Source organism: Undibacterium sp. 5I1 (genome assembly GCF_034314085.1).
In the GTDB taxonomy this organism is placed as follows: Bacteria; Pseudomonadota; Gammaproteobacteria; order Burkholderiales; family Burkholderiaceae_D; genus Undibacterium.
In genome coordinates, this window is the sequence record NZ_JAVIWI010000001.1 from 3229433 (window position 1) to 4152178 (window position 922746).

The 922746-nt window shown below is 47.4% G+C and carries 774 protein-coding genes, 5 tRNA genes, 3 rRNA genes and 6 pseudogenes (2 of these 788 only partly in view); 361 read left to right on the forward strand and 427 right to left on the reverse strand.

What is annotated here, in order from left to right:
• The 8 genes from rsmB to RGU72_RS14285 form a co-directional block, all read left to right on the forward strand.
• A protein-coding gene (gene rsmB, locus RGU72_RS14250) for a 16S rRNA (cytosine(967)-C(5))-methyltransferase RsmB (protein ID WP_322120354.1) crosses the window boundary here: on the forward strand, positions 1–1200 show its 3' portion. It extends 525 nt beyond the left edge of the window; only the last 1200 of its 1725 coding nucleotides appear in the window; the start codon falls outside the window, past its left edge; it ends in the stop codon at positions 1198–1200.
• A 113-nt stretch (positions 1201–1313) separates the two neighbouring features.
• The gene (locus RGU72_RS14255) at positions 1314–1922 is read left to right on the forward strand and encodes a DUF4390 domain-containing protein (protein ID WP_322120355.1); all 609 of its coding nucleotides are present in this window, start codon (positions 1314–1316) and stop codon (positions 1920–1922) included.
• Positions 1919–4273 carry a sensor histidine kinase gene (locus RGU72_RS14260; RefSeq protein ID WP_322120356.1) on the forward strand — a complete coding sequence of 785 codons (2355 nt, stop codon included), beginning with the start codon at positions 1919–1921 and terminating at the stop codon, positions 4271–4273. The genes RGU72_RS14255 and RGU72_RS14260 overlap by 4 nt, the downstream gene beginning before the upstream one ends.
• 84 nt (positions 4274–4357) lie before the next feature.
• A complete protein-coding gene (locus RGU72_RS14265) occupies positions 4358–5119 on the forward strand; it encodes a response regulator (protein ID WP_322120357.1) in 762 nt (253 codons plus the stop codon).
• A 6-nt stretch (positions 5120–5125) separates the two neighbouring features.
• Positions 5126–5596: a GTPase gene (locus RGU72_RS14270; protein WP_322120358.1), complete on the forward strand. Its 471-nt coding sequence runs from the start codon at positions 5126–5128 to the stop codon at positions 5594–5596.
• A 393-nt stretch (positions 5597–5989) separates the two neighbouring features.
• Entirely contained in the window at positions 5990–6247 is a 258-nt protein-coding gene (locus tag RGU72_RS14275; protein WP_322120359.1) for a DUF3567 domain-containing protein, read from the forward strand.
• 244 nt (positions 6248–6491) lie between these two features.
• Positions 6492–7475 (forward strand): xanthine dehydrogenase accessory protein XdhC, encoded by a 984-nt coding sequence (gene xdhC / locus RGU72_RS14280; RefSeq protein ID WP_322120360.1) that lies wholly within the window; start codon positions 6492–6494, stop codon positions 7473–7475.
• Positions 7472–8500 (forward strand): adenosine deaminase, encoded by a 1029-nt coding sequence (locus RGU72_RS14285; RefSeq protein WP_322120361.1) that lies wholly within the window; start codon positions 7472–7474, stop codon positions 8498–8500. The genes xdhC and RGU72_RS14285 overlap by 4 nt, the downstream gene beginning before the upstream one ends.
• Positions 8501–9224: 724 nt before the next feature.
• On the opposite strand, the gene RGU72_RS14290 is transcribed toward RGU72_RS14285, so the two are convergent.
• From RGU72_RS14290 to RGU72_RS14310, 5 genes are all read right to left on the reverse strand, one after another.
• On the reverse strand, positions 9225–10247 hold the full coding sequence (locus tag RGU72_RS14290) for an ABC transporter ATP-binding protein (protein ID WP_322120362.1): 1023 nt from the start codon (positions 10245–10247) through the stop codon (positions 9225–9227).
• Positions 10244–11254 carry an ABC transporter ATP-binding protein gene (locus tag RGU72_RS14295; RefSeq protein ID WP_322120363.1) on the reverse strand — a complete coding sequence of 337 codons (1011 nt, stop codon included), beginning with the start codon at positions 11252–11254 and terminating at the stop codon, positions 10244–10246. The genes RGU72_RS14290 and RGU72_RS14295 overlap by 4 nt, the downstream gene beginning before the upstream one ends.
• A 9-nt stretch (positions 11255–11263) precedes the next feature.
• The gene (locus tag RGU72_RS14300) at positions 11264–12181 is read right to left on the reverse strand and encodes an ABC transporter permease (protein WP_322120364.1); all 918 of its coding nucleotides are present in this window, start codon (positions 12179–12181) and stop codon (positions 11264–11266) included.
• Positions 12178–13155: an ABC transporter permease gene (locus tag RGU72_RS14305; protein ID WP_322120365.1), complete on the reverse strand. Its 978-nt coding sequence runs from the start codon at positions 13153–13155 to the stop codon at positions 12178–12180. Before RGU72_RS14305 ends, RGU72_RS14300 begins: the two co-directional genes overlap by 4 nt.
• 222 nt (positions 13156–13377) lie before the next feature.
• Positions 13378–14982 carry an ABC transporter substrate-binding protein gene (locus RGU72_RS14310; RefSeq protein ID WP_416200128.1) on the reverse strand — a complete coding sequence of 535 codons (1605 nt, stop codon included), beginning with the start codon at positions 14980–14982 and terminating at the stop codon, positions 13378–13380.
• Positions 14983–15334: 352 nt separating this feature from the next.
• Between RGU72_RS14310 and RGU72_RS14315 the strand changes: the two genes are divergently transcribed.
• Positions 15335–16534 carry a M20 aminoacylase family protein gene (locus tag RGU72_RS14315; RefSeq protein ID WP_322120366.1) on the forward strand — a complete coding sequence of 400 codons (1200 nt, stop codon included), beginning with the start codon at positions 15335–15337 and terminating at the stop codon, positions 16532–16534.
• A gap of 62 nt (positions 16535–16596) precedes the next feature.
• Entirely contained in the window at positions 16597–17175 is a 579-nt protein-coding gene (locus RGU72_RS14320; RefSeq protein ID WP_322120367.1) for an ATP-dependent Clp protease proteolytic subunit, read from the forward strand.
• A 229-nt stretch (positions 17176–17404) separates the two neighbouring features.
• On the opposite strand, the gene RGU72_RS14325 is transcribed toward RGU72_RS14320, so the two are convergent.
• The 12 genes from RGU72_RS14325 to RGU72_RS14380 form a co-directional block, all read right to left on the reverse strand.
• Complete coding sequence (locus RGU72_RS14325) at positions 17405–19144, reverse strand: methyl-accepting chemotaxis protein (RefSeq protein ID WP_322120368.1); 1740 nt, start codon at positions 19142–19144, stop codon at positions 17405–17407.
• 288 nt (positions 19145–19432) lie between these two features.
• Positions 19433–21037 carry a methyl-accepting chemotaxis protein gene (locus RGU72_RS14330; protein WP_322120369.1) on the reverse strand — a complete coding sequence of 535 codons (1605 nt, stop codon included), beginning with the start codon at positions 21035–21037 and terminating at the stop codon, positions 19433–19435.
• Between the two features lie 290 nt (positions 21038–21327).
• The gene (locus RGU72_RS14335) at positions 21328–21744 is read right to left on the reverse strand and encodes a substrate-binding domain-containing protein (protein ID WP_322120370.1); all 417 of its coding nucleotides are present in this window, start codon (positions 21742–21744) and stop codon (positions 21328–21330) included.
• Positions 21745–21753: 9 nt separating this feature from the next.
• Positions 21754–22959, reverse strand: coding sequence for a porin (locus tag RGU72_RS14340; RefSeq protein WP_322120371.1), 1206 nt, complete (start codon positions 22957–22959; stop codon positions 21754–21756).
• A 215-nt stretch (positions 22960–23174) separates the two neighbouring features.
• Positions 23175–23585, reverse strand: a complete 411-nt coding sequence (locus tag RGU72_RS14345) for a hypothetical protein (protein ID WP_322120372.1) — start codon at positions 23583–23585, stop codon at positions 23175–23177.
• Between the two features lie 10 nt (positions 23586–23595).
• The gene (locus tag RGU72_RS14350; RefSeq protein WP_322120373.1) at positions 23596–24801 is read right to left on the reverse strand and encodes a porin; all 1206 of its coding nucleotides are present in this window, start codon (positions 24799–24801) and stop codon (positions 23596–23598) included.
• 412 nt (positions 24802–25213) lie between these two features.
• Positions 25214–26248, reverse strand: a complete 1035-nt coding sequence (locus RGU72_RS14355) for a TonB family protein (RefSeq protein ID WP_322120374.1) — start codon at positions 26246–26248, stop codon at positions 25214–25216.
• A 307-nt stretch (positions 26249–26555) separates the two neighbouring features.
• Positions 26556–28793, reverse strand: a complete 2238-nt coding sequence (locus tag RGU72_RS14360; protein ID WP_322120375.1) for a TonB-dependent receptor — start codon at positions 28791–28793, stop codon at positions 26556–26558.
• A 196-nt stretch (positions 28794–28989) separates the two neighbouring features.
• Positions 28990–30447 (reverse strand): metallophosphoesterase, encoded by a 1458-nt coding sequence (locus RGU72_RS14365; protein ID WP_322120376.1) that lies wholly within the window; start codon positions 30445–30447, stop codon positions 28990–28992.
• A gap of 280 nt (positions 30448–30727) precedes the next feature.
• Positions 30728–31081, reverse strand: coding sequence for an energy transducer TonB (locus RGU72_RS14370; protein WP_322120377.1), 354 nt, complete (start codon positions 31079–31081; stop codon positions 30728–30730).
• 637 nt (positions 31082–31718) lie between these two features.
• The gene (locus RGU72_RS14375) at positions 31719–32204 is read right to left on the reverse strand and encodes a methylated-DNA--[protein]-cysteine S-methyltransferase (protein ID WP_322120378.1); all 486 of its coding nucleotides are present in this window, start codon (positions 32202–32204) and stop codon (positions 31719–31721) included.
• A 129-nt stretch (positions 32205–32333) separates the two neighbouring features.
• Entirely contained in the window at positions 32334–33848 is a 1515-nt protein-coding gene (locus tag RGU72_RS14380; protein WP_322120379.1) for an AlkA N-terminal domain-containing protein, read from the reverse strand.
• A 307-nt stretch (positions 33849–34155) separates the two neighbouring features.
• Between RGU72_RS14380 and RGU72_RS14385 the strand changes: the two genes are divergently transcribed.
• Entirely contained in the window at positions 34156–35358 is a 1203-nt protein-coding gene (locus tag RGU72_RS14385; protein WP_322120380.1) for a pyridoxal phosphate-dependent aminotransferase, read from the forward strand.
• 143 nt (positions 35359–35501) lie between these two features.
• Here the strand turns inward: RGU72_RS14385 and RGU72_RS14390 are convergent, their stop codons facing one another.
• On the reverse strand, positions 35502–36200 hold the full coding sequence (locus RGU72_RS14390) for a hypothetical protein (protein ID WP_322120381.1): 699 nt from the start codon (positions 36198–36200) through the stop codon (positions 35502–35504).
• 233 nt (positions 36201–36433) lie between these two features.
• Positions 36434–36781, reverse strand: coding sequence for a hypothetical protein (locus RGU72_RS14395; RefSeq protein ID WP_322120382.1), 348 nt, complete (start codon positions 36779–36781; stop codon positions 36434–36436).
• Between the two features lie 527 nt (positions 36782–37308).
• On the opposite strand from RGU72_RS14395, the gene RGU72_RS14400 reads away from it, so the two are divergent.
• From RGU72_RS14400 to RGU72_RS14410, 3 genes are all read left to right on the forward strand, one after another.
• Positions 37309–40914 carry an indolepyruvate ferredoxin oxidoreductase family protein gene (locus RGU72_RS14400; protein ID WP_322120383.1) on the forward strand — a complete coding sequence of 1202 codons (3606 nt, stop codon included), beginning with the start codon at positions 37309–37311 and terminating at the stop codon, positions 40912–40914.
• A gap of 386 nt (positions 40915–41300) precedes the next feature.
• Positions 41301–42629 carry a guanine deaminase gene (gene guaD / locus RGU72_RS14405; protein ID WP_322120384.1) on the forward strand — a complete coding sequence of 443 codons (1329 nt, stop codon included), beginning with the start codon at positions 41301–41303 and terminating at the stop codon, positions 42627–42629.
• 530 nt (positions 42630–43159) lie between these two features.
• Entirely contained in the window at positions 43160–44176 is a 1017-nt protein-coding gene (locus RGU72_RS14410) for an LLM class flavin-dependent oxidoreductase (RefSeq protein ID WP_416200129.1), read from the forward strand.
• Positions 44177–44194: 18 nt separating this feature from the next.
• Here the strand turns inward: RGU72_RS14410 and RGU72_RS14415 are convergent, their stop codons facing one another.
• On the reverse strand, positions 44195–45670 hold the full coding sequence (locus RGU72_RS14415) for a HAMP domain-containing sensor histidine kinase (protein WP_322120385.1): 1476 nt from the start codon (positions 45668–45670) through the stop codon (positions 44195–44197).
• A complete protein-coding gene (locus RGU72_RS14420) occupies positions 45667–46452 on the reverse strand; it encodes a response regulator transcription factor (protein WP_322120386.1) in 786 nt (261 codons plus the stop codon). Before RGU72_RS14420 ends, RGU72_RS14415 begins: the two co-directional genes overlap by 4 nt.
• Positions 46453–46790: 338 nt before the next feature.
• On the opposite strand from RGU72_RS14420, the gene RGU72_RS14425 reads away from it, so the two are divergent.
• Complete coding sequence (locus RGU72_RS14425) at positions 46791–47975, forward strand: hypothetical protein (protein ID WP_322120387.1); 1185 nt, start codon at positions 46791–46793, stop codon at positions 47973–47975.
• 407 nt (positions 47976–48382) lie between these two features.
• On the forward strand, positions 48383–49843 hold the full coding sequence (locus tag RGU72_RS14430) for a hypothetical protein (RefSeq protein ID WP_322120388.1): 1461 nt from the start codon (positions 48383–48385) through the stop codon (positions 49841–49843).
• 141 nt (positions 49844–49984) lie between these two features.
• On the opposite strand, the gene RGU72_RS14435 is transcribed toward RGU72_RS14430, so the two are convergent.
• The 17 genes from RGU72_RS14435 to RGU72_RS14515 all read right to left on the reverse strand — a co-directional run bounded on the left by RGU72_RS14435 (position 49985) and on the right by RGU72_RS14515 (position 69242).
• Positions 49985–50920, reverse strand: a complete 936-nt coding sequence (locus RGU72_RS14435) for an alpha/beta hydrolase (protein WP_322120389.1) — start codon at positions 50918–50920, stop codon at positions 49985–49987.
• A 188-nt stretch (positions 50921–51108) separates the two neighbouring features.
• Positions 51109–52050 carry an MBL fold metallo-hydrolase gene (locus tag RGU72_RS14440; RefSeq protein WP_322121649.1) on the reverse strand — a complete coding sequence of 314 codons (942 nt, stop codon included), beginning with the start codon at positions 52048–52050 and terminating at the stop codon, positions 51109–51111.
• Positions 52051–52152: 102 nt separating this feature from the next.
• Entirely contained in the window at positions 52153–52392 is a 240-nt protein-coding gene (locus RGU72_RS14445; protein ID WP_322120390.1) for a DUF1289 domain-containing protein, read from the reverse strand.
• 7 nt (positions 52393–52399) lie between these two features.
• Positions 52400–52897 carry a YbaK/EbsC family protein gene (locus tag RGU72_RS14450; protein WP_322120391.1) on the reverse strand — a complete coding sequence of 166 codons (498 nt, stop codon included), beginning with the start codon at positions 52895–52897 and terminating at the stop codon, positions 52400–52402.
• Between the two features lie 134 nt (positions 52898–53031).
• A complete protein-coding gene (locus tag RGU72_RS14455) occupies positions 53032–53379 on the reverse strand; it encodes a PilZ domain-containing protein (RefSeq protein WP_322120392.1) in 348 nt (115 codons plus the stop codon).
• Between the two features lie 223 nt (positions 53380–53602).
• On the reverse strand, positions 53603–54958 hold the full coding sequence (locus RGU72_RS14460; RefSeq protein WP_416200130.1) for a TIGR03862 family flavoprotein: 1356 nt from the start codon (positions 54956–54958) through the stop codon (positions 53603–53605).
• Between the two features lie 172 nt (positions 54959–55130).
• Positions 55131–56246, reverse strand: coding sequence for a substrate-binding domain-containing protein (locus RGU72_RS14465; RefSeq protein WP_322120393.1), 1116 nt, complete (start codon positions 56244–56246; stop codon positions 55131–55133).
• A gap of 353 nt (positions 56247–56599) precedes the next feature.
• Positions 56600–57430 carry a head GIN domain-containing protein gene (locus RGU72_RS14470; RefSeq protein WP_322120394.1) on the reverse strand — a complete coding sequence of 277 codons (831 nt, stop codon included), beginning with the start codon at positions 57428–57430 and terminating at the stop codon, positions 56600–56602.
• Between the two features lie 71 nt (positions 57431–57501).
• Positions 57502–58389 carry a DUF1700 domain-containing protein gene (locus RGU72_RS14475; protein ID WP_322120395.1) on the reverse strand — a complete coding sequence of 296 codons (888 nt, stop codon included), beginning with the start codon at positions 58387–58389 and terminating at the stop codon, positions 57502–57504.
• A gap of 469 nt (positions 58390–58858) precedes the next feature.
• Positions 58859–60439, reverse strand: coding sequence for a glycerol-3-phosphate dehydrogenase (gene glpD / locus RGU72_RS14480; RefSeq protein WP_322120396.1), 1581 nt, complete (start codon positions 60437–60439; stop codon positions 58859–58861).
• Between the two features lie 54 nt (positions 60440–60493).
• Positions 60494–62158 (reverse strand): GGDEF domain-containing protein, encoded by a 1665-nt coding sequence (locus tag RGU72_RS14485; protein ID WP_322120397.1) that lies wholly within the window; start codon positions 62156–62158, stop codon positions 60494–60496.
• 3 nt (positions 62159–62161) lie between these two features.
• Entirely contained in the window at positions 62162–62764 is a 603-nt protein-coding gene (locus tag RGU72_RS14490) for a hypothetical protein (protein ID WP_322120398.1), read from the reverse strand.
• 172 nt (positions 62765–62936) lie between these two features.
• Positions 62937–64160, reverse strand: a complete 1224-nt coding sequence (locus tag RGU72_RS14495; protein ID WP_322120399.1) for an ABC transporter permease — start codon at positions 64158–64160, stop codon at positions 62937–62939.
• Positions 64157–65038: an ABC transporter ATP-binding protein gene (locus tag RGU72_RS14500; protein WP_322120400.1), complete on the reverse strand. Its 882-nt coding sequence runs from the start codon at positions 65036–65038 to the stop codon at positions 64157–64159. Before RGU72_RS14500 ends, RGU72_RS14495 begins: the two co-directional genes overlap by 4 nt.
• A gap of 14 nt (positions 65039–65052) precedes the next feature.
• Positions 65053–66321: an efflux RND transporter periplasmic adaptor subunit gene (locus RGU72_RS14505; protein WP_322120401.1), complete on the reverse strand. Its 1269-nt coding sequence runs from the start codon at positions 66319–66321 to the stop codon at positions 65053–65055.
• A 424-nt stretch (positions 66322–66745) separates the two neighbouring features.
• Positions 66746–68320 carry a hypothetical protein gene (locus RGU72_RS14510; RefSeq protein ID WP_322120402.1) on the reverse strand — a complete coding sequence of 525 codons (1575 nt, stop codon included), beginning with the start codon at positions 68318–68320 and terminating at the stop codon, positions 66746–66748.
• A gap of 118 nt (positions 68321–68438) precedes the next feature.
• Positions 68439–69242 carry an ABC transporter ATP-binding protein gene (locus RGU72_RS14515; protein ID WP_322120403.1) on the reverse strand — a complete coding sequence of 268 codons (804 nt, stop codon included), beginning with the start codon at positions 69240–69242 and terminating at the stop codon, positions 68439–68441.
• 248 nt (positions 69243–69490) lie between these two features.
• Between RGU72_RS14515 and RGU72_RS14520 the strand changes: the two genes are divergently transcribed.
• The 5 genes from RGU72_RS14520 (at position 69491) to RGU72_RS14540 (ending at position 75114) form a co-directional block, all read left to right on the forward strand.
• Positions 69491–69889 (forward strand): GntR family transcriptional regulator, encoded by a 399-nt coding sequence (locus RGU72_RS14520; RefSeq protein ID WP_322120404.1) that lies wholly within the window; start codon positions 69491–69493, stop codon positions 69887–69889.
• Positions 69886–70764, forward strand: coding sequence for an ABC transporter ATP-binding protein (locus tag RGU72_RS14525; protein WP_322120405.1), 879 nt, complete (start codon positions 69886–69888; stop codon positions 70762–70764). The genes RGU72_RS14520 and RGU72_RS14525 overlap by 4 nt, the downstream gene beginning before the upstream one ends.
• On the forward strand, positions 70761–72173 hold the full coding sequence (locus RGU72_RS14530) for a hypothetical protein (RefSeq protein ID WP_322120406.1): 1413 nt from the start codon (positions 70761–70763) through the stop codon (positions 72171–72173). Before RGU72_RS14525 ends, RGU72_RS14530 begins: the two co-directional genes overlap by 4 nt.
• A 140-nt stretch (positions 72174–72313) precedes the next feature.
• On the forward strand, positions 72314–74905 hold the full coding sequence (locus RGU72_RS14535; RefSeq protein WP_322120407.1) for a pitrilysin family protein: 2592 nt from the start codon (positions 72314–72316) through the stop codon (positions 74903–74905).
• Complete coding sequence (locus tag RGU72_RS14540; RefSeq protein ID WP_322120408.1) at positions 74863–75114, forward strand: hypothetical protein; 252 nt, start codon at positions 74863–74865, stop codon at positions 75112–75114. Before RGU72_RS14535 ends, RGU72_RS14540 begins: the two co-directional genes overlap by 43 nt.
• 783 nt (positions 75115–75897) lie before the next feature.
• Here the strand turns inward: RGU72_RS14540 and RGU72_RS14545 are convergent.
• The 19 genes from RGU72_RS14545 to RGU72_RS14635 all read right to left on the reverse strand — a co-directional run bounded on the left by RGU72_RS14545 (position 75898) and on the right by RGU72_RS14635 (position 97149).
• Positions 75898–76812: a hydroxymethylglutaryl-CoA lyase gene (locus RGU72_RS14545; RefSeq protein ID WP_322120409.1), complete on the reverse strand. Its 915-nt coding sequence runs from the start codon at positions 76810–76812 to the stop codon at positions 75898–75900.
• A gap of 1 nt (position 76813) precedes the next feature.
• Positions 76814–77743, reverse strand: coding sequence for a glyoxylate/hydroxypyruvate reductase A (locus RGU72_RS14550; RefSeq protein WP_322120410.1), 930 nt, complete (start codon positions 77741–77743; stop codon positions 76814–76816).
• Between the two features lie 65 nt (positions 77744–77808).
• Positions 77809–79824, reverse strand: a complete 2016-nt coding sequence (locus RGU72_RS14555; protein WP_322120411.1) for an acetyl/propionyl/methylcrotonyl-CoA carboxylase subunit alpha — start codon at positions 79822–79824, stop codon at positions 77809–77811.
• 121 nt (positions 79825–79945) lie between these two features.
• Positions 79946–80974, reverse strand: a complete 1029-nt coding sequence (gene bioB / locus RGU72_RS14560; RefSeq protein ID WP_322120412.1) for a biotin synthase BioB — start codon at positions 80972–80974, stop codon at positions 79946–79948.
• Positions 80975–81105: 131 nt separating this feature from the next.
• Positions 81106–81807 carry a dethiobiotin synthase gene (gene bioD, locus RGU72_RS14565; protein ID WP_322120413.1) on the reverse strand — a complete coding sequence of 234 codons (702 nt, stop codon included), beginning with the start codon at positions 81805–81807 and terminating at the stop codon, positions 81106–81108.
• Positions 81804–82994 carry an 8-amino-7-oxononanoate synthase gene (gene bioF, locus RGU72_RS14570; protein WP_322120414.1) on the reverse strand — a complete coding sequence of 397 codons (1191 nt, stop codon included), beginning with the start codon at positions 82992–82994 and terminating at the stop codon, positions 81804–81806. Before bioF ends, bioD begins: the two co-directional genes overlap by 4 nt.
• The gene (bioA, locus tag RGU72_RS14575; RefSeq protein ID WP_322120415.1) at positions 82991–84436 is read right to left on the reverse strand and encodes an adenosylmethionine--8-amino-7-oxononanoate transaminase; all 1446 of its coding nucleotides are present in this window, start codon (positions 84434–84436) and stop codon (positions 82991–82993) included. The genes bioF and bioA overlap by 4 nt, the downstream gene beginning before the upstream one ends.
• Positions 84437–84691: 255 nt before the next feature.
• Positions 84692–85225 (reverse strand): DUF1569 domain-containing protein, encoded by a 534-nt coding sequence (locus RGU72_RS14580; RefSeq protein ID WP_322120416.1) that lies wholly within the window; start codon positions 85223–85225, stop codon positions 84692–84694.
• Positions 85222–86001: an enoyl-CoA hydratase/isomerase family protein gene (locus RGU72_RS14585; RefSeq protein WP_322120417.1), complete on the reverse strand. Its 780-nt coding sequence runs from the start codon at positions 85999–86001 to the stop codon at positions 85222–85224. The genes RGU72_RS14580 and RGU72_RS14585 overlap by 4 nt, the downstream gene beginning before the upstream one ends.
• A 10-nt stretch (positions 86002–86011) precedes the next feature.
• A complete protein-coding gene (locus tag RGU72_RS14590; RefSeq protein ID WP_322120418.1) occupies positions 86012–86941 on the reverse strand; it encodes a dienelactone hydrolase family protein in 930 nt (309 codons plus the stop codon).
• Between the two features lie 29 nt (positions 86942–86970).
• A complete protein-coding gene (locus tag RGU72_RS14595) occupies positions 86971–88593 on the reverse strand; it encodes a carboxyl transferase domain-containing protein (protein ID WP_322120419.1) in 1623 nt (540 codons plus the stop codon).
• Complete coding sequence (locus RGU72_RS14600) at positions 88590–89003, reverse strand: YchJ family protein (protein ID WP_323491791.1); 414 nt, start codon at positions 89001–89003, stop codon at positions 88590–88592. Before RGU72_RS14600 ends, RGU72_RS14595 begins: the two co-directional genes overlap by 4 nt.
• Positions 89004–89095: 92 nt before the next feature.
• On the reverse strand, positions 89096–90232 hold the full coding sequence (locus RGU72_RS14605) for an acyl-CoA dehydrogenase family protein (RefSeq protein WP_322120421.1): 1137 nt from the start codon (positions 90230–90232) through the stop codon (positions 89096–89098).
• Positions 90233–90290: 58 nt separating this feature from the next.
• A complete protein-coding gene (locus RGU72_RS14610; RefSeq protein ID WP_322120422.1) occupies positions 90291–90959 on the reverse strand; it encodes an SDR family oxidoreductase in 669 nt (222 codons plus the stop codon).
• A 60-nt stretch (positions 90960–91019) separates the two neighbouring features.
• A complete protein-coding gene (locus tag RGU72_RS14615; RefSeq protein WP_322120423.1) occupies positions 91020–92201 on the reverse strand; it encodes an acetyl-CoA C-acetyltransferase in 1182 nt (393 codons plus the stop codon).
• A 49-nt stretch (positions 92202–92250) separates the two neighbouring features.
• On the reverse strand, positions 92251–94065 hold the full coding sequence (gene aceK, locus RGU72_RS14620; RefSeq protein ID WP_322120424.1) for a bifunctional isocitrate dehydrogenase kinase/phosphatase: 1815 nt from the start codon (positions 94063–94065) through the stop codon (positions 92251–92253).
• A gap of 96 nt (positions 94066–94161) precedes the next feature.
• Positions 94162–95130, reverse strand: coding sequence for a pyridoxal-phosphate dependent enzyme (locus RGU72_RS14625; protein WP_322120425.1), 969 nt, complete (start codon positions 95128–95130; stop codon positions 94162–94164).
• 281 nt (positions 95131–95411) lie between these two features.
• Positions 95412–96596, reverse strand: a complete 1185-nt coding sequence (locus RGU72_RS14630; protein WP_322120426.1) for an isovaleryl-CoA dehydrogenase — start codon at positions 96594–96596, stop codon at positions 95412–95414.
• A gap of 154 nt (positions 96597–96750) precedes the next feature.
• Complete coding sequence (locus RGU72_RS14635) at positions 96751–97149, reverse strand: MerR family DNA-binding transcriptional regulator (protein WP_322120427.1); 399 nt, start codon at positions 97147–97149, stop codon at positions 96751–96753.
• Positions 97150–97543: 394 nt separating this feature from the next.
• On the opposite strand from RGU72_RS14635, the gene RGU72_RS14640 reads away from it, so the two are divergent.
• From RGU72_RS14640 to RGU72_RS14660, 5 genes are all read left to right on the forward strand, one after another.
• Complete coding sequence (locus RGU72_RS14640; RefSeq protein ID WP_322120428.1) at positions 97544–98614, forward strand: MBL fold metallo-hydrolase; 1071 nt, start codon at positions 97544–97546, stop codon at positions 98612–98614.
• Positions 98615–98839: 225 nt separating this feature from the next.
• Positions 98840–99751: a DMT family transporter gene (locus RGU72_RS14645; RefSeq protein ID WP_322120429.1), complete on the forward strand. Its 912-nt coding sequence runs from the start codon at positions 98840–98842 to the stop codon at positions 99749–99751.
• 389 nt (positions 99752–100140) lie between these two features.
• Positions 100141–102282 (forward strand): PAS-domain containing protein, encoded by a 2142-nt coding sequence (locus RGU72_RS14650; protein WP_322120430.1) that lies wholly within the window; start codon positions 100141–100143, stop codon positions 102280–102282.
• A gap of 131 nt (positions 102283–102413) precedes the next feature.
• Complete coding sequence (locus RGU72_RS14655) at positions 102414–102818, forward strand: DUF3224 domain-containing protein (protein WP_322120431.1); 405 nt, start codon at positions 102414–102416, stop codon at positions 102816–102818.
• Between the two features lie 71 nt (positions 102819–102889).
• The gene (locus RGU72_RS14660) at positions 102890–103186 is read left to right on the forward strand and encodes a hypothetical protein (RefSeq protein WP_322120432.1); all 297 of its coding nucleotides are present in this window, start codon (positions 102890–102892) and stop codon (positions 103184–103186) included.
• A 397-nt stretch (positions 103187–103583) separates the two neighbouring features.
• Here RGU72_RS14660 and RGU72_RS14665 read toward each other — a convergent pair whose 3' ends face one another.
• From RGU72_RS14665 to RGU72_RS14695, 7 genes are all read right to left on the reverse strand, one after another.
• A complete protein-coding gene (locus RGU72_RS14665) occupies positions 103584–105908 on the reverse strand; it encodes a TonB-dependent receptor (protein ID WP_322120433.1) in 2325 nt (774 codons plus the stop codon).
• A gap of 766 nt (positions 105909–106674) precedes the next feature.
• Positions 106675–107541 (reverse strand): helical backbone metal receptor, encoded by an 867-nt coding sequence (locus RGU72_RS14670; protein WP_322120434.1) that lies wholly within the window; start codon positions 107539–107541, stop codon positions 106675–106677.
• A gap of 115 nt (positions 107542–107656) precedes the next feature.
• The gene (locus tag RGU72_RS14675; protein WP_322120435.1) at positions 107657–108436 is read right to left on the reverse strand and encodes an SDR family oxidoreductase; all 780 of its coding nucleotides are present in this window, start codon (positions 108434–108436) and stop codon (positions 107657–107659) included.
• A 63-nt stretch (positions 108437–108499) separates the two neighbouring features.
• Positions 108500–109264, reverse strand: coding sequence for a thiol:disulfide interchange protein DsbA/DsbL (locus RGU72_RS14680; protein WP_322120436.1), 765 nt, complete (start codon positions 109262–109264; stop codon positions 108500–108502).
• A 55-nt stretch (positions 109265–109319) separates the two neighbouring features.
• A complete protein-coding gene (locus RGU72_RS14685) occupies positions 109320–110024 on the reverse strand; it encodes an SPOR domain-containing protein (protein ID WP_322120437.1) in 705 nt (234 codons plus the stop codon).
• Between the two features lie 171 nt (positions 110025–110195).
• Positions 110196–111908: an arginine--tRNA ligase gene (gene argS / locus RGU72_RS14690; RefSeq protein WP_322120438.1), complete on the reverse strand. Its 1713-nt coding sequence runs from the start codon at positions 111906–111908 to the stop codon at positions 110196–110198.
• 446 nt (positions 111909–112354) lie between these two features.
• On the reverse strand, positions 112355–112918 hold the full coding sequence (locus RGU72_RS14695; RefSeq protein ID WP_322120439.1) for a DUF6622 family protein: 564 nt from the start codon (positions 112916–112918) through the stop codon (positions 112355–112357).
• Positions 112919–113052: 134 nt separating this feature from the next.
• Here RGU72_RS14695 and RGU72_RS14700 point away from each other — a divergent pair, with 134 nt between their 5' ends.
• Positions 113053–113964 (forward strand): recombination-associated protein RdgC, encoded by a 912-nt coding sequence (locus tag RGU72_RS14700; RefSeq protein WP_322120440.1) that lies wholly within the window; start codon positions 113053–113055, stop codon positions 113962–113964.
• 223 nt (positions 113965–114187) lie between these two features.
• Here RGU72_RS14700 and RGU72_RS14705 read toward each other — a convergent pair.
• From RGU72_RS14705 to RGU72_RS14755, 11 genes are all read right to left on the reverse strand, one after another.
• Positions 114188–114264 (reverse strand) — tRNA-Asp (locus RGU72_RS14705).
• Positions 114265–114300: 36 nt separating this feature from the next.
• Positions 114301–114376: transfer RNA gene (locus RGU72_RS14710), tRNA-Val, on the reverse strand.
• A 229-nt stretch (positions 114377–114605) separates the two neighbouring features.
• Positions 114606–114718, reverse strand: a 5S ribosomal RNA gene (rrf, locus tag RGU72_RS14715).
• A gap of 229 nt (positions 114719–114947) precedes the next feature.
• A 23S ribosomal RNA gene (locus RGU72_RS14720) occupies positions 114948–117823 on the reverse strand.
• Positions 117824–118236: 413 nt separating this feature from the next.
• Positions 118237–118312 (reverse strand) — tRNA-Ala (locus RGU72_RS14725).
• 52 nt (positions 118313–118364) lie between these two features.
• Positions 118365–118441 (reverse strand) — tRNA-Ile (locus RGU72_RS14730).
• Between the two features lie 124 nt (positions 118442–118565).
• A 16S ribosomal RNA gene (locus RGU72_RS14735) occupies positions 118566–120094 on the reverse strand.
• Together the 16S, 23S and 5S rRNA genes with 4 tRNA genes alongside form the textbook arrangement of a ribosomal RNA operon.
• Positions 120095–120834: 740 nt before the next feature.
• A complete protein-coding gene (locus RGU72_RS14740; protein WP_322120441.1) occupies positions 120835–123438 on the reverse strand; it encodes a DNA topoisomerase III in 2604 nt (867 codons plus the stop codon).
• Between the two features lie 284 nt (positions 123439–123722).
• Positions 123723–124199 (reverse strand): DUF494 domain-containing protein, encoded by a 477-nt coding sequence (locus RGU72_RS14745; RefSeq protein ID WP_322120442.1) that lies wholly within the window; start codon positions 124197–124199, stop codon positions 123723–123725.
• 223 nt (positions 124200–124422) lie between these two features.
• Positions 124423–125610: a DNA-processing protein DprA gene (gene dprA, locus RGU72_RS14750; protein ID WP_322121651.1), complete on the reverse strand. Its 1188-nt coding sequence runs from the start codon at positions 125608–125610 to the stop codon at positions 124423–124425.
• A gap of 55 nt (positions 125611–125665) precedes the next feature.
• A complete protein-coding gene (locus tag RGU72_RS14755; protein WP_322120443.1) occupies positions 125666–126772 on the reverse strand; it encodes a LysM peptidoglycan-binding domain-containing protein in 1107 nt (368 codons plus the stop codon).
• Positions 126773–126923: 151 nt separating this feature from the next.
• Between RGU72_RS14755 and def the strand changes: the two genes are divergently transcribed.
• Both def and fmt read left to right on the forward strand, forming a co-directional pair.
• Entirely contained in the window at positions 126924–127463 is a 540-nt protein-coding gene (gene def / locus RGU72_RS14760; protein WP_322120444.1) for a peptide deformylase, read from the forward strand.
• Positions 127463–128437: a methionyl-tRNA formyltransferase gene (gene fmt / locus RGU72_RS14765; RefSeq protein ID WP_322120445.1), complete on the forward strand. Its 975-nt coding sequence runs from the start codon at positions 127463–127465 to the stop codon at positions 128435–128437. Before def ends, fmt begins: the two co-directional genes overlap by 1 nt.
• Before the next feature lie 359 nt (positions 128438–128796).
• Here the strand turns inward: fmt and RGU72_RS14770 are convergent, their stop codons facing one another.
• The 3 genes from RGU72_RS14770 to nhaR form a co-directional block, all read right to left on the reverse strand.
• On the reverse strand, positions 128797–130518 hold the full coding sequence (locus RGU72_RS14770) for a diguanylate cyclase (protein WP_322120446.1): 1722 nt from the start codon (positions 130516–130518) through the stop codon (positions 128797–128799).
• A 71-nt stretch (positions 130519–130589) separates the two neighbouring features.
• Entirely contained in the window at positions 130590–131903 is a 1314-nt protein-coding gene (locus tag RGU72_RS14775) for an ABC transporter substrate-binding protein (RefSeq protein WP_322120447.1), read from the reverse strand.
• A gap of 153 nt (positions 131904–132056) precedes the next feature.
• Positions 132057–132956, reverse strand: a complete 900-nt coding sequence (nhaR, locus tag RGU72_RS14780) for a transcriptional activator NhaR (RefSeq protein WP_322120448.1) — start codon at positions 132954–132956, stop codon at positions 132057–132059.
• A gap of 303 nt (positions 132957–133259) precedes the next feature.
• Between nhaR and RGU72_RS14785 the strand changes: the two genes are divergently transcribed.
• Positions 133260–133946, forward strand: a complete 687-nt coding sequence (locus tag RGU72_RS14785) for a Bax inhibitor-1/YccA family protein (RefSeq protein WP_322120449.1) — start codon at positions 133260–133262, stop codon at positions 133944–133946.
• A gap of 132 nt (positions 133947–134078) precedes the next feature.
• Positions 134079–135032 carry a TerC family protein gene (locus RGU72_RS14790; RefSeq protein ID WP_322120450.1) on the forward strand — a complete coding sequence of 318 codons (954 nt, stop codon included), beginning with the start codon at positions 134079–134081 and terminating at the stop codon, positions 135030–135032.
• A 328-nt stretch (positions 135033–135360) separates the two neighbouring features.
• Here RGU72_RS14790 and RGU72_RS14795 read toward each other — a convergent pair whose 3' ends face one another.
• Positions 135361–136176 (reverse strand): NF038132 family protein, encoded by an 816-nt coding sequence (locus RGU72_RS14795; RefSeq protein WP_322120451.1) that lies wholly within the window; start codon positions 136174–136176, stop codon positions 135361–135363.
• Positions 136177–136612: 436 nt separating this feature from the next.
• Here RGU72_RS14795 and metH point away from each other — a divergent pair, with 436 nt between their 5' ends.
• Entirely contained in the window at positions 136613–140398 is a 3786-nt protein-coding gene (gene metH, locus RGU72_RS14800; RefSeq protein WP_322120452.1) for a methionine synthase, read from the forward strand.
• Positions 140399–140485: 87 nt separating this feature from the next.
• A complete protein-coding gene (locus tag RGU72_RS14805; protein ID WP_322120453.1) occupies positions 140486–141154 on the forward strand; it encodes a hypothetical protein in 669 nt (222 codons plus the stop codon).
• Positions 141155–141237: 83 nt separating this feature from the next.
• Here RGU72_RS14805 and RGU72_RS14810 read toward each other — a convergent pair whose 3' ends face one another.
• Entirely contained in the window at positions 141238–142710 is a 1473-nt protein-coding gene (locus RGU72_RS14810) for a peptide MFS transporter (protein ID WP_322120454.1), read from the reverse strand.
• 478 nt (positions 142711–143188) lie between these two features.
• On the opposite strand from RGU72_RS14810, the gene RGU72_RS14815 reads away from it, so the two are divergent.
• The 4 genes from RGU72_RS14815 to RGU72_RS14830 all read left to right on the forward strand — a co-directional run bounded on the left by RGU72_RS14815 (position 143189) and on the right by RGU72_RS14830 (position 148773).
• Positions 143189–145681, forward strand: coding sequence for an alpha/beta hydrolase family protein (locus RGU72_RS14815; protein WP_322120455.1), 2493 nt, complete (start codon positions 143189–143191; stop codon positions 145679–145681).
• A gap of 257 nt (positions 145682–145938) precedes the next feature.
• A complete protein-coding gene (locus RGU72_RS14820) occupies positions 145939–146448 on the forward strand; it encodes an ANTAR domain-containing response regulator (protein WP_322120456.1) in 510 nt (169 codons plus the stop codon).
• Between the two features lie 118 nt (positions 146449–146566).
• Positions 146567–147943 (forward strand): sensor histidine kinase, encoded by a 1377-nt coding sequence (locus tag RGU72_RS14825; protein ID WP_322120457.1) that lies wholly within the window; start codon positions 146567–146569, stop codon positions 147941–147943.
• A 71-nt stretch (positions 147944–148014) separates the two neighbouring features.
• Positions 148015–148773 (forward strand): LytTR family DNA-binding domain-containing protein, encoded by a 759-nt coding sequence (locus RGU72_RS14830; protein WP_322120458.1) that lies wholly within the window; start codon positions 148015–148017, stop codon positions 148771–148773.
• Positions 148774–149052: 279 nt separating this feature from the next.
• Here RGU72_RS14830 and RGU72_RS14835 read toward each other — a convergent pair whose 3' ends face one another.
• The 3 genes from RGU72_RS14835 to RGU72_RS14845 all read right to left on the reverse strand — a co-directional run bounded on the left by RGU72_RS14835 (position 149053) and on the right by RGU72_RS14845 (position 154888).
• Complete coding sequence (locus RGU72_RS14835) at positions 149053–151452, reverse strand: EAL and GGDEF domain-containing protein (RefSeq protein ID WP_322120459.1); 2400 nt, start codon at positions 151450–151452, stop codon at positions 149053–149055.
• Positions 151453–151462: 10 nt separating this feature from the next.
• Positions 151463–152755: an HD-GYP domain-containing protein gene (locus RGU72_RS14840; protein WP_322120460.1), complete on the reverse strand. Its 1293-nt coding sequence runs from the start codon at positions 152753–152755 to the stop codon at positions 151463–151465.
• A gap of 459 nt (positions 152756–153214) precedes the next feature.
• On the reverse strand, positions 153215–154888 hold the full coding sequence (locus tag RGU72_RS14845) for an acid phosphatase (RefSeq protein WP_322120461.1): 1674 nt from the start codon (positions 154886–154888) through the stop codon (positions 153215–153217).
• Between the two features lie 491 nt (positions 154889–155379).
• On the opposite strand from RGU72_RS14845, the gene RGU72_RS14850 reads away from it, so the two are divergent.
• Positions 155380–157104 carry a methyl-accepting chemotaxis protein gene (locus RGU72_RS14850; RefSeq protein ID WP_322120462.1) on the forward strand — a complete coding sequence of 575 codons (1725 nt, stop codon included), beginning with the start codon at positions 155380–155382 and terminating at the stop codon, positions 157102–157104.
• Between the two features lie 122 nt (positions 157105–157226).
• Here RGU72_RS14850 and RGU72_RS14855 read toward each other — a convergent pair whose 3' ends face one another.
• The gene (locus RGU72_RS14855; protein WP_322120463.1) at positions 157227–159623 is read right to left on the reverse strand and encodes a DEAD/DEAH box helicase; all 2397 of its coding nucleotides are present in this window, start codon (positions 159621–159623) and stop codon (positions 157227–157229) included.
• Positions 159624–160287: 664 nt separating this feature from the next.
• Between RGU72_RS14855 and RGU72_RS14860 the strand changes: the two genes are divergently transcribed.
• The 4 genes from RGU72_RS14860 to RGU72_RS14875 all read left to right on the forward strand — a co-directional run bounded on the left by RGU72_RS14860 (position 160288) and on the right by RGU72_RS14875 (position 165665).
• The gene (locus RGU72_RS14860) at positions 160288–160665 is read left to right on the forward strand and encodes a flagellar protein FlaG (protein WP_322120464.1); all 378 of its coding nucleotides are present in this window, start codon (positions 160288–160290) and stop codon (positions 160663–160665) included.
• A 376-nt stretch (positions 160666–161041) separates the two neighbouring features.
• A complete protein-coding gene (locus RGU72_RS14865) occupies positions 161042–162565 on the forward strand; it encodes a pyridoxal phosphate-dependent decarboxylase family protein (protein WP_322120465.1) in 1524 nt (507 codons plus the stop codon).
• A 45-nt stretch (positions 162566–162610) separates the two neighbouring features.
• The gene (locus tag RGU72_RS14870) at positions 162611–163882 is read left to right on the forward strand and encodes a RimK family alpha-L-glutamate ligase (protein ID WP_322120466.1); all 1272 of its coding nucleotides are present in this window, start codon (positions 162611–162613) and stop codon (positions 163880–163882) included.
• 31 nt (positions 163883–163913) lie between these two features.
• Positions 163914–165665: a hypothetical protein gene (locus RGU72_RS14875; RefSeq protein WP_322120467.1), complete on the forward strand. Its 1752-nt coding sequence runs from the start codon at positions 163914–163916 to the stop codon at positions 165663–165665.
• 175 nt (positions 165666–165840) lie between these two features.
• Here RGU72_RS14875 and RGU72_RS14880 read toward each other — a convergent pair whose 3' ends face one another.
• The 3 genes from RGU72_RS14880 to RGU72_RS14890 form a co-directional block, all read right to left on the reverse strand.
• Positions 165841–166779 (reverse strand): transglutaminase family protein, encoded by a 939-nt coding sequence (locus RGU72_RS14880; RefSeq protein WP_322120468.1) that lies wholly within the window; start codon positions 166777–166779, stop codon positions 165841–165843.
• A complete protein-coding gene (locus tag RGU72_RS14885) occupies positions 166776–169499 on the reverse strand; it encodes a circularly permuted type 2 ATP-grasp protein (protein WP_322120469.1) in 2724 nt (907 codons plus the stop codon). The genes RGU72_RS14880 and RGU72_RS14885 overlap by 4 nt, the downstream gene beginning before the upstream one ends.
• Positions 169500–169959: 460 nt before the next feature.
• A complete protein-coding gene (locus RGU72_RS14890; protein WP_322120470.1) occupies positions 169960–173523 on the reverse strand; it encodes a transglutaminase family protein in 3564 nt (1187 codons plus the stop codon).
• Positions 173524–174040: 517 nt separating this feature from the next.
• Here RGU72_RS14890 and RGU72_RS14895 point away from each other — a divergent pair.
• Positions 174041–175210 carry a hypothetical protein gene (locus RGU72_RS14895; RefSeq protein ID WP_322120471.1) on the forward strand — a complete coding sequence of 390 codons (1170 nt, stop codon included), beginning with the start codon at positions 174041–174043 and terminating at the stop codon, positions 175208–175210.
• Positions 175211–175286: 76 nt separating this feature from the next.
• On the opposite strand, the gene RGU72_RS14900 is transcribed toward RGU72_RS14895, so the two are convergent.
• Positions 175287–177020, reverse strand: coding sequence for an alkaline phosphatase D family protein (locus tag RGU72_RS14900; protein WP_322120472.1), 1734 nt, complete (start codon positions 177018–177020; stop codon positions 175287–175289).
• A gap of 350 nt (positions 177021–177370) precedes the next feature.
• Here RGU72_RS14900 and RGU72_RS14905 point away from each other — a divergent pair, with 350 nt between their 5' ends.
• Both RGU72_RS14905 and RGU72_RS14910 read left to right on the forward strand, forming a co-directional pair.
• Positions 177371–178117: an acetoacetate decarboxylase gene (locus tag RGU72_RS14905; RefSeq protein WP_322120473.1), complete on the forward strand. Its 747-nt coding sequence runs from the start codon at positions 177371–177373 to the stop codon at positions 178115–178117.
• Between the two features lie 10 nt (positions 178118–178127).
• A complete protein-coding gene (locus RGU72_RS14910; RefSeq protein ID WP_322120474.1) occupies positions 178128–178910 on the forward strand; it encodes a 3-hydroxybutyrate dehydrogenase in 783 nt (260 codons plus the stop codon).
• Between the two features lie 423 nt (positions 178911–179333).
• On the opposite strand, the gene RGU72_RS14915 is transcribed toward RGU72_RS14910, so the two are convergent.
• Positions 179334–180356 carry a MerR family transcriptional regulator gene (locus tag RGU72_RS14915; protein ID WP_322120475.1) on the reverse strand — a complete coding sequence of 341 codons (1023 nt, stop codon included), beginning with the start codon at positions 180354–180356 and terminating at the stop codon, positions 179334–179336.
• A 341-nt stretch (positions 180357–180697) separates the two neighbouring features.
• Between RGU72_RS14915 and RGU72_RS14920 the strand changes: the two genes are divergently transcribed.
• From RGU72_RS14920 to RGU72_RS14935, 4 genes are all read left to right on the forward strand, one after another.
• Entirely contained in the window at positions 180698–181009 is a 312-nt protein-coding gene (locus tag RGU72_RS14920; protein WP_322120476.1) for a high-potential iron-sulfur protein, read from the forward strand.
• 151 nt (positions 181010–181160) lie between these two features.
• On the forward strand, positions 181161–181865 hold the full coding sequence (locus RGU72_RS14925) for an SDR family NAD(P)-dependent oxidoreductase (protein WP_322120477.1): 705 nt from the start codon (positions 181161–181163) through the stop codon (positions 181863–181865).
• A gap of 426 nt (positions 181866–182291) precedes the next feature.
• Positions 182292–182849 carry a fasciclin domain-containing protein gene (locus RGU72_RS14930; RefSeq protein WP_416200131.1) on the forward strand — a complete coding sequence of 186 codons (558 nt, stop codon included), beginning with the start codon at positions 182292–182294 and terminating at the stop codon, positions 182847–182849.
• A gap of 291 nt (positions 182850–183140) precedes the next feature.
• Positions 183141–183617 carry a hypothetical protein gene (locus RGU72_RS14935; RefSeq protein ID WP_322120478.1) on the forward strand — a complete coding sequence of 159 codons (477 nt, stop codon included), beginning with the start codon at positions 183141–183143 and terminating at the stop codon, positions 183615–183617.
• Positions 183618–183891: 274 nt separating this feature from the next.
• Here the strand turns inward: RGU72_RS14935 and RGU72_RS14940 are convergent, their stop codons facing one another.
• The 3 genes from RGU72_RS14940 to RGU72_RS14950 all read right to left on the reverse strand — a co-directional run bounded on the left by RGU72_RS14940 (position 183892) and on the right by RGU72_RS14950 (position 185715).
• A complete protein-coding gene (locus RGU72_RS14940; protein WP_322120479.1) occupies positions 183892–184233 on the reverse strand; it encodes a hypothetical protein in 342 nt (113 codons plus the stop codon).
• Positions 184234–184587: 354 nt separating this feature from the next.
• Positions 184588–184965: a hypothetical protein gene (locus tag RGU72_RS14945; protein ID WP_322120480.1), complete on the reverse strand. Its 378-nt coding sequence runs from the start codon at positions 184963–184965 to the stop codon at positions 184588–184590.
• A gap of 201 nt (positions 184966–185166) precedes the next feature.
• Positions 185167–185715 carry a thymidine kinase gene (locus RGU72_RS14950; protein WP_322120481.1) on the reverse strand — a complete coding sequence of 183 codons (549 nt, stop codon included), beginning with the start codon at positions 185713–185715 and terminating at the stop codon, positions 185167–185169.
• 309 nt (positions 185716–186024) lie between these two features.
• On the opposite strand from RGU72_RS14950, the gene RGU72_RS14955 reads away from it, so the two are divergent.
• Positions 186025–186486, forward strand: coding sequence for an Hsp20 family protein (locus tag RGU72_RS14955; protein ID WP_322120482.1), 462 nt, complete (start codon positions 186025–186027; stop codon positions 186484–186486).
• A 118-nt stretch (positions 186487–186604) separates the two neighbouring features.
• Here RGU72_RS14955 and RGU72_RS14960 read toward each other — a convergent pair whose 3' ends face one another.
• The gene (locus RGU72_RS14960; RefSeq protein WP_322120483.1) at positions 186605–187741 is read right to left on the reverse strand and encodes an alpha-hydroxy acid oxidase; all 1137 of its coding nucleotides are present in this window, start codon (positions 187739–187741) and stop codon (positions 186605–186607) included.
• 121 nt (positions 187742–187862) lie between these two features.
• Positions 187863–188768, reverse strand: a complete 906-nt coding sequence (locus RGU72_RS14965) for a LysR family transcriptional regulator (protein WP_322120484.1) — start codon at positions 188766–188768, stop codon at positions 187863–187865.
• A 138-nt stretch (positions 188769–188906) separates the two neighbouring features.
• On the opposite strand from RGU72_RS14965, the gene hmgA reads away from it, so the two are divergent.
• On the forward strand, positions 188907–190247 hold the full coding sequence (hmgA, locus tag RGU72_RS14970) for a homogentisate 1,2-dioxygenase (protein ID WP_322120485.1): 1341 nt from the start codon (positions 188907–188909) through the stop codon (positions 190245–190247).
• A 24-nt stretch (positions 190248–190271) separates the two neighbouring features.
• Positions 190272–191609, forward strand: a complete 1338-nt coding sequence (gene fahA, locus RGU72_RS14975; RefSeq protein WP_322120486.1) for a fumarylacetoacetase — start codon at positions 190272–190274, stop codon at positions 191607–191609.
• A gap of 136 nt (positions 191610–191745) precedes the next feature.
• Here the strand turns inward: fahA and RGU72_RS14980 are convergent, their stop codons facing one another.
• Complete coding sequence (locus tag RGU72_RS14980; protein ID WP_322120487.1) at positions 191746–192279, reverse strand: cysteine hydrolase family protein; 534 nt, start codon at positions 192277–192279, stop codon at positions 191746–191748.
• A 524-nt stretch (positions 192280–192803) separates the two neighbouring features.
• Between RGU72_RS14980 and RGU72_RS14985 the strand changes: the two genes are divergently transcribed.
• From RGU72_RS14985 to RGU72_RS15005, 5 genes are all read left to right on the forward strand, one after another.
• Positions 192804–193673: an EAL domain-containing protein gene (locus tag RGU72_RS14985; RefSeq protein ID WP_322120488.1), complete on the forward strand. Its 870-nt coding sequence runs from the start codon at positions 192804–192806 to the stop codon at positions 193671–193673.
• Between the two features lie 145 nt (positions 193674–193818).
• Positions 193819–194688: a sulfate ABC transporter permease subunit CysT gene (gene cysT / locus RGU72_RS14990; RefSeq protein ID WP_322120489.1), complete on the forward strand. Its 870-nt coding sequence runs from the start codon at positions 193819–193821 to the stop codon at positions 194686–194688.
• The gene (gene cysW / locus RGU72_RS14995) at positions 194688–195608 is read left to right on the forward strand and encodes a sulfate ABC transporter permease subunit CysW (RefSeq protein ID WP_322120490.1); all 921 of its coding nucleotides are present in this window, start codon (positions 194688–194690) and stop codon (positions 195606–195608) included. Before cysT ends, cysW begins: the two co-directional genes overlap by 1 nt.
• A gap of 39 nt (positions 195609–195647) precedes the next feature.
• Complete coding sequence (locus RGU72_RS15000) at positions 195648–196718, forward strand: sulfate ABC transporter ATP-binding protein (protein WP_322120491.1); 1071 nt, start codon at positions 195648–195650, stop codon at positions 196716–196718.
• Between the two features lie 19 nt (positions 196719–196737).
• Positions 196738–197730 carry a CysB family HTH-type transcriptional regulator gene (locus tag RGU72_RS15005; RefSeq protein ID WP_322120492.1) on the forward strand — a complete coding sequence of 331 codons (993 nt, stop codon included), beginning with the start codon at positions 196738–196740 and terminating at the stop codon, positions 197728–197730.
• 30 nt (positions 197731–197760) lie between these two features.
• Here RGU72_RS15005 and RGU72_RS15010 read toward each other — a convergent pair whose 3' ends face one another.
• From RGU72_RS15010 to RGU72_RS15020, 3 genes are read right to left on the reverse strand one after another with little or no spacing between them, the layout of a single operon-like run.
• The gene (locus RGU72_RS15010) at positions 197761–198510 is read right to left on the reverse strand and encodes an ABC transporter ATP-binding protein (protein WP_322120493.1); all 750 of its coding nucleotides are present in this window, start codon (positions 198508–198510) and stop codon (positions 197761–197763) included.
• Between the two features lies 1 nt (position 198511).
• Positions 198512–199753, reverse strand: coding sequence for an ABC transporter permease (locus RGU72_RS15015; protein ID WP_322120494.1), 1242 nt, complete (start codon positions 199751–199753; stop codon positions 198512–198514).
• Positions 199754–199763: 10 nt separating this feature from the next.
• Positions 199764–201059 (reverse strand): efflux RND transporter periplasmic adaptor subunit, encoded by a 1296-nt coding sequence (locus tag RGU72_RS15020; protein WP_322120495.1) that lies wholly within the window; start codon positions 201057–201059, stop codon positions 199764–199766.
• Positions 201060–201629: 570 nt separating this feature from the next.
• On the opposite strand from RGU72_RS15020, the gene RGU72_RS15025 reads away from it, so the two are divergent.
• The 6 genes from RGU72_RS15025 (at position 201630) to RGU72_RS15050 (ending at position 208790) form a co-directional block, all read left to right on the forward strand.
• Positions 201630–203327, forward strand: a complete 1698-nt coding sequence (locus RGU72_RS15025) for a methyl-accepting chemotaxis protein (protein ID WP_322120496.1) — start codon at positions 201630–201632, stop codon at positions 203325–203327.
• A 581-nt stretch (positions 203328–203908) separates the two neighbouring features.
• The gene (locus RGU72_RS15030) at positions 203909–204565 is read left to right on the forward strand and encodes a PepSY-associated TM helix domain-containing protein (RefSeq protein WP_322121653.1); all 657 of its coding nucleotides are present in this window, start codon (positions 203909–203911) and stop codon (positions 204563–204565) included.
• A 123-nt stretch (positions 204566–204688) separates the two neighbouring features.
• Complete coding sequence (locus tag RGU72_RS15035; protein ID WP_322120497.1) at positions 204689–205201, forward strand: DUF2271 domain-containing protein; 513 nt, start codon at positions 204689–204691, stop codon at positions 205199–205201.
• Between the two features lie 112 nt (positions 205202–205313).
• Complete coding sequence (locus RGU72_RS15040) at positions 205314–206132, forward strand: DUF4198 domain-containing protein (RefSeq protein WP_322120498.1); 819 nt, start codon at positions 205314–205316, stop codon at positions 206130–206132.
• Between the two features lie 73 nt (positions 206133–206205).
• A complete protein-coding gene (locus tag RGU72_RS15045; protein ID WP_322120499.1) occupies positions 206206–207240 on the forward strand; it encodes an FAD:protein FMN transferase in 1035 nt (344 codons plus the stop codon).
• Entirely contained in the window at positions 207237–208790 is a 1554-nt protein-coding gene (locus RGU72_RS15050) for a sulfite reductase subunit alpha (RefSeq protein ID WP_322120500.1), read from the forward strand. The genes RGU72_RS15045 and RGU72_RS15050 overlap by 4 nt, the downstream gene beginning before the upstream one ends.
• A gap of 246 nt (positions 208791–209036) precedes the next feature.
• On the opposite strand, the gene RGU72_RS15055 is transcribed toward RGU72_RS15050, so the two are convergent.
• Both RGU72_RS15055 and RGU72_RS15060 read right to left on the reverse strand, forming a co-directional pair.
• Positions 209037–209252 (reverse strand): DUF3820 family protein, encoded by a 216-nt coding sequence (locus RGU72_RS15055; RefSeq protein WP_322120501.1) that lies wholly within the window; start codon positions 209250–209252, stop codon positions 209037–209039.
• Position 209253: 1 nt separating this feature from the next.
• Entirely contained in the window at positions 209254–209766 is a 513-nt protein-coding gene (locus tag RGU72_RS15060; protein ID WP_322120502.1) for a GNAT family N-acetyltransferase, read from the reverse strand.
• A gap of 347 nt (positions 209767–210113) precedes the next feature.
• Here RGU72_RS15060 and RGU72_RS15065 point away from each other — a divergent pair, with 347 nt between their 5' ends.
• Positions 210114–212339 carry a M3 family metallopeptidase gene (locus tag RGU72_RS15065; protein ID WP_322120503.1) on the forward strand — a complete coding sequence of 742 codons (2226 nt, stop codon included), beginning with the start codon at positions 210114–210116 and terminating at the stop codon, positions 212337–212339.
• 420 nt (positions 212340–212759) lie between these two features.
• On the opposite strand, the gene RGU72_RS15070 is transcribed toward RGU72_RS15065, so the two are convergent.
• Positions 212760–213107 (reverse strand): energy transducer TonB, encoded by a 348-nt coding sequence (locus RGU72_RS15070; protein WP_322120504.1) that lies wholly within the window; start codon positions 213105–213107, stop codon positions 212760–212762.
• A 156-nt stretch (positions 213108–213263) separates the two neighbouring features.
• A complete protein-coding gene (locus tag RGU72_RS15075) occupies positions 213264–215045 on the reverse strand; it encodes a methyl-accepting chemotaxis protein (RefSeq protein ID WP_322120505.1) in 1782 nt (593 codons plus the stop codon).
• A 580-nt stretch (positions 215046–215625) separates the two neighbouring features.
• On the opposite strand from RGU72_RS15075, the gene xdhA reads away from it, so the two are divergent.
• From xdhA to RGU72_RS15110, 7 genes are all read left to right on the forward strand, one after another.
• Positions 215626–217143 carry a xanthine dehydrogenase small subunit gene (xdhA, locus tag RGU72_RS15080; RefSeq protein ID WP_322120506.1) on the forward strand — a complete coding sequence of 506 codons (1518 nt, stop codon included), beginning with the start codon at positions 215626–215628 and terminating at the stop codon, positions 217141–217143.
• A complete protein-coding gene (gene xdhB / locus RGU72_RS15085) occupies positions 217140–219497 on the forward strand; it encodes a xanthine dehydrogenase molybdopterin binding subunit (protein WP_322120507.1) in 2358 nt (785 codons plus the stop codon). Before xdhA ends, xdhB begins: the two co-directional genes overlap by 4 nt.
• Positions 219498–220160: 663 nt before the next feature.
• Positions 220161–223439: a fused isobutyryl-CoA mutase/GTPase IcmF gene (icmF, locus tag RGU72_RS15090; RefSeq protein WP_322120508.1), complete on the forward strand. Its 3279-nt coding sequence runs from the start codon at positions 220161–220163 to the stop codon at positions 223437–223439.
• Between the two features lie 263 nt (positions 223440–223702).
• Positions 223703–224080 (forward strand): DUF4087 domain-containing protein, encoded by a 378-nt coding sequence (locus tag RGU72_RS15095; RefSeq protein WP_322120509.1) that lies wholly within the window; start codon positions 223703–223705, stop codon positions 224078–224080.
• A 168-nt stretch (positions 224081–224248) separates the two neighbouring features.
• Entirely contained in the window at positions 224249–224665 is a 417-nt protein-coding gene (locus RGU72_RS15100) for a DUF1801 domain-containing protein (RefSeq protein WP_322120510.1), read from the forward strand.
• A gap of 277 nt (positions 224666–224942) precedes the next feature.
• Positions 224943–225368 carry a hypothetical protein gene (locus RGU72_RS15105; RefSeq protein ID WP_322120511.1) on the forward strand — a complete coding sequence of 142 codons (426 nt, stop codon included), beginning with the start codon at positions 224943–224945 and terminating at the stop codon, positions 225366–225368.
• Positions 225369–225426: 58 nt separating this feature from the next.
• The gene (locus tag RGU72_RS15110) at positions 225427–225936 is read left to right on the forward strand and encodes a TspO/MBR family protein (RefSeq protein WP_322120512.1); all 510 of its coding nucleotides are present in this window, start codon (positions 225427–225429) and stop codon (positions 225934–225936) included.
• Between the two features lie 39 nt (positions 225937–225975).
• Here the strand turns inward: RGU72_RS15110 and RGU72_RS15115 are convergent, their stop codons facing one another.
• Positions 225976–226728: an energy transducer TonB gene (locus RGU72_RS15115; protein WP_322120513.1), complete on the reverse strand. Its 753-nt coding sequence runs from the start codon at positions 226726–226728 to the stop codon at positions 225976–225978.
• A 596-nt stretch (positions 226729–227324) separates the two neighbouring features.
• Between RGU72_RS15115 and RGU72_RS15120 the strand changes: the two genes are divergently transcribed.
• Positions 227325–228584 (forward strand): tetratricopeptide repeat protein, encoded by a 1260-nt coding sequence (locus RGU72_RS15120; RefSeq protein ID WP_322120514.1) that lies wholly within the window; start codon positions 227325–227327, stop codon positions 228582–228584.
• A 93-nt stretch (positions 228585–228677) separates the two neighbouring features.
• Here RGU72_RS15120 and RGU72_RS15125 read toward each other — a convergent pair whose 3' ends face one another.
• Both RGU72_RS15125 and RGU72_RS15130 read right to left on the reverse strand, forming a co-directional pair.
• Positions 228678–229175, reverse strand: a complete 498-nt coding sequence (locus RGU72_RS15125) for an RDD family protein (protein ID WP_322120515.1) — start codon at positions 229173–229175, stop codon at positions 228678–228680.
• 193 nt (positions 229176–229368) lie between these two features.
• The gene (locus RGU72_RS15130) at positions 229369–229674 is read right to left on the reverse strand and encodes a DUF4148 domain-containing protein (RefSeq protein WP_322120516.1); all 306 of its coding nucleotides are present in this window, start codon (positions 229672–229674) and stop codon (positions 229369–229371) included.
• A gap of 345 nt (positions 229675–230019) precedes the next feature.
• Between RGU72_RS15130 and RGU72_RS15135 the strand changes: the two genes are divergently transcribed.
• The 5 genes from RGU72_RS15135 to RGU72_RS15155 all read left to right on the forward strand — a co-directional run bounded on the left by RGU72_RS15135 (position 230020) and on the right by RGU72_RS15155 (position 235303).
• Positions 230020–230589, forward strand: a complete 570-nt coding sequence (locus RGU72_RS15135) for a sigma-70 family RNA polymerase sigma factor (protein WP_322121654.1) — start codon at positions 230020–230022, stop codon at positions 230587–230589.
• The gene (locus tag RGU72_RS15140; RefSeq protein WP_322120517.1) at positions 230586–231302 is read left to right on the forward strand and encodes an anti-sigma factor domain-containing protein; all 717 of its coding nucleotides are present in this window, start codon (positions 230586–230588) and stop codon (positions 231300–231302) included. The genes RGU72_RS15135 and RGU72_RS15140 overlap by 4 nt, the downstream gene beginning before the upstream one ends.
• 229 nt (positions 231303–231531) lie before the next feature.
• Positions 231532–232902 carry a bifunctional UDP-N-acetylglucosamine diphosphorylase/glucosamine-1-phosphate N-acetyltransferase GlmU gene (gene glmU / locus RGU72_RS15145; RefSeq protein ID WP_322120518.1) on the forward strand — a complete coding sequence of 457 codons (1371 nt, stop codon included), beginning with the start codon at positions 231532–231534 and terminating at the stop codon, positions 232900–232902.
• 289 nt (positions 232903–233191) lie between these two features.
• Positions 233192–233839: a tetratricopeptide repeat protein gene (locus tag RGU72_RS15150; protein WP_322120519.1), complete on the forward strand. Its 648-nt coding sequence runs from the start codon at positions 233192–233194 to the stop codon at positions 233837–233839.
• Between the two features lie 396 nt (positions 233840–234235).
• Positions 234236–235303, forward strand: coding sequence for a porin (locus tag RGU72_RS15155; protein ID WP_322120520.1), 1068 nt, complete (start codon positions 234236–234238; stop codon positions 235301–235303).
• A 95-nt stretch (positions 235304–235398) separates the two neighbouring features.
• Here the strand turns inward: RGU72_RS15155 and RGU72_RS15160 are convergent, their stop codons facing one another.
• The 4 genes from RGU72_RS15160 to RGU72_RS15175 form a co-directional block, all read right to left on the reverse strand.
• Entirely contained in the window at positions 235399–235692 is a 294-nt protein-coding gene (locus RGU72_RS15160) for a YciI family protein (protein WP_322120521.1), read from the reverse strand.
• Between the two features lie 187 nt (positions 235693–235879).
• Positions 235880–236716, reverse strand: a complete 837-nt coding sequence (locus RGU72_RS15165; RefSeq protein ID WP_322120522.1) for an SDR family oxidoreductase — start codon at positions 236714–236716, stop codon at positions 235880–235882.
• A complete protein-coding gene (locus RGU72_RS15170) occupies positions 236713–237468 on the reverse strand; it encodes a class II aldolase/adducin family protein (RefSeq protein ID WP_322121655.1) in 756 nt (251 codons plus the stop codon). Before RGU72_RS15170 ends, RGU72_RS15165 begins: the two co-directional genes overlap by 4 nt.
• Positions 237469–237525: 57 nt before the next feature.
• Positions 237526–238104: an HD domain-containing protein gene (locus RGU72_RS15175; protein WP_322120523.1), complete on the reverse strand. Its 579-nt coding sequence runs from the start codon at positions 238102–238104 to the stop codon at positions 237526–237528.
• Between the two features lie 135 nt (positions 238105–238239).
• On the opposite strand from RGU72_RS15175, the gene RGU72_RS15180 reads away from it, so the two are divergent.
• Both RGU72_RS15180 and RGU72_RS15185 read left to right on the forward strand, forming a co-directional pair.
• Complete coding sequence (locus RGU72_RS15180) at positions 238240–238917, forward strand: Crp/Fnr family transcriptional regulator (protein WP_322120524.1); 678 nt, start codon at positions 238240–238242, stop codon at positions 238915–238917.
• Positions 238918–239353: 436 nt separating this feature from the next.
• Positions 239354–240184 carry a transporter substrate-binding domain-containing protein gene (locus tag RGU72_RS15185; RefSeq protein WP_322120525.1) on the forward strand — a complete coding sequence of 277 codons (831 nt, stop codon included), beginning with the start codon at positions 239354–239356 and terminating at the stop codon, positions 240182–240184.
• A gap of 58 nt (positions 240185–240242) precedes the next feature.
• Here the strand turns inward: RGU72_RS15185 and RGU72_RS15190 are convergent, their stop codons facing one another.
• Complete coding sequence (locus RGU72_RS15190; RefSeq protein ID WP_416200132.1) at positions 240243–240704, reverse strand: Lrp/AsnC family transcriptional regulator; 462 nt, start codon at positions 240702–240704, stop codon at positions 240243–240245.
• A 299-nt stretch (positions 240705–241003) separates the two neighbouring features.
• Between RGU72_RS15190 and glmS the strand changes: the two genes are divergently transcribed.
• Both glmS and RGU72_RS15200 read left to right on the forward strand, forming a co-directional pair.
• Entirely contained in the window at positions 241004–242833 is a 1830-nt protein-coding gene (gene glmS, locus RGU72_RS15195; protein WP_322120526.1) for a glutamine--fructose-6-phosphate transaminase (isomerizing), read from the forward strand.
• A gap of 302 nt (positions 242834–243135) precedes the next feature.
• On the forward strand, positions 243136–243666 hold the full coding sequence (locus RGU72_RS15200) for a hypothetical protein (protein WP_322120527.1): 531 nt from the start codon (positions 243136–243138) through the stop codon (positions 243664–243666).
• Positions 243667–243964: 298 nt separating this feature from the next.
• Here RGU72_RS15200 and RGU72_RS15205 read toward each other — a convergent pair whose 3' ends face one another.
• Positions 243965–244579, reverse strand: coding sequence for a TetR/AcrR family transcriptional regulator (locus RGU72_RS15205; protein ID WP_322120528.1), 615 nt, complete (start codon positions 244577–244579; stop codon positions 243965–243967).
• A 92-nt stretch (positions 244580–244671) separates the two neighbouring features.
• Here RGU72_RS15205 and RGU72_RS15210 point away from each other — a divergent pair, with 92 nt between their 5' ends.
• Positions 244672–245778, forward strand: a complete 1107-nt coding sequence (locus RGU72_RS15210) for an aldo/keto reductase (RefSeq protein WP_322120529.1) — start codon at positions 244672–244674, stop codon at positions 245776–245778.
• Between the two features lie 643 nt (positions 245779–246421).
• Here the strand turns inward: RGU72_RS15210 and RGU72_RS15215 are convergent.
• From RGU72_RS15215 to RGU72_RS15225, 3 genes are all read right to left on the reverse strand, one after another.
• A complete protein-coding gene (locus RGU72_RS15215; RefSeq protein WP_322120530.1) occupies positions 246422–247660 on the reverse strand; it encodes a multidrug effflux MFS transporter in 1239 nt (412 codons plus the stop codon).
• Between the two features lie 9 nt (positions 247661–247669).
• Positions 247670–248302: a glutathione S-transferase family protein gene (locus RGU72_RS15220; protein WP_322120531.1), complete on the reverse strand. Its 633-nt coding sequence runs from the start codon at positions 248300–248302 to the stop codon at positions 247670–247672.
• Between the two features lie 83 nt (positions 248303–248385).
• A complete protein-coding gene (locus RGU72_RS15225) occupies positions 248386–249135 on the reverse strand; it encodes a glucose 1-dehydrogenase (protein ID WP_322120532.1) in 750 nt (249 codons plus the stop codon).
• Between the two features lie 200 nt (positions 249136–249335).
• On the opposite strand from RGU72_RS15225, the gene RGU72_RS15230 reads away from it, so the two are divergent.
• Positions 249336–250238: a LysR family transcriptional regulator gene (locus RGU72_RS15230; protein ID WP_322120533.1), complete on the forward strand. Its 903-nt coding sequence runs from the start codon at positions 249336–249338 to the stop codon at positions 250236–250238.
• A 99-nt stretch (positions 250239–250337) separates the two neighbouring features.
• Here RGU72_RS15230 and RGU72_RS15235 read toward each other — a convergent pair whose 3' ends face one another.
• The 5 genes from RGU72_RS15235 to RGU72_RS15255 form a co-directional block, all read right to left on the reverse strand.
• On the reverse strand, positions 250338–250703 hold the full coding sequence (locus tag RGU72_RS15235) for a hypothetical protein (RefSeq protein ID WP_322120534.1): 366 nt from the start codon (positions 250701–250703) through the stop codon (positions 250338–250340).
• 15 nt (positions 250704–250718) lie between these two features.
• Positions 250719–251078 (reverse strand): helix-turn-helix domain-containing protein, encoded by a 360-nt coding sequence (locus tag RGU72_RS15240; protein WP_322120535.1) that lies wholly within the window; start codon positions 251076–251078, stop codon positions 250719–250721.
• Positions 251056–251970, reverse strand: a complete 915-nt coding sequence (locus RGU72_RS15245; protein WP_322120536.1) for a CPBP family intramembrane glutamic endopeptidase — start codon at positions 251968–251970, stop codon at positions 251056–251058. Before RGU72_RS15245 ends, RGU72_RS15240 begins: the two co-directional genes overlap by 23 nt.
• 494 nt (positions 251971–252464) lie before the next feature.
• Positions 252465–253310 (reverse strand): pirin family protein, encoded by an 846-nt coding sequence (locus tag RGU72_RS15250; RefSeq protein WP_322120537.1) that lies wholly within the window; start codon positions 253308–253310, stop codon positions 252465–252467.
• 23 nt (positions 253311–253333) lie between these two features.
• Complete coding sequence (locus RGU72_RS15255) at positions 253334–254062, reverse strand: isochorismatase family protein (RefSeq protein WP_322120538.1); 729 nt, start codon at positions 254060–254062, stop codon at positions 253334–253336.
• A 111-nt stretch (positions 254063–254173) separates the two neighbouring features.
• Between RGU72_RS15255 and RGU72_RS15260 the strand changes: the two genes are divergently transcribed.
• Positions 254174–255079, forward strand: coding sequence for a LysR family transcriptional regulator (locus tag RGU72_RS15260; protein ID WP_322120539.1), 906 nt, complete (start codon positions 254174–254176; stop codon positions 255077–255079).
• 479 nt (positions 255080–255558) lie between these two features.
• Here RGU72_RS15260 and RGU72_RS15265 read toward each other — a convergent pair whose 3' ends face one another.
• The 4 genes from RGU72_RS15265 to RGU72_RS15280 all read right to left on the reverse strand — a co-directional run bounded on the left by RGU72_RS15265 (position 255559) and on the right by RGU72_RS15280 (position 260663).
• Entirely contained in the window at positions 255559–256620 is a 1062-nt protein-coding gene (locus RGU72_RS15265; RefSeq protein WP_322120540.1) for a phospholipase A, read from the reverse strand.
• A gap of 552 nt (positions 256621–257172) precedes the next feature.
• On the reverse strand, positions 257173–257364 hold the full coding sequence (locus tag RGU72_RS15270; protein ID WP_322120541.1) for a Thivi_2564 family membrane protein: 192 nt from the start codon (positions 257362–257364) through the stop codon (positions 257173–257175).
• A gap of 139 nt (positions 257365–257503) precedes the next feature.
• The gene (locus RGU72_RS15275) at positions 257504–257809 is read right to left on the reverse strand and encodes a collagen-like protein (protein WP_322120542.1); all 306 of its coding nucleotides are present in this window, start codon (positions 257807–257809) and stop codon (positions 257504–257506) included.
• 562 nt (positions 257810–258371) lie between these two features.
• Entirely contained in the window at positions 258372–260663 is a 2292-nt protein-coding gene (locus RGU72_RS15280) for an ATP-binding protein (protein WP_322120543.1), read from the reverse strand.
• A 431-nt stretch (positions 260664–261094) separates the two neighbouring features.
• Between RGU72_RS15280 and RGU72_RS15285 the strand changes: the two genes are divergently transcribed.
• The 4 genes from RGU72_RS15285 (at position 261095) to RGU72_RS15300 (ending at position 263284) form a co-directional block, all read left to right on the forward strand.
• The gene (locus RGU72_RS15285) at positions 261095–261385 is read left to right on the forward strand and encodes a DUF427 domain-containing protein (protein WP_322120544.1); all 291 of its coding nucleotides are present in this window, start codon (positions 261095–261097) and stop codon (positions 261383–261385) included.
• A gap of 139 nt (positions 261386–261524) precedes the next feature.
• Entirely contained in the window at positions 261525–261854 is a 330-nt protein-coding gene (locus tag RGU72_RS15290) for a YbjQ family protein (protein ID WP_322120545.1), read from the forward strand.
• 14 nt (positions 261855–261868) lie between these two features.
• Entirely contained in the window at positions 261869–262171 is a 303-nt protein-coding gene (locus RGU72_RS15295) for a hypothetical protein (protein WP_322120546.1), read from the forward strand.
• Positions 262172–262846: 675 nt separating this feature from the next.
• Positions 262847–263284 carry a hypothetical protein gene (locus RGU72_RS15300; protein ID WP_322120547.1) on the forward strand — a complete coding sequence of 146 codons (438 nt, stop codon included), beginning with the start codon at positions 262847–262849 and terminating at the stop codon, positions 263282–263284.
• Positions 263285–263461: 177 nt separating this feature from the next.
• Here RGU72_RS15300 and RGU72_RS15305 read toward each other — a convergent pair whose 3' ends face one another.
• The 5 genes from RGU72_RS15305 to RGU72_RS15325 form a co-directional block, all read right to left on the reverse strand.
• Positions 263462–264100 carry a YigZ family protein gene (locus tag RGU72_RS15305; RefSeq protein WP_322120548.1) on the reverse strand — a complete coding sequence of 213 codons (639 nt, stop codon included), beginning with the start codon at positions 264098–264100 and terminating at the stop codon, positions 263462–263464.
• A 75-nt stretch (positions 264101–264175) separates the two neighbouring features.
• Positions 264176–264862 carry a Fe2+-dependent dioxygenase gene (locus tag RGU72_RS15310; protein WP_322120549.1) on the reverse strand — a complete coding sequence of 229 codons (687 nt, stop codon included), beginning with the start codon at positions 264860–264862 and terminating at the stop codon, positions 264176–264178.
• A gap of 154 nt (positions 264863–265016) precedes the next feature.
• Complete coding sequence (locus RGU72_RS15315) at positions 265017–267218, reverse strand: TonB-dependent siderophore receptor (RefSeq protein ID WP_322120550.1); 2202 nt, start codon at positions 267216–267218, stop codon at positions 265017–265019.
• Between the two features lie 289 nt (positions 267219–267507).
• Positions 267508–267936 carry a flagellar basal body-associated FliL family protein gene (locus tag RGU72_RS15320; RefSeq protein WP_322120551.1) on the reverse strand — a complete coding sequence of 143 codons (429 nt, stop codon included), beginning with the start codon at positions 267934–267936 and terminating at the stop codon, positions 267508–267510.
• Between the two features lie 274 nt (positions 267937–268210).
• Entirely contained in the window at positions 268211–269725 is a 1515-nt protein-coding gene (locus RGU72_RS15325; RefSeq protein WP_322120552.1) for a methyl-accepting chemotaxis protein, read from the reverse strand.
• A gap of 128 nt (positions 269726–269853) precedes the next feature.
• Between RGU72_RS15325 and RGU72_RS15330 the strand changes: the two genes are divergently transcribed.
• Positions 269854–270972, forward strand: coding sequence for a transposase (locus tag RGU72_RS15330; RefSeq protein WP_322117783.1), 1119 nt, complete (start codon positions 269854–269856; stop codon positions 270970–270972).
• A gap of 612 nt (positions 270973–271584) precedes the next feature.
• Here the strand turns inward: RGU72_RS15330 and ettA are convergent.
• From ettA to RGU72_RS15360, 6 genes are all read right to left on the reverse strand, one after another.
• On the reverse strand, positions 271585–273252 hold the full coding sequence (gene ettA, locus RGU72_RS15335) for an energy-dependent translational throttle protein EttA (protein WP_322120553.1): 1668 nt from the start codon (positions 273250–273252) through the stop codon (positions 271585–271587).
• A gap of 326 nt (positions 273253–273578) precedes the next feature.
• Positions 273579–274229, reverse strand: a complete 651-nt coding sequence (locus tag RGU72_RS15340; protein WP_322120554.1) for a methylamine utilization protein — start codon at positions 274227–274229, stop codon at positions 273579–273581.
• Between the two features lie 18 nt (positions 274230–274247).
• Positions 274248–274718, reverse strand: coding sequence for a group 1 truncated hemoglobin (locus RGU72_RS15345; RefSeq protein WP_322120555.1), 471 nt, complete (start codon positions 274716–274718; stop codon positions 274248–274250).
• Positions 274719–274793: 75 nt separating this feature from the next.
• The gene (locus RGU72_RS15350; protein WP_322121657.1) at positions 274794–275615 is read right to left on the reverse strand and encodes a DUF3034 family protein; all 822 of its coding nucleotides are present in this window, start codon (positions 275613–275615) and stop codon (positions 274794–274796) included.
• A 296-nt stretch (positions 275616–275911) separates the two neighbouring features.
• Positions 275912–276388, reverse strand: coding sequence for a group 1 truncated hemoglobin (locus RGU72_RS15355; protein WP_322120556.1), 477 nt, complete (start codon positions 276386–276388; stop codon positions 275912–275914).
• Positions 276389–276410: 22 nt separating this feature from the next.
• The gene (locus RGU72_RS15360) at positions 276411–277220 is read right to left on the reverse strand and encodes a DUF3034 family protein (protein ID WP_322121658.1); all 810 of its coding nucleotides are present in this window, start codon (positions 277218–277220) and stop codon (positions 276411–276413) included.
• 407 nt (positions 277221–277627) lie between these two features.
• On the opposite strand from RGU72_RS15360, the gene RGU72_RS15365 reads away from it, so the two are divergent.
• Entirely contained in the window at positions 277628–279364 is a 1737-nt protein-coding gene (locus RGU72_RS15365) for a diguanylate cyclase (protein ID WP_322120557.1), read from the forward strand.
• A 227-nt stretch (positions 279365–279591) separates the two neighbouring features.
• Here RGU72_RS15365 and RGU72_RS15370 read toward each other — a convergent pair whose 3' ends face one another.
• The gene (locus tag RGU72_RS15370; protein WP_322120558.1) at positions 279592–281979 is read right to left on the reverse strand and encodes a putative bifunctional diguanylate cyclase/phosphodiesterase; all 2388 of its coding nucleotides are present in this window, start codon (positions 281977–281979) and stop codon (positions 279592–279594) included.
• Between the two features lie 143 nt (positions 281980–282122).
• Complete coding sequence (locus RGU72_RS15375) at positions 282123–282740, reverse strand: methylamine utilization protein (RefSeq protein WP_322120559.1); 618 nt, start codon at positions 282738–282740, stop codon at positions 282123–282125.
• Between the two features lie 446 nt (positions 282741–283186).
• Here RGU72_RS15375 and RGU72_RS15380 point away from each other — a divergent pair, with 446 nt between their 5' ends.
• Positions 283187–284206, forward strand: a complete 1020-nt coding sequence (locus tag RGU72_RS15380; protein WP_322120560.1) for a GGDEF domain-containing protein — start codon at positions 283187–283189, stop codon at positions 284204–284206.
• A gap of 3 nt (positions 284207–284209) precedes the next feature.
• Here RGU72_RS15380 and yedA read toward each other — a convergent pair whose 3' ends face one another.
• From yedA to RGU72_RS15410, 6 genes are all read right to left on the reverse strand, one after another.
• A complete protein-coding gene (gene yedA / locus RGU72_RS15385; protein ID WP_322120561.1) occupies positions 284210–285106 on the reverse strand; it encodes a drug/metabolite exporter YedA in 897 nt (298 codons plus the stop codon).
• A 231-nt stretch (positions 285107–285337) separates the two neighbouring features.
• On the reverse strand, positions 285338–288427 hold the full coding sequence (locus RGU72_RS15390) for a TonB-dependent receptor (protein ID WP_322120562.1): 3090 nt from the start codon (positions 288425–288427) through the stop codon (positions 285338–285340).
• Between the two features lie 765 nt (positions 288428–289192).
• Positions 289193–292027, reverse strand: a complete 2835-nt coding sequence (locus RGU72_RS15395; RefSeq protein WP_322120563.1) for a TonB-dependent receptor domain-containing protein — start codon at positions 292025–292027, stop codon at positions 289193–289195.
• Positions 292028–292344: 317 nt separating this feature from the next.
• Complete coding sequence (locus RGU72_RS15400) at positions 292345–293619, reverse strand: aspartyl/asparaginyl beta-hydroxylase domain-containing protein (protein WP_322120564.1); 1275 nt, start codon at positions 293617–293619, stop codon at positions 292345–292347.
• Positions 293620–293736: 117 nt separating this feature from the next.
• On the reverse strand, positions 293737–296628 hold the full coding sequence (locus tag RGU72_RS15405; RefSeq protein WP_322120565.1) for a TonB-dependent receptor domain-containing protein: 2892 nt from the start codon (positions 296626–296628) through the stop codon (positions 293737–293739).
• A gap of 567 nt (positions 296629–297195) precedes the next feature.
• Complete coding sequence (locus RGU72_RS15410) at positions 297196–298332, reverse strand: alpha-D-ribose 1-methylphosphonate 5-triphosphate diphosphatase (RefSeq protein WP_322120566.1); 1137 nt, start codon at positions 298330–298332, stop codon at positions 297196–297198.
• 74 nt (positions 298333–298406) lie between these two features.
• Between RGU72_RS15410 and RGU72_RS15415 the strand changes: the two genes are divergently transcribed.
• Entirely contained in the window at positions 298407–299135 is a 729-nt protein-coding gene (locus RGU72_RS15415; protein WP_322120567.1) for a DUF1045 domain-containing protein, read from the forward strand.
• Between the two features lie 8 nt (positions 299136–299143).
• Here the strand turns inward: RGU72_RS15415 and RGU72_RS15420 are convergent, their stop codons facing one another.
• On the reverse strand, positions 299144–300067 hold the full coding sequence (locus tag RGU72_RS15420) for a LysR family transcriptional regulator (RefSeq protein ID WP_322120568.1): 924 nt from the start codon (positions 300065–300067) through the stop codon (positions 299144–299146).
• 277 nt (positions 300068–300344) lie between these two features.
• Here RGU72_RS15420 and RGU72_RS15425 point away from each other — a divergent pair, with 277 nt between their 5' ends.
• The 3 genes from RGU72_RS15425 to RGU72_RS15435 all read left to right on the forward strand — a co-directional run bounded on the left by RGU72_RS15425 (position 300345) and on the right by RGU72_RS15435 (position 306635).
• Positions 300345–300623: a DUF4148 domain-containing protein gene (locus RGU72_RS15425; RefSeq protein ID WP_322120569.1), complete on the forward strand. Its 279-nt coding sequence runs from the start codon at positions 300345–300347 to the stop codon at positions 300621–300623.
• Between the two features lie 464 nt (positions 300624–301087).
• Positions 301088–303121, forward strand: coding sequence for an NADPH-dependent 2,4-dienoyl-CoA reductase (locus tag RGU72_RS15430; protein WP_322120570.1), 2034 nt, complete (start codon positions 301088–301090; stop codon positions 303119–303121).
• A gap of 844 nt (positions 303122–303965) precedes the next feature.
• Entirely contained in the window at positions 303966–306635 is a 2670-nt protein-coding gene (locus tag RGU72_RS15435; protein WP_322120571.1) for a TonB-dependent receptor, read from the forward strand.
• A gap of 142 nt (positions 306636–306777) precedes the next feature.
• Here RGU72_RS15435 and RGU72_RS15440 read toward each other — a convergent pair whose 3' ends face one another.
• From RGU72_RS15440 to rpmH, 7 genes are all read right to left on the reverse strand, one after another.
• Positions 306778–307716, reverse strand: coding sequence for a LysR family transcriptional regulator (locus RGU72_RS15440; protein WP_322120572.1), 939 nt, complete (start codon positions 307714–307716; stop codon positions 306778–306780).
• 27 nt (positions 307717–307743) lie between these two features.
• A complete protein-coding gene (locus tag RGU72_RS15445; protein ID WP_322120573.1) occupies positions 307744–308514 on the reverse strand; it encodes a class II glutamine amidotransferase in 771 nt (256 codons plus the stop codon).
• Positions 308515–308813: 299 nt separating this feature from the next.
• On the reverse strand, positions 308814–310292 hold the full coding sequence (locus RGU72_RS15450; protein WP_322120574.1) for a tRNA modification GTPase: 1479 nt from the start codon (positions 310290–310292) through the stop codon (positions 308814–308816).
• A 163-nt stretch (positions 310293–310455) separates the two neighbouring features.
• The gene (gene yidC / locus RGU72_RS15455; RefSeq protein WP_322120575.1) at positions 310456–312141 is read right to left on the reverse strand and encodes a membrane protein insertase YidC; all 1686 of its coding nucleotides are present in this window, start codon (positions 312139–312141) and stop codon (positions 310456–310458) included.
• Positions 312142–312148: 7 nt separating this feature from the next.
• A complete protein-coding gene (gene yidD / locus RGU72_RS15460; RefSeq protein ID WP_322120576.1) occupies positions 312149–312511 on the reverse strand; it encodes a membrane protein insertion efficiency factor YidD in 363 nt (120 codons plus the stop codon).
• Positions 312512–312521: 10 nt separating this feature from the next.
• A complete protein-coding gene (locus tag RGU72_RS15465) occupies positions 312522–312923 on the reverse strand; it encodes a ribonuclease P protein component (protein WP_322120577.1) in 402 nt (133 codons plus the stop codon).
• A gap of 72 nt (positions 312924–312995) precedes the next feature.
• Complete coding sequence (gene rpmH, locus RGU72_RS15470) at positions 312996–313130, reverse strand: 50S ribosomal protein L34 (RefSeq protein ID WP_061535510.1); 135 nt, start codon at positions 313128–313130, stop codon at positions 312996–312998.
• 623 nt (positions 313131–313753) lie between these two features.
• Here rpmH and dnaA point away from each other — a divergent pair.
• The 4 genes from dnaA (at position 313754) to RGU72_RS15490 (ending at position 320480) form a co-directional block, all read left to right on the forward strand.
• Positions 313754–315148, forward strand: a complete 1395-nt coding sequence (gene dnaA, locus RGU72_RS15475) for a chromosomal replication initiator protein DnaA (RefSeq protein ID WP_322120578.1) — start codon at positions 313754–313756, stop codon at positions 315146–315148.
• Between the two features lie 317 nt (positions 315149–315465).
• A complete protein-coding gene (gene dnaN, locus RGU72_RS15480; RefSeq protein ID WP_322120579.1) occupies positions 315466–316572 on the forward strand; it encodes a DNA polymerase III subunit beta in 1107 nt (368 codons plus the stop codon).
• Between the two features lie 330 nt (positions 316573–316902).
• Positions 316903–319398 carry a DNA topoisomerase (ATP-hydrolyzing) subunit B gene (gyrB, locus tag RGU72_RS15485; RefSeq protein WP_322120580.1) on the forward strand — a complete coding sequence of 832 codons (2496 nt, stop codon included), beginning with the start codon at positions 316903–316905 and terminating at the stop codon, positions 319396–319398.
• A 380-nt stretch (positions 319399–319778) separates the two neighbouring features.
• Positions 319779–320480 carry a DUF3334 family protein gene (locus RGU72_RS15490; protein WP_322120581.1) on the forward strand — a complete coding sequence of 234 codons (702 nt, stop codon included), beginning with the start codon at positions 319779–319781 and terminating at the stop codon, positions 320478–320480.
• Positions 320481–320538: 58 nt separating this feature from the next.
• On the opposite strand, the gene RGU72_RS15495 is transcribed toward RGU72_RS15490, so the two are convergent.
• From RGU72_RS15495 to RGU72_RS15505, 3 genes are all read right to left on the reverse strand, one after another.
• Positions 320539–321918 carry a hypothetical protein gene (locus RGU72_RS15495; protein WP_322120582.1) on the reverse strand — a complete coding sequence of 460 codons (1380 nt, stop codon included), beginning with the start codon at positions 321916–321918 and terminating at the stop codon, positions 320539–320541.
• Positions 321915–323282: an McrB family protein gene (locus RGU72_RS15500; protein ID WP_322120583.1), complete on the reverse strand. Its 1368-nt coding sequence runs from the start codon at positions 323280–323282 to the stop codon at positions 321915–321917. Before RGU72_RS15500 ends, RGU72_RS15495 begins: the two co-directional genes overlap by 4 nt.
• A 95-nt stretch (positions 323283–323377) precedes the next feature.
• Positions 323378–323596, reverse strand: coding sequence for a helix-turn-helix transcriptional regulator (locus tag RGU72_RS15505; RefSeq protein WP_322120584.1), 219 nt, complete (start codon positions 323594–323596; stop codon positions 323378–323380).
• 398 nt (positions 323597–323994) lie between these two features.
• Between RGU72_RS15505 and RGU72_RS15510 the strand changes: the two genes are divergently transcribed.
• Together RGU72_RS15510 and RGU72_RS15515 are read left to right on the forward strand one after the other, a co-directional pair.
• Positions 323995–325116, forward strand: coding sequence for an HAF repeat-containing protein (locus RGU72_RS15510; protein ID WP_322120585.1), 1122 nt, complete (start codon positions 323995–323997; stop codon positions 325114–325116).
• Positions 325117–325279: 163 nt separating this feature from the next.
• On the forward strand, positions 325280–326098 hold the full coding sequence (locus RGU72_RS15515; protein WP_322120586.1) for a tRNA-uridine aminocarboxypropyltransferase: 819 nt from the start codon (positions 325280–325282) through the stop codon (positions 326096–326098).
• 222 nt (positions 326099–326320) lie between these two features.
• Here the strand turns inward: RGU72_RS15515 and RGU72_RS15520 are convergent, their stop codons facing one another.
• A complete protein-coding gene (locus tag RGU72_RS15520; RefSeq protein ID WP_322120587.1) occupies positions 326321–326569 on the reverse strand; it encodes a DUF3297 family protein in 249 nt (82 codons plus the stop codon).
• A 37-nt stretch (positions 326570–326606) separates the two neighbouring features.
• On the opposite strand from RGU72_RS15520, the gene RGU72_RS15525 reads away from it, so the two are divergent.
• From RGU72_RS15525 to RGU72_RS15535, 3 genes are all read left to right on the forward strand, one after another.
• Positions 326607–326762 (forward strand): hypothetical protein, encoded by a 156-nt coding sequence (locus RGU72_RS15525; protein ID WP_322120588.1) that lies wholly within the window; start codon positions 326607–326609, stop codon positions 326760–326762.
• A gap of 650 nt (positions 326763–327412) precedes the next feature.
• The gene (locus RGU72_RS15530; RefSeq protein ID WP_322120589.1) at positions 327413–328255 is read left to right on the forward strand and encodes a hypothetical protein; all 843 of its coding nucleotides are present in this window, start codon (positions 327413–327415) and stop codon (positions 328253–328255) included.
• A gap of 194 nt (positions 328256–328449) precedes the next feature.
• The gene (locus RGU72_RS15535; protein ID WP_322120590.1) at positions 328450–328689 is read left to right on the forward strand and encodes a hypothetical protein; all 240 of its coding nucleotides are present in this window, start codon (positions 328450–328452) and stop codon (positions 328687–328689) included.
• Positions 328690–328949: 260 nt separating this feature from the next.
• Here the strand turns inward: RGU72_RS15535 and RGU72_RS15540 are convergent, their stop codons facing one another.
• The 4 genes from RGU72_RS15540 to RGU72_RS15555 are packed head-to-tail and all read right to left on the reverse strand — an operon-like array spanning position 328950 to position 333843.
• Positions 328950–330014, reverse strand: coding sequence for a bifunctional nicotinamide-nucleotide adenylyltransferase/Nudix hydroxylase (locus RGU72_RS15540; RefSeq protein ID WP_322120591.1), 1065 nt, complete (start codon positions 330012–330014; stop codon positions 328950–328952).
• Positions 330015–330019: 5 nt separating this feature from the next.
• The gene (locus tag RGU72_RS15545; RefSeq protein ID WP_322120592.1) at positions 330020–331723 is read right to left on the reverse strand and encodes an NAD+ synthase; all 1704 of its coding nucleotides are present in this window, start codon (positions 331721–331723) and stop codon (positions 330020–330022) included.
• An 18-nt stretch (positions 331724–331741) separates the two neighbouring features.
• A complete protein-coding gene (pncB, locus tag RGU72_RS15550; RefSeq protein WP_322120593.1) occupies positions 331742–332932 on the reverse strand; it encodes a nicotinate phosphoribosyltransferase in 1191 nt (396 codons plus the stop codon).
• A 41-nt stretch (positions 332933–332973) separates the two neighbouring features.
• Positions 332974–333843, reverse strand: coding sequence for a cysteine hydrolase (locus tag RGU72_RS15555; RefSeq protein WP_322120594.1), 870 nt, complete (start codon positions 333841–333843; stop codon positions 332974–332976).
• Positions 333844–334043: 200 nt separating this feature from the next.
• Here RGU72_RS15555 and RGU72_RS15560 point away from each other — a divergent pair, with 200 nt between their 5' ends.
• Positions 334044–334709 (forward strand): NUDIX hydrolase, encoded by a 666-nt coding sequence (locus RGU72_RS15560; protein ID WP_322120595.1) that lies wholly within the window; start codon positions 334044–334046, stop codon positions 334707–334709.
• A gap of 404 nt (positions 334710–335113) precedes the next feature.
• On the opposite strand, the gene RGU72_RS15565 is transcribed toward RGU72_RS15560, so the two are convergent.
• From RGU72_RS15565 to RGU72_RS15580, 4 genes are all read right to left on the reverse strand, one after another.
• Positions 335114–335464, reverse strand: a complete 351-nt coding sequence (locus RGU72_RS15565; protein ID WP_322120596.1) for a BON domain-containing protein — start codon at positions 335462–335464, stop codon at positions 335114–335116.
• A 229-nt stretch (positions 335465–335693) separates the two neighbouring features.
• Positions 335694–337082, reverse strand: a complete 1389-nt coding sequence (locus RGU72_RS15570) for a sigma 54-interacting transcriptional regulator (protein ID WP_322120597.1) — start codon at positions 337080–337082, stop codon at positions 335694–335696.
• 80 nt (positions 337083–337162) lie between these two features.
• Positions 337163–337801: a hypothetical protein gene (locus RGU72_RS15575; RefSeq protein WP_322120598.1), complete on the reverse strand. Its 639-nt coding sequence runs from the start codon at positions 337799–337801 to the stop codon at positions 337163–337165.
• A complete protein-coding gene (locus RGU72_RS15580) occupies positions 337791–339281 on the reverse strand; it encodes a HAMP domain-containing sensor histidine kinase (RefSeq protein ID WP_322120599.1) in 1491 nt (496 codons plus the stop codon). Before RGU72_RS15580 ends, RGU72_RS15575 begins: the two co-directional genes overlap by 11 nt.
• Before the next feature lie 184 nt (positions 339282–339465).
• Between RGU72_RS15580 and RGU72_RS15585 the strand changes: the two genes are divergently transcribed.
• Positions 339466–340152, forward strand: a complete 687-nt coding sequence (locus tag RGU72_RS15585; RefSeq protein ID WP_322120600.1) for a hypothetical protein — start codon at positions 339466–339468, stop codon at positions 340150–340152.
• A gap of 99 nt (positions 340153–340251) precedes the next feature.
• Here the strand turns inward: RGU72_RS15585 and RGU72_RS15590 are convergent, their stop codons facing one another.
• From RGU72_RS15590 to RGU72_RS15600, 3 genes are all read right to left on the reverse strand, one after another.
• Positions 340252–341136, reverse strand: coding sequence for a transporter substrate-binding domain-containing protein (locus RGU72_RS15590; RefSeq protein WP_322120601.1), 885 nt, complete (start codon positions 341134–341136; stop codon positions 340252–340254).
• Between the two features lie 326 nt (positions 341137–341462).
• Positions 341463–342623: a porin gene (locus RGU72_RS15595; protein ID WP_322120602.1), complete on the reverse strand. Its 1161-nt coding sequence runs from the start codon at positions 342621–342623 to the stop codon at positions 341463–341465.
• A 288-nt stretch (positions 342624–342911) separates the two neighbouring features.
• Positions 342912–343163: a hypothetical protein gene (locus RGU72_RS15600; protein ID WP_322120603.1), complete on the reverse strand. Its 252-nt coding sequence runs from the start codon at positions 343161–343163 to the stop codon at positions 342912–342914.
• 326 nt (positions 343164–343489) lie between these two features.
• Here RGU72_RS15600 and RGU72_RS15605 point away from each other — a divergent pair, with 326 nt between their 5' ends.
• Both RGU72_RS15605 and RGU72_RS15610 read left to right on the forward strand, forming a co-directional pair.
• Positions 343490–343882: an MAPEG family protein gene (locus RGU72_RS15605; protein WP_322120604.1), complete on the forward strand. Its 393-nt coding sequence runs from the start codon at positions 343490–343492 to the stop codon at positions 343880–343882.
• 74 nt (positions 343883–343956) lie between these two features.
• Positions 343957–344436, forward strand: a complete 480-nt coding sequence (locus RGU72_RS15610; protein WP_322120605.1) for a low molecular weight protein-tyrosine-phosphatase — start codon at positions 343957–343959, stop codon at positions 344434–344436.
• An 18-nt stretch (positions 344437–344454) separates the two neighbouring features.
• Here RGU72_RS15610 and RGU72_RS15615 read toward each other — a convergent pair whose 3' ends face one another.
• Together RGU72_RS15615 and RGU72_RS15620 are read right to left on the reverse strand one after the other, a co-directional pair.
• Complete coding sequence (locus tag RGU72_RS15615; RefSeq protein WP_322120606.1) at positions 344455–345003, reverse strand: DUF2812 domain-containing protein; 549 nt, start codon at positions 345001–345003, stop codon at positions 344455–344457.
• Entirely contained in the window at positions 345000–345341 is a 342-nt protein-coding gene (locus tag RGU72_RS15620) for a PadR family transcriptional regulator (RefSeq protein ID WP_322120607.1), read from the reverse strand. The genes RGU72_RS15615 and RGU72_RS15620 overlap by 4 nt, the downstream gene beginning before the upstream one ends.
• 221 nt (positions 345342–345562) lie before the next feature.
• On the opposite strand from RGU72_RS15620, the gene RGU72_RS15625 reads away from it, so the two are divergent.
• Positions 345563–346378: a hypothetical protein gene (locus RGU72_RS15625; protein ID WP_322120608.1), complete on the forward strand. Its 816-nt coding sequence runs from the start codon at positions 345563–345565 to the stop codon at positions 346376–346378.
• Positions 346379–346601: 223 nt separating this feature from the next.
• Here RGU72_RS15625 and RGU72_RS15630 read toward each other — a convergent pair whose 3' ends face one another.
• From RGU72_RS15630 to RGU72_RS15645, 4 genes are all read right to left on the reverse strand, one after another.
• A complete protein-coding gene (locus RGU72_RS15630; RefSeq protein WP_322120609.1) occupies positions 346602–347210 on the reverse strand; it encodes a GNAT family N-acetyltransferase in 609 nt (202 codons plus the stop codon).
• A gap of 262 nt (positions 347211–347472) precedes the next feature.
• Positions 347473–347823 carry a hypothetical protein gene (locus RGU72_RS15635; RefSeq protein ID WP_322120610.1) on the reverse strand — a complete coding sequence of 117 codons (351 nt, stop codon included), beginning with the start codon at positions 347821–347823 and terminating at the stop codon, positions 347473–347475.
• 548 nt (positions 347824–348371) lie between these two features.
• Positions 348372–348920, reverse strand: a complete 549-nt coding sequence (locus RGU72_RS15640; RefSeq protein WP_322120611.1) for a DUF7010 family protein — start codon at positions 348918–348920, stop codon at positions 348372–348374.
• A 318-nt stretch (positions 348921–349238) separates the two neighbouring features.
• Positions 349239–350075, reverse strand: a complete 837-nt coding sequence (locus tag RGU72_RS15645) for a helix-turn-helix domain-containing protein (protein WP_322120612.1) — start codon at positions 350073–350075, stop codon at positions 349239–349241.
• Between the two features lie 111 nt (positions 350076–350186).
• On the opposite strand from RGU72_RS15645, the gene RGU72_RS15650 reads away from it, so the two are divergent.
• Positions 350187–350699 (forward strand): DUF3224 domain-containing protein, encoded by a 513-nt coding sequence (locus RGU72_RS15650; protein WP_322120613.1) that lies wholly within the window; start codon positions 350187–350189, stop codon positions 350697–350699.
• 68 nt (positions 350700–350767) lie between these two features.
• Here the strand turns inward: RGU72_RS15650 and RGU72_RS15655 are convergent, their stop codons facing one another.
• From RGU72_RS15655 to RGU72_RS15755, 21 genes are all read right to left on the reverse strand, one after another.
• Entirely contained in the window at positions 350768–352831 is a 2064-nt protein-coding gene (locus tag RGU72_RS15655; protein WP_322120614.1) for a primosomal protein N', read from the reverse strand.
• Positions 352832–353257: 426 nt separating this feature from the next.
• On the reverse strand, positions 353258–354349 hold the full coding sequence (gene hemE, locus RGU72_RS15660; protein ID WP_322120615.1) for a uroporphyrinogen decarboxylase: 1092 nt from the start codon (positions 354347–354349) through the stop codon (positions 353258–353260).
• Positions 354350–354729: 380 nt separating this feature from the next.
• Positions 354730–355542 (reverse strand): SGNH/GDSL hydrolase family protein, encoded by an 813-nt coding sequence (locus RGU72_RS15665; RefSeq protein WP_322120616.1) that lies wholly within the window; start codon positions 355540–355542, stop codon positions 354730–354732.
• Positions 355543–355548: 6 nt separating this feature from the next.
• Complete coding sequence (locus RGU72_RS15670; protein WP_322120617.1) at positions 355549–356373, reverse strand: PPK2 family polyphosphate kinase; 825 nt, start codon at positions 356371–356373, stop codon at positions 355549–355551.
• 64 nt (positions 356374–356437) lie between these two features.
• The gene (locus tag RGU72_RS15675) at positions 356438–356857 is read right to left on the reverse strand and encodes a CoA-binding protein (protein WP_322120618.1); all 420 of its coding nucleotides are present in this window, start codon (positions 356855–356857) and stop codon (positions 356438–356440) included.
• A 387-nt stretch (positions 356858–357244) separates the two neighbouring features.
• Positions 357245–357667 (reverse strand): F0F1 ATP synthase subunit epsilon, encoded by a 423-nt coding sequence (locus RGU72_RS15680; protein ID WP_322120619.1) that lies wholly within the window; start codon positions 357665–357667, stop codon positions 357245–357247.
• Between the two features lie 134 nt (positions 357668–357801).
• Positions 357802–359208, reverse strand: a complete 1407-nt coding sequence (gene atpD / locus RGU72_RS15685; RefSeq protein ID WP_322120620.1) for a F0F1 ATP synthase subunit beta — start codon at positions 359206–359208, stop codon at positions 357802–357804.
• Between the two features lie 29 nt (positions 359209–359237).
• Positions 359238–360107 carry a F0F1 ATP synthase subunit gamma gene (gene atpG / locus RGU72_RS15690; protein WP_322120621.1) on the reverse strand — a complete coding sequence of 290 codons (870 nt, stop codon included), beginning with the start codon at positions 360105–360107 and terminating at the stop codon, positions 359238–359240.
• Between the two features lie 30 nt (positions 360108–360137).
• Entirely contained in the window at positions 360138–361679 is a 1542-nt protein-coding gene (atpA, locus tag RGU72_RS15695) for a F0F1 ATP synthase subunit alpha (protein WP_322120622.1), read from the reverse strand.
• A 39-nt stretch (positions 361680–361718) separates the two neighbouring features.
• The gene (locus tag RGU72_RS15700) at positions 361719–362252 is read right to left on the reverse strand and encodes a F0F1 ATP synthase subunit delta (protein WP_322120623.1); all 534 of its coding nucleotides are present in this window, start codon (positions 362250–362252) and stop codon (positions 361719–361721) included.
• 2 nt (positions 362253–362254) lie between these two features.
• Complete coding sequence (locus RGU72_RS15705; RefSeq protein ID WP_322120624.1) at positions 362255–362725, reverse strand: F0F1 ATP synthase subunit B; 471 nt, start codon at positions 362723–362725, stop codon at positions 362255–362257.
• Positions 362726–362789: 64 nt separating this feature from the next.
• Complete coding sequence (gene atpE / locus RGU72_RS15710) at positions 362790–363032, reverse strand: F0F1 ATP synthase subunit C (RefSeq protein WP_110254369.1); 243 nt, start codon at positions 363030–363032, stop codon at positions 362790–362792.
• An 84-nt stretch (positions 363033–363116) separates the two neighbouring features.
• Positions 363117–363947, reverse strand: a complete 831-nt coding sequence (atpB, locus tag RGU72_RS15715) for a F0F1 ATP synthase subunit A (RefSeq protein ID WP_322120625.1) — start codon at positions 363945–363947, stop codon at positions 363117–363119.
• A 2-nt stretch (positions 363948–363949) separates the two neighbouring features.
• Positions 363950–364288, reverse strand: coding sequence for an ATP synthase subunit I (locus RGU72_RS15720; RefSeq protein ID WP_322120626.1), 339 nt, complete (start codon positions 364286–364288; stop codon positions 363950–363952).
• A 160-nt stretch (positions 364289–364448) separates the two neighbouring features.
• Positions 364449–365006, reverse strand: a complete 558-nt coding sequence (locus RGU72_RS15725; protein WP_322120627.1) for an alpha/beta hydrolase — start codon at positions 365004–365006, stop codon at positions 364449–364451.
• Positions 365007–365021: 15 nt separating this feature from the next.
• On the reverse strand, positions 365022–365915 hold the full coding sequence (locus tag RGU72_RS15730) for a ParB/RepB/Spo0J family partition protein (protein WP_322120628.1): 894 nt from the start codon (positions 365913–365915) through the stop codon (positions 365022–365024).
• Positions 365915–366718, reverse strand: a complete 804-nt coding sequence (locus tag RGU72_RS15735; protein WP_322120629.1) for an AAA family ATPase — start codon at positions 366716–366718, stop codon at positions 365915–365917. The genes RGU72_RS15730 and RGU72_RS15735 overlap by 1 nt, the downstream gene beginning before the upstream one ends.
• A 281-nt stretch (positions 366719–366999) precedes the next feature.
• On the reverse strand, positions 367000–367644 hold the full coding sequence (gene rsmG, locus RGU72_RS15740; RefSeq protein ID WP_322120630.1) for a 16S rRNA (guanine(527)-N(7))-methyltransferase RsmG: 645 nt from the start codon (positions 367642–367644) through the stop codon (positions 367000–367002).
• The gene (gene mnmG, locus RGU72_RS15745; protein WP_322120631.1) at positions 367641–369593 is read right to left on the reverse strand and encodes a tRNA uridine-5-carboxymethylaminomethyl(34) synthesis enzyme MnmG; all 1953 of its coding nucleotides are present in this window, start codon (positions 369591–369593) and stop codon (positions 367641–367643) included. Before mnmG ends, rsmG begins: the two co-directional genes overlap by 4 nt.
• 159 nt (positions 369594–369752) lie before the next feature.
• A complete protein-coding gene (locus tag RGU72_RS15750; protein ID WP_322120632.1) occupies positions 369753–370688 on the reverse strand; it encodes a hypothetical protein in 936 nt (311 codons plus the stop codon).
• 112 nt (positions 370689–370800) lie between these two features.
• Complete coding sequence (locus RGU72_RS15755; RefSeq protein WP_322120633.1) at positions 370801–371562, reverse strand: sulfite exporter TauE/SafE family protein; 762 nt, start codon at positions 371560–371562, stop codon at positions 370801–370803.
• A 191-nt stretch (positions 371563–371753) separates the two neighbouring features.
• Between RGU72_RS15755 and RGU72_RS15760 the strand changes: the two genes are divergently transcribed.
• A complete protein-coding gene (locus tag RGU72_RS15760) occupies positions 371754–372911 on the forward strand; it encodes an iron-containing alcohol dehydrogenase (protein ID WP_322120634.1) in 1158 nt (385 codons plus the stop codon).
• A 91-nt stretch (positions 372912–373002) separates the two neighbouring features.
• Here RGU72_RS15760 and RGU72_RS15765 read toward each other — a convergent pair whose 3' ends face one another.
• The 9 genes from RGU72_RS15765 to RGU72_RS15805 form a co-directional block, all read right to left on the reverse strand.
• Positions 373003–373326 carry an AzlD domain-containing protein gene (locus RGU72_RS15765; protein WP_322120635.1) on the reverse strand — a complete coding sequence of 108 codons (324 nt, stop codon included), beginning with the start codon at positions 373324–373326 and terminating at the stop codon, positions 373003–373005.
• The gene (locus tag RGU72_RS15770) at positions 373323–374060 is read right to left on the reverse strand and encodes an AzlC family ABC transporter permease (protein ID WP_322120636.1); all 738 of its coding nucleotides are present in this window, start codon (positions 374058–374060) and stop codon (positions 373323–373325) included. Before RGU72_RS15770 ends, RGU72_RS15765 begins: the two co-directional genes overlap by 4 nt.
• 314 nt (positions 374061–374374) lie before the next feature.
• Positions 374375–375355 (reverse strand): branched-chain amino acid ABC transporter permease, encoded by a 981-nt coding sequence (locus RGU72_RS15775; protein WP_322120637.1) that lies wholly within the window; start codon positions 375353–375355, stop codon positions 374375–374377.
• 19 nt (positions 375356–375374) lie between these two features.
• A complete protein-coding gene (locus RGU72_RS15780) occupies positions 375375–376259 on the reverse strand; it encodes a branched-chain amino acid ABC transporter permease (protein WP_322120638.1) in 885 nt (294 codons plus the stop codon).
• Positions 376260–376365: 106 nt separating this feature from the next.
• Complete coding sequence (locus tag RGU72_RS15785) at positions 376366–377577, reverse strand: ABC transporter substrate-binding protein (protein WP_322120639.1); 1212 nt, start codon at positions 377575–377577, stop codon at positions 376366–376368.
• Between the two features lie 136 nt (positions 377578–377713).
• Positions 377714–378475, reverse strand: a complete 762-nt coding sequence (locus tag RGU72_RS15790) for an ABC transporter ATP-binding protein (RefSeq protein WP_322120640.1) — start codon at positions 378473–378475, stop codon at positions 377714–377716.
• Positions 378472–379269, reverse strand: coding sequence for an ABC transporter ATP-binding protein (locus tag RGU72_RS15795; RefSeq protein WP_322120641.1), 798 nt, complete (start codon positions 379267–379269; stop codon positions 378472–378474). Before RGU72_RS15795 ends, RGU72_RS15790 begins: the two co-directional genes overlap by 4 nt.
• A gap of 247 nt (positions 379270–379516) precedes the next feature.
• The gene (locus RGU72_RS15800) at positions 379517–381154 is read right to left on the reverse strand and encodes a GMC family oxidoreductase (protein ID WP_322120642.1); all 1638 of its coding nucleotides are present in this window, start codon (positions 381152–381154) and stop codon (positions 379517–379519) included.
• Positions 381155–381351: 197 nt separating this feature from the next.
• The gene (locus tag RGU72_RS15805; RefSeq protein WP_322120643.1) at positions 381352–382884 is read right to left on the reverse strand and encodes a CoA-acylating methylmalonate-semialdehyde dehydrogenase; all 1533 of its coding nucleotides are present in this window, start codon (positions 382882–382884) and stop codon (positions 381352–381354) included.
• A 225-nt stretch (positions 382885–383109) separates the two neighbouring features.
• Between RGU72_RS15805 and RGU72_RS15810 the strand changes: the two genes are divergently transcribed.
• From RGU72_RS15810 to RGU72_RS15840, 7 genes are all read left to right on the forward strand, one after another.
• Positions 383110–384000 carry a LysR family transcriptional regulator gene (locus tag RGU72_RS15810; protein ID WP_322120644.1) on the forward strand — a complete coding sequence of 297 codons (891 nt, stop codon included), beginning with the start codon at positions 383110–383112 and terminating at the stop codon, positions 383998–384000.
• 386 nt (positions 384001–384386) lie between these two features.
• Positions 384387–385169, forward strand: a complete 783-nt coding sequence (locus RGU72_RS15815; protein ID WP_322120645.1) for an ABC transporter substrate-binding protein — start codon at positions 384387–384389, stop codon at positions 385167–385169.
• Positions 385169–385456, forward strand: coding sequence for a hypothetical protein (locus tag RGU72_RS15820; protein ID WP_322120646.1), 288 nt, complete (start codon positions 385169–385171; stop codon positions 385454–385456). Before RGU72_RS15815 ends, RGU72_RS15820 begins: the two co-directional genes overlap by 1 nt.
• 78 nt (positions 385457–385534) lie before the next feature.
• The gene (locus RGU72_RS15825; protein ID WP_322120647.1) at positions 385535–385996 is read left to right on the forward strand and encodes an FKBP-type peptidyl-prolyl cis-trans isomerase; all 462 of its coding nucleotides are present in this window, start codon (positions 385535–385537) and stop codon (positions 385994–385996) included.
• 31 nt (positions 385997–386027) lie between these two features.
• A complete protein-coding gene (locus RGU72_RS15830) occupies positions 386028–386543 on the forward strand; it encodes a M48 family metallopeptidase (protein WP_322120648.1) in 516 nt (171 codons plus the stop codon).
• A 5-nt stretch (positions 386544–386548) separates the two neighbouring features.
• Positions 386549–386866 carry an antibiotic biosynthesis monooxygenase gene (locus RGU72_RS15835; protein ID WP_322121659.1) on the forward strand — a complete coding sequence of 106 codons (318 nt, stop codon included), beginning with the start codon at positions 386549–386551 and terminating at the stop codon, positions 386864–386866.
• Between the two features lie 120 nt (positions 386867–386986).
• A complete protein-coding gene (locus RGU72_RS15840; RefSeq protein WP_322120649.1) occupies positions 386987–387736 on the forward strand; it encodes a hypothetical protein in 750 nt (249 codons plus the stop codon).
• A gap of 25 nt (positions 387737–387761) precedes the next feature.
• Here RGU72_RS15840 and RGU72_RS15845 read toward each other — a convergent pair whose 3' ends face one another.
• Positions 387762–388094, reverse strand: coding sequence for a low molecular weight protein tyrosine phosphatase family protein (locus RGU72_RS15845; RefSeq protein ID WP_322120650.1), 333 nt, complete (start codon positions 388092–388094; stop codon positions 387762–387764).
• A gap of 29 nt (positions 388095–388123) precedes the next feature.
• Complete coding sequence (locus RGU72_RS15850) at positions 388124–388990, reverse strand: alpha/beta hydrolase family protein (protein ID WP_322120651.1); 867 nt, start codon at positions 388988–388990, stop codon at positions 388124–388126.
• A gap of 390 nt (positions 388991–389380) precedes the next feature.
• Here RGU72_RS15850 and glpK point away from each other — a divergent pair, with 390 nt between their 5' ends.
• A complete protein-coding gene (glpK, locus tag RGU72_RS15855) occupies positions 389381–390859 on the forward strand; it encodes a glycerol kinase GlpK (protein WP_322121660.1) in 1479 nt (492 codons plus the stop codon).
• Positions 390860–390979: 120 nt separating this feature from the next.
• Here glpK and RGU72_RS15860 read toward each other — a convergent pair whose 3' ends face one another.
• Positions 390980–391633, reverse strand: a complete 654-nt coding sequence (locus RGU72_RS15860; protein WP_322120652.1) for a glycine zipper 2TM domain-containing protein — start codon at positions 391631–391633, stop codon at positions 390980–390982.
• Between the two features lie 201 nt (positions 391634–391834).
• On the opposite strand from RGU72_RS15860, the gene RGU72_RS15865 reads away from it, so the two are divergent.
• The 5 genes from RGU72_RS15865 to RGU72_RS15885 all read left to right on the forward strand — a co-directional run bounded on the left by RGU72_RS15865 (position 391835) and on the right by RGU72_RS15885 (position 398016).
• The gene (locus RGU72_RS15865) at positions 391835–392401 is read left to right on the forward strand and encodes an SRPBCC family protein (protein ID WP_322120653.1); all 567 of its coding nucleotides are present in this window, start codon (positions 391835–391837) and stop codon (positions 392399–392401) included.
• Positions 392402–392494: 93 nt separating this feature from the next.
• On the forward strand, positions 392495–393613 hold the full coding sequence (locus tag RGU72_RS15870) for a GNAT family N-acetyltransferase (protein WP_322120654.1): 1119 nt from the start codon (positions 392495–392497) through the stop codon (positions 393611–393613).
• A gap of 321 nt (positions 393614–393934) precedes the next feature.
• Complete coding sequence (locus RGU72_RS15875; RefSeq protein ID WP_322120655.1) at positions 393935–395161, forward strand: DUF3419 family protein; 1227 nt, start codon at positions 393935–393937, stop codon at positions 395159–395161.
• Positions 395162–395221: 60 nt separating this feature from the next.
• Positions 395222–396391 (forward strand): hypothetical protein, encoded by a 1170-nt coding sequence (locus tag RGU72_RS15880; protein WP_322120656.1) that lies wholly within the window; start codon positions 395222–395224, stop codon positions 396389–396391.
• 1025 nt (positions 396392–397416) lie between these two features.
• The gene (locus RGU72_RS15885) at positions 397417–398016 is read left to right on the forward strand and encodes a DUF2059 domain-containing protein (RefSeq protein ID WP_322120657.1); all 600 of its coding nucleotides are present in this window, start codon (positions 397417–397419) and stop codon (positions 398014–398016) included.
• Between the two features lie 73 nt (positions 398017–398089).
• Here RGU72_RS15885 and putA read toward each other — a convergent pair whose 3' ends face one another.
• Positions 398090–401740 (reverse strand): trifunctional transcriptional regulator/proline dehydrogenase/L-glutamate gamma-semialdehyde dehydrogenase, encoded by a 3651-nt coding sequence (putA, locus tag RGU72_RS15890; protein WP_322120658.1) that lies wholly within the window; start codon positions 401738–401740, stop codon positions 398090–398092.
• A gap of 161 nt (positions 401741–401901) precedes the next feature.
• Here putA and RGU72_RS15895 point away from each other — a divergent pair, with 161 nt between their 5' ends.
• The 4 genes from RGU72_RS15895 to RGU72_RS15910 all read left to right on the forward strand — a co-directional run bounded on the left by RGU72_RS15895 (position 401902) and on the right by RGU72_RS15910 (position 404377).
• Positions 401902–402360 (forward strand): Lrp/AsnC ligand binding domain-containing protein, encoded by a 459-nt coding sequence (locus tag RGU72_RS15895; protein WP_322120659.1) that lies wholly within the window; start codon positions 401902–401904, stop codon positions 402358–402360.
• Between the two features lie 303 nt (positions 402361–402663).
• Complete coding sequence (gstA, locus tag RGU72_RS15900) at positions 402664–403269, forward strand: glutathione transferase GstA (RefSeq protein ID WP_322120660.1); 606 nt, start codon at positions 402664–402666, stop codon at positions 403267–403269.
• A gap of 212 nt (positions 403270–403481) precedes the next feature.
• Positions 403482–403829: a DUF6404 family protein gene (locus RGU72_RS15905; RefSeq protein WP_322120661.1), complete on the forward strand. Its 348-nt coding sequence runs from the start codon at positions 403482–403484 to the stop codon at positions 403827–403829.
• A gap of 110 nt (positions 403830–403939) precedes the next feature.
• Positions 403940–404377, forward strand: a complete 438-nt coding sequence (locus RGU72_RS15910; protein ID WP_322120662.1) for a GNAT family N-acetyltransferase — start codon at positions 403940–403942, stop codon at positions 404375–404377.
• Between the two features lie 141 nt (positions 404378–404518).
• On the opposite strand, the gene cynS is transcribed toward RGU72_RS15910, so the two are convergent.
• The 6 genes from cynS to RGU72_RS15940 form a co-directional block, all read right to left on the reverse strand.
• Positions 404519–404962 (reverse strand): cyanase, encoded by a 444-nt coding sequence (cynS, locus tag RGU72_RS15915; RefSeq protein WP_322120663.1) that lies wholly within the window; start codon positions 404960–404962, stop codon positions 404519–404521.
• A 70-nt stretch (positions 404963–405032) separates the two neighbouring features.
• Positions 405033–405998, reverse strand: coding sequence for an ABC transporter ATP-binding protein (locus tag RGU72_RS15920; protein ID WP_322120664.1), 966 nt, complete (start codon positions 405996–405998; stop codon positions 405033–405035).
• Positions 405999–406000: 2 nt separating this feature from the next.
• The gene (gene ntrB / locus RGU72_RS15925) at positions 406001–406897 is read right to left on the reverse strand and encodes a nitrate ABC transporter permease (protein ID WP_322120665.1); all 897 of its coding nucleotides are present in this window, start codon (positions 406895–406897) and stop codon (positions 406001–406003) included.
• Between the two features lie 5 nt (positions 406898–406902).
• Positions 406903–408276, reverse strand: a complete 1374-nt coding sequence (locus RGU72_RS15930) for a CmpA/NrtA family ABC transporter substrate-binding protein (RefSeq protein ID WP_322120666.1) — start codon at positions 408274–408276, stop codon at positions 406903–406905.
• Positions 408277–408849: 573 nt separating this feature from the next.
• Entirely contained in the window at positions 408850–409485 is a 636-nt protein-coding gene (locus RGU72_RS15935; protein ID WP_322120667.1) for a response regulator transcription factor, read from the reverse strand.
• Positions 409482–410678, reverse strand: a complete 1197-nt coding sequence (locus tag RGU72_RS15940) for a PAS domain-containing protein (protein ID WP_322120668.1) — start codon at positions 410676–410678, stop codon at positions 409482–409484. The genes RGU72_RS15935 and RGU72_RS15940 overlap by 4 nt, the downstream gene beginning before the upstream one ends.
• Before the next feature lie 267 nt (positions 410679–410945).
• On the opposite strand from RGU72_RS15940, the gene RGU72_RS15945 reads away from it, so the two are divergent.
• Complete coding sequence (locus tag RGU72_RS15945) at positions 410946–411443, forward strand: cupin domain-containing protein (protein ID WP_322120669.1); 498 nt, start codon at positions 410946–410948, stop codon at positions 411441–411443.
• A gap of 270 nt (positions 411444–411713) precedes the next feature.
• On the opposite strand, the gene RGU72_RS15950 is transcribed toward RGU72_RS15945, so the two are convergent.
• On the reverse strand, positions 411714–411932 hold the full coding sequence (locus RGU72_RS15950; RefSeq protein ID WP_322120670.1) for a SlyX family protein: 219 nt from the start codon (positions 411930–411932) through the stop codon (positions 411714–411716).
• 245 nt (positions 411933–412177) lie between these two features.
• Between RGU72_RS15950 and RGU72_RS15955 the strand changes: the two genes are divergently transcribed.
• A complete protein-coding gene (locus RGU72_RS15955; protein WP_322120671.1) occupies positions 412178–413617 on the forward strand; it encodes a glycoside hydrolase family 18 protein in 1440 nt (479 codons plus the stop codon).
• Between the two features lie 38 nt (positions 413618–413655).
• Here the strand turns inward: RGU72_RS15955 and RGU72_RS15960 are convergent, their stop codons facing one another.
• Positions 413656–414675 carry an alpha/beta hydrolase gene (locus tag RGU72_RS15960; protein ID WP_322120672.1) on the reverse strand — a complete coding sequence of 340 codons (1020 nt, stop codon included), beginning with the start codon at positions 414673–414675 and terminating at the stop codon, positions 413656–413658.
• 100 nt (positions 414676–414775) lie between these two features.
• On the opposite strand from RGU72_RS15960, the gene RGU72_RS15965 reads away from it, so the two are divergent.
• Positions 414776–416068, forward strand: a complete 1293-nt coding sequence (locus RGU72_RS15965; RefSeq protein ID WP_322120673.1) for an HDOD domain-containing protein — start codon at positions 414776–414778, stop codon at positions 416066–416068.
• Between the two features lie 179 nt (positions 416069–416247).
• Here RGU72_RS15965 and RGU72_RS15970 read toward each other — a convergent pair whose 3' ends face one another.
• A complete protein-coding gene (locus RGU72_RS15970) occupies positions 416248–416580 on the reverse strand; it encodes a hypothetical protein (protein ID WP_322120674.1) in 333 nt (110 codons plus the stop codon).
• A 368-nt stretch (positions 416581–416948) separates the two neighbouring features.
• On the opposite strand from RGU72_RS15970, the gene RGU72_RS15975 reads away from it, so the two are divergent.
• Positions 416949–418514 (forward strand): B12-binding domain-containing radical SAM protein, encoded by a 1566-nt coding sequence (locus tag RGU72_RS15975; protein WP_322120675.1) that lies wholly within the window; start codon positions 416949–416951, stop codon positions 418512–418514.
• Between the two features lie 281 nt (positions 418515–418795).
• Here the strand turns inward: RGU72_RS15975 and RGU72_RS15980 are convergent, their stop codons facing one another.
• Both RGU72_RS15980 and RGU72_RS15985 read right to left on the reverse strand, forming a co-directional pair.
• The gene (locus tag RGU72_RS15980; protein ID WP_322120676.1) at positions 418796–421216 is read right to left on the reverse strand and encodes an ATP-binding protein; all 2421 of its coding nucleotides are present in this window, start codon (positions 421214–421216) and stop codon (positions 418796–418798) included.
• 12 nt (positions 421217–421228) lie between these two features.
• A complete protein-coding gene (locus tag RGU72_RS15985; RefSeq protein WP_322120677.1) occupies positions 421229–422218 on the reverse strand; it encodes a substrate-binding domain-containing protein in 990 nt (329 codons plus the stop codon).
• A 463-nt stretch (positions 422219–422681) separates the two neighbouring features.
• On the opposite strand from RGU72_RS15985, the gene RGU72_RS15990 reads away from it, so the two are divergent.
• The 4 genes from RGU72_RS15990 to RGU72_RS16005 all read left to right on the forward strand — a co-directional run bounded on the left by RGU72_RS15990 (position 422682) and on the right by RGU72_RS16005 (position 425826).
• The gene (locus tag RGU72_RS15990) at positions 422682–423242 is read left to right on the forward strand and encodes a phasin family protein (protein WP_322120678.1); all 561 of its coding nucleotides are present in this window, start codon (positions 422682–422684) and stop codon (positions 423240–423242) included.
• A gap of 255 nt (positions 423243–423497) precedes the next feature.
• Positions 423498–424673: an acetyl-CoA C-acetyltransferase gene (locus tag RGU72_RS15995; protein WP_322120679.1), complete on the forward strand. Its 1176-nt coding sequence runs from the start codon at positions 423498–423500 to the stop codon at positions 424671–424673.
• A gap of 207 nt (positions 424674–424880) precedes the next feature.
• Positions 424881–425528: a hypothetical protein gene (locus tag RGU72_RS16000; RefSeq protein ID WP_322120680.1), complete on the forward strand. Its 648-nt coding sequence runs from the start codon at positions 424881–424883 to the stop codon at positions 425526–425528.
• On the forward strand, positions 425512–425826 hold the full coding sequence (locus RGU72_RS16005) for a hypothetical protein (protein ID WP_322120681.1): 315 nt from the start codon (positions 425512–425514) through the stop codon (positions 425824–425826). The genes RGU72_RS16000 and RGU72_RS16005 overlap by 17 nt, the downstream gene beginning before the upstream one ends.
• Before the next feature lie 80 nt (positions 425827–425906).
• Here RGU72_RS16005 and RGU72_RS16010 read toward each other — a convergent pair whose 3' ends face one another.
• The 3 genes from RGU72_RS16010 to RGU72_RS16020 form a co-directional block, all read right to left on the reverse strand.
• The gene (locus RGU72_RS16010; RefSeq protein WP_322120682.1) at positions 425907–426611 is read right to left on the reverse strand and encodes a riboflavin synthase subunit alpha; all 705 of its coding nucleotides are present in this window, start codon (positions 426609–426611) and stop codon (positions 425907–425909) included.
• A 135-nt stretch (positions 426612–426746) separates the two neighbouring features.
• Positions 426747–428726 carry a sensor histidine kinase gene (locus tag RGU72_RS16015; protein ID WP_322120683.1) on the reverse strand — a complete coding sequence of 660 codons (1980 nt, stop codon included), beginning with the start codon at positions 428724–428726 and terminating at the stop codon, positions 426747–426749.
• A gap of 880 nt (positions 428727–429606) precedes the next feature.
• Positions 429607–430584: a LysR family transcriptional regulator gene (locus tag RGU72_RS16020; protein WP_322120684.1), complete on the reverse strand. Its 978-nt coding sequence runs from the start codon at positions 430582–430584 to the stop codon at positions 429607–429609.
• A gap of 229 nt (positions 430585–430813) precedes the next feature.
• On the opposite strand from RGU72_RS16020, the gene RGU72_RS16025 reads away from it, so the two are divergent.
• Together RGU72_RS16025 and RGU72_RS16030 are read left to right on the forward strand one after the other, a co-directional pair.
• Positions 430814–431131, forward strand: coding sequence for a hypothetical protein (locus RGU72_RS16025; protein ID WP_322120685.1), 318 nt, complete (start codon positions 430814–430816; stop codon positions 431129–431131).
• A 15-nt stretch (positions 431132–431146) separates the two neighbouring features.
• On the forward strand, positions 431147–431434 hold the full coding sequence (locus tag RGU72_RS16030) for a DUF2798 domain-containing protein (RefSeq protein WP_322120686.1): 288 nt from the start codon (positions 431147–431149) through the stop codon (positions 431432–431434).
• A 197-nt stretch (positions 431435–431631) separates the two neighbouring features.
• Here the strand turns inward: RGU72_RS16030 and RGU72_RS16035 are convergent, their stop codons facing one another.
• The 3 genes from RGU72_RS16035 to RGU72_RS16045 all read right to left on the reverse strand — a co-directional run bounded on the left by RGU72_RS16035 (position 431632) and on the right by RGU72_RS16045 (position 435251).
• Entirely contained in the window at positions 431632–432819 is a 1188-nt protein-coding gene (locus RGU72_RS16035) for a methyl-accepting chemotaxis protein (RefSeq protein WP_322120687.1), read from the reverse strand.
• Positions 432816–433217 carry an MCP four helix bundle domain-containing protein gene (locus tag RGU72_RS16040; RefSeq protein WP_322120688.1) on the reverse strand — a complete coding sequence of 134 codons (402 nt, stop codon included), beginning with the start codon at positions 433215–433217 and terminating at the stop codon, positions 432816–432818. Before RGU72_RS16040 ends, RGU72_RS16035 begins: the two co-directional genes overlap by 4 nt.
• Before the next feature lie 177 nt (positions 433218–433394).
• Complete coding sequence (locus RGU72_RS16045) at positions 433395–435251, reverse strand: phosphoenolpyruvate carboxykinase (GTP) (RefSeq protein WP_322121661.1); 1857 nt, start codon at positions 435249–435251, stop codon at positions 433395–433397.
• A 414-nt stretch (positions 435252–435665) separates the two neighbouring features.
• On the opposite strand from RGU72_RS16045, the gene RGU72_RS16050 reads away from it, so the two are divergent.
• The 3 genes from RGU72_RS16050 (at position 435666) to RGU72_RS16060 (ending at position 437955) form a co-directional block, all read left to right on the forward strand.
• Complete coding sequence (locus tag RGU72_RS16050; protein WP_322120689.1) at positions 435666–436640, forward strand: D-2-hydroxyacid dehydrogenase family protein; 975 nt, start codon at positions 435666–435668, stop codon at positions 436638–436640.
• Positions 436641–436936: 296 nt separating this feature from the next.
• Positions 436937–437332 (forward strand): hypothetical protein, encoded by a 396-nt coding sequence (locus tag RGU72_RS16055; RefSeq protein ID WP_322120690.1) that lies wholly within the window; start codon positions 436937–436939, stop codon positions 437330–437332.
• 275 nt (positions 437333–437607) lie between these two features.
• The gene (locus RGU72_RS16060; RefSeq protein WP_322120691.1) at positions 437608–437955 is read left to right on the forward strand and encodes a hypothetical protein; all 348 of its coding nucleotides are present in this window, start codon (positions 437608–437610) and stop codon (positions 437953–437955) included.
• Between the two features lie 109 nt (positions 437956–438064).
• Here RGU72_RS16060 and RGU72_RS16065 read toward each other — a convergent pair whose 3' ends face one another.
• The 3 genes from RGU72_RS16065 to RGU72_RS16075 all read right to left on the reverse strand — a co-directional run bounded on the left by RGU72_RS16065 (position 438065) and on the right by RGU72_RS16075 (position 443203).
• Positions 438065–439468: a M28 family metallopeptidase gene (locus RGU72_RS16065; protein WP_322120692.1), complete on the reverse strand. Its 1404-nt coding sequence runs from the start codon at positions 439466–439468 to the stop codon at positions 438065–438067.
• 489 nt (positions 439469–439957) lie between these two features.
• The gene (locus tag RGU72_RS16070; protein WP_322121662.1) at positions 439958–440893 is read right to left on the reverse strand and encodes an MBL fold metallo-hydrolase; all 936 of its coding nucleotides are present in this window, start codon (positions 440891–440893) and stop codon (positions 439958–439960) included.
• A gap of 657 nt (positions 440894–441550) precedes the next feature.
• A complete protein-coding gene (locus tag RGU72_RS16075; RefSeq protein WP_322120693.1) occupies positions 441551–443203 on the reverse strand; it encodes a methyl-accepting chemotaxis protein in 1653 nt (550 codons plus the stop codon).
• Between the two features lie 555 nt (positions 443204–443758).
• Here RGU72_RS16075 and RGU72_RS16080 point away from each other — a divergent pair.
• Complete coding sequence (locus RGU72_RS16080) at positions 443759–444223, forward strand: PaaI family thioesterase (protein WP_322120694.1); 465 nt, start codon at positions 443759–443761, stop codon at positions 444221–444223.
• Complete coding sequence (locus RGU72_RS16085) at positions 444220–444753, forward strand: PaaI family thioesterase (protein WP_322120695.1); 534 nt, start codon at positions 444220–444222, stop codon at positions 444751–444753. Before RGU72_RS16080 ends, RGU72_RS16085 begins: the two co-directional genes overlap by 4 nt.
• 157 nt (positions 444754–444910) lie before the next feature.
• Here RGU72_RS16085 and RGU72_RS16090 read toward each other — a convergent pair whose 3' ends face one another.
• The 3 genes from RGU72_RS16090 to RGU72_RS16100 all read right to left on the reverse strand — a co-directional run bounded on the left by RGU72_RS16090 (position 444911) and on the right by RGU72_RS16100 (position 447668).
• Positions 444911–445453: a DUF2867 domain-containing protein gene (locus RGU72_RS16090; RefSeq protein ID WP_322120696.1), complete on the reverse strand. Its 543-nt coding sequence runs from the start codon at positions 445451–445453 to the stop codon at positions 444911–444913.
• Positions 445454–445527: 74 nt separating this feature from the next.
• On the reverse strand, positions 445528–446943 hold the full coding sequence (locus tag RGU72_RS16095) for an AarF/ABC1/UbiB kinase family protein (RefSeq protein ID WP_322120697.1): 1416 nt from the start codon (positions 446941–446943) through the stop codon (positions 445528–445530).
• Positions 446943–447668 carry a TetR/AcrR family transcriptional regulator gene (locus RGU72_RS16100; RefSeq protein ID WP_322120698.1) on the reverse strand — a complete coding sequence of 242 codons (726 nt, stop codon included), beginning with the start codon at positions 447666–447668 and terminating at the stop codon, positions 446943–446945. The genes RGU72_RS16095 and RGU72_RS16100 overlap by 1 nt, the downstream gene beginning before the upstream one ends.
• A 410-nt stretch (positions 447669–448078) precedes the next feature.
• Here RGU72_RS16100 and RGU72_RS16105 point away from each other — a divergent pair, with 410 nt between their 5' ends.
• The 5 genes and pseudogenes from RGU72_RS16105 to RGU72_RS16125 all read left to right on the forward strand — a co-directional run bounded on the left by RGU72_RS16105 (position 448079) and on the right by RGU72_RS16125 (position 453430).
• Positions 448079–449080: a type II secretion system F family protein gene (locus RGU72_RS16105; RefSeq protein ID WP_322120699.1), complete on the forward strand. Its 1002-nt coding sequence runs from the start codon at positions 448079–448081 to the stop codon at positions 449078–449080.
• Positions 449081–449183: 103 nt separating this feature from the next.
• A complete protein-coding gene (gene creB, locus RGU72_RS16110; protein ID WP_322120700.1) occupies positions 449184–449903 on the forward strand; it encodes a two-component system response regulator CreB in 720 nt (239 codons plus the stop codon).
• The gene (gene creC / locus RGU72_RS16115) at positions 449900–451330 is read left to right on the forward strand and encodes a two-component system sensor histidine kinase CreC (protein WP_322120701.1); all 1431 of its coding nucleotides are present in this window, start codon (positions 449900–449902) and stop codon (positions 451328–451330) included. Before creB ends, creC begins: the two co-directional genes overlap by 4 nt.
• A 183-nt stretch (positions 451331–451513) precedes the next feature.
• Positions 451514–452905: pseudogene (creD, locus tag RGU72_RS16120) on the forward strand (cell envelope integrity protein CreD).
• Between the two features lie 126 nt (positions 452906–453031).
• Entirely contained in the window at positions 453032–453430 is a 399-nt protein-coding gene (locus RGU72_RS16125) for a hypothetical protein (RefSeq protein WP_322120702.1), read from the forward strand.
• A gap of 95 nt (positions 453431–453525) precedes the next feature.
• Here RGU72_RS16125 and RGU72_RS16130 read toward each other — a convergent pair whose 3' ends face one another.
• The 4 genes from RGU72_RS16130 to RGU72_RS16145 form a co-directional block, all read right to left on the reverse strand.
• Positions 453526–455175: a M28 family peptidase gene (locus RGU72_RS16130; protein WP_322120703.1), complete on the reverse strand. Its 1650-nt coding sequence runs from the start codon at positions 455173–455175 to the stop codon at positions 453526–453528.
• Positions 455176–455270: 95 nt separating this feature from the next.
• A complete protein-coding gene (locus RGU72_RS16135) occupies positions 455271–455585 on the reverse strand; it encodes a metal-sensing transcriptional repressor (RefSeq protein ID WP_322120704.1) in 315 nt (104 codons plus the stop codon).
• 743 nt (positions 455586–456328) lie between these two features.
• The gene (locus RGU72_RS16140; protein ID WP_322120705.1) at positions 456329–456769 is read right to left on the reverse strand and encodes a GNAT family N-acetyltransferase; all 441 of its coding nucleotides are present in this window, start codon (positions 456767–456769) and stop codon (positions 456329–456331) included.
• Positions 456770–457484: 715 nt separating this feature from the next.
• A complete protein-coding gene (locus RGU72_RS16145; RefSeq protein ID WP_322120706.1) occupies positions 457485–458603 on the reverse strand; it encodes a GNAT family N-acetyltransferase in 1119 nt (372 codons plus the stop codon).
• A 319-nt stretch (positions 458604–458922) separates the two neighbouring features.
• Between RGU72_RS16145 and RGU72_RS16150 the strand changes: the two genes are divergently transcribed.
• Positions 458923–460152, forward strand: coding sequence for a GIN domain-containing protein (locus tag RGU72_RS16150; RefSeq protein ID WP_322120707.1), 1230 nt, complete (start codon positions 458923–458925; stop codon positions 460150–460152).
• A gap of 97 nt (positions 460153–460249) precedes the next feature.
• On the opposite strand, the gene RGU72_RS16155 is transcribed toward RGU72_RS16150, so the two are convergent.
• Together RGU72_RS16155 and RGU72_RS16160 are read right to left on the reverse strand one after the other, a co-directional pair.
• Positions 460250–460645, reverse strand: a complete 396-nt coding sequence (locus RGU72_RS16155) for a hypothetical protein (protein WP_322120708.1) — start codon at positions 460643–460645, stop codon at positions 460250–460252.
• A 358-nt stretch (positions 460646–461003) separates the two neighbouring features.
• Entirely contained in the window at positions 461004–462473 is a 1470-nt protein-coding gene (locus tag RGU72_RS16160) for a nitrilase-related carbon-nitrogen hydrolase (protein WP_322120709.1), read from the reverse strand.
• A 161-nt stretch (positions 462474–462634) separates the two neighbouring features.
• Here RGU72_RS16160 and RGU72_RS16165 point away from each other — a divergent pair, with 161 nt between their 5' ends.
• On the forward strand, positions 462635–463534 hold the full coding sequence (locus RGU72_RS16165) for a DNA ligase (protein ID WP_322120710.1): 900 nt from the start codon (positions 462635–462637) through the stop codon (positions 463532–463534).
• 205 nt (positions 463535–463739) lie between these two features.
• Here RGU72_RS16165 and RGU72_RS16170 read toward each other — a convergent pair whose 3' ends face one another.
• From RGU72_RS16170 to RGU72_RS16190, 5 genes are all read right to left on the reverse strand, one after another.
• Entirely contained in the window at positions 463740–465011 is a 1272-nt protein-coding gene (locus RGU72_RS16170) for an acyltransferase family protein (protein WP_322120711.1), read from the reverse strand.
• 326 nt (positions 465012–465337) lie between these two features.
• Complete coding sequence (locus RGU72_RS16175; RefSeq protein ID WP_322120712.1) at positions 465338–466105, reverse strand: LytR/AlgR family response regulator transcription factor; 768 nt, start codon at positions 466103–466105, stop codon at positions 465338–465340.
• The gene (locus RGU72_RS16180) at positions 466093–467214 is read right to left on the reverse strand and encodes a sensor histidine kinase (RefSeq protein ID WP_322120713.1); all 1122 of its coding nucleotides are present in this window, start codon (positions 467212–467214) and stop codon (positions 466093–466095) included. Before RGU72_RS16180 ends, RGU72_RS16175 begins: the two co-directional genes overlap by 13 nt.
• A gap of 179 nt (positions 467215–467393) precedes the next feature.
• The gene (locus RGU72_RS16185) at positions 467394–467870 is read right to left on the reverse strand and encodes an RICIN domain-containing protein (RefSeq protein ID WP_322120714.1); all 477 of its coding nucleotides are present in this window, start codon (positions 467868–467870) and stop codon (positions 467394–467396) included.
• A 469-nt stretch (positions 467871–468339) separates the two neighbouring features.
• Positions 468340–469116 (reverse strand): L-asparaginase, encoded by a 777-nt coding sequence (locus RGU72_RS16190; RefSeq protein WP_322120715.1) that lies wholly within the window; start codon positions 469114–469116, stop codon positions 468340–468342.
• Between the two features lie 188 nt (positions 469117–469304).
• On the opposite strand from RGU72_RS16190, the gene RGU72_RS16195 reads away from it, so the two are divergent.
• The 4 genes from RGU72_RS16195 (at position 469305) to RGU72_RS16210 (ending at position 471861) form a co-directional block, all read left to right on the forward strand.
• Positions 469305–469790, forward strand: coding sequence for an asparaginase domain-containing protein (locus RGU72_RS16195; protein WP_322120716.1), 486 nt, complete (start codon positions 469305–469307; stop codon positions 469788–469790).
• 24 nt (positions 469791–469814) lie between these two features.
• Positions 469815–470357 (forward strand): hypothetical protein, encoded by a 543-nt coding sequence (locus RGU72_RS16200; RefSeq protein WP_322120717.1) that lies wholly within the window; start codon positions 469815–469817, stop codon positions 470355–470357.
• 56 nt (positions 470358–470413) lie between these two features.
• On the forward strand, positions 470414–470866 hold the full coding sequence (locus tag RGU72_RS16205) for a GNAT family N-acetyltransferase (RefSeq protein WP_322120718.1): 453 nt from the start codon (positions 470414–470416) through the stop codon (positions 470864–470866).
• 101 nt (positions 470867–470967) lie between these two features.
• Complete coding sequence (locus RGU72_RS16210) at positions 470968–471861, forward strand: Dyp-type peroxidase (protein WP_322120719.1); 894 nt, start codon at positions 470968–470970, stop codon at positions 471859–471861.
• 32 nt (positions 471862–471893) lie between these two features.
• Here the strand turns inward: RGU72_RS16210 and RGU72_RS16215 are convergent, their stop codons facing one another.
• Complete coding sequence (locus tag RGU72_RS16215; RefSeq protein ID WP_322120720.1) at positions 471894–472295, reverse strand: XRE family transcriptional regulator; 402 nt, start codon at positions 472293–472295, stop codon at positions 471894–471896.
• A 99-nt stretch (positions 472296–472394) separates the two neighbouring features.
• On the opposite strand from RGU72_RS16215, the gene RGU72_RS16220 reads away from it, so the two are divergent.
• The 3 genes from RGU72_RS16220 (at position 472395) to RGU72_RS16230 (ending at position 477934) form a co-directional block, all read left to right on the forward strand.
• Positions 472395–474461, forward strand: a complete 2067-nt coding sequence (locus RGU72_RS16220; RefSeq protein ID WP_322120721.1) for a site-specific DNA-methyltransferase — start codon at positions 472395–472397, stop codon at positions 474459–474461.
• Entirely contained in the window at positions 474458–477403 is a 2946-nt protein-coding gene (locus RGU72_RS16225; RefSeq protein WP_322120722.1) for a DEAD/DEAH box helicase family protein, read from the forward strand. The genes RGU72_RS16220 and RGU72_RS16225 overlap by 4 nt, the downstream gene beginning before the upstream one ends.
• A 363-nt stretch (positions 477404–477766) precedes the next feature.
• On the forward strand, positions 477767–477934 hold the full coding sequence (locus RGU72_RS16230) for a hypothetical protein (RefSeq protein ID WP_322120723.1): 168 nt from the start codon (positions 477767–477769) through the stop codon (positions 477932–477934).
• 215 nt (positions 477935–478149) lie between these two features.
• On the opposite strand, the gene RGU72_RS16235 is transcribed toward RGU72_RS16230, so the two are convergent.
• From RGU72_RS16235 to RGU72_RS16250, 4 genes are all read right to left on the reverse strand, one after another.
• A complete protein-coding gene (locus RGU72_RS16235) occupies positions 478150–478569 on the reverse strand; it encodes a hypothetical protein (protein WP_322120724.1) in 420 nt (139 codons plus the stop codon).
• Complete coding sequence (locus tag RGU72_RS16240) at positions 478520–479176, reverse strand: nucleotidyltransferase domain-containing protein (protein WP_322120725.1); 657 nt, start codon at positions 479174–479176, stop codon at positions 478520–478522. The genes RGU72_RS16235 and RGU72_RS16240 overlap by 50 nt, the downstream gene beginning before the upstream one ends.
• Positions 479177–479433: 257 nt before the next feature.
• Positions 479434–480588 carry an HDOD domain-containing protein gene (locus tag RGU72_RS16245; protein WP_322120726.1) on the reverse strand — a complete coding sequence of 385 codons (1155 nt, stop codon included), beginning with the start codon at positions 480586–480588 and terminating at the stop codon, positions 479434–479436.
• 117 nt (positions 480589–480705) lie between these two features.
• Entirely contained in the window at positions 480706–483681 is a 2976-nt protein-coding gene (locus RGU72_RS16250) for an EAL domain-containing protein (protein WP_322120727.1), read from the reverse strand.
• Positions 483682–483992: 311 nt separating this feature from the next.
• On the opposite strand from RGU72_RS16250, the gene RGU72_RS16255 reads away from it, so the two are divergent.
• Entirely contained in the window at positions 483993–484844 is an 852-nt protein-coding gene (locus tag RGU72_RS16255; protein ID WP_322120728.1) for a D-hexose-6-phosphate mutarotase, read from the forward strand.
• Between the two features lie 268 nt (positions 484845–485112).
• On the forward strand, positions 485113–487965 hold the full coding sequence (locus RGU72_RS16260; protein ID WP_322120729.1) for a pitrilysin family protein: 2853 nt from the start codon (positions 485113–485115) through the stop codon (positions 487963–487965).
• 141 nt (positions 487966–488106) lie between these two features.
• Here RGU72_RS16260 and RGU72_RS16265 read toward each other — a convergent pair whose 3' ends face one another.
• The 3 genes from RGU72_RS16265 to RGU72_RS16275 all read right to left on the reverse strand — a co-directional run bounded on the left by RGU72_RS16265 (position 488107) and on the right by RGU72_RS16275 (position 491185).
• Positions 488107–489153: an MBL fold metallo-hydrolase gene (locus RGU72_RS16265; RefSeq protein WP_322120730.1), complete on the reverse strand. Its 1047-nt coding sequence runs from the start codon at positions 489151–489153 to the stop codon at positions 488107–488109.
• Between the two features lie 90 nt (positions 489154–489243).
• Entirely contained in the window at positions 489244–489993 is a 750-nt protein-coding gene (locus RGU72_RS16270; protein WP_322120731.1) for a hypothetical protein, read from the reverse strand.
• Between the two features lie 73 nt (positions 489994–490066).
• Positions 490067–491185, reverse strand: a complete 1119-nt coding sequence (locus tag RGU72_RS16275; protein ID WP_322120732.1) for a zinc-binding alcohol dehydrogenase family protein — start codon at positions 491183–491185, stop codon at positions 490067–490069.
• 149 nt (positions 491186–491334) lie between these two features.
• On the opposite strand from RGU72_RS16275, the gene RGU72_RS16280 reads away from it, so the two are divergent.
• The gene (locus tag RGU72_RS16280) at positions 491335–492267 is read left to right on the forward strand and encodes an AraC family transcriptional regulator (RefSeq protein WP_322120733.1); all 933 of its coding nucleotides are present in this window, start codon (positions 491335–491337) and stop codon (positions 492265–492267) included.
• A gap of 40 nt (positions 492268–492307) precedes the next feature.
• Here RGU72_RS16280 and nikR read toward each other — a convergent pair whose 3' ends face one another.
• The gene (gene nikR / locus RGU72_RS16285) at positions 492308–492763 is read right to left on the reverse strand and encodes a nickel-responsive transcriptional regulator NikR (RefSeq protein WP_322120734.1); all 456 of its coding nucleotides are present in this window, start codon (positions 492761–492763) and stop codon (positions 492308–492310) included.
• Between the two features lie 49 nt (positions 492764–492812).
• Positions 492813–494906, reverse strand: coding sequence for a TonB-dependent receptor (locus tag RGU72_RS16290; RefSeq protein ID WP_322120735.1), 2094 nt, complete (start codon positions 494904–494906; stop codon positions 492813–492815).
• Between the two features lie 399 nt (positions 494907–495305).
• Between RGU72_RS16290 and RGU72_RS16295 the strand changes: the two genes are divergently transcribed.
• Positions 495306–496289, forward strand: coding sequence for a hypothetical protein (locus RGU72_RS16295; protein ID WP_322120736.1), 984 nt, complete (start codon positions 495306–495308; stop codon positions 496287–496289).
• 25 nt (positions 496290–496314) lie between these two features.
• Here RGU72_RS16295 and RGU72_RS16300 read toward each other — a convergent pair whose 3' ends face one another.
• The 4 genes from RGU72_RS16300 to RGU72_RS16315 all read right to left on the reverse strand — a co-directional run bounded on the left by RGU72_RS16300 (position 496315) and on the right by RGU72_RS16315 (position 499746).
• Positions 496315–497055 (reverse strand): LytTR family DNA-binding domain-containing protein, encoded by a 741-nt coding sequence (locus tag RGU72_RS16300; protein WP_322120737.1) that lies wholly within the window; start codon positions 497053–497055, stop codon positions 496315–496317.
• 10 nt (positions 497056–497065) lie between these two features.
• A complete protein-coding gene (locus tag RGU72_RS16305) occupies positions 497066–498190 on the reverse strand; it encodes a sensor histidine kinase (RefSeq protein ID WP_322120738.1) in 1125 nt (374 codons plus the stop codon).
• The gene (locus RGU72_RS16310; protein WP_322120739.1) at positions 498187–498801 is read right to left on the reverse strand and encodes a hypothetical protein; all 615 of its coding nucleotides are present in this window, start codon (positions 498799–498801) and stop codon (positions 498187–498189) included. Before RGU72_RS16310 ends, RGU72_RS16305 begins: the two co-directional genes overlap by 4 nt.
• A gap of 177 nt (positions 498802–498978) precedes the next feature.
• Positions 498979–499746: an ABC transporter substrate-binding protein gene (locus tag RGU72_RS16315; RefSeq protein WP_322120740.1), complete on the reverse strand. Its 768-nt coding sequence runs from the start codon at positions 499744–499746 to the stop codon at positions 498979–498981.
• A gap of 150 nt (positions 499747–499896) precedes the next feature.
• Here RGU72_RS16315 and RGU72_RS16320 point away from each other — a divergent pair, with 150 nt between their 5' ends.
• On the forward strand, positions 499897–500910 hold the full coding sequence (locus RGU72_RS16320) for a transporter (protein ID WP_322120741.1): 1014 nt from the start codon (positions 499897–499899) through the stop codon (positions 500908–500910).
• Positions 500911–501112: 202 nt separating this feature from the next.
• Here the strand turns inward: RGU72_RS16320 and RGU72_RS16325 are convergent, their stop codons facing one another.
• The 3 genes from RGU72_RS16325 to RGU72_RS16335 form a co-directional block, all read right to left on the reverse strand.
• The gene (locus tag RGU72_RS16325; protein WP_322121663.1) at positions 501113–502705 is read right to left on the reverse strand and encodes a GMC family oxidoreductase; all 1593 of its coding nucleotides are present in this window, start codon (positions 502703–502705) and stop codon (positions 501113–501115) included.
• A gap of 167 nt (positions 502706–502872) precedes the next feature.
• Positions 502873–505317 carry a PAS domain-containing protein gene (locus RGU72_RS16330; RefSeq protein WP_322120742.1) on the reverse strand — a complete coding sequence of 815 codons (2445 nt, stop codon included), beginning with the start codon at positions 505315–505317 and terminating at the stop codon, positions 502873–502875.
• A 120-nt stretch (positions 505318–505437) separates the two neighbouring features.
• Positions 505438–505899 carry a thioredoxin family protein gene (locus RGU72_RS16335; protein ID WP_322120743.1) on the reverse strand — a complete coding sequence of 154 codons (462 nt, stop codon included), beginning with the start codon at positions 505897–505899 and terminating at the stop codon, positions 505438–505440.
• A gap of 413 nt (positions 505900–506312) precedes the next feature.
• Here RGU72_RS16335 and dinB point away from each other — a divergent pair, with 413 nt between their 5' ends.
• Entirely contained in the window at positions 506313–507389 is a 1077-nt protein-coding gene (dinB, locus tag RGU72_RS16340; RefSeq protein ID WP_322120744.1) for a DNA polymerase IV, read from the forward strand.
• A gap of 43 nt (positions 507390–507432) precedes the next feature.
• Here dinB and RGU72_RS16345 read toward each other — a convergent pair whose 3' ends face one another.
• Positions 507433–508335 carry a S41 family peptidase gene (locus tag RGU72_RS16345; protein WP_322120745.1) on the reverse strand — a complete coding sequence of 301 codons (903 nt, stop codon included), beginning with the start codon at positions 508333–508335 and terminating at the stop codon, positions 507433–507435.
• A gap of 2 nt (positions 508336–508337) precedes the next feature.
• Positions 508338–509738: a hypothetical protein gene (locus RGU72_RS16350; RefSeq protein WP_322120746.1), complete on the reverse strand. Its 1401-nt coding sequence runs from the start codon at positions 509736–509738 to the stop codon at positions 508338–508340.
• A gap of 586 nt (positions 509739–510324) precedes the next feature.
• Here RGU72_RS16350 and RGU72_RS16355 point away from each other — a divergent pair.
• Positions 510325–510537 carry a cold-shock protein gene (locus RGU72_RS16355; protein WP_322120747.1) on the forward strand — a complete coding sequence of 71 codons (213 nt, stop codon included), beginning with the start codon at positions 510325–510327 and terminating at the stop codon, positions 510535–510537.
• On the opposite strand, the gene RGU72_RS16360 is transcribed toward RGU72_RS16355, so the two are convergent.
• From RGU72_RS16360 to RGU72_RS16375, 4 genes are all read right to left on the reverse strand, one after another.
• Positions 510534–510839, reverse strand: a complete 306-nt coding sequence (locus RGU72_RS16360) for a hypothetical protein (RefSeq protein ID WP_322120748.1) — start codon at positions 510837–510839, stop codon at positions 510534–510536. The genes RGU72_RS16355 and RGU72_RS16360 overlap by 4 nt on opposite strands.
• 384 nt (positions 510840–511223) lie before the next feature.
• On the reverse strand, positions 511224–512177 hold the full coding sequence (locus RGU72_RS16365; protein ID WP_322120749.1) for an alpha/beta hydrolase: 954 nt from the start codon (positions 512175–512177) through the stop codon (positions 511224–511226).
• 101 nt (positions 512178–512278) lie between these two features.
• Positions 512279–512842: a GNAT family N-acetyltransferase gene (locus tag RGU72_RS16370; protein WP_322120750.1), complete on the reverse strand. Its 564-nt coding sequence runs from the start codon at positions 512840–512842 to the stop codon at positions 512279–512281.
• 143 nt (positions 512843–512985) lie between these two features.
• On the reverse strand, positions 512986–514644 hold the full coding sequence (locus RGU72_RS16375; RefSeq protein ID WP_322120751.1) for a long-chain fatty acid--CoA ligase: 1659 nt from the start codon (positions 514642–514644) through the stop codon (positions 512986–512988).
• A 299-nt stretch (positions 514645–514943) separates the two neighbouring features.
• Between RGU72_RS16375 and RGU72_RS16380 the strand changes: the two genes are divergently transcribed.
• On the forward strand, positions 514944–516320 hold the full coding sequence (locus RGU72_RS16380; RefSeq protein WP_322120752.1) for a hypothetical protein: 1377 nt from the start codon (positions 514944–514946) through the stop codon (positions 516318–516320).
• A 105-nt stretch (positions 516321–516425) separates the two neighbouring features.
• On the opposite strand, the gene RGU72_RS16385 is transcribed toward RGU72_RS16380, so the two are convergent.
• Positions 516426–516878 carry a DUF2721 domain-containing protein gene (locus RGU72_RS16385; protein WP_322121664.1) on the reverse strand — a complete coding sequence of 151 codons (453 nt, stop codon included), beginning with the start codon at positions 516876–516878 and terminating at the stop codon, positions 516426–516428.
• A gap of 268 nt (positions 516879–517146) precedes the next feature.
• On the opposite strand from RGU72_RS16385, the gene RGU72_RS16390 reads away from it, so the two are divergent.
• The gene (locus tag RGU72_RS16390) at positions 517147–519135 is read left to right on the forward strand and encodes a phosphatase PAP2 family protein (RefSeq protein ID WP_322120753.1); all 1989 of its coding nucleotides are present in this window, start codon (positions 517147–517149) and stop codon (positions 519133–519135) included.
• 16 nt (positions 519136–519151) lie between these two features.
• Here RGU72_RS16390 and RGU72_RS16395 read toward each other — a convergent pair whose 3' ends face one another.
• A complete protein-coding gene (locus RGU72_RS16395; RefSeq protein ID WP_322120754.1) occupies positions 519152–519298 on the reverse strand; it encodes a hypothetical protein in 147 nt (48 codons plus the stop codon).
• A 186-nt stretch (positions 519299–519484) separates the two neighbouring features.
• On the opposite strand from RGU72_RS16395, the gene ygiD reads away from it, so the two are divergent.
• Positions 519485–520210, forward strand: coding sequence for a 4,5-DOPA dioxygenase extradiol (gene ygiD / locus RGU72_RS16400; protein WP_322120755.1), 726 nt, complete (start codon positions 519485–519487; stop codon positions 520208–520210).
• Positions 520211–520584: 374 nt separating this feature from the next.
• On the opposite strand, the gene RGU72_RS16405 is transcribed toward ygiD, so the two are convergent.
• Together RGU72_RS16405 and RGU72_RS16410 are read right to left on the reverse strand one after the other, a co-directional pair.
• Positions 520585–521931: an ATP-binding protein gene (locus RGU72_RS16405; RefSeq protein WP_322120756.1), complete on the reverse strand. Its 1347-nt coding sequence runs from the start codon at positions 521929–521931 to the stop codon at positions 520585–520587.
• Positions 521928–522656, reverse strand: coding sequence for a response regulator (locus tag RGU72_RS16410; protein ID WP_322120757.1), 729 nt, complete (start codon positions 522654–522656; stop codon positions 521928–521930). Before RGU72_RS16410 ends, RGU72_RS16405 begins: the two co-directional genes overlap by 4 nt.
• A 296-nt stretch (positions 522657–522952) precedes the next feature.
• On the opposite strand from RGU72_RS16410, the gene RGU72_RS16415 reads away from it, so the two are divergent.
• Complete coding sequence (locus RGU72_RS16415) at positions 522953–523570, forward strand: Spy/CpxP family protein refolding chaperone (protein ID WP_322120758.1); 618 nt, start codon at positions 522953–522955, stop codon at positions 523568–523570.
• Between the two features lie 181 nt (positions 523571–523751).
• Here the strand turns inward: RGU72_RS16415 and RGU72_RS16420 are convergent, their stop codons facing one another.
• A complete protein-coding gene (locus RGU72_RS16420) occupies positions 523752–525065 on the reverse strand; it encodes an Hsp70 family protein (RefSeq protein WP_322120759.1) in 1314 nt (437 codons plus the stop codon).
• 209 nt (positions 525066–525274) lie between these two features.
• Complete coding sequence (locus RGU72_RS16425) at positions 525275–526582, reverse strand: hemolysin family protein (protein ID WP_322120760.1); 1308 nt, start codon at positions 526580–526582, stop codon at positions 525275–525277.
• Between the two features lie 89 nt (positions 526583–526671).
• Here RGU72_RS16425 and RGU72_RS16430 point away from each other — a divergent pair, with 89 nt between their 5' ends.
• Positions 526672–527961, forward strand: coding sequence for a TCR/Tet family MFS transporter (locus tag RGU72_RS16430; protein ID WP_322120761.1), 1290 nt, complete (start codon positions 526672–526674; stop codon positions 527959–527961).
• 321 nt (positions 527962–528282) lie between these two features.
• Entirely contained in the window at positions 528283–529458 is a 1176-nt protein-coding gene (locus RGU72_RS16435) for a GGDEF domain-containing protein (RefSeq protein ID WP_322120762.1), read from the forward strand.
• A 111-nt stretch (positions 529459–529569) separates the two neighbouring features.
• Here the strand turns inward: RGU72_RS16435 and RGU72_RS16440 are convergent, their stop codons facing one another.
• On the reverse strand, positions 529570–530907 hold the full coding sequence (locus RGU72_RS16440) for a dicarboxylate/amino acid:cation symporter (RefSeq protein ID WP_322121665.1): 1338 nt from the start codon (positions 530905–530907) through the stop codon (positions 529570–529572).
• 193 nt (positions 530908–531100) lie between these two features.
• The gene (locus RGU72_RS16445) at positions 531101–532627 is read right to left on the reverse strand and encodes a PLP-dependent aminotransferase family protein (RefSeq protein ID WP_322120763.1); all 1527 of its coding nucleotides are present in this window, start codon (positions 532625–532627) and stop codon (positions 531101–531103) included.
• A 186-nt stretch (positions 532628–532813) separates the two neighbouring features.
• On the opposite strand from RGU72_RS16445, the gene RGU72_RS16450 reads away from it, so the two are divergent.
• Positions 532814–533140 (forward strand): hypothetical protein, encoded by a 327-nt coding sequence (locus tag RGU72_RS16450; protein ID WP_322120764.1) that lies wholly within the window; start codon positions 532814–532816, stop codon positions 533138–533140.
• A 121-nt stretch (positions 533141–533261) separates the two neighbouring features.
• Positions 533262–533531, forward strand: coding sequence for a DUF2164 domain-containing protein (locus RGU72_RS16455; RefSeq protein WP_322120765.1), 270 nt, complete (start codon positions 533262–533264; stop codon positions 533529–533531).
• 16 nt (positions 533532–533547) lie between these two features.
• Here RGU72_RS16455 and RGU72_RS16460 read toward each other — a convergent pair whose 3' ends face one another.
• From RGU72_RS16460 to RGU72_RS16480, 5 genes are all read right to left on the reverse strand, one after another.
• A complete protein-coding gene (locus tag RGU72_RS16460; protein WP_322120766.1) occupies positions 533548–534507 on the reverse strand; it encodes an AraC family transcriptional regulator in 960 nt (319 codons plus the stop codon).
• A 63-nt stretch (positions 534508–534570) separates the two neighbouring features.
• Positions 534571–535446, reverse strand: a complete 876-nt coding sequence (locus RGU72_RS16465) for a hypothetical protein (RefSeq protein WP_322120767.1) — start codon at positions 535444–535446, stop codon at positions 534571–534573.
• 129 nt (positions 535447–535575) lie between these two features.
• Positions 535576–536157, reverse strand: a complete 582-nt coding sequence (locus RGU72_RS16470; RefSeq protein WP_322121666.1) for a chromate transporter — start codon at positions 536155–536157, stop codon at positions 535576–535578.
• 89 nt (positions 536158–536246) lie between these two features.
• Positions 536247–536822: a chromate transporter gene (locus tag RGU72_RS16475; RefSeq protein ID WP_322120768.1), complete on the reverse strand. Its 576-nt coding sequence runs from the start codon at positions 536820–536822 to the stop codon at positions 536247–536249.
• A gap of 318 nt (positions 536823–537140) precedes the next feature.
• A complete protein-coding gene (locus RGU72_RS16480) occupies positions 537141–537665 on the reverse strand; it encodes a phage regulatory CII family protein (protein ID WP_322120769.1) in 525 nt (174 codons plus the stop codon).
• 132 nt (positions 537666–537797) lie between these two features.
• On the opposite strand from RGU72_RS16480, the gene RGU72_RS16485 reads away from it, so the two are divergent.
• From RGU72_RS16485 to RGU72_RS16495, 3 genes are all read left to right on the forward strand, one after another.
• A complete protein-coding gene (locus RGU72_RS16485) occupies positions 537798–538736 on the forward strand; it encodes a hypothetical protein (RefSeq protein WP_322120770.1) in 939 nt (312 codons plus the stop codon).
• Positions 538737–538744: 8 nt separating this feature from the next.
• Positions 538745–539590, forward strand: a complete 846-nt coding sequence (locus tag RGU72_RS16490; RefSeq protein WP_322120771.1) for a DUF2491 family protein — start codon at positions 538745–538747, stop codon at positions 539588–539590.
• Positions 539591–539717: 127 nt separating this feature from the next.
• Complete coding sequence (locus RGU72_RS16495) at positions 539718–540497, forward strand: hypothetical protein (RefSeq protein WP_322120772.1); 780 nt, start codon at positions 539718–539720, stop codon at positions 540495–540497.
• Between the two features lie 103 nt (positions 540498–540600).
• Here the strand turns inward: RGU72_RS16495 and RGU72_RS16500 are convergent, their stop codons facing one another.
• From RGU72_RS16500 to RGU72_RS16550, 11 genes are all read right to left on the reverse strand, one after another.
• On the reverse strand, positions 540601–541515 hold the full coding sequence (locus RGU72_RS16500) for a DMT family transporter (RefSeq protein WP_322120773.1): 915 nt from the start codon (positions 541513–541515) through the stop codon (positions 540601–540603).
• A 181-nt stretch (positions 541516–541696) separates the two neighbouring features.
• Positions 541697–542503, reverse strand: coding sequence for a peptidase MA family metallohydrolase (locus RGU72_RS16505; RefSeq protein WP_322120774.1), 807 nt, complete (start codon positions 542501–542503; stop codon positions 541697–541699).
• A complete protein-coding gene (locus RGU72_RS16510) occupies positions 542500–542658 on the reverse strand; it encodes a hypothetical protein (protein ID WP_322120775.1) in 159 nt (52 codons plus the stop codon). Before RGU72_RS16510 ends, RGU72_RS16505 begins: the two co-directional genes overlap by 4 nt.
• Before the next feature lie 279 nt (positions 542659–542937).
• On the reverse strand, positions 542938–543657 hold the full coding sequence (locus RGU72_RS16515; RefSeq protein WP_322120776.1) for a LytR/AlgR family response regulator transcription factor: 720 nt from the start codon (positions 543655–543657) through the stop codon (positions 542938–542940).
• A complete protein-coding gene (locus tag RGU72_RS16520; RefSeq protein ID WP_322120777.1) occupies positions 543654–544775 on the reverse strand; it encodes a sensor histidine kinase in 1122 nt (373 codons plus the stop codon). Before RGU72_RS16520 ends, RGU72_RS16515 begins: the two co-directional genes overlap by 4 nt.
• Positions 544776–544792: 17 nt before the next feature.
• Positions 544793–545779, reverse strand: coding sequence for an alpha/beta hydrolase (locus tag RGU72_RS16525; protein ID WP_322120778.1), 987 nt, complete (start codon positions 545777–545779; stop codon positions 544793–544795).
• A gap of 70 nt (positions 545780–545849) precedes the next feature.
• Entirely contained in the window at positions 545850–546779 is a 930-nt protein-coding gene (locus RGU72_RS16530; RefSeq protein ID WP_416200133.1) for a methylglyoxal synthase, read from the reverse strand.
• Between the two features lie 222 nt (positions 546780–547001).
• Positions 547002–548300 (reverse strand): GGDEF domain-containing phosphodiesterase, encoded by a 1299-nt coding sequence (locus tag RGU72_RS16535; RefSeq protein ID WP_322120779.1) that lies wholly within the window; start codon positions 548298–548300, stop codon positions 547002–547004.
• 139 nt (positions 548301–548439) lie between these two features.
• Positions 548440–550176, reverse strand: a complete 1737-nt coding sequence (locus RGU72_RS16540; RefSeq protein ID WP_322120780.1) for an HD-GYP domain-containing protein — start codon at positions 550174–550176, stop codon at positions 548440–548442.
• Positions 550177–550432: 256 nt separating this feature from the next.
• A complete protein-coding gene (locus tag RGU72_RS16545) occupies positions 550433–552493 on the reverse strand; it encodes a CocE/NonD family hydrolase (RefSeq protein WP_322120781.1) in 2061 nt (686 codons plus the stop codon).
• Between the two features lie 142 nt (positions 552494–552635).
• The gene (locus RGU72_RS16550; RefSeq protein ID WP_322120782.1) at positions 552636–553292 is read right to left on the reverse strand and encodes a GGDEF domain-containing protein; all 657 of its coding nucleotides are present in this window, start codon (positions 553290–553292) and stop codon (positions 552636–552638) included.
• A gap of 111 nt (positions 553293–553403) precedes the next feature.
• Here RGU72_RS16550 and RGU72_RS16555 point away from each other — a divergent pair, with 111 nt between their 5' ends.
• Positions 553404–554324, forward strand: coding sequence for a 1-aminocyclopropane-1-carboxylate deaminase/D-cysteine desulfhydrase (locus tag RGU72_RS16555; RefSeq protein ID WP_322120783.1), 921 nt, complete (start codon positions 553404–553406; stop codon positions 554322–554324).
• 121 nt (positions 554325–554445) lie between these two features.
• Positions 554446–555792, forward strand: a complete 1347-nt coding sequence (locus RGU72_RS16560; protein ID WP_322120784.1) for a glycosyltransferase — start codon at positions 554446–554448, stop codon at positions 555790–555792.
• A gap of 32 nt (positions 555793–555824) precedes the next feature.
• On the opposite strand, the gene RGU72_RS16565 is transcribed toward RGU72_RS16560, so the two are convergent.
• Positions 555825–556190: a hypothetical protein gene (locus RGU72_RS16565; protein WP_322120785.1), complete on the reverse strand. Its 366-nt coding sequence runs from the start codon at positions 556188–556190 to the stop codon at positions 555825–555827.
• A gap of 253 nt (positions 556191–556443) precedes the next feature.
• Between RGU72_RS16565 and RGU72_RS16570 the strand changes: the two genes are divergently transcribed.
• From RGU72_RS16570 to RGU72_RS16580, 4 genes are all read left to right on the forward strand, one after another.
• Positions 556444–556881 carry a DUF4399 domain-containing protein gene (locus RGU72_RS16570; RefSeq protein WP_322120786.1) on the forward strand — a complete coding sequence of 146 codons (438 nt, stop codon included), beginning with the start codon at positions 556444–556446 and terminating at the stop codon, positions 556879–556881.
• Between the two features lie 429 nt (positions 556882–557310).
• Positions 557311–558477, forward strand: coding sequence for a hypothetical protein (locus tag RGU72_RS16575; protein WP_322120787.1), 1167 nt, complete (start codon positions 557311–557313; stop codon positions 558475–558477).
• 115 nt (positions 558478–558592) lie between these two features.
• The gene (locus tag RGU72_RS21440; RefSeq protein WP_369124351.1) at positions 558593–558649 is read left to right on the forward strand and encodes a hypothetical protein; all 57 of its coding nucleotides are present in this window, start codon (positions 558593–558595) and stop codon (positions 558647–558649) included.
• Positions 558650–558897: 248 nt separating this feature from the next.
• Positions 558898–560130, forward strand: a complete 1233-nt coding sequence (locus tag RGU72_RS16580; RefSeq protein ID WP_369124392.1) for a sensor histidine kinase — start codon at positions 558898–558900, stop codon at positions 560128–560130.
• Positions 560131–560173: 43 nt separating this feature from the next.
• Here the strand turns inward: RGU72_RS16580 and RGU72_RS16585 are convergent, their stop codons facing one another.
• Positions 560174–560947 (reverse strand): transporter substrate-binding domain-containing protein, encoded by a 774-nt coding sequence (locus RGU72_RS16585; protein ID WP_322120789.1) that lies wholly within the window; start codon positions 560945–560947, stop codon positions 560174–560176.
• Between the two features lie 217 nt (positions 560948–561164).
• Positions 561165–562505 (reverse strand): chloride channel protein, encoded by a 1341-nt coding sequence (locus tag RGU72_RS16590; RefSeq protein ID WP_322120790.1) that lies wholly within the window; start codon positions 562503–562505, stop codon positions 561165–561167.
• Positions 562506–562641: 136 nt separating this feature from the next.
• Between RGU72_RS16590 and RGU72_RS16595 the strand changes: the two genes are divergently transcribed.
• From RGU72_RS16595 to RGU72_RS16605, 3 genes are all read left to right on the forward strand, one after another.
• Entirely contained in the window at positions 562642–563217 is a 576-nt protein-coding gene (locus RGU72_RS16595; protein WP_322120791.1) for a MarR family winged helix-turn-helix transcriptional regulator, read from the forward strand.
• Between the two features lie 164 nt (positions 563218–563381).
• Positions 563382–564005: a DUF3106 domain-containing protein gene (locus RGU72_RS16600; RefSeq protein ID WP_322120792.1), complete on the forward strand. Its 624-nt coding sequence runs from the start codon at positions 563382–563384 to the stop codon at positions 564003–564005.
• A gap of 642 nt (positions 564006–564647) precedes the next feature.
• Positions 564648–565940, forward strand: coding sequence for an MFS transporter (locus tag RGU72_RS16605; protein ID WP_322120793.1), 1293 nt, complete (start codon positions 564648–564650; stop codon positions 565938–565940).
• A gap of 59 nt (positions 565941–565999) precedes the next feature.
• Here RGU72_RS16605 and RGU72_RS16610 read toward each other — a convergent pair whose 3' ends face one another.
• From RGU72_RS16610 to ltaE, 5 genes are all read right to left on the reverse strand, one after another.
• Positions 566000–566566, reverse strand: a complete 567-nt coding sequence (locus tag RGU72_RS16610; protein WP_322120794.1) for a TetR/AcrR family transcriptional regulator — start codon at positions 566564–566566, stop codon at positions 566000–566002.
• Between the two features lie 501 nt (positions 566567–567067).
• Positions 567068–567142, reverse strand: a tRNA-Arg gene (locus RGU72_RS16615).
• Between the two features lie 624 nt (positions 567143–567766).
• Positions 567767–570052 carry an ATP-dependent DNA helicase gene (locus RGU72_RS16620; RefSeq protein WP_322120795.1) on the reverse strand — a complete coding sequence of 762 codons (2286 nt, stop codon included), beginning with the start codon at positions 570050–570052 and terminating at the stop codon, positions 567767–567769.
• The gene (locus RGU72_RS16625) at positions 570049–571710 is read right to left on the reverse strand and encodes a VRR-NUC domain-containing protein (protein ID WP_322120796.1); all 1662 of its coding nucleotides are present in this window, start codon (positions 571708–571710) and stop codon (positions 570049–570051) included. The genes RGU72_RS16620 and RGU72_RS16625 overlap by 4 nt, the downstream gene beginning before the upstream one ends.
• Positions 571711–572203: 493 nt before the next feature.
• The gene (ltaE, locus tag RGU72_RS16630; RefSeq protein ID WP_322120797.1) at positions 572204–573277 is read right to left on the reverse strand and encodes a low-specificity L-threonine aldolase; all 1074 of its coding nucleotides are present in this window, start codon (positions 573275–573277) and stop codon (positions 572204–572206) included.
• Between the two features lie 306 nt (positions 573278–573583).
• On the opposite strand from ltaE, the gene RGU72_RS16635 reads away from it, so the two are divergent.
• The 5 genes from RGU72_RS16635 to RGU72_RS16655 all read left to right on the forward strand — a co-directional run bounded on the left by RGU72_RS16635 (position 573584) and on the right by RGU72_RS16655 (position 577539).
• Positions 573584–574033, forward strand: coding sequence for a CHRD domain-containing protein (locus RGU72_RS16635; RefSeq protein WP_322120798.1), 450 nt, complete (start codon positions 573584–573586; stop codon positions 574031–574033).
• A 491-nt stretch (positions 574034–574524) separates the two neighbouring features.
• Positions 574525–575205 carry a cupin domain-containing protein gene (locus tag RGU72_RS16640; protein ID WP_322120799.1) on the forward strand — a complete coding sequence of 227 codons (681 nt, stop codon included), beginning with the start codon at positions 574525–574527 and terminating at the stop codon, positions 575203–575205.
• A gap of 178 nt (positions 575206–575383) precedes the next feature.
• The gene (gene yghU / locus RGU72_RS16645; protein ID WP_322120800.1) at positions 575384–576259 is read left to right on the forward strand and encodes a glutathione-dependent disulfide-bond oxidoreductase; all 876 of its coding nucleotides are present in this window, start codon (positions 575384–575386) and stop codon (positions 576257–576259) included.
• A gap of 33 nt (positions 576260–576292) precedes the next feature.
• On the forward strand, positions 576293–576925 hold the full coding sequence (locus RGU72_RS16650; RefSeq protein WP_322120801.1) for a glutathione S-transferase: 633 nt from the start codon (positions 576293–576295) through the stop codon (positions 576923–576925).
• Between the two features lie 350 nt (positions 576926–577275).
• Complete coding sequence (locus RGU72_RS16655; RefSeq protein WP_322120802.1) at positions 577276–577539, forward strand: hypothetical protein; 264 nt, start codon at positions 577276–577278, stop codon at positions 577537–577539.
• Between the two features lie 203 nt (positions 577540–577742).
• Here RGU72_RS16655 and RGU72_RS16660 read toward each other — a convergent pair whose 3' ends face one another.
• From RGU72_RS16660 to RGU72_RS16690, 7 genes are all read right to left on the reverse strand, one after another.
• A complete protein-coding gene (locus RGU72_RS16660) occupies positions 577743–578462 on the reverse strand; it encodes a sulfate/molybdate ABC transporter ATP-binding protein (RefSeq protein ID WP_322120803.1) in 720 nt (239 codons plus the stop codon).
• Positions 578463–578479: 17 nt separating this feature from the next.
• On the reverse strand, positions 578480–579154 hold the full coding sequence (modB, locus tag RGU72_RS16665) for a molybdate ABC transporter permease subunit (RefSeq protein WP_322120804.1): 675 nt from the start codon (positions 579152–579154) through the stop codon (positions 578480–578482).
• 32 nt (positions 579155–579186) lie between these two features.
• The gene (gene modA, locus RGU72_RS16670; RefSeq protein WP_322120805.1) at positions 579187–579945 is read right to left on the reverse strand and encodes a molybdate ABC transporter substrate-binding protein; all 759 of its coding nucleotides are present in this window, start codon (positions 579943–579945) and stop codon (positions 579187–579189) included.
• 110 nt (positions 579946–580055) lie between these two features.
• Positions 580056–580415, reverse strand: a complete 360-nt coding sequence (locus RGU72_RS16675) for a winged helix-turn-helix domain-containing protein (RefSeq protein ID WP_322120806.1) — start codon at positions 580413–580415, stop codon at positions 580056–580058.
• 284 nt (positions 580416–580699) lie between these two features.
• Entirely contained in the window at positions 580700–582142 is a 1443-nt protein-coding gene (locus RGU72_RS16680; protein WP_322120807.1) for a coniferyl aldehyde dehydrogenase, read from the reverse strand.
• A 722-nt stretch (positions 582143–582864) separates the two neighbouring features.
• On the reverse strand, positions 582865–583719 hold the full coding sequence (locus tag RGU72_RS16685; RefSeq protein WP_322120808.1) for an NAD(P)-dependent oxidoreductase: 855 nt from the start codon (positions 583717–583719) through the stop codon (positions 582865–582867).
• Between the two features lie 234 nt (positions 583720–583953).
• Positions 583954–584151, reverse strand: a complete 198-nt coding sequence (locus RGU72_RS16690) for a YqaE/Pmp3 family membrane protein (RefSeq protein WP_322120809.1) — start codon at positions 584149–584151, stop codon at positions 583954–583956.
• A 658-nt stretch (positions 584152–584809) separates the two neighbouring features.
• Between RGU72_RS16690 and RGU72_RS16695 the strand changes: the two genes are divergently transcribed.
• Both RGU72_RS16695 and RGU72_RS16700 read left to right on the forward strand, forming a co-directional pair.
• Positions 584810–585370: a c-type cytochrome gene (locus RGU72_RS16695; protein ID WP_322120810.1), complete on the forward strand. Its 561-nt coding sequence runs from the start codon at positions 584810–584812 to the stop codon at positions 585368–585370.
• Between the two features lie 33 nt (positions 585371–585403).
• A complete protein-coding gene (locus RGU72_RS16700; protein ID WP_322120811.1) occupies positions 585404–585562 on the forward strand; it encodes a hypothetical protein in 159 nt (52 codons plus the stop codon).
• Between the two features lie 13 nt (positions 585563–585575).
• On the opposite strand, the gene RGU72_RS16705 is transcribed toward RGU72_RS16700, so the two are convergent.
• Positions 585576–586817 carry a transposase gene (locus tag RGU72_RS16705; RefSeq protein WP_322120812.1) on the reverse strand — a complete coding sequence of 414 codons (1242 nt, stop codon included), beginning with the start codon at positions 586815–586817 and terminating at the stop codon, positions 585576–585578.
• A 21-nt stretch (positions 586818–586838) separates the two neighbouring features.
• Between RGU72_RS16705 and tnpA the strand changes: the two are divergent.
• Positions 586839–587254 (forward strand): annotated as a pseudogene (gene tnpA / locus RGU72_RS16710) (IS200/IS605 family transposase).
• A gap of 76 nt (positions 587255–587330) precedes the next feature.
• Here the strand turns inward: tnpA and RGU72_RS16715 are convergent.
• Positions 587331–588989, reverse strand: coding sequence for an ABC transporter ATP-binding protein (locus tag RGU72_RS16715; RefSeq protein WP_322120813.1), 1659 nt, complete (start codon positions 588987–588989; stop codon positions 587331–587333).
• Positions 588990–589204: 215 nt separating this feature from the next.
• Positions 589205–590479, reverse strand: a complete 1275-nt coding sequence (locus tag RGU72_RS16720) for a glycerate kinase (protein ID WP_322120814.1) — start codon at positions 590477–590479, stop codon at positions 589205–589207.
• A gap of 137 nt (positions 590480–590616) precedes the next feature.
• Between RGU72_RS16720 and RGU72_RS16725 the strand changes: the two genes are divergently transcribed.
• On the forward strand, positions 590617–591807 hold the full coding sequence (locus RGU72_RS16725; protein WP_322120815.1) for a serine hydrolase domain-containing protein: 1191 nt from the start codon (positions 590617–590619) through the stop codon (positions 591805–591807).
• A gap of 294 nt (positions 591808–592101) precedes the next feature.
• Here RGU72_RS16725 and RGU72_RS16730 read toward each other — a convergent pair whose 3' ends face one another.
• Positions 592102–594663, reverse strand: a complete 2562-nt coding sequence (locus tag RGU72_RS16730) for a DEAD/DEAH box helicase (protein ID WP_322120816.1) — start codon at positions 594661–594663, stop codon at positions 592102–592104.
• A 236-nt stretch (positions 594664–594899) separates the two neighbouring features.
• Between RGU72_RS16730 and RGU72_RS16735 the strand changes: the two genes are divergently transcribed.
• A complete protein-coding gene (locus RGU72_RS16735; RefSeq protein WP_322120817.1) occupies positions 594900–596165 on the forward strand; it encodes an efflux RND transporter periplasmic adaptor subunit in 1266 nt (421 codons plus the stop codon).
• Positions 596166–596167: 2 nt separating this feature from the next.
• Entirely contained in the window at positions 596168–599407 is a 3240-nt protein-coding gene (locus RGU72_RS16740; protein WP_322120818.1) for an efflux RND transporter permease subunit, read from the forward strand.
• Between the two features lie 129 nt (positions 599408–599536).
• Here the strand turns inward: RGU72_RS16740 and RGU72_RS16745 are convergent, their stop codons facing one another.
• Both RGU72_RS16745 and RGU72_RS16750 read right to left on the reverse strand, forming a co-directional pair.
• Complete coding sequence (locus RGU72_RS16745) at positions 599537–600391, reverse strand: enoyl-CoA hydratase-related protein (protein ID WP_322120819.1); 855 nt, start codon at positions 600389–600391, stop codon at positions 599537–599539.
• 30 nt (positions 600392–600421) lie between these two features.
• The gene (locus RGU72_RS16750) at positions 600422–601075 is read right to left on the reverse strand and encodes a TetR/AcrR family transcriptional regulator (RefSeq protein ID WP_322120820.1); all 654 of its coding nucleotides are present in this window, start codon (positions 601073–601075) and stop codon (positions 600422–600424) included.
• A 158-nt stretch (positions 601076–601233) separates the two neighbouring features.
• Here RGU72_RS16750 and RGU72_RS16755 point away from each other — a divergent pair, with 158 nt between their 5' ends.
• The 3 genes from RGU72_RS16755 (at position 601234) to RGU72_RS16765 (ending at position 604418) form a co-directional block, all read left to right on the forward strand.
• Positions 601234–602208, forward strand: a complete 975-nt coding sequence (locus RGU72_RS16755; protein WP_322120821.1) for a nitronate monooxygenase family protein — start codon at positions 601234–601236, stop codon at positions 602206–602208.
• Positions 602209–602706: 498 nt separating this feature from the next.
• A complete protein-coding gene (locus RGU72_RS16760; protein WP_322120822.1) occupies positions 602707–603828 on the forward strand; it encodes a carbonic anhydrase family protein in 1122 nt (373 codons plus the stop codon).
• A gap of 365 nt (positions 603829–604193) precedes the next feature.
• Positions 604194–604418 (forward strand): hypothetical protein, encoded by a 225-nt coding sequence (locus RGU72_RS16765; RefSeq protein WP_322121708.1) that lies wholly within the window; start codon positions 604194–604196, stop codon positions 604416–604418.
• A gap of 89 nt (positions 604419–604507) precedes the next feature.
• On the opposite strand, the gene RGU72_RS16770 is transcribed toward RGU72_RS16765, so the two are convergent.
• The 7 genes from RGU72_RS16770 to RGU72_RS16800 all read right to left on the reverse strand — a co-directional run bounded on the left by RGU72_RS16770 (position 604508) and on the right by RGU72_RS16800 (position 613287).
• On the reverse strand, positions 604508–605770 hold the full coding sequence (locus tag RGU72_RS16770) for a phenylacetate--CoA ligase family protein (protein ID WP_322120823.1): 1263 nt from the start codon (positions 605768–605770) through the stop codon (positions 604508–604510).
• A gap of 52 nt (positions 605771–605822) precedes the next feature.
• Complete coding sequence (locus RGU72_RS16775) at positions 605823–606671, reverse strand: ABC transporter ATP-binding protein (RefSeq protein WP_322120824.1); 849 nt, start codon at positions 606669–606671, stop codon at positions 605823–605825.
• Between the two features lie 110 nt (positions 606672–606781).
• Positions 606782–608092 carry an ABC transporter substrate-binding protein gene (locus tag RGU72_RS16780; RefSeq protein ID WP_322120825.1) on the reverse strand — a complete coding sequence of 437 codons (1311 nt, stop codon included), beginning with the start codon at positions 608090–608092 and terminating at the stop codon, positions 606782–606784.
• Between the two features lie 96 nt (positions 608093–608188).
• Entirely contained in the window at positions 608189–609247 is a 1059-nt protein-coding gene (locus RGU72_RS16785) for a branched-chain amino acid ABC transporter permease (RefSeq protein WP_322120826.1), read from the reverse strand.
• A 304-nt stretch (positions 609248–609551) separates the two neighbouring features.
• On the reverse strand, positions 609552–610448 hold the full coding sequence (locus RGU72_RS16790; RefSeq protein ID WP_322121668.1) for a branched-chain amino acid ABC transporter permease: 897 nt from the start codon (positions 610446–610448) through the stop codon (positions 609552–609554).
• Between the two features lie 20 nt (positions 610449–610468).
• Positions 610469–611302, reverse strand: a complete 834-nt coding sequence (locus RGU72_RS16795) for an ABC transporter ATP-binding protein (protein ID WP_416200134.1) — start codon at positions 611300–611302, stop codon at positions 610469–610471.
• 17 nt (positions 611303–611319) lie between these two features.
• The gene (locus tag RGU72_RS16800; RefSeq protein ID WP_416200135.1) at positions 611320–613287 is read right to left on the reverse strand and encodes an AMP-dependent synthetase/ligase; all 1968 of its coding nucleotides are present in this window, start codon (positions 613285–613287) and stop codon (positions 611320–611322) included.
• Positions 613288–613738: 451 nt separating this feature from the next.
• Here RGU72_RS16800 and RGU72_RS16805 point away from each other — a divergent pair, with 451 nt between their 5' ends.
• Positions 613739–614392 (forward strand): Crp/Fnr family transcriptional regulator, encoded by a 654-nt coding sequence (locus RGU72_RS16805; protein ID WP_322121671.1) that lies wholly within the window; start codon positions 613739–613741, stop codon positions 614390–614392.
• Complete coding sequence (locus RGU72_RS16810) at positions 614389–615228, forward strand: Rossmann-like and DUF2520 domain-containing protein (RefSeq protein WP_322120827.1); 840 nt, start codon at positions 614389–614391, stop codon at positions 615226–615228. The genes RGU72_RS16805 and RGU72_RS16810 overlap by 4 nt, the downstream gene beginning before the upstream one ends.
• On the opposite strand, the gene RGU72_RS16815 is transcribed toward RGU72_RS16810, so the two are convergent.
• The gene (locus RGU72_RS16815) at positions 615213–616748 is read right to left on the reverse strand and encodes a sensor domain-containing diguanylate cyclase (RefSeq protein ID WP_322120828.1); all 1536 of its coding nucleotides are present in this window, start codon (positions 616746–616748) and stop codon (positions 615213–615215) included. The two genes, RGU72_RS16810 and RGU72_RS16815, sit on opposite strands and share 16 nt — an antisense overlap.
• Before the next feature lie 267 nt (positions 616749–617015).
• Positions 617016–617558 carry a glycine zipper 2TM domain-containing protein gene (locus tag RGU72_RS16820; protein WP_322120829.1) on the reverse strand — a complete coding sequence of 181 codons (543 nt, stop codon included), beginning with the start codon at positions 617556–617558 and terminating at the stop codon, positions 617016–617018.
• Between the two features lie 214 nt (positions 617559–617772).
• On the opposite strand from RGU72_RS16820, the gene RGU72_RS16825 reads away from it, so the two are divergent.
• From RGU72_RS16825 to ptsP, 8 genes are all read left to right on the forward strand, one after another.
• On the forward strand, positions 617773–618171 hold the full coding sequence (locus RGU72_RS16825; RefSeq protein WP_322120830.1) for an MAPEG family protein: 399 nt from the start codon (positions 617773–617775) through the stop codon (positions 618169–618171).
• An 18-nt stretch (positions 618172–618189) separates the two neighbouring features.
• Complete coding sequence (locus tag RGU72_RS16830; RefSeq protein WP_322120831.1) at positions 618190–619200, forward strand: AI-2E family transporter; 1011 nt, start codon at positions 618190–618192, stop codon at positions 619198–619200.
• 57 nt (positions 619201–619257) lie between these two features.
• The gene (locus RGU72_RS16835; protein ID WP_322120832.1) at positions 619258–619557 is read left to right on the forward strand and encodes an antibiotic biosynthesis monooxygenase family protein; all 300 of its coding nucleotides are present in this window, start codon (positions 619258–619260) and stop codon (positions 619555–619557) included.
• Between the two features lie 377 nt (positions 619558–619934).
• Complete coding sequence (gene gshA / locus RGU72_RS16840) at positions 619935–621233, forward strand: glutamate--cysteine ligase (RefSeq protein WP_322120833.1); 1299 nt, start codon at positions 619935–619937, stop codon at positions 621231–621233.
• Positions 621234–621350: 117 nt separating this feature from the next.
• Positions 621351–622289: a glutathione synthase gene (gene gshB, locus RGU72_RS16845; protein ID WP_322120834.1), complete on the forward strand. Its 939-nt coding sequence runs from the start codon at positions 621351–621353 to the stop codon at positions 622287–622289.
• 94 nt (positions 622290–622383) lie between these two features.
• Positions 622384–622791 carry a PTS fructose transporter subunit IIA gene (locus RGU72_RS16850; protein ID WP_322120835.1) on the forward strand — a complete coding sequence of 136 codons (408 nt, stop codon included), beginning with the start codon at positions 622384–622386 and terminating at the stop codon, positions 622789–622791.
• Between the two features lie 122 nt (positions 622792–622913).
• Positions 622914–623183: an HPr family phosphocarrier protein gene (locus RGU72_RS16855; RefSeq protein WP_322120836.1), complete on the forward strand. Its 270-nt coding sequence runs from the start codon at positions 622914–622916 to the stop codon at positions 623181–623183.
• A gap of 90 nt (positions 623184–623273) precedes the next feature.
• Positions 623274–625025 carry a phosphoenolpyruvate--protein phosphotransferase gene (gene ptsP / locus RGU72_RS16860; protein ID WP_322120837.1) on the forward strand — a complete coding sequence of 584 codons (1752 nt, stop codon included), beginning with the start codon at positions 623274–623276 and terminating at the stop codon, positions 625023–625025.
• Positions 625026–625107: 82 nt separating this feature from the next.
• Here ptsP and RGU72_RS16865 read toward each other — a convergent pair whose 3' ends face one another.
• Genes RGU72_RS16865 through RGU72_RS16875 form a run of 3 tightly spaced genes read right to left on the reverse strand, consistent with a single transcriptional unit; the run spans position 625108 to position 627487 of the window.
• Positions 625108–625812, reverse strand: coding sequence for a c-type cytochrome (locus tag RGU72_RS16865; protein WP_322120838.1), 705 nt, complete (start codon positions 625810–625812; stop codon positions 625108–625110).
• Entirely contained in the window at positions 625813–627144 is a 1332-nt protein-coding gene (locus RGU72_RS16870) for a cytochrome C (RefSeq protein WP_322120839.1), read from the reverse strand.
• A 37-nt stretch (positions 627145–627181) separates the two neighbouring features.
• Positions 627182–627487 (reverse strand): high-potential iron-sulfur protein, encoded by a 306-nt coding sequence (locus RGU72_RS16875; protein ID WP_322120840.1) that lies wholly within the window; start codon positions 627485–627487, stop codon positions 627182–627184.
• A gap of 875 nt (positions 627488–628362) precedes the next feature.
• Here RGU72_RS16875 and metX point away from each other — a divergent pair.
• The 6 genes from metX (at position 628363) to RGU72_RS16905 (ending at position 637619) form a co-directional block, all read left to right on the forward strand.
• The gene (gene metX, locus RGU72_RS16880; protein WP_322120841.1) at positions 628363–629562 is read left to right on the forward strand and encodes a homoserine O-succinyltransferase MetX; all 1200 of its coding nucleotides are present in this window, start codon (positions 628363–628365) and stop codon (positions 629560–629562) included.
• Positions 629559–630161: a methionine biosynthesis protein MetW gene (gene metW / locus RGU72_RS16885; RefSeq protein WP_322120842.1), complete on the forward strand. Its 603-nt coding sequence runs from the start codon at positions 629559–629561 to the stop codon at positions 630159–630161. The genes metX and metW overlap by 4 nt, the downstream gene beginning before the upstream one ends.
• Positions 630162–630311: 150 nt before the next feature.
• A complete protein-coding gene (locus RGU72_RS16890) occupies positions 630312–631652 on the forward strand; it encodes an AmpG family muropeptide MFS transporter (protein WP_322120843.1) in 1341 nt (446 codons plus the stop codon).
• Between the two features lie 127 nt (positions 631653–631779).
• Positions 631780–632655, forward strand: a complete 876-nt coding sequence (locus RGU72_RS16895) for a M48 family metallopeptidase (RefSeq protein ID WP_322120844.1) — start codon at positions 631780–631782, stop codon at positions 632653–632655.
• 729 nt (positions 632656–633384) lie between these two features.
• Complete coding sequence (locus RGU72_RS16900) at positions 633385–635760, forward strand: TonB-dependent receptor (protein WP_322120845.1); 2376 nt, start codon at positions 633385–633387, stop codon at positions 635758–635760.
• A 122-nt stretch (positions 635761–635882) separates the two neighbouring features.
• Complete coding sequence (locus RGU72_RS16905) at positions 635883–637619, forward strand: bifunctional metallophosphatase/5'-nucleotidase (RefSeq protein ID WP_322120846.1); 1737 nt, start codon at positions 635883–635885, stop codon at positions 637617–637619.
• A gap of 137 nt (positions 637620–637756) precedes the next feature.
• Here the strand turns inward: RGU72_RS16905 and RGU72_RS16910 are convergent, their stop codons facing one another.
• Complete coding sequence (locus RGU72_RS16910; protein WP_322120847.1) at positions 637757–638530, reverse strand: exodeoxyribonuclease III; 774 nt, start codon at positions 638528–638530, stop codon at positions 637757–637759.
• 311 nt (positions 638531–638841) lie between these two features.
• On the opposite strand from RGU72_RS16910, the gene pyrE reads away from it, so the two are divergent.
• Positions 638842–639507, forward strand: a complete 666-nt coding sequence (gene pyrE / locus RGU72_RS16915) for an orotate phosphoribosyltransferase (RefSeq protein WP_322120848.1) — start codon at positions 638842–638844, stop codon at positions 639505–639507.
• Here the strand turns inward: pyrE and RGU72_RS16920 are convergent.
• From RGU72_RS16920 to RGU72_RS16940, 5 genes are all read right to left on the reverse strand, one after another.
• Positions 639504–640577, reverse strand: a complete 1074-nt coding sequence (locus tag RGU72_RS16920) for a glycosyltransferase (RefSeq protein WP_322120849.1) — start codon at positions 640575–640577, stop codon at positions 639504–639506. The genes pyrE and RGU72_RS16920 overlap by 4 nt on opposite strands.
• A 62-nt stretch (positions 640578–640639) precedes the next feature.
• Entirely contained in the window at positions 640640–641749 is a 1110-nt protein-coding gene (gene wecB, locus RGU72_RS16925) for a non-hydrolyzing UDP-N-acetylglucosamine 2-epimerase (protein WP_322120850.1), read from the reverse strand.
• 73 nt (positions 641750–641822) lie between these two features.
• Complete coding sequence (locus RGU72_RS16930; protein WP_322120851.1) at positions 641823–647159, reverse strand: glycosyltransferase; 5337 nt, start codon at positions 647157–647159, stop codon at positions 641823–641825.
• Positions 647156–648421: an ABC transporter ATP-binding protein gene (locus RGU72_RS16935; RefSeq protein WP_322120852.1), complete on the reverse strand. Its 1266-nt coding sequence runs from the start codon at positions 648419–648421 to the stop codon at positions 647156–647158. The genes RGU72_RS16930 and RGU72_RS16935 overlap by 4 nt, the downstream gene beginning before the upstream one ends.
• Positions 648411–649253, reverse strand: coding sequence for an ABC transporter permease (locus RGU72_RS16940; RefSeq protein ID WP_322120853.1), 843 nt, complete (start codon positions 649251–649253; stop codon positions 648411–648413). The genes RGU72_RS16935 and RGU72_RS16940 overlap by 11 nt, the downstream gene beginning before the upstream one ends.
• Positions 649254–649689: 436 nt before the next feature.
• On the opposite strand from RGU72_RS16940, the gene RGU72_RS16945 reads away from it, so the two are divergent.
• The 23 genes and pseudogenes from RGU72_RS16945 (at position 649690) to RGU72_RS17055 (ending at position 672749) form a co-directional block, all read left to right on the forward strand.
• Positions 649690–650118, forward strand: coding sequence for a hypothetical protein (locus tag RGU72_RS16945; RefSeq protein WP_322120854.1), 429 nt, complete (start codon positions 649690–649692; stop codon positions 650116–650118).
• A gap of 431 nt (positions 650119–650549) precedes the next feature.
• The gene (locus RGU72_RS16950) at positions 650550–651014 is read left to right on the forward strand and encodes a thiosulfate oxidation carrier protein SoxY (protein WP_322120855.1); all 465 of its coding nucleotides are present in this window, start codon (positions 650550–650552) and stop codon (positions 651012–651014) included.
• 4 nt (positions 651015–651018) lie between these two features.
• Positions 651019–651327, forward strand: a complete 309-nt coding sequence (locus tag RGU72_RS16955; RefSeq protein WP_322120856.1) for a thiosulfate oxidation carrier complex protein SoxZ — start codon at positions 651019–651021, stop codon at positions 651325–651327.
• 13 nt (positions 651328–651340) lie between these two features.
• Positions 651341–653062, forward strand: coding sequence for a GspE/PulE family protein (locus RGU72_RS16960; protein ID WP_322120857.1), 1722 nt, complete (start codon positions 651341–651343; stop codon positions 653060–653062).
• Positions 653062–654264 carry a type II secretion system F family protein gene (locus RGU72_RS16965; protein WP_322120858.1) on the forward strand — a complete coding sequence of 401 codons (1203 nt, stop codon included), beginning with the start codon at positions 653062–653064 and terminating at the stop codon, positions 654262–654264. The genes RGU72_RS16960 and RGU72_RS16965 overlap by 1 nt, the downstream gene beginning before the upstream one ends.
• 54 nt (positions 654265–654318) lie before the next feature.
• Positions 654319–654777, forward strand: coding sequence for a type II secretion system major pseudopilin GspG (gspG, locus tag RGU72_RS16970; protein WP_322120859.1), 459 nt, complete (start codon positions 654319–654321; stop codon positions 654775–654777).
• The gene (locus RGU72_RS16975; RefSeq protein WP_322120860.1) at positions 654758–655198 is read left to right on the forward strand and encodes a type II secretion system protein; all 441 of its coding nucleotides are present in this window, start codon (positions 654758–654760) and stop codon (positions 655196–655198) included. The genes gspG and RGU72_RS16975 overlap by 20 nt, the downstream gene beginning before the upstream one ends.
• Entirely contained in the window at positions 655191–655613 is a 423-nt protein-coding gene (locus RGU72_RS16980; protein WP_322120861.1) for a PulJ/GspJ family protein, read from the forward strand. Before RGU72_RS16975 ends, RGU72_RS16980 begins: the two co-directional genes overlap by 8 nt.
• Complete coding sequence (locus tag RGU72_RS16985) at positions 655591–656217, forward strand: type II secretion system protein (RefSeq protein WP_322120862.1); 627 nt, start codon at positions 655591–655593, stop codon at positions 656215–656217. Before RGU72_RS16980 ends, RGU72_RS16985 begins: the two co-directional genes overlap by 23 nt.
• Positions 656214–657221 (forward strand): type II secretion system protein GspK, encoded by a 1008-nt coding sequence (locus tag RGU72_RS16990; RefSeq protein WP_322120863.1) that lies wholly within the window; start codon positions 656214–656216, stop codon positions 657219–657221. Before RGU72_RS16985 ends, RGU72_RS16990 begins: the two co-directional genes overlap by 4 nt.
• Before the next feature lie 121 nt (positions 657222–657342).
• On the forward strand, positions 657343–658284 hold the full coding sequence (locus RGU72_RS16995; protein WP_322120864.1) for a hypothetical protein: 942 nt from the start codon (positions 657343–657345) through the stop codon (positions 658282–658284).
• Positions 658277–658945, forward strand: a complete 669-nt coding sequence (locus RGU72_RS17000) for a hypothetical protein (RefSeq protein WP_322120865.1) — start codon at positions 658277–658279, stop codon at positions 658943–658945. The genes RGU72_RS16995 and RGU72_RS17000 overlap by 8 nt, the downstream gene beginning before the upstream one ends.
• Positions 658946–658947: 2 nt before the next feature.
• On the forward strand, positions 658948–659400 hold the full coding sequence (locus RGU72_RS17005; RefSeq protein ID WP_322120866.1) for a hypothetical protein: 453 nt from the start codon (positions 658948–658950) through the stop codon (positions 659398–659400).
• 48 nt (positions 659401–659448) lie between these two features.
• Complete coding sequence (locus RGU72_RS17010; RefSeq protein WP_322120867.1) at positions 659449–661839, forward strand: secretin N-terminal domain-containing protein; 2391 nt, start codon at positions 659449–659451, stop codon at positions 661837–661839.
• 250 nt (positions 661840–662089) lie between these two features.
• Entirely contained in the window at positions 662090–663646 is a 1557-nt protein-coding gene (locus RGU72_RS17015; RefSeq protein WP_322120868.1) for a hypothetical protein, read from the forward strand.
• 95 nt (positions 663647–663741) lie between these two features.
• Positions 663742–664755, forward strand: coding sequence for a glycosyltransferase (locus tag RGU72_RS17020; RefSeq protein ID WP_322120869.1), 1014 nt, complete (start codon positions 663742–663744; stop codon positions 664753–664755).
• Positions 664748–665107 carry a GtrA family protein gene (locus RGU72_RS17025; protein ID WP_322120870.1) on the forward strand — a complete coding sequence of 120 codons (360 nt, stop codon included), beginning with the start codon at positions 664748–664750 and terminating at the stop codon, positions 665105–665107. The genes RGU72_RS17020 and RGU72_RS17025 overlap by 8 nt, the downstream gene beginning before the upstream one ends.
• Positions 665092–667617: a hypothetical protein gene (locus tag RGU72_RS17030; protein WP_322120871.1), complete on the forward strand. Its 2526-nt coding sequence runs from the start codon at positions 665092–665094 to the stop codon at positions 667615–667617. Before RGU72_RS17025 ends, RGU72_RS17030 begins: the two co-directional genes overlap by 16 nt.
• A gap of 275 nt (positions 667618–667892) precedes the next feature.
• Positions 667893–668984, forward strand: coding sequence for an acyltransferase (locus RGU72_RS17035; RefSeq protein ID WP_322120872.1), 1092 nt, complete (start codon positions 667893–667895; stop codon positions 668982–668984).
• Positions 668985–669048: 64 nt separating this feature from the next.
• On the forward strand, positions 669049–669213 hold the full coding sequence (locus RGU72_RS17040) for a hypothetical protein (protein ID WP_322120873.1): 165 nt from the start codon (positions 669049–669051) through the stop codon (positions 669211–669213).
• 439 nt (positions 669214–669652) lie between these two features.
• Positions 669653–670354 (forward strand): annotated as a pseudogene (locus tag RGU72_RS17045) (IS5 family transposase).
• 132 nt (positions 670355–670486) lie between these two features.
• Positions 670487–671641, forward strand: a complete 1155-nt coding sequence (locus RGU72_RS17050; protein ID WP_322120874.1) for an SGNH/GDSL hydrolase family protein — start codon at positions 670487–670489, stop codon at positions 671639–671641.
• Positions 671642–671663: 22 nt separating this feature from the next.
• Positions 671664–672749 carry an acyltransferase gene (locus tag RGU72_RS17055; RefSeq protein ID WP_322120875.1) on the forward strand — a complete coding sequence of 362 codons (1086 nt, stop codon included), beginning with the start codon at positions 671664–671666 and terminating at the stop codon, positions 672747–672749.
• A gap of 57 nt (positions 672750–672806) precedes the next feature.
• Here the strand turns inward: RGU72_RS17055 and RGU72_RS17060 are convergent, their stop codons facing one another.
• A complete protein-coding gene (locus RGU72_RS17060) occupies positions 672807–673373 on the reverse strand; it encodes an acyltransferase (RefSeq protein WP_322120876.1) in 567 nt (188 codons plus the stop codon).
• Between the two features lie 699 nt (positions 673374–674072).
• Between RGU72_RS17060 and RGU72_RS17065 the strand changes: the two genes are divergently transcribed.
• Positions 674073–674984, forward strand: coding sequence for an integrase domain-containing protein (locus tag RGU72_RS17065; RefSeq protein ID WP_322120877.1), 912 nt, complete (start codon positions 674073–674075; stop codon positions 674982–674984).
• The gene (locus RGU72_RS17070) at positions 674977–675198 is read left to right on the forward strand and encodes a hypothetical protein (RefSeq protein ID WP_322120878.1); all 222 of its coding nucleotides are present in this window, start codon (positions 674977–674979) and stop codon (positions 675196–675198) included. Before RGU72_RS17065 ends, RGU72_RS17070 begins: the two co-directional genes overlap by 8 nt.
• Before the next feature lie 126 nt (positions 675199–675324).
• Here RGU72_RS17070 and gatB read toward each other — a convergent pair whose 3' ends face one another.
• The 4 genes from gatB to gatC all read right to left on the reverse strand — a co-directional run bounded on the left by gatB (position 675325) and on the right by gatC (position 679295).
• Positions 675325–676809: an Asp-tRNA(Asn)/Glu-tRNA(Gln) amidotransferase subunit GatB gene (gatB, locus tag RGU72_RS17075; protein WP_322120879.1), complete on the reverse strand. Its 1485-nt coding sequence runs from the start codon at positions 676807–676809 to the stop codon at positions 675325–675327.
• Positions 676810–676906: 97 nt separating this feature from the next.
• On the reverse strand, positions 676907–677476 hold the full coding sequence (locus RGU72_RS17080; protein WP_322120880.1) for a hypothetical protein: 570 nt from the start codon (positions 677474–677476) through the stop codon (positions 676907–676909).
• Positions 677473–678927: an Asp-tRNA(Asn)/Glu-tRNA(Gln) amidotransferase subunit GatA gene (gene gatA, locus RGU72_RS17085; protein WP_322120881.1), complete on the reverse strand. Its 1455-nt coding sequence runs from the start codon at positions 678925–678927 to the stop codon at positions 677473–677475. The genes RGU72_RS17080 and gatA overlap by 4 nt, the downstream gene beginning before the upstream one ends.
• 65 nt (positions 678928–678992) lie before the next feature.
• Positions 678993–679295, reverse strand: coding sequence for an Asp-tRNA(Asn)/Glu-tRNA(Gln) amidotransferase subunit GatC (gene gatC, locus RGU72_RS17090; RefSeq protein ID WP_322120882.1), 303 nt, complete (start codon positions 679293–679295; stop codon positions 678993–678995).
• A 488-nt stretch (positions 679296–679783) separates the two neighbouring features.
• Between gatC and RGU72_RS17095 the strand changes: the two are divergent.
• The 6 genes and pseudogenes from RGU72_RS17095 to RGU72_RS17120 all read left to right on the forward strand — a co-directional run bounded on the left by RGU72_RS17095 (position 679784) and on the right by RGU72_RS17120 (position 686760).
• Positions 679784–680826: pseudogene (locus RGU72_RS17095) on the forward strand (rod shape-determining protein).
• A 37-nt stretch (positions 680827–680863) separates the two neighbouring features.
• Positions 680864–681955: a rod shape-determining protein MreC gene (gene mreC, locus RGU72_RS17100; protein WP_322120883.1), complete on the forward strand. Its 1092-nt coding sequence runs from the start codon at positions 680864–680866 to the stop codon at positions 681953–681955.
• Positions 681952–682470, forward strand: a complete 519-nt coding sequence (gene mreD / locus RGU72_RS17105; protein ID WP_322120884.1) for a rod shape-determining protein MreD — start codon at positions 681952–681954, stop codon at positions 682468–682470. The genes mreC and mreD overlap by 4 nt, the downstream gene beginning before the upstream one ends.
• A gap of 29 nt (positions 682471–682499) precedes the next feature.
• Positions 682500–684482 carry a penicillin-binding protein 2 gene (gene mrdA / locus RGU72_RS17110; RefSeq protein ID WP_322120885.1) on the forward strand — a complete coding sequence of 661 codons (1983 nt, stop codon included), beginning with the start codon at positions 682500–682502 and terminating at the stop codon, positions 684480–684482.
• 2 nt (positions 684483–684484) lie between these two features.
• Positions 684485–685594: a rod shape-determining protein RodA gene (gene rodA, locus RGU72_RS17115; protein WP_322120886.1), complete on the forward strand. Its 1110-nt coding sequence runs from the start codon at positions 684485–684487 to the stop codon at positions 685592–685594.
• A 92-nt stretch (positions 685595–685686) separates the two neighbouring features.
• Positions 685687–686760 (forward strand): septal ring lytic transglycosylase RlpA family protein, encoded by a 1074-nt coding sequence (locus tag RGU72_RS17120; RefSeq protein WP_322120887.1) that lies wholly within the window; start codon positions 685687–685689, stop codon positions 686758–686760.
• Positions 686761–686793: 33 nt separating this feature from the next.
• On the opposite strand, the gene rsmI is transcribed toward RGU72_RS17120, so the two are convergent.
• On the reverse strand, positions 686794–687672 hold the full coding sequence (gene rsmI, locus RGU72_RS17125) for a 16S rRNA (cytidine(1402)-2'-O)-methyltransferase (RefSeq protein WP_322121672.1): 879 nt from the start codon (positions 687670–687672) through the stop codon (positions 686794–686796).
• A gap of 180 nt (positions 687673–687852) precedes the next feature.
• Here rsmI and RGU72_RS17130 point away from each other — a divergent pair, with 180 nt between their 5' ends.
• The 5 genes from RGU72_RS17130 to RGU72_RS17150 all read left to right on the forward strand — a co-directional run bounded on the left by RGU72_RS17130 (position 687853) and on the right by RGU72_RS17150 (position 692356).
• Entirely contained in the window at positions 687853–688239 is a 387-nt protein-coding gene (locus tag RGU72_RS17130; protein ID WP_322120888.1) for a YraN family protein, read from the forward strand.
• Positions 688240–688272: 33 nt separating this feature from the next.
• Positions 688273–688869: a phosphoheptose isomerase gene (locus RGU72_RS17135; RefSeq protein WP_322120889.1), complete on the forward strand. Its 597-nt coding sequence runs from the start codon at positions 688273–688275 to the stop codon at positions 688867–688869.
• Positions 688862–689545 carry a BON domain-containing protein gene (locus RGU72_RS17140; RefSeq protein WP_322120890.1) on the forward strand — a complete coding sequence of 228 codons (684 nt, stop codon included), beginning with the start codon at positions 688862–688864 and terminating at the stop codon, positions 689543–689545. Before RGU72_RS17135 ends, RGU72_RS17140 begins: the two co-directional genes overlap by 8 nt.
• Positions 689546–689658: 113 nt before the next feature.
• On the forward strand, positions 689659–690243 hold the full coding sequence (locus RGU72_RS17145) for a LemA family protein (RefSeq protein ID WP_322120891.1): 585 nt from the start codon (positions 689659–689661) through the stop codon (positions 690241–690243).
• A gap of 25 nt (positions 690244–690268) precedes the next feature.
• A complete protein-coding gene (locus RGU72_RS17150; RefSeq protein ID WP_322120892.1) occupies positions 690269–692356 on the forward strand; it encodes a M48 family metallopeptidase in 2088 nt (695 codons plus the stop codon).
• Positions 692357–692613: 257 nt separating this feature from the next.
• Here RGU72_RS17150 and RGU72_RS17155 read toward each other — a convergent pair whose 3' ends face one another.
• From RGU72_RS17155 to RGU72_RS17175, 5 genes are all read right to left on the reverse strand, one after another.
• The gene (locus tag RGU72_RS17155) at positions 692614–693039 is read right to left on the reverse strand and encodes a BLUF domain-containing protein (RefSeq protein WP_322120893.1); all 426 of its coding nucleotides are present in this window, start codon (positions 693037–693039) and stop codon (positions 692614–692616) included.
• A gap of 111 nt (positions 693040–693150) precedes the next feature.
• Positions 693151–693864 (reverse strand): GTP cyclohydrolase I, encoded by a 714-nt coding sequence (gene folE, locus RGU72_RS17160; protein WP_322120894.1) that lies wholly within the window; start codon positions 693862–693864, stop codon positions 693151–693153.
• A 72-nt stretch (positions 693865–693936) separates the two neighbouring features.
• Positions 693937–694158, reverse strand: coding sequence for a cysteine-rich CWC family protein (locus RGU72_RS17165; protein ID WP_322120895.1), 222 nt, complete (start codon positions 694156–694158; stop codon positions 693937–693939).
• A complete protein-coding gene (locus tag RGU72_RS17170; protein WP_322120896.1) occupies positions 694155–694367 on the reverse strand; it encodes a zf-HC2 domain-containing protein in 213 nt (70 codons plus the stop codon). Before RGU72_RS17170 ends, RGU72_RS17165 begins: the two co-directional genes overlap by 4 nt.
• A 181-nt stretch (positions 694368–694548) precedes the next feature.
• Positions 694549–695118, reverse strand: a complete 570-nt coding sequence (locus tag RGU72_RS17175; protein ID WP_322120897.1) for a sigma-70 family RNA polymerase sigma factor — start codon at positions 695116–695118, stop codon at positions 694549–694551.
• A gap of 146 nt (positions 695119–695264) precedes the next feature.
• On the opposite strand from RGU72_RS17175, the gene argB reads away from it, so the two are divergent.
• The 3 genes from argB (at position 695265) to slmA (ending at position 697616) form a co-directional block, all read left to right on the forward strand.
• Positions 695265–696188 (forward strand): acetylglutamate kinase, encoded by a 924-nt coding sequence (argB, locus tag RGU72_RS17180; RefSeq protein WP_322120898.1) that lies wholly within the window; start codon positions 695265–695267, stop codon positions 696186–696188.
• Between the two features lie 102 nt (positions 696189–696290).
• Entirely contained in the window at positions 696291–697028 is a 738-nt protein-coding gene (locus RGU72_RS17185) for a pyrimidine 5'-nucleotidase (RefSeq protein WP_322120899.1), read from the forward strand.
• Between the two features lie 12 nt (positions 697029–697040).
• A complete protein-coding gene (gene slmA / locus RGU72_RS17190) occupies positions 697041–697616 on the forward strand; it encodes a nucleoid occlusion factor SlmA (protein WP_322120900.1) in 576 nt (191 codons plus the stop codon).
• Here the strand turns inward: slmA and RGU72_RS17195 are convergent.
• Positions 697561–698889 (reverse strand): GGDEF domain-containing protein, encoded by a 1329-nt coding sequence (locus RGU72_RS17195; protein WP_322120901.1) that lies wholly within the window; start codon positions 698887–698889, stop codon positions 697561–697563. The genes slmA and RGU72_RS17195 overlap by 56 nt on opposite strands.
• 199 nt (positions 698890–699088) lie before the next feature.
• On the opposite strand from RGU72_RS17195, the gene RGU72_RS17200 reads away from it, so the two are divergent.
• Positions 699089–701053: a bifunctional anthranilate synthase component I family protein/class IV aminotransferase gene (locus RGU72_RS17200; RefSeq protein WP_322120902.1), complete on the forward strand. Its 1965-nt coding sequence runs from the start codon at positions 699089–699091 to the stop codon at positions 701051–701053.
• 8 nt (positions 701054–701061) lie between these two features.
• Here RGU72_RS17200 and RGU72_RS17205 read toward each other — a convergent pair whose 3' ends face one another.
• The 3 genes from RGU72_RS17205 to RGU72_RS17215 form a co-directional block, all read right to left on the reverse strand.
• Positions 701062–701919: a DNA-binding domain-containing protein gene (locus RGU72_RS17205; protein ID WP_322120903.1), complete on the reverse strand. Its 858-nt coding sequence runs from the start codon at positions 701917–701919 to the stop codon at positions 701062–701064.
• Positions 701916–702806: a DUF692 domain-containing protein gene (locus RGU72_RS17210; protein WP_322120904.1), complete on the reverse strand. Its 891-nt coding sequence runs from the start codon at positions 702804–702806 to the stop codon at positions 701916–701918. The genes RGU72_RS17205 and RGU72_RS17210 overlap by 4 nt, the downstream gene beginning before the upstream one ends.
• Positions 702807–702890: 84 nt before the next feature.
• Positions 702891–703157, reverse strand: coding sequence for a hypothetical protein (locus RGU72_RS17215; protein WP_322120905.1), 267 nt, complete (start codon positions 703155–703157; stop codon positions 702891–702893).
• Between the two features lie 688 nt (positions 703158–703845).
• Here RGU72_RS17215 and RGU72_RS17220 point away from each other — a divergent pair.
• A complete protein-coding gene (locus RGU72_RS17220) occupies positions 703846–705423 on the forward strand; it encodes a methyl-accepting chemotaxis protein (protein WP_322120906.1) in 1578 nt (525 codons plus the stop codon).
• Between the two features lie 265 nt (positions 705424–705688).
• Here the strand turns inward: RGU72_RS17220 and RGU72_RS17225 are convergent, their stop codons facing one another.
• The 4 genes from RGU72_RS17225 to RGU72_RS17240 all read right to left on the reverse strand — a co-directional run bounded on the left by RGU72_RS17225 (position 705689) and on the right by RGU72_RS17240 (position 710131).
• On the reverse strand, positions 705689–706867 hold the full coding sequence (locus tag RGU72_RS17225) for a HupE/UreJ family protein (RefSeq protein ID WP_322120907.1): 1179 nt from the start codon (positions 706865–706867) through the stop codon (positions 705689–705691).
• On the reverse strand, positions 706864–708057 hold the full coding sequence (locus tag RGU72_RS17230; RefSeq protein ID WP_322120908.1) for a hypothetical protein: 1194 nt from the start codon (positions 708055–708057) through the stop codon (positions 706864–706866). Before RGU72_RS17230 ends, RGU72_RS17225 begins: the two co-directional genes overlap by 4 nt.
• A gap of 233 nt (positions 708058–708290) precedes the next feature.
• The gene (locus RGU72_RS17235) at positions 708291–708545 is read right to left on the reverse strand and encodes a hypothetical protein (RefSeq protein WP_322120909.1); all 255 of its coding nucleotides are present in this window, start codon (positions 708543–708545) and stop codon (positions 708291–708293) included.
• 74 nt (positions 708546–708619) lie between these two features.
• Positions 708620–710131, reverse strand: a complete 1512-nt coding sequence (locus RGU72_RS17240) for a DUF4331 domain-containing protein (protein WP_322120910.1) — start codon at positions 710129–710131, stop codon at positions 708620–708622.
• Between the two features lie 978 nt (positions 710132–711109).
• Between RGU72_RS17240 and RGU72_RS17245 the strand changes: the two genes are divergently transcribed.
• A complete protein-coding gene (locus tag RGU72_RS17245; protein ID WP_322120911.1) occupies positions 711110–712846 on the forward strand; it encodes a methyl-accepting chemotaxis protein in 1737 nt (578 codons plus the stop codon).
• 152 nt (positions 712847–712998) lie between these two features.
• Here RGU72_RS17245 and RGU72_RS17250 read toward each other — a convergent pair.
• A pseudogene (locus RGU72_RS17250) lies at positions 712999–713388 on the reverse strand (BMP family ABC transporter substrate-binding protein); the annotation flags it as partial.
• An 874-nt stretch (positions 713389–714262) separates the two neighbouring features.
• Between RGU72_RS17250 and RGU72_RS17255 the strand changes: the two are divergent.
• On the forward strand, positions 714263–715930 hold the full coding sequence (locus RGU72_RS17255) for a PAS domain-containing methyl-accepting chemotaxis protein (RefSeq protein WP_322120912.1): 1668 nt from the start codon (positions 714263–714265) through the stop codon (positions 715928–715930).
• 319 nt (positions 715931–716249) lie between these two features.
• On the opposite strand, the gene RGU72_RS17260 is transcribed toward RGU72_RS17255, so the two are convergent.
• The gene (locus tag RGU72_RS17260) at positions 716250–717329 is read right to left on the reverse strand and encodes a BMP family ABC transporter substrate-binding protein (protein ID WP_416200136.1); all 1080 of its coding nucleotides are present in this window, start codon (positions 717327–717329) and stop codon (positions 716250–716252) included.
• A 186-nt stretch (positions 717330–717515) separates the two neighbouring features.
• Positions 717516–718355 (reverse strand): outer envelope protein, encoded by an 840-nt coding sequence (locus RGU72_RS17265; protein WP_322120913.1) that lies wholly within the window; start codon positions 718353–718355, stop codon positions 717516–717518.
• A 628-nt stretch (positions 718356–718983) separates the two neighbouring features.
• Between RGU72_RS17265 and RGU72_RS17270 the strand changes: the two genes are divergently transcribed.
• The 5 genes from RGU72_RS17270 to RGU72_RS17290 all read left to right on the forward strand — a co-directional run bounded on the left by RGU72_RS17270 (position 718984) and on the right by RGU72_RS17290 (position 725757).
• On the forward strand, positions 718984–720654 hold the full coding sequence (locus RGU72_RS17270) for an ABC transporter ATP-binding protein (protein ID WP_322120914.1): 1671 nt from the start codon (positions 718984–718986) through the stop codon (positions 720652–720654).
• Between the two features lies 1 nt (position 720655).
• Entirely contained in the window at positions 720656–721774 is a 1119-nt protein-coding gene (locus RGU72_RS17275; RefSeq protein ID WP_416200166.1) for an ABC transporter permease, read from the forward strand.
• Positions 721771–722700, forward strand: coding sequence for an ABC transporter permease (locus RGU72_RS17280; RefSeq protein WP_322120916.1), 930 nt, complete (start codon positions 721771–721773; stop codon positions 722698–722700). Before RGU72_RS17275 ends, RGU72_RS17280 begins: the two co-directional genes overlap by 4 nt.
• A gap of 51 nt (positions 722701–722751) precedes the next feature.
• Positions 722752–724113: an 8-oxoguanine deaminase gene (locus tag RGU72_RS17285; protein ID WP_322120917.1), complete on the forward strand. Its 1362-nt coding sequence runs from the start codon at positions 722752–722754 to the stop codon at positions 724111–724113.
• 387 nt (positions 724114–724500) lie between these two features.
• Positions 724501–725757: a hypothetical protein gene (locus RGU72_RS17290; protein WP_322120918.1), complete on the forward strand. Its 1257-nt coding sequence runs from the start codon at positions 724501–724503 to the stop codon at positions 725755–725757.
• 173 nt (positions 725758–725930) lie between these two features.
• Here the strand turns inward: RGU72_RS17290 and RGU72_RS17295 are convergent, their stop codons facing one another.
• The 8 genes from RGU72_RS17295 to RGU72_RS17330 all read right to left on the reverse strand — a co-directional run bounded on the left by RGU72_RS17295 (position 725931) and on the right by RGU72_RS17330 (position 731274).
• The gene (locus tag RGU72_RS17295) at positions 725931–726944 is read right to left on the reverse strand and encodes a TonB-dependent receptor (RefSeq protein WP_322120919.1); all 1014 of its coding nucleotides are present in this window, start codon (positions 726942–726944) and stop codon (positions 725931–725933) included.
• Between the two features lie 22 nt (positions 726945–726966).
• On the reverse strand, positions 726967–727161 hold the full coding sequence (locus tag RGU72_RS17300) for a hypothetical protein (RefSeq protein WP_322120920.1): 195 nt from the start codon (positions 727159–727161) through the stop codon (positions 726967–726969).
• 44 nt (positions 727162–727205) lie between these two features.
• A complete protein-coding gene (locus RGU72_RS17305; RefSeq protein ID WP_322120921.1) occupies positions 727206–727619 on the reverse strand; it encodes a copper chaperone PCu(A)C in 414 nt (137 codons plus the stop codon).
• A gap of 63 nt (positions 727620–727682) precedes the next feature.
• The gene (locus RGU72_RS17310; protein WP_322120922.1) at positions 727683–728309 is read right to left on the reverse strand and encodes an SCO family protein; all 627 of its coding nucleotides are present in this window, start codon (positions 728307–728309) and stop codon (positions 727683–727685) included.
• Positions 728310–728313: 4 nt separating this feature from the next.
• Positions 728314–728523, reverse strand: a complete 210-nt coding sequence (locus RGU72_RS17315) for a hypothetical protein (RefSeq protein WP_322120923.1) — start codon at positions 728521–728523, stop codon at positions 728314–728316.
• Positions 728524–728792: 269 nt separating this feature from the next.
• Positions 728793–729200 (reverse strand): DUF2946 domain-containing protein, encoded by a 408-nt coding sequence (locus tag RGU72_RS17320; RefSeq protein ID WP_322120924.1) that lies wholly within the window; start codon positions 729198–729200, stop codon positions 728793–728795.
• A 156-nt stretch (positions 729201–729356) separates the two neighbouring features.
• Positions 729357–729626 carry a hypothetical protein gene (locus RGU72_RS17325; RefSeq protein WP_322120925.1) on the reverse strand — a complete coding sequence of 90 codons (270 nt, stop codon included), beginning with the start codon at positions 729624–729626 and terminating at the stop codon, positions 729357–729359.
• 595 nt (positions 729627–730221) lie between these two features.
• On the reverse strand, positions 730222–731274 hold the full coding sequence (locus RGU72_RS17330) for a sensor domain-containing diguanylate cyclase (RefSeq protein WP_322120926.1): 1053 nt from the start codon (positions 731272–731274) through the stop codon (positions 730222–730224).
• Between the two features lie 476 nt (positions 731275–731750).
• On the opposite strand from RGU72_RS17330, the gene RGU72_RS17335 reads away from it, so the two are divergent.
• The 5 genes from RGU72_RS17335 to RGU72_RS17355 all read left to right on the forward strand — a co-directional run bounded on the left by RGU72_RS17335 (position 731751) and on the right by RGU72_RS17355 (position 737120).
• On the forward strand, positions 731751–732251 hold the full coding sequence (locus RGU72_RS17335) for a chemotaxis protein CheW (RefSeq protein WP_322120927.1): 501 nt from the start codon (positions 731751–731753) through the stop codon (positions 732249–732251).
• A gap of 50 nt (positions 732252–732301) precedes the next feature.
• Positions 732302–734023 carry a methyl-accepting chemotaxis protein gene (locus tag RGU72_RS17340; RefSeq protein WP_322120928.1) on the forward strand — a complete coding sequence of 574 codons (1722 nt, stop codon included), beginning with the start codon at positions 732302–732304 and terminating at the stop codon, positions 734021–734023.
• Between the two features lie 148 nt (positions 734024–734171).
• Complete coding sequence (locus RGU72_RS17345; protein ID WP_322120929.1) at positions 734172–735575, forward strand: EAL and GGDEF domain-containing protein; 1404 nt, start codon at positions 734172–734174, stop codon at positions 735573–735575.
• Positions 735576–735686: 111 nt separating this feature from the next.
• Entirely contained in the window at positions 735687–736628 is a 942-nt protein-coding gene (locus tag RGU72_RS17350) for an AraC family transcriptional regulator (RefSeq protein ID WP_322120930.1), read from the forward strand.
• A 132-nt stretch (positions 736629–736760) separates the two neighbouring features.
• Positions 736761–737120, forward strand: a complete 360-nt coding sequence (locus RGU72_RS17355) for a carboxymuconolactone decarboxylase family protein (protein WP_322120931.1) — start codon at positions 736761–736763, stop codon at positions 737118–737120.
• A 75-nt stretch (positions 737121–737195) separates the two neighbouring features.
• On the opposite strand, the gene RGU72_RS17360 is transcribed toward RGU72_RS17355, so the two are convergent.
• Positions 737196–738002: a HesA/MoeB/ThiF family protein gene (locus tag RGU72_RS17360; RefSeq protein ID WP_322120932.1), complete on the reverse strand. Its 807-nt coding sequence runs from the start codon at positions 738000–738002 to the stop codon at positions 737196–737198.
• A 790-nt stretch (positions 738003–738792) separates the two neighbouring features.
• Here RGU72_RS17360 and RGU72_RS17365 point away from each other — a divergent pair.
• A complete protein-coding gene (locus RGU72_RS17365; RefSeq protein WP_322120933.1) occupies positions 738793–739464 on the forward strand; it encodes a hypothetical protein in 672 nt (223 codons plus the stop codon).
• 471 nt (positions 739465–739935) lie between these two features.
• On the opposite strand, the gene RGU72_RS17370 is transcribed toward RGU72_RS17365, so the two are convergent.
• From RGU72_RS17370 to gpmA, 3 genes are all read right to left on the reverse strand, one after another.
• The gene (locus RGU72_RS17370) at positions 739936–741399 is read right to left on the reverse strand and encodes a S41 family peptidase (protein ID WP_322120934.1); all 1464 of its coding nucleotides are present in this window, start codon (positions 741397–741399) and stop codon (positions 739936–739938) included.
• A gap of 15 nt (positions 741400–741414) precedes the next feature.
• Positions 741415–742743: a murein hydrolase activator EnvC family protein gene (locus tag RGU72_RS17375; RefSeq protein WP_416200167.1), complete on the reverse strand. Its 1329-nt coding sequence runs from the start codon at positions 742741–742743 to the stop codon at positions 741415–741417.
• A gap of 120 nt (positions 742744–742863) precedes the next feature.
• Entirely contained in the window at positions 742864–743610 is a 747-nt protein-coding gene (gene gpmA / locus RGU72_RS17380) for a 2,3-diphosphoglycerate-dependent phosphoglycerate mutase (protein ID WP_322120936.1), read from the reverse strand.
• A 385-nt stretch (positions 743611–743995) separates the two neighbouring features.
• Between gpmA and RGU72_RS17385 the strand changes: the two genes are divergently transcribed.
• The 5 genes from RGU72_RS17385 (at position 743996) to RGU72_RS17405 (ending at position 747270) form a co-directional block, all read left to right on the forward strand.
• On the forward strand, positions 743996–744397 hold the full coding sequence (locus RGU72_RS17385) for a rhodanese-like domain-containing protein (protein ID WP_322120937.1): 402 nt from the start codon (positions 743996–743998) through the stop codon (positions 744395–744397).
• Positions 744398–744482: 85 nt separating this feature from the next.
• On the forward strand, positions 744483–744746 hold the full coding sequence (gene grxC, locus RGU72_RS17390; RefSeq protein WP_322120938.1) for a glutaredoxin 3: 264 nt from the start codon (positions 744483–744485) through the stop codon (positions 744744–744746).
• A 307-nt stretch (positions 744747–745053) separates the two neighbouring features.
• Positions 745054–745545, forward strand: coding sequence for a protein-export chaperone SecB (gene secB, locus RGU72_RS17395; protein ID WP_322120939.1), 492 nt, complete (start codon positions 745054–745056; stop codon positions 745543–745545).
• Between the two features lie 108 nt (positions 745546–745653).
• On the forward strand, positions 745654–746100 hold the full coding sequence (locus RGU72_RS17400; RefSeq protein ID WP_322120940.1) for an SH3 domain-containing protein: 447 nt from the start codon (positions 745654–745656) through the stop codon (positions 746098–746100).
• 171 nt (positions 746101–746271) lie between these two features.
• Entirely contained in the window at positions 746272–747270 is a 999-nt protein-coding gene (locus tag RGU72_RS17405; protein WP_322120941.1) for an NAD(P)H-dependent glycerol-3-phosphate dehydrogenase, read from the forward strand.
• 31 nt (positions 747271–747301) lie between these two features.
• Here RGU72_RS17405 and RGU72_RS17410 read toward each other — a convergent pair whose 3' ends face one another.
• The 12 genes from RGU72_RS17410 to RGU72_RS17465 form a co-directional block, all read right to left on the reverse strand.
• Entirely contained in the window at positions 747302–747523 is a 222-nt protein-coding gene (locus RGU72_RS17410) for a hypothetical protein (protein ID WP_322120942.1), read from the reverse strand.
• Positions 747524–747574: 51 nt separating this feature from the next.
• Positions 747575–747769, reverse strand: coding sequence for a hypothetical protein (locus RGU72_RS17415; RefSeq protein WP_322120943.1), 195 nt, complete (start codon positions 747767–747769; stop codon positions 747575–747577).
• 196 nt (positions 747770–747965) lie between these two features.
• Positions 747966–749348 carry an ATP-dependent protease ATPase subunit HslU gene (gene hslU / locus RGU72_RS17420; protein WP_322120944.1) on the reverse strand — a complete coding sequence of 461 codons (1383 nt, stop codon included), beginning with the start codon at positions 749346–749348 and terminating at the stop codon, positions 747966–747968.
• A gap of 13 nt (positions 749349–749361) precedes the next feature.
• The gene (gene hslV / locus RGU72_RS17425) at positions 749362–749898 is read right to left on the reverse strand and encodes an ATP-dependent protease subunit HslV (protein ID WP_322120945.1); all 537 of its coding nucleotides are present in this window, start codon (positions 749896–749898) and stop codon (positions 749362–749364) included.
• 206 nt (positions 749899–750104) lie between these two features.
• Positions 750105–751511 carry an STAS domain-containing protein gene (locus RGU72_RS17430; protein ID WP_322120946.1) on the reverse strand — a complete coding sequence of 469 codons (1407 nt, stop codon included), beginning with the start codon at positions 751509–751511 and terminating at the stop codon, positions 750105–750107.
• 627 nt (positions 751512–752138) lie between these two features.
• Positions 752139–752543, reverse strand: coding sequence for an RNA polymerase-binding protein DksA (dksA, locus tag RGU72_RS17435; RefSeq protein ID WP_322121674.1), 405 nt, complete (start codon positions 752541–752543; stop codon positions 752139–752141).
• A 219-nt stretch (positions 752544–752762) separates the two neighbouring features.
• Positions 752763–753821: a GTP-binding protein gene (locus RGU72_RS17440; protein WP_322120947.1), complete on the reverse strand. Its 1059-nt coding sequence runs from the start codon at positions 753819–753821 to the stop codon at positions 752763–752765.
• A gap of 23 nt (positions 753822–753844) precedes the next feature.
• Positions 753845–754378 carry a Fur family transcriptional regulator gene (locus tag RGU72_RS17445; protein ID WP_322120948.1) on the reverse strand — a complete coding sequence of 178 codons (534 nt, stop codon included), beginning with the start codon at positions 754376–754378 and terminating at the stop codon, positions 753845–753847.
• A gap of 548 nt (positions 754379–754926) precedes the next feature.
• Positions 754927–755853, reverse strand: coding sequence for a tyrosine recombinase XerC (gene xerC / locus RGU72_RS17450; RefSeq protein ID WP_322120949.1), 927 nt, complete (start codon positions 755851–755853; stop codon positions 754927–754929).
• 256 nt (positions 755854–756109) lie between these two features.
• Positions 756110–756775, reverse strand: a complete 666-nt coding sequence (locus tag RGU72_RS17455) for a DUF484 family protein (RefSeq protein WP_322120950.1) — start codon at positions 756773–756775, stop codon at positions 756110–756112.
• Positions 756776–756942: 167 nt separating this feature from the next.
• Positions 756943–757794 (reverse strand): diaminopimelate epimerase, encoded by an 852-nt coding sequence (gene dapF, locus RGU72_RS17460; protein ID WP_322120951.1) that lies wholly within the window; start codon positions 757792–757794, stop codon positions 756943–756945.
• Positions 757795–758229: 435 nt separating this feature from the next.
• Complete coding sequence (locus tag RGU72_RS17465) at positions 758230–759867, reverse strand: methyl-accepting chemotaxis protein (RefSeq protein ID WP_322120952.1); 1638 nt, start codon at positions 759865–759867, stop codon at positions 758230–758232.
• A 575-nt stretch (positions 759868–760442) separates the two neighbouring features.
• Between RGU72_RS17465 and RGU72_RS17470 the strand changes: the two genes are divergently transcribed.
• Complete coding sequence (locus RGU72_RS17470) at positions 760443–764018, forward strand: indolepyruvate ferredoxin oxidoreductase family protein (protein ID WP_322120953.1); 3576 nt, start codon at positions 760443–760445, stop codon at positions 764016–764018.
• 384 nt (positions 764019–764402) lie between these two features.
• Here the strand turns inward: RGU72_RS17470 and RGU72_RS17475 are convergent, their stop codons facing one another.
• Positions 764403–764534: an AbrB/MazE/SpoVT family DNA-binding domain-containing protein gene (locus RGU72_RS17475; protein ID WP_322120954.1), complete on the reverse strand. Its 132-nt coding sequence runs from the start codon at positions 764532–764534 to the stop codon at positions 764403–764405.
• A 119-nt stretch (positions 764535–764653) separates the two neighbouring features.
• On the opposite strand from RGU72_RS17475, the gene RGU72_RS17480 reads away from it, so the two are divergent.
• The 4 genes from RGU72_RS17480 to RGU72_RS17495 all read left to right on the forward strand — a co-directional run bounded on the left by RGU72_RS17480 (position 764654) and on the right by RGU72_RS17495 (position 768454).
• Positions 764654–765775: an ABC transporter substrate-binding protein gene (locus RGU72_RS17480; protein ID WP_322120955.1), complete on the forward strand. Its 1122-nt coding sequence runs from the start codon at positions 764654–764656 to the stop codon at positions 765773–765775.
• Between the two features lie 486 nt (positions 765776–766261).
• A complete protein-coding gene (locus RGU72_RS17485) occupies positions 766262–767773 on the forward strand; it encodes an oligopeptide:H+ symporter (RefSeq protein WP_322120956.1) in 1512 nt (503 codons plus the stop codon).
• A gap of 55 nt (positions 767774–767828) precedes the next feature.
• The gene (locus RGU72_RS17490) at positions 767829–768212 is read left to right on the forward strand and encodes a DUF423 domain-containing protein (protein ID WP_322120957.1); all 384 of its coding nucleotides are present in this window, start codon (positions 767829–767831) and stop codon (positions 768210–768212) included.
• 23 nt (positions 768213–768235) lie between these two features.
• Positions 768236–768454, forward strand: coding sequence for a hypothetical protein (locus RGU72_RS17495; protein ID WP_322120958.1), 219 nt, complete (start codon positions 768236–768238; stop codon positions 768452–768454).
• 227 nt (positions 768455–768681) lie between these two features.
• Here the strand turns inward: RGU72_RS17495 and RGU72_RS17500 are convergent, their stop codons facing one another.
• The 5 genes from RGU72_RS17500 to queC form a co-directional block, all read right to left on the reverse strand.
• Complete coding sequence (locus tag RGU72_RS17500) at positions 768682–769038, reverse strand: hypothetical protein (protein ID WP_322120959.1); 357 nt, start codon at positions 769036–769038, stop codon at positions 768682–768684.
• 26 nt (positions 769039–769064) lie between these two features.
• Complete coding sequence (locus tag RGU72_RS17505) at positions 769065–769481, reverse strand: hypothetical protein (protein ID WP_322120960.1); 417 nt, start codon at positions 769479–769481, stop codon at positions 769065–769067.
• A 150-nt stretch (positions 769482–769631) separates the two neighbouring features.
• Positions 769632–771191, reverse strand: a complete 1560-nt coding sequence (locus RGU72_RS17510) for a bifunctional serine/threonine-protein kinase/universal stress protein (protein WP_322120961.1) — start codon at positions 771189–771191, stop codon at positions 769632–769634.
• 55 nt (positions 771192–771246) lie between these two features.
• Complete coding sequence (locus RGU72_RS17515; protein ID WP_322120962.1) at positions 771247–771990, reverse strand: metallophosphoesterase family protein; 744 nt, start codon at positions 771988–771990, stop codon at positions 771247–771249.
• A 443-nt stretch (positions 771991–772433) separates the two neighbouring features.
• Entirely contained in the window at positions 772434–773144 is a 711-nt protein-coding gene (queC, locus tag RGU72_RS17520) for a 7-cyano-7-deazaguanine synthase QueC (protein WP_322120963.1), read from the reverse strand.
• 281 nt (positions 773145–773425) lie between these two features.
• Here queC and RGU72_RS17525 point away from each other — a divergent pair, with 281 nt between their 5' ends.
• Entirely contained in the window at positions 773426–774766 is a 1341-nt protein-coding gene (locus RGU72_RS17525) for a lipopolysaccharide biosynthesis protein (protein ID WP_322120964.1), read from the forward strand.
• Positions 774767–774789: 23 nt separating this feature from the next.
• Here RGU72_RS17525 and RGU72_RS17530 read toward each other — a convergent pair whose 3' ends face one another.
• The 6 genes from RGU72_RS17530 to RGU72_RS17555 form a co-directional block, all read right to left on the reverse strand.
• A complete protein-coding gene (locus tag RGU72_RS17530) occupies positions 774790–776778 on the reverse strand; it encodes an alpha/beta fold hydrolase (protein ID WP_322120965.1) in 1989 nt (662 codons plus the stop codon).
• Entirely contained in the window at positions 776775–779414 is a 2640-nt protein-coding gene (locus tag RGU72_RS17535) for a glycoside hydrolase family 2 protein (RefSeq protein WP_322120966.1), read from the reverse strand. The genes RGU72_RS17530 and RGU72_RS17535 overlap by 4 nt, the downstream gene beginning before the upstream one ends.
• A complete protein-coding gene (locus RGU72_RS17540; protein ID WP_322120967.1) occupies positions 779414–780421 on the reverse strand; it encodes a DUF1839 family protein in 1008 nt (335 codons plus the stop codon). Before RGU72_RS17540 ends, RGU72_RS17535 begins: the two co-directional genes overlap by 1 nt.
• Before the next feature lie 50 nt (positions 780422–780471).
• Positions 780472–781383 (reverse strand): amino acid--[acyl-carrier-protein] ligase, encoded by a 912-nt coding sequence (locus RGU72_RS17545; RefSeq protein WP_322120968.1) that lies wholly within the window; start codon positions 781381–781383, stop codon positions 780472–780474.
• A 54-nt stretch (positions 781384–781437) separates the two neighbouring features.
• Positions 781438–782631 (reverse strand): acyl-CoA dehydrogenase family protein, encoded by a 1194-nt coding sequence (locus tag RGU72_RS17550; RefSeq protein ID WP_322120969.1) that lies wholly within the window; start codon positions 782629–782631, stop codon positions 781438–781440.
• A gap of 116 nt (positions 782632–782747) precedes the next feature.
• On the reverse strand, positions 782748–782987 hold the full coding sequence (locus tag RGU72_RS17555) for an acyl carrier protein (RefSeq protein ID WP_322120970.1): 240 nt from the start codon (positions 782985–782987) through the stop codon (positions 782748–782750).
• 427 nt (positions 782988–783414) lie between these two features.
• Between RGU72_RS17555 and RGU72_RS17560 the strand changes: the two genes are divergently transcribed.
• The 3 genes from RGU72_RS17560 (at position 783415) to RGU72_RS17570 (ending at position 786983) form a co-directional block, all read left to right on the forward strand.
• The gene (locus tag RGU72_RS17560) at positions 783415–784290 is read left to right on the forward strand and encodes an ABC transporter ATP-binding protein (RefSeq protein ID WP_322120971.1); all 876 of its coding nucleotides are present in this window, start codon (positions 783415–783417) and stop codon (positions 784288–784290) included.
• Positions 784287–785855: a hypothetical protein gene (locus tag RGU72_RS17565; RefSeq protein ID WP_322120972.1), complete on the forward strand. Its 1569-nt coding sequence runs from the start codon at positions 784287–784289 to the stop codon at positions 785853–785855. Before RGU72_RS17560 ends, RGU72_RS17565 begins: the two co-directional genes overlap by 4 nt.
• Before the next feature lie 282 nt (positions 785856–786137).
• Positions 786138–786983, forward strand: coding sequence for a substrate-binding periplasmic protein (locus tag RGU72_RS17570; protein WP_322120973.1), 846 nt, complete (start codon positions 786138–786140; stop codon positions 786981–786983).
• A 48-nt stretch (positions 786984–787031) separates the two neighbouring features.
• Here RGU72_RS17570 and RGU72_RS17575 read toward each other — a convergent pair whose 3' ends face one another.
• Together RGU72_RS17575 and RGU72_RS17580 are read right to left on the reverse strand one after the other, a co-directional pair.
• Positions 787032–787841, reverse strand: a complete 810-nt coding sequence (locus tag RGU72_RS17575) for a DUF3108 domain-containing protein (protein WP_322120974.1) — start codon at positions 787839–787841, stop codon at positions 787032–787034.
• 11 nt (positions 787842–787852) lie between these two features.
• A complete protein-coding gene (locus tag RGU72_RS17580) occupies positions 787853–789109 on the reverse strand; it encodes a DUF3108 domain-containing protein (protein ID WP_322120975.1) in 1257 nt (418 codons plus the stop codon).
• A gap of 262 nt (positions 789110–789371) precedes the next feature.
• Between RGU72_RS17580 and RGU72_RS17585 the strand changes: the two genes are divergently transcribed.
• Complete coding sequence (locus tag RGU72_RS17585) at positions 789372–790763, forward strand: branched-chain amino acid ABC transporter substrate-binding protein (RefSeq protein WP_322120976.1); 1392 nt, start codon at positions 789372–789374, stop codon at positions 790761–790763.
• Between the two features lie 136 nt (positions 790764–790899).
• Complete coding sequence (locus RGU72_RS17590) at positions 790900–791796, forward strand: PhaM family polyhydroxyalkanoate granule multifunctional regulatory protein (protein WP_322120977.1); 897 nt, start codon at positions 790900–790902, stop codon at positions 791794–791796.
• A 202-nt stretch (positions 791797–791998) separates the two neighbouring features.
• On the opposite strand, the gene RGU72_RS17595 is transcribed toward RGU72_RS17590, so the two are convergent.
• From RGU72_RS17595 to RGU72_RS17630, 8 genes are all read right to left on the reverse strand, one after another.
• Positions 791999–792505, reverse strand: a complete 507-nt coding sequence (locus RGU72_RS17595) for a nuclear transport factor 2 family protein (RefSeq protein ID WP_322120978.1) — start codon at positions 792503–792505, stop codon at positions 791999–792001.
• Positions 792502–793269 (reverse strand): SDR family NAD(P)-dependent oxidoreductase, encoded by a 768-nt coding sequence (locus RGU72_RS17600; protein ID WP_322120979.1) that lies wholly within the window; start codon positions 793267–793269, stop codon positions 792502–792504. Before RGU72_RS17600 ends, RGU72_RS17595 begins: the two co-directional genes overlap by 4 nt.
• Positions 793266–793844 (reverse strand): DUF3833 domain-containing protein, encoded by a 579-nt coding sequence (locus tag RGU72_RS17605; RefSeq protein ID WP_322120980.1) that lies wholly within the window; start codon positions 793842–793844, stop codon positions 793266–793268. The genes RGU72_RS17600 and RGU72_RS17605 overlap by 4 nt, the downstream gene beginning before the upstream one ends.
• A gap of 108 nt (positions 793845–793952) precedes the next feature.
• Positions 793953–794546 carry a chalcone isomerase family protein gene (locus RGU72_RS17610; protein ID WP_322120981.1) on the reverse strand — a complete coding sequence of 198 codons (594 nt, stop codon included), beginning with the start codon at positions 794544–794546 and terminating at the stop codon, positions 793953–793955.
• Positions 794543–795781: a cyclopropane-fatty-acyl-phospholipid synthase family protein gene (locus RGU72_RS17615; protein ID WP_322120982.1), complete on the reverse strand. Its 1239-nt coding sequence runs from the start codon at positions 795779–795781 to the stop codon at positions 794543–794545. Before RGU72_RS17615 ends, RGU72_RS17610 begins: the two co-directional genes overlap by 4 nt.
• Entirely contained in the window at positions 795778–796590 is an 813-nt protein-coding gene (locus tag RGU72_RS17620; protein WP_322120983.1) for a DUF1365 domain-containing protein, read from the reverse strand. Before RGU72_RS17620 ends, RGU72_RS17615 begins: the two co-directional genes overlap by 4 nt.
• A gap of 3 nt (positions 796591–796593) precedes the next feature.
• On the reverse strand, positions 796594–797904 hold the full coding sequence (locus RGU72_RS17625) for an NAD(P)/FAD-dependent oxidoreductase (RefSeq protein ID WP_322120984.1): 1311 nt from the start codon (positions 797902–797904) through the stop codon (positions 796594–796596).
• A gap of 300 nt (positions 797905–798204) precedes the next feature.
• A complete protein-coding gene (locus tag RGU72_RS17630; protein WP_322120985.1) occupies positions 798205–798789 on the reverse strand; it encodes a glutathione peroxidase in 585 nt (194 codons plus the stop codon).
• 264 nt (positions 798790–799053) lie between these two features.
• Between RGU72_RS17630 and RGU72_RS17635 the strand changes: the two genes are divergently transcribed.
• Entirely contained in the window at positions 799054–799935 is an 882-nt protein-coding gene (locus RGU72_RS17635; RefSeq protein WP_322120986.1) for a ferritin-like domain-containing protein, read from the forward strand.
• A 295-nt stretch (positions 799936–800230) separates the two neighbouring features.
• The gene (gene rfaE2, locus RGU72_RS17640; RefSeq protein WP_322120987.1) at positions 800231–800710 is read left to right on the forward strand and encodes a D-glycero-beta-D-manno-heptose 1-phosphate adenylyltransferase; all 480 of its coding nucleotides are present in this window, start codon (positions 800231–800233) and stop codon (positions 800708–800710) included.
• Positions 800711–800849: 139 nt separating this feature from the next.
• Here rfaE2 and RGU72_RS17645 read toward each other — a convergent pair whose 3' ends face one another.
• The 3 genes from RGU72_RS17645 to RGU72_RS17655 all read right to left on the reverse strand — a co-directional run bounded on the left by RGU72_RS17645 (position 800850) and on the right by RGU72_RS17655 (position 805587).
• On the reverse strand, positions 800850–803666 hold the full coding sequence (locus tag RGU72_RS17645; protein WP_322120988.1) for an EAL domain-containing protein: 2817 nt from the start codon (positions 803664–803666) through the stop codon (positions 800850–800852).
• Positions 803667–804206: 540 nt separating this feature from the next.
• Complete coding sequence (gene trmL / locus RGU72_RS17650) at positions 804207–804677, reverse strand: tRNA (uridine(34)/cytosine(34)/5-carboxymethylaminomethyluridine(34)-2'-O)-methyltransferase TrmL (protein WP_322120989.1); 471 nt, start codon at positions 804675–804677, stop codon at positions 804207–804209.
• A 61-nt stretch (positions 804678–804738) separates the two neighbouring features.
• Entirely contained in the window at positions 804739–805587 is an 849-nt protein-coding gene (locus RGU72_RS17655) for a ComF family protein (RefSeq protein ID WP_322120990.1), read from the reverse strand.
• Between the two features lie 64 nt (positions 805588–805651).
• On the opposite strand from RGU72_RS17655, the gene RGU72_RS17660 reads away from it, so the two are divergent.
• From RGU72_RS17660 to RGU72_RS17690, 7 genes are all read left to right on the forward strand, one after another.
• A complete protein-coding gene (locus RGU72_RS17660) occupies positions 805652–806560 on the forward strand; it encodes a methyltransferase domain-containing protein (RefSeq protein ID WP_322120991.1) in 909 nt (302 codons plus the stop codon).
• Between the two features lie 303 nt (positions 806561–806863).
• Entirely contained in the window at positions 806864–808039 is a 1176-nt protein-coding gene (coxB, locus tag RGU72_RS17665; RefSeq protein ID WP_322120992.1) for a cytochrome c oxidase subunit II, read from the forward strand.
• Between the two features lie 26 nt (positions 808040–808065).
• Complete coding sequence (gene ctaD / locus RGU72_RS17670; protein WP_322120993.1) at positions 808066–809664, forward strand: cytochrome c oxidase subunit I; 1599 nt, start codon at positions 808066–808068, stop codon at positions 809662–809664.
• Positions 809665–809701: 37 nt separating this feature from the next.
• Positions 809702–809809 carry a cytochrome oxidase small assembly protein gene (locus tag RGU72_RS17675; protein ID WP_322121675.1) on the forward strand — a complete coding sequence of 36 codons (108 nt, stop codon included), beginning with the start codon at positions 809702–809704 and terminating at the stop codon, positions 809807–809809.
• 9 nt (positions 809810–809818) lie between these two features.
• A complete protein-coding gene (locus RGU72_RS17680; protein ID WP_322120994.1) occupies positions 809819–810409 on the forward strand; it encodes a cytochrome c oxidase assembly protein in 591 nt (196 codons plus the stop codon).
• A gap of 12 nt (positions 810410–810421) precedes the next feature.
• Complete coding sequence (locus RGU72_RS17685) at positions 810422–810637, forward strand: DUF2970 domain-containing protein (protein ID WP_322120995.1); 216 nt, start codon at positions 810422–810424, stop codon at positions 810635–810637.
• Positions 810638–810677: 40 nt separating this feature from the next.
• Positions 810678–811538, forward strand: a complete 861-nt coding sequence (locus RGU72_RS17690) for a cytochrome c oxidase subunit 3 (RefSeq protein WP_322120996.1) — start codon at positions 810678–810680, stop codon at positions 811536–811538.
• Between the two features lie 84 nt (positions 811539–811622).
• Here the strand turns inward: RGU72_RS17690 and RGU72_RS17695 are convergent, their stop codons facing one another.
• Complete coding sequence (locus RGU72_RS17695) at positions 811623–811823, reverse strand: twin transmembrane helix small protein (RefSeq protein WP_322120997.1); 201 nt, start codon at positions 811821–811823, stop codon at positions 811623–811625.
• 62 nt (positions 811824–811885) lie between these two features.
• On the opposite strand from RGU72_RS17695, the gene RGU72_RS17700 reads away from it, so the two are divergent.
• From RGU72_RS17700 to RGU72_RS17720, 5 genes are read left to right on the forward strand one after another with little or no spacing between them, the layout of a single operon-like run.
• Positions 811886–812599, forward strand: coding sequence for an SURF1 family protein (locus RGU72_RS17700; protein WP_322120998.1), 714 nt, complete (start codon positions 811886–811888; stop codon positions 812597–812599).
• A 55-nt stretch (positions 812600–812654) separates the two neighbouring features.
• On the forward strand, positions 812655–813173 hold the full coding sequence (locus RGU72_RS17705) for a cytochrome C oxidase subunit I (protein ID WP_322121676.1): 519 nt from the start codon (positions 812655–812657) through the stop codon (positions 813171–813173).
• Between the two features lie 8 nt (positions 813174–813181).
• A complete protein-coding gene (locus RGU72_RS17710) occupies positions 813182–814273 on the forward strand; it encodes a COX15/CtaA family protein (RefSeq protein WP_322120999.1) in 1092 nt (363 codons plus the stop codon).
• Between the two features lie 57 nt (positions 814274–814330).
• Positions 814331–815215, forward strand: coding sequence for a heme o synthase (cyoE, locus tag RGU72_RS17715; protein ID WP_322121000.1), 885 nt, complete (start codon positions 814331–814333; stop codon positions 815213–815215).
• A 5-nt stretch (positions 815216–815220) separates the two neighbouring features.
• A complete protein-coding gene (locus RGU72_RS17720) occupies positions 815221–815793 on the forward strand; it encodes an SCO family protein (protein WP_322121001.1) in 573 nt (190 codons plus the stop codon).
• 104 nt (positions 815794–815897) lie between these two features.
• Here RGU72_RS17720 and rpoH read toward each other — a convergent pair whose 3' ends face one another.
• From rpoH to ftsY, 4 genes are all read right to left on the reverse strand, one after another.
• On the reverse strand, positions 815898–816794 hold the full coding sequence (rpoH, locus tag RGU72_RS17725) for an RNA polymerase sigma factor RpoH (RefSeq protein ID WP_322121002.1): 897 nt from the start codon (positions 816792–816794) through the stop codon (positions 815898–815900).
• A gap of 230 nt (positions 816795–817024) precedes the next feature.
• A complete protein-coding gene (locus tag RGU72_RS17730; protein ID WP_322121003.1) occupies positions 817025–817939 on the reverse strand; it encodes a cell division protein FtsX in 915 nt (304 codons plus the stop codon).
• Positions 817940–817992: 53 nt separating this feature from the next.
• Complete coding sequence (locus RGU72_RS17735; protein WP_322121004.1) at positions 817993–818670, reverse strand: cell division ATP-binding protein FtsE; 678 nt, start codon at positions 818668–818670, stop codon at positions 817993–817995.
• A gap of 58 nt (positions 818671–818728) precedes the next feature.
• Positions 818729–819793: a signal recognition particle-docking protein FtsY gene (gene ftsY, locus RGU72_RS17740; protein ID WP_322121005.1), complete on the reverse strand. Its 1065-nt coding sequence runs from the start codon at positions 819791–819793 to the stop codon at positions 818729–818731.
• A gap of 445 nt (positions 819794–820238) precedes the next feature.
• Between ftsY and rsmD the strand changes: the two genes are divergently transcribed.
• Genes rsmD through RGU72_RS17755 form a run of 3 tightly spaced genes read left to right on the forward strand, consistent with a single transcriptional unit; the run spans position 820239 to position 821801 of the window.
• Positions 820239–820907 carry a 16S rRNA (guanine(966)-N(2))-methyltransferase RsmD gene (gene rsmD, locus RGU72_RS17745; RefSeq protein ID WP_322121006.1) on the forward strand — a complete coding sequence of 223 codons (669 nt, stop codon included), beginning with the start codon at positions 820239–820241 and terminating at the stop codon, positions 820905–820907.
• A 44-nt stretch (positions 820908–820951) separates the two neighbouring features.
• The gene (coaD, locus tag RGU72_RS17750) at positions 820952–821497 is read left to right on the forward strand and encodes a pantetheine-phosphate adenylyltransferase (protein ID WP_322121007.1); all 546 of its coding nucleotides are present in this window, start codon (positions 820952–820954) and stop codon (positions 821495–821497) included.
• A 43-nt stretch (positions 821498–821540) separates the two neighbouring features.
• The gene (locus tag RGU72_RS17755; RefSeq protein ID WP_322121008.1) at positions 821541–821801 is read left to right on the forward strand and encodes a YfhL family 4Fe-4S dicluster ferredoxin; all 261 of its coding nucleotides are present in this window, start codon (positions 821541–821543) and stop codon (positions 821799–821801) included.
• Between the two features lie 95 nt (positions 821802–821896).
• Here the strand turns inward: RGU72_RS17755 and RGU72_RS17760 are convergent, their stop codons facing one another.
• The 3 genes from RGU72_RS17760 to RGU72_RS17770 all read right to left on the reverse strand — a co-directional run bounded on the left by RGU72_RS17760 (position 821897) and on the right by RGU72_RS17770 (position 825238).
• Positions 821897–823045: a DUF484 family protein gene (locus tag RGU72_RS17760; protein WP_322121009.1), complete on the reverse strand. Its 1149-nt coding sequence runs from the start codon at positions 823043–823045 to the stop codon at positions 821897–821899.
• A 44-nt stretch (positions 823046–823089) separates the two neighbouring features.
• A complete protein-coding gene (locus RGU72_RS17765) occupies positions 823090–823965 on the reverse strand; it encodes an MOSC domain-containing protein (RefSeq protein WP_322121010.1) in 876 nt (291 codons plus the stop codon).
• 250 nt (positions 823966–824215) lie between these two features.
• Positions 824216–825238, reverse strand: coding sequence for a GlxA family transcriptional regulator (locus RGU72_RS17770; RefSeq protein ID WP_323492356.1), 1023 nt, complete (start codon positions 825236–825238; stop codon positions 824216–824218).
• A 119-nt stretch (positions 825239–825357) separates the two neighbouring features.
• On the opposite strand from RGU72_RS17770, the gene RGU72_RS17775 reads away from it, so the two are divergent.
• Positions 825358–826008, forward strand: a complete 651-nt coding sequence (locus RGU72_RS17775; RefSeq protein WP_322121012.1) for an isochorismatase family protein — start codon at positions 825358–825360, stop codon at positions 826006–826008.
• Positions 826009–826145: 137 nt separating this feature from the next.
• On the opposite strand, the gene ychF is transcribed toward RGU72_RS17775, so the two are convergent.
• Positions 826146–827237 (reverse strand): redox-regulated ATPase YchF, encoded by a 1092-nt coding sequence (gene ychF, locus RGU72_RS17780; protein WP_322121013.1) that lies wholly within the window; start codon positions 827235–827237, stop codon positions 826146–826148.
• A gap of 256 nt (positions 827238–827493) precedes the next feature.
• On the opposite strand from ychF, the gene RGU72_RS17785 reads away from it, so the two are divergent.
• Positions 827494–827982, forward strand: coding sequence for a nuclear transport factor 2 family protein (locus RGU72_RS17785; RefSeq protein ID WP_322121014.1), 489 nt, complete (start codon positions 827494–827496; stop codon positions 827980–827982).
• Positions 827983–828107: 125 nt separating this feature from the next.
• On the opposite strand, the gene RGU72_RS17790 is transcribed toward RGU72_RS17785, so the two are convergent.
• Entirely contained in the window at positions 828108–829490 is a 1383-nt protein-coding gene (locus tag RGU72_RS17790) for an MATE family efflux transporter (RefSeq protein ID WP_322121015.1), read from the reverse strand.
• Between the two features lie 442 nt (positions 829491–829932).
• Between RGU72_RS17790 and RGU72_RS17795 the strand changes: the two genes are divergently transcribed.
• The 6 genes from RGU72_RS17795 (at position 829933) to RGU72_RS17820 (ending at position 833648) form a co-directional block, all read left to right on the forward strand.
• The gene (locus RGU72_RS17795) at positions 829933–830076 is read left to right on the forward strand and encodes a hypothetical protein (protein ID WP_322121016.1); all 144 of its coding nucleotides are present in this window, start codon (positions 829933–829935) and stop codon (positions 830074–830076) included.
• Positions 830077–830261: 185 nt separating this feature from the next.
• Positions 830262–831128 carry a hypothetical protein gene (locus RGU72_RS17800; RefSeq protein WP_322121017.1) on the forward strand — a complete coding sequence of 289 codons (867 nt, stop codon included), beginning with the start codon at positions 830262–830264 and terminating at the stop codon, positions 831126–831128.
• 428 nt (positions 831129–831556) lie between these two features.
• Positions 831557–832477, forward strand: a complete 921-nt coding sequence (locus RGU72_RS17805) for an SPFH domain-containing protein (protein ID WP_322121018.1) — start codon at positions 831557–831559, stop codon at positions 832475–832477.
• A 50-nt stretch (positions 832478–832527) separates the two neighbouring features.
• Positions 832528–832749 carry a hypothetical protein gene (locus tag RGU72_RS17810; RefSeq protein ID WP_322121019.1) on the forward strand — a complete coding sequence of 74 codons (222 nt, stop codon included), beginning with the start codon at positions 832528–832530 and terminating at the stop codon, positions 832747–832749.
• Between the two features lie 112 nt (positions 832750–832861).
• On the forward strand, positions 832862–833338 hold the full coding sequence (locus tag RGU72_RS17815; protein ID WP_322121020.1) for a hypothetical protein: 477 nt from the start codon (positions 832862–832864) through the stop codon (positions 833336–833338).
• Between the two features lie 94 nt (positions 833339–833432).
• The gene (locus RGU72_RS17820) at positions 833433–833648 is read left to right on the forward strand and encodes a hypothetical protein (protein ID WP_322121021.1); all 216 of its coding nucleotides are present in this window, start codon (positions 833433–833435) and stop codon (positions 833646–833648) included.
• A 42-nt stretch (positions 833649–833690) separates the two neighbouring features.
• Here the strand turns inward: RGU72_RS17820 and RGU72_RS17825 are convergent, their stop codons facing one another.
• From RGU72_RS17825 to uvrA, 3 genes are all read right to left on the reverse strand, one after another.
• Positions 833691–834788: a patatin-like phospholipase family protein gene (locus tag RGU72_RS17825; protein ID WP_322121022.1), complete on the reverse strand. Its 1098-nt coding sequence runs from the start codon at positions 834786–834788 to the stop codon at positions 833691–833693.
• A 10-nt stretch (positions 834789–834798) separates the two neighbouring features.
• Positions 834799–835374, reverse strand: coding sequence for an aminoacyl-tRNA hydrolase (pth, locus tag RGU72_RS17830; protein WP_322121023.1), 576 nt, complete (start codon positions 835372–835374; stop codon positions 834799–834801).
• A gap of 307 nt (positions 835375–835681) precedes the next feature.
• Entirely contained in the window at positions 835682–838633 is a 2952-nt protein-coding gene (gene uvrA, locus RGU72_RS17835) for an excinuclease ABC subunit UvrA (protein WP_322121024.1), read from the reverse strand.
• 343 nt (positions 838634–838976) lie between these two features.
• Here uvrA and ssb point away from each other — a divergent pair, with 343 nt between their 5' ends.
• Positions 838977–839465, forward strand: a complete 489-nt coding sequence (gene ssb, locus RGU72_RS17840; RefSeq protein ID WP_322121025.1) for a single-stranded DNA-binding protein — start codon at positions 838977–838979, stop codon at positions 839463–839465.
• A 330-nt stretch (positions 839466–839795) separates the two neighbouring features.
• Here ssb and istB read toward each other — a convergent pair whose 3' ends face one another.
• Together istB and istA are read right to left on the reverse strand one after the other, a co-directional pair.
• A complete protein-coding gene (istB, locus tag RGU72_RS17845; RefSeq protein WP_322121026.1) occupies positions 839796–840626 on the reverse strand; it encodes an IS21-like element helper ATPase IstB in 831 nt (276 codons plus the stop codon).
• On the reverse strand, positions 840619–842115 hold the full coding sequence (gene istA, locus RGU72_RS17850; protein WP_322118258.1) for an IS21 family transposase: 1497 nt from the start codon (positions 842113–842115) through the stop codon (positions 840619–840621). The genes istB and istA overlap by 8 nt, the downstream gene beginning before the upstream one ends.
• A 161-nt stretch (positions 842116–842276) precedes the next feature.
• Here istA and RGU72_RS17855 point away from each other — a divergent pair, with 161 nt between their 5' ends.
• The 3 genes from RGU72_RS17855 to RGU72_RS17865 all read left to right on the forward strand — a co-directional run bounded on the left by RGU72_RS17855 (position 842277) and on the right by RGU72_RS17865 (position 844766).
• A complete protein-coding gene (locus RGU72_RS17855; RefSeq protein WP_322121027.1) occupies positions 842277–842768 on the forward strand; it encodes a hypothetical protein in 492 nt (163 codons plus the stop codon).
• A gap of 1 nt (position 842769) precedes the next feature.
• On the forward strand, positions 842770–843894 hold the full coding sequence (locus tag RGU72_RS17860) for an N-6 DNA methylase (RefSeq protein ID WP_322121028.1): 1125 nt from the start codon (positions 842770–842772) through the stop codon (positions 843892–843894).
• A gap of 383 nt (positions 843895–844277) precedes the next feature.
• Positions 844278–844766: an HAD domain-containing protein gene (locus RGU72_RS17865; protein WP_322121029.1), complete on the forward strand. Its 489-nt coding sequence runs from the start codon at positions 844278–844280 to the stop codon at positions 844764–844766.
• Between the two features lie 1050 nt (positions 844767–845816).
• Here RGU72_RS17865 and RGU72_RS17875 read toward each other — a convergent pair.
• A complete protein-coding gene (locus RGU72_RS17875) occupies positions 845817–846674 on the reverse strand; it encodes a hypothetical protein (protein WP_322121030.1) in 858 nt (285 codons plus the stop codon).
• 684 nt (positions 846675–847358) lie between these two features.
• Complete coding sequence (locus tag RGU72_RS17880) at positions 847359–847931, reverse strand: TetR/AcrR family transcriptional regulator (RefSeq protein WP_322121031.1); 573 nt, start codon at positions 847929–847931, stop codon at positions 847359–847361.
• A 103-nt stretch (positions 847932–848034) separates the two neighbouring features.
• Here RGU72_RS17880 and RGU72_RS17885 point away from each other — a divergent pair, with 103 nt between their 5' ends.
• The 3 genes from RGU72_RS17885 to fdxA all read left to right on the forward strand — a co-directional run bounded on the left by RGU72_RS17885 (position 848035) and on the right by fdxA (position 851608).
• A complete protein-coding gene (locus RGU72_RS17885; protein ID WP_322121032.1) occupies positions 848035–850362 on the forward strand; it encodes a molybdopterin-dependent oxidoreductase in 2328 nt (775 codons plus the stop codon).
• 99 nt (positions 850363–850461) lie between these two features.
• Positions 850462–851250 carry a ferredoxin--NADP reductase gene (locus RGU72_RS17890; protein WP_322121033.1) on the forward strand — a complete coding sequence of 263 codons (789 nt, stop codon included), beginning with the start codon at positions 850462–850464 and terminating at the stop codon, positions 851248–851250.
• A 19-nt stretch (positions 851251–851269) separates the two neighbouring features.
• A complete protein-coding gene (gene fdxA / locus RGU72_RS17895) occupies positions 851270–851608 on the forward strand; it encodes a ferredoxin FdxA (RefSeq protein ID WP_322121034.1) in 339 nt (112 codons plus the stop codon).
• Positions 851609–851661: 53 nt separating this feature from the next.
• Here the strand turns inward: fdxA and RGU72_RS17900 are convergent, their stop codons facing one another.
• The 4 genes from RGU72_RS17900 to RGU72_RS17915 are packed head-to-tail and all read right to left on the reverse strand — an operon-like array spanning position 851662 to position 854957.
• On the reverse strand, positions 851662–853128 hold the full coding sequence (locus RGU72_RS17900) for a radical SAM protein (protein WP_322121035.1): 1467 nt from the start codon (positions 853126–853128) through the stop codon (positions 851662–851664).
• The gene (locus tag RGU72_RS17905; protein ID WP_322121036.1) at positions 853125–853967 is read right to left on the reverse strand and encodes a hypothetical protein; all 843 of its coding nucleotides are present in this window, start codon (positions 853965–853967) and stop codon (positions 853125–853127) included. The genes RGU72_RS17900 and RGU72_RS17905 overlap by 4 nt, the downstream gene beginning before the upstream one ends.
• A complete protein-coding gene (locus tag RGU72_RS17910) occupies positions 853948–854715 on the reverse strand; it encodes a prolipoprotein diacylglyceryl transferase (RefSeq protein ID WP_322121037.1) in 768 nt (255 codons plus the stop codon). The genes RGU72_RS17905 and RGU72_RS17910 overlap by 20 nt, the downstream gene beginning before the upstream one ends.
• A complete protein-coding gene (locus RGU72_RS17915; RefSeq protein WP_322121038.1) occupies positions 854712–854957 on the reverse strand; it encodes a hypothetical protein in 246 nt (81 codons plus the stop codon). Before RGU72_RS17915 ends, RGU72_RS17910 begins: the two co-directional genes overlap by 4 nt.
• Before the next feature lie 991 nt (positions 854958–855948).
• Between RGU72_RS17915 and RGU72_RS17920 the strand changes: the two genes are divergently transcribed.
• From RGU72_RS17920 to RGU72_RS17960, 9 genes are all read left to right on the forward strand, one after another.
• Positions 855949–857619 carry a DUF1302 domain-containing protein gene (locus tag RGU72_RS17920; protein WP_322121039.1) on the forward strand — a complete coding sequence of 557 codons (1671 nt, stop codon included), beginning with the start codon at positions 855949–855951 and terminating at the stop codon, positions 857617–857619.
• Between the two features lie 44 nt (positions 857620–857663).
• A complete protein-coding gene (locus RGU72_RS17925; protein WP_322121040.1) occupies positions 857664–859043 on the forward strand; it encodes a DUF1329 domain-containing protein in 1380 nt (459 codons plus the stop codon).
• A gap of 56 nt (positions 859044–859099) precedes the next feature.
• Positions 859100–860119 carry a WD40/YVTN/BNR-like repeat-containing protein gene (locus RGU72_RS17930; protein WP_322121041.1) on the forward strand — a complete coding sequence of 340 codons (1020 nt, stop codon included), beginning with the start codon at positions 859100–859102 and terminating at the stop codon, positions 860117–860119.
• Entirely contained in the window at positions 860116–862626 is a 2511-nt protein-coding gene (locus RGU72_RS17935) for an efflux RND transporter permease subunit (RefSeq protein ID WP_322121042.1), read from the forward strand. The genes RGU72_RS17930 and RGU72_RS17935 overlap by 4 nt, the downstream gene beginning before the upstream one ends.
• Before the next feature lie 124 nt (positions 862627–862750).
• Complete coding sequence (locus RGU72_RS17940; protein ID WP_322121043.1) at positions 862751–863755, forward strand: VOC family protein; 1005 nt, start codon at positions 862751–862753, stop codon at positions 863753–863755.
• A gap of 2 nt (positions 863756–863757) precedes the next feature.
• The gene (locus RGU72_RS17945) at positions 863758–864102 is read left to right on the forward strand and encodes a Rieske (2Fe-2S) protein (RefSeq protein ID WP_322121044.1); all 345 of its coding nucleotides are present in this window, start codon (positions 863758–863760) and stop codon (positions 864100–864102) included.
• Between the two features lie 49 nt (positions 864103–864151).
• Entirely contained in the window at positions 864152–865282 is a 1131-nt protein-coding gene (locus tag RGU72_RS17950; protein ID WP_322121045.1) for an FAD-dependent oxidoreductase, read from the forward strand.
• 153 nt (positions 865283–865435) lie between these two features.
• Positions 865436–866617, forward strand: a complete 1182-nt coding sequence (locus RGU72_RS17955; RefSeq protein WP_322121046.1) for an MFS transporter — start codon at positions 865436–865438, stop codon at positions 866615–866617.
• Between the two features lie 93 nt (positions 866618–866710).
• Complete coding sequence (locus RGU72_RS17960; RefSeq protein WP_322121047.1) at positions 866711–867490, forward strand: EthD domain-containing protein; 780 nt, start codon at positions 866711–866713, stop codon at positions 867488–867490.
• A 268-nt stretch (positions 867491–867758) separates the two neighbouring features.
• Here the strand turns inward: RGU72_RS17960 and RGU72_RS17965 are convergent, their stop codons facing one another.
• From RGU72_RS17965 to RGU72_RS17990, 6 genes and pseudogenes are all read right to left on the reverse strand, one after another.
• A complete protein-coding gene (locus tag RGU72_RS17965; RefSeq protein ID WP_322121048.1) occupies positions 867759–868724 on the reverse strand; it encodes an NAD-dependent epimerase/dehydratase family protein in 966 nt (321 codons plus the stop codon).
• A 35-nt stretch (positions 868725–868759) separates the two neighbouring features.
• Entirely contained in the window at positions 868760–869590 is an 831-nt protein-coding gene (locus RGU72_RS17970) for an SDR family oxidoreductase (RefSeq protein ID WP_322121049.1), read from the reverse strand.
• 1 nt (position 869591) lies between these two features.
• Positions 869592–870149, reverse strand: coding sequence for a cupin domain-containing protein (locus RGU72_RS17975; protein ID WP_322121050.1), 558 nt, complete (start codon positions 870147–870149; stop codon positions 869592–869594).
• Positions 870146–871321, reverse strand: a pseudogene (locus RGU72_RS17980) (alpha/beta hydrolase family protein). Before RGU72_RS17980 ends, RGU72_RS17975 begins: the two are co-directional and overlap by 4 nt.
• A 68-nt stretch (positions 871322–871389) precedes the next feature.
• A complete protein-coding gene (locus tag RGU72_RS17985) occupies positions 871390–872184 on the reverse strand; it encodes a cyclase family protein (protein ID WP_322121051.1) in 795 nt (264 codons plus the stop codon).
• 78 nt (positions 872185–872262) lie between these two features.
• Positions 872263–873252: a fumarylacetoacetate hydrolase family protein gene (locus RGU72_RS17990; protein WP_322121052.1), complete on the reverse strand. Its 990-nt coding sequence runs from the start codon at positions 873250–873252 to the stop codon at positions 872263–872265.
• A 136-nt stretch (positions 873253–873388) separates the two neighbouring features.
• On the opposite strand from RGU72_RS17990, the gene RGU72_RS17995 reads away from it, so the two are divergent.
• The 10 genes from RGU72_RS17995 (at position 873389) to RGU72_RS18040 (ending at position 886119) form a co-directional block, all read left to right on the forward strand.
• A complete protein-coding gene (locus tag RGU72_RS17995) occupies positions 873389–874309 on the forward strand; it encodes a LysR family transcriptional regulator (protein ID WP_322121053.1) in 921 nt (306 codons plus the stop codon).
• A 44-nt stretch (positions 874310–874353) separates the two neighbouring features.
• Positions 874354–874731 carry a hypothetical protein gene (locus tag RGU72_RS18000; protein WP_322121054.1) on the forward strand — a complete coding sequence of 126 codons (378 nt, stop codon included), beginning with the start codon at positions 874354–874356 and terminating at the stop codon, positions 874729–874731.
• A gap of 58 nt (positions 874732–874789) precedes the next feature.
• The gene (locus RGU72_RS18005; RefSeq protein WP_322121055.1) at positions 874790–875929 is read left to right on the forward strand and encodes a hypothetical protein; all 1140 of its coding nucleotides are present in this window, start codon (positions 874790–874792) and stop codon (positions 875927–875929) included.
• A gap of 490 nt (positions 875930–876419) precedes the next feature.
• A complete protein-coding gene (locus RGU72_RS18010) occupies positions 876420–877628 on the forward strand; it encodes a toxic anion resistance protein (RefSeq protein ID WP_322121056.1) in 1209 nt (402 codons plus the stop codon).
• 58 nt (positions 877629–877686) lie between these two features.
• Positions 877687–879000: a VWA domain-containing protein gene (locus RGU72_RS18015; protein ID WP_322121057.1), complete on the forward strand. Its 1314-nt coding sequence runs from the start codon at positions 877687–877689 to the stop codon at positions 878998–879000.
• Between the two features lie 59 nt (positions 879001–879059).
• The gene (locus tag RGU72_RS18020; RefSeq protein WP_322121058.1) at positions 879060–879848 is read left to right on the forward strand and encodes an FHA domain-containing protein; all 789 of its coding nucleotides are present in this window, start codon (positions 879060–879062) and stop codon (positions 879846–879848) included.
• Between the two features lie 324 nt (positions 879849–880172).
• The gene (locus RGU72_RS18025) at positions 880173–881573 is read left to right on the forward strand and encodes a hypothetical protein (RefSeq protein ID WP_322121059.1); all 1401 of its coding nucleotides are present in this window, start codon (positions 880173–880175) and stop codon (positions 881571–881573) included.
• Positions 881570–882781, forward strand: a complete 1212-nt coding sequence (locus tag RGU72_RS18030) for a hypothetical protein (RefSeq protein WP_322121060.1) — start codon at positions 881570–881572, stop codon at positions 882779–882781. Before RGU72_RS18025 ends, RGU72_RS18030 begins: the two co-directional genes overlap by 4 nt.
• Positions 882782–882862: 81 nt before the next feature.
• The gene (locus RGU72_RS18035; protein ID WP_322121061.1) at positions 882863–885085 is read left to right on the forward strand and encodes a tetratricopeptide repeat protein; all 2223 of its coding nucleotides are present in this window, start codon (positions 882863–882865) and stop codon (positions 885083–885085) included.
• A 50-nt stretch (positions 885086–885135) separates the two neighbouring features.
• A complete protein-coding gene (locus RGU72_RS18040; protein ID WP_322121062.1) occupies positions 885136–886119 on the forward strand; it encodes a PP2C family protein-serine/threonine phosphatase in 984 nt (327 codons plus the stop codon).
• A gap of 57 nt (positions 886120–886176) precedes the next feature.
• On the opposite strand, the gene RGU72_RS18045 is transcribed toward RGU72_RS18040, so the two are convergent.
• Positions 886177–887049, reverse strand: a complete 873-nt coding sequence (locus RGU72_RS18045) for a hypothetical protein (RefSeq protein ID WP_322121063.1) — start codon at positions 887047–887049, stop codon at positions 886177–886179.
• Between the two features lie 269 nt (positions 887050–887318).
• Positions 887319–888707: a S8 family serine peptidase gene (locus RGU72_RS18050; RefSeq protein ID WP_322121064.1), complete on the reverse strand. Its 1389-nt coding sequence runs from the start codon at positions 888705–888707 to the stop codon at positions 887319–887321.
• Positions 888708–888853: 146 nt separating this feature from the next.
• On the opposite strand from RGU72_RS18050, the gene RGU72_RS18055 reads away from it, so the two are divergent.
• From RGU72_RS18055 to RGU72_RS18065, 3 genes are all read left to right on the forward strand, one after another.
• A complete protein-coding gene (locus RGU72_RS18055) occupies positions 888854–889378 on the forward strand; it encodes an RNA polymerase sigma factor (RefSeq protein WP_322121065.1) in 525 nt (174 codons plus the stop codon).
• Positions 889379–889391: 13 nt separating this feature from the next.
• Positions 889392–890240, forward strand: coding sequence for a hypothetical protein (locus RGU72_RS18060; protein WP_322121066.1), 849 nt, complete (start codon positions 889392–889394; stop codon positions 890238–890240).
• Between the two features lie 372 nt (positions 890241–890612).
• Entirely contained in the window at positions 890613–892082 is a 1470-nt protein-coding gene (locus RGU72_RS18065) for a GAF domain-containing sensor histidine kinase (protein ID WP_322121067.1), read from the forward strand.
• Positions 892083–892165: 83 nt separating this feature from the next.
• Here the strand turns inward: RGU72_RS18065 and RGU72_RS18070 are convergent, their stop codons facing one another.
• Positions 892166–893002 carry a hypothetical protein gene (locus tag RGU72_RS18070; RefSeq protein ID WP_322121068.1) on the reverse strand — a complete coding sequence of 279 codons (837 nt, stop codon included), beginning with the start codon at positions 893000–893002 and terminating at the stop codon, positions 892166–892168.
• Positions 893003–893408: 406 nt separating this feature from the next.
• On the opposite strand from RGU72_RS18070, the gene RGU72_RS18075 reads away from it, so the two are divergent.
• A complete protein-coding gene (locus tag RGU72_RS18075; protein ID WP_322121069.1) occupies positions 893409–895757 on the forward strand; it encodes a TonB-dependent receptor in 2349 nt (782 codons plus the stop codon).
• Between the two features lie 107 nt (positions 895758–895864).
• Positions 895865–896968 carry a glycerophosphodiester phosphodiesterase gene (locus RGU72_RS18080; RefSeq protein ID WP_416200168.1) on the forward strand — a complete coding sequence of 368 codons (1104 nt, stop codon included), beginning with the start codon at positions 895865–895867 and terminating at the stop codon, positions 896966–896968.
• Between the two features lie 202 nt (positions 896969–897170).
• Here the strand turns inward: RGU72_RS18080 and RGU72_RS18085 are convergent, their stop codons facing one another.
• Positions 897171–899333: a carboxy terminal-processing peptidase gene (locus RGU72_RS18085; RefSeq protein WP_322121071.1), complete on the reverse strand. Its 2163-nt coding sequence runs from the start codon at positions 899331–899333 to the stop codon at positions 897171–897173.
• Between the two features lie 547 nt (positions 899334–899880).
• On the opposite strand from RGU72_RS18085, the gene RGU72_RS18090 reads away from it, so the two are divergent.
• The 20 genes from RGU72_RS18090 to hisC all read left to right on the forward strand — a co-directional run.
• Positions 899881–900579: a transposase gene (locus RGU72_RS18090; RefSeq protein ID WP_322121072.1), complete on the forward strand. Its 699-nt coding sequence runs from the start codon at positions 899881–899883 to the stop codon at positions 900577–900579.
• A 509-nt stretch (positions 900580–901088) separates the two neighbouring features.
• Positions 901089–905777: a glutamate synthase-related protein gene (locus RGU72_RS18095; protein ID WP_322121073.1), complete on the forward strand. Its 4689-nt coding sequence runs from the start codon at positions 901089–901091 to the stop codon at positions 905775–905777.
• Positions 905778–905901: 124 nt separating this feature from the next.
• Positions 905902–907365: a glutamate synthase subunit beta gene (locus RGU72_RS18100; RefSeq protein WP_322121074.1), complete on the forward strand. Its 1464-nt coding sequence runs from the start codon at positions 905902–905904 to the stop codon at positions 907363–907365.
• A 369-nt stretch (positions 907366–907734) separates the two neighbouring features.
• A complete protein-coding gene (locus tag RGU72_RS18105; protein WP_322121075.1) occupies positions 907735–909036 on the forward strand; it encodes a sensor histidine kinase in 1302 nt (433 codons plus the stop codon).
• Positions 909037–909043: 7 nt separating this feature from the next.
• The gene (locus RGU72_RS18110) at positions 909044–909484 is read left to right on the forward strand and encodes a response regulator (protein WP_322121076.1); all 441 of its coding nucleotides are present in this window, start codon (positions 909044–909046) and stop codon (positions 909482–909484) included.
• 25 nt (positions 909485–909509) lie between these two features.
• Positions 909510–911228, forward strand: coding sequence for a putative bifunctional diguanylate cyclase/phosphodiesterase (locus tag RGU72_RS18115; protein WP_322121077.1), 1719 nt, complete (start codon positions 909510–909512; stop codon positions 911226–911228).
• A 317-nt stretch (positions 911229–911545) separates the two neighbouring features.
• Entirely contained in the window at positions 911546–912379 is an 834-nt protein-coding gene (locus RGU72_RS18120; RefSeq protein ID WP_322121078.1) for an ABC transporter ATP-binding protein, read from the forward strand.
• Positions 912376–913143 carry a lipid asymmetry maintenance ABC transporter permease subunit MlaE gene (gene mlaE / locus RGU72_RS18125; protein ID WP_322121079.1) on the forward strand — a complete coding sequence of 256 codons (768 nt, stop codon included), beginning with the start codon at positions 912376–912378 and terminating at the stop codon, positions 913141–913143. The genes RGU72_RS18120 and mlaE overlap by 4 nt, the downstream gene beginning before the upstream one ends.
• 144 nt (positions 913144–913287) lie before the next feature.
• A complete protein-coding gene (gene mlaD, locus RGU72_RS18130) occupies positions 913288–913761 on the forward strand; it encodes an outer membrane lipid asymmetry maintenance protein MlaD (protein ID WP_322121080.1) in 474 nt (157 codons plus the stop codon).
• Entirely contained in the window at positions 913758–914534 is a 777-nt protein-coding gene (locus tag RGU72_RS18135; protein WP_416200137.1) for a VacJ family lipoprotein, read from the forward strand. The genes mlaD and RGU72_RS18135 overlap by 4 nt, the downstream gene beginning before the upstream one ends.
• Positions 914535–914644: 110 nt before the next feature.
• Complete coding sequence (locus tag RGU72_RS18140; protein ID WP_322121081.1) at positions 914645–915274, forward strand: ABC transporter substrate-binding protein; 630 nt, start codon at positions 914645–914647, stop codon at positions 915272–915274.
• Positions 915275–915356: 82 nt separating this feature from the next.
• A complete protein-coding gene (locus tag RGU72_RS18145; RefSeq protein WP_322121082.1) occupies positions 915357–915638 on the forward strand; it encodes an STAS domain-containing protein in 282 nt (93 codons plus the stop codon).
• Between the two features lie 227 nt (positions 915639–915865).
• The gene (locus RGU72_RS18150; RefSeq protein WP_322121083.1) at positions 915866–916771 is read left to right on the forward strand and encodes an ABC transporter ATP-binding protein; all 906 of its coding nucleotides are present in this window, start codon (positions 915866–915868) and stop codon (positions 916769–916771) included.
• Positions 916768–917523, forward strand: coding sequence for an ABC transporter permease (locus tag RGU72_RS18155; RefSeq protein WP_322121084.1), 756 nt, complete (start codon positions 916768–916770; stop codon positions 917521–917523). The genes RGU72_RS18150 and RGU72_RS18155 overlap by 4 nt, the downstream gene beginning before the upstream one ends.
• A gap of 23 nt (positions 917524–917546) precedes the next feature.
• Entirely contained in the window at positions 917547–917783 is a 237-nt protein-coding gene (locus tag RGU72_RS18160; RefSeq protein WP_322121085.1) for a BolA family protein, read from the forward strand.
• Positions 917783–919033, forward strand: a complete 1251-nt coding sequence (gene murA, locus RGU72_RS18165; RefSeq protein WP_322121086.1) for a UDP-N-acetylglucosamine 1-carboxyvinyltransferase — start codon at positions 917783–917785, stop codon at positions 919031–919033. The genes RGU72_RS18160 and murA overlap by 1 nt, the downstream gene beginning before the upstream one ends.
• Positions 919033–919680 carry an ATP phosphoribosyltransferase gene (gene hisG, locus RGU72_RS18170; RefSeq protein WP_322121087.1) on the forward strand — a complete coding sequence of 216 codons (648 nt, stop codon included), beginning with the start codon at positions 919033–919035 and terminating at the stop codon, positions 919678–919680. The genes murA and hisG overlap by 1 nt, the downstream gene beginning before the upstream one ends.
• Before the next feature lie 12 nt (positions 919681–919692).
• Positions 919693–921054, forward strand: a complete 1362-nt coding sequence (gene hisD, locus RGU72_RS18175; protein WP_322121088.1) for a histidinol dehydrogenase — start codon at positions 919693–919695, stop codon at positions 921052–921054.
• Positions 921055–921058: 4 nt separating this feature from the next.
• A complete protein-coding gene (locus RGU72_RS18180) occupies positions 921059–921832 on the forward strand; it encodes a site-specific DNA-methyltransferase (protein WP_322121089.1) in 774 nt (257 codons plus the stop codon).
• A gap of 138 nt (positions 921833–921970) precedes the next feature.
• Positions 921971–922746, forward strand: the 5' portion of a protein-coding gene (gene hisC, locus RGU72_RS18185; protein ID WP_322121090.1) for a histidinol-phosphate transaminase. The gene runs 304 nt beyond the window's last position; 776 of the gene's 1080 nt are visible here — the first part of the coding sequence; it begins with the start codon at positions 921971–921973; the stop codon falls past the right edge of the window.

Below are 922746 nucleotides of genomic sequence, written 5' to 3' on the forward strand. Positions count from 1 at the left end.
GTTGATGCCTTACTCACTTTGATGACAACTAAAGCACCGGAACCGGCACTGTTATACGGATTGCTGTGTTGTGCGTTGACTTTGCTGGTCAAAAACGAGGCGGAAGAAGATCAGGAACTGCCTTACGAAGCCTTCGTGGTGGTCGACCAAGCAGTTAATGCGGCGGCATCCAGTTCACACATGGCGCATGCCAAAAACATGGTCAACGCGATCTTGCGGCGCTTTCTGCGTGAGCAAGACAGTTTGCTGGCTACCGTGATCAAACAACCAGCGGCGCTGTGGAATTATCCACAATGGTGGATTGATCAATGCAAGGCGGCGTACCCCGATCAATGGCAAGCAATTTTGCGCACAGGTAATCAACATCCGCCGATGACGCTGCGGGTGAATCGTCGTCAGATCACGACTGAGGCGTATCTACTAACGCTGGCAAGCGAACACATAGAGGCAATCCAAATCGGACCGTATGCAGTGCGTCTGACAAAACCGGTGCCGGTGGCACAAATCCCTGGTTTTGAGCAAGGCTGGGTTTCAGTACAAGATGCAGGCGCACAATTAGCCGCAAGTTTGCTGGATGTACAAGACGGTATGCGAGTGCTAGATGCCTGCGCTGCTCCCGGCGGTAAGTCTTGCCATATTCTGGAAACAGCCAATGTCGATTTATTAGCCTTGGATGCAGACCCGCAACGCTTGGGGCGGATTGACGAAAATCTGGCGCGCTTGCAATTGTCAGCAGAGGTGAAAGAAGGCGATGCCAGCCGCTCTGGCTGGTGGGATAAACAAGGGTTTGACCGAATTTTGGCAGATATTCCTTGCACCGCATCCGGCGTGGTGCGCCGTCATCCGGATATCCGCTGGTTAAGGCGCAAGGCGGATGCAGTACAGTTATCGACCTTATCCGCCCGGATTTTAGACAATCTATGGCGCATGCTGAAACCGGAGGGCAAACTGCTGTTGGTCACTTGTTCTATCTGGCCGATGGAGTCTGAATTGCAGGCAGCAGCTTTTGCAAAACGTCATAACGCAATCCGTCTGGATGCACCTGGTCAACTTTTGCCGACCGCCATTCTGCCTAATCGGATAACTGCGCAGACAACGGAACAGACCGCCGAGCAAGCCACAGAATCAGACACAACGTCGGCTGAGAACAACGATCATGACGGTTTGTTCTACGCTTTGTTTCAAAAACCCGCCGCTTAGCACTTATTGCTAAAACTTAATAAAATTCAGAGCGACTTTCAAGCTATGATGCGAAAAACCGCACTCATACTTATCAGACAATCATGACCCTTGTTTCGCCTCATCATAATTTTATGATCAGACGCTCTATTCATTTACTAAACGGCCTGTTGGCCGGATGGTTGAACTTGCTGTTGATGCTGGCATTTGCCTGCGTTACTGCCTTAGCTGCACCAGCGGCCTTGGCCGCCGATGTTGAGGTGACCCTGGCAAAACTGGAAACCACCGAAGAAGGTTACCGAATTGCTACCGGTTTTGCTTTTGAGTTAAGTCACGGGCTGGAAGATGCGATCACCCGCGGCATACCGATGGTATTTACGACCGAGGTTGAGCTAAGCCGACCACGTTGGTACTGGTTTGACGAAAAAACCATACGCTCGTCTCAGACCGTCCGCATTGCCTACAACGTCTGGACACGTCAATATACCGCGGCAATCAATGGCGGTTTGCAGCAAAGTTTCAACTCTCTTGATGAAGCCATGGCCTTGGTATTGCGGCCAAGGCGCTGGATCGTCGTAGAACACGGCATTTTGACCAACGGCGCGGTGTATAACGTCGCTGTGCGCTTAAAGCTGGACCTGAACCAGCTACCGAAACCGTTTTTGATCAGCGCTTTAAATAATAGCGACTGGCGACTTGCGTCTGACTGGAAACAGTTCACCTTCAAGGCGGAAGAGAAGTGACACGTTTTCTCCGGTATGCCCTGATTATTGGCGGTGCTCTGATGAGCATCTTACTATTCTTTTTAACCACTGCATCCGAAAATTCTGCCAATTTTGAGCACTATTACGGCTGGTTGCTGGGCGCGAATGCAGTCATTGCTTTTGCGCTGTCGGTGTTAGTCATCACTCTTCTGTGGCGCCTGTTACGGCGGTACCGGACTAAGGAGTTTGGCTCGCGCCTGATGACGCGACTGGTGATGTTATTTGCGTTAGTGGGGATTTTGCCGGGCGCGGTGATTTACGTCGTGTCAGTGCAATTTGTGAGCCGGTCTATCGAATCCTGGTTTGATGTCAAAGTCGAGGCGGCGATTGAATCGGGCTTAAATCTGGGACGCAGTGCGCTCGAGTTCTCATTAGCCGATCTAGAATCCAAAGCCCAAAATATGTCCGGCCGCTTATCAGAACCATCTGAAATGAGTTTGTCTATCCGGTTGGGACGCTTACGAGAACAGCTGGATGTGCAAGACGCCACCATCGTAAACAGCAAAGGGCGCGTCATTGCTACCGCCTCTGCCAATATGGGACGACTGGTGCCAGACTTGCCAACCCCAGCGATGATACGGCAGGCGCGGGTATCGCATGCGTATGCCGCGACTGAGGGCAATTCTGAACCGGTCTCGTTTATTGACAATAGTGCCGCTAATGCCGGCGCCAGCCGCCCCGTTCTGCCAGCGGAGCCACGCGATCTGTTACGTTCGCGCGTCGTGATTGCCCTGCACTCCGCCACTGGCACCAACACAAGTGGTTTGTCTTTGCAAAATGAAGCAATTTATTTGCAATTAATCCATCCCGTACCTACCATGCTCGCCACGCATGCAGAAGCACTGCGCAATGCGTCGGCAGAATATCAAGTCCGCTCCTTAGGACGCGGCAGCTTGAAAACCATGTATATCTTTACCCTCACGCTGACTTTATTGCTGGCAATTTTTGCCGCAGTCACTAGCGCTTTTCTGATCTCAGGCGAGCTGGCGCGCCCTCTTCTGTTATTAGCCGAAGGTACCAAAGCGGTAGCAGAAGGTAATCTCTCACCACGCCCGATCATCACAACCTCGGATGAACTCGGCAGTCTGACGCAATCGTTTAACACGATGACTCGGCAGCTATTTGATGCGCGTGCCGCAGTGGAGAAAAACCGTAGCGAGTTAGAAAACGCCAAAGCCTATTTAGAATCCGTATTGGCTAACATGTCCGCCGGTGTAATGGTGCTTGATCAGCATGCCAATTTAGTCACCTGTAACGAATCAGTAGAGCGGATTTTGCAACGCAGTTTAGAGCATGACATCGGCAAGCCAATTAGCGAGATCGAAGGCATGAGCGGCTTCGCCGTGGCAGTCGATAAAGCATTCTCTGAGCAGCATGCACAATCCGCCGCCGGTGGCGAGGATGAAAACGCGCAGCATTGGCAGCAGCAAATCGAAATCCCACGACTGCAAACCAACAGAACAGAAAGCACAGCGCCTAATAATACTGAAGAACAAGGCATTACCTTATTGGCACGCGGCTCACATTTGCCGGTCTCTTCGGGCAACGGGTACGTAGTGGTATTTGATGACATCAGCAATATTATCTCGGCACAGCGCTCAATCGCCTGGGGCGAAGTGGCGCGAAGACTGGCGCATGAGATCAAAAATCCGCTGACACCGATCCAGTTATCTGCCGAACGTTTACAGATGAAGCTGCAAGACAAGCTGAGCGAAGCCGATGTTGCTATTCTTAAGAAAAGCACAACCACGATTGTCAATCAGGTAACCTCGATGAAGCGCATGGTGGATGATTTCCGCGATTACGCAAAAACACCGCCTGCCGTGCTGACACCGTTAAATCTGACCGCTTTAATTGATGAAGTACTGCATTTGTATATGGCTGGCGATGGGCGGGATGCGATCAAACTCAGGTTGGCCAGCAATCTTCCCTTAGTCATGGGTGACGCTACCCAGCTGCGCCAGGTAATCCACAATCTTTTACAAAACGCGCAAGATGCGGTTGCTGACAACGCCAAACCAGGCGCGATCCCGCAAATTGATGTGGTCGCGGAGCTAGTTCGTTACACCAGCGCCGACAAGGCGGAACGCGCTGCGGTGCGGCTGTCTATCATCGATAACGGGCCCGGTTTTTCTAGTAAAATTTTAGCGCGCGCCTTTGAGCCGTATGCCACTTCCAAACCACGCGGCACCGGTTTAGGCCTGGCGATGGTGAAAAAAATTATTGATGAACATGGCGGTAGAATTGATATTCAAAATCGTAGCGATACAAACGGTGCAAAAATATCGATTTTGCTGTTAAAGTTAGCACCGGATTCAAATGTCGTTTAATTTGATTTCCACTATTGCTATGTGCGATGGAACCCACCAGAGGAACACTGCATGGTAATGGACCAGAATTTAATAAGGTAATTTATGGCAAACATATTGGTCGTCGATGACGAAATGGGCATCCGGGAACTACTCTCGGAGATTTTAGGCGACGAGGGACACGTCGTTCAACTGGCAGAAAACGCCCAGCAAGCGCGCGAAGCAAGAGCGGCATCCCGCCCTGACTTGGTGTTGCTGGATATCTGGATGCCAGATACCGATGGCGTCACACTCCTCAAAGAATGGCAACGCGACGGTATGTTGACGATGCCCGTCATCATGATGTCTGGTCACGCCACCATCGACACTGCGGTCGAGGCCACTCGGATAGGCGCGCTGAACTTTTTAGAAAAACCCATCGCCCTGCAAAAACTGCTGAAAGCAGTTCAGCAAGGTCTGACGCGCACGCCAGAAGTAGCCCGTCCTGCGGCACCCGCTTTACGTGTCATCACTGGCGATTCGCTTGGCAACAGTGGTAACAGTGCTGGCAATAGCCTGAGTAACTCGAATAGCCTGACATCCAGTAGCTTCGCCTCCAGCGCGAGCAATTTTGATCAGCGCAATTTTACGACGGCGCAAAGTCCTCTACCGGCGGTGAATAATCAGTTTGCCAATCTGTCCTTTGATTTGCCGCTGAGAGAAGCACGCGATGCTTTTGAGCGTATTTATTTTGAATACCATCTCAACCGCGAAGGCGGCAGCATGACCCGCGTAGCAGAAAAAACAGGTTTAGAACGCACGCATCTGTATCGTAAATTAAAGCAACTTGGAGTGGAGTCAGTTAAATACGCCAAACGCGGCGAATAAAACTGCATGCAAGAACCTAACTTGCGCACGTTGCCCACATGTCCTACATCAGTCACGCTGGTCAGCGGCGGCAGTTATCAGCAAAGAGAGTCTGCGATTGCTGCCGCTGTACAAAAGATGCAAGTCCTTGCCGGTATCCATAGCGCCAATTCTTTCGGCGTCATACTGGAAGGCTTGCCCAGCGGTGAACTGGCACTCCAAGTCATCAACGATAGATTGTCTGATCCGGCAACAGCACCGCAGACAAAATTAACACCTGCACTACAAATACAACGCATCGCACCCGGCTGTATGTGTTGCATTGGCAACCTCGCCATGCGCGTCACACTCAATCGTCTGTTACGACAAAAACCGAATTATCTGTTTCTGGCACTAGGTAATCCAGAACATTTAACACAACTGCGTGACTTTTTATCACAAGCGCCGTATGTCGACTTGTTAAGATGCGATGCAGATATTATTTTAAGCTCTGGCTGACAAAATAAAGCTCAAAAATTCATATACTCCCCATCATTTTTACGAAAATAGCCATATTGTCCAATCATTATCTGGACAATAAAATATACTCCTACAGGTATAAATAAAATCATTTAATTGAGTCGGTCTCAATCATTCAATATTGAGCTATTTTCTTTAGCAAAGAATCCGCCTAAGTCCGAAAAAGCTAAAGCTCTGCGTTGCCCGGCCGTAACACTAATATGACAAAGATATAAAATTATTCCAGCAAGATGCAAAGTCAAAGGTAATATGAGGTGATAAGCTAAAGAAGGCAGTTGTAGAGGGGAGGCTTGAAATCTGTGCAGATCAGCACCATGTCCTTAGTAACAGAAATTGAAACCACCAACGATTTCCGACCAGAAAGGGTGCAAAATGAATCTCATCTACAACAGCGAGCAATACAGCGTCTTTGAATACGGCGCCGACACTGACCATGAAGCTTTGCGCTTTGGCGGTTATGAAATCACCGACAAATCGGTGCGTCGCGAATGGTTTATCGGCGGCCCGCTAGCAGCCAACTTCCGCAAAGATGTCCACGAATTAATCGCCAGCGAACCTAGCATTGAAGATATCGATGATTTTCTGGGCCAGTTCGATTCTTACATGAAGCAATCGGTACAACTGCACTAAGCACGCACTGTGCATATCAGTAAGTCAACTGTCGTAAAAGATCGCGATCTATTTGAATCACAGAAGCTCTACATGACCCTTGAGCACGCTCTGCGCTCAGGGTTATTCAATCATCTACCAGTGATGGCTTGCATACACTTAGCTGTATGCAATGAGATAGTAGAAATGCTATTGTCAGGCTTCATGCATTTTTGTCCTCACAAGTGCCAATAGGCGCTACTAAGCCTCACTAAACGCCTCCATCATGACCTCGTCCATTTCCCCGCTCGATTGGCTCAGTGGCTTGAAAAGTCTTAGTACCACGTCGTCAAATCAGCGTCATGCGGTATTAGTTACTATCACCGCGGCACTTGGCTCTACGCCCCGTGGCACAGGCACACGTATGTTGGTCACACCCACCACGCAATACAGCACGATCGGTGGCGGGCATCTGGAATGGAAAGCGCTGGCAATGGCGCACTTGTGGCTATCTGAAACCGTATTTAAAACAAGCTCACCACGTACTGAGAAACTGGCACTTGGCCCTAGTCTGGGGCAATGCTGCGGCGGCGCTGTGCAGATTCAGCTTGATCGCCTGGATCAATGGAGCGATGCAGAATTTATAACGCAGCTCAGTCATTTTCAGCAACAGCAACCAGTGTTACCGCAACTGATTTTGTTTGGTGCTGGTCATGTCGGTGCCGCCTTAGTGCAAGTTCTATCGCAAATTCCTTGCCGAATTTTGTGGGTAGACGAACGCGATCATTTGTTCCCGGCACAATTACCTGCTAACGTACAAACCGAAGCTACCGACACACCGGAAGCCGTCATCGCTCAGGCTGACGCTAGTACGTATTTTCTGGTGATGACGCATCATCACGGCTTAGATTTACGTTTGAGTGAACAAATTTTAAAAAGAGGCGACGCAGCGTGGTTTGGACTGATAGGCTCGCAGACCAAACGTGCCAGTTTTGAGCATCGATTAAAAGAGCGTGGCATTCCCGTCTTCGCATTACAAAGCATGATTTGCCCTATCGGCTTGCCAGGTATCACAGGCAAAGAACCAGGCGTGATTGCGGTTGCAGTTGCCGCACAATTATTGCAGTTATGGTCAACCATCCCTGCACTGCCAGCGAATCCGGTATTGAGTGCAAATGCAGCTAGAAACTCAGTTATAAACGCAGTTGCAAACTCAGTTACAAACATACCGACTAATCCATCTTCTATTTTGAGTACAGCAACGCTATGAGTAATCACTTACACGACTTTATTTGTGGCCTGCCGAAAGCCGAACTTCATTTGCATATTGAAGGCTCGCTTGAGCCAGAATTGATGTTCGCACTGGCGCAACGCAATGCGGTCAAACTGCCATACGCATCTGTAGAAGAGATCCGTGCTGCATACAACTTTAGTGACCTGCAATCGTTTCTCGATCTGTATTACGCTGGTGCTGCAGTGTTACAGACCGAGCAGGATTTTTATGATTTGACCATGGCCTACATCCAACGGGCATTGGCTGACAATGTGCGCCATGTCGAATTATTTTTTGATCCGCAAACGCATACCGCCAGAGGGATTGCCACTGAGGTCGTGTTCGCTGGTATTGCACGCGCCTTGCGCGAGGCCAAAGCAGAACATGATTTTTCCGGCAGTATGATTTTATGCTTCTTGCGCCATCTTAGTGAAGAAGACGCCTTCGCTACGCTGGATGCGGCCTTAGCGCTGCGTGATGCATATGCCGATCTGTGGAATGGCATCGGCCTTGATTCTTCAGAGGTTGGCAATCCACCAGAAAAATTTACCCGCGTATTCGCCAAATCATTAGAGCTAGGTTTCCGCCTGGTCGCACATGCAGGCGAAGAAGGCCCGCCAGCCTACATCCACAGCGCACTTGATGTCTTGCAAGTAGAACGCATTGACCACGGCGTCAGGGCGGAGGAAGACGCCGCGCTGATGCAGCGTTTGCAGCAAACACAAATGCCACTGACGGTCTGCCCTTTGTCTAATTTAAAACTCTGCGTAGTATCCGATTTGCGTCAGCACAATCTGGCGCGCATGTTGCGTGTGGGTCTGTGCATCACCATCAACTCCGACGATCCTGCGTATTTTGGTGGCTATATGAATACTAACTTCATCGCCACAGCCGACGCGCTGGAATTGACACGCGCCGAATTAATACAGTTAGCAAAAAACAGCTTCTGTGCTTCCTTCGCATCGCCGGAACAAAAGCAGGTGTGGCTAAACGAGTTAGATGAATATGTGCGTCTGCACTGATGTAAGCTGATCTGACGAAGCGGTTTGAACTTTTGGCATATGCGTGTAGCGACTCGACTAAGACCAACATAACCAATACAAGTTGCGGCTTGTTTGCTACAACCGCTTGCCGCCAAATTAATATACTCCCCATAAAATTTTAGCAATTAGGCTTGATGTCCAATCATTATTTGGATGTCTAAAATATACTTACAGCAGTATATTTTCAATCACAAATTATCGCGGCAAAACAACGTCATATCAGATCGCATAAATTCAGATGCCCCCAATTAAATTCGTAGTTAAATTTTAGGCAAAAAAAAGCCCGCAGAGTGTGCGGGCTGAAATCCAAACCTTTACGGTGTTGGAGGAGACAGGTGTAACTATATCGCAGTGCAGCAAATAAACAAAACATTATTTTTGCATATCAATCATTCACAAAGCGAATATCAAATTACCGAGTCTTCCCTCTAAATTTTCCCTCAAAATATTACGCAACATCAAAGCGAATTTACTTCCATAGGAAAGCCCGTCATTTTCTATGCGGAACAAACTACTATTGATTTCATAGGCAAAAAAAAGCCCGCGACCTTAAGGTTGCGGGCTGAAATCCAAACCTTTACGGTGTTGGAGGAGACAACTGAACTTTATCGCAGCGCAGCAAATAAGGCTGCTTTATTTTTCGTATACCAGTCATTTCCAAAACACATAATGTTCATTTGGAGCAACAAGTTAATAAGTAGAATTACCCACCGCTGGATTCATTTAAATGACATGCTGAAAAATGTTGCGGTGCTATCTCTCTGAGAGCGGGCTGTTCGACTGCGCAACGCGGCATGGCATGCGGACAGCGTGGATGAAAATAGCATCCAGCGGGTGGATTCAGTGGGGATGGAATTTCACCCTTAATGGCAAAAAATGTGGTTTTTTTCACCTCTAGCTTAGGTGCTGCGGCCATCAATGCTTGCGTATAAGGATGGTTGGCGTGTCCAAATATCTCTTCTGCAGGTGCCGACTCCACCACTTTGCCCAAATACATAATCACTACACGATCTGATAAATGGCGTACGACGCCAAGATCATGGCTAATAAACAAATAAGTCAGATTCAATTCCTGCCGCAGCTGCATGAACAAGTTCAGCACTTGCGCCTGAATCGACACATCTAACGCAGCGACGGCTTCATCACAGACCAAAAATTCGGGCTTCACGGCCAGCGCGCGGGCAATTCCTATCCGCGCACGCTGTCCGCCAGAAAACTGATGTGGAAAGCGTCGTAAAACAGCGGGATCTAAACCAACTCGCTGCAACAAATTTTCTACATAAGACTTTTGTTCAGAGCCTGAAATAATCTGATGTACAACAGGCGCTTCGCCAATAATGCCTTGCACTCGCATACGAGGATTCAGCGATGCATACGGATCTTGAAAAATCATTTGTATGCCAAGCTGTACCTTGCGCTGCGCAGCGCGATCCATTTGCTTGACTTCTTGTCCTCGCCACCAACGCGATCCCTCAGACAACGAATGCAAACCGACCGCCATGCGTCCTAGAGTCGATTTGCCACAACCAGATTCACCGACCAGACCAACCACCTCACCGGCTTGCACCACCAGATTCACTTGATCAACCGCGTGCACGGTCTGTTGCTGCATATTGGCACCAAACACATTGGCGATCTTGGCGGCGGTATCCAATGGTTTGACGAAACGTTTGCTGACATTGCGTAGCTCTAATATCGGTGTAGCGTCAGAGTGAATAATGCTCATGCGACTAACTCGCTCTCTGCGGGTATTGGGTGAAAACAACGCACAGCGCGACCATCGATCTCTGTTAAAGCTGGCACATTGGCACAATCGCTCTGCGCCTGACTACAACGCTCACGAAAAGCACAACCGACTGGCAAGTTTAATAAAGAGGGTGTCATTCCGGGAATCTGATGTAAAGCCTGACCACGCGGGTTGCGTGACGGCGCCGAGGCGATCAAGCCATAGGTATAAGGGTGACGTGGTTGGTTCAGCACTTGCTCCACCGTGCCGCTCTCAACAATCCGGCCAGCATACATTACGCTCACGGTATCGGCCAATCCGGCGATCACCGATAAGTCATGCGTGATCCAGATTAAGGAGGTACCGGATTCGCGGCAAAGTTTTTGCATCTCAAACAGAATTTGTCCTTGTATCGTCACGTCCAAGGCCGTTGTCGGCTCGTCGCAAATAATCAGATCAGGTTTATTCAGCAGAGCAATCGCAATCGCCACGCGTTGACGCATGCCGCCAGAAAATTGATGCGGATACGACATCAACCGCTCGTCCGGTGAAGGAATGCCTACCCGCACCAAAGCATCACGTGCCATTTCCATCGCAGCAGATTTACTTACTTTGTGATGGGCGAAAATGGCCTCGGTCATTTGCGTATCTATCCGCAATACCGGATTTAAAGTCATCATCGGATCTTGAAAAATCATCGCAATGCGGTCACCTCTTACCTGGCGCATTTGCTCTGCAGACATCGCCCGCAAGTCCTGACCTTTGAGTAAAATTTGACCACCCACGACTTTACCCGGCGCATCAATCAAACCCATGATGGAATAACCGGTCATCGATTTGCCCGAACCAGACTCCCCCACTAATCCCATAATTTGACCAGGCATCACCGAGAACGAGACATCATTCACTGCGGTTGCTATTCCTGCGCGGGTATGGAATTCGGTCGTCAATCCTTCGACAATCAGAGTAGGTTGCGTAGGTTGCGTTGCTTGTTTTAGTTCTGGCATCACGTCCTCTTATTGTGTCTGCAAACGCGGATTGAGCACATCGCGCAACTGATCGGCTACCAGGTTGATGGACACTACCGTCACTAATAAAGCGATGCCCGGGAAGAAACTGATCCAGTATTTACCCGACAGCAGATATTGGAAGCCATTTGCAATCAGCAATCCCAGTGAGGGTTCAGTGACTGGCAAACCCAAACCTAAAAAGGATAACGTCGCCTCTAGTGAAATCGCCGAAGCTACCTGCAATGCAGCGATCACAATCAACGGCGGTAAGCAATTAGGTAGCAGATGTCGCAAAATAATCCGGGCAGGTGACAAACCCAAGCCTATTGCAGCTTCCACATATTCCTTTTTGCGCTCCACCAAGGCTGCGCTCCTTGCGGTGCGGGCGTAGTAAGCCCATTGCACTGCGACCAGCGCGATGATGATTTTGCCCACGCCCTGCCCGCTCAGCGCCAGCAAAATCAAGGCAATCAAAATCGGAGGAAACGACAATTGGATATCGGCAATCCGCATAATTAACGATTCGATCTTGCCACCTGCATAGCCAGCGAACAGCCCCAACGTTAAGCCAATCACCAAAGCAATCACGGTACTGCTAACACCAACCATCACTGAAATACGTAAGCCGTAAATAATCGCAGAGAGCATGTCACGTCCCTGCTCATCAGTGCCCATCAGAAAACGTAATTTGCCATCGGCCGACATCTGACCAGGCTCTAGCCGCGAATCCATCACATCTAAATTGCTGAGATCGTAGGGATTTTGCGGCGATATCCAGGGGGCGAAAAGTGCTGCTAACAAAATCAAGACCAGCAACACTAAGCCTGCTGTAGCGATTTTGCTTTCAAAAAATTGACGGGTAAATCGCCGGAACGGCGTATCCGCTTTAAACGGCGCTGCTGGTTTTTGCAATGTCGTCGTCATGATTTGCTCTCAGAAAGTCGGACTCGTGGATCGAGCAAAGAATACAAAACATCTACCACCAGATTAATCAAAATAAACATCGTCACAATCAGCAGCAAATACGCCACGATGACTGGTCGATCCAATACGCGGATAGAATCAATAATCAGCTTACCCATGCCCGGCCAGGCGAACACCGATTCCGTCACAATCGCGAACGCAATAATCGAACCAAATTGCAAAGCAATCACGGTAATGATCGGTATTAAAATATTTTTGAGTACATGCACGCCAATGATGCGGCTATTTCGCAAACCCTTGGCACGTGCAAATTTGACATAGTCTTGCAACAGCGCTTCTTGCGCACCAGCGCGCGTCAGGCGTATGACCAATGCGACGTTAAACAAGGCCAGATTAAATGCGGGCATCAGTATATGTCGCAGACCGTCCCAACTTAAAAAACTTACGGGAATACCGAAGAGCAAACTGGTTTCGCCACGTCCACTGGAGGGCAACCAGCCTAACTGCACGGCAAACACCATAATCAGCATCAACCCTACCCAAAATGTAGGCAATGAAAAACCGAAAATGGAAACCGCCATAATCGTTTTTCCCGCTACGCCGTTGGGACGCAAACCCGCCCACAAACCAAGCGGTATGCCCATCACGACCGACAAAAAGATGGCGCAGACGGCGAGCTCCATCGTTGCTGGCATGCGTTCAAAAATCAGGGCAAGAGCGGGCGTAGAAAAAGCAAACGAGCGTCCCATATCACCGCTGAGTGCATTTTTTAAAAATATAAAATATTGCTCCACCATCGGTTTATCTAAACCAAATGCGGCAATGGTGCGGGCACGCTCTAGCTGATCGGCGTCTGGGCTAATCAATACATCAATCGGGTTACCGATTGCGTACACGCCGGCAAACACCAGCAGCGACATCACCAGTAAAACGATGACGCTTTGCATCAGACGTCGAATAATAAAAACCAACATGCTGCTTCCTGTTCCACTGTCAAAACTTACATCAATAGGAATTACGCAAAAACCAAAACCCCTCACCACAGAGACACAGAGGAAGAATAAATACCGAGAAAATCAATAGAACAGCAAAACCTGCCTTTCTCTTTTTTTGTTGTTCCTCTGTGTCTCTGTGTCTCTGTGCCTCTGTGGTGAGGGGTCTTGATGCTTTAGACACTTATCGATATTTAGGTCTGATTATTTGGCACTAAAATCGTAGGCATGAGTACGTTCGTCGGTACGGGGAATATAGGTAATATTCTTCTTCATCGCCCAGGTCGTCACCTGTTGATGAATCGGAATGATCTCGGCATCATTGATCACTAGCGCAGTAGCATCTTGCAATAACTTCAGGCGGACTTTATCGTCTACCGTGTTCATTGCCTTACCTAAGATTTCATTCACTTTAGGATTGCAATATTTGAGGTAGTTGTTACCGCCAAACCCTTTTTCAGGCTCATCACAGGCGGCAATCGCGCGTAAAGGGGAAGAGACTTCACCCGTCTGCGCGCCCCAGCCGAGCAAGCCGATTGAGTATTCGCGCTTAATTCCACGGGAGGCGTAGATCGACATTGGCATACCTTCTACCTTAGCTGCAATACCAATTTTTGACAGCATTTGGGCAATTGTTTGGGTAATTTTCTCATCATTGACATAACGATTATTCGGGGTCTGGATGGTGACACTAAAGCCGTTGGGATAACCAGCCTCGGTCAATAATTTTTTAGCCATATCTGGATCGTATTTCATGACTTTGAGTTCGGGATTATGCCCAAATAAAGTGATAGGAACCAAGTTGGCAGTCGGCTGTGACAGTCCTTCCATAACACGATCTTTAATCGCGTCACGATTGATCGCCATCGAAATCGCTTTACGGACACGGATATCTTTCAATGGATTTTTATCCATAGGCTTGCCATCTTTGTCCGTGATGAAAGGAGATTTATCGCGGGTACCGTCCAGATATAAATAGATCAGGCGGTGCGATACTTTTGACATCATGGTCAAATTGGTGTCGCTACGGATACGGGCAACATCGGGGGTGGGTACGTTCTCTAAGGCTTGCACATCACCCGCTAACAAAGCCGCAATACGGGTCGCACCGTTAGGAATAAAACGCAAAGTCACTTTGCTCCATTTACCGGCTTTTTTACCCCAATATCCATCGAAGCGGTCCATCTCAATCCTGTCATCCCGCAGGAACTTCACGAATTTATACGGACCTGTTCCGACCATCCCTTTGCCGCTAGAAAAATCGTCGCTGGTCAAACCTTGGGTCGCTTTTTTAGAGACAATATAAATCGCGGACAAATCTGGCAACATCAGTGGATAAGGCTCTTTAGTCGTCAGCCGAATCGTATAAGCATCAACAACCTTCTTGTTAATGATTGCCTTGGTGTAGACATCAAACTTGCCAGGGCTGCCAACGATATTTGCAGGACGATCCAATGACCAGATCACATCATCGGCCGTCATTTCAGAACCATCATGAAATTTAATGCCTTTACGCAGCTTTAACTCCCAAGTCAAGTTATTGACCAGCGTCCATGACTCCGCGAGGCCAGGAATAATATGGCTATCGGCATCCATGGTGACTAAAGTCTCAAACATATGGTCTGAGACATTGAGATTTGGAAAGACGTTATAAAAATGGGGGTCGAGCGACGTTGGTGGCGAACTCATCGCCAATTTAAATTCCTGCGCAAAGCTGATCGGCGACACCACGAGGAAAGCCGAGATACTTGCAGCTAACAACACGGTGCGTGGTTTGATTTTGCTCTTAATTTTATGCAACATCGACATCGACGACTCCTTTAAAATCGGTTGGGACAGTGCCAGCAATCAAACTATCAGGATGAAAAACCAACTCAATTCTGATTGAGGCAAAATGATTTACACTTGAACTTATTAATACTGTTTCTAAGCACTACTTTTTAAACCCGTTGATATCACTGACTTTTACAACAAGCATTGACGACAAGAACATAGTGCGATTGCTCCCCAACGAACCGACGACGGCGTGCGTTGCAAGATTAATTGCCAGTCTGCATTGTGCAACAACATACACTGCGCACTCTTTTGGCGCAACAAATTAGCAAGTATCCTGAGTGAACTCTTAGCGCTGCAATCACTCACTATTTGTCCGGAGAACATCATGCATTTGATTGACCCTATCCTTCAGTTTCATACCGAACTTCAACAAATCCGACGCGACATTCACGCGCATCCCGAGCTAAGTTTCGAAGAACACCGTACCTCAGACGTGGTCGCCCACAAGTTACAAGAATGGGGCATCCCTGTCATTCGTGGCCTTGGAACTACCGGCGTTGTCGGCATCATCAAAAACGGTACCAGCCAACGGGCCATCGGCTTGCGTGCCGACATTGATGCTTTACCCATGCAAGAATTTAATACCTTTCCTCACGCATCAAAAAACGAAGGCAAAATGCATGCCTGCGGCCATGATGGCCATACGGCGATGCTGTTGGGCGCAGCGCATTACTTGTCTCAACATCGGGAATTTGACGGAACGGTCTATGCCATCTTCCAACCGGCGGAAGAAGGTGGTGGTGGTGCTAAGCGCATGATGGATGATGGTTTGTTTGAACAATGTCCGATGGAAGCCGTATTTGGTATGCATAACTGGCCCGGTGCAGCAGCTGGCAGTTTCGGGGTCACTGCCGGACCGATGATGGCATCCTCCAACGAATTTGAAGTCACCATCAAAGGTAAAGGCGCGCATGCGGCGCAACCTCATAAGGGCATCGATCCTATTATGGTCGCTGTGCAAATTGCGCAGAGCTGGCAAACGATTATCACCCGCAACAAAAGTCCGCTGGATACTGCTGTGCTGTCCATTACCCAAATTCATGCCGGCAGCGCCACCAACGTCATACCCGATGAAGCCAGCTTAATCGGTACGGTACGCGGCTTTACCACATCGGTAGTTGATCTGCTGGAAAACCGGATGCGCGCGATTGCAGAACACACTGCCGCTGCATTTGACGCCTCGGTCGACTTTAACTTTAAACGCAACTATCCACCGCTGATCAATCATGCCAAAGAAACCGCCTTTGCAGTCGATGTGATGCGCTCCATCGTTGGGAACGACCGCGTCGATGCACAGGTAGAACCCACCATGGGCGCAGAAGATTTCGCGTTTATGTTGCAGGCCAAGCCTGGCTGCTATGTTTTCTTAGGGAATGGCGATGGCGAGCACCGCGATATTGGCCATGGCTTGGGGCCATGCAATCTACACAACCCCAGTTATGACTTTAACGATGATTTGCTACCAATCGGCGCAACTTATTGGGTCAGACTGGCAGAAGCCTACTTGAAAAATCCAAGCCCATAGCCATCTAACAAAAGTTATACAAAATTTTCCTCATTTCACCAATCCAACCAAGCGATAATATTATGGCCGACGAAAATAACAACGACAGCGCACCACGTAGCCCTTTTCTGGAAGAAAAAGCCTTTAAATCACGGACCGTGCTGGTGTTTGGCACGATCAACGATAAGATGGCAGCCGATGTGAGCAATCGCCTGATTGCGCTGGCGGCAGAGTCCAAAGAGCCGATCACAGTTCTCGTATCGTCGCCTGGTGGTCACGTGGAATCCGGCGATGTCATCCATGATATCGTCAAATTTATCGATGCTCCGGTCAATATGGTTGGCACGGGCTGGGTCGGCAGCGCCGCAGTGAATGTATTTTTGGCCGTGCCAAAAGAGCGTCGCTTCTGCTTGACTAATACCCGCTTCCTGATCCATCAACCAAGCGGCGGCGCTGGCGGACAAGCCAGTGACATCGCAATCCAGGCGCGTGAAATCGTCAAAGTTCGTGAACGTATTGCAGCATTGATTGCAAAAGAGTCAGGACAGTCGTTGGAGAGAGTCACCACCGACATCGACCGCGACTATTGGATGAATGCGTCTGAGGCCAGTGAATACGGCTTGGTATCGCGCATTATTGTCCAGCAAACTGAATTAAGTTAATTACCTGAAAATACATACTCCCACTATGTATATTTTATTGTCCATGTAATCTCTGGACAATATTGCGTTTTTAGTAAAAATTAGGGGGAGTATATTGTTTTGCAGATGTTTTTTTATGGTTAAGGTATCGCAATAGCACTACCTTAGCGTCTGGTGAGTTTCAGATTTTAGACATGCTTAAGAACCTGTCAGCTTGGTATTCAATACACCAGCTGGCAGGGGGTTTTTCTTAGAACTCTTCCCAATCATCCGTTTCTGCCGTGGCGACTTTAGACTTTGCTGCGCTAGAATTACCATTACGCGGAGCTGACATGACTGGCTTTGGAAGTACGCGGGTTGCAGGTTTGGGCTTGTTTGCCATAGGCGCTGAACGTGCAACGATGACAGCTGGTTTACCGGCTGAAGTCTGGTTGACGCTAGTTTGATCAAGTTTGAATACACTGACGACCTGACTCAATTTAGCGGCCTGATCCTGCAAGGATTTTGCTGCGGCAGCAGCCTCCTCTACCAATGCCGCATTCTGTTGCGTGACCTCATCCATTTGTGTGATGGCAGTATTGATCTGATTAATCCCTGAGTTTTGTTCTGCGCCCGCGGCAGTGATCTCGCTGATGATATCGCTGACCCGTCTAACGCTTTCAACCACCTCATTCATCGTATTGCCAGCCTGATCCACCAGTCGAGACCCCTGACCTACTTTTTCGACCGAATCATTGATCAATTCTTTAATCTCTTTTGCTGCGCTGGCAGAACGTTGGGCCAGATTACGCACTTCTGAAGCAACCACGGCAAATCCACGTCCCTGCTCACCCGCACGGGCAGCCTCAACCGCAGCATTCAATGCCAGAATATTCGTCTGAAAAGCGATGCTGTCGATCACACCGATAATATCGACGATTTTTTTCGATGAGGCATTAATCGACCCGATTGTGTCGACCACTTGTGAGACCACATCACCGCCTTTTATCGCTACCTGCGTGGCAGAAATTGAAAGCTGATTTGCTTGCCGTGCATTGTCACTGTTATGCCTGACCGTGGAGGTCAGCTCCTCCATGGAAGAGGCGGTTTCTTCCAATGAACTGGCCTGAGTTTCGGTGCGGTTGGATAAATCCATATTACCTTCCGCGATTTGCATCGACGCAGACGCAATTTGATCAGTTCCGTTACGGACTTCACTGACAACTTTCAGCAGACTTGCGTTCATTTCTTTGAGCGCCTGCAACAACATCCCAGTCTCATCCTTGCTGTTCACATTGATCTGGCTAGTCAGATCACCAGATGCTACCGTTTGCGCTACCTTGACTGCATACTGCAAAGGACTGGAGACAACGTGAGCAATCCAGTACGCCAAAGTCAGCCCTAACAAAATGCTTGCGGCAAGAACGCCAATAATCCACGAGCGCGAGCTCTTATATACCTCAGTACTATGTTGATAGGAGGCAGCGCCGCCCTCACTGTTAATCTTCACCAATTTGTCGACCATCGTGCGAATTTGGGTATTTAGCTTGGATGATTCATTACGCAAAATTGCGGTCGCATCCTTATTGTTACCATCATGCGCTAGGGTCGCCATTTTGTCTGAGAGTGCAAGATAGCTACTCATCAATTTCAGATACTCGTCGAACTCGGCTTTTTCTTCTGGCAGGCTGATCAAAACCTGATATTTTTTTTCATATTCTCTGAGCCCGGCAACGGCCTCTTTGACCCGTCCGGCATATTTATCAGCTTCTTCGGGACTCTCTGCAGAGACGACTTGCGCCTCTTGTGAGCGAATACGGGAGATACGCTCTTTAATACCCATCCCGGCATCGACGCTTGGCAACCAATTAGTACCAAGCTCCGTGGCGGTCTGGTTAACCTGCGCTAACTGATAGATAGAAAACACACCGAGAAAGCAGGTGAGCAATAGCAGGGTGATAAAGCCCACAAATAGTTTTGCCGAAATCTTCAAGTCATAAACCAATTTCACGGTAAGTCCTTCCAATGAAGTAAAAACGATGGGGAATTGCCAAACAAGATGCAGAAAAATACTGATGAATGAATATATGCGTAACGAGTAAGACGAACGAATGTTTGAATAATAAACGTATGGGTAATTATCAAAAATGTATCGCTTTGGACGCCTGAACAACGGTATTGATTCAATTTGCACGCAATTTGCATTCAATTTTTCAGGCATAAAAAATCCGCTTGAAACCAATCAAGCGGATGGGAGGAAACGAATTGATCTCAGTATTCTGACATCAGACCCGAGGATCTAATCCATTCCTATCGCCGTTGCCTGGTAGGCCTTTGTCTTAACAGCAGGACTAGCTGGTCGTGCTTTGCCGCCATATGCCGGTGCCACAGACGATAACTTGAATACATCGAGTGCTTGGGTCAGATGATCGGCTTGCTCTTCCAGCGACTCTGCAGCCGCAGCGGCCTGTTCTACCAAGGCGGAGTTTTGCTGAGTCATCTCATCCATTTGGCCAATAGCAACGCTGACCTCTTGTATGCCCGCACTTTGCTCTTGGCTGGCTGATGTAATCTCCGCCATGATGTCGCTGACGCGTTTAACCGAGGCAACGATCTCATCCATCGTATTACCAGCCTGATCCACCAATTGCGAACCGATATTAACTTTATCGACTGAATCACCGATCAATGTTTTGATTTCTTTAGCGGCGGCGGCACTTCTTTGCGCCAAATTACGCACCTCGGAGGCAACGACTGCAAAACCACGGCCTTGCTCACCGGCACGCGCGGCTTCTACCGCCGCGTTCAGTGCCAGAATATTCGTTTGAAAAGCGATACCATCAATTACCGCAATAATATCGACGATCTTTTTAGAGGACTGGTTAATCTCTGCCATGGTTGTTACCACCTGGCTCACCACATTACCACCTTTGACCGCCACACCGGAGGCGCTTTGTACCAACTGATTTGCCTGACGTGCATTGTCGGCATTTTGTTTTACGGTATCGGTTAATGTCTCCATCGAGCTTGCGGTTTCTTCCAGGCTGCTGGCTTGCGATTCGGTACGGCTGGATAAGTCTGCATTACCCGAAGCGATCTCTGAGCTAGCAACTTTAATGGTTTCTGCAGAAGTTTTAATATCTGCCACCATAGACTGCAAACGCACCTGCATTTCTTGCAGGGCAGATAGCAAACTCGTTCCATGTTCACCATCGATACTGATCTCCATACTCAAATCACCGGCGGCAACGGCAGCAGCGATTTCGCGGGCATATTCTGGCTCACCACCTAATTGCTGCCAGATCGTACGCACGACAAAGAAGGATACGACACCCAGAGAAACTGTCACCATCAGTGCAACCAGAATTGCGGTATAGAGCACATTGCGCACGTTATCGCCGCTTTTCTCAATACCCATGGTGAATTGACTTTGGGCAGTGTCTACGGTTTTGGTCAAATCAGCTTGTAAGATTTTTAACGCACTTTGCATGGTGCCAATCTCTGCTTGCGGATCACCCTGCTCAATTTCCAGCATAATCTTGGCGACCTTTAAGGCTGGTGCATAGTAGGCGTCAAACTCGCCGCTTAATTTATCAGCGAGTGCTTTTTGGCCAGGCACGTCACCTAATTTTTTGAGTTTTTCTTTGACTTTTTTGGCCGTCTCAGCGACCGCATCAATACGTTTTTTATCACCTTCAGATACCGCGTCCCTCAACATGTCTGTCAAACCCTGAACGTCTGAGGATAAAATTTTCGCGCGGTCGAGTACGGGATAGTCGACATCAGCAGTAGCTTTGATCGACGAAATCGCTAAGGTAGAAAAATATACACTGACTGCCAGACCAACACCGAAAATGACCGTGGCAATGACTGGTAAGGCCCATATTCTGCGTTTAATGCTCATGTCTTACGCCTTTATTTGCTGATAATTCAAATGAACGAAATCGTTGTTAAATACAAAATTTCTCTGCTACCAAACACGATACGTGTAAACCAAAAGATACAGGGAACTACCCCAGCTTGTTTTATCAAAATAATGAAAAATATTGTGTCTTCGCATTCGTTTTGCTCCTATCTTGGCTGAATGAGCATCAGCTTAACTTGCACTTAGATTGTTAATCGGTTTTTTTGACTCTCGCTGGGGTCAAGCATAAAAAGAAATCTCCTCTCAACTACATCGATTCACAACAGCCGTTAATTCGCGATCACTTTAACGGTCGCATCTACACTGGATTTTTCAATATAGCCGATGGCATTCATGTCAGATGCTACTGCTTTCTTCACCTCGGCGCTGGAGCCATATTCTTTAGGTAAAGTACCTTTGCCGGTGAAGACTAATTTTGACCAAATTGCCTTTACTTGGGAGGGCTCTTTATCAGCTACCTTTTTATAAAACTCTGCCCGTATGGCGGAGTTTTCAGGCTGATCTACCGGCGTAAAAGTAGTGGATTTACCGAGAAAATACTGCGCCACTTGTTCCGGCGTCATATTTGCTACCGGGTTTTTAGGATTGACCACGATCACGACATCTGCCATGGCTGGCAATGCTGTTGCGGTTAAAGTGAAGGTCAAACCCAAGGCCAAAAAAATACGGGGGGAAATTGTTTTCATGTCGCCTCCTTAAAATACAAAATCAATCGCAGCCGCGAATACATTTACAGGCCCTTGGAATGTTGGTTTGGCATTGATGAAAGTACCCGATCCATTTTCAGGGGAAAACCGATCAAACTGCAATTTCAGATCGGCAGATTTATTAAAGTCCCAACGCAGACCGATGCTATTACTGGTTTGTATCGGTGCCAGTGACGCAAATATATTAGCGCCCGCAGTCAATCCGGCCAAAGGCCCGGTAGTAGGTAAGCCAGCAACTGTTCTAGGACTGTCTTGCTTGACCGAAGCATGGGTAAAGTAAGGCGTAAATTTACCCATCCTGTAACCAAACATGGTGTACCAGGAGCTGGTATCAGGTAGCGACAAACTCTCTGATTTACGTTTGCCATATTCAGATTGCACCAGAATATTTTTCCAGTCGATCCCTAAACCGAGTGAAGTAAACGTGGCTTTGTTATCGTGAACCTTGATGCTATTAGCTTGTGAGACGAAGCCGAATTGGGTCAGTCCGCCAACCACTGCATTTAATGGCGCGGAGTCATCTACACTAAATTTGGTATATATGTGACCAAAGCGCACTGTAAAAGGTCCATTCTCTAGCAATAGATTCACACCGGCGATGGTATTAAATTTTGCGGTATAGGAATTACCTGCACTTTTTGTTTCGCTTTTTCCTAAAGCGACCTGGCTCGTGAACGTGTTTTCACCAAACGATGTCTGGTAAATTGCGTCAATACCATCCACACGCTCCAAATTAACCTGGCTATACATTTCTACCGGAGGACGTAAGTAGGTATTGGAATAGCCGACATTAAGATAATCGGAGATCATGTATACCGGCAAACCCATCCGGCCAACCCGAAAACTCAAATTATCAGAGGCTTTAAATTTAGCGAATGCCCAGCTCAATTCGGCTCCGAATTCATCAGTAATTTGTTTGCGTACTAAACCTTGAGCCGTCAGTGATAGCCAATCATTCATTTTGGCAGTAGCTTGAATACCAAAATTGGAATCAGGTCCTGTTTTAGCCGTCGTTTTGACTCCGGCTATCTGTATAACACGGGCGAATTCTGCGTCATCTGTGGAGGCGCGGGTTAAGGCTGCTGTGCCAAAACCGCTGATCGTAATCGTCGGGCCATCGGGTGTATCGGCGGCATAAGCTGTGGAGATTGCCATTGGCAATGCAAGCAGACTGAGATAAGGTTTGAATTTCATAAGCACCTCTTTTATATTGAATATCATGCATGTGAATACAACGGAAAATCATCAAAAAAATGAAATGAACCGCCAATACCAAAAACGCACAACAACAAACTAAATTGCAAATCTAAAGAGATTACGACTGAAGCTGAATTCGAAAATGAAATCAAAACTAAAGCGCTCTGTTATAAGAATATTTATTCACAACAGAGCGCGCACCTGAACAAGACTTATGGAAGACTGACGACTACTTTGACACTGGAATCAACCGCAGATTTTTCGATATAGCCAATCAAATTAGTATCAGCAGCAACGGCTTTTTTAACATCGCCACTTGAGCCGTATTCTTTTGGCAGAGTGCCTTTGCCAGTGAAGACTAATTTTGACCAAATTGATTTGACCTGAGATGGTTCTTTGTCCGCCACTTTTTTATAAAACTCCGAGCGAATTGCAGAACTTTCCGGCTGATCTACTGGTGTTAATTTAGCAGATTTACCTAGGAAAAATTGTGACACTTCATCTGCCGACATAGCAGAAGCTGCACTTTTTGCACTAACGATGGCAACAACTTCAGCCATTGCCGGAACTGCAAAAAATGTCAGGCTGGCGGCAGCAAGACTGGCTTGAATAATTTTTTTCATGTCGTCCCCCTTAAAATACAAAATCAATAGCAGCCGCAACGACATTCACGGGACCCTGGAATGTTGGCTTGGCGTTCACGAAGGTACCGGAGCCATTTTCTGGGGATAATCTGTCGAATTGTATTTTCAGATCTGCGGATTTGTTGAAGTCCCAACGTACACCAATACTATTACTGGTTTGTATCGGTGCCAGTGATGCAAATATGTTAGCGCCTGCCGTTAATCCTGCCAAAGGTCCTGTCGTTGGTAATCCTGCGACGGTTCTTGGGCTGTCTTGTTTGACAGAGCCATGAGTGAAATACGGTGTAAATTTGCCAAAACGGTAGCCAAACATCGTGTACCAGGAGGAGGTATCTGGTAACGAGACGCTTTCTGATTTACGTTTTCCGTATTCCGTTTGCACTAAAATATTTTTCCAGTCGACGGTGAGTCCGAGTGAAGTAAAAGTCGCTTTGTTGTCGTGAAGTTTGACGCTGTTGGCTTGAGATGTAAAACCAAATTGGTTTAAACCGCCGACCACGGCGTTTAAGGATGGGGAGTCATCAACGCTAAATTTTGTGTAGATGTGTCCGAAGCGAACGGTAAAAGGACCGTTCTCTAAGACCATGTTGAGTCCGGCAATGCTTTTAAATTTCGCCGTGTACGAGTTGCCACTGCCCTTTGTTTCACTTTGTCCAGCAGCGACCTGCGTTGTCAGCGTAGTGTCGCCAAAAGAGCTTTGATAAATCGCGTCAACTCCGTCGACATTTTCTAAGTTGACCTGACTGTACATTTCTACCGGTGGACGCAAATAGGTGCTGGCATAGCCCACGTTGAGGTAGTCAGAAATCATGTATACCGGAAGTCCCATACGACCTACGCGGACATTTAAATTGTCATTCACTTTGAATTTGGCGAATGCCCAGGCGAGTTCTCCGCCAAACTCGTCCGTGACGCGTTTGCGGACAAGACCTTGCGCTGTAAATGAGAGCCAGTCATTCATATTGGCGGTAGCTTGAATACCAAAATTGGAGTCAGGTCCTGTCTTAGCTGTCGTTTTGACCCCGCCTAATTGTAGAACACGGGCAAATTCTGCGTCGTCCGTGGAGGCGCGGGTTAAGGCTGCTGTGCCAAAACCGCTGATCGTAATAGTCGGGCCATCTGGTATATCGGCGGCATAGGCTGTGGAGATTGCCAGTGGCAATGCAAGCAGACCGAGGTAAGGCTTTAGTTTCATATAGTCCCTTTTAAGTAAAACGTAGTGGTAAATTACTCTCTCAAACAACCGGTGTTCATCTCTCGTGGTGAGAGACTTGAGTGATTTTGTATGATCTGAAATGCGCGGACAGATGGTCGAAACTGCTCAATAATTATTCGATTTATGTCCGGTTTGCGCTCAAGGGGCGCTAAGTCACCACAAAGCAACGAATTAGGGGTAATGCTCTATTTTTATTTGTACCCTAGCTTAGCCGATTGGTATTTTTTATCAAGCTTGAAAAATGATTGCGGGCAATTTCGCAACAAGAAAAAAATTTGCTCGCTGGGAATAAGATTTCCACTCTTTTTTAGTTTAGAGTGATTGGTTAGCTAGCTTTATTTTCTTTTCCGCTACCTGTCTTGCATCTTGTTTTTTCATCTAAGCGACCTCCTTAGTTAGCCTGCTTTAGACTGAACTCCAGTATTTTTGTCTGTGGGCTGGAGATTGGTGCGTATTTCCACTGCGAAGCAGCGGCGATAACTTCTTTATCAAATAATTTAGTTGGTTTAGATTTAATAATCTCGACCGCGCTTACCTTGCCATCTGTACCAATGTTGATACGGGCACTGACCAGACCTTCTGTCACGCCAGCCTGAGTTGCGGTGGCAGGAAATACAGGCTGCACGCTTGACAATAATTTGAGGGCACTTTGAAAACTCAATTCCACTATTTTTGTTTGCGGGCTGGTCAGCGGTGCGTATCTCCATTGCGATACTGCGGCAATCACTTCTTTATCGAACACTTTAGTCGGTCTGGCTTTGACAATCTCAACTTGCACTACTTTACCGTCGGTACCAATGCTGACGCGCGCAGTCACAGAGCCCTCAGTCACACCAGCCAACGTAGCGGTAACCGGGAATGTCGGCTGAACACTAGACAATAGTTTTGGCTGATTTTGCTCTGAATTATCTTGTGATTGTGCTTGCGCAGGCGTTGGCGCTGCAACTACTGCTGGCGCAGGTTTGGGTGATACCGTAGCCACCTGGAGCGGCGGTGTGTCCACCGGTTTTATTGCGGTGGTGGCTGGTGGGGTAGCTACAGCAACAGTTGTTTTTACCGGGTCATGTGCTACCGCTGCCGCCGGTGAAATTGTGGTCGTTTTGGCTGCAAGAGCTTTAGCATCCAAAGCTAATTTAGCCTCTTGCTCCAGCTTCGTATCTTTGGCGACTTTCGCTAATCTCGCCTCTTCAGCAAGTTGTGCAGGCGTTTTACTTGATGCCATTTCCATCCACTTGGTGACATCGGCAGTCTCCTCGGTATGGCGTATCGCATTTTTTACGATGCCGGTTGGCGCGGTCGCCGATGCGGCCGCCTGATCGGCTGATGCAGTCGCAGCAGAATTATCTGGTACTGGTTTTTTTTGGCAAGCTGAGACCAATACCACGACACCCGATAGTCCAAAAAGCAGATGAGAAAATGGTCTCATAATGTGTCCAATAAAAAGCTGATGAGCGATACCCTAGCCGATTATATTACGCTGAACACATCAAAATGTGGCGATCAAACTGCATTCCTGGTTGGTGTATTGGCAATAAAATTAAACCAGAGAACATTTTGCTAGGCAGTAACTCACCTACATATTCAACAGAATAGAAGTGAAAATAACGACCTGAATATTCTGTTAAATAAGCACATTAACATCAACGAAAATGCCAATAAAAAAGCTCTTCCGGCAGACACCACCGAAAGAGCTTTTTTAATTTCAGTCAAAAATTTGATACGTAATTTCAGTCTCAGAAATCTGCACTGAGCGATACAGCCCAGCTACGCTCTGGTTGAAATGTATATTGATCAAAAGCAGCACCTTTACTATTTACAGAAATAGACGTTGTATCTAATTTGTTCAACAGATTATTGATACCCACTTGTGCTCTGACGTTTTTAACCATGCCGCCAATATCTTTCCAGCGATAACCGACGGTCATATCTGCGGTTGTATAGCCGGCGATTTTATAGGCGGCCGGCTCTCCATCTTTGGCATATTGGGAACCGACCATTTTGGCAATCAGTGATCCATATAAACCGTTCGCTTTGTAGAGCAAACCCAAAGCCGATGTGGAGTCTGGGGCTTTAGCTACTTGCAATCCTGTGTCTTTGGCTTTAGCGCTATTCAATGATGCATTCGCGTGTACCGAGAAACCGCTACCCACATAGTAAGTCGCCGCCGCCTCTATACCCTTGTACACAACACCGCCCTGGTTGTAATACACCAGATCATTGCCTGTACCTGTGGAGGCAATTTTATTATTGAAGTCGATGTAATAAATATCTGCATCCAGTGTCAGATTTTGTGACTGATGCACCGTGCCTAACTGGTAGTTAGTCGAAGTCTGTGGCTTTGGTGTGCTGAGTAGCGGATTGTTCACATAGAACAAGGATAAATCTGGTACCAGAAAACCTTTAGCAACTTGTGCATAAGCTGACCACTCTTTATTGACGCTGTAATTCACCGTCAGAAATGGCAAGGTGGCTGTATAAGTCTGATCAGTCTGGGTAGCAATCCGCGTAGTCTGATTCACTGTCGCGTCCAGAGAACGTTGGAAATTGAGATACTTCAGTCCTGGCGTTACTGTCCATTGCGGCGCGACTGCCCATTCAAACTCAACAAATGGTTGGTATTGTTTCCATGATGAACGCTGATCATAAGATACTGATTTAGGCGCAGTTGTCTCTTTCGGATTTGGCAAACCCAGCGTCCAATCCAGATCGTAAGTGTGACGATTGGTGTTGGAGCTTTCTAACCAGATCCCGGCACGCAGCAAGCCTGCATTCAGTTGATTAGTCGCCTTAAAAATATCCCCAGTAACACGATAAGAATTGAGCTTGTTATAACCAGGTACATCTTTATTACCCGTGGCTGCTGCCTTGGTGCCGTTAGCAGTTGCGCCGCTTGCATCTTGGCCAGAATAGGTATCGTTGTTGTAAGCGTAGGTGTACAAAGTATTGTCGATACCCCAGCCAGCCAACTTGGATTGCACGCGGATATAGTCAAAATCCGTCGTTTTATTGTTGAAGTTATAACCGTAATAATTTTGGCTGGTAGGGTCATTATTTAGGGCATAGTTTTTTCCAAATTGAGCAACCTGACTCAGGGTGACGCCACCTTTATCAGGAACATAACTTTGAATCGTGTTGTAAGTTGAAAACACGGTCACTACGGTATCACTGCCAAATTTGCGTTGAGCTTTGAATTGATAATTTTCTTCCGTCACACCACTGTAGGTAAGATATCCATCCGTCGTCAGCTTTGATGCGTTGAACATGAAATTGGCGTCACCCAGACTAGCTAGCATGCCACTATCGATTTGCGCACCTAGCATCTTGGTATTCCAAGACCCAAAAGTCGCATACGGTGTGAAATGAAAATCGTGTGATAACTCTTTAGAAAATAAATTAATCGAGCCGCCAAAAGTAGCCTGCCCAAGATTACTAGCGTTGCCAGGACCTCGCTCGATCACCATACCGCCGATGATACGAGCCGGAAAATACGAGGTCGAATGATGGGTAGGATTATTGGTATCGCCGAATGGAATACCGTCATACGTCATATTGTATTCACCATCCTGAAAGCCACGTAATGTGACTTTAGTTTCTGCCAACCCAGGACCGTTTGGTGACGTTCCAGACCCAACGCTAGGTGCAATCCGTGCTACCGCATTAAAGTCCGCCAGTGGTGTGACGGCTTGCTCAATAAAGGTGGCAGAGATAACCGATTGTGGCTGTGTGGCTTTTAATGAACTCTGCACAGGTGCGCGATTGGCAACGCGAGAACCATTAATCACGACTTTATCTTTAATCGCATTGGCATCCAGCGCAGAACCTGACTCAACTATTGATGAAGCAGAATTTTCAGCAGTTTGCGCATTGGAATTGGCATGGGACGCCATCAATGCCACAGCGATCACGACCTGTGTTGATAGCAGCGAGCGATTAAATTTCTGTCGTGGATTATGGTTTTGTGTGCGATTCATCATATTGCCTTCCTAAATAATTCTCGGTGGGTAAAAATTCCACGAGTGTAGGAAAACGGTATGACGGCAGCATGAAACACAGATGACCATTTGATGACGCGACAACAAAATCTAAAACAAAAAAGCGAGACAAATAAATGTCTCGCTTTTTTCACAATGCCGCTAAAAAAAACCAATATCGATGTGACTGTTCTTCCTATTGCGCGGCAGCCTCACAAGTAGTTTTGCCATTTTTAAGCAAACAATTAGTCATCAACTTGCCGTCTTTATTCCAGGCTTGCATCTTCCAGCCCTGTACTTCACGCTCCATCGTCATAAAGCCAACGTCATTGGTATTGCTGAAATAATCCACCTCAGCACCCATAAATGGTGTCGCCGTAGCAGGACGTACATTAGGCATAGGAATGTCCAGCGACGAGCCGCCATTGCCAGTCACAAATTGCGTCGGGTGATCGGTTTTGAAGGTAATCGCCTCAAACAAATGTACATGGCCGGATAAAACGGCTTGTACATTGTCTGGGAACAGACGGGCAAAATGAATGTTTTGCATCAGATCTTGCAAGGCGGCGTTACCTGGTTTGAAATCAATCGCGCCACCTTTTTTCTTCTCCGGTGCAAACCCGAGTATAGGATGGTGGTCGACAAAAATATTGAAGCTAGCTTGCTTTGACAGTTGCTCTACCTGATTGAACTGGTTCATATACAAGGCATAAGCAGGGTCGGTTTTTGCCAAGACTTTATTCGGAACTTTGGCAGAATCGAATACGATCAGTTGCGCATCATCAGTCCCGATCTTACCCAAAGGCACGCCATACGGTGCGCTGTAGTCGCCGCTTAAATCATCTTGGGGCAGGTTACAATCACGCCCCACCAGCAAAGGGCGCGGGTCCATCAAGCGCCACCAGCCCTGGCCTGCGCGAACGCAGCTCTCATGATTGCCACGGACAAATACCCAAGGTGCAACACGCAATAAAGGTGCGGCTGGCGCAAAAAAATCGGCATTCCAGGTATCCCAGCCATAACCCCAAGGACTGCCGGCGCAATCCGCATTGCCGTCGGGGCAGCGATTTTCCCGGTAGTGATAATCGCCGACATGGATGACTAAATCGGGTTTAAATGTAGCAGCAGTTTTAATCACGTCATGGAATGCCCATTTGCTGACGTCATTACACGGTTGGTAATAATTATCCGTCTTCTTCATACGGCAACCGGTGTCACCGATTACGATAATTTTTTGCGGCGCGGCTTTAGGAAGTGGCAAATTTTGACCCGCAATACTGGCCGATTTGATCGCAGGGCTTAATGTCGCTTCGCACGTCAGGATAGGAAAATCAGAAGGCTTAGAATCCTCCGCACTACTGGCGGTTACACGTTGCGTCACAGTGCCCGCAGCGGCGCGCACCTGCATAATTTGCGTTGTGCCATCAATGATCATAGACGGGCAAACCGCGTCTTGCGTCACACTGCGCGCCACCGCTTGGCCGTTTTCACCCAACACTACCCACGAATACAGCACGCTACTTTTAGCGGCGGTGGATGATGAAGCCTGGTCTGGTGCCGATGTAGTTTTTACCGTGCTACAGGCGCTCAGCACCGCAAGCAGTGATAAAGCACTCAAACGCACCAGCGGCGACCGAAATTGATATAACGACATACATGGTCCTCAACAAATGATTAATTTTGCGAAAACCAGTAGCTTATGCCGAGATTGTTTCTGGTAGATGAAATATTTGAAATACAGGAAATAATGATGGTTTAAGTGTTTGAAAATAGACGTCCAATCATTCTGCGGCTTACAAGCCTAAAGTAGCCCAGAAGCCGCAGAATGATTGGACATCTAAATTTGACTTTTCAAACTTAGTTTGAAATTCAGTTTGAAATTCAGTTTCAAATTCAAATCAACCAATTCTTGCAATACGGACGAAACGCAAACCTTATTCCATCACCCACACGAACGAGATATTGCTCCAGTTTTTGGCGACTAACTGAGCGGTCGCTACCGGCTTAAAATTGCATTCTTTTACCGCATTCAGTGACGCATTATCCAGACTGCGATGTCCGCTAGACTGGACTACTTTGGCATCGACCACCTTGCCTGCGGCATCGGTTACAAACTGCAACTTGACCATGCCTTCTTCACTTTGGCTGAGTGATTTATCTGGATAAGCAGGCATTTCACAGTTCTTCGTATCGAAAGGACTTTTGATCTCTGCCGCGAATGTAGGAGCAGAAGCGACCGCCAGTAACAAGGCAGCAATGGCGTAGCAATGACGAGTAGTTGCAGACATAAAACCTCCGGGGAATGTGGTGAAATCAAATAAGAAGCAAATAAATGCGCGATAACAAAAGTAGATTTTTTAACGTTACATTTGCAGCAAAACCGCTCTTGGTGACTTCAATATACTGCAGTGCACAAATCTATAAAAATTGATTATTCGTATAGGAGATATTCGCAAAAACCATATTAGTTGCCGCGCATCAACATGGTGCAATGGCATATAGCCAGGCTGGGGGATTTTTCTCAGATGGTGTGCAAATGCTGGCTGCACCGCACTATTGGCGTGCTTTTTATCCGAGTTGGTGCAAGATAAAAAGTGAAAGTCGCAGAGTAAATATTGTTGGAGTGTGTGTGAATTACGCACAGATTGCGTAAAGCTGGCGCGCTAACAAGTCGGTCTTAAGTCGCTACTAACTAGACACTAAGTAGATACTAAATAGAGATAAGGAGTTTTTTGAGCGACTTAATAAAATCAAATAACTACTAAAGATAAATATACTCCCCTATTTTTTTGGTAAAAGCCCTTTATTGTCCAATCATTATATGGACAACTTAAATATACTTATAGGGAGTAATTTATTTTCAAGTTATGGATCCACCTGACTTACGGGCCATTCCATGAGGTTTTCATCAGTGCAAAATCTGCTTCACAGCAAAGAACGATGACCTTCTAGCGCCAGCAACCACTGCTTATTCTGCAAACCACCCGCATAACCCGTCAACGCGCCGGAGCTGGCGATCACTCGGTGGCAAGGGACAATAATCGACAGCGGATTGCGACCATTGGCAGCGCCTACCGCACGCACTGCGCCCGGGTTGTTGAGCTGTTGAGCGATCTCGCCGTAGCTCATGGTGCTGCCATAAGGAATGCTGCGTAAGATTTGCCACACCGCTTTTTGAAACGCCGTCCCAAGCGAATCAGCCAGCGGGATATCAAACATCTGGCGCTGTCCTGAAAAATACTCGTCCAGTTGCTGCGCGGCGAGTTGCAAGACCGGATGGCTGTCGTGCCTGATCCAGCCCTCACTGCCTTTAAAATGGCTATGCCGCTCAAAATACACGCCAGCCAAACCTTGTTCGGTCGCGGCTAACAAAATGGTCTTGAGCGGGCTATTGATTTGGGTATAAAACATGATGGTTCTCGGATCACTATAAAATTATTTGAAAGCTTGCATTAATTATCTGATTAGTAGCACCAGTAAAAGAGATCATGATTTTTCGATGGCTGCCAAGCGCATCAATCTGATCTGTGTAATCCGCTCTTATTTTCCCTCTTTACTTTCCTTACTCAGTGATTGCCATAACAGCAGTGCGGCATACGCGCGCCAGGGCGACCAGGCGTTTGCGCGCTGGTGCAACTGCTTCTCGGTCAGCCGGACTTCCGGCAATACAGCCGCGGCTTTTTGCAGTGCTAAATCACCCGCAGGGAAAGCGTCGGGGTGACGCAAAGCACGCAAGGCGATGTATTGAGCAGTCCATTCGCCGATGCCACCCACCGTTTTTAACTGGGTAACGACTTCATTAAAATTAAGTCCCAGTTGCCGTTGTAAGCCACCGTCAAGCGCGAATCGTGCGACGTTTTGGATAGTCGCGGCGCGGCTTTTTGGGACGCCAATCTGCGCGATGTCTTCCACCGATAAGTGCGCCAGTCTGGCGGGGCTAGGGAAGTGAAAACCGATGGCCGCAAACGGCGTGCTGGTCACCTCACCAAACCGCTGCACCAGTCGGCCAGAGACGGTGGTCGCGCCGGCGACGCTGACTTGCTGCCCAAGTACGGCGCGGATCGCCAGCTCAAACACATCAAACGCACCCGGAACCCGCAAACCCGGGGTGCGGTCTATTTGTGCCGCCAGCAAGGGATCATTTGCCAGATGCGATTGAATCACTACGGGATTCGCTTCCAGATCACAAAGCTGGCGCACCTTAGCGATTAAGGGCATCAGCACGGACGACAATGCGGGGGCAAGTTTTAAGGCGAGTTGCTGTTTGTCTGGCACATGGGTAATTTGCAGCCAGCCGGTTTTCCCCTCCAATTGCACAGTGCGGACATAAGAGGAAGACCCATTGTGATCCAATACCGCCTCCAGCCCCGGCATGGCGCGCCCGCGCAAATACCCCATCAACGCATCCCAGGCATAAGGCGGGCGATACGCCAGACGCAAGACCAAACCCTCACTCTCTTCTGACGCCGTGCGACGTATCGATCCGGGCGCCATTTTGTAACGACTGGCAAACAACGCATTAAAGCGCCGCACGCTGCCAAAGCCTGCGGCGTAAGCCACTTCTGCCATTGGCAAGTGAGTTTCTTGCAGCAGTTTTTTAGCGAATAAAAGCCGCTGCGTCTGCGCCAGTTCAACCGGCGTCACCCCAAACTGCTGTAACAACACGCGGCGTAATTGGCGCGAAGACAAACCGACTTGCAGCGCCAACGCTTCTATCCCGGCATCATTCAAGGCACCGGCGGCAATTCGCTGCCACACGGCATACGCCAGATTTTGTTGTAAAGCATAGGGCGCAAGCTCAGGACGACAGCGCAGACAAGGCCGGAAACCCGCTGCCTCTGCCGCCGCAGCGGTATCAAAAAAATGACAAGAAGATGCGCGTGGTGTTTTGACCCGGCAAACCGGACGACAATAAATGCCCGTGGTGCTGATACCGGCAAAAAATACGCCGTCAAAGCGACTGTCCTTGGCGGACAAAGCACGATAAAAATACTGGTCGCGTTCGGCAGTATCGTTAAACGTAGTAGAGAAATCGGATAAATTTATCGTGCTCATAGCAGCTTAAATTGTGATGACCAAGGCCATATCGGCATGCGATTTTTTCGCTTCTGAAGCCATCTTTATACGGCATCCGTCTGACTATTTCTAGCCATTTTCGGACAGATAAGCAAACCCAGCTTGATTGACTGCCATGACAAAAGAAGCAATCACACTCTGGCTGAGTTAGTACGCGCTGATAGCTCGCATCAGAAAGCATATAGAGTCTAGGTCGAACCCAAATCCACAAAGTTTGCGCTACACTCGAAGTGAGTATCGTCAACGCTCAAACCCTTTACCAACATCATCAATACAAAGGTCTGCCATGTTCTTGCCACAAGCCCGCCCTATCGTCCAGCAACTCGGTGCATCACAGATACGTGAAGTGGCAAATGCAGGCATAGGTATGACGGATGTTTTGCCTTTTTGGTTTGGCGAACCCGATCAGATGACGCCGCAATTTATCCGCGATGTGGCAAAACAGGCGCTGGATGCTGGCGATACTTTTTACACCCATAACTACGGTATTCCTGCATTGCGGCAAGCCATTGCAAGTTACCTGTCACGCTTGCATCAGCCCATCAGCATGGAACGTATTGCCGTGACTTCATCTGGCGTATCGGCCTTAATGCTGGTGGCGCAGACCATCTTGAATCCCGGCGAAAGAGTCGTCGCAGTCACACCGCTGTGGCCAAACTTAACCGAAATTCCCAAGATACTCGGTGCAAACATGGTCACTGTGCCTCTGCAATTTGGTTTGAGCTGGGAATTAGATTTGCCATTGCTGCTAAATGCTTTAACGCCCGATACCAAAATGCTGATGCTCAACTCACCGAATAATCCGACCGGCTGGGTCATGCCGCGTGATCAGCAAGAAATCGTCTTGGCACATTGTCGTCAACATGGCATCTGGATTTTGGCAGACGATGTGTATGAGCGTCTGGTGTACAACGATAGCAGTAGCGTCAGTGGAAGCGTCAGCAACGATCCATCGGCATTAGCATGCGCGCCCTCGTTTTTGGATATCGTCAGCCCAGAAGATAGGGTAATTTCTACCAATAGTTTTTCAAAATCCTGGCTCATGACGGGCTGGCGTCTAGGCTGGATCGTCGCACCATTAAGCGTGATGGCAGACCTCGGCAAGCTGATCGAATTTAATACTTCCTGCGCCCCCGGCTTCATCCAAACCGCTGCCATCGCCGCACTGGAACAAGGCGAACCCATCGTACAAAATACATTGATACGTTATCAGGCCGCGCGCGATTTTCTATATCAAAGTCTGAATGATTTACCCGGCATTACGACACCCAAACCCAAGGGTGCGATGTATTTATTTTTCCGTTTTGACGGCGCAACCGACACACTCAGTTTATGCAAACGTCTGGTGAAAGAAGCAGGGCTAGGGCTGGCACCCGGCAGCGCTTTTGGTAATGAAGGCGAAGGCTATGTGCGCTGGTGCTTTGCCAGCTCTTTAGACAAACTGGAGTTGGGTGTGCAACGTCTGCAAAGGTTTATGGAAAAAGGTTGAGCTCTTAGTCGGAGCGGCATCGAATTGCAGACAACATACGATATTCCTTTTTAAACACTAAACCAAAATCATATATATAAATCTGCTTCAAGTTCAGCACCTGCTTGGTTTTTGCCAGACATCGGCGACTTACTTACCATTGCTTATTCTTTGTTGGATGCTTCATGGAGGCGCGTCTGGTGAGAGCTTAATTCACGCATGATCGTACTAGGTACTGCAATCTCCAGATTAGCGAGTGCACGGATTTCGTCCGATGCGATACCGGTCAGTGCCGCATTGCGCAAAGATCTTGCCTCATCATCTTTTCCCAGTCCCTCTAAGACAGTCGCACCTAGTATCACGTCCCGCATAAAATTCATCAGCTCGGCAGCTAACCGCGGCGCCACAGAGATCGGCGGGAACAGGGGTAACTGAGCCGCCAACTGATTCAATTCCTTTAATCGAGGTAATGGGTCCGCAAGGTAGCGAGTCGCCAGAACAAAGTCCTCAGCCTCCACTATGGCGGGCAAAGCAAAAGAAGCTTCACGGTGTGCGAACGTCGGCTGGAGCGACAAGAGTTGCTTGAATAGCTCATATGTCGCACGGGTATAGTTGAGCGTTTCGTTCATATTCACGATGACCCCAAATCGTGAATGCGGGCAGGCGACTGCGCGAGTACCAAAGATATCGTCGCCATTAAGCAGGTAGACCACCTCTTCATCACGGGCGCTGACTAAGGCCTCATATGCTGGATGGTATTCTGCGCACAATTGACTCCATTCGAACATCGTGATGAAGTAGGACTCATCGGTGCCAGGAACGCTTTCCCTTATGCGGTCAAATACCCCTCTCAACAGTCGCATTGCGTCTTCGTAGAGTCCCTCCGACCTGGCCATAACGGCATCCTGCACGATAGATTCCATAGTTCCGACACCTTCCTGTTCAAAGTAAATTAACGATGAAGAACATCTTACTCAACTTAGTGGAGCATACGTTTCTCGCCAATTCCAGCGACATGCGAAATCACTCTCAGTTTTTTCAAGCAGCTGTAAGACCTACAAAACCTCGTACGCTCCCGGTCGCTAAGCATTGCGGCTCATTCCATCTTTGGCTTTCTCGTGTTACTACAAAACTGTTTGGCCGCAGCCTTATTTTTTGACTCAACTTGAAGCTCAAACTCACCGAGTTTTTCCATGACCGATTTACTTCGACGATATTTCTTTTTCAGTTCAGCGAGCTTTAGGTCGATACCTGTGCATGACTGACAGACAAACCAATTAATGTCAGCTTGCCGCTCTTCGTCGTAACCAGGTTCCCCGCGCCAATGGTCGCAAGATTCACGTGCGGTTAGAAAGGCGGTAACGTCCTTTGGAAATTCAGATATTGCCGCCCACCCCGACTGATGCATTGAACCAATCAGCAGAAAAATATGAATAAATTTCATATGTAGCCCTATGCTTGTCTTGGAGATCATTAGGTGAATTGAGACATAACAGTCTGGTACTGGCAAGTTTGTGACAACTTGCCAAGAGGATATTTATTAGGACTTACGCAAAAAACAAAACCCCTCACCACAGATTCACAGAGACGCGTAGGAATAACAAAGAAAGAGACAGGCAGGATTTCGCTGTTCTCCTGATTTTCTCTGTGTCTCTGTTGTGAGAGGTCTTGATGTTTTATATTAAGCCATCTGATTCCGTGTGGATAGCAGCGAGTAGCTTTCCGTTTTTGCGTAAGTCCTAAAACAGATTATTTTAATATATTAGCAATACCATTTTAATATTGGTGCGTAGTAATTCGACCCGGATTACAGTCGTGCTTTTGGCCAAATTCGCATAAAATGGTGGCAACCTCAGCCACCGCAATGAGAACCGATTTTTGATACCTCGCTATCGGTTCTGAGCAAACCTGTGTCTTACCGGATACCGCGCATGTTCTTTGCAATCTAAATCACAAATTTTGGAGTATCACATGTCATCTGACACCAGCTTGGAGTCTGCCGAACACTCTTCAGTGCAGCCGCTCGCCCTACCTTCTACACCAGCCGCACCAGCTACCATAGTAACAACGCCTCCTCAGTTGCACGACGTCAAACTTGACGATAAATACACATCCACTAGCGGCACCATTTTTCTGTCCGGCATTCAGGCATTAGTGCGCTTGCCGATGATACAAAAATTACGTGATCAGGCCGCAGGTTTGAATACAGCCGGATTTATTTCTGGCTATCGTGGTTCACCTTTAGGTGGTCTGGACGAAACCTTGTGGAAGACACAAAAATTACTGGATGCGAGCCACGTCAAGTTTGTGCCAGGCGTAAATGAAGATTTGGCAGCCACCGCAGTATGGGGTACCCAGACAGTCGATCTGATTGGCCCTGCAAAATACGATGGCGTGTTTGCCATGTGGTACGGCAAAGGCCCAGGCGTAGATCGTTGCGGCGACGTGTTTAAGCATATGAATCATGCTGGTACTGCACAATATGGCGGCGTCTTATTGGTGGCGGGTGATGATCATGGTGCTTACTCCTCAACTTTGCCGCATCAGTCTGATCATATTTTTTCTGCTTGCATGATCCCTATGTTGTACCCCTGCAATGTGCAGGAATATCTGGATTTAGGTTTGCATGCATGGGCTATGTCGCGCTTCTCTGGTTGCGCTGTGGGCTTTAAAGCCTTGGCTGATACTGTTGAGTCTAGTTCGTCCGCGGATGCTGATCCTTTCCGTCTCAAGATTACGATCCCAGAAGATTTTGTGATGCCCGAAGGTGGCTTGAATACGCGTTTGTCACTAGATACCTTGGGCATACAGGCACGTAAGCAAGAAGCCTTGATGCAAGACTACAAAATCTACGCAGCACTTGCCTACGCGCGCGCCAACAAACTCAATCACACAACGATTGATAGCCCTAACGCCAAGCTCGGTATTGTTGCCTCTGGCAAGTCCTACCTCGATGTGCTGGAGGCGATGGAAGAACTTGGCATTGATGAGAAATTCGCTGCCGAGATTGGTATCCGCCTTTATAAGGTTTCAATGCCGTGGCCGCTGGAGCCAGATGGTGTGCGGGAATTTGCACAAGGTTTGGATGAGATTCTGGTGGTAGAAGAAAAACGCCAGATGGTCGAGTATCAACTTAAAGAACAACTTTACAATTGGCGCGATGATGTGCGTCCGCGAGTGATCGGTAAGTTCGATGAAAAAGGCGAATGGGTACATCCACGTGGTGACTGGTTGCTGACGTCCAAAGCAGATTTTTCTGTCGCCCAAATTGCTCGCGTTATCGCGGCAAGGATTGCACGCTTCCACACTAGTGATTTGATTAAGGCACGCCTGGCGTTTTTAGAAGCAAAAGATGTGGTACTGAACAAGGATGTGAATACGCCTCCGCGTCCGGCATATTACTGCTCCGGTTGCCCGCACAATACGTCGACCAAAGTACCGGAAGGTAGTCTCGCGCTGGCAGGTATTGGTTGCCACGTCATGGCGACCGCCATTTATCCCGAATTTAATAAACTGACGACGCACATGGGTGGTGAAGGTGCTCCTTGGATTGGACAAGCTGCGTTTTCGACGTTGCCGCATGTATTTCAAAATCTGGGTGACGGCACATATTTCCACTCTGGTTATTTGGCGATCCGTGCTGCTGTGGCTGCCAAGGTCAATATCACGTACAAGATTTTGTATAACGACGCCGTTGCGATGACCGGCGGTCAACCAGTTGACGGCACGATCAGCGTCCACATGATGGCGCAGCAAATGGCGGCAGAAGGCGTAAAGCGGATTGCTCTGGTGACTGAAGATCTTTCCCGCTATACAGACCGCTCTGCATTACCCGATCTGGTGACGCTACATGATCGCAAAGATATGGATGCAGTTCAGCGTGAAATGCGTGAACTGACCGGTGCCAGCGTCTTGATCTACGACCAGACCTGCGCCGCGGAAAAGCGTCGTCGCCGCAAAAAGAAAGAGTTCCCCGATCCAAATCAGCGCATGTTTATCAATGAAGCGGTATGCGAAGGCTGCGGTGATTGCGGCGTGCAATCCAACTGCACTTCCATCATGCCGCTGGAAACTGAATTTGGCCGCAAACGCACGATTGATCAATCCTCCTGCAATAAAGATTATTCCTGCGTCAAAGGATTTTGCCCTAGTTTTGTCACGGTAGAGGGCGGCACCTTGCGCAAGTCTAAAACCGGGACAGCAAAAACCGACGACTTCGGCAGTTTGCCGGCTCCGGTTTTGCCGACCTGTGCTGTGCCGTACAACATTTTGCTGAATGGTATCGGCGGGACCGGTGTAATTACTATCGGTGCATTAATCGGCATGGCGGCGCATCTGGAAGGCAAGGGTGTGTCGGTATTAGACATGACAGGTATGTCGCAAAAAAATGGCTCTGTTACGTCACACATCCGCATTGCTGACAATGTTGCACGTTTGCGCGCACAACGGATTGCCACTGGTGAGGCTGATTTGATTTTGGGTTGCGATATGTTGACGGCCGGTGCCCATGATGCGATTTCTAAAATGCGCGCTGGTCGTACCCGTGCGGTGGTGAACACGCATGAACAACCGACCGGACCTTTCGCTAAAAATCCTGATTGGCAGTTCCCCGCTGAATCTGTCGAACAGCTCATTGCCGAAGCGGTCGGCAATCAGGTCGACTTTATTAATGCGACTAAATTAGCGACCGCATTGATGGGCGACTCCATCGCGACGAATTTATTTATGCTGGGCTTCGCTTACCAAAAAGGCGCTATTCCCGTATCTGAAGCTGCTTTAATGCGCGCAGTGGAATTGAACGGCGTTGCGATCGAATCCAATAAAAAAGCTTTTTTATGGGGACGTCGTGCCGCAGTGGATTTAGCTAAAGTAGAAAAAATTGCCATACCGACTTCACCTGTCGTCGTGCAAATGCCGCAAAGTCTGGATAGCGTAATCAAACGTCGTGTCGAGTATCTGACCGCCTACCAAAATGCCGCTTATGCACAGCAATATCAGGATTTGGTCAACCAGGTCCGCGTGGCAGAGGCTGCACTAGGCGCGGGGAATAAGTTAGCAACAGCGGTCGCCAAGTATGCATTTAAGTTGATGGCGTATAAGGACGAATACGAAGTAGCACGTTTGTACACCGACGGACAATTTACTGACAAACTCAAGCAGCAGTTTGAAGGCGATTTTTCCCTCAAGTTCAACTTAGCGCCGCCGCTATTTTCTAAAAAAGACGGACAAGGTCATTTGGTTAAAGCGCAGTATGGCTCCTGGGTATGGCAAGCCTTTAAATTAATGGCCAAGCTCAAGGGTTTGCGCGGCAGCAAACTGGATATCTTCGGCTACACAGAAGAGCGCAAATCCGAGCGCGCCCTGATCGTGAATTATAGCGATACGGTGTTAAGCCTGATTGCCAACTTAAACCAAGATAATCTGGACAAGGCAGTGCAAGTCGCCAATTTGCCCGAGAAAGTCCGTGGTTTTGGTCATGTCAAAGAAAAAGCCATGCAAACTTATTATGCTGAACAAGCTAACTTATTAAAGGCGTCAGCAAGTAAGAACTACGCAGAAATCATACACGCCGCTTAATGAGGAGTATCCAAGTTGCGGCATGGTTTTAGCTAATTTTATGGCTATACTTGATCTCGATTTTTGATCGCCCAATCATTCTGCGGCTTTCAACCTATTTTTGGCCTGGAAGCCGCAGAATAATTGGACTTTTAAAAAGGTATTCTAAAAATTCTTGAACCGAGATGCATTTCTAGCCGTTGTAGTCGTTGTCGCCGTTGTAGGGTGCGCCATGCGCACCGCAGCAAATCATAGCCAACCGCGAGGAACAGCAATGCAAAGAAAAGTAGGCCGATGCGCACGTCGTAGCCTACATTTTGTAGCTTTAGGCTGGCTAATTGAGAAAGTCTTTTTAGAAACTCGCTAAATCCTATCTCAACAAGACACTCGCAACACAGATATCGCTCATGACACAGCCAAGTAATCCAACCCAAGCCTACCGGGCTAGCCTGTTGCACTTTACAGATGATCCTTTGCATAACGAGCAAGCCACGCAATGGTATGAGGACGGTCTATTAATTGTTACTGATGGCCGAGTGCAGGCGGCGGGTGATTACGCTAAGCTCAAAGCCAGCTTGTCCGCCGACGTTGAAGTTCGTCACTTCCCAGGCAAAATCATCACGCCCGGGTTTATCGATAGCCATGTCCATTATCCACAAACCGACATCATCGCCTCGCCCGCACCGGGCTTGTTGCCTTGGCTGGAGCAATACACTTTTCCGGCCGAAAGACGCTTCCAGGATCCGCAACACGCCAGCGATGTCGCGGCGTTTTTTTTGGATGAACTAACGCGTTGCGGCACCACCACGGCGATGGTGTATTGCACGGTACATCCAGAGTCCGTCGATGCTTTTTTTGAGCAAAGCCAGGCACGCAATCTGCGCATGATCGCGGGCAAAGTGCTGATGGACAGAAACTGCCCCGACTTTCTGCAAGACACGGCAGAAAGTGGTGCACACGATACGGAGGCACTGATCAAAAAATGGCATAACAATGGTCGCCAACTCTATGCCATTACCCCACGTTTCGCCCCAACTTCAACACCGGCACAACTGCAACTGACCGGTGAATTAGCGCGAACATATCCAGATACATTTATCCAATCGCACGTGGCAGAAAATAAGGATGAATGCGCCTGGGCCAGATCACTCTTCCCGGAAGCACGCAGTTATCTGGACATCTACGATCGCTACGGATTGATGCGTCAGCGCGCCATGTACGGTCACTGCATCTGGCTGGACGACCAAGACCGCGCCCGCATGGCAGCAAGCCAATCTGCGGTAGCACTCTGCCCGACTTCTAATCTATTTTTGGGTAGCGGCTTATTCGATTTTAAACAAGCCGATGCAGCACGCGTGCCAATGGCACTGGCTACGGATGTGGGCGGCGGAACGACGTTCTCGATGCTACAAACCATGAACGAAACCTACAAGGTCGCCCGCATGGGCGGCAGCTATTTATCCGCTACCCGCATGTTTTATCTTGCAACGCTGGGCGGTGCACGCAGTATGCAACTGGAAGGTACCATCGGGAATTTTGCCGCCAATACCGAAGCCGATTTTATCGTCCTCGACCCGCAGGCAACTCCACTACTGGCACGCCGCAGCGCGCAAGCAAATAATCTTGAAGAGTTACTATTTGCAATGGCCTTGTTGGGAGATGATCGAAGCGTCGCGATGACATTTGTAGCTGGGCAGCGGGCTTATGCTGCGGTTTACAGTAGCCCAAAATACTAATGCGTTAAGGTAGTCCTGAGCGGGTGCTCCAGAGCGAATAACAAAGTCTTAAAAAACTTGAAAAAATGGATACTCCCCTATTTTTATAAAAAATATCGTCTATAGTCCATTTAATACATGGACTACTTAAATATACTAGATATGAGTATATTTAAGACATCTTCAATCAATATCCATTTTGGCGTTGAACAGAACATCGGCTAAAAGCACTTGCTGCCAAATATGTTTCACCGTTTTGCGTCATTCCGGCGTGCCTTTAGCCGGAATCCAGTGACGTCCGCGACCAGACCACCATCGTAGGTCGCTGGGTCCCAGCAAAAAACACGCTGGGATGACGTAGCTAAATAGTTTGAGGTTGTAACAATCGCCATATCGCTTATCTCACAAATACCGCAAACCCATTCGCCCCTGGCAAAACCGACTCCAGACAAAAGGACTACACTGTTTGCTCACGCCTTGAGCAAACTCAAGTCCTGCATAAGCCACCACTTGTCGCTTGTGTTTTCTGCTTTAGTACCAATTTGAATGCTATGAAACCTATCACACCTCTGTCGATTCTCGACCTTTCCCCCATCACCCAAGGGAGCGATGCTGCGCAGTCGTTCCGTAACTCGCTGGATTTGGCGCAGCATGGTGAGCGCTGGGGATTTAAGCGATATTGGCTGGCGGAACATCACGGCATGCCGGGGATTGCCAGCGCAGCGACGGCGGTATTGATCGGGCATGTGGCGGCGGGTACCTCGACCATTCGTGTCGGTGCAGGTGGAATTATGTTGCCGAATCATTCGCCCCTGGTGATTGCGGAGCAATTTGGGACTTTAGAATCGTTATTCCCTGGCCGGATTGATTTGGGTCTGGGACGTGCGCCGGGGTCTGATCAACTGACTGCGCGGGCTTTGCGGCGTAATTTGGGATCGGATGCGGATGAGTTCCCGCAAGATGTGGCGGAGCTGATGGATTATTTTTCTGCTGAACCACGGCAAGCGGTGCGAGCGGTACCCGGCACGGGTTTAAAAGTACCGGTCTGGATTTTAGGTTCCAGCCTATTTGGCGCGCAACTGGCAGCGGCGATGGGCTTGCCGTATGCATTTGCGTCCCACTTTGCGCCACAGCAAATGATGCAGGCGGTTGCGCTGTATCGCGCCAACTTCCGTCCGTCTGCGCAATTGGCAAAACCGTATGTCATGCTGGGTTTTAATGTATTTGCAGCGGACACCGATGAAGAGGCGCAGTTCCGTGCAACCTCGATGAAGCAGGCTTTTATTAATCTGCGTAGCGCTCGTCCAGCCAAGCTGCCGCCACCAGTAGAAAACTACAATAAGCTGATCGGTCCGCAAGAACATGCCTTACTCGATCAAATTCTGTCTTGCTCTGCGATCGGTGCGCCAGACACTGTGGCGCAAGGCATCCGCGATTTTATTGAGCGTACCGGTGCTGATGAGTTGATGATGACTTCACAGATTTTCGATCATCAGGCACGTTTGCGGTCGTATGAGATTGCGGCGAGCGTTTGCGGTTTGAACAAGCTGGATGCGGTGGCGGCTTAATCGAAACAACCAATCAACTTAACGCGCAGGGAAAGAAAAACTCAGACAAGTTCCCTTAGCGGCAGATACTTGCTGCAAATTGCGAATCGTAAAATGTCCGCCGTGTAGCTCAACGATGGTTTTAATAATCACCGATCCCAACCCAAGAGAAATCTCTGCCTTACCAGGAGCGATCAGCACACGCTGATCGCGGCGTTGTCCAAAACTGCGTATCACTTCTTCTGACATTCCGTCGCCATCATCTTGCACCGTAATCTCTATGCGATCTGCCTTACGGATAATGTGGGTACGCACGCTTGATCTTGCGTAGCGGGCGGCGTTCTCATAGACGTTATGAAATAGCCGGGATATCAGATAGGCGTCGCCGATGATGTGATAATCCTGCGCTGTCGTAGACACGGTGGCGGACGCTGCGGTGGACACTACGCCGGCAACTACAGCAGCACCCGCCGGGATGGCTTCCATCTCAAACAAAATGGTGCCGCCACGATTATGGTTACTGTTTTGGGCATTGCGCATTTCTATCGTAGCCAGTTCAAACAAATCGACGCTACTGGCTTGTTTGCGATAACGTGGCTCGTCAATATTGGCGATAAAAAACAGGTCGTCAATCAGCTTAGTGAAGTAATCAATCTCACTACTGACAACAGCAAAAAATTCAGCGCGTTCATCCTCACTCATATTCTCGCCATGCACCGAGAGCGTATCGATTGAAGTACGCAAACTGGTCAGCGGCGTGCGCAGATCATGACCTAGTTCTTGCAAGAGTTCGCGCCGGGTGCGTTCTATGGCTTGCAGTTGCGTGACCAGACGCTGAATCTCGTCTGCCATCTGATTAAAGTTCAACATCAGGCCACCCACAGCATCAAGCTTACCCGCTTTAAAACGTGCACTCAGATTGCCGGATTCCATTTGCTGTATCACTTGCTTTGCCTCGGATGAACGACCGCGCAAGTACAGCATGGTCATCAATAGCCCCAGCAAAATTGCGCCTATCAGCGTCGTGACAAACAACAAAGACATACTAAAAAATGTCCCGCGTGCGGCATTGCCAGGATTGCGCACCAGCAGATAGACCGGTTGGCTGGCACTTAGGCGAATGATCGCCGTAGCAGGACCGCCAGAAAAAAAGCGACCTCGCGTGATCAGCTCATGCACCTGCACTGGCTTGGCTCGTTGCAGCAATCCAAGCGGTGGGGCCGCATTGGTACTGCTGGCTACAATTTGATTCTCCGCGTTGATAACCCATAGCTCCAGCGGCATAGCAGGTGATTCACTCCGGTAGCGTTGTACTTGTGCAAGAGCATCTTGATATGCCAGACCAGAATTGGATTGCTGCTCTACGATTTGCGTAATAAACAGATAGACGCTGCGTTGCACTTCTTCTGTCGGACGACCTGTGATTTCGCGCAGCACGAGCACATAACCAGTACTGAGCACGCAGGCGAAAAAAATACTGATACCAAAAAATCGTAACCACAATGATCGGTTCATGCGGACTCCAGTTTGTAGCCGACGCCATAGATCGCGACGATACGCACATCGGACCCGGCATCTTTGAGTTTGCGTCTTAAATGGCTGAGGTGGGAATCAATCGTCCGGTCGTAGATCGAATGATCGATGTCCTTGTCATTGGCAGCGCTACTTTCCTGGAACTGATCCAGAATCTGCTCACGGGTAATCGCATCGCCCGCTGCACGGACTAGCAACAAGAGCACTTCATATTCTTTTTTACCTAGAGGAATAATAGTGCCATTAACACTAGCGGTACGCCGCTGCAAATCCATGCTAAGGCCACCGAACACCGCTAATACCCTGTCTTTTTGTCTTGTGTCAAACGGCTTTAGCAAACGCCGCATACGTGCTGCCAGCTCTAATAATCCACAAGGCTTGCGGATGTAATCATCAGCGCCCCCGTCTATGCCAGCTACCGCAGTTGCCTCATCGGTACGTGCTGAAAGTATTAAGATCGGCGTGTGTGGCTGAATGTGGGACAAATTATTAGACTTATAACTCTTCTGGCGATGACTTGTCTGGCTGGCGCGCAACTGGCGGCATAAGCTGATGCCGTCACCATCGGGCAATCCGACATCTAACATAATCAAATCAAACGGCGATGCCGGATGCTGTAGCGGGCGCTGCACCAAAATACTATTTGCCTCCGCGATGCTTGCAGCTAGCATCAGCTCAAAGCCCTCGTAACGCAAACCCATCATAAGCGTGCGTGCAATCATTGGATCGTCTTCAACTAGAAGCACTTGGTACGCAGAAGTCATAGGGGTTTGGCGATAAATTTAAAATGGGTAGCGCAACGACACGATAAAAAAGTCTTCAGGCCGTTTTGGTCAATTTTAAAGATCCAGGACTTACGCAAAATTGTCCCGGCAAGGCGTAGCGACGAAGATAGTACTTGAGTACAGCAAGGAGCTACAACGCAGCCGGGACGGTTTTGCGTAAGTCCCAAGATCATTTTGCCATAGCAAATAGACACAATACTGTTTCCACAAAAATTACAGAATTGATCAATACAATGCAAATCATGATGTGAGCATCTGTAGATCATATGGTGGTCATCTTGTGAATGCGATCTGGTAAATGTGACGGGGAGAATATGATGCGCCATTTTTTTGAAACTCATTCTGAGTCTGAAGCTGAATCTAGTGCTGAATATCGTGCCGTTCTTCATAACATTAACTGGAAGCGTCTGTTAGCCAGAACCACGCCGCTTGCCATTACGGCGACAAGTACCGTCTTGTTTTTAAGTGCGTGCGGCGGCGGTTCTGCTGACCCGACTGCAAGCACTGCACAAAACGCAGCTGCAGTATCCAGCGCCGGTACCAGTGACACGGTAAGCACACCCGATGCCTCAAGCGCGATATATAGCGCGGCTATCGCTGCGGCCCAAAAATCTGCCGCTACTGATCCTTTATGCGCGGTATCCAAACTAGGAGATTTTTATTGGGAAATCGGTAATAGCATCAGCGCCAAACCGATTGCTTCTGGTTCTCTGGGTACCGGTAGTGTGGTGGCATCGTCATATTTCAATATCGCTTCGGCATCAAAATGGATCTTTGGTGCGTATGTGGTAGAGAAAAAAGGCATAGAGTCCGTGCGCAATACCGTCTCGCTCAGCGATGGCTTACGATTTTTATCTGGTTACACCGGACTTAACGATACTGCCTGCGCTGGTACCGGTTCGGTCAACGCCTGTTTTATCGCCGGAATGAACGGCAATACCAGCCAACCCGACCCCACCACCGTCGGCAAGTTTGATTATGACGGTGGGCATGACCAAAAACTAGCCGCCATCGATCTGGGATTAGGCAACTTTACGGCAGCACAACTGACGGCCGAATACCAAAACACGCCGGGTTTGAGTAAGGGGTTCAATATGGCACCGCTGGATCCTTTAATGGCTGGAGGCATGATGGGCACGGCAACCGATTACGCTTTATTCCTACGCAAAATGATGAACCAGCAATTAGTAATCGGCAGCCACCTAGGCGAGAATGCAGTCTGTACTTTGCCAGGTAACTGTCCGGGCAAAGTAGCGTATTCGCCGATTGTCGCACTACAAGAACCATGGACCTATTCTTACAACCACTGGGTAGAATCGCAATACGGCAATGGCAGCATTGATGCATATTCCAGCCCAGGGAAATGGGGTTTCTATCCTTGGATTTCTAGCGATAAAAAATACTACGGCATCGTCTCCAGGCACGACACCAACCCAACTGCCTACGCCGTCTCGGTACTGTGCGGCAGACAAATCCGTAAGGCATTTTTAGGTGCGCTTTGAAAACTTTTGGTGAATCTTTGAGGGAATATTGAGTTCGTTTTTGAGCGCATTTTGAGAAATTTTAAAACCCGCAAGCTTATAATCTAAGCCGCTACCCAAGCTGGCAACGAAGCGTAAAAGATTGCATGAGTACGTTCTGATAATAAAATTCTCAGACGTATTTATGCAGTTTTGCATATACTCCCCATTATTTTTCATAAAAATAGCCCATTCCCCATTATTTACGTTGACACCTTTAATATACTTATAAGGAATATATTTTAAATAACTGAATGAAAAATCTAAGATTCAGTTAAAACTGATGGCAATTTGTCCAAAAAATAACCGTAGTAATCTTATCTATTTGTTGAGAAGATGGCGGCTCTCAGACACAATTCGGTTAAACGGACAACAGAAGAAGCTACTCTATGCCAACGACGACACCGCAAAATGCGCCTGCAATAACACCCTCCACTGGCATCAAAAAAATACTCCGCTGGCCTTTGCGCATCATCGGCGGACTACTTGGCCTGATAATTTTATTACTTACTATTTTTGTCCTACTCAATTTACGTGACTCGCAACTCACACCTGTAGCCCAAACTTTGTTGAAAGAACCGAGCTACCTGGTTCCTGATGAGCAAAATGGCTTCTTTATCCTGCGAGCGATGCAGGCCGACGCCAGCCTGGATGCGCTGACAACTGGTAAAAATAGTGTACATGCAGAAGAAACAAGTTACCGTGCAGACCCTGGTCATTTCGACCTTGGGCGCGTTGCGGATACGTACAAGAGAGCACCAAGTTTTGTATGGGATGGCCATGCGTGTAGTAATACACAACAAAATTGCGTTGCAGAGAACTTAATTCAGCGTGCCAATCGGACAGAACAAATCAATGCGAATGCGTTGTTGCTCCAACGTTATGCACAAATGCAAGCACTACAAGGCTATGAAGAACACATGATTCCTATAGGGGCTGCGGTGACGCCAGCTTATTCCTATTTAACCAAAGCGTCTGAGATGACGATTACTATGGCTGAGTTTGAGATTGCTGACGGGCATCTGCAAAACGGCATCGCAATACTACAAAAAAATGATCGCTATCTACGTTTATTGACGGAAAAAAGCGCCAGTCTTATCTCAAAAATGGTGACTTTGTCTATGCTGCGCAAGCAGGCCAGAACCATCAGCGAGCTAGTCAATAAGTATCCAAAATTAGCAAGCGACTATGGCGACTCATTCAGCGCATTAGTGCATCCGCTGACGCAAAGTGAATTGGATTTTTCCAGAGCATTGATGGCGGAAGCACGCTTCGTCAATTTTTTCTTAACCATCGATTATGCTCAAACTAGAGCCATCCAAGATCCAGCTGATTCGCAAATTGCCTTCAATGTTTGTGAGTATTTGTGTAAGCTTTTTTTTCAACCCAACGCGACTGTGAATGACATGGCAGCATATTGGCAAGCACGCATCGCCACCGCAAATCAGCCAGCGTCGCATTACACGCAGATACGGCAGACACTCATTGCACAAAAATCAAACCAGCAAGCTGTATTTAAGTACCTGCGCTATGCCTATAACCCAGTCGGCAAAATTCTGACGGATGTTGCTGCGCAAAATCCAGATACTTATCTGAGCTACATGGAGAAAAGTGCTGACATTGATGCCTACTTGCGGCTAGTCGGATTACAAATCAAGCTGCGCCAGAATAAGATTGCTGACAACGCAATTGCCGATTATGTGGCGCATGCGGCAGAACCTCTCCGCAGTCCTTATGATGGCTCTGCGATGATCTGGAATGCAAAAGAGAAACAGCTAGAATTTGTAGGAAGACAAAGCGCTTCAGGGAATTTTAATCCAGGCAAACGTTTTGTCATAAAGATGAGCTGAGCCGATAAGAAATTACCGTTAAATTTAAATAAAATCAATATACTCCCAATAATTTTTTATAAAAATTACATATGATCCAGTAAATTAAAAGAGGACTGAAATTTACTATATGGGTGTGCTTGTTTTAGTATAGCAAAAAATTCACTGAGCTGCGATTGTAGCAGGCTGACGTCCGGCGTCCGTCAACACAAATTGACTGACGGCATCCAAGGTTGGCGCCAAACCTCGCAATGGCCAGGACATGCTGCCGATCAGACTCACGTGGCTGGTCTTATCAAAATGAAATTCTTGCACCGGCACGCCTGCCGCACGTAATTTGTTAGCGAGTCCGGTAGTGTTACGGATGGGATTCACCAGTTTGTCATCCACTGGCGCGATCAATAAACTCGGTATCGAACTGGCGCTGACATGGTTAATCGGTTGAGAATCTACAGGCGTATCCGGATAAAAAAATACTGGCTTCGCTTCTTCATTAGTGATGGGAATAAAGTCATACGGCCCGGCCAAACCGATCCAGCCACGCAAGGCCGAAGGCTGCATACCGACCGCCGCCAACCAGCGCGGATCGAGCGCGATCATCGCCGCGTTGTAGGCGCCGGCGCTGTGCCCCATCACAAAAAGGCGCTTGGGATCACCGCCGTAACGCTGGATTTCTTTACTCACATAGGCCATGGCTAATGCGCCGTCTTGCAAAAATGCCGGATACCGGACTTGCGGATACAAACGGTAATCTGCCAACACACAAAGAATGCCGCGTGAGGTCAACGCTTCTGCCACGAATAGATAATCAGCACGCGAGCCCGAATTCCAGGTGCCACCATAAAAAAACACCACGACCGGCCACGAAGCCTTGGGCGTGCTATTGGCATTGCTAGACGATGCTGGGGGATTGGCGGTGGGCGTGTAAATATCCATCTTTTGCCGCGGGTCGGTGCCGTAAGCAATATCGGCAACTTTGCTATACGACGAGCTTGGCGTCAGTGCATTGATGGTACGTACCGGTGAACAGGCAGCGATAACGCCAAACAGAATTAGTACCGTCGCTATAGAAATAATGAGTTTTAGCCAAGCTGCCACAGTAGCTCCTAGAAGATGGGTATGACTTTATTCGCAGTAAAACCGCGTTTGGATTCAAATCAACGGCTTTGTTGAGTATTGCTGTTACTCCGGCAACTCTTAAAATACCTCATTCCTGCCTTCGCAGGAGCGACGAAGTGAGTATCAAATTGAGCCAGCATATTGAATTGCCGAATCAATCAATTATGTTAGCGGGTACTTGCCAGCACATCGTCCTGCAATCTGGCGACACCGGATTTAATTAAGTCAGCAAGCAAGGAGTTCATTAAGGGCTCTACAGCTTCATCAACGATCTGCGAAGACGCTCGCATGATGCGGTTTTGCGTCAGCGATTGCCGGATGGCGCTTACTGGTAATTGCTGCGTCTCTAATAACTGAAACGCGATCATCACCTTCAGGGCATTGCGGGCATTGCGTTTGGGATCAGCCGCCAGATAATCGAGCCTGCTGTGGGCACGCTCAAGCGCCTCAGCAACATCGGTAAAAGGCGCGCCGTGGCCTGGAACAACGATGCGTACCTCCAGCTCGCTAATCATCTGCAAGACCGCCGCTTGCTCGGCAAAACCGGACTCGCCTTCCAGTTCAGGAAAGATCACGCCAAAACCGTTTTGCCACAAGGCATCGGCGGAAATCAAAATTGCCTCGCTGGCGCAATACAGCATCAGCGAATGCGGATCATGACCGGGTGCCGCCAATACTTGCCATTGCAAACCAGCTAAAGTCATCTGCTGACCCGGCGACAAACTGGCATCAAAACTAAATTGCTGGCAACGTTGCCCGGTCGCCTTGTAGGTCAGGACATCTTCATCCCAAGCCGCAACCGCCGGCGCATCTGCCACCGGGATCAGCGTGCGGCAAGCATAAGTCTGTTGTAGGATGGCGTTACCACCACAATGATCTGAATGCAGGTGAGTATTGATCAGCAAATCTAATGGACGCCCTTGCAGCGCATGCTGAACCAGCGCCAGGGTTTGACCGGCATGCGTCAGATAACCGCTGTCAACCAATGCGGTCGTGTGTTCGTCTACCAAAAGAATATTGTTGGACGAGAGCCAGCCGCGTTCAAAGACTTGCATACCAGCGGGCAATTGCAGACCAACCGGACTTGCTGACGAGATGGATGAGGACATTGCTGGCTGAATATTCTGAGTATTAGTTGTGGCTGGCATGGAGCTTTTGTCTGAATGCGGTGGAATATTAATATTAGCTAAGGCCGTAAGTCCTCATCATTTCTAAGCAAACATCCGCTCCTTAACCTGTATCCAGATCTGGCGCTTAATGTCGTTGCTGGCGGTGCTCCAGCCAGTCAGTTCCGGTATGGTTCGAAAACATCCGGCACACCAGCCGTTGACCTGATCCATTTTGCAAATGCCGATACAAGGTGAGGGCACATCGCCGGTACTGTTTTCAGGATCGTAATCGTATAAAACGTTTTTGCTTGTGCCGCTGTTAAGATTATTTCCATTACTCATAAATTACTCATAAAGATGTTTTCAGTGCGATGTCTGCCAATGGCGCTTGGGTCATGGCGATTAATTGTGTTGGGGTGAGTTTAAAGACGGCATGCGGATGTCCGGCAGCCGCCCAGACCGCAGGGTATTGCATCAAGTCCTGATCAATCAAGACTAATGTCTTTTCCAGATGACCGATAGGGCAAACGCCACCGATGGCATAACCGATTTTTTCTTTTACAAACCTCGCATCGGCTTTGCCCAGTGCGCCGACAATCGCGGCAACTTTGTTCTCATCAACGCGGTTGCTGCCACTGGCAACGACCATCACGGCAGCATCATCCGACAAACGGCGGAATACAATCGACTTAGCGATTTCGGCAACACTGCAACCCAGACCTGCAGCCGCTTCTGCCGAGGTTTTGCCGCTGGCTGGCAGCATGACAATGGCTTGGTCGTGACCTAAATGTTGGAGTAAACCGGCAACGCGTTGTACGGTTTCGGGAAGAGCTTGATCTGTGGACATGAGCGTAAAGTTCAAACGGGACAGATCAATTTATAACATAAGCCGCACAAGGATGCTTGTGCGGGTGTAGCGATGTGATATTGCGAGGGGGCGCTTAAGAAAGGTTTGGTAGCAAGGAATCCAGCAAAATCTGCTTACTCCATCGTTACAGCGACTTTGCCACCCCAGCTATTGAGCAGAGCCTGATGTTGTGCAGGCACATCAAAATACTTCATACCGGCACGGTATTCACTGCCGCTTAAAATACTATAAAGACAAGTCGCTTTACAAATAACCTGCGTCCGTTGGGAGGCGTCACGCTGATCTGGCACTTCCATCATCATTTGATAAATTTGTCCGTCCTTTAATAAATGCGAACATTGCACCTGAATACCAGAACCAGAAAAATTAAGGATTTTGGAGGCCACAATATTACCGGGGGAAATCAGGATGGCAGAACGCCAGGACACATTAGAGCGAGGACTAGTGCGGGACTCATTCATGACAAAACACAGACTAGAAAAACAGAACTGAAATTGATTAGAAGTTGAAAGAAAAAATTCAAATTGACGTCTTGATTGTACCAAATTTTTCCATAGCGCAACTTAAATTTTATTGAGGACTTTTGCAAAATGGTACCTGCATGACATAGCTATCTGGATGCTACTTTAAGATTAAGCGTTAGGATGCCAATGCATGGATTTACGTAAGCCACAGTTCAGCTCATCAACTAAGCTTAGCTAAGCGATCAAGCACTCCCAAACCGGCCTGCCTGCCGCTGGCAAAACAGGCTGTTAATAAATATCCTCCGGTTGGTGCCTCCCAATCCAGCATCTCGCCTGCACAAAATACCCCGGGCAAATTCTGCAACATCAGCTTGTCGTTAAGGGCATCAAACATCACGCCACCTGCACTGCTGATGGCTTCATCAATTGGTCTTGCTGCATGCAAAGTGAGTGGCAGCGCTTTGATCGCTGCTGCTAGCGAGGCAGGTTGTTGGAATTGTTCTGCAGTCAGGCACTCTCGCAGCAAGCCGATCTTTAAGGGATCAAGCCCGACTTTGCTTTGTAAATGACTAGAGAGCGAGCGAGATCCTCGTGGATGCATTACCTCTTGGATGATGCGCTCTGCACTTTTACCGGGCGCAAGGTCCAGGTGCATTACGGCCTTGCCTTGGCTAGCGATACGCTTACGCAGCAGTGCTGATATAGCATAAATCAGGCTGCCTTCTACACCGCCTTCTGTCATGACAAATTGCCCTTGGCGTGCGAGTGGCGTGCCATCATCTTGAATAAAATGCGCAACTACCGTGATGAGCGCTTGGCCTGCAAAACGCTGACGAAAGTGTTCAGACCAGCCAATATCAAAACCACAATTGGCAGGCTGCAAAGGCGCAACGTCGATACCTCGCTGCTGTAAGGGAGTAACCCACGCACCATCTGACCCGAGGCGTGCCCAACTACCACCACCTAATGCCAATACAACGGCATCGGCTTGTACAGTTTGCTCGCCTTCTGGCGTACTAAAACGTAGTGCATCACCATCCCAGCCCAACCAACGATGCCGCATGTGAAAGCCAACGCCAGCAGCTCGCAACCGATGTAACCATGCACGTAAAAGCGGTGCAGCTTTCATATCGGTGGGAAAGACGCGACCAGAACTACCGACAAACGTCGTGACGCCCAGCGCCTCTGCCCAGGCTCTTAATTCGGTAGCTGCAAAACTCGCTAACATGCCAGCTAAATATTGTTGGCGATCTCCATAGCGCGCCAGAAAAGCGTCGCTAGATTCGGAGTGGGTGAGGTTCATCCCGCCTTTACCAGCGAGTAAAAACTTGCGCCCGACTGAGGGCATAGCATCATATACATCCACCTGCACATCCACCTGCACATCCACCTGCACATCCACCTGCACATCCGTCTGAACAGTAAGCTGCGTGGCATCGCTACTAATCGCTTGCGATACCGTTTCTGCCGCCATCAAACCTGCGGGACCACCGCCAATAATGACTACCTTATGCTTGGTGGTTTTTACACTAGTTTTTTTGCTTGCTTTTATGATTGTTTCTGCACCTGTCTGCATACTGCTTCCATCTTTTATGAATGGAGACATTGTAAAGGCTAAAAACCGCAAAACATGACAAACAAAGGGTCAATGGTTTCCCACTCACCCTTTGTTTGTCATGTTTTGGATTATTGATGTTTTCTGTGCGCTATCAATATCTACTTACTACTTCTAACTTATCAATATGAAATTATTTAGCCCAAATTTTTAAATACTGATTACGGTAATCGTTATCAGGATCAAACATATTCTTTGGTCCGCCGTCATACGCAATATTTTGATTGGTAACTAAATGTACAGGAGTGACATAGCCACTGGGTGCCACACCAGAAAAAGCACGATTCATTTCATCTACTAACTGCCAGCCATGCATGAACAGTGGTTCTGGTACGGTACCAATTTGTAATAAGTTACCCCGAATCCGCTTGAAAGCACTGTAAGAGCCATCACCAGCAGAAAGACCTATCACTTTGTTCGTACCCATCAGAGCAGAAATAGTTGGTTTTTCCATCAGATCAAAATACACGTCATTAACGCCAATAGCATGGGTCCATTTAGTCCCGAATTTTTTTTCTAAGTTCTCTACTACTTTGGACATTTTTGTATATGCCTCTGCTACCGGCACATCTTCAACGCTCAACAGGCGACAATTTTCGCACTGCTTAATCACCTCGACAATCGCATTGGATTTAGCAGCGGTGTAAGGGCTGGACATATCGGAGAAAACGACAATACCTGCCTTGCTGTTCGATTCCACCACACCATACAAAGCAGCAATTTGTGCTGCCTCTTTTGGGTTAGAGGTGATATTGGTAAACAAGCCTTCAGACGGTCCGCTCTTCACCATAGAATGCCACCCGACAACAGGTACTTTTGCTTTGGCAGCAGCGGCTAATCCCTTGGCCTGACTCGTTGCATCCACGCCCGCTAAAATAATGCCGTTCGGTGCCATATCCAGAGCCTGACTTACAATCGCCGCGCCTTGATTGCATCTGCCCCGACAATCGATATATAACAGTTCCCAGTCAGCACCTTTCACAGCCTCTTTAATCCCGTTGAAAACTCCAACGATACCTGGGTCACTTAAGTCGGCTGCGATAAAAACGATTTTTTTCTTCTTTTGCAGCTTAGGACCCTCTGCAGGTACTTCCCATGATTTAGTCAACCCCGCCGCTTTCGCCACTACTGCGTTAGCACGGCTAAGGAACAGCATAGGATTTTCCTGTGCATTGGCTGCACCAATCATACTGATGGAGCAAAACGCAACAAGCAACAAGGTCAAGCACTTACTTTGAATAGCAGTCATGATTCTGGATCGGTCAAGTTGAGTAAAAAACCGGCATGCCTGAAAGTGATCTGCAGACAGTCCGCACCGCTGATGAAACTTATTTTACAAATGCGGGTTGATTATTGCAGAAAATTGTCGTGTGTAAATAGAGTTTCACTACCAAGCGGTCACGGAAGAATATTAAACTGGATCATATCAACGAAACTGACTTTTATTCTTTGAAACTTATTTTTATCAGAATAAACTTTAATAATAAGTGGTTGCGGTGCGACAAAATCAGCGCTTTAGAGCAGATACAAAACTGCCCCGGCGAAGCAACCAAGAGCGGCAACTTAGCTAGGGCAGTTTTATGTCAGTCTGGAGTTAACAACTCATTGCCAGTTAACTTCTCCCGAGCCAGAGCTCTGTACTGTACGTTTAGTAGGATTGCCGTAAATTCTAGCGTCGCCGCTGCCGCTGAGACGTACTTTGACTTCTTGCGTTGCCGTGATCTTTGCGTCAGAAGAGCCACTGGCATTGAGTACCGCTAGATTTGCGCGTAAAGCCACGGCGTCGAGATTGCCCGACCCACTCATTTTTGCCGTCAGTAGTTTAGTTTGACCTTTTAGATTGATATTGCCAGACCCCATAGCGGTCAGTTCAATATTGTCACTGTTGGGCAAGACCAGATTGACATCGCCGCTGCCAACCGCATTGGCCAGTACTTGCTGATAATCGCCCTCAAACTGGAGGTTGCCAGAGCCACGCAAGATGGTTTCAAACTGTCTTCCATGAAAGCCTTTGATCATGGCATCACCACTACCCTGCATTTGCAATTTTTCTAGCGCAGGTAGCGCCATCTCTATACGCAAGGGCTGACGGATCACGATGAACATGCCACGGGTGCCGATATACAAAGTATTGCCTTCGATTCTGGTAGTCACGCGAGCCAACATATTAGGTTCGCCATGCACCATCAACTCAGGTACTGCCGCTTGTTTCAGCACCAGATCAATCGGCCCGTTCATCACGATATTGACGATGGAAGCATAAACAGGTCGCACCTCGCTATTGGCGGCAGATGATGTAACTGATGCGGCTGACGCAGCGGATATCACTATTGAGACAGATGCTGCATGCGCCCGCATTACGACCGCGCTTAAGCCAATTAAAACGATGGCGAGTAACAACATGCCTAGACCTGTTTTGATGATATTTCTCATGATTTTCTCCTGCAAATAAATAAACAAATAACGTGGGTGCAAAAATTAAAATGATGTTTTAGGCTGGGTTCTCAGGCAGTTGCGTGAGCAGGCAAGCGCAGCAGCGAAATATTCCATTGCAAGTAATTTTTGAAGCCGATGAAAGTGTATTTCGTCATAAAGAGACACAGCATGAATAAGGCAATACCACCGAGCAGAAGGCCAATACCTTGCATGACATGGTATCGATTCAAACCATTGTCAACATTGACTTGAATACCGCCTTGCTCACCCTTGCTTTCTATTGCGATGGTGGTTGCACCGAGAGTGTTGCTGGCTACAGCACTAGATGCGCTATTCGCTACAATGCTGGAGGCGCTATTGACTGGATTATTGGTAGTTGTTTTAGAACCGGTGGAAGACATCGGCTCCACAGAATCAGACGACGCGGTATCACCATCTTCAGTATTAATTCCGCCTGGCGTAATATCGACGGTGACATTTTTACGACCATGGAATTTGAGATCATGGTCATCCATGATCACCACATGATGGTTGTGCGACGGCATGTCAAATTTAAAATGTTCTACGCCGGACAGACCACCTGCTGCAATCGCAATGCCAGCAACATAGAAACTTAATGAAGTGACGTAGGCTGCCACGAGCATGCTGACATACACAATCGCCGGAATAATCATAAATAAGTTAAACACCATCACGCCTAACAGAGCCACCAGCAAAGCCGCCAGATTAGCCGGGCTAGCGCGATGCTTAAACGCATCCAGGCGCGCTTTACTGCGTTGTTGCGCAGCGACCAATTGTGGCGAAGGCAAACTGGCAGCAACTTGCTCTTCGCTGCGCCCCGCCATTAAAGCGTCAATAAATTTGCTCTCGTAAGCCCACATGGTTTCTTCCACTACCGCTGTAGGTAAGCCATCCAGCGATTGCTTGAGGGCATTCATATATTCTGATTTGTTCATTTTGTTCTCCTCTGATGCTCTGTGGGTAGTCATAACGGATTGCGTAGAGTGACTGTAAGCAATCACGCTGCATGGCGCTACCGGGATGCGACAGTACGCAAGATAGTGGGATCAGATTGCGAGAGACGGTGATAGTTGGCTGGACGAACCAATAGAAAACGGGCAGGTAGATTACCTAAGAGCTAGGCAACGACACTTTTCTATCGGGAGTAATCGCTGTTACCAATCACCCAATTTAATCTATCGCTAATCTCTTTTAAATAAATATACTTACCACAAGTATATTTTTACTATCAATATAATCATTAGACGATACGGGGAGCTTTAAATAAATAACAGGGAGTATATTAATCCAGGCTCTTACTTGGGCTGCCAGACGAACTTTTTACTGATTCTGTAGCTATGTATTGTGGTCGTATGCTTTTAGTCAAATCCTCAAAATGAGGTTTCAGTTAGCGTAAATCATGGCTTATTTGCTGGCGATCCAGGCATCCAACACGCTTGCTGTACCTGGCGGTACATGCAAACCCAACTTTGAGCGGCGCCATAAAATATCTTCGGCATTGCGTGCCCATTCGTGGTGGATCAGGTAGCTGACCTCTGCTGCGTACAAGCCAGGTGCGATTTCTTCGCCCATGTGCGCCAGAGCGTTAATGCCCTCTAGCAGATGCTTAATGCGGGTGCCGTAAGCGCGGGCGTAGCGTTTTAATAGCGGGCTTGGCATCCACGGATAATCGCGGCGTAGACGTTTAATAAAATCATCGAACTCCAATACAGCGCGGTTATCTGGCCGATCACCAAAAACATCGCCGCCGGGCAAGCAGGCATTTGCGGTCCAGGCGGGTTTGATAGCGCTGAATTTATCTCTACCTGATTGAGTGAGTGCAGATTTAGCGAGTGCAGGCGTGATTAAATTGATCGCTTCTTCTGCCAGCTTGCGAAAGGTCGTAATCTTGCCACCAAAGACGGTTAGTAGCGGTGCGGCGGAGTCCGACAATTCCAAATGATAATCGCGGGTAATTGCTTTGGCATCCACGCTGCCGTCATCGACTAATGGCCGCACACCAGAATAAGACCACAGTACGTCTTTGGGTTGAATTTCTTGCTTGAAATAGAGGCTACTCAGCTCACATAGATAATCAATTTCAGCCGCGTCGATCACCACTTTATTGATATCGCCCTGGTAGTTAATGTCGGTGGTGCCGATCAGAGTAAAGTCATTTTCATAGGGAATAACGAAAACGATGCGGCCATCAGGATGCTGAAAAATATACGCATACGGATGATCAAACATGCGCTTCACTACGATGTGACTGCCTTTGATTAAACGCAAAGTTCTGGCAGTCTGCTGCGGCAAAATAGCTTGCTGTAATTGTGCTGCCCACGAGCCAGTCGCATTGATCAGGCTAGCTGCGCAGACCTCGGTAATTTGATTGACAGCGGCAGCAGCACCGGATGTATCACGTAATTGCGCCAGCCATTTACCATCTTGCTGCACCACGGATTCGCAGCGCGTGTGGGTCATGATGGTGGCACCTTTTTCTGCCGCATCGATTGCATTTAATACGACCAGACGCGCATCATCTACCCAGCCATCTGAGTATTCAAAGCCACGACTTAAATTAGCTTGCAAAGCCTGACCAGCCAGATGTTTTTTTAAATTGATGGCGGTAGATCCGGGCAATAATTCGCGCCTTGCCAGATGATCATACAAAAATAAACCTGCCCTCAACATCCATGCAGGACGCAGGCCTTGCATGTGCGGCATCACAAAACGCAGGGGCGTGATGATATGCGGGGCGGAACGTAATAATACTTCGCGCTCAATCAGCGATTTTCTGACCAGGCCAAACTCATAATATTCCAGATAGCGCAGGCCACCGTGTATTAGTTTGGAGGAGGCAGATGAGGTGTGTGAAGCAAGATCATCTTTTTCGCACAGCACGACGGATAGTCCTCGGCCAGCAGCATCACGCGCAATGCCAGCACCATTAATACCACCGCCGATTACCAGCACATCACATTCGATTTTACGTACAGTTTGAGTCATGTTTTTTAGTCTACTAACGGCTTCAATAAGCTTGGATCAAAGTAAAAAAGATACTTATGCTTTTTCTACCCGATTACGGCCGTTGTCTTTGGCGCGATATAAGGCCGCATCAGCCCGAACCATCATGGCTTTTAAATCGTCGCCGTCTCTGATGTGCGTCACCCCAAAACTCATGGTGATATGCAAGCCTACGGCTACTGTGCTCCAGTCATAGGCTGCAATCACGTTGCGTATACGTTCGCAGGCTTCGACTGATTTTGCGGTGCGGTCAAATAATAAAGCGAACTCTTCCCCACCAATACGCGCAGCCATGTCGCCTGAGCGCAGACAAGATGAGATCAAGCGCCCAACCTGACGCAGTACCTCGTCACCGATCAAATGTGAGTAGCCATCGTTGACCTTTTTAAAGAAATCAATATCGGCCATTGCGAATGCGACATTGGTGATTGTGCCGGTTAAACGCGTCGCCATTTTTTCTTCCAGCGCACGCCGGTTTGGTAAGCCTGTTAAGGTATCTTCATTAACCTGCACCCGCAAGGTACGATTAAAATCTTCTAGCTGGTTGACCCGATTTTTATGGACTATTGCTTCTTGCTGCGCCCGCTCTAAATCCATTTTTGCCGCAAAAATCTGGGCGCTGACTTGCGCTCTTTGATCACGCGCTTTGAGTGTAATCGTATGGAATTCTTTATAGACTTTTAAGGCCGCCTCAAAATTCTGAACCATCTCATACGCATGCGAAAGAATTTTAAGCAAATCGGCCAGGTGCGGATAATTACCTAATCTCATCGCAAAATCACGGGCTTCTATCATCGATGCGACTGCTGCTTGCAGTTGCTGCATACGCAATTGTAAGGCGCCGATACGCACCTTGATATCGAGCTCTTCTTTAGCAAAGCCGTAGCCTGAAAATTGATCTAATCCATGACCTAACTCTTGCAGCGCGAGATCATATAAACCCCGCTCTTCCAACGCATGTGCCAGCGTTTCTGTCGCCAGCAACTGAGTTCTCACCATCTTATTAGTTTGCGCATGAACCAGCGATTGGCGCGTATATAAAATAGCGTCGTCCAGCATCTGTACGTCTGGCGATGCACCATCTTCGTTCTGTACTTCGTAATAAATAATCAGGCTGTCTGCCCAATTATTTTTAACCCTTGCCAGGCTATCCTGATCCTGATTTTTTTCACATAGAATATAAGCTTCTTTGTAGATGGTGAGGCTGCGCTCAAATTGTTGAGTAATCGTAAATATAAAGCCGAGGGTGATCAGTATTTGCGCGAATTTTTTTGGTCTGTCTACCTGCCGCTCTATAGCGATCGCTTTTTCTGCATATTGCAAAGCGCTATTGGTATCACCAAACGCAAGGAAGGTACGAGCTAAGCCATGTAGTACATCTGCTTTTAGCTCCAGGCTATTACTTTTTTCTGCGTACTCTAAGGCGATTTCAAAATCGCGGATACCAGATGGGTCATGCAAAATAATGCGACAGTTCCCGATTTTGCAATGTAACTCGCCTATGACTACTGCATCGGCTTTGAATTCGACACTGGCTTCTGCCAGAGCAATTGCTTTTAAAATCAGCGCGATGGTCTGCGCAGGCTCACTCTCTATCGTGGCATCAGTCTGTCGGGATAAGGTGGATAATTCGTTATCCAACTGCGCTTGTGAAGTGATTTGAGTAAGCAAATTATGTGCTCCCGTTTGTCGGAGTAGCATACGTCATACTGAGAAACCGCCTGCTTTGTTGAGTGGCTTTGTATTTGGACTGGCAATTGCGTTCGTAGTTCTGTCCGCATCTGTCTTAGTATTGATCTTAGCATTAGTTTTGGCATCGTAGGTACGCAACCAGGTCAATTGCAATACCCGCGCGTCGGTGCTGGCACGATGCCGAGATACATGCAACTCATCCTGTATGCGGTCTTTAGTCGCATGCCATAAAGCCTGCTGATCGTCGGTAATAATCTCGCGCAAATCTGCCAGTTTAAAACGCGGCACTCTGCCTGCCGCATCAAACAAACGCGCCATCCAGACATAATCCTGCGCCCAGCCATCGGTGTAGACCGTATGCCCATTTAAAAAACTATTGAGCTGATCAACCACATAATCCGGCGAGCGGCCACGCTCGACTAAAATCTCACGCGGGATGTGATGCACTTTGGCGGCCTCCACATCCCAGTGTTGCCAGTCGTCTTCCGGGCGAATCAGAGTACACCAGCCTTCACCATGTCGCCCGGAGAATCCGACCTCGATCGGATAACTGCCTTTGCCAAACCCAGAGGCTTCAAAATCAATAATGATAGGTACGGTCATCTGCACGGTCATTATTAATTGCTCCTGATGGTTATGGAACTTCTTTGGATTAGTTACGAATCACGCAAGCTAACTACTTAAAACGAGAAATAACGTTTTATTAATTTTGCGCTATTTTTATAACAATGCAAGTTCTATTCCTACTTTAGTTCTTACTTTATCGTACATATCATCAATCACCACTCTATTCGTAGCGTAAACAATCCACCGGCAACAGCAAAGACGCCCGGCGTGCCGGATAAAATCCAAAGAAAATTCCGACAAAACTGGCAAAACCACAAGCAACCAGCATTGCGCCAAAGCCGATTTCTACATCCAGCTTACCCGTCGAAGTAATGGCGGCGGCACCCGCACTTGCCAGCAAAATACCAAATACGCCGCCGACTAAACAAATCACTACCGCTTCCGTCAAAAACTGTAACAGCACGTCGCGCGGCTTGGCACCAATCGCCATCCGTATGCCAATCTCGCGGGTACGCTCAGTCACCGATACCAGCATGATGTTCATAATGCCAATACCGCCCACAATCAATGAAATCGCACCAATTGCGCCCAGCATGGCGGCCAGGCCTGCACTGATTTTGGCGCCGGTCTCTGCAATGGACGCCAAGTTATCAATTCGAAAATCATCTTCTTGTTCGGACTTAATATGATGGCGATCACGCAGCATGTCTTTAATATCTTGGTCGGCGTCCTTCAGTGATTTATCGTCTTTTGCCTGTACCACTACATAATGCACATTAGAGGGAAAAGGACTGCGCATCAAGGTTGCGCGGGCAGTTGTGATCGGGATCAAGACCATCTCGCCCAGATCACCGCCATCAAACATCCGTCCCTCGCCCTGCAATACGCCAACCACCTGAAACGGCACATTATCAATGCGGACAAACTGACCGAGTGGATTGGTTTTATAAAAAAACTGCTCGGCTAACTTTTTACCGATCACGACCATACGAGCTGCGCCGCGGATATCAGAATCACTAAAATAATTGCCCTGATCAACTTTCCAGTTACGCACCTTAAACATCTCTGGCGTGATCCCAAGTACCGCGCTGTTGGTATTGTCATTGCCAACCGCGATCTGAAAAAACCCTTGCAAAGCTGGAGCTGCGCCGTTCAGGCTAGGTAATTCATTGAGCGCCAGTGCATCATCTACAGATAAAGAAGGCGCTGTACCTGTGCGCGCCCGCACACCTTGAGTACGATTGGCACCCGGCGATACGATCATCAAATTACTACCCAATACCTCTAACTCTTTCGAGATAAATTTCTTAGCGCTTTCGCCTACAGCCAACATCATTACTACCGAGGTGATGCCGATGATGATACCCAGCATAGTCAGCGAGGTACGCAGCCGATTGGCATTCATGGAGCGGAATGCTTCAATAAAAACTTGAAGAAAATTCATAATCCGACTCCGCTCTGATCTTGTGACATATAGTTATTGGAAGCGGTTGCAGCCGCTTGTGTAGCCGCCTGTGAAGAAACCTGTGCATGCGCCTCGTGGCTTTGCGCTAGCTGTTGCAAACCCTCTACCGCCGGGCCATCGTATAAAACATGGCCATCTTTGAGGCGGACTAAACGTTTGCTATACGCGGCAATATCTGGCTCATGTGTCACCAGTAAAATCGTAATGCCGCGCTCGGCATTTAACTGCTGCAAAGAGCGCATGATCTCGACGCTGGTTTGAGTATCCAGATTACCGGTTGGCTCATCCGCTAGAATCAGCGGTGGATCAGCGACTAATGCGCGGGCAATTGCCACCCGTTGTTGCTGGCCACCAGAAAGTTGATTCGGCAAACGTTTTGCGTACTCTTTTAAGCCTACCCGCTCCAGTTCGACCAAGGCTTTTTTGTATGCTTTATCGCGTGATACACCGGCATAAATGAGCGGCAAGGCGACATTCTCTGCAACGCTCATCCTTTTAATCAGATTAAAACTCTGGAATACAAAACCGATTGTACGATTGCGTATCGTCGCTAATTCACTGCGTGACAAAGTTAACGTATCCACCCCATTTAAGCGGTAAGTACCGTTGGTCGCCTGGTCCAGACAACCAAAAATATTCATCAGCGTTGATTTGCCAGAACCCGATTGCCCCATCACGGCTAAAAAATCACCCTGCGGTACCAACAGATTGATCCCGAATAAAACCTGGGTCTCAATACCGCCGGAGAAGTAACTTTTAGTCACCTTACGGATATCGATCAGTGGCTGAGCCTCAGCTTGCGTCTGAGCTTGAGACTGAGCTACCGTTTGATTTATAGCCTTGCCTTTCGTATCCATTTTTGTGCTTACCATTAGTGCGATCCTGCATTGGCAATATCCAGTGATCTGATAATCACTTTATCGCCAGGCTTTAGATCGCCAGAAAGCACTTCGGTATAGCGAAAATTAGACAAACCAATTTTAATATCGACAGGCTTAGCTTTGTTTTTTTCATCAAGCACAAAAATTTTAAATGAGCGCGTCATCTCGCCCTTGCTACGGAAAGACACATCGTCCTCTGCTTCTGGGCGAGGCACAACAGATGCGCTGGCCGAGGCTGCGCTTGTCACTGCACTTGACCCAGCACCTGATTCTGCCGCTTTTTTCTCAGCCTCTTTCTTCAACTTCGCTTCTTTGGCGATCTCCTCATCACTCAATTTAAAACGTAGTGCAGCGGTGGGGATGCGCAATACGTTCTGGCGATTACCGACAACCAGACGCACCTGCGCCGTCATGCCTGGCTTTAATAATTCATCTTTGTTATCCACGTCCAAGACGACGTTATACGTCACTACATTTTGCTGGACATTGGCTGCAAGCCGGAACTGGCGCAAGCTCGCATCAAACTCACGGTCGGGGTAGGCATCCACCACAAAACGCGCCGCCTGGCCGTCTTTTAACGATCCCACATCGGCTTCAGACACATTGGTATCAATCTGCATTTTGGTCAGATCACGCGCAATCTGGAACAGGTTCGGTGTCTGGAAAGATGCCGCTACCGTTTGCCCCATATCGATCGTGCGCTTGATGATGACGCCATCAATCGGTGACCGGATCACGCTGTTATTAAAATCCGCCTGCACCCGATCCAGCTGCGCTCTGGCGAGTTTGATATTGGCATCGGCCACTTCTACCTCACGCTTCAACTGGTCTAACGATGCGCCAGAAATATAGCTCAGCGAAACCAGTTTTTGATTACGATCTAAGTTTGCCACCGCCAGCCGCTTGGACGATTCGGCCGATGCCAACGTGGCTTCGCTCTGTTTAATCTGGGCGTTAAAAATGGTCGGGTCCAGCTTCAATAACACTTGCCCTTTTTTAACCCTGTCGTTGAAATCGGCATTCAACTCCACCACAGTGCCAGATACTTGCGAACCCACGCTGATGAGCGCAACCGGATTGAGTGTGCCGCTGGCAGTTACAGTTTGGGTCAGGTTGCCTTTGTCGACGATGGCGGTCTTAAATTGTGGCTCCTCATCCTTACTGGCCTTTTGCTTTTTTTGGTAGTAGCTGGCTGCGGCGCCAGCAATAAGTAATATCACGACAGCGAGGATAAAACGTTTTTTAGTAAAAAATGTCATCACAAGATCAATCAAATAGAGTGGGTGGGCGACGAATTCACATCAAATTCACATCAAGAGCTACATAAAACCAATTGACCTTAGCAGTTACCTTTTTGCTCAGGAACATTCTTTTGTTATTCGGAAAAATTCCAGGAATAACATATACTCCCCATAAATTTTTATCAAATCGGCTAATTGTCTAGTTTTTCTCTGGACAACTTAAATATACCTACCGGGAGTATTTATATTAATACTTTAAATACCAAGCCATGCGAAGCGATGAATCCAACATCACAAGCAACGGTTAATTAACGGCCAATTAAGAAACAGCGTCGATTCTAAGCACGCTCTAAGCGTGTATGAGTGCGCTCAATTTGCAATCAATAGCAGAACTTATTTACAGCAATTTACTTCTGCCAGACACATGATCAATCCTGTCATCTCAATTCCCTTTGGTTCGCATCAGCCAAGCGGCACCAAGTACTAGCAAACCTATTGTTAGCGGTAGAAATCCCCACAGCCCAAATTGCATGCTGACATAAGTCGTAGCGGCCCAGGCGACTCCGCTGAAAAAGTCTAGCAAGCCTGCGACAAATCCAACTTTGCCACGCTTATTAAACTGCGCCCGCTGGCCAGGTTGCGCCAGCCATAAGTTCATCAACGCAGCACTGCTCATCGACAATAGCACCATGACCGTCAGCGATAAACCAAGCAATACATTGTTAAACGTCATCCAGCACAAAAACGGCAAAAGCAATACAAATACAGGCAACACTGCCGCACTCAATTTGGCATTGCGGATAACGTGATAATTCGCCGGCGCGGCGCGTAATAAGTCGGGCGCATCTTCTGCGGACACGATTACCCAAATTAAAGAAGCCGACAAAGAGCCGGAAATAAAAGTCAGCATGGCTGCCACTCCGGGTAGTACGGCACCGTTTTTAAAAGCAACGAAAAACATCGGCAACATGTACAGCAATTGCAGCAGCACTTGAGAGATCAATTGCGGATCACGTAAAATTAGGCGCCACTCTTTTACGACAACGCTGCGCCATAAACCAGAGCGGAACTGGAGTTTAATCGCGCTCGCGGTGCGCAGCTGTTTGCCCGCCGATGTACTTGCCATACCGCCCACTTGCTGTACACCTCGCACAAAAAACCGGTGTGTTAAATGTACCGTAATCAAAAAGCTAGCCAAGCCCAGACTCGCCATCATCAACATGCTTAAAGGCGAACCAAATAATGCGCGTGCTGGCAACCACAACCAACTTTGTGCGCCCATTAAAGCATCTGCTTTGAGTAAAGGCTGGAAAACGGCAAATACCCGCTGACGATAATCCTGGCTTAGATTATTAAATATCTGCGTCACCAAAAAGATGGATGCGCCAGTCAAAGCACCAATCAATTGTGCCACCGTCAAAGTGCGCCGCACACCTAGCCAGCGCACCAGCCCTAAGGTCAACAACATCGCAAACGACGATGCAATCACCGCCAGACTCAGCAATACCGGATAAATTCCCAGCCAGCGCGGCTGCCCCAATAGCAAACCCACATGCGCCACCGGCGTTAGTAACAGCAAGAATAGCGAAGCAACGCCCAACACCACCGCGATCAGCCTGACACTAAAAATAGAGCGGGAAGACAATGGCGACGACAGCAGCAAATCCAGATCAGCGCGCTCGAATAAAACCTTGACGCTACGGTTAAGGGCAAATGACAACATCAAGCTAAACACAACGGCCAGCAGCGCGCCTGCTCCCATGATGATCACAGCGGAAGGGTCGGCTTTGAGCGCAGGGACTTTGCGCATAATGCTCCACACGCCCAGATGCGCCAGAACAAACAGCAGGCTGAAACTGATTTTCCCCATGGTCGACACACCACGTCGCGCAGCTTTCACTTTGCCTGTTTTGCTGTCTGTCTGATTCGTTTTACCGCCACCCATGTCGTACACAAACATACGGCACTCATGCGCCAATAACCATAGTGCACTACCGACTTTAAATGGCAGCTTCATTTGAAATTGACTCCACATAAAGGATATTGGGAGTACCTAGCGATCATTGCCGTTAAAGCTGCGGCTGTGACTGTTGTTGTGACGATTGTTGCCGCTATCGTTGCGGCTAAAATCAACATCAGGCAGGCTCCGTCAATTGCAAGAACACCTCTTCCAAAGTGGCTGCTCGGCTAAATACACTATTCGCACCATTCGCACCATTCGCGTCAGTCACACCATTTACGCTATGGCTGGTCTGGCTACGCAATTCATCTAAAGTACCTTCGGCAATCAACTTACCGTTTTGGATAATCCCTATCCGTTCGGCCAGACGCTCCGCTACATCCAGAATATGCGTGGTCAAAATCACCGTACCACCCGCTTGCACGTGCTTGAGCAAAAGGTCTTTGACTTGCCTAGCAGCGGCTGCATCCAGACCAGTTAAAGGTTCATCAAGAATAATCAGTTCAGGCGCGTGGATCAGGGCTCCGGCGAGTGCCAGCTTTTGCTTCATCCCGCGCGAAAAACCCTCGGTCAATTCATCCGCATGCTTGCTCAGGTCTAACCACTCCAGCAACTCACGCGCCTTGCTCTCGGCATCCGCGGCAGACATGCCCCACAAGCCAGCGACAAACTCAAGATACTCAAACGGCTTGAGTTTGTTGTACAGCATGGGATCATCCGGCAGGTAGGCCAGCTTTTGCTTAGCAAGCGCGGGATTGTTGGCAAGATCAACGTCAAGGATTTTTACGCTACCAGAATCCGGCACCAGCAAACCCGCCACCATCCGCAAGGTCGTCGTCTTACCAGCACCATTTGGCCCCAGCAAAGCATATAACTCACCGCGTTTTACCTGAAGATTAAGCTGGTCAACCGCAGGCCGACCGTACTGTTTGCTGAGCTGTGTCAGCTCCAGCGCCAGACCAGAATTTTCTTGGTTCATTTTAGAAAAGTGAAATAGAAGTTAAATGACAATTAGTTTTCATTTTGTATTGGAACTAGCATTGATGTACAGCATTTTTTGTGGGCTGTGATCAAAATGGATCAAACTTATCAAGCGCCAGAGGCTCAGGTTCTGCTATCAATCAAATCGGATGCGCGTTCAAACAACCTAAAAATACTTGACGCGTAAAGAATTTACATATACTGTATTAGTTAAGTAATACAGTATTTAATTATCAAAGTGAGCTAATGAGCATCCATTCCACCAACTTGTTTTCAATTGCGACCGGTTCTGCAGAACCTATTTATCGCCAATTGATAGACCAGACTCGGCGCCTGGTAGCGGGAGGACAGCTAGCACCGGGCGATGTCTTGCCGTCGGTACGGGAAGTCGCTCAGGCGCTGGCGCTTAATCCTATGACCGTGTCCAAAGCCTACAACATGCTAGAAACCGAAGGCATATTGCAACGCAACAGAGGTAAAGGCATGTTAGTCGCAGAGGGCAATAAGACTGCGCGAAGCGCTACCGATCGCAGCAATTTGCTCAGGCCAACATTAGAGCGCGCTGCCTGTGAGGCAAGACAGTTAGAACTAGATAGCGACACAGCTATGGCACTTTTCAAAAAAATTCTCAAGGAAATAAAATGAGTCCAGCGATCGTAGACATCAGTAATATCCACAAATATTTCGGCACACAAGCGGTACTGCAATCGACCAACTGGAAAATTACACCAGGCAAAGTAATAGGCTTATTAGGCCGCAACGGCGCGGGCAAATCTACGCTGCTTGAATGCATGCTCGGCTTGCGAGAAATTGATCAGGGCGAAGTCAGATTATTTGGTGAATCAGTAAGCGACTTAAGCACTACGACGCGTGCCAAAATTGGTTATGTACCGCAAAAAAATGATTTATTTGAATGGCTGACGCCCTTGCAAATGCTGGACTATTTTCAAGCGCTCTACCCTCGCTGGAATACACAAAAAGTCAAAGATCTGATGGAGCGCTGGGGCGTCAACCCGGTGATGCAAAATAAAACAATAGGCAAATTATCCGCCGGTGAAAAACAACGCCTGTCAATTATCCGCGCACTGGCACATGATCCAGAATTATTGATCCTGGATGAGCCGGTATCAAGTTTAGATCCTGTGGGTCGAAGAGAATTTTTACGCGAACTGATTAATGGCGTGATTGACCAACATACGACGGTGATTTTTTCCACGCATATTTTGTCCGACCTTGAGCGTATCGCTTTGGACGTCGCGTTTTTAAAAGACGGAAAAATCAGTCTGCAATCGCCACTGGATAGCTTGCTGGAAACCGCCAGGCGCATCATTGGCAGCAGTGCTGACATTAACCAAATCAAGTTCGCTCATGAAATCCGCAGAGAACAAGACCGCAATGGTATGGTCAGTGTGGTCATACAAACCAGCGAGGAAGAAATCGCTGCGATCAGTAAATCAAACGCCAACTTACGGATTGAAACCATGAATCTGGAGGATTTATTTGTTGAGGTAACTAAGTGAACGCCTATAAACAGATACTGATGCAGGCGGTGTATGAGAGACGTAATCTGGGGTCATTAGGATTAACGTGGGCATTGCTGGTATCGACACCAGTAATCGGTTTATTTGCAGAAGTCACCTTACACAAGTGGCAGGACGTCGCTATGCTCTCCGCGATTCCACTTGGCTTTTTAGTGGCGCTGTGGTTCACCATGTTTTCACAAAGCGCACTTCGTCAAAACTCACCGACCAACGCACGCTTAGTGCCGCATTTAAGGAAAAAAATCATATGCCTTACTCTGTTGGTCTGGTTGTTTTCGTCGCTTATTTGCTCTTCGCTACTAGCAATTAAGATGCAACACTTTGGGCTGTGTTTTGCTCTTATCAGCCTGATTTTTATTAGCTTCTCGCTATTGATACGTTTTCAATCTGTAATGTTTGTGATGCTAGGGATAGTAGCGCTGTTTTTAGCTAGAAAATTTCCCAACATGAACCATGCGTTCAATTATTTTGACGAGCTAACTATTGTGCTGTTTATTCTTTGTCTTTCCATCGCGTTGGCCGCACTGACTTTATATCTTACCTACCCAAAAGGTGGCGACGCACACTGGGCCTGGCAAGAAACAAATCGTCGAGTTACTGAGGCTATGTCAGAGGGCCGGACTCCTTACAACGTAGAAGGCTTGTATAACTACTGGAATCGATTTGTACAACTAGGTTATAACGCATCTTTGAAAGAAGCCTGTACAAAAAAAACAAAGTCTAATACTTTGATTAAGTATGTTTTAGGATCAAGTATCAATTTGCCGACACTGGTTATATCGATCATTTTATCGCCGGCAGTTATTTTGATTTTCTACTTATTTTATGGCCATGGCGAAATGTCGATAGCTTTCACCGCTACTTTAGTCTTGTTTGCTGTGATGTTTCCTACAGTATTTTTTGCCCAAAATATAGCGATCTGGATTAACAAAACCGCGACGGAACAAGCGCTAGTTTTATTGTCACCAACTGCCCCTGCAAAAAATATCCTCAATCTATTTTTAGCAAAAAAGCTGCTAGCTCAATATCTGACAATTTGGAGCGTAGCTCTGGTCGTAAACTGCGCCGTGACAGCATTCTTAGGGGGCGACAGCAAACTTTATATCGATATTATCTCTATTGCCTGTGCTTTTCTGTTACCAGCGGGCTACTTGCTACGTGATTATTCCAGGCAAAGCTCCCCACATTTATCCTCAAATTTGACAGGGATCGTCATAGGTTTAATGTTAAGCATAGGCATTTTTTTTGCTATTCCACGACTTTTATTTTCTATCCCTTGGCCGGTTTTTGGTATTACTTGTTTGATTGCCTCCATCGTCATCACTACCCGCCAATGGCGCAAAATGATCGCGTCGCCAGTGGCCTTCCCCGCTGGCAGAATGGCATGAGCATCTAATTGATCATGCGCTCGTCTCTACTTGTTATTTAAATTACACTAGTGTAATGTCGCCTACTTTGTAACAAATTTTCATCGCCACATAATTTAATTCAAGATGTGGTCCAACCCTAAGCCCATCATGGAGAAACAATGCGCTTAAAACCTATCGTCCTGGCAATTGCCTTATCGTTTGCTGTAACAGGCCTGAGCATCGCTGCTGACACAACTACAGCAACCAGCGCAACAACTGATGCGCGGAGTAGCTCTGCCAAAGCTAGCCAGCTAAGCACGGTTGAAGGCATTACTGAATACCGCTTAACAAATGGCTTGCGCGTGTTGTTAGCACCGGATGCATCCAAACCAACTACCACGGTCAATATTACCTATCTGGTTGGCAGCCGTCATGAGAACTACGGTGAAACCGGTATGGCTCATTTGTTAGAACACATGGTTTTTAAAGGTACAACGACGCAAGGCAATATCATGCAAGAGTTAGGTCGACGCGGCATGAGCTTTAATGGCACCACGTTTATGGATCGCACTAATTACTTTGAGACTTTCCCCGCCTCCGATGAAAATCTAAGCTGGGCCTTGGGTATGGAAGCAGATCGCATGGTCAACAGTACGATCTTGCGCACGGAACTGGATAAAGAATTTTCTGTCGTCCGCAATGAAATGGAGATGGGTGAGAACAATCCCAATCGTGTATTGTGGAAACAGCTTACAGCAGTGACCTATGATTGGCATAACTACGGGCACAACACAATCGGCGCGCGTAGTGACGTAGAAAACGTCAAGATAGAAAACCTGCAAGCCTTTTATCGTAAATACTATCAACCGGATAATGCCGTATTGGTCGTCACAGGCAAGTTCAATATTGCCGCTACTTTGGCAATGATAGAAAGCAAATTCGGCGCCATCGCCAAACCAAGCCGCGTAATTGAACCGACTTACACCATGGATGCGCCACGCGATGGTGCACGTGAAATCACGGTCAACCGCATATCAGACACCCAACTTATCGCTGTCTTATACCCAACTGCAGCCGGAGCGCATCCTGATTCTGCAGCGATTGCCGCTTTGGGCGACATCTTGGGCAATACACCAAATGGCCGTTTGCACAAAGCGATGGTAGAGCAAAAAAAGGCCGTGAATACGTCGGCATGGGTACTCGATCTGGCAGAGCCGGGTTACATCATCTTTTGGAGTGAACTCTCAAAAACACAATCGATTCCAGAAGCGCGCAGACTATTGCTGGAGAATATCGAGAGTCTGAAAAAACATCCGATCACGGAAGCCGAATTAAAACGTGCTAAGTCAAGCATGCTCAACGACATTGATAAGACAATTAACGATGCACAGCGTCTGGCGATCCAATTATCGGAATCGATCGCCAAAGGAGATTGGCGTCTGTTCTTTATCAGCAGAGACCGTATAGAAGCTTTGACGGTCGCCGATGTACAACGTGCGGCTGAAAACTACTTCAAAGAAACCAACCGTACTTTTGGTCAATTTGTGCCAGTTAAAACAATTGACCGCACCGATATTCCAGTCACTCCCGATGTCAACAAGCTCGTTGCAGGTTACCAAGGGCGTGCCGCAGTTGCAGAAGGCGAAGCGTTTGACGTCAGCACGTCGAATATCGATAAGCGCACACAAAAGCTAAGCCTAAGCAATGGCATGAAGCTAGCGCTGATATCAAAGAAAACTCGTGCCAACGCGGTCTCTGGACAAATCGTGCTTGAATTTGGCGATGAGAAAAGCTTATTTGGTCAAACAGCCAATGCAGATCTTGCCGCCGATATGCTGATGTACGGTGCAGGCAAATTAAGCCGGGCAGAAATCGCTACGCAATTTGATGCACTTAAAGCCAAGGTACGCATCTCTGGCCAAGGGCAAAACCTGACTGTCCGCTTCGATACGATACGCAAAAATTTGCCAGAAGTCCTGGCATTGATACGTGACGTACTCAGATCGCCAACTTTTCCGGCAACCGAATTTGAACAACTGCGGAATGAGAATCTGACGCAAATTGAAGCCAGCAAAAATGAGCCAAATGCCGTTGGTGCAAAAGAACTTGCTCGCGCAATCAATCAATTTAAAAAGGGCGATATCCGTTATACCCCAACGTTTGAAGAATCTATTGCAGAATACAAAAATGCCAAGCTGCCTGAAGTAAAACGTTTTTATGAAACGATGTACGGTGCTAACCAGGCTCAAATGTCTTTGGTTGGTGATTTTGATGCCAAAGAAGTTGAGACTCAAATGCAAAGCTTGTTCGGTAACTGGAATAGCCGTGCTAAATTCACACGCTTAAGCAATCCAGCGCCAGAGGTAAAACCAGCGGCATACCAGTTGGAGACGGCCGACAAAGCGAATGCATTTTACGTAGCGACATTACCACTCAAAATACAAGATAACGCTCCGGACTACCCTGCCCTCAGCGTCATCAACAATATTCTTGGTGGTAGTACGCAATCTCGCCTGTTGGCGCGCTTGCGTCAAAAAGATGGACTCAGCTACGGTGCAGGTAGCCAGATCCAGGCGTCCAGCTTTGAATCTAGCGGTAGCGTCACTTTGTATGCTATTTACGCACCGCAAAATCTGGAAAAAATAAAGCTAGGTGTGAAAGAAGAACTCGAGCGTTTTGTACGCGATGGCATCACTGAACAGGAACTGGCCGATGCGAAAAAAGCATCATGCAACAACGCCAGACTAGTCGTGCGCAAGATGCCGCCTTAGTTGGCGCGCAAATCAATAATCTAAAAACTGGTCGCAACATGAGCTTCTACGCCGAGTCTGACGCTAACATACTAGCCCTGACCGTAGCCCAAGCTAACGCAGCCATCAAAAAATACATAGACCCAAGCATGTTCTTGCATGTCTATGCAGGCGACTTTGCAGGTGCCAGTAAAAAAGCTGCAGAATCTGCGGCAGCCGCAGCGAAGTAAACACGAGAGTAAATAGTTAGATTGCTGTATCAAAAACCACCTGCTAACAATAGGTGGTTTTTTTACAGCGGTCATTCGCCATGTCGTCTATATCGGACTTACGCAAAATTGTCCCTTGTCCTATTAAGACGTAACAACGAAGATAGTTTTGGTAGGGCTAGGCACTGCAAAGAAGCTGAGGCAGTTTTGAGTAAATCCTACTTAAAAGTAGCTTGCTAAACTCAATATCGACCGCTATATTTGTGCCACTAAAAATTTAAGTTATAGAAATGAACAATCAATCATCCATTTCCCAAGTATCAGTAAAACCACTTGAAGAGCGTCGCTGGTTTGTTGGATTGAGTCTATTCCTAGCCCTTGTTCTGATGGCGGGGTTATGGACATCAGCGGCGCTCCCGGTCAAGTTCTCCGCCGGGACTATATTTATACTCGCCTCAGCAGGCTTGTCAATGGGAGTGAACCGGCTGCTAGCTCTTATAATAATTAAAGTTTGGCCATCGTTTGGCACAGTTGGAGTCGCTTCTTAACTGCATTTTTTCTTCAGTAATCACAGCCAAATTAAGCCGAGCTAAATAAGGTATTCAGCACCTTACTTGAATTTGATGTTGCGGTTGGCTTGCGTTCCGCTTTGGCGCTGCCGCTTGTGCAGTCGCCTTCTTTTACTTACTTTTCTTGGCGAAGCAAGAAAAGTGAGTGGTCACTGGTCTACGGCTGGCAATCTAAGCAAACATCATAAATAGTTCAACAAAAAAAAAGCCCACGGTACATCATGCTATCGACCGTTTAACCAATCCTCTTTGCAGCAACAGCATTCCCGGCCCGACTAACCGCCTTCCGTCCCAGATGCCCGGAAATAAACTGCCCCGCATCCACCACCGCATTTAAATCAATCCCGGTGGCAATCCCCAGACCTTGCATCATAAACAGCACGTCCTCGGTCGCTACATTACCTGTCGCTCCTTTCGCATAAGGGCAGCCACCTAAACCCGCGACGGAGGAATGGAAGATCGAAATCCCAACTTCCAGACTGGCATAAATATTCGCTAGTGCCTGACCATAAGTGTCGTGAAAGTGTCCCGATAAACTATTTAGCGGAAAATCTTGCGCGACTAGTTGCATCACGTGCTGTACCTGGCGGGCAGTACCGACGCCGATGGTGTCGGCAATGTCGATTTCGTCGCAGCCCAGATCACGCAAGCGCTTGACGACATCGGCGACACTGGTAGGATCGACCTCGCCTTGGTACGGACAGCCAAAGGAACAACTGATACTGCCACGCAGGCGGATTTTATTTTTCTTGGCAGCTAGTGCGACATCGCGGAAGCGTTCTATTGACTCTGCAATCGAGCAATTGATATTCTTTTGTGCGAAGGCTTCGGACGCAGAGCTAAAGATGACGACCTCATCAGCACCGGCGGCGAGTGCGCCTTCAAAGCCTTTCATATTCGGGGTAAGTACCGAGTAAATCACGCCTGGTTTACGCTTGATGTTTGCCATGACTTCGCTTGAAGTCGCCATTTGCGGCACCCATTTGGGTGAGACGAAAGAGGCCGCCTCTATATTTCTGAAACCGGCATCTGTAAGGCGATTGACTAGCTCGATTTTGACATCGGCTGAAATGCTTTCTTTCTCATTTTGCAAACCATCACGTGGACCGACTTCGACGATTTTGACTTGCTTAGGTAAACTGCTAATCATATTAATATCCTCTGGATGGATCGACGATGCCAGTGACGGCCTTACCGTTTGCTAGCGCATTGATTTTATCTGCAATCTGTTTTGTACTTTCATCACGCAAGGTCATTGCCGCGATATGCGGTGTAATACTAATGCGAGACTCTGACCAGAAAGCATGTCCGGCAGGCAGTGGCTCGGTCTGGAACACATCTAATGTTGCACCGGCAATATGCTCTTCCCGTATCAAAGCCAATAAATCGTCTTCAACTAGATGGGCGCCGCGTGCAACATTAATAATGTAAGCACCCTTGGGCAATTTTTGTAAATTATTGCGGTTTAAAATATTGCGTGTATCGTCGGTCAGCGGCAAGATACAGACTACTACTTTGGATGTTTTTAAAAAAGCGTCGAGACCGTCTTGACCTGCATAACAAGTAACGCCTGCGATATTTTTTTGTGTACGGCTCCAGCCATTGATAGGAAAGCCGAAACCAGAAATCGCCTCTACAATCCGTTCACCCAAGACACCAAGTCCCATTACACCGACACTAAAATCTTGCTTCTCAAAGGGTGTTAGAAGTTGCCAGTGCTGTGCCTGTCTTTGCTGATCATAATGATCAAATCTGCGGTAGTAACGCAGTAAAGCATGGCTAACGTATTCTGCCATTTGTGTGCCCATACCGGCATCATCCAGACGAATAACGGGCACGCCTCTAGGTAGTGCATCACCCAACTGCAAAATCGCGTCAACACCGGCGCCGAGATTGAAAATCGCTTTTAAATCACTACGCCCTGCCAACATGGCGACTGGTGGCTTCCAAACAATCGCATAATCAGCGGCCGCAACATCACCGTCTTGCCAAACGCGGATATCACTATTTGGCAATGCACGGTTAAGGCTATTTAGCCATTGTTCTGGATTAATACCAGACGAGTAGAAGATTATTCTCATGTGAATTACGGTGGTCTCCCTGCTCCCTCTGGCGGGAGAGGAGTTCTAAAAATAAGCGCGGTTGACTAATCTTGTTTAAAGGTCAGTAATGGTGCGCCTTCAGTAACCTGATCTGCAACGGCATACAACACTTCCTCAACAACGCCGTCGTGCGGTGCCGCGATGGTGTGTTCCATCTTCATTGCCTCCATGATCAACAGTGCGTCGCCTTTTTTAACCTCTTGCCCGGCGCTAACCAGCACCGCGACGATCTTGCCTGGCATTGGTGCTGTTAGTCGTCCGCCTTCGCTTTCTGCCTCGCCTGCATGTGCCATTGGATCGGCGTAGTGTAATTGCGTGTGTTGATCTTGACTGAATATATTGAGCGTTTCGGCATTGCGTACTACGGTGCCGGTGATAGTTTGACCACCAAGCGTTTGATCACCAATCGTTAGGCTGAGTTGATGTCCCGTATGATTTGCTAACGTGACTTTTGCGCTAGCGCCGTTTACCGTGATTAACCAGGAATCTGCCAGATAACTGACAACAACTTCATGCGCACCATGCTCCTCCTCCAGCTTGATCGTACGCTGTAAAGTGCTGTTCATACGCCAGCCCTGATTGCTTTGCCATGGATCATTGCCGCCTATTTTTTCAGCTTGCAATAAGGATACGACCGCCAAAGCCAATACCGACATACTGGCTGGTACCACTGCCGGGAACAAGACCTCCTGATTGCGCTCAATTAAACCAGTATCCAGATCAGCGGTAGAAAATGCAGGACTGGTAATCAGACGCTGCAAGAAGGCGATATTCGAGGACAAGCCAACGATTTGATATTGTGCCAAGGCTTGCGACATACGTGCCAAAGCTTCGCTACGATCTTTGCCCCAGACGATTAACTTGGCGATCATCGGATCATAAAACGGTGAGATGCTGTCGCCTTCACGCACACCACTGTCAATACGGAAGGCCGCAGGCGCATTGACTACGCCACCTAACTCAAAATTAACAGCCGGTGGCGTCTGGTTATGCAGCAATGTACCGATGGACGGCAGGAAGCCTTTTTCTGGATTCTCTGCATACACACGCGCTTCTATCGCATGACCATTGATGCTAAGTTCTAACTGCGACATCGGCAAGGGCTGCCCGGCGGCGACACGCAATTGCCACTCAACTAAATCTGTACCGGTAATCATTTCGGTCACAGGATGTTCTACCTGCAAACGAGTATTCATTTCCATAAAGTAGAAAGAACCGTCTTGATTGGCTATGAATTCGACCGTACCTGCACCGACATAGCCTACCGCCTTTGCGGCAGCCACCGCAGCCTCACCCATAGCAGTGCGGCGCTCCGTGGTCATGCCCGGAGCCGGAGCCTCTTCTAATACTTTTTGATGGCGGCGTTGTACCGAACAATCACGCTCAAACAGATAAACGCAGTTGCCTTGTGTATCGGCAAAGACTTGTATCTCTATATGGCGCGGACGTTGCAGATATTTTTCTGCAAGTACTTTGTCATCACCAAACGAGTTAATCGCTTCCCGCTTACAAGAGGCGAGAGCTTCTTTAAAGTCGGCAGATTTTTCAATCACCCGCATACCTTTGCCACCACCACCAGCGCTGGCTTTGAGTAAGACTGGGTATCCGATACGGTCACCCTCTGTTTGCAAAAAATCAGCATCCTGATTGTCACCATGGTAGCCAGGTACCAGCGGTACATTGGCTTTTTCCATCAAAGATTTGGCGGCAGATTTACTACCCATCGCGCGGATTGCAGATGCTGGCGGACCGATAAAAACTAAGCCAGCTTTGGCGCAGGCATCGGCAAACTCACTGTTCTCTGATAAAAATCCATATCCCGGATGAATCGCCTGAGCACCAGTAGCCAGCGCAACTGCGATAATCTTGTCAGCACGCAGATAGCTCTCTTTAGCTGGAGCAGGTCCGATCAGGACTGCTTCATCGCAGACAGCAACATGTTTCGCATTCGCGTCTGCTTCTGAATATACAGCGACGGTTTTGATGCCCATGCGGCGTGCGGTAGCAGCAACACGGCAAGCGATTTCGCCACGGTTGGCGATCAGGATTTTTGTAAACATGGTTTGCTCTTTCAACAAAAATTCAAATCAAAAACTTCACGACAAAGACAAAAAATACAAAGGAAACACTCTGCTTTCTTGGCGAACATTTATCCTCTTTCGTCTTTGTCGCTCACAGTTTTTAGCGACAACTTCCAGCCTTTGCCTCAACTTTGCCACGGGTTTTCAAACCTAGCTTAGCGAGTAACACGCGGTCATCTTCTGCATCTGGATTTCCGGTCGTTAGTAATTTATCGCCGTAGAAAATCGAATTAGCGCCTGCCAGAAAACACATCGCTTGCACTGCTTCGCCCATCTGGCGACGACCAGCGGACAAGCGTACCCGCGCCTTTGGCATCGTGATGCGGGCAACGGCGATCGTACGCACAAACTCCAGCGGATCAAGCGGATCGAGTCCATGCAAAGGAGTGCCTTCGACTTGCACCAGATGATTGACCGGAACTGATTCTGGATAGGGATTGAGATTAGCTAATTGTGCGATCAAACCTGCACGTTGGCGACGTGATTCGCCCATACCGACAATGCCACCACAGCAGACTTTGAGGCCCGCAGTACGCACATGGCCTAGCGTATCTAAACGATCTTGATAGTCGCGGGTAGAAATTACATTGCTATAAAACTCTGGTGCAGTATCAAGATTATGGTTGTAATAATCGAGGCCAGCATCTTTTAGACGTTGTGCCTGTTCTTCTTTCAGCATGCCCAAAGTTGCGCAGGTTTCTAAGCCCATGGCTTTAACTTCACGCACCATGATTTCAACTTTTTCGATATCGCGGTCTTTGGGTGAGCGCCATGCTGCGCCCATACAGAAGCGGGTCGCGCCGTTTTCACGGGCGGCTTTGGCTGCATCTAAGACCTCGCGCACATCCAGCATTTTTTTCGCTTCAACACCAGTGTCATAACGTGCCGCTTGCGGGCAATAGCTACAATCTTCTTCGCAACCACCGGTCTTGATCGAAAGCAGTGTCGCCAATTCGACATCGCCCTCCGGAAAATTAGTGCGATGTGCCGTCTGTGCTTTAAACATCAGATCGTTAAACGGCAAATCAAACAAGGCCATCACATCGTCAAGAGGCCAAACCTCGGCTTCAATAGGCTTGACCGGCGTTTGGAAATTTAGAGGAGTAGCTGTCTGTTCTGTCTGTTGCATGGTGAAATCCTTCACATCAATTAATTCAATGAGTTACTAAGTTCTGTTGTCAATAGGCTTGGTTGTCAATAAAGTCCATTAACAATTCAGGACTTACGCAAAATTGTCCCGGTAAGGCAGTTGGGACGTTTTTACGTAAGTCCTGCAATTAAATCTAAATTCAAATAGCTGGCAGCGGCCTGTGCGCTTGGATCTGCCAGACTTGGGATAATCCCCAGCAAAGGTGCCGGCAATCTGTCCTTGAGAGCCTCTACGTTTTCTTCAAAATACGACATCTTAGCTTGTGTCGTGTTGGCAACCCATGCAACCAGCTTTAATCCACGCGCATTGATCGCCTCAGCAGTGAGCAATGCATGATTAATACAGCCTAAACGCATACCCACCACCATGATTACTGGCAGGGCAAATTGTTGCGCCATCTGCGCTGTATCAAAGGTCGCTGTCAGTGGTACACAAAAACCACCAACCCCCTCCACTATCACTGCATCGGATTGCTGTTGCAACTGGGTATAGCAAGTCTGGATATGCGTATCAGAAATACTGACATTTTCTTGCATAGCGACGATATGCGGTGCCGCCGCAGCTTGCATCAAATAAGGCGAGACTAAATCTGTACTCACCTTGATGCTGGAAGCCGCCTGCAACATATCCACATCATCGTTATGCCAGACGCCATCGATCAGGCTTGCACCAGCAGCGACTGGTTTCATACCGACAACTCGCAGGCCTCGCTGCGATAGGGCATATAACAAGGCGGCGCTGGTCAGCGTTTTACCGATTTCGGTATCGGTACCAGTAACAAAATAATCAGAGCGATTTTCTAAACGATTCATCGCGCAGCCTCCAGTTGATTCATCGCTGAAACCAGCTGTGCGACATCATCACTGGTATGCGAACCAGACAAGGTGATACGCAAACGCGCAGTACCCACCGGCACTGTCGGCGGACGGATTGCACCTACCCAGTATCCTTGGGCATACAAATCTGCGGCAATCCGCATGGTGCGGGCATTGTCACCAATCAGAATCGGTTGAATTGCCGTAGAAGACGCCATCAATTGCCACTGTTTTAGTTGCAAACCCTGCTGCATTTGTCTGATCAGATTCTGTACATTGGCTCTGCGTATCGCACCCTCCTCACCTTGTATCAGATCAAGGCTAGTTAACAAGGCATGCGCAATCGCGGGTGGTGCTGCCGTGGTGTAAATATAGGGCCGGGCTTTTTGCACCATCCAGTTAATCACCGTGGCATGGGCCGCAACAAACGCACCGGCGACACCGGCGGCCTTGCCCAAGGTTCCCATATAAACCAGATTCGGTGAACGCAAATTAAAATGTTCTAACGCACCACGACCATGGTCGCCCAAGACACCAAAGCCATGCGCATCATCAACCACTAACCAAGCATCGTATTGCTCGCATAAAGCGAGCAAAGCAGGTAACGGTGCAAGGTCACCATCCATAGAAAATACACTGTCAGTCACTACAATTTTAGTTGCTGCATTACTGGCACGCAGCAGGCTTTCTAAGGCAGCGACATCGCTATGCGGATACACCTTGACGGTGGCACGTGACAAACGCGCTCCGTCGATCAGCGAGGCATGATTCAATGCTTCAGAAAAAACGTCAGTGCTTGATTTTGATGCAGCAGCTAAGGCAGAAATCACTGCCAGATTTGCCATGTAACCGGTGCAAAAATAGAGCGCTTGCGCTTGCTCTAAATGCGGAGCAAGAAAACTGGCGAGTCTTTCCTCCAGCACTGCATGCGCACGCGAGTGGCCGCTGATCAGGTGGGATGCGCCGCTGCCTGCACCGTATAAAGCAACCCCTTCTTGCATTGCTGCGATGATTGCCGGATGGGCAGCAAACCCCAGATAATCATTACTACAAAAAGCCAGCATAGCCTTACCATCGACTTGGGTACGCGGTGCGCACATGGTGTCGGTGATGCGACGACGGCGTAGCAAACTTTGTGCGTCTAATGAAGTTAATTCCGTCTGCAGGTGGTCGAGTAATTTCATCGCGCCACCTTGATGACTTCTTCAAATACGGTCTGGATACGGGCCGCGACACCAGCGATTTCTTCATCGTCCAAAATATACGGCGGCATCAGATAAACGCTACGGCCAATAGGCCGCAACAACAGCTCATGCTGAAGTGCCGTAGTAAAAAACCGACGCGAAAAACTACTAGCCGCCGACACATCGTCTATGACTGCATCAAACGCCCAGATCATCCCTTGCTGCCGAAAATGCTGGACTTTGTCATGCTGAGCCAAAGGCTGAAGAGCCGCCGTAATCTTGGCTGCCTTGATCCGGTTTTGATTCAGTACATCGTCCGACTCAAAAATATCCAAGGTCGCCAACGCTGCACGACAAGCCAGCGGATTGCCCGTATAAGAATGCGAATGCAAAAAACCACGTGCTGTGTCACTGTGATAAAACCCTTGATAAATTTCATCCCGCGTCATCACTAAAGACAAAGGCAAATAGCCACCACTGATCCCTTTAGATAAACAAACAAAATCAGGCCAGATCTTTGGTAATGGATTTGCTTGTTGATGCGCTTGCTCATGTGCTTGTTCAAACGCGAAAAACGTACCGGTACGGCCGCATCCGACGGCAATTTCATCTGCAATTAAATGTACTTGGTACTGATCGCATAAGGTGCGCACCAATCGTAAATACTCTGGATCATGCATCGCCATGCCGGTGGCACATTGCACTAGCGGCTCCAAAATTACGGCAGCGATTTTCCCTGTATTTGCTTGCAGACAGCGCTCTAAATCTGCTGCGGCATGGCGCGCAACTTTGATAGCACCATCGGCGGCACTCTCACCGTCAAGCGCCTGGCGCGCATCCGGCGAGGCGACCACATGAGTATTATTGAGCAGGGGACCATAGGCATCGCGAAACAACTTTACATCCGTCACTGCCAATGCCCCCAAGGTCTCGCCGTGATAACTACCCTTGAGGCAGATAAATTCTTGTTTAGCGGTCTGCCCTGCGTTACGCCAAAAATGGAAACTCATCTTCAAAGCAATTTCTACCGCCGAGGCACCGTCTGAGGCATAAAAACAATGCCCCAACACACCACCTGTCAAAGCGGATAAACGCTCGGATAAACGAATCACAGGTTCATGGGTAAAACCTGCCAGCATCGCGTGCTCTAACTGATCAAGCTGATCTTTCAACGCGGCATTGATACGTGGATTGGCATGTCCAAATAGATTCACCCACCAAGAGCTGATGCCATCAAGATAGCGCTTGCCGTCGGTATCAAACAGCCAGGCACCGCGACCATGACTGACGGGAATCAGCGGCATAGACGTTTCATGATGTTGCATCTGGGTACACGGATGCCAGACACTTTGCAGGCTGCGCGCGACCCAGTCGGTTTTTTGATTCAAATTCAAACTGACTCCAAACTCTTCAACAGAAGATTCCTCAAAAGGAACGTCCATTACTTATGCGGCTTCTAGCAGGTTTATGCCCGGGAAGCCGCAGATTGATTGGACGTTCTATTTCAGGCAATTCTAAAAAACTTTAATCGAGATGCCAAACACAGTAACCGACGATTAAGGATTAAACATCAAGTAGGGTGCGCCATGCGCACCTTGAGTACCTGGCATCTCACCAGATGCACTCTTTTTATTCTTCGTTTGTTCATCAACGGTGCGCATGACGCACCCTACAGACCGTCTTACTACAAAGCTCCTCTAAGACTGAATTTCCTTAAGGTGATTTTCTATATGCATCACATGCGCGTTTGCAAACTCAGTCTTGCTTAATAAGCCGTAGGCAAAATGTGGCCGCAGTTCTCCTGTATAACTCTGAAACTCTTGCAACGCCTTGATCACCAGATCAATCGCCTCACCGACATTGCCGGTATCGGCAATCGCAGGTGCACCGGGAATCGGCTCAGTCAAATTGTGGCGCATCGCGCCGGCGACCGAGAATGCATAGAAGGCGGCACTACCGGCGGTGTGCTGAAACAACTCGGGCTTCATCTCGGGATAACCGGTCATCGAATACTGAATACTTTGCGCCAGATGCACGAACACTTTGTAAGGTGCCCAGCCAGTTTTTTGGACTAATTTGGTAGCCAGATCACGCGACTTCAACGCTTCTAACTGCGTTAGCATATTCGTGATCGAGGTAATTTCAACAGTCGATTTTCGGTAGCTTGCAAGACCAGCGGCAGCGACAGCAGTCAAGGCAACAGCACTGACTAACAATGTTCTCTTTTTCATAGCAGCCAGCCCGGTTTGCGTTTTTCTAAAAATGAGCGAACACCCTCACGTCCTTCGTCGGATGCGCGGATATGTGCAATACCCTCAACAGTTGCGGCGATCAATTCGCCCGTAAGTTCGCGGCTGACCACATTTTGTACCAGACGCTTTGCCTGCCTTACTGCGTTCGGACTATTCGACACCAGCGACTTAACGATCTCAGCGACCGTTTCATCAAGGGCGTCTGCACTCACCAGTTCATGCACAAACCCGATACGATGCGCTTCTGCTGCGCTGAACCTTTCAGCCGTGACGAAGTAACGTCGCGCTGCGCTCTCGCCCATCGCCTTAATCACATACGGAGAAATCGTCGCGGGAATCAAACCGAGTTTGACTTCACTTAAACAATAATTCGCCACATCTGCACTGACCGCGATATCGCAAGCAGCAACCAAACCCATGCCACCTGCGTAACAATCGCCTTGTACTTTGGCGACTACAGGTTGAGGGCAACAATAAATAGTCCGCAGCATTTCAGCCAGTTGACCTGCATCGGCGAGGTTTTCTTCGTGAGAATAATCCGCCATTTTTTTCATCCAATTTAAATCTGCGCCAGCACAAAAAGCGGAGCCATTCGCGGCCAGCACAATAGCACGGATGTGATCGTTAGCAGCCAAATCCCGGAAGGTCTGAGTTATCTCGGCGATCGACATTTCATTAAAGGCATTGCGGACTTCCGGGCGATTGAGTGTGACTGTCGCGACATAATCACTGATTGAAATTGTGAGCGTATCCATTACGTTTTTCCTATTTATTCGGTACTCTGACAAATCCATTTACATCCAGAAACTCACTTACAAGTGGCTCCCAAATTTTGATCCCTGCTGCAAACAAACTATGTCCATCTTTACCGAAAGACGGCAGTAATTTGTAGTCTGCTTTACCACCCGCTTTAACAAAAGCAGCATGCCATGCCCGGCTGTATGTTGGGCTAAAATACTGATCGTTTTCGGTATATATCCATAGCATGGGTGCTTTGCTTGTCTCGCCAAAACTGGCATACATTTTTTCTAACTTATAACCCTCACAAGGCTCGCCTGGGTGAGTTACCGGATCACCGCCAGAGCCACCTGCAAAATTAATCGCTGCAATCAGACCACTTGGATTTTTTGCTACTGTTGCGACCGTGCTATAGCCGCCAACCGACTGCCCTACAATTAGCACGAGACTTGAATCAACATAGCTTTGCTTTTTTGCGTAGGCCAATACTTCCAGAATTTCTGCACTTGCGGCCTCGGCCATCGGAGCATAATTTTTACGATTACAAGAACCGCTTTCTTCAGGGTCTGGACTGACTCCCATTTCGCCATAACCGATCCGGGTTGGCACAAATACAGCAAAGCCTCGTTGTACAAAATAGCGTACTTGTTGGGTATAGCGGAACCGTGGCGGCTCCGCGCGATTAGTCCCGCTACGACCATGATTTAAAATCAAAATCGGGAACGGGCCATCACCATCCGGCTTGAATTGTGTGATGACGACTTTGCCAGTAATCTGACGATTAAACATATCTCTGACTGCGATATCCATGCTGGTCACAGACTCGTTTAACTCTTTAGATAGCTTTAGCGCTGACGCTGAACTTGCTACGCCAGACGCGATTGGGGCAGACATATCTGGCTCGCCAGACTGAGCATATACAGACATACTCACCGTAGCAAGCAAGGTAAATTGCATTCGATTCAGACAAAGAGTCATCGCGGCACCTACATCCTAAACAAACCAAACTTCACATCCGGTATCGGCGCATTCAACGCTGCTGACAATCCCAATCCAAGCACCATACGCGTATCTGCCGGATCAATCACGCCGTCATCCCACAAGCGGGCGGAGGCGAAATAGGGGTGGCCCTGATGCTCATATTGGTCTTTGATCGGTTGCTTAAAGGCGTCCTCTTCTTCCGAAGTCCACGTGCCGCCTTTGGCTTCGATGCCGTCGCGCTTAACGGTCGCCAGTACGCTGGCTGCTTGTTCGCCGCCCATGACGGAGATACGTGCATTTGGCCACATCCACATAAAGCGCGGAGAGAAAGCGCGACCACACATGCCGTAGTTACCGGCACCAAAACTGCCGCCGATAATGACGGTAAATTTTGGTACATTGGCAGTGGCGACAGCGGTAACCATCTTTGCGCCGTTGCGGGCGATACCTTCGTTTTCATATTTGCGACCGACCATGAAGCCGGTGATATTTTGCAAAAATACTAGCGGGATTTTGCGCTGACAGCATAGCTCAATAAAATGCGTTCCCTTTAATGCAGATTCAGAAAACAGAATACCGTTGTTCGCAATAATACCTACCGGCATGCCGTGGATATGTGCAAAGCCGCAGACTAAGGTAGTGCCATAACGCGCCTTGAATTCATCGAAATGGCTACCATCGACTACACGCGCAATCACTTCACGCACATCAAATGGTTTGCGGGTATCTACCGGTATGACGCCATATAATTCTTGCGGGGGGAATTTCGGCTCTTCTACTTCTTTTAATACGACGCTAGCTGGCTTCTGACGATTTAAGTTAGAGACGATGGTGCGCGCCATTGATAGCGCATGAGTATCGTTTTGTGCCAGATGATCGACCACACCGGAAAGACGTGTGTGGACGTCACCGCCACCAAGATCTTCGGCGCTGACGACTTCACCGGTAGCGGCTTTGACTAGCGGTGGACCACCCAGAAAAATCGTCCCTTGATTTTTGACGATAATCGATTCGTCACTCATCGCCGGCACATAAGCGCCGCCAGCGGTACACGAGCCCATGACCACCGCGATTTGCGGTATACCTTTGGCCGACATGGTTGCCTGATTGAAGAAAATGCGACCGAAATGATCCCGATCAGGGAATACATCATCCTGATTTGGCAAGTTAGCGCCGCCACTGTCCACCAGATAAATACATGGCAAATTATTTTGCTCGGCAATTTCTTGTGCGCGCAGATGTTTTTTGACCGTCAACGGATAATAAGTCCCGCCCTTCACCGTCGCGTCGTTACAGACAATCACACATTCTTGCCCTGCTACGCGACCGATACCGGTAATTACACCGGCGGACGGAGCGGCGTCGGCACCGCTCTTTTCTTTGTACATATCGTAGGCGGCAAGTTGTGAGAACTCTAGAAATGGCGTACCTGCATCCAATAACATTTGCACCCGATCACGTGGCAACAACTTACCGCGTGCCAGATGTTTTTTGCGTGCTTCATCACCGCCACCGAGAGCGATCTTAGCTACTTTTTCTTTGAGGTCATCGACCACTCGCTGCATAGCAGCAGCGTTGGCTTTGAAGTCTTCGGAGCGGCTATTCAGTTTGGAATCTAAGGTCGTCATTTGTCTTTTCTCTTCTTATCGTCTTTGGTCGGAAAGCTACCATCTACATAAAACCATTTACCATCTTCTTGTAAAAAACGGCTTAGCTCATGCAGGCGATGTGCTCGCCCGCCAATTTTGTAACGTGCTACAAATTCTACTAACGCGCTGTCCGTCTTACCTGTATCAAGCGAGTAATTTTTAACTTCTAAACCCAACCATTGAGTTGGCTCATCATGCACGATTTTTTCTGCCGGACAAGTGCGAACATCCCAAGTCGCACGCAGATAAGCCTCATCTCCCAAGGTATAGGCGGTATAGCGGGAGCGCATCAAGACCTCTGCATTAGACGCGATAACGCTACCGCTTAAATAGGGGGCACAACACTGGCTAAACTGTTTTCCTGAATCACAGGGACACAACTTTGTCATACCGGTTTATTTGCTTTCACTATGTCTTTCAATTTTTTCTCTTCCGACCAAACAGCGGTTTATTCATTCTGCCGCTTGCGGGAGAGTGAACTTTAACCATGCGCTAACGCACGTCCAATCAGGATTTTTTGGATATCTGAAGTGCCTTCATAGATTTGGCAAACCCGCACATCACGGTAAATCCGCTCGACGGGAAAATCGCTGACGTAGCCATAACCACCGTGCACTTGTATCGCATCGGAGCAGACTTTTTCTGCCATTTCAGATGCAAACAATTTCGCCATTGCCGCCTCTTTCAGACAAGGCTTGCCTGCGTCTTTTAAACTGGCGGCATGCCAAATCAGTTGACGGGCAGCTTCGATCTGGGTCGCCATATCGGCCAGTTTGAACTGTACCGATTGATGATCAAAAATCGCTTTACCAAAACTGGTACGGTCTTTGGCATACGCCAGAGCAGCCTCAAATGCAGCGCGTGCCATACCCACTGATTGCGAGGCAATCCCGATACGTCCGCCCTCTAAACCGGATAAGGCAATTTTGTAACCCATGCCTTCTTCGCCAATCAAATTCTCAGCTGGAATACGACAATTTTCAAATAAAATTTGCGCCGTATCGGAAGAGTGCTGCCCCATTTTTTGTTCCAGACTGGCGACGATATAACCCGGTGTATTAGTTGGCACCCAAAAAGCGCTGATACCTTTTTTACCTGCAGCTTTGTCCGTAACTGCCATGACAATGGCGACGTCCGCATGTTTGCCACTGGTGATGAATTGCTTGACACCGTTCAATACGTATTCGTTGCCTTCTTTCTTCGCTGTAGTACGAAGATCGGCAGCATCGCTGCCTGCATGCGGCTCGGTCAGACAGAAAGCACCAAGCATCTTGCCACTGGCCAGCGGTCGCAGCCATTGCTCTTTTTGGGCATCGTTCGCATACATCATTGCGATGCTGCACACGGGACAATTGTTGACCGATACCACGGTAGAAGTTCCACCGTCACCGGCGGCAATTTCTTCCAGTACCAGCGCCAGAGACAGATAATCCATACCGGCACCGCCAAGCTCTTCCGGCACGGCGACACCATAAGCACCCATCTGCGCTAGTTCTTTTAATTCTGCGGCAGGGAAGTGGTGCTCTTTATCCCAACGCGCCGCGTTGGGCACTAATTTTTCCTGAGCAAAGGCGCGAATAGCATCGCGTATCATTTCGTGTTCTGGCGTTAATAACATGCTTAGTCTCGTGATTTTTATGGATTGCTAATGACTTACTAACTTATTTACCCGCTTGCTACCAGCTTATACCCGTGCCGTCGTAATTAAAGAACTGCCCATTATCTTTTGCGGTAAAAGCAGCCAGACTAGCGCGTATGCCGCTGGCACTTTGTTCCACCGTGATATCTGCACCAGCACCACCCATATCAGTTTGTACCCAACCTGGATGGAAGGCAACGCAGACAACATGTTTTGCTTCCAGCGAGACATCTTTTAACACTGAATTGAGAGCGGCTTTACTAGCGCGATACAACCATCCGCTGGAACTCTCACGCAAGCTGATTGATCCCATACGTGACGAAATCACTGCCAGCTTACCTTTGGTGTTTTCTACGAGAGGCAACACCATCGGTAAGATACGCATCGCAGCCAGAACGTTGGTATGCATGACCTCGTCAAAATGATTTTCATCCGGTGAAGTTAAGCCAGAAATACGTGGCCCGTAGACACCGGCATTCAAAATTGCGACATCAATTTTTTCGTCATCCAGCCGCCAGCCTAATCCCGCGCAATCGTTGAGATTGGTGACATCCAGCGGTAAAGCCTCACATCCCGCCGCTTGTAACGTCGCCAGATCTTCCGGTTTGCGAGCAGTGGCGATGACGCGCCACCCGGCAGCTTTGTATTGCTTTGCCAGTTCGTGGCCGATACCGCGAGAGGCACCGAGAATTAAGGCTGTTGGCATTATTTTTCCGAAGATAGAAGATAAAAATTGAGTTTGTTGATCGGGTGCGCTGAGTACTATTTAAACCAGCTCAATTGCCATCGCAGTACCTTCACCGCCGCCAATACATAGTGAAGCGACACCACGTTTTTTACCTTGTTTTTTCAACGCACCGATCAAAGTGATAATGATACGGGCACCTGATGCGCCAATAGGATGACCCAGTGCACAAGCACCGCCGTGAACATTAATCTTGTCATGAGAAATGCCGAGGTCTTTCATCGCCGCCATTGGCACTGCTGCGAAGGCTTCATTGATCTCAAATAAATCGACATCGGCAGTTGTCCAACCAATTTTTTTATACAGCTTTTCTATCGCGCCGATGGGTGCTGTGGTGAACCAACCTGGTTCTTGCGCATGGCTGGCGTGACCGAGGATTTTAGCGATCGGTGTCAAGCCGAGTTCTTTGGCTTTAGACTCACGCATCAAGACCAGTGCAGCGGCACCGTCGTTGATCGATGAAGAGGATGCAGCAGTGATCGTGCCGTCTTTTTTAAACGCTGGCTTTAATGCCGGAATTTTATCGAGCTTGGCTTTGAGCGGACCTTCATCTTTGTCGATAACGACATCACCACTGCGGCCAGATACCGTCACAGGAGCGATTTCCCATGCAAAAGAACCATCGGCAGTCGCTGCTTGTGCGCGCTTGACAGAGGCGATTGCAAACGCATCTTGCTCTTCGCGGCTGAACTGGTATTTGGCTGAGCAATCCTCGGCAAAAGTGCCCATTGATCTGCCTTTGTCGTATGCATCTTCCAGACCATCCAGCATCATGTGGTCGTACATCATGCCGTGACCGATACGATAACCGCCACGCGCTTTTGGAATCAGATACGGTGCGTTGGTCATCGATTCCATACCGCCGCTGACCATGACTTCATTGCTGCCCGCAAGAATGGAGTCAAACGCCATCATGGTTGCCTTCATCGCAGAGCCACACATTTTTGATAAGGTAACCGCACCGGTAGACATGGGCAAACCAGCAGCCAATGCAGCTTGGCGCGCTGGCGCCTGACCTTGACCTGCCATCAGACAGTTACCGAACAAAACTTCTTCAATCAGTTCTGGTTTAACACCAGAGCGCTCGACTGCCGCCTTGATCGCTACTGCACCTAATTGACTAGCGGTGACAGAAGAAAAATCGCCCTGAAATGCACCCATAGGTGTGCGTGCGGCGCCGACGATAACGATAGGATCATTCATGTGATATCTCCAAAAAATTGTTTGTAAAGATGAAGCGAACTTTTGTGAATTATTTTTGCGAACTCTGTGTTTTCAACTCATTTAACTGATGCAGTTGAGTTTGATGGCTGAAGCGTACTTCTTGCGGATAAGGGAAAACATCATCCACTTTGCCCGCCATAATGCGTAGCTTGCGCGTTTGCCAGTAATCTGCTGTCAGTAAATCGGCATGATGCTTCATAAAATACTGCCGCACCTTGGGGTTGCCCAATAAGAAAGGGCCGAACTGTTCTGGGAATACATCATTTTTTGCGACTGGATACCATGGCTCCGACGCCATCTCGTCTTCTTCATTACGCGCTTGCGGAATCACGCGAAAATTACAATCGCTAACGTATTCAATCTCATCATAATCATAGAACACGACACGGCTATGGCGCGTCACGCCAAAGTTTTTATACAGCATATCGCCAGGGAAAATGTTTGCCGCGACTAGCTCTTTAATGGCGTTGCCGTATTCAAAAATACCGTGCTCAATGGCCGCATCATCGCCGCTTTTCTCTGCTTCGCCCAAGAAAATATTTAAGGGCACCATCCGTCTTTCGATATACAGATGTTTGATGATGATTTCGTCGTCCTCTTCCTCTACGATGGAGGGCGCATATTGCTTGATTTCTGCCAGCAACTCTTCAGAAAAACGGGCTCGTGGAAACGCGACATCCGAGTATTCCAGCGTGTCTGCCATACGTCCAACGCGATCATGATTTTTGACCAGCTGGTATTTTTCTTTGATCAGCGCTTTGGTGGTTTCTTTCGGTGGCGGGAAGCTATCTTTTATCAGCTTGAACACATACGGGAACGACGGCAAAGCAAACACCAGCATCACTAGACCGCGGATACCGGGTGCGGCTTCGATGCGGTCTGAAGAGTATTTGAGGTGATGCAAAAAGTCACGGTAGAACAAATTTTTGCCATGCTTTTGTAAACCCAGTATCGTGTAAATTTCGCTACGCGGCTTCTTCGGCAAAATGCTGCGGATGAACTGCACATAGGCCGATGGCACCAGCATGTCCACCATGAAATAAGCACGGGTGAACGAGAACAAAATCGTGATCTGTATCGTGTCAAACAGAATGGTATCAAGCACCAATTCACCCTTACGATTGTGCAGAATCGGAATGATAAAAGGTGATTCTTTATTCCCGTTAATCCGTTTGCCGACGATGTAAGCTCCCTTATTGCGGAAGAACAAATTCGCCAGTACCTGGATCTGATGATTTGGCTCTAATTTATCGCTTTCTAGCAGCACTTTTAAACGCTCAGCGACGAACTCTACATCCCTGTCCAAATCCGCAAAACTGGCTTTGAGCTGGAAATTAGTGATGATACGTTTGAGTGTGTAATGCAAGCCATCTTTGGCGGGGTAATACACGCGATAAGTTGGTGGCGTGTCTTTGTTCTCGATGTATTCGGTAGAAACTGCAGGGCGTACAAAAATAAAATCATTATGGAAGTAATTCCGGTGCAGCATCTTGGTACAGACCGTATTGAAAAATGTCTCTGCCAGTTCCGGTTGCAAATGGTCGATCAGCAAACCCATGTAATGCAGCTTCACTTCGCGCCAGACCTGATCTGTCAGGTCCTCTTGCTCGTACTCGTCTTCCAGCGTTTGTACACATTCTTTCACGCGTTTGTCGTAATAGCCGATCCGTTCACGCGCTGCATTTTGTGCGGCCTTCCAGTTGCCGGTTTCAAAATCACTTTTTGCAGTCTGGCTGGAGGCGCGGAACAAACGGTAATGTTTGTCGAAGCCATCCATGATCGTACGCGCAATATCGAACGCGATCTGAGAGGACAACAATTTAGGGAAGGCGACTTGGGGCATAGTGTCTTAGTGTCGGGGCAATTTTGGTACGGATTTAGCTTCGGATTTAGCCTTAACAGCGGCGGCAGAATTCAAAAGTTTCATATTCGCTCTGGGTTACAAACTCGGCTGCAAACTAGACTGCAGTTTGATCAGGTTCGCCAAGTCTACCCCCATACCACCGCAGACGACGATCAAGGGTCGCTGATATTGCGCCAAGATCGCAAGCTCTTGATACGCTACGGCCAAAGCAGCGCCACAAGCAGGCTCCACCAAAGTACGCATATCGTCAGCAAAACTCAGGCACGCCTGTATCGCCTGTGCGTCGCTGACAGTGACCGCATGGATCTGATGGGTTTGAGTATGATCAAAAGCCTGCTGCGCTACCCGTCGCGCACCCAATGTGCTGGCAATGGAGGTAATCGCAGGCAAGGTCACCAGCTCATCCGCCTGCACTGCTGCATGTAACGATGCGGCGCCCTCAGTTTCTACTGCAATCACCGGAATATTCGCTGCGCCATTGCGTTGCAAACCCTGCACGATGCCGCTGAGTAAGCCACCACCGCCGACCGAGCAAATCACCACATCAAAATCATGTCCTGCCTGCACTACTTCATCAATGAGCGTGGCATTGCCATCCCAGATATCAGGGTGATCAAACGGCGGGATATACACTGCATTCGGGTCCTGGCACAGCTTAAGCGCGAGTTGATTTGCCTCGTCCCATTGCGTGCCTTCGACAATCAGTTCCGCACCGATTGCGCGAATTGCCTCACGCACATTCTCGGGTGTCGAGTGTGGGACGACGATGGTGGTGCGTACTGCCAGGGCGGCGCCCGCCACAGCAGCGGCAAATCCGGCGTTGCCGCCGGACGGACAAACCAGATGCGTCGCGCCATTGGCGACCGCGCGCTGGCACATCAAACCAATCCCGCGCAGCTTGAATGAGCCCGAAGGCTGCGTGTTTTCCATCTTCAGCCAGACTGCTTTACGTAACTGCGCCGACAACTTGCGATGCTGTAGCAATGGTGTCTGGATGTGTAGAGTAGCTGGCAAAGTAGTTAACATGGCAAGTGAGCTATTCATCGAAGCTGGTTGGCGAATGATTGAAGCATGAGAAAAAGACCGGATTATTGCGCTAACGTAAAAAGTTGATTCTGCAAAAGTATCGACATATTTTAATATACTCCCCAATATATTTTATAAATATGCCTTATTGTCCATTGATTCTAAGGACAACTTAAATATACCTACTGGGAGTATCTTTTAATTCGACATCAACACACTGGCAAAACCGGTACAAATACCCCATCCATCTTGCCAGCGCACATCTGCTTCCCCGCCTTATTTCAAGGACGGATAATCCCTTACTTCGTCTCTGCAAACAACTCTCGACCGATCAACATACGACGGATTTCGCTGGTGCCTGCGCCGATTTCATACAGCTTCGCATCACGCCATAAACGTCCGACGGGATATTCATTGATGTAACCGTTGCCGCCCAGAGTCTGAATCGCTTCGCCCGCCATCCAGGTGGCTTTTTCTGCGGAGTACAAAATCGCGCCAGCGGCATCTTTGCGCATCGCACGCACCGCCTCTGGTGTTTTGGCTCGGTCGCAGGCCTGACCAACGGCATACACATAGGCTTTGCAAGCCATCATGGTGGAATACATATCCGCCAGTTTGCCCTGCATTAACTGGAATTCGCCGATAGGCTGACCGAATTGTTTGCGGTCATGCACATACGGCACAACGGCATCCATACAGGCTTGCATGATTCCGAGCGGACCACCGGACAATACGGCGCGCTCAAAATCCAGACCTGACATCAATACGTTGACACCTTTGCCCAGACCGCCAAGGACGTTTTCTGCTGGCACTTCGCAATCTTGGAATACCAGCTCACCCGTGTGGGAGCCGCGCATGCCGAGTTTGTCGAGTTTTTGCGCGATGCTAAAACCTTTAAAACCTTTTTCGATCAGGAAAGCGGTCATGCCGCGTGGACCCGCCTCCAGATCATTCTTGGCGTACACCACCAACGTATCCGCATCGGGGCCATTCGTAATCCACATTTTGGTGCCATTCAATACCCAGCGATCGCCTTTAAAATCAGCACGTAATTTCATGCTGACGACGTCTGATCCTGCATTGGGTTCGGACATAGCCAATGCACCAATATGCTCACCAGAAATCAGTTTTGGAAGGTATTTAGCTTTTTGCTCAGGTGATCCGTTGCGATTGATCTGGTTGATACACAGATTAGAATGCGCGCCGTAAGACAAGCCGACGGAAGCAGAGGCGCGGGAAATTTCTTCCATCGCGATGATGTGCGCCAGATAACCCATATTGGCGCCGCCGTATTCTTCTGAAACGGTCATACCATGCACACCTAGATCGCCCAGTTTGCGCCATAAATCCATAGGGAACTGGTCACTGCGGTCAATCTCAGCCGCGCGCGGTGCGATTTCTGCCTCCGCAAATTGCTGGATTGCTTCACGCAAGGCGGCGATGTCTTCGCCATGATCAAACGTTAAACCTGGGAGATGCAGCATGTCGTCCTCACTTTTTTATGTTGAATGTGTTACCAGATAATGATTATCGCAGCGAAATTCTATACAAACTCGATGGAAATGCAGCCAAAAATCATACTTCAAATTGACGTTTACGTAAACGTCAATCATATTTCTAAAATGCAAACTGGTAGTTTTACTTATTCTCAGAATGAGCTGCCAGCGTCAACAAGCGATTGCTCTCTTCTTCATGTGCGCTGATTTCTGCCAGCATAACTTCAATATCTTCACGCTGTTGCTCCAAGGCAGCGCGATGGCGCGCTAAAACACTTAAAAAGCTTTGTAACTGCGGTGCTGTGTCCTTGGGTGAGCCGTACATATCGACCAGACTCTTGATGTCAGACAAGCTCAGACCGAGACGTTTGCCGCGCAGGGTTAGTTTGAGATGCGTCCTTTCGCGGGCGGTATAGACGCGGTTGCGTCCGCTGGGACCGTCCCGCGTGGGGCTGATCAGACCTTGATCTTCGTAAAAACGAATCGCCCGCGGGGTAATGTCAAATTCTCGTGCGAGGTCGGTAATTGTGTAGGTGGCCATGTTGATCAAGTCGGGAAATCAGAATAGTAGACAAAACATCGGACAAAACAGGAAAGCGGTTTTCTGGCTACAATCGCAGGCACTGCTTGCAAACGGCGACTGTACGTTGGTATTGCGCGCTGATATTGCAGGCAAATAATCGTCGCAAATAATTGTTGTAAGTAAGCTGCACATGAACGTTTGCATTCAGCTTGCATTTATGCTTGGTATTTACGCTCGGCATTTACGTTAACGTAAGCGTCAAACTGCCTGAAATCGCATTGTAGGATATTCCTTGGCGCATGTGTGCCGAAAAATAGGATTTCCCAGAATGCCCTCATGCTCGCCGACTGACCTTCAATTAAATGCAAAACGAACACAACAAGAAATCACATCACGAGACCAGAAAACCGCTATGAATCCTCTTGAACTGCAACTCGATTATCCGCTGGGCGACACCTTGCCCGACTTGGGCAAAACCATCGTCATCGCGCCGGGCGTGTTGTGGATCAGGATGGGCTTACCGTTTGCGCTGAACCATATCAATTTGTGGTTGATTGAAGATGATTACGAGGGCGAGCATGGCGTAGTGCAGGGCTGGACTGCGATTGACTGCGGCATCTCCAGCGAGCCGACGCGCGATGCATGGGAAGCCTTATTCAGTGATCCTGCACTCGGCCTGCGCGGTCTGCCGATTGTGCGGGTACTGGCAACGCATTGTCATCCCGATCATATTGGTCTGGCGGATTGGTTATGCCAACGCTGGCAAGCACCGCTGTGGATGACGGCGGGTGAGTACGCATTTGCCCGCATGATGTCGGCTAGCTTGCCGGGCGCCGATGGCAGCGCGATGTTTCCGCATTTTAAAAAACACGGTATGGTGTCGGAGATGCAAGAGCAGATTGCCGAGCGTAAAAGTTATTACACCACGCTAGTGCCAAGCGTGCCGACGGCATATCGGCGCATGCAAGAAGGCCGGGACGTGCGGATTGGCGGGCATGACTGGCAAATCATTACCGGCTTCGGCCATTCACCGGAGCATGCCTCGTTGTATTGCGCAGCGCTGAATCTGCTGATCTCCGGCGACATGGTGTTGCCACGTATCTCGACCAATGTGTCGGTGTTTGCGATTGAGCCGGAAGCCAATCCAGTGCAGCAATATCTGGATTCGCTGGCAAAATATGCATCCTTGCCGGACGACGTGTTAATACTCCCGTCGCATGGCAAACCTTTTCGCGGCTTGCATACCCGCATCCAGCAACTGAATGACCATCACCGCGACCGTCTGGCAGAAGTCGTCGCGGCCTGTGCGACCGAAAAATCCGCGGCAGATATCGTCCCTATCATGTTTCCACGCGCACTGGACGCACATCAACTGACGTTCGCCTTGGGTGAAGCGCTGGCGCATTTACATAAGTTGTGGTTCGATGGAGTACTGCGCCGCAACTTGGGTGCTGACGGAATTATGCGATTTGTCACTGCCTAACTGATAACTATACTAGGTAGGGGTAAGTTACATCAATGCCGTATTGTCCATATTTTATTTGGACAATACGACTAATTAAACCGATACTCCCCAAATTTTAAATAATCAAGCTGAAATTTAGCGAATCATCTGGCGGCGAACCTCATGCGGCATTAAGACCTTTTGCTACCTTGGTGAGCAACTCAGCACGACCCAACTTATCATCCTTCACATCCTCCTCTACTCATGCCTAACACCACGCATCCAGCGCCCGTCAGCACCTATAGCACTTATATCAAACTCGTCTTCGTCGCGTTGTTCTGGGGCGGCACTTTTATCGCTGGCAAAGTGGTGGTGCAACAAATCCCGCATCTGATTGTGGCGACCGGACGTTTCTTGGTTGCCAGCAGTTTGTTGCTGCTGATGGCGTGGCGTTTGGAAGGCGGCTTGCCCAAACTGACACGACAGCAAATGCATGCGACTTTTGCGCTGGGTGCGACTGGGATTTTTTTATATAACATTTGCTTTTTCTCCGCGCTGGAGCGCATGCCCGCTGGTCGCACCGCCTTGTTCGTGGCGCTCAATCCCATCATCACGGCGCTGGCGCTGGCGGCGTTTTTTGGTGAGCGTTTGGGCTTTAGAAAATGGCTGGGCATTGCCATTGCGTTTGTCGGTGCGGCCATCGTGATCACCCGCGGCGATCTGGCTGGCGCCTGGCATGACATCGCACAATCTGTCGGTGCGGGCGAATTATTTATGTTTACCGGCGTTTGCGCTTGGGCGGCTTACACTATCATCGGTCGCCATGCGCTCAAAGGTCTCAGCCCGATTGCCGCTACCGCTTACGCGGCGCTGTGGGGCTTGTTGTTGCTGGCATGTGGCGCGCTGTTTGAAATCCGCGACGTCAACTGGCAGCACTTTACCTGGCCCGCTGTGGCGGCGATTGCGTATCTGGGCGCCATCGGTACGGTGGTTGGTTTTGTCTGGTATTACGAAGGCGTAAAAACCATAGGTCCGGCGCGCACGGCGGTGTTTAATAATCTGGTGCCGGTATTTGGCATCAGCCTAAGCGCGCTCTTGCTGGGAGAGCCGGTTCTGGTGTCGATGGTGATTGGCGGTTTACTGGTGATTGCGGGCGTGTCACTGACCAATAAATAAATCGGTGACCAAATGATGCAAAACCAGCACAGATTTTTATACCCTTTTTACTCGCTCGTTTCCCGCACGGCCAAGATACTCCCCATTATTTTTCATAAAAACAGCCAATCGTCTATTTAATATATGGACAATCTAAATATACTCATAGCGGGTATATTTTTTATCTGCTCTGTATATCCAAATATCACGCATGCGATTTAAAAAATCGCTCTATTTTTTGTTGTCATTTTGTACTATTCTAAGCGCTAAGACTTCGCTTTCGCTGAGATCAAACGCAGCCACAAGCAAGCTGACGCAAAAAACAAAATAGGGAGTCGTATGCAACAGCGCCCGCACCACTCCGTTTGGCTAAGTCCGTATGCTGTTGCGGATCATTTGCGTGCCACGCGATGACGCCCGATAACAATTCTGGCGGGCAGATGTTTGGCGCTGCCAGCGTTTCTAAAGAGGCGATCTACCATGCGATGGTGGAGCAATCGCTAGACGGTTTGATCGTAATGGAAAATAACCAGCTAGTGGATTGCAATCCCAGTGCCGAGCGTCTGTATGGCGCGACCCGGGCGCAATTGATGTTTAAATCGCCAGTTGATTTCTCTGCGCCCTACCAGGCTGATGGTAGAGATTCCCCCAGTGCTGCCGAATTTTATGTGCGGCTGGCGGTAGCAGGTTATCCCCAACGCTTTGAGTGGATCGCCCGCAAATTGGACGGCACTTTATTCCCTACCGAATTGTGTATCAGTCGCTTGATTGACGGCGACATCATCAGAATCATTATCGTCGTGCGCGATCTGACAGAACGCCAACGCACCGAGCAAGAGTCCTTGCGCAGAAGCCGACAGCTGCAAATTTTGCTGGATAATTTTCCGGGCGGTGTCAGCTTGATGGATGACAGCGGTTATCTGGTGGCATGGAACCAGACCATGGTCAACATACTCGATCTGCCGCCAGCATTGATTGAACAAAGAATGCCGCATATTCAAGAGATTCTTCGCTTCAATATTGCGCGCGGTGAATTTAGCGAATTCGGCAACAACGATGCCCAGCGATTTCAGTACATTTTAGGTCTGCTTGAACGAAAAACACCATTTAGCTATGAGCGCACGCGCAGCGACGGCAGTATTCTTGAGGTACGTAGTTCACCGATCAGTAGCGGCGGCTTTGTCACTACCTGTGTCGATATCACCGCCAAACGTAGTATTCAATCCGAATATAAGCGCCAGTCACTGTTGCTACAAACGATATTAAGCAATATGCCGCAAGGTATCAGCGTGTTTGACCAAGACCTGCGCCTGCAAACCTGGAACCAAGGATTTTTAGACATCCTCGATTACGACCCGGCCAGTATTTATCGTGGTGTCCATTTTGCGGATTTGTTACGCATCATGGCCGAGCGTGGCGAATATGGCGACGGCAATATCGACGATTTAATCCAGCAACGTCTGGCCTTGGCGATGCGCTTTGAAGCCCACCAATTTGAGCGAGCCCGTCCTAACGGACATACGCATCTGGTGCAGGGCAATCCGATTTATGAAGACATCAATGTCGATATTCATGAGGATAAAAGCGAAAATAAAAACGATGGCAACGCAGATCGCAACCCGGGTCAAAAACTAAGTGGATTTATCACCACCTACACCGACATTACCAACCTCAAAGCCGCCGAGCTGGCGCTATCCAAAGCCAATGTCTTGTTAGAGCAAAATGTCGCTGATCGCACCAGCGAATTGCGCATCGCTTTAAATGATTTAATCCGTAGCGAAAAATTAGCCGCACTGGGTTCGCTGGTGGCTGGCGTGGCGCATGAGCTGAACACACCGATTGGCAATAGCTTGCTGATTTCTAGCACGCTCAAAGAACGTACAACAGAATTTACCGCCTTGTTAGAACAAGGCCAGATTAAACGCTCTTTGCTGATCAATTATCTGCAAGAAGCCGAGCAAGCATCGGCGCTGCTAGAGCGCGGCTTAAGCAGTGCGGCAGAATTAATCAGGAGTTTTAAACAAGTTGCAGTAGATCAGGCGAGTTCTAAGCGACGGCCTTTTAATCTGAAAAAAATCAGTCAAGATATCCTTGCAACAGTAATTATCAAAATCCAGCAAGCAGGCATACAAATGCAGTTGGATATTGCTGACGATATCGAGATGGATAGTTATCCGGGTCCGCTGGAACAAGTCATCAGCAATCTGATCGACAACGCCATCTTGCATGGCTTTGAGCAATTTACAAATCCAGAGAGCGGCACCATGCATTTATCCGCAAAACGACTTGACCAGGAGACGCTGGAAATCCGCTTTCAAGATAATGGTATTGGCATACCGGACGAGGATTTGTCGCGCATCTTTGACCCTTTTTTCACCACCAAACTAGGGCGCGGCGGCAGCGGACTTGGTTTGAATATTGTGTACAACATCGTGACCTCGCTGCTGGGCGGCAAAATCAGTGTAGAAAGTCATTATGGCCAGGGCGCATGCTTTATTTTGCATTTGCCGCTGGTCGCACCGACGGAAGATACTAAGCATAGCAAAGAGTAAAGTGGACTTCTGAAAATTCAAATCAGAGCCAACAAGCAAATCAATATAAGAATCAATTTTTGAAGCAATTTTTGAATCTATTTTTGAATCTATTTTTGCGTGAGCACAGAAATCAGCTACCAGGGAACATCATGACCACCAAAGCAACGGGCACATTTGAAGTCACTTTATCGGCACTGACATTACACCACGGCGAGGCCGTCGCGATGATGGGCAGGCGCTCAATTGATAAACAGTTTCAGGGCGATTTAGTCGGCGCAAGCCAAGGCGAAATGCTGAGTATCGGTACCGAGGTAAAAGGATCGGCGGCGTATGTCGCCATAGAATATGTCACCGGATCGTTGCACGGTCGCAGCGGCAGTTTTGCGCTCCAGCACAACGGCATCATGAATCGTGGCGCACCACAGTTATTAGTAACCGTGGTACCAGATTCTGGTACGGGGGAATTACGTGGCTTGACCGGCAAGCTGATGATTAATATCGCCGATGGGAAACATGCCTACGATTTTGATTACGACTTTGCTCAGGAAGATTAATCGTATCGACAGCTATTGCTATCGTTATTCGCAATGTTGCTGCATGCTCCAAAAATCGACATTTCCCCTTCATGCCTAAAAATCAAATTAAGCTATTCGTGGTGTATGCCATCTGCATGATGATGTTGATGTTATGGATTGAACACAGCACCAGATATCACGCCTTGCGGGAGCCACTCGGCGCACTATTTGGCGCTTGGCTGCCCATAGGCTTGTCGATATTTGGTATTCAGAACGGATGGGTGATTGGTAAGTTCTCTATCATTGATCGTGATAACAGCCCGATCAGCTTCTGGATCATTATTGCAGCTGGTTTTATGCTTGGTGTATTCCTGCTTTATCGTGGTGTGTCGGGGCTATTGCGTTGAGACAGTATTAATCCACGCAAGATGTTTTTGTAATTTGCTCATGTAATTTGGTTTTAATAGTTCGTTTTAACCCAGATTTTCCATTGGAACAGCGACAAGTGTGTCTTTGGAGGACTGGCTGGCTAGACGCGACGACGACGCAAGCTGCATCTTGCTAGGAGGAGCAACAACGCCAGGCAGTTCGCCAAAGGTGCCATTGTCGCTGTAGCGTTCCCACTCAAATCGCGGTGGTGCTATCCCTCTGAAGACCTCACGCCGTCTGCGTTTCTGCGAAGTGATAGCGGTCTAATGGAAAATCTGGGTTTAATAGGTCTGATATTGAGCCGCAATCGAAGTTTGATCTGGCAATGGTGCAAAAAAAAGGGAGCTTTCGCTCCCTTTTTTATTTCGTCATCAATTACATTTTTGCAGACAAGCTTAAGCCTACAGTCAACGGACGAACGCGGTAACCTTCGCTGACAAACTGGACATTAGGACGTTGAATTACCTTGTCGTTGTTCAGCAGATTTTTTGCAAACAAGGACAACTCCCACGTACCCCAAGTTGCGCCAACGCTGGCATCTACGGTGCTGTAAGCAGGGCGATCATAGTCAGGATCGGTGTGTACCAGACTACCGTGGCTACTGCCTACCCAATGTACCGCTGCACGAGCGAAGCCGTAAGTATCATTGGCAAGATCAAAGTTGTATTGACCTGTCAGGCTGGCATTGTATTTAGGTACGCCTTGAATAGCATCGCCAGAGACTGCACCGATAGATGGAATGTCGCTGGACAACTTGGCATCGGTGTAACCGCCGGAGAAGCCGATCAGGACGTTGGAACTTGGCTTGGCTTTAACTTCAAATTCAAAGCCATAGCTTTTTGCTTTGCCGACGTTGGTCTCAAAGTCGAAACCGCAACCTGGCAAGGACACGTCTTGTTGTAGCTTGTTCCAGTCAATGTAAAACGCGGCCAAATTAACAGATAAACGGTTGCCCATCAAACGCGATTTGCTACCGACTTCATAGCTCCATAATTTGTCTGGATCAAATGAGGTTGGTGCCGAAGTTAAGTTCAGATTTTTAAAGTCTGCGGCACAAACCGAGACTGGAATTGCGCGGTTTTGTCCACCCAAACGGAAGCCCTGGCTGGCACTGGCGTACAAATTATTATTAGGATCGACTTGCCATGTAATCGCAAATTTAGGGGTAGTTGCCTTGAAGTTGGAACTGGCATCCGAGTGCGCAGGTCCGCCGGCAAAGAAGAAGTCACCATCACGCGACAAGGAATCCGTCGCCCGCAAATAGCGAGCACCGACGGTAGCATGCAGCGTTGGGCTAAAGTAGTAATTAACCTCACCAAACAAGGCGGTCTGCTCTGTACGGTAATGACGTCCGCTGAAATAAGAGTTGTCACCTGGGAAGGAAGAACCTAACAAGTTAGGATCAGCGGGGTTCACGCCTGCATTAGCAAACGCCTTGTTGATGCCAAACACTGGCTCGTTATCCAACACATTGGTTTTTAAATTGGAATAAAACAAACCACCAATCCAGGTAAAGGGAGAAACCTTCGGATCATATGGTTTAGAAGTCAAACGTACCTCTTGCGAGAACTGACGAACCTGATTATTCAGATAGACGGCAGAAGGTAATGCGGCAACCGTATCACCCAGTCCGGCAGGTGCATTCGGCAAGCTGCTAATCAGGCCACCGATATAGCTACTGTTGACGACGGTGCCGTCTTGAGTGCGATCAAAGTCACGTTGAAATAAGCTTGATACCGATACCAGATCAGCAAAACCCATGTCGTAATTGATGGTCAGGCTAGGTACAGTCAACTTGTCGGTACCTGGTTCTCTGACGATTTTGTTGGTTTGATTGCCAGGCAACGACGTGTAGAAAGCATCGATGTCGGCGGTCTTTACTTCTTGGTAAAAGATCGCTGGCGTAATCGTCAACTCCTTGGTTGGCGACCACTTTAAAGCGATTCTGGCGACGGAACTTTCTTCCGAGTTAATGCCGGAAGCGACCACTTTGCCATTGGTAGGAGAAACCTGATCGACATAGCCGCTGTTACGCCCTTTTTGCAGGCCAATCCGCAATGCCATTTCATCTTTGATCAATGGCATATTGAATACGCCGTTGACGGTGTAATTGGTGCCGCCGCCTTTGGTGGAGGAGACTTCGCTATACAAATTGGCCTCACGCTCGTTAAAGATAGGCTGATTGGTGATGAACTTCAGCGTGCCACCCATGGAGCTGGCACCATACAAAGTACCTTGCGGGCCACGTAACACTTCGATGCGATCCAGATCAAACAGTTTTGGTTCGGCGCTACCCAAGCTGTACAGATTGCGCGTCGTCATCGACACGTCGTCCATATACACGCCAACGGTGGCCGAACCTGCGGCGGAGCTGACGCCGCGGATTTCAATATTGTTCAGACCAGCGCCGGAACCGCTGGCACCAGAGAAAGAGACGTTAGGAATCGCCCGGGTGACGTCGCCGATGTCGGTAATATGTTGCCCGACGATATCGTCGCCGCGGATGACTGAAATACTCAGCGGTACTTTGCTGGCATCTTCTTTACGCTTTTGGGCGGTTACTGTGACGGTATCAATTTGCTCAGTACGTTTTGCCGCACCAGCTGTGGCATCCGTCGTTGTTTGAGCATAAGCGGAACTTGCAAAAATGGAGGAAATCGCCGCCGCAAGGCAAGCTAGTTTGCCGTTATATGAGTGCATGTTTTAAGGCCTTATTTAAAAGTCTGGTTGAGTGTAGCTTTTGCTGAGCTAGTGATTAAATTTAAAAAGAAAGCTTGAAAATTGAAATCGACACTGGAATGTTGCGTGTCCGGCAAACCTAGCCGTCTTCAAGCCATCTTTATCTTGCAGGAATTGCTTAAGTTGTATAGCTGACTCAAAGGTAGCATGAAGTGCGGAGGCGGAAAAGGAAGCCAGCTGGCAGTGTGGTATTAATGGTATACATCGAATATCGATCAAAAATGCTTCACCATGGAGCAAAAAACAAATGCTTTAACCAATAAATACGTGGCGAAATTCTCCGTAAAAAAAATCCTCAATGTCATTGTTTATTCCATTTTTGTAGCCTACAAAACAATCGGATATTTATATACTCCCATTAAATTTGTCTAAAATTACCTTATTGACCAATAATTATATGGACAACTAAAATATACCCTCCTAGAGTATATTTAACTCATGCATCAATTTTGAATCTGAGATTTACCCGAAAAGGGAACCAGGCGAGAAAAAATGCGCGCTGTCTTTTCATTTTTATTTATCTGTATGACGAGGCACTTTTCTCGGGCAAGACAAGTTCCGCCTTAAGAGAGTGCGGGCATGCACTTACATCGCTCTTACGCAAATAGATAAATAGAGGTAATTGAGTAAAAATGGAGTTTGCAGGATGTAAAAATAAGATGTCTGAAGCACTCTTATAAACCAATTTATACATAAAACTCAGCTGCGCGCGAAACGCTTTGCCATGTTAAAGCGACCTTAAATATGCCAACCCAGCAATCGCGCGGCTGCCGTACCAGGACAGCATTTCGCCATCTACCAGCTGAACTGGTTTGCCGATTTGCTGCTCTAAAGCGTCAACATGGATTTCTGTAAACCGATAGGGTTCGGTCGAGAGCAAAACGCCGTCAATCTCGCTGGCTACTTGATCGCTCCACTCAAACCGGGGATAGCGCTCGGTGGACTGTGGATGCTGCCAGGTTTTCCAGCCGATCAGAGACAACATATTGGCAATATAAGTATCGCTGGACACCGTCATCCACGGGTCTTTCCAGATGCAATACAGCATGGTTTGTGGTAGTGCGATTTGCGCCGGCGGTGCTAGCTCAGTGTCGTGCTCAGTGTCGTGCTTAGTGTCGTGCTTAGTGTCAGGCTTGGTGTCAGGCTTGGTGTCAGGCTTGGTGTGGAGCTGAGCGTAGTTTTTTTCAAACTCGGCGCAGAGTTTTTCAGCGGCTGGTGCGACCTGAAAAATATCGCCAAGCAAACGATACAGGGCAAGATTGTCACGCGGTGTGATGGGATGGGTGACGACGATATGTGGAATAAATGCGGCAAGTTGATCAACGGTGGGCTTTTGGTTTTCATCGATGTTGACGATGAGATGGGTAGGCGCAAGGCGACGGATTTTCTCGATATTGACATCTTTAGTGCCACCGATTTTGGGGATGGTTTTGACAATATCTGCCGGATGAATACAAAAACCTGTACGACCGACCAGCCAGGGAGCCAGCCCCAGATCGCACAGCAATTCGGTAATTGACGGCACCAGACTAACGATGCGCGGATTGACATCAGCGGGGAGATGGGCCTGACCCGTAGCATCAATTAGCGGCATATTTACTATACTCCCCCGTTATTTCACAAAAAACTGCTTAATGCCCAATGATATTATGGACAATTAAAATATACTTATTAGGAGTATATTTCATTCAAATTCTACAAAGATGTCATCAGGATTCATTTGCACGCGGTTTTCTGCGTGCTTTGGCAAAAACACGATCATAAAGCCAATTAGGAAGCACGCGCATTAGCTTGGCAACTACGCCCATTTGCCAGGGGATAATCCGGTAAGAATCACCACGATCAATCGCAGCAACGGCTGACTTGGCAAAGGCCTCAACCGGCATTAAAAATGGCATAGGATAAGGGTTGTCACGTGTCATCGGGGTATCAATATAACCTGGTGCAATGGTCACCACTTTGATGCCGCTTGAGCGCAACTCGACGCGCAACGACTCGCAATAACTGATCACCGCCGCCTTGGAGGCGCTGTAGGCTTCAGCCCCCGGCAAGCCGCGTATGCCGGCGACACTGCCGATACCGACCAGACGGCAATCTTGCTGTTTGGCGTAGCCTTGCATCGACGCGATAAACGGCGCAAAGGTGGCGACGGTCGCAATTAGATTGGTCTCTATGACGCGAGCAAAGACCGGAATATCTTCGGCATGCTCAGTCAAAGTTCCGACAGAAATACCCGCATTCGCAACCACGACATTCACTTGACCGACCGCCTGAATAAAATCCGTAGCAGCCTTGGCCAGCGCAGCGTGATCGGTAACATCTAAAGGGTAAATTTGATGCTTGTCTGCGTTGGGCAAGCTTTGTCGTAATTGTTCCAATACGTCCTGACGGCGTGCGACCAAACCAAGCACCGCACCTTGCTCCGCAAAACTACGCGCCAGTGCTGCGCCGATACCGGAAGATGCGCCTGTGATAAATACTGTTTGCATATAAAAAAAGTCCGTCATTAACTGACGGACTTCCTTAAATTATTACCTACCCAAATCGGGAAATTATTTCTTTTTTGCAGCGTCTTTTGCCGCTGGTGCTGGCGTTACTTTACTTGCTGCCGGTGCTGCCGCAGCAGGTGCATTTTTGTCCTTCAAGACTTTATTAAACAAGAAATCCAGAACTTGAATACCGGCGACATTTTGTGCATCTTCAGTCACACGTCCCAAACCCTTTGCTGCCATTGCAGGGCCAGTCATATAACGACCATCGACTGCAAACATTGGCACGCTATCGATACGGTAAGCATCTTGCATCTGTGCTGAGCGATTGACTTTGCTTTGCACTGCGAACGAGTTATAAACGTCCATAAATTTTTGTTTATCCAGACCCGATTTCGTCACAAATTCCATAATATCGGCATCGCTTTGCAAGCGGTTACGCTCAATGTGGAGTGCAGCAAACGCCTTGGCATGGAATTCTTCTGTTTTACCCATGGCTTCTAAGGTGTAATACAGTTTTTGCTGCGTGACCAAGTCGTGAAAGTTGACATGGATACGTTTAAAAACAATATTGTCACCTTGCTTTTTTACCCATGCGGCGATCACTGGCTCTAATGCATTGCAATGCGGGCAGAAGTAGCCAAAGAATTCGATCACTTCTACTTTTTTCCCACCTTCGGCCGGCTGCGGGCGATCTAATACAGTGTATTCAACACCATTTTGTGGCATTGTGGGGCTTGCGCTAGCGGTCGCAGCGACAAAACCTAAGCCCAGACCAAACCCAATTACTAACAACATTTTTTGTGTCATTTGACGGATTGAACGCATCACTTTTCCTTTATATTATTCAAGAATATGTCTTGCTATTGCAACTGACTCAGAACTACTTAGCGGTACGGACCACTGCGACATCCACACTGTTTTCAGACAACTTTGCGCGCATTCGGTTCATTGTTTCGATCTGATTAAATGGACCAATCCGAACTCGATACAGCGTACCATTATCCGAGGGCTTTTCGCTGACACGAGCCTCAAAACCGATCAATGCCAGCTTGGCGCGGGCACTCTCTGCGTCGGCCTGATCACGGAATGCACCTGCTTGCAGATAGTAGACGTATTTGTCATCAACAGTATCGCCCGCTCTGGTGGCATCGGCTGGTTTAACTTCGGCCTTGTCTTGCGTGGCGATGGCTGGCTTGGCGATCTCGGCTGGCTTGCTGTCTACTTTAGCATCTGGAAGTTTGTTTCCGACAGCGTTGCCAGGCGTAGCCGCTACATTACTAACATTGGCAACAGCGTCCGGGGCTTTAGGAGCATCCACAGGTTTTACAAAATCCTTAGCCGCCTCTTTTACCGCGTCTTTATTCCCATACATAGGCTTATTGGGATCTTGCACTTGAGTCACTGGTATATCTGCGGCTTTCGCGCCTTTGTTGGTAAAAGGCGTGGAAGATTTGGTAATCAATAATGCGACGGCGACGGCGATTGCCAAGCCGATGACTAAACCGACGATCAGTCCTAGCAAGGTACCGCCATGCTGACGGACGGTTTTAATAGTTTGATAGCGATGATAAGAAAGCGATTTCATGCGTCTCCGATTTAATAGGTCTTAAATGACTTTATATTGACACTTAGATTGGTAGTTATGTTCAGACTTAAATTCCCACATAGACAAATATTATTTCAGCGTAGTGCATTGATCAATATTGATAGATATTGATAAAAATGCGCTGTCGCTGAAATAATTCACCGAAGCTCTCTACATTTTATTCGGCGCCGATACGCCAATCAAGGCGAGTCCGTTACGCAAGACCTGGCGGGTTGCCAGCATCAAAGCCAGACGTGCCATTTTGGTCGCTTCATCATCGACCAAAATCCGTTCGGCATTGTAATAGCTATGCAGCTCGCCTGCCAGATCGCGCAAATAGAAAGCGATCTGATGCGGCCCCAACTCGTCCAGCGCTTTTTGCAAGGCTTCTGGATATTCTGCCAGTTTTGCCAACAAGGCGGCTTCCCGTACGGCAGTAAGGGGTGACAAATCGACGTCTTTTAACTTCGCCAGCACATCTTCATCGCTGCTGTATTGCGCCAGCACGGAGCAAATCCGGGCATGGGCGTATTGCACGTAATACACAGGATTTTCATCTGAACTCGCTAAGGCGACGTCAACATCGAACACGAATTCGGTATCGGCCTTGCGCGAAATCAGGAAGAAGCGCACTGCGTCCCTACCTTTAACGACATCACCATTACCGGACCAATCAATCAGATCACGCACCGTGACATAGGAGCCTGCGCGCTTAGAGATTTTGACCTCGGCACCGTCCTTCATCACTGTGACCATTTTATGCAGCACATAGTCAGGATAGCCTAACGGTACGCCCACATTGGCAGCTTGCAAACCGCCGCGCACGCGAGCAATGGTGCCGTGATGGTCGCTGCCCATAATGTTGATCGCCTTCTGGAAACCACGTTGCCATTTGACGATGTGGTAAGCAACGTCAGGGACAAAATAAGTATAAGTCCCGTCAGACTTCTTCATGACGCGGTCTTTGTCGTCGCCGTATTCTGTGCTGCGCAACCATAAGGCGCCATCGAGTTCGTAGGTTTTGCCAGCTTTGATTAGGGCTTCTACTGCGGCTTCTACTTTCCCATCTTTATATAGGGAGGTTTCTAAGTAGTAGTTATTAAACTTCACGCCAAATGCGAGCAAATCCATATCCTGTTCGTTACGCAGGTAGGTCACGCTGAACTGGCGGATAGAATCGATATCGTCGACATTGCCAGTGGCAGTAACAGGTGCGCCATCGCTTGCAGAAACCGTCTTTTTCGCTAAAAAGTCGAGTGCGATCTCAGCAATATAATCGCCGTTATAAGCTGACTCTGGCCAACCTGCTTCACCCGGCTTGAAGCCTTTGGCGCGTGCTTGCACGGACAAAGCGAGGTTTGCAATTTGTACGCCGGCATCGTTGTAATAAAACTCCCGCGTGACGTCATAGCCTTGTGCCTCAAATAAGGCGGACATCGCGTCGCCCAACGCACCTTGGCGTCCATGACCGACATGCAAAGGTCCGGTTGGATTGGCAGAGACAAATTCGATGATGACTTTCTTACCTGCGCCTTGGTCACTTTTACCAAAATCTGCGGTTTGCTCTAATACCGTTTTGGCGATGGCTTGCTTAGCGGCGTCTGTCAGACGAATATTGATAAAGCCCGGACCAGCGATTTCGGCAGCGGCGATCAAGCTACTGGATTGCGCCATAATTGCGGCAACAATGGCCTGCGCCAGTTCACGTGGATTTTTTTTGAGCGGTTTGGCAATTTGCATTGCGATATTGCAAGCGATGTCGCCGTGCGAAGCGTCGCGCGGGCGTTCCAATACGATATTTGGCGTTAAATCGCTGCCAACCAACAAAGGCTGAACAGCGAGTTGGAATAGTTTGGAAATTTCTTGTTTTTGTTGAGCTAGCATAGTGTGCGCGCACCTCGCGTTAAGGCTGAGGTATAGGTAGGTGTGTATGTAAAGAGACAGCAAACATTATACTGTCTTGCACACTCAAAGTCCGTATTGGCGTTGGACGAGCTGGTGAAGAGCTAGCAGATACCCGTTGATTGAGGTCTGATTAGTCAGGACAGTTTTGCGTAAGTCCTGATTGGCGTCTGATTGATCGTCGATTGCCTGAGAAGACTTTACCTGATTTGGACTGGAAACTAGCTACATAATTAGTGCAACATGAAAAAGACGTTTAAATATACTCCTTACAGTATATTTAAACGTCCATATAATCGTTGGACATTTAAGCATATTTTCAAAAATATTGGGGTAGTATATTATTTCCCGCACGTTATTTGCATTCTTGCCTGACGGTTGCTTCAGTCAGATCGCGCACTACAAGCCTGACGGTCGCCACCTTATTTTTAAGCCAGAGATTGTGCTGATCGCTGGGCTGTAGGAGCATTTTCTTCTTTATAACGCTGAACAATGGCCAGCATCTTTCCCATAAATACACCGTTTAAGATGCCAAACAGTACACAACAAATTATGACAAACAGAGATTCTGTTTTCCAGTGCGTATCTATCGCCAACATCACATTCACGCAATATTTGATCATGAAAATAGCCATCATCAATGCTAAGGGCACCCAGCTTCCTGTCAGATGAACTTTTGATTCAGCCCGCATCACGCTGACTGTGGTGCTTTTGGATAATTTCCAGGTCAACGCGGTGACCAAAATATAGCTGAGGCCCCAGCTCACTAGCGCAAGGGGCCTGATACCAAAGTTACTCAGCATCCCTTGCAGCGACAAGCCAAGCATCACGATAGGAATAATGCAAATTGACTTCAGGCTAACGACGCGGTCCTTGCTGGCAATGACACCGCGATAAATTAAAAATCCCAGAATTGCCCAGACCCAGAGTGGCGTATGTGTGATGATTTGACTTAACATTTTATTTCTCCCAGTGATGTAGTGATGCTGCATGGTGACATTTCATCTTCTGCGTGCCGAATCATTTGCGACCAACGAACACCAGATGTCGTGAAACACTTCGGGAATGGTGTGAATGCACCTTACCTAACGTGTAAAATGGATTGTTTTACTAGCTGAGATTATTTATGTGGTTTAAGAACTTACAGATTTTTCGTCTTCCTAGTCCTTTGCAAATAGATGTAGAGGAACTGAATGCGCAACTTGCAAAACAAGCATTTTCGCAATGCGCTTCAGGCGACATGCAAAGCGAAGGTTGGGCATCTCCGCGCGACAATGATCTTTTAGTCCATAGCGTGGGTAGCCAATTGTTCTTACTGCTTGCGACGGAAAAGAAATTATTACCTTCCACGGTGATCAATCAAGTGACGAAAGCACGCGCTATTGAACTGGAAGAGCAGCAAGGATTTGCGCCAGGCCGCAAGGCAATGAAAGATTTAAAGGAGCGTGTAACAGAAGAATTGTTACCACGCGCCTTCGGTATCAAGCGCACAAGCTGGGTATGGATTGATCCTGACCACGGCTGGCTGGTGATTGATTCATCTAGCCCAAACAAGGCAGACGAAGTAATTAAACTTCTACTGAAATGCACCAGCAAATTACCGTTAGAGAGTTTGCGTGTAACAATGTCGCCTACGGCCGCGATGACAGATTGGCTAGTCGGCAATGAAGCGCCAAAAGGTTTCACCATAGATCAGGACACAGAATTAAGAGCGCATACCGAAGATAAGGCGACCGTCCGTTATGTTCGCCATACTCTGGATGCAGATGATGTACAGCGGCATATTGCGGCGGGTAAACAATGCACTAAGCTAGCATTGACCTGGAACGACCGGATCTCATTTGTACTGACAGAAACACTGGCGATTAAACGTATTAAACCGCTGGATATTCTGGATGAAGATACCGATAAACGTACCAGCAATGATGAGGAGCGTTTTGATGCCGACTTCATGCTAATGAGTGCCGAATTGGCTAGCATGCTGGACGATTTGGTATTCGCGCTTGGCGGGGAAATTTCTACTGCGATAGCAGCTTAAGATTAAAGTTAGTGCTAGTAGCACACCATTATTTCACTAGTTATGAAATTGACTCGATCAGCCATAACTCGGAGATATTGGTGCGCTAAACATAGTTTGGATATGATATTTTTATTCTGATGTATTTGTGCAGGTAAATAGAAACCATTTACGAGAAGCATTCACCAGAAATAGAAATACGGCCATAAAAAAAGACGAGCAATTTGCTCGTCTTTTTTTGTTCTGGCGGAGCGGACGGGGCTCGAACCCGCGACCCCCGGCGTGACAGGCCGGTATTCTAACCAACTGAACTACCACTCCGAAACTACTTAACCTTTGTACTACAAGCTTATCTGATGGTGGGTGCTGAGAGGCTCGAACTCCCGACCTACGCCTTGTAAGGGCGCCGCTCTACCAACTGAGCTAAGCACCCGATCTGCTTAATTCAGATAATCTTCATCGTTTGTCACCACGACTACAGAAGCAAGATTATACTGCTTCTACTATCCCACTGTCCAGATATTTTTCACATAATTTCCACTATTTACTGGGAACGTCTGTCATTTCTATCTGTACGCACTGGCTACTCATGAATTAAAGCAAAATTCTAAAAAGGCAAAAGCCCTTAACTCGGATGGAGTTAAGGGCTTTGCGGAATAAAAGCCTGACGATGACCTACTTTCACACTGGTTGCAGCACTATCATTGGCGCGGAGTCGTTTCACGGTCCTGTTCGGGATGGGAAGGGGTGGTACCGACTTGCTATGGTCATCAGGCATAACTTGTTGATCTGTTAAGTCACGCTATTCTGTGAGGGTCAACAAATCCAATTGGGAAGAAGCGCAGTAGAGTGTACGGGTTGAATCGCACTAATCAATGTTTTTTTCACAGCACGCCAGACCATGGCATGCTGTGGTGGTTGTGACTGTTGTCGAACAACTTACTGACGTAAGGTTCAGGCAAACACTTCACAAATACTTGTAACAGATAACCTGCTAAGGTTATAGGGACAAGCCTTACGGGCAATTAGTACTGGTTAGCTTAATGCATTACTGCACTTCCACACCCAGCCTATCAACGTCCTGGTCTCGAACGACCCTTTAAAGAGATCTAGTCTCTGGGAAGTCTCATCTTAAGGCGAGTTTCCCGCTTAGATGCTTTCAGCGGTTATCTCTTCCGAACATAGCTACTCGGCAATGCCACTGGCGTGACAACCGATACACCAGAGGTTCGTCCACTCCGGTCCTCTCGTACTAGGAGCAGCCCCCTTCAAACTTCCAACGCCCACGGCAGATAGGGACCAAACTGTCTCACGACGTTTTAAACCCAGCTCACGTACCACTTTAAATGGCGAACAGCCATACCCTTGGGACCGGCTACAGCCCCAGGATGTGATGAGCCGACATCGAGGTGCCAAACTCCCCCGTCGATATGAACTCTTGGGAGGAATCAGCCTGTTATCCCCAGAGTACCTTTTATCCGTTGAGCGATGGCCCTTCCATACAGAACCACCGGATCACTATGTCCTACTTTCGTACCTGCTCGACTTGTCAGTCTCGCAGTTAAGCACGCTTATGCCATTGCACTATCGTCACGATGTCCGACCGTAACTAGCGTACCTTCGAACTCCTCCGTTACACTTTGGGAGGAGACCGCCCCAGTCAAACTGCCTACCATGCACTGTCCCCGACCCGGATAACGGGCCAAGGTTAGAACCTCAAACAAACCAGGGTGGTATTTCAAGGTTGGCTCCACGAGAACTGGCGTCCCCGCTTCAAAGCCTCCCACCTATCCTACACAGATTGGTTCAAAGTCCAATGCAAAGCTACAGTAAAGGTTCATGGGGTCTTTCCGTCTAGCCGCGGGTAGATTGCATCATCACAAACATTTCAACTTCGCTGAGTCTCGGGAGGAGACAGTGTGGCCATCGTTACGCCATTCGTGCAGGTCGGAACTTACCCGACAAGGAATTTCGCTACCTTAGGACCGTTATAGTTACGGCCGCCGTTTACTGGGACTTCAATCAAGAGCTTGCACCCCATCATTTAATCTTCCAGCACCGGGCAGGCGTCACACCCTATACGTCCACTTTCGTGTTTGCAGAGTGCTGTGTTTTTATTAAACAGTCGCAGCCACCAGTTTATTGCAACCCTTTCATCCTTCCCCCGCAGGGGGGTCAAACTACAAGGGCGTACCTTATCCCGAAGTTACGGTACCAATTTGCCGAGTTCCTTCTCCCGAGTTCTCTCAAGCGCCTTAGAATACTCATCTCGCCCACCTGTGTCGGTTTGCGGTACGGTCTCGTATGACTGAAGCTTAGAGGCTTTTCTTGGAACCACTTCCGATCGCTTCATGAATTAATTCACTCGTCTCAACCCCTTGAATTACGCACCCGGATTTGCCTAAGTGCCTTCTACAAGTCAAGAACAGGCTCTTCCAACCGCCTGACGACCTTCTGTGATCCGTCCCCCCATCGCATCATACGACGGTGCAGGAATATTAACCTGCTTCCCATCAGCTACGCATCTCTGCCTCGCCTTAGGGGCCGACTCACCCTGCTCCGATGAACGTTGAACAGGAAACCTTGGGCTTACGGCGTGGAGGCTTTTCACCCCCATTATCGCTACTCATGTCAGCATTCGCACTTCTGATACCTCCAGCATCCTTTACAAGACACCTTCGCAGGCTTACAGAACGCTCTCCTACCATATATCCTAAGATATATCCGCAGCTTCGGTGTATCGCTTAGCCCCGTTACATCTTCCGCGCAGGACGACTCGATCAGTGAGCTATTACGCTTTCTTTAAAGGGTGGCTGCTTCTAAGCCAACCTCCTGACTGTTTTAGCCTTCCCACTTCGTTTTCCACTTAGCGATACTTTGGGACCTTAGCTGGCGGTCTGGGTTGTTTCCCTCTTGACGCCGGACGTTAGCACCCGACGTCTGTCTCCCAAGCTCGCACTCATCGGTATTCGGAGTTTGCAATGGGTTGGTAAGTCGCGATGACCCCCTAGCCATAACAGTGCTCTACCCCCGATGGTGATACTTGAGGCACTACCTAAATAGTTTTCGGAGAGAACCAGCTATTTCCAAGTTTGTTTAGCCTTTCACCCCTACCCACAGCTCATCCCCTAATTTTTCAACATTAGTGGGTTCGGTCCTCCAGTGCGTGTTACCGCACCTTCAACCTGGCCATGAGTAGATCACTTGGTTTCGGGTCTACACCCAGCGACTAATTTCGCCCTATTCGGACTCGATTTCTCTACGGCTTCCCTATGCGGTTAACCTTGCCACTGAATGTAAGTCGCTGACCCATTATACAAAAGGTACGCAGTCACGGAACAAGTCCGCTCCTACTGTTTGTATGCACACGGTTTCAGGATCTATTTCACTCCCCTTCCGGGGTTCTTTTCGCCTTTCCCTCACGGTACTGGTTCACTATCGGTCGATATCGAGTATTTAGCCTTGGAGGATGGTCCCCCCATGTTCAGACAGGATTTCTCGTGTCCCGCCCTACTTGTTGCAAGCCTAGTACCACAGATATGATTTCGTATAAGGGGCTATCACCCTCTATGGCCGGACTTTCCATTCCGTTCTACTATCAAGTCTGCTATCACTTGCGGCTGTTCCCATTTCGCTCGCCACTACTTTGGGAATCTCGGTTGATTTCTTTTCCTGTAGCTACTTAGATGTTTCAGTTCGCCACGTTCGCTTTGCAACACTATGTATTCATGTTGCAATGACCTTACGGCCGGGTTTCCCCATTCGGAAATCTGCGGATCAAAGCGTGTTTGCTCGCTCCCCGCAGCTTATCGCAAGCTACTACGTCCTTCATCGCCTGATATCGCCAAGGCATCCACCATGTGCACTTAGTCACTTGTCCCTATAACGTTAGCTTCTAGTGTCTGTGTTCATTACTGAACCCAGGTTCATCACTAAAAACCGGTTATAGTTCTTATTACTTATGAGTATTTCTTTAGCGTTTGCCGTATCTCAAGGAATTTGATTTTTTCTAAAACTCTGCTTTGCAGCAGTGCTTTTCAAACTCTTTGTAATACTATGTTTGTTCGATACAATCACAACCCTTCCATAATTTCCATTAACAACTGTCGTTGCTAACTTCTCTTTACAGAAATAATTTTGATTATTTCTACTTTACTTCTTCTCAATTGTTAAAGAACGGTAATACTGTCTTGCTTAATCTCTGTTGAAAGATCAAACCTAAATCGCTTGCCGCTATCGCTGTTGAGCGCGCTGCTTGACTTAGGTTTGTACTTTGCTTCAATGTTTCAATCTTGGTGGAGGTTAACGGGATCGAACCGTTCACCCCCTGCTTGCAAAGCAGGTGCTCTACCAGATGAGCTAAACCCCCGAAACTTGGATGTCTTCCTGCACTCACTTGCCTGCAACCTGCTCCACCAGTTTGGTGGGTCTGGTTGGGCTCGAACCAACGACCCCCGCGTTATCAACACGGTGCTCTAACCAACTGAGCTACAGACCCAGGTGCTTGCTCGATTCTCACGTGAGTGAGTTATACAGCTTGTCGCCAGTTTCCTGGCAACTTACCTTGTTCTTTACAGTAACAGTCAATAAGTGTGGACACTTAACTTTCAGCACAACTCTAGAAAGGAGGTGATCCAGCCGCACCTTCCGATACGGCTACCTTGTTACGACTTCACCCCAGTCACGAACCCTGCCGTGGTAATCGCCCTCCTTGCGGTTAAGCTAACTACTTCTGGCAGAACCCGCTCCCATGGTGTGACGGGCGGTGTGTACAAGACCCGGGAACGTATTCACCGCGACATGCTGATCCGCGATTACTAGCGATTCCAACTTCATGTAGTCGAGTTGCAGACTACAATCCGGACTACGATACACTTTCTGGGATTAGCTCCCCCTCGCGGGTTGGCGGCCCTCTGTATGTACCATTGTATGACGTGTGAAGCCCTACCCATAAGGGCCATGAGGACTTGACGTCATCCCCACCTTCCTCCGGTTTGTCACCGGCAGTCTCATTAGAGTGCCCTTTCGTAGCAACTAATGACAAGGGTTGCGCTCGTTGCGGGACTTAACCCAACATCTCACGACACGAGCTGACGACAGCCATGCAGCACCTGTGTAAAGGTTCTCTTTCGAGCACTCCCAAATCTCTTCGGGATTCCTTCCATGTCAAGGGTAGGTAAGGTTTTTCGCGTTGCATCGAATTAATCCACATCATCCACCGCTTGTGCGGGTCCCCGTCAATTCCTTTGAGTTTTAATCTTGCGACCGTACTCCCCAGGCGGTCTACTTCACGCGTTAGCTGCGTTACCAAGACAATTAAGTCCCGACAACTAGTAGACATCGTTTAGGGCGTGGACTACCAGGGTATCTAATCCTGTTTGCTCCCCACGCTTTCGTGCATGAGCGTCAGTGTTATCCCAGGGGGCTGCCTTCGCCATCGGTATTCCTCCACATATCTACGCATTTCACTGCTACACGTGGAATTCTACCCCCCTCTGACACACTCTAGCCATACAGTCTCAAATGCAGTTCCCAGGTTGAGCCCGGGGATTTCACATCTGACTTATATAACCGCCTGCGCACGCTTTACGCCCAGTAATTCCGATTAACGCTTGCACCCTACGTATTACCGCGGCTGCTGGCACGTAGTTAGCCGGTGCTTATTCTTCAGGTACCGTCATTAGTAGTCCGTATTAGGAACTACCGTTTCTTCCCTGACAAAAGAGCTTTACAACCCGAAGGCCTTCTTCACTCACGCGGCATTGCTGGATCAGGCTTGCGCCCATTGTCCAAAATTCCCCACTGCTGCCTCCCGTAGGAGTCTGGACCGTGTCTCAGTTCCAGTGTGGCTGGTCGTCCTCTCAGACCAGCTACTGATCGTCGCCTTGGTAGGCTTTTACCCTACCAACTAGCTAATCAGATATCGGCCACTCCATGAGCATGAGGTCTTGCGATCCCCCACTTTCAACCTGAGTTCGTATGCGGTATTAGCGTAACTTTCGCTACGTTATCCCCCACTCTAGGGTATGTTCCGATATATTACTCACCCGTTCGCCACTCGTCGCCAGGTTGCCCCGCGTTACCGTTCGACTTGCATGTGTAAGGCATGCCGCCAGCGTTCAATCTGAGCCAGGATCAAACTCTTCAGTTTAATCTCTGTTTTTGTTCATTGCTGAACTCTGTTCTTTCGAACAGTGTCGCTCACTCAAATAACTGACAGGCTATCTCTTGCGAGATATCCTATTTATTACTTTTGCGAACATTTGATATTTTTTAAGTATCATGATCTAATAAATTAAATCACGGTGCCTTCTATCAAGTGCCCACATTTATTGACTGTTAATTGTTAAAGATCTGTATTCTGTGTCGCTTTAAAAAGACTAGGATTCTTGCGAATCAACCACTCTTTTCTCTCTACTTTCTGACAAAGCGTTTTGTTTGTCAGCAGCAAAGAAGCAAGATTATGAACCACTTACCGCTTTCCGTCAATACCTATTTTGAAGCTTCTTTTTAAATCCCATCCGGTTTCTTCTACCTGATCTTGTTCAATTCTCTGCCTTCAAACTACCGTACTCACTTCTCGTGTTTCACTGTCTTTCTACCTCTATTTCCCCGCCTCTCGACGGGAGCCGAACTATAGCAAACATCCCCTCCCTTTGGCAAGTAGCTTCCTAATTATTTTCAGAAACAAGCCACGAAACAAATTAGGGCAAATAAATACTAAGTTCGATCCGCTCGACCAAATAAGTCTTTTGCTGTGAGCGCAAAGAACAATGAAAAGCGCGCACATAAAAAAATTTATGCGTGCGCGATACTTATCCTATGTATTGAGATTATTTAATAGTATGTAGAGAATAATCAAAAACACATATTTGGTTTATTTACGCTTTTTTAGGCAGCTTTCTTTTTATTTACAACTATTTTTCTTACTGCTTTTGTGGCTGTTTTCGCGATTTTTGCTGGTACTTTTACTGACGCACCTTCAGTATTGCTGGTCGCTTTTGCCTTAACAGGCACTTTAGCTTTGCGCTCTTCAAACTCAAAACTGACTTTGCCATCTTTGCCGCGCACCAAGAACGCCTTAAACGGACGACGAGTGCGCTGGGAAATAAAACCAGGTAGCAAATCAGTTTTACCGTCGTTTAATAGTTTTGCCATTTGCTCCGGTAAAATTTCTTGCTGCAAAATAATACGTCCGCTGCGGAAATCGCACGCCTTAGGTTTGGCAACGGTTTTTTCACAGGTATAAGATAAGCCCATTTCATACACATCGCTGCCACATTTAGGACAAGGTCCGAGAGCAGTTTGGCCAGTAAAATCAACAGGCTCAGCATTTTCATCATCCTGATTTTGACCGAAGTCAAATTCAAGCTTGAAGTTATTGTGTTCTTCATCACGTACAATTTTTAGGATCGCGGCGAATGGTCTGCCCATTTTTGAGCGAAATCCTTGCAAGGGACCAATTTCTCGCTTACTTAAAACCTCTTCTACCTCGGCGACCTCAAATTGACGGCTGCCAGGTGTTTTACTCATAGAGAACTCGCACTTGGTACAAGCAAAGCGGCGATAGTTTTCTTTAACTATGCCGCCACAATTCGGGCATGGTGTGTGCAGCGTGGCGTAGTCGCCGGGGATTGTATCGTTGTTATATTCCTTGGCGCGCTTGACGATCACTTGCGTCATTTGGGCAATTTCGCGCATGAATTCTTCGCGACTGATTTTACCGCGCTCCATTTGCGAGAGCTTGTATTCCCATTCACCTGTCAATTCTGGCGAAGTCAATTCATCAACACCAAGTCCGCGCAGCAGCGTCATTAGCTGAAACGCCTTGGCGGTCGGCATCATCTCACGGCCTTCGCGCAGTAAATATTTTTCGTTAATCAGCCCCTCGATAGTGGCAGCACGAGTAGCTGGCGTACCCAAACCTTTACCAGCCATTGCCTCACGCAAATCACCATCGTCAACCAATTTACCTGCACCCTCCATCGCCGACAACAACGTGGCTTCAGTGTAGCGAGCAGGTGGTTTAGTAACTAAGCCGTTAGCTGTGATTTTTTCTGTTTTGACTTTTTCACCCTTAGCAACAGCAACTAAATTGCCTTTATTTTCCGGGTCATTATCGTCTTGTGCCTCTTTGCCATAAATAGCTAACCAACCAGGGTTGGTCATGACCTTGCCTTCGGTCTTAAACTGATAGCCAGACACTTCTGTAATACGAGTCGTGACTTGGAATTCTGCCGCGGGGAAGAATACGGACATAAAGCGACGTGTCACTAAGTCATATAACTTTTGCTCTGGCTCGGACAAATTTTTTGGCGCTTGGCTAGTTGGAATAATCGCAAAGTGATCACTGATTTTGGCGTTATCAAATATCCGCTTATTCGGCTTGACCCAATTACTATTCAAGATCTGGGCGGCGAACTGGTAATAGTTATTGTTTTCCGAGACCGTTTCGAGCGTTTGCTTTACCGTATCTAAATAATCTTCCGGCAAGTGACGGGAATCAGTACGCGGGTATGTCAGCACCTTATGTTTTTCATACAGCGCTTGCGCTAATCCAAGTGTATTCTTGGCAGAGAAACCGAAACGAGAGTTCGCTTCACGCTGCAAGCTGGTCAAGTCGAATAATGCCGGCGCCATTTGTGTCGCTGGTTTAGATTCTTCACTAACATTGCCTTGTTTATTTCTGCAAGCAGCGACAATCGACTCTGCCGCTGCTTTGCTCCATAAACGCTCGGCTTTTTTCTCTGGGTCATGCTCATCTTTTTTGAATTGATGATCTAACCAGCGCCCTTCATAAATACCCGCGGCGCAAATAAATTCTGCACGGACTTCCCAAAAATCACGAGAAACAAACTTCTTAATTTTTTCTTCGCGCTCTACCACAATCGACAAGGTTGGCGTTTGTACGCGACCTACTGTGGTGAGATAAAAACCGCCCTCTTTAGAATTGAATGCCGTCATGGCGCGAGTGCCATTAATACCGATCAGCCAGTCAGCCTCAGAGCGGCAACGCGCGGCATCCGCCAGCGGCATCATGTCTTCATCTGTACGTAGCTTTTTAAAGCCATCGCGGATAGATGCTGGCGTCATAGATTGCAACCACAAACGACTTACTGGTTGTTTGGCTTTGGCATGCTGCGCAATCAAGCGGAAAATTAACTCTCCTTCACGACCCGCATCGCATGCGTTGATAAGAGCAGTAACATCTTTACGCTTGATGAGTTTATTCAACACCTTTAAGCGCGATTCGGTCTTGGCGATAGGATTCAGTGCGAAGTGCGGCGGGATCATCGGCAGGTGGGCGAAACTCCATTTGCCACGCTTAACATCATATTCTTCTGGTACTGTGATTTCTAGCAAATGGCCGACCGCCGATGACAATACATAATCGTCCGACTCAAAATAATCATCATGTTTAGTAAAGCCGCCCAAAGTTTTGGCGATGTCATTTGCGACTGAGGGCTTCTCGGCAATGATGAGGGTTTTGGTCATGGTGTTATTTCTCTATCGTTTCTTTGGCGTCTCTATATCAGAGACTGGCTGAATCGGTGCATGCTAAACAGATACTGATTAATCACTAAAGGGTAAAGTAAAAACTTAATTCGTCTCAATGCAGCGCAAGCCTAGCCTAAATTTGCTTGCGCCGCTGCAACAAGATAGCGCAAACCCATGCACACAAGGCATATTAAGCGCGAATAATAAACGTGATCGATGAAAAACTGCAATCGAGATATGTTTTTTACCACAAAACAAGCGATGACAGTGCTTTAGTGAACTTAGTGCAACAAGCGAGGTTCGCTCTCTTCGTCGGATAATAGCAATTCGTCAAACATGAGCATATCCGGTTCTTTGCCCTGACTCCAGAGCATCATCAGAACGATGACCTTGAGCTTATCCAAAGGAACAGGAGACTCGTTAATTGCCAGAGCACGCTCAATCACGATCTCCCGCTGTTGTGAGTTCATCAGGCCAGCGGATTCCAGAAATTGCAAAAAACCCATGGCTGGCGTACCCAAAACTGCAATTTCGCGCTCGGCGTAGATACGGAAACCCTTGGATGCGAGAACATCAGATTCGGTCTGCTTATCGATTTCGTTCGTTGTGTCGGCCAGAACGGTGAGCCAGTCCAGCGCTTCGGAAATTTCATCTTCTTCAAAGCCGACTGCGGAAAGTTTTTTAGCCAAAGCTACCGTGTCCGGACATGCGTCAGGGCGGTAGTAGGTTTCATAGAGGTATACAAGAATATCGAACATGCCGTTACTGTAGCCTCAAGGAGAATTCGAGACAAGTCCTGCGTTACTGCTTTTTTGCATCATCAATGATACAAAATCACTGCGAAACTTGCCTTATTATATATACTAGGTAGTAGTATTCTAACATATCCATGTATTACCTGTTCAATATGCCAGATTTTGACGATACTCCCCAATTTTTAATGGCTATTTTAGTTTTAGGAATTATAGAAGTTACGCAAAATTACCCCAGGCGTTTAATCATGGCGCCAGCGAGCTGCTCAATATGCCCGTCCAACTCTAATGATAATAATTGTGCGCTCAGGCTTCCCGCATCCATATCTACGCGCTCAGCCAGCATATCGATGTGCACGGGATCGTAGCCAATCGCAATTAATAATTCGCTGTCGGCGGCCGACACGCTGACATTTACATCGGCTCTTACTGCATTTTGTACGAAGTTTGGGGCAAGCGAATTAGCTAGCGACCGATCACGGCTACCGACACCGCTTGAAAATAGTGGCAAAAATCCCAACTCATCCAAAATATCCTGCGCGTTATCGACTAATTTTGCACCTTGCTTAATCAGTTGATGGCAGCCCTTAGCCAAAGGTGAATGAATCGAGCCAGGAATAGCAAATACATCACGCCCTTGTTCTGCCGCCATGCGCGCGGTGATCAATGAACCTGACTGCGCGGCTGCCTCAATGACTAATACCCCCTTTGCCAAGCCAGAAATAATCCGGTTACGGCGCGGAAAGTTAGAGGCAATCGCTGGCATGCCAAGCGCATATTCACTGACAATACAACCACCATCAGCAATCAAGTGCGCAAGGCTGCGATTGCGTGCCGGATAAACAATATCGGCGCCAGTACCAATCACAGCCACGGTCGATCCAGCGCCGCGCAGAGCGCCCTGATGCGCAGCGGCATCAATGCCTGCAGCCATGCCAGAACTAATTGTTAAACCAGCCTTGCTTAACGCTTCAGAAAATTGCTCGGCATTTAAGATGCCCTGCGTAGTTGCATTTCTGCTACCGACAACGGCAATGGTTGGCGCATCCAATAAAGCAGCACGGCCTTTGACATAAATCAAAATTGGCGGATCAGGGATGTCAAGCAAGGCACGCGGATAATTGGCATCGGCCAAGGTCATTACCTGATTACCAGGCGATGCGCACCAATTCTGGGTAAGATTGATTTGTTGTTGAAGTTGATCGGAAGGCGCCTGTAGTAAAGCCCGTGCAATTTTTTCCGATATAACTTGGGTCAGCGCAGAGAAGCTTGCTGCAAAAATCTGCGCTGGCAATCCAAATGCGGCCAACAGCTTACGGGCAGTTTCTGGCCCGACACCTGAGGTTTGCTCTAGCCGAAGCCAATCCTGCCAGTCCGTATCGTCAGCTAAGTCAGTCTTTTGCGTTGTTACAAACATGCTGTTATTTGTTGCTGTTTGCTGCTGCTTGATATTTGGGTCGTAGGTTGACAATTTATTCAGGTGAACTAGCAACATCACCCACAGCAACAGCGTCAGTGACATTCATGATCAAGCCATAAGAAATATTGTCGAAAACGCGAAAAACAAATAAAGAGCCATATCGCTCATCCGGTAAGCGGATCGCATTTTTGTTATCTGTTTTATCTTGTATAACCTTGCCATAGCGGGATAATTGCAAAACAGTACCTAGATTGAGACCTGCATTAGCGCCGCGATTGATGCTGACAATTTGGTTTTGTCCCGCCGTATTAACACCCCCGTAAATCGAAACAACACGTGCACTGACAGTCTGCTCGGGTGGATGTGGCATATAATTTAGAATCGGCATAGGCGGCACTGGCACCAGCCGGTCACCGACAGTCATTTCTTCTTTTGAATTACTGACGATAAAAGTATCCACACCATCCGCAGTCTTAGCAACACGATCCAACTTGACCGTCCCTAAGAATGCCGCCTCATAAGCAATTACCTTTTTAGTGTCTGGATCTTTTAGTGGTACGCCCGGCCGGAACACCTGGAAGGATGTGCCTCCCTTTAAGTCACCGCGTACATACGCTTTATCATTTTTTGCCATATTGACGCGCCCTTCTTGGGCAGCTACGATGCGCGGGGCGTTCAAAAGGGTCTTCTCTTCTACTATCAGGGGCTGCACCAGAAAAGGCTCAATTAGATTAGACGGGATCGACGTAATTGCATTCAAATCTAAAGATTCGCTGCGGATTTGAGGTTGCAGTTTTACAGAACCATTTGCCAAAGTACTGACCGAACCTGCACCACTAATTGGATTGCCTAAACGCAAACGGCCATTAACTCGGTCGAAATATACGATTTGGTTCGGATAAATCCAGTGGGGGTTACGAATCTCTTCACGATTCATGCCCCATACTTCTGGCCAGCACCAAGGATTATTTAAAAATGTGCCAGAAATTCCCCACAAAGTATCGCCTTTGATTACTTCATGCTTATCTGGCGCATCCGGCAAAAAGGTACATTTGCCAGTGCGAACTGTGCTGACAACATCCTGCGCTGCAACGGGTAAAGTGACTATCGCGGGGAAGGCAACTGCGAGAAGCAAGGCGATTGTGCTAAACTTTTTCATGAATGTTGTCCGATGCGTGGTGCTGGATGCTAGATGGTAAAGCAGATAGGCGAGTAACAACTTGCCAAAGTGAATCAAATTTTGCCTATAAATCATTGAAGTAGCAAGAAAAACCGCATTGCAACGCCCTTTCGTTGTTGTGAAAAGTCTTATGTCTATACTAAATATCCTCCGTTATCCTGATCCACGTTTGCATAAAGTGGCTAAACCCGTCAGCGTTTTTGATGAACGCCTGAAAAAACTTGCCGCCGATATGGCCGAGACCATGTATGACGCACCGGGCGTTGGCCTGGCGGCATCTCAAGTCGATGTGCACGAACAATTGGTGGTAATCGATACCTCCGAAACCAATAGCGATTTGCGCGTGTTCGTCAATCCAGAAATTATCTGGGCAAGTGCAGAGAAAAAAGTCTATGACGAGGGCTGTTTGTCAGTACCTGGTATTTATGATGGGGTTGAACGTCCGTCAGAAGTCAAAGTCCGCGCTTTGGATGTCGATGGAAAACCATTTGAAATCCACGCTGATGGCTTGTTGGCCGTTTGCATTCAGCATGAAATGGATCACCTCAAAGGCAAAGTATTTGTCGAGTATTTGTCACCACTCAAACGCAATCGCATCAAAACAAAAATGCTCAAAGAAGAGCGCGAAGAACAACGCACTGGTCGGAATCCATCGTCGAAAGCACGTTGATGCGCATCATTTTTGCCGGCACGCCCGAATTTGCCGCAATTGCACTACAAGCCATTCATACAGCAGGCTTTGAAATCCCATTAGTGTTGACCCAACCGGACCGTCCGGCGGGTCGTGGCATGCAATTGCACGCCTCCGCGGTCAAGCAGTTTGCCCTGCAGCATGGGATTGCGGTAGCGCAGCCGACTTCTTTGCGACTAGACGGTAAATATCCAGAAATCGCACAAGAAGCGCACGATCTGTTACGCAATACGCAGCACGATGTGATGGTGGTTGCCGCGTATGGTTTGATTTTGCCACGCTCGACTCTCAGCATCCCACCACTAGGCTGCATCAATATTCACGGGTCCCTTTTACCTCGCTGGCGCGGCGCTGCACCTATTCATCGCGCGATTGAAAGCGGTGATCGCGAGACCGGCATCACGATTATGCAGATGGAAGAAGGACTAGATACCGGGCCTATGCTGAGTATGCAAAGTATTGCCATCGCGACGGATGACAGCACCGGTAGTTTGCATGACAAACTGGCGCAACTTGGCGGCGAAATGATAGTACAAACGCTGCGGGCTTTAGAGGAAGTACAAGCGTCCATACAAACAACGGTGCAACCCGAACAAGGAGTCACTTATGCTGCCAAAATCAGTAAAGAAGAAGCTGCATTAGATTTCAATTTAGCCGCCGATGTTTTGGCGAGGAAAATCCGTGCCTTCAATCCCTTTCCCGGGGCACATGCCAATATGAATGGCAGTGTCATCAAAATTTGGCGTGCTGAAGCCGTTAAGCCATCATCCGGCACAGAAACCAGACCAGCGGGTCGAGTCATTGCCGCTAACGCGCATGAAGGTGTGGTGGTTGCCTGTGGCGAGCAATGCCTACGTTTGACCGAGCTACAAAAACCCGGCGGTAAGCGCTTGCCTGTTGCAGAATTTCTCAAGGGCTTTGTGATCGAAGTCGGCAGTCAATTCTCTCGCTAAAACTTTAGCTTAATTTTCTGCCGCGCTGCACCTGTTGCGTCTGCTGAATTGACGCTGATGTTTGAATCCGCGAATCTGTATTTGAACTTGCGTTTGAACCGGCAATGATGTTTACATTCCACCCGAGATCGGTATTGCGCTCAGCGACCTACCGGACTCACATTGCAATTATGATCGGCGTTTATTTCCGCCAAATATCTCTAAGATACATCTGCTTTTATTTAATATACTCCATACTGTATATTTTATTGTCCATATATTTATTGGACGATAAGGCACATAAGTACATATACTCCCGTTATTTTCATTAATTTACTGGGATTTTATTTGCAAAAAACGCTGCAGCAAAACCATTCAAATCATACCGCCCCAGCAGTATTTGATTCAGCCGAAACAACTCTATTACGACCAAGCGCCTTTGCGCTGTATAAAGCGTGATCAGCTCTGTCTACCAAAGCTTCGAGCAAGCGCCCTTCTTCTGGAATCAGTACTGCCACACCAATGCTTACCGTGACATAACCATAGTGCGAACTCGCGTGTGGCAAAGCGCTGCTGGCGATCGCCTCGCAAATCGTATTGGCTAATATCATCGCGCTGCTGAAATCAGTTTCTGCGGCAATCAGGACAAATTCTTCACCGCCATAGCGGGCCACCAAATCGCTGGCACGACGAGAATTGGACTTTAATATGTTCGATACTTTGCGCAGGCATTCATCACCAGCCAGATGACCATAATGATCGTTATATTTTTTAAACCAATCCACATCCAGCATCAGCAATGCAATTGGGTGTTTATTGCGCATAGCTCGCAGCCATTCGCTAGCGAGTACCTCATCAAAGCGACGACGGTTGGCAATACCCGTCAGCCCATCCGTTGCGCTGATGGCAGCGAGTTTACTGTTTGCCAGTTCCAGATCGCGGGTTCGCTCGTTGACGCGCTCTTCTAGCCGTTCATTATTTTCATGGACTTTACTTGCCATTTCATTGAACTTGGCAGAGAGCGCGGTGATCTCGTCTTTGCCTTCATAGGTCATGCGTATCTGATAGTTGCCAGTCTCGGTTTCTTTCATGATAGCGATTAGTTTTTTGAGCGGCATGGCGATACTGCGCGAGATCACCAGCGACAACAAAATCGCAAAGATAAAACACAGCAATCCGATCAAAATCATCTTATTTCTGACCGACTCAGCCTCTGCAATCAGGTTGTGCAAAGGGATCGTGCTGATAACGTACCAGCCCGTGTTCGGGATGCGGGAAAAAGCAGCAAGATAGGTGTTGCTGCCTTGATCGGCATAAGAGGTAAAGTTGGTGTCAATACCGTTTTTTAGACTTGCTGCAACCTGCTCCAGAAGTAGCGGCTCAATCACCATATTGATCGATTTATTCGACGAGGTAATTAACTCGCCATTTGTACCGTTCACTACGAAGGTATTGGCATTACTTCCCAAATCAACGTTATCAAAAATAGTCGAGAAATAAGAAGGCTTTATGCCCACGAATAAGGTACCCGCCAGATGATTATTGGCTTTGATATGCATAGTCCGCAGCATGACCACACTTTTTTGTCCGGCTGAAATACTGTAAGTGCACCAATACGGGCGACCATGCATGAATGGCGCTTTAGTGACGACGTCCACCACGCCTTTGCCCAACTGCGAAAATACTTGTGAATCGAGGATACGATTCTCGCGGTCCAAAAAATATTTTTGATTGATATAAGTGAAGGAACCGTATTTTTCTATTAAGGCTTTGGTTAGATCTGAGCGGGCAGTGATTTTAGCAGCCTCATCATCACCGTCATAATTGTCTAACGCATTTTGTACCCGGTCGGAGAGTACTAATTCTTCACTAGCAGTTTCTATTCTGCCCATTTGCAATTGGATATTCTTAGATACCTGCTTGACTATCTCCGTAGAAAATAACCTTGCCTTGTCTTGAATTGCCTTGCTTGATTCGAGATAAGAAATATAACCAGAAACAATCAAAGGTAATAACGACAGCAATATAAAAGAGATCGTCAGCCGATATCGGATTTCTATTTTTCTTAATCCTGATGAAAAAAAATCTAGTAGCGCGCGCATAGTAAACTAGCCATTTCTAGTAACGTTTTCTGTCGAAATTTAGCTTGTATTGACATGTAGGATTGCCTGATTCATTGATTATTTTTCTTGGCTTCATCTTTGACGGAGGCATCTAATGCGTAGGCTGCCTCCTGCGGTGTTTTCTTGCCAAACAATACACCTAACAACAAGGGATGCAAGATTTCTATTGTCTCTGCAGGTAAGGACGAATAATAAGGATTTGCTGTCAGCGGATACTGACTCACCTTGGCGATGTAATCCAGAATTTGCGGATCACTGACAATCTTGCCTTCAGTTTTCTTAAATGGAGAAATATTCTGGCGCTTATTCTGCTGAATAGCGTATCCCTTACCATTCATAAAATCTAAAAATTTCAGCGCCGCCTGCTTATTGGGTGTGTCGCATACGGCAAACCCCGTCTCATTGCCAATCACAGGTACCACGGTCTGATCAGCATCGTTCCAAGGCGGGATAAAAATCCCAGAGGTAAAGCCCTTGCCGTTCATTAATAACCCAGCCGCCCAGGTACCATGAAAAGCCATCGCTGTTTTACCCTCAGTAAATAGCTTAATGCCGTCGTCATAATTAGTATTCATGTAGCTGGGTTGGACATAACCACGATCGGCGACCAGCTTGATCCGTTCAAATATCTCCGCAACTTCTGGCGTATTCAAATCCAACATGCCGTGGGCGATTTTGTTTTTCCAGTCAGGATTTTTGGCGACGACATTATTTGCAAAGCCAAAACTAAACGGCCCGTTACCCAACATATTCGGGAACCCGCCATTCCACATGATAGGGATGAAACCCGCTTTTTTAAGGCGCTCGCAGACCTCTAAGAATTCTTCAAAATTACCCGGTGGTTTGCTGATGCCCGCTTTTGCAAACATCTCCCGGTTGTAGTACATCAAGGTCGCAGCGACGCCGCCAGAAATACCATAGTAGCGCCGTTTGGATGATGTCCAGTCAGGTTTTAATGAGTCCAGCATATTATTCCACGAGGTAGTCTCACCAAGGTCAATCAAAATTCCCTGATCTGCGAGTCTGGCAGCGTAGGCGTTAGGATTGATAGAAATAATATCGGGAAGATGATCTGCTGCGATTTTTGGTTTGAGATTTTCTTCCACAGAATCACCGATCATAAACTGCACATCGACTTTGATCGTTGGGTTTTCCTGGCTGAATTGATCGGCGATACGCTGCATTTCTTCTGGCCAATCAGGCGCCCAGATTAAAGCGGTAATAGTGGTTTGTGGCACTGGCTTGCTAGTAGCTACCGTTTGCTCCGCTGGCTTATTACATGCAACGCTAATGCAAACAAGCATAGCTAAAGGCAGTTGAACGAAGAGCGTCTTGGTGATGCCGTTATTTGCTGCTTTATGCATGTATTTTTCCGGCTTGGCTGTAGTATCTACAGCATCTATAAGATCAACAATTCAATGTCTATTGAAGCACAACTTTCCGACCAGAAGATACGACTCATTGGCGGAAAATCAGATAAAAGCGCACTACTTTCGAGACTGTTGTAAGCGCTTGTATTAAGAAACTTGATTCTGTTGGGTCGCTTGGGTAATCGCTAATACTGCCGGATGCGTCAATTTGCGTTGTACAGAAATCGCATAAAACTGCTCGCGAATCTCGTCAGTATGCCCCACCTGCTGCACATCGTATTGACGTATAACCATATCAGCAATGGCAGATGGCGCCGCAAAAAAACCGGCCCCCGCTTGACCGAAGGCGCTCATCAGAGCGCTATCATCAAATTCTCCGGCAATTCGCGGGTGTAGTTGCTTTTCGTTCAGCCAAAACATCAGTTTAGAACGTAAGGCAGAATCTTCTCCGGGCAATAAAATAGGCGCGCCCTGCAAACACGCAGGAAATGCCTCGCCATATTGCTGCGCCAGAGCAGCCGTCGCAAAAAAACTAATGCCACACTCTCCAAGCTGATGATTAAATCCACGTACATTGACCGTGGGTGGCATCGGGCTATCAGTAATCACAATATCGAGCTTGTGCAAAGCCAGCTCAGCAAGTAAGACATCGAGCTTGCCCTCGCGGCAATTGATCCGCAAAGTTTGCGGTAACGCTAAGGCAGGTTCTAACAAACGATAAGCAACGGCTTTAGCTACCGCATCTGACACGCCAACACGCAGTTGTAGCGTGCGCGCGGTTGGTCTGTGCTGCAATACTTCTTCCAGCTCTTGTCCCAAAGAAAAAATCTCTTCTGCGTAACCCAATACTAAGCGCCCCGCCTCGGTCAATTGCAAATTGCGACCTTGCTTCTTAAATAATTGCTCGCCTTGAATATCTTCAAACAAACTAATTTGACCGCTGATGGTTTGTGGTGTCAGGTTCAATTGCTCGCTAGCACGGGCAATACTGCCCGCTTTGGCAACGACCCAAAAATAATGCAGATGCTTGTAATTAAGGCTCGTCATCGTTGGCCGCACCCAATAAAAATTGAATAGATTTAGGACTTACGCAAAATTGTCCCAGCAAGGCACTGCGGCGGTTTTGCATAAATTTTAAGATTACAATATTTCTAAACACTTCGTTTTATACGAACTATTTATCAATTATATTCGACTTTTATTACTAATTGAGGCGCACTATACTTTGGTCACCTTGTATAAAAAGGCGAAAAACTTACTTTCTGACTGGCATTATCGCTTGGTTAGTATTGGCAATGTCCGAATAAATAAGTTTAGCTTTTAAGGTTTTCCACATTTTAGGAGAAAAGCATGAAAATTTTAGACCGTTCCGCCTTACGCAACGTGCAAACCGTGGATTACAGCGACAGCAATGTCGATGCTAGCCACAAAGTGTTACGCAACACTTATATGCTGCTTTCAATGACGCTGTTATTCAGCGCACTGACGGCCGCAGCCAGCATCGCTTTCGCCCTACCTAGCCCGGGCATGATTATTACGCTGGTTGGTTATTTTGGTCTGCTATTCCTAACTAATAAATTCCGAAATAGCGGCTTAGGCATCTTATTTGTCTTTGCACTGACAGGCTTCATGGGATTGACCATAGGACCAATCATCAGCCATTACCTCGGTATGGCAGGCGGTGCAGGGATTGTGATGAGCGCAATGGGGTTGACGGGCGCTATTTTTTTATCTTTGTCTGCGTATGTGCTGGTGAGCAAACGTGATTTTAGCTTTATGGGTGGCTTTTTGATGATCGGTATGCTGGTCGCTTTTGTGGCAAGTCTGGGCGCAATTTTCTTCCAAATCCCCGCATTGTCATTAACGATCTCTGCTGCGATGGTATTGCTCATGTCTGGCATGATTTTATTTGAAACTAGCAACATCATTCGCGGTGGCGAAACCAATTACATCATGGCTACAGTTAGCTTATACGTCACGATCCTTAACCTTTTCCTGAGTCTGTTGCAATTATTGGGTTTTATCGATAAAGAATAAAGTTCAGCTGGGGTGCGCATATTGCAAAAAACATCTTGCATAAAACCGTGTGCCCCAGCCAAACGTCACTCTGTATAGACCACACATAACCTATACCACTTCTTCTACCAAACCGGTTTAATAGGAAATTCAATGATTCACAGTATCGCGCAACCTTGGATGTGGGCAGTTTTTATTGCTTTCGTCTTGGGCATGCTTGTACTCGACGTAGTTGCCCTAGGCGGTTCGCGTTCACATAAAGTTAGCGTAAAAGAAGCTGCTATCTGGTCAGCTGTCTGGGTCAGCCTGGCCTTACTGTTTGACTTTGGCCTATGGATGTATTTGACGGACACTTTCGGGCGCGCTGTAGCAGATGCTAAAGCAATGGAATTTTTGGCAGGTTACGTTATTGAAAAATCCTTGTCCGTCGATAACGTATTCGTCTTTCTGCTGATTTTTGGTCACTTTGCTGTGCCGCTGCAATATCAGCGCAAAGTATTGTTATATGGCGTATTGGGTGCCATCGTCATGCGCATCGCGATGATCCTGGCTGGCACGTGGGTAGTCACACAATTTGCTTGGGTACTGTATTTGTTCGGTGTATTTTTGCTGGTTACGGGTTTCCGTATGTTGGTCGCAGCAGAAAAAGAACCTGATTTAAATGCAAACCCTGTCCTGCGCTTTTTGAAGAAATGGATACCATTTACTGAGGATTTCCGTAAAGAAAAGTTCAGCGTAGTAGAAAACGGCAAACGCGTTTTTACTCCATTACTGTTAGTCCTGATTTTAATCGAAGTATCCGACGTGATCTTTGCGGTTGATTCAATTCCAGCAATTTTTGCAGTTACTACCGATCCGTTTATCGTATTTACGTCTAATATTTTTGCGATTATGGGTCTACGTGCACTGTATTTCTTGTTGGCAGATATGGCGAACCGCTTCCACTTATTAAAATTTGGTCTCGCCTTTGTATTGATGTTCGTCGGTATAAAAATGCTCATCGTAGAGTGGATGCACATACCTACAGCTATCTCGTTATTGGTTATCGGCAGCATTCTGGCAAGTTCTATTGTAGCCAGCCTAGTTGCCACTCGCAGCAAAAACTAGTTTTACTTGTATCGATCCCTTTTGGGCGCATTACCGATTTTGGTGGTGCGCTCTTTTTTTATATAGAGTTCCTAGTCGAGCGACGACAAGTATGAAGTTGTCGCTGCAATGTTTATACTCAAATCAAGACGAGATTATTCATTTGAATGCGGCATACCGCTGTATTTCTAAGACGTAATAACGGTCTGATAGAAAATCTAGGTTTGATTAAACCGCTCTTCTCAGAAAATATAGACACAAAAAAAACCCACGATTTGCTTCGTGGGTTTTTTAATTTTAGCCAACTAACTACAATTAGCTTAACGCAGCTTAAATTACTTAATACGAATTATGATTTACGACGACGTATAAAACTCAAACCTGCCAGACCCAATCCAAGCAATGCGAGTGATGCTGGCTCAGGCACATTACCAGGGACATCTTCAATTGGCTTGCCACCGATAGTAATGCCATCAAATGCCAAACCTGTTTGATAAGCAGTGTCAACGTAATTAGCAGTACCAAATTCCAAATAATAATTACCTGCCGCTGCGACGTTATAAGTCGAAGATACCCAACCAGTGTAACCACAACCATTGCTGTAGCAAGTACCACTGCTGCTGCCCAAAGGCGCCCAAGAAGGTGCACCAGGAACAATTGTCACTACGCCTGGATTAATCGTTGCTGCAATACCTGGCATACCAAATCCTGGAACACTATTGCCGTTTGGTGTAGTTCTCGCTGTAAAAAGCAAAGCGATCTGGTTCAAGGAAGAGTCTAACAAACGAGCCCAAGCATAATCAGAAAAACCAGCGCCATCAGAAGTGACGAAGTCAAAACTGAAATTCAATGCGTCGCCAGCATTAGATGAAAACAAAGTACTGCGCAATGTAGAACCGTTAGTGCTGGAAGCACCAACTGCTGCCAATACATTTCCAGATACGCCACCGTTAGTAGAAACCCAGCCGTATTTGCTGCTGCCAACTGGCGACAAACCAACTACGCCATTTGCACCGGAAGTACTGCAACCACCAGTACATACCCAGCCTGATGGCAGACCACCGTCAAATATCGCAGCAGATGCATTACCTGCCACGGCGACAGCGCCCAGAGTCAATGCTATTGCCAAACTCAATTTTTTTGCAGATTTTTTTAAAATGTTCATTTTTTCCTCACATGTTATTGATGATTATGGTTGAAGCTGATTGTCAATAAAGCACTTATCATGCCAAATTGGGATCAAGCATTGAATCCTTTTAAATTCAATCACTTACAATAATATTTGTTGCAATAAAAACTATTAATCCCGGTGTGCGTAATATTTATCGACAAAAAATTAACGCTCAGGAATCAAAATGATGGCTCTGACATCCACTTTATTAAAATCGTATTAGCAAGTAACAAAAATGCATAAGGGAAACAAGCCAATCCTGCTCCAGACTAAATTTGTCGCACTCTCTTTATCGTATAATCTTTAACTTGCGCCGATTTGATACTCAGATTGCGGGCGCGTAATAAGTGCAGCTAAAAGGAACGCCCGGTCCCGCCTGCATTTTTTGTATGAGCTGATCGGGTTTTTTGTTTCATTAAGAGCATCTTCCATGACTACCGCAAAATCCACTCCCGCTACGAATCTCAACGCAAGTGCAACGACAGCTGTCAGCACAGAAGTACGTCTGCGCGCGTTGTTGAAAGAACGCATTCTGATTTTAGATGGTGCGATGGGGACGATGATTCAGCAATACAAATTGACTGAGGCGGATTACCGTGGAGAACGCTTTAAAGACTTCACGGGTCCGGAAGGTGTCAGAGAATTATTTGTCAAAGGCAATAACGAATTATTGTCACTTACCCAGCCGCATATTATTCAAGAAATTCACGAGCAATATCTCGCCGCCGGTGCCGATCTGATCGAGACCAATACCTTCGGCTCTACCACTGTCGCGCAAGATGATTACCACATGGCACATCTGGCTTACGAGATGAACGTTGCCGCCGCTAAAATTGCCCGTACTGCTTGCGCTAAATATTCAACCGCAGACAAGCCACGTTTTGTCGCAGGCGCCCTCGGCCCCACACCCAAGACGGCGTCGATCTCGCCAGATGTGAATGACCCTGCAGCGCGCAATGTGACCTTTGATCAGTTGGTTGCAGCTTATCTGGAACAAACCCGTGGTTTGGTCGCGGGTGGCGCAGATGTGCTGCTGGTTGAAACTATTTTTGATACCTTAAATTGCAAGGCCGCTTTATTTGCGATTGACCAGTATTTTGAAGAATCTGGTACCCGATTGCCGATCATGATTTCAGGCACTGTCACCGATGCATCAGGTCGTATTTTGTCCGGTCAAACCGTACCTGCGTTTTGGAACTCAGTACGCCATGCCAAGCCTTTAACGATAGGTTTGAACTGCGCATTAGGTGCGACCTTAATGCGCCCTTACGCCGAAGAGCTCTCTAAGATTGCAGACACTTTTGTGTGTATTTATCCCAACGCCGGTCTGCCCAATCCTATGAGTGACACCGGCTTTGACGAGCTACCTGCTGACACTTCTGCATTGCTAAAGGAATTTGCCGAGAGTGGCTTCATCAATATTGCTGGTGGCTGTTGCGGTACGACACCGCCACATATTAAAGCGATTGCAGAGTTGCTTAAGCCGATCACGCCGCGTCAAATCCCAGCAATTACCAACTGCATGCGGCTGTCTGGTCTGGAACCATTTACGATTGATCAGGATTCTCTGTTCGTCAACGTAGGTGAGCGCACCAACGTCACCGGATCAAAAGCATTTGCCCGTCTAATTCTGAACGAACAATACGACGAAGCCTTAGCGGTAGCGCGCCAACAAGTAGAAAACGGTGCGCAAGTCATCGACATCAATATGGACGAAGCGATGCTCGATTCGCTCGCGGCCATGACGCGCTTTTTAAACCTGATCGCCTCAGAACCGGATATTGCTCGCGTGCCTATCATGATCGACTCATCCAAATGGTCGGTGATTGAAGCAGGGCTGAAATGCGTCCAGGGCAAAGCCATCGTCAACTCGATTTCGATGAAAGAGGGCGAAGCCGAGTTTTTGCGACAAGCTACCTTATGTAAGCGATATGGTGCCGCCGTCATCGTCATGGCCTTTGATGAAAAAGGTCAGGCCGACACCTATGATCGCAAGATAGAAATCTGTGAACGTGCTTATCGGTTGTTAGTCGATACAATCGATTTTGATCCTTACGACATTATCTTTGACCCCAACATTTTTGCAGTCGCCACTGGTATTGAAGAGCACAATAATTACGCAGTCGATTTTATCAATGCGACGCGCTGGATACACCAAAATTTGCCCGGCGCCAAAATCAGTGGCGGTGTGTCCAATGTGAGTTTCTCTTTCCGCGGCAACGATCCGGCGCGTGAAGCGATTCATACCGTTTTCCTGTATCACGCAATCCAGGCAGGTATGACGATGGGTATCGTCAATGCAGGTATGGTTGGCGTATATAGCGAACTGGATGCTGAGTTGCGTGAGCGGGTAGAAGACGTGGTACTGAACCGTCGCGACGACTCGACCGAGCGCATGATTGAAATTGCAGCCACCCTCAAAGCAGGCGGCAAGAAAGAAGAAGCCACGCTGGAATGGCGTAGCGAGTCTGTAGAAAAACGCCTCTCGCATGCAATGGTGCACGGCATCACGCAATGGATAGTAGAAGATACGGAAGAAGCCCGTAAACAAATCATGGATGCTGGAGGACGACCAATTCAGGTGATCGAAGGTCCGTTGATGAGCGGCATGAATATCGTCGGCGACTTATTTGGCCAAGGCAAAATGTTTTTGCCACAGGTCGTTAAATCTGCCCGTGTTATGAAGCAAGCCGTTGCGCATTTAGTCCCGTATATTGAAGAAGAAAAAAAGCGGAGTGGCGACAACAAACCCCGCGGCAAAATTGTCATCGCCACCGTCAAAGGTGACGTCCACGACATTGGTAAAAATATCGTCACCGTGGTTTTGCAATGTAATAATTTTGAAGTCGTCAACATGGGCGTCATGGTGCCGTGCTCAGAAATTTTAGCTAAAGCCAAAGCAGAAAATGCCGACATCATCGGCCTCTCTGGCCTGATCACACCCTCACTGGAAGAGATGGCCTATGTCGCAAAAGAAATGCAACGCGACCCTCATTTCCGCATGCTAAAAATACCGCTGCTGATTGGCGGCGCAACCACCAGCCGCGCGCATACCGCAGTAAAAATTGCACCCAATTACGATGGCCCAGTGGTGTATGTGCCTGATGCTTCACGCTCAGTCTCGGTCGCGCAATCGCTGCTGACACCAGAGAGCCGCGATCAATATATGGACGATCTGGCTACCGATTACGAGCGTATTCGCGTACAGCACGCGAACAAAAAAGCTACGCCGATGGTCACGTTAAAACAAGCACGCGCCAATAAAATGAAGCTCAATTTTGTTGGTGCTAATGCGCCTGTCAAGCCGAAGTTTATTGGTCGCCGTATTTTTAAAAATTATGATCTGGCGACGATTGCGCAGTACATTGATTGGGGTCCGTTCTTCCAGACTTGGGATTTGGCAGGACCGTTCCCCGCAATTCTGACAGATGAAGTCGTAGGCGAAGCGGCCACCAAAGTATTTGCCGAAGGTCAGGCGATGTTGAAGAAAATCATCGATGGTCGCTGGCTGAGTGCTAATGGCGTGATCGCGCTGCTCCCTGCCAACACAGTGAATGATGACGACATCGAAATTTATACCGACGACAGCCGTACCCAAGTCGCACTGACTTACTACGGCACTCGTCAGCAAACAGAAAAACCTATCATCGATGGTGTGCAACGTCCTAACCAATGTCTGTCCGATTTTATTGCACCGAAGGACAGTGGTATTGCAGACTATATCGGCATGTTTGCCGTCACCGCTGGTTTGGGTATTGAGAAGTATGAAAAACGTTTTGAAGACGCCCATGACGACTACAGCAGCATTATGCTGAAGTCCTTGGCAGACCGTCTGGCAGAAGCCTTTGCTGAACATCTGCATGAACGTGTACGTAAAGATTTATGGGGCTATGCCAGTGATGAATCTTTATCCAATGCCGAGCTGATTAAAGAAACCTATAAAGGTATACGTCCGGCACCAGGTTATCCGGCCTGCCCTGAACATACAGTCAAAACTGAGATGTTCCGACAAATGCAATGCGAAGAAATCGATATGTATATCACCGAATCTTGGGCGATGATTCCGGGTGCGGCGGTATCCGGTTTTTACTTTGCACATCCAGAATCTAAATATTTTAATGTCGGTAAGATTGCGGATGACCAAGTACTGGATATGGCTGCGCGCCGTGGTGTGACGAAGGATGAAGTTGAACGATGGTTAGCGCCTAATCTGTGACGAGTTTTGTTTGTAAGATGATGTACACGATATAGCCAATGTAAATCCAAGCTTGTATGCGCTTTAGGCTTTTTAGGAATCCTTACGATGTTGATGAGTCGCCCGTCTTTACCGTATATCACGCTGCAAAAGGGAACCGACTTCTGGATACTCGATAATGCCTTGCCTGATCCAGATGCAGTACGCCAGCGGATTTTAACGCGCCATGACTGGCAATTGGGCTTCCCCCACACCAAAGAAACCTGGCCAGGTAAGCGTGTGCATGACGCGTTAACAGCAGAGGAAATGGCACCAATAGAGCAATGGGTTAAAACGGTGACGGGTAAAGATAAGATTTGGGTGACCACCGCACCGGATGGGCAAAAGCTGGATCACAATGTTGGGCAAATGGTCGGAGCGACTGAGAGCGGTGCACGGCCTCATACCGATAGTCGCGTCTTTTGCAGATACGCCGCCGTCATTTATCTGACACCGAATGCGCCCGAGGATGCAGGTACCAGCATATTCCGTCTACGTTATCCCGATGGCACTTTAAGCGGGAATATTTGCCCTCCACCACATCGCAATTTACTCGATGCGCTCAAGGTACGCTTTTTACCGCCACAAGCCTGGCAAGAAGATTGTCGCCTGAAAAATATTTATAACCGCATGGTCTTATACAAAGCCAATCTGGTGCACAGCGCGACTGCTTACTTTGGTAGTGAGGACAATGATAAGCGACTGACGACCGTATTTTTTTGGATGGCAGAGGATTAAAATTTTCGACCAGAATTTCAACTAATACAGTCATAAAAAAACCTCGTCACAGCGAGGTTTTTTTTATAGGTCATAACTAACAATCAACCTTTACCGTGCATTAATTTTTTCAATAACGGTGTAATTAATAATAAGACTATACCCGCGCCAATTGAGCTGGCTACTAAGAAGGAATACAAAGGGAAACCAGTATTTTTCAACAGCTCTTCCATGACACCCGCCAGGTAATTAGCAACTGCGTTAGCCAGATACCAAACGCCCATCATCATCGCGCCGACACGAGCAGGAGCAAGTTTAGTTACCATCGATAATCCCACTGGGGACAAGCACAACTCTCCTAAGGTGTGCAATGTGAACACCGCAACCAGCCACAAAGGACCAACTTGTCCAACGCGGTCAGCTTCGCTTTGTGCTATCGCCAGTACGACAAACCCCAAACCTAAAATGATCATACCAATCGCCATTTTCGCCGGTGTTGGAATCGCAAAACGAGATTGTCCAAGCTTGAACCATATTGCAGCAATAAAAGGCCCCATTAAAACAATGCCCAGAGGATTAATTGCCTGAAAATACGACGCTGGAATTTCCCAACCTAACAAGTGGCGATCCGTTTGTTTGTCAGCAAACAAGCTCATGGTTCCACCTGCTTGCTCAAAACCCATCCAGAAGAAGACCACAAAAAATCCCATGATCAAGATCGCAAAAATACGTTGCCATTCTTCTTTGTTTAAAGGCTCCTGAGTTTTCGCTTTGCCCGACAATTTGTTGCTAAACCACAGCCCGGCAATAATCGCTATAACAACCAATAATTTTGCTATCGCTGGCAAGCTATTCCAAACCGGACCAATCGCAGACCAAACCGCTAAAATCGCGAATACCAAAGGCACCATACCGCAAGCGATTAAAAGAATATGCATCCAATCAGCTTTATCTAAACGGGTTTTGTTACCGATGAAGCCAGCAGTTCCTAACTTGTCCTGACCATAAACAAACTGGGCTAAACCCAGACACATACCTACGCCAGCCGCTGCAAAACCATAATGCCAACCTACTTTTTCGCCCAAAGTACCTGCGATCAAGGGCGCTAAAAACGCACCGGTGTTTACACCCATATAAAAGAAAGTAAAACCACCATCACGGCGAGGATCATTTTCACGATACAAAGAACCGAGCAAGGTACCAATATTTGGTTTGAAGAAGCCATTACCAATAATTAATAAACCCAATGCCAGATGAAGCAAGGCGGGGAAAGCCATTGCAAAATGCCCGAGCGCCATCGTAAAGCCGCCAATCAAAATTGCTTTGCGGCGACCCAAATATCGATCTGCAAGATACCCGCCAATCAGCGGAGAAAGGTAAACCAAACCTGTATAAGTCGCATAGACAGCTAGTGCATCTGCTCTGCTATAGCCAACTGAATTTACCAAATAAATGACGAGCAAAGCGCGCATACCGTAGTAACTAAAACGTTCCCACATTTCCGTCAAAAACAGCATAGGTAGCGCAGCTGGTTGGCGTTCTTTTGCCACAGCGTCCGCAGTGATACTTGTTGTCAAGGTTTTCTCCTGGTTGTATCCATCAATATCTCCTCGTGGGAGTTTGCTTATTTTTTAAGCGAATTGTGTCAATTCGGCGGCTAGCTTACCATGTGCCTAGTCTGGCAAAGTCTGGCTAATGCCAGAACCGATATTTGTTTGCTGAAATTGCAGATAGACATTATTTTTTTCGGTATTTTGTATAAATCAATTCGTCTGGCGTTGTTTTATGTGTCATTTCTGTTTTGGTCAACTGTCAGCGCTAGACGCTTAATGGCGCGCTATTTGCGACGCTCTTTGATGTCACTATTACTTCAGCAGCGGTCATTTTCTTAAGATGCTATCAATCTCTGAGATTGCATAGCGATAGGGCTGACGGCATAATCAATCGCCATTGATCACAACAGAAAAAATCTACAGACAATTTCCTGACTGATTTTTTTGTTCTCGCCTCCTTTGTACGATCTTTTTTTAATCAGTCGTTTTATTAAAGGGCATCATGCGTACTACACCGATAAAAATCCTTGCTTCGCTGATGAGTCTGACTATGATGTCTGCTGTCAGCGCTGCCGAAAGTCCTGCCGTGAACAATACTTATCAAATGCCTGCGGCTGAATTGCAAGCTGTAGTCGACGCCCCGCGTGGACCATCTCTCCAAATGGGGCCGCAGCGTAAAGTGGCCTTGCTGGTGAGTTTGCCTGGTTTGCCATCTATCGCCGATGTGGCGCAACCCGAGCTTAAGCTGGCAGGTTTGCGTATTAACAGCAAAATGCGTGCTGCCAGCCGGTTTGAATTTGGTGACGGTATGTCGCTGCTTGACGTAGCGACGGGCAAAACCCGCAGCGTCACTGGCTTGCCTGCTAATCCGCGGATTGCGGATACTGCCTGGTCAGCAGACGAACGCTGGATTGCCTTTAGCCGCTGGAGCGATAGTGGTGTAGAACTGTGGTTGCTGGATGTAGAAAAAGCCAGCGCGCATCGCCTGATCAAAGAACCTTTAAATGCGGTTGCAGGTGGTGGTTTTACTTGGCTAAGTGGTTTGTCCTCGTTGACACCAAATACGCCGCAAAAACTGCTAGTGCGGGTCAATCCGTCCAAGCAAGCTGCAGCACCTGTAGCACCCACTGCGCCAACGGGGCCAAATGTGCAAGAAAGTCTGGGCGGTAAGGTCACACAAAACCGGACTTATCCCGACATGTTGAAATCTCCAGCCGACGCCGATATGCTGGATTGGCAATTGCAAAGCCAGCTCGCTATCGTCACGACCAAAGGCGAGCTGCAACGCATCGGCGTCGCCACGACTTTGCTAGCCGCGCAACCATCACCCGATGGTAAATACATCTTGGCGACGCAATTGCGCCGTCCGTATTCCAATATGTTGCCGATTTCCCGCTTTCCGCAATTGGTAGAAATGTGGGACATGCAAGGCAAGAAGCTAAAAACGATGACGGAGCGTCCATTGCGTGACCGTCTGCCGCCGGGCAATGATGCAGTAGCAACCGGACCACGCAGCTATGGCTGGCGTAGTGATCAACCTGCGACGTTATATTGGGCGGAAGCGCAAGATGATGGTGATCCGAATAAAGAGGCTGCAGTACGCGATACGGTTTTTCAGCAAGCGGCACCATTCGACGGGACAAATCCTGAAAGCGCTCCAAAAAAATTACTAGATCTTGCAAGCCGTTTTGCCGATGTGGAATGGGGGCGCGATGATCTGGCGCTGGTCACCGAATATTGGTGGAAGACCCGCGATGTCCACGTCTGGCGCGTCCAGCCAGGACAGACAGAGCAAACAAAACCTGAGCTGATCTTCTCGTACAAATCCGAAGACCGTTATGCCGACCCTGGTAATCCGTCCAAGCGCATTAACGATTTTGGCCGCTCGGTCTTACGCACTGCAGCTGATGGCAACACTTTATTCTTGCTGGGTACCGGGGCAAGCCCTGAAGGCGATCGTCCCTTCCTCGATACCTTTGATTTAACGACGAAGAAAACCACTCGCTTATGGCGCTCTGCCGCACCGTTTTATGAACAAGTGCTGACCGTATTAGATGACGCTGGCAAACATCTAATTACTAGCCGCGAAAGCGCCGACGAGCGGCCAAATTTTTATCTGCGCGATCTGAGTACGACTGCCGAACCACGCGCATTGACGCAGTTTCCGCACCCGACACCACAATTTAAAGGGGTGCAAAAACAGCAGATCAACTACAAGCGCGCCGATGGCGTGGCATTGTCGGCAACGCTGTATTTACCGCCTGGCTACGATCCTAAGCGCGATGGTCCGCGACCAATGCTGATGTGGGCATATCCGGAGGAATTTAAATCTGCGGCAGCGGCGGGGCAGGTCAAGGATTCTCCTTACAAGTTCAACCGGATTAGCTATTGGGGGCCGCAGGTCATGCTGGCACGCGGCTACACCGTGCTGGATCATCCTGCGATGCCGATTGTCGGCGAAGGCAAACAAGAGCCGAACGATACCTATCTGCCGCAACTGAAAATGGATGCCGAAGCCGCGGTAGATGAAGTTGTACGTCTGGGTGTGGCAGATCGTAGCAAAATTGCGATTGGCGGCCATAGTTACGGTGCATTTATGACCGCGAATTTGCTGGCGCATACCCGACTGTTCCGCGCTGGGATTGCGCGTTCTGGTGCTTATAACCGCAGCCTGACGCCATTTGGCTTCCAATCCGAAGACCGCAATTTCTGGGATGCGAAAGAGGTCTATCAGGCGATGGCACCATTTAATTTTGCAGACCAGATCAAAGACCCTATTCTGTTTATCCATGGCGAGCAGGACAATAATCCGGGTACATTCCCGATACAAAGTGAGCGCATGTATCAGGCATTGCAAGGTCTGGGCGCAGTGGCTAAATTGGTGACGCTGCCAAACGAGAGCCACGCTTATCGCGCCCGCGAATCGATTTTGCAAATGTTATATGAGCAGGATCAATGGCTGGATAAGTATGTGAAGAATGCCAAGTCCAATTAAGCCCACGCTCGGGAGCTACTAAAAATGCTTTAACCGAGATGCAGTTCCAGGCAAAATATAGCAATATCGGGGGAGTATCTATAATTTATAGTCGATTGTCCAAACAAAGTATGGACGATAGGGCTTAGAATTATGGTACTCCCATCTAGTATACAGAAGAAATATTTGACGGCAATATATCAACAATATTCTCTTGGCACAAAGCAGAGGTTTTCATTTATGCTACTTCTACTCCCTCATCTAAGCTAAAACTCTTTATGTTAAAAGCCGTCATCCTCGATAACCAGGCAGTTGCGCGTAACTTGCTCAGCTCCGTATTGACCACTGGCGGCCACGAAATCGTGGGGGACGGCAATACCAGTCCGGCGGTGTTAGCGCGGATAGTCAAACTCAAACCGCAAATCGTCTGCGTTGATATTGGCGAAACCAATCAAGAGGGCTTAACTCTGCTCGATACCTTGCGCTCAGAATTACCAAAAGCTTTAATTTTTCTGGTATCGGCAAAAATTGATGCGCCGACCTTGCAAGCAGCGCAAGAACGCGGCGTGCAAGGCTTTATTGTGAAGCCATTTAACTCAGTCGCGGTATTGGCATCGATCCGCAACACGATTATCAGGATCGCTAAGCAACAAGCTAGCAAGCCAACTGATGCTGCTGTCGATATTGCTTCCGATACTGCGTCCAACGCTGCTTCTGACGCCGTTACTAGTTCTGTTACTAGTCCTGTTCGTAATGCGGACTCTCAAGATAGTGCAAAAAAGGGATAGCACCTGTCGCGTTCGTCACAGCCCAGGATTAACTCATCCGGCTGAAACCCGTTTTGTCGCATTCTTCCCCATTTTTCTGGGTTAACCTTACAGTGCAGTCACTACGTAAGGATCTGCCATGACACCAACTCCATCCGCTTTACATCAGCGACAAATAGACCAACCGCTGCCGTCAGAAGTCTCGCTGCAAAGTGATACCTGGTTGACCCGCGCCCGTAACTATCCGGTTTTTTCCCGCACCTGGTACCGTTACCGCATGCAAGCTTGCTTCGGCGTGTTAATCCCCACCTTACTGTTTTGCGCTCTGATTGGCTTAATGATCAATTCAGATATGCGCAAGTTTTTAACAGCCGCAATACCGATTACGATTAGTTTTTTTAGCTTGCATCTGGTCGGTACTTTAGCCGCGGTCTGGGTCAGGCAACGCAACTACCGAGAGAGAAAAGAGGTAGTCCTATTAATTCTTGCCTTGTTGTTGGGCGCTGCTTTCAGCTACGGCGTCTTTAATGGCACACGCTACGCGACAAAATATGTTGCCTATGGCGATGGAAACATCACCATTTACCTCGATGCCAACGCAAAAATAGATACCGACAAAGAGCATCCTAAAAATAAACCTGCAAGTACATCTTCTGCTTTTTCTGCTGGCGTAAGCGATGGTGCGGCGGCTGGTGCGGCTGGTGCAACTACTGGCAAACCAAAAGATAGCAGCGATCGGATCAGCAATTCATCCACCATCATGGCTGGCGATATTGTGGGAAATTTAACCGCGGCTGGTTTTCTGATTTACGCAGGCGGCGGCGTTGATCTGTGGCTGTTCTTCCGCCAGCGCAAACGTCTGGTTGAAGCCTTGCGTTTGCAAGAACTGCGGCGCGAGCAAGAGGCACGTCGCGAGGCGGAGTTGCGCCTATCGGTTTTGGTAGCGCAAGTGGAACCGCACTTTTTGTTTAATACACTGGCCGGCGTGCGTTCAGCGATTCTGACGGAACCCGGCAGAGCCACCGCAATTGTGGATCATCTAGTCGATTATTTACGGGCGACTATTCCACAAATGCGTAACGACGGCAGCGCTGAGCAGGCACGCTTATCCAAACAACTAGAAGCCGTGCGGGCTTATCTGTCTTTGATGCAGGCGCGGATTCCACGCCTGAGTTTTTCGGTGGAGTCGGATGTGGTCGATGCTGCCTTACCGCCGCTGATGTTGATCTCTCTGGTCGAAAACGCGATCAAACACGGCATAGAGCCAAAGATAGGGCCAGCACATATTACGGTTACCGCAAAAGTGATAGCGCATGAGGATGACAAAGAATATTTAGAATTGTCCGTGGCCGATAACGGCGTCGGTTTTGGTGGCACCACATCGGGCAGCGGCATTGGTCTGGCCAATATTCAGGAGCGTTTGCAATCCATGTACGGCAAGCACGCCAGTCTCACACTCAAAGCTGGCCCCGAAGGCGGCGTGATCGCCAGTATTGTTTTACCTTTGTCCGCATAAGTTCTGACTATTCGCTGCACTCGACATCTCAACATCTCGCCATCATTCTATAGACGACTACGACTACGATTATGACCACCACCGCCATCATTGCCGACGACGAAGATTTACCCCGGAAAGAATTACACCGCATGCTGGCCGACCAGTGGCCAGAGTTGCGTATTCTTGCCGAATGCGAGCATGGCGCCGATGCGCTGGAAGCAATACAAGAGCATGCACCCGATATCGCATTCTTGGATATCCGTATGCCGGGCTTGAGCGGCCTCGATGTTGCCAACGCCGTCAAAGGGCGCTGCCATGCGGTGTTCACCACCGCATACGATAACCATGCCTTAGAAGCATTCTCAGCAGGTGCGATTGATTATTTGCTCAAGCCGATTTCACAATTGCGGTTACAAGAAGCGATTGATCGTTTAAAGCAGCGCTTCTCCAGCAAGCAAGCCATCCCCGATGTCAGCCAGTTGATGCTCGAGCTCGACAAACGCTTACGCACACCGGCTGCAGAACGGATACGCTGGATCAGCGCCAGCGTTGGCGATACGATCAAGATGTTCCCGGTGGAAAAAATTCTGTTCTTTAGTTCAGATGAAAAATACACCCGCGTGGTCAGCAGTGAGGACGAGGCGCATGTCCGTAAATCTCTTAAAGAAATCATCGACGGTCTAGACCCGGAATTATTCTGGCAGATTCATCGCAGCATCGTCATCCGCGCCGATGCCATCACCCGAGCACACCGTGACGAAATGGGCAAATTTACTGTGGAACTGCGCGGTTCCAAAGAGAAGCTCAAGGTCAGTCAAGCCTATGCATGGCGTTTTAAAGCGATGTGATTTTTTTACCTGGCCTTGCTAAATTTCGCTTAATTTTTCTGAACGCGACTAAAACTATAAGATTGTTTGGCGTATTTGATATACAACGTAATGTCAATACTCCTGATGAGTATTAATCCATTGTCTATAGAAAGTCTGGACGATACGGCGTATTTTATGAAAAATAGGAGGAGTATATTGATTAGTAAAGTGCGCCATGCACACCGTTTACCCTGTGCAGCACACTTGTCGACGTCGCGGTGCAGATGGCGTACCACTACCAGTTATACATCGCCAAGCTCAATTCCGCAAATACTTGGCCTCAAAATCATGTGAGGATAAGGCTGGCGAATATAAATAACCTTGTAGCTCATCGCAGTTCATAGTTTGTAAGAAATTGCGCTGATCTTCGGTTTCTACGCCTTCTGCGATCACTCTCAGTCTAAGCGCATGGGCTAGACTAATGATGGCGGTGACGATCGCGACATCGCTCTCGTCGTCCGGTAAATGCATGACAAATGAGCGGTCGATTTTGAGCTTGTTGATCGGAAAACGCTTCAGATAACTGAGACTGGAGTAGCCCGTACCAAAATCATCAATCGCCATCTTCACACCCAAATCAGCCAAAGACTGGAGCTTGACCAAGGCTTCTTCTGCATCCCGGATTAAGATCGATTCGGTCAGTTCCAGTTCTATCCGGTCCGGTGGCAAACCGGCTTCGTCCAGGATTCTTGCGACGTTTTCTACAAAATCACTTTGCTGGAATTGTAGCGCCGATACATTGACAGAAATCCGCATCTGCTGGTCGCCCAGGTTCCATAAAGCAGCTTGTTTAACGGCGGTGGTCAGCACCCAATTACCGATTGCAACGATGACGCCGGTTTCTTCTGCAATAGGAATAAACTGCGCCGGACTGACTTCGCCCAAGTCTTTATCATGCCAACGGATCAGTGCCTCCGCACCAAAGATTTTGCCGCTGTCCAGATTAACCAGGGGCTGGTAATACAGACGGAAAGTCTGGTGCTCTAGGGCCTGACGCATCGCATGATCGATTTTCATGCGGGACAGCAAACCGATGTTCATTTGCCGCTGATAAAAACGAAAATCCGAGCGCCCTCTTTCCTTCACATGGTACATGGCGCTGTCGGCGTTTTTGATCAGATCATCCATGTTGGTGCCATCATCAGGATATAGCGCGATGCCGATGCTGCAAGTGACGGAAAAATTCATCCCGTCCAGTGTGAACGGCGCGCTGAGCTCCTCCAGCACACGCCTGGCACAAATTTCTGCACCATTCGCGTCTGCCTGATGCAGCAGTAGCACAAACTCATCCCCACCAAGCCGCGACGCGGTGTCTACCTGGCGTATACATTTTTTCAGTCGCTCAGTCACATCGATCAAAACCCGGTCACCAAAGGGGTGCCCGAGCGAATCATTGATTTGTTTGAAGTGATCCAGATCCAAAAACAACAGCGCAAATGTACCGTTATTGCGGCTGGCTAGAGTGATCGATTGTTTGATGCGCTCTGCCAATAACAGACGATTGGGCAAACCCGTTAAGACATCCGAAAACGCTAACTCTTCTATGCGCTGTTTGGCAGTGTGAGTCTCGGTCCTGTCTTTGAAGAAGCCGATGTAATGCATGGTCGCGCCGCTCTCGTCTTGTACTCTGACCAGAGAGATCATACATAAATAGGCATGACCATTTTTACGGCGATTCCACAATTCACCCTCCCAAAACCCTTTGGTTTCCAGATTTTCTAATAATTGTTCGACTAAAACGGTATTGGTCTCTTCAGCAAAAAAATCACTCGGCGTTTTGCCTATCATCTCTTGTTCTGAGTAGCTGGTAAGCTGCTCAAAACTCGGGTTGGTCGTGATAATTTTTTGGTCGCTGTCAGTGATAAAAATCGCGTCAGTACTAGATTCAAACACTTTGGCCGCGAGTTGTAAGCGTGCCTCATCTGCCAGTCTTTGGGTAATGTCGCGGTAGGAATACACCCGGCCAATTGCGCGACCACGCGCATATTGCGGCAGAGTCACGCGCTCTAATATTTTGCCAGAACGCAGCACCAGCACGTCGGTCGCTTCCATCAATGGCGAGCGGTTGATGGCACCCAGTCGCTCGCCATAATGACTGGCATCAACCATGCATTTATCCAGCCAAGCATAAATTGCATTGTCATCACGCTGAGTCAATAGTTCTTCCGGCAGACTCCAGAGTTTGGCAAATAAATGATTGTAGCTGCGGATGCCGCCATCAAGATCTGTTACCAGAATACCGTCGGCGGTAGATTCTAATGTGGCACGCAATTCAGCGATGAGTTTTTCTAACTCGTTTTCTACCTGACGCTGATTGGTATGGTCACGGATTGCGACTACATAGATGGTGATATCCAGGCCGATATGCACTAAGCTTACCCGGCGCTCAACTTGCACCGTACTGCCGTCAGGGCGCTGCAATAAGGTTTCAGAAAATATATTGTCTGACAAGCCTGCGGCGGCGTCTTCCCAAAAGAATAAATCCTCTGGTGCAGCGGCCAGTTCTACCACTGGTTTGTCAATCAGGCTGCCGGTCTCTAAATGCAGTAGAGCGTGCGCCGAACGGTTGGCTGCGAGTATGCGTAACTGAATCGGATCGACCAATAAAACGGCCTCTAACATGCCTTCGATCAAGGCTTGCCACTGATGCGTTTTCATGACGCCGCTCTCATGATTCTGCACCTGCTTCCTCGAGCTCACGACCACGCTCAAAAAAGTAACATAGTCGTTTGCGTGGCGACAAATAATCGTAAGCGGCCTTAGGTAGTTGTAAGGGCTTGAGGCTGCGATGGATGCCCAGTTTTTTTTCTTTATCTAAATTAATCACTAAAGCATCGTCACGCGGGATCTCAGGATTATGGATCACCACCCGTGGCTTGATCGGACGCGCTGAATTGACCGACACGACCAGCGCAAAACGATCATCCGTCAACTGCACGACGGAGCCGGGCGGGTAGATACCCATCATGCGGATAAACGCGGTTAAAGTCGGGGCATGAAATTGGAATTTATTTTGAGTAAAAATATGCGAAAGCGCCTCATGCGGCGTAATCGCCAGCGCCGGATTGCCAGGGTTGCATAAATTATCGTAACGATTGACCAGCGCGACAATCCGCGCCAGTGGCGATATTTTGTCGGCAAGAATATGGCTAGGGTAACCGCTGCCATCCGCGAACTCATGATGTTGCGCGATTAATAGCGTCGCGTTAGTAGATAAACCTAATTTGCGACCGATTGTCACTCCATGTAGTACATGGTCTTGATATAACTGGCGTTCGGCATGGGTAAAATGATCCTCCGGCCAGCGCAGGCGGTCTGGTAATTCCATCTTGCCGATATCATGCAGTAGCGCACCAATGCCCAGCTCCAGCATGTCGGCTTTATCCAGATGCAAAGCCTTGCCTAACAACAGCGAGATGATGGTCACATTGATAGAATGCAGCGAGGTTCTTTCGCCCGCTTTTTCTGACAATAGCCGGATTGCCGCTTCGCCTTCACCCAGCACTTCACCCAGAAAACTACGCACCAGAGCCTCAGTATGTTCTCGCGCAAGATGGGGCTGCGCGTGGATAGTATCGGTGACATGTTTAAAAGTTTGCGATGCCTGTAAAAACTGTCGCTCACAGGCAACCAGACTGGATTGTTGGTTAGCGAGCAGATCACGCCTTTTACGGCTTTTGGCTAGCTTGCTGGAATCGGCTAACTCTTTGGCGCTAGGTTCTGGCGTTATTAGCTGATCGCTATGTGCGGTTTGAGGCAAACGTGGCTCGGGCGTACTTTTGGTAGGGGCATAACGAATGCGTTCCAGACCCAAGGAATGCAAAGTGGCAATTTGTTCATTACTCCGGATCTCAAAACTACTGACCGGAAAAGGGTGATCCATCCATCCAATATCGAGATAAACAAACATCCCGATTTTTAGTTCGGACAGGTCAATAAATTGTGTATGAATGTCAGTCATAAAGCGCCTCGCTAAATACCTTGATTCATGAGCTGTTTTTGTATAAATAATACTAGTAACACGGCATTTCTTAAAAATCCATCTTTTTCAACGTTTGTGTTAAGGAAACACAAAAAAGCAAAATACTTGTAGTTTTATTAGCAATAAAACTTTTCCAAGTGGAAAACAAATGAGTTCAAAGGCGTAAAGTAAAAAAACGATTTCGCCCACGTTCTGCGCCCCGGCATCATACATTTTTTGCCTGCACATCAGTCATCATTGAACTTACTCAGTCCCCTCATTATCAGCAACAATGTGCTCGTATGGCGCATTAATATATCCAAAATAAATTATATACTCATAGTGTGTATATTTTAAGTGCCCATATATTTACTGAATATTATGGAATTTTCTATAAAAATAATGGGGAGTATATAGAAACGATCTACTATTTAATCGCAAAAAAATCTCTGGGCACGCTTAGACAAAGCTAAGTGCGCCGGTTAAATCACCCGGTGGCAATGCGCCTCGCTCTGCAAACGCAATATTGCGTAGCTTCAAGCCTTCCAGCAAAGGCAAGTCATGCAAGCGCGTGATAAACCTCAGGATGGATGTCGTATCATAAAAGCTGTGATCAACATTTGCCTTCTTCACATAAGGTGAAACCAAGATCGCCGGAATGCGGGAACCTGGCCCCCAGCGATCACCTTTGGGTGGTGCGACGTGATCCCACCAGCCGCCGTTTTCATCAAAAGTAATGACTACCAGCATGTCTTTCCATTGCGGACTTTTTTTCAGATGCTCGATGACATTGGCAACATGCTGATCACCGGATTCAATATCCGAGTAACCCGCATGCATATTGAGATTACCTTGCGGTTTATAGAAAGTGACAGCAGGCAGTTTTCCGGCAATCACGTCGGCTAAAAATTTATTAGAAATGGGACTATCGCCTAAGCCACCGTCGCGCAGATGTTCTGCCCGTGAAGCGCTTCCCGGTGCGAATTGTTTAAAGTAATTGAATGGCTGATGGTGGTATTGGAAATTAGGTTTTTCTCCACCACCTTTATACTCCAGCGCAACTTGCCATGCGCCACCGTACCAGGCCCAGCTAACGCCTTTTTGTGACAGCAAATCACCAATGGTATTGTAAGTTTGTGGCGGCAAAGTACTCGGGTCTTGCGGATCAGCCACCGCCGTGTCACCGCCTGGCGCGGGTTTGATATAGCTAGGCTGGTACGGCGGCGCCATGGTGTTCACCGCGTAGCCGTCTGGCGTAATCGCACCATCGTTGACAAACTTTGGCCTGCCGTTTAAGGCGGACGCGGGACTATCTTTGTCCACCGCCAATCTGCTGCCGGTAATGCCATCTTCGGTGACGGCGATCTTCTTTTTGGCAGGCGTGTTGGGCGCATCAAAATATTCTGGGGTGCGACCAGAAATTAAGAATTGGTGGTTTAAATAAGAGCCACCAAATGCCGCCATAAAGAAGTTGTCGCACAAGGTATATTGCTGGGCGATTTTCCAGAGATCGAGATTTTTATGGGTCTCGCCATAATGTCCCATCGTCAAGCCGCCAGAATCTGCCCAGGCAACAAACTGGTCGTTTTTACCGCCATTGATTTGCATCTGGTTTTGGTAAAACAAATGCCACAGGTCGCGGGTGATCACTGATTCTGGCAGAGGTAAACCCTCCGCATCTTTTAAAGGGAATGGCGCGTTCGGCAAGCCGCTGATTTTGTCTTCTGCGATCAGGTATTGCTTGCCGCCCAGATTTTGCCCCCGCTGCACCATGCCACCCCAGACCTTGGGCAAACTTGGCAAAATCGAGCCGTCTCTGTCCTTTTGCGTAAAAGTCGCAGCAGGGACATCGGACAAAGCCTGACGTACCCCAGGGAAATTACCAAACAAATTATTGAAGCTACGATTCTCCAGATAAATCACGACCACATTTTTGATATGCGCCTTGAGTTTGGTATCCAGGGAACCTGCCACGATCCTGGTCGTTTTTTTGGTCACTGCATCGGCCATCATCGGAAGGCTGCCAACGACACCCGCCGCGGCCGCACCTTGCAATAAGCGCCGACGAGAAGGATCGGTGGGAAGATCGGTATGATCGGTCGCGGTCGCAGTTGAGGCGGGTTTGTCTGACATTTCTATTCCTGAGATTGATCGGTCAATGTTGTTGCAAAAATGAACTGAGAATGGTGTAGCGCTGAAGGCAGCAGGTGAAGAAAATTCTATGCAGCAATATAGCATTTTAGGATGATCAACGCAGCGATGTAAGCTGGCGAAATAAGTGATATCGGCTTATATAAATTGGTAGTGTTAGCAGGTTTTTGTTTGTCTAAACGCTGCGATTATATGAATTCCAACTATGCGATGACTGCGAGTAATGCACACACGATGGCTCACCAGATAATCGTTACCATTTATTACATAATAACCGTTAAATATTGCTGCTTACACCTAGGTTGCATTTTGGTATTAAGGCACACTGATTTGTAAGCGCCAGCTTGTTTTTACTTGCCTGGCGGTCACAATCATTTATATGATTGGACTAACGGGACTCTGCTATAACTAGATAAATCACAACCACAATCACCACCACCGCACTCAGATTTTTTATAGACATGGAGAAGAGCATGACGTTTTCAAATTTAAAAGTAGGTGCCCGGTTGGGACTAGGTTTTGGTTTGGTACTGTTGTTGCTCGCCATACTCACGATGGTAGGTTTGTCGCGTTTGTCCAGCTTGAATGACGATATCAACGCCACCAACGAGGAGCGTTTGCCGAAATTAATGACGGCGAATAATTGGATTTTCCGTTTGATGGAAACCGCGCGTCATACCCGCAATATGCTGATCCTTGAGGGACAAGACAAAATTAAGGTAGAAGTCGATGCCGTCATGGATGACAAGCGGGCGCGTAAAGAATATCTGGATCAATTGCAAAAAACTGTCACCGCCACGGATGAGAAGGCGATGCTGCAAACCGTGATCGAGACCCGTTTAGCTTATGTCCCGTCCGAGGATGACTTCTTAAAGCTAGTCAGCGCGGGCGATACCGCAGGAGCTAAAGAACTACTGTTAAAAAGCATGCGACCAGCGCAGGTAGCATATGTCGTCGCACTACAAAAATTTGTTGAATTTGAAAATAACAGCGTCATCAAAGCAGGCAAACAATCTATTGAGGATTATAAAAGTGGTCGCACGCTGATTATCAGTCTAGGCATACTCGCCTTGTTGTTAGGCGTTGCAGGCGCATGGTTTATTACCGTTAGTATTACCCGTCCACTGGCGGAAGCGGTGGGCATTGCCAAGCTGATTTCATCGAATGATCTGACGGGTCGTATAGATGTCGTTACGAAAGACGAAACAGGCCAACTACTACAAGCTTTAAAAGAAATGAATGCCAGCTTACAAAATATTGTCGGTCAGGTGCGGGCAGGTACAGAGTCGATTGCGACTGGCTCCAGCCAAATCGCATCGGGCAATCTGGATTTGTCTTCGCGCACAGAGCAGCAAGCCAGTTCGCTGGAAGAAACCGCATCTTCGATGGAAGAATTGACCTCGACCGTTAAACAAAATAGCGACAACGCAAGGCAAGCCAACGTGCTGGCCGTATCTGCCTCTGACGTGGCGGTGAAAGGGGGCGAGGTGGTGGCGAAAGTCGTTTCAACGATGGGGTCCATCAATGACTCCGCCAAGAAAATTGTCGACATCATCGGCGTGATTGACAGTATCGCTTTTCAGACGAATATTCTGGCCTTAAATGCCGCGGTGGAAGCCGCCAGAGCCGGCGAACAAGGGCGCGGCTTTGCGGTCGTCGCCAGCGAGGTGCGCAACCTGGCACAACGCTCAGCTGGTGCCGCTAAAGAAATCAAAACCTTGATCGGTGATTCCGTCGAGAAGATAGAAACCGGCAGCGTCCTGGTTAGTCAAGCCGGTACCACTATGGACGAGATCGTCGCCAGTGTTAAGCGGGTCACAGATATCATGGGCGAGATCACCTCCGCGGGGCAAGAGCAAGAGAGTGGTATTCAGCAGATCAACCAGGCCATCACTGAGATGGATACCGTTACCCAACAAAACGCGTCATTAGTAGAAGAAGCGGCGGCCGCAGCCGAAGCACTTCAAGATCAAGCTAGCAGTCTGGCGCAACTGGTGAGTGTGTTTAAACTGGACGGCATGCAAGCACAAAATACCAAACCCAAACTGGCTAACGTAGTACCAGCGAAAGCAGTGACAAGAGCGGCAACTCTAGCACCGAAGAAAGCATCGAATGTCACCAAGATCAGCAACCCTGCGAAAACCCGACAAGTCGCAAAAGAGCCCGCTGGCAAGGCAGATGATTGGGAAGAATTTTAACTTGATGTAGAGAATTTCAGAAACTGCGAGAATAGACCAAAGGCTAACGCGGCTCTTACTGAGTCTCGTTAGCTTTTTTTATAGGCATTAGAAGCGCGATTACTGTTTTTTACCGGAAGAATTTAGGCGAATTTCCCCGGCTTGCGTGGTGATTTGGGCGGTGCTTTGCCGCCATCTGCTACGCGTCTAGGGGCTGCACTTGATGACTTAAAAGCAGACTTAGATTCGGGTTTGGATTCAGATTTAAATCCTGACTTCGCAGCAGGTTTGTCTGCCGCATAAGCAGTTTTCTTTGCTGCCGGTTTTGGAAAAGTCTCTGGTCCGTCACCGCTTGCTTCGCTGATGTCTAACTGCTTGCCTGCGACCCACACAGTTTTCAGATGCTTTAAGATTTCTTTCGGCATGCCTTGTGGTAAATCGATCAGGCTGTAACTATCAAAAATATCGATACGACCGATCAGTTTGGCTTCTACCCCAGATTCATTGGCGATGGCACCGACGATATTGCTCGGTGTGACTGCATGCTCACGACCGACTTCAATACGATAGCTTTGCACGGGTAATTGCACTTTGGCCGGACGATCTTTTTTGGATTTGGCTGGACGATCCGCGGCATCACCAAAACGCTCGGCAAGATTCTCTTCTTTCTTGTCGGCATAGGCTGCGCGCTCGACGGCAGCGGTGAGTTTGCTGTCGGGTGTTGCGCGTGGCTTAGTTGGTTTTTCATACGCTGGTTTTTCGTATGCTGCATTTGCGCTGTTGCCACTATTACCGCCAACACCACGATCAGCACTGATGCGTAATTGCTGACCTGCGACGCGAACCGATTTTAAATGGTCTAACAAATCTTTCGGTAAATCTTCTGGCAAATCCAAGACACTGTAATCGTCATAGATTTCAATACGTCCGATATGTTTAGAATCGATATTCGCTTCGTTGGCAATCGCACCGACGATATTGCCGGGCTTTACGCCATGCGCATGGCCGACCTCAATACGGAAGGTTTTCATACCAGCATCGGCCGGACGTTCTACACGTTCTCTTGGCGCGAAACTTGGGCGTGCCGCTCTGTCGTTGCGGTCACCCCGGTCGCCTCTATCGCCTCTGTCGCCTCTGTCACCACGATCACTACGCTCAAATTGATTGGTGCGGCTTGCGCGTTCGTTGTTCCAGGTATCGTCGCTGGCTGGGCGCTTATTCTTATCGAGTAAAAGCGGTTCGTTACCACGAGCCATTTTTGCCAGCGCCGCTGCAATTTCTATCGCGGGGACATTATTTTCACGCTCGTAGTCTTCAATCACGGATTGGAATAAAGCCAAATCGCCGGAGGCCAGAGTCAGACTGATTTGTTCTTTAAAACGAGCAATCCGCACATCATTCACCGCCTGGATAGTCGGCAACTCTAATGGTGAAATTAACTGGCGGGTAGAACGCTCTATCGATTTCAACAAACCTTTTTCACGCGGGGTGATGAACAAAATTGCCTCACCGCTACGGCCTGCGCGACCAGTACGACCAATACGGTGGGTATAGCTTTCCGGATCATGTGGCACGTCGTAATTAATCACATGACTAATACGCTCTACGTCCAGACCACGGGCGGCAACGTCGGTGGCAACCAGGATATCGATCTTGCCATCTTTGAGTTGTTGAATCGTGCGTTCGCGTTGCTGTTGTTGTACGTCACCGTTGATTGCGGCAACCGAGAAGCCTCTTGCCTCCAGCTTGCTTGCCAATTCTTCCGTACCCAATTTGGTGCGCGAAAAAATGATCATGCCGTCAAAGGTTTCTGCCTCCAAAATACGGGTCAAGGCATCCAGCTTGTGCATGCCGCTAACCAGCCAATAGCGTTGGCGGATATTGTCGGCGGTACCGGTTTTTGCGGCGACGGTAATCTCTGCCGGATTGTCCAGATAAGTTTGGGCAATGCGCTTAATCGCGGATGGCATCGTGGCAGAGAATAAGGCCGTCTGACGAGTTTCTGGTGTCTCTTGCAAAATACGTTCTACGTCATCAATAAAACCCATGCGTAACATCTCATCGGCCTCATCCAATACCAAAGTTTTAAGCTTGGATAAATCCAGCGATCCCTTATCCAGATGATCAATCACGCGACCAGGTGTGCCAACTACCACATGCACGCCACGACGCAATGCGGACAATTGCGGGCCATAACTCTGGCCGCCATAAATTGGCAAGACATGGAAACCCGGAATATGCGTGGCATAACGCTGGAAGGCTTCTGCCACCTGAATCGCTAATTCGCGGGTCGGTGCCAGCACCAAAGCTTGTGGCGTCGTTTGCTTGATATCAATGCGCGACAAAATCGGCAACGCAAACGCTGCGGTTTTACCCGTACCTGTCTGTGCCTGACCCAATACATCACGATTTGCCAGCAGCGGCGGAATCGTCGCAGCCTGGATCGGTGATGGGGATTCGTAACCGACATCTTTTAAAGCGCGTAACAGCGGTTCGCTTAGATGCAAATCAGAAAATAAGGGGATTGGGGTATCGGACATAGTGCTCTCAGTTCTTATCAGGGCTAGCTCCGCGAATGCGCAGCCATATGAGGCGTAGTTTACTCTTTTGTGAGAGCGGCGGGGCTGAGTTTGTGTGGATGAGGGAGTATGGCTTGAATTGGTTTGAATTGATTTAAATAGATTTAGCCGATCAGATGGTCAACCAGTATGAGCAAATGTCAGCAAACATGACAAAAGTGCATGCACCTCTATTCTGCTACTGCAGCGTTTCCGTAACGCTGCTTTACGCTGGTGATTACACCAGAAATACTACTTGAACTCCTCCCTAAATTAATACTCCCCTTTTGTATATTTAAGTTGTCCATACATTTACAAGCACGTAAGCCGATTTTTTAAAAAATGACGGGGAGTATATTCATATCAGCATGGTAATCGATTTGTAAAATCACAAAATCAGATTGCAAACCCGAAAACTAGCACGCTAGATTCTGCACGGCATCGCTGAGTAGACAATATTTTGCTTAGACCTAAAAATAAGCTCAACTTTTCGGAAAACTGACCGATAAACCTAGTAATCCCTCATTCCATCCTAAGCTAGAAAATTGCGTTTTGTAGGGACGAAGTTGCATTGATGTAGCAAATGAAGTGGCGCATACAGCGGCACAAATCAGGTTTGTAGTATTTATTTAGTATTGGAAATGATATGAGTATCAGTCAAATAACAGGTAGCGGCAACGCCGTCTCCAGTGCGCCTGTGCCAGTGCTACAAACCGTTGCACCTGCTGCAAAATCTGCAAATGCCACGACTGTCGCCGCGACCAGCAGCACCGACAATCAAGCCGCCTCCACCGCGCCGGTCAGTAACGCGGAGCTGAAAAAATCGGTTGATGCGATTAATAACTTTATCAACTCTGACAATAGTGTCAATTTCAGTATTGATAATGACTCTGGAAAAGTCGTCATCAAGATCGTTGATTCTCAAACCAACACGGTATTACGACAAATTCCGTCAGTAGAAGTATTGGCAGTGGCAAAAGATCTGGCTAAATTGCAGGGACTCTTAATCAACGATAAAGCGTAAACCAGCGCTAAACATCCGCCCCCTCACAAACGCTAGGATCAACGCTAGCACCAACGCAAGCCTAAACCTTGTCGGCTAAACCTACAACACGAAACCGCCTACACTAAACAGCCTGCCACGCGCAGGCTGGTTCAAAAGCTGATTTGCACCTGGCAACAACTCTCCCACCATCCTCTTCTGCCGTATTTTCTGTTGATTTTTGATTTGAGCTTAGAAAAAGCACTTATTCTTTGCTTGGACTTTTCTATTTTGATTGATAATTAAATCTAGATTTCCATTGGAACAGCGCATGCCGTCTAAGTTTTTGCGAACTGGTAGCAGCCTAATGGAAAATCTGAGTTAAAACTAAGTTCCGACCTCACAACTGAGAAAAAGCATGCAAAAGATGTCTGCAGATTCGCTTGATCTACCCGATTCGCTTGACCCTGCTGATCCGCTTGCGTGGCAAGAATTCCGTTCGCAAGCGCACCGCATGCTGGACGATATTTTGGGTTATGCAGAGCACATCCGCGATCGCCCGGTCTGGCAGCCAATTCCAGCAGCGACGCGTGAGCAGTTTCGGCAAAACTTGCCGGTGCATGGCAGCGAACTGACCGATGTACACCAAACGTTTATGCAAAATGTACTGCCCTATGCAGTGGGCAATACGCATCCCGGCTTTATGGGTTGGGTACATGGTGGTGGCACACCGGTAGGAACGGTAGCAGAAATGTTAGCCGCCGGCCTTAACGCCAATCTCGGTGGCCGCGACCAGATACCGCTGGAAGTAGAACGCCAGGTTGTGCAGTGGATGCGCGAATTATTCAGCTTCCCAGATACCGCCAGCGGCTTATTTGTCACTGGTACCTCAATGGCAAATTTGATTGCGGTGCTCGTCGCCAGAACTGGTGTACTGGGCACGGAGATTCGTCATACGGGCATCGCTGCCAGCCCGAAACGTCTGGTTGCCTACACGTCTGCAGGGGCGCATGGTTGCATCGCGCAAGCCATGGATTTGTCTGGTCTTGGCATGAACGCTTTGCGACAAATACCGATGAACGCCGATTTTCAATGTGATATTGCCGCGCTAAAAACCGCCATTGCAGCTGATCGCCAGGCCGGATTCACTCCGTTTTTTATTGCTGGTACTGCAGGTACCGTCGATGTTGGTGCGGTGGATGATTTAGTAGCACTGGCCGATCTCGCACAAAGCGAAAATCTTTGGTTCCACGTCGATGGTGCCTATGGTGCGCTGGCGATGTTGGCCCCCGATATTGCTCCGCGATTGACGGGAATACAGCGCGCAGATTCGATCGCATTTGATTTCCACAAGTGGGGGCAAGTGCCGTATGACGCCGGTTTTATTCTGGTGCGTGACGGTGCGGCGCACTACGATACCTTCGCCACGCCAGCCAGTTATTTGCGACGCGAAGCCAAAGGCATGGCGGCAGGTTCGCCCTGGCCTTGTGATTTTGGTCCTGATTTATCACGTGGATTCAGGGCACTTAAAACCTGGTTCACGATTCAAGTGTACGGCGCAGAGCGACTAGGTCAGGTGATTTCTACCACCTGTAAATTAGCGCAGTATATGCGGCAGCAGATAGAAGCCAAGCCGGGGCTAGAACTACTAGCCCCGGTGTCGTTGAATATTGTTTGTTTTCGCTACCACGGTGCTAAGCTTGATCTCGATGTGGCAGACGGAAGTAATACCGACAAAAGTAATATTGATCAGATTAATGCGAAGATTGTCGTTGCCATCCAGGAGTCCGGCATTGCAGCGCCTTCCACCACCATCATCAACGGCCAACTGGCCATCCGCGCAGCGATTGTTAATCATCGCACTCGTGAAATAGATGTCGATGCACTCATCACAGCAGCGATACGGTTTGGTAACTCACTTGCAGCATCTAACGCGAATTAATACCACTAAATACTCTCTAATTTTGAATCAGATCAGCGAAAAATTATGACAACTCCCGACACAGACAACGCAGCAAATGGAGCTGGCGCACCGGCGCCACAAGAGGACAGCCAACATACATTTATCGGTCTGGCGCCGCTAATGCGATTAGCGTTTTCTGGCGTGGATTTAAAGCCTTTTGGCGCAGAGCTGATTGAGTATGCGACCAAGCATCCGAATGATGGCAATGTAATGATGGACCTGGCGACTTTGCTGCTCTTGATTGGTCATAGTGAACCAGCATTAGCAACCCAAATGGAGGCGCTAAAAATACAGCAACTGTATTCTGTGCCGACCACGGCTGTTCCAAAAATCCGTTTACTGGCACTGATGGCCGCAGGTGATTTAATGGCGAATACGCCGCTAGAATTTTTATTAGAAAACGCCGATATCGCGCTGGATTTACTCTACGTTGGCGATGGTATCCCTGCCCTGCCCGCCTTGCCTGAGCATGATGTGATGTTTGTCGCCGTGGGTGAGTCGGATGATAACCACGCGCTGTTAGAAGCATTAGAAGATATCGTCCAAGATTGGCCTCGACCTGTGCTGAACATGCCCGGACGGATTGCACATTTGGGGCGCGACAATGCCTGTGCCTTATTACAATCGGCAGACGGCGTTGTGATGCCAACCTCAGTGCGGATAGACCGCAAAACTCTACGTAAGATCGCCAATGAAGAACTGACCATCACCAGTCTGCTGTCCGATGGTGATTTCCCCATTATTGTGCGTCCAGTGGGATCGCATGCCGGTCAGGGCTTAGAAAAAATTACGTCTCCCAGCGCCATCGCCGATTATCTGATGGGCATGCTCAGCGATGAATTTTATATCGCTCGTTTTGTCGATTATCGCAGTGAGGATGGATTTTTTAGAAAATACAGAATCATGCTGATCGATGGTCAACCATTCATTTCTCACATGGGAATTTCTTCTCATTGGATGATCCATTATCTGAATGCAGGTATGGCGGATAGCCCGGAAAAACGGGCGGAAGAAGAACGCTTTATGGCCAGTTTTCAGTTTGATTTTGTGCCGCGTCATCAAGCTGCTTTTAGAGCGATTAGCGAGCGCATAGGTCTGGATTATGTCGGCATTGATTGCGGAGAAACCAGTGACGGACAGTTACTGATTTTTGAAGTGGATAGCGACATGATTGTGCACTCGATGGACCCGGTTGATTTGTATCCGTACAAACAGCCGCAGATGCAAAAATTGTTTACCGCGTTCCGGTCTATGGTTGCTAAAACTGCGGCGCTTGCGCCCCAGCAAAGTTCATGACCATCATGGATGCTAAATGAATACTCAATGAATGATTCCATCTATTGCCATTAAACCCAAGAATCTGGCAGCAGTTGCTGAACAGATTCTTGCACCTGCCAAGTTGCCACCAACCGAGCAACTTTTACGGGATGGCGGCGATGCGCGGATTGCAATCGCAGTGGGGCAAGATGAGGATGGTATGTCCAACAAATATGGCTGCCAATCGTTGCCCAATGATGCACTGCTGGCGTATGGCTCGTCGACTGCGTCGACTATTTCCACCCACGCTTTTGCAGCGGCAAATAGCTTAAGGCAACAACTGCTTGTGGCGTTAAATACTGAAACACCCCAGATTATTTACCAGCATGAACTTGATCGTGTACGGCAAGAATTAAATCACTTATGTGAGCTTGATAAAGTATCCGGTACCGATTTAATCTTTGCCGCTTCGGGCACCGATTTACATTTAATTGCAGCTCAGCTTGTTGCCCAACGAGCGCGGCAGAATAGAGAAACGAATAAAGAAAAGAATAAAGAAAAAAGCGAAGACCTGAGCAAAACAGCATCGCTGCTCGTAATCATGATGGAGGCGGAAGAAACCGGTAGCGGCGTACCGATGGCAGTTGCGGGCAGGCACTTTAGTAGCCGCTCTGCCTTGGGCGAATCGGTCACGGTCGGCACCAGTATTATTGCTAATGCTGTTACCGATGCTGTCGTTGAAACTGATGTTCAGATTGAAGTCGTCACGGTAGCCATCCGCTTGTCCGACGGCACACCGAGAGCCACCGACGAGGTGGATGCCGAGGTTGCGTCCTTCGCCAATAATGCCGTAACGCGCGGTCAACAAGTCTTATTGACCTTGGTTGATGTCACCAAAACCGGAATGATAGCGCCCTCGATTGCCTGCGCGCAGCAACTAAGCCACCGCTTACCTGATACGGTGACGGTGTTAGTGGATGCTTGCCAGTTCAGATTATCGAACGCGAGCTTGCATGGCTATTTGTCACATCATTTTATGGTGGCATTGACCGGCTCTAAATTTTTAACCGGGCCCACATTTTCTGGTGTGCTGATGATCCCACCAGATATCGCACAAAGCTTACGCCGAATCAGCATGCCGCCGGCCTTACAGCCATATTCTTGTCGCGCAGACTGGCCGCAGGATTGGGCAGCGGCAGATGCGTTGGCGCATGTGGCCAACTTTGGATTATTGCTGCGCTGGGAGGCGGCGCTGGAGGAGTTACGCGCATTTCGGGCGGTACCTGAGACAGCGATTGTCCAATTTTTAGAACAGTTCTCAGCGGCATTTGCAGACTATCTGGAGAAGCATCCGGAGCTGCAAAGTGTGCCAGTACCGCGATTGGACAGACAAGCGTTGAACGTTGAAGTAAGCTGGGATCAACAAAAGACTATTTTCCCTTTTTTGCTTTGTGCCTCTGCAACGCCGGATCATCGCGACCATCCAACACCATTGAGTCGGGAACAAACGATGCAGGTATACCGGCTGTTACTACCTGATTTGAGCGGGCGTTCTGATTTGGGATTTGGCGACGCGCCTGGTGGCGAATTTCTTGAAGAATTTGGTAAAGTAGTAGCATTGCGGTGCCAGCTGGGACAACCGGTTTTATGTGGTCAGCGGGCTGGATTACCCGTCAGTGCTTTGCGCCTGTGCGCCAGCGCCAGGTTGATTGTGGAAGCGACAGCCAATCAAGGCCAACAAGCATCACAGGTCATTGCGAAGGCATTGGCGGTTTTAGATAAAACAATCGTATTGATCCAGCATGTCAGCCAGCGGAGTTAAATCAGCTTGATTCAACGTCATTCCCGCCAAACACATAAGATGTACCAATCATATACTCCCCATTATTTTTTATAAATAATGCTGATTGTCCAATGATTACTTGGACGACCCATATATACATCCTACCAGTATAATAAAATATCGAGCTTAATCTGAGCAATGTGCTGAGCGTTCCTTACGCTGGCAAGGCTTCTGCAAATTCTTCGTTGAGCGGTATGACGGTGACATTGACTTGTAGTTCTTGACCGTTACCGCCCAGCACCAGACCGCGCATCGGTGTGACATCGCTAAAATCCCGCCCCCAGCCCAAGGTGATATGTTCGCGCTGAACCAGGCAGTGGTTGGTGGGATCGAAATCAATCCAGCCCAGTCCCGGGCAAAATAAAGATACCCAGGCATGCGATGCGTCGGCACCGATCAGTCTTGCTTGTCCGGCAGGCGGGTGCGTGAGAATGTAGCCACTGATGTAGCGGGCTGGCAAACCCAGACTGCGCAAACAACCGATCATTAAATGCGCAAAATCCTGGCATACGCCACGCCGCCATTCCAGCAATTCTTCTAAGGTTGTGGAGATCTCAGTAGCTTTGTCGTCGAACTCAAAATCGTCAAAAATACGCCGCGTTAAATCCATTGCCGCATCCAGCAATGGCCTGCCCGGGGTAAAACTGACGCGCGCATATTGCGCCAGCAAATCGCCACAACTGATATGCGGCGAGGCATATAAATAGCGGCAAATTTCTAAGGTTGCCGGGCTGCGGACTTGCAGCATCATGTCGCGTAAATGCTCCCACGCCATGGTGCCTCTGATCTGACTAAGATCGCGGCGCGGGCTGAGCGCAACTACAGATTCTGCATGTACCAGCAAGGTTTTATGCGGCACCGTAATTGTCACGTGACGGGTGCCGTTACCAAAATAATCAACACCATCGACCCCGTCATCTTCGCCTGGGTCCATCACGATCTGATGGAACTCTGTCTGTTGGTACGCAAAGTCCCGCGGTGTCATGTGCAAAAACTGCTGAGATAAGGTGACCAGGCTTGGGTAGGTGTAACGGGTCTCATGCACTACACGGTAGCGCACTGGGGCACTATTATTGTCGACTAAAGTATTCATGCTGCTTGGGACTTTGTTTGCTGATCGCCGGTGTAACTAAAAAATTGTGCGCTGATCTGTTCTGATATGGCTTCGCTGGCGATTTTGATGCGATATAAGAGGTCGATCAAATGCGCGTTACCACAATATAAATCCGTCTCTGGCACCAACGCGATTAATTCTTCTCTGATGGGTGCAAACTGTTCCGCACCACAGGGACCATATGTGACGGCTAATTTTCTGAGGCTTTTTAAAATTCCCTCTACCTGGTAAACAATAGAACGCGGATTGCTGTCATCCAGAACTAGCAAATCGAGTACAGGCAACCACTCCGGTTGCGACTGATAGCGGGCGTTGTAGCTGACGGTACTGTCTGACAATTCCAATACCCAGTCGAGATCGCCATTGACATCCATCACCAAGGCGCGTTGCAAAACGATGGTCTGAAATTGTAGGCGCTCCAGACGCCGGCCAACCGACATAAAGCGCCAGCCCAAATCACGGTTCATACCATCGAGGGCGAAACCGACCATGGTCATCGAGGTGGCTGCGGCGTCATCCAGTATGCTCATGACTTCGGCTTGGGATAGAGTTTGTCGAGTTTGTGGTGTCTGCGCTTCGGTACTGGTACGTTGCACCATACGGTTGAGTGCGCGCCAGTTATCGACGGATAAACGTTCACGCAATTTACTGGCGATGTCGTACAGTTGTTGCTGTTGTCGTGCCAAGCCGGTGGCGTTTGGCGAGACCACGCCGAGCAGCATTTCGGCTTCGATCTCAGCATCCGTTAACACCATGTCTGCGGTGGGTTTTAGTACCAGAGTTTGGTTTTGGTTTTGGTTTTGCGTTTGGTTTACATATTGGCTTTGCGACTGACCCTGACCTTGAGATTGGCTTTGTGCCTGACTTTTGTCTTGGTCTTGAGTCAGCGTTTGGCTCAGTGCGTGAACTACTGCGGGGGTGCCTCCCGGCGGCACTTCTTTGACTTTGACTGGCTTGAGATTAATCAGTTGAAACCATGCACACAAGGCTTTCACCGCAGGCCATTCTGCACCGCGATCCTCTAACAAAATATTGAATAAAAAATTCAGCGACACACGCGTCAGTCGAGCCACATTATCGCAACGCTCTGCATTACGACCAAACCAAAATAAGTTCTCGGCCATGCGGCTGGATAAATGTGTATCGTCACGAATCAGATCACGACTAGTGGTAGTGCGCTTTAATAAATGATGGGTATCGATATGGGCATTGGCCTGCACCCAAGTGTCTTTACTACTGCCACCGCGCTGCATGGCAATCACGCGCGCATCGGGGCCAGTTGCCACGCGGGTCAAACCGCCCGGCATGACAACATATCCCTTAGGTGTGGCGCAGGCATAGACCCGCAAGCCGACGGCGCTGGCGCTTAAGCTGTCTGGCGTGCCTAGCTTCCAGACCGGGGCTTGGGATAGTCGTACCAATTCTTGTGCTACATAATTTTTAGGATTGGCGCGCATTTTTGCGATAAATGCGGTCCGCGCTTCACCTTTCAGATCTTGTCCAAAGACAGGGAATTCACGCAACTGCGGGAAGCTCGGTTTGATCACCAGTTGGTCGAGTCTAGTGATGGCTTCTTCCAGCGCAGCAGGTTCACCACACCACCAGGTGGCGACCGATGGCATCTTGAGCGGCGCACCTAATAAATGTTCGCAAAGCGAGGGCAAAAAGCCGAGTAAGGCGCCTGATTCCAGCAAGTTAGAGCCCAAGCTATTGGCGATCAATACATTGCCACGGCGTGCGACTTCCGTGAGTCCGGCCACACCCAAGGCAGAATCGGTACGTAGTTCTAAAGGGTCGCAAAAATCATCATCGACCCGGCGCATAATCACATGCACCCTTTGCATGCCGGACAAAGTTTTAAGCCAGACCATGCCATTGCGCACGGTCAGATCGCTACCTTCTACCAGCGGCAAACCCAGATAGCGCGCCAGATAGGTTTGCTCATAATAAGTTTCGTTATACGGCCCCGGTGTGAGCAGCACAATCAGTGGCGGTTCGCTGTCGCGCAGAGGTGCAGCATTTGGGGTGTTGGCGGCGCACTGGCGTCCCCAATGGGCGAGACTGTCGCGCATGGTGCTAAAAAATCCTGCCAGATTTTGTACTTTCAGGTCCCGCAATAAATCAGGGAAAACCCGCGCCATCACGGCACGATTTTCTAAAGCATAACCGGCACCGGATGGCGCCTGGGTTCGGTCGCCCACCACCCACCAGCGGCCATTCGGCGCGCGGGCAATATCCACTGCATAAAAATGCAACGCAACGCCATCTCGATGACGCATGCCATGGCAAGGTCGTAAAAATCCGGCATGGCCATGAATTAATGCTGGCGGCAATAAACCTTGAGCGAGCAATTTTTGGTCGCCGTACACATCCAACAAAATGCGGTTGAGTAAAGTGGCGCGCTGGATAATTCCGGCCTCAATCCCGGCCCATTCGTCTTGCGGCAGTATCAGCGGAAGTGCGTTTAAGTCCCAAGGGCGTTGCATGCCTTTGGCATCGGCATAGACGTTGTAAGTGACACCGTTTTCGCGTACCTGACGCTGCACTGTTTCGATGCGCTGACGCATCATATCGGGCGGCTCTGCCGATAAACTATCCAGCAAAATTCGCCAATGCGCGCGCGGCTGGTGGGTACTATCCAGCATTTCATCAAAACTACCTTGTGCTACAGGATAGTTCGCAAGCAGTTGACTCGACATAAGACTAATGATTTCTTTCAGAGATCAAGCGCAGACGGTATTGATCTGTGCTTCCTTATTACTAAATTGCTTAATTACTGAATTACTTAGCTACTTAAATTACCTATTTGCTGATTTTGGCGAACGCTACTCACCATCTACCATCTGCAACGCATTCATTTTTTTGAATACGGGAGAACAAAAGTTGAGATGCCGGGGGCGCTGAAAATTACCTCTAAATTCTGCACGTAGCAATATACCCCCCCCAATTTTATTCAAAATGACCATATAGACCAATGATTACCTGGACAACTAAATATACTTACTATCAGTATTTAATTTAACTTTAGTCCAGGTTAACAAGTGCAGAAACATATTATGTTGTTGTTCGCCCTGATATCTTGTTTATTCCCTGCACTATTCAGCCAAGTCGGAGAACGTAGATTCGCTCTACTCTCTCCGACAGCGCTCCGGCTAGCCCTTAGTATACCTGCCAACGTAAATCCAGCGTCATTGGGAAGCTAGGATTGAGATCTTCTTTGTGGACAAACATCGGTCCCGGTGTATGCCCGTGCGACCAAAACCGCGCAAAACGGCGTGCCTCTGCGGCATTGGCATTCACCGGCGAACTGGATTCGCTGCGACCACCGGGGTGCGATACATGATAAGTACAGCCACCAATCGCACGACCGCTCCAGGTATCCACCAGATCAAACGTCAGCGGCGCCTGAATTTTGATTGTGGGATGCAATGCCGACCAAGGGCTCCAGGCACGGAAGCGGACGCCTGCAACGTATTCGCCCGGGATACCGGTCGGATGCAGCGGCAACATGCGACCGTTACAGGCAATCGTATGACGCCTAGCCGTTAAGCCGCGAACTAATAACTGCATCCGTTCGACGGAAGAATCTACATAACGAGCAGTGCCGCCGCCGGTCATTTCCTCGCCCAGCACATTCCAAGGCTCAATTGCCTGACGCAATTCCATCTCGACACCTTCGTACACCACGGTACCAAAACGCGGGAAGCGAAATTCAATAAACGGATCAAACCAATGCTCTTCAAACGCATAACCGGAAGCGCGCAAATCCTTCACGACATCACGGATGTCCTGCGCCACAAAATGCGGCAGCATCCAGCGATCATGCAAAGACGTTCCCCAATGAACCAGCTTGGCTTGATAAGGCTGACGCCAAAAACGTGCGACCAGTGCGCGCAGCAGCAGCATTTGTAGCAGGCTCATGCGCTCGTGCGGCGGCATTTCAAACGCGCGGAATTCGACCAAGCCTAAACGGCCGGTGGGACCATCGGGCGAATACAGTTTGTCGATAGAAAATTCGGAGCGATGCGTATTCCCGGTCAAATCCACCAGCAAATTACGCAGCAAGCGATCGACCATCCAAGGCTTATCGCCCGGATGCATGGTCGGCAGTACCTGATCCATTTGCTGGAAGGCGATTGCCAGCTCATACAAGTTGTCGTCACGCGCTTCATCCACCCGAGGCGCCTGACTGGTCGGACCGATAAACGTACCTGAAAATAAATACGACAAGGCAGGATGATTTTGCCAGTAGGTGATTAAACTCTTCAACAAATCTGGCCGACGCAACATCGGACTGTCTTCTGGGGTGGCACCGCCAAGCGTGGCGTGATTGCCACCGCCAGTGCCGGTGTGGCGACCATCGACCATAAATTTTTCTGTACCCAAACGCGTCAGACGCGCTTCTTGGTACAGCGTAGACATGTTGTAGACCAGCTCATTCCAGCTTGCGGCCGGATGAATATTGACTTCAATCACACCCGGATCGGGCGTCACGCTGAGTAATTTGATACGAGGGTCGCGTGGCGGCGGATAACCTTCAATCCAGAGTTTTAACTTCAGCTTGGCGGCGGTGTATTCGACCACATTGACCAAGGCCAGATAATCTTCTATCCGCTTTACCGGCGGCATAAAAATATGCAAACGGCCGTCACGTACCTGCACGCATAAAGCGGTGTGGATGACATCACGCGGCTCTGTCACAGATTTGTTTAAGCTCGCCGCTGGCGAAACTGGTTTGGCGGGTGTAGAAGAAGTGGCAGGAGATTTCCCCATTAAAGCAGCGACGGCGGCCGGCGTTGCTCCCGCCGAGGTTGCAGCCGCTACCACTGCGGCATGTGCTGCCATCGCGGCTGTCAGCGGTGCCGGGCTGGCACCGCTCGCGGCTGTTTTAGTTGAAGAAACAATTGTTGGCACTGATGGAGCAGGCTTGGTTTTGTCAGCAGCAACACTGGCATTTGTTGCACTATTAGCACCGTTGATGGTCACTGGTTTGTCGTCTTTGGCAGAAGGCAAAGGCGTGCGCGGGGAGAATGGATCTACATCAAATTCATGGATTTCTTTTTCTGGCTGCACCCAAGGTAATGCATTCAGCGGCAGGCGCAAACCCATCGGAGAATCACCATCGATCAGATATAAATGTTCGCGCTTAATTGGCCACGGCGAGGTACGCCAGGCAACCCCCAAAGAGATGCTCGGATCGGTGTCTTTTGGCTTTAGTGGCAATACATAACCAACCACCTCGCCAAGGCCGTGCTCCAGCAAACGCGCTAAGCGCCGACGTTCTTCTGGCGCTTTTAAATCAGCTTTCAGCGGATCTAAATTGACGGGCAAACCCTGTTCGCGCTGCGCCTGTTGCATCACATCTTCGTAGGCTGGGATCTGGCTACCCTCTGGCAGTGACAGCGCTTTAACCAGCGCCGTCATAAACAGATATGCTTCGGCATTGGTATACCCATCGGCTTTTTTCTCATCCGAGAATAAGCTGGCGTCCAGCCACATCGGCTGACCGTCAATCCGCCAATAAATATTTAAAGCCCAGCGCGGTAAAGGCTCACCCGGATACCATTTTCCCTGACCGTAGTGCAGCATGCCGCCAGGCGCGAAATGGTTTTTTAGCCTGTGCATCAGCTCGCCGGCCAATTCCCGTTTTTTATCACCATGCGCCAGCGTATTCCACTGAGCACCATCCATATCATCAATCGAGACAAAGGTTGGCTCGCCGCCTTGCGTCAGCCGTACATCTTGTCGTTTTAAATCTGCATCGACTTGCTGGCCGATCAGATCAATCGCCTTCCAGTCGGCGTCGGAATACGGCTTGGTCACGCGCGGATCTTCATGGATGCGGGTAATCGTCATCTCATGGTGGAAAGTCACTTCGGCCTTATCGGTAAAGCCCGTCACTGGTGCCGCAGAAGAGGGCAACGCCGTACACGCCAATGGAATATGCCCTTCACTGGCCAGCATGCCGGAGGTCGGATCTAAACCAATCCAGCCGGCACCCGGGATATACACTTCCGCCCACGCATGTAAATCGGTGAAATCGACGGTGGTACCGCTAGGGCCATCTAATGCCTCCTGATCAGCGGTAAGCTGGATTAAATAGCCCGATACAAAGCGCGCCGCTAAACCCATCTGACGCAAAATTTGCACCAATAACCAACCACTGTCACGGCAAGAACCGGAGCGATTGGTTAAGGTTTCTTCCGGCGTCTGTACGCCTGGCTCCATCCTGAGCAAATATCCGATATCGCCTTGCAAACGCTGATTGATGGCAACCAGAAAATCATTGGTCAGCAAATCTTTTTTCAGAATCGCAGTACGTGCGTCCTCCACCCATTTGGTCTGCAATTCACCCGGTTTTTCGGTCAGCAAATAAGGGCTAAGTTCTGCGCTCAATTGCGCAGGGTAGCTAAAAGGAAAATGCTCGGCGTATTTCTCCACAAAAAAGTCAAAAGGATTAATCACCGTCATATCGGCAACCAGATCGACAGTAAATTCCAGCACATCCGATTTTTCAGGAAAAACAAACCGACCGATGTAATTACCGTAGGGGTCTTGCTGCCAGTTGATGAAATGCTGTTCCGGCGCGACGGTCAGTGAGTAAGACAAAATTGGCGTACGTGCGTGAGGCGCTGGACGCAGGCGCACCTCATGCGGAGAAAGAGCAACCAGGCGGTCATAACGGTAGCTGGTTTTGTGATGCAATGCGACACGGATAGCCATTCGATATTGCCTTTCGATAAAGGTTAAAACAGCGCTAGAAAGCTGCGCCAAAACGCGTCAAAGTCGTTCTGTTTTCATAAAAGCAGGATTCATGCCCATATAAAACACGATAAAACTTAAAAAGGCTGCCTGTTTAACCCAGATTTTCCACTGGATCGCCAAATACACATTTGCCGCGATCCCAAAGGACAATCAAGCTTAAATTTGAATGATACGCCAGCGATGTGTCATTGGCACGACTGACGAGCGTTGCTCTAAAGCATGTGGCGGATAAAATACATGAAAAGAAACTTTTTGATAGCTTTTCAGCACTAACAGGTAGAGCACTAATCAAAAAAATGGGGAAGACATTATTTTTTGAACGGTGCACCTAGTTGCGTTTCTACGAAGTGATCGCGGTTCAATGGAAAATCTCGTTCAAATACGTGTATTTTCCAACGCCAGAATACGATATGCTTTAAATGAATCGAACAAGTTTATTCGGCAAAAATTTATACGACTTCTACCCTTATTCATCATGCGCCCTTTCCCATATAGGTTTTATTTATTATCCGCACTAACTTGCGTTGTTAGTGGCTGCGGCGGTGGCGGCTCTGCTACTACATCCGGATCTACTTCTGCTGTGGCTCCGGCGATACCGTTTTCTGTACCTGCGACGCTGGCTCAAAAAATGGGAAAGCCAACACAATTTTTGGTTGGGCTTGGCTCGGGCATGTCGACCACAGATATCAAAGCACAGTCAATCACACCCGATATTTATGATCAGTATTTGGTTGGCGTCGGTAATACCGCATGGCCTAGCTGGAATGTGCCTAGCGGTGCATATGTCGGTATCACGGCAACTAATGCAAAAAATATTGGTGCTGTGCCGATGTTTACTTTGTATCAGATGGCACAAAATGGAGATGGCAATTTATCTGGTTTGACGGATGCCAACTTTATGACGAAATATTGGGCGCAGACAAAATTACTGTTTACTGAATTAAAGAAATTTGATGGTCCAGCCTTGGTCAATTTAGAGCCCGATTTTTGGGGTTATGTGCAAAGCCAGGCGCCTGGTGGCGACCCGACCAAACTCTCGGCACAAGTGACAATTATGTCTGAATGCTCTGCACTGACAAATGACGCTGTTGGTATTGCTGGCTGCATGTTAACGCTTGCGCGTCTATATGCGCCAAAGGCGTTGGTCGGTTTTCCGGTATCGATCTTTGGTCGTAAAGAAGCGGATGTAGCGCAATTTATGACTAAGATAGGTGCAGCAAAAGCAGATTTCATTGTGGAACAAACGATAGACCGTGATGCGGGTTGCTATGAGGTGTTGCCATCGCCAAGCGAGTGCAATCATTCAACTGCGGCACTGTATTGGGACGAGTCGAATTTGACCTCGCCCAACTTCCATGACTACCTGAGTGGAGTCTCGATTATCCAGCAAGGTATCGGCGGCTTACCTGTGTTGTGGTGGCAAATGCCGATGGGCGTGCCTTCGGCTACACCTGGCGGTACGCCTGGGCATTACCGCGATAATCGTGTGCATTACATACTGACTCACCCGGCAGAATTTACCAAAGTTGGCGGCGTTGGTGTTGTATTTAGTGCAGGTGCTCCCAATCAGACGACGATCCTTACCGATGGCGGACAATTCCAGAATTTGTGGAAAGCGTATATCAAAACGCCGGCAGCGCTTTAGCTTTTAGATCGGCTAATCAGTGCAGGTGAAACAGCGTTGCTGCCACCTGCACTATTATACAATTTAAGCTGCCGTATTAACCCGCATAAGTCAGAGTATCGGTCGATGTAGTGTAAGTCGAGCTAGTGACCGAACTGACGTAAATATAATCCCCTTTTGCCACGTTCTGATTGACGGTAATCAACATATAACCACGGCGTGAGGTATCAATATAGTTGATGTCATCGACCAGCGCTTTGATCGTACCAGCCAAGGTGGCTGGCGGCACTACTGCTGGCGGGAAAACGCCCTCAAATCCTGATGAAGTCACCGACATCCCGGCAAACTCTGCGCCGACTTGCGTGCCATCCGGCAAAGTTAATTTATTAAACCAAGCGTTGTGACTATCGCCGGATAACACCAAAAACTTCTTATTCGCTGCTTTGAGTTTGTTGGCAGACGTGAACAGTGCATCGCGGGCGTTGGGATAGCCTTCCCAATTATCAAAATTGTAGGAAATTTTTGGATTTTTACTCAAATCCAGCAAATCCTTTTGCGCTTGAGTTTGCAATGCAACTGGCGTCGCTTTTGCTGTCAAATAAGCCGTCACAGATGCTGCACTCAGATTCGTCGACAGCACAGATGCGGGCAATTGAATACGGCCCATCACCGTTTGATTGCCCAGCACTTGCCAAGTCGCTTTGGATGCAGTCATTTGGGTGTCCAACCAAGCTTGCTGAGTTGCACCCATCAACTGCTTATTCTTGTTGAAGGCATACGGCAAAAACGCCGGATCAGCGATGTCACGACCAGATGCATCATTAGTTCGGTCTGGCTGGTGCTCACGACCGATGATGCGGGTATCCAGCATATGTAGCGACAATAAATTACCAAAATCAAATGAGCGATAGATCTTTAACAAATTGGTCGGATCCGGTGTACGGATGGGCATCCATTCGTGATAAACCTGGCTCGCTACAGCTTTGCGCGCCGCCCATGGTCCTTGCGTGACTGGGTCATGATTTTCTGCGCCATCCATATACGCGTTATTGGCAAACTCGTGGTCATCCCAAATCGCAATCATAGGCATGCGGGCATGCAGTGCTTTGACATACGGATCGGCTTTATGTAAGGCATGACGGGCACGATAATCGGCGAGGGTGACGACCTCATTCGCAGGTGCAGAAATACGCGCCGTAACCGCAGTGGCAGCCGGTGGATAAACGCCATCTTTGTATTCGTAAATATAGTCGCCTAGGTGCAAAGAAAATTGCGCGCCAGATGAGATTGCGGAGTCATACGCATTGAAATAACCGGCAGGATAATCACTGCAAGAGAATACGGCTAGCTTGACTTCTGACACGTTCCCGACAGGCAAAGTGCGGGTACGCCCAACTGCCGATACGCTGTTATTGGCGGCGATAAAACGGTAATAATATTCTGTGTTAGGGCTGAGTCCGGTCGCATCAACTTTTGCGGTAAAGCCCGTATCTTTTGTCGTGGTTGTTTTACCGGAAGAAACGATGGTAGAAAACGTCGCATCCGTCGCCACTTGCCATTGCAAATCCACCGATGCGTCGGTAGATACTTTTGCATAGGTCCATAAAATTACCCGGTCAGATAACGGATCGCCGCTGGCAATGCCGTAGTTGAATGATGCCTGCTCTAAATTAACATCCGCATTAGAGCCGCCGCAAGCAGTCAATACACCGCCAGAGGCGACTACTGCTGCGACGGATGACATTTTAATGACGAAGCCACGACGGCTCAGATTTTTTGGTGACTCTGTGTTTTGTATAAGCGCGTCTTGCGTTGGCTCGTTGGTTTTCATCTTGGGTATCTCCTCAAAGGAGGCCGATTTTATTCACCGCTTATGTCAACGGTATGACGTCCAATACAAATTATGCCCAAACTGAGCATCCACTCTATAAGTAACATTTGTAAAATTAATGAACTGGATAATATGTGCTCTGTCGTACAGATGTAGCATATGAAATCAGCTTATAGTGATGTCTTCAGTTGGTAGACAGGCTTGATAAATAGCCGCCAATTTGGTTAACGATTTGGCCGACAATTCTGCTGACGAATTAGCTAAATCCTCTATAGGTTTTGTACTCAGTTTTGTACTAATTTTTGTAACAGCGTACGCTCTCTTCACTTACCACATCAAGGATTACGTTTATGACCGAAGATGAAATCCGTCGCAATGCGTTTGCGATGCCATATAGCAATTCTGCTTTCCCGCCTGGACCGTATCGCTTTACTGACCGCGAATTTTTAATCATCACCTATCGGACTGATCCCGAGCTTTTACAAAAAGTGATTCCGGCGCCGCTAAAGATGACGGAACCTATCGTCAAATTTGAATTTATCAACATGCCAGACTCCACTGGCTTTGGTCATTATTGTGAATCTGGACAAGTCATCCCCGTCACGCTGGACGGTGTGGAAGGCGGCTACGTTCACAGCATGTATCTCAATGATCATCCTCCGATTGCGGCTGGCCGCGAGTTGTGGGGCTTTCCAAAAAAACTGGGCGAACCAGAATTAAAAGTCCATAAAGATACGCTGGTCGGCACGCTGGATTACAGTGATGTTCGTGTTGCAACCGGTACGATGGGATTTAAGCACACCAAACTGGATGTGGAGGCGGTCAAAAAATCGATGGCAGCGCCCAGCTTTTTGCTTAAAATTATTCCCCACGTGGACGGCACACCTCGCATCTGCGAACTGGTGCAATATAGCTTGACCGATATCATCATCAAAGGCGCTTGGGGCGGACCCGGCGCATTAGATTTAAGTCCGCATGCACTGGCGCCAGTGGCAGCGCTGCCAGTGCTGGAAATACTATCTGCTGTCCATATTCTGGCCGACCTGACGCTGCCGTATGGCACCGTCGCGTACGACTATTTGCAACAATCCAAATAAGGGAAATCTCATGTTACTCAAAGATAAAGTCGCTCTGATCACTGGCGCTGCCAGCGGTATCGGTAAAGAAATCGCCATGGAATACGCTAAGCAAGGCGCGAAGATTGTAATCGCCGATATGGCATTGGATGCCGCCACCGCGACCGCCAAAGAAATCGAACAAGCAGGCGGTACTGCAATGGCCGTGGCGATGAACGTCACTGACGAAGCGCAAGTGGACAAAGGCGTAGCAGATGCTGTCGCCGCTTATGGCAGCGTGGATATCTTGATCAGCAATGCGGGTATACAAATCATCAGCCCTATCGTAGATCTGAGTTTGGATAATTGGAAGAAACTGATCGCTATTCATCTTGATGGCGCTTTCCTCACCACCCGCGCTTGCATGCGCGCGATGATCGCCAGCGGTAAAGGTGGCTCAGTCATTTATATGGGCTCGGTCCACTCGCACGAGGCGTCACCGTTGAAAGCACCTTACGTTGCGGCTAAACATGGTCTGGTTGGTCTGGCAAAAGTCGTTGCTAAAGAAGGTGCGAAAAATAACATCCGCGCCAATGTCATTTGCCCGGGATTTGTACGCACGCCATTGGTCGATAAACAAATTCCAGAACAAGCCAAAGAACTGGGCATTACCGAGGAAGAAGTGATTAAAAACGTGATGCTGAAAGAAACCGTCGATGGCGAATTTACAACGGTACAAGACGTTGCACAAACCGCGATATTCCTCGCCGCATTTGGTTCCAATGCGCTGACAGGTCAATCCATTACCGTCAGCCACGGCTGGCATATGCAATAACTGGTTTGATCACTCGTTCATGTAGATGAACTGAGCGCATCCAGGATTGAATCTTAGATTAACTAATTGATCGACTAATTGATCGACTAATTGATCGACCAAGTAGTAGCCTGAATTATTAGCTGAATGGCTGGACTTATTTTTAGATTTTTTGCAGATTGATTGAAGGGAATCTGTCTGCGAAATTTCTTTAAATAAGTCCAACATTTAGTCTGGGCTTCAACTGATAAATCAACATACTTACCTATAGTATATTTTAATCGTCCAATTATTCTCTGGACAATCGGCTTATTTAAATAAAAATATCGGGGAGTATATTTTTTCTGCAAGAATATTTAAATGTGCTACGCCCGTTTTTCAACGTTAGTAAAACTTTACGCAAAAGCGACGCTGCACCTAATAGCTCACCGCTCAATTCAATACTCAACTCACAGTCTCTTCCGTCACCCTTTTCATGCTCGGCGGCAATTCCAAACCCTCCGCAATTGCCACTCTTACTAAGGCATTTTCTAAAATCGCTCTGGCGTGTCCGGCAGTTTGTTGCAGATCACGATGTAGAGCGGCATCATCGGCATTGCGGTTGGCGCACTCGGCGCTGTAACGCTCAAAGCTGCCCAAACTGGTGACCAGCTCAACTAAATGACGTGGGCATTCGCAGTACACCAAGTTGGTCGCATTGGCCAACTCAGATAAGGCATGCTCGTCGAATCTTGGAGGTGGCGGGTCACCCAGTTCATTCGCCGGAGCGACGATTTTTTCCTCCGTCTGCGGCAATTTCAGTAGAGCGCGGCAAAGCGATTCAATCTCAATCGCGTCTGAAGGTGCGCGTGCGACTTCATGCCCGACCGACCGCAGGCGCCGGATCACCGCGCTCGGTGCAAAACGGTATAAAACGATCGCCTGGCTGGCACCAAACATTTTCTTGATACCCGCTACCGTGTCGAAAGTCGCCTCATTTAACAGCGGCAACTCAATCACGATGACATCCGCTCGCACGTTCTGCAAATTGGTGGTGGCATCGACTACATTGACGGCGCGTCCCACAACTCTGAGCGCGTTATCCGATAAGGTTTCTTCAAACCGACGAGATGACACCAGTGGACCGATCAATCCAACCCGCAACTCACGGGCAAGCTCACCAGCGAGTCGTGGCGGCGCTTCTAATGTTCTGGCGGCACTACGCATCGCGATCAAAGCATCGGTCGGTAGTGCAGCAATGGAACCGATTGAGTGCCCCATATCAACCAGTTGCTTGATCAAAGTGAGGCGTTTAATTTCTGTTGACGAATACAAACGCTGACCACGTTCACTCAGACGCGGACCAACCACGCTGTAGCGGCGCTCCCACACCCGCAAGGTTTCAACCGGCACACCAGCCAAACGAGCCGCTATACCGCTGCGGTAAGTCGCCGCATGTGGGTCATTCATATTATTTTCGGACGCCATAATTTTCCCAGTTCACGTTGAATCTAACTTCAGACAAATACACAGTAAATACTGCAATTGACACATCAATGAACCGATATTATCACAGTATATCGATTCAAGTTCTGGACATAAATCGGATAACAGCCTAAATTAGTAATACAAACCCAGTTCAATAAAATAGAAGTTTTTATCTCCGACTGGTAACACGGTGCAACGTAACGCTCACTTGAATTATTTTTTGATGATAAATTAGCGCATCAATTGATTGCTCATACTTAGCTTGCTGCCTCATTTATCGACTGTTCAATTGATTGATTTACTCAGTTATACACTTTTAGTCCCTTTTTAAAGGAAATACTATGACAACCCGCCGGCAGTTCATATTTACCACCATCCCTTCCACTGCAATTTTGTTAGGCACTGCAAATATTGCGTCAGCTCAAGCAGTCCATTTGGAAGAAAGCGATCCTATCGCGACCGCACTCGGTTACAAAAACGATGCGAGTAAAATCGATGCCAAAAAATATCCCAATAAAGTCGCCAACAGCAATTGCGCTGGCTGCCAATTATTCCAAGGTAAAAGTACCGATGCGTGGGCTGTGTGCGGTGCAGTCGGTGGCAAGCAGGTAAATGCCAAAGGCTGGTGCAGTGCATGGAATAAAAAAGCCTGATTAAGCCAAGTGACGATAATCACTGACATGTGACATTAATGCGTTCGGGGATCAAGGTTTTACCAATTTTGATCTCCGAACGTTGATTTCTGAATGTTGATTTCTGAACGTTGATCAGATCAACGAAAAAAGTCACTACAGACCCAAAATAATGATGAATTCATTTCCACAAGACAGCGTTTGTGTGGTGATTGGTGCGACCGGCGGCATTGGCAGCGCACTCCTGTCTGCATTAGAAAACAACGGCACTTTTAAAACAGTTATTGGCCTTAGCCGTAGCAGTTTTCCTGCACTAAATTTACTGGAAGAATCTTCGATTGCAAGCTGCGCGGAATACATCGCAAGCGTTGGCGTACCGCGCTTAATTATTGATGCAACAGGACTCTTGCAACGCGATGGAATGCAACCAGAAAAAAGCTGGCGACAACTAGATCCTGCACACATGATGGAATCATTTGCAATCAATGCGATTGGTCCCGCTTTGTTGATGAAGCACATACTCCCTCTACTGCCGCGCGAAGGCAAATCGGTATTCGCCACGTTGTCAGCCAAGGTCGGTAGCATTGGCGATAATCACTTAGGTGGCTGGTATAGTTATCGCGCCTCTAAAGCTGCTTTAAATCAACTCGTGCACACCGCGGCGATAGAATTAAATCGACGCCAGCCCGAAGCAATTTGCGTCGCGCTGCATCCGGGCACGGTACAAACATCTTTGTCATCGCCATTCAGTAAAACGGGGCTGGAGGTGCAAACGCCTTCCACCGCGGCGACACGTCTGCTCACAGTAATTGATCAACTTATGCCAGAAAATTCTGGGCAGTTTTTAGACTATCGCGGTGATTTTTTACCCTGGTAAAACTGAGAAATTTTTATCAAAAATAGGCTAAAAAAATGCACTTAGATTTTGTTTTTACGAATATATTTTTCTCAGCTAATTAAGGACAACTAGCGCTCAAATATCATCACAAATTTACGCTCTTTTAATTGAGATTAATTTCAGTTAATTCAATATACTCCCTATCAATTTTATAAAAAACCCTTCACTGTCCAAATAATACGTGGACAATTAATATATACTCTCTACTAGTATATCCATCAATAGATAGGAAATTCAAATGGATATTTTCTATCTTCAATAAAAAAACGACTGATTTTTATTAGAGTAACGATGCCGTTTTTTATAGAGTTAAATCACTTATTTTTTTATTTCTTGAATCCGATTGATCCTTGCTCGCGTAAATGATTAGGCAATCATGCACAAGTAATTCTTCAGGAGATAGACATGCGTAAATTTAGCCCAGCAATTCTGTTCGTAGCATCCATGATGACGTTCGGTGCCAGCTATGCTGCTGACATGACCGTGATGGTCGGTGGTCAAAGTATGCTTCCAAGTAAAGACATCGTTGACAATGCCGTCAACTCCGCAGATCACACAACATTAGTCGCGGCTGTCAAAGCAGCCGGCCTGGTCGATACACTGAAAAGCAAAGGTCCTTTCACCGTATTTGCACCAACCAATGCAGCCTTCGCCAAACTACCGGCAGGCACAGTAGAAACATTGGTCAAGCCAGAGAACAAAGCAACACTGACAAAAATTTTGACCTACCATGTGGTGCCAGGTAAGTATGATTTTATGGCGCTCGAACGCGAGATCACCAAGCAGTCCGGTAAAGCAACTTTGCCAACGGCAAGCGGTGGTAAATTGATGTTCACCATGAACGGAAAACACAATATTGCAGTCATGGATGAAAGCGGCAACACAGCCAATATCAGCACGTATGACGTGTATCAATCTAATGGCGTAATCAATGTGATTGATACAGTTTTAATGCCAAAATAATTGGTCAAATGCTGCGCTGATTTTTGACGCATTTGTTATTAATTTAGAGATCCTAGTAGTCGAATTTATTGCTTAGCGACTACTATGTTGCTCTCCTATGGTGTGTAGCGCGAACCATTCGCAGTACACACCATTTGCATTTTTATTGCGCGTCTCTTGTACAAATGCATCTAGGACTGAACTTTATGCAGTCTATTCATCTAACATAACAGAAGCAGCAATCGTTATTAGGTCAACGGATGTGTTTGGGTAACGTTGTATAGATATTGCCGCAAGGCGTATGAGGTAGAAATGATGAAAAAATTTATACTAGCGATGTCAGTAACGTCCATCATCGCAGCAACCGGATCTGCGTTTGCTGCGGACATCGGCGTCTCCATCAACATCGCGCAGCCAGGTATGTACGGTCGCATTGATATAGGCAGCGTACCAGGCCCACAAGTCGTTTACAGCAGGCCAACAGTGATCTATGCAGCACCCGTAGGTGTCGTTAGAGAACCAATGTACTTATACGTACCACCTGGACATCAAAAAAATTGGCGTAAATATTGCGGCAACTATAATGCCTGCGGCCAGCCAGTCTATTTTGTGCAAGAACGTTGGTACCGCGATGTCTATGTGCCGCGCTACAGAGAACATGAACACGGAAGAGACTACCGCGATGATCGCAGAGACTTTGATAGGGATCATGACCGGGGTCACGGCAAAGGCAGAGATGACGATCATGGCCGAGGAGATGACCATGGCAGAGGTCATAAAGATAATTAATTTGAAATTAATTTAAATTTGATTTGATATCGCTGGTCGGACAATTAAATATAATTGTCCGACTTTTTATTGTGCGAATTGCAGGCATTAAAAATCCCCCACGGCACTCAACATGCGATGAGGGATTTTTAATTAATCAGACAAGTTAGACTGAACACATATCTGAAATGAACTAAACCTGAAACGAACCGGCCGGGCTTACGTAAAATTGCTCTGAGAAGAAGATCAACTTAGGATGCATGACGCCGCTGGGACGTCTTTGCGTAAGCCCTGATTAAAAAACTTCAGCAAGCTCTTTCGTGACGGATGCTAACTGGAACGCCTTTAAGGCTTTCAACGCATCAGGTACGGCTTTGATGACTTGATTACCGTTGATCAGTTCAGAGATGTGGTGCTCCAGCGCCGCTGTATCTCTGTCAAGCTTGAAATGAGCTGGTCTGTCGGTTTGCATGATGCTCCAGCGCGCAACTGGTGCGTTACCAGTTTTATTTAACAGGGAGCGATCTGTGAGCCATTTTTCAAATGATCGTGTCGATAAATTTGCATCGATCCAAACCAGATTGTTGGATGACGCTGTATTTTGTCCAGAAGAGCGGATTAATAATTCGTAGATCATTTGTAAGTACTCCCTATTTATCGGAGCATTTCTGTTACAGAAATGTCTTATCCTCGTAGCTAAAAGCGTTTATCTCCCCATCTTGGTTGACAAGAATTTGGATTTTTTTTGGAATTCTCTGTAAAAACCCATTTTTTATGTAGTTTTGGCCTTGATTTAAACTTTTTTTGCAATTTTATTTGGTAATAAAATGTTATTTATGTAAATAGCAGTCTAAATAATATAAATATATAAATAAAAAATCCGGCGTTTAAAGCGCCGGATTTTTGTTGTGGACTGAGTTAAAAAGTCGCGTCTAATGCAATTTATTTAACAAAGTACACTTAGTAAAATACAAATACATTCTTGAACTAATTACTGAGCTGGTTTTGGTTTTACATCCTCAGTTTTTACGTCTTTCGCTTTGGCATGAGTTTTATGCTTAGGCTCAGATTGTTTAACCTCAGTTTTCGCATCTAACTTCTCTTCCGACGCTGGCGTTATTTTTGCAATCGGAGCAGATGCAGCTGGTGTCGTTGCACTCGCTGTTTTGCTAATGATATGGGTAGCAGAAGAAGCCGTAGCAGCTTTGCCAACGACTGGTGCTGTGGTGGTAGAGGCAGCGACTGAAGCACTAGCACTAGCAGAGGCCGATGCAGATGGCGCTACAGGTTTCGCTGTCGTAGTTGTTTGGGCGAACGCTGTACCCATGACGAAAGTAGTAGCGACGAGTGTGGTGATCAGCTTGTTCATGATTAATCCTGTTCTTGAGTGTGTTTGCCTTTATCGGCTTTTATTTACTTCACGTAGTCAATCTACGTATCTCTCAAACGCCACTCGCTTAGTTTCTGTTGACAGGTAAAGTGTTGCGAATTGTTACTGCGTATTTTTATTTCCGTTTGTATTTTTACGTATTACAGGAAATCGCACAGGCGCTAAGCAGAAGAAAATTTCTCAAGAATAAAAGCATTTTCCGCATACATGTTGATACCGTTCATTGCCACCAATCGCTACTTGCTCACCCGCTTTAACACGCTTGCCATTGGCATCCAGACGAATATTCATAGTGGCTTTTTTCCCGCACGCACAGATATTTTTTAGCTCTTCAATATCGTCGGCAAGTGTCAATAAATAAGCCGATCCAGGAAATGGCTCGCCCATAAAATCACTACGCAAACCGTAGCAAATTACCGGTACGCCTTTGACTTGTGCGAGCTGATGCAACTGACGTACCTGAGCCGCTGTTAAAAATTGTGCTTCGTCTACCAACACACAATTGACTTGCGGGATGGCTTGTAAAAAGTCGTAGTCGGCATCAAATATCTCCGCATCACGCTGCGGGCCTAAACGTGATGTCACTTTGCCCTGACCGTAACGATGATCAATTGCCGCCGTGTACAGACGCACTTTTTGTCCTTGCTCTTCATAGTTATGAGCGACTTGTAGCATGGCAGTAGATTTACCTGCGTTCATTGCTGAATATCTGAAATAAAGTTTTGCCATAAAATTTTTTAATTAATTGTAATTCCAATGTCGGACGTGATTGTAAATCCATTCGTTCCGCTTCAGGCAATAGATAACCGAAGCATCAATTTACTCATTACAAAAATATGAAATAAATCAACGATAAAATTATTTAATAAAAATAATAAATCTGATTGAAAAATTTTTGAAAAAATAAAGTCTTGAAATTCTAAAACAGTGTGCCCATATCCGTATCAGCAAGTGCTCAACAGAGGCTTGCTAGCTTATTCAGCATGGAGCTGAAATAGTTTTTTTTCATATCGCTTACTTTTATTTCGAGGATATATCATGCGTAATTTTGACTTTGCCCCACTGTACCGTTCTGCCATTGGTTTTGACCGTTTAGCGCATTTATTTAATGAAGCGCAACGTACTGATGCAGCCCCCAGCTATCCACCTTACAACATAGAATTGATCGGCGAAGATAAATACCGCATCACGATGGCTGTCGCTGGTTTTGAGCGCTCTGAACTAGAGTTGGAAAGCGAATTAGACACCTTAAAAATTGTTGGTCGAAAACAGAAGGATGAGACCCAATCCACCTTCTTACACCGCGGTATTGCAGCGCGTGATTTTGAGCACCGTTTCCGCCTGGCAGATCACGTCAAAGTGATTGGTGCCAAACTAGATAATGGCTTATTGAATATAGAATTAGTTCGCGAAGTACCTGAAGTATATAAGCCAAGAAAAATTGCAATTGATGGCGATAACTTGCATATCGTCAAACAAGCGGAATTAGAAGCGGCTTAAAAGATCGGAGCGATATCACGAATTGATATCGCTCCGATTTATAACAAGACAATAGCAAAAATCGCTGCACAGATATTTTCTGTGTAGCGATTTTTCAGTAATCCGCCCTGTTAAATCTCTACAGCTGTGCCAGATTATGTCGCCCAACTTCACGAATATCTTTAGTACCTGTCAGTGCCATACTGACATCTAATTCTTTGTGCAAAATCTCCAGCATTTTAGTCACGCCTTGCTCACCCATCGCACCCAAGCCATATAAAAAGGCACGTCCAACCATGCTGCCTTTAGCGCCCAAAGCAGTGGCTTTTAAAATATCCTGACCAGTGCGAATGCCACCATCAAACCAGACTTCGGTTAAGTGTCCGACCGCATCCACAATAGCTGGCAATGCTTGTATGGACGACATTGCGCCATCTAATTGACGACCACCATGATTGCTGACGATGATCGCATCGGCACCGGCTGCGACGCCTAATTTAGCGTCTTCTACGTCCAAGATGCCTTTAAGAATTAACTTGCCACCCCATTCTTTTTTGATCCAGGCCACGTCATCCCAATTTAAGGTTGGATCAAATTGGCTTGCAGTCCATTGACTCAGCGTTAAAATCCCATCACCTCCTTTGACGTGTCCAACTAAATTGCCAAAGGTTTTACGACCAGTTAATGCGCGTAGTGCCCAGGCTGGTTTAGTTGCCAGATCAAGGATATTTGCCAGCGTCAGTTTTGGCGGAACTGACATGCCGTTGCGGATATCTTTATGTCGCTGACCCAAAATTTGCAAATCCAACGTCAGCACTAAAGCGGAACATTTTGCATTTTTTGCGCGCTGTATCATTTCTTTGACAAAGCCGCGGTCGCGCATGACATAGAGCTGAAACCAGAATGGTTTTGTAGTAACGCTCGCCACATCTTCAATCGAACAAATACTCATGGTGGAGAGCGTGAAAGGAATACCAAATTTTTCTGCTGCGATTGCGCCCAGCATCTCGCCATTAGCCCATTGCATGCCCGTCAACCCTGTCGGTGCAATCGCGACAGGCATGGCAACTTCTTGCCCTACCATCGTCGTGCGGGTAGAGCGCTGATCAACGTTGATGGCAACCCGCTGACGCAGCTTCAGTTTGGCCAGATCATCGGTATTCGCGCGATATGTACTCTCTGTGTACGAGCCACTATCGGCATAGTCGTAAAAGGCTTTCGGCACCCTTTTTTTTGCCAGTAAACGCAAGTCTTCTACGCAGGTGATGATGGGCATGGTGATTCTCCGTCACAATTAATTATAGACACAAAGTGTAGGGCAAAACTTTATGGCGATGGCAGAAAAGCTTTCAGTCCTGGGGTGAAGGATTTTCACCCCATTAGTTTGACAAGCTGACTTACTCAGCAAACTGCTCTGCAATAAACTGGCGCAACCATTGATTACCTTCGTCCTGGTTATAGCGGCGATGCCAGAACATATTCGTTTGTAAAGAGGGTAAGCGTAGCGGCGGGCGAACATACTTTAAATTGAACGGCGCTGCGGCACGCTCGGCCAGCTTTTGCGGCACCGTCACTAACAGATCGGTCGTGCTGACTATGTAAGGTACGGCCACAAAATGTGGCACGCAAAAATGTGCTGCGGCCTTAATGCCTGCCTTATCCAAGCTTTGATTAATCCTATCGTAAGGACTCTCTTGCGATGCCACGATCAAGTGTTGTGCTGCTAAAAAATCACTCAAGCTGATTTTGTCACCCGCTAAAGGATGGCTACTACGGAACATGCTGACATAATTTTGTTTAAACAGTCGGCGCTGGTAGAGTGCGCCAGAAATCGTATCAAATGCGCCAATTGCTAAATCAACCCGACCAGCCTCCATCTCGGACTTCAGATCAATACTGCTGGCGCGGACGGTAGAAAACTGTAATTGTGGTGCCAATAACTGACATCGCTCCACCAGCACAGGCATAAAATAAACCTCACCCACATCCGTCATCGCAATCGTAAATTGCCGTTTGCTGCTTGCGGGATCAAAACTCTCTTGTTGATTTAATGCCCGGCGAATATTTTCTAAAGCGCTAGCGATTGGCTCGGCAAAGCTGATGGCTAAGGGCGTGGGTTGCATCCCAAGCGCCGTACGGACAAATAATTCATCATCAAAAGTACGGCGCAGCCTTGCCAGCGCGTTACTAACAGCGGGTTGGGATAGTCCTAGCTTTTTTGCGACGGATGAAATTTGCCTGTCCTGAAATACTTCCTGAAAAATTACCAGTAAGTTCAGGTCTATGTCTTTCGGTTCTATCATTTAAAAATCGCTTAAAAAGTTTTCAACCATTATTGATTTTATGAATGTAGTACATTTTTGTATTTATGTCGCAGGTTTTGACTAGCTGGACTATATTGATGTCACATCAAAATTGCGCTTATTTCTATAGGAACTGTCATGCCCCACATTAAAGAACATTCCGCTGATTCTGCCTATTCTTCTGTCCAGCGCAGCTATCAAACCGGATTTGCGAATGAATTCGCTACCGAAGCCTTGCCTGGCGCATTGCCTAAAAATCAGAACTCACCACAGCAGTGTGCGTATGGCTTGTATGCCGAACAAATTTCTGGCACGGCATTTACCGCACCGCGCCATTCCAATCGCCGCTCATGGTTGTACCGGATCAGGCCAGCGGCAATGCATCAGCCCTTCGTACAAATTGATAATGGCGCGATGACCAATCAGTTTGATCAGGTACCATCGACACCCAATCAATTACGCTGGGATCCGTTGCCGATGCCGGATAAAGCAATTGATTTTATTGACTCGTGGATGACGATGGCGGGGAATGGCTCAGCGGACGCACAAAGCGGTTGTGCTATCCATTTGTACGCGGCGAATCTCGATATGAGTGATCGGTTTTTTTATGATGCTGATGCAGAGTTACTGATTATTCCGCAACAAGGTCGTTTGCACATTAAAACTGAACTCGGCGTCATCGATATTGAACCACAAGAAATCGCTGTCATCCCGCGTGGTATCCGGTTTCAAATCACGCTGCCGGAAGGTGCCGCGCGTGGCTTTGTTTGCGAGAACTTTGGCGCCACGTTTAAGCTACCGGATCTGGGCGTAATAGGCTCCAACGGCCTGGCAAACCCACGCGACTTTATGACTCCGCATGCGAGCTATGAAGACCGCGAAGGTGATTTTGAATTGCTGGCTAAGTTTAGTGGCAATTTGTGGTCTGCCAAAATCGGCCATTCGCCGCTGGATGTCGTTGCATGGCATGGTAATTTTGCGCCCTACAAATATGACTTGCGGCACTTTAATACCATCGGCTCTATCAGTTATGACCATCCCGATCCGTCGATTTTTTTAGTCTTGCAATCTGCCAGTGATACACCGGGCGTTGATACGATCGACTTTGTGATCTTTCCACCGCGCTGGCTAGCAGCAGAAAATACCTTCCGCCCGCCCTGGTTCCATCGTAATATCGCCAGCGAATTTATGGGCTTAATCCACGGCCAGTATGATGCTAAATCCGCAGGGTTCAGACCCGGTGGCGCTAGCTTGCATAATTGTATGAGTGGTCATGGCCCGGATGCTGGTACGTTTGACAAAGCCAGTAAGGCCGACACCAGCGCACCGCATAAGATCGCTGATACCATGGCCTTTATGATCGAGACTCGTACCATCATCAAACCGACGCGTGCGGCAATGACGTCTCCGCAATTGCAAGCCGATTACTACCAATGCTGGATGGGTATCAAGAAAAATTTCAATCCCAATCAAGCCTAACGATATCCAAATAGGAACCTCAATATGAGCAATCAAGCGACTCTGCAATTGAATGAAACCCACGATATTAACTTGCGTAGCTGGGTCACCTCTGCGAATGATATCAACAGCGATTTTCCGATACAAAATTTGCCTTATGGCGTATTCCGCAAGAAAGGGACTGCAGAAAATTTCCGTATCGGTGTCGCGATTGGTGATCAGATTTTGGATCTCGCAGCAGCATATGCGCTAGGCGTTTTTTCAACGTTAAAATCGACGGCATTTGATCAGGCGATCCGCAGTACTCACTTAAATGCCTTGATGGAATTAGGCAACGCGACCTGGACAACATTACGTCTGCAACTATCGCGAGCGCTGCGTGAAGGCATGTCGCAACAAGATTTATTGAAAAGTGCTTTAGTGCCGCAAGCAAATGCGGAATATGCTCTGCCTGCACACATCGGTGACTATACCGATTTTTTCACTTCCATCCATCATGCGACGGCTGTGGGTAAATTATTCCGTCCTGATAATCCACTGATGCCCAATTACAAATGGGTACCGATTGGCTACCATGGTCGTTCATCATCGGTTGTGATCTCTGGTCAGCAGTTCCGTCGCCCTGTCGGACAAACTATGCCACCGACGGCGACAACTCCGGTGTTTGGCGCAGCAAAGCGGATTGATTATGAAGCCGAGATTGGTATTTTTGTAGGGCAAGGTAATGCAATCGGCGATGCGGTAGCGATTGATGATGCAGAATCGCATGTGTTTGGTCTGTGTTTGCTCAACGATTGGTCGGCACGCGATATGCAAGCCTGGGAATACCAACCACTAGGACCTTTCCTAGCGAAGAATTTTGCCACCACGATTTCGCCTTGGGTCGTTACGCTAGAAGCTTTGGCACCCTATCGTTTGCAATGGCAACGTGACGCGGTAGATCCACAACCGCTACCGTATCTGGATTCTGCAGCGGTGCGCGAACAAGGTGCATTTGACGTGCAGATGGAAGTTTTGCTACAAACCAAATCTATGCGTGAGCAAGGCCTGCCTGCGCAGCGTTTATCGCTTTCTAACTTCCGTCATTCTTACTGGAGCGTTTCGCAATTAGTGGCGCATCACACCGTCAACGGTTGTAACCTGCGCGCTGGAGATTTACTCGGTTCAGGAACTCAATCAGGTCCTACACCGGAAGAAGCAGGATCGTTGTTGGAACTGAGTGTCGGCGGCAAACAGCCACTGATATTAAGCAATGGCGAGCAACGCACATTTATGGAAGATGGCGACTCCATCATCATGCGCGCCTGGACGGAAAAGTCAGGCTTGCCACGGATAGGTTTTGGGGAAGTTGAAGGGACTTTACTGCCTGCAAGACAATTTTAAACTGTGAACTGATTAAATAAAAAAAGCGTATGCAAATGAATTTTGCATGCGCTTTTTTTATCGATGTACTGACAGACCGTCGCTAAACCATAAACGCCTGACTCATCTTATATAACTTATCTAACTTATATCTTAGTTAGATCAGCACATCGCTCGCCGCAACGGCAACAGCGACTACCCCAAAGCTGTCTATATTGGTGAGGGTGCGGTTGTGATGCCGGATGATCTGCGCGGCAGTCAAAATCTCGCTATCTTCAGTGGTATGTGCATCCGCAACCAAGACCACAGGGTAAGTCAACGCCAATGCTCTGCGCACCGTGGTGTCAACACAAAATTCTGTCTGCATACCGCAAATAATCAGATTAGTTATCGCATGCTGTTTCAGCAAAGCATCTAACTCCGTCTGATGAAAAGAATCTGAAGCAGTCTTACGAAGCCGTAAGTCGCTTGGCTCAATATGAAGACCGTCCGCCAGTTGCCAAGCTTTGCTACCAAATGTCAGTAAACCTGATGATGACTCATGCTGGATAAAGATCACGAGCGCACCTGCATCTCGCACTTTTTTTGACACCATATTGACGTTGGCAATGACACGTTGCGATTCAAAAGTGGTGTACTTACCTTCGCATAAACCTTGCTGGACATCGATGATTAACAGTGCTGTTTTCATAGTTTGGAGTCAGTTTTCATTATGAGTAACTAAGCAAATACGTAATTTTATAGGATCGTATATGCGGCGTCATATTAGGTCGCTTACATAGACGATTAATTTTTATAAGCTTGTTTTGCGTAAATTGCCACTCTACCTAGTCCTTGGAGCAAATCCCAGATATCCACTGCGACATAGTGTAATTCTGCGCATATGCGCAAACCAACTATCCAACCGCGAAACGATTAGTTCTGATTTTTTGTAGTGTGTTTTATTCTGCAAGGCACAAACAGCAATAACCGATAACCGATAACCGATGGCATGCAATCAAAACTAGCATCGACGGTCGATATTGGTTGCAACGTCTTTATTAAAGTTTTACTGAGTGTTCTGGTAAAACCCATTTTCGCTAAATATATATACTCCCTATTAGTATATTTAATTGTCCATGTAATTCCTAGACGATAGAGCATATTTTAATAATTCAGTGGGGAGTATATTCAATATCAAGCGTATTTTTTACCGACATACGCATTGGAGTCAACATGACATCTCCTGCTTTACAACAATATTTGCGGCATTTACAGCTTGCCAATCCAGCTAACACTCACATCCGTCTGGATGCGCAAGGTCAGGCTTTGGGGCGATATTTTCATTCGACCTTGACGAGTACATTTCAGCCAGTTCGTGCTCATCTGGATCAGCACATCGTGGCTTATGATGGTTATGCCCGTAGTTATGCTGTTGATGGCGGGGGCTTACATATCTGGAAATTGCTTGACCACGCCGCTAATGATGATGAGTCGGTAGAGCTAGATCGCTTATGCCGGATTTTGCATACGATCAATTTTTACCAGCAAGCGTCATCGCAGGCAACGACATTGGATTTGTTTTTAAGCATCCACACCCGCTTGTTAACCGCGGTAGAAGGTAATCATGGCGCGGCGTTTCGGCGGATTCTTCATCTGCTGGAGTTGCCGCAGCAGCAGATCGTTTTGCAATTGCCACAAATTATTCCTAATCAACGCTGGATGCTGCAACACGTAGCAGACAATTACCGACGTAACGGTTTTAGGATAGGTGTGCATGCGAGCGATACCTTGCAGGCATTGGAGCTCATGGCAAAAATACGTCCCGATGTCATCAAGATTGATGTACGCCAGGTTGTCGCCAAGGACGCTGGGGCTGAGTCTGCACAACACGACTCATTGCGGACTTTATTGAAGCATGCAAATCAACTCGGTAGTCGCGTCATATTTAAGCGGATAGAGACAGATCAGCAGTTGCAATCATTGACACAGATTGTAGAAGAGCTGTCAGCCAACCAGACTTTGCCTTATTTCTTGCAGGGATTTTTGCTGGATACACCCAAGGCCAGCCTCGGCGTCGATAACGAGACTGCGAAAGCTGCTTGAGCAAAATACTTATATGACCGGTAACTTCCCGCAAAAAATCCTGCCCTTTATACGAAATTCGTCTATCAACATTCGAAAAAAATCGTTTTCTATATAACGAGCGAGTGCCATTATTGCCCCTCAACGGCTAAATAAGTAATAACGAATGGCATTCTCACTCACTCCTAAGCTGCAAAAACAGCGCAATGCTCCCAGCAGAGTTATCCCGGGTTTTCATCTGACCTTGGGATTTACTCTACTGTACCTCAGCCTGATTGTGTTGATCCCGCTGTCGGCGATTTTTTTAAAAACCTTCACCATGACCTGGGAGGCGTTTTGGAATACCGTCACGTCGGAGCGGGTGCTGGCGTCTTATCGCCTGACATTTGGTGCCTCGTTTTTAGCCGCGCTGATCAATGTGGTGTTTGGCGGGATCGTAGCCTGGGTGTTAGTGCGGTATAAATTCCCGGGCAAACGTCTGATTGATGCGCTGGTCGATTTGCCGTTTGCGCTGCCGACTGCGGTTGCCGGGATCACCTTGGCAACGCTGTATGCGCCCAATGGCTGGTTGGGAAAATATCTGGAACCACTAGGTATCAAAGTTGCGTTTACGCCGCTGGGTGTATTAGTGGCGCTGACGTTTATCGGTTTGCCTTTTGTGGTGCGCACCGTGCAACCGGTGTTGGAAGAAGCCGAAAAAGAATTAGAAGAAGCCGCCATTAGTCTGGGCGCCAGTCATTGGCAAACCTTTGTCAAAGTGATTTTGCCAACCATCTTGCCGGCTCTGCTAACAGGCTTTGCGCTGGCCTTTGCGCGGGCCACGGGTGAATACGGATCAGTGATTTTTATCGCCGGCAATATGCCTATGGTGTCCGAAATTACCCCGCTGTTTATGATCACAAAATTAGAGCAATACGATTATGCCGGTGCGACCGCCATTGCTGTCGTCATGCTGATGCTGTCCTTTAGCTTGCTACTAACGATCAATTTATTGCAATCCTGGAGCCGCAACCGTAACAAAAGTGAGCCTGCATAATGACCAGCACCCCGATTGCGTTTCCCCCGCCAGTTCAGACACCAATTCAGACTTCAGCACCACGTCGTATCGAACCGGCAATTAGTTTGTCCGCCACGCTAGAACCTTTATGGGTTCGTGCGCTGCTAATCATCACGGCGCTGACTTTTTTAACTGTGTTCTTGTTCATTCCGCTGGCAGCCGTATTTTTTGAAGCGTTTAAAAAAGGATGGGAAGTTTACCTTAAGGCCATCGTCGAACCGGATGCTTTGTCCGCCATCAAACTGACGTTGATTACCGCCGCCATTGCGGTACCGCTGAATCTGGTTTTTGGTGTCGCCGCTGCCTGGACGATTGCTAAATTTGAGTTCCGCGGCAAACAGTTTTTGCTGACCTTGATTGACTTACCGTTCTCGGTATCGCCTGTGATTTCTGGTTTGATTTATGTCTTGTTGTTTGGTGCGCAAGGCTGGCTTGGTCCATGGTTGCGGGAACACGACATCAAGATTTTATTCGCGGTGCCTGGCATCGTACTGGCGACTATTTTTGTGACCTTCCCTTTCATTGCGCGTGAGTTGATTCCCTTGATGGAGGCACAAGGTAGCGAGGAAGAAGAAGCTGCTTTGGTACTCGGTGCCTCTGGCTGGAAAACCTTCTGGCATGTGACCTTACCGAATATTAAGTGGGGCTTGTTATACGGCGTGATCTTATGTAACGCCCGCGCCATGGGTGAGTTTGGCGCGGTATCGGTGGTGTCTGGGCATATCCGTGGCGAGACTAATACCATGCCTTTGCAAGTCGAAATTCTCTATAACGAATACAACTTTACTGCGGCTTTTGCGGTGGCATCACTGCTCACTTTGCTGGCATTACTGACGCTGGCGCTGAAGTCGATTGTTGAATGGCGAACACGAGAAAATCAGGCGCTTCCGCAAGAGTAAATTAAGAAAATTTCAAGAGTAAGAATTCAGGAGCAAGTCATGAGTATCGCAGTTCAGCATTTACAAAAAAAATTCGGCAGTTTTACTGCGCTTAATGATGTGTCGCTAGAATTTCCTAGCGGTGAATTAACCGCACTCTTAGGTCCGTCTGGCTGCGGAAAAACTACGCTGTTACGCATCATCGCCGGACTGGAACATGCCGATGCAGGACAAGTTTTACTGGATGGTCAGGACGCCTCAGCCCAGCATGTGCGTGAACGCCAGGTTGGTTTTGTGTTCCAGCACTATGCGCTGTTTAAGCACATGACGATTTTTGAGAACATCGCGTTTGGCCTCCGGGTCAAGCCACGAGCCTTGCGCCCCTCGGACGCTGTGATTAAAGAGAAAGTGCATAAATTACTCGACTTGGTCCAGCTCGATTGGCTGGCAGATCGCTACCCACCGCAGTTATCTGGCGGGCAGCGGCAACGGATCGCGCTGGCGCGGGCGTTGGCAGTGGAACCACGCGTCTTGCTGCTGGATGAACCGTTTGGCGCGCTGGATGCCAAGGTACGTAAAGAGCTCCGCCGCTGGTTGCGGCGCTTGCATGATGATTTGCATGTCACCAGTATTTTTGTCACGCATGATCAGGAAGAAGCCTTGGAAGTCGCCGACAAAATCGTTGTAATGAATCAAGGTAAGGTGGAACAAATCGGCGCACCGGCAGCGGTCTACCAAAATCCGGCATCGCCTTTTGTGTACGGCTTTTTGGGGAATGTTAACTTGTTCCGTGGTCGTATCCATGAAGGTACTTTGGACGCTGGTGGCGTTGCTTTTGATGCGCCAGATCATGCAGCGACCCGTGACGCGACAGGTATTGGCTATGTCCGTCCGCACGAGCTGGAAATTGATCGCTATTCACCCGGTGCGGATGGTCTGGTGGTGCAATTACGCCGCGTACACAGCATAGGACCATTAGCGCAACTGGAACTGGAGCGTGACGACAATGGCGATTTGCTGGAGGCCATGATCTCTAGCGAGCGCTACAACCAGCTAAAACTCAAAGTCGGTGAAGTATTGGTAGTGAAGCCCAAACGATTGGCTGTCTTTGTCGATCAGACGTCTCTCTAATTTTTTTGCCAGACACATTATGAATTTCCAACAATTACGCTCTATCCGCGAAGCTGCCCGTTGCGGCTATAACCTGACTGAAGTGGCGAATGTTTTATTCACCTCGCAGCCCGGTGTGAGTCGCCAAATTCGAGAGCTAGAAGAAGAACTTGGCGTCGATATTTTCGAGCGTAACGGCAAACGCCTGACTGGCTTAACCGAACCGGGTAAAGGCATTTTGCATATTATCGAGCGTCTGTTGCTCGAAGCAGAAAATCTGAAGCAAGCTGGTGACGATTATTCCGATCAAACCAAAGGCACGCTGGCGATTGCGACCACGCATACGCAAGCACGTTACGTGCTGCCAAAAGTAGTGCAGGGATTTAGAAATAGTTTTCCCGATGTGCGCATCGCACTCCAGCAAAGTTCGCCAGAACATATTGCGGAATGGGTTTTATCGGGTAAGGCAGATATAGGGATTGCGACTGAAGGTCTGTCGCAGTTTAAAGATTTAGTCTCCTTCCCATGCTATCAATGGAACCACGTAATCGTTGTGCCAGACGGCCATCCGCTGCTGCGCAAAACTCAGGTCAGTCAGACACCGATCACGCTGGAAGATTTATCGAATTACCCATTAATCACCTACGACGTCGGCTTTACCGGGCGCGGTCACATCGACCAAGCATTTAAAGATGCAGGATTACGGACTGACATTGTGCTGACAGCGATGGACTCCGACGTGATTCAGCAATATGTTGCTCTGGGTTTAGGTGTGGGTCTGGTAGCAGAAATGGCGGTAGAAAAACAAACCGATGCTCATGGCAATGCGGGTAATGCAGGAAATATTGCCAACCGTTATAGCGCACTACAAGCGTTGCCAGCCAGTCATTTGTTTGCGCCAAACGTGACTCGACTTGCAGTACGACGCGGTGCCTATCTGCGTAGCTATATTCTGGATTTTATTTTGCAATTTGCACCCGAGTTAAAACGCGAACACATCCAGCTCGCAATCGCACCTGAGCAAGAATCATGAGCACTACCTGGTCTACGATAAGGATAGTCGCTAACCAGTAACCAGGCCGTCAATTACCTGTATTGTTTTGTCACAGCGGCTAGCCAGGTCAGGATTGTGGGTCACAAATAAAATAGTCGTTTTTTGTTCGTGATTAAAACGCCGTAATAAGTTAAAAACTTCATCAGCGCTTTTGGTATCGAGATTACCCGTCGGCTCATCCGCTAGCAGCAAAGCCGGATTCATCGCGAGCGCACGTGCTAATGCGACGCGTTGCTGCTGTCCTCCGCTTAGATTGCCCGCCAGATTATTTTGCCAGTTTGTCAGACCCACATCGCCGAGTAAAGCTGCTGCGCGCTCCTGCATTTGCTTGTTCAGAAATTCCTCCGCACCTAGCATCGGCATCATGACATTTTCGAGCGCAGTGAATGCGGTAATCAGATGATGATATTGAAAGACAAAACCAATATTGTGACCTCGCAAACGAGTCACCGCTTTGTCATCAAGTGCAGTCGTCTCTTCGCCACAGATCGCGATGGTTCCTGCTGACGGACGATCCAGTAGCCCGACGATATTGAGCAAGGTACTTTTGCCAGAACCGGAGGGTCCCATTACGGCACAAAATTCACCTTGATGTAAGGTGAGATCAATACCATGCAGTACTTCTGTCGCAATCGGGGTTCCTATATTGAATGTCTTTCGGACGCCACGTAGTTGTACAACGATGTCGCCAACTGGCAATTTTTCCGGGGAAGCAGGCAACTCCGGAAGGGGATTAGTCACGTTGGATGCAGAGGTCATATCAGCCACCGATTGCCACCACCGGGTCAAGACGAGCCGCTCTTAAAGCAGGGGCAAAAGCGGCGAGCAGTCCGGTCATCGTTGCCAATAATAATGCGGTAATGAATAAAGCCGGATCAAACTGTAGGGGGAATAAGGCCGTGCCGTCCGCATTTCGCGCGTACCGCTGCCACAACACCAAGGCCATAGCACCAATAGCGCAGCCTGCGACCGCACCGCCGAGACCAAGTACGCCGCCTTGCAATAAAAACACTCTGAGTATTTGTCCTTGAGAAATCCCCATGGCGCGCAGTATTCCGATCTCTCGTGACTTTTGAACCACCACGACAACCAGCACACTCGCAATCCCGAACGCGACCGACAAACCAACAAAAAACCGTATTGCCGTGTTGGCAGTAGTTTGCGCACTGACGGCGGCAAAAAATTGGGCACTGGTTTTAATCCAGCTGTCTGCCTCTACACCGGTCGCGGCAGTAATTTGTTGCGCAATCACTTCCGCAGCATAAACATCGCGCACAGTGACTTCAAGACTGGACACGCCGCCTGGTAAACCCAACAGGCTTTGCGCGGTATGTAATGCGATAAACGTATTGCGCTGATTTGCGCCTTTATTCCCCAAATCAAAAATCCCTGAAATTGTGAGCGTGCTGGTCGCACCACTCGCTGTCGAAATCAATAATTTATCCCCTACGTCGACGCCCAAGTCGCTGGCTAATTCTGTCCCGATCAGTATCTCTGTCCCTAAAATACTCGATTTTCCTCGTACTATTTTGTCATTGATATCCACTATCCGATAATACAAGTCAGGCTCGATCCCGCTGACCGTAATCGCATGACTGACGCTGCCGCGTACCACCAGAGCCGATCCGCCAGCGACAGGCGATACCACGAGGACATCGGGCATGGCACGTATCTGTGTTGCCACGGCTTGCCATTGATCAATCGACTTTATTCTTTGCAAGGGTGGTTGAATAATCGCGCCTTCGACTTCGGTATTCGCTGAAATTACAACTGGTCGTAACGGACGGGTGACTTCCTGCGGAGGTAATAGTTGAATATGGGCTTGTGCTGATAAAACACGCTTGATAAAGTTAGACTGCAAGCCGCTGAGCAAAGCGGACATAAACACAATTACGCCAACCCCGATAGCAACGCCTGCAATGATAAATACAGTCTGTAGCCGCCCCTCCCGTAAGAAGCGAATAGCAACAATCCATTCAAATGGAAGCCAGGCTGTTAACATCACTCGCTCCTCATTGTGCTACTGGCTTATTGGCTGAATTGGCTGGCAGACTCGCGGCTGAATTCGACACCGGGCTGCTCATCACCGTGCCGGATGCAATGACCCGTACCCGCGCGCCTGACTTGATCGTGCCAGGTGATGCAAGAACGAGGTCGCCCTCATCCACACCGCTGAGTACTTCAACCAATCCTCCGCTACGAAGACCGGTACTGACCGTACGTCGTATGGCATGGTGCTGCTCTACTCTCAACAAAGATGGAGGAGCTTTGTCACTTTCTAGTAAAGCGCTGACAGGAACTAATAACACATGAGGCCGGCGTGCGACTTCAATATCAACCGAGACCGTCATATCTTGTCTTAATACCTGAGGCGGATTCGATACATCGAGTTTGACTTCAACCGCTCCGGTCTGAACATTGATACTGGGATTGATATAGACCAATGCTGCCGGAAAAAGCAACTTAGGGTATGCATCTGCAGAAGCAATCGCTGTTTGATTCAAGACTAACAAGCGAAGATTTTTCTCATCAATTTGTACAACCAATTGTGCACGTCCATCTGGAGATAAGGTCATTAAGACTTTACCGGCCTGCACTACATCACCCACCTCAACCGCACGACTAATTAATATCCCACCCACAGGAGCAATGATTCTTGCGTATTTGACGCGCGCGCTCGCTGCATCTGCGTTGGCATTGGCACCGATCAGATTCGCTTCTGCCAAGGCAAAATCACTACCCGATGGACGTGTCGTTTCTAACTGCTTTTGCATAGTCCGTTGCTGCGCATCGGCAAGTTCAGCCGCCTTACGCACATCGTCCAGAGCAGCTGCTCCAATAAAGCCCTGCTGGAATAAATCCTGATTACGCTTCAATGTCGCTTTTGCATTATCCAGACTGACTTGTGCCTGACGCAAAGCCTGCTCGGCAACTGGCGCCTGAACCTCACGCAACTGACGGACACGGGTCTGCGCTTGTACTGAAGCAGATCGCGCTTGACGCTCATTTGCAAGCAACTCTGCCGTATCAAGCTCAATTAGGACTTCGCCCGCTTTTACCATTTGCCCTTCGATCACAGGCACTCTGACGACGGTGCCTGTGATTTGTGCTCCGATATCGACCCGGTGCGGGGTCTCGACATGGCCGCTGGCGACCACTGACTGAACAAAATCTCGCCGTACAACGCTGACTACGGAGACTTGTGGTCCACGCCACCAGATCGTCAAAAAGGCGAAAAACAAGCTGGCGACAATCAAGCCAGCCACTATTTTCCACTTGTACTTTAGGAAGACTGACTTGTCCAACATGACGATGCCTATCCGATCAGTTATTTGTCTTTGTGACACGCTGGTGCACTGGAACGATTGTGCGACTGCGATATCGGTTCATATCGTTTGAAGAGCTCATGCTATATCGCCAAAACGCTATTTCTTTGTGCATTAACGCGCTTAGTGTGGAGATTTAATCACGATCGTGAAGCTGACAAGCGCTCGGCATCTCGATTGAGAAGGTCATCTCGTCGTTAGCAACAATGCACGCAGCGTCAAACTAACTGATACGGAATAAGCGATGGCAGCAGATGCGGTCACGGTAACTTGTAAGACATCCGAAGTATGCATAAGTAACAACCCGTACTCATTGATACATATCAAACGAATGGGTTTTTTTATGGTTAACTATTTTTAGTGTTTGAATAACACCATAGACATAAAATATTGCAATTACACTCTGTTACATAGTTGTATTTTCAGGTAAAACATGACAGAGTTATAAAAGTTTTAATGTTATCAATATTCACGAATACGCTGTCCAAACCAATTTCGCAGTAAAGCCCAGCCAGATTTCCACAGCCCAGTTTCAAGCGAAAGAACTTATCCATGAAAAAATTTACGTCCCTAAGAAAGCAAGTGGGTCAGGCGGCAACAAAACTTCGGCAGGGTTTACATAGCAGTATCACGGTCGACGCGGGTCGTTCGGTTGATGTGATGGGCAAATTGACGCCAGCGTTAAAAAGCGGTTCGACTGATTTAAATCTGAACTTTGGATTGTTGGATAAATTTACTGCTGAAACTGGCGTGTCGGCTACGGTGTTCGTCAAAAGTGGCGACGACCTGATCAGGATTACGACTTCGATTAAAAAGCCCAACGGTGAGCGCCCATTGGGTACGACGTTAGACCGCGCGCATCCGGGTTATGCGCTGGTCATGTCGGGTAAATCTTACGTTGGTTACGCCTCATTATTTGGTAAGCCTTATATGACGCAATATGACCCGGTGCTGGATAGCAGCGGGCGATTGATTGCAGTTTTATTTGTCGGCATTGATGTCAGCGAAGTCCATCAAATGAGTGTCGCCAGCAAAGTGGCCTTGATGACGTTTGGCGTAATCACTTGCATTATGGGTTTATATGTCTGGATGTTTAGCTCAGCCGTAATCGCTGTCAGCGAGCAGCACGCGCCGGCGCTCACCGAGTTGCGTAACTGGTATCTGTTATTTGGTGTGCTGGCTTTAGCTGGTACGGCCTGGATCATTCATAAAGCAGTCAGCTACATGGTGAGTCGTGCTTTGATCCAGGCAACGAAGGTATCGCAGCAACTTGCCGCTGGCGATCTGACCAAACAATTGCATGTGGGACGCATGGATGAAATCGGTCAGTTAATGCAAGCCATCAATGGCGTCAGCCAAGGCTTGGCAGGCATCGTCAGTAATGTCCGGCAAGGCTCGGATCAGATCACGGTTGCCTCGCGCGAGATTGCTTCTGGCAATTCCGATCTGTCGTCACGCACAGAATCGCAAGCCAGTTCACTGGAAGAAACCGCGTCCTCGATGGAAGAATTAACCTCGACCGTTAAGCAAAATGCAGACAGCGCGCGGCAGGCTAATCAACTGGTGTTGTCGGCATCGGAGGTGGCAGGCAAAGGCGGACAAGTCGTAGCGCAAGTGGTTGAGACAATGGAATCAATCAAACAAAGTTCGCTCAAGATCACCGATATTATTTCTGTGATTGAGAGCATCGCTTTCCAAACCAATATCCTGGCATTGAACGCGGCGGTAGAGGCGGCCCGCGCGGGAGAACAGGGGCGCGGTTTTGCGGTAGTTGCGAATGAAGTCAGAAATCTGGCGCAACGCTCGTCATCCGCAGCGAAAGAAATTAAATCGCTGATCAACGACTCCGCAGATCAAGTCGATGCCGGCGGTGTGTTAGTCGCGAAAGCAGGCGAAACCATGACCGAGATCGTCAGTTCAGTTAAACGTGTTGCCGACATCATGAGCGAGATCACGTCCGCCAGCAGCGAACAAAGCACTGGCATAGAACAAGTCAACCAAGCCATTACTCAAATGGATGAAATGACGCAGCAAAATGCCGCGTTGGTAGAACAAGCTGCGGCGGCGGCAGCGAGTTTGCATGAACAGGCAGAAAAATTATCGCAAGTCGTGGTGGTCTTTAAACTTCTGGACGGACAAACTGTCAAAGCGCAAAAAGCGCAGAACACCGGAACGATCTCGGCGATCGAAAACCACAGTAACGCAAGATCGGCAAACACACGCGCTTTAGCAGCACCGCGTCGCAAATGAATGAGCGATTCAGGCTTTAACCCAGATTTTCCATTAGACCGCTACCACTTCGCAAAAAACGCAGACGGCGTGCGGTGTTTAGATGGATAGCACCACCGCGATTTGGGTGGGAGCGCTACAGCGACAAGTGTGCCTTTGGCGAACTGACTGGCGTTGTTCCAATGGAAAATCTGGGTTTAATTTGGCCTGAATCGAGCGTGACAATCCTCGGGCTGATCAAGTCACTGATATTTAGAAACAAGATACGGACAATATACAAGCAAGATAAAAAATATACTCATAGCCAGTATATTTAAATTGTCCATAGGATCATTGGATAATATGACATTTTAATAAAATAAATGGGGAGTATATTGAAAAGGTAAAAAATATCACCGATAAAAATAGAAGAATAAAAAACAGCAAACCTATTGCCTAAGTTCAGCCTTACTAGATATAATGAGAATTATTCGCATTTATAATATTGATTTGAATGGCAACGCACAAACATGACGGGCAACACCAGGACAAACGAACTCACTGACGAGTCCAAACAGCAGTCCAAGCAATCCACGAATTTAAGCAAGCCAATCACGCCGCTCATGCCAACAAGCAAATCGATCGCTGGCCAACAAAGCACGCGCGCTTTCTGGCTGCGGCATCTGCACCAATGGCATTGGATCAGCTCAGCATTATGTTTGATCGCCATGCTGATGTTTGCTACGACCGGCATCACGCTCAATCATTCCGCCCAAATTGAGGCGCATCCCCAAGTCACCAAAAAATCCGGTCAAATTCCTGCGGCGATACTGGCAACATTAAAACAAACTAAGCACAGCGCTAAAGACGGCAAAGACGCACAAGATCCCCTGCCCGACGATCTGAGGCAATGGCTGGATCAACAGCAGTCCATCAGCGTCGGCGATCAACCAGCTGAATGGTCGCCGGAGGAAGTGTACGTATCCTTGCCGCGCCCCGGCGGCGATGCCTGGCTACGTATTGCGCTGGACACAGGCGAGTTGGAATATGAAAAAACCCAGCGCGGCTGGATTGCCTATTTCAACGATTTACACAAAGGGCGCAATACCGGCAGTGCATGGAGTTGGTTTATCGACATCTTCGCAGTTGCCTGTCTGATTTTTTGTATCACCGGATTGTTTTTGCTCAAAATGCATGCAGGCAATCGCCCTATTACCTGGCCCATTGTCGGTTTAGGATTAGTGCTTCCGCTATTGTTGGCGATTCTGTTTATGCATTGATGTATTGATTTTGTTTTACTTACGCCAGCTCAGCCGCCAGCTAATTTACCTGCACAATCCGCTATATCTTCAATGAATAGCGATCATCGTTAACTGTATTTTATTTACCAAGAGGTTTTTTGTATGCGTAAGTTGCTCCCTTTTGCCATCACCAGTTTGTTGGGCAGTTCTGCCATGGCTGCTGATCTGACCGTTAAATTAGAAGTACCGCGCCTGAATGTGGCTGAGTATCACCGTCCGTATGTTGCGATGTGGATAGAAAAATCCGATCAGACTTTCGCTGGCAATCTGGCTGTTTGGTATGACTTAAAAAAGCGCGATAACGAAGGCCTCAAATACTTAAAAGATTTACGTCAATGGTGGCGTCGTAGCGGACGCGATTTGCAATTGCCAGTGGATGGTGTGAGTGGTGCAACCCGTGTCGTGGGTGAATACACGCTGAATTTTGCAGGCGACAAAGGTGCTTTAGCCAAACTGCCAGCTGGCGACTACCAGTTAGTGACAGAAGCAGCGCGTGAAGGTGGTGGGCGTGAAGTGGTCAAAGTACCTTTCCAATGGGGTGGTAAGACAGAACAAAATGCCAAAGCACAAGGTAGCAATGAGCTGGGCGCAATTGCACTCAACGTCAAACCTTAAGTGCTACGCTTTACTCTGAGTTGCAATCTCGGTGTGCATTTATTTAACACTGCATCTTAATTTGCATCTCGATTGATGCGCTACTTCACATTCAATATCTGCAAGGAATAGTATGAAACCCGCTACCAAAATCATCGCTTTATCACTAGCTTCACTCGCTCTCAGTTTGCCACTGGCGGCACAGGCGCATCGCGCTTTCTTATTGCCGACATCGACTATTACCGCAGGCAATGCGCCATGGGTCAGCATTGATGCAGCCGCGGCTACGGATGTCTTCTTCATGGATCATCAGCCGCTAAAGCTAGACAGCTTATTGATCACGGCACCGGATGGCAGCAACGCCAAAGAAGAAAACGCCAATACAGGCAAACTACGCAGCAGCTTTGATCTGCATCTGGAAAAAATCGGCACCTACAAAATAAGCTTGCTCAACAACGCGGTGTTTGCCAGCTACAAAGATAAAGGTGTACCAAAACGCTGGCGCGGCGCAGCAGAAAACATCAGCAAAGAAATCCCTGCAGATGCAGAAGATGTCGTCATCAGCCAGATGCAAGGCCGGATCGAAACCTTTGTCACCAACGGCAAGCCGAGCACAAAAGCATTAGAAGTCACCGGCAAAGGATTAGAAATGCAAGCGATTACGCATCCGAATGATCTGGTCGCCGGTGAGAACGCCAGTTTCCGTCTGGTATTAGATGGCAAACCCGCCGCCAATGTCAGTGTTAGCGTCATTCCGGGCGGCATTCGTTATCGCCAGAATTTAGGCGAACAAACCTTGACGACCGATGCAGATGGCAAGCTGACGATTACCTGGAAAACGGCTGGTATGTATTGGCTAGAAGCCTCGGTTAAAGATGACAAATCAACGGTCAAAGGCGCTAAAGAACGACGGGCAAATTATTCAGCGACACTGGAAGTTCTGCCGCAATAATCGAATGTTATTTTTAATTAGCGCATCAGTTTATAACTGAACTTCAACTGAACTTCAACTGAATTTCAACGGCATGACGCATGTCTTTATTCCTACCCACATGACAATGCCAGCGGCATTGTCTGTGGGTGCGTGCATAGAAGATTTTTCTGGTGCGACTATGGGCACCACATGGGCAGTCAAACTGGTACGCCCTCAACATAGCAGCGCAGCACAACTCCAGAATGGCATGCAACAAGAGCTAGATAAGGTAGTCGCGCAGATGAGTACCTGGCTGGCTGATTCTGATATCAGTCGCTTTAATCAGGCAGCAGCCGGGAGCTGGCATGTGCTGCCGCCAGAGTTTTTTAAAGTGCTGGATTATGGTTTATTTATCGCACAGCAGACAGCCGGCGCGTATGACCCTAGCATCGGACACTTAGTTAATCTTTGGGGTTTTGGTCCTGATAAAAATGCCGGACAAATTCCAAGTAAGGAAGTATTGGAGCAAGCACGACGACAATCCGGTTATCAAAAATTACAAGTCGATCGTCTGAAGCACAATGTGTATCAGACGGGTGGTTTGTCGATTGATTTATCTTCGATTGCCAAAGGCTTTGGCGTTGATCAGATAGCGCGATATTTAGAAGCGCAAGGCGTACTCAGTTATCTGGTCGAAGTTGGCGGAGAATTGCGTGGCTTGGGCACTAAACCGGACAACACACCTTGGTGGGTAGAGCTAGAACAAGTACAAACAGAAGCGCAAGCGCAAACGACTAGCACTGCCAGCATCGTTGCACTGCATGGATTGTCCATCGCCACATCAGGCGATTACCGTCGTTATTTTGACTACGAAGGACAACGTTTTTCCCACACCATTGATCCGCGTACAGGCTATCCGGTGACACATAATCTGGCTGCAGTCACCGTGCTGCATGCAGAATGTATGATCGCCGATGCGCTGGCCACCGCCATGACAGTCATGGGATTAGAACAAGGGATGGCGTATGCCAATCAACTACATGTTGCTGCTTTATTTGTTTGCAGAGATACGGCAACCAGGCACGACGATACGCCTGCCTTTACAGAACACATGAGCAAAGCCCTGATGGCGATGCTGGAAGAATGAATTCATATTTAAAAAAATTAGGCGCAAGTATTTTTTGGGTGACGAGTGTTTTGTTGCTCGCTGCGCTTAGTGTATGGACTGTCTGGACTATTTGGACTAGCCAATCTCAGCAATATCATCCGCTAAGTGCAGTAACACAGCGTAATCTGACGGCAGTTTTAGTCGTCATCGCCTATATACTTTTTTGCGCTGCCATCTTGCAGCGGCATCGCCGTCGCATCGCGATCGCCTCTGCAACTTTCGTGAGCAACATCAATACTACAGACGTAGCAAATAACGCAAAAAAAATACTCGTCGTGCATGCCAGCCAGACCGGTTATGCCGAACAACTGGCGCGTCAGACCGCGCAGAGTTTGCAAGCTGGCGGCATGGCGGTAGAGCTACTTTCTATCGCACAAATCGATGCGAGCCGACTACAACAAGCTGAACGTATTTTATTTGTCGTCAGCACCACGGGAGAAGGCGATGCGCCGGATAGCGCAGCCGGATTTGCACGCAAGTTGATGAGCCAAACTCTGCCAATCACACAATTACGCTACAGCATTCTGGCGCTGGGTGACCGCAACTACCAACACTATTGCGCTTTTGGACACAGGCTGGAGCATTGGTTACGGCATAACCATGCGGAAACTTTGTTTGATTTAATTGAGGTTGATAACAGCGACGAAGGCGCGCTACGGCACTGGCAACATCACCTTGGCGTACTTAGCGGCCATACCGAATTAGCCGACTGGACAGCACCTAGGTATAGCAACTGGATTTTGACTGAACGTCGGCTGTTAAATCCTGGCAGCGCAGGCAGTGCCGCCTTCCACATCACACTGCGCCCAGATCATGCAAGCGGCACCGAGCTGCCGCTATGGCAAGCGGGCGATATTGTAGAAATCGGTCCAGAGTACGCACCTGACGATACGACGCCAGCCACTGAACGCACCCCTCTACCGCACCGGGAATACTCCATTGCATCCATCCATAGTGATGGTCAAATCGAGTTATTGGTACGGCAGATGCAGCAAGCCAATGGCAAACTGGGTATCGGCTCTGGCTGGCTGACAGCGTACGCACAAGTCGGTGACAAGATTGCGGTACGTTTGCGTGAGAACCGCAGTTTTCACCCACCTACAGATGCGATGGCCGATAGACCGATGATACTCATTGGTAATGGCACTGGTCTGGCTGGCTTGCGCGCGCACATCAAACATCGCGCAAGCTTAGGATATTTGCGCAATTATTTATTTTTTGGCGAACGCAATCGTGCCTTTGACTACTTCCATCAAGAAGAAATAGAAGCGTGGAAAACTAAGGGTGTACTTCAAGAATGTCATCTGGCTTTTTCTCGTGACCAGGGACAGCGCGTGTATGTACAAGACCGGCTTTTGGAAAACGCAAACGCGATTCAACAATGGATTAAGGACGGTGCGGCAATCTATGTTTGTGGCAGTTTGGCTGGGATGGCGGTAGGTGTCGACCTGGCGCTGATCCAGATTTTAGGTGAAGATTGTTTAGCGCAATTAAAGGATGAGGGTCGTTATCGACGCGATGTGTATTGAACCCAGATTTTCCATTAGACCGCTACTACTTCGCAAAAAACGCAGACGGCGTGCGGTGTTCAGAGGGATAGCACCACCGCGATTTGAGTAGAAACGCTACAGCGACAATTGCACCTTTGGCGAACTGCCGGCGTTGTTGCTCCTTCTAGCAAGATGCAGCTTGCGTTGTCGTCGCGTCTAGCCAGTCAGTCCGCCAAAGGCACACTTGTCGCTGTTCCAATGGAAAATCTGGGTTGAAGATCTCGGTTATTTCGGTGGTCTCAAAGGATGGAGTAACTGACGCAGGTTGTTGTGATCCAGCTCGTACATCAAGGCGATCAGCGATCCCAACTCCCCTTTCGGAAACCCTTCGCGGGCAAACCAGCCCAAATAGTGTCCGGGCAGATCAGCCAGAACGCGACCCTTATATTTACCGTAAGGCATCGTGCGTGTGACGAGCAGTTGCAAATCTTCTGGACGCATACTACGACTTCGCCTTCTGCTCAAATTGATACAAGGTACAGTGCATCTCATCAATCCATTCCCGATGCACCGAGAACGCACCGTGGGTGTAATCGGCGATAAACTTTTTCCAGAATAAAGCCGCAGGACGATTGTCATCAATATGAAAAATCTGCCAGCGTCCGACAAACCGTGGCAATAACAAACCAAGCGCTTGCTTCGCAACACCTTTACCGCGAAAACGCCGGGTCACAAAAAAATACCCCATATTGTGATCAAGCTCCGGATAATTAACTTCATCATCCACGGTGACAAAACCAGCCACCTCGCCGTCTACCTTGATGATGAATCCTTGAGTAGTCGGCCGCGCCCAATACGTCGCTTTAGGACGGATCGTAAATAAGCCGTTTTGCCCCAATGACAAAGCGGGTGACAAAGGCAGCCACTCGCTGAAGTCATAGCTATAAAACTGCATCATATTTTCGATGCTGAGGTAGTCGGACGGTTGAGCCAGATGGAGTTCAATTATTGGCATGCTACCCCTGCTATTTTGTTTAACTAATTAGTTCTTGGATTATTACCGGACACTGATAGTGAAACAAGTACTTTTGCAGCCATGTTCTAGCGCACTGAAGATCAAACGCTTTTCCCTCACTCAATTTATACTCTCACTATGTATATTTTAATCGTCCATGTAATTGTTGGACAATAAGCGGTTTTTACAACAAATAACGGGGAGTATATTGTAAGGAATAAAAACTTTCACTTCATTTGCGCTGTTATAAGGGCACCCCGCTGATGCCCCAGATTAGCTGCTTAAAACCATCGCCTGATGCTATGATTTATATCCCACCACACCCTACTTTCATAGAAAAGAACCTCATGTCCAAATCTCTGTTCATGTTGCTCTGCTCCAGCCTGGCGATCCATACCAGCATGGCAGCAGATACGCCACCAACCCAGTCATCCGCATCTGCCTCAACACCTTCCACCTCAGCTGCGGATACAAAAACACTGTCATCCGGAGGTAGCACTTTGGCGCTTACCAGCGATGCCAATAATCCTTTTTTAGCCGCCAGTACGCTGGCGTATGAATTACCGGCTTTCGACAAAATAAAAAATGAGCATTACGCTCCTGCTTTTACCGAAGGCATGCTGCAACATACAGCTGAGATCAATGCAATTACGAACAATTCTGCCAAGCCGACGTTTGAGAATACCGTAGTTGCGATGGAACGTGCCGGCCAGACTCTGAAGCGCGTCTCCACCGTATTCTTCAGTATGGCGGGTGCCAATACTAACCCGACGATTGAAGCCTTATCGCGTGAGCTGGCTCCTAAGCTGGCGGCACATCGTGATGCGATTACCTTAAATGCCAAATTATTCCAGCGCATCAATGAAGTGTACGAGCAGCGTGCTCAACTCGCCCTGGACCCTGAATCGCGTCGCTTGCTGGAACGCTATTACACCGATTTTGTACGTGCTGGCGCTAAGTTGTCAGATGCCGACAAAGTCAAACTCAAATCACTGAATGCTCAACTGGCAAGTCTGGGCACGACCTTTAGCCAAAACGTGTTGAAAGAAACCAATGCGTCTGCTGTACTGGTAGATACCAAAGCAGAACTCAAAGGTTTAAGCGATAACGAGATCGCCAGTGCTGCCAGTGCGGCAAAAGCACGTGGTCTGGAAGGCAAATATCTGATTCCGTTAATGAACACGACTGGTCAGCCCTATGAAGCCAATCTGGTGAATCGTGCTATCCGCAAACGCCTGTATGACGCCTCGATCGAGCGTGGCAATCATGGCGGTGAATTTGATAATCGTCAGGTGGCGATTGATCTGGCGAAGTTACGTGCTGAACGCGCGCAGTTGTTAGGTTACCCAAATCATGCCGCGTATCAGTTGGAAGATGAGACCGCTAAAACTACGGATGCCGTGAATAAAATGCTGGGTGAATTGTCACCAGCCGCAGTCGCGAATGCAAAGAAAGAAGCCGCAGAAATGCAAAAGCTGATCGATGCTAAAAAAGGCGGCTTCAAACTTGCCGCATGGGATTGGGCGTTTTATAGCGAACAAGTGCGCAAAGCAAAATACAGTTTTGATGATAGCCAATTGCGCCCTTATTTTGAGCTGAGCAATGTGCTGGAAAATGGCGTGTTTTTTGCAGCGACCAAACTCTATGGCATTACCTTTAAAGAACGCAAAGACCTGCCGGTGTACAACCCGACAGTGCGCGTGTTTGAAGTATTTGATGCGGATGGCAAACCGATGGCGCTGTTTTTATCCGACATGTATGCTCGTGACAACAAGCGTGGTGGTGCATGGATGAATGCGTATGTCGAGCAATCTGGTTTATTCGGAACGCTACCGGTCGTTGCCAATCATCTCAACATCCCGCAACCACCAGCAGGTCAGCCGACTTTGTTGACTTATGACGAAGTACGCACGGCCTTCCATGAGTTTGGTCACGCTTTGCATGGCATGTTCTCCAACGTGCGTTATCCGCGCTTTTCAGGCACCAGCGTACCGCGAGATTTTGTCGAGTATCCATCCCAGGTGAATGAGATGTGGGCAGTCTGGCCAGAGGTTTTGAAAAACTATGCGCACCACTACAAAACTGGGGAAGAAATGCCACCAGAGTTGTTGGCGAAATTGAGTGCTACCGCCAAGTTTAATCAAGGCTTTACCACCACGGAATACATCGCGGCGTCCTTACTTGATCAACGCTGGCACCAACTGACGCCAGCGCAGGTGCCGACTGATGCGCTCGCATTTGAGGCGGCTGCGCTGAAGCAAGCTGGCGTTGATTTTGCACCAGTACCGCCACGTTATCGCAGCACCTACTTCTCGCATATTTTTGCCGGCGGCTATTCAGCTGGTTATTACGCCTATCTTTGGAGTGAAGTGCTGGACGCTGATACAGTGGAATGGTTTAAAGAAAACGGCGGCCTGACGCGCAAAAACGGTGACTGGTTCCGTCAACAACTGCTGTCACGCGGTGGTAGTGTAGATGCGCTGGATTCTTTCCGTAGCTTCCGCGGAAGGGATGCCAAGATAGATCCTTTACTGATCCGTCGTGGCTTGAAGGCTGAAGCTGGTAGTAAATAAAGCTTCATTGAGAACTTTACCGAGAACTTAACTGCAAACTTAGCTACGATTTAGCGACAAACTCAGCTGCAGATTTTTTGTAGTTTGAGTTCTGGTTCTGATTCAAATTGAAGCAAGATGGGATTACTCATTGTTCGGGCAATCCCCACTAGAACTAAACCTCGGACACATACGAGCTGGAGCAATAAAAAAGGGAGCCAATGGCTCCCTTTTTTATGTTCAAACCTACTTTAGACTGACTTAAAGTATCGCAACGAATGCTAAATACTCCCACATAGTATTTTAAGAGCGTCCAGAAGAAACTTGGACAATCGGGCTATTTAGCATAAAAACTAGGGGAGTATATGCTGCACTCGATATATAAAACAAATATCAAGCGAGCCACTTCTAGCTTATCTAGTGCTTAAATTTATCTTAGACTTATTCCAATTTCCAAACAAAATCTACCTTAGTCCAAACCTGATCTGGCTTACCGTCTTTGGTACCTGGTTTGAATTTACATTGGCTCAGCGCGGACAAAGCAGCTTTATCCAAACTCTTGGAACCGCTAGATTTTTCTACTTTTGATTCACTGACTTTACCATCCACAGCGACCAAAAATCCCATAGATACGGTGCCTGTTTCTTCATTCATCAAGGCAGCTTTTGGGTACTTTGGTGGATCGCAGGATTTGTTATCAATGGTTGGCGTTACATCTGCTGCAATAGCAGAACTAGCAACCGCTGCAAGTAGAACAGCGCTGGCAATGGCGGATAAACGTGCGTTCATAAACAGACTCTTCATTGTCAAAGTAAGATAAAAATTGTGCCACAAATAGTGTTATACGTCTCTAGCCAACAAGTTGCAAAGTTTGGCCAGATAAGAACTGATCAGCAAAACTATTAAAAGCTACGACCGCAACTACAGTCGCGGTCGCAGCTTAGATTAGAACTCTTCCCACTCGTCCGCACTCGCTGGGCTGCTACGCTGCGCTGCGTTGCTGCTGGCGCTGGTTTTGCTGGCGCTGCTGGTTGCTGCGCGCTTTGCCGTTGCTCTGGCAGAAGGTAAGGCTTTGACCATTGTTTTTGGTTTGGCTTTGATTGGTGAAACCTCGACCTTGCGAACTGGTGCTGGTACTTTAACAAAAGATTGTTCTAGCGCATTGAGTTTAAAGATGCTGACGACTTTTGCCAACTCTGCGGCTTGATCTTGCAGACTTTGCGCAGCAGCGGCGGCTTCTTCTACCAACGCGGCATTTTGTTGAGTCATGCTGTCCATCTCGATGATGGCGTGATTAACTTGCTCGATACCGACGCTTTGCTCTTGGCTGGCAGCACTGATTTCAGCAATGATGTAAGTTACGTGTTTCACGCTGGAGACGACTTCATCAATCGTGACACCCGCTTGCCCAACCAACTTACTACCGATTTCAACCTGCTCTACCGAGTTGCCAATCAGCGTTTTGATCTCTTTTGCAGCAGCAGCGCTGCGTTGTGCCAGGTTACGTACCTCTGCTGCAACGACGGCAAAGCCACGACCTTGTTCACCTGCACGTGCTGCTTCGACTGCTGCGTTCAAAGCCAAAATATTGGTCTGAAAAGCAATACCGTCGATGACGCTAATGATGTCAAAAATCTTTTTAGCGGAATCGCTGATTGATCCCATCGTATCAACCACCTGCGAAACCACAACACCGCCCTGACGTGCAACTTCCGATGCGGAGACCGCTAATTGATTCGCCTCACGCGCATTGTCTGCATTTTGCTTAACGGTGGTGGTCAACTCTTTCATTGACGAGGTAGTTTTTTCCAGAGAACTGGCTTGCTGTTCAGTGCGGGAAGACAAGTCAAGATTGCCGCTGGCGATTTCGCTGGAAGCGGTGGCGATCGTATCGGTACCGGTACGGACCTGACCAACAATGTTAACCAGGCTGTCACGCATGGTTTTCATTTCTGCGATCAGGCTGGTGGTGTCACTGCTATGGTTTTCAATCTCAACAGCCAAATCACCAGCGGCAATGCGGCTGGCGATATGTGCCGCATAATCAGGCTCACCACCCAATTGTTTGAGCAAACTGCGAGTGATCACAACACCGGCAAAAATCCCCGCCAGCAGTGCCAGGCCACCCAATGCAAGCATCAAGTTACGCGCAGCGGCAAAAGCAGACTGCGCATCTTGGGCGACTTGCACATTCAATTTATCTTCTAATACAACCAGCTCATCCAAAGCGTCTAACCACTTCTTCTGTACTGGACGAATTTTTTTGATCAGGGTAACGGTAGCTACCTCTGCATTGTTTGCCATACCCAATTCTTGGGCTTTAGCAGGCAATGCGGCAGAAGCGTTTTCTTGCTCCTTGAGTTTAGCCAGCATGGCTTTCTCTTCTGGCGTGGTGGAGGACTCTGCACCAAACATCGAAGCAAGCTTAGCTTCAGCTTCGGTGTATTTTTTAGACTGTTCTGCGATCTTGGCAATTTCTGGTGCCATATCATCAGCGTCGTTGAGCAAGGTCAAATTGCGCAGCGAGACCATGCGGTCATACACAATCGCCCGCATGTCGATGATCAGACGCGACTCGACGTTGTTGACGTTGACGATTTTTTCCAACCGGCTCTGGATTTGTGACATCCGGGTAATGCCAAGCGCGGTGATCGCAATCAGCAGGGCAAGCACTAATGCAAAACCCAGTCCCAAACGTTTACCAACCTTCATTTTTGTGAAGTTCATATTTCTGTCTGATTGAAGTAAGGAATTAAAAATCCACCTACTGGTTTAACAACTAGCTTGCTTTTTTCATTGCATAGCCGATTATAAAAACGAGAAGTGGTCATACAGCTTTTAATGCAAATGCGCGTTTTTAGTGCGTAGTACGTGATTAGTTTATGAATCAATTTTTTACAAGCAAGCATTGCGCCAAGCAAGAAAATTAAGCATATAGGGGGAAGAATATACGCTATTTTTTCCGTGTGGCAAGGTTTTTTCTGTAACTCGAATACATCTTTAAACTAGCATTTTTGACAATAAGATCAGAAAGTATTTCTATTTATTTATGTCATTAATGTGTCTTATTTTTAAGCAATTGAACTAATTACAGCGATTGAACAATACTACAAAATTTTCTTCGCTACGATTGATAATTTCTGCTGAAATGCTTGACGATTGATATTGCGCATCATCATTCTAGTATGGCAATTTAGTGCTTGAGTGATAATCTGTAACAAGAGAAAAAGCTACTTATCTATGTGCCATTCTGTGCCAAATTTGACAGCGAAGCAACAGTCCTCAAAAAATACTTGCCGGAGCATTCATGTCTGACCCCATTCGTTTCTACTATCGCGGCAAACAGCATCACATCACGGATGCATCCCCGACTCAAACTTTGCTGCAATATCTGCGTGAAGATTTGCATTGCACCGGCACCAAAGAAGGTTGCGCAGAAGGTGATTGCGGCGCATGTACGGTAGTGATTGGCGAACTGACACAAGATCCATCAAAGCGGGATGAACTACAGATGAAGTCGGTCAACGCTTGTCTGCAATTTTTACCGACACTGGACGGCAAAGCGGTTTTTACAGTTGAAGATTTAAAGACCGGCAATCAACTTCATCCCGTACAACAAGCAATGGTGGAATGTCATGGCGCGCAATGCGGCTTCTGCACGCCTGGTTTTGTGATGTCCTTATGGGATTTGTATTTGAAACAGACCGATAGCGACCTTCCGCTGCAACGCAAGCAAATTGACGAGGCCTTGTCCGGCAATCTGTGCCGCTGCACTGGCTATCGTCCGATTATCGATGCGGCACATAAGATGTGTGCCCTACCTAAGCAATCGTTCGATCAAGCCAATTTAATATCGGTATTGCGCAGCATGCAACGATCAGATTCGTTAGCCTATACACATCAAGGCCAACGCTTTGATGCACCGCGGACACTAGCAGAGCTGGCTAAGTTACGAGCCGCAAAACCAACTGCCTGTCTGCTGGCAGGTGCTACCGATGTCGGGCTGTGGGTGACCAAGCAATTGCGGGATCTGGGCGATATTATTTATCTCGGACAGGTCGCAGAACTTCATCAACTGTCTGTCGATACGGACATGCTGCATATCGGCGCCAGCGTGAGCCTGGATGATGCTTACCGTGCGGTCTGCCAGCATTATCCGCAACTTAATGACTTATGGCAGCGCTTTGCCTCATTGCCCATACGTTATGTTGGCACCTTGGGCGGCAACGTGGCCAACGGCTCGCCGATTGGGGATTCTATGCCCTGGCTGATCGCGCTGGGGGCGCAAGTCGTGCTGTATAGCGTGCATGGAGAGCGCACGCTAGCATTAGAAAATTTTTATCTGGCGTATCAGAAAAAAGATCTGCTGCCGGAAGAAATCGTCGCTGCGGTCAAGATCCCATTACCGTTACCGGTGGCACTCTCAACATCAAAGCGAATTTTCCGCACCTATAAATTAGCAAAGCGTTTTGATCAGGATATTTCTGCTGTATGCGCCGCATTCTCTGCGCAATTGGATGGCGACCAGCTAAGTCAGGTACGTATTGCCTTTGGCGGCATGGCAGCAACGCCAAAACGCGCAACTCATGCCGAAGCTGCTATGGAAAATCAGCCTTGGAATCAAGCTACAGTAGAAGCAGCCATGGCGGCGCTGGCGCTAGACTATGTGCCAATCTCCGACATGCGTGCCTCCGCCGCATATCGTATGAAAACAGCGCAGAATTTGCTGCGTCGCTTCTGGCTGGAAACCCGCACTGACGCTCCCTTGCCGGTCAATGCACTGGATGTCTTTGCGGCAAATACGCTGGAAGGAGCGTCAGCATGAAGCACGAAACGCAAATCCCTCCGTGGGCAGAAGTCGGTCGGGCTCATCCGCATGAATCGGCGATTTTGCATGTCTGCGGTACTGCAACGTATACCGATGATATTCCCGAATTGCGTGGCACCTTGCATGCCGGCCTAGGACTTTCGCAACGAGCCCATGCGAAGCTAATCAGCATCAACTTGGATGCCGTGAAAGCGGCTGAAGGCGTCGTTGCTGCCTATGTGGCCAGCGATTTTCCTGGCACCAACGACTGCGGCCCAATTCTGCATGACGATCCGATTTTGGCGGATGGCGCAGTCGAATATGTAGGCCAACCGATCTTTGTGGTCGTCGCCAGCAGCCATGATCTGGCGCGCAGAGCCGCGCGGAAAGCGCAGATCGTATACGAAGATTTGCCAGCGATTTTGACGCCGCAAGCGGCCAGAGAGGCGCAATCCTTTGTATTGCCACCGATGGCTTTACGCCGTGGTGATGCGCATCAAGCCTTGCTGAGTGCTCCATATAAAGTGCAGGGACAATTACAGGTCGGCGGACAAGAACAGTTTTATCTGGAAGGTCAAATTGCCTATGCGCTGCCAAAAGAAGATCAGAGCATGCACGTATACTGCTCCACTCAACATCCGAGCGAGATGCAACATGTGGTAGCACATGCGCTAGCGATTTCTGCGCATCAAGTACAAGTTGAATGTCGCCGCATGGGCGGCGGTTTTGGCGGTAAAGAGTCGCAATCCGCATTGTGGGCCGCCTGCGCTGCTTTGTGTGCCATGCAGTTGCAACGTCCGGTCAAATTGCGGGCTGATCGTGATGACGATATGATGGTGACCGGCAAACGCCACGAGTTTTATTACGAGTACGAAGTCGGCTACGATGCACACGGATTAATTCTGGCAGCCAAAATCGAGATGGTCTTACGAGCAGGTTTTTCTGCCGACTTATCTGGTCCAGTCGCAACCCGAGCGGTCTGTCATTTCGACAATACCTATTATTTGTCGGATGTCGAAATCATGGCGCTCTGCGGCAAAACGAATACTCAGTCGAATACGGCGTTCCGGGGTTTTGGCGGCCCGCAAGGTGCGTTGGCTATCGAATATGTCATCGACGACATCGCCCGTAACCTGGGTAAAGATGCGCTGGATATTCGCAAGCTCAACTTCTATGGTCGCAACGATACCGAAGGTCGCAATGTGACCCATTATGGACAAAAAATTGTCGATAACATTATTCACGAACTGGTTGCCGAGTTGGAAACAACGAGTGACTATCAACAGCGCCGTGCTGCGGTACAAGCATTCAATCGCTCCAGTCCGATACTCAAAAAAGGCTTGGCACTGACGCCACACAAATTCGGTATCGCCTTCAATGTTACGCATCTCAATCAGGCAGGCGCCTTGGTGCATGTGTACACCGATGGCACCATTCTGGTCAATCACGGCGGTACCGAGATGGGACAGGGTTTACATACCAAAGTAGCGCAAGTAGTGGCGCATGAATTGGGCGTGCCGCTATCGATGGTCAAAGTCACTGCAACCGATACCAGCAAAATCGCGAATACTTCTGCCACTGCCGCATCAACCGGTGCCGATCTGAACGGCAAAGCAGCACAAGACGCAGCACGCCAGATACGCGAGCGCCTGACGGTCTTCGCCATCAGCAAATTCGGGTCGTTGGAAAGTGCCGGATCAACTCAATTGCCGGCTGAATCGCCAGTTCAATTGCCAGTATTGTTTTCTGCGGGACAGGTGACTTGCAATGGCACCAGCGTGAGCTTTGCAGAGTTAGTGCAACAAGCTTATCTGGCGCGGGTGCAATTGTGGTCGGACGGTTTCTACGCGACACCGCATTTGCAATGGGATGGAAAAACCATGACTGGCAATCCCTTCTCTTATTACGCCTACGGTGCGGCGGTGTCTGAAGTCGTGATTGACACCTTGACTGGCGAGTGGAAATTGCTACGCGCCGATCTGTTATACGACGCCGGCAATTCTCTCAATCCGGCGATCGATATCGGTCAGGTAGAAGGTGCATTCATCCAGGGTATGGGCTGGCTGACCACGGAAGAATTATGCTGGGATGCCAAAGGTAAACTGACCACGCATGCACCGTCGACGTATAAGATTCCGGCGATCTCGGATTGTCCTGAGGATTTTCGCGTGGCGCTGTATAAAAACCAAAACGTGGCGGACAGTATCCATCGTTCCAAAGCCACTGGCGAGCCGCCGTTATTGCTACCGTTCTCTGTATTCTTCGCGATCCGCGACGCCATCGCCAGTGTCGCCGATTACCAGCGCAATCCACCATTGCAGGCACCAGCAACGAGCGAGGCAATTTTAAGAGCGGTGGAGGCTATTAGCTGATATTGGTTAATACTCGTTGAGATGAATAGACATTAGAATTGGACATCCAATCATTCTGTGCCTCCCAGCCCGATTTTGGCCTGGAAGGCGCAGAATGATTGGACATTTTTTACAGGTTTCTAAAAAATGTTCAATTAATCATTAACGCAAAAACGAAAAGCTACTTGCGACCATTTACATGGAATCAGACGGCTGGATACAAAATATCAAGACCTCTCACCCTAGAGGCGCAGAAGAAGAACGAAAATCTGCCTTTCTCCTCCTTGGTTGTTCCTCAGTTGCCGTCTATGAGTGTCACTATGGTGAGAGGTTTTGGTTTTGGTTTTGGTTTTGGTTTTTGCGTATGTCCTTATTAAATGAAGCGATAAAATCACACATGTCATTCCTGAATATCTTTATCAGGAGCGACGAGCAAATAAATAGTTCGTAGAGTTCTCTCTTCAATAAAGTTTGCTAATTGACGTCCCGCCAAATTTGGATAATCCTTTAGCCGTGATGTGGTAATGGAGTTTGCAGCTTTATGAACTTCCAATGTGAATTTTCAGATTGACGTTTACGTTAACGTCATATAACTTAGCTTATCCATTGAAACGTCTACAATTACCAAGAATATTTGTAGTCAAATCGATAAAACATACAAAAATCCTGACCGTTGAGGAAGACATGACCGACCTGTCCATCGCCCAAAAATTAACCGAATACAAACCTGCCAATAAGGTACGTTTTGTCACTGCCGCTTCTCTGTTCGATGGTCATGATGCCTCGATCAACATCATGCGCCGGATTTTGATGGCGAATGGTGCAGAGGTTATCCATCTTGGACACAACCGTTCGGTTGAAGAAATCGTTACTGCCGCTTTGCAGGAAGACGCACAGGGTATTGCTATCTCTAGCTACCAAGGTGGTCATGTTGAATATTTTAAATACATGATCGATTTGCTCAGGCAACGCGGCGGTGCGCATATCAAAGTATTTGGCGGTGGCGGTGGTGTGATCGTGCCGGACGAAATCGCCGATCTGCATGCTTATGGCGTCGCCCGCATTTTTAGTCCAGAAGATGGACAGCGCTTGGGTCTGGTCGGCATGATTCTGTCGATGATTCAGGCCTGCGATACGGATTTATCCGGTTACGCTCCGACGCAGATCGACAGTTTGCAAGGCGATGACATGGTCGCTAAACATCGTCCTCTGGCACAACTCATCACCGCATTAGAAAACGATCGCGTTACGTCTGAGTTGCGTCATGCGATTCAGACCGCGGCAGATAACATCAAGACACCAGCATTTGGTATTACTGGCACTGGTGGTGCGGGTAAATCCTCGTTGACGGATGAGTTGATACGCCGGATTCGTTTGGACCAAGATGATCAACTGAATATCGCTCTGATATCAATTGATCCTTCACGTCGTAAATCGGGCGGTGCTCTGCTGGGAGATCGTATCCGTATGAACGCGATTAGCCCTTGGGGTGGCAAGCTGAAGGTTTTTATGCGGTCGCTGGCGACACGCGAAGCTGGGTCTGAGATTTCACAAGCATTACCGGATGTGATCGCTGCTTGTAAGGTTGCTGGCTTTGATCTGATCATCGTTGAAACATCCGGTATCGGTCAGGGCGATGCCGCAATCGTGCCGCATGTGGATTTGAGTATGTATGTCATGACGCCTGAGTTTGGCGCTGCATCACAACTGGAAAAAATCGACATGCTGGACTTTGCTGATTTTGTCGCGATCAATAAGTTTGACCGCAAAGGTGCGCTAGATGCTTTGCGTGATGTTGCTAAGCAGTATCAGCGCAACCGTGAGCTGTGGACTAAAAAGCCGGAAGAAATGCCGGTGTATGGCACACAAGCGTCACGCTTCAATGACGATGGTGTTACTGCCTTATATCAAGGCATCTTACCTGCGCTGACTGAACGCGGACTGAAAGCTGTGCCGAGTAAGTTGGTGCCGGTGAACGCCAAATTTTCTAGCGGTAAAAACGTCATCGTGCCGCCTGCACGCAGCCGCTATCTGGCGGAGATCGCTGATACTGTCCGTCATTATCACAAACACACAGGCAAGCAAGTAGCAATCGCCCGCGAACGTCAGCAATTACAAGAAGCCAAACGCATGTTGGCTAAAGCGGGCAAAGTGGCTGACTTTGACGATCTGATTACCGAGCGTGATCATCATCTGGATGCCGAATCCAAAAAGCTGATCACCATGTGGCCAGATATGCAGGCCGCGTATGCCGGTGATGAATATGTGGTCAAAATTCGCGATAAAGAAATCCGTACACAGTTAGTGACCAGCACCTTGTCTGGCACAAAAATCCGCAAAGTTGCTTTGCCGCGATTTGTCGATCATGGCGAAATTTTGCGCTGGTTGATGTTAGAAAACGTACCTGGATCATTCCCGTTCACGGCGGGTGTTTTTGCTTTCAAACGCGAGGGGGAAGACCCAACCCGCATGTTTGCAGGAGAGGGCGATCCTTTCCGTACGAATAAGCGTTTCAAATTGGTATCACAAGGGATGCCCGCCAAGCGCCTCTCTACCGCCTTTGATTCTGTTACCTTGTACGGCGCTGACCCGGCGATCCGCCCAGATATTTACGGCAAAGTCGGTAACTCAGGCGTGTCCGTCGCCACCTTAGAAGACATGAAAGTCTTATACGACGGATTTGATTTATGTGATCCGGCAACCTCAGTGTCCATGACGATCAACGGTCCAGCACCAACGATTTTAGCTTTCTTTATGAACACCGCAATTGATCAGCAGATGGACAAATTCCGCTCCGATAATAAGCGCGAACCAACTGCAGATGAAGCCGCAAAAATCCGCGCCTGGGTGTTGATGAATGTGCGCGGCACGGTTCAGGCCGATATTCTGAAAGAAGATCAGGGACAAAATACCTGCATCTTCTCGACCGAGTTCTCGCTCAAAGTCATGGGCGATATCCAAGAGTATTTTGTACATCACCAAGTGCGCAACTTTTATTCGGTATCGATCTCCGGTTATCACATCGCAGAAGCCGGCGCCAATCCGATTTCTCAACTCGCCTTCACTATGTCGAATGGCTTTACTTTTGTGGAAGCCTATCTCGCACGTGGCATGCATATTGATGATTTCGCCGCTAACTTGTCGTTCTTCTTCAGCAACGGCATGGACCCCGAATACACAGTGCTTGGCCGCGTCGCACGTCGCATCTGGGCAGTTGCCATGCGCGACAAATACGGTGCGAATGATCGTAGCCAAAAACTGAAATACCATATCCAGACCAGCGGCCGCTCGTTGCATGCACAAGAAATTGACTTCAACGATATCCGCACTACGTTGCAAGCCTTGATTGCGATCTATGACAATTGCAACAGCCTGCATACCAATGCGTATGATGAAGCAATCACGACACCCACAGATGAATCAGTACGACGCGCTCTGGCGATCCAGCTGATCATCAACCGTGAATGGGGTTTAGCCAAAAATGAAAATCCTATTCAGGGCAGCTTCATCATCGAAGAGCTCACCGACTTAGTTGAAGAAGCCGTGATGCAAGAGTTTGAGCGTATCGCAGAACGTGGTGGCGTATTAGGCGCAATGGAAACCGGCTACCAACGCGGCAAGATCCAGGAAGAATCCATGCACTACGAACACCTGAAACATGACGGCACATTACCGATCATCGGTGTCAACACCTTCCGCAATCCTAAGCAAGGCGAGACACCACAAAAAATTGAGTTGGCTCGTTCTACCGACGAAGAAAAACAATCGCAACTCACCCGCCTGGCCGACTTCCATCAGCGCCACGCAAAAGACGCACCGCAGGCACTGGCGGCATTACAGCAAGCTGCTATCAATGATGAAAACGTCTTTGCCAAACTAATGGACGCAGCACGAGTTTGTTCATTGGGGCAAATTACTACGGCGTTGTTTGAGGTTGGTGGGCAGTACCGGCGGAATATGTAATTATTTAGTTTCGTCAATTAATAAAAATCCCGGTTTTATGCCGGGATTTTTATTAATCCGATAGGTGCGACTGCGATGCGCTCATCTCACCTGTAAAATGTAGCGTCCTTTTTGATGCATAGACAAGTAGCAAGCGAGGATCTATTTTAAAACTCTACATAATTAATATGACAGTCAAGGCGAACGACATGATATTTTTATGCCTTGTAGGGAGTCGCATTATGCGGCATGTCTGAGCTTTGGATTCGCCTTTCAATATTTGTATGCAAACATCAAAACAAGCACTCGTACTGCTACTCACAATGACATTCTTATTGACGGCCAGCGCTAGCGAGAATGCCGATACCGCGAAGCTACGATGTGGCTGGTTTCACAATCCCACGCCGCAGAACGCATCGCTGGTTGACCGCGAAGGCGAATGGCTTATTAGTACGCAAGGTGGCGCGCAAGCCGACGGTGATTGGCCAGAATTCGGGGCCTCGCAATGGGTCAAGACGAACAATAATTATGGCTATGGTTGCGCATGTATTAAGCTCATTGCCAACTCCGAGTCACATGAAGTATCCAAGATTATCTCAGCCAAAGCAAAGCCACTTAGTGCCTGTCGCAACGACCGCTCACTCAAGAAGCCTGTAGGCTAAATAAGCATGGAGCTTAGCGCCAGAGTCTGAATACTTGTTTAAATATCGGATGTAAATCTCAGGAATAATAGTGCTAAGAAGTACCAGGAATAAGTCTATATATATCAGTGCAGATCCCGTTAGCATTATCCAATTGCACGTATATGATTCAACCTAAAAAGGTAATCCATGGCTGAGAACAAAACGCAAGCGACTGCGGCCAGCGTGGAGGATTATCTTGCCGCAATTGAAGATGGCTGCAGGCGCAAGGATTGTGAAGATTTAAGCCAGCTGATGGCCAAAGCGACCAAACACAAACCGCAGATGTGGGGAGCCAGTATCGTCGGTTTTGGCAGCCATCACTATAAGTACGAGAGTGGCCGCGAAGGTGACTCATGCCTGACAGGTTTCTCGTCACGTAAGGGCGATATCAGTGTCTATATTTTAGCTAGCTTCCCCGATCATGACGAACTGCTAGCCAAACTGGGAAAGCACAAGACAGCAAAAGCCTGTTTGTACATCCGCAAGCTTAGCGATGTCGATCTTAAAGTCCTTGAGCAACTTATTATCGGTTCTGTCGCCGAGAGGAAACGCCGCTATCCATAAGTTCTGCTGCCGATTCAGTTATGTGTTTAGATGCATATTTAGCTGCTTATTCAGTGACAAATATCAAGCACTGACAACAAGTCTTTTTACAATAATAAATATACTCCATTACAGTATACTTAATCGTCCATATATTTAATGGTCATTAACCAATATTTGATAAAAATATGGGGGAGTATATTTAAATAGAACTTATTCATGGCTCATGGCATCACATGCTGGGCAATAAAGATTCTGCCGAAACCTGTAAGTAAACTTAATCGCTTTGGAGAAAACCATGAAGAATATCTTTGCTACTGCAATCATCGCTGCTGTATCGGTCACTCCTCTCGTTGCTCTCACCGCTCTGGCTGCGCAGGCGGAGGAGAAACTTTTCCGCTTGGAAGTCAAAAACCAAGCGGTAGAAAATGGTAAAACACTAGAAATGTTTTTTTTAGAAACTACACGAAACCCAGACAACTCTGAAGTCGAGGTCAGTCTCATTTCTGGCGGCTCGGTGTCGTCATCGATGTTCACCTTGCGTGGCATGTGCGGCCTGACACGTGAGCGTAACGAAAGTTATTTCAAGACAGAATCGCTGGGTGGTAAGCCCGCACGATACAAGGTCTTGTTCCCAAAAGTCGCGCCGCCAGAGAGTGTGCGACCATCTAAGTCCGAAGATAAAATCTGGTCACTTTCTGAATGCGCTATGTTGAAGTTTTAACCCAGATTTTCGAGACATATATTGCCACCCGGTTTTTTATTTTTACCATAGGTTGCTCATGCAAAAAACTAACTCTCTTTATCCCTTGAGTACGCAAATAACCGGCTTCATCGGCTGGTTTATCATCACCTTTGCCGCGGCTGCCATAGGCGCATTTGCATCGGCGCAGGCGGGGGCTTTTTATACGCAACTTGTGCGCCCTGTCTGGGCACCGCCCGCCTGGCTTTTTGGTCCGGTATGGACGCTGTTGTATTTGATGATGGCGATTGCAGTCTGGCTAGTCTGGCGTGCTTATGGGTTGCAGCGTGCTGGTGCTGCGCTGGGTATTTTTGTTGTGCAGCTTACGGCGAATGCACTGTGGACCTGGTTATTTTTTGTGTGGCACCAAGGAGCTTTAGCATTTGTGGAAATACTGCTGCTTTGGGTACTAATTGCTGGCACGATCATCGCCTTTTGGCGTTTGCATAAAGTAGCCGCTTTGCTGCTATTGCCTTATCTGGCGTGGGTCAGTTTTGCTTGCGGTCTGACTTATTCTACATGGACGCTTAACCCTAGCATTTTAGGCTGAACATCCAGATTTTGCTGCGAACGTTAAACGATGCTTGCCTCAATCTTCCAGTTTAAAATTAAATTCTAAAACTAAAGTTTGCGGCTTAGAGATAGGCGCATATTTCCACTGAGAGACGGCGGAAATAACTTCTGCATCAAACAGTCTTGCGGGTTTTGCTGAAAGAATTTCGACTTGAGAGACCTTGCCATCCGTATCAATGTGGACACGCGCTTTTACTACGCCGCTAGTGATACCGGATCGGGCAACCTTGTTAGGAAATTTGGGTTGCGTACTGGTTAATAATTTAAGAACCGTTTGCTCTGGTGCGGGGGTTGCGGCAGGCATTGGCGTTGGTGGAGGCGTAGTCTTTGGCGTGGCAGCAGCAACGACTGGTGCTGGTGCTGGTGCTGGTGCAACTGCGACCGGCTCGATCACTTTAGGTGCAACCGTCTGCGGCACAACTGCGGCAGGTTTTGATGTCTCGCGGGAATTCGCTGCGGATTTCTCTGCTAAGGCTTTTGCCTCTTGCGCCAGTTTTGCGTCTTTTGCTAACTTCTCTTCCTGAGCTATTTGCGCGGGCGTTTTGGTAGAGGCCATATCCATCCATTTGGTGACATCCGCTGTTCCACTGTGTTTGTAGGGGTTTTTGACCAGGCCGGTAGGCGCTGACGCTGCACTCTGTGGGACAGATGCCTCATTTGCTGGCTCTTCTGGCAGCGGTGTTTTCTGGCAGGCCGCAAGTAAGCTCGTTGTAAAAATGACGCTTAATGCCAAACCAAAAGATGGTTTTATTTTTTTGTGCACCAGCATTGGGTCTTCCCTCAGAGTAAAAATTAAATTTACAAAAAAATAAAACTGATCCGTTTTTGCTTATAAAAAATAATTGTGTATCGAAACACTTATCCAATGCTTATCACTGCTTGGTAGGTTTCACAGATAGCGCCAAATACTGAAGTAAAAAATATAAATAATAATTTGCCATGCTTTTATAGATAAGTCTATAAAGCAATATTCGATTCTCGCTTTTCTATGCAGGATCTGTGCCAAATACGCAATAAGTGTTATGCCGCGCCAATACGCCAACCAATACGAGCCTGGTCGTCTGCGCAAATAAGAAAAATGCACATTTTTGTAAATGTGCTTTGCTAGCTCAAATTTGTTAAAGGGGATATAAAATATCAAAGGAGGCGAATTTGTCATACAGCGATTTTTAAATCCAGCACAAACTGCGCTAAGTATCTAGTGAATGAACAAACCCACTGAACTGACAGATGGCGCTTCGCACTCAGATATAATGATTTGTACTATCAGAACCGTGCCTGATGCAGCATGTTCATTGCACGTTTAAAATATATTCCTCGGCGCCTTTAATTTAGCACTGTGAAACCTCTCTTTAATTTACGCACATGAAAAAGAATTCATCCCTTGTCTTGGCAAGCTTAGTTTTGGCTCTTGGCTATAACGCATTGCCGTTTGCCGCCTCCACTGCTTATGCAGAAACTGAAGCGGCGGCACCTGCTCCCGCAAAAACTGAAACCGTGCGTCCAGCAATGGGGAAACCGCTTAATGAAATTCAGGAGTTACTCGCTGCCAAACAGTATCCGCAAGCATTAGAAAAAATTAATGCTCTTGAATCTATTGAAAATAAAACACCATATGAAATATTTGCGATCGACCGTATGCGAGCAGTCGTTGCGTCAGGCACGAACAATACTGAATTATTAGCGACCTCCTTTGAAGGCATGCTGAAAAGTAATTTCCTTCAGGAGCCTGAAAAACTGCGCTTGATCGAAGCGATGGCAGGTACTTATTTCAACGAAAAGAAATATGATTTATCTAAGCAGTGGGCATTACGCTATTTAGCAAAAGATAGTACTAGCCAGGCAGTACATACTTTACTGGCACGTGCTATGTATCTGCAAAATGATTTTGCCGGCGCAGCGAAAGAGCTAAAGCAGTTACTAGCAGCGGATCAAGATGCTAAACGCACACCTAACAACGATAATTTGCGCCTGCTAGGTAATAGTTATCAACAACTTAAAGATGATGCTGGCTACATTGGTGTTTTAGAATTATTGGTTACGTATTATCCCAAAAAAGAGTACTGGGGCGACTTGATCTACCGTGTTGAACGCAAGCCAGGATTCTCTGATCGTTTGCGTCTGGATCTATATCGACTGTTACTCAAAACAAACAATATAGAAGATGGTCCGCAATTTGTTGAAATGGCAGAACTAGCACTTCTGGCGGGCTTGCCACTAGAGGCACAACAAGCGGTTGACGCGGGCTATGCGGCTAACATCTTAGGTCAAGGTAAAGACGCAGCCAAGCATAAACAATTACGTGACAAAGCAAACAAGCAAGCAGCAGACGATGCCAAAACCCTGGATGCAGGCGAAGCCGCAGCAAAATCATCCAAAAATGGCACTGGTATGGTCAACATGGGTTACAACTATGTAATCCGTGCGCAATACGACAAAGGTATTGCACTGATGAACGACGGTATTGCCAAAGGTGGCTTGAAAGCACCTGAAGAAGCTAAGCTACATTTAGGAATGGCATACCTACAGTCAGGCGACAAAGCGAAAGCTGCTGAGATTTTTAAAACCGTACAAGGTAACGATGGTTCTGCTGATATCGCTAGATTGTGGATGTTGATGAAGTAAAAATTTAGCTGCATCATGAAAAGGGGCGCTGTGAACAACGCCCCTTTTTTTGTTTAACAATATGAACTCGATTTGCCGTAAACAATACCGATATTACTTGCCATCAAAAACCACTTTTTGAATTCTATTTTTCCGCCGGACCACCACCGTCCCTGCTAATTTGTCATGCCAGCCTTGCTTGCGCGGATCAAAGGCGACCCAGAGCAAACCCAGTCCCAGCGGGATAGTCGACACGTAATAGCCAAGATAGCGAATAATCAATTGCGTTTTAGTCGGCTCTTTACCAGTTTTGGCATCCACAATCTTGGCAGAAATAGCATCTTTGCCTGGCGTTGACTGGCGCTTTATCCAAAACACAATCACCGCAATCGCTGGAAAAATCCAAGACATTAAAAAATCGGCAGGTCCCCGTGCCAACGAGAATGTATCGGCGCCAAGACCAGAACTTGTCGGACTGACATAGACCCAGCCATAAATTGCAATCAGGATCGGGTATATCACGACGGCTAAAAGTAAAGAATCAACTATACAAGCACCAACCCGCGCCCAAAATCCTACGTATTCCAACTCGTCAACCTCATCTTGTGGCATGGATATTCCTTGGCTAAGAACAAAAAAGCAGATATTCGGATAACAACTACGACATAGTATGCTGATATTAAGTTCGCATCTTAGTAAGCGTGCCGGATAGTTTCTCTCTTAAATAGTACCTTCACCTTAATCACCTTACGCAAAACAAAAAACGCCGTCACGAGGACGGCGTTCATGTCGGAGAAAAAACGACTTATTTGTTTTGAGAAATCTGTGTCGCTTCAACTACTGGGCGCTGTGTTTTTGCTGGTGCAAAAGACACATATGCTTCGCCGCCGACTGGCAAACCAGCAGCACGTGCCTGGCTCAGTTCTGCGACAACTTCTGCACGGGTTTTACCGTTGCTTACAGTGTCTGTCTTAGTTTTTGTCATACTTGGAATAGGGAAACTGACATACGCTTCGCCGCCAACTTGGTGATCCGCTGCGAAAGCAACAGAACCAGTTGTAACACCAGTAGCGATCAGGGCAACAGCAGCAATTAATTGTTTCGCGTTCATTTTAATTCTCCAAATAAGATAGATGGTTAGGTTGATGACTCTAGGCTTGGGATACATTGGATCTCTTCTGCCTCGGTAAGTCGCGCACTGTTTGTTTCTGTTGCTGCGGTGTCGTGCTCATCGATGCAGCAAGTCTATACAAGCCAGATCAATCAATAAAGGTGACTATAAGCAATAGATTGTTGCGAATAGAAGAATAATGCGATTCGACTGTGAAGAGTTTCTGCAAAATCATTTCCCTTATCGTATGATTTGGGCACTTATTCCAGAACGCGCTATTTCGCCTCGAAACACCTTGTAACAACAAGATACGAAACGGATATCCAATTGCAAAAAACATCCAAAATGGACGCTGGCCAGCTGCATATCTGGCTCGCCGGCGTCGCGCGAAAAGACGCAATTGCGTTTAGATCGCTTTATGATGCAACTTCTCCGAAACTGTTTGGCTTCGCGCTGCGTATATTAATTAAGCGCGAACTGGCGGAAGAAGTGTTGCAAGAGAGTTTTGTCAACATTTGGAACAATGCCGCCACTTATCAGGCCAGTTTGGCCGCGCCGATGACCTGGATGACGACCATTGTGCGTAACCGCGCTTTTGATCTGTTGCGCAGACTCGACCATGATGTAGAAATTGACGCGGATAACTTTGATATGGATGTCGTACACGCGCTAGAGAGCGGCGATCTCACCCCGATACAGTCACTGGAAATGACTCAGGATGCCAAAGCACTGGCGTCATGTATGTCACGTCTGGAAGGTTTGCATCGTCAGGCAATGGCGTTGGCGTTTTTTCACGATCTGTCACATAGCGAAGTAGCCGAACAAATGAAACTACCGATGGGCACTGTCAAGACCTGGATACGGCGCGGGCTGGATAAGCTACGCACCTGCCTTGGCAAAATGGAGATAGTATGAATATCCAAAATAAGCCCAACTTGCAGCAAAAACTAGCGGCTGAATACGTACTTGGTACCTTACGCGGCGGCGCACGTCGACGCTTTGAAGGCTGGCTCAACCGCGACGCACAATTACAGCAAGTGGTGCGCCAGTGGGAGGGCAATCTGCTACCAATGGCAGAATTTGCCAAAACTGCACAACCAGCCAATAGCGTCTGGCAAAGTCTGGAAAAACGTCTGGGACTGAATCAAAGTGCCGACCGTTGGGCGTTCTGGCGCAATCTGCGCGAAGACCTCGCTTTCTGGCGTGGCTTGGGCATGTTCTCCACTGCGATGGCACTGGTCATGGTATCCGTCTTGTTGAGCAAACAAGTCGATCAAACCCTGCCGCCAACCAATAGCTATGTAGCGACATTGTCCAATGACAAATCCGAACCGATAGCAGTGATCACAGGCGATATCAAACACAAGCAATTGATCGTGCATATCGTCAAAGCACAAAATATTGCGGCAGATAAAAGTTTAGAATTATGGGCTGTCAGCAAAGCCGGGACGGTTAAATCACTGGGACTGGTCGCAGACAATGGCAATATTACGCTGCCTATGCCCGACAATATGAACAGCGACAACGTGCCGCTGCTGGCGGTGACGCTGGAACCTAAAGGTGGTTCAGGCAATCCTGAGAAACCGACCGGACCGATTGTCTTTAAAGGAAACTGGTTACTGATTTAATTGTAGATGGATAGTTACCAATTAAACTGAAAAAGGAGCAAGTCGTCTTAGCGGCTTGCTCCTTTTTGTTTTGGGCTAGTGGTTTCAAATACGAAGAGCAAACTCTATAGCATGTGTTCAAGAAAGAAAAAGCATCCTGCTTTTTGATTACCTGACGCTAAGTCGTTTATATACCTAGGCACCCCATGATAAAATTTCAACATCAAAAAATCATCTAACAGGATTCTCCATGAACGTCGTTATTCTCGCTGCCGGTATGGGTAAACGTATGCAATCTGCTTTGCCTAAAGTCTTGCATCCACTGGCTGGCAAACCCTTGTTATCGCATGTGATTGATACGGCGCGCAGTCTTGCCACTGATGCTGGCACGCATAATATTTGCGTGATTTATGGTCATGGCGGCGATCAGGTACCGAGCTTGATTGGCGCACCCGATTTACAGTTTGCCAAACAAGAACCGCAGCTTGGCACCGGACATGCCGTGGCGCAGGCCTCACCGGTGCTGGATGAAAAAGTACCGACCCTAGTGTTGTATGGCGACGTACCGCTGACCACAAGCGCTAGTTTGCAGCGACTGATTGCGGCGGCGGGTAGCGATAAGCTGGCGATTTTGACGGCAGACATGGACGACCCGACAGGTCTTGGTCGCATCGTGCGGGAAGGTGGCAAGATTGTGCGTATCGTCGAGCAAAAAGATGCCAGCGAAGCCGAGAAAGCCATTACCGAAATCAATACCGGCATCATCATCGCGCCGACTGCACAGCTAAAACAATGGCTGACCACGCTATCGAACAACAACGCGCAAGGCGAATACTATCTAACCGATATCGTCGCGCGTGCAGTCGCAGATGGCGTACCCGTTGTGTCAGCACAACCCGACGCCGTGTGGGAAACCCTGGGCGTGAATAGCAAAGTGCAGCTGGCGGAATTAGAACGCATCTATCAGCGTAATCTGGCGCAAAAATTATTGGAGCAAGGTGTCACTTTGTTCGACCCGACCCGTATCGATATCCGTGGCAGCCTGACGTGCGGACGCGACGTGATGATTGATGTCGGCTGCGTGTTTGAAGGCAAAGTCACGCTGGAAGACGGCGTACAAATCGCAGCGCATTGTGTAATTAAAGATGCGCATATTGCGGCCGGTACGGTGATCAAACCGTTCTGCCATATTGAAGATGCGACAGTCGGCGCGCAATCGCAGATAGGCCCGTATGCGCGACTGCGCCCCGGTACGACGCTGGCAGAAGATGTCCATGTGGGTAATTTTGTCGAGATCAAAAATAGCCAGGTTGCCGCACATAGCAAGGCCAATCACCTTGCGTATATTGGCGATGCCACCATCGGCAGCCGCGTCAACATCGGTGCCGGTACGATCACCTGCAATTACGATGGCGTGAATAAATTCCGCACGATAATTGAGGACGATGCATTTATCGGTAGCGACAGCCAACTGGTCGCACCAGTCCGCGTCGGCAAAGGTGCAACGCTGGCTGCCGGCACCACGCTGACCAAAGACGCGCCAGAGGGTAAATTGACGATCTCACGTGCAAGACAAATCACGCTAGAGAACTGGCAGCGCCCGGTAAAAATCAAGAAGTAAATTACGCTGAAACCTGATTCAAAACCATATACTCCCCTCATAAATTGATAAATATGACCTATTGTCCAGACTTTCTCTGGACAATTGAAAATACTACCTAGGAGTATATTATTTAACCATAGTACAGTCCTGCTTTGATACTGCTGCAAAGCAGCCAGAAGTTGACAGCAGCAAGCCTGCGGATTATGGTGAATAGAATTGATTTTTCCCTGCAACTACGTATGCCGATAGCGAGCTTCCGATGAATGTTTTCCGCCCCCTTTTGCTCTGCGCTTTCATCCTGTCTGCCGTGTCTGCCCAACTGGCTAGGGCAGGTGATTTTGAAAATGGCGTTAGTTTTTATGAAGACCAAAACTACCCCGCTGCAGTTGCCGCATTTAGCAAAGCGGCAGAGCAAGGCAATGCGAATGCGCAATTCAATCTGGGTTTGATGTATGTCAATGGCGAAGGTGTGCAGCGTGATTACGCCAAAGCGATGTCGCTCTACCAGCAAGCCGCGCAGCAAGACAATGTGCGTGCACAAGTCAATTTGGGGCGTATGTATGCCAAAGGTCTGGGCGTGGTGCAAGACTATGCCAAGGCAATGCAATGGTATAAAAAAGCAGCGGAAGCAGGCTATGCCGATGCGCAATACAGTCTGGGCACGATGTTAGCTAGCGGGATTGGTACTCGCCAGGATTTTCGGCAAGCCAAATATTATTTACAGCTGGCAGCGGATCAGGGCAATGCCAGCGCCCAATACCAGCTTGGCTTGCTCTACCTCAAAGGGAATGGCGTGCCACAAAATAGTGTCGAGGCATATAAATGGTTTAGCCTGGCAGGTGAATACGACGCTGCCGCGATGTACCGCCAATATGCCGAGAAAAAAATGAGCCAAGCGCAAATCGACGAGGCCAAACAATTAGCCGCAGAATGGAAGCCAGAATCTGGCAAATAGGTTTGCACGACTCGACCTAAACTCAGCTCAACTGAACTGAACTGAACTAAAGCCAACTCAACATAGCCCAACTGAGTTGAGCCAAATCCAAACTGGTTCGCACTCGCTGCCGCTGACCCAAACGAAAAATGAACAAGAATAGCGACGGGCAATCCTTGTTGTTTTTCAACACGCTCCCGACAACTACCGACATTCAGGCGGGCATTGAAAGCCAATTGAAGGTTTACGATGCTACGATCGATCGTGACTGACGCATAGTTAGAGCATAAATAGAATGCGCAGTTATATGCTTGCTGAGACACCAGCGACAAAGACGGCAACGCCGTACCAATCGCCTGAGAAAAACAGAACGCCCAGCGAGTTCAGCAGCACTAACCACCATCGGGAGACAAGAAAATGCACACTAAAACAATCTGCAAGGCCGTCAGTATCGTCCTGCTGCCACTAGCCATCGCCAACTCAGCATCCGCACAAAGCAATGTGTCGGTATATGGCTTAATCGATGCCAATATTGGCTACACCAATAATTCTGACGCTAACAAAAATAGCGCGTTCAAACTCAATAGCGGCGGCATGAACACATCCCGCCTGGGCTTTCGGGGGAATGAAGATTTGGGTGGCGGATTAAAAGCCATCTGGCAATTGGAAGGCGGCGTCATTCTCGACACGGGCACATCAGACGGCGATCTGTTTGGGCGTCAGGCCAATGTCGGGTTGCAAGGCGATTTTGGCCGTATCGTTGCCGGGCGCTCTTACAGCACGACTTATGATTTTATTTTGCCCTTTGATCCGCTAGGCTACGCACCCCAATATTCTTGGGCGACCTCGGCTGGCGCTACCGGTGGCCGCAAAGACGGTATGTTGACGGGCACCTCCAACATGGTGAAATACCAATTTGATGGTAGCGGTTTTAAATTGGGCGCAACCTATGGGTTGGGTGAAGTCGCGGGCGACACATCGGCCAGCGCTAAATTATCACTCGCCGCCAGTATGAGCAGCGGGCCATTCTCAGCGGTTGCGGTGTATGACCAGGTAAATGGTGCACTCGCCGCCAATGGTGCGATTGATAAAGCCAAAACAATCCATCTTGCGGCGTCTTACGAAATCGATGCCGCGAAATTATTCCTCGCTTATCGCAACTACAAAAAGACACTGGCAACTGGCGCAACTGATTTACGTAGTGATCTGATTTGGGCAGGCCTTAATTATCAATTAACACCGTCGTGGATTTTGACAGGCGTGTACTACTATCAGGACATCAAAAACTTACCGGCAGGTGCCGATGCTGATCCAAGCCTGACCGTCGTGCGCGCCAGATATGCATTATCTAAACGCACCGACCTGTATGTCGCCGCAGCTTATGCCAAAGCGTCCAACAATAAATTAGTCGGGGTGTCACGTGATGACGCTGGATTTGCCAGCACCCAAAATGCAGCGACATTTGGGATTCAACACCGATTTTAATTATGTTAAAACTTAAAAACTTGAATAGCGGTTAAGTAAAAAAGCCAGACAGGATCTGCTGATCTGGTCTGGCTTTTTTAGTTTACATTAAAGTACTAACTCGCAGGTAGCAAACCCGCAAACATCTCCGCCGTCATCGACGGGACAAATTCAGTAATCTCAAAACTCGCTACATCACCGGTAAAAAACGGATCTTCCTGAACGATGGATTCGATCTTTGCGCGGTCCATGCTATTGGCTAAAATCACGCCGCCACTGCGTGGTACTTTGCGGCCAGCCAATACAAATACGCCGCTGTCGAAATAGCTTTTCAGATAGTCCCGATGCGGCGTCATGAGAGCATCGACTTCGGGAATGGATTTGGTATAGGTAATTGAGATGATGAACATTCGGTTTCCAAGTCTGGGCAATAGTGTGTGCTGAATAAAGTGGTTGCGCGCTACGTCACTAGCTTACGTAAAAACAAATTAGCTGTCTATCTGCCCAATAAAAAAGCCAGGCAAACTGTGATCTGCCTGGCTACTTATTTAGCAACAATATCAGCAACGATATCAGCAAAAAATTGACTTTCTATTTTTAATGCGGCCTGACCTCGTCCTTTAACGCCGCCATCGCCATCTTCTCGACCAGACCTGGTGCAATCAGTTTTAGCCAGCGTAGCAATTTGCCTTTGCCCGACATGACGACGTCGCGCTGTCTTTGCTCCATCCCTGAAATGATCAGACTGGCGCATTCTTCTACCGACATCGCATCGTCTTCCTTTAAGCCGCTGCTACCTGCTGCCACACCGGCTGCGTTATAGCCGCGATAACGGATTTGGGTGGCAACTACGCCCGGATAAGCGATGGTGACTGCGACGCCTGCGTTCTTAACTTCCAGACGTAAGCTTTCAAAAAAACCATTCATCGCAAATTTGCTGGTGCAATAGGCGGTACGTCCCGGAATGCCCATCAAGCCAGCCAGAGATGACACGGCGACGATATTGCCACGGCTTGCTTTGATATGCGGCAAAGCGGCGTGAGTACACCAGATGCTGCCCCACAGATTGATACGGAACAGTTCTTCATACCAGCCCAGATCGCTGACATCGGACAACAAGGCTTGCGCGGATTTGCCTGCGTTATTGATAAGCGCATCAATCCGGCCAAAGTGATCAACCGTGCGCTGTATCAGTTGCTGACATTGCGCCTGATCGCCGACATCGGTTTTTACCACTAGCGTTGCACTGCCGAGCTGCTGACATTCTGCCGCGACCGCATCCAACATAGCCTCATTGCGCGCAGCCAATACCAAGCCAAGTTTGCTGCCATAAGTTTTGGCAAGCTGCCTCGCCACTTCTGCACCGATGCCATCAGAGCTACCAGTAATGATGACGACTTTGGATGTGGAAGCTGACTTTGCAGCCCCGCTCATAACTTATAACTTTCATCCGTACGATCCAATTTACGGATCAATGATGGCCATACAAATGCACCGCCAAGACCGCCGGTTTGTACCCGCATGGCTTCTGCCACGCCTTTGACAATCAATGGATTGACTTGCGTCAACTCGCCACCTGCTTGTGCCGACAATTGAATCTGGCATGTCGCCTCAAAGGTGTACATGGAGAGGAAGGCATCAGCGATAGATTTACCAGCAACCAGCAAACCGTGATTGCGCAACATCAGGAAATTTGCTCTGCCCATATCGGCTTGCAAACGCGGTTTTTCTTCATCACGGAAAGCGACGCCTTCGTATTCGTGATACGCCAATGAAGCCAGTACAAAAGTCGATTGCTGCGAGATGGGCAGTACGCCGCATTTTTGCGCACTAACCGCCACACCGGCGCGGGTATGCGTGTGCAAGACGCATTGCACATCGTCACGCGCTTCATGCACGGCACTGTGGATGACAAAACCGGCAGGATTAACCGGGAAAGGTGAGTCAATAATTTTGTTGCATTGCTGATCGACTTTTACCAGCGAAGAGGCGTTGATTTCATCAAACATCAGGCCATAAGGATTGATCAGAAAATGATGTTCCGGGCCAGGGATACGGGCAGTGATATGAGTAAATACCAGATCGCTCCAGCCATACACGGCGACCAGACGGTAGCAAGCGGCAAGATCAACACGGAGCTGCCATTCTTCTGCGCTGACTTGATCTTTAATTGAGGGAATATGCATGTGTGTCATTTTGATCTCCTAATTTTATGATGGAATTTTAAAACGGTATTGCTACGTTTACTCTGTCAATGCCGCTTTGTAAATCGTGTTGCGTGGCTTGGCAAAAAAGCGCCTGAGCATGGGTTCAAATTCGCTGATGGGCAAGGTCTCTGCTGTGGCATCGAAGGCGGGATTATCGTACAGCTCGCAAAAACTAGCGGTATGTTCAAAATGAGGATGGGTACGAAATTGCTCGCGCATATCTTTGTCCATACCAATATGGTGGAAAAAATAGTGCCCCTGAAAAATCCCATGATGCTGCACCATCCACAGATTAGCATCACTGGCAAAGGGCTTGAGAATCGCCGCTGCTATATCAGGGTGATTAAACGATCCCAGAGTGTCGCCGATGTCATGCAACAAAGCGCAGACGACGTAATCTTCATCGCGCCCATCGCGCCAGGCGCGGGTAGCTGTTTGCAACGAGTGGGTGTAGCGGTCAATCGGAAAGCCACCGTAGTCGCCTTCCAGAATCTGCAAGTGCTTGATCACGCGATCCGACAAGCCTTTAGAAAACTGCATAAACTCGGCACCAATCACTTGCCAGTCTTGCTGTGTACTGTCCTGCATGCGGACGAAATTTGCACGGGTAGTCATTTGTCTCACTCCAGTTAATTTTTCTTTGGTGCCTACACCATACAACCAGGCTACACTGCAAACTGTCAAATTATTTACAATTGGAATTTAAGTCCCATTCACCGATAATCACAACAAAACCACCATCGAGCCAGCATGAACGCGCATCTTGATTTGTTACCGCAACTATCCAATAACCCATGGTTTGGCTCTTTGCCCTTGCGTGATCGCAAGAGCATGCTCAGCGCGGTCGAGCTGCTGCGCTTGCGCCCGGGTGAAATGCTGTTCCGCCAAGGCGATGCGCCGGGTGGGTTTTATGCCGTGCTGTCGGGCACGATCAAAATGTCGACCTTGAGCGAGGCGGGTAAAGAAGCAATTTTGGTGGTGCTGGAAAGCGGCACCTGGTTTGGCGAAATCTCCTTAATTGATCACCAGCCACGTACGCATGATGCAACCGCGATGGGGCCAACCGAGATTTTGGTACTGCCGCGCAGCGTGTTTGCGAGCTTAATGCAGCGGCCGGTTTTTGCTTTTGCGATTAGTAGTATGTTGGCAGCGAGAATCCGTTTGCTCTACGGCATAGTAGAAGACGCCACGCTGCGATCAACCCCGGCCCGCATCGCACGGCGATTATTACTGCTGGCGCACGGCGACGCGAGTATGGCAAAAGATGCGCGCCCCAAAGTAACGGTATCGCAAGAATCGCTGGCAATGATGCTGGGGATTACGCGGCAAACCCTGTCTAAAGAACTCAAATTATTAGTGCAACAAGGCGTCATCCAGCTTGGCTATCGCTGTATAGAAATTATCGCCGAAGATAAATTATCTAAATAAATATCAGCATAAAACGACACTCATGAGGGTTTATTGGACATGTGCCGGGTTGCGTGCTGATGTCGCATATTGGCATCAATAAGCTATCAATTTATTTCTTTACCTATCTGAATGGCGCTCTTGATTTAAATATACTCCTAATATGTATATATTGATCGTCCATATAATCATTGGACAATTGGCTTATTTTCATAAAAATAATGGGGAGTATATTGTTTTTATGGGGATCACGTCTTTTTAACAGTGCAAATATTTTAATCAATGCTTGTAGATACGTCTCGGTGTTGCGACAATTCAATTGCGGCACGAGCAGCGATAGCCTATGTTTATGGAGTGGTGTAGATGGCTGATAGCGATGGCTGACAGCACCCGCTATCAGCGTAGGTTTAAGCTGACTTAGTGGTGACTACAGTTCCCGACAAGGCAAGGCAATACATTGTTTGCACAAAACTACCGATTAAGTACCATTGCTGCCGCTGCTGTCATTGTTGCAATGGCTGCGGTCGCGCCAGATGCTGGTGCAAAATGCTCGCGGGAGATTAACGTCCCGGTATCTGCCACCGGACAAAGCGTCACCATCGTTGATGGCAATATCAGCGGCATTTATCCAGAGATTTTGCGCAGCTTTGGAAGCAAAGAAGCTTGTAGTTTTAACTTTAGCGATGTACCGAGGTCGCGCCTGGAAGTGCTGTTTAATACAGGAAAAGCCGATTTATTAATACCCGCCAGCAGAACACCTGCGAGGGATAAGTACGGAATATTTATACCGCTCGTCTTTAATCGAGCGACCATCATCTCCATCGACATCAACCGCCCTGTCATCAAAACTGCCCAGGAATTATTAGATCGTAAAGAACTCAAGGTCGTGCTAGTGCGCGGCTATGATTATGGCGACGCGTATCAAGCGCTGGTCAAAGAGTTAAACAAACAAGGTAGAGTCGTTCTGGAAGCAGACCCCGTATCGGTTGCCCGGATGTTAAAAGCCAACACGACCCATATCACGATCATGGCACCATCGATTTTTGTCGGTGCGATTAAAGATAATGACCGGGCGAAAGATATTTTAGATAAGCTCAGGTACGAACCGATAGAAGAGCTACCCTGGGGTGACAGCGGCGTGTATATCTCTAAATCTTCACTCAGCGAAGAAGACAAAGCGTCACTTAAAGATTTACTCCAGCGAGCAGAAAAATCCGGCGCAGTCTGGAAAAGTTTTCAAAATCATTATGACGCTGACATACTGAAAGAAAGTATTCGTCCGCGTTAGGTTTTAAACATAAACGGTAGGATTAAGCTATGGATTAAGCCTTGGCTTACACCGCCACTCAAATCTCAATCCGCGTTTCAAACTTACTCCGTAGCATAGAGAAAAAACTCCGCACATTCCGCACATTTGCCTGCCCCGCAAATAAACGGTGCGCTAGATTGTGGTACGCCGACATATCTGCCACCTGTATCACCAGCACAAAGTCTGGTCCTGGCGATACCCGATAACATTGCTGCACTGCTGGCTCTTCCGACACCAGTTTCTCAAACGCGAGTTGATGCTCGCTGGCCTGATGATCCAAGGTAATTTCTACAATCGCCGTCAAACCTGCACCAACTTTTTCGGGCGCTAAAATCGCTACTTGCTTAGCAATCACGCCCTCATCCAATAAGCGCTTAACGCGCCGCAAACAAGTCGGTGGCGACGCATGCACTAGCTCCGCCAAGGCCTGATTGCTGACCGACGCATCTCGCTGTAGCTGCTGCAAAATGCGTTTATCCAGTTCGTCCAGAGTCATCATACTTTTCACCAATGGAATTTAAATAAATAAATTTTATTTAAATGAAATTTAATTTCACTCAATAATCGCAATTGAATTTTAGTTCAAATCTAATTAAATATTGAAAGATAATTTCATTTGATCTGATTTACGATGACAAAATCCTGTGAAATTAGTAATTTTGCAATCTTATGTTTAATTGCGTTTTTGGGCTGAAGATTCTTACTAGCCTTACTAGCCTTATTAGCGTCGAATTTACTGGCCTTATTTATTCACTTTATTTTTTTATCGTTTTCTCAAATTTTTATTAAGAGGTTCTTATGTGCGGCATCGTCGGCGCTGTAGCGCAACGCAATATCACTCCCGTCCTGGTTGAAGGTCTTAAACGTCTGGAATATCGTGGCTACGATTCTTGCGGCGTCGCATTACATGTGGACGGACATCTGCAACGCTCACGCAGCACCGCCCGCGTGACGGAGTTGCAAGCGCAAATAGAACAAACAGGTTTAGCTGGTTTTACCGGTATCGCCCACACGCGCTGGGCAACGCATGGTGCGCCATCGTCATCCAATGCCCACCCGCATTTTTCTCCCGATGCTGAGAATTCACGGATTGCCTTAGTCCATAACGGCATTATTGAAAACCATGAAGAATTACGCGCAGAGCTCAGCGCAGTTGGTTATATATTTGAAAGCCAGACAGACACCGAAGTCATTGCCCACTTGGTCGATCATCTGTACAGCGGCGACTTATTTGAGACTGTACAAATCGCCGTCAAACGTTTGACTGGCGCATTTGCGATTGCCGTATTTTGCCGCGACGAACCGCACCGCGTAGTCGGTGCGCGCCAAGGCTCCCCATTAATCGTCGGGGTAGGTCAAGGAGAAAACTTTCTAGCCTCCGATGCAATGGCATTGGCGGGTACAACCGACCAGATTATTTATCTGGAAGAAGGCGACGTCGTTGATCTGCAACTACAAAAAGTCTGGATTGTAGATACCAATGGCAAGCAAGTACAACGCGAGGTCCGTACCGTGCATGCGCATACCGGTCAGGCAGAATTAGGTCCGTATCGTCATTACATGCAGAAAGAAATTTTCGAGCAACCACGCGCATTGGGCGACACCTTAGAAGGTGTCACAGCCATCATGCCAGAGCTGTTTGGCGACAAGGCGTACAAGGTTTTTAAACAAATCGATAACGTCTTAATCCTCGCCTGCGGCACCAGCTACTATGCAGGCTTGACCGCAAAATACTGGATAGAATCCATCGCCAAAGTCCCGGTCAATGTAGAAATCGCCAGCGAATATCGCTACCGCGATAGCGTACCCAACCCTAATAGCTTAGTCGTCACTATTTCACAAAGCGGAGAGACCGCCGACACCTTAGCAGCACTCAAGCATGCACGTAGTCTGGGGATGGAACACACGCTGACAATCTGCAACGTCAGCACCAGCGCCATGGTGCGCGAATGCGCTCTGGCTTATATCACCCGCGCCGGTGTAGAAGTCGGCGTCGCATCGACCAAAGCCTTCACAACACAATTGGCAGCGCTGTTCTTGTTGGCACTGACACTGGCGCAAAGCAAAGACAGGCTCAGCGATGAGCAAGAAGCCGAACACATCAAAGCCCTGCGCCACTTACCTGTAGCGATCACTGCGGTGCTGGCATTGGAGCCACAGATCATCGCCTGGTCAGAAGAGTTCGCCCGCAAAGAAAACGCCTTATTCTTAGGCCGCGGCATGCACTACCCAATCGCTTTGGAAGGCGCATTAAAGCTGAAAGAAATTTCCTACATCCATGCAGAGGCATACCCCGCAGGAGAACTCAAACACGGCCCGTTAGCCTTAGTGACCAAAGACATGCCGGTCGTCACAGTCGCACCAAAAGACGCGCTGCTAGAAAAATTAAAATCCAACATGCAAGAAGTCCGCGCCCGTGGCGGCGAGCTGTACGTCTTCGCCGACGCAGATTCCCGCATTGCCTCAAACGAAGGCGTACACGTCATCCGCTTGCCAGAACATTACGGCATGTTGTCACCGATCTTGCACACCGTGCCGCTGCAATTGCTGGCGTATCACACGGCGTTGGCGCGGGGGACGGATGTCGATAAGCCTCGGAATTTGGCTAAGAGTGTGACGGTGGAGTAAGTGGGTTTAGGATTTTTGAGTCGCAACAATGAAGTCGGCCGGAAGCCGAAAGCTGAGTGCAAACTAGTCTGACTGGCCGTATCGAATAAGCTCGTATATATTCCAGCCATACCGACCGCTATCGACCGATAGCGGTGCTTCCGACACATACGCGCCGACCACCATAACGTCGGCGGGGAATCTACTTTTCAATTTCTGGATAGAAGCCGATCGATTTATCTGAAGACTGCGGCGAAATCGACGTCTATCATCAGCGAGCACCTCCACGTACCCCTACAGCAAAGAGAAGAAAGAATCTGACCATGCCCGACGATATCGATGAAAAGTGGAAATCGTTTGCTGACCTACACAATTATTACCAGCGCCTGCGTGGTGCGGAAACGCATTGGTTTTTCGTGGAGGCCGAAAAGGCTTTGCGTCATGGTCTGCATATTGCAGCCGTACTGTCCTTTATCAACGGTATCGAAGCCAGTATCCGCACTAACATTCTTTACCAACAAGGTAAGTTTGACGAAGAGTCAATGAGCACAGTGGACATCATGAAAAACGCCTTGCTACGCGACGCTCAACTGATCGGATTGCGAGTCGAAATTTTAGCGTTTCCAGGCGAAGTTGATTTCGAAGAAAAGCTCAAGAGCAAGAAGAAGCCGGTCGAGCTCGTGAGGGTGCGAAACAACCTGTGCCACGGAAATGTGTTCGAATACTTCAAGAAAGTTCCTGATACTGGCGAGACTATTTTTACCTCGGAATGCTTACAAGATCTCGCTTTAATCCTTAAAGACATTAGCGAGAAATGGAGCAAGGAGATTGAGCGCTTCAAGGAATTGCAGTAATACTAAGGGATTGCTCACCATGACCGCTTTGAGCCGGAAGCTGTCGCACACTCCGACCGACTTTCTTGGATTTGGCGGTCTAGCAGAATCAACAACTTACCTCGTCGATTCCGATCGACTTTATTGTATCTAGTCAGACTTCCGATTTATTCCTCGTCATTAAAGTCGTTAGTTAGATCAAAATAAAAACGCCCAACTTGGTTCGTAAGTTGGGCACTAATCGCTTTAAATTTCTGAAGTAACCTGCTTGAATGGCTCCACTCAAAAGTATCTCAAAAAAATCACGCCGGGCCTATGTCTAAGTTGAGCCAAACTTTGGCCAGACCCGCATTGCCATCTCTCCAATATGCAATAATTTTTCACGCGTGGCTCCATCGCGAGCCAGTGTTGACATCCCTTGAATGACAGCCATTGTCATCGCCGCCAGCCCGTCTGCGTCCGTATTTACCGGCAACTGTTTTTGATCAATGGACTGCAAAATTTTTGTCCGAAGACGTTCTTCTACTTGGCGTCGAATCGCAGCTAACTCCAGCTTGACGTCGTTGGCGGCGTCCGAACAACTAATCGCTGAACTCGCCAATAAACAGCCTGGTGGCGTGGTCGTACCTGTAAACCCGATTGCAGAGACTCGAAGTAATTCTTGCGCTGCGTCATACGCTGAGACGGCTTGCTCGATAATCGTTTCAGAGGTTATCGGTCCTGACAAATACAGACCAACGGCGTCAAGGAAGAGCTTTTTTTTATCGCCAAACGCTGAATAGATACTTGAGGGCTTTACCTCTAACGCGCTCGTTATGTCGTTCAGCGATGTAGCCTCGTAGCCATGTTGCCAAAACAGGAGCATTACCTTTTGTAGGGCTTCATCGCGGTCAAAGGACAGCGGTCTCCCCTTCTTCTTAACTGTTTGATTCATATTTTTTAGTGGTCACTACAAAATTTATTGTACTTACTGGAAATCTGGTTTATCATTTTCCTATCAATCACTATGAAAGTAAAGATATGCCTATGACAGACTATCGTACCCTCGGACGCTCTGGTCTGGTTGTCAGTCCTTTTTGTCTTGGAACCATGACCTTCGGAACTACTCGTTGGGGCTCAGGAGAACCAGAATCACAAGCCATCTTCAACGCTTATATCGAAGCGGGTGGGAATTTCATTGATACTGCTGATGTGTACTCAAGCGGTCGTAGCGAAGAAATGTTGGGTAAATTCATTGAAGATGGGGCGTTACGTGACAGTATTGTTCTGGCAACCAAGTCGGGTTTTGCGGACGGTCACGGCCCTCATGCGGGCGGTAACGGGTCCAAACATATTCGTACCGCGCTGGAAGCCTCGCTGCGTAGACTACGCACAGATTATATCGACCTGCACTGGATTCATGTCTGGGACTCCGTCACTCCAGCAGAAGAACTATTGGAAACGATGGCTGCACTAGTTCGCGCTGGGAAAATACGGTATTGGGGCATTTCGAATACACCTGCCTGGTACATTTCTAAACTAGCGACGCTAGCCGTATCACGAGGTTTGCCTGGTCCAATCGCTTTGCAATATTTCTATTCTCTTGCCAATCGGGACATCGAAGACGAATTTGTACCGATGGCAGCGGAGTTCGGCATGAGTATCGTGCCATGGAGTCCGCTTGCTTTCGGCCTACTCACGGGAAAATACAACCGAGAGAGTGTTGAAAGTGCGGCACCGCGGGCCGCTGGACTACCACGTGAGGCAGCACAACAGGGAGAGAGACGCGCAGACGGTGATAAACGTTTGGATGGCGCAAATCCCTTTGGTGATTCGCTATTTACTGAGCGAAATTGGAAAATCTTAGACACGCTCAAAGCAGTTTCTGAGGAGACTGGTTACAGCCAAGCGAAGATTGCCCTGTCTTGGGTCACACACCAAACAGGTGTGGCGTCTACCCTGATGGGCGTTAGTCGAGTAGCGCAGATAATTGATAACGTGGCTGCGTTGGATATCGTGCTGTCAGCTGACCACCAAGCAGCATTGAATGCGATTAGCGCTCCTGACCAAAAAATGCTCTACAGCTTGTTCACGCCAGTATTGCGACAACACGCTGTATTTGGTGGGAGCACGGTGAGGCGGTTACACCCTTAACGGATAGGTATTGTTACGTCGATTATGCGGTCCCAAAACGACCGAATATCATGTGTGAAGCTAATACGATATTCCCCTCCACTCTAGTGGGTGAAGTCAAGTTAGGCAGCTTCAACATTTTTTGCCACTTTTGGGAACGCTTCGAATAAGCTCTATTAGCTCGTTAAGGATGCGCTTTAAAAATTGGCGTTGAGATTTGTTTTTGAACTTCCTCCCAGTCAAACTTAATCAACGCTTTTTCGAACGATTCAAGAAAATTGCCGAACTTACGATTAGGGTGGCTAGCTGGGTAACTAGTGACGCAGTCAAGGGAATATCGTCTACTAAAAACAGAGCTACATCTCAATATAATGCCAGCACCGATATATCGATTTACACATACTCATAGCTAGTATATTTAGATTGTCCATATAATATTTGGACAATAAGGCATTTTCCCTAAAAAATTGAGGGAGTATATCTATTACCTACGCTTACATGAACATTCGTGAGCAAGTTAATCTCCAGCTACAGACAATCAAACGAGATGTTGATGCGACCACATCTCTGAAGTTTGCCTGGTAGTTCTCAGCTTGCTTAAAAACAAAATCCTGCTACCCTAACCCACTACGCTTGCATACGAGGCAAACCCATTATCGCCAACTCAGACCTGCGCCGCAGTCCCTGTTTGGCGAGAGAATGTCGGTAGCCAAAACAGCAGTCCGGCAGCGCCAAGCATTAACTGAGCGATGGACAACGACAACATGGAGTTCTGAAGTACCGGTGCTAATAGCGCGGTGATCACGGCGGCGAGCATCACCATAGTAAAGGACAGCATAGATGCGACGACGCCTTTAATATCTGGAAACAGGTCTAGCACTTTTAACGTCAGACGCGGTGCTGCGAGTGACATGCCAAATGCGTAAAAGAAGATTGGCGTAACTGTCCATGGTAGCGCTGGTGGCATCGCGGCGTGGTAAAGCACGTTGGCGATGCCTGCGCTTAAGAGGATGGCAAACCCGATGCCAATCTGCGTTTGCATGCTGAGCTTTGTGCTGAGTCTGGCGGCCACCACCGAGCCCAGAAAAATACCGCCGACCATCGGCACAAACTGCCAGCCAAATTGGTTGGCACCAAGTCCCAGATGCACACCCAGAATGACCGGCGCTGCTGCGACGTATAAAAATAGGCCAGCGAAGTTAAACGCGATTGTGCCTGCCCCATATTGAAAACCGCTAGAGACGAATACCTTGGTATAACTGCGGATCAGGCTAGCGGGTGCTAAGGATTGGCGTAGTTCCTCCGGTAGTGTTTCGGGCAGGTAGCAAGCGCAGAACCATAGCAGTAGCACGCTATAAATCGTGAGGAAAGCAAAGACTGCGCGCCATTCAAATACGGTGACAATCCAACCGCCCAATACCGGCGCGAAGGCAGGAGAAATCGAAAATATCATGCTCACTAGCGACAACATGCGAGCGGCAGCGGCCCCTTCGTACAGGTCTCGTATCATTGCCTGACCCACCACCGTACCAGCACCGGCGGACACGCCTTGCAGAATCCGAAAGCCCGACAACCAGTGGATATCTGGTGCAAAGGTGCAACCCAACGAGGCCAGCGCGAACAGCACTAACGAGGCCAACACCACTTTGCGCCGCCCGAATGCATCCGACAAGGCACCGTGCCAGAGACTCATCAAGGCGAATGAAAAAAGATACGCCGTGAGCGTGTATTGCACCTGTACCGCGCCGACGTGCAAGCTCTGCTGAATGCTGGCAAACGCAGGTAAATAAGCATCGACCGAGAGTGGGCCAAGCAGCGCAAGACTACCTAGCAGAATCGCGATCGTGCGCTGGACAACTGGTCGGGTGACAGGCGCGTTGGAGACATTAGTGTGAGTAGACATCGCGATTCCTCAAATTGCTGGCACGGCCATACCGCGCTGTACTGCGGGGCGTTCGCCTATGGTGGTCATCCAGCATTTTAAGGCTGGTTTGCTGCTCATACGATCGCCCAGGACATCACCGAGAAAAGTCGTGGCAGTCACGACCCACGGATATGCCGAGATATCAGCGATACTGTACTCCTCACCGGCCAGAAAAGGGAACTCCGCCAGACGCTTATCCATCACAGTGAGCAAGCGATCGGCTTCGGCGATAAATCTTGCGCTGGCAATGGGTGATTTGGTTTTTGAGAATTTTTCAAAAAATCCTACTTGTCCCAACATCGGCCCCAAGCCGCCGACCTGCCAGTAAAGCCATTCCAGCGTCTTGTAACGCGCCGCACCAAAGGCAGGTAGAAAGCGGCCATATTTTTCAGCAAGATAAGTCAGAATCGCGCCACTCTCGAAGACAGAAATAGATCCTTCCTCGGTCTCATCGACCAGCGCTGGAATCTTGTTATTCGGCGAAATCATCAGGAAGGCAGGCGAAAACTGTTCGTTCTTACTCAGATTGACGGGTTGAACGCGATAGGAAATACCGAGCTCTTCAAGCAGGATAGAGACCTTGCGTCCGTTGGGTGTAAGCCAAGTATATAAAGTGATCATGGTGGTTTTTTCCAGAGTGAGCCAGGCGCTGCTAGGCTGCTGGGCAACTAGCGGCCTAGCAGCGCTTGGCGGACGCGATCTGCCTAAATCTGTGCCGTGCCACCATCGACAAATAGCTCGATGCCGTTAATGAAGCTGCTGTCATCAGAGGCCAAGAAGGTTGCAGCTTTGGCGACCTCGCTTGGCTGACCCAGACGACCGATTGGTACCATGGTTGCAAGTTGAGCCAGCAAGCCCTCTTGATGTTCGGACGGAACCAGACCTGCCAAACCTGGAGTGTGAACCGGACCAGGGCTGATGGCATTGACGCGGATATTACGTGGTTTTAATTCAATCAACCAAGTGCGGGCAAAGTTGCGCACGGCGGCTTTGCTAGCGCTATAGACGCTGAAGTTTTCTGTCCCTTTGACTGACGTGGTCGATGAAGTCAGGATGATCGATCCGCCATCTTTCAGCAGAGGCAAAGCCTTCTGTACGGTAAACAAAGTACCTTTGACGTTGGAATTGAAGATGCGGTCAAAGTGTTCTTCAGTCACTTCAGTGAGCGGCACCATATCGCCACCGCCCGCATTGGCAAACACGACGTCGAGGTGTCCGGCCTTGGCCTTGATCTCGGCGAACACGCGGTCAAGATCATTAAGGCTAGCAATATCGCCGCGAATGCCAGTCGCACTAGCGCCGATCAGAGCGACCGCCGCATCGAGTTCCGCCTGACGACGTCCTGTGATAAAAACCTTTGCGCCTTGTGCCGCAAAGTCTTGTGCCGACGCCAGGCCGATGCCTGTCGTTCCGCCAGTAACCAGTGCGATTTTACCTTCGAGTTTCTTGCTCATGATGTTGCTCCTTGTGGATTGAGTGAGGGCTTTTCAGCCCGGTCGTAATTGACGACGAGTGCACTTTACATCCGGCAGATTGTTGAATAAAGTAGCTAAATTTGAATACTTTATTCACATGAGTGAATAATCACATCAAAGTTCGAATCAATGTTCAAATCAACATCAAACCAATATTCCAATGAATCATCGGGAGCGACATGGATCAGCTATTGGCAATACGCGCATTTGCCCGCGTGGTAGAAGTCGGCACTTTTACGAAGGCGGCGGATTCACTAGAAATGCCAAAAGCCAGCTTGACCAAGCTGATACAGGCACTGGAGGCGCATTTGCGTGTCAAGCTGCTGCAGCGAACCACACGCAGCGTGTCGGTCACTACCGAAGGCCCCGCTTATTACGAAAAAACCATGCGGCTGCTGAAGGAGCTCGATGATGTTGACAATAGCTTTGGCGCAGTACAGAGCCGACCACGCGGACACCTGCGAATTGACATTGGCAGCTCGACCGCCAATCTCATCCTCGTTCCGGCGCTTCCGGAATTCTTTGCACGATACCCGGATATCCGTATCGATCTTGGGGTGAGTGACCGACATGTTGATCTGATCGGCGACAGCGTTGATTGCGTCATCCGTGGTGGTGTGCTGACCGACATGGCGCTCATCGGACGTGAAATAGGCAAAGTACCCATGGTCACCTGTGCCACACCAGCTTATCTTAAGCAGCACGGTATTCCAACTCATCCTGATCAACTAGAGAAAGACCATATCGTCGTGAGTTATCTCTCTCCACGCACCAGCCGGCCAGTTCCAATGATCTTTGCGCGGGCAGGGAAAAAAATGGAAGTGGTCGGCACCCGCACCGTTGGCGCCAACGAAAGCAACGCCCATTTGGCGGCAGGTCTTGCAGGATTGGGCGTAATCCAGACCTTCGTCTACACGGCAAAACCACATCTTGAGTCGGGCGCGCTAGTGCCGATATTGGAAAACTGGCAGCCGCCGCCCTATCCGTTTCATGTGGTGTACCCGCCCAACCGATATGTGAGCAACCGCCTGCGCGTATTCATCGACTGGATTGCGGATCGCTTCTCTGCGTTGGCATCTTAAATTACAGCGGTCTCGGAGTTTATTTGTTCGCTTTAATTCCCAAACAAGCACGCGCCTACGTCGCGTCTAATCGAATTGAAAAGTCGAGCGTCCTAGTCATTATTTATTTCTATTGTTGTTCACGGCAACGTTAATTTCATGTGCAAATTTCCTAGCATCTTTAACACCTAGAATTATTCGACTCCATTTATCGTGATCCAACTCAATCACAACACAGTGTGTTCCGCGAGTCCAAAATACAAATTGTGTATCGCCGCCTTTTCTGTAAGTTCCTGCTTGAATTAAACCAGGGAAACCAGTGCCGGGTGCGCGCATTCCAAGATTCATGCCGCGAAAACCGTCATCGTCCGTCGCTCCTCGAACATGCTCTAATCGAACTCGGACATTTTTCTGAAAAGACGCTATCTTTTCCCAAAAATTCAAATGAATAATCAGCTCTTCGTTGGTCAGTTCCAGCATAGGCATAGTCAAACTCCTTGTTTATTCCAAATTTTCGAGCAAGCGCTCACCGATGATCTTCGCCATTTCACTTTTGGATTTAGGCAAAGCCGCGCGACAAAGCTCGGCAATGGGATCATCTTCCGGAGCTAATTCTCGCAGGGCGATGATGAACAAATCGAGTGACTCGTTTTGTTTTAGCCATCCTGGAATCAATGCTCTTTGCAAAACCTTTTCAAATAAATTCCGTTTTGATCCAAAAGCTTTATACAGACTACCTCTTTGCAATCCTGTTGCTTCAAGTAAGTCATCAATTGAACAATCGTTATAACCTAACCGTCCAAACACTTCGGCAGCGAGGGCAATAACGTCTTCTTCTTCAAAGTTGCGTGGTCGGGCCATATTTTTTTGGGAAAAAGGAAAACAACGCGATGGAGAGAAGAACTGGAAAAATCCAGCCAGTCCAGCCAAGAACGGTCGCTTGCGTCATATCTAGCGTTTGTCCGGCGACGCCATACGCATAGATAAATCCGGCAGAAGCGTTAAATGCACCGTGTCCAAGGGCGGCGGCCCAAACCGAGCCAGAGCGTAACCGTATCCAACTCAACACAGATCCAAACGCAATACAAGATGCAGACATGCAAATAAGAGCGTGCCAACCAGGAATAGCACCATAGTTATATCCTAATAAAATCGCAGGCGCATGCCATAAGCCCCACACCACGCCAGAAATCAATAGCGCAGGAACGGTACCAAGCGGCATCAGCTTTGTTAACAACCAGCCACGCCACCCGATTTCTTCACCTAGTGCCGCGATCGCATTCAATGGCGCCGCGACTATGGCTTGCAGTATCAAAAGCAGAGCGACTGTATGTAGTGAAGGTAGTTTGGCTAATGCAGCTTCGTTTCCAGCAAATTTCGCGTTTAGCAACTCCTTGAGCCCAGATAAATTCTGAAGATCCAATTGATACACGCCAAACATCGATCCTATAAGCAATGAGCCCAAAGAAACAGCAACAGAAATGAATATCGCCAGCAAACAGAACTTCAGCGTTCGACCAATTGGACGCCATGAAGAAAGTCCCAAGCTTTCCATTAAGCTCACATTCGGCTCAGAAATCTTGCTCACGACCATCGCTGAAATCGCGGGAACTCCCATCATCATGATAAGCAATGCGGTTGCCAGCGGATTTTTTAGACCATCGTGTAGCCACAACGGCAACGCAACGAGCCAAGCCAGACCGAAGGACAGTAAGACAAAATACACAACTGGGCGGTGTTTAAATTTTTCCATGATTTAATAAGAATCGTTATGTACTAATCAGTCAACAATAACGATTCTAATAATTAGGAACTGATTAGTCAACAATAAATTGAAACGAATTTAATCCTGATTAAATTACTTAATCAGGATATTCGTAAAGTATTTCTGTTGAGCGGCGTAAGCGGTGGAATGAAAACTGAACTTAACTTTTGAAAAGTCGATTTTCTCAACAGTCTGCGTATCCATATAGCAAATGAATATATCAATAAAGTTCCGAGACTAGCATCACAGTTTTAATATACTTATGTCCAGTATATTTTTTGTGTCCATGTAAAAAAAGACAATACGGTAATTTAGAAAGTAATTAGAGGGAGTATGTTGATATATTACTCTTTCTGCGGATACCTATCAGCAATACAACTCCCTTCTATAACTAATAACCTAGGCGTTACTACGGCAATGTTTTATCCCACTTTACTTAGTCGCTCTTAATTTAGGTTTATTGATGATTGTATATTTCCGTTTTAAAACGACGATTTGGACATGCGGATTTGTACGCCAATCTCTTTGATTTTTTGTATCCCTTTTTCAAGTGCAGCCTCACTAGTGTGAACTGAACTTTGCCCTGATACCAGGCGGTGAACATGTTTCTTCGCGCTGCCCACTAGTATGCGTGAAGTGCCTAGAGTCGCTTTAAAATCAATCACGCCATCACCTTCAAAAAAAAGTAATTCTTTATCGCTAATGAGGTCTTGAGCTTGGGACAATCCCTCAAATGAGAATGCCCAGCTTACATCATGGCGTTGTGGCGGCGAGTAAGACCATGCCTCGCCCTCCTCAAGGGTAATCACAAAATAGTTCATGTCCTGATGCGATGGTATGTTGCTGGTTAAGTTGACTTGGTTTTGTTCAAGCTCGCCTAAAAACAATTGAATTGTGCCGCCGGGGATAAGACTGGTTGGCACTTCTTCAGGTGCGATATACATACCCTGCGAAGCACCCTCCTCAATCATCGGCGGCATCGGAACCCATAGCTGAAATCCAGTGACATGACCACTGCCCATCAACAGACCTTGATGCCATGCGCCACCGCCAGAATTCATCCACTCTAGGCCACCTGCTTTGAGTATTCCCTTCTGCCCGGTCGTATCTTGATACGAAACATCATAATCTGGCTGCCAGGTCAATGTTGCGATTCCAGAATGTGGATGCATCGGAAATCCAAAACCGGACTGAATTTCAGAATTGAAAAAATCAAGGAAGATAAAAGGTTTTAATTTTTCACCAAGATAGCCAGGGTCAATTAATCGCATGATGGGTCCATGACTACTGCCCTCAATCCGATCGCTGATCTTTTTATACTTTGCCATTTTCATCCTCCTTTATTCTTTCTTTACTTAGCGAGCTTAGAAATAATTTCTTCTAAATTAATCTTCATCGCTTTTTGTCCTTCTGGGGTGCCGAAGTTATTTACCAATTCTGTTTGCGCTTGATTGATCCCGCAAACAGTCACGCCCATATCGCGTAACCGATCAAATGTCAGTTGTTCAGACAGGGTGGTTAATGCACCGCAGGCATCAGCCACCAGCATGACGTTGTAACCTAAATGAAGTGCATCATGAGCTGCCCAAAAAGCGCATATGTCGGTAGTCAAACCAGCCAGAATAATATTTTTGCGATTGAGTTTTTTTACTGCCGCAGTCAATGCAGCATCATCCCAACAACTTAACTGACCACCACGCTTAAAACGCTTGGCGTAAGCATCTGGTGCCAACTGTTGCAAATCGTCGATGGTAGATCCAACCATCTCTTCCATGGTCGTCGTCAATATCAACGGCATACCGTATTCGACAGCCATTCTGGCCAACGCCCGCGTTGCTCCGATCACTTGATCTTTGGGCTGACTTTTGACCCAGTTGACGGTTCCTGATTGATGATCGACCAGCATGATAATGCTGCCATTGAGATTGAATCGTGAGTTCATTGCAGTTCCTTTTTTTTGAGGTGTATTTTTTTCTGTCGTTGCTGCCGCTGATGTTGGTGTGAGCAAGCTTGTTCCACCAATAGCGGCAATCGCGGTTGCGGCACTCGCCACAAAATTACGTCGGGTATTTGCTGTCATGTCTCGTTTCTCGCTCTTTGTTAAGGTAAAACAGAGACTATTCCAAACAAATTTGGAAATAAATAGCTAAGATAAGAAACACTATTGCAAATTTAGGAAACTGAGCAGGCTATGCAAATACTAGGAGATATCGCCTTGTTCGTCGAGGTTGTGAACGCGAAGAACTTTACCGAGGCATCAAAGAGAACCGGGGTCCCCGTATCAACCATATCAAGACGAATCTCAAATCTCGAAAAAACAATTGCTCTGAAACTCTTCAATAGAACAACACGCAAAGTCGAAGTGACCGAGGCAGGAAAAGCCTACTATGCCCGATGCGCTCACCTGATTGCGGAGGCTCAACTGGCGCATGAGGAAATCTCAGAAACCGTCAATACGCCGAAAGGAACACTCAGAATATCTTGCACGCCCGACTTTGCGACGGCGTTTTTGCCAGAGGTATTGATTGAGTATGCAGAGCAATATCCGGATGTGCAGATCGAACTCGATTTATCACACCGTAAAGTCGATTTAATCAGCGAAAATTTTGACGCCAGTCTGCGTTTTGGGCGTCTACCCAATTCCAACCTAATCGCAAGAAAAATCGCGTCATTGCCTCTGAGTCTGTATGCATCACAGCAGTATTTAAAATCATCGCCACCAATCAAGGTGCCGAATGATTTATCCAAGCATCATTGCATCCGTATGAACTCAGACGAGAATGGCTCCAATTGGACGCTTAATTCGATCAATAACCAGATTGATGAACCCATCATTGTTCCTGTTCACGGCAAATATTGCGTCAGTAGTTTTCTGTTTATTCGAAAGCTATTATTGAACCACGCTGGCATTGGTGTAATGGATGATCTGATTGTTAAAAACGATGTGTCCAAAGGCGATTTGGTGAAGGTCTTGCCGCTATGGCACTTGAGTCCGGTTGATTTAACTTTGCTGACACCTTCCAGGCTTTTACCCGCCCGGGTTCGACAATTTGCGGATCTGCTGAGAGATCGGCTAGCAATTATTCTTGACCGGTGACTTGTTGCTGTTTATATCTTCCTAAACGATAAACTCAACAGGCCATATAGCTCCGGCTAACGCAGTGTAATCGAAGGGATCAACAAGCCATACTGTCTAGCGGAATGGGCGAAAGTAGGACAGATTGAATTCACTTTAGGAATTACGCAAAATCGAACAACTACAAATTAAAAAAACAATTTAATAAAATATACACATAGTTAGTATATTTAGACTGTCCAAATAATCATTGGGCAAAAAAGAATATTTACGAAAAAATACGGGGAGTATATGGATTTCAAACTATTGAATCGATCACTCTCTCTGCGCAAATTCATCGACAAACTGACTCCAGCACATCAACCATGTCAAGTCTTGGACCGATACCTGATCAATCCAAGGTTTTTAAACAGGCTGCGATACTTATTAACGCTTAGCGGTGCCTAGCTTAGCGCTAGACTTTAAGTCAGAAAACCGCGTCATTTAGTTCGCCGCGACCATCAAAAATCCATAATAAAACCGCCACCTAAGGATTTTTGTGAATAGTTGTAATCAATCAGACTTTGGCCATAACCTGAGAATAGTTGAACATATCCTTTAAGGTTAGTCGTGATAGGAATCGCCCAGCCAGCCTGGATTGCGCCACGACCTGTAGCAAAATTACGCCGAGCGGTCAGAGAAAATTCTTGTCCACTTTTCTCGCGGTAAACTGCTCTGATGTCGCCATGTCCCATATAGTCGACAATATCGATATTATCGTTGTCGGACCTTGCGTTATCAAGACGGCGCCAGACCCGTGTGGTCAACGCAAAATTACCTCGCTCTACGCCTAGTTCTGCATAGACCCTGTTCCAACTACGCGATAAGGTAGCGGTTTGACCGTTCGATTGATGCATTAATCCAAAATTGACGTAGCGAATATCGAGTCCGGCGAAGTTTTTATTAACTGGTATCACCGCCATGATTTCTGGCTGATAATTGGTTTCGCGGAACGGACTTGATGCGCTACGGTTATATGCCTGCCAAAAACTTTGCTGGGTATAACCAAACCATAAATCAACCGGAGAGTTAGCGATATCTTCCGCCAGTTTCATCTTAAAACTCAATTGATATGTCAGCTCCACGTGCTGGGGTTTAACCCCGCCTGGCGTAAATTCTTTAAACGTCTGATCATTGGTTGCGTTGCTGTAATTCGCTAGCAACAAATAATTATCATGGTGCGGACGAAATACAAAACGTCCTCGCTTAGACGCTTCGTCCAGCTCCCAATTCTGGACCATATGAGATATCTCTGGTGCGGGTTCTACCACTTGTGCGGACTGCATGGGCTTATTACTCACGAGTGGTTGAACGGCTTCTGCCTTGGCTACTGCGGTATCGGCTTGCTCTGGCGTCGTTGCTTTGGCTAGCGCATCAAAGCAACTCAGCCGGGCACTCGCATCACCAAGTACAGAACAGCGCAGCATCTGTTGTTCAATTTCACCAGCATAAGCAAGCATAGGACTCATCGCCGGTGAGATGAATAACAAAGGGACGATTATTTTTTTTATTGAATTCGACATAGAGATTTTTGCAGGGTAATTAAATGAAAATAAAAATTGGAGATAAGATTTGAAGCAAGAAAAATACGAGGTGGAATACTCTATATCTTGCTTTTAAAACATAATTGCTTATAGAGCATGATAGCTCTTTAGCGTACAAAGTTATGTTCGCCACCGCACACATTGAACTCAGATTTTCCATAAGATCTCTACCGCTTCGCAAAAAACGCAGACGACATGCGGTGTTCAGAGGGATAGGCACCACCGTATTTTGGGTGGCAACACTACTGCGACAATTGACCCTTTGGCGAACTGCCTTGCGTTGTTACTCGTCCTGGCTTGACTTAAGTTTACTCGTAATTTTTACTCAACAGAAGTTGATACAGGCCGAATAGCCTGTTAGGTATGAATCGGGTTTACACAAAAAAATACCCAATAACGATAAAAGCGCAGAGAACACAGAGGACGTAATCCTCTGCATTCTCTGCGCTTTTGAATCCGCTTGAGTCTTCGAAGACGACAAACTGCCTTCACAGAACCGCTTTATGCTAAGGGATCAGGTAAAACAAAAAACTACCAGTGAATTTGCGGTAATCGAATACCGGGCACAATTCCGAATACCGACAAAATAATGATAATTAATAATATGATGAACAGCACGCGTACGATTTGACCTACCGGTGATGGGAGCGGCAACATTCCGACCAGCCACCAGATAAGTCCGAAGACGACAAGATAAACGATAAGGCTAATGATCATATTCATATATTCCAATCATATGGATAAAAAATGCGCAAATCCGACGTTCAATATTGTGTCTTGACCGAAGAAAATCGCATCGTGTTGAGAGTTAGCTGGCAGCAATTCAATCAGTACTGCCAACCTATTATTTTGAAAAAATTAATTACTTAGCAGGTACAACAATAATCGTCGGATCGGCTGGCTTGCCCGGCTCTCCAGTCTTACCTTTTGTACCGTCATTTCCAGGCATACCTTGATCACCCGTCGCGCCAGCAGCGCCTTGTGCGCCATCAGCACCAGCGGGGCCAGTTGCACCGACAGAGGCAGGGGCACCGGCTGCGCCAGTTGCTCCCGTTGCTCCAGCAGGGCCCGGAACAGCGACTGGGACGATAACTTGCGCTGGTTGGCGATCACAAGCCGTCATCGTTAAAAGACCTGCAAGGGCTAGCAATAAAATAGAAATTTTCATGATGAAACCTTAAGTTGACTTCGAAATATTAAAAAAAGGACTTACGTAAAATTGTCCCGGAACGACGCAACAACGACAGCACGTTTAGTAATTTGCTTAGTAAGAGCGGAGGGTGCAACGCATCTGGGGCAATTTTGCGTTAGCCCTAAAATCAGCGTAATGGCTGAAACTAAACAAGTGGTACAGTGATATGCGGTGATGCCTGATTGTGCCGAAGGATGCGCGCAAATATCCTGGCGTTCTGTACGCTGGCAAACATACGAAAAATTAGCGTTGTTTTATATTGATCAAACCGGTAATACAGTGTGCTGCCAAAATGAGATTTGCAATCAAGTAGTTAATTTTATAAGGTCAGTTTATAAGATTAATTTATATGATTAATTACGCGATCCAGTTTTGGTTTTCATGGATGATGATCAAACCCGCTACCAGCTGGTATGCGGGTTTTTTTATTTTTTTGAGGAGAGATGTATAAAAATATGGCTCTTAGCTCGATGCTATTTTTAGCGATAGAGAGTCAATAATTATTCTTTTCACTTAGTAAAATAACTAAGTATGAACATCAAGGATCAATGGAATTTTGTACAGACACCAAAGGCAATTCGAAGAAAAATTGGCTGCCAACATCCACCGTTGATGTAAATCCGATAGTACCGCCCATGTGTTCTATAATGGTTTTACAGATATTTAAACCCAGACCGGTACCGCCTTTTTTGCGAGTATTAGAATTATCGACCTGGCTAAATTTTTGAAAAATCTTATCGTGAAAATGAGCAGGAATACCGCAACCCTGATCACTCACGATAAGCTTAACAGTCTTGGTACCCTGTTCCACAGAGACGCGAACTTCGCCTCCTTCATGAGAAAATTTGACTGCATTCGATAACAAGTTGGTGAGCACTTGTGCAAAGCGGTCGCGGTCTACATTGACATCGACATCGCCGTAATTTCCAGTGCGTACAATCCTCACGCCGTATTGATCGGCATAAGAAATATTGGTACTGATAGTCTCTTGTATTAACTGATCCAGCTTAGCTAGTTTGAAATTGAATTCCATATTGCCAGAGGCAATTTTCTCCATATCAAGGATATCGTTAATCAAACGTAGTAAGCGATCTGTATTACGCATTGCTACTGTTGTCAGCTCTTTCGCTTTAGGCGGAATCTCGCCGGCAACACCGGCAGCAAGCAAACGCAAAGCACCATTGATTGAAGTTAAGGGTGTACGCAACTCATGGCTGACGGTTGAGACGAATTCGTTCTTCATCATCTCTACCCGCTTGCGGTCAGCAATATCAAAACTCATCGCATAAAATCCTTCTACAACACCCACATCATTCAATGCCGGTACGTAAATAGACTGGTAATAATAGACTCGATTATTGATGGTTCCTTCGGCTTCAAAACTGACACGTTCACCCACTAATACTTTTTGCACGTGGGTCGCCAGGCCTGCGTAAAATTTATTCCCGACGACCTCTCGCAAAGTCTTTCCTATCAGCTGCTCAGGTTTGACGCCAAACTCAGTAGTGACGAAAGCGCTCACAAATAGATAGCGCTCTTGCGTATCCATAAATGTGATGATGCTGGGAAGATTGTCGGTAATCGTCTGCAAGCGACTTTGCGCGCTGCGCTGACGTTGCAGGGACAATTCCAGCTCATTGGCTTTACACTCGATTTCGCGCGTGCGCTCAGCGACTGTCGATTCAAGACTCTCATTGACACGTTCGATCCCGGCCAGATACTGCCATTCTTTTTTGACCATATCGGCCAAAGTCACAGATAAAAGATGTGCCTCATGAAATCCATTGACGATGGGTATAGATTCCACCGTGCGATGCTGCCCGCGGCGCTCTATTGATGAACTTAATTGTATTAAAGAAGATGACAGACGACGCGCCATCAGTGCTGCAATAAACGCTAATATCAGCGCAAGTACGCCACCTAAATACAAAATTTCGTGTTCCAGATTACGCAATGCTGCCATGGCAAGATCTTTGCGCTGGCGTACTAAAATGCTCCATTTCAGTGCGGGATAATTTCGTTGGTTACCGGTGAGAGCATAACCTGTAAGATATTCTTGCCCATCCTCCCATTTTTCTTCAGTAGCCCCACTTTTGCCCGATCGCGATTGAGTCAAACTAGCAGATTTAATCTTCTTTTCCTCCATGCCACTGGGGCCAAGAATGACCGTACCATCCTCACGTACCACTAAAATCTCGGCGGAATATTGTTGGTTCACTGGTGATAATAAAGTCCGCGCCATTTCACGCGCCCAGCCCCAGCTTAAGTGGGCGCCGATAACTCCGCGATAGGCGCCATCGGATGAACGGATAGGGATAGATACATCCACAAAACGCCAGGGATCTGCGCTGTAGGGCATCTGCTTTTGTAGCAACAAAGCAGGATGGTAGTCACCGATATAAAGTCCTTTTTGGCCTTGTTGAAACCAAGGTCGCTGACTAACATCCGTACCCTCTAACAAACCCTTAGTCGCCGCGATGACTTTGCCATCAGGTGCTGCAAAACCGATCCAGGCATAAGATGGAAAAGTCGTTTGTAGTGTGTCGACGATGTTACGGATATCGCTTGGTTCTTTTGCGTCTTTAATTTGATTTAGTTGCGATAGCAGTTGTACATCGCCGACGGCTCTTTGCATGACTTGGTCTAGCTCATCGCGCATTTGCCAGGAGAGTTGCTGCAAGCGCTGTTCGGCCTGTTTTTGTGCGTAGTTATCAGCGAAATGGTCCACCAAAACTAACATCGACAGGACTGTGCACAATACAACGATGCTGACACCACTAGTCAATAAAGTGGCAAGTTTTGGCCGCGATGCCTGCTTCGATAAAAACATAGCTTGTTATCACCCAAAAGTAATACCGTAAATTGGCGGACTAACTTAGGAATGACGCAAAACCGACCCAGCCGCGTTGTAGCTCCTAACTGCACTAAAGTACTATCTTCGCCGCTACGCTTTGCTGGAACAATTTTGCGTCAATCCTATAACTAGAGTCTGTTAGTAATTTGTATATTCGTTAATCTAATTTTTGGATCGGGGGGATAAATAAATAGTCATTCACAGAATACCGTCTGGAAACATGATATTCAACTACTCGTCAAAAGACAATTAACAATCTTGCCATCTTGTAACTGAGTTTAGAGGCGCTATAGTGTATGCAGCAATATAGCTAATGAAACTCACTGGGAATGTCATTCAACGCCCGATACCGTGTTGAAGCGTAAGGCGTATGATACATTTTTCACTCAAAAGAAAGAGACCCGATCATGCCAAAAGCAATATGGAACGGAGCGATCATCGCTCAAGCGACGGACGAGGAAGTTCAGATTGTCGAGAACAATATCTATTTTCCGCCAAACAAAGTAAATGCTGAATACCTAAAAAATAGCGCCCATCATACTGTCTGCGGCTGGAAAGGCACGGCAGATTACTACAGCCTTGAGGTGGATGGAAAGATCAATGAGAACGCCGCCTGGCTGTATAGAACGCCAAAAGAAGCCGCCAAACAAATCGCTGGATTTATCGCCTTTTGGAAAGGCGTGAAAGTCACATCCTAGCGTATCGTTATCAAATTGGCACATACCAGATTAATGGTAAATCGGCAGTCATCAGATGGTAATTCCGTGCGTGAATTACCGTTTTAGAGAACTGTTTGGCAAGTTACAGTGCGGGCTCATCCACTAATAAAGGAACATCATGTTAATCACCACCACTGAAAATATCTCTGGCTACCGTGTGCTGGAAGTCAAAGGGCAAGTGTTCGGCGTGGTCGTCCGCAGTCGAGGATTAGGTGGCAACATCATGGCGGGATTGCGCTCCATTATCGGTGGTGAGATCACAGAATACACATCCTTGCTGGAGGAAGCGCGTCGCCACGCGGTTGATCGCATGGTAAAAAATGCGCGCCTGATGGGTGGCAATGCAATTGTGATGATGCGGTTTGATTCTTCCGAAATCGGTCAGACCATGAGTGAAATCGTGGCCTACGGCACAGCGGTCATTGTTGAGAAAACTGAAAAAAACTAGGGAGTGTTGACCTGATGTTACGCACCACATTATTATTCATCGGATCGTTAATGACGATCACAGGCTTGGTTTTTATATCGGCCGGCAACACGCATGCATGGCCACTCACCCTTTGGGGGACGATTTTGTTGGCGGCGCTGTTATTGGAAAAATGGCGCTATCGGCCAACCGCCACAATCACAGATTTAGATAAAGGTGAATGGCAAAAAACTGACGAAGAGTTTATCGATCCAGAGTCAGGTGCACTCACCCAAGTGTTCTACCAAGCTGCAACGGGGGAGCGACGCTATGTGCAAGTCAACGCAGCTGAGGGGTAAAGCTGTTTGCTATATCGGCGATATGGCTGGTTAGCTGGTCACTGTTCTGCCTTCAATTAGGGCGATTAAATGTGAATCTAGCCTAGGACTTACGCAAATCTTCACTGCGGTGTCGTTGCATCTGGCAGAGCAATTTTGCCTACATCATCGCTATTATTCCTAATCATCTGCGAGCAATAAACAACACAGCGCTAATACAGACTTATTGATTTTGCGCAAACTCAATACGGGTATTGCATGGAACAAGTGGTCATCAAGTGCCCGTCTAATTAATGCACACAGTCTCTTTTTTCAGCGATGCAAAGATCAGATAGTGACGATTTTTAATATACTCCCCTTTAATTCAATAAATAACATCGTATCGCCCAATTATTCTCAGCGTGTTTAAGATATACACTATTGAGTATATTAATTAAATATCCAGCGCAAAAACAATCAAGAATCAGAAAATATCTAATCCAAAGTTTTTTTGGACCAAATTTTATGCATACACAGCATAAATTTTCATATTAGCAAGAGTTTATCCACGAAAAAAATTCACCTGAAGGTGATCTAGCGAACATAAGAATTGACGCAAGCAGGATATAAAGAGCAACATCGCTTTGCAACATCAAGTAATGGCGTATCCGGTTTACATCTGTTTTATCCGATAACAATATCTAAGGAGCCTCAAAAATGAAAAAGCATCTCTCATTGTTTGTTTTACCATTGGCCTTTCCACTCATCATGCTGGCGAGCACGTCGTATGCACAAACCGCATCTGCTAGCGCATCGGCAAGTGTTGCTGCCGGCAAAACCAAAGCCGAAGTAAAAGAGGAAATCAAAGCTGCCAGAAAATCCGGCGAGCTGGATAAGAATCAAGATTTAGATCCGATCCCAACTAAAGCAGATAAAACCAGCGGCAAGACACGTGCTGAGGTCAAGGCAGAAGCCAAAACAGCGGTTAAATCTGGCACAGCGACTAAAAATCTGGACTTAGATCCTATTCCGAAGACAGATAAAAGCGCAGGCAAAACTCGTGCAGAAGTAAAAGCAGAAACTAAAGCAGCAGGCAAAGCTGGTGAGCTGAATACTAATCTGGACGTCCCAGCGACAGCACCAAAAACGAAATAAGTTGAACGTATGATTTGTTTTACTTAATTACGTTACTTAGTCACTTTGTCACCGGACTGAAGGGCGGCAAGTGATATTTGAAGACTACGCCTTCCACACTAACTAGCTTGGAAGGCGTACTTGTATTGGCGGACGTAATACGCGAGCTTCAAAAAAAAGAGCATATCAATCCGCCGGTTACGACAATGGCGGGCCTTCCGTCTGTATCGTCAAGGCACCGCGTAACAGATTCGCTGCCAGATGGTCAAAGTCGTCGCTTTGATTCTGTTTCATCTTTAAGCGTAGTTCAACGATGTCGCCATATGCAGCGCGGATGATGGTCACGCCGTGTTGCTCGCACAGTCGGCGCAACTGCGACTCATCAGCGAATGCTAGTTGATAGACGCGTTCGCACATCAGCTCGATCTGAATTAATTCTGCGGTTTTACATGCGTCTGAAATGGCTTGGCCATAGGCGCGGGTCAATCCGCCGGCACCTAGTTTGATACCGCCCCAGTAGCGCACGACTACTGCCAGAATATTGTGCAGTTGCTTGTGTACCAGCACGTTGTACATAGGTTTGGCGGCGGTACCCGAAGGTTCGCCGTCATCATCCAAACCAGAATCGCCATCGCAGACCAGTACCCAGCAAACATGCACGGCATTCGGATGTTCGGCATGTAAGTTCGCCAAAATTGCACGTGCTTCTGCGCGGCTAGTGACGGGGTAAAGCAGACCTAGAAAGCGACTTTTTTTAATCTCGATTGCGGCGCTGGCGAATGCGGCTAATTGATACATCCAGTAAATACATCCAGTTAGTATATTTGAGTTGTCCATATATTTACTGGACAATAGGCTGTTTTCTTGAAACAAATCGGGGAATATATAATTCTACTCAGGCTGAGAACTATTTTAAGTCTCGCTCCATTGTCTCATCAAGTTGTGATAACAGCCTACCAGTTTGACGCGCGCACCCTCGTCCGCCTGAGTTTGGTTGAGTGTCTGAATCGCGTTATCCATATCAAATAACAAGCTACGATGACCGTCGTCTTTGACCAGACTTTGTACCCAGAAAAAACAGGCGAGGCGCGTGCCACGGGTAATCGGTATGACTCTGTGCAAGCTAGTTGCGGGATACAGCACCATGTCTCCCGCCGCCAGTTTGACTGCATGCATACCGTAGGTGTCTTCTACCTGCAGCTCGCCGCCATCGTAGTCTTGCGGGTCAGCCAAAAACAGAGTGGCGGAAATATCAGTGCGTAGTTTTTTACCGGTATGTGGATGAATCCGCACGCTGCCATCAACATGCGCGCCAAAGGTCATACCCTCGCTGTAACGGTTAAACATCGGCGGATAAACGATATTAGGTAAAGCGGCGCTGATGAACAAAGGATTGCGCTCAAGCGCGCCGAGTATCAACCGTTGGCAATGATGTGCGACCTCGGATCGCTCATCAATTTGCTGGTTAAACTTGACCGCAGCACCTTGATAACCGGCTGTTACTCGTCCGTCGACCCAGGCATCACCAGCTTGGCTGAGTAACGTCCGTACGGCGTCTAACTGCGGAGTATCAAGAACGTTAGGAATATGAACCAGCATAGAGTTTTCTGCTAAGTTTGATTGGTTAGAATTTGAACATTGTCCGGCGCAATAGCAAAACCGGAGCAGCAATTATCTTGCAACTCCGGTTTGTTCGCTAGCGCTTAGTCACCACTTCATTACTGCAATACGATAGCTGCTGCTACTTTATGCATTACATCCGATAAGTGAATGAAATCATCGCAGCACGTGAGGTCCCCGGCACCGAACGACCGCCATCCGATGGGATCAGAGCGTCGTAATACATTTTGTCCGTCAGATTAAACACGTTTAAACGGAGTTCGTATTTAGGCTGTTTGTAAGCTGCTGTGGCATCCCAGCGTGTGTAACCACCGACACGGACTACGTTGGTGTTGCTGGCGAAACGTTCCGACATATAAACTGGACCACCGCCCACTTCCCAATGCGGCGCTGGCTCGTAAATGGTCCATGCGGTCAAGGTGTTTTTTGGGGTGTTAGCTGGTGTTTTGCCTAAGGTGCCATCCAATGCTGATGCGCCGACAATCTTGGCATCCAGGTAAGTGTAATTCAGCGCAAGTTGCAGCTCTTTGTTCACACGGCCAGTCGCACCGGCACGGAAACCATTGACCCGCACTGTGCCTTCTAGCTCATACACACCGGTGCTGATCAGACTGCGGGCATTTTCTTTCTGCACTTGGAACAGGGCAGAATTTAATGCCAGATTGCCGTCAGCTAAATCCCATTTTCCGCCCAATTCATACGAACGGTTTTTTTCCGGATCAAGATTTTGCTGACCAGTTGTGCCCGTCAATTGTTCCAGTGAAGGATTGAAGGAAGTACCGTAAGAAACATAGTAAGACTGGGTTTTGACTGGCGCCCAAATGCCGCCTAAACGCACACTGGTGAAACCAATCGCTTGCTTAGCGCCTGCCAGGGTTGTGCTACCAGTCGTATTGCTGGCATTGATAGAGTTGCTGATGCCAGCAGTGTAGCGGTCATAACGCAAGCCACCCGCGAGTTTAAACTCAGGGTTTAATTCTATCGTGTCATTGACGTAAGTCGCCACCGTATTAGCCGATCCGCCAGCGCGATTTCCCAGAGTACTTGGCACTGCCGCTGGTGAATCACCGTTATTCGGATTCAGCAAAGGGACGCAGGCAACGTAGCCCGCGGTGGTGCCGGCGGCATTCAGGTTTTTGCCATTGCATGTGCCGTTGCGATAAAAATTCTGATTGTCGTAACCGTCATGACCTAATTCCAATCCGGCCAAGAGATTATGCTTGAAGCCACCTGCTGTCAGATTGGCGACCAGTTCAGTCTGGTTAAAGAAAGAATAGTCTCGGATATCGCGGTCATGACTTTGCAGGCGCTCATACAAGCTAGACAGCGGCAAGCTACTGATGCCTGCTGGCGACAATACGGTAAAGCCATTCGCAGAAACGGTACCGATGGTGTTAGGTGCGGTTTCTCTCGCGCTAGTTTTGACGTAATTGAATTGCGTCTGATTACGTAATGTGACCTCTGACGATAGCTTATGAATGATGGTGCTATTAAGTGAGGCGATGTCGGAATCGGTACGGTCATCGTTATAGCCGTACGCCGTTTTGCGATCCACATTGACTGGTGCGCCGTTCAGCGGGCCAAGACCATAGTCTGGCATGTCGTGATTGTGTTGCAGCAAAGCGGACAAGGTGATTTCTGTCGCAGTGCCAATACCAAATTTGACCGATGGTGCAAAACCAAAGTCTTGCAATTTAGTCTGATCACGGGTGGTGGCATTGCCACTTTGCCCCATAGCTAATACGCGCACAGCAGACGTATCAGAGGTTGGTGTGTTGTAATCCACCGTGGCTCTGACCAAGCCATTGCTAGTCACTGATCCGCCGATTTCTGTTTGTTGCTTGAGGATAGGTTTTTTGGTCACTTGGTTAATCACACCGCCAGTTGAACCGCGCCCAAACAGCATGGAAGAAGGCCCCATCAAGACTTCGATCGAATCTAATGCGAACGTATCGCGATAGTATTGACCGCGGTCGCGGAATCCATCCAGATAGATATCAGTACGCGCTGAGAAACCGTTGAGGTTAACGTTATTGCCGATCTGGCCGCCTTCTGCACCGCCCAGAGTAATACCAGACACATTGCGTAAGGCATCTGCCAGGGAGTTGGCACCTTGCGATTGCATCAGAGCTTTGTTCACGACCGTGACGGATTGCGCGATGTCATGTGGATCAGCAGGTAATTTGCTGACGGACACTGCACCCGGCGCGAAATCATTTTTTGCGCCTTGGATGACGATTTCTGGCAAGGAAGAGCTGGTTTGTTGCGCCAATAAAGGCAGCGGGCTGGCGAACAGCGTCAATAATGCTGCTGCAATGGGCTTGCGGTGATTCATAGTGATTGCTTTCGGTACGAGGTTAGTGATGCATACCCCTACCGTCACTATATGGCTAGGCTTGGAGAGTTCAGCCTAGATTTTAATCTAAATGAGAATGCTTTTCAATACCATTCAACTTTGAGGAATTAAATACAGGTAAATCTGAAGCAATCTCACATCCTGCTTTCAGTTTTTATGACTTACGCAAAATTGTCCTAGCAGGGCATAGCGACGACAACCCTTTAGCACCTAATTTACAAAATACTGTCGCTGCAACGCAGTTGGGAGCCGTTTTGCAAGCACTGCTTTATTGAATAACAAAATTCTCAAAGAAAATATTGGTCACGCCGTCATGTTCTTTGACGTCCAGCGCTTTGTTGACCGTATCGCGGATTTCTTCTATTAACTCCTTTTTCCCTGCGGACGAGAGAATATCACCAGGCTCTTTGCCACTCAGACTCACTAAAATCACATGCCTTACTACTGGCAGATAGACTTTGATTTTTTCTGCAATTTCTGGATTAGCTAACTGAAGCGTCATGCTAACTTGCAGGTATTTTTCAGAAGTGGATAAATTCACGGTGAACGCTTCCAGCTTTGTCATATTGCCACCGCCACCGCCTTCTTTCGCCCCCGAATTGGCAAACGCCGCGCCCGATAACGTGCTACTCAGGCAAATTAAAATGATGCATAGCAAATTGAGCAGGAGATTTTTGTGGGGTCTTGGCAGCGTCATATGCAGCTCTTTTTATTAAAAACAGCGAGTTAAAAGTAGAAATAATGAGGAAGTAATGAAGAAGCAATGGGGAAAAAATGAGCGGAAAATCCATAAAAAAATGGATGAAAAGCATCCGTCCGTTTTGATTTTAATTCAGCGCAGGCAGACAAAGCCAAGAAATATGTCAACGATCGTCAATTTAAGCTAGATGTTTCACTGAAATTTGAACTGATCACCGATGCACTTGTTTTCCTACCCCACTAAGGAGGTCAAACAAGACGGCAATGTGCTGTCACCGGTCATTTGGCAACATTGGTACCCGGTGTTGTTGATTCGGCTTTGTTGAAATAGGACCACCAAGTGTTTGCGATTTCATTCCAGTTCTACTCAATTCCGAAATCAAGAACAGGTTCACGACACCGTCCAACTTTTCTGCCTGCTCTTGCATGCTTTCTGCGGCAGCGGCAGCCTGTTCAACCAAAGCAGAATTTTGTTGTGTGGTTTCCTCCATCGCATTAACAGACTGACTTGCCCGCTCTATCCCAATTCTCTGCTTTTCGGTAGAGCTGGCGATCTCATGCATGATTTCTGCTACTTGTTTGACACTGATGAGCATTTCTTTCATGGTTTTACCCGCTTCGTCGACTAAATTGCTACCCAAATCGACCTTTTCAACAGAGTCGGTGATCAGTGTCTTAATCTCCTTGGCTGCACTGGCGCTGCGCTGTGCGAGATTACGCACCTCGCTCGCAACAACGGCGAAGCCACGTCCCTGCTCACCAGCCCTGGCTGCTTCCACAGCGGCATTCAAGGCCAGGATATTCGTTTGGAAAGCAATCCCGTCAATCACGGCAATAATATCAACGATTTTTTTAGAGCTGTCTTTGATCGACCCCATAGTCTCGACCACTTTGCTGACAACGACATTTCCTTTGCTGGCAATGTTCGATGCGGAATTAGCTAGTTGGTTGGCATTCTGAGAGTTGTCGGCGTTATGTTTTACCAAGTCGGTCAATCCAATCATCGAACTGGCTGCTTCCTGTAACGCATTTGCCTGCACCTCTGTGCGTTGTGATAAATCAGAATTGCCACTAGCGATTTCTGTCGATGCGGTGATGATGGATTCCACGCCCTGTTTAACCGAATGCACCGCATCATGTAAGGTTCTAACCATGTTTTGCATGGCATAACCTGATGTGCTGATTGGATGTATGTCATTGTCGCGAAGATTAATATAACCGTTTGTGCCGGTTAAGACTCTCGTATAGTTCATCAAATCTGCTTCTTGAATACGTTCTTTGTGCATGTTGATCGAAATGTAAGACAGTACGGCAGCTTCGACGATTACATACGCTGCGTGCGTTAACAAAATCGCCAGACTCGGTTTAGTAAAGCACACTACTCCAACACCAATTTCCTGCAAATAATCAAAACTGAAGTGATGTAGCGCGACCACGGTGGCTGCGACCAATATGACCCGCCAGTCCGCGTAAATGAGTAAAAATGCCAAAAATGCAAAAATACCGAAATGAATTTCAGTCATTCCCATCGCCTGATGGATGTGCAGACCACAATAAATCATTATCGCTGCGCCGTTGAATAGCCGTGTCACCAGTTCTCCCGGCTTGGCATAAACCAAACCGGCGGCAGTCAACAACACCGGAACGCCAATAAAAAAAGTAAGCAGCCACGTGCCATGCCAATTGGCCAGCGCAAATGAAAAGATTTGCATCCCCGCCAGCACAGCGAATATCACTTTGTCTGATCGGGCGTAACTTGTGGAAAGATAATCGGCGGAGCTTGTCATAACAGGAGAGGTTCTTGCAAAACGAAACACCGGAGAGTAATTTTATTGCGAGAAGCGCAAAATAGATGAGAAAGGAGCGGCCATTTCTGGCAAGATGAAAGTGACTAAACAACCATCTGCGCTCCGCTATGAATCCTACACAACGCCTGCTGATAATGCAACGCTGGAATTTACTGCAACACGATTTGCTACCGGAGATAAAACAGCAATGCGGGTCACTGACGCCGAAGCTGGAAAAATTGATTCATGTACTAGACTGGGTGCGCATCGAAGAATTTGTGTCGGACCAATGGCAAGGGATAGGACGCAAACCGCATGACCGTGGTGCATTGGCCAGCGCCTTCATCGCCAAAGCTGTGTTGGGGCTCAATACAACAGCGGCCTTAATAGAACGATTGACGATGGATCGCAGTTTAAAACGGCTGTGCGGCTTTGAGATGTGGAAAGAAGTTCCGAATGAAGCCACTTTTTCGCGCGCCTTTGGCGAATTTGCCCAAGCCAAATTAGCGGAGAAAGTGCACGAAGCGCTGATCAAGAGTTATTTAGGCGACAGCCTCATTGGACACATCAGCCGTGACGGCACGGCGATTGCGGCGCGCGAGAAGCCGAAGAAACACATGAAAGTTGTTTCCGTAGAAAAGGCCCAAAAGCAGCGCCGTGGACGGCCAAAGAAAGGCGAGATAAGGCCGCCAAAGGAAGAGAAAGTGACCAAGATAGGCTGGCAGTTGACGCAAACTTTACCGAGCATCGTCAATGCTTTACCCAAAGAGTGTGACCGCGGCACTAAATGCAATGCGCAAGGTTATAAAGTGAGTTGGAACGGCTACAAGCTGCATATCGACACCGCTGACTGCGGCGTTGCCATCAGTGCGCTATTGACCAGCGCCTCGGTGCACGATAGTCAAACGGCGGTGCCGTTAGCAACGATGACGGCCGCACGAGTAACGAATTTGTACGATTTGATGGATGCAGCGTATTGCAGTGAAGAGTTAAGGGCACACAGCAAAAGTCTTGGCCACGTGCCATTAATTGATCACAACGCACGCGGCGGGGAGAAGAAACCGTTCGCCCCGCATGAACAACAGCGTTATAAAGAACGCACGCAAGCTGAACGTACCAATGGCAGGCTGAAAGACGAATTTGGTGGCACGACAGTACGGGTGCGTGGTAGCGAAAAAGTGATGTCGCATTTGATGTTTGGTTTATTGGTATTGACCGCAGATCAGTTGATGCGTTTATTTACGTAACAGCTTTGCTTTTAAAGAGTCGAAAAAAACAACGTTTCCCAACGTTCATAGGGGCAGTGATGGTCACATAGGGATTGACACGCCATAAAACGATAATCCGGCACAAATTCATGTCACATGTACCGCTTCAAACAAGAAAACCAATCGCAACAGTGGCCACACCCATGCTCGACTTTACTGGTTTGGGTATTTTGCAAGAAGCTCAGGATTTTTTCAATTAGGTTAAATGGCGAAGTAAGACTACACCCAATCCCTCATATCATCGGAAAATTTTCTTATGGCAACAAACTTAGAATTTTGGTTGTGCAAGTAGCAAGATGTGGTGCAGTTTGATCAAAAAACTGCACGCTGCTGGGGCAGGGGGAAATAATAAACGTCAAATAAACAAAAAAAAGATTAGAAATGCTTCGTCGATTTAAATGTTTAGTCGCTAGAGTGTAGTCAAGCCAAGTCGAGAATATGTCAATGATTGTTAAGTTAACTCAAAGAGTTACTAAAAAAACTGCACTTCAGCATGACGAGGCTAAGCAAAGCAGCCAGAGCGGTTTTGCTTAGCCCTATACGTATTGAATGTCGGGGGAGGGGCAAGCGCCCTCAACCGAACTCAATGCGTTACACCGACAAAGGTTTGTAACGTATCCGTTTTGGCTTGGCACCTTCTTCACCAAGACGTTTCTTTTTATCAGCTTCGTATTCCTGGTAATTACCGTCAAAGAAGCTGACTTGCGAATTGCCTTCAAACGCTAGAATATGCGTCGCAATGCGATCCAGAAACCAGCGGTCATGCGAGATCACCATGACGCTGCCAGCAAATTCTAGCAAGGCATCTTCCAGCGCGCGCAGCGTTTCTACGTCCAGATCATTGGACGGTTCATCCAGCAGCAAAACATTACCGCCTTGCAGCAGCGTCTTGGCCAGATGCAGACGACCGCGTTCACCGCCCGACAAATTGCCGACGATTTTTTGCTGGTCGCCACCTTTAAAGTTGAAGCGTCCGAGATAAGCGCGGGATGGCATTTCAAAACGACCGACTGTCAAAATGTCCGCACCGCCAGCGACGTCTTCAAACACAGTTTTGGTGTTGCCCAGATCTTCGCGGGACTGATCGACCAGCGAGATTTTGGCGGTCTGCCCCAGTACCACTTCGCCACTATCCGGTTGCTCTAAACCTTTAATCATTTTAAACAGCGTCGATTTACCAGCACCGTTAGGGCCGATGATGCCGACAATCGCGCCAGGTGGAATCTTAAAGCTGAGGTTGTCGATCAGCAGACGATCACCAAAGGCTTTGGAGACATTTTTAAATTCGATGACTTCGTTACCCAGACGCTCTGCGACCGGGATAAAAATCTCTTGAGTCTCGTTACGTTTTTGGTACTCGTGCTCGCTCATTTCATTGAAGCGCGCCAGACGTGCCTTGCTCTTGGCTTGACGTGCTTTAGGATTTTGGCGTGACCATTCCAGCTCTTTTTGCAAAGCACGTTGGCGGGCAGATTCGGTCGCTTCTTCTTGCTTTAAGCGGGTTTGCTTTTGGTCCAACCAAGAGGAGTAATTACCCTTCCATGGAATACCTGCGCCGCGATCCAGTTCCAGAATCCACTCAGCGGCATTATCCAAAAAGTAGCGATCATGGGTAATTGCCACCACTGTGCCAGGGAAACGCAATAAAAATTGCTCCAGCCAATCGACTGATTCTGCATCCAGATGGTTGGTTGGCTCATCGAGCAAGAGCATGTCGGGTTTGGATAGCAATAATTTGCACAGTGCGACACGACGTTTTTCACCGCCGGACAACACCGCTATCTTGGCATCCCATGGCGGCAGGCGTAATGCGTCGGCGGCCATTTCTAATTGCAGTTCAACATTGTCGCCGCTAGAAGTGGAGATGATGGCTTCTAGGCGTGCTTGCTCATTGGCGAGGGCATCGAAGTCGGCATCTGGCTCGGCATAGGCGGCATACACTTGCTCTAACTTAGCCTTGGCCTCGAATACTTCGCCAAGCGCGGATTCGACTGCTTCGCGCACAGTTTGCTCTGGGTCAAGCTGGGGTTCTTGCGGTAAATAGCCAATGTTCAGATTTGGCATCGGCACGGCTTCGCCCTGGATGTCCTTATCAATGCCCGCCATAATTTTAAGCAGTGAGGATTTTCCGGAGCCGTTCAGACCCAAGACGCCGATCTTGGCGCCAGGGAAAAACGAGAGCGAGATATCTTTAAGAATCTGGCGCTTAGGCGGCACGATCTTGCCGACGCGGTTCATGGTGTAGACGTAATTTGCCATTTTTTCGATTTTTTATGGATGAAGAAGATGGGTGCAAGGATACCGCAAGCCAGCGCAGATGGGGAGTCCTGGATGGGAGTTTGTTCGTGGACCACATTACAGGCGAAATCACGTCTTCACTGACGGACTTGATAGTAGGAGCGAGTAGCTGCTTAGCATTGGGATGAGTTGGCGTTACTTTGGAATTGCGTTCAAAGCCTCTTCAGCGACGGATTCCTCCATGCTTAATATTGCAAAGTAGGGGAGTATATTTAATTGTCCAAATATTTTCTCGGCAATAAGGCGATTTATGCCTATACACCCTATCAGTATATCTAGCCAGCCAATTACATTTTTGCTGGTTTTCTGGCGATAGGCACAAAATCAAACTGGAACTTCAGCAGTGTTGATTGGCCATTGATGGTGACGGTTTGCGTCAAAGGCGGCTTGATACTTCCCATATTCGGGTGCCAGGCCTTGATCTCGTATTGACCATTGGGCAGATTTTCTAATTTCAATACGCCGCTGTCGTCCGTCTTGGCAAAATAAGGTGTGTCGAGCACCAAGACATAGGCGCGCATCCAGTTGTGTAGCAAGCAGTACACCACAACAATGCCCGCTTTATCAAAAATCACGGGTGGTGGCGTCACGCCTTTGTCGTAGGTTTTGATTTCAAACTCTTTGGCGGGCGAGAAAGACTTAACGTGATGTTCCAGCTTGTCGTAATTGGGGAACTTGACTTGCGTGCCGACACGTATCGGTGTGACATAGGGCGCGAACTGCAAATCGCGCTGGGCAATCACCTCAGTCTCGGTTTTGCCAACTGGCGGCAAGGGCGCGCCGATCGGCGTCGCGTACACCACAACATCTGGCATTAAGGCGCCATTTTTATCCACCGCACTGGCGCTGATGGTGACGCTCCATACGCTGGACAGCAGGCCAAAGCTGCTGAGGAACAAACTGGCTTGTAGTAAGCGGATGACGGAATGACGGCGCATGGATTATCTCGGTTGAAATTACTTGGTGACGATGGGGCGTTGCATTGGTGCCAGTTTTGCTACCAGCTTATTAGAAACCGAAGAGGGGATGTTATTTTTTTCCATTGCGATTTGTAAGTCTTCTGCCAAGGCGTTGAACTGTGCATTATTGATATTCATCCCCTTGTGCGCTTCTTGCATCTCTTTACCGCTGTATTTGCATGGGCCGCCAGTCAGTGCGCAAAACTGTTCTGCCAACATTAAACCTAGGCGTTCCATATCAGTTTCTTTGAATGCGTCTTTGATGCGGTCGTCTGCTAAAACTATCGGCAAAAAATCAGCCACAATTTTATTGATGCCTTCTTTGCCACCCAAGCCTTGGTACACCGCGTCGGGCGTGGTCTGGGCGAATGCCGCTGTGCTAGTGGCGAAAGTAGCGATAGTAGCGCTAATGCCAAAGCTGAAGATAACAGCTGCTTTGACGAGCTTGGAGCTGAGACGTGTTTGCATGATCATGTCTTTCTAAAATAGGTCAGTTCTTGTATGTGTTTTAGCCTGTGCGCTGTGTTGCGCGATACAGCCAGATTAAAATCCGGCTTGCAGCGACAAATAGAAGCCACGCTGATTGGTCGGATTAAATACGGTGATATCGCCCAAAGTGGCATAGGCCGCAGTGATCGACACATTTTTAGTCGGGAAATAAGCCAGAAACACGTCGTAGTAATCTTTTTCGTTATCGACGCTGAGGTTACGTGGCTTCATCCGGTACTCTGCCCCCAAGGCTAATTTGCGGGTGATTAAATAAGCAGCAGAGCCTTCTAGCATAGGCTTGTACTTGTCTTCTTTATCACCGCCAAAACCGAGAATACCCATTTGGTTGGCTTTGGTCATCCGCAAGGCGCCGTTCAGCAGCAGGCTTTGTTCCAAAAACACTTTAGTGGCTGAAGCGTAGTAATCCACACCACGATCATCTTTGGCACCGAGTTGCTTGACATTGGTGACGCCCAACGCGCCAAGGCCGCCGATGCCGTTATTACGTTTGATCATCGCGCCGACGGCAATTTGTGGCATCCAGCTATCTTGGTCATACACAGCGTCACCTGCGACTTTGACTTTGATGCCAAGAATATCTTGCTGGATATTGAGCGAGTTGAGTGGTGCCAGGCTGCCGGTAAATTCTTGCTTAGCCAGGGACAATTCGACCCGGTCTGCGATACCAACGGCTACGCCATAGGTTTTGAGTCCGTAATCTTGGGTTTTAACTTGGGTGTAATGCACATTCGCACCATAGCTGTCGCGTGTGCCATAACCTGTGATTAATGCCCAAGGCGTCAGACCGCCGCCACCTGCGCCCTCTAGCTGGCTAACGCCGCCGGTTGCGGTCAGTTTGCCCATGTCGGGTCGCATGCTGGATGGTGTGTCGGCTGATGTCGATGTGCTGGCAGCTGCGGTAGTTTGGGCGCTAGCCTGCTGACAGAACATGGCAAAACTGCTGATCATGGCGGCTTGTAAAGCTCGGTTCTTTAGATACATCGTCAAATACATAGTCATTTCCTCGCTGATAGGTGGGTTGGGAGCATCTCAGCAACGAGCGTCTCGTGGAAGAAATACGTTGGCCTTAGCAAACCGGATTCAAGCTAATGCGACATAACCACGAATATTGTGTGACATATTGTCAAATCGTATGAGGCTATTTTTTGAAGCTATTTTTTCGGTTCAACGATGTCACGCTTCATCGGCGCAAGTTTGGCAATCAGTTTGTTCTGTACCGATGAAGGAATATGCTGTTGCTCCATCGCGATTTGCAAATCTTCTGCCAGGGCGTTGAACTGAGCACCAGTGATGCCGAGCTTGTCGTGTGACACCTTCATGCTGTCGCCAGAGTAAGTGCAAGGGCCACCGCTGAGAACGCAAAATTGTTCTTTTAATAGCTTGGCCAGGCGCTTCATGTTGGTTTCTTTGAACGACTCTTTGATACGTGGATCTGCCAGTACTAATGGAATCAAATCATCAACAATATTGCCAATGCCGGCCTCACTACCCAAGCCTTGATAAAGCGCATCGGTCTGTGTTGCGGACTCTGCGTAGATGTCTGAATTTGCTGCAAACATGGGCACGACGAACAGCAGTGCTTTCAAGAGTTTTACAGCCGAGATTTTTAAAACTGGTCGCGCGTTCATTTGTATTGTCTCTTGTCGTTTACTAGTTACCAACTTGTAGTGATAAATACCAGCCGCGCTGCGTGGTGGGATTAAACACCGTGATGTCACCCAATTTGGCATAGGCCGCAGTGACAGAAAAATTCTTGGTCGGGAAATAAGCCAAAAACACGTCGGCATAATCTTTTTCATTATCAACACCGAGGTTGCGCGACTTCATTCTGTACTCCATCCCTGCGACCCATTTACGGTTGATCAGATAGACCACAGAGCCTTCTAGCAGGGGTTTATATTGATCGTTTTTATCACCACCAAAACCGAGCAAGCCCATTTGGTTTGCCTTGCTCATCCGCAGTGTGGCGTTGATTAACAGGCTTTGTGCCAGATATAGTTTTGTCGCAGACAGGTAGTAGTCAACGCCGTTGTCACTGACTGCGCCAAGCTGCTTTACATTGGTGACGCCAAGTGCCCCAAGACCCGCCACGCCGTTATTGCGCTTGAACATCACACCTAGCGCAATTTGCGGCAACAGCGTGTCTTGATCGGTCACGGCATCACCGGACAATTTCAATTTAATACCAACAATATCTTGTTGAATATTGAGATGATCCAAGGGGGCGCGGCTGCCGGTGAACTCTTGTTTAGCTAAAGACACTTCCAGTTTGTCAGCAAAACCCAGCGCGACGCCGTACGTTTTAAGGCGGTAATCCTGGGTGTCCACTTGCGTGATATGTGCGTTGACACCATAGCTATCTTCACTACCATAACCGGTGATCAGCGCCCACGGCGTAATGCCACCGCCGCCCGCACCTTCTAGCTGGCTGACGCCACCAGTCGCTGTCAATTTGCCCATGTCGGGCAAGGGCAAATTTTGCGCGTTGGCTACTTGTCCAAAAAGTGACCAGGACAAACAAAAAAAGAGCGCATTACTTGCGATTACGATTACATTTTTTTTGTACATCAAATGACCTGTGGCTAAAGAGCGTTGGTACTCGATCGGTGTTGCTGAGCTTTTTTGCTTCGGGTGATTTAGGGTGTTGATATTTTGTGTATCGATAATATGAACATCTTGATATGAAACGATCTCACAGCATTAAATTACGCAACACTTTACCAAAAAAAACTAAATCTGCCCGAGCAAAGCCGTGACAGGATTTTGATTGAACCTACATTCCTGATATCTTATAAAACCAGATTAAATTCTTCACTATTTTCTTCAAGTCAGATTACGATATTTAACACTTTATTATACAAAAGCAGATGAGTCGTTCGTCCCTACGTCGTGAATTAGTTATCCCCATTACTATATTAGTAATAGGGGTTGCTGCCGCCATTGGCTGGGTATCGACGAAGGCGGGTACTGCTGCAGTCAACACACTGACCCAGCGCATTTTGACCGATATGGTTAATCGCATCAGCGGCGCGACGGAACGACATTTAGACAGCGCGTTAGTGGCGCTTGATGCCATAGCACCAGATCCTAAGCATGCGCCGACATTACAAAACTTCTCGGATGATCTGAGTTTGCTGGAATCTAAATTGTGGACTGCCAGCGGTCTGTTTATGGACGTAAATAATTACGTCTATTACGGCGGTCAGGATGGCCGCATGGTCGGTGTGTTCCGGATCAAGCCTGATTTCGTAGAGGTGTATTGGCATGAGCCCGGCGCACGCCAACGTCAGGTTTATCAGGCGACAACGCCGGGCGACCGGTCGGTATTATTGCGGACAGATCAATACGATCCGCGGTTGCGCCCTTGGTATCGGGCAGCGATCGCGTCCGATAAGCCGGTGTGGACGCAAATTTATAACGACTTCACTTCTGCAGAACCGACTGTGACTCTGGCCAAGCCTGTGTTTCAGACCGACCATACTTTAATGGGTGTAGTCGCAACCGATGTGACCTTAAAAGTACTATCAGATTTTTTACGGACTTTAGAAATCAGTAAAAACAGTGTCGCCTACATCATCGATAGCGATGGTTATATCGTTGCCACATCTGGCGATGAGCTGGCTGTCAAACGCCCGAATCCGAGAGACGCCCCTCAACGCTTGCGTGCATCAGAAATGAAGACTCCTTTAATTAGCGAAATTTATAATCGCAGTTATGCGTGGCAAAGAAAAATTTTGCAAGGTGATAAGTCTGTCTCGTCAACCCAGGCGTTCACTTTGGCGACCGGTACGGTAGACGTCGCAGTCGCTGCCTTAGGTGATAAACAGGGTTTGAACTGGTTGACGGTGGTTGCGGTACCGCGCTCCGATTTTATGAGTAGCGTCAACCAAGGTTTTTTTGAGAGTTTGTTAATTGCTGTGGCCTGCATTATTTTTGCACTGACGATAGGTCTGACCATTATTGACCGGGTCATACGTGACATCCGAAAACTTACTAGTGCGGCAGAAAAATTTGGCGAAGGGCAGCCTTTGCCCAATCTGGATATCCGCCTCAATGATGAAATTGGTATTCTTGCGCAAACATTTATTGATATGGAAAAGAAGCTTCGTTTTGATAAATTGACGCAAGTCGCTAACCGGGAATCCCTATTCGCACAAATTAGTTACCTACAAAAAATTGCAAAAGATAATCCTCATGGGCAGCATGTGTTCACGATCTTATTTGTCGATCTGGACAGGTTTAAATTTATTAATGACAACTATGGACATGATGCAGGTGACGCCGCTTTAGTCATCATTGCCGCCCGTTTGAGAGCGACTATTCGCGAGTCCGACGTTGTGGCGCGCTATGGTGGCGACGAATTTGTACTACTGCTCAAAGATACCAAAAGCTCTGTCGATATCCACAGTATGGTAGAGAAAATTTCGACCTTGGTAAAGATGCCGATTGCGCTGGACGATGTGATGGTCAGCGTAGGTGTATCAATAGGCTGGTCTTGCTTCCCAGAAGATGGCGACGATTATGTGAGACTGATCAAGATTGCCGATAGCCGTATGTACAACCATAAACGAGATCGTAAATCGCATCAAATGGATCAGATGTGATGGCTTGAAGTATGATTCAGGTAAAACCAACTTAGGTCGAAAACGATCAAGGAGGCAACGATTAATTGAAAGTTAGCACTAAATTTCAATATACTCCCCATCTTTTTTTGAAAAATCGGCATATAGATAAATCATTCTATGGGTAACCAAACTATACTCATAGTGAGTATAGTTTGGTTAATCAGGATTCATCTGATCAAACTTGGGCAAAAAATCAAAAAGGCGAGTCAACTACTTGCAATACTGGCGTCCAGTTGCGTCTGGCTCGCATCCCACTGCGCCATCCAAGTGAGCATCTGCTCGGCTGGCATGGGTTTGCTGATGTAATAGCCTTGCGCCTGATCACAGCCCATGTCCTTGAGCAGTTGCATGACTTCTTTATTTTCTACCCCCTCTGCCACCACCCGCAAGCCCATGTTGTGGCCAAGATCAATGGTTGATTTGACAATTTTAGTGTCATCAATATCTTTCTCCATTTTCAGAACGAAGGATTTATCGATCTTTAATTCATCTACCGGCAAGCTTTTTAAATACGCAAGTGAGGAGTAGCCAGTACCGAAATCATCAATCGACAAATCAGCGCCCATCGCATGCAAACCCTCTAAAGTCTGTTGCGCCCGGATCGGGTCATCCATAATCGCACTCTCGGTAATTTCCAGACAAAACGCAGCAGGCGTGATGTGGTGCCGCTCCAAGATATCGGCAAACTTGTTCGGCAAATCCTGATCCAGTAAATCGCGGGTAGATAGGTTGACTGACATTTTCAGGTTGAGACCTTGCGCTATCCAAAGGCTACAAATACGGGCGGCGTCATTCAGCACCCAGCGAGTTAACTGGCGAATAAAGCCGGTATGCTCTGCAAATGGGATAAATTGATCGGGGAAAATAAAGCCACGTTCTGGATGTATCCAGCGGATTAATGCCTCGACGGCGATTACTTTACCGGTATCTAATGCGACTTTCGGCTGTACATATAAGTGGAAATGCTGCTGTTCCAGCGCCGTGCGTAATTCGCTCAACAAGGACAAACTTTGCTGGCTGGATTTGTCGATGGCTGGTACATAGGTTACTGCGCCGCTGTTGGCACGCTTGGCTGTATACATCGCCACTTCTGCGCGGCTTAACAGGGATTCGGCATCATTGGCATTGTCTGGGAAGCCGGCAATACCAATCCCCGCACCCAGATCAACGGTTTGATCTTCGATCGAAATTGGTTTTTCTAAGGATGCTAAAATTTTTGCAGCCAGCTCTTGTGCTTCCAGCAAAGTGGAGTCGGGTAACAGGACGACGAACTCATCACCACCCAGGCGAGCAGGTTTGATGGTGCCTTGTCCTAACTCATTAGTCAGCCTGAGGGCAACCTGCGTCAGTAATTGGTCGCCAAAACCATGTCCCATCACATCGTTGACATGTTTAAACCGATCCAAATCCATCATCAAAATATAACAGGTAGTTTTTTTTGCCCTTGCCTGTGTAATCGCATCTTGCAACATGCTCACGAACAGTGCCCGGTTTGGCAGATTGGTCAAAATGTCCCAATACGCTAAGCGCCGGATTTCTTTTTCGCGGTTGGCAATCCCATCACGCATGACCAGAAAAGTCCGCGCCAGATCGCCGATTTCATCATTGCGTTGCACTTTGATTGTGGCAGTATAGTCACCCGCGCCTAACCGTTTGGCAGTATCCGCTAACTGACGCATAGGTCCAGTAATTCGCTTAGTGGTGACAACGCTAATAATACTGGCGATGATGACCCCAAGTATGGTGAGTATCAGGAGATCTCGTTGTAGTTGTTTATATGGCGCAATGGCTTCGCTCAGAGATATCTGCAATACGGCGACCGTAACCCACTTCTCGTTTTCGGCTAATTTAAGGACGTGCGCGCTGTATTCTTCATCGCCAATGCGTAGTTCCGCGATGGATTGGCTTGTATCTTGAATTTTGGGAATCTGGGTTGCGAGTATGGCGACTTGTTCTGCATTGAGAGTAGAAACATCCGGCATCCATTTATTCCCGTCAGCATGATTTTCAGTTAGCAGGGATATCTGCAAGCCTGATAATTCACGCATGTCAGCGACGATACGCTGATCAATCGGGATTGCCATCAAGACCCAGGCAAGAGTGACAGGTGCCTTAATCGGCACCATCACTAATTGATACGATTTACCTTGGACGACGGCATTGCGGTAAGAGCTACCGACTTGTTCTGCCTGTATCACCAAAGGCAAAATTGATTGCTGAAAACTACTTGCAAAAACATCGCTGGTAGCTGCCGTAACGCTGCGGTCCAGGCCTATTACCATAGAAAAACTGGCACCGATCCTTTCACCATGATTGATTAGGGCAGACTCTATCGTTTTAGTATCGTTGGTACCAATTGCCTCACGAAACGCATAATCTTTAGCGAGCACCTCGCCACTTTGTATGAGTTTTTGTGCATTCTGATCTAGTAAGCGATTGAAGATTTTTTCACTCCGCTTCAGTTCTTCCTGAATAGAGGCGCGCGCATTGCGATAGATCGTATTTTGAATAACAAAAAAACCCGCGAGTTGAACCATCAGGGTCAGGGCGATAAACAGAGTGACAACTCGGCTTTCCAAGCTATGCAAACGCATGAACTATCCTTGCTGATTTGTGGCGATTTTCATTTTTTTGAAATGGCTGCATGCTGTTTTAATATCCGGTCGATAAACCATAATAATCGTAACTTACTGTAAGCGTAACTAACTCAGTCAATCCCGGAACACTGCGATCAAGTTCAATTTACTTTGTAATTCAATTTGACAACAAGCGCAGAGTTGTCATCCTTGATTACAACGGCTTGCTCACTTATTGGGCTATTTGCCATTTGTTGATAGTACCAAGTTTTTAAACTATATTTCCCGGCAGGCAGGGTAGTAATTTTTGCTTTGCCGCTGGCATCTGTTTTTGCGAAATAAGGCGTATCGACGATCTGGATATACGCCAGCATCTGATCATGGATATTGCAGCCGACTACCACGGTCCCCGGTTTGTCAAAGGTGATCGGTGCTTCGGGCTTGCCTGCATACAGTTTTAATTCAAATGGCTTCGCTGGCGAAAATGAGTAAGCTTGATGCCGTACCGTGTCATTATTGGGGAAGCTGATGGCTGTCCCAGTCTGCACTACCGTCACCAGCGGAATGAATTTTTTATCTTTTTGCTCGATATCAACTTTGGCGGACTTGGTTTTTTCAATCGTACCATTATCAAAATAAACGACCGCATCAAGGACAGGTTTGCCAGCACTATCAATCACCTGAATAATGTGATCAGCGTGCGCAGGTAGCATACATGCACAACTCAACAAACCGATGGCCATTGTGGTAAGTTGGGAACGTTTAAAGTTATCAAGCATTGCCGTTCTCCTCGCTAAACTGATCATAGAAATATGCACGCAATCATAAGTATTTTACTTGTATTTATCATGCGCCCATCCTTCATCAAAATGATTATTGCAGATCTATTTAACCACATTGCTAATGTCCTACGGATGTCAAACTTAAGTCCATGAGCTTTGAGTTTTACCGAAAAACCTAGTCCGCGTGTCTTACTTATCATCATAATGCAAAATAATTATAAAAATCGCTTTATGTAGCTTTGTAGTTGTTGCTGTCCCTGAATGCATTGGGTATAGTAAATATTCAGAATAAACCGATTAAAAATAAGTAATTGTGACAAAGATGTTGTAAATTGTTGTTAAGTTATTGTTTCTTAATCGTTGCTAAGGTATTGTCGGTGCCACTTCGTTTGCTTATTGCAGTTAACTCTTAGTAGGGTATGGATTCCATCATTAAACATCTTGTGGAAATTACTGGTCATCGTGACCATGATCTCCTCAATATTTCTGTCATCTCGGCCTTGTGTGAATTGACACGCGCTGAGTATGCACGCGTGCTGGATATAACCACCGTAGGCAAGCAAACATTTGTACAGTCACAAATCACGATTAAAAATGGCAAAGTGCTGGAAGTCGCAGATATTAGCGCCATCAACTTAGCCGGTGATCTAATTGCCAAGTACCCCAACTTGGAAGACGGCATTACAAAACATCAGAATTTGATCGAAGGTTTGTCAGAAGATGGTAAGCGTTTAATATGGCTACCAATCTGGACTAACGAAAAGGTAAACACCTGTCTAGAAATCGCCAATCCTGAATCGTATAACGAAAATACTTCTCAAGTGATGGAAGGGATTTTGATCGTTTATCGTAACTTCCAAAACTTACTCGATTACAGTGAGAGAGACTCATTGACAGGTTTATTAAATCGTAAGACTTTTGACGATAATTTCTCCAAAATTTTGCGGGTTAGCTCTCAGCAAAAAAATACCGAAACAGAACCAGAGCAAGACCGCAGGTCCGTTGAACCCGAAAAGCCACATTGGTTAGCGGTTCTGGATATTGACCACTTCAAACGTGTTAATGATCAATTCGGTCACTTGTATGGCGATGAGGTATTGATTTTGATCGCCAATCTCTTACGCTCGTCTTTCCGTCCCACCGACAGATTGTTCCGTTTCGGTGGTGAGGAGTTTGTGATTTTATTGCGCGCTACGGCTCAAGACGATGCACACCATATTTTTGATCGCTTCCGCGAAAATGTGGAGCAATATCCATTTCCACAGGTAGGTCAAGTCACAGTGAGTGTGGGTTTTGCCCGCATTGATCCGTTTGAGCCTGCAGTTGCGATTATGGGTCGTGCAGATCAGGCGCTCTACTTTGCAAAGAGCAATGGCAGAAATCGTACTTGCTACTACGATAGTTTGGTCGACAGTGGCGACCTGCATGCCGAAAAATCGAACGATACTGCAGAGTTTTTCTAGAGTCTAGCTATGCTCAGCATCAAGCGCAGCATTTGTTTTTTTACGCGCAGTAGTAATCAGGATCACACTTCCTAAAATCACCGTTATTGCAATCATTTCACGCACGCCAATTTTTTCTCCTCCTAGCATAACGCCTAAAATTACCGCGATCACAGGGTTGACGTAGGCATAGCTGCCAGCGAGGGCGGGCGTTACTGCGCTTAGCAAATACATGTACGCAGTAAATGCAAGCAAAGATCCGGCAACTACAAGATAAGACCAAGCTATCCACGCGTTGACAGTGATTGGCGTATTGAATTTTTCTCCCATCAAAAAACCAAGCATCATCAAAAATGCGCCGCCAAGTAACATTTGACTGGCAAATCCCATCGCACCCGGCGCCATTTTTAATTTTCGTTGCGACAGCACTGATCCGATATCCCAACTTAAAATCGCCCCGATTAAGCTAATCACACCAATTGGCTTGGCAGAAAATTCGCCACCAAATGCCAGCATCACGGCACCCGCGAAGCCGATCATTATTCCTGTCCATTCACGACGGTTAGGCCAGTCTCCAAAAAAACCCACGCAAAACGACAAAACCATCGGGGAGCAAGCAATAAATACGGCGGTCAATCCTGAGGAAATACTTTGCTGTGCTAGTGCCGTAAAACCCATGCCTCCACCCAGCATTAACACACCAACTACTCCTGCATCGCTCCACTCCCGTATCTTGGGACTAGGAGTACCACGCCATTTTTTCCAAGCAAATAGCAAACTACCCGCGGCTAGAAAACGTGTACCCATCAAGAGGAATGGTGGGAATGATGTTAATGCCACATGAATCGCAAAATACGTCGATCCCCAAACGATATACACGACGGATAAAGCGATCAGAACAGAGCGTGACAGACCGGACATGGTTTTCCTTTAACTGGGGTTAAATTTCTTATTCGTTTTGATACTTAACAAGCTTTTATTTAAAGCGTTTTCAAACTAACTTTAAGGCTGGTTATTAAAGCATGCAGAGATCAAATTACAATCTAAAAAACAACAAAAAAGCCCCAAATTTCTGGGGCTTTTTTGTTCTTGCTGATCTTACTAAATATATCTAAGTAACTTAGACAAAGACACCATTACATATTCTATAAATCAGAATTTGTAATTATATTCAGCTGTCAGTTTTGCGGTACGCGGTGCAGAGTAGCTTAAGACACCTTCGTAAATTGCATAACGAACGTTTGCTGTGTTGTAACGTTCAACCACTTTTTGTACAGTTTGTGCATCAAAAACGTTAAAAACATCAAGTTTTAATGACAAGCCACTCAAGAACGATGGTTTGTAAACAATATTCAAATCCAAACGACGATCCCATTCTAAGTTACCCACCGTGCCGCGTGGTGATGGAATATTTTGCGCGCCAGTTGCACCAAAGCAATAGTGCGAAGCTGAAGTGTAGTTTGGTGAATCAGCTGGTGTAGGGTTAGTACCCGAGCATGAACGTGGACGACCAGCTGCGAGTAACAAATTACCACCAACGGACAATTGAGGAGTCAAATCATAGAAACCATACGCTTTGATTTGGTGAGTACGGTCATTTGGCAGAAGTCCGTTTGCGTACAACATCAGCTCACGATAATCCCAAGTTTGAGTCGCTGCAACGTCAGCTTGTCCAGTATTAGTATCAGATAAAGTTTGACCTTCAGTGTTACCAGTGCTGCGTGACCATGTGTAGTTCAACTTACCGTACCAACCACTGCGATATGGATGCTCAGCAAATAAATCGACAGCTGTATATTTACGCTCTGCTTTTTCGAAACCGAGATCAGCTGCGGTTAAATGTACTTTTGTATAATTTTTACGAGCTGTTGCTGGGTTCGCGTCATTGAAATCAACTAAGAAATCATTGTCTTCGCCTGGATTGAAAGATGCACAACCAAAACCTTGCCAATTAGCCGTACTCACATTATTCCGTGCAGCCCATTTATCAAATGGACGTTGATCACAGAAGTCGTCAATCGTAGAACGCAGAGTTCGGTAAGTTACTTTCGCACCAAAATTTAAATTAGCTGAATAAGCTTTTTCGAAACCCAACGTAATTTCATCTTGATAGCTTGGCTTCAGGCCTGTAGAAGTAATCACCTTAGGATCTTTTGCTTGGCCGTATTCGTTATTGGCAGATAATACATTGGTCAATTGAGTCAGACCAGTTGGGGAACCATTTGCGTCGGTACCAGTGTATGCAAAATATTGATTCGTATTCAACGATCCATTAGCACCACGCAAAGCAACCACTGTCGGCATCTGAACTGTATAACGACCAGCACTTCCAAATACTTTTAAAGAAGAATCACCGTTGACATCCCAAGCAGCACTAAAACGAGGTGCTAATTGGTTTTTCATTTCAATGTACTTAACTTTATCTTGATTTGAGTTAGAGAACTGCTCATTACGCAGGCCTGCCGTCAGCAAGATGTCTTTAGTAATTTGGTAGCGATCTTCAATATATTGCGCTGCCTGATCTGCATATGCATTAGATACTGTAGAGCTCAAAATTTTCTCTACGTAGTAACCTTGAGCTGCCAGACCGCCGTATGGTGTTAGCGCAGGTACTGTGCCACCAGCAACAGCCGTTGGTAAGTTAGGCGTCGTTGACTTCAGATATGTCCAGTTACCGCCACCCGCCGCGGAGTCACCAGCATTCAAGGATGTCATTGAATTATTATCCAGACCGGCACGCAATGTGTGCTGTCCTAACTTATATTCCAAATCCAGACGGAAGGCCTTAACAGTATCTGTAGAACCAGAAAAAGGCAGATTTCCACTAAAGCCTTGTGGACTGTTGTAGTTAAAACCAGGTGCTTGGTTGTTAGCATCGGCGGCTACTTGGAATACATTCGGGTTGTAACCTGCTGGCTGATAGATATGTGTTGCCTTGCTTTGACCATAAGAACCAGTCAAAGTGAGGTTATCAGTCAAATTACCGGTATATTTTAAAATCTGAACTTCGCCACCATTAGCGCCATTATTTTCTTGGTGATCGGATGAATTGATCTTTGAACCAACTACACGAGTCGTGTAATCGTAAGAAGAGTATTTGTTATCAACTTTTGGCAAGTCACCTAATGCAGTCAATTCTAAGCGATGATTGTCTGTAATATTCCAGTCGAACTTGCTGTAGTAACGGTTTAATTTTGTTGTTTGCTGTTGCCAACCATTTACAGCGTTTGTGGTGGATGTTCTGCCGTTGTACACGCCGGAGAAATCCGTTGTAGTCGCTTCTGCCGCCAAAAACATGAACAACTTATCTTTGATAATCGGACCACCGACATAGGCGCCCACTTGTTTCTGCTCTGTGGAATTGTCTTGACGACGGAAACGCAGAGTTCCATCAGTAGTTTTGGTATTTGAAGCACCAATCACAGGGTAGTAATAATCAAGCGGCGTTGCACGCAGCGCGTTAGGTGTAATCGAGGCTGTTGCACCGACCTCCCAATTATTTGTACCGCTCTTACCCGTGATATTAACTACGCCACCAACAGAGCGACCAAACTCAACACCATAACCACCAACCAAAATATCAGCCTGAGCAATTGCACCAAAAGGCAGTTCGGATGCGCCTAATTGCGTCAATGGATTTGTTACAGGGAAACCATTAATGTAGTAAGCATTTTCCGAAGCACCGCCGCCGGCGAAACTTGCACCTGCTGCATAAGTAGGATCGCCTCGAGTTGTATTGGGCGCTAATTGAATAATTGCATCGACGTTGCGAGCAACTGGCAATTTTGCCAATTCTTTCGCAGTGAACGTTGCACCGTTTGTTGAGTTAGAAACGTCAATACGGCTGCGACGTGCAGAGACCTCAATGGATTGCACTCCAGCATTAGCGGCAGCACCGAAATCTGGCTCTGCACCTTGACCTGAGAGTACGTCCAATTCTGTAGTTGCAAGAACAGAAGAGTCTTTCAATAAGGTTGCTTTATAGTGCCCCGAAGGCAAAGCTGTTGCTTGATACTTACCTGTCGCATCGATTGTAACGGTACGTGTCAAATTGGTATCGGTATTTTTTAGCACGACGGAAGTAGCTGTTCCTGCTACAACCTTACCATACACGGTACCAACTGTGTTGGACTGTGCCATCGCAGTTTGGTTGGCACCCACTGCCAACACACCTACGCCAAACGCGACAGTCAACGCGTGCGCGACTAACGTTTTCTTAAAAACCAGATTCTTCTTGGACATGAAATTTCCTGAGTATGTGAGTCAACAATGTGCTTCTCAAATTTTTATTTGAATAAGCGCTATTGGTGCGAGTTGTAACGCCTCATAACCAAATGTTTCTTGATTATTCTGATGTAAATATAGAGGCCTTTTGAAACATCCAAATGTAACTAATCGTTTCAAAACGCTTACATTGCATAGGAACATTTTTGGGATATTCGTGTCAATACTGCGCTTTATCTTTGTCTCAAAAAACAACAATATTGTTTAGAGGAATATCAAAATTACAAAGATATTTTTAAGGAAAAGAAGATGACTATTTCAAATTTTTTTAATTATTTGTCAAATAATTAAAAAAATTTGTATGTAAGGTTGGGAGTTCATTGCGAACGATAAGCAGTTAGGATCTGCATGAAAAATACAATCCATACTTGTCGAACGAATTAGGAAATCGGAGATAAATATGTACGATTCTTTTGAACAATTAACACTAAGATGACATCTAATAAGTACGACGAAGCGTTGGAATTATTCTTGTTTTTGCTTACGACGATATTAAAAGAATCAATTATTGCGTGATGAAATAAACGATAATAATTCCCCTAACGAAACTTAATAAGTAACAAATTCAGCATTAATCGATTAACAGTTTCTTGACTCTTTAAAATAATTCGCTCAGCTACAGATAAACGACTCTTGCTTAAAGACAATGACTCATAGAAAAAAGCCGCTTAGATAAACTCTAAGCGGCTTTTAAAATAAAACTTTGCTCTTTTATACTAACTATTAAAACTTATAGTTACCTACTAAGTAGAATTGGCGTCCTAATGGGTCTGTGTAACGACCATCGTAACCCAGTTGGTTACCACCACCGTTAATACGTTGAGAGAACGGAGGATCTACGTTAAACAGATTTTTGATGCCACCAGTTAAAGTGAAGTTTTTAGTCAACTTCGCTTTAGTTTGCCAATCAAATACTGTGTAAGACTTAACGTCACGGACTGAATCTACATAAGCACCTAAAGTACCATCTGCATTCACTACACGGACAGCTGCGTCATCGGCAGTGATAGGTGCATCATGGTAACCAGAGTGATAGTTTGCAGTAAATGAATGCAAGTATTTTTCACTTGGCTTCCAAGTTGCGGTCAACTTAGAAATTACACGGAAGACGACATCATTGTATGAGTTAAAACGTCCAACACCGTGATCAGTTCCAGAACCGGGAACATCTTGGTCAGCTTTCAACATATACGTACCTGTCCAGTTCAGCGCTACTTTGCCGAAAGTGGTCGAAGTTGTGAAAGTGTGATCCCAGTCAATACCTTGGTAATGAGAAGCAGCAATGTTAAATGGTGTCAACGCAGCTACCAAAACATTTTGCTTTTGGATAGGATCATAGTAAGACGAGAACAAAGCTGCATAGGTCTTTGGATTATCAAATACCAGACTTTCAGGCAATGTTGCAATCTGATCTTTTAGTTTCATGTCCCACAAATCGAAACCAATAGACAGACTCTTGATCGGTTCTACACGGAAGCCAACAGTGTACTGAGTGGACTTTTCAGGCTTTAAACCAGAAGCGCCAGTCAATGCATTGCCACCAGACAACAAACCGTATTCTGCAGTACCGTTACACAAAGGTAACAGTGGACCAGAAGTAATAGGACAAGGATGGAAGTTAGAGGAACCGCCATTTGTCAGGGGACTTGTAATAGCCGACAAAGTTGGCGCTTTAAAACCTGTTCCGTAAGAACCGCGTAACAACAACTCATCGACAGGGCGATATGCAACAGCCAATTTGTAGGTAGAAGAACTAGCAGTATTACCTTGTGTTGCAGGTGCTGCAAGATTACCATTCACATCAAAGTTCTTGTTATTTTTTACCGCGTCGTAACTATCGTAACGAATAGCAGCAGTTACATCCAAGTTCTTGATAACAGGGACTAACAACTCACCAAAAGTACCCCAGCTATTACGTGAGGAGTCAAACGGTAACGCACCAGTACCACCGCCGATATTAGTATCGGTCCAGTTTGGTTGCAAAACGTTCGGTCCTTGAGCAATTGGACTTGGACTATCAGAATAACTTTGCTTAGAAAAATCGCCGCCAAAACCTAACTGTGCCATACCGCCTGGTGCTTTAAACAACTCCATAGATCCACGTGCACTAGCAACATCGATTTTTGATACTGTTTGATCAAGCACTTGATGCAATACGGCTGGTGCCAAAGCGGCTTTAGTGACAGCTGTTGGAGCGACAAAAGGATTGTAAGCACCACTGGCAAATAATGCTGCAAACTGATCGCCACTTGTATACCCCGCTACAGCATTATCAGTCGCTTTATTTTCAGAATGTGTATACGACAAGTTGTAGTCAACACCTTTGGCATTACCCTCAACGCCGATTACTACATGCTTAGCTTCTGTGTCATAGCCATCGGTACGTCGTCCAGCATCAACCAAACGCAAATTCATCGTTGCGGATGTTACCTTTGTTGGATCTATTCCTAATTTAACAAGTGCTGGCACGATTTCTTGCTTGTACAGTTTGCTGTTTATATCAACGCCCAGCGGCTGAGCAGGAGGTGCATAAGCGGCAGTACTTGTGAACTTGGAATACAAAGCCTCTGCATAAACTGATGTGTCTTGATTGATCTTGAAACTACCTTTTGCCAGGAAACCATCACGTTTTAATTGCGGCAAAGCTTCTACGGTGCTTGCAAAGTTAAAGCGACATGTAACGCCAGATACAAAGGTATTTCCTGATGGGCAAACACCAGTGTTAACTAGCGCAGGGTTAAATGCCTTAGAAAATCCAGCACCCTTTACCGTTACGTTTGCTGGAATTGAGTTTGAACTTGTTTGGTATAAAGAATAAACCTTACCGCCATTTACAAACTGTTGAACACCACCGTTGGCACTGAATGCGCGGTCGCTTGCGTCTAATTGGGTCTGTTCGTCGTGGCTATATGCGAATAAAACGTTGTAACCATCTTTTTCTACATCACCAAAACCTTTGGAGATCGCGATATTAGAAGTAGCACCTTTAGCTGACGCGTCAGGAGTGTTGTATGTCAATTCTATGTTCGCGTCTTGTTGATTTTTCTTCAAGATGAAGTTGACAACACCTGCGATAGCATCAGAACCGTACAGGGCAGAAGCACCATCTGTCAAAATCTCGACGCGCTCAACTGCAGATAAAGGGATACTTGCTAAATTGACCGCAGAACCAGTGCCGTATGGCGCAACACGATGACCATCAAGCAATACTAAGGTATAGCTTGTGCCGATTGCGTGGATAGAAGCAGTCTGAACACCGCCGCCGCCGCCATTAACAGAGGCTGAGGAAGTCAAAAAACCCTGCATAGATGGCAAGGAAGCAACCAAATCAGCTACCGTTGTTGCACCGCTTTGTTCAATTTGTGCTTTAGACAAAGTTTGAACTGGCAGTGCGCCTTCGACAGCAATACGCTTAATCGACGAACCAGTAATTTCTACGCGCTGCGGAGCTGCATCTTCTTGTGAGAATGCAGGCTGAGCCAATAAGCCTAAGCTCATTACTACGCCGCCGGAAAATATCATTCTGACTGATCGAGACAGAATTTTTTCTTTTATCATTATGTAACTCCCTAAATTGGTGTGACGACTGATCTATATAGAACAGAATATTTTTGTGCTTACAGGTTTGCAAATAAACCCCATTTTTTGATCTACAAATGTAAGCTAGTTTGAATATGTAAATTAAAGTGTCACAAGGTATCAAAAAAACTTGATACACCATGGAACCATTTCTGCCAGATTGCTGTCAATCGCGTCACTGTCAAGTAACTCAAAAAAACAACAGGCATTTTGCGTGTACAAGAATGCAAAAAACCAAACTGATGTGACTAGAGAAATATTGTTTTACTGTTGAAACGAAATTAATACTTAATTTTCTATTTTTTAAATTCCGCTATCCCATTCGCCATAGCAGTAATTAACTGTTGTTCAGCGAAAGTTAAATGAGGGTGCCAGATGTCAAATATCAACACGGCGCGCGGCTTATTACTATTATTCCAAGCCTCATGCTCAATAGTGTCGTCAAATATCAATGCCTTACCCAACTCCCAAGGTCTGACCTGATTTCCAACTCTAAAGCCACAACCATCAGGAATGATTAGAGGGATATGAGTAACCAGCCGCACATTCGAGACACCCGTATGTGGGGGGATCTTTGTATTGGGCCTGAGTAAAGAGAACATTGCAGATGGTGTCCTGCCAAGTTGAATGGGTTGAGGTACATTCTTTAACAATTGCATTGTCGTGGGGCATCTAGATGCGTTTTCTTCCACTAAATTGCCGTTTTTGTATAAGTGAAAAGCGCTCCAATTTGGTGAATTATTCAATTCTGCAAATTGATTCAGCGGTAATCCCGGAGAATATTCAAGATAAGGTGTGAATCCTGTTTCGGTCTGTAATGTATGCAAAAACTCATCGCGAATTTGATCAGTCCCTTGTTCAATTTTTTGCAACCAAGGAAATTCTTCTCGGTCAAAAAATTCAATAGGAGCTAAATTGGGATAATGAAACGCCATTGATTGAGAATCAAATCTTTTTTTACGCCCAACCATGATGTCAACGGAATCTCGAAAACGATGTAACTTTTCGCCAGAAAACTCCTTGTAAAAAGGTTCTAAATAGTCATCTAAAAATTGTCCATATTTTTCATCGTAATCTTCTTTGTATTTAATCGCATGTAAAACTGCAGGCTGTAAACTTGGATGCAGCTTTTCTAAGGGAGGCGCAACTTTGGCAACGGCTCCATGCGCTAAAACGGCTTGATGATGTTTACCTTGCCTATCCAGTAAATCTGCATTCATCATCAATGCCAATAGATCGCTAGGATCAGCAACCAAGGCCTGTTGAATGGAATGCTCCTCGCTACTATCGTCTTCTAATTGACGGTAGGTGATTGCCAAACTAATCCATACCCTGGGATCATTACCTTCAATACAGGCTACCCGTTGAAATGCACTTAAAGCTGACTTTAATTCACCTTTTTTTAAAGCATGTTTTCCTAATTCATTCAGCGTCGGCGTGTGGTTAGGTGAAATTTGTAAAATTTCTCCCCAGAATTTAAATGCGTCCTGCTCTTTGCCAGATTTCATAGCATTTTTTGCAAGCATTGCTAACACTTCAATTTCTTTTAAGATTGTCTGTGTATTTTTCATTTGATTTCGCTTTTATAACTTGTGGTTTTTAGCAAATCATAGGTATTTAACTTGTATACGAAAAACGGCAAGCCTAAGCTTGCCGTTTTTTTCGTACGTCTTAACAAAATACTATTTTTAGAACTTAGCAGTTAAGTTGATGAACAACTTACGACCATAAGAATCATATACTTGTGGATAAGTATTGCCGTTAGCTGAACCAGCCGCTGCGGTTGCGTTCGTGGAAGCGATTGGAGGGTCTCTATCAAACAAGTTATTTATACCGCCGCTGATCGTAATTGTCTTACTGATTGGATATGCAGCATACAAATCAAAGTAATCACGTGAAGCTAAAGTTGCTTCGATTGGATTAACAGTGCCTGCTAACAAAGGACTAGGATTCAAGGCATCGTTATTCACACTACTAAAGTGACGCCATGTTCCAGAAACTTCCACTTTCCATGGAGTTGCCCAAGTTGCACGGAACTTATGACGCCATTCAGGATTCGGGGTACCGCAAGTAGCGCCGAAGTAGCCTTTGCAATCATATGCACCCAAACCAGGAATATTTTCAACACTCAACTTAGTCAAATAAGTACCGTTGAAGCCGAAATTGAGGCTACCCCATGTATTTAATTTATAGCTGTAGCTACCACCAACGTCAAATCCAGAGGTGTTCACCTTACCAATGTTTGTAGTGTTTGCTAGGACATAGCCGTCTGTGGATAACCAGAGACTGCCGAACTTGTCACGATGGATCAGGTTACAGAAAAGAGGATTACCTGTTTGCAAACATTGATTTAATGCAGTGGTTGGATCGACAGTACTGATAGTGTTGTCAATCTGAATGTTAAACATATCAACTGTGACACTCAGATTTTTAACTGGCTCGACTACAAACCCTAATGTGTAGGTTTTTGCTTTTTCCGGATTAACGTTTTGGTTACCACCTGTCAACGACTGATACTGATTAGCGGAGTTGTTAGTCACATTACCGTACTGTGCTCCGGTGACACCTGTGCGTGCACATTGTGCGGCACTGGCTGTAGGAGTTGCGCCACTGCATGGATCATTAGATGGGCCATTATTCCCAACCGATTGTGGATTGTACAAATCAAAAATAGTTGGTGCACGGACAGCTTGTTGATAGCTGCCACGCAGACGCAATTGTTTGACTGGTGACCATTCAATGCCTAAACCATAAGTATTTGTCGTCTTATTGGTGCTGTAGTCAGAGTAACGGTAACTTGCACTCAGATCCAAGGACTCAATCAGTGGACGCTTTTCTGCAATGGGGATATGCACCTCACCAAATGCTTCTTTGACAGTGTAGTTACCAGCAAGTGGAGGAGATGCGCCGCCACTGCCAGCTAAATCGCCTGTGGAGTTTTCCAGATCGGGTGTATAAACCAATTTTTCTGTACGCTGTTCGGTACCGAAAGACACGCCAACACCGTTTGCAGACCATGGTGACTTGATACCATAAGCGGCCAGATCAGAACCGATGTTCGCGCCCAACACTGATTGTTGCGTGTAACCTGTTTTTAAACCTGTGACCTGCAAATATTTCAATGCTGCAGGTGTTACGCCACCAAGTGTGAATAAGTTGTACGGTACGCAATTTGGGTCGGTTCCGTTAACTACTGAACGACAAACTGCCTGACCATTTACATTTACTACGTCCAGTGCTTTAGAAATCCTAGCCGTAGAGAAATAATTATTTTCTGACTCTTGGTGATTTACACGGGAAATTTGTGCAAACGCATCGTAGTGCCAGTTACCGATATCACCTTTGACGCCTAAGACGTTACGATATGACGTGTCTGAGATGCTACTAATACGAGGGCCACCTTCAACGTTGCGCTTGCCCACAAACACAGCAGCCGTATCACCAGCTTTTTTCAAACCCAGAGCAGCTTTCCATGAACTTGAGAGCAAAGGATTATCATATGACAAGGTTGCCTGCTGACCATAAAATACACCCCCGGGTGCAACTTGTGCATCTGTGTTGTAAGTATGGAAGTTGAATTCTTCGTACACACGTACTCGATCGTTTATATCAAAGTGTGCTTGCGCATTAAAACCATAAATTTCTGACGGACGTTGTAAGTAATTTAATGGTCCAAAATTATATGCATCCGATGATGATACGTATTTACGTGCTGTACCATTTGTATCTGCATTAGTGTACGAGCTACCACCCGATTGCAACGCAACACGACCACCTGCTGGAGTACCAGAGCCGCTGCAGCTAAACCCAGCAGCAGAAGAGCCTAATGCGCAAGAAGTAAAATCACGTTGCGATTGCAACAGGGCGTCTGTCTTTTTGTAAGTAAAGTATAAAGTTGCATTACCTTTACCATCGGCAAAATTACTACCCATCAAAATGCTTGCATCTTGAACTTTACCGTCATATCCAGCGCTTCCAGGGACTGGGAAGCCTCGCGCACTGACTACTGCACCGACATCGTTGTGCTGACTGTGATTATTACCACTGGAGTTGACTTGCATCTCAACACCATCATAATTATCTTTGAGTATGAAGTTGACCACACCTGCTACAGCACCTGCACCGTAAACTGCACCAGCACCACCAGTCAACACGTCAACGCGTTTGATCAAACCTGCTGGGACTTCGTTCAAATCGGCGGCTGAACTGCTGACGCTGCCGGAAGGTAAACGACGACCATTGACTAGCACCAAAGTACGATCGGCACCTAGACCGCGTAAGCTGACAGAAGATGTACCGGTAGCGCCGTTAGATATTGCACCACCTTGATCAGCAAATACTTGAGGCAGATTATTCAGTAGATCTTCGACACTTCTGGCGCCGTCAATTTTAATGTCTTTCGCGCTAAGTACAGTGACTGGGCTTGGCCCATCAACATTGATCGTTGGGATACGAGTACCAGTTACTTCCACTTTTTGTACTTTTTCAACCTCTTGCGCACCAGCAAATTGCGCTCCCAAAATCAATCCGCCTGTAAACATCAGACGCACTGATCGAGAAATAATTTTTTCTTTTATCATTGTGTAGCTCCCGTAAGGTGTAGCAACCATCTATCAATAAAACTTTTTTATTTAGGTTTTTAAACAAACCCAAATTTTTCGATGTGTAATTTAAAGTATCACAAAGTATCAAAAAACTTGATAGTGCATGGAACCATTTCTGTCAGATTGCTGTCAATCAAGTTGCTCTTGGTGGGCACAAAAATACAACAGCCTTTTCTTTATCTGTTTTGATAATTTTTATTTGATTTGCTTGGATTTCGTGCGTTCTAAAAAATCTTAAAAGCTTGCTTTTTTTCTAAACAAAACTAACTTTGGAAGATTTTTTTCAAAAATAAATGAATAAAAATAGGTAGAAAAAAATATATAAGCTTTTTATTTTCTGTAATTGTGATTTTTTAGATTTTTGTTTTATATTCGTTTTTTCAATCGTTGCATACGATTAAATCGCATGTTTCATCAGAGCAACTTATTGCAATTATTTAATGCGCTAAATCGAGCTAATTTGGTGCAATTTATAAATGTAAATTTTTGTAAGTGTGCGTATTTTTGTTTTCAAAATAGTAATTTTTATTGCCATTTAAATATTTAACAGATCTGTCTCCCAGTTTTCCAAACCCCCATAATTACTGGGAAATTCTCCACTATCCGAACCCGGATAAAGTCTGCGCGTAAACCTTTAGTGATCTCCCCCCGGTCATGCATACCTAAGATTTTTGCGGGATTACTTGTTACGGTTGCAATTACTTTTGGCAAGGACATGCCGGACTCGTGGAGTAAAAAAGCGGCGTGTAATAAGCTGGCTGGAACGTAATCTGATGACAAAACGTCTAGCAAATCAGCCTTGGCTAAGTCTTTGGCCGATACATTGCCCGAATGAGAACCGCCCCGGACGACATTTGGCGCGCCCATGATGATGGCTAATTGATGCTCGCGGGCAGCTTGTGCGGCGGCAAAAGTGGTGGGGAACTCTGACATGCTGACGCCTTCGAGCACGCCCTCGTTGACATGATCTAGCGTGGTGTCATCATGGCTAGCCAAAGGGATGGGCGTTGCTGACTCGCGGCACAATCTGACGACTTCCCTCCGGTTAGCCGAAGCGTGAGTTTGCTGGCGTTCTAGTAAATGCGCCAACATACCATCCACTTTTTCGTTGGTCCAACCACGCTTACCCGTTACATAGGTACGATAATGTTGCAAATTCGTCCACTGTCTTTGACCTGGAGTGTGATCCATTAACGAGACGAGTTTTAAGCGATGATCTTGCAGGAATGGCGTGAACATCCCGATCAGCTTTGGTTCTGCTAGTTCAAGACGTAAATGTAAAAAATGATCTGCGCGCAAAATACCGGCGCTTGCTGCAGTTTGCAAACCCTGAATACTGGCATGCAATGTTTGCATGCGCAGGCTATCGGTATCGATATCGCCGATAGCAATTGCATCCAATACAGTGGTGATACCAGAAGCGGCAATTTGCGCATCGTGCGCAACAATTGCGGGCAAGATCGGCCAACTGACCTTGGGGCGCGGCATTAAATGTTTTTCTAGGTTGTCGGTATGAATTTCTACCAAACCTGGTAGTAGAAAATCTCCGTCCCAATCGGTCCCAGCCAATCCGCTATTACCGGAGGACACATCGGTAATAACTTGATCTTCATAACAAAAGCTACCGATAAATTCAGAATCAGTCGTCACAATTCTGGCGTTGCGTATGGTGTGTATCATATCGATTTTGATTATTAGGTGCGCCTGGAAGCATAGCATGCGCTCCGTGGTCAAAAGCTCTCAAGTAGGCATCTATGACACGTTACGCTCTTTATTTTGCGCCCGATGATGATTCGCCTTGGTGGCAAGCCGGTTGCCATTGGCTTGGGCGAGATCCGTCGTCTGAGCAACATCTCTCACAAAATCTGATCGCTGGAATAACGCCAAATCAGCTGGCAGACCTGACCCAAAACGCGCGCAGATACGGATTCCATGCCACCTTAAAAGCACCATTCAGTCTGGCTCTAGGCGTAAGTGAAGGTGATTTGGTGCAGCATGTCGCCCAATTTTGTCAGCAAGCTATAGCACTGAGCATCGTCACGCTGAGTGTACAAAAGTTGGGGGATTTTTTAGCCCTGCAGACTGCCACGAACCGTAGCGCAATTGCAGCGCTCGCCCAAGACTGCGTGGCGTATTTTGATCCATTACGTGCGCCGATGACTGATGCTGACTGGCAAAAGCGCCGCCAACAAAATTTAACGGCGCGGCAAGAAGAGTTGCTGCGACGTTGGGCTTATCATTATACCGAAGAGCAATATCGCTTCCACATGACACTGACCGATTCTCTGGCGCATATCGATTACTCAACGGCGTTAATTTTGCAGCAGGCTGCTGAAGCATGCTTTGCAATTGATGCACCTTTAAGCATCGATCATCTTTGTATTTTTAAAGAAGATTATCCGGGTGCAGCGTTCTCGCTACTGCATCGCTGTTATTTTCGCGGACACGTTCAGGCAGTTAGCCCAGTCAATATAGACGACTAAAGTAGGCACTAACTCAGCCACATATCACTCTCAGGATGTGGAAATTGGTCGGAAACAAAATTAACAAAGTTTCTGACCTTGGCCGACAGCAAACGACGGCTTGGATAGACCATAGAGACTGACACTTCGCCCAACGAGTATTCGGGAAATAACCTGACTAAGCGACCACTAATCAAATCGTCGCCCAAAGTAAACGAAGGACGCAATACCAAGCCCATACCGGCTAGCGCGCAAACCCTGAGTACATCGGCATTATTAGAAATAACGCAGCTATGGATGGGAATTGGTCGCGGCTCGGGCAAAGCGCCCTTACGCCCCTGAACCATCCAGTTATCCCTCATGAAGTCATAACCAAAATTCAGGCACTTATGGTTAGACACATCGTCGGCATCTTTCGGCACACCGTATTGCTTTAAATACTGAGGCGATGCGCACAACATCACCTCGGAAGTGGCAAGCTTACGGGCGATCATGCTAGCGTCTATTTTTTGTAAGTTAAGGAAAAAACCAACATCAATTCCCTCCTCTACCAGATCGACAGTCCGATCAGAAATCCTGACATCCAACACGACGTCTGGAAATTCTTTAGCAAATCTAGGTAATAAGGGCGCCAGCTGGGTCTTGCCAAAACCGGGATGCGAGTAAATCCGCAAGGTACCGCTAGGCTTTTTTGCAGAGAATGAAGCAACCGCATCGGCGTCATCCACATCGGCCAAAATTTGGCGCACACGCTCTAAGTAGATTTGCCCTGTTTCTGTCAATGATAGTTTTCGAGTGGTACGATTAAGCAAGCGCGTCCCAAGATGCGTCTCTAAATCAGCCATGTAACGAGTGACTACCGCGTTTGACACCTCCAGCGATAACGCGGCACGGGCAAAGCTCCCTAGCTCGACTACCTTGGAAAAAATACGCATCGATTGCAAGCGATCCATTTTTCAAGCCCCTTATTGTTTCGTATTCCGCAATAGTATATTACTGATTACCACCTTTCTTGTTCAATCCGAAAAGCCTACACTCCTTTCATCGGTGTGCAGTGCAACATAAATGGCACATCGAAGCCAAATCCTCAGGCATGTTGCAGTTGGCATCGGAAGTGAATGGTGTAGGTTTTAATTCACTTCTCATGCAAATTGAGACCGGCATATGCCGAGCCAGGATTGGTTCAACGATGAGTTACCACTTACTTAATTTGATTACTGGAGAATGAACATGAATTCAAAACAAATATTTGCTGCTGTTAGCCTGATCGCTTTGACAACTAGCGCTGCTTTTGCTGCAGATGCGACAACGTCCACAAAAACTCGTGCTGAAGTCGTCGCTGAGTTGGCACAAGCCCGCGCAGCTGGCGAGCAAGTTGGCGGTCAAGAATTTGCCTGGTTTGTAGCGCCGAAAAGCACAACTGCAACAGCAGGCGCTACAAAAGACCAAGCTGACTCTAAATTAGAAACAGCTAAAGCAGCAAAAGCTAAAACTAGCACTACTGAATAAGTCAAAGTTAAGCTGATGTAAGTGTTAACTCAGGCTTACATCTGCTTTAACTCAGTTTTTACTTCTGGCAAATATCGCCAGAGCGTTAGAAAACTTTGAGCAGATCAGATGTTAAAACGCCACCTTAGGGTGGCGTTTTGCTTTTATATAGAACATTATTTTCCTCCACAAAAAAATACTCCCACCTAGTAATATTAAGTTACCCATAGAATTACTGGACAATAACGCTATTTTAACAATCTTTATGGGGAGTATATGAATACTGCCCAACTTTCATCTTACAAGAAGCAGTAAATACGGCCTTAACGCCTGCAATACAACAGCGCAGTGTGCGGTATCAATTTTTTAGGAGTGCCGCTTTTAGAAGCCATACTATTAGAGTGCACAAACTATCTCTTAGTTATCCCTTACTAACGGCATTTGTGTATTCTTGCGCAACACCAACACTTTTAGTAAAGCGTCCCATGCCAAACCCACATTATCCACACTTGCTCGCCCCGCTGGATCTCGGCTTCACTACTCTGCGTAACCGTACCATCATGGGTTCTATGCATACGGGTTTGGAAGACCGCTTTTATAATTATCACAAACTAGCGGAATATTTTCGTGAAAGAGCGCGTGGTGGCGCAGGTCTGATCGTCACTGGCGGCATCTCACCCAACCGGCGTGGCTGGTTGTTGCCATTTGGCGGCACCATGAATAGCCTTGCCGATATCTGGCATCATAAAAAAGTCACCCGCGCCGTGCATGAAGAAGGCGGCAAGATTGTGATGCAAATCCTGCACTCCGGTCGCTATGGTTACCAACCCTTCGTCGTTTCCGCCTCGGCGAAAAAATCGCCAATCTCCCTGTTTAAGCCCAAAGCACTGACCGAGAGCGGCATCGAAAGCACCATACGAGCTTATGTACGCTGCGCTCGACTGGCACAAAAATCCGGCTATGACGGGGTTGAAATCATGGGCAGCGAAGGCTATTTGCTCAACCAATTTCTGTGCGCCCGCACTAATCTGCGCAAGGATCGCTGGGGCGGCAGCATCGAAAACCGCATGCGTCTGCCAGTCGACATCGTCCGTCGCGTACGCGCTGCTGTCGGTAGCAACTTCATCATCATGTATCGCCACTCTATACTCGATCTGGTCGAAGGCGGTAACAGCTGGCAAGAAGTGGTAGAAGTAGCGCAGGCGCTAGAGCAAGCTGGTGTCAATATTCTCAATACTGGTATCGGCTGGCATGAAGCCCGCGTGCCCACCATCGTCACCTCGGTACCGCGCGCGGCATTCGCCAGCGTCGCTGGTCGCCTGAAAAAAGCGGTGTCGATTCCCGTAGTCGCCTCCAATCGTATCAACATGCCTGACCAGGGCGAGGCGATTATTGCGCGCGGCGATGCCGACATGGTATCGATGGCACGACCGTTTTTAGCCGATCCGGAATTCGTCAACAAAGCCGCCGCTGGTCACGCCGATACCATCAATACCTGCATCGCCTGCAATCAAGCCTGTCTTGACCATACCTTTTCGAACAAACGTGCCTCCTGTCTGGTCAATCCGCGAGCCGGACATGAGACCGAATTACGCTATATTAAAACCACTAGGCGCAAACGCGTTGCGGTCATCGGCGCAGGCCCAGCGGGATTATCTGCCGCCACTGTTGCTGCAGAATGTGGGCATGATGTGACCTTGTTCGACAGTAGCGACAGCATCGGCGGCCAGTTTAAAATCGCCATGCAAGTGCCGGGTAAAGAAGAGTTTGCAGAAACCTTGCGCTACTTCGGGAAGAAAATCGCCTCGACAGGCGTCAAACTCCAATTAAACCAGCGCATCACCCGCGAGCAATTATTATCACAAAGTTTTGATGACATTATCGTCGCCACCGGCATCGTGCCACGCACGCCTAGATTAGAGGGTGTAGATCATCCCAAAGTTTTATCCTACATTGACGTCCTGCTACATAAAAAACCGGTAGGCAAACGCGTTGCGATCATCGGCGCAGGCGGCATCGGCTTTGATGTCGGCGAATACTTATTACACGACCCGGCAGTCGCCTTGCCAGTGAGCTTGCAACACTGGTTTGCCGAATGGGGCGTTGACCCACAAGCGCACAGCAACGGCGGTCTGATCACCCCAGAACCCGCCCATCCGTATCGCCAGATTTATCTCTTGCAACGCAAAGCCAGCAAAGTTGGCGCAGGCCTCGGTAAAACTTCAGGCTGGGTGCATCGCACTACATTACAACGCAATGGCGTAGAAATGCTGGCGGGCGTTGAGTATCTAAAAATTGACGATCAGGGTTTACACATCACCGTCAACGGTCAAGCACGCGTACTGGAAGTCGATAACGTCATTCTCTGCGCGGGGCAAGAATCATTGACTGAACTGATGCCAGACAAGCCTAGGGATCAAAGTCCAAGGTTTCATAAAATTGGCGGTGCGGCATTGGCATCGGAATTGGATGCGAAGCGGGCGATTAAAGAGGGTGCTGAATTGGCGGTTAGCTTGTAGTTGAAAAGGCTGGTAAGCGTTGTATACCTCCAAAACAGCCCCAGATATATCCGCACATTACCAGATAGCAAGATAGCCAACTCACTGCACCCGACTAAGCTATTCAAAACTATCAATCTACTTCCTTAAGCAATCTTTGCTGGCCTGCATGGGCTGCTTGGGCTTACCCGGCAGGTTTAGCAATTTTCTGAACGTCATCAGAAAAATCTCGCACCAAAAACTGATCACCAAGAGCGCTAGCGTCAAAAGAACTAGCGCTCGGTTTGGCCGTAGATTTATCTAAATAGCAAATCAGTCGTTCCGTAAATCCGCTTAAAAAAATTATCTTTTTAATAAAATAAATGAAATGTTTTTTGTAACTTACTAATACAAAATGCATCTTATCGTACTAGGCCTTGCTATTTTTTATCTTAAAAATCTCGTCAAAAACTCCATCTTTTCATTATTCTTTTACCACTAAAAATAATAATTAGTTTGAAGATAATTCCAATTTAACTATATAAAAATACGTTTTATCTTATAAATCCATCGAAATTAAGAATTTTATTCTTAAAAAAATTGTGAAAACAAATCATAAAAAAAACTTTCTGAAGGCTAAAAAAATCAGGTAAATAATAAAAACTGTATCTGAAATGTAAATAATGCGTTGTATTTTTGGATGTTGTTTGCAAGTACGTTTATTGACAGCCTTCTTGCAGAAATGCTCCCATGCTCCATCAAGAAATTTTGGCAAATTTATTTACATATGGATGTCAAAAAACTTGGTTTTATTTACAAAATATCGTACGAAAAAAGTTTAAGAAGTTGAAAAATTCGTACTTCAACCGTCCTTGGGAGTTTAGCAATGATTAAAGAAAAAATTCTGGCGCAATCCGTCAGAGTCTTATTTTCGGGCAGCATCGCGGTTGGCTTGGGTTTATTTGCACACCCAGCCTTCTCACAAGAAGAAGCGGCGCCGCAGCGTGTTGAAATTACTGGTTCGTCGATTAAACGTCTGGCAGCAGAGAGCTCTTTGCCAGTTACTGTAATTAAGGCAGATGACTTTGTTAAACAAGGTTTGACTACGGCCGAGCAAGTCGTTAATTCTCTGGCGTCAAACCAAACCCAACAAGGCGGTAGCCAAAGCGTTGGCCTATCCACTGGCGGTGCGTCACAAGCAGATTTGCGTGGTATTGGCTCCAACAAAACTCTGGTGCTGTTAAACGGTCGTCGTATTGCCAATCATCCTTACGATGGCGCAACCGTCGATCTGAACATTATCCCGATTGGTGCTCTCGACCGCGTAGAGGTATTACGTGACGGCGCATCCGCGATTTACGGTACCGATGCGATTGGTGGTGTCATTAACTTTATTACCAAGCGTTCAGTAAAAGGCGTTGAACTGACAGCAGAAACAACCGCACCGCAAAAATCAGGTGGCACTGAAACACGTGCGAACTTGCTGGTAGGATACGGTGATCTGGATAAAGACGGATTCAATATCTTTGGTGTGATTGATGCACATAAACAAAATTCATTAACGGCAACTCAGCGTGATTTTTCCAGCACTGGCATTATCCCTAACAGAGGTTTGAACAAAACCAGCGGTAATACTCCGTCGGCCAACTTCTATGACAATGGCAGCGGCAATGGCGGCAATATCTCTTTTGCCAATGGTTGCGATCCGGTAAACCACTCCTTCCCAAAAGCATCTAATGGCACCTGCCGATATGACTATACGTCTCAAGTAGATGATATCCCTGAAACTAAGCAGATCAGTTTCTTGGGTAAAGGTACTTTCAAACTCAATGCTGACAATAATGCGACCGTAGAATATTTGCATTCAGAATCGACCAACATCAACTCGGTTGCTGCTGCACCTTTGTATGATGGAGAAGACGCTGCACTGACTGGATTGCAAGTGCCTGTTGGTAGTAAATATTATCCAGGTGGTAGCGGCGGTGTAGCTGCTTTTCCTGGTCTGACTGGCCCTTTGAGTATTAACTGGCGTCCTTTAGAAGTTGGTAAGCGTACAGAAAAAGACGTGAGCAAATCTGATCGTTTTCTGGCAGGTCTTGAAGGTACTATTGGCGCATGGGATTACAAAACGGCTTTCGTCTATACACAAGGACAAGCCTCTAGTACCTTAACTCACGGTTACACGAGTGACAACGGTATTTTCAAAGGTGTTACGACTGGCTTATTAAATCCATTTGGACCACAAGATGCTACTGGTACAGCCTACTTAAATAGTATTCAACTGGTCGGCCAGACTCTGTCCGGCAAAACTACTTCTACTGGTGTTGACATCAAAGCCAGTCGTGAGTTTGGCGCCCTGGCTGGTGGTGCGATGGGTATTGCGTTTGGTGCAGAAGCACATCAAGACAAAGCCAACTATGACGTCAACACTGCAATTGCATCGCAGGCAGCCAGTACCGGTTTAGCAGATTCAAAAAGCATTGCAGGACAGCGGAATATTGAAGCCGTATTTGCTGAATTTGATGCCCCGTTCACCAAAGAATTAGAAATGCAATTAGCAGGTCGCATGGATAATTACAGCGATGTCGGCTCAACATTCAATCCAAAAATAGGTTTGCGTTACCAGCCAACGAAACAACTCTTGTTCCGTGCGTCAGCCAATACAGGTTTCCGTGCTCCTTCTTTGTATGAGAAAAATGCGCCGACAGTCGTAAGCAATACTGCAGATTCTTATGATGATCCAAAGTTGTGCCCAGGCGGCGTTGCAGTACCAGGCGCTAACCCTAACGTCGTATGCCAAGCACAGCAAAATATACAAAGTGGCGGCAATCAGGCGTTGACGCCAGAGAAAGCTAAAAACTTCACAGTAGGTCTTGCGTTTGAGCCAACGCCAGAACTGACTTTGACCGCTGACTATTGGAATATTCACTTAACCGATAGTATTGGTACATTGCCAGAGGCAGTGATATTTGGTAATCCAACTAAGTATGCGAATTTGTTTGTACGTAATGCGGATGGCACATTGGCCTATATTTCTGCGACCAATTTCAACTTAGGTGATACCAAAACAGACGGTATTGATGTGAGTGGTACATGGCGTTTGCCTAAATCTTCTGCTGGTAACTTCGTGTTATCGATGGAAGGCACTTATGTACGTCGTTACTCCTATCAAACTGAAAAAAACGGTGCCTGGACAGAAAACGTCGGTACTTTTGCAGACAATGGCCCGGTTTTCCGCTGGAAGCATACGTTGAATTTGTTGTGGAATAACGGTCCATGGACTGCCACATTGTCAGAAAAGTTTTTGTCCGGATATCATGACCAAAATGGTGTTGCAGACCAATATGCACAAGACGTAAAAGCGTATTCGGTATGGGCACTCACAGGCTCTTACAGTGGCTTTAAAAACTTGACGCTAACCGCTGGTTTGAAAAATCTGTTCAATACCAATCCACCGTTCAGTAACCAAGGTATTACCTTCCAACAAGGATACGACCCACGCTACACAGATCCATTGGGACGTGCTTTGTACTTACGCGCTACTTATAAGTTTTAATCACGCTGAACGAAGAACTTAGTTCCGAACCTAGTTCAACGCTTTATTAAGCAAGTAGCAAAATAAAAGGCCACACAGAATTTATTTTCTGTGTGGCCTTTTTAGATTGTGTGAACGGCGCTATCTATATCTGGCGCAAGGCTTATGCGCCAGATCGTCCCATCGCCTCCTTAGACGAATCCGACACCATCTTACGCAACCATTGCACCTCTGCTGCCGCATGTGAACGTTCATGCCACAGCATAAAGAAACGCATTTTTGGCATCTCTACCGGCATAGGCAAAATCGTAATTGGCCATTGCCCGACAAAGTGCATGGCGAAGCTACGACTAGTGGTAAAAATCAGATCCGTACGCGACAGTACATCCGGTACCATGCCAAAGTAAGGGATCGTCATTTGTATGTTTCGCTTTAAACCTTGATCAGCCAGAGCGCTGTCAATGATGCTGCGATGTCCCATCATATAAGGGGTGGGCGCAAGGTGCGGCATCTCTAAATAGTATTTAAGCGATAGACCTTTTTTTACGATCGGATGCTGGTTATTGACCATGCAGACCAAGTCATCCTCAAATAAATGCGCTAAATGTAAGTGCGGTGGCTGGTCTGGCCAGTTACCGATGACGCAATCTAACTCGCCGTTTTCTAGCGCTGACGCATAATCAAATCCTGCATTCAGCGAATGAATGACCAGACCGGCATTGGGCGCTTGTTCGCGTATTTTCTCCATGATCATCGGGATCAGCAAAACGCTTAAATAATCCGGTGCGCCGAGGTGGAATATACGTTGGCTTTGTGCGGCAACAAAACTGGGCGCAGAATGTGTGATGCTCTCCAGCACGCTAAGTCCCTGCTTTGCCAGCAACAATAATTCTTCGCCGCGTTCGGTCGCTGTCATCCCGTTTTTGCCACGCACTAATATCGCGTCGCCGGTAATGTCACGCAAGCGCTTTAGCATATTGCTGATTGCGGGTTGCGATTGTCCCAACTTCATGGCGGTGCGGGTAACGCTGCGCTCGGTCAGCAAAGTATGCAAGACGCGCAGTAAGTTGGTATCGAGGTGGTCGCTAGGCCGATTGCTCATGGTCGTAAAAATAAAAAAGACAAATTATCATGCGGCATGCACATCACCATCTACAAATACCATCAGCTCACCCGCAGCAAATTGGGTCCAGTTCTCATTCTTGGTCAATGGTTCTGTGACGATCACGGCAACGCGATCTTGTGGCGTGGTCACTTCAGAAAAATCGACTGCGATTTCTTCGTCCGACAAACTGGCGGTGGCAAAAGGATATTTTCTGACGATGTAATGTAACTTGGTAGAACAATGTGCAAATAACGCCTCTCCGTTGGACAGCATCATATTGAAGGTACCGTATTGCGCAATCTCATTGGTGATCTGGCGCATGAACCGGGTAATCTCGGTCATCGATGGCAAAGTCTCACCAAAGCGACGGCGCATTTCTTGCAGCAGATAACAAAACGCCCGTTCGCTGTCTGTTGTACCGACAGGATGGTATGCACCATCTAAGACCGGATGAAAATTTTTCAGGTCGCCGTTGTGCGCAAACACCCAATAACACCCCCAACATTCACGCACAAAGGGATGACAATTTTCTAGTGTGACTTGCCCTTGGGTGGCTTTACGGATATGGGCGATGACGTTTTCAGATTTGATCGGATAACGCTTGATTAACTCGGCAATCGGGGAAGTAACGGCGGCTTGGTGATCGACAAAATGGCGTACACCGTTGCCTTCAAAAAATGCGATCCCCCAGCCGTCTTTATGTTCGTCCGTCCGGCCGCCGCGTGTAGCAAACCCCGTAAAGCTGAACACGATATCGGTCGGGGTATTGCAATTCATTCCTAATAATTGACACATAGTCAGGCGCAATGCTGCGTTACATAAAATCCAAGCTTAGCATCATTGCGCTTGCCTATGCCATCTTGATTGGCAAGTCCCACTATTTTTATGCAGAGATTCTGGCAAACTTGGCAACTGGACTAAGCCACCTAACAAGAGCATTGTTACGCCTGAAAACAAAAATATAGTACGATCAAAACCATATTACCGAATATACTCCCCATCATTTTTTACAAATATGGCTCATTATCCAGCAATTACAAAGACAATTAAATGTACTTACTGGGAGTATATTTAATATTGGCTGCTAACCAAACTTATTTACCGATACAAAAACGGGAAAATATCACACCCAACAAATCATCAGAAGTAAATTCGCCCGTAATGCTGTTGAGCCGGTCTTGGGTTAAGCGTAGCTCTTCCGCAAACAAATCCAGCGACTGATCATTTTGTGCAGCATAGGCGGCAGCAAATTCTAAATGCTCGTTAGCTTGCTTTAGTGCGATCAGGTGACGTTCGCGCGCGAGATACAAGGACTCGCCCGTTTGTTGCCAACCAGCGATGCGGAGTAATTCTTTGCGCAGTAAATCAATGCCGATATGGTCTTGCGCAGACAAATATACGTGGGTGGCATCCGCCATCTGATCGACGCTGGGATGATGGCCGGACAGATCAATTTTGTTCCAGATGCGGATCACAGGCACTTGATCCGGGAAACGCGCCACGATCGCGTCGTCAGCGCGGGTCGGGCCACGGCCAGCATCGAGCAAATGCAAAATGACATCGGCTTTGCTGACTTCAGCCCAGGTACGTTCGATGCCGATACGCTCCACCGCATCAATGCTGCTGCGCGGCGCGTCCTTATTGTGCTCATTATTATGCTGGTCCTCGTGTTCATCATCCTCATGACGAATACCGGCGGTATCGATGATATTAAGCGGGATACCTTCGATATGGATAGTCTCAGTCACTTTGTCGCGGGTAGTGCCTGCGATAGGCGTGACGATAGCAACGTCGTCACCCGCCAACGCATTGAGCAAAGACGATTTACCGACATTCGGTTGACCGGCTAATACAATATTCAAACCCTCACGCAATAAAGCGCCTTGCGCCGCCTGTTTAAATACCGCCTGCAAGGCCGTTTGGATGGCGCTGAGCTGACCACGGGCATCCGATTTTTCTAAAAAATCGATTTCTTCCTCGGGGAAATCCAGCGTCGCTTCTACCAGCATGCGTAAGTGCACAACTTTTTCTACCAACGCATGAATCACTTTAGAAAATGCACCGGACAACGATTGTGATGCTGATTTGGCGGCGGCTTCGGTCGATGCCTCAATCAAATCCGACACTGCCTCGGCCTGCGCCAAATCCAGTTTATCGTTAAGGAAAGCACGCTGAGTAAATTCACCCGGTTGCGCCAGGCGTAAGCCCGTATCTTTGCCCGCTTCCAGACAACGCGTCAGCAGCATTTGCATCACCACTGGTCCGCCGTGCCCTTGTAGCTCGAGGACATCTTCACCGGTGTAAGAATGTGGACCTTTAAAGTAGAGCACGATGCCCTGATCAATCACGCTACCATCCGCTTGCGTAAATGGCAGGTACGTCGCGTGGCGTGGCTTGAGTTGTATCGCTTTTACACCGTTGGCAAATGCGTCCCCAAATAAGGAATCAATCACCGGCCTTAAATCTTTGCCGGAAATACGTACAACACCAATACCACCGCGCCCTGGTGCTGTGGCAATCGCGGTAATGGGCGTGCTGTCGTAACTACTTTGATGATGGCGATGTTGGTTCATGGTGTAATTCTAACTCTGCAAAAAAATACAGGAAAATGGTCTGTGGTTTAGCCTAAATACTACAGGAGTCCATAGAAAAAAAGCCCGTTAAAAAGTCCAAAAAAAAGCCCATGATTAAGATGGGCTTTTTTAACATAGACTTTTGGCTTAAACCTTCAAAACCTTAAGACTTGTGCTCTGGCGGGATCAACTTATTATTAATCACCCATTGCTGGGCGATCGACAAGACGTTATTAACAACCCAGTACAAGACCAGACCCGCCGGGAAGAAGAAGAACATCACTGAGAAAGCCAGCGGCATAAACATCATCATCTTGGCTTGCATAGGATCAGCCGGTTTTGGATTGAGCTTGGCCGTTACAAACATCGAGATTGCATACAACACGGGCAAAATGTACCAAGGATCCGGTGCGGTCAAATCGGTAATCCAGCCCACCCAAGGAGCGCCGCGCATTTCTACGCTGGCTTGCAACACCCAGTACAACGACAAGAAAACTGGCATCTGGATCAGAATCGGCAAGCAGCCACCGAGAGGATTGATTTTCTCAGTTTTGTACAACTCCATCATGGCTTGATTCATTTTTTGCGGCTCGTCTTTATGACGCTCACGCACGGCTTGCATTTTTGGTGTGAGTACTTTCATCTTCGCCATACTGCGATAACCAGCAGCCGACAACGGGAACAATGCCAGCTTGATGGAGATCGTGAAAACCACAATCGTCCAGCCCCAGTTACCCAACAACTTATGGATCAATTCCATGAGCCAAAACATCGGTTTTGCAATAATCGCAAAGTACCAATAATCTTTTACCAGATCCAGCCCTGGTGAAATTTTTTCTAATTTGTCAGACTCTTGTGGACCAGAATACAGACGCGCATCCATACTGACTGTTGCGCCTGGTGCAATGCTGCCCATTGGCAAAATAGTCGCTACCGCATACAGATTATCTTTGACTTTTTCGGTCACGATAGTGCGTGGCGCTTTGTCTTGCGGGATAAAAGCGGACACGAAAAAATGCTGGAGCACGGCGACCCAACCATTGTCTGCCTTGGTTGCGTGATTTGGCTTAGCGTCTGGATTGGCGCTATCTTTTTCAATTTTCTGGAAATCCAGTTTCTGAAAATGGTCCGACTCAGTGTAGACAGCAGGAGCATAAAATTCTCTGGAGGCGCTAAACATGCCGCCGTTTTCTGGCTTGGTACCGTCATGCAATAACTGCAAATACAAAGATGGCGTGATCGCTACCGGAGAATTATTCGTCACGTCATGCTTGACGTCGATGACGTAATCACCTTTTTTGAAGGTATAAGTCTTAGTCAACTTAACGCCGTTCAATTCAGATTCCAGTACCAGTTGCACTTTGTCGCCAGTATCCATCGTGCGCACGCCTGGCTTAGCAGTAAAGCTGGATTTGTGGTTTGGGAAAGCACCACCCATCAGACCAGTTTGAGCCAGATAAGTCCGTTTAGCGCTTTCATTAAACAACACAACGTTCTTGGTGTGGTCGTCTACATCTTTGTACTTGAGTAATTCCAGGCGACTAATCTCACCACCTAAGGTGTCGATATCGGCTTTGATCACATCAGTAGTAATCGTGATGTGCTCATTTTTAACGGCAGCAGCGTCAGCGCCAGTGGCAACACCATTAGCGCTGACGTTGCTAGTGGCAGTGGTGCTGGCAGCAGATGAACCTGATGCAGAAGCGCTGGCGTTTTTGCTCTGCTGCGCCTGGCTAGATGGCGTAAAGGAGAACATAGATGGTTTGCCGTTATGACGCATCCAGTTGTCCCAAAGGATCAACAGCGACATCGAGAAAACAACCCACAGGACGGTACGTTTGATATCCATTTGTGTTTTAGCAGGTAGATTTAGAAGAAGAATCAGGACGTTTTTTTAAAGCCATCATATTGTGATGCTTAGTTGCATGAGTAGCATTTTTGGCATACGCAGCTTGACGCTTTTTAGAACGTCCGTCGGATGTGGGGACGAAACTGTTTTTTTCAGATTTTTGTGGAACTGGATCCACTCCACCCGGATGCCATGGGTGACACTTACATACGCGTTTGCCCGCCAGCAAACAACCTTTTGCAGCGCCATGCTCGCGGATTGCCTCTGCCGCGTAATCTGAGCAGGACGGATAAAAACGGCAATTTTGTCCCAGCATAGGGCTGATAGCGAGTTTGTAAAAACGCAGCAGCAGGAGCAATAAAGGTTTCATGGCAGAGATTTCACAGCGCTTCTGCACCGTCGGTAACCAGCAAACGCACTGGCGCAAACAGACGCAAGATCTCCAGCCGCAACTCACGCTTCAGTTGCGCGGTGGTAGCTGGACCTGCTTTGGTATTTACGGGCTTGGACAAGCGCACGATACAATCCACATTGGTCAGGGACGAACAACGAAAAATTTCCCGCGTAACACGCTTAATCGTATTGCGTGTCGCCGCTCGCGGCGCAAAACGCTTGGCAGCAACCACGCCCAAGCGCGCGTTTGGCAGCTCGGTCGGTCTTGCATACAAAACAAAATGTGCTGTTCTTTGTACCGGCCGCAAACGAAAAACGGATGAAAATTCATCCGTTTTAACGATGCGCCGAACGCGTGTAAAATCACCACTTGCGTTTACTGATGTCATTGCATTAACCATATTATCAGTTGTGCAACTCATGCCACCAGCCAATACAAGCACTGATCATAGCTGGACAGATCAAGCTGCCAAGCGCTTGCGACCTTTAGCGCGACGTGCGTTCAATACAGCGCGGCCGCCACGGGTTGCCATGCGTGCGCGGAAGCCGTGAGTGCGCTTGCGGCGAACGACGGAAGGTTGGTAAGTACGTTTCATGTTGGTCTCGCTATTTGAGCAAATAAAAAATCGGAATCACGGGTAATGTACGAGTAATGCTTTTATGCGAATTAAAACCAGAATTAAAATTGCTTACTCGCCATTACTTCCCCAAAACCGCTGCTCATGGTGTGTTGCATTTATAACAAACTATGAATGCAATCAACAAAAAGAGGGTAGGGAACCCTGAATTAGACACTACTTTCTGCTTACGTGTCAATCACTTAGCACATTTTTTCGTCTTGTCATAGCGCAGACAAAGTAAACAAATAGGACTTACGCAAAATTGTCCCGGCAAGGCATAGCGACGAAGATAGTACTTTAGTACAACTAGGAGCTACAGCGCAGCTGAGACGGTTTTGCGTAAGTCCTAACAAATTTCCGCATTAGCCTGTGGATAACTCGGGATAGCAAGAGTAAAATAGCGGATTAGTGTGGCATGACCGATTTGCCTTAATGGCAAGATGTTTAATTTGTTTTGCGTAGTAGTATTCATGCAGAATCATTTGCAGGGTTTAGCAAGCAGCAACCAATCTCATTGCTAGGTTAATGACTAAGCAGCGACTCAGCAGCAATTTAACATTCGATAACACGCCGCACATCAGCATCATTAAAGTGACTACATGGAAAATTTCTGGCAAGCCTGCTCGTCCCAATTAGAGCAGGAACTTACGCCGCAGCAGTATAGCGCCTGGATCAAACCACTGACCCCGATCGATTATGAAGACGGCCGGTTGCGGATTGGTGCGCCTAATCGTTTTAAACTGGATTGGGTTAAAACCCAATTCGCCAGCCGGATTACTGAACTGGCAGTGCAATTTTGGGATGAAAATATTGATGTCCAATTTATTCTGGACCCACGCATCAATAAAAAACCGGCTCCCGCTGCAAACACCAGTACAAATCAAAGTAGCGATCCGCGCGAGTCGTCCACTAGCAACAACGACATGCCACCGCAAATACATGATCCGGTGCCAGAATCCACGCCGCGCCGCGACCAAAGCCGCATCAATGTTGATCTGACTTTTGACAGCTTTGTGACGGGTAAAGCCAATCAGTTAGCACGTGCAGCAGCCATCCAGGTAGCAAATAATCCTGGCGTATCGTATAACCCGCTGTTCTTATATGGCGGCGTAGGTTTAGGTAAAACCCATCTGATTCACGCGATTGGTAATCAGATTCTGGTGGACAACCCTAAAGCACGGATTCGCTACATCCACGCTGAGCAATATGTGCGCGATGTCGTTACTGCTTACCAGCGCAAAGGGTTTGACGAATTTAAGCATTACTATCATTCGCTGGATTTATTGCTGATCGATGATATTCAATTCTTTGGTGGCAAAAGCCGCACGCAGGAAGAATTTTTCTACGCGTTTGAAGCGCTAATCGCCGCCAAGAAGCAAATCATCATCACCAGTGATACCTACCCAAAAGAAATCACGGGTATGGACGATCGTCTGATTTCGCGTTTTGATTCTGGTCTGACGGTAGCAATTGAGCCGCCCGAGTTAGAAATGCGCGTAGCGATTTTGCTCAAAAAAGCGCATTTCGAAGGCGTACATTTCTCGGATGACGTCGCCTTCTTCGTCGCCAAGCATCTGCGTTCTAACGTACGCGAACTAGAAGGCGCTTTGCGAAAAATTCTGGCGTACTCGCGTTTTCACGGCAAAGAAATCACGATTGATGTCGTCAAAGAAGCCTTAAAAGATTTGCTATCGGTACAGAACCGCCAGATTTCGGTAGAAAATATCCAGAAGACAGTTGCAGACTTTTTCAACATGAAAGTCGCCGACATGTACTCTAAAAAGCGTCCAGCGAATATCGCCAGACCACGCCAGATCGCGATGTATCTGGCGAAAGAATTAACGCAAAAAAGCTTGCCAGAAATTGGTGAACTGTTCGGCGGCCGCGATCACACCACAGTCTTGCATGCAGTACGCAAAATCACGGCAGATCGCAGCAAGAATCCCGAATGTAATCATGAGCTACATGTGTTGGAGCAGACTCTGAAGGGTTAAGCACTACAAATTGTAGTGTACGCCGTGCGCACCAAAGCAAGCGGCAACGAAGCAAATAAAGTTGATAATGCGCATGGCGCACCCTAGGATTTTAGAAGTACCATTTTTAGACGTCCAATCATTCTGCGGCCTCCACGCGGTTTTTGCCCCAGAAGCCGCAGAATCATTGGACAATGCATTTAAGTTTTTTAAGTCATTACCTTACGGCATTGAAGTTATAAAACTAAGTTACAGAACGAAGTTACTGAATCAAGCCAGAGAAGTAAGCTACAGAAGTGAATCATCCTTTATTAACAAAATTACGCGAGGATATAAACATGCAATTGGTCAAAACTCACCGGGACACAATCCTCCGGCCTCTGCAAATCGTGAGCGGTATTGTCGAGCGTCGGCACACATTGCCGATTCTGGCCAATATCCTCATACGCAAGGACGGCGAAAAAGTGTCTTTCTTGTCGACTGACATTGAAGTGCAAATCACCACCCGTGCCGATATCGGTTCGGGTGGCGAGAGCATTGCCACTACCGTCGCTGCGCGTAAGCTGCTCGATATTTTGCGCGCACTGCCGGACGACAATGACATCGTCCTCAAGCTCGACAATAAGAAGATGACTGTGCAGTCAGGCAAATCGCGCTTCTCTTTGCAAACTCTGGCGGCAGAAGAATTCCCTACCGTCGCACAAGCAGAACACTTCAACGCCAGCGTTAGCCTGCCGCAAAAAACGCTCAAGCACCTGTTTAACATGGTGCACTTCTCCATGGCGCAGCAAGACATTCGTTATTACCTGAATGGTCTGTTGCTCGTGGTCGATGGCAAAAACGTGATTGCCGTGGCGACCGACGGTCATCGTCTGGCGTATTGCCAGGTGGAAGTCGAACAAGAATTCCCACGTCAAGAAGTCATCATCCCGCGCAAAACGATTATCGAATTGCAGCGTTTGTTAGAAGACAAGGACGATCTGGTGCAACTCGACATCGCCAACAATCAGGTCAAGCTGACGTTTGCTGATATTGAGCTGATTTCCAAATTGGTCGAAGGCAAATTCCCAGATTTCAACCGCGTAATCCCTAAGGGTTATAAAAACAATTTCACCTTGGGTCGCGAGCAATTGCTGCGCTCCTTGCAACGTGCCGCCATTATGACCAGCGACAAGTTCAAAGGCGTGCGTTGTGTAGTCACACCGGGCAGTATGCAAATCCTGTCCACCAATGCCGATCAGGAAGAAGCAGTAGAGGAAATTGAAATCGATTACGGCGGCGACAGTGTCGATATCGGCTTCAATGTTACCTATTTGTTGGATGTGTTGAATAACCTTAAAGTCGATCAGATCAACCTCGCCTTTGGTGACTCCAACTCATCCGCATTAATCACCATCCCAGACAACGCCGATTTTAAATACGTCGTTATGCCAATGCGGATTTAGTGCGAAAGAGTGCTAAAGCTCCCCAGCCGCATGCAGCCTAATTACTGAATGCGGCTGGGGAGTGAGGGAGATTAGGTAATCCGGATTTACACAAATTCCGCTATGGATTTCAAAGTGGTTTGTGCCGGATTTATTCAAGTGATATGACGAATTAAGTTGATAACTAAGTTGATAACTAAGTTGACGAATTAATTTGACTCACTAAGTTGACTAACTAAGCGCCCTCATCCCAGCCCCGCATTCAGCAATGACGCTGCTTGCGAGTGGGAACTAAAACTCCAGATCAGTTAGTACGTTAGAACAAGTAAGACCATAATAAAGAAGGTAACCATGTCCGAGAACACCCAAGACAACACTCCAGCGCAGCCAAATGCTTATGGCGCGTCCTCAATCCAGATACTGGAAGGTTTGGAAGCCGTGCGTAAGCGCCCCGGCATGTACATTGGCGATACATCGGACGGCACCGGTCTGCATCACCTGGTATTTGAAGTGCTGGATAACTCAATTGATGAATCGCTGGCTGGTCACTGTACCGAGATCAACGTCACCATCCATGCCGACAACTCCATCTCCATTACCGATAACGGTCGCGGCATTCCGACCGGTATCAAATGGGACGACAAGCACGACCCAAAACGCAGCGCGGCAGAGATCGTTATGACCGAGCTGCATGCTGGTGGTAAGTTCGATCAAAACTCTTACAAAGTCTCCGGCGGTTTGCATGGCGTTGGTGTGTCTTGCGTAAATGGACTGTCCAAATTACTCAAGCTCACTATCCGCCGCGATGGCAAACAATATGCGATGGAATTTGTCCGCGGCGTACCGCAAAACCGTGAAATAGAAACCATCGACGGCATTGTCGTTTCCCCGATTAAAGTCATCGGCGACACCGACAAACGCGGTACCGAAGTCCACTTCTGGGCCGATGAAGAAATCTTCACTCATGTCGAATTCCATTACGAGATTCTGGCAAAGCGTATCCGCGAATTATCGTTCCTCAATAATGGCGTGCGCATCAAACTCACCGACCAACGCACAGGCAAAGAAGAAATGTTTGCCTTTGAAGGCGGCACCCGTGGCTTTGTCGAATACATCAACAAATCTAAAAGCGTCTTGCACCCAACGATTTTCCAAGCCACTGGTGAGCGTCTGTCTGACCAAGGCACCAACATCACCGTTGACGTTTCCATGCAATGGAACGACGCCTACAACGAGCAAGTTTTATGCTTTACCAATAACATCCCACAACGTGACGGCGGCACCCATCTGACTGGCTTGCGCGCAGCGATGACCCGCGTCATTAATAAATATATCGAAGAACACGACTACGCTAAAAAAGCTAAAGTCGAAGTCACCGGCGATGATATGCGCGAAGGCTTAACCTGCGTCTTGTCCGTCAAAGTACCTGAGCCAAAGTTCAGCTCACAAACCAAAGACAAACTGGTTTCCAGCGAAGTCCGCGGCCCGGTAGAAGAAATTGTCGCCAAAACTTTATCCGACTATCTGCAAGAGCGCCCTAACGACGCCAAAATCATTTGCGGCAAAATTGTAGAGGCCTCACGCGCGCGCGAAGCAGCTCGCAAGGCCCGCGAACTAACCCGCCGTAAAGGCGTCATGGACGGCCTAGGCTTATCCGCTAAACTCGCCGATTGCCAGGAAAAAGACCCTGCGCTGTGCGAACTGTATATCGTCGAAGGTGACTCCGCAGGTGGCTCCGCCAAGCAAGGCCGGGATCGTAAGTTCCAGGCGATCTTGCCACTGCGCGGTAAAGTTCTCAACGTAGAAAAAGCCCGCTTTGAAAAAATGCTCTCCAGCGAACAGATCACCACTCTGATCGCCACGCTAGGTACCAGCATCGGCCCAGACGAATTCAATGTAGAAAAACTGCGCTACCACCGCATCATCATCATGACTGATGCCGACGTCGACGGTGCCCATATCCGCACCTTGCTACTGACCTTGTTCTATCGCCAGATGCCACAACTGGTAGAGCGCGGCCACATCTACATCGCCCAGCCACCTTTGTACAAAGTAAAAGCTGGCCGCGATGAGCGCTACCTCAAAGATGACTCTGAAGAAGCCAGCTATATGATGACCGTTGCCTTGACTGGCGCATCGCTCATACCAAGCACAGGCGCAGACCCGATCACGGGCGAGCCACTGGCAGAACTGGTACGCCAATACAATCTCGCCAACGCCATCATGACGCGCCTGACCCGCATGATCGACCGTGCCGCTCTCACCGCCATCATGACCGGCGTCACGCTCAAAATGGACACGGCAGAAAACGCACAAATCTCCGCCACCGCCCTTACCACCACCATCAACGACCCGGCAGTCAAAGCCATCGTACGCACGGATGATTTGTCAGGCACCTTCGGCCTGCGCATAGAACGCATGTACCACGGCAACGTCAAAGTCAGCAGCATCGACGCCGACTTCGTCGACAGCAACGATTACAAAGTATTAGAAAACGCCGCTAACACCTTCCGCGGCCTGCTGGGCGAAGGCTCCTTCATCCGCCGTGGCGAAGGCGAGCGTATGAAAGAAAGCGCCGTAGCCGACTTCCACCACGCCATGCTATGGCTGCGCGACGAAGCCGAACGCGGCGTCAGCAAACAGCGCTACAAAGGACTAGGCGAAATGAACCCAATGCAGTTATGGGAAACCACCATGGACCCAAAAGTACGCCGCCTGCTCAAAGTACAAATCGAAGACGCGATTGCTGCGGATCAGATCTTTACTACGCTAATGGGCGATGATGTAGAACCACGCAGAGCATTTATTGAATCCAATGCGCTGCGGGCTGGGAATATTGACGTTTAACGTAAAAATATAACAATCAAAAAAGCCATCCATTTTTTGGATGGCTTTTTTTACAGATATTGGTTTTGACGAGCACACCATTTTTGACCAGGAAAAAAGATCAATTCAGCAACATACCGTCGTCCATCACAGGCATAAAGCTGCAGCAAATTGCACAGAAAGCGTGAAACAACTGGACGTCGCGTGTCCCATTGAATATTCTTAACTAATTCCATGGATCACCGTGTCCGAGCGCAAAAGCTTGCATGGCGCTCGCCGCACCATCGACGCTGCAAAATGTAGGGCCTGGATCTGGGCAAAGCGATGTACAGGCAATAGCGCACCGCGTACTGGGCGAATAAAACAAAAGTAAATTCAAAAAATACCTTTAGGAGTCGCACATGATTAAAGAAGAAAAAACGGTCGTTTATGGAACCGAAGATCTTTTGACCAGTTTATGCAATTCGGTCACACGCGTATTGAACGTAGCGACGCAAAGCAAGATTCATTACTCTGCCATGGTGCAGCGGGTAACCAAGATCGGTCTGAAGCCTGATATCGGTTGCTTTGTCTTATTTGACGGCGGATTTTCTGGCCTGGTAGTGCTGAACTTTGCTGGCAACGCCGCCTTAGAAATTTATGAGAAATACATGCTAAGCATGGGTATGCCCAAGTCCGAACTAGCCTCCTCATTCAGCTCCGATGAGGTCTCGAATATCTTGGGCGAACTAATGAACCAGATCGTCGGCGATTTCACCGGCAAAGTCCGCAGAGAACTACAAACCAACATCACTCAAAACCAACCCAAAATGCTGGTGCTGAACAAACAAGTCATGCTCAGCGTGGATACTCCACTAGACCGCCCGGAAATCCGCCGCGTGTCCTTCTTCACAGAAAATAATAATATTTTCTATCTGGAACTCGCGATTGACCGCACAGAATTCATTAAATTGCATGACTTCGACTCCAGCGAAATCACCGATCCAGATGCCTTGCTGGACATGGAGCAAGCGGATAAGACTGGCAAAGCAAGCTCAACTCCACCGGCAGCTACCGCCGCCGATGATGCTAGTGATGAACTCTTAAGGTCTTTGGGGATGTAAGTGTCAGAATGACGGCGCCAATTGTCAGACCAGTCGGGACGTACGGGTAGCAATCAACTTAAAGGATCGATTTAAGTTGATTGCTGCCGAGATCAAATATATTTTCAATCACAAACCGCTTTACCTCACTCATCGTATCTGCACGCAACGGTATGCCAAGGATTTTTACTCTGATTTTGCTTTGATTGATTCGATTTAGATACACCGTTTCAGTCACTTCTAGTTCGTTTGATGGATAGCAGAGAATTGCTTTTTTTTCTGCATGCGTATCAAACGATGCGTAGCCCAAAATTTGATGGAGATCGTGGCGATAATCCGTTTTCAATTGTTCGCTGCTGCTGGTTCTATTCAATAAGTGCGATTTGTATTTGGCGTCTATAGTCAGCAAGCTACTATCTTTTTTAAAGATGCCGTCTGGCTCCAGATGGTGTAGCTCCCATGCGTAATGCCGTTTGGAATCGCGAATGATTTTGTAATTAGCGAAAAAGTTTCCGCCGATTTGTTTGGCAACCATGGTGAATATGTGTTGCACAAATTTTTCAAAGACATCAGAAAAATCCACCCGCCATGCTGTACCTAAGTTCCCTTGAAAATTTAAGACGCGGTTAGCTTGTTCCTTGCAGCGTTTGACGACGGGTAGGTCAGATTGCTTCTCGATCAAATGATCTGTTTTGAGAGGGCGATGAAAATATAGTTTTTCTTCCAACACGTCAAGTTTTTTCTTGATGCGTAGCTTCAGGCTTACTGGTGTGCGTGGTGAATTGATTTCATTTTTACAGAGGCTAAATACATAAGCGAGCTGCGCATATTCTGCGTGGAATTCTGTCATCACATTGGTGGCAACGGGGTATCGCTGTTGATTCTCCACTTTGAATTGATTGGCGATGTATTTGTTCCAATTCACCTGTCCGACGGGTGCTTGCGCGGTTTTTTCAACACGAGAAAATTTCTGCCAATGCGTCTTGGTGAGTTCGGTAAGACAATCTATAAATTTGACCGCTTCCAAATATAGAGGTGGTCGAAAGTGGTAGCCAGATTTGAGCGGCAGGCTTTCTATAAATTGCGCTTCTATCTGATTGTCTAGCAGATTCAGGATCTCAACATAATCAGCGTAACGATCACGTGCGATAAATCGCGGTACCACAACGAAGTCGCCAATTTGTTTGCCCGTATCTGGTGCGCGTAGCGGGATAGTGCCAACAAATGCGGAAGTTCTAAAACAAAGCGACACGTCTTGATCGATGCCAACGATAGACGGCGTCACGCCTAAAAATTCGAAGGATTTGGCGTTGTAATTGACGAATTTTTGTAAGACTTGCCCGATCAATCTTTTGTCGGCATTTTTAAAAAATGTTTTCTGCAATTCAATACCACTGAACTGTTTGAACTGTTCAGTTAAGCATGGGAGTTCACAGAAAATATCGTTAAATTTTTTCATTCAAATAATGCCTGACCTATTTCGGCAACGAAGTAACTGTTCAGTTCTTCTTTGGCATTGCTGAGTAAGCCTTCTTGCAGATATTCGCGCATGAGTGGGAATAATTCATAGCGAATTCGATTCTTCATCTCATCTTCATTTTGCGCGAGAAAATAGCCTTGCCCTGGCTGTAACGCGAGTTCAGTTGAGCTGGCGTACCAATTAAATATTTCTTCGAACTTAGCAAAGTGTTTCCCATGAAATTCCTTAGAGCTTATCGCTTGCGGTTTGAGGTCGTACCATGCAAATCGTCTACGTAAGGCGAAATCAACTACCGCCAAGCTGCGGTCGGCAGTATTCATGGTGGCTATCACGTAAAGATTGCTTGGGATCTTTGATAGCGCGATCTCAGGGGTAAGCGCGATTTCGACATTGGCAAAGTCTTGCTTGTATTCGAATAGGTAAAACAATGGCCCTAAGACGTTCGATAAATTGGCACGGTTAATCTCGTCGATGATGAGTATGGTGGGCTCATTTGGATGCGCTTGCGCGTGCTTAATCGCTTTTAGTAATACGCCTTCTTCGCCTGAATAGGCCAATGACGCTGCGTCTAATTTTGGACGTATGCCATAAATAAAATCGGAGTAAGACGTTTCAGCATGAAATTGCGTGAAGAAAGTTTTAGCCTTCCACTCCGCCGCAATATTTTTTGCGAGCCGCGTTTTACCTGTACCTGGCGCGCCTTGCAGTACGACATATTTACGTTCGCTGAGAAGACTAGAAACTGCTTTCTTATCGTCACTAAGCTTGTCGCTTGTGACTTCTTTGATTGCTTTGCTTACTGCTTTTCTTTGGGAATCATTCGTCGGCCAATTTCGTAATTTGGCGTAACCTGCCAAGATGGAGGAAATCCGCTTTTTGCCGTCGTCAGAGTTTGGATCTTTGACAATTTGCGCGACTGGCAAAACGTTGCGATATTTGTCTAAAGTTTTTTTGATATGCGCGAGTTCATCACGATCTAAAAAATTCCTCGGCAAGGAGGATTCAATGTCCGAAAAATCCGATTTACAGATTCCATCTGTATCAATCAATTTTGAAAAGAAACGACACGGCCCAGGATAAGTTGCTAGCTCATAGTCATTTTTAAAACCGCTGGAACCAACACCTAAACAAATTAGCCAAGCTTTGTTTTGATTATTAGGGAAAATCGTGAATGAGAAATCATGAAAAGGACCGGACTTTTCTTCACTCGGATGAATAAACCCAAAGTAAGCGCCATCATCTTTTAATGCATCAGGCATAGTATTATTTCTCTCGATATAAAACCCCTTAGCGCCAAATTTTTCCGCTTCGTCTTTGACAAAAGCCCTGATCGTTTCAATCATGTAAGCAATCTCCTCATTCATATTGGGTGTTGTTTCTTTTGATGCGTTTACGCGGTAATGCGCAATGTATTGAAATGCGATAAACGGAAATTTTGTTAACGTTTGCTAGCAAATAATTCCGCTGAATCGACGTCTAAGGCTTTTGCAATTTTGAATATATTCGCCAAGCTCACATTACGCACACCGCGTTCGATCCCGCTGATGTAGGTGCGATCCAATTCCGCAATCAAGCCCAGTTGTTCCTGACTCAGTCCACGCGCTAGACGTAGCTTTTTGAGATGAAGACCAAACTCTTGCAATTGTGGATTAAGCATGCGCCCGCCTAAGTATCTTGATTCGACAATCATGCGTCGATGTGACTTATAGGTCTACGGACTATGAGTCACATAAAAACTCTTTATGAAATCAACGAGCAAGCAACCCTCGCAAGTAATTGACAACTATTTCGGCAATCTCACCAAAATAGTAAAAAAATGGTGGCGAACAAAGTACTGCTCTAAGTCAAACTTATGTAACAACAATCGAATTCTACGAGTTGAATATCAAACTAAATGACAAGGTTTTCTACGCCCAACACACTTTAAATACCTCCTCTAGCAATTCCCAATTTAGCCACAAACCATAACAATTTCGCACTAGCAGCGCACATTATTGATGTACATTTATCCACGACTTTTCTGTTTGTGAAACTCCCACCTGAAAGGATTCTTGTATGCGTCATATTCTGCGTTATTCTTTTTTTCTGCTGGCTTTGGCAGGTGGTGAAGCCTCTGCAATTACTCAGTCGCTTGGGATTGTGCCGCCTAAGCAGGGTGGGTCGATTGCATATGATATGAATGCTGCTGGTCAGGTCGCGGCGGTGATTGAGGATGAGAAAGGTGGCCGGCATGCCGCTTTTTTTGATAAAGGACAGTTGATCAAGCTTGAATCGCCTGGTGGGACAGAGAGCGAGGCAAAGCGCATCAATGACAAAGGCCAGGTGGTTGGGTCATCCGACAAAAAAGACGGGACTTGGACCGCCTTCCTTTACAGCCGTGCCGATGGCATACAAGAATTAGGTACTCTGGGTGGCCCTAGCAGCCACGGTATGGCGTTAAACAATGCTGGTGCGGTCGTAGGCTTTGCTGATACGGCTAATGGCGACTGGCATGCTTTCTTGTACCAGCGCGGCGAGCCGCTCAAGGATCTGGGTACTTTAGGCGGTAAGGTCAGTGCCGCCAGCGCCATCAACAGCGTGGGGCAAGTGGTTGGCACAGCAATGACTGACGATGGCTCGCGCCATGCTTTTTTGTATGACGCCGCACGCGGCATGATCGATCTTGGCACTCTTGGTGGTCGCTTTAGTGTGGCGACTGCGATCAATGATAAGGGCGTTGTCGTCGGCACATCAGAGATGAAGGATCGCAGCTTGCATGCCTTTGTCTACGACGGCAAGCGCATGACAGACTTGGGTGCGATCATCGGTCGTGGCGATAGCTTCGCTACTGGCATCAACAATGCTGGTCACGTCGTCGGAGGTGTTGATATTATCAACGACCGTTTTGGCGACCACCGTATCTCCTTCGTCTGGCGGGATAACAAAATGCTGCTGCACCCGAGCGGTAAAGGCTTATACCTTACCAATGCCATCAATAACCAAGAGCAAGTCATCGGTGCGACCTATGATCGCGGTTTGAACGCAGCGACTATGCAGTCTAACGCAGTGCCTTATGTTGATCTTGGTGGTACCAAGATTTTGAGTTTTAATTTTATCGTGTTACTACTCACTGGCACGATTGTGATTTTTCGGAAGCGCTTCAAAGGACTATTTTTCGGTGGTGTTTTTCGGGGTTAGTAATCAGTAATAGCGCTGACTGAATTGATTGCTAAGTTGCTTGATGAATTGGTAGGTAAATCGGTCTTCAGCTTGATTGCTTTAGAATGCTGGGATTTGGCCAGTGCTCTTGCTGTGCCAGATCAATTTAGCTTTTGATTCTGGCATTGCTCTTGATTCTCCCATGACCCAACCCCACTCCCCCCCCTTCCCTCACGCTGTATCCCGCCTGCGCTCCTCGCGTCTGGAGCGTAGTACGCGACCGTTTCTTGCTCGTGGCGGTCCGCATGGCGAGCGTTGTGGCGGATGTCGTCTGATCCTGAGTCATTGCCTGTGCGCCTTGCGTCCGGTGGTAGCTACGCGTGCCGGAGTCTGCCTGATCATGGCCGAGCACGAGACGCTGAAACCTAGCAACACAGGCTGGCTAATTGCCGATGTGGTGCCGGATACGATGGCGTTTGGCTGGGCGCGCACTACAGTAGATCCTGCGCTGCTGGCAGTGCTGGCTGATCCGCAATGGCAGCCGTATGTAGTATTCCCCGGCGAGTTTGTCGCGCCGGAACGGGTGATCACGCATTTACCGGCAGAGCAATCCGATACCAAAGATGTAAGCCCGGCGAGCAAGCGTCCGCTGTTTATTCTATTAGACGCGACTTGGCAAGAAGCCCGCAAGATTTTTAAAAAAAGTCCCTACCTGAATCATTTTCCGGTACTAAGTCTGATGCCTGAACAAGTATCGCGATACCGCCTGCGCCGCGCCCAGCAAGAAGATCATTTGTGTACATGCGAGGTCGCAGCTTTATGCCTGACTCTGGCTGGCGAGACCTTGGCCGCGCAGACTTTAGAAGCCTATCTGGATGTATTTACCGAACACTACCTGCGCGCCAAGCAGCAGCAAAAGCTGAACTGGGATGATGACTTGCACCAGCGCCTGCGTGACCTGCGTAATCTGCGTAATTTGCCTGATTTGCATGATTTGCCACTGCCAGCAAACAACACCTAGCTTGTGACTCCCAACAGGAGGCTTAGCAACAATCCAGCACTGTCTGGAGTTAACGCTAGGTTCTACCATTGCCAAAAACGATTTAGCGATGTCTGCACAATTCATGCGTCAAAACTAATTGGGGCGACATCGAATCACGTCGATGTCGCCCCATTTTTAATAGTAATTTTGTATTTTTAATTCAGCTTTGCCATGCCATCAGCGCCAACCAGAACATCAGAATCAGCGATAAAACGCCTCAACTTTGCCTTTTACTTTAATCATTAATGGCTTGCCCTTGCGATCCACGGCTTTACCCGCCGCGACTTTTATCCAGCCTTCGCTGATGCAATATTCTTCAACGTCAAGTCGTTCTTTGTCGTTGAGCTTGATACCGACTTCGTGCTCGAATACGGCGGCGATGTGGTAAGGACTGCGGGGATCAACTGAGAGTCGATCAGGCAAATTTGGGGGTGTCGTAGTATCGTTCATAGGCTTGAATTATCCACTAGAACGCCGATCAGTACAATTGCCTGATACAAGACTAAATTCCAGCATTCGCTGGAATAATCCGTTTGTGTTGATCGCTAAAGAAAAACGCACCCTGCCAGTGCCCAATCATTCTGCGGTTGCTGGCAGCATCTACCTGCAAACCCTGATGTATATTGGGCTTACAAGGTGGTGATTTTTAAATCTCAGTTTATTTAAACCCAGAGTTTTTATTAGACCACTACCACATCGCAAAAAATACATACGGCATGCGGTTTAATGGAAAATCTGGATTGAACTGCGTGCTACATGTTTTTCTCCCATTATTTAGAAAAATAAAATCAACTCTTCACAGCCGATCGCTACACAATATTTGTATTTTTTACCGTCAATTTCTTATTTTAAAAAAAGTCTTCATCGGTTGAGCTGGTCTTTGATTGCGCTGCTTAAGCCACTAGCTTTACGCAAACGTTGGTCACAGTATCGTTGCGCTATTTGCGTATCAACAGTGCTAGCTGGTATCACGTTAGGATCAGTTCGGTATCAGATGCAACTTCTTTGCAACAGTCTTAAAACGACTATTCTTTTATTGAATTTCTCTACGAATGTCGTTGATAGTTAGAGGTAGAATCGACACGTCATAAAATATGGCCTCGTCAGTTAACTACATGGCGGCCTAGATAAAATTGCCGCACTTTCACACAGCGGTAGCGCTAATCCAAAATTATTTCTATGAAGTAATCCGTCTGGTATGGCTCATTTTTTCATGTCAAATAAAGTCGTCTTGACGCACCTGGATGAACGTATCTTCATCAACCCGATGTGTATCGTTTTGAAAGAACGACTATGTCAACTTTATCCGCACCCCAAGGTCGCCCAGAAGTCGAAAAACTGTTTGCGTTATCAGAAGCTAAACAACGTTATTTGTGCGGAATAAATCCCATGCTGATCGATGTGTCGCTGCTTGAGCCGTGCTTTGGTGCGGCGATCGTGCATACCTTGGCAAACAAACAGGCGCTGCTACCTTTGGTCGACGAGTTTGGCGTCAAGGATAAAATCATTGCGACGCTCAATTATCAGTTGCCACATTACCCTCAGGTCGAGGACGATTTTTGTCAGTATTTGCTGGAAACAAAATACGATATGACGGGTTGTTTTGCGTTGACTGGAGTAGGTCGTATGAACGGTAGTCAATTCACGCCGCATCTTAGTATGGAGAAGCTGGTCGCATATCGTATTCCCAATACAGTGCACGAAATTTCGCTGCTCCCCAAAGGTGATACAAAGCAAGTGCTGGCGTCGCTGTGCGCCTGTATTCAATGGCTGCACGCTAATGTCAGAGGCGATCATGGCAAACCCTGCCGGATTTATGTAAACATACTGGATTTAATCGATACCTTTTTTATTGACCGCAGTTGGGCTTGTGATGTGTTGGAACAACTGGCGAAAGATGGTGTAGACGGCGTATCGTTTGAAGACGGGCGCGGTAGTTTTTTCCCTTTCCAAATCGCAGCCGTAGTCGTGTCAATGAAAGCACTGTTAGATGCCAACCAAAAAGTGTTATTCCACGCACACGCTGGCAACGGTATGGAAAACGCATCGGCGCTTGAAGCACTGCTGCACGGTGCTGATGGTTACTGGGGGCGGGATGGAAAGAGAATCGTCAACTATTGGTCACGCATCGCTTAGCGAACTGATCGCTAATCTGGTACGGGTCGGTAATACACATATGGCGAAGCAATATAAGTTGGAGCGCTTATTACCCATCTGCGAACAGAGGCATAAAATCAATACCGACTAGGAACTGCCAGACACCTAGCCGATCGAAGGCTCTGATGCGTATCGTTTAGTACTTAGCTTTTGAGCAAAAACCGAAGCATCCCATGGATTTGCCACCCGACTTAATTGGAAAAAAATATGGCAATCGGATTGCGCCTGTAGGCAGCGACATCCCGGTATTAAAAAAGCGATGCGAGGAAGCAATCAAAATCACAATTGATGACAAGACGGCTAAGCGCATGATCCTTTTAATGCGCCAAGATTTGCGCGATGGATTCCATCACCATTACGATGACCCCGTCCAATTGCGTGAGCTGCATTCACGCGCATCGGATCAAGCCTGACGCGCCAGGCGTATGATTATCTGTCTGCGATGAGAAAAATGCAGGTCGTATTTATGGGTTGCGCTAACAAGTGATGGCGACCAGAGTGAAAACGATAAATTAATATACTCCCCATTATTTTTGCAAAATATCGCTTTGCGTCCAATGATTATATAGACAGTTTAAATATACATAAATGGAGTATATTTAAACTTCCTATGAAAACTCTGATGTAACCGGTGTAAACTTGGCTAAACTTTATTTGCGAGAGGATGTGCCAATCAATCGGCAGTCACGTTCAAAAAATGATCCAGAATATGGAAGTGATCATCAAAGAAAACTTCTTCCATTGCAGCCAGTGCAGATATCGGCACCCACGAGGCAGCCGCTGCGTCGTCCGCTGCGGCGATGTCTGGCAGATGGTCAGTTTGCAGGTCGAAGAAGTGCGCATGTGTAATAGTTCTGCCACGCTGACTGCGACCGGGATGGTCGAAGACTTCGACATCGACCAGCGCGTTTTCTAAAGTGGAATCTAAAACGGCGAGATTGGTTTCTTCTGTCAATTCACGGATAGCACCTTGCAGCAAGCGCTCATCCTGTTCCAGAAATCCTCCTGGCAGCGCCCACAAACCTTTCCCCGGAAAGCCACCACGCTGCACCAGCAAAATATGCTCCGCAGCTTTGACGATTGCGTCCACGGTTGAGAAGATCGGAGCATAAGGCGCCGCTTTCCAGGCGGCTTTGTATTTATCCAATTGCTGATGTTCTTCGACCAGATCAGCGAAGTGCGGATAAATCACCCAGGCTTTAATGTAGTGCCGTATCACCTTTGGCAAAAACTGATCAATCACATCGAGCGATACATTAATGTCTTCACTCTCAAATAATACCCGGCGTATCAGCGTCGCATCCAGTGGTCCGTCCACTGCAATAGTTTGATCCGCCTCGATCAGTTGCCAGCGCGGGAACCGATTAAGGTAATAGCTTGAAGCATCTTTAAAGTGACCAATCAAAGCGACTTGCTTTGCCTCCGGCATCAGCGCATGTACTTTTTCCTGAACTGCTTGGGCCCAGCGAACATCATCGTAATAATCACGCACCGCGACAAACCGAATACGCTCTTTATCCGCCTCCGCCAAACAAGCGCAGATCATGCTGGCGCGCTCTTGCCAGGTAAAAGGATTTTTTGTGCTGCGCGCATGGAAAGATGATCCGAGCACAATCACAACCTGAGGTGCAGTGTCTAATGCCCGCTGCAAAAGTTGTGCGTGCCCGTGATGAAATGGCTGAAAGCGGCCAATTAGAACGGCGACATCAAAGTTGTTAGCTGAAGTTATATTGGTCATATTGGTCAATTCAAATATTTAGCAGCGATTGGCATCTGGCGTCCGCTACCAAAGGCACGAGAGCGGACGCGAATAATTGGTGGTGCCTGACGACGTTTGTATTCGTTGCGGGCGACCATGCCTAGTATGCGCTTCAAGCTACTTTCACCTTTCTCGGTACTCACTAATTGTTCGACAAAAGCGCTGGCCTTTGCAAATTCATCGGAGGGTAACCGCTTGCCTTCGATATGCCATTTCAGCATCTCATCGAGCTCGTCGTAAGGTGGCAGGCTATCTGTATCGAGTTGATCTGGTGCCAGCTCGGCAGAAGGCGGTTTAGTTAGTACATCCTCGGGAATAATCTCGCGCGCGGCATGTTGATTGATGTGGCGTGATAAGGCGTACACCTCAGTTTTATACAGATCGCCAATCAAGCCTAATCCACCGTTGGTGTCACCATACAGGGTGCAATAGCCGACCGAGATTTCGCTCTTATTACCGGTGGTAAGTAGTAAGGCTCCGTAGGTGTTGGAGTATTCCATGAGGATAGTGCCGCGTATCCGTGCTTGTAGATTTTCTAATGGCAAACCTATTAGCGGCGCGGCAAATGCGGCGCTAAATCCATGGCTATATTGTTTGACCAAATCCAAAATCGGATGCGTGAATAAAGTCACGTTTAAATTGTTGCATAACTTGACTGAATCTGCGATTGAGCCATCGCTAGAGTATGCCGATGGCATCGTGATCGCGATCACATTCTCAGCACCTAAGGCTTCTGCGGCGAGTGCTAACGTCAATGCAGAATCGATACCGCCTGAGGAGCCGACTACGACTTGAGTAAAGCCGCAGCGACGGGCGTAATCTTGCAGACCGAGCACAATTTGCCTTCTGGTAAATTCGGTGACGGACAATCCCTCGCTATCGGGTTTTGGCAATGCACTGCCATCGACGGATAAAAACTGTCCTGCGTTAAATCCTATGAGATTGAAGTCTTCTTCAAAACGGGCTGCCTCATACGCAATACCCTGCGCAGGCGAGACCGCAAACGAGGCGCCGTCGAACACCAATTGGTCTTGTCCGCCAATCTGGTTGACATATAACAGCGGCAATTGGTGATGGTTGGATGCCTTACTAAACATGGCATGACGTTGCCGCCGCTTGCCTATGTCGGATGGGCTGGCGTTGATGCTGATAATCAAATCGGGCTGGGCTGCACTCAATGCGGTGAATGGATTGATCTGGTAATCGCGGCCTGCATCATTCCAACCGTCTTCACACACCATGAAGCCAATTTTTTGACCTGCCACTTTTAGCAAGCAAGCTCCTTCCGAGCCTGGCTCAAAGTGACGACGCTCGTCAAAAATACCGTAAGTAGGTAACAGCTGTTTGTAATACTCAGCAACGATGACACCATCTTTGATCGCGAGTAAGGCGTTATGTATTGGCTTGCCTATGCCTGCATTACGCCTGGCAGTCCCGATCACAGTGACCATAGACGGTGATTGTTTTGAGGCAGCAAGAATGCTCGACAAAGCGGCATCCAATTGCGATAAAAACCGGCTGTCTTCCAGCAAATCGCCGGGATAATAGCCGCAGATACATAACTCAGAAAATACCGCAATATCCGCTTTAAGCGCGTTAGCTTTGTTCATCGACTGGATGATCGCGGCAGTGTTGCCAGCGAAGTCACCCACTGTGTAATTCAATTGTGCAATGGCGATGGATAACATGATTTTATATTCGCTACATCAAATGACGGGATGATTAAATACCTGACGCAAATAGGCCAAAAAGGTCTCGTCGGTACAGAGGGTTTTTCCAGCGGAATCGGACAACTTCGCAACCGGTTGGCCGTTACAAGTTTTGAGCTTCATCACAATATTGAGCGCTTTGATGCCCGTGTCGTTGGTGAGATTGGTGCCGATGCCAAAGCCTGTCATGGTGCGGTCGGCAAAGTGGCGGTATAAGGAAAAAGCTTTATCGAAATCCAGTCCGTCAGAAAATACCAGGCGCTTGGTATGCGCATCCACCCGCAGCTTGGCATAGTGCGCAAGCGCTTTTTCACCCCAGATAATCGGATCACCGGAATCGTGTCGCAAGCCATCAAACAGCTTGGCAAAGTAGAGATCAAAGTCCGCCAAAAACGCATCCATGCCCACAACATCGGTGAGTGCCGTACCAAGATCACCGCGATATTCTTGCACCCAATCTTCTAAGGCTGCTTTCTGGAAATCACGCAGGCGAACGCCAAAGGATTGATACGATTGTAGGTACTCATGCGCCATTGTGCCTATCGGAACTAGCTTATGTTTTTTTGCAAGATACACATTAGAGGTACCTTTAAAATAGTCAGGTAATTCACGCTTCAGCGTAGCGACGACTTCATCATGCCATTCACCAGAAAAACGGCGGCGCAATCCAAAATCAAAAAATTCAAACGGATTTGCTCGTGTCGCTTCCTGAGCAAATGTTCTGACTAAAGCGATTTTTTTAGCCAAACGATCACGGCCTTCTTGCAGACTGGTTTCTGTTTGCAAACGGCGGAAATACAATTCATTGACGATATGCAGTACATAGATTTCAAAGCCCATCACATGTACTTGCGGACCGGTTGCGACGATCTCTAAGGTGTCACCATTGGTCGTGACTTTGATGAATTTTCTTTGAAAGTGAAATACCGTCAAAAAGTCAGTGAAATCACTTTTGATGAAGCGCAGTGAGCGCAAATAATCTAACTCGTCTTCTGCAAAATGCAGCGCGCATAGATGATCCAGTTCTCTGTCTACATCCGCCTTTAATTCAGACAAAGGATAGGCTGGGGTATTGCGGCAAACAAAGGCGTACTCCGTCTGCGCATTGGGGTGGCTATGCAACAAAGACTGCCACATCGTAAATTTATATAAATCGGTTTCTAACAAACTGGTGACGATGGGCTTCATATTCTTCTTCTCTGGTCTCATTTTTATTGTGTTGATCTGCCTTAGCGACTTTGATTGGCAATCAGCTCAGCTAACACATCGCCCGATTTTGCAATCTGTACACCGCGCGCTGCCATGTCGCGGATAAAGGCGTCATATTGTGCGGTAAAGCCTGTTACCGGACTCATGCAGTCGGTCAATAAAACTAATTTGGATAGATCTTCGGGTTTCATATTTTCCACAATATGCTCGGTGGTCGCCCTGACGCAATGGCTGCCCGCCTCGCCAGTAATATACACACGGTCGGCGCTGGCTAAGCTGGCGATAAATGCATGATTTAACTGAGTATCTGGATCAGCGGCATCCGGCACTTCTGCCATCACGGCGGAGTAATGCTCCGTCCATGGATTAGACCCTTTGTTCAGTTTGCTCACCACGCCGTTAGTAGCGTCTTCCCAAAAATTGTAGGCAGCCAGGATATCGCTGTGCACATTTTGCCCCCAAGACCCGATCTCGCAATGTACTGGCCAGATCATCAGCTGATAGCGTCCCGCCACTTCCAGCGCCTCTATGTAAGCCAGCGCTCTTGGCATTGCACTTGGATCGCGTGGTAGATATTTTCCGGCACGGACATCGGCGGATGAAATTTGCGTAAACGGTGTAACTGACTTACCCGCGGCATCAAACCAAAAAGTCGGATGAGCGATGTCGTAGCGGTGGTGAGAATCCAGCGTAATGCTAATCGCAGTCAATCCCTTGCCAGCGAGTTGAATCAGTTCACTGACACGCAACATATCCGCATGCGCGCCCGGCACTGGCAGTGCTGGCTGCACCAATTGTCCGTCTTGCGGATTGCTTGTCAGGTGGTTTTCTGGCAAATCACAAAAATCGTTTTGTGGGTCAATGATGAGAAGATGCAATTGGCTTTTCATGACGTCTTTCCTTTTTTTAATCAGGTGATTCTATTCTAGGATAGATAAAACCATTTTGCAACTAAGTAGAAATTTATTTCTAAATTCTTCTTTTTTAAATATAAAATTTCACCAAGTACATCAATTAAATTAGTTGCAAAATGTATCTAAGAAGAATAAATTAGCTGTATTTGATCTCAACACCGATAGCAAAGACTCCGATGGAACAAATTATTTGTACCGTTGATATCGTTTTATTGACACTGCAAGACGACGGATTAAAAGTCGCCTTATTAAAACGCGATGCCAATCCGTTTAAAAACGCGCTAGCGCTCCCTGGTGGCTATATTCATCAGCAAACCGATAGCGATGCACGCGATGCCGCACTACGCGTTTTAAAAACCAAGACCGGTATTGAGGCGCCGTATTTAGAGCAGTTAGCCACGTTCTCCGGCAACGCACGCGACCCCAGAGGCTGGTCTGTGTCCGTCAGCTATTACGCGCTGGTATCGTCCGACATCATCCAAAGCGCCGGACATCCCAATGTGCAATTAGTCAGCGTTGATCGCCAGACTACTCTACCGTTTGATCATAAAGCGATTGTAGACACCGCCGTCGCCCGCGTACGTAGCAAAAGCCAATACTCATCACTGCCATGCTATTTAGCAGGCGACCTGTTCACCCTGCCTCAACTGCAACGCGTATATGAGGCACTGATGGGAGAAACAATGAACAAAGTCAGCTTCCGCAGAAAAATCACAGAAATGGATATGCTAGAAGAGGTCGCAGGGAAATTTGAAGCAGCAGGCGCGCATCGGCCTGCGCAGGTGTATCGATTGAAGCGAGCTTATCGACAACAATTGCAGTTGATTGACCGGGGCTTGTGAGGGTAATCATAAGTCCGTCTGTGTGGGACTTATTGGCTTTGGTATTAGATTTAAACTCGCCGATTATTAATAGAAATTTTTACAGATTATTTAAATTAAAATACACCATAATCAATATACTCCCCATTATTTTTTTCTAAATTGCCTTATCGTCCAAATATTACGTGGACAACTAAACTATACCCATTAGGAGTATTAATATTTAACTACTAGGGCCAACAAAAAGAAAACGGCACTATCTCTTGATAATGCCGTTTCCAATTCTCTACTAATAACTCTGCTTCTAACTCACTCTAACCATTTCTGACCTGATCAACAGAACCTATCCAGGCAAGGGGGAGCTTGCATAGGTTATCGACTTAAGACATGGTCAGACGTCGCTTAGAATCTGCGTTAGCCCTAGCTTAGCCTTGGGATACTTGCAGCTGGTTTTGGATGTCTTTCACACCCTCAATGCTGGCGACCATTTTCAGTACGCGATCACTTGCTGCAACGCTTGGTACTGCGCCTGTCAGGATCACGACACCTTGTTTGGTGGTGACATTGATTTTCAATGCGGACACTTCTTTATCAGCAACCAGAGCGCTTTTTACTTTGGCGGTGATCATTGAATCATCAACGGCGACGCCCGCTTTTTCGGTCATGGTTGGCTTATCGGCTTGCGCTACTACGGTATCAGCGGCGAAAGAGGATGCTGCAGTCATAGACAATACGGAAGCAGCGATGAGGGAAGTGATAAATGAACGATTTTGCATGATAAATCCTTTTTAATGAGGTTTAAAGGCAACGTCTCACATGTTTGTGGCGCTACTGACTGGTGTATTGCACATGCTGTGCCAGCTATTAAAAACCTACATTAATTCAAGCACTTAGGTAATTTTTTGCCTGTAAGCCGAATGAAAATACTGGTTTTTTACCGTAAATGTGTCGGGATATAGCGACAGGCAAAAGGTGTGATTTCGTAAGCAGTTGATTTTAAACGATTTAATCCTGTCGCTCATCAGCGACAGGATCGCCGTCTGCCCTGAACAGGCTGGGTGTCAGCTCGTGTTTTTGTAGCAATCGATAGAATTCGGTGCGGTTGCGATCCGCCAGTCTGGCGGCATCGGACACGTTGCCGTCAGTCAGTTTGAGTAACTGGATCAGGTAATCGCGCTCAAATTTTTGTTTGGCATCGGTGTAGCTGAGCGCCTCTAGCGACGGTACGCGCAAAGCCCGTTGTACCAAGGTCAGCGGGATCAGCGGTGCAGTAGCCAGTGCGCATACCTGCTCGACCACGTTATGCAATTGCCGCACGTTGCCAGGCCACGGTGCGGACATCAGCGCTGCCAGCGCGTCGGGAGCGAATCCGTTGATCTGCTTGTCGTATTTGTCAGCTAGCGCCTGACGGAAGTGGTTGGCGAGCAGAGCGATATCTTCGCGCCGTTCTGCCAGTGATGGCAACGCTAGCGTGACGACGTTAAGACGGTAGTACAAATCTTCGCGGAACTGACCTTCTTTCATAGCGACATCAAGATCGCGATGGGTGGCGGACAAAACCCGCACATCTACCGGAATCGCCTGATCAGAACCGACCTGGCGGACGGTACGCTCTTGTAGTACGCGCAGCAGTTTGACTTGCAACAACAGCGGCATGTCGCCGATCTCATCCAAAAATAAAGTACCGCCATGCGCTGCCTGGAATAAACCATGGCGATTGGCGACCGCGCCAGTGAAGGAGCCTTTGACATGGCCGAACAATTCTGACTCCAGCAATTGTTCAGGAATGGCGCCGCAATTGACTGCGATAAAAGGCGCTTTGGCACGGTTGCTGGCGCGGTGGATAGCGCGGGCTAATAATTCTTTACCGGTACCGCTCTCGCCTTGGATCAACACGCTGGCATCGGTGCTGGCGACCAGCTTGGCTTCTGCCAGTAGCTCTGCCATGCGCTGGCTGCGGCTGATGAGTTCTTCACGCCACGCCTCGTCTTTGCTGGCGGGGTCGGCACTGGAGCCACTAAGGCTCAAGGCGTGGGCGATTTTTTCTAGCAAGACATTGCCATCAAAAGGCTTAGTCAGGTAGGCATAGGCACCACGCGCTGTGGCTTCTACCGCATCCGGAATCGTACCGTGGGCAGTCAACAAAATGACCGGCAAGGCGGCGTACTGGCTGCGGATCGCGTCGAACAACGCCATCCCGTCGCGCCCCGGCAAACGGACATCGGTGATGACCAGCGATGGCAACTCTATCGATAATCTGGCGAGTGCAGCCTCTGCGCTGCTGACCGCGGTCACACGATAACCTGCGGCGGTTAGGCGCATGGAAATCAAGGTTAACAAATCGGGGTCATCATCGACCAATAGTAATTGCGCTTGTTCAGTTTTTGGCTTCATCTTCGTCACTACTTTATTTTTTAGCTTGATCGCAATATTGATCGCGTACTATCGTATCCTTCACTAGAACTACACGCGCTCTACTGCTTGTTATCACTAGTAGCAGGAGCAACTACGGCGCTCCTTGGTCGGGTCGGTAACTGGCGCTCTATGGCTTTTAAATCTTCTAACTTTTGACTAAGCTGATCGGCGCGGCGCTGGCTTTCTTTTAGCTGTTGCGTTTGCTTATCAAGCGCCTCATCCAAGCGTCGCCATTCTGCGTAATTGGTGGATAAAAAATACGCTAGCGGCTTAATATGTTCTGCATCGGCGTCAGTCGATTTCACTATGCCATCTAACAAGGCTTGCGCGCGCATCAGATCGCCGCTGCCACGGATAAATCCCAGCAGTATCGCGCGCTGCACATCATGGCGTGCTTTTTTTTCTATGCCTTTTTCTAAACCATTCAGGTCTGCCAGCATCTTGGGTAATTCGGTCGATGGCAATAAGCGTGCTCGCTGAAAGTAGGCTAAAAGATCCTCGTTATCACTGGCAATCACCGCTTGCGGCGGCACCACGACGGTCACCGGTGTCGCTGACGCCAGGTTAGGGTCGGTCTGTTGCGGTGCAATTTTGCAGGCACTGAGTAATGTGCCTAATAGTGTGCTTAGTAGCGCGCAAAGAAGCACACTGCGTAAGCCGGTACCACATAAAAAATTTAACTTAGCTCTAGCGTTCATAAGGTAATTCAATCCGAAAATGTGCACCTGAAACTGTAGGGTGCAGTTGTATTTTTCCACCGTGGGCAGCGATATATTCGCTCACGATAGAGAGGCCAATGCCGTTACCGCTACGGGCACCAGCGGGCTGGCGTGCACCTTGATAAAACGGCTCGAAGATACGCGCCGCATCGTCTGCCGCCACGCCAGCTCCCTGATCAATACAGTCGATACTGACGTAGCCATCGGCTTGGGTAAGGATGAAGTCAATCACGCCACCATCAGGACTAAAGCGCACTGCATTAGACAGCAGGTTGGCGAGCACGACACCGAGTTTTTCTGCATCTGCGTTGATGGTCAGCAGGCGACTTGGCGTATTACTGAGCAACTGGCGCAAGTCTGTTTGCCGTTCAGCAGCTAATTGTGTTTTCAGTTCAACAGTCAAACCGCGCGCCTGCCATTGCAAACGCTGACCGTCAATGACGGTGCTGAGCAACTGCATCAGATCTACCGGAGTTTTATGTAAATGTTGCGCATCAAAAGCGGCGGCATTATAGCGCAGCAAATCTTCGATCTGGGTTTGTAAAGAAGCCGTGTTCTGACGCAATATACGGGCAATCTCGCGCTGATTATCGCTCAGCGTACCTGCCACGCCGTCCTCCAATAAAGCGACTCCTTCGCGCAACGCCGCCAGCGGAGTTTTTAACTCATGCGAGATGTGGCGTAAGAAGCGGGCTTTGTCGGCCTCCAGATCAGCCAGACGACGACGCAGCCAATCTAGTTGCTTACCTAAGCGGCGCAAATCGGCAGGCCCGCTCACGGCGATTTCCTGATCAAATTTATTTTCTCCCAAACGACCAATCACTAACTCGATTTGCGCCAAAGGGCGCGCAAGCCAGAGACCAAAAGTCAGCGCTAACACAATCGCCATGATCATCGCGCCCGACACCAAGGCTGTCAGCAAACGCCGTTGGCGCTCTAACTCTGTCAGCGATTGGTCGTTACGGCGTTCAATCTCACGCTTGCTGGCGAGCACTATCTGATCATTGATTTCAGGCAAACGCACAAAGCTTTGATATAAGGCTTGTTGATTTTTATGGAGCGTCGCCTTGTTCGTCACACGACCTTCCTGTAAGACTTTTCTAGCAATATCGGTCTGCGTATTCCAGTCCTCTAATTGTTTTGGCGGGAGGTCAGGGATTGCTTGCGCCAACACTTGCAAGGATGCTTTTGCCTCTTGCACCGCGTCATCGTAAATATCACGAAATGTCACGTCATCCAATACCAAATATTGACGTGCGCTACGCTCCATCGCCACCGTGCGCTCGGTCAGACGTTGGGACTCTTCGGTTAAGTTAACCGCCTGATGTGCAACTGCACGGCTTTGCTTGGTCAGTCGCTCCAGCGTCAATAACGCATGCACCGAGGTACCGCTAAGCAAGATTGCGATAAAAAGAAAACCAGCAAGTAGCAGTTGGCGGAAAGAAAGTTTAGCAAGCATAGTAATCTACGATTTTCTGTACACTCTTTTTAACTAAATGGATCGTCAGTCTATAGCAGGTTCGTTAGACTGATCAAAAACTACGCGATTGTTAAAATAATTTTGCGTAGCAATTTAAGATGTACAAAGCTTTAACGATATTTTTTACAAACTTTTCTAAACAACTGATCCGTTGGAATTAAGAATGAAACGACTATTCAGGCATCAGCTCAGGCACCACTATTCAGCTTTATTATTTTTGCTGTCATTACTGTTATTACTGGCGCTGTTATCTAGTTCGTCTTCTGCGAGGGCGGTGAGCAGATCACAAACTACTGCTCAAACTGCTGCTCAAACTTTCCCAGTCAAACTCAATAATCATGACCGTCTGTTGTTAGAGCAAATAGTTTGTGGACAAAAGTTTGGCGTCGCGGTGGCTGAGATTGACGCGCAAGCCTTTGACGCCAATGCCCGTCAGGCGAATTTTGCTGATGTTAAATGTCGTCCGCATGCGCAATTAAATGGCAAACCCATGTACTACGTGGCGCAATGTGCGCGGGAAAATACCCAATGGAGTTGCGGTCGTGCCGAGCTAGAAACCATAGTCATCCTCAATAATCGAGACCCGATTCGTGAGTTAATTATTCGCCCGGGCACGGTAGCACCTAAAGTCGCTTATGAGGCGATACAAAAAATCAGTACCTATGGTTATTTTCAAGCAAAGTCACTAGATGCAGCATTGCAATCTACCTGCACAATCGGGATGGGCGACACACCCGATCTGATTGAAATTTCCTGCAAACGCTGGTCAATTACGGTGTCCTTTTTGTGCCCTCAAATATCGGCAACGTCGTCATGTCCACGCGTGATTTATATGAGCGAGCATCCTTAGCGCGAGCGCTGTGATGACGCAATTTTAGAGTCAAAAAAATGAAGACCTCCCTAGTTTACGGACGTCTTACTGCTAGCGGATTGCAACGCTGATCTGTACTTATTTTATCGACGGCGACCATAAAGTAGCGGCGTCCATTGGTGTATTTTTAGGTAGGAAGGGATTTTCTAAACGGATAATCCGACGATTTTTTAGATTCAGTTTTTCTATCGCAACTTGATGGTATTTATTAAAAATAGCATCAAAACTGCCATCTTTTTGCATCAACCGTAAACCGATTTCGACTCTGTCTTTTATCGCTTTGTCATTACGGTTGAAAAAGAAATAATAAGGGAAAGGATAGTAAATCAGTAGGTTTTTTTCGATCGCCAGATTGGGATTATCTTTGATGTTATTGTCGTACTCTGACAGAATCTCCCCCACGCCACGTGGGAAAAAAAGAAAGCGATTGGCGTCCAACATTTTAAACAATTGACTGTATTGCGCCTGCACCACCTGGATGCCATGAAACTCGTATATTGCGTTATCGGACCACCCGACTCCTTGACCAAAGCTGATTGTTCTCAGGTCGTTTAAGGTTTTGATCTGATCGATTTTATGTTGGTTATCTTTATGAATCAGTGCCACTCTGTAGCCAAGCAAGTCTTTGCGTAAAGAGATATGAATCGCAGAAAAACGCTGTTCTAACTCTTCAGAAGTTGGGTTCCAGATCACGTTGATATCATGATTGATCTGTTCCAACTCCTGTAAAAAACGCTTTTTTGGCATGATCGCCGCGCTGGGTTTACACTCATAGTCACCAAATTGGGCTTTGGTTTTTTCCAGCGACGTGCACAGCATTTCTATAACATCTTTGTAGCGCGTATCGTTTTGAACTTCACCTAAAGGATAGATCACTCTGGTCACTACTGCCAAAGCAGATAGTGGCAACACGCATGCGCAAAGCAGCAAACTGATTGGCAGAAATTTGTGAAGCGCTGTCATTTCAATTACAAATCCAGGTGTCTTATTACAGTAATTATTCGTCAGATCGTGGAAACTAAATTCTGTAATGAATCATACTAAGCTATTCGCCAATGTCTTACTTTATTCAAACTAATTTGACTTTATTTGACCTTATGCAAACTCATTGTTGACAACCCACATACAGAATATTTTTGGTATTTTAGCCGTGACCAAATCGTTAATTTTATACATACTCCCCATATATTTTTATAAAAATCCCTTATTGTCAAATTAATACATGGACAATCTAAATATACTTACCATGAGTATATATATTTAGTGAAGAACAAATTTCCGTAAATATCTTAAAAATCATGCTTTATGCCAAAGGCAATCGCCTGCGGGTGTTGTCCTAATCTTGCTGATGCGCTAACTGCAGCGGCACCACCAAGCTCATATCCGGCATGTGAGCCGTTCCGCAAAATTGCGTACTGAGACCACAGTTGCGATCGCTTGGATAAGTCATAACGGTAGCCAACAATCATTAAATCAGATTGGGTGCCAGCACCGGTAAAGATGCCGGAAAAAACCGGAGTTTGATCCCCTTTTCCCTCGCCGCCGCGATACCAGGCTAGCTCAAAGGTATGACTATGTTGGAAAAATCTTCCTCGCACACCAATACCGTTTTGCTGTAACGGGTGACTACCGATATTGTCGTACTTGATGTGCTGGAGATACGTGCTGAGATTGATTTGCGAAGTCAGATTAAAGCCCAGTGCAAACAATACAATGCTGTCGTCCAGGTTGATGCCTCTGACGTTGTGGTGCAAGTTATAGGCAAGTGCCGCGACTAACTGACCGGAATTGAATTGTAGTTTGCTTGACCATGCAGTGCTATGGCAGTTGAGATTCTGCGCCGGTTCACCAAGCGCCAGATGCGTGGCAAAGCTAAAGCCATGCATATTAGGCGAATCATAGCGGGCCGAATTGCCGTAGCGATTATCAAATGCAAAGGTGTTTGCATTACCCTCCGTTGCAGAAGTTTGTATGCAAGGCGAACTGCCATCTGCGCTGGCGCCGGTAAAACTATTGTTGTAGCCGTTTGCCCAAAATCCGTTGAGATTGTCGTTACTGACATCGCTGAGATAACCTGGACCGACAATCCCGTGCAAATCGTCTAAGGGGGTCAACATAAAACCAAAACGGATTTTGCCGTAAGGCGAGCCAAGGCCAATACTGGCCTCGCGCGATATAACACCTCCACTACCGGTATCGGGATTAAATCCGCCTTCCAACACAAATAGCGCGTTGAGATCGTCACCCAGTGCCTCGCTGCCTTTAAAACCAAAGCGGCTGCTAAAACTGCTCTCTTTTGTTACTGACCCACGACCATCACTGTATGCCGAGTAGTTGACAACACCGACCACCAGGCGCCCATATACAAGCACATTAGTTTGCGCCTGTATGGGCAAAGTGTGGCAAACAGCAGCGACGGCGATGCATGCGAAAACATGTTTCAGATTCATGATGACCCCGGGGTGTACAGCATGATTAATGTGAGGGATGCAATCGTCTGATCGTTATCGTATTAAATAGTCAGGAATAACATCCACGCAGTAGCTCTTGATTATTGCTCATGGACGATGGGGTGATGAGGACAATTTAGCGACAGCGATTGAAGTGTATGAACTGGGCAACATAGTTTGAGCGCTGCCTTGAGTTCTGCAAACGTAGAGCGCAAAAAAAATCGGCGCTCATCACGCCGATTTTTTTACATTGCCAGCTATCTCAATGCGATAGCTGACTGTTGCGAATTACTTCGCTGGAGCTACTGGTGCAGACGCTGCTGGTGTTTCTGTTGCAGATGCTGCTTTTTTGTGGTGATGCTTCTTCATTTTTTTCTCAGCAGCTGGTGCTGATGCAGCAGGAGCTGCTGCCGGAGCTGCACTTGCCGCTGGTGCCGCAGTTGCTGGCGCTGCTGGCTTAGCTGCTGGTGCTGGTGTTTGTGCGAACGCTGTACCCATGGCGAAGGTAGTAGCAACGAGAGCGGCGATTAGCTTGTTCATGATAGATCCTGTTCTTGAGTTTGGTTGGTTTGTTTTCCGTAGTTAGTCTACGTAGCTCTAGAACGCGATGGAATCGATTTGTGTTGACAAGGAATGTGTTGCTAAATGTTACAGCGGATATTTATCGCTCTTTTATCGATCTTGTTACAGCTCTCTTATGCTGACGATTCGCTGTCTATCCGCTAAGGTCTTAGACTGCATCAGTACTTTGATCTGTCTGTGTAAATCGATCTGATTTATCTTACTATTGCGATGAAACTAGGTTTTTACCAGCAAGTGCTTGCTGTTAGATTTAATAATAATTGAAATGAATAGGAGAAAATAAAATGACAATTGCAAATTGGTGCGTACTCGTGGCCTGTGCTTTACCAGTAATCACGGTGGGTTTAGCAAAAAGTAGCTCTGCCAAATTAGCGCGTCATGCTGGCAGGTACAACAACGACAATCCACGCGAGTGGGCAAAAAATTTAACTGGCTGGCAGCAGCGTGCTAATGCCGCGCAGAGTAATAGTTTTGAAGCCTTGCCCTTATTTATTGCAGCGGTTGTACTGGCACAGCAAGCGCATGCTGATCAAGGACGTATTGATAGTCTGGCGGTCGTTTTTATTGCTTTACGTTTGTTGTATACCGGAGCCTATCTGATGAATTTTTCTACGCTACGCACCTTGATCTGGACTGGTGGAGTCGCTACTTGTGTTGGCATTTTTTTGATGGCGTAACTATCTGCTGACATCGTTGTAGCATGGTACTTCGTATCTGTTTAAGTAATTTACTAAGCCATTAAAATCACATCATGAACACAACAAAAAATACTGCGATTCTCTTTGTCTGCATGGGCAACATTTGTCGCTCACCGACGGCGGAAGGCGTATTCCGCAGCAAGATAGAAGCAGCCGGTTTAGCTGACGCGTTCGTGATCGATTCTGCCGGCACACATGCCTACCACGTGGGCGAGCCACCGGATCTGCGGTCGCAAGAATTTGCGGCAAAACGTGGCATCAATTTATCCCGCCAACGAGCGCGCAAGGTAGCACCTGAAGATTTCGCCCAATTTGATTTAATTCTGGCGATGGACAAAGCTAATCTGTCGCTATTAGAAGCGGATTGCCCTATCGAATATCGCCATAAGCTAGGTCTATTAATGCAATATGCGACGCAGAGTAAAGCCGACGAAGTGCCCGATCCTTATTACGGTGGCGGGCGTGGTTTTGATATGGTGCTTGATTATATTGAAGATGCTTCGGATGGTTTGCTTCGGACGCTTAAACAATAAGTGTCGTCTGACATCCTCTCATTGCCCATTTCGTCTGAGTTCACGAATACGCGCGCCAACTGAAGTCATCGCATACATGTAAAACGCGCCCAATCCGCCAAACATACCGCCAAGTATCCATTTGTCTGAGGTGGCTAGCTGTTCTATTGGGCTGTGTAGGACTAAACTTCTAATAAACAATAATATTAAGGGTGATGGCCCAAGTACCAGTATTAATAAAATACGTTTATATTTTTTAATTTTAGATTCGATATCGGTGAATATTTTTGGGACTCGACCAGCAACGATCGGGGTTCTCCAATAATGCCAGCCGGTGATTTCAATTACATGCTCCCAACCAGCATCACGGAACAAATCGAAATAGGCCGGATCTCTTCTGAGGTGAGGCACAAAATCCAGGCAATAACTGACCTCGGCGGGTTTGCTCTGTATAAATGTGTAAAGACAGAAGATATTTACGCTCTTGAGATGTAGTCCTTGTCTTGCCATTTCTTGCAGCCATTGTTCACATTGATTGTCTTGCCAAGCCAAGTGAAATTTAAATTTTTTTATGGTGACCGCATTCATTTTACAGCTCCTTGTTGAAGATATTTTAAAATTAACTGTCCGTTTTTGACCATGATTTCGAGGCGACGGATCTGCTCCGTCAATATTTGCTGCCCAAGCTCCGTAAGAGCATAAGATTTGCGGCGTTCCTCCTCCTTCACTTTTATGATTAATCCCTGCTTTTCTAGTGTGGTAAAAGCGCCATACAAAGTACCAGGTCCAATAACGACGTTTCCTTCGCTGATGGTCTCTACTTTTTGCATGATGGCATACCCATGCATGGGTTCACTTAGTGCCACCATTACGTAAAACGTGGCTTCAGAGAGAGGCAAATATTTAGAATAATTAATAGTCGTCATGCTATAGCCACTTTATATCGTTAATCGGTATATCGTATATTGATATATCGAATGTCGATATAATATCAGCTGAAATTGATCTGTCAATTTTTATTTGTTGTTCAAACTAACATTAAAGCAACTACGTAAAACTCCTTAGTGCCGCGTCATACAAAGGTCATATTGGTCTCCCATGATAAAGTCATAAAAAAAAGAAATTTAACCAAGGGAGAACAATAATAATGTTAGAAAATCTCAGAGATCAGATCAACACCTTACGGTCGCAGCACATTATTCGCCGGTCGGTGTATCAAAACTCCCTCAGCGATATCCCCGATAACTTATTCGGCTTTTGGCAAACTATGGCAAGCAGAGAATTTCCTGGCATCCCTCGTGATGCCGTTTTTTTTACGCGGGCGGCAGAAGGCTTGATGATGTTTTTTGATTGCGTTAAACACAGCGAGCACGCTTGTGCGTTGCCATCGAAAGCGGCGGATTCGATCTGGCATGCGTGGAGCGCGCTGTCACAAGCTGGATTAGGAATGTTCTGCCGCAAGCATTTTGGCAGAGACATCCCGCATATCGAGGCTGGCGAAATGGGCGAGTCTATCGATAAAGCGCTGGCCGGCACACTGGTGCAGGCGCGGCGGCTTGAGGGATTGGCATTGGCCAGCACCAGCGTACCGGCGCTGTTTGCGCTTGATAGAAAATTGAAGATGCCTACTGGTTATGCTTACCAAGCAGCCGCTGGTAAGTTTGGTTATCGCAATCTGAATAGCGACGGAGTTGGTGGTGGGGGAATGATTTTCCCTGCCAGCCTGGATGTAATGGAATTAATGACGGCAGGCTTTATCAGCGCGGCAATGTACGAAGCCTATCGGCGTCAAGCAGAGGCTGCCGCCAGAGCAAATGCGGCTAGCTCATCCTATGACAACGGTAACACATTTGATTTTGGGAATTCTTGCGATAGTGGCGGTTCTGCGGATAGCGGCAGCAGTTGCGGTAGTAGCTCTGGCGGTAGTAGCTGCGGCAGTAGTTGCGGAGGCGGTAGTAGCTAATCTACACGCTGATTCGCTCTCGAATATTGGATTGGGATCTTCTGGAAATTTTTCAATAAACGACCAGGTCCGCTCACATCATTACTGCGTTCCTTTAGCATGAATCCACGGGTGTTCGTGTATAACCGAACATCTGGTCTGCTGCCTGCGCAGGAGCGTCAGGAACTCATGCGATCAAGTCACTGGCTACATCAACCGCGCCAATGTCGCAGACGCGATAGGCTTATGAAGATTTGTGGGGTAAAAGTTTTTCCAGCTCTTCAAATTGAAGATCACCAGCCAGCAAGATCTCTTGACGCTCCTCAACCGGAAAAGGACTTAAGCGCCCGGTGCGAACATAGCCACGCCGCTCGTAATACGCTAGCAACTCATGGCGAACGCTGATCACTGTCATCCAGATTTTAGTCACGCCCCAACGCTGCTGTACCGCACTTTCTGCCTGTTGCATAAACTGTTTACCGATGCCTTTGCCCTGCAACTGCGGACGTACCACAAACATCCCGAAATACGCTGCATTTTGCTGCTGCTCCAGATGCACGCAACCGACGATTGCCTGATCCTGCAAACACAACAAAATAAACGATCCGGCGGCAGCGATCTGATCGCGGATTTCATCCGCATTGGTACGCGCCCCCTGCAACAAGTCCGCCTCCGTCGTCCAGCCCTGACGACTGCTATCGCCACGATAAGCGCTGTTGACCATGTCAGCAACCACGTCCGCATCCGCCAGCACTGCATCACGGAAAGTAATCACTGGTGTCGTTGAACTGGCATCGGCAACACCGGAATTGATATGAGTATCGGAAGGTATATTCGGTAAAGAAATAGTCATCAATGGCATCGCTAATAGTGGAAGATGGAAATCGGTGAGTCGAGCTATATTGCGCTAAGTCTATGCGGCACAAATCCATATACTCCCTAGTTTTTTAATTAAAATATGCTTATTGTCCATATTTTCTCTAGGCAATTAAAATATACCTATAGGGAGTATATATCGGTGAATTGGATTAATGAATAAAGTTATGTTGCACGTCACGCATGCAGACTAGCAAGATAAGCTGGTCGGTCTGTATTCATGCAAACATACTCCGCTACTATTTTTTCACTAGTTTTTCCAAGGTCTCGCGGATAAATTCAGGCTTGTTGTCTAGCGCAGAACAGCTACGAATATCCGCTTGCTCCTTGCCGTGCGCACCGATGGAAAAATGCAGATTCTCGCAATCGCATCGCAGCTTGGCTAACAACGCACGACTTGTAACTGCCCTCACCTCGGCAACCCAACAAGCATCGGCACAGCCACAAGAATGATATTCCAGAAGCTCGCCTAGACGCGCCCACGGCAATGTGTATTTGCCAGTACCGCCCGAGGCTGACGCTGCAAATGGGAATACGCTTAACAAAAGTAGCAAACCCAAGTAAGTGGAATTAGTACAGGCTAATCGCACGATTTTATACTCATTGATTTATTGGTTTATGGAGGGGGAGCTAGTTATAAATGCAAAGATTTCCTGCAGACGGTGCTTATTAAACCCAAAACAAACACGTGTCCGTGCGCCGCACGAATAAAATCTGTGTCTGCTAAATGTGAGCTTCTTTACGATAATGACGAAGCATTGCTGGTCCAATCCAGAAAGACACCGACCCCAAAAACGCCACGGAACAAGCCGCTGATGCAAAGACCGACTTAGTCAACATCGTCAAAAGTAGAATCACACACAATTCAACAAGACTACACAAACTACGGTCTTACCCAATGGACTGAATAATTGCCAAATATTTTTCATAGAAGTTCTCACTAAAATTCTAGTATTCACTAAAGAGATCGCGTGGTCAAACTATCCGGTCTTCAAAAGCCCTGCTACCTTGTAAGTACTGAAGATGATGCCGGATGGTATTAACCGGCTACGGCATCTTTTGCACTTAAGCTGAATATAAGCGATATCCGGAGCGAAGAACAACATAGGATGTCGCCTGATTTTATTGCTTGATTTTATTATTTGATATTTGACTTGGACGCTTTTGAAAACACTAAAAATGCAAATAAAACCTCGACCAATCCACCAAGTCCAGCGGCAAGGACAGGCGTTACCGCTGCGAAGAGGACGAGATTTGCAGCGACAATCAGGCTTACGCCTATCACCCAAAAAATTGATCTGCCGTAGATGCTTGCAAAGATCAGGTAGCGGCTTCCTACCGTTGCCATCATTGCGGGGAAAAATAACGCGGGCTTTAAAAGGAAAAGACCGTAGGCCATCGCGCAGCAAAGGATTAGCCAAATTGTCGATGCCATCCCAAGTTGGTTCAATGCGTTGTCTTTGCTTGTTTTCGCGGGGCGTCCTATCGCCTTTGTCACAACGAGGCTAATTGGATAAATAAATACACCGCCTATGAGCAGAGTCCATACAGCCTTGTCTATACCGAGCTGATAGCATACCAATGTGGCAGCAATCCAAACGAGACCAGATACCAGAACGCCCGGGGCGCCATCATAGTGGGCGTGGCGCATCTCTTGTTGCTGCTCTTGAGTTATGGACAGTTTCATTGATTATTCCCGCAGTTTAAGGTTTGAGGTAACAGGCACGCGTGGCTAAGCCGGCGCGCTGTTGAAACTTGAGGTGATTTAATTTACCAATTTTATATGCTAACTTGGCAGTTAAGAAAATACCATTTGTTTCCATACTCTTACAATCTTCAAAACCTTAAAGGGCTCTACACACCTGAGAATACCGGCCTTATTAAATATACTCCCCTATTGATCAGTATAAATATGCCTTATTGTCCATATAATATATGGACACTTTAAATATACACGCCTGGAGTATATTTAAAGTGGTATGCATAAAACATACCATCCGTTCGCCTAGACCAAGCTCTTCTCATATTCCGCAGGCGTCATGCCCACTAAGGCCCGAAAATCACGTCCGAAATGGGCTTGATCAAAATAGCCAAGTTCTAGCGCTAACGCTATCCAGTTAAGTGTTTTTCCTTCCTGAATCTGGGCTATAGCTTCGTGTAAGCGGTAGCGCTGAATAACCCACTTCGGACCGACACCGACATATTTTTGAAACAAGCGCTGCAAACTGCGCTTGTCCAGATCGTTTATGCGAAGCAGATCGTCGACCGTTGTGATGCTGTGGTTTTGTTCTATGCTCGCAACTAGCTGACTGACTTGGAGGACTTGCGGATCGGATGGCGGTAAATGGGCTAGTAAGAAGTTTTCTGCTATTGCGCATTTGGCGAGAAAATTATCGGCGACAGATATTTGTCCGGCAAAATCCGCACTGGACTGACCAAAACAAGTAGTAAGGTCAATTGATCGGTTATGTAAGCTTGCTAAGGCTTGTCTATAAAAAGGGTAAAAGCCTCCGGCCTTAAATTTGATACCAAAGACCTGATCCTGTTCGGCCAGTTGCCTGATGAAGCGGTGGCTGTGCACACCGTAAATGCGCGCTTGTCCCTGCTCTATCACCAGATGCACATTCGGATGGGGCAAAGTGGCTTGCTCTTGTGCGGGCAAGCCACGCAGATCCCAGCTGACATGCCAGTAGTGCTCAATAACATCAGCCAATTCGGCAGAAGGCAGTTGCCGGTGATGCTGAAATTCTCCCTGATTGAGCGTCCGGCGCAAAACACCACGTGGTTTGGGCGACTCTTGGTTTTGTATCTGCGTTTGCGCCAAAGGATCGGTATTGCTCATAACGCCTTCTTTCTAATAACACGTTGTCGCGTTTTTCCTATCATGTCGATCTGGAGTCCTATTTAATCTGGATTGGTCAATGGAGACATTTTTATTACCAAGGAGATTACGATGAAAACAAACTTATTACATCACGTGGGTATCAGCATTTACTTATTAACTTGCCTGAGTGCCTGTGTTACCAACCCGCCAGCAACAGAGTCCGCATCTGTCATTTTAAAGGCGCCAAATATGCACCACGCTAGAGGGGGCTTTGACATCAAATTGAACCCGCAAGTACCAGCAACAGCAATCGAAGTCGCAAAACTTGCTCGCCAAACGATCATCAAGCAATTTAACGGCGACTTAAATGCCTCTAGCTTAGGTGAAATGCTGACTGCAGTTACGGAAACCAAGGGTTCGGCGGGTTATGTCGCGATTGAGCGCGTGACAGGTAGTCTGCAAGGCAAGAAAGGTAGTTTTGTCCTGATGCATACAGGAACAATGAATCGCGGCCAGGCAGATTTAGTGGTCCAAATCGTTCCAGATTCCGGCACCGATGAATTGGCAGGAATCACTGGGCAGATGGAGATACAAATCAATAACGGGCAGCATTTTTATACCTTCGATTACAAGTTACCGTAGACGTCACAAACCTGCATGGGTCAGCGTGGTCACGGCACAGCATCGTATTTGATTAGGCTTAAATTCAGTCAAATATCGACAGGATCAATCTCAACCGACCACTTCACCCGTGACTTCAGTGCGCGCAGGTCGTTGATCCAGTTTTTTAGGAAGTATTGCAAAGCGGGTCGGAAGGTGGATTCGACTAATAGTTGCGCGCGATCGACGTTGGCGACGCGGGTCATAGTCATCGGAATGGGGTCGTTGAGGGTGATGCCAGGGTCGGTGGCGAGGGCGGCGGCCTGGTGCAGAAAGTCGAGGGCGATTTGTAGCTCTTTGGCTTCGGCACGTAACAAGGCTTGGTAGATAAACGGTGGCATGCCTGCCTGTTCGCGTTCTTGCAGCAAGTCGTTGGCGAAGCTGTCGTAGTCGTGCGCCATCAGTGCGTGATATAGCGGGTGGTCGGGGTAGCGTGTCTGGATCAGGACTTCGCTGAGGTTGCCGCCTTCTTTGCGGGCGGCGCGGCCGGCGCGACCGGCGACTTGCATCAGTTGAGCAAACAGGCGTTCGCTCGCACGGTAGTCTTGCGAGAATAGGGCAGAATCGGGATTAAGCGCAGCAACCAGACTGAGGTTTTTAAAGTCGTGACCTTTGGCGACCATTTGGGTACCGATCAGGATGTCAACTTCGCCACGGTGGACGGTATCAAAAGCGGCTTCGGCACTGCCTTTGCGTCGGGTGGAATCGGCGTCAATCCGGAACACTCTTGCTTCTGGGAAAATATGGGCAAGGCTTTCTTCGATTCTTTGGGTGCCGCGACCCAGAGGTTGCAAGTCAACATTGCCGCAGGTCGGGCATGATCTTGGGATGCGTTGCTCTAAACCGCAATGATGGCAACGCAATTTGTGATCGAGTTTATGCATGACCAGATGCGCGGTGCAGCGGGTGCAGTTGCTGATCCAGCCGCAGGCGTCGCAGGCGATGACGGGGGAATACCCACGCCGGTTTAAGAATAGTAGTGACTGCTCACCTTTCTCTAAACGTAAGCGGATAGAGGTGACCAATCTTTGGGTCAAACCTTCGCTCGGTTTTTCATGCTCGGTGTTGATGACTTTGACGACGGGTAAAACGGCGTCTTTAACGGCTCTTTCACGCAAGCTCAGCTTGCGATACCGTTGGGTATTGGCGTGGTACCAACTTTCCAAGGACGGTGTGGCGGAGCCGAGCACGACCGGGATATCGAGCTGACGGGCGCGCCAGACGGCTAGGTCGCGAGCCGAATAGCGCAAGCCTTCTTGTTGCTTGTAAGAAGGATCGTGCTCTTCATCGATGACGATCATTTTTAAGTTGGGCAAGGACGCGAGTATCGCTAAGCGCGTCCCAAGAATAATACGGGCTTGCCCTAAATGCGCCGACAACCAGTGGCGCACGCGTTCGCCTTCGGCCATGCCGCTGTGCAAAGTGGCGATCTGGATACCCGAAAAACGCTGACGTAGGTGGTTCTCTAATTGTGGTGTGAGGTTAATTTCTGGCACCAAAATCAAGACTTGCGCGTCTGTGCTTTGAGCCAAAACCTTGGCGGTGGCTTGCAAATAGACTTCCGTCTTACCGCTACCCGTTACACCGTAGAGCAAGTGCGGGGAAAACTGTTGGGCGCTGGCAATAGCGTCGACCGCTAGTTGCTGTTCGGCATTTAAGGTGGGTTCTGGATTGGGGTTGGTGTCTTGTGGCGCTGCATCTTTGGCGACTTTCTTGAGATTGCGTTCCAGCGATGTCACTTTACTGGTGCGCAAGTTTTTTGGTAGTGCAGGCAAAGCGACTTCGCCCAGTGGTCGCTGGTAGTAGTCAGCGGCAAAACGACATAAGTCCAGCCAGGCTTGTGGCAAAGGCGCGAGTTGGGTGCGCACTTCAAGTACATCTTTGAGTTTGTTGGCGGGCACCTCGGTAGTGTCGCTGATACCGACAATCAGCCCCATCACCTCTTGCCGCCCAAACGGAACTAAGGCTAATTGCCCGATTTGGGGCACGGATGAAATTTGTGGTTCGGTCTCAGATGTAGCTCCGCCCGCCTCAATTTTGCGCAGATTCCACCGGTAGTCGAAGCTTGTATCAAGCGGCGTGTCAAGCACGATTTGGAGGATGCAGTGTTCCATGAACTTAATGTAACCTATGAGGAAGTACGCTAACTAACGGTTTCATAAGGTCTTTTTTACATATCCACAGTTTCTGTGGATAACTTTGTGGACAAAGGTGTATTGACATGGCGTTGCGCTAGGTTTTATGCGGGTTTCAACAAACTGCCCATTCTGAAAGCAAAAAATAAGTCTTTTAAAATCAATGACTTGCAAATATGCAGAAAGTCTTCAAAATAAATATTCGACTTATTTTTACGCTCCTCATATTTGTGCATAACTAACAAAAAGTGTGCATCTTTATGCGCTTTTTGTTGCGGCTATTTCATTAGTTCTCCCAGCCATATCAAGCTAACAAGCGCATGAATATTGACTGTTGCACAGCAACATGACGTCTTTACAAGTCGTACCAAGGTTTATTGTTCTGATACCTTATTTGCGAAGACCTTAAGCCTTGTTTTGACGCTGCTGGCGACTTACTTCATGCACTGATTCGACCAACACACTTACCGCATCGGGCGGGGTGAATTGGGAAATACCGTGACCTAAATTGAACACATGTCCATGACCGGCGCCCGGTGTTCCATAGGATTGCAAGGTCGCAGTGACTTGCTGGCGAATCTGATCATGGTCGGCAAACAAGACTGCCGGATCAAGATTGCCTTGCAAGGCGACTTTATGCCCAACTTTGGCGCGTGCCTGACCAAGATTGACGGTCCAGTCCAGACCCATTGCATCAGCACCGATATCGGCAATTTGCTCTAACCATAGGCCACCGCCTTTGGTGAAGACGATGACGGGAATACGCTGACCATCTTTTTCGCGTTGCAATTGATTAACTACATCTTGCATGTAGCGAAGGGAGAATCGTTGATAAGCACCGTCAGCCAATGCCCCACCCCAGCTATCAAAAATCATGACTGCCTGCGCACCGGCGTCGATTTGCGCGTTGAGGTAAGTCGCAACTGCCATGGCATTGGTGCGCAGAATATGATCCATCAAATCCGGGCGCTTATACATCATGGTTTTAACCGTATGAAACTCACGCGAACCTTGCCCTTCGACCATATAACAAGCTAGTGTCCACGGGCTACCCGAGAAACCAATCAAGGGCACGCGACCGTTTAAGGTGTGACGGATTTGCGTAACGGCATCAAAGACATATTGCAGACTGCCAGCTTCTGGTACTTTTAACGCCAGCACGTCTTTTTCATCTTTGAGCGGACGTTCAAATTTAGGACCTTCTCCCTCTTCAAAATATAAGCCCAGACCCATGGCGTCGGGCACAGTCAAAATGTCGGAGAATAAAATCGCCGCATCTAATTCAAACCTGTCTAATGGCTGAATCGTCACTTCCGTCGCAAAGTCGGGATTTTTTGCCAGGCTCATAAACGATCCGGCACCTTTGCGGGTTGCGCGGTATTCCGGCAAATAACGACCTGCCTGGCGCATTAACCATAGCGGTGTGTAATCCGTCTCCTGACACATCAGGGCTTTTAAGAAGGTGTCATTTTTGAGCGGGGCAAAACTGTTCGACATAAATTGCTTTCGATAAAACGAATACTGAAGTGGCGTACGCTGCTGTTCTTTGGGATGTTAAACGCAGCGCTAATCCGACATTATCGCCGATGCGCCTGATCAAGGCATCTGATCTGCTGCAATCTGGTGAAATTCTGAGAGAAAGTTGATAGAAATTACTGTTTAGAAACTGTGGATAACTTTGTGGATAGTTTCTATTTTATGGCGATGACAATACCAGTAATAAAGTAAGCATTGAATATTGTCTTGTAACTTTATGATTTTAAAAGATTAATTGTCTTTGCACTTCTTTACACATGGTTTTTTATTAAGATACTAGCTTATTTAAAATGTGCATAAGTACCGCAAAGAATACTAATTTATCGCCACTTTAGATAGATTTAGTCATATTGGAGTTGCTGACCATAACGCGCCGCCACTAACTGTTCTGCCCACGCCTTCGTGCCTTTGGCTGAAGGATGATAACCATCTTCTGCCATTAATGACGCATCGCTGATATCCAGCGCCATAGGGACGTGACTGACGTTGCCACGTCCATCACCTAATTGGGAAACTAACTTTTTGGCGACCAGATCGAGTGCTTTTGCTTTGCTGCCCAGAACGAATCTTAAGGGTTGCGGCAAAGCGGGAAATGCGTGCATCGGCGGCACGCCCGATAGCAGAATTTGTTTTGGTGCGAGTTGCTGCTGTATCGCGGTTAATAGCTGACACAACTCAGCTCGATAGCGCTGATCAGATCTGAACGCCGTCGTGTCGTTGACCCCAAATGCGACAAACACTAGATCAATCTGCGTTGATTTGTCTGCCAAATTAAATAGTTGCGGCAGCAAATGCTGAATCGCACTCGCTATATCTGCGCCGTTTTTACCAATCGCTTGCCAACTCACACCGGTTTTCAAACGTGAGGCCAACGCCTTTGCTAATTGCGCTGTGATAGCTAGCTCCTGGTTAACTACACCAACACCAGCAACGGGCGATTCTCCTATGCTGAGCAACCGGAAGCCAATATCTCCGTCAACATTACGATCAGCGTTATTGTCGCCATAAACAAGCTCCGGCTGGTAGTGACTAATGCCAAAACGCGCTCCACTGGCCTCTGGCAAGCGTGGCGTAGTGGCACGGGTGCGTTTGCCTTGCCATGATAACAATGGATATAGTGGCAGCGCGAGTAATTCAGCCAGATAAGGAAACATGCAGGTTTAAACTACTTTGAGTTTGCTGTACTCAGGATTGCCGGGCGGGTAAGCGAGTTTTAAACTGGCGAGCTTCTCTTGCACGATATGGGCAATTGCGAGGTTGCGCTGGGTTTTAGAGTCGGCAGGAATGATGTACCAAGGCGCATGGTCGGCATCGGTGGCTTCGATGGTTTTTTCGTATTGGCGCTGGTAAGCATCCCAGAATTTGCGTTCCGCCAAGTCTTGGGGATCGAATTTCCAATGTTTGTCCGGGTCGGCGATGCGGTCTTCCAGCCGTTGCTTTTGTTCTTTGGCAGAAATGTGTAAAAAGAATTTGAGAATTACGGTGCCGGTTTCTGTCAGCATACGTTCAAAATCCCTGATGTGTGCGTAACGCCGCTCGCACTCTTTGTCATCGATCATGTCATGTACGCGAGTGATCAGTACGTCCTCATAATGGCTGCGGTTAAAAATTACTATCTCGCCACTGGCTGGCACATGCTGATGCACGCGCCAGAGGTAATCATGAGCAAGCTCCACACTGGTCGGCGCTTTAAAACCGATGGATCGGGCGCCAAGTGGATCAATCTGTCCAAACACACCGCGCACGGTTCCGTCCTTGCCTGAGGTGTCCATGCCTTGAAGGATGATCAAAAATTTATACTTTTTCTGCGCGTATAAAACTGTCTGGAAAGCAGAGATCTCTTCCGCCAAGCTCAAGGTGAGCAAACGATCTGCGGCTTTAGCATTGCTCTTGTCTTCTTCGCTGGACGCAATCATTTTTTGCGACGCATCCTCATCTTTTAAGACGAATTTGGGCTTTTTACGGAATAGTGCGCTGATGCTCATGGAGATTCCTGACGGTAATTTTGTTGCTCTATTTTAAACAAATTTTGTCCTTTGCTGGATGAGATTAGCAAAGCATGGCGTGGTCTATTTTGATGCAACGATCCATCACCACGCTAATGCCGGCAGAGCGTGCGGTCATCGCCGCGGATGGATGACTAACCCCTAACTGCATCCAGATACAGCGAGCACCAACCGAAATAGCATCATCAACCAGCGCGGGCATCGCGTCGGATTGACGAAAACAATCGACGATATCGATCCTGTTCGTTGCGTGGGCAGCTGCGTCCGCCAAACTGGCATAACAGGTTTCACCAAGAATTAATTTTCCGACCTCGTTAGGGTTGACAGGGATGATGGTGTAGCCTTGCGCCTGCAAATAGGCCGCAACCTCGTGACTGGGACGAGCGGGATTGGGCGATAAACCGACTACTGCAATCGTTTTTGCGTGCAATAAAATCTGGCGTAACTCTTTATTGGTAGTCATATCAACCCTTTTTTGTCGCCTGCTTTTGTCGTCCACTTTTATCAGCAATTATGTGAAGCTGGGAGTAAGGTAAAATCAAAGATTAGCGCTGGCAAGACTAACATGTTTTTTTCTCTTCTCTCAAGACGACATCATTGTCGATTTAATATACTCCCCATTTATTTTGTCTTAATTGAGCTATAGTCCAATTAATCTCTGGACACTCCAAATATACCTACCAGGAGTATTAATTTCGACTTATCAATCTATGTCGACAATATGTGCTGAGCGACACAAAAAATTAATGCATTAACGCACGGCAGATACAAAACTAAAAAAACAAAAAGGCAGCCTGAGCTGCCTTTCAATTTACTGCTTTGCCGACTTACCAGTGTCAGCTTGTCTGCATTAACGCTTTTGGCGCAATTTTGCAATTGCTGCCAACTGCGCTATTGCTACTGCCAGTTCTGCTTGTGCTTGCGCATAGTCAATTTTAGATTCTTTATTGACCAAAGCTTCTTCAGCCAGTTTTTTTGCTTCGTTCGCTTTTGCCTCGTCCAGATCGCTACCGCGAATCGCGGTGTCGGCCAAAACAGTAACGGCATTCGGTTGCACTTCTAACAGACCACCAGCAACGAAAACAAATTCGTCTTCTGCCTGGCCTACCAGCTTGATGCGTACCGCGCCTGGCTTGATGCGAGTGATCAATGGCGTATGTTTTGGATAGATACCCAATTCACCAGCCTCACCCGGCAACGCGACGAACTCGGCTTCGCCAGAGAAGATCAACTCTTCTGCGGAAACCACGTCAACGTGAATAGTGTGTGCCATATCGGACCTTTTCATTCGATCAAAAAACGAGGGGTGTAGCGCAATATTACTTTGTACTACACCCAAGCCTACTTGTTAGTTACTTAATAATTACTGAGTAATTAATCAGCAATTAATGAGCAAATAATACGCAATTAAGCAGCAGCCATTTTCTTCGCTTTTTCGATTGCTTCGTCGATAGTACCTACCATGTAGAACGCTTGTTCTGGCAGGTGATCGAGCTCACCGGAAGCGATCATTTTGAAGCCCTTGATCGTATCTTTCAGTGAAACGTATTTACCTGGGGAACCAGTAAATACCTCAGCAACGTGGAAAGGCTGAGACAGGAAACGTTGCATTTTACGTGCACGCGCTACCAACAATTTGTCTTCTGGTGCCAACTCGTCCATACCCAGAATCGCGATAATGTCGCGCAATTCTTTGTAGCGTTGCAAAGTACCTTGAACAGCACGGGCTGTTTCGTAATGCTCTACACCAACCACTTGCGGATCCAACTGACGTGATGTTGAATCCAGTGGATCAACCGCTGGGTAAATACCCAGAGAAGCGATGTCACGGGACAAAACAACAGTGGAATCCAAGTGAGCAAACGTCGTAGCCGGAGATGGATCAGTCAAATCATCGGCAGGAACATAAACCGCTTGGATCGATGTGATCGAACCAGTTTTAGTCGATGTAATACGCTCTTGCAGACGGCCCATTTCTTCAGCCAAAGTCGGTTGGTAACCCACAGCAGAAGGCATACGACCCAGCAATGCGGAAACTTCAGTACCGGCCAAAGTATAACGATAGATGTTATCGACGAAGAACAATACGTCTTTGCCTTCGTCACGGAAACCTTCAGCGATCGTCAAACCTGTCAAAGCAACGCGCAGACGGTTGCCCGGTGGTTCATTCATCTGACCGTACACCATCGCAACTTTAGAATTTTCTGGATTTTCCAGATCAACTACTTTTGCGTCAGCCATTTCGTGATAGAAGTCATTACCTTCACGAGTACGCTCACCAACACCGGCAAATACGGACAAGCCGCTGTGTGCTTTAGCGATGTTATTGATCAGTTCCATCATGTTGACGGTCTTACCTACTCCGGCACCACCGAACAAACCAACTTTACCGCCTTTTGCGAACGGGCAAACCAGGTCAATCACCTTGATGCCGGTTTCCAGCAATTCTTGCGATGGGGACAGTTCATCGTAAGCAGGTGCTTTACGGTGAATCGATGCGGTAGTTTCACGACTAACCGGACCACACTCATCAATTGGATTACCCAATACGTCCATAATACGACCCAGCGTTGCTTTGCCAGTTGGTACCATGATAGGTTTGCCAGTGTTTGAAATAATCATGCCGCGACGCAGACCGTCAGAAGTACCCAGAGCAATCGTACGGACAATGCCGTCACCCAATTGCTGCTGAACTTCCAGAGTCAGTTCGGAGCCTTCCATTTTCAAGGCATCGTAAATCTTAGGCATCGCGTCACGTGGAAATTCAACGTCCACAACAGCGCCGATACACTGAACGATTTTGCCATTAGCCATGTTCGTTCCTTCAATAAATAATAATCAGTTTAGACCGCTGCCGCGCCGGCGACGATCTCGGAAAGCTCTTTGGTAATCGCAGCTTGACGGGTTTTGTTGTACACCAGTTTCAGTTCACCAATCACACTACCTGCGTTATCACTGGCTGATTTCATCGCTACCATACGAGCCGATTGTTCAGACGCCATGTTCTCTGCCACTGCTTGAAAAATCAGTGCCTCAACATAACGTACCAGCAACTCATCAATCACCGTGTTTGCGTCTGGCTCATAGATATAGTCCCAAGTGTGGGTATTTTTATCTGCTGCCAGTTTGTCAGCCGTCAGGGGCAATAATTGCTCTAGGACAGGCTCTTGCTTCATAGTGTTAATAAACTTGGTGTAAGACAGGTAGACTGCATCTAACTTACCGTCCTGATAAGCATCCAGCAATAATTTTACTGGGCCAATCAGTTTATCCAGATGCGGTGTATCGCCGAGTTGCACTGCGTGCGCCACGACTTTTGCACCGATACGGTTCAGGAAGCCAAGACCTTTATTACCAATTGCGACCGCTTCAATTTTTGAACCCTTAGCTTCGAGTTCACGCAGTTTGTTGGTGACCAAACGCAACACGTTCGTATTCAGGCCACCGCATAAACCCTTGTCTGTGGTCACAACGATCAATCCGACTTTTTTGGATTGATCTTGTTGAACCATGAAAGGATGCGTGTACTCAGGATTCGCTTGTGACAAGTTCGAAGTGATATTACGAATTTTTTCACTATAAGGGCGAGCTGCACGCATCCGGTCTTGCGCCTTACGCATTTTGGATGCGGCGACCATTTCCATCGCCTTAGTGATCTTTTTCGTATTTTCTACACTTTTGATCTTGCCACGTATCTCTTTACCTGAGGCCATCTGTTCTTACTCCTTCTGCGCCAGTTAAGATCAGTACGCGCCAGATTTTTTGAAATCAGCAACAGCTGCGGCTAAAACGGCTTCGCCATCTTTGTCGAGTTGCTTGGTTTCTTCAATCTTGGCGAGCAATGCTGCTTGGCTAGTTTTTAAGTAGCTATGCAGACCTGCTTCAAAGGCTAATACTTTCTTAACTTCGACGTTATCCAGGAAGCCTTTATTCACTGCGAACAGGGAAGCGGCCATCAGAGAAATCGATAAGGGAGCATATTGAGCTTGCTTGAGCAATTCAGTTACGCGTGCACCACGATCCAACTGCTTACGCGTGGACTCGTCCAGATCAGAAGCGAACTGTGCAAACGCGGCCAATTCACGATACTGCGCCAAATCGGTACGGATACCGCCAGACAGGTTTTTGATGACCTTAGTCTGAGCAGCGCCACCAACGCGTGATACAGAAATACCAGCGTTAATCGCAGGGCGAATACCAGCGTTGAACAAAGATGTTTCCAAGAAGATCTGACCATCAGTAATCGAAATTACGTTGGTTGGAACGAAAGCAGAAACGTCACCAGCTTGGGTTTCAATAATAGGCAACGCAGTCAATGAACCAGTTTTGCCTTTAACTTCACCGTTGGTGAATTTCTCAACGTAATCTGGATTAACGCGTGCTGCACGTTCCAACAAACGGGAGTGGAGGTAGAACACGTCACCTGGATAAGCTTCACGACCTGGTGGGCGGCGCAGCAACAGGGAAACTTGACGATAAGCCACAGCTTGCTTGGACAAATCATCATAAATGATCAATGCATCTTGACCACGATCGCGGAAATATTCACCCATCGCGCAACCGGAGTAAGCGGAGACGAATTGCATTGCTGCAGATTCAGCCGCTGTCGCCGCAACAACAATGGTGTATTCCATCGCGCCGTGGGCTTCTAAAGAACGCACTACGTTTTTAACGGAAGATGCTTTTTGACCAATCGCAACATAGATACATGTGACGTTTTGACCCTTTTGGTTGATCACGGCATCAATCGCTACCGCTGTCTTACCAGTTTGACGATCACCAATGATCAATTCACGCTGACCACGACCAACCGGTACCATCGCATCAATTGATTTGATACCCGTTTGCATAGGCTCGGAAACCGATTGACGGGCAATAACGCCAGGAGCAATCTTTTCGATTGGTGCTGTCAGTTTTGCGTTGATCGGGCCTTTGCCGTCAATAGGCTGACCCAAGGCGTTAACAACACGACCGCGCAATTCTGGGCCGATAGGCACTTCCAGAATACGGCCAGTACATTTGACTGTATCGCCTTCGGAAATATGCTCGTAGTCACCGAGAATAACGGCACCAACGGAATCACGTTCCAAGTTCAATGCCAGACCAAAAGTATTGCCTGGGAATTCCAGCATCTCACCTTGCATCGCGTCTGACAGACCGTGAATGCGGCAGATACCGTCGGTAACGGAGATAACCGTACCTTGATTACGAACTTCAGCGCTGGTACCAAGGCCTTGAATCCGGCTCTTGATCAACTCGCTGATTTCTGATGGGTTGAGTTGCATACTAACTCCTAAAATTGTTTCAGTACTTGCGTGCTCACACTACGCAGTTAAGGCAACTTGCATTTGTTGCAGCTTGGCACGGACCGACGTATCCAGCACTTGATCACCGACCACGATACGCACACCACCGATCAGGGAATTATCCACTGTCACAGTTGGGTGCAGCTTGCGGCCGAATTTCTTTTCCAGTGTTGTCGCTAAATCGCTTACTTGTTCTGCCGTCAGTTCAAAGGCGCTAGTAATTTGCGCATCTGCGGCACCTTCTTGCGCATTTTTCAACGCGTGAAATTGTGCTGCGATTTCAGGTAACAAAGTTAAGCGGTCATATTCAGTGAGCGTATTGACGAAGTTTTTCGCTTCTTCGTTCACTGGAGACTTCAACACGGACAAGAAAGCCTCGGCTGTTTGAACAGCAGAGACTTTAGGATTGTGAGCAAGAGCGACTACATCAGGATGTGCTGCGGCTTGCGCCATCTCAGCAACCAAGTCCGACCATGCGGACAGGTTGCCAGATTGCGCAACACGGAACAATGCTTCTGCGTAAGGACGAGCGATCGTTGCGAGTTCAGCCATGATTACAGCTCGATTTTCAGTTGACTCAACAAATCAGCATGCGCCGATGCGTTGATTTCACGCTTCAGAATTTGTTCTGCACCTTTGACTGCTAATGTAGCAACCTGGTCGCGCAATTCTTCACGTGCTTTTGTAACTTGATTATCGGCGTCCGCTTTAGCAGCAGCAATAATGCGTGCAGCTTCAGCAGTTGCTGTATTCTTAGCTTCTTCAACGATCAACTGAGCGCGCTTTTCTGCTTCGATGATACGTTTTTGACCTTCATCACGAGCACCAGCTAATTGTGCTTCTACACGCTTTTCAGCAGCTTGCATTTCTGCACGGCCGCGATCAGCTGCAGCTAATCCGTCTGCGATTTTTTTCATACGTTCATCTATCGCACCAATAACTGGTGGCCAGATGAATTTTGCAGTCACCAATGCGAGGATGAAAAACACCCCAGCTTGGTACCACATTGATAGATTAAGATTCATGTTAGTTTCCTTATCAAATCGATCGTTCCGCAGACTAAGTCCACGGTAGGAAAAGGAAAGCTAATTAGCCTTTGAACGGATTTGCAGTTGCGAAGAACATAGCAATACCAACACCGATAATGAACGCAGCATCGATCAAACCAGCCAACAACAACATTTTACCTTGCAGCTTTTCCATCAACTCTGGTTGACGAGCAGACGCTTCCAGATATTTACCACCCATCATAGCGATACCGATACATGCACCCAAAGCGCCCAAACCGATAATCAAACCACAAGCCAATGCAACGAAAGCGACGTTAGTCATGAGAAAACTCCTTAAAAGTTGAAAAATAAAAATACCAAAAGCAAATACTAAAAACCAAACTTCAAAAACCTGAAAAAACGTTAATTAATGCGCTTCGTGAGCTTGACCCATATATACCAGCGTCAACATCATGAAAATAAATGCTTGCAAAGGCACAATCAAAATATGGAAAACTGACCATGCAGTGCCAAGTACCAGATGACCGACACCACCAAGGATGGAATCAGAAGCACCCAACAAAGCGGCAATCAACAAGAACAGCAATTCACCTGCAAACATATTGCCGAACAACCGCATACCGAGGGAAAAAGTTTTCGCCGCATATTCAACGATGTTTAATGCCAAATTGAACGGGAACAACATAGGGCCAAATGGTGCGCTGAACAATTCTTTGATAAAACCGCCTACACCTTTAATCTTGAAACTGTAGTACATCATTAACGCAAACACGCCAATCGAAATACCCAGAGTGCCATTCAAGTCAGCTGTCGGTACTACGCGATGATGTGTTTCCGGACTGATACCGAAAGCAGGGAACAACCATTGAGAGAACAAGTCCACTGGTAAAAAGTCGAGTGAGTTCATCAACACTACCCAGACAAATACCGACAATGCCATAGGTGCGATAAATGCTGTGTTGCCATGAACAATGCTTTTCGCATTGTTATCTACCATTTCGAACAACATCTCAACTGCGCATTGGAAACGACCGGGAACGCCAGATGTCGCTTTACGTGCAGCCATGTACATGATCAAGCTACCGATCAAGCCACAAATAACAGACCAGACTACTGTATCTATATTGATATACGACATGTCCCACAAAGACTCTTGAGGAATATGTGAGTTAGATAAATGTCCCAGGTGATGGGAAATATATTCTGACGCGGTTGGGGCGTTCTCTGTTGCGCTCATAATTAGTGTCTAAATAGTAAGATGAAATAACTTTTCAGTTCCAAGACGAAGGCAGCGACGAACGCCAGCCAGTTCACATCGTGGTACAAGTAAACAGTCGCTGCCATGAGAGCCACTGTTGACGCAATTTTGACAAATTCACCGATGAAGAATGTCATCGGATTGGCTCCCCCGGGCTTTTTGGCACTGGCATATAGCCGTGCGGCAAACAAAGCATTGGGAACCGCGCAACACAAACCGCCTAATAATGCGGATATTCCTGAGGCTGTGCCAGCGATAAGTGCCGCGACCAGTGCGACTACCAACGTCGCTACAAATTGCAGCAAGACAATACGCGCCATGCCAATTCCTCGTAATTTGCCGGCAGTATCTAATAAAATTTATTCACTGCCAAACGATTTAAGTCAGCGCAAACGCCTGCCAACCAAAACCACGGAATTATACGTGGTAGTGCGCACCATCGTCAAACGTTTGATGCTGCGCATCAAAATGAGACACACATCAATTTTCTGCACTCGCCACCAGCTCGGCAAGCCAATGCTGGCCTTGTTTCCAGTCGCATAGACCAGAATCTCCGTTAATATGACCCTTTGCACCGATATGGTGAAATTCCGCACCCCAACTCTGCGCCCACTTCTGCGCGATTTGCATCTCACACCAAGGATCGTCGTCAGAAACAATCACTTTTGTTTTAAATCTCATCGCTGTTTGCGGCATTGGTGCAAAACTCGGTGCCGGAAAATCGACCCGCTCTACCTCTGGCGGCGCCACTAATAATGCCGCCCTTACCTTACGGGTATCTTGCACTCCCGGCATACCGGATGCGACCCACCATGCAACTAAAGCGCAACCCAGACTATGCGCTACTAAGATAACGGTGCCATCAGCGCGATTGACTGCTTGCGAAAGAGTCGTTACCCAAGATTCGCGATCAGGCTGATCCCAACTATCTTGCTGAACCCGGTGAATGTCATACTGCTTGGCTAGTTGCTGTTCCCACAAACTTTGCCAGTGTGTGTCATCTGAATTGTGTAAGCCCGGCAGCAATAAAATTGTCATATCGGTAAACCAGTCTTATTGACCGCGTATTTTTAAAATAACGCCGTCCAGACTGTCCAGATCTGCAAAATCAATCATCAATTGTCCCCGCCCTTTGCTACCCATTTTTAAAGTAACCTGGGTTGCCAGCAGGTCTGAAAGCTCTTCTTCTAAACGAGTAATGTCGCGCGATTTTTCTGCCTTATCCCGAGTCTTCGCTGGCGAACTCATTTCAGCCGTGGTACGGGTAACCAGTTTCTCGGCCTCGCGCACCGACATACGTTTTGCCACGACCTGATTCGCCAGCTGGATTTGCGTCGCGGCATCTGTTGCCAGCAAGGCACGGGCATGCCCCATGTCGATATCGCCTGCCATCAACATGGTTTGTACCGGCTTCGCCAAATTAAGCAGGCGCAATAAATTAGACACCGCGCTGCGCGATCGACCTACCGCACCGGCCGCTTGCTCATGGGTAAAACTGAAATCCGTGATCAGACGGTGAATACCTTGTGCTTCTTCTAAAGGATTGAGATCTTCGCGCTGGATATTCTCGATCAAAGCCATCGCTGCGGCGGCTTGATCGTCTACATCTTTGACCAGCACGGGCACTTCTTCCAAACCTGCCATTTGCGAAGCGCGGAAACGGCGTTCACCGGCAATGATTTCATAACGCGTGATGCCATTATTCTGACCAATCGGGCGTACCAGTATCGGTTGCATCAAGCCTTGCGCTTTAATCGAGTTGGCCAGTTCGGTCAGTGCGCCCTCATCCATGCGAGTACGCGGCTGATACTTGCCTGCCTGCATCTGGCTGACCGGCAAGCTGCTCGGTGCGCCCGCTACCGTGGGAACCGCTTCTGTAAAATCGCCTGCGCCGTCGAACAGGGCTTCTAAACCGCGCCCCAAGCCTTTTTGTTTTTTGGTTGCCATTATATTGCTTCCGACTTAGTGTCTAACTTTGCTTCTAACAATTTGATTCTCTCCACCATCTCGGCGCCGAACGCAATATAAGCTTGCGCGCCTTTAGAGCTGGGGTCAAACACCACTCCGGGGATACCATACGATGGCGCTTCCGCCAAACGCACATTGCGGGGAATGACGGTCTTAAATACTTTATCGCCAAAGTGCTGTTCCAACTGATCAGAAACTTGTTGCGACAGCGTCATACGCGGATCAAACATCACCCGCAACAGACCGACAATTTTCAGATCCGGATTGAGGTTGACCGATACTTTTTTAATCGTATTGGCCAGGTCGGACAAACCTTCCAATGCATAATATTCACACTGCATCGGAATCACGACCCCGTGAGCGGCGCACAATCCGTTTAAGGTCAGCATGGATAAAGCCGGTGGGCAATCGATCAGGATAAAGTCATAGTTAGCGCCTACTGTTGCCAATGCGTCGCGTAGACGCTTATCTCGGTTTTCCAGCTCCACCATTTCTACTTCGGCACCGGCTAATTCACGGTTGGCAGGCAAGACATCAAAGTTGCCCGACTCAGATCGCAGAATCGCCGAAGCCGCATCGGACATACCCAGCAACACCTGGTAAATCGACGACGTCAGTTTAGCCTTATTGATGCCCGCGCCCATGGTGGCGTTGCCTTGCGGATCGAGATCGACCAGCAATACGCGCTGATCAAGCTTAGCCAATCCGGCAGCCAGATTGACTGTGGTCGTGGTTTTGCCCACCCCACCTTTTTGGTTTGCGACACAAAAAATTTTCGCCATAGTGACTTTAGCTTACTTTTAGTAGGGTTCTGGAGGGGGACAAGTACAACCTGGAGGCAAGCTGCCTTAATCTAAAATAATACGAAATCAATATACTCCCCCGTTATTTTGCAAATTATGCCGTATCGTCCAATGATTATCTAGACAAATAAATATACTCATGTGGAGTATATATTTAAACAAAATAAAATCCGCTTTGCTTCAATTGGTGTCGCTGCGTTTGTAATACTTATTTACGTAACTTATTGACGCAGCTTACTGACATACTCAATTACGTGAATTCATTGTCGCTTAATAAACACCAGATGACGTTCAGCATCCATGCCCGGAACTGACAAAGCTTGTAGCGACTGGACTTGCCATCCTTCTGGCATACGCTCGATCTCCTGATCCGGCGCAACGCCCTTCATGGCGATGAATTGCCCGCCCTCTGCCAACAAATGTCCCGACCAGTTAATGAAATTGCATAGCTCAGAAAAAGCACGCGAGGTAATCACATCAAACTTCTCTGTCACCGCCAAGGTCTCCACTCTGCCGGTATGGACAGTGACATTTTTTAAGCCTAATTCGGTTTTCGCCTGAGTCAAAAACGCGGTCTTTTTGCTGACCGTATCGATCATGGAAATTCGAATCGCAGGATAAGTAATCGCCAATATCATGCCGGGCAAACCGCCGCCAGCACCGACATCTAGGACATTTTTGGCGTCTTTAAAAGCAGGTGCAGCTGACAAGGAATCCAGCACATGCTGCTTTACCATTTCTTTAGGGTCGCGAATCGACGTCAAGTTATAGACCGAATTCCACTTCGATAACAATGCCAGATAAGCAATCATCTGATCGATCTGTGCATCGTCCAGTGACAAGGGCAAAGCCTTTATTCCCTCAGCCAAACTAGCGCGCAAGCTTGCTGCATCAAACCCGCTCATTCGCCATCACCTGTTTCTACCGCAACAGCTAATTCGGGCGCAGCAGTAAACTCTTTAAAACCACGTTTTTTCATATGCACCAGTAGCAAGGAAATCGCCGCTGGTGTCACGCCAGAAACACGACCGCACTGCCCTAGGGTTTCTGGCCGATGCTTATTCAGCTTTTGCTTCACTTCTACCGACAGACCGTTGACTTCTAAATAATCGAAGTCGTCTGGCATTTTGAGATTTTCAAAATACGCATGGCGCTCAACTTCTTTAGCCTGCCTGTCAATATAGCCAGAATATTTGACCTGGATTTCGACCTGCTCTTTTACCGCGTCGTCTTGCACACCAGGCCCAGCAAGTTGTTGACCATCAGCACCTTGCATGGTCATCAAAGATTCATACGTCACATGTGGGCGGCGCAATAAATCGGCCAGAGAATATTCACGCTCCAAGGCTTTACCCACAATACGCTCGGCCTCAACGTCCGCCAAAATACGTGGATTCACCCAGGTCGAACGCAGTCTTTCCATTTCACGTGAAACAGCCTCACGCTTTTGCTCGAACATTGCCCATTGCGCATCGCTAACGCAACCAAGCTGACGACCGATTTCGGTCAGACGCATATCGGCATTATCTTCACGCAAACTCAGGCGGAATTCGGCACGGCTAGTGAACATGCGGTAAGGTTCTTGCACACCCTTGGTAATCAGATCATCGACCAAGACACCGAGATAGGCTTCATCACGACGCGGCACCCAGGCATCACGGCCTTGGGTCAACAATGCCGCGTTCAATCCCGCCAACATACCTTGCGCTGCCGCTTCTTCGTAACCGGTAGTGCCGTTAATTTGTCCGGCAAAAAACAAGCCCTTAATTGAACGTGTCTCTAGGGAGGTTTTTAATCCTCGCGGGTCGAAATAATCGTATTCAATCGCATAACCTGGACGCAGGATATAAGCGTCCTCCATACCTCGCATAGAACGCACCAAATCTAGCTGCACGTCAAAAGGCAAACTGGTAGAAATTCCGTTCGGATAATATTCATTGGTGGTCAGACCTTCTGGCTCCAAAAAAATCTGGTGTGATTCTTTGCTGGCAAAACGATGGATCTTGTCTTCAATCGAGGGGCAATAGCGCGGACCGACTCCTTCAATCACGCCGGTATACATAGGACTACGATCAAGTCCGGCACGAATAATATCGTGAGTGCGTTCGTTGGTATGGGTAATCCAGCACGGCATTTGACGTGGATGCATGCCGCCATTTCCCATTACGGAAAAAACGGGAATAGGATTAAGATCACCTGGCTGTTCTTGCATCACTGAGAAATTAATACTGCGACCATCGATACGCGGCGGCGTACCAGTTTTCAAACGACCTTGCGGCAAGGCGAGTTCTTTTAAGCGGGTCGATAAAGAGATCGCAGGAGGATCACCGGCACGTCCTGCCGAATAATTATTCAGGCCAACGTGGATCTTCCCATCAAGGAAAGTACCTGCGGTCAACACAACAGACCGGCTACGAAACTGAATACCAACCTGTGTTACGGCACCAACGACACGGTCGCCCTCTACCATTAAGTCATCTACTGCTTGCTGAAACAGCCAGAGGTTAGGCTGATTTTCCAGGCGGCTGCGGATCGCTTGCTTGTACAAAATACGGTCAGCTTGCGCTCTGGTCGCGCGTACTGCCGGACCTTTGGACGAATTTAGAATGCGGAATTGGATACCAGCCTCATCGGTGGCAATCGCCATCGCGCCGCCCATGGCATCCACTTCCTTGACCAAGTGTCCTTTTCCTATGCCACCTATTGAAGGATTACACGACATCTGGCCGAGCGTTTCAATATTATGCGAAAGCAAAAGCGTTTTCTGCCCCATGCGCGCGGAGGCAAGTGCGGCCTCAGTACCAGCATGGCCGCCGCCAACTACGATCACATCGAATTCTTTAGGATAAAACATAGGATATTTCTACTTTTGGATTTCTTGGAGAGGCACGATTATAGAGGGTTTTTGATGAAAAACTGTGCTACAGGATAATTTCAATAGCCAATATTAGGATGTTTCACGTGAAACACGTCGTCTCACGCGTGAAACTTATACGCGCAAAACACCGAAAGCTTAACTAAGAAATTTAATCAATACGGGAACAATAGCCAAAATAACCCCTAAAATCAGCAAAGCTAAAGAATATCGAGAATCCAGATAGTCCGCCAAGGACTTTTTCTTCTTTATCCTAGACGTCTTGGTCGGCTTTGGCTCGGGGAACTTTTGGATTACTTTCGTCCGATTTTTCACTTCAGACTGTGACGCATCTAAATTCTTTAATAAAATATTAGGCTTTATGCCTAGCTCAGATTCAAATTTCAAAACTGGCTTATTTGATGATGCAACCGCAGTCAAAGTTACTGGCGTCGCTGATGGAGTAACCACATCAACAGATTTCACTACTTGGTTCGTAGCGAGCACTGGACTCATCCCTTCAGGTGGCAATAAAGGCAAATAGAAATCAACCTGCATGTTTTCTTTTATCACAGGTACATCAATTATCTTAACTACTTTATCTTTAGTATAAATAACAGGTTCTTCCAAGCGATCGATCGTATTGAGAATCAAACTAGGATAAGGATCCACAGGAATAACAGGCTCAGCCTCCTCAACATCATCGACCACATCACCATTAATCAAACCATTCGCACGCAATACGCTATCACTCAACTCCTCTTCAGGCTGAAATGCCAATAAGGAGACAGGATCAGAATCCTCCTGGCGCAAGAAACGATCCATTGCATCAGCTTCGACAAAATCAGGAACCTGATTATCCAACGGAAACATTACTTCATACAGCAAGCCCTTATCAGACAGGCTACGCAAGGCACGGTCAAAACGCTCCTTTACAAGACTCTTTAGCTTTACACGCAGCTGCGCATACGAACTAACGCCGTCGACAATGATTAACACCAGGCGTTCGCTCTGCGTCAATCCATGTCTTTTGTCACGAATTTCTGCTCTACCTAAATCTGTTCGCTGAAATATCGCTATATCTTGATATGCCACGCCCGTCCCTTTTTTTGTTCTGTTTCACGTGAAACAAATTTAGTATTATTTAATTGGCTACGTTACTTTCGGACATATGCATCAAAACATATGCTGAACCTCAAAATTACCGCTACTTGATAAAGCCGTCGTAAGTGGTTTTGCAAATCAGCACCAAAACTACGACCAAAAACACTTTCCGGACGAAACCACTGCCATATTTGATTGCCATCCGGCTACCCGACAATGATCCTAACACTCCGCAAACCGCCATGGCTAACCCTGTCTGCCAAATAACGTGTCCGCTGTAACCAAACCACAACAGAGCTGCCGCATTGCACGCAACATTAATAATTTTGGCGACTGCAGATGCGCTCAAGAAGTCGTATCCAAAAAAACGGACGAATAAAAACATTAAAAAGCTACCGGTACCAGGACCGAAAAAACCATCATAAAACCCGATACCGCCACCGACTAACATTGCCATCCAAAGTTCTTTGTTATGCGCAAAAGTGGGAGCATGGTTGCTGCCGAAGTCTTTTTTCTTAAATGTGTAAACCGCGACGGCGATCAAAATAAACGGTAAGGCTTTACGTAAATAAGTGGGCGGTATGTGAGTAACAGTAAAAGCGCCCAAAAATGCCAGAAAAAAAGCTGTGAACGCCGCAGGTAAAACCATAGCCCAACGCACCTTCACCGCTTTCGCATAATTTCTCGCCGCGACTGTCGTTCCCCAAATACCTGCTAATTTATTGGTCCCCAACAAGGTTGCCGGCGCAACATTTGGCATCACTGAAAATAAGGCTGGTACTTGTATCAAACCACCACCGCCTACTACCGCATCAACTAAACCAGCAAAATAAGCGGCGCAAGCAAGTATGAATATGTCTGTCATGTTATTAATTTTATGGGAAAAGTGAAGCAAATCAGCAAGGACAACAATCGCTCATAAAAGCGAAAATCAAACTGTTACACTTAGATTTAGCGCCCGGCAAATCCCGACGCAGAGCTTATAACGTTGAAATCTATTCAGCCTGACAGCATAGCAAGACTTGCTACAATAAGGATTACAAGGAGAGCCAGAACATGAATAATTTTGATTTTCGTACCGTACCCTACATCATCAGCCAGATTGGTGCGGCTAAACAATTAGGCGATATCGTCAAACAGCATTATCCAGAGATAAAACGAGTGCTCATTGTCACAGATGCTGGTTTTCTTAAGACGGGTCTGATTGCTCCGGCAATAGCGAACCTAGAACAGCACCAATGCCATGTCAGCGTTTTCTCGGATGTCATTGCCGATCCGCCAGAAGCCATAGTGCACCAGGCGGTAGCCAATGCAAAACAACAAGAGATAGAGCTGGTGGTCGGTTTTGGTGGCGGTAGTTCAATGGATGTCGCAAAACTGATCGCGGTTTTATCAGGCAGTGATCAACCGCTAAGCAGCATGTACGGCATCGGCAATGTCAGAGGCAAACGCCTGCCTCTAATATTGATACCAACCACTGCAGGGACAGGATCCGAAGTCACGCCAATCTCTATCGTCACCACAGGCGCAACGACCAAAATGGGTGTGGTGTCGCCACAGTTATATGCCGACATCGCTATCCTTGACGCTGAGCTCACCGTTGGCCTACCACCAAAAATCACAGCGGCCACCGGAATTGACGCGATGGTGCACGCGATCGAAGCCTATACCACCAAGCACAAGAAAAATGCCTTGTCCGATATGCTAGCGCGCCAGGCTTTAAGTTTGCTCTGGACGAATATTGACGAAGCCTGCACCAATGGCAGCAATCTCGCGGCCAGACAAGCCATGTTGCTAGGCGCGATGCTGGCGGGACAATGCTTTGCGAACGCGCCGTGCGCAGCAGTACATGCACTGGCCTACCCGATTGGCGGCATCTTTCATGTACCGCATGGATTATCCAATTCGCTGGTACTGCCGCACGTCTTACGCTTTAATGCACCGACCGCTGCAGGGCAATATGCAGAACTCGCCAGCATCATCGCACCAACTGCACAAGGTAGTGAAGAAGCCCGCAGCAATGCCTTGATCGCCGCCATGGAGGCACTCGCCAACCGGGTCGGGATCGAAACCCAACTCAGACAAGTCGGCGTCACTGAGAAGGATCTGGATCAACTGGCCAGCGACGCGATGTTGCAGACGCGGCTATTGGGGAATAATCCAAGAGAAGTATCACGGGAAGATGCGCGGGCAATTTACGCCGCCGCTTTATAGGAACTTAAGACGGTGCAAAACGATGTACTCATTGGGACATCGTTTTGAAACCGCTGACCATATTATTACTGAACAGAGTGTTAGAAATTCCCTAGAAACTACCAGCCAACTGCCAGCCAAAAAACACCAGCAAACCGATAAAAATCGTCGGTAACTGGCGGCGCGTTGCTACACAAACGACGATGGCAGCAAGCGCGCCGATCAGTTGTGGATTACGCCAATTTAATTCCAAACCCTGCCCATGTGGCGACAAAACCATCGGGACAATAATCGCTGTGAGAACAGTGACGGGGACAAAGCCCAAGGCTTTTTTTAGCAATGGAGAAAATACCACCCTGTCCCCCATCACAAAAATAATCGCTTTAATCAGGCAAGTAATCACCGCCATACCGATAATAATCAAGGTGATATTCATACCTTCTCCGCGCTGGTATTTTTATTGCCGGTCTTGTTAGCCGACCAGTGGGACGCTAGCAAACCAATGCTAACGCCCACCGCAATGGCCACCAGCAGGCCCAACTTGTACGGCAAATCTTGCAGCAGATAAGCCGCAGTACCAGCAGCAAGCGCCGCAACAAAATGCGGCAAGCGAACTAGCTGCGGAACAATAATCGCAATAAAAGTCGCCACCATCGCAAAGTCCAGACCCAAGGTTTGCAATTGCGGGAAAATCGCTCCAAACAACAAGCCCACCAAAGTCCAGCACTGCCAATTACCATACATCGCCAAACCCGAACCCAGAAAGTACCAATGCCCCAATTGCGTATTCGGATGTTCCCGGTAATAGCGATCCACCACGGCGAAGGTTTCATCCGTCAGCAAACATCCCAATAACCAGCGCCAGCCTTTCGACAGATGACGTACATGCGGCAACAAAGTTGCAGCGTACAACATATGCCGCAAGTTGACGATAAAAGTCGCGAGCCAGATCACCAGAAAACCAGTATGGCTGGCGATCAAACCGACCGCAATAAACTGACTCGACCCTGCAAACACAGCAAGCGACATCAACTGCCCTTGCCATGCATGCATCTGCGCAGTAGCGACCAACGCACCAAAAATCATACCAAATGGCGCAGCGCCCAACAGCATTGGAATGGTGTCGCGTGCGCCTGCGGTAAAACTGGCTAAGGGGGTGGGATGTGGCATAAGGAATTTCTTTTTTAGAGACTTGGCATCTTAAACTTATCAGACAAAGCGCGCTGCTACTTTAGCAAAGCTTGAATTTCAAATCCCCATTTGTCCGAGTATCTGAACCCCGGACTAGTCATATCGTAGCTACACACTTAATACATACTCTCACTATGTATATATTAAGTGTCCATATATATCCTAGACAGTACGGCATATTATAAAAAATAACGGGGGAGTATGTGAATATCAGCTTAGGATCGGCACAAAAAAAGCCCCGTATATCATCGGGGCTTTTTCTTTCGGCTATTCCGCACTCAACTCAACTTAATTTAACTGACTTTCGCCTTACCCGAGCGCGCCAGCCATGCTCCCAGTTCTCCGACGATACCGCGCCGGAATGCTAGCACGCAAATGATGAAGATCAAGCCAGTGACAATCGTGACCGAATCGCCGATAGAGCGAAACCATTCTATCGTAGTCGCATTTGCCAGCCACTCACCGAGGTCGCCTAACTTGTTTTCTAAAGCGATGATGATCACTGCGCCGACGATAGGGCCCACCAAGGTGCCTAAACCGCCCACCAGCGTCATTAATACGACCAAGCCCGACATAGTCCAATGTACGTCCGTCAGCGTCTCAAAACCCTGTACCAGCGTATTTGTCGCGCCTGCCAGTCCAGACAATGCGGCGGAGAGGACAAATGCCAGCAACTTGTATTTATCGACGTCGTAACCCAGCGACACCGCGCGTGGCTCGTTCTCTTTTACGGCTTTCAACACCTGCCCAAACGGCGAGCTGATCGTGCGCACGATGATGACAAAGCCGCCAATAGCAATCGCCAGTACGAGGTAATACAGTCTGAGGTCAGAACTCAAATCAATAAAGCCTAATAGCTGTCCGCGCGGTACGCCTTGCAAGCCATCCTCGCCACCGGTGAACTTGGCTTGTAAGAAGACGAAGTACAACATCTGCGCCAGCGCCAATGTAATCATCGTGAAGTAAATACCCTGCCGGCGAATCGCCAGACTGCCCATCACCAAACCGATCAGAGCCGCACCCGCTGTCGCCAATAGCAAACCCGCCTCGACCGGCAATCCAGCAATCTTTAACAGCCAGCCCGCCATATACCCTGCGCCACCGAAAAAGGCCGCGTGACCGAACGAGAGCAAACCCGTGAATCCGATCAATAAATTGAACGCACAGGCAAACAAGGCGAAGCACAATAACTTCATCAAGAACACGGGGTAGACGACAAAGGGTGCGGCCAGCAAAAGTACAAAAGCCAAACTGTAGCCAATTTTTTTATTCATTATGCGTTTAGCTCCTCAATCATTTCTCTTTGCCGAACAAACCGGCAGGCCGGATCATCAGCACAATCGCCATCACGATAAACACCACGGTGGCAGACAGTTCGGGATAAAACACGCGGGTCAAACCTTCGATCACACCCAAGCCCAGACCAGTGAGAATAGAACCCAGGATCGAGCCCATGCCACCAATCACGACAACGGCAAACACAGTGATAATCAGATTCGATCCCATCAAGGGTGAAACCTGAATCACAGGTGCTGCCAGTACGCCAGCAAAGGCAGCCAGTGCTACGCCGAAGCCGTAAGTCAAAGTGACCATCAACGGTACATTTACGCCAAAGGCCTCAACCAGTTTCGGGTTCTCGGTACCAGCACGCAGGTAAGCACCTAACTTGGTTTTTTCAATCACAAACCAGGTAGCGAAACAGACGACTAGCGACGCCAACACCACCCAGGCGCGATAATTCGGCAAAATCATAAAACCCAGATCAGTCGCTCCTGCCAGCGCATCAGGAACAGAATACGGCTGACCAGACACGCCATAAAACGAGCGGAACAAACCTTCCAGCAACAGGGTCAGGCCAAAGGTCAACAGCAGGCCATACAGATGATCTAACTTGTATAACCAGCGCAACATCGTTTTTTCGATCACGACACCAAACAGGCCAAGTAACAAAGGGGCGACAATCAGCATGACCCAGTAATTAATCCCGAAGTAATTCATGCCCATCCAGGCCAGAAAAGCACCCATCATGTACAAAGCCCCGTGAGCAAAATTGATCACGTTTAACAGACCAAAAATCACGGCCAGACCGAGTGACAACATGGCGTAAAAAGAACCATTCACCAATCCCAGCAACAGTTGGCTCAGCATCGCTTGCAGCGGTATACCAAATATTTCCATGGCATTCAGAAAAAGATGCCCAAAAGGGCAAGAGTGAAATCGGTAAGAAGCGCTGACTAGTCAGTCAGCGCCTCACGATTGAAGCTGATTATTGTTTATTTCAAACTTATTTCCAGGCAGTGCACTTACTTTCTGCTTTGGTCGTAAATGCCTGGTCACCAGGGATTGTCTGCACCACTTTGTAGTAATCCCATGGATACTTGGAATCAGCCTGCGCTTTTACCTGCATCAGATACATGTCATGAATCATGCTGCCATCACCGCGGATCGATCCGTTTTTAGCGTACATATCGTTAATCTTAGTCGCACGCATTTTGGCCAATACTTTGTCAGTATCGTCCGAGCCCGCCGCTTTTACCGCGTTCAGATATTGGATCGTGGCGGAATAATCAGCTGCTTGTAGACTGGAAGGCATTTTTTTCATTTTTCCAAAATAACGACGCGCCCAAGTACGAGTCTCTTCGTTTGAATCCCAGTACCAGCTATCCGTCAGATACATGCCTTGCGTTGCCTTCAATGTCAGCGAATGGACATCATTGATAAACATCAGCAGACCAGCCAATTTCATCGTTTTAGTAATACCAAACTCGTTCGCAGCTTTAATCGCATTGATCGTATCGCCACCGGCATTTGCTAAGCCCAGAATTTGGGCTTTAGACGCCTGTGCTTGCAATAAAAAAGAAGAGAAATCCGATGCCGACAAAGGATGACGAACCGCACCAACCACAGTGCCGCCGCTGGCTTTGACCACGGCAGTGGTATCACCTTCCAGCGATGCACCGAAGGCGTAATCAGCGGTCAGGAAGAACCAGCTTTTACCACCCTGTTTAACCACCGCAGAGCCCGTACCTTTGGCCAGCGCGACGGTGTCATACGCATAGTGAATCGTGTACGGCGTGCATTCTTCATTGGTCAGACGAGCTGTGCCGCCGCCGATGGAGATCAAAGGTTTTTTCTTTTCCAGTGCGACTTTCGACATCGCCAAATTAGTGCCAGAGTTAGTACCTGCGATCAGCATGTCGACGCCATCACGGTCAAACCATTCACGTGCTTTGCTCGCTGCGATATCGGCTTTGTTTTGGTGATCAGCGGTGACCAGCTCAATCTTTTTACCTAATACGGTACCGCCGAAATCAGCAATCGCCATCTTGATCGCTTCTACACCGCCTGGGCCGTCGATATCAGAATACAAACCCGATAAGTCCGTAATAAAACCAATCTTGACTGTATCACCAGAAATCTGGGCAGACGCGGTACCTGACAGACTTGCCATTGCCGCAGAAACTGCCAGTGCTGCTATTTTGAATTTTGTTTTCATGTGTCTTCTCCAATCATTTTTTTTAAATTTATACCCGAATATTTGAATCCGACAGTATCCATTTTCGAGCACTAACAACTACCAGCAAAATCACTACCACATCACCAAAAATACAACTTAAAACACAGATTAAAATTTACACACCCAGCAATTCGTTTAAGACTGACATCTTCTCTTTCAGCTCTGAGGCGGCAAATGTCTCGACAATCTGTCCATGCTCCATCACATAAAAACGATCTGCGAGCGGCGCGGCAAAGCGGAAGTTCTGTTCAACCATGACAATCGTATAACCCTTCGCCTTCAGCGTTGTAATCATACGAGCCAAGGCTTGCACAATCACAGGTGCCAAACCTTCAGAAATCTCATCCAGCAACAGCAGGCGTGCGCCCGTGCGCAAGATACGTGCAACTGCCAGCATCTGTTGTTCACCACCAGACAAGCGCGTACCCTGACTGGTTTTACGCTCCGCCAGATTAGGGAACATCTCATAAATCTCGGCAATCGACATCCCCTGGTCTTTGCTCGACACGGAAGGCGGCAGCATCAGGTTCTCTTCAGTGGATAACGAAGAAAAAATCCCCCGCTCTTCCGGACAATAACCAACGCCCAGATGCGCTACTTTATAAATTGGTAAATGAATCGCTTCAACGCCATTGATTTTGATCGAGCCTTTGCGTGCGCCGGTCAGGCCCATGATTGCGCGCATTGTCGTCGTACGGCCTGCGCCATTGCGACCTAACAAGGTAACGACCTCACCCGGATTTACGACCAAGTTCACATCATGCAGAATATGTGACTCGCCATACCAAGCTTGTAAATTGCTGATTTGCAGTGCCGGTGTGATTGCGGGATTGCTTGTCTTGGAAGACGCAGCAGTAGTTGCAGTAGCGGTCGTCATGCGTGCGCTCCTTCCAGTTCGCCAGCAGTGCTGCCCGCGGTGCTACCCGCACTACTACCCATATACGCTTCCATCACTTTTGGATTTTTTGATACTTCGTCGTAACTACCTTCTGCCAACATCGCACCGCGCTGAAGAACAGAAATTTTGTCACAGATACCGGATACGACACTCATGTTGTGTTCCACCATCAGAATGGTGCGACCGGCAGAAACTTTTTTGATGAGCTCGGTGACACGATGCACGTCTTCATGTCCCATACCTTGAGTCGGCTCGTCCAGCAGCATCATTTCCGGTTCCATCGCCAAGGTAGTCGCGATCTCCAGCGCGCGCTTACGACCGTATGGCAAATCCACCGTAATCGTATCGGCAAATTCGGTCAGATCGACCTGCGCCAGCAACTCCATTGCCTTATCGTTCAAACGTGACAAACTGCCGCCGCTTTTCCAAAAATGAAAGGACGTCCCAAGATTGCGCTGCAAACCAATGCGCACGTTTTCCATCACGCTTAAGTGCGGGAAGACAGCAGAAATCTGGAATGAGCGAATAATGCCCTGACGCGCAATTTGCGCCGGTCTAGCGGAGGTGATGTCACGACCGTTGAACAAGATCTGACCCGATGTCGGCACCAGAAATTTGGTCAATAAGTTAAAACAGGTTGTCTTGCCAGCACCGTTGGGGCCGATCAATGCATGAATGTGTCCACGCTGCACTTGCAGGTTTACATCACTCACGGCGGTAAATCCCTTGAACTCTTTGGTCAAGTGCTTTGTCTCTAGGATGACATTAGTCATCTGGTCTCCTTGTTGCCTGCGTAGTTTCGTTACGAACTTTTGCGTGACATCCCTTCCGGCTATTATATGAATTGGTTCCAGAGGGCATTTTTATTGTTTTTGGATAGTACACATCGCTGTAAGATTTCAACAATACGGTATAACTACTATACGTAGTAACCGCGGTGAATTTTAACAACAGCGCCAAACATTAAAACACATAAACTGGTTAAAAAAGTGTCTAAAACACGACGCTATTTAATGCTAACTACGAACTCTTTTTAGCATGCTCCGCAACGATCATCGCCGCCGCTTTTTCCGCAATCATCATAGTCGGCGAGTTGGTATTGCCAGAAGTAATCGTCGGCATAATAGACGCATCCACTACCCGCAGACCGCGCACGCCGAACACTCGTAGCTCACTATCTACTACCGCATTATTATCGTCCTCGCGTCCCATTTTACAAGTCCCCACAGGATGAAAAATCGTGGTGCCGATGTCACCCGCTGCACTGGCGAGTTCTTCCTCAGTACGGAACTGAGCACCCGGCTTCATTTCTTCTGGCGCGTATTTTTGCAATGCAGGCGCAGCGACAATTTTGCGAGTCAACGTGAGAGAGTCAGCCGCAATCTTTCTGTCTTCCGGCGTACTCAAATAATTGGGTGTAATTTTAGGTGCAACCAGCGGATCAGCACTGGCGATCCGCACATGGCCGCGCGAAGTAGGGCGCAAGTTACAGACGCTGGCGGTAAAAGCTGGAAATGAATGCAGAGGATCGCCAAATTTTTCCAGCGTCAATGGTTGCACATGATATTGCAGATTCGGGCTGAGCTGAGTGGCATCTGAGCGGGTAAAAGCGCCCAGCTGCGATGGCGCCATCGACATCGGTCCGCTTTGCTTCAACAGATATTCCAATCCTATGCTAGCCTTACCTAGCCAACTATTGGCCATCATATTCAGGGTTTTTGCGCCGCTGATTTTAAAGGCGGACCGAATCTGTAAATGATCCTGCAAGTTTTCTCCCACACCCGGCAAATCATGCACGACCGTCACGCCGACTTGTTGTAAATGCGCCGCATTGCCGATGCCGGACTGCTGCAAGATTGCGGGCGAACCAATTGCGCCCGCAGATAAAATCGTCTCACGGGTGGATTCTGCCGACCACTCTTTACCACCACCGACAAATTCCACACCGGCACAAACCTTGCCGTTTTCTGTCGCCGTGATTTTTAAACGCTTGACCTGACAGCCCGTCATGATGGTCAGATTGCCGCGTCCAGATGCCGGCTTCAAAAACGCCTTAGAAGCATTCCAGCGCACGCCGCGTTTTTGATTCACATCAAAATAGCCACAGCCGTCGTTGTCGCCACGATTAAAATCGTCTGACTTAGGAATCCCGACTTGTGATGCCGCCTCGCGGAAAGCGTCCAGAATTTCCCAGGACAACCGCTGCTTTTCTACCCGCCATTCGCCACCAGCACCATGCATTGCAGTCGCACCACCGTAATGGTCTTCGCTTTGTTTAAATAGCGGTAAGACATGCTCCCAGCGCCAACTCGCATCGCCGCTAAGCTCCGACCAGCGCTGATAATCCTGCTCTTGCCCGCGCATGTAAATCATGCCGTTAATCGACGAACAACCACCCAGTACTTTGCCGCGTGGATAAATCAGGCTGCGACCATTCAAGCCTGGTTCTGCCTCGGTGCGAAACATCCAGTCGGTACGCGGATTATTAATGCAATACAGATATCCGACCGGAATATGAATCCAGATGTAATCGTCTTTACCACCCGCCTCCAGTAGCAAAACCTCTTTACTCTGATCACGCGATAAGCGGTTCGCCAGCACGCAACCTGCCGAACCCGCGCCGATAATGATGTAGTCGTATGTGCCTGCTGAGTCCATAGAGTAGATGGCGTTTTCTGTTTGTGTTGCTGATTTAGGGCTTACGCAAAATGGTCCTTGCAAGGCGCTGCAACGTTTTAGGACGACATTACGCAAAGCATAATACTGGTAAGTAGTATCAATATCACATAGGCTACTGTCCAATGATTATTTAGACAATTAAGCTTTTGATAGCGATACTCCCCTTAAAGTCTGTTTTATTTAGCTACCGGCATAGTAAATTCAGCCCCTTTGGCTATGCTATCAGGCCAGCGCTGCATGATTGATTTGTAACGGGTGTAGAAGCGGATACCTTCTTCGCCATAGGCATGCTGATCGCCAAACAACGAGCGCTTCCAGCCACCAAAAGAATGCCACGCCATCGGCACTGGAATCGGTACGTTAATGCCCACCATCCCCACCTGAATCCTGCGTGAAAATTCACGCGCCGTGTTGCCGTCCGAAGTGAACAGCGACACACCGTTGCCAAACTCGTGACGGTTAATCAGCTCAACAGCGCTGGCAAAATCCGGTACCCGCACCACGCACAACACAGGCCCAAAAATCTCTTCACGATGAATTTTCATACCCTCTTTGACATGATCAAACAGCGTACCACCAAGGAAAAAACCACCTTCATGTCCCGGTACCGTCAGGCCGCGACCGTCGACCAACATCGTTGCACCTTCGGCGATACCGTCAGCAATATAGCCTTCAATTTTTGCCTTATGGATTGCCGTCACGACCGGTCCCATTTCCGCATCGGCTTCCATGCCGTTTTTGACGATCAGTGCCTTCACACGCGGAACCAAAGCATCAACCAGTTTGTCCGCCACGTCACCCACCGCAACAGCCACAGAAATCGCCATGCAGCGTTCACCGGCCGAGCCATAAGCCGCGCCCATCAAGGCATCTACCGCCTGATCGAGGTTCGCGTCCGGCATGACGACCAGATGATTTTTAGCACCACCCAGCGCTTGCACCCGCTTGCCCATGCGCGTGCCTTCGCTGTAAATATATTCTGCAATCGGGGTCGATCCGACGAAGGAAATGGCCGACACATCGGGATGCTGCAACAAGCCATCAACCGCCAGTTTGTCTCCCTGCAGTACGTTGAAAACACCATCCGGCAAACCCGCTTGCTTGAGTAAATCGGCGATCAACAAAGAACAGGACGGGTCGCGTTCCGACGGCTTTAAAATAAAGGTATTGCCAGTCGCAATCGCCAGCGGCGCCATCCACATTGGTACCATGAAAGGGAAGTTAAACGGCGTAATCCCGGCAGTCACGCCCAGAGGCTGACGCAAGTTGTAGTTGTCGATACCGCCGCCGATGTTGTCGGAGAATTGCGTCTTCAAGAGTTGTGGCATACCGCAGGCAAATTCCACGATCTCTATCCCACGCGTCACTTCACCCATCGCATCCGACAGCACCTTGCCGTGCTCTTGCGTGATTAAAGTGGCAAGTTGCGTATGGTACTGATCCAGCAATTGCTTAAACTTAAACATCACCCTTGCCCGCTTCAAAGGCGCGGTCTCGGCCCAACCCGGTGCCGCCGCTTTGGCAGCAGCAACGGCAGCGTTCACGTCGTCCATCGTTGCCAGTGCCACCTTGGCAGTCACCGCGCCCGTTGCCGGATTAAACACGTCTTGCCAGCGCTCACCGCTAGAGTGATGCAGACCGCCGTGAATAAAATGCGTGACTGGAGTAATGGCGGCAGCAGAAGAGGCCGGGGAATTCAAAGCAGACATAAGCAAACCTTTGAGGTAATGATGAAAATCAGGACGTACGCAAAATTGTCCCGGCAAGGCGCAGCGACGACGACAGTACTTTAGTACGGCTAGGCGCTGCAACGCAGCTGGGGCGATTTTGCGTACGTCCTGTAAAGTGCATAGAGACTAACTCTATGGAATGCGAGAATCCAATGAGTTATTATCAAGCACAATATAAGCAATACTAATAATGAGGAAGCTTCTGTGGACATCATTCAACTCAAAGCCTTCGTCACCGTCGCCAAAGAGGGCAACCTGACGCGGGCAGCAGAACGGCTGCATGTCACACAGCCAGCAGTCAGCCTTCAGATCAAATCCTTGCAACAAAGTCTAGGTTTGCAATTGCTCAACCGGAGCGCCAATGGCATGACATTGAGCAATGACGGCGCAAAGCTGCTGGCGCATGCCGAACGGGTGCTGGCGAGCATGGCAGAATTTAAACAGGCTGCCGACAGTCTGCATTCCACCCTGTCCGGTGAGCTGGCAATTGGCACCATTCTCGATCCCGAATTTACTCGTCTCGGCGTGTTCCTCAAGCGGTTGGTCGAAACGTATCCCCAGCTTTCCACCAAATTACAACATGGCATGTCCGGCTCCATGTTGCAACAACTACGCGCTGGCACACTGGACGTCGGCTTTTATCTGGGGCAAGCACCGGACGACGGGAAAACCCGTTATCACACACTCAGCCTGACTAGCTTCACCTACCGTGTTGTCGCGCCTAGCGGCTGGAAAAAAAGGGTCGCAGGCAAAGACTGGGCGGCGCTGGCGCAGTTGCCCTGGATCTGGACTCCGCCAGAATCCGCCCACAACCGTCTGCTGACCAAGGTTTTTGCCGAACACCACATCACACCCAACAAAGTCGCATTGGTCGATCAGGAACCCTCGATGCTCGATCTGGTGAAGTCCGGCGTTGGCCTGAGCCTGTTGCGCGACTCCATCGCAATCCGGGAAGCGCACGCTCACGGACTAGTCATCGCCGATGCCGTCAGCTTATCGACCGAACTGAGCTTTATCTGTCTGGAAAAGCGACAAAATGAAGCCAGCATCGCGGCCGTATTCACATTGCTGAAATTGTGCTGGGGTCTGGAGTAGGGATACGACCGAGCCGGAGCCATGGATATTTATGATGCTGAAGATCAGATTAATTGTGCCGACAGCAGCAAAAATCCATATACTCCCCCATTTTTTTCAACAATTATACCTATTGTCCAATGATTATATGGGCACCTAATATATACATAGGGTGAGTATATTTACTCGCACTGTGCTGACCAGAAACATATTCGCCACAAATTGGCTTACCAACCTGAACTGGTATTACAGAGCTTCTTGCACCTAAACCTGCAAGCGTTTAGACTCAGCCGATGCGGTGGTTAATACTTCCGCTTTATCGTTTAGCTGTGGGTCACGTCGTTGTCTCAACTACTATTTCAACTACCGTTACAGCTACTATTACAGCCTCCCAATCAGGACGTCTTGTGTTTAAACAGAATGTGATTCACTGCACCCGTATATTTAGTCGGCATTTAAGTCTGGTTTTCAGCCTGCTGATCAGCTTGAGCATGAGCTTAAGCCTGCCCAATGTGGCGCAAGCAGAAACCATCCGTCTCTACATTCAAGAATACGCACCGTTCACCCACACCGATCCCAAAACCAATCAGATCAAAGGGTCGCTGACCGACAAAGTAGTCGAGATCATGCGCCGCGCCAAAGAGACACCGATCCTGATCAGCACTTCTTTAGCACGCGGCTACCAGGCAGCGCTGACCGAAAATAATACCTGCCTGTTTGGTTTTCGCCGCACAGCAGAGCGCGAACCTCTGTTCAAATGGGTTGGCCCGCTCACCGCCGATGCCTGGGTTTTGTATGCTAAAAAACCGGATTCGCGTAATCTCAAAAATTTTGAAGAAGCCAAAACTTACAGCATCGGTACCTACAAAAACGCGGCTACCGGCCTGGAGCTAAAAGACCAAGGCTACAAAATGGAATTCGCCTCCAAAGACGAAGATAATCCGCGACTGCTCATCAACGGTCGCATCGATTACTGGATCGTGTCCGAGCAACACGGCATGAGCATCGCGCAACAGCAAGGCTATTGGGACGATATAGAACGTGCCATCAAATGGCGCAATATTGAACTTTATATGCTCTGCAATGCCAAAATAGACCAACATCGCATCGACAAATTTAATGCGATTAACAAAGAGATAGACAACGACGGAACCATGGACAAATTTCAACGCAAATACGGAGCCAGATAATGGCAAGCTTGCGCTCCACCCGCGCCGCTACGGCGGTAATGCGTCTGAAAGAGCGCAGCAATAACGCGCCCTATTCCATGGTCAGTACTGCCGATAACCGCTTTTATTTGTCACTCGCCAATGACAGCGATGTGCCAGAAAAATTGAATGAACCTTTAGAGCTTGATGCCTTTGTCGCCTTCGTCAACAGCATACAAAAACAAGCGCCTAAAAAAGCCAGCAAACTCGATATCGCGTTTGAGGCCAAGCTACGCAACAAACTGGGATCGATATCCGGTCCTGACTAAACCAAACACCAACTCATCCGCATCTACATAGCCTCTTTTTCAAATCATCCTCATTTACACCACACAGAAAGCCCAGACATGACATCTCGCTTACTCGCTATCACCATCGCCGTCAGTGCAGCGTTAACCTGCGCAGCAACACCTGCGGCATTCGCACAATCCAGCACGGGCACACCTGCTACCGCACCAGCAACACGCCTGGAACTGAAAAAAATTGACACCGTGGTCGGTACCGGTAAAGAAGCTCTTGGTGGCAGCACCGTTACCGTCCACTACAGCGGCTGGCTATACGACCCAAAGGCCGACAAACAACATGGCCAGATGTTTGACAGCTCCGTCGGCAGCAGCCCGTTTAGCTTTCCGTTGGGCGCTGGACGTGTCATCAAAGGCTGGGATCTGGGTGTTGCAGGGATGAAGGTCGGCGGCAAACGCACCATCATTATTCCGCAAGATTTAGGCTATGGCTCACGCGGCGCCGGTGGCCGGATTCCCCCGTTCGCTAACCTGATTTTTGATGTTGAACTGCTAAACGTTCAATAAACCTCATTGGCTTGACTCATTAAGTTAACGAATGCAAAAGCAAGAACTCAACTATTTACAAGCTTACCCTCAACCGATACAGGATCAGGTCAAGTTGTTAATTGAGCGCCAGCAACTGGCCGGAGTTCTGCAAAAAAAATATGCCAATGCGCACCAGATCCGTACCGACAAAGCCTTGTACCAATATGTACAAGATGTCAAAAGTACGTTTCTGCGCAATGGCGAACAAATCAGCAAAGTCTGCTTCGACAGCAAAATCAAAGTCATCCAGCATGCGCTGGGACAACACACATTTATCTCACGGGTGCAAGGCAACAAACTCAAATCCAAACACGAAATCCGCATCGCCACTCTGTTCAAACAAGTGCCGGAAGAATTTCTAAAAATGATTGTCGTACATGAGTTAGCGCACCTCAAAGAAAAAGACCACAACAAAGCCTTCTACCAACTCTGCATGCATATGGAACCGCAATATCACCAGTACGAACTGGACTTGCGCTTATACATGACGCAGATCGATACCTTCGGTGGAGAGGTCTGGAGCTAAGCAATATAAGCAATATCGCCAATACACCCAAGCCACCCTACTACGCCGTGATCTTCACCTCCAACCGCACGGAAGGTGACGACGGTTACAGCGACATGGCCGAAAACATGTTGGCGCTGGCTGCACAGCAGCCCGGATTTTTAGGCGTAGAATCCGCCCGCGAAGAGGTCGGGATTACTGTTTCATACTGGGCGGATTTGCAATCGATCAAACAATGGAAAGCCCAAGCGGATCATTTGCAAGCACAAAAAATCGGCAAAGAAAAATGGTACTCCTCGTACAAGACGCGGATTAGCAAAGTGGAATTTGATTACGGGATATGAGCAACTTGCATTAGAAAAAGAATTGAACTGATTTGAACATTGGTACAATTCCAAGTTTAATTTTTTTACCTCATTTTTCTTCTTCACGCACCCCATTCTCTTCATCCCACAGGAGCAAACATGCCGTTTCTTGGTATTGGTTTACATGTTTTAGCCGCGCTGTTTTTTGCTGTGCATGCGATCCGTTCTGGCCAACAAATCTACTGGCTGCTAATTCTCTTTTCTTTCCCACTGCTTGGCAGTATCGTGTACTTTTTTGCGATCTACATGCCAAACTCACGACTCGAGTTTGGTGCAAAAAAAGCAGTCGCAGTAGCAGCAAAAACACTCGATCCGACCCGAGAACTGCGCGAAGCACGTAATGCCTTTGAGTACACCCCAACCGCACAAAACCAAATGCGTCTGGCATTGGCCTTATTAGAGGCCGGCAATGCTGAAGAAGCTGCGACCAATTACGAAGCCTGCCTGAAAGGACCTTTTGCTGCCGATCTGGAAATCAAATACTGCGCCGCCCGTGCACTCACCGAGAGTGGCCGCCATGCTACAGCGATCAGCCATCTGGAAGATATTCGCAACAAAGATAATAATTTCCGCCCCGCCCAAGTCAGCCTGCTACTCGCCCGCGCATTCGCCGGAGCTGGCCGCAACGCGGATGCGACATCAGAATTTGAGCTGGCAATGAGCCGCTTCGGCAGTTTTGAGATACAGGCAGAATATGCAATTTGGGCCTACAGCACAGGTGATCAAGCTACTGCAAAAAAATTGCAAGCCGATATAGATCAAACGATGAAGCGCTGGAATCGCCATACCAGAGATATCCATCAGTCTTTGGTAAGGCGCTTGAATGCGGCTAAAGGCAACAATGGGTAATTGTTTATAAGCCCTGATCAGTCATTTAAAGCGCAGGCAAAAAACGGCTCACTTTGGCATGCAGTAAGCGAATCAACATTGGATCCATAAATTCATAATCGTCAGGTATATCCAGACAAATCACTTTGGCTTTCGACAGCTGCTTTTTAAATTTTGCTGATAACTTATTGCGATGCGCTTTTTCCATCACAAAAATTAAGTCAGCCCATTCGACCAGCTCTGGGGTAACCGGATTTTCTGCATCGTGATTCAATCCAGCAGAGCTGGTTTCAATGCCAGGATGATTCGCAAAAACTTGTTCTGCAGTCGGACTGCGCAGTCGATTTTGACTGCAAATAAATAAGACGTTTTTTGACATTGATTTAGCTTTTAACGTAGCGCGTAGATTTAACGCACTTTTAAATGACGATCAAGATAAGCCAGCACTTCACTCGGTAATATCTGATGAAATGCCTCACGATCAAAGCCTTCTGGGTCTGTGGATGGATGAAATGTCGGGCTGTTCATGTGCGCCGGAAACGGACTTAAAAAAGAGAAGTGTCCCGCGTTTTTGATCTCACGTCTGGTTACCAGTGCGCGATCGGCGACGCCGTCTGACACCAGATCCGCATGCCAGGGCGGTGTGTACTGGTCGTGTTCTCCGGTCAGCATCAGGATAGGTATATTCACTGCGCTGAGCGATCCGTGCATCAGATACCAAGGCGTTGCGGGTGCCAGTAACACCAATGCTTTGACCCGTGTATCAACGACTACCTCCACCTTGCGCCGGTCTTTTGACCACGGCTCGCCGCCGGCAACCGCCAAGGCGGTATAAGCGCCAATGGAATGTCCGATGACCGCGATATTGTCTACTCTTACGCTAGCTTTAAAAACAGAATGGGTACTGACTTCATCAATCGTCATGCGCACATGGCGTGGTCGATTGACCAGATTTTCGTAGGTGTTTTCTAGCGAATTGTTGTTACGATTATTGCCGTAATGTTCCAGCATCGCCACGATATAACCATGCTGTGCCAGATGCGTACAAATCGTGCGGTATAACAAATGCGAACCGCCATTTCCATGCGACACGATGACAAGTGGAAAGCGTCCACTGGCGATGGGCGCATCCATACTCAGATCAATCGAATAGGGGCCAAAACTGGTTGGAATTGCGGGAACTTCTGTCGGGTACATCACCAAAGCCGGGAAAGAAATTTCCTGCGTATCGTCTTTGGTGTCCCTGATTTTTAGTTGTAGGCAGCCTGTGTACATAGAGACATTTTTTGGGTGGTTAGTATCGTATTTTTAGTACGGCTAGTTTAGTTCTGGATAGTTTTGTTGAAACGAATTTTTCAAATAATTTTTTCAACGATATAGCTATCAGTGTAATTTGGCGACAACTTATGACTACTTTGGCTGACACAACGTTGATCCCTCAATGAACAATTGTAGAGCAAGTGATTTAATATACTCCCCCCCAATTTTTATAAAATATGCCGTATTGTCCAGTGATTATATGGACAATTAAATATACACACTATGAGTATATTAATAACCTTTCAAAAAATCATCTTATTTATCGCATTGCAACATCCTCAACTCCGCTTACATCCCGCGTCTGAATTACACTGCAATCTTTTAGCAAAAAATCCATATACCAACATGACTTATCTGCTCGCACTTGACCAAGGCACATCCAGTTCCCGTAGTATTTTATTTGATGAAGGTGGCAATATTGTTGCGTCGGCTCAGCAGGAGTTCCGGCAGATTTTCCCTCAGCCTGGTTGGGTGGAACATGATGCTATGGAGATTTGGCACAGCCAGTTAGCGACTTGTAAGCAAGTATTGGCTACGGCAAGTGCGGCAGGTATTACAAGTAAGGCAATTGCGGCGCTGGGGATTACCAATCAGCGGGAGACCAGCATCGTCTGGAATCGTCGGACTGGTGAGCCTATTTTTAATGCCATCGTCTGGCAAGACCGGCGCACTGCGGCCTATTGTGACGAGCTGCGTAGTCAGGGTTGGACGGAGCGCATACAGGAAAAAACCGGCTTAATTCTGGATCCGTATTTTTCTGCGACTAAGCTGAAATGGATTCTGGACCATGTACCAAACGCCCGTCAGCAAGCGGAACGCGGAGAGCTGGCGTTTGGTACCGTCGACACCTGGTTAGCATGGCAACTGAGCGGCCAACAACTGCATGTGACCGATGTCAGCAATGCGGCACGCACTATGCTGTGGAATATTCACAGTGCCGAGTGGGATGAAGAATTATTGGCCTGTTTTACTATTCCACTGGCGATGCTGCCAAGCGTACATCCGTCTAGTCATCGTTTTGGTGACGCGACGATTTTTGATCATCCGGTTCCGATTGCTGGTATCGCTGGTGACCAGCAATCGGCGCTGTTTGGACAAGCCTGTTTTAGCGCAGGGATGGCAAAAAACACTTACGGCACCGGTTGTTTTATGTTGCTGCATACAGGCTCTGTGTGTGCGATTTCTCACAACGGTTTGATCAGCACGGCCGCCTGTCAAACAGACGCCAAAGCACAATACGCATTAGAAGGTAGCGTCTTCATCGGTGGCGCGGTAGTGCAATGGTTGCGTGATGGTTTAAAAGCGATTCAGCATTCGACTGATGTAGAAGATTTGGCGACCACCGTGCTGGATTCTGGCGGCGTGGTGTTTGTTCCCTCCTTTACAGGTTTGGGTGCGCCATATTGGGTGCCTTCTGCGAAAGGGGCAATTCTAGGTCTGAGTCGTGGCACCACCGTCGCGCATATTGCCAGAGCGGCGTTGGAATCGATCGCATTCCAAAGTACCGTGTTGCTGCAAGCGATGACGCGCGATGCAGTAGCACCGATCAATGAGTTGCGGGTGGATGGCGGCGCAGCGGCGAACAATTTACTCCTGCAATTTCAAGCCGATTTGTTGGGAATTCCAGTGGTACGGCCAAAGGTGACCGAAACGACGGCGTTAGGTGCAGCGTATCTGGCGGGACTGGGTGTAGGGGTATACCAAAATCAAGAAGAGTGCGCCGCCTTATGGCAAATGGAGCGAACTTTTTTACCTGAAATGGGCCGTGATCAAGCCGAGGAATTAATGCAGCAATGGGATGTCGCGGTTGGTCGCGTGAGGTAAATAAGAATAGCAGACGTATAGGGAACAAATAAAAAAGAGGTGATATCGACTAAGCGATATCGCCTCTTTTTACATCTGATTCAGCGTATTTGAAAATAAGTTAAATCTAATTAACTCTAATTAACCCATCGATTGCAGCGAACCATTGACCGCTTTAACGCGATCACCAACACGCCAACCGTTTTGCGGGAAAGTACGAACAGTACCGTCATCCATTCTGACTTTCACTTCATAGACCGTGTTGGTGTTGTTGCGTTTTTCTACTTCGTTACCGGCATAACCGCCACCGACTGCACCAGCTACGGTGGCCAATGTACGGCCATTACCGTTACCAACTTGATGACCTAACACGCCGCCCAAAATGGCACCAGCAGCTACACCCAGACCGCTTGGTTTTGCTTGTTGCTGGATGGCGATAATGGATTCAACCCGACCGCAATGTCCGCATACAGCGGCGACGTTGGAACTACGCTCGTTTGATTCGCTTTGACGTGCAACATTGGAGTTTTGATTCGGGTTTTGATATGAACCCTGGTTAGAACCAGAATTCTGATTTTGCCTTGACACATCGGCAGGATAAATTGGTTTGCCATTGCTATCCGTCATCGGCGCAGAGGCGCTCATGGCAGCGTTATTTGTCTGAGCAATCGTTCCCTGCGAGTTTGGAAACAAGCCAGTCATCGCGGCAACACCGACCAGTGATACCAGCGTCACAGCAACTGCCGCAGTAGCAAGCAATGGATGAATGCGATTAGAAGATTGTTTGGCTTCCATTTTTTTGACCTTTTTTTAATATTTTCTGGAGAAAAGTATCGTCCAGATGTACTTCAGTATAGATGTATCAGTTTAAAAGAAAAGGAAATAAATGTGTCAGATGTAATCCTTTGTAAATATCTTTCTTGTACTATCCTTGTCATTTTTCAGTTTTGTCATCAGAATGAAAACCCGTTCTTATAACAAGCTTGAAAGCACAAAATGAACATCGTTAAATGGGTAAAACGTTTACTAGGCGCTATCGTCGGTATCGTCGTACTCATTTTAATTGTTGTCATGGTGCTTCCAAATGACTTTTCTATAACGCGCAGCATCGTAATCGGTGCACCTGTAGAGAAAATATACCCTTTGGTTGTTATTACCCGCGAATGGAAAAACTGGTCAGTATGGAACCAGCGCGATCCCGCCATGCAGATGACGTTTACTGGTCCGGCAGCAGGTAAAGATGCTGCTTGGGACTGGCAAAGTAAAAGCCAGGGTAACGGCGGGATGAAATTTACCCAGGTAATACCTAACCAGCAGATTGACTATGAATTACATTTTGAAGGTATGGGCAAACCATCGACCGGTCACTTTTTATTCGAGCCAATAGTGACAGCGGCTGCTTCAGGCAATCAAGTCGTATCCACCAAAGTAAGCTGGACTATGAAAGGCACTAGCGAGGGCAACCTGATGATGAAGTTCTTCGCTCCTTTGATGGACAAAATGGTTGGTCCCGATTTTGACTCTGGCTTAAATAATTTAAAAAAACTGGCAGAGCGTCCATAACCCCCAGATATTTAGTCAGCCAGATACGCGGCTATATACAAACCCAAACGCTCATTTATCCGTCGTTCTTGTCACCACTTAGCCAGCTATCAGATGCACATAAAAGTTTTAAGTACCGCCAGCGAATTCGACGCCATCTCTGTTGAGTGGCGGGCATTAGAAGCACTTGTTCCCTTTTTGCTGCCGTTTCAAACTTATGACTGGAACCGCAGCTGGTGGCAAATATTTTCTGTTCAAACTGTTTTTCGTCGCGACGAATTATCGATCATCGCCTTTTATGATAAAGATCAACTGGTCGCCGTTGCGCCATACGCAATCAGCTATCTAGGACGTAAAGCGTTCTCTATCTATCGCTATGTAAGGCCGTTTGGTGCAGACCCCAATCTGACAGAAATCCGTACACCCTTAATTTTGCCTAGCTATGAAAAAGATGTTTTTCAGCACTTAGCCGCACCTTATCGGCCGCAATTATCTGGATTCACAGAACAGCAAATGATTGTCAGTGATGAGAACAGTGAGCAGTTATTTACTCACCGCTGCGCTATGCGGCAAATAGATAAGCGCAAGATCAGCAACTACGTCTTGGATCTGGGCAAAGACTGGGACAGTTTCCGCAGCGGGTTGAAGCGCAACATCAAAGAATCAATACGCCACTGCTATAACTCATTAGCGAGAGACAAACTTCAGCCGGTGTTAAAAGTCGTCACAGGACATCAGGCTCTGACAGAAAATTTGCCGGTTTTTTATCACTTGCACAGCAGCAGAGCCAGCGCACAATTGACGGTAGAGCATCCAGATTATTTTTCTAATCCTCTGCATAAGGCATTGATTACCAGTCTTTTAAAAACACCTTTTGCAGACAAAATGCAACTTTTTTCTCTGGAGATCGACGGCAAAATCGTCGCTATCCGCATGGGATTTTTAATGGGCGAGGAGTTATATCTGTATTACTCAGGCTACGATTTGGCATACGCCAGATATAGTGTGATGACTACTTTACTGGTCGAAATTATTCGCTGGTCATTGGACAAAAATATCCAACGGCTTAATTTGTCTGTGGGTGAAGATGTGTCTAAAACCCGTTGGGGGCCAAGAGTTATTTCCTATGCTGAATACCAGTTTGTAAAAAACGCCTGGTGGCGATATCGCTTGGGTAAAAGCATAGTACAACTGCGCAAACGTCGGCAAACGTCGATGCTAGGTCACAAATAAAGTAGTAAGCAATCCCTTGCTTAAATACGCATCGATTGATCAATATAAAAACAATCGTTTTTATATACTCCCCATTATTTTTAGTAAAAATGGTCGATTGTCCAGACTTTATATGGACAACTCAAATATACCCATTACCAGTATTATTTAATTCTCCACTTGGTTATTGTGACTGTCACCTTGATATTGAGCTGTCAAAACAACACTCTGTCGCCACTTTGTCTACATTTCACACATTCTTCATCAAACGGTCACCAGCCTGTCACCTTGCGTTTCTACAGTTAGACCGAGATTAAACCGCATCACTAATCAGGGGCTGGCATGAATACGAAGACACTCATCAACGCGGCAGTAATCAACTCAACGACGTCTGGCGGTAAAGGGATTGCTGATCGCTTATTTGCGCATTGGTTTAGTCGTCTGGTGTATGCCCAAATTTGGAAGGATCCTAAATCTGATCTGGATGCATTGCAGTTAAAGCCGGGCGCGAATATTTTGACGATCTCCTCCGGTGGCTGCAACGCATTGGCCTATCTGGCAGCCAACCCTAACGCTGTGCATGCGGTTGATTTAAACGCAGCGCATCTTGCGATGCTGGACATGAAGAAAAAAGCCATCAAGCATTTACCCGATTACGATGCGGTTCTGGCCTTTTTAGGCAAAGCCGACCAGAGTGATAATTTAAAACGATATCAGCGCCACATTCGCCCGCATTTGTCAGAAGACGCCAGCAATTTTTGGGAAAGCCGTTCACTCACCGGCAAGCTGATAGGCAAACCGCGTTATCACTACTTTAGCGACAACGCTTACCAATATGGCCTGTTAGGTGACTTTATTGGTTTTGCACATTTCTTCGTCCGCATCATGGGCGGCGATATGAAAAAAATCCTCACTGCACGCAATCAGGCTGAGCAAAAGAGCTTGTTCGATCATTACTTAGCACCGATATTTGATACCGCTTTATTCCGCTTTATCTCTAAACAGCCGATTGCTTTGTATAGCCTAGGCATTCCGCCGTCGCAGTTTGCGGCGCTCAAACATGATGCTAAAGATGGCCTGCATTTATTGTTTAAAGAAAGAATGCGCCATCTGGCATGTGACTTCCCTATCGAGCAAAACTGTTTTGCACAGCAAGCTTTTGGTAGACGGCACGACACCAGCAAACAAGCCGCTTTGCCTATGTATTTACAAAAAGCGTATTTCAAAGATTTGCGCCAAAACATAGACCGCGTGCATCCTCATCACATTAGCCTTACCGAGTTTTTACGCAAACAAGCGAATCATTCTATGGATGCTTATTTGTTCCTGGATGCTCAGGATTGGATGGATCAGCGGCAATTAACCGAGTTATGGGAAGAAGTCACCCGCACCGCCGCACCAGACGCCAAAGTGGTGTTCCGTACCGGTGGCGCCGACTCGCCATTAGAAGCGATGTTGCCGGCACATTTGATCTCCGCCTGGCATACCGACCGCGCACATAACCGGGCTTTGTATGCAAGCGATAAATCCGCAATTTATGGTGGTATGCATCTGTATCAAAAAGTCTGACTCGGTAGATGGCAGCACTAAAACGCAAACTACCAACCAGCCAATTAGAATTTCAGCAAATTGATTTCCAACCAACCGCCACGCGTTTGCGCTGATGCGCTGTGGCTAATCGATGCCAAAGCCCGTGGCGGGTCGCATTGGTTAAGCAACGCAGATTGCCAGATTAATGCCATCACTATTGCCGGTAGCACGCAACCCGTCAGCTTACTAAGCCGTGACGAGAATGGCAGCAAGAACAGCAATAGCAACCACAGCAGCTATGTCAGCAGTCCGCGATCAACTTGGTTACGCTACGCCAGAGAAGAAGCCTGTGGACAACTATCTGCGAGGTTACCTGCTAGTCCAAGCCTACTGCGGGCTATCGCAAAGACAGGCATCAATTGTATTTTTAGCCCCCTCGCGGCCTTAATCAGCGCCAGTGGCATAGATCAGTCTGCGATTGTAGGCAATCATTTGGTGTCCACCAATCTCTATCCTGATTGGCAAGCACAAGATATTGCGCAAATGACCGAAGAATTGGTCGGTGAATATCCAGACCGGCCATTAATGATGCGCAATATTTGTAGTGAGGTCACACCAGAACTGGCCTCCAGTCTGCGAGCGCAGTCTTGGGATTTAATCCCGGCGCGCATGATTTACACCTGCGATCCTCAACTCGCAACGCTGTGGAAACGCAATCATGTCAGACAAGATGCCAAGTTATTTTCGGATGGAAAACTTGAGATCATCACGCCAGAACAAATACTAACTAGCGATCTTCCTCATTTACGCAGTTTGTTTCGACAATTATTCATAGAAAAACACTCCAGACTCAATCCAGACTTTACACCGGCTTTTTTCGAGTTGTGCCAAGAAATGCGATTTTTAGATCTTTATGGCTTACGATTTCAAAATCGTTTGGTCGGGGTCTTGGGTCTTTACGAAAATACCCAAAGCGGATGGATTACTACCCCACTCATTGGCTACGACACCAGCTTGCCGCAAGAGCTAGGATTGTATCGACGCTTAATGGCTTTGCTGTTGCAGCAAGCCAAAGAACGCAAACTCAAACTGCATTACAGCTCCGGCGCAAGCCAGTTCAAACGCGCCAGAGGTGGCGAGGCTAATCTGGAATATACGGCCGTTTACAGCCGCCACCTGCCCGCACATCAAAAAATCGCCCTCAAATTACTGGCAACAAGTCTACAACGCATCGCCCCGACTATTTTAAAAAGAGCAGATCAGCTTTGATACGCAAATGGTGGTTTTAGCTGTGGATAAGTCTCTGCATATCTACAGGACAGTCTGTGCAGAAGCACTCCTTTTACGTTCTGCCAAATTGTTATCCCAAAACTGTTCTCGTAAAGTACACCGCTTATCAGGGTATTTATCTTTTCTGTAATAGATTGATTTTGTTCAGAAAAACAGAGTTATCCACAAAAAACGGCCCCGTTAACTATTACTACTATTTATATATATACCTTAATGTAAACAACAAACCCCTTCCCTTTTCCCTGAAAAAAGAAGAAAAGGCTCTCGCATAAAAAGAGGTAAAGAACCAAGCTTTTCTCTGCTTTTGATCAATGCATAAGAAAAAGATAAAAGATGAGAGCGATACGGAATTTTTTGGCGAAACAAGCTGAATTCAGCACCATTAAAGGCACGATAGATTAAAACCAATGCCTAGGAAGGCAATCTATAGAGGATGAGCACCAACTAATACTGTGATGCGTTCGAAGATAGAAAAAATATTTATAAAACTTTAAAGGGGAAATTCCAAAAACTGTGGGTCCAATAAATATGGCCTTGTTAAACGAAAATTGGGCTATAAGCCGCACTCTGATTGGACGTCTACATTTTGAAAATTTCTAAAAAGCTTTACTCTTAGTAATGTATTTCAAGGTCAAAGTTTTTAGAAATCTCTTTTGCGGCTGTTGATACCAGGCAGAACCAAAACTCTTGCTACATAAATTAATAAACAAAAAAACAATAAGACTTATTCCTAATAAGTTTTGTGGATAACTAACGGGATATCCAGTGAACAGGATGTGGCTAAATCACTTTAGTTAATTAAGTAAAAAACTTGTCCAATAACTGTCCTGTTTTAATACAAGCCTTTTTAATCTGCTTATCTTTTCTGTAAGGCATTGATTATGAAAATAAAAGCCTAGTTATCCACAGAAAACACCTGACGTTAACTATTACTACTATTTATATATATAAACTTATTGTTGTAAACCAAGAAAGCACGTCAAATCAAAATTCGCTTAAAAACATTGCTGATTAAACAATCCAACCGTAAAATTCGAGCTCGTTTTTGCAGTAATCCACTTTCAATTTGCCTGGAACTTAAAATGATTAAATTTAAATCTCTGCTGCTGGTTTCTTTATTTACTGCTTTTGCCACTATTAATCCAGCTTCTGCTCAAGACAACAAACCTAGCGCACAGTCAATCCGTCAATTATTTGTGTTAACCAATACTCCATCCATGCTGAACAATTTGACTCAGCAGCTAGACGGCATGATGAAAAATGTTATGGCAGAGGCATTAAAAGGTCAGCAAGCAACAGAGGCGCAGCAAAAGCTGCTAGATAAATTCAGAACGAAAATCGTAGCGATTCAAACCGAAGAAATGAAATGGGAGAATTTGGAACCAGTGTTCATCAACATTTATAGCGAGAGCCTGACGCAAGATGACGTCAACGGAATTATTGCGTTTTATAAATCCGATGCTGGTCAGGCTTACATTAAAAAAATGCCTGTCATGATGCAAAACACGATGGCAGCCATGCAAAAAATGATAGTACCTATGATGGCAAAAATAAGTGAGGCGTCTAAGGAATTAGCAACAGATTTAGAAAAAACAAAAAAATGAGCTAAAAAAAGAATAAAAAAAAGCGGCTAAGTGTTTTAGCCGCTTTTTTTACATCTAATTTTTACTTACCAACTTAGCTTTGCAAAGTCATCAAACTGGCATTACCACCGGCTGCCGTCGTATTCACACATAAGGCACGTTCAGCCACCAACCGCCATAACGGTGCCTCAGTCTCTTCATGCATCTCGATTACAGAGACGATAGCACCGTTCTGAGCTGCGAAAACCGACTTGTAATGTCCTAACTGGTTACCTTCAACCAAAGCGAACTGAAGCTCATCCTGACCTGCCTCTGACTGCTTAATCAAATCACGTACGATTACAGGTAAGCCAGATGGTAATAAAGCAATTGTTTGTGCTGGCATGACCGGCGTATTACCCGTAGCGAGCAAAGCCGCGATTTGATTTAACAGACAATTAACGGTGCTTGCTGCACAAAATACTTTACCGCGTGGAGCAAATGACAAAGTATTCCGTTCACCAGTCGGGCCTGGCAATACCAGAGTCATTTTGTAGGGACTGTGGTGAGCGTAACGATCTGCCAGTTCGGCAATTTTTTCATGACCATGTGTTTTTGCCCACACCAGCAAAGCTTCCAACGCTTCGGGAGACTGGCGCTCATACACGGTATGCCCGCCCAAACTACTGGAAGGATTTTTCTGCAGACGTTTTAAGTACAAAGGACCGCCAGCTTTGGGACCCGTGCCAGATTTACCTTCGCCACCAAATGGTTGTACTCCAACGACTGCGCCAACTATGTTGCGATTGACGTAGATATTGCCGACGTGAGCACGACTGGTAATGAAATCAATGGTTTCATCAATCCGGGAGTGAATGCCCAAGGTCAAACCAAAACCAGAAGCATTGATATTATTGATAATACTTGCTAACTGATCACGCTGATAACGCAAAATATGCAAGACAGGACCAAAGACTTCTTTTGTCAATTCTGAGAGTGATTTGATTTCAATCACGGTAGGTGCAATAAAGGTCCCGTTTTTGCAAGAATCACTCAAGGCTAATGAATAACTGGTCGTCGCTTTTTGTTTAATCTGATCGATATGTGCTTGCAAGGCTTTTTGCGCATCCGCATCAATCACAGGACCAATATCAATCGCCAGCTGATTGGGTTTGCCTATGCGTAATTCTTGCATGGCTCCTTTTAACATCTCTATTGTTTTGTCAGCGATGTCTTCTTGCAGGCATAAAACGCGTAAAGCAGAACAACGCTGACCTGCGCTGTCAAAAGCCGACGACAACACATCATTCACAACCTGTTCCGGCAAGGCGCTGCTATCAACGATCATGGCATTTTGACCGCCGGTTTCTGCGATTAAAGGAAGATCGATATTTTCTGTAATCGCACGCTGAGTCAAAGTACGATTAATGATTTGCGCTACCTCTGTAGAACCGGTAAAAATCACGCCTTTGACACGGTGATCAGCAACCAGTTGCGCGCCGACGATTTCACCGGTACCAGGTAAAAATTGTAAGGCAGCGCGTGGCACACCAGCCTCATGCAATAACTGAATCGCACGATAAGCGATGATAGGAGTTTGTTCTGCAGGCTTAGCCAAGACCACATTACCGACGGCTAAAGCAGCACTGACTTCACCAATAAAAATCGCGAGAGGGAAATTCCATGGACTAATGCAAACTACGGGACCAAGCGCCAGCGTATTTGGTAAAAACTCAACTTGCGCTGCGTAGTAACGTAAAAAATCCACTGCTTCACGCACTTCAGCCAAAGCGTTTGGTAAAGATTTTCCTGCTTCACGAATCGCCAGAGCCATAAAATCTAAAGTTTGTGCTTCTAACAAATCGGCTGCTTTTTTCAGTATGCCGGCGCGCTCTGACGGTGCTACTGTTTGCCAGTCAAGTGCATAGGATTCCGCTTGCTCTAAGGCTGTTTGCACATCTTGCTGATTCGCTTCAATCACCTTACCTACTATATCGCTATGATCCGCAGGATTATTAACTGGTTTTGACAAAGTGGCAGAAACTTGACCATGCAAAAGAGGTTGAGCTATCCATTCTTGCTGGCTGATTTCTGCAAAGTAGTGACCGATTTTTTGCAGCTCAATCTCATTACTAAAATCCAGACCAGCAGAATTTTTTCTCTCAGCTCCAAATAAATCCTGAGGTAAAGCAATCCCGGGATGAGGCGTACCAGCTAGTTCTTTCGCCACCTGAACTGGATCAGCAATCAAGGATTCTATCGAAACTGCTTCATCAACAATCTGATTGACAAAGGAAGAATTAGCACCATTTTCCAACAGACGGCGCACCAGGTAAGCCAGCAAAGTTTGATGCGAACCCACTGGCGCATAAATACGGCAAGGTTTATTCAATTTATCTTTACCGACCACCTGATCGTACAAAGTTTCACCCATACCGTGCAGACATTGAAATTCATAATCCGTGATATTGGCTTTTTGTGCCCAGGTATAAATAGCCGACAAAGTCAGCGCATTATGGGTAGCAAATTGTGGATAAACCACATCGGTCGCTAACAACAATTTTTGTGCGCAAAACAAATAGGACACATCGGTATACACCTTGCGTGTATAAACTGGAAAGCCGCTCATACCATCGACTTGCGCACGCTTGATTTCTGCATCCCAATAAGCACCTTTGACCAGACGAACCATAAACTTGCGGCCACTGCGACGCGCCAGATCGACCAGATAATCAATCACAAACGGGCAGCGTTTTTGATAGGCTTGTACTACAAAACCCAAACCATCAAAACCTGCTAGGTCAGGATCAAATGCTAATGCTTCCATCAAATCTAAAGACAGTTCTAAACGATCAGTCTCTTCTGCATCAATATTCAAACCGATGTTGTATTGCTTTGCCAGCACCAGCAGATTTTTTAGAATTGGCAGCAACTCAGTCATCGTGCGGGTTTTTTGTGCACGCGAATAGCGTGGATGCAATGCCGATAATTTGACTGAAATACCTGGACCATCTTTGATACCACGTCCGTTAGATGCTTTGCCTATGGCGTGAATCGCAGTTTCATAAGACTTCAAATAATAAGCAGCGTCATGCGCAGTCAGCGCCGCTTCACCTAACATATCGTAGGAATAACGATAGCCGCGCTTCTCGTTATCCTGACTATTTTTAATCGCCTCTTGTATGGTTTGTCCAGTCACAAACTGGTTACCCAACATACGCATCGCCAGATCCACACCTTTGCGTATCAAAGGCTCACCACCTTTGGCAATTAATCGGGTTAACGCAGAACCTAAACCTTGTTCGCTGTTAGTCGACACTAATTTACCCGTTACTAGCAAGCCCCAGGTTGCCGCGTTGACAAACAGTGATGGTGACTCGCCCAGATGTTTTGCCCAGTCACCTTTACTGATTTTGTCGGCGATCAGGCGATCTGCGGTCTGGTGATCTGGAATGCGCAGCAAAGCCTCGGCCAGACACATTAAAGCGACTCCTTCTTCCGACGATAAAGAGAACTCATGCATCAGCGCATCAACACCGGATGCACGGGTACGCTGCTGACGCACAGAACTCACCAATTGATGGGCTAATTGATGTACAGTCTGCTCCGAACCAGAATGTGGATTAATATTGGCGAGCAGCCATTGCACAGCGTCAGCTTCATCACGACGATATACTTCTGTAATCGCAGTTCTTAAAGCGGTTTGTTGAGGGACAATTTCGGCTTGAAGTTGAAGAAAAGGCATGGAAAAAGGCGTCGGGTTCATATAGTTTTTATCAGATTTGCATTGGAAGAGGTGTAAAGCGAATTTGATTTGATTGTATAGATGAAGCCAGATGATTAATTCTGGAAATATGCATCTATATCGGAATTTTCTATTTTATGAGAAAATTACACCGAATTTTATTAACTTCACTTTGACTTCTTATGCTCGACAAAATCAGTAAAAGAATTCTGGCCGAATTACAAAACGATGGCCGTATCAGTAATGTAGAGTTAGCGACGAGAGTCAACCTATCCCCCGCCGCTTGTCTGGAACGCGTACGCAAGTTACAAGAGTCCGGCTACATCCTGGGATACACAGCACAACTGAATCCGCATTTGCTTGATGTTGCCCTGCTGGTCTTCATTGAAGTCGTGCTGGATAGAACCACACCCGATGTGTTTGACGCCTTTAAGCGCGGTGTACAAGCAATCCCGGAAGTGTTGGAATGCCACATGGTCGCCGGCGGTTTTGATTATCTGGTCAAAGCCCGTGTCAAAGACATGAACGCCTATCGCGATTTTTTAGGTAAATCCCTGCTGCAATTAAACGGTGTGCGCGAAACTCACACCTACGCGGTGATGGAAGAAGTCAAAAATACAACTAGCCTACCCATACGCTAAACCTAAGTTCGCTAGGATTTACGCGACTATTTAATTTTGCATTTATGTGATTAATACTGCCGGCTTATGCCGGCAGTGTTGCATTTGCTTTGCTCAAAATAGCGTGTCAGCCATCTTAGACGGCAAGTAAATTCATTTAAAAATGAGTAAACTAAATGTCGGGTGGTCACTAACAATGCTAGAGCAAGACGAAAGCATCAGAAAAGCAGCGTACGACTTTTTTAGTTCAGCGTCGTCACCACCATCACCATTTACTACCTGTTGTTTCAGTAAAAATATCAACCTACTTTTGATAGGAAAAACATGAAGCTATATTATTCTCCCGGCACCTGCTCTCTGTCTGCTCACATAGCCTTGCGCGAAGCAGAAATCGACTTCGAGCCTGTATTTGCCAGCACTAAAACGCACAAGCTAAAAGATGGCACCGACTACTACACCATCAATCCTCTTGGCTACGTGCCCTTGCTAGAATTAGATGACGGCACACGTCTGACAGAGGGCGCCGCAATCGTCCAATACATTGCGGATCTCGCACCAGAGAAAAATTTAGCACCCGCCAATGGCAGCTTACCGCGCTATCAAATGCAATCATGGTTAAGCTTTATCACATCCGAAGTACACAAAAATTTCGCACCATTATTTAACCCGGACGCTGCTGAAGAAGTGAAAGCCGCATCAAGAGCACGCATCTTAACTAACCTGAAATGGGCCGACGATCAGCTGGCAGGAAAACAGTTTTTGCTGGGTGATCAATTTTGCGTCGCCGATGGCTATTTATTTACCGTCACGAACTGGGCTAAGTTCGTCAAACTGGATATTTCGCACTTAGAGAATATCGCCGCCCTACGCGGTCGCGTTGTCAGCCGCCCGGCAGTTCATGCTGCACTAAAAGCAGAAGGCTTAGCTTGAAAAATTAACTAGCCTTGGGCTAATCATTTGTTAACTGGAGATGGCTAGAAAATGGACTGAGAAATCAGTCCATTTTTTTCGTCATTCAATAATTAACAGGAAGTAGCATCAATGCAGTAAAAGAGATTTTTATACGATATTGCTTAGTCAATTTTTATATGGCAGGATGAATCAAATTTTTGCTATGTTTAATCCGGCTTTAGGAATAAGTAATGAGTGTCAATCCAAAAAGAGAAGCAGCATTAAAACTCCTTAAATCCACTGGCATGTGGCCTAGTAACTACGCCCCGCCGATTTTCCGGATGCTCTGGAGTTTAGGACTTGATCTGCGTCCACCACATTTTGCTAACTTTTTTGTTAACACGATACTCATGGGAACATTTTTCGCAGCGACATGGGGATTCTTTATGTGGGTGTTTATTTGGTCACACCAAACAATGTCACCCGCAAAGGCATTACTCCTAGCTGCTTGCGCAGGTTTATTTTTTGGCTTGGTCATGAGTGGGTATTACGCCTATGGTAAACGTAAGTACAAATTGCCTTCTTGGGGTGAATTTTAAACAGCGAGCTAGTTTTAGCGACTAATTTTTATCTGGCCTTACTTTTACATTATTCGCTTTTGTTCGTTATGGCGATCACATGCGGTTCAAATTACAAATATGGAGCATCAATGTCACGGCATTACCAGATAACCATTGAATCCGAACCCAAACCAGCTGAGATGGGTTTAGTCATCAAAGGACTTACCGCTTATAACGCATCGAAAGCCAACGGAGAGACGCCAAATTATCTCTTTATCAGTGTGCGTAGTGAAGATGGAAGCATTGAGGGAGGCGTCGTTGCTGCCACCTATCTTGGTTGGATGCAAGTGCAAGCGGTGTGGGTTTCTGATGATCTGCGCGGTCTTGGTCTTGGTACGAAACTCATGCAAGAGGTAGAAGACGAAGCAATCCGCCGTGGATGTCCACGTGTATTCTTAGAGACACTTAGCTTTCAGGCGCTACCGTTTTACGAAAAGCTTGGATATGTAATTTTCAGTCAGCTTGCGGATTTTCCACCCGGCGGCGCTCGCTATGCTCTTACTAAACAACTTGAAGTCCGTAATTAAATTCTTGTTTCGTTTGAGGGCTGTTACTTAATTTTCTAAGAAAGAATGTCCAATGATTCTGTGGCTTCTGGCATGATATTGCTCTGTAAGCCGCAGAATCATTGGACGTCTAGTTTCGAGAATTTTAGTTTTTAATCAATTTCAATACGATTTATACGGTAAAAATTTACCGCTTAAAACTACATTCACCCGATCACCTTTAGGATCAGCCTCACGCTGGATATCCATTGAAAAATCGATCGCGCTCATGATGCCGTCACCGAATTCTTCATGGATTAGTTCTTTAATCGTGGTGCCATAGACGCTGACAATTTCGTACCAGCGGTAGATCAGTGGATCGGTTGGAACTGGGGTTGGTAATGAACCTTTATACGGAACAATTTGCAGCCATGCAGTTTCTTCATCGGTCAATTCAAACAAGTCTTTGGCGATAGTTGCTTGCGTCAGATTGAGCGTCATTTGCCCTAGCATGGCAGCGGTTGTCCATTCTTTACTGCAACCGATTTTGCTGGCGATATCGGCCCAAGTCATTTTGTTTTTGACTTTGGCTGAGATGATTTTTTTTGTGACGTCATTGCGGTCCATGTGATTCTCCTGAGGGAATAAAAGAGGAAATTGATGTTGCTAACATTTGAGTGGTAGTTAAAGTGGTAATTCAAGGTATATCTATTTCCGAATTGACTAAACCTGGCGTCACCATGGGCACCTTGCGGACATTACTGGTTGAACCAGTGGAATGGATTTTTGCATTACCATCGGCTTGCATCTGTTTAGACCGGTGAACTAAAAAATCCACTAGATGATTACGGATTTTGTAGAACTGTGGGTCATGGTGCATAGTTTCTCGGGTACGGTTTTTTGGCATGGTGTTAACAACGATTTCTGCCAGACAAGCGCGTGGGCCGTTAGACATCAGCATGATTTTGTCGGACAACAAAATCGCCTCGTCGACGTCATGCGTAATCATAAAAACGGTTTGGTTGGTGGCTGCACAAATCTTGAGTAACTCATCTTGCACTACCCCCCTTGTCAGGGCGTCTAAAGCACCAAATGGCTCGTCCAGAAGCAACATTTTTGGCTCGATGGAGAACGCTCTGGCGATCCCTACCCGTTGTTTCATTCCGCCGGATAATTCGGATGGTTTCTTGTGTTCTGAACCCTTTAATCCCACCATATCAATAAACTTGGCAGCATGCTGCTCGGCCTGAGCACGTGGCCATTCGGGGTGACGGGATTGCACCGCAAAGCTCACATTCGCCAAGACAGAGAACCACGGCATTAGCGCATGACTTTGGAAGACAACACCACGATCCAGGCTGGGGCCTGCGACCTCACGGTTATCCATTAGCACTAAGCCAGAAGTCGCTATTTCTAAACCCGCTAACACATTCAGAATCGTGGTTTTGCCACAGCCGGAGTGACCGATGATGCAGACAAACTCTCCGCGGGTAATGTCAAACGATACCTCGTCAAACACGGGGGCGCTATTTGGGTTATAGGACTTGCTTAAGCCCTTTACGCTAAGAAACGGTTTGCTGTCTGCCACATGATCAGCTAGTGGCTTAGCTACTACCTTAGTCGCAAAATTAGTTGCAGAATTAGTTGCAGAATTGGCTGTCATGATCATTCCACGTAAGTGACATATTTTTGTAAGCGTGCAAACAGCAAGTCGAGCAGCATGCCGGTCACGCCGATGATCAAGATGGCAAACATCACGCTGGTGAGCGATAAATTGTTCCACTCGTTCCAGACGAAATAGCCGATACCCGTGCCACCCACCAACATTTCTGCCGCGACGATGACCAGCCAGGCAATCCCCATCGAGATTCGCATGCCGGTCAAGATCGTTGGTGCAGCAGCGGGTAGGATGACCAGAAACGCTTTGCGCAGCGGTTTTACTTCTAAGGTTCTGGCGACATTCAGCCAATCGCGTCTTACAGATGCCACACCGAATGCGGTGTTCATTAGCATGGGCCAGACCGAGCAGATAAAAATCACAAAGATGCCAGAGACTGAGGAGTCTTTAATCGTATACAATGCCAGCGGCATCCAGGCTAATGGTGAGATAGGCTTAAGAATCTGAATAAACGGATTCAAAGCTTTTTGCATCAGCGGTGACATGCCCAGCATAAAACCTACCGGTATTGCCACCACTGCCGCGATGATAAATCCTAAGGCGACCCGGCCTAAGGAATAGCCAAGCTGAATACCAATGCCTTTATCATTGGGACCGTTGTCATAAAATGGGTGCGACAATTGTCTGACGATAGTCCGTCCCATTTGTGCTGGCGTGGGGAAGCCGGTCGTCTTTGCCGGCGCGGCATCTGCGGCTGCGCTTGTTCCGGCACCGCCCATCAACTTGGCATATTCCTCCTGCTCTGCGGTCATTGCAGCGGTTGGCGTAGCATGTGTTGTCGGTGCGGTTGCCAGATGCCAACTCAACAAAAAAACCAGCAGTATCAGCAAGGACACGACTGCCGCACGCATGCTGAGATTTTTTCCAGAGGTTGAACTGTTCATCTTGGTTATCGCTTGATAGCAAAGCTGTTGACATAGGCGTCTGGCGTAGCTGGATCAAATTCTTTGCCCATGATTTTGTATTTTTTATACGCACCGACAGGCACGGTTTGTCCTAATTCCGCCATGTATTTTTTAGCGTCGGTCAGCAAAAATACTTTTTCAGTAATGGCTTTATAGTCGACATCCCCTTTGATATAACCCCAACGCTTCATCTGACTTAAAATCCAGACGCCCATCGAATCCCAAGGAACAGGATCAAAATCGGCACGTGTCGGTACGTTACGGACGTTACCAAGACCATCGGCAAATTTGCCGCTTAAGACTTGTTGTACAACGGTTTCTGGCTGGTTTAAATAGGCCGCTGGTGAAATGACTTTGGCGACCAGCGCACGGTTCGCCGGATCACGCGCCATCGCTGCCGCTGTTAATACCGACCGGAACAAAGCGGCGAAGGTATTCGGATTTTGTTTGATAAATTCTTCAGAGGTTCCGAATGCGCAGCAAGGGTGACCATCCCAAATTTCTTTCGACAAAATATGAATGAAACCGACCTCGTCATACACCGCCCGCTGATTAAACGGGTCAGGTCCAAGGAAACCGTCGATATTTCCAGCCCTAAGGTTGGCAACCATTTCTGGTGGTGGGGTAACGCGCAGTTGTACGTCACGATCAGGGTCTAAGCCGTGTTCCGCAAGGTAATAACGCAGCAAATAGTTGTGCATCGAGTATTCAAACGGAATCGCCAGCTTGAAGCCTTTCCATTGTTTTGGGTCGCGCTTGTCTTTATGTTTGACATGCAAGGTAATCGCCTGACCATTGATGTTTTGGATCGTCGCTACCCGCATTGGTAAAGGGTTGGAGCCAAGCCCCATCGACATTGCCAGTGGCATTGGTGACAGGAAATGGGAAGCGTCGTGCTCCTTGTTGACCATCTTGTCGCGGATCAGCGCCCAGCCAGCAGTTTTATTCAGTGTGACATTCAGCCCCTGTTTGCGGTAAAAGCCTAAGGGGTCAGCCATGATCAGCGGTGCGGCGCAAGTAATGGCGATGAAGCCAATTTTTAAATCTTTCTTTTCAATCGGTCCGGTCTTTTCTTGTGCCATCGCTTGCAATGCACCCAAAGGAAGCACACTAGCAATCGCAGCCCGCACTGTATTGGCACCGACTGCACGCAAAAAGTGCCGGCGCAGATGGTCTTGCGGGAACATTGCGCGTAGTACGGCTTCCTCCACTACATCGTTGGTCAGGTGTTCTACGTTCGTGGCGCGTGCTGCCAGAGCACGTTCTTGCTCTGCATTGTGTTCGGTTTCGTCGCTATGACGACCGCAGGAACAGCCAGCGGCGCTATGGTCTGAATCGTATGGACGGAAGATGGACATGGACTACTCCTTGGCGGGTTAGTAAAAAATTGAAGAACGCCAGAAGTGCTTGCAAGCAGCTTGCCATCATCCCAAATCATGTCGTGTCGCGACGATGCTTTGTAGTGCTACAACTACAAATAGGACTTACCGAAAAACCAAAAAGACCAGACCCTTCACCACAGACCACAGAGGCACAGAGGAAGAATCAACCCAGATTTTCCATTGGAACAGCGACAAGTGTGCCTTTGGCGAACTGACTGGCTAGACGCGACGACGACGCAAGCTGCATCTTGCTAGGAGTAGCAACAACGCCAGGCAGTTCGCCAAAGATGCAATTGTCGCTGTAGCGTTCCCACTCAAATCGCGGTGGTGCTATCCGTCAGATGACCGCACGCCGTCTGCGTTTTTTGCGAAGTGGTAGCGGTCTAATGGAAAATCTGGGTTCAATAGCGAGAAAATCTGGAGAAGGGCGAAAACATGTCTTTCTCTTCTTTTGTTGCTCCTCTGTGTCTCCGTGTCTCTGTGGTGAGAGGTTTTGGTTTTTGCGTAAGCCACAAACACAAACACAAAATCTTATGAGCGAATGGGAATCTATACCGTAATCAGCTGATGCTTTACGGCGTACATGGCGATGCCGACGTCATTGGTCGTGCCGGTCTTTTCCATGATGCGGGTACGGTAGGTACTGATCGTGTTGGGACTAAGATCAAGCTTGTCGGCAATTTCTTTCACACTCATGCCACTGGCAATTGCCTGGAACACTTGGTATTCACGATGTGACAAAGTCTCGTGCGGCAAGCGTGCTATATGACGTCCCATGTCTGCCGCCAAGGCTTCTGCCATGCTGCTATTGATATACAAGCCACCATCGGCGACTTTGCGGATCGCTAAAACAAGTTGATCAGTATCAGCACTTTTATTCAAGTAGCCAGATGCCCCTAGCCGGTAACAACGGGTGGCATATTGTTTTTCTGGATAGGTAGAAAGCATTAAGACAGGTAGCCGAGGCATTTGCTGCTTAAGCTGGCGCAGCACTTCCAAGCCGTCCTGTACTGGTAATGCGATGTCCAGCAAAACCAGATCAATCGCTAAAATACTGGCTTGTTTTATCACCTCTGGTCCATCGGCGCATTCTCCGGCGACTTCGATGTCGCCCGCATCCGCCAGAATTTGTTTTACCCCTTCGCGCACGATGCGATGATCATCACATAATAAAATTCGTATCATGGTGTACCTGAGATTTGTTGCAGTGCTTGTTCTACTATGTTGGGAGCAGCGTTTGGCACGGGCACAGTCAATCGCACCAATGTCCCTTCTCCATGCTGACTACTGATTTGCAGATCGCCACCGAAATGCAGCGCCCGCTCACGCATTCCCATGACGCCGTAAGAATCAGCACGGTATAGCGCTGCCTGTTGCGCGCCGACGCCGTTATCAGCCACTTCCATCAGCAAGGCATCTTGCCGTAAGCGAATGCGGATATGGACAGCGCTTGCTTGCGCGTGTCGCGCGATGTTACTCAACATTTCCTGAAAAATTCTAAACACGGCTGTTGCCAGATTTGGCTCTGGCGTGGCTGCATCTGGCGTGGCTTCGATACTGGAATCACACTGCATCTCGGTCGCCTCGGCAAATTCTTGTACTTGCCATTCCAGAGCTGCAATCAAACCCTGGTGATCTAAAATACTGGGGCGCAGATCGGTAATAATGCGACCTACATTCTCAACTGCGGATTCGATCAGGCGATTCATTACACTGCATTTGCGCGAGACCTCTTCTCGATCAGCCACACGTCTTGCCATCCAGTTCACATCAAACTTTAGCGCGACCAATAAGCTACCCAATTCGTCATGAATTTCGCGTGCGATACGCTTGCGTTCTTCTTCCCTGACAGAATGTGCATGTGCCGATAGCTGCCGCAATTGGTTTAGTGCGGCAGACAATTCGGCAGTACGCTCTGCCACACGTACTTCTAATTCTTGCTTGGCATGTTGCAATTGTTCTTCTGCATAACGACGTTTAGAAATATCGCTAAACGTAATTACTGCACCGCGCACCTGACCTTGATCTATCACTTGGTGAGACGAATATTCCACGGCAAATGGACTGCCATCACTACGCCAAAACACTTCCTGATCATTGCGGCATGGTTGTCCGGTGCGGAACGCTAAAAAAATCGGACAAACTTCTTCTGGATAATGACGACCATCTTTGTGGGAATGATGTACCAGACCATGCATATTTTGTCCTAGTACCTCATTCACAGAACGGCCTAACATGGCAGCCCCGGCGCGATTGATAAAGGTACAGCAACCCGCCAGGTCAATCCCAAACATACCGTCACCGGTGGATTCCAGCATCAACATTAACTTGTCGCGCCACAAGGCTTGCTGGGTCAGTTCGTCTGAAATCATGGACATGCTTGTTCCTTTGTTCTTGTTCTGCATTGCATTTGAATTAAGTCAACCTGGCAGCAAGCACCATGCCACGTCACCAGACGGCCAATGACTTAACGAATAAGCTAACGAGTAGCGAACTAATAAGCCAACAAATAAGCCAACGCATTAGCCAAAAAACGAGCTGATGGTAGTAGCTTTTATTTCGCTTTGCTTGACCGGCCACTATTTTTAATTTGTAATCAACCGCATTGACGCGAAACGTAGTTTAAAAAAGACAGGTTAGAGAAAATGGATCAGACCAAAGCCAAGGCAATCAATGCAGACGGAGTAACCGAGCCGTTTTTGATCAAAGATGTGGTGTGGGACGAATACTCACATGGTAGCCGTTTTGGCACGCGTTATCAGCAGCTTGCAGAGCATGGTGGTTGCCAGCGGATTGGGGTTTGTATCGAAGAACTGGCACCAGGCAAGCAAGCTTGTCCTCATCATTATCATCATCTGGAAGAAGAACAATTGATGCTGCTGGAAGGTAGCCTGACTTTACGTTTGGGTGATAAAACTTACGTAATGTCGGCGGGCAGTTATGTAGTTTTTCCCGCAGGACAAAAGCAGGGCCACAGCATTTTTAATCATACAGAGTCGGTCTGTCGGTATTTATTGATTGGTGACCGCAGTCCGCATGACGTGATTGTGTACCCAGACACCAACCGCGTCGGCGTGCGCCTCACGGGCGAGTCGTACAACAAAGGTGCGACGATGGAATATTGGGAAGGTGAGGCGGATTAAGTCGTTGTTTAAAACGGGAACTTCTAAATGGGAGCTCCCGATCAGAATGTCCAATGATTCTGTGGCTGCTGGCATGATATTGGTCTGTAAGCCGCAGAATCATTGGGCATCCAAAAGTCCTCTCAGCCCGTAGGCAGAGAGAACATCAGGAGAACAGCGAAAACCTGCCTTGCTCTTGATTTGTTGTTCCTATGTTCCTCTGTGTCTCTGTGTCTCGGTGTCTCAGGGTATCTGTGGTGAGAGATTTTGGTTTTTGGTTAAGTCTTGACATCAATAATGCGGTGGACGCTCATCAACAATGCGTTGTTCACTGGCATTTGCAGCCATTTCTTTGATGCGTCCGACCAAGGCATTGCAAAAGCTTTCCAGTTCTGAAATCTTTTTTTGCTGCTGATACACCAGTTGATTCAGCGTATCGACCACATCTTCCTGACGCGATATTTTGATTTCTAAGTCTTCCAGACGGTTTTCTATTGCTTGCATGTCCATGGTGTTTCCTGGGGTGTTTCAAAATTGCGAGTATATAGATAAAAGCAGACTGCTCTGAATTTTCCATACCAGCGCTCCGATTGAAGGGACTGGTATGGTCGTTACCGATAAAGATCCGTAGCTCGCTGGTTTAGTGGTATTGACGCTCCTGATGGGGACTAAAAATCTGTTGACCGTCGTACTCAATCGCCGCATTCTCTTTCGATACTTTCTAGTTTGCCTCTTACTCAATGTTATTAAACGCCATGATGCTATTTCGATTCTCTGCTCTAGTACTTAGCGGGTTCTTTAGCCTATTCTTTAGTCAGAATCTCGCTTTTGCGGCCTCCGGCAAACATGTGGTGATCGGCTACTATTTCCTGGAAAATACGGAGATTAATCATTACCCTGAGGCGGCGGAATTCCCGGTGTCGCGCATCACAGCACAAAAAGCGGCGATGCTGACGCATATTAATTTCTCTTTCATGAATATTAATCCGACAGGCGAATGTGATCTGGGGGAGGGCATAGACCGAGATAAAGCGGCTCAGGTATTTGCCGACCTCATGGCATTAAAGCGTCACAATCACAATTTGCGCGTCTTGTTTTCTTTAGGCGGGTGGGCGTATAGCAATGACAGCAGTCCGACCGTCGGGCGCTATCGTGATGCGGCTGCCACTGCGGAACGTCGGCAACAACTAGCCCGTTCTTGTATCGCCTTAATGAAGCGCTATGACTTTGATGGTATTGATATTGACTGGGAATATCCTCGGCAGCAAGACGCTGAAAATTTCGCCGCCTTGCTAGCAGAAATCCGTCATCAACTAACGCTAGAGAATAAAACCCGTGTGCAAAAAAAAGCGCAACTCACTATTGCCGGTGCTGGCGATGCTGGCAATTTGACGCGCTATTATGTACAGCTCCCCGCCATTGTCGCGCAGCTCGATTACATCAATTTAATGACTTATGATTTAAATGGCGTTTGGCAAAAACAGACCAATCATAATGCGCATTTGTTTGGTGATACCAGTGAGCCGATGATGGCCAATCCACTGCGTGAACAGAAATTTGTAACGGATTTATCGCCTGCAAAACTGGCGGAGAGATTTCCGTCGCCACTTGCCAATACCGTAGATGCTGCGGTTCAGTTGTATCTGCAAGCAGGCATTCCGGCGAATAAAATGGTATTGGGTGTACCTTTTTATGGGCGTGCATTTTTTAATGTGGAGCCAAAAAATCACGGCTTATATCAAGCCTTTGTGACGGAGTCGGCAGAAATATATCAGGGTGATCCTGCTCTGCTGATCGGTTGCGATACCTGCACCCAGCGCAAAGAACCACGCATGGCAAGTTATGCAGAAATTCAAGCCATGCTTGTTGGGAATTTTGGCTATGTCCGCTACTTCAGTGATCAGACCAAAGTACCTTGGTTATGGCAACCAGAACAGCATATTTTTGTCAGCTATGACGACCAGCAATCCTTGTCCTACAAAACTGCCTACATCAAACAGCAAGGTTTAGCAGGTGCGATGTTCTGGCATCTGGCACAAGATGATGAGCAGGGTAGTTTGCTGAAAACATTAGACCGCAGTCTGAATCACGATCAGGGATGTAACGCTGCTAAGCTAGATTTGATGGGCGGTGTACATTATCCGGTTCAGGCTCGCCATTCCAAGCTTAGCAAAGTTGGCAAATCTGGCTGCTGACAAACTAGCTAACAGAGTAAGTTCAATCGCCAATCAAGCTATTCTGCCCCACGCAAATGCGCTTGCACCACCGGTGATAAAGACGCCATAAATTTTTCGACTGCAATGGTGTAGTCGCCATCTAAACCTAGCTGGAAATTAATCTCGCCGTGACTTTTTGCTTGCGGTAATAAACTCGCCCGCATCCCCATGCCATTGGCTTTTTGCACAAAGCTGCTGGCTTGATCGCAAGGGTGGTCAGGTCGCTTGCTGGAGCAGACTGCCAAAAACGGTACGCCTGGTACTTCTAATTTATGCAATGGTGAACTGGCGCGCCAGTAGCCGGGATCTTTGCCAAAGGCTTTGTCGTAAAAGCCATAGTGTTTGGTGGACATAATGGCGCTCAGATCGTAGGCTGCGCTGTCTAGGGCAATGGTTCCCAGCCAGGGGCGCACGCCAAACTGCAATGTCACGTCGGGCGAGGCCGCAAGCAAAGCAACTAAATGCGCGCCGGCAGAATGTCCCATGACGATAAACTGGCTGGGATCGCCGCCCCATTCTTTGGCTTTGGATTGCGCGACTGCCAGCGCCAAGGCGACGTCTTCCGCCTGCTCACGCGCTTGCAAGGTTGGCAGCATGCGGTAATCGGTAGAGATAAAAATAAAACCTTTAGGCAGCCAACGTGCGACTTTGTTTTCGACCACGCGTCCCATTGCCTTGCCACCATTCGCCCATGCACCGCCGTGTACCATAAAGATCACGGGCATGGCTTTGTTGTCGTGGCTGCTGGGATTGCTGGCGCTGTCCGGCGTGGTTGCGGGGATATAGACATCAAACTTTTGCTTGGCGTCGCTGCCGTAGGCGACATCTTTGATGATGCGGTTGCCTTTGGGTAAACCATTCTGGTTAAGCGTGCTGGGATCGTCCTGATCCAGCTCTGACTGTTGCATGCGCCGCTCAATTAATTTATCCCGCAGCGTACCTGCAGGGCTGGTTTGGCATAGCAAGCTGGCGATGCTGCCCACCATGACGACGAGCAGCCATTGAGCCATAGTACGGTTTCTGAATAAAGCGATCATACGATGTCCTTTCAAAAAACTACATTTTCTTGATGAATTGAGGCTTTCTTACATTTTTACTTTGTCCGGTATCGGGTGCTGGCGGTAATAAGGCTACACTGTGTTTGACCACATTGTGCAGGTTTTCAACACCAAGATTGCTAAGAATAACGATACAGATAACGACACCGAAAGGGACATTGTGCAGAATCCTCTCTCCAGCTTTCTGAAGCGGCTATTTGGTACGAATGAAAAGCCAATTCAAGCAGCAATCAAGCGCCCCGCATCTCCTCAGCAAACACCGGTAGTAGCGGCAATACCAAAAGCCACTCCCCCTACCATCCTACCTGAAAGCCCGGTAACACCATCAACGCCGCTCAGCACTGTTACACCTGTTACAGCTACACCAGTGGATGTATCCATGGCGAAAATTGAGCAAACATCGCAGCCGGCAGAGGCGCCACCGTTGCCGCCCACTTTTACCGCATGGCGACCGCAAATTCCGGTTGATGCTTTGTATTTTGACTGGTTGATGGGGCATCCCGGCGAAGGCATCAGTATGGAAACCGAGCAAAAAGTGTTGCAAGCGCTTTATGCTTTGCTCGCCTCGGATTTGACCGACGCCGTGGTCGTGCCGCGGGTGCCGACCGTGATTCCACAACTGTTGGGTAGTTTGCGCAATAAAACCGTATCGGCAGGTGAGTTGTCGCGTCACATCGTTAAAGACGTAGTGCTGGTCGGCGAGGTAATTAATGCAGTCAACAGCGCACTGTATAACCCAGCCGACCGGATTAACAGTCTGGAGAAAGCCGTGATGATCTTGGGTGAAGACGGTTTGCGCCTGTTGATTGCCAAAGTCGCGTTCCGTCCGATTATTAATCTCAACGCAGGCAATTACACACGTCGCGCTGCACCGCATATCTGGACACAATCAGAGAAATGCGCGGTCGCTTGCCACCAGTTAGCCAGCAGTGTTGATAGCGCGATTGACCCGTTTCAGGCTTTCCTCACGGGCTTGATGAAAAACGTGGGTTTGATTATCGCGTTCCGTCTGATTGACCAGATTGCGGATCAGACCAAGTTTAAATATTCCACCAGTTTTTATCATGCGTTTAGTTCAGTCGCCGTCACCTTGTCTTACCGGATTGCACAACGCTGGGAGTTTCCGCAAGCGGTTATCCAGGCCTTGCAGCAACAAGCCAGCGGCAGTAAAGCGCCGGTCTGGACGCCACTTGGGCACTTGCTGCACACCGCTGATCTGCTCGCTAAAATGCGGGTTATGGTCAACCATGCGCAACTACGGTCGAACGACGAAAAAATGCTGCTGGGCTTAACGCCACAAGCAGCAAGTTGTTTTGAAAATCTGAATTATGTGCAGTTATATGACGCAGCGGTGGCGACTAATCCCGCCTGAGCGGGATTAAACTTGGTGGACATTCTCATGTCCAAGTCAAAGGCATCTACGATGTGGAATTAAATGCTTTTGATTTGGATACGAAGGTTAGAAATAAGGGGAGTATTTTTAATCGTCCAATTAAAACCTGGACAAAAAGCGTAATTTAGCTTGTACTCCTTACCAGTATCTATCATAAATCAACCATTGTTCTGAGCTAAACGAACTGCTTTGATCGCAACGCCATGTTGCAAGGCTTGGTCTTCTTGCGCCATAATCAATTTTTGTTCTGGGCTTAAACGTTTTGCGCTGATGACGACAGTCTGGATGCCATTAGCTTGTGTATCGAAGGCCAGTTTTTCATCAGCGCTCATGCGTTTTGCGACGATAGTGACAGTTTGTATTTGGGCTTGGGCAACTTGTGTATTCACGTTAGCGTTGCTGGAAACGGGTTGGAATGCAGCACCGACTGCGAACACGCCAGCGATCAATGCAGCACTGAAAATTGCTGGTGTTTTGAATGATGTTTTCATTTGATTTTCCTCTTTTTGCTAGTTAAGTTTTAGTTCGGTTCGTTTCAACTTGCAAGTCGTTTTGCTTTGTTGATGTATGCACTGTAGGCCATGCATTTGTCGACCGCGAGCGGGATGCGATGAAACGCAAAAACGCGAGGATGAACGTCATTAAACCAGCGCCAAAGTGTTTTGGTTTCGATGTCTTGATGCTCACTTTTAGTAACTATAAGGTGCTGCTAATAGCTTGATGGGCAGAGTAATCCCGCTCGTTTCAACTTCGCCCTAGTTGTGTTGTAGCGCTGTTCCAATAGAGCTTGCTGCGTGGCGTCGTACAATACGGCTCTATTGTTGTTTTATTTTCGCTGTCTTTGCCGTCTATACACCCCATGACCATTCTGCTCTCTACCCTCAATGCCCGTTACGCCCACGCTTCTCTGGGTTTGCGCTACCTGCTCGCCAACATGGGGCCGCTGCAAGCACAAACTCAGTTGCAAGAATTTGTGACGGGTGCAAAAACCACCGAGATAGTAGAAAAATTACTGTCGCACAAGATCGCCGGAGAAAAATTGATCGTCGGGTTTGGCGTCTATATCTGGAATATTGAAGAAATCACCAAAGTCGTCGCCTTATTAAAACGGGTCGCTCCAGAAGTGATCATAATCTTGGGTGGGCCAGAAGTATCGTATGAAACCTCCGAGCAAGAGATTGTCAAATTATCGGATTACGTCATCACGGGTTGGGGCGATGTCACTTTCCCTGATCTGTGTCGCCAAGTCTTGCAAGGCCCTAAGCCGCTAATGAAAATCCATGCCGGTGTGCAAGCAGCGATGGCTGACATCAGCTTGCCCTACGATTTGTACAGCGATGAAGACATCAAACATCGCACTTTATATGTCGAAGCCTCACGCGGTTGTCCGTTTAAGTGTGAATTCTGTTTATCTGCCTTAGATAAGACGGCGTGGCCGTTTGAGATCGACCGCTTTTTAGCCGAGATGGAAAGTCTGCATGCGCGCGGCGCGCGCCTGTTTAAATTTGTTGACCGCACCTTTAACCTCAACATTAAGACCAGCCTGAAGATCATGCAATTCTTTCTGGATAAGTTGGAGGCCAATCCTGATGATCCCGTATTTGCCCATTTTGAAGTAGTGCCAGATCATTTGCCTGACGCGCTCAAAGAAGGTATCAAGAAATTCCCGCCAGGCACTTTGCAGTTTGAACTCGGGATTCAAAGTTTTAACCCCGAAGTACAAGCACGTATCAGCCGCAAACAAGACAACCAGAAAGCCGCCGACAATATTCGCTGGTTATGTGAGAACTCACATGCTCATTTGCACGTTGATCTGATTGCTGGATTGCCGGGCGAAACGGTAGAGAGCTTTGCTGCAGGTTTTAATAAGTTGTACGCATTGCAGCCGCACGAAATCCAGTTTGGCATCTTAAAGCGTCTGCGCGGTACGCCGATTATCCGGCATACCGAAGAGTGGAGCATGGTGTTTGATCCGTATCCGCCTTACACCATTCTTGCCAATAGTACGATCGATTTTTCTACCATGCAGCGCCTGGTGCGCTTTGCTCGTTACTGGGATTTGGTCGCCAACTCCGGGCGGTTTAGTCATACTCTGCCGCACCTGCTGGCAGAGACACCGTTTGAAAACTTTATGGCGTTATCAGATTGGCTGTATGCAAAAACCGATGCGACCCACAGGATTGCGCTGGAACGTTTAGCGGCCTTAGTCGGCGAGTGGTTGCGCACAGAACGCCAGATGGACGACGCTCTGGTCACAGAGATTTTGGGTAGTGATTACGCCGGGCAAGCTAATCGTAAAAACGTCAGCGATAAATCGGCGGCAAAGCTGGCAAAACTACAGAATCATTCGCAGGATAATCCGGTGGAGAAGAAGCCAGAAACTAAATCTTTGCCACAACGTCAAGCAAGGCATATGGCTGCGTAGCAATGTATAAGTCGGCAGCATATTGACGACACGTAGAATATACTCCCCATAATTTTTTCAAAATATGCCGTATCGTCCAATGATTATATGGAGAGCTTACATATACTGTGTATGAGTATGCGTATTGGGCAAATTTTAAAAGAAAGTAATAGTGCGAAAACGGTCACTTTCATATAATGTTTTCGAATTGTAGAACCTATTGCATCCCGTGGCCTCTTTTATAAATAAGCAATGCATGCAACAAGGCATTCGCTAACTTAGCCATGAGCTTAATTATTAGCTTAATTACGAACTTTTTTATCTGCAACATCCGGCGCTTTTAGTGGCAGCGTGATGATGAGGCTAGTGCCAACACCGGCATAGGACTGGAGTTCTATTTTTCCGCCGAGTAAGCTGGTCACGATGTTAAATACGATGTTTAAACCAAGGCCAGAACCGCCCTGACCTAGCTTGGTGGTAAAGAAGGGGTCGAAGACCCGTGGCTGATGTTCAGCCGGTATGCCAACACCGTTATCGGAAAAGGTAATTTCGACCATATCTTCCTGTTGCAATTTGGTGGTCAACCGCATCGTGCCATGGTTTCTGCCCTCAAATGCGTGAGCTAACGCGTTTGTCACAAAGTTGGTAATCAATTGCCCTAGCGGACCCGGATAACTGTCCATCTGTATGCCGTCTTGCAAGGCAACTTCTAAGACAAATGGCGTGTTTTTGTACATAGGGTCAAGCATCACGACCACATCAGCTAGCGTATTTTTAAGATCAAAGCGGCGACGTTGGTTGCTGGCCTGATCTACCGCAACCTGTTTAAAACTGATCACCAGATCGCGTGCCAAAGCAAGATTACGCATTAATAATTCCGTGCCCATGAACGAACTATCGAGATAAGCATCCAGCGTGCTGCGGCGAATCTTGCCGCTACTGATTTCCCGAGCTAACTCTTGGGTTTTGTGCTGCAAGGTGCTGGCGACTGTAACGCTGTTACCGATCGGTGTATTTAACTCATGCGCAACACCGGCAACCAGAGAACCCAGTGCCGCCATTTTTTCTGAACGCACCAGCTCATCTTTGGTCAGTTTAAGAGTCTCCATCGCATTGGCCAGCTCCGTATTGGTCTGCTCCAGATTGAGTGTGCGACGCTGAACCCGGGACTCTAACTCCTGGTTAATCTCCTGGATTTCTCTTTCTATTTCTCGCTGTCGGGTAATGTCTGTTGGCGAGAAAATATAGAATTGCTCTCCGTGCAGTTCCACCACGCGACCGGACAAGAGGCAGATAATATCGCGCCCGTCTTTGCAGCGGTAACGCACCTCAAACTGGTTGATCGTTATTTTTTCGTTAAGCTGCGCTAACAAACGTGTTTTTTCTGTGTCATCAGCCCATAGACCTAAACCGATTGCCGAGCGCCCGATTACTTCTTCACGCGAAAATCCAAATTGATTTAACCAGGCATCATTCACATCGATGAAGCGACCACTGCTGGCATTTGCCAAACTTAACGGTAGTGGCGATTTTTGAAAAATATTTGAAAATTTTTCTTGGTTCTCACGCAATTCTTCATCTGATTTTTTACGTGCTTCAAGCGATTCTAGGAAGGCATTAAACCAGCCGACGAGTTCGCTGATCTCATCCTTTCTATCGGGGATGTTCAAGGGTTGCAATTGCGCGTAGGGTTGCTCTTCAATTTTCCGGAATCCATCAGAAATATTCTTAATCGGTATGAGCATCGCGCGATTAAATTGACGCGCACCAAAGGCAATCAGACCGAGACAAAGTAGGATCAAAAACGCAGCGGTTTGTGATTGTCTTTCCATCGGCAGCATAAAAGTTTTTTCTGGAATCACCGCGACGATGCACCAGTTTAATTTGGCTAGGCAAGTGGAATTGAGCATCAATTCCTGCCCGTTTAAGCGCAAGTTATGGATACCGGTTTTGCGGATTGCAGCGGCGTTAAATTCTGATGAAATGACCTTGCCAATTTTTTCTTTATCGGGATGATAGATCATACGATCATAGCTATCAACGGCCATTAGATAGGCACCCTCACCCATGTCGATGTGACTAAAATGTTGATATAAATAATCGGTAGAATAATTAATTAGAATCATTCCCACTGGCGTGGAGGACATACTTTCAGGAGAAAAATGTCGAATAATTTTGAGTGCAGTAAGTACCTTGCGGTTGGGTGACGCAGGGTTTAAATTGTTTTCTACGCCCAGCCATAGTATCGATTTTTCTGAGGCGATACCCGTATCAAAAATAGTTTGTCTGATCATGTCGTTAACAGGCGCGACGTTTAAAGTATCGCCTACATAAAACCTATGACCTTTGGTGGTGAACAAGTCTATCGATATCACACCCTTGAGGCTGCTATTGGCATTAAGTCGTTGCCGAATTTCTGCCTGAGTAAATAAATCATCGTATGAATTGCGACTTAAGGTAGCCGCCTGGTCAGCTTTCACCACCACATTGCTGATCTCTTCAACGCCCGCGAGGTTAAAAGCCAGACTTTCTACTTGTTCTGCTTCTAGTTCCAGATAATCGCGCTGGTTAAAGAGTAGTTGGGTACTATAACTTCTGGCTAAATCAAAAATCGTTTTTTGCGTCGTGCCGTAGGAGATGATTGCAAATAACAGCAACGGCAATACACTGACAAAGAACAGGTAGCCAATCAGTTTGACCGAAATATTATGTTTGACGGACAAAATGGGCGCGCCTCATTGTAGAGTTTGGGCCGTAACTAAAGCGGTATCAACCAACATCACATCGGGTAACTTTTCTCCATTCAGACCACGTACCGCGAGTGCGATGCCTTCGTAGCCTTGCTTCTTCGCTTGCTGATCTACGGTCACTGCCAGTGAACCTGCTTTTACAGCGATTTTTGCGTCAGCCAAAGCGTCGTAGGAGGCGATCAATATTTTTTTGTTGGATTCGCTTAAATACTTAATAGCCCCCAAGGCCATCATGTCGTTGGCGCAGAATAAAACAGTGATATCAGGATAAGCCGTAAATATTTTTTTAGTGACTTGATAAGCCTCATCGATTTTCCAGTTACCAGTCTCTTTTGCCACCAGTTTGAGATTGTGATTTTCGGCAAAAGCACGTTCTGCTCCTACCGTCCTCATGCGGGCATTTTCTGAGGTGCGTATACCCTCAATGATCGCTGCTTTGCCTGGCGCTTTTATTTGATCAGCAATAAATTTTGCGGATTGATAACTTGAGGTTTGATTGTCAACACTAATAAACGTCACTGGACTCATTTTTTGACTTTTCATCGTCGCTGCATCAAGTTGGTTATCAATATTAATAACGAGGATGCCTGCAAGCTGAGCTTTTTTCAGAATTGGCACTAGGCGCTGTGAATCACTAGGCGCAATTACTAAGGCATCGATTTTGGTTTGAATTAACTCATCTACTAACTGGATTTGTTGTTCTACCGCAGTCTCTTGCGATGCCATTTTGACGACTAAATCAACACCTAGATTTTTTGCAGCATCACGTGCACCAGTTTCCATTTCAATAAAGTAAGGATTAGTCAGTGTTTTTAAGACCAGCGCGATTTTTTTTGTTTTGTTTGATGCCGGGAGTTTTTGAGCATCGGCCGATGCGCTGATGGCAGAGGATGATTGCTTAGATGCATCATTGCAGGCACTAACAGCGACTGCAAAAAAACTAATGATCAACAGGAGACGCCGCTGGATAGCCATAACATTTCTTTCGTTGACAGGACAAACCTTAGAGAAATGGTGATCAAATTATCGAGTACTTTGACGCAATAATATTTGTCGGACTTATTTTAAAAATATGACTAAGACTGAAACTGAGATTCCATCGAAATGGAAACGCAGATCGGCATACCGCAACACATAAAGCCATCAAAACAGATGACTAAGGATATGCACTAAGTTGGTTTTACGCAATCAATGTCGCGCATAGTTTTGCAAAATAATGATCCATTCTACAAAACCCTGCTAGAAGAATTTTGCTTATCTCCTATACTGGCAAGAAACACATCCTTACAAATATTTTGTTGCAACGCACAAAATATGCTTGACCGTCGAAAATAAGTAGGTACAATAAGAATTGTTGCGGTGCACCATTTGGATAAATAGGATGGAAGGCGCTGTGAAATTCCGCATTACCGTCATTTTTACTATCTAGGAGATCATTATGTTTACAACACCAGAACAATTTATCGCTGCTACTAAAACTTCAATGGAAGCACAATTCGCTTCTTTGACCGCTTTGAACAAAAAAGCATTTGAAGGCTTAGAGCAAATTTTTGCTTTGAACGTCAGCGCTGCTAAAGCGACTTTGGAAGAAGGCACAGCAACGGCTAAGCAATTAGTTGGTACGAAAGATCCAAAAGAATTTATGGCTCTGGCAGCTGCTCAAGCACAACCTAGTGCAGAAAAAGCATTGGCATATGGCCGTCATCTGGCATCCATCACTTCTGCTACTCAAGCTGAATTTACTAAAGCAGTAGAAGCGCATATCGCTGAAACAAATACTAAAGTCGTTGCGTTGATCGACGAAGTCACTAAAAATGCACCAGCAGGTTCCGAACAAGCAGTAACAGCATTGAAATCCGTCATCGGCAATATCAATGCAGGTTACGAGCAATTGTCTAAAACTAGCAAGCAAGCTGTTCAGACTTTGGAAGAAAACCTGGCAAATGCCACACAGCAATTTACACAAGCTGCTGAAAAAACGACTAAAAGCAAGAAATAATACTTGAGAGTACTTGCAGCGCTTAGCTGAAACATCAGCTGTAACGCATCAGGTAACACGGTTTTAAAAATGGGCTCTCGGGAACGATGAGCCCATTTTTTTCGCCCAGTTTTTATCTGCTTGCTAATACCGCTTCTGCATCAAACGATATTAGGCGATCCTGATTGGTAAGGATTAAAATGGAAAATAACAAGGGGATTTAAAAAATGCCCATCATTCCAAGCTCACCTATGAGCATTCACCGAGGAGATTCACATGCAAGACGTCGTCATCGTTGCTGCCGGTCGCACCGCAGTAGGTAAATTTGGTGGTTCATTAGCAAAAATTGCCGCTTCTGATCTTGGTGCACATGTCATCCGAGGTTTGTTGGCCAAAACTGGTTTGAGTGCGGAACTGATCAATGAGGTTATTTTAGGTCAGGTATTGACCGCAGGCGTAGGCCAAAATGCGGCGCGTCAGGCAGTGATCAAAGCGGGTTTGCCAAATATGGTACCGGCATTTACGATCAACAAAGTCTGCGGTAGCGGTCTCAAGGCGACGCATCTTGCCGCGCAATCGATCAAAGCTGGGGATGCCGATATCATCATCGCTGGCGGTCAAGAGAACATGAGTGCTTCGCCCCATGTTCTCAACGGTTCGCGCGACGGTTTTCGTATGGGTGATGCCAAATTAGTCGACACCATGATCGTTGATGGTTTGTGGGACGTGTACAACCAATATCACATGGGTATCACTGCTGAAAACGTGGCTAAAAAATTCGGTGTAACGCGTCTGGAGCAAGATGAGTTTGCACTGGCTTCGCAAAACAAAGCAGAAGCGGCACAAAAAGCCGGTAAGTTTGTGGACGAGATTCTGCCCTTTGAAATCGACAGCAAAAAAGGCACGACCGTATTTGATAGCGATGAGTTCATCAAGCACGGTACTACGCTGGAATCGCTCTCCAGCTTACGCCCGGCTTTTGCCAAAGATGGCACAGTGACCGCCGGTAATGCCTCTGGTCTGAACGACGGCGCAGCAGCCGTCATCATGATGTCGGCACGTAAGGCCGAAGAACTGGGTTTGCCGGTATTGGCGCGCATTAAAGCCTATTCCTCTGCCGGTATTGACCCAAGCATCATGGGCATGGGACCAGTACCCGCCGCCCAATTATGTTTGCGTAAAGCAGGTTGGAATCATCAAGATCTGGATTTGATGGAAATCAACGAAGCCTTCGCCGCACAAGCGATTGGCGTCAATAAAGAAATGGGCTGGGATACCAGCAAAATCAACGTCAATGGCGGCGCGATTGCGATTGGCCATCCCATAGGCGCATCCGGTTGCCGTATTTTGGTCAGCCTGATCCATGAAATGATACGGCGCGACGCCAAGAAAGGGCTTGCCAGTTTGTGTATCGGTGGTGGTATGGGCGTTGCGCTGGCGATCGAACGGTAATTGATGCCAAGATAATAAAGTTATTTTCCGTGCCCTAGGCTATCAAAATCAGTCTGAACATAAGATGAAAATCGTCAGCATATTTAAGCAAAAAGTGCGCGGAAAAAATATGCAGGTAACTTTATGATTAGTAGTAATCATTAACGCTTCTGTAATGGATTTCTAATCCGTGCGTTCCGATTTCAATTATTTTATAAGGACTAATATATGGCGAGAGCTCATTTTGTATCTAGGCCACAATCAAAACTTAGGATCACTGACAAGATCATCGAATTAAACGATGTGGTTTGGTCAATTCAAAATTTAGTTGCTATTACGATTACTCGAAAGACTATTCACAGTACAGAAATAGAGCCAACATTTAGTTTACTTCTTCCTCAATTTAAATTTCCAAATAGTTATTTACTTGTAGCAGTTCTAGGTCTTATTCCATTTTATTTTTACAGTAAATATTTATTTGTTGGTTTTTTGCTTTGCTCAGCATTCATATTATTTATTTTTTACAAGCGGCTTCAAAAAAAATTTCTGCAAACGCTTTGTGAGTGGCAAAAGCAAAAAAACATCTTTGATGAACAATTAAAAATTTGGGTTTATAAAAAAGAAAATCCGCCAATCCTTTTTGGACTTGTACTTGAAACCTCAGCTTCCAGCAGGTCAATCGTCTACTCTTATGACAGCGCACAAATTAAAAATGCTCACTCCAGCATTAAGTCGGCTATGGAGGCAACAAAACATGGTGAAACTTACATATCTATTGACACAGTAAATGTTGGTGGTGATAGTTCTATAAATAATTTTGAATCTGAGATTACTAATCAGCAAATAAAGGAACAATTAAATGGCGACTATCAATAACTTTAACTCAACGGTTTCGAATCAAATAATAGGCAATCAAACAAATACTAATCTAGTAAAAGACAATAATGATTTAATATTAGAAAAACTTGAATTAATTTTGAAAAAAATTGATGCAGATTCTGAAGTTACCAAAAGCCAGGCTATTAAAGCTTCAATAGCTATCAGCGATATAAAACGCTCGATTGAGTCGAAAGATAAAGACAAAACTATTATCGATAGATCTCTAGCAAACTTAGGAAGCATTGCGACTATAGGCTCTTTTGTGCAACAAATTAGCTCACTTATTAACCAGTAACAGTGTGGAGCAAGCTTAAAACCAAGTCCTGCAAATAACATTTATATTTTATGAGAAGTTAGGGCAAATCTTCAAGCGACTTATTTTTGACTATTGGCAGGCTTAACCAAATCCACCACCACAACGCTCTGCTGTTTGAGTAGAGCCTCCAGTGCAGGTAGTAAAGGTCCCAAGGTTTCTGCCAGCATATTGCGTACCGTATCAACCACCACTTGGGTCGCTCTTTCGATTTCTATGTTAAGTGTTGCGCCGGTTTTCTTTTCGGCGAAGACGGTCATGCGCAAGGTTTCCGGGATTAACCAGACTTCAAACCAGCCCTCTTGCCGGTTCACTTCTGCTACCGTCAGGCTGGCGCCGTTGATGGCGATGTAGCCTTTGGCGAAGATGTAGCGCAGCCATTCTGGCGGCACGGCGATGCGGATGACGTAGTTATTTTCCAGCTCGCGGATTCGGGCGATGGTGGCTTTAAAATCAATATGGCCAGAGAGGGGATGTCCGCCAATTTCTGCACCATCTCTGGCGGCTCTTTCTACATTGATGCGTCCCTCTTGCGCGTACTCACCAAGCGTGGTGATCGCCAGACTCTGCTGCATCACATCAAACTCGGCGCGGTGATGGTCATGCAAGCTGTTGACGGTCAGGCAAACACCGTCAACAGCGACGCTGGCGCCGATCTGTAAGCCTTCACAAAATCCCTCTGGAAAATCCAGTGTAAAGGTGCGCAGGCCGGGTTTGTCGGTGATGGATGCAATGCGGGCGATGCCTTGTACGATGCCAGTAAACATGGGAATAGTGTCGAAATAAAATGAGCTGAGGGTGGGGGCGGTGTTATACGAGTACCGCTTTTAGTACTCAATATTGTAAGCGATCTGGCAATTACAGAATTGCTACCTCATTGCCTTCGCTTTTACTCTTACCTGTCAGCTTATGGCTACTGTGGTCGGCGGTTCATGAAAGACTATAAGTGGTAATCGGACAGTAAAACAGCAACCCTCACCGATCGCACTTTGACAATCGATGTCACCACCCATCGCCACGCTGAGTTTTTTGACGATAGAAAGTCCTAAACCGCTAGAATGTTCACCCGCAGTCGGCTTGCTCGATAAGCGTGAGAATTTTTCAAACAAATGCCGCTGATCTTCTTCTGACAAACCCGGTCCTTCGTCTTTAATCATGAAGCGACCAGCACCATTGTCTGATGAAATTTGAATCCAGATCTGTTTGCCTAAAGGAGAATATTTAATCGCGTTGGACAATAAATTATCCATAATCTGGCTCACCGCATCGGCGTCCGCTTTGACTAATACCGGCTGATTGACAGACAGTATTAACTGCAAATCTTTAGCTTGCAGGCTGTCTTGATATCGCTGTGTGACTTCAGTTAAAACCTGCGCCAGATCCAGCGCCTGCAAGTTAAAACGCGAGTGCCCGGTCTCTAAGGCATTCACATCCAGCAGGTTAGTGATGATGTGCATCATGCGTTGCCCGCTATTGCTGATGCGTTGTAAATAATCGTGTTTTTGGGCAACCGGCATCTGCTGATCTAGCCTGCGTAACAGGTCGCTCATCCCGATCACTGAGGTGAGCGGATTTTTTAAATCGTGGGCAGCGATCCCCAGAAAATCATTTTTCTCTTGGTCGAGTTTTTGCAAGCGCGCCACGGCATCGGCTAATTCTGTCGTCCGTTGCTGAACCTTGATTTCTAATTCTTGCTCTGCACGTTGCGCCATTACCAGCAGTTGTTTTTGCGCCAGCGCGCGTTCTTGTTTAATAATATTGATACGATTAGTTTGCGCCACGGCGAGCAAAATCACTTCCAGCGCAGACCCGATCTGAAAGCCAAAATCGGATAGCCAGCTTGATTCGATGATCCCCAGATTCCGTAGCGACGTCATCATCGCGCCAGCCACCCAGGCAGCGGACGCGATCAGCACAATCCAGCCTGGCCGATAACCGCGCGTCGCACTTAGCAAGCAGACCGGCAAGATTAGCAATACCTGAGTAAAGCCAATTAACTGGACAACTGGCGCAATCACATGGTTGTAACCAGCCAGAACAATCACCGCCGCTATCACTGAAAAAACCTGAAATCCGCGAAACAACCACGACACTTTGGGCATCTTTTTAGGCAGATGCAAAAAGTGCGTGATAAACAGGGAGTCCCACAAGATGATGAAGCACACCGTCAGCGCGGGCAAAATATCCACCAGCCAAGGCCAGTCCGGCGCAAAGTACAGACCGATATGACCGTTCACGCTCATGCCAGCTAATAAAATACTGAAAGACAGCAATAGGTAATACAGCATAGTTTTGTCGCGGAACGACATCAACAGCACCAGGTTGTACGCAATCATGGCAAGCAGCAAACCGTAAAACAAACCCATCAGGCTGGACAATACATTGGAGGCTTCCGCAAACGCCTGTGGCGTCCATAATGTGGCGCGGAAAAAAAGCGAGCTGGTGCTTTCTATCCGCACATAAAAAACTTGTGGCGCGGTGTCCGACAAATGAAGACGGAATACCGGATAACGGTGCTGCATTTCTTGCGCAGAAAAATGACGGCGATCGCCAGCTTGGTGCTCAATGAATTGACCGTCGCCAGTGGTTTCGTACAGACGAATATCGTCCAGCATGACGGGCGTCATTTCTAGCCACCAGTCCTGTGGGCTACGAATATCACTTCTTTGCAGGCTAAACCGTAACCAGTAGACAGAGCGGGTGTAAGAAGCGCTCAAATTGCCCGCCAGCGGCTTAAACTTGGCGGCGATGGCGGCTTGCTGAATGTCGTGGATAGAAAGTCGCGCGCTTTTATCCTCAAAAACCTCAAACTCAGAATTAAGCGAACGTTGCGTGGTGGCAGAGTCTAATTGCAGAGTGGCAGCGGCAGCGTGATTGAGCATGCCGGCTAGCAAGAGATAGCTGAGTAGGCAGCTGAAAAATATCCGCAGGCAAATGTTGAATTTTCTCCCTATCATCATGTGCTGACTCTGGTTATTTCCTTAAACACCTGCGTTGTCTGTCTGGTCTTTTGCTCTGGCCGGCTAAGAGACTACAACGCTGGCTAGACCTTGTTCGGTCTTGGCAAAGTAAGATTTCAGACTAACAAGATTTAGTGCCGTGCGCAACTGAAAAGAATCCTAGTTTACAACAAAGGTTTTATGAGTGATTTAGCACTTAGCCCAGATTTTCCATTGGAACAGCGACAAGTGTGCCTTTGGCGAACTGACTGGCTAGACGCGACGACGACGCAAGCTGCATCTTGCTAGGAGGAGCAACAACGCTAGGCAGTTCGCCAAAGGTGCAATTGTCGCTGTAGCGTTTCCACTCAAATCGCGGTGGTGCTATCCCTCTGAAGACCGCATGCCCTCTGCCTTTTTTGCGAAGTAGTAGCGGTCTAATGGAAAATCTGGGCTTAGTTCGGCAGTTAATTCGGCGCTGAAGACATCAGCATAAACCGGTACGACAAGGCAAATGGTAGCGAGGCGTTTGTGTAGAAGAATTTACTTTCAGAAAAGCTTAAGTGTTACCGGGCTAAATATACTCCCCCTTAATTTTTTTAAAAATATCGTATTATCCATATATTATATGGGCATCTAAAATATACCCAACCGGAGTATATTTATTCATTGACTCTGTTAGCGGCAAGTATTGATTTGAACTACACCGGACAACACCCCTCGCCCGCGTGCGGGAGAGGGAGCTTTTTGGCTTCTACAGGCAGCAAAGCAGCAGGTCACGTAGCAGAAATCATCAGCAGAAACCCTGAACACAGGTCCCTCATCAATAACCATCAAAATTCTTCTCATGACTTAACTCAGGCAACAAGGCGTCGTTGGTCATCGTGATCAGGCTATCACGTAGCCATTTGTGCGCCGGATTGCGGGCATCTCTTTCGTGCCAAAGCATATCGACGTGGACTTCTGGCATCTCAAGCGGCAATTCTTTCCATATCAAGGCATCGATCATGCCAGTAGATTCAATCAGATGGCGTGGTAACACCGTCAGCAGATCAGAATTGGCGACCACTTTGCCGCCGGTAAAGAACTGATTTACGGTCAGCAAAATGCGGCGTTCCAAACCCATCTGAGCCAGACTTTCATCGACCAGACCATGCGCTCTGCCCGAAAAACTGACCAGCAAATGATTACATTTACAGTATTTTTCTAGCGTCAATTCTTCCGACGCCATCGGATGTCCTTTGCGCATCACGCAAACATAGTGGCCAGAATACAGGCGCTCATGCCGTATCGGACTGCTGGCGGCGCCTTGCCCCGCAATCATCTGTGCCACCACGCCAGGGAAAAAGCCAACCGCAATATCAATATCACCGCGGATTAGCAAAGGTCGTGGCTCACGCGTGGTCAGCGGCACCATGCGGGCGTTGATCCCAGGGGCGTCGCGCTCAATGAAGCGCACCAGATTTGGCATCCAGAGCGCCGCCGTCGCATCCGCCATCGCCATGCGAAAGGTCACTTGCGCCTTGGACACGTCAAAATGTGTGGGGGCAATAGCCGCCTCCAGATTCGACAGTGCCTGACGGATTGCTGGCCACAAGGTCTCGGCGCGCGGGGTTGGCTTTACGCCGTATGCGGTGCGGATCAATAACTCATCGCCCAGCGAATAACGCAAACGCTTTAAGGCATTAGAGACCGCCGGTTGCGTCATCGCCAGCTTGTCCGCTGCGCGAGTCAGGTTTTGCTCCACCATGACAGCATCAAATACCCGCAGCAGATTGAGGTCGAGAGTTAGAAAGTTCATCAAAGCCGCCTATGAGTGTAGATGTTGCAGATAAAGGCCAGTTCAGTTTAAGAGAACACTACGCAAAATTGAGCAAAAACGCCTCAGAAAGCACCAGCCTAAATATCCTATCATTTCTACAATTATTCACAAATACCATAGTAGATATGAGAAATGATAATTAGATTTATATATTGCACTGCAATATAGTTCTATCATCGCAAATATAGACAGAAATGTGGAGAATAAAATGGCTTTCCTTGATATCGCTTTCCCAGTTACCAGCGCCGTCCCAGTAGCACAAATGGCAATTTCAACCGTTGTTGGTGCAGCTCGCCCATTGTTGGGCTTAGGCATTTTGGCAACGATGGCAATCGTCTTTAAACCTATGCTAGTCGGCATGTTGCGCGCAGCATTGCTGGTTTTGAAGCCAAAACTGACACGTGAAGAAAAAACCGCAAAACGCAATTTGCGCAACGTTATGACGATCCACCGAATCGCCAGTGAGTTTGATTCCAGTTCGCCAAATCTGGCTGCAGAACTGCGCGCAATGGCTGGTCGTAACTAATAAATAGCGTTAATTTTGAAGTATTCTAGCAATAGATTGCTGCAACACGGCAAAAATAGCAAAAGCCAACAGCGTGCTGTTGTTGGTTCTAAGAGCCTGGCATCGATGTTGCCGACCATGATCAGCAGCGGGATTATCACTTTAGTTGTGACCGCCGTAATGCGTTTAGTATGGCTTGGTGTAGACAATAATTTTTTTGGTGCATGGATGGAGGCGTGGTTGATTACCTGGTCTATCGCCTTCCCGGTTGCTTACATGATTAAGCCGGTCGTTAATCAGCTGGCCCGGAAGCTAACTAATTAAGTCTGTACTTGAATAAATACTTGAGTAAATATTTAAGTAAGTAAGCACAAAGCAAAAAAAACTAAAAAGCCGTAAGCATTTGCTCGCGGCTTTTTTTATTTTTGCGTGTGTAGTCTATGAACATTGCGCCATATATCTTTGCTTGATTGCGTCCTGAATATTTTTGATAGCGGTGTCCCGCTCCCGATTCTTCAACACTAGTTCAAGCGCAGGCGCATACCGCCAGATGGTCCACCGTCTAGTCTGAATAAACTGACTACATGACTCAAATTGTCGGCCTGTTCCTGTAGCGCAGTTGCCGCTGCCGCTGCTTCTTCGACCAATGCTGCGTTTTGCTGCGTAATTTGATCCATTTGTACGATTGCGGTATTGATCTGGTCTATTCCCGCGCTTTGCTCAGAACTTGCCTCGGTGATTTCACCTATCATATCGCTGACCCGCTTTACGCTGTTGACTACCTCCGTCATGGTTTTTCCTGCCTCATCCACTAGTTTGGAACCTACCCCCACTTTAGTCACAGAATCGTTAATTAACTCTTTAATTTCTTTTGCTGCGCTGGCCGATCGTTGCGCCAGATTACGTACCTCGGAGGCTACCACCGCGAAACCTCGACCTTGTTCTCCGGCTCTTGCGGCTTCCACCGCGGCATTCAATGCCAAAATATTTGTCTGGAACGCGATGCTGTCGATCACGCTAATGATATCGACAATCTTTTTAGAAGACTCGTTGATTGAGCCCATCGTTGCGACAACCTCAGAAACCACTTGCCCACCTTTTTGCGCAACACTCGATGCAGAATGTGCCAGTTGATTGGCCTGACGGGCGTTATCACTATTATGTTTAACGGTAGATGTTAGTTCTTCCATCGACGACGCAGTCTCTTCTAAGGAACCAGCCTGGCTCTCTGTTCGTGCCGACAAATCCATATTGCCGTTAGCAATTTCGGATGATGCTGTGGCAATCAAATCGGTACCGTTGCGTACTTCACTTACGACAGCAAATAACTTCGCGTTCATGTCACGTAATGCCGCCAACAATTCTCCTGTCTCATCGGTCGTGTTGGACTCAATCTCGCTGGTGAGATCACCTGCAGCAACGGTTTTTGCAATTCTTACTGCGGCTTGTAACGATGTTGCGACTATCTTTGCAATCACGTAGGCCAAGATCAAGCCCAAAGCAATACTGATGACCAAAACAGCGATGATCCATGTTCGTGACGACAAATAAATCTCTTCGCCTTCTTTATAGGCTCTAATGCCACCATCCACATTAGCATCCACCAGGCCGTCTGCAATTTTTAATATGGCACCATTCAGTTTGGAAGATTCACCTCGCAGTGTTGTCCGTGATTCTTCAAGCTGTCCCTGACGTGCCTGTTCGATCATTTTTTTGTTTCGACTTTATATTTTTCCCAAAGAGTCAAGTACTCTGCGTATTTTTTCTTCTCATCCTCAGTTGTCATTAACTTGACGTATTTGTCTTCATAGCTTTTCAACTCGTCGAAATAGGTATTCCAGCGCTTTGAGTAAAAATCGATATTTTTAGCATCGCCGCTGGAGAGGACGATTTGCATTTCTTGTGTGCGCAAACGTGACATGCGCTCTTTGATCCCCATAGCCGCGTTGACGCTAGGCATCCAATTGGTCCCCAGCTCATAGGTCGCACTATTGACTCTCGCCAGTTGAATAACAGCAAAGATCCCAAGAAAACTAGTGAGAACGAGAAGGAGAACGAAACCAACATACAGTTTGGAGGCGATACGCAAGTTATAAAACAATTTCATGTGCAACTCCTGAAAGGGGTTAACTGAAAAATTGCAGCAACTTCGAGAGAGGGAATTGAGGCAGAGTGCTTAATATACGCCCGAACTAAAACCTTGTCGAACTCAATTGAGCAAGCAAAAAAAAGCCGCAACGTGAGTAGCGGCTTTTTTGAGGTTTAATGCTAACTTATCTCTGAACTATGCTGCCAAGCGTTTTTCCAGCGCAGCTTTGGTTGCTTGCAGTTCTGCTGGCAAGTGGTATTTCAACTTATCAAACAATTCTGCGTGCAAAGCCAGTTCTGCGATCCAGGCGTCTTTGTCGATCGAGGTAATGGTGTTGAATTGTTCTTGCGTAAAATCTAGGCCATCCCAAGTCAGATCGCTAAATTCTGGTGTCACGCCGAAGATGTTTTCTACGCCTTTAGCAGTACCGTCGATACGACCCAGCATCCACGACAGAACACGCATATTGTCGCCAAAACCAGGCCATACAAATTTACCATCGGCATCGGTACGGAACCAGTTGACGCAATAAATTTTTGGTTGTTGCGCGCCGGAAGCAGCGATTTTTTTGCCGATTTCTAACCAGTGTTGGAAGTAATCACTCATGTGATAACCCATAAAAGGCAACATCGCAAACGGATCACGACGCACAATCCCTTGCTGACCGACAGCTGCTGCCGTGGTTTCTGATCCCATCGTCGCTGCCATGTATACGCCCTCTACCCAGTCGCGGGCTTCGGTTACCAGCGGCACGGTAGTAGAACGACGACCACCAACAATGAAGGCAGAAATCGGTACGCCAGCAGGATCGTCCCATGCTGCATCCAGCACCGGATTTTGTGTTGCCGCAACCGTGAAACGAGAATTTGGATGTGCTGCTTTACGACCTGTTTCTTTAGCAATGGCAGGTGTCCAGTCTTTACCTTGCCAGTCGATCAAATGGGCTGGCGCCTCTTTGGTCATGCCTTCCCACCAAACATCACCATCATCCGTTAAACCGACGTTAGTGAAAATCGTATCGCCGCGTACTGAGGCCATGCAATTAAAGTTGGTTTTATCGTTGGTACCAGGTGCCACGCCAAAATAACCCGCCTCAGGATTGATCGCGTATAAACGACCATCTTTACCCGGCTTAATCCAAGCAATGTCATCACCGATCGTTGTGACTTTCCAGCCGTCGAAACTGGCTGGCGGAATCAACATGGAGAAATTAGTTTTACCGCAAGCAGACGGGAAAGCCGCTGCGACGTAATGCTTTTTGCCCTCTGGCGATTCCACACCAAGGATCAGCATATGTTCTGCCAGCCAGCCCTGATCACGACCCATGGTGGACGCGATACGCAAAGCGAAGCATTTTTTGCCCAGCAGTGCATTGCCACCGTAGCCAGAACCGTATGACCAGATTTCACGCGTCTCTGGATAATGCACGATGTATTTTGTCGCGTTGCATGGCCATGCAACATCTTGCTGACCTTTGGCCAAAGGTGCGCCGACAGTATGCATACACGGGACAAAATCGCCATCCGTACCCAGCACTTCATACACTGCTTTGCCCATACGCGTCATGATGCGCATGTTGACTGCAACGTAAGGCGAATCCGATAATTCCACACCGATATGCGCGATAGGAGAACCCAGCGGGCCCATCGAGAATGGCACCACATACATGGTGCGGCCACGCATACAGCCATCAAACAAAGGATTTAAAGTTGCGCGCATTTGATCTGGCGCCATCCAATTGTTCGTCGGACCTGCATCGACCTCGTTGGCGCTGCAAATGTAAGTGCGGTCTTCTACCCGGGCCACGTCGGTAGGATCAGAGCAAGCCAGATAGCTGTTAGGGCGCTTGGCTTCATTGAGTTTTTTCATGGTACCGCCAGCGACCATCTGGGCGCAGAGACGGTCGTATTCTTCGGTACTACCGTCGCACCAGTAGATGCTGTCCGGTTTTGTCAGTGCCGCCATGTCGGCGACCCAGTTGATTAATTTTTGTTGCTTTACGTATGCGGGTGCGTTGATTGCTGCCACGCCGCCCATGATAGGTTGATTCACGATACTACCTCCAATGCCATTTAATAGAAATCTGTGTAGCGGCACGGCAGGATCGTCGTTAGGGGATGCCAGCGGTGCGAACTTTGACTTAACATAAGCCAGCTCAAGCACAACGCGGACAGGCACGATGACGGCGGTTCTGTCGGATAAAAAATCAGTCTGGTGTGCTTTTGTTTTTAAATGCTCACCAAACAAACTCTTACGAAAGCAACAATGTAATATTGCATTCAGACTCACACACTGCACGATGCGGCAGGCGCAAGAATCAAAAAGCTACGTGGGCTGGTATTGTACACTCGCCACCCGCCAATCGCTAATTTGCTTCAGAAACCTTATTATTTAAATAATTTTTATGATGTTTAATTGAGAAAGCAATTCTCTAATTAACGTCGTAATTTCAGGAAAAAAATCAGTATGAAAATCGCCATCCTCGATGATTATCAAGACGCCGTTCGCCACTTATCCTGCTTTGATTTACTGCAAGGCCACGAGGTCAAAATCTTCAATAGCAGCGCGGTGGGTGTCGGTCAGTTAGCGATCCGGCTCGCACCGTTTGATGCGCTGGTATTGATACGCGAACGTACCGTTTTATCCAAAGCGTTGCTGGCAAAATTACCGAATCTCAAGCTGATTTCACAAACCGGCAAAGTCGCAGGACATATCGACATTGCCGCAGCCACAGAGCGAGGGATCAAGATTGTCGAGGGCATAGGCGACCCCACCGCGCCTGCAGAATTGACCTGGGCCCTGATCATGGCAGCCTCGCGCCAGATCCCGCACTACGCCAATAATTTGCAGCACAGCCTATGGCAAACCGCCTCCATCGACCCGACCCGCAACCGCCTAGGACGGGTATTAAAAAACCGCACGTTGGGGATTTGGGGCTACGGCAAAATTGGCAAAATGATTGCCGGTTTTGGCAAAGCGTTTGGCATGCAAGTCATGGTCTGGGGGCGCGAGCCAAGCCGACTTCAGGCACAACAAGATGGTTATCAGACTGCCATGTCTAAAGAAGCTTTTTTTGCGGAAAGCGATGTGCTCAGCCTGCACCTGCGCTTAAACGACGCAACCCGCGGCATCGTCACCCCCGCCGACCTGGCATTGATGAAACCGGACGCCCTGTTCGTCAACACCAGCCGCGCTGAACTGGTCGCCAGCGGCGCGCTAGAGGCGGCTTTGCCATTAGGTCGTCCAGGGTTTGCCGCGATTGATGTGTTCGAGACAGAACCAGTACCCGCCAAGCATCCGCTATTACAAATGGAAAACGTCCTCGCCACACCGCATCTGGGCTATGTAGAACAAGACAGCTACGAGATTTACTTCCGCGCTGCATTTCAGAATATCGTCGACTTTGCTAACGGCACGCCAAAGAATGTTTTAAATCCTTGAGTCATACGGGACATCAGCAAAATCGTCCAGTTACAACGACCTCATCCGTCAACATACAAAACGTGATCTGGCATTGCGTTGTTACCAAGCAGGCGTTGGGTGTGTTTCACGCACTTGGTCAAGTAAACGAGGTTTACACGACTGATGTTTTTGTCCATTTGCTTATACTGTGTATTTGATCAGTTTAACTAAAAATAGCTAACGTTCATCGGCGTTTCAAGAGATGTAGAGCAAGCTTGTTATTTTTCTTCTGTCGGTTATTATTGCAAAATGAAAATTAAATCACGTTAGGCCCCATGAAGAACACCCCTGCAGCCGCTGACTACTGGACTCAGTTCATTGCGTCACGGCCCGAATTTCCGGTAGGTCCGCAGTTGCTTGCGCAGTTTCACGCCGGCTCGATACGGAGCCTATGCGATTGCGGCTGCAACAGCTATGAATTCGATCCAACGCACGAACCAAACGTCCCACTATTAGCAACCGCAGATGGGCGGTACGGGTGCGTCTTTGAGATATCGTTTCAATCCGAAGACAAGAACGGTTCTGTCGAGTTAGCAGTGTTTGCGGATGGTCAGGGGCGTCTGGCTGCCATTGAAGTTGACTACTGTGCGAACTCCTACCCTATGCCGCAGGCGGTCAAGCTCGAAGAGGCTCCATATCATTTGCGCGTGTCACAGGCACTTGGCGCCTAACCCTTCCATCGAGCGGACTCGCTAAAGCAGGCCGCGCTACACTCTCTCGTCTATTTTCCGTTCCGTGCGGCCTGCTTTAGCGAGCCGCTCATGTCAAACGTTAGACCCGCGGAGACTTGCAAATGAAAATCGTGCGAAGAACTCTTGGAGCGTAGCGCGATCGTACCTGCTTACTCAAAAACGATATATGAATAAACGTTTCCTATAAATTTTCTGAGAGCGTGTGCTATTTTTAATTCAGCTTTAGATGCAAGCAAAACACACCAAACCCAGCAATGAAAAAAGCGATCATTCTGTTTCTTCTGGCGATACCGACTATATTGCTTATCCACTTTAACGAGAGAGCACATCATAGCCTTCCGAATTGGCTGATTTTTCTCTCAGCCGCGCCGTTTTTTCTGACCTTAATCACCACCAAAGATCCGGATCAGGATATGTTCGGCGAGGCCAGTGCGTCCGTTGGGAACTGGTTACTCTTGTTGTTGGGAGTCGGAGGGATGCTGTTTGGTGTTGTCGGCTTCTCGTTACGAGACACAAGCGCAGTATTGGGTTTATTTGGCTGGGTACTGCCATTTGCGATGGTCGTCACCGTTGTTGCCATGATGAGAATTCTTCGGAAGTGAACCACAAATCCATTGGTTTGTTCCCGATGTGAAATCGTCTACGTTGCGTCCTTAAGACTGTTCATAAGATGAAGGCGATGCCTTTTTTCGACAATCCATTTTAAAGAAATCAGCGCAAAGGCAAGGGATAGCTGGCAACGCTTGCATTTCCTTTTTTATCTACGGCTTGCACTCCAAAAAACACATTGTCCTTCGACACATTTTTCATCGTGTAACTGGTGACGTTGCCGACGTCCAGGCTGTGTTGCCAGTTGGCTGCGGTGGTCTCGCGCCAGAGAATGCGGTAGCCTGCCAGGTCGGTTTCGGAATTGGCTTGCCATACCAGGCTGGTGCTGTTTTCGAGTTGTGCGGTTTGTATTTTGACTTGCGCAGGTGATGCCGGTGCAAGTGCCAGTGTGGCTAAGGCTGCGGCGTTTACTCGTGCTACTTGTGCGGTGTAATTGACGTCGACAAACTCGGGCAGGTCGCCGATCTTGATGCCGTTTTCCGTGCGTACATCTTGATGCTGATGATTGAAATCTTCATTTGGTTCGGTGAAGCGCAAGGCGGCGTAGCCTTGTTCTAAAAACGGAATATGATCGCCGCCGCGCAGGTAGCGGTCGCGGCGGTTGACGATGGTGATTTTAAAATCGGGTACATAGGTTTCACCGATCTGCTTGACCTGTCGTGCCAGCTGGCGCGAGATAGAATCATTCTCGCCGCCGGTAGAAATCAAGGTGCGTAACGGTTCTGGCAATTCAGCGAGGGCTGGAATACCTTCTGCAAATAAACGCACCTGGTTATTGTCAATATGGCCGTCATCCGCGCGCGAGCTGCCGATGATGTCGTTGGTGAACATGCCTGCAATATTCATATTTTTTGCCCGGGCGGATTTTGCAAAATGTGCCGCGCCGAACAGGCCTTGCTCTTCACCTGCTACCGCCATAAAAATCAGATTGGCGTTGAACTTGTATTTGGATTGCGCCATGACGCACGCCATTTCCATTACGGCCGCCGTGCCGGAGGCGTCGTCATTGGCGCCGGGTGCCACGGAGGTGGCATCCATCACATCGGTCGCGCGGGTGTCGTAATGTCCGCTGACGACGTAGTAGCGATCGCTGGGGACTACACTTTTTAGCTCGGCCACTACGTTGACGATGTCGGTCGCTTGCGTCAGCCTACGGCCAGCGGCTTCGGTATAGCTATCAAAGCTCACATTGAGTTTGCCATTCGCACCGCAGCGTTCCAATTCAGACTTGATCCAGCGCCTTGCTGCACCGATGCCACGAGTATCGGACTTCGTGTCCGACATGGTGTGCCGTGTACCAAAACTGACTAGTTTATTGATGTAAGCGTCGATCCGTTGAGCCGAAATTTCTTGCACAATATGTTCGACCATCGCTTGCTTGACGATGGCTTTTTGTGGCGCGTCTTTAGCCAATTCTTCTGCCTGCACCGATAGGGAAGGGAGCGAAAAAGGCAGCAAAACCAATGTGCCAATGAGGCTGGCGGATATCTTATTGAGTTTCAACATAGTGATCTCCAAAAAGCGAGTGAGGTGGTTAGTGAATTAGCGGGTGAAGCCGAGGTCAGCAATCATAACAGCCTGATAAAAAACTGTTTACGCAGGTGGGGCTTATTGATTTTTATGGCGAATTGTTTGCTGTATTCGCTAGATATTTTCTACACTTTGAATATATACACCACTATGTATATATGGAATGTCCAATTAAAGTCTAGGTAATTGGGTATTTTTATAAAATATATTGGGGAGTATGTGATATTTTCAACTTTATTCCGGTTGATTATGGATGCTCGTTTTACCGATTTTCAAAAAGAACGCGGTCGTTATTCCGGCGTGGTTTCCGCAGGAATCTAGCGACTGTTGTTGCATGACACATCAGGCTAAACCGGTCATTGAGTCATCTTATATCGAGAAAATCCAGACCAAAAAAAAGGAACCCGTCGGATTCCTTTTGGTGTCAATACTATGGACTAGCCAGAGACTAATTAGGTATCAGGCTTAGTTGGCTGGTGCGTAGTTCAATGGTACCCATGCGTAGGCCTTGCCTTCAGTACGGACATAGCCCATACCCGGGAAAGATAAGTGTGCCGCAGCGACCATGTAGCCTTCTTTTGCTGCATCGGCATAGGCTTTTTTGCGTTCTGCAGCGGCGGATTTGCTGTCAGAATCAAAACCGATTGTGACTGCCGGGCTGTCAAACTGGACTGCTGCTACGTGCATCAGATCGCCCCATAACATCAGCTTTTGTCCTTTGCTTTCTACCAGATAAGTGGTGTGACCTGCGGTATGGCCATAGCTGGCGATGGCTTTGATGCCAGGCGCCAGATCGGTATTGCCGTCAAACGATTTGAATTTGTCGGCTTTGACATAAGGGTTTAAGGATGCCATTGCACCTTGAAAGAAGCCTTTGGAATCGGCTGGCGCTTTGTCCAGATTGGCCTGACTTAACCAGAAGTCAGCATCATGTTTGTCTGCACGGACAACCGCATTAGGGAAGGCGAGTTTATCGCCGTTCATTAAGCCGCCGACGTGATCGGGATGCATGTGTGTGATGTAGATTTCATCGACTTGCTCAGGCAGATAACCGGATGCTTTCAGGTTATTTGCCAGCTTGCCCAGGGTTGGGCCAAACAAACCCGCCGCGCCGGTGTCGATCAAAATTAATTTGCTGCCCGTGTTGATCAGGTAGCCGTTGACCGAGGTATCCAGCGGGCTATGCTGATGTACTTTTGCCAGCGCTTTGTTAGTTTTGTCAGCAGTGGTGTTGGTCAATAATTTATCCACTGGCAAGGCAACTGTGCCATCTGATAAGGCAGTCACTTCAAAATCACCGAGCATGACGCGGTAGTAACCGGGGGCAGAAGTTTTAACCATAGGGGCAGCTGCGTTGGCAGTGCTTGTACCTACTAAAGTGAATGCGGCTGTAGCAGTCATCAGCGCCAAAGTACTGGCGCGCAAAATACGGGCGGTTGTCACGTTTTTATCTCCGAAGATGCGCAAAATAGCGTGGATGCATTATGCCGAAGTTTTTAGAATTCTGCTTTTGACGACAATACGCGGGAGCTTGATTTTTCTGACGCCTTAGCAAGAGCTAGAATGAACGCCACCGCGCAATCCATCGGGCCTTTTGGTTTGAACCCTTCGGGAGTAGCCTAAACGGCTACATAGCGTTTGGACTGATTCGCATTCTCAAATATATGTCAACACACCGTAGTTGTTATCGTGAGAACGGCGTCGCTTTTAAGCAGGGGGTATGGGGCAACAAACGTCGCTGGATTCCGGCTAAAACCTCGCCGCAATAATGTCCCCACTTCTGAATATCAATCCCACTTGGATCAAAGTCTAAGCTGAATACAGGCAATATTTAAATATACTCCCCTATTTTTCTGTAAAAATCGCCTTGTGAACCATAAAATACGTGGGCGATTAAATATACATGAGGTGAGTATATATAATCATCCAATAGCAGATTTTTAAGTTCAACGCCGAGCTTAGCGTTAAATTCAAGCTTAAATTCAGTATTTATTGTTGGCGTAGACATTCGGGCACAATAAGAAACTGCAGCGTCGATGCTGCAGTTTTGAGTCAGTCCTAATTCAGTTTCAAGACCTTCATAAACTTGCCCATTGCAGAGGGTGCGTCCTCAAGTGAAACCGCTGGCGATGCCGAGACTGGTGTTTTTCGTTGCGGCATAATCCCTTGTTCCAGCTTGAAGGCGGAGACAGTTTTTGCCAGCGTTGCGGCTTGATCTTCCATGCTTTCGGCGGCGGCGGCGGCTTGTTCTACCAAGGCGGCGTTTTGCTGTGTCATCTCGTCCATCTGTGTGATGGCGCGGTTGACTTCTTCAATCCCAGAACTTTGTTCCTGCCCGGCGGCAGTGATTTCCGCCATGATGTCGGCGACTTGTTTGACCGATTTAACGATGTCATCCATGGTCTTGCCTGCGGCATCAACCAGCTTGCCACCGGCATTGACTTTTTCTACCGAATCACCGATCAGCGTTTTGATCTCTTTTGCCGCACCGGCGCTGCGCTGCGCCAGGTTACGTACTTCGGATGCGACCACTGCAAAACCACGTCCTTGTTCACCGGCGCGGGCGGCTTCGACTGCGGCATTCAACGCTAAAATATTGGTCTGGAAAGCGATGCCGTCGATGACGCCGATGATGTCCACAATCTTGCGTGAGCTTTCTTTAATCGAGGTCATGGTGTCGACCACCTGACCAACTTCTTTACCGCCCTTGACCGCAAAATTAGAAGCAGATACGACCAGCGTATTTGCTTGTCGCGCATTGTCGGCATTGTGTCTGACGGTGGCAGTGATTTCTTCCATCGAGCTGGCGGTTTCTTCCAACGCGCCTGCCTGAGTTTCGGTACGTGAAGACAAATCAGCGTTACCGCTGGAGATTTCTGCCGAGGCAATGGCGATCGCGTCGGTGCCAGTACGGACTTCGCTGACGATGCGGTGCAAGCTATCGTTCATCTCTTTTAAGGCATTGAGTAATTCACTGATTTCGTCCGAGCCAGAGGTCTCTTGATGGTACGAGAGTTCACCAGCCGCAACTCGTTTAGCGATTACCAATGCGTCTTGTAACGGTATTGTGATGCTGCGTCTGAGGACGATAGAAAACGCGGCGCCAATCAACAACATCACGCCGCCAATACCAAACAGCAAGGTGGACAGACGCTTGCCTTTGCTCTCGGTTTCGCCAGAGAGTTCTTGCGCGGCCTTATTTTGCAGATCAACCAGTTTATTGATTTCTACCAGCGCTTGCTGTTGCAAGGGATCGATTTTGCTGGCGATGACTTTGACCGCTTCTTCGCTGTTGAAGTTGAGAATCATCTTGTAAGCCTCTTTGTAAGGCTCATCCGTTTTTTGATCAAGCTGATTAATACTGTCGATGATCTTTTTTTCGCTATCGCTTAAACCAACCGCCACCAATTTGTCGCGCGCCTCAATAAAGCGGGCACGCTGGACTTTGACGATGGCTTTTTGTTTATCGATTTCGGCGATGTCGGTTTGTAGACCAATGTTGCGCAGCGCCAGGCCGCCTTCTAACAAACCACTTTTCATGGCAGCGGCTAAAGCGGTTTTATTATTGGAATATTCGACTCCGGCGATCATCTGATGTCGATTGCTGGCACTAAAAATACTGTCGGTAATCAACAACAAAATCAGCATCGCTAAGATCACACCAAAGCCGATACTGAGACGGGTTCCTATGCGCAGGTTGCGTAGATTCATCGTGATTCCCCATGATAAGAATGTGACGTCATCGCAGACGGTGCGATGCTTTTGAAGCAAATTCGAGACAGTAATCTATGAGCAAACCTGTTAGCAGACAGCCTAAAAAGAGATTGCCCATAATGACAGATAGCAATAGCACAGAACTACCGTAACAGAGTTTTACATGAAGAAAATTTTGAATCAGATAAATAGTTTCGAACAAGCTATGGTAATCAAATCACTTAAGCTTATTCTTTCATTAAGAGATTTTTGTTGATTGCCACAACGTCGATATCTGTTAATCATATTACGTCAAAAATTGCTGCATTGCACTTTGATACTTTGCGGTGTGGTAAGCACCACAAATTTGCTCATTTTCTGTCGCTTAAATCTCAACTAAACCAGTCACAGTGGACGCCTTTATAATAGTAAAGTCAAAATAACAAAGTCGAAATAACAAAGTTAAGCGGGTTCAGTCCGGGTTAAACCATCTTTGTCAGCTTGTGGACTTACGTTTGCTTAATTGCATCTGCTCATTGCGTCACCTAACCTTGATCTTATTACTGCATCGATATGAATAGCATACCAAGCACAACATCAGCCACACCAAGTACATCAGCTAGCAGCTTAACAGCAGACAGTCTGAACCAATTCGGTAGTCAATTTTTGCCAGGGCATTTGGGTATCCGCATCACAGAATTAGAAGGCAAAACCGTACGTGCTGAATTGACTGTCGTTCCGTCGCTAATGGCACCTAACGGCTTTTTACATGCGGGCAGCGTCGTCACCCTGGCAGACACCGCTTGCGGCTACGGCTGCATCAACAACTTGCCAGCCGGCGCGAGTAGCTTCACCACGATAGAACTCAAATCCAATCACCTCGGCACAGCACGCGATGGCATTGTAGAAGTCGTCGCCACCGCCGTCCATGTCGGGCGCACGACCCAAGTCTGGGACGCGACTGTCAGCCATCAGGGCAAAACCATCGCGCTGTTCCGTTGTACACAAATGGTGTTATTTCCTAAGGAAGTAAAATGAGCGATCTCAGCAACCCGGTCTTACAACAATGGCTGGCAAAAGAAGTTGAAATCCGCGCCAGACTGCAGCTAACTGGGGTTGTGCCGCTGGAGCAGATGAAGCAATTCAGTGGATTAGAGTTTTTGCAAGGCATCCTCAACGGCGAGTTACCACGACCACATATCGGCGAGACTATGGATTTTTTTCCGGTCGAAGGCGAAGCAGGACGTATCGTGTTCCAGGGCACGCCTGGCCGTCAGCATTACAATCCGCTGGGCAGTGTGCATGGCGGCTACTTCTGTACCCTGCTTGATTCTGCCGTTGGCTGCGCAGTGCAATCGATGCTACCCAAAGGGATAGGCTATACCACGCTAGAAATCAAAGTCAATCTGATCCGCGCACTGACAGATAAAACTGGACCGGTACGCGCTGAGGGTAAGGTCATTCAGGTCGGACGACAAGTCGGTACTGCCGAAGGCCGTATCGTAGATTCTTTAGGCAAGGTGTATGCACATGCAACGACGACTTGTTTGATTTTTCCTTTGCCTTGATTAGCTCATGAGCGGCACCATCACTTCTGCTGTAAACATTGTCAAACAGTTCTGGTAACTGATGGCGACGAACGATTTTCACGCCACAACAGCAATCCTGCCAGAGACTTATCCGGCACATGCTAACCGGCAGCATTTGGTAGAGCTGATTAATTAACTAAGCATTCTGCAGTGGCCAGCCAAAACCTGCCGCACGGAGTAAATAAGATTTCACAATCAGGCGATGGAAAGGGGCAATCAATCTGAGATAAGCTCGCCCCAGATGATTGTGACAATGGACCACGGTTGAGATCGTTAGATAGCGTACTGGCTCGGGATGATTTGGCTGAGATTGCAACATCACAGACAATCTAAAATCTAAGTGCTTGTCGTTTTCTCCCAGCACAATTTCATTGCTACTTTTTTCATAGATTTTGAAGATATAAATCCGCCTGACATCTTTGTCAGATGACTCTACTAGCTGCTGAGAAGTTTTGATGCCAAAGCCAGCGACCAATACATCACGTAAGCGCATCAATTGATGTGCCCATGGCGCTTGTTGCGAGAGGACAAAGCGCGCCAGCACTTCTGGATCGTCACTGGCATCTGGCGGTAGTCGTACCGAGTACGCGTCTGCCAGATCCGGCTGATCGTACAGGTGGGTGATGCGCGATTGCTCGGGCAAGGGACTGGCAACAACCTGCTGGTAGGCACATTGCATGATGAACTCCCGTATGAGAAAACCTGAAAGATAAACAATCCGTATTGCGGCAATCTAGGATTTATGCGGAGCGACTAAGCGCTTCGACAGTATCGACTTTCTGTGTCAGCATTAAGCCAAGGATTGCTGGTATCTACCACCGCGCCGATTTTGTACAGCATGTGCATCATGCCCATGTAAGCACGATCAAAATAGGGCATATCTTCATGGTAGCCTAAGGCTAATTTCACCAAGGTTTTGCCATGGTCAGTATCGGGTGCGGGGTATGGTGTTTTGTTTTTGAAATCAAACTGCTGCACTGTGAAAGGCTCTAGTTGCCAGTCAATCAAAGCTGCAGCAGCAGGTAGTAACAGCGTTTCGCAATCATGCAAACTCAACTCAGGTCGTATTAAGCCAAGCTCGATATATGCCTGGTGTACGGCAGCAAAAGAGGCTGCCGAGTTTGGATTTGTATTTTTGTCTGTGTTTAAGCTTGAGCCTGAAAATGAGTTAGAAACTGCACCCGCGTCCAGCAGCCCTCGCCATGCTTTAGCCATCGATGTACAAAACCCGGTTGAGATTGATTTGGTACAGCCAAAATCAATGACGCCTAACTGACCATCTGCCATAAACAAAAAATTACCAGGATGGGGATCGGCATGCAAGCGACCCAAATCACAAACGCTATGCCAGAACCAGTCGAACAATAATTGACCATAGTGATCGCGCTGAGCCTGACTAGGATTAGTGGTCAGCCACTGGTCAAGATGCAGACCGTCCAGCTTTTGCATGCTCAAAACCCGCTGGCTAGAATGGCTTGCTACGACAGCCGGGATCACAATCCCGGGCAAGCGTACGCGCTCACCAAACCAGCGCAATTGTGCTGCCTCGTGTTCATAATCGAGTTCTTCGCCGAGCTTATGTTCCAGCTCGCTCATGATGCTATCTAACAATTCTTTGCGAGGGACTAGATCAGAACCAAATGCCATCGTGTGCAAGAGACCGCTTAGCATGCGGATGTCGCTGCTGACTGAGGCAGCGATGCCCGGATATTGGACCTTCACTGCCAGCGCCTGACCATCTGCCAAGCTGGCATGATGCACTTGTCCCAAACTCGCAGCAGCAAACGATACCGGATCGAAGTGCGCAAACAGGTGTTCGGGCGCTTGCCCAAATTCGCGGGTAAATACTTTATGCACCAAAGCGCGGTTGAGCGGCGTCACCTGGTAACAGCCTTTTGCCAGTTCACGTCGTATGCCTTCTGGCAAAAAGTTGGCTTCCATACTCAACAACTGCGAGATTTTTAAGGCAGTACCTTTCAACTGATTTAAGGCTTTAAATAAAATCCGCCCTAACTCGGCTTCATGCTGATCTTTTGCTGCTGCTTGCTGTTGTTCATCGCGGGTCAGCTGGCGTGCTTTATGCCCGACATGGTTAATGCCGGCATGCGCTAGGGCTAAACCACTGATGGCGCTGCGACTGAGCTTGCTGGTTGGTGGCGTGTTATTCATCACGCACCAAGACCACGTTTGGCCAGCTTCAACATGTCTAGTAAACCTGAGCCGTTTTGCATCAGGCGTGATAACTGATTGCGGATTAAGAATCCCGCCAGTTCTGACAGCTTATTGACCACGCCACTCTTTAAGGCCAGCACCAACACCGCCAAGGTCAGATCGACTAACTGCGTGGTATCAGAAAATTCTTCGGATTCGTCCTTCAGCCAATAAGCAATCACCGCAAACAAATAATCGGCAAATAGACCACCCAATAAATTTTTAAAATCACAGGCGGCAATCTCACCGCTCTGCTCCGCCGCGTCGATAAACTTGACCACCTGCTCCCGCAATGCCTGCTGCCCGGGCATGTTGTCGCGCATCATCAACAGCGGCGATTTACCAACGATGGTGCGCGTGATTTCAACAAATTCTCGGTCCGCCAGCAACAACTCCAGTAAGGCATCAACCAATCGCTGCAAACGTTCTTGCAGACCAAACTGCTCCAGACCAGGCGTTTCTAGCGTCAGTTCCAAGACTATTTCTATGCACAACTCGTAATACGCCAGCAGCAGTTTCTCTTTGCTGGGGAAATATTTATAAATCGTCGCATCACCAATCCCAGCCTCGCGCGCGATCTGCTTCATGGTCGTCGCCTCATAACCATGCTCGGTAATCATATCGACCGCAGTCCGTATGACATGGCGACGGGTTTGCTCTTGCTGGGACTTAGATGTTTTCATTTTGGAGATTAACTATCGTTAAATTCAATTATTAGTGCACTCAATGTATATTAAGTATTTTAAAAGTGCAATAAAATGATGATTTAAAGAGAGTTTGTATGCATAAATGCCAGGCAAAGTGAACTGCTCCAAGACATTTAAACGCGTAAAAGAATCATCCATGATGTTTGTGATTACATAAAAATCCCAGTATTTTTAATATACTCCCCACCATTTTTGTAAAATATGGCCTATTGTCCAGACTTTACTTGGACAATTAAATATACTTGATGGGAGTATATTTAATTTGTGAGCCAGGCTTGCCAAATAACGATGCGAAAAGTGCGTAGTTTTGCTAGCCGCCTTGGGCAATCCTCAAATCTGACACAACAATCCCATCCTGTTCAACGTCTTTCCACTAAAATGCGGCTATGCCCAGCCTACAACTTAAACCGCTCAGCTTTGCCGTCCGCGCCAATTTGTACACGCACTTAGCCGCGATGGAAAAAGCCGGCTTGCCTACCGACAAAGCGTATGGCTTGCTGGAATTGCCGGCACCAGCGCAAAGCCGGGTCGTTGCGATGCGCAAACTGCTGGCGCGTGGCAAAGATATTCCGGTAGCCGGACAACAGTCAGGTTTATTCAGCGATCTGGAGGTGCATTTGCTCCGCGCCGCTACCAGCGCAGGTAGTCCCGCAACGATGTACCGGCGGCTGGCCGATACGTACACCGAAAAAGATCGTCTCAGCAAAGCGGTTAAATCACGCTTAAAACTGCCGCTGATGATTTTAGGTTTATCGTTATTGATCCAACCTCTACCCGCCTTAGTGGCAGGCAGCCTGACAGGCGGAGGCTATGTCTGGAGCGTAGTGCGGCCATTTCTGGCAATCGGCATAGGCGCTGTGTGTTTTAAAAAATTCCACCACTGGCTGCAAACTGCATCAGCATCACCACTGCGTGAATGCATAGAAAAAACGCTAACCAAAATCCCCTTATTTGGCGCGATGCATGTGCGGCGCAATGCCAGAGATTTTTTTGAAAGTCTGGGCTTGATGCTGGAAGCAGGTCTGCCGATGTTTGAGGCATTGCCCAAAGCCTTTAAGACCATCAGCAATCAATTGATACGGGCAGACTTTGCCAGGATTCTTGCCAGCATGCAGCAAGGCGCTACCCTCGCCTATGCGCTAGAAAATTGTATTTATATCGGCAATCCGCAAGTGATTAGTCTGGTCCAGACTGGTGAAGCTAGCGGTACTTTGCCAGAAATGCTGTTACGCCACGCCGCGATGGAGACGGCGTCTTTGTCACATTTCCAGCAACAGGCGGCCGATTGGGCGCCACGGATTGTGTACGGCGCAATCATGCTGTGGATGGCGTATAGCATTTTACAAAGCAAAGCGTTTATGCCCAACGTACCCAAAGACCTAGCATGAACTTGGGCTGCACTTAGCATCAGCTTGTCACGACGTAAGTCTCTTTTTACAGAATACTGCGTCAAGTCCGCTACATCGTCATACTTATTTATATTGAAGGCTTATGTCCAGATCTATCCTCATTGTTGAAGACGAAAAAGCGATTGCTGACAATGTAGCCTATGCGCTCGCCACCGATGGCTTTACGCCACACCACGTCACTTTGGGGCAAAATGCGTTGGATTTATTATCCTCGCCAAATTCACCCGCACCCGCTTTGATCGTGCTGGATATCGGCTTGCCCGACATGAGCGGCTTCGATGTCTGCCGCCGCTTGCGCCAGTTTTCAAACCAATCTTCCAACATACCGGTGATTTTTTTAACTGCGCGCAGTGATGAAATTGACCGCATCGTGGGGCTAGAAATGGGCGCAGATGATTACGTCACAAAACCATTTTCACCAAGGGAGCTAGTAGCCCGCATCCGTGCCGTGTTGCGCCGTCTGGAAGCGGGTCATACACAAATCCTCAAAGAGAGCGGCACACAGAATCATACCGACCGTTTTCAAGTGCGACCAGCAGAAGGGCGGATTATGTATCTCGGTCAAAGTCTCCCTCTCACTCGCTATGAATACCTGCTGTTAAAAACCTTTATCGATCATCCGGGGCAATTATTTTCTCGTGCGCAGTTGATGGATATGGTCTGGACAGACGCCAGCGATACCTTAGAGCGTACGGTCGATGCGCATGTGAAGTCGGTGCGCGCCAAGCTGCGCCTGATCGCCCCAGAAGATGATCCGATACAAACCCATCGTGGCATGGGTTATAGCTTTTCAAGCCTATGAAAATCGGGTTACGAATACTATTCGGCTACTTTTTAGTCGTCGGTCTTGCGGCATGGTTTGTACTAAATGTGTTTGTAGAAGAAGTCAAACCCGGTGTCCGTGCGACACTGGAAGATACCTTAGTCGATACCGCACAATTGCTGGCGCAGCTAGTGGCCGAAGATGTCAAAGCTGGCGATTTGCCGCACGCTGCCTTAATCGGCAGATTACAGAACCATGTACATCGTAGTGTCGATGTCAACATCAGCGGCGTCCAGAAAGCAACGCTGGATTATCGTATTTATATTACGGATATCCATGGCATCGTCGTGTTTGACTCGGACAATAAAGATGTCGGCAAAGACTATTCGCGCTGGAATGATGTGTACCTGACTTTGCAGGGCAAATACGGTGCGCGTAATACGCTCGCTGATCCGGCAGATAACAATTCCAACGTAATGCATGTTGCGGCGCCTATTTTGGACGGCGGACGCATTATTGGAGCACTCACAGTCGCTAAACCCATCTCTACCATCACACCATTTATCGAACGTAGTCAACGTAAGATTTTGCGCCGCAGTGGCTGGCTGATTCTAGGCTCTTTACTGATCGGCATAGGATTCTCGTTCTGGCTCAGCCATTCTTTACGCACATTACAACGCTACGCTAGCAGCGTAGAAAACGACGAAAAAGTCAGCCTGCCAAAACTGGGAGATAACGAAATCGGTGCCCTTGGCCGCGCCTTAGAATCCATGCGTAACAAGCTGGAAGGCAAACAATATGTAGAACAACTGATGCACACTCTGGCGCACGAATTAAAAAGCCCGATTGCCGCCATACAAGGTTCGGCCGAACTGCTAACAGAAACAATGCCAGAAGCAGACCGACAGCATTTTTTGCGCAATATCATCGAACAAAACCAACGTCAGAAGCAACTGATCGACAAACTATTAGCCCTGATCAAAATTGAAAAACAGCAGATACTCGATAGTGTCAGCAAGATTGATTTACCCGATCTGATAACACAAGTGCAGGCGGATGCCAGCACCCGTCTGACGGAAAAATTACTGCAATTGAGGTTAGATGTGCCCGCAATCACCGTAATGGGCGATGCCCTACTATTGCGCCAGGCTATCGGTAATTTGCTCGATAACGCCATCGCTTTTTCTCCTTCTGGTAGCACTATCATTATTGATGTCAGCCAACAAAAAGAGACGATACAAATCCAAGTAAAAGATCATGGTGCAGGCATACCTGACTACGCTATGGCACGCATTTTTGAGCGATTTTATTCATTGGAAAGACCAGATGCAGCCAAGAGTACAGGCTTAGGTTTACCGTTTGTACGTGAGGTTGCTTTATTACATGGCGGGAGCGTGACTGTCAGCAATCGTACTGATGGTGGGGTTTGTGCTTGTTTGAGTTTTCCAGATCAATACTTGCATTAATTTTGTAATAGCAATACATCGCTTTAGATATCACATTAGCTAATTACCGAAAGTCCGCACTTAGGCATTAAATATCTAATTGAATGAAAAGATATAAAGAATTCATTTTTCACTTCACACAAAACGCATCAATAACGCACACAAGTTTTTTACAGTAGCAACTCCCTCAACCCAGAGTCTTCTATGCAAAAAACTTTACTCTTCAAGGCCATTATCGTCGTTGTTTTGATGCTGTTGATTGGCGTACCTCTCATGATGATCGAATCGACCATTGCCGAGCGGATGCGCTTTCGTGATGACGCAGTCAGAAGTATTGCAGCCGATTCTGTCAGCGAACAAACTTTATTGGGGCCTGTACTGACCTTACCTTATAGCGAAATGTATGAGGAAGAAGAAATTGATGTGGCGACTAAAAAATCGGTGGTGCGCAAATATTCGTTGGCTCATCAAGTATTTGTCTATCCCAACACTCTGAATATCAAAGGGGTGATCGACACAGATCGTCGTTATCGCGGCATCCACAAGGTACTGGTCTACAGCGGTCAACATGCAATCTCTGGCGATTTTGTATTGCCATTGCTGGAGAGTCTACCCAAAGATAAACTTGCGTCACACATCAAAATGGGAACACCTTACATCTCACTTGGTTTGAGCGATACACGCGGCTTACATAATTTTCCAAGATTAAACTGGGGCGAGAAATATTATGAATTTAAACAAGAGAGCAAGCTACGTTCACTACAAACGGGTTTGCATGCGCCGCTGGATGTGATGGAGTTACAAACGCCAGAGGCAATCAAATTTAGTCTGGATCTGGCGATTGACGGTATTGAGCGTATGTGCTTTGTCCCGATTGCGAAGAATAATCAAATCAGTATTGCGTCTAAATGGCCTCATCCTCAATTTGGCGGCCGCTTTTTACCTTCGCCCAAAGATCGCAAGATAGATCAAAACGGATTTGTTGCCACATGGAATATATCGGCCCTATCCAGCAGTGCACAACAACAAATGGGCATGCGCGAAGCAGGTACGTCGACCGGACAAAATGCAGCCTATGGCAATACAAGCTTAACGGCCTTTTTAGATAGTTTTAGCGTCGCTTTTATTGAGCCAGTTAATGTGTATTCTCAAGCGGATAGAGCGATCAAATAGGGCCTGTTGTTTGTGGCGCTGACGTTTGCCGCTTTCTTTTTGTTTGAAGTGCTCAAGCAATTACCAATTCATCCGGTGCAATACACCTTGGTTGGTCTGGCACTCACCGTGTTCTTTTTATTGCTGGTGAGCTTGTCGGAGCATATGAGTTTTGTACATTCCTATCTGCTGGCGAGCGGTGCTTGCATTTTACTGATCGGTTTTTATCTGAGCCATGTTTTACGCAGCTGGAAGCGCGGCATGGGATTTGGCAGCGGCCTGACCTTGCTGTACGGCGTCTTATTTGGCCTGCTGCAATCAGAAAGTAATGCGCTAATTATGGGTAGCATTTTATTGTTCAGCGTACTCTCAGCGATCATGGTGATTACTCGCAAAGTTGACTGGTATCAGTTGGGTAAATCTTCTGTGGTGATACCTGGCTAATTGTCTGAAGATCAAAAGAGAAGTTCAAAAATAAGAGGTCCAATATTTATAAGGCTTAACAGGCAATTTCATGCCAGCAAGTCCGTTTTTATTGGACCTCTCCCCCACTTAAATATGGGATTGAAAATGAAAATCTGGTTACTTCGCTCTTTCCGGCATGCAGCATGGGCACCGTTGAGTGTCTTTGCGTTTTACGCTATTGTAGCAAAAGGCTTTAATGCTTATCTTATTTATCCGTGGTTAGACATGCCTACACATTTTTTTGGGGGCATGGCTATTACTTATTTTTATTTGATTACAGCGAGCTATTCGCAAGTCTTTATCGAGCCGATTCCCAGAATAATTCAACTTATTCTGCCATTGAGCTTGACGACGGTAACCGCTGTCGTCTGGGAATTTTGGGAGTATTTGTCAGATGTAATTTTGGGTACGAAAATGAACTTAGGCGTTTCAGACACGCTGTCGGATTTATTTTTCGGATTGTTTGGCGCTTGTTTTTTGATGGCGGTTTTGCGTAAGTCCTAAATATGAAACACCAGCACAAGATTGGTTACACGTGCTGGTGTTCAAATTGAAGATTAAATTGCCACTACGTTGGCGACGACTTTAAAACTTGACCTCTAACGCTTTATTTCACTAAACGCATCGCCTGTTTTCCATGTCGCCATGCCAGCGGCGTTTGCCACCGCATAACCAAGATTCAGCGTAAATTGTGCCTGCTGCACCATGCCGGATAAATCCCAGTTAGGGTCGTAGCGGTCAGTTTCTTGATGGTAGTGTTTGGTGAAGTTATGCATGACGCTATTCGAGACTTGATCATTTTTTTCAAATTCAAAATGTCCGTCGCCCGAGAAAACGGCAGAGCCTACGTTGAATGCCGGTATGCCAGCACGGGCGAAGTTGAAGTGATCTGCGCGGAAAAAACTTCCTGATAAATCTGGCACTCGCGGTGCCAGATGCATGCCCATTTTTTTGGCAACCACGGCGGCGGTTTGGTTCAGGCTGCTGTGCTCGCTGCCAGCCACGCCGATATCCAGTGTTTTGCCGACAAAGTTCATACTGTCCAGATTTAAATCAGCACTAGTTTTTGCCAGCGGCCATAGCGGGTTTTTGACATAGGCAGCGCTGCCCAGCAAGTATTGCTCTTCAGCGCAAGGCCATAAAAAAATCAAAGTACGACGGGCAGGGTGCTCAACCGCGGCTTGTGCCATGGCGATCAGTGAGGCCGCACCGGAGGCATTATCAATTGCACCGTTCCAGATGTGATCTGCTTTTTCAGTGCCGGAGGCGGCGATCTTGCCCAGATGGTCCCAGTGAGCGGAATAGATCACGGCTTCTTCTTTCAGCTTGGGATCGGTACCCGGCACCATGCCGACGACGTTGAATTGTTCTACCTTACGCACAGTAGTTTTCAAATCCACTTGTGCTATTGCGTTGATGATGACCGGTTGGAAATCACGGCTCTCTGCTTTGGCGCGCAAGGCATCCAGATCTTGACCCGCAGCGCTAAACAAGGCTTTGGCGGTATCGTCATGCAGCCAGCCTTCAATCGGATTGCCAGCACCGTCCAGATGGAAGCGTTCGTGACTAAAACTATTCACCGGCACGCTCCAGCCATAGGAGGCTGACGGCGTAGTGTGGATCAGCAAAACGCCTGAGGCACCTTCGCGCAAAGCTTGTTCGTATTTATATGTCCAGCGGCCGTAGTAAGTGAGCGATTTTCCGCCAAAACGGTTTGGTTCCTCGGCGGTGGGTTGCGGATCGTTGACCATCATGATCAGCAACTTGCCTTTGACATCGACGTTTTTATAGTCGTTCCAACGTTCTTCTTCAGAGCGGATGCCGTAGCCTACAAAAACCACGGGTGCGTTAAAAGCGATATTGCTTTGGTTGCCACCCGTGCCGTACACCGCTTGCGTGCCAAATTCGGTTTTCATGATCTTGCCACTAACCTCAAACTGCAGGCTGCTAGTGGGCTGGGCGGTGACGCCTACTAAGGGCACGGATTGGCGATAAGTGTTGCCGGATAAGGGTTTTAAGCCAATGGCGGCGGCTTGGGTTTCCAGATAACGCACCGCTAGATCGCCACCGCGCTGGCCGGTGCCGCGACCTTCCAGTAAATCATCTGCCAGAAAAGCCAGATGGGCGCGTAAGGGCGCTTCTTTGATTGTTTGTGCCTGGGTGGAGATCGCTGTTATGGATAAGACGACAAGCGTTGTGCTGCATAAACCCGCGCGCAAAAACGCCACGGGGAATTTAAAATTGATCATTAAAACCTCGTGGCGTTTTCTATTGTGTTGCTATTTTCTTGCTGCTTAATTGCGGCTTAATTTTTGTTGCAGACCGATAGGGTCTGCTAACATTTTTAGGCGAATTTATCCAGGAATGCAGCCAGATGTTTTGCACGTGCATGAGCTTCTTCTACACTCGCAGATTTTTCAGAATGTGTCAGCATCGAGCTAGTCAGCAATGTCACGAAAGAGCGATCCAGAGCTTTGCGTGCTGCGGACATTTGTTGTGCAATACCATCACAATCATCAGGCTCAGCGGCTTTGGCGATCAGCTTTTGGATGCCACGTAACTGACCTTCTACCCGCGCCAGTCTATGCAACAAATCTTTTTTCTGTTGGTCGGTTAATGCTGTGCCTTGAACGATCTTTAGCGGGGGAGTATCTGCCATGGTGTTGCTCCTGTGATGAATTAAATTGGGGGATTACAATAAATATACTTATACCCTACTGAGTATCGTACAACATTTAAATCCTGAAGTGCAATCAATTCGGCTTAAATAAGCGGAAATTAGCGTTTTTTTTGCTTATAAAGTAGGCAGATACCAGACAGACGTGAGGCAAAACAACAGCAAGCGTAGCTTGCGTCCGTTTACACGGCGTACCGCTTCACCGAATATATTCACTTTCTAAGCCGTTCGCTATTCCATCATTGGTGCGAGTGACGCACCGATCTTCGCTGGCAAGACAGCCTGAAGGTCGGCAACGTAACCAGTTAGGTGATGAAAAATGTGTCGAAGGACAACGTATTTGTTTGGCTGCAAGCGGTGTATAAAAAAGGTAATGTCGGCCTTGCGAGCTATTTCTTGCACTGCGCTTGAGTGACTTATTAGTTTTCCATTGCAGCAACACCAAGTTTCTGCCGAAGGAAATAGGTACTAATAAGTCCGCGTAATCGTACGCATGTTAGTCGTTAGCATGTGCAGCAGGAAGCGAGTACACGGCGATAGTTGCGCATGGCTTAGATCTCAGTTTTAAGTAATCAGTCAGGTTTGCATGCGTACGATTACGCTGTGCTAATCGCACCTACGCTGGCTGCGCGGAGCTTTATCGTGCAGCGTCCAGCGACCGAAGGGAGCTGCCTTGACCGCAGTGTTAGGCTGCACTATGCCCATGGGTTTGGTGGTCGAGGTCTCTACTCGGAGAGATAGTGCCTTAGCAGTGGATTGTCCCATTCACTGCGGTAGTTACGAGGATCAACGTAAGTTTCAAATCCGTGAAGACGACAAAGAGCCTCTCCTTTGGCGGACGTGCACTCAACGTGGACGTACTTGGCTCCGAGCCCACGCAGCGTTTCCACCGCCGCAAGCAGCAACTTAGAGCCAAACCCTTGACCTCTAGCGGATCGTTCCACTTCAATAATGTGAACGTCACCGCCATCTGTGAACATTTGGAAGACAGCAAAGCCGATGACTTTTCCTTCTGCGATGGCGCAAAACCCCTCGCCGGAAGCAAACGATTTTTCAATAACGTTCCTGTTGCAGTAGAACCCCGTTCCGCCTAGCTCCTTTTCAGTCTTGAGCCATGCGAGAACTTCTGCAAAATGGTTCGTGTTAGCGGGTTCAATACAGACCACGATGCCCCCTTCTGTTCAGCCTAACGCTGGAGTTAAGCGGCGGCGAAGCCGTCCGCCTTGAACGAGATGTTAGGCCTACGGATTGTCAGCATATAGCGCTGACACGAGACCATTGCTACCAAACTGCAACGCTCAATTGAACCGTGCCATTGACCGCGTGTCGTAAACGAACGCGTGACCATCAATGAGCGATGTGACGCGATAGCCACGGGCAGATACTAGCTCTTGAACCTGAGCCAGAGAGGCACCGTTTGGAAGCGATGCACAGAAGGTTTGCATCTGGCCGCGCCCCACAACGAAAGGCCAGAACATGTAGACGAGGCCGCCGAGAAGCAGAAGACCGAGAACGGTGTTGATGCGTTTACGACGTATCGATAGTGCCATGCTTTTGGAAGCCTAACGTGATTTAATTTTCATTTTGCAATAATAACCGACGGAAGAAAAATAACAAGCTTGCTCTACATCCCTTGAAACGCTGATGAGCATTAGCTATATTTGGTTATACTGATTAAATACACAGTATAACCAAATGGACAAAAACATCACGCCTGTAAAATCGCGTTTATTTGACCAAGTGCGTGAACGCTTTAAGCATTACAGCTTATCAACAGCAAGGGTGCGCTATGCGCACCGATTCATATGGTAATGTTTCTTTTTAAGCTCATCGTTTTTTCATCATTGGTGCGTATGACGCACCCTCAGCATCTGAGCGATCTTAGTCGCTTTGCTTACTGGTTTTAGCGGCACTTTTGAGTGCTTTGAGTTTATGTCCTAGCCAGGAGTCGCGCACTGCCCAGCGGGTGCGCAGGTAGCTGATGCGCGCTTTCCGTATCAGATCGGGATTGGCAATCGCGCCTTCGCATAAAGCAACGCTACTGGTCGCAAACCGGGTTTTGTAGGCTTGTTCTCCACGTCCCAGATCTATGCTTGAAATGCCTAAACTTTGTACATGGCTGGCACATTCTTTTAGTAAGATCAGACCGACTGAGTAGACGGCATAATCCACCCGGTACCAAGGGAACCAGAAGTGTAAAACCCCGCCGGAGCGCAGCCCAAAATGCGCTGCGACAAGCTCATCACCGACATGCAAGGTAGAGAGTAGTCCGCCGAAATCAGAGCCGTCGTGAGCGCGGAGAGAATCCAGCATTTGCCGCACCCAAGGGATCGCAAAGGTATCGTGCCCTTCGCCTAAAGTGCGATTAAATTGCTCGGATTTACCTTGTAAAAGCTGGGCAAAATCATGGTCGCTTGTGCTTTGCATGGTAAAACGCAACTCACCTTTTTCACGCGCTACTTTTCGTTCCATCTGCTTGATGGTTTTTAGGACGCCCGCTTGTTTCACGTTTTGCAGCAACGCCAGTTTGTCGGCATATACTTCAAATCCACCCTCGAGGTCCAGCACTTGCGAGCGGCTATGCGCCCAGGCATAGGGCTTAAAATCCGTCCGGCTTTGCGGCATGTGGTCAAAGCCCATATAGCGCACGCCCATCGCTTGCAATAACGTTTTTGGCGAAAGCTGGATACCGTTATCTGTGATTGGCCCTTGATAATCGGCTAAGAACAAGCCGACGGAGCGCGCCTGATATTTTGATAGACGATGGAATGGCAACACGCCAACGATTTGTCCCGCATCTTCACAAACCACAATCCGCGTATCGTCCCTGATGCCTGCGGCAATCTGTGTAAATGTCGGATGATAATAGGGACTTTGGTAGGTGCTTTGAGCCTGGTTTTGGCTTGAATTTTGATCTTGAGTCGAGCCATCTCGTATTTGCAGCCAGCGTGCAATTAATGCTGCATCAAGTTCTTTACCGTGTATGAGCTTGTATTTCATCTAAATAAGGGTAAGTGGAACTTCTAAAAAAACATATCTGAGCACAATGTGACCCTGCATATTGATCGAATGCTTGTTGTAAGTTCTCAGGGTTTTGATTCGTTGATACCATTAAGTGTAGCATCGCTGATGCTAGTACCGGTGTTTAGTCTGCTGTTGAAGAAGGCGCTTGGCCGGGTAATAATATCAACCGAGTTTCCACAGGTCTGCTTGATTGGCATTTTATCCCTGCCCATACGCATTCTGTCTCAAGAAGTTTTCTTTTATCAAATAGCTGCCGTATGCTGGCATCTTTCCATCTTTCTACCAAAGAGACATCATGTTAAAGCGCACAAGTTTAATTTTGCTACTCGCTCTGGGTGGCTGCAATGTGGAATTTAGTGACAACACCAACGCTGCTAACAATGGGCCGGTCATTCAGGAAAAGCGCGATGTCGCTGAATTTACTGAAATCGATATGACAGGTCCTTATGATGTTGTCGTCACCGCAGAGGGCGGGCCAGCCTTAGAGATCGTCGGTAACGAAAAACTCGTTAAGGAAGTTGAAACCGTCGTCACTGGCAATACTTTATATATACGCTCAAAGAGTAAAACGATTATTCATTTATCGACCAACTTTACGCCGACTCAGTTGACCGTTAAGGTCGCCGCGAGCAAACTTAACCGCATTAAAGTCAACGGTAGCGGTGATCTGGTTCTAGATCGATTTAAAGGCGACAAATTAGAATTGGCGATTAATGGTTCTGGCGATGTACGTGCCAACGGTACTGTCGGCGAGCTGCAAGCCAATATTAATGGCAGCGGTGATATGGACGTAAGTCAATTACAGGTCGCTAAAGCACATGCCCAGATCAATGGTTCTGGCAACTTAAAACTAGGTACCGTCACAGAAGAATTGCAGTCACAGACCAATGGTTCCGGTGATCTGGACGCGAACGACCTGAAGGTGGCTGCGGTTAATGCCACGATCCGGGGATCGGGCGATGTTTCTATTACTGGCGATATCAAGCAGTTCTCGGCCGAAATTAATGGCTCTGGCGATATGGAAGTTCGTGGATTAAAAGCCGCTGGTACCAAAGTCCGTATGGGCGGCAGTGGTAGCTTGACCTTAGATGGCACAACCACCGATCTGGATGTTGTGGTCAACGGCTCGGGTGATTTTGACGCTAGTAATTTACGATCCGACAAAGCGCAATTCACTGGTCATGGTACAGGCAATATGCGATCAAACAGCGTTTCGGATACATTAAAAATAGACTTACTCGGTTCTGGCGATCTGGAGGCTAGCGACATAAAAACACAGCAGATTGAAATTGTCATGGACGGCACCGGTAGCGTAGAACTATCTGGTCAAGGCAAATTGCTCAGCGCCAAATTGCATGGCAGCGGTGATTTAAACGCCAGCAGTTTGTTAGTAGAACGCGCCAAGATCAGCGCCAGCGGTACCGGTGTGGCAGAGGTGAATGTGAAGCAAAACGCCGCTAACGGCAGCAGCGACAGTAGCAATTCACGTATTGTTAAGGTTGATAAAGATGGCGTAGTGCGCTAACACTAGATTAGTAATGCAGTAACAACGCAGCAAAAAGTCAAAAGGGTGCAGTCATAAAAACTACACCCTTTATTTTTTACTTAGCTCAGACCAATGGCTATTTCATTCTGAACTTATGCCCCAGCACCAGCCAGCTTGAGGCAATCAAACTATTCAAGCCCAGTATCAGTTGCGTCAGTACATGTGCTGGCAAAATCCAGACTTGCCCCCGTGGAGTGCTGATCTGTGTCACCGCGCTGATCACCGGAATGACCCAATCAGCTTCTGGCGTCACGTCCAATAAAACATCTCCGTCTGAGTTAGTGTGAATAAACACATCGCCGCCCAAAGCCAAACGTAAGGCAATACCCTGACCGCTACTTGTGGAATAGGTAGAAATTGTTCCTATGGCTTCTTGTAATTCACGATTTTGCAAATCCATCCATGCCTCCACATCTTGCGGTGTTTCTAAGGAAACCCAGGCATGTTCTGGAAAGTCGGGGATATTTGTCATTGAGGTAGTTTGTATTTAGGTTAACCGAGATTTTCCATTATGTGCACAAGAGGTGCTACTTGAGTGCTGACGGCGCATTTTCGGTCATTTTTGACGCTCTTCGTTGCTCATGGCTCGTTATGAGCGTCTTATTTATAACAAACTCGCATCAAAACTGCCTCCGCCATCAGCTCAAATCGTAATGGAAATTCTCGGTTTAAAAAAGATAACAAAAATTCATAGTAAGACTTAGGTAAAACCTTTCCCCTTGCGTCTTGCCCAGATAAATCTGCGTAAGTCCTGCATAGAAGAGAACTGGTGCAGAAAACGCCATTTAGTGTTTGCTAAACGGCATCATCCGGCAAATCAACTAAATATGCTAGTTTGATTTTTTGCTGCCTGATTGGCGATCCCAGATTAATACGGTACCTGCAACCACGGCACAAAGCACACAGAGCCAGCCAAACAGATCACCGATAGTCGAATATAAAGTAGTTAAGCGCGCAGCTATGTTTGTTTTGACGAACAGTGTTTGTCCCGGCATGCCGCTACTAGGTTTTTCTGCAAGCACCCGACCATAGGCATCACTTACTGTTATCAAGCCGTCGCGTGCAGAGCGCACAACGACGTAGCCACTTTCTACCCCGCGGGTGAGCGTCATTCTGGACGCGATCCATTGGTCAAAGTAAAAGTCCCAGGCGGGTACTAACATTACGCCAACGTTTCTCTCCGCATAGGCGCGACCCAGACTTGCAAAATGCATGTCTTTGCAAATAGCGAGGCCGTATAACGTAGCGTCGATCACCTTCGTCTCATAGTCGACTCCGGTGGCGTAATCACGTTCTGGTGGTGCCATGTGTTGTTTTTGGTAGCTATTAGTGAGTATGCCTAATGGTGAAAACATCCAGGCCAGATTGCTACGTGTTGATCCGTTGTCAATCGCACTGCCTGCTGTTATCCAGACGTGGTGTTCTTTAGCGAGCGAACTTAAATGGCGTTTTAATTGTTCTGCATTGGCGGGCGTCAGCATCGCGATTTTCTCTGGTAAAACGATAATCGTCGCGCCCTGTGCTGCCAGTGTTGCGACATGCTGGTCGTATTGTTGCCAAATGTGGGCGGCATAGGTCGCACTTGCTTGCAGGCCGATGGCATCGTCAATACTGACCAATCCAAACACAACTTGCTGCGTGCCGGACGGAGCTTGCAAGCGGAATTCGCCATATGTAAAAGTGGTGATCAAGAGCAAGGTCGTTAACCCATATGCCCAAGGCGCATGGTGCAAACGCCTGCCATACACAAAAGCAAGCGCAATGGCGGATGGAAATAATGCCAGCAAAAACAATAAGCCTGCCACACCAAACAAGGAAGTCACTTGCAGTATTGGTAAAAATTCTGCCTGCGAATAAGCAAGACTGCCCCAATTACCATCGGGTAAAAAATGCGCCATTAAGGTATCTACGGCAGACCACACCACGGGATAGACCAGCACCGTCCACCATGATTGGTAACGCAGCACAAGACGCCGCGTGGTCATGATGACGAATACCCAAAGCCAGCTTTGTGCCAATATCACCAGCAGAGCAATTGGCGCTGGCATAACCAACTGGTAGTAGTGCAGGTTACTGCTTAGACCAAACAAAATGGCTACGGTACTTATCCAGAAAGTATCCCGCTTATTGGAGAGCAAAGCGATGACCAACAAAGGTACTGGCGCAATCCATACCAGCCACCAGACAGGCGTTAAATTGACTACAAAACGCAGCATAAAACCGATCAGTAGCGCAGCGCTAAACTGAAGAATGAAGCTTCGAATTGATGATTTGGCGATCAATCTGAACAGGGATTGCATTATATTTCTTTCAAAAAACTTTTGGGAGTTGGTAGTGTCCCGCATTAATTAAACACAGTAGTGACAAATGCTGGATAAAAAATTAACTTTATAATAACCTAGGCTTATGTCTGTATTGACTAAACATCAGCCGATCTCTATCAATCTCACCCTAGGCTAATATGAATCCATCCCAATTACCACCCTTACGCCGGGTAATGGCGCTGTTACTGCTCAGTGGTGTTTTGCAGCCGTTTGCGCAGACGTCGGCTGCAGATCATATGACCGCTAGTACCGATTCTGGTGCCGCTAGGATGGACATTTTACTGGCGCAAAATTTTTCAGATAAATTTGATCCCGCACTGTATCTGGTGAGCGAAAAACTCGATGGTGTACGCGCCTTGTGGGACGGTAAGCAGTTACGTTTTCGCAGTGGCAAAGCTATCCACGCACCTGCCTGGTTTATCGCGGCTTTACCCAAGCATACAGTTGATGGCGAATTGTGGATGGAGCGGCATAGTTTTGACCGGCTATCTGCCGCGGTGCAGCGTCAAGAGCCGGTTGACGCCGAGTGGCAGAAAATCAGCTATCAGCTGTATGAGTTGCCAAACGGTGAGGGTGATTTTGCTCAACGTTACGCTAGCCTGCAAGCCAGCGTAGCGCAGGCGGGCGTTGCCTGGTTGCAGGTGCTGCCACAAGTGCGGGTCGCTGATAAGGCAGCATTGCAACAAAAACTCAATCAAGTGGTACGTGATGGCGGCGAGGGCTTGATGCTCCATCGCGCCGATGCGCCATGGCAGACCGGACGATCAGACGTATTGCTCAAACTAAAACCGCAGTTAGATGCCGAAGCCGTCGTCGTCAGCCACGAACCAGGAAAGGGCAAATATCAGGGCATGCTCGGTGCGCTGGTACTGCAAACACCGGAGGGCGTGCGTTTCCGGCTAGGCACGGGTTTTAGTGATGAGCAAAGGCGCAATCCGCCAGCGGTGGGCAGCACGGTGACTTACCGTTACCGCGATGTAACCTCAACGGGTTTGCCAAAGTTTGCTAGTTTTTTGCGGGTGCGGCAGCCAGAATAAAAATGCAGTGGCGGCAGTTAGAAATACGGTCAGAAGTGTAGCCAGAAGTATCGCTAGAAATATAGCTAAAATCACGCCGAGTGTTTGCCTGATGTGCAATGTAGAAAATTATACTCGTTAGTGGTATATTTAAAAAACCAATTAAAATATGGGGAATATGATTATTTTTTTCCTATACTCCCCATTTATTTGCTGTAAATCTTGCTTAAATAGCCGCCTGAGTATTCACTTGCTGGGTGATGTTGCCAGGACCGATTTTCTCGGTTGAGGTCGCTTGCGGTTCTTCCTTAGCGTTGCCGGTTTTTATTTCTGCGGCTATCCCAAACAAGGGTCGCAATACCGCTACTCGACGAACTATTTCAAAAATCCCAAAGCTGACCGTCAAGGTAAGTAAAATCAAAATAGGACCTTCGACCGCTGGTGTGAGTTTAGCTGGTTTGAAATAGTGAGCCATGACGATGATCAGTGTTTGGTGGACGATATACACAGGGAACACCGCTTGTGTCAGATAACGTCGCTGGCTGCTGTCAAATTGCAGGTGGCGATGGGCAAAACCGCAGACGGCAAGGATGGCGCTCCATTGGCACAAGGCATACACCACACGTTGCAAGTGACGCCAAAATTCAACCTGCGACGCTGGTATCACTGTTTCACCCATGGCGTAATACACAATCAACGAACCCCAGCATGTGATGGCGATGCCCAGATTGAGCCAGCGTTGCGGATTCAGCCTTGCCCAGAAGTTCGCTTGCGTTGCTAACAGCGCGCCCAATAAAAACAGGACGAAATAGTTGGCGTGGTTATACCAGTCATCCACCAGTGCATGGGTTTGGGGAAAACGGCTGAACAGGCAGATACGTTCGATCGCAAAAATAGCCACAGGCAGAGCGATGATCTTCCAGCCCGTCAGCAAATTCGCCAGCCAGTCAGAGATCGCGTTAAAGCGTTTGCCAAAGGCGAGTATCAGACAACCAAGTACGACGCTGTAAACCCAGAGATAACTGACAAACCAAAGGTGATTCCAGGTCGGCAAACGCAGGCAACCGTCTTTGTCGCAAAAGCCGTGGTAGGCTTTCAAATACAGCTGCATAAAGTCGAAATAGCTGCCTTGATAGGCGACTTTTTCGACCACCTCAAAATATGATTGTGGTGGCACGATCACCAGCATGCCAAATAGCAGCGGTATCAGCAGACGGCTGCTGCGCTGACGCATGAATTGCGTCGCACTGAGTTTTTTCAACATAAATGCCGAGGCGACACCTGAAATCATAAACAGCAAACTCAGCCGCCATGGCGATGACAGCATCATCAGCGGTTCAATCGCGTCACTGGCAAAGGGACTTTTAATATGAAAACCCCAGGTCACGTAATACATGCCGGTGTGATACACGATCAAGAGCATGAAGGCGAAAATACGTACCCAATCCAAAAAAAACAGGCGGGAGCTAACATTAGCATTGGCAGCGTGTGGGTTCATGGCAGCGATCTCTGAAGTTGTTTAGATTGAACCCAGATTTTCCATTAGACCGCTACCACTTCGCAAAAAACGCAGACGGCGTGCGGTCTTCAGAGGGATAGCACCACCGCGATTTGAGTGGGAACGTTACTGTGACAATTGCACCTTTGGCGAACTGCCTAGCGTTGTTGCTCCTCCTAGCAAGATGCAGCTTGCGTCGTCGTCGCGTCTAGCCAGTCAGTTCGCCAAAGGCACACTTATCGCTGTCAAATGGAAAATCTGGGTTGAACAATTTCAGGTTAAATCGATGTACAAGCAGAGGCCAGCGGAATGTGGCGAGATGGGATTTAGCCGGGGCGAGTCGGAATTGTCTGTAATTTTTCCATCACTTCCGCTCGATATTGGCGGCTGCACGGCACTCGTGCGCCGCCTCGCAGCAACAGTTCGCAGTCGCCCTTCTCCAGAGTAACGATGCTGTCTATCCAACTCAACTGCACTGCCGCGCGGCGATGGCAACGGATGAATTGCGCGCCAAGCTGATCCACTAATCCGCTCAAGGTCTGGCGCATCAGGGGATGCTCACTGGCGGTATGCAGTACGACGTAATTATCGGCAGTTTCTATCCATTCGATATGTTCAACACGGACGATGCGGGTGACGCCACGCTCGGTAATTAACAGCTGCTGAACCGCATGACCAGTGCCAGCCACTGGCACCATCGCTGGCAAGGTTGGCGTCTGGCTGCGGTCTTTGAATCTAGCCCGCACTCGCTCCAGCGCGCGTTGCAAACGGCTCTGATCAAACGGCTTCAGCAAATAGTCAATCGCATTGGCGTCAAACGCCTGAATCGCATAGTGATCGTAGGCAGTGACGAAGACGATCAGCGGTGCAGGACCATCAAGATGGTGGGGCAATGAGGCCGCCAGCTCCAGTCCGCTGACTTCTGGCATCTGGATATCGAAGAAGGCGACATCCGGTTTGAACTCAGCTATTGTCTGTAAAGCCTCAATTGCATCCCGCGCTTCTTCCGTCGCGCTAATATCCGGTTCTTGCGACAACAGGCGGCGCAACTTATCGCGTGCAGGGCGTTCATCATCGACGATCAGGACGCGCATGCGGTTCTCCAAGGCAAACGCATTTCTGCCAGAACGCCAGCGGGACTCAGTTGAGTGAGCGTTAGGCTGGCGGTGTCGTCGCGGTATTGCAGAGCAAGGCGTTCGCGGATGTTGCGCAGACCGATGCCTGAATGGCTGCCGGCATCGGCGTTTTTGATCTGAAGTTTGCCCTGATCATCGCTCAGGCGCAGTAACAAGATATCGGACTTGCCGTTGCCGTCTGCTTCACCTGACTGTCTCTTCTCACGTTTCGCGCTGATCTGGATATGCGTGGTTTGACGGCACTGTTCGACCGTATGCTTAAAGATGTTTTCCAGCAGCGGTTGCAGGCTCATGACTGGCATGGTGCAGGTCAAAGTGTCGGGATCGATTTGCCAGTCCAATGTCACTCGATCAGCATAGCGCTCTGCCATGACGCTGGCATAACCGCGCACTAGGCGCAACTCGGTGCTGAGTGGCGCTTCATGCTGTTCGCTGACTTCTAAGGTGGCACGCAGAACATCTGCTAGCTGAATTAACGTGGCATCGGCTTTGTCGACATCGGTATGCATCAGGGAAGAAATCGTGTTGAGCGCATTAAATAAAAAATGCGGCTGCATCTGCTGCGTCATTCTTTGCAACTGCGCCTGCCGTAACAAGGCATTCGATTGTTCAGCATGAAGTTTTTGTTTGACCAGCTCAAAGTAAGACAGCAGGCCAAACAAAATCACCATAAACATACTCAAAAATATGGATAGCTTGCTCGATTCGTATAAAAACAATTCTGGCCAGTCACGGTGATAGTAATGCATACCCATGAGTGCATATACGCCATGTCGTATGCCGAATGTAATCGAAACAAAACAAATCCATTGTATTGGCAAGCACATCATTTGCAGCGCAAACCAGCGCCACGGCGTTGCGAGCAAGTAGTCATACGGTTTTGTCAGGCGCCGTTGTATTAGCAAGATAAACAGACCAGTGATTGCGGACGAACTTTCCCACAAGATCGGCTGCCAGATTAGTCTGCCACCGTCGCGCTGGAAGTCCTGTACGGCAACCCAGACCATCAGCAAAGAAAACAACAGCCATGCCGTGGCGATAGTGATTTTGCTGCGGGTGGAATACATGTTGGTTGCGCCTGGTTACGGTTTATTTACCGAAGCTCATGTCGGTAATAACAGGCAAGGATGATTGCCGATTCCGCTGGATCTGTCAAAGTCAGCAGAATCGGCGTTACTGATCAAATCGCATTAAAGCTTCGTTAAGATTGCGCTAAGGCGTAATGAGTGATGCACTTACTATAGTGTTATTTTTCAAACAGCCAGATCTGGTTTGGCGAGTTTTGACAGAAATCCAGGACGATCGGTGACCGGTCTCTGGTTCCCAAAGATGCCAGACACTTACCGCTTTCTACTTCTTTAATATGACCATCTTGCTGCACTACAAATTTTTGGTTACTACCAAAATGGCATTGATAAAGCTCAACTGGCGTACCTGGCTGGCGTGACGCGCCACGTACGTCTAGGCAAAAACCATCGACACCTACGATCGTACTTTGACCGTACATACTTTGGGTCACTGTCCAGCGTTGGTTTTCACGACCATGGCAGCGATACACATACACCGGCGCCCCATCGCCTATACTATGATCCATACTAGCATCCATACATAAACGATCACCGCCAAGTTCATTGCGGATGGTTAAATGTGTACCACCTTGAGCGTTTGCATTGCCGACCAAACCGAGTGAAACGAGTAATAGAAAAGCGACCATTTTTTTCATTTTTTACCTCTGGAGAATGTGAATATAGAAGTAACAATTCGTCTGAATTAAGTGCGCGGAGGCGGACAAAAAAGGTGGCAAAAAAGCGCTGCAATTTTGTTAGCCCGCTCAGGTTTAATCAGTTGCTTATGTTACATTTCGAAAACGCATTAACAGCGAAAAAAGACATGAGAACCTTGTATATGATGTAACAAGATGGTTTTAGAACTTATGCAAAATTGTGACAGCAAAGGGAGCCCGCAGCCGGGTAGTTTTGTCTAAGTCTTAATTTTATGTAGCGTGCTTGAACAGGGTCTCGGACGCCGTATTGATAAAGAATACTCAGGCTAGAGTAGGTTCTCCGCGTATTTTTATCGCTCGGTTTTCTTGGGTGAAAATTATACTCATTATAGGTACATTTTAACTGCCCAATAAAATTCTGGGCAATAGACCATATTTACATATTTAAAAGGGGAGTATGTGATTTTTGCTAAGGCGTTAGCGATAAGTTAAAGCTGCTTGGAATCACGTCATGTCGCACCACGGCACGCATTTGATGGCGACGGCTTAAGCTGTCGGCGCTCCAGGTTTGTTCCCAGCCCGGCGGGTAACTAAGTCGCAGGTCGGCGCGTTCTGGCAAGCGTTGACGTACCGGCATGGTTGGCAGATACAGTGGTAGCGGATTGTCGGGCGTATCGGCTCCCAGACTGTACGCATAGTCAGGGAGTAAGACTTCACAGATTTGGGCAAACCAGATGGTATGGTCCTCATCGCGGCCCAAGGCTTGCGCTAGTCCGGCGGGGTCAAACCGGGCGAAAGCGTCGATTAATTCTGTCGTGCTCGCGCCCGGAGCATCGCCCCACCCCATGACCGGATTAAAGTTGTAATCCGCGCCAGAGCCATACCAGCCCTCGCGCCACGGTCTTTGCATCCATTGCCGTGGTCCTGTGAATAATTGCCAGCGCCAATGCAGGCCAGAGGGTTTGGGCCAGCTGTACAAATACAATTTTTGGTAGCCAGCCTGATGCAAGTCACGCACCATCGCCATCAGGCGCGCATGTGGCATGCGCTCTGGCGGCTGGCGGCGGAATAAAATCGCTTCGCCATCGGCATGTTGCACATCATCAGTAGATAAATTTAAATCCAGCGTGCGCGATTCATCGCCAAACCGTGCTGCCACCCAACCCGTGAGTAAATTAACGGACGTCAGCACGCCATAGCCGCGATGACGATGGAAAATGACAGTGCCGGGAGCGATCGGTTTCATGCTGATATGTGTCTGTGTTAGAGGTTTGTTTTAGATGTCTGTTTTAAAGGTACCAGCGACGTTGCCGCCGCCGGACTAATCAACAAAGTTAGTACAAAAGTAGTGAGAAGTCTAATCCAATTTCGCTGCGAGTAAACTTCAGCGCTACAATATACCCACCAGATTAACCCTCTCATGACAAAACCATTATGACATTACGCATCATTGGCACCGGCGGCACTTTCGATAAACATTATGATGAACTGGCGGGTAAGTTAAGTTTTGCAGACAGCCATTTACCCGATGTTCTCAAGCGCGCGCGCATCACTGTGCCTGTGGCTTTGGAAGCGGATCACTTAATGGACTCACTCGATATGGTGGACGCGGATCGTCAGCGGATTTTGGCATCATGTCAGCAAGCACCGGAGCGCGCGATTGTGATCATCCACGGCACAGACACCATGCGCGAAACCGCTGAGGTATTGGGCGCAGCCAATTTGGATAAAGCCATCGTTTTTACCGGTGCGATGATCCCTTACGAAATCGCCAATTCAGACGCCTTGTTTAATCTCGGCTTTGCCTGCGGTGTAGCACAGCTATTACCAGCAGGTGTGTACGTTGCCATGAATGGTCAGGTGTTTAACTGGAATAATGTACAAAAAAATCGTGCTGCCGGCGTTTTTGTGACCAACTGATGTAGCGTATTGATTGGCTCAAACATGAAACTACTGCTATCAATTTTCTTGCTATTATTGTCGGTGCTGGCTAGCCCAAGTCAGGCGGCAGAAACGCGCTTTGACAGCCTGTATTTCTTCCAGTCTGAAGACGTATTGAAGTCGAAACAAATCAAACCCGACGAGATGGCACGCTTCTCTAACAAAGTGCAGTCGCAGATTTGGAAAGCCTTAAAAAAAGCATCTATCCCCTCGACCAGCGGTTATCTGGTGATCGCCGTGCGCTCCGATGGCAAGGTAGCGACATGGCTGGATATGGAACCTGCTTTGCATGAATTTTATGAGACTGCAATTAGTGACGCGGTCAAAAAAATCGGTCCATTTTCTGTTGATCGTGGTCTGGTCGTATTTGGTATCAAGATGAATATCGACACCCCTAAAATGTTTGATTTTAAACGCGCTAATGAAATGCCCAAATTCACTACCCGTGCCAAGCCTTCTCCTAAAGAATGGCAAAGCGTATTAAAAAAAGTCAATAATCCCGACGATATTGAAGAAGTCGTAATGGCTGCCTGGCCAGAAGAGTAAGCAAAGTAATCGCAAAAAGTGAGTAATAAGTAACACGCAATATCAGCCCGCTAACAATGCAAACAATAGAACTGATCCCCGCAACAGAAGCCGATTTTGAGGCTCTGTTAGCACTGCGCATCCGCGCTATGCAAGCCAGTCTGGAGCGCATAGGCAGGTTTGACCCGCAACGTGCGCGTGAGCGATTACGCGCCAGTTATGACCCTGCGCTAACACGCCATATTATGATTGATGGCGATCAGCGAATTGGTTTTGTGGCGGTCAAACCCTGTGATGCCGGGCTAATGCTAGACCATTTATATCTTGATCCTCTTCATCATAGCCAAGGCATTGGCAGCCAGGTATTACAACAAATTTTTAGCGAAGCAGATCAGCTTGGGTTGAGCTTACATGTAGGTGCTTTACGTCAAAGCGACGCTAACTTGTTTTATCTCAAACATGAATTTGTATTTAGTCACGAGACGGAATGGGATATCTACTATGTCCGTCCGCCACGCCTGCAAAATTGAGTATTTTTACTGACGAAAAACTGTTAGCAGGCTCAGCCAATCCTGATTAAAATTCTTCTTCGCCCTCTTCATCATCCAATTCAAATCTTTCGGTCACTCAAATGCAAAACGGTATTCTGCAACACATCACTCCGCACGCGACGTATCTCAGCTTTACGATCAAACCCGCAGCCGATATCGCAGCTATCCGCAGCGCGCTCACTACCCTGTCTGCGCTAGTTGACGGCGACCATGTCGTGCTGGGTTTAGGCGCCTCCCTAGTCGCCGCTTTTGGCAAGACGATCGACGGGCTATACGAATTTGCTGGCATTGAAGGCAGCCGTGTCGGCTTGCCTGCGACACCCGCCGCCGTGTGGTGCTGGTTGCGAGAAACCGAGCGTGGCGAACTGGCGCACCAGACTCGCCGCGTACGACTCGCATTACATCCCGTCTTCGATTTGCAACAGGCAATTGATGGCTTTAAGTACGATACGGATCGCGATCTCACCGGCTATGAAGACGGCACCGAAAACCCGAAAGACCAAGCCGCCTTCAACGCCGCCATCGTACAAGGACAAGGCGTAGGCTTAGACGGCAGCAGCATGGTCGCCGTCCAGCAATGGTTACACCATTTCGACAAATTTGACGCCATGTCCAGCCAAGACCAAGACAACGCCGTTGGCCGTCGCAGAAGCGATAACGAAGAGCTGGAAGATGCACCGGAATCTGCTCACGTCAAACGCACAGCACAAGAAGATTTCGACCCCGAAGCATTCTCGCTGCGTCGTTCCATGCCATGGGCAGAACAAGGCAAGGCGGGTTTATATTTTGTCTCCTTCGGCAGCACGTTTTACCCATTCGCCGCACAATTGCGCCGCATGTCCGGAGCAGAAGACGGCATCGTCGACGCGATCTTCAAATTCAGCCAGCCAGTCACCGGCAGTTATTTCTGGTGCCCGCCGATGAAGGATGGGCGGATTGATTTGTCTGCGATAGAAAAAAAACAAGAAAAATAAAATTAAAAAAAGAGAAAGCTGCGGTTGCGGTATCAGCTCGATACTGGATAAGCCGCAGCAAAGGCAAGGATAACTTCACGCACGATTTTGCGCTGAGGTGCTGGCAAATTAAGAAATGCCTCGAAGGTTTCTCGTTCGTTGTACGAAATAGCCTCCTTCCAGTTGGCATTTTTTTGTTTGATTTTTTGCTTTACTTCCAATCCAAAAGTTAAATCATCAGGCGGCACGTTTAACCATGTCGCCAGCGTGATAATCTTTTCGTAAGGTGGAATTGATGCGCCAATCAGCCACTTCCGTACCCCGTGTAGCGTCATTGGTTCTCCATAATGGCGTAAATTAAATTCTCTCTCAAGTACCGCAGGCTCTGCATTGTAGCCTTGCGCCCTCATCGCTTCGGCTAATCTACCAGCAAATTTTTCTTTTTTGTTATCCATCCAGTTACGTTACTGGTTATAGATTTTAGTTACGTAACCTGTTAAATAGTTACGTTGTAAACTAAACTATTGGTTACGTTAATTTCTGTGCCAATAAAAATGTCAAAAAGTCTGCTGGAACAACTACCTGAAATCGTCGCCAAGGGGCGGCAAGAAGCTGAGCGTATCTTAGAAAGTCTGGAAAGTCGCCACCGAGTTGCATTGCAAACCCGTGAATGGGTATTGCCCGCAAAAGACAGCGCCAGTAACGATTGGATTAACACGAACCAGCGTCAGGATGCCGTTGCAGGTTTAAGTAACGCCACATCGGAATTGTTTGGGTCTGTGCAGGGTTCGCTTGGCGATGCGCCGAATCTGGGCGCACCGTGGACCAATCGCCTGATCTATGGTGATAACTTGCTAGCGATGGCTGCCTTATTGGCGGGCGATGAACAGACGCCTTCGCTGCGTGGCAAGATCGATCTTATCTACATCGATCCACCGTTTGATTCCAAAGCCGATTACCGCACCAAGGTTGTGTTGCCCGGCGTAGAACTCGAACAAAAGCCAACCGTGATTGAGCAGTTTGCCTACTCGGATACTTGGAGCGACGGTACTGCATCGTATCTGGCGATGATTACGCCGAGATTGATTTTGATGCGCGAATTATTGAGTGACAGCGGTTCAATTTATGTGCATTTGGATTGGCATGTTGGACATTACGTGAAAATTGTGATGGATGAAATATTCGGTCGGACATCATTTCTAAATGAGATATCGTGGTGCTACGAAGATATTGGCAGTCGCACTACTAATTACTTTAAGCGAAAACATGATTCCATTTTTTTTTACTCAAAAGGAGATGGCCGAACTTTTAATGTAACGAGAAAAAGGCTTTCCGACAGCACAATCAAGCGTTATCAACCATATTTTGACAAAAATGGTCAGATAACATATCGACATCTAAAGAATACAAATCCTGGCGTTTTTGCAAAACTCAAAGGGGTAAATGATCTCGACGATGTTTGGCTCGATATAAATAATGGAGCGGTTCTTAATGATTGGTGGACTGATATATCGCCACTTAAATCGGGATTCAACGAAGCGCTTGATTACTCTACGCAAAAGCCAGAAGCATTATTAGAGAGAATTATTCATTCATCTTCAAACCGAAACGATATAGTTTACGATTGCTTCGGAGGTTCTGGAACAACCGCGGCAGTCGCAGAAAAACTGGGGCGTCGCTGGATTACATCTGATCTAGGCAAACCTGCTTGCATGATCATGCGCAAGCGGCTGATCGATCAAAATGCAAGACCTTTCCTCTACCAAGCCATCGGTGATTATCAAGTTGAAGCAGCCAAGGCATCATTAGGACGAGGTTTCCGAATCGGTGATTTATCGCAAATCGTGCTGTCGTTGTATGGCGCTCTGCCCTTGTCGCCCGAAGACAATCCCAACCGTAACCTGGGCAAGATCATTGCTGGTGGCAGCAAGACATTAGTACTTGCCGATTCACCTAACAAACTGACTGGCGCTGCGACGCTAAAAAAGGCTATCGCACAGCGCGATAGCCTTATGGGCGGCTGGGATAAAGTTGTGGTACTTGGCTGGAACTTTGAACCGTCCATTGGTGAGACTATTTCTGCATTAAACGATAGTCGGCTGGAGGTCTTGGTGATCCCACCGGATTTGCTCGACCGGCTTAAGAAAAAAGGCAGTACAGAAAAATTACGTGGGCAAGTGCGCTTTGCCTCACTCCAATATCTGACGATAAAACCAGTTCAAAGAGTAAGTTACGTTGCAAGCACTGATGCAGACCTAAATGCCGGTCAAGAAACAATTACCGTGATGTTAGACAACTACGTCTTGTTATCGCCAGAAGCCATCAACCTTGATGATACCAACCGCAACAAACTGCATGCGGTCATGAATAAAGAACCGCTGGCGCTGATTGAATATTGGGCGGTTGATCCTGATTATGATGGACAGGTATTCCGTTCGGTATGGCAGGATTATCGCGGCAATACCGATAACGACGGTGATCCTTTGCGCGTCATCACCAAGGCAATCTTGAACTTGCCTGGCAAAGCAGGACCACGTCGTGTTTGTGTCCGTGTGGTGGATGTGTTTGGCTTTGAGGCCGAAGTGATTGCGGATGTGCTTGCAAAAGCGGAGGCGATATGAGCTTAGCTGCCAATATGGCTGATCCACAATTGCAACTTGCCGCTGGGTTGACCGAAAAGACCACCCAACTATGCATAGGAATAGAAAGCGGCGTCGCCGATATTTTTGAACTGGTCACACCGACCACGGCAGAATTATTGCATTGGTGGTTTAGTGACGATGCCTGCGCCACGCGCCGTTTTAATTTTCATTCTGGGCAGCGTCAGGCGATCTTAAATACCATCGTTGCGCATGAGGTATTGGCGTCGCCCAGTCTGCTGGATTTATACAAACAAGCTGCGCCAGATGCCCTGCTGACAGGCTCGCGCATGGGCGAGGTTGCGCAGGCCAAACATGCGCATCCTAAATATTGTTTGAAGATGGCAACGGGTACGGGCAAGACTTGGGTGTTGCAAGCCTTGCTGATCTGGCAGATGTTGAATAAATCTGCTGCCACTGCTGAAGGCATGGATGATCCCCGCTTTACACGCCAGTTTTTGATCGTGGCACCGGGTTTGATTGTGTATGAGCGTTTGCTCGATGCCTTTTGCGGCAAACTACGTAATGGCACGCGTGATTTTGCGACATCCGATGTAGCACTATGTGCCGAATTATTTATTCCAGAAACTTATCGGGATCAAGTCTTTGGTTTCGTGCGTGGCAATGTGTGCGACAAGGAAAACATCGGTTTAAAAGCCACAGGTAACGGCATGATTGCGATTACCAACTGGCATTTGCTGAGCGAAGTGGACGAGCTGGAAGAAGAGCAAGAATTAGATGCGCCCGGTTTAATACTTGATCCGCAGCAGGTAATTGATGCCTTATTGCCAGTCATGCCAGGTAAATCCACGGGAAATAGCTTGGACGTGTTGGATCGCCGTTATGCACGGGGCGGCGTACTGGATTTTTTGATTGGCTTGCCAGATTTGATGGTATTTAACGATGAGGCACACCATATCCATGAAGTAAAAAAAGAAGGAGATGTATCTGAAGTTGAATGGCAAAAGAGTTTGTCGCGGATTGCGTTTTCTAAGGGACGACGCTTTGTGCAAATGGATTTTTCCGCCACGCCGTATAACGATGTCGGTAGCGGAAAAACCAAGAAAAAGGTTTACTTCCCGCACATCATTGTGGACTTTGATTTGAAGAGTGCCATGCGCGCCGGATTGGTGAAGTCATTAGTCCTTGACCGGCGTAAAGAAATTGGTGCGTTGCCTCTGGAATTTAAAGCCGAGCGCGATGATGATGGTAATCCTACTTTAGGTCAAGGCCAGCGCGTCATGCTGCGTGCCGGCCTGCAAAAACTGCGCAAGCTCGAAGCTGATTTTGCAGCTATAGATCCATCACGCCATCCCAAGATGCTGGTGGTGTGTGAAGACACCACCGTATCGCCGCTAGTTGCGCAATTTTTGCAAGATGAAGGCTTGAGCGCAGATGAGGTGATGGCGATTGACTCTGGTAAAAAAGAAGAATTGAAACCAGCAGAATGGAACGTAGTGCGAGAGCGCTTATTTGATGTCGATAAACATGCGACGCCGCGCGTGATCGTCAGCGTACTGATGTTGCGGGAAGGTTTTGACGTGAATAATATCTGCGTGATAGTACCCTTGCGTTCGTCGCAAGCGCAGATTCTGTTAGAGCAAACCATAGGGCGAGGTTTGCGCTTAATGTGGCGCGAAGAAGAATATAGCGATCTCAAACATGAGAATCGCGAACGCATAAATCAAGGCAAAGAGCCAGGTAGCTTGATCGACATTTTATCGATTATTGAGCATCCGGCATTTCAGTCTTTTTACGATGAATTGATGGCCGCGGGCTTAGTCGGTGAAACAAGCGAAGATAGCGATAACACCAGCAGCACCGGCGATTTGATCGCAGCAAATTTACGTGATGGCTACGAGGAATTTGATTTCGCCTTACCTTTCATTCTGCATGAAGCCGATGAGCAAATGGAGCATCATGCAGTTGACGTGGCGGCTCTGCCGCCGTTTGGCGCGATGAGCCGTGGGGCTTTACAAGGTTTGCTCGGTAAGGGCGATACATTTGTCTCGCAGGATTTGCAAAGCAGTACCTTGTTTGGTGATTATCGGGTTGATGGTGCGGTGATGAACGTCTCTGGCTACAACGACTTCTTATCGCGCATTACCCGACGTATTGCGCAAGCCTTATCGCAGCCGCTGCCTAAGGGCAACAAGATTGCCTATCATCTGGCTAGCCCTTATTTGCAAACCAATACCGCTGCATTAACAGGGTGGCTAGAAAACTATATTCGTCATCAATTATTTAGCGAAACGTTTGATCCGATGGTAGATGAAAATTGGCGCGTATTATTATTGCAGTCAGTGGTTGACCATATCACCAAAGTATTTGCGATGGCATTAGTAGATGCCGAGCATAAGGAAATGCTAGGGTCAACTGAAGTAAAACATCGCCATTTATCCGAGGTAGAAAAATTGATGATGCGCGAAAGTAATTCCGTCGCGGTCAGTAAATGTATTTACGAACGTCTGCCTTATCCTGCCAAGAATGGCGGTTTGGAACGCGCGTTCATTAGCTGGGCGCAAGCTGATGCCAGCATTACGGCATTTTGTAAAATCAGCGAAACACGTCACGAGTTTGCCCGCCTGCGCTATGTGAAGGAAGACGGCATGCCAGCTTTCTATTCGCCGGATTTTTTTGTACGCAGCGAACAAGCGATTTATCTGGTTGAAACCAAGGCGCAACAGCAAGTGACACATCCAAATGTGCAGCGCAAGCTAAAAGCGGCTTCGTCCTGGTGTAATCGTATCAACACGCTAGAACCTGAAGAGCGCAGCGGTTTGCCCTGGCATTATGTGCTGTTAGGCGAAACTGCATTTTATGATTGGCATAGCAAAGGTGCTCGTTTATCGGAGTTGTTAGAGTTTGCGCGCTTACGACCAGTGGCTGATCAGTCATTACAAGGAAAGCTTGAATTGAGTTAAATCCTGATTTTGGTCTGCGAAACCATTGCTGTAATTTGCGCTTTTTGATGTATTGAAGAAAAAATTCTTTTGCAGTGGAGGGCGGGAAAATGTTGGTGAAGGCTTTAAAAATTGGGGTCTTAAGATTTACCCTCCAGAAAGCGAAAAGCCCCGATGAAACTCACCGAGGCTTAGACGCCGACCGGGAACCCCCAGTCCACTTGCTGCGAACTATAGCAAGTTAAAGTCAAATGGTAATGAAACGGCGAAAATTTTTTCTGATTTTGCCTCTTCTTAAAACTATATATTAATCCGTACCGCAAAGAACCCATTAGCGTATACAACCTATACCTGCTGCGCAATGCTGACCGTGAGGAGAAAGGCTTGGGTTTTGCGCTTGCGGGCAATTTCTATTCTGATTTTTTACTCTGGTTGGTCGATGACCAGACGGGTCAGCAATGGTTGAGTTTTGTAGATCCCAAAGGTCTGCGCAATCTTGATTTGACGCATCCTAAATTGGGTTTATGCAAAGAAGTTAAAACCTTGCAGTAAGAGCCGAATGACCCAACACTTACGCTAAACGCTTTCATCTTGTCAGCGACGAAGTTTAAAGATTTATTGAATGTGGGTGATATACCGGCGAAAGCTGAACTTGAAGATAGAAATGTATTGTTTATGGAAGACGGTGGCAATGCGTATCTCAAGAAGATGTTTACTCGGATAGTGTGATTTGGCTTGCGATGTTAAGCAAACTAAAGCGACCGCATCTACAGCCTTGTCACTGCATCGAGCAAAACCGCGACATGCTCAATCAGTTCTTCGACAAAACCCAATGTGACATCTAGGTCGCCTTCATATTCGGCCAGGTTGCGTTTACTGTGTGCCTGATTGAGGATGAGCCATTGCTCGGGTTTGAATTGTAGTGTGTGTTCCAGACACTGAAATACCAAGTAACGGTTTTCGCTGCGGTAGCCATGCGCTCTCAGTGCAGCTAGTGCGGCGGCATGTCCGGCGTTGTAGGCCAGATCAAAACGGCTTTCTAATGCGAGGCTTACTTGTCGTGCGTCTTGTAAGCGTACTCGTGATGAGCGCAGCAGACCTGCCAATTCGCGTGCATCTGGTGGTTCAGCCTTGAGCTTACCTATTTTTGCTAGATTGTCTAACTGCGGTGAGTCGGGCGATGTCATACTCTGCTCCTTTCACAAAAATTTTGGGCTGCTCTAGTACACGCATGATAAATGATCTGCCTTCACTGACTCGTTGGGTGAATTCGGCTTGGGTATATAGCGTTGGATTAATTACACGTCCCAGTTGGGTCTGGGCGGGTAACAGGGCTGTCAGTAGTTGCGTATTGGACGACAAATCACCTATCACCATCAAATCAATATCGCTGCCAGCATGTTCGCTGCCCTTTGCGATTGATCCATAGACGAATGCTAATTCTATTTGCGGCCATACTGGTTGTAAAGCTGTGCGCAGCACATCGGCTACACCAAAGGTTTTTAGGACGATGCTGCGCAACTCTTCAAAGATGGGGGCTTCTCGGTTAGCCTGGTAGTGCTTTTGATTACCTATTTTTTGCATGGTGATTAATGCCGAGGCTCCGAGGCGTGCTAATTCGCGCTGTACTGCACCTGACCCTGAGTCGGCCAATGCAATGATTTCGTTGGCATAAAAGGAGCGATCTGGCTGGCCAAATAAGACCGCCAAGACTCGTTGTTGTGTTTTAGAAAATAATGCATCTGAATAAGTACCCATATTGGGTATGATAGCACCCAATATGGGTACGATCAATTGCTGCTTACTTGGTTTTTACTTTTTATCCTAATACACTTGCTATGGAACTCACTATCTATGATTCAAAAAAACTTTTCTGCAGTAATTCACCGCAGACTCTCGCCATATTTAAATAATCTCAATCGAACTGCAGAGGCTCGCTTGAAATAATAGAGAATATAGCGTCGCATTAAATGCTTCATTCGAACTAAAAAAAGCTACATTATGTTGAGCGAACTTCTTTTTATATACAACAGATAGCCACGCATCAACATTCAATCCGTGGGATTGTTATTCGCAATATTTCGTTTTTTAATCGCACGCAGGCAGCGTTTGCTGCTGGTGGTCAGGGTTAGCATTAGAGCTTCGTCGTCTTCTGCCAGTTGCCCTGCTTTTTGTAACAGGCAAATCTGACTGACTTGGCTGGCTTGATGCAGAATTTGCCCCATCGCGCTGCGTGGGGTTTTGTCGCTGTTATTGATTTTGTCTTTGGTATTTTGGGCATTGTGGTTATGTTGCTCATCAATGGCGCTAATGACGTTTGCCGGAAATCCCCAATGCTCTCCGATTCTCGCTGCGAGGTGGTGGGCATCTTTTACTAACCTTGCCCTGAACCGTGCATCGTCTGGAAACCTTTGCCGCTTGCCGGTGCGGTCGGCGATCCGCAACGCGACGATCATGCCGACGCTTTGCAATAGGCCGGCTAAAAATGCGGGGAAGGGATCTTCGCCTTGCTCTATGGCGAATAGGCGGGCAGCGTTGGCGCAGGCTTCGGATTGTTCCCAGATAATGGGCGCCAAGAGTTTGCTCAGGCTGCCCGATTGTAATTGTATGATGGGGCGGAAAGAGACTTTTGCCAATAACATCCGCAAGCCGTTTTGTCCTAGCAGTAGCAGTGCGCTTTCCAGATTATTGATTTTGTTACTGGTGCCGTAGAAAGAGCTATTCGCTTCATTCAGTACCTCGGCGACGAGCACCACATCTTTTGCGATGATGTCGGCAAGGCTCTTGCCTGAGGCGTTTTCATCGCGCAAACTTTTGAAGAGTTGCGGCAGCACCGCGGGCACGCGTGGAATTAAATCTTGGCCTGCAAATTTACTCCGGCTTAATTCTTGTAGTTGTTGCAGTAATTGCAGTGCACTGAGATTGGAGGCAGCAGTGGGTGAGCTAAAACCTGCGTCAACCAGCAAATCTTCTAACAGCCAAAGCAGATAATCTGCCTGCCAATCGATGTCGCTACTGATGGTGGTATTGTTAGCGGTGAGGTCGTCTATTGGCATTAATGACGCTGCCGATTTTTCCACTGACTCTGTTAGATTTATTTGTCCGTTATTGCCGTAAGACGTGTCTGTTGAGCTGAGCGGAGTCCGAACAGATGTTGGTGTCGTTCGGATAAAAATTTGTTTGATCCAAGCCATCAGACTAGCCACATTTGATCCTTATATTTCTGATTTTTCAATTTGATATAAATTAGTACTTACGAAAAACCGCCCTAACTTGTTATCGCTCGCATTCGGACTAAAGTCCTGCCACACGTCCCCTTATTTTTACGCAGGATTTTTAGAACTGTCTAACGCCAGTAATTTTAAAAATCCATCCAGCGGCAAGGGTTTAGAGAACAAATAACCTTGGAAGGCGAGACAATTATGCTGTATCAAAAAGCTACGTTGTGCGTCGGTTTCTACGCCCTCTGCAATCACGTTTAAGCCAAGATTAACACCCAGCGAAATGATCGCACGCACGATGGTTGCGTCGTTCTCATCGTCGCTTAAATCGCGTACAAATGATTGATCAATTTTGAGTTGATTAAGCGGCAGTCGTTGCAAGTACGCGAGTGAAGAATAGCCAGTGCCAAAATCATCCATAGAAAAAGAAATACCTAGTTTTTTCAGTTGATGCATTTTCTCGGTCGTGGCATCGACATTATCCAGCACCGTGCTTTCGGTCAGTTCAATTTTTAAACGTGTCGGATCGATCCCGTGCCGATGGACTATCTCGGTAAAAGCCTCGACAAAATCGGCCTGTTTAAATTGTTTGGCACTGACGTTAACTGCCAGACTAAGGTGGCGACTATCTTCATGTGCCTCCCATAGTTTAATTTGGGCGCAGGCGGTTTCCATCACCCAAAGACCAATCGGAATAATTAAGCCGGTTTCTTCTGCCAGTGGAATAAAATCGGCTGGCGATATAAAGCCGCGGTCAGGATGTATCCAGCGGAGCAGTGCTTCGGCACCGATCAATTTGCCATCGGAATTGACTTGCACCTGGTAATACAACTGGAACTGGTTTTGCGCCAGTGCCAGACGTAAATTAGACTCCAGCATCATGCGTACGACTAGGATTGCTTGCATGGCCGGATCAAAGAAACGTACTGCATTACGTCCTGAAGTTTTTGCCTCGTACATCGCGGTATCGGCACGTTTGAATAAGTCTTTGACGGTGACATCATTACCCTGGAACAGACAAGCGCCGATACTGCTAGAGCCGTGGTGTTCAAAATCCATAATCGCGTAAGGCTGACTTAATACTTGCCGGATTTTTTCTGCAATACGATCAGTTTGCTGGATCGCCTCATTGCGTGTATGGCTCAGTTCTTCCAGCACCACCACAAATTCATCACCGCCAAGACGTGCCACGGTATCGCATTCACGCATACAAGTTTGTAACCGGCGGGCAGTTTCTACCAACAAAATATCCCCGGCATCATGGCCGCGGGTGTCATTCAGCGTTTTAAAATTATCCAGATCGATGAACAAAATCGCGCTGTGACTTTCATTGCGTTTGCTGATGCTAATCAGATGTTGCAGCCGGTCCATCAGCAAGCGGCGGTTCGGTAATTGGGTGAGCGGATCGTAAAAAGCCAGATTGCGTATTTCTGCCTCATAACCTTTGTGGCGGCTAATATCGGTAAATGATCCAACATAATTTGTAATGTCGCCACGGCTATCTGTGATGGCAGTCACGGTGATCATTTGCGGATAAATTTCCCCGTTTTTACGACGGTTCCATAGCTCACCTTGCCAGAAATGGTGTTCTTTTAAGTAGTCCATGAGGACATCGTAAAAAGCTTTATCTTGCTGCTTGTCATAGTGACGCCGGATTTTTTGACCGATTAACTCATTGCTGTCGTAGCCCGCGATTTTTGAAAACGCATGGTTGACGCGCAATATCTGCCAATCAGCATCAGTGACAAAAATCCCTTCTTGCGACTCAAAAGTAAAAGCCGCGATACGTAAATCTTTTTCAGCCTGTTTGCGCTCGGTAATGTCGCTCACAAAACAATGCCATAGCATGGCGCCGTCGGCTTCGCGCTCTGGTAATGCGTCAACCATTAACCAGCGCACGGTGCCATCCGCACGGCGGAAGCGGAATTCATTTTGCCAAGGCGACATGGTTCTGGTCGCTTCGCGCAGGCTGATGTTGCCCTTTTCAACATCGCCGCTATCGATTTTCTGTAATACATGTACAGCATCGCTCACCACCTGTTCTTGCGTCACCTCAAATATCCCCAAAATAGCGTCGCTGGCATAAGGGACACTGACGCTGCGGTCAGCGCGTATGCGGTATTGCATGATTAAACCGGGTAAGCGGGATGCCACTTTGTTGATGCGTTCTAAGGCATCTTGTATCTCACGCGCTGCTTGCAAACTTTCTGCTTGCAAGGCGGTAATCACCAAAGCCACGATCGTCATAGTGAACATATAGGCCCACAGAACCAATAAGCTGCTCTCTGATTGCAAGTCAGTAAACGGCCCTCTACCGCTAGCCGTTGTCAAAGCCGCGATTGCCGATGAGGCCAGGGCTATTGCCGTCGCACCCGTCACGCCAAACCGCAATGCAGACCAGATTGTGGTGGCGACTACGATAAACGTCAGATCAATCTGGCGCTCGGTCACCATAAAGATAAACCAGTTAATCGTACAAAAAATCAGCATAAAAATGATGATTTCTTCCCGGCGCTTGATCAGGTCTTTAACTGAGCTGGCAGACAGCGACAGTAACAGCGGTGCCATCAACAAAGTCCCGACCAAGTCGCCCGCCCACCAGGTAGACCAGGTCAAAGGAAGATTTTCTACCCAGCCGTGCCAGCCAAGTACCAAGGTGCCAATACTGGCAGACATCGTCATACCCAGCATGGCGGCAATGGTGAACCAGACTACATCTTTGCGTTGTAAAAACTGCGGGTGTACCTCTTTGTAGCGCAAGACCACGCAACATACAAAGGCCGCCAAGGTGTTGCCAAATGAAACCAGAGCGGCAGTTGCTGGCGATAAGCCTGCCGACAAATCTTGTAAAAAGGCGGCGAGATAAATCACGCCTAGCATACGGTTACCGTAGCGCATTAGCCCAGCCACGGCGACACCCGCAGGCAACCATAACAAGCTGATGTGAGGGGAGAGGTAGGTTACAGCTAAGCCCAGATGCCCGGTACCGAGGTACAGCAATACCAATAGCGCAGCACGCGCGAGAAATGCGTTGGGATGTAAATGGACGGTAGAGAAGACTTTGTGAGATCTGGACATGAAATAGGAAGCCTAAAATGACCTTCAGCGCGCACAACGCTTAGCCATTATGCGTTATACCGCTAGAGTTTGAAAACGGTATGTCGCTTTCTCGTAGAGAAAGGTCTGATCTGCTGATTAATAATGTTGTACCAATTGTCACCTATATAATTTTTGTACTGGTTTGCGTCGCCTGGCGCGGGTATAAAGCTTGTGTAACTAGGGATACAATTTTTACAGATCATTTTTTATGCCGCCTCCACAAAAAAAGCCTTTCGCTCCTATACTGGCAGAACCAATTTTTTGTCTTTTATCACCACGGATTAAGTCTGATGACACCATTGATTTTGCAAGCTAAAGACGGCGCCCGCGCCACTATCACTCCGCATGGTGCGCATGTGTACTCGTGGATACCTGCTGGTGGTCGGGAGCAGTTATTTTTGAGTAAAGCCTCATCAACCACGGATGGCACGGCCATTCGCGGCGGCGTGCCTGTGATTTTTCCGCAATTTGCTAACGTCGGTGCCTTGCCTAAACATGGCTTTGCGCGTACATCCTTGTGGCGTTTAGTGGAAACTGGTTACAGGACAGAAAGCGCCGAAGACGCTGCCTATGCCATTTTTGATCTGCAAGAAAATATCGCTCGCCTGCAAATCTGGCCGCATGTTTTTCGCGCAGAACTCGCCGTCAGCGTTGTCGGCAATCGCCTGACAATACGACTAAGCATTCACAATACTGGCGACACCAGTTTTAGTTTTACCAGCGCTTTACACACCTATCTAGCGGTGGATCAGATTGCCGATGTGAGCGTGCATGGCTTGGCGGGTTTGCGTTATCGGGACTCGGTCAGCGGGGTCAGTGAGTGTCTGGAGCAAGAGGCGAGTTTGCGGATTAATGGGGAGATCGACAGAATTTACGCCAATGTGCAGCAACTCCCATCACAGCTAGTAATGCACCAGCCGCAGCAAATAACCCGCATTAGTCAAACCGGTTTTACCGATGCCGTAGTCTGGAATCCAGGCGCAGAAAAAGCTGCCGCCTTAGCCGATATGGAGGCTGGCGGCGAGCAACGCATGCTATGCATCGAAGCCGCCACCGTCATGCATCCTGTCGTATTAGCACCCGGCGCTGGTTGGACTGGTAGCCAGACGCTAAGCGTAGAAATATCGGCTTTAACGGCGTAATTTTGCAGGATAATTACATATACTCCCCTAAAAATTAAACGAAATAGGCTGATTGTCCAGTAATTATATGGACAATAAAAATATACCTATGACAGTATATTTTTTATGGGTCGTTGGCTGAATGGTAGTTTTAACCAGATAAATTTGTTTTGCGGTAAATGGAATTAAATTTGCCCGCAGCGTTCTAACCAGTAATTGTTAAAGCGAGCCTCTAAACTCACGCAGCAAAATACCCCGTTATTTGATGAAGTGCCCACAAGGATTATCGATGTCGATTCTGTCCCCTGTATTTGAGTCATCCGCAGTTAAGTTGACTGTAGTTACATCAACGGCTCCAGCACATGTTTTTTCCAGCAATCTAAAGTCAGCCCGGCAACGCATGCATAAAACTATGGCAAGTGGCATGCTGGTGTCTGGTCTGGTGCTGACCTTGAGCTTACTGTTCTCGCCGAAAACTAATGCGGCTGACCTTGTAGCTAACTTGCCAAAAGGCGTCAGCCAGATTACTAGCGTAGAAGGGATTACTGAATACCGTTTGCCAAACGGTTTAAAAGTATTGCTGATGCCAGATGCATCCAAGCCAACCATCACCGTCAATTTGACTTATCTGGTGGGATCGCGTTTTGAGAATTATGGCGAAACCGGCATGGCACATTTGTTAGAGCACATGATGTTTAAGGGCACACCCAATAATCCAAAAATTACTGAACAATTTAACCAGCGCGGCATGCGCATGAACGGTACCACCTCGCTAGACCGCACCAATTATTACGAGCTGTTCCAGGCCAGTGACGATAATCTGAAGTGGGCTTTACAGATGGAAGCGGATCGTATGGTGCATTCCAATATCGCCAAAAAAGATTTGGATTCAGAAATGACCGTGGTACGCAATGAGTTTGAAGGTGATGAAAATTCTCCTAGCGGCGTAATGATGAAGCGCATGCAAAGCGTCGCCTTTGACTGGCACAATTATGGCAACGCTACTATCGGCAACCGCAGCGATATTGAGAACGTTAAGATAGAAAATCTGCAAGCGTTTTACCATCAATATTACCAGCCCGATAATGCAGTCTTGTTAGTCGCCGGTAAATTTGATCAGACCAAAACTCTGCAATGGATTGCTACGGATTTTGGCAAAATCGCCAAGCCGACACGAGTGCTGCCAACGTTCTGGACGGTGGAGCCAACGCAGGATGGCGAGCGTAATTTTGTAGTCAGGCGCAAAGGCGATATCCAACTGGTGATGGTGGCATATAAGACACCAGCTAACTTACATCCGGACAGTGATCCGCTTGGCTTTGCGGGCGATATTTTGACCGACTCACCTAATGGTCGGTTGCACAAACAACTGGTAGAAACAGGCAAGGTCGTCCAGGTATTTTCTAGCGATCTGGGTAGCGTGGCTCCAGGTCTTAAAATCATTGGTGCCGTGGTAAAAAAAGACGCGTCTATTGATGCAGCTAAAGATGCTTTACTAGCAGGGATAGAGGATTTTAAAGCGAACCCTCCCACCAAAGAAGAGATGGACAGAGTCAAACTCGACACTGCCAACGAGTATGAAAAAATCTTGAATAATCACGAGTCTATTGGCATCAGCATGTCGGAATATATTGCTCTGGGTGACTGGCGATATTTGTTTAAGGACAGAGATAATAGCCAGCTAGTCACAGCAGAGCAAGTCACTGCCGCAGTCAAACGTTATTTTGTCCGTGACAACCGCACCATTGGCATGTTTATTCCCGAAGACGCACCGCAACGCGCAGAGATCAGCGCTGCACCAAGCATGGCTGATGTCATGAAGGACTTTAAACCTAAGGCCGATACTTTAAGCGCAGAAGTATTTGATTCCACGCCAGCCAATATCGACAAGCGCACACAGCATGCCACCATCGGCGGTTTACATCTTGCGTTATTGCCTAAGAAAACTCGCGGTGAAACGGTCAACGTTTCGTTGAGTTTGCATTGGGGTGATGAGAAAAGTTTATTCGATAAAAAAACCGTTGCCGCATTCACTCGCGGTTTGCTTACTGCGGGTACCAGCAAATATAGCCGCGCGCAGTTGGCGGATGAAATGGCAAAACTTAAAATTACTGGCAATGCGTTTTCTTACCAGACCACCAAGGCGAATTTACCCGCTGCCATCGCATTGATGGCGCATGTACTGCGTGAACCAAGCTTCCCCGCCAGTGAATTTACACAAGCGCGCGAGTCGTTGATTGTAGGAGTAGAGGGGAGTCGTAACGAGCCATCAACTGTCGCCAACCAGGCATTGGCACAGCATTTTAACCGCTACCCCAAAGGCGATATTCGCGCCAGCCAAACCATAGACGAATCACTTGCGAGTGCCCGCAAGCTGAGTCTGGAAGAGATAAAAGCCTATTACACACAGTTTTACGGTGCCTCCAAAGGCGAGTTAGCGATTGTCGGCGATATGGATGTAGAGAGCACCAAACAAGCGGTGACAACTGCCTTTGCCGGTTGGAAAAGTGCCGCACCCTACGCACGTCTGGTCGATTACCAAGAGATTATTCCCGCAATACGTCAGACCTTTAATACGCCAGACAAAGAGAACGGCTATTTTGTAAGCCGGATGAATCTAGCTTTGCGTCAAGACGATAGCGATTACCCGGCACTCAGCCTGGCAAATTACATCTTCGGTGCAGGCTCGGGATTGAACTCACGACTGATGGACCGGATTCGCCAAAAAGACGGTTTATCTTATGGCGGTGGCTCTGATTTATCTGCCGGTGATTTTGATCCGGTTGGTAGTTTTAGCATCAGCGCCACTGCGGCACCGCAAAATTTAATCAAACTAGAAGCCGCCATCAAAGAAGAATTACAGCGTGCACTGAGCCAGGGATTTACGCAGGAGGAATTAAGCCGCGCCAAGTCCGGCTTGCTACAACAACGCGCACAAAACCGTACTAGCGATGCGGCCATCGCTGGCGGCTGGGCTTACGATTTATATCTGAACCGTACCTGGGCATGGAGCCAGGCGCTGGACGATAAAATCAAGGCGGTGACTCTGGAGCAAATGAATGCCGCGTTTAAAAAATATATAGACCCGGCAAAGATGAGCACCTTTATTGCCGGTGACGAGGCTAAGGCAAAGGCGAAGTAATTTCCTAAAAACTCTTGAGTAACGAGTGAAAAAAGCCAGGCGGTAAGCCTGGCTTTTTTATTATTTAGTGCGCTCTCACTTTTTATCGCAGGCGAAGATATTCACTCAAAATCAATGTTTAAATAAAACCACTGCTACAAATCATTTTTTTACATTTCCCAGTTTGAATAATCTTGTAGATCCTTCTTCCAGTGTCAGAAATTCATTTCTTACTATTTTTTTCTGACCTAGCACTGAATATAAATCTTTTACAGGCCGATCAATACTCTCATTGGTTAACTGAAAAGTTCCAAAATGTATCCCGATACTTTGTTTTGCCCCTAGATCTACATGCGCTTGTACGGCTTCCTCTGGATCCATATGGATCTGCTTCATAAACCATCTTGGTTCATATGCGCCAATGGGCAGAAATGCGATGTCTGGTGAGCCAAAGTGCTCTCGTATCGCTTTGAAATGAGGGGAGTACGCGGTGTCACCTCCAAAATACACAGTATGTCCGTTAAAGGAAATGACATAACTTCCCCATAAGCTTTGATTTTTATCAAATAGCCAGCGATTTGAAAAATGCTCCGCTGGTGCCAAACTCAGTTTCACATTCTGCGTCGTCTCCACACTCTGCCACCAGTCAAGCTCGACAACCTGTTGTATTCCATTTTCTTCCAGTAGTTTTTTATTCCCGAGAGGGACAATAAACATTGGGTGGAAAGTAGTATTTAATTGTTTGAGCGTCTCTACATCTAAATGATCATAATGATTGTGGCTGATGACAACGATATCAATCTTCGGTAAATCAGAAAAAGCGATGCCGGGTTGTCGATGTCTCTTTGGGCCAATCCAGCTAAATGGACTGACACGTTCTGCCCAAACAGGATCCGTCAATACATTAAAGTGTTCAGTTTGAATCAGTACCGTCGCATGATTTACAAAGGTAATGGCTACCTCGTCCTTACCCAGATTGCTATGGAGATTAAGAGCCTGAGCATTTTTAACCGAGTCTGGCCAGCTTTCAAAATCAAACGAAAACAGTAACTTGAAGCCGTCCCAAAGTCCGTTACCTTTTGGATTGTCAGGATTAAAGAAGCTGGTGCCATCATAGTGATCGGACTTGGGATAGCTTTGTACGGAAGAGCATCCCAGAACCTGGAGCAAAACAATTCCTAGAATAAAACGTATGAAAATCAGAGGCATTTTTTTGACATTTCCAGAAAATAACTAGTGTGTATTGAATACATTTTTCTTTAAAGTTTTGATGTTACTACGGCTTGTCTTTTACTCTCATTACGACCTCATCAGCCCTGCCCAAGTTAAACTTGCCCATGCCAGAAGGTAGCCTATCGTCATAGCACTAAACCCCACAAAAGCTGACTGTCCCAGAAACCGGTCAGCGAGCAGGCCAAAGGCGGGTATGAATTGCTGGGCGTGTACGCCGAGAAAGTGCGATGGCCGGATATCTTTATAAAAATGCCATCCAACGATTGGCAGCCCCATACCCTGTGGAGGCTGATTCCCCCCGAGAAGAAAGCCGCTCACCGTGGCAAGCACAAAGGTCAGTACCAAACCAACCGTAATCCCGATCAGCGTTACCGACGCCGTCGAATTGCCATTGTGAGTCCAGATCACCCAGGCCAGTATCGCTTGCGATGCCGTCAGGCATACGGCGAACAATCCCATCAGAGCAGACATGACCGTATGGAATGAGTCCGAGGTATTGTAGTGAGATGCTTCTCCCATGATGGCTTGGAGGGTGATGTATCCCACTTCAAAGGAAGAGGTACCGACAATTAATATAGCGATCCAGTTGAGTGAGGGGTTGGCTTCTGAGCTCACTCCGGAAATCAACATCAGCCATGCGGTAGTGATGGCAAATAATGCCGTTGCCGCCATGAATTTCATTGGTTTTACCCACACACCGACCTCACGAATTGTCCTCGAATCTAGCTTCGACCAGATATACGTGGGTACCATCGCAAGTACCATGATTAAGCCATAAATAATCAGTGTCTTATGCGCTGTATTGAGTGAAGCCATAGAACTGCTCCCTTCTTAGAATTCTGAGTTTATTAGCTGCGATAGTTTTAAATATTCTGCGAATAACTGTCTCTCAGAGAGAGATCACTATTTTGCTAGCGGACACACCACTTCTTTGCATATCCAGGCCTGCCTGTATATGTTCTAGACCTTTGCCGATCACATGCGGTGCTGGTGCCGCAAGGAATTTTCCTGCTGCTAATGCTTGCGGTAAGAAATCGACATAGACAATCTTACTCACCTCGTTTGCAATCAACGAGCTGCCAAAGACCGCCTTCGTCCGGATGCCTCTAAAGCGCGACTTCAGTAGCATCGAGATCACGAAACCGATGAGTTTGGGTAATTGACGGAAAAACTGTAGTCGCAGGTTGGAGTCTTTTTTCATCTTCTGAAAACTGACCGGAAACGTCGCCATAGAGATAAACTTATTCCCCTTGCATGCGTGAATAATATCCAGACACGCGTCCATAGAACCTGCTCCAATGGCTAAGGCACCTGCAGTAGTTTTGCCATTGAAAGCGTTGATGATATCGGTGATGACAGTTGTACTTTTATAGTCAAAGACTTGGCTAGCGCCGAGTTTTCTGACGTAATCAAAATTGTGGGGCGAGGCAGTAGTGATCACTTCGTAGCCAGCAGCAACCGCGAGCTGAATAGCATTACTTCCTACACTGGTTGAGCCTCCCCAAACGAGTAGCGTTTTTGCTGTTCGTTTGGGAGTCACCGAGGGATGTTGTAGCGCCAGCTGGTCTTTTTCAAACAGAGCGCAGGCGGCAGTCGATAGTCCTAAAGGAAGCACTGCAGCATCTTCGTAGGACATTTCCTCAGGGATTGGTGATGTCATGTGTTCGAGGACGATGGTGTATGTCTGAAAAGCGCCTTCCGCCGCACTGTTTCGCTTTGGATCGCTTCCAACCGCATGAGCCAGCACGCGCTGACCCGGTTGGAAGCGGGTCACGTTTTTGCCCACCTCAACTACCTCTCCCGCTAAATCTGAGCCGAGAATAAACGGATATCTGATCCAGGAAAATACTAACTCGCCTGCACTTTGGAGTATCCAATCCAACGGATTGATGGCGATAGCCCGGTTCTTGACAACAATTTCGTTGTCTTTCGGTGGAGTGTACGGTGCAGGCTTTACATCAAGATTAGCTCGTTTCGTTGATATCCACGCAGCGGTATTTGTCGTCATTTGAAACTCTCTGTGATTAATAGCGGTATCAGCCTGCATCAGTCTATGCCGGGCTGCATAGGGCTTTGATAGACAAATGATAGATGCTTGTCTTAAGACGATCCATGCTCTATAGTCTGAGTTATCTTTTCAATCGTCCGGGAATGACCATGGATCCGCTCTCTGATGTTCTATCTTTGCTCAAGCCACGCAGCTATATGTTCCGTGGACTGGATGCGGGCGGACAATGGTCGATACGGATTCCGGAACAGCAAGGTATCAAGTGTTATGCCGTACTTTCCGGACAGTGCACGCTGAGTGTTGAAGGCGTCGCGGAATCGATACCTCTCAAGCAGGGTGACTGCGTTTTATTACCGAAGGGGTATGCGGTTCGTCTTTGCAGTGATCCTAACTTGCTACCGGTTGATGCAGGAGAGGTGTTCCCCCTTGTACCTGAAGGCGATACTGTTACCGTTAATGGCGGAGGCGATTGCTACGGCTGGGGAGGGTTTTTCGAATTTACGGGTAGGCACGCTGGCCTGCTATTAGGAGCTTTGCCAGCAATCATCCACATACGAAAAGAGTCAGACAAAGAAGCACTACGCGGTTCGATAGAACAGATCATGCGGGAGCTAAGAGAGCCGCAACCGGGTGGCTTTTTGATTGCGCAACATCTTGCACACCTGATGCTGGTGCAGGCGCTGCGACTCTTCCTTGCTGAAGGATCGGAAGGATCGAGTGGCGGTGTGGGATGGCTTTATGCATTAACCGACAAGCAGATCAGCGCTGCTATCAACGAGATGCATCGCCATCCGGCGCATAAATGGACCATACAAAGTCTGGCGGATCGCGTGCATATGTCCCGGTCGACCTTCGCGCTGAGATTTAAAAAGACAGTAGGCGAGTCGCCAATGGAGTATCTGACGCGATGGAGAATGCTACTTGCCGGAGATCGGTTACTGAATTCGAACGACTCGATCGCGGTAATTGCTCCCTCACTCGGCTATGAATCTGAGAGCGCGTTCAGCACCGCTTTCAAGCGTGTCATGCAATGCTCCCCTCGGGACTACAGCCGTAGTCAAAATATGAACAGCGGCATCTGAGCCGCTTCCGAATGCCTGGACACTCAGCAATAAAATAATCTCATCGATGCGGATGAACATGAGTATGTCCTACCAGTGAATATTTCTCTTTTTTGATGTCTACCGGTACCACATGTACATTGCCATGCCGAACCCCGGTTTGTGAAATGATGGCATCAGCGCAGGCGCGCACCTCGGCCATTTTTCCTTTCAGCACGACGGTTTCTAAACAATTGTCATGATCCAGATGGATGTGCTGCGAGGCGATAGCAATATCGTGGTGCTCATGTTGCATGTGGGTTAGCCGATTGGCTAACTGGCGCTCATGATGGTCATAGACATAGCTGACGGTTGCCACGCACCATTTGGCTTTTCCGGTGGCGACATCGGCCTCACCCAATTCTTTACGCACGAGATCACGAAAAGCCTCAGAGCGGTTTAAATAGCCTCTGCTTTCTACCAACTGATCAAAAGCATCTGCCAGATCGTCATCGACTGAAATAGTTAAGCGTCGCATGGTGTTCCTTCATGATGAAAAATGGAATGGGGATGATGACGGATTCGGATTAAAAATTATGTACTAAGCTCAACCGCATCGTACGAGGTTCCACCGGATGGAAATGGACATCATTAACACCATCCGGTGATTCGCCCTTCAAGCGGGATTGGTAGTAATAATCGATGTCACTAGCTTGCTTGTCAAACAGGTTGAATACATCCAATGTGAGTTTAGTTTTAGGTGATATTTTATAGCCGACGCGTGCATAGGCCAGTGTGGTGGACGACGAGCGTACGCTGTTATCTTCGACCAGCGGGCGTGGACCAAAATAGCGTAGATCAAAGCCACCATACCAACGGCCCACATCGGTAACGGTCACGCCAAAGGAGGCCACCCGGTCGATAGAGCCAGGGATGTATGCACCAACCGGATCGTACTGTGTGTAGCGTGCGCGGGACGCTGCCAAGTCCAGATCAAGCAACAACCATGGCGCGGCGATGTAATGATTATTCCATTCAATTCCTGTGCGTCGGCTGGCGCGGCTAGGCTCAGTTTCTCCGGCATCGCCAACGAACAAAAGTTCTGAATCGATATCCAGACGCCAAAGCGCCAGTGAGCTTTGCAGGCCCGGAATAATTTCAGTCCGCATGCCTAATTCACCACCCTTGGTTTTGACCAAAGGTGTCACTGGTGTTGATGCGCCGCCATCAGGTAAGCGTGTTTGCGTAGTCCCACGCGCATCATTGCTATGGAAGCCGCTGCCATAATTGGCGAAGTATTCAGTCTTATCCCATGGCCCAAAAATCAGCGATAGTTTGGGCGAGACGATATGATCGTTCACTTTGCCAGAGTCGCCTTGTATGCTGCTGTTCACATCAAAATGGTAGGCGTCGTAACGCACGCCAGCGATACTTCTCAACTTGGGCAGCCACTGTATGGTGTTCTCAGCATACAAGCCAGCGCTGGCTTCTTTTACCTCGTCTTGACGTATGGTGGAGATACGTTGTTGCGCGACGGTGTTGTAGATACCAACTGGCGATACATTATCGTAACGGGTTTGCAAACCCACTTTGTTACGCATATCCAGTCCGCCGATATTGCTAAACCAGCTCTGACTTACGTTAAAGCCCAGCATACGCCGGCGCTCGCTTTGATTGAACTGATCGCCGCCATCTGGATTGTCCAGAAAATAAGTGAAATTGCTGAACAGATCGAGCGAAGATTGCACCGCGTAGGCATCCATTTCAAACAAAGAATCCTGAGTACGTTTACGCATGGAGTACGACAAACTATAGCGCGAGGTTTGCCCGCCATCGCTAGGATCGATCGCGCCAAAACGGTCGATCAAGCCCGATTGCACAGCACGTAAGGGAACCTGATCAGTCGAGTTCCAGCTATTTTTATATGCCATCGCAGTAACATTAAAACCGTCATCTTGCGTGCCCTGGCTGTATCGTAATATTCCACTGTATTTACGAACATTTTCCGGCGTATCCCAAGGACCGTTGTTACGGTTTAATTCCAGACCATATAGCAGCGTGCCGTTTGCCACAGCGAGAGAATTTGCCAGCACGGCACGTTGATAACCGTAACTACCTAAAGATAGACTCGCAATCCCTTGTGGTAACTTATCTACCAGCCGGATATGTGCTGCGCCCGCCGAAGCAAAATCGCCTTCGTCGGCAAAATAAGGTCCCTTTTTATAATCGATGCGCTGCACCAGTTCGGGCATCAAAAAATTCAGGTCCGAATAGCCCTGACCATGTGCATGGCTACGCATATTCACTGGCATGCCATCCACATAGGTCGCAAAATCAGTACCGTGATCCAGATTAAAGCCGCGTAAAAAATATTGGTTTGCTTTGCCATCGCCGCTATGCTGAGTCACGATCATACCGGGTACAAATTCCAATAATTCGCCGGTGCGCAGCGCAGGCCGGCTACTGATCAGGTTAGCAGTAACCGAACCCTGACTGGCTGCGTTGGAAGTACCGATCGCATTATCGTAATTGCCCGCTACCGTGACGGTCTGGATAGCATCGCCATCTTTGCTATTTTTTGTATTATCAGCGTCCTTCGTAGCGCTCGTTTGAGCTTGTGTTGCTTGCACACAAAGTAGCGCAAGTGTAGTAAGGACGGCGATATTTTTCTTCTTTAGCATGTGTTGCTCCCAATAATGGTTTTACGCTTTTTGTATGATAAAAAATTAAATAATCATACGTTATTTCAATTTTTCCGCAATTAGTAAAGATTTTTTCCGTATGAACGGGCTATTAGTTACTTAATAAAAATACTACAAATTCTATAACCCAGATACTCATAAATCACATCGTCATACTTTTGCTATTTTCTTAATACGGCAAATAATCGTCATTGGATTCAATTAATTCAAAATACTTAGAAATTATAAATAGAGATGTAAAAGTTATTCTTTTGTATGAGGATTCTAATAATATTCATACGAAAATATGGCACTCATATTCAGACCGGTTTAACTAAATTTTTAAGCCTGACGAGGCCATCGATTATTGTCATCAATCCAAAAAAGGTGATTGGCTTCATGGATGATCTTGATATTGCTGAAATTGGTCGCGTACTAGGCTACGACTTGTTCCAGTTCGGAAAACGACAGCTTTGCACCGATTGGCCGCAGACTGTGGTCGAAGGATTTTTGCATGCAACGTCGATAAATGTGGTTAAAAAACTAGGCAATCGATATATCAACAAATATCTGCAATTACGCTTAAACGCATTGCGCCGACACAGAATTGTCGATCCACAAATTAACCCTGATTTGATTCAGCAGATTGACGTAGAGCAATGCCCGGTAACTCGACGCACACTTACGCATGGCGAGTTAAAAGATACCGATTGGTCGGTTGACCGCTTAAACAACGACGCAGCCTACGCACCGCATAATTTAGCGGTTGTGAGTACCTTGGCCAATCGTGCAAAAGCTGATCGCACTTACGAAGAGGTCTACGCCTTATCGCAACAGACAGATGCGGCCGATGGTCTGCAGCCGCAAGAATGGTTAAGACTGGCTGCTCTGATGCTGGGGCCTTGTTTTGCTACGCGTCCACGGCTAGCCCCAGTAATACCACTCACTGCACCGATACCAAAACAAACCGTGCGTCTTACCATGCAACAAGTGCAATACGTCATGACGATCATGGCAAAGCGGTCTGCTGGCAAAAATGCCCTGCTTAAACATTTTAAGACTGTCTCTGACAACAACCAGGCCAGATTATGCTTACACCGGTTGGTAGATGCAGTACATCAGGGTTTGAAGCACGTTGAGTCGCCGTGGGACGTTTGGCTACAGGCAGGTGTAATGGATGCCTTGTTAGCATGGCGACTAAGTTTAGACCTTAGGTCTTGGGCTATCGCAGGCCAAGTCTCTATGCAACTGGCTGGCGCACGACCAGTAGAAAAGAACCGTTTGCAATCTTGGCAGTTGAAGACAAGCGGTTATTTTCCCTTCCCTAGCAATACAAGGAAAATCAAACCAGCAGCGAACGTAGGTAGTCAAAAGCAGTATTAATAATGCCTAGCAAATAATTCTAAAATCACATTTGCTTAAATTGATGCTGAAACGCCTGTGATACAGCTATCCATCCGGCATCACCGTGGATACGCAAAGCTAAGCCGCCATCGACTCTTTGTACCGCATCAATTGCGGCGACATTCACAATCGCACTGCGTGAGATTTGCCAGAATTTTTCTGTATCCAATTGCAGTGCCAGGTCTTTAATCGGGGTGCGGATATGCGCTTCAAACTTGCTCGTAACCACGCAAGTGTATTTGGCATCTGCCCGAAAGCACTGGACATCATTGATATTGATAAACCGTAGTTGTCCGCCACTGGAGGCTTGTATCCAGCGTAATTGGCTCAGTGGTTTGCGTTCTTCCAGCGCTGATAAATCAGCAGGTTGCTGAGCTAGTCTGCCTTTTAGACGTTGTATACAAATTGCCAGACGTGCTAAATCTAAAGGCTTTAACAGGTAATCGACCGCACCTTGTTCAAATGCTTTTACCGCATAGTCATCAAATGCCGTCAAAAAAACTACATGAGACTTTTGCGCTGCCAGGCGCGCGACTTCAATCCCAGTCATGCCAGGCATTTGTACATCTAAAAATGCGATATCAGGAGCAAGATCGCCCAGCAATTGTGCTGCTGCAATACCGTCTTGTGCTTCACCGACGATCACTAAATCCGGCCATAGCTGGCTTAGCACTTGCCGTAGTTCTTGGCGTAAAACTGCCTCATCTTCGGCGAGTATGGCGCTTGGTTTGGATTGATGATTCATGCAGTGATAGCTAACTTAATCGGGTTGTTGTTGCGGGTATTGTGAAACGTGCTGTTACGCCAGTGGCTGATATTTTTTGCTTTATGCTGTCAATGTTGTTGCCAGTGCAGGGATTGACTGCACGGTTATCATTAATACTGAGTTCAGCTTGTGCGCCAAATAGTGCTAGTAAGCGCTCTTGTAAGTTAATCAGGCCGATACCGTCACCCATTTCTGACTGAAAACCGGCACCATCATCTGTCACCTCAACTACCAGTTGGTCTGATTCGCAAACTGCCGATATAGATAGCCTGCCGCCACCCACTTGTGGTTCTATGCCATGTTTAATCGCGTTCTCTACCAGCGTCATGACCGCCAGCGGCGGTATCAGGCAGCGTTGTGCTTCTGCTGATGCAGTCACCGAAAATTGCAAGCGGTCGCCCATGCGGATTTTAATAATATCGAGGTAGGCCTGAGCGCGTTTTAACTCTTGTTTCAGCGTCGTTGTGTTGGCACGCAAGTCTGGCATTGCTGCCCGCAGATACGAGATCAGGTGATTCAACATGATCTCGGCAGAGTTAGCATCTTGCCGTATCAAGGCACGGGTATTCGCCAGGGTATTGTATAAAAAATGCGGTTCTATCTGTCCTTGTAGTGCAGCCAGACGGGATTCTAAAATCTGGCGCTCAAGCCGATGTTTTAACTGCTCGTCCGCTAATGCTAAATCAGCGCGGCGGCTTGCTTCCTGATTGATTTCTTTAGGCAGCAGATTGAATAAAATAAAACCAAATGCGACTACGGGCAGCAGCCAGTCTGGATGTGGGGTTTGCCGCGGGGGCCATAAGAGTTTTTGCAAACCGACACCAGCCGATAACGCTAAGTACGCAGCGATTAATAGTAAAGGCCAGCGCCATGACGGATTGTTAGAAAAGTCGAATTTTTGTATGCCCGATCTGGCGCTTTGAGTGATGACAAAGACGCTCAGTAAGCCTGTTGCATCAGCTAACCACGTATGACGCCAGCCAGAGAGGCAACTGATCACGATCAAAATAAACGTTACGAATGATGGCAAGACAGGCCAATCAGATTTCAGCAGACTAGCCAGTTTGAACTTAGTAGCCGACCAAAGTCGGCTTTGATGATTAGCAAATATCATTCAGAGAAATTGAGATTTGTTGCCGATTGACTCATCGTACCCATGTGTACAAGTTGATCTAATCTACGCTTTTTTTCTTGCTCTTCTTTAGATGGCTGAATTGCTTCTTGCAATTTCACATCACGTATCCAAAGCTTACCTTGGCCTTTGATACCAGCACCGATTTGTAGTTGGGTTAAAGTTTTTCCAATGATCATTACAATTTTTTCAGTTTTCCAATCTTTAGCTTTTAAATCCGTCGATGTTGTTGAGCTATTTCCTTTATCCGTATCGCTACCTTCATTGGCATGCATAAAAATTTCGGCATTTGACGTTCCTTCACTAACTTTGTACTCTATTAAAAATTGTACTCTTTTGCCTTGCCACGGAGCCGCATCAATGGTCTGGGTCAAGGCTACAAATTTGTCTTCAGCGTTATCTTTACTTTCGATCACCAGTGCTTTTTTATCTTTGCTACTTTCAGAAGGATCAATCCCCACCAAGTAGTGGTCTTGATAACCGGCATTGACGTTCCAGGCTTTGGGTATGCCAAGTTGTACATCCCCAGCAAATGATAAGTTCATCGCGGCGGCGATCAGTGCTGCGGCCAGAATTGTTTTTCCGTATTTCATTTGGTACTCCGAAGTAGTTGATAACGATGCTTATGCTATTCAGCGCACCATTGACTAACAAGACGGTTGCGATGGAGGATGGAATTTGGGTGACGGAGGCTGAGGATGTGTGCGACAAGCACGACAATCGATACCTACTTTACGCGACGTGCTGGGGCATAAGCTCACTGAATCAGTTCACTGAGATTGATACTGATATTTACGTTCTATCGCAGATACGGTGCCGTCCTTCTCCATGTCTCTCAGGATTTTGTTGTAAAGGTCGATATTACTTTGTGCCGTCAGCGGATTGCAGGCGAGGTATAACTCGACCTTATTAAACTGGAACAGCGGAACAATTTTGCCCGTATATCCTTTGGCTTTGATCAGTCTGTTACCGAGTTTTTCGCCGGTCGCCCAAAAATCAAAACGCTTATACATCAGCTTGCGTGGATTTTCTTCATCATAGTTGGCGATATCGATTTGTATGCCGTTGTAACTAAAAAACTCACTCACCGCACCCTGGCGATATACCCCGATGATATAGCCACGTAAATCGTCGATATTTTTAGGCTTGCGAGTATCATCTGCCCGCCCAAAAATAACCCAGTTATTTTTAACCAGCGGCCCTACCCATTTGAATAAGGCCTCGCGTTGCGGGGTACGGGTAGTAGAAAAAACGCAGGTATCAGTATCCCGTTGCGCCATCAGGTAGGAGCGTGCCCAAGGGTAAGCCTGGATGCTGATCGCGACCCCGGCACGGCGCATGATTTCAGTTACTTTTTCTGTGGAGATGCCGTTTATCTTGCGGGTTTCAGGATCGACGATATTGAATGAAGGATAGTCTTCCGTCGTCAGGATCAGGCTTTTTTGTTGGGCAATAGCGGCATTGCTAAAAGGGGACAAAACCAGATAGAGCAGAATGATAAAGCTTAAGCGGCTGATCAACATACTACAACGGTGCATACCCACTCCAGAATGAAGGTTCAGAAATAATTCCCTGCACATGATCATAATGCATTGCAATATATTCGTTTTGTAAAAAATGCTTTTTTACGGTTTTTGTGACTTTCTGCGCTTACAATAAGCCCAATTTTTTTCACATGGGATAACAACATGCAAATTGATCAGTTGTCGTATGGGTCAGATCTGTCTGGATTAATTTGCGGCTATGTGTTTGTGCAGGGACAAGCCGGGCAAGTGGTACACACGCCAGAAGCCCTGGCGTGGCTACAAAAGCCCGCCGTCGAGAAGGCAGATGCGTTTATCTGGCTTCACTTTAATCTGAGTAATGTCGCCGCAGAAAAATGGCTGCATGAGCATACCGACTTGCCCGAAGAGTTTTATGAAGCTCTGCATGAAGGTTCGCGGTCAACCCGGATTGAGCATGCTGATAATGGCTTGATTGCCGTGGTCAATGATGTCTTGCATGACTTTGCGTTTGATGTCTCTGATATTGCCACGCTATGGCTTAGTTTAACCAACAAGGTTTTGATCAGTGCACGGCGCAAGCCTTTGCAATCGGTAGATCGTCTGCGTAACGCGGTAAATCAGGGTGAGTTATTTCATTCGCCGACAGAATTGCTGACGCATTTATTCCGTGATCAGGCCGACGTGCTGATCGGCATCGTGCGCAATGCGATTAAGAAAGTGGATGAAATTGAAGACAAGCTATTGGCTGAAAGGCTCAATCATAAACGCGCCAGACTGGGCGAACTGCGCCGCGTCCTGGTGCGGCTGCAAAGACTGTTGGCACCGGAGCCCGCAGCGCTATTTCGCCTGCTAAAAAAACCACCAGTCTGGGTCGCAGAGAGCGATGTCGAAGAGTTGCGGCAATCAACAGAAGAGTTTGCGGTGGTGCTAAGCGATATGGCATCGCTGCAAGAGCGGATTAAGTTACTGCAAGAAGAAATCGCTGCCGGCGTGAACGAGCAAAATAATCGCTCGCTATTTGTATTAACCATCGTCACCGTGCTGGCACTACCAATCAACATCATCGCTGGCTTGTTCGGGATGAATGTAGGCGGTATTCCGCTGGCGCAGCATGAACACGGTTTTTGGATCGTGGTAGCGATTGTGGCGACGTTTACCGTGATTGCCGGTTGGCTGGCGTTTCGTAACCGGGATTGAGCTTGGTGGTTCCAATCAAATTGACCGTTTAATCTCTACGCCGATATTATTTCGACCTCGTTTTCACCACTGGTGCGCATGGCGCACGCTACAAAACCATATACTCCCCCTTATTTTTATAAAATATGTCGCATTGTCCAATGCTTATATAGACAATGAAAAATACACTCGGGGAGTATAAATAAATCCATAGCTGAAAGTCTTAAGCTTGCCGCAACAAATCCGCTGCCTTTTCACCGATCATCATCGTCGGCGCATTGGTGTTGCCGCCAATCAGAGTTGGCATGATGGACGCGTCAACCACACGCAAACCGCTTACGCCGTACACCCGCAATTCAGGATCGACTACTGCCATTGCATCCACACCCATTTTGCAAGTGCCGACGGGGTGATATACGGTATCGCTGCATTGGCGTATGACTTGTCTGATCTCTTCATCGGTATGCACATTCGCGGTCTGGTAGTCACTGGTGCGCACGTTGGCCAGTGCCGGAGCATCCATCAATTTCTTGGTCAGTTTATAGCCTTTGACCATCACATCCATATCATCAGGATGTTCTAAAAAGCGTGGATTGATTAAGGGCGCAGCCAGCGGATCTTTGCTTGCTAACGTCAGTTCGCCGACACTTTTTGGGCGCAGTAAACAGACATGGCAAGAATAGCCGTGACCCAGATGCTGTTTGCGGGCATGGTCATCAATCATCGCCAATACAAAATGGAGTTGCACGTCGGGTGCGGGCAAGCTGGGATCCGTTTTTAAAAAGCCGCCGCCCTCTGATCCGTTGGAGCTAAACGTCCCGCGCCGCTGGTTTTGGTAGCGAAAAAACTCACGCGTGATACGTACCGAGCCACCCAGAGAAATCCCCAGCAAATCCAGACTCTTGGCGCGATATTTAAAAACGAAATCGGGATGGTCTTGCAAATTCTGCCCCACGCCCGGGAGATCATGCACCACCGGTATGCCCATTGCCTGCAGGGCTTTGCCGTCGCCTATGCCCGACAACATTAGCAATTGCGGGGTCTGCAAAGAGCCCGCCGCCAACAAAATCTCGCGCTTGGCACGCAAGGACTGTTTTTGACCGTGCTGGATAAACTCGACGCCGACAGCGCGTTTGCCTTCAAAGATGATACGGGTCACGTGGCAGCCGGTTTCTACCCGTAGGTTCGGGCGTTTGCCCATATGCGGATGCAGATAGCCGCGGGCGGCACTCCAGCGTTCGCCCTCGTGCTGGGTGACTTGATAAATCCCGACGCCTTCCTGATCTTCACCATTAAAATCGTGGTTAATTTTAAATCCGGCTTGTCTGGCGGCATCTAAATAAATTGCCTGGAAGGGATTATCTGAGCGCAGATCACTGACCCGTAAAGGCCCGGCCTGACCATGCAAATCGCCGCCCAGACTGGCGTTATTTTCTGAGAGTTTAAAGTAAGGCAACAGCTCGTCAAATGACCAGCCCTTGTTACCTAATGACGCCCAATGATCATAATCCCAGCGATGACCACGGATGTACACCATGGCGTTGATGGCAGAAGAGCCGCCCAAGGTTTTACCACGTGGCTGATAGCCGCGCCGTCCGTTGAGGCCGGGTTGCGGCACGGTTTCAAACGCCCAGTTATTGAGTTTGGTCGGCAACATGGCAACGACCGCTAACGGTGTTTTGACAACCCAGCTATCACCTTTGCCACCGGCTTCTAATACGGTGACGTTGATATTGCTGTCCTCACTTAATCGTCCGGCTACCGCGCAGCCACCGGCACCACCGCCGACCACGATGTAATCGGCAATTGCATTGATTGCTTCTGTCATTTGTCTCGTCCTTTGGATGATTTTTATTTTTGTACTTCTTGGTATTAGTTGGTGCTTCTTGGTATTGCTTGGTATTGCCTGATATTGCTTGCTTTATCTTTTTGAGGTTTGGTACAACCCCTGTATTGAATCTGAAATTGAATCTGAAATTGGATTTAAATTGCGGCAGACTCTGGCACCGATACCGCTTTAAATTCTACCCAAAAGCTACTCCCTTTGCCTTCGGTAGTCGTAAATCCCAGTCGCCCATGCATTTTCTCTACTAAAGTTTTGGTGATGGGAAGTCCTAAACCGGTACCACCTTGTTGCCGCGTATCGGTACCATCGGCCTGGGTAAAAGGCTCAAACAAATGCGCTTGAAATGCCTTCGGTATACCGGGGCCATGATCGCTGACTTCGATGCGGTAGCTATGACCGCTGTCTCCGCCAACGTCTGCCAGAGATTGATGCAATAAACGGATTTGCACTGCCTCACCTTCAGGAGAAAATTTGGCGGCATTGGACAACAGGTTTGCCATAATTTGCATCAGGCGGTCATGGTCGGCCAAGATCCATGCGCTGCTGACATCAGTGCTAAATTGCAGGCTGACTTTAAGCGATAAGGCATAGGCCGCATTGGCTTCTATTGCGCTGTTAATGAGTGCGAGCAAATCGATAGGTTCTTCTTTAAAACGCATTTTTCCGGACACCAGTTTGTCCATGTCCAGAATGTCGTTGACTAAACCGATCAGGCGACAGCTATTGCTGTGCGCGATTTTAATCAGTTGCGCCGCTTTTGCTGGCAAGACGCCAGCCACGCCTGCATCCAGCAACCCCAAGGAACCGCGGATAGATGTCAGCGGTGTCCGCAACTCGTGACTGACGACAGAGATAAATTCAGACTTCAGTTTGTTAATGCGATGCCGTTCGCTGATGTCTTCCAGCATCCAGACTGCTCCGCGCACATAATTTTCTGCCGGTAGGGCGCGCCCTGCTATACGTGCCAAAAACGTTTCTCCGGTAATTCTTTTTACCGTCCATTCCAGCTCTACCCGTTCGTCCGCGATTAACTGCGGTATGACGCGCTGGCCAAAGGCTTGATAATCATCTTCACCGCAGTACAAGAAGCTGGTTTTAACGCCGATCATCGCTTGTGCATCTGGAAAATTACACAGTTCTGCCAGCGCCTGATTAGCAAGAATAATCACACCGTCGCTGACAAACATAATGCCCACAGGAGCGTTGTTGATCAAAATATCTAACTCACGCGCCAGCAGTTTGTAGCGGTCTTTACTGGCTTGCAGTAATTCTTGATTGATGCGCAAAGTCTCTTCGCTGACTTTTTGCTCGGTAATATCAATATGCGTGCCTTGCATGCGCAAGGCGTGACCCTGCTTATCGCGCTCCACCACCCGACCGCGTGACATGATCCACTTCCACTCACCGGACTTCGTTCTTTGGCGGAATTCAGCATGGTAATCCGTGAGCGGAATACTTTTACCTTGCGCATCAAATTGCTCTGGTGCGCGTAAGTGGTTACGCAAGGCTTGCTTGAGTTGTGAGATGTCTTCAGGATGTACCCCGACCTGAGCGAAGTTGCCCCAGAGCTGTTGAAATTCTGCATATTCCTCCGGCTCATAGCCCAGCATTCTGGCGTACTCAATACTGAATTTAGTTTCGCCGGTTTGCACATTCACATCGTACAAACCCTGATTCGCCGCCTCCAGAATTAAGCGTATTTGTAGCTCGGCATTTTGCGCGCGCTGCTCTGCTTGTTTGCGCTCGGTAATGTCATTGAGGTAGCCATGCCAGAGTATGCTGCCATCGCTTAATTTTTCTGGCGTTGCGTCGCCGACGTACCAGCGCTCTTCTTCAACCACGCCAATTACCCGATATTCTTGATGCCAAGGGGTGAGCATAGTGGCAGAAATATGCCCCGCCTCTCGCATTTTCGCCAGATCATCCGGATGTATTTTGGCAATTACGATGCTGGCGTCGTAACGAATTTGTTCCGCAGTTACGCCATAAATAGCGGTGACTGCATCACTGACATAAGGATAACAACTACGCCCATCTGGAAAGCGCTGATATTGATAAAACATACCCGGCAGCTGCTGGGAAAAATTAGACAACAAGGTATGACTTTGTTTGAGCTGATCAGTCAGGCGGTGATTCTCGGTGATATCGCTGACCAGACCGATCATGCGCGCCGGCTGACCATCTATCGTACGTTCTACCAGCGTACCGCGAGAGCGTAACCACTTCCAGTTACCATCACGGCATCGCAGGCGATGCTCGTGTTCGTATTGAGGAATTTCACCCTCCAGATATAACCTGGTCGCACGCATGGCTTCTTGCGCATCATCGGGATGCAGCCGGTCTATCCATTCATTGATGTGATTGCCCAGCTCGTGTTCGGCATAACCCAGAATCTGTTTATAACTACGGGAAAAAAATGCCTCGTTAGTGAGTAAATTCCAATCCCATAAACTATCGCCCACTGCCTCCAGCAAAGTCCGCAATGAACTCGCGCTCACCAGTACACCGGTTTGTAACGATGTGCTGGTGGCGTTGGCGGCGGCCTCGCTTGATTCTGACAACGGGTTCAGACGATTGGGCATAGTGAGTTGAGTAAGGAATCAAGTAACGCAGTCAGTCGTTTAAGGTGCCAACTAAGCTGTCATTTCAGGCGCTAATAAAACGTATTTGTCTTTGAGTTGCCAGACAAATTCAAATACGATTTAGTTTGAAACCTGATTAAAAAAATCGTAAATGCCTTGGTCGCTCATCTTGCGCGCATTCGACAATTCGCCGCCTTTGCTCGCATACACCAGGCTGTTGTCAGCCTTTAAAACTAATGCCGCAGGAATACCTTTTTTGATCGGATTTTCGTACTGTTTTGCGATCTCCAGATTTTTATCAAATTGACCTACATCCACTTTGACCAATACAAATTTACTGGCGATCAGTGCGGCATTTTGACCTTTGATCGATTTGTCCAGTTCTAAACAATCTTTGCACCAGTTAGCGCCAAAAATCACCAGCACTTTTTTATTTGTCGCCTGCGCTGTTGCCAGAGCTTTGTTAATGTTGGCCTGCGCATCGGCGGTTTCGTCATAGGGTTGATAAGTGGCAGCAGCGCTGACGCCAAGCGTAGCAAAAGACAGGCTGAGACCAAAACAAAATGCGAGTAATTTTTTCATGAGAGTCCTCTAATAGCACTGCAAAATTAGCGAGGCCAGCTACATCAGCGAAACCAGCCTAACAGAGCAGCTTGAATTGATTAAATTAATTGAACTAAATAGACAGGATCAGCAAAGCTCTCCGGTGAGACATCATGACGCAAATACCAGAATTTGTCATGGACAGGATAGACGCTGAAACAATTATGGTAGATGCTTAAAATTACAGCAACTTAAAGCGCTGACTTAGAGCAAAGATAGATGCTGTTTTGTATGCGAGTACGTTGATAGCAGGCTCACTCAAATACTGATTTTATATACTGATATTACATACTGATTTTATATACAGTATTTTCTTTTAAATGGATTAAAATACCTCAACGCTTGTCAGCAATAATCTCAGTAACAGCTTCAGTCATCACTTCGATAACATCATGTCCACCGCCCAGCGAAAAATTATCCATTGCGACTGTGATTGCTTCTATGCCGCGATAGAAATGCGGGACGATCCGCGTTTGCGCGATAAGCCGCTGGCTGTTGGTGGCAGAGCAGATCAGCGTGGTGTGGTGGCGACGTGCAATTACGAGGCGCGGCGCTTTGGTGTGCGCTCAGCCATGCCGACCTCGTTAGCATTACGGCGCTGTCCTGATTTAATCGTTCTGCCACCAACCATGGAGAAATACCGTATCGCGTCTAAAGCGATTTTGGCGATTTATCGTGACTACACCGACTTGGTCGAACCTTTATCACTGGATGAAGCGTATCTGGATGTGAGCGATTGCACGCAGCACAAAGGGAGTGCGACCCTGATTGCGCAAGAGATACGGGTGCGGATTGCAGCCACGGTGGGCATCACAGCCTCCGCCGGTGTGGCGGCGAATAAATTTCTCGCCAAAATCGCCAGCGACTGGAATAAGCCAGACGGTCAGTTTGTGGTCTTGCCAGAAGACGCAGATAGCTTTGTGGCAGAACTACCAGTCGCTAAATTATTTGGTGTGGGCAAAGTCACGGCGGCTAAATTGCATGGCCTTGGTGTGCAATATTGCCGCGATTTGCGCAGCTGGTCTTTACCCGATTTGCAGCAACACTTTGGCAAGCTTGGCTATAACTTGTACCTGCTTTGTCGTGGCATTGATCATCGTAGTGTTTGTCCGGACAGCGAGCGAAAATCAGTCAGCGTAGAAGAAACCTACGCCCAGGATTTGCCCGATCTGGCGGCTTGTCAGACGGAGTTGCCTGCCTTGTTTGCGATGTTGGTAGCGAGGATGAAGCGTGTACAAGCGGAGGATTACATACACAAGTTATACGTCAAAATCCGCTTTGCCGATTTCCACCAGACTACCGCAGAATGTCGTGGCAGCAGCTTGGACGAAAGTAGTTTTGTCAGCTTGTTAGAGACCGCATTTGCACGCGGCCAACAACCCGTTCGCTTGCTTGGGCTGGGTACCCGTTTAAGTGGCACGGAGCAAGCGTCAACGGCGGAGCAGCAATTGGTTTTGTTTGCGAGTTAAGTCCTGTCTTTGAGTCGTAGAGAGATAAAACAACATTTCTTTTTTAATTTTCTGTGAGAAGGTTTATCGCCTTTTCTAACACTATGTCATCGCCAGAAATCGCATCTTCTATCGTTGATTTATAAGGGAGAGTGGGAATGATTCCAATACCGTGGAATTGAGACCCATCTTGTTTCAAGACTTGCATCCCAGTCCAAAAAACTTTATATCCTCCTGGAAGAGGCAAGCAACTAATATTTCCATTCGAGCCTGCAGTCCGTGTGCCTATGATTTCACCCAGTTTGTAGTGCTCTACGATAGTCATCAAGGTTTCTGCAGCACTGATCGTATTACCGCTTATCAAAAAAACTAATTTGGCATTGATATAGGGCGCTTGAGGTTGAAGAGCTTTTCCAATGCGCTCCCATTGCCAATGATCCCGATCAGCTCCACTGATGACAGGGACATTGAATAACGGTACCTCTAGTGGCCTTTTTGTAAAATGTTTTAAGAAATTGCTATTGCCATTCACATAATTTCGGACATCAAAAATGATCCCTTTGAAGTTATTTTTTTGGGCAATCAATTGTTCAATATCTTTGCCATCCGCTCTGTCGATATCTACATACCAAATACCGCTTTTCAATTGTTGCATCGCTCCTAATGGATTTTTTTCTCTTAAATTGACCACAGGCGTATCACGAAGGAAAGTCTTTGTTTGCTTGAATCCTTTTAGGTCTCGGTAGCTCATTTCTAAGAGGGAATTTTCTTCCCCTGTGAGCAGCTCGACAGATAAGATTTCGGCCTGCATGGTGTCTGTTGCGGACATGTTTTCTGTATTTATTTCTGACAACCTGTGTGCAATTGGCAAACCATTTAAATGCGTAATTTGGCTTCCAAAGGGAATTAATGGTTGATTGCCTGGAGTTAGGCGGGACCTTGAAACCACCGGTACACCATCGATCATTTTTATTTTGATAAAAGGTGAAAAGCATCAAGCTCCCTCGGACCTGTGACACGCGCATGTCCATCGTGCAATGCGGAAGTAAAGCGCATTAGGGTGTGGGTAAATGCTTTTTCATCTTTATCGCTTGAGGCGGATAACAAGAGTGCGTCCAATTCCTTATTCCAGTCGATTTTAATGATGTCGGAATACGGATAGAAATAACGTAACGCACTCCATATTTGTATAGCATTCCCTAACCTTGTGATTCGGTCATTTCCACTGAAATCTGGGACTATATTTTTCAACTGATAGTCAACTCGATTCAAACCATTCTCTGGTTCAACTTTGGGAATGGTTTCATGATTTTTAGTTGAAAATACGAGATCAGGCATCCACAGTGTAACTTGCCCTCCTAGCTCAATTTTATTGAGTTGAACCACATTACCTTGCAATGAGACATCATCAGTAAGTTGTTTACTAAGTTTTTCATACACGCGATCACTGTGATAAAAATAGTCGCGTTGAGCGAGGCCGTGATGTACCCATTGAACCCTGAAGTGAGCATCTGTTGGTTGCAATAAGTTCTCGGGAATTTCAACGCTGGTAAGCCACTGTGTGGTCGGAGCGTAGGGAATAAATAAGTTTTTTAAAGCATTTGCCAACTCGGCATCTGACTTAGCAAGTTCCACCGACAGAACTGCTTTCTGAATAAATTTATTCCAGTCCAACTTGGTCAATGCATCAGTAGCATGGAAATATCGTATATAACCAACGGCCTTACTCAGCGCGCGCAAATTGTCCAGTTCGATGGCACTCAATGCTCTGCTGCCTGGATCGCTGATATTGGATTTTGCGACATCGCTGACCTCATGTACTTCTAAGTTGGCGAACCAGATTTCCCCCTTTGTATCGGAGTCGGCACCAAATCTCAGCTGATATGCCGCCCTGTCGACGGCAATACTTGCGCAGGCTCTTTGCCAAGTTGGCTGCAATGGCAAACTATAGGTCGCTGCGGCTCGCAAAGTATTGCGTGGTATATCTGTGCGTATCCAGAAGCCGGATTTGGCGACTTGCTTGAAGTTGGCTTTTACATCTCCGCAAATTTCTACAATTTTTCCACGCCATGGTCTGGCATCCACTTCTTGAGCAAGCGAGATGGTTTGACCGTGCTCGTTATTCTCTAGCAGTAAGATTTTGTCTTTATTTGATGAGCGGCGATCGGCTTGTAATTTAACAGACGTGCTTTTGCCTTCGATGTCCCAGGTTTCATTCAGTTTTCCTGATCGAGCGTCTGATTCAAATTTCAATGTAATTGGTGCGTTTTTAGGTACAGGCCGTGAATTTTCGTCGCTGTCAGTAGCATAAGCAAAAGCGCAGATAGAACAGATCGCAGCAAAGGTAAATATATTTTTCAATAAGTGCATAGGTCTAATTTTTTATAGCTTGGTATTGGACTGTCAGATTTTTTAAAGTGGTAAAAATGCGTATTCGCTGCCTTTATCGAGGCTGCTCAAATAAAGGAAAACCCGAAAATTATAAAATACAAAAACAGGAAGCCGAATACCGGTTCACTTAATAAGGCTGACTGACAGGACTGACGCAAAATTTACCCGGATGCGCGGCTAAGTCTCGCCACAACAATGTTGTGTAAGTTTTGTTTAAGGTGAGTCTTTAAATATACTCCCAATTAGTATATTTTATTGCCCATATAATCATTGGGCGATAGGCTGTTTTTCATGGAAAACGGGGGGGAGTATATTGAATCTATGAAGGTATAAGCAAAGTAAGAGGCCTCAACATTGCCATAAAGATTAAAAAAATAAAATTAGGCGATTTAGATATAAGCGTGTATATTCCAATTCGTACTTGCATCAAGTCGTTATATTGTTGGTCCCAAATCTGCATGGCTGTTGTTCTTCTAGTCGTTCTGTTTTAATTCCTCCGGTTTCATCTCTTGGTTTCAAGTGCCTATCAGGCAATGTCGCCTATTTACAATTGAAGGAAAAAAACATGAGTACTCAAACAGGTATAGTCAAATGGTTCAACGATGCTAAAGGCTTCGGCTTTATCACTCCTGATGCTGGTGGTCCAGATTTATTCGCCCATTTCCAAGACATCCAATCTTCTGGATTTAAGAGTCTGACGGAAAATCAACGCGTTTCTTACGAAGCAGCTGTTGGTCCAAAAGGCGATAAAGCAGGCAATATCCAAATTCTCTCTTAATTGAGTAGATCGACGCTTAAGTATTGGTGAGTTGTCGATTCTGAATTAGCTTTATGTGTTGTGGTTTGTTTTTTTCTTAAATACCGGCCGCTGGCACCACGCAGATAGCATGGGTTGGCGGTAAGAGAAAATATCATCAGCAAGACAAAAACTTCACAAGTCAGAAAATCACCATCAGGTTTATTTTTTGACGCATAGATGAATTCTGACCGGTCAGTGGCACCACGCAGATAGCATGGGTTGTTGGGAAATGGTCTAATACATTCGTGTTTATCACCGTAGCGAGAAGATTCACCAGGCATCTGCCAGTATCTTCTGCGGCGAGCATCAACTCTAACCGGCCAGCGTATTGTTTACTCAATGCACTTGGAAAATGGCTTAGTTGATTTGTGAAGAAAAAACATTCGTTCGACTTGAAAACATGTCCATCAGGAGATGTTGGAGCAGTAAAAACGACTCATCCCACCAGGGGCACCGCGCAGATAGCACGGGTTGTTGGTTTAGTCAGTGGCACCACGCAGATAGCATGGGTTATTGATGATGATATTGAGGATAGTGAGTCGCAGCAATGAATGGTAAGCCCGCTTTTGGCGGGCTTTTTGCGTTAACGACGACGATAACATTGGCGTCATGGTCATCTTTAATAAACGAGATAATTAGCTACTGCAATCCCGCGCTCGGGCCAATTATTTCAAAAAGTCTTTGACTGCTGCAATGGTAGTCACCGGATCTTCTTCTTGCGGCACATGTCCTAATTGATCAAACATGACCAGCTTGCTAGCGGCAATATCATGATGGAATCGCTCTGCGTTATCTGGTGGAATTAACTTATCTTTGCCGCCCCAAAGTATTAGCGTTGGCAGCTTAATGGTTTTAATTTTATCGGCAGTACGTCCCGCATCCAATTGTGTAAAACGCAAACCTAGAGCATGGCGATTACCAGCCCCTAAAGTCATCGCCTCGTATCTGTCTACCAACGCTGGCGTGACTTTATCTGGATTGCCATATACATTTTTGACGCTGCTTTCCATCAAATTCCGTGGCAAGGTATGTTGCATCACCCAAGCCATTTCTGGCATGCGCGCGATCTTAAAACCTACCGGAATCGCCGCCGGTGTGAAGGGATATCCGGCAGCATCTACTAAGATGAGTTTATCAATCCGTGCTGGTGCAGCGGCTGCAACTTGCCAGGCGATTTCACCACCCAGAGAGTTACCACCCAAGACCACACGTGACAATTGCAGCTTATCCATCAGGTTCAGAATAAATTGGGTGTAAGCAGCGTTGCTATAGTCGTTTTGCGTATTTGGTCCCGTCAGACCAAAGCCAGGAATATCCATCGTAATGACGCGATGCTGCTCTTTTAATGCAGCAACCCAAGGCTCCCAGGTATGCAAGCTTGATGAGGTGCCATGAATCAGCATAATCGGCACCGGATCATTCCTTAGCCCCTCATCCCGCAGATGTACCGACAAACCTTTGACATCGATAAATTGGGATGGCGCGGGCGCCCATTGTGTCGTCAACTCGCTTAAAGGTTTATCGGGCGCCCAGGTCAATACGATCATCAGGCAACTTGCGCCAATAACAAATAAGACCAGACATAAAAAGCTGAGAATGACACGTTTGCTGATACTCATGTTGAGGTACTTTCTGTGATTTGAATATGACTATTGACCTTCAGTATTTACTCAAGTGTTTGCTGAAACAATTTACTGAAATAAGCTGCCTAGTTCATTTTTTATACAATCTTTTTATGCATACGTGCCAGCGGTGCATGAATACCACCAGGTAAATCTAAGCCAAAACGTTCGTACACCTCAAAGCCTGAAGCGCGGTATAAAGGTTCACCTGGCATAGTGGACGCTAGTTCTAATGCGGTGAAACCTGCAGCGCGTGCTTGCTCTGTGCAATGTCGCATCTGCATGCTGCCAAGGCCGCGACGGGCGGCAGAAGGATCGACGAAAAAAGCACGGATGCGTGCCGGATCAATGGCAGGATCAAGTAAATTATCGACCCCTTGTTTGGCTTGATCACCGCCAAACAAGGTATTACGTTTGCTCCATCCGCCACAGGCCAGTAGCCTGGGTTTTATCTCAGGCTGTTCCACATTGACTACCTCTTCCTCAATGGCAAAATAGGTTTGATCTGCGATCAATTGCGTATCCACGCCGAACACATATTGCAACAAGCCCCGTGCTTGTTCCGGTGTATAAAAAGAGACGCTTAAATCAATCGCAGAGCGCGCGATCAGTGCTTGCATAGCAGCAATATCGGCATAATGGGCAAGGCGCAACCTAGGCATGATGATCTCGTCGTGGGGATAATGGCGTAATTGATTTTAACAATAAAATAGCGCCACAAAATTGCTTGGCAATAAAAAACGCCGCTGTCATTGCGGCGTTTTTTTGAATATCAATTGGTTGCCTTCAAAGCTTACTTTAAACCTTACTTTGCAGCTTCTTTTTCCTGCAATGCGCGCCACATGACTTTGCCGGTTCCCGACTTTGGCAGAGTATCTACAAATTCGACAAACTTCGGTACTTTATAGGCGGCCATTTTTTCATGCGCCCACGCCATGATGTCTTCACCAGTCACATCCGTGCCGGGTTTTTTGACGACGATCGCTTTAACGGTTTCACCACGATATGCATCACGCGCAGCAATAATGCAGCATTCTTGAATGGCGGGATGTTGATACATCATCGACTCGACTTCCGCAGGCCAGACTTTAAAACCGCTGGCGTTAATCATGCGTTTTAGACGATCAGTGAAAAAGAAAAATCCTTCATCGTCCATATAACCCAAGTCGCCGCTACGGAAGAAACGTACTCCATCCAGTTCAGCAAACGAATCGGCAGTTTTTTGCGGATCGTTCCAATAACCTTGGAATACATGTGGACCGTTGATCCAGATCTCGCCGGTTTCACCCTGTTTAACTTCTTTCAAGGTGGTAGGGTCAACGATGCGCGAATCGGTGCTGAAATGCGGAATTCCCAGACATTGCTGCTTCATACGTTGCGGTGGATTGAGGTGCGATGGCGCCATAGTTTCGGACAAGCCATAACCTTCCATATATACCTGACCGGATAATTCCAGTAGCTTTTGTGCGATCGCTGCAGGCATTGCAGCACCGCCGCCAGAGACGCGGTTTAACCCGGAGATATCGTATTCTGCCAGACGTGGATTGGACAAAAAATCGATCATCATTGATGGCACTACCGTCCAGTTAGTGACTTTGTAGCGGGTGATTAATTGACCAGCAACATCTTTGTCCCAGCGTGGCAAAATCACCAGACTGCCGCCACAAAAAATCATGCTGTTCATGACTGACTGCATGCCTGTCACATGGAAAAACGGCAGTACCGCCAGGGCAACATGGTTTGGTAGCACTGAGCCTGACCATACAGGACTGGCAGCCGCATTAAACATCACCGAGCGATGAGTGTGGATACAGCCTTTAGGTTTACCCGTCGTACCCGAGGTATAAGGCATGCAGGCAAGATCGTCGGAGCTAGCTAGATGAGCGCCCGGTGTTTGTTGAGCAGCGACAGCGTCTTTCCACGTCACTACACCCGCTTGCACCGGCACGTCGCGCGGCGCGCGCACAAAATCTGGCACGCTTAAGCTGGTTTCTTTGGTCAGATGATCGGAATAAGTAGCGACAATAGCGTGCTGCAAGCCCGTAGTGCCAACCAATGGCAACATACGAGAGAAAATTTCTTGCGATGCCAATGCAACTTTTGCACCGCTATCCGCAATGTAATGCGATAACTCGTCGGTCATCAGCATAGGATTGACTGGCACCACCATCGCATCGGCGCGCATGATGGCGTAATAGGCAATAATAAATTGTGGCGAATTCTGCATATCCAGCAATACCCGGTCGCCGCGCTGCACACCGCATACTTGCTGCAAATAGCCTGCCAGCGCCAAGACTTCCGCATGCAACTCGGCATACGTCAAGATGCTGTCATAGAAAATAATCGCTGGCTTATTCGGATAACGCTGCGCCGAGATTTGCAGGTTGGCATAGACGCTGGTCTCTGGTGCCGTTAAAAAATGCGGCAAGCCAGTCGGCCAATGGGCGTAGTGAGTTGTGTTCATACCTTGTCTCCGGTGTGATTGCTAATGTGAGGATATGCAATGAAATAATTATTATTTCATTAGAGTGCCACACCTAATTGATTTTTGCACGGTCGTTCGTAAATTTTTACAGACTGCTCTGATCATTACCTTTAAATTGTTAATTTTTGTATAAGTGCACAAAGAAGTGCCTGACGATTTTTAATTTGTCGCCGCTAAAGCTACAATGAGGTGTACGTTCTTCTGTCTGCCTATACTTATTGGTATCTGACAAAGCGACATTGAGCTTTCTTTCGGGCTTCCTTTTAAACGGAGTTAATGTGTCTTCATTTTTTTACCGTTTTTCCCCATTCCTGCTTTGTGCTGTGTTTTGCACAGTCCTTTCGGCATGCGGTGGTGGTTCCACCACGGCTTCCGCCAGTTCTCCGGTTACGATTAGCGTGACTGGCCCTGCCAAAGTGATTACTGGTGATCCAATCACGTTTACTGCTCAAACCAATAGCAGTGCAGCGCCTATCAGTGCCATGTCCTGGCGTATCACCCCGCTGACTCTCGGTGCGAGCGCGCTTGCTGCCACTGGCAATACCGATTGTAAAACCGTCACAAAGAGTGCTTCTGGAAACGACTGGACCTGTGTATTACAAATCACGCCACCCGCCAAATTGACCGCTGATTACACGTATCAACTGACGGTAACGGTAGTCGATTCAAAAAATAATACTGCCAGTAGCAGCGCAAATTTAGTCGTCGGGCAAGAAGCCTCCGTCACACTCAACCCGGTCGCCATCGTAGGCGGTACGTCTAATGTGACATCGGGGAGTAAAGCAAGTTTAACTTGCACAGGTAGTGGCGGCACCTCCAACACTGGCTCATACGCTTATCAATGGGTAGTAAATGACGCAGCAGGACTTAGCCTCAACATCACCGCCCCGTCCAATGCAACGACGGATTTCACTGCACCCATCGTCACCACTGCCACCGTAGTAACACTGCAATGCCGGGTGACGGATGACAAACAAAAAACCGGAACTGCGCTACAGACCGTCACCATCAATCCCGTGGTCAAGCCAACGATTGTCCCTATTTCAACCAGCGGCGGGGTGGTACAAGCCGGTGCAATCGTCACTTTGGATGGTAGTAAAACGACGCGTTATGATGCCAACGGCAATCAGGTCACCACAGGCACAATTTATTTTTACTGGAAGCAAAAATCCGGCCCCACCGTCACCATCAGCAATCCCAATAGCAGCGTTGTCACGATCGCGTTACCAACGGACATTGTGACCAGAACTACCTTCCTGTTCACCCTTAACGCATCAAACGCGCCTATAGACTCCAACGGCAATTCGACCGAACCCGTGCAACAAGTCGATGTCTCTTATTTTGTAGATGCCCTGACACCGATAGTCTTGACATCTTATGTGCCTACCCAAACCATATCCTCCGGATACAGCGCCGTTCTATCGGCATCAGCCACCTCAGCAGCATCAGGGCATAACGTATATTTTAGCTGGACGCAAATATCCGGACCAAGCGTTGTACTGGCAAGTGCCAACTCCAGCAACGCGGGTTTTATTGCGCCTACCGTCACTGCCAAGACAATTTTGGTTTTTAGAGTCAGTGCTGGTTACCAGCCTATTGCCAGCGACAATCCCGGCACGGCCTCGCTTGATTTGATCGTTCAGGTAACGCCTTAGACGTCTTTACCAATAACTCATTACGACAATCCTTAATGCCGTAATGAGTTATTGGTTTGTCATCAATGGCTATACAAAATCAGCAGCTTCACATACAAAGAATGCTCAGTCCCTCAAGCCATGCTCACGCTGCCTTGTAAGAGTTTTAGTGGCGACAAAAATCTCTCGCAAAAAATAAATAAAACTACCGACGAGAGACAAAATACCGCACACAAACAAGACCGCTATCAGACTATCCAGGCGTAAATCGGTGGCATCGCCTGCGAACAAAGACGCGATCACCAGACAAACTAGCAGCCCGCAAGAAGTGCTCAGAGTGATAGCACGGTTGATCAGATGCGAGCGCTCATACAACTCGTTTAACTCCTCACGCAAACCTGGTTTTTGAGTGACATTCCCCTTTACCTGCAACATATCCTCCAGCACCCGAGACCGGTCAATAATCCGCGCCAGACGGTTAGTCAGTACGGTCAAATTAGTACCCACGCCAGTCAATAAAAAGACCGGAGCAATAGCAAGTTGAATGATATGGCTGACATCGCCCAGTTGTAGATTAATCAAGGTAGCTCCCTAGTTTTTATCGTGCTGAATTTTAGCAGCCTAAAACACACAATAGAGTATTAAACCAAGATTTTCCAATAGATCGCGACCACAACTTAGATGTATAGGTGATATGCGCAGATCAAAGGAATAATCCCATCGCAATTTGAGTGCGAATGCGAGTCCAACAGCGGCAGCGACAATTTCCCCCTTAGGTCATCAATAGGTCATAACTACGAATTACCATGACGCGTTTTTAACCTGTCATCTTATTCAAGGCCTTGTCATGCAAAACCCTGATCTTGTTCGTCGCTTCCCACGTCAACTTCCGCTAGTGTTGGCGATTAGTGCGGCGCTTGCGCTGGTTGCTTGCGGTGGTAGCAGTAACGACAACACTAGCAATTCTGTCCAGGCGGATGTGGCTTTGGTGGTGCCGTCAGCACCTGCTGATTTAGGTTTTGTTGATACTGCGCCGGTGCTGGCGTCGGTGCCGGCATTTGTAGATAATGTGGCGAGCAATCAGCGTGGTGATGCGCGCTATGCGACCTTGGATACCAATGCGGGTGTGCGCGTGCTGGCAGGTTTTAAAACTATCTGGCAACCGCTGACGGACATTGTGGATGCGGGTGTTTCTGCTCCGGCAGTTGGCAATTTTCCTGCTGTGATTCCGTCGGTCTGGACTGGCCTGCCAAATGATGGCACAGCGGGCGGTACGATTTTGAACAGTGCCGTACACAATGCCAATATCCAATATGTGGTGACGGCGACGACCGCGCGTACACCCGCGCAAGAGTTGGCAGCGTACCTAGATGATCGACGTGGCAAGGGTTATAGCGTCAGTGACGGTATGGGTCCGCTGACGACGGCCTGGCGCGCAGCGGCGCAGCAAACTACCAGTGTTACTGCAATTGCAGCGGATGCGACGACGGTTTTGTATAACGATACCGGGAATAATATCGGCGTCGGTGGCAGTGCCAATGCCGCATTTGGTAGCGTGGTCGATTTCATCAGCGCGATGAGTAACAATGGTTCTACCGAGCCGGCCAAGCGCTTTTATAAATATGCCCGGCCTTACCGCTGGAGCAGTAACGTCGTCGTTGTGCCTGCATTAGTTCCGGCAAAAAGCAGCACGCCGACGACTGATGGCGGTTTTACCAGTGGCCATTCAGCCGAGGCAACGCGTGACACCGTGGCGATGGCATATGCCGTCCCGGAACGTTTTCAAGAGATTCTGACGCGCGGTCTGGAGTTGGGTGAAAACCGGATTCTCGCTGGTATGCACTCGCCGCTGGACGTCATCAGCGGTCGCATGCAAGGCCAGGCAGTGGTCGCTGCCAATTTGGTCGACCCCGCCAACGCGACTAAAAAAGCCGCTGCCGTCGCGCAGGCGCACGCCACCTTGATGGCACAAACTAGTACCAGCAGCGATACCTTTAATGCCTTTGCTCATTCTGCTACGGTAGCCACCGATCGCTTTGCGGATTACGCGACGAACAAGGCAAATTACCTGCGCCGCATGACTTACAGCTTTGCACCAATTGCTGCAACCACTGCGCCTGCCGTGGTACCAAAAGGTGCGGAAGCTTTGCTGGAAACCCGCTTGCCGTACCTGAGCGATGTGCAACGCCGCGTCGTCTTAAAAACCACTGCGCTTGCATCCGGCTACCCTGTGATGGACGATGCAGAAGGTTGGGGACGCTTGAATTTGTTCGCGGCAGCAGATGGTTATGGCGTATTTACCGGCAATGTGGTGGTTGTGATGGACGCCAACCAGGGTGGTTTCAGCGCAATGGATAGCTGGCGCAACGATATCTCCGGCGCGGGTAAATTACTCAAGCAAGGCAGCGGCACCTTAAAACTGACAGGCAACAATAGCTGGACTGGCGGCACAGAATTGAACGCAGGCGTATTAGAGGCGGACTCCGTATCTGCCTTGGGCAAAGGCGATGTGTATGTCAGCGGCGGCACATTGGTGAGCAACGCCACAGGTGCAACTACCGTCTCTGGAAAATATACGCAGTTGGCTAACACCACTCTGGAGCTGGATTTGGGCAGCGGCCAGCAAGGCCGGTTTACCGCCACTGGCGTGATCACTATTGCTGGCGGCACCCTGCGTATTAAATTTCAAAACGGCTATAAACCAGCCGTCGGCGACACGCTGAACATTATCACCGCGGCAAGCTTTAAAGGTAAATTTACCAGCATCGTCGTCGATGGTTTTAGCGCGACACCGATTTATACCGACACGGGTTTGCAGTTACGTTTGGGTGCATAGTTGAGCGTTTAAGTGCTTAAGAAAATAGCCGGGCAGCATGTACGGATGGAAGCGGATAGCCGCGATTAGCGGATCGCCAAAAATTGAAGTAGGGTGCGCCATGCGCACCAATGATGGAAAACAAACGGCTTAAAATAAGGATATGCGGTGAAACGGTGCGCATGGCGCACTCTACAGATGTAAGTGCAATTGCGCGCGTCCGAGATGAGCATGCACACCGTCATCACTCTATCCCGCACACAGACTTGTTCGAAATCCGACATACTCCTCAGAGTCAGTCAACACTCAGGAGAATAAGGATGTCAGCAAGCACTCGTATGCCAGCAATTTTTTCGGCCATGGCAGCCCGATGAACGCATTAGAAGATAATCGTTACACCAAGGAGTGGCATGCGCTTGCCCAGCGTTTTCCGCGTCCTAAGGCCATTTTATCGGTGTCGGCACATTGGACTACACGTGGCACGGCGGTGACGGCGATGGCTGCGCCGCAGACGATTCATGACTTTGGCGGATTTCCGCAAGCTTTGTTTGATATGCGGTACCCCGCTCCTGGTGATCCGGCACTGGCTGCGCGGATTGCGGCTTTGTTGGCGCCGCTGCCGTTGTTTTTAGATCAGCAATGGGGACTTGATCATGGCACCTGGTCTGTGTTGATCAAAGCTTATCCCGCTGGCGATATTCCGGTGCTGCAATTGAGTTTGGATGTGACCCAGCCAGCAGGTTTCCATTTTGAACTGGGAGGCAAATTATCCGCCTTGCGTGAAGAGGGGGTGATGGTGATCGGTACCGGTAATGTGGTACACAATCTCCGCCGCATGGATCCGCAATCGCCCGGTTACGACTGGGCCGTGCGCTTTAATCAAGCAATGAAGCAAGCCATGTTGGACGGCGATTTTGAGGCAGTGATGAATTACACCGACCTTGGGCAAGACGCCAGCTTGTCGGTGCCAAGCTCAGAACACTTTTTGCCCTTGTTGTATGTGCTGGGGGCAAAAACTGAAGAAGATCAATTAGAGATTACGACCGAGGGAATGGAGCTGGGCGCGATTAGTATGATGTCGGTGGTGGTGGCTTGACTTAACGAGGAAATCCATATACTCCCCATTATTTTTAGTCAATATGGCTAAATGTCCAGAATTTACATGGACAATCAAAATATACCCTATAGGAGTAATTTTAATTCGTGCTTGTGTTCGGATTAAATTTTGATGATTTTTGCTGAAAGCTTAATTCTCTCGAATGTCATTCCAGCGTGGGTTTAGCTGGAATCCCGTGTCGTTATTCTGAGAATGGAGTCGCAACTTGGAGGCCAAGTGGTCGCACCACAAACGTCACGTCACTGGATTCCGGCTAAACCCATGCCGGAATGACGCACTAATGAGTCCTTACGCGGGCTAGTTTAGATGGCTAATTGAGCTGACTACTTAAATCAGACACTTCAGCCAGATCCTTAAGCTGGTTTAGCCGGCAGTGTCAGCTTCACTTCTAATCCACCTTCGCTTAAATTAGCCAACTGCACGCTGCCGCCATGTTGCTGGGCGATGTTTTGGGCGATGGTTAAACCTAATCCGGTACCGCCGGTATCGCGTGAACGTGATGTCTCTGTGCGATAAAACGGCTCAAACACTTTTTGCAATTGATCTGCCGGAATGCCAGCACCACCATCACGGATGAAGACGTGCATCAGTTTGATGCCGGCATCGCTGCTGGTTTCTAAGGTGACTTTGGCGTGGTGCCCATATTTGACTGCGTTATCAATCAGGTTGGTCAGACAACGGCGCAATGCCTGCGGTCTGGCCATCACGGTTATGCCGGATTTGCCGTTGAAGCTGACTTCTTGCCCGGCATCTGCAGCATCGGCACAGACACTATCAAGCAGTGAATCCAGATCCAAAGGGCGCAGCGATTCATTGCTATCCATACTGCGCGCCAGATCTAGCCCTTCTTTGACCATGGTTTGCATTGCCGACAAATCGCCGACCAGCTTATCCCGCAACTCGGTATCGCCGACTTTTTCCAAACGCAAACGCAAACGCGTTAGCGGTGTTTGCAGGTCATGGGTAATCGCTGCCAGCATGTGCGTGCGTTGCTGGATGTGTTGGCGGATTCGACCTTGCATAGAGTTAAACGCTTTGGTCGCTTGCAGAATTTCTGTCGTACCGACTTCAGGCAAAGCCGGACGATTAATATCTTTACCTAAATCTGTCGCGGCTTGCGCCAGTTGCCGGAGTGGTCTTACCGTCATGCGCGACACCAGATAGGCCAGTACTGCAATGCTGCAAAAGAACAAGAATAAATACAAAAAGAAATCTGGGCGCAACGGTGGTACTGCACCGCGTGGTGGCAATGCGGTCAGATGCAAGATAGTGCCATCATGTAGTTTAATACTTAATTCTTCACAGGTAGATCTTTGCGCCATTGTTTCTGCTGGAAGGTTAGTGCAGCCCTCAGAATCTGGCGGCAAGGAGGAAACCTCAAAAGTTTTACCTAAACGTTCGCTCAGCGTCAGCGCATATGCTGAGCGCGGCGCTTCGCTACGTGCCTGATTTGGCAGCGTTGTAAGGCGCAAACCTAATCGCGGTGCCGTGGCTAAAAAGGCTTCTCGGTTTGCCGGCGGTAAAGCATCCATTGCCAGCAGCAATTGTTCGGCACGTTCAATTGCCCGATTCTCACGGAACTGTTCTATGGTTTTTTGGCGCTCACCAAACGCCAGCCACCAGGTTAGTGCAGTAGAGCTCACTACACCCAACAACAGGATGCCAAAAATCCTGCCGGACATCGACTTGATAATGGTCATGCTCCGCTCTCCATCGTGACGTTGACCGATAGCACATAGCCGCCGTTGCGTACGGTTTTAATAATTTGCGGCGAGCGTGCATCTTCCCGCAGTTTTTGCCTCAGGCGACTGATCTGAATATCGATAGAACGATCAAACGGATCCGCATCGCGGCCATGTGTCATGTTTAATAACTGATCACGATTGAGGATGCGGTTAGGGTGATCTAAAAATATATTAAGCATGCGGAATTCTGCGCCGGACAAAGCGATCACCATGCCTTCCGGGCTGACTAGATGGCGCGCCGTCAGATCAAGCGTCCAGTCAGAAAATTTTAAGCGATGAACTTGCTCACCATTGCTACCCAATGTCATAGACTGAGTGCGGCGCAGCACGCTGCGTATGCGTGCTAACAGCTCGCGTGGCTCAAACGGTTTTGGTAAATAATCATCTGCCCCCATCTCCAGGCCGAGTATACGATCCAGCGGCTCACTTCTGGCCGTCAGCATAATGACGGGCATTGTTGATTTGGCGCGCAGAGTACGGCATAAGGTCAAGCCATCGTCGCCAGGCAGGTTTAAATCCAGTACCACCAGATCAACATGATTGTTATCCAGCGCCGCCCACATTGCATTGCCATCAGCAGCCATTAAAGTAGCGTAACCATGACCATCCAGATAGTCGGCCAACAGGCTACGAATGTCGCGATCGTCATCAACGATCAATATTTTGCTTGGAGTATCCATGGCTCGTATTATGAAGTCCTGACAGCAAAGAAGGCATGTGATTTTGTATCGTCTTGTTATGATAAACCGAGAACGACACAATGCGACACATCTGCAAGCGTTCTTGCCACTGATTGTTACACAGCGATACAAAGCAGATTGCTGCCGACACTTGCCAGTTACATCACTGCGCCAACATAAGCCGCATGTGCAAGTCACATAGGTAAGTCAAATGCACAAGTCACATGTGGAAGTCACAACCAGCGACTTATCAAAAACGTATTCAACTACTCGGTAGTAATTTAAAGAGGAACACCATGGCACCAATAAAAAATCCGATCGCCATCGCGCTTGCCGCTATCAGCATGTGTATTGCCATCGGCGTATCTGCCCAAACATCACCAGCAGCACCAACATCGGCTGCGGCTGCTGCCGTACCACCGCCTCCACAGCATCAAAAAGCGGGGATGGATCAGGCTAAATGGGCTGAAAAAATGCAAGAGCGTATGGCAAAACATATCGCAGAATTGCATGACAAGCTTAAGATCACTGCAGCCCAAGAACCTGCCTGGAAAACCTTCATTGAGTCGATGAAACCAAGCATGCCGCCAGGTGCGCAAGCGATGCGACCGGATCATAAAGAAATGGATAAATTAAGCACTCCTGCCCGTATGGAAAAAATGCTGGAGAAACTGAAAGAACATGAGGCGATGATGCAAACGCGTCTGACATCACTCAAAACTTTTTATACGGTCTTGACACCAGAACAGCAAAAAATATTTGATGATAGCCATCGTCAAATGATGCATCGCTGGAGTAAAGGCGGTCATGGAATGCAGCACGGTATGGGTGATATGGGAGGACGAGGTGGTATGGGGCGTCCGCCTATGCCAGATGGCGCGATGCCTGATCATCCACCGATGCCAGCAAAGTAAGCTTTATATCGGACGGCTTTTGCTCACCATTTTCGTGGAGACTAAAATTAGTTAGTACATAAAAAAGGCTACACGGATGCATATCTGCGTAGCCTTTTTTTATTCACATTCTGGGATGTTTTATCTTATTAATTTGCTGCCTTCATCCTCAATCCTTAACCCTTGTTCATGAATCTAAAATTTAAGCAAAACGGCGTGATGCATCCAAAGCCAGGCCAGAGCCAATACTGCCAAACAAATCTCCCTCGACTTTTTTAGCGCCCGGCACTATCGCTGCGATCCGGTCACGCAGACCGCGCACACCGCTGGAACCACCGGTAAAAAATACCGTGTCCACATCCGCCGCAGCCACACTCGCATCGGCTAATACCTGACTGACCGTCGCACCAATTTGCGTCATCAAATGAGAGATCGCTTGTTGAAACCCATGCTGCTCCAGCGTTAATATGCAGGGTGCAGACGAAGGTAATTTTGTACGTAAGCGTTCAAGCGCTAATTCAATTTTATCGTTATCCGACAGCAAGATTTTAGCTTCTTCTGACTTGATCGCTAGCCAGTGACCATCACGCTCTTCCACCAGATTGAGCAGGCGTTCGAAGCGCATCCGCAAGTCTGCATCACTGATCTCGCGGTACACGTCTTGCAGTTCACGGCTGACTTTTTGGGTATAGACCAAATTAATCGTGTGCCAGGTCGCCAGATTAAAATAGTAGCCCGACGGAATATCACTATTCCCCAAACGACCACCCAAACCGAGTAAAGGCATCACATAAGCCAGACTCAGGTATTTATCAAAATCGGTACCACCAATATGCACACCGCCGTTACCTAAAATATCGTCCAGCCGGTCAATCCGGCTGCTGCGTTCCGGTGATAAACGTACCAAAGAGAAATCCGAGGTGCCACCACCAATATCAGCGATTAAAACCAATTCTTCTTTATTAATACGCGACTCATAATCAAACGCTGCTGCGATCGGTTCGTACTGAAATTGAATATCCTTAAAACCGGCAGTCCTTGCGATATCTTCCAGCGTGTTTTGTGCGATCCGGTCGGCTGCTTTATCGTCATCAATAAAATGGACTGGACGTCCCATCACGACCTGACTAAAAGACTGCCCTGCAGATTTTTCGGCACGTCGTTTTAGTTCACCGATAAATTGCGCCAGCAGTTGGCGGAACGGCAAAGCCCGTCCCTGCACTTCGGTCTGACCGTCCATCAGGCTGGTGCCCAACAAGCTTTTCATCGATCGCATCAGGCGACCTTCGTAACCAGACAAGTAGGTAGAAAGTGCGGCGCGACCATAGCTGACTTCGTCCTCATCGGCGTTAAAAAACACGACGGAGGGCAAGGTCACTTTATCGTCTTCTAGCGACAGCAACGAGGGTAAATTTGCTGATGAACTCGGCAGACCAGCGTGTTGAGTCTGACCGGCGCGGTGCCAACCTACGGTTGAATTGGATGTGCCGAAATCGACTCCACAAGCATGCAACATGTAAATCCTGAATAAAAAACGGGGAAATAAATTAAAGCGAATCAATGCAAGCAATCACCACTTTCAAGAGCATTCAACACAGAGATCATCATGAAAAACTAACTAGTTCTATAGCTGCTCACTAGTTGTAAGACTGTCGTTGATGGTACTGCTATCGCGGTTTTCTGAACTTCTTGAGGCTGCTATGGCTGCTATGGCTGCTAAGGCTGCTATGGCGTGCTGGCACCTTCTTTAATGCGTACTACTAATAACTGGTCGATACGATAATGATCAATATCAACCACCTCAAATTTGTATCCGCTTACCATCACGCTATCGGTCCGTTTGGGGATTTTTTTGAGCATCGTCATCATGAAGCCTGCAATAGTCTCATAGCTACCCTGCTCCGGTAAAGTGTCGATTTGCAGTGCCCGGCAGACATCCTCTATCGTCGTGGCGCCATCAATTAGCCAGGAGTTGGCATCGCGCTGGACGATCTGATCTTCCATAAACGGGTGTACCAGATTACCCATCAAGGTGCTGAGTACATCGTTTAAAGTAATCACGCCAACGACCAGCGCATATTCATTCAAAATCACGGCAAAGTCTTCCCGCGTGCCTTTAAATTGCTCTAACATGTCCGATAAGGTGAGCGAGTCCGGTACCACCAATGCTGTACGTAAGGACAATTCTTGTACTTTAGAAAACGCCTGATTGGTCAGCACACGTTTCAGAATGTCTTTCGACTCAACATAGCCGACTACATGATCAATCTGGCCGTCACAGACCAAAAATTTGGTGTGCGGATGTTCTGCAATTTTCTGGCGTATCACTACATCACTGTCTTGCAAACTGAAATACACAATACTGTCGCGCTGGGTCATGGCGGACGGTACGGTGCGACTTTCCAGCTCAAATACATTGCCGATCATATGATGCTCGCGCGCCTGCAATACGCCAGCCTCGGCACCGGCGTCCACCATGGCATAAATCTCATCGGAGGTAATCTGATCGTCACGCGTGGTGGAGACATTAAACAGATTAAAAAATAAAATCGACAAGCCATTAAATAACCAGACCAGCGGTTTGAATAAGCGCACGCACCATAACATCGGGACAACAACGGCCATGGCGACAGTTTCTGGCGCGGTCATCGCTAACCGTTTGGGCATTAAATCGGCGAACAAAATAAACAAGGAGGTCACAAAGATAAAGGAGGTCAAAAAACTCGCGGTGTCGACCCAGCTATTTAATCCGAATACCGAATGAAACACGCTGGCAAAATACGGCGTCAAGGCTTGTTCTCCCAAAATACCGCCCAAGATAGCGACCGCGTTCAGACCAATTTGTACAACCGTAAAAAAATGGCCTGGATGCCGTTGTAATTCGAGCACACGTCCGGCACGTAATTCGCCCTCGCTTTCTAATATCTGCAACTTGACTCTGCGCGCCGCCGCGAGAGAAATTTCTGACATAGAAAAAAAAGCACTGATAGCGACCAACAAAACAATGATCAAAAAGTGGTCAAACAAAGCCATATTTACTCCAAAACTGGTTCGATACTGAAATTTCCTGTAACAATCATATACTATTGTCCCTCTGTAAAATCGCTAGAAAGCCCGACCGCATGAGCACCGAACCCACTTCCTCCGCCCAATCTACATCACCAGAGCCATCGCAGACGCCAACTTCTGCTGCGCCGTCCTTTTTGCCGACGAATATCCGTTTTGTCCTGATTACAGTGTTTCTGGATATTTTGGGCATCGGCCTGATCATCCCAGTGTTGCCACGACTGGTCGCCAGTTTTACAACACAGCCCGATATGCAAGCCTATTGGTATGGCTTGATCGTGGCGATCTATGGCGTGATGCAGTTTTTTTGCGCTCCTATTATCGGCGCGCTGAGTGACCGTTTTGGTCGTCGCCCGGTATTACTGATTTGTGTGTTGGGTCTGGGTTTGAATTTTCTCTTGATGACCCTGGCGACTTCTATTTTCTGGTTGCTGTTTGTGCGCGCCTTGGGCGGAGTCACGGCGGGCAATCTGTCGGTTGCCAGCGCTTATATTGCAGATTCTTCCGCCCCGTCGGAGCGCAGTAAAGCCTTGGGGAAAATCGGTGCGATGTTTGGACTGGGATTTATTTGCGGCCCGGTATTGGGCGGTGTGTTAGGGGAAGCCAGTATTCACTATCCGTTTTATCTGGCGGCAACTGTCTCGCTGGCGAACGTGGTGTATGGCTACTTCTCTTTGCCAGAATCCTTGTCGCTGGCGAATCGCAAACCTTTTTCTTTGAAATCTGCTAATCCGTTTTCTGGCTTGTCGGGTCTGGCACATTTACGCGGCGTGGGTCCTTTAGTCTGGGTGTATGCGCTAACCATGTTTGCTCAGTTCACCTTGCAAACTACCTGGGTGCTGTCGACCGAATTGCGGTTTGGCTGGTCGCCAATGCAAAACGGCTTTTCTTTATTTTGCGTCGGAATTTCCAGCGTGATTATGCAAGGCGTCTTTTTGGGACGCTATATCAAACGGGTCGGTGATGCTAACGCGGTGATGTTTGGACTGACATCGTCCTGCCTGTCGCTGAGTTTGTATGGTTTGGTGACGCAGGGTTGGATGATGTATGTGCTGATTTTGTGTAACGTGCTGGCGTTTGCGACTGGTCCGGCATTGCAAGCGATGTTCTCACGTGCGGTTGATGCGCGTTCGCAAGGCACGGCGATGGGCTCGCTGACTGCGCTGGCCAGCATCATGAGTGTCTGCGCAACGCTGGCCGGTACTTCGCTACTTGGACAGGTCAGCCATCAGGCCAAAGGCAGTATTTTGCTGGGAGCGCCGTTTTTTATGGCGGCAGTGGTACAGGCAATTGCGCTGGTTTTAGCAACACGGTATTTATCTAAATCCAAAGTAGTTTCACCTTAATGTTGAATTAAGCTTAAGGCTTAAGATTTAATATACTCCCCCTCATTTTTATCAATAATGGCTGATTGTCCAATGATTCTATGGACAATTTAATATACATAATGGGAGTATATTAAATATCACTCTGCTGAAACGTTAGCGCTTACTGCTCCTGCAGGTATGGTATCGCAATTGGTTTTGCGTAAGTTTGAGTAACTTCGGCTAAGTTCTATTGTAATAATGTATTGCTTGATGAATACTTTAAAATAAATTGATGTAGGCAAACCAGGTTAAATATAGACTCGATGTAAACGCAATCTAGACCCACGCAGGCGATATTCCATGATCCAAACTGAAACTCTGGTGTTATGTATTCTGATCCTGCAAACCTTGCTGCTGGTCATGCGGGTGGTTGTCTTTTTCGGTCGCTTCCGTGATGGCATCGCACAATGGACCGTGGCTGGCACGATTGAGGTTGCGATGTGGGTCATTATTATTGCCCTCGGCAAGCTAAGTCCGGCGCTGGTCGGACATATCGCACTTTGTGGTTTCGTCATTGGCATCAGCTGCCTTTTGCTTAGCTTGTGTAAATTTTTTTCCGCGCCTGATAATCCCACTCTGACTTACGCCCCAGTAGCAATCGCGCTGGTGGCTGTCGCGCTAGGTTATTACGAAGCTGATCTGGCATCGCTATTACTAAACCTCATGCTGGCGGTGCAATCAGCACGCTGCGTGCTCATCATCTTGAGCAACCCGCAGGAAGGTATTCACCGTTCTTGTTATCTGTTGATGCTCGGCTTTGCGATATTTTCGTTGACGGCTATCGGGCGTGCCGGCCGCATCTGGATACCTGATGGTGCCGCTGGCGATAGCCTCAGACAAGCGTCGGTCATGCTGAGTCTGATGTCGGCTTTTATCACCGGTATCTTGATTAATATTGGTCTCTTGCTGTTGCATCAGGATCGTGCCTGGCACGAACATCGCCGTCTAGCAATGTCTGATCCTCTCACGGGCTTACTAAACCGGCGCGCACTTGAACTAGCCGCCGAGCGCGAAGTTGACCGCGCCCGGCGTCAGAAATCGCCGCTCTTTGTCGCCATGTTAGACATCGATTATTTTAAAAAATTGAATGACACTCTCGGGCATCAGCAAGGCGATCAGGCGTTGAAATTATTTGCCCAAGTAGTCCAGAGTCAGATCCGCAAAACCGATGTGCTTGCGCGCTATGGCGGCGAGGAATTTTGCCTGATCTTGCCAGCCGGTAGCGAAGACAGCACGCTAAAAATCCTGCAACGAGTCCGTGATGAGCTGGAATCCACACCGCTAGAACCGTATAACGCCGTGTTGCGGTTTAGTGCCGGTGTCAGCGTCTGGTACCCCGGAGAATCGAATATCGATCTGGCAATTGCGCGCTCTGACGCGGCGCTGTATCAGGCTAAACAACAGGGACGTAATCAAACTGCTGTGGCACTATCGGCATTAAATATTGCGTCGACTTTCAAGACCGCCACGATGTAAAACAGACGTAGCTGCCGTGAATAAAAAAGGGATGAGCAAACGTCGCTCATCCCTTTTTATCTTAATACGCTGATCGTTGCCAGCAAGCTGGCAAACATAAGAATCAGGTTTTTAGCGACCGGTCGTCATATGCAAATTCACAGGCTTGCTGTTATGTTCTTCAACATCGTTGTAAGCATCAACATCATCGCTCATATCGTTATTTAAACGCTTTTGCATTTTGACGTTGTCGACATCATTACCCCATTTTGCAACTACGATCGTTGCCACGCCGTTGCCGACCAGATTAGTTAATGCGCGGGCTTCTGACATAAAGCGATCAATACCCAAAATCAGCGCCAGACCTTCAACCGGAATCGTGCCTGTCGATGACAACGTTGCCGCCAGGACGATAAATCCACTGCCAGTGATGCCCGCAGCACCTTTAGAGGCGACTAACAAAAATATCAGCAGAGATATCTGGTGACCGATAGTCAGCGGCGTGTTGGTCGCCTGCGCAATAAACACCGCGGCCATTGTCAGATAAATCGCCGTACCGTCCAGATTAAATGAGTAACCGGTAGGGATCACCAGGCCGACTACGGATTTTTTAACGCCGAGTTTTTCTAACTTAGCAATCATGCCAGGCAAAGCGGATTCTGATGAAGAAGTGCCGAGTACGATCAGCAATTCTTCTTTGATGTACTTCACAAATTTCCAGATACTAAATCCGTGGAAATAAGCGACGGTACCTAACACGCCAAAGATAAAGATCAGGCAAGTGATATAGAACGATGCCATCAGATAACCCAGCGACAGCAATGAGCCGACACCGTATTTACCGATGGTGAATGCCATCGCACCGAAAGCGCCGATTGGGGCTGCCTTCATGATATAACCAACAATCACGAACAAGACATGGGAAGTCTTTTCGACCATATCAAACACCAGAGTACCGCGACCGCCAAAGCGATGCAAAGCAAAACCAAACAGTACCGCAACGACTAAAATTTGCAGAATGTCGCCCTTGGCGAAGGCATCGAAAATCGTGCTCGGGATCATCGCCATCAAGTATTCAACGATGCCTTGTAACTTACCTGGACCTGCGTATGCCAGTGCTTCTTTGGCGTTGAGCTTGCTCAGATCGACGTTCATACCTGCGCCCGGCTGCAAGACGTTGACGACGACTAAGCCGATGATCAGAGCGAGCGTACTGACGACTTCAAAATACAACAAGGCCATGCCGCCGGTCTTGCCGACTTTTTTCATATCTTCCATACCGGCGATACCAACGACCACCGTGCAGAAAATAATCGGTGCAATCATCATTTTGATGAGTTTAATAAAACCATCGCCAAGTGGCTTCATGGCAGCGCCGGATTCCGGGTAGTAATGACCCAGTAAAACGCCGAGAATAATGGCGGTGATCACCTGAAAATAGAGTGACCGGTAGAGCGGTGGCTTCTTCATCTGCTGTCTCCAATAATTGTTATAGTAAGTCGATGGCGTGAATGATTTTGCCATGACAATGATGAGGATTTTTATCCTTACTCACAACATTATCAAAAATCGCAGAGGGCGTGGCAATTGTGGGTTTCCACAAGATTGCACTCTGAACAAGTATTTACATCTTTGAGGTTGATTACTTAGCGACAAATCGCCGCTAAGCGGCAGCATGTTGCTGCTGGCGATCCTTACTCTGCTGTCGCTGTGTCAGCGTCGTGATGATTTGCCCTAGCTGGCGCAGCGCATTATCTAATTCCTGCGTGAAATGCATGCCGCAATTTAAGCGTAAAAAATGGTTGAAACGATTTGAGTTGGAATACAACAAACCAGGCGAAACCAATATCCCTTGTTCCAATGCCGCCTCAAATACCGCCTGTGACGACAGTTGATGCGGCATTTCTACCCAAACAGAGATACCGCCATCCGGTACCGTCAGGCGCGTGCCTTCAGGAAAATACGCAGCAATAGCTTCTGCGGTGCGCTCGCGTTGCTGACTCAGAATTTGACGCAAACGGCGTAAGTGGCGGTCATAGGCGCTGGAGTTAATAAATTCCGCCAGTACAATTTGCGACCATTCTTCGTTGTAACGGGTATGAGCATATTTCAACATGCTGACCCGCGCATGCCAGCGTCCTGCCACCATCCAGCCCACCCGCAAACCCGGTGCCAGAATTTTATGCAGCGATGCACAATAAATGACGTTGCCGGTTTTATCCCAATGCTTGGCGCTGGTCGGTGCGGCGTCAGCCTTGACCAAGGCACTGTAAGAATCATCTTCAATCAGCGGGATTTGCTGCTCTTCGCATAAGGCGACCAACCGCTGTTTGTGGCTGTCCGGCATGATGCTACCTAAGGGATTTTGCAAATGCGGCACCACCACCACGGCCTTGATATTGTCGTAAGTTTGCATTGCCAGTTCTAGCGCTTCAATCGAGATACCAGTCTGCGGACTGGTTGGAATCTCCAACGCCTTCATACCCAGACTCTCCAACACTTGCAGCAGACCGTAAAACGTGGGCGACTCCACCGCAATGATGTCACCCGCCTGTGCCACCGCTCGTAGCGCTAGATTTAAGGCCTCGATACAACCCAGCGTTACCACTACATCATCCGGCTTAATACTCATGCCTATACCCAGTGCACGCTTCGCCAAAGCCGCTTTCAGTTCTTTATTGCCACCGGGTGAGATCGCCTTGGTCAATAATTGTGGACGATGGCGTAGCAAACGTATCGCCAGATTTTTTAACTCTTCTTGCGGATATAAGTCAGGTGCACCTGTCGCTCTGGCAAGATTGATTTTAATTGGCCGCTGACCTTGCGAGATGATGGCAGATACACGCTCGTGGATGCCGACAAACTGTGCCGGATCGATAGGCGCATTGATTGCCGGTTCTGTCGCTGGCACCAGATTAATACGTTTTGGCTGCCGTACAAAGTAACCAGAACGCGGGCGCGCCTCCAGCCAACCTTCCGTTTCTAGCTGACGACACATTTGCAAGGCCGTCGACAAACTGACCGTATGTAATTGCATCAGCTTACGTACCGATGGCATACGGTCGCCGATGGCCAGGGTGCCCGCCTTGATCGCCGATAAATAATGCGCTGCCAATCGCCGGTATAAAGGCAACTGTAAATCGTCGCCCTGATCCGATGTGTGTGTTTGAAATGTGCTGTGTTTTTGCATACAACGATGATCCTCTCAGCCATGCTGACTGAACAGATACAGTTAGGGTGAATAGACACAATAACAGATACCAAAAACCTGGCTTGTACCGATGCAGTCTGTACTTTCTTGTGTCTGTTATGTGTGCTTGCTGTGGCCTATCCTGATGTTACTCACCCGATGAGAATTGATAGATAAGGAAATACCATGCATATCACCACCTTGCAGTCCAAACAGACTTACCAGGTTTATGTCGCGGCTGGTACGTTGCTACATTTAAGTCTTGGTCAGATCGCCATTCAAACTGCCCCATCAGGCATAGACGCTTACGCATATTCAACACAAATCAGTCTGCCGGAAGGCCGCGTATATACCGTAGAGCGCAGCGGCTGGATACAAATCCATGCACAACAACGTAGTGAGATTTTGATGCAACTGCCGGAGCCCAACATAGCCGTCAGGTTCTGGCGAACATTAAGAGCAATTGCAATCCGCCGCATACAAAATAGCACCGGCGGGCATCGTCTGAATTGATTATTCAGAAGTAAAAATTTTAAATGTTGTGTTGAATTGAAGGTGCAAATCAAGCTTGATCGAATTAAAATTTGGATTGAATCATTTCAGTTCAATTCGTTTCAATTTATCACGCCATTACATGACCATCAAACTCAAAACAGAAGTACAAGAACGCCTGATCGGCTCCATCCGTCGCTATGCCTCAGAGAATTTGGAAGAAGACATGGGCGATCTCAAAGCCAAACTATTTCTGGATTTTTGTCTGCAAGAAATCGGCCCCAGTATCTACAATCAGGCGATTGCCGATGCCCAAAATTACCTGCAAGAAAAGACGACCGAGATGGATGGCACTTGCTATGAAGCTGAGTTTAGTTACTGGACTAAATCAGCCGGACGCGGTCGCTCCTAGTGCCTTCCAGCAGACCTTATAACGGTCGCACCGGGATGCATAACTCGCAATCAAATACGCCAGTGACTTCATCGAAACTGGAGCCAACCGGATAGTATTCAAAACAGGGGCGGTCATCACACTGTAGCCCGCTGGAGGGCAACCAGCCTCTGAATAACGTTATCCATACGTCGCTGATCTCGTCAACAGTACCGACAAATTTGCTCACCGCATAACGACCACCTGGTAAGGTCGTCAACATGGCGTGTCCTGTAGCGACATAGTCTGCCCCTACCTCCACTCCGGCGTCATAACGGCATTTGTCTGCCGGAGTAACGCTAGGGTCGTCAAGCCCGATGCCATAAATAGGTTGAGGGCCAAGATTTTGTGCAAGTAACCAGGGGTAAAAACTGGTTCTCCAAAACTCACTGACGGCGATACCGTAAGGTCCGATTTTGCGTAAATAGGCAATCTTTGCCGCTGGTAGTTCAACTAATTTGACGTCCATGTGGTTCTCCTTTGTTGATAGTTTGGAGATACCATCTTGGTCGAATTGATGTTGCAAGGCCTGATCAGGATTGCGGTCGACCTGACTCAAATTGCGGTTCTGGTTTTTTATACTGGCTAATTCGGTAGCCCATCGTTGAGTAGTGTCACGTTGCCATGCGCTGGGTGAGCAAGAAAATTGTAGTTTGAAGGCGCGGGCAAAGGCTTCGCCTGAGCTAAAACCGATGGATAAAGCCACGCTTAAGATAGACAAGCGCGGCTGAGAAGCCAGCTTTACGGCAGCAGACTCTAGACGCCGGCGGCGCAAATAATCGCCCAAGGTCTCGCCCATCCAGGCGGAAAAAATACGGTGAAAGTGAAATGGTGAAAAATGCGCGACTTCAGCCAACGTATTCAGGTCCAACGGCGCATCAAGGTGTGCATCAATATAATTGAGCACCTTGTTCATGCGCTTAGAATATTCTGCGAGGCTGGTTTGTGGCGATGACATGGGTGACTGTCACATTCAAAATAAAATAAAAATGCTCGTCAATTTGTAGGCCGCAACGAGTAACTAGCGGTTATCCTCGAAAAACTCTTTCATCATAAAGTTCTCTAACTCCGCCGTATCTTGTGGACGTGCAGAGAGATTGACGATCCGTCCTAAGCGACGTGATTCCCAGCTGAAATCGCCCTGGTATTCTTCGCGGATCAGCACGATCATGCGACGAATGATGGCTATGTTGATATCGCCGCCCAATCCTGCATCGACCTCGATGGTTTTTTTGAAGCTGTTTTGTCTGCTTGGCTTCCATCCGCGGAAGGTGAACGTCGCCATGCGTACACTTTTATGCGTGATCTCGAATACGCCGCTGGTGCCTTCACGTCCGTTCGCCCGTTGCATGCTGCGCCGGACATTGGCTTCGGCAACTTCTTGCGGACTCATGCCTTTATTGCCTTGCTTGACGGCATCGGCATTTTCTTGCGCGGCGGCTTCTTCTGTCGCACGACGACGCTCACGAGCCGCGTTGAGCATGCTCATCATATCTTGTTGCGGGGCGGCGTCTGGCGGCGGTGTTACCGGGTTGGGTGTTGGCGTATCCGCAGCAACTACGGGTGTTTCTTTGGGCTGCGTGATGGCCTTATTGGGGCGATTAGGTTGCGCCTGCTTTGGTTTAGGCGGGGCTTTTTTCGGGACTTTTTGCTTTTCGCCCTCAGCCATTTTGGCTACGGTGGCTTTATCCAGTATCAAATTGATGGCGGCGGGTGTTTCTGTCTCGCCTTGCTTCTGAATAACGGTCTTATGCGTGAGAATAAAATAAAGCAACAGGGCGTGAATCAAGAGTGCCAGCAGGATTGCTAAGCCATTTCTTGGACGAAAGCGAATATGCAAATCAATTTCGCCCGGTACCGCCAATTCATCTTGATTGTGCTCTAAGTAAAACTTCATTTATAGATAAGGCCAGACTGTAAAAACGAAAAATTCTGAATCGGCAAGGATAACCGAAAGGTGACTAAACACTTGTAACAAATTTTGTTTCTGAATTGTGTCAAAAGCGACTTTAGAAACTTGAAGCATTTACAAATATCCAAACCAGCCCAAACCAGCACCGATCGCTAATAACCAAAGCAAATGTAATCTGGTGCGCCATACCACTAAGGCGCAAACGGCTGTCATGATCCAAAGTGGCCAGGCGGGGTGGACTAATGCGGAAGAAGATGACGACGAGCTTGATCCGCTCGCCATAATCCAGCCTGTTGCCAGCAATAATCCGATTACGATAGGCGCTAAGCCTAGCTTAAACGCCCGTACCGCTCGCAAATTACGGTTTTTGTGCCCCCAACGGGCCGCGTTGTACGTTAGCGTTGCGCTGGGCAACATGATTCCCAGCATGGTAATCAAGGTACCGAGCGGGGCATACCAGCCGTTGCCGGTATTCATCCCGATATTCCAGCCCATTAAAGCAATAAACAGTACATTGGGGCCAGGCGCGGCTTGGGCAAGCGCCACCGAGGAATTAAATTGCGCTTCGCTCAACCAGTGATTTTGAATCACCAGATAACGATGCATTTCAGGCAAGGTAGAAATCGCACCGCCGACCGACAACAATGACAACATCAGATAATGCAGCAGCAAATGCAGCCAATCGCTGGCTTGCATGGTGATGCTGTTAAGGTGATTAGCGACATCAACACCAGCAACACCAGCAACACCAGCAACACCAGCAACAACGGTAGTCACGACAGCACTCATTTGCCGAGCTTTCTATACGCGGTGACGCAGGCAATCGAGCCTAGTCCAAGCAAAATATAAGCAAGTGGCAGGTGCAACAAGGCAATGCCAACAAAACATAAGATACAAAGTGCACCGCATAAGCGCAAACCCAGTGGATTACTTTTTAGCGCTGGCAGCAAGCGTAAGGCGGAGGCAATAATCAGACCTGCCGTGACCGCACTCATACCGCGCAAGGCACCCGCAACACCGGGGTGGTCTGCGATCCGGGCGTACACCAGTGCGAGTAGCAAAATGATGATTAAAGGTACGGTCAGCATGCCTGCCAATGCTGCCAGTGCACCTGGCAGACCAAAAGAACGGCTGCCGATCATCAAGGACAAATTAACCACATTAGGGCCCGGCATAATCTGCGCTACGGCCCAGTCTTCAATATATTCTTCCCGCGTCAGCCAGCGCTTACGTTCGACCAGCTCCATCTGCACGATGGCTTGTACACCCCCAAAACCTTGCAGCGCCAACCAAGTGAAGGAGAAGAAAAGATCCGCAACAGAGCGGGGTTGCGGACGAGGTTCGATCTGGTCTGTGCTCATAAAATACGATCAAGGGTCGATTGTGATGGAAGTCTTCGACGCGGGTTTCTGACAAGAGTTTTCTAGGCGAAAAAAATATACTCCCCTATTTTTTTCAATAAATATGCCAATTATCCAGACTTTAATTGGACAACTAAAAAGTACTGATGGGGAGTATAGTTATTGATTGAAGTGACAATCAGAACCGCGTTTTCAACTACCAAGGGCAAAGAATGATGCTTAATTTGTCCGGTGTGGTTGCGCATTATCCCCGCCAACACGGGTTCGATAGCGCAAACAGTGAAACGTTCCTTCGCATTTAATTTAAAAAATCACGCATTATTTTTTAATCAGTTCGCGCTTTTCGCTGTTCAGTTTATCCTCGCGCCGGTGATGCGCCCGCAATCTGGCGCGCCATTCGCCCAACGCTGTTAGCGCCCCCTGGAATTCACGCTCTATCAAATCTGCTTCATCATTGGTAATCACGCCATCCAACAACGCTGCGGATACGGCCTCGGCCACACCGCCGACCTGGCTCATGACGCGACACACGGTTTGCGATAAATCATCGTCGCTAATGTGATCTGGCTCTGGCACGATAAACGCTGCCATCCCATGCCGCCCCAATAACGCATGCAGCGGCAGCAGCGCATCTTTTACGCCGGCCTCGCGGCACAACTCCACAATTTGCGACAACTCCTCAAACGACGGGTAATGCGACTCGATGCCAGGTGCCAGCTTATTACGCAACACATTCACCGATACCTGCATGCGCGCCGCCAACGCATCTAGGCCACCGGGATAAGCGCGCGCCACTTTATACAGGGCGTCGTGCTGATTCATATTCGAGTATTTGCGCGTCATGGTGATTTTCCCTTTTTATTACCGATGCGTTTTGTATTTTTGATCACTATGCTTCCGTTCACAAGATCAGCGCGCATAAAAATGACGTGCAGATTGTACAGAGATGTTACTCACTTCACTACGGATCGGCACATGAAGTCAATCGCAAAAAGAATTATCCATAACTTAGTTGTCGGGATTACGACAGTTGCCTTGTGTATGCCGATGTTGGAGATAGCCAGCGCCAGTACATCCGGATCGTCAGGCGCACGATCCTCCGGCGGCTCCTCACGTAGTTTTAAATCTGGATTTTCTTCCCAGCGCAACAGCAATAGCAATAGCAATAGCGCGAATAACAACATCGGCAACACCAGTAAAACCAACACAGGCTTTGGTAGCTTTTCGTCCTCATCATCGTCCAACAATACTCCAGCGAATGCGGCGAATGCAACAACAAACACTACTGTCAACAACAATGCGGGCAAATCCAACTCTGCGCTGAATCGCGATCTGGACACCAGCCGCTCGCAAAACACTGCGTTAAAAAATTTGGATGCACGGACTACACCATCCGCTACGCCAAACACGAGTAATCAACCCGGCAGTGTCAGCGTGACCGGCAAGCCATTAGGCACTTCGTCCAATGCGTTTGGCAACACTGCTCAAGGTTCGACCGCGCAAGGTTCAACCGCAGCACCAGCTTATGGTCAGCCTATGCAGCAAGCCCCATCGACCATCATTGTGCAACGAGAAAGTAGCGGCATGAGCGGCGCATTCTGGGGCTTTATGCTGGGTCAATCGATGAGTCATCACAGTTATGGCGGCTATGGTGGGAATTACGGATCTGGTTATGACAATCGTCCTCGTGATGTTGGCAATGCTGGCGATGCTAGCAACGCCGCAAATCCAACGGCAACGGTGTCAAACAATGACAAAGCTCAAGAATCAGAATCCTGGTTTTGGCGTCTTCTGCGGCTGATGTTGTGGACAGCGATCTTGTCCAGCATCGCCTGGGTTGGCTACAAATTATTCCGACTTCATACAGCACGCACCCAAGCACGCACTCAAAACTATTCATTAGGAAAGGTTTAATCCGCACCATGGCCTGGACAGACGCTTATCAATACGCTGGAAAAATATTCGGCAAACACAGCACGACGGTAAATGGATCGGCTACGCAAAATCAAGGCACCAATCAAGCCGATGCCAATTTGCCGTTAAAGGCACGCATAGGCGGCGTGCTGCAATTACAGAAAACGCCCTTCATCCGCGCCATCAGCCAAGGATCGCTGATCGCTATGCCCGACGACGCTAATTGTCTGATACGTGCCATCAGCCGGGTACGGCTAGAAATCGCCGGCAGCTTGTATCGCTATTACCTCAATACGGGCGATCAAGATGCCAATGAGAGTTTTGTGCAGCTGTACCAAAACGAACAAGGCGATATCTCAGAAGTGATGTATTACCAACGCCTGACCCGTTTTATTCCAGAAACGATCGAAGATCAACAAGCGTTTTCGGGCGAAGCCGGAGCGGGGCTGGGCGACCGTACTTACACACTGTGGCGTGCTCAGTTAGAAACGCAATTCGTGGACAACGGACTCGATGCAGCGACGTCAGCTAGCAACTTAGCTAGCAACTTAGACAGCGTCTTCGGCGACAACGAGCAGATCGACTATAGCCGCGACGCTGGCGACCCAGCTAAAGAATTTGTCGCCCCGTTCACAGCGCAGGAAAGCCGTATCGACGACGCCACCGGTCAGCACGGCTTGTTGCAAGACATCGTATTCATGCCGTATAGCCGCGCGCTGGATGGCTTGCGCGAAAGTCTTTTAATCAGTACAGAAATCGTCAGAAGCCGCGACGGCGACACCAGCCGGCGCGAAATTCATGTCGATTTTATGATAGGAATTCCAGTCGAACTGGATAGGTTGCTGATCCAATGATGCGCTTTCAAAAACCACATCAGCAGCACGGTAGTAAAGCAGTTAGTCGTTTGTAAGTGCTTCACATAATTTGTCATCACCACTTTGTATTTATCGCAGCACCTTTAACTCCTTGAGAGGAAGCAAAATGAGCAATTTGAATGGTTGGGGCCTGACCGCACGCTTGATCTCCAAACACTTTGGCGTACTCGGCGACAAAGTCTCCGAAGCGATTGCCAATTTCGACCCGGAAACCGCAACCGAGGCCGACCGTGATCGTCTGGCCGCCACGCTGAGAGACAGTGCGCAAAAACTAGCGACCGCCCGCGCCTCTTTCGACAAAGAACATAATGACGTCATCAAGCTGCGCGAACTCATCGCCAATGATGAAAAAGCCTCCAGCACACTCGCCGACCGGCTTGCCTCAGGCAAAATATCAGAAGCCACAGTCAGTCTATTTTGTGATGAGCTGGAAGCCAACAAAGCCCGCTTGCCCTTGGAGTTACAAGAAGAAGCCGACGCGCAACAATATATGAACGAGCTGCAAACCATCGTCGATGCTTTCTCTAAACAACTGGCCGAGTTTGATGCCGCCGCCAAAAAAGCAATGCAAAATCTGGCCAGCGCAAAAGCGCAAAAAGATTTGCAAACCATGCGGGTAGAACGCCAAAGCCAGCTCAGTAGTTTGTCCGGCATGCAAGGCCAGTCCAGCGCGCTCAACGCCTTAACCAAGCGTGCTCAAACAGTGAGCAACGAGGCAGCGGGCATGCGCATTGTCGCCGATATTGGACAAAAACCCTTGGATCAGGCAGCAGAGATTGACGCAATCAGAAAATCAGTCGGTCAGGCAGACACCGCAGGCGAAACGACACTGCAACGCTTGCAGCGTTTATCGGGCAAAGCTACGGAAACGAGCGTTGCTGCATAAGTAGTTTAATGATTAGATCGTAGTCCGAGATTAGCTAGTAAGGGATCGTATCGTCAGTGCTGACGATACGATTTTTTTCTATGCAAGAAGGAGGAAATTCTGATCAAGCCACGACCGATTTTTTAGTTTGAACCGCAGGTTTTAACACTGCCCACACCGCCAGTCCAATTAATGTACCACCCGCAATATGTCCCCAGGTAATTTGCTCACCCAAAAAGATGGCGCCCCACAACACGCCAAACGGCGGTATCAAAAACGTGACCGTCAGAGATTTCATCGGGCCGATATCCGCAATCAGACGGAAATATAAAATGTAGGCAAAGGCGGTGCAGACCAAGCCAAGCCCTGCCATCGCCAGCCACAATCCGGTACCACCCCAATTGGTCAAAGGCTGACCAATAGCACTACTGGTACTAGCAATAAAAAGCGGCATGATAAAGACGGCCGCACCTAGCTGACTGGCAAATGCCAGCAATTTACTATCGAGCCCACCTTTTTCTGATATCCAGCGCCGCGTCATAAAACTCGCAACGCCATAACATGCGGTAGCGATTAAACATGCCCCGGCACCCATCATCACCTCCGTCGTCAGTTCGACCGGACCAGCTTTTGTCAACACTACGACACCGATCAAACCCAGTAACACGCCCACGAATTTTGCCAGGCTTAATTTCTCTGAGAAAAACAGAGTTCCGACAATCACGCCCATCAATGGCGTAGTCGCATTGAAGATGGCGGAATAACCGGCCGGTAATATTTTTGCGGCAAAACTATACATCGCAAACGGGATGCCGGAATTGATGACACCTAATGCCATCGCCGCACCAATTTTCCCTTTAAAATCCCACTTAGTCCGCATCAACGCCAGTATCAACAGCAATCCGATCGCGCCGAATACAACGCGAAAAAAAGCTGTCGGCAAAGTCCCAAGAACCGGCGCGATAATCCGCATGAATAAAAAACTCGCACCCCAAATCGCCGATAACACAATTAACCGTACGGTATCGCTCAATCTCATTCTGTTGTTCCTCTTTTTTATGTTGTCCAGATTTGGCTGTTTTAGAAGCCATACAGCCTGCCGGTCGCCAGTAGTTTGCTCAGTGAGTCTATGCAGGACCCGTAGCCCTTTGGTGGCTTCAGCGGTTAAGGTAGATGTCCACCATCATCTGAGATATCGAGTGGTGCTCACCATACCTTAGTCAAATCTTCACCAAGAAGCCGCGCCACAAGGTATCAACATCTTCGCCGTACGCTATCCTAAACGCTTGCGAAAAGCTTTGTCCATGCTCAATTGATAGTAGAAGCTGCTTAAATGCTGCAGGGTTGCTGTTGTGCAGATATTTAACAAAAATAGCGGACTGTCGATAATACATGTGAGGCTTGAGATCGTATGAAGCAGCGCTCTTAGGTGCTAGCGGCGAGCCATTGTCCTCTGGTGAAAAGCTGTGGCCTGCCTTGATGCTCTTCAAAGCCTCCTCGTTTGTAACTGTCTCCGCTCCGCCTCCGGCTGATACCCAAGTGGCCAAACCTTCATGAAACCATCCTGGGATACTAGCCCATGACCATGTGCCCATTATCAACGCAAGATTCAAGTGGGAAAGCTCATGTGTAACGATTCCGGGAATACGCTCAGGTGTTGCCAATAGCTTGGGCGATAAGTGGAGGACACCGAAGGATACAGCACCCTCGGCGTAACCTACCGAGCCGCTGAATCGAGAGAAATCTTCGCGTGAGGCATACGTGCGGATGATCATTGGCTTTGTAAATTCGCAGTACTGCCCTTCCTCGACAGTCAGTTTTGCTTGGTTGATAGCAGGGAGAATAACTTGAGCCAACTTCTCCGATCCCGGTTGGCATTCAATTCTTAGATCCTCAGTGCATTTGTAGAATGAGGATGTTGGTAGTAAATAAGCGCGAGTAACTTTCCCGACAGTGCATCCACTCACACAACAAAAACTGCAGGCAAGAGCCAAAAGATAGACAGCGACGCGACGCGCTTCGTTCATGCCGACACCTCCAATGAGAGAACTTGACCGCGTAGAGAATCTGGTAAGGCCTTGGGTGTCAATACATTAACCCATAGATCCAGCAGACGTTGAAAATCCATTTGAACTACACCTAAGTCCATCCGCGTCTTTTCCGGCGTCGGGTTGATGAGCATATCAAAGTCGCTTCTCTCTGTATCTTGATCGTGGAAGACGGAGCAAAACACCCTCGGATTCCAGAAATGACGAGACCCAACCACGCTATGAATCGTGGCTCGGTTCAAATGCAATATATTTGAAGGCTTCAAGCTTTTTCGCTCACAAGTAACTCCAATTTAATGATCACTGAAAAATTGGCGCAATATCAAAATCCTGTTTTATTCCGCGACGACAAGGACTCGCCGACCAGCCTGAAACTCTCAAATCCGGATACTTTTTTTCTAAAACTAATTCTTTTAAAATCGATTGGCTTGCTTAAATTCCGTCGCACGTCGGCGCGACATTTCTATTTTTTGACCACTCTTTAACAATAGTTCTAATCCACCGGATGCAGTTGATGACATCTGTTTTACAAACTGTAAATTAACGATATGCTGTCTGCTGCTTCTGATAAAAATCGATGAATCCAGTTTTTGTTCAAGCTGGTTTAGTGACTTTAAAAATAGAGGCCGTTGGTCTTCAAAATATACACGTGTGTAATTACCTTCAGACTCAAACAAAGCGATATCTGCAATCGCGACAAACCAGCAGCGTTCGCCATCTTTGATAAATAATTTCTGTTCTTGTCTCGCGGTATTTTGACTCCTTTGCACATCGACGATGAGATCTTTTTTGGAGTGTACTCTTAGTAATGCCTGCGCCAACCGGTTTGCTTCTATCGGCTTTAATAAATAATCCAGCGCATTGACCTCAAACGCTCGCATGGCATAAGTATCGTAGGCGGTAGTAAAGATAATTTGAGGTATATGATCCAAGTTGCTCAAAAGGTCAAAGCCGGTTCCGCCTGGCATCTGTATATCCAGAAAAACTAGCTCTGGTTTTTCGACTTCTATCAGTTGTTGTGCCTCTATGATATTGGCGGCTTCACCGATGATACGAATATGAGGATGTGCGATCAATAGACGGCGTAATTCTGATCTGGCCAGTCTCTCATCGTCAACAATCACGGCGTTCATGCAGTGGCCTTCAATAGTTGATAGGGCAAGATCAGAGTCGCATGTACCCAATTTTCGGGTGTAACGGAGTCATTTGTGATTTGTCCGGTATGCTCAGTGAGGGCGATACTGGCGGCATCACCAAAAATTAATGTTAACCGTTGCTCTGTGTTTTTCAAGCCGAGTTGTGTTGATTTTCCGGGCGACATCAACTTGCCCTGATTGGCAACGACAATGCATATGCTGTCGCTTTTTATTGAGGTTATGCGCTGCACGGTCAGATGTATCTGGCATGGCTGGATGCTAGGCTCTACCCCATATTTGATCGCGTTCTCTATCAGAGTTTGTAATAACATTGCAGGCACAGCGCAGTCATCTACACCTGTTTGAATTTCTTCTGTAAATAATAAGCGTTCCTCAAAGCGAATTTTTTCTATCGCCAGATAAATGCGCACCGCCTCTAACTCTTGCACCAAACGCACCGTGTCTTGCTGACCCGCCCGTAAGCTATAACGCATCATGCCAGCTAATTTATCAACCATACTCGCAGCGGCAATCTGGTCTTCAAAAATTAAACCGCGCAGACTATTTAAACTATTAAAGAAGAAATGCGGATTGATTTGTGCCTGCAGTGCGCGCAATTCCGCATCTTTGACATTGACTTCGAGTTGTAGTTTTTCCAATTCAAAACGACGGGCGCGTCTGCCCGAATGTACCGCAACATAAATTGTGGTCCAGATTAAAAATACCGTCATCCAGACTGGCAAGTAATTGAGAGCGCTGCTCCAGCTGCCGCTGAACAATGAGGGACGCAATACAAAGAAAGCGGCAACAATCAATGATGTTTGTACCAGACCTAGCAAAGCAATACCTACAGTCAATCGAAATAAAGGTATTTTGCTATTCTGACCGATACCGACTTTATGATGTAAGTAAAGACGCCATAAATGAGAGAGTAGTATCCCGATGACTGAACTCCAGCCCCAGATCAGCGTAAATACAGTGAGGTCTTTTACCTCACTTTGCCGTGAGAAATTCCAGTTCACCAAAAATAGCAAACTCCAGCCGCTGATCTGACATAGCCAATAGCCATAAGCGCGCTTACCAGAATGAGGAATGCCGGGGTCAGACTCCGGCATGAGGATCGATTTGTTCTTCACTTCAAAAAGCTATCCATGCGATCGAACATCCATTGCGGGTCATCAAACATAATGAAATGGCGGGCATTATCGGCCAGTTCAATTTTTGCCTGAGATAATTGTGCATACTGCGATTTAAACGTGTTTTCAATTGCAGAACGCGGCGCATAAGCGCGATACGCAATCCAGGTGCCAAGTACCAGCGTCGGTGCTTTTATTTTGCTGATATCTTGCCGCATATCTTGCGACATCATTTCGTACATGGCATTAGCAACAGCTGTCTGGTCGGATTTTTCGCTCCAGCTGATGACTCGCTCCACGTCCGCTGGTTTACTCACCATACTGACCGCAGCTTGCCGCCGCATTGCAGCCCGGCTAGCATCGTCACTGTGCAGCATACTATTGCGCATATTACTGGCCATTTCTTCTAACTGTGGTGCAGTGACGCTTGGCATTTGTGTGGCGCCGAGTGCTGGCAGAGCGTCCACAATCACGACCTTGCCAACCGCAGCCGGATAATCACTAGCTAATTTTAAGGCTAAAAATCCCCCCAAACTATGTCCCACAATCACTGGCTGCTGTAACTTATTAGTGATGATGTAATTAGCGAGCTGCTCTTCGGCTTGTTTGATCAATGGACCATCGGTTGCTGGTGCGCCGGCAAAGCCTGACAGTGTCAGCACGATACAACGATATTGGCTAGAGTAATGCGCGACCGTATCGTCCCAAACTGCACCTGGCGATGCCAGCCCGGGAATCAAAATCATTGGTTTGCCCTCACCAGTAATATTAACTTGAAACGCGGATTTACTTGCTTGCTCCGTACTTGTTTTGCTATCTGCCTGATCGGCATATACCGGACTGATAGCGAACGTACTCGTGCATAAACTGATGAGCGCGACACCAGCGAGTCTAGCTTTAAGACTGGCTATAATTTTTGCCTTCGGTGACGTGTTTTGTGTTGTAGCAGTTACTGTTGCAGATGATGTCAAAGTGGTTTTCATGATTTATTTCCTCCAGTGAAATCATCCTAATTTGATCGCTGCACCTACTCCAGCGATTTGGGATGAGTGGTCAGCTTTGAGGATGAATGGTGCGCTTTGTTAGCAAACTCAGCCAACGGTCGCTGCCATCAACATCGCTGATGACGCTGGCGAAATCGGTGACGGTACGGGCGGCTCGTTCTAGCAATTGGATATCAGCTTCGTGCTGACGGGCGACGTGAGGATCTTCTAAAAATAAAATACGCCGGATTTGTTTATCTAAAACCAGTTCGGCGATTTGTGCATCACCACCCAATGGGCCGGATAAAAAAGGTTTGACCCAATTTTCACCGGCTTCTTTGCCTTTGATTTTTTGCGCTAATTGATTCAGTAAGCCGCCTGTAGTACCGGTGGCATAACGATAGCTAAACTGGTCTAACAGGGCGAAGTGTTTTTCGGCCAAAGTCAGCATACGATTTTTCATCGCGTCATGGGCGATCAAAGCGATCCCTTCGCCGTCAAACTTAAAACTGGCATTAAGCGAGGTATCAATCGGCTTACCTGTAGCACAGGCTTCTAACTCCAGCCATTCTCTGGCGGCGGCCAGGGTCGCTAAAAAAGGTTTGCCGTGGATGACGCATTGACGTTTTAGCGCTAATGCTTCTGGAAAAATAGAGGATGGATCGACTGGATCAATCAGATAAATGACAGCGTCCACCGTACGTGCCGGATCACGATCAACCACGCGCGATACCAGCTTCATCAAACCGCCTTCACGTCCGTAGGGAAAGCGTTCGTATTGTGGGCAAGAGTCAATCAGACCATGCGTCAGGATGGCATCCAAGGTGCGGCCAACGACAATCATTTCTGGCTGGAGTTGGTGTAGCGCGGACCGTGCGCCACGCAATAATTGCACCAAAGCGGAATCAGTGGCGTCTTGATGGCTGCGGTTGGCGATCAAGCCGATACGCATGGGTTTTGCAGAAGTGTTCAGGGTGTTGAATGTACTAAATGTACTCATGAAGTAGTCCGGAAAATACGTTTAATCTGGATGAAGAACTAGCGTGATTTAAATATACTCCCCATTATTTATTACGAAATATCCGTATTGTCCAGTAATCTTCTGGACGATTAAAAAATACATACCAGGAGTATATTTTAGTTCGTTTTTAAAATGACGCTGTGATCGACGGCAAAACCATAGACAAAACCGATCGCCTAAAAGCGGAATTACTTTTTAGTTTTACTTTTCTTTAGCGTGATGAAAATGATCCTGCCAAGACAATAGCTGTTCAGCTGGCATAGGCTTGGCGAAGAAATATCCTTGCACCTGATCGCAGCCCAGCGCCTCTAGTTCAGCCAGCGTTTCTGGTGTCTCTACTCCCTCAGCAACGACGGGCAGACCAAAGTTATGCGCTAGGTCAATGATGCTTTGTACGATCTGTTTGTCTTGTATGGAATTGCTCATACCATGCACAAACATGCGATCAATTTTTAACTCATCAATGGGAAAGCGGCGCAAATACGCGAGCGAAGAATAGCCAGTGCCAAAGTCATCTATCGACAAATGGAAGCCGAGTTTTTTCAGCTCAAACAGCAAGTCGGTGCTGTGTTCAATATCATGAATAAATGCGCTCTCGGTAATCTCTAAACCAATCGCAGAGGCAGGCACATCCCAGACACTTAATACGCGCTGCAAAATTTGTGGCAACTGCTCCAGCTCAAGCAGACGTGTGGATAAATTCACCCAAATTAAAATCTCATGGCCGGCGGCTTTCCAATTACAGTACTCACGCATGACCGTATTTAATACCTGCAAGGTCAGTGCTTCTATCATGCCGTTGCGCTCTGCCGCATCAATCAAAATATTAGTGGGAACACTACGGGGATGATCGTAAGGCCAACGCACTAAAGCCTCGATAGACACCATGCGGCGAGTGACTAAATCGACCTTAGGCTGGTACACCACCATCAAGCTGTTAGCGTTCAACACTTCGCCTAGTATTTTGGGCAAGTCGGCAGCGATGACATCATTGTTATCTTCCGTCGCCGCCATCAAAAATTTGAGATTGGCCGCGTGCGCATGTTTTTGCGTGGTATCTGCGATACGCAATAAGGCTAGTGCAGAATGTGTGTGCATGGGCGCGCAGGCAATGCCGATGCTGGGCATTAAAAATATGGTGTGCTCATTGACTCGCAACGGCGTGCTGAGTTCACTTAATAAGCGATGTACCGCGAGGATTGCGAGCGCTTCGGAAGAAAGTTGCGGCAGAATAAACCAGCACTCGTTTTCGTTCACAAAAACGAATTTATCCTTGCTACGCAGGACAGGATGTACTCTGGCAAAAAATTGTCGTTTGACCTCATCTGCGTATTCGTTAAGTAGCAAAGCGGCAATGCGTTCTGACCGTTGTAACGACATGACTAATACCGCAACCGAGGAGCTTTCATCAACTAGAGCAATTTCTCTTTGCAATTCTGAGAAAAATTCAGCGACTGAAGCTAACTCTGGTGAGGACTGGGACAAAGCTGGTAGTGACATGAATATGCTCTAAAAGTTGGCTACAGGCCTAAGTATCAAGTAAGGATATTATCTGACTCACGCAAAATCGTTGCGGCTGCGTTGTAGCTCCTGGCTGTACTAAAGTCGCTACGCTATGTCTGCATAATTTTGCGTAATTTCAATTATAAAAATCTTTGCAAGCCAAGCCATACGCACCATCTGGCAGACCGCGTAAGATTTTCATTTTCTCGTTTTCATCTTGGCTCTCTTGTCTCATCAGGTCGAGCAAGTTTGGCTTTGCCAATAAATTTTTATCCGCCGCTGTCAGTAGCAACACTTTTGGTTCTAGCCTGCGGATTTTATTATGCTCTAACACAATCCCGACCTCACCGGACGACAGTTCTATCATGCTGCCCACGGGGAAAATCCCAACAGCTTGCACAAACTCCTCTACCAAGGGAGCATGTAATTGTTCTCCGGCTTGCTTGAATAATTCTTTCATTGCATCGAAAGCAGAGCGGGTAATGTCATACGGACGTGCTGACGTCATCGCTGCAAAACTGTCGGCAATTGCTGCCATCCTCCCAAAAATACTGATTCCACTACCAGATAAACCATAGGGATAACCGCTGCCATCCAGACGTTCATGATGTTCGCTAATACCTAGCATGACGTTGGCGATTAGTGGTTCTTTACTTTCCAGGATATCAATACTGGCGGCGACGTGGGTGCGCATTAATGTATTTTCGTCGTCAGATAATTTGTCTGGTTTTTTTAGTAAATCCTCAGGCAGTTCTAGCTTACCTACATCAAGTAATAAGCCGATCAAACCCAGTTCGGTTAACTGCTGGCGAGAAAATCCCAAATGACGACCCAGCGTCATCATATAAATTGCAACTTTTAAACTGTGGGTATAAGCGCTGGTGTTTTTTTCATACATGCGCACCAGCCACATTAATGCGGAGGGATTCGCAATGACGCTTTCGCTTAATAACTGTACGGTTGGCTGGATTTCTTCTAAGGCGATACTGCGGTCATTTTGAATATCGGAGGAAAGCTTTTTTAAGATATCGTCTGCTTGTTTCATACCACTGCGGGCGTAGCGTAATTCTTCTTGAATAGGGATTTCGTCGCTATATACAACCAGCGGTATAGAGCTAGGTAAATAGTCGCGTTTCCGCTGGCGCGCGGATAACTTACGAAAATTCTTGCCGCGCTTATACGTCTTGTTTTGCGATCGTTGCAAGCGCCAATTTTGCCAGCGTTCTACCCAGCTTAACCGGGCAAACATGACATCGCGTGGATATAAATCAGTAATCAATTGGGTAAATTGAAAGGTCGAACTTGGGGTCAGTTTGCTGGTGCGCTCAGCTCGATCAATGCTGGCATTTTTGCTACCTGTTTTTTGTGAGTTATTTCGCTCTTTTGAGGCATAACGTAAATAATAAGGTTTAGGTTGCTTACCGCTACCAGTGCTCTTTTTATTTCTAATGCTGGGTGATTTATCGGGACGTTTGAACAGGCTATCAAGCCATTCCCAAAAGAACACAAACATACTGTCTGTTTGTGCTTTCTCAATAGGCGTACCGGATGCAACAGTGGTTTTACTCAATTGACTTATGATCGTTTTGTTGCTGGCGATTAATTTAGGCGGCTCTGGTTGATTTGCCAATTCATGCACACTATCCCAAGGTAGATGCAATAAAGACGATGGCGCACTGCGACTAGGATCAATTACGACCTCGCGCACTAGTGACTGCATAGTAGTCAGATCTAGCGATTCTGTCAGTAAAAACCCTTGCAACATAAAAGGTGAATTTACCCAAGGCCGGTCAAGCTCAGAGATAAACATACCTAAGCGTAGATCGTCAATATTGACTCGCAGTGACTGGCTTAATTTTTGTTGTAAGGTCACAAAACCGTATTGAGTTAGTTAAATTAAGTAGGATTCAATGAAGCCCATCAGCAAGGTGAACTTATTTTTGTCCATCATAGCGGGACTTAGTTAAAAAAACTACCGTTGCAAGGTGTAAATAAAAATCCCACAACAAAGTGGGATGTTATTCACAAAAAAAACCTGTTTTAGCCTAAAAAGAGACGCTTTATCTATTTATAAATCACTCAGCCTAAGTCGATGTCAATAATCACATCAGTCCCAGCGCGGTTAATAACTACTCATCCATCGCAGGCAATATCTGCACCTGCAAGGCGCTGACTTCTACTTTTGTATGATAAATCTTATGGGTCGCTTTGATAAAGTCACTATCTTTCGCTTCAAAAATATTCGGTACATACGTCTGCGGATTACGATCTACAAACGGAAACCAGCTTGACTGCACTTGCACCATGATGCGATGACCACGCTGGAAAGTATGTAGCACATCATTAATACCAAATTTTACTTTAGTGACCTCATTTGGCACAAACGGCTTGGGACTGGAAAAACTATCTCGGAAACGCGCCCGGAATGGTTCGCCCCGCACCAGAGTTTGTTGCCCGCCACGATTGATATCGCCTTCTGTTGTCGGCATCTCGGCGGGATTGACATCAATCAGCTTGACCACAAAATCAGCATCGGTACCGGTGGTACTGACAAACAAATCTGCCGTCAATGGTCCGGCAATCGTGACATCACGTTCCAGCACATCAGTCTGATACGTCACCACGTCTGGGCGACGGGAGGCAAAACGCTGATCCGCCGCCACATATTGATTGCTCCAATTAGTAGAAATCTCAGTGGTGTAAGGCACTGGTTTGGCGGGATCACTGACGTACTCATCAAACTTGGTGTTAGTGCTGGTGCTGGCGTTTGAAGTTGATGTAGAGCTAGAAGCAGACATCGCCTCGTCAGCAGGTGCTTTAAAACTAAGCTTGCCGTTGGCTTGGAAATACAGCGATTTGCTCTCAGTATTCTTAGGTGGCCATGCGTCAAAGCTGCGCCAGCGGTTGGCACCGGTTTCAAACATCCATGCTTCGGACAAATTAGGCTTGTCGCCACCCTTTAAATGGTATTTAAAAAACGCAAATTCAACGGGCTGATAACTCAGCGCGGTCTTAAAACCAAAGTTAGCGTCACCTATTTTATCGCCATCACCGCGGGTCCAGCCGCCATGTGTCCATGGACCGATCACGATGCTATTACTGATGCCGGGATTTTGCTTTTCGATAGCTTTATAGGTTTGCAAAGGACCATATAAATCCTCGGTGTCATACCAGCCACCGACCGTCAGTACCGCAGCTTTAATATTTTTTAAATGCGGTAACAAATTACGGCTTTGCCAGTAGGCGTCGTAATTAGGATGTTGAATAATCTCATTCCAATACGGGATTTCATTTTTAAAATATTTAGGATTAGCGTTGGACAACGCACCTAAGTCGATAAAAAACTGGTAGCCGTCTGGCGTGCCATAAGAGAATGGTCTGGACTTATTCAGATCGGTCGGCACAGGGCGTGGTTTGCCAAAACCACTAAAAAATCCAAATGCCATCTGTAAGTTGAAAGCGCCATTACGATGCATATCATCGCCACGAAACCAGTCTGCAATCGGTGCTTGCGGTGATACTGCTTTTAAGGCCGGGTGCGAATCAATCGCGCCTGCCGAGGTATAAAAACCCGGGTAAGAAATACCCCATTGACCGACCTTGCCATTGTTGTTGGGGATGTGTTTGATCAGCCAGTCAATGCTGTCATACGTGTCGGTACTCTCATCAAAATCGGTCTTGGTCTTATTCTCTATTTGTGGCCGCATATTGACATAGTCACCTTCTGACATCGTGCTGCCACGCACGTCCTGGAACACAAAAATAAAACCTTCTTTTTCATATTCTGCTGTGGAGCCCAGGGCTTTTTTATAATTCTCACTGCCATATGGCGCAACTGAATACGGCGTACGTTGCATCAACATGGGATAGCGCTTGCTGCTGGCATCGTTGGGAATATATACCGCAGTAAACAAGTGTTTGCCGTCACGCATAGGGATGCGATATTCAAATTTGCTGTAGTTTTTCCGGATGTAATCGCTACGCTGCTTTAGCTGTTCTGCTTTGGTCTGCTCGGCCTTATTGTCAGCTCTGTTATCGGCGTCACCAGGCGCTTGTTCGTTTGTATTTGATGCGTAACTACTGAGGTTGGCGGTAGTTGCATAGCTGCTGATATGCGCAGTGCCGATAGTCACAACAGCGCCTATCACAGCGCGCCTCATCAAAAGCGATACCAATGGTAATTTGCTCATAGTCTTTTCTTTATTGTGGGTTTTGAGAACAGTTTAGGCAGGCTGAATGGACAAGCTGAACAACTACAAGTTCCCATGTGCCAAAACCGTTACAGCATCGTGTTGTTGAATAGTGCGGAATCAAAATCGGGATGTGCGGCTGCTACAATTTGTCAGGATCAAAGTCCGGCAATCCTGGCTCGATCTGACTCAAACTATCCACCCCTTTTGCCTGTGCTAACACCAAGGCCTGACGTGCCCGTTCTAACATTACTTCGGCGCTGTCGCCTTGTGCATTGGTCGTAAGCCCTGTGCAAAACGTGATGTTGAGATCAGGCGCAATGCTGTTCCAGTCAACCGCAGCATAGGTTTTTTTTAGGCGGGTAATCGCTTTAACGCTTTGGTCTATCCAGGTGGTTGGCATGACGATCGCAAATTCATCTGCATTGGTGCGACCGAAAGAATCCAGCGTACGCAATAGTAATTGCGCCTCATCGGTTAATTTTCGCAATACCTGGACGGCGACACTACGACCTTGTTTGTCCATGATTGCTTGAAAATTATCCAGCTTGATTAGCGCCACCGTAAAAGTGTGGCCGGTACGATGCGATCTCGCCAGCTCGTCATTTAACCGGTCAACCAGGGCTGAGCGTTTTAAGGCCCCCGTCAACGGGTCGTGCCGGGTCATGCGCTCCAGATGCGACAAAACGGTTTCCAGCACGGGCAAAACATCTTCTGTTTCGGCACCGGTTTTCAGGCTGTGGATCGCCTGGGACAATTTAAGTTGGGCATTGCGGTCGTTGGGGTTGTCAATAGCCATTGGCATTCCTGATCTTTACATCTAATTTGGTTTGATGATGTATTTGATTACATGAGTCAGACGATAATAGCCTTACTTTACCATTTTGATATTTTCTGTCAGTAATTTTCTATGTCTGCTTTGCCTCTTTTTAATTTTCCGGCCTCGCCCTGTCAGCGACTGGAAAGCCGCTTCTTCGCCGATCTGGAGGTGTGGATAAAGCGCGATGATTTGCTACATCAGCAAGTCTCAGGCAATAAATTCCGTAAATTGAAGTATCCGCTACAAGCTTTAGCGGGGCGTTCGCCTTGCCTGGTAACGATGGGTGGCCCTTGGTCAAACCATCTGCATGCGACTGCCCACGCCGCTGCGTTGTTGGGCTGGCGTACGATTGGTTTAGTCCGTGGCGCCCCAGAAGTGCAGTCGGCAACGCTGGATGATTGTCGCCAACTGGGTATGCACATCGTCTGCGTGACGAGAGAGGAATATCGCCAGTTGCGCCAGCCAGACGATCGCTGGCGTCAGCATGTGCCAGCGCCATGTTTTGCTGGGGCAGATTATGTCTGGCTGCCAGAAGGCGGCAGTAGCGCGGCAGCTTTGCATGGCGTAGCAGAACTGGTGGACGAGGCCATTGACCAGACCAGATTCATCCCAGACAGCATCGTACTCGCCTGCGGTACAGGCGCAACCCTGGCGGGCGTATTGGCAGGGTTGCGCGGACGCAGTCAGGCTGTGGGTATTGCGGTTTTGAAGAGTGCCGACTACCTGCATGCCGATATCTCTCGTCTGCTGCAACAGGCAAGCTATCCGGCCCACGCCAATTACCAATTACTTACCGGTTACCATCAAGGCGGCTACGGCAAAGCACCGCCAGCGCTGCGCCAGTTTTGTAGCGAATTTTCGCAAGAAACTGGCATCGATATTGAACCGGTTTACACCGGAAAAGTATTTTACGCGCTGATGCAAATGGCACAGTCAGGTGAGTGGCGAGGCGGTCGCCGGGTCTTGGTATTGCACACAGGAGGCTTGCAAGGCGCCCGCGGTTTTGCGTAAGTCCTGCAAGTTGTATTTTTATATACTAGATAGGTGTATGAGTTAAAAACCGCCTATTGTCCAATATTTACTTGGACAACTAAAAATACTCCCCTAATTTTTACATTATTAGCTTTATAAAATGAATAAAATTCTGATCCTCGGCTATGTCTGGCCGGAACCTCGCTCCTCTGCTGCCGGTAGCCGGATGATGGAGTTGATTACGCTGTTTCGCGCCCAGAATTGGGAGGTGTTATTTGCCTCTGCTGCCGCTTTATCCGAGCACCGTGCTGATTTGGCGGCGTTGGGCGTGGCGGAAAAAAGTATCGCGCTCAACTGCGCTACTTTTGATAGCTTTATCGCTGCTTATCAGCCGGATATGGTGTTGTTTGACCGGTTTTTTACGGAAGAACAGTTCGGCTGGCGAGTGGAGGCGATGTGCCCCGATGCTCTGCGCGTATTGGACACGACCGATCTGCATAGTCTACGGGATGCCCGGCATCAGTTGTTAAAAGCGACCCAGCATCATTGCCGCAATGAGGCCGAGCGTTACCAGGCTGGTCCTGTATTAGCCTCGCCGGAGGCATTGCGTGAAGAAATGGGCGGAACGCATGGACATCAAGGAGTCGCCCAGCGCGAAATTGCCGCGATTTATCGCTGCGATCTGACCTTGATGATCTCCGATGCGGAGGTCAATTTGCTGCAACAGCAGTTTGGCGTTCCCGCCATGTTATTGCATCACTGCGCCTTGATGCTGATGCCCTCATCTGCAGCGCATCAGGCACGGCCAACATTTGAACAGCGCGCACATTTTTTCAGTATCGGTAATTTTCGCCATGCGCCCAACTGGGATGCAGTGTTATGGCTAAAACATGCTTTGTGGCCAAAAATCCGTGCGCAATTACCCGATGCACAATTGCATGTAGCTGGCTCGTACCCGCCACCTAAAGCCACAGCCTTGCATCATCCTAAGCAAGGTTTTCATGTGGTGGGCTGGGTGGCGGACGCACATCAGGCCATGTTGCAGGCGCGTGTCTGCCTGGCGCCTTTGCGGTTTGGTGCGGGGATCAAAGGCAAACTGGCAGATGCGATGGCATGTGGCACGCCAAACGTGACGACCGCGATTGGGTGCGAAGGTATGCAGGGTGATTTGCCTTGGGGCGGCGCACAGGCAGATGATGCAGTCTCGTTTGCTAATGCCGCCGTGGCGCTGTATCGGGATCCAGCCTTATGGCAGCAGGCGCAAGCAAATGGCGACCGGATTTTGCAACTACGTTTTGATCGTGACGTCATCGCAGCAGCTTTGTTAGATCGCTTGCAAGAGGCTTATCAGCAGCGGGCAGCGGGACGGCAGGCCAATTTTGTGGGCAGCATGTTGCGCCATCATCACCATAAAAGTACCCAATACATGTCGCAATGGATTGCTGCAAAAAATCAACTCTCGGCGCTGCAACCGCTTGCGCCTGATCAGACCGATGGTAAAGGGTGATCAGGAATTTTTAGTCGTATGAATGAACGCTGTTAATAACGGTATTCATCCACCAGATGTTTATGAAAACTATATTTAGTCCCACCTTGTAAAACATCAATCAGTTTTTTAGCATTGGCGGCAGAAATAAAAATATCCGCCACGCCATCTTTGACGCGGAATTTAGTCGCCGGACTAAGGATATTGTTGGGCTTGATCGTCAGGTGACGGATGATTTTGGCTTTCTCATTGCAGATCAAAAAATGACATTCTTTTTTGAAATTCGCCAAAGGAATGTTTAACCACCAACCTTCATCGGCGACATAGCGCACCACTTGCGAGAACTGGGTATTGCTGTCATTGAGCAGCTTGACTTGTAGCGAGTCATTGGCGATTTGTATGGCTTCGGATTTGTTCATAATAGCTTGGGCTTAATAGTGTCGTGATTTGCGCAAGGATACACGTTGACTAGCTCAGACTTGGAACAATTATCGGCGGAGCCAGAAATTTTTTAGAAATGAGCGCAAAATAGTTTGCATGCGAAGCTTGGGATTTGCTTTGATTTAGCTCTGATTCGGTTTTGGTTTTGCCTTAATTATTGCAAATGGTCAGTTAGCTGCCGCCAAGCTTTTTCATACCCTTTGTTGTCAAAACATTCAGGAGATTTTTACTATGTCACTATTCAATACATCCTTTTCATTATCCAAACTGACCTCGCTCCCATTATTGCTGGCCGGTTTGTTATCGTTCTCATCCGCCTATGCTGCTGAGCGGACTTTTTTTGAAGCACCATTAGATAACGCCGAAGTTACCTCGCCGTTTAAAGTCAAATTTGGCCTGGAGGGCATGAAAATCGCTCCGTTGGGTGATATGACCGCCAAAACCGGCCATCATCATTTGATCATCGACGGCGGCGCTATCCCTGCCGGTACCTCTGTCCCTATGGACGCGACGCATATCCACTATGGCAAGGGTCAGACCGAAACCGAACTGACTCTGCCTCCAGGCAAACACACCTTGACTCTGCAATTTGGCAACGGTGCACACCAGTCTTATGGACCGGAGATGAGTAAAACCATCACCGTGACCGTATTGCCTGCGGCTAAATAACTGAGTTTTAAGCGAGTGTTTAATTAAGTAATAAGTTGAACACGGCGCCGGGTACTAAATCATAAAATACTATGTATGGAAAATATACTCCTATAGAGTATATTTTAATTTTCCATGTAAAATAAAGAGGAAAAGCATAATTGAATAGATTTAAAGGGGGAGTATATTTATATTTAGATGTAAGCTGAGACTGCGCGTTCGATTTTTTGTTAAAACGGAGGCGCATTTTTTAACATCATCACTCATTCGGTTCAGCGTTTAGTCGCGCACCCGGTTCATCGCTCAGTTCTTCACTATCCGGCTTGAGCAAAACTAGCCAATCGCTGTACTATTAAGTGGTGATGCAGAAAAAGTTTAGTACTCAAATCATTTTGTCCCATATTGTTTATCTCCAATTTCTAGGTTGCTAATTTGTATAGTTATGTCGCCATGGATATGTTTGTTCCCAATGAGGATGTTGCTCATTGGGAGCAGCAGCTCCCACTTCTGTATGGCAGCCAACGCTTGGTCATGTTGGTGGCACTGGCATGGCAATTTCGTCAGCGCGATACTAACTATTCTTTGCAGCTGGCAGATCAGGCCGAGACGCTTACCGCCAGATTTTTAAGGGGTGATATCGATAGCCGTGAATTAGCCAGTTTGCGAGCACGCTTGCTGCTGGTGAGAGCCGAGGCAAAATGGCTGATGGCCAAGTTCACAGAAGCAGAACAACTAGCCGCGGACGCTTTACATGTTTTTTTAGCGATTGATAGCGGCAATGGTAAAAAAGGTTGTTGTGATGCGCATTACCTGCTCGCCGCGATTGCGCTGGCGCGCGGCGACAGAGCCTTATTAGCCTCAGAGCTGGAGTTCGCGACGATTGCCGCGTTAGCTGCAAATGATGCCGAGCGCGAGATTATGGTGCAGTCTTTTCTTGCTAATCAAACTGCTTTAAGCAATTTGACGCTTGCGCAAGAGCGCTGGGGAGAAAGGTTTAGGGCAGATATGCAGAATGCGAGTCCTAATATTGCTGGCTGTATCTATGATTTTTTTAGCATCACTGCGGCTTTATCCAGCGATTTTGGACAAGCGATTACCTACGGTATTCAAGCGTATGAACACGCTTTACAAACAGGCCAAATCCGTCGTGCGGTAATTTTAACGACCAATATCGGCGATGCGTTTAATAGCCTGAATGATCATCAAGCCGCATTACAATGGATGCAAATTGGGCATGATCTTGCAATGCCCACCAACTGGCCGGGCAGCGTTGGTAGTTGCCAAATGCAATTGGCAGAAACCATGCGCCGTCTGGGGCGTTTAGAAGCAGCTAGGGGATTATTGAACGATACCATCACGATTCTGGCGCCAATGTCAGAGTCGCGCGTGTATATGATGGCGCTACGTTACCAGAGTGATTTGTTGCTGGATTTGGGTGATTACCAGCAGGCATTGCAAGGTTTTCGCTTGCTTCAAGAAAAAGCCGATGTCCGTGATCAGTTTGATTTTAGAATCGGTGCACGGCGTGGCCAAGCGCATGCCTTGTCGATGCTGGGTCAGCCTGCCGATGCGTTGGCGATTGCCGAACAGGCGCTCTTGCTAGCGCGACATAGCTAGGACAGTTATCGCCGGATAGACGTCTTGCGGGTGCTGGCGGCGATTCATATGCGGCATCACTTACCGCCACCAGCCGACATGCAAGAGGCTAGCGCAGCGCTATATTATTTAAAACGTGCATTGGATATTGCCAGCAATATCAATGGCTACACTATTTCTGGCGAACTGCTAGAGGAAGTGGCGGATGCCCAGGCAGAAGTTGGTAATTATGAGGATGCGTTTGGACTTGGCAGATTAGCCATCGCTGCACGTGAAAAAATTCATAATCAAGAAGCCACTAACCGTGCGACTGCTATGCAGCTTAGCCATCAGACTGAACGTATGCGAGCCGAAAGCGAGCATCTGCGACAGTTGGCAGACGCAGAAGTAGAACGCGCCAGAGTACTGCAACAATCCAGCGTGATCTTGGAGCGTCTGGGTATGGTCGGTCAGGAAATTACCGGCAGCTTAGATGCTAATGCGGTCTTCCAGGCACTGAACCGTCACGTCCATGGCTTGCTGCATGTCACTGCGTTTGTGATATACATCATGGACGCAGATCAGCAAAGCATGACGTCCGCCTTTGGTGTAGAAAATGGCGAGCCGATCGCGCACGACACGGTGTTGATGTCGAGTGAGATTTCTCATTCCGCTCGCTGCGTCAGAGAACGCAGGGAGATTCTTGTAGAGATTTCGCCGGATGAAGAAAATCCGGGCTTACTCCCCGGCACAGAACCAGTACTGAGTACTCTATTTGCCCCCTTGATGAGTGCTGATAAGGTGCTTGGCGTGATAACCATACAGTCCTCCAGACAATATGCGTACGGCGAAAGAGAGCGCATGATTTTTCGCACACTTTGTTCGTATGGGGCGATTGCGCTTGCCAATGCGGATGCGTACCGACGTCTGACGCAAACGCAAGAGCATTTAGTCGCGCAAGAAAAATTAGCTGCCTTAGGTGCCTTAGTAGCCGGTGTGGCACATGAATTAAATACACCGATTGGTAATTGCCTGCTAGTCGCCAGCACTTTGCAGGACAACACCACGAATCTGCTTAGCAAGCTCCATCAGCAAAATTTGCGCCGATCCGATCTGATTGCGTTTTGTGAAGATGCCAGAACTTCCTCAGAGATTATGATGCGCGGTTTAAGTAGTGCGGCTACTTTGGTCAGCAGCTTTAAACAAGTCGCTGTTGACCGCACCTCAGAGCAACGTCGCCCGTTTGAATTACATCAGGTATTACACGACATTATTTCGACCTTAAATATCCGCATTGGACATGCTGGCCACACTATATTGTCAGATATACCTTTGATGATTCGGATGGATAGTTATCCGGGTTCGCTAGGGCAAGTCATAACTAATTTAATCGAGAATTCTATTTTGCATGGCTTTGATCATGGCAAACCTGGCACCATGCGCTTGAAGGTATCGCAGCCTGATACTCAGCGTGTGATGATTCATTTCTCTGATGATGGTGTCGGCATTGCGGAAGAGAATTTGAAGAGGATTTTTGATCCATTTTTTACGACCAAGCTAGGGCAAGGGGGTAGCGGTTTGGGATTAAATATTTGTTACAACATCGTCACCTCGATTTTGCAAGGGCAACTTAGCGTAAAGAGCAAGCCGGGAGAGGGTTCGACTTTTTCTTTGGATTTACCGCTGGTAGTGTGAGCCATGCTGAACAATACTGAAAATTGATCTCCCTAAAGCGAACTTACTTTAGTCCGGCATCTAATTGCTGAAAATACTTGTCTTCTAATTTTTGTGTATCAATTTTGTCCAGGGCAGCATTGAAGGCTTTTTGAATTGCCAGCCCTCGCTCGTTGCGCTGAAAACAGATGTGCATAGAAAATTTTGCTAACTCATGAGGATAATATTCGATCCGGTTTTTTTCTGCCTGCAAGCTCGGTTCCGACGCCAGCAGCTGATGCAAGACATACTTATCAATCACGATCACATCGACTCTATGCGCTAGCAATTTGCGCAGATTGCTGACATCGGAGGGTGCTGCATCGGTATCCAGCACCCGCTGTTTGACCATGGCATCAAACTCTTCTCCATTAGCGTAATCTTGCACAATACCGATTTTAATACCGCGTAAATCATTGAGCTTAGTCCATTGGAATGGTCGCTCTTTGAGATACGCAAAACCCACCACGCTATGCCCTAACACACCAGAAAAGTAGCAAGTTTTTTCGCGCTCTTTTAAATAAAACGCCGGAAAATAACCCGCGTAATTAGGATCATTTAATCCTGCGTAAACGGTACGACTCCAGGGAGAATAACTAATTTTGGTGTCCATGCCGATTTGACGTGCCGCGACTTTAACAATGCCTGCGGTCAAGCCTTCTTGATGTAAACGTGAGCCTACATACGGCGCCCACTCCAGGCTGGCCAAACGCATCACTGGATTATCCGCGGCAAATAGAGGCGACATCCCAAAGGCATACATCAGGATGGCAGTGACAGGAATACATCTAATCTTCAAGGCAATGACTCGGCAAAAGTGATGATGTAGTTTAGCGTAAGTTGTGTGGGTATTGCGCTAAGCTTATTCCTAAGTGTTGCGCTTTGGCAAAACATATATTTACTCCTGGTTCTATGTCGTCAGAGCAAAAAAGCAAGAGTCTTCAAGGTCCGCCCAAAACTATTTTGACTATTTTAGTAGTACTACGTAGCCTGAGTGAACTCGCTTCAGCAACGCCTTATTCATGTTTAAAAAATCGTGCTGGCAGCGGTAAAAAGCGCTCCGCCAGTTTGTGATAGAGCGGCGTCGGGCAGATGAATTTGGAGATTGCGCTGGCAATCACGGATGCTGACATCAATGGCACTAACATTTGGTGACTATCCGTCATTTCCATCATGATAATGAATGAGGTCACCGGTGCGCGAGTCACACCAGATAAGTAGGCCGCCATCACCAATAATACGATCGCGCCATGGGTTGCCAAATTGGGAAATAGTGTCGCGATGTTATCGCCAATACCCGCACCAACCGCAAGTGAGGGCGCGAAGATGCCACCGCTAATGCCGCAAACGGATGAGAGCAAGGTGGCAATCAATTTTGATATACCAAAATACCAAGGCAATGTACCGCTGTCTTCCAACGTTAAGCGGGTAGATTGGTAGCCTGTGCCAAACACCAAGCCGTTCGTGTAAATACCGATCAGGGCAACGATTAAGCCACAAACAGCGGCAAATAACAGCGCCCGGTTTCTGAGCAGATTCGCCAGTCGTGGCGGCAATCGTGACGATACAGATATCAATAATTGACTGAACAGACCACCAGCGCCACCGCCGATCATTCCGCATACCAAAATCGCCCAAACACCGGAGCGCCAATCAAGTTCAGCTCCGGTAGATCCAAAGTAGGTGTAATTACCCAGCAAAGACAATGAGATCAGGCCGGAGACGATCACGGTAATCAAAGTAGAGCTGTTCGCACTAAACGCATGCCGTTTACTCAATTCTTCAATGGCAAACATAATGCCAGCCAGCGGGGTATTAAACGCTGCCGCAATCCCCGCAGCACCACCCGCTAAAATCAGCGTCCGGCGGGCTTCAGCATTTTGAAAAGGGCCGCGTCCATAAAACATATGCATGATGGAAGCGCCGATTTGTACGGTGGGACCCTCGCGCCCGATAGACGCACCTATCGTCAACCCGCCCAAAGTGAGCAATATTTTTCCGATAGCGATACGCAATGACAGTAGCTTGCTATTTTTAGCGGTATCGAGCGTATTAATAGCGGCAACCGTTTGCGGTATACCGCTCCCCTGCGATCCCGGGAAAAAACGCCTGCTCAGGTATGCCAGCAGCGCAAAACCTAGAGGCATAAAAATTAATGGAGAATAAGGCGCAGCTGTCAGTACCCAATTATTTAACTTACTGGCCTGCTCACCACCAAATGCTAAGCCGACAGCCATCGTCCCTACCAGCAAAGGACCTAAAATCCAGGCGGCACCGCGATGCCAGATATCCACAATTCTAAAAATGAGGCTGGAAGAGAGCACCGGATAGCGCACTCTGAGGCGAGGAAATTGCATAATAGAACCTGTGACGCCTTTGGGTTGGCAGTGAAATATAAGAGCGATATTTTTCTCAAAAATAACAGAATAAGTTTCGTCAAATTATATTTGCACAAATGTAGATATGGTACACTTTAATCGCTGGAGATTTGCAATGACAAAAAAAATTAGACAAAAAAAAGACATCGTGAAAAACACGGCAATAGATATAAAAAAGGTCATGGCGAAAGACAAAGCTAAACATAAACCGGAGGTGGCAGTTAGCGCCAACCTAAGGCTGGAAATTTTAAAAAAGCTTAGAATTGTTATTCGTGCAGCACAGCAGCATTCGCTTTGGATAGAAAAACAATGTGGTGTAAACGGCGCACAGTTATGGATTATTCAAGAGTTACATGAATCGACAGGTCTACGCGTTGGTGAATTGGCGAAAAGATTGGCCATACATCAAACCACTACCAGCAATTTGTTAGATGGATTAGATAAGCGTGGTTATATCGTTAAAACGCGCGATCCAAATGATCAAAGAGCCGTTGTGGTGAATTTGACAGAATCGGGAACTGGCTTGTTAATGGCGGCTCCAAAACCTGCCAGAGGCTTGCTACCCGAAGCGCTCTTGCAGCTAGATGATCCTTGTCTTGATGACTTGAATAATGGTTTGCAGGGTTTGCTGAACAGTATTGATATTCTGGATGAGGGTTTCGAGTTGTTGCCGTTACCATTTACGATGTAAACATTATTTACATGCTTAAAAGTTTTGAACCTTACTTTGTTTTAAGTTCTTCACAGAGCATAATTTTTTAGAAGAAAATTACGATTGAACCATCAATATTTTGATGGTTCAATCGTCGATAGTTCGATAGTGATTAACCAATCGGTCTAGTTCAAGGAGATCCTATGTCATTGCATCATCTGCGCAGCCTCTTGCTAGTGGCTTTGATGGGATTGTGCTTATCGATATTGCTGGCACATGCAGACGACAAGCTTAATCCAGCTCCCGTTATCAATCCGGCTAAACCAACTGTGCCCGTCAGCCTGCCGGTGCATACACAACCTGACTGGTCTGCGCTTTCGCCCAAACAAAAAGAGGCGCTTACACCTTTAGTGAACGAGTGGAAAGGCATTGATGACATCAGAAAGAAAAAATGGGTGGAAATCGCCAATCGGTATGAGGGGATGAAGCCGGAAGAAAAATTTCGCGTTCAAGAACGCATGCGCGCTTGGGTCAAGCTCACACCAGAGCAGCGTACGATCGCACGCGAGAATTACATACGGAGTGTGGCTCTTAAAGCACAGCAAAAGACCGAACAATGGAAGCAGTATCAGCTGTTAAGTGAGGCAGATAAAGAGCGGCTGGCATCAGAAAAACACAAAGCCAGGTTGACCAATCTGCAATCAAGTAGTTTAAAACCACAAAATCCAATATCGCCTTTAAAAGTGGTTTCTGCGCCTGCCAAAACTACGCCGGTCAATCCTCAAGCTCCCAATACTGCTTTAGCCAGTGAGCCTATGCGTCAATAAACTTAGAACTCGCAAATCAGATCTGATAACGCCGATAAATATGTCGGTCGCATGGACTCATCGCCCGCCAGTTCTGGGAAGTGAAAATCTTATTTTGATAACAGAACCAATGCTCCTTCCCGCCTCTAGGTCAACATCGTCGTTGGCCTTTGCCCACTTTCACTGGCGCCACCACTTGTGAAAATGTCTCTATTATCAGCAAATAGGGATTGCCCGCCAAGATGCTTGAGACGGTCGGCATTTGTTGTTCGCTTCTGCTCATCTAGCCACCTGAACGACGCGGTATTTCTGCCAGATTGATCAGCAGACTAAACAATTTTGGTTCCCCGTTCGAGCCAAATTTCCCAATGCATCTGGCCTGGTCAAGGCGAATGGTCAGAGAATTCTGACTGATTCCTTTACTTCTTTCTTTTGATTTACAAGCAAACGAAATATTTTTAGATTATGATCGGCATCTATTGCATAAATTACGACTGTAATTTATATTGGCAGTGGAAGTTCCTTCTGATGAGAAAGAATGTGCTGCCGGAAGTGCGATGTGAAATGATAAGCTCGATGTAAATTGGTAAGCTACATGCAAAGCTAATTTGTTGATAGCGCCGGATCATTCCACATGTGATTTGAAATTTGACAAGGATGTCTATGTTTTCCCAAGCACTTTCTAAATGGCTGGACAAGCGTGGTTTTCATTACGCCTGGATCATCGTCATCATTACCTTTATGACAGCGCTGTCGTCTTCGGCTGCGCTTGGCTTGCCCGGTGCACTGATGCAGCCATTGAGCAAAGAGTTTGGCTGGAGTGTTGATCAGATTTCTTCAGCGCTCGCGGTTCGTTTTGCCTTGTTCGGTCTGATTGGACCATTTGCAGCAATTCTGATGGAACGGTTTGGCCTGCGTAATATTGTGGTGACCGCACTAAGCTTGATCGCAACCGGCTTGATCTTATCAACCCGCATGACCGCGTTTTGGCATCTGGTTGCTTTGTGGGGCATCACGATAGGCATAGGATCGGGGTTAACCGCTTTGGTGCTGAGTGCGATCGTATCTAATCGCTGGTTTGAAACCCATCGCGGTCTGGTGATTGGTCTTTTGACGGCAAGCTCGGCGACCGGGCAACTGGTATTTTTGCCCGCGGCGGCATGGCTTACCGAGCATCTGGGCTGGCGCATTGCGGTGTTACCGGTCTCATTTAGTTGCGCTGTAGTAGCAATCGCTGCCTTCTTTTTCATGCGCAATCGTCCTTCAGAAGTAGGACTTATACCCTATGGTGCTGATCCGGCGATTGCCATCCCGCCAGTGGCGCCTGTTAAATTCAGTTTTAGTATGCCGTTTACAATTTTGCGTGAGGCGGCAAGTCAGAGAGTGTTCTGGATCTTGTTTGGCACCTTTTTTATTTGCGGCCTCAGCACGAATGGCTTGATCCAAACCCATTTCATTTCTTTATGTGGTGACTCTGGTTTGGCGGCGGTACCTGCGGCCTCTGTATTGGCCATGATGGGTGCTTTTGATCTGGTCGGTACCATCTTGTCTGGCTGGTTGTCGGATCGCTATGACAACCGTAAATTACTGTTCTGGTATTACGGCTTGCGTGGTTTATCCCTGTTTTGGTTGCCTTACTCCGAATTCACGCTGTATGGCTTGTCCTTGTTTGCGATGTTTTATGGCATGGACTGGATCGCAACGGTACCGCCGACGGTCAGATTGACCACCGCCACTTTCGGTAAAGAACGCGCTGGCATGGTGTTCGGCTGGATATTTGCGGGACATCAACTTGGCGCCGCCGTGGCGGCTTATGGCGCGGGTCGTGTCAGAACATTGATGCTGACTTACAACCCGGCGTTGTACACGGCTGGTGCAGCATGCTTACTCGCCGCGCTGTTGGTGATGATGATTAAGCGGCGGGATTCTAAAGTAACTGAGCGTAAAGCAGCGTAAATTAATTGAGCATATTGAAAGCATTTTTGTAGCTTTCAATATGCACAATATCAAGCTTGCTACTGGCTAAGCGCCTGGCGCACAACACGTAAAAACTCATCGGACAGACCCGGCTCATTCACCACACGTGACAGCATCAGCGCGCCCACCATGCTGGCATATGCGACTAAGACCGCATCGCGCTTTTCTTGCGATGACTCTGCTTCTGCCAGTACAGTCAGTTGATCAAGCTGCTGACGCACACCGTCAGTCAATGCATCACGCACTCCCGAAGAAAGTCGTGCCACCTCAGGGCCAAGAGCGACCACTGCGCAACCAGCACCCGGATTGTCACGATGCTTAGGTGATAGATAAGAGGCCGTGATTGCCTCGAACGGTGCATCAGGATGTTTGGCTGCAAGCCTAGCCCATGAGCCGGCAGAATTCTCAAAAGTCCGCGCACAGGCTTCCACCATCAAATCTTCTTTTGAGTTGAAATTGCCATAAAACGCGCCATTAGTCAGCCCGGCAGCTTTCATCAGATCAGCTACACCAATACCGTTATAGCCATGCTCACGAAACAGTTTGGCGGCAGTATCAACGACCCGTTCACGATTTTTCTCGGCCTGTTCTCTGCTGACTTTCATGATGCTTCTTTCTATAGATTATTCATTACGATAATAATATAAAAATCATTGGGCAGGCAGATTGCTCGGCAAGTAGTAGATTCAAATGAAAAAATAGTCACTTTATTTAGCGACGATGATCTGTTTATGGCGTAGTCAGAAATGAATCAACTTTAGAACAGGACTTGCGCAAAAACCGCCCCAACTGCGTTGCAGCGACTCGCCCTACTAAAGTACTGCCGTCGACGCTACACCTTACCGGGACGATTTTGCTTAAGTCCGATAAGAATATGTAATATCAAAAATGACAACGACCAATTACAGAGAACAAAGGCAAGGGGGCGTATGACTTAGGAGCAAAGCCTATATTGCCAGCTGCGGACGCCTAATATCTAGCAGTAAGCTATTAATAAACTCAACTCGTAGATTTAAAGAAGAAAATGAAGGCGACTGGCATTAACTATCGGTGCACCTCAGCGCATACAAATTGGTAGTTAAATTTAAACCAAGAAATGGTTTGAATGGTGCGACCGACAGGAATCGAACCTGTATCGCCAGCTTCGGAGGCTAGCATCCTATCCGTTGGAAGACGGTCACGTCTAGTTAATTACAGGCCGCTATTGTAGCTGGTTGGGTTCTAAAATGTTGGTGGAAAATGTACTAAATCGTCGTTTTGAATAGCTACTAATCAATTTTTTCGCTATGTTTTCATTTTAAATCGAGAAAAAATTTTATTTTTTTAAAAATTTTTGTATATTTTCTATATGCCGAGCGACGTCTCTCATAACTCAGTTGACGTTTAATAATATCAACAGAGAAGGAAGTAAATCATTAAAAAACGTAGATTTAAAGAGAAATTTAAAGCTTAAGTGATCAACGTTGCGCAAAAGGCTGGGGATAATAGATAAAACATTATTTGTGTCTGAGGAGTAGTTATCGCAGTCAATTGGCAGAGGCTAGCAGTAACGTTGTCGCAATCACTACACATTAGCGCATCGGCAGGCGATTTTTAGTTTGTGTCCAGCATTCACCTTTTTCCGCACCTCGGTCATTCTTGCGTTTGGCTTATTACTGGCTTCGGGAGGTATAACTACCATCTGTTGATTCAACCGTTCATAAAATTATTAATATAAAACTCAATGATTGGGTTGCTTTTGAAAAGAATAGGGCCGCATTAAAAGAGACCGTTGAACAGGTGCGGATGAAAACTGTCTATCTCTCTCAAGACAATCCCCACCACTCCGGCATCAATCGCCTAATCTCAGGCTCCGCAAACCGATCATCAATCAAATAAATCACTCCTTGATCCGTCGTAGTGCGGATGACGCGTCCTGCTGCCTGAACTACCTTTTGTATGCCGGGATAAAGATAGGTATAGTCATACCCTGAGCCGAATAACTGCTGCATACGTTGTTTAATCTGCTCATTGACCGGATTCATTTGGGGTAATCCCAATGTCGCAATAAAAGCACCAATCAAGCGCGTACCAGGCAAATCGATTCCCTCACCAAAGACGCCACCTAAGACGGCAAATCCTATCCCATTACTGGACTCGGTGAAGCTCTCTAAAAAATGTTTTCTGGCGCATTCATCCATACGCCTTGTTTGTGTCCATATCGTGATTGATGGAAAGCGTTCTTGGAACAAACGTGCAACTTGATCCATGTACTCAAAGCTACTGAAGAAGGCCAAATAATTGCCCGGTGCTTCTTCATATTGTTGCGCCATTAAGGTAGTCATTGGGATTAAAGAATGATCACGGTCTGTATAGCGGGTCGATATTGTTTCAATGATATTCACAGCTAACTGGTTAGCGCTAAAGGGGGATTCCACATCGACCCATGCAGTGCTTTCTGGCATACCCAGTAAATCACAGTAGTAATTCCAAGGACTTAAGGTGGCGGAGAATAAGGCACTGGTATGTGTTGCTTTAAACCGAGGTTTGAGAAACGGGGCTGGCACGATGTTTCTGATGCAAAGTATCGAGTCGCCGTTCGTCGCTGTCGCGTCAAATAGTGAGTGATCTCCAAAGCTCTCACCTAAGCGATTAAAGAGTAAAGTATCGAAATAAAACTGCTGTAGTTCTGGACTAATGGTAATTGGATTGTCTGCAAAGTAAGCACCTATTTCAGAGCAAAGAGTGATTAAGGCTTTACCGAACTTATCAGGCAGTTCGGCATGAACGACATAAGCTTGCTGTTGATCGTTGTAGCGCTGTTGTTGCTGCTGGCTCTCCTGCGCTTTTTCTAATGCGAGCCATTGGCGATGAAGCCGGTCTAATGACTTTTTTAAGATCGCCGTTGCTTGCTTACGTACCACCTTAAGTTGTCGATGACTCAGCTCTGCTGTGTACATGGCACGCGCTCTGGCAACCATGTTGTGCGCCTCATCAACGAGTACACCAATCTTCCAGGCATGACTGATGGTTAGTCCATACAACATGGCGTTCAGGTCAAAGTAGTAGTTATAGTCACCGACAATCACATCACACCATTTCGCCATTTCTGTACTGAGGTAATAGGGACAGACCTGATGTGCTAAGGCGACTGAACGTAAATTCTCTTGATTTAGGATCGGCACTTGTAAGGCCGCCGTGCGTGCAGAAGGTAGACGGTCATAGAACCCTTTTGCTAAAGGACAGGAGTCTCCATGACAGGCATTTTGCGGGAACTCACAGGCATTGGTTTTAGCGACGAGTTCCAGTGTTCGTAAAGTCGTGCGTGGCAGGTTTTCTTGTAGCGTTTGAATTGCATGCAACGCTAACTGGCGACCTGACGTTTTTGCGGCAAGGAAGAAGATTTTATCGAGCTGGTGTTCAGCACTGGCTTTGAGCATAGGAAACAAGCTACCTATCGTTTTACCGATACCGGTCGGTGCTTGTGCCAATAAGCAGCAGGTACGGTTACTGGCTTTGTAGATAGCCTCCGCCAGCTCACGCTGTCCCGCTCTAAATTGCGGATGGGGGAAACGCATCTCCTTTATGGCGCCATCACGTTGTTCCCGATGCACTAGCTCTTGCTTAGCCCAAGTTAAAAACTGATGACATAGACCATCGAAGAAAGACGCTAATACTTGCGCCGTATAGATTTCTACTAGGGGTGTTTCTTGTTGGGAATCGACGTTGTAGTAGATTAGCGCGACGTTGAGCTGGGACAGAGCCAGCTTTTGGCAAAGCAAATGAGCATACACTTTGGCTTGTGCCCAATGCAGTTGCTGGTGATTATCCGGCATCGCACTCAAGTTGCCGCGATAGGTCTTGATTTCTTCTAGCTGTTGATGTTCAGGATCATAGCCATCCGCTCGACCTTTAACCAGTAGCTCTGAATAGCGGCCTTCGAGCCGGACTTCACGCTGGTAGCTGGCTGCTCTGCGGGACGTGACTTGCGTATGACCTTCTATCCCTTCTTGCGCCGAGGGAGATGGCGTAAAACGAAGATCGAGGTTACCTTGTTTTGCAATAAATTCACACAGAGCACGCACGGCAACAGTGTAGAGTTTGAGACTCACTGAGTTTCCTCAAGCCATTCGAGGTAGCACACTGAGATTGGCATCTGATGTAGGGTGCAGTAGTCGATTAGTCGTTGCTGATTGTCTTGCAGACGGTCACCAGGACCTTTGACTTCAATCATGTTGTAACGCTGATCTTTTGGCCAGAACTGGATTAAATCAGGAAAGCCATTTCTGTTCGCCTTAATGTCGGACAAGAGTCGGTGAAACCAATGCCGTAGATGCTGCGCAGGGATACAGGTTAAGGCAAGATTGAGCAAGTCCTCATCTAAGGCACTCCAAAAGACAAAAGGCGATTGAATACCTTGTTTGGCTTGGTAGGTGTGACGTATGGTGGTGAGGTACTCATCAGAATCAAGCTGGACTAGGCAAGCAGCAAAGTCGCCCTGTCGTCGTTGATGGAAATCAGCACTGGTTAAATCGACTGGCCCGCGGTGGAAAGGATGGAAGAATGCACCCGGGATAGGCTTAAAAATAGCTGTCCAACAAAGCAAGCCAAATAGCGAATTGATCAGCGTATTCTCAACATAGTAGACCGGTGCTTCTTCTTGCATCATATGATCTTTAACGACGCCTTCGACGTAAAACGACGTGTCGGGACACGGTAGTCGGAGTGTAATGATGTCGGCTTTAGACATCGTTGGTGTCACTGGTTTCTGATGGCCTAGCTTACGATTCAGGCGTGGCGCACTACGCTGTAGCTGCTGGAGTTCGGCATCACTCTCAGGCGCGCTAAGGGCCTCGTTGAGAAGCTGTAATGCAGCGGCACTTTGCCCTGTCTTTTCTAATACGCGGATGGTACGCAGCCTGGTTCCTGGATAACGACTCATCTCATAAACAGCTAATGCTTGAGCCCAGTCTTTTTGCTTTTCTGCTTGTTGTCCCAGCTGGAACAGGAGCTTATCGCGCCGTCGATTGATCCAGTCATTCTCGCTAGTGGTCTTTGCTAACTCACCGAGTACCAGTGCAATGGGTTCTTCCGCATGAAACAATTCGCGACAGGCTTGTAAGGCAATGTAATCCTCGATATCACGACGCGTTTGAAATCCTCGCGACGCCATTGAGAATGGGATTGCCTCATAGCGATAAATACCGAGATCAGATAAGACGAATTCTGACCAATCTTGCTGCCAATTACCAAAGAAGATCAGGCGCAAGCGGTCACAGAGGGCTTTGTTCTGGATGTGCACTACTGATTCTTTTGAGGAAGGATGCCAGGCGGAGAATACCTTTGCTTGGGTGCTAACGCCGGGAAGATGGCCACGAAGATAGTCAAGTTGTTCTGCCTTGCGGAGCTGTTTAATTGGTCTGGTGAGTGAGAATACGGCAACAATTTCTGGCTTTTGTAGAAGCTCAAAAAGCTGGTCTAACGTCAATATCGGATCAGGGTTAATCCATCCTGTTTTGATCAAAGGCAACATCGCTTGATGTGTGTCACCTATCTCAGGATAGCTCAGTTTGCTTTGACGAAAATAGTCGCCTTTACGCATGACCATGCGAACAAATAAGGCTTGGGATACTTGTGGCAAGTTACCGAAATCTGCAATGAACGTGCGCTCTTCAGGAATTAAAACATCATCGTATCGTTCACTGACCCAATCCAGTACTAGTTGGAAGTTACACAGGTAGTACAGCGGGTTTGGTAAGACTTGCTTCATTGCGGGATGTAGATATTTTAACTGTATATGCATACAGTTTATCTGTTTACCTTGGAGTTTGATAGTGACTGTTATATGCACTGGACTCCTCTTATTCTTTATGTGTGTTTAAATCAAATCGTTGATTCAAAATTAATGCCCTGGAAACGACTTAGAATTTCTAAAAACACAACTTAAGTTAAGTTAAATTAATAATGGTGAGATTGTTTTAAGAACAGACTAATCCTATTAGCCGGCTCTCCAAATCGTTGCAAGCGCCGTGAGAGAGATTAATACTGAACACTTTGACCATCGGTTTAGAAAGTTAAGGATGGGAGAAGGATATTGATGATCGCGCTTTAATTCAGATGGAATCTAAAGCCCTGGGCGGCACAGGATGCTGTATCTGTAAGGAGAAGTACAATTGCTAAATTTCGGTTTAACTACAATGCAATGGGGCGCGACGGTCGTCACTTTTAGTTGCGTCGACCGGTTGAAATTACCACAGTTATCTTTAAAAACGAGCCACGACCGTAAGAGCTCGTTCAACATCGGATTGATTTATGTCGAGATGTGTCACCCAACGGATGCGTCTGATAGGACCAACTTTGCTTTTTTGAATGCCGCTTGTCACACGAATATTGTTCTCTGCCAAATATGGCAAAAAGACGCTTGCGACATCGCTGGCAACATCCATAAACAATATATTTGTATGTGCAGGATGGACGACAGTCGAGCTTTCATTCAGTCTGGCATGAGTGCGGATAATCTCTTTTAGTCCGTTCGACAACATCGACGCATTTGCATGGTCATCAGTCAATCTTTGAACATTATTTTCTAGTGCATATATACCGGCTGCCGCCAATATTCCAGCTTGACGCATACCACCACCGAGCATTTTTCGTGTGCGTTTCGCCTGCGTAATGAAAGAGGAAGAACCCAGTAATAAAGATCCTATTGGCGCACCTAAGCCCTTAGACAAACAAAGCGAGACAGAATCGTAGGATTCGCAGATATTCTTCGCTTCCTCGATTGGATCGGTACTATTCTCTGTCGCGATCGATACTGCGGCGTTCATCAAGCGCGCGCCATCAATATGTGAGCGCAAACCATATTTTTTTGCCAGCATCTGGACATCACGCATATAAGCGAGTGGCAGAACTTTGCCACCGGTCGTGTTTTCAAGAACGATAAGCCGTGTCCTTGCAAAATGAGGATCATCGGGCTTAATCGCAGATGCAATATCGTCAAGCGCTATCGTGCCATCTGGCTGATTTTCTAAAGGTTGAGGCTGAATTGATCCGAGCACTGCCATGCCGCCAGCCTCCCAACGATAAGTGTGCCATTGTTGACCAACTATCGCTTCATCTCCACGCTGGCAATGTCCCATTAAGGCGATCAGATTGGTTTGAGTGCCACTTGGTGCAAACAGAGATGCCTCAAATCCTAGCATCTCTGCCGCCATGTCTTGTAGCCGATTGACGGTAGGATCATCTCCATATACGTCGTCACCTAAAGGCGCGTCGGACATCGCTTGCTTCATCGCGAGTGTGGGTTGCGTTACGGTATCACTTCGAAAATCGCCCATGAATTTATTCCGATAAAAGATGGTTTGGTTTGAGACTTTTGAGTGATTGACTAGTAGATCTGTTATTTGCTGACTAGTCGTCAATTTATTGGAGAGTGCTCGACAATATCATAAGCAAAGCGAGTCGTTATCGTGACGATAAAAATAGGGAATCATACAAAAAATAGTTATTAGCCAAATACAATTTGGTTGTACTGTCCCGCTGATGTATACGCTCTAAGTGGCGATATCGGAGTACATTGACGTTTCAGTCAGCGATGTCGTAATGGCTGTTGAAACATATTTCATATCAATCTGGAGACAATAATGAGACGAGTTCGTAAAGTGATTATCGCAAGTTTGTTCACATGGGCCGCCGCTATGACTGGTTGTAGCTCAAATCCAATGATGTCGAACGAGGTTGCGATCAACGGAAAATTAACAGCATCTGCCGAGACGCCATCAAATTCGAGTACCGGAACGGGTTTGCTGGCGGCGACGTTTAACAAGCAAACAAATGTTCTCAACTGGACTGTGTCCTATTCTGGGCTGACTGGCCCAGTGAAAGCAGGGCATTTTCATGGACCTGCAATTGCCGGACAAAATGCTGGTGTGGCACTGGGTTTCACCGGTAGCACTGATAGTCCAATCAAAGGCTCTGCAACATTGACTCCAGCACAAGCAGCCGATTTGTTAGCGGGCAAGTGGTACGTCAATTTACATACTGCGGCTAATCCCGGTGGTGAAGTTCGTGCTCAGGCTTTGATTGCGCAATAACTCAATCGGATGATGATTATTTCAAGTTGTGTCGAATGTACGCGGTGAATATGCGCCGTGTACTTTTTTAGGTCTTTGCCAAAAAAGATTTAAATATCCATAGCGCCTAATATGCAGTATGGATTTGTACAAAATAGCTCAATTATGTTGTAACAGACCATTCGACACTTCGCATAAACGAGCGAGATTGCATGGGTATGGGGACGCGCTGCTCATCATAATTGATCGGCGATATTCAATGGCATGAATTGACGGATTATATGTCTCCAGCTTTATAACCTGGCAGGTGCTTGATCCTATAATGAGGACTGAAGCATTACTCGCCTGGCAGACCGCATGGACTATTGCATTCGGGGTGGCACAGAACCTATGGCAAAAACCGATACGACTGCCATCTGTCAAATTGAAGTCAATGGATAGAATAAAGTATCGGTTGAGAAAACATTTGCGGTTTTTTACTTTACCCTCCAACTAATAACAAAATAAAAGTGATGAGACACAATTCAGACTTATCTAAACGGATTGTGATCGATCCCTCAATATTACATTGGGTCGATTCACCAATCAAAGGCATTCAACGCCAATTACTAGAACGTGACGGAGAGGAAATCGCAAGAGCTACATCGATCGTGCGTTATCAGCCGGGTTCTATTTTTAAGACCCATCAACATGATTTGGGTGAGGAAATCCTTGTTCTGGATGGGGTACTTTGCGATGAATCAGGAAGCTACGGTCCGGGGACTTATATTAAAAATCCCCCTGGATCTTCACATGCGCCAAGCTCTGTGACGGGATGTACATTGTTCGTCAAATTGCGCCATCTTGATCCGGACGATAGCCAACGTACCATAGTTGATACGGCTAGTGAGGGATGGTCTCCAGGACTTGTGCCGGGTTTGTCAGTGATGCCGCTGTCAGAGTTCAATACTCAACATACGGCCCTAGTACGATGGGCGCCAGGGACGCGTTTCAGTCAACACCGACACTATGGTGGTGAAGAAATCTATGTATTAGCCGGTACCTTTGAGGACGAGTTTGGAAAATATCCGGCTGGTACATGGATACGCAGTCCGCATTTGAGTATGCACAGTCCTTTTAGTGAGGAGGGATGCACTATCTTAGTCAAAACTGGGCACTTGCCTGTCGCCGGCTCAGCAGAAACATTCGGATAACGCCCTTCCCAAGATATCACCAACTTTCGAACCCGTATGCATTGCGGAGAAATAGTGCACTTGCTTGGAATCAAATCGACTCAGTGAGATGCCAAAATGCTGATGCGATTGTCTTGCCCATGTGAGGTATAGTTGACCTTGGCAAATTTGAAATTATCAATTTAAGGTTATGTGTCCAATGAATAACTCGTCGAATTACACACCTCCCAAAATATGGACTCCTAATACCCAGCAAACAGGACGATTTGCGAATATTAACCGCCCGACCGCAGGCTCGACTCATACCCGCGAGCTACCGGTAGGTCGTCATCCGTTGCAGCTTTATTCGCTTGGAACACCCAATGGTGTCAAGGTTACAGTGCTGCTTGAAGAGCTGCTAGCCGCCGGATTTGTAGGCGCAGAGTACGACGCCTGGTTGATCAATATCAGTGAGGGCGAGCAATTCAGTAGTGGATTCACCGATATCAATCCGAATTCAAAAATTCCTGTTCTGGTGGATCGCACTAATTCAAGTCCAATCCGAATTTTCGAGTCCGGTGCAATCATGATTTATCTGGCCGAGAAATTTGGCGCCTTCTTTCCTGAGGGCGCCGCCGACCGAGCGGAGTGTCTTTCATGGTTGTTCTGGCAGGTGGGGAGTGCTCCATTTCTTGGCGGTGGCTTTGGGCATTTCTATGCTTATGCGCCTGAGAAGATCGAATATGCAATTAACCGCTATGCCATGGAGGTTAAAAGACAGATGGACGTTCTTGACCGCCGGCTCGCCGAAAGTCAATTTGTTGCCGGCGATGAATATACTATTGCCGACATGGCGATTTGGCCATGGTACGGTGCATTGGCCAAAGGACAGTTGTACGAGTCAGGAGAATTCTTGCAGGTCCAGGAATATACTCATGTGCTGCGATGGACTAATCAGATTGCACAACGGCCTGCTGTAAGACGTGGACGTATGGTGAATCGTGTTTTTGGTGATCCGGCAAGTCAACTGCATGAGCGACACGATGCGAGTGATTTCGATACAAAAACGCAAGACAAATTATTTAAACCTGTCTGATCAGTGATACACCTCTGAATGGAACATCAACCCATGATGACTTTTTATGATTGCAGTACTGCCCCCAGCCCACGTCGCGCGCGAATCCTCCTTGCAGAGAAGAAGGTAGTCTACGAAACGGTTCAGGTTGATTTAAGGAGCGGAGAGCAACTCAGTGAGGCATACCGACAGATTAATCCACTCTCTACGGTTCCTGCGTTAAAAACGGAGAGCGGAATGGTATTGACTGACAATGCAGCGATCACAGCTTTTCTTGAAGCAAAGTATCCAGAGCCACCGTTGCTCGGAATAACCCCGGAAGAAAAAGCCGAGATTGCGAGTTGGAACTGGCGTGTTGAATTTGAAGGATTGCTGGCAATTGCAGAAGCAATGCGGAATAGCTCCCCTTCGATGAAGCAACGCGCTTTGCCAGGACCAGTGGACTACCAGCAGATTCCAGAACTCGCCCAAAGAGGTCTGGCGCGGGTACAGCAATTCTTCGTTACTTTGAATGATCATCTGGCAAATCGGGAGCATATTGCGACAGACCGATTCAGTATCGTCGACATTACTGCGGTAGTTACTGTCGATTTCGCCCGTGTTGTGAAGATCAAGCCTGATGACCAATACCCCCATTTGCTACGCTGGCGCACACTGATGGCGAAGCGGGAGGCAATGTCTCTTTAGCCAGTATCGTCGAATTAACCTCGATGAATATAGCACCCATGTAGTCGGATGCATTTCAAAATTGATTGAACCGACATTCTGAACGCCAAAGAGATGTAATTTCCGGTCGGCGCCAACACTCACCTCATTTGAACGCGAGATCACCTTATTTTTAAAATCAGTGCATATCCAAAATGGTTGAAATATACCGAATGTATATAAAGTATTAATTGAGTGGTTTTTGCTCCAACCAGTCCAAAGATCATCATGTCTCAAGCCAATCCATCCATAGAACAGCAAGCGAGCTAGTCTCCCTTGTTGCTTCCGGACGTCTGGCGCGCCAATGAAACGGCTTATGTCGACCCTAGACCATGACGACAGGTTTTGAGAGTTTGGAGCATGAATTACCGAATGGCGGTTGGCCGCGGTCTAATTTAATTGAGCTCTTATCACAGCAGTCCGGCATCGGATCGACGCAGTTGCTTAAACCAATGTTAGCAAGATTGTCTCAATCACAAAAGATTGCCTTAATCCAGCCACTCTACTTACCTCAACGAATGGCTTGCCAATACTGGGGGATTGATACTTCACGACTTTTTTGGATTAAAGCTAAAAGTACGGCAGATGCTTTGTAGTCCACTGAAAAGATTTAAAAAACGCCAGCTATGGTGCAGTGATTCACCGGCAAACCAATTATCGTGCTGAATCCTTGCGCCACTTGAATCTAGCGGCACAGACAACGGATACCTGATTCTGGTTGATGCGACCGATATCCAGTGCAGGAGAAGCGTCTCCGCCACCGTTAGTCTGATGGGCAGCTGACGCATGCGCACTCCTTTTAATTATATTGAGCGGACCCAAAATCGAACTCTGTCATATTATCTGATGCGGTAACCGTCCGTATTTTCCCGTCGGTCAGATACAGAATGTGGTCACCGAATACTTTTGCATCTTCCATATCGTGTGTGATCAAGATCATAGGTACTTGCAATGATTGCTGCAAAATATCTAATTCTTTTCGCATAGTCATGCGCAGGCGGGGATCAAGTGCTGCAAAAGGCTCATCGAGCAGTAACGCTTTTGGTTCTGATATAAGCGCACGAGCCAACGCCGTTCTTTGTTTTTGCCCTCCAGATAGCTGGCTTGGAAACTGATTTGCAACTGCAGTCAACTGGAATGCATCAAGCCAATAATCCACCTTACTGTCCCGTATGTTTTCGTGCGGGTTAAGCCAGCCGTGGAATAAGCCAAACGTAATATTTTGTCTGACGTTTAGATGGGGAAACAAAGCGTAGTCTTGAAACAAATAGGCAAGATGACGTATCTGTGGAGCCAGATTAATACGATCTTTTTTGTCAAATAGAGTCTTGCTACCTAGTCGAATATATCCGTAATCTGGCTTAATTAATCCGGCGATCGCTTTTAAGGTCAGACTTTTTCCTGCACCTGATCCGCCCAGAATCACGATACGCTGACATGATGACGTGCATTGAATATCTAGTTCAAATCTGCGATCACCTGAAGAGAATATTTTTTGTATGTGAAAATCAAAGTACATCTGCAATTCCTATCCGGTTAAGGCCGGTTGGCAATACGGCCTGGAGCCAATCGTCCTGCCAGCAGAAGTACGGCAATACATACTGCTGAAGTCATTAATACCAATGTATTCGCTACGTCGTCTTGCCCGGCCTGCACTGCTTCATACACTGCAATCGACAAGGTTTGTGTTTTGCCAGGTATGCTGCCAGCCACCATTAAAGTTGCGCCAAATTCGCCCAAGGCTCGGGCGAATGCTAAAAGCACACCCGCTAATATTCCACGCCACGCCAGAGGTAGTGTCACCCGAAAGAAGATTGCAGTTTCCGATATGCCTAAGACTCGCGCTGCTTGTTCGAGTTGTCCATCAACCGCTTCAAACGCAGCTCGTGCAGGTTTGAATACTAAAGGGAATGCGACGATAGATGAGGCGATAACTGCGCCTTGCCAGGTAAAAATCAGGTTAATGCCAAACGTACTGTGTAGCCACTCACCCAGCCAACTGCGACGCCCCATGACTACTAGCAAGTAATAACCGAGAACAGTTGGCGGCATAACCATAGGAAGAGTGAGTAAAGTATCCAGCAAGTCGCGGCCGAAGAAGCGCATACGTGCCAGCAGATACCCGACAGCAATGCCAGTCACCAAGTTAATTGCTGTTGCCCATCCAGCGACTTTTAACGACAACAGTAGTGCGGTCCATGCTGAATCCATGCTGAATCTATACGTTAAGTTAAACCTGGGAACTAAGGTTTTTGAAAGCCATACTGACTCAAGACAGCCTGACTTTGCGGCAAAAAGAGAAAGCCTATAAAACGCTTGGCCTCTTCGATGTGTGCGGAGTCTTTCAATTTTGCAACCGGATAACTGATTGACATTGTCAAGGGGACTTCCATCACGACTTTGACTTTATCTTTCATAATGGCAGCATCGGTCGCATAGACAAAGCCTGCATCAACTTCCCCGCGAGCTACATAATCGAGTGATTGGCGGACGTTTTGAGTATTAATGGTTTTGCTTTCAAGTGCTGGCCAAAGCTTAGCTGCTTCTAATGCCTGCATGGTATATCGTCCGACTGGCACGCTTGCCGGAGCACCAATCGCAATACGCTTAATCCCTGCCTGATTCAGATCATTCAGGCGTTTAATACTTACTTTGCTATCCAGTGGCAAAATGAGAACTAAGGTGTTGCCTACAAAATCACGGCGCTCATTGGCTACCACTAAACCTTGTTTTTCTGCAGTATCCATTGTCTCCTGATCGGCGGAGGCAAAGACATCAACGGGTGCTCCTTTCGCAATTTGTTGAAGTAATGCGCCAGAGGCCCCAAAGTTTAACAACACCTTTGCATCAGGATATTGCGCCTGATAGTTTTGTGCGATTTCCTTAAACGCATTGGTCAGGCTGGCAGCGGCTGAAACCGTTATTTCGCCTGCGCCAGCAGCACTGGATACCGCTATTGCGACGATGAACGACAAGAGTTGTGTGAACTTTCTGGCTTGCATGGGAGCTCCCGCATAATCAATCAAGTATCGTAATATACATGTATATATAGCGAACTAAAAGAACGTACAGGGCTTGCCCCGTAGATTAGAGTAAGGACTGATGGTGATACTTATTGATCAGACTCCAAATGCATTTCCTTTGCCAAGCGCAATAAGTGTTTTTCTGCAGCGACAGTTGCTGCGGCCTCCATCGCACGGAAGTTTACTAAAACTCTGGCACCTGCCTCGGTTAGTTGAGCGCCGCCACCTTGAGAACCGCCTACGGAACTGTGTACTAACGGTTCACGAAAATTTCTATTCATCACATCAACCAGCATCCAGGCTCGTCGATAGGACATATTCATGGTGCGGGCTGCTGCACTGATAGAGCCATTTTGTCCTATTGCCTCAAGCAGGTCGGCTTTGCCCGGCCCCATTGCGATTTCATCATCGCATAACAGACGCAGTTTTAAAGCAATCTTTGTCGCCATCGAAACGCCCTCATAAAGTGCTTATTATAAGTTGATGAGTTAGCATTGACCGGTATCCTCGATACAAGAACCTTAAGATCAGGGGGCAGTATTGCCTCGTTACAGAGTAGTTTTCGTTTCAAGGATGGAAGCTTGGGTTTACATTAAACCCAGATTTTCCAGTGGGCGCACCGTAGGTACTATTTGAGTGCTAATGGCGCATATCCGATCATTTTTGACGTTCTTCGTTGCTCATGGCGAGCCATGAGCAACGAAGAACGTCTTATGATCAAGATGTGATAGTTTCAGGCAATAGCTTTTAGTAGTTTTAACATGCGGGAAAAGGTTTTACCGTAGGGCGGGTAAAGCAAACTAACCCCGTTCATTTTGCTTTGATAAAAAACTGGTTTTTCCTTACTTAATGTGCGGAAGCCCCATTCTCCGTGATACGCTCCCATTCCGCTGGGACCGACACCACCGAAGGGCTGCGATTCTTGACTGAGATGCCATAAGCAATCATTAATCGTGACACCGCCGGATACTGTCTGCGACAGTACCAGATCACGGCTGGTGTTATCTGTACCATACCAATAAAGAGCCAGGGGGCGCTCTCGCTGATTGACGAAATCAATTGCCACTTTCACGTTGCCGTCATAAGTCACAATGGGCAGCAGCGGACCAAAAATCTCTTCTTGCATAATACGCATATCGGGCGTCACATTTAGAACGAGAGCTGGCGCCAATTTACGCGCATCTGATGTGGCTTTAGACATGGGCGTTCTTGTCAATGGAATTGTTTGTGCTCCCCGCTCAACTGCATCGGTGACTAAGGTTTGTAACCGGGCAAAGTGACGTTCATTGATGATCGATGTGTAATCAGAATTATTATCCAATGTCGGATACATCTTGCTGGCGGCGGCAACTAATGCTGCAACCAATTCATCGAGTTTGTCGGCAGGTACCAGCAAGTAATCTGGTGCAACACAAGTCTGACCTGAGTTTAGTAATTTGCCAAATGCAAGGCTTGCTGCAGCTGATTTGATATCGGCGCTAGAATCAATAATGGCTGGCGATTTGCCCCCTAACTCCAATGTTACAGGCACCAAGTTCTTGGCTGCCGCGATTGCTACTTGTCTGCCGATCGAAGTAGAGCCAGTAAAGACTAAATGATCAAACGGGAGTTCGGAGAATGCTCGGCCTACCTCCATACTGCCGGGAATGACGACTAGTTCATCTTCAGTGAAATAATCTGCGACTAACTTTGCCAGTAACAAAGAATAGTTCGGTGTAAATTCGGACGGCTTCAACATCACTCGGTTACCTGCCGCAAATGCCGCAATTACGGGTCCAATTGCCAGTTGATGAGGGTAATTCCAAGGTGCGATAACGCCGACTACCCCAAGCGGCTGGCTAAGGAGTTTGTTTTTAGCGGGCAAATATTGCAATGCAGTGGTGACTCGCCGCGGCTTCATCCAGCCAGCGAGATGACGTTTTGTATGCTTGATAGAGGACACAATGAGAGATAAGTCCGCTAACTCAGTCTCATGCTTTGAGCGATGGCCGAAATCGGCGCTGATCGCCTCACAGATTGCATCGCCATGATCTACGGTCAGTTTTGCCAAGCGATTTAGCCAGTCCAAACGTTGCTCAAGGCTAGGATTTGGATTGGCACGATACGCGTTACGTAAGCGTGTTAACGCAGCATCTAATGTCTGAGCAATAACCTCAGGGGCCGGATTCATTTCCATATTGATCTCCTTAATTTTGTTGTTGGCTTACGGCGTGTTACTGACCCTGACCACGGTATTTTATGCAGGTCTTATCGGCGTGTGCGTACAATATAGTCCCTTTACATCTCATTACGTTAGACCAAACTCCTTAGGAGCGGGTAGAAAATTGTTATCCTCATGACGAATCATCAAACACGTTGGTGAATACGTATCGGCTTAATATCGTTGACTGGCTTTGTTGGACTTAGGTGGAAGCCGCTGATATATGCGGTGGAAGCGCCGCAGATGATCGCGGCACCAGTACTCGACAATACAAAATAAGGGTACGCTTCAAACTGCTGTGTTTAAGGGAGTCTGTTTCTGGGGCATTCAGGGCTTATTTAACCCAGATTTTCCATTGGAACAGCGACAAGTTCGCCAAAGGTGCAATTGTCGCTGTAGCGTTCCTACTCAAATCGCGGTGGTGTTATCCCTCTGATGACCGCACGCCGTCTGGGTTTCTCCGAAGTGGTAGCGGTCTAATGGAAAATCTGGGTTTAAGCATCTCTATGCTTTCCGCAATGTACTCTCTGGTTATGCACTCTGCGAATGTATTTGAATATTTTCGACCTTACCAGATGATGGCTACGTCTGTCCCGACAAAAACCGTAGCCATCTTTAATCGGGAATTTCCCTTAGGAAATACGCCCTTAGCATTCAGATCGCACCTCTGGTACGCCTGATGAAAAATCCAGGTTTAATTAAGGGCGCGTTACTGCATCAATGCCAAGAACGCTGGCATCTTCGGCGCCGTGCCCGGCTGCGATTAACTGATCCATTCTGTCCGCAATTGCGGGGAGTGTCGCCATAGGGCGGTTACCTGATGTCTCCAACATCAATCGCACATCTTTGCGTGCCATCGCCAGCTCAAAGCTCGCGGTGAAGTTGCCTTTTGCCATGTTGAGTCCGCGTCCACCGACCATCGCATTGAGGTCTAGCATGCCAAGCAACTTGATCGCATCTTCACCATGGATATCACTTGCCTGCGCTAGAGTCAACACATCCGCCATCACCGCAGATAGACCAATGATCATCGCATTACCTAATAATTTGTTGGCAGCGGCAAGGTCGGATCGCTCGCCCATATAAACTAAGCGCCCGGTCATATTAGCTAGCTCCTCTTTGACCGCTTCGAACAGTTCGCTTGGACCGGCAACCATCATTGAACCTTGCGCATTGCGCGCAGCCGGCGGCCCCATAAACACGGGACAGTGCAGATACTTTAGTCCTACGGTATTGAGTTGTTCGGCGCGCTTTGCGGTGAGTGCAGGCAAGGTCGTCGTATGATCAATGAGGATCGCGCCAGGTTCGAGTGCTGTACGTGCCATGGCGATCACTTCTTCGACGACTGCGTCATCTTTTAATACGATATGCACTCGTGAGGCACCTCTAACGGCATCCGCAGGAGTTGCTGCAGCTTTGACTCCAAATTGCGTCAACGCGTCAACTTTGTCAGCAGATCGATTCCACGCGGTGACCGAATCACCGCGTTTTGCTGCCGCTTCAGCGAATGCAGCGCCGAGTAATCCAGTCCCAAGAAAAGCGATATTTGCCATAGTTTCATCCTATTGAAATTGAACAATGAAAGTTGAAAAAGCTCTTACAAGTAATTCGAGCTTATGCTCCCGACACCAGTATAGCCCGCTAAATTGCCTCGCGTATTGAGGCAATTTACGCGGCAGGGAAACCTAAATCCAGGTTGCATCGTATGAAGACACGGGCAAGGTCAACAGCTCTGGTATATTGCTGCGATTTTTGAATAATCTCTTCATTAAGCTCTGTATCAACGCTTAATTACGTCTTTGTCCCAATGCCTTTTCAATTTTTTGATCGGTTTTGTATTGGCTCAGTGCATAGACGGCCCAGATGGTTGCCGGAATCCAACCAAGAATAGTGATTTGTAAAATCAAACAAATGACGCCTGCAACAGGGCGACCAATCGTGAAGAAAGTTAGCCAAGGGAATATCAAAGCAATTAGTAAGCGCATTCAGGTACCTTAAGATCAGTAGATTAATAAAAGATGCCGGGGGGATTTAGAACTCGTTTTCTCGGTGGCTATCCACATTGGCGGTCAACAAGAGTTTCGACAAAGTTATTCAAACGCTACCATAGTTTAATTACAGGACTTACGCAAATTGTCAGCAATCCATTATGGATGAATATAATATACTCCCACTATGTATATTTAGTTGTCCAAGTGATTGCTGGTCTATATGGCGATTTTTTGATCAGAGCAGGGAAGTATATCTAAATAATTTTTATAAATAATAGAAATTACACAAAAGCCCGAACCCTTCACCTAGGTGACACAGTGGCAGAGAGAAAACAAGAGGATAGCGAATCAGCACTTTCCCCTGCCTTGATTGTTGCTTTGTTTCTCTGAACTTGTGTGTCATTGGGGTTTGAAGCTTTTTCATCCAGTTTCAATGACAATGGCAGCAAATTTATTGAGATTGGATTTGCTGTCTCGTGATTTTTATGCGCTTATGAACGGGTTCTTGTGGGTTTCTGGTCATTAATGCGTGGGTTTTTCATTCCAAACCGCAAGCTTTCACCTATAATCACAGGTTTGATGAGCTTAGCAACACAATAAGCTCGTTTGCAGCGCCCAGATTCAACTATAAATAAATTGCCACGAGGACTCCATGAGCAACGCACACGACCCGCACGACGACCACGAATCAGCGATCAAGACTCCAAAACAACTGATAGTTGCGATTGCTGCCAGCTTTCTGGTACCCATCATCATCATCGTTCTGCTAGTCAAATTTGTGACCACCGATAGCAAAATCGGTGCAGGTTCTGACGCACAAACACCAGAAGCCATTGCCGCTCGTATCAGCCCAATCGCTGATGAAGGCTTCACATTCAAAGACGCTAACGCACCTAAAGTGTTGCAATCCGGCGAGGTTGTCTATAAAGCAGTGTGCTCTGCCTGCCACGATACCGGTGCTGCGGGTTCACCAAAATTTGGCGACGCAGGTGCGTGGTCTGCACGTATTTCTCAAGGTTACGATACGTTGGTATCACACGCGATTGCAGGTATCCGCGGTATGCCAGCCAAAGGCGGCAACCCTGATCTGGACGATGTTGAAGTTGCCCGCGCTGTAGTTCACATGGCAAATGCCGGTGGTGCCAAGTTTAAGGAACCAGAAGTGAAAGTCGCTGCAGCGGCAGCAGCTTCTGCAGAGGCATCTGCTAAATAAACTGTAGTTGCACATCATCTAAAAGCCAGTCTAATGACTGGCTTTTTTTTAATTGTTTTTTATAAAACTCATTTATTCCAGATTTTCGATTGGAATAATGTCAGGCAGTTCGCCAAAGCTTCAACTGCTTTTGCAGCACAAGCACGCGTGATGGCGTTACGCGCAGTTCTAGCCGCAACAAAGGCATATTGACATCCTCCCCGCCCTAAAGGACCGGGATTCCTACGGCGCTGCGCGATGATTTACGAGTCGCTTCGGTGGGTTCCTGCTTCACTGAGCGGCCTGACTGCGCCGTCTCTCCACAGGCTAAGACGCGATGTCCTCGCGCTAAAACATTGATCGCGCCGACCACATCGGCGTGATTTTCGTAACCGCAATCGACGCACAGAAATTTCGCTTGTGTTTGCCGATTGTCTTTCGATACATGGGCGCAGGCCGGGCACGTCTGGCTTGTATGGTGAGGCGGAACGGCCATTAACATTCCGCCGTGCCACTGCACCTTATACGCCAGTTGGCGTCTGAACTCGCCCCAACCCTGATCGAGAATAGAACGGTTCAGGCCAGATTTTTGCGCTACCTTTTTGCCGGGCTGTTCGCTATTGCCTTTGGAAGACTTGGACATATTCCGTACCTGCAAATCCTCAATGCATACGAGCGCGTGGTTTTGGCTGATCGTCGTTGTGGTTTTGTGCAGGAAGTCTTTACGGGCATTGGCGATGCCGGTGTGAATCTGCTGGACTTTGGCTTTCGCCTTCTTCCAGTTGCTACTGAACTTGACCTTGCGGCTCATGCGGCGCTGGTAGCGCGCAAGGCGTTGCTGATGTTTCTTGAAGCTGTTGAGTGGCGCGATATAGCTCTCATCGCTCATGGTGGCGAACCGGGCAATGCCGACATCGATGCCGATAGCGCTTGTTGCCGTGGGCAATGGCTGTTCGACTTCGCGCTGCGTCTGGATCGAGGCGAACCACTTTCCGCCCGACTGGCTTACGGTGGCATTGCGAACCTCGCCCATCACATCACGGCTGTTGCGGTAACGCAGCCAGCCGAGCTTGGGTAGAAAGATGCGGTCGTTACCCTGATCGAGCTTGATCTGTTTCGGGTCGGGGTAGCGAAAAGTATCACCGCTACCCTTGCGCTTCAATTTTGGAAAGTCGGCGCGTTTATCGAAGAAATTCTTGTACGCCGTCTCCAAATCCTTCAGCGCATGTTGCAGCGGGTGACATGGCGCATCCCTCAGCCAAGGCGTGTCAGAACCATTGCGCCACCCGGTCAAGTGCTTCGCCATGGCGACGTAGCCAATGAACTTGTTACCTGCTTCGTGGTTCTCTTTTTGCATCGCCAGCGCCTTGTTATAGACGAACCGGCATGACCCAGCGAAGCGGCGCATGTGGCGCTCTTGCTCGCCATCGGGCATCAGTTCGTATTTGTAGGCTTGTAAGCGTTGCATAGTTCAATGATAGTTTGGTGTATGAGTAATGATAACGATATTCGACACGGAAGACACTGCGTTTTCCTGATGCATGTACATTTGGTCTTTGTAACGAAATACCGCCGTGAAGTATTCACAAAAGAAATTCTTGACGACCTGCGCCCGATGTTCGCCAGCGTCTGCACGGACTTTGAAGCGGAACTGGTGGAGTTCGACGGCGAGGATGACCATGTACACCTGCTAGTGAATTACCCGCCCAAGGTTTCCGTTTCCAATCTGGTCAATAGCTTGAAAGGCGTTTCCAGCCGCATGATTCGAAAGAAGAACTACCCTAGCATCCGCAAGAAGCTATGGGGGGCGCGCTATGGTCGCCTTCCTACTTTGCCGGTAGCTGCGGCGGCGCACCCATTGCCGTTATCCGGCAGTACATCGAACAGCAGCAGACACCACACTAGAAGCACCAAACCGGACGGCTTAGCCGTCCGCGCTCTTGACCCCGCCCTGAACGGCGAGGTTTGCCGCGCAAACCGATCAAGAAGTGCCTCGCGACGATTTTTTCCCAGTGTATTTGGGTATATCAACATTACCGATAGAAACGGTTTGTGCGATCTGCCATTCTTCCCACAAACCACTCATCCATAAGCCTATTTGCTCCCGTGTAGCTGTTGCGCTGGATATTGACGGCGACAGCCGGCCTTTGGCCATCACATGCATGCGATCGCATAAGGCAAACAATTCATCCAGCTCTTCGGAAATTACCAGCACGGCGCAACCAGCTTCTTTCAGCAAGCGTATCTCTTGATGAATTTGTGCCGCCGCACCAATATCTACGCCCCAAGTCGGTTGCGCTATGATGAAGACATCTGGCTGCAGCATGATCTCGCGCCCGACAATAAATTTTTGCAGATTGCCGCCAGACAGACTTTTTACCAATGCCGCCGGTCCGCCCGCTTTTACGCGGAAGCGATCAATGATTTGTGTTGCTGCCTCTACCACTTGTTTAAACCGGATCATGCCGTTGACGACTAAAGGCGCTCTCTGGTGCGACAACAACATATTTTCGGACAAACTCAGCTCTGGCACGGCACCACGTCCCAAACGTTCTTCCGGCACCAGACTCTGACCTTGCGCACGTCTGGCCTTGGGACCGAGATGACCGACCGGATTATTTTTCAGCAAAATCATATCAGGCTTGGCGCGTCTGTCTTCGCCTGACAAGGCGGCGAGCAATTCTTGCTGACCATTGCCGGATATGCCTGCAATACCAACGATTTCACCACCGAATAAATCCAGATGAATGTTATCCAGTGCTGTGGCAAACGCATGGGCTTTTGGTAGCGATAATTGCTGAATTTTTAAACGTATATTACCGAGGGCATGGGGGGTAATCGCGCGTGGTTGTTCTGGTTCGGCACCGATCATCAGACGCGATAAACTGGCTGCGCTTTCTTGACGTGGGTCGCAACGTCCGGTGACTTTGCCGCCGCGCATGACAGTCGCGCTATGGCAAAGCTCGCGGATCTCATCCAGCTTGTGGCTAATATACAAAATGCTGCAACCATCCTTCGCGATTTTGCGCAAGGTAATAAACAATGTCTGTACTGCTTGCGGCGTTAACACAGAGGTTGGTTCGTCCAGGATCAGCAGTTGTGGATGCGTTAGCAGGGCACGCACAATTTCTACCCTTTGCCTTTCGCCTACCGACAGTGTATGAACATGCCGCTGCGGCTCTAGCTCCAGACCGTAGTTGTCGCCAGTTTTGCGTATTTGCTCTGCCAGATCTGCCATGTTGGTTTTAGCGGCCAAGCCAAGCGCAATATTCTCGGTGACGGTCAACGTATCAAATAAAGAGAAATGCTGAAACACCATCGCAATACCTAACCGACGGGCCTCTTGCGGATTATTGATGCGGACTTCCTGACCATTCCAGCGCACCGAGCCTGCATCAGGTCTGACGGCACCAAAGATGATTTTCATCAGCGTCGATTTGCCGGCACCGTTTTCACCCAACACAGCATGAATCTCACCTGCCGTTACGCTCAAGCTAACATCGTCGTTGGCGATTACCGTGGGATAGCGCTTGCAAATGCCAGACAGTTCTAATCTGAGTGCCGATGAGGTCGGCTCAACCGGACGTGCGAAAGCCAGCGCAATATCAGTAGGCGTAGCTGTAACAACAGCGGGAGGCATGGGGGATGACATCTGCTTCAATTTCGACCGGTCAAATTTACTTGAATCACCATATACTCCCCCATTATTTATGATGGATATCGTCTATTACCCATTAATATTATGGGTAGTTAAAATATACTGGTTATGAGTATAAATATACAGCCCAAAAAATTTAACTGATTTGGCGCAAAATTCTGATATTTTTTGAACCATTTGATGGGCGTAATTACGACTTAAAGTATCAGCATCGCCCGGAAATCATTCACGTTCGTCAGCGTTGGCCCTGTCACAATTAAGTCACCTAGTGCAGAGAAAAATCCATAGCCGTCATTATTCTCCAACAGTACCGCAGGCCTCAGCCCTAATTTTTGTGCGCGTCGTATTGTATCTGGTGTGCAGATCGCTCCGGCGTTATCTTCAGAGCCGTCAATGCCATCGGTGTCACAAGCCAGTGCATAAATCCCGGGATGTCCATCCAGCGTTTTGACCAGGCTGAGTAAGAACTCTGCATTGCGCCCGCCGCGCCCGTTGCCACGCACGGTGACGGTCGTTTCGCCGCCAGACAAGATCACACAGGGTTTGCTGAATGGTTGATCTTTATTTGCAATCTGTTTTGCCAGCGCTGCATGCATCATGCCTATGTCGCGTGCTTCGCCTTCTATTCCATCAGACAAAATATAGGCGTTAATCCCGGCAACACGCGCTGCGCTTGCTGCGGCATCCAATGCATGTTGGGCCGTGGCGATGATGTGATGCTGATGTTGTTGAAAAATGGGATTGTCCGGCTTTGGCGTCTCACCTGCACCGGATAACAAATGCTGCTCGATATTTGCAGGAATAGTGATCGCGTATTTGCGCAAAATGGCTAATGATTGCTCGCAGGTGGTCGCGTCTGGCAAGGTCGGGCCGCTGGCAATCACACCAGCTTCGTCACCTGGAACATCGGATATCAACAGCGTTATGACTTGTGCCGGTGCACAGGCCAAACCCAAGCGCCCCCCTTTGATGGCAGACAAATGCTTACGGACGCAGTTCATCTCACCGATGCTCGCGCCACTTTTCAGCAGTGCTTTGTTGATTGCCTGCTTTTGCTCCAGCGTGATATTAGCCGCTGGTAGCGCGAGCAAGGATGATCCGCCGCCAGAGATCAGACATAGCACCAGATCATCTGCTGTTAATCCCTGTACTATTTGCAATATACGAGCGGCAGCCTGCTGACCTGCAGCGTCTGGTACCGGATGTGCTGCCTCGATTACTTCGATTGTTTTGCAGGTTGCGCAATGCCCGTACCGGGTTACTACAAGGCCGGTGAGTTGATCCGTATTTCCTCGCCAATGTTGCTCAACCACCTTGGCCATGGCTGCTGCACCTTTACCCGCACCGATCACAATCGTGCGTCCTTTGGGTGGTGGCGGCAGAAAAGCTGGCAGACATTTCTCTGCACTGACAGCATCCACCGCAGTCTGATACAAGGAACGTAAAAAAGCGCGCGGATCGGAAATTGTCATCACAGGTCTTTAAAAAATGAAATTAACAGGGCTTACGCACAATTGTTCCAGCAAGGAGCCGCATCGGAACTGGGGCAGTTTTGCGTAAGTCCTAATTAAAGTAGGATAGCGCTTTTAACTCTTTGCACAATACGACGATGATAAACCAGAGTAATTACGATTTTAGTTCCGTCCATCATGCCATGCAGCGTTATGTTGATAAAGAGATTTTGGCGGGCGTGTCCACTGCGGTGCTGGTCGGGCGCGACCTGGTCGATGTGCATTGTGCTGGCTGGGCAGACAAAGAGAACGGTATCGCTTTGCGTGAAGATCATTTATTCCGTATTTTTTCAAATAGCAAACTGGTGACCTCGATCGCCGTTTTACAATTGATGGAAGCAAATAAGTTGCAGCTCGACGATCCGATTGAGCAGTATTTACCGCAACTGGCCAAGCGCCGCGTACTTAAACCCGGCGCCATCAGTCTGGAGGATACCGAACCCGCTAGGTCATCAATCACCATTCGCCAATTACTGACACATACCTCGGGCTTAAGTTATGGCCTGCTGGATCACGGCAGCATGATTTACAAAGCTTATGTTGAGCGCAAAGTATTGAACGCAGCCGCACCTTTATCCACCCTGATTGATGTGCTGGAAGAGTTGCCTTTGACCTTCCATCCCGGGACACAATGGGAATATTCGATCGCCACGGACGTTTTGTCTCGTCTGGTCGAAGTCGTCAGTGGCGTCCCTTTTGATATGTATTTGAAGGCGCATATTTTTGATCCGCTAGGTATGCAGGACACCAGTTTTTGGGTCAACAGTGAGAAGCAAAATCGGCTAACGGCGTATTACTCTGGCAGCGATCCCAGTAATATTTTGCAACGCGGACTAAAGCGGCTGGAAAATTCCCCTTATCCAGGCGCTTTCGTCACGCCCGTGCCACGCTTGTCTGGCGGCGGCGGTCTGGTGTCCAGCTTGCACGACATGATCGCGCTACTACGCGGATTGCTGCCCGGTGGTGTTCAGCTATTACAACCTGAGACCATCGCACTGATGATGCGCAATCATTTACCCGACGGCACTGGCATCGCTTTTCCAGGCGTGGGTAACATCCCCGGCAAAGGCTTCGGACTGGGTGGTGCCGTGACCTTAGTACCGTCGTCGATAGATCCGGCCGCCTCTACAGGGGAATTTGAGTGGGGCGGCATCGCGGGAACGCATTGGTGGATTTCACCCAAGAACAACCTGGCTGGCGTGCTGATGGCGCAAAAGCAGATGAGCTTCTGGCATCCGTTTTCATTTGAATTTAAGCGCCTAGCCTATCAGGCGGTTGGTGCTAATTGATGTACTGATTGACGCCGGGCATCAGACAGGTTCTATGCCAACGAATTGATATTCATGGCAGTAATGAAAAATACAGAATGCAAATACTCATCCCCAGTAATTTTTAATCGTCCAATTATTATATGGGCAATAAGGCATATTTATACTTCAAGTTAGGGGAGTATATGAATTTTACGGCTCTGTTAGCGTTAAGTATCGATTTGAACTAAACCGAACTGCACCCTCCCCCACTTGCGGGAGAGGGTGCTTTTTGGAGTCCGCATGTAGCTTGAATGTAAATGCATGTCGCTACATTTAGTTTCCCAGTGGCGCCAATAAGGCCTGTAAATCCTCCACAGTAAACTTCGGTGCCAGCGCAGCATCGCTGCCTAAGATACCTTCCGCCAGCGCTGCTTTACGTGCTTGTAACTCGAGTATGCGTTCTTCTATGCTGCCTTCGACCACCAATTTATACACAAAGACGGCTTGCTCTTGACCAATCCTATGCGCGCGTGCGGTAGCTTGTTCTTCGACCGCCGGATTCCACCACGGGTCCATGTGAATGACGGTATCGGCAGCGGTTAAGTTCAGTCCTACGCCGCCTGCTTTCAGGCTGATGAGCAATACCGGTATCGTTTTGCTCTGGAATTCTGCGACCACCGCACCGCGCTGGGCCGGTGGTGTTTTCCCCGTCAGCGATAACCATGGCAATTCTAGTTCGTTCAGCCTTGTGGCAATCAGCGCCAGCATCTCTGTAAATTGAGAAAACACCAGTATCCGGCGTCCCTCAGCGACCAGATTCGGCAGCATATCGCTGAGCAGCTCCAGTTTGGCTCGCTCCATCGTTGGCGATCTTGCTGTTCCTGATCGCTCCTGTGCTTGTTTTAGCAGATAAGGATCGCAACAGACTTGGCGTAGTTTTAATAAGGCATCCAGAATCGTGATCTGGCCGCCGGTAAATCCTTTGCGCTGCAGGATGCGCCGCACCTGTTCGTCGGCAGCGACGCGTACGCTTTCGTACAAATCGCGCTGCTGGCCTTGCAGTTTCAGCCGTTTGATGACTTCGGTTTTTGGCGGCAGCTCGCTGGCAACATCTTGCTTTCGCCTGCGCAGAATAAAAGGCCGTATCCGTTGCGATAGCAATTGAGCCCGCAGGGTTTCGCCATTGACTTCGATGGGTTTGCGCCATAAGCGTGTAAAACTGCGCATATCGCCGAGAAAGCCTGGCATCAGAAAATCAAACTGGGTCCACAATTCGCCCAGATGATTTTCCAAGGGGGTTCCGGTGATGCACAGACGATGCCGGGCGCGCAACCGGCGCACTGCATCGGCACTGCGGCTGGCCGCATTTTTGACGGTTTGAGCTTCATCCAGTAGTAGTAAATGGAATTGATGCGCCTCAAGATAGGCAAGATCGCGCCACAACAGCGGGTAGGTGGTCAGGACGATATCCGCCTCTGACATTTGGTCAAATCTGTCGGCACGCTCCGCACCTTGCAAAGCCAGTACGCGCAGCCCGGGTGTCATACGCCGCGCCTCAGCCTGCCAGTTAAAAATCAGCGAAGTAGGTAATACGATGAGGGCAGGGCAATCAAGACGCCCAGCTTGTTTTTCTATCAGAATATGCGCCAGCGCTTGCGCCGTTTTGCCCAACCCCATATCGTCCGCCAAAATCCCTGCCAGGTGATGGGTACGTAAATATTGTAGCCACGCTACGCCATGCAATTGATAAGGCCGCAGCGTAATGTTTAAGCCTTCTGGCGCGGTCACGGCTTGCGGGCTTCCCGCTGTTGTTAAGCGGTTTGCCAGTGCACGCAGCCCCAAGTCACCTCGTAATTGCCAGCTGCCATGCACACCGGCACGGTCGGCCTGACTGTCTAACAAACTCTGGCGCAGGGCTTCTAGCCTTTGGGTGTCCCAGGCGGACAAATGTAAAGCGGTTGAGGCTGGATTGTTCAGGCGGGTGTCGTCAGTGAGCAAGTCCAGCATATGCATCACGATGGCTTTTAAAGGTGCGGCTACAGCGTCAATCCGTTTGCCGCCTGGTGCCCTTAGCTGTACGACTTCCAGATCGTCAATCGCCATGACTTGCTTGATGTTTAACCAGCGTCTGTCGCGTTGGAGCAAATTGGCAAGCAAAGGTACCAGATCAAGAATTTGTCCATCAATCTCAACTCCGAGACTCAGTAGCCATGAGCCTTCCCGCGCAGGTAGCCCAAGCCGGCTGATGTTGGCAATAGCATTGCTATCGATACCGTTCGTATTTGGAAGGCGAGTAGTCTGTTCTTCATTACGCCTGAGTTCCCCGCTATCTTGGTCAATGCGTAGATGCCAGGCTTCCACCGGCACACTTTGATGGCCAAAGCCAGGACGTATCACCACCGACCAGCCCAGCGCCTGTAATACTGGCAATTGCTCAGCCCAAAAATCGCCAAAAAAATGTTCTTGCTGCAAACTCCAGAACGGACCCAACTCGGTTGCCGCCGCCTCATCCCGCCATTGCAAACAGTTTGCAGGCAAGGGTTGTAAATTCAGTTCCCAGACTTTGTCCAGTGCATCGGCTTCTGCACCCAGATCACGCAGTAACAGAAAAGGCTTAGCTTGCGCATCAAGTAGTTCCTGAGTGGAATGTGGCCGGCGGTTGAGCAGGGTGGTTGGCGCCGGTGTCTGCCAGGTAATGTTGTTTTGGGTGGAAGGGGCGACCGTGTGGTCGATTTTATACAGCCAGTCGATCTGCACTACCGTCACGCTGCCACCACGCGGACCAAAAGTGCCGGTCGGTTTCATCCCTAGCAGGCCATCGCCGCGCCCCAGAGTTTGCAAGGTGATTCTTGGGCGAAATGTGCCGGGCAGAGTGAGTACAGGTGCTTGTGACATTCTGGCTTAGTTCAGGAGCTTAGTGCAGGAGGATGGACGCCTTGCATCTTAAGCGAAAAGCAGCGCCGCAAGAGAAGTCTAGGAATCTGGCACAGCAGGCTATTGCACTTCAAGCTGTAAAAATGGCATTTCATCCGTCCAAAACAGCAACTCGCCACTTCGCCTCTTGAAGCCAAACTGGTGCTTGCTCATACTGCGGCATCATTCCCCCATTCCTCTTGCCTCAGGGATTCATCATGTTACGACAAACGGTTCTCGTATTCGCCACCACAATTGCTATCACATCTGGTCTGGTTGCATGCAGCAAAGATAAAAAAGATACAGCGAGTGCTGCTGCGTCCGCCGCTAGCAGTGCTGCTGCCAGTTCGGCTGCAAATACCGCCTCCGACAAAACCAGCGCAGGCGACAAAAAGGATGCTAAGCCACCAGTCAAACTTGTCATCGCGCCAGAAGATGTCATGACCGTACAAAGCAATGCGCTGGCATCAGGACCGGTCGTAACCGGATCGATACAGCCAGAGCGTAAGGCAGATTTACGTGCCGAAGTTTCTGCCGTGGTATTGCAGGTCTTGAAAGAAAACGGCGATATCGTTAAGCATGGCGATATTCTGGTCAAACTGGACGAAACCTCGATCCGCGACAATTTGGCCTCGGCTGAAGACAACGCCCGTAATGCGGCGTCGGCGCTGGATCAGGCGGATCGCGCCTTACAACGCTTAAAAACCCTACGTGCCTCAGGCATGACGTCGATGCAAGCGATGGATGATGCGGAGGTACGTCGCAATAGCGCACAAAGCGAATTATCCGCCTCCAAAGCGCGTGCGGTCGTCGCGCGGCAGCAGTTACAGCGCACGGTTGTGCGGGCACCGTTTGATGGTGTGGTTAGTGAACGCAAGGTATCGGCAGGTGATACGGCATCCATCGGTAAAGAATTGGTCAAGGTGATCGACCCTACCAGCATGCGTTTTGCAGGTCGCGTCTCTGCCGACAAAATTGCAATGGTAAAAACTGGTCAGGCGGTCAGCTTCCGCATCAATGGTTATGGCGGGCAAGAATTCCGTGGCAAAGTCAGCCGGGTTGATCCGGCTGCGAATGATGTCACGCGCCAGGTGGAAGTGCTGGTTACTTTTGCTGATACCAATCAGCCGCGTGTCTCTGGTCTGTATGCCGAAGGCAATATCGAGGCCGCGACCGTCAGCGCCTTAATGTTGCCAGAAGCGGCAGTAGTCAAGTCGGGTGACAAATCCTATGCATGGAAGATCGCAGGAAAAACTCTGAGTAAGGTCGATCTGCAAATCGGTAAGCGCGATCAGCGCACTGGCAACTATGAGGTGCGTAGTGGTCTGAGTGCAGGCGACATCATCATGCGTAATCCAAGCTCTAATTTTAAAGACGGTCAGTCGATAGAAATGGCAGTGGCTAAAGTAGCGATTGCGGCAGCGACAAGTTCTGCTACTGGTAATGCGAATGCCACTTCCAACGCGACTTCGGAAGGAAACTGATTATGTTTTTATCCGACTTCAGTATCAAACGACCTACCGCGACGATTGTCTTGATCGTTGCGCTGATGGCGATGGGTTTGCTCGCCATCACCAAGCTCAAGGTGAATCAAAATCCCGATGTAGAGGTACCCGGTCTATCGATTGTGATTGCCTATCCAGGCGCATCGCCTGATACGGTAGAGCGCGAAATCATCAACCGGATCGAGAAATCTTTGCTCAGCGTGTCTGGTGCGAGCCAAGTCTATGCCAGCGCAAAAGAAGGCACTGCCCAATTCGACGTGGAGTTCGTGTTTAAGAAAAACATGATCGAAGCCAGTGATGAAGTGCGTAACGTCATCGCCAGTGTCCGCTATAAATTACCGACAGAAATGCGGGAGCCGATTATTGAACGCTGGGATCCAGCTGCGCAACCTATTTTGAATCTGGCACTTTCCTCCAGCAAGCAAACGCATGCCGAAATTTCCCGCTTGGCAGAAGATCAGTTAGCGGACAAATTGCGCGGTGTCAGCGGTGTTGCCAACGTAGAGGTCAATGGTTCTTTAAAGCGTGAACTGTCGGTCTTACTACGCGCAGAAAAACTACGCGAATTTAATGTCTCCGCTGGAGAAGTCGTCAATGCGCTACGCAACCAGAATACCAACGCGCCGGTCGGTAAACTACGCGGTACTTTGGAGGAAGAAAGTATCCGTCTGGTTGGTCGCATTGAATCACCAGAAGAGTTCCAGAATATTGTGGTGAAACGCAATGGCGATCAAATCGTGCGTCTGGCACAGGTCGCCACGATTGAAGACGGCTTTGCTGATGTCAATGGATTGAGTATACGTAGTGGCAATCCTAACGTCGGTTTATTGATCACCCGCTCGCATGACGCGAGCACCGTCAGCGTCGCCAAAGCGGTACGCGATATGGTCAAAGAAATTAATACCGATCTGGATAAAAACCATCCCGGTACAAAGCTGGAAATCACGCGGGATGGCGGTAAAGATGCACAAAACAGTTTGAATAATGTGATCGAATCGCTGGTCTTGGGTGCAGGCTTAACTATTTTTGTGGTGTACGCTTTCCTCAATTCATGGCGTTCAACGCTGATCACCGCTTTGAGTTTACCTACCTCGGTGATTGCCGCATTTATCGCGGTCTGGTTGTGTGGCTTTACCCTCAACTTCATGACCTTGCTGGGACTGTCGCTAGCGATTGGCGTACTGATCGATGATGCAATTGTGGTGCGGGAAAATATCGTGCGGCACATGCAGCGCGGCTCTGATCGCCGTACTGCTGCACTGGAAGGTACGGCTGAGATTGGTATGGCGGTTGCTGCGACCACCTTCTCTATCATTGCGGTATTTATTCCTGTGGCGTTTATGCCGGGTATGCCCGGCGAATGGTTCCGTCCGTTTGCCTTGACGGTGACTTGTTCCGTCTTGGTCAGCCTGGGTATTTCTTTTACGCTCGATCCTATGTTGTCTGCGTATTGGGGTGATCCTGTCGATCATCACACAGCACCTAAAAAAGGTATTAGTAAAATCCTAGCGCGTTTTAATGACTGGTTTGATCATCAGTCCGACCGTTATAGCCAAGTGATCGCCTGGGCTTTGCATCATCGCCGCTGGATGGGGACAATTGCGCTGGTGACTTTGATCGCGGCTTTGGGTTTGCAGATTAAATGGGGCGGCACCAGTTTCTTGCCTACGGCGGATTCCGGCAACTTGATGATACAAGTGCGGACACCGGCATCCTCATCACTGGAATATGCTCGCCTGAAAATGGAACGCGCCGCAGCAATTGCACGCAGTATTCCTGAGACTAAAGAAACCAATAGCACAATCAATCCAGCTGGTGGACGTATCTATGTGGACATCGGAAAACGTACCGAACGTAAGCGCAGCGCCAAAGAAATTGCGGTTGAATTGCGTGAAAAAGTCCGTGGTCTGGTCGGTGCAGAATACGTGGTGCTGGATGATCTGAACAACGGTGCCCGCAAGCCGGTACAAATTGATTTTACCGGTCCTGATTCCCGCAAATTACTTGAAATCACCAGCGCCTACATGGATAAGTTGCGTGAAGTTCCTGGTGCCGTAGATATTGGATTGTCTGAGCAAGATCCTAAGAAAGAATTGAAGATCGAACTGAACCGTGGCTTAGCCAATTCTATGGGTATTTCATCCAACGACGCGGCACAAGCTTTACGGGTTGCATTTGCCGGCATTGAGGTGGGTGACTGGGTTGATCCTACTGGTGAAACCCGTGATGTGGCGGTACGTTTGCATCCCGATGACCGTGTCAGCAAAGAGAATATTGAACGTCTGCCGATTTCTGTCACCGGTACAAATCAAATGGTACCGCTGGATCAAATTGCGACGATTTCTATGGGTAAAGGCCCTTCTGGTATCGAACATGCCAATGGCAAGCGTACGATTACCGTGTCTGCCAACGCCCAGGGCCGGTCAAATGGCGAAGTGATTGACGATGCCTTGAAGCTGGCAAAGTCATTTAACTATCCGCCGGGCTATGGTTTGTCACTGGGTGGTTCTGGTCAGGATCAGCAAGAAGTATTTAGCGCCATGTTGATTGCCTTGTTATCGGGTATCGGTTTGATGTATCTGATTCTGGTCATTCAGTTCGGTTCTTTTACCGCTCCGCTCGGTGTGATGTTGTCCTTGCCCTTGTCACTGATCGGCGTGGTCGTCGCGTTATTGGTGACAGGTAGCACACTCAATCTGATGAGTTTTATCGGCATCATTATGCTGATGGGACTGGTCGCAAAAAATGCCATCTTGTTACTCGATGCGGCACGCAAAAATGAAAAGGAAGGCATGAACCGCGAAGATGCTCTGATGCATGCTGGCCGCATCCGTTTGCGTCCTATCTTGATGACGACGTTTGCACTTATTGCAGGCATGATGCCGGTCGCATTAGGCTTGGGTGAAGGCGGCGAGTTTTATAGTCCACTGGCAATCGCGATTATCGGCGGCACGATTACTTCTACGATTTTGACGCTGCTGGTCGTGCCAACTTTTTACGACAGTATTGAGATTGCACGTGATCGTATGATGGTCAAGATGCATCGCCGCATCCAGCGCTTTAATCCTTTATTGGGATTTACCATGACCATGCTGGAGGCCTTGTTCACGCTATTGTTCTTGCGATTGATTTATCGCCTGCTGAAAAAATTGGTCATGCTGGTGTCGGGTCGCGGTAAGCAAGTCAAAGAGAGCAAGCAGCAAGCGGCACCGATCTTATAAACAGTAAGTTGTGTGCTTGGTTGTTGGTTCAAACACTCGGTGAGTGAGTAAACCAACAACTGTTTCTTACTTACCGCTTCCTGTTTTATTGATTTATTGTTTCTTCAAGGGCTTATCAAATCAGATTAATTATTTGACTTGATAAGCCGCATCCGCAAACGAGCTGATTGGCAATAGATCGGCATATTCGGTAGGGCGTCCTTGTTGCTTCGCCATAAATGCTTCCATCAAATTACTGTTTTGCCAGATACCGGATTGCAGCCAGCCCATTTGTTGCAAGGCGTCATGCGTAGAATGGTCGCGGGCGTAGTGAATCGCTTGCTTGCTGCCCCAGATCGCTACCGGTGGTTTCTCCGCGATTTCAGCCGCCATTTGCAGCGCGGCGGCGAGCATGTTTTCTTGCGTATCAAATAGTTCATTGACCAGGCCAACCGCTAAGGCGCGTTGTGCTGGCAAGCGGCGACCCGTGTAAGCCATTTCGTGGACGATGCCTTCGGGTATCAATTTTGGAAGACGTTGCAAGGTGCCAAGGTCGGCGGTCATCCCGATATTAATTTCTTGGATGCAGAAAAAAGCATCTGTTGTTGCCAGACGGATGTCACTGGCGCACACCATGTCCACGCCGCCGCCGATACAACCACCCTGAATAGCGCTGATCACGGGCATACGCAAAGTTTCAATCAGATTAAACGCCTGATGCATGTCTTGCAGTGCCAGCACAATATTGGCACGACCGACTGCCGTCAAATCATCCATCGTCATGCCGCCGCTAGAAAAAACATCCAGCGACATGCCCGCCGTAAAGTGCTTTCCGGTAGAAGAAATGACCAGGGCTCTGGCGCTGGCTTCGCGTTGCAGGGTTTGCAGTATCTCGGTTAGTTCACGCCAAAACACCGGTTGCATGGTGTTTATACTGGCAGGGCGGTTCAGTTGCAGATGAGCGACTTTGTTGCTGATAGACAGGGAAAAACATTGGTAAGTCATGGTGTCTCCGATTTGGATTTTTAAGAATTCTTATGCTTCAGGCTGTTTAAGCGATTGCAATACGGCATTCACGGCTGCGCGATACAGTTCATCCGAATGCTCTTTTTTTAAATAATACCCTTTGAGTTCCAGGCTGATCACGCCATGCATTGCCGCCCACAAAAGACGCGCGGCATTGGTCGATTTAGTCGTCGTGGGCAGACTGCCTTCTTGTATGCAGTGGTCAAACTCATTGATTAGCGGCGTAAAGGATTCCCAGGCGGCGACCCGCGATTCTAGCGGCGGTACAAAACCGGCAATCGCATCGCCAAACATCACCATGTAATAGCTAGGATTACGGCGGGCGTATTGATGATAATTGGTGGCATACATCCACAACCGATCGAGACCATGCGTCTTTTCGGCAAGCGGCAGACTCGCTTCATAAGTGGCAAAGTCTTGCTTCAGTCGACTAAAACCTTCCAGATACAAGGCATTGGACAAGCCATCTTTGCCACCGAATAAAGAATACAACAAGGTTGTCGAACAATTGACCGCCTCAGCTACCTTGCGCACCGTGAGCGCGGCCGCGCCTTCTTCCACCAGCAAGCGGCTGGCGGCATCCAGCATGCCTTGGCGCAAAGTGCTGCGTAGCTCTTCCTGCCCCTGCTTAAAATCAATCACTTTGGGTTTTTGTGTTGGCATAATGACCCGCAAATTTTTTATGAAAAACAACGTTTTTTCTGATAACATCATATCAGCACCATTAATAAATACCAAAATAATTTCTAAGATCAGTACAAACATTAGCAAAAACGTCAGCACCAAGTTCAGACCAGACAAACCACAATAGAGACAAGATTATGACCACTTCTCATCTACCTAAAGCCTTACAAAATCTCTCGCTGCCAGTGATAGGTTCACCGCTCTTTATCGCCAGCGGTCCTAAGCTGGTCGCCGCCCAATGCAAGGCTGGTATCGTCGGCTCTTTCCCCGCTCTCAACGCTCGTCCGGCAGAATTACTAGACACTTGGCTGACCGATCTGAAAGCAGAACTGGCCGACTATCAAGCCGCCAATCCGAGCGCTAAAGTCGGGCCGATTGCGGTTAATCAGATCGTGCATCAATCCAATGATCGCCTCGCCCATGACGTAGAAATGTGCGTCAAGCATCAAATTCCTATCATCATTTCATCCCTGCGCGCACCACCAAAAGAGATGCTGGACGCGATCCATAGCTACGGCGGTATCGTCATGCATGACGTGATTTCTATCCGTCACTCAGAAAAAGCGTTGGAAGCGGGTGTCGATGGTTTGATACTGGTCGCTGCTGGTGCTGGTGGCCATGCCGGTGGTTTGTCGCCATTTGCGCTGGTCGGCGAAGTGCGCAAGTTCTTCAAAGGTCCGATTGCGTTGTCCGGTTCGATTGCCTCCGGCGATGCGATTTTGGCGTCGCAAGCTATGGGAGCAGATTTTGCCTACATCGGCTCACGCTGGCTGGCAACGCAAGAATCGAATGTGGATGATGGCTATCGCAATGCAATTATTGAATCCTCCGCAGCCGATATCGTCTACACCAACCTGTTCACCGGTGTGCACGGCAACTACCTGAAAAAATCCATCGTCGCTGCTGGCCTCGACCCGGACAATTTGCCAGTCGCCGATAAAACCGCCATGAACTTTGGTTCTGGCAGCAGCAGTAAAGCCAAAGCCTGGCGCGACATCTGGGGCGCAGGCCAAGGTGTAGGTCTGATGGAGGATGCGCCTAGCGTGGCGGAAGTCGTTGCACGTTTTAAGCTGGAATACGATGCTGCGAAAGCGCGTTTGATGGCGCTGTAATTGATTGCCAGTGTGTCCTGGACAAACTTGCAGGCGCGCTCAAAAATCACTCTAAAAAGCATCCACACCGGATGCTTTTTTATTTTGCTGGTAGCGCATTACTTCCTCATGTCATTCCGGCATGGTTTTAGCCGGAATCCCGTGTCTTCATCTTGATAACGTTTGCTGTCGCTAGTTTCCGGCTTAAAACACGCCGGAATGACGCTTCAGTTTTTTTGAACATCAATGTGATGATGATCAATATTTAACCTGAATATAGCCATCCGTTCAATATACTCCCCTTCTATTTTATAAAAAGTGCTCTATTGTCCAGTAATTATATGGACAACCTATATATACTAATTACCAGTATATTTTTATCATAACGTACACGGATCAAACTGCCGGCAGTTGCAAGGCTAAAATTGCCTTCATCGTAGCGATCTCTTGCCGCCATTCAAGTTTTTTCCACAATCTGCCGTAACCTCGTCATACCCCGCCAACTACTTCCCAATTCTTATGATGCGTCGCCTGATTGCTGTGCTGATCCCCGTATTGCTGTGCGCCCAGGTGCAGGCGAATGACGAGCCGACTCCGTCTAAACCGATTAAACCAGCTGCCGCAAAAGAGGAGGCTTCGGTAAAAGACGAAGCAAAACCCGCTGCGAAAGAAAAAGACAGCAAAGACAAAGAGCCGAAAGAAACCAAAGAAAGTAAAGCTGCCGCCGCAGCGCGTGCCAAAGAAGCTCTAGCCGCCGATGAGCTGGCCGCCAAAATTGCCGACAAGCTCGCTATCATCCGCAAAGAAAAAGAAGAAACGTCCCGTAGCAATCCTAAGGCAATGGCTAGAAGTTACGCCTATGCGCCACCGGTCAGAAAACCAGTAAGCGCTGACACGTCAAAAGAAAAAATCATGGACAGCCGTGGCATGACCATGAGTCCCAACGGCAGCATGGCATCCAGCAAACCGGTGCAATGGAGTTATGAAGGAGAGGGCGGCCCTTTAAACTGGGGCAAGATCAGCCCTGCTAACGCCAAGTGCGATAGCGGCGAGCGGCAATCGCCGATTGATATCCGTGACGGTATCCGGGTGGACCTGGCTCCCATCAGTTTTGACTATAAACCGGCTGGTTTCAGAGTCACGGACACAGGTCATACGATTCAGGTCAACCTTGGTCCCGGCAATTACATTACGGTGAATGGCCGTAGTTTTGAGCTGGTGCAATTCCATTTCCATAAGCCAGCGGAAGAGCGCGTCAATGGCAAAGGTTTTGAGATGGTCGTGCATCTGGTACACAAAGATGCTGATGGCAAACTCGCGATCCTCGCAGTGCTGATCGAGCGCGGCAAACCGCATAGTCTGGTGCAATCGGTCTGGAATAATTTGCCGCTGGAAAAAAATGACTCGATGCAAGGACCTGCTGCAATGGATTTAAACGAGATACTGCCAGCCAAGCGCGACTATTACACTTTTATGGGGTCTCTGACCGAACCACCTTGTACCGAAGGCGTATTGTGGCTGGTCATGAAAGAGCCGATAGAAATATCCGCAGAGCAATTAGCGATCTTCAACCGTTTGTATCCGATGAACGCCAGACCGATACAAAAAACCTCGGGTCGTCTGATCAAAGAATCCAACTAACTTAAAGAGTTGTTTGGGCCATGGTTCAGACCCTGGCTCAGACGTTAATTTATACAGATCAATCAATAAATTAAAATATACTCCCCTGTATTTTTCATAAAAATGCTCTAATGTCTAATTAATACATGGACAATTAAATATACATATGGGGAGTATAAATAAAATCATAGATGGCAGGCCGCCTATTACCATGCTCATTTCACCGGAATGAACACCTTAATATCGATGAGTCGTCATCAAGCCGGGTCAAAAAATTAGTCATAGTTGCTTACGGACGCAACATTCGCTTACAAGCTTTTCGTCAACGCAAATCGCCTCCAAAGAGTTAATTCCCTACACGGACAATTAATTAAAAGGAGCCCATCATGCGCCTGCCACTGAACAACTTCTCATTGAGTTTATCTCAGCATGTTTCCCGCTATGCCATCATCACAGCGGTCGTCGCCTCAAGTTTATTATCAGGCTGTGCGGTCTACGGACCGGCACCATACGGTCCGGCGGTGTATGTCAGACCCGCGCCTGTTGTCGTTGCACCAGCCTGGGGTTATGGCTATGGCGGCTACGGATATGGTCACTGGCGTCGTTGGTAGTTGGCAGGGTTTTGCGCTTTGACATCCGCCGCTGCATCAGTGGCGGATGTGGATTCGGGATTTAGAATTCGAGCTTCAATAAGCAAAATCTACTGATAGGTTCTGGCATCATCAATGACTTTGCCGTCATTGGGCAAACTACCTACCGCCATAAACACGATATCGCCGCGTAGTTTAGTCAGGTCACGCATGCAACTGATCAAGGCTTCTTTTAAGTCTGTCTGCGTGGACGTTTCGGCTGTTTTATCCACCTCGCAATGCAAAGTCATCACGTCATTTGCCATTTCGCCTGTCACAACCAGACGGGCTTTATGAATCTGCGGATGGCGTTTGACGATCTCTGCAACCTGCGACGGGTGCACAAACATCCCCTTAATTTTGGTGGTCTGATCGGCGCGGCCCATCCATCCCTTAATACGGGTATTGGTACGCCCACATGGTGAGATGTCTTGCAAGGTAGCTGACATATCGCCAGTACCAAACCGGATTAAAGGATAATCCGGATTGAAGGAGGTGATCACGACTTCGCCGACTTCCCCTTCTGCTACCAGATCACCGGTGCCCGGGCGGACGATCTCTAGCAAGATATCTTCGTCCAATACCATACCTGGATTGACTTGTCCGTTGGTCAGCGTCTCATAAGCGATATTGCCGATATCTGCAGTGGCATACATCTGCACCACATTCGGTATGCCGTGTTCTTGCAGCCATTTTCGTAAGCTGGGTGGTAAGGCTTCTGCGCCCAAAATCGCGTATTGCACGCTGCTGATATCCGCGCCCATTTCTGCCGCTTTGTCGATGATGATTTTTAAAAAACTGGGCGTGCCTACGTAAGCATCAGGACGTAATTCCACCATGGCTTGGACTTGCATCTCGGTCTGGCCTATGCCTGCTGGAATCACGGTACAACCCAGCTTAGCCGCCGCGCCCTCCACCATAAAAGCCGCAGGCGTAAAGTGGTAAGAAAAACAGTTTTGTATGATGTGACCTGCACGCAGGCCGACCGCGTGCATCGGTCTGGCGAAGCGCCACCAGTCTTGTGTCCGACCTTCAGGATCAAAGATAGGACCCGGCGACATAAAAATACGACTTAACTGTCGAGGTGCTGTTGTCGTCAATCCGCCAAAAGGTAATGCTGTTTTTTGTATGGTTTTTAAATCGGATTTACGCGTCACTGGCAACTGTGCCAGCGCTTGCCTGCTTTTAATCTCAGACGCCTGTACTCCCCGCAAAATCTGCGCCCATCCCGGTGCGGTTTGCGCGTGTGCAATCAGCTGCGGCAAGCGTGTCATTAGTGCTTGCTCACGGCTTGGCGGGTGGCGGGTTTCTAATGCATCCAGATAGGCGTTCATAGCTTGTTCTAGTAGGGGGTAACGTTATTGAGAGATTTAAAATAGGTATTAATTACGCCAGCCAGCGCTTGCGACGACGATAAAATTTCATCTCGCGGAAACTCTTGCGACCCGCACCAGAGACGCCGAGATAAAATTCTTTGACATCCTCATTCGTTGCCAACTCTTTGGCGTCGCCCTCCATCACGACCCGCCCGTTTTCTAGGATGTAGCCAAAATCGGCGTAACGTAAAGCGACATTGGTGTTTTGTTCCGCCAGTAAAAATGAGACGTTTTCTTTGGTGTTCAGACTTTTGACGATGTCAAAAATCTCTTCGACTAATTGTGGTGCGATGCCCATCGACGGTTCATCTAACAATATCATTGAAGGCTTCGCCATCAGTGCACGACCGATTGCGCACATCTGCTGCTCGCCGCCAGAGGTATAGCCTGCCTGCGACGTGCGGCGCTGTTTTAAACGGGGGAAATAGTGATACACCATCTCTAGCGATTCTTTTAATTCAGCGCGTGAGATTTTGCGCGTGTACGCACCCGTCAACAGATTTTCTTCTATGCTGAGATGTCCAAAACAATGACGACCTTCCATCACTTGCGACAAGCCGCGTTTGACTAATTCGTTCGGCGTCAGATGGTCAACCCGCTGTCCTTTAAAACAAATATCGCCTTTGGTAATATCGCCGCGTTCATTGCGTAATAAGGTGGAGATCGCTTTGAGCGTGGTTGATTTCCCTGCGCCATTAGCACCGAGCAGAGCAACGATTTTTCCCTGCGGGACTTGCAGCGAAATCCCTTTTAATACCAGGATGACGTGGTCGTAAATCACCTCAATATTATTCACGCTCAGATAGGCGGGGCTGGCCGCTACCGCATCATTGATACCAGCAATACTATGGGTCGTCATATCGATCTCACCTGCGAATTTTTCCAATTTATTGTTGATCAATTAGGTAGGGAAAGAAGCTGCGCCAATGATATTTTTCGCCGGCACAGCGACTCTCTCAACACAACAATTTATTTCAAACAAGCTGGTGTAATTTTCTTCTCAGCGGCATATTTATTCGACGATTCTTCGAGCAAGCTACGCGTCAGCGCTTTGTCACCAACCATCCAGTTCGGTGTGATGGCGACCCATTTGCTGCCATTCCATTGCTGTACTTTGACTGCGCCAGAACCTTCATGATCGTCGCAAGATGTTTTGACCGGCGGGAACATACCAAAAGCGCCCAAGGCTTTTTGACGTGCATCATCCACGTTCAGATTCTCGAAGCCCCAACGGATTTGCTCGCCCGTCATTTGCTTGCCTTTGCCGTACTTTTCTTGTGCTTTTAAGATGGCCTCAACCCACAACATGCCAGCAGTTACGCCACGCATGTGATACACCGAACCAATACGGGTTTTGTCTGCCAGATTGCCGTTACCGTTTGCATAGATTTTGCTGCGGATTTCATCCAGCACAGGATAGTTGCCTGGGGTATTAAAAGTCATGGAAGAATAGCCTTTTGCTGCATCACCCGCCGGGATGGTGTCTTCCTCAGAACCTGCCCACCAGACACCGAGCATTTTTTCACGTGGGAAGCCATTGCGTTGCGCTGTCTTGATCGCTACCGCATTCATCACGCCCCAGCCCCACAAAATGACGTAGTCAGGATTGGCTTGACGGATTTGCAGCCATTGTGATTGTTGTTCATTCCCAGGATGCGCAACAGGGATTTTGACCAGATCAAATCCGTATTGCTTAGCTTGTGCTTCCAGCACAGGTAAGGGCTCTTTACCAAAGGCGGAGTCGTGATACAGATAAACGATTTTTTTACCTTTGAGCTTATCCATACCACCGGATTTGTCGCCCAGATATTTGGTCATGGCGGCAGCCTGATTCCAGTAACTGGTAATCAGCGGGAAGATGTAAGGAAAGACCTTACCGTTGGCCGCATCAGAACGACCATATCCCAGCATGGTCATCGGGATTTTATCTTCTGCCACGCGATCTAAAATGCCGTATGCAATACCGGTAGAAAGCGGATCAACTAAGGAGGCGCCTCCTTTGGCTTGTTTAAGACGTTCATAACATTCAATACCGCGTGAGGCGTTATATTCAGTTTCACATTCTTCCCATGTCAGCTTGACGCCGTTCATACCACCTTTGGCATTGACCAGATTAAAGTAATCAATAATCCCGCCATAAAATCCCGAGCCACCCGCGGCATACGGACCGACCCGATACGACAGTAAGGGGATGAACTGTTCATCCGCTTGTGCCAGCCCAGATAGTGCAACAGTGCTGACTAAGGCTGCACTGAGTAATACTGATTTAAGCAATTTCATGATGTCTCCTTTTTTGGATGGATATTGCAACTATTTGTACTTGTTGCTTGATGTTTTTTTTACTGTTTTTACTGATTACTTATTGATTGATACAACTTAATACGGGAAAGGCCATAAGCGCAATTTTTCCTTTGCAATTTGCCACAAGCGCGCCAGACCATGTGGTTCTACTATCAGGAAAAAAATAATTAAACCGCCAAATACCATTAGCTCCAGATTGGACGCTACGCTGGTCGGCAGCGACAAACCATGCGCGATCATATTCAGAAAAATCGGTAGCAAGATGATGAAGGCCGAGCCTAAAAAAGACCCAAGAATAGAACCCACGCCACCGATGATAATCATGAACAAAATTCGGAAGGATAAATCTAGATTGTAGGCATCAGGCTCCACCGTACCAAGATAAGCGTAAGCATACAAAGCACCCGCCACACCGCAATAAAACGACGATACCGCAAACGCCAATAGTTTGGTACGCATAGGGCGAAAGCCGATGACCTCTGCCGCAACGTCCATGTCGCGTACCGCCATCCAGGAGCGCCCGACATTGGAGCGCACCATATTTTTTGCCAGCAGGGCGAGCACACAAACGATGCTCAGAGTGAGTAGATACTTTTTCACTGGGGTAGTAAAGCTCACACCAAAAATTATCATCTCCTGCGCGGTGATCACGCCAGAAGAACTGTAATTACTAAACCACTGTACTTTGGTCAAACACCAGACTACAAAAAATTGTGTTGCCAGCGTCGCTGCCGCCAGATAAAAACCACGTATGCGTAAGGACGGCAAACCAAATGCAATCCCCACTATTGCGGCACACAAGCCGCCCAACACAAATGCCAGCAATAAAGGAATGCCAGGAACACGCAACACAAAGTTATACGAGGCAAACGCACCTACTGCCATAAATGCAGCGGAGCCTAGCGACAGTTGGCCGGCATATCCAGTCAAAATATTTAGGCCCAATGCCGCCAGCGAGAAGATCAGAAAAGGAATCAAGATCGCAGAAAAGGTGTATGCCGACGCAATCAGCGGCACGACAAAAAACGCCAGTGCCAGAAGGACGACCATAGCGATCCTGTCCTGCCGCAACGGAAAAATCTGGTTGTCTGCGGCATAGCTAGACTTGAACTGACCTGCTTCACGATAGAACATGTATTTCCTTTATGTTGAAACCATTTTTAGATGTTTCCATTTTTTTATCCCCAATATCTATGGGGCTTTCAGGCCATTTTTGGCTGGGAAGGCACATAAGTATTGGACGTTCTAATTCATAAACTTCAAAAAATCATTGTAATAAATGACCTGATCATCGTAGTGTGCGCCATGCGCACCGGTACATTGTCCGTGCTGTCCGCTGCGGTGCGCATGGCGCACGCTATGACCAGCGCTGCATCTCGATTAAAGGGTTTTTAGAAGCTCCCATTTCGTCCAACTCGTCCAACTTAGCTAAGCCAAATCAAATCCGCCGGATAATTTTTTCGCCAAACAAGCCTTCTGGCCGCACTAGTAAAAATAATAATGCCAGTACATATGGGAACCAGCCTTCAATCCCGCCGCCAACCATCGGGCCGATATAGACTTCGGCTAATTTTTCAGACGCTCCAATAATCAAGCCCCCGACAATCGCACCAGGCACCGAGGTAAAACCACCGAGAATCAACACGGGCAGCGCCTTTAGTGCAACAAACGTCAGCGCAAACTGCACGCCGTTACGTGCGCCCCACAGCAAGCCTGCTACCAGCGCCACCAAGCCTGCTACTGACCAGACTACGGCCCAGATTTGTTGTAAGGGGATGCCAACCGCCAATGCCGCCTGATGATCGTCCGCCACGGCGCGTAAGGCGCGACCAATCTTGGTTTTAGAGAACAGTAACGCCAGCCCAGTAACCAGCAGCGCGCAGATCAGTGCGGCGATGACATCAAACTGCGAAATGATGATGTTGAACTTTTCCATCAGATATTCAATCGGCACATCTTCGATTGGCAAGTTCAGGCGGTGTGGTTGCGATCCCCACAGTAATTGCGCCAGGCCTTCGATAAAAAAAGTTAAACCGATGGTTGCCATGAATAAGGTGATCTCAGGTTGATTGACCAAAGGCCGCAATACCACACGTTCAATCGCCAAGCCGAGTAAGACCATCACACCCATCGTGAGTGGAATTGCCAGCCACAATGACAAGCCGAATTTCTCAGTCAGACCAACGCAGGTCAATGCCGCAAAAAATACCATCGCGCCTTGGGCAAAATTGAATACACCGGAGGCTTTGTAAATCAGCACAAAGCCAAGCGCCACTAGTGCGTACATCACACCAGAGAGCAAGCCGCCGATTAAGACTTCAAAGAAAAAATTGATATTCATTCTGGTCTAGCCTTTCAATGGGCGACGCCGAGATACGCGTTAATCACTTCCTGATTCGCCAGCACTTCTGCCGGAGTACCATCGCCAATTTTTTTGCCATAATCCAGCACGACCACGCGGTCTGAAATATCCATGACCACGCCCATATCATGTTCAATCAATACGATGGTGGTGCCGAGCTGATCGTTGACATCCAGAATAAAGCGGCTCATGTCTTGTTTTTCTTCCACATTCATGCCTGCCATGGGTTCATCTAGTAACAAGATTTCTGGTTCCGCTGCCAAGGCACGACCTAGCTCGACTCTTTTTTGCAAACCGTAAGACAGACGACCTACCGGTGTTTTACGGATATGTTGGATTTCTAAAAAATCGATGATTTCTTCGACCTTTTGACGATGTTCGATTTCTTCCTTTTGAGCCGGCCCCCAATACAAGGCTTGCATCAGAAAATTACTTTTCATTTTCAGATTGCGTCCCGTCATGATGTTGTCGAGTACGCTCATGCCTTTAAATAAAGCGATGTTCTGGAATGTCCGGGCGATGCCACTTTTTGCCGCTGCATAGGTGTTCATATCTTTACGCCGCTGACCACGATAAGTGATCGTCCCCTCTTGCGGGTGATACACGCCGTTGATCACATTGAGCATTGAACTTTTACCTGCACCGTTGGGGCCGATAATGGCGCGGATTTCATGCTCTCTGACATTGAAAGAGATATTCGTCAGCGCTTTAATACCACCAAACGCCAGCGAGATGCCCTGCAGATCCAGGATCACTTCGCCGATTTTTCTGCCATTCGTGGGTGTCGCCATAGTCACCATCGTCATCGGATCTACCATCGCATTCATACTGTGTTTTTCATGAGTCATGCCGCCTGTTGATGCGCTGCATAGGTTTTTACATCGCTGATATGCAAATCAGCATTGACTAATCCCTGACGGCCATCTTCAAATTTGACCTGAGTTTCTATGTATTGCGACCGCTTACCGGAATACAGCGCATCGATCAGCACGGCGTATTTTTGCGCGACAAAACTACGTCGTACTTTGCGTGTGCGGGTGAGTTCATCATCATCGGGGTCAAGCTCTTTGTGCAGTATCAAAAAGCGATGAATCTGGGTGTTAGCCATCAGGGCTTCGCCCGCCAGATCGGCATTGACTTTCTCGATACAAGAAACGATTAGCTGATAAGTTTCTGCCTTGGCTGCCAGATCGGTGTAGCCAGCATAAGCAATGCCGCGCCGCTCTGCCCAATTGCCGACGGCTTCCAGATCAATATTGATAAAAGCGCAGACCGTATCGCGACCATTGCCAAAGGCGACAGCTTCTTTGATATAGGGGAAAAACTTTAATTTGTTTTCAATATAGTTGGGAGCAAAGATATCGCCATTGATCAGCTTGCCCACATCAGCCGCACGGTCGATGATTTTTAAGTGGCCGTCGCTATCAAATATTCCAGCGTCGCCGGTATGGAAGTAGCCATCTGCATCCATCACCTCGGCGGTGGCGTCAGGACGTTTATAGTAGCCCGATAACATTGAGGTAGATTTCACCAGTACCTCGCCATTGCTGGCGAGTTTAATTTCTACGCCTGGCGCTGCCTGACCTACGCTATCAAATTTGATGTTGCCATCGGGCTGCAAGCACACGTAGGCACAGGTTTCAGTGGAGCCGTATAACTGCTTGAGGTTAATGCCGATAGAGCGATAAAACCGGAACAGATCAGGACCGATTGCGGCACCGGCAGTATAAGCAACCCGTACACGTGATAAGCCGAGTACGTTTTTTAAGGGCGCATAGATCAGCAGATTGCCGATTGCGTAGCGGATGCGGTTGAGCAGTGATACGGGTTTGCCATCCAGAATATCGCTACCAATTTCGCGGGCGATTTCCATATAGTGATGAAACAATTTACGCTTGATGGCGCTAGCATCTTCCATTCGTATCATGACCGTGGTTAACATATTTTCAAACACGCGTGGCGGAGCAAAATAATAGGTCGGTCCGACTTCGCGCAAATCGGTCAATACCGTCTCACCGGACTCAGGGCAATTGACGGTAAAGCCTGCCGTCATTGCTTGTGCATACGAGAACAAATGATCACCAACCCAGGCCATTGGCAGGTAAGACAAAATATCTTCACGTTCGCTGAGCTGATCAAAGCCCGTGCCGCCTGTCGCTGCGTGGATAAACGAGCGGTGGCTTTGGCATACGCCTTTAGGTTTGCCGGTAGTGCCTGAGGTGTAGAGCATGACGGAGGTGTCGTCAGCTGTACCTAAATTAACTTGCTGGATAAAAAAGTCCGGATGGGCTTTGTCGTAAGCGCGTCCCAAGTCTTGCAGCACGGCATAAGAGGTGAGTTCGTCTTGGTGGTAATGACGCATGCCGCGATCATCGTCAAACACAATATGACTAATCCCGGCATAGTGCTGTTTGATTTCTAATAGTTTATCGACTTGCTCCTGATCCTCTACAACTGCGAACTGGATTTCTGCATTCTCCAGCACATAAGCCATATCTGCCGCTGGTGAATCTTGGTAGAGCGGCACCGCAATCCCGCCTAGACATTGCGCGGCAGCCATGGCCCAATATAAACGCGGACGATTATCGCCAATGATGGCAAGGTGCATACCGCGCTGGAATCCCTGCGCTGCAAGCCCACAAGCCAGCGCACGGACTTCATCACAGACTTGTGCCCAGTTCCAGGTTTGCCAGATACCCAAATCCTTCTCTCTGAACGCCGGACGCGATGCATGCAATTGCGCATTACGTAGTAGGAGCTTAGGGAAGGTGGTGTAATCCGGCATTGCTTGGTTGACGTCGATATGCTTCATTTGTCTCCATCATTTCATACTTGTTTTATGATTATCGACTGAGTGTCCTTACTATCCCTTACGGCATACTTACTAACTTTGTTAGCGTCGTACGCATGCGAGAATGATCGGGAGTTTGTAATAGCTGACCTTACCTACAGTTTCGCTTATACAATGTCCCAGCACGCGTTTTCAGTAAATATTCTTTTGCGTATTTTTGTTAGCTGGAGTGTAGCCAGATCAAATTCTCAGTGCTGTCATTTGCCCGACAATCTCGCTGAAACAACACAATTTCGGTGCTGCGCCGCACCATACTAATATAGCAAAAACGATGCAACCAATTCCTCCAGATCAGCCGATTCAGCCAAATCTATCGTCGCCCGCTAGCTCTGCTCCAGCGTCAACATCAGCATCAACGTTGACTCCTGCAGTGACTTCAGCTGTGACCTCTACCGACCGGTTTTCCCGTACGATGTGGGCGAGCATGCTGACACCAGAGCATATGCAAAAGGTAGAAGCCGAAGTCATAGAGCGTTTTGTCCCCGCAGGCGGCTACGTCTGCCGCAAAGGCGATACGGTTGACTATTGGATGGGGGTGATTGACGGCTTTTTGAAGATGAGCAGTATGTCACCCGAAGGCAAGACCGTGACCTATAGCTGCATGCTGGCAGGTGGCTGGTTTGGCGAAGGCTCGGTGCTCAAAACAGAAGCACGTAAATATGATGTCGTCGCCCTGCGCGACACCAGAGTCGCGTTTATGCCGCGCAGTACCTTTGACTGGCTATTAGACAACAGCATTCCGTTTAACCGTTTTTTATTGCAACAACTCAATGAACGCTTAGGCTTGTTTATCTCACTGGTGGAATACGATCGCATGCTTGATACAGACACCCGGGTAGCACGCTGTCTGGCGTCCTTATTCAATCCCTATCTGAATCCCGGCACCAGTATGCAATTGCAAATTTCTCAGGAAGAGATTGGCTATATTTCCAGTGTGTCACGTCAGCGTGCGAATCAGGCTTTACAGATATTAGAGAAGCAAAAACTGCTGAGTATTGACTACGGTGGTATTACCGTACTCGATCTTGAGGGCTTGCGTAGTTTTTTGGGAGATGCCGCCAAATGAAAACGTTGACAGTGATCGGTGCTGGCAAAGTGGGTCAGGTATTCGCACAGCAATTCGTGCGACACCAACTATTTACGATTCAACAAATTTGTAACCGTTCTATGGCCAGTGCGCAGCAAGCGGTGGCGATGGCTGGTGCAGGCAGTGCGGTGTCTGCGATAGCGGAACTTACTCCTTCCGATATTTACCTGCTGACCGTGCCGGACGATCATATTGCGGCTACTTGTCAGTCATTGGCAGACGCGGGTTTGCTGGCTGCAAGCAACATCGTATTCCATTGCAGCGGTGCGAAAGCATCCAGCGAATTAGCAGCAGCGATTGCGACAGGTGCGGCGGTTGCCAGCGTTCATCCGGTCCGCAGTTTTGCTGATGCTGCTTATGTTGCCGCCAATTTTTCCGGGACGATTTGTAGTTTGGAAGGTGATGACCGTGCGCTGGATGTACTTCTTCCCGCCATACAAAAAATCGGTGCGCAGACTGTTCAGATTAGTGCCGAGAATAAGTTGCTATATCACGCAGGATCGGTGTTTGCGAGTAATTATCTAGTGACCTTGATGGATATTGCTTTGCATGCTTACGAGGCGGCAGGCATACCGCCAGAATTGGCAAAGGCGATGGCACAGCCCCTGGCACAACAAAGTTTGGATAACGTTTTTCAATTAGGAAGTGCCGCCGCACTGACCGGCCCCATTGCGCGGGGAGATATGACCACAGTCGCTAAGCAGCTGCAGGTTGTCAACGATTGGGATGCAAGCGCAGGTGCACTATATCAAGCGTTTACCCCACCAACGGTCGCCTTGGCGCAGCGCAAGCAGACACCTTATTCAGAGAAATAAACGCTGTTTCTGCCATTCTCTTTGGCTTGTTGTAGCGCTACTTCGGCACGATCAAATACGCTGTCTTCCGTCTCGTTATCTTTGCATTGAGCCACACCCATGCTGACGGTAACTGCCAAACGCTTTTTCGCCAGATCGGTGGTGCGTGAAAAATCATTCGCCGCAATTGTACTGCGCAGATTTTCGGCAATCGAGGTGGCCTTTTCCAGGGTACAGTTTTTTAATAAGATCAAAAATTCTTCACCACCCCAGCGGCAAATGACATCACTTTCACGCAAAGAACGTTTGGCAATCAAAGCGATTTCTTTCAGAACATGATCACCGACTAAGTGGCCATTTTTATCATTCACTTTTTTGAAAAAATCGATGTCGATCAACGTTACACACAAAGGCAAACGTGAGCGTCCGCTATCGAGCAGGGCTTGTTGAAATACAAAATCAAATGCATGGCGATTTGGGAGTGACGTCAGTTGATCGGTGGCCGCAGATTTTTCTAAGCGTTGCTGGAAGTGTCGTACCGACAGCACCAATAATACGACCACGATCAACATAATCGCGGCACTAACTGCCAAGTTAATCTGGAAGATATCTTGCAGAGGTTTGATATTACTACCGACCTCTTGCTCGACCAGCAAATGCCAGCCTAATTCTGGAATAAACCGCTCGCTGACAGCGATATGTTCGGTTTCGTTTTTATAATCCAGAAGTTGCGATTCAATTTTTTTGTTGGCTAAAATCTGTCCGGCGATACTGCGCATGCCGGGCATATCTTGCAGATTACTCAGACTTCGCTTCATCGCGCTGCCAGCTAAGACTATCGTCCCTTTTTGGTCTACAAAATAGATGTTGCGATGCAGGCTCGATTGATAGCTATCGATTAGACGCCTCATCGTATCTAAGGTAACGCTGACACCTGCCACGCCAATAAATTTACCGTTGTAATCGAGTATACGGTGATTGATAGCAATCGTCATGCTGTCACGATTGGCGATATCAGTATCGACATTGATTTCGTAGGCGGTTTTTAAATTTGCTACGCGGAAAAACCATTTGTCACGTGCTTCGCTAGCGACGATTGTTTTTTGCGTGCCATCGGGCGAATAAGACTGATGGGTAATGGCGGATGCTAAAAAGCTGGTAGCGGCATTATTTTTTGATTTGATTTCTTTTAAATAATGCGTGATTTGTTCTATATTTTGTTGCTGTTCTTGGTCTGACTTTTGTTCTGACTTTTGGTCCGGTTTTTGATCAGTTGCCTTATCAAGTTCGGCATTGATGATCCAATCACGCACAAAGGTATTATTCGCCATTTGCGAAGCGATCAGAACGGGTCGCAAGATATCTTTTTGCAGTTCTGCAAGTACGGCGTCACTGGTGACGGGCAAGGCTTGTTCAGAACTATTTTGGTACACCGTATCGCGCGATACTTTATAACTGGCGAGCGTGATAAATCCGAATCCAGCGATCAGGATGAGCGAAAGGCAGATGAGCAAACCGTATTGTTTTAATATTTTTCGCATAAGATGAAAATCAAAACGCGGTAAATGTTTGACTTCGTGCCCTGCGATGCGTCTGAACCAGAATGAGGATAAGACGTACCTGTGGCACAAATCAATTTTTGTGGTGTTGCGGCAAGATCATACTATAAAGGTCGCCGGATTCCCGTTTAAATTCGAGGGGATGTGTGCGAATTACGGGGAAAAATGACGAAAAAAATTGCCGCAGATCGCGGCAATTTTTTCATCTCAGAGCACAGCCTGGCGTTTGCCAGACTTTAAAATCCAAGTTTAAGGACGTGGTGTGATGGATACATGCAATTTCAAACGTGAACCCGGGTCGTACGGCATGATGCTAGTGTAAGTGCGGTTATGGTACTCGTAGGTTACGGCATATCCATTATTGCGGGTCTCCCAATGATCTACATTAGTACAACGACGCACTGGCTGGCTGTCGTAAGTTGGTTGTTGATTGGCACCGTTATTGCCATTGTTATCTACGCGATCACCCACCACTGCACCTGCAATCGCACCCGCTGCCGCTGCTGCAATACGACCATTGCCGCCCCCCACCTGGCTACCCAGCAAACCACCAGCGATACCGCCGATGATAGAGCCGCCAGCACTGCGCTGTTGTTGCGGCTGCTGACGTTGTACTGTCTCATAGTCGGTGCGGCATTCTTGACGCGGCACGTTGACTTGTTCGACTTGAGGCGCAACATTGATGACGCGAGCGAAATCATCGTAATCTGCTGCATGCGCTACGGACATTCCAAGACCTAAGAATGCAGTCGTTGCTGAAATAAGGGCTGTTTTCTTCAGATTGAGTGTCATTTTGTACCTCGTTTTATTAATCACAGTCCTCATATAACGTCTGGCTCCAAAAAAAGAAGACATGATTTGAAATTTAAATGTAAAACTCTGTATCAACCATGACATATAAAGCACTTTTCTGAAATCAAGTTATTCTGATGTTAATGGTTGTAATGTTTTGATCAAACCTTAATCAAATTCTAAACAGACCTTAATATTTTTAAAAAAGGCAACTATGCAAATGCAATGGACTAGCTGGGCTACGATCGCGGCGCTTGCCGTATATTTCTGGACTTTTATGAATGCAGGAAAAGCACGCATGCAGCATAAAGTTCTTGCGCCTTCTATGGACGGTCCACCCGAATTTTTACGCGCTTTGCGGGTGCAAACTAATACGCTTGAGCAAATTATTTTTTTCTTGCCATTCTTATGGTTAGCCGCCATTTGGTTTAGTGACCGTGCGGCGGGTATCGCAGGCGCAGTCTGGGTGGTCGGGCGTTTGATGTATGCATTGGCATATTACCAAGATGCTGCAAAGCGAGCACCCGGTTTTATGATCGCTACGCTGGCGTCGCTGGCATTATTATTGATGGCAATATTTGGTTTGTTGCAGCCTTTATTTTCGACTCGTTAACCCGGACTGCTCTATACGATGCTGACTTCTAAAACTACTGCTCCCGTTTGGGTGTCTTATATCCTGGCTGCCATCGCTTTATATGTTGTGCTGAAGATGGGTTTGCTGGTGGCGCTGTTTTCTGGGTTGCTGGTCTATTCCCTGATTCACTTACTCGCGCCTACCATAGAGCGAAAATTTAGCAGCCAGCAATCGCGCATGATTGCGGTTATTTTCTTGTCGGTAGTGATTATTGCCACGATTTCTCTGGTGCTCTGGCTGCTCTACGCCTACTTGCGCAGTGAAGGCGGTAACCTTAATGTGCTATTGCAAAAAATGGCCGACATTATTGATGCCTCCAGCGACCAGATGCCGGATTGGGTCAGTAATAACTTGCCAGAAGGCGCCGATGCTTTGCGAGAGCTACTGACCAACGGCTTTAGAGAGCACGCATCTGAAGCTAAATTGCTGGTGCAAGAAGCCGGACATGTGATTGTGCATCTGCTGCTGGGAATGATCATAGGCAGTATGGTCGCCTTGCAGGAAGCGACACAGCATGCCAACTACCGTCCATTTGCAGCCGCTTTGCATCAACGCGTGGTGACCTTGGGTCTGATGTTTCAGAAAATTGTGTTTGCCCAAGTGCGCATCTCGCTGATTAATACCGCATTTACAGCGATCTATTTATTGGTGATTTTGCCATTAGCCGGTATTCATTTGCCACTGACCAAAAGCATGATTTTGATTACCTTTTTGGCCGGACTGATCCCCGTGGTCGGTAATATTCTGTCCAATACGGTGATCGTGGTGGTAAGTTTGTCGCACTCTTTGCACACCGCCGTGGCCTCGCTGGTATTTATGGTGGTGATACACAAGCTGGAATATTTTTTAAACGCAAAAATTATCGGTTCCAAAGTCAATGCCCGTTCCTGGGAGCTGTTGACCGCGATTTTGGTCATGGAAACTATATTTGGCGTGCCGGGCGTAGTGGCAGCCCCTGTTTTTTATGCGTATATTAAAAGGGAATTGAGCGATCAGGGCTTGGTGTAGTTGTCAATGGGCTTTACCTCAATACGCTTCCATAGTTATTAATTTAAAGGAAATAAAATGATTTTAGAACTCGCCGATATTCGTATCCAGCCAGGCAAACAAGCCGAATTTGATATCGCCATCCAACGTGGCCTGAGTGAAGTGATTTCTCATGCCAAAGGGTTTAGTGGTTACAAAATCAACAAAGGAATAGAGTCGCCGGAACGTTACGTCCTGATGATTTTTTGGGAGACTTTGGAAAACCACACCGTCGATTTCCGCGAGTCACCGGCGTTTCAGGAGTGGCGGGCGATTGTCGGCGGTTTCTTCGCCGTGCCGCCGACGGTTGAACATTTCAATCTGCTCGCTGAAGCATAAGATTTCTAGGAGGAATTTAATATACTCCCCTATATTTTGATCAATAATGCCGTAGTGTCCAATGATTATATGGACGATTAATAAATACATATAGGGAGTATTTTTTATTATTGAAACTTACTGATGAGATCAGTCAGCGATAGCTAAATAATTATCGTGAAAATAATCATCACTTTCAAACCAAAGGACTACGCAATATTGATCCGAGAATCGCGTGGCAAAACTGTCATGTCTTGATAATTGTTATTTCATCCCAAGTTACGCAAGCCAAGCACGTCAATTGCTGATTCCCGTTAGAATCCGTCCTATGCTATTCAGCAATTTAGCGCACTACGCATATCAGCAGTACCCTGCCCAGCTATACTACAAAGGACATCATGGTTCCGCACCTCGTTACCGCCCTCAACGGCCCCTTGCTTGATTTAGAAAAAAAGATACTCGAAGCCACGCCTGCGATCGAGCGCTGGTTCCGTCTGGAATGGCAAGAGCATACGCCACCGTTTTACTGCTCAGTTGATTTGCGCAATTCTGGCTTTAAACTGGCACCAGTGGACACCAATCTGTTCCCTGGCGGCTTCAATAATCTTTCTCCAGAAATGTTACCGCTGGCAGTACAAGCGGCAATGGCCGCGATTGAGAAATACTGTCCAGACGCTAAAAACTTGTTACTGATCCCGGAGCGCCACACACGCAATGCGTTCTATTTGCAAAACGTCGCACGCCAGATGCAAATTTTCCGTCAGACCGGTCTAAATGTCCGTCTCGGCACCTTGTCTGAAGACATCAAAGAGCCAACGGCGATTGATCTGCCAGACGGTACGCAATTGATTTTAGAACCGCTGGAACGCTCCGCCAATGGTCGTCGCCTTGGCTTGAAGAATTTCGATCCTTGTACGATTTTGCTCAATAATGATTTGTCGGCAGGTATCCCGCCGATTTTAGAAAATCTCAATGAGCAAACCTTGTTGCCGCCATTGCATGCAGGTTGGGCAGTACGTCGTAAGACCAATCACTTTGCCGCTTATGATGAAGTTGTCAAGAAATTTGCCAAGCTGATTGATATTGATCCGTGGATGCTGAATCCTTATTTTGCCAAATGTACCGGCATCAATTTCCACGAACGGATCGGTGAGGATGAACTGGCCAATACCGTCGATACGATTCTGGCAAAGATCCGCAAAAAATACAAAGAATACGGCATCAAAGAAAAACCGTTTGTCATCGTCAAAGCCGATGCCGGTACCTATGGCATGGGCATCATGACGGTGCGTGACGGTAGCGAAGTACGTGATTTAAACCGCAAACAGCGCAACAAAATGTCGGTCGTTAAAGAAGGTCTGGAAGTCAACGATGTGATCGTACAAGAGGGCGTACATACCTTCGAGCAGATCAACGAATCCGTCGCCGAGCCTGTCGTCTACATGATGGATCGCTACGTCGTTGGCGGCTTCTATCGCGTGCATGAAGATCGCGGCGTTGATGAAAACTTAAACGCACCGGGCATGCATTTTGTGCCGCTGGCATTTGCCCAGCAACATGCCGTACCGGATATCACCGCCAAACCAGGCACCGCCGCACCGAATCGTTTTTATATGTATGGCGTAGTAGCACGTCTGGCCTTATTGGCAGCGTCGCTGGAGTTGGAAAAAACAGATCCAAATCCTGAGGTGTATTAAGCCGATATCGGATTAGTCTCGTCCGCTCTCCTCGCCCGCTTGCGGGAGAGGGGTTGGGGGTGAGGGAGATTGACATGCCGAGCAATTCTAATTTGAGAAGTAATTTAAAGATCCATCATGAAAATCGTATTCCTCACCGATCCGCTCGATCAATTTAAAACCTATAAAGACTCCACCTTCGCCATGATGCGCGAGGCGGATTCTCGCGGGCACCAGTTGTTTGCTTTCGGACCAGACGACATGGCCTTAGAAGGCGGCGTGGTGGTGGCAAATGTCCGTCGGATCACTCTGACGGGTGACGCGCATGACTGGTATCGTGCCGAAGCCCCGCAAGCGTCAGCACTAAGTGCGTATGATGCGGTTATACAGCGCAAAGATCCGCCATTTGATATGGAATATATCTACGCAACGTATCTGTTGGAGCTGGCGGAGCAGCAGGGCGCGCGCGTCTTTAACAAGCCGGCCGCGATCCGTAACCATAATGAAAAATTGAGCATTGCTCAGTTCAGTCAATTTACTACGCCTACTTTGGTAACGCGTGACGAGCAGCGGATTCGCGCTTTTCACCAAACCCATCAGGATATTATTTTAAAACCGCTGGATGGCATGGGCGGTGCCGGCATTTTCCGCATCCGTGATGACGGGATGAATCTCGGTTCGGTGATCGAAACCTTGACGCTCAATGGTGCCAGAACCATCATGGTGCAGCGCTACATTGCTGAGATCGTGCATGGCGACAAACGGATTTTGCTGATTGGCGGCAAAGTGGTCCCGTTTGCGTTGGCACGCATCCCGCAAAACGGCGAAGTACGCGGCAATCTGGCCGCCGGTGGCGTTGGCGTGGCACAAGAATTAACGGCGCGCGATCTGGAGATTGCAGAGACTTTGGCGCCAATACTGTACCAGCGTGGTCTGTTGCTGGTAGGATTAGATGTCATCGGGCATTATTTGACGGAAGTCAACGTCACCAGCCCGACTTGTTTTCAAGAAATTACGCAGCAAAAAGGCTTTAATGTGGCTGGCATGTTCATCGATGCGCTGGAGTCCGCTATTTGATGTAAGAATATACTGCTATAGAGTATATTCTGGTGTCCAGATAAATAATGGGCTGTAAGCATGGTTTTTGTGCATACTCCCAAGAAATGTGAATATGGTTGGAATACTTTTATTAACCCATGCCCCGCTGGGGTCGGCCTTTATGCAGGCCGCGGCGCATGTGTTTCGCGGCATGCCAGAACATTTTGAAGCGATTGATGTTATCGCTGACCAGAATATTGATGACGTTAATCGCCTTGCAAAAGAAGCGATTAAACGTCTCGACGCTGGTACAGGTGTGCTGGTCATGACAGATGTGTTGGGCGGTACACCGTCGAACTGTTGTCGTCAGTTAGGTGAGCCTGATCAGGTGGCAACCATTGCCGGCGTTAGCTTGCCGATGTTGCTGCGCGCTATTACCTATCGTCACGATACTCTGGATGTAGTGGTGGAGATGGCTTTGGCGGGCGGGCAAAATGGCGCTTTGCGAGTGGATAACCGGGTAAGGCTTTCTCCTAACTGAGTAGGTAATTGAGGTTGTCAGTAAGTGGATAAATACGGTTATATGTACGGTTATAGGTAGGTTCAGATTCAAGCTAATAAACCAATAAGGTCGTTCATTATGTCGAGTAAAGTGAAAATGCAATGATCCAACAAGAAATTGAAATCGTAAATAAGCTGGGCCTGCATGCACGAGCATCAGCAAAATTCACTCAACTGGCGGGCAAATTTAAGTGTGAGGTCTGGCTCACCCGCAATAACCGCCGGGTCAACGGTAAATCGATCATGGGCGTGATGATGCTAGCCGCAGGCAAAGGCAGCAAAGTCTTGCTGGAGACCGAAGGTGAGGACGAACAAGCCTGTTTTGACGCCATGCTTGCGTTGGTGAATGACAAGTTTGGTGAAGGCGAGTAGTGAACATCGCTAGCGCCAAAATTCTGGCTGCTAAAGCCAACACCATTAGCTCGTAGCAAAAATAAAAAGAGTAAAAGGGGACACAACAGCATGGCATCATTTACATTGCAGGGCATCCCCGTTTCACGCGGTATCGCCATAGGACGCGCTCACTTAATGCGTCCCGCCGCGCTGGATGTCGAGCATTACCTGGTTGCCCAGGAGCAGATCGAATCAGAAGTGCTGCGTCTGCAAGATGCCATCGTTCAGGTCCACAAAGAACTACAAACCATCTGGGCCGATCTGCCATTGGATGCGCCGACCGAGCTTGGCGCTTTTCTGGATGTACATGCGCTGATCTTGTCCGACCCGATGATCTCTGAAGCGCCGCTAGAAATCATCCGCACCCGCAATTACAACGCAGAGTGGGCGCTGGTGACTCAGATCGATGCCTTGTCTGCGCAGTTTGATGAGATAGAAGACGACTACCTGCGTGAACGCAAAGCCGACATCCAGCAAGTTGCCGAGCGCGTGCTCAAAGTCTTAACCGGTAGCGCCAATGACTTACCACGTGACGCCAATGTGAATGAACGCCGCGGGAATATGATTGTCGTTGCGCGGGATATTTCACCCGCTGATATGATGCAATTCCGCGATGCGGCTTTCAGCGGTTTTGTGACGGACGAGGGTGGCCAAAACTCCCACACAGCAATCGTATCGCGCAGTTTGGGTATTCCCGCCGTGGTTGGTTTGGGCAACGCTTCTCATCTGATTCAGCAAGACGACTGGCTGATTATTGATAGCGACGCCGGTGTAGTCATCGTCGCGCCCTCGGCTCAGGTGATTGAGGAATATCGCAACCTGCTAGCGGTTTTACTCAAAACCCGTAAAAAATTAACCCGGCTCAAAAAGACCCCAGCCATTACCCAAGATGGTATCGAGATCACCCTGCTGGCGAATATTGAATTGCCGCAAGATGCCATCACCGCGATGGAAGCCGGTGCCAGCGGCGTTGGTTTATTTCGCTCAGAGTTTTTGTTCATGGGACGTACCGGCCACGAGCAAGAATTACCTACCGAGGAAGAACAGTTCGTCGCCTACCGCGATGCCGTGCTCGCCATGAAAGGCAAGCCCGTCACCATCCGTACACTCGATGTAGGCGCTGACAAACCACTCGACACCACCGATCACAATATTCTGAACCCCGCACTGGGCTTGCGCGCAATCCGCTATTGCCTGGCCGAGCCACAATTATTCCTTACGCAATTACGTGCGATTTTGCGCGCCTCCGCTTTTGGACCGGTACACATTCTGATCCCGATGATGGCGCACGCATTTGAGATTGATCAATCTCTGGCGATGATAGAACAGGCCAAAAAATCCTTGCTGGCAGAAGATAAAAAGTTTGATGACAAAGTCCCGGTCGGCGCCATGATCGAGGTTCCTGCTGCGGCACTCAGCTTGCCGATGTTTGTCAAAAAGCTGGATTTTTTATCAGTCGGCACCAACGATTTAATCCAATACACGCTGGCAATTGATCGCGCTGATCATGAGGTCGCCCATTTATACAGCGACATTCATCCCGCCATTTTGCAATTGCTGGCGATGACCGTCAGCGCCGCACAAAAGGCCGAAATTCCGGTCGCGATTTGCGGAGGTATGGCGGGTGATATCCGTTTGACGCGCTTGCTGATCGGGATGGGATTCCGCGAGTTATCGATGCCCCCGGCTTTGCTGCCAGAGATTAAACAAGAAATCCTCAATACCAATATCGAGTCCTTGCAATCTTTAGTCAAAAAGATTCTGCGTTCTTACGATCCTGATGTGATTCAAGAAAGTTTGGCTCAGTTAGCCATCGCCTGATTTGATATTGGGAATGGCTTAAAAAAAGTAGATTTACGCCGGATCTGCTTTTGCAGACAGACCTGACGTCGATCAACTTAACTCAACTAGACGGCATCGCCTCTAAATAAATGGCTATGTTTTCGATGTCTTGGTCTTTCAATCCATGCGCGATTGTTTTCATCAGCGCACCCTCAGGCCGCTGATCGGTATTTCTAAAGACCATTAATTGTTTCTTAGTATAGTCCGCATGCTGACCTGCCAAACGAGGGAATAGTTGCATGCCCTCAGCCTTAGGGCCATGACAACTGGCGCAAGCGGGAGTATTGCTTGCTGTAATGCCTTTTTCATAAATCGCTTTTCCTGCAATTAACAGATTTTCGCTGGACTTTTTCCCTGCAGGAGCACGCTGTTCAGAAAAATACTGCGCTAGCCCCTCAATCTGATTGTCTGTCAGACGTGCACTGATACCCCACATGTATTCATATCCTTCAGGGTCTGAACGGCCATGAGTTTTAAACGATTTCAATTGTTCAGTCAGGTAGAGTTTTGATTGCGCCGCTAAGTTGGGAAAAATCGGCGAAGTCGAAATACCGTTTACCCCATGACAATTTGAGCAAACCTGAAGCGCCACCGTTTTAGGTAATACTGTAGGATCGTCTAGCGCTCGCGACCTTTCCTCTGAAGTACAAGCACTTAAGAAAATACTAGTACCTAACAGGAGTAAGAGAAATGTATTGCTCTTACGGCGCCTCTGTTCCCCATGAAATTGGTGACGCAGATATGTTGCTTGTTCACGATTGATCATTTAATAGGCTCCCCATGCGTACAGAAAAAACGTATTGTTATCTTTCGCATTTCGTCCTGATCCGTCGTAATTAACAGATGCACCATGGAATCTATTGAATCGATAATACTGCGCACCAATTCTTAGATATTGTACTGGCGTCCAAAATAACTCTGGCACAAATCCTCGAGTATCCGGGTTACTGGCAGGATCAGGATATAAGATATTGTCGGATGTTCCTGTCGTACTGAAATAACTCAGGCTACCTCCATATTTGGCTCGGTAAATGTAGCTGGCTTTCATTTTTAGCTGATTCAGCGTGTTGGAAGCGTTTGCACTTACGCCAGTGATGTCTCCATTGTTAATGGTTTCGCGTACATAGCTGATTTGTGCAGTAACAGAATGGGGATCGAGTAAATATTGATACTGGGCATCCACTCCTCTGTCGCGGTACTTAATAGTAGGACCTGCAAGAGTCAGGTTATCAGGGTAGACATCAGTGTTCATCGCTAACAGGCCGACCATAGCACTATGCGGACCCCAATCGTGGCTAAGTGCCAAGCGAATGTAGGGATTAATTCCCTTTAGTTTGGTCTGATCAGTATTAGCTATACCTTTACTCAAAAAAGAGAATGAGCCGTTCGCAGTTTGATAACCCGAAATCTCAGCATATATAGTTTGATTTAAGAAAATATATGCACCAGTGCCTGCTACTTGCGAGCCTAGTTGTGTGATTATTGGACTAGCGTCGGCGCCGGTCACGCCAAAGCCAGTCGGAACATATTGCAACCATGCGGGAGCGGTGTTCCAAGGATCCGATATAGATGGATTGTTATTGACACTAAACCCAAAAATCAAATCCCGGTTTGCATCGATATATCGATCAGCGTAGCGCAGGTCAAAGTTATCTGATCCCCATTTGCCTTCCCATTGATTCGTATCTGTATTTTGACTGCTGTAATTGTTGTAAGTAAATTGAGCAAATATGCCGACATTATTTGTGATTTTGCCTGCCACAAAAACGCTACCTGTTTGAAAAAGCGCTACTGCATCTTTTGCAAACGCGGCGTCAGCGGTTGGAGTCGCACTTTTTGTATAACTTGCGACTGCCATCACTGCTAAAGGATTTCCTCTTTCACCTATGGTGTAACCAGTCATTTTGAATAGCCGCCCGTATGGCGTTAATTCAGGAAATTGTCCCCCGGCATGGCATGCAACACAGTTTTGTCCTGTCTGTCTGGCGAAAGAAGGTAATGCGTGTACTGAAGAGAGAATTAAAAAATTACAAAAAATGAATAGTATTTTGTAGTGCCAGTATTTAATTAAAGAAATGGGTTTCTCATGGGAGTTCATCGCTTGCCTTGCTCCTTCTGTTTGTTGTGTTCAACGTTTACAGTTTTTTTGACCAGGCGTTGCACCAGCCCACACTAGTTACCTGCTTTCCTGAGAAAAGTGCGCAACCTCCGGTAATATTCTCCGTTTTTCCTTGGTATAGAGTGCAATTACTGCACTGCTGGCTGGTAGCGTGCTTAGGATATTTTGTACCATCGACTTTATTACTATTTTCTTTGTAGCCCATAGACGAGGGCAGTGGATCCGTTTCATTAACCATCACAACTTGGGCACTGGCGTTTTTTAATAAAAAGGTAGCACTCCCCCAGCTCAGTTGGGCTATAAATTTTCTGCGGTTTGACATTTGATTTCCTAAGTAATAGCAAAGAAAGTGCTTGTTATCGAGTAATTATTGGATAGAGTGATCCGTGAGCGTCTTGAAAGTTACAATCAGCAAAATGCCATACCTTTAAGCATAGGCTCTACGAATGATCTTTCCTTGATCTAGGTCAAAAGCTGGTCACTAATGAGATGTTTGTGAACAGATAGGTCTGTGTTACGACATCAGACATGTTGCGTATCGGTCAAAGCCTGTATTTTTAGGTATTTACTTGTGAGTTATCGCTCTTAGAGAGAATGCTTTGACTTCGGGTCTGCAAATTATTTAGATAGTTTTCGCAGAGACCTTCCGAAGTCGCTAAACGAAATGACACTGACATATGCAGTGGCCACATCTGTTTGAGTGTGGGAGAGTGCTTTTAGTCATATACTCCAGAATAAATTATCTAAAAAGTGGATTTGTCCACGTATATAGGGGTAATTTTATATATACATATGGGGAGTATATGATTTGCATTTAAACTACATTTTAAATATTGAGCTCCCCATGTGAATATTGCTGTCACTATCAATTGCTTACAAACGTCGAAGTCATTAATCAGTACGGCGCGAAATTCTAACGCCTCGTACTTAAAACCTCGTTAGTTTTGCTTGGATACCATCGAGAGCGTTGAGTGAGACATCTCTGGACTTGTTCCGGTTTGACGCCACCGCGATACTTCGTTATCCTTCACCCATTGCGCCGATTTGAAATCAGCTTGCGGGCGCCGTTTTGGAAAACTTTCTGAAACAATAAATACGGCTAAAGCGAGCTTGAATGCCGCCTCTCTTCCTCATTCAGCCCTTCTTTTAGCCTTCCTGAATTAATGTAAAACGAGATGATTCTCGCTAGGAAGACGCATGACTACTGTACCGTCATCGACAACATCAGTTTCAACACCGGCATCGGCGCCACCAGTGCCAACAACGCCAACGTCATCAATCGGTTTTGTCACGCCGCAGACGATACAATTTGATCAGCCGCTGACTTTACAAAGTGGCGCAACGATCAGCGACTATCATCTGATGATAGAAACCTATGGCACGCTGAATGCTGACAAATCTAATGCTGTACTGATTTGCCACGCGCTCAACGCCTCGCATCATGTTGCCGGAGCCTATGCCGACGACCAAAAAAATATCGGCTGGTGGGACAACATGATTGGCCCTGGCAAGTCGGTCGATACCAACCGGTTTTTTGTGATCGGCATCAACAATCTTGGCTCTTGTTTTGGTTCCACCGGACCTATGCACAATAATCCGCAAACGGGCAAACCGTATGGCGCGGATTTTCCGGTGGTGACGGTGGAGGATTGGGTGCAAGCGCAAGCGCGGGTAGCGGATCATCTCGGTATACAGCAGTTTGCTGCGGTGATGGGCGGCTCGCTGGGCGGCATGCAGGCGCTGGCGTGGAGCATGTTATTTCCAGATCGTTTGCGGCATTGTGTCGTGATCGCTTCGACCGCTAAATTGTCAGCGCAAAATATCGCCTTCAATGATGTCGCACGGCAGGCGATTTTGACCGACCCGGATTTTTATGGTGGCGATTTTTATGCACATAATGTGGTCCCGCGTCGCGGCTTACGAGTCGCACGCATGATTGGTCATATTACTTATTTATCCAACGACGATATGGCGGAAAAATTTGGTCGTGATTTGCGTACCGGCGAATATCAATTCGGCTTTGGGATTGATTTTGAGATTGAATCTTACCTACGCTATCAGGCGGATAAATTTGCGGATTATTTTGACGCCAATACATATTTGTTGATCACGAAAGCGCTGGATTATTTTGATCCCGCCCGCGCGTTTGATGGCGATCTGAGTAAGGCGCTGGCAAAGACCAAGGCAAAATTTCTGCTTGCCTCATTCACGACGGACTGGCGATTTTCACCGCAATGCAGCCGGGATATTGTGCAGGCTCTGGTCAGTAATCAGCGCACCGTCAGCTACGCAGAAATCGATGCACCGCATGGGCATGATGCCTTCTTGCTCGACGACGCTCGTTATTTGAATTTGATCGCTGCTTATTTTGCGAATATCGACCAGGAGCTTGCATGAATTTTTCTGAACTCAGTCAGCTCCGCCCTGATCTGGCATTTATTGCACATTGGATCAAACCGCAATCGCGGGTGCTAGACGTCGGTTGTGGCGATGGTGTCATGATCGATTATTTAAAAAGCGATAAGCAATGCAGCGCCTACGGCACAGAAATCGCCGACGACAAAGTATTGGCGTGCGCCAAACGCGGCGTCAATGTGATTCAGCAAGATATGGAAAACGGCCTCAGTATGTTTCAGGATAATGGTTTTGATACCGTGTTGTGTTTATCGTCATTGCAAATGATGAAGCATGTAGAGCCTTTGCTGCGCGACATTGCCAGAGTAGGGCGCGAGGCGATTGTGTCTTTCCCTAACTTTGGTTATTGGCCGCATCGCACTGCGCTGCTACGCGGCAAAATGCCGGTGTCTAAATCCTTGCCCTACGAGTGGTACGACACACCCAATTTACGCTGCGCGACGATTTATGATTTTTCTGATCTGGCGACCGAAGTCGGTCTGGAAGTTTTAGAGTGCGTCGCTTTGCGTGAAGGCAAGCCGATACAATTCTTACCTAATTTGCGCGGTAGTTTGGCGGTCTTTAGATTGCGGAAGAAATGATGTTTTCATGCAGTGGCTACCAAGTATGATGCGTGATGATAGGTTCCTTTCTCGGCTCCAGTTCGGGCTTGTCCGTGTTCATTCTGCTGAGCCCTCCTTAGCTCTGGCTTGCGCTCGCGCGCAAGCCAGAAAATCGATAATTGGCGAGTGATGTCAAAAATTTCTAGTTCCCCAGCAAACCGCAAGCGTACCTTAGTAGATATGCTTCGCGAATTAAAGCAGCCGAAAGTAGCAGTAATGCTCGCGCTCGGCTTCTCGTCGGGCTTGCCGTTCCTGCTAACCGCTAATACATTCGGCTACTGGTTGCGCGATGCAGGCACTAGTTTGCTCGCCATTGGCTTTATTTCCTGGGTCGGCTTTGCGTATGCATTCAAGGTTTACTGGTCGCCTATTGTAGACAGGCTAGATCTTCCGCTGCTTGGGCGCTTAGGCCGACGTCGTGGTTGGATGTTATTGTGCCAGTTGCTGGTTGCTATAGGACTTCTCGGTATGGCGGTTGTTGGTACTAATGGTGGTCTCGCTGCTATAGGCGTGTTCGCATTGCTAACGGCGTTCGCATCTGCGACGCAGGATATCGTGATTGACGCCTGGCGCATCGAGGCGGCTAAAGATTCGGATGAAGTTGGCCTGATGACGTCAGCCGCGCAACTAGGTTACCGCATTGCGCTACTCGTGACTGATGCGCTCGTGATTGCGATGGCTGCGCGCTTAGGCTGGTCTCTGTCGTATGTTGCGATGGCAATGCTGATGGCGATTGGTGTAGTCGCGACACTCTTTGCTTTTGAGCCTGTTCGTGCTGACATCGTACTTACGAGCAAGCCACCGCTATGGACGCTACGGGGTCTCCTCGACGCAGTAATCGGCCCCTTCGTTGACTTTTTCGCCAAGCATAAGACTGCAGGTCTCTTGATGTTGCTGATGGTCGCGCTGTATCGGCTTCCCGATTTCGTAATGGGGCCGATGTATAACCCTTATTACCACGACCTCGGACTGACAAAGGATACAGTTGCGTTTGTACGTGGCACTTTTGGACTGGTTGCGGTATTCGCGGGCATCGCGGCGGGTGGCCTGAGTGCCGTGCGGCTCGGCATGATGCCGACTCTGATCGTAGGACTCGTAATAGAAGGTGTCGGAACCGCAGCTTTTGCGCTGCTGGGCATGCATCCTGAACCGACCTTGTTTGCCACTGTGATGACGCTCGATAGCTTCGCGCAAGCATACGCTGGTGTCGCGCTAGTCACTTACATGTCGAGCCTCACGAGTCTGGGCTATACCGCCACGCAGTATGCGTTGCTTTCGTCAACCTATGCTTTGCTGGGCAAGTTTCTTAAGGGCTTTTCCGGTGCTGCGGTAGAGGCTCTAACTCCCACTTATGGGCTGCTCGATGCGTACGCCACTGCATTCGTCGCTACCGGCCTTACTGCAATTCCGCCGCTCATCTTGCTCGCATTATTGTGGCGGATTCAGGTGCGCGCAGCTCGTAGCGCATAGGTGGACTTTTACCGGTAGCACTTGGCTATCTGGTCAATGTGGTTAGCCTGTCGGTCGTGGTTTTCACATTTCGGCACTCACCTAAACAACCTATGAACGTTAGATCGCTAATTACACGATTAATGCTATGAAAAGATACTTCATACTGCTGATTTTCTTTATTCTGACAACAAACTGTCAGGCGCAAAAAAATAGCGACCAGGATGGCGTCAAGGTTGGTGAAATGTCGATCTTTCGCAAATTGGGTGGCGGTTTAGAATCCAAAGCGGCTATGCAATATAGCCAGACGATGCAGCAAGCTCAACAGCAAAATGCCCTAGCGCTAGACAGCAACCCACAACTGATACGTTTACGTGCAATCGCCAAAGCCTTAATCCCATTCGCATTGCGCTGGAACGAGCGTGCGCCGCAATGGAAGTGGGAAGTCAACTTAATCGGTTCCAAGCAAATCAACGCCTATTGCATGCCTGGCGGCAAAATCGCGTTTTATACCGGCATTCTCGATACACTCAAATTGACGGACGATGAAGTCGCTATTGTCATGGGACACGAGATTGCGCATGCCTTACGCGAACATGGCGCAGAGCGGGCGGGCAAGGCGGCTGCCGCCAATTTTGGTATCAAGCTGGCAGAAATCGTAGCGGGTGCAAAAGGCTATGATCCTAACGTGGCAGGTTCTGTGGCAGGCGGTCTCGCCAATGTTGGCATGCTGAAATTTTCCCGCGACGACGAGACCGAAGCCGATGTGGTCGGATTAGACATCGCTGCCCGTGCTGGTTACGACCCGCGCGCAGGTATTGCGCTTTGGAAAAAAATGGCAATGGTCAATAAAGGTGCGCCACCACAATGGCTATCTACCCATCCTGCTGGTCAAAATAGAATTGCTGAAATTCAACGCCATTTGCCAGAAGTGTTACCTTTGTTTGCCAAGAAACAAGGCATTCTCCTCGCTAATCTGCCGCCTTATCGAACGAATATCAAAACTATCCCCGCTATTAATTGAGACAACTGCTTACCTAAGCAGCTTGCCTAGCGGCTCATGTGCTTCGCACATCTGTGGTGCTAATTTGACTCAAAAGTCCAAAAAGTCGCATTTATGACACGTTTTAATGCGAATTTAGTACCTGTCATCAACTGTTCATAATTGAATGCCAGACTTTGCTTACCCAAAATTTTGTGTGCTAGACTTTATTTCAGTGAATGTATATCTGGTAAGAAAGTGTAAAAATCACCCGATATTTGTCTCAGCTTAGTTTTTGCTGAAAGGCACTCCAAAGCGTGGCACGTTCTCTGCTTTTAATAAAATTATACGATGATGTTCTCCTCTGTAGCAGTATGGAATTTGTAGCCAAAGAATTGAAAAACAAAATCCGGATGCAGCCCTTATCGTTTTTTTTAGTTGGTAAAGCAATCGTTTGCGCGTTTTGGAATTAAAAGTTTTTAGTTACAAAGCAATCGTTTGCGCTGATCGAAATTGGAATGTTTTTTGTGCAATTTTTCTTCTAAAACGAAGAGTTTGTTGTGATGATGCAACGCTCCTTATGTCGATTGGAAGATATTTTCAAATTTTTGATCCGCTTTTCGCTGTGTTGAAATTGCTCGTAAATAAAAGCGGAATAGATTGTTTTTTTAGTAACTTAAATTGGTATCAGATGTTTGTTTAAATAGTTTTTCGTGCATTTTTTATATCTATTAGTAAATTCCAAAAAAAACCTTGATCAAGGAGTAGTAAATGAAGCAATCAAGAAAACTTTCATCGACATTCCCATCGCGTTTGTCGATGGTTGCTGTCGCTTGCCAGTTGGTTTGCCTGAGCATGTCTGCTTATGCGCAAACAGCACCAACAGCAGAATCAAATGAACCAGTCGATCCAAATCGCGTCACGATCACTGGCAAAAAAGTTGGTATGGGTCTGATGGTGCAAGAAATAGCGCCCAAAGCGCGTAGTACAGTGACCGCAGAAGAATTGTCAAAACAGCGTCCAACTGGTAATGCTTACCAAGCGCTTGAATTGATGCCAGCGGTTAATAGCTATAACTATGACGCTACGGGTTTGTTCGGTGGTGGTTTGACTTTGCGCGGTTTTAACAGCGATCAGATCGGTGTGACTATTAACGGTGTGCCTGTCAATGATTCAGGTAGCTTCTCTGTGTTTCCGCAAGAGTTCGTTGATCAGGAAAACACTTGTACGCAATTTGTTACTCAAGGTTCTACGGACGTAGATTCACCACAAATTGGTGCTACCGGCGGTAACATTGGCATTACAACTTGTGATCCGGCTAAGCAACGAAATATACGTATAATGCAAACTTTGGGTGGTTTATCGCTCTCCAAAACGTATGTTCGTTACGATACTGGTATGTTAGATGAGCGTTCACGCATGTTCATTTCGGTGTCGCATGCTCAAGCCGATAAGTGGAAAGGTCAAGGCGGTGCTAACCGTGATCACGTCGATTTTGGCTTCCGCACTGATTTTGATCGTTTTAATTCGATTAACGGTACGATTTTGTATAACCGCGCGATTAATCAAAATATTAGTACTTTTAATTTAGCGGACTTAGCGAAGAACGGTTACTACTACGATTACTCTACTAGTTTCATTGGACACGTTCCTCCTAGCCCAGGCAAGGCTTCTAGTGATCCGAACCAAGCGAATGCTGATACTTACTACCAGTTGACTAAAAATCCATTCCAAAATGTAATCGCATCTGTCGTCGGCAAGTTCCGGATTGGTGAAAATACAGACCTTAAGATCATCCCTTATTTTTGGTACGGCTATGGTACTGGTGGGGTCCAACAACGTTTGCAGGCAGAGAATGCCTTCCTGAATCCCGCCACGGGCAAAAATACAGCTACTGTTGATTTGAACGGTGACGGCGATACTTTGGACAAAGTTATTGTTGCTAACAGCAGCGTTACACGTACTAACCGTCCTGGTATTACAGCTTCTTTGACACACTCATTTGCTAATCATCAGTTACTAGCGGGTTTCTGGATTGAGCGCGCTGTACATGAGCAGTTTGGACCGATGGTTGCCGTTGATGCAAATGGCAACGCGAACGATATTTGGCTGAGAGAGGGTCGTATTACTCGTCCAGACGGCACTCCATTTGAAAGTCGTGATTGGAAGACGATCAGTACCGCTTATCAATTCTTTGCACAAGATACAATCAGTTTAATGGATGATAAATTGTCACTGAATCTTGGTTTGCGTGCGCCGACCATGAAACGTGATTTTACAAATTACGCAAGCGAGGGTGCTGGAGTTGGTTATAACATTAAGAGAAACTACTCTGAATTGTTGCCACAACTAGGCGCCCGTTATCAGATTGACTACAACAATTCGATTTTTGCTAGCCTCGCGCGCAATATGAAGGCTCCGCCAAATTTTGTTTATTCAAATTTGCCTGTAACTAATGGCGTCGCTACATTGCCTATCGATGTCAAAGCTGAAACTTCATACAATCTTGACGTTGGATACCGTTTACAAAGCGATAAATTAACTGCTCAAGCGACAGTATATGCAGTGAATTTCCAAAATCGCCAAGCAACAGCTTACGATCCAACTACAAATACAAGCAGTTTGGCTAACGTGGGTAAAGTGAAGACCCATGGTTTTGAAGTTGAATTAGGTAATACTCCAATCAATGGCTGGTCGTTCTACAGCTCATTGGGTTATGCGAAGAGCGAGATTCAAGATAACTTAGTCGTCAGTTCAACGGCAACTTTACCGACTGCAGGTAAAGAAATGACTTTGACGCCTAATTGGAAAGCTGGTCTGAGCGCACAGTATGAAACTAGTGTTTGGTATACGCGAATGACGGCTAAGTACACAAGCAGTCAACAAGCAACAATGACTAACGACGAACTGGTGCCTTCTTATACTTTGCTTGGATTTGACGCTGGTTACCAATTCCCAAACACAACTTATTTGAAAAAGCCAACGTTGCGCCTCAATGTTAGTAACTTGACTAACGAGAAATATCGTAATCCATCTAGCTTTAACGTAACCAATGCGCTGCCCTATGGCACTGCTGCGGCAAAAGGTGTTTTCTATTACTTAGGCGCACCACGTTTCATGTCTGTCACTTTGTCTGCTGATTTCTAACCAGTCAATGCAAGACCGGAGGTTGCGATGCGCTTAGGCTTAGTCGCAACTTCTTCAGTATTTGAGCCTGCAATCATGCTTAGCGCGATTGCAGGCTTTTTTCATTTTTTGTAAGGATGGATATGTTAACGATGAAGTCGGTACCAGCATTGATGGTCTCATTACTGCTAGTTGCCTGTGCGGTGTCACAAAAAACACAACAATCAGGGCTGGAGTCGGCACAACAGTCAATCGCTGCTGGCACAAGTGAAATTACGATCTTTAGTATCAACGATTTTCATGGCAATTTGCAGTCTGATAAACCTGTACCTTATTTGGCACCGGTGGCACCGGTAGAACATGGGCACGATCACGGTGAGGCCATGACCACGCCCGCCGGCGGTTACGCTTATCTGGCCGCACTTTTAAAACAGCGCCGTCTGGTAGCACCTGCCAGTATTTTTGTCGGGGCCGGCGATCTGATGGGCGCATCGCCTATCGGTTCTGCTTTGTTAAAGGATGAGCCGGTGATTGAGGCTTTTAATCAAATGGGCTTATCAGTTACTTCGGTTGGCAATCATGAATTCGACGCTGGCCGTGCTGATTTATTGAGCAAGATAAAAGGCGAGTGTCCGCTGAGCGGCTGCCCATTCCCAGGTTTTTCTGGCGCCAAATACGAATATATTGCTGCCAATGTGATTGATACTCAGACAGCTAAATCCTGGCTCAAGCCCTATGTGATTCGCCAGGTCGGTGATGTCAAAATCGCTTTTATCGGTGCGGTTACTTCCGACACGCCCAATTTAGTCGCAGGCGACGGTGTAAAGGGTTTGCAGTTTGAGGACGAGGCAACGGCGATCAATCGTTATGTGCCCGAGATTAAACAGCAAGGCGTCTCCGCTATCGTGGTGCTGATCCATGAGGGTGGTAATTATAAAGGCGATGCCAATGATGCAAGTTATGCATGCGATGGTTTAGACGGGCCGATTATTGATATCAGCAAAAAGCTCGATAAAGCAATCAACCTGGTGGTCTCCGGGCATACCCACCAAGGATACACCTGCAAAATCGACGGTCGCTTAGTCGTACAGGCACGCAGTTACGGTGCTTATCTCACAGAAACCAAACTCATTATTGACCGCGGCAGCAAGCAAGTGATTGCTAGTAGCGCCACTAATTATCTTGTGGATCAGCAGAAGCTAAAACCTGATCCGCAAGCGCAGCAGTTAGTGGATAAAGTCGCAGCATTGACCACAGAAATCCGCCTGCGCCCGGTTACAACGCTAGCCGCACCTTTAAAGCGTGAGAGTGCTAAGGGTATTTTTGACAGCAGTTTGGGTAATGTTATCGCCGATGCGCAATTGAAGTACGCGCAAAATAGTGGTCCAGCAGATATTGCCTTCATGAATTCGGGCGGTATTCGCAGTGACTTGCCGTCGGGTGCGGAGACCAAATCGGTAGCCGTGACTTTTGGCGATATCTACGCATCACAGCCATTTGGTAACAATCTGGTTCGTATGAGCTTATCTGGAGAGCAGATCATGGCGGTTTTGCAGCAGCAATGGCAAGGACGCGAGGCGGATAATCCTAAAAAGTTATTCGTTTCGAGTAGCTTTAGCTACCGCTGGAGCGCCGCTCTGCCACTACCCCAGCGGGTGCAAAATATTCTGATTAATGGCAAACCTCTGGAATTGGCAAAAATCTACAAGGTCGTTGTGAATAGTTTTCTGGCCGATGGTGGCGATGCATTCACTATGTTTAAGCAAGGACAAGATCGCCAACTGGCCGGACGTGATTTGGATGCACTAGAAACTTATGTCCGCGCCGAGGGTGGCAAACTGGCTACTGTGGCGACAGACCGTGTCAAACGAAGTGAATAGATTAGCAAACGATTTTTGATCTATTTTAGATAATAGAGGGAGTATTAATAGTTAAGCTTAGATTGTCCAATGATTATCTGGACAATCTAAGCTTGATATCATATACATACAGGGAGTATTTTTTCTTAAAGACAGCTTTATGCGTATTCGATAATCAGTGGCGCGTGATCTGAAAAGCGCTGGTCTTTATAGATAGCGGCTGTTTTTGCTTTAGCCGCAATGCCCCCCGTTGCTACATGATAATCAATTCGCCAACCGACGTTATTCGCCCATGCCTGGCCACGATTGCTCCACCAGGTATAAGCCTCCCCAGTCGTATCCGGATGCAAGCGGCGATACACGTCAACCCAACCTTGTTCATCAAACAAGCGCGTCATCCATAAACGTTCCTCCGGCAAAAAGCCGGAATTCTTTTGATTACTTTTCCAGTTTTTCAAATCAATTTCTTTATGGGCGATATTCCAGTCACCACAAATGACTAATTCACGTCCTTGGGAAATCAGATCTAGTAAGTGCGGGTAAAACAAGGCCATAAACCGGAATTTAGCTTCTTGCCGCTCAGGCGAGGATGATCCTGAAGGGCAATATACTGAGATTATCGACAAGTTACCAAAGTCGCAGCGCACATAGCGCCCCTCAGCATCAAATTCAGGACTACCAAAACCAATCTCTACTTTATCTGGCGTAGCTTTGCTATACACGCCAGTACCTGAATACCCTTTTTTCTCAGCGTAATGGAAATTCCCATGATAGCCGTGAGGCATCAAAAAATCTGCCGTCATATCGTCAGCTTGTGCCTTCAGTTCTTGCACACAAACAAAATCTGCTTGCTGTTGCTGCATCCAGTCAAAAAAGCCTTTTTTCGAAGCAGAGCGTATGCCATTCAAGTTTGCGGAGATGATTTTTGTCATTAAAATAAGGAGAAAAGTGAATTGAATGGTGAATAAGATAGCAAATATTGAGAGCTGATTAAAGAGGGTACTTTTAGAGTTTGTTCCAATAACAATATTGCTTTATCTTCGTGTGGTGATCTCTGAGGACTAATCTATATAAGTAATATGAAAAGTCCTCTAAATTACTATGAGATTGTCTGCTTGAAACGATCTTATCTTGTCTGTAACTTGCCAATATTATTTAGTGAGACTTTGCAAATTCGTTTTATCATATTACAAAATGCGTCTCAGTAAATTTTGAACGATCTTAGGAAGACATTGGAGTTATTTTGAGTAATTTACAACAAGAATTTATAACATTTTCTGTAGAAGCCGGGGTTATCAGTTTTGGCAATTTTATTACCAAGGCCGGACGTAACTCCCCTTATTTTTTTAACGCTGGCTTGTTCAACGATGGCGCTAATTTAGGTAAATTAGCTTCATTTTATGCAGATACTTTGCTTGAATCGGGTATTGAGTTCGATATGTTGTTTGGTCCTGCTTACAAAGGTATTACTTTAGCATCTGCTACTGCGGTTGCTTTAGCAGGCAAAAACCGTAATGTCCCATTTGCGTTTAACCGTAAAGAAGCAAAGGATCACGGCGAAGGTGGAACGATAGTCGGCGCAAAATTGCAAGGTAAGGTTGTGATCATTGACGACGTTATTTCCGCAGGAACCTCCGTGCGTGAGTCAGTAAAAATGATACTTGAAGCAGGAGCTCAGCCTTGTGCTGTCCTGATCGCGTTAGACCGAATGGAGCGATCTGGGAAAGATGATACGTTATCAACTTATTCGGCAGTGCAAGAAGTGAGTGCAACTTATGATATACCGGTACTCGCTATCGGCAATCTGAACGATTTATTTGAGTTTTTATCCAAATCAGATGCTAATCAACAAATAATGCAATACAGAGATGCCGTAGCTACTTATCGTCATCGTTACGGCGTAAGTTAAGTCTTAATAATTTTTCTGCTTACGTTAAGATATTCTGGCATTTTTTCAAAGCGAACAGTCCAATCATTATTTTGACGAAAGCGTGCTATTTCTATTGGATCTGCGCTCACATTTGAAGACTCTTCCCACAATTTTTTCCAGTCAATACCGCTGTAAATTTGAGCCACACCCGGCTCATTGAGCCGGTTAACCATGCTTCCAAATGCGGTAGACCAAACAGGAATTCCCAGAGCCCGCAATTCGTAATATTTGATAGGATCAACAGATCTGGTCAATTGATTATTTAAAAATGGAATTAAACCAACCGTAAAGTTTTGGCAATGACGAATAGCATCTTCTACCGTACACGCGGGCAGTAATTCAATATTAGAGGGTAAGTGAGATGGAATATAGCCCGCACGAGGGCCAATTAATTTAACACGTAATTGGGGCAGGGCGTTCGCCATCTCTATGACTAGTCTCCAGTCAAACCAGGTAGCAATTGTTCCAATGAAACCAATAACTTCTTTTTGCGATCTGGCAGTGGAAAATGCGGGCAGTCTCTGCATATCGTAGCCATTTGAAACCAGCTTTATAGACACTCTTGGAGAGTATTTTGCTAGTTTTCTAATTAGGGTTTCTTCGCTACAAAATAAGTAATCACACCGACCTGCCAAGGTATCTTCTGTACGCTCCATAGAGTAACGCGAGAGACCGCTATAAAAAGCCGGAAAATCGTCCATCACATCCATGAAACTAATACGCGATTGCAGATTCTCAACAGCCCACAATGCAAGGCGGCTGGGACGTCCAATGCCAATGTCCCAGCTTAGATCAATGTCCAAGCTAGCTATGTTTGCCTTAATTTTATGCCAGACAAACCAGTCATTAACGCGATTGAAAAGAGGGATTGGTTCTATAGGCAGACCGCCTGGACGCAGTACATGCAGCTGAGGTAGCAGGGGTTCTGCTGCGTGCTTCTCCTCAGCTTGTGTTGAGCGAGCTACATCAGACCACCGCGGCAGTCTTGTAATTGTTGGATCTATCCAATGAATTTCATCGTACACATTTTCTAATAACGACCTCACCATGTAATGAGGTCGTTGCCAATAACTTTTATATGGTACTGGAGCGAAATAGAGTAGACGCACGACTATACGCTGAAAGCTTTTTTCAGCACTTCGGTAATTCTTTCGCTTGCGAGCCCATCTCCATAAGGGGACACCCCTCTGGCTACTTGTTTGTAATAAACAGGGTCGTCAAGAAGACGTTGAGCCTCGCTTACGATCGTATTAAAATCAGTGCCTACTAATTTAACTACGCCTTGTTCTACCGCCTCTGGACGCTCTGTCTCACGTCTTAATACCAACACAGGCTTAGCTAGTGCTGGCGCTTCTTCTTGAACCCCACCAGAATCGCTCAATATAAGAAAAGCTCGTTTCATCGCTGCCACAAACGGCAAGTAATCCAAAGGAGAACACAAATGAATACGCGAGTTATTACCTAATAACTGGTGAGCCATCGTTTGGATATTTGGATTCGGATGCACTGGATACAGTACTTCTACATCTGGATTATTTTCGACCAAATGGATGATCGCTTTACAAATTTCTTGAAACGGCTCACCAAAATTTTCACGTCGGTGCGACGTCACTAAAATCAGACGTTTGTTACTGTCCAGATTTGCCAGTGATACGTGATTTATTTCATCTCGCTTCACTACATCCAGTAACGCATCAATTACTGTATTACCAGTTAAGTGGATGTCCTCGCTCAAAATGCCTTCCCGTATTAAATTCTGACGTGAACCTTCTGTAGGCGCAAAGTGCCATTTTGCCAAACGCCCAGCAACAATTCTATTCATCTCTTCTGGGTAGGGATTCCAAATGTCGCCAGTTCTTAAGCCCGCCTCAATATGTCCAAATGGAATACGATGATAGAAGCAACTGAGTGCAACACTCATTACCGTCGTTGTGTCACCTTGCGCTAAGACCGCATCAGGCCGTTCTTCTTTGAAGACTGTATCAAGCTCTGTCAATAATTTTGCGGTTAGAGAAGATAGTGTTTGATTTGGTTGCATCACATTCAAATCACGGTCAGGAACGATTTCAAACAATTGCAGAACTTGATCCAGCATTTGGCGATGCTGCGCCGTAGCTAGCACTTTCACGTCAACCCAAGACTCTTGAGACAGGCGCTTAATTACTGGCGCCATTTTGATAGCTTCTGGTCGCGTACCAACCACGCAAATTATTTTTTTCATATGATCTATTTGTTCAGCAAGTCGTGAACAATTAACTGTTTAATAAAAGATTTTTACCTGTATATCGGAACGGTCATAGTCTATAGGTATGCGGAATCCATGTGCCCCATTTTGCTTCATAAATCGCTTTGTTTCGTACAAATAATTCTTGCTTTCGCTCTTGTCCTAGTTTATTGAATGAGGCCGATAAATTATGATGAATAAACACATCATCTACACAAACTATTCTATGTCCGGCTTGCTCAATTCGACGGCAATAATCATCATCCTCAAAAAAGCCAAGGCCAAACGCCTCATCTAATCCGCCGATTTTTTCATAAGCTTCTCGTGTAATCATGACGCAGAAAAATGCGAGGGTATGAATATCAAAAGATTCACCTAAATGCGCCAAAGTATATTCTTTTGCTTTTGCCGGCATTTCATCCAGTGAGGCATAATCAATATTAATTTTCGCTTCGTTGCCAATATTATTAGTGACAGGGCCAATGAGACCAATAGTGCTATCTTTTTTGCAATGACGTAACAAACCTGCCGCCCAGCCCATAGTCACCACGGTGTCATTATTTAAAACCACAAGATAATCACCTTTAGCTGCTGCAAGTCCTTGATTATTAGCTTTTGAGAATCCAGTATTATCGTCGTTAAGAATAAGCTTAACGTCACCTCGGTTTTCGGCAAATTGCCTTAAATATTCTGGTGAGCCATCAGATGATGCGTTATCAACAATAATGATTTCATAACGCACGCCAGTCGTATTTGCGTCTATGCTATTCAAGCATAGTTTTGTCAAATCTAAATTATTATATGTGACGACAACAATACTCACTAAGGGCGGAATACTTTTTTCTAAGGCTAATTCAAACTCTTGAGCGCGATGAACCCAAGTTTGTTCACTAGCAAATTTGACTCGTTTTCTACGAACATTAGCATTAGCGGGTTCTTCTAAGGCCTTAACGCACATGTTGATAAATTCTTGAGTATCCTTTGCAAGATAAACTAATTTATCCATATCTTTTAGCTCAGGTAAATTCACACTTACAATTGGTTTGCCAGAGCACATGTACTCGTACACCTTCACCGGATTAGTTGCTAGTGTGAGGTCGATGATTTGGAATGGCAAAAGACAAACATCAAAAGAATATAAATAATATGGCAAAGTTTTATAAGATACCTCGCCTGTCATCTTTATATTGTTAAATCGGCTGAATTTTTTTGCTGCTCCACAGGTGTCATTCCCGACTAGTAAAATTAAGCAGTCGGGTAAAGCAGCCGCGAGTTTTTCTATGATTACACAATCGAACCAATCCGCTATAGCACCAAAATAGCCTATGATTTTCCTATGTTCTGGATCTTCAAACCGAGTTTCAGGTGGTTGATTAAAGTGTTCAAATTCACATGCATTACGTACGATAGAAATATTTTTATTTTTATCTTTTGCAATGTCATACAGCCAGTCTGATGTAACAATTAAGGTATCAGACTCTCGCATAAGAGCGCGTTCAGCAGCAATGGCGTCTGGTGGCGAGTCACCAAATCCCTCATGATGATCCATGCAGTCGTAGGCCATATGACTGTTAGGTAGACTACGCGCTAGTGGTAACCAGTATGGATGTTGTACAACAGAAATAGCATTTTTAGTAGATGCGTATATTAAAAGTTGTGCTAGTCCTTGCTGTAATTGATGTAAAAGCGCACCACTTGCATGAGATGTGTAAATGGGAGCGGCATTATTTGCATGAAAACGAATCTGGAATACATTTGGATGCTCTGGAATAGCATCAATCTTAAAGCCCGACTTTTCGTCGTTGATTAGTTCAGAACTAACATAGAAAACTCTATGCTGACGCTTCGCAAAACCTAGTGCGAGTTGCTGTGGTCTCTGGAAGCGGAAATGCCAGTCAATTACCCCCCAAAAGAAGACATCCTCAGGTTCAATAATAATTGAGTTTTGTGCTTTGTTCTGGTTTATCGATAACGGAACAAAATGGCTTTCCACCCGTTGCATAGAAGGAGGAGGTAACAGTGTTACAGCCGTTTCAGTTGGTAAAGCCAAATTTCTAAAATAACCTGTCATTCCGACTTTATCAAGTGCAGACTGTACAGGGTAAGGAAGTATGCGATAAGTATCACGTAATTTAGAGCGTAAGCCTTGAGACTGAGATTGCCCACCAATTTTTTTTATCCACCTGAGTGGTCGAGTCAAGCGCCACGAGGTAGATGCCCACAACTCCTCTATGCGTCTGTTAGCATTCTGAAGTTGCCCACTTAAATCATTTAAATAATTAGTATTTGCAATTTGCAACTGATGCAAATTTTGATTTTCAGCTGTCGACGATGCAAGGTCTTGAGTCAGTTTAAACGCAAGCGCAGAATAATGATCTTGCTGCTGCTGATACATATTTACTAAAGCCAGGATTTTTTCTTGGGCCGCACTTTCACAAGAGCTGATTGTATTTAATTGCCCTTTAAGCTCAGAAACAAGTCCGGCATAATGGTCTTCCTGTTGCTGATATAGAACTACTTGCTGAGCAATTTTTTCTTGTGCAGATTTTTCTTGTAAGTTGATTGAGGCAAGATTCGAATTAAGTTGAGAAACAATCGCTGAATAATGATTTTCTTGTTGTTCATACAAAGCTACTTGCTGGGTAATTTTTTCCTGCGCAGATTCCTCTCTCAAAATCACTGCTTCAAAATCGGATTTGAGTTGCGCTATGAGCCTAGCGTAGTGGGTTTCTTGTTGCTCGTGTAAGGCTACTTGCTGAGAAAATTTTTCTTGTGCCAACTTCTCTTGAGCATGTAATTCGTCAAGCTCCTCTATGAGTTGATAAACCAATTCAGAGTATTGGTCATCTTGTTGCTCATACATATCAGCCTGCGTTGCAATTTTCTCTTGAGATAGCTTCTCTTTAATTTCAAGTGTGCCTATGTCGTGTTTAAGCTTCGCTATTAACTCAAGATGACAAGCTTCTTGCTCTTGGTATGTGCTTAATTGTTGCGCAAATTTTTCCTGAACTACTTTTTCCTCGGTGATTGCAGTCTCAATTTTAAGCTTGAGTTCAGCTACTAATTCTGTGAAATGGGCTTTTTGTTGTTGGCCCAAATTAGTTTGCTCGGCAACTTCTCCGACATATTGTTCTTCTTGTTGTTGAAACAGCGCAACTAACTCTGCAATTTTTGCCTGAGCCCTAATTTCTTGATCTCCTAATTTTTCTAGGTCCTGCTTAAGTTGTGTAATACGCCCAACATAATGAGTCTCCTGCTGTTGATACATTTCAACTTGGCGCGCTATTTTTTCAGCGTACTGGCTTTCCTGTTGCTGATACAAGGCAACTAAGTGAACAATTTTTTCTTGAGCAGCCTGCTCTTGCACTCTTAGTACTTCAAGATTTTGGTTTAGGTTTGTCACAAGTGTTGCGTAATGAGTTTCTTGCTGTTGGTTAATAGAAATAAGATGAATAATTTTTTCTTGAGAGTCTTTTTCGCTAGCAGCTAATAACTCAAGCTCGTCCTGGAGTTGCTTTACAAGACCAGCGTAATGATCTTCTTGTTGTTGGTATAAATCAACTTGATGGACAATTTTTTCTTGTGCTGCTTTTTCTTGTACGTCTAAGTTTGAAAGATCAGATTTAAGCTGATTAACTAGCTCCGCATAGTAGTTCTCCTGCAATTGGTACAAACCAAGCTGCTGAGCAATTTTTTCTTGAGCAATTTTTTCTTGCGTAGTTCTTGTCTCTAAGTCATGCTTTAGTCTAGAAACCAGCTCAGAATAATGATTTTCTTGCTCTTGATGCAAATCTACCTGTAAAACAATTTTTTCTTGCGCTGCTTTTTCTTGAGCATCTAATGTTTCGAGATCGTGTTTAAGCTGAGATACTAATTCCGAATAGTAACTTTTCTGTTGCTGATATAAGCCCACTTGTTCTGCAAATTTTGTTTGCCCGATTTTCTCTTGTTCGTCCAATGTTGCAAGATCTAAGCTTAGTTTGGCGATTTGTTCAGAATAATAGTTTTCCTGTTGTTGATACAATTCTACTTGGTGATTAATCTTCTCAATATATTGATTTTCTTGCTGTTGATGCAATTCAAGCAGTTGAGTTATTTTTGTTTGAGTATTTTTTTCTTGAATATTGACTGATTCAAGTTCTCGTTTGAGTTGTGATACAAGATCTGAGTAATGGTTCTCTTGTTGTTGATACAGGATTACTTGTTGAGCGATTTTTTCCTGAGCGGCTTTCTCCTGCGCGCTGACGGACTCTAATTCGCGTTTCAGTTGAGTGACGATCTCAGAGTATTGATTTTCTTGTTGTTGATATAAACCTACTTGTTGAGCGATTTTTTCCTGAGCGGCTTTTTCCTGCGCGCTGACGGACTCTAATTCGCGTGTAAGTTGAGCGACAACTTCAGAATAGTGGTCTTCTTGCTTTTTATATAAGGCTATCTGTTGAGAAATTTTTTCTTTAGCAGTTTTTTCTTCATAGTTCGCTGACTCAAGGTTGTTTTTCAGCTGAGTGACAAGCTCTGAGTAATGATTTTCTTGCTTTTGGTACAAATCAACTTGTTCTGCAATTTTGTCGAGGGCGGTCTTTGCCACGTCCTCAGTTTTAGATAAAGTGTCTTTGAGGCGTTGCAACTCCTCAAGTTGTCGAGTATTGATAGCGCGCGTTTCATCATTCAATGACTCAGCTCTTGCAACTGTCCCAGCCTCTGTACTCGCAAAAGCTTTCACAACATATTGGTAATCGTTCCCGTAAGGATTTGCATTTAGCATTGCCTGTTGTGACTGGCTAAGATCAAGCCAGTTATGACCTAATTCAGCTGACTCAGGGAGCATATTAATCGCATGCCATTCGCTAGGTAAAAAGCCAGTAGCTAAAAGTGCTTTTTCAAAATCGTGACGCGTAAAGAAACGCAAGTGCGTCCGATCTAATAGCCCTCTTGGTTGATATGGAAACCGGCCGCTAATCAGCGAAGCCAATATCGAATTATGACCAACATTGGGAATAGAAATAATAATGAAGCCAGTAGGAGCTAAAAGCGTGCGCGCATTCTCCAGGCATTGCCATGGATTTTTTAAGTGCTCAAGCACATCAGCGGCAATAATTACGTCAAATTGTTGACCTTGAAATTTATTGAGCCAATCATTTTTATCTAAATCACCTTCAACTGCGATGTCGCATACCCTCTGCAGAGAAGCAACACATTCAGGATCAAGCTCGACTGCACTCACAAGGCAATGAGAATGTCGCTCCAGATAACGCAATATAGTTCCAGGCCCAGGCCCTAGCTCCAATACACGTTTATTTTTACCCGTTAGGCGAACGACTTCCGCAGCCGCAGTCCGTTCATCAATATTAATGTCATAGGAATAGCGTTGCGCTACCGACATGATGTTATTTGTATTGGTCTTCATTTTGGCTCAACTAAGTTGAATTGTCCTTGGTCTGGGTATATTTCTATCATCCCACTTTGCACTGCCAGCGTAGAGCGGAAAGGGTACGCTTCGTGAACCCAATGGTGCATCACATGATCTCGTGCTGAACCTTCGCCAGCTGCAACACTAATCATATAGTCGCCCAATGTTAAACCAGGAATGCGGAAATAAAAAGATGTTACAAGTTTTTGGCCGGCTTTTATAACAGGTAATTTCATATTGAACTGTTCAGAATTACCGCCAAATAAGACCTGACCTAAACGATCTTTAACCGAAAACCCAACCAATGGATGTTCAATTAATCGGTTCGCCTCTACGCAGATATCTAGCTGAACGCTTGTCTCTCCGTTGATTTGCAAAACTGGCAAATTTTCATCATTTACTAAAATACAAGACAGGATAATGACCCCACCAACGCCGAAGTCATGCTCCGATGCTGTTAAAGTATTTGTAGCAGCTTCTTGATATTTAGATATTAAAAAGTCGTTAGCATTACTTACTTTGTCTTGTCTCTTCTCATATTGATTTTTCAGATAATATTCGGTTACTGTTTTGGGGTCTCCATTGGCCAAGACTTGCCCGTGCTCTAAGAGGATGGCTCTATTACATAAACTAACCACGCTGGCGCTATCATGACTCACGAACAGGATAGTCCCTTGTTCTGAGAATTCTTTAAGGAAGCGCATGCATTTTTGGGTAAAAAATACGTCACCCACCGCTAGCGCTTCATCAATAATTAAAATGTCAGCATCGATATTTGCGATAACTGCAAAGGCAAGCCTGACAAACATTCCGCTAGAATATGTTTTAACTGGCTTGTCAATGAATTCGCCAATGTCTGCAAAAGCTTCTATGGCGGGCAATTTATTTTCGATTTCTTGTAGGCTTAATCCGTACAAAGCAGCATTAAGGCGTGCATTTTCCCAGCCAGTGAATTCAGGATTAAATCCAGCCCCCAGTTCAAGCAAAGCTGCTAACCGCCCATTAACCTCAATTTGCCCGCATGACGGTGTCAGTGTCCCGCAAATAATTTGCAATAACGTGGACTTGCCAGAACCATTTTGGCCGATAACACCGACAACTTCTCCTTTTGTTATTGTGAGGTCTAGCGCCCTTAACGCCCAGAAACGGCTTTCCGCTTTTGATAGCCTTAATTGATCTAAAAATTTGCTAAATGGGCTGCCCGATAGGGAATATGCTTTCCCAATTCCTTTGGCAGAAATCATAAGCTTAGAGGACATCAGCAAATCCTCTTCTTAAAATGTTGAAACTAAAATATCCGACATAAAACATAATTAAGGACATGCAATAAAGGACCAACCACGAGAATAAATCCGGTAATTTGTGCCAAAATAGCAAATTTCGCATGGCTTCTATTATAAATGTTAAAGGATTCATCATTAGCCATGATTGAAAAGCCTCTGGTAGTGCGCTTATGGAATAGAAAACCGGACTTAAAAACATCAACGCACTTGTTAGTGCAGGTATAACTTGTTCGAGGTCGCGGAAATAGGCTCCGATCGAGGCTAAAAACCATGTGATTCCGGCTAGACACAACAAGTAGGGAATTAGCAACAGGGGCATAGCGAGCCAATACACTGTAATTTCAAGCGGTGAAAACAAGACAAAGCAGGCAAATACGGTGAAACTCATCAAAAAATGGAAGGCACCAACAATTACAGGAATCATTGGCAATACCTCTAACGGAAAAACTACTCTTTTTACATAGTTAATATTGCTTAAAATAATCGTCGGAGACTTTGACAGGCATTCCGCAAGCCAATTAAATACAATTAATCCAACATATAAAATTAAAGCAAAGCTTAATTTTTCCGACAAGGTAGTTGGTGCTGGGGCAGTTCCCCATCGTGATTTAAAAACCTCACCGAAAACGAAAGCATAGATCGCCAGCATCATTAGGGGGAGTAGGAATGACCAAATCAGACCCAGCATTGAGCCTTTGTACTTAGATGTTAAATCTCTCTTGCAGAGTTGCCCTAGTAAGACACGATGTTGCCATAAGCTAAGCCATGGAGAACTCAAGTTGTGAAAAATTGAAGCAGTAGAAATCATCTTTTAGCTGATAAATTAAAGTGGTGTACTAAGCATTTTTGGGTTGCTAAGTATAACCTCTTAGTCTCGGCATTCACTAGTGTTTGGTGCTGGCAATTAATTCAAGGTTTTATTATTTGTGTGATAGCCCAAGTTCGGTTGATATTTTAACACTGTAGTCATTTTAATGTTATCAATATATTATTTTTGTATTTGTTAAATCCTTGTTAAGTTACTGGTCTGAGTGAGCGGATGAGAATTTTATTTATATTTTAAGCAATCTCTGTAGATATATTTTTTTGTATGTAATAAAATTCGGTAAATTTTTTGCTTCATATTACTGTTTATTGCTCAGTTCCAATTCGTGTTGGATTTGAGTTTTTGGCGATTTGCCCGGCCATTTTCAGGGCAAATATACACCAACACTTATTGGTTAATGTCTAGGATCAGTTTAAACATGAAAAACTTAAATATTGGGGCCATTACTGCGCTCGCTTTGGTAATTATTTTGGGTGGATGTTCTGATCAAAAATCAGAAAAAACGGTAACAGCTTCGCAAGCTAGTGTTCCACAGCCGTCTATGCCCTCCGTTCAAATTTTGAAGTGGGGCCCGCAAAGTACGGTTGCAGGAACCACATTTTCAGCGCAGCCAAATGGAAATTCTGCAATTTGGTTCGAGCAACGAGGCATTGGCAATGCGGGAATGGTAGAAGTTTGGTTTGCTGATAAGAAATTGGAAGGCATGGCAATTACGCCTGATTCTGGAGGTTCTGCTGAAGTTCCTGCAGAATTGCTTAAAACCCCAGGGAAATTTCCAGTCTATTTAATTTTAAAGCCTGAAGGTAAGCGTGTGGAGATAGGGATTTTTGAGGTCACCGCAAGTTAATAACGCAATTTATTTAATCTAGTTGTTAAGATTAATGGGCTAGACAAACTGCAATTATTTGCCTAGGACTATTTGCAGCGAGTCTGCTCTCGACTAAGTAACTTAAAATGTCCATCTACAGATATCAATGCAAAAAATAGATACTAGTTCTACTTGCAATCAAGAAAGTAATTTTGCAGCAGTAGTTTGCTTAGCTCATATTTTACATCGATATATTTTTAATAAAGCTGTCAATATTTCCATTGACTTAAAATCTAATAGTTTGAATTAAATTGCTTATTTTTTTGCCGCTGCCTTGGCGCTGAGAAATGAAAGTGTATAAATGGAATCAATTTGAGATTATACTTAGCCCCTCATGAGTGAATTGAGGGGCTATTATCTTGCATTACAGAAAAACTATTGGGAATAAAAGTGATTAATGGATTGGTATTATGCTGAAGAAATTTCACAGGCGACATTTCCTGTTAAAAATTTTTTCAACTACTGTTTTTTCTTTGGAGTCGACGTCATTTGCTGCCACAACAAGGAGGTTATTTGACGCTAACTCACCTGCTGATGCTAGCAAGCTTTATGCCGAAAAAGATCCTATCGAGCCAAGTAATCAACTGTTGGTCGATACGCCAGAAATCAGCGCCGAGCCAGGAAGAATTTCGATACGCATTCGCAGTGAATTACCTGGTACAGATATGATGTTAATCATATCTCCGTCCATAGTGCCCCCAGTAATAGCTCAGTTCCTTATTCCAGTAGGAACTGAGGCTGATATTACCACTATGATTAAATTATCAGGAACGTCAAAAATCCAACTAGTAGTGCGGGCGGGAGGTAGACTGTATTCCGCACAAAAGGAAGTTAAGATTGCTATCCCTTTAAATACTAAGCTTTTGATGGAATAGCTATATGATAATGGTTAAATTTCAGCGACAGGATCAATATCTAGAGTTGTCTTTGGTTATAGACAATCCATTTCGCGATGACAGCTTATTGCAAGCAAAGTCAGGAAAAGTAAATTATCGTTTTTTTTTGCAAGAGTTAATTGTCAGTATAAATGACAGAACGTTATTTTCAGCTCAATTTAATCCTTCAATGGCAGCCCAGCCCTTGCTTAAGTTTAGAGCCAAGCATGTGTTGAAAAATGATGTAGTCAATGTAGCGTGGCAAGATAATTTAGGTAAATCCGGCTTAGAAAAATTTAAAGTCACCGTTTAACAGATCGCAAGACATGTCCATAACTCTGGCGCCTATTGGCACCCTTTTAGTTGCCAAAAATCTGGTTACTGAACAAGATGTTGATCGCGCTTTACAGCTTCAAACACAACTCGGTGCAAAGTTAGGACAGATATTAATCCGCATAGGTGCTATTTCTGAAGATAATTTATTGCCTGTGCTGGCACAACAGCTAGATATGCCCTTGCTGGACGAAATTTTATTGCCGACAACCGCCACGGTTGTTGAGGATGCCGCTCACTTGGGGCAGCTGAGCATAGATTGGTTGCTGGAACAAGAAACGGTCATCTGGGAAAATGCAGAGGGCGTTATTGAATGTGCCTCACCTCATCCGCTCAACAGTTTTGCTCGTGAAACTCTAGCAAACGCTTTTAATCACCATACTTTGCATTGGAGTTTTATTCGCTCCAGAGACGTAGAGCGAATTCGCAATATGTTGCGGTCAGATGCCATTTCTACTGCTTTTTCAGATGAAGTTGCACATTTGCGAGAGTTAGCCGAAGAAGCTCCCGTTATTGAGCTAGTCAATAATACTTGGGGTCAGGCAATTGATATCGGGGCTTCAGATATTCACATTGAGCCAGAAGAACACGGATTTGAAATTCGATTTCGAGTAGATGGTATTTTGAGTACCAAGATGGCATTTGGACGAGATCGCTTTGATGCCGTTGTATCTCGAATAAAATTAATTTCTGGTCTCGATATCGCCGAACGCCGCTTACCGCAAGATGGACGTATCAGTATTCGAGCGAGTGGTATCGACATTGATATCCGTGTATCTGTTATTCCTGGTGTTCATGGAGAATCGATAGTTCTGCGTTTGCTGCCTAAGGAGCGCAAAGATTTTAGCCTGAAGCGACTAGGTATGGAGGAGGATCATCTCAGTAAGTTCCGTCAATGGATTAAAGAGCCACATGGGATTGTGCTGGTTACAGGACCGACTGGCTCAGGTAAAAGTACCAGTTTATATGCCGCGTTAGCTGAAGCTAATGACAGGCAAAAAAAGATCATAACGGTTGAAGATCCGGTCGAATACAAGATGGACGGGATTACTCAAATCCAAACTCATGCCGATATCGACTACACATTTTCACGAGCGCTTAGAGCTATTTTGCGGCATGATCCAGACATTATCATGATTGGTGAAATCCGGGATCTTGAGACGGCAGAGATCGCGGTACAGTCCGCATTAACTGGTCATATGGTATTTTCTACATTGCACACCAATGATGCGATAGGGGCGTTTAACCGATTGATTGACATGGGCCTTGAGCCATTTCTAGTGGCCTCATCGCTGCGTGCGGTACAAGCACAACGTCTGGTGCGCCGTCTATGCTCTCATTGCGCGAAGCCGGTAAGTGATGAAGAAATGTTGCAATTGGCACCAGCAGAGTTCAGGTCTCAGTTATCGGATTTGAGTGAGCGTTTTCCAGATTTACTCTCTGCTACGGCAAGATGGCATCATGCCGTAGGCTGTCCGCAATGTCAGCAAACTGGTTATCGAGGCCGCGTGGGTATTTATGAGTTCGTAGAGGTCACGACTGAATTGCAAGCCGCCATTGTGCAGCGCATGCCAGCGCATGAAATCAATTTGCTGGCGCGTAAAAATGGGTATAGAAATTTAAGAGAAGACGGCTTCGTCAAGGCCAGAAACGGTATGACAACGATTGATGAAGTCATGCGTGTAACTGGACTCAGTAATCAGGTAGTTGCATAGTGGCTTATCGTTACGAAGCCAGCTCTGGTAGCGGCAAACTGGTTGAGGGGCAGATAGAAGCGCCGAGTGAAGCTGAGGCGATGCGTCTTCTAAAGCAACAAGGATTAACGCCTATTGCTCTCGAAGCAATCGCAACTACATTGGCTAAGCAGGCTAAAAATCGTCGTTCAGTTAGTGCGCAAGATAAAATATTGATGGTTCGGGAGCTGGCAACTCTTTTAGCCGCTGGCGTGCCATTGGCAGAAGCCATTCAATCAATGGGGGAGGCCTCCGGTGGCTCGCCAGTCGGCGTTGCCGCGACTAAGGTATATCAAGCTTTGCGCAGTGGCGGAAAACTTTCTACTGCGCTACTGGATAGCAGTATCGAGTTTCCAGATTACTTGATTCAATTGGTCTCTGCCGGAGAAATGACGGGCAAACTGGCTAGCTCCTTGCATCATGCAGCAGACCAGATGGAGTACGAACAAAAAGTGCGCCAGGAGATGCGCAATGCATTAACTTACCCAGGCGTGCTCGTCAGCTCCGGTATTTTGGCTACCTTGTTGATTTTTATTGTTGTGGTTCCGAAGTTTGCGGGGTTGCTCAAAAATAGTAAGGGCAAGTTGCCAGAGATTTCGGTATGGGTGCTGCAAACGGGCTTATTCGTGAAAGACAATTTGCTCCTACTTGTTATTGTTGCTGGTGCTGCGATTGCTTTAGTCGTTAGCGTTTTGTCGCGCCCTGCGATTCGACAAAAGCTGTGGGATGGTCTGTCTCGCATGCCGCTAATTGGTTCATGGTTGGTAGAAACCGAGATAGGGCGTTGGGCTGGTATGTTATCTACGCTGCTTGAAAATAAAGTCCCTATCATCAAAGCGATGGAACTAGCACAAGGCGGCGTACAAATTAGCCTGTTAAAGCAGCAACTTGGACTCGCTGTAAAAGATTTAAAAGGCGGTAAATCTCTCGCCGATGCACTTGGTTTGCATAGGACATTGAACCCTATGGGCTTGAATCTTGTCAGAGTTGGCGAGCGCACGGGAGAGTTATCAACCACGCTAAAAACCTTATCTACCTTGCATACAAATGCTGGACATGAAAGGATGAAACACTTCTTGATTTTATTAGAACCTATTACCATCTTGCTGATAGGATCTGTCATAGGTTTGATCATGGCGGCGATTATGATGGCGATTACAAGTTTGAGCGATATTGCCGTCTAATTTTTCTCGTTTGCGGCTTTGACTACACATCAACGTTACTTATATTATTTACACATGAAATCACCTCGTTATTTATCTCGTAATTTAGGTTTTACTCTGATTGAGATGCTGGTTGTACTAGTGATTATTGGTTTGCTCGCTAGCTTGGTCGGACCTAAATTATTTGGAAAACTAGATTCCTCCAAAATTCAAACCGCACAAACGCAAGTCAAAATGCTCAAAGGTGCGTTAGAAACCATGCGCCTAGATATAGGTCGTTTCCCCACGCAAGCTGAGGGTTTGGCGTTGCTTAACACGCCTCCATCAGACGAAAAAGTCAAAAGCAAATGGAAGGGGCCATACTTAGAAGAAGACTTGCCTCCTGATCCGTGGGGAGCTCCTTATTTGTACGCCGTACCTGGTCCAAATGGTAAACCTTTTGCTTTGTACTCTTTAGGTCCCGATGCTAATCAAAACGGCGAAGGCGCAATTGGCATCGTCCCTGCCAGCGAAAATGCTAATAAAGCGCAATAATTCTACCCTCCGGTCTGAGTCAGGTTTTACTCTGCTAGAGTTGTTAGTTGTACTTGCAATGATGGGCTTGCTGGGATCGATCGCAGTGCCTGCATTGGGTAAATTGCTGGATCGCATGCGCTACCGAGGTGAAAGAGAGAGCGTACTCGCACAACTGAGCAGCCTTAGCTATCGAAGTTATTTATTAGCGCAAGATTACACACTCCAAACTGATGCCAGAAATGGTATTGGTTATGACAAACTCAACGATGGTAGCAACGCAGTGGATTTACCAAAAGGATGGTCATTGAGTGTACCTACTCCGATCCACTACCAATTTAACGGCTATTGTTTGGGTGGTGTTGTAGTGATTAACTCACCCGACAACCCACCGGAATCAGTCAGACTAATTGCGCCGGTATGTGGGGTCGCAAATGAATAGGCAGCAGCAAGGATTCACTTTACTAGAAGCTATCGTCGCTCTTGCTTTGGTCGGTACCATCGGAATGACCTTATTCGCCTGGATCAATACCAGTATCATCTCACTTGGAAAAATTCAGGCAAGTAATGCCCGCAATGACGCTACCGCCAACGTAATCAATTACATGCAAGCCGTCAATCCCATGCTAAATCCTGATGGAGGCGCCGAATTTGGTGCTTACAGGATTAGTTGGAAGTCACAGGTATTCGGCCCTGTTGCAGACAACGTTGGGTACCCTATCGGTATAGGACTTTATAAAGTTGGACTGTATGATGTAGAGGTCAAGGCGCAGACAGCAGACGATCCATCATGGTTTACATTACATCTAAAGCTTTCAGGATATAAAAAAGTACGTGAAAAAGCCAATCTATTTTAAACATCGGCGTGGATTTACGATTCTCGAAATGATAGTAGTAATCGCATTAACCAGCATGATAGTAATGATATTGTTGCAAGCCTTGCAGCATGTCATGGGCTTACATTATCGCTTTGGTCTGGAGTTTGATCGCAACCGGCAAGAGGCAATGCGCCAGTCTTGGCTGAGTCAGATGATAGAGGGGCTTCAGCCCGACGTTGCAGATGGGGTCAATCAATTCAAGGGTGATCAACGTGAGTTAAAAGGATTAACCAACTCTGCTTTTACACAACATTATGGTGCCCCCACGCCCTTTGCACTAAGGCTCCGTTACCAATCCGATCAGAACCGCACAATTATCGAGTACCGAGAGGCCAACAAAGAAGATAAAGTAATTACTTTATTTAGCTGGACTGGGCGCAGAGGGAGTTTTATTTATCTCGATAAAAAACAGCAAGCACACGATACGTGGCCTCCAGAACTGGATCACAGCCAACAAATCCCTAACAGTATCCAATTAGAGACAGATCGGGACGGTCACCCTTGGGTTCTTGCCCTAAAGCCAGCTGGTCCTGTCAATCCTATGCCCGATCCAAGCAAAATATTTGCGGATGTAATGCAATGAAAAGACAAAATGGTTTTGTGCTAGTCGCTACGCTCTGGATTTTGGCAACCATAACGATCGCAGCCGCTTATTTTGCACAACGCATTGCTAACTCCATTGAATTAGCCCAGCAGTATGATCAGCATATTAAGAGTCGTATTGCCTGTAGTGATAGTAAGTCTGAAATCACGTATTTAATGTCAACTCGCAATTTCAGTCTTTTTGGACTAGGTGATGTTAATACCCATTTTTCCTTAGATAATCGTCCTTATAAAATGGAAGGGGATTGTATTGCACGTCTGCAAGATACGAGAGGACTGTACCCAATTAACGGTATTTCGCGTGAAGCACTTGGGATATTGTTGACTGAAAGAAAAGTACCTGTGGCTGCTTACGATCAGTTGTATGACACTTTAATGGATTATATTGCCCCCAATCCCCAGCTCCACCGACTAAATGGCGTCACTTTACAAGATTATCAAAATGCAGGATTACCCAAACCGTTTGGTCGCCCCTTGATTACTCCTGATCAACTGCGTAATGTGTATGGTTGGTCAGCACAGAAAAGTTTATGGGAGGGAGATACTCCATTTACGGATTCGATTACAACAGCTCTTAACGTTGGAATGAATCCTAATACCGCCCCCATATCGGTATTGATGACATTGCCAGGGATTACTTTGCCAGGTGCAGAACTAATCGTTAAATACCGCGCGATAGAATTAATACAAGGGGAGACACAGCTTGCCCAGTTGGCAGGCTTAGATCCGCAAAAACTAGTCCTAAAAATTTTAGCCTTACCCTCAGACACAACACGTGTAAGTTTAGGAACTAGCAGTCAGGCGACTTCCATCAGATATAATATAAAGCTAACCCCAGATGCGTCCGAAGCTCCATGGCGCATTGATTATTACTATTCAATTTCACAACGGATAACCCAAAAAAACGATGACGCAATACCGTCAAATCCTTTCGAACTTGAGAAGGCGCCTCCCCCCCCAGCGAAGGCTGCTCTTAACTTCTAAAGCGCCGCAAGACAAACCAGGTAATACCTTTTTGCCTAGGCAGATTGTTATTGGGCGCTCCTTTTGTCGTTTTTCAAGATTTGATCTCAAGACGATTCCGCCGAAACGTCGTCAACAAGCCTTGCAGCTGCAACTTAAGCAATGGGCGCCTTTTGCTAGACCAGAATTTGCCATCATATTTGAGCAAAACGCTGCGCTGGTGTGGTGCTGGGATGCCGCATGGCTTGCGCAACAGCGTCAAGAACTGCCTAAACTATGGATGCAAGCCCAAGCGATACCTGAGTCTGCACTCTATCCCTTGCAAGAGAGTGGCGTCAGATTAGTCAAATGTTTTGATGGCGCAGAGGCACAATGTTGGCAAGACAAGCAACTGATTGGTAGTCGCTGGTGGCCACAAACGCCTGTCCTTGATGACTACGTTAATTTTTGTCGCGAAGTGGGTTATACCGTCGCTGGTCTTGAAAAACTTCCCGCCATTCAATCTTTGTCCATACAAGCCCAGCCATGGGAGCCAGTTATATCTGGCGGTGGCCTCACTGGCGGCAGTCCGGCGATTGAACAATGGCTCTATGCAGTCTTATTTTTATGTGTTGCGTTCCCCTATGGGTGGTACACGTTGCGCCAGCAGCAAATCAGCAATGCGATTGAGCAAAATCGGCAAGAGCTGAGCAAACTGACTGGTCAAGCTAATAGTTTGATACAAGCCAGAGAAAAAGCACTTAAAGCAATCGAAGAGATAAAAACTCGGCAGCAACTTGATCCTTACCCGTCGCAATTGGATCTAATGTCCGCAGTGGCAGAGACTCTGCCAACTGATACACGTATACGCGAATGGGAGTTTCAGGAAGGCAAATTACGCATCGTCATCATGCCGGGATTGGAAGTTCCCTCACGTGCCGACATCACCAAAGCATTGCTAAATACAGGGCGTTTTATAGAGGTGCAAAATTTGCTGGCGCGAGATCAAAAAAGTCTCGCTTTTCGAATGACTGTTTTACCGAAGCCGGGTGTTGTTTTGCCTCAAGATAATCTCTCTACAGACGGGAAGGGAAAAAATGGCTGACAGCTTGCAGACTCAGCTAGCGGCAAATCCGCGTTTGCGGATTGGTTTAGCAATAGTACTTGGCATACTTGGTACTTACCTCGTTTTAGACAAGGCAGAACAGGTCGATAAAAAACAAAAGGAATATCGCCGCCTCAGTATTAGTTTGGAACAAACGCGCCAACAAGCCACAGATATTGCATGGGTCTCCAGAGCAAAAGCGGCTAGTGACGCACTGATGGAATATCGTCAACGTGACTGGACCGACAGCAGTAACGGCCTTATTCAGTCCAAATGGAATGACGCTTTACAACTCATACTGGCGCAAGAAAAAGCCGTTAATTCTTCAGTCACAATGTCTGATAATTTAAGTGACAACAACACCCTCAATAAGACTGAAGATGGTCAATTTTTTATTCCCGGCGTCATACCGATTAAGGCCAAACTACGATTTGAGGTCACGCCAAAATCGCTCTACAGCGTTTTTCAGACACTGGATTCAGGGAAGCAAGGCATCATCGTCGATACTTTTTCTTACCTTTGGATAGGCACCTCAGGCAGAGCTGAGCTTAACCTCAAAGCACTTGCACGCGTGAGTCGCCCTGCTGACGATAAAGAGAAGTCAGCGTCAGATAATACAAGTGAGTCTGCAGTAAGCAAAACACTGGCTAGAGGAGCATAAGCATGTGGCAAAAGTTTCGTTGGACGATTATCGCCAGTATGTTGATTTTACTGCTCGGTATGATATTGATTAAATTATTGATGCCGCCATTGCCTGTAGTCAAATTACCCAAAAATCAAAATCAAGACTGGCAGATTGCTAGAGTTGGACAAGCAGATGCCAGTGCCACAATCTCACAACTCATCGGCAGAACTATTTGGGGTGAGTCCGCTGCAGGCGCTGCTTCCGGCAATGATAAGCCGTTGACGCCGCCAGACTGGCGTATCGCCGCCGTTATCAAGACGAGCAGTGCCAACCAGCTTGTGATTACTTTTAACGACAACCCCTCCAATTTACAGACGCTCAACGTGGGCGACAAGTTGCCCGGCGGTTATCCGATTGTAAGGATCGAACAAAACTGGATTGTTCTCTCCATTAACGGTAAGCAAGCCATGCTCGCTGTCGGACGAAACTAAAAAGGGAAGTATCTAATGCACTACTATTTAAAAAATGTAAATCGTCCTATGAGTAATGTCGTAGATTCCACCGCGGCTTCGCCTGATTTGCCGCGCTTTCAATTAAGATTGTTACCCGTATTGGTTTGCGTCACGCTTGCTGGCTGCTCTACATTTGACCCTATTTTGCAAGGTAAGCAGGCAAGCCCTATACCAGCGCCCTTATTACAAATGGCTGAAGATCAGAACGGCGTTCAAAACGGTATAACCGCTACCGAAGTGACCGGCAATCCATCTGATAAACCAGTTCGCGTCACCGTAAGCAAGACCCCAAAGCCGCCACTAGATATTAATAGCACCGCATTAAAAACCCAGCAGCCAGTCGTAGCCAATGAAAAAGCCGACATCACACTCGTGTTTGATCAAATCGCATTACCTGCATTCATTAATGCAGTATATGGCGTAGTGCTTAAAACCAATTTTAGTGTTGACCCCAAAGTGCTTGAGCGCAAAGACCTGGTCACTTTGCGTACATCCCGCGCCCAGACTCCAACGGAAGTGCTGCGCGCTGCGCAGATGCTGCTGAAAAGTTATGGCGTTACCGTCAATGACGTGGGCGGTTTCTATAGGATCGTCCCAGATAACGCTCAGCTCGGTTACTCGCCAGAGATACGTCGTGGACGAGCATTGCCAGACGTACCTATGGCGCTACGTCCAATATTCCAGTATGTAGAAATGAATGCGTTGCGTTCAGCCGAGATACGTGCTTGGTTAGCACAAATGTTTGGCACTCGTCTCCAGTTAACAGAAAGCGCACAAAATAACGCCCTTATGATTTCTGGCGAAACCGAAGATGTCCGCGCCGCATTAGAAGTAGTCAGAATCCTTGATCAGCCCCTCATGCGCGGTCGCACCAGTCAACGTATCAGTCCTACCTATTGGTCTGTTGATGATATTGCTAAAAAACTGGCTGAAGTACTAGCTGCAGAGGGTTATACGGTGCAAGTAGGTATGGGACAGGGTGGCGTAAGTACGCCGATTGTGCTGATCCCAATCGCCGCAAATAATGCACTAGTGATGTTCTCTGGTGATGAGGCTATTCTAAAGCATATGGCCGACTGGGTAACTGAGTTGGATCAGCCTACTAAGGCGCGCGGTAACAATGGGTACTTCACTTACGCCGTGCTCAACTTAGATGCCGATGAACTCGCAAAGACAGTGCAAGACCTGCTCGGTGGTGGTGTGGTTGCCGCTAGTCCAAGTGGCGCTACGGCAAAGACGGCAGCCAGAGTTGTCGTTCACAAGGCCACTAATACGCTGATTATCCAAGGTAGCGCAGATCAATATTCCCAGTGGATAGGCTTATTGCGCGAGCTCGACAAACCAGCCAAATCTGCCTTGATAGAGATGACTGTTGCAGAAGTTACTCTCAATGACAGCCTCAATCTCGGTATAGAATGGGCGATCAATCAGGGCAATACTGGCAACGGCACAAGCGGCGGTACCTTAGGCGGATTGGGTTTAGGCACAGGTGGACTCACTCTCAATTTTGTCAATGGCAATATTAAAGCCGCTCTTAATGCTTTAGCCACCAATGATAGAGCGCAAATTTTATCTAGCCCTCGTGTGATGGCGCGCAATGGCGAGACTGCGACTATTTCTGTTGGCCAACAAGTCCCTATTCTGACCAGCCAAACTAGTAATTTGCTCACCACAGGTACGGCTGGTACCAGCACTACACAAACAATACAATATAAAGATACCGGGATTATTCTCAAGGTCAAACCGGTGATCCATGCCGGTGGCCGGATTGACGTTGATGTATCGCAAGAGGTGAGTGGTGCCAGTGTTACAACGACGGGCGTCAGCAGCTCTCCCACATTTAGCAATCGCAAAGTAGATACCAAACTTTCGATCCAGGATGGTGCAACCGTGATGTTGGGTGGCTTGATCTCAGAATCAAATGACAAGGGTAATGCAGGCATCCCCTTTGTCAAAGATATCCCACTGATCGGAGGTTTATTTCGCTCCCAGACGGGCAAAAACGTCAAAACAGAACTGATTGTCCTGATCACGCCCTATATTATTGAAGATGATCAGACTGCACAATCAGTTACGCAAGCATTCCGTACTCAGTTAGGGTCATGGACCACGCCCGCTAATGTGCCAACGCCACTACTTAAACCGGTTCGCCCACAACAGCTACCATTTAGTAGCAAAAATGAGACACTTGACAGCCCAAAAAATAATGAAAAAACAAGCAATATAAACAATATAAGTACGCCGCCTGAGCAGCAAGACCCAATGTCCAAGCCAGATCAGGCAACCAGTCCAAATGGACAGAATAATCCCCAAAATCAAAACGATTCCATTAATACTGCTCTTTCTAAAGGTACCGTAGTAACTGATCCCGCTATTATTGAGCAGATCCGCGCACTACAAAAGAGCAATAAGAAATAAAAAAAGCAACAGATGTAAACGTCCTGTCATAAACAGGATAAAAGTTGTATTTATTTTATAAATACTCGATCAGCTCTATTGCATATTGTTGTCAAAGTAGGTAAATTTGCGTCCGAAGGCGTTAATCTGCCATCACAAATTATGTCAAGTAATTTTTATCAAAAGCAGTGTCATGCGCTTGTAATAACGAATTACTTTGACATAACAATATTTTTTGTTATGCTACGTCGGTCTTTAAAGAAAGACGCAATTGCAATTGCAAATTAACTTTGTATACAAGGAAATAAAAATGAAACATTCTATGATGCGTGTTGCTGTTGCCGCTACGCTGGGTTTCTCAGCTCTGGCTGCGAACGCTGGTCAAATCGGTGTAAACGTTGGCTCAACATTGGCTGCCGAATACATCACATCAACAGTAGTTGTTGCTCAACCTACTATTACTTACCAAACAGCTAGTCTTATCAATGACGGTGCTGCTGTTCAAGTACACGTACGTTTTGGTTCTGGTTCTACAAAAGCAGCTGATGGCGGTGTGTTGCCAAATTCAGCAAAAGCAAATGCTGCTGCCAATCCTGCTGACGTAGCATTGTTTTTGAATGGTACAGCTTATCCAATCGCAAACTACACTCTGTCAGCAGCTACTGCAGATACAGATGGTTTGGGTTACTACTTCACGCTCACATCCAACGCTGGTACAGGTGGTGTTCCGGCCGGTACAGTAATCAACATGAATGGCGCTACTGCAAAAATCGCTAAATTGTCCGCAGCTTTGGGCGTTGGCGGCACAGTAACTACTACAGTTGGTTACACAGTGACTCCAGGTGATACATCTGGCGTAACTAGCTATGTAGAACCAGTTAGCACAGCAACATTGTTGACTTCATCCAAAGCATTGAGCCAAGCTACTATCAACTCAAACGCATTAGCAGCAGGTATTTACACAACAGCTGAAGCGAAAAAAGTTGACGTAAATAATGCAGTTAAGCAATTCATCGGTGCTAGCCCTGTTGCTGGTACTGCCGGTATTAACTTGGGTTCTACAAAGTTGGTTGTTAACACAGCGTTGAAAACACCAGCTGGCGCCAACGCCGCTGCTGCTGATTTCGGCACATCAGTATTCACTGCAACTGGTGATTTCTCCGCTGCTGCTGTTGCTGGTGTGTTCTTGGCATCTGATCAAGCTTGTACAACAAGTGTTGCTGCTGGTACAGTATCTACAGATAAGAAATCGGTTACTTTCGCTGCTATCACAAGTGCTGTTGCAACTGCAAACAACTACCTGTGCTACACAACGAATACTACGACTGTTCTGCCGTTCAATGTTCAGTACGCAATCGGTGGAGCAACTGTAGCTGCAAACGGTGCAACTACAAATGCATCAACACAAACTGGTGCTAATACCTACTTGTTGACATCTAACGGTGCTGCTGTTTATGTACCAAGTTTTGTTGTTACTGGTTCGTCAGTGAATGACTACAATACTTACCTGCGTATTTACAACACTGGTAGTTTGACTGCTCCGGTTTCTGTACAGGCGATCAATCCAGCAGGCATTATTGTTGGTACTGCTCTCGTTTCTTCAATGGGCGTAAATGGTACAGTAGCTTCAGGCGGTTCAGTCATTGTTGGTGGCAGTGCTGTTTCTGCTGCATTAGGCCTGACTTCCGGTGTTTGGTACACTCTGTTGGTAACTGCTCCGACAACACAATTGTCAGTTCAGCCTTTGATGGTCAATCCAGGTTCAGGTGTTATCAGTAACATCGGTGGTATCAATGGTTTGAACAACGGCAATAGCGCGCAGAACTAATCAACCCAGTTTGGTTGAAATAAAAAGGCGGCGTAAGCCGCCTTTTTTAATTAAAAGATTACAAGTTTCAATAAATCAAAACTGAGAATTCGATCGTGTCTAAACAGCCATACCCGTCTGATGGAAAAATTTCTGTAGTGATCCCTTGCTACCGCGTGACTCGTCATATATTAGATGTTTTATCCCATATTGGATCTGAAATAACACGTATTTACGTGGTTGATGATCAATGCCCAGATAAGTCTGGTGATTTCGTTGAGGCAAATAATACTGATCCGCGTGTGATCGTTTTGCGTAACCCACACAATCTGGGCGTTGGCGGTGCCGTCATGACGGGATATCGAGCTGCTATTGCTGATGGCATGGATGTGATTGTGAAAATTGACGGTGATGGGCAAATGGATCCCGCTCTTATCCCACAATTTGTTGGGCCAATTTTGGTGGGGGAGGCAGATTACACTAAAGGTAATCGATTTTTCAATTTAGATAAAATCCGTAGTATGCCTAAAATGCGTCTATTTGGTAATGCGGTATTGTCTTTAATGACAAAGTTATCTTCTGGATATTGGAATTTATTTGATCCAACTAATGGTTATACCGCTATTCATGCCGGTGTTGCACGTCAATTACCTATGGATAAAATCAGCAGCAGATATTTTTTCGAGACAGATATCTTATTTCGTTTAAATTTACAGCGAGCAGTAGTAGTTGATGTACCAATGGATGCTCGTTATGGTGATGAAGTTAGTAACTTAAAGATATCCAAGATTATTGGTGAGTTTTTAATCAAGCATGCCAGGAATTTCTGTAAACGAATTTTTTACAATTACTATTTACGCGATTTAGCGATAGCATCTCTGGAACTGCCATTAGGGTTATTGCTGTTGTCGTTTGGTACAGTTTATGGTTGCTGGCACTGGTTTCTGTCTGCTAACGAGGATTTACTTACCCCTCCAGGCACAGTAATGTTGTCAGCTTTGCCCATATTGATGGGTTTGCAATTTATATTGGCATTTTTAGCCTATGACATTGCTGCTGTACCAACTCGGCCGCAACATAGAAAGTATTCATTACACAGAGCTTATGTTGACGCAGATAAAAGTGAGTAAACAGTTTTTGGTGTACCTCACTGGCGGTGTTATCTGTGCAGTATTAGACATTGGCATCATGCAGGGCCTAATCTGGTTTGAGCTCAACTACATCCTTGCCACAACGGCAGGATTTTTTTTAAGTTTTTTAGTTAATTACATTTTTCATGCTAATTTAACTTTCAAATCAATTACAACGCCTACGTCGTTTATAAAATTTTCAGCGGTCGTTTGTATTAACTATGCAATTACTTTGAGTTTTGTGTTTATTGCATACACTTTTTTTAACTATGCGTTGGTTGGTAAAATAATATCTTTGCCAGTTATCGCGATTAATGGATTTTTTCTAGGCAAGTTATGGGTTTTCAAGTGAAGCAAATTTATGTAACTCCAGAGATAAACATAAGCCAACTGCCAAAGCATAGATATCTGATGTGGATGATAACTGCCATGTTAACGTGTGCAGCTATTGCTGGCACTTTCGGGACAAACTGGTGGGGCGAATCTGTGTGGAATTTTCAAACGAATAGGGATCAATTTCTATTATTTGTAGTTGTTAGTTATTGTTTGTATTTTCTGCTATCTCGCTGTGGGCTCACAATTTTTGCTTTACTTGGGTTACCTTTTGCATTTTATGTAGCTTCTGCGGGTCTTGGCCCAGTCGTCGCAGTTATTTGGTTTTGGTGCTGCGCAAACATAGTTGGGCGTATGTCTACTGTTTGGATCGCTCGATTTTCAGGGCTTGAGTTGTCAACAGAAAGTTCTACTTGGGACTTACGCAACACTGCTATCGGATTTTGCTTACTTGGAACTTTGATTGCATTATTAGCGCACTTCCCTGTTTGTACACCCTTAGTATTTTTCACCCTTTTTTCTGGTTTCGCCGTCGCCGCATCGTATTTTTTGATGTCTCAAGGAAAGCTTTCTCCACCTAAACTTCCTTGCTTTTTTCGTAAAGTCGAATGGAAAGAAAGTATTCTAGTCGCCATGCTAATGCTTGGCGTCACTATCGTCATCATGGTGACAATTTTGCCTGACTTGGGTCATGATGCTTTATCTTTTCATTTAAATATCCCTGTACGAATGTTAGATGCTGGTTTGTGGAATTTTGACGTCAAAGAATATGTATGGTCTGTAATGCCTTTTGGCGCCGATTGGTTGTATGTCCCACCTTATTTTTTTGGTGGAGAGCAAGCAGTGCGTCTGATGAACACATCTTTCTTATTGGCTACTGGATATCTTGGATATAGGCTATTAGCTGGCCGACTCGATGCCTTACTCGCAATGGGTGTTCCAGCGATCTTATTTACTTTACCGATATCGTTGTTGGAGGTCGGTTCTGCTTACATAGAAGCGCCACTGACTTTCTTTTTTATGATCGCATTATGTGAAATTGCAGGTGGTGAATATAAAACTATTCGCCAAAAGGGAAGCTGGATCATTTTAGGAATTCTTGCGGGTTATATTTGTGCAATTAAGTTGCCTGGTTTTTTAATAGTACCTTTTTTAGCTTTGGGCGCCTTATTACGTTCTGTAGAAGATAAATTTGAAGTTTTCCGTTTTAAATTTATTTTAACTAGTGGTATTGCATTTCTTATTTTTTGTTCTCCTCCTTACGCTGTAGCTTGGTTTAAAACGGGTAACCCAGTATTTCCTTTTTTTAACCAAATATTTAATTCGCCTTACTTTGATACGCAAACTTCTTTTACTAATAGTCACTTTGTAAGAAGCATTGGATTACAAACTTTTTGGGATATGAGCGTCAGTTCCAAAGATTTTGGTGAGTTTTCGGCTAATGGCGCATTGGGAATTGTATTTTTGGTTTTTATACCTTTATCTATATTATTGGCTGTGAAATTAAAACGTTGGGCTATTTTATTCACAGGAGTATCCGCAATTGCTTATATTGGGTTGTGTTTTCATAACCAAGCATATTTGAGATATGCTTTTCCGGTAATGCCTTGGTTGTTATGCAGTGGTGTTTGGGCTCTGTATAGTGCTGTCAATTTGCGCGGCGTGCTCGTTGGACTTTTAGTGATTTTTTGTTCTTTCAATTTGGCTCGTTTTCCAGTCGTATATTGGCCTTTTCAGCAATTTAAAACAGATTTATTATGGAGTCGTTCTGCCCAAGAAGGACTATTTGCGCGTAGTAAGCCGCAAGCGATTGCTGGTGATATTCTGTCCAAGCTAGATCAATATAAAGGTCGTAAAATATTGATTTTAGATGCGACTTCTGACATTGATCCAACATACAATCACTACCCAAAAGGTACGATTGCTGCGTCTTGGCACTCGTGGCCATATTATGCAAAAAGTACGAGTGATATTAATTTAGCGAATTCTTTAGCTCGTTCTGGTGTGGAGATTATTGTGTACGCTGTTGGCCGAGGTTATCAATTTGAGGCAGAGGCGATTGCGCTTACTACTGAATTATTTAGGGTGAACGATATTCGAGTCGGCCTAGTTAATCAGATTGAATTAAGTAAATTATTTAAAAAAGAATTTATTAGTAACCCAGATTTTTCTAATGGCGCTGACGGTTGGACCTCTAATGGCGCTTTATTTAAAGACGAAAAATTTTATGCCAGCGTCGGTTCCCCTGTTACACAAGCAGTTGATGTCGGATCTGTTGATGTGGTGGCGCTGACAGTTCAAGCAAAATGTGACAAAAGCCAGCGTTTCCGCACCCAGATTAACTGGAACGACACAAACGGGAAAATGCTTTCAACGGATATAAAAGTACATGATTGCAATGGTGGCTTAACGACTGCAACACGGCTTGTGATTAAGCCAGAACGTGCCAAAATAGCCATTGTTTATGGCGGCTCACATGATGCCCGCCCTGTAGAGATTAATAGAATATCAGTTACTGGATTAAACTAACTTACTTTGATTCAACTCAATAGTATATCTTCAACTTGTAGCAAAGTTTGCCGCGATTTTGATCACACAGTGAGACCGCTTATTTTAAGTGCCAAGTTGATTGACTAATGGTGGATTTAATAAATACGGCTTATGCAAAACCGTATTAGTTGTGTTGTAGGTCTTAGTCCGACTACACAACTGCCTTCGTTGTTATGTCTTGTCAGACTACTTTTGAGTAAAAAAGTTAATTAATTACTTAAAAATTAATTTAAACAAAAAATTTTCGGAAAAATATGGGGACCATAAAACTTATCCTTGCTCTTAGCGTGCTGTTTTCACACATTGGAAATTTTGAAGGCATGCATTTATTTCCTGCTGAGGTAGCAGTTAACTGTTTTTTTATTATTTCTGGCTTTTATATGACGCTTGGATTAAGCGAACGCTACCTAACACCTGATACAAATTATCAGTTTTACCTAGGCCGTTTTTTCCGGATATGGCCAACCTATTTTATTTCTCTATTGATATTAATGCCTTGGGGATCGTTAAGGCGATCAATTCTTCTCATGATGGATTTACCACTGCCCATGGAAGCTCTTGCTCTGTTTTCTAACTTTACCATGTTTGGCCTTGATATCCTTACTCACATTAGCGGGGTCGATGGACATGTAGTTTTTTCGGAGTATGGTATCGATCCAAATCAAAACGGAGCGAAGTTTATTCTAAATACTTCTGCTTGGTCTCTTTCTTTAGAATTGCTATTTTATTTAATAGCCCCATTTGTCGTCAGAAGTTTTAAAAAGTCACTAATTTTTATTACAATTGGTTTAGCGTATTGTTTTTATATTAAACATATCAATACAACCTTACCAGATAAATACCGCACGGATATTTATTTCCCAAACGCCATGGCGTATTTTGGGTTAGGTATTTTAGGTTATTGGTTGAATCGTCTCTATCCAATCAGCCGCCCAAAAAATTGGGGTTATTACTTCTCGCTTGCTGGTGTAGCGTTCATATCGTTATGGGTGAGTCCAGTTATTTTTGTTGGTTTCATAACGTTAGCTATCTTTTCAAGACTGCTATTTGACTTGTCAAAAAAAAGCAAAATAGACAAATTCTTAGGTGATTTGGCTTTTCCAATTTACATACTTCAGATCCCAGTTGGGGCAATGGTTCGTGCCATTGGAGTTTTAGAATTAAACACGTTTTCATATTTTATAGCGACGATAACAATCTCATTAATCGTCTTATTAGTTGTTGAAAGACCCATAGAGAAACTCAGAGTAAGATTATATCGCGGTAAGAAACGCGCCGATAGTAATGACCATGCGGTTGAAAATATGCATTCGTTACAGCCTCAAGCAGGCTCAGTTGGTATTTAAATCAGGTTAGTTTGCTTGCGCAAGCTACTGATTTTGAAGCAAAAGCCAAATTACATATATATATATGCAAATAATAAAAAACGAAGATAAAAATGAAACGGTTTGCAAAAAGTTTGATATTAAGTGGTTCTCAGCTTTGGCTGCCGAATACATCAAACCCGATGAACTCCTTGACCAAGGCAATTTTTACATAAAAGCAGGCCTGATCGTTGACTATGCAGTAATATAAATATCTAGGTTTTTGATATTGGTTTTAAAAAAACCACTAATGTCGGCGCAGTGCTAATTCTTTGAGGTTACTACCCTATTTTCACGTTATCTTATTTCCGGTATTGCTTTTCAGTACCGGAAATAAGCTCCCTGTTAGTAAGAGAACATACAAAAAGCCGCTCTAGCTGCGTTGCTGCGAGTAGTCTTCCTAAAACTGTCATCGTTTCTGTACCTCGCTGGGACAATCTGCGTAAGGTCTAATTGAATATTAGTTATCTGTCGTGATTGATATAAGCGGTCTTGCTAACATTATTGATGCAAATTGTATAAGTGGCGGTACTAGGGCCTACTAACATTTAAGGAAATGTGTTTACATTCGGTATTTGAAAAATAGGATACCTTGAATGAGCATGATGATAAAGATTTTGAGAGACGATCATTGGATGAAGTAGGCTGCTTTGCTACAAGGAAAAGACGGAGATAGAGGGCGTACAGGCCTAAATAATCGACTATATTTGGAAGCGGTACTGTGGATAGTTCGAACTGGTTCGCCTTGGCGTGATTTAACGGTTGAATTGGGGAATTGGCATACCACCTATACGCGTTTTAAGAGTTGGGGCGAAGCGGGCGTTTGGGAAAAATTGGTCAATGCGATCAGCGGCGACTTGGACATGGAGGCATTGATGATTGACAGTACAGCAGTGCGAGTTCATCAGCACGCCGCAGGCACCCAAAAAAGGCGGTGCGCAAGCCATTGTCCGATCAAGAGGTGGTTTAACCTGCAAAATTCATGTCGCTGTTGACGCCTTGTGTAATCAGGTACGATGGATACTGACTGGCGGGGAAGTACATGACAGCACGCAACGCATTGCCCTGATTAAGGGCTTCGATGCCAAAGCCGTATTGGCAGATAAAGGTTATGACTCAAATGAGATTTTGTCCTATATTCAAGACCATCAGATGCAAGCAGTGATACCATCGAAAAGCAATCGCATCGAACAACGTCAATACGACAAACATTTGTACATAGAGAGAAATCTTGTTGAACGTTTTTTAGCAGAATCATTCACTTCAGACGGATTGCAACAAGATATGAAAAACTGGATAGAAATTTCCTCTCGTTTATCAACCTCGAGTTCGCTATCATCTGGCTGACTTAAATGTTAACATCCCCTAAAGCTATTAACTAATCAACCCAGTTTGCTTGAACAAAAAATGAGACGAATCTTTTTTTAAGACATGTTTTAAGATATCTTTGGCCATCCTCTCAGATGGAGTGGCGTTATGTAACGATGTGTACAAGCCCGAATGACCCCACCCTACTATTGATGATGCTAAGTATCTCTACTTTTAATCTAAGTTGCTTATTCTTATCTGTCGGTGTATTTTCGCTGAGTATTAATCCCGCGCTGAGCTCGACCCAGACAGTCATAGTAAATACTGCAATAAATCCTTCCGCAGCAATTATCCCCATTACCCCCATCATTAAGGCAAGGCTGGCAGCTGGCTCGCCAGTTACTATTGTCTTTTTTGGTGACAGCAATACTGCCGGCTGTGGCACATCAGATGCCTCGGGCGCTAAAACATTTCCGGCAGATATCGCCTTTGCCTTAGTTACCAATAAGAGGCAAAAAACATCAACAGGTGATATGCGTTGGGATAAAGATACCTTTGCCGGACAAGCGGTGGACGCTACTGTGTGCCGTGCTTATCAAGCGAGGCAAGTCACTTTAAAGCCGGGCGTAAATAGAAACCTAATTGTTAGAGATGGTGTCGGTGGCAATACAAGTAATGATTTGACTGCCCGGTTTGATGCGTCTATTACATGGTTGTCAAAACAATCAGTACAAAAAATTGACTTGATTGTGATCATGGCAGGCATCAATGACAGCATCGTCCAACGAGGGATAGCCCCGACGGCTTATGCCAACAATCTCCAAGTCTTGATCGATAAAATAAAAGCGGCAAAAAATAGCAATGGGCAAACCTTAATTAAAGAGACTTTGCTCGTCACCTCATTCTCAAACGGGTCGATGGTTGCCGGGTTGCCTGATGGTCAGGGACATCCTTTTAAAGTGATCAAAGATGAGGTTGCTTGTACAAATGCGATCAAGTCTAAGGCGCTTTACCCCAATACTGTCTGTGACTTACATTTGTATAATCAGCGTCTCGCTGGTGTTGCAGATAAAAATAAGCCAAATGTCTATTTTTTAGATGTTGCTGGCAATATACTGAACGGCTTGGGAGTGCATAACAATACGGCAGATGCGCTTGCGCAAAAAAATATTAAGCGTCTTCTGGCTGGCGATGATGTTTATCATCCAAATGACATCGGTTATCAGGCCATTGCAGACCAGATTGCTGAACATGCTTTGTCTCTGAAAAATAATGTCTCTCCTCCGGCTAACTTAGGCAACCTGGCGAGTGGAATTCGTCCAACAAAATAACAAGATGATTTCAAGTTCAGCTATGACAGTAACTACGCAAAATCAGGCAATTACCTCGGTTAATGCGCCCCTAAAATTGGCTGCCAACCGATGGACAGCGTTTGATGGTTTGCGTGGGATTATGGCTTTTTTCGTCTTCTTGGCGCATGTTAATTACGACGTGTTTCCGGGTCCTATCATATTCATGGACACCTTCTTTTTGATGAGCAGTTTTCTCATTACTAAGCTATTACTGAAAGATTGGAGTGTTACCGGGCGCATTAATTTTAAGAAATTTTATATACGCCGTGCTAAACGCTTATTCCCCGCCTTGTTGGCAGTGGTACTGTTGACTACGCTAGTAACTTATTTTTATTTTGGGCGCGGTTTTAAGCAAATGCTGCATGTAGTCGGTGCCTTGTTTTATTTTATGAACTGGCTGCGGGCGCTGGAAATACCTAGTGACTACTATCTTGGACATACCTGGTCGCTATCAATCGAAGAGCAATATTATATGGTGTGGCCAGTTTTGCTGGCACTTAGTTTACGTTCGTCTTGGTATGGTAAAAAACTAAGCTGGTGCTTAGTGGGGATAGTCATTTTTTGTGTAGCTTGGCGCTCTGCTATGGCGGTGAAGGGCTTCTCTGTTCCACGCCTGTACAACGGCACAGATATGCGTCTGGATAGCCTGGCATTAGGTGCTTTGTTAGCGATCAATTATGACGCTGCGTGGATGCAGCGATGGAATCGCTTATTCTCAAGGCCTTGGTTGGTCTGGCTGTTAATCATTACTTTATTAATTGGCATGCTGACAGTCGATTTCCGTCATAGGCAATGGTATATCTGGCAACAACCATGCTATGAATTTATATCATTGGCGCTGATTATCGGCTTGCTCCAAAATCCGCTGCAACTGGGTCTGAAATTTGTCTTCCAGAGCCGAGTGATCGTGTATCTTGGTACGATTTGTTATGGCATCTACCTTTGGCATTACCCCATTCTGCTGATGGGCGAGCAAATCCTCCATTTAAGCGATTTGTCTTTGGCGCTAGTGTGTGGTCCAGTGACGGTGATGCTCGCCAGCATCTCTTATTTCATTTTAGAGCGCCCTGTACTTCGGTCTAAGTAGTTAAGATTACACCTCGCTATCGCACCGACCTACATCAGTTTGACTGGTTTTGCAAAACTACAAACCGTCATTATGCCCATCCCGATAATGTAAAAATCTTGCAGGGTTACCAGCGACAATGGCAAAGGCAGGCACATCTTGAGTGACAACGCTGGCAGCGCCGACTACCGCGCCGCGTCCTATCGTCACACCTGGTAAGACGGTGGAACCGCCGCCTACCCAGGCACCGTCTTCTATTTTTACTTGGTTATAAGTTAATTCATTGCGATAAATAGATGGCTCTCCGCCATGTACAGCATGACCTGCGCTGAAGATGCGTACATGGGGGCCGATCAAGACCTCGTCACCGATCGTTAAGCCGCCTTCACCAGACAAGTAAGAGCCTACATTGACGATGCTGCGGTCGCCGATGTGTATTGATGCGTTAAGATTGATAGAGACATCGCCGACGACGAGTCGCACTCGGTCAAACAAGCTGACTGAGTCACCTAAAGTGATGATGTCACCTTCGCGGGCACCATGCCGGTATAAGGTCACGTCAGGGGCGATTTTGCAGCCGGGTTTTAGAACATCGATGCCGGGGAATTGGTCAACAGAGGGTGGAAGGCCAAGTACTAAAGACATAAAAGGTTACCTAGAAAATAGTTGCTTTTAGTTGTATTGAGGGAAATTCTGGGTCTTCTTTTTCACTAACGGACATAGCTTGAAAAAACAAACCAGCAAAACTTTGTTACTTTATAAATTGGTAAAGAACCCAAATAAACAAGAAAAGTCGAAGAGTGCGGCGCTGCAACACTACATAAAATTTATTAGAATTAATTTGATTTGTTGCTATAAAGTGATAGAATAAAGTCGTAATGGAGCATAATATCGTCTGGCAGGGTAACTTGCATCGTTGAACATTTTGATAATCTAATTTCATTTGCAGGTAGGAAATTAGAGCAGCAAAATATTAGCACTTTTTGTGCGAAAATATAAGCACTCGTGCTTGTTAAATCTAAAAGCCATAATTTAAAATCATTTGGAAAGTCCCGGTCTCGTGCTGATCATGACCGCTGTCGCTCCAAGTGACCAACTACACCCAAATTCAAATATTTTGAATTTGCGGTCTATGTTCTAACAACTCAATTACTTACTGTGCTTTTTTGAAGTGCCTAAGTATCTATAAGTTCCTTTCTCTCGCAATAATTCTCAGCAGTTTGTTTTGGTCAAAATCCCCCCGTCGGCTCGGCGGCGACCGCTATTATCTCAACTCAGCAGCACCCGTTCGTGAGCCGCGAACGGTTTTTCTTAACCTCGGTGGACCATTTTTTTGGAGTTACTATGTCCGAAATTTTTTTACCGTCTGATGCAATAAAAGTCAAATTTGCTAAGTGTGCTTATGCCGAAAGTCGATGCGGAACAAATTACAAACTAAAAATTCAGACAACTTGTTGCAATCTTCAAAAATGGGCCAAGATAGCACGTTGGGGAAACCTCGTCTCACCGATCAACATTACGCCAAATCAAATTCATGGGTTCATCAATTGGAGAATTACTGAAGGAGTTCAAAATAGAACAATTCAAAACGAAATGAGCATAATTCGGCGTGCATTGCGAGCGGTGAATCGCGATGATTTTGCAGACGTTGTTTGTCATAACAAAAAAATTGGAGTACCGGCCGGTTCACGCATTGGAGTTGGAAAAATTATTGAAGAGATAATTTTAAAAAATGCAATTGACAACGCAAATCCGGATACACTTATTTTAATAAAATTGCAACAATTAATTGGATTACGAATCAAAGAGGCGGTATGTGCTGGTGATTCGTTAAAAGATTGGCAACGTTCTCTCGGACTTGACCAGCAATCAATTACGGTTCGCGATGGTACGAAGGGTGGCAGAGTGAGAAGCGTATTCATCCAACCAAATAGGACAGAAGAGTTAAAGCAAGTTATCCAAGAGGCACTAATAATTATAAAAAAACAAGGAAGACTCGTTGTGAGTAAAAATTTGAAATCTGCTTTGACGCGGCACTCGCTTGCTTTGGCAAAATTAGAAATCAAGCACGAAAATTCAAGCCACTCAATTCGTAGATTATTTGCGTTTAATCAATATAATTATTATCTTCAAATCGGTTATGACAAAAAAATGGCATTGATAAGAACTTCGAACGATTTGGGCCATGGAAATAGTCGAGGACGCTGGGTCTTCAATAATTACATAAGAGCAACACTGGAGGCTCAAAATGGGTGAACCTTTTTATATAAGTAACGAACTTCCGACAGGAAGTTGCTGGATAGCAAATAAAACCGTCGGAGGAACGCGCTTAAAAGAATTGAAAAAACCGGATGAAAATCTTGCAAAGGTCAGGTTTTCAAAAGAAGTGTTCGAGATATTGAGACAAAAAAGAAAGATTGGCGAAACTGTAAGAGAAGCTTTAGAGAGAATTATCCGTAGCAGCGCCTAACTGGTTCAACTATCTTCAAAACTGACAATTACCAGTTTTTCAAAGGGAATTATCTGGTTGAGTTCAGTAATAAAGCTACATTCCCAAATGTTTAAACTTGCGGACCCTTAAAGCAAGCTGATTAAATTACTGGGCTAGTTTATTTTTTAATAATTCATTTACTTGTCCTGGATTACCTTTGCCATTAGTAGCTTTCATCGCTTGGCCTACCAATGAGTTAAAGGCCTTTTCTTTGCCGGCGCGATATTCATCGACGGATTGTTGATTGGCCGCCATGACTTCGTCTATGATTTTTTCTAGTGCGCCGACATCGGAGATTTGTTTAAGACCTTTGTTGTCGATGATCTGATCTGCCAAATTGATGTCAGAAGATGCTGCTTGCCACATGGCTGCAAAAACTTCTTTGGCGATTTTGTTGGATATCGTGCCATCGGTAATCCGTTGCAACAGCAATGCTAATTGGTTGGCCGCGACGGGAATGGCGCCGATATCGATATTTTCTCGGTGCAGGGTGGATGATACGTCACCCATCATCCAGTTGGCGATTTGCTTGGCTTGCGCTGCTGGATTGCCGTTGGCGTCTATATTGCCAGCGGCCATAATTGCGGCCTCAAAGTAGCTTGCGGTGGCTTTTGACTGAGTGACGATCATAGAGTCGTACTCAGAGATGCTGTACTGCTGGATGAGACGTGCACGCATGGCGTCGGGGAGTTCTGGCATCGTTGCTCTTACGCGCTCTATCCAGGCGGCATCGATCTTCAGCGGTGGCAAATCGGGATCGGGGAAGTAGCGGTAATCTTGCGAATCTTCTTTGCTGCGCATGGAGCGTGTTTCTTTGCGATCTGGATCGTACAGACGCGTCTCTTGTACGACCTTGCCACCGTCTTCGATCAACTCAATCTGGCGGCGTACTTCAATGTTGATGGCCTCTTCGAGAAAGCGGAATGAATTGAGATTTTTGATCTCTGCGCGCGTGCCGAATTCTTTTTGTCCCACCGGACGTACCGACACGTTGGCATCGCAGCGGAAAGAACCTTCTTGCATATTGCCATCGCAAATATCCAGCCACATGACTAGTGAGTGCAGGGCTTTGGCGTACGCGACGGCTTCTGCCGCGCTGCGCATACAGGGTTCGGTGACGATTTCTAATAGTGGTGTACCAGCGCGGTTCAGATCTATCCCTGTCATGCCTTGGTAGTCTTCGTGCAGCGATTTTCCGGCGTCTTCTTCTAGGTGGGCGCGGGTGAGTTCGATGACTTTCACTTCGGATTTGCCGTCTTTTTCGACTACGCAAGTGACGCTGCCGCCTTGTACTACCGGGATCTCAAATTGGCTGATCTGATAGCCTTTAGGCAGGTCGGGGTAGAAGTAGTTCTTGCGGGCAAAAATAGATTCTGGCGCAATGACCGCACCGACGGCTAAGCCAAACTGTATTGCTTTTTCTACCGCAGTCTTGTTCATTACTGGGAGTACCCCAGGCAATGCCAGATCAACGGGACTCGCTTGCGTATTTGGCTCAGCGCCAAATTGGATGGCAGAGCCGCTAAAAATTTTTGATTGGGTTTTGAGTTGTGCGTGAGTCTCAAAACCGATGACGACTTCCCATTGCATGTTAAATCCTTTTTCCGTTCATTTGCATGAATTGCATTAATTTCGTTTGCACTACCAGTCGGCTTGATTTTAGTAAGCGACTTTGATTGCTACTTATTTATTCGTCGTTACGACATTGGCCGCTTTTAAGATTGACTGTAAGTGCTGTAAAGTTCATCCTCGATCCGCATAAGGCGGGGCATGTAGGTTTGATTTGCAAATCATCACCTACACGTTCTAACCGAATGCTGCAATTGAAGCCGCGATCAAAATCATATCCACGTCGTGTGCGTGCTGCACGCGCATCTTTTAAGCTGATTCGCCAGCCCTTCTCAGTCACTTCTGCCTGCGGGTCATCACCCAGATCGATGCTGCATTCATTGCCGTGGTTACTTCTGAACAAACTGGATTCCCACTGAAATGTTTTGATCACGTCGCCCTCAATGCGGATATGCGCCTGATCAGCGTAATCCAAACGTTCACCACCATTAGTTTCTTGCTGTACCAAAGCGCAGGAGAAATTAGCTTCCAGTACATCGGTCTTAGACGATTGCTGTGCTGTTACCGAAGTCGCCGATGTCACTGCTGCTGGTGTCGCCGCCGATATTGTGAGCTTTTCTGCCTGCGCGAAAGCGCCACTGCAAGCGAGTAAAAGTGTTGGAACAAGAAGTGAGCGGATTGATTTCATATAGGCGCTTTTTGATGCCAGTCAGTCGCTAATTGGAACTGGTGTGCGACATTCAGCAATTGGGCTTCTTTAAAATAATTCCCAATGATTTGCAGGCCGACAGGGCGCAGGCTATTTTTTTCACCTTGTCCAAAACCACATGGAATTGACATGCCAGGCAAGCCTGCCAAACTGGTAGATAAAGTAAAAATATCTGCCAGATAATTGGCGACAGGGTCGTCTGTTTTATCGCCTAAATCCCATGCAACAGTGGGCGCTACAGGCCCCATGATGACGTCACATAGCTCAAACGCAGCCTTGAAATCTTGCGCAATTAAGCGGCGGATTTTTTGTGCCTGCAAATAATAGGCGTCGTAATATCCGTGCGATAAAACATAAGCACCCACCAGGATACGACGTTTGACTTCATCCCCAAAACCTTCGGCACGCGATTTCTTATACATGTCGTTAAGATCTTTGTAATTGGCTGCACGATGACCGTACCGTACGCCGTCGAAACGGCTTAAGTTTGATGATGCCTCGGCCGGAGCGATGACGTAATATACCGGGATAGACAGTTCAGTTTTAGGTAGAGAAATATCGACTAAGACGGCGCCTAATTTCTCATATTCGGCGAGTGCAGCGCGGACAGCTTGTTCCACATCTTTTGCTAAGCCTTCGCTAAAAAATTCACGCGGTACACCGATACGCAACCCTTTTAAGTCTTTGTTTAAATCCCGATTGAAGTCTTCTTTTTGTCTTTCTAAACTGGTTGAATCTTTTGGGTCAAAACTCGTCATTACATTGAGTAGTAGTCCACAATCTTCAGCACTTTGTGCAATGGGACCTCCTTGGTCCAGTGACGAGGCGAACGCAATCATCCCGTAACGAGAGACGCTGCTATAGGTAGGTTTAATCCCGGTAACACCACAAAATGAGGCCGGCTGGCGGATCGATCCGCCAGTATCAGTTGCTGTTGCCGCTGGCGCTAAACGTGCCGCAATCGCAGCGGCTGATCCGCCCGAGGAGCCGCCAGGTACTGCACGTAAATCCCAGGGATTTTTAACTGCGCCAAAAGCAGAATTTTGATTGCTGGAACCCATCGCAAACTCGTCACAATTAAGTTTGCCTAGTGTGACCATGCCAGCTTGATTAAAGTGCTCTACTACTGTTGCGTCAAACGGACTAGTGTAGTTTGCCAGCATGTTAGAGCCTGCGGTAGATCGCCAGCCGCGCGTCACAAAAATATCTTTGTGCGCAATCGGAATGCCTGTCAAGACAGTGGCATCACCATTGGCTAAACGTGCGTCAGCCGCTGTGGCTTGTTGCAAAGTTAATTCTGGATCAACATGCAAAAATGCGTTCAGGTCACTAGCCTGAATTCTACCCAAATAATGCTGCGCCAATTCGGTCGCGGAAATCTGCTTGCTATGCAGCATGGCAGACAATTGTTTTAAAGAGTGCTTATGCATGTTCTGAAATATCCTGATGATTCTCGAAATAAGTCGTGATGGTTATCTATAGGACGGTTCTTAGCCTACTCTAAGACCTTGGGCACGAGATACAACCCGTCTTGTGTTGCTGGCGCAACTACCTGGTAGTCATCGCGACGATTGGGCTCGCTGACGATATCTTCTCGCAGGCGCAATCCTAATTCTGGCATTAACGCCGCGATTGGATGGCTGAGTGGCGTGATGCCGGTGGTGTCAACAGCTTTGAGTTGCTCAACCAGCGAAAAAATGCCATTCAGCTTCCCCAGCGTGCTGACGGTTTCTGATTCGGATAGTTCAAGTTTTGCTAAGTTAGCAATTCGCTTAACATCGGATAGGTCTAGTGACATGGCTAAATCGCGTAGCGCGCGTAATGGGTAAATAAAAGTATCGAATTGTAATAAAAGATGGTGATAACGAGGCTTGTTGATAGAAGCAAATGGAAACAAAAGCAAAATTTACCAGACTAAATGTCGGTTAATGCTGCCAACATCGGTAAAAAATCCATTTTCAGTAGATACGGTAGATAGCCTAATATTCGCAAGATTATAAGGTAGAATATAGGGTTAATACCTCATAAAGCTCTGAAAACCTGCTGCGCAGCACAATATTGCGTTTGTGAAGCCGCTTTATCTTCGAAATACGATAAAGCTGAGTTTCTCGGCCTGCATTGAAACGCTTGCGAGGGTTTTGAGGGCTTCTTTGCTTATGGTGATTCGTCAATGTTCATCATTATTATTCGGCATCAGTATAACGCTGAGCCTAAAGCAAGATGCGGTTAGACAAATTCGCGCAGAACTGCTGCGCATGACGACAACACAAAATACAGGATTCTTACATGTTTGGTTTTTTTCGTAGTTACTTTTCTAATGACCTGGCAATTGATCTGGGTACCGCAAACACGCTGATTTATGTGCGTAACCAAGGTATCGTATTGGATGAGCCATCCGTTGTTGCGATTCGTCAGGAGGGTGGTCCTAACGGTAAAAAACCATCCAGGCGGTCGGTCGGGAAGCCAAGCAAATGCTGGGTAAAGTACCTGGCAATATCGAGGCTATTCGCCCGATGAAAGACGGCGTCATTGCTGATTTTACGGTGACTGAGCAAATGCTCAAGCAATTTATCCGCATGGTGCATGACACTAAATTTTTTAAGCCTTCTCCTCGTATCATCATTTGTGTACCTTGCGGCTCAACTCAGGTAGAGCGCCGCGCAATTCGTGAATCAGCTTTAGGAGCAGGTGCTTCTCAGGTGTATTTGATTGAAGAGCCTATGGCTGCGGCGATCGGTGCTGGTTTGCCTGTATCTGAAGCAACAGGCTCTATGGTTGTTGACATCGGTGGTGGTACCACTGAAGTCGGGATTATTTCTCTAGGTGGCATGGTGTACAAAGGTTCAGTACGTGTCGGCGGTGATAAATTTGATGAGGCAATTGTCAATTACATCCGTCGCAATTACGGTATGTTGATCGGCGAACAAACTGCTGAGGCGATCAAGAAGGCAATTGGTTCTGCGTTCCCCGGTTCTGAAGTTAAAGAGATGGAAGTGAAAGGACGCAATCTTTCAGAGGGTATTCCACGGTCATTTACTATTTCCAGTAACGAAATCTTAGAAGCGTTGACTGACCCTTTAAACAACATCGTCTCCGCTGTAAAAAACGCGCTGGAACAAACTCCGCCAGAATTGGGTGCTGATATTGCTGAAAAGGGCATGATGCTGACAGGCGGTGGTGCATTGCTTCGTGACTTGGATCGTTTGCTGATGGAAGAAACGGGCTTGCCCGTCATTGTCGCCGAAGATCCACTCACTTGCGTAGTGCGTGGCTCAGGAATGGCGTTGGAGCGCATGGATAAGCTGGGATCTATTTTCTCTTACGAGTAATTTGCTCCTTGCTTGACGTCGAACTTCTATCTAATTTATGCAATACAGTCCACCACCACTTTTTAAGCAAGGCGCTTCTGCTCGCGCCAAAGTGGTGTTCTTTTCAATTTTAGCGATTTTTTTGCTAGTCGTTGATTCTCGCCTAAATACCTTAATTTTTGCCCGGCAAATATTAGGCACACTTCTATATCCCGTCCAGGTCGTGGCTGTTATGCCACGCGACGCCGTATCAAGAATTTCTTCTTATTTCACCTCTACAATTGCTTTAGAAAAAGAAAACGCTCAACTCAAGTTGCAACAAACGCTAAATGCTGAGGCATTGCAACAAAATGGTCTGCTATCGACTGAGAACGCACATTTACGAAAAATGCTGGATATTCGTGAAAAACTTACTGTTAAATCGATTTTGGGCGAAATTATCTACGATGCCCGCGATAGCACTACCCGTAAAATTATTTTGGACCGCGGTAGTCAACACGGGGTCGCATTAAGTCAGCCTGTTATTGACGATTTGGGTGTTGTCGGCCAGGTGACGCGAGTGTTCCTATTGACATCCGAAGTAACTTTATTGACAGATAAGAACCAGGCAATTCCGGTGCAAATCACGCGTAATGGCTTGCGTAGCGTTGTGTATGGTCGTGGCCAGTCTGGCTATCTGGATATGCGCATGACGTCTAATGCCGATGTTCACAATGGGGATGTGCTGGTGACATCTGGTATTGATGGGGTTTATCCGGCGGGGCTGGCGGTTGCTAAGGTAGTTCAGGTAGAAAACAAAGCCACTACGCAGTTTGAGAATATCCTTTGCACTCCATCAGCAGGAATTGATAAAAACAAGCAATTGTTGATCTTGCTGGTATCGACAAATAATTTGCCTCGTCCTGACACTGAAGATATTCGAGTAAAAAAAGAAAAATTAAACCGCAAAGTGACCAGAGATGCCGCAAGAGAAAGCCCTCCAGAGTCATTAACAACTTTGCCGCAAAAGTCGGTAAATAATGCTAATCCAGCGGAGTCAGCAACGCAATCGACTCAGGTAGCTCCAGTAATAAAAGATGTGAATTCAAATTCAAACAAAGACGCTACCAAACCCGCGAACAAAGAGCTCAGTAAGGAGAAATCAAAATGAATAGCCCTCATTACATTTTGCTACCGGTGAGTTCAACATTTATAGCTGTTAGCTTGCTATGCGCTTTTTTTCTGAATTTTCTTCCTTGGGGTAATTGGATCGGTGTTCCTGATTTCGTGGCTTTGGTATTAGTATTTTGGAGTATCCATCAACCCCGTAAAGTCGGTATTGGCGTGGCTTTTGCGATGGGTTTATTGATGGATGTGCATGATTCGATTTACCTTGGCGAGAACGCACTGGCATACACCTTGTTATCTTATTTCGCGATCACTATTCATAGACGCGTACTTTGGTTTAACCCAGTAACACAGTCCTTACATGTACTGCCATTATTTCTGTTGGTGCAGGCAATTCAAATTGCAATCCGCTTGCTAGTGGCACCGAATGGGCAATTTCCTGGAATTTTGTATTTCTCCGAAAGTTTAATCACGACCTTGTTATGGCCGCTGGTGACTTGGTTATTGCTGGCACCGCAACGACGTGCCGTTGATAAAGACGATACCCGTCCCATTTAATCCCGCTTGTTTTGCCGGGTAGAGCAGATATGACCGAACTCAAGAATACCGAACGCGAACTTTATCTGTTCAGAATGCGCCTGTTTTTTATAGGCGCGTTCGCTTTGGTATGTTTTATTTTGTTGATGTCACGTTTTGTCTGGTTGCAAATCGTCAAGCACAACGAATACGCTTTGCAAGCAGATGAAAACCGTATTTCTATCGTTCCTGTAGTGCCGAATCGTGGGCTAATTTTAGACAGAAATGGCGTAATTTTGGCACGCAATTTCTCTGCTTATACTTTAGAAATAACCCCGTCTAAAATTACCAATGATCTTGACGTTGTGATTGATGAGTTGTCCTTATTGATCGATATTCAGCCCAAGCACCGCAAGCAATTTCGTAAGTTAATAGAGGAATCCAAAAGTTTTGAGAGTATTCCGATTAGAACTAAATTGACGGATGAAGAGGTTGCTCGTTTTACTGCGCAGCGCTTTCGTTTTCCAGGTGTAGACATTCAAGCGCGGCTGTTTCGTCAATATCCTTTGAGTGATGTCGCGTCGCATGTGATTGGGTACATTGGACGTATTAGTCAGAAAGATGCAGAAATCATCGATGACAGTGATGATTCTGCCAATTACAACGGCACCAGTTATATTGGCAAAGAGGGCTTAGAAAAGAGCTACGAGAAACTACTGCATGGGACAACTGGTTTTGAAGAAGTGGAAGTCTCTGCAGGGGGGCGGGCAGTAAGGACTTTATCCCGTACTGCACCTACTTCGGGTAAAAATTTAATTTTATCGGTTGATATCGAATTGCAAAAAGTGATTGAAGATGCTTTTGGTGATCGACGCGGTGCATTAGTTGCTATCGAGCCAGCTACAGGTGATGTTCTCGCTTTTGTATCTAAGCCTACTTATGATCCCAATCTTTTTGTTGAGGGAATAGATCAGCAAAGTTGGAATGATTTAAATACCTCTGAGGATAAGCCTTTACTTAATCGTCCATTGACAGGAGCTTATCCGCCTGGCTCAACTTATAAGCCTTTTATGGCGCTGGCGGCGCTAGAGTTAGGCAAGCGTACAACTACGCAGGCAATTGCTGATCAGGGTTATTTTGTTTTTGGTAATCACCGCTTCAATGATGACAAAGTGGGGGGGCATGGCATGGTGGACATGTATCGTTCTATCGTGCAATCTTGTGACACTTATTACTACATGCTTGCCAATGATCTGGGCGTTGATACGATGCATGATTTTATGATGCCTTTTGGTTTCGGCCAAATTACAGGGATTGACCTAGAGCATGAAAGAAAAGGCTTGTTACCTTCTACCGCATGGAAACGTAGCGCTTTTAAAAAACCAGCGCAGCAACGCTGGGTATTAGGTGACACTATCTCACTCGGAATTGGTCAGGGGCAAAATACCTTTACGCCTTTGCAGATGGCGCATGCGGTTGCTACGCTGGCGAATGATGGTGTGGTGATGAAACCGCATTTGGTTAAAATCGTTGAGGATGCACAGACTCGTGTTCGTACCTTAACTGTGCCCAAAGAAAGTTTTCGGATTCCTTTAAAACAGGAAAATATTGATTTTGTAAAACAGGCGATGGTCGGTGTTACGCGTGAAGGTACCTCTCGTTCAGTGTTCCTAAATGCTGAATATGCGTCAGGTGGTAAGACAGGAACGGCACAAGTCGTGGGCATAAAAAAGGGCGAAAAATATGATGCCAGACGCGTTGCCGAGCGACATAAAGATCACTCTTTGTATATTGCTTTTGCACCCGCTGATCATCCAAAAATTGCGATTGCAATCATCGTAGAAAATGGCGGCTTTGGCTCTGACGCAGCTGCCCCTATTGTTAAAAAAGCGTTTGATTATTATTTACTTGGTAAACGTCCGCAGGATAAAGACAAAACACCTGCCCTTAAACCAGATCCGGCTCTATATCGCACCGATGAGGATATTAAAGCTGCTGCAGAAATGAGCGGTGAGCCAAAGCCTGGCGGCGAAACCGAAGGGAATAAGGATTGATCATGAACAATAGAGCGTTCAACTGGAGAGCAATCCGGTCCCATATCATGGTTTTTGACGCAGCTCTGTCGATCATCATTTTTTTGATTATGTCGATAGGCATCATTACATTGTATTCCGCCGGGATTGATTTTCCCGGACGTGTTGAAGATCAGCTTCGCAATATCGTCATCTCATTTGTAGTGATGTGGATTATGGCTAATATTCCACCACAAACGCTGATGCGTTTTGCCATACCGATTTACGCATTTGGCGTAGCTTTATTAATTGCCGTTGCTACATTCGGTATGGTAAAAAAAGGTGCTCGTCGGTGGATTAATGTCGGCACCCCTGTTCAACCATCCGAAATGATGAAGATCGCTGCGCCATTGATGCTCGCCTGGTATTTTCAAAAGCGCGAGGGCGCATTGAGAGTGCAGGACTTTTTGATCGCTGCCGTAATTCTTATAATTCCAGTTGGATTGATTTACAGGCAGCCAGATTTGGGTACGGCAATGTTGGTTGTTATCGCCGGATTTACTGTGGTGTTTCTTGCCGGGTTGTCATGGAAGCTGCTGTTGTCTTTGGCTGTTGCAGCACTGGTCGTGATTCCAACAATAGTCTGGCCGCTGATGCGCGATTTCCAGCGTGATCGTATTCTGACATTTTTAGATCCTAACCGTGATCCGCTTGGTAAGGGCTTTCATATTCTCCAATCTACGATCGCAGTGGGTTCTGGTGGTTTATCTGGAAAAGGTTGGCTTAAAGGTACACAGGCACATCTGGAGTTTATTCCTGAGAGAACCACAGATTTTATTTTTGCAGTCTTTTCAGAAGAATTTGGTTTTATTGGTAACGGCATTCTGGTGCTGCTTTATCTTTTGTTGGTTATTCGTGGTTTGATGATTGCTGCAAATGCGCCGACCTTGTTTGCCCGATTGATGGCAGGTTCGGTGACAATGATTTTCTTTACTTATGCGTTTGTAAACATGGGAATGGTGAGCGGTATTTTGCCCGTAGTTGGCGTGCCCTTACCCTTTATGAGTTACGGCGGTACAGCTTTAGTTATGCTGGGTATGGGCGCAGGTATTTTGATGAGCGTGCAACGTAATCGTAAGCTGGTGCAAACTTGAGACAACGATCAATTAGCCGAAAATTCCAATTCTTCGCAATTACTAGCGCATTATTTCTGGCTGCTTGTAGCAGTGCCCCTAAGCATTCTGCCGTGTCGACTGATCAGCCCCGTCCAGTGACTGCAACTGCTGGAAAGCCAGCAACTAGTGCAACAAATACTGCGCCATATTTACCCAAAGCAAACTCAGGCAAAGGTGGCTATTACAAGGATGATGGTCCCGACGATAATCCGCCTGAGGGGTTAGAGAATACGGTAGAGCCGATTCCTACCATGGAGGCTTATTCTCGCTCTGGCAATAGACCTTATGTCGTATTTGGTAAAACCTATACACCATTAATTGACAGCACGACGCCATTTGTTCAGCGCGGCGTTGGTAGCTGGTACGGTAAAAAATTTCATAATCAAAAAACCTCATCCGGTGAGCCATACGATATGTATAAAATCACCGCGGCGCATCCTACTTTGCCTATTCCTTCTTATGCCAGAGTGACGAATCTTTCTAACGGCAAGCAGGTAATTGTACGGATTAACGATCGCGGCCCTTTCCACTCCAGCCGTATTATCGATTTATCTTATACCGCTGCGCTAAAGCTAGATTATCTTGGTAAAGGAAGCACTCAGCTTGAGGTTGAGCGTTTGCTGCCTGACGATATAGAACGTATGGCAGAGAATCGTAAAAATCAACGTCCGGTGATTTCTAATACTGTTATTGCTTCTTCAGTGGTGGCTTTAACTTCAGCGGCTACGACAGCCTCTAGTGTTGCTGCCGTTCCGCAAGCTGATCCGAAGGCAGCTCAGATATCGATGGAAGAATTATTGGCGGAACAAAGTAGTAAGCCAGTAGAAAAAATTGGGAGAGTAGGCAATACCGCTAGCGCAGAAAGTGTTGCTGGCGATACTGCTATTGCTGCTAATACAGCCACTAATTCGGTAGCAGGGTTTTATATACAATTTGGCGCATATGCTATACGCGCCAATGCAGAAGCAACGATGTCCAGGTTAAAAGATCAGGCGCAAAGCCGCTTACCTGGTTTCGATATCGTCCAGCAAGGAAGTTTATATCGTCTTGTGAGCGGGCCATTTGCCAGTCGCGCAGATGCATCCAGCGCTATTGTACAAACTGCCGATTTAGGTGCCGCCAAACCCATTGTGGTTCAGCGTTAATCTGCCGCACTCTCTTAACTCTAAGCTCCCAACTCAGTTGTTATCAGGTGCTTCTTGTTTCATTTCAAGCGCAAGCTTATATAAGCCATTTTTCTTTTGACCTGTGATTTTTGCAGCAAGCGATGCTGCCTGTTTGACTGAGCACTCCTCGAGCAAAATACTCAAAATGTGAAGTGCCTCATGCTGGCTATCCTCCACATTACTTGGCGCACCTTCCAGCAAAATAACGTATTCGCCTTTTTCTCTGTGCGGATCAGCGCTAAGCCAATTGATCGCCTCCGATAAATTACAGCGATGAATTTCTTCAAATAATTTGGTTAGTTCACGCGCAAATACGATCTGGCGTTCGCCTTGAAAAATCGTTTGTAGTGCTGTGATTGAATCGATGATTCTATGTGGCGCTTCGTAAAAAATCAGTGTCGCGTTGATGGTCAACACGCTGCGCAGAGCCGTGTCACGCTGGCCAGCTTTTGCTGGTAAGAATCCAAAAAAATAAAACTGATCGTTGATTAAGCCACTGGCAGACAATGCGCTAATTGCAGCCGAGGCACCGGGCAAAGGCATTACACGCAGGCCAGCTTGCCGCACTGTGTCTGCGATTTTTGCACCAGGATCTGAGACTCCTGGCGTACCGGCATCAGACACCAATGCTATGCGCTCACCTGCTTGCAGGCGCGTTACGATTTTCTCAGCAACTTCTCGTTCATTGTGTTGATGTGCCGAAATCAGGGGCTTATTAATGCCGTAGCGATTGAGTAGTTGTGCGGTATTACGTGTATCTTCGCAAGCTATCGCATCTGCTATTGCCAGCAAGTGCAGAGCCCGCAATGAAATATCGCAAACATTTCCTATGGGCGTTGCAACTACATATAATGTGGAAACGGGATAACTCTGGCTGGCTAATGCTTGCATGATCGTCGCGTTGGCAAGCGAATAAGCTCCAGTCGTGTTTTCGGACGGGTTTTTAGGCGCATTCTCAGGCGCGTTTGCAGATGCTTTTGCGGATGTGTCTTCTGACATATTCATAGGTATTCATTCGAATTCATTGTGATTTAATCAGACTTACATAAATCAAAACAGGATTGTACGACAATGGCTGAGCAGAGTTGGCTAGCAAAACGGATTGCATCAGTGAGAACCAGTCGGCAGCGTACTGGTGACGCCGCCGAAGAGCAGGCACTTTTATATTTGCAACAGGCAGGTTTAAAATTAGTGCATCGCAGTTTTTTGTGCAAAGGTGGTGAAATTGATTTAATCATGCAAGATCAAACCACCCTGGTTTTTGTTGAAGTACGAAAACGCACTTCCTCTCAGTTTGGTGGTGCGATTGCCAGCGTGACACCTGCAAAACAACGCCGCATGGTACATGCGGCACAAGTATATTTACAGACACAACATACAGAACCCGCATGCCGTTTTGATCTGCTGGCTATTGATGATCAAGAGATTAACTGGCTTAAAAACGTGATCATCGGGTAGTTTGCCACTGACCTGCTTTATAATCGCCCCACCATGACAAATCAACGCATCCTTGCGCACTTCCACGAAAGTGCTGAACTCAAAATTCAAGCGGCCAGTATTCTGGCACGTCCTATCGAACAGGCAACCGAACTAATGTTCGCGGCGCTGTCTAACGGTAACAAGATACTGGCTTGCGGCAACGGCGGTTCTGCTGCGGATTGCCAGCATTTTGCAGCCGAGTTAATAGGTCGCTTTGAGCGTGAACGTTTGCCGTTGCCGGCACTCGCACTGACAACAGACACCTCTATTTTGACCGCCGTAGCCAATGACTATAGCTTTCAGGAAGTATTCTCTAAACAGGTACAGGCTTTTGGCCAGGCAGGCGATGTATTACTTGCCTTATCCACATCGGGTAATTCAACTAGCGTGATTAATGCGATTAACGTTGCAATTGACCGTGATATGCGCGTGATTGCGCTTACAGGTAAGGGCGGCGGACAAATCGGTAAAATCCTGAGCGACGCCGATGTCCATATTTGTGTACCGCATGACCGGACAGCCAGAATACAAGAAGTCCATTTATTAACCATACATTGTTTGTGTGACGGCATCGATGCCGCTTTATTCGGAGGTGATGCAGATGATTAAGAACCTAACTAAGAGTTTAGTGACCAAGACCGCTCGACCGGTACTGGTAATCAGTTTATGTTGTGCTACTGCGATGAGTTTGCAGGGGTGTATAGAAATGATGGTAGGCAGTGCGGTAGTCGGCACCTTTGCTGCGACCGACAGGCGTACATTTGGTGCTCAGACGGAAGACAAGTCGATTGTCCTGAAGGGTGAAATTCGTTTATCCAGAGCGCTGGGTGATTCGTCCCACGTCAACGTTAACAGTTTTAATCGCCGTGCTTTGTTGACCGGTGAAGTGCCTGACGAAGCCACTAAAACCAAGGCAGAGACAGAAATGCGTGCGGTAGAAGGCGTGCAATCCGTTGCAAACGAGTTGCAAGTTGCCGGGTTGTCCAACTATTCTTCGCGCTCCAACGACGCTCTGATCACGACTAAGGTTAAAGCCTCTTTTGTTGATACCAAAGATTTATATGCCAGTGCTTTTAAAGTAGTCACTGAAGCCAGTACGGTTTATTTGATGGGGCGTGTCACACAGCGCGAAGGTAATCTGGCAGGAGAAGTCGCACGCGGTGTCAGTGGTGTGCGCAAAGTAATCAAAGTATTTGACTACATCAGCGAGAGTGAATTAAAAGAACTGTCCGCTGAACCTAAGAAGCCAGACGCGAAGTCCGAGAGTGCGACTGAATCCAAATAGCCGCTTAGTCAATACTAAGCTAAGACGAAGCCAAGAAGAAGCTAATCGCCTAGCGATAACAACTACAGGGTTTGTACTTTGGTTCAAACCCTTTTTTTCCATCAGGAGAACCCATGTTAATCATTTTTTTAGTCGTCGTTGCTGTGTTTGCATTCTGGATCGTCGGTGCTTATAACCGGCTGGTGAGCTTACGTAATCGTTTCAAGAATTCGTTCGCTCAAATTGATGTTCAGCTAAAACGTCGTTACGACCTGATCCCAAATCTGGTAGAAACGGCTAAAGGCTACATGAAGCATGAGCGCGAAACGCTGGAAGCCGTTATCGCAGCACGCAATCAGGCAGTGACCGCCAATACGAAAGCAGTAAGTGATCCCTCCGACGCCGCAGCGGTGCAGCAGATGGCCGCAGCAGAAGGCACTTTGACTGCATCTTTAGGAAAAATGTTCGCTTTGTCAGAAGCCTACCCTGACTTAAAAGCCAACCAGAACATGATGCAATTGACAGAAGAATTGACTGGTACAGAAAACAAAATCGCCTTCTCTCGCCAAGCTTATAACGACAGCGTGATGCAGTACAACACCTCCATCGAGCAATTCCCCGGTTCTATTATTGCCAATATGTTTGGCTTCAAAGCTGGCGAACTCTTGCAGGCCACCGAGTCGGCAGAAGAGCGCAAAGCTGTTAAAGTCTCTTTCTAACCGCTGCTGTCCTCTATAAATCCGTATGGATTTTTTCGAGCAACAAGACCAGGCACACCGCCAAAGTAAGAAGCTTTTATTCTTGTTTTTTCTGGCGGTGGTAGCGATCGTGCTGGCGGTTAATCTTAGCCTTGCTTTGGTCTGGATTTGGTCCAGCGGCCAGCGCTTTGCTGGCGTGCACCACTACCCCCGCGGCTTCTTTATTCTGAACACTTTTTTGACTCTGCTGTTCATCGGCGGCGGTACTTTGGTAGAGATGTTCCGTCTGCGCGACGGCGGTGATGCCGTGGCTCAGTTGGCTGGCGGGCGTCTAGTGATGCCGTCTTCGCAGGATTTGCAAGAACGTCGTCTGCTCAATATTGTAGAAGAAATGGCACTGGCCTCTGGCATCGCATGTCCCCGCGTTTATGTGATGGATCATGAAGAGGCAATCAACGCGTTTGCCGCAGGCTATCATCAAAATGAGGCAGTCGTTGCCGTCACGCGAGGCACTTTGGTGCGCTTGACCCGCGATGAATTACAGGGAGTGATAGGGCACGAGTTCAGCCATATTCTCAATGGCGACATGCGTATGAATATCAAACTGATCGGTATGCTGTTTGGGATACAGATGATTGCCAGTTTTGGCCAGCAACTGATGTATTGGGGTTCCAGCATCGGGTCGTCACGTAGTCGTGATGAAAAAGGTCCATCGTTGCAAACGATCTTTTTTCTAACAGGCGTTGCTCTGTTTGTGATTGGCTATGTCGGGATCTTTTTTGGTCGTTTGATTAAGTCGGCAGTCTCCCGTCAGCGTGAATTTTTAGCTGACGCCAGCGCAGTTCAATTTACGCGTAACCCTGAAAGTATTGGCGGCGCATTACGTAAAATCGGCGGATTAACGCTCACCAACCAATGCGGATCACGTATCGATAGCCCACATGCAGAACAGCTTTCTCATATGTTTTTAGGCGCAGCCCGACCTAATTTACTAGACGGTTTTTTTGCGACACATCCGCCGTTAAAAGAACGTCTGCAACGTTTGTATGGCTGGAATGTAGAGTTTTTAGATGCCAGTGAAATTATCGATGTTGACGCTGGTGCCGGTTTGCCTGATGGCGTATATGGATTTGGCGCACGCAATTTTATGGCAGCGCAAGCGGCAACGAATAACAGCGTACCGGGTTCCTCCTTGGCAATCATCGCCTCTCCGGGCGCAGCGAGATCAGACATTGCAGCATCAGATACCAAAACATCAAACTTAAGTAATCAACTCGGTCTGGGATTTGGCAACCTCCCATCATCAAAAAATCGCATGCCAAGTGAGTTACTGGATGCCTTGCGCGATCCTTTGGGTGTTAGTGCCGCGGTATATGCTTTGTTGTTAGATCGCAGTGACACGCAAGCCTACGCCATACAAACTACCATTTTGCAGCAATCCGCCGCAGCGCAATCTGCCTTAGCACTAAGTTTGTTGCCACATATTGAGGCCATGCCGTGCAGTGCGCGCTTACCTTTGCTTGATCTGGCAATGCCCGCATTAAAACTATTGTCGGTGGAGCAGAGGGCGAGTCTGTTAGCGATCGTTTCTAGGTTGATCGCAGCGGACCAAAAGATGACTCAGGCCGAGTTTGTTCTACAAACAGTACTTGATCGCCGACTGGGGCCATTAGCAGGACGTGCCGTGCCGGTACGTTTTGGTCAATTGGCTGCGCTGAAAAAAGAAACCGCATTGTTGCTGTCTTTAGTCGCCTACACTGCCAGCGGCAAAGATACAGCAGCGTTTGATGCCAGAGATGCATTTTTACGCGCTGCCAACAGCATGCCTGACCTGGGCTTAAATGCTAGTGATATGTGTGTGATCAATACAGCTGCGATCAACACAGCTCCGATCAACACCAGTGCGGCGGTCGCCGTATCGGTGAATGCACCCGACTTTTTTGAGGTGAAGCGAGCGCTGGATAAATTGAATCAGCTAGCGCCTTTGGCTAAGCCATTTTTAATTCGTTTGCTGGTCGCCGCCGCAGCTTTGCCAGGCGAGCGACTCAATCCAGACAGCGCAGATTTACTCCGTTGTATTTGCGCTGCAATCGACGCGCCTGTTCCGCAGAAAGTCGGCGAATTTACTTTGTAATAGAGTTAAGTTAAATATACTCCCCCTTATTTTTGATAAATATGCCGTATCGTCCAATGATTCTATGGACAACTAAATATACTGTATAGGAGTATATTGTTTATGGGGTTTGCGTAAGGGAAGTATGCGTTGCAGAGAAAGGGCTGAACCGTTGGAGAATTGCTGGATTAGTAAGCGCGCTTCTATGTTCCTCTCCAAGCTTGTTTGTACGCTCCGTCCAAGCACCCGACCACTTGCCGTAATCGGGTTTATTCCAATCAGGTGCGGCCTACAATGGCTGCTGTCGCCATTAAATCATCGATCAAAGCCAAAGAGTTTTTGCCGGACATCAGATGCGGATTGAGTTCTGGCAGAGCTGAATATTTCAATAAAATCGATGGGTTGATTTTGCCCAGATTAGCTTGTCCCATAGTCCAGCCAGAATAGCGCCGCTCGTTGATTTCTTCGTAATGCAGCAGGGTTATATCCGTATGACGCGGATCTCGCAAGATGTGCGCGTAGAGCGTATTCACAGCATCGCGCCCACCTTCTAAGACTTGCATAAAGACATTGTCGCTGTGGCACAAAATACCGGTAATGCCATTTTGTGGATTTTGTGTACGCGATTGCTGCATGATGCCTAATATCATGTTGGACATCTGTTGATCAACGGCACGGCTGGCGTACAAAAGTCGGACTAGCATGATGATCTCTTTGAATAAAGTTAGCTTGCCATAAGTGGCATACAAGTGGTCGAGCTGGTTTTTTGATCAGCGTAAATTAAAAGTAAATCCAGAAGCGAATTTAAAAGTATACTATCGTTTAATCAGCGATAAAAATTCTCGGCGCAGGTTGGGATCTTTTAAAAATGATCCGTGCATGACGCTATTGATCATTTTTGCGTCCATATCTTTGACTCCGCGCCAGTGCATACAAAAGTGACCTGCTTCCATCACCACGGCCAAGCCATCTGGCTGCATTTTTTCTTGCAAGGCATCGGCCAATTGCACCACCGCTTCTTCCTGAATTTGGGGGCGGCTCATGATCCATTCCGCGATCCGCGCGTATTTGGACAAACCGATCAGATTGGAATGTTCGTTGGGCATGACGCCGATCCATACCTTGCCAATAATCGGGCATAAGTGATGCGAGCAAGCGCTGCGTACCGTGATCGGGCCAATGATCATCAGCTCGTTGAGATGCGATGCATTCGGGAACTCAGTCACCGCCGGCATATTGACATAGCGTCCCTTGAAGATTTCGTTCAAATACATCTTCGCGACACGGCGACCCGTATCTTGCGTATTGTGGTCACTATCGGTATCAATGACTAAACTTTGCAATACGCCTTTGAGTTTTTCTTCCACTTCATCAAGCAATAGATCTAACTCGCCTGGCTGGATAAAATTGGCAATATTGTCGTTCGCGTGGTAGCGCGTTTTGCTCGCCACAATTCGCTCACGTATCCGCTGCGAGACTGGAACGGGTGTCGGTAGTTGTTTTAATTCAGAAGACAAATCAGATGGCATGCTAGATTCCAAAAAAGGGCGCACAAACAGACATTTGCGGTCTTGCCTGCGCTTACAAACACCACAAAAACACTATGGTAACTGAATTGCCGAACTCAAGTTTTGTAGCGCTACCCGCTCGGCTTTCCACTCGGGCAAACATTGTGGACAAAAGCAACTTGCATCCATGTCCAATTTACCTTCTGGTAGCTGGGCGAGTGGGATCTGTGGTAATGCAACACACCAGCAAGCTTGGCCAGTATTGTCTGTCATCGCGCAAGTAAAGCTGGTTTGGCAGCGTGGGCAGGTACTCATTTTGGACGATCTGGCCCAGAGCTATCATCTTGTATCGGTAGCTGGCGCATAGCTTTACGCAATAATCGCATTTGCCCATTAAAGTTAGTGCAGGCGTCACACATGGTCAGATGCATTTTCAGGCGCGTGCGCTCGCCTAGTTTTAGCTCGCGGTCCAGACCTTCCGAGACCATCTGGTGCGCTTGTTTGCAGGTGAGTCGTAGTCTCATGATAAGTAGGTAGAGGATAGGAATTACGCAAAACCTCCTCAGCTGCGTTCCAGAATCTGGTCGTACTAAAGACCATCTTCTTCGCCAAGCTGGGCCAGGACAATGTTGCGTAAGTCCTAAATTATATAAAATGAATTAGTACTGTAAATACTAACTTGAAGTTTTAGCTTTAAGATTTAGCTCAGATTTTATTGGCAAACCAGTTTAAATCCAGGCACTCCCGCAAACGTAATCTGGCTCGGTAGAGCAGCACCCATAGATTAGACGTGGTCAGGCTCAATTCCTTACAAATTTCTTCAGTTTCTAAGTCCAGCCATTCGCGCATCATAAATACGCGTGCTGTTTGCGCTGGTAGTTTTTCAAGGCATACCTCTAATACCCGGAAAAAATCCTTTTGTTCCAGCGTTGCGTCCGGGTTACCCCAAGCACGCGGTTGCTCTATCGTATGCCCGTCTTGTTTAAAAAGACTATCGATCAAATCCGCCTCCGACTCGCCGTCTTCTACCTGCAAAGAGACTTCTTTATTCGAGGCGCGTAAGCAATCAATAATTTTATATTTAAGAATCCCTGTGACATAGGTGCGCAATGAAGATTGTCCGGCAAAGCTATCCGGTTTTTCCAGTACGGCAAGCAAAGCCTCTTGGACGGCATCTTCTGCCAATGCCTGATTCCGCAATTGCAACAGTGCGAAGCGCAACAAAACGGGTCGCATGACCTCAAGTTGTTGATGTAGGGCGGGGAGTGATGTCATTTTTTAAATAGATAATTTTGACAAATAACTACGATGATAACGTCAAGGCATCATTAGCTTGTGCAAATGTAGGGTCGCATGGCTGCATGACACTTTTTCCCTGTAAAATTCAGGAAACTTCCAAATGACCACAGGATATTTTCATTATGAGCAGTGTAACCGACACAGCAATCTCTTCAACGGATAAATTGGCTGGCGTTGCGTCAGAGATTAAGGCCGAAATCTTAGCAGAAGCGCTTCCTTACATCCGTAAATTTCACGGTAAAACGATCGTCGTTAAATACGGCGGCAATGCAATGACAGAAGAGCGTCTGAAGCATAGTTTTGCCCGCGATGTTATTTTGCTCAAGCTGGTCGGGATGAATCCGGTAGTCGTCCATGGCGGTGGGCCGCAAATTGATAACGCGCTTAAAAAAATCGGCAAACAAGGTTCGTTTGTGCAAGGCATGCGGATTACCGATGAAGAAACCATGGAAGTGGTTGAGTGGGTGCTCGGTGGCGAAGTGCAACAAGATATCGTGATGTTGATTAATCATTATGGCGGCCAGGCGGTTGGTTTGACTGGCAAAGATGGCGGACTCATCCGTGCCCGCAAGATGCAAATGCCAGATCGTGAAAATCCGGGCAAATTCCTGGATATCGGTTTTGTCGGCGAGATTGATGCGATCAATCCGGCGGTGGTGAAGGCGTTGCAGGATGATGCGTTTATCCCGATTATTTCACCTATCGGTTTTGGTATTGATGGCCAGGCCTACAATATTAATGCTGACGTAGTCGCGGGCAAAATTGCCGAAATCCTGAAGGCTGAAAAGTTGATCATGATGACCAATATCGCTGGTGTACAAGATAAGCAGGGTAATTTGGTCACGGATTTATCTGCGCGTGAGATTGATGAAATGTTTGCTGATGGCACCATCTCCGGTGGTATGTTGCCAAAGATTTCTTCCGCTTTGGATGCCGCTAAATCAGGCGTCAATACCGTGCATATTATTGACGGCCGGATTGAACATTCTTTGTTGCTGGAAGTGCTGACAGAACAAGCGTTTGGTACCATGATTCGAAGTCACTAATGTAGTCAATAGAGACTTAGTAGCGATGGACTTAGTCGCTACTAAGTCCATCGCAATTTATCCAATCACATTCGCAATCAGCGATTACCCGAGTTGCCTATAATGAAGCCAAAACGTTCAGATCCGCTTTGGCTGTTCGATCTTGACAATACCTTGCATAACGCCAGTCATGCGATTTTTCCTGCGATCACGCAGAATATGAATCGCTTCATGGCGGACTTGTTGGGTGACGGCGTTACTCCTGCCGATGCCGCAACTGTCAACGCCGCAAGAGCTTTGTACTGGCAACGGTATGGCGCAACTTTATTGGGTCTGGTAAAGCATCATGGCGTGCGGGCAGACAGCTTTTTGCATGCGGCACATAGCTTTGATAATCTGACCGCCATGATCAGGGCAGAACGTGGTTTGGCGCGTCTGTTACGTCGTTTGCCCGGACGCAAAATTTTGCTGACTAATGCGCCGCGCGACTATTCGCGTGAAGTGATACGACACCTGGGTTTGCACCGGCATTTTGCTGCACATATACCAATCGAGGCAATGCGCGTACATGGACATTTACGGCCTAAGCCATCAACGCAATATTTGCGTAAACTAGTGGCAAAGCAAAAAGTGCGTGCGGCAGATTGTATTTTGATTGAAGACACCGTTAGCAATTTACGCGCAGCCAAGCGGACCGGTATGCGCACCGCATTGATTACCCGTTACTTGCAAGCCAGTCAACCCGGTCATAAAGAGCCAGATGCGTTGCATCAATACAAGATTAAAAAATCCTATTCCTGTGTAGATGTCGCAGTAAAATCCGTATTAGATTTACCCCAGCATATTCATCGTCTACGCTAAAAATAAATAAAAATGGCAACCACCAAACCCGGCGAGCGCAAGCTACAGATATTACAAACACTGGCAGCAATGCTAGAAAATCCCAAGGGCGAAAAGATCACGACCGCTGCTCTGGCTGCCAAGATCGAAGTGTCAGAAGCCGCTTTGTACCGGCATTTTGCCAGTAAGGCGCAGATGTTTGAAGGCTTGATTGAGTTTATCGAAAGCTCGGTCTTTGGACTCATCAATCAGATCAGTCAACAGCAAGAAGATGGTTTGTCTCAAACGCAGGCAATTGCGCTGATGCTACTCAATTTTGCTGAGCGCAATCCCGGTATGACCAAGGTATTAATTGGCGATGCTTTGGTGAATGAAGATCCTCGTTTGCAAGTCCGCATGAATCAGTTTATGGAACGGATTGAACTTGCTTTCAAGCAGTCATTACGCATCGCCAGCAGTCAAGGCAATCTGCTTGAAACGGAAGCTGCCATGCGGGCAAATTTGCTGAGTAGCTTTGTGATGGGGCGTTGGCATCGCTATGCTAAAACCGGTTTTAAATATCTACCTGGAGAGCAAGCTGCGCATCAGCTTGAGCTGTTGTTGCGCTAAAAATCCGCCAGGTATTGGTTCCTGAGTATTTGGCTTCTTTTAAAGCCAGATCGGTATTGTGTAAATACAGGCGCTGTTCTTTCCCATGCAGTGGGCAGCATGCGACGCCGACGCTGGCCGTAATGGTCAATTTTTTTCCACGTAAAATCAAGGGTTCCCGTACCGCTTGTACCAACCTGTCTGCCAATGTCTGCGCCATTTCTATGCTACCAATATCGGGGAAAATAGCAGCGAACTCATCACCATCTACACGGCACAAAGTATCAGTATTGCGCAAAACGGCACACAGGCGATTTGCCATGGTCGCCAGAATTAAATCGCCTGCGTCGTATCCATGCAAATCATTTAAGGCTCTGAAATGATCAATGTCGATAAATGCCAGCGCCGCCAGTTGCTGGGACTCAACCGCATGCTCTACGCTGCTGGTCAGTAAGCGATGAAAATAATGCCGGTTGGGTAGCTTGGTCAGACTATCGTGATTATCCAGAATAGTCATGCGTCGCTCTTCTTCCAGTCGCTCATCGGCTTCGATCTGGACCACTGATTCCCACGATTCTATGTGCGACATAATTTTATTGAAGTGTTGGCTCAGGCTACCTAATTCATTGCTGTCGTGGTGGCGTGCACGCAGACTATAGTCACCTGTCACTGAGACTTGTTCAACGATACGCGACAGTTCAAACACCGGTGCCAGTCGTGACATTTGTCTTTGGGTCAGAAGATAAGCTCCTGCTAAAGTGGCAATTGCTAACAGCAGTAATCCCAGCACTAAATGAAGCACAAATTCTTTGTAGAAAGAATTTAAGCTGATATGCATTTGCACAAAGCCTGTGGTGGCGATGCCATTCGCCATCGGCACCAGCACTTCGAGATAATCGCGTCGTAAGCTAGTCTGAGCATGGACGGTGCTACTGTTTGGAACGGGTATTGATGACAGATTTTCTACTTTGCCAAAATATTCCAGGCTATCCCAGCTAACCTTTGGACTACCTTTTTTGTCGTACACCGTGATGCCTAATACGTCTGGTGCAAAGCTTGTATTAAGAATTAATTTACGTGCTTGCCGCAAGTCGGCATCATCCAGATTGTCGTCCAGATTAGCAGCCAGAGTATTGGCTTGGTATATGCTGATGGCACGAAGATCTTTTTGTGCCATGTAAGCAGATACAAGCAGAAAGCATAGGAGCGCTGATAACGAAATCGTGAAGATCACAATTAAGTTGTCGCGCAACAACTTTTTTGCTAGAGGCGCTTGTAGAAATGCAGTTTGCATGAGTATGGGTCTCGTTTTTAGTCTTGTTATTGGTATTATTTTGTTCCGTATTATCAGGCCTTAACGCGTGAGTGCTAACTCTAAAATAATTCTAACTCAAATTTAGTTGTAAATAGTTTAATATTTTTTGGTGCTGATCTGTGCAATGCTTGGGATCTGCGAGTAAACTCCAGCGCATTCTCTACTTTTGGTTCTCAAAGTGTCTTTTTTACACAACACCCATCCCGCTTGTTTTGCCTTGTTAGATGATGCGCACGCCGAAAACGGCCTCGCCAGTTCGCGTTTGTATACCGGTTTAGTCCAAGTCTTGCATTGTGATGCTGAGAATGTCACTAATACGATTCAAGCCGCCTGGCAAGATTTATGGCAACGCACCCAACAAGCTTTGCAGTCGGGCATGCATGCAGTGGCTTTGCTCAGTTATGAAACCGGCGCACGCTTGCAGGCGATCGATGAGTGGAGCGAGGCAGAAAACCCTGATCAGCGCACGAACCAGAACACCGTATCGCGCGTCCTGTTATTTACCCGCTGCGATTTGCTGAATCGTGAACAAGTGGCGATTTGGCTCGCAGATGCGGAGAGAAAAAATCAGACTAGTGTCAATCTGCCTGCCGATTCAGACAAGCTTACGGCCAGCATTGCAGGCATACGTGCCAGCGTAGACGAGGCCGCATTTACACGAGCGATCTCGCAAATACGCGCCTATATCGCTGCGGGCGACACCTATCAGGTTAATTACACTTATCGCCTGCATTTTGATGTGTTGGGGTCGCCGTTGACGCTCTACCGGCGTTTGCGCCAGCGCCAGCCGGTGCCGTATGGCGCACTGATTTGTCTGCCGGATGGCGAGGCAATTTTGTCGCTGTCACCGGAATTATTCGTGCGTCATCAGGCAGGTGAATTATTTGCTCGACCAATGAAGGGTACAGCCGCAGCTACCGGCGATGCAGTGACTGACGCTAGGCTGGCGCAAGAACTGGCGGCTGATCCAAAAAATCGGGCAGAAAATCTGATGATCGTGGATTTGCTCCGCAATGATCTGGGGCGGATTGCGGTGCCGGGATCAGTCAAAGTCCCTGCCTTGTTTGAGGTCAATCGCTTCTCCAGCGTATTACAAATGACATCGAGTATTACCGCAACCCTACAGCCTGAGTTGAGTCTGGCAGCGATCTTGTCTGCGTTGTTTCCTTGTGGCTCTATCACCGGCGCACCCAAACATCGCACCATGCAAATCGTGCGTGAAGTAGAGACAGAGCCGCGTGGTTTATATACTGGCGCAATCGGCTGGTTTGATCCGCCAGAAACCAGCAATAGCGCCAACGTCAGCGCAGTCCGAGAAGTCGGCGATTTTTGTTTGTCCGTACCGATCCGTACCTTGATTTTGCAAGCGCCGGAGCTGGAAAAAGAAGCTGATGTGCGACAGGGCGTGATGGGTGTCGGTGCCGGGATTGTGCATGACAGCGTGGCCGCGGAAGAGTTTGCCGAATGCCAGCTCAAAGCAAAATTCTTAACCGAACTTCGTCCTGAATTTGCCTTGTTTGAAACCATGCATGCTAGCCGTGAACACGGTTGTCGACATCTCCCACGCCACTTACAGCGTCTGCGCAACTCTGCTCAGTATCTGGGGTTTGCTTATGATGAAGAAAAGATTGTCCAGGTAATCCCTGGCTTCCAGGCCGATTTGCCTCCAGAAGCCGCATTCCGCCTGCGTCTTACTTTACAGAGTGATGGCACGATCAACCTCCAAAGCGCGCCTTTGCTTGCATTCGCCGACGCTTCTAAGCCAGTCAAATTAGTATTGGCAACACAGCATACGCAAAGTGGCGACGTATTCTTACGCCATAAAACTACGCAGCGTCAGCAATACGATCAAGCCTGGCAAGCTGCCGAACAGCAAGGCGCATTTGATGCTTTGTTTTGCAACCAGCATGGCTACCTGACTGAAGGGGGGCGCAGTAATTTATTTGTACAGATCGATGGCAAGTGGTTTACGCCGCCATTGAGCGACGGCGTATTACCCGGTGTGATGCGTGCAGTAATGTTAGAAGATCCGCAATGGCAAGCCAGCGAAAAGCAATTACGTCTGGATGACTTACGCCATGCAGATCAGGTGATGGTTTGTAATTCTTTGCGCGGCGCAATGCTTGCAGAAGTGATCTGGTGATGAGTTATTTAGCGCACTGCCGATAACAAATCCTCATTCAACCAAGTCTGCAACCATCCTGCAATTTGCATCGTACTGTCTGGATTTTTTTCGGCGGCGGTTTCACAAACCTCTGCAAAACTTTGACCTTCGTTTAGCCCGGTTAAAGCCGTATATTCTGCTGCGCTAATGGATCGAAAATGCGCTTGCAAATCTTTACGCCAGATCAGCCAGACAGTACCTTCTTCTGAATACACTGGATCAGGTGGGCTTTGCTGCTGAACCTTTTGCTGAGCTTGTTCCCCTAGCGCCATCCACAGCGCAACGCTATTCCAACGGGCGTGTAAAAAATGTTGCGATGCCTGGCACACAAAGCCAATTTGCGCCCAATCTTCCGGTGCTACTGTAGCCATGTCGGACAGCCTTAATACGGGCTGATCTTCCGCATCAAACGCTAGACTCAACAGCCACTCAAACTCGGCCAGCTCTGCTGCGATAGGGTAATCCGATAAATAATTTTTTAAAAACGTAGGAAATTTTGCGCCGTACCAACGTAAATTACGCGATAGCGACGGGTGTGTCTGGCAATACGCATGACAAGCTTGATGAAATAAGTCATCCCCAATATAGCGATGGGTTTTATCGAACGCGTCTGACAAAGCCTCACGTAAGCGAAGGCGATAAGCATCGTAATAAATCGCCAGCCGCGCATCGGTAGCAAAATCAGACCGGCCAGATGGATGGCCAATATGTTGACTGAAAGCAGTATCAGCTTGCGGTCCCAAAATAAAATCCTGGAATTCTTGCTGCAATTCCAGCAAAGGAAGCTTGCCTGCCGTTTCTAATTCCAATCCCATCCCAAATGTTGTTGATGCTTGCGTACTCATACCAACAACCCCGCGGATCGCATTTGCAGCTCTCTTGTTACTGCTTGTTCTGTCTTCACACGTTGGGCGATGCGTCGTGCAATAGCTAGCTCTTCCACCAGCTCCGTTAATGGAGGGATATTGTCATCGCGCTCTATCATGCTGGCGACCTGTCCAAATCGACGCAATGCGTGCGCATATAAATCCCATACCGGATCAGCGACAGGATGATCGTGGGTATCCACAATGTAGTTACCGTGATTATGATGACCGGCAAGATGGATTTGCTGCACCCGTCCTTGTGGAATCCCGTTCAGATAGTCCAATGCATCAAAGCCATGATTGACGCTGCTGACGTAAATATTATTCACGTCCAATAGCATCAGGCAATCTGCTTCAGTGACAATCGCATTTAAAAATTCCCACTCGCTCATCGCATCGCTAGCAAACGTGAGGTAGCTAGAGACATTTTCGATAATTAAGGGGCGTTCTAATATGTCTTGTACGCGACGGATATTTTGCACCACCAGCGCGACAGTTTCTTCGGTATACGGCAAGGGCAGCAAGTCGTGCATATTTTTACCATGCACACCAGTCCAGCATAGATGATCCGACACCCATAGCGGTTGTACCCGCTGGATGAGTTTTTTCAGGTCGCGCAAATACGCTTCATCAGCGCCTTGCGCGGAGCCTATCGACATCGACACGCCGTGCATCACCATCGGGTAATCACGTCGTATTGCATCCAACATGGCGAGCGGTTTTCCGCCTGGCACCATATAGTTTTCGGACAGAATTTCAAACCAGTCTATCGCTTGTGAGTAGCTATTCGGCGTCGCCAAAATCTCATTGTAGTGATCGGTGCGTAAGCCCAGTCCAAAACCTGGCGATGCAATTATTGTCGTCATGGCATACATCTTTTAAAGATATAAAGTGCGCCGTCGCATGATTGGCCAATGTGACCAACAACAAACTACAGCGCACTCGGGATATTACTTTTGATCGATGACTTTACCGCCTTTGGCTTTGCAATCAGCAGAGCTTGTTGCAATAAAGCCGTGACCTTTGCAGGAATTTTGGCCTTTGCAAGCGTTCTCTGCAGTTTTGCAATCGCTAGTGCCTTTGCAGCTATTGATGCCTGAACAATGCACCATGTCACCAGCACTTGCTGTAGTAGAGGCAGCGAATGTCGCGCCAGAGAAAGCCATAGCAGCAGCGGCAGCAGCGATCAGGGCACCAGTTTGGATAGCTTGTTTCATGTTGTTCTCCGATATAAAAAAATTGAATTAAAAATAGAAATGAATAAAAGTGTCAGCTTTGGTTCGACTACAAAGTCCATCTCAGAGTTTTGCGTTTTGTTCTCTGCCTGAACTTATGCATCTGTCGTGGGTATCACCGAATTACTTACACGTGAATTCAAATATTTTTAAATTTTTTTCTTGGAGCGAAATGAGGGATGGTTAGACGGCTGAACGAGATGTGAATATCGATCGCCATTTTCGTCCTGCAGGATAGTGAACGATATCCTATTGGAGGTCTTGTAATTGGTGGTCTTGTAGTAAGGCACTTCATATATACTCCTACCGAGTGGGTAAGCGCAATGCCCAGAAAATTTCACGCGAAATGGTCGCACGAAAATGTGGGTAGTGTCCGAAACAGTTTTACTTACTTGCGGACGCCATCAATCCATGAATACAAAAACGACCGGTTGCGGGCTTGATTGAATGAAGTTATCTAATTCTTTGTTTTGAATGAAAAGCCAAAGCTACTGGACTCAGCGGCTGGACTCTCTTGATGCTTCAACTTAACTTCACTTTATTACTGTGACAGAACTTCTAACAATAATACTGCTTGTCTTTCGAACGGTTTAACTGTTTTCTGGAGCTACTTCCAATAAAGCGGATAATAGAATTTCCCAATTGAAATATGTCTTTAGGATAACTAATCATGCTTGATAACATTAAGATCAAAACCCTGATCACTGCAGCTTTAGGCATACTGATCGCGATGCTGCTAGTTGTCGGCGCGGCCGGGATATATTCCACGAAGCACACGTCGACGCTTTTGCAAGACACATCACTGCGGAACGTAAAAGTCGTTGCGATGATCGAAAAAATCCGTTTCAAGATGGAGATAAATCGTAGTCAGATCCTGCAGGCATTACAGCACAATCCGGCGACTGAATGGGCCAAATTGCACGATCATCCGCTAACCGTGCATTACAAAATTATCGACGACACGACTGCGGAAATAAATGCCCTGTGGAGCAGTTACCTACACGACATCACAGATCTTAACGAGAAGGCCTTGGCTGATACTTGGTTCGAGAAAAGCGGAAAACTCGGTACTGTAAACATTGCGGCTGCTAACGCTGCAATGCAGCAGGAGAAGTGGGACGAGGCAGAGCTAATCTTGATCAAATCCATTAATCCAGTCCTCCGGACTTCAGACGTCGATCTGCGCACACTCACCGACCTTTTAGCCAAGCGCGTCGCTAGCGACCGTGTGACTGTAGCCGCCGATATCAGCAGTACCAGCTATCTGATGTTTGGCGTGTTGATCGTTTCGGTGCTGATCGGTGCCGCAACGATATTCTTGCTGATTCGCGGCATTACATCACCGCTGCGTCAGGCAATTGGGATCGCCGAGCGGGTCGCGCAAGGAGATTTGACTGCACAAATCAGCAGCCGTTCACGTAACGAGTTTGGGCTCCTGATTAATGCGCTAGGCTCCATGAACACTAATCTTTTAGGGATCGTTACCGACGTACGCGCCGCGACCTTCACCATTGACCAAGCCGCTGACCGGATCGCCACTGGAAACGCCGACCTCTCGCTTCGTACCGCACAACAGGCTAGCTCGCTCGAGAAAACCGCATCTTCTATGGAAGAGCTCACTGCAACGGTTAAGCAAAATAGCGACAACGCAATGCAAGCGGATCAGCTAGCCTTGTCGGCCGCCCAAGTCGCCAGCAAAGGTGGAGTGGTGGTGTCGCAAGTGGTGGAGACAATGGGGTCAATTAATGCTTCGGCACGAAAAATTGTCGACATCATTTCGGTCATCGACGGGATTGCCTTTCAAACGAATATTCTTGCTCTGAATGCGGCGGTCGAAGCAGCCCGAGCGGGCGAGCAGGGTCGCGGATTTGCTGTCGTGGCGTCAGAAGTACGTAACCTTGCCCAGCGCTCAGCCAGCGCCGCCAAGGAGATCAAACATCTGATCGACGATTCGGTTAACAAAGTCGATCATGGGACTAAGTTGGTCGACCAGGCTGGCGCTACGATGAAAGAAATTGTTGACAGCGTTCAGCGGGTGACCAAGATCATGAGCGAAATTACACATGCTGGGCAGGAGCAAAGCGAGGGAATTGATCACGTCAATCAAGCCGTCAGCGATATGGACGGGGCAACCCAACAAAATGCCGCGTTAGTAGAGCAATCCGCTGCCGGCGCTCGGCTACTTGACGAGCAGGCTAAAGCGTTAATTGATTTGGTCAGTGTTTTCAAACTGCGCGAACATAGTTAGACAAACTTCATTCAATCAAGCCCGAAAACGGTCGTTTTTGCACTCGCAGATTCGTGGCGTTCGAAAATAAGCAAAACTGTTCGGGATACTGTCAATATTTTCGCGCCCCTTATCGGGCGAATTTTTCTTTGCTTTGGGCTTAGAACCCCTAGTAGATGTATGTTGAGCGCTCTTATTTTAATTAGAGTATCTGGTATATTTTTAAGAAATAATGGAAGAGGGTACTGATTTTATTCAGTTTTGGAGGTATCTGTTCCTAATCTGTCTAAGAAATAAAACGTAAGTTAAAAGCCCGTTCGACAAACCAGATCGTAGCGATCAGTATGATGATTGCAGAACCGAATTGAACAATCCCGCGCCGGTACAGCCAGTGCTTGCGCAATATAAATGCCAGCGGTAAGAACACGGCGACGATACTTAACTGACCAATCTCCACGCCAAAATTAAAGCCAACCAAGGCCAGGATCAGCGCTGCTTTTGGTAAGCCAAGGTCGGCCAGGACGCTGGCAAATCCAAAGCCGTGGATGAGTCCAAAACTAAAAGCAACCATCCAGCGTCGCCCTTGGAATAGCGGGAATAAATTATTCAGTGCTGCCAAAATTACCGACAAGGCAATCGCCGACTCTACTAGGCGTGATGGCAGCGAGAGAATATTTAATGCTGCCAAGGTCAGCGTAATCGAGTGCGCGAGAGTAAACGCTGTCACAATTTTTAAAACATCGATTAAAGCCGCTCTGAAGTTAGTAGCAGTCTCCCACTTGCGCCCATTTAAGACAAGAACAGCTGGCAACAATAAGGACAACAGGAACAGAATATGGTCGAAGCCGATCCAGATATGCCAGACGCCGTGTTTCACATAGTCGGTAAATTGTTGCAGCTTGCTGACTTCTGCCAAGGTGAATGTCTGGCTGGCATTATCAGGACTAAAGATTGCCGTCGCTGTTGCGCCGTCTTTGTTGACCAACCGTAGCAAGCCCTTATGCTGTGGATCAATATCAAAAAACAATTGATATTGAACGGCGATTTTTTCAGCAGTGCAGGGACTGTCAAACATCAGCACGGTATACGCGCCATCGCTATGCTGGTCAATCAATTGCTGTCTGGCTGTGAGCGGGCAGAGTTTATTTTCTTTGTCACCAGCTTCGCTAATTGTTAGCCTTGATAAGGCATAGGCAGCGATGTCAGCATGTTTGCTACGTACTTCATCCCATGTCAGTTCACCGTTGCCGTCGGTATCTAAACCAATCGCAAAATCCAGATCGCGTAAAGCAATATCCCATTGGCCGTGGATGCCAGTTTGGTCGGCTTGCAGTATCAGATAGCTATCGCTGGGTTTGTGGGCGTAGGCGGAAGTGCAGAGCAGGCTGAGGAGTACGGTCGCTGCACTGATTAAAAAGCCTAGCCCTGAAAAACGTTTCGACGTTGATTCAAAAATAGTCTTCATAGCCTTGCTCCCAATTTAGCCAGCAAGGGCTTTAGTGCGACGTCTTCTAATTTATTTTGCTTCAGCCACTCTAGTGCCGGTTGTGCTGCAATCGCGGCTGCTTTGGTGTCGGGTAATGCGGCAGCGGCTTCCAGATAAATCCGTAAATCGGCGGCTTCTTTTTGGATGGCCCAATTCAGTTGCGCTAGTTTTAAGGCAGTCTCAGGGTGATTTTTTAACTGCAACTCATATCGGGATTGTTCCCGCTGATGCACTGTGTCTCCCCGTAAAATCGCAGCATCAAAACGCTGATCCAGTAGTCTGATTTGATCTCCAGCCTCTGGCGATTGTTGGGTTTGCAATGCGAGTGCGTAGCGCAGCAAAAGTGCATCGACTTTTGTTTTACTTTTCAGCAGCGGCAAGATTTCTGCGGCTCGTTTTTGGTCTAGCAAGAAATCTGCATAAGACCCTAATAAATAGCTGTCGGGTTTATCCAGCGCCATGGCTTTCTGAAACCAGGCATCAGCTGCTTTGGCGTCGCCTAGCCTAGCTGACATTTCTGCCAGCAAGGTCGCGACCCAAATTTTGATACCAACATCTGCATCGGAATTTTTTTTATACGCTGCACTTAGTGTGGCGTAACTGGTTGCCGCTTCACCATTCAGGCTGCTGACGTTGCTCAGGCAAGTGAGCGTAATCAGTTCTGGCGCTAGAGGATACAGCCGCATGCAACTGGCTTTGGCTTGTGCAAATTGTCCTTGGACTTGCAAGACCGTAGCGCGTGTCAGCCAGGCTTGTGCGTTGTCTCTATCTTGCTTGAGCACGTTATTGAGATCAGTCAGCGCAGCCGGGAATTGGTGAGTACTTTGCAGTATCGTCGCACGTAACACTAATACTGATACCGGTGGTTGCGCTAATGTCCACCAAGGTTTTAAGGTCGCTTGCGCGTAGCCTAAATAACGTGGATCACCATCAGCGCGCGCAGCATTGATATAAGCCTGCGCTAGGTCGCCAGCGATCGAGGCGTCATCGGGTTTATCGGTTAATAATTTACGCAGGCGTGCAAATTCGCGCTGCGCCGGATCACTACGCATTGGTAGTTGCTCCAATACTTTGTTGCCATCAGTGGGAATATACGGCGTTGCTTGTGCGCTGAGGGCGATCAAACTGAAGATACTGAGCACTGAAAAAATAAGGCGAGGCAGGCGCATGGCAATGAAGTAGAGAAGAATAAAAATCAAAAAGCACAGAACGATAAAACTAACCACTTACTGTAACGCACGACCAGACCCAGATAATTAAGATGAGATGAATTTAGACATGAGAAGACTATAAGACGAGGCTGAATTTTTTAAAAAAAAATCCAATAAAATATGTACGGAGCACTATAAGTTTGGGCTTAACTTTATTCGAGTTAAGCCCAATTTTTTTACGCAGAACGAGTTTAGCTAGTTGTTACTGGTTCAGAGTTTTCCGGTGCCGTGACAGTGACAGAATCAATTGCTTGCGGTTCTGAAGTGTCTGCGCTGGTACCAACTAAATTCAGTACAAACTGGGTAAAAGTATCAATCAATGTTACTGGTGGAGGTGATGTGCCTGTATCACCTCCATTGTTGTTACTGGAGCTTGAGCCGCCACAAGCTGTGAGTGTGGCCGTCAACGCAATGGCAGCGATCCACAAACCATGTTTTGCTTTCATGATTTTTTCCTTGAAATTAATGTTGTAATCTGACTATAACTAGATATACATAGGTCAAACTAAGACGAACGATTTTAATGCTTGAGTGAACCAGCAATTGGCGTCTTCAAGTACGGGAAGGAATTGTCAAAGAAAGAGCTGTCCAGATAAGCGCCATCTGTGAAGTCGATACTGCCTGCTGGTGCGTCAGTTGGCACACAACCGATGTTTAGTATGCACAGACGACCCATCACTACACGTAGAGCAATATCAACAACGTCATCACCCGGGCGACGACCGTTAGGGAAGCCAGCGCTATCGCCACCGATCACACCCAAGCGATTTTGGGTCGCGCTTACCGGTGTTGTCGTATTTAAACGCAGCATCTCAGACGCAACTACGTTAGCTGGCTGATTGACACCTTTAATACCTGTTAAAAATGCTGCAACCAAGTCATTACGTGGGAAATTAGTAGGTGCTTTTACGCCAGCGCTACCATACAAGACTTCAACCAACGCAGGCAAGGTAGGGTTAGTCACATAGGTCAAGAATTGACCATCACCACTTGGTTTGCTGTGGTTGAACTGATCTTTATCTTTCAGACCGATTACTACTTCATTGACCAAGGGCATTCCCAAGCGGGATACCTGGGTCCAGGCTCCGCCCTCTTTAGATGGGGTGCTGCTATTTGGTGTTGGATTAATTACGCGACCTTGGCGCAAACTAGCAGTGGTCCAGCCGCCGATGACGGGCTCAGTGCCGCTAGTCAAACAGGCAGTCGGTACTTCCATTTCGATCGAGGTAACGTTCTTATTTGCCAGATCGTCGTGACCTGCTTTTTCTGCATTCGCATTAAATGCAGTGGCAGGGTACTGGATATTGATCAAGTCAAATGTTTCGCCGAGGTTGACCACAAACGGATCTTTACGTTGACCGACGAACACTCTGCCTGGTGTAGCGCAGCCTGGAATATTGATGTTGAAAACGTGTTGTGCTGCATAACTAGCGTAATTAGGAATCGATTTATTACCGATGTTATCGATGGGCTTGTCAAAGCTGGCGGCGCCACCGTTTGAGTTAACTACAGCCTGGCGTGTACCCGTGCGACGATCACCCGTCACCATTGTAATGGTGTAGGTTTCACGCACATTCAGGCCAGCTGGATTGACACCGTCAATCGCGCCACCATTGATCACCAATGGGATAGACACTTTTTTGCCGCCGACCGTAAACTGGGCATCTTTATTCGTATTCGTAAAGCGGAATTGAAAGGTCAAATGTTCTTTACCATCACCGACGTTATCGATATGGATTTCATACAACGCATCTGGATCCATAGAGAAATAATTTGGACCACCATAGGCATCTTGTAAAGGTGCGTAGTTTGCAATCAGCGTGGTGAATGCACCGCGATTGGCTTCATAGCTACGGAACATATAAAAATCGGTGCCATCGACTTTGGGGTGGCGCGTAATAAAAGGCGCTTCTCTATGACTAGATGCTTGCGCTGGCAAAGTAGCAATGCTACTTAAGCTTCCTGCTGCGATAACGGATAGCAGAACTTTGTTTAACGCTTTATTGCTTAGTTTTGATGATATTTGTCTCATGACCAACTCCTGAAGTTGAGGGAAAGCGGCTACCGCTGCACTAAAAAATGTAGCGGGCAATGGTGATACGCCAACAACACTGCTTTAGATTCAAAATTCTAAAAAATAAGATATCGGAGTTATGTAAATCGAACTTAACCCTGGCGACCTTGGAGAAAAAAAGGTTTAGTAAGTTCGCCAGCATCTCTTATTAAAGTGATTTTTCATAACGCCCAAGTAGCGCGATCAGGCTAGCTACTCCCCTTACTTTTTGAAAAAAATGAATTAAGCGGATTGAGAATGCAGGAGTCGAACAATCGGATCTGTGCGGAATGCAACATAGGAGCTCGTTCGGTAACTGCCACACCTGTTCATTGATGTGCGGTGTATCGGTTCAGACGCGGTTCATTTTGTGGTTGGGCAATTGTTAAACTGTGTTAACTTTCCAATCATGAAAATTAGTTATGCCATATCGCTTAAATTACGCACAGTTACTCTGTAACACAGAACCAGCGCCTGAGTTCGTCGTTTGTATTAAAATTAAAAAATAGCAAAATTAACAATATTGCTATTCATTAGTAACAGCGGATAAAAATAGATAAATGGATATTGCTTTGTTTTGTAATTTTATTTTGTTATATTTAACTCAATATAAAAATAAAGCTAAGATTCCTTTGTCGGCACAACAAGTCGATAAAAAAAGCAAAATGAGCCTGGGAAGGTGTATTTAAAATTTTTTGCTACCCACAACTTTTTCTAATTAGGGTGGTCGTAAGATACTCTTCATACCTTCTAGTTTTAAGTTCTCCAACACCTCTCAAAGCATTTCAGATCATCCCATTTAATATGATTTTTATGATTGATAGATGAGAGCGAAATGGCAGTCATTCCATTTAGATTATTACCAGAGCCTTACTGTTGTAAAAACTATTCTGCAAGTTCTATTAGCCGCAAAACAGAGTTTGAACAGAAATACTTTAATCATCGCAGGGGACGAAAATGAATTTCAAAAATCTAAAAATTGGTCAAAGACTAGCCATCAGTTTTGGCGCAGTTATTGTACTGATGCTTGTATTAGCGGCGTTGTCCTATACACGTGTAAACGCTTTGCTTGCAGATATTGATTTGGTCAACAAAGATCGTTATCCAAAGACAGTGTTGGTTCATACAATTAAAGACGAGTTGAATGAGACCGCTCGTAATATGCGCAATATTTTGTTGATGACTGACGCTGAGGCAATAAAAAAAGAATATGCCAATATCGATGAGAGCAGTACCATTATCGCGGACTCTCTTTCCAAATTAGAGAAGGTAATTACATCAGAAAAAGGACGAGAAAATCTCAAGGTAGTATTAGAAGTCAGAACCAAATTTATCTCCTCGAGATCGGCGTTTCTTGTTCTGACAAAAGATGGTAAAAAAGAAGAGGCAACAGCATTCTTATATAACGATGTCCGCCCTGTTCAGTTGGCTTATTTTGTTGCACTTGATAATGTCTTGGCATTTCAAAACCAATTGATGGAGGCTTCTGGTAAAGAGGCAGAAGTAAGTGCGTCTGAGACTCGTATGCTTATTTTAGCCTTGTCAATCATCGCCGCGATTGTTAGTGTTTTGTTGGGTATATATGCGACGCAGAGTATTACCCGACCTTTAGGTGATGCAGTAGCGGTTGCTCGTAAAGTAGCAGACGGCGATTTGACTAGCATCATCGTAGTAAATTCGAAAGATGAAACAGGACAGTTATTGCAGGCCCTACAGGACATGAATGGCAGCTTACAAAACATTGTTGGCCAAGTGCGATCTGGAACAGAGACCATTGCTACTGCTTCCAGTCAAATTGCTATCGGCAATCTGGACTTATCCTCTCGTACTGAGCAACAGGCCAGTTCATTAGAAGAAACTGCTTCGTCGATGGAAGAATTAACTTCTACAGTCAAACAAAACGGTGACAATGCACGCCAGGCAAACCAGCTTGCAGTTTCGGCTTCTGGTGTTGCGGTGAGGGGAGGTAAGGTCGTTTCTCAAGTAGTAGATACCATGGGCTCGATTAATGAGTCGTCGAGGAAAATCGTTGAAATCATCAGCGTAATTGACAGCATCGCATTTCAAACTAATATTCTAGCGCTGAACGCCGCGGTAGAGGCCGCACGCGCAGGTGAACAAGGACGCGGTTTTGCAGTTGTCGCGGCAGAAGTACGTAACCTTGCGCAACGTTCTGCTAGTGCCGCTAAAGAAATTAAATCATTGATTGATGATTCTGTTGAAAAGGTCGAGACTGGTAGTAAGCTGGTAGCACAAGCAGGCGATACCATGGGAGAAATTGTTGCTAGCGTCAAGCGTGTTACTGACATCATGGGCGAGATAACTTCTGCCGGACATGAACAAGAGGATGGTATAGAGCAAATTAATCAGGCGATTTCTGAGATGGATACTGTGACACAACAAAATGCTGCTTTAGTTGAAGAGGCTGCGGCTGCTGCCGCATCATTGCAAGAGCAGGCTTCCAATTTGGCACAGGTCGTGAGCGTGTTTACCCTGAATCGAATGCAAGCAGGTATATCAGCGGCAAAGTCTAGGCAGCAGGGGCAAGTTGTTATACAAGCGTTTTCCAGACCAATACGTCCCCAGACTAACTTGACCAGAATTAGCGCTAATAACGTGAGTAATAAAAATATAAGTGATAAAAAAATAGCTAAACACTCATCAAATAAAGCTGATGAGTGGGAGCAGTTTTAATTATTCATTTGACGTACTAATAAACTGAATACTCATCGACAAAATAAAACGCCACCAAATTTGTGCGATAAGCGTTGGCGGCGTTGACTATAGATAGGCGAATAAGTCCGACAGTATCACCCATCCGTCAGGGTGGTAAGGTATTGTGAATCTTACTTAGGCAGAGATCCTTCAACGCCTTCGACTAACCAGTTAATACCCAACAGCTCACCCATAGGCAATTCTGCGTTCGCAGCCACCTTGACTTTGCCGGTATTATCTTTTGACGGACCGCCAAATGGCAGTAACTTACCATCCATAATCGCCTGTTTTTTCTCGTTAAATAGCTTGGCAACGTCTGCTGGTACTGAGGCATTTAAGGGCGAAAGAACGACGAGATTTTCTTTGATACCCCAAAAGGTTTGCTCAGGTTTCCAAGTGCCAGCCAGCTCGCGTTTGACTTCTTGACTGTAATACACGCCCCAATTTTCTGTGTTCGCAGTTAGTTGGGCTTTAGGGCCATATTTCGCCATATCGGTATCCCAACCAAAAGCGTGCACGCCTTTTTCTTCTGCAACCTAGACCACTGCCGGAGAGTCCGTATTTTGCGCCAGCATATCGGCGCCCTGTGCTAGCAGAGTCTCAGCAGCATGACGCTTTTTGCACACAAGGTAAAAGCATCATATTACGCACGACTTCCAGCACCTAGAATGTGCTCACAAAGCTCAGAGTTTCAACGATCGCAGCTTTAGGTAATTCTTGAGGCAGAGTGATTACGACAAGGACACAACCCTCGTCTTTGATTTTCAGAAATTGGATTGGGTTATGTTGAGAATGCATCATATAAAAGTGGTTATATGTGCGTAAGAAAACATATGAATTGCAGCGCAAACAATATGTAGGCGCGGGACCAGTTCGTTTTGTATTTTGTTAATTGTTAAAGTGTGTCAAATGCTAAATCATGAGAAATAAATGTGCGATATTGACTTACGGAAACTCAATTATCACGGGCACTAAATTCTCTAGTCACACGTGTAACTTATTCGTTATGGAAAATCGTCTCGGCTTCTTTGCAGTTACCAACCGTACTAAAGTACTGTCGCCGATACGCTTTGCCGGAGCAGTTTTGCGTAAGGCTTTTAACTGCTTAGAGCATGACGTTTTCCATCAACGATGACCTAGGTTAAGTCTTGCTTGCAGACCCAAATATTGAGTGCATATCAGTGAGTACAGAAAGTCGTTGAACTCCGTAGTGCTATTTTATGAATTTTAAAATGAGAAGCTGCGGTACTTTCGCAAAAAATAAAGCTGGGTACATCAGGGATGAAGACGATAGCGAGATCTCGAGCCAAAAAAGGCCAACAAGGGAACATTGCAACGCTGTCAAATTTAGATTGAAGAAATAGACCGAATCAGTCACGTAACGAAGGAACCAACATGATCAATTTATTTTTGTCAAAATCTGCTCGCAAGCTCAATGCTTTACTACAATCGCAGGCCTCAATCGAGTTTGATTTATCCGGTTATGTGGTCAGCGCTAATCAACAATTCTTAAGCTTGATGGAGTACACCCTTGCAGAAATAAAAGGCAAGCATCACAGTATGTTTGTCGACCCAGCGTATGCGAGTAGCCTTGAATATAAAATTTTTTGGTCTCTCTTGAGGGATGGGCAGTCCCAAATCGCGGAATTCAAACGTGTTACCAAGAGCGGAAAAACGGTGTGGATGCAGGCAAGTTACAGCGCCGTATTAGATCGTTTTGGCAAACCCTTCCGAGTATTGAAGCTTGCTCAAAATACGACTGAGCGAAAACATCGGGACTCAAATTATGAGGGACAAATTAACGCCATCGCGAATTCGCAGGCGGTTATAGAATTTGATATGGAGGGAAATATCTTATATGCCAACGACAAATTCTTAAATGCATTAGGGTATAGATCTGACGAAGTACAAGGCAAACATCATCGAATTTTTGTCGATAAGGCGGAAAGTAAAAGCGCGACCTACCAGCGATTTTGGGACAATTTGCGAGAAGGCCATTATCAGGCTGCTGAATTTAGGCGAGTTCACAAATCTGGCCGCGATGTTTGGATACAAGCAAGTTACAACCCGATTTTAGATTTGTTAGGTAAGCCGTTTAAAGTAGTGAAGTTTGCTACTGATGTTACCCGCGAGGTAGAGCAGCGTAAGACCTTTGAATTATTATCCCTCGTCGCAAATGGGACTGATAATTCAGTTGTTATTACAGACCCTGATGGTTGGTGTGAATATGTGAACTCGGGATTTACCAAATTGACAGGGTATCAATCGGAAGAGATATTAGGCAAAAAACCAGGGAAATTACTTCAGGGACCACACACCGATCAAGCGACTATTAGTCGTATCCGTGCCAAGTTGCATGCAAAAGAAGCTTTCTACGAACAAATCTTAAATTACACCAAAAATGGTGATCCCTATTGGATATCCCTATCCATCAATCCGGTCTTCGATAAGAATGGCAATGTAAAGAAATTTGTGTCGGTGCAAGCGAACATTACAGAATCTAAGATGAAGGCTCAAGAAGATGTAACTCGTCTAATGGCTATTCGTTCCTCAACTGCAACGGCGGACTGGTCTGCCAAAGGCGAGCCCGTCGATGCCAGTCCTATTTTATTGGGAATACTTGGGCACGATAATCTAAGTTCTGCCAGCAAGACTCTCAGCATTATTTACAGAGATGTCATGTTAGGAGAAACTCTTGCCAAATTAAAACAAGGAGAAGGAGTAGATCGAGAGATCAAGGTGACCGGTGCCGATGGCAGCTTGATCTGGCTTCAATGTACGTTCAACCCCATATTTAATGTAGAAAAAACGCTCTCAAAACTCACCATGTATGCCAGCGACATTACTAGTCAACGTAATACGATGGATCGTATACGCACAGTTGTGGCAACGATTAATGACTTGGCGATGCAGACCAACTTACTATCGTTAAATGCAGCAATCGAAGCTGCCCGAGCAGGAGATGGTGGACGAGGTTTTGCGGTGGTCGCATCAGAAGTCAGGAAGCTAGCCCATCGGTCCGCTGAGTCTGCCAGTGAAATTTCTCAAATGTTGCACAACTAGTCGTTGTGTAGATATCACAATAACTTAACTGAGTGAAAAATAAGGGCTGATAAAGTTCGTCTGATTATAAAAAATAATCTCTTTATGCTGATGATGTGACGCAAACGACACAGCGTGTGTATCGTCTAGTATGCCTCGTTTTTTTACTTAGCAACTTGTGCTAAAAATTCATTTTTCTTCCTTTAGGGTCTATGTGTTACTCATAGGTTAAATCAAAAGCCACCGAATCTATTCAATAAGAGTTGGCGGCGTTGACTGTAATAAGCAGGCGACCGTGTAACAGCATCGCCTTTCTGTCCGGGAGTTAAGTATTGGCGCTTTACTTTGGCAGAGATCCTTCAACGCCTTCGACTAACCAGTTAATACCTAACAGCTCACCCATAGGCAATTCTGCGTTCGCAGCCACTTTGACTTTGCCAGTGTTGTCTTTTAACGGACCACCAAATGGCAGCAATTTACCATCGACAATGGCCTGTTTTTTCTCGTTAAACAGTTTTGCAACATCCGCAGGGACTGATGCATTTAATGGGGAAAGAACGACGAGATTTTCTTTAATGCCCCAAAAGGTTTGCTCAGGTTTCCAAGTGCCAGCCAGCTCGCGTTTGACTTCCTGACTGTAATACACGCCCCAATTTTCTTTGTTCGCAGTTAGTTGGGCTTTAGGGCCATATTTCGCCATATCGGTATCCCAACCAAAAGCGTGCACGCCTTTTTCTTCTGCAACCTGGACCACTGCCGGAGAGTCCGTATTTTGCGCCAGCATATCGGCACCCTGTGCTACCAGAGTCTCAGCAGCTTGACGTTCTTTGCCTGGGTCGTACCAAGTGTTGACCCAGACGACTTTGGTCTTGATTTTAGGATTGACGCTTTTTGCACCCAAGGTAAAAGCATCAATATTACGCACGACTTCCGGTACCGGGAATGAACCCACAAAGCCCAGTGTGTTGGACTTAGTCATCTTGCCCGCGATAATGCCGAGCAAGTAAGCGCCTTCATAAAACCTAGTTTGGTAAGTCCCTAAATTGGCTGCTGTTTTATACCCTGTAGCATGGACAAAATGGACTTTAGGAAATAATTTCGCAACCTTGACTGTTGGATCCATGTAGCCGAATGAGGTCGTGAAAATCAGCTTGTTGCCATCGACGGCTAATTGGCGGATGACGCGTTCTGCATCGGCGGTTTCTGGTACGTTTTCAACAAACGTCGTTTTGATTTTTGCACCAAATTCTTTTTCAATTGCTAGGCGACCTTGATCATGCTGGAATGTCCAGCCACCGTCGCCGACGGGGCCCAGATACACAAAGGCGACTTTGAGTGGTTCGGCAGCAAAGGCTGCAGAGCCTGACATCAAGCTGCTTGCCATAGCGATGGCGGTTACTACGGTACGGATACGGTACATTGATAACTCCTTGTCTTGAATAAATCCCTGATAGCAACGGGGACGACTGGTAAGTACAGACAAACACAATAAGATAAAACGTGTAATAAATACGACTAAAAAAAATCAAGCGTGAAGTCTCAAACTTCTTGCGGGATGAAGCTCGCGCAACTAGTTTGAAACTGTCGCTCTCTCAACTTTGTCCGTTTAAAAATGATATTCAACTCTTGCCATCGGTGTTTTTGCCAATGAGCCGGGGACTTGCGATGGATTGCCGAACTTGTTGCGCCAGTATTGATATTCAAAACCAGCTCGTAACGTATTTTTGCCGATTCCAAGCGCAGTGCCAACGTCATACATGATCATCGCATCAATATTCGTCTCTGGGGAGGTTGGGCCACCATATTCATTTTTTCCTTTGGAGGCGATGTAATTCATATAGCCTTCAAATGCGAATCCGCTTGTGCTGATAGGAATACCCCATGCAGCACTCAGCATAGGATGGAGATCATAGGTGTAGCGGCTAGTGACACCAATAGGAAAGTTGCTCTCTTGCAGTAACAACAGACTGACGTCTAAAAATCCAGGCACATCCACCATCAGTGTTGGGCCGACAACGAGCATGCGCTTTTTGGAGGCATATCCAGTGTCATTCTTCGTGTTCCAATCAAAGCCTGCGGTAATGCCAACACCGCGCACCGGACCGAAGGCTAGGCTCTTACCAGTCACTTTGCCTAGATCTAAAGTGTTCCGGTAGACCACATATGCTTCTTGCGCATTGCTGTCTTTACTATCAGACTGCAACAGATCGATATTGAAATAATTCGAGCCGTATTTGTACCCACTGACATGAGTCAGATTGAATATATGTTTTGAAATGTCTTCTGGGTTGTATGGCTCTGCAAATTTGGAGCCGTAACGATAGCCGATTGAGGTGTCGCTCCAGTCGGCCGCATTGGCCTGACTGACTGTGGCGCTTGCTAGCAGCAATGTGATTGCAGAAGCGAGTTTCTTGCTGATTGAGGATTTTAAGGGTGTTGCCAACATAATGCTCTCCATAAGGATTTACGATTAAATTTGAATCTGTTTCCGCCTAATTATTTTTTGAAACTGGGATGGAACTGGACTGCAGGTAAGAATCGAAAAATCTTTCACTATTCGGTGTTTTATGGACAGTTATAGTTTTAGTTGTCAACAATAATGGATTTGTATGTTGACGATTTCCAATCTCTTTGTCAGCAAAAAATGTGCCACTCTCCTTTTGATTTTTCTCACCAATGAGGAGCAGATTTACTTCGTTTCATTGAATCGAGCGCATTAAATTAGGCCTTAAACGACGATAAATGTGCATTTCTAGTGCGTTTTTAATGGAAAATCGGAAGATTGACAACAGATTGTCTGATCAATACTATTGTTGTGCGCGACTTAACTCATATGATTGATAGGCATGTTATTTTCATCATTGATGGGATGGCGAAAGGAAAATATAACAGCTTTAACCACATTCTAAGTAAACATTGTTATCAATAAAGTGAAATATTGTCGACAATTTGCATCATCTGATTGTATGCTCAGCATGTCGATACAGAGAACTTCTCAATATGGAATGGCTGAGATTGGCATGACAATTGCGACAGTTGATTTTGCTATTTACTTCTCTCTTTAACGGGACGCTATGGATCACTTGCCAGCTTCACCTGAGTTACCTGCGACGGCTCTGCCAATTCAGCCAGATCAGACGATATCGTCATTGACACAGTCGCCTCGTCTGGTGTTAACTGGGATCACCAAGCGCTACCCTACTGTGGTTGCCAACGACGACATCGCACTGACCGTGCAGCCCGGAGAGATTCACGCTTTACTCGGCGAAAACGGTGCCGGTAAAAGTACCTTGATGAAAATCGTGTATGGCGTGATCCAACCCGATGAAGGTACGATTTTGTGGGAAGGGCGCTATATGGATATCACCAATCCCGCCCAAGCGCGACGTATGGGGATAGGAATGGTGTTTCAGCATTTTTCTTTATTTGAGACCCTTACGGTTGCTGAGAATATTGCGCTTGCGATGGATGTGCCGACAGCACCGGCATCGCTCGCCGCCAGGATTACGGAAGTCTCTGACAAATACGGATTACCGATTGACCCTTACCGCCTAGTACATAGCATGTCAGTAGGCGAACGCCAAAGGGTAGAAATTGTTCGTTGCTTGTTATTGGAGCCTAAGCTGTTAATCATGGATGAACCAACATCCGTGCTGACTCCACAGGCGGTATTGATCTTGTTTGACACGTTGCGACAATTGGCTAAAGAGGGTTGCAGCATCTTGTATATCAGCCATAAGTTAGATGAGATCCGGGCACTGTGTGACACAGCAACCGTGCTGCGCGGCGGTCGTGTCACGGGTACTGCGGTACCTAAACAAGAAACCAACGACAGTCTGGCACGGATGATGATCGGTGGCGAACTTGCCGAATGTCATTTAGTCCCACAAGAAACAGGGGAAGTGCGTTTAGCGCTAAACCATTTGTCCATGTCGACGATTGATCCTTTTGGCACCGCGCTGGAATCGATCAGCTTGTCTGTAAAAAGCGGAGAAATATTGGGGATTGCAGGTATCTCTGGTAATGGCCAAAAAGAATTATTAGCTGCGTTGTCGGGAGAAGTTCTCAGCCCGCAAAGTAAGATGATCAGCATTATTGGACAAGATGCCGGACGCCTGAATTCAGCGCAACGACGACGCCTGGGCCTGACCTTTGTTCCTGAGGAGCGCTTAGGGCGTGGTGCGGTGCCTGCCATGAGTCTATTACACAACGCATTATTAACTGGCGCCCGGCATGGCATGGTGAAGAATGGATTTTTACGTCATTCTGCGATTCGTCAGTTCACACAAGAAGTTATTACACGCTTCAAAGTCAAATGCGGTGGCGACAGCGCTGTTGCTTCTAGTCTGTCCGGTGGCAATCTACAAAAATTTATTGTCGGACGCGAGACGATGCTCAATCCCAAATTGATGATAATCGCGCAGCCGACTTGGGGTGTGGATGTGGGTGCTGCACAGATGATACGGCAAGCCCTGATGGATCTGCGACAGCAAGGAGTGGCGCTGCTAGTCATCTCCGAAGAGCTGGAGGAATTGTTCACGATCAGCGACCGTATCTGCGTTTTGGCTGAGGGACGTTTGTCACCGGCATTGCCTTTGGCCGATACAAGTATTGAACAAATCGGAAACTGGATGAGCGGCAAATTTGATACAGTGAGGAAGAGAATGGACGGGTCGTCTATGCAGTCAGACCGTCCATCTATCGCCGGACAAGCAAACAATCATCAGGAGAGCCATTTTGTCTAATATGTTTAAGTTGGAGCGCCGCCCTGTACCGTCTTCCATGATGAAGATCGCATCACCCCTGATCGCGGCAGTGGCGATGTTGCTTACCGGCATCATAATTTTTACTGCACTTGGAAAACCACCGCAACAAGCGTTTTATGTCTTCTTCATCAAGCCGGTCGAGAACATATATGGGGTTGGAGAATTATTATTGAAGGCATCACCTTTATTATTGTGCGCACTTGGTCTGGCAATAGGATTCCGAGCGAATGTTTGGAATATCGGAGCAGAAGGCCAGTTGACGATGGGCGCGATTACCAGTGGTGGCGTCGCGTTGTGGTTGGGAGATACCAGCGTCGCATGGGGTTTGCCGCTGATGTTGTTGGCTGGTGCTCTGGGCGGTATGGCATGGGCTGCGATACCGGCGTTTTTACGGAACCGTTTTAATACCAGCGAAATTCTGGTGACCTTGATGTTGGTTTATATTGCGCAGTTATTTTTATCGTTTCTAGTCCATGGCCCATGGCGTGATCCCCAAGGTTTTAATTTTCCGCAATCGAAAACCTTCGCTGACGCATACTTAATCCCCCTATTAGTCGAAGGTACTCGTACCAACTGGAGTTTTGTGTTGGGATTAGTGCTGGCGATTGCTTCTTGGATTTTTTCTAGTCAGACGTATGCGGGCTATCGTATGCAGGTAGCTGGACTGGCACCTGCAGCGGCGACGTATGCTGGATTTTCGATTAAGCGCAATGTCTGGGTCGCTTTACTGATCAGCGGAGCGACTGCCGGTATGGCAGGTATGTGTGAAGTCGCAGGCCCGATTGGGCAGTTGCAGGCTCAGATATCGCCAGGCTATGGCTTTGCTGCAATTATCGTGGCATGGATCGGCCGTTTGCATCCGATTGGCATCGTGTTTGGCTCGTTGCTGATGTCGCTGCTCTATCTAGGTGGTGAGTCGGCGCAAATGCAGATGGCATTGCCGTCGGCGATCACTGGCTTGTTTCAGGGTTTGTTGCTGTTTTATTTATTGGCAGCCGATCTGTTTATTACCTTCAGAGTAAAAAAAGTCCATACCCATCATAGCTCTAACGTTAACACGCCGAACAAAATGTCCGCTGTGACTAAGGAGGCAGTATGAATTTTGACATTCCATTACTCGCTATTTTTGCCAGCACCGTCACCGCTGCCACACCTCTGATTTACGCCGCATTAGGTGAAACTGTGGTTGAAAAAGCCGGCGTTCTTAATCTAGGGATTGAAGGCATGATGCTGGTCGGTGCGGTCTCAGGCTTCGCAGCCACCTTGGCGACAGGCAGCCCTATAATCGGCTTTTTCGCGGCCGGCTGTGCAGGTGTCTTAATGTCGTTGATATTTGCCGTACTGACTTTGAGTTTGCAGGCGAATCAGGTGGCTACCGGATTGGCGCTGACCTTATTTGGCATAGGTTTGTCCGCATTTGTCGGGCATGATTTCGCTGGTACGCCGATCGCTGGCTTAAAGAAGTTGCCCATTCCTTTCTTGTCCGACATACCAATAATTGGGCAATTGTTATTCAGCTACGACGCGATGGTCTATGGCTCAATTCTTCTGTTTGTTGCTGTTCAATGGTTTTTGGCTAAAAGTTATGCTGGTCTAAAAATACGAGCGATCGGTGAGTCGCCGACAGTGGCGCATGAGGTTGGTCATCCTGTGATCTGGATACGTTATTGTGCGGTGATGTTTGGTGGTGCGACTGCGGGTATTGCTGGCGCTTATCTGTCTCTGGTGCAGACGCCGATGTGGGTCGAGGGCATGACTGCAGGTAAGGGCTGGATTGCGTTAGCACTGGTCGTGTTTGGAACTTGGAAGCCGCTGCGTGTGGTACTTGGCGCGTATCTGTTTGGTGGAGTCACTGTGATGCAATTGTTTGCACAAGGATTTGGATTTGGAATACCGTCAGAGTTTTTATCGATGTTGCCGTATGTCGCGACGATTGTCGTGCTGGTGATTATTTGCCGTGATCCAAAAACAATTTTACTGAATCAGCCTCTGTCATTGGGAAAAAGCTTTCATCCGGGTTCGTAATCGACCCAGACTCAACCAGACTAATTCGAGTGTATTTTTCAGATCAATGATATGACTAAAACTTTGCTGATTAAAAATGCTCGCGTTCTGGTGACCATGGATGATCAACGCCGAGAAATCGCACGTGGTGCAGTGTTTGTCCGGGATCATGTAATTGAGCAGGTCGGTCAGACTGCCGATTTGCCGGATACGGCGGATGAAGTGATCGACGCCAGTCATCATGTAGTAATTCCTGGCCTGATCAATACCCATCATCATATGTATCAAAGCCTGACTCGGGTGATACCTGCAGCGCAGAATGGCGAGTTGTTTAACTGGCTCACCAATCTTTATCCGATCTGGGCGAATTTAACACCGGAGATGGTGAAAGTCTCAACTCTGACGGCGATGGCCGAACTGATGCTATCCGGTTGCACGACCAGCAGCGACCATCTGTACATTTATCCGAATGGATGCAAGTTAGATGACAGCATTGAATCTGCACAGAAGATCGGTATGCGTTTTCATGCAGCGCGCGGCTCAATGAGTGTTGGACAGTCTAAAGGTGGCCTACCGCCAGATCGCGTCGTAGAAACAGAAGCTGCGATACTGAAAGATACGCAGCGTTTAATCGAGACTTACCATGACAAAGAGCGCTTTGCGATGCAACGTATTGTGGTTGCACCTTGTTCGCCATTCTCGGTATCGAGAGAACTGATGAAACAGTCTGCATTAATGGCGCGCAACTATGGAGTGTCCTTACATACGCACTTGGCAGAGAATACTAACGATATTGCATATAGCCGCGAAAAATTTAATATGACGCCTGCAGAGTATGCAGAAGACTGTGGCTGGGTTGGTCATGATGTCTGGCATGCACATTGCGTGCAACTCGATGACGATGGCATTACGATGTTTGCACGCACAGGCACCGGTGTTGCACACTGCCCTTGTTCCAACATGCGGCTTGGCTCTGGTATTGCGCCAGTCCGCAAAATGATTGATGCCGGTTTGCATGTCGGTCTGGGTGTCGATGGCTGCGCCTCGAATGACGCCGGACATTTGCTGGGCGAAGTCCGCCAAGCGATGTTGTTGCAGCGTGTCGGATTTGGTCCCGATGCAATGACGGCTCGTCAGGCATTAGAAATTGCCACACTCGGCGGTGCCAAAGTCCTGAACCGGGACGATATCGGCGCACTAAAACCCGGTATGGCTGCCGACATAGCACTTTTCAATCTCGATCAAATTGGTTTTGCCGGAGCGGTGCATGATCCCGTTGCTGCATTAGTTTTTTGCACCCCGTCGAATACTGATTACAGCATCATCAACGGGCGTGTAGTCGTGCGGGAAGGCAATTTGACATCGATCGATTTACCAGTTGTGATGGTGCGCCACAATAGCCTTGCAATGGATCTGGCAGAAGCGGCGCGTTGACACACTAAGTGCGTATTTTGTACAGGAGTTTCTGCGTACCCAGATTTCAACTAATATGAGTATTGCCGAATTTTTAAAGGCTAGCTGACGGCACAAATGAGAATACTTGGAATTGCTTGAGTGCTTAACTTACCCGAAAATCCATGTAGTCATGTGTAGTGATCTTCTCCTTGGGACCTTGAATGGTACGAGTTGGTATCGTCTCTCTGACAAATTAGTTGTAACAATTTTCGTATTAAAAAATGTACTTTATTATCGTTGTAATGCCATTGCCATATGAAAAAAATAAATAAAATTTATCAACATTGGACGCTTGGTTTTTTGTTGAGTTTATCTGCCACCTTTGCCCATTCGGGTATGACCTATACCTGCGATAACGCGTTGGATATGGATAAAGAGGCTGATCGGCAAAAGTCCGACGGCACCGTGAGCTGCGTGCGTGATTGGGGTAACGAAAAGCAAAAGGAACGTTTTGTTTTTTCTAAGGGCCACAAGCTGGAAGAAGAAATTGACGGACCACGACAGCATGTGCTGCGTCACTATGCTCAAGTGAATGGATACGATACCAAGTCTGGTGAACAAATTACCTACTTTCCGGGCACTTCAAAAATTCGCATCAAAGAAAATATAAAAAGTAACCAGAACTCCGGGATGAAGGAGGAGTACAGCGCGGATGGATCAATTTTTCAGCGGACCTTGTACGGTGATGGGACTACCGGAAAGCTTGGATATGAGGTTTCTGCCATTGGCTATTTGCCCGGTGGACAAATTCGTTTTGCTCGTTGCTCGGATAAAAAAGAAACATCGATTGATGTAAAGTTGTGTGGCTTCAATGGTCCTAGCGATATCGTTTACTACGATATGCATGGGCAAGTTTACAAAAAAGTACGGCTAGTGCAAGGTAAAGAAACCAACATCGAAGAGGCTGTTAAAGTCACCAGCGAATGGGATTCAGCGTTGAAAGTTGGCTCCATAAAAGAACCTAAGGCAGCGAAACGCCAAAAACAGATCAACAGCGATGGTTCGGCAACAATCACCGACCTGTATGCCGACGGAAAAGTTAAACGCGTGATGCACGTCAACGCAAAAGGGGCGCTGGTTGGCACGGACGAAGAGTGGTTTAACTCAGGCGGCAAAGCGCGTAACACCAACTACGGCGCTGGCGGCAGTTCTGGAAAAGATTTGATCGTTCAACAAAGCTCTTGCTGGTGGGAAAATGGCAGTCCGCGCGCAGTTATTCAGAAAAAAGACGATGTCTACAGCATGCAATATTACTGGGACAATGAAAAATTGCAATTTACCGGTAATGTCAGCTTGCAAAATGACGAAATAGTCTGGGGCAGCAATAACGTCGAATCTTTAATGTCTTGTGAACCTAGTGACTACGGATTTAAGCGTGAAGGGCCGCAAAAATTCTACAGCCGAAACGGCGGTATCGAAGCCGAAGCCTTCTTTGCCAAGGGCTTGCGACAAGGACACGAAAAAGTTTATGAACCTAAAGGTATGCCTGGCAAAGAAGTGTTATCCATCGAACGTGATTACGAAGATGATCATGTTACACACGCGAAGTATTACAAAGAAGGAATGCTGGATAAAGAAGAGCGCTACTTTTCGGATGGTAGCGTGAAAGAAATCCGGAAATAGCGTTCTGCGATGCACGTCCTGGCAGATTTATAAGACTCGAACAACATCACTGATCTCAACTTCTTTACCCTGGCAATCGACCATGCTTGCTCCAACCTCATGAGTTTAGTATGCCGACATAGGTACGATTATGCGATGCCAATCGCACCTATCCTGAGGTCTTAGCAATTGGATTAGAAGGAAATTTTCGCCCCTAACGAAGCGGTATAGCGAGGTGCCAGTTGCACGCCACGAACATCCTGGTATACGGGCAATTGCACAAAACCATAAACCGATAAACGTTCGTTGACCGGCATCACTGCACCGGGGCTTAGATAAACTAGTGTGCCACCAGTGCTGGTTGTGTCAGCATTGGCACCGGTATCATGTGCCACATGTCTTGCGTTAATCTGAATTAGCGGTGTGATGTTTTCAAATCCTTTGTAACGCAATCCTGCATTCAGATTCAATCCATTGCCTGGCTTGTAATCATCGCTAGAATTGATCGCGGCCTGATACAGTCCTTGTGCAAAGTAGTCCCAATTGCTATTCAAACTATCGAAATAGTAAGCGCCGACAATCACATCGGTAGTTCCGGTGCCCGGCTGCAAGCCACGATCAATCGCTGTTATCCCAGGTGCAGTTGCATCTATTGATGTACCGGTTTGGGTATGACTACCAGTCGGCAGTTTGACCCCGTACATCAGACCGAAATTATGTTCTTCTGAAAAACCCTGATAACGTGCCACCAGTTTGATATCGCCAATGTTGGAGGTGCTGGAATCATATTGGCCGCCACCATCACCCGCCACCGTGCCGTCGGATGCAGTCCCGAGTGTGCTGTGGGTTCTGTTGATATAAGGTACTTGCAGATTGATGCCCCAGTTCGGACTATTGCTGTAGTCCAGTCCAAACGTCAGGTAATTATTCTTGGTGAATTTTTCTACCTCTTGCGGGTCACCATTGTTGGTTACCTGGCTCGCTGCTCCGGGGCTGATTTTACTTGTACCACTACGCAGCTGGTCTTGATTTAGATAATCGTAACGAATATCCAGCTTGAAGCCCGTGCCGCTGGACATCCCCATATTTTCCCAATCAGAACTTAGAGTGCAGCCACAACTTGCGCAGGCATTGGCTAGCAGCGGGAAACACATTGCCAAACTTCCAGTAATGAGTGAAATGGTTTTTATTTGCGAGAGATGAGACATGATGCATCCCTTATGAATGAATTTATTTCTGAATGGTAGTTTGAGAGAGAGCGACTAATTCGACTTGTTCTATCGCTGGTTTTCCCAGATAGAACATGCCGAAATAAAATATCGATAAAGTGATAAATGCTGCTGCATTAAAGCAGCGTATCAGGCTTAAAGTCAGACGTAGATTGCCGGACACTAAATGTGGTTTTGTAGCGGAAGAGTTTTGCATCATCGATTCCTTTCAATTTTTTTGCAGAAAAAATAAGGCGAACATTAATGTGACATCGCGCTAGTAGCGTTGCTGTTGAGCGATTTTGCTTCTGCAAATATCGCCATGTTTTCCCGCTTTTTATTTTGGTCTTCAAATACAAAGGTCAGTGCGATTTTGTCGCCTGCTCTGACTTGTGACTTTAAGTCCAATAGCATGATGTGAAAGCCGCCGGGTTTGAGTTCAACATTCTGTCCAGCAGGAAGGTCAATACCGTCGATTTTGCGCATCTTCATGATGTTATCGACCATGTCCATTTTGTGAATTTCGATCACACCTGCTGCGGGTGACAGTACTTCAACCAGACGTGTCGGCTTTACCGAGGTTAGACGCACAAATGCGCCTGTGGCTTTTTGTTGCGGTACAGTTGCTCTGACCCAGGCGTCATCGATCTTGACCTGAGCTTGTGCACTGGACATAGCCAGCAGAAATGTGAAGACTGAACTTATCGTTCGATTCAAGTAGTGCATATTGTTGCCTCATTAAAATAAGTGAAATTTGGTTTGCGCCTCTGCGCGTATCAGACTGTGTATGTCTTCCGCACATTGCTCCGCCTCTTGCGCATGTTTCCACGCAAGTCGAAGCTGTCCTGCAGTATCAAATACATAGGTAATCGCCGTGTGATCTATGGTGTAGGAATTTCCACTCGGAACTTTTTGATAGAAAATCTTAAAGTCCTTTGCAACTTGCGCTGTTTGATCGGCGCTGCCGCTCAGTCCTAAAAAGTCAGGATCAAACGCCTGCATGTAGCTCGATAGCAGCGCTGGTGTATCCCGCTCTGGATCGATCGTGACGAATAGCACCTTTACTTTGTTAGCGTCTTTACCGAGTAACTGACGTGTGTTGACAGCGCGCGTCAATATAGTGGGGCAGACATCGGGGCATTGAGTAAACCCGAAAAACAATAAGATATATTGCCCCTTGAAATCACTTAATGCATGCTCTCGCCCATCAGAACCATGCAAGCGAAAATCTGCTCCATATTTGGATCCGGTGAGGTCGATACCATGAAATACCGGACGTGGTTTTTCACAGGCTGTGAGCATGCTTGATCCGAAGGTCGTTCCCAGACTCCAGCTGAGTGATTGAATAAAAAAGCGACGATGCATCTCATTACTCCTTTAATGTCACAGAACCATCATCTGCGATGATCCAGGGCGCCGGGATCGCGTCGCGCTCCGTGACATCTGACGTGTAGTCATGCTTCGACGGATTATCGAGTCTAGACGCACTGGAGCTACTTTCTTGCTGGATCATTGATATTTTCAGTTGCGTTTGCCCTTTAGATCTCGTGGGCGCTGGACTCTGATTGAGACGATTCATATTGCTTTCGCCTGGGCTCTTAACAGCGACAGACAACAGTACGGCAATTGCGAAGCAATTGAATAGGACTGTAATTTTTAATCCGGTTGGCATTGCTATTCTCCTGATAGAACTGATTTCAAGACTCAATCAATCCAGAATGAAACTGATCAAAGCGGACCATTACTGGTCGAGCAGAGACGGATTCAACTAGCGTATGGTCGATAAAGCGATGAAATAGAAAAATCGGTGTAGCTCATCAATCACGAGCTTTACCGCGTAAGTGCTTTTCAGGAGAGCAAAGGTGGTGCTCGCGGATTCGCGGTGGACCAGGAGATGAGTGGGGAGGGTGAATGATAGAACAGCGCAGGAAATTGATCGTGTCCATCAATGACTAGCGGTACGACTTGCGAAGTAGGAAGTAAAGCAAACGATCCTGCATGTGCTATGCAGAAAGGGCAATGGTCCGAGAGTTGTGTCTTGACTGGCGCTGATGATGTATTCAGAGACGCAGCGCTACTCTTTATCCGATCAAGTTTGACAAATTGTGTACCGGATACAGTACATATTTCAATGAAATCAGACGATCCATTGTTGGCAGCAATGGCATGGGAAATTGAAGGAGCAAGCGCGTTCAGCAAGACCGCAAACAATGCAATCCAGAGCGGCAACCGACTTCGTTTTAACCAAGTAATCATGTGTAGAATTATACTCGCCAGTAACTAATTTTCTGCGAAGGTGTCCACCTTTGAGTCTGAGAGGCAAATAAGTCTGAGCAAGCAATAAGCAGGTTGCACTCTTTGCCATACAGCGTTTTGTTCGGAATGGGTTTCCATTTTAGATCTAAACAGATCTTAGTTGGCGCGACTTTTTTCGTAATCGTAATTTACAATCCGCCGACAGACCTCTTCACGTTCTTCTATCGATGCAAGCAATAACCGCTCATCTGCTTTGCTAGGGACTTTGAAATAATTACGGCGGTTTTTCCTCATATCCTGTACGCGCCATCCTTTCATTGTCAACCAATCCCATTGCTCGCCATCGATGGTCATGCGTAACTGGATTTTGAGTTTTTCCCAAACGATCGTACTACCAAACTGCGGCATACGCCTCGGTGGCGTCAATACTCTCCTGACGTATTTTCAGCAAAGAGCGGATTTCGCTTTTGATGAGATGAAGTGCCATGGCGATTCTTGCAGAGACGTCAGCCTCTTACAAAATCTGTTGGGCTATGTCATATGTTGACTAAAGGCAATTAGTAACAGTTGCGTAATCTGCTAACAATTTAGAATTGAAAATTTTTCGAGCAAATTTAACCAGCGATGAAAAAACGCCACCAAAACAGGACGGACCTAGGTAGAAGGGCGGTCATTCGCTGAATCTGCCTATTCTTTTTCAGCAACTATCAAGGTGAAATTTAATATACTCCCCATGAAATTATTTACAAATACTCGATTGTCCAAGTTTTGCAAGGAGGAAAAAATATACATGGGGGGAGTAATAATTATCTTATCGCGCCAAACATCGATATATTTCACTGAATCGAAGCGAAGATATCTGTGGCTGATAAGTGCAGGCTACTAAACTTTGCAAAAGATATCACTCTGCGAGGGTAACACACACATCGCACTGCAATGTAGAGCCGTGATGGGTTGTCGTTACTGCCTTACATGAGCAATTCGTTAGTGACGTGCGTTCAGACTTTAGCATGGGATCGGATTATTTTGATTGTCGCTCACCATTCGCACCAACAACTCGATTTCGTCCCAAATGTTTTGCTTCATAAAGTGCCGTATCTGCAGCTCTAATCAGTTCTTCTCCGTTCGTTGAATTTGTCGCAATTGACGTCGCAACGCCGAAACTAGCAGTAACTCGAATTTGCACCCCATTATCTTTTATTATTTTTTCTGACATTGCCATGCGAAGTGTCTCTGCAAATTTCAAGCCCCCTACTAGATCGGTTCTAGGTAAAACAATACAGAACTCTTCGCCGCCATAACGTCCTGCAATGTCAACGCTTCGAACATTTGACCGAATCAATGAACCAATTTCCCTTAAAACTGCGTCGCCCATTGCGTGATCATAGCGGTCATTGATTTGTTTAAAATGATCTAGGTCTACCATCACCACAGTCAGCTCAGATGAAAAGCGCTTTGATCGGTCTACCTCAATTTGTAGTTTGTTAAGTAGTGATCGTCTGGTTGCGAGCCCGGTCAATACGTCTTCATTTGCAATTTGTTGAAGCCTGATCATGGCGCTGTTTAGGTCACGGGTACGCTTTCTTAGTTCGATGAGTGCCATCGCTTGCCTGGCTAACCCAAGTAGTAATTCCAATTGTTTTTCAGTTAGAGTTTTAGGTTTTGTATCAAGTACGCAGAGTGTTCCGATACGAAATCCTTCTGGAGTAATCAAATTCGCTCCGCTATACATTCCAAATCCGTCTTTGCGAGCCGTTGAATGCATATTGTTTGTTCGCTCGTCTTCTGAAATATCAGGTATGACTAACATTTTGTCTTGCTGAATAGCTCGCGAACAATAACTTTTTGTTCTCGCAGACTCTTGCGGCGCAGAGCCAAACGCTGATTTGTGCCATACCCTATCCTTATCGACGAGTGAGATAAAAGCATATGGAACGTTACATATTTCTGCAGCGACTTTTACTAGTAAAGTAAATTCATCTTCCTCTTGAGTATCTAGTATTTCGTATGCCCTTAATGCTGCGATGCGCGAATTCTCCTTGGACAAGCTATCCGAATTATCAATGCCAGCCATGCTCTCCTCCAAATTTTTAAGCAAAAGATCAACACTAAAAGAAGTAGTAGATGTTTTCAGCAGCCACTCAACCTAAATCGTATTTCCAATACCGCAGGGTCACTATTTATGCCTGAAAACCAGCTTACATCTTTTTGAATTGATTTTGTTGAATCTGTCGGGCATTGAAACGAATACGCTAAATATTGATGCTTAAAATTGAGTGCTGATAGCAATGAGACGAATACGCCAAATGTTGATGCTCACCAGTATTCCAACTCAAATCTTTTCATTCGATACTTCGCTAAGCAATTAAATATCCAATATTTGTCGTCTGTGTGGAAATGCAGGTAGCGACAGGGAGTCGATACAAAAAGATGCAAATTGAAATGGTATTTGATCTTAACCAAAGCAAGTCCTCTGAAAAACAGGGGGGACGTTCTGACGTTATTAGTTTTGCAAATGTGTATATACCGTCGTTATTCTGAGGACCTTTTATGTATACGACTCAAGAGCCAAAGCAGAAGCCAATATCCTCGGCAGCCGAGCTATTCGAGTTCTTAACGTTTCGACTTGGCGGCGAAGAATATGGGATTGATATCCAAACAGTTCAAGAACTACGTGGATATGGAGAGGTAACGCGGATCGCTAACTCACCAAATTACATCAAAGGCGTAATCAATTTGCGGGGAAATATCGTCCCGATCATTGATATGCGTACTAAATTTAATCTCGATGTTGGTGACTATGACCAATTTACCGTAGTAATTATTCTGAATATCGCCGATCAAATGATCGGAATCGTCGTCGATAGTGTGACGGACGTCGTCACACTATCGACCGATCAAATCAAGCCCGCACCAACCGTTGAATCTATGTTGAATACAATTTTTCTTACGGGTCTTGGCATCTTGGAGCAGCGTATGTTGATCTTGGTCGATATTGAAAAATTAATATTGAGTCCGGAATTTGGAGTTGGAGAGCCACTCGCAGCATGAGGTAACTATCTAACTACTCCTTAATTAGAACTAACTTTTAAAGAAGCAAAATGAAGAACATGAAAATTGGCCTTCGCCTTGGCGGAGGATTTGGCGCAGTACTTTTAATGATGGTTATGCTCGCTGCAGTGGGGGTGTTCCAGCTGATTCACATTAGTACTATTGTCGATACGTTGGTGCAGGAAGAGTGGGTCAAGGAGGAACAGGCAAATATTATCAGTTCGAACGCAAACGATAATATGAATTTGACCTTGCAAATGTTTATTACTTCGGACACTGCATCTATGTACCGCATTCAGCAAAACATAGAAAACCATAAAAAAAATATCACTAATGCGCTCGAAATTTTAACTAAATTAGTGAGGCAACCAGTTGCCATGCAGTTGCTATCAAAGCTAAAAGAATCACGAGCGGTTTACGTTGCATCATTTTCAAAAATTAATCAACATCTTATGTCAGGTAAAAAAGACGACGCTCTGATATTGATGGAAGCAGAAATGAATCCTGCTCTAAATGCGTATATGGAGAACATAGCTCAGTTTAAGCAGCTATCTAAAAACATTGTTGACGAGAAAGGCGCAGAAATACGTGCAACGGTCAGCTTCACTGAAAAAGCGATCATTGGAATTAGTATCTTTGCTCTGCTGACTAGTCTTGTCTTCGCTTATTTGGTCACTCGTTCGATTACTCGTCCAATCTTATATGCTGTCAAAATTGCGCAAACGGTCGCGGCTGGCGATTTGACTGAAAAAATAGAAGTTAAATCAACAGATGAAACTGGACAACTGATTACGGCACTAAAAGATATGAATGAAAAATTGCTCGCGATCGTGAGCCAAGTTCGCGCTGGCAGTGATCATATTGCGACCGCGTCTAGCCAAATTGCTGCAGGTAATTTTGATTTATCGTCTCGCACAGAAGAGCAGGCGAGTTCTTTAGAAGAAACCGCGTCGTCTATGGAGGAGCTAACATCGACAGTCAAGCAGAATTCTGAACATGCTCAGCAAGCAAGCCAATTGGCAATATCTACATCGAGTATTGCGATAAAAGGTGGTGACGTCGTTTCCCAAGTCATTGCTACGATGGGCCTGATCAATGACTCTGCGAAAAAGATTGTAGATATCATCGGGGTAATTGACAGCATAGCGTTTCAAACTAACATTTTAGCTTTGAATGCAGCAGTGGAATCGGCGCGTGCGGGTGAGCAGGGGAGGGGATTTGCTGTGGTTGCTTCTGAAGTACGTAGTCTTGCTCAGCGCAGCGCAGGTGCCGCTAAGGAAATCAAATCGTTAATCAATAATACGGTGGAACGGGTTGGCACTGGTACTGATCTAGTTAATCAGGCTGGCAAGACCATGGACGAAGTTGTGCGAAGCGTCCAGCGCGTTACCGAATTTATTTCAGAAATTTCTGTCGCTACTTTGGAGCAGTCTGCAGGTATTGAACAAATCAATCGAGCCGTTATGCAGATGGATCAGGTTACACAACAAAATGCAGCACTTGTTGAGGAAGCTACTGCCGCAGCGCAGTCAATGGAAGATCAGTCAAGAAATCTGGTCAATGTGGTTAGTAGATTCGAGCTAACGGAAGATCAATCTGTCACTTTCACTGCGCCGGAGAGTTCACATCGTTTGGTTCAGCTTAGAGAATCTCGAAAGGATATAGAGATCAAGCGAGTGTCTCATCAACCCAATATCAAACGATTTAATACGAGAAGCATAGAAAAATCTACCGAAGCCGCTTTAGTGCGTGATCGATGGGAAGAGTTCTGAAAGTGATAGATGTCAGTCCGTGAAACTAAAGCTGATGAGGTTGCAAAAGAGAGCGGAGAAGCGTCAATCAGGATATATCGTGTGTTTTATTCTGTAGATTGTACCGATTGATTTATCGCAAGAACATGGTTTAAGTGGAGTATTCATCATGATTTTTACTAATTTTATGGCGTTGATAAAACACGAATTAGTATGCTTGCTAGTCGAAAAAAATTCTGCCAGCGATAGGATAAATCATGCTCAAACTGGAGCGGATCTGACAGATGAAGTTACGGCATTTGAAAATCAGATAGCCATGGTTATTACTGACGACGCTAAAGTGATATTGCGTGTGAATCGAGCTTTTTCTGAACTCTCTGGATACTCATCACTGGATCTGATCGGTAAGACATTAGCTATTTTTAATACCAATCTACATGATCAGCGGCTCTACCAAGAAATCTGGAAACGAAACAGAAAAGATCATTACTGGTGTGCCGAGATATATTTACGAAAGATTGACGGTACCGCATATCCTGTTCTATGCACCGTTTCACTCGCCAGATGCAGTATAGGGACTGGTACTAATTATGTCGTTACCTATATCGATATTTCAAAAAGAATGACTAAGGAAAACGAAACAAATCAGCAGTCCTATGATGATGCGTTGGTTGTGTTACCAAGCTTTAATTTGCTAAACCGAGATGACATCGCAGTGCAACAAGCAACAATAAGTACCTTGAATGAGACAAGCTACCTAGCGCCTCCTGTTCGCGAGTTGATTATTGATCGATCTACAATCGAACGATCGATGATTGCGGCGCTGGATCGTAACGAATTTAAAGTATATTTTCAACCGCAAATAAAAGTAGACGGTAGCTTGATGGGGGCGGAAGCTTTGGTGCGATGGGAGCATCCAAAGCGCGGACTACTTCCACCATTAGAGTTCATCTCTCTGGCCGAGGAAACAGGAATAATTATTCAGTTAGGTCTATTCGTACTGGAGGAATCGTGCCGGAAAATTGTGGAATGGCAAGAGGATTTTAATATTGGTGAATTCAGTATGTCAGTTAACGTGAGCGCCCGTCAAATTCGTCATCCTGATTTCGTCACACAAGTATCAACAATATTAAAACGTACGCAGGCCGACCCCAAACGGTTAAAGCTCGAGTTGACGGAGAGCTTGTTAGTCGACAACCTGGAAGACACGATTTCTAAAATGAACCTGTTGAAGGCAAGCGGGGTTGGTTTTTCGCTAGACGATTTTGGTACGGGGTATTCGTCGCTGTCATACCTGAAGCGCTTGCCGCTTGACCAGTTGAAAATTGATAAATCGTTTGTTAATGATGTCTTGACCGATCAAAACGATGCTGCAATTGTGGAGATGATCTTGGCACTTGGCAAAAGCATGGGCTTGGCCGTGATCGCAGAGGGAGTGGAGACCGAAGAGCAACGATCTTTTTTAAGCGAGCGTGGGTGCAATGCTTTTCAGGGATATCTTTTTGGTCGACCCATGGCAATGGTCAGTTTCGAGACATTCTTAAATGTTAAGACATTTACAAAGGCGCCTTAGGTAGAGCGCGTTAAATAATCGATTAGTTATCGGGTTTCGTCTTGTTTGCGTTATTGCACTTTATTGCCACGTGTAATATCGTTAGGGGTCTTCATATCGTATATAAACCATATGGATCCTCTAAGCCGACTCATCAAGTTAGTTCGACCGCAAGCCAGTCTTGACCTTCGGTGCTTGTTGGGGGGCGCGTTTTCTATTCAGCACGAACAAGAAGCTGAGGGAGTCGTTCCGTTTCATTTAGTTTTGAGTGGGACATGTGTTATTGAGACGAAAGGCTCAAAACCGTTAATCCTAGAGGCTGGCGATTTTGTGCTGTATCCGAACGGTGGAGCGCATTTAGTGCGGGATAACCTGGGTGGTAGTAAGCCAATTAAGTCAACGTTAAAAGATGATGGCGACTTTCTGCCAGTACGCAGTAATGGTAAGGGGGCGATCAATGCAGATTTGTTGTGCGGACGCTTTCTTTGCGAGAGAGGGTCAGCCGCACTATTATTTGGAACATTACCTGATCCATTACATATTTCTTTAGCGAGGAGCCATCCACTTCTTGCATTACAAACGTTGGTTGCTCTCATACGCGACGAGGCCGATAGCAAGAACTCCGGGGCACTAGCTATCGTTACCTCGTTAAGTCAGGCCTTGCTTGTCATGGCACTGAGAATTTATGGTGAACATCAATCGGATGTACCAAATATTCTGACACTGTTAACGGATAGCAGGTTGAGTGCTTCAATTCAAGCATTGATGATCGCCCCCGGGCATCAATGGACCATTGCCGAACTTGGTGCTAGGGCGGCCATGTCTCGGGCCACTTATGCGCGTCACTTCAAAGCCAAAGCCGGTATGACCGTATCGGAGTTTCTCTCGCATGTCCGGATGGCGACGGCCAGTGCATTATTACTTCATACCAAACGAAATGCGGGTGACATCGGCATGGAAGTCGGCTACCAATCTGAAGCCGCTTTTGGCAAGGCGTTTCGTATCAATACCGGATTCACACCAGGACGATATCGGCAACAACTTCAAGAAAATATAGCGGCTAATCAGAAATAAATCACGGTTCACTTTGAATGAAACGGATTGAGACGAATGCGTAGATTCTTGGTTCTTTAGAACTATCGTTTTACTGACAATCCTGAATACAATAGTTTCGTTGTATCCCTTTAGAAACTACTGGAGTTCATTATGTTTTCAGATTGGAAGTCTCTCGTCCCTCATATCAAAAAGTCGTTCGGTACCTTAAGTAAAGCACATCCTAAAATGGTGGCTGCTTACCAAGCGCTGGATGTGGCGTCTGCGGACGGCGGCGCACTTGATCCCAAGACACGTGAGCTGATCTCTCTTGCCGTCGCCGTAACGACGCGCTGCGACGGTTGTATTGGCACTCATGCTCAGGCAGCCGCTACCCATGGGGCTACTGAGGCTGAGATTGCTGCTGCTCTTGCAACAGCAATTTCATTGAATGCTGGAGCTGCGTACGTATACTCGCTCCATGCGTTAGAAGCTTTTAGTTCATTTTCCGATGCAAAGAAGCTTATCGCTTAAATCCAATAAGTTTCTTTGAATAAGCACATGAGCGTTCGACGTCAATAATTGGTCTGGAAGTTGGCATTAATAGATCTAAGAAACGTCTTTTTGATTTATTACAGTGTGGTATCGCTGACCACAAACCGCACACGCAAGATTACGTGCCACGCGGATTTGCGTCCATTCCATAGTTTGTGCATCGAGTAGTAACAAGCGGCCTATTAGCGGTTTGCCTATGCCCATGACGACCTTCAGTGCTTCGGCCGCTTGCATGCTACCGATGATGCCGACTAACGGCGCAAATACGCCCATCGTGGCGCATTGGATTTCTTCAAATTGCTGGTCTGGGGGGAACAGACAGGCGTAGCAGGGGGATGTTATCTCGCGGCTGTCGAATACGCTGATTTGTCCGTCAAACGAGATCGCTGCACCAGATATCAGTGTAGTACCAGATTCCACACAAGCTTGGTTGACCGCATGGCGGGTATTGAAATTGTCGCAGCAATCCAGCACAACGCTGGCGTTTTGGACAAGCTGTTGCAGGCGTTGGCCACCGATTTTTTCTTCCAAAGTGACGATCTCAATCTCGGGATTGATGGCTTCTAGGGTCTGTCTGGCGGAGCCGGCTTTGGATTGTCCGACGCGTGCGGTGGTATGCAAGATCTGCCGCTGCAAGTTAGTCAGATCGACGGTGTCATGATCGACAATCGTGATTTTGCCGACCCCAGCGCTGGCGAGATAAAGCGCTGCTGGCGATCCCAAGCCGCCGGCGCCGATAATGAGCGCATGCGCACCACTGATCTTTTGCTGGCCTTCAATCCCGATCTGGTCGAGCAAAATGTGGCGAGAATAGCGAAGTAACTGCTGATCGCTTAGGTCGGTGGTATCGGGTTCGGTCATAGCGCTTCAATTGGAATTACGAGGTGAGCAATCATCCTACACGTTTGTATCGTTTCAGGCATCATTGCAAAATGAAAAACTGGCGATAGATATTTTGCCCGCACATCACCATCTTGCGGGAGATGGACTACTGGTCATTACCGGAGGCGCCGTTACATTATCTTCGATGCCTCATTCAAAGAAGCTCCGGTTATTTTCCGCGTTTGGTCATTGAAATCTGGAATAAGCAAGTCCACAATGCTAAGTCCAAATGTAAGATGAATATATCTATTATTCTGCTTTTTCCAGCCATTCTGTATTTTTGTCAAACTCGAGCAAACCAGATTAACTTTGGATTTGTGACGAGGCTTAGAGGTAGCAATATTCGGCAGTAGTTTTGAACTGTTATTCATGCAATATTGCCGGCCATTTATTACTAAAGCCCTCATTAAAAATAGATCCAATTTAGAACTCAAGAAACCATTGATTCAACATGTGCCATTTTCTGTAACGGGATGTAAGCCTGCGCAAACGAAGTCGATTAATCGCCCCAGCTTGAATAGCTTCGTCTGTAGTCGCTTGCACTTCTTTTTGCATACCAAACTGCACTGACAACACACAAATATTGGTTACATTATTTTTAAATATGGTGTGATTTTTGGGTGAATATTTACTGAAATTTATTTAATAATTAGAGCTACTGATTTGAATTGCCAATCGGGGTATGGATAGATGAAAGCATGCCTTGTTCAATGCTTCGTTCATTCAACCCTTATCAAGCTCAATATCTATTCAACGAGGTTCATACTTTATGAATTTTTTTCGTACAAATTTACGCCAATCATGGCAGCAGTGTTTGTTCTGCGCATTGACGCTTTCCGCTACCTTTCATGCTGAAGCGGATGAGGTCGGCCAAATCACCAGCAACGGACAACGCCTTACCCAATTTTTAGATCAAACACGGGTTGAGGAGTTGTGGCCAGCGGGTGTCCATGTCGCATGGGAGACAGGAGTACCAAACGGAAAACCGGCTAAAGGTGAAGGCAAGCATACTCACTGCAGTGCTTTTGTCGCTGCCATCGCCAAGCGATTAGGCATTTACATCTTACGACCACCCGATCACAGTGCCCAGCTGTTAGCCAATGCCCAGTACGATTGGCTTCTGATGCGAGGTGCACCAAAGGGATGGGAAGAACGACTGAGCGCTAAGCAGGCGCAGCAAGCAGCCAACAGTGGCGTGCTGGTCGTTGCCGTCTACCGCAGTCACCACGACGATAAGCCAGGACATATTGCGATCGTACGACCGGATTTAAAATCCGGGCGTGCGCTTGACTTGGAGGGACCACAAATCACTCAAGCTGGAGCGGTTAATTACCTGAGTGCCACGCTAGCCCAAGGATTTGCATCGCAACCCTTGGCCTGGAAGAAAAAAGAAGTCCGTTATTTTTTGCACGATATTGAGTGGGAAAACGTCCATGAATGACAAGCTCAATAAATCTTACCCCGCACGAAAAACTTGTAATTGACTACATAAACAACCAGATTGCGATATTCCGGTTATCGCCAACTTCACCATACAAATTCGTAGACTCAAATTGAGTATCCGATAGCGCTTTCATTTTTCTCTAGTGATCTTTTATGCAATAGCCTTAATAACCCTCAAATCCGCGTAGGCTCCAGACTACTATTTCCTTAGATTGCTGTTATGCGTTGAGGGTATAAAAAATCGCAGACCTTCCTCGTGCGACTAATGATCAATAGCCCTATTTTTCTTATACTCTCCATTTAAGTAGGAAAAATGCCTCTGATGTCTAATAATTATATGGGGAGATTAAATATACTAATTAGGAGTATATTTATTTATCTTGCTTTGAGGTGATAAAAAGGCCGCACAATATGCGGCCTGGTCAGATTAGATCGTGGCATGCAGGACACGACCGTGATCATTGTCGCTTTATTTTTTCTTTGACTCCGCTTTAGATTCAGATTTAGATTCTTCTTTGCTATCTTCTCCGGCATCTTTTGGATCAACTTTGGTGACTTTGACTGGCAAGCCCTTTAGGTGATTTAAGGCTTGGGCCAATTGGAAGTCATCTTTGCTGCCGTATTCCAGTGGTTTGCTTTTCTTGGCGAGAGCGATCAGGCGCTGCTCTTCTTCCACCTCATCAACCTTGGATTTATTGGCTTGCTCAGCTTCTTTGTCGTTATTTAAGTGCTTGTCTAAATCTACTTCGCGTGTGCGCAGGCTGTTGAAGCCGTCGCCTTCTGCGGTTTCTTCCACTGCCAGATCAGGGGTGATACCTTTAGCCTGAATCGAGCGACCGTTCGGTGTGTAGTAGCGTGCGGTGGTCAGTTTGACGGCCGTATCGGCAGAGATCTGGCGTATGGTTTGTACCGATCCCTTGCCAAAACTTTGAGTCCCCAGAATGGTGGCGCGTTTGTAATCTTGTAAAGCACCTGCCACGATTTCGGACGCGGAGGCTGAGCCAGTATTAATCAGCACGACCATCGGTACGTTCTTAATCGCTTCTGGCAATTTGCTGAGCGGATCGCCGATGGCGCGGGTAGCGTAGTTTTCACGCTTAGCAGTGTAGCTGGCTTTGGAGTCGGCTAACTGGCCATTGGTCGTAACGACGACGGCATCTTTTGGCAAAAACGCGGCTGAGACACCAATCGCACCAGGCAGTACGCCGCCCGGATCATTGCGTAAATCGAGCACCAGACCTTTGAGATTAGGATCTTGCGTGTACAAAGCCTGAATTTTTTTGGCCATGTCTTCAACCGTCGGCTCCTGGAACTGGGCTATACGCAACCAGGCGTATCCGGGCTCTACCATCTTTGCTTTAACGCTTTGCTGTTTGATCAGCTCACGTGTGATGGTGACGACGATAGGCTTATCCTCGTTTTTGCGCGCCAGCGTCAGCGTGATTTTGCTATTTGGTTCGCCACGCATTTTTTTGACGGCTTCATCCAGACTCAGACCTTTGATCGGTATCGAGTCCAGACGCGTGATCAGATCGCCCGGTTTGATACCGGCGCGATAAGCGGGCGAATCTTCAATCGGAGAAATGATTTTGACGTAACCATCTTCCATCCCGACTTCAATGCCCAGACCGACAAATTTGCCTTGCGTACCTTCACGTAATTCTTTGTAGGCTTTTTTATCCAGATAAGCTGAATGCGGATCGAGTGAAGCGACCATGCCAGAGATGGCTTCGGTCAATAGTTTGCTGTCTTCTACGGGCTCGACGTAGTCGGTCTTGATCATGCCGAAAACGTCAGCCAGTTGCCGTAGTTCTTCGACGGGCAAAGGTGAACCGGTATTTTTTTGTGCCAAAGCAGAAAACTGGATCGTCGCGGCAACGCCAGCGATAACGCCAAAACTGATTAAGCTAAAACTTTTTATTTTGCTACCCATTTCAATATCCACATCTCATCTGATTGTTGCCCACGTCAATGGGTCGAATACGCGCCCTTGATACCTTAGCTCAAAGTATAAACCTGATTCTTCATTGCCGCCGCTATTACCCGCGCTGGCGATGACGTCGCCGGTTTTTACGATGTCGCCCACATGTTTTAAGACTGCTTGATTGTTGCTATATAAACTCAGATATTCGTTACCATGATCGACAATCACCATATTCCCAAAGCCGCGTAGCCAATCGGCAAACACTACTCGGCCAGCCGCAATCGCTTTGATTTCTGCGCCTTCTGCGGTCTTGATAAAAATACCTTTCCAGCTAGGACCATCCCCGCGTTTGCTACCAAACTTGGCGATTAATTCCCCTTTTACTGGCAATCGTAGTTGTCCTTTTAACTTGCTAAAATTGCCGTCAAAACTGGTCGCTATTGGTGTTTGCTCATTTTTTTCGATCACTTTACTCGGAGGTTCGTCATCGTCGATCGCATCAGGATTGGTCGGCTTACCGGATTTTTTATTTTTCAGTGCTTTTTCTTGAGCGAGTTTTTCCAGGCGCTGTTTTTCTTTTTGTTTTGCTAATTGTGCTGCGCGTTCTTGTTCTGCTTTGATTTGTTCCGCAATCAATTTATTTAATTGTGTGACCAGATTGCCGAGGCGTTGCTCATCTTTTTGCAGATTGTCGGCCTCTTTCTTTTGCGCGTGTAGTTTGTCGGCCAATTGCGCTAACAAGGTGCTACGTTTTTTCTTCTCGCCCTCTAAGGCTTTTTTATGCGTGATTTCTTCTTGCGCGATTTCGTCCAGATCGTCTTTAGCGTCTTGCTCTTCTTTGGCATTTTTTTGTACTGCGGCCAGGCTGGTGCGCAAGCCCTCTATCATTTTGGCCTGGGTTTGCGAGACATAACCCATGTATTGCAAATCACGATTGATACGGTTGGGATTGTCGCCCGATAGTAGTAGCTTGATGCGGTCGCTGTCGCCACGCATATATTGATGACGCAAAAAATCCGAGAGCTGCTTTTTTTGCTGCTCGACCTTGGCGCTGAGTCTGCTCTGTTCGGCTAATAATTGTTGCAGGCGGGTCTGGGTCTCGTTTTGCTCAGTTTGCAAATCGCGCAAAGAACGATTGGCTTCAGAAATGGCTTGCTCAGAATCAGCCAGTGCATCGCTAGCTTTGTCTTTGGCAGACTCCGTTTTATTAATATCTTTTTTGAGTGCTTGCAGCTTTTGCTGTAACTCAGTGCGCTGCGCTTCGACTTGATTTTTTTGTGTCGTGCGGGCATGACTAGCTGCTTGAGCGGGCTTACTTAGTCCGCAGAATAAACTGAACAAACTACCAAGCATCAGCAGGCACAAGCCCAGCGGCACCCGTGAAGAGTACGCTGGCCTGGTGCCTGTGTTTACTTTGTCTGCTTTGGTGTTGGTGTGCGTCACTGCGTTCAGCATCAAGGTCTTATCATGGTCTTACTTCGATTTCCCTTGGCTGGCAACTGCTTGCAATGCAGCTTCAATCGCGGATTGATCGCCCAGATAGTAATGCTTGATCGGTTTTAAGTCGGCATCCAACTCATACACCAGCGGTTGCCCGTTAGGTATATTTAAGCTGACGATATCTGCATCGCTGATGCCATCTAACATTTTGATCAAGGCGCGCAAACTATTGCCATGGGCACTGATGATGATACGTTTGCCGGCACGGATGGCGGGTGCAATTGTGTCGTCCCATGCAGGCATTACGCGATCTACCGTGTCTTTTAAACATTCAGTCAGCGGGATTTGTGAGCGTGTTAAACCAGCATAGCGAGGATCGTTGAACGACGTGCGGGGGTCATTTTCTGGCAAAGGATTGGGCGGTGTATCGTAGCTACGACGCCATACCAATACTTGTTCATCGCCATACTGGGCGGCTGTTTCTGCTTTATTTAAACCTTGCAAAGCACCGTAATGGCGTTCATTCAAACGCCAGTCGTGTACCACGGGCAACCACATCAGATCCATTTCATCCAGCGTACCCCACAGTGTGCGGATAGCGCGTTTAAGGACGGAGGTGTAAGCCACATCAAACATAAAACCGGCTTCTTTTAATACTTTGCCTGCCTGGCGCGCTTCTGCTACGCCTTTTTCAGTCAGATCAACGTCGGTCCAGCCAGTAAAACGATTATCAAGATTCCAGGTGGATTCGCCGTGGCGCATCAAAACGATTTTGTACATGGTGTAATGAAGTGTGATTAAAAAGAAGTTTGGAGTTAAGGACTTACGCAAAACCGCCCCGACTGCGTTGTAGCTCACTTTCGAACAAAGTAAGGTACTAAAGTACTGTCTTCGTCGCTACGCCTTGCCGGGACAATTTTCCGTAAGTCCTTCAATGCAAAACAGGAGAGCAGCAACTACAACAGCATCTATTTTATAATGGGCGCGTTCTTTAAAACCATTTATAACAGGGAACTTCTAAAAACCCTTTAATCGAGATGCAGCGCTAGGCGCAAAACGTGGCAATACGTCGGTATTGCGAGGCTTTGCAACGACGCGATGCGCTCGAGTATGGGGTTTTTAGAAGTTTCCAACGATCTATAACCATATTACCCATTGGAATACTGTGAAATTCTTAATTGAAAACATCTGGATGATTGCCGTCGCCCTTATTTCTGGCGGTGCTTTGTTGTTCCCTGTACTGCAACGTCGTGGCGCCAAGCTAACGCAATTGCAGGCAACGCAAGTCATGAACCAGGGTAAAACTGTCGTGTTAGATGTACGTGACGCAGAAGAATTTGCTGCCGGTCATTTGCCAAACGCCAAAAATATTCCTCTAAGCGATTTGTCTAGCCGCGTAAAAGAACTAGAAAAATCAAAAAACAGTACCATCATTACTGTATGCGAGCGCGGTGTGCGGTCTGCATCAGCGGTTGGCGTACTGAAAAAGGCTGGATTTGAGCAAGTGTTTAGCCTTGAAGGTGGCGTTTCTGCTTGGAAAACCCAAGGATTGCCAACAGTGAAGTAATTGCCGGATGATAAGTAAGTCAGTTCGGTGAATAATTGAATAAATCATTAAAATACGTAGATATTTAAGTTAGCAGGAGAAAATCATGACAGCGCATGTCGTAATGTATAGCACCGCAGTTTGCCCATATTGCACGATGGCAGAGCGCCTGCTGAAGTCAAAAGGTGTGGACGAGATTGAGAAAATCCGTGTCGATCTGGACCCGGTTGTGCGCGAAAACATGATGCAAAAGACCGGCCGCCGGACAGTACCGCAGATTTACATCGGCGAAACGCATGTCGGCGGTTTCGACGATTTGTCGGCGCTGGATCGTACTGGCAAGCTGGAAGCTTTATTAAATCCCGCTTGATCAGGCGATGAATCGGCTTTGATCTGACTGCGGTTTTGCTCAATCAGAGCTGTTTTGCTGGCGTGTAACACAGTGCTTTCCTTGCCAGAGCCTTAATAAAATGTCATCGCATTGACAAATCAATCAGCAAAAATCACTTAAATAGCAGATTTTTGCTGATTTTGCATTTCACTTGGTAGAATAACGCGCCGCGATCTTGAAATGGCTTAAATCAGCTTTATCTACAGCTAGATCTATAGCTCTACCTACAGCCATCTCGCTGTTCATTAATTGTTATTAATCTTTTAGAATTTTTAGAAAGTCTCACATGTCTGACGAAAATCTGCAGCCCGTATTTCAAATTCAACGCGTTTATCTGAAAGATTTGTCGCTTGAACAGCCAAACTCCCCAGCTATTTTTCTGGAACAAGAAGCACCAACGATCGAAGTCGCTCTGGATGTCAGCGCAGCGCCATTAGCCGACGGTATCGTTGAGTCCATCGTGACTGTAACAGTGACTGCTAAGGTCAATGATAAAGTTGCTTTCCTGGTTGAAGGCAAGCAAGCAGGTATTTTTGAAGCACGCAATATTCCTGCAGATCAGTTAGATCCACTGCTGGGTATTGGTTGCCCAAATATTATCTATCCTTACCTGCGCGCCAATATTGCTGATGTGATTTCCCGTGCGGGTTTCCCACCAGTACATTTGTCTGAAATCAATTTTGAAGCTTTCTACCAACAGCGTTTGCAAAATATCGCTGAACAGCAAGCTAAATTGCAAGCTGAAGGCGGCGAACAAACGCCCGCAACGACACACTAATTGCGTGTGATCGAGTATTAGCCCGGTGAGCTGGTTAATGACTAAATTAGCTTAGTTAATTGACTTAGCTAATTGACTTAGCTGATCGGGTTTAAAGTGGAAATTACTATGCGTCGTTCTCTGATTTTATCTGTACTGTTAGGTATCGCTTCTTGGTCTGGCATCGCCCAGGCCTTAGAGTTTAGAGCTATCGGTGCGTCCCCCGTGATTTTGTATGATGCGCCATCGACCAAGGGCGGCAAGGTGTATGTTGCGCCGCGCGGCATGCCAGTGGAAGTGATTTTGACTTATGGCACCTGGAGCAAAGTACGCGACATGGGTGGCGATTTAAGCTGGGTAGAATCAAAAGAATTGGTCGCGCGTCGCAATGTCGTTGTACGTGTCGCCAATGTCAAAGCCCACTCGGCTGCGGATGAAGCCTCGCCTATGGTGTTTAGCGCAGACAAAAATGTGTTGCTGGAAATGGCCGAGCCGGTGTCATCAGGATGGGTCAAAGTAAAGCACCGCGATGGACAGATTGGCTATGTCAAAGTGTCTGAAGTCTGGGGCGTGTAGCAGGCTGCAAGGCGATCGAAAAAAGGACAGCATGCTGTCCTTTTTTATATACTCCCCTCATTTATAAGAAAATATGCCCTATTGTCCAGTGAATATTTGGACGGTTAATAAATACTGTATGGGGTATATATCCAATCTTTATCTGTATTTTCACAACGAGGTCAGGCAATCATGAACATAAGCGTACTTGGCGCTGGTGCCTGGGGCAGTGCATTAGCGATTTCTCTTGCCACTAAAAATCAGGTGTTGCTTTGGGGACGCAAGCCCGAGCTGATGCAGCAAATGCAGACTCAGCGCGAAAACCAGACCTATCTTGCGGGCTGTCCTTTCCCTCCAGATTTACAAGCCACAGCCGATTTTGAGCAGGCTATGGCGCATGCAAGTTCGGCAGACGGCTTGTTGATCATTGCCACCTCAGTATCTGGCTTACGGCCTTTATTGCAGCAATGTCTGCCATTTCAGCCGAAGCATGTGGTCTGGTTGTGCAAAGGCTTTGAAGAGGGCACGCAACTGTTACCGCATCAAGTGGTGCGTCAGGTTTTAGGCGGTGCGGTGCAGGCGGGCGCTTTATCTGGTCCCTCATTCGCGCAAGAGGTTGCTAAGGGTTTGCCGTGTGCACTGACCATCGCTTCTACCTCAGCAGAGCTTTGCCAAAAAGTCGTCAGTGCGGTGCATGGGAATGCGATTCGGGTGTACTCCAGCGATGACGTGGTCGGTGTAGAAGTCGGTGGTGCAGTGAAAAATATTCTGGCCATCGCGACTGGCATTGCTGATGGTTTGGGTTTGGGTTTAAACGCCCGCGCAGCCTTGATGACACGCGGCCTGGCAGAAATCAGCCGCCTCAGCGCCGCTCTAGGCGGACGCGCGGAGACTCTGATGGGTTTGACCGGCGTAGGGGATTTGATTTTGACATGTACCGGAGATTTGTCACGCAACCGCAAAGTCGGTCTGGCGTTGGCGCAGGGTAAATCCTTGTCGTTGATCGTACAAGAATTAGGACATGTTGCCGAGGGCGTGCGTTGCGCGCAGGCAGTCAAAACTTTAGCCGCCAGTTTGCAGGTGGAGATGCCAATTACCGATGCCGTCGCTGGCGTGTTGTTTGATCAAATTTCTGCGCAGCAGATGATTGCCCGTTTATTGGCGCGTGATGCTAAGCAGGAAGTGCTCTAACTTTATCAATGTTTGACGAAGATATCGAGGACTATGGTTGTGTGTAAGTGCGGCGCAACTTGGGATGATGTAGCACGCGGTTGATCACGGAATCCAGCACGAGCTGGCTACGCAACAACTCCCGGGTTTTTTGTATGCCTAATGTCGGTAAATACAGTATCCCGAGATCGACCATAAACCGGGTACGAATGTCTTTTCTGCGCAAAGATAATTTGCGATGATAAAGTTGTTTGCGGCGTCTGCTTCCTGGCATACATATACCTTAGTCTTAAGACATTGCCTGACATTACATGACGCATCAATCTTAATCTTGTTCGCCTTCTATGGGCAGCTTTTTTGCTAAACGGTTTTGTTCTTGTCGTAGCGCCGACGCAGATTTTTGGTGGCTACCTGCTGCGCGCTGTTTTGCTGCAACGGCAACTGGATTGCGTGGTTTGGTTTGCGCAGGGTCAAGTCGAAAGGTCAGCTTTTGGCGCGTGCCTGTCGTTTTATTTGCCATCACTACTCCTTTCTCTTTTTAACTATTGTTTTGAAGTTAAGTTAATCGCTTGCAGTAACAAAGAGTATTAAGATTTATTACCGCAAGCCTCAAGCCAGGCTAAATTTGTATTTGATGCGTATCAATAGCTATCAATTCAACGCACAGTAGACATTAAGTCGACACTAAGTCGACGTCAAATCGGCATCAAATTAAATCACAAAACATAGCGTGATAAATCCTCATCTACCGACAATGCCTGCAGTCGCTGCTCTACGTAAGCGGCATCGATCACAATGGTTGTGCCACTATTTTGATGTGCATCGAAAGAGATTTCTTCCAGCAGTTTTTCCATCACCGTATAAAGACGTCGGGCGCCGATATTTTCTGTGGTCTCATTGACTGCGTAAGCGATGCCCGCCAGTCTTTGCACGCCCTCATCAGTAAAGTCTATCGTCACACCTTCTGTCGCCAGCAAAGCTTTGTATTGATGCGTTAAACAGGCGTCGGTACTGGTTAAGATGCGCTCAAAATCGGCAATCGACAAAGATTCTAATTCAACCCGGATCGGAAAACGTCCTTGCAGTTCAGGTATCAAATCAGATGGCTTCGCCAGATGGAAAGCGCCCGAGGCGATAAATAAAATATGATCCGTTTTGATCATGCCGTATTTGGTGTTGACCGTAGTGCCTTCGACCAGAGGCAATAAATCACGTTGCACACCGGCACGCGATACCTCGGCGCCACCAGACTCAGAACGTGATGCGATCTTATCGATCTCATCTAAAAATACGATGCCGTTTTGTTCGACATTGTGTATTGCCTGCTGTTTCAGCTCGTCTTCATTGACCAGCTTGCCGGCTTCTTCTTCGATTAAAATTTTCAGAGCATCTTTAATCTTAAGCTTACGAGATTTTTTGCGTCCGCTACCAATGCCGGAGAACATGGATTTGATCTGCTCAGTCATTTCTTCCATGCCGGGTGGTGCCATGATCTCCATGGTGGGCGCGGTCTCGGTTACTTCGATATCGATTTCTTTGTCGTCTAAAGTGCCTTCACGCAGACGCTTGCGAAAAATTTGTCGCGTATTGTTATCCGCAGTTTTGCTAGCCTCTTTTTCTGCATTGTCTGCTGACACCGCAGTAGTTTCAGACACCTCTTTATTGGGACTAAAACCAAAATCACGGGCTGGTGGTAGCAGAATATCCAAGATACGATCTTCCGCCGCATCTTCAGCACGGGCTCGTACTTTACGAGTTGCTGCTTCGCGGGTTTGTTTGATACCGATATCCACCAAGTCGCGGATAATCGTATCTACGTCGCGGCCAACATAACCGACTTCGGTAAATTTAGTAGCTTCGATTTTGATAAAAGGCGCATCAGCCAATTTTGCCAGACGACGTGCAATCTCGGTTTTACCCACACCAGTCGGTCCTATCATCAGAATATTTTTAGGCGTGATTTCATGCCGTAATGGTTCCGGGACTTGCTGTCTGCGCCAGCGGTTACGTAACGCAATGGCGACGGCACGTTTGGCGCGGGCTTGGCCAACGACATGTTTATCGAGTTCAGAAACGATTTCTTGCGGGGTCATATTCATGGTGCGATCCAAATCAGTCGAGAGTTTCTATCGTGTGGGACAAATTGGTATAAATGCATAATTCGCCAGCGATCGTCAGTGATTTTTTCACGATCTCGATAGGGGATAAATCGGTATTTTCTTGCAAAGCTTTGGCGGCTGACTGGGCAAATGTGCCGCCAGAACCAATCGCGCCGATGCCGTCCGTCGGTTCCAGCACATCGCCATTGCCGGTGATGACGAGCGTAGTCTCTTTGTCAGCGACCAATAGCATCGCTTCCAGCCGGCGCAGCATGCGGTCGGTGCGCCAGTCTTTGGCAAGTTCGACCGAGGCACGCATCAGGTGGCCTTGGTGTTTTTCTAACTTGGCCTCAAACCGTTCAATCAGCGTAAACGCATCCGCAGTACCGCCTGCAAAACCGGCTAATACTTTGTTGTGATACAGCTTGCGCACTTTACGGGCAGTACCCTTCATGATGATATTGCCGAGTGTGACTTGGCCGTCGCCACCGAGTGCGACTAGATTGCCGCGTCGTACCGACAAGATGGTGGTGCCGTGAAATTGTTCCATGTGATCCTCGAATAATGATGTGCGGATAGCGATCATCCATTGGCGAGCTCGCCAAACTTGATACGCTTAAGCTAATAATGGCGTGCTGATTGTTTTAGACCGCTTTCGATCGCGTTGGATAGAAATGGGGCTAGGTCTTCAAATTACAAGATAGCGCAGAAAGCAGAGGTGGCTTGCAACTTTGACGTGTGCTAATAGCTTATTAATTAATGCTTGCGAGGGAAGATGGTAGCAACGCTTTTCAAACCCATAGCATTAAACAAGGCCATGACTAAGTAGTTAACTTCCACGAATTGAATGTGATTATCTCTGACACCCGCGATGGGCACCAGACCATTAAGTAATTGTGCAGAGGCACCAAATTCGACCCGCTCCAGACGTGAGCAGTCCAGTATTATTTGGTTATATAGCTTCGAGTGTTCAGTAATTTGGGCAATCAGGATATCGGTTTTACCTTCTATGACAGCGGGCATCATAAACCGATGGGCTGATTCTGTTTCTAGCTGAACTTCAGGGAATGAGGTAGTGACTTTATTCTTAGGTGCTTCAAAAGAAGGGGGCGATACCTCAAAGGTAATACAGTAATCCATACTGACTTCTTCAAACGCTTTTTCAAAGTGCAGCAATTGCAGAATCTCAAGCAACAGCAACCATGGCGCTTCGGTTTCATCACGTCTGCCAACTTGTAGTATCGCGCGGATGTTATCGGCTAGATCTTGTGCCGCAACTAACATCAAGTCATGTTTAGTTTTTTTCAGGTTTCTGAGCGCACGCAATAACAAGCCACAGCCAACAGCATCGACACTTTTTACTCTTGTGAAATCGAGTTTCAGGCTTTGACTTTGCGTGCTTGCTTGTTGCAGGCGCTCAAGCAATTTGATAATGCTGCCATCTAATTGCGCAGGGAAAGAGATGTTTGCTGTTACCTGATTGAGATCGTCCTCGTCAGAGGTATCTGACTGATAACGTGAGTCATGCCAAATGGGCGGCGACATCTCGTACTTGCTGGCGTACTCCAAAGACAGGCGATCAAATTGCACTTGGTTATTTGAAATTTCGTACAAGTCAAACAGCATATACCAACCAATTTGTTCCGCTTGCCCAAGATTCCTGTTATGAATTGCGGCCTGCAACATTTGTTCTGCAACTTCTTTTTGACCGCTGGCAAATAAAATTGCTGCTTCTTCTAGCAAGGGAACCGATTCTGTTTCCGCCAGATCTGCCGTCATCAAGTCGGTATGCTGTTCTAATAAATAATCGGTCGTTGGCATTGCCAGGGGCAGCGTACTTTGGAAATCAGTTACCTGTTCAGTTGCTCGGGAAGATTTATTTGTGGCGTTGGCTTTTGCATCAGGCACTGTTTTATTCGGCGCCACACTTTTGGATTTGACCATATCGCGTGACATTTCAAATTCTATGGCGTCAATTTTACGTGCGGTAGCGCGTGCTACATGACGCTGAGCCATGATGGAATTAGAGGGCGTCTCATCACCGGACGTTGCCAGAATATCAGTATTGCCACTTTTAGAACGTGTTTTTTTGGCAGAAGTTTTCAGCGCGGAGTCTTTCTCCTGCTGACCATTCTTTTTGCCGAAAAGTGAAAAAATCCCCACGTTATTCCTGAATATAAAAAGACAATACGTATCTTTTATTTTGATTAAAAATTAATCTTGGTTCGCGCTCAGTGTCATTCACAAACAAGCAATTTTCCGAAGCTAAAGTATAGTCTGAAACATGTAACTAGGGTTAGTCACTTATGCTGTTTACACAGGCCTGAACGTAAATTTCGGTGTATGAATTGTAACGAACTTGACTTAATCGATGATTAATTCGCTTCACTTTAACCGAGCATAATTGATTTACAGAAAAAGTAGCTCTTATCAAATTTTTTCGGAATTACCCTAATGGTGTTCACTGGTAAGAAACGTTTGCTGTTTTTATAACAAAAGTACGTTTTCTTTCATGTCTGTAGCAAATCTATTACGCGATTAAATTGCGGTTGCGGTGTTTTCTGCAATTTCATTTATTCTTGAGGGCGTGAAAAACTCCAAGGCAATTCTCTTAAGTGCAGCGTGTCATTGATTGTGGTAAAAAACCTACAACTTTACTGACTGATTGGTATCTTTGGTCAGACAGACGGATTTGCAAGCGTAAAACTCACCGGGTTAGTGAATAAATTTTACGCAAAAAAAAGCGCGCAAGGTTTAGTTGCACGCTTCTTTATAAAGTTTGGCTATGGCTTAATCGCCGTACAGCTTTTGTTTCATTTCACGTCGTTGCTGCGCTTCTAACGACAATGTTGCCGTTGGACGTGCCAGCAGGCGTGGTACGCCAATCGCTTCGCCAGTTTCTTCGCACCATCCGTATTCGCCTTCATCAATACTGGCGATAGACTGCTGTACTTTTTTCAGCAGTTTGCGTTCACGGTCGCGGGTGCGTAGTTCCAGGGCATGTTCTTCTTCGATCGTGGCGCGATCTGCCGGATCAGGTACCAACACAGTTTCACGCAGGTGCTCTGTGGTTTCGTCGGCGTTTTTAAGCAAATCCTTTTCTAGCTGTTGCAAACGGGCTTTGAAAAAAGCCAGTTGTGCAGCGTTCATATAGTCTTTCTCGCCCATCTTGAGAAGTTCTTCCTCAGTGAGCAGAGCTGCTGGTGCGCTGACTGTAACAGTCGATTTAGGTGATTTAGTTGCCACTTCGCTTACTTTCGATACGACGGGTTAATACATAAGAAATAGCACAATATTGCATTCAGGCCGCTATTATCCTCCCCTTACTGGCAAAGTAAATGACATCCGTATGAAGTCTGTCGTTGCTTTGCTTGGGCGCTTCAATTAGTTCGCCCCATTCAGTAACCCGCTAGTTTATACCAAACATAGTCTTAAACCATCAATAAATACGTCTTTGGGCAGATTTTTGCCAATAAACACCATCTTACTCTCACGCAACTCATCATCGCCCCACTTAGCGCCGACATCTGTGCCCATAATTTGATGCACACCTTGGAAAATCACCTTGCGGTCTGCACCATCCATTAACAACACGCCTTTGTAGCGCAACATGCGTGGTCCGAAGACTTGTACCAGCCCGCCCAAAAACTCGTCGAGTTTGCCGGTGTTAAACGGACGATCACTTTTAAACATGAAGGCGGCGATGTCGTCCGAGTGGCGCGCATGATGGTGGTTGTGTTCGTTGTGATGATTGTGCTGATGATCTGCATGATCATGCCCGCAATGCTCGTCGTGTACGTGCTCTTCTTCTTGTTCTGCCTGTAAAAAATCTGGATCAAGTTCTAGTTTGGCATTCAGGTTAAAGCCTTTTAAATCCAGCACCTTGCTGATTGCCACCTGGCCAAAGTCGGCAGTGCTGATGGTCGCGCGCGGATTCATACGCACCAGGCGCTGACGTAGCTCACTAACTTGTTCAGCATCGACCAGATCGGTTTTAGACAGGATAATTTTGTCGGCAAAACCGACTTGCCGTTGCGCTTCTTCATGCTCATTTAATTGTTGCATGGCGTGACGTGCATCCACCATGGTGACCACGGCATCCAGCATGTAGTAGCTGCCGACTTCTTCATCGACAAAAAAAGTTTGCGCTACCGGACCGGGATTTGCCAGACCGGTAGTTTCGATAATCAAACGATCGAAATTGAGCTTGCCTTCGTTCTTTTGCTGGATCAGATTACTTAGTGCGACGATCAGATCGCCACGCACGGTGCAACAGATGCAGCCGTTGTTCATCTCGATAATTTGCTCATTGCTGTTATGGACGAGGATTTCATTGTCAATGTTTTCCTGACCGAATTCATTTTCGATGACGGCAATTTTATGGCCGTGATTCTCTTGCAGAATACGATTCAGCAGCGTGGTTTTCCCTGAACCTAAAAAGCCGGTCAGGATAGTCGTCGGGATTAAAGCCATATCAATCAAGTCCTTAGTCAATTTTATGTCGCGCAGTCTGCGCACCAACCTTTGATGGTCAGTTCTATATCGTGATTTTGAAAACCTTTACCCAGCGTCGCTTGCAGGGTCACTTGCAATTGGTCTTGCAGTGAGGGATGGTGATGTGCCTGATTGGTGCAATGCTGTTCTTCATCCAGGCAAAACACTTTGGCACAGCGAGTGCATTTGAAATGACCATGCTGATGTTGAATGCCGCTGGCAACCATGTGCGGCTGATGATCGCTCCCCGTGTTGTAGCGAAATATTCTGTCGTCACCGGCAATTTTATGCGCCAGACCGGCATCAGTCAGGCAATCCAAAGCGCGGTATAGCGTAACTCTGTCCATGTCGGGCAAGGCATCTTGCGCCTCTTGATGCGATAGCGCACGTCTGGTGTCTAGCAATACTGTCAATACACTCAGGCGCGCATCCGTCACGCGGATGGCGGCTTGGCGCAACATCGTTTCGGCCAGCGCACGACCTTGATCCGGTGGCATGCTGGCAGAAATTGGCTGGCTAGATGATGTGGATTTCATGGGCGGACTGATTGTGAAATGAGTGAGCTGAGTGTGCGGGTCAAATCTCGATTGAAATAGATGTCAGAAACGCGATGCCAGATTATGCCTGAAAATGCAATTCAGTTGCAAATATGGAGATGTAAAGCTGGATGAAATTTTGGTTTTGCTAAGTGGAGTAGTCGCTATCTAATTACATTACAGCTTACGCAAAAACTAAAACCTCTCACCACAGAGGCACAGAGACACAAAGACACAGAGGAATAACAAAGAAAGAGAAAGGCAGGTTTTCGTTGTGCTCCTGATTTTCTCGGTGTCTCTGCGCCACTGTGGTGAGGGGTCTTGATGTTTATATCCAGCCATCTGGTCCTATGTGAACGGCCACAAGTTGCTTTTCGTTTTTTTGCGTAAGCTTTATGGATAATAAAATATACTCCTATTCAGTATATTTTATTGTCCATATATTCCTTGGTCTTCAAGGGCTATTTATAAAAAATGATGGGGAGTATATTAATTTAATGAATGGCAAGCTAGTCAGCGAGGGCTAAATAATAACGGCTAAATGCCGCTTATTTTTTTGCCCGCGGATGTGCCTGATCATAAACTTTTGCCAGATGCTGGAAATCCAGCGAGGTGTAAATCTGAGTGGCGGCGATGGAACTATGGCCCAACATTTCTTGCACGGCTCGCAGGTCGCCGGAGGATTGCAGCACATGCGAGGCGAAAGAATGGCGCATGACGTGCGGGCTGACATCGGCTGGAATGCCCAAGGATTGTGCATGGGCTTTAATGCGTAATTGCACCAGCCGCACAGAAATCCGGCTACCGCGCTCGCTTAAAAATAGCGGATGCGGATCGGCTTTCAGCAGGGTAGGACGAATTGCCAGCCAGGTTTTGATTGCCTCCAGCGCCGGGCGACCGACTGGCACTATTCTTTGTTTATTGCCTTTACCGGTGACATGGACTTCTGCCTGCTGCATGTCTACCCAGCCTTGTGAGCTATGTTCTTTTTGATGAGATTGCAGAGCGTCTAGCGCCACCAGTTCTGACACCCTCAATCCACTGGAATAGAGTAATTCAAACATGGCACGGTTAGCCGCTTGCGTCGCCGTATCTGAGCGATGTTGCGATACCAGACGCACCGCATCATCGGTACCCAAGGCTTTTGGTAAGGATTTACTTTTTTTCGGTGGTTTGATGCCATCCACCGGATTGGCAATCATCGTAGTTTGCTCTGCCAGCCAGCGATAAAAGCCGCGCCAGCAAGACAGTTTGCGCGCAATCGAACGTGGATTTAAATCTTGCGCATGCAGTTGCGATGTAAAGCGCCGGATTTGATGATGCGATATGTCAGTCAAATCACTCTCACCGGCAAACTTGAGCAACTCGGCTAAATCTAGCCGGTAACTTTCCACCGAATGAGATGACAACTGCCGCTGCGACCGCAACATCTCCAGATAGTCTGTAATGCGGTTTTGTTGCGCTTCAGTGGACATGATGTTGCATTCTTAGTGAGCAGTTTTAAGATTAGGACTTACGCAAAAACGGATAGTTTTTTGTGGATATGCACATGTCACCAGAAAGCTAGGGATAAGACGTCAAGACCTCTCAACACAGAGGCACAGAGAAAGAGTAAATACCGAGAAAATCACGACAACAGCGAAAACCTGCCTTTCTCTTGCTTTGTTGTTCCTCTGTATCTCTGCGCCTCTGTGGTCAGGGGTTTTGGTTTTTTCGTCAGTCCTAAACTAATTAATCAATCAGACAGCTCAGTGCAGCGCTGCTGGTATCGGCAATTTTGACTAAAAAATCGGTCGCCATTTCTTTGGTAAAACGAGCTGGGTCGGGAGAGCCAAGTACCAGCAAGCCAAAGGTATTCGGTGATCCGGCTCCTAGCGAAATCCGTAAAGGCAGCATCGCGACGGATGCAATTTTCTCATCTGTTTCTATCCAGGTTGATGCTTCAAAATCCAAATTTTTTCCGCAGAAAGGTGTGCTCAAGCCTTTTGAAAATAATTGAGCATCCTCACTGACCTCTTTGGCAAACCAAGTATGCGAAAAGTCTTCAGCGACTTGCCATAAGCGCAGCGTTGCGTAGGGCAAAGAGAAAATATCTTGCAAGCCTTGTGTCAGCACATACGGGAGTTCGACGTCGTTACGCGCCAATAGTAAAGAGCGCGTCCATGTCTGAAACTTGGACGTGATCGCATCGTTTTCTTGAGCGATGCGCATTAACTCTGCCATGCGCAATTCAAGCACTTTATATTTTTCACGCACGACTTCCATTTGCCGCTCTTGCAGCGAGATGGTGCGCCCGAGTACCGGGCTGGTCAGTTTAACGCTGGACAGAAGCTCGGCATGCTCTTCAAAAAAGTGCGGATGGCTGATGAGGTAGGTGGCAATGTCGGTGGAGTTCATGCTTAAAACTTTATAAATGTTCGGTAGCGAATTTGCATAATTTTATGCAAAAAATGATGCAAAGATGACTGCAGGGTTTTGGTGGTACTGACTGCCGCAACTACATTGGTAAATACGTTCGCAACTACATTGGCAACTACCTTACAACTCAATGCTATGTGCATGTCTTAAATATCAATTTCACCTTCGTACACAGTGACTGCCGGACCGCTTAAAAATACTGGCTGGCCTTCACCTTGCCAGGCAATTGACAGCTCGCCGCCCTGCATACTGACACGGACAGGCGATGTCAGCAAACCACGGCGTATACCAGCGACTGCTGCCGCGCAGGCACCAGTGCCGCAGGCCAGAGTCTCGCCAGCGCCGCGCTCAAATACGCGCAGACGAATATGCTGGGCATCTAGCACTTGCATAAAACCAGCATTCACCCGTTTAGGGAAGCGCGGGTGATGCTCAATCACGGGGCCGTCAAGAGCGACCGCAGCGGTGCCAGTATCGTCCACCACTTGCACTGCATGCGGATTGCCCATAGAGACGACTGAGAACAGCGCTGCTTTGCCATTGATCAATAAAGGCCAGAGTGAGTCGTGTCCTTGGGGTATCGCGTTCAGTCCGGCGGCATCAAATGGTACGGCAACTGTATCAAGTATCGGTGCGCCCATGTTGACGGTAATACGACCGTCAGCCTCTAAGCGCGGCTCAATAATGCCCGACATGGTTTCTACTTTGATGGCAGAGTTAGAGGTCAGTTTTTTGTCGATCACAAAACGCACAAAAGCGCGTGAGCCATTGCCGCATTGCTCGACTTCGCCGCCATCAGCGTTATAAATACGGTAACGGAAATCAATCCCTGCGGTGTCAGAGCGTTCGACTACTAGGATTTGATCGGCACCAACACCAAAGCGGCGATCAGCCAGCAATTTCCACTGCGCTGGCGTAAAAGAAATAGCTTGATTGATGGCGTCAATCACAACAAAGTCGTTACCTGCGCCATGCATTTTGGTGAATTTGAGTTTCATCGTTTTATTATAACTTGCTTGATGTTGGTTCTAGCGCTGATGCAGGGATTTGCTGCTGCCACTTTAGCCGTGACTCGCCCATCAACCGCAGTGCAAAGGGACAATTTCTGCGTCTGATATTGGTCTGTGTTGGTCTGATATTGGGCTTAAATATTTGGCTGCAGTGATTAACATGAATCAGCATACTCCATATTAGTATATATAGAGTGTCCATGAGTTAATTGGTCTTTATGCCATAAATAGAAAAAAATGAGGGGAGTATGTTGACTGGCGTAAATCTTTTATAAATTGCCGATGGATATTCTTGATCAAGTTTCATAACATGGCAGCAACATTTTTAACGCTGATGCACGAGATTTTTCCCGGCATAAGTTAGCCAAATCAGTGATCGCTACTGATGCAGTCGCCAGCAATCTAAGGTAATTTCAGGCAATCTTAGACAATTTTATACACGCCGCAACCTAGTACGACATCTTTGGAAACCGGCACGATGTACGATGTTTTCGTATCCACATTCTTTGTATTCGGGTTCAAAATCGTGTAATCAACCCAGCCGCCGCTGCGCGGGATTGCGAAGGCGTCAGCAACTAATTTGCGACCATCCAATCCGGTGACTTGTAGCAGATTGACTTGTAATTTAGACGAATTCCCGGCAAAGGCTATGTATTGGCCGCTACGGTCAAAGGCAAATACGTACATGTCGCGGTCGGCAAATTGGTGATTTTTATCGGCGGTAATGAGCTGCAGCGCAGCCTTACCGCTGTTTTGGTAAAGCGCCACCGCCTTTTTAACCAAGGCATATGCTTCATCTGCCGTGCCTTGCCGCAGTTTGAATGAGGACACCGCTTTCGATAAGGCGGTAGCCCGATCTTCCAGATTGATGGACGCATTTTTGGCTTCTTCTGCCATCTGACCATTACTTTGGGTGATCTCATCCAGATGGCGTATCGCCTCTGAGATTTGTGCCAAGCCATTGCTTTGTTCTTCTGAAGCGGTAGAAATGGAGTTGATATTGCCTGCCAGATTACGGATGCCATCCACAATATCGGCCAGCGTGGTGTTGACCTCGTTAATCTGCGAGACACCGGTTTTAACCCGATTGACGGAATCATCAATCAGCAATTTGATCTCTTTGGCCGAGCCTGCACTGCGTTGCGCCAGATTGCGCACTTCGGCCGCGACTACCGCAAAGCCACGCCCTTGTTCGCCTGCGCGTGCCGCCTCAACCGCCGCGTTAAGAGCGAGAATATTGGTCTGGAAGGCGATGGTATCAATCAGGCTGACGATTTCTTGCATCTTCAACGCACTGGTTTGGATGCCATTCATAGATTCGACCGCTGCGCTCATGGTGCTGCTACCCGATTCTGCAATCAGACGGACATTGGCGGCAAGAGTATCCACCGATCTGGCGCTGGCGGCATTTTTTTGTACGGTTTCTGCCAGGTCTTCTACGCTGGCAGAGGTTTGTTCCAAGCTGGATGCCTGCTGCTCCGTGCGAGTGGATAAGTCGCTGATGCCAGTCGCCAGTTGATGACCCAGTTGGGACACCATGCTGGAATTGGTTCTTACATTAGCGACCAGTGCCGACAAGTTGTAATTCATCGTCTCTAAAGTTTGCCCCGTGGTGGCTAACTCATCTTTTCCAATGACGATCACTTGTGTCGTCAGATCGCCCGAGGCACCTGATTTGGCGGCGAGGGTGACGGCAGCTAATCCCTGCAAAAACGAATGATAAAAGCCATAAAACAAATACGCGACCAGTGACAACAGGATCAGCGCGATTACGGCAGCGGCGTTACGTTTAAAGCGCAAGTTCTCTGTGCGCTCAAGTATGTTGGTCGCTTTGTTCTGTTCGATCTGGCTGGTTTGAATAGCTCGTGAGGCGACTTGGCTATCTGCCACTACGCTTTGAAGTTCTTGCTGATAATTAGAAATGATATTGACGCTCAGAAGCAACATCGGCAATACAAATATAGCTGCCATACACAATAATTTGGCGCGCAAACTGAACTTGCCCATGATCAGGCTAGACGGAGCCATAAAGCGACTGACAAGCTGTTGGAGAGTTGCCATGCTGTCCTCTTTAAAAGGTTGTAGTGTGAGCTAATTCGTTTCAATGATTTTCTTGCGGTCAATCCAGTTCAAAATCATTGTCGCAGATTTTTAAGCTGATTTAATCGATTCCCGTATCCGTATTGAATTTTGTGGGACGGTAGTAGCAAAGCTGCGTGCTAGTTTTAAAGCGACTTTATCAAGCGCGACCTCATCGGTACGCCGGGGCGCGGCTTAGCGGGATTTCGTTTTGGTTTAATTTTGGTTTAATTTTGGTTTGGTTGAGATGACATACAAAAACCAGTACACTTCCTTCATCTGTCAGTCATACTGTACTGGTCTTTTTGTGCTGTACTGTCCATTGAGACGGGCAGTACACCATGTTAGTGTGCGAGGCATCGTAATCCATCCTTAGATCAAACGAGATCAAACGAGTTAAAACGATCACTGCGAACTAGCACTGCGTTGTATGAGTGTGTGCTGTTCCTGTATTTTGGTTTAAAGGTGGGATAAAAAGTATATGATTCACTCACAAGGTGATTCTTTCGATTCGATTTAAGGCGATACCCTCGCCTGGTGAAAAGCACGGAGACCCCATGAACGCACCCATCAAGTCACAGACGTTGATCGACAATGACATCACGCTGGACGACAAATTTACCCTAGAGCGCGGCCGCGCTTTTATGACTGGCACGCAAGCGCTCATCCGCTTGATGATGCTGCAACGTCAGGCCGATGAAAAAGCCGGACTTAACACCGCTGGCTACATCACAGGCTATCGCGGCTCACCGCTAGGCAACGTCGATCTGACTGCCGCCAAAGCTAAAAAACATTTAGAAAAAGCGCATGTCAAATTTCATCCTGGCGTGAATGAAGATTTAGCCGCAACCTCGGTCTGGGGTACGCAGCAAGTCAATTTATTCCCAGGCGCTAAATATGATGGCGTATTTGCGATGTGGTACGGCAAAGGTCCAGGCGTCGATCGTTGTGGCGACGTGTTTAAACATGCGAATCTGGCAGGCACGTCCAAACATGGTGGTGTACTGGTCATCGCGGGTGATGATCATGCCGCGAAGTCTTCTACCGCTGCGCATCAGTCCGAACATATTTTAAAAGCCTGCGGTATTCCGGTGCTGTACCCGTCCTCGGTACAAGAGTATTTAGATTACGGCTTGCATGGTATTGCGCTGTCTCGTTACACAGGTTTGTGGGTATCGATGAAATGTGTGACCGAAGTGGTCGAATCCGGCGCTTCCGTCGATATCGATCCTGATCGCATCAAGCCGATTATCCCTAGCGATTTCCAGATGCCGGCCGATGGCATCAGCATCCGTACTCCCGATCCAGTATTAGCGCAAGAAACGCGCATGATCAACTATAAATGGTACGGCGCCTTAGCCTATGCGCGTGCCAATAAACTCAATCAAATTATCTGGGATAGTCCACGTGCCAAGGTCGGGATTATCACCGCCGGTAAGTCTTATTTAGATACACGTCAGGCATTGGCCGATCTGGGGATTGATGAGCAGGCTGCTGCCGACATCGGTATTCGTTTATACAAAATCGGTATGACTTGGCCGCTGGAATCCCAGGGTGTGCGTGAGTTTGCGACAGGTCTGGATGAGATTCTGGTCGTGGAAGAGAAGCGTCAGATTCTGGAATACGCGATCAAAGAAGAGCTCTACAACTGGCAAGATGATGTCCGTCCGCGCGTCGTCGGTAAGTTCGACGACACCGGCGAATGGAGTGATCTGGATCACGCCGGTCATGGTGATTGGTTGCTGCCAGCGACCTACGAATTAAGCCCGGCACAAATCGCCCGTGCAATTGCATCGCGTATTACTAAATACTTCTCTGGCCATCCGGTAGAACAACGTGTGAAAGAGCGTGTAGCGTATCTGGAAGCCAAAGAAGCAGCTTTAAATATCGCTGCCAAGCCCGATCCTAACAAAGATCGTGTGCCGCATTTTTGCTCAGGTTGTCCGCACAATACCTCGACCAAACTGCCTGAAGGCAGCCGTGCATTAGCTGGTATCGGTTGCCATTACATGGTGACCTGGATGAACCGCGAATCCACCGTCTTCAGCCATATGGGTGGCGAGGGTGTGACTTGGGTTGGGCAATCACCATTCACAACTGAGAAGCATGTGTTTAGCAATCTGGGTGACGGTACGTATTTCCACTCCGGTCTGCTGGCGATCCGTGCTGCGGTAGCCGGTAAGGTCAATATTACCTACAAAATTTTGTTCAATGACGCGGTTGCCATGACCGGTGGTCAGGAGTTTGACGGCCCGCTCGATCCTGGCATGATTTCACGCCAGATCGCCGCTGAAGGTGTCACCCCGATTATCGTTGTGACCGATGAACCGGAAAAATATCCAGCCGATTACAACTGGGCGCCCGGCGTCACTGTGCGTCATCGTAGCGAACTGGATGCCGTCCAGCGCGAACTGCGCGAAGTCATTGGTACTTCCGCCATGATTTATGATCAAACCTGCGCCTCAGAAAAACGTCGCCGCCGGAAAAAATTTGATAAAGATGGCAAACCTGGCTTCCCTGATCCAGCCAAACGTGCTGTGATCAATGAGGCTGTCTGCGAAGGTTGCGGCGATTGCTCCGTGCAGTCCAACTGCCTTTCTGTCGAGCCATTAGAGACCGAATTTGGTCGTAAGCGTCAGATCAATCAGTCCTCCTGCAACAAAGATTTTTCTTGTGTGAATGGTTTCTGCCCAAGTTTTGTCACGGTCGAAGGCGGCAAGCTGAAAAAGCCTGCCAAAGCCAAAGTAGAGCAGGGCACGGCGCTGGATGTGGCAAGCTTACCTGATCCAGTTTTACCTGCCACTACCGAGCCACTGAATGTCTTGGTGACTGGTATCGGCGGCACCGGCGTGATTACCATCGGTCAGGTCATGGCGATGGCCGCGCATCTGGAAGGTAAAGCTTGCTCGGTATTGGATATTACTGGCCTGGCACAAAAAGGCGGCGCGGTGATGTCGCATGTGCGCTTGGCAGACAATGCCGACGATCTGCATTCCACTCGCGTCGGTACAGGTATGGCTGACGTCGTCATTGGTTGCGATGAAATCGTGACGGCGAGTCGCGATGCACTGTCACGCATGGGCGAGGGCCGTACCCGTGCCGTGGTCAATTCTTCCGTATCGCCGACATCGACCTTTATCAAAAATCCAGACTGGCAATTTCCAGTGGAAGCCGCCGAGGCGGAAATTGGCAAAGCCTGTGGCAGCGACCGTGTAGACATGATCGATGCGTCCCACATCGCAACCACGCTGATGGGCGATAACATCGCCTCCAATATGTTTATGCTCGGCTATGCCTGGCAAAAAGGCTGGGTACCTTTGACCCAAGCCGCGCTGATGCGTGCGTTGGAATTGAATGCAGTGGCAATCGACTTCAACAAACAAGCTTTTAACTGGGGTCGCGTCGCGGCACATGATCTGGCGGCGGTCAAAAAACTGGTCACGCCAGCGCAAGTGATTGAGCTGAAACGTGCACCAACTTTAGATGACACCATCAGCAAACGTATTACGTTCCTCACGGAGTATCAAGACGCTGCCTATGCTTTGCAGTACAGCGAATTTGTGAACAAAGTCAAAGCTGCCGAAACTAGCATCGCTGATGGCAAGCCATTACGTCTGACGGAAGCGGTCGCTAAATATCTGTTCAAACTGATGGCATACAAAGATGAATACGAAGTCGCCCGTCTGTACACCAATGGCAAATTCCAGCAAAAAATCGCCGGCATGTTTGAGGGCGACTACAAAATCAACTTCCATTTAGCGCCACCCTTGCTAGCTAAAAAAGATGACAAAGGTCATTTGATCAAGCAGCAGTTTGGCCCGTGGATGATGAAAGGTTTTGGCATCTTGGCCAAGCTCAAATCCCTGCGCGGCGGCGCGTTTGATATATTCGGCTACACCGCAGAACGCAAGATGGAACGCGCTCTGCCAGTCGAGTACAAAGCCACAGTCAGCAAATTATTAGGGCAATTGACCAAGGATAATTTGCCGAAAGCAGTAGCGATTGCCAGCATCCCAGAAGATATCCGCGGTTATGGTCACGTCAAAGAACGTCATTTTGAAGCGGCAAAAGCCAAAGAAGCAAGCTTGATCGCCGAGTTTTCTACCCCAAGTCAGGCACAAAAGGCGGCTTGATGCTGTAGAGGATAGGTTAGGGTAATATCAAAAATGACCGGTCTGACCGGTCATTTTTTTGTCACTACAATGCCCGTGGTAATCGTAATTTCAATATACTCCCAATTATTTTTATAAAAAACATCTAATTGTCCAAATATTATAAGGGCATATAAAATATACATTTGGGGAGTATATACTGAAGTATTTGTTAATAAGTTGTGAGTCATGCATGCGCAGTGTCGGTATAAATTGATAGACTTATGATTAAGCTTGCTAAGGTAGATGCGGTAGATGGGGTAGTCCAAGCCTAATAGGGCTTACGCAAAAAAGTCTTACCCCAGTCTAACAGCAGGATGTACATCTAAGCTTTTAGCGCATTTCACAAACGCTTTATCAAAAGTTTTAAATCCTGTCGCCGTCGCGCTGATCACAAACTCGGTACCCCGGCGGCAGATGGAGATCGTCCCGTATCGCTTTAGGAATAATGATTTGCCCTTTGCTAGGTAGTTTGACGGTATCCAGATCTGCCTTCATCTTTTAAGTAAGTCGTAGAACCTTACCGGATGCTATCGCTAGCAACAAGCCTCAGTCATCCCATCGTCACAATCTACTGTCAGACTTGTTGCATCGCAATAAGATATGGTTACTCATTAATGATTTCTTTCACCAAGTCTGTACTGGCTGCTATTTTTCTTTCCCTCACTTTTTTTAGTTCCGTTTTTGCTGTGGATAATGCGATTATCGTTGGGCAGGTGATTGACCTGTCTGGCCCCAATGGCAGTATCGGGCGTGATTATGTGGCAGGTATTACGACTTACTTTGATAGCCTGAATGTTGCTGGTGGTCTCAATGGACGCCGGATTAAATATCTGGTGCGTGATGATCAGGGCGATGCTGCTGCTTCTGCAAAAGCAGTTACTGAGCTGATCGGTAAAGATAAAGTAGATTATTTGTTAGGTGGAATTGGTCTGTCGGTTACCAATGCAGTCGTTGCTTCTCCGGCGTTTAAACAAAGTGCACTGACGCTATTTGCGCCTTTGGTTAGCTCTGTTAAAGACTACAATTCCCGCGTCGTCTTCTGGCGCCCTAGTCCAGAACAAGAGATGCAATATATCTTTTCTTATTTTGATAAATTAGGCATCAAAAGCGTTGGGATTGCGTATCAGGAGTCGGAGCTCAATCAGGAAATGTACCAATACGTAGTGGCCGAAGTCGGTAAGCGCAAAATGATCTTAAGCGGCGTCGCACGTATCTCTAATTCACCCGTAGAAAACGAAAAAGAAGCAACCGCGCTGGCCGCTAAAAATCCAGGCATCGTGATCGTTGTGTCGGACACTGTTGGGACAGGCTTGTTTTTAAAACAGTTCCGTAAGCGCGCGGATAAAACATTTGTCGCAGGAATGTCCCTAATTAATTTAGAAACCTTGGCTGAAGTAGCAGGGCGTGGTGCCTTGGAGTGGACAGTATTTTCGCAAGTCGTTCCCAATCCTCTGGGCAAAAAGACTATCGTCCAGATTGACCATAGTGCGATGATGAAAAAGTTCCGGGATGAGGATTTGTCTTCGTTGACGCTAGAGGGATTTATCGTCGCTAAGACTCTGGCAAAAGCAATTGCTATGTCTAAATCCGGTCGCGATGGTTTGCAGCTGTTAGCGGCGCAAAAACATACGCTCGATCTGGGTGGCATCAGCGTTACGCCGGACGACCCTAGTCGTCATATGTCTGGCTATGTAGATATCGCCTTGTTCCGCAAAGGTGGCGGTTTGTTATTTTGAGCAGCGCATAGCATCGGCATTTCTGCAAAATGATCTCGGTTTAATGACAAATCTGGTTTTAAGTCAGACCATGCAAATGCATCAGGATTTTTCATCACTATTACTAAAAAATTGAGTCATCACCCCAGTAACCATGCCAAGGCAGGGATCTGGTGACTGCAAAGTCGCATACCACTGGATTCCAGCCTTCGCTGGAATGACGACTGTTCCGGTACTTCTGCTTCGTTTTATCTCATTCTCCTCCCGCATCATCAGCGCAGGATTCAAGCTTTCTTGCCATTTTCCAACTGGGCTGCAATTGGATTTACAATGCTCCCCAGCCAGTTTTGTTCCACATCATCAATGTGATCAATTCTCTATTTGATAAAACACGTTCAACACAATATTTTTTGCTGCATTGGCAATTAAAAAGAGTGAGCGATTAATGACTAAGCATGCCACGAGTCTGCTTAGCTACAATAAACATACACCCGATAGGAGACCACCTTGTCAACACAAAAACAAAAATCAGCTGCCATTCCAGAGGGCGCAGGCGCATTGTTTTTTATTCAAATATTCGCGACCTTGGGTTTTGCCGTTTTGTATTCAACGCTCGTGTTATATGCAACTAAAAAATTGAATTTCAGCGTGAAAGAGGCCACCGCGATTATGGGTGTATTTGGTGCTTTTAATTACGGCTTACATTTATTTGGTGGTTATCTGGGTGGCCGCTTTATCAGCAATCGCAACTTGTTTGTCGGCGGTATGCTCTTGCAGGTCATCGGTTGCGGTTTGATTTCTGGCGGCACAGTGCAGCAACTGTACTGGGGTTTAGCTTTCTTCCTGACCGGCAGTGGCTTAAACGTCACTTGTTTAAATCTGATGCTCACACAACGATTTAAGCCAGAAGACGACCGCCGCGAAAGCGCGTTCCTCTGGAATTACGCCGGGATGAATTTGGGTTTTACTATCGGCTTTGCAGCGGCAGGTGCTTATCAATTACAACAGGATTACGCCAGTTTGTTTATCTTCGCCACCATTGGTAACTTTATGGCGATCGTGCTTGCTGCATTTAACTGGAAGAAGCTATCGGACTTGAATACGCCTCTGCTACAAGCAGGACCGAATGAATTTAAATTGCGTTTATCCGTTGGTTTACTGGTCTTATTTGGACTGGTGCCACTGATTTATTTTATGTTGCATCATGCTGAGGTCAGTGGCTATGTCGTATTGGCAATTAGTGCCGTGATTGCCCTGGTTTTAATTTGCCTCACTATGATTCACAAAGACCCTAGAGAGCGCAGAAATATGTGCGCGTATTTAATCCTCGCTGTAGGCTCTTTAGTCTTTTGGACTTTGTATCAAATGGCTCCGACGGGTTTGCAATTGTTTGCGGATAATAATGTGGATCGCATGGTCTGGGGCTTTGAAGTCGCGCCACAGTGGATACAAAATATCAATAGTTTTACCATCATGGTTGGCGGACCTCTGATGGCAATGCTGTTTAGTTCTTTGCGTAAAAAGGGTTGGAATATCGACATTCCTAGGCAGTTTGCCGCCGCCTTAGTATTGATCGGATTAGGATTTTTAGTTCTGCCCGTAGGCATCACATTGGCAGCTGCCAATGGCCTTGTCGCCTTCAAATGGATATTCATCAGTTATCTGCTGCAAAGCGCCGGCGAATTGCTGATTTCACCGATTGGTTATGCCATGATCGGTCGTCTGGCACCAACGCAATATCAAGGTGTAATGATGGGTACCTGGATGCTGGTCACTGGCACTGCATCCATTTTCTCCAGTTATTTCTCTGGACTGATCCCCGAAGCGGCAAGCGGCATGGCAGCCTCCACCAATCCAACCTACTACCAAATTTTTTCCAATCTAGGTTGGGGCGCGGTTGGGGTCGGTGTCGTGCTGGTTCTGCTGATACCGGTATTACGTAAATTGATTACCAACGGCGCGGAGAAGATCGATGTGGCGATGCCTACAGTCGTACCAAGCGAAGCACCCATTATTTAAAATGAACAACTAGATTCGCTTATTGTTGTAGTCAACACATCGCAGAGAGTAAGGTATGACATCACGCCGTCTCATCATGATCGCCGCCATCAATATGTTCATCGCCGTCGCCGCGGGCGCATTTGGTGCGCATGGATTAAAGGCGATACTCAGCGCAGAGATGCTAGCAGTCTGGCAAACCGCAGCGACTTACCAGACTAGCCATGCACTTGGCTTGTTTGGTATCGCTTTGCTGATGCCGCGTTTGCATTCCATCTGGCTAGCGCGTTCTGCCACTGCGATGCTGATCGGGATTGTGGTTTTTAGCGGTAGTTTGTATTTGCTGGCAGTCAGTGGAACACGCTGGTTAGGTGCGATCACGCCATTTGGCGGACTGGCATTTTTACTCGCCTGGGCAATGCTCGCATGGGCGGCGTATCGCGATACCAAATCAGTTTGATTACAGATAAAAGGAAACACATCATGCGCGCCATCATCGTTTTATCAGTACTCACTTTGCTCAGTGCATGTGGCAAAAAACCAGAGCCAGCGATCTCCTCAGAGCCGCCACTATTCAAAATCGCCGAGCCACAGCGCGAGCAATTACAAAAGGCTAAAGAGGTAGAGCAGACGCTACAAAAAGCAGCCGATGCACAACGTCAGGTGATTGATGGCGTGAGCGCTAGTCAGCTTGAGAAGTGATTCTGCTAAATGCTTAGAATCACTTAAAAAGTGTACGAATGTAGGTACGATTGGCGCAGCGTAATCGTACCGATTGATTTTGTTTGATAGCGTGCGTTAGTTAGTAACGATAGGTTTGTGAGTAATTGAGCAGCGATTGTTTGTTGGCTAAATTGTGATTATGTGAAACGCTGACATGGGAAAATTTATGCGATGTCAATCGAGCTTGGGCAGGTTTGAACATTCAATTAATCATCAACAAAGCCGTCAGAAATAATGTTGCTATCTAAGATGCGTTTCAGATATTCATAAGTATCGGCGCAAATTTCAATTTTTTGACGATGACGACTACCTTCCGAACAAATAAATATAGTACAAATCTGTTTCGTGCCATTACTTGTCAGCGAATTTAAAAAAACTATATGTATTTTGTTAGATCCAAATGGCCGAGCGGCTAACCCTTTTGCAAATTCTTGAGCTTCATTAGATTTCAAGCATACCAAGTGGATTTTTGGTTTTTGATTTGGAAAAAATGATGATTCAATTGATATAGTTGTAGTGTCGGTTGACAAGTTTAGAATACGAATTAGATTTTTAGTGCCCATGATATTTAGTGTGAATGTAGATACGATTAGTTCGCCCAAATAAACCGAACAATAGCCATCGACAGCGCAAAACAGACCCCATACGAAAAGCTGTTGAGTTGAATAAGTTCTTGATTATGACTCCGACGCCAGTTGCCAATCAAGGACATCAAAATTCCTGACGCGATTGGGGTAAGTATAAGATTGACGATACGAAGCCAGTGCTCAGAAATGAAAAGTGTAGGCAAAAACCACAAGCTTATTACTCCTGCGACAGCACCTAAAATTAAATAGATGATGGTAGTAAGCAGAGGGCGTATTGGCTGAAATCGAGGAAAAGTTTTTTTGATGCTATGGCCAATCAGTTCAAAGATCAATTCACCAATCGCCTGAAGTATTAGTTCTCCGAAAAATTGAATCATCCATATGGAGATTTGAACGATGATCTCTGTTATTAATTCCATGAGTGGGCTGATGAGGAGAACTAAGAGAAGCAAATCGTACTATTTCATGTTGTTTAACTCTAGCATTATTTGGTAAGACTAAGGCTATTAACACTTCTACGATTACGCTCCGCTAATCGTCTACGCGACCGACGCCATCAATCAGCTGCACTACTTCTCATTCACCTTCACCACAGTCACCGTGCAATGCGATTCGGCGACTACTTGTGTGGATACGCTGCCCAGATAGCGTTTGATGGCGGAACTTCCTCTTGATCCTATGATGATGTGGTCGACGTCGTTGTTGTTGGCGTAGTCGAGGATGGCAGTTGCGGGATCGTGCGCTTCTAGTACGTGGAAAGTGATTTTGTCTGGGGTGATGTTGAGTGGTCTTGCCCAGTGTTTTAGGTCGACTAATTGTTTGACGTGGATATTTTGGCCTTGCTGGATCAGGCTGTCGTCCATGCCGATGCGGTTGACTTTGCGCACGGTGACGCAGGCGAGTCGTGCGCCTTGTTTGGTTTGCAGTGTGCGTTCGGTGATGTTGCGCAGGCTGTCGGCTAATTGTGTTGAGGCGTTGGTGGGATTACTCAAGTCCAGTGCGACCATGATGATAGGTGCTTGCGATAATTGCTCGGTGACGCTGTGCGGTAATGCAGGCTCTGAGCCTGCGGCCTGGAAGCGTCGTTTGAGTACCGATAAATAGCCGTCTTGCCCGGTTTTTGCTGCTCTGTCTGTGAGTGTTAATTGGTCTGGATATTGCAGTGACAAAGCGAGCTGGGCGGCGGTGTCAAACCGGGCTGCGGGATTGACTTCCAGGCAGCGCAAAATAATTTCTTGTAGCCAGTCGGGGATGTTGGGATTGTGGCTGCGTGGTGGAATCGGGTCGCGGTATAAACGTTTTTTCAAACCATTGACGGTGGTCGGATATCCATACGGACGTTGACCAGTCGCCAGGTGATACAGCAAAACACCTAAGGCGAATAAATCGCTGCGGGGTTCGTTACGCACACCGAGCACTTGCTCTGGCGAGATGTAGGGACCGGTGCCGAGTGGCAGTCGAAATTCTTCATCCAGCAAGTCGGGCAGTTTGTCATGTCGCGATAAACCAAAATCAATCAGCACGGCGGAACCATCTGCGCGGAACATAATATTGCTGGGTTTGATATCGAGATGGATCACGCCCTGACGATGTAAATCTTGCAGCGCATGCGCGATCTTGATGCCGATATCGACCACCTCGGCCACGGGCGGCGGGGCCTGATCAAAGCGGCTGCGCAGTGATTCGCCAGCGATGTGTTCCATGACGATATACGGTTGCGCATCAAAATCACCGGAGCCGAAATATCGCGGTACATGCTTGCCCTTGAGTTTGGGCATGATCATTTGTTCGACCTCAAACGCGACGATGGCAGTGGGGTCTTCGCTGGAAAAAAGCAGCGGTACTTTCATGATCAGTGCAGGCTGGGTTGTATCTTGCTCGTCAATATCGCCCGGTCCGCTTAGTTCCGGCGGGTGGCGTTGTTGCAGATCGCTGATACGCCATAAGGCTGCCATGCCGCCAGTGTGTAATTTTTCTTCCAGAAGGTAGCCATTGACTTGCATGCCCGTGTGCAGAACGCGGTGATGTAAGGGCGAACTTGAAGCCAGCTTGGCGTGTTCAACTGGACCGTTGTCGCTCTTCGGTGGTGACGGTGCTGAAGGTGCTGGCGGTGCTGGCGGAGCTGGCAATTTTTTACCCGTTTCTGTTTGGCTTGATTGGCTGGACTTGTGATCTTTGCTGAATTTAGTTGCCGCTCACCAGGCGCTGTGCCAGAACTGCAGGCAAACCGGCGGCGATCACTTTGAGCGCAGTTGTTTCGTGATCGTACGGGATGCGGTAGTAGGTCAGCTCTAGTGTTTCTGTATCAAAAGTGGCGTAACACGCAGCCGGATTGCCGTCTCGCGGTTGCCCGACTGCGCCGGGTATCACCAGCCAGCGGCGTTGTTTGTTGAGTGGAATACTGTGTTCTGGCGCAGGTAAAAATTCGCCGGTTTTGCCTGCCAGAGTCATGTGGTACAGCCGTGGTAAATGGACGTGGCCGCAAAACGTGATGTGCGCTTTGGTCGCGTACATGCTGCGCATGGCCTCCATCACACCATCGACATATTCCCAATGTTCGGGCGCCCAGGCGTTGGCATGGACCAGCAGAATGTCGGGCAGCTCTATGCGGTAAGGTAAATCACGAATAAAGCCGATCTGCGCTTCGTTCAGTTGTGAGCGGGTCCACTCTACGACTTGTCGTGCGGTGGGGTTCATGCCTTGTCTGTCCTCTTGCAGCAGGCCTATGTCATGGTTGCCCATGAGTACATGCGCACCGCGCTGGGCATACTCCATTACCGTACTCATCACCCAAGCGGGATCAGCGCCATAGCCAATTAGATCGCCCAAAAATGCATATTGATCGACCTTTTGCTGCTGCGCATGAGCCAGGACAGCTTCCAGTGCTTCGCGATTGGCATGTACATCGGTGAGAACGGCGAGCAGCATGATAGGGATCTTGGTTTGGAGTAACGACTTTGGTGGATGATGAATTGTTCGTGAAGCTGCAAAGACAATCGACAATCAGTTTGCTTATTTTTTGAATGAGTAAGCAGGGCTGATTTTAGTTCATTATGCTAACGCTGGCCTTACATTCATCGGGGCACGCAAAAAACCAACAAAACAGTTTGTTGCCGAGACTAAGAGAACGCCAAGAGTTCTTTACTTCGCTTGCTTTTGGATGTCATCTCGGCCAACACCACGCCGGAATGACGTCCCGTATCTTTTGAGCATCATGTGATGAGCATCAATGAGATGAACATTAATATTCAATCTGAATATGGTCGCTAAATACTATTACTCATGGGTAGTATATTTAGTTGTCCATATATTTACTGCCTTACAGGCCATTTTTATAAGAAATTATGGGGAGTATATTGATTTCCTTAGTTTTATGCCGTTGCCGCGGCATATTCTTGATAGCCGTTGGCGCGTAGTGCGCAGGCCGGGCAAGTGCCGCAGCCGTGACCCCATGCATGCAATTGTCCGCGCTCGCCGAGGTAGCAGGTGTGGGTGTCTGCGCGGATCAGATTGACCAGATCTGTGCCGCCCAATTGTTCTGCTAATTGCCAGGTCTGGGCTTTGTTGATCCACATCAGCGGAGTTTCTAATTTGAGCCGGGTTGCCATGCCGAGGTTGAGTGCGACTTGCAAGGCTTTCATACTGTCGTCGCGGCAATCAGGGTAGCCGGAGAAGTCAGTCTCGCACATCCCGCCGACCAGCACGTTGGCACCGCGCCGGTACGCCAGTGTTGCGGCGACCATCATAAACATCAGATTGCGGCCTGGGACAAAGGTGTTGGGCAGGCCGTTCTCTTGCATGACGATTTCTATATCTTCCGTCATCGCGGTGTGGGATAGCTGCGAGATCAGCGACAGGTCGATCATATGATCTTCGCCCAGCTTGCTGTCCCAGTCGGCCGACAAGCCGCGCATCTTTTCTAGCAAAATCGGGCGTTGCCCCAACTCGATCGCGTGGCGCTGGCCGTAATCAAAGCCGATGGTTTCTACTCGCTGATAGCGTGACAAAGCCCATGCCAGGCAGGTGGTGGAATCTTGGCCGCCGCTGAACAGAACCAGTGCGCTATCGTTTAAAGAGTTCATATAGATTTATTGTGTTTATATACTAGATGGGAGTAGGCTTTTTTGGTACTTAATTGTCCAGATAATATATGGACAATCCAGTGATCAGGCTAGATACTCCCCTTATTTTTAAAATCAACGGAGTTGCGGCGCAACGCCTGCAAACGCCCGCACAGCATTTTATCAAGATCAGGTGAGATTGCTGGCAGTCAATGAAATATTGTAAGAGAATGGGATACTTTTGATCAAAATAGCTGTCTATTTACATCAACACCTACCCTGATTTTTTCTAAAAAGACTGCATGAGCTTCACCAAAAAATTTCTCTCTTCTTCTATCTTGTCCGTGATTGATCAGGGCATGCTCAGTGCGCTGAATTTTGCGATTGGCATGCTATTGATACGTCTGGCGACCAAAGAGGATTACGGTTTATACGGCCAATTGTACGCTGGTGGTTTGCTGGCCGGCCTGGTAGTGGATTCCTGGATTGCCGGTCCTTTGACGACGGTTGCCAGTGCAGTGCAAGAGAGCACCAGAAAAGCCTTGTTACGTCACTACTGGATACGCCAGATCTGGAGCACGCTGTTGATGGGAGGACTGGCATTTGTGATTGTCGCCTTTATCCCCGCAGCGACGCACAACAGTCAGCCTGGCTATTTACTGGCGATTGCTTTTGCGGCGTATGTGATTGGTAATGGCGTGCGTGAATACGGTCGTACTGTTGGTTTTATTCAATCGGACATTTTTGCCGTACTGCGTCAGGATATTGTTTATGTGACTTTGGTCGCACTGAGTTTGCTAGCGCTGTATTTGACAGATCATCTTGGTCTGGAATGGATTTTTACTTGTCTGGCGAGCTCCTCAATCATCTGTTCATTACTCGGCATCGGACGTTTAAAAGCCAATACTAGTGACCACAGCGACCATCAAAATCAGACCTTAAGTGATACCGCAAATGAGACACTGAGTGGCGCAAAAATTTCCCAAGTCCAGGAAGATTTGCAGCAAGTAATTGTCGATCATCAGGACACCATTAGCGGGCATGGCCGCTGGGCGATTTTAGGTGTGCTGGTCGGCTGGCTATCTAACTACAGCTATGTATATTTGTCCGGCGCGTGGTTAGGCGTGGCGGCGATTGCGGATCTAAATGCCTCACGTACTTTATTAATGCCCATACCGCTGGCAGTGGCAGCATGGTCGCGGATCGCGCGGCCAGAAGCTAGCCGCCTGATGGCGGAGCAAAACTGGACTGGTCTGCGCAAGCTAACCTTGTTTTCCATCGCCGGGATTGAGCTGGTGGTACTGGCATACGTTGGCGTAATGCTGCTGATGTTGCCCTGGCTAGAGGCGCATGTGATCGGTTCCAAATACAGCGGGCTTGATCCCCTGGTGATGCTGTGGGGCGCCTACTTTGCGATCAACGCCGCACGTTGGGTCGGTACCTCTTGGCTAAGCAGCGGCGGCGCTTTTCGTTCCCTGTTTTATCTGGGGAGCGTGACTTTGGTACTGGTATTGGGCATCACCTCATGGACCATACCGCACCTCGGCACGTCGGGCGCGATTACCGCGTTGATCGCGGTAGAAGTGTTTGAACTCTTCGTAGTGTGGAAATATATTCTGCCGGGTTTGCAGAAGAACGCGTGATCGTGGTTTGACCAATAGTTTTCTTATGGGAAGCGCTTAGCCAGATGCTGCGCCAGCATGGTCGCTAGGTAAGTTTGCGACCACATTGGTGTGAAGGTATGGTCAACACCCTTGATCACTTCAATTTTAAGACTGTCTCTGTGCTGCAAAAGATGGGCATTGCTGCCCAGATGTTTGGTCATCAGATCGATGCTGCTGTCGTTGGCATCAAACACAAATACTAATTCCACTCCACGCGCCTGCATGGCCTTAAAGTTTCTGGCGACAGGTCCTAGCAGGTGATGAGTTTTCATAAAATGCGCTAAACGATGTCGTATATGATCGAGCAGTTTTTGTATCAATTTTTTAGCAAGATTTCTAAAAATCTTACGAGAGGCAATTTTGTCTCTGAGCATGCGACGCCAGGTATTGCCATGCGTCGCCGCTTTAAAATAAAACTGGGTTGATTTAAAGGTCGCTGCTTTTTTCGTCTGTATTACGTTACCGGCACGCCAGTGAAACGTTAGCTGATTCATCAATATCAGACCGGTCACACGCGGGTCGTGTACCGCTGCCAGATACGACAGATACGCGCCAGAACATAAGCCCGCCAGCACAAAGCTGGGTTGTCCGTAAGCTTGCTGCATAAACTGCATGGCAGAGCCGATATCCTCCACGCCTTGCAATCCGTGTACATCATTTTCCTGCTCATCTGGTGTTGGTTGACTATAGCCAATGCCTCGCTTGTCATAACGCAAAACAGTAAAGCCTTGCGCAGCCAGTGTGCGCGCCATCGTCACATATAAGCGATGATTGCCGACGCGATGATTGGCACCGACATTGGTGAGGATAATGGCTGGTCGCGCAGTGTCGTTTTTGTCTTTGTCTTTGTCTTTGTTGATTCCGATATCGGTGCTGGTGGCGGTCGGGCTAGGCTGGGTAACGATGCCAACCATGCCATCAAACTGCACGATTTCTTCCTGCAATACTTGTTCGCCATGCCGGATACGACAGCGCTTGGTCAGCATGTTTGCTGAGGTAGATGTTGTATCGTTCTGCTGATCTTGTAATGAGCCTTGCTGCAACGGGATTTGCTGTATCAACCATTGGCACATTTCTGCCCAGATCGCATGCGGTACACTGGACTCATGCGCATCTTCGGTCATCATTGCGGCATAACCTGGCGTGGTAATCAGATGCATCTGATATTCATCACGCCGCCAGGTCGTCGCCAGTTTGGCCTCTTGACCAGAGATATCATCACGCGCGGCGATCATAACGGCAGCCGGTGGCGATGCCAGATTGAGGATGTTTAATTCGCTTAAAGCTGCACGCGTGCTGGCGCAAAATGTATAGCCCGTCAGCTCATCATCACTGACGCTATGTTCAGATGGTTTTGCTTCATTACTTTTATGCGCGGCGCCAACGCCACTCATGCCGCGCAAGACCATCAGTTCACGCACATAGGCTCGACCAGATATTACCGGTGCCAGCATTAGCAGCGCAGGTGAGGCTAACTCAGTTGCCAGGCCTGCTGCGAGTAAAGCGCCCATGCGCATACCAAACAAACTGATCTGCTCCACACCGGACAAGCGGCGTAGTTGTTCTGCCGCCTGACGTATATTGTGCTGCCAGGCAGCCACCCGCGCCGTATCACTCTGGGCAGAGTCACCGCAGCCATCATAATCAAAAAAACAAACCGGAAAGCCAGCCTCTGCCAATTGCATCGCCAAGTGCTTATACGAAAGATACGAGACCATATACTCATGCCCAAAGGGCGGGCAAAGTACCACGCCAGAATTGCGCATCGCTGTTTTAGGCGGGTGATACCACGCTAACAAAGGCGTATCTGCATCGCCAAACCAGAATGCCTTTGCGGCATGCTGCTCTGTATTCATTGGCGATGTTGTCGGGATGTCTGCCGCCGTAAATGCGGGTCTAAATACCGACGTATGGATTGATGTGAGCGTCGATGCGTGTGTCGATTCTGACGACGGCGCATCGGCTAGTAACTGCTTGTCTGATGTCGTCATGTGATGCTGCTTTCCAGATGGTTTCCAGCATCACGGTCGTTGGTGTTCGCAATCGAAATCGAAATCTTGCACGGACTGATGGCATTGAGCGCTGTAACTGTCCCTTGGATCTTGTCGGCACTTGCCAGATTTTTCTGGGTAATATCATTTTTGCTGAGGTGCGTCAGACGTGTCAGACGAATATGACGCTCTGTACCAGGTGCAAGGTGGAAGAAATTATCCTCTGGCTGATATCCAGTGACCTCAATTGCCAGCGACAGCGTAAGTTTTCGGGTTGAGATATGTAGCATCACATGGTCATCATCCGTCTGCACAAAATGCGCTTGTAAGCCTAGATCGCGCTCGACCGGATTACTTAACTGACCGATGCCCAATGGGAAATAGAAGGCCTCGCAATGCGCTGACGACGGTGCAGTTTGAAACCGCGCTACCGCCACATTATGTCCGGGCGGTCCAAAGCGATAGGCATAGGTGGTATCAAAAAAATGTTCCAGCATACTATCCGCACGTACCTGCATCACGCTATGTGGTGCCAGATCAATCTGGAGTTGTCCTTGCGCGATACGAGTCTCGCCATGCCGGTATAAATCGAGTGATAGTGTGCCTTGGTAAGCGACCGCGCTATCATTCACGAGATGCAGCGCAAGGCCGTTTAAACCCTCATCCGTCATTAATAGGCTTAACGGTACCATCGCTCTTTTTGCGTAGTAATAAGCGGCTTTGGGTTTGCCGCTGGCATCAATCAACCCCCAGCCGGCACCTAGCCAAAGATCACGCAAAAACCAGATCAAAGCACCGTGGCAACTTGATCCTGCACGCCGCCATTCAGCCAGAGTTTGTGCCATCACTTCGCCAGTTGTCACACGTGCCAGCGCCAGATAACGCGTCGGGTCGGCATAGCGTAAGCGCGCCGGATCGAGCTGAAATAATTGCGCCATATAGTGATCGCGCACATCCTCAAAATCCCAGCCTGTACCACTATCACGCGGTACCCGTTGCTTCCAGACTGGATGTGTACCGGGTGCTTCGCCATTTTTTAACAGTGCCTCTATCGTGCTGTCATCTGGCATATTTGAGAAGCCCAGACACTCAGAGGTAAAGCGCAGACCAGCGCGACGCGCATCCTCCAGTGGCCGTAAATAAGCACCAACGCCAAAATAATGCGCAACTCCCGCATCCAGCTGGAATGGCATGACGCCGCCGCTAGGGCTGGAGGCAATATAGGTGGCATCTGGCCGCATGGCATTACACAACTGCGGCAAACTCTCTGCAAAAAAATGATTGCGCCATAGATTTGGCGCTACACCAAGCATTGCTGCCTGTTGCTCTATCTCTGAACTGCCGCATAACACCGCGATGCACGGGGAGAGTTGTGTGCGGTCTAAAAATTGTGTCGCTTCTTGGCGGATGTTGTCAGAAAAAGCAGGATCATCCACCGGGTAATCCATATTGGCGAACATAAAATCCTGCCACACCAATAGTCCAAGTTCATCACATAGCCGGTAAAAGTCATCGCTCTCATACAACATCGTGCCGCCGACCCGCAGCATATTCATACCAGCATCGCGGGCTAATGTCAGCGTTGGTAATAGATCAGATGCATCGCCAGCGAGTGAGATCAGATCCACCGGTGTCCAGCAGGCACCGCGACAAAATACCGAGACGCCATTCACATACAGATGGAAGTCGCCATCATTTTGCCGCACCTCTATCGTCCTGAAGCCGAGCTTGCCTAAGTCAAACAGGTATTGTTGTGTCCCAATAGTGACTTCAATATGTGCCCGGTATAACGCAGGAGTGCAGGCCGGATTGCCGTGCGTATGTGGCCACCAAAGCTGCGCTTGTGCAATCTGCATCTCTCCTTGCGCCAGTAGCTGATGCATTTCATTTTCTTTTTTTGCCAGTGTGAGCGCAAGACGTTGATCGCCTAAGCATAAACTAATGGCTAAAGTAGCGCTATCAACCGACACGGACGTATTAATTTCGATTGTTGCATTGACGATACCGTCGCCATCTCGCACGCTGCTTCGGATATCGGCATGGATGATCTTGACTACGCTCGCAGCTTCGATAACCAAAGGCCGATATGGTCCGACTGGCGCAACCGGCGGCGACCATCCGGGAATACGACCAAGCAAGCTGGTGCGCAACCAGCGTAATTGCTGTTGTTCTACTAGCTTAGTGCGCCAGCGTGCGCGTGGACGCCGGATTTTTAAAGTTGCATTGACTGATTTAAAACGCAGACTGATTACGCCGTTTGTGCCGCCGCTCTGGTGTGCCTGCATGTCTACACGATATTGCCTGAACATATTGTCCGCGCTGAAGAGCAGTGCATCATTCCAGTACACATCGACCAAACTTGCCAGCCCATCAAACCGTAAACTGGCAGCTTGCGACAAACTGCATTCACAACGGAACCAGTAATCGTAATCATCATAATTGGTTGCACCGTAGGCAAATTCTTTTGCCTCACGTTGTGCCGATGCCACCGTGCCCGGTACTTGGGCGGCTTTCCAGATCAGCGCATTTAACTCAGACGGTAATACAGACGCATCTGCAAACTGGCCTGTCTCGACCTCGGCATATTGCCACTCAGCGTCCAGGATGGTTTGACCGGGATGAGTGATTTTGGCCATCAGCCGTCCACCTTACCGTTCGCCCTGGATTGCTCGCCCACAAATATCGTCAGTTGATCTATCCCGGATTGCCAGTGCTGCGCCATTTCTATCAAGCCAGGCGTCAGATCAACTGGCTTTTTACCCATGACGGCGCGGGCGGTTTTTAGCAGCAAAGTTTTAGTTGCATTTGAGATGGCTTCAAAATGCGCTGCCGCAGTGTTTAATTGTTCTGCCGCATCATCAGCCATGACTAAAGACTGCTGCAACCAGCGCAAATAACTGGCGCCGATGCTAAACCCCGCACCCAATTGCCGCAGAGTGGCAAAGGCATAGGCATGATATGCCGCCAGACCCTCGGTTTTTAAACGCTCTACATCAGCGATAAACACAGGCATAAACAGGCTGATGGGATTATGTTTTGGGCGGCGCGCCAGATGCTTTGCCAGCAAAGAGATAGAAATTATTGCCAGCGCCTGATCGTCAGCGTAGTGCAGGTGATCGAGTCGTACAAACTCGGCAAACAGTGGCATAAACGTCGCATCATGCGGTGCGCCAACCCGGAAGGTTTTAACAAAATCCTCACCGCTCAACTGGTGATAACTGCTGTTATGAAAATAGCCTAAACGTTGCTGTTCTAAATCAATTTCTTGAATCGCAATCGTGGTCTTAACGTGATTACTACGGTAATCGGTACCCGAGGTATCGGGCAAATAAAAAGAATCGGCTTCTGTCAGTACCAGACGACCGCGTTGTAATTGTGTACAGGCGTTTTCTAACAAAGAGCGCCAGACATTCAGCTCTTGTACATCAATGCCATACAGCGCAAATAAATCTTCGTGCGGCGGTTTGTAGAAGGTCCATTGGTCGCCATCAAAATCCAGCGCAAATACCATGGACATACAGGCAACGGGATTCAGTTTTAAGCTATGTAAAACCTCGATCCATACATCGATATAGCAATTGGTTTCTACCCAGGCGCGGTCAGATCCATGCAAGCTATGCTGCTGATAAGTTTGATGATCCATATCGCCAAGCGCTTGAAAACACGTGACGGATGAAGGATGTAGAGGTGGCTTCATGGCCAGAGTATGTCGCGCACAGTTTGTGGCCAGTGTGCGGTATCCATGCCGTGAGTTTTAAACAAGGCCATGACAATCCGTTCCAGACCAAAACCAAGGCAGGCGGTATGTGCAGTAGTGCCATCGGCTGTTTGGATATGAAATAATTTTCCGAAATGATCTTGATGGTAATTGAAGGAGCAAACCGCGGTAGGCTTCTCTTGCGAGATCACCGGTATCACGACTTCAAACTTCAATTGTTGTTCCCGCTGATTGGCTGCCAGCATGCGACCACCGCGCCCGAAGAAAGGATCGGAGGCGACTTCAGAGCGCGCAGGTAAACCGAGCGACAGTAAAATATCAATGCCGCGTTGCAGCCATATATTACGCCAGGCGATGACCATATCGGGGCTACCTGCACGGACAAATTCCCGCACGCGGAAGGATTGCATACGGGTTGGTTCTGGCGATGGCTCGTTACGAAATACCCAATTTTGCATGTCAACTAAGCGACCATTCTCAGGCAGCGTACCGCTAAAGCTGGGGTAAACCGGATAACAGGCGGCAGGGGTCAAACACACCGCCGTCATGGTTTGTAGATGCGTCCACGGGCGACCTTCATGCACACATTCGCTGAGTTCTTTATGCTGGGCTTCGTTGCCGGTAAAACTAAAAATAGTGCCAGCCAGTTGCGGGAAAGAATCCAGAAATTCGCTTTGTTCCAATACCTTGCGATCAAGGCAAGGAGGGAAGGACATTTTAGTTGCACCATCAGGCATCGCCAGGCGGCTTACTAAGTCATCAAATTGGCGCAATACATCTTCAAACATCGGGCCACGGCCAAAAATACCTTGTACACCGACAGGAATAATATGACCTGCAGCGACCAGATCATCGGTCAATAACTCGGGAGAAAAATCAATTGACATCGTTTGTCCTTTTAGTTTTTTTTAGAGATTGTTAATTTTTCTTTTGGCCGAATTTTAGTCATCTTTTAATATCAGCAATAAATTAGCATTGGTCGCTAAGATGCGATCATTGCCAACCATTAATGCGGCTGAATGAGCATCACGCAGATGACGACTCATACTGAATTTACTATCGTTTTTGTAGCCTAAAATTCCGCAGATTAATAAAGCTTTCCCCACAATCTGTGGCAGGATTTGCGATGTCTCTACTTTGAGATTATTGATTTTTAGCGCATACGGCATGGAGGATAAAATCCCTTGCGCTGCATCGGGTGCGGCAGCGAGTTGTTCGTATTCAATCAGGCAGGCTTGCACGGAAGTGCGCATCGTTTGCAAGGTGCAGACTAACTCGGCAAGACGCAATGCAGTTGGTGGCGTAGTACCTGGATTAGCTCTTGCCTGAGCTCTCACAAACGCCCGTGCTTTATTGACTGCCGCTGCTGCAATACCTTGCCAGATGCCACTCCATAATAAGTGCGATACCGGTACTACCGTTACGCTAGACATGTCCGCAAACGGTGTCGCTATAATTTGCTCTGCAACACCACTCGCGCTGAGCAAAAATGGTGGGCTGCAAGTGCCGCGCATACCCATGGTGTCCCACTCGCCTTTTTGTTCTAAGCTGTAGTCGGCTTTGCGGACCAAAATTAAGGACTGATCATTATTCGCGGCGTCTTCTGAGCGTCTTGCTGTCACCAATAAGTCATCTGCCTGAGCGCCGTAAGAAATCGTAGTCGCATTTTTAACTAACTTAAATTGCGTACTATTTTGTTTGTCATCTTGTTGGACGTGACAGCTACTGCGTCGCATTTCTCCACCAACGCCAACCTCAGATGTGACTGAGGCAATCAGATATTGGTGGGTCACCAGGTCGCGTAAATACTGCTGATACCAAGGATGATCAGATGCATGCCGGACCAGAGTAATCACCTGTATCTGGTGCATCGCAAATACCATCGCGGTAGCAGAGCAATGCTGGCCTAACGCTTCACAAATCTCCACCAGAGTACTTAGGCTAGCGCCCGCACCACCCAGAGAGGCAGGAATATAAGCGCTTAATAATTGCGCGTCTTTTAGCGCAGTAATTGCCTCTTGCGGGAAACGACTATCCTTATCAACCGCATCTGCATGAGTGGCTGCAATTTCTTTAGCGATGGACTTAGCTTGTGCAATCAGTGTGGATGCGGATGCAGAGGTGGATGCAGGCATAAGTGAGTAGTGGACTAAAAGTATTACGTGAAATAAGTGAGTAAATAAGTGAGTAAATAAGAGGGTGGAGTTTCTAAAAAAATTCCTACATCTTATCTACTTCAATACTAAAACCTTCAGGCAGTCAGTTCCTGTATGGCAGCGTCCATTGCGGCCATACTTTCAAACACGCTACGCTTAAGCATGCGGTCAGGGAACTCCAGATCAAATGCATCTTCCAGTGCCAGCATGACATTGACACTGGCATGTGATGTCATGCCCGCTTCATACAAATCTGCATCATCTGCCAGCGTGGCGATATCAACAGCCAGCCGCGCATGGTCTTTTAAAACTTGACGAATTTTTTCTATGCTCATGATTTTTTTTGAAAATTAAAATGCTGGATGCGTCTTTGATTGTAGCTGGAGTCAGGGTCGCATCAAGAAGCGCCCCAGAATTAATTTCTGCATGGAAATTAATTCTATTAAAAATCGCTTGATGACGTAGTGACTCAAAATTACTCACAAATCATAACGGTAAATTTATCGCTAACTTGATGAAGAGCATATCAGATTGCTATGTTCTCCATAGTTAAACATCGTCAATTGCAAGCGCTTGTCACTTGCGTACAACGATATAGAAAATCGCTGTCCAACTCTTCTGACCATCATCGACCAAACTGCTGATGCCCTGAATTTATCGTTTTGTTCCCCGATCTTTGCACTTTGTCTTGTAGCGCTGGAGCATTTGGTGCATCCCATTTATTCTGATTTCCATCCTAAATTGAAAAGACGAGTAAACGCCATGCTAGAACTCCACAATGTCGTAAAAACCTATAACAAGACTGTGACGGCGGTTGATGATGTTTCTATGCAGTTGAGCAGCGGCGTGCTGGGACTGATCGGTCATAACGGTGCTGGCAAGACGTCGCTGATGCAGATGATAGCGACATTGACCAAGCCGACTAGTGGTCAAATTTTATTTGACGGGATTGATATTGCCAAAAAGCCGAATGCGATACGCCAGCGCTTAGGCTTTTTGCCGCAAGACTTTGGCGTCTACCCCAACCTGAGCGCGCTAGAATTTTTGCAGTATTTTGCAGCCTTAAAGGGTGTCCGCGATCCGTCTGGTAGCAGGATCAGACAATTGCTGGAGATGGTCAATTTGCATGAGCATGCGCATCGCTATGCCTCGACGTTTTCAGGTGGTATGCGCCGTCGCCTCGGGATTGCACAAGCTTTGCTGAATGATCCTGATATCTTGATTGTCGATGAGCCGACAGCAGGTCTGGACCCGGAAGAGCGATTACGGTTTCGCCAGCTATTGTCAGAAATCGGCTTTAAAAAATTAGTGATTTTATCGACCCATATTGTCTCCGACATTGAGAACATGGCAAGCCATCTGGCGATCATGCGCAAGGGTAAATTGATCGCTTACGATACCCCGGATAGTTTTGTAAAACATGGGCGCGGCCACATCTGGTCAGCCACAGTAAACACTCAGGAATATGAGTTGCTGAGCAAGCGTGTTCAGGTACTTCAGGTACAAAGACATGAATCCCAGATCCACTTGCGGATTGCGCATCCGCATTCACCTTGTAATGGCGCACTGGTTGCGGAGCCTAGTCTGGAAGAAGCCTTGATGGCACAGCAGTATGCGATTCAGGAGCTGGCAGCATGACCGCCTATGTTTTGTGGACGATGATACAAAGTGAAGTGCGCTTGCGTACCCGCCGCATCAGTAGCATCGTCGCGATCTTGGCGGTGGTCGCGATTACCTGGATGATGATTGCAGATCCGATTAGCGGTTCGGTATTGATATCCGTAGGCGATGCGAGGGTGGTTTACAACAGTTTATGCCTGGCGCTGGGTAGCTCTTTACTGGCGAATTTATTTTTTGGTCTGGGTGGTTTTTACCTGGTACGTGGTCGTATGAACGACGATTTTCGTAGCGGCTGCGGCAGTGTGCTGGCGACGATGCCCATCAGTAACAGCGTATTTTTAATAGGGCGCTGGCTGGGTGCAGTCGCTTATTTGTGTGTGCTGATATTGGCATTGCTGGCCACTATTCTGGTCTTGCATTTGTTGCGTGGCGAAGGGCCGATACAGTTGCTGGTGTATCTGAAAACCTATGTAATCGTATTTTTCCCTTCCGTCATATTCGCCTGCAGCATGGCTTTATTTTGCGAAGCGTTTGCCCCTTTATCTGGCAAGGCCGGTGACGTCGCGTATTTTTTTGTGTGGATGCTGCAAAGCACAGTACCGATTGTAATTGCTGATCATGGCTCCGTCACATCATGGACGCCGGCAATGATATTTGATTTTTCTGGAGTGGCGACATCCAATCTAGGGTTTCTGGCGATGTTTCATACCTCGCATTTTTCTATTGGTATTTCTGATTTTGATAAGACCTTGCCTCCTGTGGTGTTAGAGGGCGAGTTCTGGTCAACAACGGTAGTGCTGACGCGCATTGCTGGTGGAGTGATCGCGGCATTGCCTGTGCTGCTGGCGATCGCCTTGTTCCATCGGTTTTCTCCGGACAAAATCAAGCTTTCTGTCCGCCGCCAGTCTTGGTCTTTGATTGGGTTTGCCAACCGCTTGTTGCGTCCACTGACCAAACTCACACGACCGCTATTTGCTTTGGCTGCCAGCCTACCTGGCTTTGCCGGTCAGGTCGTAGCGGAGCTGGCTTTGAGCCTGGCGTCGAGTCCCATCATGAGCGCTGGACTTATATTCGCAATATTGGCGGGTTGCACCGTGGGCAGCGCACTGCTAGGTGGCTTTGTCCTGATTGTGGTGGCATTTTGGGGCGTACAAATCAGTGACCTGAGTGTGCGTGATTACCAGTCGGATACTGAGAGCATGACAGCCGCAGTCATGGGTGGTGCGTCGATGCGCTACTGGCGGCAAATTGTTGCCAGCTGCTTACTCGGCTTGCTATTAACTGCTCCGGTAATTGTGCGTTGGGCTGGCCACGATATGTTGCGCGCGGTCAGCTTGGTCAGTGGAATTGTTGCGATTGCTGCCATTGCCAATTTGTTGGGACGGATAACCAGAACTTCCAGAACTTTTATTGCTCTATTTCTATTTGGCTTATACCTTGCCACGCAGATTAAAGATGTCCCGTTTCTGGACGTAGTTGGTGCTAATGGGGTCGCAACGATGTCATCGGTTGTGATGCAATCTCTGTTTGGTTTGATTATGTGTGTATTTGCTAAGGGCTACAATCGTTGGCGAGTAGCATGACCTGCGTTCAAGCATTTTTAGGGCAAATTTAATATACTCCCCCTATATTTTATAAAATAAGGCCGATTGTCCAATAGAATTATGGGCAATAAAAATATACATAGGGGGAGTAATATTTAAGTGCGATCCGACATTCTGACCAACATGCGAGTAATCATCCAAATATAAAGGCGTCAGTGTAGTTGCAGTTACTCGAACGGTGTCCTATGATGGTATAAACATTACAACAAAGCCATGATAAAAATCATGAGACATCTGTCCCAGGGATAGGATTAAGTTTACATGCAGACAGAACCAGAGAGACAACGTCGTATGACTTGCCAACACTTGCGTCATGGCTTCTCGCATTGGATGGCTGTAGCTTTTGTGATCGCTTTTGGTATAGCCGCCAGCACGGAATGCATGGCGCTTGGGGTCTGCGAGAAGATCATTATCTCTGCAGATCCTGCCTACCCCCCCTTGCATTGGTATGACGGCAGCACAATGCGTGGTGCTAGTATTGCCGTTGCCAAACGGATTTTCACTGATCTTGGTGTGCCTTACGAGATTCGTTATCTTGGACCGTTTAACCGGGTCTTGGCCGCGGCGCAAAGTGGCGCGATTGATCTGGTTGTGACCTTAAAAGACAATCCAGAGCGCCGTGCTTATCTTAGCTTTAGTAATACGGTCATGCTGAATCCGGTAGCTGCTTTTGTCCGTGCAGACAAACGTATTAATGTGACTAAATGGGCTGATTTGGCGGGATTTCGCGGCGGCGTTGCCAGAGGTAACCGCTTTGGCGAGCCGTTTGATAGCTTCCTCAAAAACAATCTAAAAATCCAGGAAGCGAATGATCTTGAAACCAGTTTTAAAATGCTGGCAGCGGATCGATTTGATTATGTCGTAACCGGTTTTTATCCCGGCAGAGCGCTACTCATCTCTGCTGCGACGGATCAAAAAATTATTGCCTTATATCCGTACTTGAGCGATGTTCCCAATATGGCGGGATTTGTTACTCAAAGTCCTTGTACTAGCTATTTAAGCGCCTTTAACAAAGAATTAGACAAATTGATTAAAGAGAAATTTGTCGAGCAGGCGATAGAACAAGCGAACACTGAATGGCGCGCTCATCCTGTCTTGATTAAGTGAGTGATACTGCGAACAAGCAAATAAATACGCAAGTAAATAAGATAGGTTTTATTTTTTTATTTGTCCGATGAGTTGTTCAATATAATCCCCGTCAACATCGCTAAACAGGACACGTACGGGATACCATTCCAAAGCTGGTGCCAACCACAAATCTATATGCTGGCTTTTAGAATTCGGTGGTGGCAATTTAACGACGTGAACGGTCATTAGATTGCCCATCCCTGTAGCTAGAGTTTCGCGTTGCATGACTTTGAAGGACCAGGTTTCTGCGTCGCGTCTGCCTGCAACAAACATTTTCCATTCACTGCCGGGCTTAAATTTGTCACCGGCAGCGCGTGCTAGTCCTACTAGTTGCCAGGTCGCACTGCTACGATCTTGTTCTCCACCTTTGATCGGATAGCGTTCTGCTGACTCACTAAAAGTGATACTTTTTTTATCGCCTTTGCGGTTGAAGTTAGTAATAGTTTCTGGTTTTCCTAGGCGTTTTTCATTAAATTTTTCTGGTGCTAAACCATAGCTATCGACGCCGCCCACGCTACTAACATCCAGAATTTTTCCGATTAACATGGCACGAGTTTCCGTGATGATGCTATATCTTTGATTGCCTGTTTTCCACATCACACTCGCGTCACCGCTGAGTGTGATACCACTTTGCTTCGCTTTGATGGTGTATTCCAAGGTCGCAGAAGGAGGCAAATTAATACTAGACTTAGCCGGTGTATCAGCCAAGCTTGCTGTGCTGAATATTCCGCTAACCATACCGCAACACAGACTTGCAAATACGAGCAAGCGACGAGATTTTGGAACTGCCGGAATAGATATTGTTGAGGCAAATAAGTTGATACGTTTCAGGTACATATTTATCTTTCTTAATTTAATTGAGGCGTAATTTTGGTCACAATCTGTGTAGTGATTGCACCGTTGCTTTCTGTGTTGCGCACTTGTACCGGATACCAGTTTTTATCTGGTGCAAACCAAATATCAAGCTGAGAATTGTAGGCACCCGCTCGTGGTGGACGCACTACGTGCCAAGTATTCAATGTACCAAGTTTGTTTTTTAACTCTTCTTGCCCAACGATGACGAATTGGAAGTTAGTCGCGTCGCGTTCTTCAGCTACTTGGATGACGATTTCTCGCCCGACACGAAACTGTGTCGGATCGGCATAACCTATGCCTGCCAGTTGCATCAATACCGAGGCTTTATCTTGCGAGCCATCAACCAACGGTATTGATTTATTTGAAGATGAAAAACTGACTAACTTAGTCTCATAATTAAAGTGGATCGCTGTTTCTGAGCGATTGCGTCTGGATTCGCTGCTAGTGACAGGCGCAATCCCAGCGTCGGTGATCTTGCCGTCGCTATTGATTTTCAGCAAATTTAGGGTGGTTACCAATAAATTTAAGCCCGCGCTTACTGACATGCTGTAGGCGTTATTGCTGACATGCCAGTTGATTTCGCCAACACCATAAAAGGGGCTGCCGTTCGCCTCTGATCTGACCAATTGTAATTCTAGTACTGCTGATGGAGGTGGGGTTACTTTAAATTGTGCTGATGGAAGGTTGTCTGTACCAGTATTTTTAGTTGCACTGGCTACTTGCTCTAAAGAGGGGATCGCAGGCGGCGGAGTAGCGCTTGTAATTGTGCCGGTAGGTGAACCTGTAGTTGAATTTACAGCCCCAAAAGTTGATGTAGATGCTGCCAGATTTGGCGCAGGATTTTTTATCGGAGTCACTGCCAGATAGCCTCCCGTGGCTTCGTAAATAGCAGTTTCTTGACTACCATCGGCAATTTGTCCTGGCAGTGGTGGCGTTGCTGCAGGCTGTTGCGCTTGCGAGGGCAAGGGGTCTGGTTGTGGATCTGGAGGCGGTATTGCTTGCTTTTTTTCAAGCTTAATCACTTTTTCTGGCTTAGCCTCAACTTTGGTGGCAACTTCAGTTTTTGCCTGAATTTGATTGACGTATAACAAGCTCGGTTTTATCTCAGAATTTTTGATATCCACACCTGGTATCTGATCCGGAAGCGAATTAATCCAATGCAATGCCATGACATGCAGCAAGATTGCGGCAAGCACAAAAGCAAAAATTTTACGGTCGGGGCGTAGTCGTGTCAGCAGATTGGACGTCATGTTACGTTTAGCACTATTGCCTGTTGAATTTGATTGGACTGAATTTGCGAATTAACTCAATAACTTATTAACTCAGGTACATACCTAAGATAGAGGTAGCAAAACGATCTTAGTTCATTTGCTCACATCAAGCTCTATGGTAAACGTTCTAGCGTCGACTTACGATGACTGTCGCCGTGTAAAATGTAAGCAAAGCACTATTGCTGATAGCAATATGGGTAGCAGAAATGATTCTGAGTAAGTATCAAAAATGAGGTTGTTGATGTTGTTTAGAACAAAAAAAGTTTCTCGCTGGATTGCATTATTGGTTGTTCTGTTGTCACCCTCCATCATAGCGCAACCCGCCTTGTCGGCTCCTGACAGTGCTTTTAATGCAGCTTCTAGTCCACCTTCTAAATTATCCTCAGTGACGAAGGACAAAGTGCAGACCACGCCGATACGGATTGCCATGATAGACGGCTTGAGTGGTGCTTTCAGCAATGCAGGTGAGGCCGTCGTGCGTAACTTGCAATTAGCGATAGAGCAGGTGAATGCATATGGTGGCGTGCGTTTGCCGGATGGCAGGCATCCATTGAGTTTATCTACCTTTGACAATAAGCAAGGTGTGGAAGATAGCCTGACCTTGCTAAAGCATGTTACCGATCAGGACATCCCGTTTATCGTACAAGGTAATAGCTCGGCCGTGGCACTTGCTTTGGTGGATGCGATCAATAAGCATAACCAGCGTGTGCCGCAGCACCGGGTTTTGTTTTTGAATTATTCCGCAGTAGAACCAAGTTTGACGAATGAGAAATGTAGTTTTTGGCATTTTCGTTTTGATGCCAATGCAGACATGCGGATGAACGTGCTGACCGACGTGATCCGGGACGATGCGCATGCCAAAAAGGTGTATCTGGTGGGCCAGGATTATAGTTTCGGCAGGCAAGTAGCAAGCGCTGCGCGCAGCATGCTGGCGGCAAAACGTCCAGACATGGCAATAGTAGGAGAAGACTTGCATCCGATTGGTAAGATCAAAGATTTTGCACCTTACGCTGCCAAGATCAAAGCCAGTGGTGCCGATACGGTGATCACTGGCAATTGGGGTAACGACCTGACTTTGTTAATCAAGGCGGTGAAAGAGGCGGGCATGGACATTAAGTTTTATACTTTTTACGCCAATGCTTTAGGCGCACCAGCCGCGATTGCTGATGCCGGAGTTGGCCGGGTACGTGCGGTGGCAGAGTGGCATCCCAATGTGGGCGGTGCTGAGAGTGATGCGTTTTATCAAAGCTTCCGCCAGCGCTACCCCGATCCGCGGGATGATTATGTGCATTTGCGTATGCAGGTGATGATCAGGATGCTCGTCACCGCGATTGAAAAAGCCGGGAGTGTAGAAGCCGCTGCCGTCGCCAAAGCCTTGGAAGGTGCCAGCTTTAAAAACGGTTTTCATGATGCTAGCATGCGTGCCAGCGACCATCAACTGATACAACCCCTGTATGTATCTGTGATGCAAAAACGTAGCGACTCTAGCCGCGGAACTTTAGATGTTGATGCAATGCGTGGTGCAGTGCGGTTTGATAATGAAGGCAGTGGTTATGGCTTTAAAACTGAGCGCTATTTCCCATCACGATTGACGGCACTGCCGACCTCATGCAAGATGAGTCGGATCAACTGAATTTGATCTGCTGAATTTGACTCGGTAGATTTGACCCATTGGATGGATTCATATCCGCCGCATGTTCAAAAAACGATAGCACTACAGGTAGCAACACAGATAGCACTACGGATAGCAACACCATCAGGAGACCACCATGACTACCCCTTTTAATACCAGCGAGATTCCCGGTATGGCGTCGATGAATGACAGCTTGTCCTTCGTCAAAAATCTATGGGGCGGCATGCATATTCCGGGGATGGTCACGCCGACGGTATCCATTGACGACTTAGATAAAAAAATCAAAGATCTGAAAACCGTAGAATCCTGGTTGACAGTCAATATGAACATGTTGCGCGGCACTATACAAGCACTAGAAGTACAGCGTGCAACGATTGCGGCACTCAATTCTTTAAGCGAGAGTTTCGCCAATACCATGAGCGCGGCAAGCGCGCCTTCAAGCTCACCCGAGGCAGCAAAGCCTACGCGTGACTACTGGCCTAATCCTCCCGCTGATTCTGGCAATAACAAAGGTAGTTCTGAAGCCGCGCCCATATTTAAACCAACTCCGCCACCCGTTGTCAGCATGCCTTTGCCAGCAAGTGCGCCGCTTCCAGACCCGATACCCAATACCCTGGCACAGCACGCCACAGCAGAAGATGCCTCAGGTACTGATAGTTCGACCCGGTTTAGCAACCCGGCAGCCTGGTGGAACCTGCTGCAAGATCAATTTAAGCAAGCAGTCAGTAAAGCAATGGCAAGCGAATCGGAGGAGCCAACGCCTGAAAAAGCAGCAAAAAAAGCCACTTCAACGTCAAGCAAGAGCGCACCTAAAAACTCAGTAAAAAAAGCACCGGGGAAGGTAGTAGCTGCAGCAGCGGCAACAACACCCACAGCCGCAGCGAAGAAAATTAAAGTCGTTAAAACCCCTGCCAAAACTATACCCGGCACAGCGACTAATGCCACTGTCGATAAATTAGCGAAGCAGTCGCCAGTCAAAGTCAATGCAGTAAAAAAGGCGACGGTAGCAGCAAAAAAACGCACTGCAACGTAAGCTTGATAAAGCTTGATGGCTGCTTAGCCCATGCTGATATACATGCCATCAATTGCCAGACAAAGCCGCATATGCGCCATAAATCATAGAAGAGTTTAAAATATACTGCCCCTATGTATATTTAATTGTCCATATAATCATTGGACAATAAGGCATATTTTATAACAATGAGGGGGAGTATATTGCTTTGGCGCTGTCCAGATCAATTTCTGGCGGCGCGTTTTAATGCCCGCATCAGGCTTCCTAGTATCGGCAGCTTTTCATATAATTCTTCTGCTGCATCCCAGTAATCCCGGTGATAACTGACGCGACCATCTTCTAAAAAACGTAAATGCGTTGCACCTTTAATGCGCTGTAATTCGCTGGAAAACCGTTTCATCGTGAACAGAAAATCCCAACTGATAAATGCCTCGTTGCCTTGCAAAATATGGGTGTGGACTTTAAACCGCGGCTGGTTCACTTGCGAGAACATGTGAGAAAAAATTTTGATAATAGCGGCCACATCTTGTACTTCATTAAATGGATCTTTGAAGTAAGCTTTTTCAGCATAAATCGCGCTGATTTGCTGGCTGCTATCGGGTGTGAGCGTCTCAAAAAAAACGATGAGTTTTTTCAACGCCTCTTCGTAGGTGACTACCTTATTCGCTAACTTATCCGCTACCTTAGTCGCGGTAAGAGTGTCAACGTCAGAAAAAGAGTTCTCGTTCATAGTCCGGTCGTTTTATGGATCAACGCAAAATACCAGCGATAAGGCAGCAAACGCGCAAACCTGAGCCAGTTCGTAAAGCGTTTTGGAAAATGGATATGAAACTGCCCTAATTCTATGCCAGCCACCAGCTCTTGCGCGGCAACTTCTGCCGTGATTAATGAAGGCATTTCAAAATCATTATCCGCAGTCAGCGGGGTTTTGACAAAGCCGGGGCTGATCAGGTACACCGCAATATTTTTAGGATGTAGATCAAAATACAGCGATTCACATAAATTGATAATCGCTGCTTTGGTCGGTCCATAGATCAGTGCTTTGGGCAGACCCGATAAACCCGCCACCGAGCCGACGATACCAATCCCGCCTTGCCCTTGTCGTAGCAAGGTCGGCAAGACGACATCCAGACAATTTAAGACTCCGCGCAGATTAAGATCGATCAGCTTATTCGCTGCAAGCAAATCAAATTCATCAGCCCGCATAGCGTTGTAACCGCCTGCTACTACCAGGACTAAATCTATCTTGCCCCATGTTTGTATTAAGTTGGCGTGTGCCTCAACCAAGGTCGCATGGTCGGTGATATCGACAGGCAAAATCATCGCCGCGCTATGACCTGCGGCTACTTGTTCCAATGTAGTTTTTTGCCGCGCCGACAGCGCCACATTGGCGCCTTTTTGCAGTAATAACTTGGCGGTCTCCGCGCCGATGCCAGTGGAAGCACCGATGACCCAGACGTGTTTTCCGCGCCAGTCGCTTATGCGTGGATTCATTTGCTCTCACGTTTAGTAAAGGACAGAGTGACGCTACCTAGCGCGATGCCATACTTGCTCATCAGGGCACGGTTCAGCATGATTTTGTCGTCCATTAATACCATCAGATCATCAAAATCAACATTGATAATTTTCCCGTCTACGGGCAAGGCGAGCACATAATTCCAATGCAAAGTATTACCCGAAATGACGCCTTTGGCTTCACCCACGACATCGGCTGCGGTGCCGACAAAAGTTGTTTCAGAGGTTTTTTTCAAAGTCCAGACGCGCTTTTGCTTGGTACCGTCTGAGTAAGTAAAATCTTCATCCAGTGTGCCGGTATCGCCATTCCAGTTGCAATGCATGACGACGGTAAAACGTTTCACGATTTTGCCAGAGCGATCTTGGAACATACCCCAGGCATCAACCACACCGTTGAAGTAACGGGTCAATTCTAATGTTGGCTTTTCTGTTGCGTACATGGAGGGTTCAAAACTGCTGGCGCAAGAGCTCAGCAACAAGGCGACGGAGACACCCATGGCTAGCCGGCTGAATTTACTGAGTCCTTGCATAAGGGAACGGGAAAATAGGTTCATCAGAATATCCTCGATAAATTAAAAATAGACCAAGCTTAGTGAGGCGATTTTGTTGCTTTGGGAGATGCCTTGGTTACTGCATTAGCTGCATTAGCTGCATCAGCTATGTTAGCCGTTACTGCCAGCCAGCAATTTTTGGCGCAAATCCGGAGCAGTTGTTTTTTTGTCTAACCAGATGGAAAAAAAAGCATTCGCAAAATCAGCGTCTTTAATTTCACCCAATAACTTTCCATCTAAGTAAAACCGGGCTGCTTCGGCAGGTATAAAAATGCCGGTAATGTGATTACCTTCTTTTACATCAGGAAACAGTTTTCGCATTTGCTCCAGCCAGATTTTGCGCTGATCTGCCGTGCCTAATTTTAGCTTCTGAATCTCTTCAATACTCGCTTCGGCAATTTTGCTGCCCACCAGTGAGCGTGCATATGTCAAATCCAGGGCTAGCGGTTGCTGGCCTAATTTACCGCTGGCCTCGGGTGTATAGCCATCTTTGCCAACCCACAACTGAGCATCATAAACCGCAATTCCGAACCAGCGAAATGTGCCACTACCCAAAGCATGTGCTTGCGGGATTTCTTTTTTGATGTGCTCTGAGTCCGCCGCCATTGCTGCCATTGCTGTCATGGTCACCGAGCTAGCGAGTAGCAGTGGGCATAGCAACAAAAATAAAGCACGCAGTAAGCGTGATGGATGCGTGCGACTCATTTTTTCACCAAAGTGAACTGTGCAACATCAATACTATGAGCGCGGAAGCCTGCTTCGCAATAGGCCAGATAAAATTCCCATGTACGGAAAAATTCGTCGTCAAAACCTTGCGCCCTGATTTCTGTTAACTTGGCCATAAAGGCACTACGCCATTCTTGCAAAGTTCTGGCGTAGTCAAGACCAAAGGTAAAAGTATCAACGACTTCCAGACCATGTTCCTGCGCGTATTGTTTAAAGATTTGTATCGAAGGCAGCATGCCGCCGGGGAAAATGTATTGCTGAATAAAGTCTGTCCCTTTGCGATAACGGTCAAACAAGTCATCGGCAATCACGATACTTTGCACGCAGGCACGACCACCTTTTTTTAGATTGCGGCTGATGCATTCAAAATAGCTTGGCCAGTAAGATTCACCGACGGCTTCAAACATTTCAATCGAGGCGATTGCGTCATAATTACCATGAGCATCGCGATAGTCCTGGATGTGCAATTTACTTTTTTCATGCAAGCCTGCTTTTTTCAAACGCTCTTGCGCAAAATGGAGTTGTTCTGTCGATAGCGTCAGTCCGGTGACATGCGCAAATGCCTCGGTTGCGGCAACCTCCGCAAAACCGCCCCAGCCGCAGCCAATTTCCAGAATATTATCTTGTGGATGGACTTCTAATTGTTGCAAGATGCGGCGGTATTTTGCCAGTTGCGCATCATGCAAAGTTTCCACTTTATCGCCGGAGAATAAGGCGCTGGAATACGTCATAGAAGGGTCAAGCCACAGGCGATAAAAATCATTGCCGATGTCGTAGTGCGCATGAATATTTTTTTTGCTACCAGAGCGTGAGTTACGGTTTAAAAAATGCTTCACCCGATACAGCAAGTTACCCCACCATGTGCCATAAATCACGGACTCTAACTGCTGACGATTGCGTGAAATCATTTCTATCAAAGCAGGTAGTTGTGGCGTACTCCAATTACCCGCAATGTAGCTTTCTGCAAAACCGATATCGCCAGATTTTAAGACCGAGCGGCAGAGCTGCCAATCTTTCATATGTAATTGAATTTTTGGATGATTGCCATCGCCAAAAGTCGCTACTTGCTGATCAGGAAATTGGATAGTCAGGCTACCGTGTTGCAGCTTATTGAGCAGACTAAGGACAAATTTTGCCTCTGCTGGAAACTCTGCTGTATTGATCGCTGCAGTTTGATCTTGGTCTGGGTTTAATGTTGGATGCAGGCTGCTCATCGGCTTACCTCTTTGGCAGGGGGAATAGGTTTAGAGAAAAATGGAACACGTTTTATCCAGAGATAAAGCGCTTGTAAATGGATGCGTGCGACGATACCGAAGGTAAGTAAGGGATAGCGCAGCAAAACCCACGCAACGAGTTGGTTGCTGAGAGAGTTTTCTCCACCGGCGATACTGGTCAATAACAAAGGTCCGGTGTCGTCGTCATAATCAATTCGTGCAACGTGCTGTAACCGAATTGCATCACCGATCTGGCGCGTCGCTTGCATAAAGCGAAAACGGTATTTGCCTTCTATCGCGCAAAAAGGGGAGACATGGAAGATTTTTTTTGCGCTTAATTCCTGGCCATATTTTTGTGCAGTACCAGTATCTAGCAAGTAAATATGTTTTTCGCCATAGGTATTGCGTACCTCACACACGATGGCACGCAATTCGCCATCTTCGCGATGGCAAAACCAGAATGAGACTGGGTTAAATACATAACCTAATACTCTTGGAAAACTTTGTAGCCAGATTTCACCCCTTGCATCAGTGATGTTTTCTGAAGCGAGTAAGTGATCAATCCACGCCAACAAGGTTTGCTGCCCATCGCCATGATCCTTATCGTAGAACGACATCAGATTAAAACGATTGCGTGAGAACAGGCGACATCCGTTTTGGCTGGCGCTGACACTTGCATTTTCCATAGAGCGCAAAGGCACACGGATAAAAAATACGCCATAGTTAAAACGATTCGCCGCCGGACGCAAACGGTGATGCCGTACCTCTCCTATACAGAGTTGGATGGTAGCGGGTAGCTTGGTGTCCATGGTTCAGGCAGCCTTGCTAGTTTGTTGCTGATGCTGCGACAGCAATTGCTCTGCGACAGCTAAGCCTGATTTCAAGCCATCTTCATGAAAGCCATATCCAGTCCAGGCACCGGCAAACCAGGTGTGTGCCTGACCTTGGATTTGGTGTAAGCGAGTTTGTGCTTGTATGGCCTTTTGATCAAACACGGGATGCGCATAATCAAAGCTGGCCAAGACTTTTGCCGGATCAGGCTCGCTGATCGGATTTAAGGTCACGATCACTGGTGTACTGAATGGTAAAGGCTGCAATTGATTAATCAGATAATGTACGCAGACCTTGGGTTCGGCACCGCTCTCACTTTGGTAATTCCAGGCCGACCAGGCTTTTTTCTGCTCGGGTAAAAAGCGGGCGTCGGTATGCAATACCGCTCTGTTGGGCTCATAAGTGACTGCCGATAAAATGGCCCGCTCGTTGGTGGAGGCGTCTGCCAGCATGCGCAGGCTCTGGTCGCTATGAGTTGCTAAAACGACGTGATCAAATTCTTGCAAACCATCTTTGGTCTGGATCTGTACCGTCTTTTTGGGTGTGCGGTGGACCGCCAGAACAGGCGTGTTTAGATAACGATTTGGTAGCTCTTTGAGCATTTGATCGACATAGTGTTTAGCTCCGCCTTTGACGGTTTGCCAGCGCGGTCTGTCATTGACTTGCAACAAGCCATGATTGTGGCAAAACTGTACAAACGACGACAAAGGAAAGGCCATCATCGCAGCGGTAGGGCAAGACCAGATGCAGGCCGCCATCGGCAGTAAATACCAGGAACGGAATTCTGCGCTGTAGTGATGCTTATCTAAAAAAGCGCCGAGCGAAAGCTGAAAATCATTATTACTGTTAGCTGATGCTGTTGCCGCTTCTTTCGCCGCATTGGCCAGCGCCGTAGTTTGCTTGTTAAAACGTAAGATGTCTCTTAGCATGCGCAAAAAGCCGGGGCTTAACAAATTGCGACGTTGTGCGAAAACAGTATCAAGATTGGCGCCCGCCCATTCCATCATCCGCTTGCCGATGGGCATTTTTACCGAAAATGACATGTCGGTAGCGACGGTTTCTATCTGAAGTTCTTTAAATAGCTGGACTAGATTGGGATAGGTTTTGTGGTTAAACACTAAAAACCCTGTATCGACACCATAAGTGCAGCCGTCTAGGGTCACATCTACGGTGTGCGTGTGTCCACCAAAATAATCATTGGCTTCAAACAAGCTAACGTGATGTTGCGCCTGGGATAAGCGATAAGCGCAAGAGAGGCCGGAGATGCCGGAACCGATGACTGCAATTTTCATCATATTCAAACAAGGAAGGTAGTAGTCTATTAATATAATTGCAAAGTTACTTTGCTTCTACTGTCTTTTACGCATGACTTGAGTAAACGGATTCAATTCCAATGATTTACCTACACAAAGACAATCTTTGATTCGCTGATCGGATTGCTGAATCTTTATGTTTAATTTCCACGTATAAAAATGGGCACGCTCTAGCGCACCCATATTTACAACGATACATTAATTACTGACCGATCTTTGCTATGACCCGTTCTTTATAGTTTTGCCCCTGATTATTTACTTTGCGACCCGCAATTAAGCTTATTGCGCCAACGCTTTTTCGATATCTGCGACCAATTTTTTATCGTCTGGCGTAGTCACGCTGGAGTAAGCCGCTACGACATTGCCTTTGCGATCGATCAGATATTTATAAAAATTCCATTTTGGTGTGGTGCCGGTTGCCTTGATTAATTCTGCATGCAAGGGATTGACGTCTTTTCCTTTGACCGATGATTTAGAGAACATCGGGAATTTCACGCCGTAGGTATTAAAGCAAAAATCGGCGATTTCCTTGCTGTTACCTGGTTCTTGCTGACCAAAATCATTGGATGGAAAGCCGAGCACAACCAAGCCTTTAGGATTATATTTGGCGTGTAACGCTTCCAAGCCTTGATATTGGCTGGTAAAGCCGCAGTAGCTGGCAGTATTCACAACCAGAGTCACTTTGCCGGCGTACTGACAAAGATCTTGTGGCGCATCGTCTTGTAAGCGGTTAAACGTATGGTGTAACACGGCAGGGCAACTTGCGGTAGTGTCTGCCAGTGCAGTATCCGGGATTGCAACGCTAGAAATGCCAGCAACCAAGCTGAATAATAATGCGCCGCTGATTTTGTGAGAATAAGACATACATGCTCCTTGATTACGATGACATCCAATTTGACTTGGTTTGCGTATCTTATATTAAGTTGAAAAATTCTGTCATACCCCAACATGAACAGAAAGTAGACCCAGAATTTGCACCATCTCAGAGTATGTTTTTGTGGATAAATCCTGATTTGCTCATCTGAGGAATGTCCCGCTTTCGATTTTTATTTGTCGTGAAGCAGTCATATCTGTCTGGTAAAATCGAGTAAATATTTTTATTTTTGCTGTAACTTTGTAAGGGTCATTATGCTTTACCCAGAACTGTTTAAATCCTTAGAGCAAGTCCGCTGGAACATGGATACCGACATCAAGTGGGATCAGTACGATGCTTCTAAGTTGACGTTGGAACAGGCGCAAACCATCAAAATGAACGCGATTACCGAATGGTCTGCATTGCCTGCCACAGAAATGTTTTTGCGTGATAACCGGGGCGACAGCGATTTTTGCGCTTTTATGTCCATCTGGTTTTTTGAAGAGCAAAAGCATTCTTTGGTCCTGATGGAGTATCTGCGTCGCTTCCACCCGGAATTGGTACCAACCGAGGAAGAGCTGGATAAAGTTCGCTTTGAATTTGATCCTGCCCCACCGCTAGAAACCCTGATGCTGCATTTTTGCGGCGAGATTCGCTTAAACCATTGGTATCGTTGTGCCTCCGACTGGCACACCGAACCCGTCATTAAACAAATTTATAAAATCATTAGCCAGGATGAAGCACGGCATGGCGGCGCCTATTTGCGCTATATGAAAAAAGCCTTGGGCGAAGCAGGCGATACTGCGCGTGCAGCTTTCGCCAAGATCGGCGTCTTGATGGCATCAGCCCGCCGCACGGAAAAGCCTTTGCATCCGACCAATTTGCATGTCAATCAATCGCTGTTTCCTAATGACACCATACAAAGCCGCTTGCCAGATCCTGATTGGCTGGAGCGTTGGTTAGACGGGCAAATTAATTTTGATATCGTGTGGGAAAAGAAAGTCATAGAACGTATTTTGCATAATATGTCGCTACTGTTTGAGCGTACTTTTGAGTCGGTACAAGATTTGAATCGCTATCGTAAGGAAGTGTCACAAAGGTTGGCTGCGAGTGACAATGCGGTGCTGGCGGCTGGCGTGGTGCCAGGCGCTGTTTAAGATTGATGGCTAGCCTCGGCTGGTCGTGAATCTGATTTGGTTTTACTAAAAATAGCTGCATTTTTTTGCGGCTATTTTTTATAAATATTTAATATACTCCCCATTATTTTTATAAAAAATGCCTTATTGTCCAGTTTTTATATGGACGATTAAAATATACATACTGGGAGTATATTGACAGTTGTTTGCAGGAATCGTGAAAATTATCTGGCACCAGGAGTCTTATCCGGTATCCGTTTTTATCAGCATTCTGCCTACTGACATTGGCCGATGGATTGAATCGATAGCAAAATAAATGGACTATTTCGAGAACAAAATCACCAGCTTCGCTGATCTGCAACAACGCGTCGCCGCCTTGCCAAAACCGGTCGTAATGACCAACGGTGTATTTGATATTTTGCATCGTGGTCACGTCACTTATCTGGCGCAAGCACGCATGTTAGGTGGTTCTTTGGTGGTGGCGGTCAACACAGATGCATCGGTCAGACGCTTAGGCAAGGGCGATGACAGGCCGGTCAATCAATCTCAGGACAGAATGGCGGTATTAGCCGCGTTGGAAGCGGTCAGCCTGGTCGTGGATTTTGATGACGACACTGCCTTGCAGGCGGTGCAACTGGCGCACCCGGACATCTACGTTAAAGGCGGCGATTACGATATGAGTGCCATCCCCGAAGGCCAGGCAGTATTAGCCTATGGTGGTCAGGTTGCTGCCATTGAATTTGAACATGATCGTTCTACCAGCCAATTATTAGCGCGAGTGCGCTCACAAAAATAAATAGAACCTGCGCAAGACGATTCAAGTTGTGTTGCAGCGCTCGCACTTAAATCGCGGTGGCGTTATTGCTCTGCGCGGCACATGCCATTTGCGTTGCTGCGAAGTGGTAGCGGTCTAATGGACAATCTGGGTTTAAACTTCAACCCGCCAGTAGCCGCTCAAAATCCTCCGGCGGTATCGGTCTGGAAAACAAATAGCCTTGCGCAAAATCACATCCGGCTTGCTTTAATAAGTCACGCTGCTCTTCGGTTTCTACACCTTCTGCAATCACTTTTAATCCTAGCTTGTGTGCCATGACAATAATAGCTTCTGCCAAGGCGCTATCGCTTGATCCTGGTGTCATGTTACGGACAAAGGATTGATCAATTTTGAGGTAATCGATGTCGAATTTTTTTAGATACGATAGCGAAGAATAACCAGTTCCAAAATCATCCAACGCAACTTGCATCCCTGCATCGCGGAACTGTAATAACTTATCGCTGACGAGGGTGCTGGCGTCCAATAGCAAGCCTTCAGTAATTTCGATAGTAATTGCCTGGCCGGGCAACTCTGCTTCATGCAAATGATTAATCCAGTTCGCATAACGAGAACCGTCGCGTTGGAATTCTACCGGTGATTGATTAATGCTGATTTGAAAATTCTTCTGCGCCGGATATAGGTTTCTCCAGCGTTGCAGCCAACGTACTGAGGCTTTAAAAACAGTCTCGCCAATATCAAAAATCAAGTCACTGGTCTCAGCAATGGCGATGAATTCCAGCGGGCTGATAAAGCCTCGTTGTGGGTGCTGCCAGCGTATTAAGGCTTCCGCTTTTTGGATGATCCCAGTGTTTAAGTCAATAATTGGTTGGAAATACACGGAGAGTTGCTGCTCTGCGATGGCGATGCGTAAATCGCTACCCAACCGCAGTCGCGCCAATGCTGCAACTTGCAGACTGGGTGTAAAGTAATTAAAACGATTGCGACCGGCATTCTTTGCTGCATACATTGCCTGATCGGCGTTCTTCAATAAGTCGTCTAGGCTGACGGCATCATCTGGATACAAGGTAATGCCAATACTGGCCGATAAAAACACTTCTTCGTTCGCCAGTTGAAAAGAGCTAGACATTTTTTTGATAATGCTTTGTGCGATCTGCTCTACGTCTTCCGGGTTATGTTGATCTGGAAGCGAAACAGTAAATTCATCGCCTCCTAATCGGGCGACTGTGTCGGATTCTCTGACGCAAGTGAGCAGCCGTTTGGCAGCTTCTACCAGCAGGATATCGCCGACAGAATGGCCTAGCGTATCGTTCACTTCTTTGAAGTGATCCAGATCAATAAATAGTACGGCTAGTGAGCGGCCATTACGCTTACTTTTCTTGATATCTTGCTCAAGCCGGTCATAAAACATGCGGCGGTTTGGCAACCCGGTCAGCGTATCGATATTGGCTTGCTGCCAGATCATGGCCTCGGCATTTTTACGCTCGGTAATGTCTAGGTGCGTACCTACCATGCGCAGTGGCTTTCCGTCATGATCACGCTCTACGATGGTACCGATGGATTGCAGCCAGCGCCATTCACCAGTGCGAGTTTTTTGACGAATTTCAACGCGATATTCGGGGATTTTTCCGGCTAGATAATCCTGGTAAATAGTACTTGCTTTATCTACGTCATCGGGATGCAGACGAGCGAACCAGGCGTTGCTGGTTTCATTCATTTCTGCAACGGTATAGCCAAGCATATTGGCATATTCTTCGTTGACGATGGTGACACCGGTTTGCACATTCAGATCGTACAAACCTTGATGATTTGCCAGCAGCGCCATGCGCAGACGTTCGGCACTTTCCTGCAAGGCGGTTTCTGCATTTTTACGTTCTGAGATATCGGTATGGGTACCGATTACGCGTACTGGCAAACCTTGGGCATTACGTTGTATGACGGTACCGCGGGTCAATATCCACTTCCAGGTACCGTCCTTGCATTGCACCCGATGTTCGTTCAAATAAATCGGCGTGAGGCCATCAAAATGCGCCTGACGGTCGGCGTACATTTGTGCCAGATCTTCGGGGTGAGTGCGCTTGTCTAGCTCTTCCGATAAGTCATTAATGTCGGTGCCGCCGTAGCCGTAGATTTCTTTCAGTCTTGGCGAGAGTATCTCTACCCCGGTTTGCGGGTACCAATCCCAGACCCCGTCGCCTGAAACTTCCAGCGCCATTTTCCATAGCTCTTCATTTTGCTTGTACTGTTCTTCGCTTTTCTTTTGCTGAGAAATATCCTGCACAAAAGCGTACACACCGCGTACGCCATCAATATCCATGTCTGGGTAGAGTTCTATCGTCACCCAGCGGTCATTGCCGGTGACGTATTTCATATACGTTTCAAAAGAGACAAATTCACCGGTGAGCGCGCGACTAAGATGAGGGAGTGATTTTTCAAATGCCTGCTCACCGACGACGACCGACACCTTCAGACCAATCACTTCGGTTTTATCGTAGCCAAACCATCGCTCATAAGTTTTATTGGCGAACTGGTAGCGATACTCTTTGTCGATATATGAGATACAGACAGGCAAGGCGTCAATCAGATTCATCAGATCATGATTCGAATTTTGAAAGCGTTGATTGACCTGTTTGGTAGTACTGATGTCTTCCACCATGCCGCGTACCGTACTGGCATGTTTGATCGCAGCGGCGTTGCTAAGTTGTTTGTCTGTATTTAGAATGCCGCGCTGTTGTAACCACTGAATTTCGCCTTTGGCGCTGGTCAGTTGGTATTCGATTTCGAACGGCGTGCCGTGGCGCACGGTGTTGTGCAAGGCATCTTGCAATTGCTGCCAGATATCGCTGGGATAGAAACTTTTAGCCTCAGCCTTGGAGAGCCGTGCTTTGCCGGGATCGCGGCCCATGATCGCGCACATCTGCGGTGACCAGACGAATTCTTCCGCTTCTTCATTCCAAGTCCATGTACCGACATTTTTCAATTGTGGCGCCTTATTGGTTGCTGTCCGGTCGTGCTCATTGGTGTTTCGCCATCATGCTTCAGTACGCTCAAGGGTCGCGGTCTGATCTTGCCGCATAAATATTAACGCGTCGCTTGGTAAATAGACATACTTTTTCAACTCAAACGATTTGTTGTTGCAGTTTGCCAAAACTAGCAGAGATAGTTGGGATGCCCGCCTCAGCTTGAATCTTGCTTTGGCTTGGGCGATGTTTATTCAAAACTATCTAACTTGTTGCAGCTTATTTGATCTGGTCCAAACTGACTAATGCGTTCCGTCATTGCTCGTTTTAATATCCGCTGAAAAAAGAAAACTGCTTTCTATGAGGTTATATATCGCATCAAACAAAGCGCGTTGTTTGCAATTTAGCGTCTATTTCTCAGGCTGAACTGTACCGGCAAGAAATACATACTCCTATGCAGTATTATTTGTTGTCCATATAAAGTATGGACAATCAGCCAATTTAGTGAAAAATGGTGGGGAGTATATGATTTCCTGCATCTTTAGACAGGATTTGGATGATCAGGCTCCGCCTGCAAAACCGTTTTGACGCCATGCCTCATACACCACGATGGCGACCGTGTTGGACAGATTGAGACTACGGTTGTCGGGGCGCATCGGTAGCCGTATTCTTTGCTCGCTCGGGAAGGAGGCGCGTAGCTCGGGCGCTAATCCGCGTGTCTCTGCGCCAAATACAAAATAATCACCTGGCTGAAACTGTACGGAGGCAAAGGTGGAGGAGCCATGCGTCGTCATCGCAAACATACGCGTCAGATCGGGTTGCTCTTGCTCTAAAAACGCGGCGTAGTTTTTATGTACTTTCATCGTGGCGTAGTCGTGATAATCCAGACCAGCCCGCTTCATCTTGCTGTCATCCAGCGGAAAGCCGAGAGGTTCAATCAAGTGCAACTGCACACCTGTATTGGCGCATAGACGGATAATATTGCCGGTATTCGGCGGGATTTCGGGTTCGACCAGAACGACGTGGAACAAGGTGATTTCCTTTCAGCAGCGCTTTTTGTGCCGCTATAAATATGTTAGTTTTGTTAGTGTATTAGTGGGGCAGGGTTCGGGCAAAAACATAATTGCTGATTCTACGTACGCCAAAACGTTTTAACACAGTAGCGATTTCATGCAGCGTGGTGCCGGTGGTCATGACGTCATCGACGATGCCGATATGCTTACCGTAAATTTGTTCGATCAATAGCTCGTTCGGGATGAAGGCGTTACGGACGTTTTTTTGTCTCTCATCAGGGTGCAGGCTACTTTGTTGGGCAGTGTTGCGGGTGCGTTCCAGCAAGTCGGGTAAAAATGGAATGCCAAGCTGACGAGATAAAGGTTTGCCAATTTCAACTGCCTGATTAAAGCCACGCTCAATCAATCTTTGCTGGCCTAGCGGCACCGCTGCCAGCAGATCAGGTAAATCGCCTTTAGCATCTTGAACAATCGCGTCGCGTAGCAAGTCGGATAATAGCGGCGCTAACATGAGCTGGTGTGCAAATTTGAGCGCCAGGGCTAATTGATCTACGGGCGCTACGTAATTGCAGGCGACGACAGTGTGATCAAAGCTGGGTGGGTTTGCGATGCATTCGCCGCAGCGCACTGCACCAGACGGTGTTTTTTCGATTGCAGCCGTCTGCGTGCTTTGCTCTATTTGATCTGATGATGTCGGTAGCGGTGTTAATAATGATGTTAGTAGCGGCAGCGCGCATTGGCTGCAACGCGATACGCTTGCAGTGAAAAAATCCTCATAACAATCGGTACAGATCAATTCAGATTTTCTTGCAGACTTGTTTGACAGATGCAGGCCGCATAACGCGCACGAGGACGGCAAAAACTGGACAGTTTTTGCGAGCTGTGTGCTGATGGTGGTCGCTATTTTGGCGAAATGCATAGATGGCATGCGGCGAATTGAATGACAAGCGTGTAAACTCTGCGCATTATCGCACCCCCTCACACTGATTGCCATGCTCAGCGCCCCCATTGATTTAAGTCGTGTTCGTCGTTTGTTTGCCGATCCCAAAAAACTGGCGGGATCAGAATTTTTGCGTCGCGAAATCGCTAGCCGTATGCGGGAAAAATTAGAGCTGGTAAAAATACAGCCAGAACGTCTTTTGGATGCTGGTTGTGGTGAGGCAATCGATCTGATTCATATGCAGAGTTTGTTTCCGCAAGCGCATTTATTGGGGATTGACGCATCGCTGCCGATGTTAAAGGCGGCGGCTGACAAACAAGTTGCAGCACAGAGTGCGGTTAGTCGCCTGTTTGCCAATTTGTTGCCTGCGGGTTTGCGCTCAAGTTCCCGTGCGAGCTTGCTCTGCGCCGATTTTGCCCGTTTGCCGGTAGCGGCGAATACCGTCGATCTGGTCTGGTCGAATCTTGCTCTGCATTGGCATCCGCAACCCGATTTGGTCTTTGCTGAATGGCGACGGGTGTTGCGTACCGAAGGTTTATTGATGTTTTCTTGTTTTGGGCCAGATAGTCTGATCGAATTGCGTCAGGCCTTTGCAAAAATTGACGGATTGCCGCATACCTTGCCTTTTGTCGACATGCATGATTTTGGCGATATGCTGGTGAATGCTGGTTTTTCTACACCAGTGATGGATATGGAAAAAATCACTCTGACTTACAGCGATGTCGAAAAACTGTTTGCCGATGTGCGCGCCTTGGGCGGCAATCCTCTTCTTACACGGCGCCAGGGCTTGTTGGGCAAACATGATTATCGTCGTCTGTGCGACGCATTACTGCAGATGCGCGGTGCCGATGGCAGAATTCCGCTGACATTTGAGGTGGTATATGGCCATGCATTCCGGCCAATACCCAAAAAATTAGCATCAGGAGAATCCATCATTCGATTGGATTTTCCCAAAAAGTAATTTGGTGTAGCGAAAATATTTTATAAATTTACCGAAAATAGCAAATTTTAAGTGTCGTAATCTAGGCTCAATTTGCGCTTAATATTGGCGATTTGAACCGCATTCCGCTTGATATACCGCGGCTTTACGCCTTATACTCTCGCAGTTGTGGAAGTTGCCATCATGCATTGACGATCATTGTTGAGTTAGAACACTAAGATATAACTTGAAGATGTAGTAAGAGTTCAATAGGGATTCAGTAAGCGCGTGTTGCAAATTAGGCACTTCTGTTAAAAGCATTCTAATGGGTTTTTTGGGGAAATCATGAAATACGCGAAGCGATTACCGTCGTTAATGCTTGGTGCCTCGCTCCTGGCGGCAGGTATGCCATCATGGGCAGTGGTGGATAGTCAGGGCGGTCCTGCAGTGATGCAGTTGAACTTGCAGACACCAGTGACGCAGATAGCATCACAAATTTATTCACTGCATAATTTGATGCTCGTGATTTGCCTGGTTATTTTTGTGGCTGTTTTCGGCGTGATGTTTTACTCGATTTTTAAACATCGTAAATCAGCAGGTCATAAAGCGGCGACTTTCCACGAAAGTACCACCGTCGAAATTCTCTGGACTATCGTTCCATTCGTTATTGTGATCGCTATGGCTTTGCCAGCGACTAGAACAGTAGTAGCAATGAAAGATACGTCCAACGCAGATATCACGATCAAAGCAACTGGCATGCAATGGAAGTGGGGTTACGACTATCTCAAAGGCGACGGCGAAGGGATTTCTTTCTTGTCCACGCTGGCAACTCCAAGATCCCAGGTCGGTTCTCCTGGCGTCGCTCCCTCTGAAGCACGTGGTGACAACTACTTGTTAGAAGTCGATAACGAAGTGGTCGTGCCGGTCAATAAAAAAGTTCGCCTGATTACGACTGCGAACGACGTCATTCATTCCTGGACTATCCCTGCATTTGGCGTAAAACAAGATGCGATTCCTGGTTATGTTCGTGATACCTGGTTTAAAGCAGAAAAGACCGGTACTTACCGCGGTCAGTGCGTAGAACTGTGCGGTAAAGAACACGCGTTCATGCCTATCGTCGTCAAAGTCGTCTCTGATGCAGACTATAAAGTCTGGGTGGATGGTAAGAAAAAAGAAATGGCTGCAAAAGCAGACGACCCAAGCAAAGTCTGGACAGTGGATGAGTCCAAAGCGCGTGGTGAAAAGATTTATGCTGCCAATTGCGTAGCTTGCCACCAGGCTAATGGTAAAGGCGTACCAGGCGCATTTCCCGCCTTGGATGGTTCTGCCGTTGTGAATGGCCCTCGCGCCGGACAAATTGATATTTTGCTCAACGGTAAAAATAACAAAATGCCTGCATGGAAATCAGTTTTGTCAGATACAGAAATTGCTGCTGTAATTACTTACACGCGTAATAGCTGGTCGAATAAAGCCGCCGAAAATATCGTTCAGCCAGCAGAAGTGCTCGCTGCTCGTAAGTAATAGCATAGTAAGAACAGGAGAAACTGATGAGCTCTACTACAGTCGCGCACGCTCACGACCACGCACATGACGATCACGCTCATGACCATCCACATGGCTGGCGTCGTTACTTATTTGCGACCAATCATAAAGATATCGGTAATTTGTATCTGTGGTTCGCATTCACGATGTTGTTGTCTGGCGGTGTCTTAGCACTGATTATCCGTAGCGAATTATTTCAGCCTGGTCTGCAATTAGTTCAGCCGGAATTTTTTAACCAACTGACGACTATGCATGGTCTGATCATGGTGTTCGGTGCGATTATGCCGGCTTTCGTTGGCTTCGCTAACTGGATGATTCCGCTGCAAATCGGCGCGTCTGATATGGCGTTTGCCCGTATGAATAATTTCTCATTCTGGTTGATGCCTCCTGCTGCATTGTTACTACTAGGCTCGTTTTGGGTTCCAGGTGGTGCAACTGCTGCCGGCTGGACATTATATGCACCGCTGTCCACGCAAATGGGACCTGGTATGGATATGGCGATTTTCGCTATTCATATCATGGGTGCTTCTTCGATTATGGGTTCGATTAACATCATCACGACAATTCTGAACATGCGCGCTCCTGGCATGACTTTGATGAAGATGCCGATGTTTTGCTGGACCTGGTTGATTACAGCTTATTTGCTGATCGCTGTAATGCCTGTACTGGCTGGTGCGATTACGATGACACTGACTGATCGTCATTTCGGTACGTCGTTCTTTAACGCTGCCGGTGGCGGTGATCCTGTGATGTACCAACACATTTTCTGGTTCTTCGGACATCCAGAGGTGTACATCATGATTCTGCCTGCGTTTGGTATCGTCTCGCAAATTGTTCCCGCCTTTGCCCGTAAGCCTTTGTTTGGTTATGCCTCCATGGTCTATGCAACATCGTCCATCGCGATTTTGTCTTTCATCGTTTGGGCGCATCACATGTTCACAACAGGTATGCCAGTAACAGCGCAGCTGTTCTTCATGTATGCCACGATGCTGATCTCGGTTCCTACAGGCGTGAAGGTATTTAACTGGATTGCGACAATGTGGAGAGGCTCTATGACTTTTGAGACGCCAATGCTGTTCGCAATCGGATTTATCTTTGTATTTACTATGGGTGGTTTTACTGGTTTGATTCTGGCCGTAACGCCAATTGATATCCAGTTACAAGACACCTATTATGTGGTCGCTCATTTCCACTACGTATTAGTTGCTGGCTCTCTGTTTGCCTTATTTGCTGGATACTACTACTGGAGTCCGAAATGGACTGGTTTTATGTACAACGAATTACGTGGCAAGATCCATTTCTGGGGTTCGCTGATTTGGTTTAACGTCACCTTCTTCCCTATGCATTTCTTAGGGCTGGCAGGTATGCCGCGCCGTTACGCAGACTATCCTGCTCAATTTACTGATTTCAACCAAGTTGCCACAGTTGGTGCGTTTGGATTTGGTTTGATGCAAGTTTATTTCCTGTTTGCGGTCGTTATACCTTCCATCAAAGGTGGTAAGCCAGCGTTGGCAAAACCTTGGGATGGCGCAGAAGGTCTGGAATGGACAGTTCCAAGTCCAGCTCCTTTCCACACGTTTGAAGAACCACCAACCGTAAAATAAATTGGAGTAGAGCGTGTTCATCGCGCTCTTAAAAATAATGAGTAATAACAAGAAGGCCAATAACACTAGAACAGGGTTGATTCTGTTCACTGTTGCCTTAGTATTTTTTGTTGGTGTTATCGTTAAACAATCGTTTTTCCGCTAAGGCTAGCTAATGTCGGATGAGATAAAGCCAGACAAGTTTGGTCGCAAGCAACTGAACGCCAATATGCTGGGTAAGTTATTGGTGATCGCGGCATTGATGTTTGGCTTTGGTTACGCGTTAGTACCTATTTACAAACAAATTTGTGAATTGACTGGCGTAAATATCCTCACTCCGAAAGATATTTCTGTAAAGGAAATTTCTAATTCGCAGATAGATCGTTCGCGTGAAGTGATTGTTGAGTTTGATGCAAATACCCAGGGGCCGTGGCGTTTTCGTCCTACCGTGTCTAGCATGAAAGTGCATCCGGGTGAAATGACGCAAGTCCTGTATGAAGTCGTAAATAAGCAGTCATACAAGATGGACGCACAGGCAATTCCCAGTTATGCGCCACAACAAGCGGCTGCCTACTTTAAAAAAATGGAATGCTTTTGTTTTAAGCAGCAAACATTAGAGGCAAACGAGGCAAGACAAATGCCTGTAGTGTTTTATATCGACCCTGAATTGCCTAAAGAAGTGAAGACAATAACCTTGTCGTACACATTTTTTGAGGTTGGTGGCAAACCAAAAACTGCAGCAGTCGATGCAGTACCTAAGGGTTAATCAAGGCTGATTATGGGTGAGCTAAAGCAGGCAAGTAAGCGTAAAGCTTCATTTTTTGTAACGATGAAGGCAGTATTCTGGTCATTTCTAGGAATACGCAAAAAATCTGATTATGAACAGGATGCAGCGCAACTAAATCCTGTTCACGTAATACTCGCTGGCATACTCGGAGCGATTATCTTCATAACGATACTGGTGTTAATAGTTAAAAGTGTCGTAGCAAAATAAAGTAAGAAATTAAGTCTAAAAATTGTATCGGGAGATGGAAATGAGTTCTCAACACGCTAACGCACCATATTACTTTGTGCCGGGTCCGTCCAAATGGCCAGTTCTTGGCGGCACGTCTTTATTGTTGACCATGTTGGGCGCTTCAGCATGGGTTAATGGTGTGACATGGGGTGCGTATTTAAATTTTGCAGGTATTTTTCTTACGTTGGTTGTTCTGTACAACTGGTTCGGTGATGCAATTGCTGAGTCGGAAGGCGGGAAATACAGCGCTCGTATCGATGTTTCTTTCCGTTGGAGCATGAGCTGGTTTATTTTTTCCGAGGTGATGTTTTTCGGCGCATTCTTTGGTGCACTATTCTATGCTCGTAGCATCTCTATGCCTTGGTTAGCAGATCTCGATCATAAAGTCTTATGGCCAGATTTTGCAGCACACTGGGGTAACACAGGTCCGGCAGGAACCATTGAAGCGTTTAAAACAATGACGCCGTTTCCTATTCCAACTATTAATACAGCTTTGCTCTTGACGTCGGGTGTAACACTGACTCTCTCGCACCATGCTCTGCGTGCAGGACACAGAACGCAAACTGCGATCTGGTTGTTTGCTACGATTTTGTTGGGCGCAGTTTTTATGGGATGCCAGGCTTACGAATATATCGAGGCTTACCATGATCTGAATTTGAAACTGACTTCAGGTATCTACGGTTCGACTTTCTTCTTGCTAACTGGATTTCATGGCTTCCATGTAACGATGGGTGCGATTATGTTATCGGTAGTTTTGTACCGCGTGTTGAAAGGTCATTTCACGCCTGAGCAGCATTTCGCTTTTGAAGGCGCTGCATGGTACTGGCATTTTGTCGACGTAGTCTGGCTCGGCTTGTATGTTGTAGTTTACTGGTTGTAGTCCTTATTTCACATTAACAAAAAGCCGCACAATGTGCGGCTTTTTGTTAATGTCTCATCTGTTGATGAGTCTCAATCCATAAGGCTAGCGGATGCCTGTAGGTTGTATCAGTCCAAAATGATTAGCGAGTAATATCAATAAAAACAAGCTGATCGAAAATCCAACTCTGAATGCCAGAGCTTTTACCGTACGGTTACTTTTTCCCTTATCTTTCATCAAAAAAACTAATGCTGAACCCATGCTAAAGATAATCAGGAAAAAAGCGATTGCGACTAGAATTTTCATATTGTCCTGCCAATTAACCAAACCCTCATTGTAATGCTTAATTTTAATGCGCTATTTGAAAGATGAACAAGTTTAGATTTCGCTTGATTCCCTTGGTTGTCACAATCGCTCTGGTTATACTTGGAGTGAGCTTGGGGCAATGGCAAAGCAGAAGAGCGTTGGAAAAAGAATTGATAGCACAGGCCCTAGAACAACGTGGGCAGATGCCTCCGTTGGTGCTTGGTACATTTGAACCAAGACTTCCAGAATCAAGCTATAGACGTGTCAGCTTAACGGGTCAGTTTGAAGCGGAGTGGCCAGTTTATTTGGATAATCGTCCTCTACACGGTGTCGCAGGATTCTATGTCGTGATGCCATTTAAAATACAGGGCACAGACAAATATGTTCTTATAGGGAGAGGATGGCAACCTCGTGATGCAAATGAACGTACCCGTATGAAGCCATTAATCACCCCAAATCAGCCGATCACCATTGAGGGCGTTTTGCTGGAAAATTTTGGACATGTCATGCAGCTAGGACAGATGGGCGGTTTGAAGCCGGGTGCTATTATTCAAAACCTGAACCCTGGAGATTTAGCTAAAAAAACTGGATGGAAAGTACAGGAGTTTGTCGTAGAACAAACTTCATTATCAGATGACGGTTTGCAACGTGATTGGCCTTTACCATCGTCTGGTTCGGATAAGCATAGAGCATATGAATTTCAATGGTACGCACTGTCCTTAATGGCAGTAATTTTTTTTGTAGTAACAGGATATCGTCGTGGAAAAAATAAATAATCAACATGCAGGTCGCTGGAAACTTTTTTTGGTCTTAGCTGTTTGTGCTGCACCAATGCTACTGTCGTATTTGTTTTATTTTGTGATCAAACCAGAAGGTCGGACTAATTACGGCGCAATTCTCGATCCTCGTCTTTATCCTATTCCAAAGTTGGATAGCGTCTTGCTGGGCGGTGAATCAAAGGAATTGAGTGCTTACAAAGGTAAGTGGTTAATGCTGCAAATTGATAGTGGCTCTTGTGCTACTGCATGCCAAAAAAAGATGTACGACATGCGTCAGCTGCGTCTGGCGCAAGGCAAAGAAATGGATAGGATGGAAAGAGTTTGGTTGATTACGGATGATCAACCGATTGATACTGTGTTGATCCGCGAATATGATGGAACGCACATGCTGAAAGTATCTGCAGACAAGTTAAAAAAATGGCTGCCTGTCGATGCAAATACACAAATTAGCGATCATATTTATATGATTGACCCTCTGGGTAATCTGATGATGCGCTTTCCTAAAGATGCTGATCCCAATAAGATAAAAAAAGACATCAGTAAATTATTGCGCGCTTCTGCCATCGGTTAGATCAGATTATGTGGATACAATTACTCATCACTGGCTTACTCATAGCGGTTTTGCCATTAAGTCTGGTTTGGGTGTCAGCCGATCAAAATAAATATCGCAAGTTAATTGCTGTTACTTTATTTCTGACTTTTGATCTGATTATGTTTGGGGCGTTTACCAGACTCACTGATTCTGGCTTGGGTTGTCCTGATTGGCCGGGTTGTTATGGCGAGGCTAACCCATTTCAGTCGCATAGTGCAATTCAGGCTGCCCAAACGGCAATGCCGCATGGCCCTGTAACGGTCACTAAAGCCTGGATCGAGATGATTCATCGCTACCTTGCGATGAGTGTGGGTGTCCTGATTTTGGCTCAGATGATTATCGCCTGGTGGCATCGTAAAAGTACAAAAAACTCGGTCTTTTTGCCTACGGTTTTATTACTGCTGGTTTGCGTGCAAGGTGCGTTTGGCGCCTGGACGGTGACACTTAAATTGCAGCCCATTATCGTGACCACACATTTGTTGTTGGCAATGGGCTTGCTCGCTATGCTGGCATACTTGCATGCACAACAAAGTCATGCCTTGCAAGCTGTATCGAGGGAGAGCAATGCCAGCGTGATTAATGCAAGTATGAGCCCAATCATATTGCCAGCAACTGTTGCATTGATTTTCGTTGTGATGCAAATTGCTTTGGGAGGATGGGTTAGTACTAACTACGCTGCACTAGCCTGTCAAGATTACCCTTTGTGTAATGGACAGATAATACCTGATATGGATTTTAACCACGGATTCTCTCTGTGGCGCAAATTAGGTCAAACCATGGCAGGTGATTATTTACCGTTTCAGGCACTGGTTGCTGTACATTGGGTGCATAGGAATTTTGCTCTGCTGGTCATTGCGGTCGTTGCTTGGGTTGGATATAAAGCCAGTAAAACCAAGGGCTTGTCGTCCTTGGGCAAAAAGATATTGCTGGTGATTACCATACAATTTTTGAGTGGTGTATCTACAGTCTACTTTTCCTGGCCGCTTTTTATTGCGGTTTTGCATAACGGTGGAGCTGCGCTGCTGTTGCTATTGCTGACCATGTTAAACTACCGCGCCAGGCATTTGAAAAACGTCTAAGTTATATGTGCCTGAAATCGGCCTGACATCGTGTATGTCCCCTCTCTTTAGTTCAATATGACGTCACTTAGTATTCCCTCTAACCGATACGCCCAGTACTGGGCTTTGACCAAGCCTCGTGTGACGCAATTGGCCGTTTTTTGTGCGGTGATTGGTATGTTTTTGGCGACGCCTGATCTGCCTGACTGGCGCTTGGTGGTCGCTGCTACGATCGGTATCTGGTTGTTGGCTGGTGCTGCATTCGCCATTAATTGTCTGGTTGAACGTGAGATAGATTCTCGCATGGCGCGTACCGCTCGCCGCGCATCGGCACAGGGTGAAATCGGGCCGATGCAGATTTTGATTTTTTCTGGCGTGATTGGCGGTCTTGGTATGTGGGTTTTGTACGCGCTGGTAAATCCGCTGACGATGTGGCTCACCTTCATCACCTTTGTCGGTTATGCCGTGATTTATACGATTATTCTGAAGCCAGCCACGCCACAAAACATCGTGATTGGCGGATTATCCGGTGCGATGCCGCCGGCGCTAGGCTGGGCCGCGATTGCTAACGATGTTCCTATGCAGGCATGGCTGCTGGTATTGATTATCTTTGTCTGGACGCCACCACATTTCTGGGCTTTGGCGATGTACCGTCGCGATGATTACGCCAAATCAGGTTTGCCGATGTTGCCGATTACGCATGGTTTAGAATTTACTCGTTTCCATATCTGGCTTTATACGATTGCTTTATTCGCTACCACGATGTTGCCTTACGCGGTGCATATGAGTGGTCTTATCTATCTTGCCAGCGCAGTGATTTTGGGTGCCATTTTCTTATGGTACGCATGGCGTATTTATCGTCACTATGACGATGCCTTAGCACGTAAAACTTTTACCTTTTCGATTGTATATTTATCGCTGCTATTTGCAGCCTTATTGGTCGATCACTACATAAAATTATGACTACTATGCTGCGTTTAATCGGAATTATATTGGTGTTGTGTTTGTCTGCTTGCGATAAACCAGCACCCCAATTTATGAACACTGATCTGACGGGATTAGACTACGCCAAAGATTTTGCGCTAACAGATCACAATGGCAAAGCCCGCACCTTGGCCGACTTTAAAGGTAAAGCAGTAGCAATATTTTTTGGTTATACCCAGTGCCCCGATGTTTGTCCTACGACAATGGCAGAGATGGCTACGGTCATGAAGCAGCTTGGAAGTTCGTCCGATAAGGTTCAGGTCTTGTTTGTTACTATCGACCCTGAACGTGACACGCAAGCCTTGCTTGCCGCTTATGTTCCTAACTTTGATTCCCGGTTTTTAGGTTTGTATGGCGATGCTGCTGCGACTGCCAAAGTAGCAAAAGAATTTAAAGTGTTCTATCAAAAAGCACCAGGTTCGACGCCAAGTTCTTACACCATGGATCACACTGCTGGTACGTATGTGTTTGACCCTGAGGGACGGATTCGTTTATTTGTACGTAACGGGCAAAGCACCGATGCTATTGTTCATGATTTGAAAATATTACTTCAATAGGACTTACGCAAAACTGCCCTAGCTGCGTAAGTCCTGTTAATAAAAAAGGCGCTCAGTTCAGAACTGAGCGCCTTTTTTTCTATGCCTTCTGTGCCGTTAGCTAGTTAAGCAAAGCTCGCTAAAGCGCCTTTCATTTTCTTCAATGCTGCACTTTCAATCTGGCGAATACGTTCTGCTGATACGCCGTATTCGCTAGCCAATTCATGCAAAGTTGCGCCTGAGCCGTCATCGTTTTTTAACCAACGAGATTCAACGATATGGCGTGAACGTGCATCTAGTTTGGATAATGCTGTTTCCAAGCCTTCGCTTTGCAGACGATCCCGCTGACGTGACTCTAGTACACGAGTCGGCTCTTCAGATTCTGTTTTCAGGTAGGCGATAGGCGCAAATTTATCATCTTCGTCATCGGTTGGCGCATCTAAAGCAATGTCGCGACCTGACAGGCGCATTTCCATCTCGATGACTTCTTCACGCTTCACGTCCAGAATTTTTGCCAGAGCGTCTACCTGTTTTGGCGACATCGAATCCAAACCCTCTTTATGGCTGCGCAGATTAAAAAACAGTTTGCGCTGTGCTTTAGTCGTCGCTACTTTGACTAAGCGCCAGTTTTTCAGGATGTATTCATGCATTTCTGCCTTGATCCAATGCATCGCGTACGACACCAGACGGACACCTTGATCTGGATCGAAGCGTTTAACGGCTTTCATCAAGCCGATATTGCCTTCCTGGATTAAGTCTGCATGTGGTAAACCATAACCTAAGTAGCCGCGAGCGATGGACACTACCAGACGCAAGTGCGACATAACCAGTTGCTGGGCAGCACTCAGGTCATTATTTTGTGTGAGACGTTTGGCGAGATCAATTTCTTGCTCATGCGTCAGCATAGGCAGACGGTTGACTGCCGAGATATAGGCGTCGATATTGCCCAGCGTGCCAGTAAAACCGAGTGCAAGCGCTGTGCTATCCGAAGTTGGCATCACAGATGTCGATGATTGATTCATTCTTCCTCCTTATTGCCGTCTATTTAGCGTGACTTTTGGGCTAAATCAGACATTTCAAGCCCTTATATTAGCACTCTCTTGGATTGAGTGCTAATACTCCAAATTTATATGCTTAAGCTAATTGATCGCTATTGAGTTTTGATTGCTTGTACGAAATAGCTATATTAATTTAGAGCAGGGAAACTTAGAAAAGTTGCAGCAGTTTTGCTTAAGTCTTGTTGAATTAAGGTTTAGCTAGCGCGTGCGAGTTGTCGGCGTACCGATAGAAAAGCACCAAATAGCCCGAGCACCACACTAGTCGCTAACAAGGCGAGGCTAGCCAACAATCCTAGCGGCACCAGGTGGAATTCCGATGCATAGAGTTTGGCGAATTCTGCAATTGCCTGATTCAGCGGACGCAGAGACACCGCAATCAGTGCCAATGCGGCGCAGCCAGCGAGCAATCCCAGTAGCGCGCCTGTGTAGTAATAGGGCCGGTGAATAAAGCTATTGGTCGCGCCAAGCAGACGGGCTATTGCAATTTCAGCCTGATGGGAGATCACTTGCAGACGCGTAGCGTTAAAAATCACCACGATCACCACCACGCTCAATGTAACCGCCAAAAATAGTAAGGATAATTGTAAAACTTGCACTAAAGCTGCCAGCCGTTTTACCCAAGCTGAATCAACTTGAACCACATCAACTCCTGGCAGACTTTTTAACTGCACTGTCAGAAACTCTACCCGGTTGGCATCTGAGTTGGATAGTGATAACACATAGGCGTCTGGTAGAGGATTTCCGCCCAGAGTCGATAAGACCTCTGCCAGGCTGGAGGTTTCTTCCATTGCCGCTAATGCTTTGTCCTTGGTCACAAAAGTGAGTTTGGCACTGACATTGGCATCTTTCAGTAGTTTTTTGATTGGCAAAGCTAATGCTATCGCGTCGGCGCGTGGTGTGTCTGGTGTCAAAAATACACTGATCTCTGGCTCAATCGAGAGCTGGGTTGAAATCGGGCGAATATTTTCGATCAGCGTTAATCCGGCAATCGGCAACGCCAAGGCAATCGCGACCACTAGAACGTTAAATAAGAAATTGCCAGGGCTGGCGCGTAGATGAGCCAACGCACTTTTTAAGCCAAACAAATGCTGACGAAACCAGACGGTCATATAATTTTTTCCTGTTGCTTCAGACTTGAGGTGTTTCTTGAGATTGGATCAATTTATGCCGCCATATAGGATGATTGCCAGGAGTCGCACAGTTGCCCATGATTTAAATAAATCACGCGGCTGGCCTGATCTAAAAACTGTTCATCATGGCTAGAGATAATACAAGTCACGCCGGCACTCTGGAAGGCTTTGAGCGCGTTGATGACTTTGTTTGCATTCTCTCTGTCCAGAAAAGCGGTAGGTTCATCTGCCAGAATGATTTGCGGGCGATTGACAATCGCACGGGCGATAGCAACCCGTTGTTGCTCGCCGCCTGACAAGGCCAGGGGCATAGCATCCGCTTTATCCGCCAAGCCTACTTTTTCTAGCGCAGTGCGGGCACGGGTTTCTGCCTCGCTGGCAGAAGCGCTGACGACGATCAGCGGCAACATGACATTTGCCAGCACGCTACGGTCTAACAGCAAGCCTTTGTCCTGCAAAATCAGACCCAGTTTGCGGCGTAGATAAGGAATGCTGCCTGACTTTAACTTGCCAATGTCTTGTCCATTCACGCTAACGGTGCCGCTGCTAGGGCGCTCAATACCCGCAATCATTTTTAATAAAGTTGATTTGCCAGCGCCTGAAGGGCCAGCCAAAAAAATCAATTCACCGGGTTTGATGGTGAGCGATATATTGCGCAAAGCGACGGCGTCGCGTGAATATTCTTTAGAAACTTGCTGAAACTCTATCATCGGCAACATCCTTGATCTGGCTAAATAAATCAATGCAAATCAATGCAAATTGGTGAAATTAATTGAGCAGAGCATCCACAAATTCCTGAGCATTAAACGGTTGCAAGTCTTCAATCTGTTCGCCCACGCCGATGAAATAAACCGGTACCGGACGGGTTTTGGCAATCGCTGCTAATACGCCACCTTTGGCGGTACCATCGAGCTTGGTAATCACTAAGCCTGTCAGTGTGAGTGCATCATCAAATGCTTTTACCTGAGTTAAGGCATTTTGCCCGGTATTGCCGTCAATGATCAATAAGACTTCTTGCGGTGCGCCATCCATGCCTTTGCCGATGACGCGCTTGATTTTTTTCAGCTCTTCCATCAAGTGCAACTGGGTCGGCAAACGACCTGCTGTATCCACCATCACAACGTCTATCCCTTTGGCACGGGCGGATGCGACTGCATCGAAGGCGACGGCCGCCGGGTCGCCAGATTCTTGCGAAATCACAGTGACGTTGTTGCGTTCGCCCCAAATCGTCAGTTGCTCACGTGCCGCTGCACGGAAGGTGTCACCCGCTGCGAGTAATACGGACTGTTGATTTTTCTGCAGATGTTTTGCCAGTTTGCCGATCGTAGTCGTTTTACCCGCGCCGTTGACGCCGCTAATCATCATCACCAAGGGTTGATGACGACCTAGCTCTAAAGGTTTTTGCAGTGGTGTCAGCAAGTCTAAAAGCAAGGTCTTGAGGGCGAGTCTGACTTGCTCGGCCTCGGTTAATTTTTCTTCCTTGACCTTTTTCTTCAAACCATCCAACAAAAATTGCGTTGCTTCTACGCCGGCGTCGGAGGTCAGTAGTGCGGTTTCTAACTCTTCATATAAGTCATCGTCGATCTTTGCGCCAACAAATAGTGTGGTCAGGTTGGACGATGTTTTCGACAGTCCTGCTTTTAAACGGCTGATCCAGGAGCGTTTTTCAGCGACAGCTTCTGTGGCTTGATCGCTGCTGGCCAAAGATTCTGGCACAGTTGATGACGCGATTGATGACGCGATTGATGAGGCTGCTTCCGCGCTGGGTAGCGCTACTGTGGTTGGCAGCGAAGCAGGTTCTTCTTTGGGTTTTTTCTTGAAAAAGCTAAACATCGAGGTTTTAATAGGGCAGAAGACGAACAGGTTAGAATGCAGCCATTCTAACAGAGCCCTATTGCCAGATTGACGAGCCTTGTGTTGTGCGGCGCTAATTTGTTGTCGATTAGCTGGTCTTGGGCAATTTTGTGCGAGTTGTGCTTAGCTTGTCTTATTTAGTTAAGCCTTAGCGCTAAATAAGCTTAGTTTTTTGGTGTCGTAACGCTCTTCGCGGTGCGTCATATGGCTTGCATTTCATTAGTAGAATAAATACTCATCGCTAGTATATTTAAGTTGTCCATATAATTACTGGACAATAGAGCTATTTCTCATAAAAAAATGGGGAGTATATTGATTTTCCTAGTATTTTTATATTTAGCATTTTTGTGTAAGTTTTGTAATTCATGAATAAAATTGATTTCTTTTTCAAGCAGCTTAAAGCTGCGCAACCTGACTCTCGTGCATGAAAGCTAAACCTAAAAAACCGACCACGCCCGCTGGTCCCAAGCGCGTTCCGCATCAGGTACGTATTATTGGCGGCCAGTGGAAGCGGACTTTGTTACCCGTGATTGATGCCGAAGGTTTGCGCCCGACTCCTGATCGTGTCAGAGAAACTATTTTCAATTGGCTGGGACATTTGCTAGACGGCAGATGGCCAACCGTGCGCTGTCTTGATTTGTTTGCTGGCAGCGGCGCGCTGGGTTTTGAAGCCGCCAGTCGCGGTGCAGTAGCGGTCACGATGGTGGAATACCACACGCCCGCTTTTAAGCAGCTAGAGCAAGTCCAGCAAAAGCTGGGCGCGCAGCAAATTGCCTTAGTTCGTGGCGATGCCTTGACGGTGGTGCAGTCGCTGGTAGCGCGCCAGCAACAATTTGATTTGATTTTTCTCGACCCGCCTTTTGCGCAAGGATTTTTAACCAAGATCGTGCCGCTGTGCGCTAAGTTGTTGGCGGCTGGCGGCTTGTTATATGTCGAAGCAGAAGCGGCCTTGCCAGAAGATCCTGCCGATCCGGCGTATCCAGAATGGTTGATTGATTGGAAACTGATTCGTGCAGATCAGGCAGGGAGTGTGTATTTCCACATACTGCAACGCAACATCTTGACACATGACATGCCCGAAATTCAGGCATAATGCCTTCTCAAATTGGTGCATAGACACAAAATCAGGGAGTAAAGATGGTCACAGCCGTATATCCAGGAACCTTTGATCCGCTCACGCGAGGTCACGAAGATCTGGTGCGTCGCGCCTCCGGTTTGTTTGAGACGCTGGTTGTTGGCGTTGCTGACAGCAAAAACAAAAAGCCTTTTTTCTCGCTGGATGAGCGTCTGCTGATCGCCAACGAAGTGCTGGGGCATTACCCAAATGTCCGGGTGGAAAGCTTTTCTGGCTTACTCAAAGATTTTGTCCGCAAGAACGACGCCCGGGTGATTGTGCGTGGCTTGCGGGCTGTGTCTGATTTTGAATATGAATTTCAAATGGCCGGTATGAATCGCTATTTGTTGCCGGATGTTGAAACCCTGTTTTTGACGCCATCAGACCAATACCAGTTTATCTCCGGCACCATCGTGCGCGAGATCGCTATGCTGGGCGGGGATGTGTCGAAATTTGTATTCCCATCGGTAGATAAATGGCTGCAAACTAAAGTACTTGAGCAGGCGGAAAAAGCGGCACAAATTGAACTGGCAGAATTAGCCGAGTTAGCCAAAAAAACTTCAGTGTAATCGCAAGATGCTGCAAGTCTTTGCAGCAGGAGATAGTAAAAGTATGGCCTTACTGATTACGGACGATTGCATCAATTGTGATGTATGTGAACCTGAATGCCCCAATGATGCAATTTATATGGGGCCGGAGATTTATGAAATCGATCCGAATAAATGTACAGAATGTGTAGGGCATTACAACGAGCCACAATGCCAGCAAGTGTGTCCGGTAAGCTGCATTCCGTTTAATCCCGATTGGCGCGAAACGCCTGAGCAATTGCAAGCCAAGTACGAACGCCTGCAAGCAGGACTTAAGCCTGCATAAGTTTATCTGGCGCGAATTAATCAAGCCAGTGACTGCCTTAACCTAACACTTTGCAACTGGTAAGCACTTCGCAATCATTTACCGCGCGCCCAACATCAATCTGCCCGGCAGACCCGGTTACGACCTTGATTCTTCGCTCTGAATAAAGCCTGATCTGCTGCCTGTAATAAATCACGCGCAACATTCTCAATCTTGCCTTCATTATTGGCGACAGCCAACGTTGACACGCCGATAGAAATCGTCGCCTGACAAGTACCGATGGCACCGGTCAGTGCAAACGTTTTGCCTGCAATACTTTTGCGTATCCGTTCTGCCACAATCAAGCCGTCTTGCGCGCTGGCATTGACTAGCAGAGCGACAAATTCCTCCCCGCCAAAACGCCCCATGGTATCGCTCAGACGCAGTTCTGCCTTGATACGATTACTGACTTCGATCAAGACATCATCGCCCCCCTGGTGGCCGTAACGGTCATTAATTTTTTTAAAGAAATCGATATCCAGATACATGCAGACAATGCTGTATTGCTGACGACGGGCGCGCCCGATTTCTTCCAGCATGCGCTGTTCTACATAGCGGCGGTTGCTGACATTGGTGAGCGGATCGGTTAAGCCTATATGTGTCAGCCGTTCGTTATTGATCACGTTCTCAAGACAGATGGCAATGATGGAGGCCAGATGCTCGATAAAATCGGTCGCCATGGTTGGGCTAAACCGTGCGTCTTCAAAGCTACCTAAATTCAGATAACCTAATAATTTTTGTTGTCGTATTAAGGGCACCACCGCAACGCTTTTGGGTTTGCGCGTACAGGTTGAAAACATCTTGCCGTGTTTCACGGGGTCATAAATTCCTAAGACCGGTTTGAACAATTGCTCGCCATGGATGCGCAAATCTAGCTCGTTTTGCACAAAAAATAAGGAGGGAAATTCTTCAGAAGTGATCTTCAGATCCAGCATGATCTGCTGCAGATTTTTTTGATAGTCCAGCAAGCCTAGCGTGACAATATCCAGTTCTGACATCTTGGCTAGTGCACTAAAAATATTTTCGATCAACTCACGAAAACTACTGGCACCGATCAGCTTTAAATCGAAGCTCTGATGCCGCGACATAATATTTTGGTTACGATGCGCTTGTTCTAACAGGTTTTCTAATTGAGTACGCAAGGCAAAATTCTCTGTACGCAGTTGGGTAAGCACATCGGCAATCACATCGGATTGTCCGGTAGATGACACGACAACTTTCTCCATAATGCCTTTCGTTTGCGCGCAGCTTGGGTCAATATTTTCGGTAATTAGAATGCTATCTGAATATCTAACGCATCACCAACATATAGTGTTTGACCGCAACCTTTTGTCACAATTACGTTCATCCCGAATGTGATCCCGCCATCCAGCAGAGGATTGGCGCGATAGGTTTGCAAAATATCTACCGGATCAGGTCCGGGTTCTCCGGTGGCTTGATCTACGGCGGGGATTGTGCAGCGAGTGCAAGGCTTGACCGGCTTGAGCTGGATTTGGCGCTCATGATTGATGAGGTCCAAACTACTCGCATAGTCCTCTTCAAACGCGGCTATCTCAGCAAGCACGATGTTGGGGCGGAAGCGATCCATAGGAATCGACTCACGACCTTGCAAGAGTAACTTTTGGTTTAGATCATCGAGCGATGCAGTAGACGTCAGCAACAGCGGGAATCCGTCTGAAAACAGCGTGCCGACCTCCTGATCGCCGGTCCATTTTTGGCTGGCTAATCGTCGACCAGCAGGATCAAAGCGTACCAAACGACAAGCGGTGCCCAAGAACTGACTCAACCAAGCCGCGGCGTTGTCGCCACAGTCAAACGCAGCGATCAGATCGTCCCAGATTTGTACTTGCAAAGATACCGCTGGTGCCAGCTCAGCCAGGCTAAGCGCCATTGGCAATGCTGGCATATCAGGCGCAAGCAGTATTAAATGATCGCCCTCTATCGTTGGGCGTATCAATGCCATGCGAGGATGGCTGCGCTGGCTTAAAAATAGCCCCGTCGGATCAACCACCATCCACTCACGATCACGAATCAGGCTTGCGCCGATCTGCTGTGACAAGCCAGACTCGCTGACCGCCGCCGACCGTAAGCGGATACCAGCGCAAGATTTAATCGGGTACAGCGTCAGTTCAGTAATCGTAGGCATGGTGGTTAATACTCACAAGTCAAAATTTATAAGGAGATACATCGTCGGAATAATCAGGTTTTACAGGAATATTTAATATACTCCCCCTCATTTTTATGAAATATGCCGCTTTGTCCAAGTAATGATTGGACGATTAATAATACTATAGGGGGGTATTATTGCTAATAGGTTTTGATCGTGATAAAGGAACGGACAAATTCAATCGCAATGCCTGCTACATGGACAGCCACATAAGCAGCCACATACCCCGCTACTTACCTTGAAACGCTTGCCGGTAAGCCGAGGGCGAGAGATTAAATTCCCTCGCAAAATAGCGTCGCAATAATAGCGCCGAGCCAAAGCCGGTATCCACCGCGATGTCATCAATCGAGCGCTTACTCGATTCTAGCTGACGTTGCGCCTGTGCCAGTCGCTGATTGAGCAGCCATTTACCGACGGTGGTACCAGTTAACTGCTGGAAGTGGCGCGTAAAACTGCGTCGGCTCATCAAGGCTTTTTCTGCCAGCTGATCCAGATGTTGCGGCTCCGCAAGATGCTGCAGCATCCATTCCAGCACTTTAGATAAACGGTCATCGCTGGCTAGGCTAGGCACAGGTTGCTCAATATATTGTGCTTGTCCGCCTTGGCGATGTGGCGCCACCACCAGACGCCGGGCGACATGCGCTGCAATCTCCGCACCATACTGAGAGCGCAGCACATGCAAGCAGCAATCAATCCCCGCCGCCGTACCCGCCGAAGTAATCACATCCCCATGGTCAACATACAAGACATTGGAATCGAGGTGTACTTGTGGAAAACGCTGTAAAAATTCTTTCGCAACTGCCCAATGAGTTGTTGCCATCCTCTGATCAAGCAAGCCCGCTTCCGCCACCACAAACGCACCCAGACATAAACCAATAATCCGCACACCAGCCCGATGCGCTTTACGCAAAGCACTCAGCAGTGCAGCCGGTGCAGGTCGCAAATCGGTATGCCATGACGGGATCACTATCATATCCGCCCGTGCTAAGGCAGATAAACCATGACTCGTGTTGATCGAAAAACCAGCACTTGTCGTCACCACATGTTTGCCAGCCTTCGCTGCGAAGACACACACTTTCAGCTTGAACGCAGGTAATTTAAATTCGCCATGCTGCTCACCGAACACCAGGCAAGGAACCGATAAATGAAACGGACTAATACCATCAAATGCCAGTACAGCCACCGTGACAGTGTTCTTCACGGCGTTAGACAGGAATTGAGTCTGAGATTGAATTGGAGTTTCAATAAGCATGGCCTGATTGTATCGAATATTGGCAATCGGGTCACTTCTTAATCTGGACGATATGTCTGAAAATAACAGCACAAACGCAATCGCTGTTTGCCATATCACTTTATCTGGAGAGCTTTATCATGACTACGCCCATATCCATTCCGACCACACCGAAGCGCGCATTGATAGTGATCGATGTACAGAACGAATATTTTACGGGCAACATGCGGATCGAATATCCAGATCCGCAAGTGTCCCTGCATCATATTGCTCTTGCGATGGACGCAGCCAAGGCGGCAGGTATCCCGATTTTGGTAGTACAACATTCCGCGCCCGAAAACTCCCCCATCTTTGCGCGCGACTCTGCCAATTGGGAGTTACATGCAACGGTCAAAAGTCGCCCTTATGATCATTTGATCGAAAAGTCCATGGCCAGTATTTTTGTCGGCACGGATGCCAAACAATGGCTGGAAAAAAATCACATTGATACCCTGACAATCGTTGGCTACATGACGCATAACTGCAACGCCAGCACCATTTATCAAGCGGCACATGATGCTTATCAAGTCGAAATTTTGTCCGACGCGACCGGCGCTTTACCCTACGAAAATAGCGCAGGATACGCCAGCGCAGAAGAAATCCATCGCACTTTTAATGTCGTATTCCAATCTAACTTCGGCGCAGTGGCTAGCACCGCAGAATGGATCAAGTTAATTAATACAGGCGGTGTGTTGGAGAAGAGCAACGTATTGGTGTCGCATCTGGCCGGGCGGGCGCATCCATCTGCTTAAGTAGTGTTGGGCTCGCAAAGCGCTAATAAAGCGCTAACGTAAGGCGAATAACATGAATAAAAAAGCGTCACTTGTTTGTACAAGCAACGCTTTTTTAGAGCTCTCACCACTGAGGACGAGAATCATTAAATTAGTACTTAGACGTTAAACAAGAAGTTCAGCACATCACCATCCTTAACCACATATTCCTTACCTTCAGCGCGCATCTTACCTGCGTCTTTTGCACCAGCTTCACCTTTAAAGTTGATGAAGTCATCAAACGCTATGGTTTGTGCACGGATGAAGCCGCGTTCGAAATCGGTGTGGATCACGCCTGCTGCCTGTGGTGCGGTATCACCGACATGAATGGTCCAGGCGCGGACTTCTTTGACACCGGCGGTGAAATAAGTTTGCAGGCCAAGCAGTTTGAATGCGGCGCGGATTAGGCGATCTAGTCCCGGCTCTTCCATGCCCATGTCGTTTAAGAAATCGGTTTTATCGGCGTCATCCAGATCGGCAATTTCTGCTTCGATCGATGCACAAATGGCGACGATAGGCGCATTTTGTGATTGGGCGTAGGCAGTCAGTTGATCCAGTAAGGGATTATCTTTAAAACCGGTATCGGATACGTTAGCGACGTACATCGCTGGCTTGGCAGTGATCAGGCAAAGTGGCTTGATCAACAGCATTTCTTCTGCGTCCAGACCCAGGGCGCGCACTGGTTTTGCGTCGTTCAGTGCGGGCATGATGCGCTCTAATATGGCGACCAGTTTGGCGGCATCTTTGTCGCCGGAGCGGGCTTTTTTGTTTTCGCGGTGGATGGCTTTTTCTACCGAGCTCATATCGGCCAATGCCAGTTCAGTCTGAATGACTTCGATATCATCGAGCGGGCTGACCTTGCCTGCGACGTGGATCACATTGTCATCTACAAAGCAGCGTACGACGTTGACGATAGCATCGGTTTCGCGGATGTGGGCGAGGAACTGATTGCCCAAGCCTTCGCCTTTCGAGGCACCGGCAACCAGCCCAGCGATATCGACAAACTCAACAATCGCGTTTTGGATACGTTCTGGTTTAACGATGGCGGCCAATTGCGCCAGACGCGGATCGGGTACCTCTACCATGCCGACATTGGGTTCGATCGTACAGAAAGGATAGTTTTCTGCCGGGATGCCTGCTTTGGTCAGTGCATTAAAAAGAGTAGATTTGCCGACGTTAGGCAGGCCGACGATGCCGCATTTGAGACTCATGATATTTTACCGAAGAGGTGAGATGTGATTAGATTAGCCCGCTATTTTACCGGAACATCGGCTTATTCAGGCGGTTTTGACGCTGAGGATGGAGTTCGTCTGAATTGGTGAGCGGATATTCTTTCAGCTTGGCGTGGGTTTTTATGACGCCCGAAAAAAATTGCTACAATTTACTTGGTATTTTTGAAATTAAACTCATATATTTTAAATGCGGCCAGCAATCATGCTAGTTGCCGATTATTTTAGGGAGAGTCCTTTGACTAAATTGTTAATCACTTTAGGTTTGGCGTGTGCTTTTACATTGCCGTTGTCAGCGCAGGCTCAGGTTGCGGTGCAAGCTAATCCAAATCAAGCAGCCTTATTGGCAAGCCCTGATACACAGGTTGCGGCAAATAAGCGCCTGGTGTATGACTTTTGGCGTGAGGTATTTGAGGGGGGACATATGGATCTGGCGGATAAATATCTGACCGAATCATATATTCAGCACAATCCGAATGTGGCGTCAGGACGCGCTGCGTTTGTCGATTTTTTCTCTAAATTTACCAAACCATCCCCGATTGCTGCGCAGATCAAAGCACCACTTGTGTCCATCGTTGGCGATGGCGATATGGTCGTTCTTAGTTTTGTCCGTCAGTATGACGATCCCAAAGATGCCACCAAAAAATATACCACGACCTGGTTTGACATGTTCCGTATTCAGGACGGAAAAATTGCCGAACACTGGGATAGCGCTTTGAAAAAATAAGTTTGTCGTGTCTTGTTTAGCGCTTATTTAAATAATTCATTAAGCGAGATATAGCCGCTGTTTAACGTTTTCAACTTACGTTCTTAACTTAATAAACAGCGGCGATTTTGATTTGGTGGCTTTGATTAAGCGAGCGCAGTATTTTTCTTCAAATACCTAGTCGAGACGCGGTGTAAATACACCACCAGCGATACAGCGGCAATGGTTAATCCAACCACCAGCGATATCCAGAAACCGCTGGCAGCCATTGGTTCTGCTGGCCGCAGCGGGAACCACTCAGGTGCCAAACCTAGTATGCAACCGAGTGGAATACAGACACCCCAGAACGCTGTCAGATGGATCAGCATCGGCGTGCGGGTGATTTTGTAACCTCGTATCGCGGAAGATGCGGCGACCTGAGCACCATCGGATAACTGGAAGATCGCTGCCAGCAGTAATAGCTTGACCGTCACTTGCTGGACGGCGACATCGCTGGTGTACGCTGCTGCGATTTCTTGCCTGAACAGGGTGATCATCAACGCCGATATCACCGCAAATCCCAGCGATAAACCTACGCCTACCCAAGATGAAAAACGGGCACGTTGCGTGTCATTTTCCCCCATCGCCTGACCGACACGTGTTACCGAGGCAATACCAAAACTCAGCGGCACCATAAACACCAGGGACGAAAAATTTAAGGCAATCTGATGTGCCGATACCGTGACTACACCAAAGCGTGCCACCAGTAAGCCGATCACACAAAATGCACTGACTTCCGCAAAATAGGTCACCCCGATGGGCAAGCCCATGCGCAGCATCTTGCGTATCTCTGGCCAGTGTGCAGGTTCTCTATGTGTGAACGGGTAAGTTGATTGATAGGCCGGTGCTTTTTTAATCCATAAGACCATGGCTCCCAACATCAGCCACATACCGACGCCAGTCGCTACGGCACAGCCTGTTGCGCCCAATTTTGGTAAGCCCCAATGGCCATAAATCAGCAACCAGTTAATACACACATTAAAAGCCAATCCAAATAGCGCGATCACCATCACCGGCTTGGTTTGGTTCAGGCTGGCGGTATAGCCATAGAGCGCGCGGTAGCAGGCAAAAGGCGGCAAGCCAATACTGATCACATGCACAAATTGCGCGGCTTTATCTCGTACGCTATCTTCCAGATAAATATGATCGAATACCACGGTGGACAGATTGAGCAAGACACATCCCACCAGACCCACGCCCAAGCCCATCCACAAGGACTGGCGGACGATATGCGGGATTTTATGATGTGCATTAGCCCCGACCTCATGCGCCACGATCGCATTGATTGCCATCATCACACCCATCACGGTGACCAGCACCATCGCCCACAAAGATGCACCCAGCGCGACAGCGGCCAGATCATTGGCACTGGCATGCCCCGTCATCGCCACATCGGCGACACCCATGCCGACGGTAGCGAGTTGGCCGATCAGGACAGGCCAGGCGAGTTGCCACATGGCGCGGGATTCGGTAAGGATTTTTGTTTTCATAATCAGCAGTGCAGGCGAGTGTGAGTCGCAAAATAGAGTGCGAGTGGCATCTTAGTTCATTTTTTATAAAAAGAGGATTTGCGCAAAGCCTCCGCAGCTGCGTTGTAGCTCCCGTTCGCACTATAAGTACGATCTTGGTTGCTGCGGCCGTGCCAGGATAATTTTGCGTAAATCCTAAAAAGTATCTTAACGAAGCATCTTAAGGTGATGCTGAACGCTAAACAGCAGTCCCAAAGCTAGCGGTCATGCGCTCTTTTTGATGCGGGATTAATAACATACTCCCCTTATTTTTATAGAAATATGCCGTATTGTCCAATAAGTAATTGGACGATTGAAATATACATGTAGGTAGTATTTATTTTAGCACCGCGTAAAAGTTCATGTGGCTCTGGTTAGCAGTGCTTGGCCGTAGGCATTAAAACGCAAAGTCAGGCACTAGCAGATGCATGCGCCTTATAAGCTGAGATTCCCATTCTTCGTATTTCCGCTCGCGATTCTTGACCGTATCCGTATCCGTATCCGTATCCGTATCCGTATCCGTATCCGTATCCGTATCCGTATCCGCATGTCGTGGCGTGACGGATAGGTGAGTTTATTTAGTTGCCGATTTGTTCCAGCAAAGATGATCAAGCATTCAGTTGACGAAATGATATGCCATCGGTGACAATCGGTTGTCCAATTAGCATTTTTTTCGCATTGGCGCTGATAGCCGTTGTTGACTCTAAACTCACAGTCTCGCGACATGACAAAATTAACCACATCATCTCATTCATGAAAATCACCCACTTTGTATGCGCTAGCGCACTACTTTTTTCTCCCTTATTGGCCCATTCGCAAACGGCCACGTTTAATTTGAAGGACATTATCAAGAAGAGTATTTCCGATAGCAGCTCACAAGCTAAAACTCCCGATGCGACTAAGGACAATGCGAATAACTCAGGCGCTGACACTGCGAATACCGGCGGCGCAGTTAGCAAGGATGGTATTCCTAAAGTCTTAGAAACAATCGGTATCAAAATCGGGGATACGCGACAGCAGGTCGATCAGGTATTGACTGGTAAGGGTTATAAATTGGGCTCGACTAACACTCATCCGATGGGACAAAGTTTCCCCGGAATTTTGTGGAGTTTGGTGTACACGATTAATTCAAGTGCCAGTACTGGTAGCCGAGATCTTGCAATGGTTGATGTGCGATTTGGGCCGCAATCAGGCAAGGTGATGGCTATTTTACGTCGCGAAAAATTTGATCATCCAGTCGTAGCGACGGAAATAAAAAAAGCGCTGATGGAAAAATATGGTACCCCCAGCAGCCAAACTTCTAGCGATTTGAACTGGATGGCTTACCGTCCGGGCTACAGTCGCACCGGCGTTGGCATCGATTTGAACGACTGCAATGGACGATTTGGAACGGCTATTAATGTCAGTTATCCGATGAGTAAATTTAAAGATTGCCGGCAATCAGTCGGTGTTGCTCTCGCGGAATCAAATAATAGCGGCCGAGAGTACAACACCATTGAGGTTGGTGTTACCGATTTTGCGATGATGACAGCCGAGTATGCTGCGGCACGTGCAATGATGGATAAAAAGAACGCTGAGATTTTGGAAGAGCACAAAAAAGCACCCACTCCTAAGCTGTAATATTTGTCAGAACATGCACGGGCACAGTCATAGCATGCGCGCCTCGTGCTGTTCTTGCGGCTAAATCAGGACTAAATTCAATACGGATGTCCGGAAGTGCTTGAATTTCATCCCAGCACTTTCTGCTTCAAGAAAAGTATGCTGAACCATTCTTCCTACCTGCAAGCTTAATCAAATATCATATACTCCCCCATTTTTACAATGAATATGTTGAATTGTCCAATGATTATATGGACACTTAAAATATACATATGAGAGTATATTTTTGGTCAGTGCTGTAGAGTCGAGTTCGATACGTGCTCACCGAGCTCCATAGCATCGCTTTTGCCCGGCAGTGGATTTCCTTCCTTTCATACAAACTCTTCTTGACATCTCCAATCAGTGCTACTAAAGTGATATCACTTTGATGTCATTCAAACGGAGATAATATGAACACAGCAAGTAAAGTTGTCGGTGGCAAGTCATTGATGCATGAACGCATTCATTCCTCGCCAGATGGTTATCTGATGGTGGCCGTTGGGTTGTTTTTGATTGTGGCGGGTGGTTATTGGGCTTGGTCTGGTTTCAATGCGTTGGAGCCAGTGGTATTGCCGATTTTTGGTAAATTGCTGATCAGCATATTGGGTGCGTTTTTATTGTCGGGCTTGTACATGCTGCAACCGAATGAGGCGGCCTTGTTGTCTTTGTTTGGTAAGTACATCGGCACCGATCGCAGCGCGGGTTTGCGTTGGGCCAATCCTTTGTATTCGGTACGCAAAGTCAGTTTGCGGGCTCGCACTTTAAATTCGCCAACTTTGAAGGTGAATGATAAGCGCGGCAATCCGGTGGAGATTGGTGCGGCGATTGTCTGGCGCGTACAAGATACGGCGCTGGCCTTATTCAATATCGATGACTTCGAGCGCTTTGTGAACGTGCAAGCCGAAACCGCGATCCGTCATCTCGCATCGCAATATGCGTATGACGAGGGCGATGATCTGGCGGAGCACGAGACCACCTTGCGTGCTGGTTTAGATGAGGTGACTAAAGCCTTACGACAAGAGTTACATACCCGGTTTGAAGTCGCGGGGATCGATGTGGAAGATGCCAAGCTCACGCATTTGGCCTATGCACCAGAAATCGCGCAAGTCATGCTGCGCAGACAGCAAGCCGATGCAATTATCAGTGCACGTAAAAAAATCGTACATGGTGCGGTGACGATGGTAGAAGAAGCGCTCAAGGGTTTGTCTGAACGCAAGATCGTCGAGCTCGATGACGAGCGCAAAGCTGCAATGGTGAGTAATTTGCTGGTCGTGCTTTGCTCGGATAAAGAGACGCAGCCGATTATTAATACCGGTACGCTTTACAATTGAGTCTGCTGGTTTGAAGTTCTGTTCCTGATGAATATTGTTGAGGGGTTGATATGTATCCATTTTTAATGATCTTCGGTGTCTTAGTCGCCTCCGTTTTGGCACTGATTTTATGCTTCCTCGGTTTATCATTTTTAGGCCGTTGGTTTGGTCAGGATAAAGTCGAGCGGTTTGCCAAGTTCCGTCTGCAAGGCCCGTTTGTGCCAGTCACGCCTGCCGTAGCCAGTTCGCACAATGCAACATCAGATGTGAGCGATCAACCTTCAGTACCTTAATCTAGCAAAATGAAGTCGCTTAACGAAGTAGTGAAACAAAGTAGTAAGCGAAGTAACTAAATAAGTTCGCCAGCTAGTCAGAATCAAAAACAAAATTGTTGAGGAAAATGTTGTGAACGAAATTAAATATCAACAAAGCCAATGGATGAAAGTCCTCTGGATCATGCTGCCTTTAGTGACCTTAATCATGATGGCAGTGAAAACCATAGGGCTTGATCCCGTCGCCCGTTTGCGCGCGCTGCTGACGATTGCTGCGATCAATTTTATGGTGCTGGGTTTGCTGGGACGATTGACAGTCAAAATAGACAATACCCATTTGCGCTGGTATTTCGGCTTGTTTGGCTGGCCCGCATGGAAGTTAGCGCTGACCGATATCCGTCAGATAGAGCAATGTGAATCGCGCTGGATAGAAGGCTGGGGTATCCGCTTTACCAAAGAAGGCATGCTCTACAACGCCGCCGGAAAAGGCGCGGTACGTATTACCAAAGCGGATGGCTCCAGCCTGAGGTTAGGTTCTGCCGAACCTGAGGTGTTGTGTGCCGCATTGAACAATGCGCTAGCAAATTATGCCAATAAGCTTATTAAATAAGCTTACTAAATAAGCTTAGTTGCTAAGCTAACCAAGTAAGTTCGCCAGTTAAGTTCACCAATTAAGTCGCTCACTCAGGTAGATCAGAAACATCATGGCCAGCCCCGGGAAAAAATCTTTCATGTTGCGTATCGATCCTGTACTCTGGGCAGAGATCGAGCGCATGGCTGCGCAAGAACTGAGGAGTAGTAATGCGCAAGTGGAGTATTTACTGAGAGACGCTTTAAGCCAGCGTGGCCGCAAAGTCGACATAGAAGCTGCTAGCCAGGATGACGTAAAAACGGATCTCGTTTTACCGTCAGCTTCTTAGATTACTATTTTCTTCGCCGCACAATCTCTCGATACTGCCAGTTTACAGCGGCAATACCTGGCTTACATCAGGCCGTTGAATAAAATCAGCGAACGCATCCCGCAGCCGCGCACCTTCTCCCATCGCGGTTTTCCAATGATGAATACGTAGATCATGATTGGTACCGTAAAAGAAAAAATCTTTCCTATCGAGTACCTTGCCGCGTGGCAGAGTTTGTAAAAAGCCCGGTGATGGCGACACCATAATCACGTTGTCCAGCCAATGCCGGTTTTTGCCTATGCTGGCACGTCGCCAGGGCAAACTTTTATCCAGCCAGCCCGGCACGATATGGTCGGTAAAATGCGGATAAAGCACTAAGCCACCTTCTTTGTTACCGCTTAAACGCGAGTAAGGCAGCGCCAGATGGTAATCAATAATTCCACCATCCCAATACGTACCTGTCGGCGCATGAGGAATATGGCGCACAGGTTCCATAATCAGCGGCAAGGTACCTGATGCTAATAAGGCGGAGGCTAAATTATCCGCCGTTAATGATGAGAAATGGGTATCGAACGCATCAAATTTTGCCTTCAGCCAAAACAGCGGATCACGCATGTCGCCAATCACCATTCTGTCCATGTGATTAGCGAGTTTAGAGCGCGATGCCAGGTTCGAAAACGTCGCTGCCACAAATCCTGCTTTAGCTTTGCCACTCGATTGTGGTGCGCTTAAAAAGCCCCGGCCACGTACTGCCAGCAGATGCAGACGGTGCAGCGGTTGGTGTACGATTTCTTGCTCGTAACCACCGATAAAATTTTGTAGCAATTCAACGCAAACATCCGTCACATATTGGGCTGAAGGTTTTTCAGGATAACGCTGCTCACAATACAAATCACCGAGGCGCTGGAACGCCGCCACCGGATCAGCGTGGCTCGCCGCTGCCATACGCCAGGCACCGATAGAGGCGCCGATCAAGGTGCGTTCGCGCGGTGCGCTTGGCAACCATTCTCCAAATAACCATTGATCCAGCGCCTGCAAAATCAACCCTTTAGGGCCACCCGCAGCAGCAGGGATAACCGCGATGTCGCGCGCCTGCAAACCATGTTGACGAATATGTTCGAGAGCAAATTTTCCGGCGCGGATTTGTATGGGTGATGTCATAGGAGGTACTTTATTTCACGGTATGTAACTGCATCGTCGCGGCAGAAAATTTTCCTTCGACCAGCATAGGAATGATCTCCAGACTCTTGGCAATCGATTCGTCGATCAAAGGCTGCTCTTCTTTGCGCGGGCGATGTAAAACAAAATCAGCGACCCCTTGCTGCAAATTCAGACTACGCGGATGTCCGATACCAATACGCAGCCGCCAGTAATCTTGTGTCCCCAAAGCAGCGGTGATGTCTTTCAACCCGTTATGACCACCAGACGAGCCACCTAATTTAAGCTTAGCAATACCCGGCAAAATATCCAGCTCATCATGCACCACCAATACTTGATCTGGCGTGATTTTATAAAACCGACAAATCGCACCGACCGACTGGCCAGAACGATTCATAAATGTTTGTGGCTGCAACAGCCAGACCTCTTCGCCAGCAAGCCGTGTTTTAGCTACCAACGCGTTAAAATTTTTATCGCGTTGCAAACCATTTATTGCAAGTTGATCAACCAGCCAGAAGCCAGCATTGTGGCGGGTTTGTTCGTATTCAGGGCCAGGATTGCCGAGGCCGACTATGAGGCGGATAGACATAATAATTTCAGCAAAAATAGTACATTAGCTGTGAGTTGATAGATTGAATTGATTTGAATTTTTTACACGTCATCTTGAAGATCAACAGGTCACATAGTTCGCTTGTCTATAATTAATAACCGTATGGTGCGCCATGCTCACCAGTACACCTTGCTGTTTTTTGTCGCTTGCTACGGTGCGTATGACGCACGCCGCAGCAGTATTCTGGTTAAAATTTTTAGACAAAATAAAAATAGAACGTCCAATGATTCTGCGGCTTCTGGCTTAAAATCATGCCAGAAGCCGCAGAATCATTGGACAAGTAGTTTTACTTTTTTTTCTTCAGCAAGGGCTGTAAATACTTACCCGTCACACTCTCAGGGTTTGCTGCAACATCCTCTGGCGTACCGCTGGCGATAATCAGACCACCGCCTGCGCCGCCTTCTGGTCCCAGATCGACGATCCAGTCGGCGGTTTTAATTACGTCTAAATTGTGTTCGATGATGACAACCGTATTGCCTTGATCGCGTAAACGGTGAATGACTTTGAGCAGCAAATCGATATCGTGGAAATGCAGACCCGTGGTCGGTTCATCCAAAATATACAGAGTACGACCAGTGTCACGTTTGGATAATTCCAGAGACAATTTTACCCGTTGTGCTTCGCCGCCAGACAGTGTAGTAGCGCTTTGACCCAGTCGGATGTAGCCCAGACCCACATCTAGCAGTGTGTGCAGTTTACGTGCGATGACGGGAACTGGTTTAAAGAATTCATACGCATCTTCTACCGTCAAGCCCAGCACCTCGTTGATATTTTTGCCCTTGTATTGGACTTCTAATGTCTCGCGGTTATAGCGCTTGCCGTGGCACACATCGCAGGGTACGTACACGTCGGGTAAAAAATGCATTTCGACTTTGATGACGCCATCACCCTGACAGGATTCGCAGCGACCGCCTTTGACGTTGAACGAGAAACGCCCCGCACTGTAGCCTCGTTCTTTAGCCACTGGCACGGTAGAAAACAGATCGCGTATCGGGGTGAATAAACCAGTATAGGTAGCTGGATTAGAGCGCGGTGTGCGCCCGATCGGTGCTTGATCGACCGAGATGACTTTATCAAAATGTTCTAGCCCGCTGATGCTGTCAAACGCGGCAGGCTCGGTTTGCGATCCATATAAGTGGCGCGCAGCGGCCGGGTATAAGGTGTCATTGACCAGTGTAGATTTGCCAGAGCCGGATACGCCGGTCACGCAGGTGAGCAAGCCAACTGGCAACTTGAGCGTCACGTTTTTTAAGTTGTTGCCGCGTGCGCCAGAGATCACGAATTGTTTTTCCGGATTAAAGGTCGTGCGCTTTTTGGGGACGGCGATTGCCATGGCACCGCTCAGGTATTGCGCGGTCAGCGAGCGTTCGCTTTTCATGATGTCTTCTAGCGTACCTTGGGCAATGACTTCACCGCCATGCACACCTGCACCGATACCCATATCGACGACAAAGTCGGCGCAGCGGATCGCATCCTCATCATGCTCGACCACCAGCACAGAGTTACCGATATCACGCAAATGTTTTAGCGTATCGATCAGACGATCATTGTCGCGCTGATGTAATCCGATCGAGGGTTCATCCAGGACATACATCACGCCAGTCAGACCAGAGCCGATTTGTGACGCCAGACGGATACGCTGTGCCTCGCCGCCAGAAAGCGTATCGGCGCTGCGGTCCAGCGATAAATAGTCCAGACCGACGTTGTTGAGAAAGGTTAGACGCGAGCTGATTTCTTTAATGATGCGATCTGCGATTTCTCGTTTTGCACCGACTAAAGTTAATGATTCAAAGAAGCTCAGGGTTTGGCGCAAAGGCAGGGCGCTGACTTCGTAAATCGCTTTTTCTTGCGCTCCGTTACCGACTTTGACGTAACGAGCCTCAACCCGCAAACGTGCGCCGTCGCAGCTTGGGCATTGCTTTTCGTTGATGAACTTGGCGAGTTCTTCTTTTACCGCCATCGAGTCTGTCTCGCGGTAACGGCGTTGCAGATTGACGATCACGCCTTCAAAGGTATGTTCTTTGATGACGGTGCGACCGCGCTCATTGATGTAAGTGAAGGGAATATTCTGTTTGCCTGATCCGTACAAAATCACTTGCTGAGCAGACTCTGGCAATTGTTCAAACGGCGTATCAATATCAAAATCATAGAACGCCGCGAGGTTGGACAACATCTGGAAATAGAATTGATTGCGTCTGTCCCAGCCCTTGACCGCACCGCTGGCCAGCGACAAATTTGGGAAGGCAACAATCCGTTTCGGATCAAAAAATTCGATGTGGCCGAGGCCATCACACTCTGGGCAAGCACCCATAGGATTATTGAAGGAGAACAGGCGCGGTTCTAATTCTTGTAGCGAATAACCGCAAGTCGGGCAGGCAAATTTATTCGAAAATAATTGCTCATGGCCGTTGTCCATATTCACAATCAAGGCGCGACCATTGGCGATGCGCAGTGAGGTCTCGAATGATTCTGCCAGACGTTGTTTGATCTCAGCCTTGACTTTGACACGATCAATCACCACGTCGATCGTATGCTTCTCTGTCTTTTTTAATTTAGGCAGATCATCCACTTCGACAATCTTGGCCGGGTGTGTGCCAGTTTGTACGCGGAAGCGCACAAAGCCCTGCGCTTGCATCTGCTCAAACAAATCAACATGCTCACCTTTGCGGTTGGACACCACGGGCGCCAAAATCATGAGCTTGGTATCTTCCGGCATTGCCAGCACGGTATCCACCATTTGCGATACAGACTGCGCTGCCAATGGATTTTCTGGATGATCCGGGCAATACGGCGTACCGACGCGGGCATACAAAAGGCGCAGATAATCGTGGATCTCAGTTACCGTACCGACGGTAGAACGCGGATTGTGCGAGGTCGCTTTTTGCTCTATCGAAATGGCAGGGGACAAGCCTTCAATCAGATCGACATCCGGTTTTTCCATCAATTGCAAAAACTGTCGTGCATAAGCAGATAGTGATTCGACATAACGTCGCTGGCCTTCTGCATACAAAGTATCAAACGCCAAAGACGATTTGCCTGAGCCGGATAAACCAGTAATGACCACCAGCTTATTGCGTGGCAAATCTAAACTGATGTTTTTTAAATTATGTGTACGCGCACCGCGAATGCGGATTTCGTCACGCTTAGGTGCGGGGATGCCAGTTTTATCGAAGTCGATTTCAGCAGGCTTGGCTGCTTTGGCCGATTTTGCACGAACTTTGACCGTATTTTGTGTCATATCAACTGCTTTCCGTAAGGATGGTTTGGCGCCCCGGTTTTTTGATTCGGGAACAAGCAACCTGATACTATAACGGGTTTTTGAAATTTGACGTGTGCAAGCTGCGGACTTTGTTTTTGTCCCGTGTTTGACATATCTTTATGGCAACGTCACGAATGGATAAGAGCATTCTGAAACGCTTTACTAAGCTTGTCTGGCTTATAATCGGCGGCAAATGCTCAATCAGCTAAACAGCGAGATGGCTGAATGGGCTGAATGTGGTTTTAGCCAGAGTTATTGTCAAATTCATCAAAATAATCACTATTACTTAGTGAACTTAATTAGCGAACAACAGGAGAAATACATGGCATCCCTCAATAAAGTCCAGATTATCGGCAATCTCGGACGCGACCCAGAAACGCGTTACATGCCTAGCGGCGACGCCATGACCAGCATCACCGTTGCCACTACAGAAAACTGGAAAGATAAAGCCACCGGCGAGAAAAAAGAACAGACCGAATGGCATCGCATTACTTTTTTCGGCAAACTGGCAGAAATCGCTGGTCAGTATCTGAAAAAAGGCTCGCAAGTCTATGTAGAAGGCAGCCTGCGTACACGTAAATATACCGACAAAGACGGCGTAGAGAAATACGCAACCGACATTAAAGCAGACACCATGCAAATGTTGGGCGGACGTCCAGGTATGGGCGGCGGTGCACCGATGGATGAGTACGGCGGCGCCCCATCAGCACCACGCCAAAGCGCACCAGCGCCATCATCTGCACCACGTCAGGCACCAGCATCGCGCCCGGCACCGAATTTTTCTGATATGGATGATGATATTCCGTTTTGAGACCTAGTCTCTTTGATTCTGTAAACTACGCCCTGCAAGTCTTTGATTTGTAGGGCGTTTTTCTTGTTTACACATTTCTTATTGACAACGGTTATAGTTTTTATATAACCTAGTCGTATAAAACGTAAACAAGGAGCATTGTTGGTGGCGAAATATAGTGTCAAATTGGTGGACATGGGTGTTGGCGCGCACTCAATATTGACCAGCTGCGCGCATTGAATATTGACCAGGCGCTTAGTTGCTGAGCATACAAGTTTGTTTCAGGTTTGTCGATCAATTATGTGTGCATTGTTTTCTCCATTTGTTGAACTCAATTTAGCCACTTAAGCACTAAAACTCCTGCCCAGTGACTTCACCAGGTTCTGCTGATATCTCAGTCTCAGGCTTGTTTAATTCCCGGCTTCTTTCTCTTGATTTAATCCGCATTTTTGCTGTGGCACTGCTATGTTTGAAACGATAGGAATCATTACCTGTTTCAATAATATGGCAATGGTGTGTCAGTCGGTCCAGTAACGCAGTCGTCAGTTTTGCATCGCCAAAGACGTTGCTCCACTCAGAGAATGTCAGGTTGGTCGTGATGACGACGCTGGTTCGTTCGTAGAGTTTAGACAGTAAATGGAACAGTAACGCACCACCCACCTGTGAGAATGGCAGGTAACCTAACTCATCTAAGATCACCAAATCCATCTGCATAAGGCTTAGGGCCATGCGTCCTTGTTTGCCTGCTGCCTTTTCTAATTCCAAGGCATTCACCAGTTCAATCGTTGAGAAGAAGCGCACTCGCTTTCCATGTTGCGTAATACCGGAGACCGCCAGTGCTGTTGCCAGATGGCTTTTACCTGTGCCAGTGCCACCAATCAGCACCACGTTGTGCGCAGCCTCTGTGAAGGCTAACGTGGCCAACTGTTCGATCAGCTTTTGGTCTACTTTGGATTGGCTAAAATCGAAATCAGCTAGGTGGCGATGAATCGGAAATTTGGCAACGTGCAACTGATAACGGATCGAACGCATCGCTCGATCCGTCGATTCCGCTTCTAACAAGTGTTGAATGAGCCATTCCGATGTACTCACGGACGCGGTACTCTGTGCTGTTAAATCGGTATAGGCAGTTGCCATTCCATATAACTTGAGTGATTTAAGTTCACTGATGATGTTAAACATGCTGATTCTCCTGATGTAAGCTGTCGTAGCGACTTGCATCGGCTACCGGCTCTTCGATTAATTGCAAGCTTGTGGCGACGGGGTCAGGACGATCGCCCTGACTTAATCGCACCAATACGTTAGTGATGTGTTCAACACTGGTTGCACCGGACTCCAGCACTAGTTCTACTGCCACAATGACGGTATCAAGGCCATGGTGCGGGATAGCCGCTAACACTTGAGCCATGACGCGATCACCACCGGCACGGCGTAGCAAGGTGGTTTGCAATTTGATTAAAGGCGCCGGCATCAATGCAAAGGGTGCACCGTTTCGTAAGACACCGGGCTTTCTTTCTGCCAGAAGGATGTAATGCTGCCAGTCATAGCTGGTCTGATCACGTCCAAATAGTCGTAGATGACATGCAACCCTCTCATTCTCAGCGTAGACGGCAATCTGTTCTGAATACAGATGAACACTGACCATGTGATTGGCCAAATAGCACGGTACTGAATAACGATTACGGTGGACATGAACTAAGCAAGTAGAAGAAACCCGTGCTACGAGTTCGACATAGCCATCAAAGGGTGTTGGCATCGGCATGAGTTGGGCTTGCTCATGTTCCAGCACGTCGGCGACGGTCAACTCAGGGTAATCCGGATGGCGGCATTCACTCCAGAGTAACTTGCAGCGTACCGCCAGCCATGCATTGAGTTCCGCAAAGCTGCCGAAGCGTTCCTGTCTGGCGTCGTTCCAGATACGACGGCGACTATCCTGGACGTTCTTCTCAACAATACCTTTCTCCCAGCCAGACGCCACATTGCAGAAGTCGGGGTCAAACAAGTAATGGGCTGTCATTGCAAAGAAGCGTGCATTGACGATACGACCTTTGCCTTTCATGACTTTATCGACAGCGGTCTTCATGTTGTCATAGATACCGCGCCGTGCAATACCACCCATGGCAGTAAAGGCGCGAGTATGGGCATCGAAGAGCATTTCGTGGCTTTGCGTCGGATAAGCCACCAGCCAAAAGGCACGGCTGGCGCACAGCTTAGTGTGTGCTACAAGGATTTTGCGATGAATGCCACCAATGACAAGCAGCTCCTCACTCCAGTCAAACTGGAATGCTTCGCCGAGTTGAAACTTCAGTGGAACGAAGGCAGATTTACCAGTGACTTTGGCAGCTTGGTCACGCCAGGCGTAAATGTAACGGTTGACACCCGAGTAGCTACCGGTGAACCCTGCTTGCTGGAGTTCCTTAAATAGCATAAGCGCAGTACGACGTTCTTTTTTAGGTCGATGGCTGTCGGTTTGTAGTGCTAACTGAATGAGGGATGCAAAGGGAGCTATTTTACTGACAGTCGGAGGCCGGGCATACTTCGGCTCAGTCCCTTCGGCTTCTTTAAGCCACTTCTTGATGGTATTGCGCGACAGGCTGGTTCGTCGCTGAATTTCGCTAATGGATAGCCGTTCTCGGTAGAATAGCCGCCTGACCTTAGAGTACATTCCCATGGTAATCACCTTGAATTCCCTCGCAGTCAAAACTGCAAGGATAGGTTAATTTACCTGGTCAATATTCAGTGCGTATAACTGCGTTTATCTGGTCAATATTGAGTGCGCGCCAACAGATAGCGCCCTTGCCAGGCTTTGCTGTACTCTCTGCAAAGAGTCATATGAACCCACTCTTTGCATGCTTACTTGGTTTTGAAGGGACTAGGCTTAAGCACATTATTGAGAATATTGAGCCAAACTACGAAGACATTATTCCAATCATTGGTGTTCCTGGATTTAAGCCTTGGTACCTGTTTGATACATTTCTTGGCAATCGCACTACGCTCTCAGAAAATTCAATATGGCAGAGGGTGCTATATGCACCTGCCCATTGTCCCTTTAGTTGCTTCTATACTTTAGCCGATTTGCATGAAGAATTTCCTGACAGAGCCATGAAAATCGCAATGGTTGGAACCAAGCCTCATGCTTTGGGATCCGTAATGTTTCATCTGGCTAATTTCTGTGCAACAGAACTAGTATACGATCATCCAATTCGTAAACATGGCAGAACCGATGGAACTGAGAGATTACATGTGTACCATGTATCGGCAATATTGAAATTAACAAACCAAGAAATATTGACCCGATCATCGGGAGAAGTGACAATAATCTAGCATGCTGGACGCTCACTACACACCATCGGAAATAGCTCGGCAAATGATTATGGGGTTGCCGACGCAATTTTCCCCGAACTCTGTAGCAGATTTTGCCTGCGGAGATGGGGCATTATTGTCCGAAGCCTTCAAGCGCTGGCCAAAATCTCAGTTCATCGCCAATGACATTGACGTCAATCTTACTAGGAGATTGCGCCGGACATATGGAGAATGGAGTGTAAGCGCTGTTGATTTTCTTTCTGAATCCTCTCAGCAGCGTTCCAAACTATTTTCGTTCCAAAAGAAAGTTGATTGTATTCTCATTAATCCCCCATTTAGTGAAAAAGGTAGAGCGAAAATAGAATCTGAATTTTTCGGTTCACAAGTGACCGCCGGTAGCACGATGTCTTTTCTACTTCGTGCGCTGCAGTTTCTGGCTCCAAGGGGATATATGGTGGCAATCTTGCCAGATAGCTGCTTTATCAGCCAACGAGACAGAGGCGCGTGGAACCTAATTAAGACTCACTTTGCTGTGCAGAAAATTCTAACGAACTCACGCTCCACATTCAAAGGTATCGCGGCGTCGACCACGGTCGCGATTCTTCATTATCACCATATTGGACGAGTGGCGCCACCTGAAATCACGCCAGCTGCGTGCCTTGAACTGGAGATCATCAGAGGTAAGTTGCAGATGCATTTGGTGAATGAATTGACGTCCGTAAACAGCTATCCCTTAGTTCATACATCGAATTTATCAAAAAATCGAGTACATATACTTGGCGGTCGTACAGTAGATTATAAGCACTTAGTGAATGGACCTGCTGTGCTCGTGCCGCGTGTGGGGTTAGTTACTCAGGAGAAGATTGCGTTTTTGCCAGAGGGGGAGACAGTAGTATTGTCTGACTGCGTTCTTGCTATCATGTGTAAAACGAACGCTAACGCAAAGTTGATGAGTCAAGCTATTTTGGTGGACTGGAATGTCTTTCGAACTGCTTATGGAGGAACCGGGGCTCCTTACACGACGTTGGAACGAATTCGTGAAGCGCTATCTCATTGCGCCAACGTTCAGCATCTGATGCGATCTCAACCGAAAACAACTCAAAAAAATGTCAATCCCAAACATGGGACAACACTAGTGCTAGGCTGATCACTAAAGCGCCTCTAGAATCGCTGTGGCTCTATTGCTTTAAGCCAAACATGCGTTAAGGTATGTTTTTTTAAGTTAACTTTAATGGGTTATATCAGTTCCTGCCGGCTATATGTATGAGCTTATTTAAGAAACTTGTAGTACCACCGACTAATTATTTTCAAATTCCTCAACTTCTGCGAATTCTGGAACGATAATAATAAAAATCGCGCAAAACGCTTACGAAAAAACGAATGATCAATCATAAAAACTATGGATGAGCATTTTGTGCAATAGCCCATAGCTTTGAATTCTTCGTCATAGATTATTTGACATGCCGTGCGGCTGCCGAATAAAAACCCCAAACTGAGGAGCCTTGACATACATTTATTGGGCGTTTTCTTATGCAATTTTTAGGGTATGCTAAAACAATAATGATCTTGTTTTTAGATTTTGACGGTGTTTTACATCCGGAACCCTGCTACCTAGAGGTGCAGTTATTTTGCTATTTGCCGCGACTAGAAAATGTCTTAAGAGATTTTCCTGAGGTGCAGATTGTTATTTCCAGCACCTGGAGAGACAAACGTTCAGTCACTGAACTCAAAGCATTCTTCTCTGAAGATATTGCTGGCCGGATCATAGGTACGACTCCAGACTGGAGGGAGGTGACAGAAATTATGGATTCGATTGGGTATCAACGACATGCAGAGATTGAAGGCTGGTTGAGACAATCTGAACGGCCGTGGATAAGCTGGCTAGCAATTGATGACAAACCTTATCTTTTCAAGCCGTTTCTAAAAAATCTGATCAAAACCAATTCACTGACAGGCTTCAATGACCAAGCCGAAGAACGGTTGAGACTTCATCTAGCGGCAGCCTCGCGACCATGTTAGGTACGTTGACTTTACGCACTGTGACATTAGCAGAAGCCAATATAGTTGCGTCCCATCGCTATTCTCGTGAAGTAGAATATCAGGACGACAAGACTGCTTATATGTCCCGGCTCGATCAGGCCATTGTTGATGGCCGTTCTGCGGTTGGATTAGCAAGAATAAACCAATTGGTCTGTATAAACTGGAACTGTAAGGCCACCTGTATTTCTGAATTGAAAGAATACATACGAGAGATTACCTCAGGGATGGCTCGCCAAACCAGCTATTTGTTACATAGTATTTGGATGCCACCCGATATACGTTGAAACTCATACTCTTGTAAAAATTAAACATGAAGCAAATTAATGCAAGATAGCCAGTTACCTGAAAAGACTTAGTTGTCGGAGAGACGCAGTCACAGAGACAAACTAAACAAGGGATAATGAGTAGGACAACAAGTGGCGCGATCAGGAAGTAGCCAGAGATGCTGTCCCAGCGACACAGATAAATCTTGTGTCGGCGAATTTGAATAACGCCAGACCATGCCAAAAAGGCGGCATCAATCTTATTGATTTTACTAATCAGGACATGTGCGAAGAACCACGCACGATCTTTAGCATCTGCCATGCGTCCAAATTCGGATGCAAACTGAAAGTTTTTTCAGACGTTCATTCATAACTGATTGTCGGACTAGATCTAAACAGACCTGTTTACTGGAAAAATATCGTAAAGACAAATAAATCGCCCGATAGATATAGAGTGCCAAACACATAATCCAGGGGCGAGCAGAAAACACGTTGTTCATCTGCCCGATGACCTCAGCGTGTTGATTTGCATTTAAAACTGACCCAGCGGGGGTGCGGATAAAATCTTGGACTACTTTTGGGAGTGGTTCATGTACTCATATGAAGAACGTCTTCGGGCGGTGAAGCTATATATTAAGCTTGGTAGGCGCTGCAAAGCGACAATTCGTCAATTGGGTTACGCGACAAAGAATTCGTTAAAGGCTTGGCATAACGAATTCCAAGAGCGCGGCGATTTAAAGGACGGGTAACGCATCATTTTTTAATATCAATGCGGATTTACGCCGTCTATAACTTCCACTCCAAGAAGATTGCAAAGGGGGCGTAGATGCTCTGGCAACTCTGACTCAAGGACCAAGATGGTATTGGTATTTTGATCTTTTGCTTCTGAGATTAGCATTGCATCTAGCACCGCTTGATACTTTACACATTGGAAGATTCCACGCGTTATGTCTGCATGATCTGATATTCTTGATTTCACCTCTACCCCGACCCATGATTTCTTGTACTGAAATGACACATCCAAGACGTCACCTGATGACAATCTGTATTCGGTAGTTCCTGCTGGAGTTGATTTTGGTAGGCCAATTGCATGCGGATTGTTTGCGACGTATTCCTTTAGAAATTTGTGCTCAGGGCCTTCACCGCCACCAAAGTCACCGGAAGCTATAGAAATTTCTTTTGTGAAGTCTGTCTTTGCTGGATCAAGCTCAAGTTCCTCAAGAACCTCATCCCAGCGAGGATAAGCGTAGATATGCTGTAGTTCAGCTTGTACGATCTCGCGGCGACGGCGAAGCGGCAACTTGCCAAAATCAGCTTTCTTGATCAGAAACCACCCAATTCCTTCTCCAGGAAGAACGGTTGCCTTATTCACTACAAGACACTGGATTGGTGGAACTTTAGTTTTCCACTTTTTAGAGATGCGATCCATAGCTTGGCCAATGCTACCAAGCACGTAGTTGAGATTTCTAGGATTTGGCATCCCTAACTCTTCAGCCAATGCAGAATAATAAATTGGCTTAGCGGCCCTTGCTTGCCGAACAAGCAAGGGGAGTGCTGCGCGCGCTCGTTCTTGGTAGAGTTTATCTCCGTTCAGTGGTGAAGCTATTTCTGCAGTTTTGGGCATAGGCTAAGGACTTATTTGTAATCATTAACTTTGAGAAGATAGAAATTCTACTTAATTAGGGGAAGTCTAGAGTAACGTGATAAGGAAATATGATCATTTTATTTTCAATCGAGGCCAGGAAATTATCTCTGCTGCTTTTTTAACAAGCGAAGTTGCCTTGCTTCTTAAAGTTTGTTTGCGCTGTTTACTTTTCTGGTCAATATTAGTGTATCGACGGACATAAGTTAAAAAACCTCGGCATCGGTTATTACCGAAGTTTTCCAACGCGTTGGAAAACCTCAAATGTAAAAATCTCGTGCCGCATTCCGCTCTAGGTGTTACTCGAAAAAGACGTGGGACGGGCCGTTTGCGGCTCAATTACCGAGAGACTTCCAATATATGTAATGTAATGAATATCTGAAGAGAGCACATCAGCGGAAAATACCACCATACATTAGGCAAGTTAAATATTTAAGTCAGGAAACTGGCATCGTTAAATTCAGAAAGTGTAAACAACTTGTTATTTTTTAAGAGGTTATTTACATAAATGAAGAAAAGTTCAAAGAATAAGCCTAGTTTCTAAAGCTGGAATTTTCTTGTTTACATAATTGGTTGCGTATAACCGTTTTAATTTCAGACTTTCTCAATACAAAAGTAAAAACGCAGCCCTTAAAAGGCTGCGTTTTTTTTCTTAAGTTTTACAAGTTATTTCTTTTCAAACGCTTCGACTAAAAGTTGAGCACCAGTGGTTCGCACCGCATTAATGATTTCTTCTTTTGCTGATTCGTGTTGCATGGCTCTGGCAATCATGACCGCACCGACGTTTTGCGCGATCACCGTCCATGCTACGGTGTCTGATCCAGTCATTTCTTTTAATACATCTTTGAACCGGAGCATGCCAGCTTCAAACGCCAGATGCGCATCGTCATTAGCGCGTGCTACTTCTGCTGTGAGTGAGGGCAGCAGACATCCAGTATCCGGTGAGTGTACGTGCTGCATGCTGAGGTAGCTCGCCAGTGCTTTAAGGATGGTTCCCATATCATCTGGATTCATGTTTTCAAACACCTGCACAGTGCGACTTATTTCTGCTGTGATTACGGCAGTAAAAAGATCGTTCTTGTTGCTAAAGTGTTTGTAGAGCGAACCTGTTGTCAGCCCCGCGGCATTCGCCAGTGCATCAACACCTGTTGCTGCGAAACCATGTTTTTTTGCATAGCTTCCACTTTCCGAGAGCAGTTGACTTCGGACTCCTTCTTTGTGTTCCTTCGAATAGCGCATATAAATTTGAAATTTAGGTTGACGTTTCTATTGACGCTAGGATTAACATTATATAGGATAACGATCACTATCTAATAATCCTTTATAACGTTCGAGGCGACAAATGACTAATTCAGAACCTGTGGAGTGGAAAAAAACAGCGTGCATTATTTGTGCGCTCAATTGCGGTCTTGAAGTCCAAACCGAGGGGCCAAGGATTATTCGTATTCGTGCCGATAAGATGCATCCAGTCTCGCAAGGCTATTTATGCGAAAAGGCGCAGCGTATGGATTATTACCAGAATGGCGCCGACCGCATATCTTCGCCTATGCGCAGAAGTGCCGACGGTAGTTACGAGGCGATTGACTGGGACACTGCGATCCGTGAGATCGCAGAAAAATTTACCGAGATTAAACGCAAGCATGGTGGTGAAAGTATTTTGTATTACGGAGGCGGTGGTCAGGGCAATCATCTGGGCGGCATTTATGCAGATAGCACGATTAAGGCATTGGGTATTGAATATCGTTCTAACGCCTTAGCACAAGAAAAAACTGGCGAGGGTTGGGTGCAGGGCAAGATGATGGGGTCTGGCGTGCATTGTGATTTTGAGCATGCTGAAGTGGCAGTTTTTCTGGGGAAAAATCCTTGGCAGTCGCACGGCTTTGCAAGAGCGCGTGTGATTTTGCGAGATATGCAGAAAGATCCAAACCGCAGCATTATTGTGATTGATCCCCGTAAAACCGAAACCTCAGAAATGGCGGATTATCACCTCGCAGTCAAACCAGGTACAGACGCCTGGTGCTTGATGGCGATGGCAGCAATCATCGTGCAAGATAATTTGGCTCCGATGGAGTGGCATGCAGAACATACCACTGGCTATGACAAGATCGCCGCCGAATTACGTAAAATTTCTATACCTAAATATGCTCAAATTTGTGGTGTTGATGAGGATTTGATACGCGGCGCGACCCGCCGCATCGTCCATGCAAAAAGTGTCTCGATGTTAGAAGATCTTGGCGTACAGATGAATATGCATTCCACGCTGAACAGCTATCTAAATCGTCTAGTGTGGTTATTAACGGGTAATTACGGGCGCCAAGGTGCCAATAACGCTTTCGTCCCTTTACTGGGCTTATCTATGTCTGGTCGGGATCAAAGCAAAAAAACAAAAAATCCAAAAACAACGCCACAAGCTATACCTGCCAAGCCCAGAGTTGGTCGCACCAGCCCTGTAACCGGATTCAAAGTGATCATGGGTTTAATCCCTTGTAATGTGATCCCTGAAGAAATTCTTACGGATCATCCAAAACGCTTCCGGGCGATGCTGATCGAAAGCGCCAACCCGGTTCATTCCTTAGCAGATAGTCAAAAAATGCGCGAAGCTTTACGCGCTTTAGAGTTGAGTGTCGTACTAGATGTGGCGATGACAGAAACTGCGTTGCAGGCAGACTACGTACTTCCAGCGTCTAGTATTTTTGAAAAAGCGGAGGCGACTTTCTTTAATTTAGAAGTGCCAAAAAATGCCTTTCACTTACGCCATCCCTTGTTTGCGCCGCGTGAGGGTACTCTGTCAGAAGCAGAAATCCATGCTCGTCTGGTCGAGGCACTGGGAGCGGTCGGACCTGCACAATACGGCTTGTTACGCAAGGCTGCTAAGTTAGGTTTGCTGCCTTACGCTCTTGCTTTTGCATGGAAATCTATGCGCGATAAGCGGGTAGCCCGGAATGCGCCTGTCGTGCTTTATCGCACCTTGGGTGAACAAATGACAAAGGCAACGGCACCTGCCGCAGCTTTATGGGGGATCTGTCAGATGTATATCCGTCAGCAGCCGCAGGCCGCCGCTGACGCAGGTTTCAGCGGACATCCAGTGTTGGCGGCTAACCGATTATTCAAAGCGATCGTCAATAGTCCATCGGGCGTGATCTACGCCAACGCAGAATATAAACATAGCTGGCAAGCGGTACGACTACCGGATCATCGTATCAATTTATGGATACCTGAGCTATTACCTGAAATCGAAAAGCTTAGCAAAGGTGGTCCTGCTGTTGACATGCAATATCCTTTCATACTCTCCGCTGGCGAACGTCGTACCGAGACCTCCAACACCACATTCAGAGATAGCAGCTGGCATAAGAAAGGCAGCTTTGGAACTTTGCGGATTAGTCCTCAAGATGCTGCTGACTTAGGTTGTCAGCCGGGTGATTGGGTGCGGGTAACGACACGTCGCGGCAGCGCCGATGCAGAGATCGAATTATCAGAGGGACTGCAATCCGGCCATGTTTCTCTACCTAACGGACTAGGTTTAGATTATCGCCGCGCCGATGGCGTGGTCGAACGCAAAGGCGTATCGCTCAATGAATTAACCGGCGTGATGGAGCGCGATCCAATTGCCGGAACACCTTGGCATAAACGTGTAGCGGCAAGAGTAGAACGTATTCCTGTACCGGTCTGATTGATCAGCGGATGAGCATGATGCGACGCTAATTTAAAAGACATGAGTATAAACATGATCATTATCGTTACCGCCATATCTTAAGAATGAAAGCAAACAATGAGTTCAACTAATAGCCCAGCATTACTTCGAGAAACCGTGCTCAATGTGCATCACTGGAACGACACATTATTTAGTTTTACCACCACGCGTAACGCTGCCTTACGCTTTCAGTCCGGACAGTTTTTGATGATCGGTCTGGAAATCGAAGGGCGACCGCTATTGCGTGCATACAGTATTGCAAGTCCGCATTATGAAGAGCATCTGGAGTTTTATAGCATCAAAGTACCTGATGGTCCTTTGACCTCTCAACTACAACATCTAAGCGTAGGCAGTACTTTGCTGGTCGGTAGAAAGCCGACTGGCACACTGATCAAAGATAATTTACGACCTGGTAGAAATCTTTATTTGTTATGTACCGGAACAGGATTGGCACCTTTCATGAGTATCGTACAAGACCCTGATTACTACGAGGCCTTTGAACATATTGTATTGGTGCATGGCGTACGCTATATCAGCGAACTTGGTTATAGCAATTACCTCAAACAAGAGTTACCTCGCCATGAATATCTTGGTGATCTGGTTACCGATCAATTTCGTTACTTTCCTAGCGTGACGCGTGAACCATTTACTCAGCAAGGTCGCATTACGGATTTGCTAGAGGCTGGCGTGATAGAGCGTGAACTGGGCTTACCAGCTTTAAACGCCGAGCATGACCGAGTCATGGTCTGTGGCAATCCAGAAGTCCTAGTCGACTTGGTGGCGATATTGCATCGTCGTGGTTTTGACGAGGGGTCGATGCAACATCAAGGTAGCTATGTCATCGAACGCGCCTTTGTCGAGAAATGAAGATCAAGGGGAACTTACTATGACATTCGTCGTTACCGAATCTTGCATCCTTTGTAAATACACTGATTGCGTACAAGTGTGTCCTGTCGATTGCTTTATCGAGGGGCCCAATTTTTTAGCTATCGATCCCAACGGATGCATAGACTGCGCCGTGTGCGTGTCAGAATGTCCTGTTGAAGCAATCTTTGCCGATACCGATCTGCCATCGGGACAACAACATTTTTTAAGCATCAATGCAGAGCTCGCCAGTAGCGGCAAGTGGCCAGTGATTAGTCAGAAAAAATCACCACTACCTGAGCACGAAAAATTCAAGACGATCAAAGATAAAATTAGCTTACTAGATCGCAACGGTGTTTGACCTGCAAGGAGATAAAGCAAAAATCCGTTACCAATACCTAATCCAAACAACAATCAATTACTTGGAACATGGGCTAATACAGGTATCGTCACTCTCCGGCGACCAGTGAACGAGCTCTCGATTTCTCCCCGGATTTGCTCTAGCAGTTTTGCTTTGTCATCGCGATAAAAAATATTAAATGATTCAAAGGGGATCATGCGTCCATCTGATTGGACCATATGAACACAAGATTTCTTGAGCGCGCGAATATCAAGCGATTGTGCGTCCATGAATTGGACGATCAGGATACGAAAAACATTCTCGTAAGTGAGTGCGACAGGCGCGTCTATCTTAGGAAGGCAGCACATCAATTCGGATAGACAATTCGCCGAGGACTCAGGTGAATGATTGGTAGAGAATAATTTGAATAAGTGCATCTTCAAGTTTTCATCACGCTCAAACACGATAGTACTTTTTTCTCCAGCTAACACCGTTTCTGTATCTAGATAACGGGTTAATGGGATTGCCTCGTTGCCTAACTTTAAAGCATATGCCATTGCCAGTGTGTCAGGGTTACACGGCACTGGTAAGACATCTTCTTTGGAGAAGAGACCAGATTGCTCAGCTATTTTTTGCCGTATTTCGGATACAGTCAGCCTGTTACATTTAGCATCATAGTTATCAACCCGACCGGCGTCCTGAATGGGCTGAAGTGTCACGCCACGGATGCAAGGCTGTTTGATCGCGTATTGAATGATGTCACCAATCTCATCGTCGTTGAGACCTTTCTTCAATGTCACGACTAAAGTTGTTGAGATATTCGCCGCATTCAGATGATCAATGGCATCGCGCCGGATGCGGGTGAGATCTGCTCCGCGTAAGGCTTTTAACGCTTCAGGCCTGAACGAATCAAACTGTAAATAAATTTCTATCCCTGGTGCATAGCTGGCGAGCCGCTCGACAAATGCTTTATCTTGTGCGATACGGATGCCGTTGGTGTTGACCATTACATGTTTGATAGGACGTTTCTTTGCCTCATCAAGTATCGTGAAAAAATCTGGATGTAAAGTTGGCTCACCACCGGAGAACTGCACCACATCGGGTTCGCCTTCGTTTTTGACTACCGCATCCAGCATTTTGATGACAGTTTCTAAGGATTTATGCGTGGTTCGATGGGTCCCGGATTCTGCATAACAGACGGGGCAATTCAAGTTGCAGTTATCGGTAATCTCCAGAACAGTCAGACAGGAATGTTGCATATGATCAGGACATAGACCGCAATCGTAAGGACAGCCGTAATGCATCTTGGTGGAGAAATTGACGGGCATTTCGGGTGGTTTAACATAGACCTCACGGCAGAGTTTGTAATACTCAATATCGTTGGAGATCAATACTCGCTCAGTGCCATGCACAGGACACCATTTATCCATAAAGACATTGTCGTCCTTAAAGATAATTTTTGCTTCTACTGTGCGTAAGCAAGTGGTGCAAACCGATTGAGTCGTATCGTAAAACAGATAAGGTCGGGTTTTGCGTGTCATGGTTTGTTGGTAGGTTGGGGTGGTGCTGGATATTGTTTTTCTGAATCGAGCACAATTTGGCGCAGATGGACCGCCTGAGTTTGCGCTTTTGCCAGGTCTTCCGAAGCTAATACTGGTTGTGAATCTATAGCCATTTTTTTTGCGTTCGCGCTGTCTTCCGGGATCAGCAATATCCAGGACATCAGATCAATTTTCGCTTGCAAGGGTGCAGACTTCGACGTTGGGAAAGTAGATTTAATTACGTAGATATTCGGGTATCTGCAGTGAATAATGCTACGAGCCAGCCACAGGTTTGCCTGATCAAAATCTTTCGCAACAAGGAGTCCCTCCCGATAGACTTTGCTAATGTCAAAAGCCGGAGTATTTCCGCTGCGACCGTCGTTGGTTTCGGAAACCGCACAAGCGCGGCTTGCAGACAATTTCAAAAGACGAATGCCTCGCTCAGTTTGCCGGGGCAATTGATCCGTTGTCAGTGCTTTCCAATGATAGCTATCTCGTCCTGCGAGCAGTAGCCAGCCCAAACTATATTCTGCCAAGGGATATTGCTTTTCCACTGCCTGCTCTAGCAGCTGAATCCCTGCTGGAATGTCCTGAGGAAGTGCTTGCGAACCTGAGATATATTCAAGACCAAGCCGGGTGATCGCAAAAAGATCTCCTTTAGCCGCATTCACTTTGTATCCATCTACGGTCTTCTTCTGCTGATCGGCATACTTTTGCATGGCTTCTTTTTGTCTGGCGCTTTCGATGATGGCAGACGTAATACAACCTGTGCCGCCGATCAGACTCACGCAAATGATCAGTGCGCCGATACGAGCATGTTTATGCTTGAGTAATCGCATAAGACTCCAATGATTTCGATTGTTTGACAACTATAGGAAGGTAGAAAAAAATTGCGATCAGACAGACGCATTGGATACCACTCAGCCCAAATCCATAGTCATACGGTACAGGCTTGATTGCATCAATCATCAAGCGCCATAACAGATATGCCGAGAGGTAATATTTAAACAGCAATCCTGGCTTATGCGTCCATCTTTTTCGATTGAATAGTAAGACGCCGCCAGCGATTGCAGCAAACAGAATATCGTAAAGCTGTGTTGGATGACGACTGATGCCATCGCCAAAATCAATTCCCCAAGGCAGTCCTGTCGGATTACCATAGGTGCCGTCATTGAGTCCCGCCAGAAAACAACCTAAGCGCCCCACAATCGTACCAACCACCAGCGGTAAAACAAATTGATCTCCAGTAGATTGCCGCAGTCCTTGAAGTTTTTTTGCGATTTCGATTCCGATCAAACCGCCGAGTAGACCGCCAACGATCGATTGTCCTGACATCCAGACGTTCATGTCCAACGCAGATTGCGACCACAAATGCGGGAACTCCAGCCAGAACACTAGCTTATTCCCGATTGCAGCACCAAGAATACAAGCGATCATCACCGCATATGACCCCGGCTGTAGCATGCTACCCAGCCTGTGTTGCCGTCGCTGTTGACGATACAACTGCATACCTATCGCAATCGCGATCCATTCAAAAAACAAATGCACGAGATGAGCAGTCTCGCTGGAAAGTACGATGAATTTCATTCCGCAGAGGGAGTGCTATCTGTTGCAGCTTTTTTTACACTATTCCATAGATTGCGAATTATCGCACCGCAGCCAACGCAAATAGCAATACCAAGTACACCAAGAATAAAAACAACAAAACGATCACCAAGAACCGCGCCAGTTGAAAAGGTCATACCCACACCGAATAGGCCGCAGATCCCAAAACCGACCATTGGTATGAGGCAAAATAAAATACCTAAAATTTTTAGTGTGGTTTTCATGCGGTATTTTTTAGAAATAGTGAGAGTACGATTTGAACGATGCATTTTTAGGCATGCTTTTACATATTAGCAAACTAAAAGAACGATCTTATATTTAGTAAAAAAAGAGCTATAAAACTGGTGAGAAATCAGAGGCTGTTTTTTAAGTTCTGCAACCGTATTGAAAATACTCCACTAGAGTAAATATTAGTTTTCCATATATTTATTGGTATTTTTAATGTGTTTAATTATAAAAATAGGGGAGTATATTTTTTCCAGATGCTGACTTGGTTTTTTAACGTAATTTCTGCTAAGTATTTCATTGCTAAAACCTCTTCTCATTTACATTTAAGATCGACGCAAAATCGTCCCTGCAAGGCGTAGTGACGAAAACAGTACTTTAGCTTCTTACTTAGGTCGAACGGGGTTGCTACGCAGCTGTAGCAGTTTTGCGTAAGTCTTGACTTGAAGTAGTGTTACCAATATTCACCCCCGGTATACGCTGATCAGCAGCTAGAGATTATTACTCTCTATGCCCTAGTAACTATTTGAGCAAAAAAAAACCACATCTTATCTTTGCGTTAGTCGTCTTGGTTCTGCCTTAAATGACTTAATCAAATTTCCGACTTGCTTAGTTTCTCACAGCTACTGCTTCATAATTAAGTTCTCTCTCATAGCTAGCCAATTGATTTTGCGGGTGAATACATACAGATATTGCACTACCCGCTTCAGGGTATTTCGATGCCATAAATGCATGTATTGAAAATCCCAATATCTCCAATCGATAGAAACTGTTTTACCGAATCCTCCGGACTTCGTACTCTTCATCCACCACACAGTCATACAAAAACCTTCACAAGTAAGGTCGGACGAGGTGGATAAAAACAAGGGACTTACGCAAAACTGCTCTAGCTGCGTTGCAGCGACTAGCCGTACCAAAGTACTGTCGTCGTCGCTACGCCTTGCTGGGACAATTTTGCGTCAGTCCTAAAATATAAAATCGGAGACAGCAATGCAGAAATCATCAAGCAAGCGCAAGCTTAGGCTCGTACTAAATCAATGCGCTTTGGCGGGTGTAGCACTCTCAGCAGTTGCTAGCCACGCGGGCGAAATCAAAGTCGACAATCCAGACCTGACGTTAAGATTCGACAACACCGTTAAAGCCAGCACTATCTATCGCCTTAACGATGCTGATTCGATATTGACCAATTCATTTAGTCCGTCTGGTGCGCCGCAAGCGCTGAACCTGAATGCCGGTGATCAAAACTTTCGCAAACGGGGTTTTGTATCTGAGCGGGTAGATTTGCTCTCTGAATTCGACCTGGTTTTCCAACGCAAATACGGATTACGCGTAAGTGCTGCCGCATGGTACGACCAGGCATACAATCGCAAGACAGACGCCCTAAATGATCCCACTGTGGGTCAGGTGCCATACAACGAATTCCCAGATTACACACGAAAAATTGCCGGTAGTAAGGCCGAAGTGCTGGATGCTTTTGTATTCGGTAGTACTGACTTAGGCAATGCGGGCAAGCTCACAGCGCGCCTTGGCCAGCACACCATTTTATATGGCGAAAGCCTGTTCTTTGGCGATAACGGCGTGGCCGCTGCTCAAGGTCCGGTAGACATCAATAAATTATTGTCCTCTCCAAATGCGCAATTTAAAGAAATTGCAATGCCCGTTCCTCAGTTGTCTGCTCAATGGCAAATTCAGCCCAATATTAGCTTGGGCGGATATGTTCAATTTCGCTGGAAAGAGAGCAGAGTTCCGCCATCTGGTAGTTATTTCTCTACCGCGAATGTTCCTTGGAATGCGACTGGTCCCGAGTTCGTGAATATTCCTGCGTTTGCTGGCCCTGTCGCCGGTAGCTATGTTGCATCGTCGGGTACGAATGTCCGTCCAGGTAATAACGGGCAGTTTGGTTTACAGCTGAAATGGCGGATTGATGAGACTGATCTGAGTTTTTTCTACGCCAAATATAACGACAAATTTGGCCAGCTGTATTCGCGCCTCAACCCAGGCGCCAAGACGACGGATAGCCAGTGGTTTTATGTGTTTGGAAGCGACATCAAAGTTGCGGGTATGAGTGCTTCGCGCTCCATTGGCGATTTCAATGTATCTGCTGAGGCATCCGTACGCGACAACATGGCACTGAACGTCAATAACGCGGTGTACTTTGGACCGGCTAACGCGCCGCGTCCGATTAACCCTACGGGTCGTACTGCACACTTCAATTTGTCTATGTTGGGTAGTTTTGGCGCTAACTTTTTGGCACAAGAAAGCGGTTTGGTTGCTGAGCTTGCCTGGAATCGCGTATTGAGTAAAACCGATCCTCAAAATGAGATTGATCAGGGTCGTACTCGTGATGCCAGCATTTTGCAGCTGATCTACACACCTACTTATCGTCAGGTGCTGCCGGGCTTGGATTTGAGCGTACCCGTTGGTGCTCGCTATTCTCTTGATGGTCGATCCAGCGTGACTGCCTGGGGTGCTAAAGGCACCGGCAACGCAAACATTGGACTGGAAGGTAATTACCTTAATACGTGGCAATTCGCGATGAATTACACGCGTTATATCGGTGATAGCAAACCTTACAACGATTACGCTCTCGGTCAATTCAGTGATGGTAATCCGCTAGGCGACCGCAACTATATCTCCCTCAGCGTGCGCCGGACTTTCTAAGTCGGTCTACCTTTGCTTTGACTATTAAATAAAGAGACAACATCATGAAGAAATTCAATCGCAACAATCATCATAATCACATCCTCACCGCCATTATTAGCATGATGATGAGTGCAGTAACTCTGCCCGTCATGGCTGGTGTAACTGCAGAAGAAGCGACTAAGTTAAAGACCGAATTAACCCCATTCGGCGCTGAAAAAGCTGGCAATAAAGATGGCAGCATCCCGGCCTGGACTGGTGGTATGACGACTGCTATTGCAGGCGATAAAGCGGGAGGACGTCGCGGCGATCCGTTTAAGGATGAAAAACCAATCTTCTCAATCAGTGCTAAAAACGCGGATCAATATGCCGATAAGCTGACTGATGGCGTTAAAGCGCTATTAAAAAAATATCCGGATTACCGGGTGGATGTTTATCCAACGCATCGCACTGCTGCCGCGCCGCAATGGGTCTATGACAATACATTGAAGAACGCGACACGCGGCAAATTGGTCGGCGATGTTGCGGCTGATGTCGTCGGTGGTATTCCTTTCCCGATTCCTAAAAACGGTGCAGAAGTGATTTGGAATCATATGCTGCGCTGGCGTGGTACTTCGTTTCAGTCGCAGGTAACACAGTACCAAATTACTGCCGATGGCCGTCCTGTGATGACCACGGATGGCATTATTGATTTTCAGATTCCCTACTACTATCCCGAGGCTACTTTAGAATCGTTTGCGATATCGCCCGAGATTCAACTGATCCGATTAGTCAACGTAGGTCCTCCTATCCGCGCTGGTGAAGCTATTACTGGTCGCGATCAGCTCGACCCTGCTAAAACCCAAGCCTGGGTGTATCTGACGGGGCAGCGCCGGGTACGTAAGTTACCTAATCCGTGTTGTGACACGCCATCCCCGGTGACCGCAGGTTTAATGAGTTTTGATGAGGTACAGACTTGGTCAGGTAAGTTGGATCGCTTCGAATTTAAAATCGCCGGTAAGAAAGAAATGTTTGTTCCGTATAACGTGAACAAAATGCTGCAACCGAAGGCCGATGCAGAAGTGCTGAGTAAGACAGGTGTCAATCCAAGCTACATGCGTTGGGAATTGCATCGGGTATGGGTGATTGATTCGGCGCTACGCGCAGGTCAGCGCCATCCGGCTGCCAAGAGCCGCTATTACTGTGACGAAGACACCTGGATTTGCGTGCTGGCAGATCGCTTTGATTCAAACGGTCAATTGTGGAAAACAATTTGGTCGGCTAGTTTTGTTGCGCCAGATTTGCCGGGTAACGTGATTGGTTCTTTCGGCTTCAATGATCTGTTGTCAGGCAACTCCTACGTTGGCGATCTCTATAACAGTAAGTCGGTGCATTACGCGGTCAAGCCACGCTATTCAGACAGCACCTTCACACCGGATGCGATGGCAAGCGAGAGTGTGCGCTGATGAACTGTTGTAATCGTTATCTGCCAGCCGTGGCTAAGTCATTCGCACTAAGTCTCATGATAATTACGATATCTGCGCAAGCGACGCCCATTGGTGACGCGCTCGATCGTCCGGCACTCACGTCCCGCCAGGCAGCAAAGGTCGTACTGCTTAGCGGTGCTCAAGTTGGCGGAAGGTTGGTTGCGGTCGGTGAGCGTGGCGTGATCGTGTTATCTGAGGATGATGGCGCCACTTGGCGTCAGGTGCCAGCTCCAGTCAGTGTGACATTGACCTCTGTGCGATTTAATGGCTCACATGGGATTGCTGTCGGGCACGGCGGTATTATCTTGACCAGTGATGATGCAGGTTCTACTTGGACACGCCAATTTGACGGCCGTCTTGCAGCACAAATGGTACTTGAAACGGCGCAAAAATCTGGTGATCTAATTACAGAGAAAATTGCCTTGCGGCTAGTTGCGGATGGTCCTGATAAGCCATTTTTAGATGTATTAGTCATTGGCGCACGTCGCGCAATCGCAGTGGGCGCGTACGGCTTAATCTTTGCGACTGAGGATGGTGGAAAAACCTGGATTTCACGCATGTCTGCTGCCGATAATCCGCAAGGCTTACACCTTTATGCAGCCCGTGCGCGAGGCCAGCAAATTGTCATCGCTGGTGAGCAAGGTTTGTTATTACGCTCAATCGATGGTGGCCAGCATTTTGAACGTATCACCACGCCATACAAAGGTAGTTTTTTTACGCTAGAACTACCAAACGACAATGAGATTGTTGTCGCTGGTTTGCGAGGCAATATCTGGCGCAGTATTGATGCCGGTAGTCAATGGTCGCAGGTGCCCGTATCAATGCCCGCTTCGATCACAGGATCTGCATTGCGGGCGGATGGTTCCTTAGTCATGGTCAATCAGGCCAGCGTTATTCTACAGGGGCACGATGGTGTTTTAACACCACTAAAAACGCCGCTTTTACCGCCTTTAAATGCAGTACTTGTACGTCGAGATGGCTCATTACTTTCGCTGACAATGCAAGGCGCGATTGGCCTAGACTTAGCGTCAGCCGTGGCCGGAGTTAAGCCATGATGCCTTCCTCTCATTCTCCGATCGGGTCGGGGCAGTTGTCTGACTTTGATCCCCGGTCTGGTTCGCTGGTCGAGCGTCTTTTGTTTAATCACCGTCTTATTGTAGTTGCAGTATGTGCGCTGATCACGATTTTGCTCGGCTGGCAAGCCAGCAAACTGGAGCTAAATGCCAGTTTTGAGAAAACTATTCCTGCTCAACATCCGTATATTCGTCATTTACTGGATCACCAGAATGATCTTACCGGGCTGGGCAATGCTGTCCGTATCGCGGTCGCAAATAACCAGGTAAATGCGCTGGGTAATTTGACCATCTATGACAAAAATTATCTTGAAACTCTACGTCAGTTCAGCGACGAGGTGTTCTTACTTCCAGGCGTCAACAGAACTCAGATGAAGTCGATATGGACGCCAACCACACGTTGGGTTGGTGTCACTGAGGATGGTCTGGAAGGGGGGCCAGTCATCCCTGATGCTTATGATGGTTCTGCCCAGTCGCTGCAATTGCTCGCCACAAATATTGCCCGCTCCGGCGAGATCGGTCAGATCGTAGCGCTGGACGCAAAATCTAGCGTGATCTATGTGCCGCTGCTCAATCAGGATAGCGCAGGGCGACCTCTGGATTACCGTAGTTTTTCTGAAAAGCTCGAAGCCTTACGCACTAAGTATGAGGCGCGTGGTGTCAAGGTCCATATTACTGGTTTTGCCAAGCTAACTGGCGATTTGATTGAGGGCGTCAAAACGGTACTCGCATTCTTTGCGCTGGCGGTATTCATCGCCACCTTAATGGTGTACTGGTACACAAGGTGCATACGTTCCACTTTGCTGGTGGTTGCCGCGTCACTGATTGCTGTGGTCTGGCAGCTTGGAATGTTGCCTATGCTTGGCTATGTCCTCGATCCGTATTCGATTTTGGTGCCATTTTTAGTCTTCGCTATCGGTATGAGTCATGGTGCACAAAAAATGAACGGCATCATGCAAGACGTTGGTCGCGGTATGCATAAATTAGTCGCGGCACGCTTTACTTTCCGCCGCTTGTTTTTGGCTGGATTGACGGCACTAGTCGCCGATGCGGTGGGATTCGCCGTATTGCTGATGATCGATATTCAGGTAATTCGGGAACTAGCCGTTGCCGCCAGCTTAGGTGTGGCCGTATTGATTTTTACCAATTTGATTTTGCTGCCGATTTTGCTCAGTTGTAGCGGCGTTAGTGCCAGCGCTTCCGAGCGCAGCTTACGTGCAGAAGCGGGTGATGCTGCCGGTGAAGTGAAGCATCCTCTATGGGCGCTATTGGATCGCTTTACGCAACGTCGCTGGGCTACCGGTGCCGTGGTAGTCGCGGTGTTAATGGGCATTGGTGGATATGTCGCCAGCACACACTTGAAGATAGGTGATCTTGATTTAGGCGCGCCAGAGTTACGTCCTGATAGCCGCTATAACAAAGACGTTGCATTTATGACGTCTGCTTACGGCGCTTCTAGCGACGTGCTGGCAGTAATGGTGAAGACTCCGGAGGGCGCTTGCTCGCAATACCAGGCACTGAATAAAGTAGATGCGCTGGAGTGGGAGTTACGTCAGCTAGATGGAGTAGAAAGCACCAATACGTTGGCTTTGCTAAATCGTCGAGTGCTGTCCGGTCTGAATGAAGGCAATCCAAAATGGTATGCATTTCTACCCAATCAAGCGATGCTCAATACAGTCACTGCCGGAGCGCCGCGCGGCTTGTATAACGACAGCTGTGGCTTACTCACGATGTATGTTTATCTGCGGGATCACCGTGCTGACACATTGACGGCGATAGTCCAGCATGTGGAAGCATTTGCCAAAGAAAACGATACTAACGACACAAAATTTCTGCTAGCTGCAGGTAGTGCGGGGATAGAAGCTGCGACCAATATTGTTGTACATAATGCGTGGCGTCAAATGCTGCTGTTGGTATATGCCGCAGTGATTGTGTTGTGCTTTATTACCTTCCGGTCATGGCGGGCGGTGGTGGTCGCGGTACTCCCGTTGATGCTGACCTCGATCTTGGCCGAGGCGCTGATGGTGGCTCTGGGAATGGGTGTCAAGGTTGCAACGCTGCCGGTGATTGCATTGGGTGTTGGTATCGGTATCGACTATGCGCTGTACATCCTCAGCATTACGCTGGCTCGGATGCGGGAAGGTCAAAGTCTTTCGGAATCGTACTACCGGGCGCTACTATTTACGGGCAAGGTCGTGATGCTGACGGGGGTTACTCTGGCAATCGGCGTGGTGACCTGGAGTTTTAGTCCCATCAAATTTCAGGCAGATATGGGTTTGCTACTGGCATTTATGTTTTTATGGAACATGCTCGGCGCATTAGTTTTATTACCTGCATTAGCGTACTTTTTATTGCGACCTGTTATGCCATTAGCTGCAGTGGCGCATTCAGCTAATTCAGGAAATTCAGGAAATTCAGTTAACTCATTAAGCACATCAGCAACACCAATAGCAGCCGACAACTTAACCAATTCTGTTACCGCTTTATAGTGCTTGATCACGATCTTCTGCTCGTGATCAAGCAAGCGTATTTCTTTGATGTCTTTGATTTACTTTACTGAAAAAAGTAACTCATCCCAATTTGTACAAGCTTAATTTTAAAGGACTTATCACAATGAATATTATCGGACCAGACGCTCTTGTTTTTGGTGTTGACGACTTGGCTGCATGTACCCAGTATTTGACGGACTATGGTCTGACACCAGTTGGCGATAACCGTTTTGAAGCGCTGGACGGTACTGCAATTATTTTGGCAAACCGGAATGACATATCACTGCCTGCACCGCTACCAACCGCCACTATGCTAAGAAAAACGATTTATGGTGTGACCGATCAGGCTTCACTCAATGCGATCGCCGAGGAGCTTGAACGAGATCGTCAGGTACTCAGGCTCGATGATGGCTCGATTGAAGTAGTCGACGATTCTGGTTTTGCTCTTGGCTTTCAGATTACGGTACGTCGCGCTATCTCGCTGCCGGCAGAGACAGTCAATGCGCCAGGTGCAGTGCCCCAGCGTGCTGTGAATAAAATCGCATTTGATCCAGACGATCAGCCACGTCCAAGGAGCTTATCGCATGTCGTTTATTTTGTGCCAGACGCAGCTAAAGCAGAGGCTTTTTATGCGCGTATCGGCTTTGTTTGTACAGACAGCTTTGTTGGCGTAGGTCCATTCTTGCGACCAGCAGGAACGGTAGACCATCACACTCTATTTTTGATTCAGACGCCTCCGTTTATGACCGGCTGTGAGCACTTTACTTTTCATATGGGAGGCCCGACCGAGGTCATGCTGGCTGGTACTCGTTTTGTAGAAAAGGGTTATCAGTCGTTTTGGGGGCCGGGTCGTCATTTGTTTGGATCGAACTGGTTTTGGTACTTCAATAGTCCGCTCGGATGTCATGTTGAATACGATGCAGATATGGATTTGCATGACGATCAATGGGTGGCGCGCCAGGCACCGATGGGCGCGGATGGATCGCAGCTATTTTTATTCCAGCATCGTGAAAAATGGGCCCCGGGTGGACCGCCTCCAACTAAGTTGCCATCAGATACGCCTGCCTTAGATAAAGCTGCTTTAGATACGACACTTTCCGGCGCGCCAATCGTATCAGAGGCGCACTAGCCATGAGCGACGGCATGTATCTCTGTAATGCAGACGAGGTGATTGAGGGCGCCAGTAAGGGCTTTGTGCAGTTGGGTATTTTTGTACTGCGTTATCAAGGTGAGATACATGCTTATAGGGACGCGTGTCCGCATTACGGCGATACCCCGCTTGCCTGGCGCAAGGACGAATATTTCAATGCTGATCGCACACGGATCACCTGTGCTGCTCACGGTGCTCAGTTTGAGCCTGTGACGGGCAAATGTTTATTGGGGCCGTGTCTGGGACAAACCTTGACAAAAGTGCCGCTGACGATACTTGCGAACGGCGATTTGCGCTGCGCTGATTTGAGTGATAACAGACTCTAACTATCGAAGAATTAGAGATTGAATTAAAGATCAATTAAGGAGTTTTAAAATGACTACAGCTGTACGTACTGCCCTTGTTATTGGTGGTGGATTTTCTGGAATGGCAGCGGCAATCGAGCTAAGCAAGCGCGGGGTGCAGGTTGATCTGGTTGAAATTGATGCGGACTGGCGTTCTTATGGTGCTGGAATCAGCTTGGGCGGCGCCACTCTGCGTGCCTTTGGCACATTGGGAATACTCGATCAGTTTTTACAAGAAGGTTATGGCAGTGACGGCTTAGATATTTATACAGTGACTGATATGCATGTTGGTCATTTACCTACACCACGTCTTGCCGGGCCAGATGTTCCGGGCGGCGCTGGTATTATGCGGCCCGCGCTGGCTAAGTTGATGGCTGCTGCGACTCGACGTGCTGGCGTTAGTGTACGTTTGGGGTGTAGCTTCACATCAATCGAACAAGACCTTGATGGTGTTGATGTACAGACGACTGACGGCAGTTGCAAACGGTATGATGTCGTGATTGGTTCTGATGGCTTGCAATCAAAGGTACGTACTTTGCTGTTTCCGGATGCACCAGAGCCTAGCTACACAGGACAAGGTGTATGGCGCGCTGTATTGCCACGTCCTGTTGATGTAGTTAATACTAAAATGTGGATGGGGCCGAAAATCAAAACCGGTATTAATCCGGTATCCGCCAGTGAAATGTATTTATTTGTCACTGAAGACCGCGAGACCAATACGCATATCCCCGCCGATCAGCAACCGCAAATGTTGCGTGATTTATTAGCGCCATTTTCCGCACCGCTGATGCAACAGATCAGAGAGCAGATCACGGCTCAGTCCCAGGTCATTTATCGTCCCCTAGTCAGTTTGTTATTGCCGCAACCCTGGTTTTCCGGACGCGTGGTGTTGATTGGTGATGCCGTACACGCGACGACACCGCATTTAGCATCGGGGGCATGTATCGGAATCGAAGATGGTATTGTTTTAGCTGAAGAGTTAACACGTGCCAGTATTGTGGCAGAGGGGCTTGATCGCTTCCAGCAACGACGTTTTGAACGTTGCCGCATGGTTGTGGAAAACTCTGGTCGTCTTGGTGAAATCGAGATATCCGGTGGTGATAAACAAGAACACACCAACATCATGCGCGCTTCGCTGATGGCGCTCGCTGAACCGATTTAAATTGTTATCGAAAAGTTGTACTTGGTAGCAAGTCTAATAAAGTGCAAAACACCAAACACTAAGTTAAGTGTTGTAGTCAGAAAAAACATAAAAATAAGATCACGCTAAATAGCGTAATGAATGCATTAATAATGCAACAAACAGGAGACAAGTATGACGAAGGCAGATAGCAGGTCAGGACATATTGTATTAATGGTCGCACATTGCGCGGGGATGCTTGATCTGGTGGCATTGCCATTATGGGTTGGCACGCTGATTTCGTATTATCACTTTGATGCGCAACAGGCAGGTGGGATGGTGACATTATTCCTGTTTGGCGCAGTGACGAGTAGTTTGTTTTTTGCTCCACGACTAAATCGCTTAAACGGACGCGTCGCTGCGGCGCTGGGGTTTGGACTGGCGATGCTGAGTTTTATCGCACTATCTTTCACGCATGATTTTGTCATGATGCTGCTGTTGCACGCGATTGCGGGTATGTCTGCAGGCTGTGCGTTAAGTTTTACCCACGGCAGTATCGGCCGCAGTGCTCAGCCGCATCGTTTGTTTGCTACGGTAGGAATCGCAATTGGGGTGTTCGCATTGGGATTTTTCATTATCACACCGCCGTTGATTACTAACTATGGCGGCCCGGCATTATTTCGTCTTTTTGCTATCGTTATGGCGGTAGCTACGGTGGCGAGTGCCTTAGCTTTTCCGCAATCTGATACTGCTATTGAGCGCATGAGTAATCGTGTGCTTAATGCCAACAATCAGCGATCAAACTTACCAAAAGACCGACTTGATACTCGTATCTGGTTTATGGTGTTTGGCGTCGGCTGCATGGGCTTGGTGCAGTCCATGATTTTCAGTTTTATCCAACGGATCGGCATGGATCGTGGTTTTGGTGTCGCGGCGGTGTCGGGCGTTTTGATCGCACTTGGCATTGTAAATTTATTGCCCGCACCGCTGGCGGTATTGCTGGAACGCCGTTTTTCAGCATATCGCGTACTCTTGATTGGTCCCGTATTACAAGCGGTGATTGCGCTGGCGGTCACGCAGAGCACAAGCTTTATGCCTTACGCAGTGGCGACGTCGGTATTTGCTGGGTTGCTGATTTTTACCCATACGTTTGCCTTCGGTGTTTTGTCCAAGCTTGATCCATCCGGGCGAGCGGCAGCATCAACCCCAGCCATGTTAATGATCGGGGCTGCGATAGGGCCAATTTTAGGTGGGACGCTTGTTAAGAATGCCGGCTATGGAAGTCTGGGCATCGCCACGGTTGTGATCGCGATACTTGCGGTAGCGAGTTTTCGTCGAGTGATGGTGTCAGAAGAAGTCAAAGTAGCGTTGGTCTAAATTTTGGTCTTTGTTGGTCTTTGTTGGTGTGTATAGAGCCAATTTATACGACCATGTCCGGTATATTTTTATAACGATATCAAAGGAAATAGTATGATTAAGATGATGATAGTTGGACGCCGTCGCGGAGGCATAACACTGCGCCAGACACATCATTATATGAAGAATGTCCACGGTGCAGATGTAGTACAGTTTATCGGTAAATCACCTGATTTAGCGCCAAGACGGTATATACAAAATCACGTTTTTGAGAATAGTTTTCGAGTCCCGGTAGCTTTTTCAGGTGCGATGCCGGATACGCTTTCTAATGGCCGTGATTTTGTCACGCAAGTCTGGTTTGATCATCCAGAACAGGCTGCTGCAGCACTTGCCGCACCATTTTATCTAGAGCATTTACAGCCAGACGAAGATCGCTTTGTTGATCAGGCAAGCGTAGTAAAAATGCCGGTGATTGAAAAAATCAAGCTTGCTGCTGACGCTAATACTGCTAACACCGCTGATGACAGTAATAAGGACAATACTAAAATTGCCAGTAAATTATTTGTCTTCTATCGGGCTGCTGACGGTGTTTCAGTTGATGAATTACTGTCCGCAACGGACGACGTCTGGCAAACGATGTTGGCTGATGCGAGTAGCGGTATCGACCGTGTTACCCGTAATCAGACATTGCAACGTCCCGGGCACGCTATCAGTGTTGATCTGATCGACGAGGTATGGTTAAAAGATGACGAGGCAGCGCTGGCATTGGGTGAGCATTGGCTTGCATTATCAGACGCTAGTTTGCCCAGTCCGCTGAGCCAGTTGTTGGTATCAGGTTCGACTTTTGTACTCATGGCGCATGAGCATGTGATGTTTGCTGGTGCGGCACTATAAATTGCCTGTGCTTGAAAAGCGGGTTTTTAACGCACCAATTTGTTTTCGTAATGAAGGGGCTGTGTCTCGAATACTGATGGTTTAGAGCGCTCAAACGAAAAAATTTATAGCAGTAATAAAATATACTCCCATTCAGTACATTTTAATTGTCCATATATTTTTTGATCTGTATCGGAGTTCGGATAAAAAATATGGGGAGTATATTGCTTTTATGAGTTATTTTTCCTATTCCCGCATAGCCGATACGACTCGCTGATTGAGGTGGGTATCACTTAGTAGCAATCCCTACCGCATTTTCAACCAATTGTTTGATGGAGCCATCATGACTAAATCCCATTGCTTCGGCTGTGCTGGTATTGATCGGTGGATAAACTCCAAATATGGCTTCTAGTTTGGGGTTGGGTTGATAGTTAATTAAGCTCAGGCGATCTGCGCCAAACATACTCGCAAGCTGGTTGACTAACTCGCTGATGGTTAAGTGTAATACTGGTGGAGTAACTACCCGCCAGTTTGCCAGTTGTTGCTGGTCTAAGCTCGCTGCATGCAACAAATTATTGACACAGCAATCACGTGACATCCACCACATGACTGCTTGAGCCGAGACCGGGCAAGTAAACGGCTGGCCATCTCGCAAGCGCCAAAAAATATCACTCATAAATGCTGACATCAAACCATTACTCACTGTTGGCCGCGCCACAATACCTGGTAGTCTCAATGCACATCCGTTTATCCAGCCACGTCGGCTGTAATCTTCCAGCAGCAACTCTATCGCCAGTTTATGTGTTCCATAACTGAGAACCGGACGCGGCAAACTTGTATCGTCAATCAAGGCTGGTAATGCGGTTCCGTAGACCGCAACACTACTCGCAAACACTAATTTTGCTAACCGACCTTGCTGTGACTGAATACGTAAAAGCTCTAACAACTGTAAGCTCGCTTGCAGATTGACGTTAAGACCTAACTCATAGTTGGCCTCGGCTGCACCACCCGGTATACTGGCCAGATGGAATACATAGTCCACCGGATGTTGCAGCGCTTGTATTAAGACGCCGGGATCGCCAATACTCCCGCATAATTGATGAACTCGAGCGTCAGTTGCTACCTGATCGAATGCCATGTCAACTAAGGTGAGCTGATTAAAGTGATGCAGCTCAGTACTGCCCTTATTTTCTAGCAAGCGCTTTACCAATTCGCTACCGACAAAGCCGTTGGCTCCAGTGATCAAAATATGCATTCAATACCCTTTACTGTGAGTTTGAGAGTGGGGATTTAATTACCATCGCCGATGGTGGTGCCGCCATCAACGATCAGGTTTTGCCCAGTCATAAATGCCGCTGCTGGTGAGGCCAAAAATACTGCAACGCCTGCGACATCATCAACCTGCCCAAAGCGTCTTAACGGTGTCAGGGCAATCCGTTTTGCAGCCAACTCTTGTTGAGCTGAGATTGGTTTAGCAAACGCAGTGTCTATGACGCCGGGCGAAATACTATTGATGCTGACATTCGACGGCCCCCATTCCACTGCCAAGTTACGCACCAGTTGAGCGCTGGCCGCTTTTGATAAACCATACAAACCGATATTTTTATTACCCCTGACACCTGCAATGCTCGACATGATGATGACACTGCCGTTGTTACGCGCCGCCATCTGTGGAATGAGTAAATTACACAGCTGTAGATTGCTATGTAAATTTATCTCCATCGTCAGTTCATAGTCCCGATCAGAAGCACTGGCAATCGGTCCGGCATGGGGCGCGACTCCAGCGTTACAAACTAAGATATCAATTTCCCCGAAGGCTGCTAGCGCTTCGCTGGACAAAGTTTGTATCTCTGACCGTGATCCCATATCGCACGGAAATATCGCCACAGCATAGCCAGCGGCGGTCATTTCTGCCGCCAGCGCTGAACCACCAGCACTGTCAATATCGCTAAGTAAGACGTATGCACCGGCATGCGCCATTTGCCAGGCAATTGCACGCCCTATACCGTTGGCCGCACCTGTGATGAGTGCCACTTTATCGGCAAGAGAAAATAATGCCTGGTGCTGTTCTCTTTGTTGTGTTCGGTGTTGTACTTGGTGCTGAATTAAGTGCTGGCTCATTTCAGTTCAGTCCATCGGCAAATTTTCCATCCAGCAGAATGAATAACATGCGTGTCGATTTGCCCGACCGATTTGCCCATGCGTGATTGGTGCCGCGTTGTATCACTACATCGCCTCGATGCAGCAATACCTCGCTGTCGTCCAGCACCAGATAAATTTCGCCCTCCAATACCATACCGTAATCAACGGTTTCAGTCCTGTGCATTAAAGGATGCGGTGCCGCGGCATTACCTGTTGAAGCCTTCGCGCCACCTAGCTGTGCAAAATGTGCTGCTGCTTTAGCTGGGTCAAGCGCTCCGTCGTCTTCAGACTCTGGCGGTATGTCAGTCACGCGAATTACACTGCCCATTGGTGTTGGTGCTAATTGCAATGGACGTAAGGTCGGATCCGCCGCATTGTCGACTCTGACTGGCATGCAGTCCGTACGCCAAATTTCAGTAAATGCCAGACCGGGCTGTGCCGCTACCTCAAAGACCTGTGGCGCGGACGTGTCACTGATAATGATGGCGCGGCCATCGGCGCTATGGCCCGTAACTACTCGCCGTACCGGCGCGGTCATGCTAACCGTCCGTTCAGAGTTTCTGCTACCCAATCAGCAATAAAATTACCTGCATTGGCGCTGTTGTCGAAACTACTGTGTTGTATGCCGCCTTCGCGCGGGGTAAAAATTTTCAGCTCGCGTTTTGGGCTATTGACCAGCTGTTCATAAGTCTGGTGCGCATATTTCAGTGCAATCTGTTTATCGGCTTCGCCATGAGTAACTAAAAATGGCACCTTGATTCTGTCCAAAATTCCATTAAGATGCACTTGCTCTGCGATGGTCATAAAATCGTCTACATCTTTTGCGCCCCATACCCAGCACACATGCTCCCAATAGTGGGGCACTGGATTTTGTCCTTCTCGTGCGAGGCGTTGCTTTTGGACTTCGCGCCAATCGTGATTAGCACCCCATACCACACCACATGCAAAACGCGGCTCAAAAGCGACCGCGCGAGGGCAGTAGTAACCGCCCAAAGAGACGCCTTCCATACCGATGCGAGCATGATCGACATCGGCACGGGTTTCCAAATAATCGACTACCTTACTAGCCCACACTTCAGTGTTATATATCGCTGTCAATCCCTGCAAACGCAGGGCTTCACCAGTGCCTGGCTGATCCACAATCAGTGACGATACACCACGCCGCGCCAGCATTTGTGGCAGACCTATCCGGTATTTCAGTTCTTTGGTACTGTCTAGGCCATTTACCTGCACCAATAATGGCGTTGGCTTCGCAACGTCATCCGCGCCTTTAGTGGTGTCTGCACGGACGTACAGCGCTGATAAATGGCTGTCACCATAAGGGATTTCTACCCGCTCGCAATTTTCATGTGAGAGCGCCACGCCGCGCAAAAATGTCGCTTAAGATTTGGCATATAAAGCAACCCGGTCCGGTGCCCCATGACTCTGCATACGCTCTGCTACCAAGAAATAAATTGCTGCGCGATTGAGTTTGTCGCCTGCGGATAATCTGCGTCCGAGCGCAACATCCTCGTTTGCCATATCCACTAGCTTGTCACCCATCGAAACCCAGGATTGCATGAATTTGACCGTACCCTCATCGTCACCTTGGCGTGCTACTTCTAGCAGAGGTGCGCACATCTCCTCGATCTCACCGATGCGCGCACCCATTTCGATGGCAAGGTCAACCGACAGATTCCAGACGTAATTAGTAGGGAAGTAACGAAACATAATGAATTAGTCCTTTGGTGGTGCAGCGTTTAAATTTGGCTGCCAGTTCATAAAAAATCGAAAAATTATTAGTCAGCATCATCAAAAATGGCTACCGCACGGGTCCATCCAGCAGAAGCGGCGCGAATTTTATGAGGGAAGCAGCTGATCGTAAAACCATTGCCAGGCAAGACTTCTAAGTTATGCATTTTCTCGAGATGGCAGTAACCAATATCGCGCCCCGCTTTATGACCTTCCCAGATCAGACTGACATCACCAGTTTCTGCAATTTTTTTCGCGGTAAATGAAAATGGCGCATCCCAGCTCCACGCATCGGTACCCGTGAGCCTGACACCGCGTTCTAGTAAATACATGGTCGCTTCATAACCCATCCCGCAACCCGCATTGACATAATCCGAGTGACCATAGCGCTCACCAGCACGGGTGTTAATGACGACGATGTCGAATTCTTGCAAGGTATGACCGATGCGTACCAACTCGGCTTCAACTTCCATTGCGGTGACAACGTGACCGTCAGGCAAATGACGAAAATCGAGTTTGACCCCGGGTCGAAAACACCAGTCCAGCGGTACTTCATCAATCGTGATGGAGCGTTCTGCTTCTCCCAGTTTGCGATTCATTGTTGAATGAAAATGGTAGGGTGCATCCAGATGGGTGCCGCTATGCGTAGTTAATCTCACCCATTCAGCTGCAGCCGCTTCTCCATCGGGAAAATCCTCCACTTTTGTACCCGGCAGCATATGCATAAATTCGGGCAAGGTATCGCCATGGGTTTGATACTCAATCTTTGGTGCCAGCATCGGGGGATCGGAAAGAACATCATTTTCAAGATAGATCGATAAATCGACAAAACGGCGTGACATGTAGTCTCCTAGTCTGGTTTGCTGTGCTTATGTTGGTTATGGTGAGAGTCTTGATTTGAAACTTAAAATTTCCGCGCCTCAGGACAGGACAGGGCATTTGACGACCCGTTGGTCAATTGCGCCAAATATCAATTGATCGGCAGCATCGCGTGCCTCCATCTGAACACGATCACCAAAGCGCATAAATTGGGTTGAAATCGCACCGTGCTCAATCATCTCCAGGGCGCGTCGCTCTGCTATGCACGCGGAACCTGCGCTTCTCTCACTATTAGAGACCGTGCCAGAGCCGATAATCGTCCCCGCTGACAGCTTGCGGGTGGCGGCTGCATGGGCAATCAGATGTTGAAAGCCAAAGCTCATTTCTGCACCATTCGGGTTACCAAACCAGACTTCATTCCAGCGCACTTGCAAGGGCAAAGCAACTCGGCCATCGCGCCATGCGCTACCTAATTCATCTGGAGTAATTGCTAAGGGTGCAAAACTGGAAGATGGCTTTGCCTGTAAAAATCCAAAGCCCGTTTTCATTTCTCGTGGCCCAAAGTGACGCAGACTGACATCATTAATTAGTACGATTAGTAGAACGTACGATAGGGCCTGATCGACAGGGCAACCGAGTGGGACTTCATCCAAAATAACTCCAAACTCCCCTTCAAAATCGATGCCTTGTGCTTCGTCTGGTAAGGCAATATCCTGATGTGGTCCAAGAAAATCGTCGGAGGCACCCTGATACATCAAGGGAATCGTATCGAGATCGGCAATCGGTGGCGTGTGGAATGCAGTTTCCATTAGTCGCGCATGGTTGATAAAAGCAGAGCCGTCACACCATTGCGGTGCGCGAGGTAGCGGAGCCGTCGCTAATTGCGGCTGAAATGCAAAGGCCTCAGCGACTTCACCACGGTTGAGTGACTGGTACAAGCGATCCAATGCGGGTGATAAACTCTGCCATTTTTCTAAAAGACAAATAAGACTGGGTGAAATATTTTGTGCTGATGCTGCTCGAGTACCATCTTTTGAGACGACAACAAGTTGCCCGTCTCGACTGCTGCTTGCTAAGCTTGCGAGTTTCATGTCTCCGTCCTTATTATTTTTTTGGCTGACAAAAAAGCCAATACCGCATGCTAAGGACGCAGGCAATATGTGTAAAATCGATTTTCTTGATTGCATAAATCGGTTGTGGCAATACCTAAAAATAACGGAGACAGGCATGCGGTTTAATAAACTTGATTTAAATCTGTTGGTAGCGCTGGATGCGCTACTGGCTGAGCGCAGTATTACGCGCGCTGCGCAAAGGCTCAATTTGAGCCAGTCGGCGACGAGTGGCGTGTTAGCGCGGTTGCGTGATTATTTTGAGGATGAAATATTGACTCAGATTGGTCGAAATATGGTCATGACGCCGTTGGCAGCTAGCCTGGAAGCGCCAGTTCGGGAGGTGTTGTTGCAGATTCAATCGACCATCGAAACCAAGCCAGGATTTGTTTTAGAAGAATCGACCCGGCATTTTCGAGTGATTGCCTCAGATTATCCCACTTCAGTTCTGATGGCTGAGGTGGCACGTAAGATGAGTGAACTGGCACCGAATGTTACTCTCGAAATTATGGCGCCTGGCGACGATCACGAGATACAGCTTGATCGTGGCGAAATTGATTTACTCATCATGCCAGCCAAGTATTTAGTCGAGGGTCATGCTAGCGAAGTGCTATTCCAGGACAGCTACAGTTGTGTTGTGTGGAAGGATAATACGATTGTTGGTGACAGTTTGACGCTGGATCAATATATGAGTCTGGCGCACGTCTCGACCAAATTTGGTAAAGCGCAGCCTAGTTTTGAAGAATGGTTTTTACAAAGCACAGGCTTTGCAAGGCGGGTTGAAGTCAGCACCAGTAATTTTAGTTCCTTGCCCTTATTGTTAGTTGGTACCAATCGTATCGCCACCATGCATACCCGATTGGCAGATATGTTCGCCGACTATTTCCCGATTCGCTTATTACCACCTCCGATGGATATTCCGCTCTTGGTAGAGATGATGCAATGGCATAAATTTGTCGATAAAGATATTGCACATATCTGGTTTCGCACGCTACTCAAGGAAGTTGCCAATGCACGCCGTTCTCCGCTAGCAGCTTAATTTTATCGCGCAAGTTAACATCAATAAGCGATTACTAAGCAACCATGACTAGCAAAAAAATAGCCTTAACGACAGTATTCCTATGGTTCTTTATGGGAGGCATCGGACACTTCATCGCCCCGGACTTTTTTCTGAAAATTGTCCCGCCGTCTTTGCCGCTGCGTATTCAAGCGGTGTACATCAGCGGGTTTTTTGAGGTACTTGGTGCGCTGGGTTTGCTGCATGTTCAGTATCGTAAATGGGCAGGTATTGGCTTGTTTTTGCTGACCATTACTGTTACACCTGCAAACGTCTATATGTGGCTTAATCCTCAGCTATTCCCGAAAATACCGGAGTTGCTATTAGGCTTAAGGCTGATATTGCAGGTTCTGTTGTTAGCTGCGATTTGGTGGGCTGCTGCACCAGAGTCTCAAACTAAATAGTTTTGTGAGCTTATCAATACAGTCAACACGCCCTAGTCTCACTCAAAAAAGGTGACGCATGAAACTGATTCTTTCCATCTTCATGAGCGCAATCATTGCGATGATTGCTCAGTCCGGTTTCGCAAATTCTATTGAAAATCCTATTGCAAGGACAGCCAAAACAATTGAGCCAACAGACGGGGGTATTGCTGCGCCATCGAGCTTAAAGTTGGCAGGGTGGCAGCGAGTTCATTTAGGTAGCAGCAGTCAGCAGTATGATTTTCCTGTGTATGCAAACCATGCTTTAGACAGTGACTTGCATACTATTCGAGAAGTGATTTTTGTTCAGCATGGATTACAGCGAAACGGCGATGATTACTATGCCACTGCGGCCGAGTTACTCAAGGAGACTGGCCGCGATCCTGCAGAGATATTGCTGATCGCGCCAAACTTCCCGGGCACTGCCGACACCAGGAAGGGTTTTGTGAATATGCCGATGTGGAGCGGACAAGGCTGGATGAGTGGCGAGAACGCAGTGAACGCGTCTTTTTCTGTCAGCTCTTTGCAAGTACTGGATGATTTACTCGCTTTTGTCACCGATAAAAAACGCTTACCGGCGGTGATGCGGGTGACGGTAGCAGGACATTCTGGTGGCGCGCAATTGGTACACCGGTACGCGGTGTTAAACAATGTGGATGAAGGCTTACGCGCACGTGGTATTGCCTTGACTTATGTGATTGCGAATCCCTCTTCTTACCTGTACTTCACTTCTGATCGCCCAAACAATTCTGCCGCTTCCGGCTTTGCTCCTTACGACACCGCAGTATGCGCCGACTACGACAAGTATCGCTATGGCATGCGTAACATGGTGCCGTATGCGCAAGGTACTGATGGTATGACTTTATATCGTAGATATGCTCAGCGGCAAATGACGTATTTAGTCGGCTCGGATGATAACGATCCCAATCATCCGGTATTGGATAAAGCCTGCGGCGCAGAGGCCGAAGGTGCGACGCGTTTGCAGCGGGCACGTGCTTATTGGCGCTATGAGCGGTTGTTGGCAACATCCCAGCAAGTCATTCAGCATCAGTATTTTGAAGTTGTCGGTGTTGGACATAATCAATCAAAGATGCTGGGATCACGTTGTGGCGCACTGGCGATATTTGCTCTACCTGAATCAAAAAATATGGCTGCTGCCAGTTGCCGCGCACCGCGATAATCTCTTTTGCTTGATGTATGTAAAAAAGGTGTAAACGAAGTCGTAAAAAAGTCGTAAAAATTTGTCTCAATTCTATTAAATATATTCATTGATCAAGCTCAGCAGTGTATTGCGCACGCAATCTGCTGAGATAATGCCTACCAACTTAGCCCGATTTAATCGCAAGATATCTTGCATAAATTTGCGCTTCCTTTTTACGAGAAGAATAAGCAGTTTTTGTAATAACCAGTAACAACAGGTATGAAACGCAAGTACGACTTTCGATGTAACGACAAACTCACCAACTTCGCTTTTAGCAAAGTTGGTTTTTTTATGCCCGCTATTATTTGCTTGTATCCGGTTAAATTACAAATCAATTACCGTTTAAATCTTGCTGCGGCAATGACATCATGAGCACCACTTAAAAATTAAATCAGTAATCGAGAATTACTTTAATCAGCAATCAGAAAATTGCGGAAACGAATTTAGAGAACGAGTTAAAGAGACACTTATGAGCGAGCAAAAAACTGAAACATCAGAATTAACTTTATCAACAAGCGCCATGGCACCACTGTACTCAGATAATTTGCCTGTACCAGTGCTTAAATATGAGTTGCAAGCTGAGCGTCAAATTGATTTGAACAAATTTAGCGATGAGCAAAAAAATCGTATCAATCAAATTGCGTCCAGCGTGTCTTTTTCAGATACCAATAGCCTGATGTCATTTGGCTCTGATGTGCAGCGTGAATTGAGTCAGCATCTGGATCAATTATTAGAAGGCATGCGTACCAGCGAAGCCGGGCGTGCAGGTGAAATTACGATTGCTTTAGCGACGACGCTGAGGGATTTAAATTTACCGAAAGTAAAGCAAGAGGTAGAAGGTCACCATAGTCTGACAGATGCCTTAGGAAAAATTCCCTTCGTCGGTGATTGGTTTTCTGCATTGCGAGCGCTTCAGCAAAATCACAAAAAAATTACTGATCATCTGACTGCGATTGAGAAAAAATCTCAAGCGCAATTAACTACGCTCAGATCAACGAATGACAAGTTAGATCGCATGGTGCAAGGCACGATCGACCATATCAAAAATATGGAGTTATACATGGCTGCGGGGCAGATCCTGGTGAAGCGTGCGCGCGTCGAATTTGAACAGAAGCGAGCCGCAGTTGAGCAATCGCGTGACCTGATTGAGATCGCAAGACTGCGGGACTTTGGCGAGCAGATAAATGCGTTTGAAACCCGTATTGTGCGCATCCATATGGCACACAGCCAGTCGATTATTTCGGTACCAGAAATTCGTGCAACGCAGACGGCGTCGATGATAGAAATGAATAATGTCATGGACAGCATTCTGTTTGATTTGCCAAGTCTTAAGAGGGCAATCATCAATGTCGCCGCTTTATCTGAAGTTGCCAAAGCGTCTAAGGCAACCGATGCCCGTCGCGCATTGTCGCGTGAGTTAAATAGTATCGGTAGCGATGAATTGCAGGTCAGCTATTTGAAAGCAAAAGACAGTCAGGGTGACTTTGCGGCCGATGTTGCAGCTCTTGCCATGTCGGCAGACAAGCTATTGCAAACCATAGAGCTAGGCAGAAAACTCGATATTGCTAACGTAGGCAAACGTGAGAAAGCGATTACCGAACTGAGCGCGATTAACCGCACATTTACAGACGGTTTAATCCAGTCTGGAGATCAGTTCGTACAAAAAATCGCATCCTGACATGGTTTGAAAAGAGTTATTGGTAGTTATTGTATGTTCCCGTTTTTTTGGAGTTGTTATGTTCCGCGTTCAAGGTTTTTTTAATCCTTATTTGGTAACGGGGCAATCCCGCTTAGATGCCGTGCTGACGATCACATCTGATACCGTCTCTGAAGGGGTTGCTAATGTCGGTGCGAGTGTAATTGGAAGCGCCGCCGCAAATGCTGCCGGTCGTAAAGTCGTAGGCTTTGTTTTAGATGTGTCTGGTTCTATGGGCGGTGAGAAATTATCGCAAGCCAAAAATGCAGCACGCCGTGGGATTGATTTATTAAGTGAAGACATGTGGTTCTTTGTCGTCACCTTTTCTGGCGCTGCCGATGTGATTGTGCGGGCGTGCCCTGCCACCGCTACCAACAAAGCAGATGCACACAGAGCGATACAAGCGTTGCGTGCATCGGGTTCCACAGCCATGTCAGAGGGTCTAAAGTTTGCCTTGATTGAAGTCAAACGCAGCGGCGCAGCATTGGCCAGCGTGTATTTTCAGACCGATGGTGAAAACAGTTCCGAAGATACCCAGCTAGCCTCCGTGATTGAGCAATGCAAAGGTGTATTTCAATGTGATTGCCGTGGTATTGGCACCGACTGGAAACCAGCTGAGCTGCGGACGATTGCTTCTGCCTTATTGGGCACCGCCGATGCCGTGACCGACCCTGCCGGACTGGAAGAAGACTTGCGTTCTTTCTTAACGCGCTCTATGTCCAAAGGCATTTCTGGTGCAGTCTTACGCATCTGGTCGCCTAAAGTCGTCAAGCTCACGACCGTCAAGCAAATGAGTCCAGAGATCATGGACTTGATGCCTGTCGCAAAACGCTTGGATGATAAAACTATCGACGTACCGTTAGGCGCATGGGGTACGGAAGCAAGAGATTTTCAGCTGGCATTTGAGTTGCCGGTAGGCGCGATTGATGACGAAATTCTGGCATGCAGAGCTGCGGTAGTGTATCAACACGCCGGTGTCGAAACCAAAGTCCCGTGTGATCCTATTGCGGTTAAATGGTCTGGTGACGATACCCTCACGACCCGCATTAGCAAGGAAGTTGCGCACTACACCGGTCAAAAAGAATTAGCCGATTCTATTCAAGAAGGCTTAGATGCAAAAGCCAAAGGTGATGAAGATCGTGCGACCCGCTTACTCGGACGCGCCGCTCAGTTAGCGCAAGAGTCAGGCAATGAGGAAGTGACCAGACGCTTGAAAAAAGTAGTGGATATGGTCGATGCCAGCACCGGTACTGTCCGTTTGAAAAAGGCAGATAAAGCAGCGGATATGGAACTGGAACTAGGCGGTACCCGAACAGTTCGCCGTCGTGCAGCGACACCATCAGCACAATCATAATTAAGTAAATTAGCAAAATTCTATAGTTAAAAACAGGACGTATAACCGGTGAGCAAGCGATGAGTAATATCTGCCCCAAGGGTCATTTTTCGACTGATATTGATTACTGTTCTGAGTGCGGTTCCGCGATCAAATTACCAGTTAGTGCGAGTAGCTCTGCTGGCTCGGCTAGTAACTTAGATAAGTTAGCAGGACAAAATTTAGTCGGTAACAAAGCCACAACAAGCTGCCCTGATTGCATGACGGTGCGTCGGCCTGATGCACGGTTTTGCGAAGTGTGTCGTTATGATTTTGAAAAAGCGATGTCGTTTAGTGGATTGCAAAGTGGCTTACAAATTGCACAGCCGCTGCCTGCGTTGAATGCAGTGGTAGTTGATGCAGTAGCGGCGGTCAATTCTGTTGATACTAAAAACACAGCCATTACTCCGGTGGACGATGCGACACAGATAAGCCTTGCAGCAGATGCATCAGTACATCCGTCTGTACGACTTAAGTTGCGTATTTTGGTGGACAGTAGTTTGTACAAAGATCCCGACCCAAGTTTGCCATGTCCTATCGCCGCGGCAGAAAAAGAGTATCACCTCGATCTGGATGAGCAAACCTTGGGACGTCAGTTTGAAGGCAGGGGCATACATCCAGAAATCGTGGTGCAAGACCCCGGCATCTCGCGCCGACACTTAAAGTTGATGCGGGATGGTGCAGGCCAAATCACGGTACTGGAATTAGGCTCCGCCAATGGTACTGAGTTAAATCAAGCCAATCTCGAACCGGGCGTGGTGACCGCCTTAAAAGCGGGTGATCAACTCACCTTAGGTATGTGGACGAGGATATGCGTCGAGTCGCGTTGATCCGTTAAGGCAGATATGATTTGGCCGCAGCTGATCGCTCATTGGACATTGCAAACCGTGCACTTATTCCTGTGCACTTCTTGCTATCTAAGCGAAGAATCAGCTATTAGATAAATTGATATACTCGTAGTAAGTATATTTAATCGTCCATACATTTGCTGGTCTATAAGCCGATTTTTTGAAAAAAGATGGGGAGTATATGGATTTACAGCTATGGTTTGCATCTAATCAGAGTGGAAAGCTCCTTCCGGGATTGCCGTGTTAATCAAGAGTCCTGTCAGGTCTTTAGCTAATTAATTTGTATTCATCAAGGATAAGCAGTCTATGTCATCAACCCTACAACTTGGCACAGTTGGACTTACAAGCAGTCACCACGGCCATCCTGACCAGGCAACTCTTCCCCAGACCGAGGACGTCGTACGCCAGCTCAGAATCCGGCAATTACTTTGTATTGGTCTCGCGCTAATCGTTTCTATCGTCGGATTTTATACTTACCAAAGCTATGCCTATGTCGTTAATACGGTGGGTAAAGACGCGGTGCCGTCGATCGTCGCAGCAGAAAAAATCCGTATGACCTTAGCCAGCGCGCACACACAAATTGTGAACGTGTTTTTAACTAAAGAAGCGGTCGACGGTAGTGATGGTAAAAACACGCAAGCCTATGTCAAATCGATTGCGCAGGCACATGACTACCTGCTGGTTGCGGCACAAAATATTACTTATGGCGATGAAGAACGTAAGCCGATTTTAGAGTTGATGACGCAATTATCTGCCTATGAGAGATTGGTCGGTATGGCACTTGCTAAACCGGATCAGCACCAGTCCTTATTAAAAGCAGATGCGCTGATGCGTGAGCACATCTTGCCAGCAGTAGTGGCATTGGATGATGCTAACTTCAAACATTTATCGTCTGCCTATACGGAAGGTGAGCATAAAGCCTTGTTATGGCTGATCGCATTCTTACTATTATCTGCGTTGCTCGTTTTGGTATATGTAGAGACGCAAATGAAGTTGTATGCCACCTTTAAACGTATGTTCAACCCTGCCATTGCAGCCGGACTAGCCGTTTTTATTGTATGTGCTTTACTGTTTGCGGCGAAGGCAGGTCAAGTCGTATCCGAGGTCAGATCCGCGAAGGAGGATGCATTTGATTCTGTCCACGCGTTGTCTCAGGCCAAAGCGCTGGCTTACACTGCGAATGCACAAGAGAGCGTGTATTTGTTGTTGTCCAAGTCTGAGGCGCAGCAAGCACAAACAACGCTATTCCAAGAGACTGCCAAAAAATTATTTGCGCTCAAACTCCTTGATGTGAAACAACTTCCATCCGATTTAAAAAGTCTCAAAGGCAATGGCTTATTGGCGGAGGAACTGGCCAATATTACCTATGACGGTGAAGAAAATTTGGCCAGAGATACCTTAAAAGGATGGCTGGAATACGTCCGTATTGATGCGCAAATTCGGCAGCTCGAAACCGCGGGTCAACATGATGCCGCTATCGCTTTATGTTTGGGTACGCAGGTCGGACAATCCGATTGGGCATTTGATCAGTTTATGAAGTCGCTGACTGCCACATTAAATTTGAACGAACAGCAATTTGCATTGGCAGTGACCAGAGCATTCCACGCCTTGTCTTGGTTATGGATACTGCTACTGGCGATTTTATTCGCACCGGTCATTGGTATTGCGTTGGGTATCCAACAACGCTTAGCGGAGTTCCGCGAGTGAGTGACTTGGATAGCCTGATTGAATTATGGCAACAACGATTGGCTGCGATCACTACTAACGCAAATGAGTTATCAGATGCTGAGAGTACCAAGCGCATCCGTATCAAATTGCGGGCGCAACATTACACCGGTAACACTCAGATCAAAGCAGAAGACGCGACTCGCAAGCTGAGTAGCTTAGTCGATGATTACGTGCTGTTGGCTAAGGTGGTAGAAGAAGCGGCGCGTATTCACAAGGGTGGGATGTTTAGTGCTTGGGCCAACACCGATGAAAAGGTCACAGCTCTGCTGGAAGGTCCATCGATTGTCAGAACGACGGCTCAGGTCTCCATCAAAAATCGTGACTTATTGGGATCGGCATCGGTTAGCGACAGCATGACGCCAGAGCAGTTATTAGCGGTGATGCAGACAGAGTTTGAGCAGGCGCGCGATAGCTTAAATGAGATCGACTATACCGAGACCCATGGCACAGAAGAACTGGCCGGTTTAAGGCGTGATTACAGCATGATGGAGGAGCGTGCCCAGCGTTTGAACGCGGTATCAGATCGTCCCTCATTTATTGAAATCCAGGACATGCAATCCGATCCTTTAAATGCGCAGCGTGGTAAAGAATCACTCAAGCGCGCCTTGATGGCGTGGTCTACAACATTGGATCAGCTAGAGAATGCCAGAGCTACCGCAGCGAACGAGCTTGAGCAAGCAAAAATGGCGCTGGCGCAGTTGCAAATAATGACGACAGAGTATCAATCGCAGCTTGCACAAGTGCGTGATTTATTAGGAGAAAACGTGGTGTCATCTTTGCGGTTTCAACCGACATTATCCATGTCACCAATGTCACCCGTCTCCATGTTGCTGAGTTGGTGCGAAACCTTAGAAAGTAGTTTGCAAGCCGGGCAATGGGCTGCTGTAAATGTTGGTGCCAGCAAGCTCAATCTGGCGATCGCAGAAGCACTTGCCAACGGCAATAAAGCGATTGCAGAAGTACAGACAAAAGCCGCTGAGGCAGAAGATTTAAATGGACGCTTTATCGCCTATAAAGCTAAAGATAAGGCGCTGACTTTTCAGTATGGTACTGAGGTACAAAGACAGACTTTGCGGGCGCAAATCGATGCGGAATTAAAATCGCGTCCGCTGAATTTAGATGTAGTGCGATCAAAGTTGATGATGTATCAGGACATGCTGACTAAGGTGTCAGCAATTAAAGACTGAGTATTTACAGGACTTATGCAAAGCCGTCCGAGCAGCATAAGTCTTAATGCACACAAATTAGTTAGACAGGAGTAATTTGAAATGACCATGCCTTGTAGTTATTGCAGCGGAACGATTGTTGAAGATGTCTGCGAAGATTGTGGAAAATCAGCGAAGAAAAATTTGGTAACAGCCGCATCCGGCGGTCTGGATATTACAGATGCGGTAGCGACTGCCAGCATGACGACTGGCCGCACTCGCGGTTCTGCGCGCTTCACTGTCAATTATCCGGCCAGAGCACCAGGTGCTGGTGCGACCAAATCAACTCGTCGTCGTGCAGGTGTTTCTACCCACACTAGCGCGCGCCGCACAGCGCTTGGTGGTGGCTTGATTTCTTTACCGGATTTGCCTAGCCAGGATCCCTTAAAACTTTTGATGGCAGATCCAGAGGTACCAGCGCACAAGCGCCATTGCCCCAAGTGCGATGTGCATGTCAACCGTGCTAAAGGATTTTGTCCCGCGTGCGGCACGCCATACGATTTTGTGGCACGTTTAAAAATGGGCGATGTGATTGCAGGCAAATACGAGATCAAGGGCCCGATTGCATTCGGTGGATTAGGCTGGATTTATCTGGGTTGGGATCAAGTCTTGCAACGCTGGGTTGTGCTCAAAGGTTTGTTAAACGCCAATGATGAAGCGAGCGCTGCAGCGGCGGTAGCCGAGCGGCGTTATCTGGCGGCATTAAAGCATCCCAAGATCGTCAACATTTACGATTTTGTGAATCAGGGTGCTGAAGGTTTTATTATCATGGAATATGTCGGCGGCCAAACCGTGCATAGCCTGCGCAAGCAGCGCGGCCCACTGCCTGTGACGGAGGCGATTGCCTACATATTAGGGATACTTCCCGCCTTTGCTTATCTACACACTCAAGGGCTGGTGTATTGCGATTTTAAGCCAGACAACATCATGATAGAAGGTGGCGATGTCAAGCTGATCGACATGGGCGCTGTACGCAAAACGGGCGATCAAAACGGCGATATCTATGCCACGCTGGGATTTGCCGCGCCAGAGGCCGACACTGATCCGATTGCTGTCTCGGACTTATATACCTTGGGTCGCGCCCTGGCCGTATTGATCATGGACTTCAAGTTCACTTCCGATTATGAGTACGCGCTACCATCGCCGGATGATCATGATGTCTTGGCAGAGAATGAATCGCTATACCGATTTCTATTGCGTGCAACCCATGTTGATCCCGATGAGCGTTTTCAGACTGCGGATGAAATGGCAGAGCAATTATTTGGTGTTTTGCGTGAGATTGTGGCCTTACAATCTGGTCCCAAGCCAGTTGATAGCAAAGTGTTCACCAGTGATAATTTAATCCATGCCACCGCCCGGCAATTGGTAGCGCAAGTCGATCCACATGTACTGCCTACGCTGAGAGTCAATTTGGAAGACAAAGCAGCCAGTGAAGTGATTCGGATTTTGAGTCTGATGGATGAAGTACAGCAAGTTGAAGAGTTGCAGGCGTTAGTGACTAAATACGGCGACCGCGCCGCAGAGCCACGATTGCGCCTGGCAGAAGTCCTGATCCAAAATGCCGGGTTGATGGAAAAGCAGCGAGATGCACTAATCAAAACCACGTTAGATGCGGTTGAGGCTGCCGATCCGTTTGACTGGCGCACCAGTTGGTTACGCGGTTTATGCTTAGTAACTAATGGCGACGGTGCCAAAGCGCTAGCCTATTTTGAGCGCTGCTATTTTGAAATGCCAGGAGAGTTAGCACCACGTCTGGCGATGGGGCTTGCAGCAGAAATTGCCAATAATGGCGAACAGGCATTGCCCTATTACGACCGTGTCGGGCGAGTCGATCCCTCATTTGTCAGCGCGCATGCAGGTGCTGCTCGTTGCCATGCAAAAGCCGGACGTTTGATGGACGCGGTCAGTATGTTGCAGCGTGTCCCAAGTAATCACGTATTGCATACCCAAGTGCAATTAGGGATAGCTGAGCTATTATTGACTTACCCGGACGCGATCGATGCAAGCGTCATGCAAAAGGCAGAAGCCGCAGTCAAATCAGTGCTCAATACCGGAGGTTCGGTTTTTCAGATCGCTGGTCGTTTAATTAATTTGGTCGTGGAAAAAGCAAAGAGCATGAACTGGCCGCCCAACACCACTTTTTTAGGCGCAAATTTTACAGAACATACTTTACGTCTTGCCGCAGAAGAGCAATTCAGACGCGCAGCTAAACTGGCAAAATCGGATCAAGAACGGCATTATTGGGTGAGTCAGGCAAATCGCGTACGACCAGTGACCTTGTTTTAAAGTGTTGAACTTAGTTGAACTTGATTGAATTTTTATGCCGGGAGTAATTAGTGAATTGCATTCAATGCGGAGAAACAGTTGATCCTGTTTTTTCTTTTTGCGAAGCCTGCGGTGCTGCTGTCGACGTACCTTCTGTCAATGCGCCTGCGCCAGAAGTAACTAGCAATAGCAATGCAACTCAAGTTGCATCAAGCACAAATCAGATGATATGCAAATGCGGTCATGCCGAGTTTGACCAAGACAATATTTGTGAAAATTGCGGACGCCGTGCCGAAATCGCCGACCCGATCGAGGTCCAGATATTAGATGAGCACACCATCAGCGCGACCCATCGCGGCAGACGACATACAGAAAATCAGGATTCCGTTAGCATGGTAGCGATTGATGGCGCTATCGCCATGGCGCTTGCAGATGGCGTCTCTACTTCTTGCCACGCACGACAGGCCGCAGATGTCGCGGTCACAGTGGCACTCACTAGCTTAGAAAATAATACGGGTTTACCGATCAAAGAACGTTTGGAATTAGCGATAGCCAGCGCCCACGATGCAGTGTGCAAACTAGCCTACGACGACACCTCACTGGCTGAACCAGAAGCGACTTTAGTATTGGCCTTGATCGAAGGCGATCAAATACATTTTGCCTGGGTCGGCGATTCACGTCTTTATGCAGTTAATCAAGCCAGCCAATTATTGTTGACCGAAGATGACTCCTGGTTTAACCAGCAAATCAAACTAGGCGTCAACGTGACAACTGCAATGATGGACAATAACGCGCATTGCATTACCCAATGTCTGGGTATGCGTGACGACATCCTGGACATCCACACCGGCAGCGCAAGATTAACCGGGGATACCTATATCGTTTTATGTTCTGACGGTTTATGGAATTATTGCGCAGCTCCAACCGCACTACATAGCTTGTTTGATGCCGACTTAAGCCTGGTGAATCAATGTACGCAATTCATTGATTTTGCGAACGATCAAGGTGGGCATGACAATATTAGTTTGATCGTGCATCGTCGGGTAAACATATAAAAACTCACGTAGAGAGGTGTAACCCAAACACTCTCTACGTGAGTAATCAATATCTACTTATTTGCTAGTAGTCACATCGCCATTGCCAGATACATTGCCGTTACCTGATGCGGATACTGATGGTAACTGCGTGTTGTTGACGGTTTCTTTCGCGTTACGTTTTGCCGCGCCTGCTGTACCGCTGACGGTATCACGTGCATTCGCTACGCTGGTGCTTGCATAGCTGCGAGTGTTATCTACTTGCGTTTTTGTATTGCTGATGGCAGGTTTGCTGATATCTGATGCTGAATTTTTTACACCGGATACGGTACTTTGCGCTTGGCCTGCTGTGCCCAGATTCATACTGCCTGATGCATTTCCGTTTGCGCTGCCGTTTGCGTTTGCATTTGTATTACCGCTACCATTAGCGCCACCAATGAGATTTCCTGATGATGTCGTTGGAGCATTCATTTTTTCAGGTACAGCGCCTGATATCAGACTAGTTGAGCCGGTGCCTGAGCTGCTACCTGAGCCACTACCGCTAGCTTGTGTAGATGCCGTATTTCCACTTTTATTGATGATGGTATTACCGTTGCCGACTAGATTGCCTGTTGCGTCGCCATTGATCGCCCGTGCGTTGGTGGCATTGCCGGTCAGGTTGCCAGCTGCATTACCAGTGAGGTTGCCTGCAGCGTCGCCGCTGATATTGCGTGCATTACCAATATTACTGACATTGCCTGTCATATTGTCTTGGCTAGTACGGCTGATAGTAGAGGTAGGGAATGACGACATGCCTCTGAGTGAACCGCCAACTGCGCCGCCAACTGCGCCGCCAAGGCCACCACCGCCACCGATTGCACCGCCACCACCTAATAAGCCAGCTTGAGCGGATGTGACTATCACTAAACCACTGAGGATAGTTGCGTAACGAATGAATTTAACTGTTGTCATGATGATTCTCCTGAAAGTCACTACGGACAATCCGTAGTAGTAAAAGGAGAACGCTGGGGATGATCGATTTAATCCATCAGGTTAAAAATATTTTTTAAAAAATTTAAGCCATCGTTAACAGCGGGTCTTAGTGAGTCTTATAAATTCAGTTCATGACGTCATTCGGTGTTTAACAACACCATTGGATTCCCGCTAAGAGTGCGCATGAATGACGCGCCCGAGCCATGTCTTTGAGTGAAGTACAGATATTAATGTTAACCATTGCTAGATTAACGAAATTGCTCAGGCCCGGTTCTAAATGATGTGCCGACTATGCCATGACCTAGCTCTTGCGTGACCTTGTCAGGGTTGTCTGTCTTTGCTTGTCTGATCAAATCTTCCAGTGCTTTTTTGGCGTCTTTCACATTCGGCATAAAGACTTTTTTTGCCAATAGTGCAGCCACAATGGGTGACGCAAAAGAGGTGCCCCGCACCGCTTGGAAAGGTGTCTTGCCTATCGTGGCGGCTACCATATTGCTCCCGGGTGCCGCGATCATGACTTGTGCGCCGCGAGCAGCTTCTGGTAGTACACGCATTTTTGCATCGACTGCGGTGACACCAATCACACCGGGGTAACTGGCCGGGTAGAGCGGTGGTGCTGCGGGTCCGTCATTGCCGACTGCGGCGACTAACAGATAGCCTTTGCTGAGCATGGATTTGACGATGTGTTCTAAGGTTTGATTTGGCGGGCCAACCAGGCTCAGATTAATCACCGCGACTTTTTCTTGCGCTAGCCATCCCAAGGCGTCAATCAATTTATCTAAAGCGCCTCCGGTGTCGGTACCGCAATAGATGTCGGCTGCATATAAAACAGCATCAGGCGACACACCGCTAAATGGCGTTGATTTCCCGACCATGAGTGAAGCAACCGCAGTGCCGTGGGCGGTAGGAATATTTTTATCTGTACAGTCATGACGTTTGATTTGAGCATCTTTAAATACGATATGTTCGGTATCGATGCCCGAATCTACCAAGCCTATGCGTGCTTTGGTTTTTGCTGTTTCAGATTGTGTGGGCGAGGCGAGGCTATTGCTGCTATCAAACGGTGCGGCGAAGTTAGAATGGAATGGAACTGAGAACGAACTCCCGATAGCACTACCACTTTCTAAATAAATATGGTTGTAATCGTAGGTACCGTCTTGATCCAGCTGATGTAACAAGTCCAGTGAATCGGCGGTACTCATATCAGGTGGCGCTTGTAGCACGACTAATGTCTCTTCCAGCGCGTCTAAACGATGTTCGCTGATCACAATAAAGCCTGCTGCACGGACTGCCTTTAACGCCGTGACGGAGGGTGACCATGCGGTGATTTGTTTGCGTACAATCAGCTCGCCTTTGGGGTTGCTCTCCAGTTGCAGGGGATGTTCTTTAAGTAATCGCGTGATCGTCGTCAGGCGTAAGTCTTGCAGCGGGAGTGTGCCGTTTAGCACATCTGTGCGTACGAGTTGGTCAAGCCGGTCAATCCGGTTCAACAAGTTTTGAGAATTTAAGTTACCTAACTGTTGTACCGGTAGATTAATCGACGGCAAGCGAAGCTGCGCCCAGACTGGATCGGCGTTGCAACAGAATGCAACTAGCAACAGCCGGCAAATATTGAGTAATTTAGGTGACATTGGCATTATTGGGTTGATATAAAAAGGTCAGCTACGCATCAATTACAATAGCCACGTAATTAGCCACATCAGTTCACTTTTGATTGTAGCTTTAAAATAAAACGAATGAGACAGGGATTAAAATCCCTCGCTGCAACGTTTACTTGGTATCTATGGATCAAACAGCAATCAATATTCAAAATGACATTGCCGCCTTATTGCCGCGTCTGCGCCGCTTTGGCCGTGCTGTCACGCGTCATCGGGAAGATGCGGATGATCTGGTGCAAATTGCGGTCGAACGCGCACTCAGCCGCGCTGAGCAATGGGAGGCAGGTACGCGGCTGGATAGCTGGCTATTCAGGATTATGAAAAACGCCTGGATTGATGAAGTAAGGGGGCGCATCAGACGTAGCGAAGTGCTGGCACCAGAGGAAGCTGGCGAGCATATTGGCGCCGACCCCAGTGATGGCTATGTTCACCAACTGGCAGTGCAAAAAGCGGTGTCCATGCTGAATGAAGATCAACGTATGGTGGTCAGTCTGGTGTTGATCGAGGGTTTGCCGTACAAAGAGGCGGCGGAGGTGTTGGAGATCCCCATCGGCACTTTGACGAGCCGTCTGGTACGTGCGCGGGAGACTTTGCAAGGCTTGCTGTCCGATCCTTCCGGGTCGTCAAAACCAGCCGGCTCAGTTAGTTGATAAAGGAATAGTGATGCGCTTTTCAGATGAAACTTTAATGGCCTTTGCCGATGGCGAATTGGATGCCGAAACGCGGGCGACAATTCAAGCGGCAATATTGCAAGATGCCGATTTGGCGCAGCGTGTTGGACACCATCAGGCTATACGTAATGATGTGTTTGCGGCCTTTGCACCTATCGTGGATGAGCCAGTTCCTGCCCGGCTAAAGCTGGCTGCGACACAGACCACAAGCCCGTCTGCAAGCGCAGCTATCAAGACGAGCAATAACGTGCTTCAGTTCAATGCTGCAAAAAACAAAGACGCACTTAAAAAGCCGACCTCTGGCTGGTCCTGGCAGCAGTTGGGTGGATTGGCGGCGATGCTCATCGTCGGTGTGGTGGTGGGTAAATTTGGATGGCAGGACGGCACCAGCTTGTCGCCTAACTTGTCGCCGAACGGCGGCATGCTGGCGTCAGTCAATGGTCAGGTCACAGCGCAAGGCAAGTTGGCGCAAGCGTTGACGCAACAGCTTGCCAGTGCACCGGCGGCAGACAGTACGGTCAAAATTGGGGTCAGTTTTTTATCTAAAGAAGGACAATTTTGCCGCAGCTTTTTAGCGGAAGATGGTACGCAGAATCCGGGTTTCTCTGGCCTCGCCTGCAAACAAAAGACCGGCAACGATTGGCAAATTGCGGTGTTGGCACAAACCGATAAGCCAGCTGCAAGCAGTGGACAAACCGGACAATCGGGGCAATATCGTCAAGCCGCCGCAGAGATGCCCGCCGCAGTTTTGCAAGCGATTGATCAACGTATCGCAGATCAGGCCTTGGATGCAGCGGCAGAACGGGCGGCGCAGCAGCATGCCTGGCGGAATGCGCCGTAGCGATGTCGCATGAACCCAGTTAAATCAAGCTAACTTAATATACTCCCCTTTATTTTTCCTCAAAGTGCTCTATTGTCCAGTAATTCTATGGACAACTTAAATATACTAATATCCAGTATATTTAAGTTGCCTGTAGTCTGATTGCTTGCAGGGAGAGTTGTCTGGCGATTCATTTACCTAAAATATCGTCACACGCATTACGCTTGCGTTGTTTAGTGCCGTTACAAGCCGCAACTTAGCGAAGACGATTTTGCGTAAGTCCCAAGTGTTGTGTCTGTCCTGTAAATAATCACCATGCTTGCACCGCTATCATGTACAAAGCGATAAGATTCACCTACACTAAACCAACGCAAGTTTAGATAGGTCATCACGATGGATATCGCTACAAGACAGGCTGCCCGTTTAGCTGAAAGCTTGCGCCACGGGCAAAACGAGCTGTTAGAAATGATCGCTCAGGGTGCGCCCTTAAAAGATACTTTGACTAAGTTGATGTATCTGATCGAGGGACAATCCGATGGAGTGCTGTGCTCAGTCTTGTTGCTGGATGATGATGGTGTACATATCCGGATGGGCGCGGGACCGAATTTGCCGCCAGACTATATGAAGGCTTTAGACGGACAAGAAATTGGCCCTGCTGTCGGTTCTTGCGGCACCGCGATGTACCTCAAAGAAACCGTCATCGTCAGCGATATTTTGACCGATCCTTTATGGGAACCTTACCGTCATTTTGCCGCACCGCATGGTTTGCGCGCCTGCTGGTCCAGCCCTATTTACCTGAACAAAAATAAGATCTTAGGCACCTTCGCTATGTACTACCGCGAAGTGCGAGTTCCAGACGCAGAAGACATTAAATTAATCGGCGTCGCCGCGCATCTGGCGGTAATCGCCATTGAACGCACCCGCCGTGAAGAAGAGCTAGAAATCCACCGCCATCATTTAACCGAGCTGGTCAATCAACGCACCAACGAGTTATCCACAGCAAAAGAAAAAGCCGAAGCCAGTAATCTGGCCTTAAGCGTAGCCAATCTTGAACTCGCTAGCGCCTTACATAATCTGAACGTGACCCATGAAGAGTTAGTCCGGCGTGACAAGTTGGCCGCACTTGGCGCACTGGTGGCGGGCGTTGCGCATGAGCTGAATACGCCGATTGGCAATGGCTTAATGGTTGCGAGCACATTGGCCGACCTCACCAGAGAATTTAGGCAATCCTATAACGATGGCTTGAAGCGTTCTTCGTTAGAAACTTATATGGCAGAGGCCGCGCACGCCAGCGAAATCCTGCAACGTAACTTGCAACGTGCAGCTGATTTGGTGGTGAGTTTTAAACAGATCGCAGTCGACGGCGCTGATTATCAACGCAGCCAGTTTGCGCTGGCGCCGTTTATTGCCGAGACGATCTATCCCTTATCGGCGATATTCAAAAAGCATCATGTCGATTTAAAAGTAGAGATTCCGCGTGGCTTGGAAATCAATACTTATCCTGGACTATTGAGTCAGGTTATCGTCAATATTTTGAATAATTCTCTGGTGCACGCTTTTGTCGATGCAGAGCAAGACCAGCAGAAATTGCTGAACAAACAGCACAATCATATTCAGATTCACGCCAGCCTGGACGACGCTGGCTGGCTCAACTTAAGTATAAAAGATAATGGTATCGGCATTAGTCCAGCTCATCTGCCGCACATTTATGATCCTTTTTTTACCACCAAACTAGGTGAGGGTAGCTCCGGCCTCGGTTTGCATATCACCCATAATATCGTCACCTCCTTATTAAACGGAAAAATTGATGTCGATAGCTCGGCTGAGAGTGGTACTTGTTTTACGATCCGGTTTCCGTTGTAGCTAGCGGTCACGGAATGTGAGAATCTTAATTAAGTAAGCTCTTACTAAAGCTAATTCAGACAAACGCTAATTTAGACAAACGCCTATGAAATTTCACGGCGACTAAAGTTAACGTTGAGCTCGCCCAGATCGCCAAACTGAATGCAGATATCCTGATCCAGCGCCACTTCAAAACTCCCTGCGTAAGACCCGGTGATAATTGCCTGACCTGCTTGCAGACCTTGCCCTTGACTGCGTAAATATTCTGCCAGCCAATATAAGGGCGCGCGCGGATGGGTATTGGGGTGGCGTCCTTCAAACTGTATTAGTGGCATCAAATTTTTGTCTTGCTGCAACCCGCTACTGACTTTAATCGCCATATCCGTAGTGATTTTTGCTTTGGCGCCGTCGACTTCAGGGCCAAGGAATAAACCTTGATTCAGCAAACCATCCGCCAAGTTTTCTACAAAACTGACTTCGTCAGGATTGGTATAACGACTATCAATTAACTCTAAGGCAATGTGGGTACGAATGATCGCCGCATCGACCTCTGCAGCCTCATAAGGCGTATCGCGCGCAGGCAAATCACAACCGAGAATAAAAGCAAGTTCGGGCTCAATTTTTACATGCCCTGCACGTGACCAGACCGGGCATGCAGCGATAGGATCGCTAAAAATAGTTTTGCTATAAATCGGCGCTAATATCACGCGATCCACGCGAACATCAGCAGCTATTCCACATTTCCAAGCACCAGTATGGTCACCCATTTGAGTCGACACCGCAGCCTGAATTGCTAATCCTGCTGCACTGTTCATCTGGTGAAAACTAGGCGGCAAGCGTTCACCTTGTACGCCTGACTGACGGCGTGTTACCAAGATCGTCGCTGCTTGCAAAATCAGCTCTGGGGCTATATTACTTACTACGGCAGATGAGAGAGACATGACGAATCCAGAAAATATTGAGAGGCATTAACAAAAATTTTATTTGAACAAAAAAGTAATTCGTGTGAAAAAATAATTCATAAAAAATGGATAGCGCAGTAGAAAAATACAACACACCCTGACTTTACATGGCACGTCGATAAAGTCTAACGCCTAATTCATCAAGTCGTAATAAACAAAACGTAATCTGCACCGCGATTGCTTTATTTATTTCTTTTTCAACGATCGCAGTGTGGTGTCCGATTATGGTCGACATCATAGTGTCACCATGGGTTTTAATATGAAAATTAATTCTACGAAAACAGCGTGCAAGAAAAGCTTCAGATCAAATCATTTAGGCCCACACAAGATACTCGCGGCTTCCCTTAGCTCTGCATTTTTCGCTTTAGCATTTGCTCAGCCAGCAATGGCGCAAAGCAAAGCGGTAGCGACGGATGAAGCACAAAAAAAGATAGTAATCGATTCAGCTAATGCCTCTGATAGCGCAAGTTCCGTAGCAGACTCCGCGACCACCGGTGCGCAGACTGTAGTGATTTCATCTCAGACGACTCGTTCTTCGGTATCGGTACGAGGCTTGGAAATTCAAAAAATATTGGCAGGTACTAATCCTGTAAAAGCGTTACAAACGCTGCCGGGTGTGAATTTTCAAACTGCCGATCCTTGGGGCAATAACGAACAAAATTTAACGCTGTTTATCCACGGCTTTAGTGGCCAGCAGCTTGGCTACACCATGGATGGCATACCTTTAGGCGATCAGCAATATGGTAACTACAATGGTCTTTCGCCACAGCGTGCAGTAATAAGCGAGAACGTCCGTAATGTTATTTTATCTTCTGGCGCGGGTGATCTTGCCACTGCATCAACCAGTAACTTAGGTGGCACGATAGAGACATTTTCTAGTGATCCCTTGGCGCAGCGTCGTACTAGTTTAGAGCAAACTTTTGGTAGCTACAGCACATCCCGTACCTTTGCTCGTTTTGATACAGGCCTATTTGGTGATGGCAATTCTGCGTATGTCGCTTTGATGCGTCAGGATGCAAAAGCGTGGGATTTTAACGGTAAGCAGGGCGGCAATCAGTTGAATGCAAAATTCGTACATGACACTGCTCCCGGCAAGTTGACGCTCTATTTTAATTACAACGATAAGACTGAACCAAACGAAGATAGCACGGTGCATGTCGCTGGCGAAACGAGCGCACCTTATACCCGTCCTTTCCTGTATCCCGATTTTGCAACAGCACTCAAATACGTATCGTCTACCGGCGCTACACCAGCGGCAGATGGGTCTAATTATCGTAACTACTACAGCGATGCACAACGGACTGATTATTTGGCCTATGCAAAATACGATGCCAATTTAAATGAGACTACCAAGTGGTCAAATCAGGTGTATTTCCATAAGGATGACGGCGCAGGTGTCGTCGCAGGTCCGATTGGCGCAGCGGGTTTGCCAGCGCTGTTTAGTGTGTATTTCCCGAATCAAAATCTGAAGCAAATTTTTGGTAATTCCGGCTATGCTACCCGTACTACCGAATACAAAATTGATCGCGGCGGTCTGATCTCTAATTTGCGTAAAGAATGGGGCGATCATCAGATCGAAGTAGGTGGCTGGTGGGAGCATAATAAATCGTCAGCATTCCGTCGTTGGTACGCTTTGGATGTAAACAATCCAAGCTCACCGTACGATAGACCAAGCAATCCTTTGATTACACAATATGGCAGCGAGATTGATAATAATGTTGTGCAGTTGCATTTGCAAGATGAGTGGAGTGTGCGGAAGGATTTGACGGTTCTGGCAGGGTTTAAATCCAGCCTGCAATTTGCAAAAGGTACCTTCCCGGTTCAACCTGCAATTGGTGCAATCTCCGGCGGCTCAAAGGCATTACCAGAGGGTGAGATCATTACCCGTAAATGGTTTTTGCCGCAAATTGGTGTGCGTTGGGACTTATCATCACGTGATCAGTTATTCGCTAATATCCAGCAAAATTTAAGACAGTTCGTGACTTATGGTGGCGGTGGCGCATCACCTTGGAGTCTGGCTAGTCAATCAGGATTTGATCTTTTTAAGAGTACCGCAAAGCCAGAAACTTCAGTCACATATGAGGTTGGTATGCGCAGCAGCCGCGATTTGAATTTGGGCGCGCTGAATAAAATCGATGGTCAGGTCAATTTATACTACGTTGATTTTAGTAATCGCTTGTTGCAAATTAGCCCGACGCCAGTGATCTCTTCTATTATCGGTGGCAATCCAATTTTGGCGAACGTCGGTAGCGTACAAACTACCGGTATTGATATTGCCGGGACTTTGCATTTTGGACGTAATTTTTCTTTTTATAACGCCTTGTCGTATAACCGTTCTATCTATTCGGATAACTACAATAATGGTGCCGCGACAGTGGCGACATCTGGCAAAAAAGTACCGGGCAGCCCTGAATGGATGAACAAGTTTGTCGCTACGGCGACTGAAGGTGATTTCGAGGCGCAACTGATCGGTGAATATATCGGCAAACGTTACGCCACCTACACCAACGATTTATCCGTGCCTGGTTACTTTATGGCTAGCTTAGCCTTAAGTGCAAAACTGCCGATGCTTGATAATGCCTTCCTGAAAAATACTAAAGTCAGGTTGAATATTACTAATCTGAACCAACAAACTGGCGCGTCTGTGGTCGTGGTTGGTGCTGCATCAGGTACTTACAACACCTTCCCGATTGCACCACGCCAGTTCTTTGTGACGCTCGGCACTAATTTTTAATTTACATTGAATTTTTGAGGACAATTTACATGACATTCAATCGTAGAAATTTTTTCACAACAACGCTGGGCAGTGTTGCCGCAATTGGTTTAACAGGTTTGATACCAATGCTTCCTGCCCTAGCACAATCAGCACAATCAGCACAATCAGCACAATCGACTCAAGGCGTTCAATCTATTTATGTGCCGACTAAGAAGGTAGAGGTATTCGCACATCGTGGTGCCAGCGCGTTGCGTCCGGAGCATACCTTAGCGTCTTATGCCAGAGCGATTGCCGATGGGGCAGATTATATTGAGCCTGATCTGGTGATCACCAAGGATGGTGTTTTGGTAGCGCGGCATGAGGCAGATTTGACTGAGACGACCGACGTCGCTAAGCACCCAGAGTTTGCCAGCAGGCGCACAACCAAAACAATTGATAGTCAAACTCACACTGGTTGGTTTGTAGAAGACTTCAGCTTGGATGAATTAAAATCCTTGCGTGCAGTTGAACGTTTGCCAAAAGTACGACCTGCGAACACCTTGTATGACGGCATGTTCCAGATACCTACCTGGGAAGAAATTATTGATTTTGTTGCCGCCCAATCCGCTACTAGCGGACGTGTAATTGGTCTGGTGCCGGAATTAAAAAGTTCTACGTATTTTGCGAAAGTCGGCTTACCTCTGGAAGACCGGTTTTTAAAGACAATCGAGGCGCATGAGTACACGAAGCACTGTCCGCTGGAGATTCAATCTTTTGAAATCGCCAATCTCAAATATTTGCGTAGCAAGTTAGGTGCGCCCGCTAAGCGTGAAAATATCCGTCTGATGCAGTTAGTCGCCGAGGGCAATTATCGCCCTAGTGATGTCGTTGCCGCTGGTGGTGATCTGACATTTGGCAAAATGACGACTGCCGAAGGGATGCGCACAATCGCGCAGTATGCTGATGTGGTCGCGCCACCAACGCGTGCGATTATTCCCTTATTAGTGGACGGACTACTTGGTACGCCAACTTCATTTGTCGCAGACGCGCATGCTGCTGGGTTGCTGGTGCATGTCTGGACTTTCCGTCCCGAGAATCGCTTTCTCGCGGCTGATTTTCGTGATGCTAACGGCGCGAATGCTCGTAATGAACTAGGTTCTGTCGCTGAGATGAAACGTTATATTGCAGCGGGGATTGATGGATTTTTTACGGATGACACTGCATTAGGTCGTTTGGCTGTAGGGCCTTGATGTAAGGCGAGTTCTACTCGATTTGATTTGATAAATTTGTCTTTGATAAGTTCGTTATTTAAAGGTGACACAAAAAAAAGTCCCACAGGATAAATTACCTTGCGGGACTTTTTTATTTAAGTGCACTTCGTACGTCGAATTTAATTTCTATTTTTGCAAAAACACACTTGCTGTTGTTGTAAAAATCCTCGTGATAATTTACTCAATCGTGTTTTTGGCTGGCGTTGAGTGCATTTGCTGGCAAAACCCGTGCCGCTAATTTGGCATTGGTTTTTAGTAAATCAACTTCGTCACTCAAAATATGAACGGCCTCGTTGAGTAAGATATCTTTTGCATTTTTCCGATCTTTTTCTGCAGCGATATCCGCAACAAGATTTCGTTCATTTGCTTGCAGGCCATCATCTAAAGCGTCTTTATTTTTGCTGGCAGTTTTCTTATCACCAGCTTCACTATTTTCACGCGATTTGATTTTGGCTTCTAATGTTTCTTTCTCTTTGCGACGGTCTGCCTCGTTGAGAGAAATGGTTTTTTTCTTGCGCAAAGTCTGGATTTCAGCAATATCTTCTTGCAGATATTGGAAATCTTTATCTTTTGCAATACGCGACTCATGTCTGACTGCCAGCATCGGTAACAAATCGCTCAGATCACCTGTGGGTTTGTAATCTGCTGCTTTAATTTGCGTCCAGGGCAGTGCGTTGTCATAGCTAGATTCACCAAAACTCTCCGTGTCAGTGCCGCTAGGGAAGCTGATATCCGGCGTCACGCCACGCAGTTGCGTTGTGCCGCCATTGATACGGAAAAACTGGGCAATCGTCATTTTGAGTTCACCAAATTTTGCCTTGGGATTTTGGGTCGCCTGATCTAGGTTGACGATGGTTTGCACGGTACCTTTACCGAAACTACCTTCACCAATAATCACACCACGACCATAGTCCTGAATCGCTGCCGCAAAAATTTCTGATGCCGATGCCGAGCCACGATTGATTAATATCCCCAGCGGACCATCCCAGGCAACGCCAGCGTTGGTATCACTTTCTACCGTTATTTTGCCTTGCGCATTACGCTGTTGCACTACTGGACCCTTATCAATAAATAAGCCTGTGAGTTCAATTGCCTCAGTTAAGGAGCCTCCGCCGTTGTCACGCAAATCGATTAATACGCTATCGACTTTGGCTTTTTTGAGTTCGTCCAATAAGCGGATGACATCACGTGTCGCACTTTTAAAATCTTTATCACCTTTCATGCGAGCATCAAAATCTTGATAAAAAGTAGGCAAAGAAATGACGCCTATCTGGCGTGTAACGCCCTCGCTCTGGATAGGGATAATCGATTTTTTAGCTGCCTGCTCTTCTAACTTAATTTTGTCGCGCACCAGCGACACCATTTGATGTTTTCCATCCAGGCTTACATCGGCAGGAAGAATGTCCAGCACCACGATTGAATCTTTGTTGCCACGTATCAGCTTGACGACATCATCAATACGCCATCCGACTACTTCCGTGATAGTACCTGTCTTGCCTTGTCCAACACCGACAATTCTGTCACCTGGTTTTAAACGATTAGACAGCGCAGCGGGACCGCCAGCGACCAATTCGCGTATGGTGGTGTAGTCATCACGCTCTTGAAGTACTGCGCCTATTCCAACTAGCGATAATTTCATCGAAATATCAAAATCTTCTGACGCGCGCGGGCCAAGGTAATTGGTATGCGGCTCAATCGACATCGCGTAGGAATCCATAAAAATCTGGAATACATCTTCACTCTTGTATTTGCGCACCCTAGACAATGAGCTGGTATAACGTTTTTCTAATGTCTCTCGAGTCGCAGCATCGTCTTTGCCAGCGAGTTTTAGACGCAGCCAGTCGTTCTTGACGCGCTTGCGCCAAAGGTCGCGGACTTCGTCTTCTGATTCCGGCCAGACAGCTTTATCTCGTCCGTAGGAATAGCTTTCTTTCTGGGTGAAGTCGAAACCTTTTTTCAGAATCTCACGAGCATACGTCAGGCGATCAACCAGACGTTTTTCATAGAGATTGAAAATCATGAACGGGACGTTCAGATTCTCTTGATAAATCGCATCGTCCAGCTGATTACGCGCACTGGAAATTTGATTGATATCGGCCTGCGTAAAAAATAATTTTTCTGGGTCAAGTGATTTCAGATAACGATCAAAAATCTTTTGAGACATCGCATCATCTAAGGGCGTCGCCTTGTAGTGGAAGCGGGTTAAGAAGCCAGCACTGACGCGTGCCGCCTGCGCTTGTTGTGGCAGGGGCATGAGTAATTGGTTTGTTGAAGAAGGTTCTAAGGTATCGGCTTGCGTTGATGCTGCAAAGGCAAGCATTAAGCACAATAGTTTTTTCTTCATGTGGGGTTCTCCAAATCGTCGCTCTGAAATTTAGCTTTAAAAATTAGCTTTGAAAATTAATTTTGAATTTTTAGTGCAGAAAATATAGCGCATGCGCCACGATAACCACACTATATGATGTAACAAAATGTACGCGCTGTCTGATTGTTTTTCTGTATTTGTCCGTACGGCGACATCTGCTTATTTCGACTAAAAAAGAACTAAATAGTTCGCATCAATCGGTCTCAGATTACCATTGTTTATTTTATCGTGAATTATCCGTCCTCTGAATCTGCCGATTTATTAAGACTTACACAAAACAAAAATACAAAGGACTAAGAGATGTCCCAGTACAGAGAATACATGGATGAAACTTTCTCTTCGTCTTTTCCGTATTTAAGCGGCGAGATATTTTCATGTATTTGCATCAGTCTGGTTGAGGCTGAATACGGTTAATTACTGCTGGATACCGCCGCCACATTACTTTGTGCCCGGTCGCTTGATTTACAATGCAATGCTTGTTTGCCCACCAATCTTACTCAATCTTATATTTAGCGACTTTTACACCATGGCCAGACTTAGCCGCCTCGTTATTCCGCGACAATTGCATCATGTTATTCAGCATGGGAATAATCATCAGGCGATTTTTCGTGAGTCGGCTGATTACGTCGCTTTTCTGGCTTGGTTAGGCGAGGCTGCCAAACAGTTTGAAGTTGCCATCCATGCTTATGTTTTATTGCCAGATCATGTCCATTTACTCGTTACTCCTGTGGACGAAGTGGGGCTGGGTAAGATGATGCAGTGGATTGGTCGTCACTATGTCCCTTATTACAATCGCAAATATGAGCGTACTGGCAGTTTGTGGCAAGGGCGGTATCGGGCGACGGTGATGGAGGCGGCTTTGTATTTTTTGCGCTGCTCTTTGTCTATAGAAAGTAATCCGGTTCGTAGCAAATTGGTGGCCGATGCGCAGGAATACCCTTGGTCTAGCTTCCAGCACCATATCGGTTTGAAAATTGATCCCTTAATTACTGATCATCCTTTGTATTGGAGTTTGGGGAATACGCCGTTTCAACGCGAAGCCGCATATCGGGACATGATGCAGCAGCCTTTATTGAGTTCAGAATTGAATTCACTGATGGATGCAACACTCAAAGGCTGGCTAATCGGCACTGAACAATTTAAAGCAGACATGACAAAGTCCACCGAGCGTCGGGTAGAGCCGATGAAGCGTGGGCGACCCAGAAAAGTGCTGTCTGCCATCTAAGGTGGCAACTAATTTGGCAACTATGCGAGTTTAAATTTGCTCTAATCTGGTTTTACGTTTGGTATGGATTCGCTGAAAGTTCCATTGGAATTTGATCTTTGCTTAATGCCTTTTTCCCATTCATATCAATATACTCCCCCATAATTCTGTGAAAAATGATGTATTGTCCAATAAATATATGGACAACCAATATATACATATGGGGAGTAATTTAAGTAAGCATTTCTATAAGCTTAGAATCCGCCCATATTTTATCGTCTGAAATCTAGCTCACTCGTGGGTGAATGTCCTCCCGCGACTTTTTCGTGCCAGCAAACGCATTCTTTAAATCGAATGCCATATTCTTAATGGGAACCGTTAAATAGCACTTATTTTTACTATGTCCCCAATTAAAATTTATTGAATTTAATTTTAATTTATTTTAACACTGACCCTAAATATTGTTATTGATGTTTCTGTTGCGCTGCACTACTCTACGATTCAACCTTAATTTTAAGTGGAGAATTATGATGCAAGCGCAAGGCCTGTACGACCCAGCAAATGAACATGACGCCTGCGGTGTAGGCTTTGTGGCACACATCAAAGGCAAAAAATCCCACGCAATTGTGGAGCAAGGTTTGCTGATTCTTAAAAATCTCGATCATCGCGGTGCGGTTGGTGCCGATAAACTGATGGGTGACGGCGCTGGTGTCTTGATTCAAATTCCAGATCAATACTTCCGTGAAGAGATGAGCAAGCAAGGCATAGAGTTACCACCGCCGGGCGAATATGGCGTGGGTATGATCTTTTTGCCGAAAGAACACGCCTCACGTTTGGCATGTCAGCAAGAGATTGAGCGCGCCGTGCGAGCAGAAGGCCAAGTTGTTCTGGGCTGGCGCGATGTGCCGGTTGATACCGAGATGCCGATGTCGCCATTAGTCCGCGAAAAAGAACCTGTGATACGTCAGATTTTCATTGGTCGTGGCGCAGATATCATGGTGACCGATGCGCTGGAACGAAAGTTATACGTCATTCGTAAATCGGCAGTACACGCGATCGAAGCGTTGAAGCTGCTGCACGGCAAAGAATATTTTGTGCCGTCGATGTCGGCGCGCACCATCGTCTACAAGGGTTTGTTGCTGGCCGATCAGGTCGGTGTCTACTACAAAGACTTGCAAGATCCTCGCTGCGTTTCTGCATTGGCGCTGGTGCATCAGCGTTTTTCAACGAACACATTCCCAGAGTGGCCATTGGCTCACCCCTACCGCATGATTGCTCATAATGGTGAGATCAACACGGTGAAAGGTAATTTTAACTGGATGCGCGCACGCGAAGGCGTGATGAAATCCGCAGTACTAGGCGATGATTTACAAAAATTGTATCCGCTGATTTTTGAAGGTCAATCCGATACTGCCAGCTTCGATAACGCGCTGGAACTCTTGGTCATGGCTGGTTATCCAATTGCACAAGCAATGATGATGATGATCCCGGAAGCCTGGGAAAATCACACGATGATGGACGACAACCGTCGCGCATTCTACGAATACCACGCTGCGATGATGGAGCCATGGGATGGTCCCGCTGCGATGGCATTTACCGATGGCCGCCAGATTGGTGGCACCTTGGATCGCAACGGTTTGCGCCCGGCGCGCTACATCGTGACGGATGATGATCTGGTCGTAATGGCGTCGGAATCCGGCGTATTGCCGATTCCTGAATCTAAAATCATCAAAAAATGGCGCCTGCAACCGGGCAAAATGTTTTTGATCGATTTAGATGCTGGTCGCATCATCGATGACAAAGAAATTAAAGATACCTACTCCAATGCCAAACCATACAAGCAATGGATTCAGTCTGTACGTATCAAACTCAACGCGTTAAAAGCAGAGCAAGCAGTAGAACCATCCAGCGCGACTTTGCTAGATCAGCAGCAGGCATTTGGCTATACACAAGAAGATTTAAAATTCTTGATGGCACCAATGGCAACCAGTGCTGAAGAAGCGATTGGCTCCATGGGCAATGACTCATCGCTGGCGGTGATGTCAAATAAATTGAAGCCTTTGTATAACTACTTTAAGCAGTTATTCGCGCAAGTCACCAATCCGCCTATCGATCCGATTCGTGAAGCGATGGTCATGTCGCTGGTATCATTTATCGGCCCTAAACCTAACCTGCTGGACACCAACAACATCAATCCTCCGATGCGTTTGGAGGTATCACAGCCAGTGCTGGATTTTGCCGATATTGCCAAACTGCGTAATATTAGCGCCAACACCGGTGGCAAATTCAAGTCCTATGAACTAGATATCTGCTACCCCGTCGCTTGGGGTAAAGACGGGATCGAAGCACGCCTGGCATCAATCTGCGCCGAAGTCGTCGATGCGGTCAAATCTGGTCATAACATTATGATCATCACTGACCGCAAGATGGATGCGAACAACGTCGCTATTCCTGCGCTGTTAGCAACTTCGACCGTGCATCAGCATCTGGTTAGTCGCGGTATGCGTACGATTACGGGCTTAGTGGTCGAAACCGGCTCCGCTCGCGAGACGCATCATTTCGCCTTGCTGGCAGGTTACGGCGCTGAAGCAGTACATCCTTACCTAGCAATGCAAACACTTGCGGCAATGGCAAAAGATTTGCCAGGTGATTTGTCCGCAGAAAAAGCGATGTACAACTACACCAAGGCAATCGGCAAAGGCTTGATGAAAGTCATGTCCAAGATGGGCATTTCCACCTATATGTCGTATTGCGGCGCGCAGATTTTTGAAGCAATCGGCCTCAATAAATCATTGGTCGACAAATACTTCAAAGGCACTGCCTCCAATGTGGAAGGTATCGGCGTATTTGAAGTCGCTGAAGAAGCATTACGCTTGCACAGTCTGGCATTTGGTAATGATCCGGTATTGGCAAATGCTTTGGATGCGGGCGGCGAATATGCCTTCCGTATTCGTGGTGAAGACCATATGTGGACGCCGGACGCGATTGCCAAATTACAGCATTCAACCCGGACTAATAACTATAATTCCTACAAAGAATACGCTCAGATCATCAACGACCAATCTAAACGTCATATGACCTTACGTGGTTTGTTTGAATTCAAAATTGATCCTGCTAAAGCGATACCGCTGGATCAGGTAGAGCCTGCCAAAGAAATTGTCAAACGGTTTGCGACTGGGGCGATGTCTTTGGGGTCGATCAGCACGGAAGCCCACGCAACCTTAGCGATTGCAATGAATCGTATCGGTGGAAAATCCAACACGGGCGAAGGAGGGGAAGATCCTGCGCGTTATCAACAAGAATTAAAAGGGATTCCGATCAAGCAAGGTGACACCTTGGCGTCGATTGTTGGTAAAGCCAATATCGAAGTCGATATGCCCTTATTGCCAGGGGATTCTTTACGCTCTCGTATCAAGCAGGTGGCGTCAGGTCGATTTGGCGTGACGACGGAATACCTGATTTCTGCTGATCAGATTCAGATCAAAATGGCACAGGGAGCCAAGCCGGGCGAGGGCGGCCAATTACCTGGGCATAAGGTATCGGAATATATTGCAAAACTGCGTTTTTCTGTCCCGGGTGTCGGCCTGATTTCCCCACCGCCGCATCATGATATTTACTCGATTGAAGATTTGGCGCAACTGATTCATGATTTAAAAAACGCGAATCCTAAAGCCTCAATTTCAGTCAAACTGGTATCCGAAGTCGGCGTTGGTACTGTTGCTGCGGGTGTCTCTAAAGCCAAGGCCGATCATCTGGTGATTGCGGGACATGATGGCGGTACTGGCGCATCACCTTTGTCGTCCGTTAAACATGCTGGTACTCCTTGGGAATTAGGTCTTTCCGAAACCCAGCAAACTCTGGTACTCAATGGATTGCGCGGACGGGTCCGTGTACAGGCAGATGGTCAGATGAAGACGGGGCGTGACGTAGCAATTGCCGCTATGTTGGGCGCGGATGAAATCGGTTTTGCGACTGCACCGCTGGTCGTCGAGGGCTGCATCATGATGCGCAAATGTCATTTGAACACCTGCCCTGTTGGTGTTGCAACACAAGATCCGATTTTGCGTGCTAAGTTTTCTGGCAAGCCGGAATATGTCGTTAACTATTTCTTCTTCGTTGCAGAAGAAGTACGTCAGATCATGGCGCAGTTGGGCATTCGTACTTATGACGAGTTGATTGGTCGCGTTGATTTGCTCGATAAGTCAAAAGCGATTGGGCACTGGAAAGCGAAGGGATTGGATTTCAGTCGTATTTTCTATCAACCGGATGTGCCTGCAGATACGCCGATCAAGCATGTTGATGTGCAAGATCATGGTTTAGAAAACGCGCTCGATAATAAGTTAATTGCACAGGCAAAAACGGCATTAGAGACGGGTGAAAAAGTCTCGTTTATTTCACCGATCAAAAATTTAAACCGCACCGTCGGTACCATGTTGTCCGGCGAAGTCGCTAAAAAATATGGTCATGCAGGATTGCCGGACGATACGATTCATATTCAATTGCAAGGCACAGCTGGTCAATCAGCCGGCGCGTTTTTGGCGCATGGCGTTACGCTGGATCTGGTTGGTGAAGGTAATGATTATGTCGGCAAAGGTTTGTCCGGCGGACGTATCATTATTCGGCCTAATACCGAGTTCCGAGGCTGGGCGGTAGATAACATCATCTGCGGCAACACCGTTTTATATGGTGCTATTTCTGGTGAAGCGTTTATCAATGGTGTTGCAGGCGAGCGTTTTGCGGTGCGTAACTCAGGTGCGTTGGCGGTAGTCGAAGGTACTGGCGATCATGGCTGTGAATATATGACTGGCGGCACCGTGATTGTGCTGGGTGACACGGGACGTAATTTTGCTGCGGGTATGTCGGGCGGTATTGCCTATGTCTACGATCCTGATGGCGAATTTGAAGCCAGATGTAATTTATCAATGGTCGCACTAGCACCAGTATTGGCGGGCGATGTGCAGGCAGCGACGGTTGATCCATCGCTTTGGCATAGCCGTTTGCGCGGTGGCGAAGGTGAGACCGATGAGGCGATTTTGCGTCATATGATAGAGCGTCACTTCAAACATACAGGCAGCACACGGGCGCGTAATTTATTGGACGACTGGGCGCGTGGACGCTCTAAATTCGTCAAAGTATTCCCGACAGAATATAAGCGCGCTCTGGCTGAAATGTACGCAGCAAAACAGGCGGGTAAAGCGAAAGAAACAATCGCTGCCTAATCGTACAGTGCGTATCGAGAGCACGGGATCACTTTCATATAGTCCCGTGCCAATCTCTCAGCATAGACAACAACATTGATAAGTTGGACAGGGCATCGCCCGCATCAAAATTGAAGGAATAGACATGGGTAAAGTAACCGGCTTCATGGAGTACCAGCGCTTGCAAGAAGCGAGCGAAGCACCGCAATCACGTAAAAAGCACTACAAAGAATTTTTAGTTCATCTAAGCGATGACCAGGCAAAAATCCAGGGCGCTCGTTGCATGGATTGCGGCATCCCTTTTTGTAATAACGGCTGCCCAGTGAATAACATCATTCCAGACTGGAATGACTTGGTCTATACCGGAAATTATGAGCAGGCTTTAGAGACACTGCATTCCACTAATAATTTTCCTGAATTTACTGGTCGTATTTGTCCCGCGCCCTGCGAAACTGCATGCACCTTGGGCATTAATGATGCCCCCGTTGGAATTAAATCAATCGAGCATTTCATCATCGACAAGGGCTGGGAAAACGGTTGGGTCAAACCACAACCCGCAGCGATTAAAACTGGAAAGAAAGTGGCGATCGTCGGCTCCGGTCCTGCCGGTCTGGCCGCAGCGCAGCAACTTGCACGGGTCGGGCATGATGTGACCGTGTTTGAAAAGAATGATCGCGTCGGCGGCTTGCTACGCTACGGTATTCCAGATTTTAAAATGGAAAAGACGCATATTGATCGTCGGGTAGAACAGATGCAGGCAGAGGGTGTGGTGTTCCGTACCAGCACTTTGGTTGGTAAAGATTTTCCTTCAACAGTCACCAACTGGTCGAAAGAAACAGTCTCACCAGAGCAGCTACAAAAAGAATTTGATGCGGTCATCATCGCTGGCGGTGCTGAGACTCCACGTGATTTGCCGGTTCCTGGCCGCGAGTTAAAGGGTGTGCATTTTGCGATGGATTTCTTGCCTTCACAAAATAAAGTGAACGCGGGTGACAAGGTCAAAGATCAGATCATGGCAAGCGCTAAGCATGTGGTTGTCATTGGCGGTGGCGATACCGGATCAGACTGCGTCGGTACTTCTAACCGTCATGGTGCTAAGTCTGTTACCCAGTTTGAACTGATGCCGCAACCACCAGAAACAGAGAACAAGCCGCTGGTCTGGCCTTATTGGCCGATCAAAATGCGCACATCTTCTTCGCACGAAGAAGGTTGCGAACGCGATTGGGCAGTAGCGACTAAACGTTTAGAGGGCAAAAACGGCAAAGTAGAAAAATTAGTGGCGGTACGCGTGGAATGGAAAGACGGCAAGATGCAAGAAGTGCCGGATTCCGAATTCGAAATGAAGGCAGATTTGGTTCTGTTGGCAATGGGTTTCGTTTCTCCGGTTCAGCAAGTGCTGGACGCGTTCGGTATAGAAAAAGACGCTCGGGGCAACGCCAGAGCAACGACAGACGGTGTTGATTGCTACAAAACCAACGTGGATAAAGTTTATGCTGCGGGCGACATGCGGCGCGGGCAATCGCTGGTGGTTTGGGCAATCCGCGAAGGCCGTCAATGCGCTCGGGAAGTGGATGCTGCTTTGATGGGGGAGTCAGTGTTGCCGCGTTAATTCCCGTCCCTACTTTACCAACGCGAGCAGAGATGTCGCGTTGGTAATAATCAAGTAAGTAGTAGCAACAAAAATAACAAAAACAATAGACATATTTGCATATATTGCAGTCCTAAGTTACATTGACCTCATACAGTTTTTTATCGGAAATTACACTGAGTTATTTCAAACGTAGTATTTCCTCGATAACTAAACAGTGTTTTTTTACAATCGCCAGCCGCGGGTAGTCGGTTAATATTCAATATACTCCCCCTTTATTTTTTGAAATATGCCTTAGTGTCCAATGATTATATGGACGACTTAAATATACTCATGACAGTATTAATTTGAGCTTTGTGTTTGTCCCATACACCAAGAAAGGTGTGCGATATGGATTCACTACTAAGTTGGATTATCACTAGCGAGTTTATGCCGCACGGGCATTGTTACTTATGGACGCCATCCTTGCTTTGGCTCTACGTCGCGTCCGATACGCTGACTGGGATTTCTTACTACTCCATCCCCCTTGCATTGATCTTTTTTGTTCGCAGACGGCATGATCTGGAATTTAACTGGATCTTCATTATGTTTTCCGCATTTATCTTTGCTTGCGGAACGACCCATTTGATTTCCATTTTAACGATATGGGAGCCGGCTTATTGGCTTGATGCCTCGGTCAAAGGATTTACCGCTGTGTTGTCGGTGGTGACCGCGGTGATGCTATGGCGCTTAATGCCAACCGCACTTAAGATCCCGAGTACTACTTTACTCAACGAAACGATTAAAAAGCTAGAGTCAGAAGTCGCTCGCAGAGACCTGGCCGAGAGAAATCTGACTCAACTCAACAAAGAGCTGGATGCGCAAGTCATCACGCGCACCCAGAAATTAACCGAAACAAATGAGATGCTTCTCCTGACGCAACAAAATCTTGAGAAAAAAATACAAGAAGTCACTGTCATCAATCAGGAGTTAAATAATTTTACCTATGTCGCCTCACATGATCTAAAGTCGCCGTTAAGAGGCATAGATCAGCTGGCTAACTGGATTTCTGAGGATTTAGCCGATACGCTCAATCCAGACACACAACGGCATTTATATTTAATCAGAAGCCGCATTCAGCGCATGGAGATGTTGCTCGATGATTTACTTGCTTATGCGCGCGTCGGGCGGGCAGATGATGAAATCGTGACAGTCGATACCCGCGTATTGGTAAGCGATATTTTTGAATTACTCAAAACTACTAAGGCAATTCGACTAGAAGCAGCAGATGATTTACCTACGGTCCAAACACGAAAAGTCCCCTTGAATTTGGTGCTCCGTAATCTAATCAGTAATGCGATTAAACATCACAACAAGCCGGATGGGCGTATTTTGGTCGGAGCAAAGATGATTGCCGTTAGTATAAATAATGAAGCAAACAATCACCTAAACAACGACGCAAACAAAGGCGTCGCTCATTACATAGAGTTCACCGTCAAAGATGATGGCCCAGGTATTGCGCCCGAGCATCAGCAACGCGTATTTGGCATGTTTCAGACTCTTAAGCCACGCGACGAAGTTGAAGGTAGTGGCATCGGTCTGGCGCTGGTAAAAAAAGCGGTTGAATCGGTTGGTGGGACGGTTGAACTGGTTTCTGACGGGCAGACTGGATGCACATTCCGTTTTCTATGGCCTGTCAATATTACTCAATGAGGTCGCCATGCCAGACAAAGCTAAGCGCTATAAAGACGTCACAATCATGTTGGTTGACGATGATGATGTTGACGTCATGGGTGTTGAGCGCGCCCTCAAAAAACTGAAAATTATCAATCCGGTAGTACGGGCCAGAGATGGTATTGAAGCGCTCGAATTATTACGTATGCCAAATGCCGTTCGTCAACCGTATTTGATTATGCTGGATCTCAATATGCCCAGAATGAACGGGCTGGAGATGTTGGAGGTACTGCGCAATGATCCTTCTCTTTCCAGTGCAGTCGTATTTGTTTTGACCACATCAAAGACGGATGAGGATAAGGTTGCGGCCTACCAAAAGCATGTTGCAGGTTATATCGTCAAAAGTCAGGTCGGCGATGGCTTCTTGCGGGTGATGGAGATGATCGATCATTTCTGGCGGGTGGTCGAACTACCGGTTATGGAGTGAGACAAACAAAACAACAGGTCCAACGATGAATAATTCTTCGCTTCGCTTATTGTTAATTGATGACGATGCACTTGATCGTCAATCCGTGATGCGATCTTTGCGTCAGAGCGCCGTTGTCTGTGAGATCGTTGAGGCAACGAACGCGCAGAGCGGTTTAGCATTTGCTTCAGAGCAGCACTTTGACGCGATTTTGCTAGACTATCGCTTACCTGATCAGGACGGGATTGAGGTTCTTCGACTGCTGAGAAACGGGCCGTTTGAGAGCGTCGTCATCCTGATGCTCAGTGGGGTGGATGACGAACTTATCGCTGAACGTTGTTTGCAGTTAGGAGCGCAGGATTTTTTACTAAAGACCGAGGTTACAGGCAGAGGTTTGATCCGATCAGTACGACAAGCGAGGCAGCGCTATGTTATCGAAAATGAGTTGAAAGAAAGTCGTGAGCAATTACGGCAGTTATCAGAACATGATCAGCTCACAGGCCTGATCAATCGACGGGGATTTGAATTGGCGCTCGAAACCGCAGTAGCCAGGGTGCGGAGAAGTAAGAGTAATCTGGCAGTACTGTTACTCGACCTGGATGATTTCAAAAGTGTGAATGACACATTGGGGCACGAAGCTGGCGACAGATTATTGATCGAAATTGCGCGACGATTGGGAACTGTCGTCAGGGACAGTGATATTTTGTGTCGACTGGGAGGCGATGAGTTCGTCGTGTTGATGACCAATTTTGAGCATGAAGATCAGCCAGCATTGCTCGCCGACCGTATTGTAGTAATGCTGCAATGTCCGATATCAACGGGAGTGACTGAGCAGATTATTACGACGAGTATCGGTATTGCTTTACTCGATGTATCGACAAATAATGGCGATGATTTGCTCAAATTTGCCGATGTGGCGATGTATCAGGCTAAACAAGATGGACGTAATCAAAGTCGATTTTATTCGGCATCATTGCAAGAGACGGTCGAGTTTCGTAGTTTGATGAAAAATGACTTATATAAAGCCTTGGAGAGGGAGGAGTTTCTGGTCTTTTATCAGGCGCAAATTAATTCTGTTGATGGATCATTGGGTGGGATGGAGGCACTGGTACGCTGGCAGCATCCGCGTTTTGGTTTGTTATCACCGATTGCGTTTATGTCAGTCGCAGAAGAGACCGGTTTGATTGTCGATATTGGCAACTGGGTTTTGCGGCAGTCTTGTCAGCAGCTTAAAGAGTGGCAACAGCGATTTCCAGCTAAGTGTAGCAACTTAGTAGTTGCTGTTAATTTGTCGGCAATACAGATTAAGCAGATTGGACTGGCGAAACTTGTATTTGACGTGCTTGCCGAATCTGGCTTGGACGCAGGGAATTTAGAATTAGAAATTACTGAAAGTGCTTTAATCAGAGATCCTAGTTCATCCGTGGCGGTACTGTCTGCTATTGCGGAGCAAGGTATTCATTTCTCTCTGGATGATTTTGGAACCGGTTATTCCTCGCTGGATCATTTGAAGTTATTCCCCGTTACCGTTTTGAAAATTGATAAAGGCTTTATTTCTACAATTGGGGATAGTGCGAAGAGTGAGCGTCTGTTGATGGCGATTATTGCGTTTGCCAAAGCCTTGGAGATGAAAGTTGTCGCTGAAGGAGTCGAGACTAAAGAGCAGGCAGCTTTTTGTATTCGATATGGTTGCGACTTACTGCAGGGATACTATTATTCGCGGCCAATACCAGCAAGCGAGTTTGAAGCAGCATTTTTATTATAAGGATGTACTGCAGTTGCTATACTAATATCTTAAATTCAGTACGATGCTGCCATCAATGCTGTATTTTATAAACAAAATACAAAGACTATTTCAGATTTATTTATATTGCTGACTATAGATTCATTTATTTATTGCCTCTATTAACATAGAAAAATAAATATAAGTTTGTATTCCGTAAATAAATAGTATGAATATTTTATAAAAATAAGTTTCTTTGAGAGATTGTTTATTTTAATATTTTATTGGCAAGTAATTGCGTTCATGCCTAATTTCTAGTTCTGCATTACAATCTCGACTTTGCAAACTAAAACTCATTTGTGACTAATCTCGTCGAAATTCGTGATTTACACTTTGGCTATGGAGATCGCTCGATTTTATCGGGTCTCCAGATGGATTTTCCACGTCGCAAAGTAATCGCAGTAATGGGCGGTTCGGGCTCTGGCAAGACAACCATTTTGCGTCTGATTGGTGGCCAATTGTTGCCGCTACAAGGATCGGTCACCGTGGATGGACAAAATGTTCACACCCTGAATACGAACGATCTATATGTTTTGCGTCGCAAAATGGGTATGTTATTCCAGCACGGTGCCTTGTTCACAGATTTAAGTGTATTTGACAACGTCGCTTTTCCGTTGCGTGAGCATACTGATCTGCCAGACGCGATGCTGCATGATCTGGTACTGATGAAATTGCAGGCAGTCGGTTTGCGCAACGCAGCCCAACTCAAGCCAGCGGAAATCTCAGGTGGTATGGCGCGCCGCGTTGCCTTGGCCAGAGCCGTCGCCTTAGACCCTCAGTTGATTATGTATGACGAGCCTTTTGCCGGATTAGATCCAATTTCTATGGGGGTTACCGCAAACTTAATACGGAACTTGAATGATGCATTAGGGTCTACGTCCATCCTTGTATCGCATGATGTGCATGAATCTTTTGCGATTGCTGACTATGTCTACTTCCTGTCGCAAGGGAAAATCGTTGCACAAGGTTCGCCTGAGGAAATGCGCGCTTCTAACGATCCCTATGTAAAGCAATTTGTTCATGCGGAAACTGATGGTCCTGTGCCTTTCCATTATCCTGGCAAATCGTTGGCAGAGGATCTGGGCATCAAATTGGTGACGCAGGGTCAATCTGCTCAAGGGGATGCAAGATGATTACTCGCCTTGGGCAAGCCGTGCGAGAGATTGCCGCCGACGTTGGTTACGCTGCACGCAGTTTTTTTGCGATTTTGTTTAGTTCATTGGGATTATGGCGCAGACCACGTTTAGTAACAGATCAGATTCATTTTATCGGTAATTATTCCTTAGTAATTATCGCGGTGTCTGGTCTGTTTGTTGGTTTTGTATTGGGCTATCAAGGGTTTTATACCTTGAATCGCTATGGTTCTGAGGAGGCTTTGGGATTATTAGTCGCCTTATCTTTGACGCGTGAGCTTGGACCAGTCGTCACCGCTTTGTTATTTGCTGGCCGCGCCGGTACGTCGTTGACGGCAGAAATTGGCTTGATGAAAGCCGGCGAGCAATTGGCTGCGATGGAGATGATGGCGGTAAATCCAATTCAGCGCGTGCTCGCACCTCGTTTTTTAGCTGGTTTGATTGCGATGCCTGTACTGACTGCAATTTTTAATGCTATGGGTGTCATTGGTGGTTATCTGGTTGGCGTTAAACTTATTGGTGTTGATAATGGAGCTTTCTGGTCGCAAATGCAGGCGGGTGTTGATGTATTTCAGGACATTGGTAACGGTGTCATTAAAAGTATTGTGTTTGGATTCGCCGTCACTTTCGTTGCCTTATTTCAAGGTTACGAGGCCAAGCCTACACCTGAGGGCGTAGCACGTGCAACGACTCGTACGGTAGTAATTTCTTCATTGTTAGTGCTTGCTTTAGATTTTCTGTTGACTGCGTTAATGTTTCAATAGCCGACAATTGGTGCTATTGACTAACAGTTGGCAGCTAATTGGTTTAAGGAATTGTTTGGTAGTGCGAGGACAAAAGGGCTTCGAACGTTTTAGAGAGAATACTCTCCATGTAGGTGAGGTTCCTGAATGAATTGGATGGTGTCTATGCAAAAAAAATCATTGGATTTCTGGGTTGGCTTATTTGTTTTATTGGGGGGCGCTGCTTTGCTGTTTCTGGCATTGAAGGCAGGTAATATGAGTACCTTATCTTTTGATAAGACTTATGATGTCGTTACTCGGTTTGACAATATTGGTGGCTTAAAACCGCGCGCCGCTGTCAAGAGTGCTGGTGTAGTAATTGGTCGCGTCGGGAATATCACATTTGACGATAAAACTTACCAGGCAACGGTAACTTTACAACTCGAAAATAAATATAAATTTCCAAAAGATACGTCAGCCAAAATTTTGACGGCAGGTCTTTTAGGTGAGCAATACATAGGGCTAGAACCAGGCGGTGATACCAATAATTTGGTGGCTGGTGACAGAATTAAAATGACCCAATCCGCTGTTGTACTTGAAAATCTGATTAGTCAGTTCTTGTTCAGTAAGGCAGCAGATGGTAAGGACGAAAAAAAATGAAACCCCAAATAAAAATTACTGGATTAGTCTTGGCTTTGACTTTGATTCTAAGTGGATGTGCAACAAATACCGTCAAAGAGAGTGTCAAAGATACGGTCAAAGAGATTAAAGACACGACGTCCCAGACTCTCACGAAGATTAGTGTGAAAACCAACATTGGTGACAATCCGCGTGATCCACTGGAAGGCTTTAATCGCATCATGTTCAATTTTAATGATGCTATTGATCAGGCAATTTTAAAACCGACAGCGAAGGCATATCGCGCAGTATTACCAAGTTTTGTGCAAACGGGTATTAGCAACTTCTTTGGCAATATTGGCGATGTCTGGACTGCGGTGAATGATCTGCTACAAGGCAAAGTAGCTGAGGGCGTGACTGATGTCATGCGCGTTGCTGTTAACACTACTTTTGGTCTGGGCGGCGTCATTGATATTGGTTCTGCGGCAGGAATGCAAAAACATAGAGAAGATTTCGGTCAGACATTGGGTACTTGGGGTGTTAAATCAGGTCCTTACTTGGTACTCCCGTTATTAGGCCCTTCAACTTTACGTGATGCGGTAGCTACGCCAGTTGATTACAAAGGTGACCTTTGGTCTTATGTTACGCCAGTCAAGGATCGCAATATTGGTACTGTTGTGCGTTTAGTGGATAAACGGGCTTCTGTTCTAGATGCGGGTGCGTTGTTAGAGGAAGCTTCGCTTGATCGCTATGTCTTTTTACGCGATGCTTATCTGCAGCGTCGGGCTGGTCAAATTAAAGCCGAGGATGATTGAATCCAATCCGTCACTTTGTAAGTAAATATAAAGGCGGTCAACCAGACCATAGTCTGGGTAGTTAATAACAACATCATTAATACGCTCTTGAGAGCGGGGAAAGCAAAATCATGAAATTATTTAGACAATTTATCTTGTTTATGTTCGCTAGCTTTGCATTTGTTGGTAGTAGCATGGCGGCAGATGAAGCAGCGGATCAATTGGTAAAGCGTTTGAGCCAGGAAATTATGGATATCGCCAAGAGCGACAAAGATATTCAATCCGGCAATCAAAAGCGCGTATATGACTTAGTCGAAACCAAGGTATTGCCATTCGTTGATTTTCAGCGCATGACTTCGTTGGCTGCAGGTAAAAGCTGGCGCGATGCCACACCAGAACAACAAAAACAGTTGATCAATGAATTCCGTACTTTGTTGGTGTTCACATATTCGGGTGCAATCTCTCAAATCAAAGATCAGCGTTTGGAATTTAAACCTTTCCGTGCTGCTGCTGAAGACATCGACGTTGAAGTCCGTAGTCAGGTAATCCAAAAAAATGGCGAAGCTTTGCAACTCAACTATCGCCTAGAAAAATTGGCGACAGGATGGAAAATCTATGACATCAACGTTTTAGGTGCGTGGTTGGTAGAAACTTACAAAGGTACCTTTACTGCAGAAATTACTAAATCTGGTATCGATGGTTTGATCAAAACTTTGTCTGAGAAAAATAAAAAGTTGGCTGCGGGATCACCAAAGAAATAAGTCTTAAAAGTAAGTTTAATAAATAAGCCAGATAACTAAATTGGCAGTAAAAAATTAGTTAATTCCTGACGGAGTAAGTAATATGTATCAAACAAACCGTGAACTTAGCCTGCAAAATGCCGTGAGCGTGGCGCAGTCCGGTTTGTCTGCGATTTCTCAAGGCGAGACTGAGTTTGATCTGTCTGCATTGGTTGTAGTTGATTCAGCAGCAGTTGCTGTGATGCTTGATTGGCAGCGTGCTGCGAGTCTTAAAAATAAGACTATTCATTTCAAATCTATTCCTTCAAATCTGCTTAGCTTAATCGCCCTTTACGGCATGTCTGAGCTTCTCAGCACTAATCCTTCGCAAGTCGAACGACATTGATCCTGTACTGAAAGTTTTCTCGAACTGTCGGGTTGACAATGTAATAATCGATGTGGTGAGCAAGAAGTCTGCACAGACTTAGCGGCTTAATAAGCGCCACAGCGATTGTCATCAGCAATCGCGTCAATTCGGTTCAAGACACGAAAATCCCCTATAATCAAAGGTTTTCGCCATATCTTTGGCGACTCACCGGATAAACGCTAGTCAACAGCGCAATAATTGTCTTCATGGCCGCCATACAAATTACTAATGTTGAAAAACGCTACCAGTCGCTGCAAGCGCTAGGTGGTGTTTCGCTTTCTATTGAAGAAGGTGAATTTTTCGGTTTGCTAGGCCCTAACGGAGCTGGCAAAACAACCCTGATTTCTATCATTGCCGGACTCAATCGTGCAGATTCAGGCCAGGTCAAGATTCAGGGGCATGATGTTGTGACGGATTACCGTGCAGCACGTAAGAACCTTGGTGTTGTGCCGCAAGAACTGGTATTCGATCCGTTCTTCACTGTACGTGAAACCTTGCGTATGCAGTCTGGTTATTTCGGTTTAAAGAATAACGATAAATGGATAGACGAGGTCATGGAGAATCTTGATCTCACCAATAAAGCTGATGTCAATATGCGTGCATTGTCTGGCGGTATGAAGCGTCGGGTACTTGTTGCCCAGGCTCTGGTGCATAAGCCGCCTGTGATCGTGTTGGATGAGCCAACTGCTGGCGTTGACGTAGAGTTGCGTCAAACTTTGTGGCAGTTCGTCTCGCGCTTGAACAAAGAAGGCCATACGGTGGTGTTGACCACGCACTATTTAGAAGAAGCTCAGGCGCTTTGCAATCGTATTGCTATGCTAAAAACGGGTAAAGTAGTCGCGCTTGATAGCACTGCCGCGTTGATTAAACGTATCTCAGGATCTCAGCTCAAAGTCACATTAGTCGCTGGACAAGGCGTATTTCCAGAGGGACTTAAAGATCTGGTGACGCATCACTCTGGTGATGAATATATTTTGCGTGTCACCGAGTATTCGCAAGTTGAGCCTATTCTCGCTGCGATCCGAACTGGTGGCTGTGCAATTGACGATCTGCAACTTCAGCAAGCGGATCTGGAAGATGTCTTCCTGCAAATTATGGGAGATCGTAAATGATTGGTTTTCAAACTCTGTTTTACAAAGAGGTTTTGCGTTTCTGGAAAGTGGCAACCCAGACGATCACTGCGCCAATCATGACGGCCTTACTGTATTTACTGATTTTTGGTCACGCACTGGAAGAACATGTGCAAGTGTACAAAGACGTTAAGTACACCGCATTTCTAGTCCCGGGCTTAGTGATGATGAGCGTGTTGCAAAACGCATTTGCGAACTCTTCTTCTTCACTGATTCAATCAAAGATCACCGGTAATCTGGTTTTCATTCTCTTGCCACCGTTGTCGCATTGGGAGATGTTCAGTGCCTATGTATTAGCGTCTATCGTGCGTGGTTTGGCGGTTGGTCTTGGCGTATTTATCGTGACGATCTGGATCACCAACGTCAGTTTTGTCGCCCCCTTGTGGATTTTGATGTTCGCTTTTTTAGGCGCAGCAATGTTGGGAACCATGGGCTTGATTGCCGGAATCTGGGCAGAGAAATTTGATCATTTATCTGCCTTCCAAAACTTCTTGATTATGCCGGCGACATTCTTATCGGGAGTGTTTTATTCAATCCACTCTCTACCGCCTTTGTGGCAAACCATTTCGCGCTTTAATCCGTTTTTCTACATGATTGATGGATTTCGCTACGGTTTCTTTGGGCAGTCTGACGTCAATCCATTTTTCAGTTTATCGATCGTACTGGTATTTTTTATTGCATTAGTCGTGATTGCAGTACAGATGCTAAAACGTGGTTATAAGCTCAGGCACTAATAAAGTATTTTGAAAGAATCATCGTGTTTCCAACTCCTGAACAAATTAAGAAATATATTGCCGATGGACTTGATTGCAGTCACCTCGAAGTCGAAGGTGACGGGCAACATTTTACGGCAGTGATTGTGTCCGAACTCTTCATCGGTAAGCGTTTGATACAGCGCCATCAACTGGTGTACGCCGCTTTGGGTGACCGCATGCGTGAAGAAATTCATGCATTGTCGATGAAAACTTTAACTCCAGACGAATTTCAAAAATAATGGATAAATTATTGATTACAGGCGGACAACGCCTGAATGGTGACGTTAACATTTCCGGTGCAAAGAACGCAGCTTTGCCCATTTTGTGTGCTGGTTTATTGAGTTCGGATGATGTCATTTTGCATAATGTTCCGTCGCTGCAAGACGTCTCTACTATGCTCAAGTTACTTGGTCAAATGGGTTTGCGGGTGACGCAAGAAAATGGTGTAGTTACCTTAAACGGTGCGGCAATCGACAAGCTGGAAGCACCCTATGATTTGGTAAAAACCATGCGAGCCTCCATCCTAGTGCTCGGTCCTATGCTTGCGCGTTTTGGCGAGGCTAAAGTATCTCTGCCTGGCGGCTGTGCGATCGGATCGCGTCCTGTTGATCAGCATATTAAAGGGCTGCAAGCGATGGGAGCCGAGATTACGATTGAGGCGGGTTACATCCACGCCAAAGCCAAGCGCTTAAAGGGGACGCGTGTAGTCACCGATATGATTACCGTTACAGGGACAGAAAACCTGTTGATGGCAGCCACGTTAGCAGAGGGCGAAACCATACTGGAAAACGCAGCACGCGAACCCGAAGTGACTGACCTTGCCCATCTATTGGTTGCTATGGGCGCGAAGATCGAAGGTATAGGAACAGATCGTCTGGTCATCCAAGGTGTCGATCGTCTGCACGGTGCGACTCATGCAGTGATTGCAGACCGGATTGAGACAGCCACTTTTCTGTGTGCAGTCGCGGCAGCGGGTGGCGATATCACGTTAAAAAATGTGCGTAGCGATATTCTGGACGTGGCATTGGATAAACTGCGCGAAGCCGGTGTCATCTTAACCAGTGGTACGGATTGGATTCGCGCACAAATGGGTGCTCGTCCTAAGGCAGTCAGTTTTCGCACTACCGAATATCCCGGCTTCCCTACTGATATGCAGGCGCAGTTTATGGCAGTGAATTGCATCGCGCAGGGCAGTAGTCGTGTGACCGAGACGATTTTTGAAAATCGTTTTATGCATGTACAGGAAATGAACCGGCTGGGTGCACATATCGAAATTGACGGCCATACGGCAATGATTTCTGGCGTTGATAAATTGATCGGCGCTCCAGTCATGGCGACAGACTTACGCGCTTCGGCGTCGCTGGTCATTGCCGGTCTGGCTGCTGAGGGCGAAACCCTGATAGACCGTATTTACCATCTAGATCGAGGTTACGATCGGATGGAAGTCAAATTGTCCGGCGTAGGTGCACTAATTAAGCGAGTCAAATAATGTCGACCCAATTGACCTTGGCGCTCTCCAAAGGCCGTATTTTTGAAGAGACCTTGCCGCTATTAGAAGCTGCCGGTATCTGGGTGACCGAAGATCCAGAGAAGTCGCGCAAATTGATTTTGGCGACTAACGATCCTCAGATACGGGTGATCATTGTCCGTGCTTCTGATGTGCCAACCTATGTGCAATATGGTGCCGCGGACTTAGGTGTTGCCGGTAAAGATGTTCTGCATGAACACGGCGGCGAGGGCTTATATCAGCCACTTGATTTGAATATTGCTAAATGCCGCATGTCAGTCGCGGTATCTGTCGGTTTTGATTATGCCAGTGCTGTGCGTCAGGGTGCTCGCCTTCGAGTGGCGACAAAATATACAGAAACAGCCCGTCAGCATTTTGCCAGCAAAGGTGTCCACGTCGATTTGATCAAGCTGTACGGTTCTATGGAGTTAGCGCCCTTAGTTGGTTTGTCCGACGCCATCGTGGATCTGGTTAGTACCGGCAATACGTTGATTGCGAATAACTTGGTTGAGGTCGAACACATCATGGATATTTCCTCGCGACTCGTGGTGAACCAAGCTGCCTTAAAAATGAAGCGTGAGCGCTTGCAACCTATCCTTGAAGCATTTGAGCGCGCTACCAAAAAATAGATCGAGAACATCATGTCGTCCAATTCTTCTGTTTCTTCCTCACAGCAGCCGTCCTCCACTAGCTCGCTTCCTATTCGAAAATTAGATGCCAGCGCATCAGGATTCGCACAATCGCTTAGTGCCTTGCTGGCGTTTGAAGCCAGCGAAGATGCCGCGATTGATCAGGCAGCTGCGCAAATTTTGGCGGAGGTGAAAAAACACGGTGATGCGGCTGTCCTCGCAGCCACGAACCGTTTTGATCGCTTGCAGTCAAGCAGTATGGGCGCGTTGGAATTGAGTCAGCAAGAGATGCATGCAGCATTGGCATCGCTGACGGCGGAGCGTCGTCATGCGTTAGAAACTGCTGCAGCCAGAGTACGTGCTTACCACGAGCAGCAAAAAATTGAATGCGGTTCGGCAGGCTTTAGCTATACCGAAGCCGACGGCACAGTACTTGGTCAGAAAGTGACACCCTTAGATCGAGTTGGAATTTACGTTCCCGGTGGTAAAGCAGCCTATCCCTCATCGGTATTGATGAATGCGATTCCGGCTAAAGTCGCCGGAGTCAAAGAAATTATCATGGTCGTGCCGACGCCAGATGGCATCAAAAATCCTTTGGTGTTGGCTGCCGCTGCGATTGCTGGTGTCGATCGTGTCTTCACCATCGGCGGTGCTCAAGCGGTTGGTGCTCTGGCCTACGGTACCGAGACGATTCCCCAAGTAGATAAAATTGTCGGACCCGGCAATGCCTATGTGGCTGCAGCCAAGCGCCGTGTATTCGGCACCGTGGGAATCGATATGATTGCAGGCCCTTCAGAAATTTTAGTGATTTGTGACGGCACCACTGATCCAGACTGGATCGCCATGGATTTGTTCTCGCAAGCAGAGCATGATGAGCTGGCGCAATCTATTTTGTTATGTCCTGATGCCGCCTACATCGATGCGGTACACGCCAGCATTGATAAATTATTGCCGACCATGCCGCGTCGGGAGGTCATTCGGACTTCATTGACTAACCGTGGAGCCTTGATCAAAGTCAAAGACATGCAACAAGCCTGCGATATCGCCAATGACATCGCCGCAGAACATTTAGAGATTTCTACTGAAAATCCCCAGCAATGGGGGGACAAAATTCGCCATGCCGGAGCGATGTTTTTGGGACGTTTTTCGTCGGAAGCGCTGGGTGACTACTGCGCCGGACCAAACCATGTATTGCCGACCTCCCGGACTGCCAGGTTCTCGTCACCACTTGGCGTGTATGACTTTCAAAAGCGCTCGTCGATCATCTATGTCAGTGAACAGGGCGCACAAACCTTGGGGCGCGTTGCCGCAGAGCTGGCGTACGGCGAAGGCTTGCAAGCCCACGCACGTAGTGCCGAATTACGCCTCAAATGAGAACATGGCAGATCCGTTGAGTAGCTGGCGTAATCAGATATTTTGTGAAGACGCGCTGACAGGTTTGGCGCGTATTCCCGATGCCAGCGTTGATTTGTTGCTGGCAGATCCACCCTATGGTTTGGGAAAGGATTACGGCAATGATTCAGACAAAATGGCATCCGCTGAGTATTTATTATGGACCGAGCAATGGGTAGACGCGGCTTTGCCGAAGCTGAAAGAAAATGGCAGTCTGTATATTTTCTTGACTTGGCGCTACTCCCCCGAGATCTTTGTCATGCTCAAACAGCGCATGAGTATGATGAACGAGATCATCTGGGACCGGCGCGTTCCTTCAATGGGTGGCAGCGTACGCAAGTATTCATCTGTACACGATAGCATCGGTTTTTTCGTCAAGGCGAAAGACTATTATTTTGATCTGGACGCCATTCGCATTCCCTACGATGCCGTCACAAAAAAGGCGCGTAGTCGAAAGATTTTTGAAGGTGCAAAATGGCTAGAACTGGGCTACAACCCAAAAGATATCTGGAGCGTATCTCGCCTGCACCGTGAGCATGCCGAACGCGAAGACCATCCGACGCAGAAACCGTTAGAGATTATTGAGCGCATGATCAAAGCATCATGTCCGGCAGGCGGCGTCGTCTTAGACCCGTTTATGGGCAGCGGCACAACCGCGGTTGCCGCAAGGAATTGTGGCCGTGATTATGTCGGCTTTGAATTGAATCAGGACTATTGCGCGCGGATCGAAGAGCGCTTAAGCCGTCTGGAAGCTGCTTGAGTTTTGACTCCCTACAATACAGTGCTCAGAACCTATATTTGAGTCTGTAATTGAGTAAAAATAAGGGAGTATGTGACTAAATGGTATGCATAGTCCAGAGAATATATGGACGATTAAAAATACAAGTGGGAGTATATTTTGTCATTGATTGAAAATATTATCCGTTCTGACGTGCGTGCGTTGTCTGCCTACCATGTGCAGGACTCCGCCGGTTTCGTCAAACTCGATGCCATGGAAAATCCCTACACGCTGCCGGAGTCTCTGCGTACGGAACTGGCACAACGTTTGTCTGAAGTAGCTTTAAACCGTTACCCCATTCCGTCTTATTCCGCGCTGAAAGCTGTCATCAGCGACAAGCTTGGTGTTCCGGCAGGATTTGATGTCGTCCTTGGCAATGGCTCTGATGAGCTGATCAGCATGGTCTCGGTTGCCTGTGCCAAGCCAGGTGCAAAAGTGTTGGCACCTATCCCAGGTTTTGTCATGTATGCGATGTCTGCACGCTTCGCCGGACTAGAATTTATCGGCGTGCCGTTTCATCCTGATTTCAGTTTGGACAAAGCCGCGATGCTGGCTGCGATTGCAGAACATCGTCCCGCAATTATTTATTTGGCCTACCCGAATAATCCGACGGGCACCTTATTCAATGCTGATGAGATGGAAGAAATCTTGCACGCAGTCGGTGACAGTGGTGTAGTGATTGTGGACGAAGCGTACCAACCATTTGCCCAAACCAGTTTTATGCCGCGTCTGGCCGAATTCGACAATCTGGTTGTGATGCGTACAGTATCAAAGCTGGGTCTGGCTGGTATACGCCTCGGTTATATGTCTGGCAATAACGCTCTGATGCAAGAGTTTGAAAAAGTCAGGCCACCCTATAACATCAATGTGTTAACCCAAGCCGCGGCAGAGTTTGT

Coding starts and splice junctions, on each gene's coding strand:
- RGU72_RS14255 (WP_322120355.1), top strand. CDS start 1,314: ATGATCAGACGCTCTATTCATTTACTAAACGGCCTGTTGGCCGGATGG.
- RGU72_RS14265 (WP_322120357.1), top strand. CDS start 4,358: ATGGCAAACATATTGGTCGTCGATGACGAAATGGGCATCCGGGAACTA.
- RGU72_RS14270 (WP_322120358.1), top strand. CDS start 5,126: ATGCAAGAACCTAACTTGCGCACGTTGCCCACATGTCCTACATCAGTC.
- RGU72_RS14275 (WP_322120359.1), top strand. CDS start 5,990: ATGAATCTCATCTACAACAGCGAGCAATACAGCGTCTTTGAATACGGC.
- xdhC (WP_322120360.1), top strand. CDS start 6,492: ATGACCTCGTCCATTTCCCCGCTCGATTGGCTCAGTGGCTTGAAAAGT.
- RGU72_RS14285 (WP_322120361.1), top strand. CDS start 7,472: ATGAGTAATCACTTACACGACTTTATTTGTGGCCTGCCGAAAGCCGAA.
- RGU72_RS14290 (WP_322120362.1), bottom strand. CDS start 10,247: ATGAGCATTATTCACTCTGACGCTACACCGATATTAGAGCTACGCAAT.
- RGU72_RS14295 (WP_322120363.1), bottom strand. CDS start 11,254: ATGCCAGAACTAAAACAAGCAACGCAACCTACGCAACCTACTCTGATT.
- RGU72_RS14300 (WP_322120364.1), bottom strand. CDS start 12,181: ATGACGACGACATTGCAAAAACCAGCAGCGCCGTTTAAAGCGGATACG.
- RGU72_RS14305 (WP_322120365.1), bottom strand. CDS start 13,155: ATGTTGGTTTTTATTATTCGACGTCTGATGCAAAGCGTCATCGTTTTA.
- RGU72_RS14310 (WP_416200128.1), bottom strand. CDS start 14,982: ATGTCGATGTTGCATAAAATTAAGAGCAAAATCAAACCACGCACCGTG.
- RGU72_RS14315 (WP_322120366.1), top strand. CDS start 15,335: ATGCATTTGATTGACCCTATCCTTCAGTTTCATACCGAACTTCAACAA.
- RGU72_RS14320 (WP_322120367.1), top strand. CDS start 16,597: ATGGCCGACGAAAATAACAACGACAGCGCACCACGTAGCCCTTTTCTG.
- RGU72_RS14330 (WP_322120369.1), bottom strand. CDS start 21,037: ATGAGCATTAAACGCAGAATATGGGCCTTACCAGTCATTGCCACGGTC.
- RGU72_RS14335 (WP_322120370.1), bottom strand. CDS start 21,744: ATGAAAACAATTTCCCCCCGTATTTTTTTGGCCTTGGGTTTGACCTTC.
- RGU72_RS14340 (WP_322120371.1), bottom strand. CDS start 22,959: ATGAAATTCAAACCTTATCTCAGTCTGCTTGCATTGCCAATGGCAATC.
- RGU72_RS14345 (WP_322120372.1), bottom strand. CDS start 23,585: ATGAAAAAAATTATTCAAGCCAGTCTTGCTGCCGCCAGCCTGACATTT.
- RGU72_RS14350 (WP_322120373.1), bottom strand. CDS start 24,801: ATGAAACTAAAGCCTTACCTCGGTCTGCTTGCATTGCCACTGGCAATC.
- RGU72_RS14355 (WP_322120374.1), bottom strand. CDS start 26,248: ATGAGACCATTTTCTCATCTGCTTTTTGGACTATCGGGTGTCGTGGTA.
- RGU72_RS14360 (WP_322120375.1), bottom strand. CDS start 28,793: ATGAATCGCACACAAAACCATAATCCACGACAGAAATTTAATCGCTCG.
- RGU72_RS14365 (WP_322120376.1), bottom strand. CDS start 30,447: ATGTCGTTATATCAATTTCGGTCGCCGCTGGTGCGTTTGAGTGCTTTA.
- RGU72_RS14370 (WP_322120377.1), bottom strand. CDS start 31,081: ATGTCTGCAACTACTCGTCATTGCTACGCCATTGCTGCCTTGTTACTG.
- RGU72_RS14375 (WP_322120378.1), bottom strand. CDS start 32,204: ATGTTTTATACCCAAATCAATAGCCCGCTCAAGACCATTTTGTTAGCC.
- RGU72_RS14380 (WP_322120379.1), bottom strand. CDS start 33,848: ATGAGCACGATAAATTTATCCGATTTCTCTACTACGTTTAACGATACT.
- RGU72_RS14385 (WP_322120380.1), top strand. CDS start 34,156: ATGTTCTTGCCACAAGCCCGCCCTATCGTCCAGCAACTCGGTGCATCA.
- RGU72_RS14390 (WP_322120381.1), bottom strand. CDS start 36,200: ATGCGACTGTTGAGAGGGGTATTTGACCGCATAAGGGAAAGCGTTCCT.
- RGU72_RS14395 (WP_322120382.1), bottom strand. CDS start 36,781: ATGAAATTTATTCATATTTTTCTGCTGATTGGTTCAATGCATCAGTCG.
- RGU72_RS14400 (WP_322120383.1), top strand. CDS start 37,309: ATGTCATCTGACACCAGCTTGGAGTCTGCCGAACACTCTTCAGTGCAG.
- guaD (WP_322120384.1), top strand. CDS start 41,301: ATGACACAGCCAAGTAATCCAACCCAAGCCTACCGGGCTAGCCTGTTG.
- RGU72_RS14410 (WP_416200129.1), top strand. CDS start 43,160: ATGAAACCTATCACACCTCTGTCGATTCTCGACCTTTCCCCCATCACC.
- RGU72_RS14415 (WP_322120385.1), bottom strand. CDS start 45,670: ATGAACCGATCATTGTGGTTACGATTTTTTGGTATCAGTATTTTTTTC.
- RGU72_RS14420 (WP_322120386.1), bottom strand. CDS start 46,452: ATGACTTCTGCGTACCAAGTGCTTCTAGTTGAAGACGATCCAATGATT.
- RGU72_RS14425 (WP_322120387.1), top strand. CDS start 46,791: ATGCGCCATTTTTTTGAAACTCATTCTGAGTCTGAAGCTGAATCTAGT.
- RGU72_RS14430 (WP_322120388.1), top strand. CDS start 48,383: ATGCCAACGACGACACCGCAAAATGCGCCTGCAATAACACCCTCCACT.
- RGU72_RS14440 (WP_322121649.1), bottom strand. CDS start 52,050: ATGTCCTCATCCATCTCGTCAGCAAGTCCGGTTGGTCTGCAATTGCCC.
- RGU72_RS14445 (WP_322120390.1), bottom strand. CDS start 52,392: ATGAGTAATGGAAATAATCTTAACAGCGGCACAAGCAAAAACGTTTTA.
- RGU72_RS14450 (WP_322120391.1), bottom strand. CDS start 52,897: ATGTCCACAGATCAAGCTCTTCCCGAAACCGTACAACGCGTTGCCGGT.
- RGU72_RS14455 (WP_322120392.1), bottom strand. CDS start 53,379: ATGAATGAGTCCCGCACTAGTCCTCGCTCTAATGTGTCCTGGCGTTCT.
- RGU72_RS14460 (WP_416200130.1), bottom strand. CDS start 54,958: ATGCAGACAGGTGCAGAAACAATCATAAAAGCAAGCAAAAAAACTAGT.
- RGU72_RS14465 (WP_322120393.1), bottom strand. CDS start 56,246: ATGACTGCTATTCAAAGTAAGTGCTTGACCTTGTTGCTTGTTGCGTTT.
- RGU72_RS14470 (WP_322120394.1), bottom strand. CDS start 57,430: ATGAGAAATATCATCAAAACAGGTCTAGGCATGTTGTTACTCGCCATC.
- RGU72_RS14475 (WP_322120395.1), bottom strand. CDS start 58,389: ATGAACAAATCAGAATATATGAATGCCCTCAAGCAATCGCTGGATGGC.
- glpD (WP_322120396.1), bottom strand. CDS start 60,439: ATGACTCAAACTGTACGTAAAATCGAATGTGATGTGCTGGTAATCGGC.
- RGU72_RS14485 (WP_322120397.1), bottom strand. CDS start 62,158: ATGCTACTCCGACAAACGGGAGCACATAATTTGCTTACTCAAATCACT.
- RGU72_RS14490 (WP_322120398.1), bottom strand. CDS start 62,764: ATGACCGTGCAGATGACCGTACCTATCATTATTGATTTTGAAGCCTCT.
- RGU72_RS14495 (WP_322120399.1), bottom strand. CDS start 64,160: ATGAATTTTCTTCAAGTTTTTATTGAAGCATTCCGCTCCATGAATGCC.
- RGU72_RS14500 (WP_322120400.1), bottom strand. CDS start 65,038: ATGGATACGAAAGGCAAGGCTATAAATCAAACGGTAGCTCAGTCTCAA.
- RGU72_RS14505 (WP_322120401.1), bottom strand. CDS start 66,321: ATGACATTTTTTACTAAAAAACGTTTTATCCTCGCTGTCGTGATATTA.
- RGU72_RS14510 (WP_322120402.1), bottom strand. CDS start 68,320: ATGAAGCTGCCATTTAAAGTCGGTAGTGCACTATGGTTATTGGCGCAT.
- RGU72_RS14515 (WP_322120403.1), bottom strand. CDS start 69,242: ATGAACCAAGAAAATTCTGGTCTGGCGCTGGAGCTGACACAGCTCAGC.
- RGU72_RS14520 (WP_322120404.1), top strand. CDS start 69,491: ATGAGCATCCATTCCACCAACTTGTTTTCAATTGCGACCGGTTCTGCA.
- RGU72_RS14525 (WP_322120405.1), top strand. CDS start 69,886: ATGAGTCCAGCGATCGTAGACATCAGTAATATCCACAAATATTTCGGC.
- RGU72_RS14535 (WP_322120407.1), top strand. CDS start 72,314: ATGCGCTTAAAACCTATCGTCCTGGCAATTGCCTTATCGTTTGCTGTA.
- RGU72_RS14540 (WP_322120408.1), top strand. CDS start 74,863: ATGCAACAACGCCAGACTAGTCGTGCGCAAGATGCCGCCTTAGTTGGC.
- RGU72_RS14545 (WP_322120409.1), bottom strand. CDS start 76,812: ATGATTAGCAGTTTACCTAAGCAAGTCAAAATCGTCGAAGTCGGTCCA.
- RGU72_RS14550 (WP_322120410.1), bottom strand. CDS start 77,743: ATGAGAATAATCTTCTACTCGTCTGGTATTAATCCAGAACAATGGCTA.
- RGU72_RS14555 (WP_322120411.1), bottom strand. CDS start 79,824: ATGTTTACAAAAATCCTGATCGCCAACCGTGGCGAAATCGCTTGCCGT.
- bioB (WP_322120412.1), bottom strand. CDS start 80,974: ATGCAACAGACAGAACAGACAGCTACTCCTCTAAATTTCCAAACGCCG.
- bioD (WP_322120413.1), bottom strand. CDS start 81,807: ATGAATCGTTTAGAAAATCGCTCTGATTATTTTGTTACTGGTACCGAT.
- bioF (WP_322120414.1), bottom strand. CDS start 82,994: ATGAAATTACTCGACCACCTGCAGACGGAATTAACTTCATTAGACGCA.
- bioA (WP_322120415.1), bottom strand. CDS start 84,436: ATGGACGTTCCTTTTGAGGAATCTTCTGTTGAAGAGTTTGGAGTCAGT.
- RGU72_RS14580 (WP_322120416.1), bottom strand. CDS start 85,225: ATGAAAAAGAGAACATTGTTAGTCAGTGCTGTTGCCTTGACTGCTGTC.
- RGU72_RS14585 (WP_322120417.1), bottom strand. CDS start 86,001: ATGGATACGCTCACAATTTCAATCAGTGATTATGTCGCGACAGTCACA.
- RGU72_RS14590 (WP_322120418.1), bottom strand. CDS start 86,941: ATGCAATTTACCTTGCTTGCTACGGTGAGTATGTCTGTATATGCTCAG.
- RGU72_RS14595 (WP_322120419.1), bottom strand. CDS start 88,593: ATGACGACCTTAGATTCCAAACTGAATAGCCGCTCCGAAGACTTCAAA.
- RGU72_RS14600 (WP_323491791.1), bottom strand. CDS start 89,003: ATGACAAAGTTGTGTCCCTGTGATTCAGGAAAACAGTTTAGCCAGTGT.
- RGU72_RS14605 (WP_322120421.1), bottom strand. CDS start 90,232: ATGTTATTAACGCCAGAACACGAAATGATACGCGATGCTATTCGCGCC.
- RGU72_RS14610 (WP_322120422.1), bottom strand. CDS start 90,959: ATGCCAACAGCCTTAATTCTCGGTGCCTCTCGCGGTATCGGCCACGAA.
- RGU72_RS14615 (WP_322120423.1), bottom strand. CDS start 92,201: ATGAATGATCCTATCGTTATCGTCGGCGCCGCACGCACACCTATGGGT.
- aceK (WP_322120424.1), bottom strand. CDS start 94,065: ATGCCCCAAGTCGCCTTCCCTAAATTGTTGTCCTCTCAGATCGCGTTC.
- RGU72_RS14625 (WP_322120425.1), bottom strand. CDS start 95,130: ATGAATAGCTCACTTGCCATGTTAACTACTTTGCCAGCTACTCTACAC.
- RGU72_RS14630 (WP_322120426.1), bottom strand. CDS start 96,596: ATGCTGCATCTCCCAGGTTTAACGTTTGATCATGGCGAAGACATCGCC.
- RGU72_RS14635 (WP_322120427.1), bottom strand. CDS start 97,149: ATGGCCACCTACACAATTACCGACCTCGCACGAGAATTTGACATTACC.
- RGU72_RS14640 (WP_322120428.1), top strand. CDS start 97,544: ATGAATCCTCTTGAACTGCAACTCGATTATCCGCTGGGCGACACCTTG.
- RGU72_RS14645 (WP_322120429.1), top strand. CDS start 98,840: ATGCCTAACACCACGCATCCAGCGCCCGTCAGCACCTATAGCACTTAT.
- RGU72_RS14650 (WP_322120430.1), top strand. CDS start 100,141: ATGACGCCCGATAACAATTCTGGCGGGCAGATGTTTGGCGCTGCCAGC.
- RGU72_RS14655 (WP_322120431.1), top strand. CDS start 102,414: ATGACCACCAAAGCAACGGGCACATTTGAAGTCACTTTATCGGCACTG.
- RGU72_RS14660 (WP_322120432.1), top strand. CDS start 102,890: ATGCCTAAAAATCAAATTAAGCTATTCGTGGTGTATGCCATCTGCATG.
- RGU72_RS14665 (WP_322120433.1), bottom strand. CDS start 105,908: ATGCACTCATATAACGGCAAACTAGCTTGCCTTGCGGCGGCGATTTCC.
- RGU72_RS14670 (WP_322120434.1), bottom strand. CDS start 107,541: ATGCCGCTAATTGATGCTACGGGTCAGGCCCATCTCCCCGCTGATGTC.
- RGU72_RS14675 (WP_322120435.1), bottom strand. CDS start 108,436: ATGCAAACAGTATTTATCACAGGCGCATCTTCCGGTATCGGCGCAGCA.
- RGU72_RS14680 (WP_322120436.1), bottom strand. CDS start 109,264: ATGCGTTCAATCCGTCAAATGACACAAAAAATGTTGTTAGTAATTGGG.
- RGU72_RS14685 (WP_322120437.1), bottom strand. CDS start 110,024: ATGAAATCGCTTTCTTATCATCGCTATCAAACTATTAAAACCGTCCGT.
- argS (WP_322120438.1), bottom strand. CDS start 111,908: ATGCTAGCTCAACAAAAACAAGAAATTTCCAAACTATTCCAACTCGCT.
- RGU72_RS14695 (WP_322120439.1), bottom strand. CDS start 112,918: ATGCAGCATCACTACATCACTGGGAGAAATAAAATGTTAAGTCAAATC.
- RGU72_RS14700 (WP_322120440.1), top strand. CDS start 113,053: ATGTGGTTTAAGAACTTACAGATTTTTCGTCTTCCTAGTCCTTTGCAA.
- RGU72_RS14740 (WP_322120441.1), bottom strand. CDS start 123,438: ATGACCAAAACCCTCATCATTGCCGAGAAGCCCTCAGTCGCAAATGAC.
- RGU72_RS14745 (WP_322120442.1), bottom strand. CDS start 124,199: ATGTTCGATATTCTTGTATACCTCTATGAAACCTACTACCGCCCTGAC.
- dprA (WP_322121651.1), bottom strand. CDS start 125,610: ATGTTTGTAACAACGCAAAAGACTGACTTAGCTGACGATACGGACTGG.
- RGU72_RS14755 (WP_322120443.1), bottom strand. CDS start 126,772: ATGAAAAAGTTTAGCACAATCGCCTTGCTTCTCGCAGTTGCCTTCCCC.
- def (WP_322120444.1), top strand. CDS start 126,924: ATGTCTATACTAAATATCCTCCGTTATCCTGATCCACGTTTGCATAAA.
- fmt (WP_322120445.1), top strand. CDS start 127,463: ATGCGCATCATTTTTGCCGGCACGCCCGAATTTGCCGCAATTGCACTA.
- RGU72_RS14770 (WP_322120446.1), bottom strand. CDS start 130,518: ATGCGCGCGCTACTAGATTTTTTTTCATCAGGATTAAGAAAAATAGAA.
- RGU72_RS14775 (WP_322120447.1), bottom strand. CDS start 131,903: ATGCATAAAGCAGCAAATAACGGCATCACCAAGACGCTCTTCGTTCAA.
- nhaR (WP_322120448.1), bottom strand. CDS start 132,956: ATGACGAGCCTTAATTACAAGCATCTGCATTATTTTTGGGTCGTTGCC.
- RGU72_RS14785 (WP_322120449.1), top strand. CDS start 133,260: ATGAAAATTTTAGACCGTTCCGCCTTACGCAACGTGCAAACCGTGGAT.
- RGU72_RS14790 (WP_322120450.1), top strand. CDS start 134,079: ATGATTCACAGTATCGCGCAACCTTGGATGTGGGCAGTTTTTATTGCT.
- RGU72_RS14795 (WP_322120451.1), bottom strand. CDS start 136,176: ATGAACATTTTAAAAAAATCTGCAAAAAAATTGAGTTTGGCAATAGCA.
- metH (WP_322120452.1), top strand. CDS start 136,613: ATGACTACCGCAAAATCCACTCCCGCTACGAATCTCAACGCAAGTGCA.
- RGU72_RS14805 (WP_322120453.1), top strand. CDS start 140,486: ATGTTGATGAGTCGCCCGTCTTTACCGTATATCACGCTGCAAAAGGGA.
- RGU72_RS14815 (WP_322120455.1), top strand. CDS start 143,189: ATGCGTACTACACCGATAAAAATCCTTGCTTCGCTGATGAGTCTGACT.
- RGU72_RS14820 (WP_322120456.1), top strand. CDS start 145,939: ATGTTAAAAGCCGTCATCCTCGATAACCAGGCAGTTGCGCGTAACTTG.
- RGU72_RS14825 (WP_322120457.1), top strand. CDS start 146,567: ATGACACCAACTCCATCCGCTTTACATCAGCGACAAATAGACCAACCG.
- RGU72_RS14830 (WP_322120458.1), top strand. CDS start 148,015: ATGACCACCACCGCCATCATTGCCGACGACGAAGATTTACCCCGGAAA.
- RGU72_RS14835 (WP_322120459.1), bottom strand. CDS start 151,452: ATGAAAACGCATCAGTGGCAAGCCTTGATCGAAGGCATGTTAGAGGCC.
- RGU72_RS14840 (WP_322120460.1), bottom strand. CDS start 152,755: ATGACTGACATTCATACACAATTTATTGACCTGTCCGAACTAAAAATC.
- RGU72_RS14845 (WP_322120461.1), bottom strand. CDS start 154,888: ATGTCAGACAAACCCGCCTCAACTGCGACCGCGACCGATCATACCGAT.
- RGU72_RS14850 (WP_322120462.1), top strand. CDS start 155,380: ATGACGTTTTCAAATTTAAAAGTAGGTGCCCGGTTGGGACTAGGTTTT.
- RGU72_RS14855 (WP_322120463.1), bottom strand. CDS start 159,623: ATGTCCGATACCCCAATCCCCTTATTTTCTGATTTGCATCTAAGCGAA.
- RGU72_RS14860 (WP_322120464.1), top strand. CDS start 160,288: ATGAGTATCAGTCAAATAACAGGTAGCGGCAACGCCGTCTCCAGTGCG.
- RGU72_RS14865 (WP_322120465.1), top strand. CDS start 161,042: ATGCAAAAGATGTCTGCAGATTCGCTTGATCTACCCGATTCGCTTGAC.
- RGU72_RS14870 (WP_322120466.1), top strand. CDS start 162,611: ATGACAACTCCCGACACAGACAACGCAGCAAATGGAGCTGGCGCACCG.
- RGU72_RS14875 (WP_322120467.1), top strand. CDS start 163,914: ATGATTCCATCTATTGCCATTAAACCCAAGAATCTGGCAGCAGTTGCT.
- RGU72_RS14880 (WP_322120468.1), bottom strand. CDS start 166,779: ATGAATACTTTAGTCGACAATAATAGTGCCCCAGTGCGCTACCGTGTA.
- RGU72_RS14885 (WP_322120469.1), bottom strand. CDS start 169,499: ATGTCGAGTCAACTGCTTGCGAACTATCCTGTAGCACAAGGTAGTTTT.
- RGU72_RS14890 (WP_322120470.1), bottom strand. CDS start 173,523: ATGGCTATCCGTGTCGCATTGCATCACAAAACCAGCTACCGTTATGAC.
- RGU72_RS14895 (WP_322120471.1), top strand. CDS start 174,041: ATGCGCCCTTTCCCATATAGGTTTTATTTATTATCCGCACTAACTTGC.
- RGU72_RS14900 (WP_322120472.1), bottom strand. CDS start 177,020: ATGAAAACCAACGAGCCAACGCAAGACGCGCTTATACAAAACACAGAG.
- RGU72_RS14905 (WP_322120473.1), top strand. CDS start 177,371: ATGACCGAAGATGAAATCCGTCGCAATGCGTTTGCGATGCCATATAGC.
- RGU72_RS14910 (WP_322120474.1), top strand. CDS start 178,128: ATGTTACTCAAAGATAAAGTCGCTCTGATCACTGGCGCTGCCAGCGGT.
- RGU72_RS14915 (WP_322120475.1), bottom strand. CDS start 180,356: ATGGCGTCCGAAAATAATATGAATGACCCACATGCGGCGACTTACCGC.
- RGU72_RS14920 (WP_322120476.1), top strand. CDS start 180,698: ATGACAACCCGCCGGCAGTTCATATTTACCACCATCCCTTCCACTGCA.
- RGU72_RS14925 (WP_322120477.1), top strand. CDS start 181,161: ATGATGAATTCATTTCCACAAGACAGCGTTTGTGTGGTGATTGGTGCG.
- RGU72_RS14930 (WP_416200131.1), top strand. CDS start 182,292: ATGCGTAAATTTAGCCCAGCAATTCTGTTCGTAGCATCCATGATGACG.
- RGU72_RS14935 (WP_322120478.1), top strand. CDS start 183,141: ATGATGAAAAAATTTATACTAGCGATGTCAGTAACGTCCATCATCGCA.
- RGU72_RS14940 (WP_322120479.1), bottom strand. CDS start 184,233: ATGATCTACGAATTATTAATCCGCTCTTCTGGACAAAATACAGCGTCA.
- RGU72_RS14945 (WP_322120480.1), bottom strand. CDS start 184,965: ATGAACAAGCTGATCACCACACTCGTCGCTACTACTTTCGTCATGGGT.
- RGU72_RS14950 (WP_322120481.1), bottom strand. CDS start 185,715: ATGGCAAAACTTTATTTCAGATATTCAGCAATGAACGCAGGTAAATCT.
- RGU72_RS14955 (WP_322120482.1), top strand. CDS start 186,025: ATGCGTAATTTTGACTTTGCCCCACTGTACCGTTCTGCCATTGGTTTT.
- RGU72_RS14960 (WP_322120483.1), bottom strand. CDS start 187,741: ATGCCCATCATCACCTGCGTAGAAGACTTGCGTTTACTGGCAAAAAAA.
- RGU72_RS14965 (WP_322120484.1), bottom strand. CDS start 188,768: ATGATAGAACCGAAAGACATAGACCTGAACTTACTGGTAATTTTTCAG.
- hmgA (WP_322120485.1), top strand. CDS start 188,907: ATGCCCCACATTAAAGAACATTCCGCTGATTCTGCCTATTCTTCTGTC.
- fahA (WP_322120486.1), top strand. CDS start 190,272: ATGAGCAATCAAGCGACTCTGCAATTGAATGAAACCCACGATATTAAC.
- RGU72_RS14980 (WP_322120487.1), bottom strand. CDS start 192,279: ATGAAAACAGCACTGTTAATCATCGATGTCCAGCAAGGTTTATGCGAA.
- RGU72_RS14985 (WP_322120488.1), top strand. CDS start 192,804: ATGACATCTCCTGCTTTACAACAATATTTGCGGCATTTACAGCTTGCC.
- cysT (WP_322120489.1), top strand. CDS start 193,819: ATGGCATTCTCACTCACTCCTAAGCTGCAAAAACAGCGCAATGCTCCC.
- cysW (WP_322120490.1), top strand. CDS start 194,688: ATGACCAGCACCCCGATTGCGTTTCCCCCGCCAGTTCAGACACCAATT.
- RGU72_RS15000 (WP_322120491.1), top strand. CDS start 195,648: ATGAGTATCGCAGTTCAGCATTTACAAAAAAAATTCGGCAGTTTTACT.
- RGU72_RS15005 (WP_322120492.1), top strand. CDS start 196,738: ATGAATTTCCAACAATTACGCTCTATCCGCGAAGCTGCCCGTTGCGGC.
- RGU72_RS15010 (WP_322120493.1), bottom strand. CDS start 198,510: ATGACCTCTGCATCCAACGTGACTAATCCCCTTCCGGAGTTGCCTGCT.
- RGU72_RS15015 (WP_322120494.1), bottom strand. CDS start 199,753: ATGTTAACAGCCTGGCTTCCATTTGAATGGATTGTTGCTATTCGCTTC.
- RGU72_RS15020 (WP_322120495.1), bottom strand. CDS start 201,059: ATGTTGGACAAGTCAGTCTTCCTAAAGTACAAGTGGAAAATAGTGGCT.
- RGU72_RS15025 (WP_322120496.1), top strand. CDS start 201,630: ATGAAAAAATTTACGTCCCTAAGAAAGCAAGTGGGTCAGGCGGCAACA.
- RGU72_RS15030 (WP_322121653.1), top strand. CDS start 203,909: ATGCCAACAAGCAAATCGATCGCTGGCCAACAAAGCACGCGCGCTTTC.
- RGU72_RS15035 (WP_322120497.1), top strand. CDS start 204,689: ATGCGTAAGTTGCTCCCTTTTGCCATCACCAGTTTGTTGGGCAGTTCT.
- RGU72_RS15040 (WP_322120498.1), top strand. CDS start 205,314: ATGAAACCCGCTACCAAAATCATCGCTTTATCACTAGCTTCACTCGCT.
- RGU72_RS15045 (WP_322120499.1), top strand. CDS start 206,206: ATGACGCATGTCTTTATTCCTACCCACATGACAATGCCAGCGGCATTG.
- RGU72_RS15050 (WP_322120500.1), top strand. CDS start 207,237: ATGAATTCATATTTAAAAAAATTAGGCGCAAGTATTTTTTGGGTGACG.
- RGU72_RS15055 (WP_322120501.1), bottom strand. CDS start 209,252: ATGCGTCCAGAAGATTTGCAACTGCTCGTCACACGCACGATGCCTTAC.
- RGU72_RS15060 (WP_322120502.1), bottom strand. CDS start 209,766: ATGCCAATAATTGAACTCCATCTGGCTCAACCGTCCGACTACCTCAGC.
- RGU72_RS15065 (WP_322120503.1), top strand. CDS start 210,114: ATGTCCAAATCTCTGTTCATGTTGCTCTGCTCCAGCCTGGCGATCCAT.
- RGU72_RS15070 (WP_322120504.1), bottom strand. CDS start 213,107: ATGAACGCACGTTTATCCGCCATTGCCAGCGCTGTTCTACTTGCAGCG.
- RGU72_RS15075 (WP_322120505.1), bottom strand. CDS start 215,045: ATGAACTTCACAAAAATGAAGGTTGGTAAACGTTTGGGACTGGGTTTT.
- xdhA (WP_322120506.1), top strand. CDS start 215,626: ATGTCTGACCCCATTCGTTTCTACTATCGCGGCAAACAGCATCACATC.
- xdhB (WP_322120507.1), top strand. CDS start 217,140: ATGAAGCACGAAACGCAAATCCCTCCGTGGGCAGAAGTCGGTCGGGCT.
- icmF (WP_322120508.1), top strand. CDS start 220,161: ATGACCGACCTGTCCATCGCCCAAAAATTAACCGAATACAAACCTGCC.
- RGU72_RS15095 (WP_322120509.1), top strand. CDS start 223,703: ATGCAAACATCAAAACAAGCACTCGTACTGCTACTCACAATGACATTC.
- RGU72_RS15100 (WP_322120510.1), top strand. CDS start 224,249: ATGGCTGAGAACAAAACGCAAGCGACTGCGGCCAGCGTGGAGGATTAT.
- RGU72_RS15105 (WP_322120511.1), top strand. CDS start 224,943: ATGAAGAATATCTTTGCTACTGCAATCATCGCTGCTGTATCGGTCACT.
- RGU72_RS15110 (WP_322120512.1), top strand. CDS start 225,427: ATGCAAAAAACTAACTCTCTTTATCCCTTGAGTACGCAAATAACCGGC.
- RGU72_RS15115 (WP_322120513.1), bottom strand. CDS start 226,728: ATGCTGGTGCACAAAAAAATAAAACCATCTTTTGGTTTGGCATTAAGC.
- RGU72_RS15120 (WP_322120514.1), top strand. CDS start 227,325: ATGAAAAAGAATTCATCCCTTGTCTTGGCAAGCTTAGTTTTGGCTCTT.
- RGU72_RS15125 (WP_322120515.1), bottom strand. CDS start 229,175: ATGCCACAAGATGAGGTTGACGAGTTGGAATACGTAGGATTTTGGGCG.
- RGU72_RS15130 (WP_322120516.1), bottom strand. CDS start 229,674: ATGAACGCGAAACAATTAATTGCTGCTGTTGCCCTGATCGCTACTGGT.
- RGU72_RS15135 (WP_322121654.1), top strand. CDS start 230,020: ATGGACGCTGGCCAGCTGCATATCTGGCTCGCCGGCGTCGCGCGAAAA.
- RGU72_RS15140 (WP_322120517.1), top strand. CDS start 230,586: ATGAATATCCAAAATAAGCCCAACTTGCAGCAAAAACTAGCGGCTGAA.
- glmU (WP_322120518.1), top strand. CDS start 231,532: ATGAACGTCGTTATTCTCGCTGCCGGTATGGGTAAACGTATGCAATCT.
- RGU72_RS15155 (WP_322120520.1), top strand. CDS start 234,236: ATGCACACTAAAACAATCTGCAAGGCCGTCAGTATCGTCCTGCTGCCA.
- RGU72_RS15160 (WP_322120521.1), bottom strand. CDS start 235,692: ATGTTCATCATCTCAATTACCTATACCAAATCCATTCCCGAAGTCGAT.
- RGU72_RS15165 (WP_322120522.1), bottom strand. CDS start 236,716: ATGAGCGGGGCTGCAAAGTCAGCTTCCACATCCAAAGTCGTCATCATT.
- RGU72_RS15170 (WP_322121655.1), bottom strand. CDS start 237,468: ATGCATATTCCCTCAATTAAAGATCAAGTCAGCGCAGAAGAATGGCAG.
- RGU72_RS15175 (WP_322120523.1), bottom strand. CDS start 238,104: ATGACTACCCGTGCAAATTTCGTCCGCATGCAGGACAGTACACAGCAA.
- RGU72_RS15180 (WP_322120524.1), top strand. CDS start 238,240: ATGAACGCGCATCTTGATTTGTTACCGCAACTATCCAATAACCCATGG.
- RGU72_RS15190 (WP_416200132.1), bottom strand. CDS start 240,704: ATGATGACTCTGGACGAACTGGATAAACGCATTTTGCAGCAGCTACAG.
- glmS (WP_322120526.1), top strand. CDS start 241,004: ATGTGCGGCATCGTCGGCGCTGTAGCGCAACGCAATATCACTCCCGTC.
- RGU72_RS15200 (WP_322120527.1), top strand. CDS start 243,136: ATGCCCGACGATATCGATGAAAAGTGGAAATCGTTTGCTGACCTACAC.
- RGU72_RS15205 (WP_322120528.1), bottom strand. CDS start 244,579: ATGAATCAAACAGTTAAGAAGAAGGGGAGACCGCTGTCCTTTGACCGC.
- RGU72_RS15210 (WP_322120529.1), top strand. CDS start 244,672: ATGACAGACTATCGTACCCTCGGACGCTCTGGTCTGGTTGTCAGTCCT.
- RGU72_RS15215 (WP_322120530.1), bottom strand. CDS start 247,660: ATGTCTACTCACACTAATGTCTCCAACGCGCCTGTCACCCGACCAGTT.
- RGU72_RS15220 (WP_322120531.1), bottom strand. CDS start 248,302: ATGATCACTTTATATACTTGGCTTACACCCAACGGACGCAAGGTCTCT.
- RGU72_RS15225 (WP_322120532.1), bottom strand. CDS start 249,135: ATGAGCAAGAAACTCGAAGGTAAAATCGCACTGGTTACTGGCGGAACG.
- RGU72_RS15230 (WP_322120533.1), top strand. CDS start 249,336: ATGGATCAGCTATTGGCAATACGCGCATTTGCCCGCGTGGTAGAAGTC.
- RGU72_RS15235 (WP_322120534.1), bottom strand. CDS start 250,703: ATGCCTATGCTGGAACTGACCAACGAAGAGCTGATTATTCATTTGAAT.
- RGU72_RS15240 (WP_322120535.1), bottom strand. CDS start 251,078: ATGGCCCGACCACGCAACTTTGAAGAAGAAGACGTTATTGCCCTCGCT.
- RGU72_RS15245 (WP_322120536.1), bottom strand. CDS start 251,970: ATGGAAAAATTTAAACACCGCCCAGTTGTGTATTTTGTCTTACTGTCC.
- RGU72_RS15250 (WP_322120537.1), bottom strand. CDS start 253,310: ATGGCAAAGTATAAAAAGATCAGCGATCGGATTGAGGGCAGTAGTCAT.
- RGU72_RS15255 (WP_322120538.1), bottom strand. CDS start 254,062: ATGACAGCAAATACCCGACGTAATTTTGTGGCGAGTGCCGCAACCGCG.
- RGU72_RS15260 (WP_322120539.1), top strand. CDS start 254,174: ATGCAAATACTAGGAGATATCGCCTTGTTCGTCGAGGTTGTGAACGCG.
- RGU72_RS15265 (WP_322120540.1), bottom strand. CDS start 256,620: ATGTCGAATTCAATAAAAAAAATAATCGTCCCTTTGTTATTCATCTCA.
- RGU72_RS15270 (WP_322120541.1), bottom strand. CDS start 257,364: ATGAATATGATCATTAGCCTTATCGTTTATCTTGTCGTCTTCGGACTT.
- RGU72_RS15275 (WP_322120542.1), bottom strand. CDS start 257,809: ATGAAAATTTCTATTTTATTGCTAGCCCTTGCAGGTCTTTTAACGATG.
- RGU72_RS15280 (WP_322120543.1), bottom strand. CDS start 260,663: ATGTTTTTATCGAAGCAGGCATCGCGGCCAAAACTTGCCACTTTATTG.
- RGU72_RS15285 (WP_322120544.1), top strand. CDS start 261,095: ATGCCAAAAGCAATATGGAACGGAGCGATCATCGCTCAAGCGACGGAC.
- RGU72_RS15290 (WP_322120545.1), top strand. CDS start 261,525: ATGTTAATCACCACCACTGAAAATATCTCTGGCTACCGTGTGCTGGAA.
- RGU72_RS15295 (WP_322120546.1), top strand. CDS start 261,869: ATGTTACGCACCACATTATTATTCATCGGATCGTTAATGACGATCACA.
- RGU72_RS15300 (WP_322120547.1), top strand. CDS start 262,847: ATGAAAAAGCATCTCTCATTGTTTGTTTTACCATTGGCCTTTCCACTC.
- RGU72_RS15305 (WP_322120548.1), bottom strand. CDS start 264,100: ATGGACAACTCAAATATACTAACTGGATGTATTTACTGGATGTATCAA.
- RGU72_RS15310 (WP_322120549.1), bottom strand. CDS start 264,862: ATGCTGGTTCATATTCCTAACGTTCTTGATACTCCGCAGTTAGACGCC.
- RGU72_RS15315 (WP_322120550.1), bottom strand. CDS start 267,218: ATGAATCACCGCAAGCCCATTGCAGCAGCATTATTGACGCTGTTCGCC.
- RGU72_RS15320 (WP_322120551.1), bottom strand. CDS start 267,936: ATGACGCTGCCAAGACCCCACAAAAATCTCCTGCTCAATTTGCTATGC.
- RGU72_RS15325 (WP_322120552.1), bottom strand. CDS start 269,725: ATGACAAGCTCCGCCGATTATCTTTCCACAAGTTACGCCCGATCAGAC.
- RGU72_RS15330 (WP_322117783.1), top strand. CDS start 269,854: ATGAATCCTACACAACGCCTGCTGATAATGCAACGCTGGAATTTACTG.
- ettA (WP_322120553.1), bottom strand. CDS start 273,252: ATGGCAAATTACGTCTACACCATGAACCGCGTCGGCAAGATCGTGCCG.
- RGU72_RS15340 (WP_322120554.1), bottom strand. CDS start 274,229: ATGCGCCGTCATTCCGTCATCCGCTTACTACAAGCCAGTTTGTTCCTC.
- RGU72_RS15345 (WP_322120555.1), bottom strand. CDS start 274,718: ATGCAAACACGTCTCAGCTCCAAGCTCGTCAAAGCAGCTGTTATCTTC.
- RGU72_RS15350 (WP_322121657.1), bottom strand. CDS start 275,615: ATGCGACCCGACATGGGCAAACTGACCGCAACCGGCGGCGTTAGCCAG.
- RGU72_RS15355 (WP_322120556.1), bottom strand. CDS start 276,388: ATGAACGCGCGACCAGTTTTAAAAATCTCGGCTGTAAAACTCTTGAAA.
- RGU72_RS15360 (WP_322121658.1), bottom strand. CDS start 277,220: ATGGGCAAATTGACAGCGACTGGTGGCGTCAGCCAGCTAGAAGGTGCG.
- RGU72_RS15365 (WP_322120557.1), top strand. CDS start 277,628: ATGAGTCGTTCGTCCCTACGTCGTGAATTAGTTATCCCCATTACTATA.
- RGU72_RS15370 (WP_322120558.1), bottom strand. CDS start 281,979: ATGCGTTTGCATAGCTTGGAAAGCCGAGTTGTCACTCTGTTTATCGCC.
- RGU72_RS15375 (WP_322120559.1), bottom strand. CDS start 282,740: ATGCTTGATAACTTTAAACGTTCCCAACTTACCACAATGGCCATCGGT.
- yedA (WP_322120561.1), bottom strand. CDS start 285,106: ATGTCCGGTCTGTCACGCTCTGTTCTGATCGCTTTATCCGTCGTGTAT.
- RGU72_RS15390 (WP_322120562.1), bottom strand. CDS start 288,427: ATGTCCAAGAAGAATCTGGTTTTTAAGAAAACGTTAGTCGCGCACGCG.
- RGU72_RS15395 (WP_322120563.1), bottom strand. CDS start 292,027: ATGATAAAAGAAAAAATTCTGTCTCGATCAGTCAGAATGATATTTTCC.
- RGU72_RS15400 (WP_322120564.1), bottom strand. CDS start 293,619: ATGAAAAATACACAGACAATCTTAAAAGAAATTGAAGTGTTAGCAATG.
- RGU72_RS15405 (WP_322120565.1), bottom strand. CDS start 296,628: ATGATAAAAGAAAAAATTATTTCTCGATCAGTGCGTCTGATGTTTACA.
- RGU72_RS15410 (WP_322120566.1), bottom strand. CDS start 298,332: ATGATACACACCATACGCAACGCCAGAATTGTGACGACTGATTCTGAA.
- RGU72_RS15415 (WP_322120567.1), top strand. CDS start 298,407: ATGACACGTTACGCTCTTTATTTTGCGCCCGATGATGATTCGCCTTGG.
- RGU72_RS15420 (WP_322120568.1), bottom strand. CDS start 300,067: ATGGATCGCTTGCAATCGATGCGTATTTTTTCCAAGGTAGTCGAGCTA.
- RGU72_RS15425 (WP_322120569.1), top strand. CDS start 300,345: ATGAATTCAAAACAAATATTTGCTGCTGTTAGCCTGATCGCTTTGACA.
- RGU72_RS15430 (WP_322120570.1), top strand. CDS start 301,088: ATGCCAAACCCACATTATCCACACTTGCTCGCCCCGCTGGATCTCGGC.
- RGU72_RS15435 (WP_322120571.1), top strand. CDS start 303,966: ATGATTAAAGAAAAAATTCTGGCGCAATCCGTCAGAGTCTTATTTTCG.
- RGU72_RS15440 (WP_322120572.1), bottom strand. CDS start 307,716: ATGAGCAATCGGCCTAGCGACCACCTCGATACCAACTTACTGCGCGTC.
- RGU72_RS15445 (WP_322120573.1), bottom strand. CDS start 308,514: ATGTGTCAATTATTAGGAATGAATTGCAATACCCCGACCGATATCGTG.
- RGU72_RS15450 (WP_322120574.1), bottom strand. CDS start 310,292: ATGAACCAACATCGCCATCATCAAAGTAGTTACGACAGCACGCCCATT.
- yidC (WP_322120575.1), bottom strand. CDS start 312,141: ATGGATATCAAACGTACCGTCCTGTGGGTTGTTTTCTCGATGTCGCTG.
- yidD (WP_322120576.1), bottom strand. CDS start 312,511: ATGAAACCTTTATTGCTCCTGCTGCTGCGTTTTTACAAACTCGCTATC.
- RGU72_RS15465 (WP_322120577.1), bottom strand. CDS start 312,923: ATGACATCAGTAAACGCAAGTGGTGATTTTACACGCGTTCGGCGCATC.
- rpmH (WP_061535510.1), bottom strand. CDS start 313,130: ATGAAACGTACTTACCAACCTTCCGTCGTTCGCCGCAAGCGCACTCAC.
- dnaA (WP_322120578.1), top strand. CDS start 313,754: ATGGAAAATTTCTGGCAAGCCTGCTCGTCCCAATTAGAGCAGGAACTT.
- dnaN (WP_322120579.1), top strand. CDS start 315,466: ATGCAATTGGTCAAAACTCACCGGGACACAATCCTCCGGCCTCTGCAA.
- gyrB (WP_322120580.1), top strand. CDS start 316,903: ATGTCCGAGAACACCCAAGACAACACTCCAGCGCAGCCAAATGCTTAT.
- RGU72_RS15490 (WP_322120581.1), top strand. CDS start 319,779: ATGATTAAAGAAGAAAAAACGGTCGTTTATGGAACCGAAGATCTTTTG.
- RGU72_RS15495 (WP_322120582.1), bottom strand. CDS start 321,918: ATGAAAAAATTTAACGATATTTTCTGTGAACTCCCATGCTTAACTGAA.
- RGU72_RS15500 (WP_322120583.1), bottom strand. CDS start 323,282: ATGATTGAAACGATCAGGGCTTTTGTCAAAGACGAAGCGGAAAAATTT.
- RGU72_RS15505 (WP_322120584.1), bottom strand. CDS start 323,596: ATGCTTAATCCACAATTGCAAGAGTTTGGTCTTCATCTCAAAAAGCTA.
- RGU72_RS15510 (WP_322120585.1), top strand. CDS start 323,995: ATGCGTCATATTCTGCGTTATTCTTTTTTTCTGCTGGCTTTGGCAGGT.
- RGU72_RS15515 (WP_322120586.1), top strand. CDS start 325,280: ATGACCCAACCCCACTCCCCCCCCTTCCCTCACGCTGTATCCCGCCTG.
- RGU72_RS15520 (WP_322120587.1), bottom strand. CDS start 326,569: ATGAACGATACTACGACACCCCCAAATTTGCCTGATCGACTCTCAGTT.
- RGU72_RS15530 (WP_322120589.1), top strand. CDS start 327,413: ATGTCAACTTTATCCGCACCCCAAGGTCGCCCAGAAGTCGAAAAACTG.
- RGU72_RS15535 (WP_322120590.1), top strand. CDS start 328,450: ATGGATTTGCCACCCGACTTAATTGGAAAAAAATATGGCAATCGGATT.
- RGU72_RS15540 (WP_322120591.1), bottom strand. CDS start 330,014: ATGACCAATATAACTTCAGCTAACAACTTTGATGTCGCCGTTCTAATT.
- RGU72_RS15545 (WP_322120592.1), bottom strand. CDS start 331,723: ATGTTATCCATCGCCATTGCACAATTGAATTACACAGTGGGTGACTTC.
- pncB (WP_322120593.1), bottom strand. CDS start 332,932: ATGAAGCCCATCGTCACCAGTTTGTTAGAAACCGATTTATATAAATTT.
- RGU72_RS15555 (WP_322120594.1), bottom strand. CDS start 333,843: ATGAAAAGCCAATTGCATCTTCTCATCATTGACCCACAAAACGATTTT.
- RGU72_RS15560 (WP_322120595.1), top strand. CDS start 334,044: ATGGAACAAATTATTTGTACCGTTGATATCGTTTTATTGACACTGCAA.
- RGU72_RS15565 (WP_322120596.1), bottom strand. CDS start 335,464: ATGCAAAATCGTTCATTTATCACTTCCCTCATCGCTGCTTCCGTATTG.
- RGU72_RS15570 (WP_322120597.1), bottom strand. CDS start 337,082: ATGAAGCCAAAAACTGAACAAGCGCAATTACTATTGGTCGATGATGAC.
- RGU72_RS15575 (WP_322120598.1), bottom strand. CDS start 337,801: ATGAACGCTAGAGCTAAGTTAAATTTTTTATGTGGTACCGGCTTACGC.
- RGU72_RS15580 (WP_322120599.1), bottom strand. CDS start 339,281: ATGCTTGCTAAACTTTCTTTCCGCCAACTGCTACTTGCTGGTTTTCTT.
- RGU72_RS15585 (WP_322120600.1), top strand. CDS start 339,466: ATGAAACGACTATTCAGGCATCAGCTCAGGCACCACTATTCAGCTTTA.
- RGU72_RS15590 (WP_322120601.1), bottom strand. CDS start 341,136: ATGACAGCGCTTCACAAATTTCTGCCAATCAGTTTGCTGCTTTGCGCA.
- RGU72_RS15595 (WP_322120602.1), bottom strand. CDS start 342,623: ATGAATCTGAAACATGTTTTCGCATGCATCGCCGTCGCTGCTGTTTGC.
- RGU72_RS15600 (WP_322120603.1), bottom strand. CDS start 343,163: ATGAACAAGCTAATCGCCGCTCTCGTTGCTACTACCTTCGCCATGGGT.
- RGU72_RS15605 (WP_322120604.1), top strand. CDS start 343,490: ATGACAATTGCAAATTGGTGCGTACTCGTGGCCTGTGCTTTACCAGTA.
- RGU72_RS15610 (WP_322120605.1), top strand. CDS start 343,957: ATGAACACAACAAAAAATACTGCGATTCTCTTTGTCTGCATGGGCAAC.
- RGU72_RS15615 (WP_322120606.1), bottom strand. CDS start 345,003: ATGAATGCGGTCACCATAAAAAAATTTAAATTTCACTTGGCTTGGCAA.
- RGU72_RS15620 (WP_322120607.1), bottom strand. CDS start 345,341: ATGACGACTATTAATTATTCTAAATATTTGCCTCTCTCTGAAGCCACG.
- RGU72_RS15625 (WP_322120608.1), top strand. CDS start 345,563: ATGTTAGAAAATCTCAGAGATCAGATCAACACCTTACGGTCGCAGCAC.
- RGU72_RS15630 (WP_322120609.1), bottom strand. CDS start 347,210: ATGACTATTTCTTTACCGAATATACCTTCCGATACTCATATCAATTCC.
- RGU72_RS15640 (WP_322120611.1), bottom strand. CDS start 348,920: ATGAAACTGTCCATAACTCAAGAGCAGCAACAAGAGATGCGCCACGCC.
- RGU72_RS15645 (WP_322120612.1), bottom strand. CDS start 350,075: ATGAGCAATACCGATCCTTTGGCGCAAACGCAGATACAAAACCAAGAG.
- RGU72_RS15650 (WP_322120613.1), top strand. CDS start 350,187: ATGAAAACAAACTTATTACATCACGTGGGTATCAGCATTTACTTATTA.
- RGU72_RS15655 (WP_322120614.1), bottom strand. CDS start 352,831: ATGGAACACTGCATCCTCCAAATCGTGCTTGACACGCCGCTTGATACA.
- hemE (WP_322120615.1), bottom strand. CDS start 354,349: ATGTCGAACAGTTTTGCCCCGCTCAAAAATGACACCTTCTTAAAAGCC.
- RGU72_RS15665 (WP_322120616.1), bottom strand. CDS start 355,542: ATGTTTCCTTATCTGGCTGAATTACTCGCGCTGCCACTATATCCATTG.
- RGU72_RS15670 (WP_322120617.1), bottom strand. CDS start 356,373: ATGAGCATCAGCGCACTATTCCGTAAAAAGCCCAAATTCGTCTTAAAA.
- RGU72_RS15675 (WP_322120618.1), bottom strand. CDS start 356,857: ATGACTACCAATAAAGAGTTACGCCAGATTTTATTGCACGCAAAAACG.
- RGU72_RS15680 (WP_322120619.1), bottom strand. CDS start 357,667: ATGGCACACACTATTCACGTTGACGTGGTTTCCGCAGAAGAGTTGATC.
- atpD (WP_322120620.1), bottom strand. CDS start 359,208: ATGGCTAATGGCAAAATCGTTCAGTGTATCGGCGCTGTTGTGGACGTT.
- atpG (WP_322120621.1), bottom strand. CDS start 360,107: ATGGCCTCAGGTAAAGAGATACGTGGCAAGATCAAAAGTGTAGAAAAT.
- atpA (WP_322120622.1), bottom strand. CDS start 361,679: ATGCAACTCAACCCATCAGAAATCAGCGAGTTGATCAAGAGCCGGATT.
- RGU72_RS15700 (WP_322120623.1), bottom strand. CDS start 362,252: ATGGCTGAACTCGCAACGATCGCTCGTCCTTACGCAGAAGCATTGTTC.
- RGU72_RS15705 (WP_322120624.1), bottom strand. CDS start 362,725: ATGAATCTTAATCTATCAATGTGGTACCAAGCTGGGGTGTTTTTCATC.
- atpE (WP_110254369.1), bottom strand. CDS start 363,032: ATGACTAACGTCGCTTTCGTTGCATTGGCTTGTGGTTTGATTATCGGT.
- atpB (WP_322120625.1), bottom strand. CDS start 363,947: ATGAGCGCAACAGAGAACGCCCCAACCGCGTCAGAATATATTTCCCAT.
- RGU72_RS15720 (WP_322120626.1), bottom strand. CDS start 364,288: ATGGCGCGTATTGTCTTGCTGCAATTTGTAGCGACGTTGGTAGTCGCA.
- RGU72_RS15725 (WP_322120627.1), bottom strand. CDS start 365,006: ATGACAATTTTATTGCTGCCGGGCTTACACAATTCAGATGACACACAC.
- RGU72_RS15730 (WP_322120628.1), bottom strand. CDS start 365,915: ATGGCAACCAAAAAACAAAAAGGCTTGGGGCGCGGTTTAGAAGCCCTG.
- RGU72_RS15735 (WP_322120629.1), bottom strand. CDS start 366,718: ATGGCGAAAATTTTTTGTGTCGCAAACCAAAAAGGTGGGGTGGGCAAA.
- rsmG (WP_322120630.1), bottom strand. CDS start 367,644: ATGAGCGGGTTTGATGCAGCAAGCTTGCGCGCTAGTTTGGCTGAGGGA.
- mnmG (WP_322120631.1), bottom strand. CDS start 369,593: ATGTTTTATCCTAAAGAATTCGATGTGATCGTAGTTGGCGGCGGCCAT.
- RGU72_RS15755 (WP_322120633.1), bottom strand. CDS start 371,562: ATGACAGACATATTCATACTTGCTTGCGCCGCTTATTTTGCTGGTTTA.
- RGU72_RS15760 (WP_322120634.1), top strand. CDS start 371,754: ATGAATAATTTTGATTTTCGTACCGTACCCTACATCATCAGCCAGATT.
- RGU72_RS15765 (WP_322120635.1), bottom strand. CDS start 373,326: ATGAATATCACCTTGATTATTATCGGTATGGCGGTGATTACTTGCCTG.
- RGU72_RS15770 (WP_322120636.1), bottom strand. CDS start 374,060: ATGCCACATCCCACCCCCTTAGCCAGTTTTACCGCAGGCGCACGCGAC.
- RGU72_RS15775 (WP_322120637.1), bottom strand. CDS start 375,355: ATGAATAAAAAAATTGGCTACAGTTTGGCTTTTGTACTTTTGCTGGCC.
- RGU72_RS15780 (WP_322120638.1), bottom strand. CDS start 376,259: ATGGAAATATTTGGTATACCGCTGCAAGCGATGCTGAGCCAACTGTTG.
- RGU72_RS15785 (WP_322120639.1), bottom strand. CDS start 377,577: ATGAAAACAAAATTCAAAATAGCAGCACTGGCAGTTTCTGCGGCAATG.
- RGU72_RS15790 (WP_322120640.1), bottom strand. CDS start 378,475: ATGACGACCGCTACTGCAACTACTGCTGCGTCTTCCAAGACAAGCAAT.
- RGU72_RS15795 (WP_322120641.1), bottom strand. CDS start 379,269: ATGACTAATGTCATCCTAGAGACAAAGCACTTGACCAAAGAGTTCAAG.
- RGU72_RS15800 (WP_322120642.1), bottom strand. CDS start 381,154: ATGGACTCAGCAGGCACATACGACTACATCATTATCGGCGCGGGTTCG.
- RGU72_RS15805 (WP_322120643.1), bottom strand. CDS start 382,884: ATGTCTGCTTTGAATTCCCCGGCCTCTTCTGCTGCCGCCATTACTCCA.
- RGU72_RS15820 (WP_322120646.1), top strand. CDS start 385,169: ATGGCAAGCTTGCGCTCCACCCGCGCCGCTACGGCGGTAATGCGTCTG.
- RGU72_RS15825 (WP_322120647.1), top strand. CDS start 385,535: ATGACATCTCGCTTACTCGCTATCACCATCGCCGTCAGTGCAGCGTTA.
- RGU72_RS15830 (WP_322120648.1), top strand. CDS start 386,028: ATGCAAAAGCAAGAACTCAACTATTTACAAGCTTACCCTCAACCGATA.
- RGU72_RS15840 (WP_322120649.1), top strand. CDS start 386,987: ATGCCGTTTCTTGGTATTGGTTTACATGTTTTAGCCGCGCTGTTTTTT.
- RGU72_RS15845 (WP_322120650.1), bottom strand. CDS start 388,094: ATGTCAAAAAACGTCTTATTTATTTGCAGTCAAAATCGACTGCGCAGT.
- RGU72_RS15850 (WP_322120651.1), bottom strand. CDS start 388,990: ATGTACACAGGCTGCCTACAACTAAAAATCAGGGACACCAAAGACGAT.
- glpK (WP_322121660.1), top strand. CDS start 389,381: ATGACTTATCTGCTCGCACTTGACCAAGGCACATCCAGTTCCCGTAGT.
- RGU72_RS15860 (WP_322120652.1), bottom strand. CDS start 391,633: ATGGAAGCCAAACAATCTTCTAATCGCATTCATCCATTGCTTGCTACT.
- RGU72_RS15865 (WP_322120653.1), top strand. CDS start 391,835: ATGAACATCGTTAAATGGGTAAAACGTTTACTAGGCGCTATCGTCGGT.
- RGU72_RS15870 (WP_322120654.1), top strand. CDS start 392,495: ATGCACATAAAAGTTTTAAGTACCGCCAGCGAATTCGACGCCATCTCT.
- RGU72_RS15875 (WP_322120655.1), top strand. CDS start 393,935: ATGAATACGAAGACACTCATCAACGCGGCAGTAATCAACTCAACGACG.
- putA (WP_322120658.1), bottom strand. CDS start 401,740: ATGAACCCGACGCCTTTTTCCATGCCTTTTCTTCAACTTCAAGCCGAA.
- RGU72_RS15895 (WP_322120659.1), top strand. CDS start 401,902: ATGCTCGACAAAATCAGTAAAAGAATTCTGGCCGAATTACAAAACGAT.
- gstA (WP_322120660.1), top strand. CDS start 402,664: ATGAAGCTATATTATTCTCCCGGCACCTGCTCTCTGTCTGCTCACATA.
- RGU72_RS15905 (WP_322120661.1), top strand. CDS start 403,482: ATGAGTGTCAATCCAAAAAGAGAAGCAGCATTAAAACTCCTTAAATCC.
- RGU72_RS15910 (WP_322120662.1), top strand. CDS start 403,940: ATGTCACGGCATTACCAGATAACCATTGAATCCGAACCCAAACCAGCT.
- cynS (WP_322120663.1), bottom strand. CDS start 404,962: ATGGACCGCAATGACGTCACAAAAAAAATCATCTCAGCCAAAGTCAAA.
- RGU72_RS15920 (WP_322120664.1), bottom strand. CDS start 405,998: ATGACAGCCAATTCTGCAACTAATTCTGCAACTAATTTTGCGACTAAG.
- ntrB (WP_322120665.1), bottom strand. CDS start 406,897: ATGAACAGTTCAACCTCTGGAAAAAATCTCAGCATGCGTGCGGCAGTC.
- RGU72_RS15930 (WP_322120666.1), bottom strand. CDS start 408,276: ATGTCCATCTTCCGTCCATACGATTCAGACCATAGCGCCGCTGGCTGT.
- RGU72_RS15935 (WP_322120667.1), bottom strand. CDS start 409,485: ATGATACGAATTTTATTATGTGATGATCATCGCATCGTGCGCGAAGGG.
- RGU72_RS15940 (WP_322120668.1), bottom strand. CDS start 410,678: ATGTCCATGATTTCAGACGAACTGACCCAGCAAGCCTTGTGGCGCGAC.
- RGU72_RS15945 (WP_322120669.1), top strand. CDS start 410,946: ATGGATCAGACCAAAGCCAAGGCAATCAATGCAGACGGAGTAACCGAG.
- RGU72_RS15950 (WP_322120670.1), bottom strand. CDS start 411,932: ATGGACATGCAAGCAATAGAAAACCGTCTGGAAGACTTAGAAATCAAA.
- RGU72_RS15955 (WP_322120671.1), top strand. CDS start 412,178: ATGATGCTATTTCGATTCTCTGCTCTAGTACTTAGCGGGTTCTTTAGC.
- RGU72_RS15960 (WP_322120672.1), bottom strand. CDS start 414,675: ATGATCGCTTTATTCAGAAACCGTACTATGGCTCAATGGCTGCTCGTC.
- RGU72_RS15970 (WP_322120674.1), bottom strand. CDS start 416,580: ATGAAAACATCATTCAAAACACCAGCAATTTTCAGTGCTGCATTGATC.
- RGU72_RS15975 (WP_322120675.1), top strand. CDS start 416,949: ATGACCATTCTGCTCTCTACCCTCAATGCCCGTTACGCCCACGCTTCT.
- RGU72_RS15985 (WP_322120677.1), bottom strand. CDS start 422,218: ATGGCTATCCAGCGGCGTCTCCTGTTGATCATTAGTTTTTTTGCAGTC.
- RGU72_RS15990 (WP_322120678.1), top strand. CDS start 422,682: ATGTTTACAACACCAGAACAATTTATCGCTGCTACTAAAACTTCAATG.
- RGU72_RS15995 (WP_322120679.1), top strand. CDS start 423,498: ATGCAAGACGTCGTCATCGTTGCTGCCGGTCGCACCGCAGTAGGTAAA.
- RGU72_RS16000 (WP_322120680.1), top strand. CDS start 424,881: ATGGCGAGAGCTCATTTTGTATCTAGGCCACAATCAAAACTTAGGATC.
- RGU72_RS16005 (WP_322120681.1), top strand. CDS start 425,512: ATGGCGACTATCAATAACTTTAACTCAACGGTTTCGAATCAAATAATA.
- RGU72_RS16010 (WP_322120682.1), bottom strand. CDS start 426,611: ATGTTTACTGGCATCGTACAAGGCATCGCCCGCATTGCATCCATCACC.
- RGU72_RS16015 (WP_322120683.1), bottom strand. CDS start 428,726: ATGCTCAATCACGCTGCCGCTGCCACTCTGCAATTAGACTCTGCCACC.
- RGU72_RS16020 (WP_322120684.1), bottom strand. CDS start 430,584: ATGAACTTTCTAACTCTCGACCTCAATCTGCTGCGGGTATTTGATGCT.
- RGU72_RS16025 (WP_322120685.1), top strand. CDS start 430,814: ATGGCTTTCCTTGATATCGCTTTCCCAGTTACCAGCGCCGTCCCAGTA.
- RGU72_RS16035 (WP_322120687.1), bottom strand. CDS start 432,819: ATGATCGAACAGGCACGTCAGGGACAGCTTGAAGAATCACGGACAACA.
- RGU72_RS16040 (WP_322120688.1), bottom strand. CDS start 433,217: ATGAAATTGTTTTATAACTTGCGTATCGCCTCCAAACTGTATGTTGGT.
- RGU72_RS16050 (WP_322120689.1), top strand. CDS start 435,666: ATGAAAATCGCCATCCTCGATGATTATCAAGACGCCGTTCGCCACTTA.
- RGU72_RS16055 (WP_322120690.1), top strand. CDS start 436,937: ATGAAGAACACCCCTGCAGCCGCTGACTACTGGACTCAGTTCATTGCG.
- RGU72_RS16060 (WP_322120691.1), top strand. CDS start 437,608: ATGAAAAAAGCGATCATTCTGTTTCTTCTGGCGATACCGACTATATTG.
- RGU72_RS16065 (WP_322120692.1), bottom strand. CDS start 439,468: ATGTTGAAACTCAATAAGATATCCGCCAGCCTCATTGGCACATTGGTT.
- RGU72_RS16070 (WP_322121662.1), bottom strand. CDS start 440,893: ATGACTGCTACAGCCGCATTCACTTTAGTAGGTACAAGCACTGCCAAC.
- RGU72_RS16075 (WP_322120693.1), bottom strand. CDS start 443,203: ATGAATCTACGCAACCTGCGCATAGGAACCCGTCTCAGTATCGGCTTT.
- RGU72_RS16080 (WP_322120694.1), top strand. CDS start 443,759: ATGAATAGCATACCAAGCACAACATCAGCCACACCAAGTACATCAGCT.
- RGU72_RS16085 (WP_322120695.1), top strand. CDS start 444,220: ATGAGCGATCTCAGCAACCCGGTCTTACAACAATGGCTGGCAAAAGAA.
- RGU72_RS16090 (WP_322120696.1), bottom strand. CDS start 445,453: ATGCAATGTGCCTACCAGCAGGTTGTTGCCAGTCCCTTGCCCGAGCAA.
- RGU72_RS16095 (WP_322120697.1), bottom strand. CDS start 446,943: ATGAATAACACGCCACCAACCAGCAAGCTCAGTCGCAGCGCCATCAGT.
- RGU72_RS16100 (WP_322120698.1), bottom strand. CDS start 447,668: ATGAAAACATCTAAGTCCCAGCAAGAGCAAACCCGTCGCCATGTCATA.
- RGU72_RS16105 (WP_322120699.1), top strand. CDS start 448,079: ATGCCCAGCCTACAACTTAAACCGCTCAGCTTTGCCGTCCGCGCCAAT.
- creB (WP_322120700.1), top strand. CDS start 449,184: ATGTCCAGATCTATCCTCATTGTTGAAGACGAAAAAGCGATTGCTGAC.
- creC (WP_322120701.1), top strand. CDS start 449,900: ATGAAAATCGGGTTACGAATACTATTCGGCTACTTTTTAGTCGTCGGT.
- RGU72_RS16125 (WP_322120702.1), top strand. CDS start 453,032: ATGAAAATCTGGTTACTTCGCTCTTTCCGGCATGCAGCATGGGCACCG.
- RGU72_RS16130 (WP_322120703.1), bottom strand. CDS start 455,175: ATGATCAATTTTAAATTCCCCGTGGCGTTTTTGCGCGCGGGTTTATGC.
- RGU72_RS16135 (WP_322120704.1), bottom strand. CDS start 455,585: ATGGCAGATACTCCCCCGCTAAAGATCGTTCAAGGCACAGCATTAACC.
- RGU72_RS16145 (WP_322120706.1), bottom strand. CDS start 458,603: ATGAAATACAAGCTCATACACGGTAAAGAACTTGATGCAGCATTAATT.
- RGU72_RS16150 (WP_322120707.1), top strand. CDS start 458,923: ATGTTAAAGCGCACAAGTTTAATTTTGCTACTCGCTCTGGGTGGCTGC.
- RGU72_RS16155 (WP_322120708.1), bottom strand. CDS start 460,645: ATGACAAATATCCCCGACTTTCCAGAACATGCCTGGGTTTCCTTAGAA.
- RGU72_RS16160 (WP_322120709.1), bottom strand. CDS start 462,473: ATGCAATCCCTGTTCAGATTGATCGCCAAATCATCAATTCGAAGCTTC.
- RGU72_RS16165 (WP_322120710.1), top strand. CDS start 462,635: ATGAATCCATCCCAATTACCACCCTTACGCCGGGTAATGGCGCTGTTA.
- RGU72_RS16170 (WP_322120711.1), bottom strand. CDS start 465,011: ATGAACCCACACGCTGCCAATGCTAATGTTAGCTCCCGCCTGTTTTTT.
- RGU72_RS16175 (WP_322120712.1), bottom strand. CDS start 466,105: ATGCGCGTCCTGATCGTCGATGATGAACGCCCTGCACGCGATAAGTTG.
- RGU72_RS16180 (WP_322120713.1), bottom strand. CDS start 467,214: ATGTATTCCACCCGCAGCAAAATCACTATCGCCACGGCATGGCTGTTG.
- RGU72_RS16185 (WP_322120714.1), bottom strand. CDS start 467,870: ATGAAAAAAATGGTCGCTTTTCTATTACTCGTTTCACTCGGTTTGGTC.
- RGU72_RS16190 (WP_322120715.1), bottom strand. CDS start 469,116: ATGAAACCGATCGCTCCCGGCACTGTCATTTTCCATCGTCATCGCGGC.
- RGU72_RS16195 (WP_322120716.1), top strand. CDS start 469,305: ATGACATTACGCATCATTGGCACCGGCGGCACTTTCGATAAACATTAT.
- RGU72_RS16200 (WP_322120717.1), top strand. CDS start 469,815: ATGAAACTACTGCTATCAATTTTCTTGCTATTATTGTCGGTGCTGGCT.
- RGU72_RS16205 (WP_322120718.1), top strand. CDS start 470,414: ATGCAAACAATAGAACTGATCCCCGCAACAGAAGCCGATTTTGAGGCT.
- RGU72_RS16210 (WP_322120719.1), top strand. CDS start 470,968: ATGCAAAACGGTATTCTGCAACACATCACTCCGCACGCGACGTATCTC.
- RGU72_RS16215 (WP_322120720.1), bottom strand. CDS start 472,295: ATGGATAACAAAAAAGAAAAATTTGCTGGTAGATTAGCCGAAGCGATG.
- RGU72_RS16220 (WP_322120721.1), top strand. CDS start 472,395: ATGTCAAAAAGTCTGCTGGAACAACTACCTGAAATCGTCGCCAAGGGG.
- RGU72_RS16225 (WP_322120722.1), top strand. CDS start 474,458: ATGAGCTTAGCTGCCAATATGGCTGATCCACAATTGCAACTTGCCGCT.
- RGU72_RS16235 (WP_322120724.1), bottom strand. CDS start 478,569: ATGACATCGCCCGACTCACCGCAGTTAGACAATCTAGCAAAAATAGGT.
- RGU72_RS16250 (WP_322120727.1), bottom strand. CDS start 483,681: ATGTCCAGATCTCACAAAGTCTTCTCTACCGTCCATTTACATCCCAAC.
- RGU72_RS16255 (WP_322120728.1), top strand. CDS start 483,993: ATGACACCATTGATTTTGCAAGCTAAAGACGGCGCCCGCGCCACTATC.
- RGU72_RS16260 (WP_322120729.1), top strand. CDS start 485,113: ATGTCGATTCTGTCCCCTGTATTTGAGTCATCCGCAGTTAAGTTGACT.
- RGU72_RS16265 (WP_322120730.1), bottom strand. CDS start 489,153: ATGCCTCTGATTTTCATACGTTTTATTCTAGGAATTGTTTTGCTCCAG.
- RGU72_RS16270 (WP_322120731.1), bottom strand. CDS start 489,993: ATGGCTTCACTCAATACAGCGCATAAGACACTGATTATTTATGGCTTA.
- RGU72_RS16275 (WP_322120732.1), bottom strand. CDS start 491,185: ATGACGACAAATACCGCTGCGTGGATATCAACGAAACGAGCTAATCTT.
- RGU72_RS16280 (WP_322120733.1), top strand. CDS start 491,335: ATGGATCCGCTCTCTGATGTTCTATCTTTGCTCAAGCCACGCAGCTAT.
- nikR (WP_322120734.1), bottom strand. CDS start 492,763: ATGCGACGCTTAACTATTTCAGTCGATGACGATCTGGCAGATGCTTTT.
- RGU72_RS16290 (WP_322120735.1), bottom strand. CDS start 494,906: ATGCTAAAGAAGAAAAATATCGCCGTCCTTACTACACTTGCGCTACTT.
- RGU72_RS16295 (WP_322120736.1), top strand. CDS start 495,306: ATGGATGATCTTGATATTGCTGAAATTGGTCGCGTACTAGGCTACGAC.
- RGU72_RS16300 (WP_322120737.1), bottom strand. CDS start 497,055: ATGAATCATCAATCCAAACCAAGCGCCATACTCGCCGAAGATGAGGCA.
- RGU72_RS16305 (WP_322120738.1), bottom strand. CDS start 498,190: ATGATATTTGCTAATCATCAAAGCCGACTTTGGTCGGCTACTAAGTTC.
- RGU72_RS16310 (WP_322120739.1), bottom strand. CDS start 498,801: ATGAAATACGGAAAAACAATTCTGGCCGCAGCACTGATCGCCGCCGCG.
- RGU72_RS16315 (WP_322120740.1), bottom strand. CDS start 499,746: ATGCACCGTTGTAGTATGTTGATCAGCCGCTTAAGCTTTATCATTCTG.
- RGU72_RS16320 (WP_322120741.1), top strand. CDS start 499,897: ATGCAAATTGATCAGTTGTCGTATGGGTCAGATCTGTCTGGATTAATT.
- RGU72_RS16330 (WP_322120742.1), bottom strand. CDS start 505,317: ATGCCCAATCGTCTGAACCCGTTGTCAGAATCAAGCGAGGCCGCCGCC.
- RGU72_RS16335 (WP_322120743.1), bottom strand. CDS start 505,899: ATGAAAAAATTACTCGCATTTTGTTTTGGTCTCAGCCTGTCTTTTGCT.
- dinB (WP_322120744.1), top strand. CDS start 506,313: ATGTCCACCGCCCAGCGAAAAATTATCCATTGCGACTGTGATTGCTTC.
- RGU72_RS16345 (WP_322120745.1), bottom strand. CDS start 508,335: ATGATCGATGGTGTACCGGTGGTTTCAAGGTCCCGCCTAACTCCAGGC.
- RGU72_RS16350 (WP_322120746.1), bottom strand. CDS start 509,738: ATGCACTTATTGAAAAATATATTTACCTTTGCTGCGATCTGTTCTATC.
- RGU72_RS16355 (WP_322120747.1), top strand. CDS start 510,325: ATGAGTACTCAAACAGGTATAGTCAAATGGTTCAACGATGCTAAAGGC.
- RGU72_RS16360 (WP_322120748.1), bottom strand. CDS start 510,839: ATGCCTGGTGAATCTTCTCGCTACGGTGATAAACACGAATGTATTAGA.
- RGU72_RS16365 (WP_322120749.1), bottom strand. CDS start 512,177: ATGAGTATCAGCAAACGTGTCATTCTCAGCTTTTTATGTCTGGTCTTA.
- RGU72_RS16370 (WP_322120750.1), bottom strand. CDS start 512,842: ATGCCTAGGTTGCGCCTTGCCCATTATGCCGATATTGCTGCTATGCAA.
- RGU72_RS16375 (WP_322120751.1), bottom strand. CDS start 514,644: ATGAACACAACTCACTACGCCCATTGGCCGACTGGCTTGCCGCATTTT.
- RGU72_RS16390 (WP_322120753.1), top strand. CDS start 517,147: ATGCAAAACCCTGATCTTGTTCGTCGCTTCCCACGTCAACTTCCGCTA.
- RGU72_RS16395 (WP_322120754.1), bottom strand. CDS start 519,298: ATGCGCACCGTTTCACCGCATATCCTTATTTTAAGCCGTTTGTTTTCC.
- ygiD (WP_322120755.1), top strand. CDS start 519,485: ATGAACGCATTAGAAGATAATCGTTACACCAAGGAGTGGCATGCGCTT.
- RGU72_RS16405 (WP_322120756.1), bottom strand. CDS start 521,931: ATGACCATTATCAAGTCGATGTCCGGCAGGATTTTTGGCATCCTGTTG.
- RGU72_RS16410 (WP_322120757.1), bottom strand. CDS start 522,656: ATGGATACTCCAAGCAAAATATTGATCGTTGATGACGATCGCGACATT.
- RGU72_RS16415 (WP_322120758.1), top strand. CDS start 522,953: ATGGCACCAATAAAAAATCCGATCGCCATCGCGCTTGCCGCTATCAGC.
- RGU72_RS16420 (WP_322120759.1), bottom strand. CDS start 525,065: ATGTTGCATGCTTGTGGAGTCGATTTCGGCACATCCAATTCAACCGTA.
- RGU72_RS16425 (WP_322120760.1), bottom strand. CDS start 526,582: ATGGCTTTGTTTGACCACTTTTTGATCATTGTTTTGTTGGTCGCTATC.
- RGU72_RS16430 (WP_322120761.1), top strand. CDS start 526,672: ATGAGCACCGAACCCACTTCCTCCGCCCAATCTACATCACCAGAGCCA.
- RGU72_RS16435 (WP_322120762.1), top strand. CDS start 528,283: ATGATCCAAACTGAAACTCTGGTGTTATGTATTCTGATCCTGCAAACC.
- RGU72_RS16440 (WP_322121665.1), bottom strand. CDS start 530,907: ATGAAGAAGCCACCGCTCTACCGGTCACTCTATTTTCAGGTGATCACC.
- RGU72_RS16445 (WP_322120763.1), bottom strand. CDS start 532,627: ATGCAAAAACACAGCACATTTCAAACACACACATCGGATCAGGGCGAC.
- RGU72_RS16450 (WP_322120764.1), top strand. CDS start 532,814: ATGCATATCACCACCTTGCAGTCCAAACAGACTTACCAGGTTTATGTC.
- RGU72_RS16455 (WP_322120765.1), top strand. CDS start 533,262: ATGACCATCAAACTCAAAACAGAAGTACAAGAACGCCTGATCGGCTCC.
- RGU72_RS16460 (WP_322120766.1), bottom strand. CDS start 534,507: ATGTCATCGCCACAAACCAGCCTCGCAGAATATTCTAAGCGCATGAAC.
- RGU72_RS16465 (WP_322120767.1), bottom strand. CDS start 535,446: ATGAAGTTTTACTTAGAGCACAATCAAGATGAATTGGCGGTACCGGGC.
- RGU72_RS16470 (WP_322121666.1), bottom strand. CDS start 536,157: ATGCAAGCCAGCGATTGGCTGCATTTGCTGCTGCATTATCTGATGTTG.
- RGU72_RS16475 (WP_322120768.1), bottom strand. CDS start 536,822: ATGAGCACAGACCAGATCGAACCTCGTCCGCAACCCCGCTCTGTTGCG.
- RGU72_RS16480 (WP_322120769.1), bottom strand. CDS start 537,665: ATGACGCGCAAATACTCGAATATGAATCAGCACGACGCCCTGTATAAA.
- RGU72_RS16485 (WP_322120770.1), top strand. CDS start 537,798: ATGAAGTCAATCGCAAAAAGAATTATCCATAACTTAGTTGTCGGGATT.
- RGU72_RS16490 (WP_322120771.1), top strand. CDS start 538,745: ATGGCCTGGACAGACGCTTATCAATACGCTGGAAAAATATTCGGCAAA.
- RGU72_RS16495 (WP_322120772.1), top strand. CDS start 539,718: ATGAGCAATTTGAATGGTTGGGGCCTGACCGCACGCTTGATCTCCAAA.
- RGU72_RS16500 (WP_322120773.1), bottom strand. CDS start 541,515: ATGAGATTGAGCGATACCGTACGGTTAATTGTGTTATCGGCGATTTGG.
- RGU72_RS16505 (WP_322120774.1), bottom strand. CDS start 542,503: ATGAACGAAGCGCGTCGCGTCGCTGTCTATCTTTTGGCTCTTGCCTGC.
- RGU72_RS16510 (WP_322120775.1), bottom strand. CDS start 542,658: ATGCTCATCAACCCGACGCCGGAAAAGACGCGGATGGACTTAGGTGTA.
- RGU72_RS16515 (WP_322120776.1), bottom strand. CDS start 543,657: ATGAACGCCGTGATTGTTGACGATGAGAGACTGGCCAGATCAGAATTA.
- RGU72_RS16520 (WP_322120777.1), bottom strand. CDS start 544,775: ATGCCGGAGTCTGACCCCGGCATTCCTCATTCTGGTAAGCGCGCTTAT.
- RGU72_RS16525 (WP_322120778.1), bottom strand. CDS start 545,779: ATGAAAACCACTTTGACATCATCTGCAACAGTAACTGCTACAACACAA.
- RGU72_RS16530 (WP_416200133.1), bottom strand. CDS start 546,779: ATGAGTACATTTAGTACATTCAACACCCTGAACACTTCTGCAAAACCC.
- RGU72_RS16535 (WP_322120779.1), bottom strand. CDS start 548,300: ATGTCACTACCAGCTTTGTCCCAGTCCTCACCAGAGTTAGCTTCAGTC.
- RGU72_RS16545 (WP_322120781.1), bottom strand. CDS start 552,493: ATGAGCAAATTACCATTGGTATCGCTTTTGATGAGGCGCGCTGTGATA.
- RGU72_RS16550 (WP_322120782.1), bottom strand. CDS start 553,292: ATGGCTATTGACAACCCCAACGACCGCAATGCCCAACTTAAATTGTCC.
- RGU72_RS16555 (WP_322120783.1), top strand. CDS start 553,404: ATGTCTGCTTTGCCTCTTTTTAATTTTCCGGCCTCGCCCTGTCAGCGA.
- RGU72_RS16560 (WP_322120784.1), top strand. CDS start 554,446: ATGAATAAAATTCTGATCCTCGGCTATGTCTGGCCGGAACCTCGCTCC.
- RGU72_RS16565 (WP_322120785.1), bottom strand. CDS start 556,190: ATGAACAAATCCGAAGCCATACAAATCGCCAATGACTCGCTACAAGTC.
- RGU72_RS16570 (WP_322120786.1), top strand. CDS start 556,444: ATGTCACTATTCAATACATCCTTTTCATTATCCAAACTGACCTCGCTC.
- RGU72_RS16575 (WP_322120787.1), top strand. CDS start 557,311: ATGGATATGTTTGTTCCCAATGAGGATGTTGCTCATTGGGAGCAGCAG.
- RGU72_RS16580 (WP_369124392.1), top strand. CDS start 558,898: ATGGTCGGTCAGGAAATTACCGGCAGCTTAGATGCTAATGCGGTCTTC.
- RGU72_RS16590 (WP_322120790.1), bottom strand. CDS start 562,505: ATGCAATTTCCTCGCCTCAGAGTGCGCTATCCGGTGCTCTCTTCCAGC.
- RGU72_RS16595 (WP_322120791.1), top strand. CDS start 562,642: ATGACAAAAAAAATTAGACAAAAAAAAGACATCGTGAAAAACACGGCA.
- RGU72_RS16600 (WP_322120792.1), top strand. CDS start 563,382: ATGTCATTGCATCATCTGCGCAGCCTCTTGCTAGTGGCTTTGATGGGA.
- RGU72_RS16605 (WP_322120793.1), top strand. CDS start 564,648: ATGTTTTCCCAAGCACTTTCTAAATGGCTGGACAAGCGTGGTTTTCAT.
- RGU72_RS16610 (WP_322120794.1), bottom strand. CDS start 566,566: ATGAAAGTCAGCAGAGAACAGGCCGAGAAAAATCGTGAACGGGTCGTT.
- RGU72_RS16625 (WP_322120796.1), bottom strand. CDS start 571,710: ATGAAGCAAGTCTTACCAAACCCGCTGTACTACCTGTGTAACTTCCAA.
- ltaE (WP_322120797.1), bottom strand. CDS start 573,277: ATGGGCGATTTTCGAAGTGATACCGTAACGCAACCCACACTCGCGATG.
- RGU72_RS16635 (WP_322120798.1), top strand. CDS start 573,584: ATGAGACGAGTTCGTAAAGTGATTATCGCAAGTTTGTTCACATGGGCC.
- RGU72_RS16640 (WP_322120799.1), top strand. CDS start 574,525: ATGAGACACAATTCAGACTTATCTAAACGGATTGTGATCGATCCCTCA.
- yghU (WP_322120800.1), top strand. CDS start 575,384: ATGAATAACTCGTCGAATTACACACCTCCCAAAATATGGACTCCTAAT.
- RGU72_RS16650 (WP_322120801.1), top strand. CDS start 576,293: ATGATGACTTTTTATGATTGCAGTACTGCCCCCAGCCCACGTCGCGCG.
- RGU72_RS16655 (WP_322120802.1), top strand. CDS start 577,276: ATGACGACAGGTTTTGAGAGTTTGGAGCATGAATTACCGAATGGCGGT.
- RGU72_RS16660 (WP_322120803.1), bottom strand. CDS start 578,462: ATGTACTTTGATTTTCACATACAAAAAATATTCTCTTCAGGTGATCGC.
- modB (WP_322120804.1), bottom strand. CDS start 579,154: ATGGATTCAGCATGGACCGCACTACTGTTGTCGTTAAAAGTCGCTGGA.
- modA (WP_322120805.1), bottom strand. CDS start 579,945: ATGCAAGCCAGAAAGTTCACACAACTCTTGTCGTTCATCGTCGCAATA.
- RGU72_RS16675 (WP_322120806.1), bottom strand. CDS start 580,415: ATGGCGACAAAGATTGCTTTAAAACTGCGTCTGTTATGCGATGATGAA.
- RGU72_RS16680 (WP_322120807.1), bottom strand. CDS start 582,142: ATGGAAATGAATCCGGCCCCTGAGGTTATTGCTCAGACATTAGATGCT.
- RGU72_RS16685 (WP_322120808.1), bottom strand. CDS start 583,719: ATGGCAAATATCGCTTTTCTTGGGACTGGATTACTCGGCGCTGCATTC.
- RGU72_RS16690 (WP_322120809.1), bottom strand. CDS start 584,151: ATGCGCTTACTAATTGCTTTGATATTCCCTTGGCTAACTTTCTTCACG.
- RGU72_RS16695 (WP_322120810.1), top strand. CDS start 584,810: ATGAGCAACGCACACGACCCGCACGACGACCACGAATCAGCGATCAAG.
- RGU72_RS16700 (WP_322120811.1), top strand. CDS start 585,404: ATGACTGGCTTTTTTTTAATTGTTTTTTATAAAACTCATTTATTCCAG.
- RGU72_RS16705 (WP_322120812.1), bottom strand. CDS start 586,817: ATGCAACGCTTACAAGCCTACAAATACGAACTGATGCCCGATGGCGAG.
- RGU72_RS16715 (WP_322120813.1), bottom strand. CDS start 588,989: ATGCCTCCCGCTGTTGTTACAGCTACGCCTACTGATATTGCGCTGGCT.
- RGU72_RS16720 (WP_322120814.1), bottom strand. CDS start 590,479: ATGACAATTTCCGATCCGCGCGCTTTTTTACGTTCCTTGTATCAGACT.
- RGU72_RS16725 (WP_322120815.1), top strand. CDS start 590,617: ATGATAAACCAGAGTAATTACGATTTTAGTTCCGTCCATCATGCCATG.
- RGU72_RS16730 (WP_322120816.1), bottom strand. CDS start 594,663: ATGTCACAAGCACCTGTACTCACTCTGCCCGGCACATTTCGCCCAAGA.
- RGU72_RS16735 (WP_322120817.1), top strand. CDS start 594,900: ATGTTACGACAAACGGTTCTCGTATTCGCCACCACAATTGCTATCACA.
- RGU72_RS16740 (WP_322120818.1), top strand. CDS start 596,168: ATGTTTTTATCCGACTTCAGTATCAAACGACCTACCGCGACGATTGTC.
- RGU72_RS16745 (WP_322120819.1), bottom strand. CDS start 600,391: ATGACTTACCAATGTTTTTCCCTGTCTATCAGCAACAAAGTCGCTCAT.
- RGU72_RS16750 (WP_322120820.1), bottom strand. CDS start 601,075: ATGCCAACACAAAAACCCAAAGTGATTGATTTTAAGCAGGGGCAGGAA.
- RGU72_RS16755 (WP_322120821.1), top strand. CDS start 601,234: ATGACCACTTCTCATCTACCTAAAGCCTTACAAAATCTCTCGCTGCCA.
- RGU72_RS16760 (WP_322120822.1), top strand. CDS start 602,707: ATGATGCGTCGCCTGATTGCTGTGCTGATCCCCGTATTGCTGTGCGCC.
- RGU72_RS16765 (WP_322121708.1), top strand. CDS start 604,194: ATGCGCCTGCCACTGAACAACTTCTCATTGAGTTTATCTCAGCATGTT.
- RGU72_RS16770 (WP_322120823.1), bottom strand. CDS start 605,770: ATGAACGCCTATCTGGATGCATTAGAAACCCGCCACCCGCCAAGCCGT.
- RGU72_RS16775 (WP_322120824.1), bottom strand. CDS start 606,671: ATGACGACCCATAGTATTGCTGGTATCAATGATGCGGTAGCGGCCAGC.
- RGU72_RS16780 (WP_322120825.1), bottom strand. CDS start 608,092: ATGAAATTGCTTAAATCAGTATTACTCAGTGCAGCCTTAGTCAGCACT.
- RGU72_RS16785 (WP_322120826.1), bottom strand. CDS start 609,247: ATGTTCTATCGTGAAGCAGGTCAGTTCAAGTCTAGCTATGCCGCAGAC.
- RGU72_RS16795 (WP_416200134.1), bottom strand. CDS start 611,302: ATGAATGCGATGGTAGATCCGATGACGATGGTGACTATGGCGACACCC.
- RGU72_RS16800 (WP_416200135.1), bottom strand. CDS start 613,287: ATGAAGCATATCGACGTCAACCAAGCAATGCCGGATTACACCACCTTC.
- RGU72_RS16805 (WP_322121671.1), top strand. CDS start 613,739: ATGTGGGCGAGCATGCTGACACCAGAGCATATGCAAAAGGTAGAAGCC.
- RGU72_RS16810 (WP_322120827.1), top strand. CDS start 614,389: ATGAAAACGTTGACAGTGATCGGTGCTGGCAAAGTGGGTCAGGTATTC.
- RGU72_RS16815 (WP_322120828.1), bottom strand. CDS start 616,748: ATGCGAAAAATATTAAAACAATACGGTTTGCTCATCTGCCTTTCGCTC.
- RGU72_RS16820 (WP_322120829.1), bottom strand. CDS start 617,558: ATGACACTCAATCTGAAGAAAACAGCCCTTATTTCAGCAACGACTGCA.
- RGU72_RS16825 (WP_322120830.1), top strand. CDS start 617,773: ATGCAAATGCAATGGACTAGCTGGGCTACGATCGCGGCGCTTGCCGTA.
- RGU72_RS16830 (WP_322120831.1), top strand. CDS start 618,190: ATGCTGACTTCTAAAACTACTGCTCCCGTTTGGGTGTCTTATATCCTG.
- RGU72_RS16835 (WP_322120832.1), top strand. CDS start 619,258: ATGATTTTAGAACTCGCCGATATTCGTATCCAGCCAGGCAAACAAGCC.
- gshA (WP_322120833.1), top strand. CDS start 619,935: ATGGTTCCGCACCTCGTTACCGCCCTCAACGGCCCCTTGCTTGATTTA.
- gshB (WP_322120834.1), top strand. CDS start 621,351: ATGAAAATCGTATTCCTCACCGATCCGCTCGATCAATTTAAAACCTAT.
- RGU72_RS16850 (WP_322120835.1), top strand. CDS start 622,384: ATGGTTGGAATACTTTTATTAACCCATGCCCCGCTGGGGTCGGCCTTT.
- RGU72_RS16855 (WP_322120836.1), top strand. CDS start 622,914: ATGATCCAACAAGAAATTGAAATCGTAAATAAGCTGGGCCTGCATGCA.
- ptsP (WP_322120837.1), top strand. CDS start 623,274: ATGGCATCATTTACATTGCAGGGCATCCCCGTTTCACGCGGTATCGCC.
- RGU72_RS16865 (WP_322120838.1), bottom strand. CDS start 625,812: ATGATCAATCGTGAACAAGCAACATATCTGCGTCACCAATTTCATGGG.
- RGU72_RS16870 (WP_322120839.1), bottom strand. CDS start 627,144: ATGAACTCCCATGAGAAACCCATTTCTTTAATTAAATACTGGCACTAC.
- RGU72_RS16875 (WP_322120840.1), bottom strand. CDS start 627,487: ATGTCAAACCGCAGAAAATTTATAGCCCAACTGAGCTGGGGGAGTGCT.
- metX (WP_322120841.1), top strand. CDS start 628,363: ATGACTACTGTACCGTCATCGACAACATCAGTTTCAACACCGGCATCG.
- metW (WP_322120842.1), top strand. CDS start 629,559: ATGAATTTTTCTGAACTCAGTCAGCTCCGCCCTGATCTGGCATTTATT.
- RGU72_RS16890 (WP_322120843.1), top strand. CDS start 630,312: ATGTCAAAAATTTCTAGTTCCCCAGCAAACCGCAAGCGTACCTTAGTA.
- RGU72_RS16895 (WP_322120844.1), top strand. CDS start 631,780: ATGAAAAGATACTTCATACTGCTGATTTTCTTTATTCTGACAACAAAC.
- RGU72_RS16900 (WP_322120845.1), top strand. CDS start 633,385: ATGAAGCAATCAAGAAAACTTTCATCGACATTCCCATCGCGTTTGTCG.
- RGU72_RS16905 (WP_322120846.1), top strand. CDS start 635,883: ATGTTAACGATGAAGTCGGTACCAGCATTGATGGTCTCATTACTGCTA.
- RGU72_RS16910 (WP_322120847.1), bottom strand. CDS start 638,530: ATGACAAAAATCATCTCCGCAAACTTGAATGGCATACGCTCTGCTTCG.
- RGU72_RS16920 (WP_322120849.1), bottom strand. CDS start 640,577: ATGGTGAGGTCGTTATTAGAAAATGTGTACGATGAAATTCATTGGATA.
- wecB (WP_322120850.1), bottom strand. CDS start 641,749: ATGAAAAAAATAATTTGCGTGGTTGGTACGCGACCAGAAGCTATCAAA.
- RGU72_RS16930 (WP_322120851.1), bottom strand. CDS start 647,159: ATGAAGACCAATACAAATAACATCATGTCGGTAGCGCAACGCTATTCC.
- RGU72_RS16935 (WP_322120852.1), bottom strand. CDS start 648,421: ATGTCCTCTAAGCTTATGATTTCTGCCAAAGGAATTGGGAAAGCATAT.
- RGU72_RS16940 (WP_322120853.1), bottom strand. CDS start 649,253: ATGATTTCTACTGCTTCAATTTTTCACAACTTGAGTTCTCCATGGCTT.
- RGU72_RS16945 (WP_322120854.1), top strand. CDS start 649,690: ATGAAAAACTTAAATATTGGGGCCATTACTGCGCTCGCTTTGGTAATT.
- RGU72_RS16950 (WP_322120855.1), top strand. CDS start 650,550: ATGCTGAAGAAATTTCACAGGCGACATTTCCTGTTAAAAATTTTTTCA.
- RGU72_RS16955 (WP_322120856.1), top strand. CDS start 651,019: ATGATAATGGTTAAATTTCAGCGACAGGATCAATATCTAGAGTTGTCT.
- RGU72_RS16960 (WP_322120857.1), top strand. CDS start 651,341: ATGTCCATAACTCTGGCGCCTATTGGCACCCTTTTAGTTGCCAAAAAT.
- gspG (WP_322120859.1), top strand. CDS start 654,319: ATGAAATCACCTCGTTATTTATCTCGTAATTTAGGTTTTACTCTGATT.
- RGU72_RS16975 (WP_322120860.1), top strand. CDS start 654,758: ATGCTAATAAAGCGCAATAATTCTACCCTCCGGTCTGAGTCAGGTTTT.
- RGU72_RS16980 (WP_322120861.1), top strand. CDS start 655,191: ATGAATAGGCAGCAGCAAGGATTCACTTTACTAGAAGCTATCGTCGCT.
- RGU72_RS16990 (WP_322120863.1), top strand. CDS start 656,214: ATGAAAAGACAAAATGGTTTTGTGCTAGTCGCTACGCTCTGGATTTTG.
- RGU72_RS17000 (WP_322120865.1), top strand. CDS start 658,277: ATGGCTGACAGCTTGCAGACTCAGCTAGCGGCAAATCCGCGTTTGCGG.
- RGU72_RS17005 (WP_322120866.1), top strand. CDS start 658,948: ATGTGGCAAAAGTTTCGTTGGACGATTATCGCCAGTATGTTGATTTTA.
- RGU72_RS17010 (WP_322120867.1), top strand. CDS start 659,449: ATGAGTAATGTCGTAGATTCCACCGCGGCTTCGCCTGATTTGCCGCGC.
- RGU72_RS17030 (WP_322120871.1), top strand. CDS start 665,092: ATGGGTTTTCAAGTGAAGCAAATTTATGTAACTCCAGAGATAAACATA.
- RGU72_RS17035 (WP_322120872.1), top strand. CDS start 667,893: ATGGGGACCATAAAACTTATCCTTGCTCTTAGCGTGCTGTTTTCACAC.
- RGU72_RS17040 (WP_322120873.1), top strand. CDS start 669,049: ATGCAAATAATAAAAAACGAAGATAAAAATGAAACGGTTTGCAAAAAG.
- RGU72_RS17050 (WP_322120874.1), top strand. CDS start 670,487: ATGTGTACAAGCCCGAATGACCCCACCCTACTATTGATGATGCTAAGT.
- RGU72_RS17055 (WP_322120875.1), top strand. CDS start 671,664: ATGACAGTAACTACGCAAAATCAGGCAATTACCTCGGTTAATGCGCCC.
- RGU72_RS17060 (WP_322120876.1), bottom strand. CDS start 673,373: ATGTCTTTAGTACTTGGCCTTCCACCCTCTGTTGACCAATTCCCCGGC.
- RGU72_RS17065 (WP_322120877.1), top strand. CDS start 674,073: ATGTCCGAAATTTTTTTACCGTCTGATGCAATAAAAGTCAAATTTGCT.
- RGU72_RS17070 (WP_322120878.1), top strand. CDS start 674,977: ATGGGTGAACCTTTTTATATAAGTAACGAACTTCCGACAGGAAGTTGC.
- gatB (WP_322120879.1), bottom strand. CDS start 676,809: ATGCAATGGGAAGTCGTCATCGGTTTTGAGACTCACGCACAACTCAAA.
- RGU72_RS17080 (WP_322120880.1), bottom strand. CDS start 677,476: ATGAAATCAATCCGCTCACTTCTTGTTCCAACACTTTTACTCGCTTGC.
- gatA (WP_322120881.1), bottom strand. CDS start 678,927: ATGCATAAGCACTCTTTAAAACAATTGTCTGCCATGCTGCATAGCAAG.
- gatC (WP_322120882.1), bottom strand. CDS start 679,295: ATGTCACTAGACCTATCCGATGTTAAGCGAATTGCTAACTTAGCAAAA.
- mreC (WP_322120883.1), top strand. CDS start 680,864: ATGCAATACAGTCCACCACCACTTTTTAAGCAAGGCGCTTCTGCTCGC.
- mreD (WP_322120884.1), top strand. CDS start 681,952: ATGAATAGCCCTCATTACATTTTGCTACCGGTGAGTTCAACATTTATA.
- mrdA (WP_322120885.1), top strand. CDS start 682,500: ATGACCGAACTCAAGAATACCGAACGCGAACTTTATCTGTTCAGAATG.
- rodA (WP_322120886.1), top strand. CDS start 684,485: ATGAACAATAGAGCGTTCAACTGGAGAGCAATCCGGTCCCATATCATG.
- rsmI (WP_322121672.1), bottom strand. CDS start 687,672: ATGCAAGCATTAGCCAGCCAGAGTTATCCCGTTTCCACATTATATGTA.
- RGU72_RS17130 (WP_322120888.1), top strand. CDS start 687,853: ATGGCTGAGCAGAGTTGGCTAGCAAAACGGATTGCATCAGTGAGAACC.
- RGU72_RS17135 (WP_322120889.1), top strand. CDS start 688,273: ATGACAAATCAACGCATCCTTGCGCACTTCCACGAAAGTGCTGAACTC.
- RGU72_RS17140 (WP_322120890.1), top strand. CDS start 688,862: ATGATTAAGAACCTAACTAAGAGTTTAGTGACCAAGACCGCTCGACCG.
- RGU72_RS17145 (WP_322120891.1), top strand. CDS start 689,659: ATGTTAATCATTTTTTTAGTCGTCGTTGCTGTGTTTGCATTCTGGATC.
- RGU72_RS17150 (WP_322120892.1), top strand. CDS start 690,269: ATGGATTTTTTCGAGCAACAAGACCAGGCACACCGCCAAAGTAAGAAG.
- RGU72_RS17155 (WP_322120893.1), bottom strand. CDS start 693,039: ATGCTAGTCCGACTTTTGTACGCCAGCCGTGCCGTTGATCAACAGATG.
- folE (WP_322120894.1), bottom strand. CDS start 693,864: ATGCCATCTGATTTGTCTTCTGAATTAAAACAACTACCGACACCCGTT.
- RGU72_RS17165 (WP_322120895.1), bottom strand. CDS start 694,158: ATGAGTACCTGCCCACGCTGCCAAACCAGCTTTACTTGCGCGATGACA.
- RGU72_RS17170 (WP_322120896.1), bottom strand. CDS start 694,367: ATGAGACTACGACTCACCTGCAAACAAGCGCACCAGATGGTCTCGGAA.
- RGU72_RS17175 (WP_322120897.1), bottom strand. CDS start 695,118: ATGACATCACTCCCCGCCCTACATCAACAACTTGAGGTCATGCGACCC.
- argB (WP_322120898.1), top strand. CDS start 695,265: ATGAGCAGTGTAACCGACACAGCAATCTCTTCAACGGATAAATTGGCT.
- RGU72_RS17185 (WP_322120899.1), top strand. CDS start 696,291: ATGAAGCCAAAACGTTCAGATCCGCTTTGGCTGTTCGATCTTGACAAT.
- slmA (WP_322120900.1), top strand. CDS start 697,041: ATGGCAACCACCAAACCCGGCGAGCGCAAGCTACAGATATTACAAACA.
- RGU72_RS17195 (WP_322120901.1), bottom strand. CDS start 698,889: ATGCAAACTGCATTTCTACAAGCGCCTCTAGCAAAAAAGTTGTTGCGC.
- RGU72_RS17205 (WP_322120903.1), bottom strand. CDS start 701,919: ATGAGTACGCAAGCATCAACAACATTTGGGATGGGATTGGAATTAGAA.
- RGU72_RS17210 (WP_322120904.1), bottom strand. CDS start 702,806: ATGACGACAATAATTGCATCGCCAGGTTTTGGACTGGGCTTACGCACC.
- RGU72_RS17215 (WP_322120905.1), bottom strand. CDS start 703,157: ATGAAACAAGCTATCCAAACTGGTGCCCTGATCGCTGCTGCCGCTGCT.
- RGU72_RS17220 (WP_322120906.1), top strand. CDS start 703,846: ATGCTTGATAACATTAAGATCAAAACCCTGATCACTGCAGCTTTAGGC.
- RGU72_RS17225 (WP_322120907.1), bottom strand. CDS start 706,867: ATGAAGACTATTTTTGAATCAACGTCGAAACGTTTTTCAGGGCTAGGC.
- RGU72_RS17230 (WP_322120908.1), bottom strand. CDS start 708,057: ATGCGCCTGCCTCGCCTTATTTTTTCAGTGCTCAGTATCTTCAGTTTG.
- RGU72_RS17235 (WP_322120909.1), bottom strand. CDS start 708,545: ATGAAAGCAAAACATGGTTTGTGGATCGCTGCCATTGCGTTGACGGCC.
- RGU72_RS17240 (WP_322120910.1), bottom strand. CDS start 710,131: ATGAGACAAATATCATCAAAACTAAGCAATAAAGCGTTAAACAAAGTT.
- RGU72_RS17245 (WP_322120911.1), top strand. CDS start 711,110: ATGAATTTCAAAAATCTAAAAATTGGTCAAAGACTAGCCATCAGTTTT.
- RGU72_RS17255 (WP_322120912.1), top strand. CDS start 714,263: ATGATCAATTTATTTTTGTCAAAATCTGCTCGCAAGCTCAATGCTTTA.
- RGU72_RS17260 (WP_416200136.1), bottom strand. CDS start 717,329: ATGTACCGTATCCGTACCGTAGTAACCGCCATCGCTATGGCAAGCAGC.
- RGU72_RS17265 (WP_322120913.1), bottom strand. CDS start 718,355: ATGTTGGCAACACCCTTAAAATCCTCAATCAGCAAGAAACTCGCTTCT.
- RGU72_RS17270 (WP_322120914.1), top strand. CDS start 718,984: ATGGATCACTTGCCAGCTTCACCTGAGTTACCTGCGACGGCTCTGCCA.
- RGU72_RS17275 (WP_416200166.1), top strand. CDS start 720,656: ATGTTTAAGTTGGAGCGCCGCCCTGTACCGTCTTCCATGATGAAGATC.
- RGU72_RS17280 (WP_322120916.1), top strand. CDS start 721,771: ATGAATTTTGACATTCCATTACTCGCTATTTTTGCCAGCACCGTCACC.
- RGU72_RS17285 (WP_322120917.1), top strand. CDS start 722,752: ATGACTAAAACTTTGCTGATTAAAAATGCTCGCGTTCTGGTGACCATG.
- RGU72_RS17290 (WP_322120918.1), top strand. CDS start 724,501: ATGGATAAAGAGGCTGATCGGCAAAAGTCCGACGGCACCGTGAGCTGC.
- RGU72_RS17295 (WP_322120919.1), bottom strand. CDS start 726,944: ATGTCTCATCTCTCGCAAATAAAAACCATTTCACTCATTACTGGAAGT.
- RGU72_RS17300 (WP_322120920.1), bottom strand. CDS start 727,161: ATGCAAAACTCTTCCGCTACAAAACCACATTTAGTGTCCGGCAATCTA.
- RGU72_RS17305 (WP_322120921.1), bottom strand. CDS start 727,619: ATGTCCAGTGCACAAGCTCAGGTCAAGATCGATGACGCCTGGGTCAGA.
- RGU72_RS17310 (WP_322120922.1), bottom strand. CDS start 728,309: ATGCATCGTCGCTTTTTTATTCAATCACTCAGCTGGAGTCTGGGAACG.
- RGU72_RS17315 (WP_322120923.1), bottom strand. CDS start 728,523: ATGAATCGTCTCAATCAGAGTCCAGCGCCCACGAGATCTAAAGGGCAA.
- RGU72_RS17320 (WP_322120924.1), bottom strand. CDS start 729,200: ATGATTACTTGGTTAAAACGAAGTCGGTTGCCGCTCTGGATTGCATTG.
- RGU72_RS17330 (WP_322120926.1), bottom strand. CDS start 731,274: ATGGCTGGCATTGATAATTCGGATAGCTTGTCCAAGGAGAATTCGCGC.
- RGU72_RS17335 (WP_322120927.1), top strand. CDS start 731,751: ATGTATACGACTCAAGAGCCAAAGCAGAAGCCAATATCCTCGGCAGCC.
- RGU72_RS17340 (WP_322120928.1), top strand. CDS start 732,302: ATGAAGAACATGAAAATTGGCCTTCGCCTTGGCGGAGGATTTGGCGCA.
- RGU72_RS17345 (WP_322120929.1), top strand. CDS start 734,172: ATGATTTTTACTAATTTTATGGCGTTGATAAAACACGAATTAGTATGC.
- RGU72_RS17350 (WP_322120930.1), top strand. CDS start 735,687: ATGGATCCTCTAAGCCGACTCATCAAGTTAGTTCGACCGCAAGCCAGT.
- RGU72_RS17355 (WP_322120931.1), top strand. CDS start 736,761: ATGTTTTCAGATTGGAAGTCTCTCGTCCCTCATATCAAAAAGTCGTTC.
- RGU72_RS17360 (WP_322120932.1), bottom strand. CDS start 738,002: ATGACCGAACCCGATACCACCGACCTAAGCGATCAGCAGTTACTTCGC.
- RGU72_RS17365 (WP_322120933.1), top strand. CDS start 738,793: ATGAATTTTTTTCGTACAAATTTACGCCAATCATGGCAGCAGTGTTTG.
- RGU72_RS17370 (WP_322120934.1), bottom strand. CDS start 741,399: ATGGGTAGCAAAATAAAAAGTTTTAGCTTAATCAGTTTTGGCGTTATC.
- RGU72_RS17375 (WP_416200167.1), bottom strand. CDS start 742,743: ATGCTTGGTAGTTTGTTCAGTTTATTCTGCGGACTAAGTAAGCCCGCT.
- gpmA (WP_322120936.1), bottom strand. CDS start 743,610: ATGTACAAAATCGTTTTGATGCGCCACGGCGAATCCACCTGGAATCTT.
- grxC (WP_322120938.1), top strand. CDS start 744,483: ATGACAGCGCATGTCGTAATGTATAGCACCGCAGTTTGCCCATATTGC.
- secB (WP_322120939.1), top strand. CDS start 745,054: ATGTCTGACGAAAATCTGCAGCCCGTATTTCAAATTCAACGCGTTTAT.
- RGU72_RS17400 (WP_322120940.1), top strand. CDS start 745,654: ATGCGTCGTTCTCTGATTTTATCTGTACTGTTAGGTATCGCTTCTTGG.
- RGU72_RS17405 (WP_322120941.1), top strand. CDS start 746,272: ATGAACATAAGCGTACTTGGCGCTGGTGCCTGGGGCAGTGCATTAGCG.
- RGU72_RS17410 (WP_322120942.1), bottom strand. CDS start 747,523: ATGCCAGGAAGCAGACGCCGCAAACAACTTTATCATCGCAAATTATCT.
- RGU72_RS17415 (WP_322120943.1), bottom strand. CDS start 747,769: ATGGCAAATAAAACGACAGGCACGCGCCAAAAGCTGACCTTTCGACTT.
- hslU (WP_322120944.1), bottom strand. CDS start 749,348: ATGAATATGACCCCGCAAGAAATCGTTTCTGAACTCGATAAACATGTC.
- hslV (WP_322120945.1), bottom strand. CDS start 749,898: ATGGAACAATTTCACGGCACCACCATCTTGTCGGTACGACGCGGCAAT.
- RGU72_RS17440 (WP_322120947.1), bottom strand. CDS start 753,821: ATGGCTTTAATCCCGACGACTATCCTGACCGGCTTTTTAGGTTCAGGG.
- RGU72_RS17445 (WP_322120948.1), bottom strand. CDS start 754,378: ATGAAATCCACATCATCTAGCCAGCCAATTTCTGCCAGCATGCCACCG.
- xerC (WP_322120949.1), bottom strand. CDS start 755,853: ATGTCCACTGAAGCGCAACAAAACCGCATTACAGACTATCTGGAGATG.
- RGU72_RS17455 (WP_322120950.1), bottom strand. CDS start 756,775: ATGAACTCCACCGACATTGCCACCTACCTCATCAGCCATCCGCACTTT.
- dapF (WP_322120951.1), bottom strand. CDS start 757,794: ATGAAACTCAAATTCACCAAAATGCATGGCGCAGGTAACGACTTTGTT.
- RGU72_RS17465 (WP_322120952.1), bottom strand. CDS start 759,867: ATGGCAACTCTCCAACAGCTTGTCAGTCGCTTTATGGCTCCGTCTAGC.
- RGU72_RS17470 (WP_322120953.1), top strand. CDS start 760,443: ATGAACGCACCCATCAAGTCACAGACGTTGATCGACAATGACATCACG.
- RGU72_RS17475 (WP_322120954.1), bottom strand. CDS start 764,534: ATGAAGGCAGATCTGGATACCGTCAAACTACCTAGCAAAGGGCAAATC.
- RGU72_RS17480 (WP_322120955.1), top strand. CDS start 764,654: ATGATTTCTTTCACCAAGTCTGTACTGGCTGCTATTTTTCTTTCCCTC.
- RGU72_RS17490 (WP_322120957.1), top strand. CDS start 767,829: ATGACATCACGCCGTCTCATCATGATCGCCGCCATCAATATGTTCATC.
- RGU72_RS17495 (WP_322120958.1), top strand. CDS start 768,236: ATGCGCGCCATCATCGTTTTATCAGTACTCACTTTGCTCAGTGCATGT.
- RGU72_RS17500 (WP_322120959.1), bottom strand. CDS start 769,038: ATGGGCACTAAAAATCTAATTCGTATTCTAAACTTGTCAACCGACACT.
- RGU72_RS17505 (WP_322120960.1), bottom strand. CDS start 769,481: ATGGAATTAATAACAGAGATCATCGTTCAAATCTCCATATGGATGATT.
- RGU72_RS17515 (WP_322120962.1), bottom strand. CDS start 771,990: ATGCTGCTCGCCGTTCTCACCGATGTACATGCCAATCGCGAAGCACTG.
- queC (WP_322120963.1), bottom strand. CDS start 773,144: ATGAACTCTTTAAACGATAGCGCACTGGTTCTGTTCAGCGGCGGCCAA.
- RGU72_RS17525 (WP_322120964.1), top strand. CDS start 773,426: ATGAGCTTCACCAAAAAATTTCTCTCTTCTTCTATCTTGTCCGTGATT.
- RGU72_RS17530 (WP_322120965.1), bottom strand. CDS start 776,778: ATGACGACATCAGACAAGCAGTTACTAGCCGATGCGCCGTCGTCAGAA.
- RGU72_RS17535 (WP_322120966.1), bottom strand. CDS start 779,414: ATGGCCAAAATCACTCATCCCGGTCAAACCATCCTGGACGCTGAGTGG.
- RGU72_RS17540 (WP_322120967.1), bottom strand. CDS start 780,421: ATGGATCATCAAACTTATCAGCAGCATAGCTTGCATGGATCTGACCGC.
- RGU72_RS17545 (WP_322120968.1), bottom strand. CDS start 781,383: ATGTCAATTGATTTTTCTCCCGAGTTATTGACCGATGATCTGGTCGCT.
- RGU72_RS17550 (WP_322120969.1), bottom strand. CDS start 782,631: ATGCCTGCATCCACCTCTGCATCCGCATCCACACTGATTGCACAAGCT.
- RGU72_RS17555 (WP_322120970.1), bottom strand. CDS start 782,987: ATGAGCATAGAAAAAATTCGTCAAGTTTTAAAAGACCATGCGCGGCTG.
- RGU72_RS17560 (WP_322120971.1), top strand. CDS start 783,415: ATGCTAGAACTCCACAATGTCGTAAAAACCTATAACAAGACTGTGACG.
- RGU72_RS17565 (WP_322120972.1), top strand. CDS start 784,287: ATGACCGCCTATGTTTTGTGGACGATGATACAAAGTGAAGTGCGCTTG.
- RGU72_RS17570 (WP_322120973.1), top strand. CDS start 786,138: ATGCAGACAGAACCAGAGAGACAACGTCGTATGACTTGCCAACACTTG.
- RGU72_RS17575 (WP_322120974.1), bottom strand. CDS start 787,841: ATGTACCTGAAACGTATCAACTTATTTGCCTCAACAATATCTATTCCG.
- RGU72_RS17580 (WP_322120975.1), bottom strand. CDS start 789,109: ATGACGTCCAATCTGCTGACACGACTACGCCCCGACCGTAAAATTTTT.
- RGU72_RS17585 (WP_322120976.1), top strand. CDS start 789,372: ATGTTGTTTAGAACAAAAAAAGTTTCTCGCTGGATTGCATTATTGGTT.
- RGU72_RS17590 (WP_322120977.1), top strand. CDS start 790,900: ATGACTACCCCTTTTAATACCAGCGAGATTCCCGGTATGGCGTCGATG.
- RGU72_RS17595 (WP_322120978.1), bottom strand. CDS start 792,505: ATGAACGAGAACTCTTTTTCTGACGTTGACACTCTTACCGCGACTAAG.
- RGU72_RS17600 (WP_322120979.1), bottom strand. CDS start 793,269: ATGAATCCACGCATAAGCGACTGGCGCGGAAAACACGTCTGGGTCATC.
- RGU72_RS17605 (WP_322120980.1), bottom strand. CDS start 793,844: ATGAACCTATTTTCCCGTTCCCTTATGCAAGGACTCAGTAAATTCAGC.
- RGU72_RS17610 (WP_322120981.1), bottom strand. CDS start 794,546: ATGAGTCGCACGCATCCATCACGCTTACTGCGTGCTTTATTTTTGTTG.
- RGU72_RS17615 (WP_322120982.1), bottom strand. CDS start 795,781: ATGAGCAGCCTGCATCCAACATTAAACCCAGACCAAGATCAAACTGCA.
- RGU72_RS17620 (WP_322120983.1), bottom strand. CDS start 796,590: ATGGACACCAAGCTACCCGCTACCATCCAACTCTGTATAGGAGAGGTA.
- RGU72_RS17625 (WP_322120984.1), bottom strand. CDS start 797,904: ATGAAAATTGCAGTCATCGGTTCCGGCATCTCCGGCCTCTCTTGCGCT.
- RGU72_RS17630 (WP_322120985.1), bottom strand. CDS start 798,789: ATGTCTTATTCTCACAAAATCAGCGGCGCATTATTATTCAGCTTGGTT.
- RGU72_RS17635 (WP_322120986.1), top strand. CDS start 799,054: ATGCTTTACCCAGAACTGTTTAAATCCTTAGAGCAAGTCCGCTGGAAC.
- rfaE2 (WP_322120987.1), top strand. CDS start 800,231: ATGGACTATTTCGAGAACAAAATCACCAGCTTCGCTGATCTGCAACAA.
- RGU72_RS17655 (WP_322120990.1), bottom strand. CDS start 805,587: ATGCCATCTATGCATTTCGCCAAAATAGCGACCACCATCAGCACACAG.
- RGU72_RS17660 (WP_322120991.1), top strand. CDS start 805,652: ATGCTCAGCGCCCCCATTGATTTAAGTCGTGTTCGTCGTTTGTTTGCC.
- coxB (WP_322120992.1), top strand. CDS start 806,864: ATGAAATACGCGAAGCGATTACCGTCGTTAATGCTTGGTGCCTCGCTC.
- ctaD (WP_322120993.1), top strand. CDS start 808,066: ATGAGCTCTACTACAGTCGCGCACGCTCACGACCACGCACATGACGAT.
- RGU72_RS17675 (WP_322121675.1), top strand. CDS start 809,702: ATGAGTAATAACAAGAAGGCCAATAACACTAGAACAGGGTTGATTCTG.
- RGU72_RS17680 (WP_322120994.1), top strand. CDS start 809,819: ATGTCGGATGAGATAAAGCCAGACAAGTTTGGTCGCAAGCAACTGAAC.
- RGU72_RS17685 (WP_322120995.1), top strand. CDS start 810,422: ATGGGTGAGCTAAAGCAGGCAAGTAAGCGTAAAGCTTCATTTTTTGTA.
- RGU72_RS17690 (WP_322120996.1), top strand. CDS start 810,678: ATGAGTTCTCAACACGCTAACGCACCATATTACTTTGTGCCGGGTCCG.
- RGU72_RS17695 (WP_322120997.1), bottom strand. CDS start 811,823: ATGAAAATTCTAGTCGCAATCGCTTTTTTCCTGATTATCTTTAGCATG.
- RGU72_RS17700 (WP_322120998.1), top strand. CDS start 811,886: ATGAACAAGTTTAGATTTCGCTTGATTCCCTTGGTTGTCACAATCGCT.
- RGU72_RS17705 (WP_322121676.1), top strand. CDS start 812,655: ATGCTACTGTCGTATTTGTTTTATTTTGTGATCAAACCAGAAGGTCGG.
- RGU72_RS17710 (WP_322120999.1), top strand. CDS start 813,182: ATGTGGATACAATTACTCATCACTGGCTTACTCATAGCGGTTTTGCCA.
- cyoE (WP_322121000.1), top strand. CDS start 814,331: ATGACGTCACTTAGTATTCCCTCTAACCGATACGCCCAGTACTGGGCT.
- RGU72_RS17720 (WP_322121001.1), top strand. CDS start 815,221: ATGCTGCGTTTAATCGGAATTATATTGGTGTTGTGTTTGTCTGCTTGC.
- rpoH (WP_322121002.1), bottom strand. CDS start 816,794: ATGAATCAATCATCGACATCTGTGATGCCAACTTCGGATAGCACAGCG.
- RGU72_RS17730 (WP_322121003.1), bottom strand. CDS start 817,939: ATGACCGTCTGGTTTCGTCAGCATTTGTTTGGCTTAAAAAGTGCGTTG.
- RGU72_RS17735 (WP_322121004.1), bottom strand. CDS start 818,670: ATGATAGAGTTTCAGCAAGTTTCTAAAGAATATTCACGCGACGCCGTC.
- ftsY (WP_322121005.1), bottom strand. CDS start 819,793: ATGTTTAGCTTTTTCAAGAAAAAACCCAAAGAAGAACCTGCTTCGCTG.
- rsmD (WP_322121006.1), top strand. CDS start 820,239: ATGAAAGCTAAACCTAAAAAACCGACCACGCCCGCTGGTCCCAAGCGC.
- coaD (WP_322121007.1), top strand. CDS start 820,952: ATGGTCACAGCCGTATATCCAGGAACCTTTGATCCGCTCACGCGAGGT.
- RGU72_RS17755 (WP_322121008.1), top strand. CDS start 821,541: ATGGCCTTACTGATTACGGACGATTGCATCAATTGTGATGTATGTGAA.
- RGU72_RS17760 (WP_322121009.1), bottom strand. CDS start 823,045: ATGGAGAAAGTTGTCGTGTCATCTACCGGACAATCCGATGTGATTGCC.
- RGU72_RS17765 (WP_322121010.1), bottom strand. CDS start 823,965: ATGCCTACGATTACTGAACTGACGCTGTACCCGATTAAATCTTGCGCT.
- RGU72_RS17770 (WP_323492356.1), bottom strand. CDS start 825,238: ATGCTTATTGAAACTCCAATTCAATCTCAGACTCAATTCCTGTCTAAC.
- RGU72_RS17775 (WP_322121012.1), top strand. CDS start 825,358: ATGACTACGCCCATATCCATTCCGACCACACCGAAGCGCGCATTGATA.
- ychF (WP_322121013.1), bottom strand. CDS start 827,237: ATGAGTCTCAAATGCGGCATCGTCGGCCTGCCTAACGTCGGCAAATCT.
- RGU72_RS17790 (WP_322121015.1), bottom strand. CDS start 829,490: ATGAAAACAAAAATCCTTACCGAATCCCGCGCCATGTGGCAACTCGCC.
- RGU72_RS17795 (WP_322121016.1), top strand. CDS start 829,933: ATGCATGCGCCTTATAAGCTGAGATTCCCATTCTTCGTATTTCCGCTC.
- RGU72_RS17800 (WP_322121017.1), top strand. CDS start 830,262: ATGAAAATCACCCACTTTGTATGCGCTAGCGCACTACTTTTTTCTCCC.
- RGU72_RS17805 (WP_322121018.1), top strand. CDS start 831,557: ATGAACACAGCAAGTAAAGTTGTCGGTGGCAAGTCATTGATGCATGAA.
- RGU72_RS17810 (WP_322121019.1), top strand. CDS start 832,528: ATGTATCCATTTTTAATGATCTTCGGTGTCTTAGTCGCCTCCGTTTTG.
- RGU72_RS17820 (WP_322121021.1), top strand. CDS start 833,433: ATGGCCAGCCCCGGGAAAAAATCTTTCATGTTGCGTATCGATCCTGTA.
- RGU72_RS17825 (WP_322121022.1), bottom strand. CDS start 834,788: ATGACATCACCCATACAAATCCGCGCCGGAAAATTTGCTCTCGAACAT.
- pth (WP_322121023.1), bottom strand. CDS start 835,374: ATGTCTATCCGCCTCATAGTCGGCCTCGGCAATCCTGGCCCTGAATAC.
- uvrA (WP_322121024.1), bottom strand. CDS start 838,633: ATGACACAAAATACGGTCAAAGTTCGTGCAAAATCGGCCAAAGCAGCC.
- ssb (WP_322121025.1), top strand. CDS start 838,977: ATGGCATCCCTCAATAAAGTCCAGATTATCGGCAATCTCGGACGCGAC.
- istB (WP_322121026.1), bottom strand. CDS start 840,626: ATGTTTAACATCATCAGTGAACTTAAATCACTCAAGTTATATGGAATG.
- istA (WP_322118258.1), bottom strand. CDS start 842,115: ATGGGAATGTACTCTAAGGTCAGGCGGCTATTCTACCGAGAACGGCTA.
- RGU72_RS17855 (WP_322121027.1), top strand. CDS start 842,277: ATGAACCCACTCTTTGCATGCTTACTTGGTTTTGAAGGGACTAGGCTT.
- RGU72_RS17860 (WP_322121028.1), top strand. CDS start 842,770: ATGCTGGACGCTCACTACACACCATCGGAAATAGCTCGGCAAATGATT.
- RGU72_RS17865 (WP_322121029.1), top strand. CDS start 844,278: ATGCAATTTTTAGGGTATGCTAAAACAATAATGATCTTGTTTTTAGAT.
- RGU72_RS17875 (WP_322121030.1), bottom strand. CDS start 846,674: ATGCCCAAAACTGCAGAAATAGCTTCACCACTGAACGGAGATAAACTC.
- RGU72_RS17880 (WP_322121031.1), bottom strand. CDS start 847,931: ATGCGCTATTCGAAGGAACACAAAGAAGGAGTCCGAAGTCAACTGCTC.
- RGU72_RS17885 (WP_322121032.1), top strand. CDS start 848,035: ATGACTAATTCAGAACCTGTGGAGTGGAAAAAAACAGCGTGCATTATT.
- RGU72_RS17890 (WP_322121033.1), top strand. CDS start 850,462: ATGAGTTCAACTAATAGCCCAGCATTACTTCGAGAAACCGTGCTCAAT.
- fdxA (WP_322121034.1), top strand. CDS start 851,270: ATGACATTCGTCGTTACCGAATCTTGCATCCTTTGTAAATACACTGAT.
- RGU72_RS17900 (WP_322121035.1), bottom strand. CDS start 853,128: ATGACACGCAAAACCCGACCTTATCTGTTTTACGATACGACTCAATCG.
- RGU72_RS17905 (WP_322121036.1), bottom strand. CDS start 853,967: ATGCGATTACTCAAGCATAAACATGCTCGTATCGGCGCACTGATCATT.
- RGU72_RS17910 (WP_322121037.1), bottom strand. CDS start 854,715: ATGAAATTCATCGTACTTTCCAGCGAGACTGCTCATCTCGTGCATTTG.
- RGU72_RS17915 (WP_322121038.1), bottom strand. CDS start 854,957: ATGAAAACCACACTAAAAATTTTAGGTATTTTATTTTGCCTCATACCA.
- RGU72_RS17920 (WP_322121039.1), top strand. CDS start 855,949: ATGCAGAAATCATCAAGCAAGCGCAAGCTTAGGCTCGTACTAAATCAA.
- RGU72_RS17925 (WP_322121040.1), top strand. CDS start 857,664: ATGAAGAAATTCAATCGCAACAATCATCATAATCACATCCTCACCGCC.
- RGU72_RS17930 (WP_322121041.1), top strand. CDS start 859,100: ATGATAATTACGATATCTGCGCAAGCGACGCCCATTGGTGACGCGCTC.
- RGU72_RS17935 (WP_322121042.1), top strand. CDS start 860,116: ATGATGCCTTCCTCTCATTCTCCGATCGGGTCGGGGCAGTTGTCTGAC.
- RGU72_RS17940 (WP_322121043.1), top strand. CDS start 862,751: ATGAATATTATCGGACCAGACGCTCTTGTTTTTGGTGTTGACGACTTG.
- RGU72_RS17945 (WP_322121044.1), top strand. CDS start 863,758: ATGAGCGACGGCATGTATCTCTGTAATGCAGACGAGGTGATTGAGGGC.
- RGU72_RS17950 (WP_322121045.1), top strand. CDS start 864,152: ATGACTACAGCTGTACGTACTGCCCTTGTTATTGGTGGTGGATTTTCT.
- RGU72_RS17955 (WP_322121046.1), top strand. CDS start 865,436: ATGACGAAGGCAGATAGCAGGTCAGGACATATTGTATTAATGGTCGCA.
- RGU72_RS17960 (WP_322121047.1), top strand. CDS start 866,711: ATGATTAAGATGATGATAGTTGGACGCCGTCGCGGAGGCATAACACTG.
- RGU72_RS17965 (WP_322121048.1), bottom strand. CDS start 868,724: ATGCATATTTTGATCACTGGAGCCAACGGCTTTGTCGGTAGCGAATTG.
- RGU72_RS17970 (WP_322121049.1), bottom strand. CDS start 869,590: ATGAGCCAGCACTTAATTCAGCACCAAGTACAACACCGAACACAACAA.
- RGU72_RS17975 (WP_322121050.1), bottom strand. CDS start 870,149: ATGACCGCGCCGGTACGGCGAGTAGTTACGGGCCATAGCGCCGATGGC.
- RGU72_RS17985 (WP_322121051.1), bottom strand. CDS start 872,184: ATGTCACGCCGTTTTGTCGATTTATCGATCTATCTTGAAAATGATGTT.
- RGU72_RS17990 (WP_322121052.1), bottom strand. CDS start 873,252: ATGAAACTCGCAAGCTTAGCAAGCAGCAGTCGAGACGGGCAACTTGTT.
- RGU72_RS17995 (WP_322121053.1), top strand. CDS start 873,389: ATGCGGTTTAATAAACTTGATTTAAATCTGTTGGTAGCGCTGGATGCG.
- RGU72_RS18000 (WP_322121054.1), top strand. CDS start 874,354: ATGACTAGCAAAAAAATAGCCTTAACGACAGTATTCCTATGGTTCTTT.
- RGU72_RS18005 (WP_322121055.1), top strand. CDS start 874,790: ATGAAACTGATTCTTTCCATCTTCATGAGCGCAATCATTGCGATGATT.
- RGU72_RS18010 (WP_322121056.1), top strand. CDS start 876,420: ATGAGCGAGCAAAAAACTGAAACATCAGAATTAACTTTATCAACAAGC.
- RGU72_RS18015 (WP_322121057.1), top strand. CDS start 877,687: ATGTTCCGCGTTCAAGGTTTTTTTAATCCTTATTTGGTAACGGGGCAA.
- RGU72_RS18020 (WP_322121058.1), top strand. CDS start 879,060: ATGAGTAATATCTGCCCCAAGGGTCATTTTTCGACTGATATTGATTAC.
- RGU72_RS18025 (WP_322121059.1), top strand. CDS start 880,173: ATGTCATCAACCCTACAACTTGGCACAGTTGGACTTACAAGCAGTCAC.
- RGU72_RS18035 (WP_322121061.1), top strand. CDS start 882,863: ATGACCATGCCTTGTAGTTATTGCAGCGGAACGATTGTTGAAGATGTC.
- RGU72_RS18045 (WP_322121063.1), bottom strand. CDS start 887,049: ATGACAACAGTTAAATTCATTCGTTACGCAACTATCCTCAGTGGTTTA.
- RGU72_RS18050 (WP_322121064.1), bottom strand. CDS start 888,707: ATGCCAATGTCACCTAAATTACTCAATATTTGCCGGCTGTTGCTAGTT.
- RGU72_RS18055 (WP_322121065.1), top strand. CDS start 888,854: ATGGATCAAACAGCAATCAATATTCAAAATGACATTGCCGCCTTATTG.
- RGU72_RS18060 (WP_322121066.1), top strand. CDS start 889,392: ATGCGCTTTTCAGATGAAACTTTAATGGCCTTTGCCGATGGCGAATTG.
- RGU72_RS18065 (WP_322121067.1), top strand. CDS start 890,613: ATGGATATCGCTACAAGACAGGCTGCCCGTTTAGCTGAAAGCTTGCGC.
- RGU72_RS18070 (WP_322121068.1), bottom strand. CDS start 893,002: ATGTCTCTCTCATCTGCCGTAGTAAGTAATATAGCCCCAGAGCTGATT.
- RGU72_RS18075 (WP_322121069.1), top strand. CDS start 893,409: ATGGCGCAAAGCAAAGCGGTAGCGACGGATGAAGCACAAAAAAAGATA.
- RGU72_RS18080 (WP_416200168.1), top strand. CDS start 895,865: ATGCTTCCTGCCCTAGCACAATCAGCACAATCAGCACAATCAGCACAA.
- RGU72_RS18085 (WP_322121071.1), bottom strand. CDS start 899,333: ATGAAGAAAAAACTATTGTGCTTAATGCTTGCCTTTGCAGCATCAACG.
- RGU72_RS18090 (WP_322121072.1), top strand. CDS start 899,881: ATGGCCAGACTTAGCCGCCTCGTTATTCCGCGACAATTGCATCATGTT.
- RGU72_RS18095 (WP_322121073.1), top strand. CDS start 901,089: ATGCAAGCGCAAGGCCTGTACGACCCAGCAAATGAACATGACGCCTGC.
- RGU72_RS18100 (WP_322121074.1), top strand. CDS start 905,902: ATGGGTAAAGTAACCGGCTTCATGGAGTACCAGCGCTTGCAAGAAGCG.
- RGU72_RS18105 (WP_322121075.1), top strand. CDS start 907,735: ATGGATTCACTACTAAGTTGGATTATCACTAGCGAGTTTATGCCGCAC.
- RGU72_RS18110 (WP_322121076.1), top strand. CDS start 909,044: ATGCCAGACAAAGCTAAGCGCTATAAAGACGTCACAATCATGTTGGTT.
- RGU72_RS18115 (WP_322121077.1), top strand. CDS start 909,510: ATGAATAATTCTTCGCTTCGCTTATTGTTAATTGATGACGATGCACTT.
- mlaE (WP_322121079.1), top strand. CDS start 912,376: ATGATTACTCGCCTTGGGCAAGCCGTGCGAGAGATTGCCGCCGACGTT.
- mlaD (WP_322121080.1), top strand. CDS start 913,288: ATGCAAAAAAAATCATTGGATTTCTGGGTTGGCTTATTTGTTTTATTG.
- RGU72_RS18135 (WP_416200137.1), top strand. CDS start 913,758: ATGAAACCCCAAATAAAAATTACTGGATTAGTCTTGGCTTTGACTTTG.
- RGU72_RS18140 (WP_322121081.1), top strand. CDS start 914,645: ATGAAATTATTTAGACAATTTATCTTGTTTATGTTCGCTAGCTTTGCA.
- RGU72_RS18145 (WP_322121082.1), top strand. CDS start 915,357: ATGTATCAAACAAACCGTGAACTTAGCCTGCAAAATGCCGTGAGCGTG.
- RGU72_RS18150 (WP_322121083.1), top strand. CDS start 915,866: ATGGCCGCCATACAAATTACTAATGTTGAAAAACGCTACCAGTCGCTG.
- RGU72_RS18155 (WP_322121084.1), top strand. CDS start 916,768: ATGATTGGTTTTCAAACTCTGTTTTACAAAGAGGTTTTGCGTTTCTGG.
- murA (WP_322121086.1), top strand. CDS start 917,783: ATGGATAAATTATTGATTACAGGCGGACAACGCCTGAATGGTGACGTT.
- hisG (WP_322121087.1), top strand. CDS start 919,033: ATGTCGACCCAATTGACCTTGGCGCTCTCCAAAGGCCGTATTTTTGAA.
- hisD (WP_322121088.1), top strand. CDS start 919,693: ATGTCGTCCAATTCTTCTGTTTCTTCCTCACAGCAGCCGTCCTCCACT.
- RGU72_RS18180 (WP_322121089.1), top strand. CDS start 921,059: ATGGCAGATCCGTTGAGTAGCTGGCGTAATCAGATATTTTGTGAAGAC.